At 60.2% G+C, this 882,701-nt stretch carries 955 protein-coding genes, 16 tRNA genes and 13 pseudogenes (1 of these 984 running past the window's edge); 502 read left to right on the top strand and 482 right to left on the bottom strand.

The genetic code is table 11. The features are described 5' to 3' along the window. A protein-coding gene (locus ACR3FE_RS04910; RefSeq protein WP_458205920.1) for a hypothetical protein crosses the window boundary here: on the top strand, nt 1-180 show its 3' portion. The gene continues 93 nt to the left of window position 1, outside the view; only the last 180 of its 273 coding nucleotides appear in the window; its start codon lies beyond the left edge, outside the window; the stop codon is at nt 178-180. 55 nt (nt 181-235) lie between these two features. Here the strand turns inward: ACR3FE_RS04910 and rnhB are convergent, their stop codons facing one another. The 4 genes from rnhB to ACR3FE_RS04890 form a co-directional block, all read right to left on the bottom strand. Further along, nucleotides 236-874 carry a ribonuclease HII gene (gene rnhB, locus ACR3FE_RS04905; RefSeq protein ID WP_458205918.1) on the bottom strand — a complete coding sequence of 213 codons (639 nt, stop codon included), beginning with the start codon at nt 872-874 and terminating at the stop codon, nt 236-238. A 128-nt stretch (nt 875-1,002) separates the two neighbouring features. Next, entirely contained in the window at nt 1,003-1,209 is a 207-nt protein-coding gene (locus ACR3FE_RS04900) for a hypothetical protein (RefSeq protein WP_458205917.1), read from the bottom strand. A 154-nt stretch (nt 1,210-1,363) separates the two neighbouring features. Beyond that, entirely contained in the window at nt 1,364-2,659 is a 1,296-nt protein-coding gene (locus ACR3FE_RS04895; RefSeq protein WP_458205915.1) for a tRNA pseudouridine(54/55) synthase Pus10, read from the bottom strand. Nucleotides 2,660-2,736: 77 nt separating this feature from the next. Beyond that, complete coding sequence (locus ACR3FE_RS04890) at nt 2,737-4,353, bottom strand: outer membrane protein assembly factor BamB family protein (RefSeq protein WP_458205913.1); 1,617 nt, start codon at nt 4,351-4,353, stop codon at nt 2,737-2,739. Between the two features lie 415 nt (nt 4,354-4,768). Here ACR3FE_RS04890 and ACR3FE_RS04885 point away from each other — a divergent pair, with 415 nt between their 5' ends. The 7 genes from ACR3FE_RS04885 (at nt 4,769) to ACR3FE_RS04855 (ending at nt 10,939) form a co-directional block, all read left to right on the top strand. Continuing rightward, entirely contained in the window at nt 4,769-6,016 is a 1,248-nt protein-coding gene (locus ACR3FE_RS04885) for a sugar phosphate nucleotidyltransferase (protein WP_458205911.1), read from the top strand. Nucleotides 6,017-6,306: 290 nt separating this feature from the next. Next, the gene (locus ACR3FE_RS04880) at nt 6,307-7,218 is read left to right on the top strand and encodes a glycosyltransferase family 2 protein (RefSeq protein WP_458205909.1); all 912 of its coding nucleotides are present in this window, start codon (nt 6,307-6,309) and stop codon (nt 7,216-7,218) included. Nucleotides 7,219-7,374: 156 nt separating this feature from the next. Continuing rightward, on the top strand, nt 7,375-7,971 hold the full coding sequence (trmY, locus tag ACR3FE_RS04875; protein WP_458205907.1) for a tRNA (pseudouridine(54)-N(1))-methyltransferase TrmY: 597 nt from the start codon (nt 7,375-7,377) through the stop codon (nt 7,969-7,971). Between the two features lie 51 nt (nt 7,972-8,022). Continuing rightward, a tRNA-Pro gene (locus ACR3FE_RS04870) sits at nt 8,023-8,095 on the top strand. Nucleotides 8,096-8,672: 577 nt separating this feature from the next. Further along, the gene (locus ACR3FE_RS04865) at nt 8,673-9,449 is read left to right on the top strand and encodes a hypothetical protein (RefSeq protein WP_458205906.1); all 777 of its coding nucleotides are present in this window, start codon (nt 8,673-8,675) and stop codon (nt 9,447-9,449) included. Between the two features lie 224 nt (nt 9,450-9,673). Then, nucleotides 9,674-10,087: a cupredoxin domain-containing protein gene (locus ACR3FE_RS04860; protein ID WP_458205905.1), complete on the top strand. Its 414-nt coding sequence runs from the start codon at nt 9,674-9,676 to the stop codon at nt 10,085-10,087. A 129-nt stretch (nt 10,088-10,216) separates the two neighbouring features. After that, the gene (locus tag ACR3FE_RS04855) at nt 10,217-10,939 is read left to right on the top strand and encodes a profilin-fold protein (RefSeq protein ID WP_458205903.1); all 723 of its coding nucleotides are present in this window, start codon (nt 10,217-10,219) and stop codon (nt 10,937-10,939) included. Here the strand turns inward: ACR3FE_RS04855 and ACR3FE_RS04850 are convergent. After that, nucleotides 10,931-11,833, bottom strand: coding sequence for a hypothetical protein (locus ACR3FE_RS04850; RefSeq protein WP_458205902.1), 903 nt, complete (start codon nt 11,831-11,833; stop codon nt 10,931-10,933). The two genes, ACR3FE_RS04855 and ACR3FE_RS04850, sit on opposite strands and share 9 nt — an antisense overlap. Before the next feature lie 279 nt (nt 11,834-12,112). Between ACR3FE_RS04850 and ACR3FE_RS04845 the strand changes: the two genes are divergently transcribed. The 4 genes from ACR3FE_RS04845 to ACR3FE_RS04830 all read left to right on the top strand — a co-directional run bounded on the left by ACR3FE_RS04845 (nt 12,113) and on the right by ACR3FE_RS04830 (nt 17,071). Then, entirely contained in the window at nt 12,113-12,673 is a 561-nt protein-coding gene (locus ACR3FE_RS04845) for an NUDIX hydrolase (RefSeq protein ID WP_458205901.1), read from the top strand. Nucleotides 12,674-12,711: 38 nt separating this feature from the next. Beyond that, a complete protein-coding gene (tgtA, locus tag ACR3FE_RS04840; RefSeq protein WP_458205899.1) occupies nt 12,712-14,187 on the top strand; it encodes a tRNA guanosine(15) transglycosylase TgtA in 1,476 nt (491 codons plus the stop codon). 223 nt (nt 14,188-14,410) lie between these two features. Then, nucleotides 14,411-16,162 carry an archaeosine synthase subunit alpha gene (arcS, locus tag ACR3FE_RS04835; protein WP_458205897.1) on the top strand — a complete coding sequence of 584 codons (1,752 nt, stop codon included), beginning with the start codon at nt 14,411-14,413 and terminating at the stop codon, nt 16,160-16,162. An 81-nt stretch (nt 16,163-16,243) separates the two neighbouring features. Then, entirely contained in the window at nt 16,244-17,071 is an 828-nt protein-coding gene (locus ACR3FE_RS04830; protein WP_458205896.1) for a GNAT family N-acetyltransferase, read from the top strand. 470 nt (nt 17,072-17,541) lie between these two features. Here ACR3FE_RS04830 and ACR3FE_RS04825 read toward each other — a convergent pair whose 3' ends face one another. The 3 genes from ACR3FE_RS04825 to ACR3FE_RS04815 all read right to left on the bottom strand — a co-directional run bounded on the left by ACR3FE_RS04825 (nt 17,542) and on the right by ACR3FE_RS04815 (nt 19,589). Further along, on the bottom strand, nt 17,542-17,694 hold the full coding sequence (locus ACR3FE_RS04825) for a hypothetical protein (protein WP_458205894.1): 153 nt from the start codon (nt 17,692-17,694) through the stop codon (nt 17,542-17,544). 325 nt (nt 17,695-18,019) lie between these two features. Beyond that, nucleotides 18,020-19,090: an archaeosine biosynthesis radical SAM protein RaSEA gene (locus tag ACR3FE_RS04820; RefSeq protein WP_458205892.1), complete on the bottom strand. Its 1,071-nt coding sequence runs from the start codon at nt 19,088-19,090 to the stop codon at nt 18,020-18,022. Nucleotides 19,091-19,106: 16 nt separating this feature from the next. Beyond that, entirely contained in the window at nt 19,107-19,589 is a 483-nt protein-coding gene (locus ACR3FE_RS04815) for a VanZ family protein (RefSeq protein WP_458205890.1), read from the bottom strand. A 361-nt stretch (nt 19,590-19,950) separates the two neighbouring features. On the opposite strand from ACR3FE_RS04815, the pseudogene ACR3FE_RS04810 reads away from it, so the two are divergent. From ACR3FE_RS04810 to ACR3FE_RS04795, 4 genes and pseudogenes are all read left to right on the top strand, one after another. Then, nucleotides 19,951-20,019 (top strand): annotated as a pseudogene (locus ACR3FE_RS04810) (twin-arginine translocation signal domain-containing protein); the annotation flags it as partial. Nucleotides 20,020-20,038: 19 nt separating this feature from the next. Next, a complete protein-coding gene (locus ACR3FE_RS04805) occupies nt 20,039-21,130 on the top strand; it encodes an outer membrane protein assembly factor BamB family protein (RefSeq protein ID WP_458205888.1) in 1,092 nt (363 codons plus the stop codon). Nucleotides 21,131-21,227: 97 nt separating this feature from the next. Continuing rightward, the gene (locus tag ACR3FE_RS04800) at nt 21,228-23,159 is read left to right on the top strand and encodes an aldehyde ferredoxin oxidoreductase family protein (protein ID WP_458205887.1); all 1,932 of its coding nucleotides are present in this window, start codon (nt 21,228-21,230) and stop codon (nt 23,157-23,159) included. 259 nt (nt 23,160-23,418) lie between these two features. Then, the gene (locus tag ACR3FE_RS04795) at nt 23,419-24,633 is read left to right on the top strand and encodes a trans-sulfuration enzyme family protein (RefSeq protein WP_458205885.1); all 1,215 of its coding nucleotides are present in this window, start codon (nt 23,419-23,421) and stop codon (nt 24,631-24,633) included. Here the strand turns inward: ACR3FE_RS04795 and ACR3FE_RS04790 are convergent. The 11 genes from ACR3FE_RS04790 to ACR3FE_RS04740 form a co-directional block, all read right to left on the bottom strand. After that, nucleotides 24,593-25,729, bottom strand: coding sequence for a M48 family metallopeptidase (locus tag ACR3FE_RS04790; protein WP_458205883.1), 1,137 nt, complete (start codon nt 25,727-25,729; stop codon nt 24,593-24,595). The genes ACR3FE_RS04795 and ACR3FE_RS04790 overlap by 41 nt on opposite strands. 155 nt (nt 25,730-25,884) lie before the next feature. Next, entirely contained in the window at nt 25,885-26,256 is a 372-nt protein-coding gene (locus ACR3FE_RS04785) for a DUF8048 family protein (protein WP_458205881.1), read from the bottom strand. A gap of 55 nt (nt 26,257-26,311) precedes the next feature. Next, entirely contained in the window at nt 26,312-26,566 is a 255-nt protein-coding gene (locus ACR3FE_RS04780) for a MoaD-like domain-containing protein (protein WP_458205880.1), read from the bottom strand. Further along, nucleotides 26,567-26,836: a ubiquitin-like small modifier protein 1 gene (locus ACR3FE_RS04775; RefSeq protein ID WP_458205878.1), complete on the bottom strand. Its 270-nt coding sequence runs from the start codon at nt 26,834-26,836 to the stop codon at nt 26,567-26,569. A gap of 130 nt (nt 26,837-26,966) precedes the next feature. After that, nucleotides 26,967-27,434 (bottom strand): hypothetical protein, encoded by a 468-nt coding sequence (locus tag ACR3FE_RS04770; RefSeq protein WP_458205877.1) that lies wholly within the window; start codon nt 27,432-27,434, stop codon nt 26,967-26,969. Further along, entirely contained in the window at nt 27,431-27,814 is a 384-nt protein-coding gene (locus ACR3FE_RS04765; RefSeq protein ID WP_458205876.1) for a DUF7971 family protein, read from the bottom strand. Before ACR3FE_RS04765 ends, ACR3FE_RS04770 begins: the two co-directional genes overlap by 4 nt. A 79-nt stretch (nt 27,815-27,893) precedes the next feature. Then, a complete protein-coding gene (locus ACR3FE_RS04760; RefSeq protein WP_458205875.1) occupies nt 27,894-28,859 on the bottom strand; it encodes an aldo/keto reductase in 966 nt (321 codons plus the stop codon). A gap of 53 nt (nt 28,860-28,912) precedes the next feature. Continuing rightward, nucleotides 28,913-29,191: a DUF8028 family protein gene (locus ACR3FE_RS04755; protein WP_458205873.1), complete on the bottom strand. Its 279-nt coding sequence runs from the start codon at nt 29,189-29,191 to the stop codon at nt 28,913-28,915. A gap of 215 nt (nt 29,192-29,406) precedes the next feature. Next, a complete protein-coding gene (locus tag ACR3FE_RS04750; RefSeq protein WP_458205872.1) occupies nt 29,407-30,213 on the bottom strand; it encodes a ZIP family metal transporter in 807 nt (268 codons plus the stop codon). A 194-nt stretch (nt 30,214-30,407) separates the two neighbouring features. Then, nucleotides 30,408-30,668, bottom strand: a complete 261-nt coding sequence (locus ACR3FE_RS04745) for a DUF8028 family protein (RefSeq protein WP_458205871.1) — start codon at nt 30,666-30,668, stop codon at nt 30,408-30,410. A gap of 363 nt (nt 30,669-31,031) precedes the next feature. Beyond that, nucleotides 31,032-31,180, bottom strand: a tRNA-Met gene (locus ACR3FE_RS04740). A gap of 219 nt (nt 31,181-31,399) precedes the next feature. Between ACR3FE_RS04740 and ACR3FE_RS04735 the strand changes: the two are divergent. Beyond that, nucleotides 31,400-32,462 (top strand): annotated as a pseudogene (locus ACR3FE_RS04735) (DUF7115 domain-containing protein). A 57-nt stretch (nt 32,463-32,519) separates the two neighbouring features. On the opposite strand, the gene ACR3FE_RS04730 reads toward ACR3FE_RS04735, so the two are convergent. Beyond that, complete coding sequence (locus ACR3FE_RS04730) at nt 32,520-32,882, bottom strand: DUF5830 family protein (RefSeq protein ID WP_458205869.1); 363 nt, start codon at nt 32,880-32,882, stop codon at nt 32,520-32,522. A gap of 86 nt (nt 32,883-32,968) precedes the next feature. On the opposite strand from ACR3FE_RS04730, the gene ACR3FE_RS04725 reads away from it, so the two are divergent. Then, entirely contained in the window at nt 32,969-33,613 is a 645-nt protein-coding gene (locus ACR3FE_RS04725) for a TVP38/TMEM64 family protein (RefSeq protein ID WP_458205867.1), read from the top strand. On the opposite strand, the gene ACR3FE_RS04720 is transcribed toward ACR3FE_RS04725, so the two are convergent. From ACR3FE_RS04720 to ACR3FE_RS04710, 3 genes are all read right to left on the bottom strand, one after another. After that, on the bottom strand, nt 33,614-33,736 hold the full coding sequence (locus tag ACR3FE_RS04720; RefSeq protein ID WP_458205866.1) for an HVO_2523 family zinc finger protein: 123 nt from the start codon (nt 33,734-33,736) through the stop codon (nt 33,614-33,616). 26 nt (nt 33,737-33,762) lie between these two features. Further along, nucleotides 33,763-35,010, bottom strand: a complete 1,248-nt coding sequence (locus tag ACR3FE_RS04715) for a hypothetical protein (protein ID WP_458205865.1) — start codon at nt 35,008-35,010, stop codon at nt 33,763-33,765. 102 nt (nt 35,011-35,112) lie between these two features. Next, entirely contained in the window at nt 35,113-38,187 is a 3,075-nt protein-coding gene (locus ACR3FE_RS04710; protein WP_458205864.1) for an adenosylcobalamin-dependent ribonucleoside-diphosphate reductase, read from the bottom strand. A 382-nt stretch (nt 38,188-38,569) separates the two neighbouring features. Here ACR3FE_RS04710 and ACR3FE_RS04705 point away from each other — a divergent pair, with 382 nt between their 5' ends. Next, a complete protein-coding gene (locus tag ACR3FE_RS04705) occupies nt 38,570-38,731 on the top strand; it encodes a hypothetical protein (RefSeq protein WP_458205863.1) in 162 nt (53 codons plus the stop codon). Here ACR3FE_RS04705 and trpG read toward each other — a convergent pair. The 4 genes from trpG to trpD are packed head-to-tail and all read right to left on the bottom strand — an operon-like array spanning nt 38,707 to nt 42,525. Continuing rightward, nucleotides 38,707-39,330: an anthranilate synthase component II gene (gene trpG / locus ACR3FE_RS04700; protein ID WP_458205862.1), complete on the bottom strand. Its 624-nt coding sequence runs from the start codon at nt 39,328-39,330 to the stop codon at nt 38,707-38,709. The two genes, ACR3FE_RS04705 and trpG, sit on opposite strands and share 25 nt — an antisense overlap. Further along, nucleotides 39,327-40,889 (bottom strand): anthranilate synthase component I, encoded by a 1,563-nt coding sequence (gene trpE / locus ACR3FE_RS04695; protein WP_458205860.1) that lies wholly within the window; start codon nt 40,887-40,889, stop codon nt 39,327-39,329. Before trpE ends, trpG begins: the two co-directional genes overlap by 4 nt. Then, nucleotides 40,886-41,524 carry a phosphoribosylanthranilate isomerase gene (locus ACR3FE_RS04690; RefSeq protein ID WP_458205859.1) on the bottom strand — a complete coding sequence of 213 codons (639 nt, stop codon included), beginning with the start codon at nt 41,522-41,524 and terminating at the stop codon, nt 40,886-40,888. The genes trpE and ACR3FE_RS04690 overlap by 4 nt, the downstream gene beginning before the upstream one ends. After that, complete coding sequence (gene trpD / locus ACR3FE_RS04685) at nt 41,521-42,525, bottom strand: anthranilate phosphoribosyltransferase (protein ID WP_458205857.1); 1,005 nt, start codon at nt 42,523-42,525, stop codon at nt 41,521-41,523. Before trpD ends, ACR3FE_RS04690 begins: the two co-directional genes overlap by 4 nt. Before the next feature lie 164 nt (nt 42,526-42,689). Here trpD and ACR3FE_RS04680 point away from each other — a divergent pair. Continuing rightward, nucleotides 42,690-42,763, top strand: a tRNA-Val gene (locus ACR3FE_RS04680). A gap of 578 nt (nt 42,764-43,341) precedes the next feature. Here the strand turns inward: ACR3FE_RS04680 and ACR3FE_RS04675 are convergent. Further along, on the bottom strand, nt 43,342-44,010 hold the full coding sequence (locus ACR3FE_RS04675) for a DUF7344 domain-containing protein (protein WP_458205856.1): 669 nt from the start codon (nt 44,008-44,010) through the stop codon (nt 43,342-43,344). A 142-nt stretch (nt 44,011-44,152) separates the two neighbouring features. Next, nucleotides 44,153-44,488 (bottom strand): lycopene cyclase domain-containing protein, encoded by a 336-nt coding sequence (locus ACR3FE_RS04670; RefSeq protein ID WP_458205855.1) that lies wholly within the window; start codon nt 44,486-44,488, stop codon nt 44,153-44,155. A gap of 95 nt (nt 44,489-44,583) precedes the next feature. On the opposite strand from ACR3FE_RS04670, the gene ACR3FE_RS04665 reads away from it, so the two are divergent. After that, on the top strand, nt 44,584-45,723 hold the full coding sequence (locus ACR3FE_RS04665) for a CBS domain-containing protein (RefSeq protein ID WP_458205853.1): 1,140 nt from the start codon (nt 44,584-44,586) through the stop codon (nt 45,721-45,723). A 216-nt stretch (nt 45,724-45,939) separates the two neighbouring features. Here ACR3FE_RS04665 and radB read toward each other — a convergent pair whose 3' ends face one another. Next, nucleotides 45,940-46,638, bottom strand: a complete 699-nt coding sequence (radB, locus tag ACR3FE_RS04660; protein WP_458205852.1) for a DNA repair and recombination protein RadB — start codon at nt 46,636-46,638, stop codon at nt 45,940-45,942. An 85-nt stretch (nt 46,639-46,723) separates the two neighbouring features. Between radB and ACR3FE_RS04655 the strand changes: the two genes are divergently transcribed. Further along, nucleotides 46,724-47,452, top strand: a complete 729-nt coding sequence (locus ACR3FE_RS04655; protein WP_458205850.1) for a RuvC family protein — start codon at nt 46,724-46,726, stop codon at nt 47,450-47,452. A 5-nt stretch (nt 47,453-47,457) separates the two neighbouring features. Here the strand turns inward: ACR3FE_RS04655 and ACR3FE_RS04650 are convergent, their stop codons facing one another. Further along, nucleotides 47,458-47,682 carry a hypothetical protein gene (locus tag ACR3FE_RS04650; protein ID WP_458205848.1) on the bottom strand — a complete coding sequence of 75 codons (225 nt, stop codon included), beginning with the start codon at nt 47,680-47,682 and terminating at the stop codon, nt 47,458-47,460. A 25-nt stretch (nt 47,683-47,707) separates the two neighbouring features. Continuing rightward, nucleotides 47,708-49,045, bottom strand: a complete 1,338-nt coding sequence (gene larC / locus ACR3FE_RS04645; protein WP_458205846.1) for a nickel pincer cofactor biosynthesis protein LarC — start codon at nt 49,043-49,045, stop codon at nt 47,708-47,710. A 203-nt stretch (nt 49,046-49,248) separates the two neighbouring features. Between larC and ACR3FE_RS04640 the strand changes: the two genes are divergently transcribed. Both ACR3FE_RS04640 and ACR3FE_RS04635 read left to right on the top strand, forming a co-directional pair. Further along, nucleotides 49,249-51,471, top strand: a complete 2,223-nt coding sequence (locus tag ACR3FE_RS04640) for a CDC48 family AAA ATPase (RefSeq protein WP_458205845.1) — start codon at nt 49,249-49,251, stop codon at nt 51,469-51,471. Between the two features lie 349 nt (nt 51,472-51,820). After that, nucleotides 51,821-52,189: a hypothetical protein gene (locus tag ACR3FE_RS04635; protein WP_458205843.1), complete on the top strand. Its 369-nt coding sequence runs from the start codon at nt 51,821-51,823 to the stop codon at nt 52,187-52,189. A 240-nt stretch (nt 52,190-52,429) separates the two neighbouring features. Here ACR3FE_RS04635 and phoU read toward each other — a convergent pair whose 3' ends face one another. From phoU to ACR3FE_RS04610, 5 genes are all read right to left on the bottom strand, one after another. Then, the gene (phoU, locus tag ACR3FE_RS04630; RefSeq protein ID WP_458205841.1) at nt 52,430-53,116 is read right to left on the bottom strand and encodes a phosphate signaling complex protein PhoU; all 687 of its coding nucleotides are present in this window, start codon (nt 53,114-53,116) and stop codon (nt 52,430-52,432) included. Nucleotides 53,117-53,148: 32 nt separating this feature from the next. Further along, nucleotides 53,149-53,949, bottom strand: a complete 801-nt coding sequence (gene pstB / locus ACR3FE_RS04625; protein WP_458206010.1) for a phosphate ABC transporter ATP-binding protein PstB — start codon at nt 53,947-53,949, stop codon at nt 53,149-53,151. An 84-nt stretch (nt 53,950-54,033) separates the two neighbouring features. Continuing rightward, complete coding sequence (pstA, locus tag ACR3FE_RS04620; protein WP_458205840.1) at nt 54,034-55,710, bottom strand: phosphate ABC transporter permease PstA; 1,677 nt, start codon at nt 55,708-55,710, stop codon at nt 54,034-54,036. Nucleotide 55,711: 1 nt separating this feature from the next. Further along, a complete protein-coding gene (pstC, locus tag ACR3FE_RS04615; RefSeq protein ID WP_458205838.1) occupies nt 55,712-56,668 on the bottom strand; it encodes a phosphate ABC transporter permease subunit PstC in 957 nt (318 codons plus the stop codon). A gap of 76 nt (nt 56,669-56,744) precedes the next feature. After that, nucleotides 56,745-57,776: a PstS family phosphate ABC transporter substrate-binding protein gene (locus ACR3FE_RS04610; protein ID WP_458205837.1), complete on the bottom strand. Its 1,032-nt coding sequence runs from the start codon at nt 57,774-57,776 to the stop codon at nt 56,745-56,747. Nucleotides 57,777-58,097: 321 nt separating this feature from the next. On the opposite strand from ACR3FE_RS04610, the gene ACR3FE_RS04605 reads away from it, so the two are divergent. After that, entirely contained in the window at nt 58,098-59,093 is a 996-nt protein-coding gene (locus ACR3FE_RS04605) for a PhoU domain-containing protein (protein WP_458205835.1), read from the top strand. 75 nt (nt 59,094-59,168) lie between these two features. Here the strand turns inward: ACR3FE_RS04605 and ACR3FE_RS04600 are convergent, their stop codons facing one another. Next, the gene (locus tag ACR3FE_RS04600) at nt 59,169-59,546 is read right to left on the bottom strand and encodes a 30S ribosomal protein S8e (protein WP_458205833.1); all 378 of its coding nucleotides are present in this window, start codon (nt 59,544-59,546) and stop codon (nt 59,169-59,171) included. Between the two features lie 91 nt (nt 59,547-59,637). Between ACR3FE_RS04600 and ACR3FE_RS04595 the strand changes: the two genes are divergently transcribed. Continuing rightward, nucleotides 59,638-60,084 carry a DUF2240 family protein gene (locus tag ACR3FE_RS04595; protein WP_458205831.1) on the top strand — a complete coding sequence of 149 codons (447 nt, stop codon included), beginning with the start codon at nt 59,638-59,640 and terminating at the stop codon, nt 60,082-60,084. A 24-nt stretch (nt 60,085-60,108) separates the two neighbouring features. Beyond that, on the top strand, nt 60,109-60,480 hold the full coding sequence (locus ACR3FE_RS04590) for a DUF7993 family protein (protein ID WP_458205830.1): 372 nt from the start codon (nt 60,109-60,111) through the stop codon (nt 60,478-60,480). Here ACR3FE_RS04590 and ACR3FE_RS04585 read toward each other — a convergent pair. Continuing rightward, nucleotides 60,461-61,132, bottom strand: a complete 672-nt coding sequence (locus ACR3FE_RS04585) for an HAD family hydrolase (protein WP_458205828.1) — start codon at nt 61,130-61,132, stop codon at nt 60,461-60,463. The two genes, ACR3FE_RS04590 and ACR3FE_RS04585, sit on opposite strands and share 20 nt — an antisense overlap. A 72-nt stretch (nt 61,133-61,204) precedes the next feature. On the opposite strand from ACR3FE_RS04585, the gene pyrF reads away from it, so the two are divergent. Next, nucleotides 61,205-62,002, top strand: coding sequence for an orotidine-5'-phosphate decarboxylase (pyrF, locus tag ACR3FE_RS04580; protein WP_458205826.1), 798 nt, complete (start codon nt 61,205-61,207; stop codon nt 62,000-62,002). Nucleotides 62,003-62,023: 21 nt separating this feature from the next. Here the strand turns inward: pyrF and ACR3FE_RS04575 are convergent, their stop codons facing one another. Next, nucleotides 62,024-62,251, bottom strand: a complete 228-nt coding sequence (locus ACR3FE_RS04575) for a hypothetical protein (protein ID WP_458205824.1) — start codon at nt 62,249-62,251, stop codon at nt 62,024-62,026. A gap of 173 nt (nt 62,252-62,424) precedes the next feature. Between ACR3FE_RS04575 and ACR3FE_RS04570 the strand changes: the two genes are divergently transcribed. The 5 genes from ACR3FE_RS04570 (at nt 62,425) to ACR3FE_RS04550 (ending at nt 67,721) form a co-directional block, all read left to right on the top strand. Beyond that, nucleotides 62,425-62,937 (top strand): J domain-containing protein, encoded by a 513-nt coding sequence (locus ACR3FE_RS04570; RefSeq protein WP_458205822.1) that lies wholly within the window; start codon nt 62,425-62,427, stop codon nt 62,935-62,937. A gap of 165 nt (nt 62,938-63,102) precedes the next feature. After that, nucleotides 63,103-64,542, top strand: coding sequence for a BGTF surface domain-containing protein (locus ACR3FE_RS04565; RefSeq protein ID WP_458205820.1), 1,440 nt, complete (start codon nt 63,103-63,105; stop codon nt 64,540-64,542). A 67-nt stretch (nt 64,543-64,609) separates the two neighbouring features. After that, on the top strand, nt 64,610-65,611 hold the full coding sequence (locus ACR3FE_RS04560; protein WP_458205818.1) for a restriction endonuclease: 1,002 nt from the start codon (nt 64,610-64,612) through the stop codon (nt 65,609-65,611). A gap of 90 nt (nt 65,612-65,701) precedes the next feature. Beyond that, complete coding sequence (locus ACR3FE_RS04555; RefSeq protein WP_458205816.1) at nt 65,702-67,345, top strand: GTPBP1 family GTP-binding protein; 1,644 nt, start codon at nt 65,702-65,704, stop codon at nt 67,343-67,345. Between the two features lie 31 nt (nt 67,346-67,376). Continuing rightward, on the top strand, nt 67,377-67,721 hold the full coding sequence (locus tag ACR3FE_RS04550; RefSeq protein WP_458205814.1) for a hypothetical protein: 345 nt from the start codon (nt 67,377-67,379) through the stop codon (nt 67,719-67,721). A gap of 63 nt (nt 67,722-67,784) precedes the next feature. Here the strand turns inward: ACR3FE_RS04550 and ACR3FE_RS04545 are convergent, their stop codons facing one another. The 4 genes from ACR3FE_RS04545 to ACR3FE_RS04530 all read right to left on the bottom strand — a co-directional run bounded on the left by ACR3FE_RS04545 (nt 67,785) and on the right by ACR3FE_RS04530 (nt 70,440). Then, the gene (locus ACR3FE_RS04545) at nt 67,785-68,462 is read right to left on the bottom strand and encodes an HAD family hydrolase (protein ID WP_458205813.1); all 678 of its coding nucleotides are present in this window, start codon (nt 68,460-68,462) and stop codon (nt 67,785-67,787) included. Nucleotides 68,463-68,675: 213 nt separating this feature from the next. Continuing rightward, nucleotides 68,676-69,161: a double winged helix-containing putative transcriptional regulator gene (locus ACR3FE_RS04540; protein ID WP_458205812.1), complete on the bottom strand. Its 486-nt coding sequence runs from the start codon at nt 69,159-69,161 to the stop codon at nt 68,676-68,678. Continuing rightward, nucleotides 69,158-70,090, bottom strand: coding sequence for a methenyltetrahydromethanopterin cyclohydrolase (gene mch, locus ACR3FE_RS04535; protein WP_458205810.1), 933 nt, complete (start codon nt 70,088-70,090; stop codon nt 69,158-69,160). The genes ACR3FE_RS04540 and mch overlap by 4 nt, the downstream gene beginning before the upstream one ends. A gap of 38 nt (nt 70,091-70,128) precedes the next feature. Next, nucleotides 70,129-70,440 (bottom strand): MTH1187 family thiamine-binding protein, encoded by a 312-nt coding sequence (locus ACR3FE_RS04530; protein ID WP_458205808.1) that lies wholly within the window; start codon nt 70,438-70,440, stop codon nt 70,129-70,131. A 136-nt stretch (nt 70,441-70,576) separates the two neighbouring features. On the opposite strand from ACR3FE_RS04530, the gene ACR3FE_RS04525 reads away from it, so the two are divergent. Then, a complete protein-coding gene (locus tag ACR3FE_RS04525; protein ID WP_458205807.1) occupies nt 70,577-76,543 on the top strand; it encodes a S8 family serine peptidase in 5,967 nt (1,988 codons plus the stop codon). Nucleotides 76,544-76,655: 112 nt separating this feature from the next. On the opposite strand, the gene dps is transcribed toward ACR3FE_RS04525, so the two are convergent. Together dps and ACR3FE_RS04515 are read right to left on the bottom strand one after the other, a co-directional pair. Next, nucleotides 76,656-77,291 carry a DNA starvation/stationary phase protection protein Dps gene (gene dps / locus ACR3FE_RS04520; RefSeq protein WP_458205806.1) on the bottom strand — a complete coding sequence of 212 codons (636 nt, stop codon included), beginning with the start codon at nt 77,289-77,291 and terminating at the stop codon, nt 76,656-76,658. Nucleotides 77,292-77,449: 158 nt separating this feature from the next. Beyond that, nucleotides 77,450-77,520: transfer RNA gene (locus ACR3FE_RS04515), tRNA-Gly, on the bottom strand. A gap of 212 nt (nt 77,521-77,732) precedes the next feature. Here ACR3FE_RS04515 and ACR3FE_RS04510 point away from each other — a divergent pair. The 26 genes from ACR3FE_RS04510 to ACR3FE_RS04385 all read left to right on the top strand — a co-directional run bounded on the left by ACR3FE_RS04510 (nt 77,733) and on the right by ACR3FE_RS04385 (nt 94,022). Then, nucleotides 77,733-78,575, top strand: coding sequence for a putative RNA uridine N3 methyltransferase (locus ACR3FE_RS04510; RefSeq protein ID WP_458205805.1), 843 nt, complete (start codon nt 77,733-77,735; stop codon nt 78,573-78,575). 4 nt (nt 78,576-78,579) lie between these two features. Then, the gene (locus tag ACR3FE_RS04505; RefSeq protein ID WP_458205803.1) at nt 78,580-79,596 is read left to right on the top strand and encodes a 50S ribosomal protein L3; all 1,017 of its coding nucleotides are present in this window, start codon (nt 78,580-78,582) and stop codon (nt 79,594-79,596) included. A gap of 3 nt (nt 79,597-79,599) precedes the next feature. After that, entirely contained in the window at nt 79,600-80,346 is a 747-nt protein-coding gene (gene rpl4p / locus ACR3FE_RS04500) for a 50S ribosomal protein L4 (RefSeq protein WP_458205802.1), read from the top strand. Beyond that, nucleotides 80,343-80,594, top strand: a complete 252-nt coding sequence (locus ACR3FE_RS04495; protein ID WP_227353717.1) for a 50S ribosomal protein L23 — start codon at nt 80,343-80,345, stop codon at nt 80,592-80,594. Before rpl4p ends, ACR3FE_RS04495 begins: the two co-directional genes overlap by 4 nt. A 2-nt stretch (nt 80,595-80,596) precedes the next feature. Next, nucleotides 80,597-81,319 (top strand): 50S ribosomal protein L2, encoded by a 723-nt coding sequence (locus ACR3FE_RS04490; RefSeq protein WP_458205800.1) that lies wholly within the window; start codon nt 80,597-80,599, stop codon nt 81,317-81,319. After that, entirely contained in the window at nt 81,316-81,741 is a 426-nt protein-coding gene (locus ACR3FE_RS04485; RefSeq protein ID WP_458205799.1) for a 30S ribosomal protein S19, read from the top strand. The genes ACR3FE_RS04490 and ACR3FE_RS04485 overlap by 4 nt, the downstream gene beginning before the upstream one ends. A 3-nt stretch (nt 81,742-81,744) precedes the next feature. Further along, entirely contained in the window at nt 81,745-82,206 is a 462-nt protein-coding gene (locus ACR3FE_RS04480; RefSeq protein ID WP_458205797.1) for a 50S ribosomal protein L22, read from the top strand. Next, nucleotides 82,206-83,111 carry a 30S ribosomal protein S3 gene (locus tag ACR3FE_RS04475; protein ID WP_458205795.1) on the top strand — a complete coding sequence of 302 codons (906 nt, stop codon included), beginning with the start codon at nt 82,206-82,208 and terminating at the stop codon, nt 83,109-83,111. The genes ACR3FE_RS04480 and ACR3FE_RS04475 overlap by 1 nt, the downstream gene beginning before the upstream one ends. After that, nucleotides 83,111-83,317 carry a 50S ribosomal protein L29 gene (rpmC, locus tag ACR3FE_RS04470; RefSeq protein ID WP_435154977.1) on the top strand — a complete coding sequence of 69 codons (207 nt, stop codon included), beginning with the start codon at nt 83,111-83,113 and terminating at the stop codon, nt 83,315-83,317. Before ACR3FE_RS04475 ends, rpmC begins: the two co-directional genes overlap by 1 nt. Before the next feature lies 1 nt (nt 83,318). Beyond that, nucleotides 83,319-83,702, top strand: a complete 384-nt coding sequence (locus ACR3FE_RS04465) for a ribonuclease P protein component 1 (protein ID WP_458205793.1) — start codon at nt 83,319-83,321, stop codon at nt 83,700-83,702. Then, nucleotides 83,693-84,022, top strand: coding sequence for a 30S ribosomal protein S17 (locus tag ACR3FE_RS04460; RefSeq protein ID WP_458205791.1), 330 nt, complete (start codon nt 83,693-83,695; stop codon nt 84,020-84,022). The genes ACR3FE_RS04465 and ACR3FE_RS04460 overlap by 10 nt, the downstream gene beginning before the upstream one ends. Next, nucleotides 84,022-84,420, top strand: a complete 399-nt coding sequence (locus ACR3FE_RS04455) for a 50S ribosomal protein L14 (protein ID WP_458205790.1) — start codon at nt 84,022-84,024, stop codon at nt 84,418-84,420. Before ACR3FE_RS04460 ends, ACR3FE_RS04455 begins: the two co-directional genes overlap by 1 nt. Next, nucleotides 84,417-84,773 (top strand): 50S ribosomal protein L24, encoded by a 357-nt coding sequence (rplX, locus tag ACR3FE_RS04450; RefSeq protein WP_458205789.1) that lies wholly within the window; start codon nt 84,417-84,419, stop codon nt 84,771-84,773. The genes ACR3FE_RS04455 and rplX overlap by 4 nt, the downstream gene beginning before the upstream one ends. After that, nucleotides 84,770-85,471 carry a 30S ribosomal protein S4e gene (locus tag ACR3FE_RS04445; RefSeq protein ID WP_458205787.1) on the top strand — a complete coding sequence of 234 codons (702 nt, stop codon included), beginning with the start codon at nt 84,770-84,772 and terminating at the stop codon, nt 85,469-85,471. The genes rplX and ACR3FE_RS04445 overlap by 4 nt, the downstream gene beginning before the upstream one ends. Further along, nucleotides 85,468-85,992 carry a 50S ribosomal protein L5 gene (locus ACR3FE_RS04440; RefSeq protein ID WP_458205786.1) on the top strand — a complete coding sequence of 175 codons (525 nt, stop codon included), beginning with the start codon at nt 85,468-85,470 and terminating at the stop codon, nt 85,990-85,992. Before ACR3FE_RS04445 ends, ACR3FE_RS04440 begins: the two co-directional genes overlap by 4 nt. After that, nucleotides 85,989-86,165, top strand: coding sequence for a 30S ribosomal protein S14 (locus tag ACR3FE_RS04435; RefSeq protein WP_227353728.1), 177 nt, complete (start codon nt 85,989-85,991; stop codon nt 86,163-86,165). Before ACR3FE_RS04440 ends, ACR3FE_RS04435 begins: the two co-directional genes overlap by 4 nt. Before the next feature lie 2 nt (nt 86,166-86,167). Continuing rightward, nucleotides 86,168-86,560, top strand: coding sequence for a 30S ribosomal protein S8 (locus ACR3FE_RS04430; protein ID WP_458205785.1), 393 nt, complete (start codon nt 86,168-86,170; stop codon nt 86,558-86,560). 4 nt (nt 86,561-86,564) lie between these two features. Further along, entirely contained in the window at nt 86,565-87,101 is a 537-nt protein-coding gene (locus ACR3FE_RS04425) for a 50S ribosomal protein L6 (RefSeq protein ID WP_458205783.1), read from the top strand. A gap of 3 nt (nt 87,102-87,104) precedes the next feature. Next, a complete protein-coding gene (locus ACR3FE_RS04420) occupies nt 87,105-87,806 on the top strand; it encodes a 50S ribosomal protein L32e (RefSeq protein ID WP_458205781.1) in 702 nt (233 codons plus the stop codon). Further along, nucleotides 87,803-88,243 carry a 50S ribosomal protein L19e gene (locus ACR3FE_RS04415; protein ID WP_458205780.1) on the top strand — a complete coding sequence of 147 codons (441 nt, stop codon included), beginning with the start codon at nt 87,803-87,805 and terminating at the stop codon, nt 88,241-88,243. Before ACR3FE_RS04420 ends, ACR3FE_RS04415 begins: the two co-directional genes overlap by 4 nt. 2 nt (nt 88,244-88,245) lie before the next feature. Next, nucleotides 88,246-88,800, top strand: coding sequence for a 50S ribosomal protein L18 (locus ACR3FE_RS04410; protein ID WP_458205779.1), 555 nt, complete (start codon nt 88,246-88,248; stop codon nt 88,798-88,800). 1 nt (nt 88,801) lies between these two features. Continuing rightward, nucleotides 88,802-89,446, top strand: coding sequence for a 30S ribosomal protein S5 (locus tag ACR3FE_RS04405; protein ID WP_458205777.1), 645 nt, complete (start codon nt 88,802-88,804; stop codon nt 89,444-89,446). Beyond that, nucleotides 89,446-89,910, top strand: coding sequence for a 50S ribosomal protein L30 (gene rpmD / locus ACR3FE_RS04400; protein WP_458205776.1), 465 nt, complete (start codon nt 89,446-89,448; stop codon nt 89,908-89,910). The genes ACR3FE_RS04405 and rpmD overlap by 1 nt, the downstream gene beginning before the upstream one ends. A 2-nt stretch (nt 89,911-89,912) precedes the next feature. Further along, nucleotides 89,913-90,398: an uL15m family ribosomal protein gene (locus tag ACR3FE_RS04395; RefSeq protein WP_458205774.1), complete on the top strand. Its 486-nt coding sequence runs from the start codon at nt 89,913-89,915 to the stop codon at nt 90,396-90,398. Nucleotides 90,399-90,620: 222 nt separating this feature from the next. Beyond that, on the top strand, nt 90,621-92,084 hold the full coding sequence (gene secY / locus ACR3FE_RS04390) for a preprotein translocase subunit SecY (RefSeq protein WP_458205771.1): 1,464 nt from the start codon (nt 90,621-90,623) through the stop codon (nt 92,082-92,084). A 300-nt stretch (nt 92,085-92,384) separates the two neighbouring features. After that, on the top strand, nt 92,385-94,022 hold the full coding sequence (locus ACR3FE_RS04385) for a DUF7845 domain-containing protein (protein ID WP_458205770.1): 1,638 nt from the start codon (nt 92,385-92,387) through the stop codon (nt 94,020-94,022). A gap of 292 nt (nt 94,023-94,314) precedes the next feature. On the opposite strand, the gene ACR3FE_RS04380 is transcribed toward ACR3FE_RS04385, so the two are convergent. Then, nucleotides 94,315-94,770: a hypothetical protein gene (locus ACR3FE_RS04380; RefSeq protein ID WP_458205768.1), complete on the bottom strand. Its 456-nt coding sequence runs from the start codon at nt 94,768-94,770 to the stop codon at nt 94,315-94,317. Between the two features lie 341 nt (nt 94,771-95,111). Between ACR3FE_RS04380 and ACR3FE_RS04375 the strand changes: the two genes are divergently transcribed. Next, on the top strand, nt 95,112-96,287 hold the full coding sequence (locus tag ACR3FE_RS04375) for a CobW family GTP-binding protein (protein WP_458205767.1): 1,176 nt from the start codon (nt 95,112-95,114) through the stop codon (nt 96,285-96,287). Here the strand turns inward: ACR3FE_RS04375 and ACR3FE_RS04370 are convergent. After that, nucleotides 96,277-96,432: a hypothetical protein gene (locus ACR3FE_RS04370; RefSeq protein WP_458205765.1), complete on the bottom strand. Its 156-nt coding sequence runs from the start codon at nt 96,430-96,432 to the stop codon at nt 96,277-96,279. The two genes, ACR3FE_RS04375 and ACR3FE_RS04370, sit on opposite strands and share 11 nt — an antisense overlap. Nucleotides 96,433-96,581: 149 nt before the next feature. Here ACR3FE_RS04370 and ACR3FE_RS04365 point away from each other — a divergent pair, with 149 nt between their 5' ends. After that, nucleotides 96,582-96,707 (top strand): YHS domain-containing protein, encoded by a 126-nt coding sequence (locus tag ACR3FE_RS04365; protein ID WP_458205764.1) that lies wholly within the window; start codon nt 96,582-96,584, stop codon nt 96,705-96,707. 73 nt (nt 96,708-96,780) lie between these two features. On the opposite strand, the gene ACR3FE_RS04360 is transcribed toward ACR3FE_RS04365, so the two are convergent. Then, nucleotides 96,781-97,938 (bottom strand): glutathione-independent formaldehyde dehydrogenase, encoded by a 1,158-nt coding sequence (locus ACR3FE_RS04360; protein ID WP_458206009.1) that lies wholly within the window; start codon nt 97,936-97,938, stop codon nt 96,781-96,783. 253 nt (nt 97,939-98,191) lie between these two features. On the opposite strand from ACR3FE_RS04360, the gene ACR3FE_RS04355 reads away from it, so the two are divergent. Continuing rightward, nucleotides 98,192-98,410: a hypothetical protein gene (locus ACR3FE_RS04355; RefSeq protein WP_458205763.1), complete on the top strand. Its 219-nt coding sequence runs from the start codon at nt 98,192-98,194 to the stop codon at nt 98,408-98,410. 12 nt (nt 98,411-98,422) lie between these two features. Here the strand turns inward: ACR3FE_RS04355 and ACR3FE_RS04350 are convergent. Both ACR3FE_RS04350 and ACR3FE_RS04345 read right to left on the bottom strand, forming a co-directional pair. Next, nucleotides 98,423-98,836, bottom strand: a pseudogene (locus ACR3FE_RS04350) (IS1595 family transposase); the annotation flags it as partial. Nucleotides 98,837-98,853: 17 nt separating this feature from the next. Continuing rightward, nucleotides 98,854-99,213: a hypothetical protein gene (locus ACR3FE_RS04345; protein WP_458205762.1), complete on the bottom strand. Its 360-nt coding sequence runs from the start codon at nt 99,211-99,213 to the stop codon at nt 98,854-98,856. Nucleotides 99,214-99,684: 471 nt separating this feature from the next. Here ACR3FE_RS04345 and ACR3FE_RS04340 point away from each other — a divergent pair, with 471 nt between their 5' ends. Continuing rightward, entirely contained in the window at nt 99,685-100,686 is a 1,002-nt protein-coding gene (locus ACR3FE_RS04340) for an AI-2E family transporter (protein WP_458205760.1), read from the top strand. Nucleotides 100,687-100,759: 73 nt separating this feature from the next. On the opposite strand, the gene ACR3FE_RS04335 is transcribed toward ACR3FE_RS04340, so the two are convergent. Together ACR3FE_RS04335 and ACR3FE_RS04330 are read right to left on the bottom strand one after the other, a co-directional pair. Then, complete coding sequence (locus ACR3FE_RS04335) at nt 100,760-101,794, bottom strand: right-handed parallel beta-helix repeat-containing protein (RefSeq protein ID WP_458205758.1); 1,035 nt, start codon at nt 101,792-101,794, stop codon at nt 100,760-100,762. Between the two features lie 84 nt (nt 101,795-101,878). Further along, nucleotides 101,879-102,583: a 5-formyltetrahydrofolate cyclo-ligase gene (locus ACR3FE_RS04330; RefSeq protein WP_458205757.1), complete on the bottom strand. Its 705-nt coding sequence runs from the start codon at nt 102,581-102,583 to the stop codon at nt 101,879-101,881. A gap of 154 nt (nt 102,584-102,737) precedes the next feature. Between ACR3FE_RS04330 and ACR3FE_RS04325 the strand changes: the two genes are divergently transcribed. From ACR3FE_RS04325 to ACR3FE_RS04310, 4 genes are all read left to right on the top strand, one after another. Then, on the top strand, nt 102,738-103,271 hold the full coding sequence (locus ACR3FE_RS04325; protein ID WP_458205755.1) for a hypothetical protein: 534 nt from the start codon (nt 102,738-102,740) through the stop codon (nt 103,269-103,271). A 6-nt stretch (nt 103,272-103,277) separates the two neighbouring features. Then, nucleotides 103,278-103,607, top strand: coding sequence for a hypothetical protein (locus tag ACR3FE_RS04320; RefSeq protein WP_458205753.1), 330 nt, complete (start codon nt 103,278-103,280; stop codon nt 103,605-103,607). A gap of 141 nt (nt 103,608-103,748) precedes the next feature. Next, the gene (locus ACR3FE_RS04315; RefSeq protein WP_458205751.1) at nt 103,749-104,030 is read left to right on the top strand and encodes a GYD domain-containing protein; all 282 of its coding nucleotides are present in this window, start codon (nt 103,749-103,751) and stop codon (nt 104,028-104,030) included. A 153-nt stretch (nt 104,031-104,183) separates the two neighbouring features. Then, nucleotides 104,184-104,384, top strand: coding sequence for a hypothetical protein (locus tag ACR3FE_RS04310; RefSeq protein WP_458205749.1), 201 nt, complete (start codon nt 104,184-104,186; stop codon nt 104,382-104,384). Here ACR3FE_RS04310 and ACR3FE_RS04305 read toward each other — a convergent pair. Further along, nucleotides 104,353-104,943, bottom strand: coding sequence for a hypothetical protein (locus ACR3FE_RS04305; RefSeq protein ID WP_458205748.1), 591 nt, complete (start codon nt 104,941-104,943; stop codon nt 104,353-104,355). The genes ACR3FE_RS04310 and ACR3FE_RS04305 overlap by 32 nt on opposite strands. A 110-nt stretch (nt 104,944-105,053) precedes the next feature. Then, a complete protein-coding gene (locus tag ACR3FE_RS04300) occupies nt 105,054-106,019 on the bottom strand; it encodes a succinylglutamate desuccinylase/aspartoacylase family protein (RefSeq protein WP_458205747.1) in 966 nt (321 codons plus the stop codon). Between the two features lie 87 nt (nt 106,020-106,106). Between ACR3FE_RS04300 and ACR3FE_RS04295 the strand changes: the two genes are divergently transcribed. Then, nucleotides 106,107-106,514: a hypothetical protein gene (locus tag ACR3FE_RS04295; RefSeq protein ID WP_458205746.1), complete on the top strand. Its 408-nt coding sequence runs from the start codon at nt 106,107-106,109 to the stop codon at nt 106,512-106,514. Between the two features lie 482 nt (nt 106,515-106,996). Continuing rightward, nucleotides 106,997-107,203, top strand: a complete 207-nt coding sequence (locus ACR3FE_RS04290; protein ID WP_458205745.1) for a hypothetical protein — start codon at nt 106,997-106,999, stop codon at nt 107,201-107,203. 15 nt (nt 107,204-107,218) lie between these two features. Here the strand turns inward: ACR3FE_RS04290 and ACR3FE_RS04285 are convergent, their stop codons facing one another. Further along, nucleotides 107,219-109,561: an amino acid permease gene (locus ACR3FE_RS04285; RefSeq protein ID WP_458205743.1), complete on the bottom strand. Its 2,343-nt coding sequence runs from the start codon at nt 109,559-109,561 to the stop codon at nt 107,219-107,221. A 106-nt stretch (nt 109,562-109,667) separates the two neighbouring features. Here ACR3FE_RS04285 and ACR3FE_RS04280 point away from each other — a divergent pair, with 106 nt between their 5' ends. From ACR3FE_RS04280 to ACR3FE_RS04265, 4 genes are all read left to right on the top strand, one after another. Beyond that, nucleotides 109,668-112,088 carry an amino acid permease gene (locus ACR3FE_RS04280; RefSeq protein ID WP_458205741.1) on the top strand — a complete coding sequence of 807 codons (2,421 nt, stop codon included), beginning with the start codon at nt 109,668-109,670 and terminating at the stop codon, nt 112,086-112,088. Between the two features lie 77 nt (nt 112,089-112,165). After that, a complete protein-coding gene (gene trkA, locus ACR3FE_RS04275; protein WP_458205739.1) occupies nt 112,166-113,506 on the top strand; it encodes a Trk system potassium transporter TrkA in 1,341 nt (446 codons plus the stop codon). Beyond that, nucleotides 113,503-115,086 carry a TrkH family potassium uptake protein gene (locus ACR3FE_RS04270; RefSeq protein WP_458205737.1) on the top strand — a complete coding sequence of 528 codons (1,584 nt, stop codon included), beginning with the start codon at nt 113,503-113,505 and terminating at the stop codon, nt 115,084-115,086. Before trkA ends, ACR3FE_RS04270 begins: the two co-directional genes overlap by 4 nt. A 40-nt stretch (nt 115,087-115,126) precedes the next feature. Next, the gene (locus ACR3FE_RS04265) at nt 115,127-115,357 is read left to right on the top strand and encodes an Lrp/AsnC family transcriptional regulator (RefSeq protein WP_458205735.1); all 231 of its coding nucleotides are present in this window, start codon (nt 115,127-115,129) and stop codon (nt 115,355-115,357) included. Between the two features lie 72 nt (nt 115,358-115,429). Here ACR3FE_RS04265 and ACR3FE_RS04260 read toward each other — a convergent pair whose 3' ends face one another. The 3 genes from ACR3FE_RS04260 to ACR3FE_RS04250 all read right to left on the bottom strand — a co-directional run bounded on the left by ACR3FE_RS04260 (nt 115,430) and on the right by ACR3FE_RS04250 (nt 118,696). Continuing rightward, entirely contained in the window at nt 115,430-117,646 is a 2,217-nt protein-coding gene (locus ACR3FE_RS04260) for an amino acid permease (RefSeq protein ID WP_458205733.1), read from the bottom strand. Beyond that, a complete protein-coding gene (locus ACR3FE_RS04255) occupies nt 117,646-118,080 on the bottom strand; it encodes a universal stress protein (protein ID WP_458205731.1) in 435 nt (144 codons plus the stop codon). The genes ACR3FE_RS04260 and ACR3FE_RS04255 overlap by 1 nt, the downstream gene beginning before the upstream one ends. A 160-nt stretch (nt 118,081-118,240) precedes the next feature. After that, nucleotides 118,241-118,696, bottom strand: coding sequence for a DUF7975 family protein (locus ACR3FE_RS04250; protein ID WP_458205729.1), 456 nt, complete (start codon nt 118,694-118,696; stop codon nt 118,241-118,243). A 100-nt stretch (nt 118,697-118,796) separates the two neighbouring features. On the opposite strand from ACR3FE_RS04250, the gene ACR3FE_RS04245 reads away from it, so the two are divergent. The 13 genes and pseudogenes from ACR3FE_RS04245 to ACR3FE_RS04185 all read left to right on the top strand — a co-directional run bounded on the left by ACR3FE_RS04245 (nt 118,797) and on the right by ACR3FE_RS04185 (nt 131,023). Continuing rightward, complete coding sequence (locus ACR3FE_RS04245) at nt 118,797-119,426, top strand: adenylate kinase (RefSeq protein ID WP_458205727.1); 630 nt, start codon at nt 118,797-118,799, stop codon at nt 119,424-119,426. A gap of 530 nt (nt 119,427-119,956) precedes the next feature. After that, a complete protein-coding gene (locus ACR3FE_RS04240; protein ID WP_458205725.1) occupies nt 119,957-120,874 on the top strand; it encodes a DUF106 domain-containing protein in 918 nt (305 codons plus the stop codon). Nucleotides 120,875-120,910: 36 nt separating this feature from the next. Further along, on the top strand, nt 120,911-121,489 hold the full coding sequence (cmk, locus tag ACR3FE_RS04235) for a (d)CMP kinase (protein WP_458205723.1): 579 nt from the start codon (nt 120,911-120,913) through the stop codon (nt 121,487-121,489). Beyond that, complete coding sequence (locus ACR3FE_RS04230) at nt 121,489-122,361, top strand: RNA-guided pseudouridylation complex pseudouridine synthase subunit Cbf5 (RefSeq protein ID WP_458205721.1); 873 nt, start codon at nt 121,489-121,491, stop codon at nt 122,359-122,361. The genes cmk and ACR3FE_RS04230 overlap by 1 nt, the downstream gene beginning before the upstream one ends. Nucleotides 122,362-122,441: 80 nt before the next feature. Then, nucleotides 122,442-123,500 carry a succinylglutamate desuccinylase/aspartoacylase family protein gene (locus ACR3FE_RS04225; protein WP_458205719.1) on the top strand — a complete coding sequence of 353 codons (1,059 nt, stop codon included), beginning with the start codon at nt 122,442-122,444 and terminating at the stop codon, nt 123,498-123,500. Nucleotides 123,501-123,544: 44 nt separating this feature from the next. Further along, a tRNA-Pro gene (locus tag ACR3FE_RS04220) sits at nt 123,545-123,615 on the top strand. A gap of 168 nt (nt 123,616-123,783) precedes the next feature. Then, the gene (locus tag ACR3FE_RS04215; protein WP_458205717.1) at nt 123,784-124,740 is read left to right on the top strand and encodes a glycosyltransferase; all 957 of its coding nucleotides are present in this window, start codon (nt 123,784-123,786) and stop codon (nt 124,738-124,740) included. Nucleotides 124,741-124,786: 46 nt separating this feature from the next. After that, complete coding sequence (locus ACR3FE_RS04210; RefSeq protein WP_458205715.1) at nt 124,787-125,788, top strand: beta-ribofuranosylaminobenzene 5'-phosphate synthase family protein; 1,002 nt, start codon at nt 124,787-124,789, stop codon at nt 125,786-125,788. A 79-nt stretch (nt 125,789-125,867) separates the two neighbouring features. Next, a pseudogene (locus tag ACR3FE_RS04205) lies at nt 125,868-126,706 on the top strand (RAD55 family ATPase). Nucleotides 126,707-126,875: 169 nt separating this feature from the next. Further along, nucleotides 126,876-128,954, top strand: coding sequence for a thermonuclease family protein (locus tag ACR3FE_RS04200; RefSeq protein WP_458205713.1), 2,079 nt, complete (start codon nt 126,876-126,878; stop codon nt 128,952-128,954). 307 nt (nt 128,955-129,261) lie between these two features. Then, nucleotides 129,262-130,038 carry a hypothetical protein gene (locus ACR3FE_RS04195; protein ID WP_458205712.1) on the top strand — a complete coding sequence of 259 codons (777 nt, stop codon included), beginning with the start codon at nt 129,262-129,264 and terminating at the stop codon, nt 130,036-130,038. Then, a complete protein-coding gene (locus tag ACR3FE_RS04190; RefSeq protein WP_458205711.1) occupies nt 130,035-130,508 on the top strand; it encodes a DUF8135 domain-containing protein in 474 nt (157 codons plus the stop codon). Before ACR3FE_RS04195 ends, ACR3FE_RS04190 begins: the two co-directional genes overlap by 4 nt. Further along, nucleotides 130,505-131,023: a DedA family protein gene (locus ACR3FE_RS04185; RefSeq protein WP_458205709.1), complete on the top strand. Its 519-nt coding sequence runs from the start codon at nt 130,505-130,507 to the stop codon at nt 131,021-131,023. The genes ACR3FE_RS04190 and ACR3FE_RS04185 overlap by 4 nt, the downstream gene beginning before the upstream one ends. Before the next feature lie 56 nt (nt 131,024-131,079). Here ACR3FE_RS04185 and ACR3FE_RS04180 read toward each other — a convergent pair whose 3' ends face one another. Continuing rightward, a complete protein-coding gene (locus tag ACR3FE_RS04180) occupies nt 131,080-131,505 on the bottom strand; it encodes a hypothetical protein (RefSeq protein WP_458205707.1) in 426 nt (141 codons plus the stop codon). A gap of 85 nt (nt 131,506-131,590) precedes the next feature. On the opposite strand from ACR3FE_RS04180, the gene ACR3FE_RS04175 reads away from it, so the two are divergent. Next, complete coding sequence (locus tag ACR3FE_RS04175) at nt 131,591-131,920, top strand: transcription factor S (protein ID WP_458205705.1); 330 nt, start codon at nt 131,591-131,593, stop codon at nt 131,918-131,920. Between the two features lie 100 nt (nt 131,921-132,020). Here ACR3FE_RS04175 and ACR3FE_RS04170 read toward each other — a convergent pair whose 3' ends face one another. From ACR3FE_RS04170 to ACR3FE_RS04155, 4 genes are all read right to left on the bottom strand, one after another. After that, nucleotides 132,021-132,737: a hypothetical protein gene (locus ACR3FE_RS04170; RefSeq protein WP_458205704.1), complete on the bottom strand. Its 717-nt coding sequence runs from the start codon at nt 132,735-132,737 to the stop codon at nt 132,021-132,023. 90 nt (nt 132,738-132,827) lie between these two features. After that, nucleotides 132,828-133,901 (bottom strand): heme o synthase, encoded by a 1,074-nt coding sequence (cyoE, locus tag ACR3FE_RS04165; protein WP_458205702.1) that lies wholly within the window; start codon nt 133,899-133,901, stop codon nt 132,828-132,830. 7 nt (nt 133,902-133,908) lie between these two features. Beyond that, on the bottom strand, nt 133,909-135,624 hold the full coding sequence (locus ACR3FE_RS04160) for a cytochrome c oxidase subunit I (protein ID WP_458205700.1): 1,716 nt from the start codon (nt 135,622-135,624) through the stop codon (nt 133,909-133,911). 2 nt (nt 135,625-135,626) lie between these two features. Further along, nucleotides 135,627-136,166, bottom strand: a complete 540-nt coding sequence (locus ACR3FE_RS04155) for a cupredoxin domain-containing protein (protein WP_458205698.1) — start codon at nt 136,164-136,166, stop codon at nt 135,627-135,629. Nucleotides 136,167-136,558: 392 nt separating this feature from the next. On the opposite strand from ACR3FE_RS04155, the gene ppc reads away from it, so the two are divergent. The 3 genes from ppc to ACR3FE_RS04140 all read left to right on the top strand — a co-directional run bounded on the left by ppc (nt 136,559) and on the right by ACR3FE_RS04140 (nt 140,473). Further along, a complete protein-coding gene (gene ppc, locus ACR3FE_RS04150) occupies nt 136,559-139,291 on the top strand; it encodes a phosphoenolpyruvate carboxylase (protein ID WP_458205696.1) in 2,733 nt (910 codons plus the stop codon). Nucleotides 139,292-139,336: 45 nt separating this feature from the next. After that, nucleotides 139,337-139,867, top strand: a complete 531-nt coding sequence (locus tag ACR3FE_RS04145) for a hypothetical protein (protein ID WP_458205694.1) — start codon at nt 139,337-139,339, stop codon at nt 139,865-139,867. Between the two features lie 96 nt (nt 139,868-139,963). After that, nucleotides 139,964-140,473: a YkgJ family cysteine cluster protein gene (locus ACR3FE_RS04140; protein ID WP_458205693.1), complete on the top strand. Its 510-nt coding sequence runs from the start codon at nt 139,964-139,966 to the stop codon at nt 140,471-140,473. On the opposite strand, the gene ACR3FE_RS04135 is transcribed toward ACR3FE_RS04140, so the two are convergent. Both ACR3FE_RS04135 and ACR3FE_RS04130 read right to left on the bottom strand, forming a co-directional pair. Next, nucleotides 140,470-140,907 carry an acyl-CoA thioesterase gene (locus tag ACR3FE_RS04135; RefSeq protein WP_458205691.1) on the bottom strand — a complete coding sequence of 146 codons (438 nt, stop codon included), beginning with the start codon at nt 140,905-140,907 and terminating at the stop codon, nt 140,470-140,472. The two genes, ACR3FE_RS04140 and ACR3FE_RS04135, sit on opposite strands and share 4 nt — an antisense overlap. A gap of 88 nt (nt 140,908-140,995) precedes the next feature. Then, a complete protein-coding gene (locus ACR3FE_RS04130; RefSeq protein ID WP_458205689.1) occupies nt 140,996-141,826 on the bottom strand; it encodes a ZIP family metal transporter in 831 nt (276 codons plus the stop codon). Nucleotides 141,827-141,926: 100 nt separating this feature from the next. On the opposite strand from ACR3FE_RS04130, the gene ACR3FE_RS04125 reads away from it, so the two are divergent. Then, entirely contained in the window at nt 141,927-142,616 is a 690-nt protein-coding gene (locus tag ACR3FE_RS04125; RefSeq protein WP_458205687.1) for a YqjF family protein, read from the top strand. Between the two features lie 80 nt (nt 142,617-142,696). Here the strand turns inward: ACR3FE_RS04125 and ACR3FE_RS04120 are convergent, their stop codons facing one another. Beyond that, nucleotides 142,697-143,389 carry an SDR family NAD(P)-dependent oxidoreductase gene (locus tag ACR3FE_RS04120; RefSeq protein ID WP_458206008.1) on the bottom strand — a complete coding sequence of 231 codons (693 nt, stop codon included), beginning with the start codon at nt 143,387-143,389 and terminating at the stop codon, nt 142,697-142,699. A gap of 111 nt (nt 143,390-143,500) precedes the next feature. Here ACR3FE_RS04120 and ACR3FE_RS04115 point away from each other — a divergent pair, with 111 nt between their 5' ends. After that, a complete protein-coding gene (locus tag ACR3FE_RS04115; RefSeq protein WP_458206007.1) occupies nt 143,501-143,968 on the top strand; it encodes a metal-dependent hydrolase in 468 nt (155 codons plus the stop codon). Here ACR3FE_RS04115 and ACR3FE_RS04110 read toward each other — a convergent pair. From ACR3FE_RS04110 to ACR3FE_RS04095, 4 genes and pseudogenes are all read right to left on the bottom strand, one after another. Beyond that, nucleotides 143,965-144,204, bottom strand: a complete 240-nt coding sequence (locus ACR3FE_RS04110) for a hypothetical protein (RefSeq protein ID WP_458206011.1) — start codon at nt 144,202-144,204, stop codon at nt 143,965-143,967. The two genes, ACR3FE_RS04115 and ACR3FE_RS04110, sit on opposite strands and share 4 nt — an antisense overlap. 16 nt (nt 144,205-144,220) lie before the next feature. Then, nucleotides 144,221-144,385, bottom strand: a pseudogene (locus tag ACR3FE_RS04105) (DUF7344 domain-containing protein); the annotation flags it as partial. 78 nt (nt 144,386-144,463) lie between these two features. Continuing rightward, nucleotides 144,464-145,378, bottom strand: coding sequence for an alpha/beta hydrolase (locus ACR3FE_RS04100; RefSeq protein ID WP_458205686.1), 915 nt, complete (start codon nt 145,376-145,378; stop codon nt 144,464-144,466). An 81-nt stretch (nt 145,379-145,459) separates the two neighbouring features. Continuing rightward, nucleotides 145,460-145,603 carry a hypothetical protein gene (locus tag ACR3FE_RS04095; RefSeq protein ID WP_458205684.1) on the bottom strand — a complete coding sequence of 48 codons (144 nt, stop codon included), beginning with the start codon at nt 145,601-145,603 and terminating at the stop codon, nt 145,460-145,462. Between the two features lie 94 nt (nt 145,604-145,697). Between ACR3FE_RS04095 and ACR3FE_RS04090 the strand changes: the two genes are divergently transcribed. The 4 genes from ACR3FE_RS04090 to ACR3FE_RS04075 all read left to right on the top strand — a co-directional run bounded on the left by ACR3FE_RS04090 (nt 145,698) and on the right by ACR3FE_RS04075 (nt 148,545). After that, nucleotides 145,698-146,507, top strand: coding sequence for a ZIP family metal transporter (locus ACR3FE_RS04090; protein ID WP_458205682.1), 810 nt, complete (start codon nt 145,698-145,700; stop codon nt 146,505-146,507). A gap of 254 nt (nt 146,508-146,761) precedes the next feature. Beyond that, nucleotides 146,762-147,355: a hypothetical protein gene (locus tag ACR3FE_RS04085; RefSeq protein ID WP_458205680.1), complete on the top strand. Its 594-nt coding sequence runs from the start codon at nt 146,762-146,764 to the stop codon at nt 147,353-147,355. Beyond that, the gene (locus ACR3FE_RS04080; protein ID WP_458205678.1) at nt 147,352-148,020 is read left to right on the top strand and encodes a DUF2238 domain-containing protein; all 669 of its coding nucleotides are present in this window, start codon (nt 147,352-147,354) and stop codon (nt 148,018-148,020) included. The genes ACR3FE_RS04085 and ACR3FE_RS04080 overlap by 4 nt, the downstream gene beginning before the upstream one ends. A gap of 93 nt (nt 148,021-148,113) precedes the next feature. After that, nucleotides 148,114-148,545, top strand: coding sequence for a pyridoxamine 5'-phosphate oxidase family protein (locus tag ACR3FE_RS04075; RefSeq protein WP_458205676.1), 432 nt, complete (start codon nt 148,114-148,116; stop codon nt 148,543-148,545). A gap of 62 nt (nt 148,546-148,607) precedes the next feature. Here ACR3FE_RS04075 and ACR3FE_RS04070 read toward each other — a convergent pair whose 3' ends face one another. Further along, complete coding sequence (locus ACR3FE_RS04070) at nt 148,608-149,591, bottom strand: hypothetical protein (protein ID WP_458205674.1); 984 nt, start codon at nt 149,589-149,591, stop codon at nt 148,608-148,610. 123 nt (nt 149,592-149,714) lie between these two features. Between ACR3FE_RS04070 and ACR3FE_RS04065 the strand changes: the two genes are divergently transcribed. The 3 genes from ACR3FE_RS04065 (at nt 149,715) to ACR3FE_RS04055 (ending at nt 151,495) form a co-directional block, all read left to right on the top strand. After that, a complete protein-coding gene (locus ACR3FE_RS04065) occupies nt 149,715-150,752 on the top strand; it encodes a PAS domain S-box protein (protein ID WP_458205672.1) in 1,038 nt (345 codons plus the stop codon). A 63-nt stretch (nt 150,753-150,815) separates the two neighbouring features. Beyond that, nucleotides 150,816-151,127, top strand: coding sequence for a nucleoside triphosphate pyrophosphohydrolase (locus ACR3FE_RS04060; protein ID WP_458205670.1), 312 nt, complete (start codon nt 150,816-150,818; stop codon nt 151,125-151,127). Between the two features lie 56 nt (nt 151,128-151,183). Next, nucleotides 151,184-151,495 (top strand): hypothetical protein, encoded by a 312-nt coding sequence (locus ACR3FE_RS04055; protein ID WP_458205668.1) that lies wholly within the window; start codon nt 151,184-151,186, stop codon nt 151,493-151,495. A gap of 2 nt (nt 151,496-151,497) precedes the next feature. On the opposite strand, the gene ACR3FE_RS04050 is transcribed toward ACR3FE_RS04055, so the two are convergent. Beyond that, nucleotides 151,498-152,418: a sulfite exporter TauE/SafE family protein gene (locus ACR3FE_RS04050; RefSeq protein ID WP_458206006.1), complete on the bottom strand. Its 921-nt coding sequence runs from the start codon at nt 152,416-152,418 to the stop codon at nt 151,498-151,500. A gap of 245 nt (nt 152,419-152,663) precedes the next feature. Continuing rightward, a complete protein-coding gene (locus ACR3FE_RS04045) occupies nt 152,664-152,945 on the bottom strand; it encodes a hypothetical protein (RefSeq protein ID WP_458205666.1) in 282 nt (93 codons plus the stop codon). Between the two features lie 45 nt (nt 152,946-152,990). Between ACR3FE_RS04045 and ACR3FE_RS04040 the strand changes: the two genes are divergently transcribed. Beyond that, nucleotides 152,991-153,641 (top strand): HAD family hydrolase, encoded by a 651-nt coding sequence (locus ACR3FE_RS04040; RefSeq protein ID WP_458205664.1) that lies wholly within the window; start codon nt 152,991-152,993, stop codon nt 153,639-153,641. A gap of 3 nt (nt 153,642-153,644) precedes the next feature. Here ACR3FE_RS04040 and ACR3FE_RS04035 read toward each other — a convergent pair whose 3' ends face one another. Both ACR3FE_RS04035 and ACR3FE_RS04030 read right to left on the bottom strand, forming a co-directional pair. After that, nucleotides 153,645-153,857: a DUF7563 family protein gene (locus tag ACR3FE_RS04035; RefSeq protein WP_458205662.1), complete on the bottom strand. Its 213-nt coding sequence runs from the start codon at nt 153,855-153,857 to the stop codon at nt 153,645-153,647. 17 nt (nt 153,858-153,874) lie between these two features. After that, nucleotides 153,875-154,075 (bottom strand): DUF7835 family putative zinc beta-ribbon protein, encoded by a 201-nt coding sequence (locus ACR3FE_RS04030; protein WP_458205660.1) that lies wholly within the window; start codon nt 154,073-154,075, stop codon nt 153,875-153,877. A 265-nt stretch (nt 154,076-154,340) separates the two neighbouring features. Here ACR3FE_RS04030 and ACR3FE_RS04025 point away from each other — a divergent pair, with 265 nt between their 5' ends. Continuing rightward, entirely contained in the window at nt 154,341-155,969 is a 1,629-nt protein-coding gene (locus ACR3FE_RS04025; RefSeq protein ID WP_458205658.1) for a right-handed parallel beta-helix repeat-containing protein, read from the top strand. 47 nt (nt 155,970-156,016) lie between these two features. Here ACR3FE_RS04025 and ACR3FE_RS04020 read toward each other — a convergent pair whose 3' ends face one another. The 3 genes from ACR3FE_RS04020 to ACR3FE_RS04010 are packed head-to-tail and all read right to left on the bottom strand — an operon-like array spanning nt 156,017 to nt 157,502. Next, entirely contained in the window at nt 156,017-156,322 is a 306-nt protein-coding gene (locus ACR3FE_RS04020; protein WP_458205656.1) for a hypothetical protein, read from the bottom strand. Next, the gene (locus tag ACR3FE_RS04015; protein ID WP_458205654.1) at nt 156,319-156,921 is read right to left on the bottom strand and encodes a signal peptidase I; all 603 of its coding nucleotides are present in this window, start codon (nt 156,919-156,921) and stop codon (nt 156,319-156,321) included. Before ACR3FE_RS04015 ends, ACR3FE_RS04020 begins: the two co-directional genes overlap by 4 nt. After that, on the bottom strand, nt 156,918-157,502 hold the full coding sequence (locus ACR3FE_RS04010; protein WP_458205652.1) for a DUF7344 domain-containing protein: 585 nt from the start codon (nt 157,500-157,502) through the stop codon (nt 156,918-156,920). The genes ACR3FE_RS04015 and ACR3FE_RS04010 overlap by 4 nt, the downstream gene beginning before the upstream one ends. A 407-nt stretch (nt 157,503-157,909) precedes the next feature. On the opposite strand from ACR3FE_RS04010, the gene ACR3FE_RS04005 reads away from it, so the two are divergent. Together ACR3FE_RS04005 and ACR3FE_RS04000 are read left to right on the top strand one after the other, a co-directional pair. Further along, nucleotides 157,910-158,710, top strand: a complete 801-nt coding sequence (locus ACR3FE_RS04005) for a hypothetical protein (RefSeq protein ID WP_458205650.1) — start codon at nt 157,910-157,912, stop codon at nt 158,708-158,710. 54 nt (nt 158,711-158,764) lie between these two features. Further along, the gene (locus ACR3FE_RS04000) at nt 158,765-159,001 is read left to right on the top strand and encodes a DUF8015 family protein (RefSeq protein ID WP_458205648.1); all 237 of its coding nucleotides are present in this window, start codon (nt 158,765-158,767) and stop codon (nt 158,999-159,001) included. A gap of 44 nt (nt 159,002-159,045) precedes the next feature. Here ACR3FE_RS04000 and ACR3FE_RS03995 read toward each other — a convergent pair whose 3' ends face one another. Continuing rightward, nucleotides 159,046-159,513, bottom strand: coding sequence for a GyrI-like domain-containing protein (locus ACR3FE_RS03995; protein WP_458205646.1), 468 nt, complete (start codon nt 159,511-159,513; stop codon nt 159,046-159,048). Nucleotides 159,514-159,685: 172 nt separating this feature from the next. Between ACR3FE_RS03995 and ACR3FE_RS03990 the strand changes: the two genes are divergently transcribed. Together ACR3FE_RS03990 and ACR3FE_RS03985 are read left to right on the top strand one after the other, a co-directional pair. Further along, a complete protein-coding gene (locus tag ACR3FE_RS03990) occupies nt 159,686-160,639 on the top strand; it encodes a D-2-hydroxyacid dehydrogenase (RefSeq protein WP_458205644.1) in 954 nt (317 codons plus the stop codon). A 29-nt stretch (nt 160,640-160,668) separates the two neighbouring features. Beyond that, nucleotides 160,669-161,184: an ester cyclase gene (locus ACR3FE_RS03985; protein WP_458205642.1), complete on the top strand. Its 516-nt coding sequence runs from the start codon at nt 160,669-160,671 to the stop codon at nt 161,182-161,184. Here ACR3FE_RS03985 and ACR3FE_RS03980 read toward each other — a convergent pair. The 3 genes from ACR3FE_RS03980 to ACR3FE_RS03970 all read right to left on the bottom strand — a co-directional run bounded on the left by ACR3FE_RS03980 (nt 161,178) and on the right by ACR3FE_RS03970 (nt 164,121). Then, entirely contained in the window at nt 161,178-162,695 is a 1,518-nt protein-coding gene (locus tag ACR3FE_RS03980) for a phosphoenolpyruvate carboxykinase (ATP) (protein WP_458205640.1), read from the bottom strand. The genes ACR3FE_RS03985 and ACR3FE_RS03980 overlap by 7 nt on opposite strands. Before the next feature lie 177 nt (nt 162,696-162,872). Beyond that, complete coding sequence (locus tag ACR3FE_RS03975; protein ID WP_458205638.1) at nt 162,873-163,712, bottom strand: ion transporter; 840 nt, start codon at nt 163,710-163,712, stop codon at nt 162,873-162,875. Nucleotides 163,713-163,926: 214 nt separating this feature from the next. Beyond that, nucleotides 163,927-164,121 (bottom strand): cold-shock protein, encoded by a 195-nt coding sequence (locus tag ACR3FE_RS03970; RefSeq protein WP_458205635.1) that lies wholly within the window; start codon nt 164,119-164,121, stop codon nt 163,927-163,929. A gap of 473 nt (nt 164,122-164,594) precedes the next feature. On the opposite strand from ACR3FE_RS03970, the gene ACR3FE_RS03965 reads away from it, so the two are divergent. The 5 genes from ACR3FE_RS03965 (at nt 164,595) to ACR3FE_RS03945 (ending at nt 167,423) form a co-directional block, all read left to right on the top strand. Then, on the top strand, nt 164,595-165,101 hold the full coding sequence (locus ACR3FE_RS03965) for a hypothetical protein (protein ID WP_458205633.1): 507 nt from the start codon (nt 164,595-164,597) through the stop codon (nt 165,099-165,101). Continuing rightward, entirely contained in the window at nt 165,101-165,859 is a 759-nt protein-coding gene (locus tag ACR3FE_RS03960) for a tyrosine-type recombinase/integrase (RefSeq protein WP_458205631.1), read from the top strand. Before ACR3FE_RS03965 ends, ACR3FE_RS03960 begins: the two co-directional genes overlap by 1 nt. Before the next feature lie 11 nt (nt 165,860-165,870). Then, nucleotides 165,871-166,011, top strand: coding sequence for a hypothetical protein (locus ACR3FE_RS03955; RefSeq protein WP_458205629.1), 141 nt, complete (start codon nt 165,871-165,873; stop codon nt 166,009-166,011). 838 nt (nt 166,012-166,849) lie between these two features. Further along, nucleotides 166,850-167,212, top strand: coding sequence for a DUF6908 domain-containing protein (locus ACR3FE_RS03950; protein WP_458205627.1), 363 nt, complete (start codon nt 166,850-166,852; stop codon nt 167,210-167,212). Beyond that, nucleotides 167,127-167,423: a DUF7344 domain-containing protein gene (locus ACR3FE_RS03945; protein WP_458205625.1), complete on the top strand. Its 297-nt coding sequence runs from the start codon at nt 167,127-167,129 to the stop codon at nt 167,421-167,423. The genes ACR3FE_RS03950 and ACR3FE_RS03945 overlap by 86 nt, the downstream gene beginning before the upstream one ends. A gap of 1,026 nt (nt 167,424-168,449) precedes the next feature. On the opposite strand, the gene ACR3FE_RS03940 is transcribed toward ACR3FE_RS03945, so the two are convergent. After that, entirely contained in the window at nt 168,450-170,165 is a 1,716-nt protein-coding gene (locus ACR3FE_RS03940) for a hypothetical protein (RefSeq protein ID WP_458205623.1), read from the bottom strand. A 384-nt stretch (nt 170,166-170,549) separates the two neighbouring features. Between ACR3FE_RS03940 and ACR3FE_RS03935 the strand changes: the two genes are divergently transcribed. Together ACR3FE_RS03935 and ACR3FE_RS03930 are read left to right on the top strand one after the other, a co-directional pair. Further along, nucleotides 170,550-170,696: a hypothetical protein gene (locus ACR3FE_RS03935; RefSeq protein WP_458205621.1), complete on the top strand. Its 147-nt coding sequence runs from the start codon at nt 170,550-170,552 to the stop codon at nt 170,694-170,696. Between the two features lie 296 nt (nt 170,697-170,992). Continuing rightward, on the top strand, nt 170,993-171,382 hold the full coding sequence (locus ACR3FE_RS03930) for a pyridoxamine 5'-phosphate oxidase family protein (protein WP_458205619.1): 390 nt from the start codon (nt 170,993-170,995) through the stop codon (nt 171,380-171,382). Nucleotides 171,383-171,424: 42 nt separating this feature from the next. Here ACR3FE_RS03930 and ACR3FE_RS03925 read toward each other — a convergent pair whose 3' ends face one another. After that, nucleotides 171,425-172,474 carry a deoxyhypusine synthase gene (locus ACR3FE_RS03925; protein WP_458205617.1) on the bottom strand — a complete coding sequence of 350 codons (1,050 nt, stop codon included), beginning with the start codon at nt 172,472-172,474 and terminating at the stop codon, nt 171,425-171,427. A 344-nt stretch (nt 172,475-172,818) separates the two neighbouring features. Beyond that, on the bottom strand, nt 172,819-173,580 hold the full coding sequence (locus tag ACR3FE_RS03920) for a Nif3-like dinuclear metal center hexameric protein (protein ID WP_458205615.1): 762 nt from the start codon (nt 173,578-173,580) through the stop codon (nt 172,819-172,821). 517 nt (nt 173,581-174,097) lie between these two features. On the opposite strand from ACR3FE_RS03920, the gene ACR3FE_RS03915 reads away from it, so the two are divergent. Together ACR3FE_RS03915 and ACR3FE_RS03910 are read left to right on the top strand one after the other, a co-directional pair. Next, on the top strand, nt 174,098-174,709 hold the full coding sequence (locus ACR3FE_RS03915) for a metal-dependent hydrolase (RefSeq protein ID WP_458205613.1): 612 nt from the start codon (nt 174,098-174,100) through the stop codon (nt 174,707-174,709). A gap of 24 nt (nt 174,710-174,733) precedes the next feature. After that, entirely contained in the window at nt 174,734-175,234 is a 501-nt protein-coding gene (locus ACR3FE_RS03910) for a GNAT family N-acetyltransferase (RefSeq protein WP_458205612.1), read from the top strand. A gap of 21 nt (nt 175,235-175,255) precedes the next feature. Here ACR3FE_RS03910 and ACR3FE_RS03905 read toward each other — a convergent pair whose 3' ends face one another. The 5 genes from ACR3FE_RS03905 to ACR3FE_RS03885 form a co-directional block, all read right to left on the bottom strand. Further along, a complete protein-coding gene (locus ACR3FE_RS03905) occupies nt 175,256-175,591 on the bottom strand; it encodes a HalOD1 output domain-containing protein (protein ID WP_458205610.1) in 336 nt (111 codons plus the stop codon). Between the two features lie 60 nt (nt 175,592-175,651). After that, nucleotides 175,652-176,305: a helix-turn-helix domain-containing protein gene (locus tag ACR3FE_RS03900; protein WP_458205608.1), complete on the bottom strand. Its 654-nt coding sequence runs from the start codon at nt 176,303-176,305 to the stop codon at nt 175,652-175,654. Nucleotides 176,306-176,456: 151 nt separating this feature from the next. Then, nucleotides 176,457-176,687 (bottom strand): DUF7385 family protein, encoded by a 231-nt coding sequence (locus ACR3FE_RS03895; RefSeq protein WP_458205607.1) that lies wholly within the window; start codon nt 176,685-176,687, stop codon nt 176,457-176,459. After that, nucleotides 176,684-177,295: a GNAT family N-acetyltransferase gene (locus ACR3FE_RS03890; protein ID WP_458205606.1), complete on the bottom strand. Its 612-nt coding sequence runs from the start codon at nt 177,293-177,295 to the stop codon at nt 176,684-176,686. The genes ACR3FE_RS03895 and ACR3FE_RS03890 overlap by 4 nt, the downstream gene beginning before the upstream one ends. Beyond that, nucleotides 177,292-177,915 (bottom strand): GNAT family N-acetyltransferase, encoded by a 624-nt coding sequence (locus ACR3FE_RS03885; protein ID WP_458205604.1) that lies wholly within the window; start codon nt 177,913-177,915, stop codon nt 177,292-177,294. Before ACR3FE_RS03885 ends, ACR3FE_RS03890 begins: the two co-directional genes overlap by 4 nt. A 177-nt stretch (nt 177,916-178,092) precedes the next feature. On the opposite strand from ACR3FE_RS03885, the gene ACR3FE_RS03880 reads away from it, so the two are divergent. Both ACR3FE_RS03880 and ACR3FE_RS03875 read left to right on the top strand, forming a co-directional pair. After that, nucleotides 178,093-178,845, top strand: a complete 753-nt coding sequence (locus tag ACR3FE_RS03880) for a bacterio-opsin activator domain-containing protein (protein ID WP_458205602.1) — start codon at nt 178,093-178,095, stop codon at nt 178,843-178,845. A gap of 131 nt (nt 178,846-178,976) precedes the next feature. Next, entirely contained in the window at nt 178,977-179,174 is a 198-nt protein-coding gene (locus ACR3FE_RS03875) for a HalOD1 output domain-containing protein (RefSeq protein WP_458205600.1), read from the top strand. Here ACR3FE_RS03875 and ACR3FE_RS03870 read toward each other — a convergent pair. Beyond that, a complete protein-coding gene (locus ACR3FE_RS03870; protein WP_458205599.1) occupies nt 179,171-179,623 on the bottom strand; it encodes a pyridoxamine 5'-phosphate oxidase family protein in 453 nt (150 codons plus the stop codon). The genes ACR3FE_RS03875 and ACR3FE_RS03870 overlap by 4 nt on opposite strands. Before the next feature lie 210 nt (nt 179,624-179,833). On the opposite strand from ACR3FE_RS03870, the gene ACR3FE_RS03865 reads away from it, so the two are divergent. Both ACR3FE_RS03865 and ACR3FE_RS03860 read left to right on the top strand, forming a co-directional pair. Next, the gene (locus tag ACR3FE_RS03865) at nt 179,834-180,502 is read left to right on the top strand and encodes a DUF998 domain-containing protein (RefSeq protein ID WP_458205597.1); all 669 of its coding nucleotides are present in this window, start codon (nt 179,834-179,836) and stop codon (nt 180,500-180,502) included. A gap of 70 nt (nt 180,503-180,572) precedes the next feature. Beyond that, a complete protein-coding gene (locus ACR3FE_RS03860) occupies nt 180,573-182,042 on the top strand; it encodes a replication factor C large subunit (RefSeq protein ID WP_458205595.1) in 1,470 nt (489 codons plus the stop codon). A 221-nt stretch (nt 182,043-182,263) separates the two neighbouring features. Here the strand turns inward: ACR3FE_RS03860 and ACR3FE_RS03855 are convergent, their stop codons facing one another. From ACR3FE_RS03855 to ACR3FE_RS03835, 5 genes are all read right to left on the bottom strand, one after another. Further along, on the bottom strand, nt 182,264-183,937 hold the full coding sequence (locus tag ACR3FE_RS03855; RefSeq protein WP_458205593.1) for a Na+/H+ antiporter NhaC family protein: 1,674 nt from the start codon (nt 183,935-183,937) through the stop codon (nt 182,264-182,266). Nucleotides 183,938-184,067: 130 nt separating this feature from the next. Beyond that, nucleotides 184,068-184,817 (bottom strand): amino acid ABC transporter ATP-binding protein, encoded by a 750-nt coding sequence (locus ACR3FE_RS03850; protein WP_458205591.1) that lies wholly within the window; start codon nt 184,815-184,817, stop codon nt 184,068-184,070. After that, nucleotides 184,799-185,629 carry an amino acid ABC transporter permease gene (locus ACR3FE_RS03845; protein ID WP_458205590.1) on the bottom strand — a complete coding sequence of 277 codons (831 nt, stop codon included), beginning with the start codon at nt 185,627-185,629 and terminating at the stop codon, nt 184,799-184,801. The genes ACR3FE_RS03850 and ACR3FE_RS03845 overlap by 19 nt, the downstream gene beginning before the upstream one ends. An 18-nt stretch (nt 185,630-185,647) precedes the next feature. Then, entirely contained in the window at nt 185,648-186,496 is an 849-nt protein-coding gene (locus tag ACR3FE_RS03840; RefSeq protein WP_458205588.1) for a transporter substrate-binding domain-containing protein, read from the bottom strand. 94 nt (nt 186,497-186,590) lie between these two features. Continuing rightward, nucleotides 186,591-187,070, bottom strand: coding sequence for a COX15/CtaA family protein (locus tag ACR3FE_RS03835; protein WP_458205587.1), 480 nt, complete (start codon nt 187,068-187,070; stop codon nt 186,591-186,593). A gap of 368 nt (nt 187,071-187,438) precedes the next feature. Here ACR3FE_RS03835 and ACR3FE_RS03830 point away from each other — a divergent pair, with 368 nt between their 5' ends. Both ACR3FE_RS03830 and ACR3FE_RS03825 read left to right on the top strand, forming a co-directional pair. Then, on the top strand, nt 187,439-188,518 hold the full coding sequence (locus tag ACR3FE_RS03830) for a M24 family metallopeptidase (RefSeq protein ID WP_458206005.1): 1,080 nt from the start codon (nt 187,439-187,441) through the stop codon (nt 188,516-188,518). A 72-nt stretch (nt 188,519-188,590) separates the two neighbouring features. After that, entirely contained in the window at nt 188,591-190,849 is a 2,259-nt protein-coding gene (locus ACR3FE_RS03825; protein WP_458205585.1) for an NADP-dependent malic enzyme, read from the top strand. 33 nt (nt 190,850-190,882) lie between these two features. On the opposite strand, the gene speB is transcribed toward ACR3FE_RS03825, so the two are convergent. Further along, nucleotides 190,883-191,692, bottom strand: a complete 810-nt coding sequence (gene speB / locus ACR3FE_RS03820) for an agmatinase (protein ID WP_458205583.1) — start codon at nt 191,690-191,692, stop codon at nt 190,883-190,885. Further along, nucleotides 191,693-192,073, bottom strand: coding sequence for a translation initiation factor IF-5A (locus tag ACR3FE_RS03815; RefSeq protein ID WP_458205581.1), 381 nt, complete (start codon nt 192,071-192,073; stop codon nt 191,693-191,695). A 474-nt stretch (nt 192,074-192,547) separates the two neighbouring features. Between ACR3FE_RS03815 and ACR3FE_RS03810 the strand changes: the two genes are divergently transcribed. Further along, complete coding sequence (locus ACR3FE_RS03810) at nt 192,548-193,177, top strand: RNA ligase partner protein (protein WP_458205579.1); 630 nt, start codon at nt 192,548-192,550, stop codon at nt 193,175-193,177. Nucleotides 193,178-193,183: 6 nt separating this feature from the next. Here ACR3FE_RS03810 and ACR3FE_RS03805 read toward each other — a convergent pair whose 3' ends face one another. The 3 genes from ACR3FE_RS03805 to ACR3FE_RS03795 all read right to left on the bottom strand — a co-directional run bounded on the left by ACR3FE_RS03805 (nt 193,184) and on the right by ACR3FE_RS03795 (nt 196,377). Then, complete coding sequence (locus ACR3FE_RS03805) at nt 193,184-194,254, bottom strand: aminotransferase class I/II-fold pyridoxal phosphate-dependent enzyme (RefSeq protein WP_458205578.1); 1,071 nt, start codon at nt 194,252-194,254, stop codon at nt 193,184-193,186. Nucleotides 194,255-194,340: 86 nt separating this feature from the next. After that, a complete protein-coding gene (locus ACR3FE_RS03800; RefSeq protein WP_458205576.1) occupies nt 194,341-196,014 on the bottom strand; it encodes an ABC1 kinase family protein in 1,674 nt (557 codons plus the stop codon). A gap of 6 nt (nt 196,015-196,020) precedes the next feature. Next, nucleotides 196,021-196,377: an Hsp20/alpha crystallin family protein gene (locus tag ACR3FE_RS03795; protein ID WP_458205574.1), complete on the bottom strand. Its 357-nt coding sequence runs from the start codon at nt 196,375-196,377 to the stop codon at nt 196,021-196,023. A gap of 215 nt (nt 196,378-196,592) precedes the next feature. On the opposite strand from ACR3FE_RS03795, the gene ACR3FE_RS03790 reads away from it, so the two are divergent. Beyond that, on the top strand, nt 196,593-197,204 hold the full coding sequence (locus ACR3FE_RS03790; protein ID WP_458205572.1) for a DUF6663 family protein: 612 nt from the start codon (nt 196,593-196,595) through the stop codon (nt 197,202-197,204). A gap of 71 nt (nt 197,205-197,275) precedes the next feature. Here the strand turns inward: ACR3FE_RS03790 and ACR3FE_RS03785 are convergent, their stop codons facing one another. Further along, nucleotides 197,276-198,058, bottom strand: coding sequence for a GIDE domain-containing protein (locus ACR3FE_RS03785; RefSeq protein WP_458205571.1), 783 nt, complete (start codon nt 198,056-198,058; stop codon nt 197,276-197,278). Nucleotides 198,059-198,130: 72 nt separating this feature from the next. On the opposite strand from ACR3FE_RS03785, the gene ACR3FE_RS03780 reads away from it, so the two are divergent. Continuing rightward, the gene (locus ACR3FE_RS03780) at nt 198,131-199,342 is read left to right on the top strand and encodes a molybdopterin molybdotransferase MoeA (protein ID WP_458205569.1); all 1,212 of its coding nucleotides are present in this window, start codon (nt 198,131-198,133) and stop codon (nt 199,340-199,342) included. Beyond that, entirely contained in the window at nt 199,339-201,288 is a 1,950-nt protein-coding gene (locus tag ACR3FE_RS03775; protein ID WP_458205567.1) for a molybdopterin biosynthesis protein, read from the top strand. Before ACR3FE_RS03780 ends, ACR3FE_RS03775 begins: the two co-directional genes overlap by 4 nt. Here the strand turns inward: ACR3FE_RS03775 and ACR3FE_RS03770 are convergent. From ACR3FE_RS03770 to ACR3FE_RS03745, 6 genes are all read right to left on the bottom strand, one after another. Next, complete coding sequence (locus ACR3FE_RS03770) at nt 201,247-201,909, bottom strand: HAD family hydrolase (protein WP_458205566.1); 663 nt, start codon at nt 201,907-201,909, stop codon at nt 201,247-201,249. The two genes, ACR3FE_RS03775 and ACR3FE_RS03770, sit on opposite strands and share 42 nt — an antisense overlap. 90 nt (nt 201,910-201,999) lie before the next feature. Then, a complete protein-coding gene (locus ACR3FE_RS03765) occupies nt 202,000-203,310 on the bottom strand; it encodes an ABC transporter ATP-binding protein (RefSeq protein WP_458205564.1) in 1,311 nt (436 codons plus the stop codon). After that, nucleotides 203,303-204,538: an ABC transporter ATP-binding protein gene (locus tag ACR3FE_RS03760; RefSeq protein WP_458205562.1), complete on the bottom strand. Its 1,236-nt coding sequence runs from the start codon at nt 204,536-204,538 to the stop codon at nt 203,303-203,305. Before ACR3FE_RS03760 ends, ACR3FE_RS03765 begins: the two co-directional genes overlap by 8 nt. Further along, nucleotides 204,535-205,551, bottom strand: coding sequence for an ABC transporter permease (locus tag ACR3FE_RS03755; RefSeq protein WP_458205560.1), 1,017 nt, complete (start codon nt 205,549-205,551; stop codon nt 204,535-204,537). Before ACR3FE_RS03755 ends, ACR3FE_RS03760 begins: the two co-directional genes overlap by 4 nt. Then, entirely contained in the window at nt 205,548-206,534 is a 987-nt protein-coding gene (locus tag ACR3FE_RS03750) for an ABC transporter permease (protein WP_458205559.1), read from the bottom strand. Before ACR3FE_RS03750 ends, ACR3FE_RS03755 begins: the two co-directional genes overlap by 4 nt. Before the next feature lie 31 nt (nt 206,535-206,565). Continuing rightward, nucleotides 206,566-208,179 carry an ABC transporter substrate-binding protein gene (locus tag ACR3FE_RS03745; protein ID WP_458205558.1) on the bottom strand — a complete coding sequence of 538 codons (1,614 nt, stop codon included), beginning with the start codon at nt 208,177-208,179 and terminating at the stop codon, nt 206,566-206,568. Between the two features lie 144 nt (nt 208,180-208,323). Here ACR3FE_RS03745 and ACR3FE_RS03740 point away from each other — a divergent pair, with 144 nt between their 5' ends. Further along, nucleotides 208,324-208,959, top strand: a complete 636-nt coding sequence (locus ACR3FE_RS03740; protein WP_458205556.1) for a reverse transcriptase-like protein — start codon at nt 208,324-208,326, stop codon at nt 208,957-208,959. An 80-nt stretch (nt 208,960-209,039) separates the two neighbouring features. Here ACR3FE_RS03740 and ACR3FE_RS03735 read toward each other — a convergent pair whose 3' ends face one another. Next, a complete protein-coding gene (locus ACR3FE_RS03735; RefSeq protein WP_458205555.1) occupies nt 209,040-209,198 on the bottom strand; it encodes a C2H2-type zinc finger protein in 159 nt (52 codons plus the stop codon). Between the two features lie 112 nt (nt 209,199-209,310). Here ACR3FE_RS03735 and ACR3FE_RS03730 point away from each other — a divergent pair, with 112 nt between their 5' ends. The 4 genes from ACR3FE_RS03730 (at nt 209,311) to psmA (ACR3FE_RS03715) (ending at nt 212,259) form a co-directional block, all read left to right on the top strand. After that, complete coding sequence (locus ACR3FE_RS03730; protein ID WP_458205554.1) at nt 209,311-209,730, top strand: hypothetical protein; 420 nt, start codon at nt 209,311-209,313, stop codon at nt 209,728-209,730. Between the two features lie 352 nt (nt 209,731-210,082). After that, on the top strand, nt 210,083-210,790 hold the full coding sequence (locus tag ACR3FE_RS03725) for a helix-turn-helix domain-containing protein (protein ID WP_458205553.1): 708 nt from the start codon (nt 210,083-210,085) through the stop codon (nt 210,788-210,790). Between the two features lie 90 nt (nt 210,791-210,880). Further along, complete coding sequence (locus ACR3FE_RS03720) at nt 210,881-211,498, top strand: Ntn hydrolase family protein (RefSeq protein WP_458205551.1); 618 nt, start codon at nt 210,881-210,883, stop codon at nt 211,496-211,498. Then, nucleotides 211,495-212,259 carry an archaeal proteasome endopeptidase complex subunit alpha gene (gene psmA, locus ACR3FE_RS03715; protein WP_458205549.1) on the top strand — a complete coding sequence of 255 codons (765 nt, stop codon included), beginning with the start codon at nt 211,495-211,497 and terminating at the stop codon, nt 212,257-212,259. Before ACR3FE_RS03720 ends, psmA (ACR3FE_RS03715) begins: the two co-directional genes overlap by 4 nt. 41 nt (nt 212,260-212,300) lie before the next feature. Here the strand turns inward: psmA (ACR3FE_RS03715) and ACR3FE_RS03710 are convergent, their stop codons facing one another. The 6 genes from ACR3FE_RS03710 to ACR3FE_RS03685 all read right to left on the bottom strand — a co-directional run bounded on the left by ACR3FE_RS03710 (nt 212,301) and on the right by ACR3FE_RS03685 (nt 218,768). After that, the gene (locus tag ACR3FE_RS03710; RefSeq protein ID WP_458205547.1) at nt 212,301-213,311 is read right to left on the bottom strand and encodes a DUF7351 domain-containing protein; all 1,011 of its coding nucleotides are present in this window, start codon (nt 213,309-213,311) and stop codon (nt 212,301-212,303) included. 296 nt (nt 213,312-213,607) lie between these two features. Continuing rightward, a complete protein-coding gene (gene hmgB, locus ACR3FE_RS03705) occupies nt 213,608-214,945 on the bottom strand; it encodes a hydroxymethylglutaryl-CoA synthase (protein ID WP_458205546.1) in 1,338 nt (445 codons plus the stop codon). Nucleotides 214,946-215,014: 69 nt separating this feature from the next. Beyond that, nucleotides 215,015-216,697: an Ig-like domain-containing protein gene (locus ACR3FE_RS03700; RefSeq protein WP_458205545.1), complete on the bottom strand. Its 1,683-nt coding sequence runs from the start codon at nt 216,695-216,697 to the stop codon at nt 215,015-215,017. A gap of 97 nt (nt 216,698-216,794) precedes the next feature. Further along, nucleotides 216,795-217,376, bottom strand: a complete 582-nt coding sequence (locus ACR3FE_RS03695; protein WP_458205543.1) for a DUF2150 family protein — start codon at nt 217,374-217,376, stop codon at nt 216,795-216,797. A gap of 49 nt (nt 217,377-217,425) precedes the next feature. Next, nucleotides 217,426-218,274: a TatD family hydrolase gene (locus tag ACR3FE_RS03690; RefSeq protein WP_458205542.1), complete on the bottom strand. Its 849-nt coding sequence runs from the start codon at nt 218,272-218,274 to the stop codon at nt 217,426-217,428. A gap of 32 nt (nt 218,275-218,306) precedes the next feature. Further along, a complete protein-coding gene (locus tag ACR3FE_RS03685; protein ID WP_458205540.1) occupies nt 218,307-218,768 on the bottom strand; it encodes an NYN domain-containing protein in 462 nt (153 codons plus the stop codon). Nucleotides 218,769-218,991: 223 nt separating this feature from the next. Between ACR3FE_RS03685 and ACR3FE_RS03680 the strand changes: the two genes are divergently transcribed. The 3 genes from ACR3FE_RS03680 to ACR3FE_RS03670 all read left to right on the top strand — a co-directional run bounded on the left by ACR3FE_RS03680 (nt 218,992) and on the right by ACR3FE_RS03670 (nt 222,647). Beyond that, a complete protein-coding gene (locus tag ACR3FE_RS03680) occupies nt 218,992-220,575 on the top strand; it encodes a S8 family serine peptidase (protein ID WP_458205538.1) in 1,584 nt (527 codons plus the stop codon). 130 nt (nt 220,576-220,705) lie between these two features. Next, a complete protein-coding gene (locus ACR3FE_RS03675) occupies nt 220,706-222,397 on the top strand; it encodes a Na+/H+ antiporter (protein ID WP_458205537.1) in 1,692 nt (563 codons plus the stop codon). 76 nt (nt 222,398-222,473) lie between these two features. After that, a complete protein-coding gene (locus tag ACR3FE_RS03670; protein WP_458205535.1) occupies nt 222,474-222,647 on the top strand; it encodes a hypothetical protein in 174 nt (57 codons plus the stop codon). On the opposite strand, the gene ACR3FE_RS03665 is transcribed toward ACR3FE_RS03670, so the two are convergent. Further along, nucleotides 222,644-223,090, bottom strand: coding sequence for a hypothetical protein (locus ACR3FE_RS03665; protein ID WP_458205534.1), 447 nt, complete (start codon nt 223,088-223,090; stop codon nt 222,644-222,646). The genes ACR3FE_RS03670 and ACR3FE_RS03665 overlap by 4 nt on opposite strands. A gap of 64 nt (nt 223,091-223,154) precedes the next feature. Here ACR3FE_RS03665 and ACR3FE_RS03660 point away from each other — a divergent pair, with 64 nt between their 5' ends. From ACR3FE_RS03660 to ACR3FE_RS03635, 6 genes are all read left to right on the top strand, one after another. Next, nucleotides 223,155-223,322: a hypothetical protein gene (locus ACR3FE_RS03660; protein ID WP_458205533.1), complete on the top strand. Its 168-nt coding sequence runs from the start codon at nt 223,155-223,157 to the stop codon at nt 223,320-223,322. A 58-nt stretch (nt 223,323-223,380) separates the two neighbouring features. Next, on the top strand, nt 223,381-224,475 hold the full coding sequence (gene gcvT / locus ACR3FE_RS03655) for a glycine cleavage system aminomethyltransferase GcvT (RefSeq protein ID WP_458205532.1): 1,095 nt from the start codon (nt 223,381-223,383) through the stop codon (nt 224,473-224,475). After that, nucleotides 224,475-224,858 (top strand): glycine cleavage system protein GcvH, encoded by a 384-nt coding sequence (gene gcvH / locus ACR3FE_RS03650; protein WP_458205531.1) that lies wholly within the window; start codon nt 224,475-224,477, stop codon nt 224,856-224,858. The genes gcvT and gcvH overlap by 1 nt, the downstream gene beginning before the upstream one ends. Further along, on the top strand, nt 224,855-226,195 hold the full coding sequence (gene gcvPA / locus ACR3FE_RS03645) for an aminomethyl-transferring glycine dehydrogenase subunit GcvPA (protein ID WP_458205530.1): 1,341 nt from the start codon (nt 224,855-224,857) through the stop codon (nt 226,193-226,195). The genes gcvH and gcvPA overlap by 4 nt, the downstream gene beginning before the upstream one ends. Beyond that, nucleotides 226,192-227,613: an aminomethyl-transferring glycine dehydrogenase subunit GcvPB gene (gene gcvPB, locus ACR3FE_RS03640; RefSeq protein WP_458205528.1), complete on the top strand. Its 1,422-nt coding sequence runs from the start codon at nt 226,192-226,194 to the stop codon at nt 227,611-227,613. The genes gcvPA and gcvPB overlap by 4 nt, the downstream gene beginning before the upstream one ends. Before the next feature lie 129 nt (nt 227,614-227,742). Beyond that, the gene (locus ACR3FE_RS03635) at nt 227,743-229,146 is read left to right on the top strand and encodes a PQQ-dependent sugar dehydrogenase (RefSeq protein WP_458205526.1); all 1,404 of its coding nucleotides are present in this window, start codon (nt 227,743-227,745) and stop codon (nt 229,144-229,146) included. 101 nt (nt 229,147-229,247) lie between these two features. Here the strand turns inward: ACR3FE_RS03635 and ACR3FE_RS03630 are convergent, their stop codons facing one another. The 3 genes from ACR3FE_RS03630 to ACR3FE_RS03620 form a co-directional block, all read right to left on the bottom strand. Next, nucleotides 229,248-229,412 carry a DUF7838 family putative zinc beta-ribbon protein gene (locus ACR3FE_RS03630; protein ID WP_458205524.1) on the bottom strand — a complete coding sequence of 55 codons (165 nt, stop codon included), beginning with the start codon at nt 229,410-229,412 and terminating at the stop codon, nt 229,248-229,250. A 50-nt stretch (nt 229,413-229,462) separates the two neighbouring features. After that, nucleotides 229,463-230,467, bottom strand: a complete 1,005-nt coding sequence (locus ACR3FE_RS03625; RefSeq protein ID WP_458205522.1) for a DHH family phosphoesterase — start codon at nt 230,465-230,467, stop codon at nt 229,463-229,465. Between the two features lie 105 nt (nt 230,468-230,572). Further along, nucleotides 230,573-231,070: a pyridoxamine 5'-phosphate oxidase family protein gene (locus tag ACR3FE_RS03620; RefSeq protein ID WP_458205520.1), complete on the bottom strand. Its 498-nt coding sequence runs from the start codon at nt 231,068-231,070 to the stop codon at nt 230,573-230,575. A gap of 132 nt (nt 231,071-231,202) precedes the next feature. Here ACR3FE_RS03620 and ACR3FE_RS03615 point away from each other — a divergent pair, with 132 nt between their 5' ends. Together ACR3FE_RS03615 and ACR3FE_RS03610 are read left to right on the top strand one after the other, a co-directional pair. Then, nucleotides 231,203-231,445: a glutaredoxin family protein gene (locus tag ACR3FE_RS03615; RefSeq protein ID WP_458205518.1), complete on the top strand. Its 243-nt coding sequence runs from the start codon at nt 231,203-231,205 to the stop codon at nt 231,443-231,445. Then, nucleotides 231,442-231,975 (top strand): cob(I)yrinic acid a,c-diamide adenosyltransferase, encoded by a 534-nt coding sequence (locus ACR3FE_RS03610; protein WP_458205517.1) that lies wholly within the window; start codon nt 231,442-231,444, stop codon nt 231,973-231,975. Before ACR3FE_RS03615 ends, ACR3FE_RS03610 begins: the two co-directional genes overlap by 4 nt. 13 nt (nt 231,976-231,988) lie before the next feature. Here ACR3FE_RS03610 and ACR3FE_RS03605 read toward each other — a convergent pair whose 3' ends face one another. Then, the gene (locus tag ACR3FE_RS03605; RefSeq protein WP_458205515.1) at nt 231,989-233,131 is read right to left on the bottom strand and encodes an acyl-CoA dehydrogenase family protein; all 1,143 of its coding nucleotides are present in this window, start codon (nt 233,129-233,131) and stop codon (nt 231,989-231,991) included. Nucleotides 233,132-233,222: 91 nt separating this feature from the next. On the opposite strand from ACR3FE_RS03605, the gene ACR3FE_RS03600 reads away from it, so the two are divergent. From ACR3FE_RS03600 to ACR3FE_RS03585, 4 genes are all read left to right on the top strand, one after another. Next, nucleotides 233,223-234,053, top strand: a complete 831-nt coding sequence (locus tag ACR3FE_RS03600; protein WP_458205514.1) for an RIO1 family regulatory kinase/ATPase domain-containing protein — start codon at nt 233,223-233,225, stop codon at nt 234,051-234,053. A 103-nt stretch (nt 234,054-234,156) separates the two neighbouring features. Next, nucleotides 234,157-235,695 carry an aldehyde dehydrogenase family protein gene (locus tag ACR3FE_RS03595; protein ID WP_458205513.1) on the top strand — a complete coding sequence of 513 codons (1,539 nt, stop codon included), beginning with the start codon at nt 234,157-234,159 and terminating at the stop codon, nt 235,693-235,695. Between the two features lie 90 nt (nt 235,696-235,785). Beyond that, nucleotides 235,786-235,956 carry a hypothetical protein gene (locus tag ACR3FE_RS03590; RefSeq protein WP_458205512.1) on the top strand — a complete coding sequence of 57 codons (171 nt, stop codon included), beginning with the start codon at nt 235,786-235,788 and terminating at the stop codon, nt 235,954-235,956. Between the two features lie 305 nt (nt 235,957-236,261). Beyond that, nucleotides 236,262-236,759 (top strand): YciE/YciF ferroxidase family protein, encoded by a 498-nt coding sequence (locus tag ACR3FE_RS03585; protein WP_458205510.1) that lies wholly within the window; start codon nt 236,262-236,264, stop codon nt 236,757-236,759. A gap of 103 nt (nt 236,760-236,862) precedes the next feature. On the opposite strand, the gene ACR3FE_RS03580 is transcribed toward ACR3FE_RS03585, so the two are convergent. From ACR3FE_RS03580 to ACR3FE_RS03550, 7 genes are all read right to left on the bottom strand, one after another. Continuing rightward, nucleotides 236,863-238,524, bottom strand: coding sequence for a tRNA uridine(34) 5-carboxymethylaminomethyl modification radical SAM/GNAT enzyme Elp3 (locus tag ACR3FE_RS03580; RefSeq protein ID WP_458205509.1), 1,662 nt, complete (start codon nt 238,522-238,524; stop codon nt 236,863-236,865). A gap of 596 nt (nt 238,525-239,120) precedes the next feature. Continuing rightward, nucleotides 239,121-241,211 (bottom strand): DHH family phosphoesterase, encoded by a 2,091-nt coding sequence (locus tag ACR3FE_RS03575; RefSeq protein ID WP_458205507.1) that lies wholly within the window; start codon nt 241,209-241,211, stop codon nt 239,121-239,123. 87 nt (nt 241,212-241,298) lie between these two features. Next, entirely contained in the window at nt 241,299-241,466 is a 168-nt protein-coding gene (locus tag ACR3FE_RS03570; RefSeq protein WP_458205505.1) for a hypothetical protein, read from the bottom strand. 106 nt (nt 241,467-241,572) lie between these two features. Further along, on the bottom strand, nt 241,573-241,812 hold the full coding sequence (locus ACR3FE_RS03565) for a DUF8028 family protein (protein ID WP_458205504.1): 240 nt from the start codon (nt 241,810-241,812) through the stop codon (nt 241,573-241,575). A gap of 109 nt (nt 241,813-241,921) precedes the next feature. Beyond that, on the bottom strand, nt 241,922-242,185 hold the full coding sequence (locus ACR3FE_RS03560) for a hypothetical protein (protein WP_458205502.1): 264 nt from the start codon (nt 242,183-242,185) through the stop codon (nt 241,922-241,924). A gap of 27 nt (nt 242,186-242,212) precedes the next feature. Beyond that, nucleotides 242,213-242,824 (bottom strand): YIP1 family protein, encoded by a 612-nt coding sequence (locus tag ACR3FE_RS03555; protein WP_458205501.1) that lies wholly within the window; start codon nt 242,822-242,824, stop codon nt 242,213-242,215. Between the two features lie 7 nt (nt 242,825-242,831). Beyond that, nucleotides 242,832-243,419, bottom strand: a complete 588-nt coding sequence (locus tag ACR3FE_RS03550) for a thymidine kinase (protein ID WP_458205499.1) — start codon at nt 243,417-243,419, stop codon at nt 242,832-242,834. 174 nt (nt 243,420-243,593) lie between these two features. Here ACR3FE_RS03550 and ACR3FE_RS03545 point away from each other — a divergent pair, with 174 nt between their 5' ends. Then, nucleotides 243,594-244,472 (top strand): hypothetical protein, encoded by an 879-nt coding sequence (locus tag ACR3FE_RS03545; protein ID WP_458205497.1) that lies wholly within the window; start codon nt 243,594-243,596, stop codon nt 244,470-244,472. Between the two features lie 27 nt (nt 244,473-244,499). Here ACR3FE_RS03545 and ACR3FE_RS03540 read toward each other — a convergent pair whose 3' ends face one another. Then, the gene (locus ACR3FE_RS03540; protein WP_458205496.1) at nt 244,500-245,081 is read right to left on the bottom strand and encodes an NADPH-dependent FMN reductase; all 582 of its coding nucleotides are present in this window, start codon (nt 245,079-245,081) and stop codon (nt 244,500-244,502) included. 69 nt (nt 245,082-245,150) lie between these two features. Next, nucleotides 245,151-246,074 (bottom strand): HhH-GPD family protein, encoded by a 924-nt coding sequence (locus ACR3FE_RS03535; RefSeq protein WP_458206004.1) that lies wholly within the window; start codon nt 246,072-246,074, stop codon nt 245,151-245,153. An 86-nt stretch (nt 246,075-246,160) separates the two neighbouring features. Here ACR3FE_RS03535 and ACR3FE_RS03530 point away from each other — a divergent pair, with 86 nt between their 5' ends. From ACR3FE_RS03530 to ACR3FE_RS03520, 3 genes are all read left to right on the top strand, one after another. Beyond that, nucleotides 246,161-246,340 (top strand): hypothetical protein, encoded by a 180-nt coding sequence (locus tag ACR3FE_RS03530; RefSeq protein ID WP_458205494.1) that lies wholly within the window; start codon nt 246,161-246,163, stop codon nt 246,338-246,340. A gap of 121 nt (nt 246,341-246,461) precedes the next feature. Continuing rightward, on the top strand, nt 246,462-246,737 hold the full coding sequence (locus ACR3FE_RS03525; RefSeq protein WP_458205492.1) for a hypothetical protein: 276 nt from the start codon (nt 246,462-246,464) through the stop codon (nt 246,735-246,737). A gap of 39 nt (nt 246,738-246,776) precedes the next feature. Then, a complete protein-coding gene (locus ACR3FE_RS03520; RefSeq protein ID WP_458205490.1) occupies nt 246,777-247,100 on the top strand; it encodes a ribbon-helix-helix protein in 324 nt (107 codons plus the stop codon). A gap of 3 nt (nt 247,101-247,103) precedes the next feature. Here the strand turns inward: ACR3FE_RS03520 and ACR3FE_RS03515 are convergent, their stop codons facing one another. The 4 genes from ACR3FE_RS03515 to ACR3FE_RS03500 form a co-directional block, all read right to left on the bottom strand. Beyond that, nucleotides 247,104-247,475, bottom strand: coding sequence for a DUF7344 domain-containing protein (locus tag ACR3FE_RS03515; RefSeq protein ID WP_458205489.1), 372 nt, complete (start codon nt 247,473-247,475; stop codon nt 247,104-247,106). A 71-nt stretch (nt 247,476-247,546) separates the two neighbouring features. Then, nucleotides 247,547-248,191 carry a helix-turn-helix domain-containing protein gene (locus ACR3FE_RS03510; protein ID WP_458205488.1) on the bottom strand — a complete coding sequence of 215 codons (645 nt, stop codon included), beginning with the start codon at nt 248,189-248,191 and terminating at the stop codon, nt 247,547-247,549. 31 nt (nt 248,192-248,222) lie between these two features. Beyond that, nucleotides 248,223-249,554 (bottom strand): class-III pyridoxal-phosphate-dependent aminotransferase, encoded by a 1,332-nt coding sequence (locus tag ACR3FE_RS03505; protein ID WP_458205487.1) that lies wholly within the window; start codon nt 249,552-249,554, stop codon nt 248,223-248,225. A gap of 47 nt (nt 249,555-249,601) precedes the next feature. After that, nucleotides 249,602-250,873, bottom strand: coding sequence for an MgtC/SapB family protein (locus tag ACR3FE_RS03500; RefSeq protein ID WP_458205485.1), 1,272 nt, complete (start codon nt 250,871-250,873; stop codon nt 249,602-249,604). 93 nt (nt 250,874-250,966) lie between these two features. Between ACR3FE_RS03500 and ACR3FE_RS03495 the strand changes: the two genes are divergently transcribed. Together ACR3FE_RS03495 and ACR3FE_RS03490 are read left to right on the top strand one after the other, a co-directional pair. Next, nucleotides 250,967-252,223, top strand: a complete 1,257-nt coding sequence (locus ACR3FE_RS03495; protein ID WP_458205483.1) for an AI-2E family transporter — start codon at nt 250,967-250,969, stop codon at nt 252,221-252,223. An 88-nt stretch (nt 252,224-252,311) separates the two neighbouring features. Further along, nucleotides 252,312-252,809, top strand: a complete 498-nt coding sequence (locus tag ACR3FE_RS03490) for a cupin domain-containing protein (protein WP_458205481.1) — start codon at nt 252,312-252,314, stop codon at nt 252,807-252,809. Nucleotides 252,810-252,951: 142 nt separating this feature from the next. Here ACR3FE_RS03490 and ACR3FE_RS03485 read toward each other — a convergent pair whose 3' ends face one another. Then, entirely contained in the window at nt 252,952-253,227 is a 276-nt protein-coding gene (locus tag ACR3FE_RS03485; RefSeq protein WP_458205480.1) for a PadR family transcriptional regulator, read from the bottom strand. A 138-nt stretch (nt 253,228-253,365) separates the two neighbouring features. On the opposite strand from ACR3FE_RS03485, the gene ACR3FE_RS03480 reads away from it, so the two are divergent. Continuing rightward, complete coding sequence (locus ACR3FE_RS03480; RefSeq protein WP_458205478.1) at nt 253,366-253,644, top strand: amphi-Trp domain-containing protein; 279 nt, start codon at nt 253,366-253,368, stop codon at nt 253,642-253,644. Between the two features lie 431 nt (nt 253,645-254,075). Here ACR3FE_RS03480 and ACR3FE_RS03475 read toward each other — a convergent pair whose 3' ends face one another. From ACR3FE_RS03475 to ACR3FE_RS03465, 3 genes are all read right to left on the bottom strand, one after another. Continuing rightward, complete coding sequence (locus ACR3FE_RS03475) at nt 254,076-254,222, bottom strand: hypothetical protein (RefSeq protein ID WP_458205476.1); 147 nt, start codon at nt 254,220-254,222, stop codon at nt 254,076-254,078. Nucleotides 254,223-254,593: 371 nt separating this feature from the next. After that, entirely contained in the window at nt 254,594-255,517 is a 924-nt protein-coding gene (locus tag ACR3FE_RS03470) for a DUF1028 domain-containing protein (protein WP_458205474.1), read from the bottom strand. Nucleotides 255,518-255,582: 65 nt separating this feature from the next. Then, on the bottom strand, nt 255,583-255,948 hold the full coding sequence (locus tag ACR3FE_RS03465) for a DUF7528 family protein (protein WP_458206003.1): 366 nt from the start codon (nt 255,946-255,948) through the stop codon (nt 255,583-255,585). Nucleotides 255,949-256,207: 259 nt separating this feature from the next. Here ACR3FE_RS03465 and ACR3FE_RS03460 point away from each other — a divergent pair, with 259 nt between their 5' ends. After that, nucleotides 256,208-256,924: a DUF7117 family protein gene (locus ACR3FE_RS03460; RefSeq protein ID WP_458205472.1), complete on the top strand. Its 717-nt coding sequence runs from the start codon at nt 256,208-256,210 to the stop codon at nt 256,922-256,924. 56 nt (nt 256,925-256,980) lie between these two features. On the opposite strand, the gene ACR3FE_RS03455 is transcribed toward ACR3FE_RS03460, so the two are convergent. From ACR3FE_RS03455 to glyA, 3 genes are all read right to left on the bottom strand, one after another. Continuing rightward, a complete protein-coding gene (locus ACR3FE_RS03455) occupies nt 256,981-257,874 on the bottom strand; it encodes a bifunctional methylenetetrahydrofolate dehydrogenase/methenyltetrahydrofolate cyclohydrolase (RefSeq protein WP_458205471.1) in 894 nt (297 codons plus the stop codon). Nucleotides 257,875-257,977: 103 nt separating this feature from the next. Beyond that, nucleotides 257,978-258,157, bottom strand: a complete 180-nt coding sequence (locus ACR3FE_RS03450) for a hypothetical protein (protein ID WP_458205469.1) — start codon at nt 258,155-258,157, stop codon at nt 257,978-257,980. Between the two features lie 65 nt (nt 258,158-258,222). After that, on the bottom strand, nt 258,223-259,470 hold the full coding sequence (gene glyA, locus ACR3FE_RS03445; protein WP_458205467.1) for a serine hydroxymethyltransferase: 1,248 nt from the start codon (nt 259,468-259,470) through the stop codon (nt 258,223-258,225). 108 nt (nt 259,471-259,578) lie between these two features. Here glyA and ACR3FE_RS03440 point away from each other — a divergent pair, with 108 nt between their 5' ends. From ACR3FE_RS03440 to ACR3FE_RS03425, 4 genes are all read left to right on the top strand, one after another. Next, the gene (locus tag ACR3FE_RS03440) at nt 259,579-261,705 is read left to right on the top strand and encodes a hypothetical protein (RefSeq protein ID WP_458205465.1); all 2,127 of its coding nucleotides are present in this window, start codon (nt 259,579-259,581) and stop codon (nt 261,703-261,705) included. A 473-nt stretch (nt 261,706-262,178) separates the two neighbouring features. Next, entirely contained in the window at nt 262,179-263,003 is an 825-nt protein-coding gene (tbsP, locus tag ACR3FE_RS03435; RefSeq protein ID WP_458205463.1) for a transcriptional regulator TbsP, read from the top strand. Nucleotides 263,004-263,094: 91 nt separating this feature from the next. After that, entirely contained in the window at nt 263,095-264,849 is a 1,755-nt protein-coding gene (locus tag ACR3FE_RS03430; RefSeq protein WP_458205461.1) for a YcaO-like family protein, read from the top strand. 218 nt (nt 264,850-265,067) lie between these two features. Then, nucleotides 265,068-265,238, top strand: a complete 171-nt coding sequence (locus ACR3FE_RS03425; protein ID WP_458205459.1) for a DUF7479 domain-containing protein — start codon at nt 265,068-265,070, stop codon at nt 265,236-265,238. Here the strand turns inward: ACR3FE_RS03425 and ACR3FE_RS03420 are convergent. The 3 genes from ACR3FE_RS03420 to ACR3FE_RS03410 form a co-directional block, all read right to left on the bottom strand. Beyond that, nucleotides 265,235-266,368: a DUF63 family protein gene (locus tag ACR3FE_RS03420; RefSeq protein WP_458205457.1), complete on the bottom strand. Its 1,134-nt coding sequence runs from the start codon at nt 266,366-266,368 to the stop codon at nt 265,235-265,237. The two genes, ACR3FE_RS03425 and ACR3FE_RS03420, sit on opposite strands and share 4 nt — an antisense overlap. A 43-nt stretch (nt 266,369-266,411) precedes the next feature. Continuing rightward, nucleotides 266,412-266,879: an Lrp/AsnC family transcriptional regulator gene (locus tag ACR3FE_RS03415; RefSeq protein WP_458205456.1), complete on the bottom strand. Its 468-nt coding sequence runs from the start codon at nt 266,877-266,879 to the stop codon at nt 266,412-266,414. Between the two features lie 196 nt (nt 266,880-267,075). Further along, nucleotides 267,076-267,882, bottom strand: coding sequence for an inositol monophosphatase family protein (locus ACR3FE_RS03410; RefSeq protein ID WP_458205454.1), 807 nt, complete (start codon nt 267,880-267,882; stop codon nt 267,076-267,078). Between the two features lie 89 nt (nt 267,883-267,971). On the opposite strand from ACR3FE_RS03410, the gene ACR3FE_RS03405 reads away from it, so the two are divergent. Beyond that, a tRNA-Leu gene (locus tag ACR3FE_RS03405) sits at nt 267,972-268,056 on the top strand. Between the two features lie 765 nt (nt 268,057-268,821). Further along, nucleotides 268,822-269,190, top strand: a complete 369-nt coding sequence (locus tag ACR3FE_RS03400; protein ID WP_458205452.1) for a HesB/IscA family protein — start codon at nt 268,822-268,824, stop codon at nt 269,188-269,190. Nucleotides 269,191-269,198: 8 nt separating this feature from the next. On the opposite strand, the gene ACR3FE_RS03395 is transcribed toward ACR3FE_RS03400, so the two are convergent. The 5 genes from ACR3FE_RS03395 to ACR3FE_RS03375 form a co-directional block, all read right to left on the bottom strand. Further along, complete coding sequence (locus ACR3FE_RS03395; protein ID WP_458206002.1) at nt 269,199-269,399, bottom strand: dodecin; 201 nt, start codon at nt 269,397-269,399, stop codon at nt 269,199-269,201. A 118-nt stretch (nt 269,400-269,517) separates the two neighbouring features. Beyond that, nucleotides 269,518-270,174, bottom strand: a complete 657-nt coding sequence (locus ACR3FE_RS03390) for a DUF2238 domain-containing protein (RefSeq protein WP_458205450.1) — start codon at nt 270,172-270,174, stop codon at nt 269,518-269,520. Further along, a complete protein-coding gene (locus ACR3FE_RS03385) occupies nt 270,171-270,782 on the bottom strand; it encodes a hypothetical protein (RefSeq protein ID WP_458205449.1) in 612 nt (203 codons plus the stop codon). Before ACR3FE_RS03385 ends, ACR3FE_RS03390 begins: the two co-directional genes overlap by 4 nt. Before the next feature lie 33 nt (nt 270,783-270,815). Continuing rightward, nucleotides 270,816-271,748: a metal-dependent hydrolase gene (locus ACR3FE_RS03380; RefSeq protein WP_458205447.1), complete on the bottom strand. Its 933-nt coding sequence runs from the start codon at nt 271,746-271,748 to the stop codon at nt 270,816-270,818. Between the two features lie 102 nt (nt 271,749-271,850). Continuing rightward, nucleotides 271,851-272,507, bottom strand: a complete 657-nt coding sequence (locus tag ACR3FE_RS03375; RefSeq protein WP_458205445.1) for a four-helix bundle copper-binding protein — start codon at nt 272,505-272,507, stop codon at nt 271,851-271,853. A 258-nt stretch (nt 272,508-272,765) separates the two neighbouring features. Here ACR3FE_RS03375 and ACR3FE_RS03370 point away from each other — a divergent pair, with 258 nt between their 5' ends. After that, nucleotides 272,766-273,953 (top strand): pyridoxal-phosphate-dependent aminotransferase family protein, encoded by a 1,188-nt coding sequence (locus tag ACR3FE_RS03370; protein ID WP_458205443.1) that lies wholly within the window; start codon nt 272,766-272,768, stop codon nt 273,951-273,953. 68 nt (nt 273,954-274,021) lie between these two features. On the opposite strand, the gene hisD is transcribed toward ACR3FE_RS03370, so the two are convergent. Beyond that, on the bottom strand, nt 274,022-275,290 hold the full coding sequence (gene hisD / locus ACR3FE_RS03365; protein WP_458205441.1) for a histidinol dehydrogenase: 1,269 nt from the start codon (nt 275,288-275,290) through the stop codon (nt 274,022-274,024). Nucleotides 275,291-275,391: 101 nt separating this feature from the next. On the opposite strand from hisD, the gene ACR3FE_RS03360 reads away from it, so the two are divergent. Continuing rightward, complete coding sequence (locus tag ACR3FE_RS03360; RefSeq protein ID WP_458205439.1) at nt 275,392-277,122, top strand: lipopolysaccharide biosynthesis protein; 1,731 nt, start codon at nt 275,392-275,394, stop codon at nt 277,120-277,122. On the opposite strand, the gene ACR3FE_RS03355 is transcribed toward ACR3FE_RS03360, so the two are convergent. Together ACR3FE_RS03355 and ACR3FE_RS03350 are read right to left on the bottom strand one after the other, a co-directional pair. Further along, on the bottom strand, nt 277,062-277,622 hold the full coding sequence (locus ACR3FE_RS03355) for a GNAT family N-acetyltransferase (RefSeq protein ID WP_458205437.1): 561 nt from the start codon (nt 277,620-277,622) through the stop codon (nt 277,062-277,064). The genes ACR3FE_RS03360 and ACR3FE_RS03355 overlap by 61 nt on opposite strands. Before the next feature lie 526 nt (nt 277,623-278,148). After that, nucleotides 278,149-279,516: an NAD(P)/FAD-dependent oxidoreductase gene (locus tag ACR3FE_RS03350; protein WP_458205436.1), complete on the bottom strand. Its 1,368-nt coding sequence runs from the start codon at nt 279,514-279,516 to the stop codon at nt 278,149-278,151. 115 nt (nt 279,517-279,631) lie between these two features. Between ACR3FE_RS03350 and ACR3FE_RS03345 the strand changes: the two genes are divergently transcribed. The 3 genes from ACR3FE_RS03345 to ACR3FE_RS03335 all read left to right on the top strand — a co-directional run bounded on the left by ACR3FE_RS03345 (nt 279,632) and on the right by ACR3FE_RS03335 (nt 283,095). Then, nucleotides 279,632-280,411: an enoyl-CoA hydratase/isomerase family protein gene (locus tag ACR3FE_RS03345; RefSeq protein ID WP_458205434.1), complete on the top strand. Its 780-nt coding sequence runs from the start codon at nt 279,632-279,634 to the stop codon at nt 280,409-280,411. Between the two features lie 116 nt (nt 280,412-280,527). Then, the gene (locus ACR3FE_RS03340) at nt 280,528-281,724 is read left to right on the top strand and encodes an amidohydrolase (RefSeq protein ID WP_458205433.1); all 1,197 of its coding nucleotides are present in this window, start codon (nt 280,528-280,530) and stop codon (nt 281,722-281,724) included. Between the two features lie 399 nt (nt 281,725-282,123). After that, nucleotides 282,124-283,095: a D-2-hydroxyacid dehydrogenase gene (locus ACR3FE_RS03335; protein ID WP_458205431.1), complete on the top strand. Its 972-nt coding sequence runs from the start codon at nt 282,124-282,126 to the stop codon at nt 283,093-283,095. Nucleotides 283,096-283,196: 101 nt separating this feature from the next. Here the strand turns inward: ACR3FE_RS03335 and ACR3FE_RS03330 are convergent, their stop codons facing one another. Continuing rightward, nucleotides 283,197-283,349 (bottom strand): HVO_A0556 family zinc finger protein, encoded by a 153-nt coding sequence (locus ACR3FE_RS03330; protein WP_458205429.1) that lies wholly within the window; start codon nt 283,347-283,349, stop codon nt 283,197-283,199. 89 nt (nt 283,350-283,438) lie between these two features. Between ACR3FE_RS03330 and msrB the strand changes: the two genes are divergently transcribed. The 4 genes from msrB to ACR3FE_RS03310 all read left to right on the top strand — a co-directional run bounded on the left by msrB (nt 283,439) and on the right by ACR3FE_RS03310 (nt 287,886). Then, entirely contained in the window at nt 283,439-283,861 is a 423-nt protein-coding gene (msrB, locus tag ACR3FE_RS03325; RefSeq protein ID WP_458205428.1) for a peptide-methionine (R)-S-oxide reductase MsrB, read from the top strand. 98 nt (nt 283,862-283,959) lie between these two features. Further along, nucleotides 283,960-284,823, top strand: a complete 864-nt coding sequence (locus ACR3FE_RS03320; protein WP_458205427.1) for an MBL fold metallo-hydrolase — start codon at nt 283,960-283,962, stop codon at nt 284,821-284,823. A gap of 119 nt (nt 284,824-284,942) precedes the next feature. After that, on the top strand, nt 284,943-287,039 hold the full coding sequence (gene rqcH, locus ACR3FE_RS03315) for a ribosome rescue protein RqcH (RefSeq protein ID WP_458205426.1): 2,097 nt from the start codon (nt 284,943-284,945) through the stop codon (nt 287,037-287,039). 154 nt (nt 287,040-287,193) lie between these two features. Further along, nucleotides 287,194-287,886: a DUF4013 domain-containing protein gene (locus ACR3FE_RS03310; RefSeq protein WP_458205425.1), complete on the top strand. Its 693-nt coding sequence runs from the start codon at nt 287,194-287,196 to the stop codon at nt 287,884-287,886. Nucleotides 287,887-287,968: 82 nt separating this feature from the next. Here ACR3FE_RS03310 and ACR3FE_RS03305 read toward each other — a convergent pair whose 3' ends face one another. Beyond that, nucleotides 287,969-288,667: a DUF4013 domain-containing protein gene (locus tag ACR3FE_RS03305; RefSeq protein WP_458205423.1), complete on the bottom strand. Its 699-nt coding sequence runs from the start codon at nt 288,665-288,667 to the stop codon at nt 287,969-287,971. Nucleotides 288,668-288,796: 129 nt separating this feature from the next. On the opposite strand from ACR3FE_RS03305, the gene ACR3FE_RS03300 reads away from it, so the two are divergent. Next, nucleotides 288,797-289,882, top strand: coding sequence for an mRNA surveillance protein pelota (locus tag ACR3FE_RS03300; protein WP_458205422.1), 1,086 nt, complete (start codon nt 288,797-288,799; stop codon nt 289,880-289,882). Here ACR3FE_RS03300 and ACR3FE_RS03295 read toward each other — a convergent pair. Then, nucleotides 289,867-290,073, bottom strand: a complete 207-nt coding sequence (locus tag ACR3FE_RS03295) for a hypothetical protein (protein WP_458205420.1) — start codon at nt 290,071-290,073, stop codon at nt 289,867-289,869. The two genes, ACR3FE_RS03300 and ACR3FE_RS03295, sit on opposite strands and share 16 nt — an antisense overlap. An 82-nt stretch (nt 290,074-290,155) precedes the next feature. On the opposite strand from ACR3FE_RS03295, the gene ACR3FE_RS03290 reads away from it, so the two are divergent. Further along, entirely contained in the window at nt 290,156-290,701 is a 546-nt protein-coding gene (locus ACR3FE_RS03290) for a hypothetical protein (RefSeq protein ID WP_458205418.1), read from the top strand. Nucleotides 290,702-290,758: 57 nt separating this feature from the next. Here ACR3FE_RS03290 and ACR3FE_RS03285 read toward each other — a convergent pair whose 3' ends face one another. Continuing rightward, nucleotides 290,759-291,490 carry an MBL fold metallo-hydrolase gene (locus ACR3FE_RS03285; protein ID WP_458205416.1) on the bottom strand — a complete coding sequence of 244 codons (732 nt, stop codon included), beginning with the start codon at nt 291,488-291,490 and terminating at the stop codon, nt 290,759-290,761. Between the two features lie 87 nt (nt 291,491-291,577). On the opposite strand from ACR3FE_RS03285, the gene ACR3FE_RS03280 reads away from it, so the two are divergent. From ACR3FE_RS03280 to ACR3FE_RS03260, 5 genes are all read left to right on the top strand, one after another. Continuing rightward, nucleotides 291,578-291,997 carry an SRPBCC family protein gene (locus tag ACR3FE_RS03280; protein WP_458205415.1) on the top strand — a complete coding sequence of 140 codons (420 nt, stop codon included), beginning with the start codon at nt 291,578-291,580 and terminating at the stop codon, nt 291,995-291,997. A gap of 114 nt (nt 291,998-292,111) precedes the next feature. Then, complete coding sequence (locus tag ACR3FE_RS03275; RefSeq protein WP_458205413.1) at nt 292,112-294,898, top strand: ATP-dependent helicase; 2,787 nt, start codon at nt 292,112-292,114, stop codon at nt 294,896-294,898. Nucleotides 294,899-294,956: 58 nt separating this feature from the next. Then, nucleotides 294,957-295,202: a hypothetical protein gene (locus ACR3FE_RS03270; RefSeq protein ID WP_458205412.1), complete on the top strand. Its 246-nt coding sequence runs from the start codon at nt 294,957-294,959 to the stop codon at nt 295,200-295,202. An 80-nt stretch (nt 295,203-295,282) separates the two neighbouring features. Continuing rightward, nucleotides 295,283-296,911 (top strand): SLC13 family permease, encoded by a 1,629-nt coding sequence (locus ACR3FE_RS03265; protein ID WP_458205410.1) that lies wholly within the window; start codon nt 295,283-295,285, stop codon nt 296,909-296,911. A 64-nt stretch (nt 296,912-296,975) separates the two neighbouring features. Beyond that, complete coding sequence (locus ACR3FE_RS03260; protein ID WP_458205408.1) at nt 296,976-297,254, top strand: hypothetical protein; 279 nt, start codon at nt 296,976-296,978, stop codon at nt 297,252-297,254. Between the two features lie 18 nt (nt 297,255-297,272). On the opposite strand, the gene ACR3FE_RS03255 is transcribed toward ACR3FE_RS03260, so the two are convergent. Next, a complete protein-coding gene (locus tag ACR3FE_RS03255) occupies nt 297,273-298,496 on the bottom strand; it encodes a lactate racemase domain-containing protein (protein WP_458205407.1) in 1,224 nt (407 codons plus the stop codon). A 59-nt stretch (nt 298,497-298,555) separates the two neighbouring features. Next, complete coding sequence (locus ACR3FE_RS03250; RefSeq protein ID WP_458205406.1) at nt 298,556-301,249, bottom strand: AAA domain-containing protein; 2,694 nt, start codon at nt 301,247-301,249, stop codon at nt 298,556-298,558. A 116-nt stretch (nt 301,250-301,365) separates the two neighbouring features. On the opposite strand from ACR3FE_RS03250, the gene ACR3FE_RS03245 reads away from it, so the two are divergent. Beyond that, nucleotides 301,366-301,842 (top strand): hypothetical protein, encoded by a 477-nt coding sequence (locus ACR3FE_RS03245; protein WP_458205405.1) that lies wholly within the window; start codon nt 301,366-301,368, stop codon nt 301,840-301,842. Nucleotides 301,843-302,110: 268 nt separating this feature from the next. Here ACR3FE_RS03245 and purF read toward each other — a convergent pair whose 3' ends face one another. The 4 genes from purF to ACR3FE_RS03225 form a co-directional block, all read right to left on the bottom strand. Next, nucleotides 302,111-303,583, bottom strand: coding sequence for an amidophosphoribosyltransferase (purF, locus tag ACR3FE_RS03240; RefSeq protein WP_458205403.1), 1,473 nt, complete (start codon nt 303,581-303,583; stop codon nt 302,111-302,113). Between the two features lie 163 nt (nt 303,584-303,746). After that, nucleotides 303,747-303,923 carry a 50S ribosomal protein L37e gene (locus ACR3FE_RS03235; RefSeq protein ID WP_458205401.1) on the bottom strand — a complete coding sequence of 59 codons (177 nt, stop codon included), beginning with the start codon at nt 303,921-303,923 and terminating at the stop codon, nt 303,747-303,749. Further along, complete coding sequence (locus ACR3FE_RS03230; protein WP_049970133.1) at nt 303,920-304,102, bottom strand: LSM domain-containing protein; 183 nt, start codon at nt 304,100-304,102, stop codon at nt 303,920-303,922. Before ACR3FE_RS03230 ends, ACR3FE_RS03235 begins: the two co-directional genes overlap by 4 nt. An 89-nt stretch (nt 304,103-304,191) precedes the next feature. Then, nucleotides 304,192-305,259: a M20/M25/M40 family metallo-hydrolase gene (locus ACR3FE_RS03225; RefSeq protein ID WP_458205399.1), complete on the bottom strand. Its 1,068-nt coding sequence runs from the start codon at nt 305,257-305,259 to the stop codon at nt 304,192-304,194. Nucleotides 305,260-305,370: 111 nt separating this feature from the next. On the opposite strand from ACR3FE_RS03225, the gene ACR3FE_RS03220 reads away from it, so the two are divergent. Both ACR3FE_RS03220 and ACR3FE_RS03215 read left to right on the top strand, forming a co-directional pair. Continuing rightward, complete coding sequence (locus ACR3FE_RS03220) at nt 305,371-305,577, top strand: hypothetical protein (RefSeq protein WP_458205398.1); 207 nt, start codon at nt 305,371-305,373, stop codon at nt 305,575-305,577. Nucleotides 305,578-305,619: 42 nt separating this feature from the next. After that, entirely contained in the window at nt 305,620-306,573 is a 954-nt protein-coding gene (locus tag ACR3FE_RS03215; protein ID WP_458205396.1) for a zinc-dependent metalloprotease, read from the top strand. A gap of 32 nt (nt 306,574-306,605) precedes the next feature. Here ACR3FE_RS03215 and ACR3FE_RS03210 read toward each other — a convergent pair whose 3' ends face one another. From ACR3FE_RS03210 to ACR3FE_RS03190, 5 genes are all read right to left on the bottom strand, one after another. Then, nucleotides 306,606-306,806, bottom strand: coding sequence for a hypothetical protein (locus ACR3FE_RS03210; protein WP_458205395.1), 201 nt, complete (start codon nt 306,804-306,806; stop codon nt 306,606-306,608). Continuing rightward, complete coding sequence (locus tag ACR3FE_RS03205; protein ID WP_458205393.1) at nt 306,806-307,180, bottom strand: nuclear transport factor 2 family protein; 375 nt, start codon at nt 307,178-307,180, stop codon at nt 306,806-306,808. The genes ACR3FE_RS03210 and ACR3FE_RS03205 overlap by 1 nt, the downstream gene beginning before the upstream one ends. Before the next feature lie 55 nt (nt 307,181-307,235). Next, complete coding sequence (locus tag ACR3FE_RS03200) at nt 307,236-307,799, bottom strand: hypothetical protein (RefSeq protein ID WP_458205391.1); 564 nt, start codon at nt 307,797-307,799, stop codon at nt 307,236-307,238. Between the two features lie 288 nt (nt 307,800-308,087). After that, nucleotides 308,088-308,648, bottom strand: coding sequence for a DUF420 domain-containing protein (locus tag ACR3FE_RS03195; RefSeq protein ID WP_458205390.1), 561 nt, complete (start codon nt 308,646-308,648; stop codon nt 308,088-308,090). Nucleotides 308,649-308,679: 31 nt separating this feature from the next. Next, complete coding sequence (locus ACR3FE_RS03190) at nt 308,680-308,820, bottom strand: hypothetical protein (RefSeq protein ID WP_458205388.1); 141 nt, start codon at nt 308,818-308,820, stop codon at nt 308,680-308,682. A gap of 140 nt (nt 308,821-308,960) precedes the next feature. On the opposite strand from ACR3FE_RS03190, the gene ACR3FE_RS03185 reads away from it, so the two are divergent. Next, nucleotides 308,961-309,045: transfer RNA gene (locus tag ACR3FE_RS03185), tRNA-Leu, on the top strand. Nucleotides 309,046-309,212: 167 nt separating this feature from the next. Here the strand turns inward: ACR3FE_RS03185 and ACR3FE_RS03180 are convergent. The 4 genes from ACR3FE_RS03180 to ACR3FE_RS03165 are packed head-to-tail and all read right to left on the bottom strand — an operon-like array spanning nt 309,213 to nt 310,596. Beyond that, entirely contained in the window at nt 309,213-309,548 is a 336-nt protein-coding gene (locus ACR3FE_RS03180) for a DsrE family protein (protein ID WP_458205387.1), read from the bottom strand. Nucleotides 309,549-309,560: 12 nt separating this feature from the next. After that, a complete protein-coding gene (locus ACR3FE_RS03175; RefSeq protein WP_458205385.1) occupies nt 309,561-309,962 on the bottom strand; it encodes an acyl-CoA thioesterase in 402 nt (133 codons plus the stop codon). Between the two features lie 39 nt (nt 309,963-310,001). Further along, nucleotides 310,002-310,352 carry a VOC family protein gene (locus ACR3FE_RS03170; protein WP_458205384.1) on the bottom strand — a complete coding sequence of 117 codons (351 nt, stop codon included), beginning with the start codon at nt 310,350-310,352 and terminating at the stop codon, nt 310,002-310,004. A gap of 40 nt (nt 310,353-310,392) precedes the next feature. Then, nucleotides 310,393-310,596 (bottom strand): TOBE domain-containing protein, encoded by a 204-nt coding sequence (locus ACR3FE_RS03165; protein ID WP_458205383.1) that lies wholly within the window; start codon nt 310,594-310,596, stop codon nt 310,393-310,395. Between the two features lie 108 nt (nt 310,597-310,704). Here ACR3FE_RS03165 and ACR3FE_RS03160 point away from each other — a divergent pair, with 108 nt between their 5' ends. The 5 genes from ACR3FE_RS03160 to ACR3FE_RS03140 all read left to right on the top strand — a co-directional run bounded on the left by ACR3FE_RS03160 (nt 310,705) and on the right by ACR3FE_RS03140 (nt 314,680). Beyond that, nucleotides 310,705-311,214: a helix-turn-helix domain-containing protein gene (locus ACR3FE_RS03160; protein WP_458205382.1), complete on the top strand. Its 510-nt coding sequence runs from the start codon at nt 310,705-310,707 to the stop codon at nt 311,212-311,214. A 32-nt stretch (nt 311,215-311,246) separates the two neighbouring features. Next, nucleotides 311,247-312,443 carry an alanyl-tRNA editing protein gene (locus tag ACR3FE_RS03155; RefSeq protein ID WP_458205381.1) on the top strand — a complete coding sequence of 399 codons (1,197 nt, stop codon included), beginning with the start codon at nt 311,247-311,249 and terminating at the stop codon, nt 312,441-312,443. A gap of 102 nt (nt 312,444-312,545) precedes the next feature. Continuing rightward, a complete protein-coding gene (locus tag ACR3FE_RS03150) occupies nt 312,546-313,670 on the top strand; it encodes an acyl-CoA dehydrogenase family protein (RefSeq protein ID WP_458205380.1) in 1,125 nt (374 codons plus the stop codon). 41 nt (nt 313,671-313,711) lie between these two features. Beyond that, nucleotides 313,712-314,119: a DUF7522 family protein gene (locus tag ACR3FE_RS03145; protein WP_458205378.1), complete on the top strand. Its 408-nt coding sequence runs from the start codon at nt 313,712-313,714 to the stop codon at nt 314,117-314,119. 42 nt (nt 314,120-314,161) lie between these two features. Next, the gene (locus ACR3FE_RS03140) at nt 314,162-314,680 is read left to right on the top strand and encodes an HAD family hydrolase (protein ID WP_458205376.1); all 519 of its coding nucleotides are present in this window, start codon (nt 314,162-314,164) and stop codon (nt 314,678-314,680) included. A gap of 18 nt (nt 314,681-314,698) precedes the next feature. On the opposite strand, the gene ACR3FE_RS03135 is transcribed toward ACR3FE_RS03140, so the two are convergent. Both ACR3FE_RS03135 and ACR3FE_RS03130 read right to left on the bottom strand, forming a co-directional pair. After that, nucleotides 314,699-316,045, bottom strand: a complete 1,347-nt coding sequence (locus ACR3FE_RS03135) for a hypothetical protein (protein WP_458205374.1) — start codon at nt 316,043-316,045, stop codon at nt 314,699-314,701. 112 nt (nt 316,046-316,157) lie between these two features. Continuing rightward, a complete protein-coding gene (locus ACR3FE_RS03130) occupies nt 316,158-316,394 on the bottom strand; it encodes a DUF5822 domain-containing protein (RefSeq protein ID WP_458205372.1) in 237 nt (78 codons plus the stop codon). A 103-nt stretch (nt 316,395-316,497) separates the two neighbouring features. Here ACR3FE_RS03130 and panB point away from each other — a divergent pair, with 103 nt between their 5' ends. Continuing rightward, nucleotides 316,498-317,307 carry a 3-methyl-2-oxobutanoate hydroxymethyltransferase gene (panB, locus tag ACR3FE_RS03125; protein WP_458205370.1) on the top strand — a complete coding sequence of 270 codons (810 nt, stop codon included), beginning with the start codon at nt 316,498-316,500 and terminating at the stop codon, nt 317,305-317,307. On the opposite strand, the gene ACR3FE_RS03120 is transcribed toward panB, so the two are convergent. Further along, nucleotides 317,308-318,084: an alpha/beta fold hydrolase gene (locus tag ACR3FE_RS03120; protein ID WP_458205368.1), complete on the bottom strand. Its 777-nt coding sequence runs from the start codon at nt 318,082-318,084 to the stop codon at nt 317,308-317,310. It abuts the gene before it with no gap. 150 nt (nt 318,085-318,234) lie between these two features. On the opposite strand from ACR3FE_RS03120, the gene ACR3FE_RS03115 reads away from it, so the two are divergent. From ACR3FE_RS03115 to ACR3FE_RS03105, 3 genes are all read left to right on the top strand, one after another. Beyond that, the gene (locus ACR3FE_RS03115; RefSeq protein ID WP_458205366.1) at nt 318,235-318,477 is read left to right on the top strand and encodes a DUF7127 family protein; all 243 of its coding nucleotides are present in this window, start codon (nt 318,235-318,237) and stop codon (nt 318,475-318,477) included. Continuing rightward, nucleotides 318,474-320,732: a CDC48 family AAA ATPase gene (locus ACR3FE_RS03110; RefSeq protein WP_458205365.1), complete on the top strand. Its 2,259-nt coding sequence runs from the start codon at nt 318,474-318,476 to the stop codon at nt 320,730-320,732. The genes ACR3FE_RS03115 and ACR3FE_RS03110 overlap by 4 nt, the downstream gene beginning before the upstream one ends. 407 nt (nt 320,733-321,139) lie before the next feature. Next, on the top strand, nt 321,140-321,409 hold the full coding sequence (locus ACR3FE_RS03105) for a putative quinol monooxygenase (RefSeq protein WP_458205364.1): 270 nt from the start codon (nt 321,140-321,142) through the stop codon (nt 321,407-321,409). A 117-nt stretch (nt 321,410-321,526) separates the two neighbouring features. Here ACR3FE_RS03105 and ACR3FE_RS03100 read toward each other — a convergent pair whose 3' ends face one another. Further along, nucleotides 321,527-322,543: a sodium:calcium antiporter gene (locus ACR3FE_RS03100; RefSeq protein ID WP_458205362.1), complete on the bottom strand. Its 1,017-nt coding sequence runs from the start codon at nt 322,541-322,543 to the stop codon at nt 321,527-321,529. Between the two features lie 232 nt (nt 322,544-322,775). Between ACR3FE_RS03100 and ACR3FE_RS03095 the strand changes: the two genes are divergently transcribed. Continuing rightward, entirely contained in the window at nt 322,776-323,675 is a 900-nt protein-coding gene (locus ACR3FE_RS03095) for a methyl-accepting chemotaxis protein (RefSeq protein WP_458205360.1), read from the top strand. Here ACR3FE_RS03095 and ACR3FE_RS03090 read toward each other — a convergent pair whose 3' ends face one another. The 3 genes from ACR3FE_RS03090 to ACR3FE_RS03080 all read right to left on the bottom strand — a co-directional run bounded on the left by ACR3FE_RS03090 (nt 323,676) and on the right by ACR3FE_RS03080 (nt 326,244). Then, nucleotides 323,676-324,488 carry a DNA replication complex subunit Gins51 gene (locus ACR3FE_RS03090; RefSeq protein WP_458205358.1) on the bottom strand — a complete coding sequence of 271 codons (813 nt, stop codon included), beginning with the start codon at nt 324,486-324,488 and terminating at the stop codon, nt 323,676-323,678. It abuts the gene before it with no gap. Beyond that, entirely contained in the window at nt 324,485-325,657 is a 1,173-nt protein-coding gene (priS, locus tag ACR3FE_RS03085; protein WP_458205356.1) for a DNA primase small subunit PriS, read from the bottom strand. Before priS ends, ACR3FE_RS03090 begins: the two co-directional genes overlap by 4 nt. A gap of 98 nt (nt 325,658-325,755) precedes the next feature. After that, nucleotides 325,756-326,244, bottom strand: a complete 489-nt coding sequence (locus ACR3FE_RS03080) for a GNAT family N-acetyltransferase (protein ID WP_458205354.1) — start codon at nt 326,242-326,244, stop codon at nt 325,756-325,758. Between the two features lie 103 nt (nt 326,245-326,347). On the opposite strand from ACR3FE_RS03080, the gene ACR3FE_RS03075 reads away from it, so the two are divergent. The 3 genes from ACR3FE_RS03075 to ACR3FE_RS03065 all read left to right on the top strand — a co-directional run bounded on the left by ACR3FE_RS03075 (nt 326,348) and on the right by ACR3FE_RS03065 (nt 328,928). After that, a complete protein-coding gene (locus tag ACR3FE_RS03075; protein WP_458205353.1) occupies nt 326,348-326,773 on the top strand; it encodes an archease in 426 nt (141 codons plus the stop codon). 44 nt (nt 326,774-326,817) lie between these two features. Further along, the gene (locus ACR3FE_RS03070) at nt 326,818-328,275 is read left to right on the top strand and encodes an RtcB family protein (protein ID WP_458206001.1); all 1,458 of its coding nucleotides are present in this window, start codon (nt 326,818-326,820) and stop codon (nt 328,273-328,275) included. Nucleotides 328,276-328,592: 317 nt separating this feature from the next. Then, on the top strand, nt 328,593-328,928 hold the full coding sequence (locus ACR3FE_RS03065; RefSeq protein WP_458205351.1) for a hypothetical protein: 336 nt from the start codon (nt 328,593-328,595) through the stop codon (nt 328,926-328,928). 35 nt (nt 328,929-328,963) lie between these two features. Here ACR3FE_RS03065 and ACR3FE_RS03060 read toward each other — a convergent pair whose 3' ends face one another. The 6 genes and pseudogenes from ACR3FE_RS03060 to ACR3FE_RS03040 form a co-directional block, all read right to left on the bottom strand. Next, the gene (locus ACR3FE_RS03060; RefSeq protein WP_458205349.1) at nt 328,964-329,245 is read right to left on the bottom strand and encodes a DUF7969 family protein; all 282 of its coding nucleotides are present in this window, start codon (nt 329,243-329,245) and stop codon (nt 328,964-328,966) included. Nucleotides 329,246-329,418: 173 nt separating this feature from the next. Then, a pseudogene (locus ACR3FE_RS27775) lies at nt 329,419-329,508 on the bottom strand (DUF7969 family protein); the annotation flags it as partial. Nucleotides 329,509-329,728: 220 nt separating this feature from the next. After that, complete coding sequence (locus ACR3FE_RS03055; protein ID WP_458205347.1) at nt 329,729-330,580, bottom strand: UbiA family prenyltransferase; 852 nt, start codon at nt 330,578-330,580, stop codon at nt 329,729-329,731. 94 nt (nt 330,581-330,674) lie between these two features. Then, nucleotides 330,675-331,796 carry a pyridoxal phosphate-dependent aminotransferase gene (locus ACR3FE_RS03050; protein ID WP_458205345.1) on the bottom strand — a complete coding sequence of 374 codons (1,122 nt, stop codon included), beginning with the start codon at nt 331,794-331,796 and terminating at the stop codon, nt 330,675-330,677. Between the two features lie 63 nt (nt 331,797-331,859). After that, on the bottom strand, nt 331,860-332,033 hold the full coding sequence (locus tag ACR3FE_RS03045) for a hypothetical protein (RefSeq protein WP_458205343.1): 174 nt from the start codon (nt 332,031-332,033) through the stop codon (nt 331,860-331,862). A 451-nt stretch (nt 332,034-332,484) separates the two neighbouring features. Further along, nucleotides 332,485-333,231, bottom strand: coding sequence for a proteasome assembly chaperone family protein (locus tag ACR3FE_RS03040; protein WP_458205341.1), 747 nt, complete (start codon nt 333,229-333,231; stop codon nt 332,485-332,487). 108 nt (nt 333,232-333,339) lie between these two features. On the opposite strand from ACR3FE_RS03040, the gene ACR3FE_RS03035 reads away from it, so the two are divergent. Beyond that, complete coding sequence (locus ACR3FE_RS03035; protein ID WP_458205340.1) at nt 333,340-334,245, top strand: RsmB/NOP family class I SAM-dependent RNA methyltransferase; 906 nt, start codon at nt 333,340-333,342, stop codon at nt 334,243-334,245. After that, entirely contained in the window at nt 334,242-334,814 is a 573-nt protein-coding gene (locus tag ACR3FE_RS03030; protein WP_458205338.1) for a DUF7122 family protein, read from the top strand. Before ACR3FE_RS03035 ends, ACR3FE_RS03030 begins: the two co-directional genes overlap by 4 nt. A gap of 39 nt (nt 334,815-334,853) precedes the next feature. Here the strand turns inward: ACR3FE_RS03030 and ACR3FE_RS03025 are convergent, their stop codons facing one another. Then, nucleotides 334,854-336,362 carry a DUF790 family protein gene (locus ACR3FE_RS03025; protein WP_458205336.1) on the bottom strand — a complete coding sequence of 503 codons (1,509 nt, stop codon included), beginning with the start codon at nt 336,360-336,362 and terminating at the stop codon, nt 334,854-334,856. A 76-nt stretch (nt 336,363-336,438) separates the two neighbouring features. Between ACR3FE_RS03025 and ACR3FE_RS03020 the strand changes: the two genes are divergently transcribed. Next, nucleotides 336,439-336,825 (top strand): hypothetical protein, encoded by a 387-nt coding sequence (locus ACR3FE_RS03020; RefSeq protein WP_458205334.1) that lies wholly within the window; start codon nt 336,439-336,441, stop codon nt 336,823-336,825. Nucleotides 336,826-336,847: 22 nt separating this feature from the next. On the opposite strand, the gene ACR3FE_RS03015 is transcribed toward ACR3FE_RS03020, so the two are convergent. Together ACR3FE_RS03015 and ACR3FE_RS03010 are read right to left on the bottom strand one after the other, a co-directional pair. After that, nucleotides 336,848-338,185 (bottom strand): DEAD/DEAH box helicase, encoded by a 1,338-nt coding sequence (locus ACR3FE_RS03015; RefSeq protein ID WP_458205332.1) that lies wholly within the window; start codon nt 338,183-338,185, stop codon nt 336,848-336,850. Nucleotides 338,186-338,208: 23 nt separating this feature from the next. Further along, entirely contained in the window at nt 338,209-338,967 is a 759-nt protein-coding gene (locus ACR3FE_RS03010) for a DUF2797 domain-containing protein (protein WP_458206000.1), read from the bottom strand. Nucleotides 338,968-339,129: 162 nt separating this feature from the next. Here ACR3FE_RS03010 and ACR3FE_RS03005 point away from each other — a divergent pair, with 162 nt between their 5' ends. The 5 genes from ACR3FE_RS03005 to ACR3FE_RS02985 all read left to right on the top strand — a co-directional run bounded on the left by ACR3FE_RS03005 (nt 339,130) and on the right by ACR3FE_RS02985 (nt 342,859). Continuing rightward, nucleotides 339,130-339,366: a hypothetical protein gene (locus tag ACR3FE_RS03005; RefSeq protein ID WP_458205330.1), complete on the top strand. Its 237-nt coding sequence runs from the start codon at nt 339,130-339,132 to the stop codon at nt 339,364-339,366. Between the two features lie 106 nt (nt 339,367-339,472). Continuing rightward, a complete protein-coding gene (locus tag ACR3FE_RS03000) occupies nt 339,473-340,630 on the top strand; it encodes a S8 family peptidase (protein ID WP_458205328.1) in 1,158 nt (385 codons plus the stop codon). Between the two features lie 144 nt (nt 340,631-340,774). Next, on the top strand, nt 340,775-341,965 hold the full coding sequence (locus tag ACR3FE_RS02995) for a S8 family peptidase (RefSeq protein WP_458205326.1): 1,191 nt from the start codon (nt 340,775-340,777) through the stop codon (nt 341,963-341,965). A 333-nt stretch (nt 341,966-342,298) separates the two neighbouring features. After that, nucleotides 342,299-342,487 (top strand): hypothetical protein, encoded by a 189-nt coding sequence (locus tag ACR3FE_RS02990; protein ID WP_458205324.1) that lies wholly within the window; start codon nt 342,299-342,301, stop codon nt 342,485-342,487. Nucleotides 342,488-342,526: 39 nt separating this feature from the next. Continuing rightward, nucleotides 342,527-342,859 (top strand): BsuPI-related putative proteinase inhibitor, encoded by a 333-nt coding sequence (locus tag ACR3FE_RS02985; RefSeq protein ID WP_458205322.1) that lies wholly within the window; start codon nt 342,527-342,529, stop codon nt 342,857-342,859. Between the two features lie 15 nt (nt 342,860-342,874). Here ACR3FE_RS02985 and ACR3FE_RS02980 read toward each other — a convergent pair whose 3' ends face one another. Next, nucleotides 342,875-343,804: an NAD-dependent epimerase/dehydratase family protein gene (locus ACR3FE_RS02980; protein WP_458205321.1), complete on the bottom strand. Its 930-nt coding sequence runs from the start codon at nt 343,802-343,804 to the stop codon at nt 342,875-342,877. Nucleotides 343,805-343,969: 165 nt separating this feature from the next. Here ACR3FE_RS02980 and ACR3FE_RS02975 point away from each other — a divergent pair, with 165 nt between their 5' ends. The 8 genes from ACR3FE_RS02975 to ACR3FE_RS02940 all read left to right on the top strand — a co-directional run bounded on the left by ACR3FE_RS02975 (nt 343,970) and on the right by ACR3FE_RS02940 (nt 351,596). Further along, nucleotides 343,970-345,538: a Na+/H+ antiporter NhaC family protein gene (locus tag ACR3FE_RS02975; RefSeq protein WP_458205319.1), complete on the top strand. Its 1,569-nt coding sequence runs from the start codon at nt 343,970-343,972 to the stop codon at nt 345,536-345,538. Nucleotides 345,539-345,631: 93 nt separating this feature from the next. After that, complete coding sequence (locus ACR3FE_RS02970; protein WP_458205317.1) at nt 345,632-346,177, top strand: tRNA (cytidine(56)-2'-O)-methyltransferase; 546 nt, start codon at nt 345,632-345,634, stop codon at nt 346,175-346,177. Between the two features lie 281 nt (nt 346,178-346,458). Next, nucleotides 346,459-346,986: a transcription factor E gene (gene tfe / locus ACR3FE_RS02965; RefSeq protein ID WP_458205315.1), complete on the top strand. Its 528-nt coding sequence runs from the start codon at nt 346,459-346,461 to the stop codon at nt 346,984-346,986. After that, on the top strand, nt 346,986-347,669 hold the full coding sequence (locus tag ACR3FE_RS02960) for a DUF2110 family protein (RefSeq protein WP_458205313.1): 684 nt from the start codon (nt 346,986-346,988) through the stop codon (nt 347,667-347,669). The genes tfe and ACR3FE_RS02960 overlap by 1 nt, the downstream gene beginning before the upstream one ends. Further along, nucleotides 347,666-348,436, top strand: a complete 771-nt coding sequence (locus ACR3FE_RS02955; RefSeq protein ID WP_458205311.1) for a DUF5803 family protein — start codon at nt 347,666-347,668, stop codon at nt 348,434-348,436. Before ACR3FE_RS02960 ends, ACR3FE_RS02955 begins: the two co-directional genes overlap by 4 nt. 31 nt (nt 348,437-348,467) lie before the next feature. Next, entirely contained in the window at nt 348,468-349,160 is a 693-nt protein-coding gene (locus ACR3FE_RS02950; protein WP_458205309.1) for a competence/damage-inducible protein A, read from the top strand. Between the two features lie 264 nt (nt 349,161-349,424). Beyond that, on the top strand, nt 349,425-350,489 hold the full coding sequence (locus ACR3FE_RS02945) for an ATP-NAD kinase family protein (RefSeq protein ID WP_458205307.1): 1,065 nt from the start codon (nt 349,425-349,427) through the stop codon (nt 350,487-350,489). Nucleotides 350,490-350,567: 78 nt separating this feature from the next. After that, the gene (locus ACR3FE_RS02940) at nt 350,568-351,596 is read left to right on the top strand and encodes a PhoU domain-containing protein (RefSeq protein WP_458205305.1); all 1,029 of its coding nucleotides are present in this window, start codon (nt 350,568-350,570) and stop codon (nt 351,594-351,596) included. 310 nt (nt 351,597-351,906) lie between these two features. On the opposite strand, the gene ACR3FE_RS02935 is transcribed toward ACR3FE_RS02940, so the two are convergent. Both ACR3FE_RS02935 and ACR3FE_RS02930 read right to left on the bottom strand, forming a co-directional pair. Then, complete coding sequence (locus tag ACR3FE_RS02935; protein WP_458205303.1) at nt 351,907-352,341, bottom strand: DUF7528 family protein; 435 nt, start codon at nt 352,339-352,341, stop codon at nt 351,907-351,909. A gap of 119 nt (nt 352,342-352,460) precedes the next feature. After that, nucleotides 352,461-353,672: an LEA/WHy family protein gene (locus ACR3FE_RS02930; protein WP_458205301.1), complete on the bottom strand. Its 1,212-nt coding sequence runs from the start codon at nt 353,670-353,672 to the stop codon at nt 352,461-352,463. A gap of 110 nt (nt 353,673-353,782) precedes the next feature. Between ACR3FE_RS02930 and ACR3FE_RS02925 the strand changes: the two genes are divergently transcribed. From ACR3FE_RS02925 to ACR3FE_RS02910, 4 genes are all read left to right on the top strand, one after another. Then, nucleotides 353,783-353,971 carry a DUF7525 family protein gene (locus ACR3FE_RS02925; protein WP_458205299.1) on the top strand — a complete coding sequence of 63 codons (189 nt, stop codon included), beginning with the start codon at nt 353,783-353,785 and terminating at the stop codon, nt 353,969-353,971. Between the two features lie 68 nt (nt 353,972-354,039). Then, a complete protein-coding gene (locus ACR3FE_RS02920; protein ID WP_458205297.1) occupies nt 354,040-354,264 on the top strand; it encodes a DUF7123 family protein in 225 nt (74 codons plus the stop codon). Between the two features lie 38 nt (nt 354,265-354,302). Continuing rightward, complete coding sequence (locus ACR3FE_RS02915; protein ID WP_458205295.1) at nt 354,303-354,731, top strand: SRPBCC family protein; 429 nt, start codon at nt 354,303-354,305, stop codon at nt 354,729-354,731. Then, on the top strand, nt 354,728-355,528 hold the full coding sequence (locus ACR3FE_RS02910; RefSeq protein ID WP_458205293.1) for a nitrilase-related carbon-nitrogen hydrolase: 801 nt from the start codon (nt 354,728-354,730) through the stop codon (nt 355,526-355,528). Before ACR3FE_RS02915 ends, ACR3FE_RS02910 begins: the two co-directional genes overlap by 4 nt. 31 nt (nt 355,529-355,559) lie before the next feature. Here ACR3FE_RS02910 and ACR3FE_RS02905 read toward each other — a convergent pair whose 3' ends face one another. Together ACR3FE_RS02905 and ACR3FE_RS02900 are read right to left on the bottom strand one after the other, a co-directional pair. Beyond that, nucleotides 355,560-356,159: an archaellin/type IV pilin N-terminal domain-containing protein gene (locus ACR3FE_RS02905; protein WP_458205292.1), complete on the bottom strand. Its 600-nt coding sequence runs from the start codon at nt 356,157-356,159 to the stop codon at nt 355,560-355,562. Nucleotides 356,160-356,361: 202 nt separating this feature from the next. After that, entirely contained in the window at nt 356,362-356,598 is a 237-nt protein-coding gene (locus tag ACR3FE_RS02900; protein WP_458205289.1) for a UPF0058 family protein, read from the bottom strand. Between the two features lie 137 nt (nt 356,599-356,735). Between ACR3FE_RS02900 and ACR3FE_RS02895 the strand changes: the two genes are divergently transcribed. Continuing rightward, nucleotides 356,736-357,143: a translation initiation factor IF-2 subunit beta gene (locus tag ACR3FE_RS02895; protein ID WP_458205288.1), complete on the top strand. Its 408-nt coding sequence runs from the start codon at nt 356,736-356,738 to the stop codon at nt 357,141-357,143. Here the strand turns inward: ACR3FE_RS02895 and ACR3FE_RS02890 are convergent, their stop codons facing one another. Further along, nucleotides 357,144-357,323: a DUF7836 family putative zinc-binding protein gene (locus ACR3FE_RS02890; RefSeq protein ID WP_458205286.1), complete on the bottom strand. Its 180-nt coding sequence runs from the start codon at nt 357,321-357,323 to the stop codon at nt 357,144-357,146. 95 nt (nt 357,324-357,418) lie between these two features. Next, nucleotides 357,419-357,613, bottom strand: coding sequence for a cold-shock protein (locus tag ACR3FE_RS02885; protein ID WP_458205284.1), 195 nt, complete (start codon nt 357,611-357,613; stop codon nt 357,419-357,421). A 195-nt stretch (nt 357,614-357,808) separates the two neighbouring features. Between ACR3FE_RS02885 and ACR3FE_RS02880 the strand changes: the two genes are divergently transcribed. Then, nucleotides 357,809-359,008: a putative manganese transporter gene (locus tag ACR3FE_RS02880; protein ID WP_458205282.1), complete on the top strand. Its 1,200-nt coding sequence runs from the start codon at nt 357,809-357,811 to the stop codon at nt 359,006-359,008. A gap of 18 nt (nt 359,009-359,026) precedes the next feature. Here ACR3FE_RS02880 and ACR3FE_RS02875 read toward each other — a convergent pair whose 3' ends face one another. From ACR3FE_RS02875 to ACR3FE_RS02860, 4 genes are all read right to left on the bottom strand, one after another. Continuing rightward, nucleotides 359,027-359,767 (bottom strand): ferritin-like domain-containing protein, encoded by a 741-nt coding sequence (locus ACR3FE_RS02875; RefSeq protein ID WP_458205281.1) that lies wholly within the window; start codon nt 359,765-359,767, stop codon nt 359,027-359,029. Between the two features lie 233 nt (nt 359,768-360,000). Continuing rightward, a complete protein-coding gene (locus tag ACR3FE_RS02870) occupies nt 360,001-360,306 on the bottom strand; it encodes a DUF8036 family membrane protein (protein ID WP_458205280.1) in 306 nt (101 codons plus the stop codon). A 58-nt stretch (nt 360,307-360,364) separates the two neighbouring features. Continuing rightward, the gene (locus ACR3FE_RS02865) at nt 360,365-360,640 is read right to left on the bottom strand and encodes an ArsR/SmtB family transcription factor (protein ID WP_458205279.1); all 276 of its coding nucleotides are present in this window, start codon (nt 360,638-360,640) and stop codon (nt 360,365-360,367) included. 44 nt (nt 360,641-360,684) lie between these two features. Further along, complete coding sequence (locus tag ACR3FE_RS02860; protein WP_458205999.1) at nt 360,685-360,969, bottom strand: DUF357 domain-containing protein; 285 nt, start codon at nt 360,967-360,969, stop codon at nt 360,685-360,687. A gap of 113 nt (nt 360,970-361,082) precedes the next feature. On the opposite strand from ACR3FE_RS02860, the gene trxB reads away from it, so the two are divergent. Together trxB and ACR3FE_RS02850 are read left to right on the top strand one after the other, a co-directional pair. Then, nucleotides 361,083-362,411: a thioredoxin-disulfide reductase gene (trxB, locus tag ACR3FE_RS02855; RefSeq protein WP_458205277.1), complete on the top strand. Its 1,329-nt coding sequence runs from the start codon at nt 361,083-361,085 to the stop codon at nt 362,409-362,411. Nucleotides 362,412-362,510: 99 nt separating this feature from the next. Then, nucleotides 362,511-362,807, top strand: coding sequence for a DUF7545 family protein (locus ACR3FE_RS02850; RefSeq protein ID WP_458205276.1), 297 nt, complete (start codon nt 362,511-362,513; stop codon nt 362,805-362,807). On the opposite strand, the gene ACR3FE_RS02845 is transcribed toward ACR3FE_RS02850, so the two are convergent. Both ACR3FE_RS02845 and ACR3FE_RS02840 read right to left on the bottom strand, forming a co-directional pair. After that, nucleotides 362,804-363,640 (bottom strand): MBL fold metallo-hydrolase, encoded by an 837-nt coding sequence (locus ACR3FE_RS02845; protein ID WP_458205274.1) that lies wholly within the window; start codon nt 363,638-363,640, stop codon nt 362,804-362,806. The genes ACR3FE_RS02850 and ACR3FE_RS02845 overlap by 4 nt on opposite strands. Nucleotides 363,641-363,885: 245 nt before the next feature. Further along, the gene (locus tag ACR3FE_RS02840; protein WP_458205273.1) at nt 363,886-364,230 is read right to left on the bottom strand and encodes a DUF7344 domain-containing protein; all 345 of its coding nucleotides are present in this window, start codon (nt 364,228-364,230) and stop codon (nt 363,886-363,888) included. Nucleotides 364,231-364,502: 272 nt separating this feature from the next. Here ACR3FE_RS02840 and ACR3FE_RS02835 point away from each other — a divergent pair, with 272 nt between their 5' ends. Next, complete coding sequence (locus tag ACR3FE_RS02835; protein ID WP_458205271.1) at nt 364,503-365,288, top strand: helix-turn-helix transcriptional regulator; 786 nt, start codon at nt 364,503-364,505, stop codon at nt 365,286-365,288. Nucleotides 365,289-365,329: 41 nt separating this feature from the next. Here the strand turns inward: ACR3FE_RS02835 and ACR3FE_RS02830 are convergent, their stop codons facing one another. The 5 genes from ACR3FE_RS02830 to ACR3FE_RS02810 all read right to left on the bottom strand — a co-directional run bounded on the left by ACR3FE_RS02830 (nt 365,330) and on the right by ACR3FE_RS02810 (nt 370,688). Then, the gene (locus ACR3FE_RS02830) at nt 365,330-366,205 is read right to left on the bottom strand and encodes an enoyl-CoA hydratase/isomerase family protein (RefSeq protein ID WP_458205270.1); all 876 of its coding nucleotides are present in this window, start codon (nt 366,203-366,205) and stop codon (nt 365,330-365,332) included. After that, nucleotides 366,202-367,140 (bottom strand): 3-hydroxyacyl-CoA dehydrogenase family protein, encoded by a 939-nt coding sequence (locus tag ACR3FE_RS02825; RefSeq protein WP_458205269.1) that lies wholly within the window; start codon nt 367,138-367,140, stop codon nt 366,202-366,204. The genes ACR3FE_RS02830 and ACR3FE_RS02825 overlap by 4 nt, the downstream gene beginning before the upstream one ends. A gap of 37 nt (nt 367,141-367,177) precedes the next feature. Beyond that, the gene (locus tag ACR3FE_RS02820) at nt 367,178-367,831 is read right to left on the bottom strand and encodes a hypothetical protein (RefSeq protein ID WP_458205268.1); all 654 of its coding nucleotides are present in this window, start codon (nt 367,829-367,831) and stop codon (nt 367,178-367,180) included. Nucleotides 367,832-368,088: 257 nt separating this feature from the next. Next, nucleotides 368,089-369,507 carry a zinc ribbon domain-containing protein gene (locus ACR3FE_RS02815; protein ID WP_458205267.1) on the bottom strand — a complete coding sequence of 473 codons (1,419 nt, stop codon included), beginning with the start codon at nt 369,505-369,507 and terminating at the stop codon, nt 368,089-368,091. Then, nucleotides 369,504-370,688 (bottom strand): thiolase domain-containing protein, encoded by a 1,185-nt coding sequence (locus ACR3FE_RS02810; RefSeq protein ID WP_458205265.1) that lies wholly within the window; start codon nt 370,686-370,688, stop codon nt 369,504-369,506. The genes ACR3FE_RS02815 and ACR3FE_RS02810 overlap by 4 nt, the downstream gene beginning before the upstream one ends. 157 nt (nt 370,689-370,845) lie before the next feature. Between ACR3FE_RS02810 and ACR3FE_RS02805 the strand changes: the two genes are divergently transcribed. Continuing rightward, complete coding sequence (locus tag ACR3FE_RS02805; protein ID WP_472850183.1) at nt 370,846-371,652, top strand: DUF8054 domain-containing protein; 807 nt, start codon at nt 370,846-370,848, stop codon at nt 371,650-371,652. Between the two features lie 24 nt (nt 371,653-371,676). On the opposite strand, the gene trmB is transcribed toward ACR3FE_RS02805, so the two are convergent. Both trmB and ACR3FE_RS02795 read right to left on the bottom strand, forming a co-directional pair. Beyond that, complete coding sequence (gene trmB, locus ACR3FE_RS02800; RefSeq protein WP_458205263.1) at nt 371,677-372,738, bottom strand: HTH-type sugar sensing transcriptional regulator TrmB; 1,062 nt, start codon at nt 372,736-372,738, stop codon at nt 371,677-371,679. 546 nt (nt 372,739-373,284) lie between these two features. Continuing rightward, entirely contained in the window at nt 373,285-374,031 is a 747-nt protein-coding gene (locus ACR3FE_RS02795; protein ID WP_458205262.1) for a proteasome assembly chaperone family protein, read from the bottom strand. Nucleotides 374,032-374,156: 125 nt separating this feature from the next. Between ACR3FE_RS02795 and ACR3FE_RS02790 the strand changes: the two genes are divergently transcribed. Further along, the gene (locus ACR3FE_RS02790; RefSeq protein WP_458205260.1) at nt 374,157-375,131 is read left to right on the top strand and encodes a mechanosensitive ion channel family protein; all 975 of its coding nucleotides are present in this window, start codon (nt 374,157-374,159) and stop codon (nt 375,129-375,131) included. A 10-nt stretch (nt 375,132-375,141) separates the two neighbouring features. Here the strand turns inward: ACR3FE_RS02790 and ACR3FE_RS02785 are convergent, their stop codons facing one another. Next, on the bottom strand, nt 375,142-375,540 hold the full coding sequence (locus ACR3FE_RS02785) for a universal stress protein (protein WP_458205258.1): 399 nt from the start codon (nt 375,538-375,540) through the stop codon (nt 375,142-375,144). A 35-nt stretch (nt 375,541-375,575) separates the two neighbouring features. Continuing rightward, on the bottom strand, nt 375,576-376,931 hold the full coding sequence (locus ACR3FE_RS02780) for a bifunctional metallophosphatase/5'-nucleotidase (RefSeq protein WP_458205256.1): 1,356 nt from the start codon (nt 376,929-376,931) through the stop codon (nt 375,576-375,578). A 97-nt stretch (nt 376,932-377,028) separates the two neighbouring features. Here ACR3FE_RS02780 and ACR3FE_RS02775 point away from each other — a divergent pair, with 97 nt between their 5' ends. The 4 genes from ACR3FE_RS02775 to ACR3FE_RS02760 all read left to right on the top strand — a co-directional run bounded on the left by ACR3FE_RS02775 (nt 377,029) and on the right by ACR3FE_RS02760 (nt 378,914). Then, a complete protein-coding gene (locus ACR3FE_RS02775; RefSeq protein WP_458205255.1) occupies nt 377,029-377,268 on the top strand; it encodes a DUF5816 domain-containing protein in 240 nt (79 codons plus the stop codon). Nucleotides 377,269-377,310: 42 nt separating this feature from the next. Further along, nucleotides 377,311-377,847 carry a hypothetical protein gene (locus tag ACR3FE_RS02770; protein ID WP_458205254.1) on the top strand — a complete coding sequence of 179 codons (537 nt, stop codon included), beginning with the start codon at nt 377,311-377,313 and terminating at the stop codon, nt 377,845-377,847. Between the two features lie 90 nt (nt 377,848-377,937). Continuing rightward, nucleotides 377,938-378,255, top strand: coding sequence for a DUF7116 family protein (locus ACR3FE_RS02765; RefSeq protein ID WP_458205253.1), 318 nt, complete (start codon nt 377,938-377,940; stop codon nt 378,253-378,255). Between the two features lie 170 nt (nt 378,256-378,425). Further along, entirely contained in the window at nt 378,426-378,914 is a 489-nt protein-coding gene (locus ACR3FE_RS02760) for a DUF309 domain-containing protein (RefSeq protein ID WP_458205252.1), read from the top strand. Between the two features lie 47 nt (nt 378,915-378,961). Here ACR3FE_RS02760 and ACR3FE_RS02755 read toward each other — a convergent pair whose 3' ends face one another. Together ACR3FE_RS02755 and ACR3FE_RS02750 are read right to left on the bottom strand one after the other, a co-directional pair. Next, entirely contained in the window at nt 378,962-379,294 is a 333-nt protein-coding gene (locus ACR3FE_RS02755) for a HalOD1 output domain-containing protein (protein WP_458205251.1), read from the bottom strand. Next, nucleotides 379,278-379,751: a DUF7344 domain-containing protein gene (locus ACR3FE_RS02750; protein WP_458205249.1), complete on the bottom strand. Its 474-nt coding sequence runs from the start codon at nt 379,749-379,751 to the stop codon at nt 379,278-379,280. Before ACR3FE_RS02750 ends, ACR3FE_RS02755 begins: the two co-directional genes overlap by 17 nt. Nucleotides 379,752-379,989: 238 nt before the next feature. On the opposite strand from ACR3FE_RS02750, the gene ACR3FE_RS02745 reads away from it, so the two are divergent. Beyond that, nucleotides 379,990-380,796, top strand: coding sequence for a M14 family metallopeptidase (locus ACR3FE_RS02745; protein ID WP_458205248.1), 807 nt, complete (start codon nt 379,990-379,992; stop codon nt 380,794-380,796). A 20-nt stretch (nt 380,797-380,816) separates the two neighbouring features. Here ACR3FE_RS02745 and ACR3FE_RS02740 read toward each other — a convergent pair whose 3' ends face one another. Further along, nucleotides 380,817-381,266 carry a UPF0179 family protein gene (locus ACR3FE_RS02740; protein WP_458205246.1) on the bottom strand — a complete coding sequence of 150 codons (450 nt, stop codon included), beginning with the start codon at nt 381,264-381,266 and terminating at the stop codon, nt 380,817-380,819. 25 nt (nt 381,267-381,291) lie between these two features. Further along, nucleotides 381,292-381,678 (bottom strand): DUF5820 family protein, encoded by a 387-nt coding sequence (locus tag ACR3FE_RS02735; RefSeq protein WP_458205245.1) that lies wholly within the window; start codon nt 381,676-381,678, stop codon nt 381,292-381,294. A gap of 536 nt (nt 381,679-382,214) precedes the next feature. Between ACR3FE_RS02735 and ACR3FE_RS02730 the strand changes: the two genes are divergently transcribed. Genes ACR3FE_RS02730 through ACR3FE_RS02715 form a run of 4 tightly spaced genes read left to right on the top strand, consistent with a single transcriptional unit; the run spans nt 382,215 to nt 389,853 of the window. Further along, the gene (locus ACR3FE_RS02730) at nt 382,215-384,287 is read left to right on the top strand and encodes a PrkA family serine protein kinase (RefSeq protein ID WP_458205243.1); all 2,073 of its coding nucleotides are present in this window, start codon (nt 382,215-382,217) and stop codon (nt 384,285-384,287) included. A 3-nt stretch (nt 384,288-384,290) separates the two neighbouring features. Further along, nucleotides 384,291-386,576, top strand: a complete 2,286-nt coding sequence (locus ACR3FE_RS02725) for a PrkA family serine protein kinase (RefSeq protein ID WP_458205242.1) — start codon at nt 384,291-384,293, stop codon at nt 386,574-386,576. Further along, entirely contained in the window at nt 386,567-387,874 is a 1,308-nt protein-coding gene (locus tag ACR3FE_RS02720) for a YeaH/YhbH family protein (protein WP_458205240.1), read from the top strand. Before ACR3FE_RS02725 ends, ACR3FE_RS02720 begins: the two co-directional genes overlap by 10 nt. Continuing rightward, entirely contained in the window at nt 387,871-389,853 is a 1,983-nt protein-coding gene (locus ACR3FE_RS02715) for a SpoVR family protein (RefSeq protein WP_458205238.1), read from the top strand. Before ACR3FE_RS02720 ends, ACR3FE_RS02715 begins: the two co-directional genes overlap by 4 nt. Before the next feature lie 17 nt (nt 389,854-389,870). Here the strand turns inward: ACR3FE_RS02715 and ACR3FE_RS02710 are convergent, their stop codons facing one another. The 4 genes from ACR3FE_RS02710 to ACR3FE_RS02695 form a co-directional block, all read right to left on the bottom strand. Further along, on the bottom strand, nt 389,871-391,082 hold the full coding sequence (locus tag ACR3FE_RS02710) for a DUF7504 family protein (protein WP_458205236.1): 1,212 nt from the start codon (nt 391,080-391,082) through the stop codon (nt 389,871-389,873). A 231-nt stretch (nt 391,083-391,313) separates the two neighbouring features. Continuing rightward, nucleotides 391,314-391,487 (bottom strand): hypothetical protein, encoded by a 174-nt coding sequence (locus tag ACR3FE_RS02705; RefSeq protein WP_458205234.1) that lies wholly within the window; start codon nt 391,485-391,487, stop codon nt 391,314-391,316. Nucleotides 391,488-391,723: 236 nt separating this feature from the next. Next, nucleotides 391,724-391,798 (bottom strand) — tRNA-Glu (locus ACR3FE_RS02700). Nucleotides 391,799-391,925: 127 nt separating this feature from the next. After that, complete coding sequence (locus ACR3FE_RS02695) at nt 391,926-393,890, bottom strand: 3-hydroxyacyl-CoA dehydrogenase/enoyl-CoA hydratase family protein (protein WP_458205232.1); 1,965 nt, start codon at nt 393,888-393,890, stop codon at nt 391,926-391,928. A 115-nt stretch (nt 393,891-394,005) separates the two neighbouring features. On the opposite strand from ACR3FE_RS02695, the gene ACR3FE_RS02690 reads away from it, so the two are divergent. Together ACR3FE_RS02690 and ACR3FE_RS02685 are read left to right on the top strand one after the other, a co-directional pair. Beyond that, nucleotides 394,006-395,160, top strand: coding sequence for an acyl-CoA dehydrogenase family protein (locus tag ACR3FE_RS02690; protein ID WP_458205230.1), 1,155 nt, complete (start codon nt 394,006-394,008; stop codon nt 395,158-395,160). Between the two features lie 69 nt (nt 395,161-395,229). Next, entirely contained in the window at nt 395,230-395,589 is a 360-nt protein-coding gene (locus ACR3FE_RS02685; RefSeq protein WP_458205229.1) for a DUF7344 domain-containing protein, read from the top strand. Nucleotides 395,590-395,596: 7 nt separating this feature from the next. Here ACR3FE_RS02685 and ACR3FE_RS02680 read toward each other — a convergent pair whose 3' ends face one another. The 3 genes from ACR3FE_RS02680 to ACR3FE_RS02670 form a co-directional block, all read right to left on the bottom strand. Beyond that, nucleotides 395,597-395,731, bottom strand: a complete 135-nt coding sequence (locus tag ACR3FE_RS02680; protein WP_458205227.1) for a hypothetical protein — start codon at nt 395,729-395,731, stop codon at nt 395,597-395,599. A 94-nt stretch (nt 395,732-395,825) separates the two neighbouring features. Then, a complete protein-coding gene (locus tag ACR3FE_RS02675) occupies nt 395,826-396,413 on the bottom strand; it encodes a DNA-3-methyladenine glycosylase family protein (protein WP_458205225.1) in 588 nt (195 codons plus the stop codon). 61 nt (nt 396,414-396,474) lie between these two features. Continuing rightward, nucleotides 396,475-397,833, bottom strand: coding sequence for an ATP-grasp domain-containing protein (locus ACR3FE_RS02670; RefSeq protein WP_458205223.1), 1,359 nt, complete (start codon nt 397,831-397,833; stop codon nt 396,475-396,477). Between the two features lie 134 nt (nt 397,834-397,967). On the opposite strand from ACR3FE_RS02670, the gene ACR3FE_RS02665 reads away from it, so the two are divergent. From ACR3FE_RS02665 to ACR3FE_RS02645, 5 genes are all read left to right on the top strand, one after another. Next, nucleotides 397,968-399,044 (top strand): succinylglutamate desuccinylase/aspartoacylase family protein, encoded by a 1,077-nt coding sequence (locus tag ACR3FE_RS02665; protein ID WP_458205222.1) that lies wholly within the window; start codon nt 397,968-397,970, stop codon nt 399,042-399,044. 108 nt (nt 399,045-399,152) lie between these two features. After that, a complete protein-coding gene (gene sdhC / locus ACR3FE_RS02660; protein ID WP_458205220.1) occupies nt 399,153-399,545 on the top strand; it encodes a succinate dehydrogenase, cytochrome b556 subunit in 393 nt (130 codons plus the stop codon). Continuing rightward, on the top strand, nt 399,546-399,911 hold the full coding sequence (locus ACR3FE_RS02655) for a succinate dehydrogenase hydrophobic membrane anchor subunit (protein WP_458205218.1): 366 nt from the start codon (nt 399,546-399,548) through the stop codon (nt 399,909-399,911). Further along, complete coding sequence (locus ACR3FE_RS02650; RefSeq protein ID WP_458205216.1) at nt 399,912-400,778, top strand: succinate dehydrogenase/fumarate reductase iron-sulfur subunit; 867 nt, start codon at nt 399,912-399,914, stop codon at nt 400,776-400,778. A gap of 16 nt (nt 400,779-400,794) precedes the next feature. Beyond that, on the top strand, nt 400,795-402,633 hold the full coding sequence (locus tag ACR3FE_RS02645) for an FAD-binding protein (RefSeq protein ID WP_458205214.1): 1,839 nt from the start codon (nt 400,795-400,797) through the stop codon (nt 402,631-402,633). Nucleotides 402,634-403,039: 406 nt separating this feature from the next. Here the strand turns inward: ACR3FE_RS02645 and ACR3FE_RS02640 are convergent, their stop codons facing one another. Together ACR3FE_RS02640 and ACR3FE_RS02635 are read right to left on the bottom strand one after the other, a co-directional pair. After that, nucleotides 403,040-403,240 (bottom strand): XapX domain-containing protein, encoded by a 201-nt coding sequence (locus ACR3FE_RS02640; RefSeq protein WP_458205212.1) that lies wholly within the window; start codon nt 403,238-403,240, stop codon nt 403,040-403,042. A 67-nt stretch (nt 403,241-403,307) separates the two neighbouring features. Next, entirely contained in the window at nt 403,308-403,493 is a 186-nt protein-coding gene (locus ACR3FE_RS02635) for a DUF7556 family protein (RefSeq protein WP_458205211.1), read from the bottom strand. 287 nt (nt 403,494-403,780) lie between these two features. On the opposite strand from ACR3FE_RS02635, the gene ACR3FE_RS02630 reads away from it, so the two are divergent. Both ACR3FE_RS02630 and ACR3FE_RS02625 read left to right on the top strand, forming a co-directional pair. Beyond that, entirely contained in the window at nt 403,781-404,803 is a 1,023-nt protein-coding gene (locus ACR3FE_RS02630; protein ID WP_458205209.1) for a DUF1616 domain-containing protein, read from the top strand. Next, entirely contained in the window at nt 404,803-405,372 is a 570-nt protein-coding gene (locus ACR3FE_RS02625) for a metal-dependent hydrolase (RefSeq protein ID WP_458205208.1), read from the top strand. The genes ACR3FE_RS02630 and ACR3FE_RS02625 overlap by 1 nt, the downstream gene beginning before the upstream one ends. Before the next feature lie 104 nt (nt 405,373-405,476). Here the strand turns inward: ACR3FE_RS02625 and ACR3FE_RS02620 are convergent, their stop codons facing one another. The 3 genes from ACR3FE_RS02620 to ACR3FE_RS02610 are packed head-to-tail and all read right to left on the bottom strand — an operon-like array spanning nt 405,477 to nt 408,334. Further along, nucleotides 405,477-405,662: a hypothetical protein gene (locus ACR3FE_RS02620; RefSeq protein WP_458205207.1), complete on the bottom strand. Its 186-nt coding sequence runs from the start codon at nt 405,660-405,662 to the stop codon at nt 405,477-405,479. Between the two features lie 45 nt (nt 405,663-405,707). Further along, complete coding sequence (locus ACR3FE_RS02615) at nt 405,708-406,724, bottom strand: lipid II:glycine glycyltransferase FemX (RefSeq protein WP_458205206.1); 1,017 nt, start codon at nt 406,722-406,724, stop codon at nt 405,708-405,710. Beyond that, nucleotides 406,721-408,334, bottom strand: a complete 1,614-nt coding sequence (locus tag ACR3FE_RS02610; protein ID WP_458205204.1) for an alkaline phosphatase family protein — start codon at nt 408,332-408,334, stop codon at nt 406,721-406,723. The genes ACR3FE_RS02615 and ACR3FE_RS02610 overlap by 4 nt, the downstream gene beginning before the upstream one ends. A gap of 564 nt (nt 408,335-408,898) precedes the next feature. Here ACR3FE_RS02610 and ACR3FE_RS02605 point away from each other — a divergent pair. Further along, nucleotides 408,899-410,389: a hypothetical protein gene (locus ACR3FE_RS02605; RefSeq protein WP_458205202.1), complete on the top strand. Its 1,491-nt coding sequence runs from the start codon at nt 408,899-408,901 to the stop codon at nt 410,387-410,389. Beyond that, entirely contained in the window at nt 410,386-410,595 is a 210-nt protein-coding gene (locus ACR3FE_RS02600; protein ID WP_458205201.1) for a hypothetical protein, read from the top strand. The genes ACR3FE_RS02605 and ACR3FE_RS02600 overlap by 4 nt, the downstream gene beginning before the upstream one ends. 38 nt (nt 410,596-410,633) lie before the next feature. Here the strand turns inward: ACR3FE_RS02600 and ACR3FE_RS02595 are convergent, their stop codons facing one another. Beyond that, entirely contained in the window at nt 410,634-411,185 is a 552-nt protein-coding gene (locus tag ACR3FE_RS02595) for a DUF7344 domain-containing protein (RefSeq protein WP_458205199.1), read from the bottom strand. A gap of 415 nt (nt 411,186-411,600) precedes the next feature. Here ACR3FE_RS02595 and ACR3FE_RS02590 point away from each other — a divergent pair, with 415 nt between their 5' ends. The 13 genes from ACR3FE_RS02590 to ACR3FE_RS02530 all read left to right on the top strand — a co-directional run bounded on the left by ACR3FE_RS02590 (nt 411,601) and on the right by ACR3FE_RS02530 (nt 426,168). Further along, complete coding sequence (locus ACR3FE_RS02590) at nt 411,601-412,179, top strand: acyltransferase (protein WP_458205197.1); 579 nt, start codon at nt 411,601-411,603, stop codon at nt 412,177-412,179. Then, nucleotides 412,176-413,264, top strand: a complete 1,089-nt coding sequence (locus ACR3FE_RS02585; protein WP_458205195.1) for a DegT/DnrJ/EryC1/StrS family aminotransferase — start codon at nt 412,176-412,178, stop codon at nt 413,262-413,264. Before ACR3FE_RS02590 ends, ACR3FE_RS02585 begins: the two co-directional genes overlap by 4 nt. Then, entirely contained in the window at nt 413,257-414,234 is a 978-nt protein-coding gene (locus ACR3FE_RS02580; RefSeq protein ID WP_458205193.1) for a Gfo/Idh/MocA family oxidoreductase, read from the top strand. Before ACR3FE_RS02585 ends, ACR3FE_RS02580 begins: the two co-directional genes overlap by 8 nt. Beyond that, nucleotides 414,231-415,586 carry a nucleotide sugar dehydrogenase gene (locus tag ACR3FE_RS02575; RefSeq protein WP_458205192.1) on the top strand — a complete coding sequence of 452 codons (1,356 nt, stop codon included), beginning with the start codon at nt 414,231-414,233 and terminating at the stop codon, nt 415,584-415,586. Before ACR3FE_RS02580 ends, ACR3FE_RS02575 begins: the two co-directional genes overlap by 4 nt. Next, on the top strand, nt 415,587-416,552 hold the full coding sequence (locus ACR3FE_RS02570; protein WP_458205190.1) for a glycosyltransferase family 2 protein: 966 nt from the start codon (nt 415,587-415,589) through the stop codon (nt 416,550-416,552). Then, nucleotides 416,549-417,610, top strand: a complete 1,062-nt coding sequence (gene wecB / locus ACR3FE_RS02565) for a non-hydrolyzing UDP-N-acetylglucosamine 2-epimerase (protein ID WP_458205189.1) — start codon at nt 416,549-416,551, stop codon at nt 417,608-417,610. Before ACR3FE_RS02570 ends, wecB begins: the two co-directional genes overlap by 4 nt. Beyond that, a complete protein-coding gene (locus ACR3FE_RS02560; protein ID WP_458205188.1) occupies nt 417,594-418,487 on the top strand; it encodes a polysaccharide deacetylase family protein in 894 nt (297 codons plus the stop codon). Before wecB ends, ACR3FE_RS02560 begins: the two co-directional genes overlap by 17 nt. Nucleotides 418,488-418,579: 92 nt before the next feature. Next, complete coding sequence (locus tag ACR3FE_RS02555) at nt 418,580-419,653, top strand: lipid II:glycine glycyltransferase FemX (RefSeq protein ID WP_458205186.1); 1,074 nt, start codon at nt 418,580-418,582, stop codon at nt 419,651-419,653. After that, nucleotides 419,650-420,723, top strand: a complete 1,074-nt coding sequence (locus ACR3FE_RS02550; RefSeq protein WP_458205184.1) for a hypothetical protein — start codon at nt 419,650-419,652, stop codon at nt 420,721-420,723. The genes ACR3FE_RS02555 and ACR3FE_RS02550 overlap by 4 nt, the downstream gene beginning before the upstream one ends. 167 nt (nt 420,724-420,890) lie before the next feature. After that, nucleotides 420,891-421,817 carry a glycosyltransferase gene (locus tag ACR3FE_RS02545; RefSeq protein WP_458205998.1) on the top strand — a complete coding sequence of 309 codons (927 nt, stop codon included), beginning with the start codon at nt 420,891-420,893 and terminating at the stop codon, nt 421,815-421,817. Then, on the top strand, nt 421,817-422,869 hold the full coding sequence (locus ACR3FE_RS02540) for a DUF354 domain-containing protein (protein WP_458205183.1): 1,053 nt from the start codon (nt 421,817-421,819) through the stop codon (nt 422,867-422,869). Before ACR3FE_RS02545 ends, ACR3FE_RS02540 begins: the two co-directional genes overlap by 1 nt. A 25-nt stretch (nt 422,870-422,894) precedes the next feature. Beyond that, the gene (locus ACR3FE_RS02535) at nt 422,895-424,700 is read left to right on the top strand and encodes a hypothetical protein (protein WP_458205181.1); all 1,806 of its coding nucleotides are present in this window, start codon (nt 422,895-422,897) and stop codon (nt 424,698-424,700) included. 4 nt (nt 424,701-424,704) lie between these two features. Beyond that, the gene (locus tag ACR3FE_RS02530) at nt 424,705-426,168 is read left to right on the top strand and encodes a flippase (RefSeq protein WP_458205179.1); all 1,464 of its coding nucleotides are present in this window, start codon (nt 424,705-424,707) and stop codon (nt 426,166-426,168) included. Nucleotides 426,169-426,740: 572 nt separating this feature from the next. Here the strand turns inward: ACR3FE_RS02530 and ACR3FE_RS02525 are convergent. The 7 genes from ACR3FE_RS02525 to ACR3FE_RS02495 all read right to left on the bottom strand — a co-directional run bounded on the left by ACR3FE_RS02525 (nt 426,741) and on the right by ACR3FE_RS02495 (nt 434,197). Continuing rightward, nucleotides 426,741-426,825, bottom strand: a tRNA-OTHER gene (locus ACR3FE_RS02525). Nucleotides 426,826-426,925: 100 nt separating this feature from the next. Further along, the gene (locus ACR3FE_RS02520) at nt 426,926-427,939 is read right to left on the bottom strand and encodes an NAD-dependent epimerase/dehydratase family protein (RefSeq protein ID WP_458205177.1); all 1,014 of its coding nucleotides are present in this window, start codon (nt 427,937-427,939) and stop codon (nt 426,926-426,928) included. Next, a complete protein-coding gene (locus ACR3FE_RS02515; RefSeq protein WP_458205176.1) occupies nt 427,936-429,522 on the bottom strand; it encodes an alkaline phosphatase family protein in 1,587 nt (528 codons plus the stop codon). The genes ACR3FE_RS02520 and ACR3FE_RS02515 overlap by 4 nt, the downstream gene beginning before the upstream one ends. A gap of 181 nt (nt 429,523-429,703) precedes the next feature. Then, nucleotides 429,704-430,663: a polysaccharide deacetylase family protein gene (locus ACR3FE_RS02510; RefSeq protein ID WP_458205174.1), complete on the bottom strand. Its 960-nt coding sequence runs from the start codon at nt 430,661-430,663 to the stop codon at nt 429,704-429,706. 88 nt (nt 430,664-430,751) lie between these two features. Continuing rightward, complete coding sequence (gene glmS / locus ACR3FE_RS02505; protein WP_458205172.1) at nt 430,752-432,572, bottom strand: glutamine--fructose-6-phosphate transaminase (isomerizing); 1,821 nt, start codon at nt 432,570-432,572, stop codon at nt 430,752-430,754. 533 nt (nt 432,573-433,105) lie between these two features. Next, on the bottom strand, nt 433,106-433,546 hold the full coding sequence (locus tag ACR3FE_RS02500; RefSeq protein ID WP_458205171.1) for a chemotaxis protein CheW: 441 nt from the start codon (nt 433,544-433,546) through the stop codon (nt 433,106-433,108). A 66-nt stretch (nt 433,547-433,612) separates the two neighbouring features. Next, a complete protein-coding gene (locus ACR3FE_RS02495; RefSeq protein WP_458205169.1) occupies nt 433,613-434,197 on the bottom strand; it encodes a DUF7500 family protein in 585 nt (194 codons plus the stop codon). Between the two features lie 150 nt (nt 434,198-434,347). Here ACR3FE_RS02495 and ACR3FE_RS02490 point away from each other — a divergent pair, with 150 nt between their 5' ends. Then, a complete protein-coding gene (locus ACR3FE_RS02490; RefSeq protein ID WP_458205167.1) occupies nt 434,348-434,569 on the top strand; it encodes a helix-turn-helix domain-containing protein in 222 nt (73 codons plus the stop codon). Nucleotides 434,570-434,785: 216 nt separating this feature from the next. Here the strand turns inward: ACR3FE_RS02490 and ACR3FE_RS02485 are convergent, their stop codons facing one another. Further along, a complete protein-coding gene (locus tag ACR3FE_RS02485) occupies nt 434,786-435,268 on the bottom strand; it encodes a hypothetical protein (RefSeq protein ID WP_458205166.1) in 483 nt (160 codons plus the stop codon). Nucleotides 435,269-435,501: 233 nt separating this feature from the next. On the opposite strand from ACR3FE_RS02485, the gene ACR3FE_RS02480 reads away from it, so the two are divergent. The 3 genes from ACR3FE_RS02480 to ACR3FE_RS02470 are packed head-to-tail and all read left to right on the top strand — an operon-like array spanning nt 435,502 to nt 436,457. After that, nucleotides 435,502-435,672, top strand: coding sequence for a hypothetical protein (locus tag ACR3FE_RS02480; RefSeq protein ID WP_458205164.1), 171 nt, complete (start codon nt 435,502-435,504; stop codon nt 435,670-435,672). A gap of 39 nt (nt 435,673-435,711) precedes the next feature. Continuing rightward, a complete protein-coding gene (gene bcp / locus ACR3FE_RS02475) occupies nt 435,712-436,164 on the top strand; it encodes a thioredoxin-dependent thiol peroxidase (RefSeq protein WP_458205162.1) in 453 nt (150 codons plus the stop codon). Then, nucleotides 436,161-436,457, top strand: a complete 297-nt coding sequence (locus ACR3FE_RS02470; RefSeq protein ID WP_458205160.1) for a hypothetical protein — start codon at nt 436,161-436,163, stop codon at nt 436,455-436,457. The genes bcp and ACR3FE_RS02470 overlap by 4 nt, the downstream gene beginning before the upstream one ends. Before the next feature lie 7 nt (nt 436,458-436,464). Here ACR3FE_RS02470 and ACR3FE_RS02465 read toward each other — a convergent pair whose 3' ends face one another. From ACR3FE_RS02465 to ACR3FE_RS02440, 6 genes are all read right to left on the bottom strand, one after another. After that, on the bottom strand, nt 436,465-436,872 hold the full coding sequence (locus ACR3FE_RS02465; RefSeq protein WP_458205158.1) for a YbjQ family protein: 408 nt from the start codon (nt 436,870-436,872) through the stop codon (nt 436,465-436,467). Further along, complete coding sequence (locus tag ACR3FE_RS02460; RefSeq protein ID WP_458205156.1) at nt 436,869-437,378, bottom strand: macro domain-containing protein; 510 nt, start codon at nt 437,376-437,378, stop codon at nt 436,869-436,871. The genes ACR3FE_RS02465 and ACR3FE_RS02460 overlap by 4 nt, the downstream gene beginning before the upstream one ends. A gap of 87 nt (nt 437,379-437,465) precedes the next feature. Continuing rightward, on the bottom strand, nt 437,466-437,858 hold the full coding sequence (locus ACR3FE_RS02455; protein ID WP_458205154.1) for a hypothetical protein: 393 nt from the start codon (nt 437,856-437,858) through the stop codon (nt 437,466-437,468). Nucleotides 437,859-438,154: 296 nt separating this feature from the next. Then, nucleotides 438,155-438,228 (bottom strand) — tRNA-Thr (locus ACR3FE_RS02450). A 17-nt stretch (nt 438,229-438,245) separates the two neighbouring features. Further along, nucleotides 438,246-438,722, bottom strand: a complete 477-nt coding sequence (locus ACR3FE_RS02445; protein WP_458205153.1) for a GNAT family N-acetyltransferase — start codon at nt 438,720-438,722, stop codon at nt 438,246-438,248. Continuing rightward, nucleotides 438,723-439,922 carry a phosphoglycerate kinase gene (locus tag ACR3FE_RS02440; RefSeq protein ID WP_458205151.1) on the bottom strand — a complete coding sequence of 400 codons (1,200 nt, stop codon included), beginning with the start codon at nt 439,920-439,922 and terminating at the stop codon, nt 438,723-438,725. A gap of 210 nt (nt 439,923-440,132) precedes the next feature. Here ACR3FE_RS02440 and ACR3FE_RS02435 point away from each other — a divergent pair, with 210 nt between their 5' ends. The 5 genes from ACR3FE_RS02435 (at nt 440,133) to ACR3FE_RS02415 (ending at nt 445,079) form a co-directional block, all read left to right on the top strand. Next, entirely contained in the window at nt 440,133-441,248 is a 1,116-nt protein-coding gene (locus ACR3FE_RS02435; RefSeq protein WP_458205149.1) for a branched-chain amino acid ABC transporter permease, read from the top strand. Then, complete coding sequence (locus ACR3FE_RS02430) at nt 441,245-442,567, top strand: branched-chain amino acid ABC transporter permease (RefSeq protein WP_458205146.1); 1,323 nt, start codon at nt 441,245-441,247, stop codon at nt 442,565-442,567. Before ACR3FE_RS02435 ends, ACR3FE_RS02430 begins: the two co-directional genes overlap by 4 nt. Continuing rightward, nucleotides 442,564-443,394, top strand: coding sequence for an ABC transporter ATP-binding protein (locus ACR3FE_RS02425; RefSeq protein ID WP_458205144.1), 831 nt, complete (start codon nt 442,564-442,566; stop codon nt 443,392-443,394). The genes ACR3FE_RS02430 and ACR3FE_RS02425 overlap by 4 nt, the downstream gene beginning before the upstream one ends. Then, nucleotides 443,394-444,101 carry an ABC transporter ATP-binding protein gene (locus tag ACR3FE_RS02420; protein WP_458205142.1) on the top strand — a complete coding sequence of 236 codons (708 nt, stop codon included), beginning with the start codon at nt 443,394-443,396 and terminating at the stop codon, nt 444,099-444,101. Before ACR3FE_RS02425 ends, ACR3FE_RS02420 begins: the two co-directional genes overlap by 1 nt. An 81-nt stretch (nt 444,102-444,182) precedes the next feature. Then, nucleotides 444,183-445,079 (top strand): NosD domain-containing protein, encoded by an 897-nt coding sequence (locus ACR3FE_RS02415; RefSeq protein ID WP_458205140.1) that lies wholly within the window; start codon nt 444,183-444,185, stop codon nt 445,077-445,079. Here the strand turns inward: ACR3FE_RS02415 and ACR3FE_RS02410 are convergent. From ACR3FE_RS02410 to ACR3FE_RS02395, 4 genes are all read right to left on the bottom strand, one after another. Then, nucleotides 445,057-446,334: an ABC transporter substrate-binding protein gene (locus ACR3FE_RS02410; protein WP_458205138.1), complete on the bottom strand. Its 1,278-nt coding sequence runs from the start codon at nt 446,332-446,334 to the stop codon at nt 445,057-445,059. The genes ACR3FE_RS02415 and ACR3FE_RS02410 overlap by 23 nt on opposite strands. 312 nt (nt 446,335-446,646) lie before the next feature. Continuing rightward, on the bottom strand, nt 446,647-447,957 hold the full coding sequence (locus ACR3FE_RS02405) for an ABC transporter substrate-binding protein (RefSeq protein ID WP_458205137.1): 1,311 nt from the start codon (nt 447,955-447,957) through the stop codon (nt 446,647-446,649). Between the two features lie 101 nt (nt 447,958-448,058). After that, nucleotides 448,059-448,622 (bottom strand): CBS domain-containing protein, encoded by a 564-nt coding sequence (locus tag ACR3FE_RS02400; protein ID WP_458205136.1) that lies wholly within the window; start codon nt 448,620-448,622, stop codon nt 448,059-448,061. Between the two features lie 79 nt (nt 448,623-448,701). Continuing rightward, a complete protein-coding gene (locus ACR3FE_RS02395; protein WP_458205135.1) occupies nt 448,702-449,460 on the bottom strand; it encodes a GTP cyclohydrolase III in 759 nt (252 codons plus the stop codon). A gap of 159 nt (nt 449,461-449,619) precedes the next feature. On the opposite strand from ACR3FE_RS02395, the gene udk reads away from it, so the two are divergent. Next, nucleotides 449,620-450,354 carry a uridine kinase gene (udk, locus tag ACR3FE_RS02390; protein WP_458205997.1) on the top strand — a complete coding sequence of 245 codons (735 nt, stop codon included), beginning with the start codon at nt 449,620-449,622 and terminating at the stop codon, nt 450,352-450,354. On the opposite strand, the gene ACR3FE_RS02385 is transcribed toward udk, so the two are convergent. Further along, nucleotides 450,355-450,675, bottom strand: coding sequence for a DUF5785 family protein (locus tag ACR3FE_RS02385; RefSeq protein ID WP_458205134.1), 321 nt, complete (start codon nt 450,673-450,675; stop codon nt 450,355-450,357). 267 nt (nt 450,676-450,942) lie between these two features. Here ACR3FE_RS02385 and ACR3FE_RS02380 point away from each other — a divergent pair, with 267 nt between their 5' ends. Then, nucleotides 450,943-452,007, top strand: coding sequence for a malectin domain-containing carbohydrate-binding protein (locus tag ACR3FE_RS02380; protein ID WP_458205132.1), 1,065 nt, complete (start codon nt 450,943-450,945; stop codon nt 452,005-452,007). 153 nt (nt 452,008-452,160) lie between these two features. Then, nucleotides 452,161-452,814: a dihydrofolate reductase family protein gene (locus ACR3FE_RS02375; RefSeq protein ID WP_458205130.1), complete on the top strand. Its 654-nt coding sequence runs from the start codon at nt 452,161-452,163 to the stop codon at nt 452,812-452,814. Between the two features lie 20 nt (nt 452,815-452,834). Here ACR3FE_RS02375 and ACR3FE_RS02370 read toward each other — a convergent pair. Continuing rightward, nucleotides 452,835-452,917: transfer RNA gene (locus ACR3FE_RS02370), tRNA-Ser, on the bottom strand. Between the two features lie 147 nt (nt 452,918-453,064). Between ACR3FE_RS02370 and arcD the strand changes: the two genes are divergently transcribed. Continuing rightward, nucleotides 453,065-454,510 (top strand): arginine/ornithine antiporter ArcD, encoded by a 1,446-nt coding sequence (gene arcD, locus ACR3FE_RS02365; RefSeq protein ID WP_458205128.1) that lies wholly within the window; start codon nt 453,065-453,067, stop codon nt 454,508-454,510. A gap of 9 nt (nt 454,511-454,519) precedes the next feature. Here the strand turns inward: arcD and ACR3FE_RS02360 are convergent, their stop codons facing one another. Then, nucleotides 454,520-455,272: a DUF2064 domain-containing protein gene (locus ACR3FE_RS02360; RefSeq protein ID WP_458205127.1), complete on the bottom strand. Its 753-nt coding sequence runs from the start codon at nt 455,270-455,272 to the stop codon at nt 454,520-454,522. 69 nt (nt 455,273-455,341) lie between these two features. Between ACR3FE_RS02360 and ACR3FE_RS02355 the strand changes: the two genes are divergently transcribed. Then, nucleotides 455,342-455,542 (top strand): hypothetical protein, encoded by a 201-nt coding sequence (locus tag ACR3FE_RS02355; RefSeq protein ID WP_458205125.1) that lies wholly within the window; start codon nt 455,342-455,344, stop codon nt 455,540-455,542. A gap of 30 nt (nt 455,543-455,572) precedes the next feature. Here the strand turns inward: ACR3FE_RS02355 and ACR3FE_RS02350 are convergent, their stop codons facing one another. From ACR3FE_RS02350 to ACR3FE_RS02340, 3 genes are all read right to left on the bottom strand, one after another. Beyond that, nucleotides 455,573-456,202, bottom strand: a complete 630-nt coding sequence (locus ACR3FE_RS02350) for a uracil-DNA glycosylase (protein WP_458205124.1) — start codon at nt 456,200-456,202, stop codon at nt 455,573-455,575. Between the two features lie 32 nt (nt 456,203-456,234). Further along, entirely contained in the window at nt 456,235-457,146 is a 912-nt protein-coding gene (locus ACR3FE_RS02345; RefSeq protein ID WP_458205122.1) for a DUF7504 family protein, read from the bottom strand. Nucleotides 457,147-457,224: 78 nt separating this feature from the next. Continuing rightward, nucleotides 457,225-457,581: a HalOD1 output domain-containing protein gene (locus ACR3FE_RS02340; protein WP_458205121.1), complete on the bottom strand. Its 357-nt coding sequence runs from the start codon at nt 457,579-457,581 to the stop codon at nt 457,225-457,227. 231 nt (nt 457,582-457,812) lie between these two features. Between ACR3FE_RS02340 and ACR3FE_RS02335 the strand changes: the two genes are divergently transcribed. After that, nucleotides 457,813-457,950, top strand: coding sequence for a DUF7503 family protein (locus tag ACR3FE_RS02335; protein WP_458205119.1), 138 nt, complete (start codon nt 457,813-457,815; stop codon nt 457,948-457,950). An 11-nt stretch (nt 457,951-457,961) separates the two neighbouring features. Here the strand turns inward: ACR3FE_RS02335 and ACR3FE_RS02330 are convergent, their stop codons facing one another. Together ACR3FE_RS02330 and aroC are read right to left on the bottom strand one after the other, a co-directional pair. Next, nucleotides 457,962-459,974 (bottom strand): hypothetical protein, encoded by a 2,013-nt coding sequence (locus tag ACR3FE_RS02330; protein WP_458205117.1) that lies wholly within the window; start codon nt 459,972-459,974, stop codon nt 457,962-457,964. A gap of 82 nt (nt 459,975-460,056) precedes the next feature. Further along, the gene (gene aroC, locus ACR3FE_RS02325; RefSeq protein ID WP_458205115.1) at nt 460,057-461,238 is read right to left on the bottom strand and encodes a chorismate synthase; all 1,182 of its coding nucleotides are present in this window, start codon (nt 461,236-461,238) and stop codon (nt 460,057-460,059) included. A gap of 105 nt (nt 461,239-461,343) precedes the next feature. On the opposite strand from aroC, the gene ACR3FE_RS02320 reads away from it, so the two are divergent. Beyond that, entirely contained in the window at nt 461,344-461,748 is a 405-nt protein-coding gene (locus tag ACR3FE_RS02320; RefSeq protein WP_458205113.1) for an Ig-like domain-containing protein, read from the top strand. Nucleotides 461,749-461,840: 92 nt separating this feature from the next. Here the strand turns inward: ACR3FE_RS02320 and aroA are convergent, their stop codons facing one another. Further along, nucleotides 461,841-463,130, bottom strand: a complete 1,290-nt coding sequence (gene aroA / locus ACR3FE_RS02315; protein ID WP_458205112.1) for a 3-phosphoshikimate 1-carboxyvinyltransferase — start codon at nt 463,128-463,130, stop codon at nt 461,841-461,843. 38 nt (nt 463,131-463,168) lie between these two features. Next, nucleotides 463,169-463,621, bottom strand: a complete 453-nt coding sequence (locus tag ACR3FE_RS02310; RefSeq protein WP_458205110.1) for a universal stress protein — start codon at nt 463,619-463,621, stop codon at nt 463,169-463,171. A 589-nt stretch (nt 463,622-464,210) separates the two neighbouring features. Here ACR3FE_RS02310 and ACR3FE_RS02305 point away from each other — a divergent pair. Beyond that, nucleotides 464,211-464,981: a class I SAM-dependent methyltransferase gene (locus ACR3FE_RS02305; RefSeq protein WP_458205108.1), complete on the top strand. Its 771-nt coding sequence runs from the start codon at nt 464,211-464,213 to the stop codon at nt 464,979-464,981. Beyond that, nucleotides 464,981-465,370 carry a methylated-DNA--[protein]-cysteine S-methyltransferase gene (locus ACR3FE_RS02300; protein WP_458205106.1) on the top strand — a complete coding sequence of 130 codons (390 nt, stop codon included), beginning with the start codon at nt 464,981-464,983 and terminating at the stop codon, nt 465,368-465,370. Before ACR3FE_RS02305 ends, ACR3FE_RS02300 begins: the two co-directional genes overlap by 1 nt. On the opposite strand, the gene ACR3FE_RS02295 is transcribed toward ACR3FE_RS02300, so the two are convergent. From ACR3FE_RS02295 to paaA, 6 genes are all read right to left on the bottom strand, one after another. Further along, on the bottom strand, nt 465,371-465,583 hold the full coding sequence (locus ACR3FE_RS02295; RefSeq protein WP_458205104.1) for a DUF2196 domain-containing protein: 213 nt from the start codon (nt 465,581-465,583) through the stop codon (nt 465,371-465,373). Between the two features lie 179 nt (nt 465,584-465,762). Further along, entirely contained in the window at nt 465,763-465,930 is a 168-nt protein-coding gene (gene paaE / locus ACR3FE_RS02290; RefSeq protein ID WP_458205103.1) for a 1,2-phenylacetyl-CoA epoxidase subunit PaaE, read from the bottom strand. After that, on the bottom strand, nt 465,927-466,349 hold the full coding sequence (paaD, locus tag ACR3FE_RS02285; RefSeq protein WP_458205101.1) for a 1,2-phenylacetyl-CoA epoxidase subunit PaaD: 423 nt from the start codon (nt 466,347-466,349) through the stop codon (nt 465,927-465,929). The genes paaE and paaD overlap by 4 nt, the downstream gene beginning before the upstream one ends. Beyond that, the gene (paaC, locus tag ACR3FE_RS02280; protein ID WP_458205099.1) at nt 466,342-467,187 is read right to left on the bottom strand and encodes a 1,2-phenylacetyl-CoA epoxidase subunit PaaC; all 846 of its coding nucleotides are present in this window, start codon (nt 467,185-467,187) and stop codon (nt 466,342-466,344) included. Before paaC ends, paaD begins: the two co-directional genes overlap by 8 nt. After that, nucleotides 467,187-467,507 carry a 1,2-phenylacetyl-CoA epoxidase subunit PaaB gene (gene paaB, locus ACR3FE_RS02275; protein WP_458205097.1) on the bottom strand — a complete coding sequence of 107 codons (321 nt, stop codon included), beginning with the start codon at nt 467,505-467,507 and terminating at the stop codon, nt 467,187-467,189. The genes paaC and paaB overlap by 1 nt, the downstream gene beginning before the upstream one ends. A gap of 1 nt (nt 467,508) precedes the next feature. After that, a complete protein-coding gene (paaA, locus tag ACR3FE_RS02270) occupies nt 467,509-468,450 on the bottom strand; it encodes a 1,2-phenylacetyl-CoA epoxidase subunit PaaA (protein WP_458205095.1) in 942 nt (313 codons plus the stop codon). Nucleotides 468,451-468,534: 84 nt separating this feature from the next. Here paaA and ACR3FE_RS02265 point away from each other — a divergent pair, with 84 nt between their 5' ends. The 3 genes from ACR3FE_RS02265 to yqeC all read left to right on the top strand — a co-directional run bounded on the left by ACR3FE_RS02265 (nt 468,535) and on the right by yqeC (nt 470,186). Next, entirely contained in the window at nt 468,535-469,176 is a 642-nt protein-coding gene (locus tag ACR3FE_RS02265) for a helix-turn-helix domain-containing protein (RefSeq protein WP_458205094.1), read from the top strand. A gap of 68 nt (nt 469,177-469,244) precedes the next feature. After that, the gene (locus tag ACR3FE_RS02260; protein WP_458205093.1) at nt 469,245-469,439 is read left to right on the top strand and encodes a hypothetical protein; all 195 of its coding nucleotides are present in this window, start codon (nt 469,245-469,247) and stop codon (nt 469,437-469,439) included. A gap of 21 nt (nt 469,440-469,460) precedes the next feature. Further along, complete coding sequence (yqeC, locus tag ACR3FE_RS02255) at nt 469,461-470,186, top strand: selenium cofactor biosynthesis protein YqeC (protein ID WP_458205091.1); 726 nt, start codon at nt 469,461-469,463, stop codon at nt 470,184-470,186. Between the two features lie 205 nt (nt 470,187-470,391). Here the strand turns inward: yqeC and mobA are convergent, their stop codons facing one another. Both mobA and ACR3FE_RS02245 read right to left on the bottom strand, forming a co-directional pair. Beyond that, a complete protein-coding gene (mobA, locus tag ACR3FE_RS02250; protein ID WP_458205090.1) occupies nt 470,392-471,009 on the bottom strand; it encodes a molybdenum cofactor guanylyltransferase in 618 nt (205 codons plus the stop codon). A 129-nt stretch (nt 471,010-471,138) separates the two neighbouring features. After that, nucleotides 471,139-471,522 (bottom strand): PaaI family thioesterase, encoded by a 384-nt coding sequence (locus ACR3FE_RS02245; protein ID WP_458205088.1) that lies wholly within the window; start codon nt 471,520-471,522, stop codon nt 471,139-471,141. Between the two features lie 55 nt (nt 471,523-471,577). Here ACR3FE_RS02245 and ACR3FE_RS02240 point away from each other — a divergent pair, with 55 nt between their 5' ends. Next, nucleotides 471,578-472,342 carry an enoyl-CoA hydratase/isomerase family protein gene (locus ACR3FE_RS02240; protein WP_458205086.1) on the top strand — a complete coding sequence of 255 codons (765 nt, stop codon included), beginning with the start codon at nt 471,578-471,580 and terminating at the stop codon, nt 472,340-472,342. 127 nt (nt 472,343-472,469) lie between these two features. Here ACR3FE_RS02240 and ACR3FE_RS02235 read toward each other — a convergent pair whose 3' ends face one another. Next, nucleotides 472,470-472,868: a DUF7347 domain-containing protein gene (locus tag ACR3FE_RS02235; protein WP_458205084.1), complete on the bottom strand. Its 399-nt coding sequence runs from the start codon at nt 472,866-472,868 to the stop codon at nt 472,470-472,472. Between the two features lie 108 nt (nt 472,869-472,976). On the opposite strand from ACR3FE_RS02235, the gene ACR3FE_RS02230 reads away from it, so the two are divergent. Continuing rightward, on the top strand, nt 472,977-473,675 hold the full coding sequence (locus ACR3FE_RS02230; protein ID WP_458205082.1) for a hypothetical protein: 699 nt from the start codon (nt 472,977-472,979) through the stop codon (nt 473,673-473,675). A gap of 124 nt (nt 473,676-473,799) precedes the next feature. Next, a complete protein-coding gene (locus ACR3FE_RS02225; protein WP_458205081.1) occupies nt 473,800-474,477 on the top strand; it encodes a hypothetical protein in 678 nt (225 codons plus the stop codon). Between the two features lie 51 nt (nt 474,478-474,528). Here ACR3FE_RS02225 and ACR3FE_RS02220 read toward each other — a convergent pair whose 3' ends face one another. The 5 genes from ACR3FE_RS02220 to ACR3FE_RS02200 form a co-directional block, all read right to left on the bottom strand. Further along, nucleotides 474,529-475,887, bottom strand: a complete 1,359-nt coding sequence (locus ACR3FE_RS02220) for a dihydrolipoyl dehydrogenase (RefSeq protein ID WP_458205080.1) — start codon at nt 475,885-475,887, stop codon at nt 474,529-474,531. Nucleotides 475,888-475,988: 101 nt separating this feature from the next. Next, complete coding sequence (locus tag ACR3FE_RS02215) at nt 475,989-476,414, bottom strand: twin-arginine translocation signal domain-containing protein (RefSeq protein ID WP_458205078.1); 426 nt, start codon at nt 476,412-476,414, stop codon at nt 475,989-475,991. Then, nucleotides 476,411-477,424 carry a DUF7972 family membrane protein gene (locus tag ACR3FE_RS02210; protein ID WP_458205076.1) on the bottom strand — a complete coding sequence of 338 codons (1,014 nt, stop codon included), beginning with the start codon at nt 477,422-477,424 and terminating at the stop codon, nt 476,411-476,413. The genes ACR3FE_RS02215 and ACR3FE_RS02210 overlap by 4 nt, the downstream gene beginning before the upstream one ends. Then, complete coding sequence (locus ACR3FE_RS02205; RefSeq protein ID WP_458205075.1) at nt 477,421-477,630, bottom strand: DUF4177 domain-containing protein; 210 nt, start codon at nt 477,628-477,630, stop codon at nt 477,421-477,423. Before ACR3FE_RS02205 ends, ACR3FE_RS02210 begins: the two co-directional genes overlap by 4 nt. 76 nt (nt 477,631-477,706) lie before the next feature. Further along, nucleotides 477,707-478,582, bottom strand: a complete 876-nt coding sequence (locus ACR3FE_RS02200) for an amidohydrolase family protein (protein ID WP_458205073.1) — start codon at nt 478,580-478,582, stop codon at nt 477,707-477,709. Nucleotides 478,583-478,722: 140 nt separating this feature from the next. On the opposite strand from ACR3FE_RS02200, the gene ACR3FE_RS02195 reads away from it, so the two are divergent. Beyond that, a complete protein-coding gene (locus ACR3FE_RS02195; protein WP_458205072.1) occupies nt 478,723-480,714 on the top strand; it encodes a hypothetical protein in 1,992 nt (663 codons plus the stop codon). Nucleotides 480,715-480,928: 214 nt separating this feature from the next. Here ACR3FE_RS02195 and ACR3FE_RS02190 read toward each other — a convergent pair whose 3' ends face one another. Further along, nucleotides 480,929-481,390, bottom strand: coding sequence for a MaoC/PaaZ C-terminal domain-containing protein (locus ACR3FE_RS02190; protein WP_458205070.1), 462 nt, complete (start codon nt 481,388-481,390; stop codon nt 480,929-480,931). Between the two features lie 51 nt (nt 481,391-481,441). Here ACR3FE_RS02190 and paaI point away from each other — a divergent pair, with 51 nt between their 5' ends. From paaI to ACR3FE_RS02175, 3 genes are all read left to right on the top strand, one after another. Next, nucleotides 481,442-481,834 carry a hydroxyphenylacetyl-CoA thioesterase PaaI gene (gene paaI / locus ACR3FE_RS02185; protein ID WP_458205069.1) on the top strand — a complete coding sequence of 131 codons (393 nt, stop codon included), beginning with the start codon at nt 481,442-481,444 and terminating at the stop codon, nt 481,832-481,834. A gap of 56 nt (nt 481,835-481,890) precedes the next feature. After that, the gene (locus tag ACR3FE_RS02180) at nt 481,891-482,598 is read left to right on the top strand and encodes a LiaF transmembrane domain-containing protein (protein WP_458205067.1); all 708 of its coding nucleotides are present in this window, start codon (nt 481,891-481,893) and stop codon (nt 482,596-482,598) included. A 147-nt stretch (nt 482,599-482,745) separates the two neighbouring features. Further along, complete coding sequence (locus ACR3FE_RS02175) at nt 482,746-483,648, top strand: universal stress protein (RefSeq protein ID WP_458205066.1); 903 nt, start codon at nt 482,746-482,748, stop codon at nt 483,646-483,648. A gap of 39 nt (nt 483,649-483,687) precedes the next feature. Here ACR3FE_RS02175 and paaK read toward each other — a convergent pair whose 3' ends face one another. Further along, entirely contained in the window at nt 483,688-484,977 is a 1,290-nt protein-coding gene (paaK, locus tag ACR3FE_RS02170; protein ID WP_458205065.1) for a phenylacetate--CoA ligase PaaK, read from the bottom strand. 128 nt (nt 484,978-485,105) lie between these two features. Between paaK and ACR3FE_RS02165 the strand changes: the two genes are divergently transcribed. Next, entirely contained in the window at nt 485,106-485,531 is a 426-nt protein-coding gene (locus ACR3FE_RS02165; protein WP_458205063.1) for a hypothetical protein, read from the top strand. A gap of 21 nt (nt 485,532-485,552) precedes the next feature. Here the strand turns inward: ACR3FE_RS02165 and ACR3FE_RS02160 are convergent, their stop codons facing one another. Continuing rightward, on the bottom strand, nt 485,553-486,056 hold the full coding sequence (locus ACR3FE_RS02160; protein ID WP_458205062.1) for a DUF8162 family protein: 504 nt from the start codon (nt 486,054-486,056) through the stop codon (nt 485,553-485,555). 206 nt (nt 486,057-486,262) lie between these two features. On the opposite strand from ACR3FE_RS02160, the gene ACR3FE_RS02155 reads away from it, so the two are divergent. From ACR3FE_RS02155 to ACR3FE_RS02125, 7 genes are all read left to right on the top strand, one after another. Next, complete coding sequence (locus tag ACR3FE_RS02155; RefSeq protein ID WP_458205996.1) at nt 486,263-487,249, top strand: aldo/keto reductase; 987 nt, start codon at nt 486,263-486,265, stop codon at nt 487,247-487,249. 415 nt (nt 487,250-487,664) lie between these two features. Beyond that, nucleotides 487,665-489,131, top strand: coding sequence for a substrate-binding domain-containing protein (locus tag ACR3FE_RS02150; RefSeq protein WP_458205060.1), 1,467 nt, complete (start codon nt 487,665-487,667; stop codon nt 489,129-489,131). 12 nt (nt 489,132-489,143) lie between these two features. After that, nucleotides 489,144-490,124 carry a carbohydrate ABC transporter permease gene (locus tag ACR3FE_RS02145; RefSeq protein WP_458205059.1) on the top strand — a complete coding sequence of 327 codons (981 nt, stop codon included), beginning with the start codon at nt 489,144-489,146 and terminating at the stop codon, nt 490,122-490,124. Next, nucleotides 490,125-491,054 carry a carbohydrate ABC transporter permease gene (locus tag ACR3FE_RS02140; protein WP_458205057.1) on the top strand — a complete coding sequence of 310 codons (930 nt, stop codon included), beginning with the start codon at nt 490,125-490,127 and terminating at the stop codon, nt 491,052-491,054. Between the two features lie 6 nt (nt 491,055-491,060). Next, nucleotides 491,061-492,248 (top strand): ABC transporter ATP-binding protein, encoded by a 1,188-nt coding sequence (locus tag ACR3FE_RS02135; RefSeq protein ID WP_458205055.1) that lies wholly within the window; start codon nt 491,061-491,063, stop codon nt 492,246-492,248. A 1-nt stretch (nt 492,249) separates the two neighbouring features. Next, nucleotides 492,250-492,453: a DUF8005 family protein gene (locus ACR3FE_RS02130; protein WP_458205053.1), complete on the top strand. Its 204-nt coding sequence runs from the start codon at nt 492,250-492,252 to the stop codon at nt 492,451-492,453. Nucleotides 492,454-492,581: 128 nt separating this feature from the next. Continuing rightward, nucleotides 492,582-493,649 carry a Gfo/Idh/MocA family protein gene (locus ACR3FE_RS02125; protein ID WP_458205052.1) on the top strand — a complete coding sequence of 356 codons (1,068 nt, stop codon included), beginning with the start codon at nt 492,582-492,584 and terminating at the stop codon, nt 493,647-493,649. Here ACR3FE_RS02125 and ACR3FE_RS02120 read toward each other — a convergent pair. Further along, on the bottom strand, nt 493,641-494,651 hold the full coding sequence (locus ACR3FE_RS02120; RefSeq protein WP_458205050.1) for a DUF2332 domain-containing protein: 1,011 nt from the start codon (nt 494,649-494,651) through the stop codon (nt 493,641-493,643). The genes ACR3FE_RS02125 and ACR3FE_RS02120 overlap by 9 nt on opposite strands. A gap of 346 nt (nt 494,652-494,997) precedes the next feature. On the opposite strand from ACR3FE_RS02120, the gene ACR3FE_RS02115 reads away from it, so the two are divergent. Further along, nucleotides 494,998-495,969 carry a sugar phosphate isomerase/epimerase family protein gene (locus ACR3FE_RS02115; RefSeq protein WP_458205049.1) on the top strand — a complete coding sequence of 324 codons (972 nt, stop codon included), beginning with the start codon at nt 494,998-495,000 and terminating at the stop codon, nt 495,967-495,969. A gap of 10 nt (nt 495,970-495,979) precedes the next feature. Here the strand turns inward: ACR3FE_RS02115 and ACR3FE_RS02110 are convergent, their stop codons facing one another. Continuing rightward, a complete protein-coding gene (locus ACR3FE_RS02110) occupies nt 495,980-496,411 on the bottom strand; it encodes an NUDIX hydrolase (RefSeq protein WP_458205047.1) in 432 nt (143 codons plus the stop codon). 162 nt (nt 496,412-496,573) lie between these two features. Here ACR3FE_RS02110 and ACR3FE_RS02105 point away from each other — a divergent pair, with 162 nt between their 5' ends. Further along, entirely contained in the window at nt 496,574-497,674 is a 1,101-nt protein-coding gene (locus ACR3FE_RS02105; protein WP_458205045.1) for a Gfo/Idh/MocA family protein, read from the top strand. Nucleotides 497,675-497,712: 38 nt separating this feature from the next. On the opposite strand, the gene ACR3FE_RS02100 is transcribed toward ACR3FE_RS02105, so the two are convergent. Beyond that, the gene (locus ACR3FE_RS02100) at nt 497,713-498,564 is read right to left on the bottom strand and encodes an eIF2B alpha/beta/delta subunit family protein (protein ID WP_458205044.1); all 852 of its coding nucleotides are present in this window, start codon (nt 498,562-498,564) and stop codon (nt 497,713-497,715) included. A 199-nt stretch (nt 498,565-498,763) separates the two neighbouring features. On the opposite strand from ACR3FE_RS02100, the gene ACR3FE_RS02095 reads away from it, so the two are divergent. After that, on the top strand, nt 498,764-499,192 hold the full coding sequence (locus ACR3FE_RS02095) for an NUDIX hydrolase (protein WP_458205042.1): 429 nt from the start codon (nt 498,764-498,766) through the stop codon (nt 499,190-499,192). Between the two features lie 29 nt (nt 499,193-499,221). Here the strand turns inward: ACR3FE_RS02095 and ACR3FE_RS02090 are convergent, their stop codons facing one another. After that, on the bottom strand, nt 499,222-499,599 hold the full coding sequence (locus ACR3FE_RS02090) for a histone acetyltransferase (protein ID WP_458205041.1): 378 nt from the start codon (nt 499,597-499,599) through the stop codon (nt 499,222-499,224). Between the two features lie 45 nt (nt 499,600-499,644). Here ACR3FE_RS02090 and ACR3FE_RS02085 point away from each other — a divergent pair, with 45 nt between their 5' ends. Together ACR3FE_RS02085 and ACR3FE_RS02080 are read left to right on the top strand one after the other, a co-directional pair. Further along, nucleotides 499,645-500,562 carry an alpha/beta fold hydrolase gene (locus ACR3FE_RS02085; RefSeq protein ID WP_458205039.1) on the top strand — a complete coding sequence of 306 codons (918 nt, stop codon included), beginning with the start codon at nt 499,645-499,647 and terminating at the stop codon, nt 500,560-500,562. Nucleotides 500,563-500,635: 73 nt separating this feature from the next. Then, entirely contained in the window at nt 500,636-501,274 is a 639-nt protein-coding gene (locus tag ACR3FE_RS02080; protein WP_458205038.1) for a type 1 glutamine amidotransferase, read from the top strand. A gap of 27 nt (nt 501,275-501,301) precedes the next feature. On the opposite strand, the gene ACR3FE_RS02075 is transcribed toward ACR3FE_RS02080, so the two are convergent. From ACR3FE_RS02075 to ACR3FE_RS02065, 3 genes are all read right to left on the bottom strand, one after another. Further along, nucleotides 501,302-501,982: an NUDIX hydrolase N-terminal domain-containing protein gene (locus ACR3FE_RS02075; protein WP_458205037.1), complete on the bottom strand. Its 681-nt coding sequence runs from the start codon at nt 501,980-501,982 to the stop codon at nt 501,302-501,304. 16 nt (nt 501,983-501,998) lie between these two features. Further along, nucleotides 501,999-503,180 (bottom strand): redox-regulated ATPase YchF, encoded by a 1,182-nt coding sequence (locus ACR3FE_RS02070; protein ID WP_458205035.1) that lies wholly within the window; start codon nt 503,178-503,180, stop codon nt 501,999-502,001. 113 nt (nt 503,181-503,293) lie between these two features. After that, nucleotides 503,294-503,947 carry a helix-turn-helix domain-containing protein gene (locus ACR3FE_RS02065; RefSeq protein ID WP_458205033.1) on the bottom strand — a complete coding sequence of 218 codons (654 nt, stop codon included), beginning with the start codon at nt 503,945-503,947 and terminating at the stop codon, nt 503,294-503,296. Between the two features lie 313 nt (nt 503,948-504,260). On the opposite strand from ACR3FE_RS02065, the gene ACR3FE_RS02060 reads away from it, so the two are divergent. After that, nucleotides 504,261-504,467, top strand: coding sequence for a dodecin family protein (locus ACR3FE_RS02060; RefSeq protein WP_458205032.1), 207 nt, complete (start codon nt 504,261-504,263; stop codon nt 504,465-504,467). Nucleotides 504,468-504,563: 96 nt separating this feature from the next. Here the strand turns inward: ACR3FE_RS02060 and ACR3FE_RS02055 are convergent, their stop codons facing one another. From ACR3FE_RS02055 to ACR3FE_RS02045, 3 genes are all read right to left on the bottom strand, one after another. Continuing rightward, nucleotides 504,564-505,295 (bottom strand): GNAT family N-acetyltransferase, encoded by a 732-nt coding sequence (locus ACR3FE_RS02055; protein WP_458205031.1) that lies wholly within the window; start codon nt 505,293-505,295, stop codon nt 504,564-504,566. A 223-nt stretch (nt 505,296-505,518) separates the two neighbouring features. Further along, nucleotides 505,519-506,073: a GNAT family N-acetyltransferase gene (locus tag ACR3FE_RS02050; protein WP_458205030.1), complete on the bottom strand. Its 555-nt coding sequence runs from the start codon at nt 506,071-506,073 to the stop codon at nt 505,519-505,521. 115 nt (nt 506,074-506,188) lie between these two features. After that, complete coding sequence (locus ACR3FE_RS02045) at nt 506,189-506,383, bottom strand: hypothetical protein (protein WP_458205029.1); 195 nt, start codon at nt 506,381-506,383, stop codon at nt 506,189-506,191. Between the two features lie 28 nt (nt 506,384-506,411). Between ACR3FE_RS02045 and ACR3FE_RS02040 the strand changes: the two genes are divergently transcribed. Then, a complete protein-coding gene (locus ACR3FE_RS02040) occupies nt 506,412-506,801 on the top strand; it encodes a DUF2267 domain-containing protein (RefSeq protein WP_458205027.1) in 390 nt (129 codons plus the stop codon). 33 nt (nt 506,802-506,834) lie between these two features. On the opposite strand, the gene ACR3FE_RS02035 is transcribed toward ACR3FE_RS02040, so the two are convergent. The 5 genes from ACR3FE_RS02035 to ACR3FE_RS02015 form a co-directional block, all read right to left on the bottom strand. Beyond that, nucleotides 506,835-507,215, bottom strand: a complete 381-nt coding sequence (locus ACR3FE_RS02035; protein WP_458205025.1) for a DUF8055 family protein — start codon at nt 507,213-507,215, stop codon at nt 506,835-506,837. After that, nucleotides 507,212-508,885: an FAD-dependent monooxygenase gene (locus tag ACR3FE_RS02030; RefSeq protein ID WP_458205024.1), complete on the bottom strand. Its 1,674-nt coding sequence runs from the start codon at nt 508,883-508,885 to the stop codon at nt 507,212-507,214. Before ACR3FE_RS02030 ends, ACR3FE_RS02035 begins: the two co-directional genes overlap by 4 nt. Before the next feature lie 6 nt (nt 508,886-508,891). After that, the gene (locus tag ACR3FE_RS02025; protein ID WP_458205022.1) at nt 508,892-510,421 is read right to left on the bottom strand and encodes an electron transfer flavoprotein subunit alpha/FixB family protein; all 1,530 of its coding nucleotides are present in this window, start codon (nt 510,419-510,421) and stop codon (nt 508,892-508,894) included. Between the two features lie 2 nt (nt 510,422-510,423). Further along, nucleotides 510,424-511,272, bottom strand: coding sequence for an electron transfer flavoprotein subunit beta/FixA family protein (locus tag ACR3FE_RS02020; RefSeq protein ID WP_458205020.1), 849 nt, complete (start codon nt 511,270-511,272; stop codon nt 510,424-510,426). 169 nt (nt 511,273-511,441) lie between these two features. Further along, nucleotides 511,442-512,464, bottom strand: coding sequence for a polymer-forming cytoskeletal protein (locus ACR3FE_RS02015; protein WP_458205018.1), 1,023 nt, complete (start codon nt 512,462-512,464; stop codon nt 511,442-511,444). Between the two features lie 116 nt (nt 512,465-512,580). On the opposite strand from ACR3FE_RS02015, the gene ACR3FE_RS02010 reads away from it, so the two are divergent. Beyond that, nucleotides 512,581-512,778, top strand: coding sequence for a DUF5800 family protein (locus ACR3FE_RS02010; protein WP_458205016.1), 198 nt, complete (start codon nt 512,581-512,583; stop codon nt 512,776-512,778). Nucleotides 512,779-512,808: 30 nt separating this feature from the next. After that, nucleotides 512,809-512,943 (top strand): hypothetical protein, encoded by a 135-nt coding sequence (locus tag ACR3FE_RS02005; protein ID WP_458205014.1) that lies wholly within the window; start codon nt 512,809-512,811, stop codon nt 512,941-512,943. Nucleotides 512,944-513,179: 236 nt separating this feature from the next. On the opposite strand, the gene pan1 is transcribed toward ACR3FE_RS02005, so the two are convergent. Further along, nucleotides 513,180-514,394, bottom strand: a complete 1,215-nt coding sequence (pan1, locus tag ACR3FE_RS02000; RefSeq protein WP_458205012.1) for a proteasome-activating nucleotidase Pan1 — start codon at nt 514,392-514,394, stop codon at nt 513,180-513,182. 142 nt (nt 514,395-514,536) lie between these two features. Here pan1 and ACR3FE_RS01995 point away from each other — a divergent pair, with 142 nt between their 5' ends. After that, entirely contained in the window at nt 514,537-514,812 is a 276-nt protein-coding gene (locus tag ACR3FE_RS01995) for a MarR family transcriptional regulator (protein WP_458205010.1), read from the top strand. Between the two features lie 136 nt (nt 514,813-514,948). Here the strand turns inward: ACR3FE_RS01995 and ACR3FE_RS01990 are convergent, their stop codons facing one another. Both ACR3FE_RS01990 and ACR3FE_RS01985 read right to left on the bottom strand, forming a co-directional pair. Continuing rightward, nucleotides 514,949-516,013 carry an SDR family oxidoreductase gene (locus ACR3FE_RS01990; RefSeq protein ID WP_458205008.1) on the bottom strand — a complete coding sequence of 355 codons (1,065 nt, stop codon included), beginning with the start codon at nt 516,011-516,013 and terminating at the stop codon, nt 514,949-514,951. Then, nucleotides 516,014-517,585, bottom strand: a complete 1,572-nt coding sequence (locus ACR3FE_RS01985; RefSeq protein WP_458205006.1) for a succinic semialdehyde dehydrogenase — start codon at nt 517,583-517,585, stop codon at nt 516,014-516,016. A 61-nt stretch (nt 517,586-517,646) separates the two neighbouring features. Here ACR3FE_RS01985 and mre11 point away from each other — a divergent pair, with 61 nt between their 5' ends. Together mre11 and rad50 are read left to right on the top strand one after the other, a co-directional pair. After that, nucleotides 517,647-519,023 carry a DNA double-strand break repair protein Mre11 gene (gene mre11, locus ACR3FE_RS01980; protein ID WP_458205004.1) on the top strand — a complete coding sequence of 459 codons (1,377 nt, stop codon included), beginning with the start codon at nt 517,647-517,649 and terminating at the stop codon, nt 519,021-519,023. Next, nucleotides 519,020-521,686, top strand: coding sequence for a DNA double-strand break repair ATPase Rad50 (gene rad50 / locus ACR3FE_RS01975; protein ID WP_458205002.1), 2,667 nt, complete (start codon nt 519,020-519,022; stop codon nt 521,684-521,686). The genes mre11 and rad50 overlap by 4 nt, the downstream gene beginning before the upstream one ends. Here rad50 and ACR3FE_RS01970 read toward each other — a convergent pair. From ACR3FE_RS01970 to ACR3FE_RS01960, 3 genes are read right to left on the bottom strand one after another with little or no spacing between them, the layout of a single operon-like run. Next, nucleotides 521,663-522,097, bottom strand: coding sequence for a DUF7346 family protein (locus ACR3FE_RS01970; protein WP_458205001.1), 435 nt, complete (start codon nt 522,095-522,097; stop codon nt 521,663-521,665). The genes rad50 and ACR3FE_RS01970 overlap by 24 nt on opposite strands. A 25-nt stretch (nt 522,098-522,122) precedes the next feature. Further along, complete coding sequence (locus tag ACR3FE_RS01965) at nt 522,123-522,458, bottom strand: DUF7322 domain-containing protein (protein WP_458205000.1); 336 nt, start codon at nt 522,456-522,458, stop codon at nt 522,123-522,125. Nucleotides 522,459-522,514: 56 nt separating this feature from the next. Beyond that, on the bottom strand, nt 522,515-522,700 hold the full coding sequence (locus ACR3FE_RS01960; protein WP_458204999.1) for a DUF7331 family protein: 186 nt from the start codon (nt 522,698-522,700) through the stop codon (nt 522,515-522,517). Between the two features lie 108 nt (nt 522,701-522,808). On the opposite strand from ACR3FE_RS01960, the gene ACR3FE_RS01955 reads away from it, so the two are divergent. The 7 genes from ACR3FE_RS01955 to ACR3FE_RS01925 all read left to right on the top strand — a co-directional run bounded on the left by ACR3FE_RS01955 (nt 522,809) and on the right by ACR3FE_RS01925 (nt 530,535). Continuing rightward, nucleotides 522,809-525,496 carry a DNA-directed DNA polymerase gene (locus ACR3FE_RS01955; protein ID WP_458204997.1) on the top strand — a complete coding sequence of 896 codons (2,688 nt, stop codon included), beginning with the start codon at nt 522,809-522,811 and terminating at the stop codon, nt 525,494-525,496. 152 nt (nt 525,497-525,648) lie between these two features. Then, complete coding sequence (locus ACR3FE_RS01950) at nt 525,649-526,551, top strand: ABC transporter ATP-binding protein (protein WP_458204995.1); 903 nt, start codon at nt 525,649-525,651, stop codon at nt 526,549-526,551. A gap of 9 nt (nt 526,552-526,560) precedes the next feature. After that, complete coding sequence (sufB, locus tag ACR3FE_RS01945) at nt 526,561-527,991, top strand: Fe-S cluster assembly protein SufB (RefSeq protein ID WP_458204993.1); 1,431 nt, start codon at nt 526,561-526,563, stop codon at nt 527,989-527,991. Continuing rightward, entirely contained in the window at nt 527,988-529,196 is a 1,209-nt protein-coding gene (gene sufD, locus ACR3FE_RS01940; RefSeq protein WP_458204992.1) for a Fe-S cluster assembly protein SufD, read from the top strand. Before sufB ends, sufD begins: the two co-directional genes overlap by 4 nt. A 141-nt stretch (nt 529,197-529,337) precedes the next feature. Beyond that, nucleotides 529,338-529,838, top strand: coding sequence for a ferritin family protein (locus tag ACR3FE_RS01935; protein WP_458204990.1), 501 nt, complete (start codon nt 529,338-529,340; stop codon nt 529,836-529,838). Continuing rightward, nucleotides 529,835-530,263 carry a metal-dependent transcriptional regulator gene (locus tag ACR3FE_RS01930; RefSeq protein WP_458204988.1) on the top strand — a complete coding sequence of 143 codons (429 nt, stop codon included), beginning with the start codon at nt 529,835-529,837 and terminating at the stop codon, nt 530,261-530,263. Before ACR3FE_RS01935 ends, ACR3FE_RS01930 begins: the two co-directional genes overlap by 4 nt. A 199-nt stretch (nt 530,264-530,462) precedes the next feature. Then, a tRNA-Gln gene (locus tag ACR3FE_RS01925) sits at nt 530,463-530,535 on the top strand. Nucleotides 530,536-530,608: 73 nt separating this feature from the next. Here ACR3FE_RS01925 and ACR3FE_RS01920 read toward each other — a convergent pair. After that, complete coding sequence (locus ACR3FE_RS01920; protein ID WP_458204986.1) at nt 530,609-531,472, bottom strand: winged helix-turn-helix domain-containing protein; 864 nt, start codon at nt 531,470-531,472, stop codon at nt 530,609-530,611. A 174-nt stretch (nt 531,473-531,646) separates the two neighbouring features. Then, nucleotides 531,647-532,273 (bottom strand): hypothetical protein, encoded by a 627-nt coding sequence (locus ACR3FE_RS01915; protein WP_458204984.1) that lies wholly within the window; start codon nt 532,271-532,273, stop codon nt 531,647-531,649. Between the two features lie 325 nt (nt 532,274-532,598). Here ACR3FE_RS01915 and ACR3FE_RS01910 point away from each other — a divergent pair, with 325 nt between their 5' ends. Then, nucleotides 532,599-532,814, top strand: coding sequence for a hypothetical protein (locus tag ACR3FE_RS01910; protein ID WP_458204982.1), 216 nt, complete (start codon nt 532,599-532,601; stop codon nt 532,812-532,814). 66 nt (nt 532,815-532,880) lie between these two features. Here ACR3FE_RS01910 and ACR3FE_RS01905 read toward each other — a convergent pair whose 3' ends face one another. Further along, nucleotides 532,881-533,309, bottom strand: coding sequence for a hypothetical protein (locus tag ACR3FE_RS01905; protein WP_458204980.1), 429 nt, complete (start codon nt 533,307-533,309; stop codon nt 532,881-532,883). 173 nt (nt 533,310-533,482) lie between these two features. Between ACR3FE_RS01905 and ACR3FE_RS01900 the strand changes: the two genes are divergently transcribed. Continuing rightward, on the top strand, nt 533,483-534,502 hold the full coding sequence (locus tag ACR3FE_RS01900; RefSeq protein ID WP_458204979.1) for a metallophosphoesterase family protein: 1,020 nt from the start codon (nt 533,483-533,485) through the stop codon (nt 534,500-534,502). On the opposite strand, the gene alaXM is transcribed toward ACR3FE_RS01900, so the two are convergent. Further along, nucleotides 534,499-535,203, bottom strand: coding sequence for an alanyl-tRNA editing protein AlaXM (alaXM, locus tag ACR3FE_RS01895; protein ID WP_458204978.1), 705 nt, complete (start codon nt 535,201-535,203; stop codon nt 534,499-534,501). The genes ACR3FE_RS01900 and alaXM overlap by 4 nt on opposite strands. Before the next feature lie 110 nt (nt 535,204-535,313). Here alaXM and ACR3FE_RS01890 point away from each other — a divergent pair, with 110 nt between their 5' ends. Further along, nucleotides 535,314-536,018 (top strand): HD domain-containing protein, encoded by a 705-nt coding sequence (locus ACR3FE_RS01890; RefSeq protein ID WP_458204976.1) that lies wholly within the window; start codon nt 535,314-535,316, stop codon nt 536,016-536,018. 82 nt (nt 536,019-536,100) lie between these two features. On the opposite strand, the gene ACR3FE_RS01885 is transcribed toward ACR3FE_RS01890, so the two are convergent. The 5 genes from ACR3FE_RS01885 to ACR3FE_RS01865 form a co-directional block, all read right to left on the bottom strand. After that, nucleotides 536,101-536,757: a LysE family translocator gene (locus tag ACR3FE_RS01885; RefSeq protein ID WP_458204974.1), complete on the bottom strand. Its 657-nt coding sequence runs from the start codon at nt 536,755-536,757 to the stop codon at nt 536,101-536,103. Between the two features lie 95 nt (nt 536,758-536,852). Further along, complete coding sequence (locus ACR3FE_RS01880; protein WP_458204972.1) at nt 536,853-537,563, bottom strand: TMEM165/GDT1 family protein; 711 nt, start codon at nt 537,561-537,563, stop codon at nt 536,853-536,855. Next, nucleotides 537,560-538,237 (bottom strand): metal-dependent transcriptional regulator, encoded by a 678-nt coding sequence (locus ACR3FE_RS01875; protein ID WP_458204970.1) that lies wholly within the window; start codon nt 538,235-538,237, stop codon nt 537,560-537,562. The genes ACR3FE_RS01880 and ACR3FE_RS01875 overlap by 4 nt, the downstream gene beginning before the upstream one ends. Nucleotides 538,238-538,356: 119 nt before the next feature. Continuing rightward, nucleotides 538,357-538,785 (bottom strand): FAD synthase family protein, encoded by a 429-nt coding sequence (locus tag ACR3FE_RS01870; protein WP_458204968.1) that lies wholly within the window; start codon nt 538,783-538,785, stop codon nt 538,357-538,359. Further along, entirely contained in the window at nt 538,782-539,270 is a 489-nt protein-coding gene (locus ACR3FE_RS01865; protein WP_458204967.1) for a Mov34/MPN/PAD-1 family protein, read from the bottom strand. The genes ACR3FE_RS01870 and ACR3FE_RS01865 overlap by 4 nt, the downstream gene beginning before the upstream one ends. 149 nt (nt 539,271-539,419) lie before the next feature. On the opposite strand from ACR3FE_RS01865, the gene ACR3FE_RS01860 reads away from it, so the two are divergent. Further along, nucleotides 539,420-541,330: a DHH family phosphoesterase gene (locus ACR3FE_RS01860; RefSeq protein WP_458204966.1), complete on the top strand. Its 1,911-nt coding sequence runs from the start codon at nt 539,420-539,422 to the stop codon at nt 541,328-541,330. On the opposite strand, the gene ACR3FE_RS01855 is transcribed toward ACR3FE_RS01860, so the two are convergent. After that, on the bottom strand, nt 541,327-542,394 hold the full coding sequence (locus tag ACR3FE_RS01855; RefSeq protein WP_458204964.1) for a phospholipase D-like domain-containing protein: 1,068 nt from the start codon (nt 542,392-542,394) through the stop codon (nt 541,327-541,329). The two genes, ACR3FE_RS01860 and ACR3FE_RS01855, sit on opposite strands and share 4 nt — an antisense overlap. Nucleotides 542,395-542,470: 76 nt before the next feature. Here ACR3FE_RS01855 and ACR3FE_RS01850 point away from each other — a divergent pair, with 76 nt between their 5' ends. Beyond that, nucleotides 542,471-542,725 (top strand): hypothetical protein, encoded by a 255-nt coding sequence (locus ACR3FE_RS01850; RefSeq protein ID WP_227376517.1) that lies wholly within the window; start codon nt 542,471-542,473, stop codon nt 542,723-542,725. Here the strand turns inward: ACR3FE_RS01850 and ACR3FE_RS01845 are convergent. The 8 genes from ACR3FE_RS01845 to ACR3FE_RS01810 form a co-directional block, all read right to left on the bottom strand. Next, nucleotides 542,710-542,862, bottom strand: a complete 153-nt coding sequence (locus ACR3FE_RS01845) for a DUF7837 family putative zinc-binding protein (RefSeq protein ID WP_458204961.1) — start codon at nt 542,860-542,862, stop codon at nt 542,710-542,712. The genes ACR3FE_RS01850 and ACR3FE_RS01845 overlap by 16 nt on opposite strands. An 82-nt stretch (nt 542,863-542,944) precedes the next feature. Continuing rightward, entirely contained in the window at nt 542,945-544,213 is a 1,269-nt protein-coding gene (locus tag ACR3FE_RS01840) for a HEAT repeat domain-containing protein (protein ID WP_458204960.1), read from the bottom strand. 57 nt (nt 544,214-544,270) lie between these two features. Continuing rightward, complete coding sequence (locus tag ACR3FE_RS01835; protein WP_458204959.1) at nt 544,271-545,005, bottom strand: protein sorting system archaetidylserine synthase; 735 nt, start codon at nt 545,003-545,005, stop codon at nt 544,271-544,273. A 364-nt stretch (nt 545,006-545,369) separates the two neighbouring features. Beyond that, a complete protein-coding gene (locus ACR3FE_RS01830; RefSeq protein WP_458204958.1) occupies nt 545,370-545,948 on the bottom strand; it encodes a DUF447 domain-containing protein in 579 nt (192 codons plus the stop codon). Then, nucleotides 545,945-546,802 carry a triphosphoribosyl-dephospho-CoA synthase gene (locus tag ACR3FE_RS01825; protein WP_458204956.1) on the bottom strand — a complete coding sequence of 286 codons (858 nt, stop codon included), beginning with the start codon at nt 546,800-546,802 and terminating at the stop codon, nt 545,945-545,947. The genes ACR3FE_RS01830 and ACR3FE_RS01825 overlap by 4 nt, the downstream gene beginning before the upstream one ends. Next, nucleotides 546,799-547,542, bottom strand: a complete 744-nt coding sequence (locus tag ACR3FE_RS01820; protein ID WP_458204954.1) for a tRNA-dihydrouridine synthase — start codon at nt 547,540-547,542, stop codon at nt 546,799-546,801. The genes ACR3FE_RS01825 and ACR3FE_RS01820 overlap by 4 nt, the downstream gene beginning before the upstream one ends. Further along, the gene (cofD, locus tag ACR3FE_RS01815; RefSeq protein WP_458204952.1) at nt 547,542-548,534 is read right to left on the bottom strand and encodes a 2-phospho-L-lactate transferase; all 993 of its coding nucleotides are present in this window, start codon (nt 548,532-548,534) and stop codon (nt 547,542-547,544) included. The genes ACR3FE_RS01820 and cofD overlap by 1 nt, the downstream gene beginning before the upstream one ends. A 42-nt stretch (nt 548,535-548,576) precedes the next feature. Next, nucleotides 548,577-549,887, bottom strand: a complete 1,311-nt coding sequence (locus tag ACR3FE_RS01810) for a DUF7537 family lipoprotein (RefSeq protein ID WP_458204950.1) — start codon at nt 549,885-549,887, stop codon at nt 548,577-548,579. A gap of 107 nt (nt 549,888-549,994) precedes the next feature. Here ACR3FE_RS01810 and ACR3FE_RS01805 point away from each other — a divergent pair, with 107 nt between their 5' ends. The 3 genes from ACR3FE_RS01805 (at nt 549,995) to ACR3FE_RS01795 (ending at nt 552,944) form a co-directional block, all read left to right on the top strand. After that, on the top strand, nt 549,995-551,218 hold the full coding sequence (locus ACR3FE_RS01805) for an HD domain-containing protein (protein WP_458204949.1): 1,224 nt from the start codon (nt 549,995-549,997) through the stop codon (nt 551,216-551,218). Between the two features lie 138 nt (nt 551,219-551,356). After that, nucleotides 551,357-552,370 (top strand): amidohydrolase family protein, encoded by a 1,014-nt coding sequence (locus ACR3FE_RS01800; RefSeq protein ID WP_458204948.1) that lies wholly within the window; start codon nt 551,357-551,359, stop codon nt 552,368-552,370. 88 nt (nt 552,371-552,458) lie between these two features. Continuing rightward, nucleotides 552,459-552,944, top strand: a complete 486-nt coding sequence (locus ACR3FE_RS01795) for a universal stress protein (protein WP_458204946.1) — start codon at nt 552,459-552,461, stop codon at nt 552,942-552,944. 4 nt (nt 552,945-552,948) lie between these two features. On the opposite strand, the gene ACR3FE_RS01790 is transcribed toward ACR3FE_RS01795, so the two are convergent. After that, nucleotides 552,949-553,962, bottom strand: coding sequence for a biotin--[acetyl-CoA-carboxylase] ligase (locus ACR3FE_RS01790; protein WP_458204944.1), 1,014 nt, complete (start codon nt 553,960-553,962; stop codon nt 552,949-552,951). A 115-nt stretch (nt 553,963-554,077) separates the two neighbouring features. Here ACR3FE_RS01790 and ACR3FE_RS01785 point away from each other — a divergent pair, with 115 nt between their 5' ends. Next, nucleotides 554,078-554,467, top strand: a complete 390-nt coding sequence (locus tag ACR3FE_RS01785) for a hypothetical protein (RefSeq protein ID WP_458204943.1) — start codon at nt 554,078-554,080, stop codon at nt 554,465-554,467. A gap of 32 nt (nt 554,468-554,499) precedes the next feature. Here ACR3FE_RS01785 and ACR3FE_RS01780 read toward each other — a convergent pair whose 3' ends face one another. The 5 genes from ACR3FE_RS01780 to glpK form a co-directional block, all read right to left on the bottom strand. Then, entirely contained in the window at nt 554,500-556,287 is a 1,788-nt protein-coding gene (locus tag ACR3FE_RS01780; protein WP_458204942.1) for an acetyl-CoA carboxylase biotin carboxylase subunit, read from the bottom strand. A 718-nt stretch (nt 556,288-557,005) separates the two neighbouring features. Beyond that, complete coding sequence (locus ACR3FE_RS01775) at nt 557,006-557,686, bottom strand: phosphoglycolate phosphatase (RefSeq protein ID WP_458204940.1); 681 nt, start codon at nt 557,684-557,686, stop codon at nt 557,006-557,008. 24 nt (nt 557,687-557,710) lie between these two features. Continuing rightward, entirely contained in the window at nt 557,711-558,175 is a 465-nt protein-coding gene (locus ACR3FE_RS01770) for an arsenate-mycothiol transferase ArsC (protein ID WP_458204938.1), read from the bottom strand. 77 nt (nt 558,176-558,252) lie between these two features. Next, nucleotides 558,253-559,395, bottom strand: coding sequence for a DUF7973 family transport facilitator (locus ACR3FE_RS01765; RefSeq protein WP_458204936.1), 1,143 nt, complete (start codon nt 559,393-559,395; stop codon nt 558,253-558,255). Between the two features lies 1 nt (nt 559,396). Beyond that, nucleotides 559,397-560,938: a glycerol kinase GlpK gene (gene glpK / locus ACR3FE_RS01760; protein ID WP_458204934.1), complete on the bottom strand. Its 1,542-nt coding sequence runs from the start codon at nt 560,936-560,938 to the stop codon at nt 559,397-559,399. Nucleotides 560,939-561,376: 438 nt separating this feature from the next. On the opposite strand from glpK, the gene ACR3FE_RS01755 reads away from it, so the two are divergent. Next, nucleotides 561,377-562,186: a class I SAM-dependent methyltransferase gene (locus ACR3FE_RS01755; protein ID WP_458204932.1), complete on the top strand. Its 810-nt coding sequence runs from the start codon at nt 561,377-561,379 to the stop codon at nt 562,184-562,186. A gap of 62 nt (nt 562,187-562,248) precedes the next feature. Here the strand turns inward: ACR3FE_RS01755 and ACR3FE_RS01750 are convergent, their stop codons facing one another. The 5 genes from ACR3FE_RS01750 to ACR3FE_RS01730 form a co-directional block, all read right to left on the bottom strand. Continuing rightward, nucleotides 562,249-562,521, bottom strand: a complete 273-nt coding sequence (locus ACR3FE_RS01750; RefSeq protein WP_458204931.1) for a DUF8022 family protein — start codon at nt 562,519-562,521, stop codon at nt 562,249-562,251. Continuing rightward, nucleotides 562,502-564,046: an acyl-CoA carboxylase subunit beta gene (locus tag ACR3FE_RS01745; RefSeq protein WP_458204929.1), complete on the bottom strand. Its 1,545-nt coding sequence runs from the start codon at nt 564,044-564,046 to the stop codon at nt 562,502-562,504. The genes ACR3FE_RS01750 and ACR3FE_RS01745 overlap by 20 nt, the downstream gene beginning before the upstream one ends. 69 nt (nt 564,047-564,115) lie before the next feature. Then, a complete protein-coding gene (locus tag ACR3FE_RS01740; protein WP_458204928.1) occupies nt 564,116-565,438 on the bottom strand; it encodes a sodium-dependent transporter in 1,323 nt (440 codons plus the stop codon). A gap of 217 nt (nt 565,439-565,655) precedes the next feature. Next, nucleotides 565,656-566,960 carry a sodium-dependent transporter gene (locus tag ACR3FE_RS01735; RefSeq protein WP_458204926.1) on the bottom strand — a complete coding sequence of 435 codons (1,305 nt, stop codon included), beginning with the start codon at nt 566,958-566,960 and terminating at the stop codon, nt 565,656-565,658. A 213-nt stretch (nt 566,961-567,173) separates the two neighbouring features. Then, complete coding sequence (locus ACR3FE_RS01730) at nt 567,174-567,881, bottom strand: SDR family oxidoreductase (RefSeq protein WP_458204925.1); 708 nt, start codon at nt 567,879-567,881, stop codon at nt 567,174-567,176. Nucleotides 567,882-568,140: 259 nt separating this feature from the next. Here ACR3FE_RS01730 and ACR3FE_RS01725 point away from each other — a divergent pair, with 259 nt between their 5' ends. Both ACR3FE_RS01725 and ACR3FE_RS01720 read left to right on the top strand, forming a co-directional pair. Continuing rightward, entirely contained in the window at nt 568,141-568,902 is a 762-nt protein-coding gene (locus ACR3FE_RS01725) for a prephenate dehydrogenase/arogenate dehydrogenase family protein (RefSeq protein ID WP_458204923.1), read from the top strand. Then, entirely contained in the window at nt 568,899-570,407 is a 1,509-nt protein-coding gene (locus ACR3FE_RS01720) for a small ribosomal subunit Rsm22 family protein (protein WP_458204921.1), read from the top strand. Before ACR3FE_RS01725 ends, ACR3FE_RS01720 begins: the two co-directional genes overlap by 4 nt. A gap of 17 nt (nt 570,408-570,424) precedes the next feature. Here the strand turns inward: ACR3FE_RS01720 and ACR3FE_RS01715 are convergent, their stop codons facing one another. Then, nucleotides 570,425-570,643 carry a hypothetical protein gene (locus ACR3FE_RS01715; protein WP_458204919.1) on the bottom strand — a complete coding sequence of 73 codons (219 nt, stop codon included), beginning with the start codon at nt 570,641-570,643 and terminating at the stop codon, nt 570,425-570,427. A 242-nt stretch (nt 570,644-570,885) separates the two neighbouring features. Here ACR3FE_RS01715 and surE point away from each other — a divergent pair, with 242 nt between their 5' ends. From surE to ACR3FE_RS01690, 5 genes are all read left to right on the top strand, one after another. After that, on the top strand, nt 570,886-571,662 hold the full coding sequence (gene surE / locus ACR3FE_RS01710) for a 5'/3'-nucleotidase SurE (protein WP_458204917.1): 777 nt from the start codon (nt 570,886-570,888) through the stop codon (nt 571,660-571,662). Nucleotides 571,663-571,724: 62 nt separating this feature from the next. Continuing rightward, the gene (locus tag ACR3FE_RS01705) at nt 571,725-574,067 is read left to right on the top strand and encodes a bacterio-opsin activator domain-containing protein (RefSeq protein ID WP_458204916.1); all 2,343 of its coding nucleotides are present in this window, start codon (nt 571,725-571,727) and stop codon (nt 574,065-574,067) included. Nucleotides 574,068-574,156: 89 nt separating this feature from the next. Next, nucleotides 574,157-574,402 carry a HalOD1 output domain-containing protein gene (locus tag ACR3FE_RS01700; RefSeq protein ID WP_458204914.1) on the top strand — a complete coding sequence of 82 codons (246 nt, stop codon included), beginning with the start codon at nt 574,157-574,159 and terminating at the stop codon, nt 574,400-574,402. Nucleotides 574,403-574,416: 14 nt separating this feature from the next. Next, nucleotides 574,417-574,596, top strand: coding sequence for a DUF7576 family protein (locus tag ACR3FE_RS01695; protein WP_458204913.1), 180 nt, complete (start codon nt 574,417-574,419; stop codon nt 574,594-574,596). A 119-nt stretch (nt 574,597-574,715) separates the two neighbouring features. Continuing rightward, a complete protein-coding gene (locus ACR3FE_RS01690; RefSeq protein ID WP_458204912.1) occupies nt 574,716-575,396 on the top strand; it encodes a carbonic anhydrase in 681 nt (226 codons plus the stop codon). 9 nt (nt 575,397-575,405) lie between these two features. Here the strand turns inward: ACR3FE_RS01690 and ACR3FE_RS01685 are convergent, their stop codons facing one another. Further along, nucleotides 575,406-575,801, bottom strand: coding sequence for a DUF7475 family protein (locus tag ACR3FE_RS01685; protein WP_458204911.1), 396 nt, complete (start codon nt 575,799-575,801; stop codon nt 575,406-575,408). Nucleotides 575,802-575,891: 90 nt separating this feature from the next. After that, nucleotides 575,892-576,731 carry an alpha/beta fold hydrolase gene (locus ACR3FE_RS01680; RefSeq protein ID WP_458204909.1) on the bottom strand — a complete coding sequence of 280 codons (840 nt, stop codon included), beginning with the start codon at nt 576,729-576,731 and terminating at the stop codon, nt 575,892-575,894. Nucleotides 576,732-576,884: 153 nt separating this feature from the next. Here ACR3FE_RS01680 and ACR3FE_RS01675 point away from each other — a divergent pair, with 153 nt between their 5' ends. Next, the gene (locus tag ACR3FE_RS01675; protein ID WP_458204908.1) at nt 576,885-577,355 is read left to right on the top strand and encodes a GNAT family N-acetyltransferase; all 471 of its coding nucleotides are present in this window, start codon (nt 576,885-576,887) and stop codon (nt 577,353-577,355) included. Between the two features lie 53 nt (nt 577,356-577,408). Here the strand turns inward: ACR3FE_RS01675 and ACR3FE_RS01670 are convergent, their stop codons facing one another. From ACR3FE_RS01670 to ACR3FE_RS01650, 5 genes are all read right to left on the bottom strand, one after another. Next, nucleotides 577,409-577,978 carry a GNAT family N-acetyltransferase gene (locus ACR3FE_RS01670; protein ID WP_458204907.1) on the bottom strand — a complete coding sequence of 190 codons (570 nt, stop codon included), beginning with the start codon at nt 577,976-577,978 and terminating at the stop codon, nt 577,409-577,411. Nucleotides 577,979-578,364: 386 nt separating this feature from the next. Beyond that, nucleotides 578,365-578,811, bottom strand: coding sequence for a GNAT family N-acetyltransferase (locus tag ACR3FE_RS01665; RefSeq protein ID WP_458204906.1), 447 nt, complete (start codon nt 578,809-578,811; stop codon nt 578,365-578,367). Between the two features lie 40 nt (nt 578,812-578,851). Next, the gene (locus tag ACR3FE_RS01660) at nt 578,852-579,484 is read right to left on the bottom strand and encodes an FkbM family methyltransferase (protein WP_458204905.1); all 633 of its coding nucleotides are present in this window, start codon (nt 579,482-579,484) and stop codon (nt 578,852-578,854) included. Between the two features lie 290 nt (nt 579,485-579,774). Next, on the bottom strand, nt 579,775-580,857 hold the full coding sequence (locus tag ACR3FE_RS01655; protein ID WP_458204903.1) for a class I SAM-dependent methyltransferase: 1,083 nt from the start codon (nt 580,855-580,857) through the stop codon (nt 579,775-579,777). A gap of 16 nt (nt 580,858-580,873) precedes the next feature. Continuing rightward, nucleotides 580,874-581,047 carry a DUF1059 domain-containing protein gene (locus tag ACR3FE_RS01650; protein ID WP_458204901.1) on the bottom strand — a complete coding sequence of 58 codons (174 nt, stop codon included), beginning with the start codon at nt 581,045-581,047 and terminating at the stop codon, nt 580,874-580,876. A gap of 235 nt (nt 581,048-581,282) precedes the next feature. Here ACR3FE_RS01650 and ACR3FE_RS01645 point away from each other — a divergent pair, with 235 nt between their 5' ends. Next, complete coding sequence (locus ACR3FE_RS01645) at nt 581,283-582,245, top strand: winged helix-turn-helix domain-containing protein (RefSeq protein WP_458204900.1); 963 nt, start codon at nt 581,283-581,285, stop codon at nt 582,243-582,245. A 512-nt stretch (nt 582,246-582,757) separates the two neighbouring features. Then, nucleotides 582,758-583,717: a prolyl aminopeptidase gene (pip, locus tag ACR3FE_RS01640; protein WP_458204899.1), complete on the top strand. Its 960-nt coding sequence runs from the start codon at nt 582,758-582,760 to the stop codon at nt 583,715-583,717. A gap of 374 nt (nt 583,718-584,091) precedes the next feature. Here the strand turns inward: pip and ACR3FE_RS01635 are convergent, their stop codons facing one another. Further along, on the bottom strand, nt 584,092-584,520 hold the full coding sequence (locus ACR3FE_RS01635) for a DUF5367 family protein (protein ID WP_458204897.1): 429 nt from the start codon (nt 584,518-584,520) through the stop codon (nt 584,092-584,094). A gap of 103 nt (nt 584,521-584,623) precedes the next feature. On the opposite strand from ACR3FE_RS01635, the gene ACR3FE_RS01630 reads away from it, so the two are divergent. Beyond that, nucleotides 584,624-585,379, top strand: coding sequence for a helix-turn-helix transcriptional regulator (locus tag ACR3FE_RS01630; protein WP_458204895.1), 756 nt, complete (start codon nt 584,624-584,626; stop codon nt 585,377-585,379). 35 nt (nt 585,380-585,414) lie between these two features. Here the strand turns inward: ACR3FE_RS01630 and ACR3FE_RS01625 are convergent, their stop codons facing one another. The 3 genes from ACR3FE_RS01625 to ACR3FE_RS01615 are packed head-to-tail and all read right to left on the bottom strand — an operon-like array spanning nt 585,415 to nt 587,651. Beyond that, complete coding sequence (locus ACR3FE_RS01625) at nt 585,415-585,681, bottom strand: chorismate mutase (RefSeq protein WP_458205995.1); 267 nt, start codon at nt 585,679-585,681, stop codon at nt 585,415-585,417. Then, complete coding sequence (locus tag ACR3FE_RS01620; RefSeq protein WP_458204894.1) at nt 585,678-586,523, bottom strand: shikimate kinase; 846 nt, start codon at nt 586,521-586,523, stop codon at nt 585,678-585,680. Before ACR3FE_RS01620 ends, ACR3FE_RS01625 begins: the two co-directional genes overlap by 4 nt. Nucleotides 586,524-586,580: 57 nt before the next feature. After that, entirely contained in the window at nt 586,581-587,651 is a 1,071-nt protein-coding gene (locus ACR3FE_RS01615; RefSeq protein WP_458204892.1) for a hemolysin family protein, read from the bottom strand. A 150-nt stretch (nt 587,652-587,801) separates the two neighbouring features. Here ACR3FE_RS01615 and ACR3FE_RS01610 point away from each other — a divergent pair, with 150 nt between their 5' ends. The 3 genes from ACR3FE_RS01610 (at nt 587,802) to ACR3FE_RS01600 (ending at nt 589,104) form a co-directional block, all read left to right on the top strand. Further along, nucleotides 587,802-588,254, top strand: coding sequence for a DUF5796 family protein (locus ACR3FE_RS01610; protein WP_458204891.1), 453 nt, complete (start codon nt 587,802-587,804; stop codon nt 588,252-588,254). Continuing rightward, nucleotides 588,254-588,502 (top strand): DUF7508 domain-containing protein, encoded by a 249-nt coding sequence (locus ACR3FE_RS01605; protein WP_458204889.1) that lies wholly within the window; start codon nt 588,254-588,256, stop codon nt 588,500-588,502. The genes ACR3FE_RS01610 and ACR3FE_RS01605 overlap by 1 nt, the downstream gene beginning before the upstream one ends. 263 nt (nt 588,503-588,765) lie before the next feature. Next, nucleotides 588,766-589,104: a DUF8070 family membrane protein gene (locus tag ACR3FE_RS01600; protein ID WP_458204888.1), complete on the top strand. Its 339-nt coding sequence runs from the start codon at nt 588,766-588,768 to the stop codon at nt 589,102-589,104. Between the two features lie 3 nt (nt 589,105-589,107). Here the strand turns inward: ACR3FE_RS01600 and ACR3FE_RS01595 are convergent, their stop codons facing one another. From ACR3FE_RS01595 to ACR3FE_RS01585, 3 genes are all read right to left on the bottom strand, one after another. Beyond that, nucleotides 589,108-590,022, bottom strand: a complete 915-nt coding sequence (locus tag ACR3FE_RS01595; protein ID WP_458204886.1) for a cation diffusion facilitator family transporter — start codon at nt 590,020-590,022, stop codon at nt 589,108-589,110. Nucleotides 590,023-590,178: 156 nt separating this feature from the next. After that, nucleotides 590,179-590,325 carry a hypothetical protein gene (locus tag ACR3FE_RS01590; RefSeq protein WP_458204885.1) on the bottom strand — a complete coding sequence of 49 codons (147 nt, stop codon included), beginning with the start codon at nt 590,323-590,325 and terminating at the stop codon, nt 590,179-590,181. Nucleotides 590,326-590,394: 69 nt separating this feature from the next. Next, on the bottom strand, nt 590,395-590,529 hold the full coding sequence (locus ACR3FE_RS01585) for a DUF7128 family protein (protein WP_458204883.1): 135 nt from the start codon (nt 590,527-590,529) through the stop codon (nt 590,395-590,397). A gap of 77 nt (nt 590,530-590,606) precedes the next feature. Between ACR3FE_RS01585 and ACR3FE_RS01580 the strand changes: the two genes are divergently transcribed. Beyond that, a complete protein-coding gene (locus ACR3FE_RS01580) occupies nt 590,607-592,754 on the top strand; it encodes a CDC48 family AAA ATPase (RefSeq protein ID WP_458204882.1) in 2,148 nt (715 codons plus the stop codon). A gap of 25 nt (nt 592,755-592,779) precedes the next feature. Here the strand turns inward: ACR3FE_RS01580 and ACR3FE_RS01575 are convergent, their stop codons facing one another. Continuing rightward, nucleotides 592,780-593,802 (bottom strand): hypothetical protein, encoded by a 1,023-nt coding sequence (locus ACR3FE_RS01575; RefSeq protein WP_458204881.1) that lies wholly within the window; start codon nt 593,800-593,802, stop codon nt 592,780-592,782. A gap of 85 nt (nt 593,803-593,887) precedes the next feature. Further along, nucleotides 593,888-595,408: an HTTM domain-containing protein gene (locus ACR3FE_RS01570; protein WP_458204879.1), complete on the bottom strand. Its 1,521-nt coding sequence runs from the start codon at nt 595,406-595,408 to the stop codon at nt 593,888-593,890. Between the two features lie 104 nt (nt 595,409-595,512). On the opposite strand from ACR3FE_RS01570, the gene ACR3FE_RS01565 reads away from it, so the two are divergent. After that, nucleotides 595,513-595,749, top strand: coding sequence for an Lrp/AsnC family transcriptional regulator (locus ACR3FE_RS01565; RefSeq protein ID WP_458204878.1), 237 nt, complete (start codon nt 595,513-595,515; stop codon nt 595,747-595,749). Here the strand turns inward: ACR3FE_RS01565 and ACR3FE_RS01560 are convergent, their stop codons facing one another. From ACR3FE_RS01560 to ACR3FE_RS01535, 6 genes are all read right to left on the bottom strand, one after another. After that, on the bottom strand, nt 595,750-596,394 hold the full coding sequence (locus ACR3FE_RS01560; RefSeq protein WP_458204876.1) for a pyroglutamyl-peptidase I: 645 nt from the start codon (nt 596,392-596,394) through the stop codon (nt 595,750-595,752). It lies immediately after the preceding gene. Nucleotides 596,395-596,450: 56 nt separating this feature from the next. Then, nucleotides 596,451-597,539, bottom strand: coding sequence for a sodium:phosphate symporter (locus ACR3FE_RS01555; RefSeq protein ID WP_458204875.1), 1,089 nt, complete (start codon nt 597,537-597,539; stop codon nt 596,451-596,453). Between the two features lie 134 nt (nt 597,540-597,673). Continuing rightward, nucleotides 597,674-600,511, bottom strand: a complete 2,838-nt coding sequence (locus ACR3FE_RS01550) for a DEAD/DEAH box helicase (RefSeq protein ID WP_458204874.1) — start codon at nt 600,509-600,511, stop codon at nt 597,674-597,676. Nucleotides 600,512-600,919: 408 nt separating this feature from the next. Next, nucleotides 600,920-601,111, bottom strand: a complete 192-nt coding sequence (locus ACR3FE_RS01545) for a hypothetical protein (protein ID WP_458204873.1) — start codon at nt 601,109-601,111, stop codon at nt 600,920-600,922. Further along, nucleotides 601,111-601,413, bottom strand: coding sequence for a divalent-cation tolerance protein CutA (cutA, locus tag ACR3FE_RS01540; protein ID WP_458204872.1), 303 nt, complete (start codon nt 601,411-601,413; stop codon nt 601,111-601,113). Before cutA ends, ACR3FE_RS01545 begins: the two co-directional genes overlap by 1 nt. A 1-nt stretch (nt 601,414) precedes the next feature. Further along, nucleotides 601,415-601,579, bottom strand: a complete 165-nt coding sequence (locus ACR3FE_RS01535; protein ID WP_458204870.1) for an HEWD family protein — start codon at nt 601,577-601,579, stop codon at nt 601,415-601,417. A 78-nt stretch (nt 601,580-601,657) separates the two neighbouring features. On the opposite strand from ACR3FE_RS01535, the gene ACR3FE_RS01530 reads away from it, so the two are divergent. From ACR3FE_RS01530 to ACR3FE_RS01510, 5 genes are all read left to right on the top strand, one after another. Then, the gene (locus tag ACR3FE_RS01530; RefSeq protein WP_458204868.1) at nt 601,658-602,251 is read left to right on the top strand and encodes a YbhB/YbcL family Raf kinase inhibitor-like protein; all 594 of its coding nucleotides are present in this window, start codon (nt 601,658-601,660) and stop codon (nt 602,249-602,251) included. Nucleotides 602,252-602,320: 69 nt separating this feature from the next. Beyond that, nucleotides 602,321-602,644: an EthD family reductase gene (locus ACR3FE_RS01525; protein ID WP_458204867.1), complete on the top strand. Its 324-nt coding sequence runs from the start codon at nt 602,321-602,323 to the stop codon at nt 602,642-602,644. Nucleotides 602,645-602,719: 75 nt separating this feature from the next. Then, complete coding sequence (locus tag ACR3FE_RS01520) at nt 602,720-603,205, top strand: TspO/MBR family protein (RefSeq protein WP_458204865.1); 486 nt, start codon at nt 602,720-602,722, stop codon at nt 603,203-603,205. Nucleotides 603,206-603,382: 177 nt separating this feature from the next. Continuing rightward, complete coding sequence (locus ACR3FE_RS01515; protein WP_458204864.1) at nt 603,383-603,934, top strand: plastocyanin/azurin family copper-binding protein; 552 nt, start codon at nt 603,383-603,385, stop codon at nt 603,932-603,934. A gap of 88 nt (nt 603,935-604,022) precedes the next feature. Further along, nucleotides 604,023-605,492, top strand: coding sequence for a sulfite oxidase (locus ACR3FE_RS01510; protein ID WP_458204862.1), 1,470 nt, complete (start codon nt 604,023-604,025; stop codon nt 605,490-605,492). A gap of 66 nt (nt 605,493-605,558) precedes the next feature. Here ACR3FE_RS01510 and ACR3FE_RS01505 read toward each other — a convergent pair whose 3' ends face one another. Then, nucleotides 605,559-606,068, bottom strand: coding sequence for an FKBP-type peptidyl-prolyl cis-trans isomerase (locus tag ACR3FE_RS01505; RefSeq protein ID WP_458204860.1), 510 nt, complete (start codon nt 606,066-606,068; stop codon nt 605,559-605,561). 120 nt (nt 606,069-606,188) lie between these two features. Beyond that, nucleotides 606,189-606,590, bottom strand: coding sequence for a YlbF/YmcA family competence regulator (locus ACR3FE_RS01500; RefSeq protein WP_458204859.1), 402 nt, complete (start codon nt 606,588-606,590; stop codon nt 606,189-606,191). A 145-nt stretch (nt 606,591-606,735) separates the two neighbouring features. On the opposite strand from ACR3FE_RS01500, the gene dph2 reads away from it, so the two are divergent. Next, nucleotides 606,736-607,773 (top strand): diphthamide biosynthesis enzyme Dph2, encoded by a 1,038-nt coding sequence (dph2, locus tag ACR3FE_RS01495; RefSeq protein ID WP_458204858.1) that lies wholly within the window; start codon nt 606,736-606,738, stop codon nt 607,771-607,773. A 12-nt stretch (nt 607,774-607,785) separates the two neighbouring features. Here the strand turns inward: dph2 and ACR3FE_RS01490 are convergent, their stop codons facing one another. Further along, nucleotides 607,786-608,715, bottom strand: a complete 930-nt coding sequence (locus ACR3FE_RS01490) for a hypothetical protein (RefSeq protein WP_458204856.1) — start codon at nt 608,713-608,715, stop codon at nt 607,786-607,788. A 123-nt stretch (nt 608,716-608,838) separates the two neighbouring features. Here ACR3FE_RS01490 and ACR3FE_RS01485 point away from each other — a divergent pair, with 123 nt between their 5' ends. Next, nucleotides 608,839-609,237, top strand: coding sequence for a DUF7961 family protein (locus ACR3FE_RS01485; protein ID WP_458204854.1), 399 nt, complete (start codon nt 608,839-608,841; stop codon nt 609,235-609,237). A 32-nt stretch (nt 609,238-609,269) separates the two neighbouring features. Next, nucleotides 609,270-609,902 (top strand): METTL5 family protein, encoded by a 633-nt coding sequence (locus ACR3FE_RS01480; protein WP_458204852.1) that lies wholly within the window; start codon nt 609,270-609,272, stop codon nt 609,900-609,902. Here the strand turns inward: ACR3FE_RS01480 and ACR3FE_RS01475 are convergent. Next, a complete protein-coding gene (locus ACR3FE_RS01475; protein ID WP_458204851.1) occupies nt 609,899-611,539 on the bottom strand; it encodes a rhomboid family intramembrane serine protease in 1,641 nt (546 codons plus the stop codon). The two genes, ACR3FE_RS01480 and ACR3FE_RS01475, sit on opposite strands and share 4 nt — an antisense overlap. Nucleotides 611,540-611,656: 117 nt before the next feature. On the opposite strand from ACR3FE_RS01475, the gene ACR3FE_RS01470 reads away from it, so the two are divergent. Together ACR3FE_RS01470 and ACR3FE_RS01465 are read left to right on the top strand one after the other, a co-directional pair. Next, on the top strand, nt 611,657-612,463 hold the full coding sequence (locus ACR3FE_RS01470) for an extracellular solute-binding protein (protein ID WP_458204849.1): 807 nt from the start codon (nt 611,657-611,659) through the stop codon (nt 612,461-612,463). Between the two features lie 24 nt (nt 612,464-612,487). Next, nucleotides 612,488-612,862: a hotdog domain-containing protein gene (locus ACR3FE_RS01465; protein ID WP_458204847.1), complete on the top strand. Its 375-nt coding sequence runs from the start codon at nt 612,488-612,490 to the stop codon at nt 612,860-612,862. 18 nt (nt 612,863-612,880) lie between these two features. Here ACR3FE_RS01465 and ACR3FE_RS01460 read toward each other — a convergent pair whose 3' ends face one another. Beyond that, complete coding sequence (locus ACR3FE_RS01460; protein ID WP_458204845.1) at nt 612,881-613,345, bottom strand: DUF7992 family protein; 465 nt, start codon at nt 613,343-613,345, stop codon at nt 612,881-612,883. Nucleotides 613,346-613,538: 193 nt separating this feature from the next. On the opposite strand from ACR3FE_RS01460, the gene ACR3FE_RS01455 reads away from it, so the two are divergent. Both ACR3FE_RS01455 and ACR3FE_RS01450 read left to right on the top strand, forming a co-directional pair. Next, nucleotides 613,539-614,672, top strand: coding sequence for a DUF4397 domain-containing protein (locus tag ACR3FE_RS01455; protein ID WP_458204843.1), 1,134 nt, complete (start codon nt 613,539-613,541; stop codon nt 614,670-614,672). A 39-nt stretch (nt 614,673-614,711) separates the two neighbouring features. Next, on the top strand, nt 614,712-615,275 hold the full coding sequence (locus tag ACR3FE_RS01450) for an NUDIX hydrolase (RefSeq protein ID WP_458204842.1): 564 nt from the start codon (nt 614,712-614,714) through the stop codon (nt 615,273-615,275). Here the strand turns inward: ACR3FE_RS01450 and ACR3FE_RS01445 are convergent. Further along, nucleotides 615,272-615,751, bottom strand: a complete 480-nt coding sequence (locus ACR3FE_RS01445; protein ID WP_458204840.1) for an acyl-CoA thioesterase — start codon at nt 615,749-615,751, stop codon at nt 615,272-615,274. The genes ACR3FE_RS01450 and ACR3FE_RS01445 overlap by 4 nt on opposite strands. Before the next feature lie 86 nt (nt 615,752-615,837). Between ACR3FE_RS01445 and ACR3FE_RS01440 the strand changes: the two genes are divergently transcribed. The 6 genes from ACR3FE_RS01440 to purM all read left to right on the top strand — a co-directional run bounded on the left by ACR3FE_RS01440 (nt 615,838) and on the right by purM (nt 621,880). Next, entirely contained in the window at nt 615,838-617,442 is a 1,605-nt protein-coding gene (locus ACR3FE_RS01440; RefSeq protein WP_458204838.1) for a bacterio-opsin activator domain-containing protein, read from the top strand. A 46-nt stretch (nt 617,443-617,488) separates the two neighbouring features. After that, nucleotides 617,489-617,833: a DUF7344 domain-containing protein gene (locus ACR3FE_RS01435; RefSeq protein WP_458204836.1), complete on the top strand. Its 345-nt coding sequence runs from the start codon at nt 617,489-617,491 to the stop codon at nt 617,831-617,833. A gap of 78 nt (nt 617,834-617,911) precedes the next feature. Next, complete coding sequence (locus ACR3FE_RS01430) at nt 617,912-618,211, top strand: HalOD1 output domain-containing protein (RefSeq protein ID WP_458204835.1); 300 nt, start codon at nt 617,912-617,914, stop codon at nt 618,209-618,211. A 298-nt stretch (nt 618,212-618,509) separates the two neighbouring features. Next, complete coding sequence (locus tag ACR3FE_RS01425) at nt 618,510-620,225, top strand: TraB/GumN family protein (protein WP_458204833.1); 1,716 nt, start codon at nt 618,510-618,512, stop codon at nt 620,223-620,225. Next, on the top strand, nt 620,222-620,860 hold the full coding sequence (locus tag ACR3FE_RS01420; RefSeq protein ID WP_458204831.1) for a zinc metalloprotease: 639 nt from the start codon (nt 620,222-620,224) through the stop codon (nt 620,858-620,860). Before ACR3FE_RS01425 ends, ACR3FE_RS01420 begins: the two co-directional genes overlap by 4 nt. Before the next feature lie 45 nt (nt 620,861-620,905). Next, a complete protein-coding gene (gene purM, locus ACR3FE_RS01415) occupies nt 620,906-621,880 on the top strand; it encodes a phosphoribosylformylglycinamidine cyclo-ligase (RefSeq protein WP_458204829.1) in 975 nt (324 codons plus the stop codon). 49 nt (nt 621,881-621,929) lie between these two features. Here the strand turns inward: purM and ACR3FE_RS01410 are convergent, their stop codons facing one another. From ACR3FE_RS01410 to ACR3FE_RS01375, 8 genes are all read right to left on the bottom strand, one after another. Beyond that, complete coding sequence (locus ACR3FE_RS01410) at nt 621,930-622,715, bottom strand: DUF2182 domain-containing protein (protein WP_458205994.1); 786 nt, start codon at nt 622,713-622,715, stop codon at nt 621,930-621,932. A gap of 75 nt (nt 622,716-622,790) precedes the next feature. Beyond that, on the bottom strand, nt 622,791-623,402 hold the full coding sequence (locus tag ACR3FE_RS01405) for a DUF1326 domain-containing protein (RefSeq protein WP_458204828.1): 612 nt from the start codon (nt 623,400-623,402) through the stop codon (nt 622,791-622,793). A gap of 324 nt (nt 623,403-623,726) precedes the next feature. Next, complete coding sequence (locus ACR3FE_RS01400; RefSeq protein WP_458204827.1) at nt 623,727-624,266, bottom strand: CBS domain-containing protein; 540 nt, start codon at nt 624,264-624,266, stop codon at nt 623,727-623,729. 42 nt (nt 624,267-624,308) lie between these two features. Then, nucleotides 624,309-624,683: a DUF555 domain-containing protein gene (locus ACR3FE_RS01395; RefSeq protein ID WP_458204825.1), complete on the bottom strand. Its 375-nt coding sequence runs from the start codon at nt 624,681-624,683 to the stop codon at nt 624,309-624,311. Nucleotides 624,684-624,770: 87 nt separating this feature from the next. Continuing rightward, complete coding sequence (locus ACR3FE_RS01390; protein WP_458204823.1) at nt 624,771-625,247, bottom strand: GNAT family N-acetyltransferase; 477 nt, start codon at nt 625,245-625,247, stop codon at nt 624,771-624,773. A gap of 90 nt (nt 625,248-625,337) precedes the next feature. Further along, the gene (locus ACR3FE_RS01385) at nt 625,338-625,619 is read right to left on the bottom strand and encodes a DUF7410 domain-containing protein (RefSeq protein ID WP_458204822.1); all 282 of its coding nucleotides are present in this window, start codon (nt 625,617-625,619) and stop codon (nt 625,338-625,340) included. Continuing rightward, a complete protein-coding gene (locus ACR3FE_RS01380; RefSeq protein WP_458204820.1) occupies nt 625,616-627,007 on the bottom strand; it encodes a hypothetical protein in 1,392 nt (463 codons plus the stop codon). The genes ACR3FE_RS01385 and ACR3FE_RS01380 overlap by 4 nt, the downstream gene beginning before the upstream one ends. 111 nt (nt 627,008-627,118) lie before the next feature. Then, nucleotides 627,119-627,652, bottom strand: a complete 534-nt coding sequence (locus ACR3FE_RS01375; RefSeq protein WP_458204819.1) for an Rrf2 family transcriptional regulator — start codon at nt 627,650-627,652, stop codon at nt 627,119-627,121. Between the two features lie 149 nt (nt 627,653-627,801). Between ACR3FE_RS01375 and rocF the strand changes: the two genes are divergently transcribed. After that, complete coding sequence (gene rocF / locus ACR3FE_RS01370) at nt 627,802-628,722, top strand: arginase (protein WP_458204817.1); 921 nt, start codon at nt 627,802-627,804, stop codon at nt 628,720-628,722. Between the two features lie 114 nt (nt 628,723-628,836). Next, nucleotides 628,837-629,619, top strand: a complete 783-nt coding sequence (locus ACR3FE_RS01365; RefSeq protein ID WP_458204816.1) for an SDR family NAD(P)-dependent oxidoreductase — start codon at nt 628,837-628,839, stop codon at nt 629,617-629,619. A 30-nt stretch (nt 629,620-629,649) separates the two neighbouring features. Here ACR3FE_RS01365 and gyrA read toward each other — a convergent pair whose 3' ends face one another. Both gyrA and gyrB read right to left on the bottom strand, forming a co-directional pair. Next, on the bottom strand, nt 629,650-632,091 hold the full coding sequence (gene gyrA / locus ACR3FE_RS01360; protein WP_458204814.1) for a DNA gyrase subunit A: 2,442 nt from the start codon (nt 632,089-632,091) through the stop codon (nt 629,650-629,652). Then, nucleotides 632,088-634,004 (bottom strand): DNA topoisomerase (ATP-hydrolyzing) subunit B, encoded by a 1,917-nt coding sequence (gene gyrB / locus ACR3FE_RS01355; protein WP_458204813.1) that lies wholly within the window; start codon nt 634,002-634,004, stop codon nt 632,088-632,090. Before gyrB ends, gyrA begins: the two co-directional genes overlap by 4 nt. A 528-nt stretch (nt 634,005-634,532) precedes the next feature. Here gyrB and ACR3FE_RS01350 point away from each other — a divergent pair. From ACR3FE_RS01350 to ACR3FE_RS01340, 3 genes are all read left to right on the top strand, one after another. Then, nucleotides 634,533-636,950 carry a DNA topoisomerase VI subunit B gene (locus ACR3FE_RS01350; protein WP_458204811.1) on the top strand — a complete coding sequence of 806 codons (2,418 nt, stop codon included), beginning with the start codon at nt 634,533-634,535 and terminating at the stop codon, nt 636,948-636,950. Beyond that, nucleotides 636,947-638,038 carry a DNA topoisomerase IV subunit A gene (locus tag ACR3FE_RS01345; protein ID WP_458204810.1) on the top strand — a complete coding sequence of 364 codons (1,092 nt, stop codon included), beginning with the start codon at nt 636,947-636,949 and terminating at the stop codon, nt 638,036-638,038. The genes ACR3FE_RS01350 and ACR3FE_RS01345 overlap by 4 nt, the downstream gene beginning before the upstream one ends. Nucleotides 638,039-638,159: 121 nt before the next feature. Next, nucleotides 638,160-638,351, top strand: coding sequence for a hypothetical protein (locus ACR3FE_RS01340; RefSeq protein WP_458204808.1), 192 nt, complete (start codon nt 638,160-638,162; stop codon nt 638,349-638,351). Between the two features lie 38 nt (nt 638,352-638,389). On the opposite strand, the gene ACR3FE_RS01335 is transcribed toward ACR3FE_RS01340, so the two are convergent. The 3 genes from ACR3FE_RS01335 to ligA all read right to left on the bottom strand — a co-directional run bounded on the left by ACR3FE_RS01335 (nt 638,390) and on the right by ligA (nt 641,671). Continuing rightward, nucleotides 638,390-639,139 (bottom strand): MBL fold metallo-hydrolase, encoded by a 750-nt coding sequence (locus ACR3FE_RS01335; RefSeq protein WP_458204807.1) that lies wholly within the window; start codon nt 639,137-639,139, stop codon nt 638,390-638,392. A gap of 73 nt (nt 639,140-639,212) precedes the next feature. Further along, nucleotides 639,213-639,623, bottom strand: coding sequence for an HAD family hydrolase (locus ACR3FE_RS01330; protein ID WP_458204806.1), 411 nt, complete (start codon nt 639,621-639,623; stop codon nt 639,213-639,215). Nucleotides 639,624-640,027: 404 nt separating this feature from the next. Beyond that, complete coding sequence (ligA, locus tag ACR3FE_RS01325; protein WP_458204804.1) at nt 640,028-641,671, bottom strand: ATP-dependent DNA ligase LigA; 1,644 nt, start codon at nt 641,669-641,671, stop codon at nt 640,028-640,030. Nucleotides 641,672-641,791: 120 nt separating this feature from the next. Between ligA and ACR3FE_RS01320 the strand changes: the two genes are divergently transcribed. Beyond that, nucleotides 641,792-642,271 (top strand): hypothetical protein, encoded by a 480-nt coding sequence (locus ACR3FE_RS01320; RefSeq protein WP_458204802.1) that lies wholly within the window; start codon nt 641,792-641,794, stop codon nt 642,269-642,271. A gap of 27 nt (nt 642,272-642,298) precedes the next feature. Next, nucleotides 642,299-643,801, top strand: a complete 1,503-nt coding sequence (locus ACR3FE_RS01315; protein WP_458204800.1) for a glutamate-cysteine ligase family protein — start codon at nt 642,299-642,301, stop codon at nt 643,799-643,801. On the opposite strand, the gene psmB is transcribed toward ACR3FE_RS01315, so the two are convergent. Both psmB and ACR3FE_RS01305 read right to left on the bottom strand, forming a co-directional pair. Further along, nucleotides 643,798-644,532 carry an archaeal proteasome endopeptidase complex subunit beta gene (gene psmB / locus ACR3FE_RS01310; protein ID WP_458204799.1) on the bottom strand — a complete coding sequence of 245 codons (735 nt, stop codon included), beginning with the start codon at nt 644,530-644,532 and terminating at the stop codon, nt 643,798-643,800. The genes ACR3FE_RS01315 and psmB overlap by 4 nt on opposite strands. A gap of 74 nt (nt 644,533-644,606) precedes the next feature. Further along, on the bottom strand, nt 644,607-644,786 hold the full coding sequence (locus tag ACR3FE_RS01305; RefSeq protein WP_458204798.1) for a hypothetical protein: 180 nt from the start codon (nt 644,784-644,786) through the stop codon (nt 644,607-644,609). A gap of 271 nt (nt 644,787-645,057) precedes the next feature. Here ACR3FE_RS01305 and ACR3FE_RS01300 point away from each other — a divergent pair, with 271 nt between their 5' ends. The 3 genes from ACR3FE_RS01300 to ACR3FE_RS01290 all read left to right on the top strand — a co-directional run bounded on the left by ACR3FE_RS01300 (nt 645,058) and on the right by ACR3FE_RS01290 (nt 646,359). Next, on the top strand, nt 645,058-645,705 hold the full coding sequence (locus tag ACR3FE_RS01300) for a helix-turn-helix domain-containing protein (RefSeq protein WP_458204797.1): 648 nt from the start codon (nt 645,058-645,060) through the stop codon (nt 645,703-645,705). A gap of 108 nt (nt 645,706-645,813) precedes the next feature. Further along, nucleotides 645,814-646,116, top strand: coding sequence for a HalOD1 output domain-containing protein (locus ACR3FE_RS01295; protein ID WP_458204795.1), 303 nt, complete (start codon nt 645,814-645,816; stop codon nt 646,114-646,116). Nucleotides 646,117-646,158: 42 nt separating this feature from the next. Further along, nucleotides 646,159-646,359 (top strand): hypothetical protein, encoded by a 201-nt coding sequence (locus tag ACR3FE_RS01290; protein WP_458204794.1) that lies wholly within the window; start codon nt 646,159-646,161, stop codon nt 646,357-646,359. Here ACR3FE_RS01290 and ACR3FE_RS01285 read toward each other — a convergent pair. Further along, complete coding sequence (locus ACR3FE_RS01285) at nt 646,356-648,065, bottom strand: adenine deaminase C-terminal domain-containing protein (protein ID WP_458204793.1); 1,710 nt, start codon at nt 648,063-648,065, stop codon at nt 646,356-646,358. The two genes, ACR3FE_RS01290 and ACR3FE_RS01285, sit on opposite strands and share 4 nt — an antisense overlap. Beyond that, nucleotides 648,062-649,015, bottom strand: a complete 954-nt coding sequence (locus ACR3FE_RS01280; protein WP_458204792.1) for an MBL fold metallo-hydrolase — start codon at nt 649,013-649,015, stop codon at nt 648,062-648,064. The genes ACR3FE_RS01285 and ACR3FE_RS01280 overlap by 4 nt, the downstream gene beginning before the upstream one ends. Nucleotides 649,016-649,129: 114 nt before the next feature. On the opposite strand from ACR3FE_RS01280, the gene ACR3FE_RS01275 reads away from it, so the two are divergent. Further along, nucleotides 649,130-649,375, top strand: coding sequence for a DUF7553 family protein (locus tag ACR3FE_RS01275; protein WP_458204790.1), 246 nt, complete (start codon nt 649,130-649,132; stop codon nt 649,373-649,375). Here the strand turns inward: ACR3FE_RS01275 and ACR3FE_RS01270 are convergent. After that, nucleotides 649,372-650,700: a hypothetical protein gene (locus ACR3FE_RS01270; RefSeq protein WP_458204788.1), complete on the bottom strand. Its 1,329-nt coding sequence runs from the start codon at nt 650,698-650,700 to the stop codon at nt 649,372-649,374. The two genes, ACR3FE_RS01275 and ACR3FE_RS01270, sit on opposite strands and share 4 nt — an antisense overlap. A gap of 94 nt (nt 650,701-650,794) precedes the next feature. Here ACR3FE_RS01270 and ACR3FE_RS01265 point away from each other — a divergent pair. The 3 genes from ACR3FE_RS01265 (at nt 650,795) to ACR3FE_RS01255 (ending at nt 652,334) form a co-directional block, all read left to right on the top strand. Next, a tRNA-Val gene (locus ACR3FE_RS01265) sits at nt 650,795-650,869 on the top strand. A 430-nt stretch (nt 650,870-651,299) separates the two neighbouring features. Then, a complete protein-coding gene (locus ACR3FE_RS01260) occupies nt 651,300-651,950 on the top strand; it encodes a helix-turn-helix domain-containing protein (RefSeq protein ID WP_458204787.1) in 651 nt (216 codons plus the stop codon). Nucleotides 651,951-652,004: 54 nt separating this feature from the next. After that, nucleotides 652,005-652,334 (top strand): DUF7344 domain-containing protein, encoded by a 330-nt coding sequence (locus tag ACR3FE_RS01255; protein ID WP_458204786.1) that lies wholly within the window; start codon nt 652,005-652,007, stop codon nt 652,332-652,334. Between the two features lie 180 nt (nt 652,335-652,514). Here ACR3FE_RS01255 and sucD read toward each other — a convergent pair whose 3' ends face one another. From sucD to ACR3FE_RS01240, 3 genes are all read right to left on the bottom strand, one after another. Beyond that, nucleotides 652,515-653,384, bottom strand: a complete 870-nt coding sequence (gene sucD, locus ACR3FE_RS01250; RefSeq protein ID WP_458204784.1) for a succinate--CoA ligase subunit alpha — start codon at nt 653,382-653,384, stop codon at nt 652,515-652,517. Further along, nucleotides 653,381-654,526, bottom strand: a complete 1,146-nt coding sequence (gene sucC, locus ACR3FE_RS01245) for an ADP-forming succinate--CoA ligase subunit beta (RefSeq protein WP_458204782.1) — start codon at nt 654,524-654,526, stop codon at nt 653,381-653,383. Before sucC ends, sucD begins: the two co-directional genes overlap by 4 nt. A gap of 132 nt (nt 654,527-654,658) precedes the next feature. Continuing rightward, nucleotides 654,659-655,378, bottom strand: a complete 720-nt coding sequence (locus ACR3FE_RS01240; RefSeq protein WP_458204780.1) for a TVP38/TMEM64 family protein — start codon at nt 655,376-655,378, stop codon at nt 654,659-654,661. Nucleotides 655,379-655,717: 339 nt separating this feature from the next. Between ACR3FE_RS01240 and ACR3FE_RS01235 the strand changes: the two genes are divergently transcribed. From ACR3FE_RS01235 to ACR3FE_RS01220, 4 genes are all read left to right on the top strand, one after another. Next, complete coding sequence (locus tag ACR3FE_RS01235; protein WP_458204778.1) at nt 655,718-656,971, top strand: CDP-glycerol glycerophosphotransferase family protein; 1,254 nt, start codon at nt 655,718-655,720, stop codon at nt 656,969-656,971. A gap of 147 nt (nt 656,972-657,118) precedes the next feature. Further along, a complete protein-coding gene (locus ACR3FE_RS01230) occupies nt 657,119-658,051 on the top strand; it encodes a glycerophosphodiester phosphodiesterase (RefSeq protein ID WP_458204776.1) in 933 nt (310 codons plus the stop codon). A 95-nt stretch (nt 658,052-658,146) separates the two neighbouring features. Further along, a complete protein-coding gene (locus ACR3FE_RS01225) occupies nt 658,147-659,706 on the top strand; it encodes an HAD-IIA family hydrolase (RefSeq protein WP_458204774.1) in 1,560 nt (519 codons plus the stop codon). Beyond that, nucleotides 659,703-660,488: a sugar phosphate isomerase/epimerase family protein gene (locus tag ACR3FE_RS01220; RefSeq protein WP_458204772.1), complete on the top strand. Its 786-nt coding sequence runs from the start codon at nt 659,703-659,705 to the stop codon at nt 660,486-660,488. The genes ACR3FE_RS01225 and ACR3FE_RS01220 overlap by 4 nt, the downstream gene beginning before the upstream one ends. A 22-nt stretch (nt 660,489-660,510) precedes the next feature. Here ACR3FE_RS01220 and ACR3FE_RS01215 read toward each other — a convergent pair whose 3' ends face one another. Beyond that, complete coding sequence (locus ACR3FE_RS01215) at nt 660,511-660,690, bottom strand: hypothetical protein (RefSeq protein WP_458204771.1); 180 nt, start codon at nt 660,688-660,690, stop codon at nt 660,511-660,513. Nucleotides 660,691-660,743: 53 nt separating this feature from the next. Here ACR3FE_RS01215 and ACR3FE_RS01210 point away from each other — a divergent pair, with 53 nt between their 5' ends. Beyond that, nucleotides 660,744-661,700, top strand: a complete 957-nt coding sequence (locus ACR3FE_RS01210) for an NADPH:quinone reductase (protein WP_458204769.1) — start codon at nt 660,744-660,746, stop codon at nt 661,698-661,700. A 400-nt stretch (nt 661,701-662,100) separates the two neighbouring features. On the opposite strand, the gene ACR3FE_RS01205 is transcribed toward ACR3FE_RS01210, so the two are convergent. Genes ACR3FE_RS01205 through ACR3FE_RS01190 form a run of 4 tightly spaced genes read right to left on the bottom strand, consistent with a single transcriptional unit; the run spans nt 662,101 to nt 667,210 of the window. Next, nucleotides 662,101-662,841: a metallophosphoesterase gene (locus ACR3FE_RS01205; RefSeq protein WP_458204767.1), complete on the bottom strand. Its 741-nt coding sequence runs from the start codon at nt 662,839-662,841 to the stop codon at nt 662,101-662,103. After that, a complete protein-coding gene (locus ACR3FE_RS01200) occupies nt 662,841-664,547 on the bottom strand; it encodes an RPA family protein (protein ID WP_458204765.1) in 1,707 nt (568 codons plus the stop codon). Before ACR3FE_RS01200 ends, ACR3FE_RS01205 begins: the two co-directional genes overlap by 1 nt. Further along, nucleotides 664,544-665,815: a Single-stranded DNA binding protein gene (locus ACR3FE_RS01195; protein WP_458204763.1), complete on the bottom strand. Its 1,272-nt coding sequence runs from the start codon at nt 665,813-665,815 to the stop codon at nt 664,544-664,546. The genes ACR3FE_RS01200 and ACR3FE_RS01195 overlap by 4 nt, the downstream gene beginning before the upstream one ends. 24 nt (nt 665,816-665,839) lie before the next feature. Further along, nucleotides 665,840-667,210: an aryl-sulfate sulfotransferase gene (locus tag ACR3FE_RS01190; RefSeq protein WP_458204761.1), complete on the bottom strand. Its 1,371-nt coding sequence runs from the start codon at nt 667,208-667,210 to the stop codon at nt 665,840-665,842. 82 nt (nt 667,211-667,292) lie between these two features. On the opposite strand from ACR3FE_RS01190, the gene ACR3FE_RS01185 reads away from it, so the two are divergent. Continuing rightward, a complete protein-coding gene (locus tag ACR3FE_RS01185) occupies nt 667,293-667,925 on the top strand; it encodes a 2,5-diamino-6-(ribosylamino)-4(3H)-pyrimidinone 5'-phosphate reductase (protein ID WP_458204759.1) in 633 nt (210 codons plus the stop codon). A gap of 23 nt (nt 667,926-667,948) precedes the next feature. Here the strand turns inward: ACR3FE_RS01185 and asd are convergent, their stop codons facing one another. Next, complete coding sequence (gene asd, locus ACR3FE_RS01180; RefSeq protein WP_458204757.1) at nt 667,949-668,983, bottom strand: aspartate-semialdehyde dehydrogenase; 1,035 nt, start codon at nt 668,981-668,983, stop codon at nt 667,949-667,951. Between the two features lie 157 nt (nt 668,984-669,140). On the opposite strand from asd, the gene ACR3FE_RS01175 reads away from it, so the two are divergent. Then, nucleotides 669,141-669,302, top strand: a complete 162-nt coding sequence (locus tag ACR3FE_RS01175) for a hypothetical protein (protein WP_458204755.1) — start codon at nt 669,141-669,143, stop codon at nt 669,300-669,302. Between the two features lie 111 nt (nt 669,303-669,413). Here the strand turns inward: ACR3FE_RS01175 and ACR3FE_RS01170 are convergent, their stop codons facing one another. The 4 genes from ACR3FE_RS01170 to ACR3FE_RS01155 form a co-directional block, all read right to left on the bottom strand. Further along, nucleotides 669,414-669,590 carry a 30S ribosomal protein S17e gene (locus tag ACR3FE_RS01170; protein WP_458204754.1) on the bottom strand — a complete coding sequence of 59 codons (177 nt, stop codon included), beginning with the start codon at nt 669,588-669,590 and terminating at the stop codon, nt 669,414-669,416. Nucleotides 669,591-669,714: 124 nt separating this feature from the next. Next, the gene (locus ACR3FE_RS01165) at nt 669,715-669,993 is read right to left on the bottom strand and encodes an acylphosphatase (protein WP_458204753.1); all 279 of its coding nucleotides are present in this window, start codon (nt 669,991-669,993) and stop codon (nt 669,715-669,717) included. A gap of 78 nt (nt 669,994-670,071) precedes the next feature. Continuing rightward, complete coding sequence (locus tag ACR3FE_RS01160; RefSeq protein ID WP_458204751.1) at nt 670,072-670,266, bottom strand: hypothetical protein; 195 nt, start codon at nt 670,264-670,266, stop codon at nt 670,072-670,074. Nucleotides 670,267-670,311: 45 nt separating this feature from the next. Continuing rightward, a complete protein-coding gene (locus ACR3FE_RS01155) occupies nt 670,312-671,193 on the bottom strand; it encodes a DNA-3-methyladenine glycosylase family protein (protein ID WP_458204750.1) in 882 nt (293 codons plus the stop codon). A 188-nt stretch (nt 671,194-671,381) separates the two neighbouring features. On the opposite strand from ACR3FE_RS01155, the gene ACR3FE_RS01150 reads away from it, so the two are divergent. Further along, complete coding sequence (locus ACR3FE_RS01150) at nt 671,382-671,885, top strand: DUF555 domain-containing protein (RefSeq protein ID WP_458204748.1); 504 nt, start codon at nt 671,382-671,384, stop codon at nt 671,883-671,885. A gap of 457 nt (nt 671,886-672,342) precedes the next feature. Beyond that, nucleotides 672,343-672,552 (top strand): ribbon-helix-helix domain-containing protein, encoded by a 210-nt coding sequence (locus ACR3FE_RS01145; protein ID WP_458204746.1) that lies wholly within the window; start codon nt 672,343-672,345, stop codon nt 672,550-672,552. Nucleotides 672,553-672,648: 96 nt separating this feature from the next. Here ACR3FE_RS01145 and ACR3FE_RS01140 read toward each other — a convergent pair whose 3' ends face one another. Next, nucleotides 672,649-673,059: a JAB/MPN domain protein-containing protein gene (locus ACR3FE_RS01140; RefSeq protein ID WP_458204744.1), complete on the bottom strand. Its 411-nt coding sequence runs from the start codon at nt 673,057-673,059 to the stop codon at nt 672,649-672,651. Between the two features lie 112 nt (nt 673,060-673,171). Continuing rightward, on the bottom strand, nt 673,172-673,846 hold the full coding sequence (locus tag ACR3FE_RS01135; protein WP_458204742.1) for a hypothetical protein: 675 nt from the start codon (nt 673,844-673,846) through the stop codon (nt 673,172-673,174). Between the two features lie 75 nt (nt 673,847-673,921). On the opposite strand from ACR3FE_RS01135, the gene ACR3FE_RS01130 reads away from it, so the two are divergent. Next, the gene (locus ACR3FE_RS01130) at nt 673,922-674,608 is read left to right on the top strand and encodes a VOC family protein (RefSeq protein WP_458204740.1); all 687 of its coding nucleotides are present in this window, start codon (nt 673,922-673,924) and stop codon (nt 674,606-674,608) included. On the opposite strand, the gene ACR3FE_RS01125 is transcribed toward ACR3FE_RS01130, so the two are convergent. From ACR3FE_RS01125 to ACR3FE_RS01115, 3 genes are all read right to left on the bottom strand, one after another. Continuing rightward, a complete protein-coding gene (locus ACR3FE_RS01125; protein ID WP_458204738.1) occupies nt 674,605-675,348 on the bottom strand; it encodes a helix-turn-helix transcriptional regulator in 744 nt (247 codons plus the stop codon). The two genes, ACR3FE_RS01130 and ACR3FE_RS01125, sit on opposite strands and share 4 nt — an antisense overlap. Nucleotides 675,349-675,619: 271 nt before the next feature. Beyond that, a complete protein-coding gene (locus tag ACR3FE_RS01120) occupies nt 675,620-675,910 on the bottom strand; it encodes a DUF5779 family protein (protein WP_458204736.1) in 291 nt (96 codons plus the stop codon). A 38-nt stretch (nt 675,911-675,948) separates the two neighbouring features. Beyond that, nucleotides 675,949-676,401, bottom strand: a complete 453-nt coding sequence (locus tag ACR3FE_RS01115; RefSeq protein WP_458204735.1) for a ferritin-like domain-containing protein — start codon at nt 676,399-676,401, stop codon at nt 675,949-675,951. Between the two features lie 276 nt (nt 676,402-676,677). On the opposite strand from ACR3FE_RS01115, the gene ACR3FE_RS01110 reads away from it, so the two are divergent. Next, nucleotides 676,678-676,881: a DUF7989 family protein gene (locus ACR3FE_RS01110; protein WP_458204733.1), complete on the top strand. Its 204-nt coding sequence runs from the start codon at nt 676,678-676,680 to the stop codon at nt 676,879-676,881. A gap of 59 nt (nt 676,882-676,940) precedes the next feature. On the opposite strand, the gene ACR3FE_RS01105 is transcribed toward ACR3FE_RS01110, so the two are convergent. Next, the gene (locus tag ACR3FE_RS01105) at nt 676,941-677,174 is read right to left on the bottom strand and encodes a DUF7563 family protein (RefSeq protein ID WP_458204731.1); all 234 of its coding nucleotides are present in this window, start codon (nt 677,172-677,174) and stop codon (nt 676,941-676,943) included. 225 nt (nt 677,175-677,399) lie between these two features. On the opposite strand from ACR3FE_RS01105, the gene ACR3FE_RS01100 reads away from it, so the two are divergent. Further along, complete coding sequence (locus ACR3FE_RS01100; RefSeq protein ID WP_458204730.1) at nt 677,400-677,555, top strand: DUF7557 family protein; 156 nt, start codon at nt 677,400-677,402, stop codon at nt 677,553-677,555. Here the strand turns inward: ACR3FE_RS01100 and ACR3FE_RS01095 are convergent. From ACR3FE_RS01095 to ACR3FE_RS01085, 3 genes are all read right to left on the bottom strand, one after another. Next, nucleotides 677,540-678,142, bottom strand: coding sequence for a protein sorting system archaetidylserine decarboxylase (locus ACR3FE_RS01095; RefSeq protein WP_458204728.1), 603 nt, complete (start codon nt 678,140-678,142; stop codon nt 677,540-677,542). The two genes, ACR3FE_RS01100 and ACR3FE_RS01095, sit on opposite strands and share 16 nt — an antisense overlap. Further along, the gene (locus ACR3FE_RS01090) at nt 678,142-678,588 is read right to left on the bottom strand and encodes a DUF5799 family protein (RefSeq protein ID WP_458204726.1); all 447 of its coding nucleotides are present in this window, start codon (nt 678,586-678,588) and stop codon (nt 678,142-678,144) included. The genes ACR3FE_RS01095 and ACR3FE_RS01090 overlap by 1 nt, the downstream gene beginning before the upstream one ends. A gap of 342 nt (nt 678,589-678,930) precedes the next feature. Next, a complete protein-coding gene (locus tag ACR3FE_RS01085) occupies nt 678,931-679,206 on the bottom strand; it encodes a ribonuclease P protein component 4 (RefSeq protein ID WP_458204724.1) in 276 nt (91 codons plus the stop codon). A 163-nt stretch (nt 679,207-679,369) separates the two neighbouring features. On the opposite strand from ACR3FE_RS01085, the gene ACR3FE_RS01080 reads away from it, so the two are divergent. After that, nucleotides 679,370-680,416 carry a glycosyltransferase family 4 protein gene (locus ACR3FE_RS01080; protein ID WP_458204722.1) on the top strand — a complete coding sequence of 349 codons (1,047 nt, stop codon included), beginning with the start codon at nt 679,370-679,372 and terminating at the stop codon, nt 680,414-680,416. 41 nt (nt 680,417-680,457) lie between these two features. Then, nucleotides 680,458-681,564 carry a glycosyltransferase gene (locus tag ACR3FE_RS01075; protein ID WP_458204721.1) on the top strand — a complete coding sequence of 369 codons (1,107 nt, stop codon included), beginning with the start codon at nt 680,458-680,460 and terminating at the stop codon, nt 681,562-681,564. On the opposite strand, the gene ACR3FE_RS01070 is transcribed toward ACR3FE_RS01075, so the two are convergent. After that, the gene (locus ACR3FE_RS01070; RefSeq protein WP_458204719.1) at nt 681,561-682,385 is read right to left on the bottom strand and encodes an HD domain-containing protein; all 825 of its coding nucleotides are present in this window, start codon (nt 682,383-682,385) and stop codon (nt 681,561-681,563) included. The genes ACR3FE_RS01075 and ACR3FE_RS01070 overlap by 4 nt on opposite strands. Before the next feature lie 150 nt (nt 682,386-682,535). Here ACR3FE_RS01070 and ACR3FE_RS01065 point away from each other — a divergent pair, with 150 nt between their 5' ends. The 8 genes and pseudogenes from ACR3FE_RS01065 (at nt 682,536) to ACR3FE_RS01030 (ending at nt 689,445) form a co-directional block, all read left to right on the top strand. After that, nucleotides 682,536-682,814 (top strand): Sec-independent protein translocase subunit TatA/TatB, encoded by a 279-nt coding sequence (locus ACR3FE_RS01065; protein WP_458204717.1) that lies wholly within the window; start codon nt 682,536-682,538, stop codon nt 682,812-682,814. Nucleotides 682,815-682,849: 35 nt separating this feature from the next. After that, nucleotides 682,850-682,922 (top strand) — tRNA-Arg (locus ACR3FE_RS01060). 328 nt (nt 682,923-683,250) lie between these two features. Then, entirely contained in the window at nt 683,251-684,306 is a 1,056-nt protein-coding gene (locus ACR3FE_RS01055; protein WP_458204715.1) for a hypothetical protein, read from the top strand. Between the two features lie 387 nt (nt 684,307-684,693). Continuing rightward, nucleotides 684,694-686,310, top strand: a pseudogene (locus ACR3FE_RS01050) (type II/IV secretion system ATPase subunit); the annotation flags it as partial. Continuing rightward, a pseudogene (locus tag ACR3FE_RS01045) lies at nt 686,307-688,325 on the top strand (type II secretion system F family protein). The pseudogenes ACR3FE_RS01050 and ACR3FE_RS01045, both read left to right, overlap by 4 nt. A gap of 2 nt (nt 688,326-688,327) precedes the next feature. Continuing rightward, nucleotides 688,328-688,765 carry a DUF7287 family protein gene (locus ACR3FE_RS01040; RefSeq protein ID WP_458204714.1) on the top strand — a complete coding sequence of 146 codons (438 nt, stop codon included), beginning with the start codon at nt 688,328-688,330 and terminating at the stop codon, nt 688,763-688,765. A gap of 1 nt (nt 688,766) precedes the next feature. Continuing rightward, nucleotides 688,767-689,273, top strand: a pseudogene (locus ACR3FE_RS01035) (DUF7288 family protein); the annotation flags it as partial. Next, the gene (locus tag ACR3FE_RS01030; protein WP_458205993.1) at nt 689,170-689,445 is read left to right on the top strand and encodes a DUF7289 family protein; all 276 of its coding nucleotides are present in this window, start codon (nt 689,170-689,172) and stop codon (nt 689,443-689,445) included. The pseudogene ACR3FE_RS01035 and the gene ACR3FE_RS01030, both read left to right, overlap by 104 nt. On the opposite strand, the pseudogene ACR3FE_RS01025 reads toward ACR3FE_RS01030, so the two are convergent. Together ACR3FE_RS01025 and ACR3FE_RS01020 are read right to left on the bottom strand one after the other, a co-directional pair. Beyond that, nucleotides 689,442-689,981: pseudogene (locus tag ACR3FE_RS01025) on the bottom strand (DUF7305 domain-containing protein); the annotation flags it as partial. The gene ACR3FE_RS01030 and the pseudogene ACR3FE_RS01025 overlap by 4 nt on opposite strands. 21 nt (nt 689,982-690,002) lie before the next feature. Next, entirely contained in the window at nt 690,003-691,187 is a 1,185-nt protein-coding gene (locus ACR3FE_RS01020; protein WP_458204713.1) for a DUF7289 family protein, read from the bottom strand. A gap of 179 nt (nt 691,188-691,366) precedes the next feature. Here ACR3FE_RS01020 and ACR3FE_RS01015 point away from each other — a divergent pair, with 179 nt between their 5' ends. The 5 genes from ACR3FE_RS01015 (at nt 691,367) to eif1A (ending at nt 694,467) form a co-directional block, all read left to right on the top strand. After that, entirely contained in the window at nt 691,367-691,492 is a 126-nt protein-coding gene (locus ACR3FE_RS01015) for a transporter (protein WP_458204712.1), read from the top strand. Between the two features lie 43 nt (nt 691,493-691,535). Beyond that, nucleotides 691,536-691,727: a TFIIB-type zinc ribbon-containing protein gene (locus tag ACR3FE_RS01010; protein ID WP_458204710.1), complete on the top strand. Its 192-nt coding sequence runs from the start codon at nt 691,536-691,538 to the stop codon at nt 691,725-691,727. 115 nt (nt 691,728-691,842) lie between these two features. After that, a complete protein-coding gene (locus tag ACR3FE_RS01005) occupies nt 691,843-693,285 on the top strand; it encodes a right-handed parallel beta-helix repeat-containing protein (RefSeq protein ID WP_458204709.1) in 1,443 nt (480 codons plus the stop codon). A 69-nt stretch (nt 693,286-693,354) separates the two neighbouring features. Further along, nucleotides 693,355-693,726, top strand: a complete 372-nt coding sequence (locus tag ACR3FE_RS01000) for a DUF7522 family protein (RefSeq protein WP_458204708.1) — start codon at nt 693,355-693,357, stop codon at nt 693,724-693,726. A 456-nt stretch (nt 693,727-694,182) separates the two neighbouring features. Further along, nucleotides 694,183-694,467: a translation initiation factor eIF-1A gene (gene eif1A, locus ACR3FE_RS00995; protein WP_458204706.1), complete on the top strand. Its 285-nt coding sequence runs from the start codon at nt 694,183-694,185 to the stop codon at nt 694,465-694,467. Between the two features lie 141 nt (nt 694,468-694,608). On the opposite strand, the gene ACR3FE_RS00990 is transcribed toward eif1A, so the two are convergent. Next, the gene (locus ACR3FE_RS00990) at nt 694,609-695,100 is read right to left on the bottom strand and encodes a hypothetical protein (protein WP_458204704.1); all 492 of its coding nucleotides are present in this window, start codon (nt 695,098-695,100) and stop codon (nt 694,609-694,611) included. Between the two features lie 138 nt (nt 695,101-695,238). On the opposite strand from ACR3FE_RS00990, the gene ACR3FE_RS00985 reads away from it, so the two are divergent. Further along, nucleotides 695,239-696,051 carry an ion transporter gene (locus ACR3FE_RS00985; RefSeq protein ID WP_458204703.1) on the top strand — a complete coding sequence of 271 codons (813 nt, stop codon included), beginning with the start codon at nt 695,239-695,241 and terminating at the stop codon, nt 696,049-696,051. A gap of 209 nt (nt 696,052-696,260) precedes the next feature. Here ACR3FE_RS00985 and ACR3FE_RS00980 read toward each other — a convergent pair. Continuing rightward, a tRNA-Ala gene (locus ACR3FE_RS00980) sits at nt 696,261-696,332 on the bottom strand. A gap of 281 nt (nt 696,333-696,613) precedes the next feature. Between ACR3FE_RS00980 and ACR3FE_RS00975 the strand changes: the two genes are divergently transcribed. From ACR3FE_RS00975 to ACR3FE_RS00960, 4 genes are read left to right on the top strand one after another with little or no spacing between them, the layout of a single operon-like run. Beyond that, nucleotides 696,614-697,075 carry a 30S ribosomal protein S15 gene (locus tag ACR3FE_RS00975; protein ID WP_458204701.1) on the top strand — a complete coding sequence of 154 codons (462 nt, stop codon included), beginning with the start codon at nt 696,614-696,616 and terminating at the stop codon, nt 697,073-697,075. Further along, the gene (locus ACR3FE_RS00970; protein WP_458204699.1) at nt 697,076-698,236 is read left to right on the top strand and encodes an exonuclease RecJ; all 1,161 of its coding nucleotides are present in this window, start codon (nt 697,076-697,078) and stop codon (nt 698,234-698,236) included. Continuing rightward, nucleotides 698,233-698,472: a KEOPS complex subunit Pcc1 gene (locus tag ACR3FE_RS00965; RefSeq protein WP_458204698.1), complete on the top strand. Its 240-nt coding sequence runs from the start codon at nt 698,233-698,235 to the stop codon at nt 698,470-698,472. The genes ACR3FE_RS00970 and ACR3FE_RS00965 overlap by 4 nt, the downstream gene beginning before the upstream one ends. Next, a complete protein-coding gene (locus ACR3FE_RS00960; RefSeq protein ID WP_458204696.1) occupies nt 698,465-699,100 on the top strand; it encodes a 30S ribosomal protein S3ae in 636 nt (211 codons plus the stop codon). Before ACR3FE_RS00965 ends, ACR3FE_RS00960 begins: the two co-directional genes overlap by 8 nt. Nucleotides 699,101-699,164: 64 nt before the next feature. Here ACR3FE_RS00960 and ACR3FE_RS00955 read toward each other — a convergent pair whose 3' ends face one another. The 3 genes from ACR3FE_RS00955 to ACR3FE_RS00945 form a co-directional block, all read right to left on the bottom strand. Continuing rightward, nucleotides 699,165-699,587 carry a plastocyanin/azurin family copper-binding protein gene (locus ACR3FE_RS00955; protein ID WP_458204695.1) on the bottom strand — a complete coding sequence of 141 codons (423 nt, stop codon included), beginning with the start codon at nt 699,585-699,587 and terminating at the stop codon, nt 699,165-699,167. 681 nt (nt 699,588-700,268) lie between these two features. Continuing rightward, complete coding sequence (locus tag ACR3FE_RS00950) at nt 700,269-701,525, bottom strand: Glu/Leu/Phe/Val family dehydrogenase (RefSeq protein ID WP_458204693.1); 1,257 nt, start codon at nt 701,523-701,525, stop codon at nt 700,269-700,271. A 71-nt stretch (nt 701,526-701,596) separates the two neighbouring features. After that, nucleotides 701,597-702,454: an HpcH/HpaI aldolase/citrate lyase family protein gene (locus ACR3FE_RS00945; RefSeq protein WP_458204691.1), complete on the bottom strand. Its 858-nt coding sequence runs from the start codon at nt 702,452-702,454 to the stop codon at nt 701,597-701,599. A 72-nt stretch (nt 702,455-702,526) separates the two neighbouring features. Between ACR3FE_RS00945 and ACR3FE_RS00940 the strand changes: the two genes are divergently transcribed. After that, a complete protein-coding gene (locus tag ACR3FE_RS00940) occupies nt 702,527-702,685 on the top strand; it encodes a glycine zipper domain-containing protein (RefSeq protein ID WP_458204689.1) in 159 nt (52 codons plus the stop codon). 36 nt (nt 702,686-702,721) lie between these two features. Here ACR3FE_RS00940 and gdhB read toward each other — a convergent pair whose 3' ends face one another. Together gdhB and ACR3FE_RS00930 are read right to left on the bottom strand one after the other, a co-directional pair. Beyond that, complete coding sequence (gdhB, locus tag ACR3FE_RS00935; protein WP_458204688.1) at nt 702,722-703,996, bottom strand: glutamate dehydrogenase GdhB; 1,275 nt, start codon at nt 703,994-703,996, stop codon at nt 702,722-702,724. A gap of 144 nt (nt 703,997-704,140) precedes the next feature. After that, nucleotides 704,141-705,361: an outer membrane protein assembly factor BamB family protein gene (locus tag ACR3FE_RS00930; protein ID WP_458204686.1), complete on the bottom strand. Its 1,221-nt coding sequence runs from the start codon at nt 705,359-705,361 to the stop codon at nt 704,141-704,143. Nucleotides 705,362-705,698: 337 nt separating this feature from the next. Between ACR3FE_RS00930 and ACR3FE_RS00925 the strand changes: the two genes are divergently transcribed. After that, complete coding sequence (locus tag ACR3FE_RS00925; protein ID WP_458204685.1) at nt 705,699-706,157, top strand: MaoC family dehydratase; 459 nt, start codon at nt 705,699-705,701, stop codon at nt 706,155-706,157. Nucleotides 706,158-706,170: 13 nt separating this feature from the next. Here ACR3FE_RS00925 and ACR3FE_RS00920 read toward each other — a convergent pair whose 3' ends face one another. The 3 genes from ACR3FE_RS00920 to ACR3FE_RS00910 all read right to left on the bottom strand — a co-directional run bounded on the left by ACR3FE_RS00920 (nt 706,171) and on the right by ACR3FE_RS00910 (nt 709,044). Then, nucleotides 706,171-706,545 carry a DUF5658 family protein gene (locus tag ACR3FE_RS00920; RefSeq protein ID WP_458204683.1) on the bottom strand — a complete coding sequence of 125 codons (375 nt, stop codon included), beginning with the start codon at nt 706,543-706,545 and terminating at the stop codon, nt 706,171-706,173. Nucleotides 706,546-706,759: 214 nt separating this feature from the next. Further along, nucleotides 706,760-708,466 (bottom strand): acyl-CoA carboxylase subunit beta, encoded by a 1,707-nt coding sequence (locus ACR3FE_RS00915; RefSeq protein WP_458204682.1) that lies wholly within the window; start codon nt 708,464-708,466, stop codon nt 706,760-706,762. A 155-nt stretch (nt 708,467-708,621) separates the two neighbouring features. Then, nucleotides 708,622-709,044 carry a DUF7344 domain-containing protein gene (locus ACR3FE_RS00910; protein WP_458204681.1) on the bottom strand — a complete coding sequence of 141 codons (423 nt, stop codon included), beginning with the start codon at nt 709,042-709,044 and terminating at the stop codon, nt 708,622-708,624. A gap of 336 nt (nt 709,045-709,380) precedes the next feature. Here ACR3FE_RS00910 and ACR3FE_RS00905 point away from each other — a divergent pair, with 336 nt between their 5' ends. Beyond that, complete coding sequence (locus tag ACR3FE_RS00905) at nt 709,381-711,894, top strand: hypothetical protein (protein WP_458204680.1); 2,514 nt, start codon at nt 709,381-709,383, stop codon at nt 711,892-711,894. Nucleotides 711,895-711,945: 51 nt separating this feature from the next. On the opposite strand, the gene ACR3FE_RS00900 is transcribed toward ACR3FE_RS00905, so the two are convergent. From ACR3FE_RS00900 to ACR3FE_RS00890, 3 genes are all read right to left on the bottom strand, one after another. Beyond that, complete coding sequence (locus tag ACR3FE_RS00900) at nt 711,946-712,782, bottom strand: class 1 fructose-bisphosphatase (protein ID WP_458205992.1); 837 nt, start codon at nt 712,780-712,782, stop codon at nt 711,946-711,948. After that, nucleotides 712,782-713,573 carry a class I fructose-bisphosphate aldolase gene (locus ACR3FE_RS00895; RefSeq protein ID WP_458205991.1) on the bottom strand — a complete coding sequence of 264 codons (792 nt, stop codon included), beginning with the start codon at nt 713,571-713,573 and terminating at the stop codon, nt 712,782-712,784. Before ACR3FE_RS00895 ends, ACR3FE_RS00900 begins: the two co-directional genes overlap by 1 nt. Before the next feature lie 119 nt (nt 713,574-713,692). Further along, nucleotides 713,693-714,262 (bottom strand): DUF7409 domain-containing protein, encoded by a 570-nt coding sequence (locus tag ACR3FE_RS00890; protein WP_458204678.1) that lies wholly within the window; start codon nt 714,260-714,262, stop codon nt 713,693-713,695. A gap of 158 nt (nt 714,263-714,420) precedes the next feature. Here ACR3FE_RS00890 and ACR3FE_RS00885 point away from each other — a divergent pair, with 158 nt between their 5' ends. Continuing rightward, nucleotides 714,421-715,278 (top strand): 3-hydroxyacyl-CoA dehydrogenase family protein, encoded by an 858-nt coding sequence (locus ACR3FE_RS00885; protein WP_458204677.1) that lies wholly within the window; start codon nt 714,421-714,423, stop codon nt 715,276-715,278. A gap of 117 nt (nt 715,279-715,395) precedes the next feature. On the opposite strand, the gene ACR3FE_RS00880 is transcribed toward ACR3FE_RS00885, so the two are convergent. After that, nucleotides 715,396-716,460, bottom strand: a complete 1,065-nt coding sequence (locus ACR3FE_RS00880; RefSeq protein WP_458204676.1) for a phytoene/squalene synthase family protein — start codon at nt 716,458-716,460, stop codon at nt 715,396-715,398. Nucleotides 716,461-716,630: 170 nt separating this feature from the next. Between ACR3FE_RS00880 and ACR3FE_RS00875 the strand changes: the two genes are divergently transcribed. The 5 genes from ACR3FE_RS00875 (at nt 716,631) to ACR3FE_RS00855 (ending at nt 720,145) form a co-directional block, all read left to right on the top strand. Continuing rightward, a complete protein-coding gene (locus ACR3FE_RS00875) occupies nt 716,631-717,335 on the top strand; it encodes an RNase P subunit p30 family protein (RefSeq protein ID WP_458204674.1) in 705 nt (234 codons plus the stop codon). Further along, nucleotides 717,319-717,939, top strand: coding sequence for a class I SAM-dependent methyltransferase (locus tag ACR3FE_RS00870; protein WP_458204673.1), 621 nt, complete (start codon nt 717,319-717,321; stop codon nt 717,937-717,939). The genes ACR3FE_RS00875 and ACR3FE_RS00870 overlap by 17 nt, the downstream gene beginning before the upstream one ends. Nucleotides 717,940-718,122: 183 nt before the next feature. Then, nucleotides 718,123-718,602 (top strand): Rpp14/Pop5 family protein, encoded by a 480-nt coding sequence (locus ACR3FE_RS00865; protein WP_458205990.1) that lies wholly within the window; start codon nt 718,123-718,125, stop codon nt 718,600-718,602. A gap of 4 nt (nt 718,603-718,606) precedes the next feature. Next, nucleotides 718,607-719,365 (top strand): archaeal proteasome endopeptidase complex subunit alpha, encoded by a 759-nt coding sequence (psmA, locus tag ACR3FE_RS00860; protein ID WP_458204671.1) that lies wholly within the window; start codon nt 718,607-718,609, stop codon nt 719,363-719,365. A 54-nt stretch (nt 719,366-719,419) separates the two neighbouring features. Next, on the top strand, nt 719,420-720,145 hold the full coding sequence (locus ACR3FE_RS00855) for a ribosome assembly factor SBDS (protein WP_458204670.1): 726 nt from the start codon (nt 719,420-719,422) through the stop codon (nt 720,143-720,145). Here the strand turns inward: ACR3FE_RS00855 and ACR3FE_RS00850 are convergent, their stop codons facing one another. Then, a complete protein-coding gene (locus ACR3FE_RS00850; protein WP_458204668.1) occupies nt 720,146-721,105 on the bottom strand; it encodes a DUF7972 family membrane protein in 960 nt (319 codons plus the stop codon). A gap of 83 nt (nt 721,106-721,188) precedes the next feature. Between ACR3FE_RS00850 and ACR3FE_RS00845 the strand changes: the two genes are divergently transcribed. Then, nucleotides 721,189-722,286: an AI-2E family transporter gene (locus ACR3FE_RS00845; protein WP_458204666.1), complete on the top strand. Its 1,098-nt coding sequence runs from the start codon at nt 721,189-721,191 to the stop codon at nt 722,284-722,286. A 48-nt stretch (nt 722,287-722,334) separates the two neighbouring features. Here the strand turns inward: ACR3FE_RS00845 and ACR3FE_RS00840 are convergent, their stop codons facing one another. The 11 genes from ACR3FE_RS00840 to gvpO (ACR3FE_RS00790) form a co-directional block, all read right to left on the bottom strand. Beyond that, a complete protein-coding gene (locus ACR3FE_RS00840) occupies nt 722,335-722,574 on the bottom strand; it encodes a PRC-barrel domain containing protein (protein WP_458204665.1) in 240 nt (79 codons plus the stop codon). Between the two features lie 108 nt (nt 722,575-722,682). Then, on the bottom strand, nt 722,683-722,931 hold the full coding sequence (gvpM, locus tag ACR3FE_RS00835; RefSeq protein WP_458204663.1) for a gas vesicle protein GvpM: 249 nt from the start codon (nt 722,929-722,931) through the stop codon (nt 722,683-722,685). Continuing rightward, complete coding sequence (gene gvpL / locus ACR3FE_RS00830; protein ID WP_458204661.1) at nt 722,928-723,755, bottom strand: gas vesicle protein GvpL; 828 nt, start codon at nt 723,753-723,755, stop codon at nt 722,928-722,930. The genes gvpM and gvpL overlap by 4 nt, the downstream gene beginning before the upstream one ends. Next, nucleotides 723,748-724,065, bottom strand: a complete 318-nt coding sequence (gene gvpK, locus ACR3FE_RS00825) for a gas vesicle protein GvpK (RefSeq protein WP_458204660.1) — start codon at nt 724,063-724,065, stop codon at nt 723,748-723,750. Before gvpK ends, gvpL begins: the two co-directional genes overlap by 8 nt. Continuing rightward, nucleotides 724,052-724,486 carry a gas vesicle protein GvpJ gene (gene gvpJ, locus ACR3FE_RS00820; protein ID WP_458204659.1) on the bottom strand — a complete coding sequence of 145 codons (435 nt, stop codon included), beginning with the start codon at nt 724,484-724,486 and terminating at the stop codon, nt 724,052-724,054. Before gvpJ ends, gvpK begins: the two co-directional genes overlap by 14 nt. Continuing rightward, entirely contained in the window at nt 724,479-725,258 is a 780-nt protein-coding gene (locus ACR3FE_RS00815; RefSeq protein ID WP_458204657.1) for a hypothetical protein, read from the bottom strand. Before ACR3FE_RS00815 ends, gvpJ begins: the two co-directional genes overlap by 8 nt. Next, a complete protein-coding gene (gvpH, locus tag ACR3FE_RS00810; RefSeq protein ID WP_458204655.1) occupies nt 725,251-725,709 on the bottom strand; it encodes a gas vesicle protein GvpH in 459 nt (152 codons plus the stop codon). Before gvpH ends, ACR3FE_RS00815 begins: the two co-directional genes overlap by 8 nt. Next, entirely contained in the window at nt 725,709-725,963 is a 255-nt protein-coding gene (gene gvpG / locus ACR3FE_RS00805; RefSeq protein ID WP_458205989.1) for a gas vesicle protein GvpG, read from the bottom strand. The genes gvpH and gvpG overlap by 1 nt, the downstream gene beginning before the upstream one ends. 5 nt (nt 725,964-725,968) lie before the next feature. Further along, a complete protein-coding gene (locus ACR3FE_RS00800; protein ID WP_458204654.1) occupies nt 725,969-726,595 on the bottom strand; it encodes a GvpL/GvpF family gas vesicle protein in 627 nt (208 codons plus the stop codon). 136 nt (nt 726,596-726,731) lie between these two features. Further along, nucleotides 726,732-727,415: a hypothetical protein gene (locus ACR3FE_RS00795; RefSeq protein ID WP_458204652.1), complete on the bottom strand. Its 684-nt coding sequence runs from the start codon at nt 727,413-727,415 to the stop codon at nt 726,732-726,734. Nucleotides 727,416-727,427: 12 nt separating this feature from the next. Next, nucleotides 727,428-727,841, bottom strand: coding sequence for a gas vesicle protein GvpO (gvpO, locus tag ACR3FE_RS00790; protein ID WP_458204651.1), 414 nt, complete (start codon nt 727,839-727,841; stop codon nt 727,428-727,430). A gap of 253 nt (nt 727,842-728,094) precedes the next feature. Between gvpO (ACR3FE_RS00790) and gvpA the strand changes: the two genes are divergently transcribed. Further along, nucleotides 728,095-728,349 carry a gas vesicle protein GvpA gene (gene gvpA, locus ACR3FE_RS00785; protein ID WP_458204650.1) on the top strand — a complete coding sequence of 85 codons (255 nt, stop codon included), beginning with the start codon at nt 728,095-728,097 and terminating at the stop codon, nt 728,347-728,349. 14 nt (nt 728,350-728,363) lie between these two features. Next, a complete protein-coding gene (gene gvpO, locus ACR3FE_RS00780) occupies nt 728,364-728,855 on the top strand; it encodes a gas vesicle protein GvpO, halophile-type (protein ID WP_458204648.1) in 492 nt (163 codons plus the stop codon). Nucleotide 728,856: 1 nt separating this feature from the next. On the opposite strand, the gene ACR3FE_RS00775 is transcribed toward gvpO (ACR3FE_RS00780), so the two are convergent. Further along, a complete protein-coding gene (locus ACR3FE_RS00775; RefSeq protein WP_458204647.1) occupies nt 728,857-729,177 on the bottom strand; it encodes an FUN14 domain-containing protein in 321 nt (106 codons plus the stop codon). A 243-nt stretch (nt 729,178-729,420) separates the two neighbouring features. Here ACR3FE_RS00775 and ACR3FE_RS00770 point away from each other — a divergent pair, with 243 nt between their 5' ends. Continuing rightward, nucleotides 729,421-729,777 (top strand): DUF2209 family protein, encoded by a 357-nt coding sequence (locus ACR3FE_RS00770; RefSeq protein WP_458205988.1) that lies wholly within the window; start codon nt 729,421-729,423, stop codon nt 729,775-729,777. Further along, nucleotides 729,774-731,069 carry a GTPase HflX gene (gene hflX / locus ACR3FE_RS00765; RefSeq protein ID WP_458204646.1) on the top strand — a complete coding sequence of 432 codons (1,296 nt, stop codon included), beginning with the start codon at nt 729,774-729,776 and terminating at the stop codon, nt 731,067-731,069. Before ACR3FE_RS00770 ends, hflX begins: the two co-directional genes overlap by 4 nt. Here the strand turns inward: hflX and ACR3FE_RS00760 are convergent. Further along, nucleotides 731,066-731,230, bottom strand: coding sequence for a DUF7331 family protein (locus tag ACR3FE_RS00760; RefSeq protein ID WP_458204644.1), 165 nt, complete (start codon nt 731,228-731,230; stop codon nt 731,066-731,068). The genes hflX and ACR3FE_RS00760 overlap by 4 nt on opposite strands. Before the next feature lie 328 nt (nt 731,231-731,558). Between ACR3FE_RS00760 and ACR3FE_RS00755 the strand changes: the two genes are divergently transcribed. Then, a complete protein-coding gene (locus ACR3FE_RS00755) occupies nt 731,559-731,933 on the top strand; it encodes a winged helix-turn-helix transcriptional regulator (protein WP_458204642.1) in 375 nt (124 codons plus the stop codon). Nucleotides 731,934-731,939: 6 nt separating this feature from the next. Here the strand turns inward: ACR3FE_RS00755 and ACR3FE_RS00750 are convergent, their stop codons facing one another. From ACR3FE_RS00750 to ACR3FE_RS00730, 5 genes are all read right to left on the bottom strand, one after another. Further along, the gene (locus ACR3FE_RS00750) at nt 731,940-732,767 is read right to left on the bottom strand and encodes an ABC transporter permease (RefSeq protein ID WP_458204640.1); all 828 of its coding nucleotides are present in this window, start codon (nt 732,765-732,767) and stop codon (nt 731,940-731,942) included. Then, on the bottom strand, nt 732,764-733,726 hold the full coding sequence (locus ACR3FE_RS00745) for an ABC transporter ATP-binding protein (RefSeq protein WP_458204639.1): 963 nt from the start codon (nt 733,724-733,726) through the stop codon (nt 732,764-732,766). Before ACR3FE_RS00745 ends, ACR3FE_RS00750 begins: the two co-directional genes overlap by 4 nt. Before the next feature lie 174 nt (nt 733,727-733,900). Continuing rightward, entirely contained in the window at nt 733,901-734,839 is a 939-nt protein-coding gene (locus tag ACR3FE_RS00740) for a DUF7351 domain-containing protein (protein WP_458204637.1), read from the bottom strand. A gap of 42 nt (nt 734,840-734,881) precedes the next feature. After that, nucleotides 734,882-735,364, bottom strand: coding sequence for a cyclic pyranopterin monophosphate synthase MoaC (gene moaC / locus ACR3FE_RS00735; protein ID WP_458204636.1), 483 nt, complete (start codon nt 735,362-735,364; stop codon nt 734,882-734,884). Next, nucleotides 735,357-736,778 carry an NAD(P)H-hydrate dehydratase gene (locus ACR3FE_RS00730; protein ID WP_458204634.1) on the bottom strand — a complete coding sequence of 474 codons (1,422 nt, stop codon included), beginning with the start codon at nt 736,776-736,778 and terminating at the stop codon, nt 735,357-735,359. Before ACR3FE_RS00730 ends, moaC begins: the two co-directional genes overlap by 8 nt. 164 nt (nt 736,779-736,942) lie before the next feature. Here ACR3FE_RS00730 and ACR3FE_RS00725 point away from each other — a divergent pair, with 164 nt between their 5' ends. From ACR3FE_RS00725 to ACR3FE_RS00710, 4 genes are all read left to right on the top strand, one after another. Next, nucleotides 736,943-737,872 carry a complex I NDUFA9 subunit family protein gene (locus ACR3FE_RS00725; protein WP_458204632.1) on the top strand — a complete coding sequence of 310 codons (930 nt, stop codon included), beginning with the start codon at nt 736,943-736,945 and terminating at the stop codon, nt 737,870-737,872. Between the two features lie 122 nt (nt 737,873-737,994). Further along, nucleotides 737,995-738,540 (top strand): class IV adenylate cyclase, encoded by a 546-nt coding sequence (cyaB, locus tag ACR3FE_RS00720; protein ID WP_458204630.1) that lies wholly within the window; start codon nt 737,995-737,997, stop codon nt 738,538-738,540. A gap of 59 nt (nt 738,541-738,599) precedes the next feature. Further along, nucleotides 738,600-739,799 (top strand): methionine adenosyltransferase, encoded by a 1,200-nt coding sequence (locus ACR3FE_RS00715; RefSeq protein WP_458204629.1) that lies wholly within the window; start codon nt 738,600-738,602, stop codon nt 739,797-739,799. A 54-nt stretch (nt 739,800-739,853) separates the two neighbouring features. After that, nucleotides 739,854-741,023 carry a tRNA sulfurtransferase gene (locus ACR3FE_RS00710; RefSeq protein WP_458204628.1) on the top strand — a complete coding sequence of 390 codons (1,170 nt, stop codon included), beginning with the start codon at nt 739,854-739,856 and terminating at the stop codon, nt 741,021-741,023. Between the two features lie 353 nt (nt 741,024-741,376). On the opposite strand, the gene ACR3FE_RS00705 is transcribed toward ACR3FE_RS00710, so the two are convergent. Further along, nucleotides 741,377-742,000: a class I SAM-dependent methyltransferase gene (locus tag ACR3FE_RS00705; protein ID WP_458204626.1), complete on the bottom strand. Its 624-nt coding sequence runs from the start codon at nt 741,998-742,000 to the stop codon at nt 741,377-741,379. Nucleotides 742,001-742,133: 133 nt separating this feature from the next. On the opposite strand from ACR3FE_RS00705, the gene ACR3FE_RS00700 reads away from it, so the two are divergent. Together ACR3FE_RS00700 and ACR3FE_RS00695 are read left to right on the top strand one after the other, a co-directional pair. Then, on the top strand, nt 742,134-742,598 hold the full coding sequence (locus tag ACR3FE_RS00700) for a DUF5804 family protein (protein ID WP_458204625.1): 465 nt from the start codon (nt 742,134-742,136) through the stop codon (nt 742,596-742,598). Between the two features lie 166 nt (nt 742,599-742,764). Continuing rightward, the gene (locus ACR3FE_RS00695) at nt 742,765-743,235 is read left to right on the top strand and encodes a hypothetical protein (RefSeq protein ID WP_458204623.1); all 471 of its coding nucleotides are present in this window, start codon (nt 742,765-742,767) and stop codon (nt 743,233-743,235) included. A gap of 18 nt (nt 743,236-743,253) precedes the next feature. On the opposite strand, the gene ACR3FE_RS00690 is transcribed toward ACR3FE_RS00695, so the two are convergent. Next, nucleotides 743,254-744,261 carry a PLP-dependent cysteine synthase family protein gene (locus ACR3FE_RS00690; RefSeq protein WP_458204621.1) on the bottom strand — a complete coding sequence of 336 codons (1,008 nt, stop codon included), beginning with the start codon at nt 744,259-744,261 and terminating at the stop codon, nt 743,254-743,256. 100 nt (nt 744,262-744,361) lie between these two features. Between ACR3FE_RS00690 and ACR3FE_RS00685 the strand changes: the two genes are divergently transcribed. Beyond that, nucleotides 744,362-744,778: a thioredoxin family protein gene (locus tag ACR3FE_RS00685; protein WP_458204619.1), complete on the top strand. Its 417-nt coding sequence runs from the start codon at nt 744,362-744,364 to the stop codon at nt 744,776-744,778. A 14-nt stretch (nt 744,779-744,792) separates the two neighbouring features. Here the strand turns inward: ACR3FE_RS00685 and ACR3FE_RS00680 are convergent, their stop codons facing one another. Beyond that, nucleotides 744,793-746,913: a thioredoxin domain-containing protein gene (locus ACR3FE_RS00680; RefSeq protein WP_458204617.1), complete on the bottom strand. Its 2,121-nt coding sequence runs from the start codon at nt 746,911-746,913 to the stop codon at nt 744,793-744,795. An 82-nt stretch (nt 746,914-746,995) separates the two neighbouring features. Here ACR3FE_RS00680 and ACR3FE_RS00675 point away from each other — a divergent pair, with 82 nt between their 5' ends. From ACR3FE_RS00675 to ACR3FE_RS00660, 4 genes are all read left to right on the top strand, one after another. Continuing rightward, nucleotides 746,996-747,424 (top strand): DUF7522 family protein, encoded by a 429-nt coding sequence (locus tag ACR3FE_RS00675; protein ID WP_458204615.1) that lies wholly within the window; start codon nt 746,996-746,998, stop codon nt 747,422-747,424. A gap of 134 nt (nt 747,425-747,558) precedes the next feature. Continuing rightward, nucleotides 747,559-748,848: a phosphoribosylamine--glycine ligase gene (gene purD, locus ACR3FE_RS00670; protein ID WP_458204614.1), complete on the top strand. Its 1,290-nt coding sequence runs from the start codon at nt 747,559-747,561 to the stop codon at nt 748,846-748,848. A 69-nt stretch (nt 748,849-748,917) separates the two neighbouring features. Next, complete coding sequence (locus ACR3FE_RS00665; RefSeq protein ID WP_458204612.1) at nt 748,918-749,214, top strand: DUF7344 domain-containing protein; 297 nt, start codon at nt 748,918-748,920, stop codon at nt 749,212-749,214. Nucleotides 749,215-749,329: 115 nt separating this feature from the next. Further along, nucleotides 749,330-749,845, top strand: a complete 516-nt coding sequence (locus ACR3FE_RS00660) for an acyltransferase (RefSeq protein ID WP_458204610.1) — start codon at nt 749,330-749,332, stop codon at nt 749,843-749,845. On the opposite strand, the gene ACR3FE_RS00655 is transcribed toward ACR3FE_RS00660, so the two are convergent. The 3 genes from ACR3FE_RS00655 to ACR3FE_RS00645 all read right to left on the bottom strand — a co-directional run bounded on the left by ACR3FE_RS00655 (nt 749,842) and on the right by ACR3FE_RS00645 (nt 751,837). Further along, nucleotides 749,842-750,618 (bottom strand): mechanosensitive ion channel family protein, encoded by a 777-nt coding sequence (locus ACR3FE_RS00655; RefSeq protein ID WP_458204609.1) that lies wholly within the window; start codon nt 750,616-750,618, stop codon nt 749,842-749,844. The two genes, ACR3FE_RS00660 and ACR3FE_RS00655, sit on opposite strands and share 4 nt — an antisense overlap. Next, nucleotides 750,619-751,431 carry a diadenylate cyclase DacZ gene (gene dacZ / locus ACR3FE_RS00650; protein WP_458204607.1) on the bottom strand — a complete coding sequence of 271 codons (813 nt, stop codon included), beginning with the start codon at nt 751,429-751,431 and terminating at the stop codon, nt 750,619-750,621. A gap of 136 nt (nt 751,432-751,567) precedes the next feature. Continuing rightward, nucleotides 751,568-751,837 (bottom strand): DUF7111 family protein, encoded by a 270-nt coding sequence (locus ACR3FE_RS00645; protein WP_458204605.1) that lies wholly within the window; start codon nt 751,835-751,837, stop codon nt 751,568-751,570. 89 nt (nt 751,838-751,926) lie between these two features. Here ACR3FE_RS00645 and ACR3FE_RS00640 point away from each other — a divergent pair, with 89 nt between their 5' ends. Beyond that, nucleotides 751,927-752,202 (top strand): PadR family transcriptional regulator, encoded by a 276-nt coding sequence (locus ACR3FE_RS00640; protein WP_458204604.1) that lies wholly within the window; start codon nt 751,927-751,929, stop codon nt 752,200-752,202. Between the two features lie 49 nt (nt 752,203-752,251). On the opposite strand, the gene ACR3FE_RS00635 is transcribed toward ACR3FE_RS00640, so the two are convergent. Further along, on the bottom strand, nt 752,252-753,394 hold the full coding sequence (locus ACR3FE_RS00635; protein ID WP_458204603.1) for an acyl-CoA dehydrogenase: 1,143 nt from the start codon (nt 753,392-753,394) through the stop codon (nt 752,252-752,254). Nucleotides 753,395-753,456: 62 nt separating this feature from the next. After that, nucleotides 753,457-753,744 carry a hypothetical protein gene (locus tag ACR3FE_RS00630; RefSeq protein ID WP_458204601.1) on the bottom strand — a complete coding sequence of 96 codons (288 nt, stop codon included), beginning with the start codon at nt 753,742-753,744 and terminating at the stop codon, nt 753,457-753,459. A 134-nt stretch (nt 753,745-753,878) separates the two neighbouring features. Here ACR3FE_RS00630 and ACR3FE_RS00625 point away from each other — a divergent pair, with 134 nt between their 5' ends. Next, entirely contained in the window at nt 753,879-754,703 is an 825-nt protein-coding gene (locus ACR3FE_RS00625) for a hypothetical protein (protein ID WP_458204599.1), read from the top strand. A gap of 11 nt (nt 754,704-754,714) precedes the next feature. On the opposite strand, the gene ACR3FE_RS00620 is transcribed toward ACR3FE_RS00625, so the two are convergent. Further along, nucleotides 754,715-755,281, bottom strand: a complete 567-nt coding sequence (locus ACR3FE_RS00620; RefSeq protein ID WP_458204598.1) for an NUDIX hydrolase — start codon at nt 755,279-755,281, stop codon at nt 754,715-754,717. A gap of 159 nt (nt 755,282-755,440) precedes the next feature. Here ACR3FE_RS00620 and ACR3FE_RS00615 point away from each other — a divergent pair, with 159 nt between their 5' ends. The 4 genes from ACR3FE_RS00615 (at nt 755,441) to ACR3FE_RS00600 (ending at nt 759,648) form a co-directional block, all read left to right on the top strand. Further along, nucleotides 755,441-755,629, top strand: a complete 189-nt coding sequence (locus tag ACR3FE_RS00615) for a DUF1918 domain-containing protein (RefSeq protein WP_458204597.1) — start codon at nt 755,441-755,443, stop codon at nt 755,627-755,629. Between the two features lie 30 nt (nt 755,630-755,659). Beyond that, nucleotides 755,660-756,079, top strand: a complete 420-nt coding sequence (locus ACR3FE_RS00610; protein WP_458204595.1) for an RNA-binding protein — start codon at nt 755,660-755,662, stop codon at nt 756,077-756,079. Between the two features lie 867 nt (nt 756,080-756,946). Further along, nucleotides 756,947-758,251: a hypothetical protein gene (locus tag ACR3FE_RS00605; RefSeq protein ID WP_458204593.1), complete on the top strand. Its 1,305-nt coding sequence runs from the start codon at nt 756,947-756,949 to the stop codon at nt 758,249-758,251. A gap of 143 nt (nt 758,252-758,394) precedes the next feature. Continuing rightward, nucleotides 758,395-759,648, top strand: coding sequence for a DUF8073 domain-containing protein (locus ACR3FE_RS00600; protein ID WP_458204592.1), 1,254 nt, complete (start codon nt 758,395-758,397; stop codon nt 759,646-759,648). Between the two features lie 42 nt (nt 759,649-759,690). Here ACR3FE_RS00600 and ACR3FE_RS00595 read toward each other — a convergent pair whose 3' ends face one another. Further along, nucleotides 759,691-760,746, bottom strand: a complete 1,056-nt coding sequence (locus ACR3FE_RS00595) for a two-component system sensor histidine kinase NtrB (protein ID WP_458204590.1) — start codon at nt 760,744-760,746, stop codon at nt 759,691-759,693. A 199-nt stretch (nt 760,747-760,945) separates the two neighbouring features. Between ACR3FE_RS00595 and ACR3FE_RS00590 the strand changes: the two genes are divergently transcribed. The 3 genes and pseudogenes from ACR3FE_RS00590 to ACR3FE_RS00580 all read left to right on the top strand — a co-directional run bounded on the left by ACR3FE_RS00590 (nt 760,946) and on the right by ACR3FE_RS00580 (nt 763,375). Further along, on the top strand, nt 760,946-762,514 hold the full coding sequence (locus tag ACR3FE_RS00590) for an ArnT family glycosyltransferase (RefSeq protein ID WP_458204588.1): 1,569 nt from the start codon (nt 760,946-760,948) through the stop codon (nt 762,512-762,514). A gap of 106 nt (nt 762,515-762,620) precedes the next feature. Beyond that, nucleotides 762,621-762,867 (top strand): annotated as a pseudogene (locus tag ACR3FE_RS00585) (zinc ribbon domain-containing protein); the annotation flags it as partial. Nucleotides 762,868-763,084: 217 nt separating this feature from the next. Then, on the top strand, nt 763,085-763,375 hold the full coding sequence (locus ACR3FE_RS00580) for a GYD domain-containing protein (protein ID WP_458204586.1): 291 nt from the start codon (nt 763,085-763,087) through the stop codon (nt 763,373-763,375). Nucleotides 763,376-763,743: 368 nt separating this feature from the next. Here ACR3FE_RS00580 and ACR3FE_RS00575 read toward each other — a convergent pair whose 3' ends face one another. Further along, a complete protein-coding gene (locus ACR3FE_RS00575; RefSeq protein ID WP_458204585.1) occupies nt 763,744-764,169 on the bottom strand; it encodes a dCTP deaminase/dUTPase family protein in 426 nt (141 codons plus the stop codon). Between the two features lie 248 nt (nt 764,170-764,417). After that, nucleotides 764,418-764,846, bottom strand: coding sequence for a TRAM domain-containing protein (locus ACR3FE_RS00570; protein WP_458204584.1), 429 nt, complete (start codon nt 764,844-764,846; stop codon nt 764,418-764,420). Between the two features lie 307 nt (nt 764,847-765,153). Between ACR3FE_RS00570 and ACR3FE_RS00565 the strand changes: the two genes are divergently transcribed. Further along, nucleotides 765,154-765,384, top strand: a complete 231-nt coding sequence (locus tag ACR3FE_RS00565) for a DUF7576 family protein (RefSeq protein ID WP_458204582.1) — start codon at nt 765,154-765,156, stop codon at nt 765,382-765,384. 67 nt (nt 765,385-765,451) lie between these two features. Here ACR3FE_RS00565 and ACR3FE_RS00560 read toward each other — a convergent pair whose 3' ends face one another. From ACR3FE_RS00560 to ACR3FE_RS00550, 3 genes are all read right to left on the bottom strand, one after another. After that, on the bottom strand, nt 765,452-765,859 hold the full coding sequence (locus ACR3FE_RS00560; protein ID WP_458204581.1) for a PPC domain-containing DNA-binding protein: 408 nt from the start codon (nt 765,857-765,859) through the stop codon (nt 765,452-765,454). A 113-nt stretch (nt 765,860-765,972) separates the two neighbouring features. After that, nucleotides 765,973-766,431 (bottom strand): VOC family protein, encoded by a 459-nt coding sequence (locus ACR3FE_RS00555; protein ID WP_458205987.1) that lies wholly within the window; start codon nt 766,429-766,431, stop codon nt 765,973-765,975. 32 nt (nt 766,432-766,463) lie between these two features. Next, on the bottom strand, nt 766,464-766,601 hold the full coding sequence (locus ACR3FE_RS00550) for a hypothetical protein (RefSeq protein WP_458204580.1): 138 nt from the start codon (nt 766,599-766,601) through the stop codon (nt 766,464-766,466). Between the two features lie 52 nt (nt 766,602-766,653). Between ACR3FE_RS00550 and ACR3FE_RS00545 the strand changes: the two genes are divergently transcribed. Continuing rightward, nucleotides 766,654-767,931, top strand: a complete 1,278-nt coding sequence (locus ACR3FE_RS00545) for an RNA-guided endonuclease InsQ/TnpB family protein (protein WP_458204579.1) — start codon at nt 766,654-766,656, stop codon at nt 767,929-767,931. 181 nt (nt 767,932-768,112) lie between these two features. Here the strand turns inward: ACR3FE_RS00545 and ACR3FE_RS00540 are convergent, their stop codons facing one another. Together ACR3FE_RS00540 and ACR3FE_RS00535 are read right to left on the bottom strand one after the other, a co-directional pair. After that, complete coding sequence (locus ACR3FE_RS00540; protein WP_458204578.1) at nt 768,113-768,469, bottom strand: hypothetical protein; 357 nt, start codon at nt 768,467-768,469, stop codon at nt 768,113-768,115. Between the two features lie 431 nt (nt 768,470-768,900). Further along, nucleotides 768,901-769,023: pseudogene (locus tag ACR3FE_RS00535) on the bottom strand (GNAT family N-acetyltransferase); the annotation flags it as partial. 51 nt (nt 769,024-769,074) lie between these two features. Here ACR3FE_RS00535 and ACR3FE_RS00530 point away from each other — a divergent pair. Beyond that, nucleotides 769,075-769,581: an RDD family protein gene (locus tag ACR3FE_RS00530; protein WP_458204576.1), complete on the top strand. Its 507-nt coding sequence runs from the start codon at nt 769,075-769,077 to the stop codon at nt 769,579-769,581. A 110-nt stretch (nt 769,582-769,691) separates the two neighbouring features. On the opposite strand, the gene ACR3FE_RS00525 is transcribed toward ACR3FE_RS00530, so the two are convergent. Further along, nucleotides 769,692-770,252: a hypothetical protein gene (locus ACR3FE_RS00525; RefSeq protein WP_458204575.1), complete on the bottom strand. Its 561-nt coding sequence runs from the start codon at nt 770,250-770,252 to the stop codon at nt 769,692-769,694. A gap of 249 nt (nt 770,253-770,501) precedes the next feature. On the opposite strand from ACR3FE_RS00525, the gene ACR3FE_RS00520 reads away from it, so the two are divergent. Then, complete coding sequence (locus ACR3FE_RS00520) at nt 770,502-770,822, top strand: cupin domain-containing protein (protein ID WP_458204573.1); 321 nt, start codon at nt 770,502-770,504, stop codon at nt 770,820-770,822. 1,520 nt (nt 770,823-772,342) lie between these two features. Here ACR3FE_RS00520 and ACR3FE_RS00515 read toward each other — a convergent pair. Together ACR3FE_RS00515 and ACR3FE_RS00510 are read right to left on the bottom strand one after the other, a co-directional pair. Beyond that, on the bottom strand, nt 772,343-773,356 hold the full coding sequence (locus ACR3FE_RS00515; protein ID WP_458204571.1) for an agmatinase family protein: 1,014 nt from the start codon (nt 773,354-773,356) through the stop codon (nt 772,343-772,345). Beyond that, nucleotides 773,356-774,669 carry an aspartate aminotransferase family protein gene (locus ACR3FE_RS00510; protein ID WP_458204570.1) on the bottom strand — a complete coding sequence of 438 codons (1,314 nt, stop codon included), beginning with the start codon at nt 774,667-774,669 and terminating at the stop codon, nt 773,356-773,358. The genes ACR3FE_RS00515 and ACR3FE_RS00510 overlap by 1 nt, the downstream gene beginning before the upstream one ends. A 218-nt stretch (nt 774,670-774,887) precedes the next feature. Here ACR3FE_RS00510 and ACR3FE_RS00505 point away from each other — a divergent pair, with 218 nt between their 5' ends. The 9 genes from ACR3FE_RS00505 (at nt 774,888) to ACR3FE_RS00465 (ending at nt 785,962) form a co-directional block, all read left to right on the top strand. Continuing rightward, nucleotides 774,888-776,045 carry an extracellular solute-binding protein gene (locus ACR3FE_RS00505; RefSeq protein WP_458204568.1) on the top strand — a complete coding sequence of 386 codons (1,158 nt, stop codon included), beginning with the start codon at nt 774,888-774,890 and terminating at the stop codon, nt 776,043-776,045. Nucleotides 776,046-776,057: 12 nt separating this feature from the next. Next, nucleotides 776,058-777,221 (top strand): ABC transporter ATP-binding protein, encoded by a 1,164-nt coding sequence (locus tag ACR3FE_RS00500; RefSeq protein WP_458204566.1) that lies wholly within the window; start codon nt 776,058-776,060, stop codon nt 777,219-777,221. A 5-nt stretch (nt 777,222-777,226) separates the two neighbouring features. Beyond that, nucleotides 777,227-778,171, top strand: a complete 945-nt coding sequence (locus tag ACR3FE_RS00495) for an ABC transporter permease (RefSeq protein WP_458204564.1) — start codon at nt 777,227-777,229, stop codon at nt 778,169-778,171. After that, entirely contained in the window at nt 778,164-779,048 is an 885-nt protein-coding gene (locus ACR3FE_RS00490) for an ABC transporter permease (RefSeq protein ID WP_458204563.1), read from the top strand. The genes ACR3FE_RS00495 and ACR3FE_RS00490 overlap by 8 nt, the downstream gene beginning before the upstream one ends. Before the next feature lie 140 nt (nt 779,049-779,188). Next, nucleotides 779,189-780,613 (top strand): aspartate aminotransferase family protein, encoded by a 1,425-nt coding sequence (locus ACR3FE_RS00485; protein WP_458204561.1) that lies wholly within the window; start codon nt 779,189-779,191, stop codon nt 780,611-780,613. Next, nucleotides 780,610-782,046 carry an amidase gene (locus ACR3FE_RS00480; protein ID WP_458204559.1) on the top strand — a complete coding sequence of 479 codons (1,437 nt, stop codon included), beginning with the start codon at nt 780,610-780,612 and terminating at the stop codon, nt 782,044-782,046. Before ACR3FE_RS00485 ends, ACR3FE_RS00480 begins: the two co-directional genes overlap by 4 nt. A 268-nt stretch (nt 782,047-782,314) precedes the next feature. Beyond that, nucleotides 782,315-782,452 (top strand): hypothetical protein, encoded by a 138-nt coding sequence (locus ACR3FE_RS00475; RefSeq protein WP_458204558.1) that lies wholly within the window; start codon nt 782,315-782,317, stop codon nt 782,450-782,452. A 41-nt stretch (nt 782,453-782,493) separates the two neighbouring features. Next, a complete protein-coding gene (locus ACR3FE_RS00470) occupies nt 782,494-783,552 on the top strand; it encodes an NrpR regulatory domain-containing protein (protein ID WP_458204557.1) in 1,059 nt (352 codons plus the stop codon). A gap of 1,510 nt (nt 783,553-785,062) precedes the next feature. Next, nucleotides 785,063-785,962: a TIGR01777 family oxidoreductase gene (locus ACR3FE_RS00465; protein WP_458204556.1), complete on the top strand. Its 900-nt coding sequence runs from the start codon at nt 785,063-785,065 to the stop codon at nt 785,960-785,962. 417 nt (nt 785,963-786,379) lie between these two features. Here the strand turns inward: ACR3FE_RS00465 and ACR3FE_RS00460 are convergent, their stop codons facing one another. From ACR3FE_RS00460 to ACR3FE_RS00440, 5 genes and pseudogenes are all read right to left on the bottom strand, one after another. Next, on the bottom strand, nt 786,380-786,802 hold the full coding sequence (locus tag ACR3FE_RS00460) for a GYD domain-containing protein (protein WP_458204555.1): 423 nt from the start codon (nt 786,800-786,802) through the stop codon (nt 786,380-786,382). A gap of 162 nt (nt 786,803-786,964) precedes the next feature. Next, nucleotides 786,965-787,184: pseudogene (locus ACR3FE_RS00455) on the bottom strand (sugar ABC transporter permease); the annotation flags it as partial. 7 nt (nt 787,185-787,191) lie between these two features. Beyond that, nucleotides 787,192-787,458 (bottom strand): hypothetical protein, encoded by a 267-nt coding sequence (locus ACR3FE_RS00450; RefSeq protein WP_458204553.1) that lies wholly within the window; start codon nt 787,456-787,458, stop codon nt 787,192-787,194. Nucleotides 787,459-787,658: 200 nt separating this feature from the next. Next, complete coding sequence (locus ACR3FE_RS00445) at nt 787,659-788,150, bottom strand: metal-dependent hydrolase (RefSeq protein ID WP_458204552.1); 492 nt, start codon at nt 788,148-788,150, stop codon at nt 787,659-787,661. Further along, the gene (locus ACR3FE_RS00440) at nt 788,150-788,686 is read right to left on the bottom strand and encodes an OB-like fold-containing membrane protein (RefSeq protein ID WP_458204551.1); all 537 of its coding nucleotides are present in this window, start codon (nt 788,684-788,686) and stop codon (nt 788,150-788,152) included. The genes ACR3FE_RS00445 and ACR3FE_RS00440 overlap by 1 nt, the downstream gene beginning before the upstream one ends. 198 nt (nt 788,687-788,884) lie before the next feature. On the opposite strand from ACR3FE_RS00440, the gene ACR3FE_RS00435 reads away from it, so the two are divergent. Beyond that, on the top strand, nt 788,885-789,700 hold the full coding sequence (locus ACR3FE_RS00435; protein WP_458204550.1) for a hypothetical protein: 816 nt from the start codon (nt 788,885-788,887) through the stop codon (nt 789,698-789,700). A gap of 152 nt (nt 789,701-789,852) precedes the next feature. On the opposite strand, the gene ACR3FE_RS00430 is transcribed toward ACR3FE_RS00435, so the two are convergent. Next, complete coding sequence (locus ACR3FE_RS00430) at nt 789,853-790,002, bottom strand: hypothetical protein (RefSeq protein ID WP_458204548.1); 150 nt, start codon at nt 790,000-790,002, stop codon at nt 789,853-789,855. A gap of 172 nt (nt 790,003-790,174) precedes the next feature. On the opposite strand from ACR3FE_RS00430, the gene ACR3FE_RS00425 reads away from it, so the two are divergent. From ACR3FE_RS00425 to ACR3FE_RS00415, 3 genes are all read left to right on the top strand, one after another. Then, nucleotides 790,175-791,641 carry an APC family permease gene (locus ACR3FE_RS00425; RefSeq protein ID WP_458204546.1) on the top strand — a complete coding sequence of 489 codons (1,467 nt, stop codon included), beginning with the start codon at nt 790,175-790,177 and terminating at the stop codon, nt 791,639-791,641. Between the two features lie 126 nt (nt 791,642-791,767). Then, nucleotides 791,768-792,481 (top strand): universal stress protein UspA, encoded by a 714-nt coding sequence (locus tag ACR3FE_RS00420; protein WP_458204544.1) that lies wholly within the window; start codon nt 791,768-791,770, stop codon nt 792,479-792,481. A 4-nt stretch (nt 792,482-792,485) separates the two neighbouring features. Further along, nucleotides 792,486-793,202 (top strand): universal stress protein, encoded by a 717-nt coding sequence (locus tag ACR3FE_RS00415; protein WP_458204543.1) that lies wholly within the window; start codon nt 792,486-792,488, stop codon nt 793,200-793,202. Nucleotides 793,203-793,253: 51 nt separating this feature from the next. Here the strand turns inward: ACR3FE_RS00415 and ACR3FE_RS00410 are convergent, their stop codons facing one another. Then, the gene (locus ACR3FE_RS00410) at nt 793,254-793,409 is read right to left on the bottom strand and encodes a hypothetical protein (RefSeq protein WP_458204541.1); all 156 of its coding nucleotides are present in this window, start codon (nt 793,407-793,409) and stop codon (nt 793,254-793,256) included. A 515-nt stretch (nt 793,410-793,924) separates the two neighbouring features. Between ACR3FE_RS00410 and ACR3FE_RS00405 the strand changes: the two genes are divergently transcribed. From ACR3FE_RS00405 to ACR3FE_RS00390, 4 genes are all read left to right on the top strand, one after another. After that, nucleotides 793,925-795,187 carry an LVIVD repeat-containing protein gene (locus ACR3FE_RS00405; RefSeq protein WP_458204539.1) on the top strand — a complete coding sequence of 421 codons (1,263 nt, stop codon included), beginning with the start codon at nt 793,925-793,927 and terminating at the stop codon, nt 795,185-795,187. 2 nt (nt 795,188-795,189) lie between these two features. After that, nucleotides 795,190-796,422, top strand: a complete 1,233-nt coding sequence (locus ACR3FE_RS00400; RefSeq protein WP_458204537.1) for an LVIVD repeat-containing protein — start codon at nt 795,190-795,192, stop codon at nt 796,420-796,422. A 51-nt stretch (nt 796,423-796,473) separates the two neighbouring features. Further along, complete coding sequence (locus ACR3FE_RS00395) at nt 796,474-797,751, top strand: LVIVD repeat-containing protein (RefSeq protein ID WP_458204535.1); 1,278 nt, start codon at nt 796,474-796,476, stop codon at nt 797,749-797,751. 85 nt (nt 797,752-797,836) lie between these two features. Then, complete coding sequence (locus tag ACR3FE_RS00390; RefSeq protein ID WP_458204533.1) at nt 797,837-799,549, top strand: multicopper oxidase family protein; 1,713 nt, start codon at nt 797,837-797,839, stop codon at nt 799,547-799,549. Between the two features lie 374 nt (nt 799,550-799,923). Here the strand turns inward: ACR3FE_RS00390 and ACR3FE_RS00385 are convergent, their stop codons facing one another. Further along, nucleotides 799,924-800,556 (bottom strand): helix-turn-helix domain-containing protein, encoded by a 633-nt coding sequence (locus ACR3FE_RS00385; protein WP_458204531.1) that lies wholly within the window; start codon nt 800,554-800,556, stop codon nt 799,924-799,926. A gap of 211 nt (nt 800,557-800,767) precedes the next feature. Here ACR3FE_RS00385 and ACR3FE_RS00380 point away from each other — a divergent pair, with 211 nt between their 5' ends. From ACR3FE_RS00380 to ACR3FE_RS00315, 15 genes are all read left to right on the top strand, one after another. After that, complete coding sequence (locus ACR3FE_RS00380) at nt 800,768-801,343, top strand: hypothetical protein (RefSeq protein ID WP_458204529.1); 576 nt, start codon at nt 800,768-800,770, stop codon at nt 801,341-801,343. Nucleotides 801,344-801,438: 95 nt separating this feature from the next. Continuing rightward, a complete protein-coding gene (locus ACR3FE_RS00375; protein ID WP_458205986.1) occupies nt 801,439-802,011 on the top strand; it encodes a QcrA and Rieske domain-containing protein in 573 nt (190 codons plus the stop codon). Between the two features lie 3 nt (nt 802,012-802,014). Continuing rightward, complete coding sequence (locus ACR3FE_RS00370) at nt 802,015-803,394, top strand: cytochrome b (RefSeq protein ID WP_458204527.1); 1,380 nt, start codon at nt 802,015-802,017, stop codon at nt 803,392-803,394. Continuing rightward, nucleotides 803,391-803,585, top strand: coding sequence for a DUF8120 family protein (locus tag ACR3FE_RS27770; RefSeq protein ID WP_472850182.1), 195 nt, complete (start codon nt 803,391-803,393; stop codon nt 803,583-803,585). Before ACR3FE_RS00370 ends, ACR3FE_RS27770 begins: the two co-directional genes overlap by 4 nt. Next, the gene (narG, locus tag ACR3FE_RS00365; RefSeq protein ID WP_458204525.1) at nt 803,578-806,571 is read left to right on the top strand and encodes a nitrate reductase subunit alpha; all 2,994 of its coding nucleotides are present in this window, start codon (nt 803,578-803,580) and stop codon (nt 806,569-806,571) included. Before ACR3FE_RS27770 ends, narG begins: the two co-directional genes overlap by 8 nt. Next, nucleotides 806,568-807,638, top strand: a complete 1,071-nt coding sequence (gene narH, locus ACR3FE_RS00360; RefSeq protein ID WP_458204523.1) for a nitrate reductase subunit beta — start codon at nt 806,568-806,570, stop codon at nt 807,636-807,638. The genes narG and narH overlap by 4 nt, the downstream gene beginning before the upstream one ends. 32 nt (nt 807,639-807,670) lie before the next feature. Further along, on the top strand, nt 807,671-808,486 hold the full coding sequence (locus ACR3FE_RS00355) for an ethylbenzene dehydrogenase-related protein (protein ID WP_458204521.1): 816 nt from the start codon (nt 807,671-807,673) through the stop codon (nt 808,484-808,486). Between the two features lie 2 nt (nt 808,487-808,488). After that, entirely contained in the window at nt 808,489-809,205 is a 717-nt protein-coding gene (locus tag ACR3FE_RS00350; protein WP_458204519.1) for a molecular chaperone TorD family protein, read from the top strand. Beyond that, the gene (locus ACR3FE_RS00345; protein ID WP_458204517.1) at nt 809,202-810,095 is read left to right on the top strand and encodes a DUF8068 family protein; all 894 of its coding nucleotides are present in this window, start codon (nt 809,202-809,204) and stop codon (nt 810,093-810,095) included. Before ACR3FE_RS00350 ends, ACR3FE_RS00345 begins: the two co-directional genes overlap by 4 nt. Continuing rightward, nucleotides 810,092-810,928, top strand: coding sequence for a HEAT repeat domain-containing protein (locus ACR3FE_RS00340; RefSeq protein WP_458204515.1), 837 nt, complete (start codon nt 810,092-810,094; stop codon nt 810,926-810,928). The genes ACR3FE_RS00345 and ACR3FE_RS00340 overlap by 4 nt, the downstream gene beginning before the upstream one ends. A 16-nt stretch (nt 810,929-810,944) precedes the next feature. Beyond that, nucleotides 810,945-812,195, top strand: a complete 1,251-nt coding sequence (locus ACR3FE_RS00335; protein ID WP_458204514.1) for a P-loop NTPase — start codon at nt 810,945-810,947, stop codon at nt 812,193-812,195. 682 nt (nt 812,196-812,877) lie between these two features. Then, the gene (locus tag ACR3FE_RS00330; RefSeq protein WP_458204512.1) at nt 812,878-815,739 is read left to right on the top strand and encodes a hypothetical protein; all 2,862 of its coding nucleotides are present in this window, start codon (nt 812,878-812,880) and stop codon (nt 815,737-815,739) included. A 246-nt stretch (nt 815,740-815,985) separates the two neighbouring features. After that, entirely contained in the window at nt 815,986-816,462 is a 477-nt protein-coding gene (locus ACR3FE_RS00325) for a hypothetical protein (RefSeq protein WP_458204510.1), read from the top strand. Between the two features lie 73 nt (nt 816,463-816,535). Further along, nucleotides 816,536-818,215 carry an ATP-dependent DNA ligase gene (locus ACR3FE_RS00320; protein ID WP_458204509.1) on the top strand — a complete coding sequence of 560 codons (1,680 nt, stop codon included), beginning with the start codon at nt 816,536-816,538 and terminating at the stop codon, nt 818,213-818,215. Nucleotides 818,216-818,270: 55 nt separating this feature from the next. Continuing rightward, entirely contained in the window at nt 818,271-819,284 is a 1,014-nt protein-coding gene (locus ACR3FE_RS00315) for an MBL fold metallo-hydrolase (RefSeq protein WP_458204507.1), read from the top strand. A gap of 1,061 nt (nt 819,285-820,345) precedes the next feature. Here the strand turns inward: ACR3FE_RS00315 and ACR3FE_RS00310 are convergent. From ACR3FE_RS00310 to ACR3FE_RS00275, 8 genes are all read right to left on the bottom strand, one after another. Further along, a complete protein-coding gene (locus ACR3FE_RS00310; RefSeq protein WP_458204505.1) occupies nt 820,346-820,702 on the bottom strand; it encodes a hypothetical protein in 357 nt (118 codons plus the stop codon). A gap of 248 nt (nt 820,703-820,950) precedes the next feature. After that, nucleotides 820,951-821,214: a hypothetical protein gene (locus ACR3FE_RS00305; RefSeq protein WP_458204503.1), complete on the bottom strand. Its 264-nt coding sequence runs from the start codon at nt 821,212-821,214 to the stop codon at nt 820,951-820,953. 935 nt (nt 821,215-822,149) lie between these two features. Next, nucleotides 822,150-823,649: an HAL/PAL/TAL family ammonia-lyase gene (locus ACR3FE_RS00300; protein ID WP_458204501.1), complete on the bottom strand. Its 1,500-nt coding sequence runs from the start codon at nt 823,647-823,649 to the stop codon at nt 822,150-822,152. 40 nt (nt 823,650-823,689) lie between these two features. Then, a complete protein-coding gene (locus ACR3FE_RS00295) occupies nt 823,690-824,382 on the bottom strand; it encodes an ABC transporter permease (RefSeq protein WP_458204499.1) in 693 nt (230 codons plus the stop codon). Further along, entirely contained in the window at nt 824,375-825,352 is a 978-nt protein-coding gene (locus tag ACR3FE_RS00290) for an ABC transporter ATP-binding protein (protein ID WP_458204497.1), read from the bottom strand. The genes ACR3FE_RS00295 and ACR3FE_RS00290 overlap by 8 nt, the downstream gene beginning before the upstream one ends. A 5-nt stretch (nt 825,353-825,357) precedes the next feature. Further along, the gene (locus tag ACR3FE_RS00285) at nt 825,358-825,969 is read right to left on the bottom strand and encodes an ABC transporter permease (RefSeq protein WP_458204495.1); all 612 of its coding nucleotides are present in this window, start codon (nt 825,967-825,969) and stop codon (nt 825,358-825,360) included. 33 nt (nt 825,970-826,002) lie between these two features. Further along, nucleotides 826,003-826,938, bottom strand: a complete 936-nt coding sequence (locus ACR3FE_RS00280; RefSeq protein WP_458204493.1) for an ABC transporter substrate-binding protein — start codon at nt 826,936-826,938, stop codon at nt 826,003-826,005. A gap of 59 nt (nt 826,939-826,997) precedes the next feature. After that, complete coding sequence (locus ACR3FE_RS00275) at nt 826,998-827,705, bottom strand: helix-turn-helix domain-containing protein (protein WP_458204491.1); 708 nt, start codon at nt 827,703-827,705, stop codon at nt 826,998-827,000. A gap of 87 nt (nt 827,706-827,792) precedes the next feature. Here ACR3FE_RS00275 and ACR3FE_RS00270 point away from each other — a divergent pair, with 87 nt between their 5' ends. Further along, nucleotides 827,793-828,008: a hypothetical protein gene (locus ACR3FE_RS00270; protein WP_458204489.1), complete on the top strand. Its 216-nt coding sequence runs from the start codon at nt 827,793-827,795 to the stop codon at nt 828,006-828,008. Nucleotides 828,009-828,229: 221 nt separating this feature from the next. Next, nucleotides 828,230-828,730 carry a hypothetical protein gene (locus tag ACR3FE_RS00265; protein WP_458204487.1) on the top strand — a complete coding sequence of 167 codons (501 nt, stop codon included), beginning with the start codon at nt 828,230-828,232 and terminating at the stop codon, nt 828,728-828,730. Nucleotides 828,731-828,964: 234 nt separating this feature from the next. On the opposite strand, the gene ACR3FE_RS00260 is transcribed toward ACR3FE_RS00265, so the two are convergent. The 3 genes from ACR3FE_RS00260 to ACR3FE_RS00250 all read right to left on the bottom strand — a co-directional run bounded on the left by ACR3FE_RS00260 (nt 828,965) and on the right by ACR3FE_RS00250 (nt 830,763). Further along, a complete protein-coding gene (locus ACR3FE_RS00260) occupies nt 828,965-829,438 on the bottom strand; it encodes a PIN domain-containing protein (protein WP_458204485.1) in 474 nt (157 codons plus the stop codon). Then, nucleotides 829,435-829,728 carry an AbrB/MazE/SpoVT family DNA-binding domain-containing protein gene (locus tag ACR3FE_RS00255; protein ID WP_458204483.1) on the bottom strand — a complete coding sequence of 98 codons (294 nt, stop codon included), beginning with the start codon at nt 829,726-829,728 and terminating at the stop codon, nt 829,435-829,437. The genes ACR3FE_RS00260 and ACR3FE_RS00255 overlap by 4 nt, the downstream gene beginning before the upstream one ends. Before the next feature lie 102 nt (nt 829,729-829,830). Continuing rightward, nucleotides 829,831-830,763 carry a S8 family peptidase gene (locus ACR3FE_RS00250; protein ID WP_458204481.1) on the bottom strand — a complete coding sequence of 311 codons (933 nt, stop codon included), beginning with the start codon at nt 830,761-830,763 and terminating at the stop codon, nt 829,831-829,833. A gap of 592 nt (nt 830,764-831,355) precedes the next feature. On the opposite strand from ACR3FE_RS00250, the gene ACR3FE_RS00245 reads away from it, so the two are divergent. From ACR3FE_RS00245 to ACR3FE_RS00210, 8 genes are all read left to right on the top strand, one after another. Then, the gene (locus ACR3FE_RS00245; RefSeq protein WP_458204480.1) at nt 831,356-831,901 is read left to right on the top strand and encodes a cupin domain-containing protein; all 546 of its coding nucleotides are present in this window, start codon (nt 831,356-831,358) and stop codon (nt 831,899-831,901) included. A 171-nt stretch (nt 831,902-832,072) separates the two neighbouring features. After that, the gene (locus ACR3FE_RS00240) at nt 832,073-834,157 is read left to right on the top strand and encodes a hydantoinase/oxoprolinase family protein (RefSeq protein ID WP_458204478.1); all 2,085 of its coding nucleotides are present in this window, start codon (nt 832,073-832,075) and stop codon (nt 834,155-834,157) included. Nucleotides 834,158-834,159: 2 nt separating this feature from the next. Further along, on the top strand, nt 834,160-836,112 hold the full coding sequence (locus tag ACR3FE_RS00235) for a hydantoinase B/oxoprolinase family protein (protein WP_458204476.1): 1,953 nt from the start codon (nt 834,160-834,162) through the stop codon (nt 836,110-836,112). Then, entirely contained in the window at nt 836,109-836,405 is a 297-nt protein-coding gene (locus ACR3FE_RS00230) for an acetone carboxylase subunit gamma (RefSeq protein WP_458204474.1), read from the top strand. The genes ACR3FE_RS00235 and ACR3FE_RS00230 overlap by 4 nt, the downstream gene beginning before the upstream one ends. Before the next feature lie 137 nt (nt 836,406-836,542). Beyond that, on the top strand, nt 836,543-837,718 hold the full coding sequence (locus ACR3FE_RS00225; RefSeq protein ID WP_458204473.1) for a thiamine pyrophosphate-dependent enzyme: 1,176 nt from the start codon (nt 836,543-836,545) through the stop codon (nt 837,716-837,718). 4 nt (nt 837,719-837,722) lie between these two features. Next, complete coding sequence (locus ACR3FE_RS00220; RefSeq protein ID WP_458204471.1) at nt 837,723-838,721, top strand: alpha-ketoacid dehydrogenase subunit beta; 999 nt, start codon at nt 837,723-837,725, stop codon at nt 838,719-838,721. 286 nt (nt 838,722-839,007) lie between these two features. Next, nucleotides 839,008-840,498 carry an APC family permease gene (locus ACR3FE_RS00215; protein WP_458204469.1) on the top strand — a complete coding sequence of 497 codons (1,491 nt, stop codon included), beginning with the start codon at nt 839,008-839,010 and terminating at the stop codon, nt 840,496-840,498. A gap of 312 nt (nt 840,499-840,810) precedes the next feature. Continuing rightward, entirely contained in the window at nt 840,811-841,965 is a 1,155-nt protein-coding gene (locus tag ACR3FE_RS00210; RefSeq protein ID WP_458204468.1) for an aminotransferase class V-fold PLP-dependent enzyme, read from the top strand. Between the two features lie 67 nt (nt 841,966-842,032). Here the strand turns inward: ACR3FE_RS00210 and ACR3FE_RS00205 are convergent, their stop codons facing one another. Continuing rightward, a complete protein-coding gene (locus ACR3FE_RS00205; protein ID WP_458204466.1) occupies nt 842,033-842,188 on the bottom strand; it encodes a hypothetical protein in 156 nt (51 codons plus the stop codon). Between the two features lie 530 nt (nt 842,189-842,718). Here ACR3FE_RS00205 and ACR3FE_RS00200 point away from each other — a divergent pair. Beyond that, nucleotides 842,719-843,171, top strand: a complete 453-nt coding sequence (locus ACR3FE_RS00200; protein ID WP_458204464.1) for a hypothetical protein — start codon at nt 842,719-842,721, stop codon at nt 843,169-843,171. After that, on the top strand, nt 843,162-843,440 hold the full coding sequence (locus tag ACR3FE_RS00195; protein WP_458204462.1) for a hypothetical protein: 279 nt from the start codon (nt 843,162-843,164) through the stop codon (nt 843,438-843,440). The genes ACR3FE_RS00200 and ACR3FE_RS00195 overlap by 10 nt, the downstream gene beginning before the upstream one ends. An 875-nt stretch (nt 843,441-844,315) precedes the next feature. Here ACR3FE_RS00195 and ACR3FE_RS00190 read toward each other — a convergent pair. Then, entirely contained in the window at nt 844,316-845,203 is an 888-nt protein-coding gene (locus ACR3FE_RS00190; protein ID WP_458204461.1) for a CPBP family intramembrane glutamic endopeptidase, read from the bottom strand. Nucleotides 845,204-845,541: 338 nt separating this feature from the next. Between ACR3FE_RS00190 and ACR3FE_RS00185 the strand changes: the two genes are divergently transcribed. Next, nucleotides 845,542-845,796: a hypothetical protein gene (locus tag ACR3FE_RS00185; protein WP_458204460.1), complete on the top strand. Its 255-nt coding sequence runs from the start codon at nt 845,542-845,544 to the stop codon at nt 845,794-845,796. 123 nt (nt 845,797-845,919) lie between these two features. Here the strand turns inward: ACR3FE_RS00185 and ACR3FE_RS00180 are convergent, their stop codons facing one another. The 3 genes from ACR3FE_RS00180 to ACR3FE_RS00170 all read right to left on the bottom strand — a co-directional run bounded on the left by ACR3FE_RS00180 (nt 845,920) and on the right by ACR3FE_RS00170 (nt 848,734). After that, nucleotides 845,920-846,207: a hypothetical protein gene (locus tag ACR3FE_RS00180; protein WP_458204458.1), complete on the bottom strand. Its 288-nt coding sequence runs from the start codon at nt 846,205-846,207 to the stop codon at nt 845,920-845,922. Nucleotides 846,208-846,702: 495 nt separating this feature from the next. Continuing rightward, nucleotides 846,703-847,011, bottom strand: coding sequence for a HalOD1 output domain-containing protein (locus tag ACR3FE_RS00175; RefSeq protein WP_458204456.1), 309 nt, complete (start codon nt 847,009-847,011; stop codon nt 846,703-846,705). Nucleotides 847,012-847,246: 235 nt separating this feature from the next. After that, on the bottom strand, nt 847,247-848,734 hold the full coding sequence (locus ACR3FE_RS00170) for a glycosyltransferase (RefSeq protein WP_458204455.1): 1,488 nt from the start codon (nt 848,732-848,734) through the stop codon (nt 847,247-847,249). A gap of 178 nt (nt 848,735-848,912) precedes the next feature. Between ACR3FE_RS00170 and ACR3FE_RS00165 the strand changes: the two genes are divergently transcribed. Next, complete coding sequence (locus ACR3FE_RS00165; RefSeq protein ID WP_458204453.1) at nt 848,913-850,229, top strand: glycoside hydrolase family 68 protein; 1,317 nt, start codon at nt 848,913-848,915, stop codon at nt 850,227-850,229. Nucleotides 850,230-850,305: 76 nt separating this feature from the next. Here ACR3FE_RS00165 and ACR3FE_RS00160 read toward each other — a convergent pair whose 3' ends face one another. Continuing rightward, a complete protein-coding gene (locus tag ACR3FE_RS00160; protein ID WP_458204452.1) occupies nt 850,306-852,459 on the bottom strand; it encodes a GH32 C-terminal domain-containing protein in 2,154 nt (717 codons plus the stop codon). A 279-nt stretch (nt 852,460-852,738) separates the two neighbouring features. Here ACR3FE_RS00160 and ACR3FE_RS00155 point away from each other — a divergent pair, with 279 nt between their 5' ends. The 4 genes from ACR3FE_RS00155 to ACR3FE_RS00140 all read left to right on the top strand — a co-directional run bounded on the left by ACR3FE_RS00155 (nt 852,739) and on the right by ACR3FE_RS00140 (nt 855,535). Next, nucleotides 852,739-853,347: a DUF7504 family protein gene (locus ACR3FE_RS00155; protein WP_458204451.1), complete on the top strand. Its 609-nt coding sequence runs from the start codon at nt 852,739-852,741 to the stop codon at nt 853,345-853,347. 227 nt (nt 853,348-853,574) lie between these two features. Then, on the top strand, nt 853,575-853,706 hold the full coding sequence (locus tag ACR3FE_RS00150; RefSeq protein WP_458204449.1) for a hypothetical protein: 132 nt from the start codon (nt 853,575-853,577) through the stop codon (nt 853,704-853,706). Beyond that, nucleotides 853,703-854,824: an aminotransferase class V-fold PLP-dependent enzyme gene (locus ACR3FE_RS00145; protein WP_458204448.1), complete on the top strand. Its 1,122-nt coding sequence runs from the start codon at nt 853,703-853,705 to the stop codon at nt 854,822-854,824. Before ACR3FE_RS00150 ends, ACR3FE_RS00145 begins: the two co-directional genes overlap by 4 nt. Nucleotides 854,825-855,064: 240 nt before the next feature. Then, a complete protein-coding gene (locus ACR3FE_RS00140; RefSeq protein WP_458204446.1) occupies nt 855,065-855,535 on the top strand; it encodes a pyridoxamine 5'-phosphate oxidase family protein in 471 nt (156 codons plus the stop codon). Between the two features lie 89 nt (nt 855,536-855,624). On the opposite strand, the gene ACR3FE_RS00135 is transcribed toward ACR3FE_RS00140, so the two are convergent. Beyond that, nucleotides 855,625-856,155, bottom strand: coding sequence for an outer membrane protein assembly factor BamB family protein (locus ACR3FE_RS00135; RefSeq protein WP_458204445.1), 531 nt, complete (start codon nt 856,153-856,155; stop codon nt 855,625-855,627). A 142-nt stretch (nt 856,156-856,297) separates the two neighbouring features. Between ACR3FE_RS00135 and ACR3FE_RS00130 the strand changes: the two genes are divergently transcribed. The 6 genes from ACR3FE_RS00130 (at nt 856,298) to ACR3FE_RS00105 (ending at nt 863,712) form a co-directional block, all read left to right on the top strand. Beyond that, on the top strand, nt 856,298-856,726 hold the full coding sequence (locus tag ACR3FE_RS00130) for an OsmC family peroxiredoxin (RefSeq protein ID WP_458204444.1): 429 nt from the start codon (nt 856,298-856,300) through the stop codon (nt 856,724-856,726). 272 nt (nt 856,727-856,998) lie between these two features. Continuing rightward, on the top strand, nt 856,999-857,817 hold the full coding sequence (locus tag ACR3FE_RS00125; RefSeq protein WP_458204443.1) for a sensor histidine kinase: 819 nt from the start codon (nt 856,999-857,001) through the stop codon (nt 857,815-857,817). Nucleotides 857,818-857,976: 159 nt separating this feature from the next. Next, complete coding sequence (locus tag ACR3FE_RS00120; RefSeq protein ID WP_458204441.1) at nt 857,977-860,547, top strand: GAF domain-containing protein; 2,571 nt, start codon at nt 857,977-857,979, stop codon at nt 860,545-860,547. 496 nt (nt 860,548-861,043) lie between these two features. Beyond that, a complete protein-coding gene (locus ACR3FE_RS00115) occupies nt 861,044-862,186 on the top strand; it encodes an acyl-CoA dehydrogenase family protein (RefSeq protein ID WP_458204439.1) in 1,143 nt (380 codons plus the stop codon). Between the two features lie 223 nt (nt 862,187-862,409). Then, nucleotides 862,410-862,799, top strand: coding sequence for a hypothetical protein (locus ACR3FE_RS00110; protein WP_458204437.1), 390 nt, complete (start codon nt 862,410-862,412; stop codon nt 862,797-862,799). Between the two features lie 118 nt (nt 862,800-862,917). Then, nucleotides 862,918-863,712, top strand: coding sequence for a hypothetical protein (locus tag ACR3FE_RS00105; RefSeq protein ID WP_458204435.1), 795 nt, complete (start codon nt 862,918-862,920; stop codon nt 863,710-863,712). Between the two features lie 126 nt (nt 863,713-863,838). On the opposite strand, the gene ACR3FE_RS00100 is transcribed toward ACR3FE_RS00105, so the two are convergent. Continuing rightward, nucleotides 863,839-864,993 carry a polysaccharide deacetylase family protein gene (locus tag ACR3FE_RS00100; RefSeq protein ID WP_458204433.1) on the bottom strand — a complete coding sequence of 385 codons (1,155 nt, stop codon included), beginning with the start codon at nt 864,991-864,993 and terminating at the stop codon, nt 863,839-863,841. 389 nt (nt 864,994-865,382) lie between these two features. On the opposite strand from ACR3FE_RS00100, the gene ACR3FE_RS00095 reads away from it, so the two are divergent. Continuing rightward, the gene (locus ACR3FE_RS00095; protein ID WP_458204431.1) at nt 865,383-866,387 is read left to right on the top strand and encodes a sensor histidine kinase; all 1,005 of its coding nucleotides are present in this window, start codon (nt 865,383-865,385) and stop codon (nt 866,385-866,387) included. Between the two features lie 345 nt (nt 866,388-866,732). Here ACR3FE_RS00095 and ACR3FE_RS00090 read toward each other — a convergent pair whose 3' ends face one another. Then, nucleotides 866,733-867,647 (bottom strand): helix-turn-helix transcriptional regulator, encoded by a 915-nt coding sequence (locus ACR3FE_RS00090; RefSeq protein ID WP_458205985.1) that lies wholly within the window; start codon nt 867,645-867,647, stop codon nt 866,733-866,735. A 237-nt stretch (nt 867,648-867,884) separates the two neighbouring features. Here ACR3FE_RS00090 and ACR3FE_RS00085 point away from each other — a divergent pair, with 237 nt between their 5' ends. Further along, entirely contained in the window at nt 867,885-869,123 is a 1,239-nt protein-coding gene (locus ACR3FE_RS00085; RefSeq protein WP_458204429.1) for an MFS transporter, read from the top strand. Nucleotides 869,124-869,593: 470 nt separating this feature from the next. Beyond that, on the top strand, nt 869,594-870,793 hold the full coding sequence (locus tag ACR3FE_RS00080; RefSeq protein WP_458204427.1) for a hypothetical protein: 1,200 nt from the start codon (nt 869,594-869,596) through the stop codon (nt 870,791-870,793). A gap of 30 nt (nt 870,794-870,823) precedes the next feature. Here ACR3FE_RS00080 and ACR3FE_RS00075 read toward each other — a convergent pair. Next, nucleotides 870,824-870,908 (bottom strand) — tRNA-Leu (locus ACR3FE_RS00075). A gap of 87 nt (nt 870,909-870,995) precedes the next feature. Between ACR3FE_RS00075 and ACR3FE_RS00070 the strand changes: the two genes are divergently transcribed. Next, complete coding sequence (locus tag ACR3FE_RS00070) at nt 870,996-871,316, top strand: transcription initiation factor IIB family protein (RefSeq protein WP_458204425.1); 321 nt, start codon at nt 870,996-870,998, stop codon at nt 871,314-871,316. Between the two features lie 104 nt (nt 871,317-871,420). On the opposite strand, the gene ACR3FE_RS00065 is transcribed toward ACR3FE_RS00070, so the two are convergent. After that, complete coding sequence (locus ACR3FE_RS00065; protein ID WP_458204423.1) at nt 871,421-871,918, bottom strand: phosphopantetheine adenylyltransferase; 498 nt, start codon at nt 871,916-871,918, stop codon at nt 871,421-871,423. Nucleotides 871,919-872,346: 428 nt separating this feature from the next. Then, nucleotides 872,347-873,108, bottom strand: a complete 762-nt coding sequence (locus ACR3FE_RS00060; protein ID WP_458204421.1) for a helix-turn-helix transcriptional regulator — start codon at nt 873,106-873,108, stop codon at nt 872,347-872,349. A 105-nt stretch (nt 873,109-873,213) separates the two neighbouring features. On the opposite strand from ACR3FE_RS00060, the gene ACR3FE_RS00055 reads away from it, so the two are divergent. After that, nucleotides 873,214-874,146 (top strand): FKBP-type peptidyl-prolyl cis-trans isomerase, encoded by a 933-nt coding sequence (locus ACR3FE_RS00055; RefSeq protein WP_458204420.1) that lies wholly within the window; start codon nt 873,214-873,216, stop codon nt 874,144-874,146. A 216-nt stretch (nt 874,147-874,362) separates the two neighbouring features. On the opposite strand, the gene ACR3FE_RS00050 is transcribed toward ACR3FE_RS00055, so the two are convergent. From ACR3FE_RS00050 to pyrB, 3 genes are all read right to left on the bottom strand, one after another. Then, nucleotides 874,363-875,040, bottom strand: a complete 678-nt coding sequence (locus tag ACR3FE_RS00050) for a hypothetical protein (protein ID WP_458204418.1) — start codon at nt 875,038-875,040, stop codon at nt 874,363-874,365. Nucleotides 875,041-875,117: 77 nt separating this feature from the next. Next, nucleotides 875,118-875,579 carry an aspartate carbamoyltransferase regulatory subunit gene (gene pyrI / locus ACR3FE_RS00045; RefSeq protein ID WP_458204416.1) on the bottom strand — a complete coding sequence of 154 codons (462 nt, stop codon included), beginning with the start codon at nt 875,577-875,579 and terminating at the stop codon, nt 875,118-875,120. Beyond that, nucleotides 875,572-876,486: an aspartate carbamoyltransferase gene (gene pyrB / locus ACR3FE_RS00040; protein WP_458204414.1), complete on the bottom strand. Its 915-nt coding sequence runs from the start codon at nt 876,484-876,486 to the stop codon at nt 875,572-875,574. The genes pyrI and pyrB overlap by 8 nt, the downstream gene beginning before the upstream one ends. Nucleotides 876,487-876,695: 209 nt before the next feature. Here pyrB and ACR3FE_RS00035 point away from each other — a divergent pair, with 209 nt between their 5' ends. After that, complete coding sequence (locus tag ACR3FE_RS00035) at nt 876,696-877,319, top strand: RAD55 family ATPase (RefSeq protein ID WP_458204412.1); 624 nt, start codon at nt 876,696-876,698, stop codon at nt 877,317-877,319. Between the two features lie 16 nt (nt 877,320-877,335). Here ACR3FE_RS00035 and aglJ read toward each other — a convergent pair whose 3' ends face one another. Further along, nucleotides 877,336-878,247: an S-layer glycoprotein N-glycosyltransferase AglJ gene (aglJ, locus tag ACR3FE_RS00030; protein WP_458204410.1), complete on the bottom strand. Its 912-nt coding sequence runs from the start codon at nt 878,245-878,247 to the stop codon at nt 877,336-877,338. A gap of 113 nt (nt 878,248-878,360) precedes the next feature. Here aglJ and ACR3FE_RS00025 point away from each other — a divergent pair, with 113 nt between their 5' ends. The 4 genes from ACR3FE_RS00025 (at nt 878,361) to ACR3FE_RS00010 (ending at nt 882,518) form a co-directional block, all read left to right on the top strand. Beyond that, nucleotides 878,361-879,503: a glycosyltransferase gene (locus ACR3FE_RS00025; protein ID WP_458204409.1), complete on the top strand. Its 1,143-nt coding sequence runs from the start codon at nt 878,361-878,363 to the stop codon at nt 879,501-879,503. Between the two features lie 97 nt (nt 879,504-879,600). Next, the gene (locus ACR3FE_RS00020; RefSeq protein WP_458204407.1) at nt 879,601-880,719 is read left to right on the top strand and encodes a glycosyltransferase; all 1,119 of its coding nucleotides are present in this window, start codon (nt 879,601-879,603) and stop codon (nt 880,717-880,719) included. A gap of 7 nt (nt 880,720-880,726) precedes the next feature. Continuing rightward, nucleotides 880,727-881,812 (top strand): glycosyltransferase family protein, encoded by a 1,086-nt coding sequence (locus ACR3FE_RS00015; RefSeq protein ID WP_458204405.1) that lies wholly within the window; start codon nt 880,727-880,729, stop codon nt 881,810-881,812. Nucleotides 881,813-882,116: 304 nt separating this feature from the next. Further along, entirely contained in the window at nt 882,117-882,518 is a 402-nt protein-coding gene (locus ACR3FE_RS00010; RefSeq protein ID WP_458204403.1) for a hypothetical protein, read from the top strand. Here ACR3FE_RS00010 and ACR3FE_RS00005 read toward each other — a convergent pair. Further along, a partial coding sequence (locus ACR3FE_RS00005) for an integrase core domain-containing protein (protein WP_458204401.1) occupies nt 882,510-882,701 on the bottom strand: 192 nt, incomplete at its 5' end. The genes ACR3FE_RS00010 and ACR3FE_RS00005 overlap by 9 nt on opposite strands.

Genomic DNA, 882,701 nt, shown 5'->3' with positions numbered 1-882,701 from the left:
ACGGTGTTGGCGGGAATCGCTCTGTTCTGGGGATTCATGTTCGCCATCAACGGACTCGCCGGTACGGCAACGCTCCAGCCAGGACTCGCGGTTGCAGGAATCGCCCTCGTCGTCCTTTCTGTGTGGCGGATACTACAAGCGTGGAACCTTCCACCGTTCCGAACTGTCGAGGTAAACTGACAAATACGAAGAACAGAACGACGAATCTCACGCTCGGAACTGACGATTCGAGCGCTCAGAACTGGTCGAGTGCGGACTGTTCGCGGGCCGCCAGCACGTCCTTGCTCGTCTGCCACGAGGCGCGAGCGCAGTCCGGGAGACCGCCGTGGTCGTCGACGTACTCCCGGAGGAACTGCCGGGTTTTCGGGTCGCTCGGGTAGCCACTCCCCACCGACCCGTGTTTCTCCGCGAGGCGGGCGACGTGTGCGTCTCGTTCGACCTTGGCGACGATACTCGCCGCGCCGACGATAGCGTGGGTTTCGTCCGCGCCGTGTTCTGCCGATATCTCGACCATCGCTTCGACTCCCTCCGTGACCCGGCGGGCAAACCGGGATTCGCTGGTGTCGCCAGCGTCAATGATACCTGTTTCTCCGTCAGTTGCGACCTGCGAGATGGCTTCGGCGTGGGCCGCGACGGTCAGGCTGTTCATGTCCGTCTCGGGGTGGTCGATGCGCTCGGTCGTAATCTCCGCGACACCGACCCGAACCGTGTCGTCACCGCGGATCATTTCCGCGAGTTCTTCGCGGCGCTCCGGGGTGAGATTCTTCGAATCGTCGATGCCCTTCGGGAGGGCCTCGGGGTCGTCCACCACGACTGCGGCGGCGAACATCGACCCCAGCACCGGCCCCTTGCCCGCTTCGTCTGCGCCGAACACGCTCGTTACGATGTGCTTTCGGCATATGGTCGTTTCTCATTTACCTGTAGAAGTCGTCGCTCGAAGGGTCACGAAACGTGAACGTCCCTCGACGCAGTGACGGTGAGACGAGAAATCGGACGTGTGGTTCAATCATCCGCGTAGAAGATGGTTCGCCGACACTCGGGGCAGACGTAGGGTACCGGCGTGAGTATCTCGTCCGCTCGGATGCTACTGAGAAATCCCTCTTTCGGCCCCTCGGAGACGATTTTGATGTCTCCCATCGCGTTGGTTCCGCTGAGTTTCATCTGCTCTAGCGTCCCGTCACAGTCGGGGCACGTTCGTTCAGAAGACATACATGTATTCCAGCCGTCGGCCGTCATAGCTCTGTTGACTCGGATTCTCGGGAGTGTCCTCCGCTACGCCACTCCATCCGAGCCTCCGCCCCTCGAACTCCACCCCACCAGCCGTCCGTTCCAGCGATCGACGATGAACCGCGGGATCGAAAACTCACCCCCGCAGGTACTCTGGCAGGTCGAAGGGCTCGTCTTCGCCTTCCACCGCGACGACATCCAGTGCTGTCACTTCGGCGTCGACACCGAGCAAGCCAGCCAAACTCGGTTCGGTTCGGCCCTCGTCGCCGCTGATGAGTTCCTTGATGTAGAGGCCGCCCGCGCCGTGAACCTCGACTTCGGTGTGGTGCTCGTCTTCGAGGTGGGCGTCGATGTCGTACACCTCGCGGACGCGGGTGCGCCTCGCCCGGCGGTGGTCGACGCGGTTCGGCGTGAACTGCTCGATGGTCGCGCCGTCGAGTTCCTCTGTGGCGGCGGCGAGGTCGGTCTCCGTGACGGTGTCGCCGAACTCGACCTGCGCTCGGTAGGTCTTGCTGGCGTCGAGTTCCTTCACGCGCTCGACCATCTCGTGAGTTGCGAGGCGGAGGTCGTCGACTTCGGCCTTTCCGTCCGCGAAGTCGTTGATCTCCGCTTCGAGGGCGTCGATGTCGGGAGTACGCATCCGGGGCTTCTTCACCTCGATGACGAAGGGTCGCCCGGTCCCGAGCATCAGGGCGTCCACGTCCTCGCGGCCTGCGCCGTGGAAGATGGCCTCTTCGCCGTCCATCGCGTCGAGGACGGGTGGGGTCGTCAGTTGTTCCACGCTCTCGTCGTAGAGGTAGCCGCTACCGCCGCAGTAATCACAGTCTTCTTCGCCGCCACCCTCGGCGAGTTGCTTGCCCGACCCGCCGCACTCCCGGCAGGGCCACTTCGTCTGCGGGATGTCCCGCTCCAGTTTCCGGTAGTGGCCGAAGACGAACGCGGGGTTGATCTGCACGTCCACGTCACCGCGTTCGAGGTTCAACAGTGCGAGCACGTCCGGGCGCTCGAAATCGACCTCGGTGTCGGTGAGTCGCCCGACGCGCTTGCCGACTTCGCGGTTGTACTCCGATTTGAATAGTTCGCCCGCGTCCTCGGGGAGGTCGGCCAACTCGCGCAGGAGCGATTCGTTCTCCTCGATGAGCGGTGGGGTGCGCGTTCCGACCTGGTAGGTCTCGAACTGGATGCCCGAGAGGGCGTCGGCGACCTGCTCGGCGTACGTCTCGAAGTCGTCGGTGAGACCTTCGCAGACCCAGCACTCCTCGTCGGGTTCCTCGAAATCTTCGTCGTCTTCGAGCGCGACCGCGATTCGGAGCGCGTGGCCCCGCTCGTCGTTCGTCAACCCGAAACTCCGGTCGGCGAACTGGCGACCGAGACAGGCATCGCACACCGGGTCTTCGTCGATGACCCGCCGCGCCGCGGAAAGTACGTCCATATCCCATCGGTGGGAGTCGCGCGGTAAACCGGTTTCCGATTCGGCCGAAAAAGGTGGGGATGTGATCGGCTGTGGTCTCAGCTCCGGGTCAGCGTCACCGAATCCTCTCCGGTGAGTCCGTCGTCGTCCACGACGCGCACGCTAACGGTACGGTCACCGCAGAAGTCGGTGGTGACCGTTATCTCCTCGCCCGTCTTCTCGAACTCACCATCGCCATCGATGTCCCACTCGTATCGAACGACCTCGTCGTTCTCGGCCGTCGACGCGTTCGCTCGCAGGACGACGGTCTGGTTCTCCTCGAAGGTGCGATCTTCGGCATCCTCCGGGGTCGTTTCGATGGTCACTCGTGGCGCCGCCGGCCTGTCTTCGGCGACCTGATGGTTTCGTGGCGGCTTCTCGTCACTCGATTCCAGTGCGTACAACTGGCTCTCGTCGGAGTAGATTCCGTTCCACTCGCGGACTGTCACGTAGGCCTTTCCATCGGCCACGACCGGGGAGTACGGGACGCGAGACCCGGCTTCTCGAACTGAGTAGTTCCAGCGTTCCTCGCCGTCGTTCGCATCGAGCGCGTAGATGGCAGGTACGGCCGGTCGAACGGTGTCATCGGAGTCCTCCAGTTTGCTGAAGTACCGACCACCGACGTAGACCGTGTCGTTACTCACCGTGGGCTCTGACAGGTGGTCTGCTGACGTCTGGTACGTCCACTGCTCGTCACCGGTTTCGGTGTCGAGCGCGTAGACCGTCCCCACTTCTTGGTTGTACTCTGATTCGTCGTCACTTCGCGTGCTGATGTACACCGACCCGTCTTTCACTGCCGGTGCCGAGATCAGGTTCTCGTGTTCTTTACCCTCCCGCGGCACGGAACGCTTCCACTCGACGCTCCCGTCGTCCGTCGAGAGTGCGTAGATCGGCTGCGTGTCACCGTCGGTGTCGATGGTGAGGAAGATGTGCTCGCTCGTGACCGCTCCTTCGACTTTGTGAGCTTCTGTCGAGGTCGGCATTGGTGCGCTCCACTCGACCGAGCCATCGTCCGCGTCCATCGCCGCCACGGTAGAGCCGTTCTGTGCGTAGGCCGTGTCGCCGACGACGCCGATTATCCGCTTGGAACTGTACCAGAGTCTCTCGCCGGTTTCGGCGTCATAGGCCGTGGAGCCGACGTAGACGATGCCATCGTGGACGATCGGATCGCCTCTCGGCGCACTTTCGGCACGCCATCTGACCTCACCGGTTTCGGCATCGAGCGCGTACAGACCGCCGTTATCCTCGTACCCGTCGGCCTCCGTGCCACGCGTCGCGACGTACACCGTCCCGTTAGCGACGGCGGGCGACCCGGTCGCAGCACCGACTTTCTCGCTCGTCCACTGTTTCTCGCCGCTTTCCGTGTCGTAGGCGACGACGCGACCGGTCGCGGGGAGGTCGGCGTCGGTCGTCACCGACACGTACGCCGTTCCGTCTACGATCGCTGGAACCGATTCAGCGCGGGCGTCGAAGCTCGTATTCCAGTCTTCGGTCGCGTACGGGGCCGAGGCGGTGTCGTTCGTCGCACTGGTTCGACCGGAATCAGCGCGGTCGGACGACCAGTCGGTACTCGCCACCGCGGGGGACCGCTGCGCCGTCACCGCGATGAACGACGCGGACGAGACGACGACGAGCAAGGCCAAGAACACCCCGACGTGTGCTCGCTTGCGATTCATCCTGTTCTTCTCCGAGCGTTCGGTGTCGTAGTCATAATCGTGTGACAGCGCCGATTTCGAGATCGATCGGTCGGCGCAAGTCACAGTAGTTGAATCCACAACCTTACTATCGGACAATTAATCGATGGCTGAACTGTTGCGCTCGTCTCGACCCCGAGTTAAGTGTTAGATAACGATGGTGTATCCGAAATTTGAACGTCTATCGGTAGTGGTTCGGACGAGCTTTTATATCCTTTAACGTGACCGGAACCGGTAGACGACTCGAAAGTGAGCGAACCGGACGAACCGATAGATCGGAGAAAACCAGCGAATCGGACGAAAATAGCAACCGAATGTGACCGATACCCGAGTAGGTGCTCCCTGTCCCATCGTACCATCCCGAACGCTGAAATCGAAGGTCGTTGACAGAGACTCCATGACCGTCAGTTCCGCTGTCGTGTTGGCCGCCGGGGAGGGGACGCGACTCCGACCGCTCACCCGCAATCGCCCGAAACCCATGCTCCCGGCGACGACGCGTCCGGTACTCGAATACGTCCTCGATGCACTCGTCGATGCAGGGGTCGACCGGCTCCATCTCGTCGTCGGCTACAGAGGCGACCGCGTACGCGACCACTTCGGGTCGAACTATCGCGGGGCGTCCGTCTCCTACGTCGAACAGGACAAACAGCTCGGAAGTGGCCACGCTCTGCTCACCGCTCGCGACGACGTAGACGGCGACTTCCTCGTGGTCAACGGCGACCAGATCATCGAATCCGCCATGGTCGCCGACGTGCGCGAGGCGTTCGAACGCAACTACGGAGAGCACGACCCTTCGGCAAACGGCGATTCCCCGGCAAACCACGACCACCCTGCTGCGACGTTAGCCGCCATCGAACGTGCCGACGTGGCGGAGTACGGGGCGGTCGTGATGGACGGCGACCGCGTCCAGACCATCGTGGAGAAGCCCACTACCGACGGGTATCGACTCCTCAACGCTGGCGTCTATGCCTTCGACCAGCGCATCTTCGACGCCATCGAAGCGACGCCGAGCACGGCAGGCGAGTTGGCCCTGACCGACACGCTCGCCCGACTCCTCGACACCGACGCCGTGGTTCGAGGGGTCGTCACCGACGGCCTCTGGGTGGACGCGACCTATCCGTGGGATCTGCTCGACGTAGCCCGCGAACTCCTCGTCCGTGGTCACGTTGCAGAACCCCAACGCGATGACCGACTCTGGGTCGCAAACACCGCCAACGTCCACGATTCGGCGGTGCTCCAGCCACCCGTGGTCGTCGGCTCGGATTGTACGGTTCACCCCGGCGCGGTCGTCGGCCCGTACGCCGTCCTCGGGCAGAACATGACCGTCGGCTCGAACGCGGTCGTCCAGCAGTCGGTGCTCGACAGAGATACCCACGTCGGTGCGAACGCCACGCTCGTCGATTGTGTCACCGGCCAGAGCGTCTCGCTTGGCCCCGGAACCACGATTCCGGGTGGGGCAGCGGACGTGCGCGTGAACGGAACCATCCACGAACATCAGCAACTCGGTGCCCTCCTCGCCGACCGCGTGGACGTCGCAGGCAACGTGAGTTTCGCCCCCGGAACGCTCGTCGGGTCGGAGACGCGCATCGGCGCCTGTGTGTCAGTCGATGGAACTGTCGAAGAGCGTTCGACAGTCGTTCGCTGACGACCCCTCCTGCCACAATTTTTATGCTTGGTTCCGGAGTACGATACGCTACAATCGTCTCGAAATCGGGCAGCAACGAGTGACTGCGTAGCGGTAGCGTTCCAAATGACACGAAGATACGACGAACGAACCGACAGGCAGTGTATAGGTTACGAGAGACACGAACGTGACAGTTCTGAAGGTAACGTCCGCCGGGTCGAACCGCCATTGCGACGACACGCGCTGGATGTCTCCGAAGCCGTGTCTACGGAATCGAAGGGGCTATATGCGTGCTAGAACAGTGTGACGATATGGCCTCCGAGCGGTCGTTTGTCTCTGTCATCATCCCGGTCTACAACGATCCTAGAGGCATCCGGATGACTCTCGATGCTGTCACGGACCAGACATATCCGCACGAAGCATACGAGGTGTTGGTCGTCGACAACGGTTCGACGGACAACACCCGAGACGTCATCCGGAAGTACTGCGAGCGGTTCCCCGACCTCGTGACCCTCCTGGTCGAAGACGAGGTACAGGGGCCTGCGGCCGCACGGAACGAAGCGATCAGCAGAGCGAAAGGTTCCCTGTTGGCGTTCATCGACGCCGACATGACCGTCGAGGACTCGTGGCTCGAAGATGCCGTCGCGTCGATGGAGTCCAACGAATGGGACTACATGGGCTGTGACGTCGAGATCTACATCGAAGACGACAAAGACACCCTCACCGCGAAGTACAACCAGATATTCGGGTTTCCCATCCGGAAGTATATCGAAGAACAGCAGTTCTCCGGAACCGGTTGTCTCGTCGTCCGGCGAGGGGTGTTCAACGAGGTCGGTGACTTCGACGAACGGCTCTTCTCGGGAGAAGACCAGGAGTTCGGCAATCGGGTGTACGACGCTGGCTTCAACCAACATTACCAACCCGCCATCACGATGTACCACCCCGCGCGGTCGTCGCTCACCTCGCTCCTGAAGAAACACTTCAGACTGGGTCGGGGTCGCGCTCAGATGCAACGCTATCATCCTGAACGCGTCGAGAAACCGAGCGTCCTGAACCCGCGTAACTACCTGCCACCTCATCCGACCCGATTCTACAAGCGCGTGACCGAGCGGGCGTCACTGGCGTGGCACGAGATCGTGATGCTGTATTTCATCGCGTACATGAAGCGCCTGACCGCGACGGCTGGATGGGCCTACGAGCATTTCGGCGAAGACGAAGGGTAGGCTTCTTTCGAAACGTGCAGAACGGTCCCGCGCCACCGATTCCAGCGATGGCGGTGAGCACGCTGCCGACTCCCATGAGAAACCGCCGTGAGTTGGACTGAAATCGTGGCGGCCTGGAAGACAAACGACTTACGCTCCCACCCCGACCCGCCACGTATGCGACAGTTCATCGTCCTCGGTCACGACGCTCCGACGACGCCCGACTTCTCCCTGGACGACCTCGCGGGCGGGGCGGGCCGACTCGACACCCTCTGCCGATGTGTCAACAGCGCCTTCTTCCTCTCGCACGACTTCCGCAGCGACGTTCGGCTCTTTCTCGTCTTGCAGGACGAACTGACGATCCGATTCGAAGGGAGCGAACTCCGCCGTCTTAACCCCGACGAGCGAAGCACGGCAGCACTGATTCGCAAGGCTCTCGAAGCCAAGTCGGAAGCGATCGGTTACATGGAAGCCGAGAGCACGCCCGGCGTGTTCGTCTCCAAGCGCGACTTCGAAACGGTTCTGACCGAGGCGAGCAGGGACGCGACCGTCATCGAACTCCACGAAGACGGCACTCCGGTGGTCGATGTGGAGCCGCCCGAAAATCCACTCTTCGTTCTCTCCGACCACGGCGATTTCACCGACAGCGAGGCCGACTTGCTGGCCGACGTGTCGGCCGAGCGAGTGCGGTTGGGGCCGAGCCTTCTCCACGGAAATCACGCGATGACAGTGGTGCACAACTACTTCGATACGCGGGGGTACACCGACTACTGACACCACAATTCCGGAACCGTTAAAGGCAGGTGTCGCCATTGTTCGATTTGCGGGCCGGTGGGGTAGCCTGGTATCCTTCGGCCTTCGGGTGGCCGTAACCGCAGTTCGAATCTGCGCCGGCCCATCTCTACCTCACGTCACTCACCGACGAGCGAAGCGAGGCGTTTCTCCCGCAAACTGTTCAGGCGTGTGAATAACAGGTTTGGCGGTTCTCCAATCGCACTATCCAGAACCCACTCGGTCACCATCAGGAAACTCTCTAACCAGTGTTGACCCCGTTATAGTTCAGTTATTTAGGCACTGTCTAGATATGGAAAACCAAGTGACAGTGGTACGATTGAAAAGATTTTCGCACTGATCGTAAGTAATTGATTTTTGATAATAAGATCGGCTGCATCGTGAGACGACGGGAATCGACTGCTTCACCGAAACTCTAGTCGTGATGAGATGAAGTAATTCGTTAGCTCCACACGGTAGAGACGTTGAAACGCCACTCTACCCCAGAATCACTTAACTAGACAATGCCGTTATTTATAACTTATTGCTGTTGCGGCCAATGCTAGCATATGGCAATAAATCGACACCGGTTCCTCGGCGCAAGCGCAGTTGCGATCACCTCTCTCGCTGGCTGCAACCAACTTCAGGAGAGGGTATCACCGGGGTCTTCGACCGAGACTTCGACACCGCAGGTCGGGTAGGACGTGACTGTCAGACAGGGTGCAGATAAGACGGTGTACTGGGTGCTCTCCGGCGAACGCCGACTTAGTCCGTCGGTGTTCGGGACGCCCAAGAACCCGCGACGCGGTGCTGATTATCTCCAGTCGACCATCGAACGGGCGCAGGACGCTCCGCCACCGACCGTCCCGAAACTGTTGAAAGACCTGCCCTTCCTCGTCAGCGCACCCGAGAAGATGCGTGCCTCGGTCGACGACCCCATCGCCAACCAGAAGCTGACGGTACCGACGCTCTACAGCGACGATGCAAAGATCACCAGCGGCGAGTTCGAGGTCACGTACAAGGATCGACAGCCCTGGGACACTCCCGGAAAACCGGATGAAACGTCCGGCGACGCCGAGTTGATGGCAACCTTCACCGACCCGGCGGACAACGACTACGAGATCGAGTACGATCACGTCGTCAAACCACCGATTCCGGGATACGAGACCGGCGGCGGTGTCATCACCGACGCTTGGCACCACGGGTCGGGGATGCCCGGATCGCCGCTGATGCCCCGAGTGTACACCTACGGCGCGTTCTGGGCGCTCGGTAACGTGAAGGTCAACGGTGAGGTTGCGGATACGAACAAGGTGGTTCACTTCATGACCACCCAGACCGTCCGTGACAAGGATTATCGACTCGCAATCGACGAAGAGCTACCGCTCAAGCCGGAGAACACCATCGCTGGAAAGGTTCACCACACCCACGGGGTGGTGTTGCCGATCAAGGGGGCACCCGAGGGCCGAAGTTCGATCCGGTGAAGACGGCGTTCGAGCTACCGAACGGTGAGAAGCAACCGTTCATCCACGCGATGTTCGAGCGGGAAGAGATCGTCGACGGATCGTTCAAGAACTGGCCGTCGTAGCTCGTGGCCGATGCAGGTCGGATCTCGACCTGGTCTTCACAGGGCACGCATGACGATGTCGTACGGGTCTGAAGAGGACAACACGGCCGACCAGAAACGACCGCGAAGGAGACCATATCCATGAAATTCGCGCCAACTGACGAGCATCGACGACCGAACAGACGCCAGTTACTGACTGGGGGTGCACTTTCGACCGTAGGCTGGCTCACTGGCTGCCTCGACGGCGGGTCGACCGGGTCGGAGCCGACGACAGATTCGTCGAAATCGGTGACGGTCGAGGGCTCCGAGTGGAAACTCGAACCCGCCGAGATACAGGCGAAGAAAGGCGAGGAACTCACGATAACCTTCGAGAACGTCGGGACGGTCGCACACAATCTCACGGTCGGCACCTTCGACGTCAAGACGGAGACGATCCAGCCCGACCAGACCGACGGCGTCTCGTTCACGCCCGACCAGACCGGAGAGTTCCCTTACTGGTGTGACGTCGCCGGTCATCGAGAGGCTGGAATGAAGGGGACACTCGTCGTCGAGTGACCGGGCGTTTCGCCGGACTCGAATCTCCTCTCCCTATCCTCTCTTCCGACGCTATCGGCCAGCGACGGCGAGCGATCGACGAACATCAAGTCACCATCGTTATCCCACCACGCCCCTACCGACCACCCAATGACCGACGGAATCGAACTCGACATTTCTGAAACCACCGACGCCGCCACGGAGCGCGACGAGGTCGTCGCGGCGGTCACACGACATGCCGGGCAGATCGCCCGCGAACTCGCGCTCTTGCAGGGTGGCGATTACGGGCAGGTGACCTTCGACACGCCAGCCGGGGAGTGGACGTTGAAGTACGAGGCTGGTGACCTCCAGTACCTCCGATTCAAGGGGAAATCGGGTGGCGAGACGTACGTCGTTTCGTCCAAACAGCCGCCAGACCCGGACGCACTCGCCGATGCGATGCAGGACTACGATGCGTTCGTCGAGGCGTACAACCAACACGTCGCGTCCAAAGAAGGGGTGTTAGACGACGTCTCCACGGAGTTTCCCGCAGTCGCCTCGACCGATACCGTCGTCGCCGAGCGTGACCGGGTGGTCGGGCGCATCCGCGAGGTCGCCGACACTATCGCCGGAGAGCTACACCGCTATGACGGCGTCGATTACGGGTCGTTTACGACACGAGTGGGCGGCAAGCGATGGGAGTTGAAGTGGGAAGAGGGACGGGCGTCCTATCTCCGCGTCGGCGGACAGGGTGGGACGTATCTCGTCTCGCAGTACGAACCGCCGTCGGCACCCGACATCCGTGAACTCGCGCCGGAGTTCGAGGGGTTCGTGGAGGCGTTCAACGAGCACGTAGACGATCTGGAAGCCAATCTCTCGAAGATTTCACTCTGAGAGGGCCCTCGGATCTCTCTTCTGCCCGTTCAGGTAGACGGTCGCGTCACCGTCTATCCGAAACTGCGAAAGTTCTCCGGAGAACCGGTAGGCGTCACCGCCCCCCGCGATGGCACCACGGACACGCTTGCCGGAGATACTATCCTCGTCGTCGATGGTGACGTGTCGACTGGCGATGGGGGCACCCCCGTTCTCGCCGCTCTTGCGTACCTTCCTGCTCACGGCGAACTGGTAGTGAACGACGTTCTGAGGGCTCCCGCCGAAGATGACGATGTGGTTCGATAATCCCTGTTCTTCACACCACGGCCCGGCGTAGGGATTGTCCGCCGTGAACTTCGCGGGCTGCCCCGGCGTCTGGAGTTCTCGGCTATCGACGCTCACCGTGTCGATGGAGAAGGGGAACGAGTCGTGGGCTGCGACCGGATTGAGGGTGGTCGTTCCGCTGACGGGGCCATCGAACAGGATATTGGTTCCGAGTCCGGACTCGTCCCAGAAACTCGTGTGCATACGGACGCTCTGGAAATCGCCAGTCACCCGCGCAGTGCTGCAGTCCACGAACTCGATGGGCGTGTCTGCCGCCGGGTTGTCACCGAGTTCGTTCGACTGGACTCGCTGGCCGTTTCGGTACAGCGCGGCCGTACCGGTCCGACCGTTGGGGGAGATTCGAAATCGGACGATCCGCCCGGTGAATCGATAGGCATCGCCACCCCCGGCGATCGCTCCGCTTGCGTGAGTACCATCACCCGAAATGCCGTCTTCTCCGTCCTGCGTGACGTGCCGGTCTGCGATGGGTGCGCCGCCGCTCCGCCCACTCTTTCGCAGGCGTCCACTCACCGTGAGTTCGTACTCGATGACGGTGTCCGGACTGCCGCCGAAGATGACGAAGTGATTCATCTCTCGTTTCCCTTCGGTGTCAATTCTCCTCTCGGTACGAGTTCTCCCTACGGTGACCAGACCTGCCGTCGCTCCGAGCAGGCTTCGTCGACTGACGCGATCCGGTTGCATAGCTGGATTGCGGGAAATTCAACGGTCGTTACGATAAATCACGAGAACCGTTTTTCACCGAGGCTACAGGAAATGGCGGCTTTCTCGACGCTGTCGTCGGTGTAGACATCGCTTATCCCGTCGACGGAAGACCGATGCGTCTTTTTTCGTTCCCGAAAAGAATCGGGTATGAGCGACGAAGACGACCCGCTCGCGTGGGAGACCCTCGATTCGGGCGTGGCGTACACCTGCCCTGGCTTCGACGTGCGGAACGAGGACGTTCGTCTCCCCGATGGAACTGAAACCGATTTCGATTACCTCTCGGAACCCGAGAGCGTGGTCGTCCTCCCCTTCACCGAGGATGGCGACGTGGTCATCATCGAGGAGTGGCGACAGGCGGTATCGCGCGTCTCGCGGGGGCTTCCCGTTGGCGGCGTCGAACCCGAGGACGACGATCTCGTGGCGACGGCACACCGCGAACTCACCGAGGAGACGGGGTACGAGGCGGATACAGTGCGGCATCTCACCAGCGTCGAACCAGCGAACGGGATCGCTGACTCCGTCCTCCACTTCTTCGTGGCTCACGACTGCACGCCGACGGGTGAACAGGAACTCGACCACAACGAGAGTATCCGCCCGGAGACGACAGCGTTGGACACCCTCCGCGAAGAGATCGCGGCAGATGGCGTGTTCGACGGGCGAACCGCGCTCGGCGTGCTCTACTACGAGGCGTTCGGGTCGGACGAGTAGCGCAATTCTTACACCATCACCGTGGTTATGCCGGACTAATGGAACGAGACATCTTCGAGATTCGCTCACAGGACGGTGGGGGTCGCATCGGGGAACTCACCGTCCCGCGGGCTGGCGTGACGGTCGAGACGCCAGCACTCTTGCCGGTCGTCAACCCGCACGTGGTGACGGTCGAACCCTCTCGGCTCGAATCCGAATTCGGTGCTGAGATCCTCATCACGAACTCCTACATCCTCTACAAGAGCGAAGACTTCCGCGAGGAAGTGCTCGACGTCGGCTTGCACGACCTCCTCGATTTCGACGGCGCAATCATGACCGACTCCGGGTCGTTCCAACTCGCCGAATACGGCGAGATCAGCGTGACGACCGAGGAGATACTGCAGTTCCAGCACGATATCGGCTCGGACATCGGAACACCGGTGGACATCCCGACGCCACCGGACACCGACCGCGAGCAGGCCGAGGTGGAACTCGAAACGACCCAGGAACGCCTCGAACTCGCAGAAACCGTCGACGTCGGCGATATGCTCGTCAACGCGCCGGTACAGGGTTCGACGTATACCGACCTCCGCGAGCAGGCCGGTCGGCACGCCTACGACACGACGCTCGACGTGTTCCCGGTCGGAGCGGTCGTCCCGCTGATGAACGAGTACCGGTACGGCGAGATGGTGGACATCGTCGCCGCTGCGAAACGCGGACTCGGTGCAGACGCGCCGGTCCACCTGTTCGGCGCGGGCCACCCGATGATGTTCGCGCTGGCGGTCGCCATGGGCTGTGACCTGTTCGACTCGGCGGCCTACGCGCTCTACGCCCGCGACGACCGCTATCTGACGGTGCGCGGGACACAGCAGTTGGACGACCTCGACTACTTCCCCTGTTCGTGCCCCATCTGCGCGAACTACACGCCGGACGAACTGCGAGGGTTCGACGACAGGGAGCGCGAGGAACTGCTGGCCGAGCACAACCTCCACGTCACGTTCGAGGAGATTCGAACCGTCAAGCAGGCGATTCGCTCGGGCGACCTCTTCGAACTGGTGGAGAACCGCGCTCGCGCCCACCCCGCCATGCTCGACGGCTATCGCGCACTCGGGTCGCACGCCGACCAGCTCGAACGCGCCGACCCCGCCTCGAAGGGAGCTTTCTTCTACCTCTCCAGCGAGAGCGCCGACAGACCCGAAGTGCTGCGCCACCACGAGCGACTGTCGCGGTTGAATCCCGAAGGTCGCGTGCTCCTGACGGAAGGCAACCCGAGCACGAACTACGACGAGTCGTGGAACGTCGTCCCGCCGTTCGGCCCGTTCCCCCGCGCCCTCTCGGAGACCTACCCCTTGACGGCCGAGATTCCCGAGCGCATGGACGGCGCCGGGTACGAGTCGGCGGCCCGAGGGGTTGCGCGACTGGTCGAACTGAACCCGGAGACGGAGTTCACGCTGGCGCACCACGACTGGCCTGAGTCGGCGCTGGCGCTGGTTCCCGAATCGATCCACGTCGTGGACTTGAGCGATCAAGGGTAATCCGTAATCGACGTCGTTCGAGTACTGTTCGGTTTTCCGCGGGAAATCTGAGAGAGGTTGGTGAAGATGGAGTGTCTGCTCGTGCTAGAGCCTATCGATAGTCATCGTCACGTCGATTTTGCCGCCGAATTCGATAGCTCATCGGTGGCGTGACGAAGCCCAACCCGAGCACAACCAACGCAGTTACGCAAGATAGTTCAGGCCGCTCCCCCGAAAGTCGGGTATGACCGACTATTTCGAGGTTCACGACAGGGATGGGGCGGCCCGCATCGGGGAACTCCGCCTCGCGGAGTCCGTGCCCACGCCCGGACTGGTCGACGACGTGCTGGACGACGCGGGGAGCCTCTGGTTCAAGGAGCACGAACTGCCGGAGGGTGACGAGTCGAAGCTGACCGTCCTGCCCCACCGCGCGTTTCCGAGTGGCACCGACGAGGAAGTGATGGAGTCGTTCGGGGTGGACTACCCGGCCGTGGAGTTTCCGAGTGCCGCGGTGATCGCGCCGGAGACGGCAGAGGATTTCGGCACCGACGCCTACGTTCTCTCGGGGGCGCGCGGATTCGTCGGCCACGGCGCGGGTTTCAGGGAAGCAATCATCGACACACGAGAGGCGATTCCGTCGGACAGCGCGCTCCTGCTCTCGGGGGTCGCCACGCCGCGGAACGTCGCCACGCTGGTCTACGCCGGGGTCGATCTCGTGGACGCGGACCGGGCCGTGGTGAAGGGAACGCAGGGCAAGTACCTGACGACGGAGGGTGAGTACCATCTGGACGAGTTGCGCGAGCTCCCCTGTTCCTGTCCGGCCTGCCAGCGCACCGTGGCGGAGTTCACCCGCGAGCACTGCGTCGAGCACAACGTCGCCGCGCTCCGGGCCGAACTGGGTGTGGTTCGCCAGCGGATCCGGAACGGGCGACTCCGGGATTACGTCGAAGGGCAGGCTCGTCACGACCAGTGGCTCACCGCCGCGTTCCGGGAGTTCGATCAAGAGTGGAACTACCTCGAACGGCGGACGCCAGTCATCCGGAACGCCGAACTCAGCGCGGCGACGGAAGACTCGTTGCGCCGAGTCGAGATCCAGCGGTTCGCCGACCGCGTGACGACGCGCTATCGGAACCGATTCCAGAATCCCCTCGTGCTCGTGCCGTGCTCGGCGAAGAAACCCTACAGCGAGTCTCAGAGCCACGGCCAGTACCACGACGCCATCCAGTTCAAGGCCCACAAGGTGTCGATGACGAGTCCCATCGGCGTCGTGCCGCAGGAACTCGAACTCACCTACCCGGCCCAGCACTACGACTCGGTGGTGACCGGGCGCTGGAGCGAGGACGAAACGCAGTTCGTCGCCGAGGTACTGCGCCGCTATCTGGAGCGAAACGAGTACCCGAAGATCATCGCCCACGTCCCCGACGAGGGCTACCGCGACGTGTGCGAACGAGTCGAAGACGCGCTCGGCCTGGAGTTCACGTACACCGTCGAGGGCCACCCGACGAGCACCGAATCGCTCGGCAACCTCGCCAGCGAACTCTCGGGTGAGTTGAAATACGGAAAGCGCGAACGCCAGCACAACACCGTTCGAGCCATCGCGGATTACCAGTTCGGCGAGAGTGCGGGCGAGGACCTCTTCTCGGACATCACCATCCAGAGTCGCCACCCCAAACTCCGCGTTCACGATGCCGAGGGCGAACAACTCGCGGCGATGGTGCCCCAGTACGGTGTCCTCTCGTTCACGCTCGCGGGAGCGAAAGCGTGGGTCGAAAGCGACGTGCCCGAAAAGCGGGTCGAGATCGACGCCTTCGCACCGCACGGAAGCGTCCTCGCGCCGGGCGTCGTGGACGCGGACGCCGACATCCGCGTCGGCGACGAAGTGGTCGTCGAAGGGCCGAAAGCGTTCGCCATCGGCCGCGCGGAGATGGCAGGAGCCGAGATGGCCGAATCGACGCGCGGCATCGCGGTAGAGGTTCGCCACGTCGAAGAGAAGTAAGGAATCGATAGACGACGAAATCTACCAACGGTCGGAAAGAAGCGAAAAACGATAACCGTCTCCGCGTCGGTACCCCCGTATATGGGAGCGCCGACCGAAATCGAATTCGAGGACACCGTTCACCGACGTATCTACCAGCAGGTCGAACAACGAGGTGCCGCCACCATCGAGGAGGTTCGTGACGCGGTTCGCATTGAGGCACCCACGGGGTCGAAGCCAGCACGTTCGGGGACGACGGAACCGAAGGCTCGCATCCCGCCGGGCGAGTTCCACGACCATGTCACGGTGCTGGTCGACGACGGGCACCTCGTACAACGCGGGCGAACCCTTCACCTCGCACTGGACGAAGGCGTCGAATCGTACGAGGAACGCGACCTCTCCTATCGAATCCGGCCCGCTCGCCAGTCCGATTGGACGGACATCGAGACCGTGATTCGAGAGGTGGCGGACGAAGGTGCGTCGATCTCCGCGGAGCGAGTCGCGGCCGACATCGACGACGAGGGTGCGCTGTTGCGCCACAACGACCGCCGGTCGCGGATGTTCTACGTGGCGACCCTGGACGACGTCGAAGACGACGGAAACGGCGAAGATGATGGAAAGGACGAGGTCGTCGGATGGGTTCACCTGGACGCGCCGGAACTCGACAAACTGCGGCACATCGCCGAACTGACGGTCGGTGTACGAGAACCCTACCGCGAGCACGGGATCGGTGGCCGACTGCTGGAGCGTGCGATGGACTGGGCGGACGACGCAGGCTACCAGAAGGTCTACCAGAGCGTTCCGGCGACCAACGAGACGGCCATCGAACTGCTGGAGGAACACGGCTGGGAGACCGAAGCGGTTCGGGAAGACCACTACCTCGTCGACGACGAGTTCGTCGACGAAGTGATGATGGCCCGCCGTCTCTGACGGAGCGCGGTGGAACGTCGGCTCTGTCGTCTTTCTCGACTGTACTGATATCTACTGAAATGTACTGAAATGTACTGGCATACTCGTGTTTGCCTGCCATACTGTGTGACTACGATTGGCGACCGATCCCACATTGTCACATCCTCTACAGGTAAAACTGACGCTAGTAGAGATGTAGCTATTGCAGACGTTAGCACCTGGTCACGTCCTCGTTCAGTCGGTCACTCGTGGCTGCGCCACTCGTTCCCGCCTTCATTCGCCCGTTGCCGCGGAAAATCGAAGGTTTCCTCGGCCACGGAAGCGTTTCGCTCTTCCGTAGGCGTTGCTCGAGCGTCGGTCTGCGTCACCACTTCGTCACCGGCAACCACCTACTTCCGAAGAAAGCTAGCTGTAGCGCCAGAATACAGCTCTCCACCGACACCCACAGTCCCGAACTCGAATCCTGCTAGAAACGTCCTGTTGGCGGTGTGTTACTCCCGATTTCGTCGCCCGTGTGCGACGAGGAGCGACCACACTGCGCCCACGAGAAGCCCCCAGACGAACACTACCAACAGCGGCCAGAGGATGATCGGCCCGGCGACCGTCATCGCTGCACCTCGGTCGGTGAATCGGTTGCTATCCACTGTTCTACGCACTCCGGGTTCCGGATCTCGACCCAGCCGTTCGAACAGAAGATCGTTTCGTAGTCACCCTCCGTGTTGGCCATCGTGTGTGACGCCTGTTGACGTCTGTCACCCTGGTTAGGTCGTCGCGTGGCGACTACTTTGTTATCCGCGTCGTAGCGGGAGTAGGACGACCCTACCCCCAGCATCAACGCCGACTACCGTCGAAGAACGGAGTATCGAATCGGGGCCGACCCCCGGTCAGAATAGAGGATCGAAGCCGATCATCGGACAGAATAGCGAATCGAATCGAGGCTGACCACCGAAAGCCAAGAATCGATACCGACTACCGCGTCAGTGGGAGATTGAAGCTCTTTTCGCGCTCCATCACCGCTTCCCACGTCCGCTCACACTCGCAGGACACCTCATCGAAGACCGATGGGTCTTGGCGCAGGTCGAAATCCTTGATCGCCTTCTGCGCGAGGTCGTCGCACTCGCCGCAGTTGTGCGGCCCGCGGTCGCTCCCGTGTCCGACGGGGTCGGAGACGACGATAGCGGGTGCATCGGCGGTGTCCTGCAGCACCTCACAGACGCTCCAGAGCCACGGCGGGCGGTAGCCGTTCCGGAAGTACAACTCGTCCACCATCGTGTACCGCTGGACGTTGGTGGGATTCATCGAGACGGTGTGGGCGTACTCGGCACATTTCCGGATGGACTCTTTCATGTCCTGAACCGCCTCTGACTCCGAGAGGAAGGGCGGTTTCATCAGCAGATAGGCTTTGATACCCGCGCCGACCGATTCGGCGTGCTCGCTTGCCTCGATGAACTGGTCGAAGTCGAAGTACTTGTTCACGCAGTCCTTGCGCACGCGGTCGTTCGCCGTCTCCAGCCCGATGGCCACGTCGGTCTCCAGTCCGACGCTCGTGAAGTCTTCCAACTTTTCTCGCTCCACGAAGTCCGGCAGGCTCTCGACGACGATCCGGTCGCGGTCTGCGAACGTCTCCGCGATGGCCTGTCGGGTCTCCGCGCCGACCTCGCGCTCGTCCAGGAACGACCCGGAGGTGTATATCTTGATGAGACCGCTCTTCTCGTCGGCCTGCTCGCGTTCGTGCTCGAGACAGACCTCAATTTGATCCATCAGGGCTTCGTGGGGCACGCTTCCACCCTCCACTGACTCGGCGACGTAGCCACACATCGTACAGCCGCCAGCACGCGCCCAGCGACAGCCCCCGGTGTTGAGGATGATGGTGAGACTCTGGTAGACACCGTCCGGCGTGTTGTCTTCGTCCAGCCACACTCGCGTCGGCTCGTGTGGGTCGTACTGTTTCTCCTTTCGAGCGCGAATATCGCGCATCACGGCGTTGTGGGCGTCCATACCCTTGCCCTGTTCGTACCCCTCGGGACTCGGCTTGCTCATTATCGAGGGAAAGCGGCTACGCGCGTAAATCGGCTTCGTCTCGCCGAGCGCGACCGCCCGCCCGAGAGAGCGCCCACCAGACCGCGACCGCTACCGTCGCCCCCAGCGCGTCGGCGACGACATCTCCGACCGAAGCGTGGCGAAGGGGTATCGGCCACTGCACGAGTTCCATCGCTACCCCGTAACCGGTCGCGCCCGCGATTGCGAGCACGCCTGCTCTGCGCTCGCCGGTCACGCGAACGCAAGTGCGAGCACGAGTGCCCTGTGCCTGCCCGCCACGCGACTGCGAGTGTGCGTGCCTGCCCGCCAGCGCGAACGCGAGCACGGCACCAAGGCCACCGTAGCCGACCGCGTGATACCATTTGTCCGCCCCGACGAGTCCGAGCGGTCCCATCGGTGTCACACCAGGGTCGGGCGTCGTGAACACCGAGAAGTAACAGATGGCACCTGCGACGACGAGGACGGCGACCCAACGAGTGCGTGGCGGAATCCGATACACGTCCCGTTCGATCGGTGAGTATCATAAAAAAGTCGTCGTCCGCGAGTGAACGGTCGTTCGGCTACCCAGTCTAGACGTTCTCCGTTATCGAACAACTAATCGTTTCATGGACGTGCAGCCGGATGTCAACACCAGATCACTCTTCGATTCGAGTACGCACGAGCAGGTGTATTCGCCGGGACGAACCGGTTACTACCCGGTTCCAGTCGCGGCGGTTAGTGATCTCTACATCGCATTATTCGAAAGTGCGGGTTCGATATGTAACATCTTCTGGCTGACTGGTGAAACGGAGTGAAAATACACGAAATCGGTTTAACGTCCTGATAGCAAACATCGTTGTCTCACGACATTTTCCCGTAGTATGCCCGAGAATACTCGACGGACGTTTCTGAAGACTGTCGGCGTCGTAGCCGGTACCGCGAGCGTCGGCACGGCAGCGACCAAGTCTGGTGTTCGAACCACGGACGAGAGGAGCGAGACCCCCCCGGACCGACATCCAACCCGCGAGTGTCGAGGGGAGTACACCCACGGATCTGGCACCGGGAACGAACTGGCGATATAGCACAGAGGAACCGATATACGACGCTGCGGCCGTCTCGACGACGTCCGTCTTCGTCGGGACGAGTGATGGGTACGTGTACGCCATCGACCGGATCAGCGGAGAGAAACGCTGGCGCGCTCGCCCCGACGACTTTCGAGTCTTCAGCCCCGTCTACGCCGACGGTATCGTCTACGCCAGAGGAAACCGGAGTTTCACCGCACTGAACGCCAAGTCTGGCGCCGTCGAGTGGAGTACCGCTATCGAAAGTGGCGTCTCCGCCGATCCGGTCGTTCACGAGGGAACCGTCTACGTTCCATCCCCTCGGTTCGACCCGAGTCCGAAACTGTACGCCTTCGACGCGAAGACCGGCGAGACGAGATGGACGTTCGACGGTGCTGGCTGCGAATACGCACGGATGACGCCCGGCGTGGCAGTCGTGAACGGATCGGTGTTCCCCCTGGACGAGCGAACGCTCTGGAAACTCGACCCAGACGACGGGTGCGTTCGCGCGGCGTACGCAGACGACAAGTACGACAACTTCTACGAGTTCGCTGCCGGTGGCGACACCGTCTACGGAGGTAGGGACGGCGAGACGCTCGCATTCGATTCGTCGGACGGGTCGGAACACTGGACGAACGCCTTCGGAAACGACACTCCGGTCCGTCTCGCCACAGGTGACGAGACGCTCTACGTCACCAACTCCGAGGGGGGACTCGGTCGGCTCATCGCCCTGGACGCGACCAGTGGAGCCGAACGCTGGCGGTTCGAGGAACCGCGAGGCGACAATTATCTGAGTCGGGCGATCGTCAGCGGCGACGCCGTCTTCGTCGGTGCGAATCGTCGGACGTACGAACTCGATGGTGCCGACGGAACCGAACGAACACGGTGGGAATCGTCGGAGTCGATCATGACCACCCCTGCTGTCACCGACGACGCAGTCTACTCCACCGCCAAAGACGATCAGACCGGCTACGTCTACTCGTTCGCCCGCGACGAGTGATACTCTCGCCGCCATCAGTCCATGTAACCATTTTCGGTTACGCAAACGTGGGAACGCCTAACACGATAGCAGTCCAATATAAACACTGGATATTACCATGACCGAGTTAGGCGGTTTTCAAGATCACGTGGCCCGCATCGATCTCTCCGATGGGGCGGTAAACTACGAGGGTATCGACGACGACGACGCGAAGAAGTACATCGGCGCACGTGGGCTGGGTGTAAAGTACGTGTTCGACCAGGGGCCGGACGTCGACCCACTCGGGCCGGACAACCTGCTGGCGTTCATGAACGGCCCACTCACGGGAACACAGACCGTGATGAGTGGCCGAATCGCGGTCTGTACCAAGTCGCCGCTGACGAACACGGTGACCGACTCGCACCACGGTGGCTGGAGCGGTGCACGCCTGAAGTGGGCCGGGTTCGACGGTCTCCTCTTCGAAGGTGAATCCGACGACCCCGTCTACGCGGTCGTCGAGGATGGCGAAGTCGAACTCCGCGATGCATCACATCTATGGGGGAAGGGCGTCCACGAGACGCGCGACACCCTGGAGGAAGAAGTCGAGGGTTCGTACGGTAAGAACCTCTCGATGATGGCTATCGGGCCAGCAGGTGAGAATAAGGTGCGATTCGCCTGCATCATCAACGAGGACGACCGAGCTAGCGGTCGCGGTGGCACGGGTGCCGTGATGGGGGCGAAGGGTCTCAAGGCCATCGTCGTCAAATCCACGACGAAGATGCCACAGCCTGCCGACTCGGAGACGTTCCAGAAGGGTCACCAGCAGGCCATGCAGGCCATCCAGGAATCCGACGTGACCGCCCCCAACGAGGGAGGTCTGTCGATGTTCGGGACGAACGTCCTGATGAACGTCACCGAGGAGATGGACGGTCTGCCGACCCGGAACGCGAAGTACACCAGCACACACAGCGAAGCCGAGTCCGACACCAGCGAACCGAACATCGACGCCGAACGCGTCTCGGGCGAGAACGTCCGCGAGAACATCCTCGTGGACGAGCCGACCTGTCACTCCTGTCCGGTCGCCTGTAAGAAGGAGGTCGAGGTGCAGGTCCACCACAAAGGCGAGGACATGAACGTCCGGATGGAATCCTACGAGTACGAGTCGGCGTGGGCACTCGGACCGAACTCCATGAACGACGACCGCGACAAGGTCGCCCTGATGATCGACCGCTGTAACGACATGGCGCTCGACACCATCGAGATGGGCAACACGATGGCGATGGCGATGGAAGCCACCGAGGAAGGTCGTCTCGACGAAGGTCTCGAATGGGGCGACGTGGATACGATGGTCGATATGATCGACCGCGTATCCCACCGCGAAGACGAACTCGCAGAGCTGCTCGCCAAGGGTGCGGCGGGTGCCGCGACCGAACTCGGCGACCCCGAGATGGCGTTGGACGTGAAAGGCCAGACGATGGCCGCCTACGACCCACGAAGCATGAAGGGGATGGCGATCGGCTACGCGACCAGCAACCGTGGTGCCTGCCACCTGCGCGGCTACACGCCTGCCGCCGAGATCCTCGGCATCCCGGAGAAGGCCGACCCGACCGAGTGGGAAGGCAAGGGCGAACTGTGCGCGACCTTCCAGGACATGCACGCCATCAGCGACTCGTTCGACATCTGCAAGTTCAACGCCTTCGCGGAAGGTATCGAAGAGTACGTCTTGCAGTACAACGGCATGACCGGCCTCGACGTGACCGAGGACGACCTGATGGAGGCTGGCGAGCGCATCTACAACCTCGAACGCTACTACAACAACCTCGTCGGCTTCGACGGCGACGACGACGACCTGCCAGCACGGTTCGTGGACGGTCACCCGGACGCCATCCCCGGCAAGGGTGGCTCCGAGGGTGAACTCGCCGAACTCGACAAGCTGAAAGAAGAGTACTACGACGTGCGTGGGTGGGAAGACGGAGTCGTTCCGGATGAGAAACTCGACGACCTCGGTATCGATGTCGGGCCGGGAACCGGCGTCAGCCGTGGCGGTGCGGCAGCCTCCGGCGACGACTGAGACGGTCGATCTCGACGATCTTCTTCGGATGCTTCGACTGCGCAAGTCTTCTGCTTCGAACCCCGTACGAACACGATTGTCGCGCGAGTTCAAAACTGCACAATACCCTCTCCCACAGAATAATTTTAGCATTATTTAGTTTGGAAACTTATCGGTGAATGTCCTGCGATAATTTGCTGACGAGTGCAATACTCTCGGTGCATGGCAACACCTGCCGCATCGAAAGTTTCTAAGTGTAGTCGACGAACGGGACTGTGGAATGACCGACCCGTCTGGCGACTCCTCGAAATTCGAAACGATGGCGGTGACCCACGCGGAACAACCATCGCACGACGAACGAGCAGGTGACGTGACGATGCCGATCCATCTCTCCTCGACCTACGAGGTCGGTGGTATCGACCCCGATATCGCTCTCGAAGATCTCGACCCCGACGAGAACCAGTATCTCTACTCACGTCTCTCCAACCCGACCCGGCACGCACTGGAGAAGCGACTGGCGGCGCTCGAAGGTGGCGACCACGGGATGGCCTTCGCGTCCGGCACCTCGGCCATCGTCGCCATGATCACGGCGTCCGTCTCGCCCGGCGACCACGTCGTGGCGTTCGACGACCTCTACGGCGGGACGAAGACGATGCTCAAAGAACTCTTCCGCGACCGACTCGACGTGGCCGTCGATTTCGTGGACGCCCGCGACACCGACGCCGTCTCGGACGCGGTGCGCGACGACACCGCTCTCATCTGGATGGAGACGCCGACGAACCCGCTCCTCCGGCTCTGTGACATCGAAGCCATCGCCTCCATCGCGGAGTCGGTCGGCGCGACGCTCGGCGTGGACAACACCTTCTTGTCTCCCTACTTCCAGCGCCCGCTTGAACTCGGTGCGGACGTGGTCGTCCACAGTACGACGAAGTACCTGAACGGCCACAGCGACTCCATCGGTGGCGTCACGGTCACGAGCGACGACGAACTGGCCGAGGAGATCGGCTTCCTCCAGCAGGTCGGCATGGGCAACATGCTCGCGCCGTTCGACGCCTTCCTCACCCTTCGTGGGCTGAAGACGCTGCCACTGCGGATGCGCCAGCACGAGACGAACGCCGCCGAGATCGCGGCGTATCTGGACGAACACGAGGCGGTTTCGACGGTCTACTATCCCGGCCTCGAATCCCACCCGCAGTACGAACTCGCGCAGCGACAGATGGACGGCGGCGGCGGCGTCCTCTCGTTCGAGATCGACGGCGACCTCGATGCAGTCGAGCGATTCGTCGCCGAACTGGACGAGTTCGCGCTGGCGGTCAGTCTCGGTGGCGTCGAATCACTCATCGAACACCCCGCGAGCATGACCCACTCGCCGCTGACGCCCGACGAGCGCGCGGAGATCGGCATCTCCGATGCGCTCCTCCGGGTTTCGGTCGGTGTGGAACATCCGCGTGACCTCATCGCCGACCTCGACTCGGCGTTCGAGTCGCTGGACTGAGCCGCTCGATCCGCTTTTCTATCGATGGATGTGCGGCGAAGAGCGTGACGTATCGACCGACGCCTGTTACGACGAACCGGAGAGTGACGAGTCGTTCCAGCGCCCGCACCAGTTCGTCGCCCGCGGCGTGGTCGGCGACCCACTCGTCGGCGTCGTACTCCGTCCAGCGGATCGCTCGGAAGAGGAGGAGTGAGCACGGGAGCGCGAAGAGTGTCCCGCCCGCGAGCGCGTGTGGCACGCCGAACTCGATGGCGGCGATCCACGGAAGGAGGAGACAGATCGGGAGCACGACGCGGAGCAGGACGTGTTTGCGACGATGATGGGCGAGTTCATGTGCGACGACCGCTTCCAGTTCGTCCCGTTCCAGCACGTCGAACAGCGACTCGGCGAGGAAGATACGGCGTGCACCGGGGAGTATTCCGGCGGCGAACGCCACGCCGATTCGCGTCTCGTCCGGAACCACCCTGACGGACACGTCCGGCGGAATCGGTTCGAGCAGTTCCCGTTCGCGTTGTGACGGACTTCGGGAACGAAGGACGTAGCCGAGGAGGAACGGCAGCACGGCACTTCCGGCGAGTACGACGACGAGCGTGGCGAGCACTCGGCCCCACCCGGCAGGGGCGGCCCAGACGAGCATCGTCCCGCCAGCGACCACGAGCGGAACGACTGGTAGGTGGGCGAGGAACCATCTGATCGCTCCTCCGTGTGTCACGTCCCACGGTCGCACCTGCCGCCAGTACGGCACCGTGGCCAGTCGAACCGCGAGTCCCACCACGAGCACGGGGCCGACGCCGACGAGACTCGCCACGACCACCGTCTGGTACCCCGTTCCGGCGATTCCCGGTACGACAGCCGTGAGAGTACCTGCGACCCCTTCCGTGACACCCATCTCGTGCGAGACCAGAACGGCGGCGAGTCCCCCGAACAGATACCCGAGATGACGGAGCGTTCGGAGTTGCGTAGCGGTTCGCTCTGGTGGTTCGTCGCGCCGGGAAAGACGCGCCGCCACCGTCCGGACGATGGCGTAGCTGGCCAACGCGAGTCCGGCGTGGGCGGTAACCGCGAGCGGGATGGCGGACACGACGGTGCGTCTCACTCACGCCGATTCAATCTACCGGGCGAACGCTGTCTGTCACTCTGGTAGTACATTTCAGTACAAAGCAGTACAATCGAAGAACCTACTGTCTCGTTATGACGAGTGAGGTCCCGCAGTTATGATGCCACTGAATATCGCTCATCTCGAGTCCAGCATCATTCAGGTCGAGCGATGAGCACGGCCGTCCGAATCTCCAGTGCCGTCTCGAACTCCTCTTCTCGACCCTCCCGTCGTCCGATCCGCTGGAGTTGTTCGACGTGCGCCCGCCGGACGCCATCCCATTCGCGTCGTCCGAGTCCGAGTCGATCACCGACCGCCTCCCAGTGGCCCTCGTCCACGAGGAAGACGCTTCGCTCGGGCGTCTCGTGGACGCATTCATACTGTTGTCGGTAGTCGTCCAGTCGCGGCCCGAGGTCTGCTTGCGTCGCTTCGAGGAGTTCAGAGAGCCGTTCGAGCGGAATGCTGGCTTTCGCGCCCGCCAAGAGCACTATCTGGCCGTCGATGGGGTGGGTTCGTTCGTCGGTCATCGGTTCATCGAATTCTGTTCTCCAGCCACTTTCGGCTGTCTTCCCGCGCTACGCTCTATCCTCCCGCCCGCATCGCTTTCTGTGAGAAATCCTCGACCAGTGGTTCGAGGGTCTCCTCCTCCCCTTCGAACACGACCGTCACTTCCGTCAGTTCGACGGTCGGGCCGATACTCACCTTCTCGGAGGAGAGAGAGGCCGTCCAGCCGTCGCCACTCACGTCGCCGTCGTCTCGTATCTCACCACCGAGATTTTCGAGGTACGTCCGCGCGAGGCGTTCGTTGATACCGCGGAACGATTTTTCGCGTCGCATCTATCCTCCTGCGACGGGCGGGAAGATGCTCAGTCTGTCGCCGTCCGAAAGCGAGGTCTCCCGGCCGTCGATGTGGACGACGTCTTTCCCGTTTCGCATGATAGATAGCTGTGGTCGCATCTCACCGTCCTCGAACAGGTCGAGACCGTACTCCTCGGTCAGCGATTCGAGCACTTCTCCGACCGTCGTGTCGTCCGGATACTCCCGTTCGAGCGTCTTCTGCCCGACTGCTTCCCGGAAGTTGGCGAAAAACCGGAGGGTAAGTTCCATGCACGAAGATGGCACGCGACGAGTAATAAACGCACAGCCTCCGGCGAAGGCTGTCGGGGATACATCCGTGCGGAACCGCTGTCGTGACGACGACGGTGTGAGTCACCTATCGCTGTCGTCTGTGACTCTCCTACCTTCGCTCACGCCGCTTCGCCCCGAGTGCTCCAGCGACGATTCCGGCGAAGAGGAGACCGACGACCACGCCCGCGAGCACGGGTATCCCTGCGCCGACACCGAGCATGCGACCGAATTCGTCCACTGCTCGCTCTGCTCCGACGAATGCGACGGCGGCACCGCCGAGGATGGCGAGCGACCCAGTCGCCGTACTCAGGCCGTGTACCCCTCCACGTTCCCAATCACCACCTGCGTAGCGTCCCGTGACGTGGCTTCCGACCGGGAGCGCCATCGTGCTGGCGAGTGCAGATATCTGGAGGAGGGCACTCGACGTTTCGACGAGCGAGAGGCCTGCCGGGATGAGATGGACGCCGAGCGCGACGACCATCCCGACCGCGATCGCACCACCATCGACGAGAGAGGTGGGCGACTGGTGACTCTTCGCTCTCCGAACGCGGGTGAGGGGTGGGTCGTCGTCGTTCATCTGCCGAAGCGGATGCCGTCGTTGACGATGCGTGCATTCCGCTCGCGGTCGATGTGTGCCGAGAGGTCGTCGTGGTCGTACAGCTGCTGGATGAGTGCCGCGTGGAGGTCTCGCCACGCCATGGCGTAGATGGGTGATTGCCCCCACGCGCGCAGTTCCGCGACGAAATCGTCGTACTGCTCCCAGCGCGCCTCGAAGCGTTCGACCACGTCGACCACGGTGCTGGCCACGTCACCGTCGGAGTCGGCCTCCTCGACGAGTCGGTTGAGTCGTGTTTCCCACCCCGCGACGGCCTCGTGCATGTCGCGGGCAGCGTTGTCGCCATCTTCGGGGAGCGACTCGACGATCGGTTCCGGAATGGTGAGCGAGATCTCGTCCATGGCATGAGGTTGTTCGCTATCCGTCAAAAACGCTTGGCTCGGGAGATTCGACGTCGGTGTCTTCGGGGTCTTCGGGTTTTCAGGCGGACTTCGCACTCGCGAGTCGTTCGAACTGCTCGTCGCTGAGCGACACCTCGGTCGCAGCGAGGTTCTCTTCCAGCTGTTCGACCGTCCGCGCACCGACGATGGGGGCGGTGACGGCATCGTGCTTCAACAGCCACGCGAGGCTGACCGTGGCGGGAGTCGTTCCGATCTCCTCTGCAACCGCTTCGACCGTCTCAAGCGCGTCGAAGTTCTCCTCGGTGAGATAGGAGTCGCGGAACTGCTGGTCGGTCGCACCACGGGTGCCTTCCGCCGGTTCTTCGTCGCGCGAGTATTTGCCCGTCAGGAACCCGCCAGCGAGTGGCGACCACGGGATGATACCGATGTCGTACTCCTCGCACATGGGGAGATAGTTCGGCTCGATCTCGCGGTTGACGAGGTTGTAGCGAGGCTGGGCGAGTCGGAACGATTCGTACTCCATCTCGTTCGCCTTCACGACTTTCCAGGCGTTCGGTTCGAGCGTCGAAGTGCCGAGGTAGTTCACCTTCCCATCGCGGACGAACGTATCGAGCGTCCGCATGAACTCCTCGGCGGGTGTGTCGTCGTCCCAGCGGTGGATGTAGAGCAGATCGAGATACTCCGTGCCGAGGCGGTCGAGGATACGGTCTATCTGCCGACGCAGATGTTTGCGCGAGAGGCCACGACCGTTCGGGTCGTCTTTCCGGGTCGGCCAGTATATCTTCGACGCGATGACGAAGTCCTCCCGGTCGTGGTCTGCGAACCAGTTGCCGATGTATCGCTCGCTCTCACCGTCACCGTACATATCGGCGGTGTCGATGAAGTTCCCGCCCGCGTCGGCGTAGGCGTCGAGCAGTTCGTGCGCTCGCTCCTCGCCGATCTCGACCTCGCCGTCGTCGTTCTCCCGACCGAAGCGCCACGTTCCGAATGCGATCTCGCTCACCTTGGTGCCGGTACGTCCCAACGACACGGTTTCGAGTCCCATGTCTCCCTCTTTTCGAAGCGTCTGGTTAAATCGACCGAAGGCAGAATGCTGGATTACTCTTGGCCATAGGAGTGGCCTGCGAACAGGGCGACGACGTTACAGACCAACAGGACGAGGAAGGCCGTCAACTCTGCGCCAGCGAGACCATTCAGGAAGAGCGGGACGTAGAGGAACGGCATTGCGACTGCCGACCAGAAACTGACGAACTGGATCGGCGTCGTGAGCGAATGCTCGCTGTATCTTGCGTGCAGTGCTGTGAGTTTCTGGCGACCGACGGCGATTCGGTTGGCGATGGAATCGCTGCCGTTCTCGTAGGTTGGCGTTCCCGACATAGTAGCACACCGTGCCCGGTCGAACGATAGACAGGAACGACCTTATAATGGAACGAGCGTTGGGTCGAGTTCACATCGTTTACCCCGACACGTCGATTTCGTTCTGACCGGTAGAGAACTCACGATACGATTCAAAAACGTTTTTCAGCCGATTTCGGAACGAGAGGTTCGATGTCCCGAATATTAATTGAGAGGGATATAGGAGCGAATAGTACTCAGATAAACGCGAGTGGAAGCATCAGAAGGACGCCCGCAGTGAGTCCCGAAAGCAGTTCACGGTGACCCCTACCGGGTAAGTTCTCCCCTACTTCGAGTGCTTCCGGGATGAACTCGGAGGCGACGAGATAGATCATCGCCCCTGCGGCGAAGCCAAAGCCCATCGGCAAGAATTCTCGCGCAGCGCGCACGAAGTAGTACGCGATGACTGCACCGATCGGTTGCGGAAGGCTGGAGAACACCGACCACCAGACCATTCGCCACTTGCTCACGCCCATCGCGTTGAGGGGGATCGAGATGGCGACCCCCTCGGGGATGTTGTGGATCGAGATGGCGACGGTCATGAAGATCGCCAGGAGCGGTATCGCAAACCCTGCAAACTGGGTGCCGCCCTCGAAGCCGAGGTCGGCGAACGAGACGCCGATAGCGACCCCCTCCGGAAAGCTGTGGACGGTGAGGATTCCGAGGATGAGCACGAGCTTTTTGAAATCGGCTTCCTCGTACTTCTTGGGGTTCACTTCCGTTCCCGAGATGATGTGGTGGCTCACGACGACCAGACCGACACCGGTCAACAGTCCGATGACGACCCCGGTGAGATTCCCGCCGTTCGCGCTCGATAGCCCCTCGAATATCAGGCCGAACACGGACGCAGAGACCATGATCCCCGAGGCGAGTCCCCAGAGTGCGACGTTCCAGCGGTCGCTCACGTCCCCGACGAGGAAGAAAGGGAGCGCCCCGATGCCGGTCGCTAGCGCCGTGATAAGCCCCGCGACGAACACCAGTGTGAAATCGCCCAGTAGGTCCATACTCACAGTTGGCACCGAACGCGGATAATTCTTATCACTAACCTTACGTTTTTGGCCAGCCTAAAAACTGATGTCCGGAAATGGTGCTACATTTTGTGAAATATCAAAAATATTTTCGAAAGAGTATACTCGCAATTCAGGTCTCGCGATTCGAACCCAGACGTGACACGACAACGGCTGTCGGTAAGAGCCACTCAGTCGCGGTTGTAGCCGTGACCGGCGATCACCGCGACGAGATTGAGCAGAAGCAGTGCAGAGAATATCCCGGCGTTCGTCGAGAGGTCTCCCCGATAGAGCACGGGGAGATAGACGAACGGAAGCGCGATAGCCATCCAGAAACCGATGAACTGGACTGGTGAGACGAGCTTTCGCACTGCGGCCTGGGCGATGGTTCGTGGAACTGGTAGCTCGAAGTCCGATGCGTGTTCGTTCTGTATCGTCGTAGGGCTCGACATGATTACTCTCGAATGTATCTCTTTCTACGACTGGAGGGGTCATATAACGGATTGAGTGTACACCGAAATTTACGCTGTTTTACCGCTGCTATCCCATTTATCGACATTTTATAAACGCCTCAGAAACCGCTAGACGTTTTAAATCCAATTCTAAGGTGGTCTTCCCTATCCGAGGGTGGTGAGTCTGTCGATCAGCGTATTCGACCGCGATATCGGAACAGACAATTTCAATCCAGTGAGTGGTACTCTGTCGAGACAACCCGCTGGAAGTTCTTGTCGAACGTCTCGCTCTGCCAGAACAGGCGGAGTCGTCTCTCGACGAAGATGGTCATCACTCCACGAGAATGGTTTTTCGTCGAAAAATGCCCGGGGAGGGCTCCGAACCCTCGATCTCCGCATGTCCCAGGTTCGAGGCGTGGCGGGCCTCTCGGGCATGCGAGGTTTCCAAGGCCTGAGCGCCAAATCTCAGAACCCTATGAGTGCGGCGCTATGTCCAGCTAAGCCACCCGGGCTCGATTACGGGTAGGGAAGTGGCACTCTTTAAAGTTCCCATCTCGGTCAGGAGTGACAGTGTGAACCACGTCCGTTACCCGCCGCTGTCGTACGGCTCTGTGGCTCACGTCAGCCATCAGTGGCGCGATTCGAACATCGGAAAGTAAAGTGATCGTACCAGTCATGATTGTGTCATGTCCACCCGGCGATTTTAAGAGAGGTGGATGACCATTCCCTGCATGAGCGTTCCCGGAATCGTACAGTCCAGTCTTGGAGACGAACACGCTGCCGCAACCGTGTCACTCGGCGGTGAAGACGCCCTCTACGTGACGCCGACACGAACACTCATCTATCGTGCCGACGGCCTGCTGAGCGACGAGTCGGTCGAGGAGTATCCACACGAGGCAGAACAAATCGACGTCTCCGAAGGGAGGAGAAAGTCCACCGTCTCGCTCGACTACGGTATCGACGGCACCGACCAGTTCAAAGTCCCGACGAAGCGCCTCCACGACGCGCTCCATCCCGTCATCGCGGGTGTCTTGAACGCGGCGGGAGTCACTGACGCGAACGAGCAGGTCATCCAGACCTACCAGTTCAGCGAACTCACGCTCGTGCTCACCAGCGCGCGTCGTGAAACACGTCGGTGAAGCGATCTGGGACGAGGATTTCGAACAGTTCCACTACGCCGACGTCACCCGCCTCGACGTGGAGGAAGGCAACGTCTCTTCGCAGATCATCATCGAAGTCGATGGGCGTCCACAACGGATCAAGACCCCGAGCGACCGCACGCGGGAGGTTCGTGAGCGCATCGAACACGCATTGCTCTCGTACCACGATGTCGACTCTTACGCGGAGTTCGAGGCAACCGCCGCCCCCGACGAGGAATCAGAGCCCGAAGCCGACCGGAGTGTCTCACTCGCCGAGGACGACGTGTTCGGCGGCGGTGTCGATCCGCTCGACGCCAACCCACCCGAACTCGACGAGGAAGGACAGGTGGTCGAGGAGCCACCAGCCGACCAGATCGACGAAAGCGATATCGTCGACCCCGAACCGGAACCGGTCGAAGCAACTGCCGAAACACAGGAATCGGAGACGAGCGAATCCGAGACGGCCACCGATGAGAAAACAGAACCTACCGGATTTGCAGATTCGGGATTCGAATCCGCAAGCGAGAACCTAGACGACCCCACGGAAGCCCAACTCGCGGCACTCACCGAAGCCGTCGAGCGCCAGAACGAACTGCTCGAACGACAGCAGCACACAATCGAGCGGCTCATCGAAGAACTCACTCGCGCTCGGTGATCTCTTTCTCTCGATAACCTCACTCCCACCCGACGACGTCACTCCTACCTGATAACTTCACTCCCGCCCGGTGACTTTCCGGATACACGACGAGCCGAACGGCCCGTGTTCACCGGCTTCGAGTTTCATGAAGTACCCCGTCGAGATCCCCGTCCCACAGCGGCGACAGGTGAAGTCGCCTTCTTTCGTCACCACTTCGCTCTCGAAACGGACGAACCCACCACCAGTCGGTCGGATGATACCGTTCTCCCGTTCGATGACGCCCCGCTTTTCCGCCTCGTCCAGGATCGTTCGCGTCACCGTCGGGTCGGTCGTGATGGTCTCGATGCGGTCGACCGCCTCCGCGACCGACAGTTCGGCGTGTTCGAGTTTGCTCAGTAGTTCGACCCCCAGCGCGACGGGGTCGTCGTCCACGTCCATCGGATTCGAATCCCACCCGAAGCGGATTAAACGTTGCGCGCTCGGGTGGAAAGAACTTAACCACCACCGGGGCTATCCCCGGTGGAATGGCGCGCACACAGATTCGCCGACAGGTCGCTGGCCTCTCTCTGGTCGCACTCGTCGTCGTCGCTGGTGTTCTCATCTCTCCGCAGTTCGTCTTTCGGCAGGTCGAGGCCGTGACCACGAACCCGTTCCTCGCCGCCGGACTGTTCACCCTCGTCTATCTCGTTCGCCCGCTGTTCGCGTGGCCGACCACGGTGGTCGCGGTCGCTGTCGGCTACGTCTACGGTCCCGTCGTCGGATTCCCGCTCGCGCTCGCGGGGACGGTCGCGAGCGCCTGTCTTCCATTCGCTGCGGCCCGATACTTCCGCGTCGATGCGGGTCTGTTCGGTCGTTTCGGCGACTCAGGCGAGCGATTCTTCGATGCGACGGGGGACCTGCGCGGGATGGTCGCCTCCCGGCTCGTCCCGGCTCCATCCGACCCCGTCTCGGCGGCGGCAGGTCTTTCGGGTGTCCCGTGGCGTGCGTTCGTCCTCGGCACGGCCATCGGTGAGATCCCGTGGATGGCGGCTGCCGTCCTGGCCGGAAGTTCGCTCGACGTGCTCTCGGTCGGCGAACTGAGCAAGAACTGGTGGCTCGTCGTTGTCGCCGCGGTCGTGGCACTGCTGTTGCTCGTGAAACCGGCCAGAGAAGCACTCGGACGCGCGTAGTCACCAGAAGTTATCCGAGCAGTCGTAGACAACGCCGTGCCGAGGACAGACGTACTTGCAGTGGCGGCGATACATGGACTCACCACAGAGCGGACAGGGTCGTCCCTTCGGTTCCTCGGACATACCTCTCGAACTGTTCGCGAGTCGGTTTACTGTTTTCTCTTGCCTCTCAGTATCAGGAGTCCACCCCACCCACAGAGCACGATCGCGAGGAACGAGACGAGGATGTGCAGTTCGGACACCCAGTATGGGATCGCCACGACGTGTCGAACACCGATGAGAAGTGAGGACAGCACTGGAATTCTCAACCGCTGGTCACCGAGTATCTCGTATCCCCCTCGGGGTTCGTAGGCTCGTCCGAGCGACTCACCGACAGGGATACGGTCGGCTTCGTACGGGAGGGACTGAACCCGGTAACTTGCGACCAGACTCCCGTTCTGGGTTATCTCGACCACCCGATTGTTTCGGCTGTCCGTGATGAGCGTGTTCCCGTTCGGCAGGCGGTCTGCGTCACGGGGCCAGTCGAAGTGGATTCCCTGTACCTCGTAGACGCTCCACGTGACTTCCCATTTCCCCTTCGATTCGTCTCGGTGGAGTTCGACGACGCGGTGGTTCTCCGAGTCGGCGACGAGGACGGTTCCATCGCCGAGCCACTGGGGATTGTGCTGTTTGTTGAGCACCGTCGGGTCACGGTTCTCGTTTATCACTTCGACCACGCCCTTGCCGCGTTCGATCACGAGCAGTTGGTTCGTGTTCCTGACCGAGACGAGAAATCTCCCTGGTGCGATTCGATCGACGTCGTTTATGTGCAGCCAGTCGGTCTTCGTGGGGTCTGGCGGTGCATCGTAGTACTGACTCGCGTTCCACACCCACGTCTGCTCCCCAGAGCTCAGGTTCAGAGTGTAGATGCTCTCGTACTCCATGTCCGCGACGAGTAGCTCGCCGTTGGGAAGCATCTCCGCGTCGTGAACTTCGCTGTCCTTCCGGGTTCGAACCGGATAGCTCCACTGCCCGATGATCTTCGGGGTTGGCTCTGGGTCGATGAACCTGACTCCCGTCCGCTTACATGGTGGTTCGAACTGGCCGCAGTTCTCGAAGTTGCCGTCAGCGTAGGTCGCCAGCACGCTTCCGTTGTTGAGCAGCGTCACGTCCTGATAGCTGATGGCGTTCCCGACGGTCCACAACGTGCTCCCATTGCTGTCGAGCGCGGTCACGTTTCCACCCCAGCCTGGCCCTTGGACGCCGACCAGCGTGGTCGTGTTCGTGTCCGCCTGCGACGTTATCTTGTTCGTATCTGGGGCGAATGCCCAACTCGCACCGAACGTGAGTCCGACGAGTAGAAACCCCGCCGCGACAAGGATGGCCCCTCGTCGCTTTCGATCACTCCACCATTTCACTCTCACTACCCCCGGATATCGAGTACCTTCTCTCTGAGATGATATCAGAATACTTGTCAGTTCTGGCCGTTTCGACCGAAAAATCAGAAACCTACGATGACCTTACGAGCACTCGCTCCAGCCACAGGACTCGCAGGTCTTACAGCCTTCCGAGAAGTACAGCGAGAGTGATCCACACTCGGGACATTCGGGACTCTCTCCTGCGTCGATGAGCGACTGGGAGGCGTCTTTCGCTTCGATCGCCCCGCCGTCGGTCTCCGTGTCGTCTGTCGTCTCTTCGAGCGTCGCCTGTTGTGGGTAGGCTTTCTCGATCTCGCCATCGAGGTAGCGTCGCATCGCCACGCCGATGGCGTCCGGGATGGAGTTGATCTGCTCGCCTTTGTCCCACGCGACCTTCGGACTGCGGATGCCCTGCAGGTCGGAGGCGATCTCGTTCGGATCGACACCCGACCGGAGCGCGTAGCTGATGACCTTCGCTAGCGCCTCGGTGAAGGAGTTGGTGAAGCCACCGGAGTTTCCGATGGTGGCGAACAGTTCGAACGGTTCGCCGTTCTCGTCCTCGTTGATGTTGACGTACATCTTGCCGTAGCCGGTGTCGATGCGCTGGGTCACGCCGTGAAGCACGTCCGGACGTGGTCGCTCCTGCGCGTACGCGCCGCCCGTCACGCCGCTGTCGAGCAGGTCTTCCAGTTCGTCGCCGAGTGCTTCTTGAACCTCCTCGTTCTGGACGAAGTTGTCGAAGCCGCCGAACACCTCCTCGATCTGCTCGACGAGCGTCTCTGCTGCTTCGCTCTCGTCGGCGAACTCGGCGTTGTCGGCGCGCGTGGTGAGCACCTGCTTCGAGCGCGTACCATCGCGGTAGACGGTGACGCCCTTACCGCCGTGGTCGTAGATGTAGCGGTATACCTCGTCCATGTCCTCCTTGCTCGCGGAGTTGGGGAAGTTGCAGGTCTTCGAGATGGCCGAATCGACACCCTGCTGGCAGGCACACTGTACTGCAGCGTGCTCTTTCCCGGCGAGGTCGCCCGTCACGACGAACAGTTCGCCGATGGCGTCCGGAACGCTTTCGAGTCCTTCGACGCCGGAGAACTCGTTCGTCGCCATCTGCTCTTGGGCTTCCTCTTTGACAGCCTCGACGTCGATGTCGTTGGCCTCCAGCGTGCGGAGGAAGTAGTCGTCGAACTCCACGAGCATCTCGTCACCCTGCACGTCGTCGGAGACGTTCTTGTAGTAGGCGACGTTGTAGATGGGTTCACAGCCACCCGTGGTGTTACCGACCATCGACGTGGTTCCAGTCGGTGCGATGGTCGTCGTGTTGTGGTTGCGGATGGAGAACCCTTCCTTCCACTTCTCGGGGTCGAGACCGGTCTGGTGCTCGAACCACTCGGCGTAGTCGGTGGGGTTCGCGTACTTCGAGTCGTCCCAGTCGTTGAACGATCCGCGCTCTTCGGCGAGTCCGTGGGACGCCCACTTCGACTCGTGGTTGATGTGGGTCATCAACTGCTGGGCGATCTCGTTGCCCTCGTCGCTGCCGTAGCGGACACCGAGTTGGATGTACAACTGGGCCAGTCCCATGATGCCGAGGCCGATCTTCCGCATGTCTCGAACCTTCTGTTCAATCTTCTCGACCGGGAAGTCGGACATCGTGACGACGTTCTCCAGGAATCGCGTCCCCCACTCGATGCGGTGGTCGAACTCGTCCCAGTCGATGGCGTCCCGGAGGAACGCATCGACGGCTTCCGAGAGCGAACCGTAGTTGTCGCCGTTCTCGTCGTACCAGACGCGCCAGTCCGGCGTGTCCAGGTCGGCGACCGTCGAGAGGTTGATGTGGCCGAGGTTGCAGGCCTCGTATTCTTCGAGCGGCTGCTCGCCGCAGGGGTTGGTCGCCAGAATCCGGTGGTCCGGGTGTTTCTCCACGTCGAAGGAGTGTTCTTTGTTCACTCGTTCGAGGTAGATGACGCCGGGTTCGCCGTTCTCCCACGCGCCTTCCACGACGCGGTTCCAGATGACCGCCGCCGGAATCGAGAGCACTTCGCCCGCCTCGACGTACTCGCCGAGACCGAACATGTCGTATAGCTCTTCGGTGTGTTCGGTTGCGACGTGTGGCTCTTCCGTGCGCGGGTTGGTGAAGACGAACTCCTCGTCGTTGTACAGCGCGTCCATGAAGTCGTCCGTGACGCCGACGGAGATGTTGAAGTTCGAGAGGTGTCCCTCGGCGGCGTTCCGGAGGTGTTTCGGGACGCGGCCTTCGTCGTCGATGAGTTCCCTGGCCTCTTCGAGCGCCTCCTTGAACGACGTGTGCGTGTAGTCGTCGGGGTCGTTCAGCCGGAGGGTGTTCGCGAGGCTCACGTCCTTGTTCTTGGCGTGGATGAACTGGATGACGTCGGGGTGCGAGACGCGCATGACACCCATCTGTGCGCCGCGCCGCGCCCCACCCTGCGCGATGGTCTCGCACATCTGGTCGTACGTACGCATGAACGTGATGGGACCGGACGCGATACCGCCCGTCGAACCCACGGCGTCGCCGTACGGTCGGAGTCGCCAGAAGGCATAGCCCATGCCGCCGCCGGACTGGAACACCTCGGCGGCTTCCTTGGCGGTCTGATGGATATCCGTGATGTCGTCGTCGGGGGAATCGACGAAACACGCCGACAACTGCTGGAGTTCGTCGCCCGCGTTCATGAGTGTCGGCGAGTTCGGGACGAACGACAGTTGTTCCATCAGGTCGCGGAACTCATCCCGAACCGACGTGACGTGCTCGCGGATCTCGTCGGGAAGTTCGGGGACGACTGTGTCGTACGCGAACTTGTTGACGTTATAGACGGTGAGTTCGGTTTTCGCGCCATCTTCTACCGTAGTACCCTTTCCGAACACTTCCGCGGCGAGTTCGTCCCGCCGAGGGTGGTCGGGTTTCAACTGGTCGGGCGTAACGCTGATCTCGACGTCCTGCTTTTCTGCTTCGTAGACTGCCTCTGCGAGTGCGATGTTGTTCGCAACGCGCGGGAAGAGGTCCTCCTGCGTCTCGACGAGGTTCCCATCCGCATCCTTCCGAAGATACCGTGCTGGGAGGATGTTGTGGTACGCGTTGCCCGTCATCCGGTCTTCGAGAGTGTCTCCCTCGGTTCGCTTGACCGGAAGGGTGACCTCGTCGGCGTCCGTCTCGTGCGCGCCGCTCATAGGAGCGTCACCACCGCGGTATCAGTTCTCTTCGTGGCGATTCGCCCTTCGATTTGTGTGTATACCCGTTTCATTCGTGACGAAGAATCCATCTAACCCATCCCAAATTAAGTTTGCTTTCTTTAGCGCAAGTGTAGTTGCACAGTGACGCCTCTGATTTATTCTATTCGGTTGACAGTCTCCTGACTGGCGACTGTTGGCTACCTACCTCTGAGTAATACGGCGGGGAATATAAGAGTGTTCAGACCGGGGCGAAAGTGACTCGTATGTAGATATTTCTCACGGTAACGAAGCGTTTCGCCGCCAACGTCTCCCGATCCTGAGTCGATAGCGAATCGACACCACCGATACGTTTACCATTCGGTATGCGTTCATTTCTCTTATGTTCCCGTTGGCCATCGAACCCGTCGGCGTGGTCGCCGCTATCGTCGCACTCATCCTACTCGTCCTCGCCATCCGCTTCGCCATCAAGGTTATCTGGCGCGTCGCCATCGTCGCCATCCTCATCGTCGCCGCGCTCTACGCTGCTGGTGTGCTGGTGTAGTGCGAGAGGAAATTTCCGATCACGTCTCGCCCGTGTGCGGTGAGCACGCTTTCTGGATGGAACTGGACACATTCGATGGGATGTTCGCGGTGACGGACGCCCATCACGAGCGTCTCGCCCAGATGTGTCGTCGTCGCAGTCACGTCGAAACAGTCGGGCACCGTCGTCGAGACGAGCGAGTGGTATCGACCAGCCTGAAATCCCTGTTCCAGTCCGTCGAACACGCCGTCTCCGTCGTGTTCGACCGGAAACGCCTTCCCGTGAACCGGTTCCGGCGCGCGACCCACCGTGCCACCGTAGACGTGGACTGCCGCCTCCAATCCGAGGCAGACGCCGAGTGTCGGAATCTCGGGCGACAGTTTCCGGAATACTTCGGCGGTGACGCCCACGTCCCGCTCGTTTTCGGGGTGGCCCGGCCCAGGACTAATGACGATGGCGTCCGGCTCTGTGTCGCGGATTTCGGTGAGTGAAGCGGTGTTCTTCACGACTTCCGTTTCGACTACTGCATTCGGCTGGTCGGCTCGAAGCGCCTCCTCGGTGTACTCCACGAGGTTGTACGTGAACGAGTCGAAGTTGTCCACGAACAACACGCGAGTCATCGAGGCACCTCCGCGAGTTCGCGTTCCATCGTCTCCAGTGCCGCCAGCACGCTGCCCATCTTCTGCTCGGTCTCCTCGTACTCGGCTGTCGGGTCGCTGTCCGCGACGATTCCCGCACCGGCCTGTACCGTGATCTCGTCCGGACTCCCCGATTCCACCGTCGCCGTCCTGATGACGATAGCGAAATCCGCGTCGCCCGTCCAGGAGACGTAGCCGACACCGCCGCCGTAGACGCCGCGTGAACCGGATTCGAGTTCGTGGATGATCTCCATCGCGCGAATCTTCGGTGCGCCCGTCAGCGTTCCGGCGGGGAAGGTGGCACGCACCGCATCGAAGGCATCGCTGTTCTCTGCCAGCGTCCCCGTTACGGTACTCTCGATGTGCTGGACGTGACTGTACTTGATGACGTTCATGAACTCCTCGACGCGGACGCTTCCCGACTCCGCGACCCGGCGCACGTCGTTCCGGGCGAGATCGACGAGCATGGCGTGTTCAGACCGCTCCTTTTCGTCCGCGAGCAGTTCGCCCGCGAGGCGGCGGTCTTCCATCGGACTTCCACCGCGCGGGCAGGTTCCGGCGATGGGATTCGAGACGATCCGGTCGTCGTGAACCGACACTAGCGTCTCCGGACTCGCACCGACGATGGTCAGGTCGTCGTACCCGAGGAGGTACATGTACGGCGAGGGATTCACCTCCCGCAGGGCGGAATACAGGGAGAGTGAGTCGATCTCGGCCCCGATCTCGCGTTTGCGTGAGATGACGCCCTGATAGATATCGCCCGCTTCGACGTGTTCTTTCGCCCGCTCGACCGCATTTTCGTACTCCATCTGCGAGCCCGTCGTCTCGTCTTTCGGACGATACGACCCCAACTCCGGTCTCGCTGCCGATTCGAGTGCTGCGGCGACCCTGTCGGCTTCCGTAACCAGTTCGTCGTACAGTTCGTCAGGGTCGTCCTCAGGCCTGACGAGGGGCGTGAACACGAGCGAGAGGGTCTCCGCGACGTGGTCGAAGACGAGCGTCGTCGTATTGAGCACGAACTGCGCGTCCGGAAGCTGCGTCTCGGGGTGCTCGATTCCCTGTTCTTCCAGCCAGAGGTCGTACACCGCGTCGTAAGCGAGAAAGCCGACCAACCCACCGGTAAACGCACCATCGTCAGGAAATCCGCGACGAGCCACGTCGGGGAGCGTCTCCCGAAGTCTGTCGAGTACATCTCCGTCTTCGGATCGAGTGTCGGATTCGGAGGCTACGCACTCGTCACTCCATCTGTCGTCCAGTACCTGGACCTCGGTTTCGTCCGGTTCGACCGCTACGACTGCTTTGGGGTCGTAGCCGACGAACGAGTAGCGTGCCCGGCGGTCGTCGGTCTCCACCGAACCGAAGGCTCCATCCGGGTCGCTGGAGGCGACCTTCTCGGCGCTTTCGAGCAGGAAGTCGTACTCGCTCCCGCCGAGCTCCGAGTACGCGGTGAGTGGGTCGACCGAGACGTCGAGATCGGTCGCTACGTGGACGACGGCTGGCCCGTCGCCCTCGGTGAGTGCGTCGAACTCGTCGCTGTTCATCGTTGAACGATCGGTGCGCGTGCTGACTTCGCGTTCCTGACGAACGACTCGACGGCAACGGAATCTTTCTCGCCGCCTCTCGACTCGACGCCGGTTGCAACGTCGACGGCGAACGGCTCGACCGTATCGACTGCTTTGGAGACGTTCTCGGGCGTCAACCCTCCCGCGAGGACGACCGGCGATTCGAGTTCGCGTACGACCTCCCGTGCGTGCTCCCAGTCGTGGGTTTCCCCCGTTCCACCCGTCGCTCCGGCATCGAGCAAGAGAGCGTCGGCCACGGCATCGTATCGCTGTGGCCGTTCTTTCGTCGCGTCGACCGCCCGGACGACGTTCGCGTCGACGTTCGAGGCGAGGTAAGCGAGGTCGCCGACGCTCATCCCGTGAACCTGCACCGCGTCCGGCTCGATTCGGCGGACGTATTCGACCGCACGCTCGGGTCTGTCGGGCATCGTCACCAGCACCGTGGTCACGAAGGGGGGAATCTCTCTGGCGAGTTCGGCGGCATGGGCCGGGGTGATCTCGCGCGGTGAATCTACTGGTACGTCTACTAGCAGGCCGACGGCGTCGGCTCCAGCAGAGATCGTGGCTCGAAGGTCGTCTTCGTGAGTCAGCCCGCAGATCTTCACCCGGATCATGCCGATACTACTCCGGCCATCGCTGCGAGTTGCTCGTCTGCTCGCCCCGACTCGATCGCGTTCCGCGCCTGTTCGACGCCGTCTTGCAGCGAGGTTGCCCGTCCGGAGACGTACACTGCGGCCCCGGCGTTCGCCAGCACGATATCTCGCTTCGCACCGTTTACCTTCCCCTCAACGATACCCCGAAGGTCGCGGGCGTTCTCGGCTGGTGACCCGCCAGCGACGGCGGACACGTCGTGTCGTCCGACACCGACGTCTTCCGGGGTGAGCGTGTACTCCTCGATTCGCTCGCCGCGAACCTCTGCGACGGTCGTCTCGTCGTGAACCGCTATCTCGTCCATCCCCGACCCGTGGACGACAAGCGCGTGCGTCACGTCCATGTGCGCGAGCGCGCGAGCGAGCACGGGGACGAGGTCTGGGTCGTAGACGCCGACGACCTGCGCGTCGGCACCTGCAGGGTTGGTCAGCGGCCCGAGTACGTTGAAGATAGTTCGCATCCCGAGTTCGCGCCGTGGGCCGATGACGGCCTTCATCGCGGGATGGAAGACGGGCGCAAGCATGAACCCGATTCCCTGTCGTTCGATGGCGCGCTCGACGGCAGGCGGTTCCGAATCCACGACGACGCCGACCTCTTCGAGCACGTCGGCGCTTCCGGAGGACGACGAGACGGAGTAGTTGCCGTGTTTCGCCACCGGGACGCCCGCACCGCTGGCGACGATTGCCGACGTCGTGGAGACGTTGATAGTGTCGTAGTCGTCACCGCCAGTTCCGCAGGTGTCGACGAGTGGCGTCCGGTCGGGTGAGATGGTTCGCGCCGCGTCGCGCATCCCCTGTGCGAATCCTGCGATCTCGGTCTCCGTCTCTCCTTTCGCGCGCAGTCCAGAGAGGAGCCCACCGATCTGCGCTTCGGTCGCGTCCTCGAAGACGGCGCTTGCCGCCCGTCGTGCCTGGTCGAGCGTGAGGTCGTGTCCGTCGCTGACGTGTTCGATGTAGTCCTGCATTTTGGAACACCAATGTACTGTTTCGTGTTGTAATGAACAAATTCGTACATCAACTTAAAACTGTCGTCCATCGGAGTCCGGATAGAAACCCAGTTACGGCGTGGGATTTCGAAACCTTCAATTACCCTTGCGGCTAACGAACGAATGCGTACGAGAGGCCGACTGGGTTTGTGGTCTAGTTGGTTATGACACCTCCTTGACATGGAGGAGGCCGGCAGTTCAAATCTGCCCAAACCCATACTTTTCGCGGAACGACCCGACGACCGAAGCAGGGAGCTACGTTGCCAGAAAAGAGTGTTTGGCAGTTCGAATGAGACGAGACGCAACCCCGCGAATGGAGCGAACGGGGAAGGAGCAGGAACGTCTCGATGTGGTCAACGAACCCGTTCTGTGAGCCGAATGGATGTCAAATCTAACCCGATATTCGCTTCAGGAAGGGTCTACTGGTACCCTAACTGATGTATAATAATATAGACACCCGGTATACATGTAGCCGGGTTGACTGGAATGGCGCTGCTGTTCGGTCTGAGTTCGCGGACGGAGACGGCCACGTCAGACCAGCATCAGCACAACTACCTTCACGCCCATCGATGTCGAGACGCAGGTGTCGCCACGGCAGTCGTTGCTGGGTGGGAGCGACACCGAAACTACCACCAACGAGTTCGTAACCCAGTTCTCCAGCGTGGATTCGATGGTAGTTCGCAGTTATTGGATTTTCAACCTATCACTGGCGTACCGTATCACGAAACAGCACTCGCCTGTTTTGCCTCGCTGGTCGCGTATCGATCCGGTTTCGAAAAAACGGAGGTTGGGGTACTACTCGTCCAGAATATCGGGCAGTTGCTCGCCCGTCGTGGTTGCGCTTCGTGCCTCGAACGTGTGTGCGATGGCGACGGCTGTGAACGCGAAAACCACGAGGAGGGCGAGACCGATGTCGGAGAGTCCGGCGAGTGGCGGGACTTGCAACCACGCTGCGGTAAGCAACGCGAATCCGGCGGCGGCGAGTCCGAGGTACCGTTTACACCAAGGGAGATCGTCTCGGGTGTTGGTTTCGAGGTAGGGGTCGAGTTGCTCGACAGCGGTGGCAAGTTCGACGATACCCCGATTTTGGTTGTAATCTATGATTCCTGCATCATCGAGTTTCGGGAGGTGGGACTGGTAGAGCGCGGTGTAGACTCGTTTTCGCTCGGCGGCCGAGATGGCATCCACCGTGGTATCGTTTTCCCACGCAGCGACCTGCTCTGCAAGATCACTCAACTGGACGGTTTCTTCGGCCTGCTTCAGGTAGTGAAGGGCGTACCGGCGGCGCTGATTCTTCAGTACGTCGAAAACCATGTCACGGGAGAGGGGCGTTGCCCGTGGCTCCTGTGACCTGTTCGATTCGAGGATGTCTGAAACGTGTTCGGCGACGGTCGAGTCTGACCCGCTCGATTGGCTCTCGGTGTCGTCGTTCCCCGTGCCAGAGGAGTCACCGATTGTGCTCATTACTACGCCACCCCTTGCTCGTAACCCAGCATGGATTCGAACATTACCGGGTTTAGCCTTTGTTATTCACCATTTACCAGAGGTAAACGAGTGGTTACGCTGGTTGACAGCCCGTTCATACCGTTCCGCTATCCGGTGGTAATCACCGATTACTGGCTGCTTCGTCTACCTTCCCTCGAAGTTTCGACAGGTTCTCGTGGACGCCAATGACGAGTGCTGGCACGACGACGATGAAGATGTGTTCTTCGAGTGGAATCCCTGCCAGTTCGACGCCGGTTCGGAGTTGTATCTCGAACACACCGATAGCGAGGGTGTACCAGTCCCAGACGTAGCCCAGCGGGTACAGGACGAGGATGGTCTTTCCGGCGCGAGCGAGCGCGTCCGCTCGAACGAGCAACCAGAGCGCGAGTGAGCCGAAGACGAACTCACTGGCGAGATACGTGTACGGGCCGAACACCGCGCCAATATCGGGCAACACGCCAGACAGGTACGGATTGCGAGGGCAAAAATCCTGCAGAAATGCAGTCCATGCGACAAAGTTCAAGACCACGGAGTGCGACATTCAAAATGACGATGGATATCTCTGACATTGCGACCACGGACTACTACGAGATCGAAGCGGAGGAGCGCCTCGGCAAGGCACGCTCGATCTTCGAGGAAGAGAACCCGAAGGGTATCGTTGTGACCAAAGCGGGCGAGTACGACGGGGTCATCACCCAGAAGCAACTCCTCCAGTCACACATCGAAGACCAGACGAAGGTGGCGACACTCACCAAACCCGCGCCGAAGGTAAACTGGAACGACGGCGTCCGTGAAGTCGCCCGCGCACTCGTCGAAGGTGGAACCAAGGTCGCACCCATCTTCGAAGGGGAGAACGTCTGGGGAATCATCGACGAAGACATGATCCTCGAGGGCGTCATCGAAAATCTCGATGCACTCACCGTCGAGCAGATCTACACGGAGAACCCCATCACGATTCCGGAAGACGCCACCCTCGGTCGAGTCATCAACAACATGCGCGAACACAGCATCTCGCGCCTTCCCGTCGTCAACGACGAGGGGTTCCTCACCGGCATGGTGACCACCCACGATATCGTGGACTTCGTCACCCGGAACATGGACAAGCCGACCACGGGCGAGCGCACTGGCGACAGCAACCGGATGCTCGACCTCCCCGTCTACGACGTGATGAACAGTCCCGTCGAGACCATCTCGCTCGATGCGACGGTCCGTGATGCGGTCGAACAGATGTTCGAGAAGAACTACGCCGGTCTCGTCGTCACGCCCGACGACGACCGCGTCGTCGGTGGCATCCTCACCAAGACGGACGTGCTCCGCGCGCTGACGTTCACTGAAGAGGACCACATGGACGTGCAGATCACGAACATCAACCTCCTCGACACCATCTCCCGGCAGGACATCCGCGAGAGCATCGGGGAGATCACGAACAAGTACCAGGACATGCAGGTTCAGCACGCCCACGTTCGATTCCACGAACACAAGGAGAAGCTCCGCGGGACGCCGCTCATCCAGAGCAAGATCCGTCTCCGCACCAACCGTGGGCAGGTCGCCGGAACCGGCGAGGGCTACGGCGCAGAGCAGGCGTTCAACGTCGCCCGCGACACGCTGGAACGCAACGTTCTCGAACTCAAAGGGCTCCAGAGCGACCGCGAGTACGAAGGCCAACTGCTCCGGAAACTCAACGAACTGTAAGCACGCGACTCGTACTGCGAGTTCGAGTTTGCCCGAATTTTCCGTTTTTCGTGTCGTCGAGCGTCGAGTGGGTGTTCGACTGAAACGAGCCGAGACAAGCCCTCACCCGTCCGCTCTCTCGCAGACGCGAAGCGTCTGCTCCGTCGCTCTCTCATTCGCCAGTTGCCATGTCAGAACGAGTCGTAGCCTTCGACTGAAAACGAATCTCCCGACCCCTCAAACCGTCTCTTCCGCACCTTCGATTCCGGAATCGGTGATGCGGAACTGGGCGCGTCCTCCGGCGGGCATCGATCGATGCTTTTCGAGGGTGGCCCGCCGGTTGCCACCACGGAAGCGGTCGACCCGGAGGACGACGCCGGTCCAGTGTTCGAGGGTGTGCCCGCCGAGGGGTCGGGTTCCGTCGGAATCCGGGTCAGTGTACACCTGATTCGTCAGGAGGACGGCGATCTCGTGTTTTCGCGCCAACGAGAGAAGGTGGGTGACCTGACGGGCGACCCGCCGGAGGGCTTCGCCGCCTTTCTGGTCTTCGCCGCGTTCGAGCCGATAGAATCCCGTTGCACTATCGAGCACGACGAGGTCTGCTCGGTCGGCGAACTCCGCTACGTCTTTGACCGCCTCTTCCTGTTCCTGGAAGTCGAGGACTTCCTTGATGATGATTCGAGAAGCGACCTCGTCCACGTCGTCGGTACGCGCCTCGGCTATCTGCTCGAAGCGTTCGATGGACAGTCCCTCGCTGTCGATGTAGACGACGGTGCCGCCGTTTCGTGCGGTTTCGATGGCGGTCCCGAGCGCCACGTTCGTCTTCCCTGCGGCGGGCGGGCCGTACACCTGTGTCACGGTTCCGCGCTCCAATCCGCCCCCGAGCAGTTCGTCCACGGACGGGCACCCAGTCGTCAGTTTCTCGGCGTCGGTCACAGTCGGTCTTGGTACTTCTAACGCAAAAGGTTCCGGTTTCGCCCCGACCGTGGCGACTTTGTTCCGTCCCTGCGAACACTGAGCAGTGACAGTCGTCGTTGCGACAGCGGACTTCGAAGTGTACCACGACCTGGTGAACGAACTGCGTGACAGGGGCGTCAGATTCACGACGGTCGAACCGGGTGACGACCTCCCGGAGGGAGCGCGGATCTGCATCCGAGCCGAAGCTGACGACATCGACACCGACCTCCCTGTCATCGTCGCCGACCCGGAACACCCCCGCAAAGCGGTCGAGGAAGCGTTGGCACTCCTCCGAGGCGAGGGTGGGCGAACCATCGTCGGAATCGATCCCGGAACGCGCCCCGGCATCGCGGTTCTCTCGGGCGATGTCGTGACTTCGGCGTTCCACGTCCCGCTCGCGGAGGCAGCCGAAGTCGTCCGAAACGAGGTCGCAGACGCCATCGACCCCGTCGTTCGAATCGGAGATGGCGCCCGTCTGCAAGGTGCCCAGCTCATCCGTGAACTCGAAAACGTCCAGGTCGAACTGGTAGACGAAACCGGAACGACACCCTACCTCGGCACCGGAGCGCGGGGCATGGGCGACGTGCTCGCCGCGGTCAACATCGCACGATTGGAAGGCGAGATCGTCGAACAGCGCGAGATAGAACCCACCGAAGGCGAACTTGGCGTGATCAAACGGCGGTCGCGCGAACACTCGGCGGACAATCGCGAGATCGACGAGAAACTGGCCCGCCGGGTCGCGGCAGGCGAGTTGACCATCGAAGAAGCCCTCGACGAGCACCGCGAGGAGTGAAGAATCTAAAGTTCCACGAGCACCGTGAACCGGTGTGTCTCCTCGCTCGGGCACTGCAGATGTTCTTCCTTGACGATCGTGCCCGTCAGCAGTTGCTTTCCGACCTTCTGGAACTTGTCGAGTGTGACGTGTCCTTTCTCGCGGGCGACGACCTCGCTTCCGGGGTCGGTTTCGAACTCACCCATGCCGTCACACCCATCGAAGGGACACTGGACGCGAACGAGGACCATGTGGCGACTACGACCTGTCGGGTTGTTATGAGTTTTCGTGAATCGCGGCTTCCGCCCGCCGCATCACTTCGCGCACCGTGAGTCCTGTCTCCCGTGCCACCGCCAGCGCGTCGTCGAACTCGGCACTCACGTCGTACACCGACCCTGAGTCGTCGCTGGCGACCTTCACGGTTACTTCGAACTCCCTTCCCTCGGTTTCCAGCGTCACCGTCTCGAACTCCCGGCGGGCGATCCAGCGATGGCTCGCACCCGCTTCACGAACGCCGAGTGTTCCCGTCTCTTCCGCGAGCCTCCGGGCGACTCGTTCTGCGTCCTCGGGTTTGACGACGACCTTCACGAGATGACCCGGACGCGATTTCTTCATCGTCGCGGGAAGGATAGAGACGTCTCGCGCGCCCGCGTCCACGAGCGTCTCCTGAAGTCCACCGAGCACTTCTGATGGTGCGTCGTCGAGATTCGTTTCGAGGACGGTGATGTCGTCCCGGACGAGTCCGCCTGCCGACTCGCCAGCGATCACCCGCAGGACGTTCGGATGCTCCGGGAAGTCGTACCCACCAGCACCGTATCCCGACCGTTCGACGTTCAGCGTCGGTAGCGTCTCGACGCCATCGGCGAAGTGGGCGAGGATGGCTGCCCCCGTCGGTGTGAGCAGTTCCGCCTCGACGGGGCCGCCCGAGAGCGACCAGTCTGCTTCCGCCGCGATCTCCACGACTGCCGGGGCAGGGATGGGATAGGTTCCGTGACTCATCACGACTTCGCCGCCACCAGTGGCGAGGGGCGTCGTCATCACGCGCTCCGGGTCGAGGTCGGCGAACAGAAGCGATGCTCCGACCACGTCGGCGATGGCGTCGTCCGCCCCGACCTCGTGGAAGTGCGTCGAATCGAGGTCGGTGTCGTGAACGCTTGCCTCGGCTTCACCCAGGATTTGGAAGACAGCTTTGGCGTCTGCTTCGATATCGTCGTCGAGGTTCATCGATTCGAGCAGGTCGATGACCTCCCGGTAGGTGCGCGCCGGGCCTGCACCCTCCGCGTGGTGGTCGTGCTGGTGGTCATGACTGTGTTCGTGCGAATGGTGGTCGTGGCCGTGGTCATCGCCGTGGCTATGCTCGTGTTCGTGATGTTCGTCGTGGTCGTGCGTGCGCTGGTGGTCGTGACCGTCTTCTTCCCCTTCCTCATCGGCCAGAAGCACTCGAACATTCGTCGCCGAGATTCCGTTTTTCACCGTCTTCTCGACCGCATATTCCACATCGAGAGCGTCAGCGACTGGTGCGAGGGCGTCGCGGTCTGCTCCCGCGTCGAGGAGCGCCCCGAGAATCATATCACCGCTGGCCCCCATCCGCCCGTCGAACGCAAGCGTCCTCATACGTCCCAGGGCGTTCCGGAGTGCGAAAATGCCATCGGTCGCACCCGCACCACTATCCCTTTGTACTGTCATCCCGTAGTTGTCACCAATCGCACGCGGGCAAGTCTGCGCTATCGGGCCACCAGCGTGGCCGAAAGACCCGGTAACAAAGGACTTATGCCGCGCGAACCATCACCCACAACCATCCCCGTAACTGAAAAATCATGAACGAAGTGCAACTAGAGGTGGCGAAAGCGTACCCGAACGATTCGGGTCGTGGTATCGCCCGTCTCGACCCGGACACGCTCTTGCATCTGAAGTTGAGTCCCGGAGATATCATCGAGATCGAAGGAGGCGACACGACGGCAGCGAAAGTCTGGCGTGCCGACCGACAGGACTGGAACACCGATACCGTGCGTATCGACGGTTTCACCCGCCAGAACGCCGACGTCGGTATCGGCGAACGCGTCGAGATCCGCAAGGCCGAAGCCGAGAAGGCCGACAAACTGGTGCTCGCACCGCCAGAGGAAGCGAGCGTCCAGTTCGGGAGCGACGCCGCCGGAATGGTCAAGCGTCAGATCCTGAAGCGTCCGGTCGTCGAGCGCGACATCGTACCCGTCATGTCGAGCACGAACCACCCGTTCATGCGCTCGCCCGGACAGGCCATCCCGCTCATCGCCGTCGAGACCGACCCACAGGGCGTCTGTCTCATCACGGAAGATACCGAAGTCGAACTGCGTGAAGAGCCGATCTCGGGCTTCGAGAAGACGGGCGGTGGCATCACCTACGAAGACATCGGTGGGCTCCAGAACGAGATCCAGCGCGTGCGGGAGATGGTCGAACTCCCGATGAAACACCCGCAGATCTTCCAGAAGCTCGGCATCGAGCCACCCCAGGGTGTGCTTCTCCACGGCCCGCCGGGTACCGGGAAGACCCTGTTGGCGAAAGCCGTCGCCAACGAAACCAGCGCAAGTTTCTTCTCTATCGCAGGGCCGGAGATCATCTCGAAGTACTACGGCGAGTCCGAACAACAGCTCCGTGAGATATTCGAGGACGCCGCCGAGGAAGCTCCCTCCATCATCTTCATCGACGAACTCGACTCCATCGCACCCAAGCGCGAAGACGTGACCGGCGAGGTCGAACGCCGCGTCGTCGCCCAACTGCTGACGATGATGGACGGGCTCGAAGCGCGCGGCCAGGTCATCGTCATCGCGGCGACCAACCGCGTCGATTCGGTCGACCCCGCACTCCGACGCCCCGGTCGCTTCGACCGTGAGATCGAGATCGGCGTGCCGGACGAGGAAGGCCGCACGGAGATTCTCCAGATTCACACGCGCGGGATGCCGCTCTCCGACGACGTGAACCTCCCCGGCCTGTCGAACGACACCCACGGCTTCGTCGGTGCTGATATCGAGAGCCTGACGAAAGAGGCCGCGATGAAGGCGCTCCGGCGCTACCTGCCGGAGATCGACCTGGACGAAGAGTCCATCCCACCGTCGCTCATCGACCGGATGATCGTCAAGCGCGAGGACTTCCGTGGCGCACTCAACGAGGTCGAACCCTCCGCGATGCGCGAGGTGCTGGTCGAACTGCCCAAGGTGTCGTGGGACGACGTGGGCGGTCTCGAAGACGCCAAGAGCCAGGTCAAAGAGAGCATCGAGTGGCCGCTCTCTTCACCCGAGAAGTTCGAACGAATGGGTATCGACCCACCGTCGGGTGTCCTGCTCTACGGGCCACCCGGCACCGGGAAGACGCTGATGGCGAAGGCCGTCGCCAACGAGACGAACGCCAACTTCATCAGCGTGCGCGGGCCGCAACTGCTGTCGAAGTGGGTCGGCGAGTCCGAGAAGGCCATCCGGCAGACGTTCCGCAAGGCGCGGCAGGTCAGCCCGACAGTCATCTTCTTCGACGAACTCGACAGCCTCGCCCCCGGACGCAGTCAGGAGGTCGGCAGCAACGTCTCCGAGCGCGTGGTGAACCAGCTGCTCACAGAACTCGACGGGCTCGAAGACAAGGGTGACGTGATGGTCATCGGCGCAACCAACCGCCCCGACATGATCGACCCGGCACTCATCCGATCTGGACGCTTCGACCGCCTCGTGATGATCGGCCAGCCGGACGACGAGGGCCGCGAGCAGATCCTCAAGATCCACACCGATGACACGCCGCTCGCACCCGACGTCAGCCTGCGCGAACTCGCGGAGATGTCCGACGGCTACGTCGGCAGCGACCTCGAATCCATCGCGCGGGAGGCCGCTATCGAGGCCCTGCGTGAGGACGACGAGGCCGATGAGGTCGAGATGCGCCACTTCCGCAAGGCGATGGAGAGCGTCCGTGCCACCATCACCGAAGACCTGCTCGACTACTACGAGCAGATGGAACAGGAGTTCAAGGGCGGTTCGTCCGCACCTCAGCGCCAGACCGGCGGGCGCATCGGCTTCCAATAAGAACGACCTTTTACAACGGTCGCGAGCGGAAAGGGCGACGACCGCCGTCGCCCTTTCCGCTGGCTCCCTGTAAAAGCTCGACCAAAAGCACTCCTCCTTCACTTCGTTTCGCCAGACTCGCAGAGCGAGTCTGGCGAACTCCGTTCAGTCGTCGGCCCGCTCGCTCGTCGCTGACGCTCCTCGTTCGCGGAGAGTGGGCTAGCCCCCGGCGGTCGTGTCGGTTGCTAATTCGAGTAGTATGAACCACTTCGCGCAGAAATGTTTTGTAGAATGACAAAGACTATCTATCCATGTTTTCCCCAACTACGCAATCTCTCCTCATTGGCAGAAACGAGCAGATGACGAAACGGTGGGGAATCGTCTCAGTGGGGCTGTTTCTATTCTCGTTGCTTTTTTTGCGGCTTACAAAGAGGTCACTCCTCCAACGATTTTCCAACACCTCTGGTGGGAAGGCTACGCCGTTTTGCTCGTCGCACTCATCACCGTCCAAGCGTACTCCAACGGTGGATTAGCACTCAGTTGGGCGCTCGTTTTCACCCCGGTAGTCGGTGTGTTCCTGAACTACGGTGGTATCGGCTTGACTGGCTCCGGCCCGGAATTCCCCGAATTAGTCATCATCGCATTCACTGGTGGATTTATCGCCGCCGCAATCCTCGGCACGCTAGGGTTTGCAATCGGTACAGCGATACGAAAGTTTACCTCGCCTTCGCACAACTGACCAACCACCAAGATCAGCAGACTACACAACCGCAAGGGCTAGTTCACTCTCCGGAAAATCTACGATTTTCAGGGCCGAGGAACCCTTGAAGGAGTGTCGAAAGTAGACGCGAAGCGTCTGCTGGAGACTCGACTGAGGGGGTAACGAAGTGCTTTTGGTGCAGATTTTTCCAGGGAGGCAGGGCGAGACGATTGCCGTGCGGCGTTCGTCTCGACACCCGACCGCAGAAAAAGGTGCGTTCTAGTAGATGAGTTCGTCGTCGTTTTCGACCATGTAGAAGGTGCGGGCGGCGATGTTGACGGCGTGGTCGCCGATGCGCTCCAGATCACGGATGGTGAGTAGGAGGCGCGAAACGTCCTGGAGGAGACGTTCGATCTCCTCGTCCGTGCTCTCGTCGGTCTCTTCCAGTTCCGTCTCGATGAGGTCGCGGACGACGAGTTGACTCGCGCGCTCACAGAGGCTGTCCAGTTCGTCGTCACGGTCGGCGACGGCGTAACAGGCCTCGGTGTCGTCTTCGGCGTAGGCGTCCATCGTCGCCTCCAGCATTTCGAGGGTGACGTCCCCGAGTTCCTGGATATCGACTTCCGGGAACATATCGCGGTCTGCGGTGAGCGTGTACTCACCGAGGTTCACCGCGAGGTCGCCGATGCGTTCGAGGTCGGTGATGATCTTGAACGACGCGGCGATCATCCGGAGGTCGCTCGCGACCGGCTGCTGGAGTGCGAACAGGTCGATACAGTCCTGTTCGAGGGAGAGATAGAGTTCGTTCACCTCGTAATCGCCTTCGATGACTTCGCGGGCGAGTTCCTGGTCTTTCTGTTCCAGTGCGTTGAGTCCGAGGCGGAGCCGCTCCATCACCACCTCGCTCATGTAGAGGACGTTCTCTTGAAGGTCGACCAACTGCTGCTGATAACTTTTTCGTGCCATAAATTGTGATTCGGCTATCGTAGGTATGAATCTTATCCGAACTTCCCGGTGATGTAGTCTTCGACGCGGTCGTTTTCTGGGTTCTCGAAGATCTTCTGCGTGTCGTCGAACTCGACGAGTTCACCGCCGGTCAGGAAGACGGCGGTCTTGTCGCTGATGCGGGCCGCCTGCTGCATGTTGTGGGTGACGATGACGACCGTGTAATCCTCGGCGAGTTCGGCGATGAGGTCTTCGATCTGCGAGGTTGCGACGGGGTCGAGCGCGCTGGCCGGTTCGTCCATCAGAAGGACTTCCGGGTCGGGTGCGATGGCCCGAGCGATACAGAGACGCTGCTGTTGCCCGCCGGAGAGTTCGAGACCGGACTCGTCCAGTCTGTCTTTCACCTCGTCCCACAGCGCGGCGCGCTTGAGGGATTCTTCGACGATCTGGTCGTAGTCGCCGTCTTTGTCCTGGATGTTCAGCCCGTAGGCGACGTTGTCGTAGATGCTCTTCGGGAACGGGTTCGGCTTCTGGAACACCATCCCGACGCGCCGACGAAGCGCCACTGGGTCGACGTCGTCGTCGTAGACGTTCTTCCCGCGAAGGGTGAGTTCGCCTTCGACGCTCGCGGAGTCGATGAGGTCGTTCATCCGGTTGATACACCGGAGGAACGTGGATTTCCCGCAGCCGGACGGGCCGATCATCGCGGTGACCCGCTTTTCCGGAATCTCCATGTCGATACCCTGCAATGCCTGATCGTCGTCGTACCACACGCTGATGTCTTTCGACTCGATGATGGCGGGCGTATCCGCACGCCGAGCGCCTTCGGAATCCACTTCGGTTTCGATGAGCATCTCGTCGTTCATCGAGCCTGACGATTCGGCCTGTCGTCTCTCACTCGCTTCCTCGTTCGTGGGCATGTTCTCTTGACTCATTGTTTAACCCTCCCTCTGATACTTGTTGCGCAGTGCGATAGCGACGGAGTTCATCGTCAGCATCGCGATGAGGAGGACGATGACGCCTGCGGGTGCGACTCTGTTGAAGAACTCCGACGTAGCCATGATCGACGTCCACGCGTAGATCTGCATCGGCATCGCGGCGACGACCGAATCGAACGTCCGGGGGAGGCCAGAGATGGCCGCTGCACCGATCATGACGAGTGGTGCGGTCTCACCGATCGCCCGACCGAGTCCGAGGATGGTTCCGGTGAGGATACCGGGGAACGCGCGCGGGAGAACGATTTTCTTGACCGTCTGCCAGCGCGTCGCACCCATCCCATACGACGCCTGTCGCATGTCGTCGGGGACGGCTCGAATCGCTTCCTGTGCGGAGATGATGATTATCGGAAGGATGAGCAATGCAAGCGCCAGTCCACCAACGACGATCGTCCCGGAACCGAACAGGCTCCCGGCCAGGTAGATCGGCGTTAGCCCGAGCGGATTTGCGATCGCTGGCGGGAGGACAGGGATCCCTGGCCCGAGATAGTTGACGAAGAATCCTGCTCCGAGCAGACCGTAGACGACGCTCGGAACGCCTGCCAGATTCGAGATGTTGATCTTGATGATCCTCGTCAGTCGATTGGCGGGTGCGTACTCTTCGAGATAGACGGCTGCACCGATACCGACCGGGAACGAGACGAGTGCGACGACGAACATCAGCAGCACCGACCCGACGATGGCGGCGTAGAATCCGGTCGAATCGGCACTACTCGTGCTCGGGCCGGTGATGAAAGCCCAGTCGAGCCACGACTTCGGCCCCGCGAATCCGAGCATATCGACGAGGAACGCGCCGAGGAGGGCCCCGCCGATAACGGCGACGGCGAGGGCGAGTCCGATACGTTCCTCTGGCTGGTTCGTGACGATGTCTGCGACGTACAGCCCGACCGGAACGCCCGCCATGGCCATCAGTATCGGTGTCGGAACCGCACCGATGCCGACGAACTGACCGACCGGTGCCGCGATGACGGTTGCGAGGAAGGCGGCTACGGCCGCGATGTCGGCAGTGCGGTCGCCGTCCCATCGACCATCAGCGTACGACCGCGCCGCCAACGCCACCAATGCGCCTGCCGTGATCCCCATGGCGATTCCATTCGTAGGGATGTACGGGAACGAGAGGATGAAACCGGGAACGAAGACGAACGACGCCACGAACGCCAGAATCGTCGTTGCGAGCCACGCAGTGAAGGGCACCTCGACCTCGATATGGCTCAGGCCGAGCGAGATGGCGATCGGAATCGCGAACGCGACGGCGTACGCGAGCAGTACGAGTGGCGAGATGACCTCGATGAACACCGACGAGAGTCCGCCACCGAACACCACGCCCACGAGAGGGATACCGATCGCGGTCACACCGATCGACAGGCTATCATCACTACGTCGGTTCAGGTACCAGGCCACGACGACCGTCGGCGTGACGAGCGTGAGGAAGAAGACGAGATACCAACCCGGTGCCGCGGTCAACGGCTGGATCGCGTCGTTGGCAACGTAGAGGAGCAAGACCCCGAGTGCGACGAGCGCGATGAGCGTCCCGGAGAGAAGTGCGTACTTGAATATCCGACCGGTAGTACGGCTGACTTGTTCGAATGCGGTCGTTTCGCGCTGTATATCGGTTGCCATCTCAGTATTCCTCCCTGTAGTGCTCTGCGACGAGGTCGCTGACGATGTTCATCACGAGCGTGACGACGAACAGTGTGAATCCGACCGCGAACGCGCTCCGGTACGCGATTCCGCCACCAGCGAAGTCACCGGTGAGCGAGTTGACGATAGCTGCTGTCATCGGCATGTTCGGCCCGGTGTAGGCGAGCGGGTTGAGTGGATTTTTGAAGTGTGCGACACTCCCTGCCGCGATGACGACTGCCATCGTCTCTCCGATGGCACGCGAGAGGGCGAGGATGAAAGAGGAGAAGATACCCGATATCGCGGCGGGGATGACGACACCGACCGAGACGTCGAACTTCGTCGCACCCATTCCGTATCCAGCCTGTCTGAGTTCGTCGGGGACTGCGCTCATGGCGTCCTCGCTGATTGACGCGACCATCGGGATGATCATGAACCCGACGACGATGCTCGCAGACATCATGTTGAAAAACTGGACGTGGAAGATCGGTTCGAGAACCGGAGTGATGTAGATAAGCGCGAAGAATCCGTAGACGACCGTCGGCACGCCAGCGAGTATCTCGAGCGCCGGTTTCAGAACCGACCGCGCCCGCTGGCTCGCGTATTCGCTCAGATAGAGTGCGGTCGCAACCCCGAGTGGGAGTGCGATGGCTGCCGAACCGATGGTGACCATCAGCGTCCCCGTCAGCGGTGCCAATACACCGAACTTTTCGTTACTCGGTCGCCATACTGTCGACGTGTAGAAGTCGACCAACGATGCTGTTTCACCCGTGACACCCAGGAGTCCTGCGGTTTCACTGAAAAATCGCAGTGTCTCGTTCAACAGGAGCAACACGATGCCGATGGTCGTGAGTATCGACAGGAGTGCACACGCGAAAAAGAACAGCCACGCCAGATACTCCCGTGACGAGTTCCCCGTCCGTGTTGTCAGGGTTTGCGTTATTCGATCAGTACTCATTGTTTATGATCTCTAATCGTGCCCGAAAAAGACCTTCGTTTGCCGATTCGACCGCTTACTACGCCCACACGCACACTTACTCAATGTGCTTCTTGAGTTTGTCCATCTGCTCTTTCTGCTCGTCGTCACCGAGCGGCACGTAGCCGACCTGGTTGGCGACGATCTCTTTGCTCGTGGAGTTCTCGATCCAGAACTCCGCGAACGCGGCGACCTGATCTTTGTTCTTGAGTGACGAAACCTTGGGGTAGGTGAACAGCGGACGGGATAGCGGCTTGTACTTACCCGCTTTCGCGGTTTCGAGCGATGGCTTGACACAGCCGTTTCCGTTGTCGATGCCGAGTGCCTTTACCGAATCCTTGTTCTCGCTGTAGTACGCGAATCCGAGGTACCCGAGCGCGTACTTGTCACCTTTGACGCCGTTGATGATGTTCCGGTCCTGTTCGGTCGCCTGGTGATCCATTCGGTGTTTGTTGTCCTCGCCGACGACTGCTTCGTGCATGTAGTCGAGGGTACCGGACGCCTCGGTCGGACCGTAGAGGTTGATCTTCTTGTCCGGCCAGTCGGAGTTCACGTCGCTCCACTTCGAGACCTTGTTGTTACCGCCCTGCCAGATCTGCTTGAGTTCGTCGACGGTCATGCAGTCGACGAAGTCGTTCTTCGGGCTGACGATGACCGTCACCGCGTCAGTCGCCACCTTCAGTTCGACTGGTTCGACATTGTTCTTCTGGCACGCCGACTTCTCCTCTTTCTTGATAGGCCGAGAGGCGTTGTTGAAGTCGGTCTCACCGGGACAGAAGTGGTTCGCGAAACCGCCGCCGCTCCCGGTCGATTTGATGCTGATGTTCACGCCGGAGTGTTTCTGGATGAACTTGTCACGCATCGCCTGAGACAACGGGAACACCGTCGAACTGCCAGCGATCTTGACCTGCCCGCTCAGTTCCTGGTTGTCGCCACCACTGTTGTCGGAGTTGCCGGAACCATCGGTAGTGCCGCCACCACTGCCGCTGGTCTGGTTCTTCGTACACCCCGCGAGTGCGATTGCACCGGATGCGCCTGCGCCCACGATAAATTTCCGCCGCGAAACGCTGCTTGACGACTTACCTGACATCACCTGAAACCATGAACAGCCCGTAATAATACGTTGCTATGATTTCTATATATTTCTACGTATGCTATGGTTCTACCATTGATCATGTCTCACATCCCCACTCGTTTTCCAGCCGAAACACGGTATTTTACCATCTATCGCGGTTTTGCTCCGAATCGACAGTGTATTTATTATATAATTTCTACCTCTAACTCGATGAAATCCGGCTCGTTCGAACGGTTGGTGGGTGTCGGAATATACTATCGTGGTAGATACCACATTTCTCGTTCCCATATATAGAAATGGTTGGATTTATAGTGTAGCCGACCCGAACAGGCGTGTATGGAGACGCGCAAAGTACAGGTCACCGGCGGCTCGACGTTCACCGTTTCACTTCCGAAGACGTGGGCGAACGAAAACGGTGTGGAGGCCGGAAGCATCGTGGAATTCTATCCCGAATCGGATTCACTGTTGTTGACGCCGAAGGACGAGCGAGACCAGCTCGAAGGCTCGCTCGACATCAGGGATCTGCGGGACGAAGAACTGCGACGTGCGGTGTTCACGATGTACGTGAGCGGCTTCGACATCATCCGACTCGAAGCCGGGCGAATCACGACCGAACAGCGACGCACCATCAGCGAGGCGACTCAGAGTCTCGTCGGTCTTGAAGTACTGGAGGAGACGGGCAACAAGGTCGTCATCCAGGACCTCCTCGACTCCTCCGAGCTGTCGATCCACAACGCCGTCACGCGCATGCGACTCATCGCACTTTCGATGTTGGACGACGCCATCACCGCCCTTGCGGAGAACGACGACGACATCGCCCGCGACGTCATCGCCCGCGACGAGGACGTCGACCGCCTGTGGTTCGTCGTCTCGCGAATCTTCCGGGCGACGCTCCGCACGGCGAAAGCGACCGAGGAACTCGGGATGTCGCGCGAACTGTGTTTCGACTACCACTCCAGCGCCCGTCAACTGGAACGCATCGCCGATCACGCCGCCAAGATCGGACAACTCACGCTCCAGTTGTCGGAGGTGCCCGAAGACGTCATAGCGAGTTTCGAGGAACTCCACGACGACGCGACAGATGTCATCGACAAGGCGATGGACGCTCTCCTCTTGGACGATAGCGACCAGGCCACCGAACTTGCGAACGACGCGCGCCAGTCGATCCTGTCTATCGACGAGCACGCTCGTTCCATCGACAAACTCCTCCGTGAGCAAGATCCACAGCAGGCACAACTGCTCGGTCTCGTCGTGGACTCGCTGTCACGATGTGCCGACTACGGCGGCAACATCGCGGAGACGGCACTCCAGAAGGCTGCACCCCGTCCCTGAACGCTCCTCCGTGGTTCCGTTTCGAGCAACGCAGTCGCTCTCTGAAACTGTGAATCGAAGAAGACGGAGATTCGATTACTCGTCGTCGACCAACACTGCGTTGACCTGACCGGTCTGGCCGGGGCGGGAGGTCACGCGCGCTTTTCCTTCGTTCGTGGTGATGATCGCGCCCTTCGTGATGATGTTTCGGCGTGCGTAGTTCGGGTTCGCGTCGTTTTCGAGCACGTCCTGGATCGTCGCGCTGACCGTCTCGCCGCCGGTGGTCACGTTGGCGACGTTGGTCGTGAGCGCGCGGATCTTTTCGTTGCGGCCACGGGCGTCGATGGTGCGATATCGGGGTTCACCGACCTGTGTTTCGGTCGGTTCACGGCCGAGTTCGTGCTTTTTCTTCTTGTGGAACGGCTTCAGTCGGCCACCGGTTCGCTTTCGCGTAGAGCGTCCTTGGTCTTTCATATCGTGAGGGTCGGTCACGGAATACTTCAATGACTCGATTCGCAGTCCGACATCGGCAGATTTAGGCCGTCACGTTTTGTTCCGCCGGACGATGAGTTTGCGGATCACCGTCGCCGCCCCGTTCCAGCAAGCTGGACGCGAACGAATGCGGGAAAGCGAGTTCGTCGTCGCACTGTCGCTCGACCGTGACTGGTTCTCGCCCGACCAGGCGAAGCGACTCGTGGACGTCGCGAGCGGACAGGGACTGCTCACGCACGAGGACGACGAACTGATCGCGGAGTTCGACCCCGCCGAAGTCGAGATTCCGGAGGAGTTCGTCCCAGACGAACAGCTCTTGCAGGAACAATCGACGTTCGAGAAGGTACTCGACAAGCTCGTCTCCGATGGAACGTCGAAACAGACCGCCGTCGCTGAGATCAACGAACTCCAACAGCGCGGTGGCGTCACCGTCGAAGCGGCTGCCGTCGTCTATGCACGCCGAAAGGGGATCGACGTGAGTGCCGAAGCAGAAGAGGCACTCACAGACCTCAAAGCGTAAATCCACACTTCGTCAACGACGTGTATGGTCGAGGATAGAATCACCGACGGGGTTCGGATCGCACAGATCCTCTCGTCGGAAATCGATGGCCGCGAAGACCCACCACTCGATTCGCTCGCCATCGTGAACGCGAACCGAGACGTGGAACCGACTGACGACGGTGCACTGGCATACGAGATCGACCAGGACGGGGAGGTCGTCGCGAGCGTGTTCGTCCAGCCCGACCGCGTCCGGATCGACATCTCCGACGGAATCGATGCCGCAACCGAGGCGGCCAGCGAGGCGGGATTGCGCGTGCGCCCGAAGGCGGCTCAACCCCCACAGGTGCTCGTCTTCGTCGAAAGTGGTGCAGCGGTCAAACGCGCCGTCGACGTGCTCATCGCGGCGGTTCGTTGAGATTCGAAAGAACGCCCGGTAATCCAGAAACGAGTTCGTCGCGGTCGATGTAGGCGTCTGCCGTCGGTTCCGGTTCAGGGCCGTCGGGAAACAGCACTTGTACCGCGGTCATCCCCGCCTGTTTCGCGCCTCGAACGTCCATCTTCGGGTCGTCGCCGACGTACACCGTCTCGGCGAGGGTGACGTCGAGTTCGTCACAGAGAACTTCGAAGGCCCGCACGTCTGGTTTACCGGCTTCGAGTTCTCCCGTGACGACGGTCGCGTCGAAGTGGCATTCCCAGCCGAGTTCGTCGAGTTTGCCGCGCTGGGCGACGATCGGGCCGTTGGTGAGCAGGCCGACGCGGTACTCTCGGCGGAGTGTCGTGAGCAGTTCGGGGATGTCCTGGAGTGGCGAGAGAGCATCCAAGATCGCCGTTCGATAGGCGTCCGTAAGCTCGTCGGGGGTGATATCGCTTTCCTCGGGGAGCAAGTCGGCGAAGATGGGGCGTCGCGTCTCGCTGTCGAGATTCCGACTGTGGGCGTCGAGATAGTCGTCACGAGAGAGGGGTGGGGCATCCACCGCGTCCGTCGCGTCCGCGAGGAGTTCGGCTCGTGGTCGGTCGGTCACGGCGAGGGTGGCGTCGAGGTCGAACCCGACAGCGGTCACGCGCATTTGGAGTCTCTTGGAACTGCGTACTCTTTACCAGTTCGATACACCCATGACCTACCACGAAAATCGGAGAGTATGAACTTCTTCGACCGCCTCGCAGACCGCATCGCGGCGACCGATAGCATCGTCTCCGTCGGCCTCGACGCCGACATCGACCGAATCCCGGAACACCTCCACGAGTACGATATGCCGCGCTGGGCGTTCAATCGCCGGATAATCGACGCGACACACGAACACGCGGCGGCCTTCAAACCGAACCTCGCTTTCTACGAGGATGCCGACGGATGGGCTGCCCTCGAAGAGACCATCGCGTACGCGCACGGAAAAAACGTGCCAGTCCTGCTGGACGCGAAACGCGCAGACATCGGCAACACGGCCCGAAAATACGCCGAACTGCTCGACATGGCCGACGCCATCACCGTCAACCCCTACATGGGTCGTGACTCGCTCGACCCGTTCCTTTCGCGGGAAGACGAGGGGATCTTCATCCTCTGTCGAACCTCCAACCCCGGTGGTACCGATATCCAGGATCTCGAACTGGCCTCCGGCGAGTCGGTGTACGAATGGGTGGCGTCGCTCGCCGACCTCTGGAACGCGAACGGGAACGTCGGACTCGTCGTCGGTGCGACCACTCCCGACGAACTCGAAGAGATTCGCGAGCGAGTCCCGGATCTCCCGTTCCTGGTTCCCGGTGTCGGCGCACAGGGCGGTGACGCAGAAGCAGCAGCGACCTACGCCCTCGCGGACGGGGCGGGACTGGTCAACTCCTCGCGGGGAATCATCTTCGCAGGCGAGGACGCGGGCGAGAACTTCGACAAGGTAGCAGGACAGGCGGCGAAGCGACTCAAACGACAGCTGAACCAGCACCGGTAGTCGAAGCGACCCGCCTGCAATCTACATCTGGTGCGTGCTGTCGTCGGTGTCCGGCGGGGTGATGTCTTCTTTTCCCGGCCCGCTCGGTTTCTGCTCCTGATCACCCGCACCGCCGATCTCTGCCAGACACTCGACACAGAGGTCGTTCTCTCGGTTCCAGTGTTCGACACAGACGAGCGCACCACACCGATTGCAGTCGTGTGTCGCCTCGGCCGATTCACAGATCTGGCACAGGCCACTGACACTCATAGTCGGTCGTAGGTTGCGAAACGGTATCAGTCTGGGGGCGATGTGCGGTTCCTGGGATAGGTGGAGGGTTCCGGGACGGCGAGCGATTCCTGGAGTGGGGGGAGGATTCCGGGACGGCGAGGCGTGTCTGAGTATGGCGAGAGGCTTAACATCCATCCACCCGTAGCGAAACCGTGCACAGGTCGCGCCTCTTGCTCGGTATCGCAGCCATCTTCGCCGGGATTACGGTTTCCTTGAGTATCCTCGGCATCGTGTACAATCTGTTTCTCGTCGTCTTTGCGATACCGTTCGGGATCACGACGGCCATCCTCTGGTACCACGCGACCGGGCGACTCGCCAAGAAGGTAGAACGCGATGCAGCGTACCGTGACGCGGGTCGGTTCGAATCAGGCGCGGCGCGCGGGCAGGCGCGCCAGCAGACGCGAAGGGGAGCGCAAACACGCCAGCGTACGACGCGCCAGCACACGAACGACCGTACGCGCACGCGGGCGACGGTCGGTCGCCCGTCCGGCCCGAGCGTGGCGGAGGCGTACCGAATCCTCGGACTCTCCCCCGGTGCAGACGACGATGCGGTTCGACAGGCCTACCGAAAGAAGGTAAAGAGCGTCCATCCCGACCGCGAAGACGGGAACGAGGAAGCGTTCAAGAAAGTCACCCGAGCCTACGAGCGATTGCAGAACCGTTAATTATCACGGACAGTATTTGACGGGCGAATTTATTACAGTCGGTTCACAACACCACACTTACTCAACTATGCCGACAGTATCGCCCCCGGCCATCGAGAGACAGATGTGTCGGAATGTTCGGTTTCAGGAATCTTGCCCTCGAAACTATCTGAGAGGTGTCTATCGATGAAACCTGTCAAGAAACCCTCGGCGTGGGTGGTCGCCGTTCTCGTCTGCTCGCTCGTCGTCGGGCCACTGGCTGTGTCTAGCGTCGATGGAAAACAAGCGAGTTTCGCAGATGCCACCGTCAGCGACCACCGGGGGGATATCATCGAGGTCACCGTCCATGCTAGTCAAAAGGCAACGGTGAATCTTGGCTCTCCGGAAGATGGATTTTGGGCACCAATAACTGTCCCGAAGGGAACGACGACGCTCGCTATCAATACCTACAAGGCAGATAGTCGCACCGAGGCCGTGACACGGGTTGAAGGTGGTCTCGTTGGAGATACTAACGCTACTATTCCGTCACAATCTGGGCCGCTTCAACCCGGAACGTACGACATGAACATCACCGTCGAAATCGACGATAAGAACGTTACGCAGGATATGGGCTCGTTCACGGTGAAAGAGCGGGAAACAGGTGACGCTAAGACGCTCGTGTTGCCAGCGAGTGCGAGCCCTTCAACGTTCGAGTCGTCAGCCGATCTCCTAAAGGCGGCTTCAGAAACAGACAATGGAACGATAGCAAAGGGTGACCAATTTGTGCTCGCACTCAACGCCTCTGGTCTCGGGGGATTCATTGAGCAAGCAAATCTTAGCGGCGGTGACGAGCACGTCTCTGTCCACTTCCACGAATCGAATTACGAACGAAACACCCAACCGAACGAGATTGACGGTGAGGACGTAAGAGAAGATGAACCTAATCGGCTCTTACTAGACGAGGAGAACAACAAGTTCTATCTCGTGCTCGACACCGGGGAACACGGTATCGAGGCCGGAGACGAGTACGAAGTCACCTTCGAGATCGGCGAAGAAAACCCCATGGTCGCTAAATCGGAGACCGCGACGACGATGTTCACGGTCGTCGAACGACAGGTGACGCTCGACTACTCTGGCGACGTTATCGTCGTGGAGAACGAGACGGCTATCGGCGGAACGACGACGCTCGCACCGGGATCGACGATAAACGTCACCGCGTTCGACGAAGGAAAGAATCCGTTCTTCTGGCCGAAGAAAGCGGCGGTCACAAAGAACCGAACGTTCAGCACGTCGTTCGATTTCAGTAGCGTCGAGTCGGGCACCGAGTTCACGGTCGAACTCCGTGACCAGGATATCTCGGTCAAAGGTATCGTCGCCTCTGCGCCGCCGAAGACACCGACTCCGACGATAACGACCACCACCACGACGACAACGACGACGACAATCAGTACGACTACCACTACTACCACGACGAACGCGACGGCGACAGCGACCACGGCGCAGACACCGACCGCCACACCGGTTCCCACAGAGCAGCCGATCACCGCCCAGACGGTATCTGAGGGTGGTCTTCCCGGGTTCGACGTATCCGTCGCACTCGTGGCACTCGTGGCGGCGGTACTACTCGTCGTCCGGCGTTCCGAATGAAGGTGTCCGATAGTTTTTATACGATGACTGAGGATACCAGCACAAACCCAAGGTTCCCACGCAGATCATGATACGTCAAATGGATCAGTCCGGATTCGCCAAGTTCGTCGCAGCCCTCTGGGAGAAACAGGGTTGGCGGACCCAGACTACGACGAAATCCGGAAAATCGTTCGTCGTCCTTCAGCGCGAGGGCGCGGAAGGACTCATCTGGGCGAGACCGGCGACCGGTGAGGGCGTCAGCGGCAAGGCGCTCCAGCAGTTCGTCATGCTCTGCCAGCAGTACAGTGTCGACGAGGGGGCCGTCGTCACGGCGGGAACGTTCACCGAGGACGCAGAGAAGATCGCCACACAGGCCGGTGTACAACTTGTCGATGGCGAGAAACTCCGTACCATCGTCGAAGCACGTGAACTCCACGACCTCGTCAGCCGGTACGCGGACGTCGATGACGAAGCCGATTCCGAAGCGTTAGCCGACGACGCCGACGATAGTGACGATTCTGAGGACGGCTTTTCGCTCCCGATTTCGACGTCGGTCCCACCGAAGGCGATCGCAGGCGTCGTCGTCGCCATCGCCGCAATCGTGCTGGCGGTGGTCGTCGCTCCGATGCTCCTGGGAACCGGGGGGAAGGTCGCCGAGACGGGCTGGAACGTGACGGCAGCGTCCACGACCCCCGATAACGTCACCAGTGCGCTCTACGTGCAGTGGAACGCGAAACGGGTGAGCAAACTCGATCCCGAATCGGGTGATGACGGTGTGTACCGACCGAGAGATGGCAATCAGTTCCTCCTCGTCACGATGAACGTCACGAACGATGGTGCCGATTCGGTCGGTCTTCGGCCACGGGATTTCGTTCTTCGCTCCAACGGAACCCTCCACGGCCACCAACCGCTCGTCAACGCAAGTGGATTCGATCCGAACGTCCTCGAAGCAGGCGAGTCGGTAACCGTCTGGATGGTGTTCTCTATCGATGCCGACGCGACGGAAGCGACCATCGTGGTGAGCGAACCCGCGAGACACGTCGTCCGTGTCCAATTCGTCCGCAACGAGGAACTGTCACCCGACCTGTAACGGTCGTCCTCGGTTGCTCTTCTTCGATTCGGGACGAACAGGTCTACGACGCGGGCAAATCTTTTGGCCTGTCGGCTCTAAACCGTCCTCATGAGCGCTGACCGCGCCGCCTTGCAGCGCGCTCTCGACCGGGGAGAGCGGGAGGGTGGCAGCGTGGAGTTCAAGGAACGACTCACGAGGGAGATCCACCTTGCCGAAGGGCGAATGGAGAGTCTTGCCGCACAACTACGCCATCGGGTTCTTTCGGGTGACGGCGAGGCGACGTACGTCGTCGGTGTCACCGACGATGGTGGACTTGCAGGCGTCACACCTGACGTTTTCTCTGAGACGATGGACGTGCTCTCACTGCTCGCAGAGGAGGCCGGAGCACACATCGAAGACGTCCAGACGTGGGGTATCGACGACACCGAGACGCAGACACGAGCGACGACACGAAACGGCAACGGCGGACTCGTCGGTGTCGCCACGATCCGCGAGGGTGCCGTTCTCGATACCGACAGCGAACACATCGTCGTCGGGACGGCAGGCCACGTCGACCACGGGAAGAGCACACTCGTCGGCAGTCTCGTCACCGGCCAACCGGATGACGGCGAAGGAGGTACGAGAGGCTACCTCGACGTGCAACCGCACGAGATACAGCGCGGTCTCAGTGCCGACCTCTCGTACGCTGTCTACGGGTTCGACGATGATGGTCCGGTTCACATGGACAATCCGCATCGTAAGTCCGACCGTGCACGCGTGGTCGAGGAGAGCGAGCGTCTCGTCTCGTTCGTCGACACCGTTGGTCACGAACCGTGGCTACGCACCACGATTCGCGGTCTCGTCGGCCAGAAACTCGACTACGGGTTGCTCACCGTCGCCGCGGACGACGGCCCGACGAAGACGACGCGCGAACACCTCGGCATCCTGCTGGCGACCGAACTCCCGACCATCGTTGCAATCACGAAGACCGATATCGTGGACGAGGAACGAGCGAAGGAGGTCGAACGTGAGGTCGAACGATTGCTCCGCGAGGTCGGCAAGACACCCCTCCGGGTCGAACGCCACGGCGTCGATGTCGCCATCGAGGAGGTGAGCGAAGACGTGGTTCCCGTGCTGATGACCAGCGCGGTCACGATGGATGGACTCGACGCTCTCGATGCCATGTTCGAGCAGTTGCCGAAGACGACCGCCGACAGCGGGGAGTTCCGGATGTACATCGACCGAACCTACAGCGTCACCGGGGTCGGCGCGGTGGCGAGCGGGACGATCAATTCCGGATCGGTCGAAGCGGGTGACGAACTCCTCATCGGGCCGATGCCCGACGGCGAGTTCCGGCAGGTGGAGGTTCGTTCCATAGAGATGCACTACCATCGCGTCGACGAGGCGAAGGCGGGTCGCATCGTCGGTATCGCGCTCAAGGGAATTCGAGAGGCGGATATCGAGCGTGGGATGGTCTTGCTTCCACCGGACGCAGACCCCACACCAGTTTGTGAGTTCGAAGCCGAGGTGATGGTGTTGAACCATCCGACGCGCATCGGCACCGGCTACGAACCGGTCGTCCACCTCGAAACGGTCAGTGAGACCGCCGTCTTCGAACCCGACGGTGGTCACCTCCTCCCCGGAGACAGGGGAACGACCACGGTTCGATTCAAGTTCCGACCCTACCTCGTGGAGAAAGGCCAGCGGTTCGTCTTCCGCGAAGGCCAGAGCAAGGGCGTCGGAACCGTGGTGGACGTGACGCCGGTCGAGTAGGTTTATCTACACACTCCTCCGAGAGTCGTACATGTCGAGAGTCCAGTTCGACGTGACGACCGTCGTGAAACTGTTCGCGTCGCTTCTCCTGGTAGTTGCGCTCGTCTCTGTCGTCGGTCTGGTCTCCGAATCCGGTGTGACTGGCTTGCTACAAGGTATCACCCTCCTGTATATCGCGGTCGTTCTCTTCGTGGGGGTGTTCCGTGACGTGACACGAACGCGGCGGTGGCGGGTCGCGTTTTTCGGCGGCGTGGTGGTCTGGTCGATAGCCGACTATCTCTTCGGAGGCCGTGACGAGTTTTCGTTGCTTCTGGGTCTGGCGGGGTTGGTCATGCTCGTTGGCATCGGCTACGACTATCTGCAAACCCGCGAGTAGGGAGGCGACCGGACCGACGATACCACGCATCGAGCCAGTTTGGTTCCGTCGTAGTATATAAACCTACGCCCGCTTCCACGGACGATCGCCGAGTGGGTGGAGCGTCTCGAAGGCGAAATCTGGTGTCGGGTCCGGTGTTACGTCGGGGTCGGCAGGAACCCACACCGCTCCGAGTCCGGCGGCTTTCGCCCCGGAAACGTCCGACCTGAGTGAGTTGCCGACGTGAACTGATTTCTCTGGCTCGGAATCGAGTTCAGCGAGTGCGTGTTCGAACGGTTCCGGGTTCGGCTTGGCAGGTGCGTCATGGCCCGCGAACACGACCGAATCGACGTGGTCTTCGACTCCTAACGCGGCCATCTTCGTCCGCTGCATCTTCGGTGAGCCGTTCGTAACGATTCCGAGCGCGTGGTCGCGCGCGAGGGTTTCGAGCGTTTCAGGTGCGCCGGGAAGGTAGCGCACCAGCGAATGGTCACGAATCTCGGCGAATTCGTCCGCGATCGCCCGTCCGGTCTCCGTGTCGTATCCCTTTTCGCTCGCGATCGCCGCGAAGCAGTTGGCTCGCTGTTCGTCCACGCTTAGCCCTCGTTCGAGAAACTCGTCGTAGCGGACGTGGTAATCCGGGATGTCGAAGAACTGCTCGACGCCGACGGTTTCGAACGACGACGAGAGCACGTCGTGGGAACTCTGTTCGTACTCCAGTAACGTATCGTCCAGATCGAAGAGAACCGTGTCGATACTCATCGATCGGCTGTAGGTACCGTGGCGACAAAAACGAAATGCCGTGCGTTGCGGGAAGCTGTGCGTAGATTTATATAAGAAAACGGAACCAGTCCGGATCGATGGCCGCCGATTCCGGGTTCCGATCCGACTCCGATGGACGATCGGGCTCCACCGACCGACGCAGATTCGCTGATCGACTCACACTCGTTCACCGGCACAGACTCGCCGACCGACTCACGCCCGTCGATACGCTCCGTCTGTCCGCTCTGCGAGCCCAAACAACACCGCCCAGTCCAGCAGATTTCCGACGCGCTCTCGCCACACGTCCTCCACCCTGCTCGGATCTTTGTGGCGTTCCCACGTCGGAATCTCGTCGCGGAAGTGGTCGAACACGTCTTCTTCGGAGAGCGATTCGTGTTCGGAAAGCAGGTCGAGTACGGTCGTCGCGCCGTACACCCGCGTCTCGAACGCCTCGGCAAGCTCGTCTCGTTCCGGATCTCTGCGGATTCGAACGAATCCCGATCGGGTCTCCTCGGCAAGTTCGAGCGCCCGAAGGAACGTGAGCCACGTCCGGGCAACGTCACGACTCGGCAAGTCGAGTCGCCGCATCAGTCGGGTACAGCAATCGTCTTCCGTGCCGGGCACCAGCGGGACGGCACGCTGTGCGTCGGCAAGGAACGCGATGGCGTCGGGCGCTTCGGGGACGAGTTTGAACTTCACAGGTCGAAACTATCCGCGAGGAGGTCTTCGTTCGTCTCTCCGAGGACGTGTGTCGGGCCATCCACCACGTCCACGGTCACCTGTGCCGGAGCAAACACGCTCTCGGGGATTTCCTCGAAATCCCAGTCAGCGTCGTCGAAGAACGTTTGGAAGGGTGTGCCGTACTCGTCGCTCGCAATCGATGGGAGTTCGTCGAATCGGTCGAACTCCTCGGTGACGGTCAGGTGGACCTGTCCGCCGTAGGCGAGCGCGTCGTTCGTTCGCCCGATCGCGGTCGCTTCGTCGTAGCTGACCGGCGCAACCGGTGCTGAACCCATCGCAGAGCGGATGTCGAGCGGGTCGTAGTCGAGTTCGGTCAGTCGGAAGACCGCCAATTCGGCGGCACGAGAGGCGACGCTGACGCTTCCGACGAGACTTCCCGTAGCGAAGGTCGGCAGGTAGACAGCGTTCGGTTCGACGTCCGTGAGATCGGCGACGTGCTCGGCGACAGCTTCGTTCGGGAACGTGTCGGATTCGATGGCGAGCACGGCGAAATCGAAGGCGTCCGTGTAGCCGACGCGCTGGAACTCGCTTTCCTCGGCGACCAGCGCCCGTGCAGGGCCACTTCCGAGTCCTTCGAATCCATCGACGGTCAGCTCCCACCCCGCCTTCTGTGAACAGAGCAGCGCCAGTGCGGGGTGGTCGGTCGAGAGTTCGACAGCAGGAACTGGTGCGCCAGCAACGTCGTCCATACGGGTCTGCACCGTCGCCAATCCGGCGGTCTGGAGTTCCGCGAGGAGGAGCCCGGCCTCCATCCCACCGCCAGCTTCGATTCCGAAGTCGAGGACGGTCGCCTCGTTGTCCAGTTCGTACGCGGCGACGTTCAGTTCGTCCGCGAAGTCGATGGCCTCGTCGACGAGTTCGAGGGCCATCCGGTTGAGACTCTCCATGCTTTCAGGTTGGTCGTCATCCTGTAAACAGTTCCGGGTTAACGGTCGCGTTTCGCTTCCCGCCCGAGTGCTTCTTCGACCGCTTTCACCTTGTCGCTGGCTCGCTGGTCGCGCGTTCGCTTGTCGTCGATCTTGAGGAACGTGCTCACGCGGTCGCCATCCACGGCTTCGTGAGCGGCCTGTGCAGCGGCGAACAGTTCGTCTGCGGAGTCGGCTTCGATGACGGTTCCCATCGGATTCGTCTCGTAGGACACGTCGAACTCGTCCAACGCCTGGACGGCCTTTGCTACTTCGCTCGCCATACTGTCTTCGACGACCGGTGCGACGGAGAGCAGTGCGATAACGGTCATACGTGATTCGAGGGGTTCGTCCCTCGTGATAGTATGAGTTTTGCCCGCACGGTTGAATCGACTCCTTCTGTTGGTTTCATCTCTGATAATCCCAACTAAAGATATAAGTTCGAACAATATCGAGACACAGACAGATATGGAAAAATACATATATGTCGGGGATCGATCTTCTGACCACTCGGCCGGAGCGCGCATCGGCAGCGCATTTCGGACGATGCTGGTGCTTCTCTGTACCGTGCTCGTCGTCTTCAGTACGGTTACACCTGCGCTGGCGATGTCGGTAGCTGCGCCGCATTCCGTCGATAGGGTGGACTCTACTCCCACCTCTCTTGCTACCGACTCCAGTGTCGAAGATATCTCCGCCGAGGAGACCGAATCGACCGACCGAACGACGACGCAGAAACCGAACGCGACCGACGAGCGGGCGGTCGCAAACGTCACGCTCATCACGGGACAGACGGTTCAGGTCGTCGAACGCGACGACCGAACCACCTATCGTGTCGATGCCGACGTGCCGATGCACCGGATCTCCGGCCCGGACGGAACCTACATCTACCCCGACGGTGTGGACTTCCAGCGGTTCGACCCGGCGCTGTTCAACGTCGAACTGCTCGTCGCGCAGAATCTCACAGATGGTGAGACGGATTCGATTCCGGTTATCGCCAGCGTTCAGGAGGATCAGCAGCGGTACACGACCGATACGGTCTCGACGCTCGATTCGACCAGTAGCCTTTCCGTGACGCACTCGCTTCACAGTATCGACGCTTCTGCCGCGTCCATCTCGAAAGCGAACTCGGCGCAGGCGTACGAACAACTCGCTCGGAACGACGATATCGAGTCGGTTTCGCTCGACGTGAAGGTTCGACCTGCGCTCGAAGATACGGGTGACATCGTGAATGCGACTGGTGCGCGACAGCAGTATGGGGTGAGTGGTGAGGGCGTGACCGTTGCAGTGCTTGACACCGGCATCGACAACTCTCATCCGGACATCGACGACGCAGTCGTGATGGAGCAGGATTTCACCCCCGAGGGAACCACCGACGACACGTACGGACACGGGACGCACGTCGCGGGTATCATCGCAGGTGACGGAACCGCAAGCAGCGGTACGTACGTCGGGATGGCACCTGATACTGAACTGATGGATCTCCGAGTCTGTATGAATGACGGCTGTTACTCATCTGATGTGATCAACGCGATGGAGTATGCAGTCGACAACAACGCCGACCTCATCAGCATGAGTCTCGGTGGAACGCCGTATGAAACTCGCGCCAACGATAGATACGCTGACGCGGTCGCCTACGCCGAATCTCACGACGTGCCTATCGTCGCCTCTGCTGGAAACGACGGGCCAAATTATAGAACCATCGGGACGCCCGCTTTCCACGAACACGTCATCGCCGTCGGTGCGAGCGACGGTAATGGCGGTATCACGTCGTTCTCCTCACGCGGACCGACGCCTTACGGTTCCTTCGTGAAACCGGATATCGTCGCACCGGGATACAAGGTTGCAAGTGCTCGTGCAGACGGCACGTCGATGGGGAGTCCTATCAACGACTTCTATACGAGAACGAGCGGGACGAGCATGTCGGCTCCCGTCGTCTCCGGCGTGGTCGCTCTGATGCTCGATAACGATTCTACACTGTCGTCGGATCGAATCAAGGATACGCTCGTTTCGTCGGCTGACCCACTCGAGCCACAGGACGTGTACACGCAGGGGGGCGGTCGAGTCAACGCCAGTGAAGCGGTTTCGGGTGATGTCGTCATCTCACCTGGTGTCATCGACTTCGGTTCGATCGATGGAGATGCAAACGTCTCACGTATCGCGACGGTGACGAACTACGGCACCGAAAAGCGGACGTTCAACGTGAGTGTAAGTGCAGAGGATATCGAATCTGGTGGGGCTGGAAATGTCTCTGTTAACCAGTCAATGATCACGCTCGAACCGGGACAAAGCACTGACCTCAATCTCACGGTCAAGCCGACAGCAGGCACCTATTCCGGTCGTCTCTCGCTCGACGGGGAGTACACTGCAATCTTCGGCTACGAGAGGGCGATAGAACTGACCGTGAACAAGAACGCGATTAGTGGAGGGGATGTCGATAACGATTACGTGTGGCTCCTCTCGAACGAGAGTAACTCCGAAGTGTACGATGGCTTCGCCGGTTTAGTCTTCCTGGGTACTGATGGAACAGTCACGTACAAGCTCCCTAAAACCGGATCGTATCACCTCTTCAGTGACGGTGTTAACGAACAAACCAACGAACCGATCTTCATCTCGAAGAGCATCGACGTGACTGGTGACAAGACTGTCACGCTCGACGAATCGAACACCGTTCGATACTCGTTCGACAAGAGTGCCGCAGAAGCGAAATATGGCTCACTCGAAGAACGCGAGACGAAGTTCGTGTATATGCGGAATATCACGTCTGCTTCGTACGGGATGTCGTGGCTCGGTGCAGATAACACGACGACGAGAGTTAGCACCGACAGCAGACTGAACGTAAGTACATCGACGGCATTCGTGCCAGCTAGCACGACCGAGGACGAACTGTTCAGTGCACCTGTCCTCTTCCACGTCATCCAGAACACGACCGGTGTGTCGGGGAGTAAGGTCTACGACGTCGACCCTGCCCAACTCGGTCGAAGAAACGTGACCTACCACTGGCCCGATCAGTATCCCGAACATACCGTCTCATCTCACGCACCGGTCGAGATGAACGGGCACGAGATGTGGTTGAATGTCGTTGGGACGGGTATGACACCCGACGAGCAGACGCTATACGTCTCACCGGGAATCGAATACGGACTCTCAGCGACCGATCCCGAACTGTTCGGATGGTATCTCGATCAGTGGGAAGAGACCTCGCTCACATCCGGCGAATCGATCGAGGACGAGATGGGTCGTCATCCGTACACAGGGACGTTCTACGAGTGGCAGTACGAGTCCGGTACGAGCTCCGACACGCTCAGCTTCAGTCCGGTCATTCAAGCTGATCAAAGCGGCGTCACGCGTGAGTACAACGACGACTATCTGGACACCGTCGAAACCTGTGTAAACGGCGTCTGCGAGGAGACTTCCACACTCAGTTGGTTGAACCTGACGCACACGCTGGACGTCGTGGATGGTGACGACGTTACGATCACCACCGATGGCGTGAACGAACAAACGCCGCTCTCGACGCGCACGAAGACGACGTACCGGACGACATACGTATCCGGTACCGATAGCGTTCCACCACGCATCTCGCTGGTGAACGTCACCGGACTTTCCACGAATAGTGTCACACACAATGGGACGGTTACAGTTCGGTTTACCGTGGCTGACGAAAGCACCATCCCGAAGACGAGTGCGTTCTTCGCTATCGGAACCCCCGAATCGACACCGTTCAACGGGTCGAACGCGTGGTCGGGCGTCGATACCACCCACATCGGTGGAAACACGTACGAAGCGACGTACGACGTGTCGGGCTACTTCGGCCCGGTCAGTCTCGCACTTCGGGCTGAAGACGAACACGGAAGCAGTACCGAAACGACGGCGTTCGCCGGGTTCGCCGTCGCGGACACTCGAAAACCGGTGGTCACCGTTACGGCGGTCGGTGATAACGAGACATCGACGGCTGCACCGAACGAGCAGACCATCTACACGAACGGTACGTTCTTCGCCAATGCGACTGCCGATGGGACTCCGGGCAATGCGAAGAACGTCTGGTACGTCCTTTCGGCCGACTTCACCAATTACCGTGGATGGGAACCGGCCAGTACGACCGACGGTGCGAACTGGTCGGAAACGGTGAACTTGTCCGCACTTCCCGACGACGGGAACTACTCGCTCGGTGCACGGGCGGAAGACACGAACGGGAATACGAACTCGACGACGACGAACGTCACCATCGTTCTCGACCGTTCGTCGCCCGAACTCGGCGCGACGCTCAAACGGTTGAATTCGACACTCGGGCGCGTGACGGTGACGACAGACGAACAGCTTCGAGCCCCGCCGAACGTGACCATCGACAGTCCGTCTGGAGTAGTGACTCCCCCTGTCGAGAAGAACGGAAGCGTCTGGGAAGCGAACTTCAGCGTCTCGCAAGACGGCCAGTACGACGTGACCGTGACCGGCGCTGACCACGTCGGAAACCTAGGCGAGGCGAACGCCTCCGCCAACTTCTCGACGGTCAGTACCGAGAACAAGACGGTTACCGTGAAACTGGAGAAATCGAAAATCTTCGTCCGATTCAACACGAGCCAGGAGGTGAACGACAGCTTCGTGACGCTCACGGAGAGTCGTTCCGAACTCGCTCCGCTCTCCCGTAACCTTGCGGGACTGTCGTTCCTGAACGGCGAGATCGGCAAGACGCTCTCGGACAACCTCACGAACGCGACCATCGGCATTCCAGTTGAGAAGCTCAAGCTGCCGAAGGGTGCGGACAAAAATGAGGTGAACATCAGCTACTACAACGAATCGGTCGGGCAGTGGGAAGTGCAGGAGACCGAGATCAAGAACGTGACACTCGAAGACGGTACGTCGGGCGAGTATCTGGTCACCAACGTCACGCACTTCTCGACGTATGGTGCGGTCGTTCAAGACGACGATGCACCGAGCGTCACGAAGACCAGTCCGGGCCAGACGCTCACCTACGGAGAGAGTGCGAAGGTTCGATTCGACTACTCCGACACCATCAGTGGTGTCAACGTGAGCAGTGTCGATTTGACGTTCGAAGGCCAGTCAGTGACGAACAGTGCGAAGACGAACATCACGAGTCAATACGCGACCTACCAGACGGCGAGTCTCGAACCGGGAACGTACAATGCAACCATGAACGTCAGCGACAAAGCGGGGAACAACGTGACGACGATGACGACGTTCGAGGTGCAAACCGACGCAACGCCCCCTCAAGTTGTCGGTACGAACATCGAAGACGGAGCCGAATTACCCGCTGGAACGACGAGTAAGACCATTCGTGTGACGTTCGCCGACAGCGGAAGCGGTCTCAACGTGAGTTCGGCCCACATCAACATCGATGGGAAGATCGATATCACCGGCTCGTTGCTCGTCACTGGTGGGGACACCATCGAATATGGTGTCGGCGGCTTGACGGACGGAAGTACGCACACGTACACCGCCGAGATCGAAGATATGGAGGGTAATCTGCAGACGAAGACGATCACCTTCACCGTTGCTTCTGGCGGCGGTGGTGGCGGTGGCGGCGGTGCTGGCCCCACATCCGCGAGCGTCGACGTCACACCTGGCCCGAACGGCGTTGCCATCGACATCCTCGGTGGTTCGGCTGGCCAGACCGCGTGGGCCGAACTGTCCACTCTCGAAACGAACGGTGTGACCTTCGACGGGTACGGAATCGAGTTCGAACGTGGTTCGAGCGCGTCCGTCACAGTGGACGCGATGGCGACCCCACCGGAGGGAACGTCGGAACTCGCTGGCGCACTCACCTACCTGCGCGTGGACGAACGCTACGTGATGAGTTCAACGATCGATAAATCGCGGCTCCGTGCGACGGTGTCGAAAGACGCCCTCCCGGACGGTGCGAGCATGAACGACGTGACGGTGTACCACTATCACGAGGGTAAATGGCGTCCCGTCTGGACGTTCCAAGACGGCCAGTCCATCACAGGAATCGCACCGCGCATCGCACCGCTGGCCATCGGGGTCGAATCTCCGGCGGCTATCTCTGTGGCGGACGTGACCCTGAGCGCCGAGGAAGTCCCCCCCGGTGAGAAAGTCACCGTGCGCGCGACGGTCGAGAACACGGGTGGGTCGAAAGGCACATTCGAAGTCGCGCTCACGCTCGACGGCGAGACGGTAGAGAAGAAGACCGTCCGTGTCGCCCCCGGCAAGTCTAAGACCGTGACGTTCTCCCGCACGTTCTCCGAGGCGGGTACCTACGACGTGACCGTCAACGACGTGTCGGCAGGGAGTATCGATGTCGTGCAGGCGGACCAGACCACGACGAGCGGTAGCAGTAGTGATGACTCCGGGGATGGCGGCGACGATGGAGCGACCGAAAACGAGGGCGGTCAGCCTGGATTCGGTGTCTTCGTCTCACTCGTCGCACTCGCCGGATTCGCACTCGTTCGGCGGCGCTAACTGCACCAATTCGGGTTAGAATCGATTTTTCGGTCGTCCACCGCAGCACGATTACTGCGATGGAGTTGATGGGATGAGGTCGGTCAGCCCAGCATCGTCTCCTCGGAATCGATCACCGCGTCGCTCCCTGTCCGTAGCGTCGTGGCTGCTCTTCTTGTGATTCCTCCATCTGTGGAGCCCTCGACTGCGGCTGGGGGCCAGCTTCTCGTTCTTCTGCTGGTGGATACACCGGCTCCTGCTGGAGATGCGCTTCGAGGAACCAGAGGTATTTGTCCACGTCGCGTGAGAGGCCGGTGAGTAGGTCGGCAGTGTCTTCGTCTCCGTGTGCGAGCGCGGCGTCGATGTCGTTTCGCAGGTTCGCGGCGTGAACCGCCACGTTGTTCGCCAGCGCCTCGACGTACTCCGCCCCGGTCACCACGTCGGTCTGGAATTCGGGAATCCGGGTGTTCGACGACGCCATCCGGATCGTCCCCATCGCTTCCCCACCGAGGGCGGTCGCCCGCTCTGCGGCCATATCGGTGTGCTCGTTCAGCACGTCCGAGAAGTCGTCGAACAGCAGGTGAAGTTGGTAGAACTGCATCCCCTTGACGTTCCAGTGGGCGTACTTCGTCTGGGTCAGCAGATCGGTCGTATCCGCGAGCGTCTGGTTGAGCTGTTCGATGAGCGCTCTGCGGTCGCGGTCCGAGATATCGTTCTGCGTGAAGAACAGCCGTGCCGTCTGTCGTTCGTGTCGTTCTGGTTGGCTCATTTTCCCCACCTCGATGTCGTGGACGACGGAATCGGGCAAGAGGGTTGTGGGCGGAAATGTTCTTTATTCGAACTCGATAGAGATGGCTCGTACTTCCGTTTCGCACGACATCGAGCGAGACGAACACGTCCCGCTCGACGTTTTGTGCTCGGTAGAAGTGCGCTGGCTGGGATTTGAACCCAGGTTGTGACCATGGCAAGGTCACGTGATACCACTACACTACCAGCGCAGTGCTGTTTGCACTTATTCGTATTCCGGACTGGAGTATAAGGCTTCCGAAACGGGGCAACTTCGTGTGTAAATCACTCACGAACATCTCTTGATTCGGAGGGATTCGGGCGCGTGACGTATTCACACGCCCAATTGGGAAGCGGCACTCTTTTAAGCCTAAGCGAGAAAATTTCGCTACAGTCTAGTGATGAGGCGCCGAAGCGTCACGGTATGACCGTCAGCATACTCGTGCCGTCGTCCCTCGTCCGGGAAGCCGAAGACAAACGCGAGGCAACTCGCAAGATCGGCTACGTCGCCCGCGCGGCGACCGTATTCCGGGCGGATCGATTGGTCGTCTTCCCCGACACGGAAGGCGAGCGTAAGTGGGGCGGCGGGTTCGTCGAAACCGTACTGAAGTACGCCGCGACACCGCCCTACCTTCGAAAGGAGGTATTCGGTAAGCGGGACGAACTGGAGTTTGCGGGCGTGCTACCGCCGCTCCGCGCACCATCACAGACCGGCTCCGAATCCGAGGGTTCGGGGTCGTTAAGACAGGGAATCGTGACCGAGGTCGGACCTGAAGGGCGCGTTCGGGTCAATTGCGGATTGCAACACCCGATCTCCCTCGTCGTCCCGTCGGATATGACGGTCGGCGACGGAGAGCGCGTTACCGTCAGGATCTCTTCGAGAAGACCGGTCCGTGCGAAGCTGGTGGACGCCCCCATTCCGGGGTTCACAGTGAGGCGCATGGACCTTTCGGCGGCGCTCGACCGCGACGACGCTGGTGTCCGAATCGCCACGTCACGCTTCGGTGAGGAACTCACCGTGGCGCGGCTCGACGAACTCGTCGCGCGAACCGACCGCGATGGTATGACCGTCGCGTTCGGATCGCCCGGTCGAGGCCTGCCGGAGATGTTCGGGATAGACCCCGAGCGTCTACCTGCGGTCGAATCCGGCGCACCCAGCCGGTTCGACCTCTGGCTCAATACGGTTCCGAACCAAGGCAGCGAGGTCGTGCGAACTGAAGAAGCGATGTTCGCCTCCCTCGCGTGCCTTACCCTCAACAGCGAGTGATACGATGCCAGAAACAAGCAGACCACGCAGAGGTTCGCTGGGCTTCGGCCCCCGGAAGCGCGCGACCAGTGAGGTGCCGCGCTTCAATTCGTGGCCCGAGAGTGACGGACAGCCGTCGCTGCAGGGCTTCGCGGGTTACAAGGCTGGAATGACCCACGTGGTGATGGTCAACGACGAGGCAAACTCCCCCCGCGAAGGGATGGAGGAGACCGTGCCGGTCACCATCGTCGAGACGCCCCCGATGCGCGCCGTGGCTCTTCGTGCGTACGAAGACACGCCGTACGGGAAGAAACCACTGACAGAAGTGTGGGGTTCGGAGTTCCACGAGGAACTCGACCGCACGCTCGACGTACCGGAAAACCACGACGCCGACGCCGCGGAGGACGAACTCCGCACTGCTCTCGAAGCAGGCGACGTGGCAGACCTCCGGGTCATCACCCACACCGTCCCCAGCGACCTGAAGAACGTACCGAAGAAACGACCAGACGTCATGGAAACGCGAATCGGCGGCGGCTCCCTCTCGGACCGTGCCGACTTCGCTATCGAGCTACTCGAAGACGGCGGCGCACACGACATCACCGACGTGTTCCGCGCTGGCGAGTACCTCGACATCGGTGGCGTCACGAAAGGAAAAGGAACGCAGGGTCCCGTCAAGCGATGGGGCGTCCAGAAGCGGAAGGGCAAACACGCCCGCCAAGGCTGGCGACGCCGCATCGGTAACCTCGGCCCGTGGAATCCGTCACGCGTGCGCTCGACGGTTCCGCAGTTGGGCCAGACGGGCTACCACCAGCGTACCGAACTCAACAAGCGTCTCATCGCCCTCGGCGACGACGACGAAGCCTCCGTCGACGGCGGGTTCGTCAACTACGGCGAGGTCGATGGCTCCTACGCGCTCATCAAGGGTTCGGTTCCGGGACCGAACAAGCGTCTCGTACGCTTCCGCCCTGCGATTCGACCGACTGACCAACCGCGCCTCGACCCCGAGGTGCGCTACGTAAGCACGGAGTCTAACCAGGGATAACCTATGCAGGCAACAGTACGTGACCTGAGCGGTGACGACGCTGGCACGCTCGATCTGCCGGCGGTCTTCGATACGACCGTCCGGACGGATCTCATCAAGCGTGCCGTGCTCGCCGCACAGGCCAACCGGAAACAAGATTACGGTACCGACCCGCACGCCGGGATGCGTACCTCCGCAGAATCGCCGGGCAGTGGCCGCGGTATGGCCCACGTCCCGCTAACGAATGGACGAGCTGCTCGTGTTCCATTCACCGTCGGCGGACGTGTCGCACACCCGCCGAAAGCGGAGAAAGACCGCTCGCTCTCGATCAACAAGAAAGAGCGGAAGAAGGCGATTCGAAGCGCTATCGCGGCCACGGCAGACGCCGAACTCGTCGCAGAGCGTGGACACCGCTTCGACGAGGACACCGAACTGCCCCTCGTCGTCAGCGACGATTTCGAAGACCTCGTGAAGACGAAAGAGGTCGTCTCCTTCCTCGAAGCGGTCGGCATCGACGCCGACATCGATCGTGCGGAGGAGAACAAGACGATCCGCGCCGGTCGCGGGACGACCCGAGGCCGCAAGTACAAGACGCCGAAGTCGATCCTGTTCGTTACGAGCGAGGAGCCATCGCGTGCGGCACGCAACCTCGCTGGTGCGGACGTTGCGACGGCGCGTGAGGTCAACGCAGAAGACCTCGCACCCGGCACGCAACCAGGTCGACTGACCGTCTGGACCGAGAGTGCGCTGGAGGAGGTGGCCGACCGATGAGCGTCATCGAATACCCGTGGGTCACTGAGAAGGCGATGAACGACATGGACTTCGACAACAAGCTCCAGTTCATCGTCTCGCTCGACGCCACGAAGCCCGAGATCCGCGACGAGATCGAGGAGCGCTACGAGGTCACCATCGACAGCATCAACACCCAGGTAACGATGAACGGGAACAAGAAGGCCATCGTCGCGCTGTCCGACGAGGACGACGCGCAGGATGTCGCCTCCCGAATCGGGGTGTTCTAACAATGGGACGCAGGATTCAAGGCCAGCGACGTGGTCGCGGGACGCCGACGTTCCGTGCTCCGTCGCACCGATACAAAGCTGAACTGGACCACAAGAACACCGAAGACAGCGACATCGTCTCCGGAACGGTCGTGGGTATCGAACACGACCCCGCCCGGAGTGCTCCTGTCGCGGCCATCGAGTTCGAAGACGGCGACCAGCGCCTCGTCCTCGCCCCCGAGGGCGTTGGCGTCGGCGAAGAGATTCAGGTCGGCGTCTCCGCCGAGATCAAGCCGGGTAACACGCTCCCGCTCGCCGAGATTCCGGAAGGGATTCCGGTGTGCAACGTCGAGCGCCAACCCGGCGACGGTGGGAAGTTCGCCCGCGCCTCCGGTGTGAGTGCCGACCTCATCACGCACGACCGCGAGGCAGCGGTCGTCGAACTCCCGAGCGGCGAGATGAAGCGACTCTCGCCCCAGTGTCGAGCGACCATCGGCGTCGTCGCCGGTGGCGGTCGCACGGAGAAACCGATGGTCAAGGCCGGTAACAAGTACCACAAGATGAAAGCGCGCGGTACCAAGTGGCCGAACGTCCGTGGTGTGGCGATGAACGCCGTCGACCACCCGTTCGGCGGCGGTGGCCGCCAGCACCCTGGCCGACCGAAGAGCGTTTCGCGGGATGCCCCGCCGGGACGCAAGGTCGGGGACATCTCGTCACGACGAACGGGACGAGGAGGTAACAAATGAGCGGAAACGAATACCGAACCGGACGCGAAGGTGAGTTCACCTATCGCGGCTACGACTTAGACGAACTGCAGGACATGAGCCTGGAGGAAGTCGCAGAACTGCTCCCCGCACGAAAGCGGCGAAGCATCCTTCGCGGGTTGACCGTCGAGCAGGAGAAGTTGCTCGAGAAAGCCCGGAACACGACCGAGGAAGAGTCGGCGAACAGCCCGATCCGGACGCACCTGCGCGACATGCCGGTGCTCCCATCGTTCATCGGGAAAACCTTCGCCGTCTACAACGGCAACGACTTCGAGCGCGTACGAATCGAGCCGGAGATGCTGGGCCATTACCTCGGCGAGTTCCAGTTGACCCGCACGTCCGTCGAACACGGACAGGCGGGTATCGGCGCGACCCGTTCCTCGAAGTTCGTGCCACTCAAATAAACCATGGGAATCAGCTACAGCGTCGATGCCGACCCGGACACCACGGCGAAAGCCATGCTTCGGGAGCGGCACATGAGCCACAAGCACAGTAAGGCGATTGCCCGAGCGATCAAGGGCAAGACCGCCGGGGACGCGAAAGCGTACCTCCAGCAGGTCGTAAACGAGGAGCGGTCGGTGCCGTTCAAGCAGCACAACAGCGGCGTCGGTCACCGTTCCGACATCGACGGTTGGGATGCAGGTCGCTACCCAGAGAAGGCGAGCAAGGCGTTCATCGAACTGATCGACAACGTCGTCGCCAACGCAGACGCGCAAGGTTTCGATGGCGAGTCGATGAAGATTATGCACGTCGCCGCCCACAAGGTCGGTGAAGTGCAGGGTCGAAAGCCACGAGCGTTCGGTCGTGCATCCGCCTGGAACACGCCTGAAGTGGACGTCGAACTCATCCTGGAGGAGGTCGAAGAATAATGGCAGACGAACACCAGTTCATCCAAGACGGCCTACAGAAGTCGCAGATCGACGAGTTCTTCGCGTCCGAGCTGGGTCGTGCAGGCTACGGCGGCATGGACGTCGCCAAGACGCCGATGGGGACACAGATCGTCCTCAAGGCCGAAAAGCCCGGCATGGTCATCGGAAAAGGCGGGAAGAACATCCGGAAGATCACCCGTGAACTCGGGGAGCGGTTCGACTTAGACGACCCGCAGATCGACGTCCAGGAAGTGGACGAACCGGATCTGAACGCCCGAATCGTCGCCGACCGACTTGCCAACGCGCTCGAACGCGGTTGGTACTTCCGGAAGGCAGGTCACACGACCATCGACCGCATCATGGACTCCGGCGCACTCGGTGCCGAGATCGTCCTGTCCGGAAAGGTCACGGGCGCGCGTTCGCGCGTGGAGAAGTTCAACCGTGGCTACATCAAGCACAACGGCGAACCCGCACAGGAGATCGTCGACCGCGGTCAGGGTGTCGCAGTGATGAAACTCGGCACCATCGGCGTGGACGTGAAGATCATCCCGCCGGGAGCCGACCTGCCCGACGACTTCCGCATCGAGGAGGGCGCAGATCCCGAAGAACTCGTTCCGGATGCAGTCGAGGCCAACGAGGCAGCCGACCTCATCGAAGAACCGAGCGAGGAGGAACTCGAAGAACTCCGCGCTGACGAAGACGAAGAATCGCCGGAACCCGGCGAGGAAGAGGTCGATGACGAAGTCGTCGAGGAAGTTCTCGAAGACGAATCGGCTGAGGCCGAAACGACCGAAACCGAGTCCGTCGAGGAGGAACTCGACGAACTCGAAGAAGAGGTCGAAGCTGAAGCCGAGGAACTGCTCGACGAGATGGAAAGCGAAGAATCCGAGGAGAGTGAAGAATAATGGCGATCCTTCACACCGAGGAGATCCGCGACATGACGCCCGCAGAGCGTGAGGCCGAACTCGAAGATCTCGAGACGGAACTGCTCAACTCGAAGGCGGTCAAGGCCGCAGGTGGTGCGCCCGAAAACCCCGGTCGCATCAAGGAACTTCGTCGCACCATCGCTCGAATCAAGACGATTCAGCAGGAAGAAGGCGACCTCGAATAAGATGCCACTGACACCAGAGACGCTCACGAAACACGAACTCGTCGGCCTGTGCGTACGGGTCGTTTCGGCGACGAATCCCGACCTCGAAGGTATCGAGGGCCGGGTCGTCTCCGAGACGATGCGCACGCTTACCGTCGAGTCCGCGTCTCAGGTGTGGCAGGTGCCAAAGCAGGGCTCGACGCTCGAGTTCGCGCTCACAGATGAAGCCGCCGCACCCCGAAAGGGGTCGGGGACTGCGTCCAAACTTGGGTTGGAAACTGCCGGAGTTCGCTCCGGTCAGTCTGGCTCTTGCGAGGGCGGAGCCTACGTTACGGTGGATGGAGCGACACTGCTCTCACGACCCGCATTGCGCACCGAAACTGGAGGTAACTCGAAATGGCGTTAGGATTGAACGTACCAGAACCGGAGGAGACCTGCTCCGACGAGAACTGCCCGTTCCACGGCTCGCTAGCCGTTCGCGGACAGGTTCTCGAAGGAGAGGTCGCCTCTACTGACATGGAGAAAACCGTCGTCGTCGAGCGAGAGTACGACGTTACAGTGCCGAAATACGATCGGCAGATGAAACGTCGCTCGCGCGTTCCGGCCCACGCGCCGGAGTGCCTGGCTCTCGAAGTCGGCGATACGGTTCGTATAGCAGAGACCCGACCGCTCTCGAAGACGAAATCACACGTCGTCGTCGAGACCAAGACCGGAGGTGACGACTGATGGAAGCGCTGAAAGCTGACGTCACGCAGGGAGTCGAGAAAGGCTCCCTCCTGACGTGTGCTGACAACACCGGCGCACGCGAACTGAAAGTCATCAGCGTCTCCGGCTACCACGGCACGAAGAACCGGCACCCGAAGGCGGGAATCGGTGACAAGATCACCGTTTCCGTCACGAAGGGGACGCCGGAGATGCGCCGCCAGGTGCTGGAGGCTGTCATCATCCGACAGCGCAAGTCCATCCGTCGTCCGGACGGCACGCGCGTCAAGTTCGAAGACAACGCGGCCGTCGTCATCGACGACGTCGAAGAGCCGCGAGGGACGGAGATCAAAGGTCCCATCGCGCAGGAAGTCGCGGAGCGGTTCGGAAGTATCGCAAGCACAGCTACGATGATAGTATGACTCGACAACCACGCAAACAGCGAAACCAGACCGAGCGCGCCCCGCTTCACGAGCGGCACCAGCAGGTCAAAGCACCGCTGTCCGACGACCTCCGCGAGGAGTACGGACAGCGGAGTGTCCGCGTCAACGCGGGCGACACTGTCGAGGTCATGCGCGGCGACTTCGCTGGCGAAGAAGGCGAAGTTCTCGAAGTGGATATGAAGAAAGCAGTCATCCACGTCGAGGACGTCACCCTCGAAAAAGCCGACGGCGAGGAAGTGCCGCGAGCACTCGACGCGAGCAACGTTCGCGTGACCGACCTCGACCTCGAAGACGACCGCCGCGAGGCGCGTCTGGAAGGTGATACTGAATGAGCAACCATCAGAAACGACTCTCCGTTCCGAACTCCTGGCCGGTCGAGCGCAAGACCGCCACATTCACCGTGAAGGCCGGTGCTGGCCCGCACGGTCGTGACGGTGTTCCGCTGCTCATCTTGCTGCGGGACGTGCTGGGCTACGCCGACTCGAAGAAGGAAGCCCGCTACGCGCTCAACCAGGATTCCGTCCTCGTGAACGGGGATGCAGTGAGCGACGAACAGCGACCCATCGGGATGTTCGACATCCTCGCGTTCACCGAACGCGAAGAGTACTACCGCGTCTTCCCCGACGAAGGCGGTCGCCTCGCGCTGACGCCCATCGACGCCGATGCGGCGGACGGCCGACTGGCGAAGATCGAAGACAAGACGCAGGTCCCCGGTGGCGAAACACAGCTCAATCTCCACGACGGCAGCAACCTCCGCGTGGGAGACGGTGGCGACTACAACACGAAAGACTCCATCGTCGTCAGCAACGACGAAAAGGAGATCGTCGCTCACTTCCCCTACGAGGAAGGCTGTCTCGTCACCGCAGTTCGCGGCCAGCACGCTGGCGAGATCGGCGAGATCAGCGAGATCAAGGTGACGCCCGGCAGCGGCTCGAACAGCGTCGTGGTCGAGAGCGAAGACGACTCCTTCGAAACGGTCGAGGAGTACGTCGTCGTTATCGACGAGAGCTTCACGGGTGATGACGAATGAGCGAGGCCGAGGCCGACTTCCACGAGATGCGAGAGCCGAAGGTCGAGAAGGTCGTCGTCCACATGGGCGTCGGCGAAGGTGGCCGCGAACTCGCCAACGCGGAGGACATCCTCGAAGACGTGACCGAACAGCAGAGCGTTCGCACGCTGGCGAAGTCCACGATGCCGGATTTCGGCATCCGTCAGGGCGACCCCATCGGTGCGAAGGTCACGCTCCGCGGTGAGGAAGCACACGAATTCCTCGAAACGGCACTCCCACTGGCGAGTCTCTCGACGGCGCAGTTCGACGAGACGGGGAACTTCAGCTTCGGTGTCGAAGAACACACCGAGTTCCCGAGCCAGGAGTACGACCCGAACGTCGGAATCTACGGGCTTGACGTAACCGTCAACCTCGTTCGACCGGGCTACCGCGTCACCAAGCGTGACAAGGTGACTCGCCAGATTCCGTCGAACCACCGACTGACGGCCGAGGACGCGGTCGCGTTCCTCGAAGCCAACTTCGACGTTGAGGTGGACGAATGAGTGAAAGTGAAAACGATGCGACCGGCGAGCAGACGGCCAAGCGCACTGGACAACTCGAATCGTGCCAGCGCTGTGGTCGAAAGCAGGGACTGGTCGGCAAGTACGACATCAACCTGTGTCGGCAGTGCTTCCGCGAGATTGCACGCGACATGGGATTCAAAAAGTACCGATAACTATGGCAGGAAACGACCCCCTCAGTAACGCACTCTCCGGTGTGGACAACGCCGAGAGTGTCGGTCATCTGTCCCACACGGTACAGCCCGCCTCGAACGAGATCGGCAGCGTACTCGAGGTCTTCTACGACCACGGGTACATCGACGGCTTCGAGTTCGTCGAAGACGGCAAAGCTGGTCGGTTCGAGATCGAACTGAAAGGCGCGATCAACGAATGTGGCGCCGTCAAACCCCGCTACTCCGCGGGCAAAGACGACTTCGAGAAATGGGAGAAGCGGTTCCTCCCGGCCCAGGACTACGGGGCACTCGTCGTCACGACGAGCCACGGCGTCATGAGCCACTACGAGGCCCGCGATCAGGGAATCGGTGGCCAGGTCATCGCGTACGTGTACTAGAACAATGCCACGAATAGAAATCGAAATTCCGGACGAGGTGACTGCCGACGTAGACCATCTCGATCTGACTGTCGATGGGCCGGAAGGAACCGTCACGCGACGGCTCTGGTACCCGGACATCAGTGTCAGTGTCGAGGGTGACACAGTGGTCATCGAAAGTGACTCCACCAAAGCCAAGAAGAACGCGACGATGGGGACTTTCGAGAGCCACGTGCGAAACATGGTTCACGGCGTGACCGAGGAGTGGGAGTACAAGATGGAAGTCTTCTACTCTCACTTCCCGATGCAGGTGCGCTCCGAGGGCGACGAAGTCGTCATCGAGAACTTCCTCGGTGAGAAAGCGCCCCGACGGACGCGAATCCACGGGGACACCTCCGTTCAGGTGGACGACGAGGAACTGTACCTGCGCGGCCCGAGCATCGAAGACGTGGGCCAGACCGCCGCAGACATCGAACAACTCACCCGCGTGAGCGGCAAAGACACGCGAGTGTTCCAGGACGGCGTCTACATCACGGAAAAGCCGTCTACGGGAGGTGCCTGATAGATGGCAGACGAACCAGAACAGATAGAAGACATCAGCGGCGTCGGCGAGAGCAAAGCGGAATCGCTCCGCGAGGCAGGCTACGAGTCCGTCGAGGACATCAAGGCTGCCGAACAGAGCGACCTCGCCGAAGTCGAAGGTATCGGCAACGCGCTTGCCGCTCGTATCAAGGCTGACGTCGGTAGCCTCGAAGTCGAAGAGGAGACCGAAGCCGAGATCGAAGAGGAAGCGCCTGCCGAAGAAGAGCCAGAAGAAGATGTCGAGACCGAACTGCGCCCACGCGGCCTGACCGAGAAGACGCCCGACCTCGACGACGAGGAAGGCCGACTGCTCAAACAGCGCAAACGCGAAGGCAAACCGCAGTTCAATCGACAGGACTACCACAAGAAAAAGCGGACGCCCGAATCGTGGCGCAAGCCCCGCGGTAACCTCTCGAAGCAGCGACGAGGTATCAAGGGCAAAGGCGACATGGTCGAGTCCGGCTACCGCACGCCGAAAGCCGTCCGGGGCAAGCACCCGAGCGGTTTCGACGAGGTTCACGTCCACAACGTGGACGACCTCGACGGCGTCGACGGCGACACCGAAGCGGTTCGTATCGCTTCGAAGGTCGGTGCTCGCAAACGCGAGCGTATCGAGGAATCCGCTGAAGAAGCGGGTATCCGCGTTCTCAACCCGACCTACGTCGAAGTGGAGGTAGAAGAATGACTGACCTGAGTGCACAGAAGCGACTCGCCGCCGACGTGCTCGACGTCGGGAAGAACCGCGTCTGGTTCGACCCCGACGCCCAGGGTGCCATCGCGGACGCGATCACCCGCGAAGACATCCGCGAACTCGTCGACGACGGGTCGATCCAGTCCAAAGACGCAAAGAGCAACTCCCGCGGTCGCGCCCGAGAGCGCAACGCGAAGCGCGCCTACGGTCACCGAACCGGTGCCGGTACCCGCAAGGGGAAGAAGGGCGGCCGCAAGAACTCGAAAGAGGAGTGGAAGAACCAGATTCGTGCGCAGCGACGCAAGCTCCGCGAACTCCGTGCCGACGGCGAGATCACGCGATCGCAGTACCGTGACCTCTACGACAAGGCGAAAGGTGGGGAGTTCCGTAGCGTGCAGTACCTGCTCAACTACATAGAGAACAACTACTAAACATGGCAACTGGACCACGATACAAGGTGCCGATGCGCCGCCGCCGAGAGGTCCGGACTGACTACCATCAGAGGTTGCGCCTGCTGAAATCGGGCAAGCCCCGCCTGGTTGCTCGCCAGAGCAACCAGCACGTCAGGGCGCAGCTGGTCACGATGGGTCCCGACGGCGACAACACGGTTGCAAGTGCGTACTCCGGCGATCTGGAGGAGTACGGCTGGGAAGCCCCAACGGGCAACCTCCCCAGCGCGTACCTCACTGGATATCTGCTCGGCAAACGTGCACTTGATTCCGACCACACTGAGGCGGTGCTCGACATCGGCCTCAACACGGCGACGCCCGGCAGTAAGGCGTTCGCAGTACAGGAAGGAGCGATCGACGCTGGCCTCGAAATCCCGCACAACGAAAGCGTGATGGCGGACTGGTCGCGTAACCGCGGCGAGCATATCGCCGAGTACGCAGAACAGCTCGACGAACCGCTGTACAGTGGGGATTTCGACGCCACCGAACTACCGGAGCACTTCGACGAAGTGCTCTCGAACCTCCAGGAGGACGAATAATATGAGTAATTCCAACGGCTGGCAACCCCAGACCCGTCTCGGCCGGAAAGTCGTCGAAGGCGACATCGAGACGATGGAGGAGGCGCTGAACTCCGGACTTCCGCTCAAGGAACCGGAACTCGTCGACCAGCTCCTCCCCGGACTCGAAGACGAAGTGCTGGACATCAACATGGTGCAGCGCATGACCGACTCCGGTCGGCGGGTGAAGTTCCGCTGTGTCTGTGCCATCGGCAACCGCGACGGTTTCGTCGGATACGCCGAAGGCCGAGACGATCAGGTCGGCGGTGCCATCCAGAAGGCTATCGAGATCGCAAAGCTGAACATCATCGACGTACCCCGCGGTGCAGGATCGTGGGAAGACCGCAGTGACCGACCGCACTCGCTCACCCACCGGACGACCGGGAAGGCAGGCAGTGTCGAGGTCGAACTCATCCCGGCTCCCGCCGGACTGGGTCTCGCTGCGACCGACACCGTCCGCAAGATCCTCGAACTCGCGGGTATCGAGAACGCGTGGACGAAGAGCCACGGCAACACCCGAACGACGCTCAATCTCGCCAAGGCGACGTACAACGCCCTGGAGAACGCGTCACAGGCACGTGGCCCGCGCGCCCGTCCCGACGAGGAACCGCCGGAGGTGGCTGACTGATGAAGGCAGTCGTCCAGCTTCGCGGTGAGGTCAACATGCACCAGGGGGTTCGTGACACCCTCGGGATGCTCAACATCCACAAGGTCAACCACTGCGCGTTGGTTCCGGAGACGGAGACCTACCGCGGGATGATCACGAAGGTCAACGACTTCGTCGCTTTCGGCGAACCCGACCAGCAGGTTCTCGAGACAGTTCTCGAGAAGCGAGCCGACCCCCTCGAAGGGTCGGACACCGTCGACGACGAGTGGGTGGCGGAGAACACCGACTACGACGACGTCGCCGACCTCGCAGGCGCACTGCTCGACGAGGAGACGACACTCCGAGAACAGGGCTTGGCCCCTGTCCTCCGACTCCACCCGCCGCGCGGTGGTCACGAGGGTATCAAACACCCCACGAAAGAGGGTGGCCAACTCGGTAAACACACGACAGAGGAGATAAACAAGCTCCTCAAGTCGATGCGATAACCATGACGAACAAGAAACGACGCCAGCGTGGCTCGCGAACGCACGGAGGCGGAACGCACAAGAACCGCCGTGGTGCCGGTAACCGCGGTGGTCGCGGACGCGCAGGCCGCGCGAAACACAACTTCCACAACTACGAACCGCTCGGAAAGTACGGGTTCTCCCGACCCGACGACGTACAGGAGACGGTACTCACCGTGTCCGTGCAGAAACTCGACGAAGACGCCGCACTCTTCGCGGCGGACGGAGTCGCCGAGGAGACCGACGACGGCTACCAGATCGACGCACGCGATGTCGTCGACGATGGCTGGGACGCCGACGCAGTCAAAGTACTCGGCGGTGGGCAGGTTCGCAACACCCTCGACGTCACCGCAGACGCCTTCTCGGCGAGCGCGGTCGAACTCCTCGAGGAAGCGGGCGGCGACGCCGTCCTGAGCGAACGAGCAGAGTCGGACGACGAAGACGACGAAACCGACGAAGACGACGAGTAACGCGGTATTCTACGTTTTCCTCCGTGACAGTGACTTCGGTCACGACCGTCGCGGAGACGATTCGAATGGGTCGATGTGGCTTTCGAAAGTGCTGATTCGATGGCTACCGACCACGATATATCACTCTGTATACAATAGTTATATTCTGTCAAGAGTGACCTCTTACCATCAATCGCAGTCGAAGGAGATACATGGGTGGAAGTTCGAGTTGCCGTGTAGAACATGGGTTGGAAAGAAACTGCAGAACCGGTTTTAACACGAATGCCCTCCGTCCAGCGTCCAGAGGGGCACGTCCCCTTCAAGCGCAAGCTGACGTGGACAGCCGGCGTCCTCGTGTTGTATTTCTTCTTGACGAACGTCACTCTCTATGGGGTGAACACGCAGACTGACATCTTCGGACAGTTCCGTTCGCTCCTCGCTGGACAACAGGGGTCGGTCTTACACCTCGGTATCGGTCCCATCGTCACCGCGAGCATCGTCCTCCAGTTGCTCGGCGGTGCCGACCTCCTGGGTCTGGACACGAACGACCCACGCGATCAGGTGCTCTATCAGGGCCTCCAGAAGCTGCTGGTCGTCGTGATGATCTGCCTGACGGGACTCCCGATGGTGTTCGTCGGTGGGTTCTTCACGCCGGATCAAGCACTCGTTCAGAGCCTCGGCTCCGGGATGGCGGTCAAATGGCTGATCTTCGCCCAGATTTTCGTCGGTGCGATCCTCATCCTGTTCATGGATGAGATCGTGAGCAAGTGGGGTGTCGGCAGCGGTATCGGGCTGTTCATCATCGCCGGTGTCAGCCAGAGCCTCGTCGGTGGCCTCATCTCTCCGGGATTCGAGGGACAAAAGGGTCTCATCCCGGAGTGGATCGCCATCATCACCGGTAGCGCACAGAACGTTCCGTCGCTGCTGACTGCGGAAGGTATCCAGTATCTCCTGCTCGGCGGTGGCGGTCTGCTCGCGCTCGTGACGACGGTACTCATCTTCGCCATCGTCGTGTACGCGGAAAGCGTCCGCGTCGAGATACCGCTCAGTCACGCTCGAGTGAAGGGTGCTCGCGGTCGCTTCCCCGTGAAGCTCATCTACGCGAGTGTCTTGCCGATGATCCTCGTTCGCGCCCTGCAAGCGAACATCCAGTTCCTCGGGCGCATCCTGAACAGCCAACTCGGTGGTCTCCCGGCCTGGCTGGGTACCTATACGCAAGGGCAGCCCACTGGTGGGTTGTTCTATTACTTCGCACCCATCCAAGGACGGGCGGATTGGATGTGGTGGGCAGGCGGTGCTGCCTCCGCACAAGAGCCGTGGCAGGTACTGCTCCGCGTCGCCATCGACCTGACGTTCATGGTCATCGGCGGTGCGATCTTCGCTATCTTCTGGGTCGAGACGACGGACATGGGGCCAGAAGCGACGGCGAAGCAGATCCAGAACTCCGGGATGCAGATCCCCGGCTTCCGCCAGAACACCGGCGTCATCGAGAAGGTGATGGAGCGGTACATCCCGCAAGTCACCGTCCTCGGTGGTGCGCTCGTCGGCCTGTTGGCCGTGCTGGCGAACATGCTCGGCACCATCGGTGGCGTCTCCGGTACGGGACTGCTGCTGACGGTCTCCATCACCTACAAGCTCTACGAGGAGATCGCCGAAGAGCAGTTGATGGAGATGCATCCGATGATGCGCGAGATGTTCGGCGGCTAAGGCCCATAATCTGCGTGTTTCACCTGGTTTACCGCCCCTTTCACACCTCTATTCTTCGACTCAGCATCCACACGGTGAGCGGCGTCTCTTCCCCCGTATTCCGGATACTCTCCGTCCGTCAGACAAACGAAACCACAGAGCTGACATCGTTACGGCAAAGACGCGGACGGGCTCTCGTTTGGGTAACACTGGGCAAGTAACTGCTCAAAACGTCTCCAGTGCGTCGTACACTGAAGGCGTGAAAACTCGCATCCGCCTCACAGCCGTTGGAGTGCGCTCCGCTAGTAAGAGGTGGTGGACGTGAGTCACGTTGCGAGCGCCCCTCACGAACTCGAGGGGAATCTGGTTTTCGTCGACAACGGGCTCACCCCGTACTGGGCCCTGTCAACGCTCGTTCTCGACACGCTCGATGGTGGCACGAAGTTCGAGAAGCTCACGATCGACGGCGAAGAGTGGGATATCTTGATCGGGTACCAGAAGGGTGGGGTTGCCCCTCGCGAGGAGGATCACGCCAATGAGCGTCTCTATGAATGGCGACTCGCTGCCTACGGCGAGGGCCAACGCAAGGCGACGTACCTGATTCAACCGCGGTTTTCGAATATGCGCCATCACGAAACAGGACATCACATTTCGACCCCGTTCGATCACATCGAGGCAGCCGAAGGCGTCAACGTCCGGCTGGATGGGGGAAGCAACCTCGAACCAGACGAGTATCGCCAACTGTTGCCGAAGGTGTGCCAACGCGTCGCCGCCGAAGTTGGCGACCGGTTTAATCCTCGGTATTTTAGCGGATCTCCTCACGAGTTCAGTAACATTACTGCTTACGAACGGTATCTGCGTCTACGCCGCGAGATGGCCCGGAAACTGATTCACGACGATGGGATTTTTATGCGCTTGCTCCACCTATATGCGTTCGAGAAAGGGACGGAAATGGCGTATCAGGTCGACAATACCGAAATCATCGGGTACAACCACCGTGTGCTGTTACCTCGCGTGGCGGCGAAAAAACTCGCACCGGGACACCGATTCGGGAAGCAACTCAAGCACTACCACCCCAAGTATGTTCGAGGCACCGAAAACGACGATGACCCTCTCTTTCACCCGAAACTCGGTGCGCTCTTCAAGAGGAACCTCCACGACGGCAACGCCGTCCCTTGGAGCGAACGTCACCATCTCACCCGCGAACTTGAGGAAACACTCGTGAACATACTAGCGTGGGACTCCATCCCAACGCAAGCTGGCTCACCTACGTTTGTCCCTGACGACCACTTTCAGAACGTCGAAAGCGATATCCACATCGGGCGCTTCGACGATCCTACGCCCCAGATGGAAGCCTCACAGGAGGCCGTCTTGGTGCGCACGATGACCGACCTTACCGATACTGACCTGGAGTTGCTGACGGTGCTGGCCACCAACGGCGGCCAGCATCATGTGACCGAGTTGCTCGGCAATACCGACATCGGTAGTATGTCGACCATCTACCGTGCCCTCAAGCGTCTCGATGGCCTGCTCGAGAATGAAAACGGGAACGTCCGGTTCATTAGCGAGAAACTCAAACAGGACGTACACGAGATTGTAACCGTTGCCAGCGAAGCCGTCGAAACGGCTGCCCACGCCGCTGGGCGCGTCCTCGGTATGGATCCTGACCAAATAATAGCGAAAGGAAATGCCTTCAATCGCTGGCTGAAACGCTATGCCGTCGACTACCATGAGGCCGAAAATGGCGATATCACGCTCAAGATTCAATCGATGCTCAGCCGCTTCAAAGCCGGCCAGTATCCCTACGTCCGTGAGGTGCTCGCGTGTGGGAATACCGCCTGGATGCAAGTCGGTCGCTCCGGTCACCGCTTCGAAAACGCCACCGTCGAATTCGCCGATGACATCATGGGGCACCGGACTTGGTATGTCCGTGGTATTCTGAACCGCTTTCCCGACTAACGCTGGCCTTGTGAGTGGCAACACTCTCGCTTCCCCCGTGCTCTACAAATAGACCATATTCTATTGCCCACAGAATACAATTATACTTGTTTTCGGGAGGTCACTGCCACCGATCGCTGTGGTGTGGCGAGTGGTTGAGTGGGTAAATTTTCTCGCCGAGTGGGAATATCCCCTTAGGAAGTGTACCTAAGCGCACCCAATGAAAAGACCACCGGTTGCAATCCCGTGCTGGGTTTTCTGGCTTCTGCGACGCCTCGATATCGACCGGACCAGGGTTACGGCCATTGACGTTTCAATCCCGTGCTGGGTTTTCTGGCTTCTGCGACCTAGCCGGGAAGTGTCGTACAGGAATCTCATTCCTGGTTTCAATCTCTAGCGGAAGTGTTCCACCGTCTGTTTTCACTCGATCGGTTTGTAGGTCAACTTTTTTGTGTTTTACGTCCAACGCGTCAAGCTTTTCTAAGATAGGCAACTGTCTTCGAAGCGCGCTGTAAAAGTACCGCAGAAAAGAGAGTTCGTCATTGTTTTGGAGAGCAATTTCTGCATTTCCAAGCAGTGATTCTGCAATCCTGAACTGGGTTTTCATCTCTTCATCGCCTTCGTAGTCATACCGCACTTTGAGTGACTCTTTATATCCTTCTAGTTCATATTTGTAAATAGTCGATACAGTACCGAATTCCTCCTCTCTGTCCTGCTCTTTCTTTGTTTGGAGGCCCCATTTTGTTTCTAGTATCAATTCTATTTGCATCTCTATCAACATATAGCATTGTTCATTATGTTTATTCCTCAACTAGATATCGGAGTACAAGACTGTGAAATACTAGAACAGTCCCGTTCTAGGAAAGATGCCGTTTATCAGAGACGTTTCTAATTGCGCTGTGCACGGATTGTATTGACCTTCTCGTCGTTGCTACGAGGCGAGATAGTTCATGATTCCGTCGTTCCGTTGGAACTGTTTCCAAGTCTACAAGCGGAGCAGGCCGAGTGCCTCGGGGTCACGCCTGAGGCGGTTCACTACGGGAGAGAGTGTAGTGCTTCACTTCAGCTGGGCGAGGAACTATACCTCGTCGTGCCATACGGTCACAGACGATGGTATCCTCGTCCTACCGTATCCCCGTCACCGTCGTTAGCGGCTACCTCGGGGCGGGCAAGACCACCTTGCTCAATCACCTTTTAGCAAACCCAGGAGGACACGAACTCGCAGTCGTCGTGAACGACATGGGTGAAATCAATGTAGATGCGGAACTGCTCGCCGACGAGGGGGACGACGGTATCGTCGACCTCTCAAACGGCTGTATCTGCTGTCGACTCCGTGATGACCTACTGACGGAGACACAACGGTTAGCGACGGAGCGCTCGTTCGACCACCTCGTGATTGAGGCCTCCGGCATCAGCGAACCAATTCCGGTCGCACAGACGTTCACCGAGGGGACGGATGACTCGGCGGTGGATCCGACTGAACGATTTCGCCTGGATACGATGGTTACGGTTGTCGACGCCTACGGATTCTGGAAGGAATTCGATTCTGATGCCTCACTGCCGGAGCAAGTTGATTCAGCTCGTGATCGACCAATGGCCGAAGTGATCATTGATCAGGTCGAGTTCTGTGATGTCCTCCTCCTGAACAAATGCGATATGGTGCCCGACGACGCCCTCGACGAGGTTGAGGCTGTCTTGGCGGAACTCCAACCACGGGCGACCTTTCTGCGGACAACTCACTCTCGAACCGACCCGTCAGAGGTACTTGACACCAATCGGTTCAATTTCAAGCAAGCACAACAGACTGTCGGATGGAAGCGTCATCTCAGGGCTTTCAGCGACCACTCCGATGACGGTGACAGTACAGACAGAAGAGGGACATCCCACGACCACGAGGAGGGCCACGACCATGCTGTGCCCCTTGCAGATCGACACGGCGTCAGCTCGTTCGTTTACGCCCGCCAGCAACCGTTTCACCCGGATCGGTTCGCGACGTGGCTAACGGAGTGGAATACGAATGTGGTCAGGGCCAAGGGCTTTTGTTGGATTGCCGGACGCACCGATGTCGTCGGTCTCAGTACGGCAGGGCCAGCGGTGCAGGCTGGTTCCATCGGGACGTGGGACGACACGCAGGATACGCGGCAGACCCGACTGGTGTTCATCGGGTGTGACCTCGAAGAGAGCCGAATACAGGCCGAACTCGACGACTGCCTCGCTACCGACGACGAACGAGACGCCGCTGACACACTTGATGACCCATTTCCGATAGACATCGTCACTGCGTGACCTGGTCGCGGAGGTCATCCCATGACTCATAGAAGCCGTGCGTCGACTGTGACTGTTCACCGGAAGCGACGGCCTCCTGATAAATGTCGTCGTACTGAAGGAGGGCAGCCCAGCCGTCCTCTCGGTATGTGCAGTAGATACACATGCTCATCCCCGGTTACAGGGTGAGCCCACATAACGGTATGTTCGGTTTCCCCGGATCTGTCGGGGGCCCACAAAATCCCCGGACCTGTCATAGCAATTAATGCAGTGGATGGGAGTATCTAGCATTGTTACTATGGTGGAACCTGTCCAGTGTGCGACTCCCGGACCAACACCATCGTTCCGACAGCCGGCACTGAGTACAATGGCGAGGAGTATCACTTCGAGTCGGCGAAATGCAAGGATCTCTTCGAAGAGAGCCCGGCTGAATACGTGTGACATTCGCCTCGACCGTCTGGAAACCCAGTCGACGCTGAGGCGATGATACGCTCAAAAATGGATGTGGAGTATACTACGGTTCCAAGAGAACTTTCGTCACACCCTCTTCACGTTGGTCAAACCGCTCGTACATCTCCGGCGCGTCGGCCAACTCAGTTCGGTGAGAGACGACCCAACTTGGATCTGCGCGGCCTTGGATGATGAGGTCGCGGAGTTCACGATTATATTCTTTGACGTTACATTGACCGGTGCCGAATTTCTGGCCCTTCTCGAACAGTTTACCGAAGTCGATACCCAGACGACCCTGCGCAGCCATCTCGTCGGGTGCGCCGGGATCTGATGGGACGTACAGTCCGACAACGCCGATTTGACCCGTCGGCCGGACGGTTTGGATGAGTTGGTTGAGGACGATAGCGGGGTTCTCTCGAGCGGGATCATACGCATCGTCGGCTTCCTTATCATTGTCGATTGCTTGATACCCGACCGCGTCGACCCCTTTGTCGACACCACCGCCGTGCGCATCCTTGATCTGCTCAACCGGGTTGGAGTCTTCAAAGTTGATTGGAATCGCGTCGCAGTGTTCCTCTGCAAGCTCTAATCGACTGGGAACGCGGTCGACCACGTAGATTTCTGCGGCCCCTTTGATTTTCGCGCTGTAGGCAGCCATCAGTCCGACCGGCCCCGCCCCGAAGATTGCAACGGAGTCGCCAGGTTGGAGGTTTGCAAGTTCGGTTCCGTGCCATCCCGTCGGGAAGATGTCTGCCAGCAGTGCGAACGCGTCCTCGTGTTCGTCACCTGGTGGCAGTTTCAACGCGTTGAAATCCGCATATGGGACGCGAAGCTTCTCTGCCTGCCCGCCCTGATATGGTCCCATTGCGACGTAGCCGTACGCTCCCCCAGCAAATCCTGGATTGACGTTCGTACAGAACCCAGTATAGCCTTCTTCGCAATTTTCACAGAAGCCACATGCAACGTTAAACGGCATGACAACACGATCGCCCTCGTTGAGTGTGCTGACGCCGTCGCCGACCTCCTCGATGATACCCATGTTCTCGTGGCCGAACACGATACCTGGCTCGGCATCGGTTCGCCCCTCGTACATGTGGAGATCTGACCCACAGATCGCGGTCGTCGTGATATCGACGACGATGTCGTTCGGATGTTCGATTTCCGGTTCGTCTACTGCTTCGACAGCAACGTCGTGATCGCCCTTGAAGACGACGGCGTCCATTGTCATAGGATAACTAGCCCCATTGAGATATTTTTGGGTTGCCTCATAAATCTCGTGGCCGGATCAATGATGATAACTTGAAATCAACCCAGGAACCCCTGAGTTTTCAGTATTTCCTGCTGAAAAAGTGCCATCGCAGTATCGGGTAGTTCGGTCACAAGTGATGAGTCACTCGTTCGACCCAGCCAGAAAATGCGTATCTTGCTGGCGTTCGACTGAATCGTTAGCGTCGTGCTTGGGCTAGGCCTTTGCGATGATCCGAACGTCCTCTTCCTCGGACGCGTCGTCGACGTTGGCCAGTGACGCCGCGCACTATGACGAACTCAAACAGGAGATTGCAGAGGCGTACTACGATGATGACATCACATTAGCGGTGTTGAAAGTACTCGTCGGCCACGAGGAGGCTGCCAACTTCCGGATTCTCAAAGAGCAACTCGCAGACGAATTTATCGACGACGCTCTTGTGGCGTAGATTGTTGGTCAGTTAGAGTGCAGTTTCGAGGATGGTTTTGAGCGCTTCTTTTCCGGGTTTTCGGAAGACTTCACGGCGGAGTTGGAACGCTCGTAGATACGGCGTGAGTCTGTCTTTGGAGACGCCACGATGGGGCGAGAGCCATTGTCGCGTCAGCGACGCGTGGCTCTCGCAGGTATTCACGTGAATATCTCCATCAACGTACTCGCCGTCGCCATGGATGACGTATTCACGCGTGAATGCGTCGTCCTCCTCGAGCGGTTCGTACGCCCGAAAGCCGTCGGTATAGACGGTCAGCGACTCCTGCTGGCGGTCGCCCAGCAGGAGTCGAATCGTCTCTTCGTCTGCAGCTTTCGCCGGGATTACGTACCGCTCACCGCTGCCACGATCTGCGAGAATAAACACGGGGAGCTTGTCCTCAGCGTAAATTCGGGGGCCTTCGCTCAAAAACGCAATGATGGCACGATCTCGCTGCGGATTCCGTCCTTGGCTGGCCGCTTCAGCTCTTTTACTTCATCGGGGTGAAGACGTTCGTCTTCGTCTTGCCGCTCAACCGTCTGTTTCGGCGTTTTGATGTCGTCCCAAAATGGGAACGTTCCATACTCGTCGCGCTCGTTCATCCACTGAAAGAGGAGGCGCAGAACGCGTGTGTAATTGAACATTCCACCGCCGTCACGATCAAGTCCGTACCCACCATCTACCTTCGGGAACACCAACAGCGCCAAGAGGTCATCGACGTCCTCCGCCTGCATTTCTGTGAGCGGAACGGTCGCCCGTTCACTCGCGTTTCGCAGGGTGCTCAAATCTGTCGTGAGTGTATTTCTGCTCTTCCCGATCCCTTTTCGGTACTTGTGAAACGCCAAGATCGCTTTGCGGTCGGATTCTGGGATAGCCGCTTCGTGTACCTGTTGCAGTCGCCGGGCGTGTTTTTCCGCCGTTCTATTCGTATCGTTAACATCAACTATGCTACTTCTTCGCGACATCAGATTATAGGCTTATGGATTAGAAAATGCGCGAGATGTTCGGCGGTTGACGGACGAACGATCGACTCGTCTTTTCTCTTCGGTCGTCAGGTCTCGGTATCGACTCTGCTGACCACCTGACCGCTATCCGACCGACTGTTGCTCCATCATCGATCGCTGACCTGAGTGACTATCGTCATCCCGGATCGCGCCGTCCACAGTGGTTTCTATCGAACTGGCGACCACCGAGTCCGCCGGTCGAATTGAGGAATCGACGTGTCTTTTTATACGCACTCGGGCCGACGTCCCTGCATGAACCGGGAACGGGGATTCTTGTTGTTCCTGATAGCTGTTTTCGGTCTATTGACAGCACTGCTCGTCAGACCGTTTCTCCAGTACGTGCTGGCCGCGATACTATTGGGGTACGTCCTCTATCCGCTTCATAAGCGCCTCGCGCCGCGGGCTGGCCCGCGCATCTCCGCACTCTCGCTCGTCTCCCTGACCACGCTCGTCGTGGTCATCCCCATCGCCAGCCTGCTCGCCATCGCGGTTCGGCAGGCGATCTCCCTCTTCAGAGCGATCTTCGGTGGCGACTCGCCACTTCTGGAGGTTCTCGATCTCGTCGAACGTTACACGGGAATCGCCATCGAGGGGCAGACCTTGCGCGAGCTCATCCCCGCCGACAGCACGTCGCAGTTGGTGGAGAACGCGCTGAGCATCGTCGGCGGCATATCCGACGTACTGATCGGTATCACGATACTGGCGTTTCTCCTCTACTATCTCCTCGTGGACGGTGCTGCGTTCATCGGCTGGATTCGACGGATCACGCCGCTTCCGGCGGACGTGCAGGACGAACTGTACGCCGAGATGGATCAGGTGATGTGGGGCGTGCTGGTGGGTAACGGCCTCGTGGCACTCGTACAGGGGATGTTGACCGGTATCGGCCTCACAATCGCGGGTGTGCCGGGTGTGGTGTTCTGGACGGTCGTGACGACGCTCCTCTCGTTGCTCCCGCTCATCGGGGCCTCGGTCGTCTGGCTCCCCGCCTCAGTCTACCTGTTCGTCGTCGGTCGGCCACTCGCGGCGGCGTTTCTCTTTCTCTACGGAACCCTGGTCATCAGTCTCTCGGACAACTACCTCCGCCCGGTCGTCAGCGGTCACGAGGCACGGCTGAACCCCGGATTGCTCGTCGTCGGCATCTTCGGGGGGGTCTACGTGTTCGGATTCATGGGATTGTTCTTCGGCCCGGTCGTACTCGGCGCGTTCCGAGCACTGCTGACGGTGTTCGCCCGCGAGTATTCGACTGAGCTGTAGGCCGCAGGCCTCCAGTTACAGTTCTCGATCCTCCGCTGGTAAGTTTCGGTTCTCAGTCCTCAGATCGCAGATCTCAGTTCGACCGCTCGCCGACGGAGTTGTTTTCGAGGGTGTTTCCGGCCGATGTTCGTGAGACGACGATATCGCGTCGGTTCTCGCGTCCGCGGTTCCCGGCGACCCGGTTCTCGTCGCTCGATATGAGGAGTATTCCGGTGTCGCTGCTGTCGAGGATTCGGTTACGGAGGATGGCGTTTCCGTCGCTCGACCGCAGGCGAACGCCGACGGGATTCTCGCGGGCGACGTTCTCCACGATGGTGTTGTTCCGTGCACCGTCTGCGAGATAGACGCCGTAGAACCGATTCGAAACTCGATTCTCTCGTATCCGGTTGTCGCTGGCACCCGAGAGCCAGATGCCTGCGATCCGATTCTCGACCGCCACGCTGTCGCGCACCGTGTTCCCGTTCGCGCCGAACAGTGCGATACCGAACTCGTTGCGTCGAGCGTCGGTACCGACGACGGTGTTTTCGGTGGCTTCGACGAGTTGGATGCCGACCAGCGCGTTATCGGTCGCCGTGGTGTTCCGAAGTGCGTTGTTCCTGCTCGCACCGACGAGGAAGACGCCCGCTACCGCGTTCGACCGGGCGATGTTGTCCGCGACCGTCCCGTCTCGAAACGACACGAGCGAGAGACCGACGCGGTTTCGCATCGTCGTCGTGTTCCGAACGGTCGCGTTTCGGATGCCTGTGAGCCGAATCCCGTCGTCCCAGTCGCTCGCTGTGACGTTCTGGACGGTGACGTTCGACCCGCTCGTGACGAGGACGCCAGCAGAGCCGAACGCTCCGACACCGTCGACTCGGTGCCCCTCTCCGTCGAGCACCACATCGTTCGCCGTGATACGGAGACAGCGGCTCTCCGTCGTGTTCGTCAGGTCGTCCGTAAGCACGTAACGACCGGGATCCGAAATCTCTCGGCAGGAATCTACCGCCGTCTGGCTCGCTGAGATGCCGGAATCGGTTCCGGATGCGACTCCGATGACAGGATCGGGCGCACTCGACGCGCCCACGAGCGTGACGATGACCACGAACAGTACTGCGAGTCCATCGCGCATGGTTCGATTTCAGGCTCCCCGCAGTTCGTTATTCGCTGACCAGTCGGCGGGCAATCGACCATTTCCATCGAGTTGCGGAGGATGTCACGGTTGCAATCGCTGTAAAAGTGGTATCTCTTCTAGCTTCTCGTCCGGCAGGTCTCCCCAGCGAACGCCCGATGGCCGGTCGAACTCGGTTCCAGTGCGGACGACGCGCTCCGGTGTGACGACGACATCCATCGGCACGTCGTGTGCTTCGACGGCGATGTCGCGGTCCACGACCTGCCTCTCGTGTACCGTCGTCGCTATCGTCGTGTCCCCGTCCACCGCACCGAGTTCTCTGAGGACGGCATATTCGAGGTCGCTGTAACCCTCTCCCTTTCCGACTCGTGCCCCGGTTTCGGTGACCGCGACGCTCCCCGAGACGACGAAATCGACGTGTGGCATCTCGTCTGGGCCGACAGGTTCGGCGTACTGATCCATCTTCGAGACCGTGGCTGCGGCGTCGGTGTCGTCGATCGCCTCGGGGTCGAGTTTCATGAACGGCTTCTCGTCCCGGAGGCGCGGCTGGGCCATGTAGACTACCTTCCCTTCGCGGAGTGCGCGTCGCCGGACAGGAAGTTGGGGGGCGTCGGGATTGGCTTTCAGCACGTCGGCGTCCTGCCACTCCGGAAGGTCGGCGAGTCGTTCTGCGGCGTCTTTCGCACCTGCGAAGTTCGGGATGCGACCGTGTGGCGGGAACGGAAACCGGGCGATTCCATCCTGCTCCAGTTCGTCCCACACTCGCGGGCGGAGGTCTGATTTGTTCACGTCTGCTGGAGGGTGGCCGCGGACTAATTTCTCTTGACGAGACGACGACTCTCGTACAGGATATTTAGGGAATGACGATCCTCCCGACAGCGGGGCGACTGCGAACACTGGCCAGACCATGATTAAGTGCCGACGGTGAGATGTCACAGACAAGATGGAAACCAGATCCGGCGATGGCGTTCGATGGTCGGTCGACACTGGCTGGCGCGTGCTCGTCGTCGGTCTGGCGTTCGTGGGGGCGCAACTTCTCGTCGGCGACGTGCTCGAATCGCTACAGCTCCTCTCACCACCGGCGGTCGAGTCGTCGGGAACCAAACTCCCGCTCGTCGCCGGAGGTCTCGCCGTCGGTGTGACGGTCGCGGCGCTATCGAGGAAACTCGTCGGCTCGCGACGCTGGCAGGTCGTCGTCTGGAGCGCACTCCTGTTCCTCAACATGGCTGGCGTCCTGCTCGAAGGGACGTTCTTCGCACCCGAGCTGGCACCGATGGAGAACCTGCCTGCCGGTCTGGTGACCCAACTGCTGACGGCGGTCGTGACGGCTGGACTGGCGGCGTGGCTGTTCGTGCCCGCCACCGCGACCGGACGACCGAGCCTCCGGAATCGTTCGTGGCCGTCGTGGGTTGTGCGCCTGCTGGCTGGTGCACTAACCTACGCCGTGCTGTTCTGGGTCGTCGGCGCGGTGAACTAGCTGCTCGTGACGAAACCGTACTACGACGCACAGATGGGTGGCATCACCACGCCCGACACCAGCGTCATCCTGGTGCTGGAACTGGTTCGGGGACTCCTCATCGCGCTCTCCGTGGTTCCGTTCGTCCGGTCGGTTCGCGCCACGCGACGCGAGCGCGCGGTCGTGGCGGGGCTGGTCTTGTTCGTGTTCTCCGGACTCGTCCCACTCCTCTTCCAACTGGAGACGCTCCCCGCGTTCCTGCTGTTCGCAAGCGGGTACGAGATACTCCTGCAGGTCGGCCCGACCGGTGTCGTCGTCGCCTTGCTCCTCGGTTCCGAGGAACGTGACGGTCGGTGACGACTGGCGATCGTGACTGTCACCGACGACCGGAGGGCACGACGGTCGCCAACGATCACACGGTGAACTCGAACGACAGGCAACCGACGCGTCACCGATTCCACCAAAATGGCTTTGCTCGGCAACTGCATCGTCTCTGTGATGGCGAAATACGTCTCGATGGTGAAGGTTGGCGGGCAAGTGCAGAACGTGCAGAAATTGGCGTCGATCTGGGGTGACCTTCGAACCGAACTCCGCGATTACGGCGTCGAACTCGAACGGAGTTATGCGGTACTCGGCGAGTACGACTTCCTGGTCATCATGGACGCTCCCGACCGGAACGCCGTCTTCAAATCCTCCATCGCCCTCGAAAATCAGGGGCTCGACACGCAGACCATGGAGATCATTCCCGTCGAGGAGTTCGCGTCGCTCGTCGAAGAGTGATCGGTCGAATACACGGATGGGCTGTTCTCTACCTTTTTCGACTTCCTAGCGGGGTCGCATCGCCTGATGTCGCTTCGTCACTCGCCGGATTGTACTGAAATGTACTGAAACATACTGAAATGTACTGTACCAATCGTCGAGCGCATCAGCGGGGTGAAAGTCGGCTTCTCGAGGTGGGCGGTCACGGACTCGTATCGCTATCGCGGTGGGTACGACGTGACGTTCCCGCTCTCCGACCACTGCGATTTCGACGACCTCGACGCGGTGCCCTTGAAACAAGACCAGACCTCGCTCTCCGAGTTCGTCTGGGTAGGGATGGTCGTCACCCGGAACGAACAGACTGATTCGTATTAATCTGGAGTATCGAGACTATAGCGACCGGGAAAGCGTGGCTTGACGCGAGACAGGTAGTCGATAACAAAGCCCATATTCGGCGTTTTTCCGGGTCGTGTTCGGTTCCGGATTCGGTCTTCGCCGACTGCTGGCCCGTGCCGTCGTCGTCGCGCTCGTCGCCAGCTTGTGTTTCGTGGTGATGGTGGGGGTCTGGCCGCCAGCCTACACCGTCATCAGCGGAAGCATGGCGCCGAACGTCGAACGCACCGACGTGGTCGTGGTGATGGACGAACGTCGCGTCAATCCGCCGGGAAGCCGTGCAGGCGTCGTCTCCGCTCGCGCCGGAGAAGAAAACGGGTACCAGTCGCTCGGTGACTCCGGCGACGTCCTCGTCTTCCATCCGAACGGAGACGAATCCGCGATACCTATCCTGCATCGGAGTCGATTCTGGGTCGACGCTGGCGAGAACTGGTACGACGAGGCCAACCCCGCGTATCTCGCTGGGGCAACGAACTGTGCCGAACTCAGGAACTGCCCCGCACCCCACGCCGGATTCATCACGAAGGGTGACGCGAACCACTACTACGACCAGGCAGTCGGCATCTCGCGACCGGTGCGCCCGGCCTGGATAATCGGCGTCGCCATCGCTCGTGTCCCCGACATCGGCCAGATGTCACCCACGCTCGACGCTCACTCGCGGAGCAGGGCCACGCTGAGCAGTTTTCCTCCGCCGCAAACCGTCGATTCCCGCGTGAGTGCGTACAGCACACCGGCACGGTCGGTTTCGACCTCCTGTAGTACCTCGTACGTCGCCGGGTCGTACAGGGTGCCGACGCGCTCGCCTGCCGCCACGTGGTCACCGGTCTCGTGGTTCGATTCGACGACGAACAGTCCCGAGTCGATGGCGTCTACGCGTCCGAGGTGGTTGCGCGCGAGAACCGGGTCACCGTTTTCGACCGGCGATTCCACGAGCATGTCGAGCTGACGGCAGACGTTCAACAGGCCGTCCAGTCCGACCGTCACCGCGTCCTCGACGATCTGCTTGTTGTGTGCCAACTCCGGCGTTATCGAAGGGATTCCTTCGCGCGTGGCCGCGACGCGGAACTTTCCGCCGAAGTTTCGCTCCTCCCATTCCACGTCTGCGTCGTCGCCTGCCTCCTCCGAGAGCAGGAGATCGGTGCCGAACGCTTCCGCGAGAGCACGCGATTCGTCGTCGCCCTCCATGAACACGACGTGGGTGAGCATGTCCGGACTGCCGGTGTGGAGGTCGACGATGGCGTCTGCCTCGCTCGCGTACTCCCAGAGTGTTGCCGCCATGCGCTCGTGGAGCGTCCCCTCGCTATCGCCGGGCCAGACCCGATTCATGTTCGGATTTCGGCTGTCGAGTTGCTCGGGCGTGGTGTAGGACACGCGGTCGAACGTGAGGGGGTCTGCGACCGGGACTGCGACGATGCGCCCCGACAGTTCGGCAGGGTCTATCGCCTCGTGAAATCGTCGGAGCACCTCGGTTCCGTTTATCTCGCGCCCGTGTTGTGCGGCCTGCACGTACAGCGTCGGACCGTCCTCGTCACCTTCGTAGACGTGAACGGTCGTTTCGAGTTCGACGCCGGAGGGAAGTCGAGCGAGTGTGACCCGCTCTGCGGTGTGTCCTGCCATGGATTGGAGACGGTGCGGAGGGAAGTTGAACGTACCGCACCGAACACAACGAACCTTTTTACGTGATGGCGAGACCATCATCGACCGATGTACTCGCGGGAACACTTCGTCATCGGCGTGGGCGTGTCGGGACTCCTCCTCGTCCCCCTCTCGGGGCGATTTTCCACGCCACTGCTCGCAGTCCTGTTCGTCTACGGCGTTCTTCTGAGCGTCTTCATCGACCTGGATCACTTCGTCCTCACACGCTTCCGAACCGGCGATTGGCGACATCTCCGGGCCTGCCTCGCAAGCCCCGCCGATGCCTTCAGCGATCAGGATCAGGTGTTCGAGGACATAGACGACATGGAACCCGAGCGAATCCTCTCGCACATGATTCTGGGCGGCCTGCTGGTCGGCGGCCTGGCCGTCGTCTCGCAACCCGTCGCCGTGTTCACCGCCGTCGTCCTCTACGCCCACATACTGGCCGATCTACTACGGGATAACGGGTTCGCGTGAACTGACGGATGGGGGGTGAGAATCGACTGAACACGCGAATCGAATGCCAGAAACAAGCGGTGAATCGAACGCCGAGAAACCACCCGGCGCGCGCTGGCGTGGGGTCGAGGACGACGAGGTTTCGGAGGAACCTCGAAGGTGAGCGGTGCAACCGCGAGCAGGCGTCAAAGACCCCATCGCCAGCCTCCCGTGCGAGGTCTTCGTGGGCGAAGCGAGCGAGAGCCTCGAAGATCGAACCGCTCCTTCGTCGCTCACGAAGGCCTCGCACGACTTCACCCCGAGCCCCGGGCGGTCTCCCCTCCGACTCGGGCCAGCGTGCGCCGGGACTGTTTGTCCATCCGAGCCATTCCCACTACGCCAGCGCCTTCCAGCGATGACCGAGAGCGGCGATAACTGTGTATCCGTTCAGAGACTACACGATACGCGTCTCTGTCCCGGTGTCGGCAACAAATCTTTTCGGCGTTCCGGCGGAGGAAATCCTGATGACTGGTACCTATCAGCGACTGAAAACCGGGTTGGAGGAGAAAGGCGAGATAATGATCAAAACCGGCGGCGGGGAAGAACTCGAACTCCACACCCACAACGTCGAGTTCGAGGAAGAGCCGTTCATCCGGATCGAAGCAGACGACGAAGTCCACTGGGTCGACGTGAATCACGTCGCCCACTACTGGATTCACGAAGAGATCTGAGTCGCTGTGTCGAGATTACGACGATGACGAATCCGATCTCGGTTTTTTCGTTCTCGTTCGTCTGATCCTGCTGACCGTCCGGTACAGCGGGAACAGCAGGTCTTCCAGTCGCCCCGAGACGCCGGTTGGACTGGCGCAGACGATGACCGGGACGCCCGCCTTCTCGGCCAGCTCGACGACGCGATCCGGCGTGCTCCCGAACACCCATCGCTTCAGGAGGCGGGTTCGTGACGCACCGATGACGAGGACGCCGCCGTGGTCGTCCGCTGCGGTGACCAACCCTTCGGCGACCGTATCGGTGGCCATCTCGTGACTCTGTACCGAGACGGCGTCCGGCAGTTCCGACAGCGTCTCTTCGATGTTCTCGGCGGTTCCGCCTTCGCCGCCCGGCGTGACGTTGACGACGTGGACGTCCGTGCCACTCGCCCCGAGTCCGTTCGCCAGCGAGAGCGCCGACCGGTGGTGAGGGCCGCCACCAGCACCGACGGTGACGGTATCGAGGGTCGATTCGGTGGTGAACCCATCGGTGAAGAGCACGTCACACGGGGCTTCGTACTCCACCTCCTCGGCGATGTCTTCGTGGTCTTTCGGATAGCCCATCAGGACGAGGTCTGCATCGTCCTCGCGGGCGGTGTGGAGGATGTCGAAAGCCACGTCCCGGCAGATGTGTCCCTCGACGGTGTAGTCCACGTCGAGGTCGGCGTCTGCCATGATGTCGAGGAGGCGGTCGGCCCGCTGGCTGGCGGTGTCGGCCATGCTCTCGCTCGGCGTCTGTTCGGGAATCTGCGTGACGTTGACGATCTGGACGAGCGGGTTTTCGTCCTGGAGTTTTCCGAGTTTCTCCGCGAGGTGAACGTGGTCGGGCGCGCGGTGCATCCGCCCGACCGGTACGAGGATGCGATATCGCCCTTCGTCGGTTCCCTCTCCGTTCGTCGAGACCGTCGTCGCAGTCGTCGTTCCTCCCTCCGTCGCTGGAGCGCGCGGAGAGACGGCACGGTCGATCATCTCGTTTACGTCCGGCGCACCGCCCCACACCAGATACGCACCGACGAGCACTACTTCGAGGACGACACCAGCGACGATACCACGGGTGGGAAGGTTCGTGATGAGCGCAAGATTCGCCAGTATGCCGACGATCGGCACCCACGGAACGAAGGGTACTTCCAGCGGTCGCTCCATCTCGGGAAACCGCCGCCGAGAGAGGATAAGCGCCACGTTGACGACCGCGAGCGGCGCGAGCAGATTCAGGTTGGCGAAGCCGGTCAGGGCTTCGAGTCCGAGGTGGATGACCCCGATACCACCCTCAGCAGGAAAGAGACTGATGAAGGTCAACACGAGCGCGACGATGGTTCCCGTACAGGCCATGACACTCCAGAACGGCGTCCCGTGGTCGGGGTGGATACGCGAGAACCGCCGAGGTGCCTGTCCCTGTCGGCCCATCAGCGAGCCGATTCCGCTGGCGGCCAGTATCGACGCGTTCGAGGCGCTCACCATGCTGAAGATGGCTCCGGCGACGATGAGCCACTTCCCGAAGCTCCCGAGGAAGTCGGAAGCGACCTTCCCCATCGCCGTCTCGCCCTGGTTGGCGATGATCTGCGGGTCGGTCGGCGAGTTCATCATCGCCACGATGACGAGGATGTAGAGCACCGTGACGGTCAGGATACTCGCACCGATGGCTTTCGGCACCGTCTTACGCGGTTCGATGATCTCACCCGCGCTCGCCGCGATGGCCGAGAATCCGAAGAAGGTGATGAACGCGACCGCCGCGATGGAGATGATTCCGCCCGGACTCCCTTTTGAGAACCCGCCGACGAACGTGTCTACCGTCGCACTCGGTGCTTTGAACGCGAGTGCACCACCGATGAACGCGAGCAGGACGGCTACCTTCGCGCCCGTGACGAACACCTGGAACGTTCCGCTCTCCTCGGTGCCGCGAGCGTTCAACGTCCCGAGCAACAGTGCGGTCGCCACCGCGACCGTGCCGTGTGGAATCGGAATCCCGTGTGGAATGAGGAACTGGTGGAACCACTCTCCCATCGTCGCGAGATAGAACGCGGTCGTTGCCGAGTAGCCGATGAACAGCGAGACGCCGACCGCGAAGAGGAGGCGGTCGTCCTCGAACGTCTGCGACGAGAAGAGATAGCCGCCACCGTTCTCCGCGTAGATCGAGGCGAACTCCGAATAGGACGCTGCCGTCACCCCTGCGATCGCTGCCGCGATGATGAACGAGATTATCGCGTTACTTCCGATAGCTGCGACTGCAGTGCCCGAGAGAGAGAAGATACCCGCAGCGATCATCGTCCCCAGTCCCAACGCGAACGCCACACGGAATCCCAACGTGCGGGTATGCTCTACCATATACTCTAATCGTACCACACCGAGCCAATGAAAGGTGGGGCTGAATTTGCAAGCCCGATGGTGCAACCATCAAACCTTTTCGTTCGCTCTCCCTTTGCCTCGAACGATGGCTAGTGGTTCTGCCGAAACTGAGTCGGAGAGCGCCGGAATCCAGACCGAACTCGACCGTGATATCGGTCTCGTCGGTGCAGTCGCGCTCGGCGTCGGGACGATGATCGCCGCAGGTATCTTCGTCCTCTCCGGCTTAGCGGTCAGCAACGTCGGTGCAGCGGCGATCGTCGCGTTCCTGCTGGCCGCGCTCGTCGCCAGTTTCACGGCGTTCGCCTACGCCGAGTTCGCCTCGATCTACCCCGAGAGTGGGGGCGGCTACATGTACGTCGCCAACGTCTTCGACACCGACCTCACCTACATCGTCGGCTGGTCGATGATCCTGGGGTATCCAGCGAGTGCTGCGTTCTATCTCGCATCCTTCTCGGACTGGTTCTACCGGTTCATCTACCCCGCACTCTCGATTCCACAGGCGATCCCCTACTGGATCGTAGGTGTCGCCGTCCTTGCTCTCCTCGTCGGGGTGAACCTCAAAGGAACCGAGGAGACGGGGATGTTCCAGATCGTCATCACCGGGCTGAAAGTGGCGCTCATCATCCTCTTTCTCTACGGCGGTCTCCAGGGCTTCGACGCGTCGAAGGTGACGACGTCGTTCGGCGCAAACATCGGCAATTTCAGCCAGATCGCCGTCACCTCCGCGCTCGTGTTCATCACCTTCTTCGGCTTCGAGGCGATTGCGACCAACGCCGAGGAGATAGAGGAACCGGGAACGAACATCCCCCGTGCCATCTTCATCAGCATGGGGTTCGTCACGTTCGTCTACGCGCTCGTGGTCATCGTCATCGTGTTGGCGGTCAACACGCCCGACTTCCTCACGTTCCTCGCGAACCAGGCTGGTCTCTCCGGTGAGGAGGCTGCCAGACAGTTCGTCGGCGAGAACGGCGAGATATCGATGGGACGGGCCGCGCAGTTCTATCTCGGCGACTTCGGCTTCTACGTAATCATCGTCGGCGCGCTGTTCTCGATGCTGTCGGCGGCGAACGCGACGGTGCTCGCCGGATCGCGTGTTAAACTCGCCATGTCTCGCCGCAACCACCTGCCGAGTCGGTTCGAAGACCTCCACCCGGAGCTCAACACACCGTACAAGGCGGTTATACTCACCGGCGGTCTCATCCTCTTCTACATGTTGTTTTTCACGGTGCTGTTCGGCACGCCGCCGGGTGCAGGCGAGGGCGGGACGATGGGTGTCAACAGTCTGCTTTCGACTCTGGGTGTCGGCTTCGAGGTGCCACACGCCTTCCATCTCGGTCTGCACTCGGTGACCCACTTCGCGGACTTCATGCTCCTCGGTGGGCTCATCTTCGTCAATCTCGCGCTCGTCCAGTCGCGCCGAAAGCACCCCGACATCGACCGCGGATTCGAAGTGCCGTTCGTCCCGTGGGTGCCGATCATCGCCGTCATCGCCAACTTCGGTCTGCTCATCAACGTCGAGCCAACCGCGCTGGTCATCGGTCTCGCAGCAGAGGTGGTCGGAATCGGCTTCTGGTTCGCGTGGAAGTCGCAAGCTCCGGAGGAAGAGAAGTTCGAGCGCGAGACGCCGACGGTCGTGACCGAGACCGAACCGGTCAGCGACCGCGAATATCAGCTCGCGGTGCCGATCGCCAACCCCAACCACGTCGAGCAGATGATGCGGACGGCGGTCGACATCGCCGAGGACAAAGACGGCGAAATACTGGTGCTTTCCGCCGCGCTGGTGCCGGAACAGACGCCGATCTCCGAGGCGTATCGCTCCGTCGAGGACGAACGCGAGGTGCTCCAGCGGGCGATGGAGTTCGCCGAGGCCTCCGACGTGCCGGTCAACGGTATCGTCCGCATCGGCCACCGTGCCTCCGACACCATCCTCCACACGGTCGAACAACACGACAGCGACGCAGTACTCATCGGCTGGCGTGGTCGGGGGTCACATCGCCGCGAGGTCGTGCTGGGAAGCACCGTCGATAGGGTCGTTAAGGAGGCTCCCTGTGACGTGTTCGTCGAGAAGATCGGCGAGCGCGCGGACGGGGTGGAGTCCATCATGGTGCCCACTGCCGGCGGTCCGCACGCAGAACTGGCGACCGAGGTTGCCCGTGCCATCGCCCGCGCCGAGGATGCGACGGTCGAGATCAACCACGTCGTCTCCTCAGACGCATCCGAGGCCGACCGTGATGCGGCTCGTGGGATTCTGTCGGAGACGGCGGCCGGTCTGGAAGACCTCCCCGTAGAGCAGTCGCTTCTCGACGGCGAGGACGTGGCGGACACCATCGTCGCTCGAACCAGCGATCACGACATCACCATCATCGGCGCGACCCGCGAGAGCGGAATCCAACAACTGGTGTTCGGTGCGCTCCCCGAAACCGTGGGCCAGCGTGCCGATTCGACCGTCATCATGACCAAACGGAACCTCGGAATCACCTCTCGACTGTCACGTTGGCTTCCGTGACCGCTCTCCGTACTCCCAAAGAGAAATAATCTTACCCCAGGGATGGCAAAAGGAGACAGAGATGAGGAGGGGAACACATGCGAGTCATCATCATCGGCGCAGGTGAGGTCGGGTCGTCTATCGCCGGGAGTCTCGCCGACACGCACGAAGTCGTCGTGGTCGACCGGGATAGCGACCGCGTCGACTCGCTAACCTACTCCCACGACGTGTTGGCGATCCAGGGCGATGGCACCTCGCTTGCGACGCTACAGGAGGCCGGTATCGAGGAGGCAGACATGATCATCGCCAGCACCGACGACGACGAGACGAACCTCGTCATCTGTGGGACGGCAAAGACCGTCGACGACCCGTTCACCATCGCCCGCGTGAAGAAGGTCGATTACCTCGACACGTGGGAGCACGCCAAACAGAGCGCGTTCGGCGTCGATTTCATGGTCTGTACGAACTTGCTGACCGCGATGGACATCGTGCGCGTCATCGGCCTTCCCGCCGCCCGCGACGTCGACCCGTTCGCCGGTGGCGAAGTGCAGATGGCCGAGTTCGAGGTGCGCGATGACAGTCCCGTGGCGAGTCAGACGGTTCGGCAGGCAGACCGGTTCGACTCGCTCACGTTCGCGGCTATCATCCGAAACGGCGACGTTGCGATTCCGCGCGGGGAGACGGTGATCGAGGCGGACGACAAGGTCGTCGTCATCGGTAGTCCGGAGAGCGTCCAGCAGTTCGCCCTCGAAGTCGCACCGGACGAGACGCCGAGTGCGGACAAGGAACTCGTCGTCATCGGCGGGAGCGAGATCGGATTCCACACCTGTCGCCTGCTCGAAAACCGCGACCTGCGCCCGCGACTCATCGAGCAAGACCGGGAGCGTGCCCGGACGCTCGCAGAAGAGCTTCCGAACACGGTCGTCATGGCGAGCGACGCGACGGACGCCGAGTTCCTCGCCCGCGAGCACGTAGACGAAGCAGATGTCGTCGTCGCGGCACTGGAAAACGACGAGAAGAACCTGCTCGTCTCGGTGCTCGCAAAACAACTCGGTGCGGAACGTGCCATCGCGGTCGTCGAGGACGCCGAATACGTCTCGTTGTTCGAAGCGGTCGGGATCGACGTGGCCGTCAACCCACGCGAGGTGACCGCCGAGGAGATCACTCGGTTCACCCGCGAGGAACGCGCCGAGAACATCGCACTCATCGAGAACGATCGCGCGGAGGTGCTCGAGATCGAGATCGACGCCGATAGCGTCCTCACCGACCGCCCCATCCACGAAGGCGTCGCCGACCTCCCCGATGGCGTCGTCATCGGCGCGATAACTAGAGACGGTGAGTTCATCGTCCCACGAGGTGACACGGTAGTCAAACGACGAGACCACGTCGTCGTCTTCGTCGATACTGATGTCCTGTCGGAAGTGAGCGCCGCACTATGAATCTACGCGTCGATTGGCGGGCCAGTGTGAGTCTCGTCGGTTCGGTCGTCAAGTGGCTCTCGGTGCCACTGTTGTTTCCACTCCTCGTGGCACTCTACTACCGTGAGGGTATCCTGACGTTCGTCGTCACCATCGCCATCGCGCTCGTTCTCGGCTGGTGGCTCGAACGTCTCGACCCAGACCCCGACCTCGGTGCGCGCGAAGGGTTCTTGATGGTGGCCCTGACGTGGTTCGCGGTGTCCATCGTCGGCGGGATTCCGTACGTTATCGCCGGTAACGACATCTCGCTCGTCGGTCAGTACCCCTTCCTCGTCCTCCAGTCCGGCCCCTCGACGCTCGCCGACCCGGTGAACGCGCTGTTCGAGAGCATGAGCGGGTTCACGACGACGGGGGCGACCGTGATGGGCGACATCTCGTTCGACACCCACACCCACGCGCTCCTGATGTGGCGACAGTTGACCCAGTGGCTCGGCGGGATGGGTATCGTCGTCCTCGCGGTGGCGATCCTCCCCGAACTGTCGGTCGGTGGTGCCCAGTTGATGGACGCCGAAGCGCCGGGGCCGGGCATCCAGAAGCTCACGCCACGGATCGCGGAGACGGCGCGCGCACTCTGGCGGGCGTATCTCGGCATCACGGCGCTGGAGATCGTCCTGCTCTTCGGACTCCACCTCGGTGGACTCGCCCCCCAGATGACGTTCTACAACGCGGTCGCCCACGGGTTCACGACGATGGCGACCGGTGGGTTCTCGCCGGAAGCCCGGAGTATCGAAGCGTTCTCGGCGGCGGTACAGTGGCTCATAATCCCTTTCATGGTCGCAGCGGGGACGAACTTCGCGTTGTTCTGGCACGTCCTCAACGGTGAGCCGAAACATCTCGTCCGTGACGCGGAGTTTCGGTTCTACGTCGGCGTACTGGCCGTTCTCTCCGCGATCTTAACCGTGTTGCTCTTCACGCACCAGGGACTGGTCTTCGTCCCCGGCGGGGCACAGATCGCTGGCAACATCGAATCGTCGCTTCGCCACGCGGCCTTCCAGCTCGTCTCCATCGTCACGACGACGGGATACGCGAGCATGGACTTCAACACGTGGAACAGCCCTGCACAGTATCTCTTGCTCGTGGCGATGCTCATCGGTGGGAGCGCGGGGTCGACCGGCGGGGCGATCAAGATCGTCCGCTGGTACGTTATCCTGAAATCGTTCCGTCGAGAGCTGTTCACGACGGTTCACCCCGAGGCGGTTCGCCCGCTTCGGCTCGGTGGTCGCGCACTGGACGAACGAGCGGTTCGCGGTATCTACTCGTTCACCCTGCTCTACATCGTCATCTTCCTCGTCAGCGCGCTTCTCGTCTTCCTCGACGCGGAACGCGCAGGCGGGCCGAATTTGAACTCGGTGGAGGCGCTGAGTGCAGTGGCCGCCACCCTCGGCAACGTCGGTCCAGGCTTCCAGATTGTCGGGCCGATGAACAACTATCTCCCCTTCTCGGACACGTCGAAACTGCTCATGGTCGTGTTGATGTGGATCGGTCGGCTCGAAATCTTGCCCGTGTTGGTGCTGTTGACCCCTGCCTACTGGCGGTCGTAGTTGCACCATCGCTTTTACACTTGCCACCGTAGAGGAATCGATGATTCGCGCCTACACGACAGTCATCACGCACGCCGGAGCGTCCGAGGAAGTAGTCGAGGCGATCCGCGAACTGCCGAACGTGACGGACGCACACATCGTCGCTGGCGAGTTCGACGTGATCGCCGAGATCGAAGCCGACGACGTGTACGGTGTTCAGGAGACGGTCTCATCCGAGATCGGTTCGATGGAAGGGGTCGGGAGAACGCGGACGTACGTCCAGTTGGACTGAAAAAGGATACTCGACCGAACGAGGTCCGCCGAATTCGGCCGAATGGGATCAGCCGCATTCGACCGACCGAGATCAGCCGAACAGCCGTTCTTTGAGCGACCGCTTTCGTGCTTTTTCGGCGAGCAGGACGGAACAACTCACGTCATCCACGACTTGCAGTGCGAGCGCACCGCGAACGAGGCGTGAGAGGAGGCCCTCCTCTGTCGCCCCGATGATGAGCATCGAGCAATCCTCGGCCGAACGCTCGATGGCCGCCTCCACGTCGTCGTCCTCGGTGACGATCAGGTTCGCGTCTTCCAGACCGTGTCCGGCGGCCCAGTCGGTGAGGAAGCGTTCACCCTCCTCGCGCGAATCGTCGGTAACGTAGAGCAGGGAGACTTCCGAGTCGTACTCCACCCGGAGCATCCGCGCGATGGCGGCGCTGAGGTCGGAGTCCGGCCCGCCCGCGGTCGGAACGAGCACCCTGCTGGGGTCGAATCCGCGATTGCGGAAGACGACCACGTCGCACGGGAGGTCGTTCGTGAGTTCGTCGATGGCGCTCTCGGCGCGTCCCGGAGAGCCGTGACTGTCCTGGCCCCATCCCATGACGACGAGGTCGGCGGCGTGGGTTCGGGCCGCGTCGAAGATCTCCTCGAACGAGCGGTGTGAGAGGATGGTGTGGGTCTCGACGGGGACGCCGAACGTCTCGGCGTCCTCGCGGGCGCTGGCGAGGAGTTGCGCCGATTCGGCGTCGAGTTCCTCGACGTGTTGTGCTCCGCTGGCGAGTGGCGTCTGGTCCGGAACCTGGACGATGTGGGTAGCGACGACGGTTCCGCCTCGCTGGCTCGCTACCGCGCTGGCAAGCGAGATGAGGTCTTTCTCGTGTTTCGGGTTCGCCAGTGGCACCATCACGCGGTACTCTCCGCCATCGGGTTTCACGGAGGTCGCGGCGGAGACGGCTGGCTCGGGCATCCGCTCGGGTTGGCTGAGGACGTAGTCGGTGAGCACGCCCTGTTTCTCCGTCTTCCCGCGTGCGTAGAGGAAGTACCACGCGGCTGCAGCCACGACGAAGACGACGCTCAACGCGATCTCGATCGTCGCCATGAAGGCGATGAGACCGAACGAAGTGATGGCTCCGAGGATGGGCGTGATGGGATACAGCGGAACGCGATAGGCTGGCTCGTAGTCGGCAGGGTTCGACTCGCGCATCACGATGAGTGCGATGTTGAGCAGCCCGTAGATGACGAGGTGAAGGACGCTTCCGGCTTTCGCCAACGTCGCCACGTCACCGATGACGACGAACAGGAGGATGAGTCCGCCCGTGACCGCGATAGACCGGTAGGGTGTGGCGAATCGGTCGTGGATGTCGTTGAGCCAGTTGCTCACGAGTTTGTCCCGGCCCATGGCGAAGTTGATCCGTGAGGAGGCCAGGATGGAGGCGTTCGCGCTGGAGGCGGTCGCCAGTAGCCCACCGAACGTGAGTGCCGCCGCCCCGGCAGACCCCATCAGGAGGTTCGCCACGTCCACGACTGCGGTTTCGTTGTTCGCCACTACCTCGAGTTCGACCACCGAGAGAAGCACCAGCAACACCAGCGCGTAGATGGTCGTCACGATAAGGACGCTCCCGATGACGGCTCGTGGGAGGTTCCTTCCGGGGTTCTGGATCTCCTCACCGACCGAGGTGATCTGGACGAAGCCGAGGTAGGAGACGAAGATGAGTCCCGTCGTCGGGAGCATCGTTCCGACACCGTTGGGGGCGAAGGGGCGAAGCGTCGAGAGGTCGGCGTTGAACGCGCCGACGACCGAGAAGACGGTCAGGATGCCGACCAGCGTGACGACGATGATGTTCTGGAGTCGCCCCGTCTCCTTCGCACCGATGTAGTTGACGAGGACGAACACCGCCCCGGCGACCAGCCCACCGATCTGCGCAGGGGAGAGGAATCCGATCGACGGGATGGACAGAAACTCGTTGACGTACTGGCCGAATCCGAGCATGTAGAACGCCGAGGCGAACGCCAGTCCCATCCAGTTGCCCCACCCTGCGATGGAGCCAAACAGTGGGCCGAGCGCGTGGTTGATGTAGTAGTACGCGCCGCCCGCTTTCGGCATCGCGGTGCCGAGTTCGCTCGCGGAGAGCGCGGTCAACACCGCGACCATCCCGCCGACGACGAACGAGAGGATGACGAGTGGGCCAGCTTCGGCGGCAGCAGCACCGGGCAAGACGAAGATACCCGCACCGATCATCGTCCCGACACCGATGGTGAGCGCCGCGAGTGGGCCGAGGTCTTTGGCAAGTTCCTCGTCCGCCATCAGGCCTCCTCCGTGTCGGGAAGGACGACGACCGGTCGGTTCGTCTCGGTGACGAGCGAGAGCGTCACGTCGCCGGTGAGCAGTCGAAGCCACCGACTGCCACCGCGTGGCGTGAATGCGATGGCCGTCGCGTCCATCTCGTCGGCCACGTCGAAGATAGCCTCTGCTACGTCGGTTTCGAAGACAAGTTTCGTCTCGACGGGGACGCCAGCGTCGTCACAGTGCTCTCGGACGACGGCAAAGATCTCGTCGGCCCACTCCTCCCGCTGTTCGACCGAGGCCTTGTCGGGCGACCCCCCGCCTTTCTCGATCACGTGGATGGCGATGACCCGACCGCCAGCAGACTCCACGTACTCCATCATGGCGTCACAGGATGCTTCGGCGTCTTCCTCGCTTGCGACTGGGAGGATGACTCGTTCGAACAGTTCCGTCATGTAACGTACCACCCTGTGTCGATCACCTGCTGCGTGTATCGTCGCGTGGGATCGGTCCAGTGTTCGATGTCAGTCGAGTCTCTGATGGCGTGTCTGTGCGTCATGTGCCGGAGTAGTTGCTGTGGAGGATGATAATTGCTACGAAAATCGTGCCCCGTCCTTATACTTCGATGGCCCAGATGGTGGTCGCTTCTGGACATTCGTACACCTCCCTGAGCGTTCGTTCGACGAATTGTGCAATTCGGTTCGTATCGGCTTTCGCACTGATGCGAACGTTCGTCCCCTCGGCTTCCTCGGGGCTGTGGAGTTGTTCGATCTTGAACGCCGGGAACTCGCGCAGGAGCGCCTTGAGACGCTCGAGTTCCTCGTCCGTGCAGTCCAGATTGAGCGTCTGGTCGCCGAACTGGATCCACGGCGGGGCGTCTTCTAGCTTCCCTTCGCTCGCGTCGTCTTCCGATTCGCCTCGACCGTCACCGTCTATCGCTTCTTCTCCCCTTTCGGAGCCGAATTCGGCCTGGAGCGTACAGAAGGCGCTTCCGCGCTCGCGGTGGGCGGTGATGGTATCGGCGACGAGTTTCTGGCGCTCTTTCGGCGTATCTGCACTGAAACGGCTCATAGCTGCGTGTTCGTGGTCATGCGACAAAAAATGGCCGTCTCGCTGAAAGACTCGGAGCTGTTTCTTTAAGTCTTTATGCGAGGCCGATGCAGATGTGGATATGACCCCGAACATTCTGATTCTGGGTGCGCCGGGTGCCGGAAAAGGAACGCAGAGCGCTCGAATCGCCGAGGAGTTCGATGTCGAACACGTCACGACGGGCGACGCGCTCCGCGCAAACAAGCACATGGAGACGGAACACGGCACCCCGGCGAGTTTCATGGACGCGGGTGAACTCGTTCCCGACCCGGTAGTGAACGAGATCGTGCAGGCCGCTCTCTCCGAGGCCGACGGCTACGTCCTCGACGGTTATCCCCGCAACCTCTCGCAGGCGGAGTACCTGGACGACATCACCGACCTCGATGTCGTGCTCTACCTCGACGTGGCGAAAGACGAACTCGTCGAACGACTCACGGGCCGCCGGATCTGTTCGGAGTGCGGTGCGAACTACCACGTCGACTTCAGCCCGCCAGAGGAAGCGGGCGTCTGTGACGAATGTGGCGGTGAACTCATCCAGCGCGAGGACGACACGGAAGAGACCGTCCGCGAGCGAATCCGCGTCTACGAGGAGAACACCGAACCCGTCATCGAACACTACGAGGAACAGGGCGACCTCGTCCGCATCGACGGCGAGCAAACCCCCGACGAAGTGTGGGACGACATCCAGACGACCGTCGAAAACGAAGCGTAACTCCGACTCACTCCACCGACGATTCTTCTTCGCGCGGTTCGACCGATTCGGTTTCGAGAAGCGCGTCGAGTCGCCGCTCGAATTCGGCTTCGTCTATCTGACCGCCGCCGAGCACCCACACCAGTCAATCACGGGAGCGCCCCGCCCCGTCCGGACGATTCCTTGGCGGACTGAAAGGGCGAAGGGTGCGAGGCGAGACGCGCCTCGAGTACGAACGGTGAAACCGTGAGTGAGGTACGCGAAGCACGACTCCGCAAGCACCACAGGCGCGACTGCAAGGAGCGCCGAGGCGCACAGCGTGGCGCGCGCGAGGGTAGCACACGAGGGCTTTCTGGGACTCTGACTCTCTAACGGCTGAGTCGAAAAGTAAGAAGACTTTCTCGGATAACGAACCGACAGCAACTAGCTTACGAACCCGAGGGCGCCCACGTCGATGTACTGAAATCCCCTGAAATGTACTGAAATGTACTGCTTATATGGCTCGTGTCGATGGCGAAGGTTGATTAACGGCGGATTCCAAACCCGTGGTAATGGCACGGACAGCGCAGAAGGTAGAATCGCTCATCGCCGAGGATGCGGCGATGGCCGACGCTCTGTCGGTCGTGTACGAGCGTACCGACGAGGGGTCGGAGGAAGTCGAGTGGGGCGACGTGAGCGACGAACTCACCAGCGGTCAGTGGGGTCGATTGATCGAGAAGGGTATCCTCGTCGACGGCGACCGTGGGTTCGAACTCGCCGACGCCGACGCCGTAGAGAAGGGACTGAACGGGACGGGCGAGAGCACCACGTCCACTTCCACGACGACGAAAGCCGACGTGGACGACGTCGAAGGAACGACGTGGTCGAAGTGGGACAAACTCGCTGCGGTGGCGAGCATCGGCCTGTTCGCAGGCTACTCGATATCGTCGGTTCGAAACGTCGTCGGCGGTGCGGTCGACGTGTTCATCGGTCCGATCGAGTCGGCGCTCCCGTTCTACGTCGTCATCATGATCCTCGCCATGCTGACGGGTCTCTATTCGACGCTCTTACAGGACAACCTGATGGACATGGAGAAGATGAGCGTCTATCAGGAACGGATGAAGGACATCCAGAAGCGCCAGAAGGAGGCCAAAGAGAAGGGTGACGAGCAGGAGATGGAGCGCATCCGCGAAGAGCAGATGGAAGCCATGGGCGACCAGGCGGGGATGTTCAAAGAGCAGTTCCGCCCGATGGTGTGGACGATGTTCCTCACGATCCCCGTCTTCCTCTGGATGTACTGGCGGATCGGCGCTCAGACGGGGCCGGTCGTTCCACAGGAGATCATCCTCCCGCTTGCGGGTGGTCCATTCGGGTGGCAGAAGGGCGTCCTCGGCCCGATGCAGGCGTGGATCGTCTGGTACTTCCTCTGCTCGATGGCGTTCACCCAGCTCATCCGCAAGGCGCTGAACATCCAGACGACGCCGACGTAACAAAACCTCTTTCTTCGTCCTCGTTCGAGGACAGATATGCTACTGACAGTCTCCGGCCCGCCAGGGAGTGGGAAGAGTACGACCGCCGAGGGACTCGCCGAGATATTCGGATTGGAACACGTGAGCGGCGGCGATATCTTCCGCGAACTCGCCGCGGAGCGCGACCTGACGCCCCTCGAATTCAACAAACTCGCCGAGGAAGACGAGCAGATCGACCGCGATCTGGACAGGCGACTCCGCGAGATCGCCGTCGAACGCGACGACCTCGTGCTCGAATCCCGTCTCGCAGGCTGGCTGGCTGGCGAACACGCCGACTTCCGCATCTGGCTCGACGCGCCGCTCGACGTTCGCGCCGCCAGGATCTCCGACCGTGAAGACAAATCCGTCGACCAGGCCGCGACCGAAACCCGCGCTCGGGCGGGGAGTGAGGCCCAACGCTACGAGGAGTACTACGGTATCGAGATCGGCGACCTCACCATCTACGACCTCAGCATCAACACGGCGCGGTGGGATCCCGACGACGTGCTCGACATGCTGCGAACCGCCATCGAGGACTACGACCCCGAGGCGGACGAGGGCAAGTATCCGATCACCGGCGTCTCCTACGACTTCTGATGACTCTTCGCGGCCCACCAGACGAACGTCCGCCCGCAGATCTCCTCGAATTCGGCGTCGTCAATCTCGACAAGCCCCCCGGCCCGTCGGCCCATCAGGTCGCAGCATGGGTTCGTGACCTCTGCGAGGTCGAACAGGCGGCCCATTCCGGCACCCTCGACCCCAAGGTCACGGGCTGTCTTCCCATCCTGACCGGCACCGCGACTCGCCTCTCGCAGGTCTTCCTCGAAGGAGCGAAAGAGTACGTCTCCGTGCTCGAACTGCACGACGAACCGCCCATCGACATCGAGGCCATCGCACGCGAGTTCGAAGCACCGTTGTATCAGAAACCTCCCAGAAAGAGTGCCGTCTCGCGCCGGCTCCGCGTTCGAGAGATCTACGACCTCGATGTTCTGGAAGTGCGCGACAGGCAGGCTCTCCTTCGGATTCGCTGCGAGAGTGGCACCTACGTTAGAAAACTCTGTCACGACCTCGGGCTCGCGCTCGGGACGGGCGCACACATGGGGCACCTGCGTCGAACGGCGACCGACCCCTTCGATGACACCGACCTCGTGACGCTTCACGACCTCTCGGACGCGCTGGCCCATCTGGACGAAGAAGGCGAAGACGACTGGTTGCGCGAGGTCGTCCACCCGGCGGAACGTGCACTGACACACCTTCCGAACGTGACCATCGCCCCGAGTGCCGCAGAAGAAGTCGCACACGGCGCGCAGGTGTACGCACCTGGCGTCATCGAAGCGGACGAAGCAGACGACGGCCAACTCGTCGCCTGCTTCACGCCGAACGGTGCGGCAGTCTGTCTCGGCAGGATGGTCGGCGACGCCGAGGCGGAGCGGGGAGAAGTGGTGGAGTTGGAGCGCGTGTTGGTCTAACCCACGTCGAACCTCTCGGGGGCAATCGCCACCACTGCCGCTACACACGATTTTTTACCACCTGCCGAACACCTCCCGGTATGCAAGTCGGAACCGCAGAATCGACGCCCGGCGAACTGGTCACCGGGTGGCTGGACGTCACCGACCTCCCTACCGGAACCCCCGAACGACTCCCCGTACTCATCGCCGAGGGCGAGGAAGACGGCCCGACGCTCTGGATCACCGCGTCGATCCACGGCAACGAGGTGACCGCTATGGCCACCGCGCAGGACGTGATGAAAGGGAACCTCGAATCCGAGATTCGGGGTACCGTGGTCTGTCTACCGAATCTCAACCCGGCGGGGCTTCGCCGGACGAATCGCGCGTCCTACTACCACGGCGACGACCCGAACCGCTACTTTCCCGACCCGGATGCGGATCGCTCGCGCCCGCCGCGCGTGCAGGAACTCATCGACAGGCGGATCTACGACGCCTTCGAGGAGTCGGCGGACGTACTGGTCGATCTGCACACCGCACATGTCGGCTCGATCCCGTTCGTCATCCGCGATAGGGTGCTCTTCGGTGAGCAACGCGACGAAGACGAGGCCAACCAGCTCGCAAACGAACTCGAGCGTCTCGTGGACGCCTACGATTTCCCGGTCATCAACGAGTACGCCGCCGAGGAGTACGTCGAGCAGAACCTCCAGCGGTCGACCGCAGGTGCGGCGTTGAACAACGCCGGGATACCTGCCTTCACGGTTGAACTCGGCGGGTTCGAAGTCGTCGAGGAGGACACCCGCGCGAAGGGCGTGACGGGCCTGCTGAACGTCATGCGTGAACTCGACATGCTTCCCGACGACCCGGAACCGACAGGGCTCGAATCCCCCGTGGATTTCCCAGTCAAGCGTGCCGTCCACCCCCACACCGACACGCCGGGGATCGTTCGCCATCGCGCCGAGGCAGGGGACACCTTCGAGGAAGGTGACGTAATCGCGGACATCGTGACGCCTCACGGCGAGCAGAAGGCGACGGTCGAGAGCGAGCACGACGGCTACGTCGTGGGCAGATATCACGGCATCGCGGCGTACGAAAACGACCCCCTTGCCAGCCTGGCAGTGCGTGACGACGGCGACCTCGTCGTCCCCCGAGAACAGGAGTGAAACGAAGGGCTTAACTCAGGGACTCGCCTTTCTGGAAACGCCGCGGGACCGTGGGGTAGTGGTATCCTCTGCGGATGGGGTCCGTAGGACCCGAGTTCGACTCTCGGCGGTCCCATTATTTTGCGACGAACGGTGGTGAGGAGGATGATCATCCGACCACCGAGCGTCGCATCGGGGTGTAGACGAGAGACGTGTCACCGACTGCGCTCCATCTCGTTTCTCAGTTTGTAGCCGAACTCACAAAATCCAAATATACTTGCCACACGACGGTAGACACTTCTCCATGAGCCAGACCGTCGCCATCGCACATTATCCGGAGGGCGCAGGCCACGCAACCCGGATGCTTGCGGTGGCACAGGCACTGGAAGGCACGGAAACCGACGTCGTTCTCGCTGGTGGTGGTCCGGGGTCGCGGTTCATCGAGCGCAACGGATACGATGTGTATCGCCCTGCGACGGTCGACTACATCGGCGATTATCAGGATGGGTCGCTGTTCGACGTGCTCACCCGAAGTGTCCCCAATAGCGGCCGACGGGTCTTTGACCTCGCGCGCTGGTTACGTCGTGAAGACCCCGATGCGCTCGTCACCGACGATATGTTCGCGGCGATGGCTGCTCAGTGCACCGGTACACCGCTGTACGTGCTCACGCACAACGCCGCCTCCTACTATGACGCCGCCATCGAACAGGGGTTCACGTGGCTTCTCAACCACTATCAGCTCTCCGTCGCCCGTGCGTTCCTCTACCCCGCCGTCTGGCCGCCAGACCGGGGTGACCCGCCGGGCGTCGTCCACATCCCGCCCGTCGCACTCGAACCGAACGGTGAGACAGCACCGGACGACGTCGGCGTCCTCGTCGTCCCGAGCACCTACTCGACGAATTTCGACGAACTCGCGCGAACGCTCCGGCAGGACGGACACGCCGTCACGCTCGTCGGTGACGACGACTGGAAGTGTGCCGCCTCGCTCCTCCCGTGGATTCGAGCCGCAGACGTCGTGGTCTGCTCCGGCTACTCGACCGTGATGGAGGCTGCTGTGGCCGGAACGCCGTGTATCATCTATCCTTTCACCGACGAACAACACGGCGTCTCGCGGGTCATCGAGCGCCGAGGGTTACGGGGCTTTCAGGTCGAACACTCCATCCCGCACGTCGCGCGAGCAGTGCGCCACCCGCCCGCTTCGCCGAGCCACGAGAACGGCGCAGATCGAGCGGCGCAGTTCGTACTCGACAACCTGAGCTAATTGCCACTGCCGAAACCACCTTTCTTACTCCCCTCGAATCACCGGTATGGCACAGGTGTCGGTCGGTGCGCGACTCCACTTCGGCTTCCAGAATCTCTCGCTCGCACACGAGCGACTGTACGGAGGACTCGGAGTCGCACTCGAATCACCGACCGTCACGGTCGATGCGACACCCACCGACGAAGTTCGATGCGACGATTCCCGCGCTGCCGAGTACGTACGCAGAGCGACCGATCTGCTCGACGTCGGTGGCGCGTCGGTTCGAGTCCACGAGACGCTCCCCGGCCACGTCGGACTCGGGAGCGGAACGCAACTTGCACTGGCGGTGTTCACGGCGGTCGCCCGCGCATACGACCGCCCTGCGAACGTCCGCGAGTGTGCGCCCGCCCTCGACAGGGGTGGACGAAGCGGTATCGGCGTCTCGACGTTCGAACGAGGTGGATTCGTCGTCGATGCAGGACACCCCACCGAGCGGTTCACGACCGACCGCCCCGCCCGCGGCGAGTGGTCTGTCCCGCCGGTCGTTGCCCGCCACGACGTTCCCGAGGATTGGCGATTCGTCGTCGTCCTGCCGGACGTGGAGCCGGGCCGAAGCGGCGACGACGAGGACGAGAGTATGCGCGCCGTGGTCGAACGCGCAGACCCCGCTATCGCCGACGAGATCTCTGCGGTACTCCTTCGGCACATGCTTCCGGCCATCGCGGGCGACGACCCCGAGACGTTCGGTAGTGCAGTCGCCGAGGTCGGTCGGCTCAACGGCGCGTGGTACGCCGACGAGCAGGGGGGTGTCTACCGCCCGCCGGTCGGTGAACTCGTCACGTCGATGGAGGCGTCTCCAGCCATCTTCGGTGCTGGCCAATCCTCGTGGGGACCTGCGGTATACGGCGTGACGAAGCAAAACCGGGCCGATACCGCGGTCGAGGAGGCCGAGTTGGCGCTCGATTCGGCAGGCGTCGAGGGCGAGATTCAGCTCGTTCGACCCCGGAATCGAGGTGCGAGCGTTCGAGGTGCGAACGTCCGGGATTCGAGTGCTGACGGTTCGAGATGAACGGTGATCGTCCGGGACGAGCGATGGCCGTTCCGTGTACGAGCGTAAACTGTAAGACGTGTGACTGAGAGGGAATCCCATGAACTGGATCCCGTTCGGCGTCTCACAGTTCGACTCGGTCATCGGTGGGGGGGGTCTCCGCCGGGGAGCGTCGTCTTGCTGGCGGGCGACGCCGGGGCGGGTGCGCGCGAGTTCGCCTACACGAGCGCCACGATAAACGCCCTCGGACACGCCGATTCCGACCTGTTCGAACTCCACTACGGGTCGGTCGATTCGGGTGCTGCGCTCCCGGACGAGATCCACTACATCTCGTTTACCGCCAGCGAACCGGAGATATACGAGGAGATCACGCACACGATCGACGACGAGTTGGTCGCCCCCGTAGCGAGAACCATCCACTTCGAAGATTTTTCGAGCGAGTACTTCGGGTTGAGTCCCATCCCACGCGACTGGTACATCGAGAAACGCCGCACCATCGCCGACCTCGGGGAGAGCCACAGCCGTCAGGGAGTGCTCGAAGCACTCGGCGCGTACCTCACCGAGCACGCGCCTGGCAACCTCGTCGTCATCGATTCGCTCACCGATCTTGGCTCCCTGCCCGACGAGCAGGTGGATTGGAACGAAGTGACCATGCTCCTCAGGGGGATGAAGAAGGCGTCACAGGCCTGGGGTGGACTCATCCTCGTATTGGTCGACCAGGAGAGTCTTTTGGACACCCAGATGGGCGCGCTGATGGGTGCAACTGACGGTACCATCAGTTTCGAGTGGGAACGGGGTGGCAACGAGCGAGCACGCACCATGTTCGTCCGTGAGTTCCGTGGCGTTCTCGCGCGTATCGAAGAGGAGGATATCATTCGGTTCGAGACCGAGATCCAGGGCGATGGACTGGATATCAGTAACGTCCGAAAGATCCGGTAGCGAATTCGAGTCGGCAACCGACTCGGTGTGCTCTCTTCGCTGGGGTTAGTTGCTCGACGAGAAACTACTTCTGACCATCATATTTCTCAATCGTGTACTGTGGAATCAATAGACTTCTGAGTGATATTAGTAATCTATTTCAATTAAAATTTCGAATCACCGATTGGCAATGCAACGGCGTAACTTCCTCAAGACGCTCGCGGTTTCCTCGGTCGGTAGCCTCGCTATCGGCGGCGCATCGAACGTAGCGGCAGCATCGTGTGGGACGAACACGATTCCGTCGCTCGAATTCTACTCCTCGTCGAGCCTCCTCGACGCGAACTTCGGCGCGCTAACGGACGATTCGCTCGTCTCCGTCTGGGCCGAGGAGACGGCGACGAACAACGACGCGGACGGCAACGGTGACGCGTACCTCTACGGTGACGCGACACCGATCCCGCTCGTCGCGACCGATACTGGCGTCGTCGGATTCGGTTCCGTCCTCGTCAGTGACGCCGACGTCAGCTACGAGTACGGCAACGAAGAGTTCGTGCTGAACGTCTGGGACGACGAACTCGGTGGCTCCGGCACCGTCCTCTGGGACGAAGGCCACGGCCAGTACTACACCCTCGCCAAGAGCGCTGAGTTCGAGAGCTACGCGGAGAACAACGGCTACACCGTGACGGCGACCACGACGCTGGCGTCCGACCTCGGTTCGGCAGACGCCGCGGTCATCACGTCGCCAGCGGAAGCGTTCACGACCAGCGAACTGAACGACCTCGCCACCTTCGTCTCGAACGGCGGCACGCTGTTCCTGCACGACCAGTCCGACTACAACGATTACGACGGCACGTCGTACCTGAACGACGTCGTCGACGCGGTCGGTGGGGCGTTCCGCTTCAACGACGACGAAGTGCTCGACACGTCGAACAACGCGGGCGACGACTACAAGCCCATCACGGACGAGTTCAACACCTCGTTCCCTTACTTCACAGAACGAAGCGGTCTCGGTCTCGAAGCCGGAGAGGTGTACGACGTGACGATCACCTCGGTCACCGATGGTGACACGTTCGACGTGGAGTTCTCGGACGGAAGCACCGGCGAGGTGCGCGTTCTCGGTATCGACACGCCCGAGACGAAGCGCAACAGCAAGTACGAGCGAGTCTACGAGTGGGAAGGTATCGAGGACGACAGATACCTCTCCGACTGGGGCGGCAACGCCAAAGATTACGCGAAGGCGGAACTCGACGGGAAGAACGTCGACCTCTTCTTCGACGAGAACGAGCCTGTCCGCGACGCTTTCGGTCGGTTGCTCGCCTACGTCCGCTACGACGCGACCGGCGACGGCAACCGCGACACGCTCTACAACGAGGACATCGTTGCGAAAGGCTACGCTCGGGTGTACGACTCCGGCCTCTCGAAACACGCCCAGATCCTGCAGGCCGAACAGGACGCTCGTGCGAACGGTCGCCGCGTCTGGCAGCAGAGCGACCCGGCGAACTCCAGCGAGATCCGCGACCGCGCCGTGGACGACATCTTCTTCCCCGTCGTCTCCAGCATCCGTACCGACTCGGGTGCCGTCGCCGACTCGCGGGTGCCCGTCTACGCCGAATCGACGGCGACCCAGCAACTCGACGGCGGTGTCAGCTACTCCGACATCCCGCTCGTCGCCGTGGACGAGGGTGTCAACACCGCGATGGTCGGCGGTCTTGTCATCGACGAAGCGTACGAATCGGACGAAGGCTTCGGTGCCGACACCTCCGGCTTCGAGAACTTCGTCTTCCTGACGAACCTCATCGACTATCTGGCCGACCGCTCGGGCGACGTGCTCATCGACGGTGGCCACGGCCAGTTCGGCCACGAGTACTCGCTGTCCGCCGAGGACGCCGCCTACTATCTCCGCTACCTCGAAGGCCAGGGTGGCATCCCGTTCGAAGGCGTCAACACCATCTCCTCGTCGTCGCTCTCGAACGCGCGGGCGCTCATCGTCACGAGTCCGGTCGACTGCTACACGTCCACCGAACTCGACGCGCTCTCGTCGTTCAACAGCGACGGCGGTGCCGTCATCCTCATGGGCAGTGCCGAAACCGAGGATCTGGAAGACGCACCGCGAGCCCACTTCAACGACGTGGCCGCCGGAATCGGCTCCGACCTCCGTCTCAACGACGACCAGATCGTAGACGACTCGAACAACGTGAACAGCGATTCGGAGATTCCTTACACGACGACCTTTGACGGGTCGTTCCCGCTGTTCAACCGCTACAGCTGAACGGTCACTTGGCGATTCGACTGAACGGTCGCGGTTCGGCCTGCCGATCGATTCTATTTCGCTGGCACATCGGGGAGCACCGGCGATACTGAATTGTACTGGAATGTACTGAAATGTACTGGCAAGTATCGCTGTTATACCCGAAACTCGGCCGAGCACGACCTCTCCTGCCGAGACGAACACCGATATTCGTAACGAGAACCGGGTTCGGTTTCCAGTATCGGATCACCGTCATTTAGAACAAAAACCGAGTCCATCTGGAGGCGAAACGTTAAATCAGCCCTGTGAGAAATGGACATGCATCCGAATGGCGAGCGAAGATACGGGACGACAACAATCGCCGGATCTTCCCCCGGAGGTGAACCGATGGCTGGACGAGAAAGCCGACGAACGGGGTCTCTCGCGCCAGCAACTGCTCTCCGAACTGCTCGCCGCACACCGCGCCATCGACGAAGACGATGCGCTCGACGCGGAACTCGACGCACTGCGAGACAACTTCATGGAGAAGATAACCGACGTGCGCGAGCGCGTCGTCCAGGTCAAACTCGAAGCCGACGAGAAAGCACCCACCGACCACGGCCACCCCGAACTCGGGGAGCAACTGGACGCGATCGAACGTGCCGTGAAGGAACTCGACGCGCTCGACGAGCGCGTCGCAGCGAACCGCGAGCGCATGGACGCCGGTTTCGAGAACTTCGAATCGGTGCTCGACTACCTCACCGAATCGACCGACGAACTGGAAGACAGACTCGACGTGCTCGCACGCGCGCTCGTGTCCGTCCGCGACCAGACGCGTACGCTCGCTGCCCAGAACGCGCGTCGGGCCGCGACCGCCGAACTTGCCCGGACCGCGAACCGACACGGGATCAAGAGCGGCAAATGCGAGGAGTGTGAGACGAGCGTCACCATCGCGCTCCTCACCGAACCGGCCTGTCCCCACTGCGGCGCGTCGTTCACCGACATCGAGCCGAAACGAGGGTTCTTCGGCTCGAACACACTCGTCGTCGGCACCCCGCCTGCATTAGAAGGCGAAACCCTCGACCCCGAGGTGGACGACCTGCTAGACGAGGTGGCCGACGAATGACGGACGACCCGGACGAAACTGAAGACCGAACCGTGGCCGACGAACGGGATACGGCGACCGACCGAGCCGTCTCCGATAGCGACGCGACGACCGGACGGGCGGAACCGCTCGCCGACCTCGCCGCCGAAGTCGAGACACGTCGGAGCTACGAGAAGGAGTCGATCGACGATTCGTTCGTCGAGGTCGAGGTCGATGTTGACGATATCGACGCCGACGACCTGTGGGACGACCTTCTGGCCGAAGACAGCGGCGAACTGGTCGTCACCGCGCCCCGCGAGGAGAGCGAAGACGACCGTGACGTTCGTACCATCCCGAAGAGCACCTGTCACGGCTGTCCGCACTTCGGCGAGCCGCCGACACTCCATTGCACGCACGACGGCACCGACATCCTGGCACTGGACGATATGGAACACTTCCGTGTCGCCGACTTCCCGATGGTCGTCGACGAGGTCGATCCACTGGACGAATGAGCGGGCTCACCGAGACCGCTCTCTCGCTGATCGGCCAGTACGGCTTTCTCGCCGTGTTCGTCTTCGCGTTTCTGGAGTCTTCGATGCTGTTTCCGTTCCTGCCGAGCGAACTCGTCATCCCCTCGGCGGCGGGCCTGCTCATCGACAACCTGTTCGGATTCACCCTGTTCGTGCTGGCGACGACACTCGGAACGACGGTCGGTGCGCTCGTCCCCTACTTCGTCGGGCACGAAGGCCACAATGCGCTCGACCGCTACGGACGCTACCTTCGCGTCTCCGAGGACGACGCCGACCGGGCGAGTCGCTGGTTCAATCGGTGGGGCGAACACTCGGTGCTCTGGGGTCGATTTCTCCCCGTCCTCCGCTCGGTCATCTCGATCCCCGCCGGATTCGCGGCGATGCGACTGCGAAGGTTCGTCGTCTTCACGACGGTCGGGGCGTTCCTGTTCAACGCGACGGTCGCCGGACTGGTGTACGTCGGACGCGACGACCTGCTGCACGTCCTCTCGTTCTGAATCACGTTCTCCCGCTATGAGCCGCGTGCCTTCGACGATTCACGAACGAGCCTTCGCTACGAATCGTCCTCGACCCAACAGTTGAAGTCCACGACCATCTCGTCCGTTTCCTCACCGTCATCGTAGGAGACGACCCGGAACTGGCCGTGCGTTGGGCGTGCCCCGAGATGTTGGACATACGACCGACGGTCGTCGGTCGGAATCTCGTATTCGAGTTCGCCGGACGAGTCGAATACTCGAAGCCGACTCACCGATTTCTGCGCCCCGTCGAGAAAAACGATCCTGAGGAACGCGTCGTCACCGTCGGGCATGACCATCACCTCCTGAAGGACTTCAGGGTCACCGTGGCTGACCGCGCTGGTCTGGCAGTCGGCCTTCGAGGATTCGGCCTGCCCGGAACAGCCAGCGATCGCGGTGGTAGCGAGGGTCGCACCGGCGGCCAGCAACGCTCGTCTCGACACTTTGGAATGGCGAAGAGACATACGCCGGGTGACACGACCGCGCCGCATAAGTCTTCTCGGATAGCTGGTACGTGGTGCTTTTGAGGCTCCGCACACAACGAGTGGTATGCAATTTTGCGACGACTGCGGCTCCATGATGAAGTCCATGGGTTCGCAGATGATCTGCACGAACGACGACTGTCAGGCGACGACCGCGAAGGACGAAGAGCGTGCAAAGCAGTTCGTCTCCACCGAAGAACAGGGCGACTCCGAGGTCATCGAGACCGAGGAGGGCGCGGACTTCGAAGGTAAACCGACCGCGAAGGACATAGTCTGCGACAAATGCGGTCACGACGTGGCGTGGTACACCATCAAACAGACCGCCTCCGCCGACGAACCGCCGACGCGATTCTTCAAATGTAAAGAGTGTGGCTATCGCTGGCGGGAATATAATTGAACATCCACTGGCGTCGAAACCCGAGTCACGACGATCGATTTCCACCACAGATTCGAAACCCGACCACTCCCCCTCCGCACCGCCGATTCTCGCCGACTCCTCAGCCTTCGGCGACCATTCCGACCGTCCGGGTGTATCGCCGGATCATCTCCCCGTTCTCGTCACGGAGGACGACCTGAAACTGCTTCTGTCCGGTGACCTCGGTCAGTTCGTTCTCACGGATCGTGAAGTCGAACGGCGGCGACTCGTCGGTTCGAATCGTCTTGCCGCCGCTCTCGACGCTCACCGTGTCGATGCCTTCGGATTCGGTCAGGTGGCAGTGGATCGTCATCTGGCCGCTGTCCCCCGACTTCGTGCACAGCAGGTCGGGGTTGATGTCAGCCCCGCTGTCTTCGAGCGCACTGCCGAAGTCGAACAGCATCGGACTCGTCGGGAACGTCCCGACGATGATCACGGCGACGAGAAAGACCACGAGGCCGGTGTTCGGCAGTTTCCGACCGACCTTCGTCTTGGTTCCGCCCTGCTTTCGAAACCGGATGGCGAGTGGAATCACGACGAGGTGATGGAACGGACCGTAGAACAGGAGGATGAAGCCGTAGGCCATCACGTAGTGGAGGACGGTCCACGTCGGCTGATACGACAGCAACAGATTCGATGCTGACCACAGGAAGAAGCCGAAGAACACGAGCGCGCCGGTCTTCAACGCCCGCCAAGAGATGCTGTTGGCGTAGTAGATGGTCAACAACGTGTGCCAACCATCGACGGTCGCATGCTTCGTCCACTGGACTGGTGACTTGGAGGTAGTTCGGTCGCTCATATTGATACCTTCGTCGAAATGTTCGTCTACGTAACTGTTTCCGAGGCAGTAGGGGTGGGGTTTTCCCCGAACGTGTTCACCGGTAGTCGCTTACCGGTCGGTTCGCACCGAATCGCCGGTCGATTCGGCACGAGCCGCGCCGCCGAATACCTCGCGCGGGATGCGAAGCCACGTTCCGAGCCACGTCGAAGCTGTCCGCCACTCGCCGCCGACAGCACCGGAGACGCCCCGTAACTGGAGACGGCCGATCCACATCTTTACGAAGAGCCAGAACACGGCTGGTGCGAGAAGCACCACACCGGGATGGACTGCTTCCACGACTCCGTCGATACCCCACCCTACGAAGAGCACCGTCAGGAACAGGTTCGAGGTGAAGAACGCCCGAACCGCCGTCTCGTCCGACCCGACCCGCAGGTACTGGCGGTAGGCCAGCAGGAACGCCGGAACCCCACCGACGAACACCGTCGCGTAGGCGAGTCCGGACAGCGGGAGTATCACCGCCGCGACGACCACCGTCAGGAGCGCGAACGTGACCGATCGACGCTGGACGGTGACTCCGTCGGCGACGACCGAGAGCTTCGGGACGTCCGCCGAAGCGAAGTCGTCCCGGAAGACCTGCGCGAGCGCCCATGCGTGGGCGGGCGTCCACACGAACACCAGTGCTGCCATGACGAACGCCGCCGGTTCGAGCGGTCGAACCGCCGACCATCCGGCGAGCACGGGGAAGGCCCCTGCGGAACCGCCGAAGACCGTCGCACTCCAGTGGCGACGCTTGAGGACGACGGTGTAGAGACCGACGTACGAGGCGACACCGAGCCACATGTAGAGCACCGACTCCAGCGAGACGGCCGCCAGACCGACCACCGTAGCCGCGGCGAGCAAGCCAGCCGCGAACGCGAGCGCGACGTGCGGCGAGAGGTCGCCACGCGGCAGTGGTCGATTCGCCGTCCGCTCCATATATCGATCCAAGTCACGGTCGTACCAGCAGTTCAGCGCGGCGGCCCCGCCTGCCATCCCCACGCCCGCGAGGACGAATCCGACGAACGCAAGCGGTTCGAGGCCACCAGCGGCGAGTGCGCCGCTCACGCCAGTCAGGCAGAGGAGCGCGGCTATGCGCGGCTTCAGCAGGGAGAGCAGTTGTGAAGCGAGGCTGTCGTGTCTCACTTGGGAATCAGCTCCCGATCGTCCACAGCTGGCTGAGTAGATACCAGTTGAGCGCCCACATCACGACGAACGTGACGAAGAAGATGAGCGTCATCAGGAAGGTTCCCCGCATGCTCAGGAGGTGGGCAGCGGTGCTCTTGCTGCCACCGTCTGCCGCTGTAGTTTGGTCGGTTCCTTTCAGTGAACCGCCGTACTCCTTTCCGAACAGGAGCGAACCGACGGCGAGCACCAGGAACAGCGCGCCACCGATGATGGCCAGCAGCGCGCCGACCCCGAAGATGGCGAACAGCGGTTTGGCCGTCGCGAAGTTGAAGTTCGTCCCCGGAATGTCCATTACCGACGGGTGTCGGCGTGGGATACCGTAGAGGACGCCCAGATACATCATCATCAGTGAGGCGACACCCATCATACCGCCGTAGAAGTACGGCTGGATCGCGACGAGGGGTTCTGCGATCCACTCGCGGCGGAAGATCAGCTTGATGACGTAGAACGTGAGACCCATGAACGCGAGCGTCGTGCCGGTCACGACGGTTCCGTGGAAGTGGCCCGGCACCGCGAGCGTGTTGTGCCAGGTCATGTTGAGCTGCATCTGACCCATCATGACGCCCGTGATGCCCCCGAGGAATCCGAAGAGGATGATGCTCAGGATGGTCGCGGAGAAGCCGGGGTCTCGCCACGGCGCAGACCAGAGCCAGCCGAACGTACCGCCACCCTTGTTCTTCGCACGCCGACCGATCTCCAGCCCTGCCGGGATGGCGAATGCGTGGATCATCGACGCGATGACCGCACCGTAGGCCGCATAGGACGTGTTCCACATCCGCCACGCGGGCGAAACGACCGGGTCCGCCATCAGGTGGTGGGCCGCACCCATGTTGATGAAGAACAGGTACATGATGAACGCAGCGCGAGAGACCTTCTCGCTCGCGACGACTGCGCCACCGATCACGTGGGTCATGAAGTACCACACCGTGATCATCGCGAGGAGGTTGATCTGCTGGCTCCCGTGCCCGAGGATCCAGTACATCTGCCGGTACCATCCGGGGTCGAGGTACTCGATGATGCCGACGCGCCACAGGAACGTCGGGACGAACGTGATGAGACCGCCGATGATCGCCTCCGCCGCGACGATGGAGGTGATGAACGCACCGAACGCGATGAGTGGGAGCGTCCGGTTCGGGTTCTCACGCTTCTCTTTCCAGATCGTTGCGAGGAACGGAAGCGCCGCGACGAGCGCACCGAACAGGAAGAGCACGACGCCGAGGTAGAACTCGGCTGGCGACGGAAGCGGCACGTACGACGTCAGGAGTGGCGCCTGGTTCGGCTGTTCCGTCGTCCAGATGGCGTAGTTGATGAGCACTGCGGCACCCAACATGAGGGCGTACGCCGCCTTCGCTACCCGTTGTAACTCCAGCTTCCGTCCCAGAACGAACGGCCCACCCACGTACAGGATGGCGATCTCCATGAACACCATCCAGAAGATGAGCAGGTTCCACGCGTGCATGCTCAGGTATCGGTAGAAGTCGTTGGGCGAGACCAACCCGATGAGTTCCCACCGGGTCATCGCCACGAAGAACGCGAATATCCCACCGACGAGGAGTGCTATCACGCCCGTGAGACCGTGAAGCTTCACCATGTTCTCGGCCGACCGGTGGATCTGCAGTCCGGTCACCGAGCACGTCCGGAAGCCCTCTGCGTCGTAGTCGTTGTCGAAGAGCCCCAACATGTTCACTCCTCCACCGTGAACTTGCCGTGCATCGTTCGGTGACCGACGCCACAGAACTCGTTACAGACGACGTGGTAGGTGCCCGGTTCGTCGAACTCCATCTCGACGATCCACTCGTATCCGGGAAGCACCTGGAGCGACATCTGCTTGCTCAGCGTATCTTCCTTCCGGATGGAGAAGCCGTGTTGCACGTCGTACGAGCCCATGTGGAACTTGTACGTTTTGCCAGCTTCCAGAACTGCCGGAAGACCATCCCAACTGTATCGCATCGCACCGATGTACACGTCGTCTCCCGGCGGAATGAAGCCTCCGTCGGTCTCCGTGGCCGCCTCTTTGTAGGCAGCGATCTTCTCCTGGTACTGTTCCGTGGTGACGCGTTTCGTCGGTCCGACGGGGTTCTGGTCGCCGACCTGTCGCCATCCGACCATCCAACCGAACAGCACTGCCGCCCAGACGCCACTGATCCCGAGCCAGATCGACTCTCGACGGTTCACCTTTTCGTTCCACCAGTTGCCTTCTGGTGAGTCGAGTGGGGAATTCATGTGGTCACCCCATCTTGACCGCCATCAGGTCGATTAAGCCCCATACGATGTACGAAAGCGTAAAGTACACTAGTGCAGCCCCAGCCAGAAGCCAGATTCTGTCGAACATCCTCTGCCCCCATGGAATTGGCTCACCGTCCGAGTCTTCATTTGACATTGCTGTCATATCGGAACGGATATCGGGAGCATAGTGGGGTGAGTGTTCTCCCGAACATGTTTCGACACATTCTCATTCACTGAAGTTCGCCGACTGTTATTATCTCTCTAGCTATCTGTAGTGGTCAGTGGTAGCGGTACTGGTATCTGTATCCATCCACGACAGCGAATCCCGACCCATCGCAGATATTGACCTCGGGCAGACGTTTTAGGTACCGGGACGACGACTAGCTGGTATGCGATTGCATGCCAGAGACGTACGACAGGACGTCCGTGAACTCGCCGCCCTGTTGGGTGACGTACTCTCCCGGCAAGCATCGGCGGAGGCGTTCGAGACGGTCGAAACACTCCGGACGGGTGCTATCGAGTATCGGCGTGGTGATGCAGACTCGCGCGACCCGCTCCGAGCCGAGATAACCGACCTCTCGCCAGAACGCGCAGGCCACGTGGCGCGGGCGTTCGCCACCTACTTCGAACTCATCAATCTCGCGGAAGAGCGCCAGCGCGTGCGGGCCATCCGCGAGGGGACGCAGGCGGGAACGCTCGAAGATAGCCTCCGAACCACTGCCGAGACGCTCGCGGAGAACGACGCCGACCCGGAAACCGTTCAGCAAGTGCTAGACGACGTGAACGTCGTCCCGACGTTCACCGCACATCCGACCGAAGCCCGCCGGAAGACAGTGAAGGCGAAGCTCCGGTCGGTCGCAAGCCTGCTCGAAGAACTGGACGAACATCGACTCACCGACCGCGAACGCGAACGGATCGAACGTCGGTTGGATAGCGAGATAATGGGTCTCTGGGAGACGCGACAGGTCAGGAAACGTCGGCCCGAAGTGGCCGACGAGGCACGAAACGTCCTCTGGTACCTGGAGAACGTCCTCTTCGATATCGTCGGCGAGGTGTACGACGAACTCGACCAGACGGTCGGCGACGAATTCGACGCCGACGTGCCCGAACTGTTCGGCTTCCGGTCGTGGGCTGGAAGCGACCGTGACGGCAACCCACACGTCACCCCCGAAGTGACCGCAGAGACGCTCGCGCGACAGCGCGAGAGCGTGCTGGCGCGCTACCGCGACGAACTGAAACGTCTCTCGGGCGTCCTGAGTCAGGATGGCGGCCGTATCGAGACGAGCAGGCGATTCGACGAGAGCCTCGCCAGCGACCGAGAACGGTTTCCCACCATCGCCGAACGGGCGACCGAACGCTATCCGGACGAACCCTACCGCCAGAAACTCGCCCTGATGCGCGAGCGCATCGACCGGGTCGGAGACGTGCGACCCGGCGGCTACGAAGATGCGGACGAACTGCTGACGGACGTGAACGCCATCGTCGACAGTCTCCGAGCCGACGGTGCAGAGAGCGTCGCCGAGGCGGAGGTCGAACCGCTTCGACGGCGAGTCGAGACGTTCGGTTTCACCCTCGCATCGCTCGACCTGCGTGACCATCAGAAGAACCATACCCTCGCTATCACCGAGGCACTGGAGCGCGAGGGCATCGACTACGAGTCGATGGACGAAGACGAGCGCGTCGAACTGCTCACCGAGGCCATCTTGCAGGACGAGCGACTCATCGACCTCGATACGACCGGTCTCTCCGACACCGCTGACCGAGTGTTGACGCTGTTCTCGGAGACCGCAGACTGGCAGCGAGAGTACGGGGAGGCAGCCATCGACACTTACTGCATCAGCATGACCGAAGAGCCGAGCCACGTCCTCGAAGTGCTCTTTCTGGCCGACCAGGCTGGCATCGTCGACCTGCCGGGCTACTCCGGACTGGACGTGGTTCCCCTTCTCGAAACCGAGTACGCCCTCTCGGGTGCCCGGCGCATCGTCGGGACGCTGTTCGAAAACGACGCCTACGCCGCCGCACTCGACGCCCGCGGTGGGATCCGCGCGAGCGAGGCGAGTGCGAGCTCGGAGGACGAATCCTCCGGCGCGCAGGAGATCATGCTCGGCTACTCCGATTCCAACAAGGAGAACGGCTTTCTCGCCGCGAACTGGAGCCTCTATCGCAACCAGAAACGGCTCGCCGACATCGCGGACGAGTACGACGTGACGCTTCGACTGTTCCACGGTCGCGGCGGATCGATCTCTCGCGGGGGCGGCCCGATGAACGAGGCACTGCTGGCACTGCCTCGGGAGACCATCTCCGGGCAGGTGAAGTTCACCGAACAGGGCGAGGCTATCGCCGAGAAGTACGCCAATCCCGCGATCGCCGAGCGAAACGTCGAGCAGATGCTGGACGCCCAGATCCGTGCCCGCTACGACGCACTCCAGAAAGACAGCGAGACCATCCCCGACGAGTGGGTAGAGGTGATGGACACCGCCGCGGATGCCGCCCGTGAGGAGTACCGTGACCTGCTCGAAACCGATGGGTTCGTCGCCTACTTCGAGGAGGCAACGCCGATTCGAGTCATCGAAGACCTCAATCTCGGGTCGCGTCCCGCCTCCCGTTCCGGCGAGCGAACCGTCGAAGACCTCCGGGCGATCCCGTGGGTGTTCTCGTGGACCCAATCACGCTGTATCCTGCCGGGGTGGTACGCTCTCGCCGCGGGACTCGACGCCTACCTGGAAGCAGGCGACATGGATACGCTTCGGAAGATGTACGACGAGTGGCCCTTCTTCCGGTCGATGCTCGACAACGCGGCGATGGCACTCGCCCGAACCGATCTCGAGATCGCGGAGGAGTACGCGACCCTCGCGTCGGACGACCTGCGCGAGACGTTCTTCCCGCGACTGCGATCGGAGCACGACCGGTGTGTCGAACTCGTCACGGAGATAACGGGTCGCAGTGGTCTTCTCAGCCGCGAGTGGCTGCAAGAGAGCCTCTCACGCCGCAATCCATACGTCGATCCGCTCAATCTGCTCCAGGTGCAACTGCTTCGCCGGTCGCATCTCACGGAGACTGAACGTCGGGCGCTCCGGCTGACGGTGACCGGCGTCGCCGCCGGGATGAAGAACACCGGATAGCGGGCCGGGGAGGTTCACGACAAAGACTACGGACGTTCACGTCGTGTGACTGTCCGGGAAACGATGACAGAACTCGACAGGCGCAGATTTCTCAGACGGGCGGGGAGTTCGTTCGGACTCGTTGGCGCTGTCGGAGTGGGGAGCGCGGACCAACTCAACCGGCTGAACCGGCGGATGGTGTTCGAAGACCCGCCCGAGCTATCCGAGGAGTATCTGAACCGCATCGTCATCGTCACGGACAAGTCAGAACCCGACACGAACGTTCCGTCCGTCGGGGAATGCGGATTCGGCGACCCGTGGCCACCGGAAGGGGTGGACGTGTTTCAGGGTCTCGTCGTGGAGTGGCGAAATCGGGACACGGCACGCTTTCTCGGCACGGACAGGCGGGTTCAGGCGCAGAAGCTCGTCCGTCGCGACCTCTACGTCGAACGCCGCGACCCGCCGGTCGAGATAGGGACGCCATTCATCATCGGAAACGTCGTCCAGTGTCCGAACGGACTCGTCGGTGTGGAGGCGAGTCACGTTCCGGGGATTCGAATCGAGACCGGGTCGGGGAACGAAGGTGGCGTGGGATGACCCGATTACGACGCCAGATAGAGCAGTCGCAGTCGAACACAGAAACCGGGCCTCGAAACCGGGTGACCTTTCCGCACGCACGACCGACCATCGTCTGTGAGTGCTGACACCCCGGTTCGCGTCGAAGTGCATCCGGGTCGGGAGGCGGTCGTGGAGTTCGACCCCGACCTCACGTTCGAGTGTGTCGATAGCTGTACGTGGTGCTGTCATCACGGCGTCCTGCTGTACGACCGCGAGTTCTTCGAACTCGGCGAACGAGCGAACATCGACGCGGCGACGACGCAGTTCCGTGGCGAGGATTTCGTCCAGCGCGAGGAGAAAGACCACGAGCACACCGCCGAGGACGGGATGGCCTGTCACTTCCTGCGCGAAGACGGCCTCTGTGAACTCCACGCCGAACACGATTGGAAGCCAGCACGCTGTTCGGTCTACCCGCTCTCCGTTCGCCGCGAAGGGGGCGAGATCCACGTCGATATCCGCGACTCGGCGGGCGAACACTGCGAGGGGATGAACGTGAGCGACCGCAAGATCATCGACAATCTCGACGCCTTTTTACCCGAATATCTCTGGGAGTTGGAGAATCCGGATTCGGAGCGCGAACTTTAATCGTCGTCGGAGAGGGCTTCCTCGTAGAGTTCTCGCCCGCGTTCCGTCTCGATAGCGAGTTCTGGTACCGGCGTCGGGTTTCCGTCGTCGTCCACCGCGACGTAGACGAAATACGATTCGGTGGTCTGTTCGCGCTCGCCCGTCCGAGGTTCCTCGCGGTACGCGCACAGTTTCACCTTCACGCTCGTCCTCCCGGCGTCGTAGACGTAGGATTCGATGATCGTGGTGTCGCCGACCGGGATAGGCCGATGGAAATCCATCCGGTCGACACTGGCGGTGACGCAGGTCTCGCCCGCGAAGCGCATCGCCGACATCGCGCCGATCTCGTCCATCCACTTCATCACGATGCCACCGTGGGCGGTCTCGTAATTGTTCGCGTGGTTCGGTTGGACGCGCTCTCGATTCTCGATGTAGGTGTCCATCAACGTCGGCATGCGAAGAGCTACCGCTAGCGAGTGGATAGACCTTGTGCAGATGGCGTGTGCAGAATGATAGGGACGGACTCGGAGTGAATTCGGTGAACTATGGACGGACGATGGTCAGCCACGCAACGAAGACGACCATCCCGCCGAGGGCGGTGCTGGCGACCGCGTGGGTTCTGAGTTCGTCGAGGAGATGGTGGGCGTCGTCGCTCAGTTGCGCGACCTCGTACACCTCGCCGCCGAGTTCACAGCGCGGGAGGAAGTCCATCGCCACGTGGAGGAAGACACCTGCGGCGAAACCGAAGACGAGGCCGTTCACCGCGCCACTGGACGGTAACTGGAAGAGTGCCGATAGCGTCGCGGTGATTCCCACACCTGCCGCAGGCAAGAGGAGCATGGAAGCCGGCTTCCCCGCCCGTGTGAGTCGGTGGGCCGCGGCGTAGCCCGCAGGTCCTTTGTGCGAGACGATGGCGAGGCCGAGCAACAGTCCGAGGTCGGGCATGTTGCCGTAGACGAGTCCGATGATGGCCCCCGCTGCGAACGAGTGGGCGGTCAGTTCGATAGCGGCGTGGTCGAACGGGACGTCCATGTGCATCACTCGGTGGCCGATGGTGTGTGCGCTGAATCCGGTCAGGATACCGAACGCGATACCGAAGCCGCCGAACTTGGGATGGTGGCCGACGGCGTCAGGAACGAGGAAGATGGCGGCGCTGGTGATCATCGCACCGCTGGCGAGACCGAACGCCCAGACGAGTTTCCTCGCGTGCGTGGTCTCGCCCGCGCGTGCGCCGAGCGCGGCAGCGCCTGCCATCGCACCGAACGCGACCCACCCGATGGTGAGCACCTTATCGAGGCCCGCAGACACACCGATCCCTGAGAGAACGACCAGCGTGACGAATCCGGCGAGTCCGAGCCGGGATAGTCGTGGCATGGTTATTAATCGTGGCGCTAATGTTATTAAACCCGTCGCTTCTCGGCCACAAAATTATTTTACACTGACAGACTCGCCACGAGTGACGTGGTCGTCGTCCATGCGCGCACTCCAGTTTACGTGGCGGGATTGTCTGTTCGTCCACTGGCCGCTCGACCCCGACGCCCTCCGAATCGCCGTTCCGGATTCGCTGGCGATCGACACCCGCGACGGGCAGGCGTGGGTCAGCGTCCTCGCTTCGACCGTCGAGAACGCTCGCCCGCCGGGACTTCCGGCACAGCTCGGGATGACCTTCCCGCAGGTCAACTTTCGAACCTACGTTCGACTCGGTCAGACACGGGGCGTCTACTTCTTGAGCCTCGACACGACCAGTCGGTTGGCCACTCGCATCGCCCGGACGCTCTATCGCCTTCCCTATCACCACGCGAACATCGTCACGGAGTCTAACGACACGCGCCACGTTCGCAGTCAGCGTCTCCAGACCGACGCACCCCCTGCTGAGTTCGAGGTGACCTACCGCCCGGAGGGGTCGGCGACCACCCCTGAACCGGGATCACTCACCCACTTCCTCGCCGAACGATATCGCCTGTTCGTCCCGCGAACAGAGATGCTCACCACCCGCGTCGAACACGACCCGTGGTATCTCCACGACGTGGAAGGAGATGTGTCGGCGGATTCGCTGTTCGAGGCGGTCGGGTTCCCCGCGCCGGAGGCGAACCAGGAACCACGAATCCGGTACTGTCCTCGCATGGACTTCCGCGTTCACGCACCGAAGCGACTCGATCGGTGATGGCGATGTAAAACGCGAGTAGCGACTGGCTTGTACTGAAATGTACTAATATGTACTGATAACGGGTCGATGACACCTCTCTACCTTGTCGTCTGTCGCCACTGTTTCAGGCCGACGATCTCGCCGTCGATCTCGTCGGCCTCAGTCGCAGCCCAGGCGAACAGTCCGGTCACGTCCGTCGGTTCGCGCCCGTCTCCGGCCATCATCTCCGTAGCGACCACGCCGGGGTCGATGCCCGCGACGGTCTGGTCGAGTTCCGCCGAGAACCCGCGCACCAGCGCCTCTGCTCCGGCCTTCGACACCGCGTAGGAACCGTACCCGGCCTTCGCCATGTGACCGATTCCGCCGGTCGAAACCAGCACCCGACCGTTCGTCGCGAGGTGGGGGAGGGACTCTCGGATCGTGGCGTACACCCCCCGGCAGTTGGTTCGAACGGTGTCGTCGAAGGCGGTGTAGGATTCGCTCGTGAGCGGCGTTTCGCCGGGCGTTCCGTGGTAGACGCCCGCGTTCGCCACCACCACGTCGATACCGTCGCCGGGTCCGAATCTGGCCGCCGTCTCCATCAACCGCTCCACGTCGAACTCGTCTCGCACGTCGGCCCGGAGTCCGGTCGCGTTGCCCCCCGCGTCCTCGATGTCCGCGACGGTCGCTTCGACAGCGTCTCCGTCGCGCCCGCAGAGGGCTACGCTCGCACCCTCGTCCGCGAACGCGCGTGCGACCGCTTTCCCGATGCCTCGCGTGCCGCCCGTGACGACCACCGTCTTTTCGTCCATGCCAAGAGCAAGGAGGGGGTGCCTAAAACCGGTTTCCGTCCCGGGTTCTGTCGTGGTGTTTCGGTGGTGGATCTCCGTCGGCGTTATGCGCGTTCGGCCCTTCTCGAAACCATGTACCGTCCGGGCCACTACGGTGTCGCGCTCGCACTCTACGCCCCAGTTGGATTCGTGCTCGTCGTCGCAGGACTGGCCGACCGGGCCCTCGTCGGTGGGGTCGCACTCCTCGCACTGGCGATGTTGCCGGATCTCGATTCGAAGACGGAGCGACTCCGCCACCGAGGCGGAACGCATTCGCTCCTGTTCGCAGCAGTCGTCGGCATCCTCTCGGGCATCGTCGGCGGAGTCCTTGCCGGGCCGTGGTACGCTGTATTTGGGGTGCTCGTCGGGGTTCTCGCCGTCATCTCCCATCTCCTCGCGGACGTAATCACGCCGATGGGAATCCGCCCGTTTTGGCCGTTTTCCGATCGACATTACACACTCGACGTGACCCCCGCGAGCGACCGGACGGCGAACTATCTCCTCTTCGTCGCCGGCTCCACACTCACTGGCGGTGCGTGGCTTCTCGCGGGATTGTATTAGACACTCACGTCGTTCCTGTTGTTCGTATCGTGTCCGTCGTTCGTGTGGTCTCCGTCGACCCGCCGTGCCAGTTCCTCGTTTTCGGCCGCGTACTCGAGGTAGCGCTCGAACTGCGGACTGACGGAATCGAGTTCGACCGTTCCCGTCGTTCGGTCGTAGTGGACGAGACCCACCTCCTCGAGCTTCGGCAGGTGTGTGTTCGAGTGCGACGGCGATTCGATGTGGCTGGTCGACACCCGCCGTGTCGGCTGTTGCCGTCTCCACCGTTGCTACCGCCGCACTGAGGTCGTCTACTTCCATCTGTCCCGACCGTTCGTGAAGGAGGTACAGTACGGTTCGCCGACGCGGGGAGACGAGCACGTCGAAGATCTCGTCGAGCGAGAGCACCCCGTCTCGCCCGTCAGACGTTCTACTCATGTTCTAATGGATCAATAAAAACCACTACTGAATAAATCTAGGCGCATTTATTCATAAATGTCAATTTAGTAAAATACCTCAACGTAGATGTTCGTCGAGGAACGCCGTTTCGTACCCTAGTGCCACTTCTAACGCAGTGTCGTACACGTCGAAGTGACCTATCGGTAGTTCGATATACGTCCCATCGACACGCTCTGCGGCATCCGCTACGGTCGACGCAGGGACGATATTGTCGTCCCGTCCCGCTAGCAGAAGTATCGGGCACGGAACATCCTCGATGGCCGATATCGGCCGGTAGAACGGGATGTCGAGGAATCCCCGCGCTGGAATCTCGTTCTCCCACACCGGCGGGTCGGGGACGATGTTCATCATCCCGGCTTTCGCGCCCGGCGTGTTCATCACGGCGAACTCGTCCGGGTCGCCGACGACCGGCACAGTGTGTGGACTGCGGAACGTGTACTTTCGAACGAGATCGCGTAGGCCCGCAACCGTCCCTTGCAGCGTCTTCTTCAGCCCTGCGTTTCGGGCGACGGCACGGCCATCCAGGAACGGTACCTGTGCGACGACGGCGGAGACCCGATGGTCGCCTGCGGCCGCCTCGATGACGTGCCCGCCGCTGTAGGACGTCCCCCAGAGTGCGACCCTCCGGCGGTCGATGGCGTCGAGACCCCGGACGTGGTCGATGGCCGCCTCCCAGTCTTCGACGTGCCGGGCCGGTTTCACGAGATTTCGGGGTTCACCGTCGCTATCGCCGAAGTTCCGGTAGTCGAAGAGGAAGACGGCGAACTCGCGGGCGACGAACTGCTCGGCGATGGCTGGCAGCCCGAAGGTTCGCTCTCCGGCGAACCCGTGTGCCATCACGACGACGGGCGGATTCGAGACTCCCTCCGGCGTGTACAGCCATCCGGCACATCGCGTCCCCTCGCTCTCGAAATCGGCGTCGTTTTTCGCGTAGCGCAGACGTGACAGTCCGCGTGCCCGTATGTTCGTCATCGGGTTTCACAACGGCGACGAACGACATAAAACTCGGCGACCCTGCTACCGACTCGGCAGAGCGGATCGGCGGGTCGCAACTCACCAGTCCATGAACGACAGTTCCTCTTTCTTGCCGGTCACGGCTCGCATCATACACCCCCGGCACACCCACAACTCGTCGGTTCGCCCGATCAGTTTCGTTCCCTTCGACTTCCGTGTTTCGCAGATGTCACAGACCCCCATAACCGTCCTCTCAACCCCCGTGAATTTCAATCTCCTGCCCGGCTGACGTCGGGCTTTTGTCCCCGTGGTTCGTTTGCCAGCGTGACCCTGGACAATGGTGGAAGACCTTTTCGTCAGACTGGTGGGGGAAAACCGCGTCGTGTGGGGGCTTGCTGGCGGTATCATCATCGCAGCGCTCAACACCCTCGGTGCGCTCCTCATCCTCGTCTGGACCGACCCATCCGAGCGCGCTCTCGACACGGCACTGGGCTTTGCTGCCGGGGTGATGCTCTCTGCGAGTTTCACCAGTCTCATCCTCCCCGGAATCGACGCTGGTGGTGTCGTCCCCGTCGTCGTCGGATTCGCCCTCGGCGTCCTCGTCCTGGACCAGGCTGACCAGTGGGTACCCCACGTTCACGTCCTCATCACCGGCAACGTCCGAGAGGATGGTGAAGTCGGAGTCGACAGCGCGAGAGCCGCGTCCGTCCTCCTCTTCATCGTCGCCATCACGCTCCACAACATGCCCGAGGGCCTCGCGGTCGGAGTCAGTTTCGGGGCGGGGCGGGACAGTCTCGGTGACGCACTCGCGTTGACGCTCGCCATCGGTATCCAGAACATTCCGGAAGGACTCGCCGTCTCCATCGCGGCACGAAATGCCGGACTCGGATCGCTCTTCTACGCTTCGATCGCTGGTATCAGGGCCGGATTGGTCGAGATTCCACTCGCCGTCTTCGGCGCGCTCGCAGTGCAGGTGGCGACGCCGCTGCTCCCCTATGCGATGGGCTTTGCGGCGGGCGGCATGCTGTTCGTCATCAGCGACGAGATCGTCCCCGAGACCCACGCCCGCGGAAACGAACGCGAGGCGACCCTCGGGATGATGCTCGGCGTCGTCGTCATGCTGTATCTCGACGTGACGCTCGGATAGCGAATGTGGGTGATCGGTTTTTTCGTCGATGAATCTCGACGTCGAGATGTCGTTTGCTGACGCTGGGGCACAGTCACGTCCTTACGCTTCCATTTCACCGTTTCCACCCTGTTCCACCGTAACGATCCGTGTATCACAGGCTCGAAGCTGACGAAACGAACGAACGTGGTTTTATTCACTCGACCGTCGTAGATGCCGCCGGATATGTCAGGGGGGCACAGAGCACAGCGGACGTTCTCCGAGGAGGGATTTCCATGACACAGTTAGACGAATGGTTCGTGCGCGATACGGGGATGAACGCTGCATTGTCGTGGTTTCTGGTCGGTGTCGTTCTCTCGGTCGCACTGGCGGGAATCGTATCGGAACAGTTCGTGACGGCGGGGTTCGCCTTCGCCATCGCCGCAGTGGGAATCGCACCCGCGGTCGCCAGCGGGTCGTGGCGCGAGACGCTTCCGTTTCCGTTCTTGCTGGTCGCGGCGCTCCCACTGGTACTCGGAGTCTACCGACCGGACTTCGCCAGCGACTTCGTGGACGCGCTCTCCATCGCCACGCTGGCACTACTCGTCGTGGTCGATCTCCACCTGCTGACAGCGGTTCGGATGACTCCTTCGTTCGCGGTCTTCTTCGTCGTCATCACCACGATGGCGGTCGCCGGATTCTGGGCGGTGGGTGCCGGATTCGCCCACACCACGTGGGGCACGTCGTTCGTGCAGACGAACCACCAGCTGATGTACGTCTTCATCGCGGCGACCGCTGGGGGTCTCGTCGCTGGCGGCGTCTTCCGGTGGTACTTTCGGCGGCGCGAGCGAGCCGATACCCGCTCCGTCGAGGAGGCCGAGTACGCATGAAACTCCGTGAACGTCTTCACATCTCGAAGGAACGACAGGCGCAACTCGTTCGCGTGATGCAGGTCGGACTGGTCGGCATCCTCGTTGCTGGTCTCTGGCAGTGGAACACCGGCATCATCGTCAACGCCTTCGTCGGTCTCGTCGTCACGCAACTCCCCGCGCTCCTCGAACGAGACTACGATATCACGATGGATGTCGGTCTCGTCCTCTGGATCACGACGGCGATGTTCCTGCACGCATTTGGCACGCTCCAGATTCCGGGCGTCATCGACCTCAGCGCGTACAAATCGGTGTGGTGGTGGGACCACATGACCCACGCACTGTCGTCGTCGCTCGTCGCCGCGACCGCCTACGCGACCGCGCGGGCCATCGACGAACACACCGAGGGGCTGAATCTCACGCCGCGGTTCATGTTCGTCTACCTGTTGTTGTTCGTCATGGCGTTCGGCGTCGTCTGGGAACTCGTCGAGTTCTTCACCAGCGAAACCGCACGGCTTCTGGGCGTCGGTGGTATCCTCACCCAGTACGGACTTGACGATACCGTACTCGACCTCTTCTACAACACGATGGGGGCACTCATCGTCGCCATTTGGGGGACGGCGTATCTCTCGGGCGTGACCGAACAGCTCGTCGCTCAGCTATCGACGGAGACGACCGACCGGTGATATCACCCACCGACGAAGGTGTCGGATTTCACATCCCAATATCTGGTTCATTATGGCACCCGACTTATACTCTCCCCCGTCGTACTCCGAGGTATGGAACACGTCGAGTACGTCTACACGTTCGGCATGGACGAGACCGAACTCGAACGAAAGCTGCGTGAGACCGAGACGGGTATCCTCTCGCTCGCGCAGGACGACGATGCATACGCCATCCCGGTCGGATTTCATTACGATGGGAAACGACTGTTGCTCCGGTTCGGCGTCAAAGACGACGGTGAGAAGATGGCGTTCGTGAAGACGACCGACACGGCCAGTTTCGTCATCTACGACACGAAGAGCAACGAATCGTGGAGCATTCTCATGACGGGGACGCTCCACCCGTTCGAGGGGTCGTTCGACGAGACCGAGATAAACGAACTGTTCGCGCCACTCCGCGTGTTCGACGAGGATGTCGACGACGTGGAACCGGTCATCTACGCATTCGAGATCGAGCACGTGACGGGGCGAAAGACCGGGATCGAGTGATGGACGAGGCGACCGACCCACGAAATATGTGACGGACGGGACTAAACGAGTGGGAACCGAGACTACTTCTGCCCGCGTGCAGCGAGTTGATACGCGAGTACCGTTCGCATCCCGTCGACGAGCGAATCGATATCGACGCTCTTCGCTCGGGTGTTTCGGCTCGTGACAGCGTCGTACCGTCGCTGCCATTCGGCGATGAACCGCTCTTCGATACCGTGCTCTTTTATCGTAGCCGCCACCCGAGCGATGGCATCCTCGTCGTTCGGGTCGAGGTCGTCCGTCGAGATGATGCCGTTCTCCAGTCCGTAGATGATCGGTCCGGCGGTGTAATCGCCTTCTAGGAGTTCGCGCTCCCACGTGGTCGTCCAGTTGCCGATTCTCGCCATCGGCTGGAGTTCCCAGATGACCGAGCGCACCGTCGCGAGGTCGTCGGTGTCGAAGGAGGGTGAGAAGAGCAGATCCACGTCTGCGTAGGGGAACATGAGCATGTTGTGCGGGTCGTAATGCTCGATCCCGGTCATATTGGCGATCTCGACGTGTTCGTTGACGACGTACGAGTAATCGATGGCAGTGAGCGTTTGTCGGAGGTCACAGTCGAAGATGTCACGGTACTCGTCGTGGTTCGGTGCGGTTTCGATTTCGCGTTCGAAAACGTCCCACACTCGCTGGATGAACTGGAGTTGTTCGACGTTCACGCCCTCGCGGTCGAGGTTCACCGAGTCGGAGCGATACGGTACCTGACACGCCTCGTCGAACGTCTCCCGGTCGTGTCCCATCTCCACGAGATCGTCCAGGAGCGTCACGAACATCGTAAGGATCGTCTTCTGCGTTCGAGCGGTTTCTGCGTGCTCCATCGGCACGCACGACAACGTAAACGACGGAAACAGCGTGTATATCCACTCCCAGAGGAAACGATCACGTTCTCCGACGACTTCTTCGTACTCGTCCGCCAGTTCTGCAACTGGATTGGGCAGTGTCGTCACCTCGATGTGAGCGAGATGATCTGGAGGGATCGGGAGGTTCTCGATTGATTGCTGGCGAGCCATTCCCTTGTTTTACACTATGATATAGATAATAAAAGCATTCTGCTACCTTTACTCACGGACAACTAAAAAGATATTTACTAATGGTGTACATACCGACCTAGAATAGAGGTTACGTTCGAGAATATGGGAAGTATCGATCCGGCGGTTTACAAGACGGCGTTCCGCGAGACGAGAACTCCGGCTATCATCACCGATCAGAACTTCGTTATCGAGGACGTAAACAAGGCGTGCGTCGATTTTACCGGCTATCGACGGGACGAACTCATCGGTGATACACCTCTCGAACTGTTCAACCAACCAGAAATTTATGAAGAGATGATCTCGGTGCTCGCACGCGGTGAACCCTGGGTCGGTGGGTTCGAGACGACGACGAAAGACGGTCGGATGGTTCACGGTCGCGGGTCGTGCACGCCGATGTACGTCGACGATACCTTACGCGGTTACGCTGGCTTCTTCACCGACCTCACCGAGCGTCGGCAGTACGAACAGAGTCTTCGTATCTTGAACCGCGTTCTTCGTCACAACTTGCGAAACGATGCGAACGTCGTGCTCGGTCACGTCGACATCGTCGCCGACGAACTGGAAGACGGGGAATTGAACCGATCTCTCTCGACCGCCCGCCAGCGCGTCCATTCTATCATCAAATACGCCGAGACAGCCCGCAATCTGGACGAACTCCTCTCAGAGCGAACGACGCCGTCACTGTTCCCCGTCCGTATCGACGACGTGCTCTTCCGAGAACTCCGTGCCATCCGTGAACGCTTTCCCGATGCCGCGTTCGTCGCCGAGTTCCAGTCTGATTCCATCTTCGTCGCAGCCGACGATGCCGTCGGCGTCGCGTTCGAAGCCGTGTTTGCGAATGCGGTCGAACACAACGATTCGTCGGTACCCCGCGTCCACGTCCGTCTCGAATCCGACGATACCCACACCACGGTGATGGTCGAAGACAACGGCCCAGGTATCCCCGAAGACGAACACGATCTCATCTTCGGTCGAGAGGAGGTCAGCCCTCTCCATCACGGGCAGGGGCTCGATCTCTTCTTCGTCGACCGCTTGATGGAGAAGTACGGCGGGAGTGTCTGGGTCGAGAACAGCGAGGATGGCGCGGTGTTCAAACTACGGTTCCGGTCGGTCGAACCAGCAGACGACCGAAAACAGTAACGGAGCTCGAAACCGATAGCTGCGTTCGACACACTTTTTCCCGTTACTCATCATTTCGTTCACGTGTCCGAAGAACACGACAAACTCGTCCGCGACCGAATTCCCGAGATCATCGTGGAGAACGGCGATCGCCCGACGACTCACGTTGTCGCGTCGACGGAGTTCGACCGACGACTCACCGAGAAACTGGACGAGGAGGTCGCCGAGTTCCACGAATCCGGCGATCCGGAGGAACTGGCCGACGTACTGGAAGTCGTCTACGCGCTCGCCGCCCGTGCGGGCGTCTCACGCGACGAACTGGAGCGATTGCGAGCCGAGAAAGCCGACGAACGCGGTGGGTTCGAAGACGGAATCGTGTTGGAACGCGTCGAATAAAAACGGCCTGCGCGCGCAACCCCGGCGTGAATACACCTTCGTGATGAATCGCCTGTATGTCACTCACAACGTACACGCTCGTCGTTCGTGAAAACGAGAGTGAAGAAGGGATCGTCGCAGAGCTTCGTGGCGATGGAACCATCGAGAACTCCACCAGAATCTCGTACGGCGACTACGGCCTGATGGCTGTGCGCGACGACTGGACACCGGACGAACAGCGTACCGAGATCACTGCCGACGTGCGGACGACTCGACTGCAGACGCAACGAAACGGCGGCGAATTCCAGTTCCGAGTGCTCGGTGACGGCGAGACCCTCACCGAACAGCGCATCACGGACGACGAGTGGCGAGTCGCGACGGCCGAGTAAGGTCAGAGAAAGAGAGCCGGAACCGTCTTCGAGAATATTTTCAGCGAGATAACGAGCAGGATTGCGACGACGAGCCAGTTGAATCGCTGCTCGTCGATCTCCATCCGTCGGAGATACGTCCCGGCGAACAGTCCGACGAGGGTGATGACGGCGATGGTCGAACCCAACCAGAGGTGATAGGGCGTCATCACTCCGGTCGCAAGCATCTGGACGATTCGTGCCGTGAACACGAGTCCGAGCACCATCGAGAGACCACCGACGTATCGTTCCGTATCTCGCTCGAACGTGTGGAGATAGGCGGGGAGGAGCGGGCCGAGGTTGGCTGCACCGAGGAGAAACCCTTCCAGTAGCCCCACGACTCCGAGCGCGAGTGGATGGTGAGTTCGCTCGACGGCCACGAAACTCCGGGCGACCTGGAAGAGGACGTAGCCGAACAACACGACGCCGATGAGGAAGACGATCAGCGCACTGGTCTTGAACGCCGAGAAGAAGAGGACGCCAGCGACACTACCGACCAGTGCAAGTCCGACCAACGACCACTCGCGGCGAACGTACTCGAATCCTGTGTCCGTCTCACCCACCTGAAAGACGTTCAGCATCCACGGTGGGACGGCGAGGACGATGACGGCGAGTTCGACGCTCATGACTGATGCGGCGAGTGGGGTGGCGATAAGCGCGAACCCGAATCCGACCATCCCTTTCACCATCGCGGCGAGGACGACCATGGCGAGAAAGAGCACCATATCTGTCGTCGTCGCGTTCGTTTTCAGCCCTTGCGTGATGCTCTCCGTGCCCGGAAAGAGTCCGATGGCGACCGTGACGACGGCGACCGTCGCAACCGCCATCAACAGCTCTCGATATCGAAGCCGGTACAGATTCTGGAGGAACTGGTCGGGGTGGAGCGTCGATTCGCTCGACATCAACGACCCCTCCGTGAAAGTGGTGGCTCGGCTCTCATCGTCGGTCGTACTCGTTCCGGACAAATAGGAGAACGCCCTCGGGAAACGGTCGCCGGGAGTGTGGACAGCCCATCTCCTGCAAACCCTGACGCTCGGTTTCGAAGCGCTCGAAAGACCCGAAATCGTCGTCGTAGGTCCGTCGCAGGAAGACGTAATACTTGCCAGTAGAGATGGCGAGTAAGCACGAGTTGTCGTCGTGAGATTCGATTTCAGACCGAGAGACGAACGACTTCGTCGGTGATATCTGCGATGTACCGACCAGGAAGTCGGTGAACCGACTGATGAACGATCCCCGTCCACCCGAGTTCGTCCAGTGTCTTCGGGTTTGCGTCCGGGCCGACCTCGACGTGTAGCGTCCCTCGCCGAACCGCTTTCACGACGCCGATGTCGGTTCCGTTGGCCCCGACGACGCGTTTTCCGATCTGTTCATCCGTGAATTCGGAGTCCATCGCTGTTCGTTTGATATCGACGAAGGAATCGTCGTCGGCCACCGCGAACCGGAAGTCATACTGTCACCTGCTGAGAACGTGCCGGAAATGTACGATGCAGTGCTGTTCGACAACGACGGCGTGCTCGTCGAACCCCCGGCGAGTTCCATCCTGCGCGAGGCCGCGCAGACCGCGTTCGCCGACTTCGACACCGATCCCACCGACGACCACCTCGATGCCGTCACTCGGAGCGTGACCCCCGACGATCTCCACCGCGTGTGTGACGCCTACGATTTCGACCCTCTCGAGTTCTGGAAGGCACGCGATAGCGCCGCGTCGGCGGCGCAACTATGCGAACTCCGGGCAGGTCGCACGACGACCTACGACGACGTGGGGACGCTCGAATCGTTCGACCGCCCGCTCGGAATCGTCAGCTCCAACCAACACGCGACCATCGAGTTCATGCTCGACCACTTCGACCTCGGCCACCACTTCGAGACGTTCTACGGTCGTCCCCCGACCCTCGAAGCGTTCCATCGAAAGAAACCCGAACCGTACTACGTCGAACAGGCACTCGCGGATCTGGGCGTCGAAGACGCCCTGTTCGTCGGAGACAGCGAGAGCGACGTACTGGCCGCCGACAACGCGGGCCTCGACTCTGCGTTCATCCGCCGCCCCCACCGAACTGACTACGCGCTCTCCGTCGAACCGACGTACGAGATCGAGAGACTGCGCGACATCCTCCCGCTTCACCGGTAGTCTCTATCCTCCGGCAAGCGTCGAGGCGTCGGCGTCTTCGGCGCACGCCCGACCGTTTTTCACTTTCGTGGCCGACATGCAGTCCAGACAGTCGACCACCTCGTCGTCGTTGTTGCCGAAGACGCGGGCGAACTCCTGCGTTACGAACGATTCGCAATTTTGACAGCGATACTCATTGGGCTGGAACTCCCCTCGTGGTTGCATCGATTCGCTCATACGGTGGAAAACCCGTTTCAGATGTCGTTCATCCGCTGTTGGGATGACCGACCACACTGCGTACATTCCGTGACGCGATACGGTTCACGCGAGAACTCCGCGTTCTCCTCTTCGTCGCTCTCCGTGATGATCTCGACCGAGACGCGATGCTGCGTCTTTGTGGTACAGTTTTCGCACTGTTCGACCGTTTCTTCGAGGCCAGGTTGGGCTGTTGACATGGTGACAATATGGTGTCGAATCGTCCGGCTTGATTCTACGAACGTAAACGAGAATCGTTTCTCGCTACTGGGGAGTCGTCTCTCTACCGCAATCGTCGTTGCATTTGCATTGGCAAGCCCATCTTCTGTGACCGCTTTTCACCGACAAAATCCCGCACGATGGTCTACGTACTCCCCACGTTTCTCGCTCTCATCTGGCTGATGAGTCGGCGTGAGTTTCGAAGTTGCCGGGAGCAATTTACCGATTCGAACGGAGTGAGTACCCATGAGTGACCCACCGACCGACCCACCCACTGATCAGACGAGCGGCGAACCGAGTGACTCGACAAGGGACTCGAAGACGGACGAGCCAATGACCGAGAACGCTTTTTTCGCGGGAAAACCGTGGCACGACGTGGTTGCATACGATGCGATGGGTGACGGGACGACGGATAACGCGGCGGCGATCCAGGACGCCGTGGACGCGGCCTCGAACGACGGTGGCACCGTCTACCTTCCTCCTGGAACCTACCGCGTCGGGTCGCCGGTGACGCTTCGTTCTGGCGTCCGATTTAGCGGCGAAGGGATGGGTGCGACGACGGTGGTGGCGGACGGCGACGACTATGCAGCGATCGAAGGGTTTGGAACTCGAGACGATCCCTTGACCGATTTCTCTGTCGAGGCGCTGACCGTCGACTGCTCGTCTCTCGGCGACGGGAAAACGTACTCGACGGGCGAGAAATGCATCTACTTTCAGAACGTCCGACGGTGTCGAATTCTCGGGGTTTACGCCTACGGTGCCCCTGCAACCGGCATCGGGACGGACTTCATGGTGGATAGCCTCGTCCACGGCTGTATCGCCGAGCGAAGCGGGCGGCTCTGGTCGCCCGGCGACATCGGTTCGAACGGAATCGGAATCGGCGCAGGTCGCTTCTCGGCAGAGACGGTCGTCGTTTCCGACTGCCACACCATCGACAACGGGAACAACGGCGTGATGTTCGAAGCGCAAGGCCCCGACGACGAAAACGTTCACTCCGGTTTCATGACCGCTGTCGGCTGTACTGCACGAGGAAATCGCATCGGCTTCCGCGACTCGGCGGATCGAGCCGTGAAGTTCATCGGCTGTTCCGCAACCGAGAACGAGGAACACGGATTCGTCGTCAGTGACAAAGACGACACGTCACCGCCCGCGACCGAACACCGCATCGCCGACTGCCACGCGGTCGATAACGGAGAACACGGTATCGCGGTGCTCGATGGCGCAGGGCCCGTCCTCGATGTGACAGACTGCCAACTTTCGGGGAACGAGGCATGCGGTGTCCAGGTCGCGGCATCCGTCGATGGAACGGTGTCCCTCTCGGATTCGACGGTGTTCGAAAACGGGTGGTCTGGCGTTCGATTCGAGAACGGTGGCGACCATTTGCGAGTCGCCGACTGCTCTGTGTTCCGTAACGGCGAAAGCGATGGCGCGGCCGCAGGAATTCGATTCGTTATAGGAGAAGATCCGTACAGATATTCGACAATTTCGGATACCGACTGCTACGATGACCGAGACGTACCTACCCAGCGGGTCGGCATCGATATCGAAGGCGAACATGAGGGAATGAAGGTGGTCGGCAACACCTTCTCCGGTCACGACGAGGCGGCGCTTCAGTTCACCACAACGCCGACCCTCGTCCGTGATAACGTGGGGTACGTAACCGAAAACGGCGGTCGAACGAGCCTTACGGACGGCGAGGAGGTTCGCCATGGACTAGCCGAACCGCCGACGAGTGTCATTCTCCAGACCGAATCAGAAAATCGAGCTTACCCGACCGAGGTCGGTGACGATACGTTCACTGCTGCCGTGGTCGGAATCGACGGCGAACGCGTCGATTCGACGGAGACAGTACACTGGGAGGCGCGAGTTCGCTAACTAAGCAACTCGATCCTTCGTTTCGGTTGCTATCCGGTAGCCGAATCTTATCCGTCGGTCGTTGTTATGGTGGTCGTCGTCGTGGTTTCCGTGGTCTGGGCCGTCGTTGGTTCGTCGCTCGTCGTGACCGCCGTACTGGTATCACTGGTCGTCACTGTCCCGTTCGCCGACGCGGCCTGCTGGCTCCCTCCGGCAACCGTCGAGGTAGCTGTCATGCTTCCGGCTTCGATCTCACCCGCTCCGAGTGATTCGGAATCGGAGAACAGGCCCAGTGACATGTTGACCGTGGCCGCTCCGAATGCTAGTAACATCACTACCGCGAGGACGACTAATTTGTTTCTTGCTGATCTCATCCTTGACTTCCCTCCGTGGATTCCGCTTCGAGTTCCTTGACTGTACTTTCCGTCCCGACCCCATCGTCGTCGTTCGGGTCATCCATCGCCGCCTTCGCAAGCGAGTAGACCTCCGTGACGACGAGCAGTACCAAGGGAACGACGACGAGCGTGAGGATGCCCATCTTCGACTGTGCGAAGGTCAGGAGATAGCCGAGATACGGGATGTGGAACCAGACCTGCCCGATGAGCCGGTTCGCCGGAACCAGCTTAGGGTCTGGTTCCTCGTTCGCGTCGCCTTTCGTCCGGAACTGCAACTCACCGTCGGTTCGAACCACTTCGACCACGCGGTGGGTGATTCGACTTGGACGGCTGTCGGTCGTCTCAAAGGTGATGACGTCCCCTTCTTCGATGGCGTTCGCCGGGGTATCACGAACCACGACGACGTCGCCCGCCTTAATCGTCGGGCTCATGCTCCCCGAGATGACCACGTAGCTCTGCTCCGCACCGATGAGTTGCGGAAACACGACGACGCCCATCAATACCACCGCTGTTAGCAGGATCGTCACCCCGGCGAGTCGTCCGATCCGCCCCAGTGACGGGTTCGATAGAAGACTCATACCGGCGGTTTCCCCTCCTGTCCGAGCTGGTTTCGCTGATCGTGATGTCTGTGCGCGAGTGCGGACGCGAGGAACATCGTCGTGACGACGAGTCCCCACGCAATGTCCGGGAGCAGGTTGAAGGGAAACAGCCCGACCCACGCGATCGTTACGAGCGCGGCAGATAGTCCGCCGAGACCGATATAGTAACTACTCCACGGAATCCCGTCGTGCGGGACGATGTCCAGATACACTTCGAGTTTCGTAGCCTCGTCGGTGAGTCGCACTTCGCCCGCGTTCGAGTCGAACTCGACGATGCCACCATCGTCCATCTTCGGCAGGTGTGACTGCCGAATCGCCGTGTAGACGCGCATCCGCTGTTTGTACGTGACCTCGTCGAACGGAACGTCGTTCTCCCACGCTGCGAGCTGTTTCGACAGCTCGTGGAGCGTGACAGGACCATCCTGCTGGAGGAGATAATGCATGACGTGTCGTCGTCGCCGACAGCTCAGCATCTTGAACGCGACGTCCTGCGTGAGCTCGTTCGACCCGCCCCCATCGAGCGGCGAAGACCGAGATTGTTGAACAGCGGCCGCGCTCATGATTCGATGCGACAGTACAGTCGTGTTTCCTGGTTGAATTTCTCTCTCATGCAGTCCATCGAGAATCACTATGCAATCTATCCGGTTAATTATAGAATTTATAACACGTTTTCTTGCAGTACCCGACCACCTTTCTGTGTCTCCCCGAAGCGAATCTTCGAACGCTTGGACGACAGTAATGGCCGTATATCGGCTTTATGGAGTGTGTTATTAACGGTGAGAACCAGGCTTTCGGGGCATGAGAGAGCGCTATCCGGTGTATATCGCTTCCTGATACGCTGTCTATGAATCCATCATCGAGCGTATATATACGGAGGTATCTGTGGAACGTCAGTTTGCCGTTCCCGGCCACCTCGGTCTGCCACGGAAGAGACGGCGACACTCAGGCCGAGAACAGACTACCAACTATGTCAGACAAACGATTCAACTTGACGCGACGGAAGGCATTGCTCGGTCTCGGTGGTATCGGTGCTGGTGCCGCGCTCGGCGGCGCGGGGACGATGGCGTTCCTGAACGACCCTGAATCGATAACCGGCAATGCAGTCACCGACGGGAATCTCGATCTGAAACTCGACTGGTGGACCTTCTACAAGGGCCGTCAGGTCGAGACGGACGAACAGGAACCGGCGGACAATCCGGGACCGATGATCGACCTCGACGACGTCAAGCCCGGCGACTACGGCAGCGGCTGCATCAGTCTCCACCTCTACGACAACCCCGCGTGGGTGTGGGCGGGCGGGGAGATCCACTCCAACGCCGAGAACGGGCAGAACGAACCCGAGCGAGAGACCGAGGGCAAAGACGAAGACGGGATGGGCGAACTCGCGGACGCTCTCCGGTTCATCATCCTCCCGCTCGGGTACTGTGACCGGTGTGATGGGAACACGGAACGAGAGGCGCGGGAGTACGTTCGCAGTTTGAACCCGACTGCCAACCCGTTCAACCCTGAATTCGAGCCGTTCGCCCAGGGAACGTTCCGGGAAGCGTTCGGTGCGATGCAGTCCGGCTACCTGCTCGACGGCTGGCCACAGAACACCACTGACACGCACTGTCTCCAGCCGCTGTCCACGTACTACCTCGGATTCCTCTGGTGGCTCCCGAAAGATGTCGGCAACGAGGTGCAGGGTGACTCCCTGACCTTCGATTTCGACTTCTATGCCGAGCAGTGCCGCCACAACGCCGAGCCGAAGAACCCCTACGAGGACTGAGGGACGGTCGACTCGGCCCCTAGTTTTTCGGAGCTGGAGGAAAAACAACCCAACATGGGTTATACGTGGCAGTACTACGATCTCGTCCTGTTCGGCATCGCCGCCAGCATGTCCCTCGGCGCTGGCGTCGGCCTGCTAACCACGGTCTCGTTACCGATAGCGATCATCTCGGCCGGTGTCGTCGCGAGTGCCATCATCGGACACGGCCTGTTCGTCAACGGTCCCGTGGACGAACCTACCGACCTGACGAACGAAGTCGATACGCTGAACGAAGTCGACGTGTTGAGCTGAGTCGGTTGGCTGTTTTCGATTCCTGATCTTCGTTTCGTTTCCCGTTACGCCTCGGATTCGGCGACCGGGACGAAGTAGTCGAACTTGGAGGCTGGGTCGTCCGGGTCGAACTCGCTTCCGTACCGTTCGAACTCCGGCCCATCTGTACGGCGGTACTCCGACGCCGGGAGCCACTGTTCGTAGATCTCGTCTATCGTCGCTTCAAGCGTGTCGAGTGTCGTCGTGAAAATCGCGTACGTCTGCTCAGGTACCGTGATAGCGGTCATCCCCTCCGGAATCGTCGCGTCCGAGTCGGTCACGACGCCAGCGACGTATCCCAACTCTCCGGTTTCGTCGTCGTGGTCGTAACACACACCCAACGTCTCGTTCGAGAGCGCGAGGTCGAGAAACTCGTGGATTCGCTTTCCGTACGCCTCCCACAACTGCGGAATCTCGTCGTTCTCGTTCGGTCCACGATAGTTCAGACCGACGACGGTAAACGGCTCTCGTGACTCGAACTCAGGTGTGTTCATGATTCGTAGACGCACCGACTGACCATAATTATTGCTTTATTCTCATATACTATCTGTAACTTCCGCCGGGATTCTTCCAGACCGTCACTCTCAGAATTCGACGACGAAGACGGAATGGGATGCACAGCCCCACGAGGTAAACTCTACCAACCCGGTCTTCGTGGGTGACAGTATGACCTCGCCGACCCTCCTGGTCACGCATCGAATCGCGTCCGAAACCGCCTCCGATCTCACGGCTTGCCTCGCGGCTGACCTTCCGGAAGGGAGTCTCGTCCACGCACGAACGCCCGACGAGACGTTCGAATCACTCCCCGACGCTGACGGAATCGTCACGGCAGGACTCACGGAAGAGATGCTCGAAACCGCCGAGAACCTTCGTTGGGTGCAGGTACTCAGTGCTGGCGTCGACCGGTACGACCTCGACGCCCTGCGAACACGCGATATCGCCCTCACGAACGCCTCCGGAGTTCACGCAGAACCCATCGCCGAACAGGTGTTGTGGTATCTCTTGACCTTCGAACGGCGGCTCCATGTCGGCGTCCGCCAGCAGGCACGTGGTGTCTGGGAACGGTTCGAGGGTGGCGAACTTCGCGGCAAGACGCTCGGTGTCATCGGTGTCGGTGCTATCGGGACGCGCGTCGCCGAGTTGGGAGCCGGACTCGGGATGCGAGTCGTCGGCACCAAACGAGACATCGAGGACGCGCCAGCGGTTCTCGACGACATCTATCCCGCCGACGAGTACGCCGAGGTGCTCCAGCAGGCGGAGTACGTCGTCCTCGCCTGTCCGTTGACAGACGAGACGCAGGGACTGATCGGCGCGGAGGAGTTCCGGCTCATGTCGAGCGACACAGTCCTCGTCAACATCGCTCGCGGGGACGTGATAGACGAGGAGGCACTGATCCGTGCCCTCCAGTATCACCAGATCCGCGGTGCCGGACTCGACGTGTTCTCGACCGAACCACTTCCGGCGGACTCACCCCTCTGGGAGTTATCGAACGCGGTGCTCACGCCCCACATGGCTGGCTCGACACCACACAAGACCGACCGCTGGCGCGAGATCGTCGTCGAAAATTACGACGCCCTCGCGGCGGACGACCGCGACGAGATGGTCAATCGAATCGTGTAGACGGAGTACGTCGGCGGTGAAATGCCAGAATGACGGCCCAGTTCTTGATGGCGCTGGGCGTCGACTCGGTCGTGGGGAAAACGATGACACCAGAAGAAAACAAGCGACTCGTCCGACGTGACATCAACGAGATATGGACGGAGGGAAACGTGGCTGTGATCGACGAGATCTACGACGAGAACTTCGTCCTCCACGACCCGTCGGCACCCGGCGAGACACGGGGCCGGGACGACTACCGGGAGTACGTCGACACGTATCGTACCGCCTTCCCTGACTCCGAGTACACCGCCGAGGAGATTGTCGCCGAAGCCGACATCGTAGTTCTCCGATACACTGCACACGGCACCCACGAAGGCGAACTCATGGGTATCGAACCGACTGGCGAGGAGGCGACGGTGTCCGGAATGGAGATGTATCGTGTCGAGGGTGAGAAGATCGTCGAGATGTGGACGAACTACGACGCGCTGGGCGTGTTCCAGCAACTCGACATCGTGCCACCGTTCGACGAACTGGGTCGCAAAAAGTCAAACCGGTCGCGTCAGTAGACGGCGTCTCTGATGTCCGAATCGAGGTCGTCGAACGTATCGAGGTGTACCTGCCGCTCGGTACGCAACTCAGCTAGTTTCTGCTCGTAATCGGAGACGTGGTCGGCCACGGCAAACTCCTCGATGTTCAAGCCGGGCACCGTGCTGGGTACCGTGAGTCCGGTCGCCTCGTCGTCCGTCCACTCGACGGTGTCGCGGGCGATCTCGCGGAGGATGGTCACCGACTCCGTGACGCCGATGTCCTTCGATTTCGCGCCGAGGTGGCCGGTATTGAGGACGAAACAGTCCACCCCGAGGTCGTCGATGAGTTCACGGAATCGATTGCCTTCATCGCCTTTCGACCCGACGATGAAGGGGTTCGTACCGACGACGCGGATGGACTCGCCAGCCTTCGAGGGGTCGCCTGCACTGGTCTGGATGGACTCGCCGAGCATGAACGCGACTGCGGCCTCTTTGGGGGAGAGCTTCGCAACCGGGGGCATCGCCGGGTTGCGCGTGATGAAGAACACCTGATCGACACTTTCGAGGTCGATGTCCTCGCCCGCCGACGAGAGTTGATCACGGGCGATGACCGCCCGGCCATTGGAGGTGTGTTCGTCACTATCGAAGTCGACCAACCCGTCCTCGTCGACGTCGACGTTCTCGATGACAGCAGACTCGTGAGTCACGGCCTCGTACATCGCGGGTTGTTCGTCGGCGTCGAGTCCGATGGTCTTGACGTACAGCCCCTTGCCTTCGCTTCCGGCGATGGTACCGTCGGGGAGCAGAGCGCAGACGTCGTCTTGAAGCATCGTCGCTTCCTCGCCCTCGTCCTCCAGCCAGAGGCCGTGGGCCGTCAGCGTCGATTTTCCGGTCGCGGAGAGACCGAGGAATGCCTGTCCGACGTCCTGGAGGTCGCCGTCCTCGTCCCGAAGTGTGACACGCTTGCTTCCGGCGTGGAGGCCGAGCCCACCCTTGCGCTTTGCGTGGAACATGAACAGCCGGAGGAACGACTTCTTCGCTTCGCCGGTGTAGTCGCTGCCGAGAACCGCGGTCACACCCTCCTCAGGGAGGATACGGATGGCGGTCTCGTCCCACTCGGGCACCTGGATCGTGACGAAATCAGGCTCGCCCTCGCCCTCTGCTGGCTCGAACAGGCTCGCCCATCCCAGGGCGATGCGTCCGTAGCGCTTGGGGACGTACAACCGGCATCGGTAGGAGTGGTCGGGGTGTCGGCCCATCTGCCGGTCGAGACAGACCATCTCGTGCTTCTGTGCGTATTCGGTGGCGTCTTCTATGTGTCCGTAGTCGCGCGCGCCGAAATCGTCGTCGATCGCGTTCTTCGTCTTGTCGGCATTGCGCGAGCGCTGGTCGCTGACGTACGACGGAGAGCCGAACTCCGTCGTCGTCTCGAACTCCTTCGAGAACTCGCGGAGTTGGTCCAAGGACGGATTGTAGATGATGTTGTCCGCCTCGACGGGATTAGGGAGTACCGTCTTCGGCGTTCTGACTGACTGCCCAGAGTCTGACATCGTAGTGGAGACAGGAACGTCCCGACGTATAATTATGCACGGTTTATCGCCGTCTTAGTGGTGTCATAACACGATTCCCGATCGAATGGGGATTCGAAAATGAGTAAAAAATTTATCTAGCAATTTTGAGAGATATTGCTTCCGAGATCGGCGACTTCACCCATTTCCGTCGAACTCCTATCGGCGCGAGTCGAACTCCTGATAGATGACGTGTCCACAGGCTTTGCAGTGTGAGGCGTCCCGGTCGTGATAGGACAGTCCGCAGTTCGGACAGGTGACGTTGACCTTCTCTTTCGACCCCCATTCTCTGACGATCTTGCTCGCTTGCCACGGGATGATGATGATCCCCGCCAGGATCGTTGCCACCGTCACCCACCGCCCCGCAGCGGTGACCGGCAGGATGTCGCCGAATCCGACGGTCGAGAGCGTTACCACGGTGTAGTAGAAGGCGTCGCCGAACGTGTTGACAGCGGGGTTCGCCGCGAACTCGACACTGTAGAACAGTCCAGCGGAGATGAAAAAGAGGACCAGCACCGTCAACACCAGTTTCAGCGCGCGCAGGGCGTTGTCCGACACGGTTCCGAAGAAGAAATCGGCGTCTCGCGTGAATCGGTAGAATCGAAGCACGCGGATGACCCGAACCACGCGCAAGAAGCCGATGTTCAGCGCGACGGCTGACAGCGGCAGCACGGCCACCGCGAAGGTCGGGAGCAATGCGACCAGATCTATCATCGTGTAGACGTTGAAAAACTCTGCCACTCGATTCCGGGCGCCGTACAACCGCAGGAGGTACTCCACCAGAAATATCATGGCGATGCCGAACTCCAGATTCCAGAGCGTGTCCTGGACACTGGGACGAACCGGGTAGGTCTCGACGACGAAGACACCGACGAATACGAGGTTCAACACCAGTAGTGCGATATCTATCGCCTTCCCCAGCGGTGTCTTGTGGTCTAACAGGTAGAAGCGCACGACCTCCTGCGTACCACGGTCGTAGGGGGGTGAAGCGGTCGTCATTCCATACAGTCTCTCCGTCGTGGACGAAGGTAGGTTCTCGGATTTCGTGATCGATAACGGATCGTTCGCTCGGCGATCTGCTCACGGTGACGACCGCATCTCAGCGCTCTGTTCTTCGTGATTTCTCGTCCCGGAGCTAACGCTCTCGGAGACAGTCTACTGAAAGAAATGAAGTCACGCTGTGTCGCCGTGTGGCGACCGTGCGAAAACCTGGTTATGCGCGAACGACGTTCGTTGCGCGCGGGCCCTTGGGGGCCTGTTCGATGTCGAATTCGATCTCGGTACCTTCCGTCAGATCCTCACCGCCAACGTCCTCCATGTGGAAGAAAACGTCGTCGTCAGCATCGTCCGTCGAAATGAAACCGTAGCCGCCTGTGTCGTTGAAGAAATCAACTTTACCGTTTGCCATTACGACTAAACAAATACCGGGTATATGGTTAAGTGTTCCGTATTCGTCTTCAAAATCTCGGATTTTCTCGACAAATATATTCTTTAGAAGAGGTACCGTGGTCATTTGACCACGAACATGGGGTTCTGTGTCGATACGGTACCTGATTCGTCACAACGAGCAGGGACTTTCGTGGTATCCGCACTTCTTAAATAGTGTGTCGTGTTCTCGTTTCCCATTATTCGCCCGTGTTAACTGGCATTACCCGATCTGCTACATCATCCAGTGCAAGATGCTTCCACAACGTGAACCTCGTAGCGACGAAATCTACAAGGAGGCTGCTGTTCGAATAGAACTGATCTCAGAAAATGCGATTCGGGTTCTCGGTAAGAGGTCGGCCTCGGCACTCATAGGGGGCAAATATGACACCAAATTGATGTTAAAGAGTTTGCTTCTAGCTAGGCTAGCGCCGACTTTCCTACCGGTGACCTGCCATGAACGAGGAGACACAAGCCGACTGGGCCGCGAACACCGGCCTGCGCGAACAGACCACGAAAATCCAAGTGTACTGCAACGCTGACGATCCTGCGGACTGGGACGCGGAAGCCGCCCAGCAGGGATTCACCAGCCGGAGCAAACACCTGTACCACCTCATTCAAGAAGCCCGCGCGTACCGCGCTGACGGGTTGCACGGCCCCCAGCACATCGAGAACCGGATTGAAGAGCTGCACGCGGAATGCGACCGGTTGAGCGCGCAACTGACGAATGAGCGACAGGCCGGGGCCGCCACCGCCAGTGTCGATGACCCACAGTTCGTGAAACGGTTTGTCACCAATACGCACAGCGACAGTTCCGAGATTGTCGAGCGGATGGTCGCGTCCGGTGAGGTGAACGAGGTGCTGTGGAAGCCCGTCGAAGAGCAACTGTACTTCCTGGTCGCACAGGGCGAGTTAGTGTACGACCGGCGGTTCGGATTCAAAGTGGCCGAGGGTGAGCAGTGATGGCTTCCAAATACGAGGTGTTGATTGACGGGCCGACCTGGGAGCAACGCGTGTTCAAGAACAAGCATACGTGCATTAGTGATTGGTTGAAACGCAAGCACTCGCATGGCCGGTGTGGATTGCGGACGCTGAACGAGTATAGTCGGACGACTCACCGGTTTTTCCATGAGTGGTTCCCTGAGACTGCACTGGCGGCGGTCTCGGTGGATGATATTGAGGAGTACGTGATGAACCAGCACGACCGGGCGGTGGCGCAGAATACGAAGCGCAAGTACGTGGAGAATCTCTCCAGTTTCTACACGTGGGCGTTGTTCCGGCCGTCGTACCCGGAGATTACCGGGAACCCGGCGAAAGTGGTGTTAGAGAAGATTCCGAAGGAAAAGCGGCCGCGACCGGAGACGGCGACATGGGAGAACGGCAAGCAAATTGTGTGGCACTTGCCGGATTTGCGGAACAAGACGGTGGCTGTGTTGTTGGCGAAGACCGGGGCGCGGGTGCAGGAAGTGTTGAATGTGCGCGTGGAGGATCTGGATTTGGAAGCCGGGTTTATCCGGTTCCGTGATCGGAAGGGTGGGACGGAAACGGTGAATCCAGTGGATCAAGAGACCGGGAGTTTGCTTCAGCGGTTGCTGGCGGTTGAGCGGATTGAGACGGGGTATGTGTTCCGGAAAACAGGGAACAAGCCGATGCAACGCGAGCAGGTGCGGCGGAAGGTGCGTGAGGCGTATTTAGCGCGGATGAAACCGTTGAATGTGTGAGTGTGGAGGTGATGAGAATAGCACAGGAGAAAGTGACGCCATTTCGTGGCCGTGATGGTCAGGTAGCGGGTGCGTTGTACGTGCTGGATGCCGACCAAGTGGCGGAATTACGGGAGTCTGGAAGCGTCACGATTGAAGCGCGTGTCGAGTAAGCCGTACTGTTTGAATCGGAGACAGGCAGGCCGATGAGTGAGCCAGTATGTGGGTAGCACTCATCGGTATGTCCTCAGTGGTTCAGTCGCTATCGGTATGCGAGTTCCACGCGGTCGTAGATCGGTTCCAGTTTCCAGCCAGCGGATAAGATTGACATACTGATAAAAAGATGCGTTGATACTGTGTGTAGACGGTGATACGTTAGGATTTCATGACTCAGTAGCACAGACGTTCGACGAAGAGAGTATTCAAAACGCGACGTTCGACCATCTGATACAGGTTGACTCTGTTGGTGTTGAATGGGGAACGTGCGGGATTGATACGGATGCATGGGATCGGTGGACGAAACACGGCAAGGACAGACTGTATATTAATGACCGGCGGCTTGACGGGTTTTTCTCCTTACGCCGGGGGCAGTGTTCAGACAAGTCACAGGACGAACTCCGTGCGCATGACCAGTACCGGCTTGTGCGGTCGAAAGGCGGCACGCTGATAACGCGGAAATGGTACGGCACGTGGCGCGTCGTGCTGGTCTATATCCCGTAAATTGTGCGTTGGTGCGAACGTGGCCCGTGTGCTATGCGTGCTGGTGGTATACAGGTAGTATAGTAGTCGGTAGCGTGCGAACGCTGTATTGACCGGTGGGACGAGGGCTATGCGTTCGTGACGGGTGCGGGAACGAGTGCTGAGTGAGTTGATCTGTGTTTCACTGCGGGTGCTGTGGCGAACGCTGGGCGGTGGTACACAGGGGCGGGTTCTGAATCGAGTCTTGTATCCGAGGTATGCTAGTATTATATAAATATTGATTTCCTAATAGGCATTAGATGTTTGATTGACATGAAAACGATTTGCAGAATTTTAGACGCGAGGGGAACGACCCCCGACGAGATGGACGTAGAAGAAACCTATACGATTGAAAACGACGGCTACATGGACTTGGTGATTGAGAAAATCGGTGAGTCCCGGCTCAGTGTCGCCCATTATTACACGCAGTATGATGACCTGATGAGTGACCCTGAAATCGTGTTCGAGGTCGAAGACGATGAGCTGGTGCCAGTGCGGTACACCCAGCATCCGCATGTCCACCAGTACGATGAAACCGGGTTAGGCCGGAGTGTGCAGGACTTTTGTATGCAGTGGCGTCAGAACCTTGAGAAACAGGGTTTTGTCGAAGCCGCACGAGGAGGTGCGGCCCGATGAGCTTGTCAGCCATCTCATTCAGGAGGACACCTCGGTGACCCCTGACGATACGACGTGGGTCAAACTCGAATTGCACCACAAACACCTTCCGAAGCTGGCTGCGGCCGGCGTCATTGACTATGACCGGCGGGATGAAACCGTTCGGTATCACGGTGGAAAGACGCTTGAAGACGCTGTGGCGTTCGCAGCAAACATAGAACACTCACAATAGTGATAACAACGTGGTCAGGGGAAGCATGCCACGAGAACCCCACCGCAAAAGAACACGGATGGACGGTTCAAACCCGTTCGTATTCGATACGTATCCGGGCGTCACCGACGAGTGTTGCCGTGGATTGCCTCGCGATGGGTCGTCTTCAGTCACTGGTTCTCGTGGGTCGATATCGAACTCGTAGAGACCGTGCGTGTAGCGACGAATCTGCCATCTCATTCGCGGCTTGCTGTCTTCAACCACGTTCGCGGCCACAGCGATTCCAGTCGGCGTCTCTCTGCGTGCGGTTCGTGTTGTTTTCTTTTCCAGTTATTTTTCGAGTAGGTACCGCATAACAATACTCAATGCGGTCTTTGGAACAACTGCGAGCGTGGCAGGAAACCCGCTGGCCTATCCCTGCACCGTTCGAGCACAGTGAGCGAACCAACGCCTGTCAAACCGCCATGTCGTCCGTCTGGTCGTGTTGCATCGTCCCTGGCACGACCAGACAACTCGCCTCACGGGGATTTCCGGGATGAGAACGGGTTGCTTGTTGGTAGAAGCACCATCGATGTCCTACCTTGGGTCGTCGATGGCGGCCACCTCGTGGCCTCGGTGGTTCGATTCCACCCCCGTTCGTGCTTTTCGCACCCTTGCTGTTCTTCATAGTGGGTACTGTCGCTGCCGACACCCCCCGTGCTCCAGCGTGAACGCCAGGCGTTCGAGTGCGAGGTCACGCAAGTGGGGGAACGTCCGTTACAGCGCCCCGACTGGCCAGTTGTCTTCTGGTCTTCAGACAGCAACCAACAGGGGAACCCTCTACTCCTCACCCAGTGACGCTCGCGTCGGGATCTTCCTGCTTGTCCTCAGACAAAACCTGCAATCGTAAGATGCCTCTCCTATTCTGGTTTCATCGACCCTTAGCTAGCCGCTAAAGCAACAAATTTAAAGAATTCATCTCTCAACGTCTAGCTCCCGAATCAGTACTTGAATATCTCACTACTGTAGGAAACTCTCGCCAAAAACGATGGAACGAAGGGGATGCCGTCAGGCTACCCACAGGAAGTCCAGGAACGTGCTCAGCGACAGGTCGCTGTGCTTAGTCCCACTTTTTCCACACTTCTTTTTCTTTTTCTTGCACTTCTTTCCTTTCTTGCCGTGGTGGTGGCCCTTCTTTTTCTTCTTGCCGTGGTGGTGGCCCTTCTTTTTCTTCTTGCCGTGGTGGTGGCCCTTCTTTTTCTTCTTGCCGTGGTGGTGGCCCTTCTTTTTCTTCTTGCCGTGGTGGTGGCCCTTCTTACCTTCGTGGTCTTTCTCTCCGTTCTCACTACCACTTTCGTTGACTGCGGTTACTTCGGCCGCCTGGATGTTCTCGTTCACCTGGTAATTAAGCTGTTCTGCCGTTGCATTGCCGTGGTTCACAGCGAATGCAACTGCACTGAACTGCTCGTTGACGTTCAACTGCTGAATAACCTGCGTCTGCGTAATATCGACACTGGCCGTCTGCTGGGTCCCCTCATCGTAAGCAACCGCCCAGGATCCGTCGCCCTTCGCGTCCGTGCCGCTCATCACCTTGCACGCCTCGTGATGGCTATTATCGACGTTCACTGCGGTTGCTTCGGCGACCTGCGCGTTGAAGTTCGCCTGGTAGCTGGCCTGCGTAGCCGTCGCCTCACTGTCCTGGAGCGCAACGGCGACGGCCGCATTCTGCATGTTGATGTTTTCTTGACCAACCCTCTGCACCTGCGTGATGTCCGCTGATGCAACCTGGTTGGACTGGCCGTCCCCGTCCTTCGAATGCGTTATCTCGACATCCGAGACATCAGCCTCGATCTTAGCGCTCGCTGTGACCTCTTCAATCGACTTCGGGTCGACGTTTATCGCGGTGGCATCGGCAATCTGCTGGTTCACGTTGTACTGGCAGCTGATCTGCCAAGCTTTTGCGACACTGCCGCTGCCGACGGCGATCGCAACGGCGACACCCTGTTCGTTGACGTTGACCTGTGTAACGTCCTGGGACTGGATAACCGACGACGAGGCGGTCTGGGAATCACCGTCACCACTGTTTGCCGCCAACGCTTCAGCAGACTGGTAGTTGTTGTTTTCCTGGTAGCTCCGCTGGTACGCTCGCGAATAGCTACTGTCCTCCGCGATCGCGACAGCAGTACTCTGACTATTGTAGTTGAATTGCTCGACCTCTTGGTCTTGCTCAATCGTCGCCTCAGCAGACTGTTCGCTCTCGTATGTATCGTCGCTGACGACCCACCCAGCGAACTCCCGGCATTCTGTCTCTTCAGCGAAGACGATGTAGACGTTCTTGACGCCCTCGAACTTCTGCTTCTCCGTCTCCGTGCCTGCGTTTATTGACTGGGCACTACCAGCCTGCGTGTTTTCGTTGTTCTGGTACGTGCGCTGGATGGCTTCTGCCTGACCGCCGTTGATGGAGATTGAGACAGCGTTACTCTGCTGGTTGACGTTCAGCTGGGAGACGTTCTGGTACTGGATGACTTCTGACGACGCCTGCTGTGACTTCGCGTTGAGGTTGCCTTTGTTGTCCTCAACCCACGACTCAAGGTCGGTCGACGATGTGTCCAGGCCAAATAGCAGGTAGACACTGTCCCCGTCCACATCCATTACGTCGTTCGACTGCGCGCTCGCACGGCCGGCAAAGTTGGTAAGAACACCAGCACCCATTCCGGCTGCGGCGACTCCTTTGAGATAGCCTCTTCGTTTAAGCTTACTGCTACGGTTATTGGTTTCTTCCATGGTGCGGTATAGTAGAAGGCGCATTCATATTTTGTTATAAGCCGTCTGCTCTCAATACTACTGTAGTAGGCGTTAGCTATACTATCATATGTAGCAAAAAAATAGTGATCTGACTGTAATTCTATCTCCTCAGGTAGTTTCCTGTGGATGGAAACCGCTGTTAAAAATGCGTCACCGGCGACGCCTTTCGATGCCGACCGACCGGGGAGAGAAACATTGATCCAAGCCCACGTACTCCATCCATGATGAAATCCCGGGCATCCGCGCTATTTCCGCTGTAACCAGTGATTACTGGCCAGTAACCACCTTAGTGTCTGCTTCGATGAAGGATAAGCAGGTGCGTATAAAAACCACTTCTCCCCATACTGGGTAGCGGACGAGGCGATGCGGGCGGCGCGGCGGTCGTTCCGCCGGGAGCGCAACGAAGTGCGTCAGGAGTTGATTACGGTTCAGCAGGAGTTGCAGGCGATTCGGGATGAGTCGCAGAGTTTAGCGCAGGTCGTCGAGGCGGTGTTGGAGGGTGAGCGGTAGTTGTGGCTCTGTGGACAGAGGGATCGGCACGCCGCGGGTCGCTGAAACAGGGGAGTGTGCTAACTGGTGGGTGGAGAGTGTCCAGTTTTTGGGCGGTGAATCGGTTGTTTTTTTGTTTTTTGGGAAATAGCTGACGTCAGAAAGTCGGCCTCGGCACTCATAGGGTTCCTCACAACCAGCCGCCACGCCGGTTCAGAACACGTGTCTCGTCATCGGCCACCTCGAACTACACATCGGAGCACAAAAAGACCCACAGTACACGAAGACACTTCCTTCCGGCCATCGTTCCTCCTCACATGACGAACCCACTCCCCGATGAAGCCGAAACCCTCCTCTCCGAGGAGTCGGTCATGGCCCATCTGGCATCGAGTTCCGACGACCGCCCGCACGTCGCGCCGGTCTGGTACCATTACGACGACGGAACGATCTCGGTTCTCACAGGCGGGCGGAAATTGGCGAACATCCGGAAGAACCCCCGCGTCGCCGTCTCTATCCAGCAGGACACCGACGGGAAAGCGGAGTGGATGGTCACGGTGCAGGGGATGGCCACGGCCGTCGAGGACGACGAAGAGACGCTGGCGGCCGCCGCCCAAATCAATCCCCGATATGGTGCGAGCGAAACCGAGTACCCAGAGAACACGCTGGTTCGAATCGAGGTCGGGTCGGGGACGTTCACCAGATACTGAGCCGCTCGCCAGCGGCGAACCGCTGGCGAGCGGCCCATCGACTCACTCGATCCGCTCTCGCGCCGCCGCGACGACCAGCGGAAGCGTGATCGTCGCGTCGGCATACACACTCACGTTCCGCGCCGCCTTCTCCAGTTTGCCCCACGAGCGCGCTTCGTCCAGCGTGGCTCCCGAGAGGCCACCCGTTTCGGGCGGATCCATCGTCAACTGGACGCCGTAATCGTAGGCAGAGGGTGAGACGAGCATCGTCTGGAGGACGTAGTTCTTGGGGACGCCACCGCCGACGACCATCGCGCCGGATTTCTCGGCCTCGAACGCGAGGTCGGTAAGGTGGGTCATGTCCTTCAGGGCGTCCAGGGTGAAATCGGAGGTCTGGGAGTACATCCACGCCTGTAGGCCCAGCACCGAATCCTGCACTGCAGGACAGTAGATGGGGACGTCGTTCTCGTAGGCTGCCGCCGCGATTCCAGCACCCTCTTCGATGCCCTCGCGGTCGTTGACCTCGCTGTTGGCCCGCCCGAGTTCTTCGGTCATGCGCTGGATGCTCACGGTCTCCTCGATGTTCGGGAAGACCTCCGAGCGAAGGTGGGATTCGAACAGCGCGAAATGTTCCTGTGGCAGGTAGACGTTGTAGATACGGTCTACCTCCTCGTCTCGCAACTGTTCGTCGTGCTCGCGCATCGACTTATCGTGCTGCTCGTCCCTCCCATGATGGTGCTTGCCGCCGATGGCTTCGATGGCGTCGTGGGTGAGGTTCGCGCCTGTGGTCACCAGCGCGTCGATGTAGCCGTCTCGGATGAGGTCGGCGACGATTCGTCGCATCCCGGTCGGAACCATCGCGCCCGCGAGCCCGAAGAAATTGGTCACGTCGTCGCCAAGCATCTCGGCATAGATGTCCACGGCTTCGTGGAGATTCGCCGCGCCCACGCCCGCCGAACCGTACTCATCAGCCAGTTCGCCGACGGTCATTCCTGCCCGCACTTCCGCGTGGGCGATGGGGTCGTGATGGAACTCCTCCCGGTGGACGTGATGCTCGTCTGCGTTATTCCCACCATGCTCGTCGTGGCCTGCCTCGTCGTGATCGTCGTTCATACGCCACTCTGTCGTGTGCAGGTGGTTCAATGCCCCGATTAGAAACTGTGTTGCCGACTGCCACGAGGGCGCGCGTGACGCGGGGTCAGACGCCAGAGACGCTTCGATCAGCCGCAACCCGAGGGTTCGGCTATCGGGGGCCGGTCGGCGACGGCCCGTGTCCTGCGAGACTGGGACGTGACCCAGATGGTCCCGGCGGCCCTCTCGGGCCGTTGATACCCGCAGGACACGTCCGAACTCTCGTCGCCGCCCCTTTTAATACCTCCTCTTTCGACGAAATCGTATGACGAAATCGGAAAATTCAGTGACAGTAGTGCGGTATTTCAGGACTGACAAAAGGGTACTTACAGTCCGGTTGGCGCGTCGATGAACGTCGTTTCCAGTCCCCACTCCTCGGCGAGCGACTGAAGCGAACGCACACCGAATGTCTCCGTGGCGTAGTGACCCGCCAAGAAGACGTTGATACCCGCCTCACGCGCTTCGTGGTAGACCTTCTGTTTGCCTTCTCCGGTGACCAGTGCGTCCGCACCGACGTCGATGGCTTCGTCCAGCCAGTCGACGCCGCTTCCGGTGACGATGGTTACGTCTTCGACCGTCGTGGGGCCGAAATCGAGTGATCGAACTCTCTGTCCGCCCGTATCGAGGTGGTCTGCGAGAACGTCGTGCAGTTCTTCGACCGTGAACTCGCCGCGCCCTCGTTGGCCGATGTGTTCCGGCCCCATCTGACCGAAGGGTTCCCGGGCGTCGAGGTCGAGCAGTTCTGCGACTCCCGCCGCATTGCCGAGTTCGGGATGTGCATCCAACGGGAGATGTGAAACGTACAGTGCAACGTCGTTCTCGACGAGCGGTGCGATTCTGCGGTACTGTCGACCGGTCACGCGTTCGATGCCACCCCACGAGAGTCCGTGGTGGACGACCAACACGTCCGCTTCCCACGCTATCGCTTCCTCGATGGTCTGTTCTGCGGCGTCTACTGCTACCGCGATACGCTCCACGTCTCGGTCGTCGGAACCGACCTGAAGACCGTTCACGCTGGCGTCTACGTCCGCGAAGTCGCTCGTCCGGAGGCGGTCGTCGTACCGTTCCGTGAGTTCGGCGAGGTTCATACCTCGTAGTGGGCACGCTGGCCGCTTGTATCCCCGCCTTTCTTTCCGCTACTGTCGTGGTTCCATGTCCGTTCTGCCACTACTGTTAAACGGCGCGATTCTCTATCTTCATTCCCCGTTATGGGGGACGAGCGGTACTGAGGTGTCTTACCATGGGCAAATTCCGAAAGGCTATGTTCGCGTGGCGACGCCTGCCACGTCGATTCAGGCGACGTATCGTGAGCAAACTTCGGCGCGTGTTCTGATGGTGACCCCGCGCCGCTCGGATTTCAGACGGCTGAAAATGCCGCGAAACGCCAAGCTTTCCACTACGGATTTTTTCGTCTTACTCCAACGTCTTCACTTCTAGTGTCGGGTATCCAAAGCATTGATCACCCCGAGCAACGATCGAATAATCCCCGTAAGCGCGACACACCGAACCCCGTCGCCGAATCAACGTGACCCTTCGAAAGTACGGCCCCCTTACGTCGTTCGTCAGGGGAAAAACCATATCTTCAAAGCTCTCGTCCAATCTTTGATGCCATCGACGGTCGTTCACGTCGCGGTGGCAGGCTTACTCGCCACGTCGCTGCTCGCCGACCACTTCGATGGGCGTGCGGCACTGGTGGTGTTGGCCGCCGCCGCGTTCCCAGACCTCGACACGCTGGTGGGGTTGTGGGTTCCGGGGGGACACAGGGCGGTGTTACACACCTTGCTTCTTCCAGCAGGGGTCGGCGCATTCCTGCTCGCGGACAGAGCAGGGCGAAACTGGATTCGCAGGCGGTGGGGGGAGTACGGTGTAAGGGTCGCGTGGGTCAGTCTCGTCTCGCTCCTCGTCGCGGGTATCGGTCTTGACCTGTTCACGAACGGTGTGAACGCGTTCTATCCGGTTCACGATCAGTTCTACAGCGTCTCCGGTGAGGTCAGCGTCTCGAACGAACGCGGACTCGTCCAGACGTTCGTAGAATCGAAGGCACGCGGATCGACGGAGACGACACACTACCGAACCGGGTTCGATCTCGCACGCGGCCCCGACCCGAAGGCGAAAGAGCGCGTCTTCCCGATCGTCCAGAGCGGGCGACAGCTTCTGTTCGGCGTGATGAGCTTCGGCATCCTCGGCTTTCGGGTCTGGGAATCGCGCAAGAAGTAAGCCCCCGTCGCACAGAGTGCAGGCATGGAGACTGGAGGCACGGAGATTCGACCCTACGACTCGACAGATGCAGAACAGTTGTGGGAGCTCAAACGCGGTTTCGAACTCGGACTCGGTGAGGGAACCGGTGGTGACGACAAGGCGGAACTGTATTCGGGAAAGATGACAGAGACGTACCGCGAGCAGTATCTCGCCTGGGTCGAACGATGTGTGGGCGACGACGAACGCTGTGTCACGGTCGCGGACACCGGCGACGGATTGGTTGGTTACGTCTTCGTCCTTCCAGACCGCCTCTCGTTCATCTGGGACGCCGCCGTTTTGAACGAACTCTTCGTTCACCCCGACCACCGTGGAACCGGCGTCGCAGACGACCTGATGGACGCTGCCGTCTCGTTTGCACGTGACCAGACTCTCCCGCTCGACCGGCTAGTGCTCGACGTCGACCGCGAAAACGACCGTGCACAGGCGTTTTACGACCGCCACGGCTTCGAACACTGGGGTGAGATGGTCGCCCGAAAGCTGTGATGTGGCCCGACCGATGGCCGCCTATCCGGTCGTTTTTTCCCGAACCGTGACCGTCACGATTTCTTTTCTTTCGACAGTCACCTCGTAACCACAGTATGGAAACGTTAGGGATCCAGTCGCCGGTGCTCGATCCCCTGTCGTCCGAAAGAGGGTATCGAGTGCATCCGGATTTATCCAGTCGGAGAGAGGTTCGAGCGCCTCGCTCCGGTCGTCGGTTATGCTGTTCGGAATCGCATCTCGTCCTGAGAGCGTCGCTACTGCGGCTAGTACCGCTTCACTCGGCGTTTCGTCCGGTTTCGATCGATAGCAGAACTGGTTCCCATCGTCGACATCTCGTGATGAACTCCCGGCGGACATATTGCTGATTCAACGTTCCGGTTCGACTGGGGAAGTCAGCACCGTTGGTCACTCAACACCTTAAGTACTCGAGCGAGAGGCGAGCGTGTGGCGGAGCAGGTTGGCCTGTCCACGCCGGAAGAGCGTCGAGAGGGCCTGGTCTGAGATGTCGAACTCGGCGGCCAACTCCTCCAGCGACGTTCGTCGCGGGACGTCGAAATACCCTGCGTCGAGGGCGAACAGCAAGACCTCACGCTGACGGTCGGTGAGTCCGTACGGTCGGTCGCTGACCGTATCTGCCCGATAGATGCGCTTGAGTCGAAACGAGAAGTCCCGTTCTTTGAGTTCCGTATGGAAGGAGAACAACGCTTCGCGGTCGGGAATCCGGGCGCTGATCTGAGTTCCCCGATCCGAACCTCTCACTTCGAGAAACGTGATATCGTGCTCGACTGCCACTGGATACATGAGTTCGTCTCTTCCAGCTTCGGAGAGCGTCACGCGGTACAGACGCCGGTCGGAACTCGTGGCGAGGACTTCGATGCTTTCGACGGTCGAGTCAGTCGGTAACACATCTTCGAAGGTATCGAAGTCATCGCTACTCACCCAGCAGATGAGTTTCGGCAGTTGTCCGGCAGGGAGTTGGACGTCTTCGATCTCGGTCTCTAACCCATCGATCGCTTGCCGGGTCTCCTCGAATATCGGCGTTCGAACGTCGAATTCTGCGATGAGGTTCATTATCGTCGTTGTCTTTCAGCTTTGGAAACAGACCGTTCGAGGTAGTTCGTCGCTGTCGGTGTAGACGTGGGAGTGTATTCAGTACTCCGATTCATATAATAGATTTTATATATCTGCGGAGGTAGGACCGATGTGCTTGACCCGTTGGATGTCAGTTATGCGTGAGGAGTAGCGTTCGATCATCTTCTCGAACCACACAAAACCGCATCGACCCGGTGGGGCTGAAGCTGTGTTCGCGCTTCTCGGTCACGAAAAGATCTCCGAATGGCTCACCACAGGCTGGGCAGGCCACCGAATCCCGATTCTCGAACAGCGTGGAGTGCCCGGCGTCCTTCTTCAGCTTCAGCCGGTGACGGATCGCGTGGATATCCATCCCGGTCATATCCCCGTATCACGATTGGTCTTCCACTGCTCGCGCGAGATTGTGTAGCGATGCGAATCGAACGTCGTCCCATCTGGTCGAGTACCTGCGTTTCGGAACAGGACGTCGTGCTGGCCGCCAAATCGTTCGACGTACTTCTCGATGGCCCGGCGCGATTTCTCGTTTCCACCTTCGTGGGTCACGGCTACGAGTTCGAGGTCGAGGCGTTCGAAGGCGAGTTCCAGGAGCGCGGCGGCGCGCTCACCCGAGTAACCCCGACCCCAGAATCGCTTGCGAAGCCAGATTCCGAGACTCCCCGTTTGTCGTTCCCAATTGACTTTCAGGCCAGTGTTCCCCGCGAACTCACCAGCACCGTCTTCACCTTTCCGTGGGCGGAGGACGTAGCCTGTAGTCTCGCCCGCATCCCACGCTTCCTCGCTGTCAGTAATGAAATCGAACGTTTCTTTCGGCGTGGCGTGGGGTTTCCACGAGAGATACTCCGTCTCCTCGTCGATGGCTTCGCGGTGCGAGCAGAGCCGATAGTATTCGAAAATATCGACGTTCTCGTGGCATAGTCGTTCGAGCACCAGTCGCTCGGTTTCGATTTGCTCGGGAAAGAGGTCGGTCACGGTTGGTCACCCTTACAGCTCGATTCATCCTCACGGCTCGTCTTCCACTGCTCGCGCGTGACGGTGAACCGGTGTGAGTCGAGCACCTCGTCACCGTCCGGGCGCCAGTTGCGGAGGATACCGTCGTACTGCCCGCCGTGGTATTCGACGTACTTCTCGATGGCACGGTGGGATTTCTCGTTTCCATCGAGATGCTCGACCGCGACCAGTTCGAGGTCGAGTCGGTCGAAGGCCAGTTCCATCAACGCAGTCGCGCGCTCGCCCGAGTAGCCGCGGCCCCAGAACGGTTTGCGGAGCCACAGGCCGAGGGTACCCGTCCGGCGCTCCCAGTCGATGCCGAGACCCGTCGTGCCAGCGATCTCACCCGCCTCCGGTTCGCTCTCTCGCAGGCGAATCACGAACTCTGCACCCTTCGCTTCCTCCCACCGCTTCTCCGCCCAGTCGATGAACTCTTTCGTCTGCTTCGGCGTCGTATGCGGCTCCCACGAGAGGTATTCCGTGATCTCGTCGATGTTCGGCGCATCGTGTGCCGTGTGTCGGTAGAGCTCGAACACATCGACGTTCTCGTGGGTTATCGCTTCCAGTACGAGACGTTCCGTCTCGATGCGCTCGGGGAACATACTCCGGACGACACATCACGAGGCTAAAAATTTACTGACAGTTTGTGACCGATCCGCAAGCAGATCGCATCCTGGGGTTGGACAGAATTCCAGCGCGGAATCTCTCAGAAATCGGGATGGTTCACGTTCACAGCCCTCACAGAGTGCCTAATCGTCTCCGAACCCTACTCGGATAAGATGGCCCCCCACCGAACACACCGGGACGAGACCGTCGAACTCGAATTTTCTCTCCACGACCAGCGGTGTTTCTTCGTCGCCGCGTCCGACCGGGCGGAGTGCGAACTCGTGGGTGAGGAGGCGCTTCATCGGACGGACGGCAACGTCCTCGAATATTTCAGTGTTCGGGGAGCCTCCCCTGAAACCGTTCTCGATATCGCCGAGGAGTTGCCGACCGCGAATCACGGGAGAACCGTCACCCGGAGACAGGACGAGGATCTGATGGAGTTCGTCGTCACCGGGCCGTGCGTTGCGGCGACGCTGGCTGACACCGAAGCCGTGATAAAGCGAGCACGAGCCGTCGACGGCCGCGCCACGGTCGTCGCCGACGTACCACCACACGGAACGGTTCGAGAAGTCGTCGAAACGTTCGAGACGAAACATCCCGATTCCTCGCTCGTCGCTAAACGAACGCTCGGTGAGAGTGTCCCGGCCCTTTCAGATGGGGAGCAGACTGCCCATCTGCTGGAGGATCTGACCGAGAAACAGCGTGCTGCGGTCGAGACTGCAGTACAGTGTGGCTACCTCGCGTGGCCGCGCGAGAGTACCGCAACCGAGTGTGCTGAGGTGCTCGGTGTGTCGCAACCTACGTTCAGCCAGCACCTCTGGACGGGGGTCGAGAAGCTATCCACCGCGATGTTCGACGAAACTGGCGTCGAAAACGACGGTGTGTCGAATGACGAATCGTCCGGTGCGGACGATGGAACCGAGTGACGAACCGTTCGACATAGGCAGTACTGTCAGGGTCGTCAGGTCGTAACCTCGAACGTCGAACCAGAGAGTCACGCATGACGGATAACGATCGAGCGACAGAAACGAGGTATCGAATCCCTGTTGGTGAATCCATGACCCACCGAGTTGTCGCCGCAGTCGCCGACGAAGCGGATACTCGAACCACCGAACTGCCGCCGCTGTACCATAGCATCGATCCGGATGCACTCAACGAGATGGTCGAACGTGGCGGAAACGACTTCACCATCTCGTTTTCCTTCGCTGGATACGAGGTGCTCGTCGATGGTGACGGGTCGATCGAGATCGGTTAGGAGTCGTCCGAAGGGGTCTCTTTTCGACTTGTCATCTCGTCGGGGTCGAGATGGAAGAACTGGAAGGAGACTTCCCTCGAACTACGGTCGAACACGTCCACGAGCGGAATCTCGATACGGCGCATCCCTTGCGTCACGTCCGAGTCGATGTCTTGTTCGGCCACGTCTGCCAGTTTCCCAGTGACGACGACACTACGCCACCCGCTTTCCGTCTGGTCGTAGGTGACGAACGTAACCGGGCGGTCGATGATGTCCGCTTTCGCGCTGTCTGGGCCGAGTGCGAGTCGGAAGTAGAAGTGCTCGCCGGTCGCGTCGTACCCATACGATACCGGCAGCGAGTACGGTGACTCGTCGGTTCCCGCTGAAAACGAGACGACTCCCGTCCCTCCTCGCCCCAGAAACTCGCTTCGTTCCTCGTCGGACATTTGAACCGTGCTGACATTACCCATGAGATAGTATACCACTCGACGGGGGAAAAAGATATGGTGGGGTTTCCCCGACGAGGGATGCGATTTTCTCGAACCGAACACTCTCTTTTCCGAGATATAACTCCCTGCGAATCAGTTTAGAACGATTCGTTCGGTACTGGTTCTTCGGAAGTGGTAGTCATCGTCTGGACTCACGTTCACGGGAGGCGAATCTCTACTCGGTGAACAGCGATGACTGAACTAACGGCCTACGAAGGGGCCACCGGGACGATACGTGAAACGGTAGCCGACAGCCGACAGCTTGCAGGGATATTCTTCTTCGCGCTCGCGGCGCAGTTCATGACCGTCATCATGCTCGCGGCAGCGACGATTCCCGGATACGACTTCAATGCGGCTGCCATCAGCGACCTCGGCGTGTTCAGTGCAACCGCGCTGTTGTTCAACACCTCGCTGGTCGTCGTCGGTATCTTCAACATCCTGGGCGGCTACTTCTTCTACCGCTCACACGGCAACCGCTGGCTGATGGCCATCTTCGCGCTCGCCGGTATCGGAGCCATCGGTGCGGGTGTCTTCACGCTCGACAATCCGACCGGGGTTCACGGCCTCTTCGCGCTCCTGGCGTTCCTGTTCTTCAACGTCCAGGCGATCGGCAGCGGCACCCGACTGACCGGGCCGATGAAGGCGATTTCGATACTCGCAGGGCTGCTCGGAATCGTCTTCGTGGTGCTCATGGCGCTCGGTGATGGCGGCAACACGGCACTCTTCGGTCCCATCGGCCACGGCGGCACCGAACGGATGATCGTCTACCCGCCGATGATGTGGCTGCTGGCCTTCGGTGGCTACCTCCTCGGCAGCCGCGAAGCTGAACCGGGACGAGCGCACGGTGAATCTGCTGACTAGTGCGGAGACGACCCCAGTGCCCAACCGCTCTCCGCAATCACTAAACGCACCACATTCTTACATCGAGTCAATGGTAGACTGGACGGAGAAGTATCGTCCGAGCACGCTCTCGGAGGTGCGCGGGAACAACAAGGCCCGAGACAAACTGCACGAGTGGGCCAAGACGTGGGACGAACACGGTGACGCCGTCATCCTCCACGGCAGTCCCGGCGTCGGGAAGACGTCGGCAGCCCACGCGCTGGCGAACGATATGGGCTGGGCGACCATCGAGTTGAACGCCAGCGACCAGCGTACCGGTGACGTCATCAAGCGCGTCGCGGGTGAAGCCGCGAAAAGCGGCACCCTGACCGGTGGCACGGCAGGCAGGCGACTCGTGATAATGGACGAAGCGGACAACCTGACACACAACGCCGACAGAGGTGGCTCCCGAGCCATCACGGAGGTCGTAAAATCCGCGAGTCAACCCCTCATCCTCATCGCGAACGAGTTCTACGACATGTCGAACTCCCTGCGGAACGCGTGCGAGACTATCGAGTTTCGTGACGTATCGGCCCGCAGTATCACGCCCGTTCTCCGCGATATCTGCCGCCAGGAGAACATCGAGTTCGAACCCGCCGCGCTGGAGGCCATCGCAGAGAACGACAGCGGCGACCTGCGCTCGGCGGTGAACGATCTCCAGGCGGCCGCCGAAACGGACGGCCACCTCACCGAAGACGACGTGGTGACGGGCCAGCGCGACACGACGAGTGGTATCTTCGACTTCCTGGACGACCTCATCAAGAAACAGGACGCGGAGGGTGCGCTGAAAGCCTCCTACGACGTGGACGAGACGCCGGATAACCTCCTCAACTGGATCGAGGACAACGTTCCGAAGGACTACGATGGTGGCGAACTCGCCGACGCCTACGGCTACATGGCGAACGCAGACCGCTGGCTCGGGCGGGTGCGCGCCACGCAGAACTACCGGTTCTGGCGCTACGCAAGCGACAACGCGACCGCCGGAGTCGCCGCGTCACGCCGCGGGAAGAAGAGCGGGTGGACGCGCTACGGCCCGCCGAGTTACTGGCAAAAGCTCGGGAGTTCGCGGGGCAAACGAAACACCCGCGACTACATCGCCCGGAAGATCGCCGAGCAGGGCGGCGTCAGCATGAGCACAGCACGCCGAGAGGTCATCCCCTACCTCGCGGAGATGACCCACCACTGCAAGAATCGGGAGTTGACGGTGGCGATGGCGGCGCGCTACGATATGGAGGAAAAGCACGTCGCGTTCGTCACCGGCAGCGGAAAGGACACGAAGAAAGTCCAGCAGATCGTCGAAGACGCCGAGGAACTGAAGGAGAAAGCCGCTGTCGAGCACTCTGGTGGAGCCTTCGAAGGCGGGTTCACGTCCGACGAGTCGGGCGATGGAGAATCAGGTGACGATGAATCGGACGACGAACCGGAGATCGAAGAAACGGAACCCGACGAACCGGAAACCGCGAAAGCTGAAGACGAAGCTCAGTCGGACGACGGCCAGTCCGGTCTCGGCGACTTCATGTGAGGCGAGCGGCGTTTTGTACTGAAACGTACTGATTTGTACTATCTTGTACTGGGGACGTGGTCGGAGTTGATGGATGACTTTCGACGGTGACCGAGTGAGGGCCGGGCGAAATCGAAGATCTCCTCGGCCACGGAAGAGCACCGCTCTTCCGCAGGTATGACTTTGCTCAAGCAGCAGTAGTCACAGCGAATCCACCCCCAGATCGAAAACGAACCTCGAATTCAGTACGGGAAGACGCGGAAGCCTTCCGGAAGCACGAATCCGAGCAGGAGGAACAGCGTTCCCGCGATGGTCGCACAGATGATCGCGTAGGGAATCTGGGTTCTGACGTGAACGAGGTGGTCGCTGCCACTCGTCGAGGAGGCCAGCACGGTCGTGTCGCTGATGGGTGAACTGTGGTCGCCGAAGATACCGCCGCTAAACACCGCCCCGAGGACGAGCGGGAGGTTCGCACCGGTCGAGAAGGCCACCGGGATGGCGATGGGGAACATGATGCCGTAGGTCGCCCACGAACTGCCGTCGGAGAAGCTCACGCCGCTGGTGACGAGGAACAGCGCGACGGGGACGAGGGCGGGGGGAACGCCAGCGAACCAGTCGGTGACGAAGTTGGCGATGCCGAGCACCGTCACCGCGTTCTGGATGGAACTGGCGAACATCAGGATGACTGCCGCGAGCAGGATGCCCTTGAATCCGCGAACCATCGCGTCCGTCGCATCCTTGTTGCTCGGGATGTCGCCCTTCAGGCGATAGAGGACGAACGCGACGATGAGCGCCGCGAAGGAGGCGAGACCGAGTTTGACGCCGCCGATGTTGAACGACCACTTGCCGCCCGCCGGGAGGATGAGTTCGTAGCCACCGAGCGAGAATAGTGTGCTCATCTGCGGCGCGGAGATGACGGGACTGCCGCGCCAGAACATCGCGCCGAGACCGACGAGGATCATCGTCCCGATGGGGATCGCGAAGTTGCGCCAGTCGGCGGTCGCCGTCTCCGACATCTCGTACTCGTCCATCTCGCGGGAGATCATCGGGTCGTCGTCCTCGCCGACCACGCCGCCGCCGCTGCGTGCTCGCGTCTCTTCTTCTCCCATGTCGAAGATGTTGGGGAAGACCTGCCACGCGACCAGTCCCGCGATGATGAGCGCCGTCCAGGAGTAGAAGCCGAAGACGAGGCTGTTGAAGAACAGCGGCCAGATCTGGTCGGTCGCGGCCGTCACTTCCTGCCCGCCCGTGTTGACGAAGCCGCTCATATGGGCGGGGAGGATCTGCTGTTTCGCGGCCTGTTCGAGACCGCCGCCGATGAAGCCGATGAGTGCGACACCCCACGTCGAGTAGAACGCGAGGCGGGCCGCCGGGCTGCCGGCGCTGTCCACGTAGTAGGCGAGTTTCGCCCGCGAAACGTTGTACCGGTCGGTCAACGGGCGCATCATCGAGCCGACCACGAGACAGTTGAAGTAGTCGTCGATGTGGATGGCGATTCCGGCGAGGAAAGCCGCCTTCTCCGCGTCTTCAGGGGAGTCGGCGCGCGCCGCGAGTGCTTCGAGCACGCCCTGGATCGCGCCGGAACGGATCATCAGCCCGATCATGCCACCGATAGCGAAGATGGCGAGAAGGACGTTTTCGACGTACCAGGAATCGGAAAAGAGGGGAGCGGTTGCGATGAGCGTCGGGACGTGTTTCAGCCCGAATATCGCCCCGAGTACGGTTCCACTTACACTCCCTATCAGATCCTTCGGCACACCCGCGGACGCGGGCTTCAACGCACCATAGACGACGCCGGCGCTGGCGACGCCGACGAATAGACCGATTATCGCATCGCGCGTATGCCACGCGAGACTGATCGCCAGTAGGGCCGGGATAATAGACCATACGCCAGCATTGATGCCTTCGAGTGCCATACCATGTTTCCAAAGTAGACCTATATATTGGTTATGTAAGTTTCGAAACTAACTGGTTGACATGAAAAACTCATAATATGGCATTAGTTAGCTAACGACACAGGTACTCGATGTTCCATCGAACACCGAGTTAGTGTACCCGTGCGAGAAACTGCCTCGCACGATTCGTCTCAGGATGCGCGAAGAAGTCTGCTGGCGGTCCCGACTCGACGATCTTTCCCTCCGACATCAGCACGACGCGGTCGCCCACCTCGCGGGCGAAGCCCATCTCGTGGGTGACGACGAGCATGGTCATCCCTTCGTCCGCCAGGTCGCGCATCACTTCGAGCACCTCGCCGACCAGTTCCGGGTCCAACGCGCTCGTCACCTCGTCGAACAGCATGACGCTCGGATCCATCGCCAGCGCCCGCGCGATGGCGACCCGCTGTTGCTGGCCGCCGGACAACTGATTCGGGTACTGGTCGGCCTGGTCGGAAAGCCCCACGCGGTCTAACATTGCTTTCGCCCACTTCTGGGCCTTCTCCTTCGGAATCCCCTTGACGACCTGCGGACCGAGCGCGACGTTCTCCAGCGCCGTCTTGTGCGGGAAGAGGTTGAAGCTCTGGAACACCATCCCGATGCGCTGGCGAAGTTGGTTCACGTCTACCTCCGGGTCGGCGATGGACTCACCCTCGATCCGGATGTCGCCGTCTTGAATCTCTTCGAGTCGGTTCGCACATCGGAGGAGCGTCGATTTCCCGCTTCCGCTCGGGCCGATGACGACGACCACTTCGCCGTCTTCGACCGCCAGCGACACGTCTTTCAGGACGTGTGTCTCGCCGAAGTACTTGTCCACACCGTCGAATTCGACCTCCGGGACGCTCACTGGTTCGACCCCCACATGGTTCGCTCTTCCATCGTCCGGACGAGCTTGCCGAGCGGCAGCGTGATGACGAGATACGCGACCGAGACGACGACGATGGGCGTCCACGGGTCGAAGGTCGTGCTGTTGACGTTGCGGAAGACGCTGATGAGTTCGGGGATCGCCAGCACGGTCAACAGCGAGGTGTCCTTGACGAGGATGACGAGGTCGTTCCCGATGGCCGCCAGCGCATTCCGCGACGCCTGCGGCAGGATGACGAACCGCATCGAGTCGATGTACGACATCCCGAGCGACCGCGCCGCCTCCGACTGACCTTCCGGCACCGCGTTGATACCGCCTTTGACCGCTTCACCGATGTAGGCGGTGTGATTGAGCGTCAGTCCGATGATGGCTGCCGCGAAACTCCAGTTCGTCAGCGGAAACTCTCCCGGCGGCCAGAACGCCGGAATCCCGAGATAGATGACGAACAGCTGGAAGAGCAGTGGCGTTCCGCGGAAGAACTCCACGTACATCGTCGCGATAGCGTTGGTAAAGCCCGTCTGCGAGACGCGTCCCAATCCGACGAGAACGCCGAAGAACAGTGAGAGCGCCCCTGCGATGAGGATTATCTGGAGAACGAGAAAGAGCGCCTCGACGAATCGCGGCAGTATCTCGACGAGTAGCTCGTAATCGACGAACTGCGTCAGGATGAGAAAGAGGAAGGTTGCGACTGCTGCCGTGAAGACGCCCGTGACGAGGATTCCGATCCACCTGACGCGCCGATCCGTCAACACTCCCTCATCGCCCTCCGCAGGTCGTTCGATACCTCTCTCGGTGTACGTCTCAGCCATCACGTTCTCCTGTGGCGCTTAGCCACTGGTGGTCGTTCCCCCTGCCGTGGTCGTTCCCTCCGATTGCTCGAAGTACTTCGCGTAGATCTCGTCGTAGGTTCCGTTCTCACGGATCGCCGCCAGCGCTTCGTTGACCTGCTGTCTGAACTGGTCGTCGTTCTTCCGGAAGGCGATACCGTACTCCTCGACCGTGAGTGTGAGATACGGCGGTGCGTCCTGGTCTCCTTGCTCCGCCGCTACCCCTTCGCCTTCGAGGAAGACGACGTTCTCGTTCTGGCGGGCGAACTCGGCGTTGACCGTGTTGTCGTTGATGACTGCGGCTGCCTGGTTGTTGCCGAGCGCCGAGAACGCACCGGTGATCTGGTCGTAGCTGTCGATGGTGAGGTCGCCGTTGAACTGCTGCTTCAGTTCTTCTGCTGCCGCTTCACCCGTCGTCCCCTTCTGGACTGCGACCGTCTTCCCCTTCAAGTCTTGCAGGTTCGAGATACCGCTGTTCTCCAGGACGATGACCGTCTGGTAGGCCGTGAAGTACGGGTCGGAGAAGTCGACCTTCTGCGCCCGCTCTTCGTTGATGGTCATCGCGCTCATGATGATGCGGAAGTTCCCGTTGTTGAGACTCGGGATGATGGTGTCGAAGCTTGTCTGGACGAACTCGTACTCCCGATTCAACTGTCCGCTGAAGATCGCGTCGGCGATCTCCACGTCGAACCCGACGAGTTCCCCACCCGTGGTTCTGTACTCGAACGGCCGATACGGGATGTCAGAGCCGATCCTGATGACGCCGCCATCTTGTGCATTTACGGTTCCGGCGACCGTCAGGCCAGCGATAGCTCCGGCACTCCCCCTGAGAAAGCTCCGTCTGTGCATTGTGATTCTCCCCCGGTACTACATGGTCAATCATCGTATAGAAAGCTACTATCGGTTGCTCGTGGCGTTTCGCTAAAAATTTCACCGGATCGTGTCAGTCGTCAGATGGATAGGCGCTCGTCGAATCAGTCGCACCCGTCGTCGTCTCGTGTGGTTCTTCGTAGGCCCACAGGGTCGTCGCCATCAGGGCGGCGAATATCGTCATCGCGGCGGCGTGATGGGCCACCTGCACGACGGGGCCGTAGACCAGCACGGTCGCGCCACCGAGCAAGATCTGAACCGGGAGGACGACCAGTGCAATGGTCGCCGCCCATCGGATACGCTTGCTGTCGTAGTATTTCCACGCGCCGTAGGTCGTTCCGAGGATGAAGAAGCCGGTCACCATCGCCACGAGGCGGTGGAACCACTCGATGAAGCTCGGGATCGTCTTGGGAAACAGCCCCCCGTCACAGAACGGCCACTGTGCGCTACAGGAGAGTCCTGCACCTGCTGCTGCGGTGTAGACGCCGAGCAGGATGAGAGCGAACGTCAGGCTCGTCGTGAAGGCCGCGAATCGGCGGAATCGACCGCTCATCAGGCGGCCACCTCGATTTCGGAGTGTCGTGTCATACTAATCCCTTTTCCGGGGATTGGGAGGCGCCGTATTTAGGTCTGTCCGACTTTCTCAGGAACCGAGACAGGGCGGGTTGCAGTCGGTGCCGCATCCTGTGGGGCGCCCATACAGCGGGATACAGGGTGGGAACCGCGCGCAGGGCGGGGAGCCGAATTCTGCGGGGACCGTGCAGTACTGCGATACCACCAGTGGGCGAAACTGGGTGGGTAGCCATCGATACTTGTTGACGAATTATAAATTTTGCGGAACGTGAATGAATCCCGGAATCCACGGTGGCAGATATCGATCGAAACACGCCCTTCAAGGGCGACGAGACCGACGCTCGAAGCATGACGAAACTGGAACGCCTCGACGCCCTCCTCGACGCCCGTGACCTCCAGTCCGTCTGGTTCGCACGCCCGAATTCGTTCGCGTGGCTCACAGGTGGGGACAACGTCGTCGACCGAGAGGGAGATATTGGCGTCGCGGCAGTGGGGTACGACGGGAACGCACTTCGCGTCGTCACCGACACCATCGAGGCTCCACGCCTCCGAGACGAACAACTCCCCGAAGGGGTGGCTGTAACCGAGTACGACTGGTACGAGAGGTCGCTCGGCGACGCGGTCGCAGAGTACGCTGACACACCTGCTGGTGCGGATTTCGACGTGCCGGGATTCGAGTCGATAGCCGCATCGCCACTGCGCTACCCCCTCACCGACGAGGACATCGCGACCTACAGAGAACTCGGCACCGAAACGGCGGCGGCGGTCGAAGCCGTCTGCCGCGAGTTGACGCCGACCGATACGGAGCGCGAGGTCGCGGCAGCAGTTCGCGGCGCACTCGACTCGAAGGGGATCGAGACGCCGGTGGCGCTCGTCGGCGGAAGCGACCGCGCGCCGCAGTATCGTCACTACACGCCGACGGACGCCGAACTGGGTGATTACGCGCTTGTGTCGGTCACCGCGGAGCGCGCCGGACTCCACGCCAGTCTCACCCGAACCGTCGCGTTCGACTTGCCGGAGTGGCTCGAAGCTCACCACCACGCGGCGACCACAGTCGAGACGACGGCACTCGCAGCGACGCAGCAGGTTGGAAGCGAGGGTGGGACGGGCGGCGCGGTGTTCGTGGAGATCCAGTCCGCCTACGAGCAAGTGGGGTTTTCCGGCGAGTGGAAACGTCACCATCAGGGAGGTGCGGCGGGCTACGCCGGGCGCGAGTGGATCGCCACGCCGACGACGGACGACGAAATCCGACTCCCGATGGCGTTCGCGTGGAATCCGACGGTTCAGGGTGCGAAAAGCGAGGACACGGTTCTCGTCAGCGAGGGTGGGATGGAAGTGCTCACCTCGACTGGGCGATGGCCGACGAACGCAGTGAACGCGATAGGTTACGAGACGGCGACATCGCGCCCCGCCATCCTCGAACCCTGATTTCGACATTCGTCGAACGCAAATTCGACGTGTTCGGATACCTTTTTACAGGAGGGCGGGAACGTTCTGAACATGGGACTCGAAGAGGATTCACTCGACTACCACCGGAGCGACCCGCCGGGGAAGATCGAGATCTCCACGACGAAACCGACGAATACACAGCGAGACCTGAGTCTCGCGTACTCGCCCGGCGTGGCAGCGCCGTGCGAGGAGATCGCAGACGACGATGGGAAGGCGTACTCCTACACCGCGAAAGGCAATCTCGTCGGTGTGGTGTCGAACGGTAGCGCCGTCCTCGGCCTCGGTGACATCGGCGCGCAGGCGTCGAAACCCGTCATGGAAGGCAAAGGCGTGTTGTTCAAGCGATTCGCCGACATCGACGTGTTCGACATCGAACTCGACCAGGACGACCCCGACGACCTGATTCGAACCGTCAGCGCGATGGAACCCACCTTCGGCGGCATCAATCTGGAAGACATCAAAGCGCCGGAGTGTTTCGAGATCGAAGATCGACTGGGCGATGAGATGGACATCCCTGTCTTCCACGACGACCAGCACGGAACTGCCATCATCAGCGGTGCGGCCCTCCTCAACGCCACGGAGATCAACGACAAATCGCTGGAAGACCTGAAGATTGTCTTCTCCGGCGCGGGTGCGAGCGCCATCGCAACCGCCCGGTTCTACGTCTCGCTCGGCGCGCGCAAGGAGAACATCATCATGTGCGACTCCTCGGGCATCATCACCGAGAACCGCGCCCAGCACGGCGAACTGAACGAGTTCAAAAAGGAGTTCGCCCGCGACGTTCCCGAGGGTGACCTCGCAACCGCGATGGAGGGCGCAGACGTGTTCGTCGGCCTATCTATCGGAGGCATCGTCAACCAAGAGATGGTTCGCTCGATGGCGGCCGATCCGATCATCTTCGCCATGGCGAACCCCGACCCGGAGATCGGCTACGAGGACGCCAAAGCCGCCCGTGACGATACGGTCATCATGGCGACTGGACGCTCCGACTATCCCAACATGGTCAACAACGTCCTCGGCTTCCCGTTCATCTTTCGGGGGGCACTCGACGTGCGAGCAAGCGACATCAACGAGGAGATGAAGATCGCCTCCGCGCGGGCGCTCGCCGACCTCGCCAAGAAGGACGTGCCAGACGCCGTAGTCAAAGCCTACGGCGACCAGCCGCTCCAGTTCGGTCCGGAGTACATCATCCCGAAACCACTCGACCCCCGCGTCCTGTTCGAGGTCGCACCCGCGGTCGCGGAGGCGGCCATGGAGACCGGGGTGGCCCGAAGCGAACTCGACACGGACGAGTACGTCGAGACGCTCGAAGCCCGACTCGGCAAATCCCGCGAGATGATGCGCGTCGTCCTGAACAAGGCGAAAAACGACCCCAAGCGCGTGGCACTCGCGGAAGGCGCGGACAAGAAGATGATCCGCGCGGCCTACCAGCTGCGCGAACAGGGTATCGCAGAGCCGGTGCTCATCGGCGAGCGCGACGAGGTCGATGCGACGGCGGCAGATCTCGGACTCGACTTCGACCCCGAGGTCGTCGATCCGAAGAACGGGGACTACGAGGACTACGCCGAACGCCTGTACGAACTCCGCAAACGGAAGGGTCTCACCCGGAGCGAGGCGGTCGACCGCATCGAGAAGGATACGAACTACTTCGGGAGCGTGATGGTCGAACAGGGTGACGCGGATGCGATGCTCACCGGCCTCACCCATCACTACCCCTCTGCACTCCGCCCACCCCTGCAGGTCATCGGCACCGCGCCGGACGTGGACTACGCCGCCGGCGTCTACCTGCTCACGTTCAAGAATCGCGTCGTCTTCATCGCCGACGCGACCGTGAATCAGGCCCCCGACGAAGACGTGCTGGCGGAAGTGACTCAGCAGACCGCCAAACTCGCCCGGCGATTCAACGTCGAACCGCGTGCCGCGCTCCTCTCGTACTCGAACTTCGGAAGCGTGGACAACGAAGGGACGCGGAAGCCGCGTGATGCGGCCAAGATGCTCCGCAACGACCCCGAGACCGACTTCCCGGTGGACGGCGAGATGCAGGCAGACACCGCCGTCGTCGAGGAAATCCTGCACGGAACCTACGAGTTTTCCGATCTCAACGAACCCGCGAACGTCCTGGTCTTCCCGAATCTGGAAGCGGGCAACATCGGCTACAAACTCCTCCAGCGCCTCGGCGGCGCGGAGGCCATCGGCCCGATGCTCGTCGGCATGGACAAACCCGTCCACGTCCTCCAGCGCGGTGACGAGGTCAAAGATATCGTGAATCTGGCGGGCGTCGCGGTCGTGGACGCCCAACAGAACGAGTAGTCTTGCGACCGCCCGGCGGGAGCGAGCTATCTCTCAATCTCTGTTTTTTGCGTGCGCGAAGACGAACTCACGGAGTAGTTTCCCACCCAGTGAGGCAGCCTGACCATCGTCGCGGTCGTTCACCTCGACGACGTCGTAGCCGACGACATCCGTGGTTTCGGCCACGTCGCGCACCACGTCACGCATCTCCCGTGGCGTGAGTCCGAAGGGTTCCATCGTCCCGGTTCCGGGTACGAAACCGGGGTCAGCGCCGTCGATGTCCACGCTGAGGTACGTGGTGCCGTCGAAGTCGGGTTCCCAGTCGGCCACGTCCTCGGGTGGGACGACGGTCACGTCAGATTCGGCGGCGCGCTCCCACTCGTCTTCGCTTCCGGTTCGAGCGCCGAGGATGACGGCGCGATCGGCGACGTCGAGGACGTGCCGGGTGACGGTCGCGTGGCTCAGGGGGTTGCCGTCGTACTCCTCCCGGAGGTCGAGGTGGGCGTCGAGACAGACGAAGGTGTCCGGCTCGGTCGCCCGCACGCCCGCCAGCGTGACGGTGTGTTCGCCGCCGAGCAGGAGCGGGACGGCACCGTCCCAGACGATGTCGGTCAGCACTCCCGTGAGGTACTCGAGATATTCGTCAGCGTCGTCCCACGCGTGCACGTCGCCGTGGTCGTGTATTGCAAGGTTGGAAAAGAACTGCCCGGTGCGGTGGTCGTAGTCGTCGAACGTCCGGGCGAAACGCCGGATTCGTTCGGGACCGAATCGCGTGCCGGGCTGAAACGTGGTGGACACGTCGAGCGGCGCGCCCACCACCACAAAGTCCGCTCGCTCGCGGTCGGAGGACGCACCGGGGAACATCTAACGAACGATCTTTCGCTGGTCGTCCATCTCGAGGTACTCGATCTCGTCGTCGGGCGAGAGACCCATTCCCTCGGGCGTCTTGATGGTGATGGTCTCGTACGTGTCGAGGTCCATGACCTGCGCCACGGTGTCGCTCTCGACGCTGACGACCTGTCCCTGTTTGCGGTTGATGATCGGCACCCAGATCTTCGCGTCGACAGGCTGGCTGAGACTTCGCTTCTTGTCGTCGAACACGCCCTTCCCCTCGATTCGAGCCTTGGCACTGCCGTGTTTGCCCGGCTTTGCCGTACTGTAGGATTTGATGACACACGCGGCGTCGTCCATCATCACGTAGTTGCCTTCCTTCAGTTCACGGACTTCCTTTTGCTCTTTCGCCATACCGCGGATTTGCGTTCGCTGTAGTATAAACCGTTTGGAAACGCCGCGCTGCGGCTCACGAAATTTGAAACCGAGAATGGTGCAAGAGCCGCGATTAGAACCCGGACGAGAGACGTTTTCCACGACTCGTACGACCGTGGCTGGCGTTTCGCCAGTTTCACGAACGCCGTTTTCACGTCGTCCGTTACTTGGTCTTCACGACCGTCCGTATCGACGGTTTGTGAGTCGCTTCGGTTCTCTGTCGGAGCGTTGACCTCGATACCGTGTTATCGGCAGCTTGGTTTTTGCTCCGCGTCTACGCCTATATATCGACGTAGGCCGTCCGGTTGGTTCTCACGGCTCCCGCGACAACGGAACCTACGTCATGGTTAATGATGAATGTTTCGCAGGGGTTCCGACAGGTGGTGTGTGAACAAATGTCGTGGGTGGTTTTCACATACGAGAACTTTTGTCATCTCGCACGAATCGGAAACCATGCCGGAACATCCGCTCAAACAGCGGTTCGTCCTCGATACGTCTGTCTTTCTCACGGAGGAGATACGCGACGAGGACGAAGAGCTGGAATCGGCCATCGATCGCCTCCTCGATTCTATCGCCACGGCGAAGCTCTCGCTCAACATCTCCTGTTACATCCCGCCCTCGGTTCATGACGAACTGACCACCATCCTTCGGGAGCGCGACGTCGCAGAATCCGTCCTCACGAAACTCGAAACGTGGGTAATCAAGAAGAATCCCGCTCGCTTCGAGGTGATGATTCCCGCCGAACTCGTCTATCGCTTCATCGACGAGATGAGCAGTCGCGTCGACCGCGGCCTGCGCGTCTCCGAGAATGCGGTTCGGGAAGCATTCGACGATGGGGAGGCCGAGGTCGGGTCGGTCATCTCCGACCTGCGAAGTGAGTACCGATCCACGCTCCGCCGGGGCGTCCTCGATTCCCGCGAAGATTTCGACCTGCTCATCCTCGCTCGTGAGCTCGATGCGGGCGTCGTCACCGAGGACACGGGCATCATCAACTGGGCCGAGGACTTCGGTCTGCGCTACCTTCGTGGACGCGACTTGCCATCTCTCCTCGAAGAGTACATCGAAGCCAGTAAAGAGACGTGAGTCCTCTCACCCTTGTCGGTCGAGGAACGCGGAGACCCGCGAGAGGCCGTCTTCCAACTCGTCGGCCGGAAGTCCGAAACCGATCCGGAAATACTGGTCGTAGTCGAACAGGTTCCCCGGTGCGAGGACGACGCTCTCCTCCTCGACCACGCCGCGACAGAACGCCTCGCCGTCCTCGAACGAGTCCGGAATCCGGACGAAGCCGTTCACGCCGACCGGGTCGTACCAGTCGAGACCGTACGATTCGACGAACTCGCGTACCCTGTCTCGATTCCGTTTCGCCAGTTCACGATTCTCGGTGAGGATCGCGTCTTCGTGCTCGCCGAGTGCTTGCCGGGCGACGTGCTGGCCGACGATACCTGGCGAGATGGTCGTGTAGTCTTTCCACTGCCACGCGCTCTCGACGATCTCCTCCGCACCGACCAGCCAGCCGAATCGCAGCCCTGCGAGTCCGTAAGCTTTCGTCAGACTCGTCGTGCTGATGCCGTGTTCGCCCATGCTGGCCACCGTGGGCAGGGGGTCGTCCGCGAGCAGGCGGTACACCTCGTCACAGAGCAGGTAGGCGCCGGCGTCCTCCGCGAGGTCGTAGAGGGCTTGGACCTTCTCCTGTGGGTGATAGCGCCCTGTCGGATTGTTTGGGTTGTTCAGTACGATGACGCGGGTGTCGTCCCGCATCGCGTCGGCCACGGCGTCCACGTTGAGTTCCCACTCCGGCGGTTCGAGCCCCACCCGACTCACTTCACCCATCGACTCCGGTACTGCGTGGAGCGCCTGATAGGTGGGCGTAACTACCACTGTGTGGCCGCCATCGCCGAGCAGACTCAGAAACGCCAGAAAGTTCGCCTCCTGCGTGCCGCAGGTGAAGAGCACTTCGTCGGCAGTTCTGTCGTAGCGGTCGCCCACCTCGGCGCGGAACTCGGGGTCGCCGTTCGTCGGGATAACGTATCCCAGTTTCCCGGGATCGAGATCGAAGCGGTCGGCGTCGAGACTCCGAATGCCACTCTCGGCGAGCATGATGTCCGCCTCGTGTTCGTACTCGGCGAACCAGCGTTCGAGACCGAAGGGTTCGATGTGCATACCGAGCGTTGGTCGCGGTCGGTGGAAAAACTACGGAACGTGGCAATCAGGGCGCGCCGACGCGCCTGTATCTGTACGTGTCTACTTCACTCCCGCTCACGTCGCTCCCGCAGATTCTGTCGCGTGAACTGCGGTGTCGCCCGAATCCCGCGTCGCTTGCGGAACGACCGATAGAGAAGACCCGTGATGACGAGCGAAATGAAGCCCGAAATCGCGGCTGCGGGAAACGCTTCGGCGGCGTACAGCACCGCCGTCGTTAGGCCGCCGAAGGCGAGCAGGATGCCGTAGATAAGTCGTTTCGCCAGCAGGTCGAACACGTCGTTGTCGTCCTGGATGCTGACGCGGGCGTAGAGGTCGTCCCTGTCGATACGATCCAACGCTCGCTCCAGTTTCGGGGGCGTCCGGACGATGGACTGGGCCGACGCTTGCAGTTGGTCGCTAGTCTCGGAGACGTACTTCTTGATGGACTCCTCACGATACCCCTGCTCGGTCAGATATTCCGTCGCCACCGCGATGAAGTCGAACTCGGGATCCAGGGTGACACAGACGCCCTCCACGACTGTCGCCACCCGCAAGACGAGTGCGAGATTCGAGGGAAGCCGAAGTGGGAACTCGTAGATGGTGTCCTCGACCTGGCCGACGATCTGTTGGACGCGATAGGTTTCGATGTCCTCACCGCGAGCGTCCTCGATGGCGAGTTCCATCACTTTCCCCATCGTTGCACGGTCGGCGTCCGGGCTGAGGGTGCCCATCTCGATAAGTGCGTCCAGGATGCCATCGATGTCCTGGTTCGCAACCGCGACGTAGAAGTCTACGATCTTACGTTGAATGAACTCGTCTACCCGGCCACTCATCCCGAAATCGTAGAAGATGATCGTGCCGTCGTCCTCCACCGCGAGGTTGCCGGGATGCGGGTCGGCGTGGAACACGCCGTCGTCGATTATCATCTTGAGGTACGCGCGCTGGAGCGTCTTGGCCAGCTCGTGGCGGTCGAGTCCTTTTTGATCCAGGTCGGCCACCCGGTTGATCTTCGTCCCGCCGATGTACTCCATCGTGAGCACGCGCGGGCCGGAGTGACTGTCGATGACCTGCGGAATCTCGATGTCCTCGTCGTCGGCGAAGTTCGACCGAATCTCGGCGAGCATCGACGCTTCTCGGTTGTAGTCCATCTCCTGTCGAATCGTGCGGGCGAACTCGTCGGCGAGATTTTCCAGCGAGAACGCTCGCGCCTGGCCGATGAACCGCATGAGGATGGGAAGCGACCAGCGAATGACTCGCAGGTCGGCTTCGACCAACTCCTCGATTCCGGGCCGGCGAACCTTCACGGCCACTCGCTTGCCATCGATGGTGGCGGCATACACCTGCCCGAGGCTCGCACCGCTTATCGCCTCGGTATCGAATTCGTCGAAATGCTCCGTCACCGGCCCGAGTTCGGCTTCGACGACCCGTTCGGCGTCACTCCACGGAGCAGGTGGCACCTCGTCCTGGAGTTTCGACAGCTCGTCTACGTACTCCGGTGGGAGGATGTCCGGGCGCGTCGAGAGCAGTTGTCCGAGTTTGATGAACGTCGGCCCGAGCGTCAACAGCGATTCGAGGAGCGTGTCGGCTCGCTCGATCCGCGTCTCTCGGGTCACCTGTCGGGACGGCCCGAAGAGGAAGAATCGATGTCGGTCACGCGCGTAGCTCAGCAGGAGCGGCAGGAAGTGCCACGCGACGATGAAGAACCGACGATACGCGCGAAGAGATGCCAGTGTGACCACCCGCGTCTATCGACCTTCGATCGGAATCGATTGCTCCGGTGGCGACGACTGCTTCGGGAGCACGATCTCCAGCACACCACGGGCGATGGTGGCCTCCGCGCCCGACCCAGTCGCGTCCGGCGGGAGGGGGAGTTCGGCGTCGAGGAACAGAGAACGCTCCTCGCTCAGGTAATCGAACTCCCGTGGAACGTCCTTCTCACGCCGCGCTTCGATCTGGAGGCGGCCATTCGTCACGTCGATGTCGATAGTTTCCTCGGTGACGCCGGGCATGTCGAGGACGAGGAGATACTCGTCGTCGCTTTCCAGCAGGTCTGCGAACACGGCGTCCGGAAGCTCTCGCAACGCATCACGCAGCGCTGACATGGATGGGATTTGGGGGGGAGGCCCGAAAAAGGGTGCGGTCTGGGAGATGCACTCTCTTTCGCATCTCCGTATGAGCGGTGAAACCGCGAACTGCGTGGTTCGGGAGGAACCACGATGTGGACGGGGTGCGATGGTCTCTGCGGAGCGATGTTCTCGTGAGCGACCGACGGGAGCGATACGTGCATTTTTCCCACAGCCATCCCCTACGTGGGCCTATGGAGAACGACCAGTGCTATCGCGTCCTCGCGGCCCCTGAGTCGGACGAGGCTAGCGAGGCGGGCTCACTTCGACTGCTCGACCGAGAGACCTACGAACCAGTCGCCACCGCTCCCGGGGGGCACAGTGCACCAGTCGCCGACCTCCGACCCGGATACCTCGTCGATGCCGACCTCGACTGGTCGGCAGCCGAGCCGACGGTTCGGGAGTTCTCGGTGCGCCGCCCGACGCTGTACGCTTTCGCCGATGGAATCGAACCGGTCTTCGACGTCGCACAGGAGACGTGGGCAGACGCGCGAGCAGCGGGCGATTCTATGAACAGCCGTGTGACTCGTAATACCGACAACGAGGTCAACGGTGTCCTCTACGTCTTCGGCGAGAACGAGACGAATGGCATGTTTGATGCGTTCCGCGACGGTGCCCGCCCCCTCGAACCGCTGGTCGACAGGGTCAACGACCGCGAGGGCGACGCTCCTCGGGAGGTGTTCGTTCTCCGACCCGCCGCCAGGCAGTTCGTCATCGTCACGATAGCACTCCGGAAGGGCGGACGGTTCGCCGACACGCTCCGGGACACCTACGACTGTCCGCAGCCGTCGGAGCCACTGGCGTAGTCCAACACCCGTGGCGGGGTGCCGAAATCCGCCGAATCAGTCGAAAAGCCTGCCGAACCAAAGATACCACGTTACAATGATCCAACGAACAGAAGACCGGCGATGGTGAGGAGAAGAAGACCGGCCAACACGTACGGCAGGCCACTCCACGCGACCCGCCACGCCGCTCCTCGTTCGTCCGTATCGGAGATGAGGAATCGCGGGACGCTCTCACCGCGTTCGATGACGACGTTCACCTCCCCGCCTCTCCGCCCGGCGCTGGTATCGTAGCGTGCTTCGCCGAGGACGTGTATCGGTTCGCCCGGATCGAGTCGTCGTTCGATATACTTGCGGTCGCTACCGGTCTTCAGTTCGAACAGTTTGAGGTCGAGCGTGCGGTCTTCCGAGTCAACGTCCTCGTTCGATTCGATGAAGCTCACGATCCGCTCGGGTGGTCGGTCACCGCCATGGACGTTGATGGAGCGTTCGGCGCTGAACCGGAATTCCGCACCTTGGGGATCGACGAGCACGCTGGCGGTGTCGTCTTCGACGCGAAAGGGAACGTGGTACCGCCCCGAGTCGATGGTTCGCCAATGCTGGCCGTGTTGGGTGTGTTCTTCCTCTTTCACCTCGTACTCGAAGGCGAGACACTCGGTTCCGGTGAACGGCGCGGTGGTCGTTCCGTCCTGGGGACGGGCGACGCCCTCCACCTCGACGGGGGCTCCGTCGGCAAGTGACGCGGCGTCCGTCGGGTCGGTCGTCAGGATTCGATAGGCGAGGAGGAGGTCACGACCGCCGTACCAGAGCATGGCGAGGCCGACGAGCGACGAACCACCGAAAAAAAGCAACAACAACGGGGCGTCGAGAAGGGCCATATCCGAACTGCTGTCTGGCTGACGATAAGTGTTCCCCGCTTCCTTTTTGCCCGCCGTCACGAACGACTGTGTATGAGCGACCAGCAACCGGACAGAAAACAGTCCGGATTCAAGGAGACGACGCGCGTGGCGGCGGCCCGCGACCGACTTCAGGTGGCGATCTCCGGACACGAGCGAACCGAATCCGTCTCACTCGATGCGGCGGATGGTCGGGTGCTCGCAGAGGAGGTCGTCGCTCCGCGAAACGTCCCTCACTTCCCACGGGCGGCGATGGATGGCTACGCGGTACGAGCGCAGGACACCTTCGGGGCGAGCGACCGGTCGCCCGAGATTCTTCGTCGGGGCGAGGAGATGGCCCCAGGTGCGGCAGTTCGGGTTCACACCGGAAGCGACGTTCCTGCGGCCGCGGACGCAGTCGTGATGATAGAGCACACCGACGAGTTCGGCGAGGAGGTCGAGGTGTTCGACGCGGTCGCGGAAGGGGAGAACGTCGCCCCGGTCGGCGAAGACGTGGAGGCCGGGCAGTCGCTCTACGACCCCGGCCACCGACTTCGTCCGTCCGACCTCGGGATGTTGAAATCGGTCGGCGTCAGCGAGGTCACCGTGTACGACCGCCCCCGAGTTGCCGTGATTCCAACCGGGGAGGAGCTGGTTCAATTCGACCCCGAACCCGGCGAGGCGATCGAGACGAACGGACTGACCGTCTCGCGCTACGTGGAACGATGGGGTGGCGACGCCACCTATCACGATGTCGTGACCGACGACGAAGACGCTCTACGCGAAGCAATCGAGTCACACCTCGACCACGACGTCGTCGTCACGACCGGCGGTTCCTCGGTCGGCGAGCGCGATCTGCTCCCCGAAGTCGTCTCCGAGATAGGCGAGGTCCTCGTCCACGGCGTGGCACTGAAACCGGGCCACCCGGTCGCACTCGGGATGGTAGACGAGACGCCCGTGGTGATGCTTCCCGGCTATCCGGTCGCGTGCATCGTCAACGCGATGCAGTTCCTTCGCCCCGCGATGAAGTGGGTCGGCCACCTGCCACTCGATTCGATGCCGACGACGACTGCACGACTCGGGCGCAAGATTCGGAGCGAACCCGGCATTCGGTCGTTCGTTCGCGTCACGCTGGACGACGATGAGGCGACCCCCACCCGTGCCAGTGGCTCGGGCGTCCTCTCCAGCGTCGCGCTCGCCGACGGGTGGGTCGAGGTACCGGAAGAACGCGAGGGGATACCCGAAGGCGAGACGGTCGACGTGGCGAACTGGGAGTGGTCTGCATGACCGAGCGCAAGGAGTTCCGCGACCTCGCCGAACCGGAAGCGGCGCACGAAGCTATCGAGTCGCTTGACCTCGCGCCCGACACGGAGCACGTCTCGCTGGCCAACGCTCGCGGGCGGGTGCTGGCCGAACGACTGGACGCCGACCGCGACGTTCCCGGTTTCGACCGGGCGAGTATGGACGGTTACGCGGTGCAGGCGCGGGACACCTTCGGCGCGGACGAAGCCGCCCCCGAGATCCTCGACCTCGTCGGGACGGTTCACGCGGGCGAAAAACCTGCCGTCGAAGTCGGCGCTGGCGAAGCGGTCGAGATATCGACGGGAGCCGTGATGCCCCCTGGTTCGGACGCGGTGGTGATGGTAGAGAGGACGACGGAAGTCGAAGGCGAGTCGCCACCTGACTCGGAACGAGCGAGCGGAGAAACCGTGAGCAGCGTCGAAATCCGAACCGGCGTTGCACCCGGCGATCACGTCATGCTCGCGGGAGCGGACGTAGCGGCTGGTCAGCGCACGCTCGGCCCCGGAACGCGACTCACTTCGCGCGAGATCGGCCTGCTCTCCGCGCTCGGCGTCGAGGAGGTTCCCGTCCGTAGGAAACCTCGCATCGGCATCATCTCGACGGGTGACGAACTCGTGCGTCCCGGCAATCCGCTGGACGACGCTGCCGGCCAGATATACGACGTGAACAGCTACACCATCGCCACGGCGGTCGAAGAGGCGGGCGGTGAACCGGTGCTCTACCCCCACGCGGGCGACGATTACGACGAGATGGAGCGCCTGCTACTGGAGGCCGCAGACAAGTGTGACCTCGTGCTCTCCTCCGGTTCCACGAGTGCGAGCGCAGTGGACGTCATCTATCGCGTCATCGAATCGAAGGGCGAACTCCTGCTTCACGGCGTGTCCGTCAAACCCGGCAAACCGATGCTCGTCGGTCGTTTCCCGGCATCGGCGTACGTCGGCCTGCCCGGCTATCCCGTCTCCGCGCTCACCATCTTCCGAACGTTCGTCGCCCCAGCCATTCGAGACGCGGCGGGGGTTCCGGAACCCACGACGGCCACCGTCGAGGCTCGGATGGCGGTCGAAGAACGCTACGGTGAGGGTCGGATGCGACTCATGCCGACCGGACTGGTCGAGGATGCGCAGGGCCGGACGCTCGCGTATCCCGTCGACAAGGGAAGCGGAGCCACGACCAGCCTCGTGGAGGCAGACGGCGTGGTGACGGTACAGCCGGATACCGCCTACCTCGCGGCGGGCGAGTCCGTCGAAGTGCGCCTGTTCTCGCCCGACGTGCGCCCGCCGTCCGTCTTCGGCGTCGGCGAGGACGACCCCGCCTTCTCGCGCCTACTCGACCGCCTCGACTCGCCGCGCTATCTAGCGATCGGCGGTCGAGAAGGCCTGCGGCGACTCCGAAACGGCGTGCCGGATTTCGCGGTCGCAACTGGCGAAGCCGCGAGCACGGACACGACCGCGGACGCGAGTGAGGGAACCGAACTCGCGTCCTACTCCCGCGAATGGGGGCTGGTCGTCCCCGCCGGAAACCCCGACGACATCGAGGCCCTATCCGACCTGGTTGACCGCGACCTGCGCTTCGTCAACCGAGGTACGGACTCCGGCCTGCGGACGACGCTAGGGAACGCCCTCGCAGCCCTCGCCGACGAGCGCGGGACGACCCGCCACGAACTCGTCGAATCCATCTCGGGCTTCGAACTCGCGGCGAAAGCCCACGAGAGTCCGGCCCGGAAGGTCGCTGGCGGAGAAGCGGACGCCGGACTCGGTCTGCGTTCGACGGCGGAGAAGCTCGGACTCGGATTCGTCTCGCTCGGCGACGAACGGGTTCGCGTGCTGGCGAATCCGGAGCGCAAAGACAAAGCGGGTGTCGAAGAACTCGCTGCCGTGCTCGATTCAGAGCTAGTCGGTGTACTCGAAAACCTGGCCGGCGTTCGACCATAGTTCGTCGAACGTGTTCACGCGGTAATCACCGAGCACGCACTGGTTCCGGTGATGGGGGTCATGACGTTCGACGTGAACCGCATCGAGTCCGGCGTTCCACGCTGCACCGATATCGTTCGCGCCGTCTCCTGCGAGGATGCCACGTTCGTCGCGTGTGACACCCAAATCGGCCATCGCGTGCTCTACCGGTGCCGGGTCGGGTTTCCATCCTAACTGCTCGTCACAGCAGACGACGGTGTCGAACCAGTCGCGGATGCCGAGCGCGTCGATGACTGGTTCGGCGAGGAACTCCTGACAGTGAGTGACGAGTCCGACCGGGCAGTCGAGGTCGGCGACGAACGCGGCGTCGTCGTAGAGGAACGTGTGCTCTGCGCGGCGCTGTGGGTCTTCGATGGAGTGGAAGACGTCCCAGAACTCCGGCGGATCGATACCCCACTCGCGCAGTTGGGCGTCGCGTGCTCCACCCAGTCCATGCCAGATGACCTCGGATTCGTAATCGGTGAACTCCCGACCGAGACGGTCGCTCACCCGGTCGAACACCGATCGAATGTACGTCTGTTCGATGTCGATGAGTGTGCCGTCTAAGTCGAGCAACCAGAAGTCGTACTCACGGGCGACCATCGGGATTCATCTAGTAATGCTTCTTCGCTTATAAATGTTCGTTTGGAAAGGTGTTCGGAGTCGAAAGGGAGTTCGGACTCGGAACGGCGGTCAGTCTGCCGAGGACTCCATTTCCCGCTCCGCCTCCGGAGGGTTCTCCGGTTGGTCGTAGAGGTGACACGCCGCCGGATGCTCTCGATCCTGCAGCACCGGGCGCTGGCGCTCGCAGATGCTCTCGAACCGCTCGCGCATGACCGCGATAGCGCCCTCGCGGTCGCCGGAGACGAACCGGTCGAACGACTCCGCGACGGTCGCGCGGTTCTCGCCATCGAGTGGGTGGTCGAACAGCTCCTCCCACAACTCGGCTTTCAGCGTCTCGTCGTCGAGTCCACGGGGGTCGTCGTCCGGCCCGGCAGCCAACTCGCGGATGCCGTCCAGGTGGAGCTCGTTCGACTCGAGGCGTTCGCGGTAATCCATCACCTCGCGGTACGCGGATTGTGCGATGTCCACGTCCGCGGGTGGGATGACCTTTGGACACCGCGTCCGGAAATGACAACCCGAGGGCGGATTTCGGGGTGAGGGAACGTCACCTGCGAGCGTCCGTACGTCGCGCTCTTGCTCGTCCGTGTCCGCGCGCGGGACGCTCTCCAACAGAGCTTGTGTGTAGGGATGCTGCGGATCGGTGAATATCTCGTCCACCGGCCCAACCTCGACGATTTCGCCGAGGTACATCACCGCCACCCGATCGGAGCTGTGGCGCACGACGGAGAGGTCGTGTGCGATGAACAGGTAGGTCAGGTCGAACTCGTCCTGGAGGTCTTGCAACAGGTTCAACACCTGTGCCTGCACCGACACGTCCAGTGCCGACACCGGCTCGTCCAGCACGATAAAATCCGGCTCCAGTGCGAGTGCCCGTGCGATGCCGATACGCTGGCGCTGGCCCCCCGAGAACTCGTGTGGATAGCGGTCGATCTGTTCTGCCGAGAGGCCGACGCGCTCCATGAGTTCCTGTGCGCGCTCCCGGCGGACTTCGCGTGAATCGATGCTGTGGACGTCCAGCGGTTCGCGGATTATCTCTCCCGCCGTCATCCGCGGGTCGAGACTGGAGAAGGGATCCTGAAAGACCACCTGCGCTCGCTTGCGGAACTCGGTCAGGTCGTCCATCTCGTAGATATTTCGCCCGTCGAACTCGACGCGCCCGTCGGTCGGGTCGCGCAAGCCGAGCAGGGTCTCTCCGGTCGTCGATTTGCCACAGCCGGATTCGCCGACCAGCCCAAGTGTCTCGCCCTCTTCGATGTCGAAGCTCACACCGTCGACGGCTTTCACGCTCTGGGGTTCACGCCTGAGCAGGCGGTCGGTGAGCGTGTCTTGTTCGAAGTAGTACTTCTGGAGCTCTTCGACGCGGACGAGTGGTTCAGTCATGTTGCACCTCCTGTTCGCGGCTCGCCGTCCCCGTTCGCGTATCGTCCGGAGCACTTCGAGTCTCGTCCTCGAAGAAGCCCTCCGGAAGCGCACGCGTTTCGTCGTACTCCATCTCGGTCAGCACACAGCGTGCCACGTGCTCGTCGCTGCCCTGGGCGTCCTGCATCGAGGGATGGGACAGACACTCTTCCATCGCTTTCGGACAGCGGTCGGCGAAGTAACACCGGTCTTCCATCTCCGAATCCAGCAAGTCTGGGACGTTCCCCTCGATCGGTTGGAGTCGCGGTGCCGGATCTTCCAGATCGGGAATCGACCCGAGTAAGCCCTGCGTGTAGGGATGAACCGGCGCGTCGAACACGTCTTCGAGCGTGCCGCGTTCGACCAACTCTCCGGCGTACATCACGCCGACACGGTCGCACATCCGGGCGATGACGCCGAGGTTGTGCGTGATGAGCATGATGCTCATCCCCGTCTCCGATTGCAGGTCGCGCAGGAGGTCGAGAATCTGCGCCTGGATCGTCACGTCGAGTGCCGTCGTCGGCTCGTCCGCGATGAGCAGGTCGGGTTCGCCGGCGAGTGCCTGTGCTATCATCGCCCGCTGGAGCATCCCGCCCGAGAACTGGTGTGGATACTCCTCGGCGCGCTCCGCCGGGTCGGGGATGCCGACCTGTTCCAGCAGTTCGATCGCCTTCGCGTGACTCGCCTCGCTGACGTACTCCTGCGACGGTAGAACCGTGCTGGAGATGAACTGCGCCAACCCGTAGCCCTGCGTCCGCGAGCGCGTCGAACGCGGGTTCGAACTCGCCCGTCGCTGGACTTCGACTGCCTCCGCGATCTGCTCGCCCACCGTTATCGACGGGTTCAGGCTGCTCATCGGATCCTGGAATATCATGCTGAATGACGGGCCGCGCAGGGCACGACGTTCGCGCGTCGTCAACTGCCGGATATCGACGAACTCGCCATCGACTGCGTCTGGGCGGTCGTCTCTCGTCTCCTCGGCGAGTGTGGGTTTCCGATACCACACTTCGCCGGACGTGATCTTGCCGGGCGACTCAACGAGGTCGATGATGGAGAGCGCGGCGACGCTCTTGCCGGATCCCGACTCGCCGACGACGCCGAACACCTCCTCCTCTCGCACGTCGAAGTTGATGGATTCGCAGGCGTTGACCTGCCCTTTCTCGGTGTAGAAACGGGTCGAGAGGTCGCGCACGCGAAGCAGGTCGCTCATACGCCACCTCCTTCGCCCTCGATACCGGGGTCTAACGCGTCGCGCAACCAGTCACCGACGAGGTTGATGCCGATGACGGTCAACACGATGGCGATTCCGGGCACCGTCGAGATCCACCACGAGGTGGCGAGATAGTTGCGCCCTTGCGCGATGTCGAAACCCCACGAGAGGTTCACTCCCGAGAAGCCGAGATACGACAGCGCGCTTTCGAGCAGGATGATGGCAGCGATCTGGATGGTCGCCAGCACGATGATGGGCGTCACGCTGTTCGGCAAGATGTGTTTCCAGAGGATGAACGGGTCGCTCGCGCCGACAGAGCGAGACGCCTTGACGTACTCTTCGCCCGTCACGGTGAGTGCTTCACCGCGAGAGACGCGAGCGAACCACACCCAGTTGACGAGTGCGACGACGAGGATGACCGTCCCCGGAAGCGCGATCTGCTCGGGCATTCCGGAGACGACACCCACCGCCACGAGTGGGTCGGGGAATTTGATCACCGCCCGTTTGAACAGCCCTACCAGCGCGATCGCTAACACGAGCGACGGGAACGCCAGCATGATGTCGGCACCCCGCATCAGCGCGTCGTCGACGATTCTCCCGTAGTAGCCTGCGACCAGGCCGACCGTCACGCCGATGAGCGCGGCCAACACCGTCCCGAAGAGACCGACGAGGAGCGACGTTCGCGCGCCGTAGATGACCCGCGAGAGCATGTCGCGCCCGAGATTGTCAGTTCCGAACGGATGAGACGGCTGTGCGCTGACGTAGCTCGTGTTGTTGACGATCTTCACGCTTCCGTTGACCAACTCCGACGACGTGCTGGTCGTCTTCTTACTGAATCCCAGCGGTGGGAGGTTCGAATCATCCAGATTCTGTCGGTAGGGATTGTGCGGTGCTAACAGCGGTGCGAACATCGCGACGAGGACGATAGCGATGACGATGACGATTCCGACCTTCGCCAGCGCGCTCTGTCGCAGTTCGCGTTTGAGGTTCCGAAGCGTGCGCGGCGATATCATTCGTACACCACCTGCGGGTTGATGTAGGCGTACAGCGCGTCCACGAAGATGTTCAACACGACGAACCCGGTACCCACGACGATGAGCGAGCCCTGGATGAGCGGCCAGTCACGGGCGTTGATGGCGTTGATTATCAGCGTTCCGAGGCCCGGCCACGCGAACACCTGTTCCGTGATGACCGCGCCACCGATGAGCGTCCCCAACTGCAAGCCGAGGACGGTGATCACTGGGATGAGCGTGTTTCGCAACGCGTGTTTGTACCGCACCAGCGTCTCCGGCAGGCCCTTCGCCCGCGAAGCGCGGATGTAGGTTTTGCCGAGTTCGTCCAACATCCCGCTTCTCGTCAGCCGTGTGATGAGCGCGGTGAAGTACGTCCCGAGCGTGATGGCCGGGAGGATGATGTGTTTCGTCCAGGTGATCAGACCGCCGATGCTTCCCTGGGTGAACAGCATCTCCAGCGCGGGTACGAGACCGATGCCACGATTGCTCGTCGGAAGCGGCCCCGCGACGGCCAGCAGCAACACCAGCATGATGCCGAGCCAGAAGTTCGGCGTGCTGATGCCGACCAGCGAGAACGTCGTCGCCGCGTAGTCCGCCGGTTCGTGTCGCCGGGTCGCGCTGATGACGCCCAGCGGGATCGAGATGACGACGGCGACGAAACTCGCCGCGACGGCGAGTTCGAGCGTCGCTGGCAAGCGATTGAAGATGCGTGTGCTCGCCTGCGTCCCCGAGATGTACGAGTAGCCCATGTCGCCTTGCAACAGACCCCAGAGGTAGTCGAGATACTGGATGTACATCGGTTTGTTCAACCCGAGTTCTGCCGCGATCCGTTGTTTCAACTGCGGACTGGCATCCAACGGTGCGATGAACGTGATCGGACTGCCGGGCGTGATGAACCGAAGGAGGAACACTACCGTCACGACGCCCCAGATCACGAAGATACCCTGGACGCTCCGTCGGAGCAGGAATCGACCCATCGACATCTAAAAACACCTCCTCGATACCACAGACATTCTATTTCGGCGAGATGGCGTAGGCTACGATGCGTTCGTCGCGGCGAGCCTCCCACTTGAGGCGCTGACTGACGCCATAGACACTGTACTGCTGGTTGAGGTAGATCCACGGCGCCTGGTCGTGGAGTAGCTTGTTCACCTCCTTCAGTTTCTGGTTGCGCTTGTTGCCGTCCGGCATGTTCTGTGCCTCCTTCATTAGTGTGTCCACCTGTTCGTTGCTGTAGGACGTGAGTGCACCGTCCGTCGTCAGCAGCGGAATGATAGTCTGGCTGGCGTCGAACGTCGCGTTCCCCCAGCCGATGAGGTAGAACTTCGGACTCGATTTGAGGTTTCCGTCGGTCAACTGTTTCGCGAGAGCGTTGAAATCGCGCTGTTGCACCGAGCAGTTGACGTTCTTCAGTTGGTCTATCTGCTGGGCGACGGCCTGTGCGATCTCCACGTCCTTCAGGTAGCGACCGACCGGCGTGTGAAGCTTGATGGTCGCTCCGGCGTTGCCGCTCTCTTCGACCAGTCTTTCTGCTTTCTGCTTGTTCTTTCCGTAGGGCTTGACGTTCGAGTTGTACCCTGTGAAGCCCTCCAACGTGGGCTGGCCGGTCTGATCGGCGAAGCCGGACAGGACGTTCTTGATGATGCTCGGCAGGTCGATAGCGAGGTTCATCGCCTGCCTGAACTTGGGGCTGGAGAACGGTTTCACGTCGTAGCGCATCGCGTTGTAGATGATGCGTGTGCTCGGCACCGCGGCGAGACGAGAGTTCTTCGAGCTTTTCACGCGCCCTGCATCCTGTGGCGGGACGTTGACGATGATGTCGGTCTCACCGTTGATGAGCTGATTCACCCGCGTGCTCGACGATTTCGCCGCCTTGAACGTGAGCTTCGACACCGCCGCCGGGTCGCGCCAGTAGTTCTCGTTGCGACTCAAGACGACCTGCACGTCTTCCTGGTAGTTCTGAAGCTTGAACGGGCCAGTTCCGTTCATCTTCTTTGCGATCTTGTTGTCGTTGCTCTCGACCCACGACTTCTGGACGATGTCACAGTAGGACGCGAACAGCGAGAACACGATAGGGTTGACGCCGTCCGAGTTGACCTGTACGGCACCATCGACCACTTCCGCACCCGTCACACCCGAAAGCTGATCGCTCTGGGAACTTTCGATGCCGACTTTCGGTTTGACGATCCGGTTGATGCTGTACGCCACGTCTTCGGGCTTCAGCGTCCCACCCGCGTGGAACTTCACACCTTCGCGGATGGTGAACTTCACCGTCCCTTTCTCGACGCGCTCGTAATTTGTCGCCAACTTATTGATGACCTTCCCCTTCGCGTCACGGGCGAGCAGTCCCTCGTACACCTGCAAGACGACGTTGTCGGTGGTCGTCTCTCGATGGTCGTGGGGATCGAGCGTCGTGGGCATCTGCCCCTGCGTGATGGTGACCGGGAAGTTCTCCGGCGTCTTGCCGCCACCGCCATCACTACTGGTAGTCGTGCTGGTCGTTCCAGTCTGGTTTTGGTTCTGGTTTCCGTCACCATCACCACCAGTGCAACCTGCAATCGTGGCTGTTGCTGCTGCGCTTCCTGCAAATTTCAGATACGTCCGCCGATCGAGTGCCTCACCTGGCATACCCTCATATGGCGGGGAGGGGCATATATATCTGTGGTGGTAGATAACATTCAACACATTTATTTGTATCATGATACATTATGAGTGAGATATATTGCCGGGTATGACCGCAGATTTAAGTAATCAGAAACCGAGAACGTAAGTATGGCCGTTAACGGCCGCCATCCCGCATTGCGAGACCTGTTCGACGAGTCGCCCACGCCGCATATCGCCCACCCACCCCACACACATCATCGTGATTTCTACGTCGCCACCGACGGTTCGTTCAGTCACGACTGTGGTGCGGGTGGCCTCGGCGTTATCATCGAAACGCGAGACGGCAAGCGCGTCGCCCGCCTCTCCGTGCCCGACGACGATATCCCCGACAACAACGTCGCGGAGTATCGGGCACTCCATCTCGGCCTCGACGTGCTGGCCGTCCGCGCGCCCGCAGACTCGCGGGTCGGTGTGCTGGTAGACCACGACCAGCTCGCAGCCAACGTCAACAACGCGGTGCTCGCCGCCAATCGGACGGACTGGCGTCCGCCGAAACCTTTCTGTGTGCCACCCGCAGGGAAGTATCACTGGCGCGGCATCCGCGCTCGGATCGCCGGATTCGGTGAACTCCGCTCCGCACGCATCCGGAGCGACCAGAATCCAGCCCATCCACTGGCGAACGCCCCGGACGAGTACGCCCACGTGAACCGCGAACCTGCGCGGTGTCTGCTCCCCGACGCACCCCAGTCGAGCGAGACGCAGATTCCGCCGCCGTCGCGCGCCGACAGGCACGCGAGCGGGTAGACGCGAGTGTAACCCTCACCAGCTACGACCGCGGTTCGCCGCACGGCCACAGTTCAGCCCTTGCCAGCGGTTCGGCCCACTCAGTCCACAAGCCCTTGCTCGCGCATGTGTTTCACGAGGTCGTCTCTGGAGTCGAACACCTTCTTGCAGGCCGGGCAGTTATATTCATCGGAGTGGTCGCCGTGCTCGTGGTCCTCGTTCGTGGCTCGGTCTGCACCTTCCGCAGGTCTGTCGGTCACGGTGACCGAGAAACGACGTCCAGTTTCGTAAACACTTGGTCTCCTGTTAGCTGATGATGCAAAACACCTACTACCCCGCTCTGTGAGGAGAGCACCTACGGGTGGCACGCGAATGGGCACACGGATACTCGACACGCTTTCTCGGTACTGGAAGCGCCGCATCGACCGACCGGATTACAGACAGGCGTACGTCAAACTCCCGCTCGACACCGACCTTCCCGCACTGGCACACGAGTTCGAACTCGTCTGCGAGGGGCAACTCGACAGGGTCCCACGCCGGAACGCGCTCCTCGTGAAAACCGACTACGTTCCCGCGGATCGATTCGACTCGAAGCGATTCGAGGTGCTGGTCAGCGATCTTCGACGGCAGTGTCCCGACCGGTACGTCCTCCACGAATCGACGAAGTGGCGACCGCACGACGACGGGGTGGCGAAGACGCACACCATCGTTCCCGTGAGGCCGCTGTACTCGGTGGCGGAGCGGGCAGGTGAGTCGGAACGAGCGGTCTCGGTACGAAGGCGACCGCGATAGGGACGGTTTTGGTATGGACGAGTTTTCGACCGTCTTGCAGGGGAACAACCACCCCCGGCGCGATCGGGCGGAGGCTTTCGAGGACTGATTCCCGGTAGTTGCAAACACGCGGAAACGAACTGGTCTCGTACGACCGATCAGGACTATCGAGAACTCCGTCACGTCACTCTCGGGTCTTCGAATCTGTGTACTGAAAACAACTATTTTGTACTGAAATGTACTGACCGGATCATCGATTCTGTCATAGTTCGCCTTCTCACACGGGATTCGGCGCTGATCTCCACGCGAACTTCGACGGGTGTCGAAACTCGGTTTCGATATGCTTTTCCGTGACAGCGCCACACGCGAATGCATGACAGACGCGCGCCGGACGCTCGCCGAACAGATCGCGGGCGAGATCACCCTGAGCGACGACCCCGGAGCGACCTTGCGGAAGTGGCGCACCGACTTCGACGTATCTCAGACCGCACTCGCGGAGTATCTCGACGTCTCCTCGTCGGTCATCTCCGACTACGAGAGTGGGCGGCGCGAGAATCCAGGCATCGGCGTGGTTCGCCGGACTGTCGAGGCCCTGCTCGACATCGACGAACAGCGTGGTGGCGGGCGGATCCGCCAGTACGCCCGCGTGCTCTCGGCGGGGTTCGACAGCGACATCGTCAGCGACCTGCGCGAGTATCCGACCGGCGTGCCCCTCTCGCGGTTCTACGACGCCATCGACGCTACCGAACTCGCGTCGGGGAAGCAGACGCGCATCACCGGCCACACCGTCATCGACAGCATCGAAGCCATCACGCGCCTCTCCAGCGAGGAGTTCTACCGCCTCTACGGCCAGAGCACGAGTCGCGCACTCGTCTTCACCAACGTCACGCGCGGGGAATCTCCACTGGTCGCCATGCGCGTCGTCAACCCCACGCCGAACGCCGTCGTCCTTCACGGGATCGAACCGGAGGATCTCTGGGAGCACGCACCCAAGCTCGCCCAACTCGATGGCTTCTCGCTCGCCGTCACCGGCTGCGAGCAAGAGGCGATGCTGGACGCGATGCGCGACCTCGCGCCGTGACGCTCCGCTGCCGCCACTATCTCGATACCTGACATTTGCTAAAATATATTTTAGCTAACACCTTTCCGAACGGAACCCCTCTCGTCTTCCATGTCCGATTCGATAACGAAGACCGGGACGACCACGGTTGCCCTGACGACGGACGACGGCGTTCTGCTCGCTGCAGACCGTCGCGCCAGTATCGGTGGTCGGTTCGTCACGAACAAGAACGTCCAGAAAGTGCAGGAAGTCCACCCGACTGCTGCGATGACCATCGCTGGCGGTGTCGGTGATCTCCAGTCGTTCGTCCGAACCCTCCGGGCCGAAGCCAGCCTCTACGAGACGCGCCGGGGTGACCCCATCGAGATGTCCGCCCTCTCGACGCTCGCCGGAAACCTCCTTCGCAACGGGCCGTACCGCGCCGCCCAACCGACGCTCGGCGGCGTCGATTCGACCGGCCCGCACGTCTACGATCTCGACATCGGCGGTGGCGTCATGGAAGCAAATTACGTCGCCAGCGGAAGCGGGATGCAACTCGCCTACGGCGTCCTCGAACGCGAGTACGAACCCGGTCTGCCGACCGACTCTGCCCGTCGCATCGCGGCCCAGTCCATCGAGAGTGCCACCGAACGCGATACTGCGAGCGGCAACGGATTCACGATCGCGACCATTTCGGGCGACGGCGTCGAGATCCGCGGCTACGACGAGCGCGAGGAGGTGGCGGCATGAACGGACAGCGCCAGCAGGCATACGACCGCGGGACGAACATCTTCTCGCCCGATGGTCGCCTCTATCAGGTCGAATACGCCCGCGAAGCAGTCCGGCGCGGAAGCGTCAGCGTGGGTGTCCGCGCACGCGACGGCGTCGTGTTGGCCGCGAGCAAGCGCCTGCGTTCTCCCCTGCTCGAAGCCGATGGCGTCGAGAAACTCCACAAGATCGACGACCATCTCGGCGTCAGCAGTGCAGGCCACGTCGCCGACGCCCGCCAACTCGTCGACTTCGGACGCCGCCGCGCCCAGACCGACCGCCTGCGCTACGACGAACCGATGGCCGTCGAACCGTTCACCAAGGCCGTGACCGACCACGTCCAGGAGTTCACGCAGCAGGGCGGCGCACGGCCGTTCGGTGCGGCCCTCCTCGTGGGCGGTGTCGATTCCAGACCGGGTAACGACTCCACGATTCACTCCTCTTCTCGCCCGCGCCTCTTCGAAACCGACCCCTCCGGGACACCTTACGAGTGGCAGGCGACGGCCATCGGCGCGAACGACGACACCGTGCGCGAGTATCTCGAAGGGAACTACGACCCCGACTGCTCGGTCGATTCGGGCATCGAACTCGCTCTCTCCGCACTCGCCGAGTCGCGGGGTGGCCCCCTCGAACCCGAGGAAGTCGAGGTGGCGACCATCGACCCGACGTACCGAGAACTCGACACCGACAGTCGTCGCTCGACGCTCGATTCCCTCGACCTGCTCGCAGAAGGCGCGTCGTAGCCCGACGGTTCTGTCGAGTCTGTCGAGCTACGGTTCTCGCCTCACGACGCCGACGGCGAAGCGGTCGTCTGCTGTACCGTCACGACGTCGAGGCTCTTGGCGACGAACAGCGCCAACAGTTCGCCGTCGAGCTCCGCCGACACCCGGACACACCACGGGTCCTCCGATACGACCTGTTCTCGCCACTCCCCGCCGACGTTCCACAGCGGGCGCTCCCGCACGTCGATGTCGTGCTGGTGATAGAACGAGATGACTGCGGGGTGTTCGAGCACCGCGAGCGTCACGGGCGAGCGAAGACGACAGCCACAGCGGTCGCAGTCGAACCGCACCTGCGGACGGCGCTGCTCGTTCGACACGTCGTCCGGCAGGTGGTCGGCGTCGGGGTAGCCGACGTGAGCTTCTGCTGGCGCACTGCACTCCGGACAGACGCCGTCGGCCATGAGCGAGAGTCGATGGCGGTGATGGCGGTCGAACGCCGTCAGCAGTCCCTCCGGGTCGTGTGCGCGCTGGCCCCCGGGTGGAAACGGAAGCGTGAGCGTCGGTCTGCCGCACGCCCCACACTCGATTGCCACGTAGTTGTCCTCACCGTGGGCTTCGAGGGCTTCTTCCCGGCAGAACGGACAGGGGTCGTCCACCGCGATGGGGTCGAAATCCACGCTATCGGTGTAGGTTCCGGCGCGAATCGCTCGGGCGATCTCGCGCCCGGCGTAGGTGAGTGCGTACCCACGGTCGGTCTTTCGGACGAAGTGGTCGGTCAACTGTCGGAGATGGTAGGAGAATCCGGCGGTGTTGTCGGCCGTCGTCGCCTCGAACAGCTCCGAAAACGCGAGGGTATCGTCGCCCTCGGTTTCCGCATCCACGAGCTTCCGGAGCACGGCCATTCGAACTTCGTTGCCGAGGACGCCGAAGGCGTCGGTCGGGTCGGTTCGCTCCGTTTCTGGCTCGATCGTCGCTGATCGCTCGGGTTCGGTTGCTTCCAGCTCTTCACTCTCGGTCGGTTCCGGGAGTTCCGTTTCGTCCACCGACTGCGTCTCTGGCTCAGTTTCGGTCATCTCTGATCTGGCTGTGATCGCGTGATCGGTCGTGTATTGTTTGCATGAACGGGTGACGTACGGATAAAACGTTTGACGAAATTCGGATCGAAGATGTCGAAGTGGACTGGAGTAGAAATCGGCTACTGGCGGTGGATCTCGTCTGTTCGACGGTAGTTATCGCTATCGTCAGCAAAGCGCCCCTTCTGTAAGACAAAAATCGCCATCCACCAACATCTCCGGATAGAATTCGGAAGTTCACGAGCGGCAAACCCTCGAAAGACCGAAATCAACCGCGCGGAATCTGTGCGAATCCCTTATTCTACGTACTCGTAGGTTCGCTCGTTCATCTCCCCGCGACCGACGAAGACGAACTCGTCTTCGGCCTGCGTGAAGTCGTCCAGTTCGACGCGCTTGTCGTGGTTGTGGCGGTCGTGAACGTCTTCGTACTCCTCGAAGGTGAGGTCGTGGCGGGCGCGGATCTGGTCGTCGATGGAGAGTTCACCGATCTCGTCTTCCCATCCTGGTTGGACCGTCTCGGCGTGGATCTCCGCCTGTGCACCGCTGCCGTAGGAACCGACGAGCAGTTTCTTCCCCGTCATGTCGAGGTCGTTCTCGGCGGCGTGCTGAAGCGCCGAGGCGCGGGCGATGTGAACCGACCCGGTGTACCAGTTGCCGACCTCGCGGGAGATGCTGAGCGTCGGATCGATGGTGTTTCCGTACCACTCGCGGTACTGGTCGGTCGATTTGAGATCGTCCATGTACGCTCGGATAGCCTCCTCGTAGGCTTCACGGTCGTCGTACTCCGACTCGCGGGGTTGGCGACCGATCTCCTCGACCAACTCTTCTTCGACTTCGGTATCGCGGATCATGTGCCGGAATCCGAGGAGGCCCGCCTTTCGAACCATGCCGGGGAACGGGGTGTGGAACGGGATGTACTCGTAATCGTCGGGGTGGGTGTCGCCCGCGACGCTCTCGAAGTCCTCCAGTGCCTCGCGCATCCGGGCGAGGTAGACCTGCATCGACCGCTTGCCGTCCACGCTGGGGAACTGCTGGTTGGGTTTCAGGAAGTCAGTCTCGTCGGCGCTGCCGTACCCCTGGTCGGTCGAGAGTTCCACGAGACCTGGGTCTTCGCTGATGAGCATTGCGACAGCACCTGCTCCCTGCGTCGCCTCACCGGGGTCGCCACGCGCGTAGAGCGCGGTGTCGGTGGCGATGACGAGCGCGCTCCGACCGCGATTCCGGCCCGCCTTGATCCAGTTGTAGGCGTCGTCGAGACTCTGTGTTCCCGCGATGCAGGCGAACTTTCGCTCACCCTTGTTCGCGTGGTGGAAGTCGCTGTCGTACACCTGTTCGAGACAGCCCGCGATGTACGTCGAGACGGGCTTGGAGTTGTCGAACGCGGACTCCGTCGCCACGTCGATGCGACCGATGTCGTCCGGTGTCAGTCCCTTCCGCTCCATCAGTCGGTAGGCCGCGTTCGCGCCCATCGTCACGATGTCTTCGTGAGCATCGGGGAACGAACTGGCGAATAGTCCCAGGCCTTTCGTGTAGTAGTCCGGATCTTTGTCCTTTACTGGTGCGACCGTCTCCGGCAGGTCGAGTTTTAGCTTCCCTGTCCAGATCTCGATGGCGTCGATACCCACGGCTGTCATTCTTGCTTCCACTTTGCATAACGTGGTATAAGGATTTGTCGATGGAAGTATCGACGGTTGTCGAAAAAGTCAGTTGTTCGGGGTTTCAGCGACGAACTCGAACGTTTTCGACGATCCATCGGCGAAGTGGATGGTCACGAGTATCGTCTTTTCAGACATCTCTACGACCTTCTTTTTCTTCTTGAACTCGTAGATATACACAGTCGTCTCCGAACCACCAGCGATCGTCGCGTTATCCGTGGGCGATTCGGTCGTATCCATCACGTACTGGCTTTCCGTGTCATCGCCCATCTCCAGCCAGCCGTCTTCGGTCGCATCGACGAAGACCTCGTGTTGACCATCGGCTCCCTTCCCGCCGTTCGTTTCGTTGACGTACTTCGCCGAGTTATCTTTCTCTACGTTAACGGTGATATCGGTCATCGTCACGTTCTCAGTCCCCGTGTTGTTCAACGAGAACTGGACGCCCGTCGTTTCACTCCCGTTCGCCTTCGCCAGTCCACTGCCAGTCACGTACTCGACGTTCGCGGCCGAGCCATTGCCGCCATCTCCGCCGTCACCTCCACCGTCACCGCCGCCATTGCCGCCGTTCTGACCGACCAGATTAAGGAAGAACGCGAGGGTCTCCTTTCGATCTGCGTCGAACGTCGCGCCTCCCGGTGGAACGTCGTCGATACTGACCTGAACTTCGGCCTCACCACCGTTCGCCGGGGGGGTTTCGGGGGAGTAGGTGACCGAGGCCCGACCGTCCGCCCCGGTCGTCACCCGCACTTTCTTACCGGTTGTCGTTCCGTTGTCGAGAGACCCTTGATCTCCATCGACGAGCGTGAAGTTCACGGTCGCACCCGAGACTGGGTTGTTGTATTCGTCTCTGACCTCGACGTCCAGCTTTTGCCGACCACCCTCGGCCACGCTCGTCCCGTTGCCGGAGACTTCCGTGACGTAGTGCGGTTCCACGCTCGACGCTCCAGACCCGACTTCGACCTTGGCTAGTCGAAGGTTGTAGGTCACCAGTTCGTCGTTTTCCTTTGCCTGCAGTTCCACCATGAGGATTCCGTCGGTCGGCATGCCGACCGATTCGACGTACTTCTGATCTTCGAGCAGTTCTTTCCACTTCTCCTCGCTGAGACCGGTCGACACGCGAATCGTGAGGTTCCCGCCCTCGTTCGACCGGACGGGAATCGTTCGAATCTCCGTGGTCGAGGGGCTGACCGCGTGCGGGTCGATGCTCATCGTTCCAGACCGAGACTGCGATACCGCTCCGTCGAGCGTGACGAGCGTGATGCTCTTCCCCCGAACGAGTTGCTGGTCGGTCAGTGTCGCGTTGCCCGTATCGGCGTGGTTGTAGACGATCGTGTTCTCGTACACCGTCTCGGGCGCGTTCCCGTACTGGTCGTAGTGTGGCGCGTACACCAGTGCGTTCGTGCCGAACGAAAGAGTATCACTTACGTAGTCCGCCGTGTGCTGGTCGCGCGCCGTGACGTTATCGACGTCGATGTCCCCCAGTTTGACGGTTCGTACCGTTCCCGTGGGTGGTGGTGGATTGATGAAGAATACGCGCTCCGGATACTGCGTTCCGAGCGTTACCGACGTTGGCTGGCCCGCGCCGGTCGCCCCCGTTCGGATGATGGTGTTCCGAACGTCGTGCATCTGGCCCTGCACTTTCTCGCTGTGGTGAAACTCCACCTCCGCGTTCTGGTTCGGAACGGCGGTCGCCTGATACAGTGACATTGCGATGACGAGCGTGGCCAACATGAGGATCGCCCCACTTGCACCGTCACCCCGCGGTCGTCCGCCCAGAACGTCATGGATGGGACAGAAACAGCAGGGCAATAAAAACCCTTGTACTCGCTTACTCGTCGTCTTCCTCGACGACTTCGGGGTCGCTCATCGCGCTCTGGAGGCTGTCGAGGCCATTCACCCACTCCGTCACCAGTCCGTACTCCAGTTCCTCGGTCACCGACATGTCGAGTTCGTCACCCGCGATGATGCGCGTTCCACCCGCCGCGACGAGACCGAGCGCCGAGTCCAGATCCTCCGCTTCCTCGGCTTTCGACGCTTCGGTGATGTACTCCCGGACGCTCGCCTCTTCCGCAGGCCCGCGAGCCACGTACTCTTCGGAGGCGTAGAAGACACAGAGGAGGCTCGTCTGCACACCGTCGATGAGCATCGCTTTCTCTTCGTCTTCGAACTCGACCTCCGCGAGAACCGTCTCACGGATGTCTGCGAGTTCGGAGAGCGCCGTCTCCTCGTCGATGTCCTCGTCGTCGTACGCCGTGACGATCTTGGCGACGGCGATAGCGACGTCGTCCTGCAGATTGAGGAGCAGGCGCGCCGAATCCTCGTTCTCCGGGTCGATCTCTTCGTCCTTGATTCTGTCCAACCAGTTTTGCCAGCGTTCTTCGGAGTAGAACTCCTCTGGAGGTGCGCTCATATCTCTCTCGTGCGTAGCACGATAAATAGGCCTTTCCTTCGGTCCCTGATTATCTACATAACGTTTTCCGCGTATCGAGACCGTACACGTTCTCAGGCGTCGATACGTGGGCGATTCGAATCGCCTCGTCGTATCCCTGTTCTTGCATCCATTTGACCCGGCGTGGAACCGTCTTCGGTCCCAACACAGCGCCGGGCCGGTCGGGGTCGTCGACGAAATCGGTCTCCATCAAGAACGGTTCGCCACGTTCGGCGGCGACTTCGAGGCGGTCTTTCTCGCTCATCACGCTCGGTGTCACGCCAGCCAACTCGCCGCCCGCGTAATGCTTGACGACACGTTCGGGTGAGAGTCCGGCATCCTCCGCCCACGCCGCGACCTCCGTGAGATCCTCGGTCGCTTCGGTGTGTAGTTGGACGGCACAGTCCGCTTCCGCGCCGAGTTCGAGTGCTCGCCGGAGGACGGCGTTCGAAGCGTCCCACACGTCTTCGGGCACGTCGTAATGTGGCCGCCCCGATTTCAGGGCGACTGCAGAACCGTCCGCGACGTACTCTGTGGCGACTTCCAGTCCGGATTGCATCAGTTCTCTCGCGTCCGCGGGCGCGTACCCGCGATCATCCACGAGTTTCGAGACGAGTCCGGGGTGGACACCGAGAACGGGCCACGCTTTCCCTGGTAATATTTCGTTTGCGCGCGCAACGACTTCGACGGTCGTGTCGAACACCGCGCGGAAATCGTCGCCGGTCTCGACTTCGACGCCGAGCAACCAGGAGGGTTTGTTGACGACGAGCAGATGTGTGCCGCCGCTCCGAGCGAAGTCCTTGACGGCTTCGATTCCGCGTCCGTGTTCCGGGTCGAGATGAAGATGATCGTCGAGTACCGGCGTGCCGAGGTCGTCCATATGCGACTCGTGGTGCCCCGAGGAAAAAACGCCTACTCTTCGATGACGAACGCTTCGTGGGCCGCATTCTGAAGCGCGTCCGAACGTCCGTACTCGCCGGGTGCGATGGCGACCGTCCGGACACCGTTGCGCGCCGCCTTTTCGAGGACGGGTTTGAAATCCGTATCTCTGGAGGCGATTGCTAACACGTCTACCTGTTCGTCCAATGCCAGTTCTGTCGCGTCGATAGCGAGTTTCACGTCGACGTCACCACTCGTCATGAGAACCTCGAACCCACGCGCTTCCGCGGCCTGGATCAGGCCGGGTGTGGCGTGTTCGTCGAGATAGAGGCGTGAGACGACGAGCTGGCCGAGGTGGGCGCCTGCCGCGCGGATATCGTCCAGATCGACGTCGAACTCGTCGCGGAGCACGTTCGGACCATCGACGAACAGCGCGATGGTTCGGTCGTCATCGTCGGGTTCACTACCGAGTAGTGACCGCAAACCGCCGGTCATGCACCGAGCTAAACGGCACCGAGACAAAGCCGTGGCGATTTACCCGTCATCTCACAAAATTCCTTCAACATCTTCAACAGGTGGTTCTTTAGTCTACTATCATCCTGTATCGATCGATTGATACCTTATAATTTCGCATTCATTTATCGGTCTATAGTTACAGATTTCAGGATTCTAAATGAATAAAATTTATATACGTACATCCTGTTCGTTAACCCGCTGCATGGCAGACGACAACACATCGCGGTTTGACAGGCGGACATTCCTGAAAGCAACCGGAGCGGCTGGTGCGGCAGCGGCAATGGGTGGCATTACTGCGGCTACCCCCGGGCGTGAGCCAGGTGCAAAAGAGGACGAAGTGCTAGTCGGTGTTTCGGCTGGCAAAGGCGACATCCAGCAGACTGTCGCTCAGTATGTCCCAGGCGATGCTGAGATCGTTCACAAGAACGAAACGCTGCGCTACGTCGCAGTCAAGTTCCCGAGCGCGGCAGGCGACCGTGCACGCGAGAACTTCATCAGCGCCGTCACGAAGAAAGACGGTATCAAATACGCTGAGAAGAACGCGACGTACACGACGCAACTGACGCCGAACGATCCGAAGTTCGATCAGCAGTACGCGCCCCAGCAGGTCGGTTCCGACCAGGCGTGGGACACGACGCTCGGTGACTCTTCGGTGACCATCGCGGTCGTCGACACCGGTGCTCAGTACGACCACCCCGACCTCGCAGGGAACTACAAATCCGATCCTGGATACGACTTCGTTGACAGCGATTCCGACCCGTACCCGGACGTTCCGCAGGACGAGTACCACGGCACGCACGTTTCGGGCTGTGCCGCAGCAGTCGTCGATAACGGCACGGGCGTTGCAGGCCAGGGTAACTCCTCACTCATCAACGGTCGCGCACTCGACGAGAACGGCAGTGGCTCCACGTCCGACATCGCCGACGCTGTCGAATGGGCAACTGACCAGGGTGCGGACATCATCAACATGTCCCTCGGTGGCGGTGGATACACGAGCACGATGAAGAACGGCGTCTCGTACGCACAGAACAACGGCGTCCTCACCATCTGTGCTGCTGGTAACGACGGAACCAGCAGCGTCTCCTACCCGGCAGCTTACAGCGAGTGTATGGCTATCTCTGCCGTGGACGACAACGAGAACCTTGCTTCGTTCTCGAACTACGGCAGCGAGATCGAACTCGCAGCGCCCGGTGTCAACGTGCTCTCGACGACCACCGAGACCCGCGGTTCCTACGAGGAGCTCTCCGGTACGTCGATGGCGACGCCGGTCACGTCCGGTGTCGCCGGGTTGACTCTCGCCCAGTGGAGTAGCCTCACCAACTCCGAACTCCGAAACCATCTCAAGAACACGGCGGAGGACATCGGCCTCTCCTCGGACCAGCAAGGTAGCGGCCAGGTCAACGCCTACACGGCAGTCACTACCGACCCGTCCGGCGACGGTGGCGGTGGTGGCGGTGGCGACGGCGATTCCACGTCCGAGACCGTCAGTGACTCCCTCTCCGGCTACTGGGACTACGACGACTGGTCGTGGAACTGGGAGTACAGCAGTCCGAGCCAGGTCGTCGTCGAGCTCGACGGACCGAGCGACGCCGACTTCGACCTCTACATCAACACGGGCACGACGACCAACGCGAGCCCGAGCAACTACGACTACGCGTCCTACACCGCGGACAGTCAGGAATCCATCACCATCGACAACCCTGACACCTCGACGGCGATGCAGATCGACGTCGACTCGTACAGTGGATCGGGTAGCTACGACCTGACCATCACCGAGTACCAGTAATTCCTGAGCCGATTGGTCCCCATCCTCTCTCGTTCGACGCCGACCAGTGGCAACGTTCTTTCTGCGAGCTGTTCTCGAATACTAACCCGAACAACGCGGCTTTATCCGTCGTCACGACAAACCGTCGCCTATGGCCGAGACGGGAATCACAACTGGACTCATCAATCTGCTCGCCGTCTTCATCATCGCCGGGGGAGTTGGTATCTTCGTCGCCAAGGTCGGACGGTTTCCGTACACTATCGCTCTCTTGCTCGCAGGTATCGCCGTCTCGGTTCTCGGAATCGACATCGACATCACACTCACACACGACCTCATCCTGCTCGTGCTCCTGCCGCCACTCCTGTTCGAAGGCGCGGCGACGACCGACCTCGAACGTTTTCGGGAGAACATCGTCCCGATTCTCGTCCTCGCCGTCCCCGGACTCATCGTCTCTATCCTCGTTCTCGGGTGGCTCGGAAGCTACGCATTCGGCTATCCCATCCTCCTCGCCACGCTCTTTGCCGCCATGGTTCTGCCGACCGACCCCGTCTCGGTGCTGGCACTGTTCGAAGAACTCGGCGCACCGGATCGACTGTCGGTTCTCGTCGAGGGCGAGAGCCTGATAAACGACGGCGTCGGCGTCGTCGTCTTCTCGACGCTGTTCGGACTGGTCGTCACGTCACAGGAAAAGAACACCGAACTCTCGGAACTCATCACACCGCAAGTCGTCGGCGATGCGGGGGTCGAAATCGTCACCGCCAGTCTCGGAGGACTCATCGTCGGTCTCGCCGCGGGATACGCCATCTATCGCGTGATGGCCAACCTGGACGAGCACATGACGGAGATCGTGCTTACGCTCATCCTCGCGTACGGCAGTTTCCTGCTCGCCGAACACTACCTCCACGTCAGCGGTGTCATCGCCACCGTCACCGCTGGACTGTTCATCGGTAACCGGGGTGCGGAGTACGCGATGAGTCCCCAGACGAAGATTTCCATCTTCAACACGTGGGAGACCGGCGCGTTCCTCGTCAACACGCTCATCTTCGTCCTCATCGGCGCGAAGACACCCCTCGCACAGATACTCGACAACTGGCAACTCATCGCTATCGCGATCGTCCTCACCCTGCTCGTCCGTTCGCTCGTCGTCTATCCCTTCACGGGCATCGTCAACCGGTTCAGCAACCGAAACGTGCCGCTCACCTACCAGCACGTGATGATCTGGGGTGGGCTGCACGCCTCGATTCCCATCGCACTGGTGCTCGGTCTCCCGGACGACTTCCCGCGCGTGGTGGAACTGCGTGCGATGGTGTTCGGCGTCGCCGCCTTCAGTCTCGTCGTTCAGGGATTGACGATGGGCAACCTGCTCGACCGCCTCGGTGTCGTCACGCGTACCGAGACGGAAGAGCTGTACGAACTTCTCCTCGGGCGTGCGCGTGCGGTCGACTCCGCACTCGATGCTGCAGAGCGACTCTACGACAGGGGCGACCTCCCCAACGACGTGTACAGCGATTTCCACGGCGAGTACGAACAGGAGAAAGAAGACCTGAGTCAGGCGATCTCTCGAATCCTCAGTGAAAACCCCGACCTGCGCCGGGAGGAACTGCTCGTCGGCGAGCGCCGCGTCCTGAAACAGGAAAAGAGCGCCATCATGAGCGCGATGCGTTCGGGGGTCATCTCCGACGATATCGGGGAGAAACTGCTAGAGGAAGTCGACCTCAAACTCGACCGAGTGGACGCAGGTGACAGCACCGTTCGCAAAGACCCCGAGAAAGAGGGCTACGAAGAGTTCTGGCGCTCGCGTATCGACGAGTATGGGATCGACATCTCCGCTGGAGACGACTGACCGAAACTTCATATACCGGGGCGGAACCAATCCGGGGTGACCGACATCGTGAATTCACCGGTCGGTCTGACCAAGGATGACCTGCCAGAACTGCGGACACACGGACTCGTTCGTCTTGCTCGTCGATCTCGCTACCCACGTTACGGAGACGGATACCACACCACTCGACTGGTCGCTCGCCGTCCAGTGCCCTTCGTGTGAGAGTACCGGCGTGGCTATCGACCCGCCCGACCTGCTCGCTCGCATCTAGGGGCCGACCACGCGATCGTAAACCGACTCGTTCGCTGGAGTCGTCTCACCAGTCCACGTCACGAACGTCGTCCCCATCTTGCCAGCGACCTGCGACACCCGTGTTTCGAGTGTTCCGACCGACAGCGGAGAGAGAAAATCGACGAGTCGTTCGTGGTCTCGAAGCCACACGCCGTCGGGTGTGTGTTCACGGAGCATCTGCTCCGTGTGGCTGATCGCGTCCGCGAAAGACTGCGCTTCGAACTGTCGTCTGGTTCGCTCCGTCGCCTGTACCGTGACGTACAGTGGCAACTGCCAGTGGTCTCCACGGCATGCGGCGACGATGCCCGCGTCGAAGGTCACGACGTTCTCGTCAGTGGCAGGTGCCGACTGCCCGCGGACGAGGATGCTTCGTGCCTCGTGGTCGTGTAATCGCTGTGTGAGTTCCGGTGTCGAAATAGTCATTTATGACTATAGAGTCGAAATAGCTAAGAATCCATAATGGTACCGATTCCAATGGTGGGGATAGATGTCTTCCGAGCAGATCCTCGGCACGACGACCGTAACCCAGCGCTGGCGAATCAGTCTCATCAAAGCCGTCCGCGAAGAGTTCGCCGAAGCAGGCGAGGAAGTCGAAGAGGGAGACCGACTCGTCTACAAGAAACGCGATGGGCAGATCGTCATCGAACCGGCCTGAATGGATAGCCCCGAGAGAGAAAACAAAGCATTACTTACCTCGCTTCGACTGGACAGGTATGCCCCTTCGGAAACCGCCGTTGCGCGACCGACACGACGAGCGGGGTGCGACGTTCACCGAGTTCGGTGGGTGGGACATGCCCGTCGAGTTCGATTCGATAAAAGAAGAGCACCAGAGCGTTCGGGAGTCTGCCGGTATCTTCGACGTCTCTCACATGGGGGAGATCGAAGTCAGCGGGCCGGACGCCGAGCAGCTCATGCAACGCCTGACGACGAACGACGTGACGAACTTGTCTCCGGGTGATTCCCAGTATGCGATGATAACCGACGAAGACGGTTCGATCATCGACGACACCGTCGTCTACCGACTTCCGGAAGACGACGATGCCGCGTACCTGTTCATCCCGAACGCCGGTCACGACGAGCAGATGCACGACCGCTGGAAGCGGTTCCGCAACGAGTTCGACCTCGACGCGGAGATCCGGAACGCCACCGACGATTACGCGATGTACGCGGTACAGGGGCCGGACGCCCCGGACATCGTGGCCGACGCAACCGAGGAGTCACTCTCCGACCTCTCGAAGTTTGAGGCGAAGTACGCGACCATCGATGGCGTTCGATGCTGGGTCGCGCGCACGGGCTACACGGGCGAAGATGGGTTCGAACTCATCTGTCCGTGGAACGAGGCCGAAACCGTCTGGGACGCTATCGAATGTCAGCCCTGTGGTCTCGGCGCGCGCGACACGCTCAGAACCGAGATGGGATTCCTGCTGTCGGGGCAGGACTTCGACCACGAGAACGACCCACGGAACCCGTACGAGGCGCGCGTCAGTTTCACCGTGAAACTCGACACGGAGTTCGTCGGTCGTGATGCACTCGAACGAGTGAAGGAGGAGGGTGTCGAAGAGACGTTCGTCGGCTTCCGACTCATCGACCGGGGTGTCCCTCGACACGGATACGACATCACCAACACGAAAGACACCATCATCGGAACCGTCACGAGCGGGACGATGAGTCCGACCCTCGGCGAGCCCATCGGTCTCGGTTACGTCCCGACCGACTACGCAGACCCCGGCACCGTCGTCCGCGTGATGGTGCGAGGACAGTCGAAAAAAGCAAAGATTGAGAGCACACCGTTTCTGAAAGACAAATAATGAGCTTCGAAGTACCTGAAGACCGGAACTACCTTGAATCGCACGAGTGGGTCGAAGTGACCGACGGAACTGGCCGAATCGGCATCTCCGACTTCGCACAGGACGAACTGGGCGACGTCGTCTTCGTCGAACTCCCGGAAGTGGGTGACGAGCTAGAACAGGGCGACGAGTTCGGTGTCGTCGAGAGCATCAAAGCGGTTTCAGACCTCTACACGCCCGTTTCGGGCACGGTAACGGCAGTCAACGATGAACTGGAGAGCACGCCCGAACTCGTCAACGACGACCCGTTCGGCGACGGATGGATGCTCGAAGTCGAACTGACCGACGAGAGCGACCTCGATGAACTCCTTTCCGCAGAGGAGTACCGAGACCAGATCGAATGAGTGGGGGAGACGCGAGTGCGGGCAGTCCGTACGCACCGCACACAGCAGACGAGACGCAGGCGATGCTCGACGCCATCGGTGTCGAGAACGTCGAAGACCTCTTCGACATCCCCGAGCCGGTGCGGTTCGACGGCGAGTTCGGCATCGAAAAGCAGTCCGAGCAAGCGACTCGCCAGGAGCTAGAGCGAATGCTCGGCAAGAATCAGACGCTGACGGAGTTCCTGGGGCGAGGCCACTACAGCCACTACGTTCCATCCCTCGTTGACCACATCGCAGACCGGTCGGAGTTCTTGACCTCGTACACGCAGTACCAGCCGGAGGTCACGCAGGGATTCCTCCAGGCTCTGTTCGAGTACCAGTCGATGCTGGTCGAGCTGACCGGTCTCGAAATCGCCAACGCCTCGATGTACGACCACGCGACGGCACTGGCAGAGGCAGCACTACTGGCTAGCCGCGTCCGGAAGACGAGCGGAAACCGAGTGCTCGTCCCCGACATCCTGTTGCCCGAACGAAAGAGCGTCCTCGAAAACTATGCCGACGGGCCGGGACTCGTCGTGGAGGAGTACGCGACCGACGACGCGAACGCGGACGTGGCTGCACTCGAAGATGCGATGGGCGAAGACGTGGTGATGGTGTACGCCGAGAATCCGACGACGCGAGGCACCATCGAGGAGAACCTCGAAGCTATCGGCGACCTCGCGCACGACTACGACGCACTGTTCTGCCTCGGCTCCGACCCCGTCGCCCTCTCGCTATTACAGGAACCCGCCTCGGTGGGTGCGGACGTGGTCGTGGGTGACGCCGCGGCCCTCGGCCTGCCGACGAGTTACGGGATGGGTCTCGGACTGTTCGCCACGCGCGATGAGTTCGTCCGGCAGGTTCCCGGGAGATTGGTGGGCGTCAGTGAGGACGACGACGAGAATCGCGCCTTCACGCTCACGCTCCAGACGCGCGAACAACACATCCGGCGGGAGCGTGCGACGAGCAACATCTGCACGAATCAGGCGTGGGTCGCGCTCCGAACCGCGATGCATATCGCGTACCTCGGCTCGTCCGGACTGGTCGAGTTGGCAGAAGATTGTGTCACGCAGGCCCGCGACCTGGCTGAGCGATTGGACGACATCAGTGGTGTCCAGGCTCCGGTTCACGACCGACACCACTTCCGGGAGTTCGTCGCGCACACTGATCAGCCTGCACCGCCCATCGTCGCCGATCTGGAAGAACGCGGTTTCGCCGTCCACGAGGTCGGCGAACACCACGTGCAGGTCTGCGTGACCGACGTGAACGAGCATATGGCAGACGAATTGGTCACCATGTTCGAGGAGGTGGCACGATGATCTACACGCAAGCCAAGTGGGAACGCACAGACGACGACCTGTACGAACCGCTCCTCTCGGAGAAAGACGGCAAGGAAGTCGAGATCGATTCGTCGCTCCCCGACGAGTTGACCCGCGACTCCCTCGAACTCCCCGAACTCTCCGAACCCGAACTGGCACGCCACTACACGCGACTCAGCCAGATGAACTACGGCATCGAGAGCGGGCCGTACCCCCTCGGCTCCTGTACGATGAAGTACAATCCCAAGTTCACCGAGGACGTGGCCGCACTCCCCGGCGCGAGCGTTCACCCCGACCGCCCCGCAGAGTCCGTGCAGGGGACGCTCGAACTCATGTACGGCCTGCAAGAGTATCTCGCTCGAATCGGCGGGATGGACGCCGTGAGTCTCCAACCTCCCGCAGGTGCGGCGGGCGAGTTCACGGGTATCCTCGTCGCCGAGGCGTTCCACGAAGCGAACGGCGAGGGCGACCAGCGCGACGAGATCATCGTCCCGGACAGTGCTCACGGCACCAACCCCGCCAGTGCAGCACTCGGCGGGTACGACGTGGTCGAACTGCCGAGCGCGGACGACGGACGAGTCGACCTCGAAGCACTCGAAGCCGCCGTCAGCGGGAACACCGCGCTGTTCATGCTCACGAATCCGAACACGCTCGGGTTGTTCGAGCGCGACATCGAGCAGATCGCGAGCATCGTCCACGAGGCTGGCGGTCTGCTCTACTACGACGGGGCCAACCTGAACGCCCTGCTCGGACGCGCCCGCCCCGGCGACATGGGCTTCGACATCATGCACTACAACGTCCACAAGACGTTCGCCACGCCTCACGGCGGCGGCGGTCCCGGTGCTGGCCCGGTCGGCGTGGTCGATTCACTGACCGAGTTCTTGCCCGCGCCGCGCGTGCGAAAGCTCGACGGTCGCTACGAGCGATTCGACCCCGAACAGACCATCGGCAAGGTTCACGGGTTCGAAGGCAATTGGCTCGTGCTCGTCAAGACGTACGCCTACATCGCCCGTCTCGGTGACGAAGGACTGTCGGATGCCAGCGCGAAGGCCGTGCTCAACGCGAACTACCTCGCATCGCAGATCGAGTACGAAGTTCCGTTCCGCCCCTTCCACCACGAGTTCGTCGCCAGCGCGGGCGACCAGGACGCTGCGGACGTAGCAAAGCGGATGCTCGATTACGGCGTCCACCCGCCGACGACGAAGTGGCCCGAGATCGTCTCGGAGGCACTGATGACCGAGCCGACCGAGATCGAGAACCGCGAGACGCTAGATCAGCTCGCAGGGGCGTTCAACGCGGTCGTCGGCGAAGACGACGAGACGCTCGAAGCCGCACCCCGCCGCACGACTGCGCGACGCATCGACCAGGCGAGTGCCGCCCGGAACCTGCGGCTTTCGTGGCAGTCGCTGGACGAGTAATCCAGTCTTCCTTTTCCGACCGATTCTCGCGCCGAACGCTTATCCGATGGTCTGTGGAAACGGGTGTGGGGAAACATGAGACGAACACGAATGGGGGGTTCTAGACGCCGGTTTCTACGTACTGTAACGATGGGTGGCACTGCTGTTTTCGGTGCGGTCGTCTCGAATCGGAGCGAGGCGACCCGCCCACCACTGATTCCGACCGGTGCCGACATCGGATTACGAGAAGTGGCAGCGAAGCCGCTCACGCAACCGGTCGCGTTCGAAACTGTGGATGGGGTCGAATACCGATACGTCGTCGACCAGATCGGTCGAATCTACGTTCTCGACGAGGATGGAATCAGAGACGAACCGTTTCTCGACCTGCGCGATCGGCTAACGATGCAACCGGGTTCCACGGACGAGCGCGGGCTGCTGGGACTCGCCTTCCATCCCACGTTTCGCACGAACCGCCGATTCTACGTCCGGTACAGCGCGCCACCGAAACCGTCGATGCCCGCCAAATTCGACCACGCTGCCGTACTCTCCGAGTTTCGCGCGAACGATGACCGACGTACTGCCGACCCGAACTCCGAGCGTCGGATTTTGGAAGTTCCCGAGCCGCAGGCGAACCACAACGCTGGAGATGTCGCGTTCGGCCCGGATGGGTACCTCTACGTCCCACTCGGCGACGGTGGTGGCGCGAGAGACACCGGGCGCGGTCACGTGAGCGACTGGTATTCGCGTAATCGGGGCGGCAACGGACAGGACGTGACCCGAAATCTCCTCGGGAGTATCCTCCGGATCGACGTGGACGACTGGGGAGGTGGCAAATCGTACGCCATCCCCGACGACAACCCACTCGTCGGCAGGAATGGACGAGACGAGCTATGGGCGTGGGGCTTTCGTAATCCGTGGCGAATCTCGTTCGACAGTGACGACCTCTTCGTGGCGGACGTCGGCCAACTGCGGTTCGAGGAGGTGAATCTGGTTTGGAAGGGGGGCAACTACGGGTGGAACGTCAGAGAGGGAACGCACTGCTTCGACGCTCGAAATCCGAAACGGTCACCGAAACGGTGTCCCGATACCGCATCTGGGCGAGCGCCACACGATGGAACCACACTGCGGGAGCCCATCATCGAGTATCCACACCGGAGTCGTGGCCGGTCGGTCGGACTCGCTGTCATCGGTGGACACGTGTATCGAGGGTCCGCGGTTCCCGAACTTTACGGGGCGTACGTCTTCGGCGACTGGAGCCGATCGTTTCGTTCTCCGCGCGGGCGATTGTTCTTCGCCACCAGGCCGAACTCCGAAGCCGACCAGTGGCAGCTTCGTGAACTGGCTATCGAAGGGAGCGAGAACGGAGACCTCGCACGGTTCGTTCTGGCATTCGGTCGTGACCGAGAGGGGGAGTTGTACGTCTCGACGAGCGAGACGGCCAGCGTCCGCGGTCAGGGTGCTGTCTACAAACTCGTTCCACCCGAGGAGGGCGACCGCGTTGCAACGCCGACTACGACGACTGAGACGACCAGTGGGACGAGGTGGCAGATTTAATATATCGGGATGTGGTTTATATATTCGATACAAAGCGTCGCTGGACGTCGTCACTGGGGGCTGAGATGCCTGCAGAATACGGATTCGCAAAAAAGTCGTGCTTACGCCGCGGAGTCGATGTCGCCGTCGATGCGAACCAGTCCGTAGTCACATTCGGCACAGCGCCACTTCGTCTTCTCGCCGAGATGCAGGGTCGTACTCGCACTGCGCCAGAATGTCTCTTTGTCGCCACACTCTGGACAGTCGTGTTCCATTTCGAGACTCATACGTCCCACTCTGAATCACGTGGATTTCAAGATACTGGTTTCGAACGGGGTTACCCTGCTTCGCGTTCGAGATGAAGCGCGTCGAAAAATCGGTGCAAGACTCGCCGAGATGCGAACTCGACGAGTTCGCTGTCGTCCGCGTTCGTATCGGCAAACAGTCCCAGAGGAATCTGTGCACCAGCCATGTCGGCGTGCCCACCCGCACTTCCGACGTCGTCGAACGCCTCTTTGAGAACGTTGCCTGCGTGAACCCGAGGGTCGATGGAGCGCGCACTCATCTCCACCGCACTATCGACGATCCCGAACACGAGTACCGTGTTCACGCCTTCGACGTTCAGAAGATAATCGGCGGCTTGCGCGAGCGCGTCGCGCTCGCTCGTCCGACCCGCTGACGTGGCGAGGGTCGCACCTCGCTGAACCCGATTTTGAATCGCTTCGCCGATGGCATCGACCGTTGCCGGGGAGAACGCGGCTCCGTACAGTTCTTCGAGTAGTTCGAGGTCTGCCTGGCGACAGATGTGCAGTGCCGCTGCGTACTCGTTGGGTGTCGGCTCGCGGATGAAGTCGATCCGCTCGCGGTGGAGGGCGAACAGCAGTGCAGACCCAAGTTGGACGTTCACTTCGATGTCGAGTTCCTGGAGATACTCCACGAGGATAGTCGCCGTCGCCCCGTAATCTTTGCGGAGGTCGACGAACTCCCCTTTCGGTTTCTCGGTCGAGTGGTGGTCGATGACGATGTCGGGGGTGACGGCGTCGAGTTCTGTGTGGCCGGACGGTGTTGCGTGGTCGACGAATGCGACGCTGTCGAAATCGTCCCGGTCGAACGCGTCGGCGTGCTTCATGTTCACGTGCAAGAGATTGATGAACGCCCGATTCTGCTGGTGTGAGACCGTCCCGCCGTAGAACAGCTCCACGTCTTCGACGTCGTACTCCTCGGCGATGATCGACAGCGCGAGCGCGCTAGCGATACAGTCCGGATCGGGGTTGTCGTGGCAAACGATCGCGATCGAATCGACCCCCGCGAGGTACTCGACCAACTCCTGTGCGCGGGTCATGTTATCAGTTCGTCCTGCGGGAGTATCAACCCGTGGCTGGAAATCGCCACCCTGCGCCGGGAAATAAACCGTATCCGACTATATCGAATTCGCCATCCAACGCTATCACGTCCGGTCGAACTGCCATCGAGTTGCATCGTTCGGGTAGTCGCTCCACGCGAACACGACGTGTGGTCGAACCGCGAAAAAGGGCGTTCCGTGCTGGATACCGTACTTTCCTTCGTAGGCTGCATCGACCCGCGCCACGAGCGCGGGGTCGGCTGTCTCCGTGACGCGCTCTGCGACTCCTTCGATGATGACGACCGTTTCGCCGCTCTCTCGATGGACGGTGAGTTCCGGGTCGGTCGCCAGATTTCGAACCCAGCGCGTCTTCTCGCCACCGCCACAGTAGAACGTGTCGTCGACCCAGACACCCCAGACCGGACGAGCGTGCGGTCGGCCATCAGGTCGCGTCGTCGAAACCCAGTAGTTCTGGTCGTCCGCCATCTTCTCTCTGACGAACTCCCAGGAGAGCATCCCGTCGGAGCTTTCGGGGATTCCATAGCTTCGTTCGGTTTCCGGGCGGCTTCGCCGCACATCGCTGTGGCTATCGTCCCCTTCCATACCTGTTGATACGACGCGAGAGGCCAAAAGATGTGCTCTACCCGCCAGACAGCCAATTCTATCTAAGTACAAGAGTCCGACTCGAAAGCCGGGACGATAGCTTACTTTACTATCGCGTCCCATCGTCCAGATATGAGTTCGTTAACACTGTACTCGCTCGACGGCTGTCCGTACTGCGAGAAAGTCCACGATGCCCTGGACGATGCTGGCATCGAGTACGATACTGAGTGGGTCGAAGCACTGCACTCGAAGCGCGACGAAGTGCGACGCGTCAGCGGTCAGCGCGGCGTCCCCGTACTCGTGGACGAGGACAGTGGCGTCACGATGGCAGAGAGCGAGAACATCGTCGAGTACGTGGAGCAGTCGCTCGCATGAAGATCTACACCGGACGCGGTGACGCGGGCCAGACCGACCTGCAGGACATGTCGCGCGTCTCGAAGGCGAGTCCGCGCATCGAAGCCTACGGCACGGTGGACGAGGTGAACGCCCTCATCGGTCGATGCCGACCCACGGGTCACGACGACGTGGACGACCACCTCCGCGAGATCCAGAACCATCTCCACGTCGTGCAGGCCGACTTCGCCAACCCCGACCCCGACGAGGACGACCCGCAGATCGACGAATCGCACGCCGAACTGCTCGAATCGTGGATGGACAGTTACGACGAGGAACTCGACCCCCTCACCTCCTTCATCCTCCCCGGCGGGAGCGAAGCGGGCGCGAATCTCCACCACGCCCGAACCGTCTGTCGTCGGGCCGAGCGCCGTGCGGTCGCGCTCGCGAGCGAGGAAGACATCAACGACGACGCCGTGACCTACCTGAATCGGCTGTCGGATGCGCTGTTCGTCTTCGGGCGCGTGGTGAACAAGCGCGACGAGGAGCGAGAAGAGAGTCCGACGTACTGACAGCGTTCGATTTTTACAGTCCCAGTTCCCGCCCGATAACCAAGTGCTGAATCTCGCTCGTCCCCTCGCCGATCTCCATCAGCTTCGCGTCACGGAGGAATCGCTGCGGGGCGAAATCCTCGGTGTAGCCGTAGCCGCCGAGCACCTGCACGGCGTCTTCCGAGACCTTTCGGGCGGACTCGCTGGCGTCGAGTTTCGCTAGCGCGCTCTCGTGGGAGACGGAGTGGCCTTCGTCGTACTTGCAGGCCGCCTTGTGGGTGAGCAGGCGCGAGCGTTCGATCTTCCGGTCCATGTCCACGATCTTGTTGCGGATGGCGTCGAACTGCGAGATGGGCTGGCCGAACTGCTCGCGCTCTTTGCTGTACTTCTTGGCGGCCTCGAACGCGCCCTGCGCGATGCCGGTCGAGAGCGCGGCGATGGAGATGCGACCGCCGTCGAGGGTCTTCTTCGTCTGCTCCCAGCCGTCGCCTTTCTCGCCGAGCAAGCGGTCTTCGGGAATGCGCACGTCGTCCAGTTGAATCTCGCATGTCGGCGAGGCGTTGAGGCCGAGTTTGTCCCAGACCGTCGTGACCTCGTAACCGTCGTCCTCCTCGGGGTCGACGATGAACGTCGAGATGCCGTCGTAGCCCGCGCCGGGGTCGGTGACGGCCTTGACGAGCACGCTTCCGGCGACGTTGGCGTTGGTGATGAACTGCTTCGTTCCGTTCAGCACCCACTCGTCGCCTTCCTTCTCCGCGGTGGTGTCCATGTCGCTGGCGTCCGACCCTGAACCGGGTTCGGTGAGCGCCCACGAGCCGAGATACTCGCCCTCCGCGAGTGGGATAAGCCAGCGTTCTTTCTGTTCGTCCGTGCCGAACAGCTCGATGGGTTTCGAGGCGAGCGAGATGTGTGCGGCGTAGGAGAGGCCGATAGAGCCGGAGACGCGCCCCAGTTCCTCCGTGACGAGGGCGTACATCAACTGGTCGCCGCCGAGACCGCCGTACTCCTCGCTGACGGGGACGCCCATCATGTCGAGGTCAGCGAGTTGGTCGAAGATCTCCTCGGGGAATCGGTGTTCGGTCTCGATCTCCTGTGCGATCGGTTCGATCTCCTCGTCGCAGAACTGCCGGACGGTGTCCCGTACCATCCTGTGCTCGTCAGGAAGGTTGAAATCCATGGTGGATTTTTACGCGGGTTGGGCTATAAAGACAGCGAAGCCCGCTATGGGCCGGGAACGATTTATGTGCCCTCGGCGTTTTAAATCGGTGATGGGAATCCGGCAACTGGTGCGTGGCACTATCGAGTGGCCACGACTCGAAACGGTACTCCGCGAACTCGCAGAGCGGTACGACCGTGAAGAGATCCGCGTCGAGTTCATCGATGCGGACAACTGGCTCTCGACGCCCTGTGTCGTGGACGACCAGTGGTTCGTCAAGATCACGTCGGGCCAAAACTCGCTCGTCCACGCACTTTTCACCAGCGTGCGAAACCTGGGTGCGTTCTCCAGCGGGACGGAGGGTTTTTTCGAACATTTTGCCGGGCCACAGGAGATGGCGGAACACGAACTCGAAGCGACGAGAAAGATGCGCGAGGTCGGGGTGAACGTCCCCGCACCGATCGAAGCGTTCGAAGCCGACGGACTCGGTGTGCTGGTGATGGAGTACCTTCCCGAGTTCGAGACGTTCGAGGAGATGCCCGAAGACGAGGTGGGCGAGTACGCGCCGGCGCTGTTCGAATCACTGTCGCGGATGCACCAGAACCACCTCGCTCACGGCGACCTGCGCGGAGAGAACGTCCTGGTCGCGAACGGCGAGATCTACTTCATCGACGCGACAAGCGTCAACGAAGAGCGGATCGACGAAGCCCGGTCGTACGACCTCGCGTGTGCGCTGGCGTCGCTCGCACCCCTCATCGGCGCTCGTGACTCGGTGGTGGCCGCCCGCGAACATTACACCGCAGAAGAACTGCTCGCCGCCCGCGAGTTCCTCGATTTCGTGAACATGCGCCCCGATCACGACTTCGATGCGGCGAGCGTGAAAGGCGAGATCGAGAAGCTGGCGGAGACGGAAGAACAGGAAGGAAAGAAGAATTCGAGCTGAGAATCTAGCGTCGAACAGTCAGTTCGCGATTCCGAACGACCACTCCGGCGAGCGATAATTGGGAGACTTTTTTAGCGTACCCGTCCCAGTTCTTGTCGAAGATATGAGCCAGCAATCCAGCCAGCAGGTATACGGCCACTACATCGGCGGCGAGTGGCACGAGGGCGAGGGCGACGAGACGTTCGAGAGCGTCAACCCGGCGACGAAGGAGACGCTGGGGGAGTTCCACCGCGGCACCCCCGCGGACGTCGACGCAGCTCTCGCGGCGGCCGAGGAGGCCGAAGACGAGTGGGCGAGCCTCTCGTACATCGACCGTGCCGAGCACCTGTGGGACATCTACCACGAACTGAAAGAGCGAACCGACGAACTCGGTGAGATCATCACGAAAGAGTGCGGCAAAGAGATCTCCGAGGGGAAAGCCGACGTGGTCGAGGCCGCGCACATGGTCGAGTGGGCTGCGGGCAACGCCCGCCATCCGCACGGCGACGTCGTCCCGAGCGAGATCGGGGCGAAGGACGCTTACATGCGCCGGAAGCCGCGAGGCATCGTCGGCTGCATCACCCCGTGGAACTTCCCGGTCGCCATCCCGTTCTGGCACATGGCGCTCGCGCTCGTCGAGGGCAACACAGTCGTCTGGAAGCCCGCCGAGCAGACGCCGTGGTGTGGCCAGATCATCGCCGAGATGTTCGAGGATGCGGGCGTTCCCGAGGGCGTATTCAACATGGTGCAGGGCTTCGGTGACGCCGGTAACGCCATCGTCGAAGACGAGCGCGTGGACACCGTCCTGTTCACGGGTTCCTCGGAAGTCGGTCACAAGATCGCGGGCAAGGTCGGCGGCGAACCCGGCAAACTCGCGGCCTGTGAGATGGGTGGGAAGAACGGTATCGTCATCACCGAGAACGCCGACCTCGACATCGCTGTTCACAGCGCCATCATGTCCTCGTTCAAGACGACGGGCCAGCGCTGTGTCTCCAGTGAGCGACTCATCGTCCACGAGGACGTGTACGACGAGTTCAAAGAGCGGTACGTCGAACTCGCCCAGAACGTCTCCGTCGGTGACCCGCTCTCCGAAGACACGTTCATGGGGCCGATGGTCAACGAAGAACAGGTCGAGAAGTTCGGCAAGTACAATGAACTCGCCCGCAAGGAGGGCGCGAACGTGCTCGTCGACCGCGAAGAACTCGACGACGACGAGATTCCCGAGGGTCACGAGGACGGTTACTGGGTCGGTCCGTTCGTCTACGAGATCGACTACGACACCGACCTTCGCTGTATCAAAGAAGAGGTATTCGGTCCGCACGTCGCCCTGCTCAAGTACTCGGGTGACATCGAGGAAGCGGTCGAGATCCACAACGACACGCCTTACGGACTGGCCGGAGCCATCGTCAGTGAGGACTACCGCCAGATCAACTACTTCCGCGACAACGCCGATATCGGTCTCGCGTACGCCAACCTGCCGTGTATCGGTGCGGAAGTCCAGCTCCCGTTCGGCGGCGTGAAGAAGTCCGGCAACGGTTACCCGAGTGCCCGCGAAGCCATCGAAGCCGTCACCGAACGCACGGCGTGGACGATGAACAACTCGAAGGAAATCCAGATGGCACAGGGGCTGTCCGCAGATATCAAGATCGAGGACGACGACTAAGAGACGCCGAGCACTGCAGGCAACTCTCCATCGTGTTCGACCGCCTTCAGGTGAGCATATTTTTATTAGCGGGAGGGAGCGACTACGTACATGAATCGAGACGATGCGGTTACCTTCAGTCTCGCCATCGTAGCCGCCCTGCTCACGTTCCTCGTCGTCAGCCGATCGCATCTGGAAGGCCCCTCGTCGATCGCCCTCGCCTTCGTCGTCTTTGGAGCCTTTCTCTTCGTCAAGTCGTTCACCGACACACTTCGCGAGTGAGAGGAATCTAGAGAACTCGAAGTAGTCGATTCGGAGACGAAGGGTGGAAGACGAGGCGAGACGACGAGGTTGGATGTGGCCTCCGGAAGCCGGTGGGTCCCGACCAAACCCACGTGATGGCGCACAGTCCTGATGCCGACACACGACGAGAAAAGCGTCGTACCTCGGCATATTCCCATTCTGCCTTCTCCTTGATAAACCTGTGCAACGCGGCCAGCCGGGTATGTTCTGGCGAAGCTCAGTTTAAATAGGTTGCGTGTGCAGCACCGTCGCTTACTGAAATCGCGGTCATCGGTTTAGTTGCCATGAGTGGAGACACGCTCGACGATCTGTTCGAAGAAGGGCTGAAAGAGATGTACTACGTCGAAAACGAACTCCTCGACGTGCTCGACGAACTCAGCAACGATGTCGATCACGACGACATCGAGCACGCCTTCCGCCAGCATCGAGAGGAGACGGAAGAGCACGTCGACCGCCTCGAAGAGGTGTTCGACCACATCGGCGAGTCGCCCGAGAAGAAGACGGTACACGGACTCGACGGTCTCGTCCAGGATCATCGGGAGTTCACCGACAACGACCCCGAACAGAACGTCCACAACCTGTTCGACGTGGCTGCCGCCGAGAAGACCGAGCATCTGGAGATCGCCGCCTACGGCAACCTCACGTTCATCGCCGACAAACTCGGCCACGACGAGGCCGCCGACCTCCTCGAAGCCAATCTGCGCGAGGAAGAAGAGGCCCTCGACGAACTCAAGTCGCTCACGGAAGACTACGACGTCGAAGCCGTCCCTGCCCAGGGTTGAGGTGAGTCGATCTTTGCGGGTTCAGTACGATCTTTCGGAAACGTGGTTCGGGGTGTCGAGGATTCGAATAGGATTCCGGACACCCATCGGTGGACGACTCTTCCTACACGCGCTTGCTGACGTAGGGGCCGTCCTGATGGTAGTCGAGTTTGTTTCGGTAGTACTCCCGCGCGCCGATACCGGAGATGACGCTTAGCTTCTCGAATCCAGCATCTGCGGCGAGTTCCTCGGCTTTCTCCATCAGGCGGCGACCGTAGCCGCGGTGTTGGTGCTGGGTGTCCTCGCTGGCCGCGCCGACCGACACCTCGCTCCCGTAGACGTGGAGTTCCCGGATGAGGGCCGCGTTGTCGAGTTCGCGGCGTACCGGGTCGCCGGGGAAGCGTAGCCGGGCGAAGCCGACGAGCAGGTCGTTGTCGAAATCCTCGAAGCTGATGAAGTGCTCGGTGCCCCCGGCGGCGTCGTAGGTCATCACGTCCAGTTCGACCGATTCGGGATCTTGGTCGTTCATGCCGACTTCACGACAACGGATGCAGTCACAGGTCCAGCCGTGCTCGTCCATCTTCTGGCGCGCGAGCTGGCGAAGGTTGGACTTCCACACCCCGGCGTCGATGAAATCGGCGGGAATGTCGCGCTGGACGCGCTGGAGGCGGACGTACCTCGGTATCATCGATTTGATCTCCGCGACGAGTTCGGCAGCCTCCTCGTTGCGGAGGGGTTCGTACTCGTCTTTGTACCACCAGTCGTAGGTCGCGGTGCCGCGAACCACGAGCGTCGGGTAGATCTTGAGGTAGTCGGGTTTCCACTTCTCGTCCGCGAAGATGCGCCGGAAGTCCTCCAGACACATCTCCTTCGACATACCGGGCTGGCCGGGCATCATGTGGAAGCCGACCTTGAACGCCGAGTCCCGAAGACGCTGGTTGGCTTCGATGGAGGCTTGCGCGCCGTGCCCGCGGTGCATCTCGCGGTTGATGCGCTCGAAGGTGGTCTGCACCCCGACTTCGACCTTCGTTCCGCCCAGGTCGAGCATCCGGTTTATCTGTTCGGGATCACACCAGTCGGGTTTCGTCTCGAACGTCGTGCCGATGTTGCGCACGCTGCCCGTCTCGTTCTCGGCGATGACGTCCTCCAGATAGCGGAACTCGTACTCTTCCGAACTTTGAGCGAAGCTCACGCCCTCCGCCGGTTCCGGTTCCTTGTTCACGTCGTAGTCGTTCATCGCTTCGAGCGCGCGCTTGACGAACCACTCCTGGTAGTCGTGGCTCCGGGCGGTCATCGTCCCGCCCATCAGGATGAGTTCGACCTTGTCGACGGGGTGGCCGATCTCGCGGAGTTGTTCGAGTCGCAGCGTGACCTGTCCGTAGGGGTCGTAATCGTTCTGCACGCCCCGCGCTGCCGCCGGTTCGTGGCCTGTGTAGCTCTGGGACGAGGAGAACTCCGACGATGGCCCACCGGGGCAGTAGAGACACTTCCCGTGCGGGCACTGGTGCGGGCTGGTCATGATGGCGACCGGCGAGACGCCCGACGCGGTGCGAACCGGTTTCCGCTGGAGCACCGCTTCCAATTCCTCGCGGCGCTCGTTCGGTGCGAAATCGAGTATCTCGGAGTTCTTCGGCACTTTCGGTGCCGAGAACTCCGAGCAGGCGTCGAGTTTCGCACGCTCCACGTCATCTCGTTCGATCTCGCCCGCGAGGATGCGCTCGACGAGCGCCTCGCAGACTTGCTCGAACGCCTCCGTCTCCGTGGCGTCCGGCGTCTCGGTACTCATTACGTCGTATTTGGTTGGTTCTGCCGGATAAGCGTGTCGTCTACGAACGATTTGGAGTCGAACTCGTCATCTGGAACAGTTTCCTGATAAGCGAGTGGTGACGAAGGTGAGGCCGCCGTGACGCTCGAGCAAAGCCACACTTTCGCCCAGTCAGTCACTCGTGGCTTCGTCACTCGTTTCTTCCTTCACTCGCCCGTTGCCACCAGGCACCGCAGGCCGGGCCTGCCAGCGGCAGGCCCGGCCAATCCTGAGCCGACCACCCGCTTTCGGCGGTTGACCGTCTTCCGGTTCTGCGGAAGGCCAAACAGCCGCTTGCTGTCCTGGTGTCCTGAAAACGCGTCGCGTTTTCAGTAGTAGGGAAGAGCTTTGTTCTTCCGTAGGCGTGGCTTTGCTCGAGCGTCAGCTAGCGCTACAGTCACCAAACTTCCAGTTTCGTTCAACGATCGTGATTCCGTTTGCTCGTCGTAACTCCATTCATTCCTCATCGGTCGTAATCACGCTCGGACGGTAGCGACCGTGACAACGCAGCTATGCACAGCTACCAGTACAGATCAGTACGTTTCAGTACATAAGAAGAGAACGAGCGACTTCGTTTCCTAGTTCACGTGTTCGCTGACCGACTCGATGACCGCATCCAGAGCCGCCTCGCGCTCGCCGCGGAGGAATTCGAATTTCCCGTCGCGGGTGCCGACGGGAACGATTCCGGCGTTGGGTGCACGTTCTCGAACCGCGTCGGCGATGTCGCGGACGTTGACTCCTGCGTCGCTTCGGATGTGGATCTCGTCCTCTGCGAGGCCGAGCGTGACGTTCGGGCCACCCGGTTGGCCCGTGATGTCGTGCCGGTGGAGCGCATCGAGGAGGACGGGTGTCGATGGGAAGTCGAAACGGTGCGTGTAGGCGTCCGTGTCGAGGACGGTGAAGGTGACGCCGTTCGCGCCGCGCACCGAGAGGTTCGGCTCCGCGGTGTCGAGTTCGTCGTCGAGTTTCTTCCGGAACTGCTCGCTGACGTGCTCCGCGAGGTCACGCTTCGCGTGCTCGAAGAGCAGGTCGGTGATGAGTTCGCGCTTGTCCTCGTAGGATTGGTAGTACGCCTCCAGCGCGACTGCTTCGCGCAGGGCGGTGACGTGTGCCTCGTCGTAGCCCGCTGTTTCCGCCAGTTCGACGTACTCCGAGGGCGTGTCCTCCCAGTAGCTGACCGCGGGGAGGTGGGCCACGTCCTCACGAACGTCGGTGTTGATGTGGGCGGCGACGTTCGCGCCGAGGACGCCTGCCGTCACGTCCGTACCCGACTCGCCGAGGAAGGGGTTGACGACCACGTCTGCGTTCTCGGCGACGTCTTCGTCCGGATACTGCGTATCGATGACGACGTGGGGTGCGTCGTAGATGTCGAGCAGGTCGAGACCATCGCTCGATTCGACTGTGCTTCCGGCGTCCACGAGCACGAAGAGGGGGAGTTTCTCGTCGTGGCGCGCGCGGTTATCGAGCATGGTCGTCGCGTCTTTCGTCGCGTCTTCCATATCGTAGAAGCCGTCTTCGAGCGGTCGGCGGTCGAAGAAATGGTACTGTGCGTCACTTCGAGCGTGCTCGTCGCGTACCAGCGGGAGGACGGCGCGTTCCACTGCCGCCCCGGCCACGTAGCCCTCTGCGGTCGCGTTGTGCCGAACGATGACGGGGCGAGATTCGATGACTGCTCGGCGGATGGCTCCTGCGGCGTCCTTGATGTCGTCGTGGATCGACTCGACCTTCGAATCGTCGGCGAGCAGGTCGACGTCGGCCGGACGTGCTTCGCTCTCAAGCGCCTCGGTCAGTCGCGTGTGGACGGTGGCCTCTTCCTCTTCTGCGAGGGCATCCAGATGCTCCGTCTCGACCTGCAGTTCGTTGTTCCGCAGTTCGACCTCTCCGGTCAGTCGAACCACGTCGCCAGTGTCGACTTCCGGGTAGGCCCGGACGCCAGCCTCTTTGAAGGCCGCACAGTCGACGACGGCGGTCTCGTCGCGCACTTCGAACACCGTCGGGCCGCTCGTCTGGCTCGCACCGACGATCTCGCCCTCGATCAGGACGCGGTCGCCGACGCGCTCACCGAGTGTCTCGATGGTGACGCGCTCTGGTGGCTCCTCGTGTTCTGGAATCGTCGCGCTACCGACTGCATTTCCCGAGCCGTCGGTCGTGGGAGCCGACCGTTCCTCGGCATTTGATTGCCCGGCGTTCGACCGGCTGGAACTCGACTGCTTGGCGTTGGACTGCTCGGCGCCGGACTGGTTGGAACTCGATCGGCTTCTGTTCGACTGCACTTCGGTTTCCGACTTCTCGTCGGCCAGGTACGTGTTTTCGCTGTCCTGGATGAGTTTGCCACGGAACTCCCGTTCCGACTGGCGGATCGACCAACCGAGGTCGACGTTTCCATTGTCACGGACGCCGAGCACTTCGACGTACACCGTGTCGCCTTGGTTCCAGTCGAGACTTTCGAGTCGCTTGTCTAGCTCGCTCTTGTGGAGAAGGCCGGTGACGCTGTCACCGATGTCGATGAAGACGCCGAAGTCGGCGAAGCCGTCTACGGTACCTCTGTAGTATCGCCCCGCGGTGAGTTGTTCAGGTCGGTTACCTTCGAATTCGAAGAGGACGTCCTGCTCGTGACTGGCGCAAATTTCGTCGTCGGCAGACGTCCCGCAAATGACGCAGTTACCCATTTATACTGGCATAGAATAGTCCCGGCCTAAAACGGTTGTCGAAATCCCGACGCGGATTTTCCCGCGTCGAATCGAACGAATGGGGAGTTAGTAGTAATAAAAGGAGAAGTCGTCACCGCAGTGGTGACAGTTCACCCGTCTCCCTTTCAGCCGGTCCTCGTCCGGGAGGCTTACGTCCCCATCGTTGCTCGCAATATCGACCGTCGAGGCCGTCCCGCAGTGGGGACAACCGACGGTCATCGCTGCTTGGGACATACCTTTTCCTCATCCGTGAAAAGCTATAGTTATAGCGTCACTAAAGGAAGATATGTGGTGCATGTTAACTCGCAACTAATAGATTAGTGGCGGGTTAAACACCCGCTCAGTGCCGTCTGCCAACCAGTAGGGCGACCAGATTCAACACCAACAGTACGAGGAAGATCTGGCGCTGGCCGGTCGTTTCCAGCCCGGTCGCCAACAGCGGCAGATAGAGAAATGGTAGCGCGATCGCGGCCCAGAAGCCGACGAGCCGGATCGGGGCCGAAAGCGAAGCTGCGGGTAGTTCGTTTTCCTCCTCTTCGGAAGGAGGTTCCGGTGCATCAGGGTCGGTTATCGTGGACATGCTCTCCGAATCATGCTACAACGTACCATGGTATTATTATTGTGTCCCTAACGAATCGAACAAAGAGTGACCGACGAACTGCAACCGAATGATGACAACTGTCTTTCAGCTACTCGAAGACCGGGCTGTCGTCTTCTAATGATTCGATATCTGATGCGATCTTCCGGACGTATTCCGGGAACAATGCCACCTGCACCTCGTTCCCCTCATCGTCCTCGAACACCAGTTTCACGCGCTTGTCGCCGAACTCTCGTGCTTCCGCTGACTCCACGTTGAACAGCTTCGCCGATCCACTCTTGTTCGATGGGCCAACATTCTTGATCGCGCCATCTTTCAGCTCGATCATGAAATCGTCGATGCGCAAGTTGAGCATACCTTCGATACGGTGTCCCTGCCTTAATTACCACGGGACGACGTCGGCGAGTGCCGGGAACACTGCGACGAGTGCGCCGAACCCGCGGAAGCCGTAGCCGAACACCACTGCCGAAGGCAACGCGGTCACGACCGCGGCCCGGAACAGCGACGTGCCGTGAATCTCACTCACGCCGACCGCGAGCAACACCGCGCCGTACAACGTACAGACGACGCGAAGCTCGGGGATGGGCAGTCCCGTGAACAGACACGGCGCGACCGAGTAGCCGATGACCTGTACCGTCTCGCTGATGCCCGCCCGATTCGGAACAAAGATCATCAGGAGAACCGTCTGAAGCGCCGCAGTGAGGTGGAGGACGGCGGGCGCGATGAACAACCCGACCAGCCCCAGCGCGAGAAGTTTCGTGAGAAGCGGCCCGCCTGCGATGTCTCCGACAGCCACCCCACCGAACGCCATCCGAGAGGCGACCTCGACGAGCGTCACCAGCACGCCGAACACCATCCCCGGTGCCTGGTCGCCGGGCGCGACCCCAGTATTGAAGAATCGCCGAGGGCGCACGATCACTTCGATCCACGCGCGAGCGATCGCCTGCGGCCCGCGGTCGCGCCCGCCCGTCGGATTTTCGACCCACTGTGTCACGGTTCTATTAGTCGGTGCGGAGGGTATGACAGTTCCGACAGCGCGCTTCGTAGGACTCCTGTGCGCCGACGAGGATCGTCGGATCGTCGACGTGTGCTGGCTCCCCGTCGATGAGCCGCTGGTTGCGCGTCGCCGGTTCGCCACAGGTCGCACAGATCGCCTGTAGCTTCTCGACGTACTCCGACAGCGAGATGAGTTGCGGTAGGGGGTCGAACGGTTCGCCACGGAACGTCTGGTCGGTACCGCTGACGATGACGCGCCTGCCGTCTTCCGCGAGCTGTTCGCAGACCGCGACTAGTTTCGCGGAGAAGAAGTTCGCCTCGTCGATGGCGACGACCTTCTCGCCGTTCAGTTGCTCGAGGATCTCCCAGACGCCCTCGTCGTCAGGTTCTACGACGGTCGCTTCCCACGACGCGCCGTTGTGTGAGCCGACAGTGTCCTCGCCGTAGCGGTCGTCCAGCGCAGGTTTGAACACGGCTACCTCCTGACCAGCGATCTCCGCGCGTCGGAGGCGACGCAGCAGTTCTTCGGTCTTCCCGGAGAACATACAGCCGGTGATGACCTCGACCCACCCACTGTTCGTGATTTTGTGCATACCTGAACTGCGCTCAATCCGGCATCAAAAGAATTGCTTATTCGAGTTACCCACTGCGAACGAGGAGTCGGGATGATATTCGGACGAACGATCACTCGAACGTAACCTCCTTTCCGATAGCTCCGGAATCATCACGAACGAAAGGTATATCGCCGAACGTCAGGGTTCTGATGTATGGTGCTGGTAGAGCGAGATCGTCCGCCTGTCGAACGAACCACTGTGTCGCAAGCGTGGAACCGATACGGGAGGAAAACCCTCGTTTTCGATGTCGCGTTGCTCTCGCTCGTCCCAACCATCCTGGTTCTGATACACTATCTCACCTCGCAACCTTTGCAGAACTCGCTCGCGTTGAACCACCGAAACGTCGAATGGTACACGCTCTGGACACACGTGTACGTTCACCAACCACTGCCGAACGACGGCCATCTCGTCGGGAACGTGCGAAGTTACCTGTTGGTCGCCTCGCTCGGATGGCTGCTCTCGGTTGTTCGGTCTCGCCGTCGCCAGTTCTGGGGTGCGACCTGTTTCTTTCTCCTCGTCGCCCCACCGCTGATAGCCGGATTCAGCTATCTCGTTCTGGATATCGTCATCGGTGTCGCTCCACGGTTCGACCGTGGATTCTCCGGTATCGTCGGCGCGTTCGGTGGCTATCTACTGCTCACCGTCCTCGGATACGTCGAAGCGAACTTCGAAACGCGCGATACGTACTATCTCGCCGGGCTGTTCCTCATCCTGGTTGCAGGTGGCTTCGGAGCCACTCGAACCGGCACCCTCGGCGTCGTTTTCATCCTTTCGGCTGTTCTCCTGACGCTCGGGTTCTTGCTCGGCGTGTACAACGGAGCGATTTCGGATGGAACGGAGATATTCGATTGGGGACGAAACGAACCGGCGACCGGTCTGCTCGTCTGTGCGGGACTGTTCGCTTCCGCCCTCACGATCGTCGGCTCGTTCCCTGCGGAGACGGTTCGAAACGGTGGTTTCGTGAACATCTTCGCACACGCGGCAGGGATATTCGTCGGATTCGTCGGTGCGTCCCTCCCCGTCGAACGGTAGGGTCGAGCAGTCGAACGGCACCCGACCCTAGTCCACCGCGCCGACGTTCTCCTCGCTCTCGAAGCTCGCCGGACACGGTTCGATCTTGGCGTATCGAACCGTCTGCCGTCCGAGTGCCACGACCCGGTTTTCCAGTTCCTCGTCAGTGAACTCGCCGTTCATCACCGCGCTGTGTGACCGCGGCACGGCGGCCTCGTAGGGGAGCACCCACGCGTCTAGCGACCGGCAGACAGACCGCAGGTGGTCCATCGCGGTGATCGGAAAGCGCCCACCTGCGACCGCGAGCAGGCCGACCGTCTTGTGCTCGAACTCGTCGAAACCACAGTAGTCGAGGGCAGTCTTCAGCACCGAAGAGTACGACCCGTGGTACATCGGCGTCCCGAGGATGACAGCGTCCGCCTCGCGCACGCGACGTTTCAGTTCAGGGGCGTCCCCTGTCTCTCGAACGTCCGGGTCGAACAGCGGAAGGTCGAACTCGCGCAGATCGAGGAGTTCGCCGGTTCCGCCCGCTTCCTCGACACCTGCGAGGGCGTGTTCGAGCGAAAATCGAGTGGTGCTCTCGTCCCCGAGACTGCCGCAGATTGCGACGACGTGTGGCTGGCCGGTCATGGAGAACGATAGGGCTGAGAAGACGAAATAGATTGTAGTCGTTCTTCACTGCGAGGTTTTTCGAGCTATCTACCGCTTTAGCCCCACGATCCATTCCCCACCTTCGTCGTCCTCCTCGTTCCCCATCTCCACTAACCCATCGTCTGCCAGATCAGAGCACAGTTCACGAAGCCACTCCTCACCATGTTCTCCGCCGTAGTCCACCCTGATTCTGGGCCCGAGTTTCGAGAGGGGGAGTTCGTCGTACTCTCTGAGCACCGAGACGACGCGCCCGCGGAACTGCCTGCGCGAGCCGTCGAATTTCGGTTGCGTGGGTACGTCGGGCGCGGTGAAGTCACCCACTTCGTAGGCGTGACACCACTCGCGCCAGGGACACCCCGCCGCGTCACAGGCGGGCGTCTTCTCGCAGGCGACGCCGCCAAGTTCCATGATGGCGTTGTTCCAGACACGCGATTCGCCCTCGGGCATGAGCTCGCTCGCGGCCTCCTCGAAGGCTGTGTCGTCGTCCGGCACGTCGAACGCCCGGTAGAGGACGCGTTTGACGTTCGTGTCCACCACAGCGTTGCCAGTATTGAACGCGAAGGAAGCGACCGCGTTCGCGGTGTACGGGCCGACACCCTGCAAGTTCTTGAGTTCCTCGGGTGCCTCGGGGAACTGGCCGTCGTACTCGGTGGTGACTTGCTTTGCGGCTTCGTGGAGATATTTCGCGCGATTGTTGTAGCCGAGGCTGTGACTCGTCCAGAAGCCGACCACGTCGGAGCGGTCGGCTTCCGCGAGGGCGGTGGCGGTCGGCCAGTGGTCGAGGAACGCTTCCCACGCCTGGACGACGCGCCCGAGTTGCGTCTGCTGGCTCATCACCTCGGAGACGAGGATGGTGTAGGGGTCGTCCGTCTCGCGCCACGGGAACGACCGGTGGTCGTCCTCGTACCACGAGACCAGAGCATCACGTACTGCGTCGGAATCGTCCGGCAGCGACCACGCCGTATCGGTCATCATCGGCGTTTTGGTCGGGGTCGGTTTACCGATAGCGGTTCGCAGACGACGAGAAAACTTATTCCCGTCTGCCGAGTGCCCAGTCTATGCGCCCACGAACGTTCGTCCTCCTCGGTGCCGCCTTCGCTCTCGGGCCGTACGCCATCCCGTTCTACCTGCGTGCTGGCCCGTGGCTCTGGTTCACATCGGGGCTAGCCTGTCTTGGCTACGCGCTGGTGTTGACGGTCACCGACCGCAACGCTCCTTCGCTTGCCTCTGCCGAATGACCTGCCGTGAAGCAGGCCAGGGTCACGGCCACTGGCTGCACTGTTCGCCTAGTGATACCGAATGACGTACCGAATTCGATAACCTGAAGGCTTATTGTACGGTCGTCGCAATCCTTCGAGGATGCACGTACAGCCCTCCACGCTGATTCTCATCGGCGTCGTGATCATCGTTGCCCCGATTGCGCCGCTCGTCTTCGCGCGCAATCCCGCAGCGTGGTTCACGTTGGGTGGAGCGTTCGTCCTTGCCGGGCTGGGGATGGCGCTCCACCGACGCCGGGGTGGTCGGTCGGCGCGCGAGTCGAGTCCGGAATCTCAGCATTTCATCGTCTGCCCGCACTGTGACGTTCGCAACTACGCCAGCAGGGACGAATGCAGATACTGCGGCGAGGAGTTCTAGAGCGAAAGCGGTATGCCGACGCCGTCCGACTTCCCGGCCATGAGTTTAGACGACCTGACGGACGACGTCGAAGCCGCCTACTCCACCCTCGACGAGGAACTCGCCGTGTCCCTCGACCGCCAGACGCGCAACGAACTCGCCATGCTCAGTGCCGCGCTCGACCCCGACGACCCCGACGAACTCGTTCGGCGCGCTATCCACACGCTGTTCCAATCGACGGTTGAGCGCGGAAACCTCGATTTCCACCTTCGAGGAACCTACGACGTGACATACGACGAGTATCTCTCCGGGATGACGTTCGAGGAGATGACGGGAGCAGATCAGTTCCCCCAGCGCGACGACGAGCGACGATATCAGTTCTGACCACTACTCGACCGTCAACGAAACCATCCCGTTCCGACGCCACTCGATGAGGTCGGTGTCGTCGAGCTTGGGAAGGTGGGTGTGGTGTAGGGCGATCCGAGCGCTCCGTCGGTCGGGTTCGACATCGGTCGTGACGAGATGCTCGGTCAGTTCGGGGACGCTTACTCGTCCACCGGTACTATCGAGATAAGCGAGTACGGCCTGTCGCGACTCGTTCGCCAGAGCCGCGTGGAGTTCCGGCGGCACGTCGAGAAGGGTTTCCAGTCCGTTCGTCTGTACCGCATCGTGAAACGACGATTTATCTGGATTCGACGCGGCGGCTTCGTTGGTGTTCGACGCGGTTGTCTCGTTGTTGGATGGCAATCGATTCCCCATTGGTTGTCGTCTGTCACAAGCAGTGTGTTCCGGATAGTGGTAGTGCCTGTTATTACAGACATTCTTATATTCTACTCGTCAACGTCGAAGAGCACGGTTCGAAGGACGTTCCCAGCAGCGCGACGGACACGCTCCGAGAGTGCCTGCTGTGAGATATCGAACTCGTCGGCGAGGTCACCCAGCGTCACGCCCCGAGGAACGTCGAAGTAGCCGCGTTCGACGGCGAGCACCAGCGCCTCTCGCTGTTCGTCCGTCAACCCGAACTCCTGATGGTCTACGTCCGTATCCGTCAACACTCGGTCGAGGCGATACTGGATATCGTGGTCGTCGCAGTAGTCATTGAAATCGGAGAGATCTTCGTGGTCGTCGAATCGAAGGCGGAAGCGCCACTCGTCGTTGCTGTGCGCTTCGAGGATGGTTGCACCGACCGCCACGATACCGTGGATGAAACTCTCCACCTCCGACCCCCACTCTGCTCGGTAGAGTATCCGGTCGCCGACCTGGTCGAGCAGGACGAGATTTTCGACGTGTGGACTCGTCTCTACTTCTCGCTCGAACGACTCGAACTCGGTGCCGGTGGCCCAGAAGAACGGAAGTACCTGTTGTGACGCGGGGACGACGCGTTCCAGTTCGACGTGAACGTCCGTGTCGGTGAGCAACGCTGTGCCGAGAGCGAACTGTTCTCCGGAGATAGTCAGGTCAGCCGTGACGCTCATGCAATCTAAACGCCACGAACGGGTATAGCGTCTACGCCGCGTCCTCGATGGCGTCGAGAAGGAGGTTGATACCGAGGTCGATCTCGCGTTCGGTCACGTCGAGTGGCGGGAGGATACGGAGGGTCTTGTAGCCACAGCCGAGCGTGAGCAGGCCACGCGAGAGGGCGGTGTCCACGACCGCCTCGCGGCGATCTTTCGTGTCGAACTCGACGGCGAGCATCAGACCGCGACCGCGCACGTCTACGACGGGTTCGGGGTCTGCATCTTCGATGATCTCTCGGGCCTGCCGACCGCGTTCGGCGACGTTCGAGAGCAGGTCGTGCTCCTGGATGGCGTCGATGGTGAGCACACCTTGAAGCGAGGAGAGGATGTCGCCAGCGCCCCACGTCGAGGAGAGTCGGCCCTTCTCCTCGGGGAACGTCTCCGAACAGGAGATGGTCGCGCCGACACGGAGCGCCTTCGCGCTGGTGATGACGTCGGGTTCGAGGTCGAGGTGGTCGATTGCCCACATCTCACCCGTGCGACCCAGGCCGGACTGGATCTCGTCGGCAATGACCTTGATGTCGAATCGCTCCCGTATCTCGGCGACGTCGGCGACGAAATCGTCGTTCGGGACGCGGTAGCCCCCTTCGCCCTGAACGGGTTCGAGGATGAGGTAGGAGACCTCTTCGGGAGCGACGATGCCTTGCTCGGGGTCGAGTTTGTCGGCGATGACGTTGCCACCCGGTCCGTTCGTCTTCCAGCCACACTCACATTCGCCCTCACAGGAGCAGTAGGGGACGCTCACGATTCCCGGAATCTCGGGGTAGCTCTTTCGGTGGGCGACTTTCGAGCGATTGAGCGAAAGTGCACCGAGCGTACGACCGTGGAACGCGCCGTCGAAGTTGAACGCACGGTGACCGCCGTGGGCGTAACAGATCTTGATGGCGTTCTCGACGGCTTCAGCACCGGAGTTCGACAGGAAGATCGTGTCCATGTCGTAGTGGCTGGTGATGTCGATGAGTCGATCCATCAACTGCGACGGGCCGGGGAACTCGGGGTCTTCCGGCGGCCAGCCTCCAGATGCGTAGAAGTCCTGTCCCGCGATCTTCGTCGGATCGACGAGATCTAACTCGCCGAGTTTGTCCATCACTTTGGGGTTGTTGTAGCCGAGCGGGGCGGCAGCGACGTGGCTCGTGAAATCGAGGAGAACGTTTCCGTCGACGTCAGTACAGAACGGTCCTTCCGCATCTTCGGTGATATCCCAGACGAAATCGTAGACGTAGGTGGTCGGTGCAGCGAACTGGTGGTGGTAGTCAGCCCATTGTCGAGCTTTCTTGCCGGGCATCTCCTGAACCCGTGGTTCCGCCGTGTCGCGGTTCATGCACCCGCGTACGGAAAGCCCCATTTTAAAAAGTTCGTTGTGCAGATTTAGACAACTGCGACGATGGCAGCGATCGCCGACCCCGCGAGCAACACCGTACTCCAGACGGCCACCCGATAGGCGAACTTCCGGTTCGGGGCCGAGATGGTCAACGCGGCCTTCACCATGATGCTCGACGCAGTGGCGAGCAGGATGCCGAACACGGCGGTCTGCTGGCTCAGGTTCCCACCGACGTAAAGTGTGACTGCCGAGGCGGTCACGCCAGCACTGGAAACCAACCCCGACAGCAGGGCCGTGATGTAGAACCCAGTCTGGCCGAACTGACTCTTCGCCACCGCACCACCGACCACGACGAGCAGGAAGATGACGCCGAATCCGAGCACGTTTTGGAGCGAGAACGGACTGTCCAGGTCGATGTCCATCTTCTGTGACCAGTCGGCGGAGTAGGCCGCGATGGCGACGCTTCCGACGATGATGGTTCCGAGCGGGAGGATAGCGCCGTACAGCGTCTTGTCCGGATCCCCGATGGTAAACGCCAGTGCGATGACGAGGTTGCGGAGCGCCATCGCCGCATCTGCGAGCAAGATGGCCGCCACGCCGTAGGAAGCCGCTTCCGGGCGCTGGCGGACGTGGTCGAGCATGGTTCCGACGACGGCCGTCGAGGAGGCCAGTCCGCCGAAGAAGCCCGTCACGGCGATACCACGACCGCCGTATATCTCGACGACGGCGTAGTTTGCGATGCCGATGCCCGCGACGGTGACGACCATCAGCCAGATGAGACGGGGACTGACGGTGATTCCCCCGAGTGCGACTTCGCCCGGTGGCAAGAGCGGATAGATGACGAACGCGAGTATGGCGAACTCCGCCGCAGAACGCAGTTCTTCTCGTGAGAGTCCCCACGCGAAGCTATGGAGTTCTCGTTTCAGCACGAGCAGGAGCGACGAGACGACGGCGACGGTGACGCCGACGAGGATGAGTCCCTCCGCGACCAACACGCCGACGCCGAACGTCACGAGCATCGAGACGGACGTGGTGAGCGAGAGTCCGGTATCTTCGTCGTCGTCCATCAACCCCTGCACGGCGAGAAGGATTCCCTGGACGATGACGAGAAGGCCCCCCAGGGCGAGTAGCACGTCTTTGTCGATGATGGTGAACGCCGCACCCAGGAGACTGATGAGCGTGAACGTTCGGATTCCGGCTGATTTCTGCGACCACTCACGCTCCAGTCCGAGGAAGAGACCGAGTGCTCCTGCGATGGCGATCCTGACGACTTCGCTGTCCAACGTCGCCGTCGCGAACACGTCTTCGAATCCAGGCACTCCCCGAACTACGACCCCACCTGCCTAAAAGGGTTGTTGCTACAGCGGTGGCGTGCGCGAAATCTTTATGCGCTCCGGGCAAACTTCCCTCGTATGGGCAGCCGATGGAATATTGACAAATCCCGTGCCGCATGGTGGGCCGCAGGTGGGGTGCTGGGTCTCGCGACGCTCTTCGTCATCTACTCGTTCATCGGAACGTTCGTCTTCGGTCTCTTCCTCTACTACGCGACCAGACCGGTGTACCGTCGGCTCAGGCGGGTCGTTCGGCCACCGAGTCTCGCTGCAGCCGTCGCGCTGCTGGCGCTCGCACTCCCCGCCATCCTGCTCGTCGTCTACACCTTGGCCATCGGGCTGCAAGAGCTCTCGACGGTGGTACAGAACACGCCCGTCGAGTCGCTTCCGGAGTCGGTTCGTCAGTACGCGAACGTCTCCACGGTCGCACAGCATCCCGAGCAGTTCCTGATGAACGGAAACAACACGAAGATCATCGAGGAGGCGTTCGGCTCGACGCTCAAGTACGTCGGCTTCGTCGGGACTGCTGCGCTCCATCTGTTCGTGATGATCGCCATCGCGTTCTACCTCCTCCGCGACGACCACAAACTCTCGCGGTGGTTCCGCCGGACGTTCGGGGACACCGAGGGCGTCCTCGAAGCGTACGTCCAGCGCGTCGATACCGACTTCAACAGCATCTTCTTCGGGAACATCCTGAACGCATTTTTGACGGGCACGATCGGTGCGATCTCCTATAACGTCATCAACATGGTCGCCCCACCCGGACTGGCCATCCCGTATCCGACGGTCGTGGGGCTATTGACAGGTGTCGCCAGCCTCATTCCCGTCGTCGGGATGAAACTCGTCTACTTCCCGGTTACTGCGGTCATCGGCGTCGACGCGCTGATGATGCGCGATCCCGGTGTACTGTGGTTCCCGGCGGTGTTCGCCCTCGTCTCGTTCGTCATCGTCGATTCGATTCCCGACCTCGTCTTACGCCCCTACGTCTCCGGGCGGAACCTCCACGTCGGGATGGTGATGTTCGCGTACATCTTCGGCCCGTTGCTGTTCGGCTGGTACGGTATCTTCCTCGGGCCGATGTTGCTCGTCCTCGTCGTCCACTTCGTGGAAGTCGTCCTGCCGGAACTCATCGCGGGCAAACCGATCCAGCCGTGGGCAGTCGATCCGACCTACCTGCAGGGTGGGCAGTCCATCCCACAGCCACCGCGTGATCCGGTGGAATCGGCGGATATCGGTACTACGGGGATGGAAACCACCGAGACAGGGACCGACGAATCCGACGTGGCGGACGAACCGCCGGAGATGACGCCGACAGACGGCGACGAATCGGACGACTGATGGCGCCTCGGCCCATCGCGGGTCTGCGATTCGGCGCACTCTGATCACTCAGCGTACCATTATCTCGGTCGAGAACTTCCTGTCCGGTATGGGGAAAGTCAGCGAAGGTTCACTCGACTGGACGACGCTCGAACGTGGCGAGACGGTCTTCAAACGAAAGGAATTGGGTGAGGCAGCAGACGGCCACCGACTCGGCTGTAGTCTGTACGAGATTCCACCGGGCCGACGGTCGTGGCCCTATCACTATCACACGCGGAACGAGGAGGCGATCTTCGTCCTCTCGGGGTCGGGACGCCTCCGACTCGACGGCGAGATGCTGTCGCTGACCGAGGGTGACTACGTCGCTCTGCCCGCCGACGAGAGTGGTGCCCATCGGGTCATCAACGACTCTGACGAGCCACTGACGTATCTCGCTGTTTCGACGATGGACGACCCGGAGGTGACGGTGTATCCCGACTCGGAGAAATTCGGAGTGTTCGTCGGGTCGCCACCGGGCGGGCGTGACGATCGAAGCCTCCACGGCTACTACCACCGCGACGATTCCGTGGACTACTGGGCCGGGGAAGAAGAGACCGGCAGCGAATAGAACAGCTATTCAGAACGTGAAAGACGGGTGGCGTGGCGATATCGGTGGAGAGAAACGAAAAGCACGAAGCTGGTGACCCGACGAGAGCGTTCACTGCGTGACACTGACGGCAACGGCTTTCGAGCGCCGACGGCGCTTCGTTTCAGTGCTCGACGAACTGTTGTTCCCACTTCCTGCGCGCTTCGATCTCTGATTCTCCGTCGTCGGTGAGCGCGTAGTAGTTCGTCCGCTGGTCGCGTTCACCCTTCTCGACCATCCCTGCATCGACCAGCGTGTCGAGGTTGGGATACAACCGCCCATGGTGGACGTCCACGTCGTAATACTTCTCCAGGTCTTCTTTGATAGCCAGTCCATGCGGCTCGCCGTGGCCAGCGATAACATACAGAATATCTCGCTGGAATCCCGTCAACTCGTGCATCGTCGATATCGCCGATATGTATATGAATAAAATAAATATATCTGTTCACTCAATTCGGGATTGGATTTCAATCGTTGTCACGTCACCGTTGGGCACGGTGGGATTGCACTTATGACCATGGGCGACCTCTGTAGATGTATGCCAGAAGAAGTGCTCTTCGAGACCGAAACGACCCAGAGCCGAAGCGATATCGCCGCCTACCTCCGGACCGTCGCGGACAAACTCGATAGCGGCGAGCCGATCACCCTGAATGCGGGGAGCCAGTCGGTCACGCTCGACCCGCCGACCCGTCCGGTGTTCGAAGTGAAAGCCGAGCGCGAAACGTCGGCGACCGGTCGAGCCGAGACGAGCGTCGAGTTCGAACTCGAATGGAAAGAGGGCGAAGACGGCAGTAGCGGGTCGCTGGAGATCGAATAACGATCTGAAACGCTGCGACGTAGTGATTTTTCGCTGATCGTGGTTCAGACCTGTGAGTCGATACTGTCGAGAGATGTGTCGGTAGTATCGAGTAAAGAGGCGTGAGTGGAGAGGTGTCGAGCGGTGGGTTGTAGGTAAGGCTGTCGAGAGGCGTATCAGCAGTATCGAATGGCGAATCTGTGGTTCGAAATGCAGAGTCGGTACTCTCCCGTCGTTAGTTATCTGCAGTAGAGAGTGCTGTCGCTCGGTGATTAGCTTCGAAAGGAAAGCGGAACACGCGGGGGTGAAAAGACCCCGCGAACCGCTTGCCGCCCTGAATTGGTCCCCGCTGACGCTTCGGCCCTCCAAAGCGAAGCGTCACTTGCAACAATACGGTGTAATAACTTAAAGGTAACGATTTCCATGAGGGTGGGAAACATATCTGAAGAAAGTCATATGTGCTCCTCTTCAAGCACCCACCCCAACGCCCGCTTGTAATATGTGAACATCTGGCGGACGCTTTCGTGGTTCATCTCGTCGCTGTCTAGGTGTTCTTTGAGGAACTCGTACTGTTCGCGGATCTCCTCTTCGTCTCTCATATGGAATCAATTTAAGTTCGTGTGGGTTATCAGTGTCGGCGTCTACGAGACGGCGTTTTTGTACGTTTATATACTGCTCGTCGTGCTTTTGATCAGTATATTTAGTACAAAATAGTATGTTTCAGTGCATTTCAGTACATGACCATGTGAACGTCGTGGGCTAGAACGGTTGTGGTCGCTCACTTCGAAAGTACGAAAAGCGCGCTAACTCGTCCGAGCGATTCCCTGGTGTCCTCGTGAGCAACGCGAGCGAGGTGAGGTGCGAAGCGCGGGACGCGAGGATAGCCCACGAGGGCTTTCTGGGACAACGTGATTGCGGTCTTCACTCGATGAAGGTGTGAGAAGACGTCGAAGAGATCTGCTTCTAGCCGTCACTTCCGTTCGAGCCGCGACAACCCGTGCCAGATGGCATCGACCATACGCGCTTCACCGTCGCCGTCGGCGTCGTCCCACCCACGGGCCAGCGCGTCCTCCAGCACGGCCAACGAGTGGTTCTCGAAGTTGTTCACCCCGCGGAAATCTTCGAGGGCGTCGCGTTCTTCGTCGCCGAAGCTCTCAGTGGGCGTTCCGTCGAAGAAATTGAGGTCGGCGAGCGTCTCGGCGACCGCTTCGGCGGTTGCCCCCGATAACTCGCTGGTCTCCTCCGGTTCCGCACGTTCGAGGAGCGTCACGTCGTAGATCTTGAACACCCGCTCTAACTCGTCGATGGGGGTTTCGTGGTCGTCTACGCGTACGTCCACCCAGCGGTCGTTGCGGCCGTCGTACCCGCCCTCTGGTTTGACGACGTACAGTGCCGCGCTCTGTTCGCCGCGTTTGTCGCCGCCCGCTTCGTTGCCCGCGTGGAGTGCGGCGATGAGTCGCTCCGGAAGCCCACCCTCGGTCTCCTCGAACGTCTCGGCCATCGCCTCTATCGTCTCGCGGTTCTCCAGGATGTTCCCCTGGACGGTATAGTGGTCGCCCTGGATGTCGCCCGCGTAGTCGAAACATTCGTCGCCGGTGAACGCGGCGACCGAGTCGTCCTGCCCGACGACGCCGAGCTGGCGCGATTCGAACTCGGGGTCGGCTCCGGTTAGTTCCATCACGACTTTGTCGGCGGGGCGTCCCGACCGAAGTAGGTCGAGACCGTCCGGCCCGTAGGCGACGTTGGCGAAGCTCTGCGTGGCGATGGCACCCGCGTCTGCGCTGGCGAACGGGACGACGGAGCCGACGCTGACGAATTTCGACTGGACGGCGATGCCGACAGCGTTCTGCTCGGGGTCTCGCGCGACGATGGAGAACGTCGAGGGACGTGGCATACGCGGGACGAGGCAGTCCACCCCGAAAAGCGTTCACCTCGACGGTTCTCGTTCCCGCTTCGATGTCACCCCTTCCGCGCCGTGAGCGGTTGGCGCGAGACCAGTTCACAGTCGAATCCGGGGTGTTCCGCGAAGTGGTGGACGAGCATGTGTCGTCGCCCACCGGTCAATCCGCGTTCGCCCACCTCGTCGGCGGTGAACTCCGCCGGAAGCCGGTCGTACAGTCGGGCCAGCATCTCGAATCGCTCGAACACCTTCCGGTGGCCAGCCGAGTCCGCACCTCTGCGCGAGACGACGTAGCTCCCGTCCTCGCGGTGTTCGCCGACCGTGTTGAAAAACTCCCGGCGCTCCGTCAGTGCCCGACCGAGAGCGTCTCGCAACTGGTTGGCCTCACGTCTGGTGAGTTCGTGCGTCTCGCCGAAGATGTCCACCGAGACGCCGTTATCCGTGCTCGAATCCGAGACTGGCGTCTGGTCGGGAATGGGCGCGCTCTCAGAATGGGTTGCACTACACGTGGTCGAGAATTTCTCGACCAGTCGCATCGAAGCGACTTACTCTATCCTCCGCCGTCGATGTCGAATCAGGTGACGACATACCTGTTTTTTGTTGGACATCCCTCATAAACCTGTCCGTCGTTCTTCCCGGCCCCCGTTCACGAGAGTTTTCACTTCGGCACTCCAAGTGAGGAACATGAAAGTTCGTGGAACCCGCGAGTGTCAGGACTGTGGGGCGCAGTGGTCGTACTACGAGACGGGGAGCGTCGCCTGCCCGGAGTGTGGCAGCATGCGAAGCGTCGGCGTCGAAGAAGATCGCGTCCAGCACACGGATAGTGCCGCGACGCTCGAACTGGCCGAAGCACGCGAGGCGATGGATGCCCGACCGCTCCGAGAGGTCGCCGACCTCGCAGAAGATGCAGCACGCGAGTACGTCAGAAAACGTGGGTTCATCAAGGGTGGCGAACTTCGCCTACTGGACGACACCTACCTCGCAGCACAGGAACTCCGCCACGTCGCCGACGTGGTGGGTCGCGCGTTCGACGTGACCGACGACGAGGAGATCTACTTCGTCTCCCTCCTTCGGGGGGCCGACGAGGGAGAACGTCCCGCCTCCACAGACGTCCCCAAGTCCATGTACGACGTTCGGGGCCTCGCCTACTCGGAGGCGCTCTCCGACTACCACCGTGACATGAACGAGTGGGTCAGAGAACACGACGTGGACAGGGAAGGACGAAAAACGCTCGAAACGCTGGGCGAACACATCCGTCGTGCCCGCGCACTCGAACGTGGTCTCGACATCGACACGGCAGATGGCCTCGTCTCGTCAGCCCGTAATCTCGCCCGGTACCTCCGGGACGGCGACGAAGAGGCACTCATCAGCACGCGGGAGACGCTCTCCCGACTGGGGTAGGGTTCCAACTCTGGTTGATTCGGACTGAAGGAGGTTTCAGTTACGATGGGTTCCTGTTACGGCAGTTCGACCTCGACTTCCTCTTGCTGACCGGCGGCTTTCACGGTGTTGTAAAGTAACATCGCGCGAGTCATCGGCCCGACGCCGCCGGGGACCGGTGTGATCGCTCCTGCTTTCTCTTTCGCGCTCTCGAATTCCACGTCGCCGACGAGTTCGTACCCCTTTTCTGTGTCCGCATCGACGCGATTGACGCCGACGTCGATGACGGTCACACCCTCGGAGAGCATCGACCCGTCGATGAGTTCGGGAACGCCACAGGCTGCGATGACGATGTCCGCTGCGCGTGTCTTCGCGGCGAGATCGGCGGTGCGGGAGTGACAGACCGTCACGGTCGCGTTGCCACCGTCCGCCTTCTGGATGAGCAGGTTGGCGAGGGGTTTACCGACGATGTTCGACCGGCCGACGATGACCACGTCCTTCCCTTCCGGGTCGACGTCCACCCAAGCCAGCAGTTTCTGAACGCCGTGGGGCGTACAGGGTTTGAAACGCGCGTCTCCGGCGACGAGCATCCCGACGTTTTCGGGGTGGAAGCCATCCACGTCTTTCATTGGGTCGATGGCTCGGATGACGCGGCGAGAATCGACGTGGTCGGGGACGGGCATCTGGACGAGCATCCCGTGAACGTCGGGGTCGTCGTTCAGATCGTCGATGGTGTCGTACAGCTCTTCGGCAGGCGCGTCGGGGTCGATCTCGACGTGGATACCTTCGATACCGACCTCCTCACAGTCGCGCTGTTTCATCGAGACGTAGGTCTCACTCGCAGGGTCGTCGCTCATGAGCACCGTCGCCAGTCCGGGTGTTACGCCCGCATCTTCCAACGTCTCGATGCTCGCTCCGAGGTCGGCTCGAATCTGCTCGGCGACTGCCTTCCCGTCGATGATGTCTACCATTGGTGAGTCGTGGGTTTCGAAGCCCCTTCAACATTCGGGTTCGTGCTCATTTCGAGAATTCACAAGACGATTCTATACATATGGGTGTATATCTCGGCAGAACCTACTCGGTATCCCGACTCGATTGTATTCGGTCTATCTGCTCGCGCGGGTGGAACTGATTCGCGGTTTCGGTCTGGATTCGTATCCACCCCGGATAGATGGCGACACGGACGTCGGTGAGCGTTCGGCCATCGGTGAAGACGATATCGGCGTTCGTGAAACCGGCTAACTGTTCTAGCATAGTTCGAACTCCAATCGTGAGCAGTTACGTCTACCGTGTTCCGCGAGAAAAAAGGGTCGTGGACGTTACTCGTACAGCGGGTTCGCGTCACAGAGGTTCTGGACTCGCTCTGCAACCTCCGCCTTCACGTCTTCGTCATCTAGATGGTTCACTGTGCGCGCGATGAGGTCGCCGACGACCGTGATATCCTCGGTGTCGAAGCCCCGCGTCGTGAGTGCAGGTGTCCCTGCGCGGATTCCGCTGGTGACGAACGGCGAGCGCGTCTCACCTGGGACGGTGTTCGCGTTGAGGACGATCCCGACCTCTTCGAGTGCTTCCTCCGCATCCTTGCCGGTCACGTCTTCGTGCGATTCGCGCAGATCCACGAGCACGAGATGGGTGTCCGTGCCGCCGGAGACGAGACTGAAGCCGTGATCCTGGAGCGTTTCACCGAGAACTTTCGCGTTCTCGACGGTCTGGGCGACGTACTCGTCGAACTCCGGTTCGAGTGCTTCCTTGAAGCCAACAGCTTTGCCAGCGACGTTGTGCATGAGGGGACCACCCTGCATTCCGGGGATGACGGCAGAATCGACGGCGTCTGCGTGCTCTTCGTCGCACATGATGATGCCACCACGACCCGAACGGATCGTCTTGTGGGTGGAACCCGTGACGAAGTCGGTGATGCCGACCGGCGAGGGGTGTTCGCCCGCTGCGACGAGGCCAGTGATGTGTGCGATGTCCGCGAGGTGGTACGCGCCAACTTCGTCGGCAGCCTCCTGGATCCGCTCCCATTCGACCTGCCGGGGGTAGGCGGAGTAGCCGGAGACGATGATGTCTGGTTCGAACTCGACAGCGTGGTCGTACAGCGTGTCGTAGTCGAGATAGCCCGTCTCGGCGTCCACCTTGTACTGCTCGACTTCGTACAGCTTTCCGGCGAAGTTGACGTGGTGACCGTGACTCAGGTGGCCACCGTGGGTCAGGTCGAGCGAGAGGATCTTATCGCCCGGTTCGAGCGCCGCGAGGTAGACACCCATGTTCGCCTGCGAACCGCTGTGTGGTTGGACGTTGACGTGCTCTGCGCCCCAGAGTTCCTTCGCGCGCTCGATGGCGAGTTCTTCGACAGTGTCGATATGCTCACAACCGCCGTAGTATCGCTCGCCGGGATACCCCTCTGCGTACTTGTTCGTCAGTGTGCTTCCCTGTGCTTCGAGTATTGCTTCACTGACGAAGTTCTCGCTTGCGATCATCTCCAGCGTGTCGCGTTCGCGTTCGACTTCGGCTTCGAGTGCGTCGGCGACTTCCGGATCGACCGCCCGAACGTGGTCGTACTCCATGTGCAAATCCCGGTCACCACGGCCTATAAGTTTACCTTTCGGACAGCACGCTTCACTCCCCCCGATAGAAATATAAACTAACAGTGAGTTAACGATTTTATTACCGGCATGATCGAGTGGGAGGAGACGGAAACCGGAATTCGGGCGTTCGACCGCGCGAAGACCGAGATTTCGATCGGTGCGCTCGACTGGAAAACTCGTGGTGAGCCACGAGACATCGAGAGACCCATCGACGAAACCGTCGCCGGTCACGCCTCGAAACTCCGATTCCCACCGAACTTGGTGAGCATCACCGAGATGGAAACTGAAGAACGGTTTCATCACGGAAGTGACACCGAGGTACTCACCCTTCCAGACGGTGAGTATCTGGCCAACATCCACGGCAACATCAAGACGTACATCAGATTTTCGGGCTCCGCGACGATTCGGAAGACCTCGGATTACGACGAGTTAATCATCTCTTTCCACGACTGCATTCCGATAACGCTCGGCTTTCGTAGCCACCACAAGATGCCAGTCGACACGATAACGATTCCACCGACGACCGAGGGGTTGGCGACGGCACTCACCTACGCATCCTCGTCGCATAAGACGACCGGGCCCGATCGGTCGTATCCCTCGCTCCGTGGCCATCCACCGCGATTCGAACTGGGCGGAGAGATAGACATTCCACAGCAGGTGCGAGACGAGAAGAAAGAGACTGGAATCGAACTGCGTGTCCCCGACGATTTCGACAGTCTGTTCGTTACGGCTCCACTGGCGTACTACTTACAGGCCGATGTGACGGTCGAACGGCGCTCTGCGCCGGTTCTTCGTGCTCCGTCGGTCAACTTCACGTATCGTTTCAGTCCGCTTCCGGACTACCAGCACGAAGTAGCTTCGCTACTTCGACAGGTGTTCTTCCTCGACTGCCTCGTTCGAAACGCAGGGCCACACTACTGGAACCTCGCGGAGATGCCGCTTCTCGACGAGGCCGACATCGACGCAGAGACTGTCTACGACTCGACACCTGCCGAACAGCTCGTCACCTACGACCTCTGCGATTTCGACAGTATCGACAACGAGTTGCCGGACTGGCATCTGTCGATGTACGTCGAGCCGAGCGTCGAAAACATCTCGACGCTACCGTATCTCCTGTCGAACCTCGGTCTCATCTATCTCCCGGAGTCGTCCGATCTCAATCGGAACGAACTGTTGGATGCCTCGCTTGGTGACTTCTATCGCAGCGTACCGAGCGCGTCGTACTTCGGGCAACAGGCAATCGCGGCCGGGGATTCGTACCGAGTCAGGCGCGCCGAGAACGTCAATTCCGTCGATAGAGTAAAGCCCGAATTGCATCGTGGGCGTGTCCACGGCTGGCTCGCCGAGGGCGTTCCCATCGACGTGTTCAAAGTCGAGCCGAAGACGTACAAGAACCGGTTCAAGTACTTCAACCGTGAGGAAGGAGATATCGAGGTCGTTCTCATTTTGAACGACGGAGAGATGGGCGACGAAAGAGAAAGCGCGGCGGACATCTACCTGGATCGTGCCAAAGACCTTCCGATCAACATTACGATTCGCGAGCACTTGACCCGTGGTGAACTCGCCGAGGTGTTCGAGTCACAGTACGACTTCGTTCACTACATCGGGCACTGTGAAGAGAGTGGCTTACGGTGTATCGATGGTAATCTCGCTATCAATGATATCGAAGAAAGTCAGGTTCAGACGTTCTTCCTGAACGCCTGTGGTTCGTACTACGAAGGGCTGGAACTCGTACGAAAAGGAAGTGTGGCTGGCGCAGTGACGTTCAACAAAGTGCTGAACAAGCAGGCCGCGAAAGTCGGGGTCTCGTTTGCGCGGCTACTGATAAACGGGTTCAGCATCCAACACGCTCTCCAACTTGCGCGTCGGCGCATCATGATGAACAAGGATTACTCGGTCGTCGGTGATGGGACGCACACATTAACGCAATCGAAGAACTACCTGCCTGTCTGGGGTCAGATCGAACCCAGTGGGAACGACTTCGTTCTCACCTACAAATCGCTCTCCGTTTCGGTGTCGATGGTCGGCGGTTGTTATCAACCGTATATCGATGATAACGATAAGCTGTATCTACACGGAAATAACGCGGCCTTCTCGTTGAACACAGACGAACTCTGTTCGTTCCTCATGAGAGCCGAAATGCCGATACTCTACGATGGTGAACTGTACTGGTCAGAAGAAAATGATTTGTTCGCCCAAATTAAGGCTGATTAAGGTCCTGCGGTTCCACCGGATGCCGCTAGAGGATCGACAGTACTTCCTTGTATGTACGAGTAACCGATCATCAGACTGAATGCTGCATTCAACGCCACTGGGTGTTCTGCAAGCCACTGCTGAATTTTACCTTGCATGTCATATGTTGGTTGTTCACATCTATACTTCATTCTTTCGGACTGTTCACGCAAAATGCAATTGGTAATTAACGATTACCATCCGGATTTATATCGAGAGACCCGTTCAACAACGGCTGAACTGCCCGAAATATGCACATTGCTGTATATCACTTCAGCGCCCAACGGCGGTCTTCGAAATTCAAATTTCTTGAATGCTCATGCCGATTCAGGGTGGTATTATACTAATTGGGAGATTATAATTACGACATTGACTAATTGTTCACGGTACATAACCCATGATTTCCGTCGTAGGCGAACGTTAAAATTAAATAGCTGAATATCGTCCCTACCTGTATGGAAACAAAATCGAACCTCTTGAACCAAAGCGTCCACGAAATCCTCCGGGCGGTCATCGACGAAGCCCCCGAAGCCATGCTCGTCGTCGACCCGTCGGCGAACGCCATCGAAGAACTCATCGATGCAGCCACCGAGTACGAGGGTGACCTCCCCGAGATGCGTATGCTCGCGGACGAGACGACCCTCAAAGACGTGATGGAAGACTTCATCATCGCCAGCAACACCGCAGACCTCATCGACGAGGGTGCACTCTCACTGCGTACCACGAACGATTCGTCCGGCAACTCCCTGCTCGTCACCGACGACCTCGTCATCGCGCTCGTCACCGCAGGCGACCGTGTGGGTGGGCTGACCTCCGACGACGAGGAGTTCGTCGATGCGGCCTACAGCACGTACATGACCGAGTGGGACGATGCCGCAGACTTCACCCTGCGCACACCCCCGATCTCGCGCGTCCGCGAGACGCTTCGCGACGAGATCAGTGCCGACGCCGAGAGCGACTTCAACAGCGTCCTCTCGTCGCTCGAAACCGCACGTGGTGACGGCGATGGTCTGGACGAAGTGACCATCAGTCTCCTCGTCGCAGCGAAGAACGAAGCCCTGCTCTACGACATCAGCAAGTGGGGCGAGGACGTCGGCATCGCCAGCAAGGCGACGTTCTCCCGCACGAAGACCAAGCTCGAAGACATGGGTCTCATCGGCACGGAGAAGGTTCCCATCGACGTTGGTCGCCCGCGCCTGCGCCTGAAGCTCGCCAACGACGACCTCCAGAGCGCCGACACCGACCAGCTCGCCAGTGTCGCACAGGGCATCCTTCACTAAGCTCGAACTTTTCCATTTTCTTGCAGCCTCCAGCGATAGCTTCTGAATTCTATCCGCCGCGTTTTTGCCACCTGCCCGTCTCGTTTCGTACATGAGCAACGCGCTGGGCGTCGTCGGAGTTGGCCCCGCAGCCGAGGCTGTCGTGGCGGCACTCGGGGATGTCGATGGCACCGTCACCGAAATCGAACCGGACGACGTCGCCGACGTCGATCTCGCTGTCGTCGTTGACGACGTCGGGTCGACCACCTTCGCACAGGTAAACCGATCTGGAACTCCCTGGCTGGCCGTCGAACTCGGTGGTGTCGGCGGTCACGCGATTCCCGGTGTCGACGCGGCCATCTCCGGATTCGCCCCTGCGACGGCGTGTTTCGAGTGTCTGTCCACCCGAGTCGCGTCGAACGCGGAAGGGATGGATGGCGAAGAGAGGGATGGTAAAGGGAAGGTCGCAGAAGGGAGGGGTGGCGACGAGGGTACCGTCGCCACCACGACGGCGCGCTTTGCTGGAGCACTCGCCGGGCGCGAGGCGGTGACGCTTCTGTCCGGTGGCGAGTCGGCAGTGCTCGGCGGTGTGATGGAACTCCCCCACGCAGAGCGACGACTCCTACCGGTTCCCGGATGTCCAGTCTGTGGCGACCCCCGAGACCGAACGCTCGGAATCGGCCACAGGGAGCGCTCGCTGGAGGATGCGGTCGCACACGCCGAGGGAGCGCTCGACGACCGCGTCGGTATCGTCCGGTCGCTCGGGGAGGTCGCTTCGTTTCCTGTACCCTACTATCTCGCGGAGACCTGCGACACCACGGGGTTCAGCGACGCACGTGCCGCGGAGAAGGCGGCCGGTGTCTCTGCAGAGTGGAACGAAGCGTTGATGAAGGCGCTCGGCGAGGCGATAGAGCGATACTGTGCGGGCATCTACCGCGAATCGTCGTTCGGAGTGGCACGACCATCCGACCTGACGGATGCCGTCTCGCCAGCTGAGTTCGTGCGACCGACGGGGTGGCCAGACCCTGGAAACGAAGAACTCGCCTGGGTTCCCGGTCGTGATCTCGCGACGGGCGACCCGGTGCATCTCCCTGCGGAGTTCGTCCACTTCCCGCCGCCAGCCGCGCAGTTCAAGCCCCCGATAACGACGGGATTGGGGTTGGGTAACTCGACGGCAGAAGCCCTGTTGTCGGGGTTGTACGAGGTGATCGAACGCGACGCGACGATGCTCGCGTGGTACGCCACATTCGAACCGCTCGGGCTGGCTATCGACGACTCTGGCTTCGAGACGCTGGTGAAGCGGGCACGGGCGGAATCGCTCGACGTGACCGCCCTGCTGGTGACCCAGGACGTAGACGTCCCGGTGGTCGCTGTGGCAGTGCATCGAGAGGACGAGTGGCCGAAGTTCGCGCTCGGTTCCGGTGCCGACCTCGACCCGGATGCTGCCGCCCGGTCTGCGCTCGCCGAGGCGCTCCAGAACTGGACGGAACTGAAGCTGATGGGCCAGGAAGAAGCGGCGGATGCAGAGGGTGCTATCGCACACTACGCCGATTTTCCGGAGCCAGTCCGTGAGTTCGTTACGCCGAAGACGACGGTTCCCAGTGCGAACGTCGGTGACTCGGTTCCGGCGGGGAAAGAAGAGTTAGAGACCGTCGTCACTCGGGCGAGTGACGCCTTCGACGTGTACGGTGCACGCCTCACGACCCGTGATGTGGAGTCTCTCGGCTTCGAGGCGATTCGTGTGCTCGCTCCAGCGGCACAGCCGTTGTTCACTGGTGAGCCGTTCTTCGGCGAGCGCGCACGGTCGGTCCCGGACGAACTCGGATTTGAGCCACGGCTCGACCGAGAGCCGCACGCGTATCCGTAGTGTCGTCGATCGGTGTATTCGCAGAGTCGCCAATCGTGATCGTCGCAGTGGGTTGAAGTAGTGTATTCGTACTGCGTCTGGGCGTATTTCCGTCGTGTGCTGGAGTGGTAATGTGCTAGTGATGTACATAGGATTTATACTAATGAGTGTCCTATCTCACAGAGTGGTGAATAATTAATCATGCATAAACAGGATTACACATCGGCTGTGGTGATAGTATGACGACCGAATATGATCTATCCTGTGCGACCTGTGGCTCACCGCTATCCAAAGAAAGCGTCTCCGCCGACCATCTGGGTCTGGCTGTCACCGAGCCGGTCGAGGTTGCGACGTGTCAAAATTGCGGTAAGCAATACTTCCCCGAATCGACGTTGGAGCGGCTGTCCTAGATTCCGAACGTCGCTCGAAGCATATCACGCGTTCCTGGCCCGAGACCGACCGCGAGGATAGCGATTAGCAACAGGATGGCGTACCGTGGACTCTCTTCGAAGATCTGTTCGTCGAACACCCAGACGACCGCGAGCGCGGCGGCGATCTTGACGAGCAAGAACGGCCACGCAGTCCCGATAACTCCCGTGATGGATTCGGGAAGAACGCCCGACGTGATGTCGATGATCGCCCGGTTCACCGGGTGTTTCGCGCCGTACTCTCCGGCGAGTCCGAGCGCACCGGCCCAGTCGAGCACCGCGACGTTCGCGACACCATCGACCGCGTGGCCCCAGATGACGACTGCACCGATGAACCCCGTCCCGGCGTTGATCTCCGGAGCGAACGTCTCGATTCCTTTCCACGTGACCGCCGTGACCAATGTGGCACCGACGAGGACGACGATGAGCACCTGTGGGTAGAGACCGACACGCTGGGTGGTGGCCGCCAGCACGAACAGATATCCGATCGTGACTGCGAGGACAAGCGTGCCGACGCTTGCGAGGGGATACTCGTAATCCTCGAAGACCCCTCGTCGTGCGAGTGAGACGCTCACGACGAGTGTTGCGAGCGTGATGGCGAAGACGGTGAAGTAGATGATGGGGCTGATGATGAGCGTGTTCAAGGGGAACGGAATCGCCTCGGCCCCTGCCTGTCGGAGCGCGTCGTTCGCGTCTTCCACCACCCGGAGTGCCCCCCCGAAGAACATGAACGGGAACAGGGCGTAGAAGAGGCTCCTGTCCTGTCCGACGTCGAGTCGGCGAAGGAGGAAGACGACGCCGAGCAGTGCGACGATGAGCGTGACGGCGTAGCCGACCTCGGAGACGAGCGTGTATCCCGGAACGGCGACGGGTTCCGGCGCGGTCGCACAGGTTCCGGCGTCGTAGATGTACTTCGTCGTTCCGCCGTCGCGGACGGCACACGACGCACCTTTCGCGTCAGCAGCCACCGGTCCCCAGAAGTAGTGCCAGATAAAGCCGTCGTACACCTGTTTCGGGAAGACCAGTGCGCCACCGACCAGCGCGACGATGGCGGCGACGACACCGCCGATCCACGTGCGTTCGTTGTCGAGACCCTCGCTTGCGGTATCCATATCCCACGAACCGGAGCGAGCGGGTTTTACGTTTCCGGTCTCTCTATTCTTCGATAGCTCCGCCGAGCGGAAGCTCTTCGCTCTCGTATGGCGAGCCGAGGACGACCATGGTCTGCGACCGGGAGAAGCCATCCATCTGGGCGATCGTGTCGAACATCAACTCGCGGAGGCTGTCAGCGTCCTCCGCATAGACGCGGGCCATCACGTCCCAGGAACCGGTCGTGAGGTGGACTTCCTGGATGCCGTTTATCGATTCGAGTTTCTTGAGCGTATCCTTCTCGCGACCCTGCTCGACGCGGAGACCGACGAATGCGGAGATACCGAGAGAGACCTTCTTCGGGTCGAGTTTCGCGTGATACCCGGTGATGACGCCCGCTTCTTCCATTCGGTTGACTCGGTCGTGTACCGTCGCACTGGACATGTCGATGCGACGGGCGATCTCGCTGAACGGGGTTCGGGCGTCTGCTTGGAGTGCTTCTAAAATAGCGCGATCCGTTTCATCCAACTTCATATCGCTACCGAAATGCCCCAGTGCTAAATATCCTTACACACTCGTCGGAGTCCTGTTGCAGTATTCCGAATCAGAAATGACGGTCACCCTAATTTCCACAATACGCGTTTCGCGCCTGTTCACGGTATGTACGCTACTCTCCACGACACATCTGCCACTCTTCTCGATACGTCCGCAACTCCCCACGACACATCTTTTATTCTCGCCAGTGTGCTTCCGCGGCGCGTGCGGCGGCGAGCACTTCGTCGTGTGCTCGCCCGTTAGAGGCGACCAGACCCCTGCTCTCGGTCGTCCACGGTTCGCCGTGGATGTCGGTGACCGTCCCACCCGCCTGTCGAACCAGGAAGACCCCTGCCACCGTGTCCCACGGGTTCGGAACGACGTTCGTCACCGTACCGTCCAGCGCACCACTGGCGACCATCCCGAGGACGATCTGTGCGCAGCCGAACCGTCGCATGTCGCCGAATCGGTCGAGGATGGCCTGTGCCGTCGCACCGTACTCGTCTCGGCGGTCGAAATCCCACCAGATGGTCGGGCAGACGGTGAACGTCTCGGGGTCGGTGCGGTCGCTGACCGCGATCTGCTCACCGTTCAGGAATGCGCCGTTCGGCCCGGCGGTGTAGGTGTCGCCGAGTGCGGGGCAGACGTTCGCGGCGGCGACCGCTTCGCCGTCGCGGACTGCGGCGACACTCGTCGTCCAGATCGGAATCCCGCGGACGAAGTTGTTCGTGCCGTCGATGGGGTCGATGACCCACACGTCGCCCTCCGGCGGTACCGCTTTGAGTTCGTCTTCCTCCTCGCCGACGATGGCGTCCTCGGGGTACTCCTCGCGGATGACGTCGATGACGCGGCGCTGGCTCTGGCGGTCAGCCTCGGTCACCACGTCAGTCTTGTTCGATTTCGTCTCCACGTCGAGACCCCCACGGAATCCTTCGGCGGCGATCTCGCTTCCCGCTCTCGCGGCGCGCTCCGCGAGTTCGACTCGGTTGGCTTCGTCGGTCATGATTCGACAGGTGCAGTGGGATAGAAAAGGAGTGTCGGTTTTCCGATTCGGAACGTTTTAACTTACCCGGCGTGGAGTAGGAGTTGCGTGCGAGGGTAGCCAAGCTCGGCCAACGGCGGCGGACTCAAGATCCGCTCCTGTAGAGGTCCAAGGGTTCAAATCCCTTCCCTCGCACTCACTACGAGTGCAGGAAGACCGCATCGGAGCGCTCTTCCCTCGCAAAAACCTCATAAAGGGCCACAAACAGGCTCTCGCAAAACCTTCTGACGAAACCCGAACTGTTGGTAAGTCTCACGGATTCTATCTGGTAGTACATTTCAGTACAAATCAGTGGATATCAGTACAGTGGTCTGTTCAGGATGTCGTTTGCTTCGAGGTGAGACGACTGACGAAGTTGTCGTGATCTCGAAAGCCTCTGTATGCTCTTTTCGAGACGAACGAGACGCCGCAGTAACGGCGTCCCAGAAAGTCCTACCACGAACCGCGACCGCCACCACGCCTCGCCCTCCCCAGCCTCCTCCCTTCACTCGCTCCGCTCGTTCCGGTCGTCCCTCGCGCGCGTTCTTCGCACGCGCCACCGCACGCAGAGCCGACCAGCCGCCGAGCGCACACACCCGTCATCCACGAAAACTCGCCAGCACGTTCGAGGAATCCTGGCGGACTGAAAGGGCGAGGGCGGTACGCGAAGCACGACCCCGTAAGCACCGCAGGGAAGGCGCGAAGCGCCTTCCTGAGGAGCTCAGCGGGGGGCGCGCGAGCGTAGCGTCCGAGGGCTTTCTGGGACCAACGTGATCGCGGTCACTACTCGATGAAGGCGTGAGAGGGCTTTCTAGGTCGACGTAATCGGGGTTCCTGAGGAAGTGTCTACATCAGATAACCCATCCCGTATTCGCTCTCGCAGGCGAACGTTATATGAGGCCAGACCGACAATCGATACCCATGAGCACCGACACCGCACCGAACGGGGAGGAGACCCCGACCATCGAGGTGACAGAGGACGCCGCCGAGCAGGCACTCGACCTCCTGGATAGCGAAGGTCTCGACTCCGAGATCGCGGGACTCCGGCTGTTCGTCCAGCAGGGCGGCTGCGCCGGACTCTCCTACGGCATGCGATTCGACGAAGAAGCCGAGGCGGACGACACCGTCTTCGAACACCACGAGCTGCGCGTATTCGTCGATCCGGCGAGCATGAACTACATCGAGGGAAGCGTCGTGGACTTCGAAAAAGGACTACAGGGTGCGGGCTTCCACGTCGAAAATCCGAACGTCGTCTCCGAATGTGGATGCGGCGAGAGTTTCCGCACCTGATTCTGTTGCTACTCCTGCAGTTCGAACGCGACCGTTACCTCGGCCTGATACTCCCTGTCGTCGACGGACGCGACCTCGACGCCGAGATCGTCAACTTCGACCCACTTGACGTTCGAGAGGGTCTCCTCTGCACGGTCGATGGCATCGTCTGCGGCCGCGTCGAAGCTCTCATTGCTCGTTCCGATGAGCGTGATCTTCTTGAACACCATTGCGCGTAGTGGATTCTCTGCCACTGGTAAAAGACGCATCGGCCATCGACCGACCTACGACCGGCGATCGATCGGCACTCGACCAACCGATCTGCATTCGATCTCTACTTGCCCGATTTCAGTCCGCTTTCTGCTCTCGTCCGTCGAGGTGTTCCGTGACGGCACCGACCACGTCCGAGAGATACGCCGTCCCCCAGATGGCCGTGATGAAGCCGCCGACGGTGTCGAACAGGAGATCCGGCATCGTGTCTTCGAGTCCGTACTGCGTGAGCACTGCCCGCCCGCCGAGGATGCCCGCGAGTCCGCTCAGTGCGAACTCGATGACCTCCCAGACCACGCCGAACGCGACGACGAACATGAGGATGAACACGAACATAAAACGCGGCGGCAGATACACGTCGTCGTAGTGAGCGTCGATGGCCCGGACGGTGGCGTATCCCACGGCAGCGACGAGTGAGGCCGACAGTGCGTGGGTGACGTGGTCCCACCACCAGAACCACGCGTCATTCTGGTACGGCCCGAGGGTACCGACTGCGTGCAGGAAGACGGCGGTCGTTATCCACAGCGTCAGCCCGGCGTCCATCGGAATCTGGTAATCTCGTTCGAGCACCGCCGGGACGTGGGTGATGGCGAACGCGATAGCGCTGTTGACCATGATCCCGAGGTTGCCTCTGTCCAGTCCGACGAAGAAGATGCCGACGAGACTCAACTCCATCGCGCGAGTCAACTGTCGCTGTCTTCGGTTCGAGATGCCGAGGTGCTCGCGGATTTTCATTGGACTCGTTCCCGGATGTCGGTCGGAAGGCGTGATTCTGTCGGGACGACTCGTCTGAAGTACACTTCGAAGATGATCCCAGCCAACAGGCCACCCATCGTCGCGTAGACGAAGTCCCACATGAGTACCTGCTCACTCTGGATGAACTGCGTGCCGAGATAGATGTCCGACAGCCATTCGATGACTGCCCAGACGCCAGCGGTCGCGATCGTCGTGATGACGACGAAGAGCACCGCGAACCAGTGGGTCATCCGAACCGGGGTGAAGACGTGGAGTTCGACGGCGACGATGAGCGCCAGCGCCGCCACCGAGAGGTACGTCGCCAGCCGACTCGTGAGCGCGAGGGTGGCGAGCGTGCGCCCGAGGATGGGAAGCGCACCGATCACCAGCACTTCCCACGGAAGCATCGCTTCCGCGTTCCGGTAGGCAACCGGGGGAATCACTGCCAGCAGGGCGACGAATCCGGCGAACATCGCCCACAACAGGTCGGCGTTCAGCAGGCTCGCTGCGACGACGGCGAGCAGAAAGCCGACGAGTAGCCACGCTAGTCCAGCATTAACTCGCTCGTTCTCCACGAGCGAGTCCAACCTGCCGATTCGCTGAGCCATACCCGGCGGTAAGAGTGCAACCCGTATGAAACATTAGGCTACGAGATACGCACCTGCGTAACCCAGTACTGCGAGCGTAACGGCCGCCATTCCGGTACAGGCCCACGTCCGAGGGTCACGAACCGGATGGAACAGCCGCCGTGGATGCAGTCGCGGGGCGACACCGACGGCCCCCACGGCGAGCACGGAGAACACGAAGTGGTACGACACCGAAAGCGTCGGTGCAGGGAGGACGAGCGCGGCGATCGCGTAGCCCGCACCGAGCGCGGCACGCCCGTGAACGTGCTGGCGCAGGCTCTCATCGCGCAACTGGAAGTAGGCCATCACCGCGAGCCATCCCGTAGCCAGTTCCAGTGCGAAGATGGTGAGGAGGTTCAACGTCGGCTCTCCGAGCAGGGCGACCCGCGAGTCGAGAAGCACCACGTCGAGCGGATAGAGGAACTGCGGTGGTTCCCCCGTGAACAGGTCGCCGAAGGGATGGGAGAGGAGACCGAACGCGATCGCGGCGAACAGCGCACGCGGCCCGAAATCGGTGTACGAGGCGGCAGCGATCGTGACGACGACACCCGTCATGACGAACACGAGCATGACGCCTGCGCCGAGGACGCCGCTCTTCACGAGCGATATCCAGACGAGTGCTGAGAGGGCGACTGCGGCGATGGCCCGGTATCGGGGGCCGCGAGTCGCCCAGACGAACGCCGGGGCGGCGACCGCGGCGACGACGAGCGAATGAGTCACGACGCGGTGGACGAGTTGCGAACTGCCCCAGAACGTGGCGGTCATCTGCCAGACCCCGCCGAATCCCATCTGTGCGAGTCCGACGACTGCGTAGGTCATGTCCACGTCGGGGATCGTCGCGAACGCGCCTGCGACCACGCCGAACGTCAGCGCACGCTCTGCGGGCCAGAACCTGGATGCTACCAGCGCGGCCAACGCGAAAGCTATCAGGGCGTGGCCGACCATCATGGATTTCGTACTTCGCGTCCGGAGGCTATAAGCTTCTCTCTCGAAACGAGGTGCGGATTTATCGAAATGGTAAGACGTCCCGTCAGAAAAGAGACCGAGTAGTTAGACCTGCGGTTGCTGGACGGTGGTTTGCTGTGTCGGTGTCTCCGTCTGACCCATCTGGATCTGGTCGAGCAACCGGTAGGTCGAATCGACGGCTCGGGAAAGCACGGACGCACACTCTTGACAGTGTGCGTGTGGGTGTCGCATACACTCGTCGGCACATTCCTCGGCTGCGCGTGTGAACACCTCCGCGAGTTCCGGTCCGAAGACCGAATCGCGGGCGATGAGCTTCGCGTTCAGTGTGCCGAGGTCTGCAACGTCACGGCAGAGCCGGATACACTCGGCCATCTGTGGCCCTTCGTCGATACACTGGTCGGCACACCAGTCACATACCTGGGCGGCCTTCTCGAAATCCTCGAGAGCGATTCTCATCTCGCTCGGCAACTGGTCTTCGAACTGGCCGCGCTGCTGTGGTATCTGCTGGCCGACGCCCTGCTGTGGCATCTGTTGAGTGCCCTGCTGTGGCAACTGCTGACCAGTTCCCGACTGTGGCATCTGCTGGCCAACCCCTTGCTGGCCGACACCCTGTTGACCATACTGCTGGCCGGTGGGCATCTGGCCATACTGCTGTTGTGGTTGGCCATACTGCTGCGATTGGCCGTACTGCTGATATCCGGTCTGCCCCTGTGAATGTTGCATCGGTCTCTGACGTGCCATTGTGATCCTCCACCCAGCAACCTGCTGGGCTATCTCCGCCTACATCGATTGCTCGGATAAACCGGGACGACCGTTTGCATCGTTTCCTCGAAGTTCGTCCGAAGAAACGGGCCGTTGTCCCATTCAACGGCCCGTTGGTCGGGTGGCTCCAGGAAGGTGAACGTACCGCTCCACGAAGCTAAGCACACTGCTCCGCGAAACCGTACACACGGTTCCGGGAAGGCGAGATTTTTGTGACCCCGAGTGATACGGGGAGACATGGAGAACCCGAAGGTTGGCGAGTTGACACCGCCAGACAGGACGCTGATGGGTCCCGGCCCGAGTGAGGTACATCCCCGCGTGCTCAGAGCGATGAGCACGCCGCTGGTCGGCCACCTGGATCCATCGTTCGTCGAGATGATGGACGAGGTGCAAGACCTCCTTCGATACACCTTCCGAACGAACAACGAGTGGACGATTCCCGTCTCAGGTACGGGGTCGGCGTCGATGGAGGCTGCCATCGGCAACCTCATCGAACCTGGTGATACCGTGCTCGTCCCGACCAACGGCTACTTCGGCGGGCGGATGGAGGAGATGGCGACCCGTGCAGGTGGCGAAATCGTCCACGTGGACGCGCCGTGGGGCGAACCGCTCGACCCCGCCGACGTGCAAGCCGCGTTCGAGGAACATCAACCGGACGTGTTCGGGTTCGTCCACGCCGAGACGAGTACCGGCGTGGTACAGCCGAACGTCTCGGAACTGACCGCCATCGCACACGACCACGACGCGTACGTCATCGCGGACTGCGTGACCTCCCTCGGCGGCGTCGAACTCCGGGTTGACGAATGGGACATCGACGTGGCGTACTCCGGGCCACAGAAGTGTCTCTCCTGCCCGCCAGGTGCGAGTCCACTGACGCTCAACGACCGCGCCATGGAGAAAGTGCTCTCGCGCGAGGAACCGGCCCGGTCGTGGTATCTCGACCTGAGCTTGCTCGAAGGCTACTGGGGTGACGAGCGTGCCTACCACCACACCGCACCGATCACGAACGTCTACGCACTCCGCGAGGCGCTCCGCCTCGTCAGCGAGGAGGGTATCGAAGCGCGCTGGGAACGCCACCGCGAGATCGCTGGCGCGCTCAAGGCGGGCGTCGAGGCGATGGGACTGGAAATGAACGCCCCCGAGGAGTACTGGCTGCCGAGTCTCAACGCGGTTCGCGTCCCCGAGGGCGTGACCGACACCGACGTGACGGACTACCTGCTGGAGCAGTACGACCTCGAAATCGCCACCGGTCTGGGCGACCTTGACGGCGAGATCTTCCGCATCGGTTGTATGGGCTACTCCGCACGCCCCCAGACGGTGTCCTACCTCGTGAGCGCGCTGGGGGATGCTCTGCAGAAACAGGGTGCTGACGTAGATGTGGAGGCTGGTCTGTCGGCGACCAGCGAAGCTCTCGGAAAACAGTAGCGACCTCGATTCGACCGTTTTCCACTCGTATCGCTTTTCGGCGGTTCTCTACCGGATCGCTTTCGCATCTACTCGAATCGCTTCCGAACGCTCTCCGCGTGAGCTTCCAGACCCTCGGCCTCGGCGAGCGTCGTGATCGTCTCGGAGAGCGAATCGAGCGCCTCTTCGTCCAATCGCTGTACCGTGGTCGAGCGGAGGAACGAATCGACCGACAGCCCGCCGGTGATCTTCGCCAGTCCGGTCGTCGGCAGGACGTGATTCGTCCCGGAAGCGTAGTCGCCTGCCGCGACGGGGGTGTACGAACCCAAAAAGACGCTTCCCGCGCTGTCGATGCGGTCTAAGAGTTCCTCTTCGTCCTCGGCCTGGATGGCGAGGTGTTCTGCGGCGTACTCCTCGGCGAATAGCAGTGCTTCGCTCATCGACCGGGCGACGAACACGCCGCTGGCGTCGTTATCGAGCGCGGCCCGGATGACGTCCTCGCGCTCGCGTTCGCCTACCTGTCGGTCGATTTCTTCGACGACTTCCTCGGCGAACTCGGCGTCGTCGGTCACCGTGACGACCGAGGCGTTCTCGTCGTGTTCTGCCTGTGCGACCATATCGCTGGCGACGTGTTTCGGGTTCGCCGAGTCGTCGGCGACGACGAGCAGTTCGCTCGGTCCGGCGAGGAAGTCGATAGCCACGTCGCCCTGCACCTCGGCCTTGGCCGCCGTGACCCAGCGGTTTCCCGGCCCGACGACCTTCTGCACGCGGTCGATCTGCTCGGTTCCGTAGGCCATCGCGGCGATGGCTTGCGCCCCGCCGACGCGGTACACCCTGTCCGCGCCTGAAGCGTGGATCGCGGCCAGCGTGATGGAGTTCTGCGGTTCGCCGGGTGGGGTTGCGACAGCCACCTGCTCTACGCCAGCCACCTTCGCGGGGATGACCCCCATCAGCGCGCTGGAGGGGTACGCGGCGGTACCGCCGGGGGCGTACACGCCGACGCGCTCGATGGGTCGGAATCGGCGTCCGAGTTCCCGCCCGCCGAAGTCATCACGCCAGTCCTCCGGCATCTGGGCCTCGTGGAACTCGCGGATGTTCTCTGCGGCGTCCTCGATAGCCTCGCGCACGTCGCCGTCGATCTCGTCGTACGCCCGCTTCGCTTCGTCGGTGATGTCGATGTTCCCGACCTCCACGTCGTCGAACTCGCGGCTGAACTCCCGGACTGCCACGTCTCCTTCCTCGCGCACACGGTCAATGATATCGTGGACATCGCCGCGGATGCTCTCGATTCCGGCGTCACGGTCGAACAGCGCGCGTCGCTCGCCGGGACCGAGATCGGCGATCGGATTCGGATTCATGTATCGGTGTTGGGGGTGGTGTGAAAAACGGTTTGCGCTCTCCGTCGACGAGATCAGCCGGACATCAGCGGTTTTATTCGCACGTTCTGGCAAGGGTCATCGTGGTCTCGGATTCGTCCCCACCTTCGAATGCGAAGCCTGCGGAGAGCGACAGTGCGACGCAAACTCCGTCCGGCGCCGAAACGGTCGAAGTCCACGATCGAGACCCCGTCAAGGCTCGGCTCGAAGACGCACTGGAGCGTGTCGCCCACGGGGCGACCGTCTCGGTTCCGAGTATCCTCCTCCAGCGAGGGCTGACACTCGTGTTCACGGCGATCCTCACCAACGGGTTCGCCGCCAGTTCCTACGGTCTGTTCGCACTGGCGCGCCGACTGCAACAGTTCCTCGTCCGCCTCGCGTTAGGGTTCCGGAGCGGGTTGAGCCGGTTTCTTCCCAATGCAGACTCGTCAGCCGAACGTGACGCACTCGCCACCTTTGCGAGCCTTCTCCTGCTCGGGGTTGCGACCGTGTTCGGAGTCGCCCTGTTCGTTGGCGCACCATTCGTCACCCAGTTGGCCGACGAAGAACCCCAGTTCACCCTGTTCTTGCGCATCTTCGCCATCGGTCTTCCGACGGGTGTGTGGCTGTTCACCGTCACGGAGATACTCCGCGGTCTCGAAGAAGTCGGGCCACTCAACCTCACACTCCGGGTCGGTTTTCCGGCCGCACAACTGCTCGTCGGCGTGGTCGGCACGCTCGTCTTCGACGACCTCGCACTGGTCGCTGGCGGCGTCTTGCTCTCGATGGGAGGGGTCAGCCTCGTTGCGACGGTCTGGCTAGTGCGGAACCGAGGGCTTCGACCGAGACTCCGCGGTGCGGACGCCGCCCGACTCCGCCGACGATATCTGCGGTTCACGATTCCGCTTTTTATCGGTGGATTCGCAACGACGACGCAGCGGTTGGGATTCTACCCCCTCATCGCGGTCTTCCTGTCGAGCGTCGCCGGTGGCGTGTTCGCCGTCGGTGTCCTCCTTGGGATGCTGGTTCGGCTACCCCTGATGGGTATCAACCAGTTCATCCCACCGGTTGCCGCCGCCCTCCACGAGGAATACGAGCGCGAAGCACTGCGACGGCTGTATCACGTCACGAGTCGTCTGGTGTTGGTCGGTGTCACGGCGTTCTCGATTCCTGTCATCGTCTACCGACAGGCCGTGATGAGCCTGTTCGGGGCGACGTTCGTCAGCTACGCGCCGCTCCTTCCGGGGTTCATCGTCGCGCAGTACGCCGCATGCGCCGCCGGTAGTGTCGGTATCCTGTTGACGATGACGGACAATCAACGCGCACTGCTGGTGGTCAACGTCGCTATCACCGCCTTCCTGACGATGACTGCCGTCCCACTGACCGTGACGTACGGACTGCCGGGACTGGTCGCCAACTATCTCCTGATGCTCACCGTGAACAACGGTCTCGAAGTGGCGGTTCTGTACTACCTCGAAGGACTCCAGCCGTTCACGCGAAACCACTCCTCGCGGCGGTTCCACTGGCTGGAGTCGCACTGGGAGTCAGGGCGGTGTTGTCGAACCCGGTCGCACCTGTGGTGGGGACTGCGCTGGGGCTGGTGGCATATGGGGTCTCGCTCCGATTTTGGGATTCACCCGCGTCGAACGCCGTCTGGCAACGTCGCTCGTCAGTCGCTATCGCCAACGCCTTTCCGGTGGATGACGTCGTCACTCGTCGGATCGCTCGTTCGTCTTCCAGAGTGGCGGCTATTCTCCCAGGCCCGTCGTGCCGGTCACTCCCGGTCGTCCCACTCGGAGCGGAGGAGCCCATATACGACTCTGTCCCGGTACTGACCGTCCCAGTACTCTTCTTTTCGGAGACGCCCCTCCAGGGTAAACCCCAGCGACTCCAGCAGTCCACGTGAAGCCTCGTTGTGGGCAAAGGCGTCGGCACCGACGGCGGGATGAGAATACACCTGAAAGACGTAATCGATGACGAGTGAGACGGCCTCTTTGCCGTACCCTTCCCCGTGTACCTCCGGGACGAGCCAGTAGCCAATCACGGGGCGACTGCGTCGCTGGCCACTGGCTACGCAGAGGCCGATCCGGCGCACATCGCCTTCATCAGGATAGCCGGAACCAACATCGTTCCCGTCGAGACAGACGAGAAATACATCGTCGTGTCCCCATTGCCTCTCGAACTCTTCCTCGACCTGTCGAAGATTCTTCACAGTCTCCCCGAGCGGTTCACGAAGTTCGGGGTCGGTGTCTGCTCGCTGGAGGAACTGGAGGTCGTCTCGCTCCACCGTCCGAAGCGTGACTCGTTCGCCGCTGACAACGCGTGCACCTGGCATACGTCAATCGAAGCACAGTACGCGATATACTTTTGCTAAATACTCGACACGGTGGAGCATATCAACGGAGATTTCTCCCGATATCTCGTAGTCGCAGGAGTCAATATCTCCGTTCGCGTGGGGGATTCTGTTCGGCGTGACGTTACAGTTTTGCCGTCCGTCTCTACGATACGGCTCAAGCAAAGTCCGGTGAGCGCGAAGTACTCGAGATGGTCGGCGCCGAGTCTCGTCGGTCGAAAGGTGTCGCCCGGAACACTAACATCCAGCCTCATCCCTTGGCGGCGTGCCGTGTCGGCTGGCAAACCCTCGTGCCGGGCGGGCCACGCGAGGCGTGGCCGAATACTTTTGCCGGTGAACCGGCGAAGCGGGTCGTTTCAGTTGGGACGACCGACTTCGTAACTGTCGCGCACTCGGGTTCTCCGCGCGGTCATCGCTCCCGAAGTGGGAATACTCCGGCGGGGACTGAAGTGCGCACGAAGCGGTAGGTCGGGGGCGCGGTAAGACCTTTCGGGTCGTCCGGTTCGATTCAGACCGTGTAATCGGACTCGTTCAACTGGACGTAGCCGCCGTTCCGGTAGCCGAACTTGACCTTCTTGTACTGCGCGGCGAGTTTCGCACCGCGAACGCCGGAGCCGATCTTCGATTTGATGAGGTCCTTTCTATCGTCGAGGATGTTGTGAACCACCGAGAAGGCGTGATCCCAGTCGTCCGGGCCGTAATCGGCCACGATATCCGCGAACGAGACGTTCCGGAGAATCTCGTCGCCGATGGCTGCTTTCCACTCGTCGTTGTACGATTCGATGGAATCTGTGGCGGCGAGTTTGCCGGCGATCTTTCCGGTCCGTGTGGCGACGTGGTAGCCGCCTTCGTGGAACGCGCTGGTGGTCCCCATCGCGCCGCCTGCGACGGCGATGCCAGCTTTCGTCGGCGAGTCGATGGGTCGCGTCGAGGAGATCGGGTAGGTCTCGGTACCACCGGATTTGCCCCGGTCTTCCACGAGCGGGAAGTCGGTCTCGATGTCGTACTCGTCGCCGTACTCGTATTCGAGCAGTCGGCGGATGTACTCCCCACCGCGCGGGATTCTCTCGTCGTCCGGACGCAGTAGGGCGTAGGAGTCGGGGTCGTCTACGTCGGCGAGATCCATCCCGATCGGCATCGTCAGCCCGACGCGGGCCACCGTGCCGTCGTTGGGGAACACCCACGGGTACGCCGTCTCGCCGGGCATGACGCCCCACCAGAACTTGAGTGACGAGGGTTCGAACAGTTCCTCTGGGAACTCACGATACTCCTGATAGGCGATGTGGTTCGCTTTCGGTGGACTCAGATGGTCGCTGACCGAGTGCCCCTCGGGCATGAACTGATCCAGGACGCCCAGGGTCACGCGGCGCTGTGGCCCGTCAGCCAGGATGAGGTACTCCGCTTCGATGTTCTCGCCGTCCGCGAGTCGAAGGGTGTGGCGGTACTCTGCATCGAGATCCGTCTCGGCGCGTTTCACACCGACGCCGACGCGATACTCCGCACCAGCGTCCTCGGCGCGTTCTCTGAGCCAGTCGTCCATCCGGGCGCGCTGGAAGGTAAAGCCCATCTTCGGGTACGAGGAATCGATACCGGTCTTTCGGAGGGTTGCCCTCTCGTTCGGGCCGATAAATTCCACTCGGTCGAGTTCCTGGAGGATGACTCCGTCGGGGATCTCCCGATAGTCCTCGCCCATGATGTCCACCCAGTAGTCGAGCATCCCGGCGGCGTCGGTCGAGTCCGGGCCAAGGTACTCTCGGTCGGCGCGTGGAACACCCTGTTCCAGTACGACAGCACTTGCACCCTGGCGTGCGGCTTGTTCTCCAGCCGACATACCGGCGGGCCCCCCTCCCACGATAGCAACGTCGAATCGCTCCATACGCCTACGCTACACAACAGAGGGTACTAAATTGTTGACCTTCCGGTCGGCGTATCGTTCTTACTGAAGAAAGAAGCACGATACGGTTTTGACGCCGCCGCTCGCACGACGACGTATGGCAACGTTCGAACACCTCTCCGTCGAGCGCGCGGGTGACGTCGCCCGCGTGACGATGGACCGTCCCGAAACGCACAACGCGATGGATCGTGCGATGGCAGCCGAACTGCGAACCGTCACCGCGAACCTGCACGAAGACGATTCGCGGTGCATCGTCCTCACGGGAACCGATGGCGTGTTCAACACGGGAGCAGACCTCTCGGTGCTCTCGGGCGGCTCGGACGACGCCCGCACACTCCGGAAGATCGCGTCCGGTCTCCACCGCACCATCGAGAACCTCGTGCGCGCGCCCAAGCCGGTCGTGACCGGGGTGAACGGTGTCGCGGCAGGTGGCGGATTCGGTCTCGCGCTGGCGGGAGACATCGTCTTGCTCTCGAAGGATGCCCGACTGGAGTTCGCCTACCCCCGAATTGGACTTTCGGCTGACGGCGGTTCGACGTACCTCCTCCCGAGACTCGTCGGCTTGCGGCGGGCGAAAGAGATCGCCCTGCTCGACGAACTCATCGCGCCCGACGAAGCGGTCGAGATGGGTCTTGCGACCGAAGTTACGACCGACTTCGACCAGCGACTCGCCGACCTCGCCGCCGACCTCGCGAACGGGCCGACCCGCGCCCACGGGGCGACGAAACGCCTGTTCGCCCGGAGTACGGGTCGAGACCTCTCGGCACAGATGGCCGCCGAAACAGACACCATCGCGCGGATGACGAAGACGGGGGACTACGAGCGTGGACTGGCCGAGTTCTTCGGCGACGGGGAACCCGAGTTCGAGGGCGAGTAGTCGTAGACGACGAGAGGGTCGTCGTAGAGAGATAGTCGGACGTCTGACAGTACTGTCACCGTGTCGATTACTTTCGAATCGAAATACTAATCACGTCGCTGGCGAAGCACTGTGCCATGTACGCGATTATCAATGGTGAGATTCACACGGTCTCTACCGTGGGCACCATCGAGAACGGAACCGTCCTGTTCGAGGACGGCGAGATCGTGGCGGTCGGGGACGACGTGGACGTCCCCGACGACGCGACCGTCATCGACGCCCGCGGGAAGCCGGTGACACCGGGGCTAGTGGAGGCGCACAGCCACGCCGGGATGGGCGAGTGGGGCGAACCGGAGGACGGCGACGTGAACGAACTGACCGACCCCGTCACGCCGCACGTCAACGCGCTCGATGGCTTTCACCCCCGCGACGAGGAACTGCGCCACGCCTACCAGGGTGGTGTGACGACCGTTAGCGCCCGGATGGGGAGCGCGAACGTCATCGGCGGCATCATCTGCTCGATGAAGACCTACGGTCGTATCGCGGACGAGATGCTGATCCAGGAAGACGGGATGAAGGCCGCGATGGGTGAGAACCCGAAGCGGGTTCACGGCGACCAGAACGGACGCGAACCCACGACGCGCCCCGGAATCGCGGCCCAACTCCGGCAGGCGCTCATGGAAGCCGAGGATTACGTCGCCCGGCGTGCGAAGGCCCGCGAAGAGGGCGACCCCTTCGACCGCGACCTCGGGATGGAGAACCTCGCCCGCGTCGTGGAAGGTGACCTTCCCCTCCGCGTCCATGCCCACCGCGCCGACGACATCGCCACCGTGTTCCGGATCGCCGACGAGTTCGGCATCGAAGACCTCTCCATCGAGCACGCGACGGAGGGGCACGCCATCGCAGAGGAGTTCGTGAAACGCGACGTGCCCGCCATCGTCGGGCCGTCGTTCACCAGCGGAATGAAGTACGAACTCTCGAACATCACCTTCGAAACGGCCGGTATCCTCCACGAGGCGGGTGTGAAAGTCGCCATCCAGACCGATGCGCCCGTTCTCCCGCAGGAGCATCTCGACGTCTGCGTCGGCCTTGCGATTCGAGAGGGATTACCCGAAGAGGCCGCCCTCCAGACCGTGACGCGCAACCCCGCCGAGATTCTGGGTATCGAAGATCGCGTCGGGACGCTAGAGGAGGGAACCGACGCCGATGTCGTCATCTGGGACGGCGAGCCGTTCGCTATCACCTCCGACGCCCAGCACGTCTTCGTGGACGGCCAGCACGCCTACGATTCGGAGCGCGACGACCGTGATCCACGCGACGAGTACGCGTGGTAACGACTAAGAGGAGACGTTTTTTGTGAGGTCTGGTGTCGCGTCTTCGATTGGTTACTTCGAGATGGACAGGTGACTGCTATCGTAGTGTCTTCGAAAGCCCTCTCACGCACCAATCGAGACGATCTAGCAACCACAGTAGAGTCGTCCTCGAAGTGCCCAAGGACTCTCGAACCCACCGTCACTCCGCTCTCGAAGTGATGTACTGAAATACACTGTTTTCCACTAAATTGTACTGAAATGTACTGTTTAAAAGACTTATTTGAAGCCTGGCCGAGTACTGAAACTGAGCAACCGTGATGAACAACGCGACGAACACACGAATATTCGGTCCAACGACGAACACTCCGCGACCGACGAACCTGCCGGAAGGATAAGTAACGAGGACGAACACCAGAACACATGACCAGCGACCGATCGAACACGCCGACGATTCTCGTACTCCGGCGTGGAACCCACGGAATGCCCATCTCAGAGTACGTCGCGGAGCTCCGAGACCGCCTGCCGGAACACGAGATTCGTCTCGCGCGCACGCCCGAGGAAGAGCGCGAGTCGATCGCGGACGCCGACGTCGTGACGGGGATGACCATCGGGGAAGACCTGCTCGGCTACGCCGACGACCTTCGCCTGTTTGCCTGCGCCTACGCCGGGACGGGCCACCTGCCGCTCGACGCGCTCGAATCGCGGGGCGTGGCGGTGACGAACGCCTCCGGGGTTCACGGCCCGAACATCGGTGAGTACGCGCTCGGAGCCATCCTGACGTTCACCCGTGGGTTCCTCCGTGCGCGCCGCCAGCAGTCGCGTCGGGAGTGGCGGCACTTCCAGGCAGGAGAGTTGCAGGGAAGTACGGTGACCGTGGTCGGGATGGGTGCCATCGGGCAGGCGGTCGTCGAGCGCCTGCAAGGGTTCGACGTCGAGACCATCGGCGTGCGCTACTCCCCCGGGAAGGGCGGCCCGACAGACGAAGTACTGGGTTTCGACGACCTGCACGATGCGCTCGCCCGGACTGACTACCTCGTGCTGGCCTGTCCACTGACCGACGAGACGCGCGGGCTTCTCGATGCTGCGGCGTTCGATACCCTCCCGCCGGACGTCGTGCTGGTGAACGTCGCACGCGGGCAGGTGGTCGAGACGGACGCACTCGTGTCGGCGCTTCGCGGCAATGCGATTCGCGGGGCGGTGCTGGACGTGACCGACCCGGAACCCTTGCCGGAAGATCACCCGCTCTGGAACTTCGAGAACGTGCTCGTCACGCCCCATAACGCCGGGCACACGCCCGAGTACTACGCTCGGCTCGCGGATATCGTCGCCGAGAACGTTCGACGGATCTCGGCGTCAGGGCGAGAAGGTGACCTCGAAAATCAGGTCGTGTAGGCGACTCCACGCTGCTCGCTACCGATCACCTCTCCTCGACCACTCACTACCGACTATCCACTTCCGTCGTCAAAAAATAGTAGAACCGTCCGATATTCGGATTACCAGAGCTGTGCGGCAGGTGTCTCGCAGTCGCTGCAGACGACCGCATCGTTGCCTTTGTACGTTCCGCGTTCCAGTCGACCGTCGTGACACCAGTGGCATTCTCGTCCTTCGAGGCGTCCGATGACGCTCGACTCAGTCGTCGAACTCATATCTCGATTCGAGATTCTGTCGCGCGCGCCATGAACTTGCTGGCCCACCTTGCAGGCAGTTTATCCTTCACGAGACGCTACGAATCAGTATGAGCGAACGAACAGACCGTCCCGAAAGCGAAGCGAACGACCTTCCCGAGACAGAGGAGGAGTGGCGCGAGCGATTGAGTGACGAGGAGTACCGCATCCTCCGCGAGCAGGGAACCGAACGACCGCACACCGGCGAACATCTCGACCGAAAGGACGACGGCACCTACGTCTGTGCTGGTTGTGGCGCGGAGCTGTTCGACTCGGACACGAAGTACGACTCGCACTGTGGCTGGCCGAGTTTCTACGACGTGCCCGAAGGAAACGTCGAGACGCGCACCGACACCAGCAACGGGATGGTACGAACCGAAGTCGTCTGCGCGAACTGCGGCGGCCATCTGGGCCACGTCTTCGAAGACGGGCCGGAACCGACCGGGAAACGCTACTGCATCAACAGCGTGGCGCTGGATTTCGACGAAGAGTAGGTCGAAACGGGTTCGAGAAGCGTCGTTCGACCGCGTGGTTCGACAGATTCGACTGCCCGACCGCGGTTATTTTCATCCCAGTTATACAACATTCTGACATGGACGTAACACTGCTCGGGTCGGGTGGTAACTTCCCGATTCCGATGCCGACCTGCGACTGTCGAGTTTGTGTCCAAGCGCGCGAAAACGGACTCCCGTATTCTCGGGTGGGTAACGCGACGTTCGTCCACGACGCGAAGGCGCTCGTAGACGCCCCCGAGATGATCTGGCGGATGGTGAATCGCGAGCGAATCTCGGACGTGGTGTACATCTTTGTCTCGCACCATCACAGCGACCACGTCCGCGGTCTCCGGGTCGTGCAGGCGCTTGGCCGCGAGGGGTTTCCGATGTCCGCGTGGGACAAGGAAGACCCGCCGACCATCGTCGTTAGCGAGAACACTTACCAACTGCTCGGACGGGCACACGGTATCATGGCCGACTACGAAGACTGGGGTTTCGCCGAGTTCGAATTCCTGAACGACGGGGAGACGATGGACTGCAACGGTGTGGACGTGACCAGCCTCGGCTGGGAGATGGAACCCGACGGCGAGAACCTCATCTTCGGATTCCAGTTCGACGACGGGGACTCCAGAACCCTCGTCACGCCCGACGAGACGAAGTTCCTCGATACCGACCGACTGGACGACGACATCGACCTGTGGATTCGAGAGTGCGGACTGTTCCGGAACGACCCAGATGGTAATCCTATATTCCACGACGACCTGTGGCAGCAGGAGACGGAACTGGAGATAACCTTCGAGGAGACCGTCGAGCAGGTGCGTGACGTTCGCCCGAACAGAGCCGTCCTCACCGAGATCGACGAACTGTTCCAGCGAAGCTATGACGACTTCTGCGAACTGGAAGCGGAGTACACAGGGTTGAACCTCCAGTTCGGCTACGACGGGATGGGGATGTCCGTTTGACCTACCTGCTTCCAGAAGCTGAACATCCCTGTCTGACCTGAGTTCGTCCGTACCTGACCGCCTCCCAACCGTACAGTCCGAACGACACGCCTTTCCCACCGCCCGAGAAAATCCCAGTCATGGACAGAAAGCGAGAGCTTTCGAGCATCGACCTCGCCGCCGTCGTCCGCGAACTCGGTTCCTACGAGGGCGCGAAGGTCGACAAAGCGTATCTCTACGGCGACGATCTCTTGCGTCTCAAGATGCGGGATTTCGACAGCGGTCGCCTCGAACTGCTCGTGGAAGTCGGCGATATAAAGCGTGCACATCTCTCCGCGCCGGAGCACGTTCCAGCCGCGCCGGGGAGACCGCCGAACTTCGCCATGATGCTCCGCAACCGCCTGAACGGGGCGGATTTCGCGGGCGTCGAACAGTACGAGTTCGACCGCATCCTCCAGTTCCACTTCAAACGGGGGGATGGCGATACGACCATCGTCGCGGAGCTGTTCGGACAGGGAAACATCGCCGTACTGGACGAGAACAACGAAGTCGTCGACTCCCTCGACACGGTGCGACTCAAATCCAGAACCGTCGCGCCCGGTTCGCAGTACGAATTCCCCGACTCGCGAGTGAACCCCCTCGAGATCAGCTACGAGGAGTTCGTCGCCCGGATGGACGACTCGGACACCGACCTCGTCAGAACGCTGGCGACGCAACTCAACTTCGGCGGTCTGTACGCAGAGGAGGTCTGCACCCGCGCTGGTGTCGAAAAGGCGAAAGACATCGCCGACTCCGGCGAGGAAGAGTACGAACGACTGTACGACGCTATCGAGCGTCTCAAGGAACCGCTGGAGACAGGGCAGTTCGACCCCCGAGTGTACTACGAAGACGACACCCGCGTCGACGTGACGCCGTTTCCCCTGGAAGAGTACGACGGTCGGGATTCGGAGGCGTTCGAGTCGTTCAACGCCGCAGCGGACGATTACTTCACCAACCTCGATCTGACTGAGGACGAAGGGACACAGAGCGCACAGGAGCCACAGAAACCCGACTTCCAGGGTCAGATCGAGAAACAAAAGCGCATCATCGAACAGCAGGAGGGCGCGATAGAGGGCTTCGAACGGCAGGCGCAGGCCGAGCGCGAGAAGGCCGAACTGCTATACGGCAACTACGGATTCGTGGACGAGATCCTCTCGACGGTTCGGAACGCCCGTGGCGAGGACACTCCGTGGGAAGAGATCGAAGCGAGGTTCGAAGAAGGTGCAGAACGCGGCATCCCCGAGGCCGAAGCAGTGCAGGAAATCGACGAACGCGAAGGCACCGTCACCATCGAGATAGACGACACCGAGATCACCCTCGAACCCGAGGACGGTGTCGAGAAGAACGCAGACCGCATCTACACGGAGGCGAAGCGAATCGAGGAGAAGAAGGCGGGCGCACAGGCCGCCATCGAGGACACCCGCGAAGAACTCGAAGCAGTCCGCAAGCGACGGGAGGAGTGGGAAGCGGAACCCACGCCGGTAGACGAAGAGGAAGAATCGAAGGACATCGACTGGTTGGCACGACAATCTATCCCGGTCAGAAAGCAAGAGCAGTGGTACGAACGGTTCCGCTGGTTCCGAACCTCCGACGGCTTTCTCGTCCTCGGCGGGCGCAATGCCGACCAGAACGAGGAACTCGTCAAGAAGTACATGGACAGAAACGACCTGTTCTTCCACTCGCAGGCACACGGCGGTGCGGTGACCATCCTGAAGACGTCCGACCCGAGTGAACCCTCGAAGGACGTCGACGTGCCCGACGAGAGCAAACAGGAGGCAGCCCAGTTCGCCGTCTCCTACTCGTCGGTGTGGAAAAACGGTCGATTCTCGGGTGACGCCTACATGGTCTCGCCCGAACAGGTATCGAAGACGCCGGAGAGTGGCGAACACCTCGAAAAAGGTGGGTTCGCCATCCGCGGCGACCGAACCTACTTCCGGGACGTGCCGGTCGGTGTGGCGGTCGGCATCACCGTCGAACCGAACACCCGCGTCATCGGTGGCCCGCCCTCGGCTATCGAAGATCAGGCGGTCACGAACATCGAAGTCGAACCGGGCCAGTACGCCCAGAACGACGCCGCCAAACGCCTCTACCGCCAGTTCCGCGATCGGTTCGAAGACACGTCGTTCGTCCGGAAGGTCGCCAGTCCGGACTTGATCCAGGAGTTCCTCCCTGCCGGTGGTAGTCGGATGGTGGACTGAACCTTCCTGCCGGAGAGAGTCGAACGCTTGACTGACTGCCGAAAATTCGACTGACACGTCATCGTTTCGCTGAGAACGGTTAAGCCGACGGACAGCGTCTATACACTTGAGTCAGGCGTGCTGTTCAGATGCATGCACTGACAGGGGGAACATCATGTTCAACGACAGCATCAACTACCTGAAAGACAGTGACGACGCCGCGAAAACAGTACTCATCGGCGGGCTACTCGCGATCTTAGGCTTCCTCATCATCCCGGCGCTCATCGTGGAGGGGTACGTCATTCGCGTCCTTCGTCGCGTCTCGGCAGGCGACACCGAAGCACCGACGTTCGACGACTGGACGAAGCTGGCCGTAGACGGCCTGAAAGCGGTCGTCATCGGGTTCGTCTACCTCATCATCCCGGCACTCATCGCGGCAGTGTTCGTCGGCGGTGGGGTCGCACTCGCAAACGACACCCCGGCTCTCGGTGGACTGATCGCCGTCCTCGGCGGCGTACTGACGCTCATCACCGGACTCGCGGTCTGGTACGTAGCGCCTGCCGCGTTCGTCCGATTCGCGGAGAAGAACTCGATAGGTGCGGCGTTCGATTTCGAATCGCTCACGCCCGTCCTCCGTGACCGGGAGTACGCGACCGGATGGCTCCTCGCACTGGGTATCCTCGTCGTCGCTGGCGTCATCGCCAGCGCCCTCTCGGTCGTTCCGCTCATCGGCTGGCTGGCTGCCATCCTGGTGGGCTTCTACGCGCAAGTGACCGCGGCGTACATCTACGCTCGATCGTACGCAGAGGCGAGCGAACACCAACTCCGGAGCGGGCCGGAGATGGAAGACGGGCAACCCGCGGTATGAACCTCATTTTTCGAAGATTGATGTGTAGCTGTTGCTCTGTGGAGATTTACTGCTGATCGAATGAAGATGGATCGAGTTCGTTTCAGTCCATCGGTGTCGCGGCGGCACCCGGTGACTGGCCCTGCTGGCGGGTCACCTCGCCGTACGCTGTCCCGAACTTGTAGCTTCCGGCGAGGTAGAGCCAGAAGTAGAAGAACGGGAACAGGAGATATCCGAGGCCGAGCGTGACGAGTGCGAGGATGTTCGCCACTATCCCACCGGCGACCGCGACGAGGAACACCGTCAAGACGGCGATGATGTACTCCTTGCTCGTCAGTACCGGGGTGAGCGTGTCGAAATCGAATGCGGCACCGATCTTTCCGGTTCGACCGAAGTTCGTGAGTGCTGCTGGGAGGATGTACTGGATGACGAACGCGAGGATCACCGCGAGGAAGATGCCGAGGAGACCGAATCCAGCGAAGAGTCCACCTGCGTCACCGCCTGCACTACCGCCGATTCCGATGAAAGCGATCATCATCCCCATGATGAACGTCGGGACGATAGCGTACGCGATGTTGATGAGTATCGCCTTCAGTCCGTCAACCAACAGGCTGCCCCAGTCCTCGAACGCAGGTGGCTCCGTTTCACCGCGTGAGGCTGCGGCCATCGCCTGAACCATGTATCCCATCACGATGAAGGCCGGGATGATCAGAAACGAGAACAGAAACAGGACGCCGCCGATGAGGTTTCGTGCGATTCCGTCGTCCCCTTTCGTCGGATACGATAGTGCGTCTTCTAGCATAACGAGCAAAACATCTAATACATTATATTTAATCATACCCGATAATTGTGGCCGTTAGAATCGTGGACAGTTCGTGGATGGGGACGAAGAATAGCAGGGCACTTACCACCGGAACACACAGTTTCTGCCATGCAGATTCACGACCGAACGTCCCTCGACGGGAACCGCGAGCGCATCACGCTCGTTCCCGAGAGTCTGGACGACCTCTGGCATCTCACCTATCTCCTCGAACCGGGTGACGAAGTCGCGGGCGACACGACCCGCCGTATCCAGCGAGCGGACGACCAGATGCGCGATACGGGCGGTCAACGAGAGCACATGCACATCACACTCGACGTGGAGGACGTGGAGTTCCATCGGTTCGCCAATCGAGTTCGGGTCGGTGGCGTCATCGCCGACTGTTCGCGTGAAGACCAGTTGGGCCTCCACCACACGATAAACGTCGAAGAGCGGGACAAGATCTCCATCGTGAAGGTGTGGAAACGCGACCAGTTAGACCGACTCGACGACGCCGTCGAAGCGACCGAAAGCCCCGATGTCGCCATCGCCACGGTCGAAGAGGGCCAAGCGCACATCCACACCGTCGCACAGTACGGGGCGGACGAGTACGCATCATTCACGGGGACGACTGGAAAGGGGGAGTACGCAGGAGGGCGCACCGAACTGTTCGACCGGTTAGGGTCCGCCCTCTCACATCTCGACGTGGACGCTATCATCCTCGCCGGGCCGGGGTTCACGAAACAGGATGCCTACGACCACATCGCCGAGAAGTATCCCGACCTGATCGAGAAGATGACGCAGGTGGACGTGAGTGCGGTCGGCGACAGGGGTGTTCACGAGGTGCTGAAACGCGGTGCCGTGGCAGACGTACAGGAGGAGACGCGCATCGCGGAGGAAGCGGAACTCATCGACGAACTCACGAAGCGCATCGCCGAGGGGGCGAAAGCCGCATACGGAATCGAGGAAGTGGCTCGTGCCGCCGACTTCGGCGCTGTCGAACGGTTGCTCGTGCTGGACGAGCGACTCCGAAAGGAACGCGGTGCGACCGGCGAGGACGAGTCCGGCGGTGAGTGGGCCATCGACGTGAACGAGGTCATCACCGATGTCGAACGAAAAGGCGGCGACGTGACCGTCTTCTCCCACGAGTTCGCGCCGGGCGAGCAGTTGTCGAATCTCGGCGGTATCGCCGCCTTGCTTCGCTATCGACTGGAGTAGTCGCGCCGGAAGAGATACACCGCGAGTCCTGCGATACCGAATGCTCCGATGGCGAGACCCCGCGCGAGTGGCTGTGATTTTCCGCGCCGGGTCGAATCGCGGTAGACGTAGTACCCGACCGTCGGCCAGAAGAGGAGGAGATAGAGCGCGAACCGAAGTACCGCACCGTTTCCGGCAGCGAAGATATCCATACTGGCTCACTGCTGGCGTGTGATGTAATTTTTTGTACTGGCAAGAACGCTTAACCGACGCGCGACCGGTATTATCGGTACGATGTTCCTCTATCTGGTGGGAAAACTGGCTATCGTCGCGGTTTATTATCTCGCCAGGCTCGTTCCAGTCGTCGGGCTGAAACTTTCCGATCGCTACGAACATCGGATGTTCGGCCCACTGATCGACGACGTATCAGTGAGCGAGCTACGCGCCAAGCAGTCGGGAGGGTCGGGGCGGTCGGTCACCATCGAATTCGAGTTCGACAACGACAGCAGCCTCGACGCTCACATCGTTGGTGGCAACGTTCGACTCGGCCACGAGCAGGACGGCGCAACGGTCTGCAATCTCGTCTGGACTGACGACTTCGAATCGCCACCGAAGAACGTCGAACCGTCGAAGATCGAAGGTGACGGGGCCGGACACCTCGAACTCGAACGTCGTCTTGGCGGCGACGAACTCTGGGTAGACGGCCAACTCCGATTGCGTCGAATCGTCACAGTCCGTGGGAGAGGGCTACCTCTCGGCATGGCCAACTTCTACTTACCCGAGAAATCGGTCGAAATCGAGTCCAGCGAGACGGATCGGCGAACTGCGGTGGACGGGTAGAGTGAGAGGGGTAAACGGGTAGAGTGGGAGGATAGACGGATAGAGTGAGAAAGGCGATCAGAGTTCTACCGACAGCAGGTCTTCTGCGAAGCGAACGTCACCGTCGTACTGCTGGCCGATCGAGTCCAGCATCGCCTCGTGCTTTCCATCCGTGTGGGGGTAGAGGTGGGTGAGATAGACGCGACCGATGTCGACGTCGGAGAGGACGTCGCCGAGTTGGGCCGGTGTTGGATGGTTCGATACGTCGACTTCGTCCGGGAACGAGCAGTCGTGAGCGAGAACGGCACAGCCATCTGCGAAGTTTGCCAGTCCGGTGAACGCCTCGCTGTCGCCGCTGAAGGTGAACTCGTCACCGAATCGGTAGGCGAGACAGGACATCGAGTGGCGCGTCTCGAACCCCTCGACGTCGAATCCTGCCACGGAGAACTCCTGTTCGCCTACTTCACGAACCTGGAGGTCGACTCGGCCATCGAGGTAATCGTGGACGGACAGCAGGTCGTCGAGGAGGGCTTTCGTTCCGGACGGTCCGACGACTTCGAGGTGTTCTTCTCCGGCAAGCCATCGGGCTTTGAGGAGCGGGAGCAGGTCGGAAACGTGGTCGAGATGGTGGTGGGTCAACAGGACGGTCGAGACGTTCTCGTAGCCCACCCCGGACTGCTGGAGGCGATGGAGGACGCCGCTGCCACAGTCCACGAGGAGTTGGCGGCCGTCGTCTTCGACGACGATTCCGGTCTGGAACCGCTCTCCGGTCGGCATCGCACTTCCCGTACCGAGGAACGTGATTCGCATACTCGAATGCGCGTCGGGAAGGGTGAAAAAGCTTGATTCGTGCGGAGAGTTAACCTCCCGGAGACTGTTCACTGTTGTAGTTCGAATATGCAACGCGACATTCGGGTCGAACGTGGCCCTGACGGGCGTCACCTCGCGGTGTCGCGCCAGATCGATGCCCCAACGGAACACGTCTGGAACCTGTTGACCGACACGACGTACTGGCCGGACTGGGGGCCGTCAGTGCAGGCCGTCGAATGTGCCGACAGAGTGATCGAACTCGGCTCGACGGGCAGAGTGAAAACTCTTCTCGGCGTCTGGCTCCCATTCGAGATCACCGCGTGCGAAGACTATCGTTGGAGATGGACAGTGGCCAGGATTCCCGCGACGGGCCACCGGGTCGAAGGACTCGCCGACGAGCGTGGCTGTCGCGTGGTGTTCGAACTCCCACTTTTCGCGGCGGGTTACGTCCCGGTGTGCCAGCACGCGCTCGAAAAGATCGGTCGTCTCGCCGACGAAGAATTTTAAAGGATAACGGGAGCAGTTCGGCCCATCTGATGGTTCCCACGCTCAGACCACGCCTATTTCACTTTCGCTCCACTGGCATAACCCTCTTTGCCGACCGATTCCAACTCGAAACAAATGGATGGTAGAACGCTGCTGGCCCGCGAGGGATGCGGATTCGACCCCGGGGCGGTCGAACTCGCCGACGAGGAGACGTTCGACCTTCTGGAACCGGCAGTCAGGGAGTGGTGGGCCGAACAGTTCGGGGAGTACGTCCCGCAGAACGGGGGATTTTTCACCCCGCCACAGCGCGAAGCCATCCCGCTGATCCACGAACACGAGAATGCCCTCATCGCCGCACCGACAGGAAGCGGGAAGACGCTGGCTTCGTTCACCGCGATCTTGAACGAACTGTTCCGGCGGGAACGGGAGTCCGGTCTCGAAAACTCGGTCTACTGCCTCTACGTCTCGCCGCTGAAGTCGCTGGCCAACGACATCCACCGGAATCTCGAAGTCCCGCTGTCGGGCATCCGCGAGCGAATGGAGAACGACACGTCGGAGACGGAATCCGACGACTCCGAGGAATCGAAAACCGAGGTGCGCCACGCCATCCGACACGGGGACACGGACAGTGCGGCTCGACAGCGGATGTTGAAGGAGACGCCTCACATCCTCAACACGACGCCCGAAACGCTCGCCATCCTGCTCAACTCGCCCAAGTTCCGCGAGAAACTGCGAACCGTCGAGTACGTCGTCGTCGACGAGATACACAGTCTCGCGGATGGAAAACGCGGGACGCACCTGTCGGTCAGCCTCGAACGCCTCGAAGACCTCGCGGAAACGTCACCGACTAGGATCGGCTGTTCCGCGACGGTCGAACCGCTTTCGGACATCGCCGAGTTTCTGGTCGGACGAGAATCGCCCGGCGGAGAGAGTCGAGAGCACGAGATAGTCGACACTCGATTCGTCAGGGAGTTCGACCTCGAACTTCTCTGTCCGGCGGACGACCTCATCCACACGCCACGCGACCTCGTACAAGACCGGTTCTACCACCAACTGCACGACCTCGTACAAGAACACACGAACACGCTCGTCTTCACGAACACGCGCTCCGGCGCAGAGCGTGTCCTCCAGAATCTCCGCGAGCGATTCGAGGCGTACGACGAGGAGAACTCGGGATGTCACCACGGCAGTCTCTCGAAGGACGCTCGGCAGGCGATAGAAGGGCAGTTGAAAGCGGGGGACGTCGACGTGGTGACCACCTCGACGAGCCTCGAACTCGGCATCGACATGCCCCACGTCGATCTCGTGGTGCAGGTCGGGTCGCCGAAGAGCGTCGCCTCCCTGCTCCAGCGCGTCGGTCGTGCAGGTCACCAGCTCGGCCAGACCGTTACCGGTCGGGTCATCGCGCTCGACCGGGACGAACTCGTCGAGTGTGCGGTGATGCTCAAGAAGGCAGAAGAGGGGTTCGTCGACCGTGTGTTCGTCCCCGAGAACGCACAGGACGTTGCGGCTCAACACGTCTACGGGATGGCGATAAACGAGGTGCGAAGGGAAGCGGACGTGAAGGCAACACTTCGACGAGCCTACCCGTACCGGAACTTCTCGGAGGCAGAGTGGGAATCGCTCCTACGCTACCTCACTGCGGACTACGACGGATTGGAGGACAGGAACGTCTACGCGAAGGTCTGGCGCGACGAGAACGACCCACAGGACGGGGAGTATCACTACCCCGACTTCCCGGTCGGCGAGCCACTGATCGGCAAGCGCGGGCGACTCGCTCGGGTCATCTACATGACGAACATCGGGACGATTCCGGATTCGTTCTCCTGTGACGTGTTCACCCGCGCGGACAACGAGTGGGTCGGTGACCTGGACGAGAACTACCTCGATACGCTCGAAAAGGGTGACGTGTTCGTCCTCGGCGGCCAGCACTTCGAGTACAGCTACCGGCGTGGGTCGAAGGTGTACGTCGACCCCACCAGCGCGCGTCCGACGGTTCCCTCGTGGTTCTCGGAGCGCCTTCCGCTTTCCTACGACCTCGGGCGGGAGATCGCCGCCTTCCAGGGGGAACTGCTCTCGCGGCTCGCAGACCGGGGGAAACCCGCAGTTCGGGTCTGGCTTCGAGAGTTCCCGCTGGACGAGAACAGCGTCCGAGCGATCACCCGGATGTTCGACGAGCAGTTTCGCTACGCTGGCCCCGAGAGCGTCAGCACGAACGACCGCCTCTCTGTCGAGATCGAGATGGACAGAGACGAGTACAAGCGCCACTACTACGTACACTCGAACTACGGTCGGAAGTTCAACGACGGGCTTTCGCGAGTGGTCGCCTATCGCTGTGCACAGGCAGCCAACACGAACGTCTCGGTCGCCGTCGCGGACAACGGCTTCACCGTCTCGATGCCCCTGAACCGCAAGGTAGACGTTGCGAGCATCCTTCGCGATATCGAACCCGACGAGATACGCGACGACCTGCGTGCGGCACTCTCGGGCACCGATCTTCTCCAGCGCTACTTCCGCATCAACGCGACGCGCTCGTTGATGATACTCAAACGCTACAAGGGGTACGAGAAATCCGCCAGCGAACAGCAGGTATCGAGCGAGATGCTGCTCGGATTCGCCGACGAACTGGAGGATTTCGCCGTCATCGAGGAGACCTACCGCGAGATAATCGAAGACAAACTCGCCGTCGATGCGATAGCGGAGGTACTCGGTGCGATGCAGGCCGGGGAGATCGAAGTGGTTCAGCACCGAGTGCAGTCCCCCACGCCGCGAGCGTTCGGTCTCGCGACGCTCATGGCGAGTGACGTGGTACTGGCCGAAGACGAGAGTGCGGTCTTACAGGAGTTCCACGACCGTGTGCTGGCGGAACTGGCAGACGACTCCGACGCATCTCCAGGTTCGGGAATCTCTGCGTCGAAGTGAACAGGGTACCATTATCTTCCCTGACGTTTATGGGCAGAACCCCACATAGCTACGCTCGATGACTGACGTGGACGGGATCGACATCGCAGAGCTTTCGCCGATGGCGTGGCGACTGCTGCGAGTCGCCGCCGGGTTCGAACAACGCGCCATCGAACGGGAACTCCCCGAACTGATGCAGGCCCACGTCTCGATGCTCGAAAGCGGTACCCGCGCTCTCTCGTTGTCACGGCGTAGCCAACTGTTCGACCTGTACTCTGCCGAACTCACTGCGGAACAGATTCGCGCGATAGCAGAGAATTTTTGAACATATTCCCGTAGTGATGTTTTCTTGCACCGGTATCGAAAGTTATTAATCGCCACATTAAGCTATGTTGGCGTGTATCAATGATACATGGGTTGTCCTCACCACGCGGGCGCATCGTCGTGTTCGTTTTAGCACTGCTGGGAACAGCGATTATCGCAGGTGCACCGAGTCCATCGGGCCTTTCCATCCGCGGGCAGTTCGCGCTCGCGACGATGTTTTTCGCGGGATTTCTCTGGGTGACGGGTGCGTTTCCCTTGCCCGTGACGGCACTGTCGATTCCCGTTGTGCTCACCGTCTTCGGCGTGTACGCCGACCTGGACGAAGCACTCGTCGGTTTCGCCGACCACCTCATCTTCCTGTTCATCGCCGGATTCATGCTGGCGAACGCGCTCCAGAAGTACGACATCGACCGGCGAATCGCGCTCTGGATGATGTCCGTGATGGGGTCGTCGCCGCGCAGACTCGTCCTCGCCGTCATGGTCGCCACGGCGTTCCTCTCGATGTGGGTATCGAACACGGCGACGGCGGCGATGATGACGCCGATTGCACTCGGCGTCCTGTCGCAGGTCGTGGGACGTGAAGACGTGAAAGCCGCCGCAGCGACCGCCAGCAACCTGGACTCCGACATGGCCGCCGACGGCAGCGGGGCGGTGACCGAGGGTATCGCCGATGCCGATGAGTTCACGAACATCCAGGTGTCGATGCTTCTGGGCACCGCCTACGCCGCGAGCGTCGGCGGCGTCGGGACGCTCATCGGTACCCCACCGAACGCGGTGCTCGCCGCCCAACTGAACGAGACGTTGGGCTACGAGATCGGATTCGCCCAGTGGTTGCTGATCGGCCTCCCTATCGTCATCGTCACCCTCCCCATCGTCTGGTACGTGCTCACGTACGTCCTCTATCCGCCGCAGGTCGGCGACGTAAGCGACGCGCGTGCGGAAGCGAGACGGTATCTAGACGAAGCGGGCGCGTTGAGTCCGCGCGGCAAGCGCGTCGCACTCATCTTCACGGCGACCGCGCTGTTGTGGGTCGTCGGTGGTCTCGGCGATTTCATCGGTCCGATGCTGCCATCGGCGTGGGAGGTCACGCTGTTCGGCGGCGAGGGAACGAGCGTCTTCGGAATCCAGGGCCACCAGGGGCTGTTGTACTACGTCGTCGTCGGACTGCTGTCCATTCCGGCGCTCGTCCTGGCGGACACCGTGGAGTGGGACGACCTCGTGGACATCGACTGGGGAACCATCCTCCTGTTCGGCGGCGGTATCGCGCTCGCGGACGCCCTCGCCACGACGGGGGCGACGAAGTGGATCGCTGATACCGTCTTCGGTTCGCTCACTGGCGCGCCCATCGTCCTCGTCGTCGGTGTGGTCGTTCTCCTCGTCATCTTCCTGACGGAGATGACCTCGAACACCGCGACCGCCACCATCATCGTCCCGATTCTCATCGGTATCGGGAGCGCCTTCGCGGCCACGCTCGGTCTGACCGACGTTGCCGCGGCCGTCTTCCTCTCGGTTTCGGGAGCCATCGCCGCGAGTTTCGCGTTCGCGCTTCCCGTCGCGACGCCACCGAACGCCATCGTCTTCGGGAGCGGCTACCTCAAACAGAGCCAGATGATGCGCGCCGGCGTGGTTCTGAACGTGCTGATGACGGTCGTCCTCACGGGGTTCATCTGGGTGCTCTTCCAGTTCGTCTGGCCGCGAGTCCTCTGGTGAGTCCGCTTTCACGGTTTCCCTGAGAGAGGGGAATATTTTTGTTTTCAGAATTGAACGACGAATTATGGTTCCTCGTACGACCCGCGACCTCCTCGAAGCCGTCCGACCCGTCGTCGGAGTGATGGCCGGTTGGGCTGCCGTCGTTCTGGTCGCCGAATTCGGCATCAAGAACGTCGGTTACCACGAGCCGCTCAGCTTGCTCTGGTGGCTCGGGACGCTGACGAGCGTCACCGCAACCGTCGTCGCGTTGGCTGCGGTCTTCCTCTACGTGCTCTCGCAGGCGATCGCACTCGGAACCGCCGAGAGCGACGGAAGCCGTTCGTCCGTCTCCACCTCTGACTGAGGATAGTGCTGCGAGCGGTCAGTACCGTGATGGCGACACGAGAAGCGTCTCCAGCGCGTCCGGAACGACGAGTACGTCGCTTCCGGGTTCGATGGCCGCTGCGACCGACTCGCGGGCGTGCATGAGACAGTCTTCGACTACTTCGGGATGCTCGCTTCCGGTCACGAACACGTCGTGGTTGCGGAGGCTGCGCGCAACGACGAACGCTCGCTGTGCACCCGGTTCGTATCCGGCGCGCAGCTCGTCGTAGAGGCTCGCCGGGTCGGTCGCTCCGGCGAGTCGGTCGTAGAATCGTCGTTCTCCTTTCCCCTCACCAGCACCCTCTGGAAGTGCTGCGGGGACGACGACACGGCCATCGGGACGCAGTGGATTTCGGTCGCCGAGGACGACGTACGTCGCGGCGCGCGTGGCCTGATAGAGGTTCGCCGCCTTCGCCTCGGGGACGCCAGCGACCACGGCGTCGAACTCGGTCTCGACTGGGACGGATAGCGCGTCCTTCGCCGTGGCCGCGAGATCGGCGACCACGTCTCGGTGGTGTCCTGCACTGGCACCGAGAATCCCCTGTGGCCCGTGCGTGACGTTCAGGCAGAAGTCGAGACCGATAACGTCGCCTGCTTTGTCGAGCGTCTCACGGAAGGGGTTGTCCCCGATTCGACCCAATCTGACACCCTCACGCGAGAGCATCTCGGGGCCGTGGGTGTATCGGATGAGCGACTCCCCACCTGCGCCGATGGCGACCGTCTTCGCACCCCCGGAAAAGCCAGCGTACTGGTGTGGTTCGACCATCCCCGTCGAGAGCACGCGGTCGGCGTCGGCGACGGTCGGATTCAGTCCGATTCGAATCTCCTCATCCTCTCCCGGAGGCGTGACGTGTCCGACTTCGACAACACTCTCCGCGTCGTGGTTCTCCGCGAGGTCGGCGTGCTCACCGAGTGCGTCTTCGATCTCCTCGTCCGTCATCGGGCGGTGGAGGCCCAGTCCGAGAACGACGCTGATCTGCTCGCGGTCGACATCTGCCTCCCTGAGTTCTTCGAGAAGCACGTCCAACAGCACGTCGTCCGGCGTCGCGCGGGTCACGTCGGTCACGACGATGGCGACCGTCTCGCCCGGCGAGACGAGTTCGGGGAGAGATGGACCGTATGGCTCTCGAACCGCGTTCTTGGCTGCATCCTCCGGGGATACGGGTGTTCCGCCAAGAGGTTCGAGAACGGTCACGTCGCAGTCCGGGAGCGAGTAGTCCATAGGTCGTCTTCGATGGCGGGAACGAAAGGATTCAGGTTCGATTGCGGAATCGACGGGGTTCAGGTCGCCCAGTCGAGCATCCGGTCGTAGAGCGGTGCCGAGCGCAGCGCGGTCTCGTCGCCGACGAGGACGAGCGACTTCTTCGCTCGGGTTAACGCGACGTTCACTCTGCGGTAATCCTCGAAGATGGGGCTGTCCAGATCGCCGGTTGCGACGAACGAGACGACGATGATCTCCTTGCTCGACCCCTGGAATCGGTCGACAGTATCGACCGTGATCGTGTCGGGGACGCGGCGCGAGATCTCCGCGACCTGCGCTCGGAAGGGAGCGATGACGCCGATTCCTTCGTGTGGGACGCCCGCGTCGGCGAACTGGGTGACGATGTCTCGAACGCGGTCTGCTTCGCTCGGATTCGTGTTACCGACCGCTCTCCCATCGGGGTCCACGAACGTCACGCTCTCGCGGAGTTCCTCGGGGAGCGCGCCGTTCGTGATGCTCGGCAGGTCGGTGATCCGCTGGGCGGCCACCTCGCCGCTCGCGGGGCGGAGCGCTCCGTCGTAGAACTCGCGCGACGAGAACGCCTGGATCCGCTGTCCCATCCGATACTGGCGTTCGAGCATGACCGAGGCGTCGGGATACAGTTCGACGAGGCGTTCGAACAGCGACTCGGAGAGATCGTTCGCCGCTCGAACGACGGGTGGTAGTTGGTGGTGGTCACCGACGAGGACGAATCGGTCGGCGAGGTTGATGGCGGCGAGGGTGGCGGGTTCGGTCAACTGCGAGGCTTCGTCGACGAGCGCCACGTCGAACTCCTGTTCGCGCACGACTCGCGAGCCACAAGTCGCGGTCGTCGCCGCGACGACGTCGGCGTTCTGGAGTTCCGCCGCGCGTTCGTTGGGGTCGCCGCCGCGCTTCAGTCTGAGGTCTTGCATGTCCTCGCGGATACCGCTCTCGGTGCCGACGCGGACGATATGATCGGACGCCGTCCGATTGCCAGCGGAGCTTTGCTCCGCGCTGTATTCGAAGCCTTGGTCTCTGAGTGCTTCGAGTGCGTTGTCTACGGCACGGTTCGTGAACGCGGAGAGCAGGACGCGATTCCCTCGTTCGACCAGTGCCCGGATGGTTCGTGCGATGGTGTAGGTCTTTCCGGTACCGGGCGGGCCGTGGATGAGCGCACAGTCCTCCGCGTTGACGGCGAGGTTCACCGCCGCGTTCTGGGAGTCGTTGTTCTCGATGAACGGTTCGCGGTTGTCGGCGAATTCCGGTTCCTGTTTCCCGAACAGCACGTCCTTCCGGCGCTCGTCGCCTTTCAGCAGACAGTCGTGGAGGGCGGTGAGCATCCGGTCTGCCGACAGTTCGGAGGGGTAGACGTCGAGTCGGCGGAGTTCGACCGGTTCGTCGGTCGTCACGACGACCTCGTCGGTCAGTTTCTCGACACGGGCGAGTTCCGCGTGCCCGCTGACGGGGTGACCGTTGCTGGCGAGTACCACGTCACCCTCGCGGATCTTCGAGACGGCTTCGTCCGTCTTTTTGGCGGTGAGTTCCCAGCGGCCCCCCTCTCGCTGGCGCTGTCCCATCGGTTCGAGATCGATGAGCGCCCGGTCGTCGTTCGCGCGTTCTTCCGCACTCTGTTTCCAGAGTTTCGCATACTCGTCGTGGGTCGCCCGGCGTTCGGCTTCTATCTCGCGGTACTTCCGGTCGAAGTACTCGCGTTCGTGCTCCGGAATCGGTTTGCCGATCTGTCCGGCTTTCGACTCCTGGTCGAGTCGCCCGGAGACCACCATGCAGGTGTCGCGTTCGAAGCAGTACTGGCACTTGGCGTTCGCCTCGTATCCCGTCGGAACGTCCATCTCGAACTCCATCGCGGCGATCTCGTTGCGCGTGCGGACGACGAATTCGAGCAGTCCCTTACCGATGGCGAACTCCTTCGCGGGCGAGAGGTCGCCGGACTCCTCGGTGCGGTCTAAGGCGGAGTTCTTCGTGTAGAGTAGCGTGCCGGTGTCCGCCGGTACGTCGCGCTCCTGGAGGATCAAGGCGTAGCAGGCCGCCTGGATCTTGTCCTGAAATCGGGGGTCGCGGTTCGTGTTCTTGCCCGTCTTCAGTTCGACCGGCATCCCCCGACGGAGGGCGTCACACCGGCCTTTGATGCCGAACTGTTCGCTGATGAGGGTGTACTCACTCCGCCATTCGTCCGTGTCGTTCAGGACGCCCTGTGCCAGCCACCCCTCGATGGCGCGGGCGTTCTGTCGAACCTCGCCCGCGACCTCCTCAGCCTCGCGTCCGAGCAGGCCAAGCTCCAATCCGGCTTCCTCGACGCGCTCTTCGATAGAGTCGTCCAGATCACGACCGCGGAGCAGGTCGCCGAACACCTCGTGGACGACCGTCCCTTTCACGACGGGGTAGTTCAGCGGAACCCCCGACAGTTTGTTCAGATAGTACATCCGGGGGCACTGCACCCACGAGCGAACGTCGGTCACGTTGACGAGGAACGAGGGTTCGACCACGACGTAGGATTCCTTGCTCGTCGCGTACTGCGTCTCGCCCTGGTACTCCGACTCCTCGACGTCGGTCACCAGCAGTTCCATCCCTTCCTTTAGCAGTTCGGCGGACTCGGTCCACTTCCCCCACAGTGTCACCGTCTCCGGCACGTCGTCGTCCGGTTGGACGACCACCTCGGCGAGTTCGCGTTCGCCGTACTGCGTGGTGACGGTTCGCACTTCGCCCGGTTCGACGACAGTCCCCCGTAGATTCACGAGACGTTCGTACTGCTTCGGCGCGAAAAATTCTATCGGTTGACGGGAGATGGGGTGGTCGTCGAGAACTAAAGTATTCTTCTCTGGTTAGTAGTGCCGGTAGAGGGCGAGCTTGAATGAGATTCCTGAAACGAGTGAGTTACCGCAGTGACGGTGTCCTCGAAAACTCCCGCCGTATCGACTCGGGCGTTGCGCGAGCGCGAGGCGCTCGCTTGTCGCCGCTCCCGCTGGTCGCAGCGACCTCGCTGCGCTCCTCACTCCGTTGCGGTGCTTACTTCGTCGTCCTTCGTCCAGACGGCGGCCCATTTCAGTCCACCCAGACAGCACCGCCACAGCCACCGCACCTCGTCCTCCCCAGCCTCCTTCCTCCACTCGCTTCGCTCGTTCCGGTCGTCCCTCGCGCGGGCGCACCGCAACGACAGGCCGACCAATCGCTGAGCGTCCACACCTGTCCGACACGAAAAGTGCCCGCCCCGTCCAAGCAATTCCCTGGTGTCCTCGTGAGCAACGCGAGCGAGGGCTCGTCAGAGCGTGCTCTGACGGGGACTGAAAGGGCGAGCGCGCTGGGCGAAGGATGGGGACGCAAGCACTGAGGGCGCGACCGGAGTTCTCGTGAGTGACCAGAGGGAGCGAACGAGAGCACGGAAGAGCACGTCTCTTCCGGAGGGGGCGCCCGAAGCGCGCAGCGACCCACCCGAGTCCAGCGTGTGAGGGCTTTCTGGGACGACGAAACTGCGACAACTCGTTCGTCACGGCAAAAGAGTGCAAGAGGATTTCCAGTACAAAATAGTACATTCCAGTACAAGATTCGCTTCGGACGTCAGAAAATTCGTTCCGCTTTCAGCAGAAGTCCCCGCCTTCTCAATCGTCGGACGAGATCACACCGTCGATGACGGGGCGGGTCACGTCGCGGTCGGTCTCTTCGTCGTCGATGTCGTAGGGGTATTCGCCGGTCACACAGCCCATACAGAGTTCGCTCCGTTCGACGGCGAGCGCGTCGGCGATGGCTGCTTTGGAGAGGTATGCGAGGCTGTCGGCGGAGATGGCGTCTCGGATGTCCTCGACGGACTTGTCGGAGGCGATGAGTTCCTCGCGGGTCGCCATGTTGATACCCATGTAACACGGCGCGACGATGGGGGGCGCACCGATCCGCATGTGCACCTCCTCGGCACCGCAGTCTTTGAGCAGTTGGACGAGTTGCGTCGAGGTCGTCCCCCGGACGATGCTGTCGTCGATTATCATCACCGTCTTCCCCTCGACGGTGGATTTGATGGGATTGAGTTTGAGCCGAACCGCGCGCTCGCGCTCGTCCTGCGTCGGCATGATGAACGTTCGCCCGACGTACCGGTTCTTCATCATTCCCTCTGCGAACTCCACGTCGGACCCGCCCTCCTGTGCGGCCTCCGCGTACCCGGACGCGAACGCGCGTCCGGAGTCGGGCACGGGCATCACCACGTCGGTTTCGATGCCGCTTTCCTCCCAGAGCTTTCGCCCGAGTTCGCGCCGCACCTCGTAGACGAGATTGCCGTCGATGACGCTGTCCGGGCGCGCGAAGTAGACGTGTTCGAAGAAGCAGTGGGCGGTCTGCTCGCGCTCGACGAGCTGGTAGGTGTCGAACCCTTTCCCGTCAGGCTGGAGGACGACCAGTTCGCCGGGGCGTACGTCGCGGACGAGTTCGCCGTCGATGGTGTCGATGGCCGCCGACTCGCTGGCGATGACGTAGCCGTCTTCGACCTCGCCGATGACGAGGGGTCGGTTTCCTTCGGGGTCGCGCACGCCGAGGACGGTGTCGTCGTGCATGATGGCGAGCGAGTACGAGCCGTGGATGCGGTTCATCGTCCGCTTGACCGCGCGGATGAGATCTTCTTCGAGCAGGTTGCGCGCGAGGTCGTGGGCGATAACTTCGGTGTCGCCGTCGGACGTGAAGGCGTGGCCGAGCGCGGCGAGTTCGTCCCGAATCTCATCCGAGTTGACGAGGTTGCCGTTGTGCGAGAGCGCGAGCGACCCGCTCTTGAACGAGACGGTGAAGGGCTGGGCACAGCTCTTGTCGACACTTCCGGCGGTCGGATAGCGGACGTGGCCGATTCCGGCGCTTCCGTTCAGTCCTTCGATGTCGTCTGCGTCGAAGGCGTCTCCGACGAGACCCATCTCGACGTGGCTGTGCTGTTGGAATCCGTCGTGCGTTACGATACCTGCCGACTCCTGCCCGCGATGCTGGAGGGCGTACAACGAGTAGTAGAGGGGGCGTGCCGCGTCTCGATCCGTCAGTGACGCGCCGACGACGCCACACTTCTCGGTTGGTTTCCCGAAGTTCCCGTCCCGGCCACCTGACATAGACGACCATAGCGCGGGCCGGTAGTAAAAACTCTCGTTATCGTGCTGTATTCGAGCCACTCGATTCCAAGAAATATGCACGTTCGTGGATATAACTGCGGTGTGCGACACCTGTGGCTCGGCGGTCGGTGTCTGTGAGAGTGAGAATATCCGCAGCAGGCGGTTAGTTGTCGCCCGCTCTGCTTTGCCACTCGTAGTCGCGTCGCTTGCTCGACTTGCCGAAGCCGCACGACGAGCAAACCTTCTTTCGAACGTGGTACGATTTCTCGCCGCAGCGACGGCACTTCACGTGTGTCGTCTTGTTCTTCTTGCCCTGGCTTGGGGTTCCTGCACCAGTCATGGATTGATCGAAACGACGTTATCGCCGCGTATAATGGTTGTGTCTTCGTCTTCGATGACGAGATTCATATGCTGGTCGTAGCCCGTCAGTGTGCCCGTATACTCTTCGCCACCCTTCAACTGGACTGTCACGACGGAGTTTAGCGACGCTTCGAGAACGTCGAGTGGTCGTCCGCTCATATCATCAAACCCAGTGTTTGCGTTCTTAAACGTACCGAAACGCTATTCGGTAGCCCCTTTCTGTCCCCGGATACCCCTATCACCCCGGCTCAAAGATCGACTGCGAATCCGTCTCGACCGCTCGAACGCACCGCAAATTCGGCCAGGAGGTCCGCTGTCGCATCCAGGTCGTCCGTATCGATGACTTCGACCGGCGTGTGCATGTATCGATTCGGCAGTCCGACGTTGAGCGACGGGATACCGCCACGAGCAGTGAAGAATGCGTCCGCGTCGGTTCCGGTTCGGATTCCCGCCGCCTGCAGTTGAACCGGGATGTCCGCCTCGCGCGCAGCGTCACGAACTGCGGCGACGACTTCGGGATGGTTGGCGCTTCCGCGCGCGACGACCGGCCCTCCGCCGAGGTCGATATCGATGTCCTTGAACCGTTCTTCTTTCGACACGTCGGGGCTGTCCATCGCATGGGTCACGTCGATAGCGACGATAGCGTCGGGGGCGAGGTCGAAGCCGACCATCTTGGCACCCTGTAGCCCAACCTCTTCTTGAACCGTACTCACGGCGTACACAGTCGTGTCCACGTCACGCTCTGTCGCACGGCGAAGTCCCTCGGCAGCGACCCACGTCCCGACGCGGTTGTCGATGCCCGGCCCGGCCAATCGCGTCCCGTGGAGGTTTTCGATGGTCGGCGAGAACGTGATCGGGTCGCCTACGTCTACGAGTTCCTGGGCTTCGCTCTCGTCTTTCGCACCGATGTCGACGTGCTGTTCGACGATATCTTCGAACTCGTCGTCGTCGGTGTCGCGCAGGTGGATCGCTCGTTGGCCGATGACGCCACGGACGATGTCGTCGTCGGTGTGTATCTCGACGTGCTGGCCCTTCGACACGGTACGGTCTGAGCCACCGATCCTATCGACGCGGACGAACCCGTCGTCGTCGATTCCAGCGACGATGAAGCCGATCTGGTCGGCGTGGCCCGCGAATGCCAGTTCTGGCCCGTCCCCTTCGACGACTGCGACAGCGTTGCCGTACTCGTCGGTTCGTACCTCGTCGGCGAACTGGGAGACGTACTCGACCCAGGCCCGTTGCCCCGCGACCTCGAATCCCGAGGGACTCGGTGTCGTGAGCAGTGTCTCTAAAAACTCACGTTGGGTTTCGTTCATACCGGTGAACGAGGGACGACGTACCTTCAACCCCTCGAATATCGTCATTTATTGTCACAAATATTGTATTTGTCCCGAATCGATAAGGACGAGAGCACCGATAGGGAGGATATGGGGGTTTTCGAACTACACCTTCACGAACCGAATCTTACGCTCAACGTGGGCGAATCACCGTCCGAATCGTCGGAGGCACCACTCGACTGGGGGCGAACCGACGGTGGCGACGAGACACCGTCGGTCTCCGGGAAACTCGGTCCGGTGCTCGTCCTCCTCGCGGTCATCGTCCTCGCGGTGCTCAGAAACAGACGCCGGGAGTAGGTGGACAGAAGCATTTTGTCGCCTCGAACCCAACGGGGAATCGTGAATCTCTATCGTAGCGTCCGGGCCGTCACCGGAGCCTCAGGAACCGGCCCTATCGACTGGGGCGCGGTCGCAGAAGCGGCGAAATCGGCGACAGATCCTGGGTCTATCGACCTTTCACCTGCTGAGCAGTCGGCCTACGCGACCGACGTGCGCGACGCCCGTACCCGCGTGCGAGAGGTATCGGGGGTCTCATTCGACGTGCCGGACACCATCGAGATCCAGAATCGCCACCACTGGATCGACGCGAACATCACGACCTTTCGTCGCGTGATGGAACCGATCGAAGAACACGGGCCGACGGTGTTGCCCGGCGTCGCTCGCGTTCTCAACACGGGGTCGATGTCGGTGATGCTCGCACTTCTCGGCAACAACGTGCTCGGCCAGTACGACCCCCTCTTGCTCGCGGAAGGGGACGAACACGCCCTCTACTTCGTCCACCCGAACATCGAGCGCATCTCGGGGAAGCTGGACGTGGATTCCGACCGATTCCGCAGATGGATCGCCTTCCACGAGGTGACCCATGCCGCGGAGTTCGGCGCGGCTCCGTGGCTCTCCGGCCACCTCGAATCGCAGATGGAAGCGGGCGTCGAAGCACTGGCGCACGGCGAAGTCGACCGCGAGGCATTCCGCGAGTTAGATGCCGCGATGACCGCCGTCGAAGGCTACGCCGAACTGCTCATGGACGAGGCGTTCGACGACGAGTACGAAGACCTCCGGCGGAAGATCGAAGAGCGACGGAAGGGAATGAACCCCCTCTCGAAACTCGTCCGGCGACTGCTCGGACTCGGCCTGAAACGCAGGCAGTACGAGCGCGGAAAGGAGTTCTTCGAGTACGTGGTCGAAGCCAGGGACATCGAAACCGCGACGCGAGTGTGGGAGTCATCGGAGCATCTCCCGAGCGACGACGAACTCGACCACCCTGAGCGCTGGCTGGCACGATTGAGTGTGTGAGCTGAAGTGCAGAGAGGTGAGTCGCCGACTACTCAGCGCGTTATCCAGCTGAGATACCACACCAACAGACCGCCGACGACGAGTCCACCCAGTACTGCGACCAGCATCCCGACCACACTTGCACCGCCATGGAGGGCGATGAGTCCGCCGGAGGCACCGACGATAAGGACGAGGACGGCTTTCAGACGGGTCATCGCGTCGGCGCGTTCTTCACTGGAGATCGGCCCAACCATCAGAGTTCTCGTATGACGCTGACGTGCATGCCGGTGAAAACCCATTCGTCTTCGTTCCGTTCGAGGACGCCACTCCACCGTGTGTCGAAAATATGTCGTTGGTCCGTCTGGATGTCCGTCCACGCGAGTCGAACGTCGTCAGAGAACCGGGCGAACCCGTCCGCTTCGACCACTTGCAAGCGTTTGCTCTCGACGCTCCAGTCGGCGGTCGTTTCGGTCTGCTCTCGCAACCCGTCGGCGATCTCGTCGTATCCAGAAAGGCGCTCGCTGATGCCGAACTTCACGATGTCGTTTCGGCTAGCGAAAAACGGCGGCAGGGGGTCTCCCTGTCGGAGCGCATCGTAGTAGTCCAGCACCGTGTCCTCGGCATTCATGCCAAAGGGGTGTGCGCGGGACGCGCTTAAACCCCGGCGAGACGAGGCCGAAACATTACTGGAAGGCCCGTCCGACCTCGTCCTCGTCGATGAGGTCGTCCAGTTCCGAACTCAGCAGTTTCTCCGCCTCTTCGAAGGTGTCCGAGAGGTCGTCCACCGACTCCGGTCGGTCGTAGTTGTCGAAGTCCATCGGCCCGAACGCCGGGCTCTCTATCGCCCCCATCACGTCGTCGAAGAGGTCGGCAGGCGTGGTCGGGACGTCCGCGTGTGCCTTGATCGTCTCTTCGAGACGCTTCGCACGCGCCTCGGCTTCTTTCTCGTCCGGTGGTGCCTGCTCGGGATGACGAACGGCGAACCGCCCATCACCGAAGTCCTTTTCGGGAAGGAAGCTGCCGATCTCGTCGTCCAGTTTTCGAGCGACACGTGCGCCGACGCCGCGAACCTCGTAGGGATTCTTCGCGTAGGTCTTCACGTGGTAGAGACCCGCTTTCGGATGTCCGAGGTAGAGATCCTCGCCGACACCGCCCGCTCGCTTCCCCCCGGCGGCTCGCCACCCCTCGGGGTCGACATCTCGGTCGATAACGTCTTGAAGGATGTCTTGCCAGTCTCGAACCCGCATAGATACTCTCTATCACGCGACCGAGATTAACGTGTCGGTCTCCCCGATTGGGGTACGGACAGTGATCGAGAGAGGGCCTTCCAACGATTCTCTGTCGTGGTCTCGAACCGACCGACGTTCGTCCGGTACATTTCAGTACAAAACAGTACATACCCGTGCGAAGAAGCCCTCACTCGCTTCGCTCGTTCGCCCTTCACCCGCCAGGCGGGGGTGATCGACGCCTGCGGTCACGTTCGGAGGACGACAGCATGAGAGGTACTGAGAGAGAAGAGCGAGCAGTGGCTCGACTCAGTAGACGACGTACAACAGCGCGTAGACGACGACACCGAGGGTGAACGAGACGAGCCATAGTGAGGCAGCGATCCGCCCGACGCGCGGGTGGTTCGTGCTCGGAAGCTCGCTGATAGGGTGGCTCACCGCCAGCAGCAGGACGTAGTAGAGGAGGGGGATGCAGGCGATGGCGAGGAGCATGTGTATCGCCAGTATCGGCAGGTAGACGAACTGCTCGACGACGCTGGGGCCGGGGAAACCGGTCGGCCCTTCGAGCGCCACGCGGTAGAGGTACAATCCGAGGAAGGTGACGAACAACACCAGTCCGGCCACCATCCCCCTGCGGTGGCGGGCGACGTCTCCCCGCCGAATCGCGCGCCACGCGCTCCCGATGACGGTGATGGCGACTACGCTGATGACCGCGTTGACGTGCGGAATCGCGTGGATCACCGCGTCGGGTGCGCGTGGAATCGACCGCGCGGGGACGACACCTAGCACTGCGCCGAACACCAGCGCGAGCGAGACCACTGTCAGGAGGGCGGTCAGCGCCGGAACGTTGTTTCGAACCGGAGACTCCATATCTGGAATTTGAACTCGGGCCACATACCAGTTACTTCACGATACGATGCAACTCGTCACCGTCGCAGACCGGACAGGTCTGGAACGGAAGGTCGAACGCCCGCGCACACTCGGGACAGACGTAGTCGATGCGCGTGTTGCGGATCCGCTGGACGACGCGGCGGAGGGGCATGGTATCTTCATCGTACGCATCGAAGATTACGCTACCGGCAAACTCCTGACAAGTTCGTGCGAATTCATACCGTCCGCGAATCAAATGAAAGCCCTTTTATCGGGGCACCATCTACGACCGAGTGCAGAAAGACGCAGCGAGCGTGGGTAGCCAAGCTAGGCCAACGGCGCAGCGTTGAGGGCGCTGTCCCGTAGGGGTCCGCCGGTTCAAATCCGGTCCCACGCATCGCATGCGCGGCTTTGCCGCGGAACGTGAGGCGGTTTCACCGCCGAACACGATGCAGGTGGTGCCCTTCGAGGACATCACCCACGCACAATTCCTACCGAAACAACGTTCGCCAGCCTCGGCTGGCGAGTGTTTTCGTACCCAGAAGTCGATGCGATAGACCGACTTCAGAGACGGATGTAGGCGTAGTCCTGCGTTTGAAGGCGGGTCAGTTCGCCGACACCCGACGAGACCACTTCGACACCGCTCACGAGGTTCGACTCGTCCACTGCGGGATGGCGAATCGCGTTGCTACACACCTTGTACTCGACGGGGCGGTCGAGCAGCGTTCGAACGTCGTCTGCGATGTCGGAGTCGCGTTCCAGTTTTGCGATCGCTTCCCCGAAATCGAAGAGGACGGCGACCGACTCCAGTTCGATCGTCTCGTCGGCGAGCAGGTTCTCGACCTTCGGGATGGCGAGCTCGGCGGCCTCGGGCGTCGAGACGTGGAATACCGTGTTCATGCGATTCGGGGGTCAGAACCCCTCGTACGTTGCGATTCGGTCGCGCCACTCCGGCGGAATCGGACACGGTACCCCCGCCTCTCGGTCGAACGCGACCTGCACGACGTCGGCGGTGGCGGCCACGTCACCTCCCGCGCGAATCTCGTGTTCCATCGGGAGGCTGGACTCGCCGAGTTCCGGGACGCGAGTGGCGGCGGTCACCGCATCTGTCGAGGTGATCGGCAGTCGATAATCGATCTCCAGGTGGGCGACGACGCCCTCGATCTCGTCCTCGATGACGCCGCCGACATCCCGGAAGTAGTCGAGCCGCGCCTCTTCGAGAAACGTCGCGTAGACGGCGTTGTTGACGTGACCCATCGCGTCGAGGTCACGATAGCGCACGTCGATCTCGGTCGTGTGTCCGAATTCGTCCATGGAAACCGTAGCCCGAAGGGGGTAAATCCGTCTGTCGATTCAGACCGACTCGGTCGAGTGGTCGAAGGTCTGCACTTTGACGGCGCGACCTTCGGGGTCGTCCGCGAAGAAGTGATAGATATCGTAGCGCGGATTTCCCGCCGGTTTTTCGCGTGCACAGTCGGCCAACTCGTCGTACAGCCTATCGACGCCCTCCCGGTCGTCCGTGACGAACGTAAGGATGCCCTCGGTGTCTGCCGAGTCCCGTTGACAGAAGCCAAAGAGCAGGTTGTCGTACTTCAGAATGGTGCAATCGGGCTGTTTCAGCCACACCTCCGCACCGAGTCGGTCGGTGTAGAACGAGACGGTTTCCGCACGGGACTCGCTGGCGAAGAAGACGATGCTGCTCATGACCGAACTGAGACAGGGCGGGACGAAAAGGATTCTCGTGCTAGTCGGATCTGACCATCACGTCTGTCGCTTTGACGACGGCGGTCAACTCCATCCCCTCTTCTAGCTCCAGATTCTCGACTGATTCGCGGGTGATGACCGAGGTTATCGTTTCGCCGTTCACGTCGATGGACACTTCCGCCGTCACGTCGCCGGTTTCGACCGCGACGACCTCGCCACTGAGTCGGTTTCGTGCGCTTAACATCTTATCTCCCCCGGCGCGGAGACGACAACCTGGGCGATAAGCGTTCGGGCGCACTTTGCTCCGGAGCATAAACGCGATATTGAAATGTGGCCCCTTCCTAACAGGTGTATGGCCAAATACTCGACTGGGAACTCGTCCGGCAGCGGCGGTGGCGGTTCCTGTGAACTCTGTGGGAAGACTACCGATTCGCTGACCGAGGCGAGCGTTGCAGGTGCACAGCTACAGGTGTGCCAGAACTGTGCGAGTCACAACGACGCGGCCAAGACCAAGAAAGCGGAGCGAAGCGAACCGAGCGAACAGGATCGAAAACGCCGGGCCGCCCAACGCACGGCGAAGATGGACGACGCGCGCAAGGGCGACGCGAGCCATTGGGAAAAAGAGGGAACCAACTACGCCGCCGACCCGCTTCCGTATCTCGTCTCAGACTACGGTGACCGTGTGATCGAGGCGCGACAGGAGGCCGGATTACAGCGCGGGGAACTCGCCGACGAACTCGACATCCAGGAGAAACAGCTCCTCGCTGTCGAGCAGAATCGGGCGAATCGAGCAGGTGTCGGTGGGTCGGTCATCGAGGCGCTGGAAGACCACCTCGACCTGACGCTGTCTGAGTCGGCGTAGCGTTTTTGTCCACCCGTTTCGGAAACGTGGGTATGACTCGCGCGCCAGCAGAACCCTATCGGACGAGTTTCGACGCGACCGTCGAGCACCGCGATGGGCGCGAGGTCGTCCTTTCGGAGACGTACTTCTACGCCGAGAGCGGCGGCCAGCCCGCAGACCGAGGAATGCTCGGAAACGTCCCCGTCGTGGACGTGCAAGAACGCGATGGTGAGGTGGTTCACACCCTCGAATCCGAGCCGAACCCGGACTTCGAAGCAGGTGACACCGTCGTCGGGCAGATAGACGAGACGTTCCGCACGTACTGCATGCGCGCACACACCGCGAGCCACGTGCTCTACGGTGCAGGCCGGAAAATCCTGGACGACCTCGGCTACGGTGGCTTCGACATCGGGGCAGAGAAGGTTCGCGTCGATTTTCAGACCTCGACCGACATCGACGACGCGATTCTCGTGGAACTCGAACGCCTGACGAATCGCGCGGTCTGGGATTCGCTTTCCGTCTCGTGGGAGGAGGTACCGAAATCGGAGGCCATGGCGCGGGAGAAGATCGCGTTCAACACGAAGACCGAAGAGGGCGTGTTGAGCGATTCGGACACGATACGCGTTGTGGAGGTCGAAGGGTGGGACACCGCGGCCTGCGGCGGTACTCACGTCGAGAACACCCGCGAGATCGGCCCCGTAACGCTTCTCGACCGGTCGAATCCCGGAGAGGGACTGACGCGCGTAGAGTTCGCGGTCGGCCCGCCTGCCATCCAACTGCGAACCGACGAGAAACGTGCGTCACTCGACGCGGCACGAATCGCGGGGACGAGCGTCGCAGACCTCCCGGACGAGGTCGCACGGCTTACCGACGAACTCGCTTCCCTCGAAACCGAACTACAGGACGCGAAATCGCAACTTATCGGCGCGAAGATCGCGGATCTCGCAGACGAGACGTTCTCCCGCGACGGCCACGAATGGTTGGTCGGCACTATCGACGGCGTTGGCCCGAACGAACTCGCAGACCGCGTCCGCGAACTCGCGGGCGAGGCGGCAGACGTGGTCGTCCTCACCGGCAAAGACGGTGCGACCTTCCTCGTGGTCGGAACTGTCGCCGACGTCAAAGCGGGCGATGTGGTGGACGACGTGACTGCCGAGTTCGGCGGCGGCGGTGGCGGGAGTCCGGCGTTCGCACAGGGCGGTGGACTGTCGGCGGATCCGGAGGACGTGGTCACCTTCTTGCGCGATTAAATCCCAAACTGCTCGAAGAGGAACTCCACTCGTCCAGACTCTCATGGACGACGTGCAGACGCAGAACGAGTATCTTTTTCCTCCGGCACTCGAAGACCGCACATGAACCTCTCTGCGGAACAGCAGGCCATTCGTGACGTGGTTCGGGAGTTTGCAGTCGAGGAGATTCGCCCGACTGCGGCGGAGTCCGACGAGAAACAGGAGTTCCCCGAAGACGTGTGGGACGGTCTCGCGGAACTGGATATGATGGGCATGACGGTGCCCGAGGAGTACGGCGGCCTCGACGTGGGCAGTCTGACCTACAGCGTCGTCAACGAGCAGGTCGCCTACGGCGCACTCTCGGTGGCGACCGCGCTGTCGGTTCACTGTCTCGCAACGTCGTGTCTCGCGGAGTTCGGCGACGACGAGCAGAAAGAACGATGGCTTCCGGAGATGGCTGAGGGTCGCCCCGTCGGTGCGTTCGCGCTCTCGGAACCGGAGGCCGGTTCGAACCCCGCCGAGATGTCGACCGAAGCGCGCAAAGAGGGTGACGAGTACGTCATCAACGGCAAGAAGCAGTGGATAACGAACGGCAAGCGCGCCGACGTCATCATCCTCTTCGCCAAGACCGACCGCGACGACCCTCGGAGCATCACGCAGTTCGTCGTCCCCAAGGATTCGGGTGTCGAAGTCGGGAAGAAAGAGGACAAACTCGGACTGCGGGCGAGCGACACGACCAGCCTCATCTTCGACGACGTTCGGATTCCCGCCGAGAATCGGCTCACCGAGGAAGGACGGGGGCTCTCCGCAGCCTTCCACATCTTGACTGGCGGACGGATCGGCATCGCCAGCCAGGCGGTCGGTCTCTCGCAGGCGGCACTCGACCAGGCCATCGACTACGCAGGGGAGCGCGAACAGTTCGGCAAACCGATCGCCGACATCCAGACCATCCGGCACAAGCTGGCCGACATGCAGACGAAACTGCAAGCGTCACGCCTGCTAACTCGTGACGCGGCTCGTCTCGCGGATGCCGGAGAAGACTATCAGATGGCGGCGAGCATGGCGAAGTACTTCGCCAGCGAGTCTGCCGTCGATATCACGAACGAGGCGGTACAGATCCACGGCGGCTACGGTTATACCACGGATTTCGACGTCGAACGGTTCTACCGCGACTCGAAGATCACGACCATCTACGAGGGCACCTCGGAGATCCAGAAGAAAGTCATCGCACGGAATCTCCTCGGCTAAGCCCAGTAGCTTTATGTGAATTCTAGAAAAAAGATAACTCGATGACCATTTCGGACTCCTCGTCGCTCGTCGCATTCGACGCCGACGCAGCAGTGGCAGCCCTTCGAGAGGTGACTGATGACGCCGTTCATCTCTGCGTCGAATACGATACCGAGGAGTTCAACACCCTCTACGCCGACGAGACGACGCTCTCGCTGTACGGAAGCGAACGAGACATGATCGACCATTTCGAAGAGGTGCTCTCGTACGTTCACGTCGATTTCATGGAGAAAGACCTCTTCGAGGACGTGTTTCGCGGCGCAGGTGGCGTTCGCTCGTTCGTCACGTACATGGATCACGTCACGATCATCCGCGTTCTCGTCGGGCAGGAGGGAATATTCTTCACGGTCAGCCCGGACAGGGACGTGACGGAACTCGTCGAGACGGTCGAAGCCGTGGTCGAGTCGTAATCGACCGAAGTCCCTTTGCGACCTGCCTCCTAACAGCAAGCCGTGACCGAGGACGTTTCGGCGGTAGTGTACGATCTGGACGGGACGCTCGTCGACCTCGTGGTGGACTGGGAGGAAGTCGCACGAGACGTTGCGAGCGTCCTCGACGACCACGGCGTTGACGCGAGCGATGCCGACCTCTGGCGGATGCTCGACCTGGCCGACGAGGCGAACGCCCGTGACCCGGTGGAGGAAGTCATCGGGGAGCACGAGTGCGAGGGAGCGCGACGTTCGACCCGCCTTCCACATGCCGATCGACTCGCAGAGCACGACGTGCCGGTCGGCGTCTGCTCACTGAACTCCGAGGCGGCCTGCCACGTCAGTCTCGAAACGCACGACCTCACGGGATACGTCGATGCTGTCGTCGGACGAGATTCGGTGGCGACGAGAAAGCCACATCCCGAACCCTTGCGTGCGACCCTGCGCGCATTGCGCGTGGACGGCCATGCCATCTTCATCGGAGACTCGCGTCGAGACGAACTGGCGGCGAAACGTGCTGGGCTTTCCTTCGAGTACGTCTGAGCGGTCGCCAGAGATCGATTATCTCGTCTCGCCCGACCGCTGTGGACTGGCGAACGACTGACCGACCAAGAGCACGACCGTCCCGACCAACGGGAGGAGGACGGCGATGACGAACACGAACACGGTGAGCAGTCCGCCGCCCAGTCCCGTCGGTGGGTCGCTGAAGTCCACGAAAGCGGGCGGGAACGCGGCGAACGCGACGACCGCGAGCGCACCCCACCGGAGGAGACGCCTCCGATTCGCATCGAGGGTCGCACCGAGTGGCAGCAACGCCGCCAGCGGCAATGCGATGGCAGTCGCTCGAATCGCAGTCTCGATGGGGTTGGGAGCACTCGTCACGCCCGCCACCACAGTGGTACCCGCGAACGCGAAGACCAGGCCACCGATAGCGATACGTGCACCGCTGTACCGCCGTTGTCTCGTTTCTCGTGTTCGCGTCTCCCACGCGACGAGCCCGACGGTGACCCCGAACAGCGGTGGACCGAGCGCCGGATAGAACTGAGTGGACCGGAGGACGACGGTTCCGAAAGCGACCGTTCCGACCGCCCCGAGCGCGACGGTGATCGCGGCTAATCGGCTCCCATCGACGCTGGGCGTGTAGGTTCGAAGGAGACCGACGACACCTCCGAGCACGACGGTAAACAGCACGGTTTGCCAGAGGAGAAACGACCGCACGCTCCGGACGACGATGGGAAGCGTCGCCAGCGCAAGTGCGCCCGTGGTTCGCATCTGAGTCGTCAGCGAATCGTCCGCGCCGAAGGCGACGTAGGGAGAGCCTTCGAGGCTTGGCGCACTGTACGATTCGGGTTCGGTTTCCCCGTACCAGGTCACACTTCGACCGTCGACGCTCCCGCTTTCGGGTTCGTTCGACACGACGGTTCCATCCGGGCCACGGATCGTAAACCGATCGACGTTGAGGACGTACCACGTTTCGTACCCGCCATCGTGGAGGTAATCGACGACGAGGACGCCTGCGTGGTGCGTCGCGGCATCGTCGTCACGGATGGTGATAACTGCTACTTCGCTGTCCATGCGCGTGGAGACGAGGGTCGCATCGTCCACGAGTCCGTACCGTTCGTCGAGGAGTGTCTGTGCGAGCCGGTTCAGCCGAACGGGATTCTCACGGAACCGGTCGGCACCGTCGGAGAGACGATTTCGAACGACCCACGTCGCACTGCCGTTTTCGTGGGTCCGGACGACGACGGTGCTGTTCGTGACGGTTGCGTTGATCCCTCCGTCTTCCGCGGCGTCGGCGAAGACCGATCCGCAAAGTTGACAGACCGGTGTCGGTTGTGGACTCGCCATCGATGGGCCGACGACGGGGACGAGGAGGAGGAGGACTGTGAGAGCGAGAACTCGTCGCATGCCGCCGACTTGTTAGGGATGCGGTAAATACTTTGTCGAAAACAGCCATTCGAACGTCTTCTCTATTTCACCGCCGTTGCTGTCGTCGCCGCCGTTGCTGTCGTCGCTTTCATCACTGCCGCGTTCTGGCGTAGAGATACACGCTGACTGCGGTGACGAACCAGACGATCGCACCGACACGAATGGCGAACGAGACGCGGGACTCCCACGTCGGCAGGGTGACGCCGGAGACGACCGAGAGGAGCGCGACGATGGGTGCACCGACGAGGATGGTCGTGACGAAGGTGACCTGCATCACCCACCCGTAATCGACTCCCTCCGGTTCGTACGTCTCGACTGGTTCGGGCACAGGTGAACGCGGGTACCGGGTGGGCTTAAGAGTTGTCAGGTCGGATTCCGGAGAAACCATCATCGACCGGGTAGATTAAGCCCTCGGACGAGAAGTTCGAGGTATGCCAACGGTGAGGGACATCCGCGCCAAGACGGGCGAAGAGCCGATCACGATGCTCACGGCGTACGACGCGCCGACTGCGAGTATCGTAGACGAGGCTGGCATCGACATCATACTGGTCGGTGACAGTATGGGGAACGCAGTGCTGGGCTACGATTCGACGCTCCCCGTCACGGTGGACGACGTAGCGAGTCGAACCGGTGCAGTCGTCCGCGGCGTCAAGGAGACGCTCGTCGTCGCCGACCTGCCGTTCCTCGGGTTCGGATACGACGAGAAAACTGCGGTCGAGAACGCGGGCCGGATGCTGAAAGAAGAAGGTGCGAACGCCGTCAAGATAGAAAGTGGAAGCCACACGGTCGAGTTGACCGAAACGCTCTCGCAGGTCGGTATCCCGGTGATGGCCCACCTCGGACTGACGCCACAGCACGTCAACAAACTGGGGTACGCCCGGCAGGGAACGACGCAGGACGCTGCGGACGAGATGCTCGAACTCGCCCGCGAACACGAGAAGGCGGGCGCGTTCTCGCTCGTCCTCGAACACGTCCCCGCGAACCTCGCAGCGGTGATAACCGAGGAACTCGACATCCCGACTATCGGCATCGGCGCTGGCCCGCACACAGACGGACAAGTGCTCGTCATCAACGACGTGGTCGGACTGGGCGAATGGAGTCCTAGCTTCTCGAAGCAGTTCGGTGACGTGAAAGGTGAGATGGAACGAGCAGTCTCGGCGTTCCGCGACGAAGTGGAGACGGGCGAGTTCCCGGCGGACGAACACTCACACGTGGAAGATAATCTGGACGACGTGTACTGATTACTGAACTTCTTCCAGGAATCGCGTCAGCGTTCCGTTGAACGCCTCGGGCGTTTCGAGCATCGTGAGATGGGCGGCCCCCTCGATCTCTGCGTACTGTCCATCGCGCACGTTCTCGGCCAAAAATTCGTGGTACCACGGCGGGGTGAGCATATCGTGTTCGCCGACGACGGCGAGCGTCGGGGCGGTGATCTCGTTCACGCGGTCGCGTACGTCGAAGGTGTGACAGGAATGGTAGTCCCGACTCGTGACGCGCTGGCCGACTCCGTACATCGCTTCCTTGGAGAGTTCGACGTACCGGTCGTCGGGGTCGTGAAAGAGACGGTCGCCATCGTGGAGGAACTCGATAGCGCGGTCGAAATCCTCGTCGAGCCACGTGAGCAGGTCGTCCAGCACGGAGAGCTTCGCCCCGGTTCCGACGAGAACGAGGGCGTCGGGGTCGAAATCACGTTCGAGAACGAGGTGCATCACGACTGCCCCACCGAGCGAGTTACCGACGAGCGTGCGGGCACCGGTCTCCTCGGCGACCGCCAGTACGTCGTCCGCGTACGCCGAGAGCGTCCCCCAGCCGGGGTCGGAGTCTACGTCCTCGGATTCGCCGTGGCCGCTTAGATCGAGGGCGACGACGGGAAACGAGGAGGCGAGTCGTGCGATCTGTGCCTTCCAGAGTTCGTGTGTGCCACCACTTCCGTGAACGAACAGCACGGGGTCACCCGCCCCGTCGCGGTCTGCATGGCGATAGGCTGTCGTCCGACCGTGGTGTGTGACCGTCTCCATACTCTCCATTCTCGTGCCCGGAGCATAAACTTCAGGACGAACACGAGTAGGAACTGCATTTCTACCGCGTTTTCAGAAATCAACACACGGTGGTGCCTCGACTAGAGAAAGATATAAATATGAGTAACACTAACCCTTGGTTAGCTACAGATGTCACTCGAACGAATATCACGGCAGGAGGGGAGTATCGCTCGCCGCTACAGCTACGATGAAGACGAAGTCATCGTTGCTGACTTCGGCGCAGCAAATATCTCCGTGGACGTGTTGGACGACGTGGCCATCCTCGTCGTCGAGCGCGACGACGAAGAGTTCCAAACGGAGCTCGAACTGCCAGACGGAAAGGCGCAAGCGTTTATCAACAACGGCGTCGTCACCATCGAGGTGAGACGATGAAACTCACTGTCAAGCCGCTCAAGCAGAAGGACGCGGGTCGTGGACTCGCTGCGGTCGACCGACACTCGATGAAAGAGCTCGAGGTCGAGAACGGCGACTACATCGTCATCGAGGGCCGTGGACAGGGGCGTGCGGTCGCGCGTGTCTGGCCCGGTTACCCCGAGGACGAAGGCCGCGGTATCATCCGAATCGACGGCAAACTCCGACAGGAGGCTGGCGTCGGTATCGACGACAAGGTCTCCATCGAGAAGGCCGACGTGAAACCCGCGAACAGGGTCACCATCGCCCTCCCACAGAACCTCCAGATCCGAGGCAACATCGCACCACACATCCGGGACAAGCTGAGTGGCCAAGCCATCACACAGGGACAGGCAATTCCCTTCGGCTTCGGCCTGATGGGGATGGGATCCGGGCAGTCCATCCCACTCAAGGTCGCCAGCACCGACCCCGATGGAACGGTCGTGGTTACCGACTCCACGGAGATCCAGATCAGCGAACGCCCCGCCGAGGAGATCGCGGCAGGTACTGCGGGTGGGGAAGCCCGTCCTGACGTGACCTACGAGGATATCGGTGGGCTGGAAAGCGAACTCGAACAGGTTCGTGAGATGATCGAACTGCCGATGCGTCACCCCGAGCTGTTCAGCCGGCTCGGTATCGACCCGCCGAAAGGGGTGCTCCTCCACGGCCCACCGGGCACCGGGAAGACGCTGATGGCGAAGGCCGTCGCCAACGAGATCGACGCCTACTTCCAGACCATTTCCGGCCCGGAGATCATGTCGAAGTACTACGGCGAGTCGGAAGAGCAACTCCGAGAGGTGTTCGAGGAGGCAGAACAGAACTCCCCGGCCATCATCTTCATCGACGAACTCGACTCCATCGCGCCCAAACGCGAGGAGGCAGGCGGGGACGTGGAACGTCGCGTCGTCGCCCAGTTGCTCTCCCTGATGGACGGCCTCGAAGAGCGCGGCGAAGTGACGGTCATCGCAGCGACGAACCGCGTCGACGCCGTCGACCCCGCACTCCGTCGTGGCGGTCGGTTCGACCGCGAGATCGAGATCGGCGTCCCAGACCGCGACGGTCGGCTCGAGATTATGCAGGTTCACACCCGCGGAATGCCGCTCGCAGACACCATCGATCTGGAGGAGTACGCCGACAACACCCACGGTTTCGTCGGTGCCGACCTCGAATCGCTGGCTCGTGAGTCGGCGATGAACGCGCTTCGGCGCGTCCGCCCGGAGCTCGACCTCGAATCGGACGAGATTCCGGCGGACGTACTGGAGTCGTTGAAGGTCACCGAGCAGGACTTCAAGGAGGCGCTGAAGGGAATCGAGCCCTCCGCGCTCCGCGAGGTGTTCGTCGAGATTCCCGACGTGACGTGGGACGACGTGGGTGGCCTCGAAGACACCAAAGAGCGCCTCCGCGAGACCATCCAGTGGCCACTCGACTACCCCGAGGTGTTCAAGGCACTGGACATGGAGGCCGCGAAGGGCGTACTGATGTTCGGCCCGCCGGGCACCGGGAAGACGCTGATGGCGAAGGCCGTCGCCAACGAGAGCGACAGCAACTTCATCTCGATCAAAGGCCCCGAACTGCTGTCGAAGTGGGTCGGTGAGTCCGAGAAGGGTGTCCGTGAAGTGTTCAGCAAGGCCCGCGAGAACGCTCCGACCGTGGTGTTCTTCGACGAGATCGACTCCATCGCCACCGAGCGCGGTCGCGGCGAAGGCGGTGGCTCGCAGGTCAGCGAGCGCGTCGTCTCGCAACTGCTGACCGAACTCGACGGTCTCGAAGAACTCGAAGACGTGGTCGTCATCGCCACCTCGAACCGCCCCGACCTCATCGACTCGGCGCTCCTGCGTCCGGGACGACTCGACCGGCACGTCCACGTCCCCGTCCCCGATGAAGACGCGCGGAAGGCCATCTTCGAGGTCCACACCCGCCACAAACCGCTGGCGGACGACATCGACCTCGACGAACTGGCCAGCAAGACCGAGGGCTACGTCGGTGCCGATATCGAGGCCGTCTGTCGCGAGGCTGCGATGGCCGCGAGTCGTGAGTTCGTCCAAAGTGTCTCCCCCGAGGACATCGGCGACAGCGTCGGTAACGTCCGCATCACGGCGGAGCACTTCGAAGATGCCCTTGACGAAGTGACGCCGAGCGTCACCGAGGAGACGCGCGAACGCTACGAAGAGATCGAAGAACGCTTCGACACCGCCGAACCCGAGACGGAGGGACAGGTCGGTCGAACGTTCCAATAGCACCTTTCACGACGGTCGCGGGGGCGCGGTGGCGTGCCGTCGCACGCGCCCGCACCCAGTCTCCCTGTAACAGGGTCATCGAAAGCACTCCTCGCCCCCTCAGTCGCGTCTTCGCCGGTCTTTCGAGGGGGTCGTCGCCCTGCTCGCGCAGTCGCGGTGCTCCTTCGCTCGCGGTGAACTGCTAGCCCTCTAGCGGTCGTGTCGCTGGCAGATCTCCGGTGATCGCGTCACTTGTCGTTTTCCGGCGGGTGTGTAGATCGTTCGTTCCGAGCGGTTGTGTCACCGGCCTATCGCTTCACTATCGGTCGCAGTTCGGGAGGTCACAAAATCTTTCGGATTTGTCTGCACGTTGCGTGAAATTTAGTTCTACTAACTATTTTGTCGAACCCCTACGATGAGTAGTCGTGATGCTCATCGTCCACACCAGTATTCCCATCAAATCCGAACGTCGTGCAGAAGCGGTTTCGGCAGCCGAGACACTTGCCGAACAGTCACGAAACGAGGATGGGATGGTTCGCTACCGAGCGATGACCGATATCGAGAATCCGAACGTACTCCGATTCTTCGAGCAGTACGAGGATGTCGCCGCGCTGGAAGAACACACCGAGACGGACTACTATCGACGATTCGAGAACGAACTCCCGGAACTGGTCGATGGAGATCTCGAAACGATTTAGGTTCAGGTCGCTGATTCCGAGACGATCCGTTTCGACGTGGACGAACTACAGCCCGATTCGGAAGCGAAGTAGATACGGGAGCGTTCGCTATGCGTTCTGCCGATCGGTTCCGCGAACTCACGCTCCTGGGACGAAGCTCGTTACGCCGACAGTCTCCAAAACCATCCACGCGATGAACAGCAGATAGACGAGGAGCAGTACCCACGCTTCGGCCTTCGTGAGTTCCAGTTCGGTTCGGAGGATGCCGAAGACGATGACGGTGGCGAGGGTGAGAAAGCCCATCATCGGGACCGCGACGGCGAAATCGATGGGTGCAGAGCCAGCGACGAGCACACCCGCCGGAACCGCGATGAGCAAGTCGAACGTGTTGCTTCCGAGTACGTTGGCGAGGCTAGTGACGCCCTCTTGCCGGCGTGCGGCCCGGACGCTCACGATCGTATCTGGCAGGCTGGTTCCGGCGGCGACGACGGTCAGTCCCCAGAGGAAACTCGGCGTTCCGAAGATGTCGCCAAACCCGAGCGCCGACTCGATGAGTCCCTCGACCGCCACCGCGATGAGAACGAGACTGGCGAGCAGTGTGGCCCACTCGCGGAGCGGCTTCACGTCGTTGGGTATCTCACCAGCGTCGTAGTCCTGTGTGTCCTGGTATTGCGTGAAGATGTACACGCCGTAGAATGCGACCGGGATGAGTGCGAGTCGTCGTGTGACGGTTCCACCGAGGCGCACGTCGGGGACAGGATGGTAGATAACTGCCAGCGCGAAGGTGATGATGAGCACCGAGACGGAGATCATGTAGAACTGCGCTTCCTTGTAAACGACCGCCCGGTCTGCCTCCACGCCGCCTGCGAAGATTCCGGAAAGCGCCGGAATGACGAGTAGATTGAAGATAGCCGACCCGACGATGACGCTGACGCCCAGATCGTACGCCCCGGTACGGGCGGTCGCGATGACCGTACTCGACAGTTCCGGAAAACTCGACCCGACGGCGACGACGATAGCTCCACGAACGATGGCAGGTAAGCCATAGTACAACGAGAGACGCTTGCTCGCCCGTTCTAACATATCGCTTCCCTTCCAGATGACCGCGGTGCTCCCGAGTGCGAGCACGATGAACCACGCGAGACCAGTCGGCATCGTCTTCCCGTTTCTGTCGGTTCGGCTTAAAAACGAACGGTCGAAGACGGGTTATTACCACAGGCTGAGAACCGTCTCTACCTTATAATCACGACGGAACGAACTGCCTGATATGAGAGATATGTTTTTCGACCGATACGAGGGAGCTCTCCGCTGGTCGATGGCGTCGTTGAACGTCGATGGCTCCATCGAGCGCGAGGTCGCGACGTCGACCGAGTAAGTGACCACGGGCATGAACGAAGTGCAGAAGGCGAGTGGCTCGGTCGCGACGTCTATCGGAGAGATTTCGGACGGAGTCGTACGCCAGACCGACGCCCTCTCTGCGGTCTCGGGCGAAATGAACGCCCTCTCTGCGACGGTCGAGGGGATCGCAGCGTCGGCAGACGAAGTCGCCACGACGGCCTCACAGGCCGCCGAACGTGGACGCTCCGGGTATGAAGAGGCAGGCAACGCCGTCGACGAACTGCATGTCGTCGAGACGACCATCGACGAAACTGTCGCCGAGGTCGAATCGCTCGTTGGGAAACTCGACCGCATCGACGAGGTCGTCTCCTTCATCGACCGGATCGCCGAAGCGACGAACCTCCTCGCACTGAACGCCTCGATCGAAGCGGCACGGGCGGGGGAGGCCGGTGACGGGTTCGCCGTCGTCGCCGACGAGGTGAAATCGCTCGCAGAGCAGACGGGAGACTCCGCCGACGAGGTATCGGTGCTCATCAGTGAGATTCAGGGTCAATCCGAGGACACCGTCGAAGACGTGCGCGAGATGCGCACGCTGGTTCACGAGGGGGTGACGACGGTCGAATCCGCGCTCAGCGACATCGAAGATATCGAAACTATCGTCGCCGACCTGAATGTGAGCGTTCAGGAGATAAATACCGCGACCGACCAGCAGGCACGGTCGACCAGCGACGTCGTGACGATGGTAGACGACGTGGCGACGATCGACGACGAGATGGCCGCCGAGTCCGAGACCGTCGCAGCCGCCGCGGAAGAGCAGACGGCCTCGCTCGGTGAGGTGTCGGAGACGATGGACGCCCTCGCCGAGAAGACGACCGAACTCGATACGATGATCTCGCGGTTTACGGTGAGCGAAGATTCGGCTGTAAAACACCCCGTCCTCGCGGACTGATTATTCCAGTTTCTCCGCCGCGTCTCGCTCGATGAGCGGCGCAGCGTTCTCGGTCGGGAGCGTCACCACGTCCTCGCTTGCGAGGTCGTACTCCCGCTCGTCGACACCGAAAATCTCTCCCACGTCGCGGGTGATGCGAACCATCGTTCGCTCGTCTGAAATCACCGGTTCGGGCGTCTCCGAACTGTCGTCGGGTTCCAGATCTGGTGACGATTCTGGCGGCTCTTGGCTCTCAGCGGAATTCGATTCCGGTGCTGCCGGGGGTTCTTGTGACCCTGTCTCGTCTACTTCTGTGTCACCCGCGACCGCCGCGGCCTCGGCGGCGAGATGGTCGTCTTCGGTCGTCCTCGACTCCTCGGTCGACGGTTTCTCGGTCGCCGACTCGTCCGTGGTCGGTTCGTCTGGCGACGATTGCGCGTCGGACTCCGCACCCGCCAGCACGTCGAGGACGGTGGATTTGTTCGCCTCGATGCGCTCAACGAGGTCGGCGAACAGCGTCTGCTCTTCGTTGGTCAGTCCCTCTTCGTCCGCTGGAATCCCGGCAGCAGCGAGGCTCGCGCGCTTGACGACTTTCCCCACCCGTCGTTCGTATATGGCTTCGACGACCTCTTCGGCCGTCTGTATCTCGTCGGTCAAGCGATTGACCTCTGCGGAGTCGAACGGATCGGATGCCCGTTCGGCGGCCCGCTCGCGCTCCTCACGGAGCTCTCGGACGTACTCGCCAACGTCTGCGTAGAAGGACTCCCGCAGATGCTGCAGGCTATCCTTCGAGCGCTCTTTGCTTTGGACGCTGCGGAGTTCGTCGAGATTCATTCTTTCCCTTTTTCTGCCCGGTCACGCGCCATAAGGAAGATGGCAACGTATTCGGGAATCGATACATCACCTGCTGGGAGCGTAAAGCTTTCGCCACCGAGTTCGATTTCAGCCGCTTCTTTCATCTCGACTGTCACGTCGTGTCTCGTGAACGTCTCCGGGATAGCGTCGACGAGCGGGTCGAAATCGGCGAGTTCGTCGGGTGAGATCCGGCACACTTCCAGTCCACTCCCGCCGTGAAGACTCCCCGGCAAGCGGATGAGTCGATGCGTGTCGGTCGTCACCGGTTCGTCCACCGCCGCGCTCTCCGACGTGAACACGTCTTCGGCGAGGATGCGCGCAAGCTGGTAGAACGCGGGATGAACGTCTACGTTTCCACGGTCTATCTCCCCGCGATTGTTCTTCGCCGCGTTGTACGCACCTTTCGCTTTCCCGGTGCCGATGCCGTCGAATTCCTGTAAGCATTCGAGTGCGTCGTCTTCGTCCATCTTCATGAGGTCGTCCACGAACGCACAGACGTGCGACTGCACGCGCCCGCCCCAGCCACCGTCGGTCGGGAGGGTTCGTTTGTGCGTCGGGTTCTTGAGTCCCAATCCGGCGACCGCTTCGGCTTCGACGAGCGAGTCGAAGTCCACGTCTGCGGCCCGAACGTAATCGACGACCTCCCGGCGAGCTTCTCGATCCAGGTGCTGGATACCGTCGTCCCGGACGTGAACGTGGTAGCCGCGACCACCCGAGAAGACGACGGTCATGTCCTCGAAGCCGAAATCGCGGTCGAGCAGGTCGAGCAGGTCGAGCAGTTCATCCTTACAGCGCGCCAGCATCTCGGCGTAGGTCGTTTCGGCGGTGACGCCGGGAAGGTGGTCGGCGTCGAGGTCGAAGACGAGATCCGCGCTCTGCCACTCTTTCGCCTCCATCGTACTCGCGCCGGGGTCGCGGTAGTGCCCGGCGGAGAAGTAGACGTGTCGCGGACGCTCGCGTTCGAGGAATCCACCGAGGTCGCCGAAGTCGAGCAGGGAGTTGTGACGAACCATCGTCGTCCCCGACCCGGACGTCCACGGAATGTAGCCCCACTCGCGTTCGTCCGCTTTCGGCGGAAGCGTCGGTTTCACCGTGCGGTAGTGGTCGCGGAATCGGCCTCGGAGATACGCTCGCGTCCGCTCTTCCATCGTCAGTAGGTGAGACGGCGAGCGATTAAAGCGTTGTTTCTTCGATTCAAGGACGCATTTCGTCGGGAAAAATCGCACTGCGGGGCACCGAAAGACGCTCAGTTACGCATGAAATCCGAGAGTCGCTTTGCGATGCTCTCTTCTTCGCCTAACCGGAGGTAGTAGGCGTCTCCTGCATCTTCGTAGTAGTTGTCTATCCGGCGGACGACCTCGAATCCGAGGTGGCGGTAGAACCGGAGGGCGTTCTCGTTCGTCGTTCTCGCGTGACACGTCACGGATGCGTGGTTGTCCGCGACTTTCGCGACCAATCGCTGACCGAATCCTTCACCGCGGAAGTCCTGATCGACCGCGAGAAAGAGGATGTAGCCGTCACGTCGGACCGCCGCGAAGCCGATGAGTCGCTCTCCGTCGTCTCCTTCCGTGAGGTAGCAGTAGACGGTCGAGCGTCGGTAGGCGTCCGTGAAGAAGCCACGTCGTTGTTTCAGCACGTCCTCTCGCTGCCGGATGTCCTCCTTCAACCGCCACGCCTCCTCGACGTAGCGATTGTCGCCCGGCGCGACGACGCGCGTGTCGATATTTACGCTCACTGAGAGGGAATAGCAGACAGGTCAATATAATTCCACCGGCATACGGGCCGATTGACAAAACCGATTGGTAAGCCTGATACCCGTCGCGGGCGACCTCCGAACGATGGACTTCGCGCTACGCGAGCACACCGCCGATGTCGCGGTCGAGGCCACGGGGGACTCGCTCTCGGCCGTCTTCGCCGCCGTCGCCGACGGGATGGCCGCCGCCATGTGTGACGAGATACCGGACGAGGGAGAGCGGTTCGACGTCGAAGTACGTGCCGAGGGGCGAGAGGCGCTCCTGTTCGACTACCTCGACGAACTCATCTACCAGCGGGACGTGCGAGGGGTGCTCCCGGTGGACAACGAAGTCACCATCGACGAGCCAAACGTCCACGATGCCGACGGCGAGTGGACGATCACGGGAACCGCTCGGGGGGTGCCTCTCACCGGACTCGGAGCACGGGAGATCAAAGCCGTCACCTACTCCGAGATGACGGTCGAGGAGACCCCGGAAGGATGGCGGGCCTACGTGGTCTTGGACGTGTAACCGAACTCCGAAACGTCTTCGGCGTCCGCGCCGTACGTTCGGGTATGAACACGTACACCGCCGGAGATATCACGCTCGAACAGGTCCGGGAGTACGTCTGGGAGATTCCGAAGGAAGACGGGATGGGGACGCCTGCGCGGGTGCTCGCCAGCGAGAAACTGCTCGACCAGATCGCAGACGACAAGACGCTCCAGCAGTTGCAGAACGCGACCCACCTGCCCGGGGTACAAAAGCACGCGCTCTGTATGCCCGACGGCCATCAGGGGTACGGATTCCCGGTCGGTGGGGTGGCTGGAATCGACGCCGAGGAGGGCTGTATCTCGCCGGGAGCGGTCGGGTACGACATCAACTGCGGCGTCAGGATGATGCGGACGAACCTCACCTACGACGACCTGCGAGGGCAGGAAGAGGAACTCGTTGATGCCCTCTTCGCCAACATCCCATCGGGACTCGGCGGCGGCGGGGTCGTCGAGGGGGACATCGACGACGTGAACGACATCCTCGACAGGGGGATGGCGTGGGCGCTGGACGAGGGGTACGCCGTCGAAGCCGACCTCGCCCACTGCGAGGACGAGGGTGTTCGAGCGGAGAGCGACCCGTCGAAGATATCCCAGAAGGCGAAAGACCGCGGGAAAAATCAGATAGGGAGCCTGGGGAGTGGCAACCACTTCCTCGAAGTCCAGCGCGTGACCGACGTGTTCCGCGAGGACGTGGCTGATGCGTACGGGCTCGCAGAAGAGCAGATCGTCGTGCTCATCCACTGTGGGAGCCGCGGACTGGGCCATCAGGTCTGTACCGACTACCTGCGGAAGATAGAGAAGACCCACTCCGGACTACTGTCGAAGCTTCCCGACAAGGAACTCGCCGCCGCGCCCGCCGGGAGCCAACTCGCGGACGACTACTACCAGGCGATGGGGGCGGCCATCAACTTCGCGTGGGTGAACCGCCAACTCATCATGCACCGAACGCGGCAGGTGTTCGAGCGCGTGTTCGGGCGGTCGTGGCGCGAGATGGAGATGGAACTGCTGTACGACGTGGCACACAACATCGCCAAGAAGGAGACACACGAGGTCGACGGCGAAAAGAGAGAGCTGTACGTCCACCGGAAGGGCGCGACGCGGGCGTTTCCCGCCGGGCACCCCGAGGTGCCCGGCGCGTACCTCGACGTCGGCCAGCCCATCATCATCCCCGGAAGCATGGGTGCAGGGAGCTACGTGCTCCGCGGTGGCGAGGAGTCCATGAACCTCAGTTTCGGGTCGACTGCCCACGGCGCAGGCCGCGTCATGAGTCGGACTCAGGCGAAAAAGGACTACTGGGGCGGTGACGTGCAGAGCGACCTCGAACAGGAACACATCTACGTCAAAGCCCAGAGCGGCGCGACCGTCGCGGAGGAAGCGCCCGGCGTCTACAAGGACGTGGACGAAGTGGTGGAAGTCTCCGACGCGCTGGGCATCGGTGACAAGGTAGCCCGAACCTACCCCGTCTGCAACATCAAAGGATAGCGCAGGTCGGAACGAGCATCGGGAACTGTTCGGGAGTGCATCAGGGGAGCGGCGTGGTGGCTCAAATATTCCTTTAACTAATCAAAAGCTTTTGATGCTATAGCGTCGAACGTGGCGTATGCAACGATGAGCGGTTCTCACTACACTCGCTACGACCGCTACCGGGGGTGTCTCGGTAGCGTCCTCGATATCTCTCCACGGGGGTCGTTCTCCATCGAAAACGACCCGGTTCCCGATGGATTGCCTGCGAGTCTCTCTGCCGAACTCGTTTCGACGGGGACGCCAGAACATCCGCCTCGACTGCAGGTTCAATTCGAGTGTACTGCCGACGAACCCCGGACCTTTCGGTTCGACTATCCCGCCCCTTTGCGGACGTGCGGAGCGAGGCGAACAAGGGTGCGAGACTCGTACTGGAGTACGAGACGGAACCGGACGACAGACACGACGGCTGCTGGCAGACTCACGGTTCCGGCGGTCAGGGTGCCATCGAACACCGCACGCTCGAATCAGGTGACCGGACACATATCGAATGGTCGGTCCTGAATCACGAGCAGAACGACTCGTGTTTCCCGGCAGGTCGATATCGGTTCGAAGACAGATACGGTGTGGACGGCGAGACCTACGAGTGGGGATTCTGGTTCGAAGTGCGATGAACGCTGACGATAGGTGGGTTCTCTCCTGACGTCGGCTACGTTCTGAAATCGAAGTTCGGCGCATCCTCGGACCGGAGGGGTACCTGTGGATCGAGTTCTTCGCCACCCTCGAACTTCACGAAGTTGAGGTAGTACAACTCGCCACAACCTTCGCCATCGGTTTCACTCGCCCCACAGACAATTTCAACGCCATCCGCGTCCTCGAACTCCTCGTAGGCGTTGGCGTACTTCCACCCATCCAGGGGATCGGCAGTTACGGCACTGTCTAGATAGGGAAAACCAAGCGATAGCGGTAAGATGGAGGGGATTTTATGCACTGTTCGTAGTAACTGATTCTTGAGAGTGAGATCGGCTGCATCGTGAGAAGACTGAATTCAATTGTTTCACCGAAAACCTCGTCATAATGAGACGAGAGGGATTCGTTAGCCACTCACGGGAGAGACGTTGAACCGCCACTCTACACCAGAATCGCTTAACTAGACAGTACTGCAGTTACTGACTTGTCCGCGAGACGAGCGTCGCGTTCCAGCGTGGCGATGGCTCCACAGTGGGGACAGTAGTAGCGAACGGGCACCGTCATAGATGGGTATTAGCGTTCGACGGACGTAAACCGTGCGTCGGCTTTCAGCGGTGAGTGAGTTCGCGTCGTGGCTCTCCTCGCGCGGGAAACTCGACTGACTCATCGTGCGCGTAAGGTTTGGAACGAGGGCGACACCTACGATGGTGACCACTCGTTTGTACTGAAATCTACTGAAATGTACTACCCTGCTGACAGTCGGTCACCGTGGAGTCACGCCGCGCTACGAGAGCGGTCGGAACCAGACCGCTGCCAGCAACAGTGCGAGGAAGACGTACGAGCCGCGGATGAGCAACATCGTGGCGAGTTCAGGCCCGGCACGATGCGCGATTCCCGCCACGACTCCGAACGCCAGCACCGCGATGAGGGTACTCGGCGGAAATACCCGCGCCACGGCGAAGCCGAGCACGCCGAACAGTGCAAGTAGCATGAGCGCGAAAGCGGTGGTTCGTGCGCGCTCGCGTCCGAGCACGACCGCGACGGTTCGTTTCGAGATAGAGCGGTCGTACTCGTAATCCTGTGCGTCGTCAATGACTTTCACGCCCGAGAGGAGGACGAGGAAGACGAGGGCGAAGGCGAACGCGACCGGTGAAAGCACGCCCATCTGAGTGTAATAGCCGCCGAGGATGGCCAGCGCGATGCCGAGGGGATACCCCCCGGTCGCGGTGACCGGATGCATGTCGAGTTGGGGCGCGTGAAAGTAGCCGATGAACCAGCCCGGAAGCGTGATGAGCGCCGCACCCAGGCCGACGATGACCCAGAGTCCGACCAGACAGGCGAAGAAGACCACCGTCGCTCCGGCGATGAGGATTCTACAGCCGCCCGCCGTGAGTGGATGGTCGTCGTCCTCGCCCCGGACGTAGAAATCGACGTAGCCGTCCTTGACGTGGGCAGTGTAGACCGCCGCGAAGATGGCGGTCATGTGGAGAGCGCCCGTCAGGAGCGAGAAGCGTCCGGCGAGCATACTCCCGAACCACGAGGCGGCGATAGGTGGGAGCATGAACACCGGATGCACCTGCGAAGTGACGGCGCGGACGGCAGAGACGACGCCGGAGCCGCGGCGCGAGATGGACATATCCCTCAATTACGACTGCCACGAAGATAAAATCTCAGGCCAGTGTGGGTAGCAGGTACCACCAGCGGCCATCCACGGAGTTGATCGGAGTCGATTACCGCACCGCGCGCGCGGCCTCGTCCATCACTTCGAGAGCCTCTTTGATCTCCTCGATACCCGTCGCGTAGGAGATGCGAGCGTAGCCAGCGCCGTTCTCACCGAACGCCTCGCCGGGGACGACGATGACGCCTCGTGAGAGCACTTCGTCCACCCATCCCTCGGGGACTTTCGGCATGGCGTAGAACGCACCAGACGGGGTGGGCGTTTCGAGTCCGATATCCGAGAGCCCATCGAGAAGCACGTCACGACGCTCCTCGAAGGCGGCGACCATCTCGTCGACCGAGTCCTGGGGGCCGGAGAGGGCGGCTTCCGCGGCGAACTGCGACGGGGCGCTCGCACAGGCCTGGACGTACTGGTGGACGCGGAGCATGCGCTCGATTCTGCGCTCGCTCGCCGCGACCCAGCCCAGTCGCCAGCCGGTCATCGAGTAGCTCTTCGAACAGGCGTTGACGATGACGACGTTGTCCGTCTCGGCGAACTCCATCGGCGAGTAGTGGTCGCCGTCGAAGACGATGTGTTCGTACACCTCGTCGGTGATACAGAGCACGTCGTGCTCGTCCGCGATGCGGACGAACTCGCGGATGTCTTCCTCGCTGGAGACTGCACCGGTCGGGTTGCCAGGGCTGTTGACGACGAACGCGGCGGTGTCCTCCGTGATCGCCTCTTCGACGGTTTCGGGGTCGAGCGTCAGATCCTCGCGGACTGGTACCGGTTTCGGTGTCCCGCCAGCGATGTGCGTCAGGGCGTCGTAGGCGACGAATCCGGGGTCGGGGAAGATGACCTCCTCGCCCGCATCCACGTGGGCCTCCATGACGAGATGGAGGGCTTCACTCCCGCCCGCCGTGGCGATGATGTTTTCCGGTGGGATGTCGAGGTCGTTGTCTCGCTCGTGTTTCGCGCTGATGGCGTCCCGAAGTTCGGGGAAGCCCTTGTTCGGTGTGTAAGCGTCGGTCGCACCCGATTCGATGGCGTCGAGTGCGGCCTGCCGAGCGTGGTCTGGTGTCGGGAAGTCGGGCTGGCCGATTCCGAGGTTGATCGCGTCCTCGCCTGCGGCCTCGAACACTTTCCGAATTCCACTAATCGATACCTGTTCGACCCTGTCCGAAAAGCCGGTCATATGCCCGAAACGACGGAACGCGGGGCGATAATTCTTCTCCTATCGCTCTGCTGGCTCGCTTCGTCACTCGACCTGCGCTCGAAGCGATTCGAGGTGGTCTTCGAGCACCGAGAGGGCCGCGTCGGCGTCCATGTAGCCTTTGTCGTACTCGGAGTACACTTTGTCTACGTCGCGGAAGAACTGCTGGAGATCGACGGTTTCGGCGTCGGTCGTGTCGGTCGCGTCGGAGTCTGTCATATCTTCGGGGAGGTGATTCGCGCTGAAAAAGACGACGGCTTCGAGCCGTCGATCGACCTGCTGTCGTGCTGTAGCAGGTGACACGACCGCCGGGAGTCAGCAATCGACACCACCGCCAGAAATCTGCTGCGACACAACCGCCAAGAATCGGCCGCCGACACAACCGCTAGAAACCGGCTTTTCTGTGCGGTCGAGAACACTACAGCACAGCAGGAGGCGCTAGGGCAAAACACCGCAACATGCGGACGGACGGCCCGAACCGCCGGGGCCGCCCGTCCTCGGCGTCCCCATGCCTCCCCGGTGTGCGTGCGCCTACGCCGACCGGAAAGCGACTGGACAGCTTGCCGCCGTGCTGTAGCAGACGACACGACCGCTAGAGGGCTAGCAATTCACCGCGAGCGAAGGAGCACCGCGCCCCCGCGACCGTCGTGAAAGGTTCGTCGTAAACGGTTCAGTGGAACATCCGAAGCGGCTGTGCCTGCGAACTCTCCTCTTCGTCGGCCTGTTGCATCCGCTGGGCGAGTTGTTCTTTCTGCTGGCGGATGTCCTCGGCACGATCCACGAGGTCGTCTGTGTTCACCTCGACGTCGGCGATCGGGCCGATCCCCTTCTGGATGAGGATGCGTGCCGCCTCCGGGTCGGGGAACTGCGGGTCGGATTGAACGATGAGCCCGATGGCATCGATCTCGTCGCTCGTCGCTCGGTGGAGGAGTGCTCCGGTCGGCCCGCTGACGGCACCCGTCTCTTGCGGCGAGCCGATATCGTGGTCGTCCAACAGGGTGCCCGCCGTGCCGGTGGCGACGCCGTAGAGGGTGGGTACCTGGTCGGCCTGCTTCTTGTGGGGGAGACCGCTCAGATACAGCGGGGTGGCGTCGTGTGATCGAACCCACGAGGTGACGCAGTTGGCGAACTCTGGTGCTGCGTTCGGCGAGACGGGTACGTCGCTTCGCAGTGCGACCAGATCTCGCTCCTCGTCGACGTACAGCCGAACCGGTGGCAGCAGTTTTCGGCTCCCGCCTTCGTACACCGCGATCCGAGGAATCCCCTCGCAACCGATGCTCGCGTAGTAGGTCATGTCGAACGTCTCGACGAGGTGATCCGTCGCTATCTTCCCGACGAGACCCAGTCCCGGCAGTCCCTCGACCAACGTCGGTGTGTCCAGTTTCACGTCATCGGCGACCACGGTAATGTCGCTCATACATCGTTGTTCGGGTGGATTCGCCTTAAAAAGGAGGGACGTTCCAGCTGAGGAATCCGTGGCGACGCTCCGAAACCCACAAACGCCTCTCGCTCGCACTCACGAGTAATGGACGCACTGGAGCGCTACGAACCCATCCTCGACGACTTCGAGGCGTTTCTCGCCGCCTGCGAACGCCAGCTTCCGTCGGTCGTCAGGGTGAACACAATCAAATCCGACCGAGAGCGAATCACACGAGCGTTAGACGCGGCGAACGTCGAGTGGACGCCGCGCGAGTGGAACGAGAACGTGCTGGAGATCGATGGGAGTCCGGGCAACACGTGGCCCTCGTTTCACGGGTGGACGCACGGACAGGAGGAGGTGTCTTCGATTCCCGCGTTCGTTCTCGACCCCGAACCGGGTGATCGCGTGCTCGATTCCTGCGCCGCCCCGGGAAGCAAGACGACGCAACTCGCCGCGTTGATGGACGACGAAGGTCTCGTCGTGGCGAACGACAGCAACCTCGGTCGCCTCTCGGCGCTCAGATTCAACACCGAACGACTCGGCGTCACCTGCGCCGCGGTGACGAACCAGGACGCTCGGAACTTCTCGCTCAAACCGTTCGATTTCCCGACGTTCGACGCCGCACTCGTGGACGTTCCCTGCTCGTGTGAAGGGACGATCCGGAAGAACCCGACCGCGTTGGACGACTGGAGTCTCGACCACATCGAAGGTGTCGCTGGCGTCCAGAAGGGTATCCTTCGGCGGGCAGTACAGGCCACCCGAGACGGGGGAACGGTCGTCTACTCGACCTGTACGTTCGCTCCCGAAGAGAACGAAGCAGTTCTCGATCACGCTCTCGCGCGCGAGGACTGCCGACTCGTCCCGTACGACATCGACCTCGAATACGACCCCGGCCTCACCGAGTGGCAGGGCGAGGAGTACGACGAGAGCATCCGGCAGGCGAAGCGATTCTATCCGCACCACAACGATACGGGCGGGTTCTTCTGCGCAAAACTGGAGGTGGGAACATGAGCGAGGAATCGAACGACAGCGAACCGACGAGTGAGGAAGCGACGAGCAACGAAGCGATCAGCGAGGAAGTGACGAACGACGGCCAGCGATTCGACCGCCTTCCAGCCACCGCGGACGACCGCGAGGTGTCCGGTCGCGCGAGCAGACAGGAGGTGCTCGACTGGTGGGACGAACGATTCGGAATCCCGCCGGAGACCTTCGACGACTACAGCCTCTGGGAGAAAGGGAAGGGGAAGATCTGGGTGCTCTACGGCGACCTCGATTCGCCGGTTCGCATCGAAGCACTCGGGATGACGTTCCTTCGAACGCGCCAGCGACACTGGAAACCCACGACGAACGCGGCGCAGCGATTCGGTCGGCACGCGACGAAGAACGTCATCGAACTCGGCCACGAACAGGCACGGCGCTTCGCTCGCGGTGACGATCAGGAACTCGACTGGGACGGCGATTGGGGCTATCTCATCGTGGCTCACGAACTCGCTGGCGACAGGGAACCACTCGGCGTCGGCCTGTATCTCCACGGCGAACTTCAGTCGCTCGTCCCGCAGGGTCGCCAGCGCGACCTGTAGAGCAAATCGCCACCCGCTGTCTCGCCGTTTGCGATCTCGTCACTCGCTACCTTGCCGAACCGTCCCGCCGCTCAGCCCCTCCCATTCGACCGAATAGCCGAGATTCGAGAGAACTGCACTGCTATCTTCGATTCCCGACTTCGCGAGTATCGACTCCACCGCCGAGTAGCTCATCCCGGCTTCGATCTCGTCGGCCAGCGAGGCGAGAACTGCGGGACGAACCAGCGTCCGACCGACTCGCTCGTGTTCCGGAAACGCCTTGTCTTCGATAGCATCTTCGCTCACTCCGTGGCTGGCGGCGAGGTCGGCTAACGAGATGGCGTCGGCCTCTGGCACGAGTTCGTCCGGGAGCGAGTCAGCACTTTCCGCGACGAGTTCGTCTTCGTAGCGCCGGAGCGCGTCGCGTATGTCTTTGACGCGAATCCGGCCAGAATAGGGGATGGCTCGGTGGTCGCGTGCGGCGATCTCTTCACCGACGCCGAGGGTTTCGTCTACCGCGACGAGCAGTTCCACATCCTCGACGGCGTCGAGTTGCGAGAGTTTCTTCTCGACGTACTCGGGCGTCCAGAAACCCATTATCTCGAAGAAGATGCGGAAGTCGGCGTGTTTGTAGTCGAACGCGAAGTCCGGAATCATCACCTTTGCACCTGCTTCGAGCGGTTCCGGTTCACGCAGGAGATGCCAGTCCAGGTCGAGAGCTTCGAACCGGGTGGCGAACTCGCGTTCGACGCCGCTGTCGAAGGTCACGTCACCGACTGGCGTCGTTCCGGGCGGGCGCACGGGGTCGTCGTCGGTGAGGACGAGTTCCCGCTCGGTTCCGTAGTCGTCGATGGTCGCGGTGAGGTGCCACTCGTCGGCTTTCACGACGGTTCGGAGGAGACGGGCGAATCTGGTTCCGTATCGGCGGGTCGCGCGAAAGAGTGCGTCGGGGCCGGTAACGACCACCTCGCGCCCGGCGTCGGTCTTCCGGATCTCGTACATCAGTCGCAGTCTCTTGACGGCGGAGACGAGCGCCTTGGGGTCTGCACTTCGTACTCGAAGCTCGGTCGCATCGAACAACGCGGTCTGGGCGAGCGAGAGGTTGTACTGGGCGATCAGTTCGTCGGGGCTCCAGCGAGAGTCGAAAGCGGTGAGGATCTGTCGTTCTTCGAGGTCGGCGTACAGCGAGTCGGCGACCTCGTCCGGGGTCGCACCGAGCCGCTCTCCTGCCTGCTGAAGCGCGGTTTCACGGTCGGCGTCGTGACCGACGCCGACCGACTCGGCTTCCTCGAACGCAACCTTTCGGGCGCGCTCCGGCAGTACGGCGGCGCGTGGTTCGAAGACTGTTTCACGTTCGAGCAGTTTGGCGAACCCTCGGACGAGTTTGAAATCAGGAGCTTCGGTTTCGAGTTCTGAGAGGGCAGATTGGAGTCGAGAACGCTGTTCGCCGACGTGACCCTGATAGGTACCGAGTACGCGCGCCGCGAGGGGACGATGTTCGCGCCCCGCGAACTGCGGATGATAGCCTCCCCCGGCGCGAGATATCCGGAGCAGGTCTTTCGTGAGCACGATGCGGGATACGTGCGGAATATACAAAAGGAAATTGAATGAGAAGATTCATTCCGGTCGGCCAAGTGGTTCTGGTATGCGAAGGCGAGAAGCCCTCCAGCAGTTCGGTCTCGTCGCCACTCTCGCTTCTACCAGCGGGTGTGCTGCCATCCTCGGTGGCGGCAGTCAAACCCACGACGACGGGGATCGGCGGCGATCTGGAAATCTAAAAAACGAAGGTATCGAGGTAAAAGAAGGCGAGAAAGGAAAACTCGTCGTCATCGTGACGGTGGAGAACACGGGCGAGAGGAAGGATTCTGCCACGCTCAAAACCTCCGTCACCATCGGCGAGTCGGTTCACGAGAAGCGACGGAAAGTGACCGTTCCAGGTGGGGAGTCGAAAGCCGTCACCGTCGTCATGCCGGTCGATTACGCGAAGTACGAGAATGCGTCCCGAACCAGCATCGACCTCGACCTGCAGTAGGTATCGTCGTGGATTCTCTGCCTCATCGCCGTCGGTTCGCAACCCGGACTTCGGCGGTCGATTCGCTGACGACTTCGTAGAGGATCGCACGCCCGCCGTCTTCTTTCGAGCGTAAGATGCGCCCGAGTCGCTGCGTGAACTCGCGTTCGCTTCCACTCCCGGAGAGGACGACTGCCACGTTCGCGTCAGGGACGTCCACACCTTCGTCCAACACGTTCGAGGTGACCACGCGTGAGTAGTCCCCGCGTCTGAATCGGTCGAGCACGTCTCGACGCTCCGCGGTGGGTGTCTGGTGAGTGATGGCCGGGATGAGAAATCGTTCGGAGAGTCGGTAGACGAGGTCGTTGTGGGCGGTGAAGACGATGATCCGGTCGCCGCGATGTTGGTCGAGGATGTCGGCGAGCGCCATCACCTTTCCCTCGCTGTTCATCATGATGTTTCGCGCGCGTTGCTTGGCGAGAAGTGCTTTTCGTGCTCGCGGGTCGTTGCCCGACCGCTTGACGAGTTCCTGGTAGTCGCTGCCACTTCGCATCTGGATGTTCGACCGTGCGAGGTAGTCGGTGAACACGTCCTGGGCCTGCTCGTATCGCTCGCGCTCGTCCGGCGTAAGTTCGACCGTCAGGCGCTTCACGTCGTAGGGTGCGAGATACTCGCCAGCCAGTTCGTCCACGTCGATCTCGAACACCTTCGAACCGACGAGTTCGCCGACGACTTCGTGTGCACCGTCGGGTCGTTCGAACGTCGCCGTCAATCCCATCCTGGCTGGGGCGGCGAGGAGGCGTGCGATTTCGCGGTAGCCCTCACCGCCGAGATGGTGAACCTCGTCGAAGATGACGAGTCCGAAGCGGTCTCCGATGTCGTCTGCCCGTAGATAGGCCGAGTCGTAGGTCGAGACAGTGAGGCCTTCGAGACGCTGTTCGCCGCCGCCGAGCTGGCCGATCGGGACGTGGAACTCGGTTTCGAGCACCCGCCGCCACTGTTCGAGCAGGTCGATGGTCGGAACGACGACAAGCGTCGGTGTCTGGCATCGTTCGATGGCTTTCACGCCGATGACGGTCTTTCCACTCCCTGTCGGTAGTTCGAGCACACCTCGTCGCTCGGCGTCGTCCCAGGAATCGAGCGCCTCTTGCTGATACGTTCGGAGTTCGTAGGCAGAGAGCAGTTCCGGCAGTTCCGGCAGGTCGAGGACGGAATCGCCCGTCGTGATGTCGTGCTCGTCGAGATATTCGCGGATGGCACCGTAGCGAAACGCCGGGGCACGTCGAGTCTTCGAACGTGGATCCGGTTCAGTGTACGGCAGGTCGCGTTCGGTTTCGATTCGGAGGGTACCGTCCTCGAACGAGATGGTCGCGTCGGCCACACCGGAACTGGGGTCGCTGCGGCCTAAAAACTGCCGAGGCTCGCCTGAAGATCTCGTTTGGTCGTCCCACGTTCGAGCTCGTAGCCGACGAGGTTTCGCATATCGGTCGCGTAGGCTGTGCCCGCGCGTTCGAGCACAAGCACGCGACCCTGTGTTCCGACGACCGTGCCACTGACGAGCGTCTCGTCGACAGGCGCGGAGTCCAACTCGAACCCGTAATCGAAGTCGAACGCCTCGATGGGGTCGAACGACGAAAGGGCGTCCTGCCACGCCTGCTCGTCGACGGATCGATGGAGGTCTCGGATCTTCGTGGGAACACGAACGCGGTCGGTGAACGTCTCCGCTATCTCGGCCTCCAGATTGCGGGCGATTCGACCGTCCTTCACCGTCTGGAGATGTGCGGCGCGGTCTGCACCCTGCTCGCGCAGGCGCGTGTGAAGACGCCACTCGCGGGTGACTCCGACCTTGAACGTCCGGGGGGCAAACGCGGCGAGGTAGATCGCGTGTGGTTCGTGACAGTCCATCTCGTCTTTGAGACACGTCCCGGTACATCGAGCACAGATCCACGTGCTGGTGTGGACGTCGCAGTAGGGTGTCCCAGGGCGAGCACAGGGAATATGGGTCGAACCATCAAGTGTCCCGGCACAGTGCCGATCTCCGAGCGAGTATTCGAGTTCGGCACCAGCGACCAGTTCTTCACGGACGAGTGAATCGTCGTCACTCACCAGTAGGGTGGGCGGGGTCTCTCCAGCTGCACCAGTTTCGTACCCGACGATTTGCACGACAGCAGCTACTGCTCGCTCGTGTAAAATCGTACCGTTCATCAAGGCAAGACGTTTGTTACGTAATTAATTTGTTAGAAACAAATCTTGGAATTGCAGAAGTTAGCAAAATTTGAATAGAAACAAAATGTTTTAATAACCCCTGCTTCGTAATGACTTACCGTGCCGGACAGTACCACAGGGGATTCCGAGTGGGAAGTGGTTGAGGTGAACGTCGGTTTCCAAGGCAAGGAGGGTCGTGAAGCTGCAGTGGACTGTTCTGTAGCAGTTGTCCGAGAGTTCGAATCACTCGACATAGTGACGATTCAAATTCCGCGCGAGAAGTGGTCTGAATTAGCCGACCACCCCGGGATACGCTACGTAGAAGCGAACGGACAGACAGGTGCACCCGACACCTGAACCTGCAACCTCCCCAAGTAATGGGGCTTTAGATAATTATATATCAAAATAAATACTAAACAAAACAGAAAATTATTTATATCTATGGTAAGTTGTACTAAATTGCATGGTAAGGAAAGCCAATGGCGTTTCGCGGCGTAACGTACTCAAACTGACTGGCGGATCGCTCGCAGTGACAGGCGTAGCAGGTCTCGCAGCAGCAGCCCCCGACGACACGGTCGAAGTGAACGTCGGGTTCAAGAGCGACCGTGGTCGCTCGGCGGCACTCAGTGCGGCAAGCGATGTCGTTCGTGATTTCAACTCCATCGACGTCGTGACGATTCGGACGACGAAGAAGGCCATCTTCGGGCTTGAGAACAACCCGAACGTTCGCTACGTCGAGGAGAACGGCATGATGCACGCCCTCGCGGAGACCGAGCCGTGGGGAATCGAGCGCGTCGACGCCGACGTCGCTCACCGCAACGGTGAGACGGGCGCGGGGGCACACATCGCCATCATCGACACCGGTATCGATTCCGACCACCCCGACCTACAGGCGAACCTCGGCTCGGGTAAGGCGTTCGTATCGTGCAAGGGTGGCCCGAAGAAGTGCCGCTACGCATGGGACGACGACAACGACCACGGTACCCACTGTGGCGGTATCGCCGACGCCGTGGACAACAATCAGGGCGTCATCGGCGTTTCGACGGAGGCGACGCTCCACGCGGTCAAAGTGCTCGACAAGCGTGGAAGTGGGACGTACTCCGACATCGCGGCGGGTGTCGAGTACGTCGCCGATCAGGGCTGGGATGTCGGTAGCATGAGCCTCGGCGGCTCGTCCGGCTCGCAGACGCTCAAAGATGCGTGCCAGTACGCGGTGAACAACGGCGTCTTCCTCGTTGCAGCAGCGGGGAACGACGGTCCATGTTCGGACTGTGTCGGCTACCCAGCCGCCTACTCCGAAGTCATGGCCGTCTCCTCGACCAACAGCAGCGACAACCTCTCGGGCTTCTCCAGCACCGGCCCGGAAGTCGAGATTGCCGCGCCGGGTACCGACATCTACTCGTCGATTCCCGGCGGGTACGACACCTTCTCGGGCACGTCGATGGCCTGTCCGCACGTCGCCGGTGCCGCTGGTCAGCTGATGGCCAACGGCTCGTCGAACACGCAAGCGCGTGACACGATCAAGCAGACGGCGGAGAACATCGGTCTGGCGGACAACGAGAGCGGTGCTGGCCTCCTCGACGTGGCGGCCGCACTCGGCCTCGACTCGTCCGACAACTAAGCGTTCGGCGACCCCCATCACCCATTTTCTTTTGCCGATAATTCTCCGCCAGAACTATCGCTGTCTTTACGCAGAATAATAATTTTACTAACTATAATGTTCGTTAGATAAATTTATGTGGTGACAAACTATACTATAACTTACATGGAAAGGAAATCCAATGGTGTATCGCGGCGTAACGTACTCAAACTGACCGGCGGTTCTATTGCTGCAACAAGTGCGAGTGGCCTTGCGGCAGCGGCTCCCGACGACACGGTCGAAGTGAACGTCGGGTTCAGCAGCAAACGAGGTCTGTCGGCCGCACGTGACGCGGCGAGCGACGTGGTTCGTGAGTTCAACTCGATCGACGCGATCACGATTCGGACGACAAAGCAGGCGGCAACGGGTCTCGATAACAACCCGAACGTTCGGTACGTCGAAGAGAACGGCACGATGCACGCCCTCGCGGAGACACTCCCGTGGGGAATCGACCGCGTGGACGCTGAGGTCGCCCACGCGAACAGTGAAACCGGGAAGGGTGCCCACATCGCCATCATCGACACCGGCATCGACGACGACCACCCAGACCTACAGGATTACCTCGGCGCTGGCAAGGCGTTCGTCTCCTGTGGGACCGGCGGCTGGACGGGAAGCTGTATGTTCTCAGGCAACAGCAACTCGTGCAACTACTCGTGGTCCGACGACAACAATCACGGCACCCACTGCGCCGGCATCGCGGCTGGCGACGACAACACGGAAGGTGTCGTCGGTGTCGCACCCGATGCGACGCTCCACGCGGTCAAAGTGCTCGACTGTGGTGGCAGCGGTTCGTACTCCGACATCGCGGCGGGTGTCGAGTACGTCGCCGATCAGGGCTGGGACGTCGGTAGCATGAGCCTCGGCGGCTCGTCCGGCTCGCAGACACTCCACGACGCGATCAAGTACGCCTACAACAACGGCGTTTCCCTCATCGCTGCTGCGGGGAACGACGGCCAGTGTACGGGCTGTGTCGGCTACCCGGCAGCCTACTCCGAGACCATCGCAGTTGCGTCCTCGAACAGCAGCGACGAGCAGTCGTCGTTCTCCAGCCAGGGTCCCGAAGTGGACATCATCGCACCTGGTACGGACATCTACTCGACCGTCCCCGGTGGGTACGAAACCTACTCCGGTACGTCGATGGCGACGCCGCACGTCGCTGGTGCCGTCGGCCAGCTCATGGCGGAGGGCGAATCGGCTCGTGACGCAGAGAGCCAGATCCTGAGCACGGCGAAAGACCTCGGCCTACCGAGCAACGAGCAGGGCCACGGTCTGCTCGACGTGGCCGCCGCCCTCGGTTACGGCTCCTCCGACAACTAAACGGTCGGAACCGTCTCCAACCCTTCGTTAACTTCCGTTTCGAAACCCCATTTTTTGCAACTGCTGACCATACTTCGAGAGAGGTCCCCATTCTGTTACCGAGGGTGACTTAGTAAATTACTCCATGCTTACGATAGTCAAAACTATATTGCATCGTATTATACTTGTAATAGATGCAGAAACGAACTTCGGAGACGTCACGACGAACCGTACTGAAAATGACCGGTGCATCGATTGTCGGACTCGGTGCCAGCGGTGTCTCAGCAGGCCGACCCGACACGATCGAAGTGAACGTCGGGTTCGAGGATGTGACCGGGCGAAAACGAGCCCTCGATGGCGGCCCCGTACGTTGCAGGTGCCGCGGTCATCCTGATGCAGAAGTTCGGCTTCCCGAACGATAAGGCTCGAACTCAGCTCACGAACACCGCGATAGACCTCGATCTCCCACCGGAAGAACTGGGTGCAGGTCTCCTCAACGTGGTAGTCGCAGTCGGTTGTGAACTGGTGATGAACTGGCCGTAGGGGGAACCTTTTCGAATCACCCTGTCGAACGGTGAATCAATGGCACTCGAAAGCGAGGTGACCGCGACGGCGACGGACGGAGCCGTCGAGTTCGAACTGACGATACGAAATCCCGACACCGACCCGGTCGACGTGACCTTCCGCAGCGGCCTCAAGGCGGATTTCGCGGTACTCGAAGACGAAGACGAGATCTGGCGGGCGAGCGAAGGCCGGATGTACACGCAGGCGCTCCAGTCGAAGACGTTCGACCCCGGCACGTCGGAGTCTTACACGGAGGGATGGGCCGACCCCAGTCCGGGATACTACACGGTCGTCGCAACGCTCGAAATCATGGAAGAAGACGTGGAAGCCCGAACGGACTTCTCGGTGTAGTTCGCCGAGAAACACTCACCGAAGTTCGTCGTACAGCTGTTCAGCCGCTCTCCGAACGGCTTCGTCACTGCTCTGGGAGGGGTTCCAGCCGAGTGCGGAGAGCTTCTCGATGGAGAGGCGCATCTTCGGAACGTCGCCAGTCCAGCCACGGTCGCCGCCCGTGTACTCGTACTCGGGGTCGAGCTCCATCACGTTGGCCACGATGTCGGCGATGGTATTGACCGAGGTGGTCGTTCTGGTGCCGAGGTTGTAGATGTTGAGGTCGTCGTCTGCGTGCTCGACGACGTGGCACATCGCGTCGATGCACTCCTCGACGTGGAGGTAGGATTTCTCTTGAAGGCCGTTTCCGAGGATGGTCAGCGATTCGGGATCGTCGAGGAGTTTCTCGATGAAGTCCGGGATAACGTTGCCGCGCTGGTGTGGACCGACGATGTTGGCGAACCGATACACCCACGCCGTGATGTCGTGCGAGTGGGCGTACGTCGAGACGATTCCCTCGTCGGCGAGTTTGCTCGCGCCGTAGATGCTGATCGGTTCGAGGGGGGCGTAATCCTCCGGCGTCGGCATCGGTGCTTCGCCGTACACCGTCGAGGAGGAGGTGAACGCGAGGTTGGAGACGCCGACCTCGTGCATCCGTTCGAGGACGTTGTACGTCATCTCGCCGTTCTCTTCGAACAACTGGCGCGGGTCGGAGTAGTTCGTATCGGTGTACGCCGCGAAGTGAAAGACGATGTCGAGATCCTCGGTGACGACCTCGGCCACGTCGTCTTCGTCGGTCATATCTGCCTGCACGAACTCGACGCCTTCGGGAACACGGTCGCGGGTTCCCTTCGAGAGGTCGTCCGCGACGGTCACGTCGTTTGCTTCGGCCAGTCGCTTTGCGAGGTGAGAGCCGACCAGTCCCGCACCGCCGGTTACGAGCACTCGTTTACCGGTAAGTTGCATATCCTCATCTGTGTAGGTTGCGCGCAAGTGTTTTCCGGTCTTCAGCAGAACGCGAGAAAGCTAGAAATTTTGAACAAATATATAAAGTCCGTAATACAAATCTTAATCTATCTTTTCAGCTGCCGCCAATAACGCTTATTTCTGTGACTGATAGTGTCTATCACGATGCCATCCGAAACCTTCGGTCTGATTAGTCTGTTCCCGGCACTGCTCGCCATCATACTGACGCTGGTGACAAGGCAGGCGTTGCTGTCGCTGTTCGCCGGAATCTGGATCGGTGCGACGATTCTCGTCGGATGGAATCCAGTCGCTGGGGCTGCTCGTGGTCTCCAGTTCGTCGTGACGAACCTCACCGACAGCTTCAACATCAAATTGTTGTTGTTCACGTTCCTCATCGGCGCGATGCTGGGGATGATATTCCTCTCCGGCGGGATGCGCTCGGTGGCGGACGCCATTGTCAAACGGGTGAAGACGAGTCGGCAGGCCCAACTCGGCACCTCGATTCTGGGCATGCTCATTTTCTTCGACTCTTACGCGAGTACGATGATCTCGGGGTCGGTGATGCGCCCCGTGACCGACCGCTTCAACGTGAGCCGGGAGAAACTGGCCTACATCCTCGATTCGACGACCGCTCCGACAGCAAGTATCGCGGTCGTCTCGACGTGGCTCGGCTTCGAAGTGGGTCTCATCACCCAGCAGTTCAACAACCTGGGTATTCAGAAGAACGCCTTCGTGGTGTTCATCCAGTCCATCCCGTTCCGCTTCTACAGCCTGTTCGCGCTGGCGCTAGTGTTCATCGTCGTCCTCACCGATTGGGATTTCGGCCCGATGCGGGCCGCCGAACGTCGCGCCCGTCAGGAAGGGAAGGTGCTCCGTGACGACGCCAACCCGCTGATGGAGACGCAAGCGAGCGACATCGAGACCCCTGACCACGTTGACCCGCACTGGTGGTACTTCGTCTCACCCATCCTCGTCCTCGTCGCTGTTACCATCTTCAGCCTCTGGTACACTGGCGGTGGAATGGCTGGAAAGTCGTTCAGCAACGCGCTGAAGGAAGCAAGCACGGCCGACGCCATCCTCTGGGCGGCGATGGCGGGCTGTGCGACGGTACTCGCCATCCTCGTCGGTCACGCACGAATCGGTTTGAACAAGGTCAGCGATTCCATCTTCGAAGGGTTCAAGATGGTGATGTTCCCGGTTGCTATCCTTTCTCTCGCGTGGAGCATCGGTTCGGTCAGCCAGGCTTTGGGCGTCGGCCCCTACGTCGTCAGCGTTTCGAAGGGCATCATCACGCCCGAACTGCTTCCGGCGGTCGTGTTCCTGAGCGCAGCCATCATCAGCTTCTGTATCGGCACCTCGTGGGGAACGATGGGAATCCTATTCCCGGTCGCCGTTCCGCTAGCGCACACGCTCGGGACGCCGATGCAGATGGCTATCGGAGCGATCTTGACGGGGGCACTGTTCGGCGACCACTGCTCGCCCATCAGTGATACGACCGTCATGTCGAGTATGTTCGCCGCCAGCGACCACGTCGATCACGTCAACACCCAGATACCGTACGCCCTGATGGCTGCTGGATTAGCGACGGTCGCGTTTCTCGTCAGCGGCTACAGCGGTCTCCCGGTCGGCGTCACGCTCACCCTCGGTCTCGGCGCGCTCATCGGCGCGACCTACCTCCTCTCCGAGTACGTCGGCGTGACCAGCAAGATGGGTGTCGCACAGGTGTTCGACTGAACAGCGCGTCAGCTACCACTTCTCCGAGATTCGAACCCCATCTCCCGACTGAGATTCGAAACCCCCTAACTCCTCGCCTGCATCCACCCGACCATGCAGAACGAACCATCGGTCACCGTCGTCCGCCTCGGTCATCGCCCTGGGCGTGACGAGCGGATGACCACTCACGTCGGTCTCACGGCCCGCGCACTGGGGGCAGACCGCGTAGTCCTCCCCGACAACGCTGGGAAGTCGCGTGACACCATCGCGGACATCACCGACCGCTTCGGTGGCCCGTTCGAGGTCGAATGCTCAGAGAGCCAGAAGGCACTGATCCGGAACTGGGAGGGGCGGGTCGTCCACCTGACGATGTACGGCGAGCGGGTTCAGGACGTGGAGGACGACGTTCGGAACGCCCACGCCGACGCCCCACTGCTCGTCGTCGTCGGCGCTGAAAAGGTCTCGTTCGACGTGTACGAGGCCGCCGACTGGAACGTCGGCGTGACGAACCAACCCCACTCCGAAGTGGCCGGACTGGCCGTGTTTCTCGACCGACTGTTCGAAGGCCGGGAACTGGAGCGCGAGTGGGAAGACGCCGAGCAACGCGTGATTCCCATGGAGACGGGAAAGCGGGTGGAACCGGTCGAAGACGGGGAGTAGATGGGTTCGGTTAGATGGGTGAGTTTGGGTTGGATGGCGATTTTATAACGAGAGGCACGTTCTGAATCTCCCATCGTATTGTACTGAGATGTACTATTTTGTACTGATTGGTCGATTCGGGATTTCCGAATGAGTTCGTCGTTATGTCCCAGAGATGCCCCTCGAACGTTCCGTATCGCATTTCCACCGACTACGCGAACCCATGCGAGCGCATCGGAACGACTCACTTCGACCGCCTCCCGATGGTTTTAAACAGATGAACCACCCGGTATAACATATCAATGGCTTTCGAGGACCTACTGAGTGACCCGGTGATCCAGAAGTATCTCCACGAACTGGTCGGACCGAAGGGAATGCCGGTCGCCGCCGCGCCGCCGGATGGCGAGGTCACCGACGAGGAGCTCGCGGAGGAGCTCGACCTCGAACTCAACGACGTTCGACGGGCGCTGTTCATCCTCTACGAGAACGATCTCGCGACCTACCGGCGACTCCGAGACGAGGATTCGGGGTGGCTCACCTACCTCTGGACGTTCGAGTACGACAAGATCCCGGAGAATCTCGAAGAAGAGATGTACCGCCTGCTCGACGCGCTGAGACAGCGCGAGGAGTACGAACGAAATCACGAGTTCTACCTCTGTGAGATCTGCTCGCTTCGCTTCGAGTTCGGCGAGGCGATGGACTTCGGCTTCGAGTGTCCCGAATGTGGTTCCCCACTCGAATCGATGGACAACGTAATGCTGGTCGATTCGATGGACGAACGGATCGACGAACTCGAACGCGAACTCAACGTCGAGGAACTCGGTGTATAATGGTCGTCCTCGCTACGAAAGTGTACGTTAGCGGAGAGGCGAAACGACGCACGCTCGATGGGCTCGAATCCCTCGTCGAGAACGCAGTCGGCGACCTCGACGTGGCGTACGAGATCGGCGTCCGGCGCGACGAGTTCGTCTCGGTGACGGTCGAAGGCGAGGACGAGGTCATCGCTCGGAACGTCCTCCGCGAGGAGTGGGGCGAGGTCACCCCGAACCTTCGCGCAGGTGAAACCTACGTCGGGACGCTCGAATCGTGGGACGACGATGGGTTCGTTCTCGATGCCGGACAGGACGTTCGGATCCCAGCATCGGAACTCGGTCTCGGCCCCGGCAAACCAGCCCAGATCGTCGAACGATTCGGTCTCGTTCAACACCTCCCGATGCGATTCGTGTACGGCGAGGGAGGATCGGATGGCGACCCCTCCCACCTCGCGGACGAAGAGCGCGACCGCCTCTACGAGTGGTCGCGCGGCAGCGGGCGCGTAAACGTCAACAGCGCGACGCGCGGCGAAGTTCGTGCGACTGTCAATCGCGCCGGACACGCGCGCGACATCGTGACGGTCGAGCGACTGGGCCTGCTCGAACAGAGTATCGTCTGCACGGAAGACACCGACCCGCCGGGACTGCTCGCCAGTATCGGTGAGTACATCCCGGCCGAGATCCGTTGCGTCATTCCATGAATCGACGGCTCCTCTTCGCGTTCGGCTTGCTCGCCCTGCTCGCGGCCAGCGCGGGGTGTTCCTCGGTGTTCGGTCCAGACCAGATAGACCAGGAGAAACTCGAAAAGAACGCGAGCTACGACTGGGATACCGAACAGGACGTGACCTACAACGTCTCCAGCAACCAGTATCAGGCCATCTACGACCTCGGCGGGAAGAAGACGCTCGAGATTCACCAGGAGGAGTCCTTCGGAGAGAAAGCTCCCGTCGAGATCTCAGCGGTCAAGTTCCGCTATCCGAACGGAACGGTCGTCGGTGCCAATCAGATTCGCGTGAAGAAGACGAAATCGAAGACCATCATCACGCCGCCACAGGCGAACGGCAAACTCGCGTACACCGCCCCGCGACGAGGAAAGACGTTCTCGGTGCCGACCTACCTCAAGGACAAGACCTACGAAGTCGCCATCCCACCTGGAATGCGCGTCGATATCTTCTTGCTGAGCGACGTCCGTCCCGGTGGGTACAGTACCGAGACTCACGACGGTCGGGTTCACGTCATCTGGGACGAGTCGATAAATCCCGACTCCATCTCGGTTCGCTACTATCTGGCGCGAGATAAGTTCATCTTCGCCGGCGTCGTCGGTGTCGCCCTGCTGGTCGGACTCGTCGGACTCGCGTACTATCGACTCCAGATTCGAGAGTTGGAACGGAAACGCGAGGAGATGGGGCTGAACGTGGATATCTCGGACGACGATTTCGGCGACGACCCACCACCGGGGATGCGATAGCCCTTTTCCGTCTGGCGTCCCACCATTCGGTATGCGAGTTGCGCTGGTTACTGTCGGAGACGAGATCCTCTCCGGTGACACTGTCAACACGAACGCCGCATGGATCGGCGAGCGACTGACCGAGCGTGGCGTCTCGGTCGAACGCGTGTTCGTCGTACCAGACCGCGTGGCCGATATCGCTCGCGTCGTCAACGAGTCGCTCGCCGAGTACGACGCCGTCATCGTCACGGGAGGCCTCGGGCCGACCCACGACGACCTGACGATGGAGGGCGTCGCGGCTGCGGTCGGCGTCCCGGTAGAGGAACACGCAGAAGCGGTTCAGTGGATCGAAGAACACACCGACTACGAACACGCCGACCTCGTCGCAGGGACGACCCACCTCCCGAAGGGATCGCGGATGCTCCCGAACGAAACTGGCGTCGCTCCGGGCGCAGCGATACAGGGAATCTACGTCCTCCCGGGCGTCCCCACCGAGATGCGAGCGATGTTCGAACTCGTGGCCGACGAGTTCGACGGCGGGCCACACTTCAGAACGGTCGTTCCGGCAGCCGAGCCGGAGAGTGCTCTCCTCGACCGGTTTGAGAAGCTACAAGAACGATTCGACGTGAAGGTCGGAAGCTATCCCGGCGACCACGTCCGGGTCAAGATCGAGGGGTCGGACGAGGATGCCGTGCGAAATGCCGCCGACTGGTTACGCGAGCGAGTCGAGCGGCCCGAACCGTAAGCCGTCTTAACGGTATAGATACGCCAGCCACGCTGCGACCGAGGCGAATCCGACGACGAGAACGACGATACCTGCTGCGTTCGTGGGGAACGTCTCTGCGAGTGGGAACATACTCGGCGGTAGCCAGCCTGCACTCTTAACTCTTGACAACCGAGTGCGGGAACCGTTGTTGTAGAGTCCACAAACTGACGATCGGCAACATTCAGCCGACGTCCATACTCTTCGCCCACACGTCTTTTAATCCGTGCTGACCAACCCTCCGCCATGCGAATCGGCGTGGTCGTCAACCCAATCGCTGGCATGGGTGGGCGAGTCGGTCTGAAGGGAACAGATGGGAAAGTCGCAGAAGCACGGGAGCGCGGGGCAAAACAGCGTGCGCCGGAGCGAGCGGTCGCTGCCCTGGCTGCACTCGAAGAGCGTGCTCCCGACACCGAGATCCTGACCTACGGTAGCGAGATGGGGGTCGAAGAAGCCCGTGCTGCGGGGTTCGACCCCGAGGTAGTCGGCGAACCCAGCGGAGACGAGACGACTGCCGAGGACACCCGCGAAGCAGTCCGGGCGCTCGTGGTGGAGGACGTCGATCTGTTACTCTTCGTCGGCGGTGACGGAACTGCCGTTGACGTCGCCGAAACACTGGCTGACTGCGACACGGAGATTCCGATGCTCGGCGTGCCCGCTGGCGTGAAGATCTACTCGTCGGTGTTCGCGGTGACGCCGAAGGCGGCGGGGAGAGTCGCGGCGTCGTTCGACCGCGTCGAAGAGCGCGAAGTGAACGATATCGACGAAGACGCCTACCGGGAGGGTGAGGTGCGAGCCGAACTGAAAGCCGTCGCGCGCGTGCCCGTGGCCGAATCACTCCAGTCGAGCAAGCAACTCGGTGGCGGAACCGTCGAGAGCCTCGCGGCGGGGGTCGCTGCCGACGTTGAAGACGGCGTCACCTACGTTCTCGGGCCGGGGAGTACGGTGGGGGCGATAAAATCCGAACTGGGATTCGACGGATCGCCACTCGGCGTGGACGTGTGGCGGGATGGCGAGGTCGTTGCACGTGATGCGAACGAGGAGGAGATCCTGACACACCTCGGGGAACGAAACGTCATCGTCGTCTCACCCATCGGCGGGCAGGGGTTCGTCTTCGGACGTGGAAACGACCAGATATCCCCTGCTGTGATCCGCCGATCCGACGTGGAGGTCGTCGCCTCGAAGACGAAACTCGACGGAATCGGCGTCCTCCGCGTCGATACCAGCGACGAATCGGTAGACGACTCCCTCCGAGGCTGGCACAAGGTTCGGATCGGCCGGTACGAGCAACGGATGATGAAGGTAGTGTAGGATATCTATATCGAATGTAGTGTAAGGCATCTAGTGACATTGGGTGGGGTTTAAGGGTTCGTGCGAAAATGGAAGGGTATGGAAACACGGAAGGTGCAGCGACTGGGACCATCGACGTTGGCGATGACCCTCCCCGCCGAGTGGGCACAGGAACACGCGGTCGAAAAGGGCGACGAAGTGTCGCTTCGAATCAGCGGCAAAGGCTCTCTCACCGTCCTTCCGGAGTCGGCGCACGACGACGAAGCCGAGGCGACGATCCACACCGAGAAACTCGACGCTGACGCAGTCGAACGCGCCATCGTCGCCCAGTACGTGCTCGGGCGGCGAGTCATCCACGTCGTGAGCGACGAGACTCTGGAGAGTAGCCACATCAACGCGGTGTACAACGCGGAGACGCAGTTGATGGGACTTGGAGTAATCGAGGAGACCCCCGACAGCATCGCCATTCGATGTTCCGTCGACCCTGAGGACTTCGACCTGGACAACCTGCTTGAGCGACTGGAAAATACGGGCAGCACGATGCGCGGCGAGGCGGTGAAGGCACTCGCCCACGGGAACCCCGACCTCGCACAGCGGGCGCTGAACCGGGAGCGACAGGCGAACAAGATCTTCGTCCTGCTCTTGCGGCTCATCTTCACGGCTCACGAGAACCCGAACCTCGCCCGTGCGGTGGGGTTGGACAGCGGGTTCCCCCTCATCGGCTATCGTTCGATCGCGAAGAATCTCGAACTGACGGCGGACAACGCGGAGGACATCGCGGATATCGTTCTGGATGCCGACGACCACACCCTCGAAGTCGACCAGAGCACCATGCGACGGATTCGGGAATTCACCGACCAGGTGGACGAGGTGACCGCACTCGCGGTGAAAGCGGCGGTCGAGCGCGACTACGGCATGACGCTCGAAGTGCGCCGGAAGTTCCACGAACTCGGTGACCGCGAGTCGGACATCCTCTCTGACTTGCCGGAGATGTCGAACGACGACCTCCTCCAGGTTCGGGACGTGCTCGTCAGCCTCCAGCAGACGGCCCAGTACGCCATGCGAAACGCCGAGATCGCCGCAAATCTGGCGCTCAACGAGGAGAGCGAACACACGACCATCAACTGAGACGCGACAACTTCGTTTTTCGAGCGTTCTCGAGACCGTTTGTACTGAATCGTACTGAAATGTACTGCCCTCTCGCATTGAAACGGCAGTTAGCGGAGCCAGGAACGCTGCTAACGCTGAGGCCTGGTCACGCCCTCACTCGGTCGCTCTCTCGGAGGCGCTTCGCGCCTCCTCCACTCATTCTCTCGCGAGCGATGGAAGGAGAGTGGCGAAGCTACGAGTGACTGACTGAGTGAGGACAAAGCTTCGAGTCAGCGGCGGTGGTCACTTCGACACCCACACCACGATCTCCATTTGCCGAGTTAACTTCCTAGTCCGCTCCGACCTCCGCCGTCGCGTCGTCGCCGACGACTTCGATCTCTTTCTTCGCGGTCAGGGGATTTCGCGAACCGATCTGGCAGGCGAAATCCGGATGCTCCGCGAAGTGTCGAACCAGCAGGTGTCGCCGCGACCCCGTGATACCGGTTCGACCGATATCCTCTGCGCTGAACTCGTCCGGCAGGCGGTCGAACAGACGCACCATCGCGTCGAAACTCGGGAACACCTTCGCGTTCCCCGCCGAGTCGGCACTGCGGCGGGATACCTCGTAGCTTCCATCTTCGCGGAACGTGCCCGCAGTGCGGAAGAACTCGCGGCGTTCAGTCAGTGCGTCCCCGACAGCATCTTGCAGTTCGGTCGCCGCCTCGCGTGACAGCTCGTACGACTGCCCGTCGATGTCCAGAACTATCGATTCACCGTCTCGCATCGCCGTTACGGCACTCTCATCGCCCGAGAAGAACTCGACCAGGAGAGTGACTACTCCGTGGCATACCTGGAATTGGAAGCCCCAAATTGAAAACTCTATCGGCGGAGGAAAATACCGCGCTACCGGAAGACCGCGCCGGGAGCCAGCACGCTTCCGAGTAATCCGCCATCATCCGTCGTGGTCGTCCCATCACCATCGGTCGTCCCGCCGGTATCCGAATCGGTCGTCGTTTCGTCGGTATTCCTCGTCTGCTCGTCAGCCGTCTCACTGGTCGTTCCCGTTGGCGTCGTTTCCGTCTCACCGGTCGTTCCCGAATCGCCGTCCGTCGTCTCGTCGGGTGCGGTCGTTCCATTCCCCTGTTCGACCGCGCCTTCGACCGAATCGTTCTCGAAGATGTGCGTCTCGATCTGCTTTTCGTAGGTGAGTTCTCGGAGTGGTACGCGAACCGTGTCGCCGGTCGGCAGTTCGATCTTCGCGTAGAAGTCGATCTTCAGGTCGGTCTGCTGGTCGTTTTCGAGGTGGCTCACCCACCAATCGTCGAGTTTCTGGTTGCGGATGACGGTCTGCATCTGAACCGTCTGTTCGGAGTTCGCCGGAATCGTGTACGGTTTTCCGGTCGTGCCGTTACCGACCGCGATGCCGTTCATCGTCATCTCGTATCCAATCTCCGAGATAGTGTACGGCACCTGCTTGGGGTTGTATACCACCATCTGCATCCGGATGGGCGTTCGCTCGCACGTGACCGACCCCCAGTTTGCGCTCGTCTCGTTCACGTAGAGCACCGGGTCGGAGACCAGCGGAACGTTCGCGTTCACGGGGCGCGTCTCCGTCGAGTTGAACTCGCTGATGATGTCCGTCTCGATCTGCTGGCTGTACGGCACGCGCACAGAACGACCGACGACGGACGAGTGAACCTTCGACTGGACTCGGAGCGTCGTCTGCTCGTCGTTCTGGATGTGGCTCACCCACCACTCGGGGATCTTCCCGTTCTGCATCTGCGTCGAGAACTGGAGCGTCGTGTTTCCTCGGTCGAGTCCGAGGTTCGACCGCTCGCCCGACGCCATCGCCACGTCGTTCATCTCGACGGTGTAGTTCACCGACGTGTTCCCCACCTTCACGCCGAAGGGATTGGGGTTGTCCACGACGAGTGCGGTGCGAATCTCCGTCGTCTCGTTCGTCACGTCGCCGAACTCGTTGTCGATGCCGACCACGCGGGGTGCCCCGAACACACCCGAAAGCACACCGGCGCCGACCAGCGCAGCAACGAGGGCGACGACGAGAAATCCTCGCTTTCCGATGGGTAACAGTGTCTTGAGTAGTCCCACGACCATACTCGGGTTCCCGTGGTGTGACACTAAAAATCCTCGACTTGCGTATCTGTCAACGGTGGTATCGAATTCGAGTAGAATGAACTAAGTCATCCCTGCGGTAAGGGTGAGGCATGGCAGGAACTCAGGCAGTTTCGACGGACATGGGGGTCGGTCTCTCAGTCCTTTTCACGCTCGTTGCCGTCGCTGGCGCGGCACTGACGTTCGTCACACCTGGTACCGAAACCGCCGCATGGGGCTTTGCAACCGCCGTCACAGCAGGCGTGTTGGCAGTCGCGGCGAATCACGTCTACTCGAACTGACGAGAAATCAGCACTTGTTCTATGGGGGGAAAATCGTTAAGACCGTCAGGCACGTAGTGGTAGCGAAGATGACAGAGTTCACCGACGAGGAACGGCGGATCCTCGAATTCCTGCGCGACAGCGTAGCTGGTGGTGAGCGCTACTTCCGCGCGAAGAACATCGCCAAGCATCTCGGGCTCTCCTCGAAACAGGTCGGGTCTCGGCTTCCGACACTCGCCGAGAAGTCCGACGACGTAGATATCGAGAAGTGGGGGCGCGCTCGTTCGACGACGTGGAAGGTTAGCCCGAGCTAAGTGGTTGGGTTTTTACCACCACACGCCAATCTAGACCTATGACCGTCCGGGTAGAGCGAACCTTCGACCTTCCAGTCCCTCCCGAAGAGGTCTGGGAGTTCATCGCCGACCCAAAACGGCGAGCCAGTGCTATCAGCGTCGTCGCCGACTACGATGCTGGAAGTGGCAATCGTGCGACGTGGCATATCGAGCTCCCGATTCCGTTCGTGAATCGAACGATTCCCGTCGAAACAGAGGACATCACCCGCAAAGAGCCGGAGTACGTGAAGTTCGTCGGTCGCTCCTCCGCCATGCGCGTGACCGGTGAACACGAGATCGAACCCACGGACGAGGGGTGCCGACTCGCCAACCGCTTCGTCGTCGAGGGTCGTGTTCCCGGTATCGAACGCTATTTCAAGAAGCATCTGGACGACGAACTGACGAACCTCGAAGACGCCCTCCGCGACGAGATCGGTGTGCCGTCATGAGACTCGCACTCGCACAACTCGCCATCGACGGCGGAAACGTCGAAGCGAACCGCGAACGGGCGGCAGCAGCCATCGAATCGGCCGCCCACCAGGATGCCGACCTCGTCGCGCTCCCCGAGATATTCAACGTCGGCTACTTCGCGTTCGAGACGTACCAGCGAAACGCGGAGCCACTCGACGGGCCGACGCTTGCACAGATGAGCGACCTCGCCGCCGAACACGATATCGCGGTTCTCGCGGGGAGCATCGTCGAAGACCTCTCTCTGACCGACGGCGAGACTCCCGCCGACGAGGGTCTCGCAAACACCTCCGTCTTCTTCGACCGCGATGGGAACCGGCAGGCGGTGTACCGGAAACATCACCTCTTCGGCTACGAATCCGCCGAAGCCGAGATGCTCGTCCCCGGTGAGTCGCTCGGCATCGCCGAGTTCGAAGACGCGACCATCGGGATGACGACCTGTTACGACCTGCGATTTCCCGAACTCTACCGCGACATCGCGGCGGCGGGCGCGAACCTCGTCCTCGTCCCGAGTGCGTGGCCTTACCCCCGAGTCGAACATTGGCAGGTGCTCTCTCGCGCGCGAGCCATCGAGAATCAGTGTTTCGTCGCCACCATCAACGGCTCCGGTTCCTACGAAGACGCGACCCTGATCGGTCGTTCGACGGTGTACGACCCGTGGGGACACCTTCTCGCAAGTACTGGTGACGAACCGGCGCTCGTCGTCCGGGATATCGACCTCGCGCGGGTCGAGCACGTGCGCGAGGAATTCCCGGCGTGGCACGACAGACGGCGCTGATCGACGCGAGAAAACGGACAAGGAGAGACGTTTACAGCGCGATCGCGTGACCGTCCGAGAGCGTCTCCGGGATGCTGTGGTGGTAGGTCACCGCGCCCGACGACGTGACGACTTTGATCGTGAACTCCTGACGCTCTTCGAGGCCGCCAGTGATGGCATCGGTATCGAGAACGATTCGGAAGCGGTCTTTCTTGCTGACGAGTACGGGGAGCGACCCGTCTTCGTCCCGGATCTCTTCGACGGCGAACTCGTCGTCGTCGGCACTGGTACCCATCGTCAGGATACGGCCGTCGTCCGGGCCGAGCCATTCGATGGTCGCGGTGGAGAGATTGATATCTCCCGACCCGGAGCCTTTCATCACCGTGAGATTGACGTAATTGACTTCGTACGTTCCATCGCTGTCGGTGTCGGTGACGTTCCCCATCGTGCTGACGACGTGGATGTGATCGGTCACCTGTGCACTACTCTCGGCACCGGTCTGTTCGGATTTCGATTGCAGGAAGCCCGCCGTGTTGATGAGCACGCCCGCCGCGATCGCGGCGACCTGCACCATCGCGATGAACACGATGAGCGTCCCGATGCCGACCTGACCGCGATTCGACCGTCGTCCGTCTGTGTCGATTTCCATCATGTTTGATTAGTGCCTCTCATGTCTGATATCTTTCCAGTCCGGTAGCATCCACTTCGTCGACCGGTGTATTAAACCCCACATACCGTTATCATATATGGTGGCTGATATAGTGCGAATATTGACAGTTCGTGTCGGGATATTCAGCAGAGAAGAGCGTTGCCACCTGGCGATTTTCTAACTACGGGGACCTTCGCGTCGCCGCTCAGTCTGCGTGGGGTGCGACCGCTTCGCGCTCGGTCACACTCATCTCCATCGTTATCGCGTTAGCAAGCGCAAAAACAGCCGCCTTGTGGTCCGTTTTCGATTTATGGATGGATGTCGGTCGTACACCGAGAGAATCGTACTCTCCAAACCCAATCGAATCTCCAGTTCGTTCCTCGTAATGATTCCCGACCTCCGCAAGCAGGCCGTGAAGGTGGATAAGCTCCTGCTTCTTCATAAGCAGACTGGTGTAATAGTTGCAGGGTTATATTATTATCTTGAGCACCGTTAGCATGGCGTACGGTCAGTATTTCGGGTATTCCTGGGACGTTATGCTTTGAAACGTTTTTATCGAGCGAGACACTGCACACTCGTATGGTCGAATACGACGAACACCTCGATAGAGCACTGGAAGAGACGCCAGATATCGAAGAGAGCAGGGATAGGTTCGACGTACCCGACCCGAACGTCCGGCAAGAGGGAAACGTTACCGTGTATGAAAACTTCCAAACGACGACCGACCAGCTGGGCCGCGACGACACCCACGTCCTCAAATTCCTTCAGGACGAACTCGGAACGAGCGCCCACATCGACGAGAGTGGTCGTGCTCGCCTAACCGGATCGTTCTCCAGTGAGCGGATCGCTGCTGCTATCGACGAGTACGCGGAGCAGTTCGTCCTCTGCCCGGAGTGTGGACTACCGGATACACGTCTCGAACGAGAACATCGTGCGTTGTTGCTTCGGTGTGAAGCGTGTGGCGCACGGTCTGCGACCAGTGGTTGATTACTGAAGCTGTTTCAACGTCTCCAGATCACGCTCGGTTCGCGTGAACTCCGACGTCCGTCTGGTCGCGTGGCAGTTCGGGCAGTGGAACTGTCTGTCGGGAGATGGGAGATCGTCGGGACTCGATTCCCAGTGCTTGCCGCATTCTGGACATAACAATCGGACGTACGTCTCCACCATACCGTAGTCGTTGACCGGTGGGGGGAAAAATCTTGTTGGTAGCTGGACGAAATAGAGCTGTCGCTCGCCGTCGTCTACCACCATCCAGAACCGTGTTACAGTCGCTGGAGGTTCGTCGCTCGTGGGCCTTTGTCGGCCTCTTCGATGTCGAACTCGACTTCTTGGCCCTCCTCCAAGTCGGGTCCGCCGATGTCTTCCATGTGGAAGAACACGTCGTCGTCTGCGTCTTCAGTGTCGATGAAACCGTAGCCACCAGTATCGTTGAAGAAGGTGACCGTACCTTTCGCCATTGCAACCGTACAGAGTAGGGAAGAGAAAATAAGAATTGCGGCTGTTTCTGCCGCATCTGTCCGCCGTTTGTTGAATCGAGCCCGGAAATGGTTTCGATGTGAATTCTACTGCCGAAACATATAAGTTCTACACTGCAAAAGACAGCTTTAGATGGATCTAAAAATGTCGGGTTCTCCCGAGCGGAGGCATAGGAGATGAACGAGCTGATAGAAGTCTTTCTCGCGTCGGTTCGAGATGGCTACGTCCAGGTCAGCGCTTTCGTCGCGGTAACCGTGCTCTTGTTCGGACTCGTCCAGTACCGGACGAATGGTGCACTAGTCGAGCGACTGTCGGAGAACGAGCGAATGCAACCACTGTTCGGCGCACTCATGGGTCTCACTCCCGGTTGTGGCGGTGCGATCGTGATGATGCCACTCTACGTCCGTGGGACGGTCAGTTTCGGCACGGTCGTCGCAACGCTGATCGCCACCGCAGGCGACTCGGCGTTCGTCATCCTCGCGCTCGCGCCCGAGGCCGCACTGTACGCGTACGGTATCGCTTTCGCTACTGCGATCGTCTCTGGGTACGCCATCGACCGCTTCGGCATGGGTGTCGGTCGAATCGACGACGCAGTCGCCACCTTCGGCCGGACGGCCACCGACGGTGGGATGGTCAACACCGGGCCGGGTGGCAACCCGGCCCACGAGTACGATGCGTGCTGTGAGACGGACGCGGCGCGAGAGTCGTCCGTTCTGACCCCACTCAGCCACGCGATTCACGCCATCTGGTGGGTGTCGGCAGGTGTCGCGCTCGTCCTCGGAGTCATGTACCTCCTCGCTGGTGCTCCCGACGTTCCGCTGACGCTCGGTTCCTCCTACGCAGGCGCGTTCACCGTCGTCGGGTTGACGGGAACGACAGCCTCGTTCTACCTCTACTTCGTCGGGCGACACTACCTTGGCGAAGGAACGGTGGGTCGCGCGCGCGCCTCGTTCGTCGATCTCTACGACACGCTCACGCACGCCGCACTGGAGACGAGTTTCGTCACTGTCTGGGTGCTCACGGCGTACCTGCTCTACGAGTACACCGTCCTCCTGTTCGGCATCGACATCGGGGCGGTCGCCGCCGCCGCCGGTATGCTCGCACCTGTCGCTGGTGCAATCGTCGGCCTGATTCCCGGTTGCGGCCCGCAGATCGTGTTGGCGAGCGTGTACGCCGAAGGTGCGATTCCGTTCTCGGCACTCACCGCGAACGCCATCAGCCAGGACGGAGACGCCCTCTTCCCACTCATCGCCATCGACAAGAAGGCTGCAATCGTCGCCTCGATCTACACGACGATTCCCGCACTCATCGTCGGTGTCGCCCTGCACGTCATGTTCGACTTCGGCTCTGCAACTGGGTTCGGAGTCCTGGGATAGTAGAAAAGGGAAATCGAGTTATTCGACGATGAACTGACCGGCGATCTTCTTCACTTCTTTCATCGATTTCGATTCGTCGAATGCGTTCGGATACGGCGAGACACCGTTGAGAGCGTTGAAGGAAGCCGCGTGTCGTGCTTCGACGCTGTGGATCGAGAGCGCCGCCGAGAGCAGTTTATCGTTCTTGATAGACGGTGCTGCACCGGCATACGCCGCAACACCGGTGTTTTCGAGTGCCTTGGCGACTTTGAGGAACTGGCCCGGTGACTCGTAACCGAAGTCGTACTCGGCGGGTTCAACCGGGGTTCCACCGAGCTTCTCGATGACCTTCGTGAGCTGTTCGACGTGGGCCGCCTCGTGTTCGCCGACGACTTTCACCTGTTCCGGTATCTTCGCCCGTTGTTCGTCACAGATGTCCGCACCGAGTTCGGCGTTGCGGAGTTCTTTGTCACAGAAATCTTCCAACCCCTTCGCGTAGAAGGTTGCTTCGAGATGTTCGAGCGTCAGCGCGTAGTTCAGGATGTCGACGTCGCTCATCCCGTTGCTCTCCTCGCTCTTTCCGCCACCGGTACCACCACTTCCGCCACTTCCGTTCCCCTCGCCTCCGTGGTCGTCCGCTCCGGCGAGACCGATCCCGCCACTCGCCAACCCGGCTGCTCCGACGGCAGCCGACCCGGCGAGGAAGCCGCGTCGAGAGGTGAGCTGTTTCCGTGTCGATTCGCCGATCGATTCGACCGCATCACTGGTATCGTCTGGCATGGTCAGGCAGTGCGCTGTTGCGCACAGAACGTTCGACGGGCAAAATACGGAAGAAAATTTCCCGGACTGTCACCCAAATTCATTCGGAGTTCGGCCAGACTCCAGACCAGAACTGCGGCGAAGAGGCGATACGCCGAATCACAACGTCGGTTCGACTACCCGATAGTTGGAACCGACTACACAGATTGAACGACTTCGACAGGAAGAACGAATCGAACTGCTTCGTCGGGCGGTCAGTCCCACGTCACCCACGCGAGGAACAAAAGTGCGACGAATTCGAGCACGTGGAGCACGAGCATCGCTTGCCACGCGATGTCGGGCACCGACGTCGAGAACCACTCCGAGAGGATTCGGTGCCACGAGTAGGCGTAGAAGGCGACGGCGTTCTCCGCGAGCAAGAGCAGCGCGAAGATGGAGAGACCGAGCGTGTGCTTCGAGCGGAATTTGCGGTAGTTCCGGAGCCAGATGTAGCTCAACCCGAGAAGCAACAGCACGTTCAGTGCCGTGGAAACGCGCGCTACATCTATCCAGAGGCCCATTCGTCGTCTCTCCTTTGTAATCGGTGTCGGTTATACTCTTTCCCAGATTCGACCATACTTACTCCACCTTGTCGATGATATCCTCGACCGTGTCCCAATGTTGTCGTGTCCGGTCGGTGATGAGATACACTGCTCCGTAGTCGTCGCCGCTGTTCTCGACGATGTCGTTGTCCATGAGTACGTCGAGATGGTGACGAACGGTCTTGTAATCGAGGTCTAAGTCCTCGGCAAGTTGGTTGGCGTTCCGTGGACGCTCGTCGAGCATCCGGAGCAGACGAACGCGGTTCGTTCCACCCCGAGTTCCGGTGAGCACGTACCACAGAGCACCTTCCATCACACCCAACCGACACACCCCGGACACGTAAGCGCATCGCCCTACTATGTCGTGAAAAGATGTCCCTCACGGGGTGCATCGAACAGCCCGATCCGAGCCCCTGCGTCCAGCCACGCGTGGCCGTAGGAGAACGACGCGAGAGCGTTGACGAGGTCGTCGTCCTCGCGGAAGTGTCGCCCGTCTTCTAGATACGACTGGGCCATCTCTCGGCAGTCTTTCGCTGCGTCGCCCATCGGCGTGTCGGTCGGCGGCGCGATCTCGGCGGCGTCGAGTGCCTCCGCCAACAGTCGCTCGTAGCGGTCGGTCTTCTCTTCGATATCTGCGGCCATGGACGAGATGACGGACAGGGCGACCGTAAGCCCTTCGAGCGGTAGCGACTTCGAAACCGGAAACGTCGGATGACAGCGCAAGGTAAATACGCGATGGCGCATGATATTGCACCATGACCGAACAACCCCACGTCGAGATATACATCAAAGAACACTGCCCCTATTGCGACAAAGCTGAAGACCTCTTCGACGAGAAAGGAATCGAGTACGAGACGTACAACGTAACCGGCGACGAGGAGCTTTTCGAGGAGATGGTCGAACGGGCAGACGGTCGGAAGACCGCCCCCGAAGTGTTCATCGACGACGAACTCGTCGGCGGGTGGGACGACACCCACGCACTCGACGAGGCGGGGAAACTGGACGAGAAACTCGGTCTGGCGCGAGCAGATGGCGGAACCGACGAACCCGAGCATCGCAAACTCATCGTCTCCGGAAGCGGTATCGCGGGACTGACTGCGGCCATCTATGCTGCGCGGTCGAACAACGACCCGCTCATCCTCCAGGGTGACGAACCGGGTGGACAACTGACACTCACGACCGAAGTCGAGAACTATCCTGGTTTCCCAGAGGGCATCAGCGGTCCCGACCTCATCAACAACATGCAAGAGCAGGCCGAGCGGTTCGGTGCCGAGGTGAAGATGGGTATCATCGAGGACGTAGACGACTCCAGCCGTCCCTTCCGCGTCGAACTCTCGAACGGCGAGGTGTACACGACCGACGCGTTCATCGCGGCCAGCGGCGCGAGCGCCCGAACCCTCTCGATCCCGGGCGAGGACGAACTGATGGGCTACGGCGTCTCGACCTGTGCAACCTGTGACGGTGCGTTCTTCCGCGACGAGGAGATGGTCGTCATCGGTGGTGGTGACGCCGCATTCGAGGAAGCAAACTTCCTGACGAAGTTCGCGGAAAAGGTGTATCTCGTCCACCGACGTGAGGAGTTTCGTGCCGAGGACTACTGGCAAGATCGCGTCCAGAAGAAGGTCGACGAGGGCGAGATCGAGATCATGAAGAACACCGAGGTCACCGAGATCCATGGCTCGCCCGAAGACGGCGTCAGCCACGTTACGATGGTTCAGAATCCGACGGGCAAACCGTCCCAAAAGCTGGACGACCCCGAAACCGAGGAGTTCGACTTCGAGACTGGCGCGGTGTTCCTCGCCATCGGCCACACGCCGAACACGGGCTACCTCGAAGGAACAGGCGTCCAGTTGGACGAAGAGGGCTACATCCGCACCGAGGGCGGAAAAGGCGGCGGCCAGACGAAGACGGACGTGCCCGGCATCTTCGGCGCAGGCGACGTGGTGGACTTCCACTACCAGCAGGCCGTGACCGCCGCAGGGATGGGTTGTAAAGCCGCACTCGACGCGGACGACTACCTGGAAACCGCGGAGATCGGCGAGGCGAGTGCTGCACAGGAAGGTGCGGCAGCCTCCGACGACTGAACGTAACGACCAAACGCAACGCGATTTCCTTCTCGCAAGCAGCCGAAGCGCGGGAGCAGATACCCACAGACCCTTTACCCTTCACGGTGAAGTGACGGTATGGTCGACGCAGACGATATCGAAACCGCGACGTACACCATCGAAGGGCCGGACGGCAGCGCAGATCTCGAACTTCCGCCGGGACTCATCGACCTGCTCCGTGAGGAGGACGAATCTCGCGAGATGGTCGTCGGCGACATGGCGCTCATCTCGTTCGTGCAACAGGCGCACGCCGCCGTTCACCACGCACAGGGCGAGCCTGGCGAAGAAGTCATCGCTATCGAAGAGAAGGCTCGTGAGCTATTCGAAGAACGACTCGGAATCTCGTACGAACAGGCGACCGGTCACTCGCACTAAAGGTCGGTTCGGTCTCCGATTTCTCGAATCTCCAGCGACACTGGGTAGTCGTAACTCCGGATGTGTTCGGAGAGCGCGGTCGGGTTTGCGGTGAGACCCTTCCACATGTCCCAGTGGCTCGGAAGCAGGCGGTCGAGCTGGAGGGCGTTCGCTGCGGCGACGATCTCGTTTTCGTCGCTGTACCACTTCGTTCGCTTCGGCTCTCGGGTCTGCTTGTCCGGAATCTGCCCGACAGAGCCGAACGCCAACACCCCGAGGTCGATGTCGTACTGCTCACCGATGGGTTTCAGTTCGTCACCTGGCTTCGTATCGCCACCGTGGAAGAACGTCCCGGCATCGTGTTCGATGACGTAGGAGACGGGATGGGTCGAGTCGGGGTCGTGTGCCGCTTCGACGTGGACGGTGAACTCACCGACTTCGAACGTGTCGCCCTCTGTGACTTCTTCGAACTGGTCGTCGGCGACGTTCCATTCGTCGATCCACCGTTCGTCCTCGCGCGCGACGGTGAGGCTGTCGTCCGGTGCGTAGAACGTCGCCCCGGTGGATTCGAGGATCGGTGCCTGACTCGCCCCGTGAACGTGGTCTGTGTGTTCGTGGGTCGCCAGAACGGCGTCTGCCTCCGCCACGTCGGTCGGATCGAACGGGATTGGAACCATGCGGACGGTTCGTGGTGGGTCACCGGTACCGAGGTACGGGTCGATGAACATCGTCGTCCCGCCACTCCCTTTCAGGATGAATCCATTACAACCGAGATACCAGATCGAGACGCCGTCCGGCGTTGCATCCTCGACTGCGCGGGGAAGCCAGCCTCCCCAGTCGCTGTGAATCGCCATACGAACACTGTCGGAAGAACGCGCCTAAATGTTGCGTTCGCTTTGTCGGTGAACGTGATGAAATCTACTATCATACAGACAATGAATCGACTACGCTGAATCATGAACCAAAGACATATATTTCGCCGGTCACATTCGGCTAACGCTTGCCAGTGGTGTGATTCACCAGTCGCAGGCAAACGGTACTGAAATGTGTCTCTGACAGGTGCGGCCCCTAACGCCGCACCCCACATTCAGAAGAGACTTTAGCGATCGAGTGAGAGGTCGACTATCGTTTTCATTGCGGATTCGTCTACTGTTCGTTCAACTGTGTTAGACCGCGGGTCGTAGTGGATGAACCCACAGTCTTCGAGTTGCGGAAGGTGGGTGTGATGTAACGAGATGGCGATCAGTTCCAGATCCCGTTCCGATACCGAGTCGTCGTCGGCACTGAACGCTGCGAGCTCGCTCAACGAGATGGTATACTCGTGTTCTGCGAGACACCGGAGTGCAGACCGGCGGAGGGAATTTTCGAGAACGTCGAGCGTAGCGGTGAGCGAACACGGCAGTACGTCGGAGTTTTGGTTCGGGAGCTGATTACGAGTCGTCATCGATTGTTTGTTTCGTTGACACCACATCGTTCGAGCGGAGAGCGTTGGGCCAATGGCGTAACGGAGACCAATAGGACTGAGTCCGAATCTCAGGTTCGGACATACTAAGCAACGGGCGGAAGGATTATTACTTTAGTTAATCAAACAGGATTCAGATTCGGAAAATAGTGCGGCCATCGAAAACGCCGTTCAGATGTTCGAACGATAGTAATAACTGTTGCGGTTCTTTAAGAAATATTTATACTCGACGTACCACAACAGGGAGATAGTGTATGACCGATAAGGTCGATGGTCCAGACGATCTGATCATGACCGTGACGAAGCGAGCGGAGGTTCTCTCCGCACTCTCGTCTGGGCCGATACCGAAACGAAATCTGCAAGACGAACTCGGAGTCTCTCGTTCGACGGTGTACAAAGCGGTGCGAGAACTGCAGGAACACGACCTCGTCGAGCGAACGGACGACGGCCTCGAACTGACGCTCGCTGGTCGCTTGCTCGAATCGGAGTACGTTTCGTTCAGGGGAAGCGTAGACGACGTCCGTCGCACTCGACAACTGCTCTCTATCCTTCCTTTGGACTCCGAGCTACCGATGGCACTCATCGAAGACGCGAGGGTCGTCCTCGCGGAACGCTACGCGCCGAACCATCCGATACAGTACGTCGAAGAGATGGTCGCAGAAGCCGACGTATCGCGTGGGTTCTCGCCGGTCGCGCTCCCGCAATACGTGGAACTGTTCCACGATCAGGCCGTCCTGGGTGATCTGGACGCCGAATTGGTACTCGAACAACCGGTCGTCCAGTATCTCGTCGCCGACTACGGCGACCAACTCCAGGAAGCACTGAAAAAAGGCAGCCTCTCCGTGTGGGAGACAGAAGAGACACTCCCGTTCGGTCTCATTCTGGTCGAAGGGGACGAAGACGGCGTCTGTGTCGTCGTGTACGACGACCGAGGGGAGCTTCGCGGTCTCATCGCCAACGATACCGCGAAGGCAGTCGCCTGGGGTCGAGAAACCTTCGACTCGTTCCAAGAGGATGCGGATTTCATCGGTGGCGACTGACTCACTATCGAATCTGATCGTATTTCGGAAGACAGTACGGTTTATCGGTCTTCCCAGTCAGGGTCGCGGTCTTCGAGGAAGGCGTCGATACCTTCGTTCTTGTCCTCGGACGCGAACAGCAGTGCGAACAGTTCAGCCTCGTACTCGATGCCCGAGTCGAGATCCATTCGACTACTCGCTTTGACGGCCTGCTTCGCCAGTTCGAGTGCTTTCGGACTCTTCTCGGCCATCCGCCCGGCGAGTTCGTACACCCGGTCGTCGAACGTCTCGTCCGAGCAGACTTCGTCGACGAGGCCGATGTCGTGGGCCTCCTCGGCGTCGATGATCTCGCCGGAGAGGACGAGTCGCATGGCCTGACCCTCGCCAACCAGTCGGGGAAGGCGTTGGGTACCACCGCCGCCGGGCATGATGCCGAGGTTGATCTCTGGCTGACCGAGTTTCGCGCGTTCGTGCGCGATGCGGACGTCACACGCCTGCGCGAGTTCGCACCCACCACCGAGCGCGTGCCCGTTGAGCGCGCCGATGACCGGCTTTTCGAGGTCGTCTACGTATTCGTACACTCGCGGGCGTTTGCTGGCCTCGCGCTGTTCGAGTGCGTTGCGCTTCCTGAGTTCTTTCACGTCGGCTCCGGCGACGAACGCCTTCGCCTCGTCTGCACCCGTGAGGACGACCACGCGCACGTCCGGCGACGCTTCGACCGCATCGAGCACGTCTTTCAGTTCGGCGCGTAGCTGGGCGTTCAGCGCGTTTCGGGCGTCGGGGCGGTTCAGTGTAACCGTGGCGACGTACTCCTCGACGGACACGTCGACCGTCTCGCACTCGCCCGCAACCTGTTCGGGACTGCCGGGAGTTTCGTCGCCTGCTTGCGGTTCGTTGGCCTCTGTCGTCTCCTCGGCTTCGTTCGTTTCGTCGCTCATTCGTCGCCACCTCCATCGTATTTACCCGAAACGCCGTCAGACTTCGACTGACGAGCCATCTGGCTTCCGCCAGAGACGCCCACGACTTCGCCATCTTCCCAGACGTAGAACCCTTCCCCGGTCTTTTTGCCGAGTTTCCCGGCGCGCACCTTCTGACGGAGGATCTGTGGCGGGCGGAATCGCTCGCCCAATTCCTCGCGGAGATGTTCGAGGATGTCGAGGCGAACGTCCAGTCCGACAACGTCTCCGAGTTCGATCGGCCCCATCGGATGGTTGTAGCCGAGTTCCATCGCAGCGTCTATGTCGCGGGGATTCGCCACGCCTTCCTGTAGCATCCGGATCGCTTCGACGCCGAGTGCGACCCCGAGGCGCGAGGACGCGAATCCGGGCGAGTCGCGCACTTCGACCGCCACTTTGTCGATGTCTTCGACGAATTCGGTGGCGAATTCGACCGTCTCCCGGTCTGCCTGCTCGGGAACGACGACCTCGACGAGTTTCATGATGTGAACCGGGTTGAAAAAGTGGAGTCCGATGGCTCGCGTCGGGTCGTCCAGTGCGCTGGCGATCTCGGTCAGCGAGAGTGAAGAGGTGTTCGAGGCGATGATCGTTTCGGGTGCGACGAGTGCCTCCACGTCTTCGAACGTCTGTCGTTTGATGTCCATCTCCTCCGGCACGGCCTCGACTACGAGGTCTGCGTCACCGACCGCAGCTTCGAGGTCGGTCGTGCCCACGATTCGGTCGAGGGTCGAAGCCTTCTCTGCCTCGGTCACTTTCTCGCGTTCCACGCCTCCTTGCAGGTTCGCATCGATGCTCTCGATACCGTTCTCGACGAACTCCGCTTCGATGTCGCGGAGCGTCACGTCGTGGCCCGCCATGGCCGTGACCTGTGCGATTCCGTGTCCCATGGTTCCGGCTCCGAGTACGCCTACCTTCATGACTGAGAGCGCGTGGGGCCGAAGGAAAAGCGTTTTTCTACGCGACGCGCCACCGACTGCCGGGGAGGATGAGCGCGAGTCCGGTGAGGAACGCCGCACCGCTGACGATGGTCTCGCCAGTTCGGTTCGTCTCCGGTGGGGTGTAGCCGACTCTGTTGACGACGTAGAAGTCGCCGTCTTTTCGAACGACCTCGTCCGCCTCCGGAAGCGGAGCTCCGTGAACGGTCACCCTCTCACCTTGCATTGCTTTCCGGGCAGGCTTCGACAGTTCGCTCTCGTTCAGTGCGATCTGCGAAAGGAGCGTGTTCGGTGGAATCTTTTCCAGTCGAACCGTCACCTGCTCGTCCGATCGATTCACGACCCGGCGATAGAACGGTGCGGGGCCGTCGTTGGCGTCGTTCAACGCGACGTACTCCGCGCCGGTCTGGTACCGCCGGAATCCCGACGTATTGATGGTGACGGGGCCGTGTTGGGCGATCTTGACCGCCAACAGACATCCCGGTTCGTGTCCGTTGTAGCAATTGACCTGTGCGAACTGACTGTGTGCACGAATGTACGTCCGCGAGTAGTCGATCTTCTCGGCCTCGTATCGATAGGCCGCATCGCCCGCGTGCGGAAAGAGGTAGAACGGGTTCGCCAGCAGGAGGATGGCGAGGGAGATTCGAAGAAGATAGCGCCAGTCGTAGCTCATCACTGCTATCGTACGAAATCGAATGCAAGTGCTTTGTGGTCGGATTATAACTCCTTTCGAACAGTTTCCCTCGGTGATTTCCAAACTGTGAAGTTTTCGACTTATTGCAGAAAGCATTTAACCCATCCCGGAAATCGTTCAATTGTCTCGGGTAGGGGTACACGAGACAGAATTTTTATAGCGCAACTCACGAAACCACAGGTCTACCGAAATTGGGCAGAACCAGGCAAAGAGTGTCGCTGCTCTCGATTCGAGATTCAGCTGCTCGGGAGTGGGTGAATCTTGAACCCGTACCTCGTCACGCCTTCCTGCGTGTAGATTTGGCGCATCGTCGTCGCCACCCGATCTCCGATCTGAAGGGTTCCGGTGTCGGTGCCGGTCACCTGCGCGGGGGCACTCGCGGAGTCGCCGTCCGGTCCGTCCAGCGCGACGATCGCCACGTCGAAGTCGCCCGACTGGGCTTGCTGCTCTGCGAACTCCGGGGGCGCACCGCCCTGCGAGATGGTCGTCACGGCTTCGATGGTTCCCTCACCGGTCAGTTGCACGTCGTCGTACTCGACCAGCGATTTGCAGCCACTGCACGCGCCTTCCGGCGGGAAGTTCAATGCGCCGCAGTCCGAACACCGACCGGCGAGCAGTCGGTGGCGCTGGTCGAGTGTCCGCCGCCACGAGGGGACGCTGACGTAAGCGCCGCCACCGCTCGGCGGGCCGGACGTGAGTTTGCCGCGCTTGCGAAGATACTCGGCGTAGGTGATAGATTCGTCGCTCTCGAGCGCCAGCGAGGTTGGAATCTCGTCGACTTCGACGAACAGGGCGTCCGCGCCTGCCCCGCTTCCGAACGATGCAGCGAGGATTCGGTCGTGCCCTTCGTGCAGGGCGTTCGCCAATCCCAGTGGAACGCTCGCCGCGCCAGTGTCGCCGAGTTCGTGGACGAGCGTCCCGGCCTGTATCTCTTCCGTACCGACGCCGAGTGCGCCCGCCGCTCTGTAGGGGAGTTTCCCATCCGGGGACTGGACGACTGTGGCATCCACGTCTCCCTCGAACGCCAGTCGTTCGACCGCTCCGGCGAGCGTCTCGGAGAACGCGCGCCGGTCGTATCCAGTGACGCCGAGGCCCTCGACGTTATCGTCACCGGTTCGGCGGAAGCGCGTGCCGGGGAACTCGCTGGCATACTCGGCCTGCTGGACGACGCTGGCTGGGCCGTCTTCTGCGAGGACGAACGCCGCCGCACCTGCACCTGCGGCGTGGTCTTCGGCGGAATCGGGTTTGCCGTACGGGCAGTCTGCAGCGACGACCAGCCCGACGCCGTCGTCCCACGGGCCAGCGGTCAGTCCGGTAAAGAGCGCGCGGGTTCCGGCGCGCGTGCTCCCAGTGAAGACGTGCCGGGTTGCATCGCTCGGAACGTCGAGCATTCCCCCGAGTCGGGCGGTCAGATCTTCTTCGGCCAGTGGTGGAGTCGTCGAAGCGAACGCGAGAAATGCAACGTCTGGGTTCCCGGCGGCGTCGAGTGCTCGCGTCGCTGCTTCGTAGGCCATCGTCACGGCATCTTCGTCGGCCTCTGGAACTGCCTTCTCCTGGATTCCCGCGGCCTGGAACTGCCCCCACGCCTCCCGGAACTCGTCCGCGGAGATGCGGAATCGCGGGGCGTAGGCGCCGACTGCGGCGATGCTCGTCATGCGTCCACCTCCTGTGTTCGCTCGCGTTCCAGCACGTGAACCACCGCCGCGCCACCGCTTCCCCCGACGTTGTGGGTCAGACCGCGAGTCGCGCCCTCGACCTGTCGGTCACCTGCCCCGTCGGAGAGTTGTTTGAAGGCTTCGACCAGCTGTCCGGCCCCCGTCGCGCCGATCGGGTGGCCCTTCGATTTCAGACCGCCGGAGGTGTTGACGGGGAGGTCGCCCCCGAGTTCGGTTGCGCCGGATTCGATCAGGTTTCCGGCTTCGCCGGGTTCGCAGAAGCCGAGGTCTTCGTAGGCCAGCAGTTCTGCGATGGCGAAGCAGTCGTGGACTTCGGCGAAGTCGATGTCGTCTGGCGTGACGTCCGCCATCTCGTAGGCCCGTGTCGCAGCCTCGCGGGAGGCCGGAACCGAGGTGTACGAATCTCGCTGGAACAGGCCGACTCGGTCGCTGGCCGCACCGACACCCGCGATTCGGATAGGGTCGTCGGTGTACTCGTCAACGACGTCCTCGCTGACGACGAGCGCGCAGGCCGCCCCGTCGGTCGTCGGGCAGCAGTGGTAGAGCGTGAGTGGATCGGCGACGACGGGTGCGTTCTGGGCATCCTCCAGCGAGCACTCGAAGCCGAGGTGGGCGTGCGGGTTCTTCGCGCCGTTGGCGTGGTTCTTCACCGCCACGCGCGAGAGGTGTTCGCCGGTCGTGCTGTACTCGGCCATGTGCGCGTCGGCCATCTGCGCGTACACTCCCGCGAAGGTGGTGCCGGAGAGTCGCTCCCACTCGGTTTCACCGGAGACCCCGAGCCAGTACTTGGTCGCGTCGCTCGACGTGTCGGTCATGATCTCCACCCCGCCAGCCAGTGCGACGTCCGCCATCCCGCTCTTGACTGCCTGTACCGCGTGCCGACTGGCGAAGCCGCTCGCTGCACAGGCGTTCTCGACCCGAGTGCAGGGGATCCCGTCGAGACCGACGTGTTCCGTCACGGCGGGCCCCGAGAGGCCGAGTTGTCGCCCGCCGACACCGAGAGTGCCGACGAAGGCCTCATCTACGTCGCTCGGGTCGATGCCCGCCGGAACGCTGTCACAGGCCGCCTCGAAGGCGGTGCGGAACAGCGACCGATAGCTTTCGTCGGGAAACGACCCGAAATCCGTCTGGGCCGCCCCGACCAGATAGGCGTCTTGCATATGACGAACTGGCGGTTCTGCAGCCAAATAACTGCCGTCACTCTTTCGGGACGCCATCGGAAATTCATTCATCGCAAATCTCGTCCACGTTCCCGAAAAGACGAAACAACGCTCATCGCCCGAACACTCAAACTGCTCGCCGTCCAATCCCTCGCCAATGCTCGACGTCTTACGAAAGCCCGAGTACACGGGCGAGAACAGGTGTTGGCCCTGTACTGCCCTGAACACCGTTTTTCTCTTCCTCGCGTGCGCGGGAGTAGCTACACTATTGCCAACGAACCGCACACGACGGCTCGGAATTGCCTCGGCCCTCGGACTCGTCGGTGGCGGTGTGATTGCCCTCCGGGGCTATCTCGTTCCCGGCACGCCGCAGTTCGCTCCGCGGATCACCGACGTACTCGAAGCAGAACGTTATCGACAGGGAACGACCGACCGCCCAGCAGAGGTCGGCTCGTTGGTGGGAGAACTGGACGACGATGCAAGCGAACAGGTGGTCGAGACGCTTCTCGACGCAGGTGTCGTCCACGCCGTGGGCGACTCACTTCACTTGGACGAGGGATTCCGAACCGACTGGCGTGCGGCGATGACCTCCGTTCGAGATGCAGATCTCGGTCGGGCAGTGCGCGAAGCGACACCCCAACCAGTCGACGTCGAACTCGCAGAAGGTGGCGATTGGGTCATCATCTCGACAGGCGGTCTCGAAAGCGAACAGTGGCTCACGCGACCCGTCGCGATCGCCGAGGTGGCCGCGGTGCGGGCACTCGCGGGGTACGGAATCGACCCGGACGTCGGCGTGCAGTCGGCCTCGGCACTGCGGGCGTTTCTGCACGACTGCCCGAACTGTGACGTCGAACTCGAAGCGACGACAGCCAGCGGCTGTTGTGGCAGTGAGAGGAGTTCCCTTTCACCCCCCGACGACGTGCTGGCCTGTCCGTCGTGTGACCAGCGCGTCTTCACGTTCTAACGCTCATTGCGTCCGGGACCGGCGTTATCGTTCGTATGCCGGAGGTTCGTCAGTCCCGATCCGGATCTCGTGTGCTTCGATATCCTCGAGCGCGGCAACCTGCCCGCCGACCGTGATCGGCCCGTTCTCGGTTTCGACCGACATCCCGGCGACGCGCTCGCCGCCTTCGAAGGAGAAGCCGACGACCTTGCCCCGGACGACTCGTTCCTCCCCGCTTTCGATGTCGCGGCCCTTGATGGTCGCGTAGAACTCACCGTCGAGTCCCTGGATCTCCTTGACGCAGCGTCGGATGGAAGCGTATCGCCGGGGGAACTCCCTGTCGGTTCCGTCGGCGAAGAGGGTGCGCTCGGCGGTGGTCCAGAGGACGGTGCCGAAGAAGCCGGAGACGAGAAAGCCCAGTGCAGAGCGATTGAAGATGACGCCGTAGCGGTCGCGATCGTCGCGCAGGGCGTCCTGTGTGGCGTACATCGAGTACTCGCCGTCCGCGACTGCGATGACGGGCGTGGTGATCCCTCGGCGAGCACGAACGGTCGTCGCAACGGTCTCGTATGCGAACTCCTCGGGTTCGGGTGCTTCTGAGGCGGGTGTGACGAGCAGTTCCGTGCTTACGCCGGATTCGATCGCTGCCGCGAGGTCGTCTTCGAATCGGTCGAGCAGGTCGGGTGTCAGCGAAAGCGCAAGTTCGTACTCCGCGGCCTCGATGACGTCTTCGAGGTAGCGCAGGATGGTGGAGCGTGATTTCACCAACGAGACGGCTTCGGTATCCCGTGTCGGGGCCGTGTAGCGCGCTTCGAGGTTGCTGATCATGTCGTCGAGCGACGACTGCACGTCGGAGAAGGCTTCCTCGGGATCGATGGCGATGACCTTCATCGGGCGGGATTCGCGGAGTTCGACCAGCCCTCGATCGCTCAGACTTCGGACGGTATCGTACACCCGCGGTTGCGGGATGTCCGTGCGTTCCGCGATCTGGCTCGCAGTCAGCCGCCCGTGTTCGAGCACCGTGAGATAGGCGTCGATCTCGTATTCCCCGAGATTGAACCGTTCTCCGACTCGTTCGAGTGTCAGATAGAGGTCGTCGGAGCTCATTATAAACTGCAAATCGACGGGGGACTATAGAACCCACCTTTTCGCACCCACCTTTCGTTGCGGTCGGGTGTCAAAGCCGGCGCCATGTGGCGCCGGCTTTGACCTCCCTCCCTCGCAAAAGCTGGACCAAAAGCAGCGGAAGACGTTCCTGGTCGCTGACGCGCGACAGCGAGCAACGCGAGCGGTAGGCCGGTGACACAACCGTCAGAAACCAGCAATCCACACGACCGCCGGAAATCAGCAGACCTCCCAACTGCCAGAAATCAGCAGGCCACCCAACCGCCAGAAATCAGCAGGCCACCCAACCGCCAGAGGCTAGCCCACTCACCGGAAAATCTTCGGTTTTCCGGGCCAAGGAACCCCCGAAGGAGCGTAGCGACCGAGGGGGTGACGCCGTGCTTTTGGTCGAGCTTTTACAGGGAATGCGAGACGGCTGTACCGTCTCGTTCTGTCACGGGCGTCGCCCATGAAGAAGCCGTCAGAAGCGACGACTGCCGTCGCTTCTGACTGCGACCGTCATAAAAGGTCGTAGTTAAAAGGTCGTGCTCACATGTACATCCGGTCGTCCGGGCGGTCTGTTTCGCGGGCCGATTCGAGTCGGGACGCGAGTTCCGCGTAGTACTCGCCGACCTCCTCGGCGAACGCCTCCAGTGGTCCAGTATCGACGGTGAGGTCGTACACGTCGCGGATGGCATCGATGAGTCGCAAGGCAGCCTCCACGTCGGGAGTCTGGGCGTGGACGGGCGTGGTAAATACCCCGGTTGCGAGTGGCGAATCGATGCCCCGACCGATGAGTGTGGCATTCACGCCGTCGAGGAACCCCCGACCCATCCCCGGAATACCCGTCCCGTCGAGTCGTGTCTCTCGGTAGTCGTCGGTGGCGATGTAGAACACCCGGTGTTCTTCGGGTCCGTGTGGAACCGGGACGCCGGAGAGGACGGCGATCTCCTCGACGCCGTTCGTCTGCGTCCAGTCGAGGATGGAAGTGGCGAACGAGTCGGCGGCCCAGACCGGGACGAACAGTTCGCCGACGAGCATCGTCACGTCGAGGTCTGGCCGCGAGAACAGCCGGGTGTGGTGTCGTGGCCGTCCGTTCTCGAAGGGCGTGATAGAGGGCAGTTGCTCGGCGGTGACGTGGCCCGTCTGTTCCAGGTCGAGCTGTTGGACGAGATAATCGACCGCGGTCAGTCCGGCCAGTCCGAACTCCGAGAGGCCAACCAGGAGGGTTTCGTTCGGTTCTTCGTCGTGACTGAACTCGAACGATGCGTGTGTCGAGTGTGGCTCGGAAGCCATGGTTCGAGTTCGGCGTGCCGGGGCTTATTTCGTTCTCACATCACACCGACAACTCGAACACAGACACCGACACCCCGAATTCAGAAATAGCGAGGTTTTACTTGGCCCGGTGAGAGGGGAGAGTTATGCCGACGCTCGGAGACCAACTTGGCGCCCTCCACCAGTGGCTTGGAGAGGTCGGTGCCACCAAAATTGCAGGTGGCATCATCGTCACGGATGTCGTTCTCGCTACCCTGTACGTCGTACTCGGGTGGTACGTCTCGAAGTTGGCCGTCAGTACCGTCGGACGACAGGTCGCCCGACGATTCCGCAGACCGAGCATCACGAAGACGATCCTCCGGGGGATTCGCGCGACGATCCTGTTCGTCGCAGCCGGGTTCGCAGCGACGCGGTTGGGCCTGGGGCAGTCAGACATCCTGGTGTCGGTGACGGTGTTCTCCGCCGTGGTCGGTCTCGTCCTCGCGCCTATCGTCGGGAGCGTCATCAACGGCCTGTTCGTACTGGCTGACCAACCCTACGAGATCGGCGACCTCATCGAACTCGTCGGGAGCGGTCAACCCGAAACCGGAACACAGGGGTACGTCGAGGACATCACCCTCCGATACACGAAGATATTCACGCTGGAGAATACTTTCCTCGTCATCCCCAACGCGACGATGCGCGAGCGCGACGTGATCAACTACTCCGCAGAAGATACGCGCTCGCGTCTCTCGCTTCCACTGCTCGTCACCTACGAGGGCGACCTCCAGGAAGCGCGAGCGATCATGGAACGGGCAGCACGTGAGACGCCGGAGGTAGTTTCGGGCGGGCCGGACATCCGAATCGGAAGTGCGCGCTATCCGAGCGAGCCGGTGGCCCACATCGGCGATTACGCCGACCACGGCGTCCTGCTCCAACTTCGCTACTGGGTGAAAGACCCCTACTACATTCGCCGTGTCCAATCACGGATACTGGAGCGCATCTGGGACGAGCTAGAGGACGCGGACGTGGAGATCGCCTATCCCCACTCGCATCTCGTCTTCGACGACAACAGTGGAATCGCGCAGGTATCCGTCCAAGGCGAGCGACCGTCGCAGCCAGTCGAGTTCGACGACCGCTAGAAAACCGTCGTTAGCCGACCGTTATGAGCTCACAATCGACCTTCTCACGGAGGAAGTTCTCGATGTTCGGGTCGTCTACCAGTCGCCGGATCGCTCGACGCCAGCGCCCCATCTGTTTGCGTCCGATGACCACGACATCGGCCCGTGTCGCCGCGATCTCTTCGAGGATGGTCTCTTCGACCAGAAATCCATCGCGGACGACGTATCGAGCGTTGGGGAGGCGACCGAACGCCGACTCGACGGTGTGCTTCAGGTCGGTTCGTGTCGTGCCGTTCCCGCGATGATAGAGGTTGACGTGTAAGACTGTGAGATCTGCGTCACGCTCTTCGGCCACGTCGAGGGCTTCGGCGAGCGTCCGGCGGGAGTGGTTCGACAGAGGGTAGCGAACCGGAACGAGGACGCGAGTCATGTGCGGGTGGAGGAATCCCACTCGTGAGAACCTTACTATCGACGCACGATGCGACCATCGATCTTCGGCTCGACGCCGAATTCGCGGGCGTAATCTGCTAATACTTCGTACTGCACGTCACCGGTCGCCACTCGATGGCCTTCGTGGAGTGCCGGAAACTCCCTGTCGGTGTGAAGGAGATACTCGGTCGTGGCGAGGGTGTACGTCGCGTTTTCGTTGATCGGTTCGCCACCGACGGTCGCCGATTCGAGGTCGCGATCGGTCCGATTCCAGATCAGCTCTGCGCCACTCAGGTGCGCGTGCCACCAGTCCGGTTCGCCGAATGCGACGGTCGCACCGTGGGATTGTCGGAGCACGTCGAGCAAATCCGAACCGGAGAGTTCCGCGACGGCGACGTGCTCCTGAAACGGGACGACGCTCACGAGGTCGGCCACCGTCACGTCTCCTGCCAGCGACCCGCCTTCGCGGATGCCACCGCTGTTCTGTAATCCGATGTCTGCGTCGGTCGCCCAGCGATAGGCGTCGGCGACGAAGTTGCCGATCCGACTCTCGCAACGGAACGTCGTCGCTTCGGTTCGCTCGATGGGGTCGTCGACGGTTGCGACCACCGTGTCGAGTCCCGCCGTCGCCATTCGTTCACGCATGGTCGCTGCCACCGCGTCATCTCGTGGTGCGTCGACGACAGGATGACGGGTGACGGTCGGGTCGGAACTGAACTCGATTTCGAGGAGGACGCGACCGTTCACACCTGGGCGGGTCAGGAGCGTTCCGTCCATCCGCTCGATTTGCTCGGAGTGGACGTGCCCTCCGAGGATCACGTCCACGTCCACGGTGGCTGCGAGTTCTTCGTCACCACGACCGAGATGAGAGAGGGCGACGACGTACTCCGCGCCTTGGTCGTGGAGCTGGGAGACGGCGTCTCTGGCGGCTGGGATGGGGTCTGCGAAGTGGAGGTCGATCGCTTTCGGGTTCAGAGCGGGGGTCTGGGGGTCGGTTACTCCGAAGAAGCCGACGCGCGTTCCGTCTACGTCGCGGATCGCATGGGGGAGCGTCCCGGCATCCGCGGCGAATCGGTCGCCGTCTTCTCGAACGTTGGCAGTGAGCCACGTCTGAGGGGAGTGGCGAACGAACTCGCGGGCGCGGTTTGCGCCGTAGTCGAAATCGTGGTTGCCGAACGTCTCGAAATCGGGCGAGACCGCGTCGAAGAAATCGAGTGCCTGCCGACCTTCGGTGACGAGCGAGAGGACGCCCGGCGCAGTGTTGTCGCCGGTTCCGACCACGAACGTTCGGTCATCTCGGAGACGGTCGATACACCCGGCGAGGCGACCGATGTGGTCTGGGTCGTCATATGCGTTCTCGACGTCCGAATAGTGGAGGAGACGGAGAGCCATCGCCGAGGTGTCTCAGTCGGAGGACATGATTCCTTCGATGTGGATTCCTTCGATGTGTTCAGTATCCCTAAATTGTTGGAGTGACAAGCGAATCGTAATGGACGAAACGACGACATCGGAGGGAGACACCGTCTACATCAACACATCGGAGGGAACACGCGGATCGAACGGACCGTTTTACGTCGTCTATCGGTCACCCGAGGGGGAGCGTCGGTACGGCTACTACTGTGCCAACTGCGAGACGCTCGACAACGCGATGGATTCGATGGGTCGTATCGAATGCAACCAGTGTGGAAACCTCCGGAAGGCGACGGAGTGGGACGCAGCACACGAATAGGTTGGGCAGTCCGCTTACCCCTGAGGCACCCCGAGCGCAGGTATGGCTTCGACCGATCAGCAACTCGTAGACGAACTGGAGAGCAGGATCCGGACGCTCACGCTCGCCGACGCAGTACGACTGGTCGAGACTCACCACACCGATCAACCGACGGGGGTGGAGCGCGGCGTGATGTCGTCCTACCTCGACGCTATCGCGTACGGCACGGACGCCTTCCCGACCTCGTTCGAGGATGCGCTGACCGACGCGCGATCGTGGCAGGGTGATGGCCACATCTACGAACTCGGTGACGGGCGAGTGAGTGCATATCCACCTCGGTGGCACGACCACCTCGACGATACGACCGACCTCCGCGAGTATCTCCGCGTGCTCGGGGCTGCTGTCGGGACGACGAAAGGAGATGAAAACGAGACGATCGTGCACGATGGCGTACAGGAAAAGATGCTGTTGAACGTGGCAGCGGCTATCGGCGGCGTGGAGACCGAACACGCCCGCAACCGACTCAAAGAACTCCGGGACGAAGGCGAGTTGAAGGCCTATCCTTCCCAGCACCCAAATCCGTGGTTGCAACTCTCCTAAGGAGATTTATTTCTATAATCTGAATCTCTAACTACGTCTCCCAATATTTGCAAGAACACTTATTATCCGGTGTGTGCTACCCCTAAGCGGATGGCCCCTGTTAGCACACCACCGGCCAAGGAGGCCAGATCGATTTTCGACAGTCTCGGCTACGAAGTGCTGGACGAAGGCGACGAGTTCCGGGCTCGACGGAAATGGCGGGAAGTACGAGTTACAGCGCTCACCGACTCTGCAGACACACCGAAACGAGGCGAACTCCGCTGTTTCGTCACGTGGGCAGAGAATGCATCACAGCTCAGACGGGAGTTGCGCGAATCCAATCCCGAGTACGAGTGGGCGATCATCGCCGTTCGAGAAGGCGGAGACTACGAGGTCGCGCGAGCGCCTCCGTGCACAGTTGCGGTGTAGGTACGGCCGGAACGGTTCGGCCCTCTGAAGCGTCCCGGTTTTTTATCGACTGTGCTGAACTAGTTCTCGTTTCGCGTTCTCTCGGTAGTCCCGGTTGCACTTTCATCTGGAAGCCATCGAATCGAGTACGAAGACACAAACCACGAGAGAACCAACGGCCGGTCGAGACGATGGACGACCACACGCGCGACCCGACTGCCGACCCGCCACCCGCCGACCAGACCCCGGCGGGGTGGCTTCCCGAGAAAGAACTCTGGGAACACGGCACCTTGCGCCGGGCGACGAGCCACGGTGTGCGTCTCTACAACTCCGGGGCGTTCCACGAGAGCCACGACTGCTTCGAAGATGAGTGGTACAATTACGGGAGTGGGACCACCGAAAGCGCCTTCCTCCACGGGATGGTGCAGGTCGCGGCGGGGGCGTACAAGCACTTCGATTTCGAGGACGACGGCGGGATGCGGTCGCTGTTCCAGACCGCGCTCCAGTATCTCCACGGCGTTCCGCGAGATTTCTACGGCGTGGACGTGACGGACGTACGGACGAAACTGACGAACGCACAGGACGACCCGACGGTTCTGCACGGCTGGCAGATTCCGCTTGATGGAGCGTATCCCGAGGCACGAGAGGAAGATTACGTCTATGCCGAGACGCTGGAGTAGCTTCGCTGGTTCATCTCCTTACTCGGCGGCGACCAAGAGGGTGGGGACTACGAACGCTCGTACACCGAGATCCAGCCGTCGCTCTTGATCACGACACGGTAGTCACCGTACTCGAACTCCGCAGTACTGACGCTATCGCGGCTGTGCCCCTCGACATACGGCCCGAAGAATGCGTCTTCGAGTGCAGTTACGTCGACACACTCGTACAAGATTGGCTTATCTACCTCGGTCAGAGAGACGCCTTCGGCGTCGGCGATAGCGGAGATGATCGTCGTCGTGAGGTCGTGTCGTCCGTCTTGATCGTACTGTGCTTGCTGAACAAGGTTCCATTCGCTCTCCTCACTGACGCCGGTATCGTCGCCGTCAGTTGCCTTCGTCATCGAACTCACTCCGGGCGTGGGTTTCCTGATCGGCGTCGAGACTCGCCCCGACGCCTGCCAGTGCGGAAACCACCTGCTCGGTGTGCTCGCCGGGATGGATCGTCTCGTTCGCTTCGTCGAATTCGATGACCTTCTCGTCGACCAGTTTCGGGACGTGTACGTGATAGAGCGATGCGTACGTTTTTTCGATCTCGTCCTGTGGAACCTCTCCTTTGGGGATGTCCATCTCCCACGCGGCAACCTTGGTTGCGACCTCGGTGAGCGACCATTCGTTCTCCGAGCCAAGAGAGTAGAGTAGATAGCGCCGTCGTGAATCTGCGAGCGACGTGAATACGTGCTCTAACTCCAATACCCCTTGTCGAATCTCCGGCACTCCCGTTCGAACCGCCGGTGTAGAGTCGCTATCGGAGACAACCTCCGATAGCGACTCATCTCTGTTTGATTCTCGCTCGGTCATAGCGTCTCTTTGGGCCGGTCTTCCATCAATGTTCGCACTATGATTTTCACCAAACAAATAATTTCGTATATTATATTGGCATCGAAGCCGACCCTCATCAGATTACAACTCTGCGAACATGATGGTGGTCGCTCCCCGAACTGATTGCGACCATCCAGCAGAGAAAATCTTCGACGTAGTTGCCTTAGGTGAAGACGAGTGTAAAGTGCTTTCAGGCTCCGCCACTTCCTTCCATTAAATGCGCATCGAGCAGTTAGGCAAGGGGACACCGGAAGTCGCCGTCGTCGGAGGAATCCATGGCGACGAACCGTGTGGCCCACGTGCCATGGAACGACTGCTAGCCGAAGACCCGGACGTGGAGCGCCCGGTGAAGTTCGTGATCGTGAACGAACGTGCGCTGGAGCTCGGGGTTCGATACGTGAACGAAGACTTGAATCGCGTGTTCCCCGGTGACCTGGATGCCGAAACCTACGAGCGCCGACTGGCCCACGAACTACTCGCCGAACTCCGTGACTGTACCGTGCTCTCTCTGCACTCCACGCAGTCGTACCCCGAGCCGTTCGCACTCGTGGACAAGGTGAACGCCGTCGCACGGTCCATCTGTCCGTACCTTCCGGTCTCGGAACTGGTCGAGACGGACCGGTTCACGAAAGGGAAACTCATCTCGCATCCCCACACGCTCGAAGTCGAGTGTGGACTCCAGGGGTCGGAGGAAGCGGTGGAGAACGGCTACCACCTCATCCGTGGGTTCCTCGCCGGGACTGGCGTGCTTCCGCTTCCGGAGGGGAAAAATCCGGTCGAAGCGGGTCACCGCGACGAGGTGACGGTCTACCGGATGGATCAGCCAGTACGGAAGAACGGTGGTGCAGAGTTCGAGGTGTTAGTCGAGAACTTCCGACACGTCGAGGCGGGCGAGGTGTTCGCAACCTCCGACGGCGAGGAACTGATCGCAGAGGAGGCGTTCGTCCCGGTGTTGATGTCGGCCTACGGTTACGAGGATATCTTTGGCTATACCGCAGAAGAGCTCGGTGTGCTCGGCAACTGAACACCGTGCTCGATACCTGATCACTCTTTTTCGGGTGCGAACTCCACGAGGGTCAGATCCCGGTCGAGCATACAGTAATCGTGTGGCGGCTCACCGACGATCTTTCCGATTCGATACTCCTCACCGAATTCGGCTCCGGCGGGTTCGCAGAATTCGTGGCTCGGACAATCGGTGTGCGGACACGGCCCTTCGAGTTTCGCCTTGCTTCCGGCGTAGGCGTTCTTCGCGGGGACGTTGGCGCGGACGCTCGTCGGCTCGACTTCGACCGCGGTGACGCCATCGTCGTGGACGCCACATGGAAGTGTCTGTGCACCTTCTCGAACGTCGATGACGCGATATTTGACCCCCTCTGAGAGGTTGAGACACTGGTTCCGGTAGGGACAGCCCTCGCAAGCAGTGGCCTCGCCGCGATAGACGAACTCCTGACCGGCTTCGGCGAGACGGGTTCCGATAAGCGTGATAGTAGACATGGTCGGGCGTAGGGTGGGGGGTCGGTTAAGCCTCTCGCCCCGTCAATTCGTCCAATCGGTCGAGATACTCCTCCCGAGGAATCTGGTAGGACTCACGATACGCGACCTCCCCCTGCGCGAACTCGGTGGCGAGTTCGATGGCGGCGTCGAGCGCTTCATCGCGCGTGGTGAATCGTGGCGTCTTCGAGAGGGTCACGTCCGGTTCGAGGTAGAACTTGAGATACCACGAGTCGGTCGCCCGACGCTCTTGTGGCGGGCGGTTCGGTGTCCCCTGTGTCAGATAGATGGTGGGCAGACACTCGGGCGGATACTGCTTCGTGTCGAACACGTCCGGGCGATACGCGAGGATGCACCGACCGTCGGGTTCGTCGTTCCAGACGACCCAGGACTCTGGCAGTTCTTCGAAGGACATACGCGAAGGTTGCGGATGCACGAGGGTAAGGTTTGTTTGTCGGGTCGAAACCGGGCGCTAGTATATAAAAGGTGGACTATTGAAGTTTTCACCACTTAACGTATTCTGGGCTTTCAGGCGTCGCAGGTCGTATGTTCTCAAATTTACTGTTCTTAATCTAAATCAAAAGAGTCTTGTGGTTGGGCAACAGTTATATATCTCCTCATCCCATCTATTAAACAGTATCGGGTGGTAGTTGCCCACACGGTACATGGTCTCGAACCACACTCTGGCCACGAGGAAGATTCGTTGGAACGCGCCGACTGGCCTTCGGGTAGAGTGGTGGATGGCACGCACATGATTCCCCGACAGATACAGCAGTCCACTCGGGCGCGACAGTCGTCGCCCGGACAACCCCTCGTGAGAGCCATCCCATCGTTCCGACCGATACAACTTAGTGGGTGTACCCCTACTACGTATTCCCGCCGGAATTTGACCGCCCGGTTGGTCTCTCTCCCCCTCGGTCTATCCGGTAATCCCAACCAACAAGTGATACAATGAAAGGTGACATTGAAACGCTGGAAGACCTCAGCCGAAGCTACCAGGAATCGATGCCTGAAGACCTCCGCGAAACGAAGTCGTTCGAGTGGTATCTTCAGGAGGTATACGACGATCCGAAGATCGCCCGGAATGCACACCAGCGCGTCGCCGATATGTTCGACTACTACGGCACCGAGTACGACGAGGACTCGGGTGTCGTCGAGTACCGACTCGCGTCCGAAGATCCCCTCCACGACGGGGAGAACACGTTCTACGGACGTGAGATTCACCGCGCGATGCACGAGTTCGTGAACAAGGTGAAAAGCGGTGCGCGTGGGCTCGGCCCCGAAAAACGCATCAAACTATTACTCGGCCCCGTCGGGTCGGGGAAATCCGACTTCGACCGACAGGTTCGAAAGTACTTCGAAGACTACACCCTTCGCGACGAGGGTCGGATGTACACCTTCCGGTGGACGAACCTCTGTGACGTGATCAAAGACCAGGATCCGGCAGACGACGTGGTTCGGTCACCGATGAACCAGGACCCGCTGGTCTTGCTCCCGGTCGAACAGCGCCAGACGGTCATCGACGACATCAACGAGCGACTCGACGCTCCGTACACCATCAAGAACGAGCAGGCCCTCGACCCGGCCAGCGAGTTCTACATGGACTCGTTGTTGGCGTACTACGACGACGACATCCAGGAAGTGCTCGAAAACCACATCGAGATCGTCCGTCTCGTCGCAAACGAGAACAAGCGACAGTCCATCGAGACGTTCGAGCCGAAGGACAAGAAGAACCAGGACGAAACCGAGCTCACGGGCGACGTCAACTACTCGAAGATCGCCATCTACGGCGAGTCCGACCCGCGAGCGTTCGATTACTCCGGTGCGTTCTGTAACGCCAACCGGGGTATATTCAGTGGGGAGGAACTGCTCAAACTCCAGCGGGAGTTCCTCTACGACTTCCTGCACGCCACGCAGGAACAGACCATCAAGCCGAAGAACAACCCGCGTATCGACATCGACCAGGTCATCGTCGGTCGGACGAACATGCCCGAATATCGGGACAAGAAGGGCGACGAGAAGATGGAGGCGTTCAACGACCGTACCAAGCGCATCGACTTCCCGTACGTCTTGGAGTACGAGTCGGAAGCCGACATCTACCGGAAGATGCTCCGGAACGCCGACGTGCCAGACGTCCACATCGAACCGCACACCCTGGAGATGGCCGGGTTGTTCGGCGTGCTGACGCGCATCGAGGAACCGGACACCGAGATGGTCGATCTCCTCCAGAAGGCGAAAGCATACAACGGCGAGACCGAGGACAGCGACGACGTCGACGTGAAGAAACTCCGCGAAGAGGCCGAAGGTAAAGCCGACATCGGTGAAGGGATGGAAGGCGTCTCGGCTCGGTTCATCGGCGACGAGATCGCCGAGGCGATCATGAACTCCACCCACCGAAGTCGCGGCTTCCTCAGTCCGCTCTCGGTGTTCAACCACTTCGAAGAGAACCTCGAAAATCACGGCTCCATCCCGGAGGAGAACTTCGAGACGTACTACCGCTACCTCGAAGCCGTCCGCGGTGAGTACCGCGAGCGAGCCATCGAGGACGTGCGCCACGCACTGGCCTACGACATCGACGAGATCCAGCGACAGGGCGAGAAGTACATGGATCACGTGATGGCCTACATCGATGACGCCACCGTCGAAGACGAGTTGACGGGGCGCGAGCAGGAACCCGACGAGAGTTTCCTCCGCGCTGTCGAGGAGAAGCTCGAAGTCCCCCGCGACCGGAAAGACGACTTCCGGCAGGAGGTGTCGAACTGGGTGTCACGGCGTGCCCGCGAAGGGTCGCCGTTCAACCCCCAGGACAACGACCGTCTGCGCCGTGCGCTTGAGCGCAAGCTGTGGGAGGACAAGAAGCACAACATCAACTTCTCGGCGTTGGTGTCGGCCAACGAGATGGACAACGACGAGCAGAACGCCTGGATAGACGCACTGATGGAACAGGGTTACTCGCGCGACGGTGCGAAGGAGGTGCTCGAGTTCGCCGGAGCCGAGGTCGCCCGCGCCGAAATGGAGGAGTAACCAGTGTCCGAAGGCATCGACTACATCGCCGACGCCGACCACGAACTCCGAGAGACCTACGAAGAGCCGATGAGCCTCGCGGAGTACGTAGACGCCGCGTTCGAGAACCCGACCATCGCCTCGCACGCGAGCAAGTATCTCCTCGAAGCCATCGAATCGATGGGCACCCGAACGGTCGTCGAGGAGGGTGACGAAAAGGAACGCTACCGCTTCTTCGACGACCCGCACAACGATGGCGAACACGCCATCCTCGGGAACACCGAGGTGTTGAACGCATTCGTGGACGATTTGCGTTCCATCGCGGCCCGTCGCGGCAAAGAGGAGAAGATAATCTGGTTCGCCGGGCCGACGGCGACCGGGAAGTCCGAACTCAAGCGATGTCTCGTCAACGGACTCCGCGAATACTCGAAGACGCCCCAGGGACGACGCTACACCATCGAGTGGAACATCGCCACCGCGTCCGAACCCTCCGGTCTCACCTACGGTGACGAAGCAGTCGCGTCGAACGAGGAGAACTGGTACGCGAGTCCGGTGCAGTCACATCCGTTACTCGTGTTTCCGCCGACGGTGCGCGAGGAACTGCTCGAAGAACTGAATGCCAGACTCGACGACCACATCGACATCCAGGTCGATGGCAAACTCGACCCGTTCAGTCGAGAGGCGTACAACTATCTGGAAGAACAGTACCGACGCAACGGCGAAGAGGAACTGTTCACGGCCATCACCGACGCTGCACACCTCCGGGTGAAAAACTACGTCGTGGATATCGGCGACGGTATCGGCGTCCTCCACTCGGAAGACAGCGGTCGACCGAAACAACGGCTCGTCGGCAGTTGGATGCAAGGGATGTTGCAGGAACTGGACTCCCGTGGCCGCAAGAATCCGCAGGCGTTCAGCTACGATGGCGTGCTCTCGCAGGGAAACGGACTGCTCACCATCGTGGAGGACGCTGCCCAGCACGCAGACCTCCTCCAGAAACTGCTCAACGTTCCCGACGAGAAGTCGGTAAAACTGGACAAGGGTATCCAGATGGATATCGACACACAGTTGCTCATCATCTCGAATCCCGACCTCGAAGCCCAGTTGAACCAGCACGCCGAAGCGGAGGGTGCTGACCCCCTTCGCGCGCTCAAACGCCGACTCGACCGCCGTGAGTTCGGTTACCTGACGAACATCAGTCTGGAGGCTGAACTCATCCGGCGTGAACTCACCAACGAGACGGAGGTCTGGCAAGCGGACGTGTATGACGAACTTGAAGCCCGCATCAGAGAACCGATTCCCGTTACGGTGAGAGACGAAGATTCCGTGCAGGAACGCGAAATCGCGCCACACGCCATCGAGGCGGCGGCACTCTACAGTGTCGTCTCGCGCCTGGACGGAAGTGATCTCCCCTCCGGACTCGACCTCGTGGACAAAGCCATCCTGTTCGACCGGGGCTACCTGCTGGACGGCGACGAACGGATCGACAAGGACGATTTCGACTTCAACGACGATGCAGCAGACGGGTCGGGCGGCATTCCGGTCACCTACACCCGCGACATCATCGCTGGATTGCTGAACGACGTGCGTGACCGCCACCATCCCGAGTACGCCGTCGAGCAGGTCATCATGCCACGCGATGTCCTCAACGCGATGGCGGAAAGCATCGGTGACGCGCCGGTGTTCTCGGCGGCGGAGCGCACCGAGTACGAGAACCGTCTCGTGCCGGTGAAAAATCACGTCTTCCAGCAACAGGAAAGCGACGTCCTCGACGCGATCATGCGTGACCGACGGGTGGACGAAGAGACGGTCGGGGAGTACATCGAGCACGTCTACGCGTGGGCGACCGGAGAAGTGGTCGAGAACGACCGTGGCGAGCGCGTCGAACCGGACGCACTGAAGATGAAGGTGTTCGAGACGGAACAGCTCGGTCGATTCGGCCCGGAGGCCTACGAGGTGAACCACGAACCCAGTCCTGCGGTTGCGGAGTTCCGCCGGAACAAGGTCATCACCGCGCTAAATCGCCACGCCTGGGAGAGCCGGAACGACGACTTCGAGGTTGGCGACATCGAACCGAAGGAGGTGCCGGTCATCAAGACCGTGCTGGCGAACAACGACTGGGACGACGTACGCCGGGTATACGAGGACTTCGAGCCTGGACATTGGGAGAATCCGCCGACGAACACCGAGACGGCCGAGGTCAAGGAGAAGACGATACAGAATCTCCAGGAGCTGTTCGGTTACTCGCCCGCCTCGGCCGAACTGACCAGCCAACACGTCATGAACCAGGTGAGCTACAAATGGGACTGAGAGACGACCTCGAACGGTACCGTGAAGTCGGCGAAGAGCGCAGGGAAGACCTCTCTGAGTTCATCCAATACGGCGACCTCGGACAGAGTCTCCCCGACGAGATCCACATCCCCATCAAGATCGTCGATCTCCCGGAGTTCCAGTACGACCGCCGCGATAGAGGTGGCGTCGGACAGGGGAACCCGGACGTCGGCGACCCGGTCGGTCAGCCCCAACCACAACCCGGCGACGATGGCGAGGAAGGCGAACCCGGCGACGAGTCGGGCGAGCACGATTACTACGAGATGGATCCCGAGGAGTTCGCAGAGGAGTTGGACGACGAACTCGGACTCGAACTCGAACCGAAAGGGAAGGAGGTCATCGAGGAGATCGAGGGCGATTTCACCGACGTAACGAAGACCGGTCCCGACAGCACCCTTGACTTCGAGCGGATGTTCAAAGAGGGGCTGAAACGCAAGCTAGCGATGGACTTCGACCCCGACTACGTCCGCGAGGCGATGGGGGTCGAAGACTGGGGACCGGACGAGGTGTTCCAGTGGGCGCGAGAGAACAGCCTCACGGTCTCGAAACACTGGGTCGAAGAGAACTACGATGCGCTGTCGCAGGACGAGCGCACGAAGTGGGAGAGCATCGAGGAGATGGAGCGCGAGGTGACGCCGACGAGCACGGCCCAGAAGATCCGGGAGGAAGGGATTCGGCACATCCCCTTCCGCAGGGAGGACGAACGCTACCGCTACCCCGAGATCATCGAGGAGCGTGAGAAGAACGTGGTCGTCGTCAACATCCGCGACGTGTCCGGGTCGATGCGCGAGAAGAAACGCGAACTGGTCGAGCGCACCTTCACGCCTCTCGACTGGTATCTCACGGGGAAGTACGACAACGCCGAGTTCGTCTACATCGCCCACGACGCGGAGGCGTGGCGGGTCGAACGCGACGAGTTCTTCGGCATCCGGTCGGGTGGCGGAACGAAGATATCGTCGGCCTACGAACTCGCCCAGCACATTCTGGAAGAGGAGTACCCGTGGACGGATTGGAACCGGTACGTGTTCGCGGCAGGTGACAGCGAGAACAGTCGGAACGATACCGAGGAGAACGTCATCCCGCTGATGGACTCGATACCGGCGAACCTTCACGCCTACGTGGAGACTCAGCCCGAAGGGAAGGCCATCAACGCGACCCACGCCGAAGAGGTGGAACGACATTTTGCCGACGCGAACAACATCGCGGTCAGTTACGTCAACGGCCCGGAAGACGTGACGAACGCGATCTACGAGATATTGAGCACGGAGGAGTCATGAACGAACGTATCGAAACCCAGCGCGAGGCAGAACGGGTGCAAGAGCCGGTGGTGGAAGCGCGAAAACTCGCACAGAAACTCGGTCTCGACCCGTATTCCGTCAAGTACTGGATCGTCGACTACGACGAGATGAACGAACTCATCGCCTACGACGGGTTCCAGGAGCGATACCCACACTGGCGATGGGGGATGAAGTACGACCGGCAGCAAAAACAAGGCCAGTACACCGGCGGCAAGGCGTTCGAGATCGTCATCAACGACGACCCTGCGCACGCCTTCTTACAGGAGACGAACAGCCTCGCCGACCAGAAGGCGGTCATCACGCACGTCGAAGCTCACTCCGATTTCTTCGCCAACAACCGCTGGTATCGGATGTTCGCGGACGAACTCGACGCAGCAGCCCTCCTGGAGCGCCACTCGGATCGAGTCCGGTCGATCATGGCCGATTCGGAGATCGACCGCGAAGCTGTCGAAAAGTGGATCGACAACGTGCTTTGTCTCCAGGACAACATCGACCAGCACCAGGCGTTCAAACTCCAGCACAAGAAGGACGACGAAGAGACGGAGACGGACGAACTCGGCGACCAACTCGCCGAGATGAACCTCAGCGACGAAGTGCGCGACGAAGTGTTCGACGAGGAGTGGCTGGAAGAACAGCGCGAAAAACGTGCTGGAAAGCTCGAAGAACCCGAGAAAGACCTGCTCGCGTACTTCCTCGAACACGGGCGGGCCTACGATCCGGAGGAGGGCAAAGCCGTCGAGATGGAAGACTGGCAGAAAGAGGTGCTGGAGATGCTCCGGACTGAGTCGTACTACTTCGCCGCCCAGAAGACGACGAAGGTGATGAACGAAGGATGGGCGGCCTACTGGGAGTCGATGATGATGGGCGAAGAGTCCTTCGCGGGCGCAGACGAGTTCATCGAGTACGCAGATCACCAGGCCCGCGTGCTCGGCTCACCTGGGCTGAATCCGTACAAACTCGGCAAGCAGTTGTGGGAGTACATCGAGAACACCGAGAACCGCCGGGAAGTCGTTCGAAAGCTCCTGCGCGTGAAAGGAATCACGTGGCGGAACTTCCACGACGTGGTGGATTTCGATCAGGTGCAAGAACTGCTCGAACCCAACCCGGTACTCGACGCCGTGGACTTGGAGATGCTCGCCGACCTCGAATCGCTCGACCCGGCGAAGATCGACGAAGAGGGGATAGAGCGCGCGAAAGCTGGCGAGATCGACGTGGATGCACATCCGTGGAAGGTGCTCTCGTACGAGGGGCTGGCAGAGCGACACTTCTCGCTGTGTAAACTTCAGAACCGGGAGTTCCTCGAAGCCATTCCACAGTCCGACTTAGAGCAGTACGCTCGGTATATGATGGACGATGAACGCTACGAGAGCGTCGAAGAAGCCATCGCCGAGGTCGACTACGCCTCCGGGTGGAACCGGATGTACGAAGTTCGGGAGAGCCACAACGACGTGACGTTCCTGGATGGGTTCCTGACGAAGGAGTTCGTCACCGACAACAACTACTTCACTTACGAGTTCAGCCAGACGACTGGTGATTACCGGGTGACGAGCACGCAGTACGAGGACGTGAAAAAGAAGTTGATGCTCCAGTTCACCAACTTCGGTAAGCCGACGATCGCGGTATACGACGGCAACTACAAGAACCGGAACGAACTGCTGCTCGGCCACCACTACAACGGTGTCATGCTCGACATCCCGCAGGCGACACGGACGCTGGAGCGCATCTACGAACTCTGGGGTCGCCCGGTGAACTTGAAGACCATCGTCAAAGATGTCGACGAGCGTGACGCCGAGATCGCTCGGCGACGCGACCGCGAACCAGAGCCCGAAGAGAAAGGAAAACTCCTGCGCTACGACGGCGACGAGTTCGAGATGGAAGACCTCCCGTGGAGTGAGGTCGAAGACATCGCGGCGACGGAAGTCGATTACAACACGAAGCCTGACGAATGGCTGGCCTGACGAAGTCTGACGAGTGGCTAGCTCGACACGTACACTTTTATCTCGCCACCATCGACGAGGACATCGTATCCGTTGTACTCGAAGCTCGCATAGACGGAGACTGCTTCGCGTACCGTGAGCCGCTGGAGTGCGTCGACGTTGATGACCTCGGAGAGTACGGGCCGTAATTCCGTCGGTGGAACGTCGAGGACAGCTCCGAGCGCCCGCGCCAGCGTCACGACGACCGAATCGCGGGCCGTGCCGTACACCGTCCAGTACGCTTCGTCTTCCGTATCTACCGACGTATGTGTCATGAGATTCTGCGCATCCGAGATGAGCGGTTTCGCCGCAGGTGGTGTGTCGTCATCTCCGGCGAGTCGGACGTACCGCTCCAGTTCGTCTTCGCTCACGGTCGCAGAGATGGTGTCACCATCGAGTTCGATGACGCCGACGTCGACCAGTTTCGGCAGATGGACGTGGTGAAGGGTGATGTGCACTCGTTCTCGTGAATCTTCGCTCGCCGAACCAGTCGTCTCCCACTCGGCGATCTGGTCGGCAACCGACGACACGTCCGCGGTGTCGGCCACTTCGGCGAGGTACCGGCAGACGAACCGCCGCCGCCGGGACTCGATGAGGCTCGAAAGCACGTCCGGTGAGATGGGTGGGTCGGGCTGCGTCGAGGCGCCCACGGTCGTATCGAACACCGACCGTAGCATGGCGATCGTCGCTTCGCCGTACGCCTCTTCGTCGAGGTGGAAGTGGGCGATTACGCCGATCGACCGAAAATAGTCGGTGAGCGAACGAAGAAATCGAAAGGTGACGGTTCGGTCGACGTAGTGGAGTAACGTGGTAACGGAGTTGAAACAGAATATCGTCTTCCGGTCGTCCGTTGCCCACTCGTCCAGGAAGAGGTAGATCGCGGTCTCGAGCCGACCGAGTGCGTCGGGTCGGGAGAGCGCCACGACGTTCTGGTTGTCGGTCGGTTGCAATCCGTGGGTTCCCTGCCGTAATCCTGAGTCGGTTTCGACCGTGATGATTCCGAACTCGGCAGGCTCCTCACCGATCAGGGAGTTCCAATGCTGGAGCAACTCTTCGGGAGACTGCTCGTAGGTGACTACCAGGACGTTCTCGTCTTCGGGACTGCCGGTCGTCAATCGGTCGACGCAATCGGCTGCGTCGTTTGTACCGATAGCTCCGGTGAAAAGAAGATCGATCGTAGAGGGCTGGGGCGAATCGGCTACATCCTTCATGCCTTTTTATAATCTGTTAATAATTTCCCACCGTCTCCCAGGGAAGCTATCGTCAGACGTATCAAGAAAAAGCGTTCCATAATAATAAAGATACCCACTCGGATAGTTGAACTGTTCTGGGCGCAACACTCGATTGAAGCGTTCCTTGTACAGTTTTCAACCTTTATAGGGGTTGTTTGTTCTTGCTAGAAGATGATATTTTCGATGTAACTCTGTGGAGTCCAATGGGTGTTACCCTCCGGACTCGATGACGATCTCCCCATCACGCTCTTTGAACACGACGATGTCACCTTCTTCGAACTCGACGCCCTTATCTGCGAATGCTTCGCGCACGTCTTTGATGAGGCTGATGCGCCACCGCTGAGCGATCGTCGTGGTCCCCAATATCTCTTCGTCCGTGCTCATGTGAATCCTGTTGGAAATAGCCGGGGTTATGGATTTGTAGCTACATCGGCTATTGTGACGACAGTGACTAAATAGCGTTTCTTACCGGCGATTCGAACATCATAGATGGTTCTTCGTTTTGTACTGAATCTAATGCCGGTTCGTTTGTACGATGGCCAGAAACCCCTGGGTCGTTCACGGCATCGTCGTTCGCGGAGTATGTTACGCCATGCTCGCCAAATTTTCCATCGCCAAAATGCTCGGTAGGGGATTTGAACCCCTGTCCTCGGCTCGAAAGGCCAAGATGATTGGCCGGACTACACCAACCGAGCGTACCGCGCTTGGTGCGCATCAATTCGTTTCTTCGGGACTAGTTTAAACCTTCCGTTATCGGGCGACAGCGCCCGGATTCCGCGTCAATTGGTGGCACCCCGTACGGGGATGCCACAGCCCCGGTGGTTACTTCCCTTCGAATTCGGGGTCGCGCTTGCCCATGAAGGCCGTGATGCCCTCCATCAGGTCGTCCGTACTCATCAGGTGGCCGAACGCCTGCGCTTCGATCTCGAGACCGGCGTCCGTGTCCTCCCAGCCTTTCAGCATCGCGCGCTTCGTCAGTTTCTGGGCGATCGGCGGCCCGGCAGCGAGGTCGGCGGCGAGTTCGAACGCGCGGTCTTCGAACTCCTCGTTCGAGACGACCTCGTTGATGAAGCCGTAGTCGGCCATCGTCTCGGGGTCGAATCGGTCTGCGGTGAAGATGATCTCCTTCGCACGCCCCTCGCCGACGATGTGCTGGAGGCGCTGTGTGCCACCCCATCCCGGCAGGAGTCCGAGGTCGTGTTCGGGTTGACCGAGTTCGGAACGTTCGCTGGCGATCCGGAAGTCGGCGCAGGTTGCCAGTTCCATCCCACCGCCGAGGCAGTAGCCGTCGATTCCGGCGACGACCGGCATCGGACAGGATTCGAGTTTGCCGAACGTCTCCTGGCCCTTGCGCGAGAGATCGACCGCGTTGAGCGGGTCGGCACCGCCTGCGGCCATACTCTGTACGTCGGCACCGGCGGAGAACGCTTTTTCACCCTCGCCAGTGATGAGGATGGCGCGAACGTCGTCGTCTTCGACCATCTCGTCGATGGCGACGGAGAGTTCGTCCAGCAGTTGACTGCTGATGGTGTTCATGCGGTGTGGGCGGTCGATGACGATGTTCCCGATCATGTCGCCCGGTTTCTCGATCCGGATGGTCTCGAACTCGACCGCTTCCTCGTCGTCCTGCTCGTAGAATCCGACACCGGCACGCTCTTCGAGATAGTCGGCTGGCTCGTAGCGTTCTGCACCAGTCTCCTCGTGCAGTTCTTCGAGCGTTTCGAGCAGCGTGTCGAGTCCTGCGTCGTCGGCCATCCGGGCCGGGCCTTCGGGGAAGCCAGCCCCGAGCATGACCGCTTCGTCGATCTCGCTCGCGGGCGCGACGTCGTTGCCGACGAGTTTCGCCACTTCGTTCGCCATCAACGCCTGGAGGCGATGGACGATAGCTTCGTTTCCAGCGCCGGTCGGGATGTCGGCACCGCCGTCTTCGTAGTCGTAGAAGCCCTTGCCGGTCTTCTTGCCGAGATCGCCTTCCTCGACCTTCTGCTCCAGCAGTGGGCAGGGTTCGTAGGCGTCACCAAGCACCTCGTGCATGTATTCGAGGACGTGATAGCCCACATCGATACCCACCTGGTCGGCGAGTTCGAAACTCCCCATCGGGAGACCGATTTCGAACTTCGTGGCGCTGTCGACCTCTTCGATAGTCGCGTCACCGGATTCGACCATCCAGGCTGCCTCGTTCATCAGGGGAACGAGCACGCGGTTGACGATGAAACCGGGGCTATCTTTGCGAACGCGGACAGGCGTCTTCCCCATCTCCTCGGCCAACTGCTCGGTCAGGTCGAGTACGGTCTCGTTCGTGTACGCGCCCGTGATGACTTCGACGAGTTGCATCCGAACGGGCGGGTTGAAAAAGTGCATCCCACAGAATCGATCGGGGCGGTTCGTGACCTCCGAGAGTTCCGTGATCGAGAGACTGGACGTGTTGGTGGCGAAGACCGCGCGGGCGGGTGCGTACTCCTCCAGTTCGCCGTACACGTCCTTCTTGATGTCCATCTTCTCCGGGACGGCCTCGATGACGAAGTCGGCGTCCGAGACTGCCTCCTCGAAATCGACGAGTGGCGTGACACGATCCAGCGCCGCATCCGCCTCCGCTTCGGTAAGCTGGTCTTTCTCCGCGAGCTTGTCGAGGCTCCACTCGATCTGGTCGTAGCCATTCTGGACGAACTCGTCTTTGATGTCACGGAGATTCACGTCGTAGCCTGCGAGCGCCGCGACTTCCGCGATTCCGTGGCCCATGTTTCCTGCGCCGAGAACTGCAATGGTGTTGATGTCTTCTATCTCCATGCTCGAATGGTCAACACGAGGGCGTTTCAAGGTTTCTCTATTTGAGATAATAAACTAGCTACGAGTTTATAGCCGGTTACAAAACGATTTATTGATGGCCCCGTAATGCCTTGTCATGGACTTCGAACTGACAGACGAGCAGAAAGCCGTTCGTGACGAAGTGCGCCGGTTCGCAGAAAACGAGATCCAGCCCATCGCCAAAGAGTACGACCAGGAGGAGAAGTATCCCTGGGAGATCATCGACAAAGCCGCAGAGATGGGGCTGACCGGCGCGAACATCCCTATCGAGTACGGCGGTGCTGGCTACTCCCCGCTCGAAGTCGCCATCATCATCGAAGAGTTATTCGCCGTGGACGCCGGTATCGGCCTCTGTGTCACGAGCACCGCCTTCGGTGCTGACGCCATCCGTGAGTTCGGGACGGAAGAACAGAAAGAGAAGTACCTCACCCCGGTCGCGGAGGGCGAGGCCATCATGGGAACCGCCATCAGCGAACCCGACACCGGCTCCGACGTCTCGTCGGTCTCCACCTCCGCCGAGAAGGATGGCGACGAGTGGGTCATCAACGGAAACAAGATGTGGATCACGAACGGGTCGGTCGGTGACTTCTTCGTCGTGATGTGCAAGACCGACCCCGAAGCCGAAGACCGCTACTCCGGGTTCTCCCAGATCATCGTCGAATCCGACCGCGACGGCTTCGAGGCGGACAAGATCACCGGCAAGCTCGGTATCCGTGCCTCGGACACCGCCGAACTCATCTTCGACGACGTGCGCGTCCCCGAAGAGAACCTCGTCGGCACGCGCGGCATGGGCTTCCTCCAGCTCATGCAGTTCTTCGACGAGACCCGAACCGCGGTCGCCGCACAGGGTGTCGGTATCGCCAAGGGTGCCTGCGAGCAAGCTCTGGAGTACGCACAGGAGCGCGAACAGTTCGGTCGCTCCATCAGCGACTTCCAGGCCATCCAGCACAAGCTGGCCGACATGCACACGAAGACGGAAGCCGCACGTAACCTCACCTACAAGTCGGCGTGGAGCGTGACGAACACGGACGACCAGTTGACCCAACTCGCGTCGATGGCGAAGGAGTTCTCCTCTCGCGTGGCTGTCGAAGTGGCCGACGAAGCCGTCCAGATCCACGGCGGATCGGGCTACGTCAACGACTTCGACGTCGAACGCTTCTACCGCGACGCGAAGATCACGCAGATCTACGAAGGGACCACAGAGATACAGAAGAACATCATCGCCCGCGAACTGCTCGGGAAGGGATTCTAACCGCTTCCCACCAGTTGCCTAATTGCTTAGGCGCCGCTCTTTTCTTTGTATCTGACTTTTGTGAAGTCGATGTGCGCTGACTCGTCAGACACGCCGAAAGTGGGGTTGCGAGCGAACGGCAACGGGTCAGACCGACTCGACGCGACGATGGAGTTGCTGGCAGACCGGCGGCGGCGTCAAATGCTGTACCATCTCCGGGCACGAGGGGGATCTGTGGAATTCGACGAGCTGGTCGACCGGATCGCGATCGAGGAAGGACGGACGACCGAGAACGATTACAAGCGAATCCGAACCGAGTTTCGTCACAAACACCTGCCGAAGATGAAAGCACTCGGTGTCATCGAGCGCGACGACGACGAGATACGCCTCTCCCAGTCTGTCTCTTCGATAGAACCGTACCTCGACCTCGCCGCCGATTTCGAACGATAACCGTCGCTCAGTCCCCGAGGAGCCACTCGAATCCATCGATCACTGCGGTCTTCCCGCCGGTTTCGACGATACCACCGTGTCCTGGAATCACTCGGTCGAAATCCCACGCCAGTACGTCTCGTATCGAGCGCGGAGAGCGCACCGTTCACCCGCCGTGAGGAGAGATAGTTTCTGTTCCAGTCGGTCGCCAGTTCGTGCGCTTTTCGTCGGTTTCGTTCCTCAGTCCGACTCGTTCCTCAATCGGACTCGTACTCCGCCCAGATGTATCGCGTGGCGACCGAGCGGTAGGGTCGCCACGCTTCTGCGATCTCGCGCATCTCGTCGCGCGTCAGCTCATCACCGTTTCCGTACAACTGCTCGATACCGCGACGAACCGCGAGATCACCGAGTGGCAGGATATCCTCCTGCTCGAGGACGAACAGGAGGTACATCCGAGCAGTCCAGTCGCCGATTCCTTTGATCTCGGTCAGCAGTTCGACGATCTCGTCGTTCGAGTGGTCGGCCAGGCCCTCTTTCGTGAAATCGTTGCGTTGGAAGGCGCGTGCCGCGTTTCTGACGTACTCGACTTTCGTGCGTGAGAGCCCGGCGTCTCGAAGCGCGTCTTCGTCGGCGGCCAGCACGGTTTCGGGTGTCACGTCTCCGAGGAGGTCGAACACTCGTTCCTTGACGGCGAGCGCACTCGCCGTCGAGAGCTGTTGGTTGATGATGGAGATACAGAGTCGTTCGTACTCCGACCAGTTCGATTCGGAGTACGGCTCGTGCTTGTCGATGAGCCTCGCCATCACGGGATCGTCTCGGAGTGTAGATAGTGCGTCGTCGTTCATTGGTACTGGTGGCGAAAGGTCGCCGTTCGACCACGAGTAGGAAGCCGAACGAGAAAAGGCGTTATCCTTCGAGCTCTTCTTCCTCTTCCTCTCGCTCGTCGTCGTCCCTGTCCACCCGGCGACGAACGTCTACCTGGTAATTTTCGAGGATGTCACGTCCGAGCAGGACGGGGTAGTCCATGTGACCCCTATCCTCGATGCTCGCAGTGACGGTGTGGCGGTTGCCGCCGACGCCGATGACCACGTCCACCACGGGGCGGGATTTGCTGGATTTCCGGCTCCCGGATTTCACGCGCGTCATGCTCTTGATCGGGCCAGCACCGATCTGTGCCGCGAGTTTCGTGTCGATGCTCGACCGGGTCGCTCCCGTATCGGATTTGGCGAGAACCGTTTCGGAGCCGCTCGTCCCACTCACCAGCACTTGCTCCGTGTAGCCGATGACGACCGGGTCGGTCGGATCGGGACTGGTGCTGGTCGGCTTGCAGTCCGGAACCGAATCGTCCAGCGTCGCGGAGAGTTCCTCGACGCGGTCGCGGTCGACCTCGCCACCTGCCTTCTCGATAGCGACTTGTGCGATATACGGGGCCGCGCTTCGCCCTGTCGCTTTGTATAGCCCCTTGAACCCTGCTGTCGGGTTCACTTCGAGCACGTACCAGCCGTCGTGGCCCTGGATGAGGTCGACACCGGAGTAGTCGAGACCGACGACATCGGTCGCCCGACGAGCGATCTCGGCCGCTTCGTCGGGCAGCGTTTCGGACATATCCTCGACATCGCCGCCGAGTGCGACGTTCGTCCGCCAGTCGTTCTCGGGCGCGTACCGGTTCATCGCACCAACGATCCGGTCGCCGACGACGTAGACGCGGAGGTCGCGGTGGCGCTCGTCGTCGCGCTCGATGAGTTCCTGCAGGAACGCCTGTCGCTCACCGACACGCGGGTTGACCATCTCGTCTGCTCCGACTTTCCACGTCCCGCCACCGTGGGTTCCGATGGCGGTCTTGTAGACTGCCTCGTCACCGAACTGTGCGCGACCGTCGTTCAGACGGTTATTGTCGAGCGCGAGAAGTGCATCCGGAATCGGGATTCCGGCGTCGGCGAGCGCGCTCGCCGTCGAGAACTTGTGTATCGCAGTCATCACGGAGCACGGTCGATTGAGAACAGGGACGAGAGAATCGTAGATATTAGCGAGACCGAGCGCTTCTGAGGGTTGTTCCGTATTCGAAAGGAGAAGTCGATTTGCGACGACGTCGATATCGGGTTCGAGTACGACGTTGCCATCTCGGATATCGACCGCCGTGTTCTCGTCACGAAGCCATTCCGGTTCGTGGCCCAGATCTTGAACCGCGTTACAGATCGCCTTCGTCTCTTTACTGTTGTGGAGACTGAGTACACCGACACGAACAGGTGAGCCATCTACAGCCATGTATTCTACGTTTCGTCTGTTCTGTCTTAAAACGTTTCCAGTGGACTAACGCGGGAATGAAACCCCTCTGATCAATTTTGCTGGTGGACATGTGTAGTAGCATGTTTTTATAGGGTGACCTCCGAGTGGTTCACATGACCGGCCCTGAGTCGGACGCGTTCACGTACAACGGCGGTATCGTCGAGCCGGGTGAAACGCAGAACATCCGATACGGTATCAGCGAGACGTATCTGGGTGACCCGGTACGCATCCCCGTGACGATCATCAACGGCGAGCATCCTGGCCCGATGATCTTTCTCTCCGCTGCGGCCCACGGTGACGAACTCAACGGCATCGAAGTCGTCCGCGAGGTGGCCCACGACTGGAACCACGACGACCTTCGCGGAACGATCGTCTGTCTCCCCGTCCTGAACGTCCCTGGGTTTCTCGCCCAGCAACGATATCTTCCGATCTACGACCGCGACCTGAACCGCTCGTTCCCCGGACGGGAGGATTCGACGAGCGCGAAACGGATGGCGGTCCAGATCTACCGCAACTTCATCGAACCCTGTGACATGGGCATCGACTTCCACACGTCCACGCGCGGGCGAACGAACATGCTCCACGTCCGTGCGGACATGGACGACCCCGATGTCGCGCGTCTCGCCCGCGCGTTCGGGTCGAACGTCATCATCTCCTCGACCGGACCATCCGGAACCCTTCGCCGTGAAGCGAGCGAAGCCGAGACGCCGACCATCACCATCGAGATGGGCGAAGCCCACCGATTCCAGCGCCACTTCATCGACCAGGCGCTCGAAGGCGTGATGAGCGTCTTCGCGGAGTACAACCTCCATCCCGACGACCCGGTGAAGTGGCCCGGTTGGCGGACGGTCATCGACGACGAGAAAGAGAAGACGTGGCTCCGCGCGGACGCGGGCGGACTGGTGGAGATGCACTACGACCGTGGGTCGCTCGTCTACGAGGGAACCCCTATCTGCACCATCACGAACCCGTTCAAGACGGAGAGCGAGTGTGTGGAAGCACCTTTCACCGGGTTGCTCGTCGGCGTCCTCGAAAATCCGGTGGTGTATCCCGGCAATCCCATCTGTCATATCGTCGGGCTGAACGCCGACACGCGACGGGCACTGAAGCGCGATCGGTCGCGGGCGGAAGCCGAAGGAGATGTGCAACCGCCGGGCTACGTCGGGACGCCGGAGTCGATAGAACAGTAACGACGTTCGATGCGTCCGACGCCATTTCTCGGGTATATATCACGTTCGCGCCAGACCAGCGGCAGGTAGTAACTTCTATTTGTCCCCGGTACCGACCATCCGACTGGTATGAGTCAATCGTACAACCGAGGCCTCATCGAGGACTTCGGCCGGTGGCGCGAGTTCACGGCCGGGATGTGGGCCTGGATCTTCCACAAATTCACCGGGTGGGTACTCATCGGCTATCTGTTCACACATATTGCCGTCCTGAGTACTGCCACAGCCGGTGCCGGGACATACACTGCCACGATTCAGGGCCTCGAAGAACTCCTCATCGTTCGCGTCGGTGAGGTCGGTCTGCTCGCCGTGGCTGTCTTTCACATCTTGAACGGCGTCAGACTCCTCTTCGTCGACCTGGGCATGGGACTCGAATCGCAGGACAAGAGTTTCTACGCTTCGCTCGTGGTGACTGCTATCATCGTTCTGGCGAGCGTTCCGACGTTCATGGAGGGGGCGTTCTAGATGGCGGAACGATACTCCTCGTTCCAGAGCGGGAGCCTCACGTGGTTTCTCCAGCGCGTCACGGCGGCGTTCCTCGTCGTGGTGCTGGCGTTCCACTTCTTCTTGCTTCACTTCGTCAACCACCCCGCCGAGATCGAGTTCGCGGGGACGCAGGCACGCATGCAACAGTGGGGCTACTTCCTCACGATGGTGCTGTTCCTCGTGACGGCGACGTTCCACGGCGTGAACGGCGTCTATGCCGCCCTCGTCAATCAGGGGCTCTCCGGCGGGCAGAAGACTGCCGTGAAGTGGGTGCTCGTCGTCGCTGGCGTGTTGCTCGCGGGACAGGGAACCTACGTCGCACTCGTCATGAACGGAATGATCTAAATGAGTACGCAAGTATCCGAAGAGACCGAAGCCGAAACCGAATCGGAGCGAACCGAGACCCCCGGCGACCGCAGACGAGCCGAGAAGCGAGCTCGACAGCAACAGTCCGCCGGGGCGCAGGAGTCCACCGAAACGGACGAGAGGACGATCCACCTCAAGGTGTTCCGCTACGACCCCGAGGTCGAGGGGAAGATGGAACCTCGGTTCGACGATTTCCACGTCCCCTTCACGAAGGGGATGACCGTCCTCGACGCACTGATGCTCGCGCGCGACCGCTTCGACACGACGCTCACCTTCCGCCACTCGTGTCGCCAGGCGATCTGTGGCAGTGACGCGCTGTTCATCAACGGACGACAGCGACTCGGTTGTAAGACCCAACTCTCCGAGATGGACGAGCCGGTTCGCGTCGAACCGCTCCCGCACGCCGAAGTCGTCAAAGACCTCGTCGTGGACATGGAGCACTTCTACGACCAGATGCACTCGGTGGAGCCGTACTTCCAGACCGAGGACACGCCGAACGACGAACTGGAAGAACAGCGCCAGTCCCGCGAGAACCGAGAGAAGGTCAAGATGTCCACGCGCTGCATCTGGTGTGGCGCGTGCATGTCTTCGTGCAACATCGCGGCGGGCGACAACGAGTATCTCGGCCCGGCGGCGCTGAACAAGGCGTACAGGTTCGCCATGGACGAACGCGAAGGCGAGGAGATGACCGAACACCGGTTCAGTATCCTCGACCAGGAACACGGCGTCTGGCGCTGCCAGACCCAGTTCTCCTGTACGAACGTCTGTCCGAAAGACATCCCGCTGACCGAGCACATCCAGGAGCTCAAGCGTGAAGCGGTGAAGAACAACCTCAAGTTCTGGTAAGCCAAACTCACAGACAATGCACGAACACGACGTAATCGTCGTCGGTGCTGGCGGTGCGGGACTTCGTGCGGCCATCGCGGCCCACGAGGAGGGTGCGGACGTCGCCCTCGTCACGAAGCTTCATCCCGTCCGAAGCCACACCGGCGCGGCAGAAGGTGGCATCAACGCGGCGCTCCGCGAGGGCGACTCGTGGGAGTCTCACGCCTACGACACGATGAAGGGGTCGGACTACCTCGGTGACGCTCCCGCGATCGAGACGCTCTGTCAGGATAGCCCGAAAGAGACGATCCAACTCGAACACTGGGGGATGGCGTTCTCGCGCGAGGACGATGGCCGAGTGTCCCAGCGACCGTTCGGTGGGCTGTCGTTCCCGCGAACGACCTACGCCGGAGCGGAGACTGGTCACCACTTGCTCCACACGATGTACGAGCAGGTGGTCAAACGAGGTATCCAGGTGTACGACGAGTGGTATGTCAGCCGACTCGCCGTCACGAACGAAGACGACCCCGAAGAACGCAAGTGCCACGGCGTCATCGCCTACGACATCCGCTCCGGCAACGTCGAGGGCTTCGTCGCCCGCGACGGCGTCATCCTGACGACCGGCGGCCTCGGACAGGTGTACGACCACACGACGAACGCGGTAGCGAACACGGGCGATGGTGCGGCGATGGCCTACCGCGCCGGTGTTCCGCTGGAGGACATGGAGTTCATCCAGTTCCACCCGACGACGCTCCCCTCGACCGGCGTGCTGATTTCGGAGGGTGTGCGCGGTGAAGGTGGTATCCTCTACAACGACGAAGGCGAGCGGTTCATGTTCGAGCACGGGTACGCCAACAACGTCGGTGAACTCGCGTCCCGTGACGTGGTCGCCCGTGCCGAACTGACCGAGGTGAACGAGGGACGCGGCGTCAACGACGAGTACGTCCACCTCGACATGCGCCACCTCGGAGAGGAGCGTATCATCGACCGCCTCGAGAATATCCTCCACCTCGCGGAGGACTTCGAGGGCGTCAACGCGCTCGAAGAACCCATGCCGGTCAAGCCCGGCCAGCACTACGCGATGGGTGGCGTCGAGACGGACGAGAACGGCGAAACCTGCATCTCGGGACTGTACGCCGCAGGCGAGTGTGCTTGCGTCTCGGTTCACGGCGCGAACCGCCTCGGTGGGAACGCCCTGCCAGAACTCATCGTCTTCGGTGCGCGCGCGGGCCGCCACGCCGCAGGCAAAGACCTCGGTACTGCCGAGATCACGACCGGCAAGACCGAGGATACCGAGGTCGGCGAGGTCGAAACCCCCGTCGAACCCGGTGCCGTCGAAGCGACGGACGAGGACGCCGTGGCGGATGGATCGGGAGCCACGCTCGCCGACCCGACACAGACCGTCGAATCGGCGCTGGAAGCCGAACGCAGTCGCGTCGAATACCTCATCGAGAAGGACGAGGGGATCCAGCAGGCCGAACTGCGCGAAAAGCTCCAGAAGTCGATGACGCAGAACGTCAACGTCTTCCGGAACGAAGAGGGCCTCAAGCTGGCGCTCCAAGACATCCGCGACGTGCGAGAGGAGTATCAGGACGTGTACGTCAACGACCCCTCGCGGACGTACAACACCGACCTCATCCAGACCATCGAGATGCGCCACCTCATCGACCTCGCCGAGGCCATCACGCTCGGCGCATTGGCGCGTGACGAGTTCCGTGGTGCCCACTGGCGCGAGGCCCATCAGGAACGGAAAGACGAGAAGTGGCTCAAGCACACGCTCCTCTCGTGGAACGACGGGACGCCAGAACTCTGGTACAAGCCCGTCATCCTCGAAGGTGAGGAGAAAGAGTACGAGCCGAAGATCCGAAGCTACTGACGACAGCCTTTTCTTCTGCCTTTCACTCCTCTGTCGGTCGGAGTGGCGAGCCAACGAAGATGGATACCGAGCCGGAAGCACTGTTTTGTACTGAAATGTACTGAAATGTACTATATATAAAAGGTCTACGCACGCTCGGTCGCGGTGCGATGGATGCTGGTAGCGTCGAATTCGCTGTTGTTACATGATTCTCCGTCTTCTACGCAACGAGGTTCGATTTTGGTAGTGATGAGTTCGTTGCCACTGCTTGGTCAAAGCCACGCCCTCATTCGATCAGTCGTTCGTGGCTTTGCTCAAGCAGCAGCAATCGTAGCGTTAGAACCAGGTTTCATCACGTCGTGGGAACTAGCTTCTTTGCGAAAATGGTGTGCCGACCCGATTCCCTCACCAGGATTCCGTCCCGTTCCTAGCCTGCGAGTCCGAGCATCGTGAGCAAGTCGATTCCCACGTCGAGCGCCTCCACGAGTCGGTAGCCGAGATAGATGCCGACGATGCCCATCAGACCGGGGAGTTTCGGCGGGGCGGGGATCGGGATGCCGAGGAAGTGAAACAGGCCACCGGTGATCAGTCCAGTCAGGAGTGCCAGTGCTGTCAGAGTGAAGTCCATCGAAGATGGTTACGAAAGGGACCTGAAAAGTCGTTCGGATTCGGCAGTGTTGGAAAATCGTTCGGGTTCAGCGGTGTTGTGAGAGCGTTCGCGCTGCCGAGAGTGGCATCGAGATCCACGCCTCGTCTCGCGTCACATCCGCGATGACGGCGAGCTTGCCACCGTCGTCGTCCTCGTCGACGGCGAACATGACGTCGTCTGTAGCCTGTGCCTCCAAATCGTCGATTGCGCGTGTCCAGTTCAGAGTAATCACCGTCGTTCGACTCGGTCCTCGTCGGGGGACTCGGCCATGTCTGGGTTGCAAACCCCCTTTGTTATGTAGCGCCTTCCGGAGTGGTAGTCGCCCGTTGATATCGGTTCGTGGGGCTTTCAGCGATTCCACGCGTCGGTATCCGGGCGTCTATCGACTTCTCGTGCGGTACGCGCTGGATAACAAAGTACCATTCCGGAATACGTCGTGTACGGACTGATTTCGATGGTGTTCGGAGAACATTCGATGGGCCAGCACCGCACGACGACCGACGACGCACCGGAGTTCGTATGAGCCACGGAGCGAACGACTCGTGGTGGAGTCGAATCACCCATCCCGTGCTCTCCCTCCCCGTGGATCTCGTCGGGGTCGTCCTAACCGTCGCAGTGGTGACGTTCGTGCTCGCCCAACCGGTCGTTCGCGGGACGCCCGTCGCCGTTGCGCTGGGACTGCCATTCGTCCTCTTCACTCCTGGTTACGCGCTCGTCTCCCTCCTCTTTCCGGGTGCAGGCCCACCCTCACCGTCGGGGTGGTCGAGTCCGGTGCAGTTGCGACGTGATGGCATCACACCGGGGGAGCGTGCGGCGCTCTCTTTCGGCGTCAGTCTCGCACTCCTTCCACTCCTCGCTCTCTCGCTCGCTGTCGTTAGCGTCTCGTTCGAACCGCTTCCCGTCCTCGTCGCCGTCTTCGGGCTGACGTTCGTTCTCTCCGTCATGGCGGCGATTCGACGTGGGAGGGTGCCGCCCAACGACCGATTCAGCGTCTCCATCAGGGGGAGTGGGTCTCGACTTCGCGCGCTGCTTTACGACGGCGAAACGAGGGCTGACATCGTGTTGAACGTCGTGCTGGCGCTCTCGGTCGTCGTCGCGCTATCCACCGTCGGATACGCCGTCGTGGCTCCGCAGAACGGCGAGCAGTTCTCGCAACTCTCTTTACTCACGCGAACCGACGACGGGAAGTTCGTCACCGAAGGCTACCCAGAGTCGTTCGAGCCGGGTGAACAGAAACCGGTGTACGTCTCGATCGCGAATCACGAAGGAGAGTCAGTCGAGTACACCGTCGTCGTCGAACTCCAGCGCGTCGAACAGCGGTCGGGAGGGAGTGTGCGAATCGTCGAGGAAGTGGAACGGGCCAGGTTCAGCCATCGCGTGGCGGCAGGAAAGTCGTGGCGAACGCGCTACGACATCGGGCCGACGATGGCCGGGGAAGACCTGCGAGTGGTGTTCCTGCTCTACGAGGGCGAGCCACCCGCCGACCCGACGACGAGTAACGCTGACGAACACGCCTACATCTGGATCGACGTGGTAGAATAATGTGGCCCTGGGAACACCTCGCGTTCGGGTATCTTCTCTACTCACTGTACTGCCACCTCGGGACGGGTCAGTCACCGCGGAGTGACGCCGTCGTCGTCCTCGGGATCGCCACCCAGCTTCCCGACCTGGTGGACAAACCGCTCGCGTGGTCGCTCGCGGTTCTGCCGAGTGGACACTCGCTGGCCCATTCACTGCTCTCTGCGTTTCCGCTCTCGGTGCTTGCGCTCGCGCTCGCACATCGCGCACGCCGGAGTGACATCGGCGTCGCGTTCGCTATCGGGTATCTCTCGCACCTATCTGGCGACGTGATCTACCCTCTCGTCGTCGGGAAAGAGCCGTTCCTCGGATTCCTCCTGTGGCCACTCGTTCGCGTCCCGGCCGACCAGTCGAGTATGGGATTTCTGGCGCGGTTTCAGGAGTACTTCGGCGACTACCTGGTGTTTCTCAGTGACCCCGCTGTGACGAGCTATCTCGCACTCGAACTCGGCCTGCTGTTCACCGTGTTCGTCCTCTGGTTGTTCGACGGGATGCCGGGAATTCCCAGAAAGATCGCCGTTACTCGCCAGTAATCTGTCGATACTGTCACTCTGTGGAGAGCCCGCTGCCGCAGTAGTGACAGGAGGTTCTGTCACGGTCGTTTCTCGCACCACAGTCGGGACAACTCGTCTTCTGCTCACCGTCGGGCGATTCGATTTCCGGAGTCGTGTCTCCCCTCTGGCTCGTGAGGGTCGTCGGACGACACGAGTCCGGCACAGATGAGAACGAATCCGACCACGAAGACGCCGACAGCACCGCCGAAGAACAGGCCGATGGCTGCAGCCGTCAGCACGGTTCCTGCTTCGACCAGCGATTCGTCCATCCGTTCAGCACGGTTCCGGTCTGTAAAAAATCGTGCGGAAAAACGCTACCTGAATCGCTTGTACACGTCGGTCAGCAGGTTCATCATCCGCGTTCCACGCTCCAGACTGTAGTAGCGAACGAGTTCGGGGTCGAACTTCGCCTTGTAGCTACAGAGTCGGCGTTCGTTCGCGCCAACGAGGTCGTAGCGCGGGATTCCCTCGTCCATCGCGTCGCGCATGATGGCCCAGTCCACGAGGTCGTTGATGGGCACGTCGAGGTCGTGTTTCGCGCCACCCTGCCACCGGTAGATTCGTTCGTCGTCCGCCAGTGCGATCATCCCGCCCGCGAACTCGCCGTCAACGTCGCAGACGTAGGGGCGAACCGCACCCTCAGGTAGTTCCCGATAGAGGTCGACGACGAACTCGGGGGAGAGGCGGTAGGGTTCGCCCTGTTCGTCGTGGCGCGCCTTGACCTGCCGGATGATCCGGCGGATGGCCTGTGGCCCGCCGAGGTGGATGTCGTAGCGACGCTCGTCGGTGCGGGTGTTGCTCCGAGCGTCGCTGCTGAAACTCGACAGAACGTCCTCTTCACCGGGCGTGAGATCGACTTCGTAGGTGTGACGCGGCAGCACCTCGAAGTCGTTCCATTCGAAGGGTCGGATGTCCTCGTATCGCCCACCGGTTCGGACGTGGACGTATTTCGGGGCGGATTCGCGGTCTAGCCAGTCCAGACAGCCGTCGATGAAACGACGATGTCTACGCTCTGCTTTCCGCCGTTTCAGCTTCGCCATGTTCAGCAATACCGGCCCGAGGTGCGGCAGCCACAGGTTCGGCGGCGGCGAGAACGCAGTCGTGACACCGCCTTTCGAGATGGTGAAAGCAGGAAACAGACCGACCGGTTCCTGTCCCTTGTAACCGACGAGGGGATGGAAGGTCGCGCCGGTGTGTTCGGCCTGGACTTCGAGTGCCTCCAGTCGATGGAAGACGTCGCCCTGTGGCGACCGGTCCACGTGGTCGTTCCAGCGTTCGAGATCGTCCGCGCGTTCTACCCTGATGCCGTCGTTCTCTATCGTGATGCTCATTCGAGATATCCGAGGTCTGCGAGTCGCGTTTCCACGCGCTCGTCGTCAGTTTCGACCGTCTCGCCCGCGTCGAACGCGGGGTAACTCTGCTCGCCTGCCGCCGCCACGACCGGGAGTACGTTCCCGTCCATGCGGTCGCTCGCGGGGACGCCGAACGTCGCCAAAATCGTGGGTGCCACGTCGAAGAGGTGCGCGTCCTCGCAGTTCGCGGAAGCGTCGATTCCAGTCCCTGCCGCCGCGAAGATGCCGCTCAGTTTGTGGTTCCAGGGTTCTCGCGGTGCGCCGAACTGCTGGCCGCGAAGTTGCGCCGAGAGGAACTGGTCGAAGTCGGCGGGGACCGTGACGATATCGACCGCACTCTCGCTGTGAGGGCCTTCGAAGTACGCTTCCCGGGGAGCGACCGTCTCGAAGACGGGGTGACCGTCCGGCGTGCGAACCCCTTGGAGTTTCTCGATTAGCTCGGCGCGAACCTCTTCGTATCTCTCGGGTGGGACGACACCGTGAGGGTCGCGTCCGTCGAGGTTGATGCGAACCCCACACTCGATCCGGTCGCGCATGTAGGCGACGGAGTTCGGGAAATCGACCTGTTCCGTGGCGGCGCGGATGAAGTCTTCTGGGACGCGCTTCGCCACGAACTCGTCCAGTCCGACGCGTTCGAGTACGGCACCGATTCGCTGGCTGGTGATACCGACCCGCGCCGCGACCGCTAGTCCGCGCTCGGCCACCCCCTGCTTCCGGGGGGAACTCTCCTCACCTTTCTGTAACTGGTTGCCTGCGATGGTCGACCACGAGGGCATCCCCTCACCACCGCGGACGGTTTCGACGTACCCCTCATCACGCAGGAAGTCGTTGACGCGGAACTCGTAGCCGGTGTACTCGCCGATACCGTGGTCGCTGACGACGATGACCGTCTCCGGTTCACAGCTGTCGAGAATCTCGCCGACCTGTTGGTCGACCGCCTCGTAGACTGCTCGCACCACGTCGTCTTCGCCGGGATGTTCGTGGAAGACCGTGTCCGTGCTCTGGAACTGGACGAAGCCGAAGTCGGGGTCGAACCGGTCTGCGAGGTATCGAAACGCTTCCCCGCGCATGCGTACGAGGCGGCGATACCATTCGACCGACTTCTCTTCGGGGAGGTTACGCGGTGCATACACCCGATACCCGCCGATCTCGTTACGAACTTCGTCCAGCAATCCGTCGGGATGGCAGGTCGGGTTCTCCGGCGCGGTGTAGCCCGGCAGCACCGCACCGTCGATCGATCGTGGTGGATGTGTCACCGGCGCGTTGACGACGACGCTCGAATAGCCGTGCTGGTCTAACAGTTCCCAGACCGTATGCTCCTGAACGCGGCTTGCGTTCACCACGTCCCAGTCGTATCCATCGAAGTGGAGGAACCCGAAGACACCGTGTTTGCCGGGATTGACGCCGGTGTACAGCGAGGGCCACGCACTGGGAGTCCACGGCGGAATCTGCGATTCCAGTGACCCGGACGACCCCTCGTCGAAGATCGACTGGAGGGTGGGGAGTGCCCCGTCCTCGACCAGCGGGTCGAGAATCGACCGACACCCGGCGTCGATCCCGACGAGAAGTGTCGTTATCTGACAGTCCATGCTGTCCCTGAAATGTCTACCCGCGTGCTTTGTTATGCGTTCATTTCGCTCCTCGTAGACCGGTCGTACTGCCGGATTTCGCTCGAGAATCTGTTCCCCCGATGTGATATTCAATGCCACATTTCCTATCGTCCATCGCGCGTGACCGACTGTGAGTATATATCTGGGGGTCGTCGTCACCATCCACGAGTTCTCATCTCCGACGTTCTACTGCTCTCGCTGACATCGGCCACCACGTTTAAATTCGGTTCTCTCTTCGGGGACAGAATCGGTACCTATATAAATAATCAAGACAGCATTGAATCTGCAATGGCACGCGACGAGACGGTACGCGAGTAAGGGCACACTCTGGTGTTAGAGTCGTTCGCACCCATCTGTTCCTCCAACAGCTCTGGCGAGGTCTCTCTGTGATGCGGCGGGAACCATCGAGCGGTAAGGTTTCGTTTCCGACGGACTCATCATCGCTCTTCTGCAGTTGCCGCGCCACTAAATACATTTAAATTGTCTGTATTGCATTGAGTCCGAATCGTAACCTACTTAAATTGGTAATGTGGCATTGAACTCATGGCACGCGACGAAGCGGCACGCGATTCCCCAGACGACGGTCTATTGAACCGGCGTTCGTACCTAAAGTTCGCTGGCGCGACGGCAGCATCGATCGCAGCGACAGGCGTTGCGACCGCGGAGAACTACAGGACGATCACTGTCCCAGCAGGTGAGACGAAGATCATCGACATCGGCGACGGCGAAACCTTCGAGAACGTTCTCATCGACATGACTGCTGACGGCGCCTCGGCGCTTATGCGTACGAGCGGCTCCGGATGGACGATCCGGAACGTCGGATTCGAAGGTATCCACCCAGGCGACCACTACCTGCTTAATCCCGGTGTCTCCGACCCGAACGGTTCCGGACTCGTGGAGAACGTCTACATGGGTGACGGGCAGGTCGCTGGCTCCGACAGTGGCGGTGTCTGGGTCAACGCGAACCTCCCCCACCGTGGCACGATCACCTTCCGCAACGTCCACGTCGCGGGAATGATCGACAACGGCCTGTACGGTTCCGGACCGGGCGCGCAGGGATACGGCGGCAACCTCCACGTCGAATCGTCGTATTTCAAAGGTAACACCATCTCGAACGTCCGTCTCAACGCGAAAGAACGACCGTGCACGGTCACGAACACGGTCGTCGACTCTCGCGGCAACAAACCGTGTCGAATCGGCTGTTCCGCACCCGGTTCGACAACCACCCGCGCCGTCTGGTCGTGGTACGGCGAGACCCACCTCCGGAACTGTGACATCCTCGGCTCCATCGCCACCACCAAAGGCGGGTCGGTCACGACGACGAATACGCGAACCGGAAGCGATGCCGACCTGACGCCACCGAAAGGCGCTCCGATGACCGCAAAACAGGCCGCAAGCGGTTCGAGTGGCGGATCAGGCGGTGGTTCGAAGAGCAGCTCGGGCGGTTCGGGTGGCCGTTCGAACGGCGATTCTGGTAACCGCACCCAGCGCCTCCAGGAGAAGAAAGCGAAAGCGAAGGGCTTCCCGAACGTGCTGAGCATCTCCAGTTCGAACGTCTCGAAGCAGGCGAACTACGAGTTCCACGTCTCCGGAAAGATCTCGAAATCCACCGACCGTGGGGTGTCGAACGACGACGAGGACGCGCTCGACGAAGGCACTGCGACTGGCACGGTCGCAGGCGGCACCGACAGTTACCGGTTCGCGGGCACGCTCACGAAGTTCAGCCTCGACGGAAACGCGACCGTCTTCCTCAACGGCGAGCGCGTCACGCCGGGGAAACTCGGCCTCCAGAAGACCATCGTCATCGACGGAACTGACGCCGATGGGACCAGCACTTACTCGTTCGACGTGAGTGGGTCGGTCGCGAAGGACGGCGACCTCGGCTCGGTGAACTCGTTCGACACGATCTCCGGGACGCGAGTCGAGGGGCGAGTCGTCGACGGCAAGGACGCCTATCGGTTCTCCGGCGACCTCGAACGGCTGGAAATAGACGGCACGGCTCGAATCTGGGTCTCGGTGGGTGGGGCTCCATGAACCGGTTCCGCTGGGAACGTGTTCCATCGGACCCCGACCTCGAAGGCGACCTCGGCTACGAGATCGACGAGTGGGAAGTGATTCGCGCGAAGAAAAACGGGACCGGCCATCTGATGTTCCTCCCGAAGGACGAAGAGATGCTTCGTGACGACGCCTTCATCCTCGCGGAATCAGACGCGGTCTGCAACGTCGAACACCGGCAGTAACCCCGGTCACCGGCAGTAAAGCCGACTATCGACGGTGGTCACTGCCCTTCGACACGCCTGATCTCCGGCGGCGTCCCTCGGACGGTCCGCCGCCGGTAGTAGAGATACTGGCCGATCGCCGAGACCCCGTACGCGGTCAAGATTATCGTCGCGGCGATGAGACCAGAGAGGAGTGAAAGCGGGTAGATCTCGAACCACACGCCGACGATGAGCAGGATGCTCCCGAGCGAGAGCGCGAGATAGTAGCGATCCCACGGAATCTCCGGTCGGGATACGTCGCCGAGGTAGGTGTCGAGCTCACGAGCACGCCGTGAGAGATGTACCTTCCCGGCTTCGCGTTCGTAATCGATGATTCCGGCGTCGTCGAGTTTCGGCAGATGGGTCTGGTAGAGCGAGATGTAGACGCGCTTTCGCTGTTCACTCGTCAGACCCGCCGGTGTCGTATCGTTTTCCCACGCCGCCACCTGATCGGTCAGGTCCGATAGTTCGACGGTACCCCCCTCTCGACGGAGATAGTAGAGCGCATATCGTCGGCGCGGGCTCTTCAGAACCTCGAATACCTGATCTTGTGAGAGTCCGGAACTAGCCATCGTGGAGAGAGAGAGCTTGCTGTCCGCTCATCGGAACCAATACACCCCCATTCGAGTTTGTGACCACCCTGTAGTCACAGATGCCACCACCGCATATACCGGGTATCGCCGGTTCTCCACTTTGTTACCCCGGTACTGTTTCCGGGTAGTGTCGCCATACAGCCCTCGTATCGGAGTTTACGCCGATATTTCGACTCCGTAACACTGATTACCCCGATTCAAGCGACGGTGGAACGACTAGTCTCGAACTACCACCCGCCAAGGAGCGTATAACAAAGAGGACTGGTAGGCATGGAGGGTATAACGCCTGTTCGCCGTGTTCGCGGCGGAATCGGGCTATCACGACCCAACCTATGAACTCACTACCATCCACTGACACGCCCTGCGACCCGTGTCCCCACAGGGGTGGTCGTCGATGACCGAACCGCAAAGTCGAGACCGGAACGTCCACCCGGGCGCAACGGTCGGTTACGCCTACGCGGATGACTCGACGCCGCCGGTCATCGGTGACGACGCGACCATCCGGTCAGGGACGGTCATCTACGACGACGTTACCATCGGCGACGGCTTCACGACCGGTCACGGTGCGCTCGTTCGAGAAGCGACGACCATCGGCGACGACGTGGTCGTCGGGACGAACACGGTCATCGACGGGCAGACGACTATCGGCTCGAACGTGAGCATGCAGACGAACGTCTACGTGCCGACGAACACGACCATCGGCGACCGAGTGTTCATCGGGCCTGCTGCGACGTTCACCAACGACCCCTACCCGATCCGGCGGTCTGCGGAACTCGAAGGCCCGACGCTCGAAGACGACGTCTCGGTCGGTGCGAACGCCACACTCCTGCCCGGTGTCACCATCGGAGCTGGAGCGTTCGTCGCCGCCGGTGCTGTCGTGACCGACGACGTTCCACCGGGGATGCTCGCGGTGGGCGCACCTGCGGAGCATCGTCCACTACCGGAGACGCTCGAAGGGGGGAACGACATTTGATACCTATCGCAGACCCCGAGTTGGGCGAAGCGGAGATCGAAGCAACCGTCGAGTGTCTCGAAGACGGCCAGCTTGCAGACGGCCCGGAGGTCCGGACGTTCGAAGACGAGTTCGCCGCCTTCTGCGGGACGGAGTTCGGCGTCGCTACGAGCAACGGGACGACAGCCCTCCACGCCGCCTTCGCGGCGCTCGGAATCGGCCCCGGTGACCGCGTCGTCACCTCGCCGTTCTCCTTCGTCGCCAGCGCGAACGCGATTCGACTGACCGGGGCGGAACCCGTGTTCGCCGACATCGACCCGGAGACGTACACTCTCGACCCCCACGCCGTGGAGGTGGCCGTCCGTGAACACGATGCAGACGCCATCCTCGCGGTACATCTCTACGGGCTTCCGGCGGAGATGGGCCACCTCCAGGACATCGCCGAGACACACGACCTCGCGCTGGTCGAAGACGCCGCGCAGGCACACGGCGCGGAGTTCGAGGGCCGAACGGTGGGGTCGTTCGGTGACGCGGCCTGCTTCTCTTTCTACCCGACGAAGAACATGACCACGGGGGAAGGAGGAATGGTGACGACCGACCGCCGGGACGTCGCCGAGCGCACCGCGAGTTTCGTCAACCACGGGCGACCGACTGCTGAAGGGGGGTGCAGTTCCTACGACCACGTCCGACTGGGCCACAACTTCCGGATGACGAGTATGGCGGCAGCCATCGGTCGCGTGCAGTTGTCGCGCCTGCCGAAATACAACGAGGCCAGGCGCGCCAACGCGGCTTATCTCACCGACAGCCTTCGGGATGCGTCGGTGCAGCCGCCGTACGAACCGGGCAACTGTCGGCACGTCTATCACCAGTACACCGTGCGAACGGACGACCGCGAAGGTCTGCGTACCCATCTCGAAGAGAGGGGGGTGGGGACTGGGGTGTACTATCCGACACCCATCCACGAACAGCCAGCGTACGACCACGTCGACCACAATGCTCCAGTCGCGGAACGCGTTTCGGGGGAAGTGCTCTCACTCCCGGTACATCCCGGACTGTCGAGCGCGGACGTGGAAACAATCGCTTCAGCTATCACCAGTTATGAGTGAACCGATCAACGCGGCAGTCATCGGCGTCGGAAGTATGGGTCGTCATCACGCTCGTGTCTACAGCGAACTGCCGGACGTGAAACTCGTCGGTCTCCACGACGTAGACGAAACGCAAGCGGCAGAGGTCGCCCGTGACCACGGAACGCGGGCGGTAAGCATGACGACCCTCATCGACGAAGCGGACATCGTCTCGATCGCCGTCCCGACGCCCTACCACTACGAGACGGCGCGAAAGTGCATCGAGGGAGGACTCCACATCCTCGTCGAGAAACCGTTCGTGGCCGAGGTCGACGAAGGACGCGACCTGCTCGCACGCGCAGCGGAGGCAGGCGTGACGGTACAGGTCGGCCACATCGAGCGATTCAACCCCGCGATCCGGACGCTCTCCGAGATCGTCTCCGAACTCGACATCATCGCCATCGACGCCCAGCGACTCGGCCCACCGCCAGCGGGTCGGGCGGTGGACGTGAGCGCGGTGATGGACTTGATGATTCACGACCTTGACGTCCTCCTCTCCATCGTCGACGACGATATCTCATCGGTCGCCGCGGTCGGAACGCGGGACAACCGCTACGCCAGCGCGAGCATCCAGTTCGACGGCGGTATCGTCGCAGACCTCACGGCGAGTCGGGTGACACAGGAGAAGGTGCGAAAGCTTTCCATCACGGCGGAAGACTGCCGAGTGAACGTCGATTACACCGACCAGTCGGTCGAGATCCACCGCCATTCGATGCCCGAGTACATCGAGGACAACGGTGACCTACGCTACCGCCACGAGAGCATCGTCGAACGACCGACCGTCGAGAACGGCGAACCGCTGAAGAACGAACTTCGGTCGTTCGTCCAGTGCGTGACCACGGATGGGACGCCAGTCGTCACGGGAGAAGACGGACTTCGTGTACTCGAGATCGCACAACAGATCGACGGGCTGGCGTCCGACCTGCGCGAGTCGGAGGTGCGTCTCGGGTGAGCTTGCGAGAACTCCAGACGCTCTACGCCAGCGACGCAGCCGCCGAAGACCAGCGCGAGGCGTTTCGAACCGGGGAGGTCCCGGTCGCGGTGTACGGACTCGGAAAGATGGGGCTGCCACTCGCCGCAGTGTACGCCGAGACGTGTGGCAACGTCGTCGGTGCCGATGTCGATCCGGCGGTCGTGGAGACCATCAACCGGGGCGACTGTCACGTCAAGCGCGAACCCGGTCTCGCAGACCTCGTCGCCGAGACTGTCGAATCCGGGTCGCTCCGGGCGGTCGATTCCCCGATCGAGGCGGCACAGTCGGCGTCGGTTCACGTCATCATCGTCCCGACGCCCATCACCGAGGACCACGACCCCGACCTCGGAATCCTTCGGTCAGTGGCGAGCGACATCGCCGATGGACTCGAACCGGGCGACCTCGTCGTGGTCGAATGCACGGTGCCGCCGGGGACGACCCGCGACGAACTCCTCCCCCTCCTGGAAGCAGAAAGCGGCCTCTCGCGGGACGAGTTCGGTGTCGCGGTCTGCCCCGAACGAACCTCCAGCGGGCGCGCGTTGCGGGACATCCGAGGTGCCTACCCGAAGGTCGTCGGTGGCGTGGACGACGAGAGTACTCGAGTCGCGGAACTCGTCTACGACGAACTCACCGACAACGAGGTCATCTCCGTGCCGAACGCGACCACCGCAGAGGCGGTGAAGGTGTTCGAAGGTGTCTACCGCGACGTCAACATCGCGCTGGCGAACGAACTCGCCACCATCGCCGACGACGCGGGAATCAGCGTCAATGGAGCCATCGAGACGGCGAACACCCAGCCATACTGCAACATCCACAAACCGGGGCCGGGCGTCGGGGGGCACTGCATCCCCTACTATCCGTACTTCCTCATCGAGCAGTTCGACGCCGATTTCCCGCTCCTTCGGACTGCTCGGGAGGTGAACGACTCGATGCCAGCCTTCACAGTGAGAAAAGTCGAAGATCTGCTGGCCGAGGAAGGGAAATCGGTCGCCGACTCGCGCATCCTTGTTCTCGGGCTGACCTACCGCCCAGGCGTCGAGGAGACGCGAGCGACTCCGGCCCGGCCCATCTGCGCCGACCTGACCGAGCGCGGTGCGGCAGTGTTCGCGGCCGACCCCATGCTGGACGACGCGGACGGATTCGACGCCACGAAAATTCCGATTGAAACGCTCGCAGACTACGACTTCGACGCGGCAGTGCTCGTAACCGACCACGAGGAGTTCGACGGTATCGACTGGGCTGGCTTCGACCCGATGGTGGTCGTCGACGGACGAGACGCGCTTGACCTCTCGTGGTCTGCACACCGCGTCTACACCATCGGGGGTGGCTGAATGTACGAGGGAAAGACCGTCGCGGTAGTCGTCCCGGCGTACAACGAGGAGGGATTCGTCGGTCGCGTCATCGACACCGTTCCGGAGTTCGTCGACCGCGTGTACGCCATCGACGACTGCTCGACCGACGGGACGTGGGCGGAGATCCGCGCCCACGCCGAGCGTGCAACACCGGTCGCCGATGGTGGCGCGACGAGTCGGGCGTTCGAGCAGCGAGTCGTCCCGATTCGCCACGAGGAGAATCGAGGCGTCGGCGCGGCCATCAAGACCGGGTACTGTCGCGCCCGCGAAGACGATATCGACGTGACGGCGGTGATGGCAGGTGACGGGCAGATGGATCCCGAAAAGCTGTCCCGCATCATCCAACCGGTCGTGGACGGGCGTGCCGACTACGCCAAGGGCAACCGCCTCTCGGCCCCCGAATTCCGGAGAGGGATGTCGGCGTGGCGAAGTTTCGGCAACTGGCTGCTGACCTTCCTCACGAAGGTGGCCAGCGGCTACTGGGGGATGGTCGATCCGCAGAACGGTTACACCGCTATCTCCGGACGAGCCTTGTCGGCGATCGACATCGAAGCCGTGTACGACGATTACGGCTTCGCCAACGCCCTGCTGGTCAGACTGAACGTCCACGACATGCGGGTCGCCGACGTGGCGATGCCAGCCGTGTACGGCGACGAGCAGAGCACCATCCGGTACTCGACGTTCGTCCCGAAGCTCTCGGCCCTGCTCCTGTGGGGATTCCTCTGGCGACTGAAGGCGAAGTACATCGTTCGGGATTTCCACCCACTCACCTTCCTGTACGGACTCGGAGCGGTGGGAACTGGCGCGGGCCTCCTTTCCGTGCTTCGCAGCCGGCGTGAGAACTGCGATGGCCTGACCGCGATGCTGCTCGGCGGAACGTGTCTCGCGCTTGCGATGGTGTTCGACCGGGTAGAAACCGAGGGGCTGGAGGTGCGTGACGAATGAAGGTTCTCACCGTGGTCGGCGCACGCCCGCAGTTCGTGAAAGCCGCCTCCGTCTCGCGGGAACTTCGGCGCGAGCACGAGGAGGTGCTCGTCCACACCGGTCAGCACTACGACGACGAACTCTCGGCAGTGTTCTTCGAAGAGCTCGACATCCCGCGACCGGACTACAATCTGGGCGTCGGTTCGGACTCGCACGGGAGACAGACCGCCGCGATGCTCGCCGGTCTCGAAGCGCGGATCGAAGACGAATCACCGGACGCGGTGCTCGTCTACGGCGACACCAACTCTACGCTCGCGGCGGCCATCGCAGCGTCGAAGATGGAACCGCCGCTCGCGCACGTAGAGGCCGGAATGCGGAGCGGAAGCGACATTCCGGAAGAGACGAACCGGGTGCTCACCGACCACGCCGCAGATCTCCTGCTCGCACCGTCGCCGGACGCGCTAGATAATCTCGCCGACGAAGGAATCTCGGAGGGTGTCCACTTCACGGGCGACGTGGGCTACGACGCCTTGCTCTGGGCGCGAGAGCGCGCCGACCGAAGCGTCCTCTCGGATTTCGGCGTCGCTGACGCGGAGTTCGTCCTCGCCACGGTTCATCGGGACACGAACACGGACAACCCGGAGCGCCTCGAAGCCATCGTGGATGCGTTGGCGGACGAACCGCGCCCAATCGTCCTTCCGGCACATCCCCGAACCGTCGAGTGCCTCAAAGAGTTCGGGTTGCACGAGCGAGCGACGGCTGACCTGACGCTGACCGAACCGGTCGGCTACCGCCAGTTCGTCGCCTTGCTCGACGCAGCGACAGTCGTTGCGACAGATTCGGGGGGCGTTCAGAAGGAGGCCTTCTTCCTCGATACGCCCTGTGTCACCCTCCGCGAGGAGACTGAGTGGGTCGAGACGGTCGAAAGCGACTGGAACACGTTGGTCGGTGCCGACGGGAACGCGATTCGGACGGCGCTCGCCGGTGCAACGACACCCGACGAGAAGCCCACGCCCTACGGCGACGGGAACGCGGCCAAACGGATCGTGGAGGTGCTCGCCAATGCTTCCAGGCTATGAGTTCGAACTCTGTCTCACGCACGACGTCGACCGACCGTACAAGGGACTGCAAGCGCCCTACTACGCAGTTGCGGACAGGAATCCGCGACATCTCAAATCGCTGCTGCCGGGGGTCAACCCGTGGTGGCAGTTCGAGGAGATCATGGAACTCGAAGATTCGCTCGGTGTGCGGTCAGCGTTCTACTTCCTGCAAGAGGAGTCCATCTTCCAGAAACCGCCGAGACAGTGGCTCACATCGCGGTACTGGATCGAACATTTCGGTCGGTACGACCTGTTCGATACCGACATCCTCGACGTGCTCCACGAACTGGACGACGGCGGCTGGGAGGTCGGTCTTCACGGGTCGTACGACTCCTACGACGATCCGGACGCACTCCGCGAACAGAAGGCAGCACTGGAGGCCGCGCTGGGCCACCGGATTCGCGGTGGTCGCCAGCACCACCTCAACCGTGCTAAGTCGACGTGGGAACACCACGCGGCCATCGGTCTCGACTACGATGCGTCGCTCGGGTCGAGTGTGGACTGTGGGTTCCAGCACGGCTACGAGGTGAAACGACCCTTCGACGACGACTTCCTCGTCTTCCCGCTCACGATAATGGACATCGCGGTTCCGGATCCTGGAACCGACTTCGACCGCGCGTGGGAGACGTGCGAACGACTGCTCGACGAGGCGGCGGACAACGACGCTGTGATGACCGTCCTCTGGCATCCGCGGATGTTCGCCGACGAGTTCCCCGGTCATCGCCGTCTGTACCGTCGACTGATCGAATCTGCACTCGACAAGGGGGCGTGGGTCGGCCCGCCAAGCGATCTCTACGATCTGCTCCCCGATTCTCATCGACCCGCAACGAACACGCCCGGCCTACGACGGTCGTAGCCCGTCCCTGCCCTGCCTCGGAACGACCCTTCTCACGGACAGGCAGGGGATAACAAAGTGAAAACCGACGTTATCGACTGGCGAGACGACGAATGAGAGTCGAACGATTAGACCTCACAGAATGGGACGACGCACTCCCCTCGCACGGGTTCGAGGTGTTTCATCAGCCAGCGGCACTGGCAGCCATCGAGCGCCACACGGCGGGTGAACTCCGTCTGTACGGGGGATTCAAAGGACAGCAAGCGATCGCTCTCCTTCCGGTCGTCGTCCGGGATGGGCCGCTCGGGACTGCCGCCCTGTCGCCACCGCCGGGGATGGCGATACCGCGACTCGGGCCGATACTGATGCCGACGAGTCCGAAACGGCGAAAACAGGAGAAAGTCAACCGCGAGTTCACCCAGGAAGTACTCGACAGGATTCGAACCGATTATACGGCACAGCTCGCACGAGTCGGGTTCGACTCCCCGGTCGCCCAGCGCGTGGGCGAGCAGATGGAGTCCGGACTCACCCTGTTCCGGATGCTCTGTGGTACGGAGTACGGTGACCCTCGTCCCTACGTCTGGGGTGACCTGAACGTCGAGCCGTTCTTCACGTACCACCTGCAGCTCGAATCGACCACGACGGACGCCGTCATGAAATCGTTCAGCAAGAGCCTTCGGCGTGAGATTCGGGACGCGAAGGAGCTCGACGTGACCGTTACGCGCGAAGGAATCGACGGGGCACGAGCAGTGTACGAAGACACCGTGGCCCGATACGAAGAACAGGGCGAGACGCTCGGCCTCTCGTGGGAGTACGTCCGTGACCTCTGGGAGGGTCTCGACGACCACGCCCAGACCTACGTCGCCCGCGATTCGTCCGGTAACTATCTGAGCGGCATCACCACCCTCTACTCGAACGATGCGGCGTACTTCTGGCAGGGTGGTGCCCGCGCCGTCTACGAAGGGACGAGCGTGAACAGCCTCGTCCACTGGCGGATCATCGAAGATATCGTCGATGGGTCGCCGGTCGAATCGGTATCGACCTACGACCTGATGGGGGCGAACACGGAACGACTCTGTCGGTACAAGGCGAAGTTCGGTGCCGACCTCGTCCCCTACTATCTCGTCGAATCGAGTGGGAAAACGATGGACGCAGCCAAACGAGCCTACGAGTTCGTCAGGGGATGAAGTACCTCTTTTTCACCAACACGCCGGCACACGTCCATCTCTATCGATACGCGATAGAGCGACTCCGGGAGCGAGGCCACGACGTGCTCGTTCTCGGGCGTGATTACGGCTGTACCCGTGCCCTGCTGGAGTACTACGACCTCCCGCACGAGATTTACGGCGCGTGTGATACGACGAAGTTCTCGCTGTTCCGCGAACTGCCGGAGCATTACTACGAGATCTTCCGGCGTACTCGACGGTACCAGCCGGATCTCATCTTCGGTGTCGGCTCTTACGCGGCCCACGCCGGGGCCGTCTCGCGTACGCCAGTCGTCGTCGTCGCGGATTCGGAGCCGACGACCATCGATCACCTCGCGGCCCGTCCATTCGTCGATACGTTCCTCACGCCCCACACGTTCGGCAAAGATCTCGGGGAGAACCATTACGAGTTTGACGGGTTCAAGGAACTCGCCTACCTCCACCCCGACGTGTACGAAGCCGATCCGACGATCAGAGAGCGACTCGGCGTCGGCCCGCGTGAGGAGTTCGCTATCGTTCGGTTCAACGCCTTCGGGTCGCATCACGACCTGGGACACTCCGGATTCTCGCCAGCGAAACGGCGACAGCTCGTCTCCGCGCTCGCTGACCACGTCACGGTTTTCGTCTCGGACGAAGGCGGCGGTCCTGCACCCGGTGATGCTCGGGAGTTCGACCTCCATCCCGCCCTGCTTCACGATGCGTTGGCAGAGGCGTCGTTGCTGGTCGCGGACACGCAGACGATGGTAACGGAGGCGGCACTGCTCGGTACACCAGCGATCCGGTCGAACTCCTTCGTCGGCGAGTCGGACATGGGAAACTTCCTCGAACTCGAACGCGAGGGTCTCATCGACAACCTGCGTGCGTTCGAGGACGTACTTGCACGGTCGCTCGCCCTCCTCGCCGACGACGGGGCGAAAGACCGCCTCCGGGAACGCCGCGATGCGTACCTCGCGGACAAGGTGAACCTCACCGAGATCATCGTCGACGTCGCTACGAACGCCGAACCCGCTGGCGAACCGATGGCGCGAGTCGAGGCGGTGACGAGACGATGAACGGTGATCATCTGGGCGGTCGGCGTGGTCGTTTGGGAGGTCGCCGGTATGACCTCCCTATCGCGTGCAGCGGCCCGATAAAGCGGCGGATAACAAAGGCTATCTCGGGAGAGTCTTCCGCTACTGTGTCGAGAGGATCCATCAAATCGAGCGCCAGCACCAGTTCGATTCGAGTGCTGAACCTCGTGACGAACACCGACGCCCGCTTCTTTCGGGAACAAGTGCGGGTGCTCCGTGAGCAGGGCGTCTCGGGAGAGACTCTCGCGCCACCGGGAACACACAGAGCACGCAAATCCGTCACGCGGCGGTCGGCGACCGACTACCTGCGTTTCTTCCCGACCGTCTTCCGAAACGCTCTCGGCGATTACGACCTCATCCACGCGAACTACGGGCTTACCGCGCCGATGGCGCTGGCTCAACTTCGCTTGCCGGTCGTGCTCTCGCTGTGGGGGTCCGACCTCCTCGGCGAGTACGGCTGGCTGAGCAAGGAATGCGCACGCCACTGTGACGCCGTCATCGTGATGTCCGAGGAGATGGCGAGCGAACTCGACGGGCCATGTCACGTCGTTCCACACGGGGTCAACCTGTCGCGGTTCGAACCCCAGTCGAAGCGCGAAGCCCGTGACGAGGTCGGCTGGAGCCGAGACGGAAAGCACGTCCTCTTTCCGTATCCACCATCCCGCGAGGTGAAGGATTTCCCTCGGGCGGAGCGAGTGGTGGCCGCCGCTGCAGGGGAGGTGTCGGGGGCGGTCGAACTCCAGAGCGTCTACGGCGTCCCACACGACGAGATGGCGACCTACTACAACGCTGCCGACGTGCTCTTGCTCCCGTCGAAGAGCGAGGGGTCGCCGAACTCCGTCAAGGAGGCGATGGCCTGTAATCTGCCGGTCGTGACGACGAACGTCGGCGACGTGGCGGACCGCCTGTCGGGGGTATCACCCGCACACGTCTGTCGCTCGGACGACGAACTCGTGGCAGGGTTGGTCGATGTCCTCGCCGATCCTCGTCGGTCGAATGGACGCGAGAACGTCCGCGATCTGAGTCTCGAACGCATGGGAGAACGAATCCACGAAGTCTATCAAACCGTCCTCTGATGCACGTCATCGTCACAATCCAGCATCCGGCACACGTCCACTTCTACCGGCACATCATCGCCGCGTTAGAAGAGCGAGGACACGACGTTCACGTCTTCGCCCGAGACAAGGACATCGCGCTCGACCTGCTCGACCGATACGGTATCGAGCACACCGTTCTCGCCGGAAAGGCGGATTCACTCGCCGGACTGGCGCGGGTGCAGGCCACCTACGAAGCGCGGTTACTCCGCGAAGCCTTGCGTATCCGACCGGACGTGATGACCGCCATCGGTGGTGTCGCCGTCTCGCACGTCGCCCCGTTGGTCGGCGCACAGAGCGTGGTCTGGATCGACAACGAAGGTGCCCAATCACATCGAATCACGACGCCGCTCGCACACGTCGTCTGCACCCCCCGTCGGTTCCGCGACGACTACGGTGAGAACCACGTTCGCTACGACGGCTATCACGAACTCGCCTACCTCCATCCCGAACGTTTCACGCCGAACCCCGATGGACTCCGGAAGCATGGCGTCCAGCCGAACGAGCGCTACTTCCTGGTTCGCTTTCGACAGTGGTCGGCACTGCACGACGTCGGAGAGAACGGCTTCTCGCGCGAGGCCAAACGCGATCTCGTCTCGTTTCTCGACGACCACGGCGAGGTGTACGTCACCAGCGAGTCGCCGCTTCCCGCCGAGTTCGCGGAGTATCAGCTCCCGGTGCCACCTCATCTCGTCCACGACCTGCTCGCGTTCGCCGACCTCTACGTCGGCGACTCGGCGACGATGGCGACCGAGGCCGCCGTCCTCGGGACGCCCGCAGTGCGTGCTCAATCGTTCGCAGGGTCGGACGACATGACCAACTTCCTCGAACTGGCCGAATACGGCCTGCTCTACTCGACGGCTGACGACCGCGAGGCGGTCAGGAAAGCGAAATCGCTCGTCCACTCTGCCGACCGCGAGACGTTCCAACGCCGGAGAGAACGGCTTCTCACGGACAAGATCGACGTCGCTGGCTACGCGACCGAACTGCTGGTTCGTGCCGGGCGAAATCAGGAAGTCCATAACAAAGGGTGAAACGAGCGACGCCCGAGACGAGCAAATGGCACGGACGTATGCACACCGTCTGGAGAAGACTGCGCTCGTCGTCGGCTTCTGTTCGCTTGCATTGGCCGTCCTCGCCGCCCACGGAGCGCCAGCACAGGGGTACGAACTGTCGGTCTACCGGGCGACGCCGACGCTCTTCTGGGCCGGTGTCGCTGTCGCGTTCATCACCGGAATCGTCGTGGCGGTGTCCTCACCCGACTGGTATCGCTCGCTCGGCCTCGTCCTCGGTGGGACGACGACGCTCGCTATCGCGTCGCTTCCCCTCCTCCGAAGCTATCACTTCTACGGGCCGGGAGATTCACTGACACATCTCGGCTGGACGAAGGACATCGCCTCCGGCGACATGGCGGTCTACGAACTGCTCTACCCCGGCACGCACACCATCGGTGTCGTCATCAGCGAGGTCACGGGGCTGTCGTTGCGGCGGTCGCTGATGGTGATGGTCGCCGCCTTCGTCCTCGTCTACCTGCTGTTCGTCCCGCTCGCCGTGAGCCTCGTGGTAGACGACGACCGAGCGGTGACTTTCGCGGCGATCGCGGCCTACCTGTTGCTTCCGATCAACGCGATCAGCGTCTTCGTCATGCCACATCCCACGTCGCAGGCGATCCTCTTTCTCCCGCTCCTCGTCTATCTCGTCGCCAAGTACGTCACGGGAACCGACGGACGGCGAGTTCCACTGTTCGGAACTGCGTCGGGTTCCCTGCTCGCACTGGCGTCGATGGCCATGGTGCTCGTCCATCCACAGCAGGCCGCCAATGCCATTCTGTTGTTCGGCGGGTTCGTCCTCGTCCAGATCGTCTACCGGTTGTTCCGTGAGGGGCACGCCATCGCCCGCCATCGAGCGATGTACGCACATACGATGTTCCTCATGGCGATGTTCCTGCTGTGGACGCCCCTCCACGAGCGGTCGGGCGGTGCGGCGCGCGCGTTGGTGACGAGCTTGATCGACAACCCTGCCGCCGCAGCCGATACCGCCAACGCTGCCGCGAGTCTCTCGCAACTCGGAGGGAGCATCCGGATACTCTTCTTGAAACTCTTCTTCGTCAGCCTCATCTTCTCCGTCTTCGCCGGACTGTTCATGCTCGGCGGGCTGTTCGACCGCATTCGTGCCACCGAAACCAGCGCGTTCGCAAAGTATCTCACCGTCGGGATGGTTCCACTCTTCGGCCTCTTCTGTGCGTTTCTCGTCGCAAGTCTCGGACAGTTTCACTTCCGCGTACTGGGTTTCATGATGGTTCCCGTGACGATGCTCGGCGGCATCGCCATCGCACGTGCGATGGGCGCCGTCGAGCAGCGACTGCCGAACGCCGACCCCGTGCCGGGATTCGCGGCGGGGCTGTTTCTCTTCCTGCTCGTGCTCTCGATACCGACGATATTCCACTCGCCGTACATGTACCAGCCCTCGGGCCAGGTCTCCGAGAGCCAGATGGCGGGCTACGAACTGGCGTTCGACGAGCGCGGCGAGGCACGTTTCACCGGGCTTCGCGCGTCGGGGGAGCGGTACACCGACGCGATACTCGGCTTCGAAGCGAGCAAACGAGCCGACTTCCGGGGGGAACCGATCTACGGCAGTGACATCAACGCGACGGAGGAGAATTTCACCGCGAGACGACTCGTCTCGGCCTTCGACGGTCCCCGGTATCTCCCGATCACTGATTCCGCCAAGAAGCGGGAACTGACGGTGTACAACGGGTTTCGGTTCCCGAAGCGAGGGTTCAGAACGCTCGAAAGTAACCCGGAGGTCGCGCGCGTACAGTCGGGCGGGGACTTCCAGCTCTACTACCTGAACGCCACAGGGTAGCACGATGGACTCGAAGACGTTCGCACGAGGGTTCAAGGCGACGCTGAGTGCGAGAGTGCTCCACGTCGCTTCGAGTGGGCTGTTGATCGTCCTGCTCACCAGATACCTGCTCACGCCGAAGGAGTTCGGCATACTCGGCAGTGCGCTCGCGGTGCTCGGGGTCGCGGGACTGTTCACCGACCTCGGCACGGCGAAATCTGCCGCCCGTTACATCACCGAGTTTCGGGAGCGCGACCCCGCACAGGTACCGCACGTCTTGCGGGTCGCGCTCGGCGCTCGACTCGTCGCTATCGTCGTCGTCGCTGTTGCGTTCGCACTCTTCGCTGATCCCATCGCGCGGTTCATCAATCAACCCGAACTCGCGCCGCTGTTGGTGTTCGGCGGGGCCTATCTCGCCGTCCACTCGCTCTCGACGTTCGCCGTGGTCGCCTTCCAAGGGTTCAACCGCGTGACGTGGAGTGCGGTGACGAAAGCGACGGGGAGTGTGAGTCTCCTCGTCTTCGTCGTCGCAGGCGTGCTGTTCGTGGGCGGCGCGGTCGGCGCGCTCGTCGGCTACGTCGTGAGCTACGCGCTGGCGACCGTGGTCGGGGTTGGCGTGCTCTACGCGAAGTTCTACTCGACCCACGAATCGGGCGACCGCGAGCCTGGCCTCTCTCGGCGCGTGCTCCGCTACAGCGTTCCGCTGACGGCGACGAAGGGGGCGAACGTCCTCGACAAGAAGATCGACACCATCCTCGTCGGCGCGCTCGTCGGGCCAGTCGCGGTCGGCTACTACTACCTCGCCAAGAACATCTCGACGTTTCTGCAGGCTCCGGCGGCCTCGCTCGGCTTCACCATCTCGCCCACCTACGGCGAGCAGAAGGCTGGTGACGAACGAGCGGCAGCGGCCAGCCTCTACGAGACGACGTTCCGACACACCCTCCTGCTCTACGTCCCTGCGGGGGCCGGATTGGTGCTCGTCGCCGACCCCGCCGTGACGCAGGTCTTCGGCGCGGCCTACGCCGGGGCGATCCCCGTCGTGCAGGTGTACGCGGGCTACATCGTCTTGCAGGCGGTGATGTTCATCACCAGCGACGCACTGGATTACCTCGGGCGAGCACGGGAGCGGGCGTGGGCCAAAGGCGCGTCCTCGGTGGCGAACCTCCTCCTCAACCTCCTGCTCATCCCGACCTTCGGCGCGGTCGGCGCGGCGTGGGCCACCGTCGCCACGTATTCGATGTACTCGCTGGTCAACTTCGCCGTCGTCCACCAGGAACTGGAACTGTCACTGTCGCGCATGCTCCGCCACGTCGTCTTCGTCTGTGCCATCACGCTGATCATGTCTGCCGTCGTGATCGTCGCGCTCTCGTTCGTCTCTGGCCTGCTCTCGTTGGTCGGCGTGGTGGTCCTCGGCGCTGGCGTCTGGGTCGGACTGGCGACCGCGAGTGGACTGCTCGACCTGCGGCGTGTGATGCGGGTACTGGTCTGACGGTCGTGACGGTGAGGATGATCTCATCGTTGGAAGGGTACCGAGAGTGATGGTGGATGCTGGGTGGCTCTCGAAAGTGGCTGTGAGTACGAGGTAGTCACCGAAAGTGGAGGGTGAGTTTCTGTGACTGCTACCGCTAGCGCCTGGTCACTCCTCCACTCAGGAACTCCCCTCTCAGACGCGAAGCAGGAAGCGAGTGGCGCAGCCACGAGCGACTGATCGAGTGAGGGCCAGGGGAAATCGAAGATCTCCTCGGCCACGGAAGAGCGGGGCTCTTCCGTAGGCGTGGCGTCCCTCAAGCAGTAGTGGACGCCACTTCTTCACAGGAATCAGTTTCACACATCGCGTCCACCCGATTTCGGCACACGAACGTAGTACATTTCAGTACAAATAGCCACGACAACACTGCGACTCTGATTTACCGACGTCCATTCGTCGCAAAAACGGAAGGGGCGGGATTCGAATCACGCCAAGACGTTCCTGCTCGCTCGTAAACTCGCTCGCGGGCTGCGTCTGGTCTACTTCGAATCCTTCGTTTCGTTTTCACTCCTCACGTCCGTTCGTCGTCGAAACGGAAGGGGCGGGATTCGAACCACGCGAAGCCTGTCAGGCTCCCACCGACGAATCGGTGGTGCTCTACCACTGAGCCACCCTTCCTCGTTTCCCCAGATGGCTGGGAGTATCTTTGTTATGGGCCGCCTGAAGCGACGACATCGGCCATTCCGTGCGAGACCGTCCCATCCGTTCGAGACCGACTTCAGGCAGTGATTTCTCGGACGAGCGAGGCGAGCCCTTCTGATAAGGAGACGGTCGGTTCGTAGCCGAGTTCCTCACGCGCACGAGAGATATCCGCCCTGCTGTGGTCGATGTCACCGGGGCGGGGGTCGATGTGGACGATGTCGGAGTCCGAATCGGTCACGTCCCGAACCGTCTCCGCGAGTTCGCGGATCGTGACGCTCTCGCCGGTTCCGACGTTGTATGCCCTTCCCGTGCGGTCGGTCGTCGCCGCGCGGAGGTTCGCCTGCACCACGTCCGAGATGTGGACGAAGTCCCGCGTCTGCGTGCCGTCGCCCTCGATGGTGATGGGGTCGCCGCGGCGGGCCTGGTCGAGGAACACCCGGACGACGGCGCTGTATTCGGGGTTCTGGCGCGGGCCGTAGATATTGAAATAGCGGAGAGCGACCGTCTCCACGCCGTAGAGGTCGCTGAATCGGCGAGCGTAGTGGTCTGCGGTCAGTTTGTCGACACCGTAGGGAGAGGTCGGCGTCTTGCGTTCCGACTCCGAGATGGGGAGGGTGTCGGGGTGGCCGTACACGGCGGCGCTGGACGCGAGGACGACTCGCGCGTCTTCTTGGCGGGCCTGTTCGAGCACGACGAGCGACCCGTCGCACGTGACGGCGTGGCTCCGAAGCGGGTGCTCGACCGACCGCTCGACGCTGACCATCGCGGCCTCGTGGAAGACGATATCGACCCCCTGCATGGCCTCGCGCACCGCGCTCGGGTCGCGCACGTCTCCGTCCACGAGCGTCGCATCCGCGGGGACGTTCCCTCGCTTCCCCGACGAGAGGTCGTCTATGATTCGAACGTCGTTCTCCGCGACCAGCGCTGCTGCGAGGTGGCTTCCGACGAACCCTGCCCCACCAGTGACGAGGACGGTCTGGCCGGTCGGAACGGGCGTCGATGAAGGGATGGAAGTCTGCGTGGTGGTCGAATGGGGGGCGGACGGGTCAGTCGAATCGGTCGAGCCGCTCGGGTCGCTTGCCTCGGTCATTCCATGTACCCCAGTCCTCGGAGGCGGTCTTCCACGTCGTCGAAATTGGCCTCGACGGATGCCGGACTTCCTGCCTCACTGTATTCTCGCTGGGAGACCGCCCGCCGACCCGGTTTCGACCCGGCGTGGAAGATCTCTTTCAGCACTCGTCCGTCAGCGTCCGATGGAATCGCTTCGCCGAGCGCGTGGAGAATCGTCGGCGTCACGTCGGCGACGCTCGCGTCTGTCGGCGTCGTCCCCGGCTCGATACTCGGCCCCCACGCGAGGAAGATGCCTTCGGGGCGATGGCTGGCGACCTTGCTCCCGCTGTCGGCGAAGACGTTCCGCGTGAGCGACGTCGCCGTCTCGTACTCACCTCGTCCCTTGATGACGAGGTCTGGCGACCGGGGGTCGGTCGGAAACAGTTCGTCGCCATCGTACACGTGGAGGACGTTCTCGTCGGTTTCGGGGTCGGTCAATCCCGCGAACAACGAACGGAGGTCTTCTTTGAGTGCAGGCACGTCCTCCGGCGCGACGATACCGGGGTCGAACCGAACCGTATCGTTCACGTAGACGCTCCCCTCGCCGTGAACGAAGGCCACGGTCTCCTCAAAGTCTACGTCGTAGAGGCTGTGGTCACCCGGAACCTGGCTGGCGACGGAATCGACGACGGAACGGGGCAGATGATCGACGAGTGCCTGTTCACTCACACCGAGCCGGGAGAGGAGGGTCTGGACGCGATCTTTCGTCAGCCCCAGCCGGGCGAGTGCCCCTCTTGTTCCGTCTCCTCCCTTCCGGTGCAGGAGGTCTTCGCGTTCGAGCAGTGAGTTGACGAAAACGAACGTCGAGATGGGACCGAAGCCGTGGTCGGAGACGACGAAGAGGGTAGCGTCGCGGGATTCGATATACTCTATCACTTCCCCGAGTATCTCGTCCAGTTCGCGGTAGTGGTCGAGAAGCGTGTCGTCTTCCCAGATGAGATGCTGGAGTCGGTCGGGTGCGGTGTAGACGAAGAAGAAGAGCCGCCACTCTTCGTCCATCAAACGACGCATCAATGTTCGACGGTTATCGAGGAGCGCCGACAACTCCTCGCAGAATTCGTCCGGTCGGTCGCGGTACTCACTCCACGACAGGCCGATTCGATAGTCGGGTATCTCCTCTCGAATCTCTCCAGCGAACTCGGGTGGATGGGTGAAATGCTCGTCCATCTCCGGCGTCATCATCCCGGTGACGAGCGTCCCGTCGATCTCGTCCGCCGGGTAGGTCATCGGGACGTTGCCGACCACGGCAGGTGAGACGATATCCCAGAGTTCGGGTCGGCGAACGTCGGAACTGGTGTTCATCCGGTGTGTGTACCCCGGTTCGAGGTGCTGAAAACCGTACAATCCGTGCTTGTCGGGCCAGACTCCCGTGGCGATCGTCGGCCACGCGAGTGGCGTCGCGTCCGGGGTCGTGCTCGAAAGCGGCCCGGTCGCCCCCTCTTCGATCAACCGAGCGAAATTCGGTAACTGTCCCTCCTCTGTCCATCGCCGAATCAAATCCCACGGGATGCCGTCCAAACCGAGGACGAACGCCCTATCTGGACTCGAAGTTTCCATCGACATAGTTAACGTCGCCTGGGCATGCTGCCTGCCCCTGGCTCTGTCGCGTTCCACCACCGGGATTCGCTTTGTTATGGGCTGATTGCGGAACGTTTGGGTCGGGTTACTCCGCTCTGTCTGGCAAAGTTACGTTCCTGCGACGATTGCACGTGCGTCGACAGAAATACGAGTTCGTCGAAGAAAATCAGCGTGGTCCGATAGGGGTTCGTTTCGTCGCTGGGTCGGTTCCCTTGATCTCGGCGGCTACCTCTCCCATGGTTCGAACCTGCAATCTGGCCTCGTCTCGTCGTTCGGCGAGATGTTCGAGCACGACTCGCAAGCGCTCGAAATCGCGCTCTTCGGTGAAGTTGTTGGGGTGCATCCAGAGATGGAAGATACCCTCACTGGCGTTGGCGGCGCGGTCGATACCGCGCTTCGACGCCCGGATGAGGGGGTCGTCCCAGATCCCTTCAGTGATGGTTCGTACCCGTCCCTCGTAGCCGAACAGGAACATCGACGCCGGGATGTTCACCAGTCCGTACTCGTCCGTCTCGGGAGTGACCAGTGGCGGACTCGTCTTGCTCACGGTCAGATCGACGACCTTCGCCAGCGACGGTAACCGATTGCCATCGAACCAGAGTTCCGGACGGGTCCCGCGATAGCAGGTGAAGCCGTAGGCCGCGAGCACGTCTCGATGACCAACGTTGTTTCGTGGGAAGACGAACGATTCGAGGTCGTAGCCCGCGTCGTCTGCGACTTCGAGACTCGCTCGCGTCTCGGCCACTGCCACCTCGCGGGTCGTTCGCTCGTCCCCGAACTCGACGTGTGAATAGGTGTGGCATCCGATCTCGTGATTCGCCTTCGCGTCGGCGATGGTATCGACCAGGCCGTCGCCGAACCAGAGTGGCGAGCGTTCCGCGACGCCGCCGGGGTCGCGTCGGAACCAGTCGCCGGTCGGTGTCGCATGATCTGCGTGTTCGCCATCGCATGAATCGAGGAGCAGGTGGCCGACGACGGCCCACGTGGCTGGAACGTTGTACTCGTCGAAGAGCGCAAGCAGCCGTGACCAGGAGGTACGGGAACTCTCGATCTGTTCGGGAACCGTCGAGAGATCGTGATACCCCCAGGCGAGCTCGGCATCGATAGAGAGTACGACGGCGTTCATCCGTATCGAAACTGGTGTCGGATAGCGATTAAACCGCGCCGACCGTTCAGGCCGGTTCGGGTGGGTAATCGTCCCTTACCCACGCGATTCATTCGACCGTCACACTTTTCGCCAGATTACGCGGCTTGTCGATGGGTCGGTCGAGCTGTGCCGCAGCGTGGTACGAGAGCAACTGGAGTTGGACGTTCGCGAGGACTCCCGCCACGTCGGGGTGGGTGTCGGGAATCTTCAATACGTCGTCAGCGTACTGACCGACATCTTCGTTCGCGTCGCTCGCCACCGCGACGACGGGCGCACCGCGTGCTTCGACTTCCTTGACGTTGCTTAGCGTCTTTTCGTCGTGTCGACCGTTGAACGCGGCGAACACCGGGGTTTCGGGAGTCACCAGTGCCAGCGGACCGTGTTTCAACTCCCCTGCCGCGAATCCCTCGGCGTGCTCGTAGGATATCTCTTTGAATTTGAGTGCGCCTTCCAGAGCGACCGGGAACACCGCACCCCGACCGATGAAGAAGTAGGCGTCGCTGTCGCGGTATCGCTTCGCGACCCGGTGGGCTTTCGTATAATCGAGGATCTGCTGGACGTGATCCGGCAGGTCGGAGAGGGCGCTCAGCACCGACTCCACGTCGTCGCTCCGATGACCAGCCGTATCCCGAACGATTCGCTCGCCGAGCAGGGAGAGCGAGACGACCTGCGAGGAGAACGTCTTGGTCGCGGCGACACCGATCTCCGGGCCAGCCCGGATGAACAGCGCGTCGTCGCACTCTCGAGCCGCCGTCGAACCGACGACGTTCGTCACCGCCAGTGTCCGTGCTCCGGCGGCGTTCGCCCGTCTGAGCGCGGCGAGGGTGTCCGCCGTCTCCCCGCTCTGGGTGACGCCGATGACGAGCGTGTTGTCGTCGACCGGTGGCGTCGAGACTGCGTACTCGCTAGCGAGGAACGTCTGTGCAGGAACTCCTCGCTCTCCGAGGAAGTGGCTTCCGACGAGACCCGCGTGGTACGACGTTCCGCAGGCGACGAGCTGGACGCGCCGGACACCTTCGAACGTCCCCGGTGGGAAATCTTCGAGGGTGATGTCGCCCGTCATCGGGTCGGCCCGACCACGGAGCGTCTGCCGAAGTGAGGTCGGTTGCTCGTGGATCTCTTTGAGCATGTAGTGGTCGTAGCCACCTTTCCCGGCATCCTCCGGGTTCCAATCGACAGTCTGAATCTGGCGCTCGACCTGCTGACCGTCGATATCCGTGATCTCGTGCCCCTCCGGTCTGATGACGACGAGGTCGCCGTCGTCGAGGAAGATGACCTCGTCGGTGAAGTCCAGAAACGCAGGGACGTCGCTGGCGAGGAAGTACTTCCCCTCTCGAACGCCGAGAACGAGCGGTGACCCGGAGCGAGTCGCGTAGATCGCGTCGCTCTCGTCGACCAACATGGCGACGGCGTAGCTTCCCGAGAGACGACGCACCGTCTGCCGGAAGGCCTGTTCGGGCGTCGACCCATCGTCGAGGAACTCCTCGACCATGTGCGGGATGACCTCGGTATCGGTGTCGCTCTCGAACTCGTGACCACGCTCGCGGAGTTCGGTTTTGAGCGACTCGTAGTTCTCGATGATGCCGTTGTGGACGACTGCGACACGCTCCGAACATCCCGTGTGGGGGTGGGCGTTCTCGTCCGTCGGCGGGCCGTGAGTGCTCCACCGAGTGTGACCGATACCGAGTTCACCGGCGGGAACTTCGTCCGCGAGCAGATCCTTGAGCCTGGAGATCTGTCCTTCGCGCTTGAACACCGCAGGGTCACTCCCGTTCTTCACCGCCAGCCCTGCCGAGTCGTATCCCCGGTATTCGAGGTTTTCGAGGCCGACAAGTAGCTCGTCTACGGCATCGTCCGTCTCCCCGACCCGAGCGATGATGCCACACATCAGTGTCCCCTCCCCCTGTTTACGTTGGCACTCATTGATACGAAAGTGAAAGATGACGTTCGTTCTGGCGTGCGCTGCAACTCCGGCCTAATATTCGCTTCACGTTCGGGAATCTCATAGGTAACTCGCCTCCACCGTTGTCCTGTGCGCCTCGACAGGACCGCTGTCGAGGGCTGAACTGTATCTACGAATGCCCGGATTCCCTCTTTGTTATACACTCGCTGAACACTTCGAAGGATACTCCTAGCCGAGCCTATGATTCACATACCCGATGTTCCACCCGAAAATCCGCGTACTGGTCTGTCTGTAACCAGATTTCGTAACGCGTCGATATTTGGTCGGTACTAGCCGGTTACTTTCACACCGACAGGGAAAAAATAGATTGGATAGCCGTCTCGGTACCGTAACGCCGGTTACGCCTTCGCTACGCCTCACGATTGCAAGCGATTCACGGAACGCTGACGACGATCATCTGTTGCGAACGAATCAGAGTACTGTCCTTTGCTCGTCGGTTTCGAGATGCCCGCGCGCCGTCAGACGTTGATGGCCGACGGCTTGACCCAGATGACGAACTCGTCGTCCTGTCGAATGACGCCACGAACCGATTCGCTCTCGACTGATTCGTCCATGTCGGTCTCGTTCACGCCGATGACCTGATTCACTTCGTCGATGAGCCAACCGATACTCCGTTTGTCGTCCGTCTCGAACACGATGACACGGCTGCCGGATTCCGAATCGTCCAGGCCGAGCGCTGTCTTCGGATTGACGATGGTCGTCGTCGTGCCGCGGAGATCCATCACACCTTCGATGGAGTCGGGGGTACGCGGAATCCGCGTAACCTTCTTCACTTCCACGATGCTGTCGACCTGATCGATATCGATCGCACAGATATCACCGCCGAGACGGAACTCGACCACCTGTGTCTCCTCACCCTGTTCCCCATCGTCAGGCGACTCTTGTTTCTGAACGCTCATAGTCAGCTACCAGATACATCGAATCCCAGTATATAAAACCTACTCTCGGCTATTAGGATGGATAGTCTACCGATTGCTATCCGGGGGGAAGACGAACCCGTTCTCGTCTCGAATCGCGCCGACGAAGTCGGCGATGCTGTCGTCGGGCGAGAGGTCGTACGTTTCGAGAACGTCGCGGAAACAGCGCGGTGAGTAGCGTACCCTGACGTTCGACTCCATGAGGAGGATACCGAGCACGTCTTCGACAGGTGTGTTTCGGTCGACTTGTTGAGCGTACCACATCAGCAGGCTATCGAAGACGGTTCCCACGTCGTCGGAGAGCATCTGCTGGTGGCTGATCGAACTTTCCGACTTCGCGGTGATGTGAAATCCGTAGCGAGAGTCCACGTCCTCGAGGTCGTCTTCGAGCCACCGACGAACCTCTTTGGAGTCGATCTGTCCCTGCGCGGTGGTTTTTTCCCCACCCCCCGGTGTATCGTCAGCCGTCGATGTTTGCACCGATTGCTCCGGCACGGACGGTTTTCCGGCGGAACCGATGACGTACCGCCCCTCGTCCAGTGGGACGACGCTCTCGCTCTCCTCGATGTCGAGCTCGTCGGGTGAGAGGACCGTCCCTGTTTCCGAATCGGATTCGTCCCAAGCTGGACCCATAAACGACGCCTACCACGGGTCATCACATAAAATCTCCGGCGATTCTCTTCTGTGAGAATACGTCTCGATGCCGTGACACGCGCGCCGATATTTCGACAAACGTCGTAGCAAGCATTTATTATCGTCGAATGTTTGGCCCGTTACACAGACATGACTGCAAGTGCTACCGCCGTCGGAACGGTGCCGGACGAACTAGTTTCACCGCGTGCAAAACTGGTCTACCTCTACCTCACTACGTCACAGGGTGCGACTGTCGACGAACTCCAGAGCGGTCTCGACCTCCCGAAGATGGCCCTGTACACCATCATTCGTACGCTCAGTGAGCGCGGACTCGTAGAAAAAGAGGGCGATTCGATCAGCGTAATCGTCTAATCCGATTCCTCGTCGTCGCCGGGGCAGAGGAGGTCAGGAGTCCGTTTATGGCGAGGTGTTTTGGCAAATTTTCTAATTCGCTCTCGGTCGGCGTTGGATAATTTTCCACCCATACGAAGTCGCTACGACCTCCTCAATAAAAAAACAGTGGTCACGTATCATTTTACATATGTTACAGACGGTCGGCAATTTTCAGAAATAGGATTTTGATTTTCATCAGTTCTGTGATGATGATTGAAATTTTTTGTGTTGTTCTTTTTCGCTCAGACCCGTCTCAGTGATGTCATCCGACTTCTCGTTCGCAGACGTTTCTACCTCTCCGGCAGTCACGTACACGTCCTCAGTGGCCAGCGAATCACGCGCTTCCACGAGTCGAACGGACCACGCCGCGGCTTCGACCGCCGATACCGTGGGAACGATACTCCAGTCGATGTTCGTCATCACACGAACTGCCGATTCGAGTTCCAGTCGGACTGTGAGGGTAGTCGTCTCATCACCGATCACGTTTTCGCGATTCGACCGGGCGATTTCGCCATCGAATCGTACCATCTTGTCGTTCGACCGTATCGTCTCGACACACGACTCGTCGGAGAGTTCATCGTAGGCGTCGTCTCGGTTTCTTCGAGAACCGTTTCCACGTCGGTCATCGTATACCCACCTGTCGGTTGCTACTCGGTTCGGTACGGTCGGTACGATCATTCGATACGGACGGTGATTCTGTCATGCGTAAGCCGCGATATCTGGACCGTTCGGCGATAGAACGCCGAATCCGCTCGTGTACGAAGTCGTCTGCGCTCATTATTCAACTATTTCGCACGATTACATAAGAAGAATCCAACCTCGGTGGAAGTGATCGTCGACCGTTCGACCGAATACTTTCACTTTCACCCTGCTAGACTTGGTTTCATTATCTGACCAGACAACGTCAGAACATGAACAGTAAGATGGCTCCATTACACGCCGAAACCCGGCCGTGGAACGCCGCAGACGTGTCCGGGCTGTCGGCCACCGAAGTGGCAGATTACGTCCGAACCTCGGCCGAAGACGGCGAGGTTCACCTCGAACGGAAGGGTGGACGGACGTTCGTCGTCACTGGCGATTGACTCCGTAACGCAGTTCGTCACCCACTCCGAAGACCGAGTATGCTCGAACCAGGTCAACAGGCACCATCGTTCGAACTCCCGAATCACGCAGGTGAGACCATCTCACTCTCCGATTTCGATGGACGCGTCGTCGTCTACTTCTATCCCCGCGCCGACACACCCGGCTGTACGACTGAAGCGTGTGGGTTCCGCGACTCGTGGGAGGAGTTCAGCGACCGCAACGTCCCCGTCCTCGGAATCAGCGACGACCCCGTTTCAGACCTCGAAGCGTTCCGCGAGAAGTACGACTTACCCTTCGAACTGCTGAGCGACGAGTCCGGTACGGTCGCCAGTGCCTACGACTCCTACGGCGAGAAGAAGATGTTCGGCAACACCTTCGACGGCGTCTTCCGGAACACGTTCGTCGTTGGCTCGAACGGCACCATCGAACACGTCTTCGAGGACGTTTCGCCGGACGGTCACGCCGAGGAGATCCTCTCGACACTCGAATGACGTACATATCGCGCCCGGTACGTGGTATTCGAGACCACCCCGAACCCGACGAATCGGTCGCACTCCTGCTTCGACTCGCCGACGCCGACACCGAGCAGGTTCGCGCGCGAGTCGAATCACTCGACGGCGAAGTGGATGCAGAACTGGAGTTCGAAACACTCCGCGTCGTCGTTCCTGAGAAGTCCGTCGCCGAACTCTGCGAACTTGATGGTCTCGATGCCATCGAAACCGCTGCTACGCTCGACGTAGGTGCGGGTGATGCCGGAGAAGACGTGGAGTTGAACGACTCCTGATATCGATTCAATCCAGCGAGACGGCAGTACCGGACACGTTGATGTTCATCCTCCCGCCCTGTGCACCCAGTGCCTCGTCTGCCAGATCGACGGCGATGACTGCGTCAGCACCGAGTGATTTCGCTTCTTCGAGGAGTTCGTCGAAGGCGGCCTCCTGACTCTCCTGAAGGGTTCTCTCCCACGATTCGGAGCGTCCGCCGACGATATCACGGAGACCGCCAGCGATGTCCTTGCCGATGTGGCGACCCGGCGTTACGTCTGCCATGACGATGCCGAGGTATTCGGTGATCTTCCGTCGGGAATCGTGTGACTCGTCGTAACGAGCACGTCTTCGTCGTTGTACGTGAAGGCGACCATGGGTGATCGTTCTCTGGCGACGATAGTAACTGCTCGGGTCACTCTCTCCGCGGGTCACTTTCCTCGCACGTCTGCTGCGACGTCACGAATCGCCTCGTACTCGTCGTCGCTGTAGGCGATGACCCGAACGTCAGCAAGCGTTTCGGGGTCGTACTGTGCGATCTCGTCGCAGATGATTCCCGCCCCTTCGCGGAGGTCGAACCCCGCGACACCGCAGCCGAGTGCGGGAATCACCATCGACTCCGCATCCAACTGGTCGGCCTGTCGCAGTGTGTTTCGCGTGGCATCACGGATGCTTTTGGGGGTCGCCTGTCCATAACCGAAGTGGGGCATGGCCGCGGCGTGGACGACGAACTCCGCGTCCAGTTCGTAGGCGTCGGTCACTGCGACGTCGCCCAATTCCACCGGCCCCTTCGAGATGGCCGCCTCGTCTATCGGCCCGTTCGCTCCGCGTCGAAGTGCGCCAGCTACGCCACTGCCCATCCGGAGGCTCGTTCCGGCGGCGTTGACGAGGACGTCTGCATCCTGTGCAGCGATGTCGCCCTGGACGACGCTGAACTCCATGGTCGATACCACGCCGTCGGCGAACAAAATACTCGGGTCTGCGGAGTTCCGAGTGGAGCGAGCGAGTGATCGCTGTCGGCTATCGGGTCAGTTCTCTTTCTCTTCGACGTGCGTCACCTCGACCATCAGGTCGGGATGGTCGGACTCCGGATATCGGAACGTCCACGAGCGGTCGAACTCGATCCCTAGGCGGTGGCCCTTCAGGAGAAGGTCCCCCAGTACGTCGCGGAAATCCTTGACCACGGCCTGTTCGGGAGGCTTGGTCGGTCGCGGGGAGTTCACCAGCTTTTCGGTGCCACCTTTTTCGAGATGGGTAATCTCGACCATCAGGTCGGGAATGTCCTCGTCTGGATAGCGAAACGTCCACGAGCGGTCGAACCGGCGGTCGTTTTTGTACGCCGTACTGAGCACCATCTTCATCGTGCTCCGAAACTCCTCGGGCGCAGCCATCCAGAGGGGGACACTCTGGGCGCGACTCATAGGAGATGTACACCCTCGGTATCAGCATAAAACCGAACGATAGTTGTCCTCGCTCGGACGCCGAGCAACTGTTCACAACACGGAAGTCAGTGTTAGGGGCCGATTAATCCTATCTCTGACCGGTTGTGTCGTCGAGCGAGATTTTCGCGACGCCGAGAAACTCTTGCTCGCTTACCTCGTTCGCTCGCGGGCTACGACTCTACCGTTTCAAATCCGACGAGGAGTACTGCTTACGAGAACTCGAACTGTGAAAAGACGTTGTGCACGTGGCTAGGCGACTCGAACTGCGAAAGAAGAGCCAAGGGTGGGATTCGAACCCACGAATTCTCGATTACAAATCGAGCACTTGAACCGCCCAAGCTCCCTTGGCGCATTCCCCAGTTGTCGCTACTCCTTTGAGTGGTTATCGTTTTCGACCGATTTTTCCAGTTCGACACGATACGGTTCGTACCCCCGCTTTCGGTACAGGCGACGGGCATCTTCGTTCGCTGCCAGTACCTCCAGTACGATCACCTCTGCCCCGCGTTCGGCGAGAGTCTTCTCGGCGACATCGAGGAGTTTCGAGCCGATACCCTCGCCGCGGCGGCTAGGATCGACGTAGATGTTCTGGATCGTCCCTTGTGTCGTCGACTGCTCGTAGACGCCCGACCGAAGTTCGAACATGACGAAGCCGACGATACCGTCGTCACGGGCGACGAATAGATCATCCTCGATGACGTGCCGGGCGATCGCATCGCGGATATGTCGACGGTTCTCGTCTGCCATGAGGTGTGAGCCGTAGGCTCGCTGGTCGTGTGCGAGTTCGACCCAGCAGTCGGCGACGTGGTCGATATCCTCACTCGTCGCCGCCTCGATGGAAACCATCTACCGGGAGAGCGCCTCCACCGCTGGGAGTGGGTCGCCCGTGAGCATCCGGAGGCAGGCACCCCCACCTGTGCTCACGTGGTCGAACCCACCGAGACCGAACTTTCGAATCGCGGCGGCTGTGTCGCCACCACCGACGATGCTGTACTCTGCGTTCGCCGCTTCGGTGTAGAGTTCACGGGTTCCGTCGGCGAAGGTGTCGTCTTCGAACACGCCTGTTGGTCCATTGAGGATGACCGTTCCAGCCTCGCGAAGTATCTCCGAGTACGCTTCGATCGTGGCGGTGCCGATGTCCATCGCCCCCTCGTCTTCACGGGGCGGGAACTCCTCACGAACGAGTTCGACGCGGTCACCATCGCGTTCGACAGCAGCGTCTTTCGGGAGGTGGATTCGGTCGCGGTAGTTTTCGAGCAGATTCACGGCGTCGTCGATGTAGTCCCAGTATCCCTGGTCGTGGATGAAATCCGCGCTTGCGTCACCGAGGTCTGCGCCATCGGCGAACAGGAAGACGTTACCGACCACACCCGCCGTCAGTACGTAATCTGCGAGATCACGTTCCAGCACGTTCTCGGCGACGGCGATAGAATCGGAGACCTTCGCGCCCCCGACCACGTACACGCGCGGTCGCGGAGTACTTTCGATGTCGCCGAGCACGTCGAGTTCACGCTCCATGACGCGCCCTGCGTAGCCGGGCAATCGAGTGGGAAATCCGACGAGCGAAGGCTGTGAGCGGTGGGCCGCCGCGAACGCGTCGTTGACGTAGGCGTCGAGTTCGGGGGCGAGACGGGAGACGAGGTGGGTCTGAGCGGCTTTCTCCGCCGGGAACTCCATGTACTCTTCGCTGTAGAACCGCGTGTTCTCCAGTACGACTGCCTCACCATCTTCGAGCGACCGAACCGCCCGTCGCGCGTCTGCGGAGAACGTCCCATCACAGTACGAGACGGGGAACGACAGCAGTTCGTCCAACCGTTCTGCGTGGGGAGAAAGCCCCGAAAAATCGTCGCCTCCGGGGCGACCCTGGTGTGCGAGGATAGCGACTTTCCCACCACGTTCCAACAGATCCGAGAGCGTTTCGACGTGCGCCCGGAGTCGCGCGTCGTCAGCGAGGTCACCGGACTCCGTCAACGGACTGTTGATGTCGATGCGCACGCCGAGTGTCGTCCCTTGGACGGCGAGGTCGTCCAGGGTCTGTATGGGCATACCTGTGGCGTCGACATCCCCCGCCATATGTGTGTCGGTAATCGACACTGGAAACAAACACGTTTGCGAGTAAATGGTCTCAATGGATGGTTCCTCGACAATGCTGACAGTCCATAACGATTATGATGCCATTACCGGAATTCGCACGAACGCCCTGTCGGAAAGGTTTAATACTGTGACGGAAACCGATTATCGTGTGGAGAGTTATCAATGGACGGCGTAACTGAAACCTACACACGAGGGCGTCGCCTCGTCGTCGAACGACCACTGCTCGTGGTCGTCGGCCTCCTCGCGGCGCTCCTTGTCGTGGATTTCATCAACCGCCTGCTCTTCGGCAATCTCCGTGTATCCGACGTCGGATCGCTCGTCTGGAGCGGTCTCATGCGTGGACTCATCATCGGTCTTGCCGGGATCGGGCTCTCGATGACGTACAGTATCTTGAACTTCGCTAACTTCTCGCACGGGGACTACATCACGAGTGGCGCGTTCACGGGATGGGCGGTCACCTATCTCATCGCCGGACTCGGAAAAGGAAGCCTCGCCGGGTTGTTACTGGTCGGTGCTGGCGGAACGGTGTACGCGAGTTCCCTCGGCATCACGATAGCGACGACACCGATCGCAGTCATCGCCGGGCTGATACTCGCCGGTCTGGGAACGATCGCACTCGCATTGTTCATCGACCGGGTCGTCTATCAACCGATGCGTGATGCGGGTGGCATCTCACTGCTCATCACGAGCGTCGGTGTCGCGTTCACGCTCCGCTACCTCATCGTGTTCGTCTTCTCGACGGCGAACCGTGGGACGACGGCGTCACAGGACATCCCCACTTGGAGTCTCCTGCTCTGGGATGGGAACGTCCCCGTGACCGCACACGACCTCACACTCCTCATCTCGACGGTGGGGCTGATGCTCGGCGTTCACGTCCTGTTGCAACGGACGAAACTCGGCAAAGCGATGCGCGCGATGGCCGACAACGAAGACCTCGCACGTATCACGGGGATTCCGACCGAGAGCGTCATCCGCTGGACGTGGATAATCGGCGGTGGACTGACTGGCATCGCAGGCTACCTGATGGTGCTCTGGACGGGAACCATCGACTTCCAGTTCGGATGGCTCCTCTTGCTCCCCATCTTCGCAGCGGTCATCCTCGGCGGTATCGGGTCGATATACGGTGCGATCCTTGGTGGGCTGGTCATCGGACTGACGTGGGACCTCGCCATCATCTGGATTCCGGGTGAGTTCGGTCGAGCTGCCGCGTTCGCCATGATGATCCTCATCCTGCTGTTCAAGCCGCAGGGACTGTTCGCAGGGAGGACGACCGCATGAGTACGAAAGTCAGAGATTTCGAGCTCAACGACACGCTACTCATCCTCGGCGCACTGCTCGCCATCTACGCGCTGTACCTCCTCGCGGGGTCGGCGCTGGGCTACTCGTTCCGTGGGCAGATCAACTCGCTCGCACGCCTCACGTTCCTGATCGGCGTGTACGGGATGTTGGCGCTCGCGCTCAACCTCCACTGGGGGTACACGGGACTGTTCAACATCGGTATCGCGGGGTTCATGGCGGTCGGCCTGTACACGATGGCCATCGTCTCGAAGCCCCCTGCGAGTGCTACCGCGGGTGCCGCGACAGTCTCCGGTCTCGGCTTGCCTCTCTGGGTCGGCATCATCGCCGGAATGCTCGCGGCGGCGCTTCTCGGCCTTCTCGTAGCGCTTCCCGCGCTTCGATTACGGGCCGACTATCTCGCAATCGTGACCATCGCGATGTCCGAGATCGTTCGGTTCACCGTGATGTCGAACAAGTTCCAGAACGTCGACGTGCTCGGCATGAACCTCGGCACTGGCGGTGGTCGCGGACTACTCTTGAACTACGAAGACCCGATGCAACCGGTGTTCAACAGTGGTCCCTACGGCGCGATCGAAGATCTGCTCGATCCACTCGTCGGTGGTTCCGTCGGGCCGGTACTCGATTCGCTCACCTACTCTGTCGTCTTGCTCGGCTTCGTCGCTGGGTTCTACTGGCTGCTGAAACGAACCGGCGAATCCCCTTTCGGTCGTGTGCTCAAAGCCATCCGTGAGGACGAAGAGGTGGCGAACGCACTCGGAAAGGATACCGACCAGTTCAAGATCAAGTCGTTCATGCTCGGCTGTGCCCTGATGGGGTTGGCCGGTATCCTCTGGCAGCTCCGCCAGGGTGCGATCACGCCGTCGTCGTTCAAGCCGCAGGTGACGTTCTTCGTGTGGCTGGCGCTCATCATCGGTGGTGCAGGGTCGAACACGGGGAGTGTCCTCGGCGCGGCAGTGTTCGCTGGCTTGCTCTTTCAGGGGCCGCTCTACCTGAAGAACATCATCCGACAGGTGTACAACGTCTCCGGCTCGCCGAACACGTTCGCGGACGCGGTCGGGCCGATATTCAGCGGACAGATCCAGCCATTCATCGCTTACACCATCGGCAACATCAACGCCTTGCAGTTGGTCATCATGGGGGTCGTGCTCATCTGGATCATGCAGCACCGACCCGAGGGTGTGCTCGGTCACCGGAAAGAAGAGGCGGCCAGCATCCCCCTCGCACGCCCCGGTGGCGGCGCTGGCGAGACGACACCGAAGGCTGCTGCTGACGGTGGCGCTGGAGGTGACCAGGAATGACCACGAGCGAGACGCAGGCCGAAACGCTCAGTTTCGGTCGTGAAGAGACCGATCTCAGCGACACCCCACTTCGGGTCGAAGACCTCCGGAAGACCTTCGGTGGTATCACCGCAGTGGACGGTGCGACTTTCTCCGTCGAGCAGGGGTCGCTCACCGGTCTCATCGGGCCGAACGGCGCGGGGAAATCGACCACGTTCAACCTCATCACTGGCGTCTACCAACCGAACAGTGGTTCGGTTTACTTCGACGACGAGGAGATCACGGGGTTACGGCCGTATCAGGTCGCCAACCGTGGACTGGTGCGGACGTTCCAGATCGCTCGCGAGCTGTCGGAGATGACCGTGCTGGAGAACATGATGCTCGCACCGAAAGGGCAGAACGGCGAGAAACTCTGGCGGTCGGTGACGCCTGGACTCCGAAGCGATGTGCAGCACGAAGAGGAGGAAGTCCTCGAACGAGCGTGGGAGATGCTCGAATTCTTCGAGATCGACCACCTCGCCGGGGAGTACTCGGGGAATCTCTCCGGTGGCCAGCGAAAACTGCTGGAGATGGCTCGGGCTCTCATGACCGAGCCACAGATGGTGTTGCTGGACGAACCGCTGGCGGGCGTCAATCCGTCACTGGAGAAGAAGCTGCTCACGCACGTTCACGAACTCCGCGAGCGGGGGTACACCTTCCTGCTCGTGGAACACGACATGGACGTCATCATGAACAACTGTGAACACGTCATCGTCATGCACCAGGGGAAGGTGCTGGCAGAAGGAGAACCGGCGGCGATTCGTTCGAACGACCAGGTCATCGACGCCTATCTGGGGGAGGAGATCTGATGGCGCTTCTCGAAATCGATTCCCTCGATGCGGGATACGGCGAGGATCTTCAGATCCTGGAAGACGTGGATATGCACGTCGAAGACGGCGAGTACGTCACCATCGTCGGCCCGAACGGAGCGGGAAAATCCACCGTGATGAAATCCGTCTTCGGGCTGACCACCTACATGGGTGGGACGGTCACCTACGACGGAGCCGAGATTCACGGGAAGAAGCCGGAGGACATCATCTACCTGGGCCTCGGCTACGTCCCCCAGAACGACAACATATTCGGGATGCTCACGGTCGAGGAGAATCTGGAGATGGGCGCGTACATCCTGGACGAAGTTCCGGAAGACGCACTAGCCGAAGTATACGAACGCTTCCCCATCTTGGAAGAGCGCCGAGACCAGAAGGCAGGAACGATGTCCGGCGGGCAACAACAGATGCTCGCCATGGGACGAGCACTCATGCTCGACCCGGACCTGCTGATGCTGGACGAGCCCAGCGCGGGTCTGGCGCCCGACCTCGTCGACGAGATGTTCGACAAGGTGGACGAGATCAACGACAGCGGCACTGCCGTTCTGATGGTCGAACAGAACGCGAAAGAGGCACTGCGCCGCTGTGACCGCGGCTACGTCCTCGTCCAGGGACAGAACCGCTTCGTGGACTCCGGCGACGCACTGCTGGCCGACGAGGAAGTCAGACAGGAGTTCCTCGGCGGCTAATCGTCGTTCGTTTTCGACGCAGTCCACGACCGGTTCTCTTTCGGCAGTAATCGACAAGCGAGTGGAGCCCGTGGCTCGTCCATGGCCGCTCCTCACTGGGCTGTGTTCATTCTCACACTCGTAGTCGTCGTCTCAGCTGCGGCTTTTCTCGACACCGCGCCGCCTCTATCTCGCGCCGACAGCGAGTTACCAGCATCTACAGAGACCGACCCGACCCAACTCGAATCCTGTACGTCGATCTCGGAGCCGGGTCACTACGTTCTCGCAAGCGACATCGAATCTCCTGCTGAAACGTGTATTCGAATCACAGCAGACGACGTGACGTTCGATGGAAAGGGCCACACCATCGACGGCGGGACGTTCAGGGAGAACACGACTGGAATCGGGGTGACGGGAACGAACGTCACGATTCAGAACGTCGCGCTCGTCAGGTGGACGTTCGGCGTCCGATACGACGACGCGCCCGACGGCGTCGTTCGAAACGTGATGACACGGCGAACCGTGGATGGTGTGACGCTCACGTCGTCGCCGCGTGCGAGGATCGAACGAGTGACGACCGTGAACGGGTTCACGGGCATCTCGTTCATCGGGTCGGACGCCGGAACCGTGACCGACGGCGAGGCTCGCGACCTGCTCTCGTCGGGGATACTGGTCGCCGATGCTCGGGGCGTGGTAATCACCGATGCCACGATCACACGAGCCGAAACCGGCATCGCGCTCCTCGGCAGTCGGCAGGGGCGGGTCGAGGACGTGGTCGTCCGCTCGACGCGGACGGCGGCGGTCTTGCTCACCGATTCCCGTCGCAACGCCATCGTGAACGCGACGCTCTCGAATCCGAACTCGCCAGCGGAACTACGGCTCTCGAACGCCACCGGGAACCGAATCGTCGGAACGAATGGACGGTGGACGCTTCGCTCGCTGGGCGGTTCACGAAAGAACAGTGTGGCGAACGCGACTAGCCGCTCAACGCCTGGTTGATGACGGACGTGTACGACGACTCGCCGATGTTGAACGCGACCTGGTTGAGAACCTCGCCGTCGTGGTTCTCCCGGAAATCCTGCGAGAACTGCTCCGACAGTTGTTGACCGTAGTCGTTGTTCACGAACAGCGTCGAGACGGACTGCGCGCCAATTCGTTCGGCGGCGACCTGCGCCATCACGCCACCTTGGAGGATGTCGCTCGGGGCCGTCCGGAAGACGAAGTCGTTGTCTTGCAAGTTCGTGACGGTGATCGCCGTACTGGACGGCGAACAGCCGACGACCTCGTTCGGGATGTACGCCTCGGTCGAGACGGGGATGTTGTTCCCCGAGGACGCCGGGCCCGAGATGGCAGGGAAACCTGCGTTGATGAGCGCGTTCGCGCCGCTGAGCGCCGGTTGCCGCTCGGTCTGGGTATCTTCGACCTGCGATTCGACCTGGAGGTCGATATCCGCATCGTTCACCTGCTGAATCGGCAGTCTAGATGCCTGGATCATCGGTCCCCCGACGGAGCCGAGGTCACCGGTCTCCGGGAGTAGGATACCGACTCTGATGGTTCGACCCATGCCACCGGGTGCGTTGTTCGCACTCGGGCCGCCCGCCTGTCCGGTCTCGAATTGTCGCGTGTTCACTGTTCTGACACCCTCGTCCGTCTGCGGTGCGAACTTCCACACGTCGTAGGCCGCCGACGCTGGGTCGCCGTTTTCGTCGAAGTCGGTCGTACTCGACGCTCCTTGATAGTTGATGTCGTCACCGTTCGCGGCGGCCTCGACCGCCTCAACGAAGTTCTGTGGGCCGAACTCCTCTCCTCCTGGATTCGCGATACGGCGCATCTGCTCTTTGATGGCTGGCCCACTGTTCTCGCCAGCGGCGGCGTTCGCTAAGATCAGGATGGCGACGGCGTCGTACGACTGCGAGGTGAAGACGCCCGGTGGCTGATTGTACTGGTCTCTGAACAGTTGATTGAACGCCTCCTGGTTCGGCCCGGCCGCGGTCGGGGCCGTCCCGGTGACGTTCTGCATGTTGTTGCCGACCTGTTGTGGAAGGGCGGGGTCGAGTAATCCGTCCGGAACGAGGATGTCGAGATCCCGATTCATCGCGTAGAAGTCACGGAACAACTGGATACCACTCTGTGGGTATCCGATGACCGTGAGCATGTCCGGCCCTCCATTCTGCTGGAGATTCCCCATCAGCCCGACAGTTGTCGCTGCTCCCATTCCCCGAAGGTAGTCACGGCGGTCGATTTTTGGACTCATATCCGTGGGAACCGTCGCCGTTCTGGGGTAAAAGTCTATTTTAAACTATCATTATGGATGTAAGTCGATTCATCGCCGTACTATCGATACAACAGGTGACCGAACAGTTGTGGTTTCTGAAGTGTCGGTTTTTACAGAGTCACATCAACCATTGTAAGCATTACGGCTTGCGCAACACGGAATTCTGTACCGGTATCGTCGGCATTCCATCAGCGATCCTATCATCAGCACAAACCCGTTCTACCTCGGATGTGACGGTGGCCTACTCGTTCCTCTCGTCGGGCAGAAATAACAAAACGTGGGGTGTCGCTCTTACTTCGAACCAGTCGCTTTCTTGATGACCGAAGTGTACGACGATTCGCCCTTGTTGAACGAGACCTTCTGCATGACTTCACCGCTATGCTCGTCCTTGAAGGTGCTAGCGAACTTATCAGACAGCTGCTGTCCGTAGCTGTTGTTCACGAAGAGGGTGGATGCCGTCTTCCCTTCGAGTCGCTTGGCTGCGACCTGGGCCATCACTTGCCCCTGGAGCAGGTCGCTGGGTGCCGTCCGGAAGACGAAGTCGTTGTCTTTCAGGTTCGTGACCGTGAGCGCCGTACTGGACGGCGAACAGCCGACGACACTCTGTTTGGTGTACACCTGCTTGCTCACGGGGATGTTGTTCCCGGACGAAGCTGGCCCACTGACGGCGGGGTAGCCCGCGTTGACGAGTGCGTTTGCACCGGACAGCGACGCCTGCTTCGAGGTCTTCGTGTCCTCCACCTGCGCCTTGACGCTCACGGAGATACCCGCGTCGTTCACCTGTTTGACGGGGAGCCTGGATGCCTGGATCATCGGTTTCCCGACGGAACCGAGGTCACCGGTCTCCGGGAGCAGGATACCGACCTTGATGGTACGGTCTTTCCCACCGGGCGAACTGTCGGCCATGTCGCCACCCGCACTTCCATCGAAGTCGATGGTGTCGACGGTCTTGTACCCTGCATCTTTACTCGTGTCGAACTTCCACACGTCGTAGGCTGCGGACGCGGGGTCACCCTTCTCGTTGAAGTCCACGACGCTCGATGCGCCCTGGTAGTTGATGTCCTCACCGCGAGCGGCGGCTTTGACTGCATCGACGAAGTTCTCCGGGCCGTACTTCTGTCCGCCGGGGTTGGCGACACGGCGCATCTGGTCGCGAATCTTCGTTCCGTCGTTCGCACCTGCAGCCGCGTTGGCGAGGATGAGGATCGCGACGGAATCGTATGAGTGAGACGTGAACACACCGGGTGCTTTGCCGTACTCGTCTTTGAACATCTGCGTGAACGCCTTCTTGTTCGGGCCGGACGCAGCGGGGGCCGTCCCGGTGACGTTCTTCATGTCGTTACCGACTTCCTTCGGCAGGTCGCCGTCGAGCAAACCGTCGGGTACGATGATCTCGTGGCTCGCGTCGCTGTTCTTGTAGTAGTCACGGAAGAGCTGGATACCGCTCTCGGGGTAGCCGATGACGTTGATAACGTCCGGGCCGCCACTTCCGTCGCCGTTTCCATTTCCGCCGCCGCCACCGCCGATACAGCCAGCGAGACCGGCGATTCCGGTCGCACCGAGTCCTTTCAGCATGTCGCGTCGGTCGATATCATATCCCATGGACAGGGATGGGTATCGACCGAGTGACTATAAATCTACCCTTCGAGGGGCTTGGTATTCGGGTGTTTTAACCCTATTTCCAGAACGTGTAAGTTATCTAACTAATATTCCCGACAGTCGACACAAACGAGTTGACCGTTGACGTTCTCCAGACTTCGAGTGAGCGTTCCGCAGACTTCACAGATACTCTGTCCCGAATATTCGGCGTCACCGCCGTTCGTTTCCAGGGTTCCCTCCAGTTCCGTCTCATCGAGTTCGCGTTCTCGGCTGGGGACGATGCTCGATGGTGATGCGGAGGCAGAGATGACGTCACGCTCGGTCAGCATCCCTGCCAGTTCGCCGTCGCGAGTGATGACGATTCGCCGGATGTCTTGACGAGCCATCGTCCCCGCCGCATCGGCGAGACTGCGGTCGGCGTTCATCGAGACGACAGGGCTGGTCATCACCTCTGAAACGGGGGTGTCCGACGGATCTCCCTCGGCTGCAACGAGGTCTAACACGTCGGATTCGGTCATGATACCGACGGGGTCGCTCCCACGAAGGACGACCACGCTTCCAACCCCCTCAGATCGCATGAGTTGCACGGCTCCGAGCACAGTGTCAGATTCGCTGACCCCCACGTACTCCCTGGTCATCATATCTCGGACCGTAACTTCTGCATCCATATGTGACCGTTTGACACAACCCGCCTAAAAAGTATCCCCGGCAGGTTTATTCTTGTCTCCCGCTAATGTAGCTAGTCGGCTACTGGAACTCTATCCTGCTCCCAGTCGCCCGACAGGTCTCCAGTGCGTGTTTCGCGGCCATCCCTGCTTCCTGCGGAACGATGTCACGGCCAACGCCGACTTTCAACTCGACTTCCACCGTCTCCTCGACGTGCAGGATGGCATCTTCGTAGGCCGCCTCGTCCAACTCAGGACATACGGCGATGACGTTGTCACCACCGACGAAGAACGAGAGCGACTCGTGGGCCTCGCGCATGTACTTCATCAGTTCGGCGTACCCCTGTTCGATGTGGATGAACGAGTCGAAGGCGTTCACCTCGTCGGTGTAGTTGCCGGTCATATCGTTCACGTCGAAGTGAGCTATCTGTACGTCGTCTTCCGTCCGGAACTCCTCGTCGATGGCTCGCCCACGGAGGATCGCTCGGCGTGAGTGGTCCTGGGCGCTCCCCGCTTCCTGCAACTGCTCGGTCGCGTCCGCGAGCGCCTGCACGGGACTCTTTCCGGTGGCGACACTCAAACTGACCGTCACCGGATAGCGGTTTCCGATCGATTCCTGGACGAGTGCGTGGTCGTCGATCGAGAGGCCGTTCGTGACCGCGACCATGTTGTCGAACCGAGTGAAGAAGACGTAGCCTTCGCGGTTGCCGATGAGCTGCGAGAGGTCGGCATAGAGCCGCGATTGGAGCGTCTGGAGGTCTACTTCTCGGCGCGGTTCCGGCGTCACGGTCCACGGACCGTAATTGTCGATCTGGATCAACGTGATCTGGGCGTTCGTCACTGTTGGCCGAGCGTTCGACGTGCTCTCGTATAAGTCACCCTAATCGTGAATCGCATCTCAGATATGAGAACCCTCAGTTTTCGGGGATGTGCCGATTCGACGACCGGACGATGGAGTGCTTTCGAGCAATTGAAGCGACTCCCCGAGAGTGACCCGACAATGACCATCCCGTCGTTCGTCATCGGAATCGCCGGAGGAACCGGTGCAGGGAAGACGACGGTCGCCCGCGAAGTGACCGAACCCGTAAGCGACTCCGTCACCCGCATCCCGATGGACAACTACTACGAAGACCTCTCGCACCTCGATTTCGAGGAGCGCACTGAGGTCAACTACGACCACCCATCGGCGTTCGAGTGGGAACTCCTCCGCGACCATCTGGATTCGCTTCTCACGGGGCAGCCGATCGAGATGCCCCAGTACGACTTCTCCATCCACAACCGAAAAGAGGACTCCGTCTCTATCGAGCCGACTGACGTCGTCGTCCTCGAAGGAATCTTCGCTCTCTACGACTCCGAGGTCAACGAGATGCTCGACTTGCAGGTGTACGTCGAGACGGACGCCGACGTTCGAATCCTGCGGCGTATCGAACGCGACGTCGTCAATCGCGGTCGAGACCTCGAAGGCGTCATCGATCAGTATCTCTCGACGGTGAAACCGATGCACGAGCAGTTCGTCGAACCGACGAAGAAACACGCCGACCTCATCATTCCCGAAGGAGCAAATCGGGTCGCGGTCGATCTCTTGGAGGAGAAGGTTCGTGCCGAGATTCGAGCCCACTCGACGCGGGATGTAGACGAGGAACTACGACTCACGTCCGACGAGCAACGTGATCCACCCACCCCGACACCGGGCGGTGGCACGGATCGATGGCGCTCGACCGAAAATCCGGAGTGATCAGGCGCGTTTCTTTTCGGGATTATCGCCGACAGGGTGGTAGTCCCAGAAGTCACCCGAGCGCATCGCCGCACCGACTGCCCGGTGGAATTCGAGTATCGACTCGAACTCCGTGGGTTCGACGTATTCGAAGATATCGTCCACACTGACGACTTTCTGGTGGTTGATCCGAACCGGTTCGTCGCCGTGTTCGGCCACGAATTCGTCGCGCGAGAGCGGGAAGTCTTCCTCTTCGTCCAGTTTCTTGGCGAGGACGGCGAGACCGTACTTCCGTCCACCTTCGCTTCCTTCTTCGCCATCGGGATCGTGAGGCCAGTCCATGCCCGCACGTCGGTTCGGGGGGACGAAAAGGATTACCTTCCACGGACGTGACTCGTCGGTAGTCGAGCCGTCAGCCGAGACTGATGTCACATCCCATTCGTGTTTCTTCGACAGAGACACCCAGTTGAGTGTTAATTTTGAACAGATTGAATTTCGAACGGGCGTACTACGGTAATTCTTCGGTGGTCTTGCAGTTTAATCAGCGTATAATTAACTCCATGGGCCAGCGACCCCGGACATGATGCTGCACGTGCGGGGGCAGTAGAGATGTCGGGAACTTCCTCTACAGCGTCTGGTGGTTTCGTTCAAGGGATACTCATCGGTGGCGGTGTCGTCTTCTTCGTCGCGGGCATGATCGTCCTCGGTGGGATACCGAGCGACATCATCAGCCCATCCTCGGGCGGTGCCGACAACGGGACGAACACGGTCGGGACGACGACGGGATCGATACAGACCAGCACCTCGGCGACACAGATCTCGAAACAGAAGCAGACCTCGAAGAAAGCGACGACGAAGTCGACTCGAACCCAGACGACACAGCCATCACAGACGACTCAACCAGCACAGACGACGAAAACCACTACGAGCACGAGGACGACCACGACCACCGCGCGCTCGCAGGAGACGGTGCTATATCGCGTCAACGTCGGTGGGCCGCGCCTGTCATCGTCAGATGGCGGTCCCGCCTGGACGCGGGACACCGAAAACAGCCCATCGCGGTTCGGAAACGCACGGATGAGCGGGAGTCGCACGAACAACACCGACGAGCCCATAACCCTGACGCCGGCGGTGCCTCCGGAGACGCCCCGTAAGGTGTTCCGGTCGTGGCGCTGGGACGCCGACTACGAAACGCCGAGCGACGATCCAGAGATGCACTGGCAGTTCCCGGTCGAGTCCGGAACGTACGAGGTTCGCCTCTACTTCGCCGAAACGTACCTCACCGAGTCGGGTCCGAACAGCAACCGAGAGAAAGGACCGCGGATCTTCGACGCGCAAGTCGAAGGGGAGACGGTGCTGAACGACTACAATATATACGACGAACTCGGCCACGACAGGGGAACCATGAAGTCGTACACCGTCACCGTCCGTGACGGCGAACTCGACGTGACATTCCTTCACGAACAGGAGGACCCGCAATTGCAGGGCATCGAGATCGTTCTCGTCGAAGGCGGTGAACAGAACGACCGCAGCAACGAGGCGGTGCCGGGCAAGGACAAGGGCAAGAAGAAAGGAGAAGACAAGCGCGACGATAAGTGGGAAGACGACCGAGACGATTCGCGTCAGGGTGACGACATCCTGCTCGCGTCGAGAAGCGGCAAAGTTGGGATTTGAGCATCCAGAGGACGCACTCGCTTACTCGCTAGCGCTCGTTCTGCGAGATGTGGCTTGACGTTCTCTCTTTCGGCCTCGTCGAACTCCAGCAGACAGATATCGACTTCTGGGCCGGAACGGTCTTTAGCGGTTTCAGCGATTCAGATACTGCCGATGAGCGAGACGAACACAGATAGTGAAACTGGAAAACTCGTCGTGGGAACGTTCCTGACACTCGATGGCGTGATGCAGGCACCTGGTGGTCCGGAGGAGGATCGTGACGGTGGCTTCGAACATGGAGGGTGGTCGGTCAACTACTGGGACGAGCAGATGGGCGAGATCATGGAGGACCAGTTCGCCGAGACCGATGCACTGTTGCTCGGGCGGGAGACGTACGAGATTTTCGCTGCACACTGGCCCAACGTCGACAGCGACGACCCCATGGCGGCGAAACTGAACAGCATGCCGAAGTACGTCGCCTCCCGAACGCTCGACGGTCTCGAGTGGAACAACTCGTCGCTCCTCACGGGAGATATCACGGCGGCCGTGGAGAATCTCAAGACGGATCGAGGTGATACGGTCTTGGTGCAGGGAAGTCAGAATCTGACCCAGTCACTGCTCGCCCACGACCTCGTGGACGAGTTCTGGCTCTGGATATTCCCATTGGTGGTGGGGGACGGGAAACAACTGTTCGGGGAGGGGAAGGTTCCTGCGGCCCTCGACCTCATCACGGTGGAGACATCGAGTACGGGAGTGCAGATGCTTCGATACGAGCGGTCGGGAGAGATCGATCTCGGCTCGTTCGCACTGGACGACGTGACGGAGTGATCCTCCGTTCGCGTCGAGAACGGTGGGAATGGGATTTGAACCCATGAGGCTTGACGCCACCTGCTTTCAAGGCAGGCGCAATAGGCCGCTCTGCCATCCCACCTCGCGCCTGTCTACTCGATACCGGGTCTAAGAACTGTCGGTCTGGGTCCGCCGACATGTCCGTCGGAATAGATTGGCTCTCCGAAATATTATTGTAGAGCATTGAATCATAACTATTTAATGCGCCCAGTGCATTCTCCGTCGTACGATGCCTTCGCTGGATTTCGAGCCACTCACGTACGCAGAGTTACCACCGAACCGGAGACCATCGCTCGGACTGGCCTTACTGCCAGTTATCGCAACGATCGTCTTCCTCGGAATCGGTTCGGCCTGGCTGAAGATGGATCCCCACATCCCGCTTCTGTGGGCGATCGCGTTCACGGGGCTGGTCGGCTACTACGGACTCGGCCTCTCATGGGACGACCTGTACGACGGGATGGCCAACAGCTTACTGATGGGGTTGCAGGCAGTTCTCATCCTGTTCACCATCTACGCTCTCATCGCAACGTGGATCAGCTCCGGTACGATTCCGGGACTGATGTACTACGGCCTGAAACTGCTCTCCCCGACCGTCTTCCTCCCCGTGACCGCGACGTTGGCGGGACTCGTCGCGTTTTCTATCGGGTCGTCGTGGACGACCGTCGGTACGCTCGGCGTCGCGTTTATCGGAATCGGCTCCGGTCTCGGCGTCCCCGCACCGATGACCGCCGGTGCGGTTCTCTCGGGTGCCTACGCCGGAGATAAGCAGTCACCGCTCTCCGACACGACGAACCTCGCCGCAGCGGTGACGAACACCGACCTCTACGACCACATCCGCGGGATGCGTGCGGGAACGCTTCTCGCGTTCGGCCTCGCCGTCGTCGGTTACGCAGTTCTCGGTCTCCAGGCGACCGGGTCGATTCCAGCGGGGCGTATCGGTAACATCCAGACCGCACTGGTGAGCACGTACAACCTCTCTCTGCTGGTGTTCCTCCCGCTGGTCGTCACGTTCGGACTCGCGCTCTGGGGGTATCCCGCTCTCCCATCGCTGATCGCTGGCATCTTCTCCGGCGTCGGGACGACCCTCCTCGTCCAGGGGCAGTCGTTCACCGCTGCCTGGCAGGTGTTTCTGAGCGGGACGAGTCCGAAGACGGGGATGAAGTTGGTCACGGATCTTCTCCAGAGCAGCGGCGTCGAAGGCTCCGCGTGGACGGTCAGCATCGTCGTCGCGGCGCTCGCTCTCGGCGGACTGCTGGAGACGACCGGCGTCCTCGCAGTGCTCGCACACCATCTCTCGAAGAAGGTCACCAACGCTGGCGGACTGGTCGCCGGAACCGGTGCATCTGCCATGCTCACGAACGTGCTCACCGCTCAGCAGTACATGAGTATCGTCGTCCCCGGCATGACACTCCGGAATCTCTACGAAGAACACGGCCTCAAGAACAGAGATCTCTCACGCGCTGTCGAAGCCGCCGGGACGCCGACGGGCGCGCTCATCCCGTGGCACGCAGGAGCCGTCTACATGGCTGCCGCTCTCGGCGTTCCGACCCTTCAGTACGCGCCGTACTACTTCTTCGGTATGCTCTCGCCGCTCGTTCTCTTCGCTATCGCGGCGACGGGGTGGCAACTCGATACGGAATCGACGACGAAACAGTCTGTCTCGCCTGCAGACTAACGAACTACCTTAGCGAACCAGTTCGCGTTCACCATCCCGTTCTTCGACGTGCAGACCGAGCTCGTGGAGATACGTCGTCGTGTTGACCGGCACGATACGCCCCGCAGTGGTTCGTGCGTGCAGGAGCGTGACCAGCGAACGAAGGTCGTCGCCAGTTTCGACGCTCGTCATCGCAGGCAGGAAATCGACGTCGTAGCCTGCGTCGGTCGCTCGCTGTGTCACCGTTTCGATCTCCGGTGGGGTGTAGATGGACTCGAAGTCAAGTGTGTCGGTCAAGCCGACGAAGTACACCCGACCGTCACCAGCAGGCCCGACGACGACCTCGCTCCGACGGAGTTTCATCGCCGCGCTGTCGAGTTCCGTCCGTGTCAACATCGGAGCCGTCCCATCGACGATGGCGACGGAAGCGACCCCTTCCTGTTCGAGAAGATGCGTCGCCGTGTTTCCGGCGCGGGCGGCGAACGTCGACCCGACCTGTACCTCGAAGCGGACTTCGTCGAGGTCGTCAAGCGCCTCGTCTGCCAGCGTCCGGAGTTCGGCTTCCGAACTCTCGTCATCCCCGAACTCATCCGGAATGTCGTCGTCAGAGCGGTAGTTGACGAGCAACTCTCCGCCGCTGTTCGCGGCAGCGACGAACGTGTCTTTCAACATCTCGGCGTACAGCTTCGTCACTTCGGCTTCGGAGAGCGGTGACGTTGCCGCGAGTTCCGGGAGAACGAACCCCTCGCGTGGCGGGTCAGCCAGCACGGCGATGGTGGTCATACCTGTCGGTCAGGGTGGAAGCGCCTTGAAAGCCACCATTTTATGCCACCGCTCTCCCTCGATTCGGACATGCACTGGACGAAACCGCTCGCACTGCTCGGTGTCGCCGTCCTCGTGGGACTGGCGCTCGGTGGACTCGCACTCCTCGTGACGACGACGCTCTCGGAGATGGCGGCCATCGTCACGATGGCACTCGTCGCAGTCTTCGTCGCAGGACTCGCGCTCGTCGGCGCAAAATCGAAACAGTGGCGTGCGAATCCCTACTGGTGAACCGGGCTTCGAACGATAATCACTCTCTTCTTATCGACCCTGTCGCCCCTTCGTCTGTCGGTAATCGTTCCCCATCAGGTCGAGGAAATGCTGGACGAACGCCTCGGTTTGTTCACCCGTCTGGTTCGCCGGGTGTACCATCGGAACGAGTTCGAACCCTCGCCCTCGAATCGTCGTCGCGTGGTCGGTCTCGATGTCGAACTCGCCTGCCGGTGTCGTCGTGTACTCTTCGGCGACCTCCGCGAGCGCGCGTTGCCCCACAGGCACGAGGATCTCGGGATTTATCATCCGGATCTCGGCGTTCAGATACGGCTCGCAGGTCGTTATCTCCTCGTCGCGCGGCGGGCGTTCGGGGTGGCGACACCGGGTCAGATAGGTGAGAAAGACGTTGTCGAGGTCGGGTTCGGCGGCGTCGGAAGCGGAATCGCTCAATCCGAGTTGCCCGAGGACGTCCTGTAGTCGCGCTCCTGCTGCGTCGTTCGTGAACGGGACGCCGGTCTGCTCCGCTCCTTCGCTCGGCATCTCGCCGACGAAGAGGAAATCCGCACCGACGTCGCCGTAGCCGTGAACGACCTGTTCTCGCGGCTCACACAGGCGACAGTTCGTACACGTCTCGTCCATACTGAACGGATTCGAGAGCTCGTCCTGATTCGCATCCATACCGTTCGGTTGTCACGCGATACTAAAAGGAGCTACTCATCGGTGAGGGCGAGAAACGGCTCCACCCATCGTGCTGGCTCGCGGAGCGAAACCTGCTGTGTCGTCTTATCGTGCTCGACCAGTCCGGCGTCGGCCAGTTTCGGCAGGTGCAACTGATACAGTGCCGTGGAGTAGCGGCGTTGGAGGTTCGGTTTCGGTTCGCTGTCTCCCCGTCGGGCGACGACGGTTGCCAATTCGTCCACGTCTACCGGTTGTGGCGTTCGAAGCAGATGCCGAAGTGCATCTCGCCGTAACCGCACCCGAAGTGAGTCGAACAGGACGTCGAGCGAGGGGCAATCGCAGGTTCGCTCCTGGAGCGAACGGAGGTACCATTCGACCCCGTCGTCGATGAGTTCGAGAGCTTCGTCCGCGAGCACTCGAAGTGTCGCAACCGTCGGGGCGTCGTGGGAATGCGTTTCGAGGTAGAAGTATCCGACCGCGTCGGCGTCTTCGAGTTGGGTCGAGACGGCGTCGTAGAACTGCACCAACTGGGTGAGTGAGATATGCTCGGACAGCTTCGTGACCGAGTCGAAGAGCAATATCGTCTCGCCTGTCGAATCCTCTAACGCCGACGTGATAGCGTCTTGAATGGCCGGGATGTCGACCGGATTCTGGACGGTTCGAACGACGTTTCGAACGCTGTCCGTCTGTCCCGATGCGCTCGCTACCGAGCGCATCGTCTGGCAGACATCGACGATTCGAACGAACTCCGGAACAGATCCGATCTGCGAGCGCCACGTTCGGAGAAACGAGTCTGCCGATTGGTCGTACGTGACTACGACGACGGAATCCGCTTCCGTGAGGGGAAGGTGAGCGAGGGCAGCCGCACGTACTTCGGCGTGGAGGGATTGGACGGTGAGGAGGAAGCTACTCCCCGGTTCGGTGGAGAGGGTTCGACTGCTCATGGTCGTCGACCGACCTCCTCACTACTGCCGATCGAAGTTGTGTGAGTCGTGGTGATGCAATTCAGGGATTTCATACTCTCATCTTTGGCGTTTTTCGTCGTTAGTGTCGGGTCGTTCGCGGAGGAAGATGTGGCCGTTGGCGTGAGCGAACACTTCGAGACCAGCGACGGTGAACTGGATGTAGCCGCCGATACGTCGTTTACCACCGTGTGTGTCGGTAAATAGTAGGTCGAGCGAGTCCGGGTCGACCACATCTGTCAACGGAATCGGCGTCACCGTCGGATCGACGTTTTGGATGACGGCGATCGCAGAGATGAGTGTTTCACTCAGTGGGCGAGTGCTCGTCGCGTCGTGATAGACGTGATAGCCGGTCTGGTTTGCGACGGGAGTCGGCGTTGGTTCGCCCCCGTCACATTCTGTGTTCACTCCACTCATCTACGAATTGTAACTACTACATAGCTGTGAAACGTAATAAAAGTGCGTCCAGAATACGTTTTATATTCCAGATGTATTACTATTTATCGAGGGTCGATAATCGACCGTTACCGGTATCAAACGGACTCCTTTCCCGATGTAGGCCAAACGGACGCTACGAGTAGGCTCCGTTGAAGCGTTTTCAGTCGGCTCATAGCGAAGTAGTTCACCCACGTTGCGGTTTTCGTACCGATGACTGACGACACCTTCCAATCGTACCTCGCAGAGAACCCACGAATGATCGGCGTCCTCTTCACGGCGATACTGTTGCTCGCGCAAGCAGGCACCGCTGCGGCAGGCGTCGGAACGCTAGCTGTGTACGGGCCGTAGAACGGGACGAGTCAGAGCGGACTTTCGTCCCACACCAGTTCACCGTCTTTTCGCACGGGAGATTGATGCCAGAAGAGATATTGTCGAAGTTCCTCCTCAGACAGTCGGAATCGCCGGAGCGCCCCCGGTACGAGGAAATGTTGGTCGTTGGATTCGACGAGTGGGTAGGCCATCGTCCCGATCTTCCCTTCGCGGGACGGATAGGTGAGTGGAATCGCGTCGAACGAATCGTCACGGGTGTGGATATCACAGAGCGTCGGGACGCCGTCTTTGACCTGTACGACGTCCGCGCTTCCGTCACCGATGACGAGATAGTGTCCTCCGACGATGCTCTCCGTGCGTGCGAGGTCGAGTGCAGCCCCGAGTGGGAAGCCGAGATTCAACAGGCGAGCCATCGTGTACCCGATGCGCGCCGCGCCGTCGTTCACCACGTCGCTGAACGTGACGACTCCGCCGATGGCTCCTGCGTCGATGAGCGCCAGTCCTTGCTCGTAGGACTGGCACGCATTGAGCAGGAAGGTCGGGGTTCCCACGTTCGTCACCGTCGTCGCGTCGAGCGAGCCGTCGTGACACCGGAATCCGGCTTCGTCGATGTGGCCGACGTAGTGGAGGAAATCCTGTTCGGATTCGAGGACTGAGTGTAGCTCTGCCATCGAGAGGTCATAGCGAATCGTCACGTCGAACGAAAGTTCCGCACGACCGTACACGTCACTGACGCCCTCGTCTGCCGCCATCTCCGATTCGTTGCAGACGACGGTGATGTCGATAGAGCCAGTCTTCGGTTCGCGTTCGAGTTTGCTCCGGAACGCTTGCGGGATGGCCTTGGTCGCACGAAGCGGCAGGTCGTCCGCAAACCACGCCTGCTCTATCGAATCGCCGGGTTCCAGACGGACGAACGTCGGGTCGTCTCCCGACGTTCCGCGAACGGAACGGAAGAACGAATCCAGTACCGACGAGTGAACGTCGTTCGCCGAGACGGTGGTTCCACGTGGCGTCCGCACGATACCGAGGTCGTTTACGACGAACGGAAGGACGGCGACGTGTTCCGCCGTCGGGTCGACGTGGGCGGTGAGCGGCCACTGGGGGAGATGTGGTGCGATTCGGTCGAACGGAATCGAGAGATACGCCGGAAGCTGTTCAGCGATGGGTCGGTCGTACAGGGCCGCGAAATCCAGGTTCAGGTCGGCCTGCTCGCGTTCGTAGAGGTCGACCTGATAGTAGCCTTCCGTTCGAGTGAGACAGTCGAGGAAGAACGTCTGTTTGAGAACTCGTTCGACCTCCCGTTCGAAGTTCTCGCTCGAAAGGGGATGTTCGAACCCGTCGGCGACGAGGCTCGCCTCGTCGCCGGGAACCATCTCTGCTCCGAGATAGAATGCAAGTGGTGCCGCGACGTATGCCGCCCGAAGGGTCGGCGGCAGTTCGAGACGAACACTGGTCTTCGGGGGCTCCAGTTCGGCAGGGACGTGGAGCCGCTCACCCAACTCCACAGTCGGCGGATGCCCGCGGAGCGTCGGATACGACCGTTCACACGTCGTGGTCTTCAGAGCCGACGAGAGCGCCGACAGCGCGGTCAGCACGTCCGCTGGGTCGTCGGTGGTCGTCACCGTCTCCGCCGGATGATGGTGATAGGAACGCGCACCGACGAGAAGCTCCGGGGGGTCGAACTGGAAGCTGACCTGTTCTGCGTTCGCCTGTACCGACAGCGCGCCATCCACTCGGAGGTACACCTTGACCGGCGCGTTCAGTTCGATGTCGTACACGCCCGGTGGGAGTTCCTCGTCCGTGTTGGGACTCACCTCGAACAGCAACTCCCCCTTCGCTCCACGGACGAAGGTATCGACCCGGTGGTCGAGGGTCAGTTCGTCCGTCGAAACGCGAACCGCGCGGTCGACCGGGAAGTAGAACTGCGCTTCGTCCGCCGGTCGAAGGGCGACCGGTTCGGGCGTATCGAGCGTGTATCGGCGTCGCTCGATCGGATCGACGATCTCGACGCCGGACGTGGGGTGGGATTCGAACGAGAGCACGGGAACCACGACGCTCAGGCGAAGCCTTGTCGTTTGTTACCACGTTTTATTCGATGCCGAATGATAAAAATCTATCGCGGAATCACTCGTCCGGCGCAGTCGGATGGTAATCGGTGTCGTACGCACCGGGTCGGTCGTCCAGGCGGTCGGGGTTGATGCGCCCACCGAGAAGCATGAAGTCGACGAGCGTCAGCGCGAGCATGGCTTCGACGACGGGGACGCCGCGTGGCGGAAGCACGGGGTCGTGTCGCCCGATGACCTGCACTTCCTTTTCCTCGCCCGTCTCCCAGTCCACCGTCGTCTGGGTTTTGGGAATCGAGGTCGGGGCGTGGAGCGTGACCTCGCCGTAGATCGGTTCGCCCGTAGTGATACCACCCTGGAGGCCGCCGTGGCGGTTCGAAATCGGCGTCGGGTCGCCGCGTTCTCTCGGTTCGTCACCGCTCGTTTCCGACTCGTTGTCGAACTCCCACTCGTCGTTTCGATCCGACCCCGACCACTGGCGCGCTTCCTTCCCGAGTCCGAACTCGAACGCGGTGGTCGCCGGAACCGCCATCATGGCCTGCCCGAGACGGGCCTCGACGGAGTCGAACCGGGGCGCTCCCAGTCCCCGCGGGATGCCGTGGACTTCGAAGTAGATCGAGCCACCGATGGAATCACCCTCTCGCTGGTACTCGTCGATCAGCTCAAGCATCTTCTCTGCTGCGTCGGGGTCGGCACAGCGAACGTCGTTTTCCTCGCTGTTTTCGACCATCTCCTCGAAACTCACGTCGTCTGCTCGGACGTCGCCGATCTGGTTCACGTGGGCTTTCAGCTCGATTCCCTCCGCCGCGAGGATCTTCTTGGCGATGGCTCCGGCGGCGACCCAGTTCACCGTCTCGCGCGCGGACGAGCGCCCGCCGCCACCCCAGTTTCGCGTGCCGAACTTCGCCGAGTACGTGAAATCGCCGTGGCTCGGTCGCGGTGCCGTGATGAAGGGTTCGTACTTGCCCGAGCGAGCGTCCTTGTTCTGGATGACCATCCCGATCGGCGTCCCGGTCGTGTAGCCGTCCTGTATCCCGCTGTTGATGGCGACCGAATCGGGTTCGTCCCGACTCGTGGTGATCATCGACTGGCCGGGTTTCCGTCGGTCTAGGTCGCGCTGTACGTCCTCTTCCGTGAGTTCCATGCCTGCCGGGCAGCCACTGACGGTGACGCCCATCGCTTCACCGTGGCTCTCGCCGTAGGTCGTCACCTGAAAGAGGCGTCCGAACCGGTTTCCGTTCATTACTCGTCTTTGTGTGTGCAGACCATTTAGGTGTTGTAGGAGGCGGAACCATTCGCCGGCCATCGCCGGACACAAATTTATACCCCGGCCTTGAATGTCGACGTAATGAATCGGCGTCGCTTCGCCGTCCTACTCGGTTCCATGGGGGTTTCAGGGTGTCTCGACCGTCTCCCACTCGATCACGGGAAGACGCCCGCGAAACCGGTGAGCGTACGGGTTCGCAACTACTTCGAAGAAGAACGCACCGTCTCCATCGTGGTCGAGGGGACGAACGCGGACGCTCGCTTCGAAGACGAGTTTTTCCTCTGGCCAGGACGTGTCGTCACCGAAAAGAACGTCCTCGAAGCAGGAACGTATCACGTCGACGTCGAGGTGGACAACGATATGTGGCGGTCTGCGGAGTGGCGGATGATGGGCTGTTCGACGAACACGATACTGGTCGATATCGGGCAGGATGGTATCGGCATCACCGCTACCTGTCGGGAGACGTCCGAGAGTTCGACACCGTAACGTCCTCCCCACGAACGACCGTCGCTTTCTCTACTGCGAACGGGACGAGTATCGCCACGTCTCCGAATTCTACCGACCGACGATACCGAACCCTATCGCTGAATCTCCGCCCCGAGGTCGTAGAGCACCTCGAAGAAGTCCGGGAACGAGACGTCGACGTGCTCGGCGTCGGCGATCATCGTCGTCCCGTCGGCGGCGAGTCCGGCGACGGCGAGCGCCATCACGATTCGATGGTCACCGTGACCGTTCACGACCGAACCCTGGAGGTCGGAGTCGTCACCGCGAATGGTGAGCGAGTCCTCTCCCTCCTCGACTTCCGCACCGAGATTCGAGAGTTCCTTCGCCATCACCGCCACGCGGTCGGTCTCCTTGTACCGGACGTGCTCGCAGTTGACGATGCGTGTCTCGTCACCCGCGACCGCGCCGAGCGTGGCGATGGTCGGAAGGAGGTCGGGCGTGTCGCCGACGTCCACTTCTACACCGGAGAGCGACGAGTTCCGAACCGTGAGGACGCCGTCGTTCCGATTCCATTCGACGTCCGCGCCCATCCTGTCGAGCACCTCGACGATGAACGAGTCGCCCTGCGCGCTGGGGTACGCACCCTCGATCAGGACGCTCTCGCCGTCTTTCGCGGCGATAGCCCCGGCAGCGAGGAGATAGGAGATGGACGAGAAATCGCCGGGGACGTGGTACTCACCGTCGGCCGGTTCGTAAAACTGCCCGCCTTCGACGTGACAGCTTCGACCATCGCGCTCGGCCTCGACGCCGAACTCGTCCAGCAGTTCGATGGTGATATCGACGTAGGGTGCCGATTTGAGTTCCGTTTCGAGTTCGATATCGACGCCATCGTCGGTGAGTGCGCCCGCCATCAACAACGAGGAGATGTATTGCGAGGAGACGTCACCCGGAATCGACACCGTGCCGCCAGCGACGGGGCCTTTCAAGACGAGTGGCGCTTTGCCGTTTCCGCGGGTGCTCTCGGCCCGTCCGCCGAGTTGTTCGATGGCGTCGAGCATCGGCCCCTGCGGGCGCGAGCGAAGCGAACTATCGCCGGTCAGGACGGTGATACCGTCCACGAGTGCCGCCGTCCCCGAGACGAGTCGCATGGTCGTCCCGCTGTTCGCACAGTCGATGATGTCTGCCGGAGTCCTGGGTTCGCCGTCGAAACCGTCTATCTCGATGGCTTCGCCGTCTTCGATAACGTCGCCGTCGAAGGCGTCGACGGCCTGCATCGTGGCCTTGGTGTCGCCGCTGATGAGTGGGTCGTACACGAGCGCGCCGCCGGAGTACCCGGCGGCGAGGATCGCCCGGTGGGTATAGCTCTTCGACGGCGGTGCCCGCGCCGTCCCCGAGAGCGTCGAATGAGTGATCTCTACGTCCATGTGCGGAGGGTCGTCACGGAGAAGTAATAGAATACCGCCTACCGGACGATAGTGACGGGAACACTCGCCCGTCCGGCGATCTCCTTCGCCGTACTTCCGAACAATCCTTCGTATCGTTCCGAGGTTCCGCGATGCCCGACGAAGATGGCCTCGAGGTCGTTGTCCTCGGCGTACTCCGTGATCTGCTCGACCGGTTCGCCGTACAGCAACCCGGTTTCGATGGTCATCCCGTCCTGCTTGGCGAGTGCGCTCGCTTCGTCCAGTAGCTCCTGCCCACGTGTTTCAGCGTCCTCGATGTTCGATAGCAGGAGTTCGCGCTCTGCCTCCGCGATGCTCGCGGGGGGCGTATTACCCCCGGTGAAGAACTGCTCCGGAACGACGACGTGGATTGCCGTCACCTCCGCGCCCGTGTCGTCCGCCAGGCTGAGGGCATACTGGAGAGCCTCCGTGCTCGCGGGAGAGCCGTCGATGGCGACTAAGTATCGTTTCATAGCGCATTTAGATACGTCGTGTAGCAGGATGTGGATTTCGGGTGTTCTCGGTCACTGGGAGTCATACGCCGACGGGATATCGTTTGCGTGCGTATCGAAGCTAGACTCCCGTAGAGGCGGTCCGTCTAGGATTCGTGCAGACCAGTACATTTCAGTACATAACAGTAGGTTTCAGTACAACCGTTGGAGGAATTGGGGCTCGATACGTTGCTGGTAATCGTTCGAGAGGCGGATTCAGGCAGGCCCCCAGATGTACGCCACAGCTCCCCTCCCTCGTGGCTACCCACCACTCGCTACGAAAGTGACCAGCTCTTCCGGAGCGACCGAGGTGAGGAGCGCAACGAGGCGTGCGAGTCTGGACCACGAGGGCTTTCTGGGAATCTAACCCTTTGTCGATAGAGCGAAAGTGTGAGAGGGCTTTCTGAGACTCTCCTGTGATGGTATCTGAGCGAAAGCTCGAAGGGCGACATGCTAGAATAATCGTCTCCCCATCTCGTCCCACCGTCCAAAATCGAATAGTTTAACCAACTCAACCAACCGTTCCCGGAGTGATGAAAGTCGTTAAGACCCACCCCGCGAGTTGACCGCTATGGCCGGTCTCTACGCGCATCCTGACTACTACGAAATCGCCTTCGATTTCCGCGACGTGGCGGCCGAAGTGGATTTCTTCGAGAGCTGTATCGACCGATTCGGCGGACGTGTGGACGACCCCGACTCGGTGCTCGAAGTCGCCTGCGGCCCCTCGCCCTACCTCCTCGAATTCGACGCTCGCGGGTACGAGTTCACAGGTCTCGACAACTCCTCGGAGATGATCGCCCACTCCATCGAGAAGGCGCGCGAGCACGACATCGAGGCGACGTTCCTCCAGCGGGACATGGCCGACTTCTATCTTCCACAATCTGTCGATTTCGCCTTCTGTGCGCTCGGGTCGCTGTATCTGGAATCGAACGACGACCTTCGGTCGCACCTCGAATCGGTCGCCGACGGCCTGTCTTCGGGGTCGCTCTACTGCATCGACGGTTCGATCGACTTTCCCGGTGGTAGCGCCTCCAAGACCGAGTGGGAGACGACGCGCGGCGAGACGACGGTTCGGTTCAGCAGCGAACAGGAGCCGATACATACGACCGAGCAACTGGTTCGCCAGACGATCACGACGCGGGTCGAGACGCCGGACGGAACCCGCCGCTTCCGCGAAGCGTACACCATCAAGTCGTTCGCGCCCCAAGAGTTTCGCATGCTCGTCGATGACTCCGAGTTCGAGCACGTCGGCTGGTTCGATAGCTTCGACCTCTCGAAGCCGGTCGAAGACTGCGAACCGGGCACGCTCCACCGCCCCGTCACGGTACTCAGGAGGCGATGATGTTCGTCTCGCTCTGGGACTGGCAGTCCGAACTGGACGAGTCGCTCGTCGCCGCCTCGCCAGACGAGATTCGCCAGCAGGTGCGCGAGTACGCGGACGGCGACCGACAGGAGTTTGACCTCGAGATCACGTTTCCCGACAGCTTCACCGGCCGGGTCATGGCCGCGATGCTAGAGATTCCACGCGGCGAGACGCGAACCTACGGCGAGCTCGCCGACGCGCTCGATACCGCCCCGATCGCCGTCGGCCAAGCGTGCGGGCGCAATCCCGTCCCCATCGTCGTCCCCTGTCACCGCGTCGTTGCAGCGGACGGCCTCGGCGGCTATTCAGGTGGTGGAGACGACCGACTAGCACTCAAAAGGCGACTGCTCGACCTCGAATCGCGGTAGTTACTCGTCCGGAGCGATGCGCGTCACGCGCCCGGTCACGCCCGACTCCAACTCGACTTTCACGCCACCGGGTTCGGTCTCCTCCTCCGAGAGCACCTTGGCGATGTCGCCCCGGAGCGGTGGCGCGTCGCCAGCGTTCTCCGCGTTGGTCTGCTCTATCTCGACGGTCATCCCTCGACGCAACTCTTCTTTCGACGGTCGATCGGCGGACATACGACGAGCTATGGGGTTCGAACCAAAGAGGATGATGGCCTCGTTGTTACCGCATCCCTAGTGTGGTACGTTATGACTTGCCAATAAGTTTAATTCTATTGCAAAAAGAGTTATAACAAACACGTGCATAGGAACTTATGCGGCGCCATCATCTCTTCCGGATAAAGACCGACTAACCCCTACTCGAACTTCTCGAACGGCTGTTCACAGCCGTTGCAGAAGTGCATCGACCGACAGAGCGACGGCCCTTTCGGGTGTTCACGCTCGGTATCCGTCGAACCGCAGTAGGGGCACTCCGCGCCCGAATCTTCGCCGCTCGTCGTCACGCTGGGGTCGAATCGTCTCATATACTCAGTCCGAACTCCCGCAGGTCGTCTTTGCCCTGTTCAGTCACCATCTCGATCGTCCATGGCGGGCTCCAGACGAGTTCGAGGTCGGCGCTCTCGACGCCGTCGACTGCAGCGACATCCTTCTCGATCTCCTCGGTGAGCATCTTCCGCGCTGGACAGCCGGTGTACGTCAGAGTCATGATGACCGTCACGTCGCTCTCGTCGATTTCGACCCCGTAGATCAACCCCAGGTCGACGATGCTGATAGGCATCTCGGGGTCTTCGATCTCGTAGAGGGCGTCCCAGACGCGCCCTTCGAGTCCGGTCGCACCCTCGCCCGTGGCGGGCACGTCGTCGGGAGAGCGCCCGCTTTTCGAGTAGTCCGTGTACGCGCACGGCGTCGCATCCGGTTCTACGTCTTGTGGTTGATTACTCATCGTCGGGGTCCGGCATGATTCGGTGGGCTTCGCTTCGTCCGAGTTCACGGTACGAGTGGGTCATCTCGTCGTGGAGGTCGAACCAGTCGTCGGTGTGGTTTCCATCTCGTCCGTGGTGTTCAGGGAGCAGTTCGTTCGGGTCGCCGCTCTGGAGTTCTTCAGGCACCTCGACATCCAGCGAGACGAGGAACGGAACGACGATATCGAGCCACTGCTCGCGCATCGCTTCGAGTGACCGGGTGCGGATCCCGAATTCGTCGATCTGCTCGTCTGCTTCGCCGCCGACGAACAGGGTCAGTGCGTGCGGAAACAGTGCATCGACTGCCGACTGCACACGCTCTCTGCCTTCGTCATCGCTGGCGAGTCGTTCGAGCCAGTTCTGGGCGTGTTCGCGGTGGTATCGCTCCTCGCTCAGGATCTTGGCTACGCGGTCTGCGATGCGTGGGTACGAGGTGTCTTCGAGGGATTCGAGGCGCAGCTGTTCCGCCACGTCGTAGAAGTATCCACGGACGATGGCGTCGGCCCAGTCACCCGACTCGAATGGCAGCTCCACGAGCGTCGAGTGGCGGAAGTCGCTCGGGTCGCGCTCGAAGATGAGGTCGGATTCGGAGTAGCCGAAGTCCTGCAGCAGGTCGTACCAGAGGCGAGCGTGTCCGAGTTCGTCCTGTGCGATGTTCGAGATGGCGAGGTCGGATTCCAGCGTGGGCGCACGAACCTGCCACTCGGTGTACCGTTCTGCGATGACGAGTTCGTCGTCCGCGAGGCGGTAAAGTAGCTCTTCGACGGCGTCCTGCTCTTCGTCGCTGAGTTCGTCCGGCCCGGCGAGTTGCACAGACATCAGGCCTCACTCCGTTGGCGGTCGGCTTCTTCCTGTTCGGCTTCGGCCTCTTCGACTTCCTGTGCGAAACTGGAGTCGATGCGATTGTACGCCATCACCCAGCGGTAGGATTTGTCCGTCGTCCCACCGAAGGAGGTTTCCTCGGCATCGACTTCGCCGATCTCGTCTTTCGGGACGACCCAGATGCTGTTCGTCGGTTTACGTCGCCCGTGCTGTATCTGGGCGAACATGAGCGCCATATCTCGGTCTGGCGCGTGGACGTTTCCACAGTGGGTGTGATACTTGCCTTTCTCGTCTTGTCGGAATACTTCCCAGATCATGTTAATCAGCCGCCACCGGCGTGTTCGAACCCTTCGTTTCCCAGTCGTCCAGCACGTCACGAACCCAACTGACCGCTTCCTGTGCGTTCTTCCGACCGTTTATCTGGTCGACGCCGGGTTCGTAGCTGTTCTTGGCGATCTTGAAGAACTCGTCCCAGTCGAGATCGTCTTCACGAACCTTGTACGTGCCCGTCTCCTCGTCGTGCTCGATCCGCGGTTCGTCCGGAATCTCGAGCCCGTACTTCTTCGCCTTCGGGATGTAGGCGTTGAGGAAGGCGGTACGCAACTCGTCGTTCGTCATCGTCTTCAGCCCCACGTCGGCGGAGAAATCGTGGTGCGTACTCTTGTCGTCGGTCGGCCCGAAGAACTGGATGATGCGCGGCCACCACTTCTCGAATGCCTCCTGGAGTAGCTCTTGCTCCTTCTTCGACCCCATGGAGAGTTCACGCATGATGTCCTCGCCGTGTTTGACGTGGAAGCCTTCCTCGAAACAGACCTTGTCCATCGCGTGTGCGTAGGGTTCCCAGCTCGTTCGTTTCAGGGTCGCCTGTCGGCGCATCGCCGCGCCGTCGACGAAGAAGGCGATCATCGGTGTCTCCCACCAGTGATCCATCTCGTAGTGGAAGCAGTTCAGAAATTTGCCCTGGCCGTTCTCCAGCTCGTCCATCATCTGGTCACGAGTCTTGATGCCGAGTGATTCGGCAGCACGGTAGAGCAACTGCCCGTGGCCGATCTCGTCCTGCACCTTCGCGCTGAACGCCAATTTTCGGTCGAGGCTTGGAGATTGGCGGATGAACGGTCGCTCCAGATATGCACCCATTATCTCCGAGTTCGCGTGGAACTGAATCATTCGAGTCGCGGCCTTCCGGTACTCCTCAGGCATGTCGTCCTTCGGATTGAATTCCCGAGGGCCGGCCCGCTCTTTGACGGTCTCGATGTCCATACCCGATAATTATTCGTCCCGACCCATACGAGTTGACCCGTCCATAGACTGGGTTTAAATACTCTCGAATCCTACCACCACCGAATGATAGACGAGTGTCTCGTCGTAGAGTTCACTGTCACCGGGGACGATTGTCCTCTCTCCGATGCGTCACGCTCGACGGGGGTTCGAATCGATTGTCAACCCCCTCAGCATCGGAACGATGGCTACGCCCTCCTTCGATTCAGTGCGCCGGAAGGCAGTGACGGTCTCGCCGACTATCTCGATGCAGACGACCGAATCCGATATCTCCACGTCTCGACGACGGACGGGAGGCAGAATTTCAGATGTCTCTCGAAACATCCCTGCGTCGTCCACGAACTGACGAACGTCGGGTTCATGGCCGAATCACTTCGCTATCACGACGGTAGGGCGAAGTTCACGGGGGCGGTGGTGGGTCACGATGTCCTGCAAGGCGTTCTCGAAGCAGCAGGCGAGACGGTCGGAATGCGACTAGAGCGCGTCCACCAACTCGGTTCGGAAGACGAGAACGTCGTCGCACAACAGTGGGACGTGACGCCAGCACAGGAACGCGCTCTCCGAATCGCGCAGGAGATGGGCTACTTCGGAGTTCCCCGCGCTACCACCGCGACCGAGGTAGCTGACGAGCTCGGCATCAGCAAGTCGGCGTTTTTGGAGCGGATCCATCGAGCAGAGCGATCGCTTTTCTCACAGATATTCGTTTGATGTGATACTTTGGTTGCATCGTCGTCGTCGGAACTTATTTATCGAGTACCGTAGCCTCTTTCGCTGTCGTGTCTGCACTCCTCGCTCCCTCCAGAATCGACGTGACACTCCTGTTGCTGGCGTATCTAGTCGTCGCGCAGGCACAGCACCTTCCTGATGGGGCAGCACTGGTGGGGTACGTGACTGGATTCCTCCTCATCGTTCTGATCCCACTTCTGGCGCTTGACGAGACCAGAACGTCGACGACCAGCAAAACGAAATAGCCGACGAACGACGTTCGACACATGAATCTCGTGGAGGCCCTCTCCGCCGAATCGGGCTTGCTCTGTGTCGTCGGTGCGGGTGGGAAGAAATCGACCCTGTACGCACTGGCAAACCGCATCGACCGAGCCGCCGTCACTGCGACGGTTCGTATCCCGATATTCGACGACCAGGTGGCGGAGGTGTTCGTCACCGATTCTCCTACGGATGCACTCGAAACGGCCACGGACTGGCCTGTCGGACTCGTCCCAGAACAGGAGCGCCCCGACCGTTATCGAGGGTACGACCCGAAGACGGTCGTGTCGCTCACGGACGCTGACGTCGATGCAATCCTCGTGAAAGCAGATGGCGCACGAACCCGCCTACTGAAGGCTCCGAACGAGCGCGAACCGCAGATTCCGCCGACTGTCGATGTCGTAGTCCCCATTGCGAGTGCGCGTGTGGTGGGCAAACCACTAACGGAGGAGTACGTCCACCGACCTGACAGGGTGGCTGCGATTACCGACAGACAGGAGGGGGAGAAGCTCCGCCCGTCCGACGTCGCCACAGTGCTCGCAAGCGAGCACGCGGGGCTGAAGGACGTTCCTGAGGGTGCGACCGTGATTCCACTCGTGAACATGGTGGACGACGAACGACTGGAGAAGACGGGGCGGGAAATCGCAGAGGCAGTGCTAGCAGAGGCGGACGTTCCCCGTGTCGTGCTCACTCGAATGACTGCAGAGGATCCCGTCGTTGCAATCATCGACTGATGAGGTGCCGTCTCCTGATAGGGAACGAACAGTGCACGTTGGAATCGATGTACCGTGTGACGACCTGACTGATGAACAGACGGCACGAGTGACGAAAAGACGGAAGAGAGGTAGAAGGCGTGAAGCGGTGTGCCGTGCTCCCGCGAGCCGCTTCACGGTATCGTTCAGGTCATGGCGGTCGTGGCCGCGTTCTCCGTGATAAAGTTCAGGGTGCGTCGAGACGCTCGGCTGCTGCCTCGAACTCCTCGCGGGTGTTGACGTTCTCGAACGACGTCAGCACCCCGTGTTCTTGCAGATCGGTCTCTTCGACGACGACGTAGTCGAGTTCGAACAGCGGCTCGACGATCTTCCGCTCGTTTCGGGCGAGCGCAGCGTCACAGGCTTCGACCATCGGTTTCGTCTTATAGGTGGCGTGGGTGGTCTGGTACCAACCATCATCGAGCCGGGGAACTGCGGCTTCGTGTCCGGCTGCGCTGTTCAGGAGGAATTCGACGAGCGATGGTTCGACGAACGGCATATCGCAGGCGACGACGAAGGCGTATTCCGCATTGCAGGCTGCGAGCCCTGCTCGGATTCCCGCCATCGGTCCCTGGTCGGGATCGGTGTCGATGGCGAACCGTATCGGATGTGAGTATCCCTGCATCGCCACTTCGATGGCGTCACGCTGGTCATCTCGACAGTTGACGACGAGTTCGTTCACGACGCTTTCGATTCGGTCGGCGACTCGTCGGAGCATCGGGACGCCAGCGAGGTTTGCGACCGCCTTGTCGGCCTCTCCGAATCGAGTCGAACGACCACCTGCGAGGATGACACCTGCGGGCATGGTTCGACTGTAGGTATCGGGTTGATAAGTGGCTGTGGTTGAACGCTCTGGGCGCGTATCAGTTGTCCCCCGCCATCTTCTCGTCGGTGGTGTCTTCGATTCGTCTGTTGGGGTGGAGGGTCGGTGTCCTTACCCCGTTTTGTAGACGCCACGGGCTTCCGCGATGTGTTCGTCGTCTTCGTCGTAGACGCTCACGTCCACGGTTCCGACATCGCTTCCGTTTCGTACCACGTCGGCCTCGGCGTACAGGTCGCCCGTCCCCGCACTGAGATAATCGATACGCATGTCGATGGTCGGGACGGGTTGGTCGTTAAGCGAGACGAGCGCCGCACCGCCGACGGTGTCCGCGAGGGTGAACGCGACGCCACCGTGCGCCATGAGTCGGTCTTGGTTCCACGACAGTTCTTCTCGCATCTCGATCTTTCCTTCGGCGTGGCCGTCTGCTGCTTCGGTTACTTCGACGCCGAGCAGGTCTGCGAAAGGCATCCCCTCGAAGAACGCTTCGATGTCCATACCCCGACTGCACGTGGGGAGTAATTAAATGTGCGTACAGTGACCCTGTTCTCGTATGCAGGTTTCAGACGACGACGGAATCCGAACGGTGACGTTCGACCGCCCCGAGGTTCGTAACGCTTTCACGCCGGATGCGGCGGGTGAACTCGCCGAGATTCTCGCAGATTGCAACCCGAAATCCATCGACGCCGTCGTGCTGACCGGCGACGGCAAAGCGTTCAGTGCGGGTGGTGACATCCAGTCGATGGCCGAGCGCGAGGAGAACGTTCGAGAGGCCTACGAACGAGTTCGCGATACGCTCTCTCGCGTGGTTCACGAAGTGTTGTCCGCGCCGGTTCCGGTCGTAGCGAAGGTCAACGGCGATGCGGTCGGTGCGGGAATGGCGCTCGTGACTGCGTCTGACTTCGCCTACGCAGGCGAATCGGCTCGCTTCGCGGCGTCGTTCATCAACGTCGGCCTCATCCCAGATATGGGCGGAACCTTCCTCCTGCCGCGACTCGTCGGGCTTCGAAAAGCCAAGGAACTCGCCTTTACGGGTGAACTGATCTCGGCGGACGAAGCTGCCGAACTGGACGTCGTGAACGAGGTCGTGCCGGACGAACAGCTCGATATCAGGGTGACGGAACTGACCGACCAGTTGGCCGAACAGCCGACCCACACGATCGCACTCGGAAAGCAGGCCCTCCACGAGAACCTGGGAAAAGACTGGCGAGAGGCCCTGGATTACGAGACGATGATCCAATCGCAAGCGTACGACATGCCCGCCCACGCGGAAGGTGTCTCGGCGTTCCTGGAGGGACGGGACCCCGAGTTCGAGTGATTCGGGGCAGTCGAGTCGTGATGTCGTAACGCCTTAATTCCATATTTTGATACTGGCTCGTCGTCATCCGTAGGGGGCTCGAATCCAAACACCGTATATCGCTCTGTGAAATGACGAACGAATCATTTCACACCCTCGACAGATGAACGTCAATCACGCGATTGCAGTCCTCTTCGCCACAAACTGCACATTCGTCACTTTGCTCTGTGCCTGCTTCGGCGAGCGCGACGGCCCCATTTGCATCCAAGTCGGCGGTTGCGAATACTACGCGCTCGCCAGCGTGACCGAGTTCGTACTTCCCGTCGGTTTCCCGGACGAATCGCTCGCGGAGTTCCGAGAGATGGTAGTTGAACCGACTCGTGTCCCGGATTCCTACTCGCTGGCGCAGTTCGGAGAACGCGATGGGTTCGTCCGCCGTCGCCAGTTCACGGAGAATTGCGATGCGGTGTTCGCTTGCGATGGTTCCGAGTGCGTTTACCGCGGATTCCGCGATCTCCTCGTCCGTCGCAGGTGATTCGGGATGCATGCGTAGCCGTCACGCGGTCTCCGTGACATACGTTCCGGAACTGGTTAGTTCGGCTACAGAAACAATGTTCGCGGAAACGATATATTTCTCTCGCCCGGCACACCGAACATGGCAGGTGCAGATGTCGAATTTCGGCTCGAATCACCCGCTGACGAAGAACGGTTCGTTCGGGAGTATCTCCCGGATGCGTGGCATCGCTTCGAAACCAGTGATTTCTGGGAGACGGGCTGGTTTTGGGCATATCGCCAGTTCGCGGAGTACGATTCGGGCCCTGATTGCGGACTGGTTCGAATTATCTTCGAAGGCGACCCGGACGCGCTGGTCGAAAACGAAAAAGACCACTGGAACCGATTCGACGGACTCGAATCGTGGACTCTCCGCCGGTACGAGGACACCGAGGAAGGGTACGAAAGCCTCCTCGAACAGCAGATGGACGCGAAAGGTGATGTCGGCGGCGAGTGGGAGTATCGACTGAAGCCACTCACGGCGCGGTTCGCACTCTTGTATCTCCGCGAGTTTGAGGAGGAACTACCTGCCGTCGCTGAGCGAACCGACGAAAATCTGCCGGGGATCGGCTTCTGGACGGTGTATCACGATGCTATGGTTCAGTGTGGCTACAACTGGTACGACGAAACCGATGCCTGTCTGAAAGGGATGAAAAATCGGCTGAAATCGCTCGCCAGTTACGAAGGGGCTGACTCAGCCCGTGAGGAGTACGACCGACTGCTCGCGGAGTGGGAGGCCTACCGGGAGGAGCTAGAGATGTGGCTTGACGAGAATCCGACGGGCGAAGCGTCGGAGCCCTGATTCTCGCTCGTCCGTCGAAACCAGAATCGGAATCCCGCTCTCGATTCGATGAACTGTGACAGTTCGCGTGAAATTCTACCGAGCCACTTAACGGAATAGAAGACGAGTGTACGTGATACAATCGATGGTAGTAGATTCTCTCACGACCGTCGTCGTGATACTGGCGATGGGGCTCGGCGTCGCGTTTACCTACTTCGGCTACTCCGTCGTCACGCGACTCACGTCGTTGGTCGGCGGACTCGGCGGTGCCCTGTTGGGAAGTTTCGCTGGACGGACGCTCGTCGCACCAACGGTCGGTTTCGCCTCGCCCAACGTACTTCTCGCGTCGCTGGTCGGTGCCCTCGTCGGCAGTCTCGTCGGGAGTCGTATCGCTCACTCCACGCAGCGATTCGCCATCGTCGCGCTCAGTTTCGCCGTCTCGTCGGCCGTCGCGTACTCGGTGGTTGGCCACACCGACCTCCTCCACTTGATGCCCTCGCTATCACCCGGTTCCGGAGCCCTCACTCCCGTCGTCGGGTCGGTCGTCGTCGGCGGAATCGTTGGAATCCTGGTCTGGCAGTTCTATCTCCCGTTCTTGGCCGTCGGGACGAGTTTATTGGGCGCGAGCATACTGCAACGACTCGTGCGCCACTGGAGCGGTTCGTTCCCGGTCTTCCAGTCGGACGTGTGGGCGTCTCTCGGGACGAACCCCGTCGTCTGGCTCCTCCTCGTCGGGACGGGTATCGTCTACCAGTATCGCCGATACCGTCGGACGAAATCGGTGAGCCGTCGATTGCAGTTTCACCACCGAGGTTCGAGCTAACGGCCACCGACTTCCCGTAGTCCGCGAACCTGTTCGAAGGAATCGAATCCGTCACACGTTCTCGAACGCTTTCAGCACGACCTTGCTGAGCGCCGGGTGGATGTGGATAGTGTCGGTCACGTCGCGTACGGTTCCCGACCCACTCGCCAGTGCGAGGAGGACTTCGTGGACGAGCGTCGATGCATCCGGGCCGATCACGTGACAACCGAGAATCTCGCTATCGCCCGGGTCGGCCAGCACCTTCACGAATCCATCTCGTTCTTTTATCGCCTTTCCCATCACGGTGTCCTGATACTCACACCGACCGACTGCGTACGCTTTTCCGGCTGATTCGAGTTCCTGTTCCGTCTTTCCGGTTCCGGCGACCTGGGGAGAGGTGAAGACGGCGTGACCCATGCTCGAATAATCGACCGCTTCGCGCTCTCCGTCGAGTGCGTTTTTCACGACGTACTTCGTCTCCCAGTCAGCAGCGTGTTTGAACTGGTAGTTACCCGCGATGTCGCCCTGGGCCCAGACGTTCTCGGCGCTCGTTTCCAGATATTCGTTGGTCTCGACGTACCCCCGGTCGTCGGTGTCGATGCCTGCTGCATCCAGGTCGAGGTGGTCGCTATTGGGTCGTCGTCCCGCCGCGAGGAGCAACGAATCACCCGTGACGGAGATGGTCTCGTCGCCTCGCTCTGCTGTCACCGTCACTTCGTCTCCGTCCTGTGAAACCTCGGTCGCTTCGTAGCCGACGTTTACCGTGTGGCGTCGACTTGCGATTTCGGTGAACGTCTTTGCTACCTCGTGGTCTTCGTTGGAGAGGAGGACGTCGCTCCGTCCGACGATGGTGACGTGCGTCCCGAGCGATTCGTAGAAGTGGCCGAGCTCCGCAGCGATGTATCCGCCACCGATGACGACGAGGTGTTCAGGCTGTGTGTCGAGGCGCAAAGCCTCCCTACTCGTGAGGTAGTCCACATCTTCCAGGCCGTCGATGGGTGGGACGACCGGTCGTGCCCCTGCCGCGACGACGACCTTCTCGCCGCGAACTCGCTCCCCGCCGACGGCCAGCGTTCGGTCATCGACGAATCGAGCGTCGTCCCGAAAGAGGGTGATGTCGTCACGTTCCCGGTCGGTTCGTTCCATCCGTTCGGACTTCCCGTCGACCGTATTCGTAACTTCGTGCACGATGTGCGAGAAGTCGATTTCGTTCACCTCAGCGTCGATACCGAACTCACCTGCCCGCACGACCGTATCGACGATATCCGCGCGGTGGATAAGCGTTTTCGAGGGGTTACAACCCCGATTCACGCACGTTCCGCCGATCGGCCCTCGCTCGACAAGCGCCACGTCCATCCCGCGGTCTGCGGCGGCAAGTGCCACCTTGTTTCCCGTCCCGCCACCGATGACGACGATATCGAAGTCCCCCATGCGATTTCACCATCCTGTTCTATGTTATCGATTGCCATAGCCGTACTCCCTCTCCCGACTGTTGCTCGTGGAACGTCGTTCGCGGAAAAGGAGTAGACGACTCAGATTACTTTCTTGCCACGGACGGTGACCTCGACACTCCCGACCGTCTTTTCGTCGAAATCGATCGCGGTGAGCGTCGACTTCCCGACGGGGAGAAACAACGTCTTTTTCGTTTGACCACTCAGGATCGACGCCGTATCGAATTTGGAGCCGTCCGAATGAACGACTGTCAGTCCTCGAACGCCAAGTTTCGTCGTCGCTTCCGGGGTGAGACTGACGCTCGCTGCGACCCGATCACTCGCCCACGGTTCGCTGACCGAGACGCGCTCGAAAACCTCCGAACCGGCAAGTCCCGATACGCTCACGGTCGGACTGAGCGTGACACAACCACTGAGTCCCGCGACACCTGTTCCGATAGTCGCTCCGAGGAGCGTTCGCCGTGAGAGCGTCGTATCGTCGATTTCGTCTGGTTCGTTCCCTGTCATCGTTGTGAATCCCGAAGGATGAGTGGCCCGATGGCGAGCGTTCGTTTTGCGACCGTTGCGATACGCAGGATGTAGGCGACGAGCAGCAAGAACGGAACGAGCGTGATGGTAAACGCCCCGCTGACCACCAGGAGGATATTGGTGAACCCCAACGTCGTGCCGTCGAACGTTCCACTGCCGACGAACGCGAGCATCCCCCCAGCCACGAACAGCGCGGGAATCGCCGCATAGAGGATCATTTGCGAGAGGTCGATGAGCGCCCACTGGAAGTAGAGCGTCTTGATATGCTCGCGGGCCGGGCCGAACATCGACAGCGACGTCTTCAGTTGTTCGAACAATCGATACTGTTCGTCAGTGAGATCGTCCGAGTAGTCATCTCGCATCCGTTCGACGTGGAATATCTTCCACGAGTAGTTGAAATCGAGCGCCGCGAACAGCACGTCGAACGTGCCGAACTTCGCGCCGTCGAGTTCGTCTTTGACCGTCTCCGCGTTGCCGGTGAGACTGTCGATAAACTCGTCTAACTCATCGCACAACTCGTCGTTTCTGTCCTCATTGACCGAGTTTCGCAGTTCGTTCGCCCGGCTCTCGGTCGTGTCGATTATCTCCCGGAGGAACATCGACGGGTCGGAGGGCGTCGTATGTCCGAGCATCTCTCCGACGAAGTTACGAAAGTCCATCGCGTCGCTCATCCGCTGGCGCTGGTCACCGAGTGGGCCGTTCTCCTGTGAGATGACCAACTGGCTGATGGTGACGACCAGCGTCGTCCCGGTGATGATCCCGCCGATCATCGTCGAGAACAGCGTCTCGATGGTGTCCGTCCTTGCGATCTCGGATTTCAGCGGCGGGTAGAGAAACGTCCCGACGAGCACGAACGAGACGAAGAAGATGACTGCTATCGCTCCCGTCACCACGAGACGTCGCGCACCGAGGACGAGCCAGAGCTTTACGCGACTCTCTCCCGCCCGTTCGCGCATCGTATTCGCGGTGCTGATCTCGCTGTCACTCATTCGGCGTCGTCACCCGATCGTGCGGGTCGCTTGAACACGAGGTACTTCGTCCCACCCCCGACGTATTCGATGGTCTCGACCAGTTCCCACCCGTCTTCACCGAGGTCGTTCAGATCGTTGATCGGATCGATAGACTCCTTCTTCGTTGCCCCACGGGGCGGTCTGATGGTGTGATACTCCCATTGCTCGATCGCGCGTTGCATCATGAGTGTCTCTTGTTCGGTGGCGTCGAAGAAAGAGGGTTGTGGCTCCGTGAACTATCGTTCGTGAACTGCGATGGCCTTACAGGCCGAGGAACTCTTCGGCGTTCTCCCAGAGGATCTTGCGCTGTACGTCCTCGGGGAAGTCGAGTTCTTCGAACTGGTTCAGCCACTTCTTCGGTCGGATCATCGGATAGTCGGTACCGAACATCACCTTGTCTTGCAGGAGGGTTCGCGCGTAGTGGAGCACTTGATCGTCGATGTACTTGGGCAACCAACCGGAGAGATCCATGTAGACGTTGCCCTTCTGCTGGCAGATGGCGAGTTGTTCCTGTTCCCACGGGAACGCCGGGTGTGCGATGAGTATCTGGAGGTCGGGATGCTCGGCGGCAACGTCGTCGATGAGCATCGGATTGCCGTACTTGATCTTCAGGCCCCTCCCGCCGGGCGCACCCGCGCCGAGCGTGGAGTTGCCGCCGTGGAAGACGACCGGAACGCCGAGGTCTTCGATGGTCGAGAACAGTTCCTCGTGTTCGGGGGCGCTCGGATCGAATCCCTGTGCGATCTGCTGGAACTTGAAGCCGGAGAGATCGAGGTCGTTGACGACGCGCTCTGCCTCTTCGACGCAGTCGTCTTTCAGTGGGTCGACGCTCCCGAATCCGACGAAGAAGTCGTCGTACTCATCGCGAATTTCGGCGACGTAGTCGTTTGGAACCGGCGGATTTCCGGTGTTCGTCTCGGCGTCCCAGCCCAGCAGTACCGTCTTGCCGATTCCGGCTTCGTGGTACTCGGAGACGAGCGAGTCGTAGGTGTCCGTTTCCATCTTCGCGCCGAACTTGTTCGCGGCGTCCTCCATCATCTGCCCGCCGGCGTCCTCCAGGAACTCCTTCGTCGGCTGGTGGGCGTGGGTGTCGATGATTCGCGGTTCGTCCTCGTCGGCGAGGATGTCGATTGGCATATGTGACCGTTCTCGCATCGTCATTAAAAAGATGGGCAACACGACCTCACGTCCTTCAGCTGCTCTACACTTATGAAATTTAGTTTTAATAAATAATCTATGAATTAATTTTATAAATAAAATCGTCGATGGTGGTTATTATGCAGAATTCCACAAATAAATCAATTCCCGGGGCCCCTACGGTTGGTCGGCGGTCGTATCTGAAACTAGCGAGCGGGACGCTGATAGCTGGTGCAACACTTGGCGGTGCCGCATCGACGGCGACCGGCGCGCAAGCCGGTGACGATGTAACTGCCCGAACCGTGACGACTGACGATTTCCAGTTCGATACCGTATACAACGTCGTTGACGACCTCGGAATGGACCCGACGGGTGGAGAACCGATCGACGATATCCTCGACGACAACATCCAGAGCAATACGAAACTGGAGTTCCCACAGGGCGAGTTCCTCGTCACCGACTTCACGTTCGACTTCGGTAACGGACTTCACGATTTCGGCATGGTCGGCATCGACCCGGGTGCGACCATCGTTCTCGATACGGCAGACGATGTTACGCCGAGTTCCGGTGCGACGTGGCTATCACTCGGCGGAAAAGATTCGTACAACCTCCTCTACGAGGGCCTGAGACACGATGTCGGCGACGCTTCCGAAGCGCCGAGAATGCAACTCATCGTCGACGACGGACTGGTCGTCCGGGACGTTCTCCATCGCGGGAGTCACGACGGTTCGCGAGGGCCGTTTTTGTTCGGTGTCCGAACGCCGTCCGGACGCGGGCTCGTGAAGAACCTCCGCGCGCCCGACGGTGCGCCCGACGGGAGCGGGGCCGTCGGGACCTTCGTCGAGATGAACACGACGGGCGAATTGGAGTTTCGGAACTGTCACCTGAAGGGATTTCCGAACAACGGTCTCTATCAGTCGAGCAAAAGTACCGGACTCGTCCGTGTTATCGGCGGATGCTACCAGAACAACAACATCTCGAACGTCCGCCTCGCCGGCGCGGGAAGCGAGGTTCGGGACTGTTGTGTAACCGTGGACACGCCCCACTCCGACGACTCGTTTCCCACGAACATGCGGGGAATCTGGCTGTTCGCACGCGATACCACGGTTGCGAACTGCGAGGTGAACCTCACCGCGGATACGGTTAGCGACGGCGGCATCGTCATCGTCGGAGAGGGAACACACCAAATATGCGACACTCGGATTCGAGTCGACACCGACGACACGGCGGCGATGTATGCTGTGCAACCGGACACGACTCCGGCACCAGTTCGGTGTGTAAACGTACAAGTGACCGGAAGCGCCTCGCACACGTCAGGCGGGTATCCCGGAAGCGCCGCACTCCGTGCCTTCGGTCGTCCGGACTCGGTGTTCAAATCCTGCTGTATCGAGCAGACCGGCTCCGGTCGGGACGGAATCTTGCTGCAGTACTGCGATGGAAGTCGCGTCGTGGACAGTTCGTTCGACGTAACCGGCGACCGCATCGTACTCGATAACTCCAGCAACGTCGTTCGTCGGCGGAACGAAACCGGCGCGTCATGTTCGCCGCCATCGTGTTCGTACTCTCCGACGACGATGGTCGATGGATTCGAGGACGGCACTCTCACGGAGTACACGTTCGACCGCGGCGAATCGGGAGCGAGCATCGTTTCGTCGCCGACGAAAGGGGGAACGAACGCCCTCGAAATCGCCGGGACGAACACGGAACTGGTAAGCACATCGGGTCTACCGACGTATCCGAAAGCAGGGAACTCGTTTAGCTACTGGATTCGCGGCGACGGCGGAGCGGCGGACAGCAACCTTTCGTACGGTGTGCAGGGGCCGGACAACCGATATTTCGTCCGCGTCGATATCGCCAACAACGACCTCATTCTGTTCCGGTACGAGGACGAAACGGCCTACCGACTCGACTCGGATTCGACGGGATACACCCTCTCGCAGGGTTCGTGGTACGAACTCGTCGTAGATTGGAGTGCGAACGGCGACCACATGGTGACGCTCCGGGACGGGGGCGGAAATCGTATCGCTCGCGTCTCGGCGACCGATTTGACGTGGGTGGACGGTGGGGTTGGTTACGATGCGTATCTCCGATGTGGGGAGCGCTTCTACGTGGACAGCGTAGAGATACGATAAAAACCGTCACGATTCGACGTTTTATCTTCGGCCGTGAGGTCCGGTGTCGTTCGTTCGTCGTGTCCCACCCAGCCGTACAGTCCGCTCGATGAGAGCGATTCGACGTGAGCGAGCGTTCCAAGCAGCAAAGAAGTGTGCTTACGTCGATAGAAAGCTCGAAGCGGTCAAAAACGCGTCTATCGATTCCTGACCCGAAATGTCCGGGTTCGACCGTTCACTCGCGGCGCTTGATGAGGAACTTCATGTCGCCCTCGAAGACGACGGTGTCCTCCTGGTTCGTCATCGTGGTGTCGATGACGACGAGGCCGGAGTCCTCGCGACTGCTGAGGTCTTTCGTCTCGATGACTTCCATGTCGAGCGAGATGGTGTCGTCCATGTGGACGGGCGCGGGGATGTCCATGTAGTTCATGCCGAGGAACGCGAGGACGGTACGCTCTAAGAATCCACACCGGTAGACGAAGCCGGTGGCGAGCGAGAACGTCATCGGGCCGTGGGCGACTCGCTCGCCGAAGTACTCGTCCTCGGCGTAGTGTTTGTTCGTGTGGAGTTCCGTCCAGTCGCCCGTGAACGCCGAGTGCATCACGAAGTCGTACTCGGTGACGGTTCGACCGACGCTCTCGAACGTCTGTCCTTCCTCGAAGTCCTCGAAGTAGTGGGGTTCGTAGCTGTAAGGCATACGAAAACCCACTCGGGTAGAATATAAGTAACTACTGCACCGAACCGGTTTATGGCCGACATTCCAGACGACCGACGCGACGAGATCGCCGCCGACCCCTTCTGTGCCACGCTCGGAATCGAACTCACAGAACTCGGGCCGGGTACGGCGCGAACCGAACTTACCGTTTCGGACGACCTGCTGAACTTCCACGGGACGCCCCACGGCGGAGCCGTCTACTCGCTCGCGGATGCGGCATTTGCGGCGGCGTCGAACTCCGAGGGTGAGACGGCGCTCGCGCTGGAGACGAATATGTCGTATCTCGCGGCGGCGGACGTCGGTGAGACGCTCGTCGCGGTGGCCGAACGAGAACACGAGAGTCGGAGCACGGCGTCGTATCGAGTGGACGTTCGGGCTGGCGGGGTGACGGTTGCTATCTTCCGCGGTCGAGTGTACAAACCCTGAGAAGTGCTGTCTCAGCTCCGTATACAGCTATCATCGCCCGAAACGTACTATCTATCATGGAGACTCGATTCAACCAGAAGACAGCTAGATCGTCCCGCAGACCGGCGAGCCAGACCATCCTCGGTGGGATCATCATCCTGCTCGGTGGTCTGCTCTTGCTCGAAACGACGGGGATAGCCGACACCACGTTCCTGCTCGACTACGTCCCGACGCTGTTCGTCCTCGTGGGCGTCTACGCGCTGGTCAGCAGCAACTTCCACAACGTCGGCGGGCCACTCATCGTCATCACCGTCAGCGGGGCGTGGCAACTCGTCGCGCTCGACGTGGTCGTCGTCAACGACGTCGTACAGTTCTGGCCCATCCTGCTCATCGTCTTCGGCTTGTCGGTCGTCCTTGGACGGATGCGCAGTCGAGTCGAGACGGTCGAAGGTGAGTACGTCAGCACGCTCGCCATCTTCGGTGGGCGCAACCAGCGCGTCACCGCCAGACCGTTCGTCGGCGGTGACCTGACCGTGCTGTTCGGCGGTGCCGAACTTGACCTTCGAGACGCGACACTCGACGAGCCTCCCGTCCACGTGACCGCGAACGCGCTGTTCGGTGGCGTCGAAGTGATCGTCCCCCGCGATTGGAACGTCGAGGTGGACGTGCTCCCCGTGTTCGGCGGTGCCAGCGACGACCGCCCCCGCCGCGAGGGACAACACGGCGAGATCGACCTCGTGGTGACCGGCTTCGCGGCGTTCGGCGCTGTGGAGGTCTCCGATTAAATGTTCGAGAAAATCGTTCGGAGTCAGCGACGAGTCGATGCTGGTAATTCGGCATTGAGTTATTATTTTCGCAACCTTTGCCCACTCCATTCAGGAATGTGAGAATTGACCCTGCGATTTATACGGTTCGAATAAGAGTCGTGAGGTATGAACGCGAGTCCCGCACTGTGGACTCCTTCGCTCCTGTACACCGGAGGCGGCAGTCGAACTGACCGGCGGAACGTCGTCGTCCCGCTGTCCGAGAGAGAGGCTGACGACCGGGTGTTCGAGCTCGCGGCCTCCATCGCCGACTACAGAGATGGGGACGTGATACTCGTCACGCCCGTGATCCGACCGACCGGAGCGTCCACCGACCACGCCGCCGACCTGCTGGCAGAACACGAAGCGGCAGCCGAACACGTTCTTCGAACGTCGCTCGATCCGTCGACGAACGTTCGAACCATCGGTACGACGCGAGGCGGTCGGACGTTCTCCAGTATCGTCAGAGGAACCTGTGAGGAGTATTCTGCGGACGTGATCGTTCTCGACGAAGGGAAACAACTCCCATCGCTCAGACGGAACGTCTCTACGCGCATCGCAAAACAGGCCGACTGTGACATCGCCACCATCGGTGGAAACCACGCTTCGTCGACTATCTCGTCGATCCTCGTCCCGATCGCTGGTGGTCCACACTCGGGATTGGCGGTGGACGCAGCCCGACGTATCGCCGAGGTACGAGATGCGTGGATAGAACTCCTCCACGTGGTCGAAGAGGGTGCAGGAGACCACGAACGCGCCGCAGCCGAAAAGTACGCCGCAGCGGCCCGTGACCGACTCGATAAGTTCGACGATGTCGACGAATGGGTGCTCGAAGCCGACGACCCTGCCGCAGCTATCGTCGAACAGTCTCGGTACTACGACGTGACGGTGATGGGTGCGCCACAGAAGAACAGACTACGGGAGTTCGTGTTCGGATCCACGACGGGAGAGGTTCGCTCCGAGGCGTACAACACGGTCGTCACGGTCGAGCGCCCGCACGAGCGAGATTCGTTGCTCGGTCGGTGGCTCTAATCTCTGAAATCGTTGTACCGTCTGAACGAGGTGGTGTCGCTACTCGCGGTGGTCGAACACGCGCTTTACCTTCCCGACCTCGGTTCGGTCGACGACGCCGGGACCGACCACCTCGATCTCGTCGGGCTTGACGTCGAGCGTCTCTTCGATCTCTCGTCTGATTCGTCCTTCCAGTTCGTCGTGGGTGCCCTCGTAATCCTCGTGGTACTCGACGGTGAGTTCCATCCGATCCAGGTTGCCGCGCCGGTAGAGGTCGATGCGGTAATGGGGTGCGACGTCGTCCAGGTCGACCATCACCTCCTCTATCTGGCTCGGATAGACGTTCACGCCGCGGACGATGAGCAGGTCGTCCGTTCGGCCGGTGACGTTGCCCATTCGAACTGCGGTGCGCCCACAGCCACACGTCTCGGAGTTCAGGGAGGTCATGTCACCGGTTCGGTAGCGCAAGACCGGGAGGGCCTCTTTCGTCAAACTCGTGATGACGAGCTCACCCTCTTCACCCTCCGGAAGCACCTCGCCCGTGTTGGGGTCGATGATCTCGGGATAGAAGTGGTCTTCCCAGATGTGGAGACCGTCTTGTACCTCGGCACATTCGATGGAGACGCCCGGCCCGATTATCTCCGAGAGGCCGTACACGTCCACGGCGGTCACGTCGAGTGCTTCTTCGATCTCCTCGCGCATCGGGTCGGTGAACGGTTCCGCGCCGATGACGACCGTCGAGAGCGGGAGGTCGCGCGGGTCGATGCCGCGTTCCTCGGCGGCTTCGGCGAGATAGAGACAGTACGAGGGGGTACAGGCGAGCACGTCGCTCTCCAGATCCTGGAGCATGTCGATCTGGCGTGCCGTGTTGCCACCACCGACCGGGATGACACAGGCACCGAGTTCCTCAACTCCGTCGTGGAAGCCGAGTCCACCAGTGAAAAGCCCGTAGCCGTAGGCGTTCTGGACGACGTGACCGGGTTCGACACCCGCGGCGACGAGCGAGCGAGCCATCACTTCGCGCCAGACGCCCAGGTCGTCTTCGGTGTACGAGACGATCTTCGGTTTTCCGGTGGTCCCCGACGAGGCGTGGATTCGCCGCACGTCTTCGTGGGAAACCGCGAACATCCCGTCGGGATACTGGTCGCGGAAGTCCTCTTTCTTCGTGAACGGAAGCTTCGAGATGTCCTCGACGCCCTCGATGTCGTCGGGAGAGATACCTGCTTCGTCAAGCGCGTCCCGATAGAACGGAACGTTCTCGTACACGTGTTCGACCGTTTCCGAGAGTCGTTCGTTCTGGAGTTCGCGCAGTTCGTCCCGTGACGCCACTTCGGTGTCACTGTATACCATGCTTGTAGACGATTCGAAGGGCGGTGTCAAAACTGTTACCCGCCGCGCGATGGAACGCTATCCGACGCGACCTATCGTCTTCCCACTCGGCTGAACATTTATGCCCTCCGCCGTTGCAGGTCGTACAGATGATAACTCCCTCGGAACGACTCCTGTGGGGTCGCCCGGAGCGCAGGGTTCGTCACTGGTCTGTCTTCGTCGGGGGCTTCGCTGGAATCGTGTTCGTCCTCTTACTGGTGGTGGTGTTCGGGGATGGCTGGGGCGCACGTCTCGCATACGACCTGTTGCTTCCCGTGACGTTCTTCTACGCTCCACCGGTCGTCGCAGCACTCAGTGGGGTTCGAGGCGGCGGGTTGCTCGTGAGTCTCGTCATCGGTATCGTTCCGATGCTCCTGTTCGGGGCGATGGCACTGATCCAACCGGTCGTTACTGGCCGAAGCCCCGGAGACGGGTCACTCTGGGGATTGGCACTCGCATTCGGGATCATCGGCGTCGTCGGGGCGGTCGTGGGGTTCGCGGTCGGGCGGGGTGTCCAGTGGTTGCTCGGCCGGTGACCATCGACGAAGTCTGACCAGCTAGGTTCCGGAAAAGGTGTCCCCGAACCCGGCAAAGAGGACGATGACGTAGGTCGGAACGACGAGCCACAGTAGATACCAGACGATGGCCCCGGCGACGAGGACGACCGTCGTTGGTGTGGATTCCTCGGCGTACCAGTCGAACCCCTTGGCTGGCAGTGCGTACAGCAACAGAGTCGGCCACAGAAGGATCGAGACCCCCGTCGCCACGACGATTCCATCCAGGCCGGAGACGTAGAGTGGCGACGCCTTGGTAGGTGGTCGGACGTCACGGCTCAGCGAGAGGGCACTTCCGCAGAGGAACCCCCAGAGCACTGCAGGTAGTGGCATCCAGAGAAAGTGGTTCAGACCCCAACCGGAGGGTGGAAGCGAGTCGAAGAGTCGCCGCAAACGTCCCACGACGAGGAACGGCGACCACACGACGGCGATGAGTCCCCCGTACAATCCGCCGACGACGGCGAGAAAGATCCCTGTAGGCAGGATCGAGATCGGCTCGACGGTCATTCTTATAGAATTTATGACCATTATCATGAGTTTTGTATTGCAGTCGATGCTGTCGCGTGACGGTGTACTGAAATCCACTGATATCAACTGGAATGTACTAAAATGTACTGGCGGAACACACACGAAGCCATCGGCCACCGTCACGACTCTCCATCCCGTCTGCCCACAACCCTATACCCGATGTCGAACAATCAATGGAACGAACCATGACGGAGATGGAGTACACCAAACTCGGGAGCACAGGTCTCGAAGTTTCGCGGCTCTGTCTGGGCTGTATGAACTTCGGCAGTAGTCAGCCGTGGATGATGAACGACGAGGCGGCGAGCCTCGAACTCATCGACCGGGCACTGGAGATGGGTATCAACTTCCTCGATACGGCGAACGTCTACTCGCGTGGCGAGAGCGAGGAGATCGTCGGCAGAGCCATCGAAGGGCGCAACCGGGACGAACTCGTCATCGCGACGAAGGTCTACGGCCAGATGGGCGATTATCCGAACGGTCAGGGCCTCTCCAGAAAGCACATCTTGGATCAGGCGGAAGCGAGTCTCGACCGCCTCGGTACCGACTACATCGACCTCTACCAGATCCACCGCTGGGACGAGACGACCCCCATCGAGGAGACGCTGTCCGCGCTCGACCACCTCGTCGAGACGGGGAAGGTTCGCTACATCGGTGCGAGCACGATGGCAGCCTGGCAGTTCACCAGGGCGCTCTACGAGAGCGACCTGCAGGACTACGAGCGGTTCACCTGCATGCAACCGGAGTACAACCTCGTCGACCGCCACGAAGAACAGAACATCCTCCCCGTCTGCGAGGGAGAAGGGGTCGGCGTCATCCCGTGGTCGCCACTCGCTGGCGGCTTCCTGACGGGCAAATACGACCGCGACGAGGAGGTCACCGAGGGTCGAGCGACGGAGGACGAGCACACCAAAGCTCGATTCACGGACGAGAACTGGGCGGTGTTGGGCGAAGTACGTGCCATCGCCGAGACGAAAGGCGTCACGCCCGCGCAGGTCAGTCTGGCGTGGCTCCTTCACAAACCCGTCGTCGATTCGCCCATCATCGGTCCGCGAACCATCGACCATCTCGAAGAGAACGTCGCGTCCATCGACGTATCGCTCACCGACGAGGAGCTAGAGCGGCTCGAATCACCGAAATCGCCAGTGTGGTCGCGCGAGATCGCGGACGTCTGATTCAGGAGTACCGAGTAGACGACCGACGATGAGCGAAAAACCAGCGAGACGCCGAGACGAGTCGTCTCGGACAGTTCGACACGTCCGGCAGGCACGACGAGGAATGAGACGGATGAATCGACACCCACTCCCGCGATGAGACCGTCGCCATCCACGAATTCCATCGATGTGTTCGAATGTGCCGCCACCCCGCCAGATTAGTGTCACGAATGTATTTGTTTGAACGCAATAGAGTCTGGTGTCGGACGATTTTACGTCTTGGAATCATTCAAAGTGATTCCAAACGGCCATAAATCGTTTTACACGGGCTGTAGTCAAACTACGCGAGTGTGGTACTCTGTGACTAGAAAATGCTACAACTGTCGTAGTCAATCGCACCAAAGTTATAAATGGATTAGCTACGTGTTCTCTTCGCATGGTGGGTGCTAGCGAACGCGACGGACGGCGTCGGTTAGACGGCGTTTCACGAAGGACGTTCGTGAAAGCCGTCGGCGCATCGGGGACGGCAGCGAGTCTGGCTGGATGCACCACACGGGGACAGTCCAGTAACCCGAACGTCATCCAATGGGCGGCCGACGACGACGTTCAGACGAACAAAGATGAGATCGAGAAGGCACTCTACGATGCCGGACTCGACGAGAGTATCAAGCTCGAAGTTCTCGCGGGCAACGAGAACACGGGTGCGAGGCAATCACAGTATCAGCGATGGTTGTCTGCCAACCTGTCGGAACCGGATATGTTGCTCGTGGACAGTGGCTGGGCGATACCATTCATCGCCCGTCGCCAACTACTGAACTTGAGCGAGCACATGTCGAAGGAGTCGCTGAACAAGGTCAATAACGATTACTTCCAGGGGAGCGTCATCACCGGCAAATCGAACGACGGCGACCTCTACGCCATCCCGCTGTTCTCCGACTTCGGGACGATGCAGTACCGCAAGGATCTGGTGAAAAAGTCCGGATTCAAGCCCGACAAGGAGAACTGGGCGACGGAGGGAATCTCGTGGAAGAAGTTCGCGAAGGTGACGAAGAAGGTGAAAAAGGACAACAACATGCGGTACGGATTCACCTTCCAGTCGAGCATCTACGAAGGGCTGTCCTGTTGTGACTTCAACGAGTTCATCACCAGCTGGGGCGGCACGTACTTCGGGAGTGTCGACAACCTGCTCGGGCCAGTCGGAAATCGTCCCGTCACCCTCGATTCCAAGAACGTCATCGACTCGGTGCGGATGATTCGGACGTTCATCCACGGGAACAGCGCCTCGAACACGTTGGACGATTACGCGGGCAATATCTCACCGCGGGCGGTGTTGAGCTGGACAGAAGAGACCTCCCGTGCGCCGTTCACCAACGGAAGCGCGGTCATGCATCGTAACTGGCCGTACTCCATCCTCATCAACGGGGCCCCCAAGAAGGACGGTGGGTTCGGTAAGGACTTTGGCGTGATGCCGATACCGTACGGCGTCAAGGAGAGCGAAGCCAAAGGGAAACAGCTCGGCGGCGTCTCCTCGGCGCTCGGTGGCTGGAACGTCGCCATCAATCCGAACAGCAACAAACGGGACAAGGCGGTGCAGGTGATGGAGGCGATGACGAAAAAGAGCTTCAAGCTCAAACTGTTCGAGTTGATCGGCTGGATCCCGCCAGAACCGGGAGTGCTCGAAACGAAACGCGCACAGAACGTTCCTATCATGGGTCGGTACGTCGATACCCTGAAAATTGCAGGCCAGAACGCTCTGCCGCGTCCCGTTTCGGTCGTCTGGCCCCAACAGTCCGGAAAGATATCGCAGAGCGTTCACGCCGCCTACGCGGGCGACTCCACCCCGAAGCAGGCGATGTCGACGCTGAACAGCCAGATCAAGGAGATCGAGGACTACAACAAGTAGGGTGTGATACGAATGTCAACAGAACAAGCACATCGAGAAGAACCGAAATCCGGGGTGTATGCTGGCACTGTCCGGTGGGTCGAGAATCTGAGCGAGACGCAGTTCGCATACCTGCTGTTGTTGCCAGCACTGTTACTGCTGGGTATGATCGCCTTCTGGCCACTCCTCAGCACGTTCCAGATGTCCCTTCGGGCCGACAGCCTCCGTGGTGCGACACAGGTCGGCGAGTTCGTCGGACTCCAGAACTACGTCGCCCTCCTGACGGGGAAGCTGGACACCGTGGCACTCCCACAGCCGTTCATGGACTTCAGTCAGCCGTTCAAGAGCGCGCTCGTGGTGACGTTTATCTTCACCATCGTCAGCGTCGCCATCGAGACGGTCATCGGCTTCGGACAGGCGCTCGTGTTGGACCAGGACTTCCGCGGTCGGCGCTGGGTTCGCGTGGCCATCATCATCCCGTGGGCAGTCCCCATCGTCATCCAGGGGATGATCTTCTTCCTGATGTTCCAACCGGGCATCGGATTCGGTGCTGAACTCATGGGGATGATCGGGCTGACGACCACCCCGTTAGTCAAGAGTAGTTCCGCGCTCGGCATCATCGTCATCGCCGACGTGTGGAAGACGACGGCGTTCATGGCCTTGCTCATCCTCGCAGGGCTCCAGAGCGTCGACCGGAGCCTCTACGACGTAGCGAAGGTCGCGGGCGCGTCCAAGTGGCAGCAGTTCAAGATGATAACCCTGCCACTCGTCTTCCCGACGGTGATGGTCGCCATGCTGTTCCGCACCATCGCTGCGATGCGTATCTTCGGTCTCATCGAGACGGTATCGAGTTGTACGACGGTGCCGTCGCTGTCCTGTCTGGTCGTCACGACCTTCAGTACACGACGGTTCGGCACTGCGGCGGCCATCGCGTTCGTCACAGCGGCTATCATCGGGATCGTGGTCTCGGTGTACATCTTCAAGTTCCGCGACAGCGCACAGGGGGGATTCTAGATGGCGCAAGCAGACGAAACGCAGTCCGAAACCCAGGGCGGGCCGTTCCAGCGCTGGGTACAGGGGTCGATACAGAATCCCGAACGAACCTACCAGGCGATGTTCTACGTGGTGACCATCTTCTTCCTGTTCACCACGCTGTTCCCCTTCTACTGGCTGTTGGTGCTCGCACTGACGCCACGGGAGGCCATCTCGAACATCTGGTTCCTGCCGAAAGGGTTCAACCCTGAAGCGTTCGTGACCATCTTCGAGCAGTTACCGTTCCACATCTTCATGTTCAACAGCTTCGTGCTGGCGCTCATCACGACAGCCATCGTGTTGGTGCTCGCCAGTCTCGCGGGCTACGTCTTCGGTCGGTTGAGCTTCCCCGGTCGAGGGGCGTTGATGTTGCTCATCCTCGCCATCTCGTACTTCCCGCCAGCAGCGTTCCTCCTGCCGCTGTTCCGGCTGTTCACAGGAAACGTCGAGATACTCGGCATCAGCAGTCCGATGCTGTACAACACACCGGGCGCGATGGTGTTACCGTTCAGCGCGCTGTTCATGCCCCTGTCGATATTCATCCTCACGACGTTCTACGGCCAGATTCCGGACGGGCTGGAGGATGCTGCGCGGATCGAAGGAACCACGCGACTCGGTGCACTGTTCCGGGTCATCATCCCCCTCTCGGCACCCGGCGTCGCGACGGCGGGCGTGCTAACCTTTATCTCCGTGTACAACGAGTTCTTCTTCTCGTTCCTGATGACGAACGGGAAGCCGGAGAACTGGGCTCCACTGCTGTGGGGCATTCTGGGGTATCAGGGTCAGTACGCGCAGTTCTACAACCTGATGGCGGCAGCGAGCATCGTGGGCGTCCTGCCCATCGCCATCCTCGTCGTCGTTGCACAGGAGAAGATCGTCAGCGGACTCACCGCTGGAGCACTGAAGGAGTGATACAAAATGGGTGAAGTCAACTTAGAACACGTCACGAAACGATATCAGGACGTAACGGCAGTCGAAGACATGAACCTCACCATCGAGGATGGTGAGTTCGTCACGCTGGTCGGGCCATCGGGGTGCGGGAAATCTACCACACTGGAGACCATCGCCGGACTGACCATGCCAACGGAGGGGACGATCTCCATCGCCGGGCGGGAGGTGACGAACCTCCCGCCGAAAGACCGCGGGATAGCGATGGTGTTCCAGAACATCGCGCTGTTCCCGCACATGGACGTGTACGACAACATCAGCTTCGGGCTGCGACTCCGCGATTACGACAAAGAGGAGATCGACCGACGGGTCGACCGCGCGGCCGAGGTCGTCCAACTCGAAGGGATGATGGATCGGATGCCGGACGAGATGTCCGGCGGCCAGCGCCAGCGCGTCGCCATCGCCCGCGCGATCGTGCGCGAACCCGAGGTGTTCCTGATGGACGAACCGCTGGCGAACCTGGACGCCAAACTGCGCGTCCACATGCGAACCGAACTCCAGCGACTCCACAAGGAACTCGACGCGACCATCGTCTACGTCACACACGACCAGGCAGAAGCGATGACGATGTCGAGTCGAATCGCGGTCATCAACAAGGGTGAACTCCAGCAGTTCGCCGCACCGCTCGAATGCTACAACGAGCCGACGAACCTGTTCGTCGCCGGATTCATCGGGTCGCCGAGCATGAACTTCGTGGAGGGAACCGTCGATTCGAACGGGCTGGAGTTGCCGGACTACCGCGTGGAGTTCGACCCCGGACAACTCGACGGCGTTGCAGTCGGTGACGAAGTGACGCTCGGTGTCCGCCCCGAGGACGTGTATCTCGTCGAGGACGCCGACAAAGTGTCGAGTTCGACGCAGCGCATCGACGCGCAGACGGACGTGCTCGAACCGATGGGTGACGAGATATTCGTCTACATCCTCACCGGCGAAGGCCAGACGGCAGGGATGGAGGCGGAAGCAGACGATGCTCACCAGCTGCTGATGAGCGTCAACCCCGACAAGGACATCGACATTGACCAGGACGTCGAAGTCGTTCTTGATAGAGAACGTATCCATCTCTTCGACTCGCAGACCGGTGACGCCATCGCCCACGGACTGGAGTTCGCACCGGTCGAGGCGGGAACGAGGGGTACCGAAGCGGAGGGGGACGACTGAGATGGCGACGGAACTCGGGTGGTTCTATCTCGGCGCGGGGACGCTTTTGTTCTTCTTCTGGGCGTACGGCATCGTCTCGTTCGCCCTCGACCTGAAGAACAAGATCATTCCCGGTATCCGGACACTGCTCGCCAACCGGCGGGCACAGAAGGAAGACGAAGATCGGGAGCGTGAACGCGAAGAGAAGAAACAACAGTTGTACTGACGTGATCTCCCGTGTTCGCCCGAGTTCTGTTCGCCCCCCGTCAGGTATCCGAAACGGAAATTCCAGTCGCGGTGAGCTAAGACACCGAAGGGAAAAGAATAACACCGTCTCGCAGGAGAGCGGTAACTATGAGTGCCAGTGAGCCGGTTCGAGTTGGGTTCGTCGGTCTCGGAAATATTGGACACTATCACGCCGATAGGATTGCGGATCTCCGCCACGAGATCGTCGGCGGGGTCGATATCAACCCCGACGCACGCGCGCGCTTCGCCGAAAAGTACGACACCCGTTCGTTCGAGAGCTACGAAGAGCTGTACGAATCCGATATCGATTGTGTCATCGTCACGACTCCGAACAAGTTCCACGAGGAGTACGCCATCGCCGCGCTCGATTCTGGACTCGACGTACTGCTGGAAAAGCCGCTCGCCCACACGTTAGAAAGCGCGGAGCGCATCGCGGAGGCGTCCCGCAACTCCGAGGGCTTCTGTATGGTCGGCTTCCACAACCGATTTCGAAACCCCGTCGAGGTCATCAAAGGCTATCAGGCCGAGGGGCGATTCGGCGAGACCCGACACGTCGAGGCGAACTACATCCGCCGCAGAGGGATTCCGGGGAGGGGTTCGTGGTTCACGAACCGCGACGTGGCCGGTGGGGGTGCGCTTATCGACATCGGTGTCCACGCCATCGACCTCGCACTGCATTTCCACGACTTCCCGGACGTAGTGGAAGTGAGCGGCGAAGTTCGATCTCAGTTCGGCGGGCGAGAGGATTACACCTACTTAGAGATGTGGGGCGAAGACGCCGAGTCCGGACCGTTCACGGTCGATGACTCCGTGAGCGCGTTCATCCGATGTGCTGGTGGCAAGACCATCGCACTCGAAGTCGCGTGGGCGGCAAACCGGGATTCGAGCGAGGAATATTACGTTCGCGGAACCGACGCTGGCGCGCGGTTCGACAAACACGACGACTCGCTTACTCTCTACGAGACCGACATGGTCGGCGCAGATCACTTCTCCGACAACAACGTTCGAACGCGCCAGGAAGACGCCCACAAAGCCGAACAGCGCGTGTTCTTCGAAGCGGTACGGGAAGGTGTCGCCCCGAACATGAACACCGTCGATCAGGCACTGTCCGTCCAGCGCGTCATCGACGCGATCTACCGGTCGGCAGAAAAGGATGCGGCAGTGCAGTTACAGTAACCACCGAACCCATTTTCCGTGTTGTTCGTAGGCCGCAAGTCGCCGAGACTCGTCCCCGTCGAACCAGTCGAGCGTGAGCGCATTGTCCCATTCCGGCGCGGCCATGTGGCCCGAGAGCCAGTGAAGCGTCCGGTCTTCTGCAGCGTCTTCGATCCGTTCTTGGAGACGTTCCTGTACCGACTCGGGGAGTTGATAGCGCATCTGCGTGTCGAAGACGCAGACCGGGACCTCGGTCGGAATCTCCTGTAGTACGTCTGGCAGTCGCTCGACCGCGTCTCCCTGGCGGAGTTCCGGTGGGTGCTGTCGGGCGACGGAGGTGGCCGCCCGGAGGATACGGTGGCGGTCGGTGTGTTCGGGCCAGACGAGTGCACGGAGCCACCGGACGTCGCTCTCGTCGCGCACGTCGAGTGGATTCAGGTCGATGCCGACGCGGGACGCGACGGGAGGAAATTCGACCTGAAGGGGTGGCGACTGCTCGCTCCTGCTCTCCGAGTCGAGTACGCACTCGCTGGTTCCGTACCGGCCAGCGTCACCGTAATCGTAGGCGTAGTAGTCCCAGCAGAGGTTGAGACCTGCGCTCGGCCCGAGTTCGACGAGAGCGAGAGGTTTACCACCGACTTCGCGAGAGACGTGCGTGAACGCAGGAAAGAGTGCGGTACAGCGCCGGACTGCGTTCGTCTGCGTTCTGCGACTGTGCAGGATGGGCAAGAGGTCATCTTCGTACTCCGTGCAGAAGTCACGAAACGCAGGAAGCGGGTCGCCGTCTTCGGGGTCGTCGGAGACGGTCGGATAGTAGTCGGCCAGTGCGTGGTCAGTTCCTGCGAGAAGATGCGAGTGGACGGCGGCGAGCAGAATGTGTGGACGAGACCGCTTCGATGGGACTTCTTCGGCGAGTGCGAGAAGCGTAGGGTCGGATGCGACGCCGTGTGAGATGCGCTCGTACAGTGGCGACGTTCCAACACACCACTCGGCGAAGTCCTCGAATCGTTCCGAGAGAGTCATGTTCTCGGATGAGTTTTCAGGAAGCGTAAACGGGCACTGTCTAGTTAAGCGATTCTGTTGTAGAGTGGCGTTTCAACGTCTGTAGCGGGTGTAGCGAATGAGCCACTTCGTCTCATCATGACTCGGTTTTCGGTGAAGCAGCCGAATTCCGTCTTCTCACAGTGCAGCCGATCTCGATATCATGAATCAGCCACGGACGATCGGTGGATGAAACTTCGCCAATCGTACCGCCGTCGCTTGGTTTTCCTTATCTAGACAGTGCCCGTAAACGTTATCGGATGGATTTCTGGATAGCGTAATCGTTGGTGCCGAAATTTTATTCCCGAATGGAGTAATCGTTCCCAGTATGGAGATCGGTGTACTCACAGTTCCACTCGGTGATGAGTCGCTCGAAGATGCTCTCGACTATCTCGACGGTATCGGCGTCGACGCGGTCGAGATCGGCTGTGGTGGCTATCCCGGCGAAGACCATCTATCACGAGAGGAGTATCTCGATGACGAGGACGCACAGAACGACCTCCGCGCCCTGATCGACGAGTACGACATGCGTATCAGCGCGCTGGCGACCCACAACAACCCACTCCACCCGGACGAGGAAGAGGCCAAGGAGGCCGATACCGAACTCCGTGAAGCGATCCGACTGGCCGACCAGCTCGACGTCGACGCGGTCACGTGTTTCTCGGGACTACCTGCTGGCGGCCCGAACGACGAGGTGCCGAACTGGATCACAGCCCCGTGGCCGTCGGAGCACGCCGACGCGCTTGAGTATCAGTGGGAGGAGGTCGCCATCCCGTACTGGCGTGATATCGCAGAACATGCCGCCGACCACGGTGTCGACGTCGCCATCGAGATGCACCCGAACATGCTCGTCCACGAACCGGCAGGGATGCTGGAACTGCGGAACGCGACGAACGAGCGAATCGGCGCGAACTACGACCCGAGCCATCTCTACTGGCAGGGCATCGACGTACCCGAGTCGATCCGATTCCTCGGTGAACACGACGCCATCCACCACTTCCACGCGAAGGATACGAAGGTCTACGAGTCGCAGTCGCGGTACAAGGGCGTGCTCGACACGACGCCGTACACTGAGGAGGCCAATCGCTCGTGGCTCTTCCGGTCGGTCGGCTACGGTCACGGGGAGGAGCACTGGAAAGATGTCGTCAGCGCACTCCGGATGATCGACTACGATGGTGCTCTCTCCATCGAACACGAGGATTCGTTGACCAGTTCGCGCGAGGGGCTGGAGAAAGCGGTCGAACTGCTACAGCGCGCAGTGTTCAGAACGTCGCCCGGAGAAGCCTACTGGGCCGAGTAGCGAGCGCGACTTACAGATCGACCAGAAGCCGTTCGGGATACAGGATTTCGTCTCCTTCGGTGAACACGGACGGCGATTTCCAGACACACTCGAATTCTTCGTCGAACTCCGGTTCGTAGCCCAGAAACGAATCCTCCTCGTAGGGCCACGATTCGACGATGTCTGCCTCGTAGACGCGCCAGACTTCGTGTTCTCGCTGGCCGTCGAATGTGAACACTGCTTCGTAGGTTTCGAGGTGTGCCACGTTCGTCAGGGAGACGTTGAGTTCCTCCTCGAACTCCCGGTAGAGGGCGGCTTCGCTGTGCTCGCCAAACTCGACGCCCCCTCCGAGAAGGTAGTAGAAGGGGCTGTCCTCGGCGAGATCACGGTCTCGTGCGACGAGGATCTCGTCATCGCGGCGGATTAAACCCCGAGCGGAGACCCGGATGTGATCTTCGGACATGGATTCTGTGAATAATCGAATTCATTTGATAAATATACCGGAGTGGTGACGAAAGCCATAGAAGATATCTCAACCCCCTCAGCGAAACATATTCTCGAAAGAACTGGTCACGTAGCGGGCCATGAAACACTAAGCCCCTTCCCGAAGAAGCCAAAACCAATTATGACGCTGAAAGTCGGCGTTCTCGGCTATCGATTCATGGGCAACGCCCACGCGAACGCACTGGCGCGCCTCCCGATGTTCTTCCCCGACGCACCGGACGTCGAGCGCCACGTTCTCATCGGGCGAGACGAGGACGCACTCGAGGAGGCGGCAGACCGCCTCGGGTTCACCGAGACGAGCACGGACTGGGAGGAAGTCGTCGACGAGGTGGACGTGTTCTACAACCTCGGGCCGAACTTCGTCCACGCGGAGCCCTCCATCGCCGCCCTGAATGCGGGCGTCCCGGTGCTCTGCGAGAAGCCACTCGCGGCCACGCTGGATGACGCGGAGCGCATGGCCGACGCTGCGGAGTCGGCGGGCGTCCACACCGCGACCGCGTTCAACTACCGGTTCATCCCGGCCATCCAGTACGCGAAGGGGCTCATCGACGACGGCGTACTCGGTGACATTCATCACTTCCGCGGGCGCTACCTGCAGGACTGGCTGGTCGACCCCGACGTGCCGTGGTCGTGGCGCAACGACGAGGAACTGGCGGGCAGTGGCGCGCTCGGCGATCTCGGCGCGCACACCATCGACCTCGCGCGATTCCTCGTGGGTGACGTGGAGCGCGTCTCGGGCCACTGCCAGACCTTCGTGGACGAGCGCCCAGTCCCCGACGAAGACGAGACTCGACCGGTCACGGTGGACGACGCCTACTCCGCACAGGCCGAATTGGAAGGGGGCGTCATGGGAACCTTCGAAGCCTCGCGGTTTGCCACGGGGCACAAGAACGACCACTCCATCGAGATTCACGGCTCGGAGGGAAGCCTGAAATTCTCGCTCGAACGCCTCAACGAACTCGAAGTCCTGCGGGGCGACGACCGCGGCTACGAGACGGTGCTCGTGACCGACGAATCAGATCCCTACATCGACCACTGGTGGCCGCCGGGCCACGTCATCGGCTGGGAGCACACCTTCGTCCACGAGAACTACGAGTTCCTCTCGGCGATCGATTCGGGCGAGGAGTATCATCCGAACTTCGCTGATGGGTTGGCGGTTCAACGCACGTTGGACGCCATCGAGAAGAGCGACGAACGCGGTGAGTGGGTGAACGTAGAGTAGGTTAGGTTCTGCGGCGTCAAATCGGGCAGTGCCGGAGTTCAGTACTCCCACGTCCCCTCGTCCGTCACGACGGAATCGAGGAGGTGGGTCGGCGTCGCGTCGTAGGCTGGATTCGCCACCGAAAAGCCCTCGGCTGGTTCTCGAATCACTTCGCTCCCGGAGCGGAAATCGTTCTCGAAGCGGAACGCTTCGCCGACGATCTTCGCGCTGGACCCGATGGTCGTCACGGGAACGCCGACTTCGTTCGCGGTGGTGACGAGGGGGAACGTTCCGACGCGGTTGTAGAGCGTCTCGTCTACGATGCAGTCCATGCCGGTGAACACGCGGTCACACTCCGGCAGGTAGTGGCCCGAGGCGCTATCCACGATGAGCGTCACATCCACGTGGTCGATCTCGCCGAGGACGCGGGCGGTCTTACGCCCGAGATAGCGCGGGCGAGCCTCCATCACGTACACGTCGAGGTACGCCCCTTCCGCGACGGCGTGTTCGACTGCCTCCAGCACCGTCGAGGAGTAATCGTGCGTCATGAACGTCAGGCCGTCCTCGAACAGTGGTGCGGCGTTCTCGGCGGCGCGGCGCTTGGCGGTCACGACCTGTTCGACGACGCTGTCGATGGCTTCCTTCGTCTTCTCTTTCGCCTCCTCGACCGTCTCGCTTTCTGCCTCAGTTACCATCGTCACGATAGCGCGCTGTGTCGTGACGAGCGAGGCGTGGGAGGGATTCGCCCGGCGGAGGGCGTTGCTGTTGTGGTCGAGTGCGCGCTCGTACTCCTCGACCGTCTCGAAATCGCGCTCCAGAAGGTCTTCCAGTGCCCGCGCGGCCTTGACCGCGACGGTCGAGGAGCTGTGTGTCTGCATCTCCTGTATCTCCTCGACTGTCTCGTCTATCATGCGCTAACGGAGTTCGTCAGGATACAAGTTTGTTCTGGGTTTCCGATTCACGAGAGAAGGCCGAGCTTACAGATACGACGCTCGAAGTCGAGGTTGAAGCCGAAATTCCGACCGCGAAGAAAGATACGAAACTCTCGACGAACGACCATCTGACTGAGATAATATTTACAACCCTCCTCGTTATTTTGCAGGTATACTCGTGACCGAACCGCCAGTCACCGCCGAAAAAGCCTACGCATACGTCACCCGCGACGGCGCACAGACCGAACTGCTCGTGTTCGAACACGCCAACCAGGATGTCGGCGTGCAGGTTCCGAAGGGAACCATCGAAGACGGGGAAGACCCCCGCGAGGCAGTCGTCCGGGAAGTCCAAGAGGAGAGTGGATTGACAGAGTTCGAGTCGATCCGCCCGCTGACGACCGACGTGTGGCACCACCACGAGAAGCCGAAAGCCTACCGACGTCACTTCTTCCATCTCGAAGCCGACGTGGGTCGTGACGAGTGGCGACACAGCGTCACCGGCGATGGCGAAGATTACGGCGTCGTCTACAGCTATTACTGGATCTACCCCGGAGCAATCCCCCTCGCACGAGATATGGACGACTATCTCGGTCGACTATCTGACTGATACGGTCAGTCGGTCGAGTACTCGACTGATCAGATTTCGAGGGACTGGCATCGCTCGACCCACTGTTCTTCGAACGTCGAGTTCGTGACCACGCGCCCTGCGAGGTCAGAGATATCGGTCACGCCTTCGTCTTTGCACCACGAGACGCATCGTTCGTACACCGGCATCGAGATGTCGTCTGAATCCCGAACGACGCGAAGTTCTTCGGCACCAGCGAGGTAGGTGACGAACGCGCGGGTGTGGCCATCAGTCAGCATCCAGTCGCCGTCGAGTTTCCGAACTGGAAGCGGGTCGTAGTTGGGCGACTCGAAATCGAACCACTGCGTGACAAGGGACAGCTTCAGCCCGTTCACGTACAACTGGCTGGGTTGTACGTCGGCCAGCGAAACGACGAACGGTTCGGGCACGAGAACACGTCAACGCTTATCCACGAAAACATCATCGGTACACCAATGACCGAATTCACCGAGTTGACACACGACGAGGCGGTCGTCAACGGGGTTCGGCTCCACTACGTCGAATCAGGTTCCGGCCCGCTCGTCGTGCTCCTCCACGGCTTTCCGGAGTTCTGGTACTCGTGGCGCGAACAGATTCCGACGCTCGCCGAGGCGGGTTTCCACGTCGTCGCGCCGGATCTTCGGGGGTACAACGCCTCCGAGAAACCGAGCGAGGTCGAACAGTACCGACTCGACGAACTGGTCGGTGACGTGCTCGGACTCATCGACCGCTTCGACAGGGAGACGGCCTACGTCGTCGGCCACGACTGGGGCGGCGGCATCGCGTGGGAGACAGCAATTCGGCATCCCGAGCGCGTCGACAGACTCGCCATCCTGAACGCACCCCATCTCGGTGCGTTTCGGCGCGAACTCCGCAATCCCGCGCAACTACGACGCTCGTGGTATATGTTCTACTTCCAGCTTCCGTGGCTTCCAGAACGGTTCCTCGCTGCCTGTGACTATCGTCTAGTCGAGGAACTGTTTCGGGAGGGGGCGGAGAATCCCGATGCGTTCAACGAGCGCGACATTCGACGGTACGTCGAAGCCGCCTCCCAACCCGGTGCGCTGACAGCGGCTATCAACTACTATCGGGCGCTGTTCCGCGAACAGGCGCACACCGAACTCCGGACCCTGTTCTACGATCTCTTTCGTGACGACTCGTCTTACCGTTCCGCACGTTCGTTCGAGGTTCGGGTCCCCACGTTGCTGATATGGGGCGAAAACGACACCGCGCTCGAGATCGAATTGACTGAGGGATTGGAGCGGTGGGTGCCGGACATCAGGGTGGAGCGACTGCCGGACGCCAGCCACTGGGTACAAAATGACCGGCCAGAGCGCGTGAACGAACTACTGGTCGAGTTCCTTCGGGAGTAATCCGAGAGCAAGATTCGTCGGTCGAGGTCGACCGGGAGTAGGTTTTTGACCGGTTCCGACCGATGTTCACCTGATGCTGCTCGTGCTGGAAAACGAGGTGAACCCGACGTTCCGCTATTTCGTCCGCGAGATGCGGTCGTACCTCGCGGAGCATACGGTCTACGATTACGTGAACGAAGGGGAACGGCCAACGCTGTCGGGTGTCGATGGCGTCGTCGTCGCCGGGAGCACGGCAGGCGTGTACGAGCGAGACACCTACCCGTGGATGGACGAGGAGGCCGCGCTGGTGCGCCAGTTGGTCGAACGTCGTATTCCCACGCTCGGCGTCTGTTTCGGCCATCAGTTGGTCAATTACGCGCTCGGCGGGACGGTCGAACATCGCGGGCTGACGGCGGAATTGGTCCGTGCAGAACTCGAAGACGATCCGCTGTTCGAAGGAGTGAACCCTGTCGTTCCGGCAGTCCACGGCGACCACGTGACCGAACTCGGCGACGGGATGGAGACTATCGCCTCAACGGAGCACTGCGACCACTTCGCTACTCGGCATCGGGATGCTCCGGTCTGGACGACCCAGTTCCACCCGGAGTTCACGGCGGCGCTTCACCCGCGGATCACGGAGGATTTCGGCTGGCACGAAAACGATCTGTCCTTTGGTGACGTGACTTCGGAACGAGTCTTCGAGAACTTCGTTCGATTGGTGGACGAGGCCTGACCGTTCGTCATGAGCGTCCGTCGAGGGCTATCGTGAGCGTTGCCAGTGGTCGTAGGCGGCGCGAGCTGTCTCCTCGTGGTCTTTGTGCCACACGGGCACGTCCTCGATGTGCCAGTAGCGAACGTCGGTACCTTCGTGAGAGACCTCGATTTCGCCCCCTGTGACCGTACAGAGATAGACGTGAACTACGAGACAATGCGGGCCGTACTCGCCGGGTTTTCGGGTGTTGATCTGAACGAGTTCGTCCGATTCGACCACGAGTCCCGTCTCTTCTCTCGTCTCTCGGATTGCGGTTTCGCGGGGCGACTCGTTCGGGTCGGAGTACCCACACGGAAGACACCACGTGTCGTCGTCTGCACGCAGTTGAAGGAGAATCCGCCCCTCGTCGTCGAAGATTGCCGCGTCTGCACTCACCTTCGGCGTGACGTAGCCGACTTCCTCGGCGAATCGTGCTCGAACGTCTTCGGGCGGCAGATCGACGGAGCGACCGTACCACTCGCTGACCAGCGTCAGGATTCGCTCGTAGCGTTTCTCGTCGTACGGGTCGTCGGCGTACTTCAATCCGACCTGCGCCACGATTCGGAGTTCGTCGAGGAGGGCTTGGAAATCGTCGTCCATGTCGTCGTCCATGTTGTCGGTGAGGGTGCCGTCGATGTCGTCGGAGTCGTCTTCGTCCTCGGTGTCTTCCGTATCGTCGATGTTCGTCATCGTTGAACCGAGAGGACTACTTCGCCGTGCTGACGATCTTGATCACGTCGCCCTCTTCGAGTTCGTAGGAGTCGCTGATGTCGCGGTTCGTCTTCGCGTTCACGGCGTGGAGATAGCCGTCGCCGATGTCGCTGTGGACTGCGTAGGCGAGGTCTGGCGGGGTCGAACCGCGCGGGAGCAAGAACGCGTCCGGGAGGACGTTGCCCTGCCCATCCGTCCACTTCGATTCGTTCTGCACCGGGAAGGCCGTGATCCGGTCGAGCAGGTCGTACACAGCCGAATCGAGGGCGTCCTGTACCCCCGTTCCTCCCCACTCCTGCATGACGCTTCGAATCTGTTCGAGTCCGGCCTGTTGTTGGTCGCTCAGGTCGCCGACCACCTCGAAGTCGTCGTCGCCGGGGTCGTAGTCCACGACGCCCGCCTCGACGCCCTGCCGGAGTGCGAGTTCGCCTTCTGCGGTCGCGGGGATGACGAGTTTGCCCGTCTCGCGGAGCCGTTCGATATTTTCCGGGGGTGCAACGTCGGCCTTGTTGGCGACGAGGATGATGGGCTTGGTTCGAGCGCGGATGTCGCGGGCCAGTGCTTCTCGGTGCTCGTCCGTCCACTGCTGGGGGTCGTCGGGGTAGTCCAGTTCGCGGAGGCTGGCGGCCACTTCGTGTTCGGTCGCGCCGAACCCTGTCAGCATCTCCGCGAGAGCTTCGTCGATGTCGAATCCGGGCGAGCGAGATTGGCGTACGACGCTTTCCCAGTTGCGTTCGATGATTCCCGCGAGCCACTGATCCATCTCCTCCTCGATGAAATCGACCTCTTCGACGGGGTCGTAGCTCCCGACTTCGACGGGTTCGCCCTCCTCGTTCGTGCCGCCGGAGGCGTCCACGACGTTGACGATGGCGTCGGCGTTCGTCAACTCGTCCAGGAACTGGTTGCCGAGTCCCCTGCCTTCGTGTGCGCCCGGCACCAGCCCGGCCACGTCGAGGAGTTCGATGGGGACGTAGCGTTTCCCGTCGTGGCAGTTCTCGTCACCACAGCGTTCGTCGCGTTCGAGACAGGGGCAGTCGGTGCGGACGTAGCTCACCCCGCGATTCGCGTCGATGGTCGTGAAGGGGTAGTTCGCCACGTCCACCTCGGCCAGCGTCGCCGCATTGTAGAAGGTGGACTTCCCGGCGTTGGGTTTGCCCGCCAGTGCGATGGAAATCATGCGTATTCCTATCAGGGTATCGTGGAACTACCTTTCGGTTCTGCAAGACGGCGATGAATCAACAACGAGTAGAATGCCGACCTCGGCTGATGGCAGAACCGCCCGTTTCTGCGTCAGGTGTTTTTACTTGCGAGGGCCTGCCCCACGACCGTGTCGAGTGCACGGCGCATCCGCTCCGAAGCGGCGTTCGAACTGACCCCGATCAAATCGGCCAGTTCCCCGAGTTGAATCTCACGGGGGACATGCCAGTAGCCGTTTTCATGCGCGGTCGCGAGGATGTCGAACTGCTGGCTACTGAGTTCGCCTTCTTCGAGATCCCTACCCGGAATGGTCGGATTGTACAGCGCCTCCAGGTGGAACTGGATATCGTTGTCCTGACAGCGTTGCCGGAACGCGGCCAGCATCGACCGATTCGGGAACTGGAGTCTGAAATGCCACTGGTCGATATCCCCGTCCGCCCGCAGGACTTCAGCGTGACTCTCGATCATCGGGTGGATCAGTTGGTCGATCTCGGTGCTCCACCGGATTTCGAAGAGGTACCGGTCGTCCGCCTCGGTCAGCAGGTCGACCTCCTCGGCCAATGGGTCGTCTCGAATCGTGGATTCGATGTCGGCAGGATTCCCTCCCGCTACCCAGAACAGGGGGATGATTCCCTCGCGCAAGGGAATGACGCGGACGAGTTCGATGTCGATGTCGGGATACTCATCGAGGAGCTTCCCAAGGGCGAATTGGTCGGCCGGAATCGAGATGTCTGTAATCACGGCCATATCACCAGGTATACGCCCCGAGAACAGTTACGTCTGCTGATAGCTATCGCAGCACTGAGACTAAACACCGTTGGTACCGAGGCCATCCTTTTTATGCGGTGTCGTGCGTCGGGGAGCATCGTGCGACGGGTTCCCACGAACGCATCAGCCAGTGGGTGTGGGATGGGAGATGTGCGCCATGTTTTCAGCACGGCTACTGAGACCTATCTCCGCGAGAGGGTTTCAACAACGCCGAATCATCTTTCCAGCCCAAACTCTCCACTGGCTCGGCGGCCACAAAACGCAACCTCGGTGCTGGCGTAGAGGGTGTGCCATGACGGCAGTGAAGATCATCAAAGTGCTCGGCACCTCCGAGGAATCGTGGGAAGACGCCGCACGCGAGGCGGTCGAACAGGCGAGCAAGACCATCGAGGATATCCACGGCATCGAGGTCGAAGACTGGACGGCGAACGTCGAAAACGGCCAGATCGTAGACTACAAGGCGACCGTCGAAGTCGCGTTCCCAGTTCACGAACAGTAGCTCGGGGGAGTGGGATCGGCAGACGAATCGCGCTTCAAAAATTCCATTTTCAAAAATCGCTGTGAACCGTCGCACGCTACGACCAGACGGTTATCGCTACAATTTCACCGCCATCATCACTTCGTCTACGTAGTCGCCGTTGATCTTGTAGTGGTCTGCGCGCACCGCCTCGGTCTCCCAGCCGTGGGCTTCGAGGAAGTCGATGGCGTTCTGGTTGGTCGAAGGCGCGCTCTGGTACACCTTCTCGTAGCCGTTCGAGCCAGCCCACTCCAGGCCGCGTTCGAGGAGGTGACTGCCGATGCCGTGGTTGCGGTACTCGTCCAGTACGCCGACCGTCAACTCGGCGGTGTGACTGAGTTTGTCGAGTTCCGGCGCGTTCAGGTGCACCCAGCCGACGACTTCGTCCTCGACGGTCGCGACGAAGAACATCCGCGATTGGAGTTCGTTGTGCCGGAGGAGCGCCTCCTGGTGGTCGATCTCGTCGGCGACGCTCTCGGCGACGATGTAGGTGCCCTCCTCCGCGACCTGGCGGATGGCACCGACGATGCCGGAGAGGTCTTCCTGCCGAGCAGGGCGGATGATGAAGGCCACGTCCTCGGTGTCGTACTCCTCTTCCGCGCCGGTTTCGAGCGCGACCGTCAGAACACCGTCGTCCTCCGAGATGTAGCCGTCGCGCCGGAGGATGGCGACGTGGTGGCGGAACCCACCCGGATCGATGTGGAGGGTCTTCTGTACCTCGTCGGCGTCGGCGGTACCGTGGCGCTCTACGTATTCGTAGATTCGCTTGCGGTCTTCGTGGCCGAACTCTAGTTTCTCGGAGAACTCCATGATGACTGTTACCACTCGTCGCTACTTATTTTTACCGACGATTCTCGAATGCGGGGAGACGTCGTCTTCCAGTGCGGGTGGTGACGAATACTGCCGAGCTACAGCTCTCTGATCGAGATCGGGGTTGGAAATTCATGCACTCGAATCGGGACGGACGATGGAGGCTATCAGCCTGAAACGAGCGTAGACGGTACCGATGATGAACTGGCAACAGACGCGACTCTCATCCCTGTTCACGCCACTCCTGGCGGAGCAATCCGTACTGAACCATGTCGCGGTGCTCGCCGTCGATGAACATGAACCTGCGACAGCGGCCTTCTTCAATGAACCCGAGCGATTCCAGGAGGCCACGGGAAGCCTCGTTGAAATCGAAAGCTTTCGCACCTACGGCGGGGGTGTCGTACGCCCGGAAGACGTACTCGACGACCAGAGAGACGGCCTCCTTGCCATAGCCCTGGCCGTGAACTTCCGGGACGAGCCAGTAGTCGAGTTCCGGACGTTTGTAGTGCGCATCGACCACACTTACCTGACCGAGCCGCGTCACGTCGTCCTCGTCGGGTTGACCGGGGCTGACGTCGTCTGCTTCGAGACAGACGAGGAACTGGTCGGGGCCATTTTTGTCGTCCGATATCTCGTACTGTTCTCGATTCATGACGGAGTTGCCGAGCAGTGTCCGAATCTCGGGGTTCGCGCCTGCGCGCTGGATGAACGAAATATCCTCCTGTTCGACCGTTCGGAGCGTCACTGGCTCACCGCCCTGCACTCGTGCTCCAGGCATGCGTACAGTGTCAGAGAGCCTCTTCATATTTTTTGGGTGACAGATCGTGCGGACAGAGTATTCCCCCGAAGTCGCAACCGTCGGAACGGTTTTGGATAGTACATTTCAGTACAAATTAGTTGCTTTCAGTACAAACGTTCTGCAGTCCCTGTGCTCGGTGGTTGAATCGTGGTGGCTCGACACGTCTCTGGAACCGTCCGTCGAACCGACTGCTTCCAATCGGATGATATCGTTCCCAGTGGACGACACCGTTCTCCAGCGTACCATCCGCCAGGGTGTCGACGAATCCGCCGGACGATTCTTGTATCATCCCGTCGTTCCAGATGTGGGGGGAAAGTATGGATTACAGTGAGTTCATCGGACAGGCACAGCATCGGATGGAACTGGGAAAACAGGGAAAGGCAGTGCGGGCGATCCGCGCCACACTGACGACGCTCGGTGAGCGATTGCAGGAAGGAGAGGCGACCGACCTCGCTGGCCCGCTCCCGATGGAGATCGACTGGTATCTCGAAAACGCAGACTCGGGTCAGCGGTTCCACTTCGACGAGTTCGTCTCTCGCGTGGCCGAGCGCGAGCACAGCGACCGTCAGAAAGCGATGTTCCACGCGAAGGTCGTCGTCGCGCTCGTGGACGAGGTCGTTCCCGAAGGAGAGATGCGTCAGGTGCGCGCGCAACTGCCGGACGAGTACGACCCACTCTTCGAACTCGTCGGGGCGGAGTTCGACTGACCTCGTCGTCGGCACCGAGTCCAGCCTGAGGGCCTAACCCTGTGCTCGGCGCGTCTCCGGACTCGGTACGTGGGTCAACAACTGCACCGTATCGTGGATGTCGTGGGTCTTCACGACCATCTCCGCAACCTCGCGCACGGTGACGTCCGTCTCGATCTCGTAGCCGTAACACCGCGCATACAGCGCCAGCCAATCGTTGAGCGCCCGTTCGAGTCCGGCCATCTCCGACTCGTCGAACCGGGCGAACTCGCCGGTTCGACCATCGACGTACACCGCGACGACGTCGCCGACACCGTCCCGCAGATACGAGAGCGCCCGTTCTTCGTCCGGCGGGTCGCCGGGGGGTTCGAACGACTCCCGATCCGCCCGAGCGCGGTCTGCGAGGTCGGCGATCCGGTCGCGGTACTCGGTCATCCTTCTCTGAACTCGACGCCTTTGCTCCCGCGTGGATGCTCCCACTCGGTCTCCGCGACGACGGCACAGGTGCCACATTCGACGCAGGGTTGCGTGTCGAGGCTGACGATCCGCTCTTCGTTTCCGTTCGTCTGCACCGTCTCCTCACGGTAACAGCCGCCGCCGAAGTCCTTCGCACTGACCGGGCACGCCGATACGGCGGCGCCGCTGGCTTCGTAGGATTCGTCACGCAGGCGGATATGTGGGTTCCCGACGTCGGTGTCGTAGGTCAGGTCGCCGATGCGGTCGGCGAGGCTCTTCGGTTCGACCTCGTTCTCGTCCGTGACGGGCGTCCCGAGTTCCTCCGCGATGACCGTCGGAAGCGTGACGTAGGGCGTCTTCGTGTCCGGAATCATCGAGGAGAGGAGCGGCGAACTGTACAGACGTTGAAGCTGCCCCTCCACGACGCCCGACCGGAGCACTGCCCGTCCGATCGACGAGGAAAGCAGGCTATCGGCGAGGTTCGCCGCTCGTTCGTTCTCGCCGACCGACCCGACTGCTCGGTACTGTTTCGGGCGGAGTTTGTCCATCACACCCTCGTCTTTCAGCTTCTTCGTGTAGAGTTGGCCCGCTTGCTCGGATTCGCCGCGCATACGCGCTTCCGCGAACGCCTCCGCGGCGAGCGCGCCCGCGGTCACGGCGTGGTTCATCCCCTTGATGATCGGCCCCTGTGCCTGCATCTGCCCGCCCGCGTCGCCGACGAGCACGAGCCGACCGCGATGCGGCGCCGGGTGGGCGACCTTCTTCGAGTCGGGAACGAGTTTCGCGGAGTACTCCACCTCGTTGTAGTGGCCGTTCAACCACTGGCCCAGCAGGGGATGCGTGAGCAGGTTGTCGAGCAGTTCGTGGGGTTCCGCTTCCTCCGCGACGAGACTGTCGAGGTGGAAGACGGTGCCGATAGAGAGCGAATCCTGATTCGTGTAGAGGAAGCCACCGCCCCGGACGCCGTCGAAGAGGTTGCCCGAGAAGAGGTGTGCTTTACCCGTGTCGTCGTCCACGTCGAACCGCTCTTCGATGACGTCTTCGGGCATATCGATGACTGCTTTGACGCCCTGGAACCACTCGTCCGGTTCGTCCCAGTTCATCAGCCCCGCGTCGCGTGCGAGTTCGCTGTTCACACCGTCTGCCGCGACGATGAAGTCCGCCGTGATGGGGTCGAGTTCGTCACTGGTGACGCCGACGATCTGTCCGTTCTCCCGGAGAAGCCCGTTCACTCGGACGCCCGTCAACAGGCCACCACCCGTCTCGCTGGTCATCTCGTGAACTCTGTCGGCGAGCCACGAGTCCATCTCTCGACGGAGGACGGCGTCGCACCATTCCGTGTCGTGGTCGTGGAGTCGGGTGATGTCGAACGATTTCACCTTCTCGTTGGCCACGTTGTGGATGTAGTAGTCCGTGATGGGGCGTTCTGCCGCCTCCTCGCGGAAGTCGGGGAACAACGAGTCGATGGTGTAGGGGGCCGACTCCTCCGCGTAGATGAGCCCACCGGAGACGTTCTTCGACCCGGCTTCGGTACCGCGTTCGAGGACGAGCGTTTCGATTCCGTTTCGTGCGAGCGTCGCGGCCGCTGCGGCCCCGCCGGGGCCTGCGCCGACCACGATGGCTTCGTAGTGTTCGTATTCCTCAGTCATCGTCTATCAGTCATCGTCTTCTGCTACGACCGCGCTCAGTTCGCCCGCCTCGACCGCTTCGGTCAGTCGGGGAAGTACTTCGAAGAGGTCGCCTTCGATGAAGTAATCGCTGAAGTCCTTGATGTCGGCCTCAGGGTCGGTGTTGATGGAGATAATGGTCTCGGATTCGTCCACCCCGACCTTGTGCTGGATCGCGCCGCTGATACCCGCCGCGATGTAGAGCGGTGGTTGCACGACCTGTCCCGTCTCACCGAGCTGGCGCTCTTCCGTGACGTACTGTTCGACGTGCCCCTCGACGCTGTACGAGGCAGTGACGACACCACGTGACAGCCCGAAGTCGGCGTCGTCGAAGGCATCCACGAGGTCGAGTGCGAGTTCGATTCCCTTCGTCGGATCGTCGCCGATTCCGCGTCCGACGGCGACGATGACCTCTCGGCCAGTCAGATCGACGCCCGTATCGAGTACGTCCCAGTCGGAGACCTCGACGCGGAACCAGTCGTCTGGGAGGTCGATGTCGTGAGAGACGACCTCGCCCTCGCGGCTCGGGTCGGCCTCCATCTGGTCGAAACTGCCAGGAATCACGGAACACCCTTGCGGGTGGAACTCCCGGTCGGGGTTGTCGATACAGAGGATGGTCGAATACTCGAACCCGGAGAAGTCCGGGCGCTTCATGTGCAAGATTCGCTCGAACTCGACCTTCTCACCGGGGGTGCCAGTCTTTACTGGGTTGCTGATGAGTTCGTCGGTGATGGTGAGTCCCGAACAGTCGCTTGCGAGTCCGGAGTCGAGTTCTCCCTGTACCTGTGCGGAGAGGTCGCGCCCGTTGTTCGTCGCCGGGAACAGGAAGTATCGAGGCTTGTCGTAGTCCTTCCAGTCGGTCTCGGTACGAGCCATGTCCGCGACGATCTCCGTGTACGGCTTGTGGCGGAACCGCTTCAGTCGGTCGTCGTCGTGGTACACCGCTACGTCGGCACCGAGCGTGATACATTCCTCTGCGAGTTCGCGCATGTCGTCGCCGACGAGGACGGCCACGACGCGCTCGTCGCCACCGTATGTCTCGTCGTATCCATCCATCAGTTCCCGGGCCTTGCCGAGCATCTCCTTCGACACGTCGAGGAGTTCGCCGCCCTGTGTCTCACAGTAGACCCACATATCACGGTAGACGCCGTCTTCCAGCGCCCTGACGTGCTTTTTGTCCGCAGTGGGGTGGGTGAGTCCGTCGTCTTCTTCCTCTTCTGCTTCTTCGTCTTCAGTTTCCGCTGCTTCCTCGGCGGTCTCCTCGGCCTCATCGGGGTCTTCGACGTCGTCTTCGGTCGATTCGTACTCCCCTTCGGTCTCCGTGTCCGCTGTGGCTTCGCCCTCCGTTTCCTCCTGGAGTTCGTCGATTCGAGCCTGGATGACCTCTTTCGCCGTCGATCGGTCTTTGCCTTCCTCCTCGCTGGCGAGGAGGTCGTCCAGTGCACCGGGGTCTTCGACGGTCTGCACGTCGTCTTCTATCTCTTCGACGGTTCGCTCACCGGGGTCGATATCCGTCATGGTCAGTCACCCTCCGCATACGGCCGCATCGTTTCGAGCACTTCGGACATCGCTCCCTCGTCGTCGGGCGTGACCATCGTTGCTTCCCGTTCCGCCGGTGCTTTCGGGATCGGATCGACAGATGAAACGATGGTCGGCGATCCGTCCAGACCGATGTACTCCGGGTCGAGATTGAGTGCCGCGTGATCCCACGTCGTCAAGTGGTCTTCGTACTCCTCGGCGCGCTCTTCCGTCTCGGCTTTCAGTTGTTTGCGCCGGAGTCGGTGAGCCGCCTTCCGATACGACGACTCGTATTCGGGGTCGGTCACGATGAACGCCGGAAGTGGCGCTTCGACGGTCTCTATCTCGTCTACGTCGGCTTCGACGAGGCGTTTCGCACGGACACGACCTGCCTCTTCGTCCACTTCCAGTGCGATGACGTGCGTGATGATGGGGTAGTCGAGACACCACGCCGTCTGGGGGCCGGTCTGGCCCGTCTCCCCGTCTGCGGTCTTGAATCCCGCGAACACGAGGTCTGGTTCACCGATCTTCTCGATACCTGCCGAGAGGGTGATCGCGGTCGCCCACGTGTCCGCGGCAGCCATCTCGCGGTCGGAGAGGAGATAGAGGTCGTCGGCGTAGACGGTCATCGCCTCCCGAAGTACGTCGCTGTAGCCCGGTGGTCCCATGCTCATCGCACTTACCTGCCCTCCGTGTTTCACCTTCGTCTGGAGGGCGGCCTGAAGCGCAAACCGGTCGTTCGGGTTCATCACCGTCGGCGTCTTCCCGCGCTCCAGATGCCCATCCTCGTCGAACGACACCTGTCCCTCACGGAAGTCCGGGACGCCCTTCGTCAACACGACGGAGTGCATCGGTACCCCCTGCCATGAATGTATTTGGTTTGCATACGTCACTTCGTACCATTCCCTCAGACGTTATTATACTGTCGGGGAACCAACAGAGAACCGACATACGAACGTGTCGAGTTCTGTAGCAGACAGCTTTCGCACGAACTGAGACGCCGAGGAAACCTATCAATAATTATGCCTGTGGTGCAGGCCCGTCTGACGTATTCCGCTCGCGTTGGTGGGTCGTATCGACCGATTCGTCCGAACCGTTCGCCTCGTTTTCACTTTCAGTCTCGGCTTCCTGTCGGGTTTCGCCCCCCCGTTCAGCTTCAACCCCACCTTCAGCCTCGTCTCCCTGTTCCGTCTCGCCCGTCGGTTTCCGGTTCTCCGTCCGGATCATCGTCATCTCGCCGCGAGCGCGCATCGTCCCGTCGGCGGTGGCGTTCTCGTGGAATTCGAGGTCGGTACAGGAGACGTCACCGAGCACTTCCGCACCGTCTTCGAGGACGACGGTCCCGTTCCTGGTGGTCACGTCGCCGTGGATGCGCGTGTCGGAGCCGACGACGATGTCGCCTCGCGCGCGAAGACTCCCGAACAGTTCGGTGTCGGCACCCATCGCGATCTCCTCGGCGCGGATGTTTCCGTGCAGGCGACAGTCGTCGCCGATGGTCGCTGGCGTCGAAACCCGCCACGCGTCGTCGCTGACGTGAGCGTTTCGCGGGATGACCGCTGGGTCGGCTTCGGTCTCCTCTAACACCTCGTCGATGACGTTCTGGGCGGCATCCTCCTCACCGAGTCGGAGCAGCTGCGAGAGGTAGACGAACAGGAAGACGACGGTCGGCATTGGATTGCGGATGACGATCCAGCCGTTCGTCTCGAACCCCTCGTCTATCTGCACGTCGTCGCCGATGTCGAGATCGCCACTGACCATCAGTCGTCCGGAGACGTGGACGCGCTCACCGAGGTAGGCGTCCTGCCCGACGAGCACGTCGCCGTCCACGTCGCTCCAGAGGTCGAGACGACAGTCCGCCTCGGCTTCGATGTGTCCGCCGAAGGTCGCCCGCTCACCCGCGATGACGTTGTTCCCGCGAACGCCGAACTCCACGGTGCTCTGTGCGCCGACGATGATGTCACCGTCGGTCACGAGGTCGTGTTCTTCGACGGTCGTTCCGTCGGGAATCGAAAGTTCATCGAGAGGGTCGGAGCGGAGCGGCACACATCTTACCAGCGAGTCACTGGTAATAAATCCTCCCGAGAGTGTCTGACGAGCGTCTGCCGTTTGCCGCGTCGCGTTCTATAGCTTTTTTATTCGGTCGTGGCGAACGATGGAGCATGACTACGCTTTCCTTCGACGACGAGGGTGTCGATGTCGTGTACGAGGGTACCGAATTTCGGCTCTCGAAAGACCTCATCGAGGACGCCACGCAGAAATCCTACTTCGACGTGACCGACCACGAGGTGCTCAAACTCGTCGAGAAGAACCCCTCGCTCAGCGGGCAGGCCCGTCGGATCGGCGACATCATCCGGTAGCGTTTTGGGGTACGAATCGAAACGTCGGGTATGAACCTCCCAGCCGACTTCGACCATCCGTCGTGGATGACCGCGGCGAGTACGGCGGCGTCCTACCTGCTCGTGCTCGCGGTCATGACCGTCCTGCTGTTCGGCGTTCCGTATCTCATCTTCACCGCGTTGTAGCAGGATTCGGGTTCGAAGACGAGATCTGTCGAATCTGCTTTCAGTCGAGAGTTACGAGAGAGGCTTGTACTATTTCCTACTGATTTGTACTGAAATGTACTGCGAAAACGGAGAGCAATCCCGTTCGAAAATCGCTGTCGCTGGTCATCGGAGAGAGTGACGTATCGAGTACGCCGATTCTAAATCTGCGAATGCAAAAACGCGAACGCAGAGATCGGAATGTGGAAGACGAACGCTCAGGCGAACGTCTTGGAGACTTCGTCGTCTTCTTCTTCAGCCTCGATCTTCTCGCGCGCGTCGAGGAAGTCCTGCATCCGAATCTCTGTCCGGTCGTCGCGGATCGCGAACATCCCGGCTTCCGTACAGATCGCCTTGATGTCTGCCCCGCTGGAGGCATTCGTATCGGTGGCGAGTTTCGCGTAATCCACGTCGTCGGCGATGTTCATGTCGCGGGTGTGGATGCGGAAGATCTGTTCGCGGCCCTCCTCGTCGGGGTTCGGCACCTCGATGAGGCGGTCGAAGCGACCTGGGCGCAAGATTGCGCGGTCGAGCATGTCGAAGCGGTTGGTCGCGGCGATGATGCGGATCTCGCCGCGGTCTTCGAAGCCGTCCATCTCGGACAGGAGTTGCATCATCGTGCGCTGCACCTCGGCGTCACCCGACGTCTTCGAGTCGGTGCGCTTCGACGCGATGGCGTCGATCTCGTCGATGAAGAGAACGGCGGGTTCGTGGTCGCGAGCGACCTGGAAGAGGTCACGAACCAGCTTCGCACCTTCGCCGATGAACTTGTGGACGAGTTCCGACCCGGCCATCTTGATGAACGTGGCGTCGGTCTGGTTGGCGACCGCCTTCGCCAGCATCGTCTTCCCGGTGCCAGGCGGGCCGTAGAGGAGGACACCGCTCGGCGGTTCGATACCGACTTCTTCGAACATGCCGGGGTTCTCCAGCGGCATCTCGACCGTCTCGCGGACTTCGTTCATCTGCTCTTCGAGTCCACCGATGTCCGTGTAGGTCACATCGGGACTCTTCGTGACCTGCATCACACGGGCGCGCACGTCGGTCTCATCGTCGAGCGTCTTTACGATAGAGAGAGAGTTGTTCACGGCGACACGCGAATCGGGTTCGATCTCGGCCCGCATCTCGTCGGTCACTTCGGTAACGGCCTCTTGATTGTTACCGTGCTGTTTGATGATGACGCCCTCGTTCGTGAGTTCCTGAACGGTAGCGACGAACAGCGGCGACTGTTTCAGTTTCTTGTTCTCGTGGGTGAGTCGCTCTAATTTCTGCTGATACTTGTTGTTCTCTGCGTTCGCGTCGAGTAGCTTGTCCCGCATCTCTTCGTTCTGAGATTCGAGGACTTCGAGGCGTTCTTGGAGTGCCTCTATTTTTTCCTGTTGGGACGTGCTCTCCTCGTCGTAGGGGAGATCAACGTCTTCCACAGTGTCGGTCATCAGTACCGGATAAGTGCCTGTCTCTTAAGAGGCTTCGGGTGACCGACCTTTTCGCCCACATCTGTCCACCTACATCTCAATTCCCAAGAGTAATATTTTGGAATGGGAAATATTATTAGTCTGTATTCGAAATGGGTGATTGATGAGTGCCCCAGAGCTATCACAGTCGAACGAGACCCGGTTGCGGGACGCGGATTCGTCGGAAACCATCCGCGACCTTCCGCCTAGCGCGAAGCTAGTCGCAAAAGTGCTCGAATACAACCAGACCATGACCCAGAGCGAACTCGCGGAAGAGACGCTCCTCCCCCCGCGGACGGTTCGCTACGCGTTGAACCGCCTCGAAGACGAAGATCTCGTCGACTCGCGGTTTTCGTTCTCCGACGCTCGGAAGCGTCTCTACACGCTCGACCTCGAATAGATCGACGATGACTCTCCGTTACCTGTCCGAACATTTATAAACTGGAACGCGACCAATCGCGGTCGTGTTCCCCAAGGCCGCTCGAATCGTTCGCTTCTTTTCGCTCCTTCGTTTGCCGTTCGCCCTCCTTCCCTCGCTACTTCATCGCGTCCGACGTAATTTCGGGGTGATCGCGCACGAACGACACCAGATTCGGTGCGTACGTTCCGAACGCCGGACAGCTGATTTCGTCGTCGAGATCGGCCAGCGTGTTCTTACAGGTGTAGTGGGTTGGATGGACGAAGTAATCTATCGTTGCCGGTTCGATATCGAGTCCTGGTATTCGCTCCAGAGATCGCTTCAGCAGTCCTTTCGGTATCGGAACCTGGATCGCTCGTCGCTTCGTCGCCCGCGCCATCACCCGCAGCATCTCGTCTACCGTCGGCGGATCCGGGTCACAGAGTTGGTAAACCGTATCGACCGACTCATCGATATCACTCAAGTAGGCTATCGCGTCCACGACGAAATCCCGTGGAACGACGTTGATCTCGTACTGTGTCGGGTCACCGACCCTGGGTGCCATCGCTATCGATGGCTGTTGCAAGATCCACCGAAGGATGTAGTACGGCCCGTCGTACTTCTGTGTCTCTCCGGTCGTGCTATCGCCGACGGTGATCGCCGGACGATAGATGGTCGCTGGCAACCCTTCGGCCATCCGGTCTTGAACCGCGACCTCGGCGAGATACTTCGTCGTCTCGTAGTAGTTGTTGAACTGTTGGCCCTCCACGAGGTGGTCTTCGGTGAAAGTACCGTCGTAGCGCCCACTCACGTAGCAGGTGCTCACGTACTGGAAGCGTTCGAGGTTCGAACAGCCCTCGGCGAAGTTGAGCACGTTTCGCGTCCCCTCGACGTTGACCGCCATCGCGACCTCTCGACTCACGGCGAGGTCGTACACCGCCGCGAGGTGGTACACCTCCACGATGTCCGACTGCAACGACTCCACGCGGGCACCCAGTCCCAGATCGGACTGCGTGATGTCGCCTTCGACGAGTTCTATCTGCCCCGTCACAGAGTGATTTGCTTCTATCTCTGCGGCCCGCTGTTCGGCCAGGTCTCGGTATTTCGGCTGGACGAGACAGGTGACCGACGCCCCTCGACCGACGAGTCGCTCGGTCAGCGCGGAGCCGAGGAACCCTGGAAATCCGGTGAGAAAGACGTTCATCTACCACACCTCCTCGACTCGTTTGTAGCCACGCATCACCGCCGTCATCGCCTTCGCGTACCACTTCGTCGGAACGCTTCGTGGCGGGGCGATAGACGCGACACGCTGTTCGGCGATCGTCTGTGGTTCGGTGTATTTCAGGATTCCCTCCGCCCCGTGGCGACGACCGATACCGGAGTCTTTCATCCCACCCATCGGCGCGTCGACCGACGCCCAGATCGCTGGATAGGGGTCGTTGACGCCGACGGTTCCGCACTCGATTCGTTGGGCAAGTTCACGGCCACGGTCGGTGTCGGTCGTCCAGACACTCGCGTTCAATCCGCGCTCGGAGTCGTTTGCCAACTCGATCGCTTCGTCGGCATCCTCGAACCGATAGACTGCGACGACCGGGCCGAACGTCTCCTCCCGTGCGAGTGTCATCTCTTCCGTGACGTCCGTGAGGATCGTCGATTCGAAGAAGAACGGCCCGATGTCCGGTCGTGCGTTGCCGCCCGCAACGACCGTCGCACCCTTCTCGACCGCATCGTCGACGTGCGATCGTACTTTTTTGAGTTGCGACTCGGACACGAGCGAACCGACCTCGTTCTCGTAGTCCAACGACGGGGCCATCGAAAGCTGCTGTGTTCGCTCCGAAAACCGGCGGCAGAACTCGTCGTACACCCCGTCCTGAACGTACAGCCGCTCGAAGGAGAGGCACAGCTGTCCAGCGTTGGTGAAACACCCCTGTATCGCCCCTTCGACCGCACGATCCAGGTCTGCGTCGTCAAATACGACCATCGGATTCTTGCCGCCGAGTTCGAGCGAGCATTTCACCAGGTTCGCTCCTGCCCGTTCGGCGACTGCGCGTCCGGTTTCTGTGCTCCCGGTGAAACAGATGTAATCCACGCGGTCGATGAGCACAGGGCCGAGTTCGTCGCCTCGACCGGTGACTACCTGGAATACGTCGTCGGGAAGGCCCGCTTCCCTGAGCAATTTGGTTGCGAGCAGCGCGGTGAACGGTGTCTCTTCGGCGGGTTTCAATACCACGGCGTTCCCCGCGAGGAGCGCCGGTATCGAGTCGGAGACGGCGAGCGTCAGCGGATAGTTCCACGGTGCGATGACGCCCACGACGCCGACGGGGTGGTGGTGTTCTTCAGTCTTCGTGAGCAACGGGATGGCTCCCTCTCGACGAGTCGGGTCGAGGTAGTCTTCCGCACGGTTCGCGTAGTAGCGAGCATTGGTCGCCACGTCGAGGACTTCCTCGAACGCATCACGGCGGGCTTTTCCGCTCTCGATTCCCATCACGTCGAGCAGTTCTGCCTGCCGATCCAGCACGAGGTCGTGGAACCGAGAGAGCACTGCCGCCCGGCGGTCGAGCGACCACGAGAACCACTCATCTTGTGCGTCACGGGCGCGCTCGACCGCCGTCACAACGTCGGATTCCGTGCAGTTCGGAACGGCCCCGATTCGCTCGTCACTGAAGGGTGCACGAACCGTGTGCGAATCGCTCCCATCGCCCTCCTCGTTGGTGGTGATGATCGATGAGAGGTCATCGAGTGTATGCGCGTTTACACGTTCTGTCCAGAGGGCCATACAGATGCCAACGCAGTGCTCACGGAAATCATTTAAGCACTGTATACGAAGTAACTGACCAATGACACGGGTGATCCACACGGGCGATACCCACATCGGGTATCGGCAGTATCATTCGCCCGAGCGACGGGACGATTTCCTCTCGGCTTTCGACCGCGTCGTAGACGATGCCATCGAGGACGAGGTCGATGCAGTCGTTCACGCTGGCGATCTGTTTCACGACCGCAGACCGGGACTCGCCGACCTCCACGGAACCATCTCAGTCCTCCGAAAACTCCGACGGGCGGAGATTCCATTTCTCGCTATCGTCGGCAACCACGAGAGCACGCGCGGTGACCAGTGGCTCGACCTCTTCGAAACGCTCGGACTTGCGACGCGACTCGGCTCCGATCCGGTCGTTGTCGGTGACACCGCATTCTACGGCCTCGACCACGTTCCGCTGTCGAAACGGGACGACCTCGAATACGAGTTCGCTTCGCACGAACAGGAACACGCCGCCCTCGTCGCCCACGGACTCTTCCAACCCTTCGAGTTCGGCAACTGGGACGCCGAAGTCGTCCTGACCGAGGCGTCGGTCGATTTCGACGCGATGTTGCTCGGCGACAACCACCAGTACGGCAAAGAACGAGTGGAAGAGACATGGGTCACGTACTGTGGCTCGACCGAGCGCGCGAGCGCCAGCGAGCGCGACGACCGCGGCTATAACATCGTCCAGTTCGAAGGCGAGACAACCATCACCAGGCGAGGCATTCCGACCCGTGACTTTGCATTCATCCCGGTCGAACTCGTAGACGACGAGGGGATCGACCGCGTCCGCGAAGCCATTCGGGAGTACGACCTCGACGACGCGGTGGCACTCATCACGCTCGCTGGCGACGGCGAAGATGTCACCCCTGCCCGCGTCGAGGAGTTCGCGCTGGAGGAAGGCGCACTCGTCGCCCGCGTGAACGACCGCCGGGAGATCGAATCCGAGACAGGTGACCTCTCGGTTTCGTTCGCAGACCCGGACGATGCGGTCAGAGAGCGCGTCCGTGAGATGGGACTCAGCGAGACTGCACACGATCTGGACGAGATCGTCCGCGCGAGCAAAGTCGCGGACTCGAACGTTCGGGCCGCCGTGGAAGAACACGTCGCCGAACGCATCGAAGACGGTGTCACCGCGTTCGAACCGGCCACTGACGAGACGACCTCAGAAGAGAATGATACAGACGACGAATCTATCGTCGAAACGAGGGATGTGAGCGAATCGGAGGCTGAAACCGAACCGGAGTCCGAAATGGAATCGGAGACCGAAGGCACAGATGCTTCCCCGGATTCAGATGGGGTCGATGACCCCGACGAGCAGCATGACCCCGTCGAACAGCAACATTCCGAAAACGACGATGATGGAGAGCCCGCCAGTACCGACGGCCAGATCTCGATGGAGGATTACCTGTGAAATTCGACCGAATCCGTCTTTCGAACTTCAAATGCTACGAGGACGCCGACCTGGAACTCGATGCAGGTGTCACCGTCATCCACGGTCTCAACGGGAGTGGCAAGTCGTCCCTGCTCGAAGCGTGCTTTTTCGCACTGTACGGTGCGCGGGCACTCGACCGGACGCTGGACGATATCGTCACCATCGGAGCGGACGACGCGGAGGTCAACCTCTGGTTCACGCACGCGGGCGGCAACTACCATCTTCATCGTCGGGTTCGTGCGACGGGCGACACTGCCCAGACCGCGAAATGTGTGCTGGAAACGCCTGACGGAAGTATCGACGGTTCTCGTGACGTTCGCGACCACATCGAGAATCTGTTTCGTATGGACGCCGAGGCGTTCGTCAACTGCGCCTACGTCCGTCAGGGAGAAGTGAACAAACTCATCAACGCGACGCCCAGCCAGCGCCAGGACATGATCGACGACCTGTTGCAACTGGGCAAACTCGAGGAGTATCGGGAGCGCGCGAGCGACGCCCGCCTCGGAGTCAAGAGCGTTCTCGACGACCGTCATGGGAGTCTTTCCGAACTCGAATCGCAGATCGAAGTGAAGGAGGAAAAGAACCTTCACAGGCTGCTGAACGACCTCGAATCGAAGCGCAACGAGCTGGAATCGGAGATAGAGCGTTTCGAGGAGAACCGCGACAAAGCACGACAGACGCTCGAAGACGCACGGGAGATCCTCGAAACGTACGAAGAGAAGCGTGAGGAATTAGCGTCGATCGGGGAAGACATCGAGGAACTCCAGACCGAGATCACCGAGACGGAGCAGGAACACGAGCAACTTCGAAATCGAGCGACGGAGATCAGAGAACGTCTCTCGGAACTGGAATCGAACGTCGAGACTGTGCTGGCCGAAACCGAACTCGACGCAGCCACCGAAGAGGCACTCGGTGCTCGACTCGACGAACTCGAAACCGAGGACGAGCGGATCTCCGAGGGGTTAGAAGACGCTCGCATGAAAGCGCAGATGTTCGACAATCAGGCGTCGAATCTCTCCGAGCGAGCAGACGAACTCGAATCGCGTGCGAATGAGAAACGAGAGCGAGCCGACCAAATCGACAGTGAAGTCGAAAACGCGACCGACGATCTCGAAGACCGCCGCGAGAAATTGACCGAACTCAACGCCGAGATCGAGTCCCATCGCGAGGTGTTCACCGACGCGCCGGTCGAGTTCGGTGACGCGAACGACCATCTCGAATCGCTTCGATCCGATCTGGCGGAGTGCCGTGAGAACGAGACGGAATCCCGAGCGAAACTCCGAACTGCGAAAGAACAGGTCGAGGAAGCCGAGGAACTACTCGATGCGGGTAGATGTCCGGAGTGTGGCCAACCTGTCGAGGAGTCACCCCACGTCGATACGATAGACGAAGACCGCGAGCGAGTGGCCGAGTTGGAATCGAAGGTCGAAGCGTTCCGCGAAGAGCGGAAACAGCTGGAAACGCGGATCGAGAACGCCGAATCGCTCGTGACGGCAGAGAATCGCGTGAGTGAACTCCGGAACAACCGAAAGAACGTCGAGCAGTTGGTCGCAGACCGTGAGAAAGCGGTCGAAGAGAAGCGCGAACAGGCAAAATCGCTCCGCGAGGAAGCCGACGAACTCGAATCCGATGCGACGGAACGACGAGGGGATGCAGAGGAACTGCGCTCGAAGGCCGAGACGCACCGAGAAACCGTCGAGAATCTCCAAGCCGAGCAGCAATCGATAGCAGAGAGTCGAGAGAAGATCGAGCGAATCCAATCGCTTCGGGACGACGTCGCGGAGGCTGAAGACGAACTCGACCGGCTCGCCGATAAGCGAGACCACCTCGAAGCACTGAACGACCAGCGGCGCGACCGTCTCGTGGAGAAACGGTCGCGGCGCAACGACCTTCGTGAAGCATACGACGAATCGCGTGTCGAAGCGGCACGTGAAGACGAAGAGCGGGCGACCGACTACCTCGAACGAGTCGAAGAAGAACTGTCCAAACTCCGGGAACGACGAGACGACCTCATCAACCGAATCGGTGGCGTCCGGGGAGAGATAGAGGAACTGGAGGAACTGCGCGATCGCCGCGACGAGATCCAATCACGCGTCGAAGCCCTCGATTCGTTATACGACGAAGCCGCCGACTTGCAGGCGATGTACGGTGACCTCAGAGCAGAGCTTCGTCAGCGGAACGTCGAGAGTCTGGAGCGGATGTTGAACGAAGTATTCGAACTCGTCTACCAGAACGACTCGTACTCGCGCATCTCACTGGATGGTGAGTACCGACTGACCGTCTTCCAGAAAGACGGCGAACCACTCGATCCCGAACAGCTATCCGGCGGCGAGCGGGCGCTGTTCAACCTCAGTCTTCGCTGTGCTATCTACCGCCTCCTCTCTGAAGGTATCGAAGGAAGTGCACCCATGCCGCCACTGATACTCGACGAACCGACCGTGTTCCTCGATTCGGGACACGTCTCGCAGTTGGTCGAGCTGGTACAGTCGATGCGCGAGTTGGGTGTCGAACAGATCGTCGTCGTCAGTCACGACGACGAACTCGTCGGGGCCGCAGACGACCTCGTGCGGGTCGAAAAGGACTCGACGACGAACCGGTCGCACGTCGACCACAGAGATTCACTGCTCGAAGTCGCGGAGTAAGGATTCTAGCCCCTCTTCAGCAGTGTCCGTCAGGTCGTACCCTCGTTCACCCACGACGCGACACTCCTCGATGAGTCCGGCAGCACGGAACTCTGCGAGCAGTCCGTGGAGGTCGCTTTCACAGAGGTCGTAGGCTGAAAGGAGTTCTCGGACGGAGAGAGGCCCTCGGTCGAAGAGTTCGACCAGCAATCCCAGTGCGCGTTCGTTCGGGACTGCGGTGAGGATTCGACGGGTGGCTGGCGGAATGCGACGAGCGGCGGTTTCCAGTGGCGATTCGCCCTCGACCGACTGAAGTCGCTCGTTGTCGAGGTACGTCTCTTCTCCTGTTTCGGGATGGCGGACGAGACTCGACTCACCGGATTGCTTGACGAGCAGATAGAGTCGTCCCGACTCGTCGCGCACGGTTCGCATAGGTCGGGGTAGCGTCGGAGTGCGGTTAGTCCTTCTGGATGGCACGGTATCGCCGATAGCCACGAACGAACGCCGCCAGTCCCACGACGACGAGTCCACCGCCAAAATACCACCGTTGTTCGAATCCGACGAGCATGAGTCCGAGACTGAGTGCGAACAGGGCGATATTGAAGAGCAAGACCTGCACCCAGAACTCCTTCTGTAGCTCCGGGTCTGCGTCAACCTGGCTGTAATCGCGTACCTTCGGCGTGTCGAACTTGAGATTCTCGGACGGGTCGTTTACCTTCGGTACGAGATCAGCTTCTGGGGCATCACCCGGGTCTTCTGACCCTTCGTCGTCGTGGCCGAATCTGTCGAACACCGAGTTAAAAAACCGTACGGGAAGTGAAAAGCGTTCGGAGTTATTTCTGCATCGATTCAGACATGTTTCTCTAGCGTGACCGTGCTGGATGCTTTGACCCACCCGAGCGGATTCTCAGCGTCGTAGAATACCACCCCGTCGTCCGTCTCGTAGGCCTCTATCGAACCCATCGGCTCGTCGGGAGCCGGAAGTCCGGTTTCTGCGCGGTCCAGCTTACTGTCTTCGGTGGCACGGTCAGACATTGACTTGACCTCGGTCTGTGCTATGCGTTAACACATTAAATCTCTTTCCATTCCGGCGACTGGCACAAACGGGAGGGTTTTTACCGGGAAGCACCAAAAACAACCGACATGACTCAATCTGGGCTTGGTGACTTCGCGGGCGGGGACGAGCGTCCCGCGGCAGAAGCCCACGCCGTTGCAGGAAACGACGACACGGCAGCGCACGTCGTGGATGCCGACACCGACTGGCTCCCGGATTCACGAGGGGAGATCGAACTGGCGGTGACACAGGTCGATTACACCGTCGACGGATACGGCGACGACGAAGAACCGATGATCCACGTCTTCGGACGGACGCCGGACGACGACCTCGAACACGTTCGCGTCGTCGGATTTCGGCCGTACTTCTACGCACCAACCGACACGCTGGACGACGAGAAACTGAACGACGACCGCATCACCGGTACGGAAGACGGTTACGAGAGTATCCGCGGTGAAAAGCTGACGAAGATATACGGCAAGACACCGCGCGACGTGGGGAACATCCGCGACCAGTTCGACCATTACGAGGCGGACATCCTCTTTCCCAATCGCTTCCTCATCGACAAGGACATCAAAAGCGGTATCCGCATCCCGGAACGCCGTGGTGAGGATGACGGCATCGTCGTTCACGAACAGGAGGTCGAAGCGGCGGACGTGCAAGCGAGCCTTCGCGTCCATACCTTCGACATCGAGGTCGACGACCGCTCCGGATTCCCCGAGGATGGCGAAGAACCCATCATCTGTCTCACGAGCCACGACTCCTACGACGACGAGTACATCGCGTGGCTGTTCGACGCTCCGGAGGGCGACACGGGTGTCGAATCACCGGACGACCTGCCGAACTACGAACCACTCCGCGACGATTCCGATATCGAGGTTCGAACCTTCGCGGAAGAGGAAGGGATGTTGGCGGCGTTTCTCGACTACATCGAAGAAACCGACCCCGACGTCCTCACGGGGTGGAACTTCGACGACTTCGACGCACCGTACTTTTTGGACCGCCTCGAACGACTGGACGGGCAACACCACGACTACGACCTCGATTATGAACGACTCTCGCGCGTGAACGAAGTCTGGCGGAGCGACTGGGGTGGCCCGACGGTGAAAGGACGAGTCGTCTTCGACCTGCTGTACGCATACAAGCGAACGCAGTTCACCGAACTCGACTCCTATCGGCTGGACGCTGTCGGTGAGACGGAACTCGGCGTCGGCAAGGAACGCTACGCTGGCGACATCGGTGACCTCTGGGAGCAAGACCCCACGCGCCTGCTGGAGTACAACGTTCGGGACGTGGAACTCTGTGTCGAACTCGACCGAAAACAGAACATCGTCGCCTTCTGGCAGGAGGTCGCGTCGTTCGTCGGCTGTAAACTCGAGGACGCGACGACGCCCGGCGACGCGGTAGACGTGTACGTCCTGCACAAAGCGCACGGCCAGTTCGCGCTCCCCTCGAAGGGGCAGTTCGAAGCCGAGGATTACGAAGGTGGCGCGGTGTTCGACCCCATCACGGGTGTCAAAGAGAACGTCACCGTGCTCGACCTGAAATCGTTGTATCCGATGTGTATGGTGACGCTCAATCTGTCGCCGGAGACCTCGGTAGACCCCGAGAAGTACGATGGCGACACCTACGTCGCCCCCAACGGGAGCCACTTCCGGAAGGAACCCGACGGTATCGTCCGGGAGATTATCAACGAGACGCTTTCCGAGCGCGAGGAGAAGAAATCGCTTCGAAACGACCACGATCCCGACAGTGCGGAGTACGAGATCTTCGACCGCCAGCAACAGGCGGTGAAGGTCATCATGAACTCCCTGTACGGCGTGCTGGGATGGGAGCGATTCCGCCTCTACGACAAGGAGATGGGGGCGGCAATCACCGCGACCGGTCGGGAGGTCATCGAGTTCACCGAAACCGCTGCGAACGAGATCGATTACAGCGTGGCGTACGGCGACACCGACTCAGTCATGCTCGAACTCGGCGGAGATATCGAAAGATCGGAGGCCATCGAACAATCCTTCGAGATCGAGGAGCACATCAACGCTCGGTACGAGGAGTTCGCACGCGAAGAACTCAATGCGGAGGAACACCGCTTCCAGATCGAGTTCGAGAAACTCTACCGCCGGTTCTTCCAGGCGGGCAAGAAGAAACGATACGCTGGCTACATCGTCTGGAAGGAAGGTAAGGACGTAGACGACATCGACATCACCGGCTTCGAGTACAAACGGTCGGACATCGCACCCATTACGAAGGAGGTTCAGCGGCAGGTCATCGAGATGATCGTGACGGGAGAGGATCTCGACGACGTGGAAACCTACGTCCACGACGTCATCGAGGACTTCCGAGAGGGGAACGTCGATCTGAACGAAGTCGCCATCCCCGGCGGCATCGGAAAGCGACTCGACGACTACGACACGGACACGGCACAGGTTCGGGGTGCGAAGTACGCGAATCTGCTCCTGGGAACGAACTTCCAGCGTGGGAGCAAACCGAAACGACTCTATCTGAAGAAGGTCCATCCATCGTTCTTCGAGCGAATGGAGGACGAAGAAGGGTTGGACGCTCGAGCTGATACCCTGTACGGGGAGTTCAAGCGCGAGCAAGACGTGATCTGTTTCGAGTACGCAGACCAGGTTCCCGACGAATTCGAGGTGGACTGGGACAAGATGCTCGACAAGACGCTCAAAGGTCCCATCGCGCGCGTACTCGAAGCACTCGACATCTCCTGGGAAGAGGTGAAGACGGGACAACAGCAGACCGGTTTGAGTAGCTTCATGTAAGAGCACCTCGAATTGTCGGGAGATCATAAGTAATCCACTGTTTTTCCATTCTGTGAAAAGAAATTTTTCTTTCCGAAAACCGATTCCATACGAATGCGAAACGGTTATGGGACAACCTGCCCTTGCTCCAAACGACTTAGGTGAACCTAACAATGGCAACGCTCGAACTAAAAAATGTCCACGCAGAGGTCGTGGAAGAAGGTGAAAAGATCCTCAAGGGCGTCGATCTCGAGGTCAGCTCCGGCGAGATCCACGCGCTGATGGGACCGAACGGCAGCGGAAAATCGACGACATCGAAGATCGTCGCGGGCCACCCCGCGTACGAAGTCATCGAGGGTGAGGTACTCCTTCACCTCGAAGAGGGTGAGTTCGGTGACGTAGAGATTCCGGAAGATATGCGAACGTGGAATCTCCTCGAACTGGAGCCGAACGAGCGCGCGGCGCTCGGTGTCTTCCTCGGCTTCCAGTATCCTGCCGAGATCGAAGGCGTCACGATGTCTAACTTCCTGCGTACCGCACTCAACGCAAAACTCGAAGAACGCGAGGATCTCTTTGAGGGTGACGACGGAGACGACGAAGAGGAAGAGGCTGGCTACGACACCAGTCCGATGGAAGGACCTGCCGACGACGGCGAGGTCAGTGTCGCGGAGTTCCAGCAGCTCCTCAAAGAGAAGATGGATCTGCTCGACATGGACGAGAAGTTCGCCTACCGCTATCTGAACGCGGGCTTCTCGGGCGGAGAGAAAAAGCAAAACGAGGTGCTGCAAGCCGCCATCCTCGAACCGTCCATCGCCGTGCTCGACGAGATCGACTCCGGACTGGACATCGACCGCCTACAGGACGTATCGAACGGAATCAACGCACTACGCGACGAGCAGGGTACTGGCATCCTCCAGATCACCCACTACCAGCGTATCCTCGACTACGTGGAACCCGACACGGTTCACATCATGCTCGATGGCGAAATCGCCATGGAAGGCGGGGCGGAACTCGCCGAGAAACTCGAAGACAAGGGGTACGACTGGGTTCGCGACGAAGTCTACCAGACCGCATAAGGTGATACTATGAGTTCAGAACAGGACCACTTGAAAGAGACAGATACCGAAGAACGGTTCGAGTTCAAGAAAGAACAGCGGGCCGCCGTCAAGTCCGACAAGGGGCTGACCGAAGAGGTCGTTCGCCTCATCAGCGAGGACAAGGACGAACCTGAGTGGATGCTCCAGCGCCGCCTCCGCGCACTGGAACACTACCAGAACATGCCCCTGCCGACGGACTGGCCCGGCCAGCCCGACCTCACGGAACTCGACGTCGAAGAGATCGTCCCGTACATCCGCCCCGACGTGGAAACGCGCGGCGGCGCAGACAGCTGGGACGACCTGCCTGACGACATCAAGGACACGTTCGACAAACTCGGCATCCCCGAAGCAGAGCGCAACGCGCTCTCGGGCGTCGGTGCCCAGTACGAGTCCGAGGTCGTCTACCAAAACATGCAGGAGCAGTGGGAGGAGAAAGGCGTCGTCTTCATGAACATGGACCAGGCGGTCCAGGAGCACGAAGACCTCGTCAAGGAGTACTTCATGACGAAGTGCGTTCCGCCGAGCGACAACAAGTTCGCGGCGCTCCACGGAGCAGTCTGGTCGGGCGGGTCGTTCGTCTACGTCCCGGAAGGCGTCACCGTCGAGATGCCCGTACAGGCGTACTTCCGCATGAACTCCGAGGGGATGGGTCAGTTCGAACACACGCTCATCATCGCGGAAGAGGGAAGCGAAGTCCACTACATCGAGGGCTGTTCCGCACCCAAATACTCCGCGTTCAACCTCCACTCCGGCGGTGTCGAGGTGTTCGTCGGTGAGGACGCTCACGTCCAGTACTCGACCGTGCAGAACTGGTCGAAGAACACCTACAACCTGAACACCAAGCGCGCCATCGTCGAAGCCGGCGGGCGCATGGAGTGGGTGTCGGGGAGTATGGGCTCGAAGGCCACGATGCTCTACCCGTGTTCCATCCTGAAGGGTCGCGGAGCCTCCGCGAACCAGATCTCCATCGCATTCGCTGGCAAGGGTCAGAACATCGACACCGGCGCGAAGGTGTACCACAACGCCCCGAAGACCAACTCCACCATCGAATCGAAGTCCATCAGCAAGGACGGTGGCCGCACGAACTACCGCGGTCTCGTCCACATCAGCGATGGCGCGGTCGATTCGTCCACGTCGGTCGAGTGTGACGCGCTGATGTTCGACAACGAATCCACGTCGGACACCATGCCGTACATGGAGATCAACGAAGACCGCGTGGACGTCGCCCACGAAGCGACCGTCGGAAAGATCGGCGACGAGGACGTGTTCTACCTCCAGAGTCGCGGTCTGGACGACGACGACGCGAAGCAGATGATCGTGAGCGGGTTCATCGAACCCATCACGGAAGAGTTGCCCATCGAGTACGCAGTCGAACTCAACCGTCTCATCGAACTCGAGATGGAGGGGAGCCTCGGATGAGCACGCAGGTACACAGCACACTTTCGGAGAAAACCGTTCGCGAGATTTCGAGCGACCTCGGCGAACCCGAATGGCTGCTCGAAACGCGCCTCGAAGCACTGGCCGCGTTGGACGACCTCGACATGCCGCAGGTCATCCGGACGCCGGGACGCGACTGGACGAACCTCGACGCACTCGACTACGAGAGCTTCATCGACCCGCTCGAAGCCGACGAGGAGAAAGAGCGCGTCGAACCCGAAGGCGTTCACGTCCTGCCGCTGGCGGACGCGCTGGACGAACACGGCGACATCGTCGAAGAGCACTTCGGCTCGGTCATCGATCCGCAGGAGAACTACCTCACCGCGCTCTCGACGGCGCTCTTCACGTCCGGGACGCTTATCTACGTCCCGGAAGGCGTCGCTGCCGAGGACGTGACCATCCGGACGACGATGAAGAGCCAGTCACTGTTCAACTACACGCTCGTCGTCACCGAGGAGTCGAGTTCAGTGACGATTCAAGAGCGACAGGACAGTGAGCCGCTATCGGGCGAACGCTACTACAGCGGACTGGTCGAGATCGCAACCGGCGAGAATAGCCACGTCCAGTACGGTTCCCTGCAGGACCTGGACGAGGAGACGTACAACTACACGCTGAAGCGCGGAAGCGCCAACGACCACGCCACAGTCAACTGGGTCGAGGGCAACCTCGGTTCGCGCCTCACGAAATCTTCCGTCGAGACCACCCTCGACGGTGAAGGCTCGGAGACGAAGACTGTCGGCGCGTTCTTCGGCCACAACGACCAGCACTTCGACGTGGCGGCCCGCGTCTGGCACAATGCCGAGCACACGACGGCAGACCTCGTGACGCGTGGCGTGCTGGACAACGAAGCACGCTCCGTCTACGAAGGCGTTCAGGACGTTGGCAGGGACGCGTGGGATACCAACTCCTACCAGCGTGAGAACACGCTGATGCTCTCGGATGGCAGCGAAGCGGACGCCTCCCCGAAGCTCATCATCAACAACCACGACACGGAAGCGAGTCACTCCGCGACGGTCGGACAGATCGACAAAGAAGATCTGTTCTACATGACTTCGCGTGGTGTCGGCGACCAGCAGGCCAAGAACATGCTCGTGGAAGGGTTCTTCGTCCCCGTCCTGGAAGAGGTCGAAGTCGAAGAACTCCGTGACGACCTCGATTCGAAGATCGTCGAACGTCTCCACCACTGAGCACGCGTCACCGATCGCGGTTCGATTTTCTCTCTCGTATTCTGACCTTTCTTTTCACATCTCGGTCGTCTCGTTTGCGTTCTTTCTTCATACGAAACTGCAGTAGGGACTGTTAAGTTTCCCCGTCTCTACTCCCCACGCATGAGTGTGGGTCAGCGCGTCTCGTCAGACCGCCAGCTAGCGCGCCTGCTTCAGATCGGCGTCGTGCTGGAAGAGGTCGTCGAGGCACGGGCTGCGCGCCACTTCGAGTCGCTTCCGACCGAAGAGCGGAACGAACTTCACGAAGACGTGCGCGAGATGCTTACAGAAGCACGTGTAGAGTCAGCAGAACACCGAGAACGTCTCGAATCGCTCATCGACGAACTCGATGCCGAGACGATACCGTTCGAAGAGATCGAGACGCTGGTCGCAGAGCAGTACGCCCAGACCGGTCCCGAGGATTTCGATGGAATCCTCTACGACCAACTCCACGGTGAGGAGACGGCGTACAAGTTCTACGACGACCTCATCGAGGCAATCGAGGGGAGTGACGCGACGTTCGATCTCGACCGAGATCGACTGGTCGAAACACTGACCTCGATCCGGGAAGACGAGGCGAAGGGTGTCGAAGAAGTTGCAAAACTGATGGAGGCTGGAGAATGAACACCGCAGACCAATATCTGAAGACGATCTTCCTCGTTCAGCATATCGAAGACGGGCCAGCAGCGACCGGCGCGCTTGCAGATCGACTCGGTATCAGTCCTGCCAGCGTCAACGAGATGGTCGGTAAACTCCAGGAGCGCGGGTTGGTCGACCACGAGAAATATCGTGGTGCCACCCTGACCGACGAGGGGGAGACACGCGCCCGCGATGCCCTGCAGACCTACTGCATCCTCGAACGCTTCCTCGCTAACGTTCTCGAAGTCGAGGAGTTCCGCGCCGAGGCGAAGGCGCTCGAAAGCGTCATCGACGAGACGGTCGCCGAGCGACTGGACACCATCATCGACCGCAAACCCCAGTGTCCCGACTGTTTCGACGCCGAGACGGACATGTGTGCGTATCTTGCCGAGCAGGGCGAAGCGGACTGATTCACTTTCCTCATCGACCTCTCTTCCGGGATGACAACACGAAAAGCAACACACTTGTACGAGGAAGGGCTACCCGGAGATGCAATCGTAGTCCCGTGATGTCTCGTCGAACGAGTACACGGAGCGAGTGCAGTCCCGTGGTGGTGAGCAGTTCTGAAAGAACTGCGAGGTACACGGGGCGAGCGAATTAAAAGAGCGAAGTCCCGTGGTGTAGCGGCCAATCATAATGGCCTTTGGAGCCATTGACGGCGGTTCGAATCCGCCCGGGACTACTGTAATTTACTGAAGAAATATCGATCCTAAACGAGCGACACGTACTCGCTCGCACGGTGTCGTCGAAACGAATTACGTCCTGGCCGTCTCGACAACCGAAAGCATTTCATCGACCACCAGTTCGAGCACGTCTCCATCGAGTTCGACGGAGAGCCGAACACGAAGCGGCTGCTCCGATTCCACGACGACGTGATCACTCGCGAGCCACTCCAACGACCACGTCGGCACGTCTCGGAGGTCGATACCGTGCTCCCAATGGAACGCGACGACTGCAGGATGGTCGAGCAGTGCCGAACCGAACGACGCGGTGACGACCTCGGGACATCGTTGGCAGCGGTAGGCGACGGTGGGGATGTCGTCCGCTCCGAGATCGAGTTCCGGCGTCGGCTCGATCAGTAGGTCGGGGCTCATTCGTCCGTTGCAACTGACGCAGATGCCCAGTCGAGCGTAGTTCACGATCCCTTGCATGTACCGGTCGAATCGGCGCGGGAGTTCGGAAGGTTCGGAGCCTTCGAGCGCGCCCGGTGGGATGCTCGCAGCTTCGAACATCTCGTCGCAGTCCTCGCAGGCGACACGCATGCGTTCGTCTTCGTAGGTTGCGAGGACGGTGCCGCCGCATTCGGGACAGGGCTGGTCGAACGCGGCGGGGTCGGTGTTGCCTGACTCGGTGTAGGTGCCTGAGAGGATCGCGCCGATGACCTGCCAGCCAGCGAGCCGGAGCTGGTAGCCGTCGTCGGTCTTCCGGACGAACTGGCCGACGAGTTTGCCGAGGTGATAGTTGAACTGCCCGGAGTCGCGTATCCCGACCTGGTCCCGGAGCTGAGAGAACGTCATCGGTTCGTAGGCGTTCTCGAAAAGCGCCCTGAGAATGGCGATTCGAGTTTCGTCACCCAACAACGCGAACGCCTCGTCGGGTGAGAGCGAATCGTGAGTCATGCGACCTGTACGTCGATGCTCGATTTAACTGTGTAGTGTCCGGCCTTGATTCGAGTGACGACATCACTGAGACCGATGCGGGAACGACGGGTTACTGGGACGATACCGGAACACCGGGTCACTGATAGCGATACCGGAGCAGTGAGTCACTGAGAGCGATACCGGAACAGTGGGTCACTGAGAGCTATACTGGATAGTTCCGTTCCACTTTCCGTACAGATCGTCGGTCTGCTTGTCCTTATCGAGGAGGAGTACCTCGACTTGCAGCGTTCCGGAGTCGAACTGATCGAGGGCGGCTTTGCTGATCTCGATGCTGTGTGTCCCTTTGTCGTGCTGGAATCGGACGCCTGCGCGCGCGACTCGTTCTCCGTTGATTCGCACGAGGAAGTATGGGTCACCGTCAACCAGTGGTTCGGGGTCGACACCCGGCATACTGGTGTTTGCGACGACTTCGACGTTGAAGTTGGAGTAGCCGGATCCGTTCTTCGAGTCGACCTTGTCGACGAACGTCACGCTCTTGATCCGGCCCGGTTCACGCTTGTCGTCGATCGGCTTGTTCGGGGCCTTCGGTGGTGACCACGATTCTGCCGTCGTGGTACCTGTCGTCGTGGTCGTGCTGGTCGTCGCACTGGTCGACGAAGTGGTCGTAGTCGTGGTTGTCGTCGAGGAGCTTGTCGATGTGACTTCGCTGGTCGTCGATTCCATCGTCGTCGTCGATTCGTTCGACCCGCCGATTCCGCTACAACCAGCGAGGACGACGGCGAGAACGACTACGAGCACTGTTGACCGATGGAAGTTCATGCGTAGTAGAGTAATACAGATGACCCATAAATATCCTTTTGCCGGATTTCAATCATTCATTTCCTAATATCGACATCGTGAGTGTCGAGAGTAACGAGCGCCAACCCGCCGACAGACCGTTATAACGCGACTGAACGAAGAAAAGCTAGTACGCTTCGCCTAGCGTCGTCAAGGTGGGATGCTGGTCGGCTGTAGGCTCCGAATTACTGCGTGTGCCAAAATACGATTCAAGACGATTAATTTTGTCTTTTTCGGATTGGAAAATGGAAACAAGACATATATCCTTCGAACGTATCTCTAGAATCCACATTCCTACAGTAATATCATGAAGTATAAACAAAACTATCAGTACGAGATGAGCGTGACAAAAGCAGAGTACGACGACGATGGCTCGCTGTGTGTCTCTTTGAAGCTCTGTCCGAACGAAACCCCCGCGTTGGACGAACTACTCACCAGTGGCTACGTCAAACTGAGTGTGTACGACAGGGACGAATTCGCGGAGGATGGGACGCTGGCACTGTACGACCGTCTTCACTGCTGAGGGCAAACGGTTGGCATCTCGGACGACTGTTTGCAACGTTGGTCGATGAAACATAAAATGGAGAGTTTAGAGTCGGTCGCGCCCTTTTCGACGTGAACTGGAACCACCGAGTTCGATCTGATCGAACTTTTGGACGACTGCTTGCAGATACCGACGAACGTCGAATCCGTTCTCGCTCTTCGTGGCCCGCTTCCGAGAGCGTGAGTTGCTGGTCGTTCGTCGTCCTGGTTCGGCCATCAGTTGGCGAATCGTTGCTTGCGTCTGTTGGGATATGAGGGGGTTGTCCGGCGAAATCAACTGCGAAAGCGCCCCGAAGATCGCCGCGACGACGACGAAGTAGTATCCAAGCGTCGTGAGGATGTTCGCCGAGAAGAACGCCACGTAGATGCCGTTCACGAAGAAGAACAACCCTGCGACCTGTAACCCCCTATTGAAGTATCGAAACGACGAGTCAGTCGTTGGTCGCCCGATCCCGTTTCGGTTTGTCGTACTCATCTTCCCACCTCACCTTTCGACGTGCGACGTAAAGAAAGTCAGTCAGACACGTGTATAGAACGTGACCTGAACCGAAACCGAGCACTCTGGCACGAAATATATATTCTATAACCCTATCTATATACTTCTTGAGTCAAGTTTATAGCCCAGTCGCTGTTCTCCCTACGTAAGCAATGACCGAATACGGAGCAGGGACGAGACGCTCGAACAGTTCGCATCGGCCAACTGATGCAGTTACCGAATCTTTCGATGAACACGCCGACGCTGGCCCCGTTTTCGCTCGCTTCGCATCGCCCCGAACCACCGTCCCGACCACTGTCGCTGTCGTCTCGGATCCGCACGTCTCGACCGAAAAGCGCGGGACGTGGAAGGTGTTTCATCGGACGCAAGACCGATTCCGAACCGTCTTCGCGGACGCGAACGCGCGCGACGTGGATGCGGTCGTGTTCGCGGGCGACCTTACCGAAGACGGTGCGACAGCCGACTTCGAGACGGTCGATTCGCTCCTTACAGAACTCGACGTCCCCCACTTCGCGGTTCCTGGGAACCACGACGTCCCGAAGTCGTTCGACGAACACGAGACGCCCCCGCTTTCGTCGTTCGAAGCCGACTTCACACCCGATGGACTCCCCTTTCACGAACGAGTCGGCGGGGTGGATATCCTCGGCTTGAACAGCGCCTCGACGCCCGACGACTCACTCGCCGACTGTCACGACGGAGAGATATCTTCGGATCAACTCGCGTGGCTGGACGAGACGCTCCCCCGGACCGATTCCCCGCTCGTCCTCATGCACCACAATCTTCCGGGGCTTTCTGACGAAAGCGACGCTCGTTCGTGGCGGTCGTCGTTCCCGACGCGAAACGCGGACGAACTGGCCCGGGTGCTCTCCCGGCACGACGTTCCACTTCACATCTCCGGACATCTGCACGTTCCCGCCGTCACAGAGACGATGGGTGTCCGTGAGATCGTCGCTCCCTCACTGTGTTCGTTTCCACAGGCGTACCTACTGTTGGAAGTCGGCCCTGCCGGAACCACGGTTCGGTTCGTCCCGACTGCTGGGCCGGACGGAACCAGAGAGGCATATACCCACGCGAAGAAAGATTCCGCACGAAGTGACGCCGCCGCCGAGATGACCCTCGACCGGCTATCGTCGTTCCCGCTCGTGGACGAGCTATCGCCCGTGCCGAACTAGTCTAGGACGAACTTCAGTCGCTCTTCGTCGCTCCCTTTCGTCTCTCGTCCCGTGAGCCGGAACTGGCCGATCTCGTCGGTGTTCTCGACGTGTGTCCCCGCGCACGCAGTTCGGTCGTAGTCGTCTACCTCCACGATTCGAATCTCGCGGATACTCTCGGGAAGGAGGTGGATGCGCGTCCGCTCCGGGTCGAGCGTCGCCTCTGCCTCCTCACGATCCATCTCGTACCAACTTACGGGAAGGCCTTCCTCGATTCGCTCGTTCATGATCGACTCGATGTAGTCGAACTTCTCGTCGGTGAATCGCTCGTAGGCGCAGTCGATTCGCGCGCGGTCGGTGTACAACTGGTTGCCTGTCGTCTGTGCGTCGAACTCCTCCAGCAAGACCGCCGAAAGAAGGTGTTGGGCAGTGTGATACCGCATATGTGCGTACCGGCGGTTCCAGTCGATTCGCCCGGTGACGACGGTTCCTGCTTCTGGCGGTGTTCCATCGACGGTGTGATAGATAGTGTCCTTCTTCTGCACGTCGGTGACCCCCCACGTCTGGTCGCCAGCAGCGATTTCACCCGTATCGGCGGGCTGTCCACCGCCTTCAGGATAGAACAGCGTCCGGTCGAGGACGACCCGGTCGCCTGCGACGCGCTCGACCGTCGCTTCGAACTCCTGGTCGTACGTCGCGTCGAGATACAGCGGTTCGGTCATATGGAGGGAGACGAACAGGCGTCACTTAATGAACTCGTCGTAACGCTAAAGAGCGAATCGTGCGTTTGTATCAACAATGAGTACGTACTGCGGTCAACGGAGGAGATTTTATGGGTGTCGAAATTAAGGGGTCACCCGTCTCTGAGGAGGAATTCGAGGAGATGAAGAGTTTCGTCTACGAGTACCTCTCCGCGAGCGTGAAAAACGAAGAGGGGGGTGGACGGATGCGATGGTATCCGTGGCACTCCGCGGATTACCGGTTCAACCACATCATCAACGTCGTGAATCTGGCCGAAACCATCGCGGAACGAGAGGGTGCCGACGTAGACGTGGCCCGCGTCGCCGCGCTGTTTCACGACATCGCCAAACTCGACGCAGACCAGGAGGTCCACGCTGAAGAGGGTGCGAGAGTGGCTCGTGAGTACCTCGAATCCCACGGAGACTTCCCGGAATCGTTCATCGATCAGGTGTGCAAGGCGGTTACGAACCACTCGTATCAGGGCGATCTTTCGAGCCTCTCGAAGGAGACACAGTCGCTCATAGAAGCGGATATGCTCGACAAGGTCGGTGCGAACGGAACCGCCCTGATGCTCCTGCGGATGGGCTACGAGGCTCGCACGCATATGGCCGCCGCGGAGATGGTCGACCGGGTGCTCGAACGCGGAAAAGACGCATCGGCCCGCGTGCAGAGCGAGACGGCACGAGACCTCGCGCACCGACGACTCAAGCGGGTGAAGTGGTTCCGCGAATGGCTGGAAGACGAGGTGCCGGAAATGGACGCGGAGCCATCCGGATCGCCCCGAAACGAACTCTGAAACGCGAGAGTCGTCGAGACTCCGAACGAGCCACGCGCGCCTTTAGCTTGCATTCCAACGGCGTCGCCGAGTTGGAGACGTTTCACGCCAGTGTCGTCGCCGCGTCGTAGATGAACGACACGCCTGCGAGCGCGAGCACGGCCGCACTCAGGTACGCGACCGCGGGCGCGAACGAATCGACGCGTCGTCCCGCCGCGACCAGTGCTGCCGGAAAGCCGGTGATCCAGAGCGCGATCCCCACGAAGAAGCTGACGACGATGACCGGCCCGCCGGTCGTCACTGCGAGGTTACCGGGAAGGTCGGAGAGCACGTCGAATCGTCCAGGGTTGAGCAGACCGACACCTGCTGTGAGCCACCAGATGATCTGGTACGGGTTCGTGATGGCGAGTGCGAACGCTTTTCTGAACCCTCTCGCGTCGTCGTCGACCGCGTCCGTGGTGAACGTCGCGGTCGCATCCCTGGCCGCACCGTAGGCGAAATACAGCATGAGCAATCCGCCAACGCCGACCATGATAGCGCGGACAAGCGGTGCATCGCGGACGACGGCGACCACGCCAGCCAGTGCGAGGACGAAGAAGCAGGCGTCGGCGGTCATCGCACCCAGTCCCGCGAAGAATCCCGACCGCCAGCCACGGAGGACGCTCTCTTCCGCGATGACCGCGTTCATCGGTCCCGGTGGGGCCGCGAGCGAAAGTCCGAGGACGACTCCCGCAACAGCAGAAACGAGCACCTCTAACATCGACTCCGGCTTCGGTCTCGGTCAGTAAAAGGTCGCGGATAGCGGTAACCTATCGATGTGCTATCGTATCCAGATGGTCGAAGGGTTCGAGCAGGTCAGACGAGACTCCCACCGAGTTGCGCCACGACGCTCACGGCAGTCTCCCAGACGGAGAAATCGAAGAGGAGTTGCAGGAAGAAGTCCCCGGCGAAGAACAGGAATAACATCGCCGATGCGAGGTGGGCCTTTCGCATATCCAGCTTGTGGGAGAACTTGTGGAAGAAGTAGGCGTTGGCGATGCTCACGGGGATGATGGCGAGCATCTCTCCCACCCAGATGGCACTGTGAGCGTCGTACTGAGCAGCGAGCCCGATCGTGACGATCTGTGTCTTGTCACCGAACTCGCCGAACACCATCATCGCGAAGATCGGGAGGAACGCGCCGTACTTGCCCACCTTTTCGATGTCGTCGTGCTGGAAACGCCGGGGGACGACACCTGAAAGGTCGATAGCGCCGCCATCCGTCTTTGTAACACCATCAGGCGTCTCTCCATCGGGCATCGACCGGATCAACAGCACGGCGAAGAGCAGGAACAGACCTGCAGTGAGCGCATCGAGGTAGATGCCGGGGAGGAGACGTGTGAGCGCGCTTCCGACATATATCTCGACAGCAGTCCACAGCGCGAACGCAGCACCCGCCGCACTCACGATCAGCCACGGCTTGTACCGGGTCGAAAGTCCGGCGATGATGAACTGCACCTTCTCTCCCGGTAGCACGGCGAGCTGTGTCGTGAACGCGAAGACGACGACTTCCCACCAGCCCGTCACGTATTCGCCACCTCCCCTGCGACGACTCGAACGCGAATCGACCGGGCAACGCTTTCGGGGAGGCTCTGTTCGTCGTCTCCGACGGCGACGGTCACCATTCCGAACGGAGCGACGTCGACGATTTCGAGTTCCGTGCCGGGGGAGATTCCTGCATCGGAGAGGTAGCGAAGTTCCTCTTCCTCGCGGTCACTGACGCGGGCGACGACCACGGTCTCTCCGGTGTCGTGGTCGCTTAGGGGAGTCGTATCGTCCTCCTCGATTGGAGTCAAGTCTGCATCCGGAATCGGGTCACCATGCGGATCGACGGTCGGATTCCCGAGTACCTCTGCTACCCGGCGCTCGAACTCTTCGCTGATGTGGTGTTCGAGTCGGTCGGCTTCGTCGTGAACCTCGCTCCACGAGTAGTCCAGGTGTTCGGTCAGGTACGCCTCCAGCAGTCGGTGGTGGCGAAGCACCTCGAGCGCGACCGTCTCTCCCTCGTCGGTGAGTTCGACGCCCTTGTACTTCTCGCGGTCGAGAAGCCCACGGTCTGCTAGTTTCTCGACCATACTGGTAACCGTCGGCGGCGTCACACCGAGGTACTCCGCGATCGCGGAGGTCGCCACCGGCTCCTCGCTTTCATTCTGGAGCGTGTAGATGGCTTTCAGGTAATCCTCCATCACGTCGCTCAACATCACTATTCGACATTAGATGGTTCTAATCCTTTAATTTGTCGTGTGCTCAGAGCCTGTTTCGGCGTGTGTTTTTTGTGGATGAGAGGCAACTGATGTGAATCTTCGTCGTCGCTTCCCCGTCAATCGCACCGCTCTTCGCAGATTCGGTCGATGATCTTCCCGGTCGAGAGCAGTTCGTCGTCTTCGGGATCGAGCGGCGAGGCCCGCCGGACTTCACAGCCGATCCCGCGCCGGTCGAGTTCCGCCTGAATCGCTGCGTCGTCGTGGTGCTGGTCGTACCCCAGCGCGATGATATCCGGGTCGAGGTCTTCGATCGGTACGAAGATGTCTTCGGGATGGCCCACGCGCGCATGGTCGACCATCTCCAGTGCGCCGACCATATCCCGGCGCTGTTTGTTCGACAGGATCGGTGGTTGTTTGTGCGTTACGTTCTCCCGGCGGGCGATGATGACGGAAAGTCGGTCGCCCATCGCTGCGGCGTCCCGGAGGTAGTGGGCGTGGCCGGGGTGGAGGATGTCGAAGGTTCCCTGTGCAAGTACGTGTATCACTGCTCTCTCAGCTCCTCGTCGATATCTGCCTGCGTGAAGTCGAAGAACGATTCTGCGTCGGGAAGCTCGACATCCAACACGTCGAGCGTCCGCGGGTCGCCGTTCCGGTCGAACGCCTTCCAGTTATCATGATCGTAGGGCGCACCGATGATGATGTGTACGTCGCCTTGCCCGAACGTCGCCAGGTCGGCATCACTCGGTCTGAGCACGCCGTTCGGGTGTGAGTGAACCGACCCGACTGCTCGCAGGTCGTTCGGGACGGTGCTCGTCCGCACCGTCGCACTCACACTGTTCGACTCGGTGCCGGGCATGACGAGTACGTCGGTGATGACGGTTCCCTCACGGTCGAGTCCGAGTCGGCTCGCGGATTCGCCACGGAGAAAGCCCATGTACTCGTTCGGGTGGGAATCGCGCGAGGCTTCGAGCGCGAACACCAGTGCGTCCTCCGCGATGCCCAGGATCTCGTTCGAGCGGAACAGCCGCATGTCACACACTCCGGTTTCCCGCGTTCTAAACGTTGCGAACGCGCCGGATGCCGAATACTGTCGGATTCGACGATAATTTTACTCGATCACACATGAGCGGCCCCAAGTTGCAAAGCGTTAAAAATAGCGCCCCCGAATGAGGGGACAAGATGACTTCCCCCGATTCCGGTTCCGACGATGGAACCGACGAATCCGTCGTATACGAACTCGCGGCGGACTGTACGCTCTCCGATATCTCCGAGGGAGAACGGTATCACGCTGTCGTCAACGGTGTCGTCGACTACGGTGTATTCGTCGATCTTTCCGACTCGGTCTCAGGACTCGTTCACGAATCGAATCTCTCCCAGAAATACGAGGTCGGTGACGACCTCGTCGTGAAACTACTCGAAGTGCGGGAGAACGGCGACCTGAGCTTCACGACAGTCGATTCAGACGACTACGAAACCGTCGCTATCGCCCACGAGTACGAGGTCGCCGAGACTGGCACGCTGGCCGAACAGGTCGGCAAAACAGTCCACCTCGAAGGCGAAGTGGTGCAGATCAAACAGACGGGCGGTCCGACCATCTTCCACGTCAGCGACGACACGGGCGTCGTTCCCTGTGCCGCATTCGAGGAAGCAGGTGTCCGTGCCCACCCCGAAATCGACATCGGCGACGTCGTCCATCTCGTCGGCGTGGTCGAAGAGCGCGACGGCTCGCTCCAGGTCGAAGTGACCTCCCTCGATGCGCTATCGGGCGACGAGGAGACGGTCGTTCGTGACCGAATCGAAGCCGCGCTCGACGAGCGGGCCGAACCACACGACACCGAGCCGCTCGTGGAGTGGCCCGCCCTCGAACAGCTGTTCCCCGACCTGCGCGATATCGCCAAGCAACTTCGGAAGACGGTGCTCGAAAGCCGCCCGATACGCGTTCGCCACCACGCCGACGGCGACGGCATGTGCGCCAGCGTTCCGGTGGAAATGGCCCTGAAGCGATTCATCGAGGAGACGCACCAGGATCCCGACGCGAAGCGACACCTGTTCAAGCGCCTTCCGAGCAAGGCACCCTTCTACGAGATGGAGGACGTGACACGCGACCTGAACTTCGCGCTCGAAGACCAGGCGCGCCACGGGCAGAAACTCCCGCTCTTGCTCATGCTCGACAACGGGAGTACTGAAGAGGACGTTCCCGCCTACGAGAATCTGGCACACTACGACATCCCGATCATCGTCGTCGACCACCACCACCCTGACCCCGAAGCGGTCGAACCGTACACCGATGGGCACGTCAATCCGTACCTCTACGACGAAGATTACCGCATCACGACGGGGATGATGTGTGTCGAACTCGCCCGGATGATCTCGCCCGACGTGACCGACGAACTTCGACACGTCCCCGCAGTCGCAGGTATCTCCGATCGCTCGAAGGCCAACGCGATGACGGATTACGTCGAACTGGCCGAATCCGAAGGGTACGACGAGGAGTTCCTCACGGACATCGGAGAGGCGATGGACTACGAGGCGTTCTGGTTGAAATACGACCCTGGCCGGAACCTCATCAACGACGTACTCAACGTCGGCTGTGACGACGAAGAGCGACATCGCGAACTCGTCTCGTTCCTCGCCGAGCGCGCGCGTGCTGACACCGACCAGCAACTCGATGCTGCGATGCCCCACGTCAAACACGAGCGACTGGCGAGCGAAGCCCACCTCTACCGAGTGGACGTAGAGAACCACGCCTATCGATTCACCTACCCGCCACCGGGGAAGACGACCGGCGAGATTCACGACCGGAAGGTACAGGAGACGGGTGAACCGGTCATCACGATCGGCTACGGTCCCGACTTCGCCGTCCTCCGAAGCGACGGTGTCCGCCTCGACATCCCGGAGATGGTCTCCGAACTCAACGACGAGATTGTCGGCGGTGGCGTCAGCGGCGGCGGCCACCTCGTCGTCGGGAGTATCAAGTTCGTTCAGGGGATGCGCGAGCAAGTGTTGGACGCGCTCGTCGAGAAGATGGCGGACGCGGAACTCGACGAAGACCTCCAGAGCACGACGGTCGGCCATCAGCAAGACGATTAACTGAACGACACCTCCTTTCTTGCGAGCCACACTGCACCACCGACGCTCAGTGCGACGAATCCGCCGAGACCGACCGGTAAACGGTTGCCGCCCGCCTTCCAATCTGCTTCGAACACCTCTGTCAGTTCGGTCGCCGTCTCGTTCCCGGTGACGACGACACCCCAACCGCGACTCGCGTGACCACCCGTTCCCGCCGGTTTCCAGTTCTCGGTCAGCACCATCGCCCTGTCGTCCACGACGGCGTACTTCGCGTGGTGGAATGCGTAGCGTGCTCGCTCGCCGCCGATCACTTCGACCCTGACGCCACGCTTTGCGAGCATATCGAAGACGGTTGCTTCGCGCCGGGAGAGTCCGCCGACCGGGGCGTCGTCGACGAGGACGCGTACCGAAACGCCGCGGTCGGCGGCGGCGATGAGCGTTCGGGCCACACGCACAGACGTGAACGAGTAGCCTGCGAGGAGGATTCGGTCGTTCGCGGATTCGAGCGTCGCTATCGGGACGGTCGGGCTATCTGGGAGAACGAACAATCGAGCGTTCGTAGCACTTGTGGAGACAATAGGCCGGTCGGTTGCCCCCAGTGGCCGCCACGTCTCGGTGTTCGGTTGCCATCGGTCACCCTCCGGTGCGTCGGCGTAGGTGACCGAATCCACTACCTCGGCTCGATGACCGGTCTCGTTTCGCCGGAGCGTGACCGTCTCACCACCGTTTGCGAGCGAGAGGTTTCGAAGCGGAAGGATGCGACTACCTTGGCGAGTGCGACTGGATGTGAGGGTCCGGGTCAGGTTTGGCTCTGTAGAGAACGTGACTCGTCCGGAAACGGTCTCGTTGGTCTCGTCGCCGAGGTCGGCGACAGCTTCACCGTCCGCGAGCGTCCACCCAGAGAGGTTCGTCCGTCGTGGGAAGGATACGACGACGAACTCACCGCTGTCTTCGTCAGCCACCGGATTCGGGTACACGGCGACGATCTCCGGAGACGAAGCGGTCGCTTTCGAAGGGCCGGGGAGTATGGTGGTGAGGGAGATGGCCACGAGGAGTATGGTGGTGAGCGTGACTCTGGCGAACACGGCGTGGAGTGGTCGCGCTCTCTCATATAAACGTTCGGAACGGTGGATTTTTGTCAGAGACGTTCGCTTTCTCGGTATGGTCTCGATTCCGATCGCGCTCGAACTAGCCGGGTATGCGCTGGGGGCACTCGGTGCCGTACTCGTCTTCTTCGAGTTCTTTCAGGTGCCGGATTACATCGAATACGACCCCGACTACAACGATTACACTATCGACATCTCACCGATGGAGGTCACAGAACACACGTGGATCGGTCGCGTCGGCGCGTTCCTCGTCGCACTCGCGTTTGCGCTGGAGTTTCTGGCGGTTCTCCTCGCTCAAAGTCTCGGGTGAACGATCTCGCGGCAGTCGGGACATTCGGCGAACCGTTCTCGGCCATCCTTCGTCTCGTATTCGATAAGAAGATACCCTTTTGGGATGTCACTCCCGCAGTTCGGACACACGCCGAGGTTAGCCGGTTTGGTCGCCATTTCCCTCTCTCGAACGAAATGATGGCCTTGTACTCTTTGTTATTGACCGATTGTACAGCAGTAAGAAGTCGTTACTGGCCGATTAGAGCGCCTTTTCGGCCTCGCTCTGCACGAGGAACGCACGGTCGTCGGCGTAGTCGCGCACCGAATCGAGGGCGCGTTCCGTTCCGATTTGGTTCAGTGCCCACGCGGCACTCGCACGGACGGAATCAGAATCGTCGTTTTCGAGCGTGTCCGAGAGCGGGTCGATAGCGCGCGTGTCGCCGATGCGACCGAGTGCGCGCGCGGCGTGACTGCGAACGTCCGCGTCGTCCGCGACGAGTTGATCTGCGATCTCCTGTGTCACTTCATCGCTTCCGATCTCGCCGAGTGCCTTGATGACGGTCTTCGCCATGCCGGGGTCGGCGTCGACGTAGTCGACGAGAGCATCGATAGCGTCCTTGCTTCCGGTCTTACCGAGGATGCGGATCGCATCCTTGTCGCGGCGGTTCGCGCGCTGTAGCATCGGTTCGACCGCTTCCTCGCTTCCCATCCGTTCGAGGGCTTCGAGGCAGTGACGCTCCATGAAGTTCGACTGGAGCGAATCGAGTGCGAGCAGGATCATGTCTGCGCGTCCTTTCTTCTCCCAGACCTTGAGCGCGTGCCACTCCGGCGGGTAGTCCTTGCGGTGGTCGAGCACGTCGTAGAAGCCTTCCGCTTCGAGCTGTTCGCGCGTTTCGAGGTCGCTCCACTCCTCTGCGTCCTCGATACCCGCTTTCAGCTCCTCCGTCGCTTCCACGAGCGTCTCGATGGTGTCTGCGTCCTCGTCCGGGTCGAGGTCTGCGTCACCGACCGCGATCGCCGAGTTTTCGAGTACTTCGGCGAGGTCGTCCGAGTTCCGTGACAGTGTGACGCTGAAATCCGTATCAAGCGTGTCCTGAACCGTCTCGGCGAACGATTCGACGACTTCGACGAGTTCACCACTCCCCTTGTCCGTCCACCGGGTTTCAGTGATGGTCGATTCGGCGTCCTCGATGTCGCTTATCACGTCCTCGGCGTACGGTCCTCGTTTGTCTTCGAGTTCCGTGCGGAGGTCGGAGAGGCGCGTCTCCAGTTCCTCACGCGGGTCTTCTTCGTCCTCGTCTTCCGGTTCGGGAAGGTCGGCGCTCTCCAATAGCCCCTCGATCTTGTCGAGCTGCGCTTCGACGACGTCGAGGTCGGCTTCCGTCTCGGCGGCTTCCAAATCTGTCTCCGCTTCGTCGAGTTGTTCCTCGATGGTTTCCGCACCGACGGGTTCTGCCTCGTCTTCCGCCTGCTCTTCTTCGACCTGCTCTTCTTCGGTCTCTGGTTCCTCGCCATTTTCGTCGCTCATGCGTCCACCCCCGAGTAAGCCGTTGCTCTCATATGCGGGAAAATCGGGGCGTACCCATCAAGAGCGTTTCCCTTCTGTCGTCTTCTCGTCCGGACGAGTCTCTGTCGTTGTCCGCCAGTAGAACTGCGGCGAGAGCACGAGATACGCCAATGCAAGCGTCAACAGCGCGTACGGAAACGCTCGACCCTGAAGATCCGGCACGAGCACCGCGAGCGAGTGAACGACCCCCATGATGAGTGCGTCGCGGGCCAGCAGATCGGGGTATTCGATACCGGACACCATCAGATAGCAGAAGACACCGGTCGCGGCGAGCAGCGCCACCACGCTTCCGACTTCCGCGAGAACAGCCGCCGCGAGAACCGTCGCAGCCAGCGTCGTCGGCGTTCCGAGCGTCGAACTGTCGTCGGTGTCGTAGGCGGTGTAGAGTCCGAGGCGCGCGACCGCCATGGCGACGAACAGCGCGGGAAATCCGAGCACTGCCACCGTTTTCATGGAGAGCAACTGGAAGACGGTCGGCCACGACGCCTGTGCGACACCGACGACCAGCATCGCGGGCGCGACGGCGAACGACGCCACGTCCGCCAGTGAATCGAGATACGGCCCCGCCGCCGAACTGCCGATGTGGCGGGCGAGCACGCCGTCGAGTCCGTCCGCCACCGCCGCGAGCAGGATGAAGCGCGCGGCCAATCTCGGGTTCGTGGTCGCCACTGCAACCGCCAGAAAGCCGAGCGCGGCGTTCGAGACGGTCACCGCGTCGGCCAGCGACAGCCGACCCACGAACCGGGGTTTCATATCCGGCGAGTAGTGCGAGCGCACTTGATACGTCTTTTGAAAGCACGCTCAGCAACGGAAGGAATGGAACGCCAGTGAGGTCGAGACAGTTTCATAGGGAGAGAGGATTCAGTGGCGATGTGTCGTCTGCCGATACCAAGGCAACGCCACGGGCGAACGAGGAAGCGAGCGCAGACGCTTCGCGTCTGCGGTGGACGACCGACCGAGAGCCGACAGATATTGAAGTTTTCCTCAGCCGCGGAAGAGCAGGTCTCGTTCGCAGGCGTGACGAGGCCCATCAAATACAAATTAGTATAAAACAGTACAGATCAGTAGATCCGGTTTCGAGTATCTCTTCCTTTAGATTTCACCATCTACGCGAAACCTACCACTCGACGATGTCTCGAATCCGGTTGAACGCCTCACGCTCGCGCTCGCCACCGCACGTGCGAGCCACGTCCTCGAAGTACTGCAGTCGTGCCCGGAGTTCGTCGGTATCGTACGCATCCACGTCGAGACGGGAGGCAGCCACGGTCGCTTCCACGACCGCCGCAAAGCCGCGGTTGGTGGTCGGAATCGTCTCTCGCATGACTTCGGAATCGACGGGTGTCAGTTCCCACTCCTCCCAGCGTGTTCCGCCGGAATCGCCCGAATCGACCTGCGTGGCTTCGACCTCGACCCACGCATCCGCGGAGTCGAGTACCGGTTCCGTCTCCTCTCGGATCGAAAGCGTCGCGTCCACGAAGTCGATGGGGTCGCGGGTGAACTGAACGACCCCTCCGCCCTGCCGGTGGAGATTTCGACGGGTCCGGGTGTTCCCCCACGTCTTGGCGGTCACCGGATCGTCTGTCACGCGGTCGCCCGCGTGAAGCCCAAGTGCAGCGACGTTCCAGAGTTCGTTCGGGCCGAACGTCGTGATCACCGATTCGGTCACGCCCCGCAGTTCGACCGGCCACTCGTTCACGGTGTCTCTCCTCGCTCCAGTGCGACGAACAGTCCACCCGCGACGATGTCGGCGGTCGTTCCGGGGTTGATGCCGTCCTCGACCAGCGAGTCGGCGAACGCTCGAACGAGTTCCACGTCGCCGTTACGCGCTCCCTGAAGGGCCTCCTGTGCTCGCACCCGGACGCTCTCGGCGACCTTCTTCCCGTGCTGTTTCGCCACGAGCGTGTCCGGTTCGCGGGCCAGCAGTTCGAGATACACCCGTGCGCCACGACCCGAAAGCGGCCCCTCGAATTTCGCGATTCGTTCGCCAGCCCAGAACGTTCGCTCGAACTCGTTCGTCCACTCGTGTGCGATGCCGTCCTCGTCCGCTCCAAGTTCCATCACGTCGTACAGCGTCAGGTCGGCGTCCTCGATGGCTGGAATCGCGTCTTCTCCCCGCCGCACGTCGAACTCGTCGGCTCCTTCGGGTGGGTCGTCCACGTACACGTCGACGTGCTCGAACGCCCTGTAGAACCCTGCAGAATCGTCGACTGTCGTGGATTCGACGACCTCGGCGACCGCCTCGGGTGAGGGGTCGTCTGCCTTCACGAGTGGAATCAGCAGGCAAAGCGCCCCGAACTGCGTGTTGCCCCCCGATTGCTGGCTCATCCCGGCGACGGCTTCTTCGAACGCTTCGCCGACCGACGCGCCGTTTTCGGCCGAGCGAAGCCCTCGCCCGGCACCGACTCCCCCGGCGAGGAAGTGTTCGAACCGCAGATCGGGAAAGTCCCGTTCGCGGTCGACGTTGCCCGGTTTCGGTGTTCCTGCAACCTCCAACAACAGCGCCAATTGTGCGTGTTCTGCGGGTGTCATACGATGTTCTTCAGCTGTCATGCGACTACCTCCGTAAACCATTCGTCGGTTGCACAGCGCACCCTGGAAAGGATTTCGGGACGGTCACTGGGTCGCCCCACGCTCACCGCGTCCGCACCGTAGTCCAGATATTCCGCGACCGTCTCCCTGTCCCGGACACCGTTGTTTGCGACGACGAAGCAGTCCGTCGCCGCCACGATGTCAGCGACCACGTGCTCTGAATCCATCGCATCCACGTGGACGATCTCAGCGCCTGCGCCTACAGCACGACGGGCGACTTCCGGGAGACCGACGCCGGACACCTCGGTTCGAACCTTGACGCTGACCGTCGCGCCCGACTCGGTGCCGACACGAACCTGCTCACATAATCGGTCGGAATCTCGAAGGAGTGACTGTCCGGCCCCCACCGCACACATCTCGTCTTGTCGGCAGTGGGCGTTCACCTCAAGGATCGCGTCGTGTTTCCGACACACCTCTGCGACGGCGCGGATCGGCGGCAGTGTTGCAGAGCGCACGTTGAACCCTGGACGAAGCGGTGCGTCAGCGAGCGCGGTCAGTTGGTCGTCCACGAACGCGATGGGGTCGTCCGGCAAGAATTCTTCTCTGTCGCGGTCGACCATCGTGCGGGCCGCCGCTCGTGTCTCCTCGTCCAAGGCGATACCGCCCAGAAACGCCGCGCCGACGTGTTCGGCTCCGGCCAGCGCCCACTCGGCGTCCGACTCACCACTGAGACTCGCCAGTGCGACCCGTGGCTCGAACATCAGACCACCTCCAGCGCGCGTGCTACCGCGCGGGCGACGCGCTCCGAATCCCCGTCGTCGTTCATCTCCGTGTCTGTTCTGACCGCAGGACGGTCGAGGTCGGTTTCGTCTTCGTCGTCCAGCACGAAGGCATCGACGAAGGGATACGCCTCCGCCACGCCCGCCGTGCTCGGGGCGTAGCCCACCGCCTCCATCAATTTCGCCGCGGGGCCGGAGAAGACGCGGTCTTCCACGAACGGAGACACCGCGACCACGGTGGTCGATTCCAATGCGTCGCGGAGTTCGTCGATGACGAGCATCGGGCCGATACTCGTCACCGGATTCGACGGGCCGATGACGACCGGTTCGTTCGCGATCGCGTCGAGTGCGGCAGGCGACGGTTCGGCTTCGCTCGCGCCTCGGAACTCCACTTCCACGACCTCGGGGTCGCCACCGCGAGCGACCCAGAACTCCTGAAAGTGCATCTCGCCTCCTGGCGTGTGGACGATGCTCGCCACCGGATCGTCGCTCATCGGGATGACATCGACCGGCGAATCGAATGCATCGGCGAGGATGCGAGTGGCTTCGGTGAGGGTGTGGCCTTCGTCCAGCAACCCCGTTCGCGTGACGTGAACCGCCCGGTCGCGGTCACCGAGAAGCATGAACTCCGCCACGCCCGAAAACCGTCGCCAGCGAGCGATGTCCCGCCCCTCGGTCTGGTACTCGTCGGGAAGATAACGCGGGCCACCCGAGAGGCCCGCCGACTCGGCGAGTCGATGGAGTTCGTCGTGCGTCTCGGTCGTATCGTCCGCGATTCCCCACCACGTCTCCCGGTTCAACACGTCTCCCTGCTGGAAGAGCACGGTGTCGATATCTGGACAGACGAGCGATCCACCGAGTTCCACGTCGTCACCGGTGTTCCCGACGACGGTCGTCTCGGCGGGCGAGAAGGCCGAGAAGGCGCCGTCCAGAAGCTTGGGGGTGCCCGTTCCCCCTGAGAGAAATGTTACCATACTCGGAGGTGGTGGCGCGGTCGTGTAAATCCTTACGTTCGGCTACTCGAACGAGGAACGCCACGTCTCTACGTGCATCACCAGATAGACCCCATCCCTGTCGATGTCGGCGTAAGCGACGTTGGCTCGCGCATCGACGTCGGTCTCTACCTGAACGAAGGTCTGTAGTTCCTCATCGTATCTGAAGATCGCTACCCCGGACTCCTCGCCGGAGAACGCAGAATCGTCGTACGAAAGAGCTAGCTCATCGATACTGGCTTCGTCCGGGGTTCGAATCATGACGAGCGAAGACACCTTCGCGTTCTGGTATCCATCGCCTCCGGTGTCCCAGATACCACCACTCTGTCGCTCCAGATTGACGTACTCCAGCGCATATCGTGGTGCCGTTACGGTAACCGTTACGCCGAGTGACGAATCTCGAATCTCCTCGGTCACTGTCTCCGCCGGGTCGGGTTCCGTCATCGCCGTAACTTCCTCTTTCGCTTCCGCGAGCCACGTTGGCTCCTCGACAGTCGTCTCGCCGAGGTGGTAGTACGTCGATCGCAACTGTGCTCTCATCGGCCCGCTCTCGGTGGTTACGGAGACGTTCATCTCGAATCGTTTCATGAGTCCGTCGTCGGTGATGAACAGACGGAGCGAAGCAGTATTCAGATTCTCACTGTCGAATCCGAGGTTACGGCCCTCAGAATCCGCCTCGAACCCAGCTACCTCTGGTACGGCGTAGACGTGCGTTCTCGTCCCAGAGATCGTCCGCACACCTTCGTATTCGACGTTCCCCTGTTCGAGATACGAGGTGATATCGGGACGAAGATGCTTGGACACGTTCACGCTCGATGGCGCTCGACTGTACGAAACGGCGAATTCCGAGCCGTAGGATTGGCGATAGTATCCTTCCCCGGATGGGTCGATATACGTTTGAGACAGGCGGGAATCCCCGGTGCCTCCCCGATTCTCGTACCCAGTTTTCGACCAGTTCTGGTATCTGTGTAACTCGCCCGTCCCGACTTCTGCTCGCGTCGTGGTGTTTATCCACCGTTCCGCGCCGGACTCCGGATGCGAGAAGTGGGTGTATTCGACGGACGTGAAACTCCCCGCCGAACGAAGGACGGACGAATGTTCGTCCAGGAGTTCGTCGGTCGAAAGCGGAAGGTCGTAGACCGAATCGGTCGGCGTTGCGGGAGCGTCTGTCGGCTTTTCGGTCGTTTCGGTTCCGTCTGTAACATCGCCCGTTCCGGACACATCCGTTACACTGGTCGTTCCAGTTCCGTCCGTGACATCGGTCGTACACCCCGAAAGAACGACGAGAAGTACGAGAGACACGGTGATTCCCATCTCCATCTTCGATCTCGTCATCTGAGATAGATAACTCGAATTATATGTTATCTGTCAATAGTATCAGAATCGATAATCGTGGCTCTCGTCCTTCGGTTTTTATACGATGACGATCGAAACACCTCACAATGAAGACCATCAAGGATAGCGTCCACGACCACATCGACGTCGTCGGCGTCGCCCGCGACTTGCTCGACACCCCCGCAGTCCAGCGACTTCGGCATATCACGCAGCTCGGAACCGCCCGTCTCGTCTACCCCTCCGCGAACCACACCCGATTCGAACACAGTCTCGGCGTCTACCACCTCGCGTGCGAAGCCCTCGACAACCTCGGTATCGAAGGTGTGCAGGCCGAGCGCGTCCGCGCCGCTGCGCTCCTGCACGACGTTGGCCACTCTCCCTACAGCCACACCATCGAAGACCTCATCTACCGCCGCACGGGCAAGTACCACGACGATGTCCACGACCTGCTCACGGCGTCGGAGGTCACCGACGTTCTTCACGCACACGACCTGGACCCCGACACTATCGCCGACCTCATCGCGGGAGACGGTGAACTCGGGCAGGTCGTCTCCGGCGAGTTGGACGTAGACAGGATGGACTACCTCGTCCGCGATGCCCACCACACTGGTGTTCCCTACGGCACCATCGACCACGAACGACTCGTCCGCGAGTTGACTTTCCTCGATGGTGAACTCGTCCTCGCGGAAGGGAACGTCCAGACCGCAGAGAGCCTGCTCGTCGCCCGCGCGTTGATGAACCCGACCGTCTACAACCACCACGTCACGCGCATCAGCAAATCGATGCTCCAGCGTGCCAGCGAGCGACTGCTCGACGCACCGGACATCGACGCCGAGCAGTTGCGCCGGATGGACGACCACGACCTGCTCGTGGCGCTCCGGACGAACCCAGACACCGCCGAGTTCGCACGCTGTCTCTCCGACCGAGATCTCTACAAACGTGCGGTCTGGGCTGAGATGGGGGACGTTCCGGACGAGGTCATCGACGCCGACCACGAGACCATCCGTGAACACGAGGTGGAGATCGCCGAGAGCGCAGGCGTCGATTCGAAGTCGGTCATCCTCGACGTGCCGGGTCGCCCACAGATGACCGAATCCTCGACTCGCGTCATCGTCAACGGTGAAGTGCGACCACTCTCCCGACAATCGACGCTCGTTCGCGCACTCCAGCGAGTCCAGCGTGACCAGTGGCGGTTCGGCGTCTACGCGCCAGCGGACGAGACCGAGCAGGTCGGGGTTGCGACAGAGCGCATCCTCGGACTCGACACGGACGGGACGCTCGTCAGCGACGTCCGAACCGGCGTCAGGACGACGCTGGACGATTTCGAGTGACGTGGTGAGGTGGTTTCACACGAAAGGACTGCAAGCGGAGCGGTTATCCACGATACTGCGAACTGCGCGGACGCGCTCGTTTCCGACGAAGGAGAGATAGTGCTAAGAAGCTGGATTGACGACTGGCCAACAAGAGATATGTTAGTCGAAGGAACGATACTGCGTGGCCCGAACTTCGATCCGATCCAGGGTCGCGTGGTCGTCGAGGACGGTACGATCGCGGCTGTCGAAGAGGAGTCCGTTTCGTCGTCGGACATCGTCCTTCCCGCGTTCGTCAACGCCCACACCCATCTCGGTGATTCCATCGCAAAGGAGGCCGGTGCTGGACTCTCGCTCGAAGAACTCGTCGCGCCGCCGGACGGACTGAAACACCGACTGCTCCGTGATGCGGCCCGAGCGGAGAAGGTCGAAGCCATGCGGCGGTCGGTTCGGTTCATGCAGGCGACGGGCACTGCTTCGTTTCTCGAATTCCGGGAGGGAGGTGTCGAAGGCGTCTACGCACTCCGGGAAGCGACCGACGGTCTCGATATCGAGCCGGTCATCCTCGGACGAGAGACGGTCGAAGCGATGGAAGCAGGGGACGGATTCGGCGCGAGTGGTGCGAACGACGCGGATTTCACCCACGAACGAAACGCGACCGGGCGGGCAGGGAAACTGTTCGGCATCCACGCGGGAGAGGCCGATTCGAGCGACATCAAACCGGCACTCGATCTCTCGCCGAACTTCCTCGTCCACGTCGTCCATCCGGAACCGGCCCATCTCGACCGGATCGAAGACAGCGAGATACCGGTCGCTGTCTGTCCGCGGTCGAACCTCGTCACCGATGTCGGTATGCCACCGATTCGAGAACTGCTCGATAGGACGACGGTCGCGCTCGGGACGGACAACGTGATGTTGAACAGTCCGTCGATGTTCCGGGAGATGGAATTCGTGGCGAAGCTGACTGATACATCCTCACGAGAGGTGCTTCGGATGGCGACGCGAAACGGCGCACAGATCGCAGGGCTGAACTGCGGCGTGGTCGAACCCGGTCGGGACGCGAAACTGCTCGTCCTCGACGGCGAATCGGACAACCTCGCCGAAACCCAGAACGTGATCCGGTCAGTCGTCCGTCGAGCAGGTGCGACGGACGTGAAAGAGGTCGTTCTGTAGGTTCGTCCCCTCGGCTCTTTTCGATTCGAAGGTCGTTGCCACCAAACAAGTTAAGACAGCACGTATCGTGCCATTCGGTAACGTATCCATGTACGACCGAATTCTCGTGCCGACCGACGGCTCGTCGGAGAACGAGCGCGTGGTAGAACACGCCGCCGAACTGGCCGAGTCGCACGGGGCGGAACTGCACGCTATCTACGTCGTCAATACGGCGACGTTCGCAAGCCTTCCGATGGAGACGTCGTGGGAGGGCATCAACGATATGCTTCAAGACGAGGGGGAAGCGGCGCTCGAAGACGTGCGCCGTGTCGCAAACAGCTACGACGTATCGCTCACGACCCATCTCGTGGAAGGGCCGCCGAACAGGGAGATCGTCCGATTTGCAGAACAGCGGGGGTTCGATCTCATCGTGATGGGAACTCACGGACGCGGGGGCATCGACCGACTCTTGCTCGGCAGTGTCGCGGAGCGTGTCGTCCGTGCATCGACCGTGCCGGTGCTCACCGTGCGAGTCGGCGAGGACGAGAATCCCCCGGAGGCCGACGCGAGCGAAGAAGCGAAAGGAAGTTCCTGAGCACTCAGACGGGACGCAGGTGGTCGCAGTCGCCTGCGTGAACCCGAACGTCTCCGTCCTCGGTTTCCACGACGAGTGCGCCCGGTGTGACGATATCGACTGCTTTTCCGACCACGTCTCCGTCCGGCGTCTCGACCCTGACTCGCTGGCCGAGCGTCGCCGAGTGTTCGCGCCACGCAGGGAGCACTTCGTCCGGATCTGCGCGCAGGGCGTCGAACTCCTCCAGCAGGCGCTGGACGAAGAGCCGACGGTTCACGCTTCCTCCTGACTCCTGGACGCTCGTCGCACCGTCGGGGAGGTCTGCTCCCGAAATGTTGACGTTCACACCGATTCCGACGACGACCCACGAGACGCGGTCTGCCTCACCCTCCATCTCGGTGAGGATGCCCGCGAGTTTCTCGTTCGTTCCGTCGTCAGAGTGACGTTCTGACTGGCTCTCGCTCGCTCCGTCGTCACTCGCGAGAACACCGTCGCGCTCCGCGCGACGAGCACTCGTCTGGGGGACGAGTACGTCGTTCGGCCACTTGATCTCCGCCGGAACTCCTGCCTCGCGTGCGGCTCGCGTCACGGCGACGGCGGCGGCAAGCGTCAGAAGTGGGGCATGCGCTGCTGGCACGTCGGGTCGGAGGACGAGACTCAGCCAGACACCGCCCGACGGCCCGACCCACTCGCGGTTCAGTCGGCCTCGTCCACCGATCTGCTCGTCGGCCAGTACGACGACGTTCTCTCTCCCTTCTCCCGCCAGTTCCCGCGCGCGGTCGTTCGTGCTCCCGATGGATTCGTGATACTCGATCTCGAAGGGGGCGTCCAATCCGTACTCGACTGCCGGGCCGAACTCCGGAATCTCGTCGAGAAGGTAGCCCGCGTTGGTGCTCTCGATGTCGAATCCCGCCTCGCGGAGCGCCTCGACGTGCTTCCACACCGCGTTTCGGGAGACGTCGAGGTTGTCTGCGAGTTCCGGGCCGGAAACCGGGCCATCGGCGATGGCGTCTAGGACGGCCCGGCGCATTTCGTTCATGGTTCGGGATTGGGCGAGTTACGACAAGAATCGTGTGTTTGCAGTCGGTGAAAATGTACGAGTGAATGCCACGAGCGACCACAGTGTTATCTCCATCGCCACCCTTGTCCATAGTATGGCGGACACGAAAAAAGGCCGAAACAAGCGAGCCCGTAACGAAGAGAAGCGCCAGCGAGAGCGGGAACTCGCCGAAGCGCGTGAACGTGCCGACGAAACCGAGCCGCCACAGGACGACCTGGACGAAGGCGACGAGATTCGTACCGAGGGCGGCGAAGATTCTGACTCGCCCCGCGAATGTCACCGTCGCGGGTGCGACGAACCCGCGGCGTTCGCCGTCCTCGAACGATATCAGGAGGAAACTGGCCACGGTGCTGTCGAGGCGAAGGCCCTCCTCTGCCAGGAACACACCGAAGAGGAGCATCCTACGAATCTCGAAGGTGTCTATGCTGACTACGTGTTCCGCGTCGAACCGCTCCCGGAGATGATGAGCACCGACAGAGCGTAATCGAACCGAAATTTCGAAGAGCGACTGCCCGCTCAGTCAACGACCACGATCACGTCGCCCATATCGACGCTCTCACCTTCGCTGACTGCGACCTGCGTGACGGTGCCGCCGCGCGAGGCGATCACGTCGTTTTCCATCTTCATCGCTTCGAGGACACAGACCACGTCGCCGGACTGGATCTCGTCGCCTTCTTCGACCTTCACGTCGAGGATGGTTCCCTGCATCTCGGCGCTGACCGTCTCACCTTCGGCGTCTACGACGGTTTCGCTTCCGCCGCTGCTACCGCCCGCCGGTTTGGGCTTCTGGCCGCCAGAGTTGCTGTTCGCGGGGACTGCCGCGGCCCCACCGCGCTCTTCGAGATTGACGTCGAAGCGCTTGCCGTTGACCTCGACCGTGAACTCGCGTTCTACGATCTCTTCGTCCTCGCTCGCTGCTTCGGTCGAACCCCACTTCTCCTGTGCCTCGGCGACTCGTTCTTCGTCTAAGTGCTCGTCCAGGTACTTCGTCGTGTGCTCGCCGGAGACGAACGCCTCGTCTTCGAGCATCACGCGGTGGAAGGGGATGATGGTGACGACGCCTTCGATGTCGTACTCCGCCAGCGCGCGACGACCACGAGTCAAACACTCTTCGCGGTCTGCCCCGTGCACGATGAGTTTCGCTATCATCGAGTCGTAGTCCGTTACGAGGTCGTCGCCTTGCCGAAGTGCGTCGTCGAGGCGAACACCGATGCCGCCCGGTGGGTCGTACACGTCGAGCGTGCCACCGCGGGCAGGTGCGAAGTCCTCCGCTGCGTTCTCGGCGTTGATGCGGAACTCCATCGCGTGGCCTTCCAGTTCCACGTCGTCCTGCGCGAAGTCGAGTTCCTCGCCCGACGCGACTCGAATCTGCCACTTCACGATGTCGATGCCCGTCAACTCCTCGGTGACGCAGTGTTCGACCTGGATGCGGGTGTTCACTTCGAGGAAGAAGAACTCGCCGTCTTCGACGAGGAACTCCACGGTTCCGGCGTTGACGTAGTCGGACGCCTTCACACCCTGTCGGGCCGCCTCACCGATCTCCTCCCGGAGTGCATCCGAGAGCGCGGGCGATGGACCTTCCTCGATGACCTTCTGGTGGCGGCGCTGGAGCGAACAGTCGCGCTCGCCGAGGTGGCGGACGTTGCCGTGCTGGTCGGCGATGATCTGAACCTCGATGTGGCGTGGCTGTTCGAGGTAGCGTTCGAGATAGACCGAGTCGTTGTCGAAGTAGGCTTCACCCTCGCGCTGGGCGGATTCGAGCTGGTCTTCGACCTCGTCCTCGGTGCGGACGACCTTCATCCCGCGCCCGCCGCCGCCACCTTCTGCCTTGATGGCGATGGGGTAACCGTGCTCTTCGCCGAACGCTCGCACCTCCTCTGGATCTGTGACCGGGTCGGTCGTCCCCGGAACGATGGGGACGTCGGCCTGCTGCATCACCTTGCGGGCCTTCGTCTTCTCACCGAGTTGTTCCATCGAGTGGCTGGTCGGTCCGATCCACTTCACGCCGTCCGTGGCTTCGACCTTCGCGGCGAAGTCAGCGTTCTCCGCGAGGAAGCCGTAGCCGGGGTGGATGGCGTCCGCGCCAGCCTTCTCCGCGGTGTCGATGATGGCATCGTGGTCGAGATAGGACTCTGCTGCACGCGCCGGGCCGACGTTGTACGCTTCGTCGGCGTAGCGGACGTGTCCGGAATTTCGGTCTGCGTCGCTGTAAACCGCGACGGTGTCGATTCCGAGCTCTTCGCATGCTCGCATCACGCGAACTGCGATCTCCCCGCGATTGGCGACAAGAACCTTGTCGAACATCCTTGCGGAAGAGTATTCGGGTGGGTTACCTCATTCTGTCGGTTCTTATTTCGTGGTTGCGGGCGTCAACAGGACCTTGAATCGGAGTTGACGAACGAAGGATGTGTGTCGTAGGATGTCGGTTGTGGAGCGTGGAACTCGAATAGGACAGGTCGGCATTCGATGGCCGCGTTCTCGGAAGCCTCGGTCGCTCTTGTCCGCGCAGACGAACTACCGCAGCAACGTTGTCCCCGGACGGTCTTGAGACGATGATTCTCGGTGCAGCGGCTTGGTGACGGCTTCAAAAGCCCCCGGTCGTTCGCTACGAGCAGTACCGGCTGGATCTAGTTCGAGACCAACTGCTCTGCTGTAGACCTCGAACGCCCGACCCCTTTGGTCCACCCAAACGACCGCCACTGCACCTCGTCCTCCCCGGCCTTCTCGCTTCGCTCGTCCCTCGCGCGCGTTCCTCCCACGCGCCACCGCAACCGCCGAACTGTCCAGCATGGAGACAATCATCCCCGGCGCACGCGGTCGTTCGTGAGCGACGCGAGCGAATGACTCGTCAGACCTTGCTCTGTCGGAGGATGAGGCATTCGAGACGTTGCGGGTCTATCCGACGAAATCGCCCGTAACGCCACGCCGATGTCGAAGTGCTAGTGTACTGAAATGTACTGATATCTACTGAAATGTACTACCGTTCGAGAGTCAGCATCGAATCGATCGTCTCGAATTCGAATCAGTCGCCATCCCGACTTCGAAGCTCTTCCAGGACTGCTATCGCGCCGTCGGAGTACGACTCATCGACCATCGTCTCGGCGGCCTGTTTCGCTTTCTCGTCGGCGTTCGCGACTGCGTAGCTCTCGCCGACGACGCCGAAGGTGGACACGTCGTTCTCCGAATCACCGATGGCGATAAACTCCTCGGGGGCGCGCCCCAGCAGTTCTGCGACTGACCGCACACCCTGGCCCTTGCTCATGCCCGCCGATTTGATGTGGTAGGCGTAGCCCGTGTCCACGATCTCTTGGCCGTGCTCGCTGGCGAACTCCTCCAGTGGGCCGAGCGGCTGGTCGCGCTGGACGGCGATCTCCGTCTCGCGCCAGCGGTTGGTCAGGTCGGTCTTGCCCCACCCGAGGTCGTAACCCGCCGACTCGTACTCCTCGGCCACGCGCCGGGCAGCCTCTCCGTCTCCGTTTCGCGTCACTTCGTCGTCCACGAGGACGATGCCGCCGTTCTCGGCGATGACGCACTGTGGAATCCGGATGAAGTGACAGAGGGCGACGGGGTACGGGAACGCCTTTCCGGTGGCGACGACGACCGGGGCATCCCAGTCGGGAAGTAGATCGAAGAATCGCGGATCGATAGAGTCGTCGGGCCGAGTCATCGTACCGTCGATGTCGAGGACGAGCGGCGGAACCATGTCCGAACTTCGCGTCACCTTCACTTAGTTTCGGTGTTCCGTCCCGTGTTCGTTCCGCCATTCCGCCTCGATCTCGTCGAACAGTTCCCGAATGCGCACTTCGATTTCGTCTCGAATCTCGCGCACGGCATCCGGGGTTTTTCCGTCGGGATCGTCCAACCCCCAGTCACGGTTCTCGCCCGACCACGTCGCTGGACACACGTCCTTCGCGGAACAACCCATCGTGACGACGTACTGGCAATCCTGTAACTCCTCGAACGTGATCTCTCTGGGCGTGCGCTCCGTGAGATCGACGTCCAGTTCTGCCATCACGTCCGCCACTTCCTCGTGAACGTGGTCTGCCGGGTCGGTTCCACCGGTGACGACCTCCACGTCGAAGTCCCGCGCGTCTCGTTCTCGCTCGGCGAATGCGGTCGCCATCTGGCTCCGCCCGGCGTTCTGAACGCAGACGAAGGCGATACGGGAGACGAGACTGGCGGTGTCGCTCATCGACAGACGATTCTCACGACGGCAGATGTAGATTCCGAAACCTCGAATCGATGCAGAACGGAGATGCGGGATTGTCGTTAGATTCCGAGCGTCGGCACCCAAACGGCCTGCGGGAGGACGTCGACGATGGCCAACACCGCGATGAGGAAGGTGCCGACGACGATGGCCGCCGCAGGTGGGTCGAGGTGCGTGTCGGCGTGCGCGTAGAACACTCGTTGGACGACCTCCCCCGCGAGCGCGCACACGACGCCGAAGATACCACCGACGACCAACGCAGGTAGCAGCGGAACCGCCGCTGCGACTTCGGAAGGTGGCACTTGCATCACCGACGTTCCCGCCGGAGCGAGCGCGAGTGCCGCCGTGCTCGCGGGGAGGCTGATGTGATGGGTGACCGGAATCTGCTCGACGCCGCAGTTCAGGAACACCAGACTCGCGGCGCTGATACCGAATGCGAGGAACGGACTTCCCGTCTTGTAGGCGATGAACGCTGCGAGGATACCGACCGTGAGACCGATGGTCGCCACGTTCGCCCACTCGTACTGGTGGGGGAGCCACGGTTCGACGACGAATCGACCTTCTGCGGCCGGTCCACCGTCGGTGACCGGTTCGTCGGGCATCATCCCGCCGCCCTCCGTGGCTGCTTCGCCGATGACGCGGCGTTCGCCGTCTTCGAATGGCTTCATGTTGAGGATGCCACCGCTGGTGTCGCCGATGAGGTCGTAGCCGAAGACGAGCCTGTGCACGACGGCGGAGAGCACGACGCCCATGGCGATGGGGTCGTAGGGCATCGAGAACGACGACGAGAGGACCGTTAGCCAGTAGCCGAGGATACCGAACACACCACCGACGGCAAGTACGTCCGGCTTCGTCCCCTGCGCGAATGCGATGTCTTTCGCGTTGTGGTAGTCGAATCCGGACTCCATGTATCCCCGCTTCGCGGCGTAGGCGGCTGCGGCCGCACCCCCCGCGAAACTGATCGCTGGTGAGAACGGCGCGCCGAACGCGATAGAGCCGGTGATGCCAACCGCTGCAAGCTCGCCCGCCGCGCCCGACCCGGTTGCACCTGCCACGGTTTTGCCGATGATGTTCGCGGACTCGCCAGCGATGACCATGAAGCCGGTGAAGATGAACGCTGGGAGTGCCCCGAGCGCCGCACCGAACGCACCGCCAGCGAAGGCGGCGATGATCATCTCCAGCGCCCAAAGATCTGAAACGGCCATCTCAGTCACTTCCCTCCCGTGCCCAATCCAGCGAGCGTTCGACCGCCTCCTGCCACCGATAGTACTTCTCGTCGAGGTCGGCTCCGGGGTCGGTCTCGAACTCGCGGTCGACCTGCCAGTTGTTTCGGAGTTCGCCTACCGATTCCCAGTAGCCGACCGCCAGACCTGCCGCGTACGCGGAGCCGAGTGCGGTCGTCTCGTCCACGACCGGACGGACGATATCCGCACCGAGGATGTCGGCCTGTAGCTGGCAGAGGAAGTTGTTCTTCACCGCGCCACCGTCAACGCGCAGGGTTTCGACTTCGATACCGCTGTCGGCTTCCATCGCTTCGGCAACGTCGCGGGTCTGGTAGGCGATGCTTTCGAGCGTGGCGCGAACGACGTGTTCCTTTCGCGTGCCGCGAGTCATCCCGACGATGGTGCCGCGAGCGCGCTGGTTCCAGTGGGGTGCGCCGAGGCCCGTGAACGCGGGGACGACGTAGACGCCGTCGGTCGAATCGACGCTCCGCGCGAGGGTTTCGGTCTCCGCAGCGTCGGCGATGAGGTCCATGTCCGAGAGCCACTCGATGGCGGCACCCGTGACGAAGATGGAGCCTTCGAGGGCGTACTGGACGGGTTCGCCCGACCGCTGGAAGCCGACCGTCGTGAGTAGACCGTGCTCGCTCTCGACAGCCTCGTTCCCAGTATTCAGGAGGAAGAAACTCCCCGTCCCGTAGGTGTTCTTCGCGTCACCCGCGTCGAAGCAGGTCTGGCCGAACAGGGCGGCCTGCTGGTCACCGAACGCGCCAGCGACCGGAACCTCCGCACCGAGGAAGCCCTCGGTGTCGGTCGAACCGTACGTTGCGTCGTCGCTCGACGGCCTGACCTCGGGAAGCATCGTGCGCGGAACGTCGAACTCCGCACATAGGTCGTCGTCCCAGTCCATCTCGTGGATGTCGAACAGCATCGTCCGCGAAGCGTTCGTCACGTCCGTTACGTGCTCGCCCGTCAGGTTGTAGATGAGCCACGAGTCGATAGTGCCGAACAGCACCTCGCCGTCGTCGGCTCGGTCGCGCAGGTCGGCCGGGCGTGCGCGTTGGGTTTTGATCGGGTCGGCGTTGTCGAGGAGCCACTCGGCTTTCGTCGCCGAGAAGTAGGCGTCCGGTTCGAGCCCCGTCTTCGACCGAACGTCCTCGGTCTTGCCGTCGGCTTCTAGCTGTTCGATGCGGTCGGTCGTCCGGCGGTCTTGCCAGACGATGGCGTTGTGAACCGGTTTGCCGGTGTCCGCATCCCACAGCAGGGTCGTCTCCCGCTGGTTGGTGACTCCGAGTGCCGCTAGCTGGTCGGCTTCGATACCGGCCTCAGCGAGGGCGGACTGGATGACCGATTTCGTGTTCTCCCAGATTTCGAGCGGGTCGTGCTCGACCCATCCCGGTTCCGGATAGATCTGTTCGTGCTTCTCGTAGTCATTCGCCACCACGGTTCCGGCGTGGTCGAATACCATGAATCGCGTCCCGGTCGTTCCCTGGTCGATGGAGCCGACGTAGGCGTCGTCAGAAGCCATGCCCGTAATGCGTAGCGGAAACAGATAAACTATGGTTACAACAGTCTAACTTCAAACTTTTTCAGAATTTTTTCATTTTCTCCTTATTATCTTTCGATCAGAAACGTTTCGATGGCCATTCCATTTCAGTACAGGTGCTGTTTCGCGGTGAAATAAACCGCCCGAATCACCGTCTCCGACGTCCGAACCTTCCCGAAACCTACCGAACCCGAACATTTATCAACCAACGAACTGACATCTCACTCGTGACGTGTCCGGTTCCACCTCACGCTGGCGGAAATCCAGGGCCAGCGATTGCTTTTCGTCGGGTGGAGCCTCGAAGCTAAGCCGGTTGGACGGCGACGGTCGGGGTGAACCCCGGCGGGTCGTCCTCACCGTGTCGAATTTCGCATCTGACCGAACCCAAGAAATCCGAAGAACACAGCCCAACACACAGCTATGACCAGCATGGATCCACAGGAGTACTACGACGAACTCGGCGACGGTGAGTGGCAGCGTCTCGAAGCCACCCCTGTCACCCGAATCGAGTTCGCACAGACGATCGACTACCTCGACGAACACCTTCCCGATTCGGGTCGTATCCTCGACGCGGGCGGTGGGCCCGGCCGGTACGCCATCTGGCTCGCGGAAGCGGGGTACGAGGTCGAACACGTCGACCTCAGCGACGAACTCGTTCGCATCGCCCGCGAGCAAGTCGAAGAACGCGACCTCGAATCCAGTGTCACCTGCCAGCAAGGCGACATCTGCGACCTCCCATTCGAGGACGATAGCTTCGACGCGGTTTGCTGTCTCGGTGGCCCGCTCTCGCACGTCGTGGACGCGGACGACCGGGCGCAAGCGATGGCCGAACTCCGACGAGTTGCGACCCCCGACGCACCAGTCTTCGCATCGGTCATCGGTCGGCTCACCACACTCCGGGACATCGTCAAGCACGTTCTCGACGATTCCCACTCGATCCTCTCCGATATCGCTGAGACGGGCGACTACACCGCCGACCTCGTAAACGACGAGGGCTGGGCGGAGTGTCACTTCTTCCGCGCCGCCGAGCTAGAGACCGAACTGGAGTCGGCAGGCTTCACCATCGAGAAGATCGTCGGTCTGGAGGGCATCGCGTCGAACATGGCTCCCGAACTCGCGGAGGCCGACGACGAAGCGGTAGAAGACGTTCGGGAGGTCGTCAGGACGCTCCGGGAAGACCGCGCAGTCGCGGACTTCTCCGAGCACATCCTGGCGGTCTGTCGCGCGTAGCGAAGCGAAAACGAATTCCGACTCAGTGTCGCGTGCGCCAACTCGATATTGCGATATTCGAATCAGTATCGCGTCGTTCGTCCCGCCGCAGCCCACGGGTCGGTCGGCGCGTCGGTCGGTACGCGAACGTCTCGGTTCTGCAACTGTGCGGCGCGACCAGCGAACTGCCAGCGTTTGCCGTGCCACGTCTCGGCTTCGTCTTCTGCGGCGGCCAGCTCCTGGGCTCTGAGGTGGGCGTTGATAGCGGCGGCTATCGCGGCGGCCTCTTCCTCCGAGGCGTTCGGCGGAATCGAGAGGTTCACGTCTGCGAACCCTTCAGAGTGGGATGTTGCCATGTTTCTTCTCGGGTTGGGATTTGCGCTTGCTCATCAGCATCTCCAGGTCGTCGATGAGTCGCGGTCGGGTGTCCTTCGGTTCGATTACGTCGTCAACGAAGCCTCTGTCGGCGGCGGTGTAGGGGTTGGCGAACTGCTCGCGGTACTCGTCGATGAGTTCGTCCCGGCGCGTTTCCGGGTCGTCCGCCTCCGCGAGTTCTGAACTGTAGAGGACGTTCACCGCCCCCTGTGGTCCCATCACCGCGATCTCGGAGGTGGGCCACGCGTAGTTCACGTCCGCGCCGATGTGCTTCGAGGCCATCACGTCGTAGGCCCCGCCGTAGGCTTTCCGGGTGATGACGGTCAGGAGCGGCACCGTCGCTTCCGAGAAGGCGTAGAGCAGTTTCGCACCGTGACGGATGATGCCGCCGTGTTCTTGGTCGGTGCCGGGCATGAAACCGGGCACGTCGACGAAGGTGAGGATGGGGATGTTGAACGAGTCACAGAAGCGAACGAACCGCGAACCTTTCTCCGACGATTCGATGTCGAGCGTTCCGGCGTTGACTCGCGGTTGGTTAGCGACGATACCGATAGAGCGCCCGTCGAGGCGAGCGAAGCCGACGACGAGGTTCTTGGCGTAGCCCTCCTGCACCTCGAAGAACGAATCTTCGTCCACGACGCCCCCGATGACCTGTGTGATATCGTACGGTTTGCGTGGCTGGTCGGGAACGACCGATTCGAGTTCCTCGTCTCGACGCTCCGGGTCGTCCCACGGTTCGACGCGCGGCGGGTCTTCGACGTTGTTCTGCGGGAGATACGAGAGCAGTCGGCGGATATCGTCTAGTGCGTCCTCTTCGCTGTCTGCTGCGAAGTGTGCGACCCCGCTCTCCGAGGTGTGGGCTTTCGCGCCACCGAGTTCCTCGAACGTGACTTCTTCGCCCGTAACCGTCTCGATCACGTCCGGGCCGGTGATGAACATGTGGCTCGTGTCTTTCACCATGAAGATGAAGTCCGTGATGGCGGGCGAGTAGACCGCACCTCCCGCACACGGCCCCATGATCGCCGATATCTGGGGAACGACACCGGATGCCTGCTGGTTGCGATGGAAGATGTCGGCGTAGCCTGCGAGAGAGGCTACACCCTCCTGAATCCGCGCCCCTGCCGAGTCGTTCAGCCCGATGATGGGCGCACCGACCTCCATCGCGCGATCCATCACTTTCGTCACTTTCTCGGCGAACACCTCGCCGAGCGAGCCACCGAAGACGGTGAAGTCGTGCGCGAAGACGAACACTTTGCGCCCGTTCACATCTCCGTATCCTGTCACGACACCGTCGCCGTAGACCTGTTTCTCTTCCATCCCGAAGTTGTGGCTTCGGTGGGTGCGTAGCTGGTCGAACTCGTTGAACGTGTCGTCGTCGAGGAAGTATTCGACGCGCTCGCGCGCTGTCATCTTCCCCTTCTCGTGTTGTTTCTCGATACGCTCTTCGCCGCCGCCTTTCTGGGCTTCGCGGCGTTTCTCTCGCAGTTCGTCGATCCGTTCGTCCATCGTCACGGTCGAACCCTCCGGATACTCATTGCGCGTTTGCAGGACGACTGACCGGAAAAGAGTTCCGTACTACAACAGCGAGTAGATGTTGAGCGCGAGGGTTGCAACCAGAAACAGTGGGAGTACCGTCCGCACGCTCCAGAGCCACGGCATCCCGAGCAAGTGCGCGACTCGGCCTGCGCCAGAGCCGTACTCGGCGAGCGCATCACCTCCCAGTATCCATCCGGTGAAGACGAGGAAGCCAGCGAGTCCGGCGGTGAGCATCAGATCGACCAGCGTCCCGGCGACGAAATCGAACAGTTCGGGATTGAACGCACAGAAGGTTCCGGTGACCAAAACCAGTCCAGCGAGTCCCAGCGTCGCGTTCCGTCGGGAAATGTCCTGTTCGTCCACGAGATACGCGACGGGGATCTCGAGCATGCTGATGGAACTCGACAGTGCGGCGAAGAGGATCGCGCCGAAGAAGCCGACTGCAACCACCTCACCGTAGGGTACCTGCTGGAATGCCCCGGCGACGCTCACGAACAGCGCGCCCGGCCCGCCAGCAGATGCGGTTTCGTCGAGGCCACCCAACTGGGCGAACAGGAGCGGAAAGACGACGAGTCCTGCGAGGACGCCGACACCGGTGTTAAGGACGGCGATGATGCTTCCGTCGAACGCGAGGCTGTTGTCCTCCCCGAGGTACGAGGCGTAGGTTATCATCGTCCCGACGCCGAGCGAGAGGGTGAAGAGTGCCTGTCCGGCGGCGGCGCGGAGCATCCCGACAGGATCCTGCCGGAGCGGTTCGGGGTCGAAATCGAGGAAGAACGACAACCCTGCATCTGCGCCGGACTGCGAGACGGCCCAGCCAGCGAGCACCGCGAGCAGGACGATGATGAGGGGCATCATCACCTTCGTCGCCTTCTCGATACCGCCCCGGACGCCACCGAGGACGACGATCGCAGTCAGGGTGAGGAAGGCGACGTGAAAGGCGGCGGCTTGCGACCCGAAACTGATAGCATCGAAGTACGCGCCGGGCTGACCGAAGTACGACCCGGTGAAACTCGCAGCGAAGTACCGGACGATCCAGCCGCCGACGACGCTGTAGAACGACAGCAAGACGAGTGCGGTCAGGACGCCGAACAGACCGACGAAGCCCCACGATTTGGTGCCCGGCGCGAGGCGCGCGAGTGCACCTGCGGGATTTCGGTTCGAACGTCGCCCGATGACGAACTCCGCGAGGAGTCCGGGGACGCCGACGAGCAAGACGAGAATCAGATAGACGACGAGAAAGGCGCTGCCGCCGTATTCGGCGGTCATCCACGGGAAGCGCCAGACGTTGCCGAGTCCGACCGCGCTTCCGACCGCTGCGAGGATGAAGCCCAGTCGACTCGTCCAGGATTCGCGTGCCATTGCTATGCACTCGTCCGGCGGAGAGTTATGAGAGTTTCGAGTCGTAAACCATCAAACTGCTAAAATTACGATTGGTCGGCTTTGCCGTTGCAGTTTTAAGTAATATACTGGGACTGAATAAACCCGGTCGGTTACGATTTTACAGCTAGATAGGACTAGCGAGGAAATCTATCGGTACGGCAAAAAATGAACCACCGTGGTTCTGTTCGATGTGGTTTCAGAAGAACGTCATCAGGCTCAGCGCGAGCGTGCCGATGACGGCGACGAAGACGACCACACGGACGTGCCAGAGCCAGATCGGGCCGAGGTTGGTTGCGGTTCCGAGACCGCGTCGGAGTTCGCTGACCGCACCCTTCCCGTACACCCAGCCGACGAAGGTGACGGTGAGGACGACGCCCAGGGGAAGTAGGACGTTCGACGCGATGGTGTCGAACTGACCGAGCGTGGCGGAGTCGAGTGCGGACGGGATCCCGAGGAGGAACACCAGCGTCCCGATACCGACGGTGAGGATTGGTCGGCTCACGTCGTAGTTGTCCACGAAGTACGAGACGACGACTTCGAGGAGACTGATGGCGGACGAGAGTGCTGCGATGAGGAGGATCACGAAGAATATGGTTCCGATGATCCTTCCACCAGGTAGCTTCGAGAATGCCTGTGCGAGTGTGATGAAGATCGCACCTGCACCGGCCTCACCTGGTTCGATGTTCTGCGCGAACAGGAGCGGGAAGACGACGAATCCCGCGAGCACACCAATGAAGGTGTTCAGGACGACGATACTGAGACCGTCGCCGACGAGGTTGTCGTCGCCGTCCAGATAGGAGGCGTAGGTTATCATCGCCCCCATCCCGAGCGAGAGCGAGAATAGCGCCTGTCCGACGGCGTCCGGGATGACCGTCTGGTAGTTGTTGGCGATGACGCTGAAGTCCGGATTGAGGAAGTACTCGTATCCGGCGGCAGCACCGTCGAGGGTGAACGCCCACACAGCCAGTCCGACCATGAGGATGGCGATGGATGGAACCATGACTTTAGTGCCGACTTCGATACCTTTCTCGACGCCGAGGGCGACGATACCGATGACCAGCAGCATGAAGAGGCCGTGGAACAGTATCGCGCCGGTTCCGGACGCGATCTGGCCGAAGTAGGCCTCCGAACCGCCGAAGTACGCCCCGTTCAGGCTCCCGATGACGTACTGGATGACCCAGCCACCGACGACGCTGTAGTACGACAGGATCCAGAAGCCAGTGAACAGTCCGAGGACGCCGATGATTCCTGCGACAGGCCCGCCGAGGTTCCGGAACGCATCGACGATGTTCTTCTTCGTTTTCCGTCCGACGACGAACTCCGCGAGCATGGCCGGAAGCCCGATCACGACTGCCGCGATCAGGTAGACGAAGAGGAACGCTGCACCACCGTTCTCTCCCGCCATGTACGGAAATCGCCAGATGTTGCCCAGTCCGACTGCACTCCCGACTGCAGCAAGGATAAACCCTACTCTTGATGTCCAGGTCTCTCGTTGTGACATGCTTGTGCGTGCCATTCTTAACTATGAGTTATAAACGGTGCGATGTATATTAATCGGCCATATTTTTTTATATTGATTGGCAAAAATTAGTCGAAAAATGCAATATTGGGGCCACCGTCTGCAATCTTCAAAATAGTGTCAACAATTATCGAACTGCTCGACGACAGTTTTCGGAGAGTTTACTCCCTGGTATCAGTCATCTTTTGCCGGTAATCAAACCTCGCCGTACACCGGTACCGCCGCCCCACTCGTCACACTTGCGGCGTCACTGCAGAGGAACAGGACGACTTCGGCGATGGCCGCTGGCTCGACCCACGAGTCGTGATCTGCGTCGGGCATCATCTCCCGGTTCGCTGGCGTGTCGATGACGCTGGGCATGATCGCGTTCGCCCGGACGTCGCCCCTGTTCTCCTCGGCGATGGTCTCGGTGAGCAGACGAACGCCCGCCTTCGACGCGCGGTAGGGGCCATCCCCCGACCCACCTTCGAGTGACGACCGGGCACTGACGCTGACGATCGCCCCGTCGCGGTCGCGGAGGTGCGGGATGGCGTATTTCGACGCGAGGAACATCGTCTTCAGGTTCACGTCGAAGAGGAGGTCGAAGGTCTCTACGTCCGTCTCCTCGATGGGAGAGCCACCTTTCCACGTCCCCGCGATGTTTGCGAGGGAGTCGATCCTGCCGTGGTCGGCGACGGCCTCGGAGACGACCGACTCGACATCGGACTCGTCCGTAAAATCTCCCCGATAGAAGTCCACTCGGTCACCGTCGAGGAGGGCGTCGTCGTCACTCGGTTCGACCACGTCCGTCGCACAAACCGTCGCTCCTGCGTCGTCGAAGGCGGCACAGACCGCGCTTCCGAGTGCGCCGCTCGCACCCGTGACGAGTGCAACATCGTCGCTGAAATCGAACGTCGCGTTCATGCTTCTGGTGTCGGTCTCGGGACGGATAAAAACGAGGTGGCTACTTTCTCTATTTTGCTGGCGGATGAGTTACCGCAGTGACGGATTATCGAAAGACCACGAGGGCTCTCTGGGACGACGTAATTGCGGGCACTACTCGATGAAGGCATGAGAGTGGTCTCACACAGATAAGATAGAGCCGGTGCCGGAAGACGAGACACGCACCCGTCGACCCAGCCAAACGAACTCCTTTTCAGCCAACCCCACCAATCGGAATCCAATGAACGTACTCGTCGTGGGAGCGGGCGCGATGGGTCGCTGGTTCGGCGAGTCGATCGACTGCGACCTCGCGTTCGCCGACGCGGACCCGGCGGTCGCCGCGGATGCCGCCGAGACGGTGGGCGGGCGAGCGGTCGCGCTGGACACGGAGGAATCCTTCGACGCGGTCTGTCTCGCCGTGCCGATTCCAGCGATCGAGGAGGCCATCGCGGAACACGCACCGAACGCAGAGCACGCACTGCTGGACGTGAGCGGCGTGATGGCCGACGCAGTGGGAGCGATGGCCGAGCACGCACCCGACCGCGAGCGAATGAGCCTTCATCCGCTGTTCGGCCCCGACAACGCACCGGGCAACGTGGCCGTCGTCGCCGACGAATCCGGGCCAATCACCGACGACCTGCTCGCCGACCTCGAATCCCGAAGCAACACGCTGGTCGAGACGACGCCCGACGAACACGACGACGCGATGGCGACCGTGCAAGCGGGGACGCACGCTGCCGTCCTCGCGTTCGCACTCACGGCGGCCCCGGTCCCGGAGGGGCTCCAGACGCCCGTGTACGACGACCTCGTCGCGCTCGCGGAGCAGGTCACCGACGGTGACCCTCGCGTCTATGCCGACATTCAGGCCACCTTCGACGGTGCTGAAGGTGTGGCAACTGCAGCCCGGCGACTCGCGGATGCCGACCCGACCGAATTCGAGCGACTGTATCGAGAGGCGAGCGAATATCGTAGGACGAACGAAAAGCGAGGTGAAAACGAATGAACGCAGACCAGCGCGAACAGGTACGATCGAACGCGAAGTACCTCCGCGACGTGCGCCCGATCGACCCGGACGAGATCGCCGACTACGTCGAAGGCCAACCGCATCCGGCGGTCGTCCGGCAGGTGCTCCGCGAGGAAGCGCTCGATCTCGACCTGGTCGAACGCGACGACGGCACCTTCGAACCCATCTCCGAAGAGCCGGTATCGCCGGATTTCCGCGGCGTCGAATCTTTCCCAGATGTCTACAGTCGCAAACTCGAAAACCTGCTCGTCGAGGAGTTCGGCGTGGGGTGGCCCGATGGCGAGTCAGGTGACGAACTGCGTGAGACCATCCGCCGACTCAAGGAGGACTACTTCGCGCAGAATCCCGTCGAGTACGATTACCGGGTCGCGCTCGGCTACGCGCTTTACCACCTGCCGGACTACTACGCAGTCGTCCAGTACGTGCTCTCGGAACTGGCAGCACAAGGTCTCCTCCCCCGAAAACTCCGCGTGCTGGACGTGGGTGCCGGAGTCGGCGGCCCCGCCCTCGGTCTCCACGATTTCCTGCCCGAAGACGCCCTCGTCGAGTATCACGCTGTCGAACCCGGTGACGCCGCGGACGTACTCTCCGCGATGCTCGAAGAAACGCGGGGGAACTTCCACTCGACGGTTCACCGCGAGACGGCGGAGGCGTTCGAGCCGAACGCCTCGGAGCTTGGTTCCGAGGAGGCACGGGACTCGTCGAGGGAACCCCACACCGAGTACGACCTCGTATTGTTCGCCAACGTCCTGAGCGAGTTGGAAGACCCCGAAGCAGTCGTCCGGAAGTATCTGGACTACCTCGCACCGGACGGGTCGATGATCGCTATCGCTCCAGCGGACAAGAACGCCAGCATCGGCCTACGGGAGGTCGAACGCAGCGTTGCCGACCGAACTACCGTCTACTCGCCCACCCTGCGGCTCTGGCCCGGCGAGCAACCGAGCGATAGAGGCTGGTCGTTCGACGTGAAACCGGATCTCGACGTTCCGGCGTTCCAGCGTCGGTTGGACGCTGGGAAGAGGGTGGACGAAACGGATGGCGGGAGTGGGGACGAAGCAAATGGCAAGAGTGGAAACGATGACAAAGACGTAGCTGACGGCGAGTTCGTCAACGTAGACGTGCAGTTTTCACACGTCATCCTTCGCCCCGATGGCCAACTGAAACGCGAGTTCACCGCCGACCCGAGTCGGTCGGCGAAGATGGCGGAGATGGAACGCCACGTCACGGAGCGGGTAGATATCGTCGCGGTGAAGCTCAGTCACTCGCTGGCGGAGGGCGGAAACGACGTGTTCAAGATCGGAGACGGAAGCGAACAGGTCGGACACTTCGCGGTGATGACGAAGGAGACGATGCTGAACCGCACACTCCGTGAAACGGAGTACGGTGCCCTCCTCGCATTCGAAGACGTACTCGTGCTCTGGAACGAGGACGAGGAGGCGTATAATCTCGTTGTGGACGAAAAGACGGTGATCGACCGCCTTTAGCTGCTTTTGATCTGCCGTTAGTTCGCCTCAGCGCACTCGCGGACGAACTTGTAGTACCTCCCGAACTTCCCGGCGTCGTTCGGTGATAACGGAATCTCGTTTTCTGCCAACAGTTCGACTGTTCTTCGTGGCTCACACTCGAACCAGATGGACAGTATGTCTACGTTACGCTGGGCGTATTCGTAGTTGAGTTCGAGTGTCCGAGCGTCGATGACGTTTCCCTCCGCCATGTCCATCTAGACAAAGTGGGCGTCGAAGCATAAATCCATGTGATACGTTAATTAACAATCCTGATTTACAACACAGGTAAGTTGTCCTGGTAAAAATGTCAGACGGATGCAAGACGGATGCAAGACGGATCGACGCATCGGAGCAAGAGGGTTCCTGGACAGGCAGACGAGGATATCGGGGAAGATGACGCTCGGGTACTCATACGAGGAACGGAGCACTTTTGCGCCCCCGTTCCGACCCCATCTGCATGAGTGACCCGCTAGAGATTCTCCTGACGAACGACGACGGTATCGACAGTCCCGGTATCCGCGCGCTGTACGATGCGCTACAGGGGGTCGGAAACGTCACGACCGTCGCACCCGCGACCGACCAGAGTGCAGTCGGGCGAGCGATGTCCTACGAGGCAGAGGTAACGGAGCACGAACTCGGCTACGCCGTCGCAGGAACGCCGACCGACTGCGTCGTCGCCGGACTCGCCGAACTCGGGCCGTATCCCGACATCGTCGTCTCGGGCTGTAACAACGGTGCGAACCTCGGCGCGTACGTCCTCGGACGTTCCGGAACCGTCAGCGCCGCCGTCGAAGCCGCGTTCTTCGACGTGCCCGCCATCGCCGTCTCGCTCCACGTCCCGAACCACCTCTGGCCCCACGACACGACGATAGAGGAGTACGACGAGGCTGCGAGAGCGACGACCTATCTCGTGGAGAACGCCTCCGATGCTGACGTCTTCGAGCAGGCCGATTATCTGAACGTCAACGCTCCGATGCCGGACGACGAACCCGCGCCGATGGAGGTGACCCGACCGTCTCACGTGTACGATATGGACGCGACGAACGAAGGCGGCGTCGTCACGCTCCACGACCGAACGTGGGAGCAGATGGGTGATGGGACGCTCCCAGACCCCAAAGGAACCGACCGCCGCGCTGTGTACGAGGGGAAAGTCAGCGTCTCTCCGCTCACCGCACCACACACCACTGAACACTACGAATCGCTGGACGAACTGGCGGAAACGTATCACGACTAGCGCTACCGTTTTATCCACTCGATTCCAACCCGCGCTGATGAGTCGGGGATGGGGGGACAGCAGTGCGTCACACTGACATCGAACAGTACGGACTCGATGCAGTGCCGATGAACGTCGCAGTTCTCGACGAACGAGGAGTCATCGTAGCGACGAACCATGCCTGGGAAGAGTTCGGTCAAGAGAACGGGCTTTCAACGACAATCGGCGTCAACTATCTCGACGTGTGCGACGACGCGGAAGACCCAGATGCACGCGCCGTGGCGGCTGGTCTCCGTGACGTGTTCGAAGAAAAGCGGTCGGAGTTCACGTGGGAATATCCGTGTCACTCACCCGACGAACGGCGCTGGTTCGTGATGCGTGCCGTTCGGGCGACCGATTCCGAACCGTACGTGGTCGTCACGCATCTGAACGTGACCGAGCGCAAGGAACACGAGTTCCAGATCGAACGCTATCTGACCACCATCAAGAACGTCCCGCTCGTCCTCTTCGTCTTCGACGGCGATGGCGTGTTCACCCTCTCGGAAGGTCGCGGTCTGGAAGCACTCGACCTCGACGACGGTGAGGTGGTCGGCGAATCGGTGTTCGACCGTTACGCAGACTTTCCGGAAATCGTCGCCGACTGCACGCGCGCGCTCTCCGGTGAGCGCGTCCGCGCGACCACCGAAGTCGCCGACACGGTCTTCGAAGTCGTCTATCAGCCAGTATTCGACGATTCGGAAGCTGTCGACCACGTCGTCGGTGTAGCTAGAGACGTGACGAAGCGAGAGCAACACGAGCAGATCTTCGCCGCGTTATCGGATCTCACGCGAGTGTTGCTGGAAGCGCAGACCACAGACGAGGTGTGCGACCTCGCGGTCGAAGGGGCCGAGGAGGTACTCGACCTTCCGACGACGCTCATCGCGCTCTACGACGAATCATCGGGAGAACTCCTCGTTCGTGCCCAGACACCATCGACCGAAGGATTTGCTGACAGATTGGGTGTCGACGAGTCCATCGTGTGGGAGTCGTTCACGGAGAACACCCCTCGGTTCGCCGACGACATGGCCGTCCTTCCACTCGGAACGCACGGCGTGTTCGTCACGACGGTCGCAGACGACACCACGCTCGACGTCGCGGAACTCTGTGCCGCCGCGGTAGAATCCGCACTCGGACGTGCAGAACGCGAACGAATATTGCGAGAACAGGAGACGACGCTCCGCAAACAGAACGACGCGCTCGAACGACTCAACGAACTGAACGAGGGTATCCGACGCATTGACCGGGCACTCGTCGAGGCCAGAACCCGCGACGAGATCGAACGGGCTGTCTGTCGGCGTTTGACGAGTGGCGGGCCGTATCGGTTCGCGTGGGTCGGCACCGACGACCCCGCGACGCGGGTCGTCGTTCCGTGCGAGTGGGCAGGCGTCGAACGGGGGTTTCTCGACGCTATCTCTCCCGAGATGGAGGACGATACCAGCGATCCGACGAGTGTGTCACTTCAGACGGGACAAGTGCAGGTCGTCCAGGACATCCTTCGTGATTCACCATCCGAAACGTGGCGACGTGAAGCGTTGAAACGCGGCTATCGGTCGGCCTGTGCACTCCCATTGCGCTACGAAGATGCGGTCTACGGCGTGCTTACCATCTACTCGGGACAGGTGGGGACGTTCGACACGTTGGAACGCTCCGTTCTCGAAGACGTGAGTCAGACGGTCGGGTACGCCATCAACGCCGTCGAGAGCAAGAAAGCACTCGCGGGTGGCGAGGTGGTCGAACTGGAGTTCGACGTTGCAGACACGGCAGTCGTGTTCGTGGATGTCGCTCGTGAAGCGGAGGGTTCTGTCGAGTTCGTTGGAGTGGTGTCGAAACCGGACGGTGTGCTCAAATCGATCTTCCTCGTTCGAGACGTCCCACCCGAGACGGTGCAGGAAATCGCGGCTCGGTCGCTCGAAGTCGTCGATATCGAACACGTGAGCAACCGAGACGAGGTCTCGTTGTTCTCGGCGTCGTTGACGAAGTCGAGTTTCGTTGCCACGCTTCTCGACCACGGTGCCGTTCCAGAGTCGTTCGTGGTCGACGACCCCCCCGGTCGCGTCGTCGTTCGGCTCTCTGCAGATGCGGACGTTCGAACGCTCGTCGAGGTGCTCAAGACTCGGTTTCCCGAGGTGGAACTGCGGAGCAGTCGCAAACGAGAACGACAGTGGGCGACCAACGATTTCGAATCGCTGCTCGCCGAGACCCTGACCGACCGCCAGAGAGAGGTGTTGGAGACGGCTTACTACAGCGGATTCTTCGACTCACCACGAAAGAGCACTGGCGAGGAGATCGGACAGTCGCTCGACATCTCCCAGCCGACGTTTCAGCATCATTTACGGGTCGCTGAGCGAAAATTATTGCGAGGACTCCTCGACGAACGCGATATCTAGATAGATAGCCCCACCCGTTTTCCAGTACGTTCATCCTAGCTAGAAGCGACTTACCCTGTCATTCCCTTCCGAGGGATATGGAGATCGGGATGCAAAAACGAACAAACGACCGGGGAGACGGCCACTTGACGGTGGATGTTCTCGATGCCGTGATGGAGGCCGCTGGCTACGAGGACCTGGGGGCGTTCGAGTCGTGTCTGTACGACGTTATCGATCCAGACGCACTCGATTCACTCTTCCACCAACGATCAGTAGATGGATACGTCGAATTCACGTGGGATGGATTCGAGGTACGTGTCCACAGCGACGGTCAGGTGGAAGTTTCCGACACGTAGCGATGGTCGATCGGATGCCAGGCTCCGATACCCCATCCTGTGACGAACACGTCTGTACGACCTGTGGTGGTGCCATCGAACCCTCGGCGTGGCATCCGGTGATCGCTGAAACCGATGCCAGTGGGACACTTCGGCTGTATCCCTTCTGTCGCCCCGACTGTCAAGACGAGTGGACTCGCACGTATCGGGACTGAAATCCAGGATACGTCCTAGGGAATCCACCTTCCCCGGTCGCTGGCCGAAGGAATTCACGTTCTTCCGCGAATCACGACAGACCGAAGGAATATATTCGGACGAGCGTTTTTGCACGACCATGAACCCGACATTCGTCGAGTTGCTGCAGAACAATTCGAACCACGCAAGCGAGTTCCAGTCACGATTCGACGACGTACAGAACTCCCAACACCCCTCGGTAGTCACCGTCTGTTGCTCGGACTCTCGCGTCTTGCAAGACCAGATGTGGGAAAACGACGAGCCAGGGCAGATCTTTACGTGTGGCAACATCGGTAACCGAGTCGTTCAGCGAACCGAATCCGGCGAGGTGGTCTCGGGAGACGTCCTCTACCCGGTCGAACACACGGGAACTGAAACCATCGTCGTCGTCGGACACACCGGTTGTGGCGCCGTCACGGCGACGTACAACGACCTGACGAGCGGAATCTCCGAACCACCAGGAATCGAGCACTGCGTCGGACTGCTGAAACCGCACCTCGAAGCGGGCGTCGATGCGCTCCCCTCGGACGTGAGCCGAACTGAGGCCATCAATCGGCTCGTCGAGTACAACGTCGACCGGCAGGTCGAGTTCCTCGTCGAGAGCGACGACATCCCGTCCGACGTCGATATCGTCGGCGTCGTCTACGACTTTCAGGACGAGTACACCGGGCGTCGAGGGGAAGTCCACGTCATCAACGTCGATGGTGAAACGGATGTCGAGGTTCTGCGACGCGACCACCCGGAGATCGATTCGCGGATCGAACGACTCTGGGAGTACTGAGCATCCTCCTCACATGGGCTCAGTGCGCGACACGTCGGTTTTGGCGTCATCCGTGGCACGGGCGTTCCAGTAGAGGTAGATGAGAAGGACGACGAGGACGACCTGAACTGCCTTGTCGACGTAGCCGAGCGTCGTGAACTCGCCAGCGTTTGCCACGTACCAGAGAGGTATCTGGACTGCCGTGTAGAAGATACCCACGAGGTACAGCAAGCGACGGCGGTAGTCCGCTAAATAAAGGACGATCGCTCCGAGGAAGCCCGCCCCCGCGAGCGTAAGGGGGATGCGTCCCTCCACGATGCCAGCGTAGATGTGTAGAATCCCTGTAACGAAGATGAGAGCGACGGTGAGCCATCCGATAGAGGGGATCGATTCTGTCCTGACGAATCCAGTATTGTCTTGTGCCATATGGACAATACCATTCTCCAGATTATAAATACCACTCACATTCTCATACTATGAGAAGGAGTGGCAAGCATCTGTATAGTAATTTCGTCTTCACGATGGAGTCGGTTCATCCGGTCGCGTCGATCGTGCGAGGAACGTTCGGACAGCGGTAGTGAAGTAGTCGGGGTTATCGAGATTCGAAGCGTGGCCAGCATCCGGTACCTCGTCGACCTCGACATCGGAGATATGGGCCGCCAACTCTGCTGCGTGGCACTTGATGAACGGAAGTTCGTTCTCGCCGTACAGGACGAGCGTCGGAACCGTGACTGCGGAGGGTTCGAGGGGCATCTCGTGAGACCGCATCATCGAACGGATCACCTTGACGAACTCGTCGGTGGTCATCTTCGGCCCGGTTTCTCGGAGTCGTTCGACGTTCTCGTAGTCGCCGCTTGATCCGCTGAAGAACCGTTCCGTCAGCCACATGTTGACTTTCTCGATGCGTTCGTATCCGACGAGTCGAACCGATGGGACGATGGCTCGATACACTATCTGAAAGAGGAACCATTCGCCACGAGTGAGAATTTCCGGTGTGAACGTCTCGGCGAGTATCAGGCCAGCTATTCGGTCGGGAAATCTCGCAGCGTATGTCAATGCGACCGTCCCGCCCATGGAGAGTCCACAGAGGATCGGTCGGTCGAGTTCTAGCGCGGTGATGAGCGCGTGGAGATCCTCGGCGTAGAGATTCATCGAATACTCGGACTCGGTCGAGCCACCGGTTCGACCATGACCACGGAGGTCGTAGACGATCGTCGTGTAGTGTTCGCTAAGCGCATCGACTTGCTGGTTCCACATCGAATGGTCGAGGATGGAAGCGTGGACGAACACCAGCGGCGGGCCGTCACCACGCTGTTCGTAATAGGTATCGATGTCGTTCGTTCGAACGGTCGGCATATGAACTCCAGACGCGTTCTACCGCCATGAACTCACGGACGCTGCTATCTCCCGACCGGCAGATTAACGTCGATCAGTACTCGCTGGATGATGATACTGACCCGAGTTGACGTGCAAAATCTCTTATATTACCTTCTGTAACCTGTAGATCGGATGGACGAACTGCAGATCCGGCGAGCTAACGCTGCCGACGCTGACGCCCTCGCAGAAGTGTACCGAAGTGCGTATCGGGAAAACCGTGAGCTTGGGTTTCCCACTAAAGCGGAATCCGTCTCGGAAAACGAGGTCTCGGCCTGGATTCGGCAGAATCGGGTCTACGTCGCTACAATCGATGATGAGGTCATCGGCGCGGTTCGACTCGAAGTGACGGATTCAGACCGCGCAAAGCTCAGCCGTCTCGGTGTCCACGAACGATGGAAAGGGAAGGGAGTCGGTGGTCGTTTGATGGATGAGGTAGAGGAAACAGTTCGAGACGGCGATTACGATACCATCTGGCTGACAACACCGGAAGAACACCCGTACCTCCCCGAACTGTATCGGCGTCGTGGATACGAGCAGACGGGAACGTACCCCTTGGAGTATCGCGATTACGACGAGATCATCATGGAAAAGCAACTTCGATAGGGCACCGGTTGCGTATCGGACTCGATAGTGACTACTGCTCCGCTACATCGCTGTCATCTGTCGAGTACCGCTTCGGGGCCTCGCCACTCGTCGACCAGTAGCCCGTATCGTTCGACATCGACGTACTCCCCGTCGGCGAACTGCGTCTCACGGGCGGTTCCCTCGTGGACGAATCCGAGTCGTTCGCAGAGCGTTTTCGAGGCCTCGTTAGGAGCCATCGTGGTCGCCGAGATGCGGTGCAATCGAAGCTGTTGGAACCCGTATTCGAGGAGGTTTGCGCTGGCCTCGAGGGCGTAGCCGTTGCCCCACGCCTTCGGATGGAACCAGACACCGAAGTTCGCGTACCCGTCTGCATCGTTGACCGGGAACAGTTGAACCGACCCGACTGGTTCACCCGCGAACTCGCCGTCGTTCGGAATCGCGAGCAGCGAGACGCCATCTCCGTCGTTCTCTATCGACCATAGCTCGTCCCGGTAGCGATCTTCGGTGTACGGCGTTCTGAACGAACTGATGTACTGGCGGACTTTCGGGTGATTCACTCCTTTTTGGAGGAACTCGATATCGTCTTCTTCGGCTGGTTTGAGGTCGATGCGGTCGCAGTGGATGAACGTCGGTCTTGTCATGCTGTCTTGTCGTGATTTCTCTGAACGGCATTCGTCGAACGATACAACGATGGCTGGAGCTGTGCACTCGTCGGGGACGAGTTGGCGGTTAGCACAGAATCAGAACGAAACGGTCATCGGTCAGCTCTATCCTTCAATACTGTCACGGATGGGATAAGTATTCTGGTCGGTTCTCAGTAGTGATCAGAACAAGTCACATCCGGTCAGGTCGAGCCACGCGCCGAACGTTCGTTCTCTATCGGTCACGCGACCCCCGACCACCGTCAGGTTTCCGTCTGCTGTAACGTACTCCGTCTGAAATGTGCTTTCGAATCGAAGAGAGCAGCCGACGAGTGGCTGATATCCGGTGCGTCGCTGGCACGAGACAGACCCCGACCACTCATCGACTATTTCATGTCGAACACGAATCTCGTTTTTTCTCCCTTGTCGAACCCACATTCCTCGTAAAACTCGTGTTTCCACTGCGTATCCGAACCTGTCAACAGCATGACTTTGTAACAGTCCCGTTTCTCGGCCATCTCGGTCGCCTTCTCTAGACAGCGTTTTCCGAACCCGTGCCCCCTACGGTCTTCGTGCGTTATCACGTTTTCAATCAATCCGAACGGTCGAGCGTTTCTGGTTAGGTTCTCGGTGATCGAGAGCACGCACGAAGAGACGAGTCTGCCATCGTCTTCGACGACGACGATTTCGAGTGAATCATCACGTATCATGCGCTGCCACTGGTCGTGAAGTTCTTCACTTCGTACCAGTGGTGGGTCGTCGGGATTGAGCATCTGATACAGCGTCAAGAGTTCATCGAGCTCGTCTGCTCGAATCGTTCTCGCGGTTGCCATGGTGTTCCTTAGTAACTGATACGTTTATCAACACTAAGATTCAGGACGAGTCTCGTATCGCGACGTAGTTGACGATCTCACTTCCGGATTCTATCGGTTCTTTCTCCTCGATGTCGTACCCGAGGGTGGTGAGTTGGGATTCGACCTCGTCGTGTGAACAGCCGAGATGGGGATGCGCTTCCACAGTGAGGAGACGGGGTCTGAACTCGATCCCACGGAGAATCTCCAGCTCGGCCCCCTCACAGTCCAGATCGAGAACGTTACATTCGGGGATATCCTCGGGGGCAAGCTGGTCGCCGTCCGCCAGCCCGAAGATCCGTTCGCTGGAGTCGGATACTGACCCGACCGCAGCGTGTTCGACGGTAACTACTTCGGCGACGCGATTGACCCTGACTGTCCGCCGGATCGTTTCGAGCATCTTCGAACTCGGTTCGAACGTCGTCACGTCACCTTCGAAGTGAGTCATCCGAGCGGCGACGACCGTCGTCGTGCCCCAGCCACCACCGACCACGACGACACTGTCCCCACGACGGACATGACGACGGAGCGCCCAGACTGGGGTGTTCTCGTGTTCTGGATAGTAGTCGTGCTCTTCCTCGAATCCGGTGCCGGGAACAGCGACACCGTTCAAGATCCGGGTGTGAACTGCTGGCTCCTCCGTTGCATCCAACATGAATCCACCCACTCGAATCCGCCGCTTAACGCTTTTCGATGCTTGGTAACGTTTGAAGCCAGAATAGCAGCCTCAGTGGTCGTCTCTTCCAACCGTAAGAGTGTCTGAAACACTCGTCTTGGACTACCGTTTCTCCCGCTGTTCGACCTTTTCAGGTAGCTGAAATCCGAAACACACTCCATCCAAATAAAGCGTCTTTTGAGAACTCAAACGCCCTAAATCGAGATGTATGGGTACTCAGTCGTGTTCGTATATAAATAGCTGATCGAGGGTGGCTTACTTGGGTACTCCTATGGCTTCGCTTCGAAGACCAGACTGGTCGGCGTCTCTGCCGCGCGGCGAAAGCGCGTAAAGCCACCCTCGGTGACGACTTTACGAGTCTGCTCCTCACCCGCTTGTGCGCCGAGACCGTAGCCGATATCCTGACTGAGCGAATTCGGTGTACAGGCCACTGTCGAAATCGAGTACGCGAGGCGGCCATACGGAGTGAGGTTGTCTTCGACCCGATCCTCGGCATAGGGTTCGACGATCATCCACGCCCCGTCGTCGGTGAGCGTCTCCCGGACGTGGGCCGCAACACCGACAGGATCGCCCATGTCGTGGAAGCAGTTGAACATCGTTACCAGGTCGTAGTCGGTTCCCTTGTACTCCCTCGCGGTTGCCACCTCGAACTCGACGCGGTCGGCGACGCGCGCCTTTTCCGCCCGCTCGTGTGCTACCGCGATCGAGGCCTCGTGGTAGTCGATACCGACGACCGTCGAGTTGGGGTACGCTTCGGCCATGCGGATCGTCGGTGCGCCGTGTCCACAGCCTACGTCGACAATCCGCCCGCCCGCTTTCAGCTTCTCATCAACCCCGTCAAACGCCTCGATCCAGTCGATTAGGAACGCCCCATAAGATGGCCCGAAGAAGCGTTCCGTGCCGTGAAACACGTCTTCGTCGTGTTCGTGCCAGCCGATGCCCTCGCCCGTTCGAAATGCATCCCGGAGTTCGGGTTCGATCTTCGATATTGCCGCGACCAGCTGGAACGCGCCCGGCATGAACACTGGGCTTTCCCTGTTGGCTAACACGTATGCCTGCTCGGGGGAGAGACCATAGCGATCGGTCTCGGGGTCGTAGGACACGTACCCGCCGGCTGCCTGCGCGCGTAGCCATTCGCGGACGTAGCGTTCTGCGGTATCCGTTTTCTCGGCCACCTCGGCGGACGTGAGCGGCCCAGCGTCGTCCAGTACCGCATAGAGACCGAGTTCATCCCCGATGACGGCCAGCGCAGCGTGGATCGTCGCGCCGAGATCGACGAGCGACGTTTCCACGAGTTCGTTCAGTTTCTCTTCGTTGATCGGATCTCCTTCCGCGTGGGTTTCTGTTGCCATCGTTTTGTTTCCGTTGTTACACGATTTTTAGGACTTCATTTCGGAGTTCCTTGTCCGTGTAGTCTTTCCCGTGAACGTCTCGCATGTGGGTTTTCGCCAATTCGACCGCTTCTTCCTCGTTTTCCGATTGAATAATGAACCGGCAATCGGCTGCTGCCGCTTCACAATCCAGCCTGTGGGCTTGTGCCATCTCTGAACACTCCAGATACACCATCGACGGCAATCGGAATAACAGTAATTAGAACTACATTTCTATTGGAGTGCTGACCGAATCTTATTTCTATAAACAAATCAATACATTGTTTCTAGCTCGACGGATCTCGGGTCAAGTTCCCCGGCATCCGCCGACACCCATTGAGGTTTCTCGTTTCCGTGTTGTATGGTAACACGGAAAGAGCCTTTACCCACGTTCACATCTATACTGTATGGCTTCCCCGGGCACGAGCGAAACAGAACGGTCGGCACCACCCACCGGGAATGAGGCATTTCAGATCCTCTCGGATGAAACCAGACTCGTCATACTGCAAGCCCTTTGGGAAGCCAACGATCCAGCGGACGAGACGCCGATGCGGTTCGCCGAACTCCGTGAACGCGTCGGCGTCGACGATCCTGGCCGCCTCAACTACCACTTGAACAAGCTCACGACCCACTTCGTCCGTCGGAACGAGGACGGATACGAGCTCAGGGATTCGGGAAAGCGGATCGTCAGAATGCTCCTCTCCGGGGCCGCGATCGACGACCCAGAGATCGAATCCGTGGAGGTGAATATCGCGTGTTGGTACTGCGGAGGACAACCTGAGTTGAGCTACCGGGACGGTTGGCGCTACTTGGAGTGCACCAGCTGCGACGCTCGGTGCGTCGAAACGTTTCCGCCTGGCGTTATCAGCAAGAACGAATTTCCACCATCAGGGTTGCGGGGCCGGACGCCGAACGAAATTAACGGAGCTGACCGGATTTGGGGCGCTCATCGACGAGCGTCAGTGATGGACGGCGTTTGTCCGGAGTGCGCGGGCGATATGCCGGTCACCTCGGTCGAGATCTGCGACGATCACCAACCGAATTGGGACGAGTACCAGTTCTGCGAGGGCTGTGGATCGATCTTCTGGATGCTCGTCTCGCACGTCTGCGAGGGGTGTAAGTATCGGTGGCGGATGCCGACACTGTTCTACCCGACGAGACAACCGGCGGTGATCGCATTCTATTACGAGCACGGCATCGAGTTCGACCTCGCCGCGTACGAACAGCGCGACCTCCTCCTCGACTTCCAAGAGGAACTCCTCTCGGAGGATCCGTTTCGTATCCGCATCTCGATTCTGTTGGAGGACGAAGCGCTACGACTCACATACGATGAACGGATGGAAGTGGTAGACGTGAACCGGCGAGAATAAGAGAACGAGATTCTCTGTCTTATCTGCGCAACCGAACTGCCCCCTCACTGACCTACCGTCAAAGGAAAGAGCACCTGCCGAAAGAAGAATCGACTGCTCGACCGACGATGAAATCCCTGAAATGCCTGATTTCGGCTACCTGCTCTCTCTTTGTTCCACTTTGTTCAGATAGACGAAATCCGTAACATAACTCGGCGGAATAAACTCATTATAGAGAATTCAGACTATCGAAAGCAAGCGATACAGACGCTTTCACGGGCTCGCATATAAATGACTCTGCGCCACAGATGGTGAAGCCATGTTGACAACCGCAGTCAGTAAGACATCACCGCGTTTGTGCTGAATGCAGGGCGCGTATATCCCGTCCGAATCCGGCAGAAGCTAAACGGGCGCATCTATCATTTGTCACCGTGGGATTCCATTCGTTAAGACGTCACCTCTCGCTCCATCACTCAACGTCAAAATCCACGAATGAGACAGGTATATTTTGACCCACCCAAATGACTCCACGAATGGCTGATCTCTACCCACAGCAAGAAGCATACAATCAAGGACTATTAGATGTGGGCGACGAAAATCTAGTGCATTGGGAGGAATATGGCAATCCGGATGGGAAGCCTGCCCTCGTCGTCCATGGTGGCCCCGGATCAGGATGTAGACCTCGATCTTGTCAGTACTTCGATCCGGATCGGTACAGGGTAGTTCTCTTTGACCAGCGGGGATGTGGGGAAAGTACACCACCTGCAAGTGATCCGGCTACGAATATGAGCTATAATACAACCGGTCATTTGCTTGCCGACATGGAACACCTTCGTCAGCATCTATATATCGATCGCTGGTTACTCTTCGGTGGATCTTGGGGTTCTACGTTACTCTTGGCGTACGCTGAACAGTATCCGGATCGTGTTTCCGAGATTGTTATCTCACCAGTCACTACCACCCGACAATCTGAGATCGATTGGCTTTATCAGGGACTGTCCCGCTTCCTGCCGGAAGCATGGGAGCAGTTCCGAGCAGGTGTCCCCGATGCTGACACCGACGACGACATCGTCGCCGCCTACGCACGTCGTATGGGCGACCCCGACTCTCAGGTGCGGATACAAGCCGCGAATGCATGGTGTGCGTGGGAAGACACGGTCATTTCTCATGAGTCGGAAAAAGAGGTACGGGCCTATAGCAGCGGCTCGCTGGCTTGGAGATTGTCGTTCGTTCGCATCGCATCACACTATTTTTCACATGCAGCATGGCTCGATGAGGAACAGCTGTTACGCAACGCCGATCATTTGACCGGCATCCCAGGTGTTCTGGTCCATGGTCGACTTGATCTTGCTGCGCCACTCGAAACTGCGTGGGAACTCAATCGTGCGTGGCCAGATGCAGAATTGAGTATCGTTGATAACTCAGGACACACTGGCGGTGAGACGATGCGGGTGCATGTGCGCAACGCGCTCGATTTATTCGCCGAGCGATAGCTCGTCCGTCGACAATGTCCTGATGAAGATGTCCTCTGTATGCAGCACGCTACTCCTGTTATCTGCCGGACTACAGTACGTTGATTCATCGACCAGTAGCAATTTCCGCCAATTGACAGCCTTGTGATCGGATGTCCCTCGGATATTCCGTCAGTCGCCGCACGGTCACGCTTCGATTCAGTACCCGGGCGGCTATGGAACTGTGGTATCGTTCACCAATCTGGGAACGAAAGAACAACTTCCGGAAGAATAATTAGCCACCTGATCCGGGAGAGAAGCCCTGAAGCACCAAAATTCGGCTACCGACTCTCCCGCTGCTCCACCTTGTTCAGGTCTCAGACTGATGTTACAGATTTCGCCTAAATTGCCGCGTTCTATCTTCGACTCGGGATGAAGCCCGACAGCAGGATGGATGCGTAGGCCAGCAACAGCATTCCGCCGAAGTACTTCGCGGCACCCGGAACCATGTTCGGGAACACAGTCCCGAACCACGCGACCGCGAGAGAGTCGAGCAACATGCCGGGGAGTACCAGCGCGATTGCGGCTTGCAGTCGTGTCGCTCCTGTCACGCCACGCCACCGATAGAGTACTAATGCGAGTCCAATCATCGCTGGCACGACGGCGACGAACAGTCCTCCCACCACGACGGGCGCAGACGGGTTGAGCAAGTACTGTCCAGCGAGACGAAACGCTACCGTCGCCGCAAGCCAGACGGCGAATCCAAGGAGGAGAAAGACGCGAGTCGTCGGCGCGGTGAGCGATGGGAGCGATTCTGCCCGTTGGGTCATCGTTTCAGTCGACATACAGTATATATCGACGTATGAAATCATCAGCCGTCTGGTCGGGAATTTCCACGCTCCTCGGAATCCTTTACACGTCCACAGTCGTCTGTGAAGGCAGATAGCTGTGACAGACCCCACCGAACTCGTCGAAATCATCTCTCGGCGTCACGGAATACTCCGCGTGTTGAGCAGGTCGCCGCGTGAGCGCCACGAACTCGTCGACGACCTCGAAGACGCGAAGTCGACGGTCTACAAGGGTGTCACGCAACTACTGGAAATGGAACTCATAGAGCAGACCGGCGATGGATTGCGTCCGACGCTGTTCGGGTCGGTCGCACTCCGTCGGTACGAGGAGTTGGCTCAGACAGCAGTCCTGAGATCAGTCCTCGCGGGACTCCCAGCGGAGGCTATCGACCCGGTGGTGTTCGTCGGTTCAGAGTTCGTCACGCCTGACGCTGGTTCCGTAGGACGCCATCTCGAATACGCCCATCGTCTGCTGGCAACGGCGGACGACGTACGCGGAGTCGTTCCTGCGGCATCGACCGAGAACGTCGACGTGGTGAGCGACCGAGTGAATTGTGGTGAACTGACCGCCGAGTTCGTCCTCTCCAAAGAGTTGGGAGACAGCCTTCGAGGAAGTCAGGACGACGCCGTGGCGTCACTACTCGACAGTGGGGCGGTTCTCTGGCAGACTGAGAGTCACGTCCCGTTCGGTGTCTTCGTCGTCCGTGGAGAGGAGAGCCGGATGGGTATCGAATTTCGAGACGGGAACCTCGTGACCGGATTACTGCTAAACGATACAGTGGAGAGCGTCGACTGGGCCGAAACACAGATTTCGAGGTACAAATCCGACGCTGAACGCGTGACCGTCGAGCGGTGACGCGTTAGAACACGGCCCGATATCTGTACTAAACGTTACCTCTTATCACGCTGTTCTACTTTGTTCAGTTCGATTAACAGCCGAAAGATCGCCTTCACCAGATTCGAATCGACGTCGAACCGTTTCGCGTTTTCACCTGCTCTGTCCATCACCCGCTGCTCTTGAGACTCGTCCGTCGTCGGGATGTCCTCGGCCTCCTTCACTCGCGCCACCGTCTCGGCGACGTAGGTTCTGCGGGCGATGAGTTCTACTATCTCGCGGTCGATGGACTCTATCTCTTCGCGGAGCTCTGCGAGCGTCATATCGTTCGGGTTCCGTCTGTCTGGGTCGTCGTTAGCCACGTCGTGCCCTCCCGTGCCTTCCATCTCTCTCGCACGTCCTTTAAAACTGCTTGCTCTCCCACCGCGACGAAACTCGGGCCGGTCCCAGACAGTGTCACACCCCGGACATCCGGTAGAGCGTCGAGCAGTGGATCGGCCGTGAAATCGAGCGCGCCACAGAACGCGAATCCGTTGACGGTCATCGCTCGACCGTAATCTCCATCGAGTGCGAGTTCGGCGACGAGTTCGGCCATGGGTGCGATCCGGCGACAGCGTGAGACGTCAGCGTCTGCCGAGAATGCCTGCTCCGGCGGCGTCCAGACGAGCACGTCCCACTCGACCTCCTCGCGGGCGAGCAGTTCGTCTCGGTCGTTGTCGGTGACGGTTACACCGCCGAGCATACTCGCGCTAGCGTCGTCGAAGGCTCCGGTGACGGTGACGCCGACATCGCGGGCTGCCTGCACGCCAAGTCGGCAGGCGTCTTCTCGGGGCATCTCGATATCGAGCGCAGAGAGGGTCGCCAGCACCGTCGCGTTCGCGGCGGCGCTCGAACTCTTCAGTCCGGAGGCCATCGGTACCTCGCTCTCGGTGCGAACCGTCGCGCCGTAGTCGGCATCCTGGGTTTCGAGGACGAGTTCGACGCATCGCTCGATGAGGCGGGTGTCGGCTTCTTGCGAATCCGCGATCTCACCGCGAATCTCGGTGGAATCGTCCAATTCCACCTCCGCGATGGTGTCGGCGTCGATGGCGAACGCCGACCCAGTACCCGTGGCGAGTGCGTTGAGCACCGTCCCGGCGGCAGGTGCGCTCGCGCGTCCGTACATGTTCTCGCGTTCGCAAGGGGCCGTCTTCAGGATGGCGGTGGTGGCAGTTCGTGCCCGTCAGGTAGGCGCAGGCGATTCAGAGCGCTCGTCGGTTGGGTCGCGGAGGTCGCCGATGACCGCTTCGAGCGCGTCCGTCGCGGTGACGAGGCCGACGACCTCCCCGTCCTCCATCACCAACGCGAGTTCCTGATTTTCGATCTGCAACAGATCGAGCGCGTCGCTGATGGTGGTGTTCGCGGCGATCGTCATCGGAGGGTGAGCGACCGCTTCGAGCGTCATCTCCCCCGATTCGAGTGCGTCGTGTTCGCGGTAGAGTGCTGGCATGTACACGTTACCTCGGTAGTCGTCGAACGACCCTCCGATGAGCGGGAAGCGAGTGTGAGGATGGTTTCGAACGCGCTTTAGGTTCTCTTCGAGCGTGTCTTCCGTCGAAACGGCCATGATGTCCTCGCGCGGAATCATGATATCCCGAATCGGCGTTTCCCCGATCTTCAGCGCGTTCATCACTTCTTCGTATCGCTCTTCTGGGAGGTCACCGCGTTCGAGCACCGAACCCAATTCGTTCCGTAAGTCGGCGCGCGATTCGATAGCGTCTTTTTCGGCGTCCTTCCACGCGCCAGTGATCTCGACGCCGAACAGTTTCAGCGTCCACTTTGCTACCCCGTCGCCGAGCGTGATTATCGGAGCGATAGCGCGATAGAACCAGTACAATGGTGTCGCTCCGTACCGACACACGAACTTCGTTCGTTCGACGCCGAGATACGTCGGCGTCTGCTCACCGTGTGTCAAGTGAACGAGGTTGATGATGAGGAAACCGAGCAGCGCCCCCGCTCCGACGGAGGCGAGTCCGGTGTTGGCGAATATCGGCTCGAAGATGGCAGCTAACGCTGGTTCCGCGACGATACCTACCGCGATACTGGAGGCGGTGATACCAACCTGACAACTCGTGAGATATAGTTCGAGGTTATCCGTCATCTCCCACGCTCGTCGCAGGCCAGGCGTGTCGAACTCCGATTCTGAGTACTGACGAACCCGCGTAAGGGCGAATTCGATGGCGACGAAATATCCGTTCGTCAGTATCAATAGAAGTCCCACGCCGAGCCGAGCAGCGACTATCGGAGTTTCCATCGGCTTTGTCTAATAGTAGCGGAAGGGTAAGTTCTTTGCCCAGATAACGAGATACGCCCAGATTTCGAAGAAACTAGCCGATATTCGATCGACTCGGTACCACCACCCCGGAACGCGGCTCTTTTGCCCTTCCCCGGTCAATCGTCGGATATGACCGTCCGCAACGACGTATCCCCGGACACAGTCGGCGTCGAACTCACCAAAGACGGCATCGTCGTCGAGTACACAGACGGGCGAGAGGTGTTCTACCACGGGATTCCGGCGAAAGTGCAGGATACCCTCCGAACCCAACCCGGCAAGCTCGTACAGGTGCTCGTCACCGACCCCACTGAGACGGAAGGTGTGATGACCTACGTCAACGACCGCAAGACCGACGACGAGATCCTCGAAGAGAGTGGCGTCGGTCGGATCATCGTCGAACCCGGCGAGGAAGAAGAACTGTTCCCCGGTGTGACGGTGCGCTCGGAGGGATACGCCATCGAGGTAGATGCCGACCCCGACATCGCTCGTGGCCGGGTGTTCGTCTTCGAGGAGGACGAACTTGGAGAACGCTCGTTCGAGTTCGTGAACGAGGACGGAGACGGCGACGACCCCGAGGAATAATGCCGCTCTCGAAACGCTGGCAGACCCTCGACAGGGGGACGGTCGGGCGCGCGCCCGAACGCTGGGGGATGTACGAACTCGGTTCCGACGGCGAAGTCCAGGAGATCAGCTCTGGTGTCCTGCGCGACGAACTGAAGACCCATCTCACCTACAGCGATGCCGAGCAGGTTCGCTGGGAGGCGTGCCAGTCGCGGGAGCACGCCGAGGAGATGGCGCGAGAGCACCGGGAACGGGCGGGGTTAGGGTGAGCGTTGGTTCACGTCGTATCTGACGATAACAGCGAGCAGGGAGTCGATGACTAAGTGGTGGACGATGATCGCCGTGGAGTACGTTTCCGCTCGTTTTCGAATTCAACTCTGGAATCGTCTCTATCGGCCTCGGAGTGATGCTACGGGGTCGTACCACCTATCGTTCGCTCGCCTGACGGACTCCTTCGTCATTTCATTCAAATTATTAATAATCTACTTGAGTCAGGGAAAAAACATTTACTGCTGGTAGTCACACGTTTCGTATGGATTGGAGATACCTCGCTCGATCCTGCGGCCTTTACACGATTCTGTTCGGGGGCGGCACCGTGACGATCGCGTACGTCCTTCCGTCGTCTGTCCGCGGATACGCGCTCCTGGGAGCCATCGCAGTCGGGTTGCTCCTGCTCGGTCGTGCAGTAAGTTCGGGGGAGAACGGCCCGATTAGTGGCGGTACCCCCGCAGGGGCGTCGACGGCCCTCAGTTCGTCGGGGTCGAACGACGTGTTCGACCCACCCGACCGCGCCAGCGCCAGAGCGTGGTCGGTGTTCTACGGTATCGGATTGCTGGTGTTCGGAATCGTCGCGATCAGTACGCTTCTCTGACACTCAGTTACCGGTCGGTGACGCTCGCTCTTCGTCGGCGTCCTTCCACTCGCCGAGTCCCGCCGGGTCAAGATGGATGTGAACGTCTCCGATATCAGGACGCGAGATGAGCGTGTCCCGAAGTTCTGTCTCGATGTCGTGGGCCTCGATGAATGTATGCTCTGCATCGACTTCGGCGTGGAACTCGACTTCCAGGACTGTTCCGGCGTGGTAGGCGGTGAAGTCGTGAACACCGTGTACGTCGTCGTGGCCGAGGATCTCGTCTCGAATCTCGTCCCGGACGTGCTCGGGCGCGGCGGTGTCCACGAGATAATCGACGTTCTCGCGCGAGACCTCGATTCCCTGGTGGATGACAAGGAGGCTGACCAGCGCGGCCGCGAGCGGGTCGAGCACGGGAACGCCGCCGGCCATCCCGGCCACACCGACGACCGCCGCCACAGTGGTGTAGAGGTCGTTCTTGCTGTCGGCGACGAGGGCGGTCAAACCAGGGGACTGAACGACGCGGTTGACGCGCTTCGTGTACCAGTAACAGAAGTAGCGGTCGAGGAACGCGAACGCGAGTCCAACGACGAGGAAGATACTGTAGTGGGATTCGGGTGCTGCCCGGATGGACTGCCACGCGTCGAAAAGCAGTTTCAGGCCGAGCAAGACGAGCGTTCCGCCGACGAACAGCGCAGTGAGGGGTTCGAATCGCTGATGGCCGTGGGGGTGGTCGGTGTCCGGCCCCTCGAACGAGAGGCGACCCCAGACCAGTACCACCGCACTGGCCAGTAGGTCGGCGACGGAGTGGGCGGCGTCGGCGACGAGTGCGAGACTCCCGAAGACAAGTCCGAGGCCGCCTTCCACCACGATCTTGAGGACGTTCGTGGCGACGTTGACCCACGACGCCTTGAGGAATGCAGTGCGGTGGTCGGCCATTCGTCCTGTTGTGTACCGGCTACTGTTAAGAATATGTTGATTAGATTGAACAAATATCGGTTTTAGAGTGAATCTAAAGCTTGCAGAAATGGGTGTTCTGAGGAGTACGTCACTGATTCATCGATTTTTGAACATCGAGTGGAAGACGAGTGACGACTACACTATTCGCCGCGACATCACGATCAGACCGATCACGAGCAGACCGATGCCCCAGTAGAGCGAATCGTAAGGGAGCCACTTGAGCAACAGCGTGACGATGCCGGACGTGAAAAGCGACCACCCGATAGTTGTGCGAGTTCCCATATTTGTTGCACGACAGCCATTCCTTTCAACACTGTGCTTGCACGGGTCGAAAGTGTTGTTCGTGGAACCCTACTGGATGTACGAAGGGTCCTCTGCGTCACAGTTTTCCTCGTGTTGTCGCGCGTCGTCACGGTCGTTGAACATCAGCCCACACTGTTCGCACTGGAACCACGTCATGTCGTCGCGCTCGGTTTGGGCCACCATAATTGAAGCTAGGTCTGCATCGGACAAAGGCATTTCTCCGGGAAACCCTGAAGACAATCGGGCGACGAGTAAGCGATATGACGAATGAACCGACGGTCACGCTCACCGTCCGGGGCGCGGAAAAGCGCGACGGCGGGCGCGGTATCGCTCGTATCGCCGACGCGGCCCGCCAGCGACTCGGCGTGCTGAGCGGTGACACCGTCGCCGTCGAGGGCGACGAGACGACGGTCGTGAAGGTGTGGCCCGCCGCGAGCACCCTCCCCGAGAACACCATCCAGATCGACGCCGAAACGCGAGCGAACGCCGGCGTTCGAATCGGGGACGAGGTTTCGGTACGACCGATCTCCGTTTCAGACGCGAAATCGATCACCGTCGTTCCGAAGGCGAACTTCTCGCTGGACGACGTCGATACGCTCGAATCAGCCGCGAAGCGCGAACTCCTGGATCGCCCCGTGAGTGCCGGAGAACGCGCCAGAATCGAGCGATTGGGTGACGCAGGTCTGTTCGTCGTCTCGAAGACCGACCCGGATGGAACCGTTCGAATCACGAGCGACACCGACGTCCAGGTGTCGCTGTCGAATCTCACGGATTCGGTGACGCCCACGAAATCAGCTGGCGGAAACACGACGCTGACCGAGGTGACCGGCGCGACGTACGAGGATATCGGCGGGATGGACGAGGAACTCCGCCGCGTCCGGGAGATGGTCGAACTGCCGCTCTCGAATCCGGAGTTGTTCCGTCGACTGGGAATCGACCCGCCGAAGGGCGTCCTGCTCTACGGACCGCCCGGCACGGGTAAGACTCTCATCGCCAAGGCTGTGGCGAACGAGGTGAACGCCCACTTCATCTCAGTTTCGGGACCAGAGGTGATGAGCAAATACAAGGGTGAGAGCGAAGAGCGCCTTCGAGAGATATTCACCGAGGCAGACGAGAACGCGCCTGCCATCATCTTCTTCGACGAAGTGGACAGCCTCGGCGGCAAGCGGGACGACGAGAGCGACATGGAGAATCGGCTGGTCGCTCAGATGCTCTCGTTGATGGACGGCCTCGAATCTCGGGGCGAAGTCGTCGTCATCGGTGCGACGAACCGGGTGGACGCCATCGACCCGGCGCTCCGCCGGGGTGGTCGATTCGACCGCGAGATCGAGATCGGTGCACCGGACGAAGGTGGCAGACGCGAGATCCTCGAAGTCCACACTCGCGGGATGCCACTCGCAGACGACGTCGCCATCGACCGTCTCGCCGCGACGACACACGGGTTCGTCGGCGCGGACCTCCACGCGCTCGTCACCGAAGCGGCGATGGCTGCCCTCCGTCGAGCGCGAGATTCGGGGGGTGACGACGAAGCGCTCCTCTCGGTCGAGGTCAACCGCGAGGACTTCAACACCGCTATGTCGAGCGTCGAACCCTCCGCGATGCGCGAGTTCGTCGCGGAGGCCCCCGAAATCTCTTTCGAGAACGTCGGCGGCTTGGAAGAGGCGAAACAGACGCTCATCGAGGCGGTCGAGTGGCCGCTCTCCTACAGCAACCTCTTCGAAACGACGAACACTGAGCCACCGACAGGAGTGCTGCTCTACGGGCCACCCGGCACCGGAAAGACGCTCCTCGCGCGTGCGTTGGCGGGCGAGAGCGACGTGAACTTCATCCACGTTGCCGGGCCGGAACTGCTCGACCGATACGTCGGCGAGAGCGAGAAGGCGGTTCGAGACGTGTTCGACCGCGCCAGACAGGCCTCCCCCGCCATCGTGTTCTTCGACGAGATCGACGCCCTCGCCTCTCAACGCGGTGAGTCACACGAGGTGACAGAACGCGTCGTCTCGCAACTGCTGACCGAACTCGACGGTCTCACCGAAAATCCGAATCTCGTCGTCCTCGCGGCGACCAATCGCCGCGACGCCCTTGACCCTGCACTCCTTCGCCCCGGTCGGATCGAATCCCACGTCGAGATCCCTGCCCCGAACGAAGCCGGACGACGCAAGATCCTCTCGGTCCACGCCAGCGACAAGCCGCTGGCCGACGACGTGGATCTGGACGCACTTGCCGCAGAACTGGAGGGTTACACGGGCGCAGACCTGGAAGCACTCGTTCGAAACGCCTCGATGCGAGCCATCCGCGAGGCCGCCGAGGAGTGGGGAGCGGACGAGGCGAACGACCGGGCAGACGAGATCGTCATCGAAACGCGCCACTTCGACGTGGCGCGGGAGTTCGTCCAGCCGACGATGTAGGAAGCCTGTATGTCAGTCGGAACCGTCACCAGTAGATGTCGCTCGCACGGTAGCAGCGGTCGTAGGCCGCCAGTCCCTCACCCGGAAGAATCTCTCGTAGATGGAAGTCGTCGTAGAGGGTCGAGTTTCTGTAATCGACGAACGTCATCGGGACGACGAGGTCACCTTCCTCACGGACGACGCTCGCCACGCCGACGTAAGTGTGTCCGTGGCGGTCGTCGTAGACCGTCGCACCGAGAACCGGTGGCTGTTGCCGACCGGCGGAAACCGAGTGTAACGCCTCGATAGCACGCCACGTGAACTCGAAACAGAACATCCCGTCCGTCTTCCCTGATTCGAGTGCCTCGAACGTCGTCGGCGATTCGAAGTGTCGCCGAAGATCCATCGCTCCGAAGATGACGTTGTCCTCGATAGACCCCACAATGTACCGTGGAAGGTCGTATTCGGTGTACTCACGGAATCCGTCGACGAGACCTTCGAGGGTTGCCTTCGGGTTCGCCGGTGGTGCTCCTGCAAACGATTCGACGGCCGCAGGCTCGACGTTCCGAACGCGGTTGCTACGAAACGCCTCGACGGTGAACGGACGAGCATCCGCTGACTGCAGGCGGTCGAAGAACTGCTCGTACTGGGAGAATTCGAATCGAAACGCGCCAGCATCGATGGCCGAGAAATCACGGATGAGTTGTTCAAGCGGGCCGCCGCCGAGTCCGAATTCGGCGTCGAGGACGGCAGCCTCTTCGGGAGATGCCGGCAGTGAGAGGGTTCGCCGTGTCTCACTGTCGTGAACGTGAATCTCGTTGTCGCGGAATCGAAGTCGATACCCTGAGACCGTCGTCGTGAACGCTGATGGTTCAAATCGTTTGCGTGCGATTGCGGTGAGGTTCTGCTCACGAAGATTCGTTCCAGTGACGACACCGAATCCGAGGAGGGCGTTGTCTATCGCCTTCCCTGCCGCAATCGTCGTTGCACCGCTACCCAGTCCGACGAGTAACTGGCGACGGGTCAGGTCGGGCTCAGCGACCTCCGAGAACACCTCCGGCCGGTTCACATCCGAGCGTCGATACGTGACGGTATAAGTCTTCTATCTATCACGTTTTCGAGCGTGATTTCGATGACTGAGATAGCTGCGTGAGTCAGGCGGACGGACAGGAGTGTTCGACGAGTTCGACCCTACGAGTCGGTTCGGGGCCATCGAGTCGTGTGGGTTGCTCGACGTAGTAGACCGTGACGGTGACCAGATCGTCTTCGTGCGCCGTGTTCCAGCGATGGCACAGATAGTCGGCGAAGTGAGGGCGAAGGTCGGCGTTTCCGCCCCGTTGAAGATCGAGCAGATACACCAGCCACCGATGACTGGGGAACGTCTCGGAAACGTCCGAGGGTTTCCTCCATCGAACCGGTGACCGATGGAGGGCGTCTATCTGGTCGCCCGATTCGAGTCGTGCAGGAACCACGTACCACCCATCGGTTCCCCGTGGTTCCGGGGCGAACATGTCCCAGCGACGTTCCCCAGGGTCGACGGTCGAATCGATGCTTTCGGGAAGGTCGGCGTAACCGAGCGCGGCAGCGTTCCAGACGAGGATGAAAGTCAGAAAGATGGCAACGACGACGGATGCGGGCCGACGTTTCCACTGGTGAACCGATGGCGGGATTTCGAAGCGGGAGTCCGACGAGAGACTGGCGAATCGCTTGCGCCAGCCGATCACATCGATTCTCGGTTCGAGAGACGAGAGTCGTCGCTCTACCCTCTCCCAGACCACACCGGGGAAGAACGGTAGCAGCGAAGCCATCGAGATGAGCGGAAACAGCCCGAGGCGCATAGTCAGGAGCATCCCGAGATGCATCCCGACGAACAGTGAGGCGAACACGGCCCGTGACCATCCAGTCAGGAGAACCAACAGCACCGAGGAGATGACCAACGCGAGCCAGATTCTGTCGAAGAGTCTGAGCAGTGTTGGATACTGAGCCAACACGTCCCCCAGCAACACGGTGAGCTGGTCGAGACTGAACACGTACAGGATCGCGTCGCTACGAACCCAGAGGTCGCCCCGGAGTTTCAACACGGCATTCGTGGTGTAGATGAGTACCACCTGGAGCAACAGCGCGGCGGACGCCACGCTCGCAACCCGACTCCGTGGCCGCTCGGCACGGAGTGAATCCACCGACCAGCGGTCACCGAGAGGCAAGAAGAGACTCCAGAACAGGAGCCGTCGAAGGATGGAGTCCCCGGCGTTCAGGAGGACGGGGTTGCGAGCTTGCAGCGATACCAGCAATGCGAACGAGACGAACGTCACGAGCCTCGTCCGGTACCCCAGAAGGAGCGCCAGCGCAAAGCCACCTGCCACGAGAAACAGGATGGTCTGTACCCATGCAGTTCCAGAGACGGTATGGAACGAAAGCTGCGCGATTCCAGGAAATCCTTCGTAAAGGGCTGCTCGCGGCAGAACTCCTGAGTCGGTGTAGTGTGCGACGAGGTCACGCGACCGAACGAAGAGGTCGGTGAGCAACAGCAGTCCGAGCGTGATACGGAGCGCAGCCAGTGCTCGCGTGTCGATACCGAATCGGCGGGCGAGTGCGTTCCGGCTACGGACGCGGAGGTTCGAAGCGAGCGCGCGCAGGTCAACCGGGCGTTGGGGGAGCGCACTCGACCAGTTCATGACCGGGAGTTGTAACGAAACGGAATAAGTCTTCTATCTTCGACTATCCATCTCGAAGGATTTCGCCCGTAAAAGCTACTAGCCTCACGGTGGTATGCCGTACCATGACGGACGCATTCGTTCACATCCGCGCCGAACCGTCGTCCGTGATGCACGCAGCGCGTGAAGTCGCCGAAATCGAAGAAGTAACGTCAGCACACATCGTTACAGGGGAGTACGACGTTATCGCGCAACTCGACCTGGACGACCCCGACGACCTCCCGCACGTCGTCGCCGAGAAGATCCAGAACGCGCCACCCGTCGAGCGGACGATGACGAGCGTGGCCTTCGAAGCCGAGTAGTCACTGTTCGGCCACCGTAACCTCGAACGTTCGCCGAATCGCCTTGGTCTGCATCGATAGTGGCAAACTCGGGTTCACAGACGCACCATTCGTACCGTCTCCCTCGCGCGCCTGCCGGGCCGCCTGTGCGGGCGTGCAGGGGAGGTGGACGAACCCCATCGGAATACCTCGTTCTTCGAACTCCAGATACGCCCGCGTCGAGTAAAGGACGTTGTTGCAGAGATGCGTCCCGGCGGTGTTCGAGACGTGCGCCGGAATCCCGTCTTCGAGCAGATTCTCGACGACCGAGACGACGGGAAGCGTGGCGAAGTAGCCCGCGTCGGCGTCCGAGATGATACGTTCGTTACGAGGTTCGGCGTCGGCGTTGTCCGGGGTGCTTCCGCAGTCGTCGACGTTGATACCGACGCGCTCGACGCTGATACCTGGTCGTCCCGCCGCGAGGCCAGTGGCGACGATAACGGTCGGATCGTGGGCTTCGACGAGTGATCGCATCTCGTCTGCTGTTCGTTCGAACTCCACGGGGAGGACGTGGCCCGAGACTTCGTGGCTCGCTATCTGCTCATCGTCGAGTTCGCGCGCCACCTGTTCGCTGGGATTTTCGTCGTAGTCGCCGAACGGTTCGTAGCCGGTCAGGAGGAGCGTCATGGCAAATTTTCTCGTTCGGTGTGGCTTAACGATTGTCAGTCTGTCGGGACGCAGCGTCAACCGAAGAAGATGAGCAGCAAGGGCACCACGAGGAGCGAGAGGAGGAACCCGGCGAAATAGGCAACGGTACTGACGAGTTCGTTCTGCATCGCATCGATGAATCGAGTGTACGCCGGATACAGTAGCAACGTCAGCATCGTCACGAGCATTCCGAAGGCCAGCAACACGACGACGGTCATCACACCGATCGGCGTATCGAGCGCGATTGCGACGACGAGCGTATCGACCAGCGTCCCGATGTTTGCGCCCAGAACGTAGGGGATGATCTCGTTTCGTTTGATGTGCCCCCGGTTGTAAAGTGGAACGACCACGCCGAGCGAGAATGCGACGCTGGTCGTGAGTCCGGTGACGATGAGTCCGAGACCGAACGAGACCCACTTGTCGTCCAGACGGGTGAGGTACCGTCCCCGGAGGTGTTGTACGTCGATGCGTTTGAGGATGCCGTCGAACAGTCGCATGCTCAGGAAGATCGCACCGATCGCGATCACGAACGCCACCTCAGCACCGACCGATTCGATCACTCCCTCGGTGAGTATCGGGAATACGTCTGGAACGTCCGTCTTCGGTTGAACACCGGTTCGTTCCGGTACCGAAGGGAGAACCCACGGTATCGAGACGTATCCTAGCACCAACACCGGGAGGTATATCGAATGTGTGAGAAGGAACGTGAGCAGTCCCAGACTCACCGACTCACGGAGTGTGTCGATCTCCTCGTGCACGTAATCGAACGCCCCGATGAGGACGACGATGGCGGCGGCCCCGAGCCGAGAGCCGATTATCATCATGAACAACTGCGAGGGGAGGATGAGGTTCGATTCGAACAGGGAGAGCGCGAGGGCAGCGACGATGGTACCGTTCGCCAGTACGTACGAGGCGAGCCAACTGATGCCGAGCGCCGACCAGTCGCCGACGACCACCTGTTGCAGAACCCGTGAGAGAAAGGGGGCGAGCGCGTCTGTCGAAGATCGTAACAGTCGAATCGCAAAAAGGAACAGAAATACGGTTGCGAGCACCCGGAGCGAGAGCGATAACTGTCGCTGTGAAGGAAATCGTTCGTAAACCGTCTCCCAACTAATCCTTCCCACCTGCCCAGAGATACTCCCCTTGAAGGCTAAAGGATTGTCCCGACTCGAAATGGAGTGTCGAACTCATGTATCCGGAACGCTCTTCAGGGAGAACACGGGCGATTTCGCGGTCGTGAATGTGACGACGAGAGCGACTAGTCCCAGAACGCCTGCGTCCGGGCGTACTCTCGCTCTCGTGCGAGGATATCGCGGTAGAAATCGTCTTCGTCCTCTCGCAGTTTAGCGATGATCCGGGCAGCATTTTGCGGGCCGACGCCACGCGCTGCCAACGCGATGACCGCCTGCTTGCCGTGGCTCTGAACGAGGTTCGCGGCTCGGAACGCGCGTTCTGTCATCTTCTCCTGTTCGTCGTCTCGCTCGTTGGCCCTGACCGCTTTCACGACCTCGTCGGCCCACGGGTTGAGGGCGGCGATTCGCGTCGAACCGCACTCCGGGCATCTCGGCTGGTCGGCGACGCGCTTTACCTTCGTCTTCCGTTTCCAGTCTTGGCAGTGCAGACAGAACAGGATGGTCTGGTCGTTCTCGATCCGTTCTCTGACCGTCTGGATGACGCTCGCGTCGGCATTCTCGGGCGCGAGCAGTTCTCGGCCCGAAGAGCGACCACCGCTTCCGACCGGGGTTCGCCTGCCGGTCGAGACGACTTCGATCTCGTCCGTCTGAATCCGACGGAGCACGGCTTCTGCTTGCTCGACCGCGAGATCGTCGTGAAACACTTCGCGTACCGCTTCGTCGTACATCGGGGTGTCCTCCAGCGCACCAAGCAATCGCCCCATCGACACCTGCCCTCGCCCCTCCCAGCGATTGAGCGCGCCGAACTTGGCGGCCACCTGCGCCAGCGTGAACTTGAGGGTGTCGGAGTGTTTCAGCGAGAGTTCGATGAGCGGACCGACGTGCTCGGGATCGGTAGTCTCCAGCACTTCGATGACCGTTCGACCATCGACTTTCGGCGGCACGTCCAGTTCGATCCGGTAGGGGTCGATCTCCATGCCGACCGACGACCCTGTGCGCTGGCCGACGAGCGACGAGAGCATCCGACCGAGCGTCTCGTTCACCTTGTGGCCGAAACTGGCGTTGACGACGATCTTCTGAGGGGCGTACTCCACGACGATCCGGTCGCTCGTCGGAATCGGGGCCTCGGCTTCGGCCTGTCGGTCGATCTGTTCGAGTGCCGACTCGGCGGTGTGCTGGTCGGTCGGATAGCGGTTCGTGAACTCCGTTGCTACTCCTTCTCGGGGTGCCCCGCGCTCGAACTGCGGCCCGGCGACGGCACGCATCTCGCCGACCTCCTGGGCGACCTCGAACGGAACCGGAATCTCCTCGCCGACCCACGAGGGAACTTCGCCACCGGGGTCTTCGATGGGGGAGACGTTGACGCGACTCTCTTCGTCGTCTATCTCCGCGATGCGCCACATCTCGCCACGTTGGATGAACACCTCGCCGGGTTCAGCGAAGTTGACGACGAATCGCTCGTCCAGCGACCCGACCGGTGACCCACTCGCCATGTCGTAGACGGTGTAGGTTTCCTCGTCGGGAATCATCGAGAGGTTGGCGTAGAAGTACTGCCACGTCTTGCTCGATTTCTCGATCTGGTCTTTCTCCTCGTCCAGCCAGACCAACCGATTCCCTTTCAGTTCCCGGACGACCGCCTTGAACTCGTCTTCTTCGAGGTCGCGGAAGGGATAGGCACGAGTGACGATCTCGTAGGCTCGCCGGGCGTCGATCTCACCGAAATCCATGACGAGACCGACGATCTGATTCGCCACCGTGTCGAGGCTCGCGTGATGGATGTGCGCAGGCTCCACGTCGCCCTCGGTCGCGCGCCGGGCGATCGCCATCGCCTCCAGCGCGTCGTCGGGGTGCGAGGTGACGATGGTTCCCTCCGACACCTCGTCCATCCGGTGGCCCGCGCGGCCCACGCGCTGGAGCAGGCGCGCGACCTCGCGCGGACTCTGATACTGCACGACGTGGTCGATTCGCCCCACGTCGATACCGAGTTCCATCGAGGAGGTACAGAGCAGGGCGTCTAACTCGCCCGCCTTGAAACGGTCTTCCACGTCGATCCGGGCTTCTTTCGAGAGACTGCCGTGGTGGACGCCGATGTTCGTGCCGAGTTCGAGAAAGCGCGACCCCAGTGCTTCGGCGGTCTGGCGCGTATTGACGAAGATGAGCGTCGAATCGTGGTCGTCCACGATATCTCGAATCGCCCGGACGTGGCTGGCGATGTCCGGATTCGTCATCAGCTTTCTCGCCAGTCGCTCGTCTTCGTCTCCGATCTCGGGTTCGTACACCCGGAAATCGACCTTGCTCCCCACGTTCACCTCGATGATCTCACAGCCCCGATCTCCGGTGAGGAATTTCCCGACCTCCTCGGGGTCGCCGACCGTGGCCGAGAGGCCGATCCGCTGGAACTCCCCCGCGAGTTCGTACAGTCGTTCCAGTCCGATGGTCAACTGCGCCCCGCGTTTCGCGCTGGCGAGTTCGTGAACCTCGTCCACGACGACGTGACGTACGTCCTCCAACGCTTTCCGCAACTTCGACCCGGTGAGCATCGCTTGTAGTGTCTCGGGGGTCGTCACCAGCACGTCCGGCGGGTCGTTCGCCTGTTTCTGGCGCTGGTAGTCGGTGGTGTCGCCGTGGCGAACGTCGATTCGAACGTCGAGCGTCTGGCCCCACCACTCCAGTCGCTGTCGCATGTCGCGGTTCAGGGCTCGGAGCGGGGTGATGTAGAGTACAGAGATGCCGAACTGCGGTTCGGCCTCGGCGATCGAATCGAACACGGGGAGCATCGCCGTCTCGGTCTTTCCAGTCCCGGTCGGCGCGATGACGAGTCCGTGACTTCCGTCTGCGAGGGGTGGAATCGCGCGCTTCTGAGGTTCGGTTGGCGTCTTGAACCCGCGTTCCGAGAGCGCCGACCGTACCTCGGAGCCGAATCGCGCGAAGGCCGCAGAATCCGCGGCCTGCTGGTCGCTCATTCGTGATTTCCGGGTAGGGGTTCAGGCGAATTAAGTCCATTGCCCTCGCGAGTGGTCTGGGGGTTTTGTTTTCGAGAGTATCGTTTTCTATTCGAGAGAACCGTGCTATCGCGGTAGCGTCGTCCTCGAAAGCCCCCACATGCTGAACTCGCGCGCACCACGCTGCGCTCCTCAACTCGGTCGCACGCGAAGGAACGAGTTCTTCGCTGTTCTCGTTCGCTCCCGGTGGTTACTCTCGAGAACGTTGCTCCCTCGCTTTGCAGTGCTGACGGGGTCGTGCTTCGTCCAGCACGCCCGGAGAGCGTGCCTTCGCGTGCCACCGCGACGAAATTGGTTCCAAAGAGAAATCATCCAACCAGACACAAAATCTTCTCGCCGAGTACGACCAGAACCTTTCAAGCGACCGAATCAGGCATCGTCTTCGTCGCTCACTCCGCGAACTTCCTCGGCTCGGTTCTGCCGGGGTTTTTCACCTCGATTCCGACGAACTTCACGAACCACTGCTCCAACCCCGACTGCCAGAACGCCGAGCGCGAGTACCCACGGGCCGGTCTGCCGATCTGTTTGTCGTTCCTCTCCGTCTCCCTCGTCCCGGTCCATCACTCCACCTCCTCGTGGATCCACGCGCCGAACGATTCCAGCATCCCATCTTCGTCGAATCGTTCGATACAGGGTACGTCGTAGGGATGTTCGGCTTCGACTCGGGCGACCAACTCGTCCCACGCCTCGTCGGTCGTCTTCGCCAGAAGGACGACCTCCTCGTCGTGAACCACGTCGCCGTCCCAATGATATACCGAGGTACACGGGAATCGGTTCACGCAGGCCGCGAGCCGCTCCTCGACCAGTAATTCCGCGAGTTCGCCAGCGGTCTCCTCCGGTGCGGTGATGTACGCGGTCGGCATGTCACTCGGTGATGGGGTTGTACGTGCCGTTGATGTCCCACTCGTGGATGCAGAAGGGTCTGCCCTCCTGTCCGGATATCGCCCAGTTGTGGTTCGACTCGTCCCACTCGTCTTCACGGCCACACCGCGTGCACTGCCGTCGATCGGGCCGGTTGAGTTCCACCATCGGGAAGAGAGAAGGATGTGAGGCTACTTAAGTGAACGGCAACAGGGCATTTTACCACGCATCTCGTATCTCAATGGGATGCTCGGGAGACGAACACTTCTCCGGGCCATGGGTGGGGTCGGCGTCGGGGTGTCGGGTTGTGCGGGGTTCCGGGGACGCGCACGGGTACAGACTGTAACGGAGACCACCACACGAGAGCTATCGACCGGATTCAGCACGCCTGCGTTCGAAGACGGCAAACGGATTCCGAGGGAGTTCACCTGTGAAGGTCAAAACGTGTCGCCGCGACTCGAAATCGAGTCGGTGCCCGACGAAGCAGCATCGCTCGCAATCATCGTGGACGACCCGGACGCGCCGGGGGGAACCTTCACCCACTGGCTCCTGTGGGATCTTCCTGCGGACACGACCGAGATTCCGAAGGATGTCCCACAGATGGAGGTGGTCGAAGACCTCGGCGGCGCACGACAAGGAGAGAACGACGCGGGGAATATCGGCTACGACGGCCCCTGCCCGCCGAGAGCCGATGGCCCGCACACCTACCGGTTCACGCTGTACGTCCTCGAACGCAGACCGAGTCTCGGGGCAGGTGCCACGAAAGATGCCCTGCTCGACGTGATCGCGGGGGTTCGCATCGGGAGAACTCGTTTCACTGGCGAGTTCGGGCGCAACTGACGCTCAGCGCAAATTTTCCGATCACCAGTCGATACAGCAAAGTTCACGGCGAACACGGATTCAGGTGCCATGATGAAGATGGTCGATCTGCTGGTACGCAAAGAGGGAACGACCCACGAGGAGTTCGAAGACTACTGGCTGAACGAACATTCGGAGATCGCAAAAGACCTCCCGGGCCTGCGAAAGTACGTCACCTCGGTCTCGAAAGACCCCGAGAAGGCGGGCTACGACGGCGTCCTCGAACTGTACTTCGACTCGACCGCCGACATGAAAGCTGCCTTCGACTCGGAGCAGGGCGAGCGCGTGATGGCGGACGCTGCGGAGTTCCTCGACATGGGAGCAGGGCCGACGCTCATCGTCGAAGAGACGGTGCAGGTAGACGACACGGAATAATAAACCGTCGAGTAATCGAAACCCGAACAGCTCACTCACCGAAAAGACGACCTTTTTTCGCACCGTACATTGCCTATGGAGACTGTCCAGCGACCGTCCTTCTCACGCGACGACCTCCCCTCATTACTCGCCAGTATCGTCGTTTGCGAACTGGCTGGCATCGTCCCGTCCATCCTCACCGCGAGCGACGTGGCGACGTGGTATCCCACGCTCTCGAAACCGGCGTTCACGCCTCCGAGTTGGGTTTTCGGCCCGGTCTGGACGACGCTCTATCTGTTGATGGGTGTCGCCCTCTTTCTCGTCTGGCGACGAGGGAGCCGAGTCGCGCTCGCCATCTTCGCCGTCCAACTCGCACTCAACGCGGCGTGGACGCTAGTCTTCTTCGGGATGCGCTGGCCCGCAGGCGGTCTCGTCGTCATCCTCGCCCTGCTGGTCGCTATCGTCGCCACGATGGTCGCGTTCGCCCGTGTCGACCGCAGGGCCACCCTCCTGCTCGTTCCGTACCTGCTCTGGGTGAGTTTCGCCACCCTGCTGAACTACGAACTCTGGCGACTGAACTGACTGTGTGGTGACCGAACTGATATCGTGGCGGTCGGAGTCGACGATATGGAGGCCAGAGTTGACAACCATACATATTTGACGACGTATCGATCGAACTGATTTCTTCGCGGGTCAGCGACGTGAACCGCGTCGGAGTTCTTATTCTTCCGTACGCTGAACAGGTTTCCGGGTGGGGAAATGCACAGACGAAAGTTTCTGACCTACGCGAGTGTCGCAGGAGTCACGTCGTTAGCCGGGTGTCCGGGACAGCCCGAGGCACCGATAGACGAAGAGACGACCGAACAGCCGTTCACCGAGACGACAGAGGAGACGACTGAAGAAACGACAACCGAAGAGACCACGACTCCGGAAACGACGACTGAAGAAACGACCACATCGGAGCAGACGACGACTGGCGGAGCGTCCGGCGAGATAGTCGACGTAGCTGCCGGGCCGGAAGGGAGATTACGATTCGTGCCGGAGGAAGTCGAGATTTCGGTCGGTGGGACGGTACGCTGGACGTTCGAGAGCGCGGGGCACAACGTGACCACGAAACCGGGGGCGTCCGAGAAGATCAGCATCCCCGAGAATGCGGAACCCTTCGGTTCCTACGAGGGTGACGCCCACTACAGCATCAACGAAGTAGGGACGACCTACGAACACACGTTCACAGTGCCGGGCGAGTACGTGTACGTGTGTGCACCGCACGCAGGACAGGGGATGGTGGGTACAGTGACTGTCACCGAATAGTTCTCTCGCCGTCACCATTCTATTAAGAACGATGAGATTTCGACGCGAGACGGAGTTTTATGCCAGTTCGTGTAGACTTACTCCGAGTATGTCGGGGGATGGGGAACGACAAGACGCTGTGAGGAACCGATATTTGAGCCGACGCCGATACCTGATGGCCGCCGGAACACTGGCGGGCGTGAGCGTGCTCTCAGGTGACGCCGGAGCGCAAGAGACGACGACTACGACCACCACGACTCAGCAAGGAGGACAGGGGGAACAACCACTCGAAGAACAGTACCCGGGTCTGCGGATCCTCTCGCCGGAACCGGAGAACGCGGAGGCCGCGAGTCTCAGCACCTACGAGAGTTTCATCACGCCGCGCGAAGAGCACTACATCCGCAACCACTATCCGACGCCGACCATCGACGAGAGCGAGTGGACGATCTCGTTGACGGGGATGGTAGACGAGGAAGTCGAGTTGTCGATGGACGAGATACGCAACGACTACTCGACGCGAACGGTAACGCACACGATGCAGTGTTCGGGTAACGGACGGTCGTACTTCGACCCGCAGGTCGGGGGCAACCAGTGGACGTTCGGCGCAGTCGGCAACACCGTCTGGACGGGGACGCCCATCAGTGAGATTCTGGAGCGATACGGTGCGAACACGAACGATGGGATGTGGCTGTCGGTCATGGGCGGTGAGGCCCCCGAGGGTGAGGACATCTTCACGCGGTCGATCCCGATGCAGAAGGTGATGGAAGACTGCCTGTTGGCCTACGAGATGAACGGGAGACCGATGAACGACGACCACGGGTTCCCGGTCAGACTGCTCGTTCCGGGCTGGTTCGGCAACAACAACGTGAAGTGGGTCGATCGGATGCACGTCATGGAGATGATGGTGTTCGGTGACGAGTGGGAGGAAGGCGACCAACGGTTATTCACCCACTGGCAACAGTACTCCTACCGCATCATCCCGGAAGACGAGGAGCTCCAACAGAACAGAACCATCGACACCTTCGACACCCAAGACCAGATGGACGTCGAGGAGATCGGGCAACCGTACATGTACGACCAGATCGTAAAATCCCTCATCGGCTATCCGGGGCAAGGAGCGACCGTCTCACCGGGTGCAGGGAATCAGATCGAAGTCGTCGGCGTCGCGTGGGCGGGCGACGACCGCGTGGAGTCCGTCGAGGTCTCGACCGATGGCGGGGAGTCGTGGAACGATGCCGAGTTCTTCGGACCGGCGATGGGGCCGTACTCGTGGCGACAGTTCCGTTACGTCTGGCAAAACCCGAGTCCGGGCGAGCACACCATCTACTCACGAGCGACGGACGAACAAGATCGCACCCAACCGGCGACCATCTCGAGCCCGGAGGAGGGATTGCAGACCATCACTGACGACAAGTATCCGTGGAACGTCGATGGCTACGGTGCGACGGCTTACGAACCCCTCGGGGTGAACGTGACCGTCCAGCAGGGCGACGGCGGTGGGCAAGATGGGACGACGACCGGTGAAACCACGACTACGACGACCGGGGGGCCGACTACCACGACCGACGGTGGCAACTAGCGGTTTCTAATCGTCGCCGCCGGTCTTTCATCAACGTCGTTGGCTTCTGATCGTCGCCGCCAGGCTCTAACCCTCGTCGTTGGTCCCCTTTCCGTCTTCTGCACCGTCGCCATCTCCGCCGTGAGCTTCCAACACGCGAACCTCCAGTTCTATCGGTTCGCCAGCGAGTTCGTGGTTGAAATCGACCGTCACCGTCTCGTCCGCGACGTCGATTATCCACCCTGTATCGCCCGTCTCGCTCTGCACGAGTTCGCCCTTCTCGGCTGTCAGTTCGCTTCGTGCTTCCAGTTCGTCGCGGGGAAACTCGACCATGTTTTCGTTTCGATGCTCGCCGAACGCTCGTTCCGGTTCGATCTCGACGGTTCGAGTCTCACCGACGTCCATCTCCTGTACCGTCTCGTCGAGCCCCGGAATGACCTTCTCCTCCCCGACCCTGAACTCCAGTGGCTTGTAATCGCGGTGGTCGTGATAGATTCCGGAGTCGAGTGCTACGTCGACGTCCGTCGTGTCGAACACCGACCCATCTTCGAGTCGTCCGACGAAGTGAACCACCGCGACACGGCCTGAATCGACCATAGACCAGACACGACTGCGAGACCCTTCACTGCTTGGGTAGTTCGTGCGACGTGACTGGTCGAACGCTCACGGCGGTCGAGACGCTTCGAGAGAGAAGAGCAGAACGGGAGCCGGGTCGGATTACTCGTCGTTACAGCAACCACCGGCCTGCCCGCCGAAGTCGACCGCCAGCGGTTCGGAGACGGCACGGTTGAGTTCTTCGAGTCGTTCCGTGAGAACGTCTTGCGCTTCGAGATACTCTTCCATCACCGGCAGCGAGTGGAGGTCCTCCTGGGCTTGCTGTACCTTCGTCACGTCCTCTTGGGTCGCCTCGCCGGTCTGACGCGCGAGCATGAACTCCTGTCTGAGTTGCTCGAACTCCCGAACCTTCTCCTGTGCCGTCTCGTCGCTCTCGACCGCCGCTTTCGCCGCTTCGAACTGCTGGTATTCCGGCGTTTCTGCGATCGCTTCGCCGAGTTCGGTCGCCATCTCATCGAGGGTCGCTTTCTCGTCGCTCGTCTCCGGTTTCGTGTCGACGCTCATGCGCCACGATTCGGACTGGAAGCGTTTAGGTGTGCCGAATGGCACGACAGTTGGCGAAACCATCGTTTCGTGGCCTCGGTAGAACACTCGTGCGCGGAATCCCGGAACGCCGGGGTTAAAAGTTCTCGGTCGCAATAGGAGTACAATGAGCCAAGAGAGCGAGTACAGCGAGGGGGACTTGCGGAAGACGGGGATGTCCCTCAAACACGACCGGGAGTGGGATTACGAACTCGACCGCATCATCGACGCGGTCGAGGAACGCGACGCGGAGAAGGTAGGCTTGCAGTTCCCCGAGGGACTCAAGCGCCGAGGGCCGAAGGTGGCCGACGACCTGCGCGAACTGCTCCCCGACGACGTGACGATACTCCTCTCGGGCCAACCCTGTTACGGTGCCTGTGACCTCGATACCTTCCTCATGAAACGAACCGACGTGTTCGTCCACTTCGGCCACTCGCCGATGAAGAACACGGACAAGGTCATCTACGTCCCTCTGTTCTCGAACGTGGACGTGTTCCCCATCATGGAAGAGGCCGTGGAGGAACTCGAAGTCGGAGACATCGGGCTCGTTACGACCGCCCAGCACATGAACCGCTTCGAGGAGATGCGCGAGTGGTTAGAAGACCGCGGCTTCGACGTCCACACCCGGAAGGGTGACGACCGACTCACTCACGAGGGGCAGGTTCTCGGCTGTAACTACGCCTCCGCAGACATCGATGCCGACCAGGTGCTCTACGTCGGCGGCGGAAAGTTCCACCCGCTCGGACTGGCGATGGAACACCCCGACAAGAACGTCGTCATCGCCGACCCCGTGAACAACGTCGTCACGGTCGCCGACACGGAGAAGTTCATGAAGCAGCGATACGGCGCAGTCCACCGAGCGATGGACGCCGAGAAGTGGGGCGTCATCTTCTGCACGAAGATCGGGCAAGGCCGCTGGGAGATCGCCCAGGACATCCTCGACGACAACGACGACGCTTATCTCATCACGATGGACGAGGTGACGCCCGACCGCCTGCGGAACTTCAACATGGACGCCTTCGTCAACACGGGCTGTCCGCGCATCACCACTGACGACGGCCCGCAGTTCCACAAACCGATGCTCACGCCCGGCGAGTACGAGATCGCGGTCGGCAACAAACCCCTCGACGCGCTCGAATTCGACACCTTCCACGGCACGTGGTAGCGTGGCGAATAGTCATTCTCGTTCTTCGATTCGGTAGGTCGCTCCATCGTATTCGTACACACGCGTTTCGGTGAGGTAGGAATCTCGACCGTCGAGTCGCACACTGTTCCCCCCGTCTTCGAACGACGCGAGTAGATTGCGGAGTGGCGTCATCCGAACTATCTGCTCCGGAATCTTCCGAACTGTGTCATGTTTTGAGTCCTCGATTCGCGTGGCGACGTAGGTCGTGCTCGAATGCTCAGAGCGTACGTGTTTTTCGCCATCGTCCGTCCCGACCACTTCGAGGTCGTCCGTGGGCGCGAGTTCGAGTGGGTCGCCATCGAGTTCGAATCTGGCTGCGACGCCGATACCTTCCGTGCCGTTCTCCCCTTCGAACCACCCCGAGATTCCAAATGCGTAGGTGCCGCCGCCGAGTCCGGCGAGGGTGAGGCTCTCGGTTCCCTCCGCCCGCGGCAGTGCTCGTCCGAGGTCGGAGTTGTCGACGGTCAGACTCCACGTGTGTGAACCCCCGGATCCGAGCATCATAGCCGGTTCGGGCCACATCCTCGGTGCGACGCGGAACCACTCGCCGTCCACCTGTTTCCACACGTTCCAGTGGTAGTAGTTCGTCGTGAACGTCGCACCCGTCTCGTTCGTCAGGGTGAACGAGAGGGTCGCTTTCGGGAGACTTGCGTTCCCCTTCGAGGGTTCCATGGGGAGAGTCGTCTCCGGATCGGCGTTCTCGTAACAGACGACTCGTCGGTCGCCGAATGGGGGACAGTGATTCTCGTCCGGGAACTGGAGGGTCGGGTCCTTCGCCGTCGTGGACGTTTTTCGGGTCGTCGACGTTTGGGTCGTGGTCGTTGACGATGGTTCCGTACCGACGCCGCCCGGTGTCGATTCGGAGAGACGACCGGCGAAGAGGACGGAACCGACGGAGGTGAGGACTGCTCGACGGGTCATAGCTCCGTTTTCCGCCGTCTGCGGTAAATACTTTCAGATGGGTGGAATAGTCTCTTTACTTATGAGATTACTACTGGACATACACAAAGCTTTTTGTATGCTTAGCAGATATGGTGTAGTACGATGAGCGCGACTCACCCCACCACCGTCGAAACCGCTATCGAATGCTGCCGACCCACGGACAAGACGCCTGTGACGCTCGAAGCGTCGGCCCTGCCCTCCGCGCGTCACGAACTGCACGAACTGCAGCGTGAACTCGACGCGAACGATTTCGTCCCCGCAGGCGTGACCGTGGACGCCTGCTTCGATACGACCTGCTCGTTCGCCACACAGGACGAAGCTGACCGCATCCGCGAATACGTCAGAACCGCGGCGTTCCTCGGCGCGGGAACCGTCACCGTCGAGTTCGACGAAGTGGCAGACGAATCGAAGGTTCGCCCCTCTCTCGCCGCCCTGCAGGAGCGTGCCCGCCGTGAGGGCATCACGCTCGAACTGGACGGCCCCCTCACACTCGAATCCTGATTCTTACGTCTACCTAACTCGTCTGCCCCCACATGGGGAAACGCGCGCTGGAACGTCGTCTCTCGGAGGTTGCCGGTTTCGCCGACCCACAGGTCGAATTGGAGCAGTATCCGACGCCCGCCGACCTCGCGGCACATCTCGTTCATCTCGCCGACGTTCATCACGATATCGCCGGAAAGACGGTCATCGACCTCGGAACAGGAACCGGGATGCTCGCGCTCGGGGCCGCGACGCGCGACCCCGAGCGCGTCGTCGGTCTCGACTGCGATTCCGAAGCACTCCAACGAGCCGGGGAGAACGAACGACGAGTCGCGCCGACGGAGGCAATCGATTGGGTGCTCGGAGACGCAACGCGGCCACCCTTCGCTCCCGGCGAACAAACGACCGACGAGATAACCGTCCTGATGAATCCGCCGTTCGGCGCACAGAAAGGCAGCAGACACGCAGACCGGGCGTTTCTCGAATCGACTGCCGACATCGCAGACGTCTCCTACTCGATTCACAACGAGGGGAGCATGGAGTTCGTGGAGTCGTTCGTCGCGGACGCTGGCGGCACGGTGACCCACGCATTTCGGGCTGAACTACCGCTCTCGCGACAATTCTCGTTTCAGCAGCGCGAGCGAAAAGTGCTCGACGCCGAAGTATTCCGGATCGTGTGGCGTTAGTTCCCGTATCTCTCCTTCCTCGCCACGACGACGCGAGTTTCGTTTATCGCCGCGACCAACTTGCCGTTCTGACGGCTGAACTCGATGCCGCCAAGTGTGACGGACGAGTTCCGGTCGGGCAGTGGCACAGTAGCGACCGTGGCGTTGTTCTTCTGCATGAGTCGGATTACGAACTGGCGATTCTGCGGCACGATAGAGACGTTCTTGCCCGCGAGCACGGGATTTGCGGTCGCAGGACCGGATGCGAATGCATGTTTCCACGACCCCGACTCGGGTCGCAACCAGACGTGATACGCAGTTCCGCCGCCACTCGCGCTCCAGCCGACACGATTTACTTTGACTGCTTCGGCCCAGCCGACACCGCCGACTCTGACGGTGGCCCGTCCGTTGTGGGCGAGTCGGCCTTTCGAGACTTCTCGTGACCAGATCTCCCGATCCTCGTTGACGACGATGACGCCGCTCGTGTTGACCTGTGTCGACTCGCTACCGAGCGAAACGTCGATGACAGACACCTTCTGGTTCGGGACGTTCTCGGCGTACATCACGGTGTAGCCCCGAACCTCCGCGCCGGAATCGACACCCGCCGTCCCGTCGCCATCGACCGTCGTGAGATTGACGACCGGCGCGACTCCGGCCATGACGACCAGTGGAATCAGGAACAACACCGTTCCGATCTGTCGAGCACCTGGCCCGAACGATCTGCTGTCCGTCGTCCGAACTGCGACTGTCGTGAGAATCGCCAGCGCGAGGACGAAGACGACACCGAGGCCACGAAAGAGGACGTACTTGTCGAGTCCACGATACCACCACAGCGCCCACAGCGAGAGCGACATCAAGAGGACGAAGCTTCCCGCCCACATCCGAAGGGCACTCACCCGAACACGACGCTTCCGGAGAAGGAATAGACCGGCAGCGCCACCGAGGAACAGACCCAATGTATGCCCCTGGACGGCGATGCCGAACCACCACGGTGTCGAAAAGCTGGACGAGGCCTGTCCGATCACCTGTGGATCGCGGAACGACAGATACACGGTCTGAATCACGCCCTGCGCGGAGAGAGCGACGATGGTACCGAGTGGATACCGAACCAGTGCGAATCCGACGAACGCGAAGAGGACGCCGGAGAAGCCGATGACCGGTCCCCACGCGAAGACGCTCGTCCCGAGACCGATGACGAAGACGCCGAGTGGAAACAGCACGAACGCCCGAATCCACGGATTCGAGCGCCACGACGAGAACGACGAATCGCCGCGCTGTGTGGGAAAGTGACTGAAATAATACTCCGCCAGCGGTGCGACCGCGAGCGTACTCGTCATGTTTCCGATGAGGTGACCTGGGCCAGCGTGGGAAAACGACCCGAATATCACACCGACTGGGTAGAGGTACGACCACGAGGCGAACGCGACCGTGACGGGGTTTCGCCAGTGGCTCCAGCCACCTTGCACGAACAGGTAGACGGCGAAGACAGCCACAGTGGAGACGAGCGTTCCCCACGGAATACCGAAGAGGAACCGCTTTCTCAGCAGGGTTCCCCAGCGCCCCCGTGGCCGGTCTAACCGCCAGACGATGAGAATCGATACCAACAGACCGAGCAGGATACCAACCTGTACCGGCCACCCGTCGAACGGCGACACCATATCCGGTGTGTGTAACCACGATATTATAAATGAACCCGTCCTCTGTCATCTCGGCCGAGTAGGTAACCATATTTGGTTACGCAACTATTTTCACGCACCCACTCGTGGTTACGGTCGATGAATCGTCGGCGATTTCTTCGCTACGCTGGCGGGATGCTTGCTATCGGTGGTGGTGCAGCGACCGTCTCGTTTGCGGGGGACGAGGGAACCTCTGTACTCGTCGCGGGAAGTCTCCAGCGACTCGCGTCGGATGTCGGTGACGCTACGGTCGAAGCACATGGAAGTGTCGCCGTCCGCCGACTCGTCGTCTCAGGTGCGCGCGACCCGGACGCACTCGCGCTCGCGGACCCGACGCTCGTCTCCGGGCTCGCGACGCGAGCGACCCTCTTCGCCACGAACGCACTAGTCGTCGCCTACGATCCCGATTCGCGACACGCTTCTGCACTCGAACGCGACTGGCGACGTGCGCTCCACCAGGATGATATCGTCGTCGGACGAACCGATCCCGACCGCGACCCGCTGGGCTATCGAACCGTGATGGCGCTCGAACTGGCCGGAGAACGGGAACTGCTCGACCGAACGAAGATCGTCCCCGAGACTGGCCTGCTCCGGAGTCTGGAAGGCGGTGCGTTCGACGCTGCGTTCGCCTATCGAAACATGGCCGTCGAACACGACATCCCTCACATCACGCTTCCCGACGAACTCGATTTCTCGAACCCGACGCTCGCCGACCACTACGCCACCGCGAGCGTCGAACTGCCGGAGCGAACCGTTCGCGGTGCGCCTATCAAGTACGCTGCGACCGCCCTGACAGACGACGGCGAATCGTGGGTCGAAGCACTGTTTTCCGGCCGCGAACGTCTTCGAGAAGCAGGATTCGGTGTTCCGCAAAGCTTTCCGGCGCACGTCCAGATAAAGGGTTAATTCCGTGGGCATGGAACTCTGTGTATGGCTGACGTTCCAACAGAAGGCGATACGAGAACCTACTCACGGACGTTCACGGACGAGGACGTGGCGCAGTTCGCCGACCTCTCGGGTGACCAGGGGAGCCACCACGTCCGAGGAGATTCGCGCATGGTTCACGGCCTGTTGACGGCGACGCTTCCGACGAAGGTCGGCGGTGACATCGATTTCGTCGCCCGAAAGATGACGTTCGAATTTTACGAACCGGTGTACGTCGGCGAGGAGATCACCTGCGAGACGGTGGTGGAGAACGTCGAAACCCGAGAAACACGGCACGAACTGACGGTGTCGTTCGTCTGTCGAAACGAGGAGGGGTCGGTCGTCCTCGATGGGGATACAGTGGGCGTCATCTTCCGGTAACGGCGTAGTGGCGGCGACTCATTGGTCGAAGTTCGGCAGATCGTCCGGCGCTTCGAACTCCGCCTCCCAGTCAACGTAATCGCGTTCGAGCACGTCACAGACCACCTGCCCGAGTTCGGTCAATCCGGCGTTGATGGACGAGACGGCGTTCCACGAATCGACGTTCGGGTGGATATCTCGTTCTTTCCAGTCCTCCGGAAGACCGGGGGCGTGATAGCCGACTCTATCTGCAAAATCGTCCCAGAAGAAATCGTATTCGTCGAACAGTTGGAGGTCGAGGGCGGTCTCGAACTCGCGTTCGTCGAGGTCGGCGTGCTCTGCCCACTGATTGAATGCTTCTTCCCACGCGCCCTCCTGGAGGAACGTCTCCAGTTCGTCTCGCCGGTAGTTCGTTTCTCCCTGCACCGACACGTCGTCGTACTCCTGCACGTCTGCTTCCGGACGCAGGGTTGGGGCATCCGGGGCTGGCACGTCGAGTCCCATGGCAAAGGGTACGGCAACGGGTCGGATAAGGGTTCTTCCCTGTCCCGCCGAACCCGGGTTAGGCCATGATTTCGTCGTTCAAGTCAGAAGGTGTGTCCCTCCAGAAACGAGCGTTACCGGTAATCACAGCGGTCGTTACAGGAATGGACGGTCTAAGCGTTTTATGCCGCCGAAACCCCGAGTGTACCCCGGAATGAGGGGAACAAGAACAACACGGACAGTAGCAATTGGACTCGTAACACTGGTTCTCGCCAGTTCGCTCGCTATCGGTGCGCTGGCTGGCGGGATCGGAGCGATGACGGGTACCGACGAGAGCCAGGACGATGGCGATGCACAGGTTCGCGTCGCACACATGTCGCCGGACGCGCCGCCGGTAGACGTGCTCATCGATGGAGAAACGGCGGTATCGAATCTCTCGTTCGGCAACGTAACCGACTACGCCACCCTTTCGGCAGGTGAGCACAACGTCACGATAACCGCCGCAGGCGACCCGAGTGCGGTCGTCTTCTCGGACAACATCTCGTTCGAGGCGGACACGAACTTCACCATCGCGGCGACAGGCGAGATATCAGAAGACGCAGAAACCACCTTCGAACCGGTCGTCTTCGAAGACAACTTCACCAGACCCGGAGAGGGGAACGCATCGGTGCGTCTTCTGCACGTTTCACCCGACGCGCCGCCGGTCGACGTGACGGTGGAGGGAACCGACACGACGCTCTTCGACAACGTCTCGTTCCGCAACGCCACGGAGTACGTCGAAGTTCCGGCGGGCGATTACACGCTCGAAGTCAGGCCCGCGACCGAGGACGATGACGGCGAGGTCGTGGCGACGTTCGACGTGACGCTCAACGAGAGCACCGCCTACTCGGCGTTCGCGGCAGGCTACATCGACCCCGAGGCCGCGCCGGAGGACGCCCCGGACAGACCGTTCGAGCTCATCCTCGTCGCTGACTTCGTCTTCGAGGAGAAGCGAGTGACGACTCCCGCGGAGACGACACCGGAAGAGACGACGCCGGAGGAGACACCGACACCGGAAGAGACGACGCCGGAGGAGACACCGACGCCGGAAGAGACGACGCCGGAGGAGACACCGACACCGGAAGAGACGACGCCGGAGAAGACGACGCCGGAGAAGACGACGCCGGAGAAGACGACGCCGGAGGAGACACCGACGCCGGAAGAGACGACGCCACGAGAGACGCCGACGCCAGAGAAGACGACGCCGGAGAAGACGACGCCGGAGGAGACACCGACACCGGAGAAGACGACACCGATGGAAACGACGACGAAGACGGATGAGAGGAAGACCACGACGAAACACCCATAGATAATCAAATATTTTAGCGTGCCAACACGACGCTCGGCTATGGACGAGCTATCGGACATCCGAAGTCGTGACGACGCTCGGCACGGAACACGGACGTTTTCGCTCGATACCGAGAAATTCGACACCGTCCAGCGCGCGATCTCATCGGGATACGACCGATGGGTTGGCGTGGTCGTGACCGACGAGGACGAGCGGGTTCTGTTCGTGCAAAATGGGTGGAGCGATGGGTGGATCGTTCCCGGTGGGAGCCGCGAAATTAGACGAATATCTGGGTCGACGAGTGACGATGATCCGGAGCAGGTCGAACCGGTGGAAACGCTCGCGGAGGCAGGTATCAGAGAAGTGGCCGAGGAGACGGGCATATCCGTCGAACTCGACCGACCGCTCGCGGTCGAGCACCAGACGTTCACGCACGACGACGACAGCGTCTCCGGGTGGTTCGTCCTTTTCGGAGGGTACGCCGCGGAAACGGCTATCGACGACGACCTCGGTATCGATGGGGAGACGATCCACGATGCACGGTGGTTCGCAGAACTACCTGACACGTTGTACGAAGAAGATATCGAGTCGTTTCGCGATCGGTCGGTCAGCGCACGCGATTAATCGATTCGCCCGGCCACGGCGCGGAGTTGTTCGATGCGTTCTTTTCGCGCGGAATCACGGAGCGATTCCTGGTTCTCGTCGGGGCACTCCAGTTCCGGTACGGGCGTCGGTGTTCCCGACTCGTCCAGTGCGACGAAGGTGAAAAACGAGGTGGTCGTCTCTCGTTTTTCGCCCTCTTTCGGGTCTTCCGCGCGAACGTTCACCTTCACGTCGATGCTCGTTCGACCGGTATCGAAGACGAACGCCTCAACGATCGCTACCTCACCGAGGTCGATGGGCGAGATAAAATCGACGTGATCCATCGATGCAGTGACACACTGATGGTTCGAAAACCGCATCGCCGCGATCGCACCGCAGATGTCCATCCAGTGGAGCACCGCACCCCCGAGTGCCCGCCCGAGATTGTTCGTATCGTTCGGCAGGAGGAGTTCGGTCATCTCGGTGTACGAATCCATCAGCGTCGCGGTATCTGCCATGGTCGGTGGTAATCGGTCGTCGTACTTAGTTCGTCCCAGTTCTCCGCCACGGCAGAGTTATCGTCGTTGACCGACTGTAGTCTTCAATGAGTCAGGAGTGGGGAAACAGACTGCTTTCTGATGAAATGGCGGTTTCGTCCGTCGGAGACGGTGTGTATCAACTCGACGTGGAGGGGCGGTTCGTCGCCGTCAACGACGCCGTCGTCGAGGCGACTGGGTACGACCGCTCGGAACTGCTTGGGGCGCACGTCTCGCTCGTCGTCAACGAAGACGACGTAACTCGTCTCGAAACGGAGATCAGGAACCAGGTAGCCAACGACCTGGACGAGGTTCGAACGACGGAACTACCGATTCGAACGGCCAACGGTGAGACACTTCCGTATGAACTCCGATTCTCGGTCGTTCGAGAGCAGGGAGAGTTCGTCGGGACGGTCGGTGTCGCCCGTGACGTATCGTCCAGAGAACAGCGAGACACGGAGTTGAAAGCACAACGAGACGAACTGGAACGATTGCGCCGCATCAACGCTGTCATCCGGAGTATCGACCGTGCCGTCGTCCGGGCGGAATCTACCGACGAGATCGAGCAGGCGGTCTGTGACCGTCTCGCGGACGCCGAACCGTATCGGTTCGCTCTCATCGGCAAATACGACCCACAGTTTCAGGAGTTATCCCTAGAAACGTGGGCAGGAATCGACGAAGAGTACGTCGAACTCCTCCGACAGGCAAATTTCGACATCTCCACTGGACCCGGAGCGAAGGCGGGCCGAAGCAAAGCGATACAGGTCTTCCAGGATATCGAACGAGGGGACTACGAGTGGAGTGGTCCAGCATCCGAATGTGGGTTCCAATCGATGGCAACCGTCCCGCTGATTCACAACGAGACAGTGTATGGGGTGCTCGCGGTCTACTCCGACCGGCCGTACGCATTCGACGAATCCGAACGAGCGGTATTGTCTGAACTCGGGGAGATGGTCGGATACGCCGTCTCAGCGGTCAAAACGCGGCAGGCACTCGTCGCAGAACGAGTCGTCGAGCTCGAATTCCGACTAGAAGACGACGAGCAATTTTTCACCGCACTCTCCGAACGAGAAGACTGTGTTATTCGTTTCGAGGACGCCGTCTTCCGTTCCGACGGGTTGCTCCTGTTGTACCTCTCGGTTCACGGTGCCGACCCGGAACGCATCATCGAAGTCACGGCTGAGTACCCGAACGTATCACATCTCCGCCTCGTTCGCGAGGGTGAAGTCGAGTGTCTGCTAGAACTCCACTACGAAGACTCGACCGTGTTTACGACGCTGATGGATTACGGTGGCGTCGTCAAGTCGGCGGTGTCTGACGAAGGAGAGAGCTACGTTCAAATCGACCTTCCTGAAACGGAGTCCATCCGAGCAGTCGTCGATGCGATGGGAGACGTCTTCGAGACGACCGAACTCGTCTCACGAAGAACTGTCGAACGTCCCGTCGAGACTCGTGGCCAGTTCCGGGACACGCTCGATCAACGATTGACCGATCGACAACGCGTCGTCCTCACGGCGGCCTATCGCGCTGGCTACTTCGACTGGCCGCGCGAGAGTACGGGTGAAGAGCTCGCCGAATCGCTCGACATCTCCCCGCCAACCCTTCACAAACATCTTCGACTCGCGGAGGCCACGGTTCTCTCGGAGCTGTTCGACGAGCACGAGCGAGGCTAATACTTTAGCCCTGATATTCAATGCCGTACGGTGGGTGATTACGAATGTGCCACCTGAGACCTTGCCCGAGAACGAAACTGACAGGAGTCGATGGAAAGAAGCTGCCGCCGCAGACCTCGACACGCTCTTCAAGGTGCTTTCGAACAGCTACCGACGTGAAACGCTGATGGCGTTGCAGGCAGCAGACGAGCCTGTTCCCCTCCCCGAACTCGCCGACCGCGTCGGACACGAGACCGACGACCGGATTCGAACTTCACTCGTTCACGTCCACCTCCCGATTTTGGAGGCAGAAGATCTCATCACGTGGAATAGAATGGACGAATCGGTCGAACTCGACACGCTTCCCGAGAACTACCGTCCCTTCCTCGAACCCTCCAACGTTTCGACGTAGCTGTATCTGCCCCCACTTAAAAACTCAACAGTTGAACGCACAGTTCGATGGCTGTCCGTGTCTACACTTTCGTTGAGAATGAACGACTCCGTATTTCGAGACTACCCAGAACCTGTCGCGTCGGCACAGTACTCGTGGGGTGGCGAGATGACACTCGTCCATACCATCGTCGAGACGCTCGCGTCGGCGACTGGCCAGTCTCCAGAAGACATCCCACCCCTCCACGACGTCATCGATGTCGATGCGCTCGAAACGATCTTTGGCCCCCGCGAAAACGGCGAGATGCGCCCCCTCACCGGGACGATCTCGTTCGTCGTCTGCGACCACGAAGTCGAAGTCCAGAGCCACGGTCGGGTTCTCGTTCGCCGCCAGACGTAGACCGGTTTTTCGGAACTAGTTAGTTACTCGTGACTTTGCCCTTGCGTCAGCAGACGCTACTACTCTATCGGCGGTCAGTGTCTCGCTCTCAGCTGCCACCGCACGTCTCGTCTCGATGATTTCACTGTCGCTGTGGCGATGAAACCCGGAAACCAGTTCGGTCGTGCCACGGTCAACTCCTGTCTCGGTTTCGTCAGCATCTCCTGACAACACGTTGTCGTCAGATTCGAGTCGGACAGGGTGGAAAAATTGTCCTGTCACCGATAACGGTAAAAACGGAGGGTGAGTAACGTGAGTGATGACCGACCAGGACCCGCCGTCGTCCGGAGGCGGCGAGGGAAGCGTACGAGTCGTCGGGACAGCCCACGTCTCAGCGAAGAGTGTCGAACGTGTCGAAGAGGCCGTCGAAGAAGACCGACCGGACGTCGTCGCCGTCGAACTCGACGAAGGCCGATACAAGCAGATGCAAGGTGAGATGGCGGACGATCTCGAACCCTCGGACTTGCTGCACGGAAATACCGTCTTTCAGTTTCTGGCTTACTGGATGCTCTCGTACGTGCAAGCGCGCATGGGCGAGGAGTTCGATATCAAACCCGGCGCGGATATGAAAGCCGCCATCGAGGTGGCAGAGGAGACGGGCAGTGACGTAGCGCTGGTCGACCGCGACATCCAGATGACGATTCAACGCTTCTGGGCGCGGATGACGCTCCGAGAGAAGTTCCGGATGGTCGGCAGTCTCGCCCTCGGCGTGACGGACCCACTCACTCTCGGACTCGCTGGCGGTGCCATGATGGGTGTCTTCTTCGCGATGCTCTTCGGTCTCTTCATCGCGCCGATCTTCGGGCTGAACGAGGCGCTCACGCTCGGTGCGGGGGCAGGGACGTTCCAACTCGTCGGGGGACTGGCCGGGGGCGCACTCGCGGGACTCGCACTTGGCGCGTTCTCCCTCTCGCTCGGTGCGACGAGACGATACGATATCGCGCTCGGCGGTGGACTCCTCCTCGGGATCGTCGCTGGCCTGGCGATCGGCGTGGGGTCGGTTGCCGTCGTCGACGTGGCGACGCTCGAATCCATCGGTGCGGTTTCACTACGAGTGCTCACCGCGCTCGCCGTCGGCATCGGCGGCGGGGTCGTCCTCGGTCTTATCGGTGGTGCGTTTCTCGGAACCGGCGTGGAAGAAGAGGAGTTGGACGAGGAGTTCGACATCGAAGACCTGACAGATGGCGACGTCATCACGGCGATGATGGAGGAGTTCAGGCGATTCTCACCCGGTGGGGCGGAAGCCCTCATCGACGAACGAGACGCTTTCATCGCCCACCGGCTCGTCGCGCTCCGCGAAACGGGACACCGAGTCGTCGCAGTCGTCGGTGCCGGACACCAGGCGGGGATCGAACGCTATCTCGACGATCCGAGCACCCTCCCACCGATGGAGTCGCTGGTCGGAACCGAGAAGGGGCGGCGATTCTCGCTGTTCAAGGCGTTCGGCTACTTCGTCACCGTCGCGTTTCTCGCTTTCTTCATCCTGTTAGCGATGGCCGGGGTACGCAAGACCTTCCTCATCGAGGTGTTCGCGGCGTGGTTCCTGTTCAACGGAATCTTCGCCTTCTCGATGGCGAAACTCGCCGGGGCACACTGGCTTTCCGCCATCGTCGGCGGTGCCATCGCGTGGCTGACGAGCATCAACCCACTGCTCGCGCCGGGATGGTTCGCGGGCTACGTCGAACTGAAGTACACGCAGGTCAACATCGGCGACATCGCTAAACTGAACGAGATAATGAAAGACGAGGAAAGCCCGCTGTCGGACATCATGTCCCGCATGCTCGACGTACCACTCTTCCGACTCATCGCCGTCGTCGCCATGACGAACCTGGGGAGCATGATAGCGACCTTCCTCTTCCCGTTCGTCGTGCTTCCGGTCCTCGGACCCGAAGTGGGCGGCGTCGAGGGAATCACCCGGTTGATGATAGAGGGCGCACAGAACAGCGCGAACATCATCTGGGAGGCACTGACGTGAACGTCCGTTTCAGTTCGCGCGAGATTCGAGATCTACTCATCGCGTGGGTCGCACTCGGTGTGGCGTTCACGCTCTTCTTGCAACCCGGCCTCGTCCAGTCGTCGATCCAGCCCGGTGGCGACGTCTCGACAGGTCGATTCGTCAGAGCACTCGGTATCTCGCTGCTCACGGCGGGGGTCGGTTTCCTCCTGCACGAACTCGCGCACAAGGTGACGGCGATTCGATTCGGCCAGATCGCCGAGTTCCGCGCGGATTACGGGATGCTGTTTCTGGCCATCGTCAGCGCACTCGCTGGCTTCCTGTTCGCCGCGCCCGGTGCAGTGTACCATCAGGGAATGGCGACGGAGCGAGAGAACGGACTCATCGCGCTGGCCGGCCCGGTGACGAACGTCGCGCTCGGTGCGCTCTTCTTCCCTATCTGGCTGTTCACACCGACGGGTTCGTTCGTCGGTCTCGTCGGTCACCTCGGCGTGCAGATCAACTTCCTCCTCGCGGGCTTCAACATGCTTCCGTGGGGACCACTCGACGGGAATACGGTTCGAAAGTGGAGCACGGTGGTCTTCGTCGCCACGTTCATCCCGTTCCTCTTGCTCGCGGTATTCGCGCTGCTGTTCATGCCGTTCCCGCGCTTCTAACGGGAGAACGGCAAACCTTTACTCGCCCGGTGCGCGCGTTCGACCATGAGCGAGGAGGAGGAACTCACCTACGCTGACGCAGGGGTGGACATCGACGCGAGTGAGGCGGCGACGGCGGCCCTCGTCGGCGCTGTCTCGGACATCGACAACACGACCGACTACGCGGGGCTGCTCGATATCGGCGACCAGTATCTCGCACTGGCGACCGACGGTGTCGGGACGAAACTGCTCGTCGCGGAGGCGCTGGGCGACTACTCGACGGTCGGCATCGACTGTATCGCCATGAACGCGAACGACCTCGTGGCGAGCGGGGTCGAACCGGTCGCCTTCGTGGACTACCTCGCCGTGGACGAACCGAGCGAGGAGTTCTCCGAACAGGTCGGTGAAGGGCTGGCCGCTGGTGCAGAGGAGGCAGGTGTCGCCCTCGTCGGTGGCGAGACGGCCGTCATGCCCGAGGTCATCTCCGGGCTCGACCTCGCAGGGGCCTGCGCCGGACTGGCGCCGAAAGACGCCATCTTCCCCGGCAACGCCGAGGTCGGCGACGTGTTGGTCGGCTTCGAATCGAACGGTATCCACTCGAACGGCCTGACCCTTGCCCGGAAAGCCGTGACGAAGAACCACGAGTACACCGACGACTTCCCGCACGGCGATGGCTCGGTCGGCGAACAGTTGCTCGAACCGACGCGCCTCTACACCTATCTCCTTCCGGAACTTCGAACGCGCGACGTTCACGCCGCCGCCCACGTAACCGGCGGTGGCTGGACGAACCTCCTGCGGATGGGCGACCACCGCTACGAAGTCACCAACCCCTTCCCCCCACAACCCGTCTTCGACTTCGTCCAGGAGGAGGGAAACGTCTCCGACGAAGAGATGCACCGAACCTTCAACATGGGAACCGGGTTCGTCGTGGCACTGCGGGAAGACGATGCCGAGAGCCTGGCCGAGGAGACGGACGGGCGACTCATCGGCACCGTGGAAGACGGCGAGAGCGTGGAGATTCGCGGACTGAGTCTGAAGTAGGCGAACCATTTCGGTCCCGGTTCTCTCTGAACCTCCTCGGTCGACGTCGTCAGACGGCGCTCCAGACGAGGAGTGCGATACCACTCACACCCGACAGTATGCCGACACCTTTTGCGAGTATTTCACCCCACGAAACCGTCCGTTCGAGAGAGAGGACGGCGGTGATGAGCGCCATCCAGACGAGATTCATCGTCCCGACGACGACCATGAACGCGAACAGCGCCCAGCAACAACCGAGACAGAACAGGCCGTGGTCGAACCCCATCCGCGCCGCCCCGCGAGCACCCGACCGTTGATGGCGCATCAGAAACCCCAGTGGTGAGCGACAGTGGTCGAGACAGCGATATTTGTACGGCGATAGCTGGTACACCGCCAAGAGGAGGAGCGAACCGGCGAGCAGGACGCCACTGCCACCGATTTGGGTGATCGGGGTGAGGTGGTTCACGGCCAGTGGGACGAGACCGGTCGCCGTCCAGACGAGCGTGTACGCCCCGAGAAAGGCACCGAGTCGGGATAGTTTCGTTCGAATCGGGTTTCCATCGAGCGTGCGGTAGTACAATCGGACGAGCGGCACCGACGAGGGGTACATCATCGCTACCATCATCACCGTCCACATCGTCACGTAGAGGACCCACCCCGTGGCACCGTTCGTCGTCGCCATCGCCTCCGGAACGCCGGGGTCGGCCATGTCCATCGCGCCCGACCGCCCCGGCATCGGAAGCCACCGACCGATCATGGCGAGCCACGCGACGACCGCGAGCAGATACACTCCCGCGGCGACGATGGTCGTCTCACGCGTCGTGAGGGTTCGACGGAGCGGTTCTGGTCGATACATGGTCGAGGGGAGGACGACGCGCCCGATTCGGGCCGTCGGAGGGGTCACCTTTTCCGGTGATGGTCACGCTGTGACTCAGCCGTTCGCCAGTTCGAAGTCACAGAAGTACGAATTGTTGCCACCGACGTCCCACGTGTACTCGTCGTCGTAGGCGACGGTCGCCGTCGTCGATTTGCCGGTCTTGGCTTCGAGACTCTTCGTCAGTGGGTACGGCGAGATCGTTCCGATCTCTTCGTTGAAACCGACCTTCCCGACCGTCTCCATCGCAACGGCATCGCCGATCGAAACCGAGAACTCCGATTCGTCCCGCTCGAAGCTGAAGGGAGCGGTGGTGACCTCGGTCGTCTCGAAATGGGTGTCGGCGACCGGTCCCCAGATACCCCCTGCCCGTCCGAAGTAGATCTCTTCGAGCGCCGCCTGCTGTTCGTCGTCTGCCTCGTCGTCGACGATGAGCACGACGTGCCACCCGGTATCCGGGTCGAACATGACCCCCTCTTCGGTGTAGATCAGCATCCCCACCGACAGTCCACTCAGATCGGTATCGCCGTACTGTCCGTTCTCGATGTCCCAGACCAACGACGCCCGGCAGACCTCGTCGTCCGGCGGTTCGAGCCAGATACACTGGCACGCCACGTCACAGTTGCAGGCTTCGACGTAATCACCTTCTAAATTCCACTGTTCTGTCATCTTTTGACCTCGTGAAGAGTGTCAACACATGGCATATTAGCTCTGCGTGTAAACTATCGGTGATATTCGATTCGGGATTCAATCCGTCAGGGGGTACGTTTCAGCTCCCATCGGGAGGAAACACGCTCCGGCGTCCAATAGTGAGTAGTACATCTCAGTACGTCTCAGTACATTGCAGTGGATTTCAGTACAAATCTCGATCATCGCTCGGTCCGAACTTGAATCGCACCGTGAAAACCGGCTCTCCGTAATCGATGACCGACGAAAAAACCGACACCTCGATCGATGTCCGCGATACAGCCGACCCCCGCGTAAACAGTGACCTTACGAAAGCCGCGCGGCGATATCGGCTTCGGTCACGATGCCCGTCGTCTCCCCTTCTTCGGTGACCATCACGGCCTTGTAGTGGTCGAGGAGATTGCTGATCTCGTTCAGCGTGGCGGATTTCGAGACCGTCGGGAAACTTTCGCCCATGTGATCTCGAACCGGTTCGTCACGGGCTTCCGAATCGACGTGAACGAGGTCGCTCTCGCTGATAGAGCCGACCGGGACGCCCTGTTTGATGACCGGCAGTTGGGAGTAACCAGCCTCCTGCATCTTCTGTACCGCCGCGCTCACCGAATCGGTGGGTGCGACGTTGACCACATCCCTGTGCATCAGGTCGCCTGCACGGACGATGTCGGCCTCGGATTCTTCGAGCGCATTGACGATTCGACGGAGCGTCGAGAGTCGTGGATCCACGTCGCCCCCCTCGATTCGGGCGATGAGCGGCTGTGAGACGCCCGCCCGATTGGCGAGTTCGCTCTGCGTGAGTCCCAAGTCCGTCCTGCGTTCCCTGAGGTCTTGGGGTGTCGGAAGTTCCATATTCGGGATAACCAGCGGTTATGTCATAAAACGTTCGACTCTTCAGGCGTCGCCGAAGTCTATCTCCTCGTCCTCTTCGTACTGAATCGTCTCGACGACCGAGAGCGGCACGTCGCGGAGCGCCCCACCGATTTCACTCTTGGCGATACGCTGGGCGTGCTCTTCGCTGTCGGCGTTGAACACCTTCATCTCCAGAACGAGGCCGACGAGTGCGGTGTGGGCCGCGATGAACGCCGAGTCGAACGGTTCGCCACAGGCCGGGCACCCCGTTGCGCCGACTTCCACCTCGACGTAGTCCATGTTCTTCTGGTTCAGCCGTTTTCCGGCTTCGCTGACCGCGACGCCGATAGCGTCGTCGATATCGCCGACGTCACGTACCAACCAAGCCGCCTCCATCGCAACGAGATAGTTGCTCATAGGAGAGTGGAGCATCCGGAGGGTTTCGTGTCTTTTGGTTTCCGCCCCGGAAAGCCGTCCTGACACTGAAACGTGGGTTCGACGAAGTTACAGCTCCCGCGTCATCTCGACGCACGCCAGTTCGACGCCGCCGGTCGTCTCGTGCTCGACGGTCGCAACTCGCTCGTATCCTGCCTGCTCGTAGAACTCGACCGCGTTCAGCGACGCCTCCAGAGAGAGCGATTCGAGTCCGGCTTCCTTCGCCCGATCTTCGAGACGGGAGAGGAGCGCCGAACCGACGCCTTCCCGTGCGTGGTCGGGGTGGACGTACACCGCGTTCACCGTCTCGGTATCGAGATCGACGTGGCCGAACCCCGCGAGTTCGTCGTCGACTTCGGCGACCACGCCGTGTGCCGACTCGTCCCGTACCGATTCGAGGAACGGTTCACTTCCACCCGACTTCGACGCCCACGCTTCTACCTGCTCGTCGTGGTAGGACTCAGTACCGAACGCCCTGACAGATGCGGTGTGCAGGTCGAGAACGGCATCAGCGTCGGCTTCGGTGGCGGGGCGAATCGAGGGCATACGATTCGAGACGCTCGCGACGAACCTAATCCTATCGAACGTGCAGATCGTCTGTCGAAAGTATCGGTCGGTCGGTGACGGACACGACGGTCACGTGACGATAGAGTACGTAAAGAGGAACCCGAAGTACAGCAAGATGAGTAGCGCGAGCGCCTTGAGGCGGAACAGTCGTAGCTCCTCGTTCTCCGACTCGTAGGCGTCACGGAACGTCGCCACCTCGTCGTCATCCAACTCTTCGCCGTGTTCCAGGCCGCGGTGGAGTACGAGGTACTCTTCGTGGCGGAACGGCCTGCCACAGTACGAACACTCGTGTGCCGATTCGTCGGTCGGAACGTGGGTTTCGGGTGCGTGCATTTCGGGTGCCGTGTTCATAGCTCGGGAAGACTGGCGAGGGTCGGTTGCGAGACGATCCACAGGCTCGTCATCGTGTAGAGTATCATCACGACGATGAGGGGATACTGGCTTCGAACGGCCTGCAATCTGCCGGGGAACAGGTCGTACGCGGTCGCGTGGGCCACCCACACCGCGAGCAGGTGGCCGAGCAGGACGAACGTCATGTTCAGCCCACCGAACCACGATGGGAGGATGATCACGACCGGTTGTGGTGGATTCAGTGGACTCGTCAGTGCGCTGAACAGGGTCGGCGACAGCGAGAGGAAGTAGCTCAGGTAATGCGCGAGATGGTAACCCGCCGCGATAGGGAGGAGAGACGGTGCGAACCGGCGGGCGATCTCGGCGGGAGTGAGATACGTGTCGGCTGTCTCGCGGGCGAGCCGCGCCGCCAGCCAGTAGACACCGAGGAAGAGGGCGTAGCCACCGAGCAGACCGAGAAGGTAGACGGATCGCGGTGGGAGTCCGGCATCGACGCCGACTCCGGCGATGCCAGCCCAGAGATCGGTCACGACCAATCCGTCGTAGGTCGTCACCCAGAGGATGGCGACGACGAACGCCACTTCGTCACGGCCCGTCACCAGTTTCGTCTTGGTCAGTCGGGCACCCGGCAACTGGAATTCGAATCCCGATTCGGTCCGCCGGATGGGAGCGACCCGCCCGTAGTATCGGAACACGCGGGCGACCGGATCGACGGTCGAAAACCAGCGGTCGGAGCCGAACACCAGCGCACCCGCGAGCGTCACCACCGAGTACGCCACGATCACGCCGACCAGTAGCCCGGCATCGTCGGCGAGCGGGCTGACGACTTCCAACCACACCAGCGCCAGCAGACCGACGACGCTTGGCCACACACCCAGTCGCTTCGGGTACTCGACGTCGAACGAGGGAAGAAACGACCCGAAGAAATCCGCCAGCGTCCGCCATGGATTCACCACCGGCCACGTGTTTCCGACGAGGTACACCGTCGCCGTGTATCCGGCCCACCAGCCGACCCAGACGACGAGGATGGCGACGTTTCGCCGCGCAACTGGTGGCCCGAGCAGCCCTCCGACGACCAATCCGACGAGTGCGAGGACGCCTCCCACTCGAACTGCGGTGACGAGGGTATCCGAGGATAGTGAGGCGAAGCGCCGCCAGTCATGAATCGTCCGGATGAATTCCCGGTCGGTGACGAAACTGGCGAGCAGGAACGACGCGCTCACAGCACCGCCGCCGGTGAGCAAGAACAGCCAGACTGGAACCGAGAGCGACTCCGACGATCCCCGCAAACTCCCGCCGTGTGCCAGTGCGTGGCCCGAAATAGTGCTAACGAGCCACAGCACGGCGACCAGGCGAGTCGCGTGGCCGATTGCAGTTCGGCGGTTCATCAGTGACGCTTGGGGCGTCCGTCGATAATACCTTCCGAAACGGAGTCGGGATCGGAGAAAAGTGGGTGTTCAGGACGGAACGATCTGACGGTTCGGAGTTAGTGGACGGGGTCAGTGAGCGGACTCCTCGGTGGGTGCTTCCATTCCCGTGATCTTCAGGATGACGATGTTTCGGGTGTCGTCTTTCCCGTCTACGACGCCTTCGACCACGAGTTTCGAGAGCGGCGTCGGGCCGACGGTGATATCGTCACCCTCGTGGATGTCTCGAACCGAGCCACGAAGATGGATCTCGGCGCGGCAGAGTTCGGGATGATGGACGCTCGTCAGGTCGATCTCCTCGACGTTGCATTCCTCTATCTCCTCGCCGTTGTGGAACAGCGGCACCTGCGCGGCGCTGTCCAGTTGATGGATATCGAGCGCTTCGAATGCGGTCGCGGTCGGTTTGTACCCTCCCTTCGGGCCGGGAACTCCTTCGACGAGTTGGAGGGCTTTGAGACTCTGCATCTGGTTACGGATCGTACCGGGATTGCGATCGACTTCTTCAGCGATATCTTCACCTTTTACCGCGTCTTCCGTCTCCCGGTGGAGGTTTACGAGTGCCGTCAGAATCGTTTTCTGACTCGGCGTCAACTCAATACTCGACATTGGTGGAATCTTGGTAATAGATTTCCTTAAATGCGACGAATATAGTAGGAGAATCGCGGTGCGGTATCTGGCGAACAGAGGACGTTTAAAAGGACCGTCACCCGGACGAATGGGGTGTTTTGAAACCCCTGCGACTCCTCTTTGCTCGTATGGTCAAGACCATTCAGATAATCGGCGCACCGGTCGATTACGGTGCGAACCGACGTGGGGTCGATATGGGACCGTCAGCGATTCGCTACGCCGGACTCGCCGACGAACTCGCCGCAGCAGGGGTAACCGCCATCGACACCGGGGACTTGCTCGTCCCGCGCGCGGAAGAGCGCGACCCCGAGACCGACGAACCTGCCGAGGGGAAAGCGAAGTTCCTCCGCGAGACGGCAGACGCCTGCACCCGCCTCGCTGAGGAGGTGGCAGGCGCGCACGACGACGACGCCTTCCCGCTCGTCCTCGGCGGCGACCACTCCATCGCCATGGGAACCCTTCGCGGGTCGGCCCGTGACGCCGACATCGGGGCCATCTGGTTCGACGCGCACGGCGACTTCAACACCCCGCAGACCTCTCCGAGTGGAAACGTCCACGGGATGCCACTCGCCGGGGCGCTCGGCATCGACGACTTCCGCGACACCGAGTGGGCGAACGCCCCCCGGCTCAGCGAAGAGAACGTCGTCCTCGTCGGGTTACGGAGCATCGACGAGACGGAGCGCGAGGCAATCCGCGAAAGCGATGTGACGGCCTACACGATGTCGGATATCGACGAGTACGGCATCAACGAAGTCGTCGAAGAGGCTCTCGACATCGCCACTGAAGGCGTGGACGGCATCCACGTCAGCCTCGACCTGGATTGGCTCGACCCCAACGAAGCTCCCGGCGTCGGGACGCCGGTTCGCGGCGGCGTCACCTACCGCGAGGCCCACTCCGCCCTCGAAACCGTGGCCAAGCGCGACGAACGTGACGATATCCTGCGCTCGCTCGAACTCGTCGAAGTGAATCCGATTCTGGACGAACACAACGAAACCGCGGAACTGGCGACCGAACTGGCCGCGAGTACGCTGGGGAAATCGATTCTATAACCACGACCTTTTACGACGGTCGCGGGGGCGCGACCGCGTTCCGTCGCTCGCGCCCCGTCTCCCGAAACCGACGAAAACAGAACGCTCTTGCGCTGTGCAGGAGTCCCCGACGTAATGACCAGCAACACCGCGCTCGTCACCGGTGCATCGAGTGGAATCGGTCGGCAACTCGCCCGACTCCTCGCGAGCGATGGCCACGACCTCGTACTCGTCGCACGAAGCGAAGACGCTCTCGTCGAACTCGCTGAGAACCTGACCGACGACTACGGAATCGCGGCGACCGTCGTCGTCAAAGACCTCGCCGATCCGGAATCTCCCGAGGAGATACGAGATGCCCTCGCGGAGCGTGACATCACGGTGAACGTGCTCGTCAATAACGCCGGATTCGGGTTGTACGGCCCCTTCACCGAAACCGACGCCCAGCGCGAACTCGACATGATCCAGGTGAACGTCACTGCACTGACCCATCTCACGAAACTCTTCCTGCCGAAGATGGTAGAACGCGGAGCGGGGCGAGTGCTGAACGTCGCATCGACGGCCGCGTTCCAGCCCGGCCCACTGATGGCGGTGTACTACGCCAGCAAAGCCTACGTCCTCTCGTTCTCGGAGGCGGTCGCAGAGGAGTGCGACGGGTCTGGCGTCACCGTCACCGCACTCTGTCCCGGCCCGACCGAAACGGGGTTCGGCGACCGCGCCGATATGACCGATTCGAAGCTGTTTCAGGGTGGTGTGATGGACGCCGCAGCAGTCGCAAAGGCGGGATACGGGGGTATGCAGTCGGGCGAGCGAGTCGTCGTCCCCGGCGTCCAGAACAGACTGCTTGCACAGGCGACGCGGTTCGTCCCCCGAAAGACCGCTGCACGCTTCGCTCGTCGGGCACAGGAACGAGCCGAGTAGCACGAAAGACGAAACGAAAGAGACGGGGCGTTATTCGTCGTCCGAGTTGGGCAACACGTCCACGCTCGCCACGCGGTCGTCCATCGCGACGTCCATCACCGTCACACCCATCGTGTTGCGACCAACTTCCGAGATATCCGCCGCCCGGATTCGCATGATCTGCCCCCGCTCGCTCATGATGACGAGGTGGTCGTCGCCGTCGACGTTCTTGACCGACGTGACCGACCCGTTTCGGTCGCCGGTCTTGATGTCGATGAGACCCTTCCCGTTGCGCGATTGGGAGCGATACTTCGAGAGTGGCGTCCGCTTCCCGTAGCCCCGGCGGGTGACGGTGAGCAGGTCACGCGACTCACCATCTGCGGCAATCATCCCGACGACTTCGTCGTCGCCTTCGAGTCGGATGCCGTGCACACCGCGTGCACTGCGACCCATCTCGCGGGCTTCCGTCTCGTCGAACCGGATCGTCATGCCGTCTTTCGTGGCGATGACGAGGTCTTTCGTTCCGTCGGTGACCTGCACGTCCACGAGTTCGTCGCCGTCTTCGAGTCGCGCCGCGATGATACCCGTCGAGAGGATGTTCTCGAAGTCTTTCGCGGCGGTTCGTTTGACGTAGCCCTGTCGAGTGACCATGCTCAGACACTCGTCTTCGGCGAACTCGTCCGTCGTGATGACGGCGGTGAGGTCTTCGCCCTCGTCCAGATCGAGGATGTTGATGGCGGATTTGCCCCGCGCCGTGCGCGACATCTCCGGTATCTCGTAGGTCTTCAGGCGATAGACCTGCCCGTGATTCGTGAAACAGAGCAGGTAATCGTGGGTGCTCGCGCGGAACACCTTCGAGACCCGATCACCCTCTTTCACGTCAGCGCCGATGATACCCTTGCCGCCGCGACCCTGCGCGTCGAACCGGTCGACGGGCATCCGCTTGACGTAGTCCTGCTCGGTGACGACGACGAACACGTCCTCCTCGGCGATGAGGTCTTCGCGGGTGACCTCCGAGGTGTCCTCGACGATCTTCGTCCGGCGGTCGTCGGCGTACTCGTCTTTCATCTCCAGCAGTTCGTCTTTGATGACGGCGAAGAGTTCCGACTCGTCGCCGAGGATGGTTTCGAGGCGCTCGATGCGCGCCGTCACGTCCTCGTATTCCGATTCGATCTCCGTGGATTCGAGCGAGGTGAGGCTACCGAGTTGCATCCGAACGATGTGTTCAGCCTGCTTCTCGGAGAAGTCGAACGTCTCCTGCAGACCCGTCCGTGCGCCATCGCGGTCGTCCGAACCCCGGATGAGTTCGACCACGTCGTCGATGTTGTCGAGCGCGCGCAGTCGGCCTTCGAGGATGTGTGCTCGTTCTTCAGCCTCGCCGAGTTCGAACTCGCTCCGGCGTCTGACGACCTCTCGGCGGTGGTCGAGGTAGTGCTGGAGCAGTTCCTTCAGCGTCAGCACTTTCGGCTGGCCATCGACCAACGCGAGCGAGATGATGCCGAAGGTTCGTTCGAGATGGTGGTCGAGCAACTGATTCTCGACCACCTCCGGGATGGCGTTCTGCTTGAGTTCGACGACGACGCGAATCCCGTCACGGTCGGACTCGTCGCGCAGGTCGCGGATACCGTCGATGGTTCCGTCGTTGACGAGATTGGCGATCCGCTCGATGAGTCGCGCCTTGTTCGTCTGGAACGGGAGTTCGGTGATGACGATGCGATCGTCTTCCACCTCGTACTCTGCTCGAACCCGGAGTCGCCCCCGACCGGTCTTGTACGCCTGATGGATGTCGTTTCGGCCGACGATGTTCGCTCCGGTCGGGAAGTCGGGGCCTTTGACGTGCTCCATCAGGTCTTCGACCGTCGCATCCGGATTGTCGATGAGTTCGACGGTGGCGTCGATGACCTCGCCGAGGTTGTGTGGCGGGATGTTCGTCGACATCCCGACCGCGATTCCCGACGAGCCGTTGACGAGGAGGTTCGGCACTGCGGCAGGGAGGACTTCCGGCTCCTGCAATCGGTCGTCGTAGTTGGAGTGGAAATCCACCGTATCCATCTCGATGTCGGCCAGCAGTTCCTCCGCGATGGGTGCCATCCGGGCCTCCGTGTATCGCATCGCGGCCGGTGGATCACCGTCCACGCTGCCGAAGTTCCCCTGCCCGTCGATGAGCGGATAGCGCATCGAGAACTCCTGGGCCATCCGGGCGAGGGCGTCGTAGATCGACTGGTCGCCGTGAGGGTGGAAGTCACCCATCGTGTCCCCGACGATGTTCGAGGACTTGCGGTGGGTTGCACCGCTCGTCACGCCGGAACGGTGCATCGCGTAGAGGATGCGTCGATGGACGGGTTTCAGCCCGTCGCGCACGTCCGGCAGTGCGCGACCCGCGATGACGGACATCGCGTAGTCGATGTAGCTCTGTTCCATCTCGTCCTCGACCCTGACAGTCTGTACGCGCTCTGCGACTTCGTCGGGTACGTCTGGTGTCTCAGAACTCATATGTCGACCCACTCGGCTTCCGTCGCGTGATCCTGGATGAACTGTTTCCGCGGTTCGACGGCGTCACCCATCAGCACCGAGAACATCTTGTCCGCGGCGGCGGCGTCCTCGATGGTGATCTGTTTCAGGATACGATTCTTCGGGTTCATCGTGGTGTCCCACAACTGTTCGGGATTCATCTCGCCGAGACCCTTGAATCGCTGCACCTGCGAGGGGTTGCCGTTGCATTTCTCCTCGATGATGCGGTCGCGCTCTTCCTCGGTCATCGCGTCGTACGTCTTGCCGCGATAGCGGACGCGGTACAGCGGTGGTTGGGCCGCGTAGACGTAGCCTGCTTCCAGCAGCGGTTTCATGTACCGGTAGAGCAGCGTGAGATAGAGCGTTCGGATGTGCGCGCCGTCCACGTCCGCGTCGGTCATGATGATGATCTTGTGGTAGCGTGCCTCTTCGATGTCGAACTCCTCGCCGACGCCCGTTCCGATAGCGGTGATGAAATCGCGTATCTTCTCGTTTTCGAGCACGCGGTCGAGACGGTGTTTCTCGACGTTCAACACCTTCCCGAACAGTGGGAGGATGGCCTGGAACTTGCGGTCGCGGGCCTGCTTCGCCGACCCACCTGCGGAGTCACCCTCCACGACGAACAGCTCGGACTCGGTCGGGTCGCGCGTCTGGCAGTCCGCCAGTTTGCCGGGGAGCGCACTCGTTTCGAGGGCGTTCTTCCGGCGGGTGAGTTCCTCTGCCTTCTTCGCGGCTTTGCGGGCTTTCGCCGCCTCGACAGCCTTCCGGATTATGGCCTGTGCCGTGCTCGGATGCTCTTCGAAGTAGACGGAAAGCCCCTCGTGAACCGCGCTCTCGACGATACCGCGGACTTCGCTGTTACCGAGTTTCGTCTTGGTCTGTCCTTCGAACTGCGGGTCGGGGTGTTTGATCGAGATGACTGCGGTCAACCCTTCACGGATGTCCTCTCCCCGAAGGTTCTCGTCGATGTCGCTGAGCAAGTCGTTTGCGTTGGCGTAATCGTTGACGACACGCGTGAGGGCGGTCTTGAATCCGGTCAGGTGTGTCCCGCCCTCGCGTGTGTTGATGTTGTTGGCGAAGGCGTGGATCGATCCCTGCAGTTCGTCGGTGGCCTGCATCGCCACTTCGACCTGGATATTCTCGGCCTCATCCTCGAAGTAGATGATGTCGTCGTGAAGGGACGTCTTCGTCTCGTTCAGATACTCGACGAACTCGCGGATGCCACCTTCGTAGTAGAACGAATCGCCCTTCTCCTCGTCGCGTTCGTCGTCCAGCGTGATCTCGACGCCGGAGTTGAGGAAGGCGAGTTCTCGGAGGCGGTTCTCCAAGGTCGAGTAGGTGAAATCGCTCGTCTCGAAGATGTCGTCGTCGGGCCAGAATCGGATCTCCGTCCCGTTCTCCTCGTCGGCATCCAGGTCGCGGACGCGCTCCATCTCGCCGACCGGTTCACCGCGCTCGAAGGTCTGTCGCCAGACAGCACCGTCGCGTTTCACTTGGACTTCGAGGCGCTTGGAAAGTGCGTTCACCACGGAGATACCGACGCCGTGGAGGCCCCCAGAGACTTGATACGATTTGTTGTCGAACTTCCCACCCGCGTGCAGGACAGTGAGGATGACCTCCAGTGCGGGTTTGTCGTACTCGTCGTGGGTGTCCACGGGGATACCGCGCCCATCGTCCACGATGCTGACCGAATCGTCCTCGTGGATCGTCACGTTGATGGTGTCACAGTAACCAGCGAGTGCCTCGTCGATGGAGTTGTCCACGACTTCGAACACGAGATGGTGTAACCCGCGAGTGTCAGTAGAACCGATGTACATTGCCGGGCGTTTTCGAACGGCCTGAAGCCCTTCGAGCACCTGAATCTGCCCGGCGCTATACTCATTTCCGTCGCTCATAAATTCTGATTTATCGTAGACGCCCACCACTGATAAAGGTCACGCACGCGCGCGTGAGGAGACTCAAATATTACTCGACAGCAGGCTGTACGAATCGTCGATATGACAGAACAGTCGAATTACAACCGAGGTAGAAAGATGGCGATGGGCGACGGTCGTTTCGACCACCAGATTCGGTTACACCCGGCGCAGTCGATTCACGCGATAGTGAAACTCGCACGTTCGGATATGACACGCAGAAATTCTGTCTGCCAGTAGATATTTCGAACGGCGACAGGAAAGATACCCCTCCAATGTTGTGTGGCAACACGAACCGTGTGACATGAGTGTCAGTAATCCCGGGCTGAGAAGAGGGGATTCGATATGGATCGAGATGGAGATGAACGGAGGCGATAACAATAATCAAAAAACAATAAAAATGACCAAATCTAACGGATAAGGTCCTCTCTGACCCTGATTCGGCGTATTTCACTTTCACTCTCCCACCGGGGCAGTTTTAACCTGCCCGGCGATAAATACGGGCGAAGAATGCCTTCGATGCAGTCTACACTCGGTGACGAGGGGATCGCCGAAGAACTGGCGGAAAGCCAGCGACAGATCTCCATCGCCGAGTTTTTCGAGAAGAACAAGCATATGCTCGGGTTCGACAGCGGTGCCCGTGGGTTGGTCACCGCCGTCAAGGAGGCCGTCGACAACGCCCTGGACGCCTCCGAGGAAGCCCGGTTGAAGCCGTTCGTTCGCGTCAAGATCGAGGAGAACGGCGATTACTACCGACTCATCGTCGAGGACGAGGGGCCGGGCATCACCCGCGAACAGATACCGAAAGTGTTCGGGAAACTACTCTACGGGTCGCGATTCCACAAGCGCGAGCAGTCCCGTGGTCAGCAGGGTATCGGTATCTCAGCTGCCGTGCTCTACTCGCAGTTGACCAGCGGGAAACCCGCGAAGATCACGAGCCGACCGAAAGGCTCCTCCGACCAACAGTACTTCGAACTCATCATCAACACCGACGAGAACGAACCGGAGATCCAGACGGAATCCGACACCCCGCCAGTCGGTCGAGAACTCGTCGGCACGCACGGCACGCGCATCGAACTGGAGATGGAGGCGAACATGCGCGCACGCCAGCAGCTCCTCCGATACATCAAACACACCGCAGTCGTCAACCCCCACGCGAAGCTCGTCTTCGAAGAGCCGGGGATGGAAGACGGCGAGGAACTCGTCTTCGAGCGCGCGGAGGGTGCCGAACTCCCCGCCGAAACCGATGAGATCCGCCCGCATCCACACGGGGTGGAACTGGGAACGCTACTGAAGATGCTCTCGGGAACCGACTCGCACAGTATCTCGGGTTTCCTTCAGACCGAGTTCACCCGCGTCGGGAAGAAGACGGCGGAGAACGTCATCGAGAACTTCCGCGACCGCCACTTCGGGCGCGAAGCCGCGTGGCGACCGCCCCGCTCCCACGAAGAAGCCGATATCGGGGCAGCCGTCGAGGAAGCAGTCGCGAACAAGGGTGCGGACGCGACCGCCGCGTTCGCCGAGCGCGTCACCGCAAAGATCGGCGAAAGCGAGCGAATCTCGCATCATCAAGTGCGTGCGGTCATCGCGGTCACCGCCGACGAGATCGAAGACGAGTTCGGCACCTCATTCGGTGACACCGTTCAGGAGAACGCACTCGATGCCGCGTGGGACGCCATCACCGACGACCGGGCAGCCGACCTCTACGAACTCGTGGACGAGGCGACGAGCACTCGAAAGGACGACGAGACGGTTCGTGCGATCGCCGAGCGGATCGCCGCGAAGTTCGACGGCGAAGACGGCCCAGACCGCGCGACGGAGAAACGGCTGAAAGCGTACGTCGAGCGCGCTTCGGACATGACCGAGGAGCGCGAGGATGCGACCGTCGGCGAGACGGCCCGCGAGAACATCGCCGAAACTGTCTGGAGATCGATGGTGACCGTTCCAGACGACGTTCCGAAGGTTCGGGAGATCGCGAACGACCGTGATACCGCAAGCGAACTGCTCGACGCGATGACGGTGACGGACATCATCGCACCCCCGACGAACTGTCTCTCGCCCATCACCGCCGACCTCGTCGAAGCCGGTCTTCGCAAGGAGTACGACGCCGACTTCTACGCGGCGGCGACCCGCGACGCAGACGTTCACGGCGGCGACCCCTTCATCGTCGAAGCCGGAATCGCCTACGGTGGCGATCTGGGAGCAGAAGGGTCTGCGGAAGTGCTACGTTTCGCCAACAGGGTTCCCCTCGTCTACCAGCGCGGAGCCTGTGCGACGACCGACGTGATCAAATCCATCGGCTGGAGAAACTACAATCTCGACCAGCCCGGCGGGCGCGGAATTCCGAACGGACCGGTCGTCCTCATGGTACACGTCGCGTCCACGAACGTCCCATTCACGAGCGAGTCGAAGGACGCTATCGCCAACGTTCCTGCCATCGAAGACGAGATCGAGTTGGCCATCCGCGAGGCGGCACGCGAACTCAAATCCTATCTGAACAAGCGCCAATCGCTCAAGAAACGTCAGAAGAAACAGAGCGTCATCGCCACCATCCTCCCCGAGATGGCCGAGAAACTCTCGGAGGTGACCGGTCGGGGCGAACTCGATATCGGCGACTCGCTGGCTCGTATCATGAACAACGTACTCGTCGAGCGCGAAGTCGAGGACGGCACCGTCAGCCTCGTCGTCGAGAATCACGGCTCGACGAACGAGTCACCGAAACTGACCGACATCGTGGCGACCAGACCCGAGAATCTCTCGGACGGTGCGACTGCGGTCGAGATGGACGACGAGTGGTTCGTGACGTGGGAACCGACCGTCGAGAGCGGTGACGAAGCGGTGCTCGAATACAATATCGCCGAGGAGGTATCGCTCGGTCGAGTGAAAGTCGAAGGAATCGAAGACGAACGACTGACCAACAACACATGAGTGCAGATAACGACGCCGAAGCCCAGCAGAAACTCATCGACCTTGCAGCAGAGTTCTACGACCAGTTCGCAGGGGGCCAGATCCCCCGGATGTCGATCCCGACCCGGACGAAGAGCAATATCGAGTACGACGAAGACGAGCGCGTCTGGGTGTACGGCGACCGGATGAGCACGCGCAGTGCGAACAGCGTTCGAGGGGCGAGAAAACTCCTGAAGGCGGTCTACACCATCGAATTCCTCTCGAACCAACTCGAACAAGACCGCTCGTCGACTCTTCGTGAGTTGTACTACCTCTCGGAGTCGTGGGACTCGAACGAAGCGCAGTTCTCCGACCAGGACGAGTCGAACCAGCTCATCGAAGACCTGGAGATCGTCTCTGACGTGACCCGTGAGGACTTCCACATGCGCCCAGAGGAGTCCGGTGCGACCATCATGGGGCCGCTTCACCTCCGGGAACAGACCCGACGAGGAGAACGGGACATCCACTGTCAGGAGGACGTGGGAGAGGGTGGCTACCAGATTCCGAACAACCCGGACACCATCGAATTCCTCGACCACGATGCGGATTTCATCCTGTGCGTGGAGACCGGTGGTATGCGCGACCGGCTCGTCGAGAACGGCTTCGATGACGACTACAACGCCATCATCGTCCACCTGAAGGGCCAGCCGGCGCGTGCGACCAGGCGCATCACCCGACGGCTCCACGAGGAACTCGACCTGCCAGTCACCGTGTTCACTGACGGTGACCCGTGGAGCTATCGCATCTACGGGTCGGTCGCCTATGGTTCCATCAAGAGCGCGCACCTGAGCGACTATCTCGCCACCCCCGACGCGCAGTTCATCGGCATCCAGCCGGAGGATATCGTCGAGTACGACCTGCCGACAGACCCCCTCTCCGACTCGGACAGGAACGCGCTCGAAAGCGAACTCGAAGACCCACGCTACCAGACCGACTACTGGCGAGAGCAGATCGAACTCCAACTCGACATCGAGAAGAAGTCCGAACAGCAGGCGCTCGCCTCGCACGGTCTCGACTTCGTGACGGACACCTACCTCCCCGACCGCCTCAGCGAGATGGGCATCCTGTAGCGCGCAGCCAGAACTCCGAATTTTGGGTAGAAACTCGTCTGGCGTCGAAATGCTCGTCAGTACAGTCTATCCAGCTATCAGTTCCTCCAACGATTAGTATGTCGCAGCCGTTCTCTCGTCTATGGGTGTAGGAAATTGGGTCGACCTGCAACTGGCTGGAATCGGCGCAGTGATTTTCGCGGTGATCTGGGCACTCACGAACTACTCGGTTCAGATAGCGGATCCTGAACTGACCTTCTTCGCTGGTGCTACGGCGGTCGTCCTCGGTATCGCCACGGTAGCAGACGCGCTTCACGGCGGTCTCTCCGATTGAGAGCCTTGCCGTGGACGATGAACAAACGATGGGCGGCTTTACTGCTCGTCTAACACCACCGGCACACCACGCTTCGCCACGTCCACCGCGAATGCGCCCGAATCGGTTTCCAGCGCGGCGAACGTATCGTAGTGAATCGGCATAACGAGTTCCGGCTGGAGCGCCGCTGCGAGTTCCGCCGCCTCGCGCCTGTCCATCGTGAAACTCCCGCCGATGGGTGGGAGAAAGAGCGACACGTCGAGCTCCGAATGACCCTCTAGTACGTCGGAGTCGCCGGGCCAGAAGACTCGCTCCCCCCCGAGTGAGAGCAGATAGCCGACGCCGAAGCCTTTCGGATGGAACGGCTCGCCGTTTGCTCGGGTGTGTGGCCCGTCTGATTCGTTATAGGCCGGGAGGGACCAGACCTCACAGTCGCCGACCGTGCGGTGGTCCTCCTCCCCGATTCGCTGGACATCGAAGGGCAAGTTCTCCACTGCGATCACGTTCCGGTCGATTTCGCCGGCGTTCACGCTTTCGTAGACGACCACGGTGGCGTCGTCCGACGCGACACGCTCGATCGCGTCGGAATCGTAGTGGTGGTCGTGCGTGACGAAGACGGCGTCACCGTCCTTCGCGTGGTGATCGACCGGTTTCGGGTGAGCCGCGTCCGGGCTGTCGGGTTGCCACTCGCCAGTGAGAACGCCGTAGCGTCCGGGGTCGATGTACGCGACGAACCCGGCTTCGGTTTCGAGTCGGACAGTCGCGTAGCCGAACCACTCTACCGTCAGGCCGCCGTGTCGAACCGTCATACACGTCGGTAGTCTCGTTTTCGCCTATAAGGGTTGGGGTGAACGTGTCGGGTGGCGGCTGCGTCGAAACGATCTACGTTTCGGACGTGACGAGCCGATAGTACGTGTTCGACTCCCCATCGGATTCGATCTCCTTGGTTTCGACGGTACCCTCGGCGACCAACTCGTCCAGTGCGTCGTTGATATCGTCTACGACCATGCCACTCGCGACGACGTCCCCCGCCGCATCGGTAAGTTCCTCTGCGGCCTCTCTGAGTGGATTCGGGCGCTTCGATATATCACGAATCTGGGAGGGATCGTCGCTACTGTCGAAATCGACGCCACGAACGATCTCCCACTTCGTATATGCGTTTTCGGCGTTTTCGTCGAGAAACGCGACGACGAGATCCTTCTCGGTGTCGTACTCGCCTACTGGCGTCGTTCCCGGACTCTCGTGGCTCTCGCTGATCTGGCCGTCTTCCCACTCGGCATCGCTGATCGGCATGGCTGAATCTTCGCGATGCTTCGTAATATAATTCAGGGCCGTTCGTACAGGGATGTATTCATTTTCGCGTCTCGCTTGCTGGGAGAGTGGTGACGAATACCTACCATATTCTGTCTCGGGAGTTTCTCAAATGCTGCTCGCTACTCCCGACTCTGATCGTACTGCCACCGCACCGCCACAGCCACGAACCTCCCCAGCCGATTCCCGTAACTCCTTTCGGTCGTTTCGGTCATCCACCGTCAGAGCACGCTCTGACGAGCCATTCGCTCACTTCGTTCACGAAGACCTCGCGCGAACCCAGCAGGCCCCCCGGGAGACCGCCGGCCTCGGGCCTGCTGGCACACGTGCCGGGGTGGGTAATGAGGATTCGCGTCGTTCAAACCGTACGCAAAGAAAAACCGTCTCTACTGTAAATCTGCGAGTCGTTCCACTCGTTCTAGCGAATCCGCGTCCTCCGGGGTCTTGTCGTCCCTGACTCCGAGAAAGCGCGGGAAGCGCAGGGCGTAGCCGGACGAATAGGTCGGCGACCGTTGAATCTCCTCGTAGCCAACTTCGAAGACGACATTCGGCGTGATATCGACGACTTGGCCGTCCTGCGTGGCGATGTGTGGTTCGAGCAGTTCGGTCAGTTCCGCCAGTTCATCGTCCGTGATGCCGGTAGCGACCTTCCCGATGGTCTCGAACCCCTCCCCGGTCCTGGCCGACAGCAGGAAGGTACCGAGGAAACTCGCACGCCGTCCTTCGCCCCACTCCGCGCCGGTCACCACGAGATCGACGGTCTCCACGTCGGGTTTTCGTTTGAGCCAGTTCTTCCCTCGACGGCCCGGTGAGTAGGTCGAGTCGGGATTCTTCAGCATGATTCCCTCGTGACCCGCCTCCAGCGCGTTCGCTTCGATGGCGGTGATCTCCTCTGTGTCGTCGGTGACGGTGAGTGCGGAGACACCCCCGGAAAGCACGTCCTGTAATCTGTCGTGACGCTCGGTAAGTGGGGCAGAAAGCAAGTCCTCGCCATCTGCGTGCAGGCAGTCGAACGCCCGGAGTTCGACGCTGACTTCTTCGCGGGCGCGAGCCACGTCGTGCTTCCTGCGGAAGCGCCGGAGAACCTCCTGAAACGGGAGTGGCTCGCCACCTTCCATCGCCACGACTTCGCCGTCGACGATCGACGGAACCGAGAGGTTCTCGTGGACGTACTCGACGATCTCGGGGAGTGCGTCCGTTACCTCCTCCATGTTCCGCGAGAAGATTCGGACTGCTTCACCATCGTAGTGGATCTGCGTTCGAGCACCGTCGTATTTCCACTCGACACCCGCGTGCTCCCAGTCGTCCAGCGCGTCCGTGACCGTGCCCGCCTGCGCGAGCATCGCCTGCACGGGCCTGCCGACCTCGAGTTCCATCGCGTCGAGTGTGGTTTCGCCCTCGTCGCGGGCGACTCGGGCGACCCTGCCGTAATCGTTCGACACCTGCAATGCGCGCTCGACGGACTCGATAGACACGTCGAAAGCCCCTACGATCGCGTCTCGAACCGTCCCTTCGCCGACCCCGATCCGCATCTCCGAGAGGACGAGTCGGGCGAGATAGCGCGCTTCCTGCGAACTCGTCCGGTTGAACAGCCCGAAGAGGATGTCTATCTTCGTGTCCTGACTCCCCGACCCCTCGGTGTGTGCCAGCGTTTCGAGTTCGTCTGCAACCGTTTCGACGGTCAGGTCGTCTTGCCCCGACCCGAACGCGGCGAGTCCCTGCTGACCGCCGAAATCGTAGCTCGCTGCGACTGCGCCGATATCCCCCAATTTCGCAAGGTCGTCTTCCACGTCGTCCGCCGAGACGTTCTGCCCGGCAGCACGAGCGATAGCAGTGTAACAGAGGTTCGGCCCGATATCGAGCGTCGTCGAGTCCCACGCCGGAAACACCCGCCCCTGCACGAACCGGGCGAGCACTTCGAGGTCGTCGTTCGCAGCAGAAAGGAGGTCGGTGACGGCCTCGATGATGTCGGTGTCTGCACTCAGCTCTTCGATCTCACCAGCACGCTCGGCGAACTCCGCGAACTCCATTACCGGCGGTTTTCGACGGGCGGGGATAAATCGAACGGTCGATAATTACCGGACTGGATGGCTGAAACACTCGTTTTACTTTACCGACAATTTTTGTGAACGAAGGACGAAAGAGAAGGTGTGCGCCGCCGCGAACTACTCACTGCTGCCGGATTTCTCGTGAGCAGCGGTTGTCTCGGCCAGTCGGTTAGCGGAAAGTGGACAGACGAGTACGTCAGCGACATTGAATTTACCGTCGGTGTTACCGACGGTTCGGCGGACGTAGAAGCACCCCCGAACGTTCGATTTCGGCCAGATTCGAATCAGATCGTCGTCTCGGGCGCGCTCTGGGTCGGTTCCGGGTCGTGTAATAAGGCGAAGCTCGCCACGGTTTCGTACGACCGGTCGAACGAAACGCTCGGCGTTGTTGTTAAGGCGGGAGAGAATGACGGTCTTTTGCGCGATATTCCGTTTCTTCCGGTCGGCTGTACGGCCGACATGAGCGCAGATGCGTACGAACTCGTCGTCACGTTCCGCGAATCGGTGGCAAAGACAGTCATCGCGACGGAGCGACGACACGGAGAAGCGACGAAAACGACGGCCACGAAGCCCGTGGATTGAAGCGTCTGGCCCGCCCATCCCCTGCCAATGACCGACGACCTCGTGTCGCAGGTACAGGACGTACTCACCGTCGATAGCGGTGAGTTTCAAACTCGTGTCGAGGAGGATGCAGCGGTCATCAAGCGCGAGATCGCCGATGGAACGTTCGACAATCCGCAAGCCATCATCGGCTTCGAGTACGAGTTCTACGCCGTCGATGCCGAGACGAAAGCCCTCGCTCGCGTTCCTCGCCGACTGCTCGAACTCATCGGATTCGAGAAGGAACTGGGCCTGCACAACGCCGAGATGTCTACCAGCCCGCAACCGCTGAACGAGTACGGACTGGCCGCACAGGAGGCCGAGGTGAAAGCTCGTCTGTCTGCGGCGGAGAATCGAACCTCCACAGAGGGGATGCTCCTCGTCAGCGATGGTCTTTGGACGATCCCGCCGGAAGGCGAGACAGCCAACGGCTATCTCACCGACAGCGTCGACGATGGCGGCGTTCGAATCGCGTCGAACATGAGCGACTCCGTGCGCTACCACGCCATGGCGAACGCGGACGATACGGCGGGGATGACACTCGATGCACCACACGTCTCGCTCTCGGCGGAGACGGTGATGCCGGAGAGTCTCATCACGTCCATCCAGCCCCACTATCAGGTGCCACACGCCCGCGACCTTCCGACCTACTTCAGATACGCAAACAGGATCGCGGCACCACTGCTGGCGCTGGGTGTGAACTCGCCGTTCTTCCCGGCAGACCTGTACGACGACGCGCCACCCGAAGAGATCGTCGACGAGGCGTGGATGGAGAACCGAATCGACGTCTTCGAGTCCGTCCTGAACGCGAACAATCCCGGCAAGGTGCGATTCCCCGAAGACGTCGAATCGGTCGAAGAGACCATCGACAACATCGCGGCAGACCGCACAATGGTTCCGATGCCGGTATCACGGTCGGCGCGCTTCGACGACGAGTTCGCCCACTTCCGACTGAAGCACGGAACCTACTGGCGGTGGGTTCGTCCGGTCTTCGGCGGGCCGACGCGCTCTGCCGCCAACGCACGACTCGAGTTTCGACCTATCGCGGCCCAACCGACGGTGCGGGACTCCATCGCGTTCCAGGCGGCCTTCGCGGGCTTACTGGAGAGTACGTTCCGCAGAGAGCATCCGGTTCGCCATCTCGACTGGGTCGTCGCGCGCGACAACTTCTACGCCGCCATGCGCGACGGTCTCGACGCCGACCTGTACTGGATCACGAACAGCGGCGAGGAGACGACCGACTCTAGCGACATCTTTGCCGACCTCTTCGCCCACGCGAAAGATGGTCTTCAGGCCCGAGGGCTGTCCGACCAGGAGGCCGCGAAGTATCTCTGGCCGCTTCGTCAGCGCGCCCGTCACGGCGTGACGCCCGCCGGGTGGAAGAAACGCGAGGTACGCGACCGGTTGGCCGACGGCGCGTCGTTCGAGGACGCTATCGCTGGCATGCAGCGCACGTACATCGACCGCCAGAAAGAGACGTTACTGGAAGGGAGTTTCGCGGACTGGACCTAGAGGACTTCGTCGAAGTCCTTGTGTCCGGTGATCTCCACACCTTCGTCGGTGATCTCGGCGAGGAAGACACCGTTTCCGCTGCCCGTGTCGCGCTCGACGGCGCTTTTGATACCGCGGGCCGCGATGGTCTTCGCCTCCTCGTTCGAGAGCCCTTCTTCGTAGTCCTGTTCGAGGACACCGTAGGCGAGTTGCATCCCGCTTCCCGTGACGGTGTAATCGTCGGACATGACGCCACCGGCAGGGTCGAGGCTGTAGATGTGGGAACCTTCCTCGTCGATACCGCCGAGGATGGGCGAAACCATGAAGAACGGGCCGCCACGGAGCATGTTGCCCGCGAGCGTCGAGAGCGCCTGCATGCTCATCTGCTCGCCGCGGCGAGATTCGTAGAGATTGGATTCGATGCGCATCGTTCGGATGAACGACTGGGCACCGCCGACCGATCCGGCCATCGTCAGGGCCGCCTTCGGGTGAATCTGTTCGACCTTCTGGACGTTCTTGTTGGAGACGAAGCGCCCACCGAGGCTGGCGCGCATGTCCGTCGCCATGACGACGCCCTCGCCGGTCGTGAGACCGATGGTGGTCGTCCCCGTCTTGTTGACGTTCTGGAGGTCGTCTTTTGAGAACTCGCTCTCCGGAAGCGAGCCGATCTCCGGCTCGTATGGACTGGTCTCGGTGCCACTGAGGCGCTCCATATTCCGCGAGAATTCGGAACCGTGCATTGGCGTACGCATTACCCGGACGTAGTTCGCCAGCACTGATAAAACCAACCCTTCCGGGGTGTCGTACCGCAAAACGAGAGGTCGTGTTACGCGCTCGGTTCCGTAGCCTCGTCGTACGCTTGCTCTAGTGATTGGACTATGCGATGCATCGGGATCGGCACTCCTACGCGTCGGGCCACTAGGGCAACCGGGAGCAGGAGGATGCCGGTCAGGACACTCATCTGATACAGGGCGAACAGGGTCGCGCGTCGTAACGGTGCGAACATCTCGTACCTCGCGCGAGGCTGAGCTATCGCCCTATAAAAACATTTTTGCTATGAATGATACATAATTATTTATATTCTGAAACTACCACGTCGCCGTCTATCGATTCAACCGTGTTTGTCCAAGAGACAACTGAAGGTGGATTCGGACGTTCGAGAGCGTAGGAATGGGGTTTCTAACGCTGGCAGTATGCGTAAGTTATGGGCATTATCAGCGTCTCATGCGCACCGACTAACCGAAACAGTTGACACGTACCACCACCAATCGTCTCCCGTGAGTGTCGTCGTCGAGCTTCGGCTTCCACCAGATGGGTTCGCCCTCGGTGAGCTGTTCTCCTATCGCTCCGACGTACGGATCGAACTCGAATGCATCGTTCCGACCGGCGAAGCGACGATGCCGTTCTTCTGGGTCGTCGGTGACGACCCGACGTTCGTCACCGAGGTGGCCGACGAATCGGTCGGCGCATCCATCGAGATCGTAGACGAAACGGGCAACAGGGCCCTCTGTCGAGTGGTCTGGCCGACCCGACACGGAGTACACAAGATACTGACCGAGCAGGGTGCGACGCTCCTCGACGCCGAGGGGAGTGCCGCCGGTTGGTCGTTTCAGGTCAGATTTCCCGATCACGAAACCACGACCCAATTCAGGGAGGCCTGTGACGACAGGGAGATCTCCTACGAAGTCCGTCGGATCTACTCACTCTCCGAACTCCCGTCGAAACAACATGGATTGACCGATGAGCAGCGCGAAGCACTCGTCACGGCGTTCGAACTGGGATACTTCCAGGTTCCTCGTCAAACGTCGCTCTCGGAGCTGGCAGAACTCCTCGAGATCTCTCCACAGGCCACGTCAGGCCGCCTCCGACGAGGGTTAGAACAGGTGCTCGAAGAGATCCTATTCTCCGAGAAACGCGGGGGATAATAAAGGGACGAACTGATAAACCCGAAGGAATCCATTCGTCGTCGTCGATTGCTCAATATATGTCGGTGACCAACCGCAATCAGGTTGGAAGTCGGTGAGGTGTAAACGATGAATCAGGATACGAGTGACTTCCATACGATGCATTACCCCGCTGGTGGCGCGGCCCTTCAGGAGACGACTACCAGCTACGAACCGGTTGCAGAGACGGTGATCGAAACCATCAGCGAGGTGTCCGGCACCGACCCGACCGAGATACCGCCACTCTACGAGAGCATCGACCCCGACGCGCTGGACGACCTGTTCGACCGTAGCTCTCCCGAGAGCGTTCCCATCCGTGTCCGATTCCAGCACGATGGGTACGAAGTAGTGGTCGAACGCGAAGGGACGGTCACGGTACGGAATCCGGACTGAGGCCAGCACACTTTTACTCGAACTCGGTGTATTCAGGTCGCCATGCCTGAGAACGTGTACGACGTGTACCTCGTCCCGAGTGGGAAACGGGCTGGTGAACAGAACATCGTCTCGCCGGTCGAAGGGCACGAACTGGAGTTCTACGATACGGGAGTCTGGCTGTCACGGACGGGCGGTCGAAACTTCTTCCCCTACGAGCAGATTCGAACGATCCGAGAGCACGGCGGGGACGACCGAAGCTAGTTCGCTTCCAGCCCGACGATCTCGCGTGCGAAGATGTCGGCATAGCCCGAGAAGGATAGCTTGAGCGATGGCACACCGGGGAACGTGAGCGTCTGGAGTGCCAGCATCGGTCGGTCGGATTCGGCACCGAGACTGCGGAGCGCGTTCTCGATGGCATCGTAGAGTTTCGCCGTCTCTTCGACTTCGAGATCCGAACAGACGCCAGCGACTCGTGTCGGGAGTTCGGCGACCACGTCACCGTCCCTGACGACGGCCCAGCCACCGCCCATCTCGTTGACGTGTGCGACGGCGCGACGGATGTCGTCGCCGCTCCCTGCTGCCAACACACCGGGGGTCTCCCAGACGAGGCTGGTCGCCACTGCACCTTCGAGCGCGCCGTAGCCGGTCAGGAATCCAGTGAAGCCGGTGCCGTCTCCGTCCGGGTGTCGGTCGAGCAGCGTGACCTTCAACAGCCCTTCCTCCGGCGCGGCGACGAACTCGCCGTCTTCGACCGGCGGTTCCACCAGCGTCTCCCCGGACAGCAGTCCGCCACGGTGTTCGAGTGCCCGAACTGGCCCGTCGGTCGCGAGCACACTGAACTCCGCCGGGTCGGTGCTGACGTTCACACTGTTGTAGAAGTGCTCGGGGTACTCGTACGAACGCGGCGCGACTTTGGTTTCGTGGTTGTTGTAGACGATCTCGCCACCGCTGATGACCGTCGTGACGTTGACCGTCTCCAGGTCGTCGATGAGCAACACGTCGGCGATGTTACCGGGCGCGAGCGAGCCGAGGTTCGGCAGGTCGAAGTGTCGTGCGGGGTTGAGCGTCACCATCCGGATCGCGTCGGCAGGGGCGACACCTTCCTCGATCGCTCGGCGGACGACCACGTCCATGTAGCCCTCTCGGATGAGTTGGCGTGGCCACATGCCGTCGGTCGAGAGCGATATCTCCGACGCACCGATCTCGTCGTATGCGTCGCCGACTGCGGCCATGTCGTCTCGGATCGAACCGTATCGACCGATGGCGTGGATACCGTTCTCGACGCGCTCGATGATGTCTTCGCCCGTGATCGATTCGTGGTCGTCGTCGACGATGGACGCGAACGCCTGGAGTTTCTCACCGGAACAGCCCGCACCGTGACCGGAGACGGTCTTCCTCTCGTGTTTCGCACGGTCGTACAGTACCTCCGCGTTCGTGTCGCGTCCGACCGCGTGGATCCAGTCGGTTTCACCGACGCCGACGATCCGCGGGTCGCCGAGGAACTCGGTGAGCGAGTCGGCGTCACCGCGTGCTGGTTCGAAGGTATCGACGAGTGGCTGTGGCGGGACGGTAGCGTACACTCGAATCGGGAGGTACGACGTTGCCGCGAGCAACTCTTCGACACCCTCCGCACCGAAGGCCGGGCCGAATCCGGTCACTTCGGTGACGACGGTCGTCGTTCCGCCTTCGAGGGCGTAGTGATACGCGTTCTCGAACGTCTGGTGGAGGTCGATGTGGGTGTGGGCGTCGATGAATCCCGGAACGACGACCCTGTCGCTCGCGTTGATGACTTCGGTGTCATCACCGATGGCGTCCGTCGCATCTTCCGGGAGCGCCGCGACGCGGTTGTTCTTTATCACCACGTCGCGCGCCTGAAACTCACAGGGTTCGGGGAGGAGAACACGACCGTTTCGAATCACGAGGTCTGCCGGTTCGTCGCCGAGGATGACTGGCTGAAGATCGTTCACGCTGTCACCTCCTCGTACACGAGGACGCCGCCTCGTTCGTGTCGTTCGACCTCGCCTCGTTCTTCGAGGACGTCGAGGTGACCGACCGCTTCACTCATCGCTGGGAAGTACTCGGTCGCGGGCAGGTCGTCGAACAGTTCGGTCATCACGTCGAACGGTGTCGTCGGGCCGTCCACGATGCGACGAACGTTCTCGGTGCGCTCTTCGTGGGCTGCGAGTATCTCGTCGATCCGTGTGGATGGAGACGTGATCTCGTCGCGGTGGCCGGGAAGGAAGTGGTCGAACTCCCGGTCACGGAGGCGTTCGAGCGACCGATTGTACGCTGGGAGAATGCGCGGACGTCTGTCACCAGCTTCGACCGGTGGCTGGAGGAGTGGATTCGGCGTGATATCGGGGAGAACGTGGTCGCCGACGATAGCCTGCGATTCGCCCTCGGCTTCGAAGGTGAAGATGGTCTCGCCGGGAGCGTGACCCTGCACTGATTCTCCAGTCACGTCGGTATCTTCGACTTCGACAGATTCGGCATCTTCGAGTTCGAGGTCGGTTTCGACGCCGGGAGAGACAGAGAGATAGGCTTCCGGCAGGTCGGTTACCGTCTCGGCGGTGGTCTGTGCCATCCCACACCGATCGAAGAAATCGGCGAAGAAGTCCTGTTCGTACGCCAATCGCTGTGCAAAATCACGGATGATCGTCGCCGTTTCGGGGCTGGCGACGATGCGCGCACCGTCCTCCTGAAGTCGTGCCGCCAACCCGAAGTGATCCGGGTGGGGATGAGTGACGAGCACCTGTTCGATATCGTTCGGCGTGAGTTCGCGTCGTTCTAATTCCTCTAGCAACACGGTCCATGCCTCTTCGCTTCCCGGTCCTGGGTCGACCAGCGTCCGCCCCGCGAGGTAGGCGTTCACTGGACCGATTTGGAACGGCGTCGGAATCGAAAGCCGCGTGAACATACTCGTGCTTTCTTTGCCCTCGGTAAAACCGTTTTTGAACCGATAACCTGTCGTGTATTCTGACGCAACGATTATATTTGTCCCTAACGTAAGGACACAATTGGGTGAGAAATAATGAACAAACACTTCAAAGATGGGTGGTACTATCTCCGGCGTGCTGGCGGGCATTTCGGTCGTGGTATCCGAACCGAACTGGAACCGGTCGAGCGACGAGTCCGCGAGTGGAGGGGCGACGAGGAAGAACCCGAACCGTCTCGACGTGAGAAGATGCGAACGAACCTCCGCGAGGCGGAGCGGAAGGCCAAGCGACGTTCCCGTGATGCGATGCGAGACGCGCGAAAGCGCATCCGGATGAGCTAACACTCGAAGCCGACGCAGTCGCACTCCGTGAACTCGCAGTTCTCGAACCTCGGCGACGCCGCATTTTTCCGATCCACATCGACACGGCCACGGAACGTCGAATTCCGGAACTCGGCGTAGTCGGCCTTGACCAGCACCGTCGTTCGGTCGTCGGCTTCGTGAGTCGCGGTCACACCGTCGAAGACGACGTTCGGCCCGACTACGTTGATGCCGCTTCGGTCGTTCGCACCCGATTCGAAGGTCAGCGTGCAATCTCGAAGCGTCGTCCCCTCGCGCCAGAGTTCCCCACAGTAGCCGTGTTTCGACCCGTCGCCACGGTCTCTGAGGTCGACTTGCTCCAGCAGCACCGCGCCCGACCCGTCCCCTTCGCCCCCATTCGAACCTTCGTTGACTTTGATGGCTCGTGCCGACGAGGCACAGTCGATCCGCAGGTCACGGATGTCTGCCGACCGACTCGACACGCGTAGGCCATCGTTGTCACAGTTCGACAGCGAGATCTCGCCGCCGGAGACGCGCACGTCGCCCGCCTGCAACCAGAGGCCACACCCAGTGTACGTCGTCTCGTCCACCCCGATCTCCACGTCGTGAGCTACGTCGCCATCTCCGAGTCGGAGGTTCGCATTCCCGTTGTCCTTCCAGCGACCGCCGTCCACGATGCACGGCCCCTCACCACCTGCGAGATAGCCGCCGTTGTTGACCCACCCTTCGACGTGGCAGTCGCGGAATCGCAACTCACCTCGGTGGTCGTCGGTGACGCTGATGCCGATAGGGTGACTGGTTTGCGATTCGACGGGCGACCGGTCGGGATACGTGTCGGGACGAAACGCACAGCCGTCCGGTAGCGAGACGTTCACGAGACCCGACCCATCGGGGTGGGTGACTGCCGCGTAGATGGCTCCGAGGGCCTTCTTGTCCGCCGCAGCGCACTCCCCTTCGACCGTCACGTTTTCGATTCGGAGAGCGTGGGCGGCTCGCGCGGAGACCGCTTGCGCGCCCACGGCCTCGGCAGTCATGTCGAAGGTGAGGTCGCGGACCTCGACCGAATCGGCGGATGACTCCGGTTTCGCGCCCCATCCACCGCCGACGTCGAGGCAGTACTGCTGGTCGGGGTCGGTCACGACCAGCGTGGCGTGTGGGTCGCCCACGATGGCGATGGCATCGCAGTCGTTGTGTTCGAATCGCCCGTCGAGATGGTAGCGCCCCGGCGGAAGTATGAACTTCGTCCGCGCACCCGCGTGTGAGTCGAGCACCCGATTCAGCGGTTTCTCGCCATCCACGACGGCGGGATCGGTTTCGGACACATCGACGACGTTCCAGTCTGTCACGGTCGGGGGTCTGCAGTGGAGGGGCTTGGTCGTAGTGGCCGCCCGCTGTCGAAAGCAAGTCTTAAGTCTCGGGCAGGGAAACGGAAGATTGTAAGGGTCGGTAGTCTAGTCCGGTTATGACAGCTCCTTCACACGGAGCAGATCGGCAGTTCGAATCTGCCCCGACCCATGATTTTTCCGCGAACCACTCAGCGAGCGACGCATTCGTGTCGCTCGCTCCTCGGTGAGCGAAAAATCGTCCGGAGGGGCAGTTCGAATGAGACAAGACGCAGTCCGCGGAACGGAGCGAAGCGGAGTTCTCGTGAGTGACGAAGGAGCGAACGAGAGCAGGGGAGAGCTTGTCTCTCTCCAAGTGAGCAGAACCGTCTTGGCGTGGTTCGAATCTGCCCCGCCCCATTCATTCTGTGGCGAATGACTCGACGAGTGACAACCACTGTCGTATGTTCAACGTAACACCAGAACTTGTCTAGAACACAAACACATACCGGATGAACATTTGTCCCATTATAGCAATAAAGGGGAGAAGTGTAAGGATATTTTAAAAACTCGATTTTCCGAACGGCGTGAACGTTTTACCAATCGGATACGAACACCCTCCCGTGATAATCGCGGAACTCACCCTCCAAACCCCGCTTCTCGAAACGACGCTTGCCGCGGTTCCTGACATGAAAGTCGAAGTCGAGCGCGAGCGAACTGCAGGAAACGGTGATACCATCCAGTTGGTCTTCTGGGCGAGTGGCGACGACCACGACCGATTCGAGTCGAGGATGGAAGACGACCCGTCGATCTCAACGTTCGAACGCCTCGCGGAGGACGAAGACCGGTTCCTCTATCGAGTCACCTACGCCGACGATATTTCGAAAATGTCGGCGCACCCGGTGTGGGTCGAACTCGATGCGGTACTGTTGAAATCCGTCGGCTCACACAGTGGCTGGGAGGTTCGATTCCGGTTTCCCGATCGTGATTCGTTCGCGAAGTTCGTCGATTGGTGGCGGAATCGAGGGGGCGACATCACCGTCGATGCGCTGTACAGCCCCACCGACGACTTCGGTGGGGGGACGGAGCTGACGTCACTCCAGCGTAACACCCTGCGCCGTGCATTAGATGCGGGATACTTCGAGGTACCGCGCCAGTCGACACTGGACGACTTAGCAGACGAGTTCAACATCAGCTCGCAAGCGTTGTCGGTTCGCTTGCGCCGAGGGACTGCAGCACTGATCCGAAGCTCGCTTGAAGACGAGAGTATATAAAGATTTGATTGGTAAAACACCGCGCATACGCTTCGAGAACGACTATGTATACGTGTGACCGAGAACGAAAAATCGCTTGACGAAATGTTCGCAGTGCTTGCGAACCGCCGCCGTCGGCTCGCTCTCTATCATCTCATCGAAACGTTCGACGGACGTGCGAATCTCGATGCACTGGTCGAGGTCGTGACCAACGAATCGGACGAGGTAGACGTGACCGAAGCGTCACACGGGATGGTCACGACGGCACTCGCACACGTTCACCTCCCGCGATTAGCCGATTCTGGGGTGGTCAAAATGAACGACGAGGTCGTCCATCTGCGCGAGACTCCAGCCAGGTTGGAGGGTATGCTCACGCTGGCGAGACAGTACGATTCGGGGAGATAATCGAGTCCGGGGTTCTCGGCGTGTCTCTTGGGTGCTACTCGGTTGAGTGACAGTAGAGACGGGCGGGAAACGAACGAGCAGACGAACCCTGGTGGGGTGGATTCCAGATTCTCTCGAGCCGGCTCTCCACGGTCGGAAACGACAACAGAAACGAAAACTGAAACGAGAGATCGGTTCGACTTACAGGAAGTCTTCAATGCTGTCCGCGACTTCCTCGGGCGTGTCGCCGACCGGAACGCCCGCGTCGTTCAGCGCGTCGATCTTGCTCTCCGCCGTTCCGGTTCCGCTACCGGAAACGATGGCTCCTGCGTGACCCATGCGTTTTCCTGGTGGGGCGGTTCGGCCCGCGATGAAGCCAGCGACGGGGGTGTCCATGTTCTCTGCGATGAACTTCGCCGCCTGTTCTTCGTCTTCGCCACCGATCTCGCCGCACATGACGACCGCGTCGGTGTCCGGGTCGTCCTCGAACAGCGAGAGCGCGTCGATGAAGTCCGTGCCGATGATGGGGTCGCCACCGATACCGATGGCGGTCGTCTGGCCGATACCGCGCTGGGTCAGGTTGTCCACGACCTGATAGGTGAGCGTTCCGGAGCGCGAGACGAGACCGACGTTGCCAGCCTCGAAGATGTTGCCGGGGAGGATACCGAGTTTCGCTTCACCGGGCGTGATGATGCCGGGACAGTTCGGGCCGATGAGCCGGGTGTCGACCTCGGTCAGTCGCTTGTAGACCTTCGACATGTCCTGGGTCGGAACGCCTTCGGTGATGGCGACCACGAGGTCGAGATCGGTGTCGAGCGCCTCGAAGAGTGCGTCGCCAGCGAACGCGGGTGGAACGAAGACGACGGACGCGTCGGCGTCCTCTGCTTCGACGGCCTCGTTCACGGTGTCGTAGACGGGGACGCCCTTCACTTCTTGTCCGCCTTTACCGGGGACTGCCCCGGCCACGACGTTCGTACCGTACTCCATCATCTGCTCGGTGTGGAAACTCCCTTCACCGCCCGTGATACCTTGGACGACTACACGGGTGTCGTCGTCGACGAGAATGCTCATGCTTCGACCTCCTCAGCGTTTTTGACAGCACGTTGAACCGCGTCTTCCAGTGTCGCTTCGACCTGTACGAGGTCGGTGTTCAGGATCTCCATACCCTCTGCTGCGTTGGTGCCCGCGAGTCGGACGACGACCGGTTTCGGAATCTCGTCCAACGATTCGAGTGCCTCGTTGATACCCTTGGCAACTTCGTCACCACGGGTGATACCGCCGAAGATGTTGAAGACGACGGCGTCCACGTTCTCGTCCGAGAAGACCATGTCCAGCGCGTTGGTCACGCGCTCTGCTTTCGCACCGCCACCGATGTCGAGGAAATTAGCGGGTTCGCCGCCGTAGTAATCCACGAGGTCGAGCGTCGTCATGACCAGTCCGGCACCGTTACCGATGATGCCGACGTTGCCGTCGAGACGGACGTAGTCGAACCCGTACTCGCCCGCTTTGCGTTCGAGGTCGTCCTCGTAGGACTCCTCTTCCATCTCTGCGAGGTCGGGGTGACGGAACAGCGCGTCACCGTCGATGTTGAGGACGGCGTCCGCGGCGACCACTTCGTCGTCAGCCGTGACCATCAACGGGTTGATCTCGGCGTCGCTGGCGTCTTTGTTCTCCCAGAGGTCGTAGAGCGTGGTCAGAACCTTCGCCACGTCCAGGGCGACCGTCGGGTCGACACCTGCGTCGTAGACCGCTTTCCGGGCCTGATATGGGTGCATCCCGAACGCCGGGTCGATGTGCTCGCGTGCGATAGAATCGGGGTCTTCTTCGGCGACTTCCTCGATGTTGACGCCACCTTTCGAGGAGACCATGGCGACGGGCTTGCCCTCGCCGCGATCCATCGTCACGCCGACGTAGAGTTCGTCGATGAAATCGACGGCCCCTTCGACCAACAGCTTCTCGACCGTGTAGCCTTTGAGATCCATCCCGAGGATGGACTCTGCGGCGTCTTCGGCTTCCTCGCGGTTCTCGGCGAGCTTGATACCGCCGGCCTTCCCGCGGCCGCCGACGTGTACCTGCGCTTTCACCGCGACCGGATAGCCGATGTTCTCCGCCGCTTCGACAGCCTCGTCGACACTCTCTGCGAGTGCCGCGTCGGGCGTCGGAATCCCCGCGTCGGAGAACACCTCCTTCGCCTGGTACTCGTGTAGCCTCATGCACTCGAAAAGGGGTTTCCGCGCCGCTTAAATCCCGCCGGTTCGGGATTCTCGGCAGGAAGACGATACTCGCGTGACAGAACGGTAGCGAGCATAACGGTTCCAGCGAAAGTGGCGTTGCTGTCTACAGCACTAGCGAGCGAATCGCCGCAACAGTGCGTCGCGCTTCAGATACCCCCACGCGGAGAGCACGAGCAGGAAGCCCACGATGAGACCCGTCTGGACGAACCGATCCGCAGCGAGTTGGGCACCGGCCAGATTGATGAGGAAGTAGGCTGGCAATCGTCCAAGAAACGACACCGCGACCATCTTCCGGATGTCCATCTCGGTGAGTCCGCCGACGAAACAGATGACGTCGTCCGGTAATCCGGGAATCATGAAGACGAAAAAGAGTGCGATCAGCCCTCGTCGCCCGACCAGTGCATCGAACCGTCCGAGAGTCTCGACGCGAACCACCTTCTCGACGTAGGGGCGACCGAACCGCCGGGCGAGCGAGAACGCGACGTAACTCCCGAGTGTCGCGCCGATGACGCTGTAGAGGGTTCCGTAGACCGGTCCGAAGAGGTAGCCACTGCCGAACGCCAGAAGCTGTCCGGGGATGGGTGCGAGGACGACTTGCCCTGCCTGCAACAGGACGAAGACCACCGGTGCGAACAGTCCGTATCCTTGGACGTACTCCCGAAGTGCGTTCGCGTCCGTGAGCACGGGGAACTGTTTCGGCAGGAGGACCGACACGCCAACGAAGAGGATGGAGATGATGGCGAGATACGCGAGCGTCGTTCGTCTGCTCCGGGCAGAGGTGAAGATGCGAATCTCACGAGCCATCTCTAACGGTCGCTGCGAGGCCGACATGGGAAGCTAGCGACTCCCGACCGTGGCCACGCTTCGACAGCGTTCGTCATCGTAGCACGTCGCTACTCCCCCGAGGTCAGATTCGGATGGGTAGAGATAGCTATCACGAGTGCGAGTCCTCATCGTCCCGGTAGAATCCATGGTAGCGACGTTCTCACGCCCCCAGTTTAATCTATGGAACGTGTTCTCTGATGAATATCGTTTGAATTTCATCTTCGTTGTCGGCGACATCTCTACCCCTGTTTGACAGTACTGGTGCAGGTTTCCGTTCATCACGTGGCGGCGTATCCATCGATATAGACACGTGATTTTTGCCGCTAGCGGCTGATTATCGGAAGTGTGGGATTCGACCGAGCCGTTGCCGTCTCACGAATGCAGTCGATACTTCGCACGCTCAGCATGTGGGTCGGGAGGTTGTCACTCCTCTGTCAGTGGCTACTGTACGTCGTCGTGAAACGACTGTCGAGGAACTGGACGCGAGACGAGTCCCTGTGGGTATTCGGCGCGCGTGGTGGCGACGCGTTCGTGGACAACGCCAAGTACCTGTATCTCCACGCCGCCGCCGAACGACCGGGAGTACGTTCCGTCTGGCTTTCGAAGAACCGACGTGTCGTCCGCGAACTACAGCAATCAGGGTACGAAGCCTACTACTGTTACTCGTTCCGCGGATTGCTGGCGAACCTCCGAGCAGGTGTCGTCGTCCTGACGCAGGGACACCGCGACGTCGTCATGCCGTGCTGTGCTGGTGCGAAGACGGTGCTCCTCTGGCATGGGGTTCCTCTGAAGACGATCTCCTGGGACGCGGGGTTTTCGGACGAACCGGCACCGGTCAGAGCTGTCCACGAGTACATGACAGGGGAGTTCGACCGACTCGTCGTCCCAGGAGAGAACCTCACCGAGGTGTTCGAATCGGGGCTTCACATCGATCGTGACCGGATGATAATAACCGGCTATCCTCGCCTCGACCCGCTCTTCGCTGCTGTGCAGGGGAGCGACCTCGGAACGGACGAGGCGTCGTTGCGCCGAGTTCGGTGTCTTTCGCGGGACCAGACCCTCATCTTCTACTTACCGACGTTTCGAGACGATGTAGCTAGCGATATCGCGGTCCACCTCGATTTTCAGAGACTCGAGGATCTTCTGGAGCGAGAGGACGCGTATCTCGTCTTCAAAACCCACCCAGAGGAGCCTTTGAATCCCCCGTCGAACCTTTCGCGGATCATCCCACTGCCGGAACAGTGTGACGTGTATCCGTTGCTCCGATACGCCGACGTGCTCGTCACTGACTATTCCTCTCTCTACTTCGACTACCTGTATCTCGACCGTCCTGTCGTATTCTACCCGTTCGACCGCGACCGGTACGAGAAGACGCGAGGGTTCTACTTCGACTACGATGAAATCACGGTTGGCCCGATAGCCTCGGATTTCGACGACTTGCTCACGGCCTTGTCGTCGACGCTCGAAGACGACTCCGCTGTCACAGCGCGACAGGCAATCAAACAACATCTACTGACCGACGTACGACGCGATGGCCACCAGTCAGCGGCGGTTTGGGATGCGATCGTGGGGTCGTTCACCTCTGCCGAAACTATATAGATTGCTGTGAAAATGGTTGCCACTCTAGAGTTCAAAGACGAACCATATACTAAAAAGAAACATTGAAGTTCGACTGGCCGTACTCGCAGGTAAGGGTGGCAGAACCGCCATAGCAGCCCGAATTCGCGGCTCTGCCCACGGTACCACATGGCACGTACGAGCGTAACGACGGAACGACAGTCGGCGAACGTCGAACAGCATTCCTCCGACCCCGAACGAACCACGGATGTCGACCGGCAGTCGGAATCCAACGGTGACCTCTCTGTCATCGCCCATCGCGGCTTCGCGGGAGTCTATCCCGAAAACACTGTCGCTGCAGTTCGTCAGTCGACGAGCGCACCGGGGAGCACACCAGAGATGGTCGAGATCGACGTCCATCCGACTGCAGACGGGAAGGTCATCGTCTTCCACGACACTCGACTCGACCGATTGACTGAGGCCCCGGAGTCGATCGCGAGCCAGCGTGTCTGGAATCTCCCCTTCGAGACGCTGAACGACGTGTCGATTCTCGGCACCGACGAGACGATACCACGGTTGGAGACCGTTCTCGACGCGATTCCACCCGAGGTCGGGGTGAACGTCGAGTTCAAAAACCCCGGTACGCTCGACGTTCGAACTCGGGAGAACCTGCCGACCGAAGCGCGAGTCAGACAGAAAGAGCTGTGGCTTCCGTTCGCAGACCGCGTACTCTCGACGCTCGCAGAGTACGAGCACGACGTTCTCGTCTCCTCGTTCGCTGAAGGGGCACTCGCGGCAGTCCGCGAGATGGATTCGACGATCCCCATCGCCGCGGTGTTTGCGGAATCCATCGTCGACGGCTTCGAAATCGCCCGCCGATACGAGTGTGACGCCATCCATCCACCGTGGAACATGATCGCCGGAACAGATCTATTCAACGGGGAGTACGGTACTCTCGGCCCGTACGAAGACATCGACCTCGTGGATATCGCACACGATGAAGGCTACGACGTGAACGTCTGGACCGTCGAAAGCTGGTATCAGGCGACCCAGCTCCGTGACGCTGGCGTGGACGGCATCATCGCGGACTATCCAAACATTCTCCGATTTTCTGATGGATGAGACCCTCGACGACTCGCGAGTGAGCTTCACCTAACTGCCACGTAGCCAGCAACGTTATCACGAACTACGTCGCGGTATCGGGTCGGTGTGATTTCATGAAGGGGGTAATTCTTGCAGCGGGGGTTGGGTCTCGACTTCGACCGATCACGCTACACAAGCCGAAGTGTTGTGTGACGGTCGACGGAACTCCGATCCTCGCGCAGCAACTCGGTGCCTACGATGACGCGGGGATAACGAACGTAACAGTCGTCGCCGGTTATCTGGCCGACCACGTCGAGTCCGTCTGTGAGAGTGTCGAAAGTAAGCGCCAGGGTCTCGATGTGACAGTCAGAACGAGCGATGTGTACGCCAACACGGACAACATGTACTCGCTGTCCCTCGCCAGGGAAGAGGTCGCCGGGGAGGAGTTCGTCCTCAGTAACGGGGACGTGGCCTTCGACCCCGATCTCCTCACAGCACTCGTGGAAGCCGACACCGACTGCGCGGTTGCCTGTGACAGTGAACAGTTCGACGAGGAGGCGATGAAAGTCTCCGTCGACGAAGACGAACGTGTCACACACATCGACAAGGCGATTCCCGAACAAGCGGCACACGGCTCGTCCACCGACGTATACAGGTTCTCCGACGAGTTCTCTGCTCTGTTGTTCGACGAGATCACGAGAACCATCGACCGAGGTGACGAGTACGACGCGTGGACCGAGGTCGCCATCGACAGGGTCGTCCGAAACCATCGACACGACCTCTCGGTCGTAGACGTCAGTGAACACGACTGGGTCGAGATCGACGACTTCGACGACCTCCAGGTAGCAGACCGTACCTTCAGTTCGCTCTCGTGGCTCGATTCGAAAGAGGCGATCTTCTTCGATCTCGACGGAACCGTCTATCTGGACGATACCCTCGTCGACGACGCGAGAGCACGCATCGAAACGCTACGGGAATCCGGTGTCGACATCTACTTCCTTTCGAACAACTCCTCACGCTGGAAGGACGAGTACGTGGCGAAGCTGAACTCGCTAGACGTGAAAGCCAGCACCGACGACGTACTCCTCTCGACCGATGGCGTCATCCAGTACCTGCAAGACGTGGGCGACGAGGTGTACGTTCTCGGGACGACAGCGATGCGGGACGCGATGGTCGAACACGGCGTCGAAGTCGGTGTCGAAGACCCCGAACACGTTGTCGTCGGTTTCGACACCGAACTCACCTACGAGAAGGCTCGGAGGGCGACCCTCGCCATCCGCGACGGGGCGACGTTCTTGCTCGCACATCCCGATGCCGTCTGCCCGACAGCAGCGGGGATGGTTCCCGATTGTGGTTCGATCGGTGCGCTCGTCGAACGAGCGACTGACCGAGAACCGGATCGAATCTTCGGCAAGCCGAACACGGAGATGATCCAACACGTCCTCGACAGGGACGGACATGTTCCCGACGACGTCGTCATCGTCGGGGACCGACTGGAGACCGACGTGCAACTGGCCGACAACGTCGGCTGTGAGTCGGTGTGCGTATTGACCGGTGACGCCACTCGCTTCGACGTCGAACGGAGCGACATCTGCCCGACGCTCGTGGCACCGAGCGTCTCCGCGCTCGACGAGTTCGTGACGGGGTCGTCCGAAGCGAGCACACAGCGAGTCGCCGACGAGGAGGCGTCGTGAACGACGTTCGAACCGGGTTCGTGACCCAGACACACACCGGCGACGTATCGTGGCAGGAAGCCATCGAAGAAGGCGCACGTCTCGGGTTCGATTTCGCCGAACTGTACCTGGACGGTGCGACCGAGCGGACGACGCTCGACCCGGAAGCGGTCGCGTCGCTGGCAAGGGACGCCGGTCTCGACTTGCTCGTCCACCTTCCGTTCGTGGACGTCGAGATCGGTTCACCCAGGGCGGGAATTCGAAAGGCATCACGCGATGAGCAGAAGGCGTGCATCGAGATTGCCGCGGAGATGGGTGCCGAAAAGGCAGTTCTGCACGCGAGTTCTCACGCGAGACCGCCGGAGTGGAACGTCGAAGACGTGGAACCACACCTGCTGGAAGCGATACGCGAACTCGACGCGTTCGCTCGCGAACGCGACGTGGAGATCTGTGTCGAGAACCTCCCCGGCGTCCTGTTCACGGTTCACGACTTCGACCGAATCTTCGCAGAAACGGATGCGTCGATGACGTTCGACACGGGGCACGCACGCGTGGACGGGATGGACGCTGAGGACATCGCCTCCTTTCTGACCGGCCACGGCGAGCGAATCTCGCACGTCCACGTCAACGACGCCCGCCGCGCGGCGGACGAACACGTCCCGACCGGTTCTGGCATGCTGGACTTCGAGACGGCGCTCTCCCCGCTTCGGGAGGGGTGGTCGGGTACCGTCTCCGTCGAGGTGTACACCTTCGACTTCGACTACCTCGAACTGAGCAGGCGAAAGCTGGACAGCTATCTCTGAGCGGGTAGACGTGAGAGGCGGATCAGTCGGCGTACAATCGTACCAGTCGGCAATCGGGGCAGAGATAGGCGTTTAGATACTCCGCTTTGAGACCGAGCGTGCCCAAAACACCGCCCGATGTCTTGATCTGAATCCGCTCTTCGCCGAACGTCTGATGTTCCACTGCATCCATCGAAACGTCGCAATCAGGACACGTTGGCATACGTCTGCTGCGCTTCCTGCGGACTTATTTTCTTGCCCATCGTTGGCTCGGGTATGCGCGCAGTCCGATATCACGAACACGGCGGGCCAGAGGTACTCCAAGTGGACGACATCGACCGACCGGAACCGGACGACGACGAACTGCTCGTGGCGGTTCGCGCCGCCGCGGTCAACCCCGTCGATACCTACTTCCGCGAAGGGTCGTACCCGCCCGGCGACCTGCCGTGGATTCCTGGCTCCGACTTCGCTGGCGTGGTCGAGGCGGTCGGCGCGGACGTCGATGGATTCGCCGAAGGCGACCGGGTTTTCGGCACCGGCCTCGGTAACGACCGACCGGGAACGTGCGCGGAGTACGTCACGACACCTACAGACAGGGTCGCACACCTCCCCAAAGGCATCGGATTCGAGGAAGGCGCGGCGGTCGCGCTCGTCGGGGTCACGGCGTGGCGAGCGCTCGTCGATCACGCGGGACTCGAACCTGCAGAGACGTGTCTCATCCACGGCGGAAGCGGCGGCGTCGGTCACGTCGCAGTCCAGTTGGCGGCGGCGACCGGCGCGCGCGTGACGACGACCGCGAGCGAACAGAATCACGACTCGCTCGAAGTCCTCGGTGCAAGAACCATCCTGGACTACGCGCGCGACGACCTCGCGGACGCGGTACGCGCGGCAGGCGAACCGGACGTCGTCCTCGACCATCGACTGGACGACTACCTCCAGTTCGACGCGGACGTAGCCGCGCAGGGCGCGCGCGTGGTCGGTATCGGCAACGTGGACGTGGCGGCAGGCTTCGAGAACGTTCCCGCCGCACGCTCGAAGGAACTCACGTTCACCCTGATGAGCATGTTCAACACCCCGGATATCGCCGCCGTGTTGCAACGGTTGGCCCGCCTGGTGGCAGACGGTGAGATCGTCCCGGAGATCGCGCAGGTCTACTCGCTGGACGAAGTTGACGAAGCCCACTCTGTCGTGATGGAACGAAGTTTCCTCGGCAAACTCGTCGTCGAACCGTAACGACGCGAGATTCTTCGAGATACGCCAGCGCTTTCGATGGTGATAGCGGGAACGGGACGGGTTTTCTGAATGCTGTACTGAACCGGAACGGCACGGATTTCGGATAGATGTACTGAAACGTATCGTCTGAAGGACTCTCGAAACGATGACTCGCAGAACGACGATGTGACCATGACTACGAAAGCCCCGGTCGTTCACGTCGCGAAGCGCCGTGAGCTCGGGAGACGCCGTCTCCCGGTGCGCGCCCCGCTGGGCCGGACTCCCTGTGCTCGTCCGGTCGCCGCTCCCGGTGGTGGCGGCGGTGTTTCCGATGTCAAAAAGTCAGATAGTATTTGAAGAAGTTGGCTACTGCGCTCCTCGAAGTCGATCCCGCCATCGAGATCCGCGGATGCACGTCGTCTCAGATCGTATCGTACCGTCCCAGTCGAGTACCGTCCAGCAGGTACGCCTCGCCGTCCGGTAGTCCCTCGGGAAGAAACGGTGCGAGAAAGCCCTGTCCGTCGACGTTGACCCACGTCCCCCCAGTGAGGTCGTTGAACGCGGGAAAGACGACCAACTCGCCATCGATGGGCAACTCCGCACCTGCTCGCTCCTCGAACGGGTCTGGATCCAGTCCGCCGCGCAACCAGACGCGCTCGATTCGACTGCCGCCGACCGTATCCTCCAGGCGCACGCAGGGATGTTCGTGACCGACGCAGACCACGTCCGCCGAGAGCACGACGGGGGCGGGCCAGGTGTGCCCGTGGACGAATCCAACGTTGCCTAACCGGACGCCGTCGCCCGGCGTCACGTCGCACTCGACCCACGATTCGATGTCGCCGTCGTGGTTGCCCTTCACGAGCGTCACCGGAACGTCGATGGCTTCGAGTAGAACCTCGATCTCGCCGCGCTCCGCACCGCCCGGCCCGGCGATGGAGTGCATCAGGTCGCCCAGGAAGACCACCCGATCCGGATCGGCGTGGTCGAGCAAGGAGTGCATTTGCTCGCGGCGCTCGCTCGCACGGCTGTCGAGGCTGATACCTTGCTCGTAGCGGAGGGCGTCTTCGATTCCGGCGTGGTAGTCCGCAACGACCAGTGCTCGCTCGTCGCCGAGGTCGGCGGTCGCGGCGGGTTCGCCGGGAATCGGTTCGACCAGTGCCATCAGATGGGTTTCAGGGTGTCCTCGCCGGACTCGTAACAACGTCCGGCCATCAGCGCATCCTGCAGAGCATCTTCGACGTCCGCAGGCGTCACGTCGTAGGTTCCCATCACCGCGGCCATCAGGCGTTCGCGCTCCACGCCATCGCCTTCGTTCAGGTCGCGCATGGATTCCATCACCACATTTTCGAGGTTCTCCGGCACTGGCTTTTCGGAATCCTCGGTTTCGGGTTGGGATTCAGGTCCAGTGTCGGTCGCTGGTTCAGCATCCGGTTCGGATTCGGTTGCTGGTTCCGGTTCGGTCTCTATTTCGGGTTCCGGCTCAGACTCGGACTCCGACTCGACTTCGGGCTCCGGTTCGGGCGTTTCGATGTCTGCTTCGCCCGCCGAATCGACTTCCGACCCGGTCGAGAACTCGGTGCCGAACTCCTCTTCGATCCGTTCGCGTTCCCCATCTTCGAACTCGTACATCTCGCCGCTCACGCCCTCGCCCGCCGGTTCGGTGTCGACATCGCCGGACTCGTCAGCGGCCGTCGACGAGTCGGAGTCGAAGTCGCCGAGGTCGTCGGTCGAGTCGGCGTCCGACTCGCTCGCACCGAAATCGCCGAGTTGGTCCCCGGACTCATCGGTGTCGAAGTCACCCAGTTCGTCGCCTGCATCGGACGATTCGATTTCCGTTTCAGTCTCGGACTCGATTGCGTCGGACTCACCTCCCTGCGTGGGTTCGCCACCTCGCTCGGGTTCGCGGGCCGCTGCCGGTGGTGTCGTCGCCTCCGGCCCGGAGTCGGGCGAGGCTTCCGTTTCGGTTGCTGCCGGGGCTTCTTCGGTTTCGGCCTGTGTCTCGGATTCCCCTTCCGGCTCCGTCTCGAACGCCGGTTCAGACTCCGATTCTGTGTCTGTCTCCGCTTCGATCTCGGATGTGACCTCCGACTCGACAGGAGATGCGGGCTCGGATTCGACAGCGGACGGTTCCACTCCGGCGGTTTCGAGCGACCCATCGTAATCGATGGTCGCCTCGCCTGGTTCGTCCGGGTTCGCGGCGAGCGTTCCGACTTCGTCCTGTCCGCCAGCGACAACGCGCGCAGCGTCGAGAGCCACGTCACGAACCGCCGCGAGGTACGGCGTCGTCGTGTGATAGTAGTCGAGTGCGAGCGGGATGCCTGATGCGAGTCCAGTGTCCACGTCGTTCGCTTCGAGCACCTGTTCGAGTGCCGCTCCGCGCTCGCCGGAGTCGAGTGCCTGCGCGAACGTCTGGACTCGGTCTACGGTCTGCTCTGCAGTCTGTACCGTCCAGCGGTCGCGCGTCTCGGCATCGACCGTGTTGATGCTCTCGGGGCGGATGGACGTGTACACCAGATCCGAATCTTCCGGCTGGAAGGTTCGCGCTTTGCCCGTCACGGCGACGAACATCGGCGGGTCGGCGCGTTCGAGGAACGCCAGCGCGTCCGGCTGGTACTGCCCGGCGTAGACGACGAAGCCGCCCGTCGGATCGACGATTCGAGCGCGGAGCACTTCGTCGCCGACCTGTTCGATCTCGGTCAGCACGCCGACGACGAACAGCCGATTGACCCGCGCACCGGTCGGCGTGACGACGTAGTTCGGCGCTCGCTCTTCGTCGCTGTCCGAATGTTCGAGGCTTGCATCGTCGTATTCCGCAGCGAAGATGCGCCACGCGACCTCGCGGCGACCCGCACCACCCTGGGAACTCATGCGTCCACCTCCGAGAGAAGGGCTTTCGCACGTTCTATCGGGTCGTCGTCGGTTTCGGCGAACTCGCTCGCTTCGAGGTTCGCGCCGTAGTCGTCCACCGAGAGGTTGCCCCGGACGCGGAACTCACGTCCGACGATGGTGTCGCGGATCGTGTCGGCGACGACCTCCTGGTCCATCGCGTCCCGTGCCTGCTGGCGAGCCTTGTCGAGACCGCCACCGTACACCTCGGCGGTGAGTTCGTCGTCGAGAATCGCGGTGACGGTGCCGGTTCCGTCGTCGACGATGGCTTTCACCCGGAGGTCGTCTTCGCCATCGACCTGTCCGTGGCTTCGACACTGGCCCTTCTGGATGACCCGCCCGCACTCGGGGCATCGTTGGATGAGACCAGATCCATCCCGAACCGAGACGACGTTGCCGATGACTTCCACGTCGAAGGCACCGCCCGTCTCGACGGCCTCTCGAACCGACATCCGGGTCGCCGTGTCGCGCACGTCTACGTCTCGGGTGAGCGGTTCGATGGTCGTGAACTCCGAGAAGTTGATAGAGGGAACGCCACGGAACTCGCGGACGTAGACGTTCTCGGCACGGATCGTCGCTCCCTCGGACAGTTCGGCGCGAGCTTCCCAGTCAGTGAACGGAAGCCGGGCCGACTCGTCGGCGACGATACCGCTTTTGATGTTCGTTTCGCCATCTCGGCCGTCGATGACGCGATCTTCCACTTCGAGAACGGTCAGTTCGAGTGCGACACCTCTGTCGCCGGGTTCCACGTCTGCAAGCGTCGAATCGCCACCGACCTCGAAAGGAACCTCGATGTCGGTCTCCTCGCGGGTGACGTTGGTGCTCTCGCCGAGGTTGAGTTCTGGGTTGCCTTCCCACTCGCGGACGCTCGCGTTGCCTGCGGTGATAACCTGTCCCGCCGCGAGGCTGAAGTCGTTCCACGCGGTGTAGGATATCTTCCCGGTCTCGTCGGCGAGTTCGCCTTCGAAGATGACCTGTTCGTTCCCTTGATACCGGATCGAGCGTTTGCCGACCGTGAGCACCTTCGCGGTGACGGTGACGTTACCCTCGTCGGTCGTCACGTCGGCGATATCGACGGTCGATGGTTCGGCGCTCTGTCCGCTGCCGCCGCCGTACTTCCGTCGAAGACTCTGTTTGGCTTCGTCTATCGGAACGCTGTACTCGATGAGGTTCTGCAGGTCGGCTTTGACCTCCTCTTTGTCGACGCCGAGGTCGGAGGCAAGCGCCTCGGCATGGTCGTCTACGTTCATCACTCGGAGTTGGGACGGGATGGATTAAAAGTGTTCGTCGTCGCTCGTTTCACGAGAGACTCGAATCGGGACGTGCGTCTCTATCGTGAAATTCGCCCCGCGCAGTTCGAAACCGATCCAGACGAGCAGCGTCAGCAGAGCGATAACTGCCGCGAGTAGTTCGCCGAGCCCGGCCCACATCGGGAGAACGAACCAGAGACTATTCACGGTCTTTCGAGAGAACAGCCCGTGCGCCAATCGTTCGTACACGCCTCGCTCGTCGATATCGGCCGTCGCCGATTCGACGTCAACCTGCTTCGCACTCGGTCCCCTCGCGCTCTCGTCACCGGTTCCCAGTCGTTCCACCTCGTATGGAGAGTAGACGGGGACTTCCCAGATGACCTCGCCGAATCGATTCACTTCCACCACGCGGTTCGCGTTGGTGTCTGCGACGAGCGTGTGACCGTTCGGCAGTCGGTCGGCATCGCGCGGCCACACCATCTCCGAGTCGTTCCACACCCACGACCGGCGCCACTCACCATCGACGCGCTGGTACTCCACGATGCGGTCGTTCAACGAATCGGCGACGACGACCGCCGGACCACCGCGTTCACGGGGGATGTAGTCCGGATTGTGCTGTTCGAACATGACGCTGTAGTTGTCTTCCGCACCGAGCGTCCACGATTCCATCAGGCCGCTCTCGTTCAGGAAGACGACCTGATCCTGGTTTCGAAGACTGGCCATGTACCGACCATCCGGCAGTCGTTCCACGTCGTTGAGGTGCGCCCAATCGACCGGATACGGGCCACCTTCGGTGATGGGGAAATCGTCCTGCGCGTCCCACCGCCACGTCGTGATGTTGGTGGTGGTGTTGACGACGTACACCTGATCCTGGTGGATGTCGCCGACGAGAAGCCGGTCATCTCCAAGCCTGTCCACGTCGTGCCAGTTTGCACCCCTGTCCTGTGGGATGACACGTGAGAAGACGCGGGTCTTCTCATCCGTCGTGAGGTTCACTCGTTCGACGAACGAGACGGTGCATTTCGCGTCGCACGATTTCGCTCGCGCGCCGGTCAGTGGTTTCTCAGCTACGTACTCGACGGTCATCGACTCCGATGGAACCGGATCGACGTCGAAGTAGCCGGTGTAGTTCGCATCGTGATACACCACTCGTCCCTTTGGCCCGAACGCGACGAGTGCAGATTGCTCGCCTTTCATCCCGTGTCCTGCGACGACGGTGATATCTCCGCTCGCCGGAGCGACCGACGTGCGTTCCTCGAAGGGGAGGTTCGACTGGTCGTGGTACTCGCCGACCGCGTCTCGAACCGGGGAGGTCGTGTATGCGTAGCCGATCGTCGCCGAACAGAGGAGAAGCAGGGCGGCGAAGAGTGAGCGATAGATGTTCCGGGAAACCATCGTCCGTCTCGTCTGGGGGAAGGCGCATAAAGTTCCTGATAGCACCGAAAGCGGTTTTCACCGGGGACGCATACGACCGCGCATGCACGTGGTCGTCAACGCCGCGACGAGCGCCGACGGAAAACTCTCCTCGCGGCGGCGAGAGCAGGTCGCCATCAGTGGACCGGACGACTTCGACCGGGTGGACGACCTGCGAGTCGAAAGCGACGCCATCGTCGTCGGCGTCGGGACGGTGCTGGCAGACGACCCCTCGCTGACTGCGGATGGCGGAGCGAACCCGGTTCGCGTGGTCGCCGATTCCCGCGCACGGACGCCCGTAGACGCTCGGGTGCTCGACGACCGGGCGGACACCCTCCTCTTCGTCGCCGAGGTCGCCCCAGACCAGAACGTGAGAGCACTCCAGGCGGCAGGGGCGCAAGTCGTCGCCGCGGGCACAGACCGGGTTTCACTCGACGAAGCGTTCACCGAACTCGAAACACGGGGAGTCGAGCAGGTGATGGTCGAAGGCGGTGGCGAACTCATCTTTTCGCTGTTCGCAGACGGACTCGTGGACGAACTCCGCCTCTACGTCGGGTCGCTCGTCATCGGCGGGCGGGATGCTCCCACTCTGGCCGATGGAGAAGGATTCGCCGACCGCGAGTCGTTCCCGAACCTTGAACTCGAAGACACCGAACGGGTCGACGACGGGGTGCTGTTGCGCTACTCTGTCACCTGAACACGAAGAGAAGTCCCGTCCACCTACACCCAGCCTTCCTGCACGAGCAGTTCGCCGTTCAGGAGACTGGCTCCAGCCGCGCCGCGGATCGTGTTGTGGGCGAGACAGTTGTACTGGATTCCTGCGGGCGACTCCTGTACCCCACCGACTGCGATCTGCATCCCACCGCCGAGGGTGCGGTCGAGTCTCGGTTGCGGGCGGTCGTCGTTCTCGAACACTTCGATGAGCGGGTCGGGCGCGCTCGGCAGATCGAGGGTCGGTGCGTCGCGGAACGCGTTGCGGGCGTCGTCTGCGGTGAGTTCCTCGACCGTTTCCGCCCAGACGTTTTCGAGGTGGCCGTCGAGCGTCGGTACCCGGTTACAGGAGGCCGACACGTCCACGTCGTGGTGGTCGATCTCGCTGCCGTCGAAGGTTCCGAGGAGCTTCCGCGATTCGGTCTCCATCTTCGACTCTTCGCCGCCGATGTGTGGGATGACGTTGTCGATTATCTCCATCGAGGTGACGCCGGAGTATCCCGCGCCAGAGACGGCCTGCAAGGTTGCGACGTGGACGCGATTCAGTCCGAATCGGTCGAGCGCGGCGAGCGTGGGAACCATCGTGATGGTCGAGCAGTTCGGATTCTTCACGAGTGCGCCGTCCCATCCACGTTCGTCGCGCTGGACTTCGATGATGTCCAGATGGTCTGCGTTGACCTCCGGGATGACGAGCGGAACGTCGTCGGCCATCCGGCCGTTCGAGGAGTTCGACGAGACGACGTAGCCTGCCTCGGTGAACTCCGGTTCGACCTCTGCAGCGATACCGGAGGGAAGCGACGAGAAGAGGAGATCGACGTCGTCCGGTACGTCTCCGGGGTCGGTCGCACGAACCGTGATATCGCCGACTGCGTCCGGTATCGGGGAATCGACGCGCCACTTCGCCGCTTCACGGTAGGATTTGCCCGCACTCTCGTCGCTCGCCGTGATCACTTGCAGTTCGAATTCGGGGTGACCGTCGAGCAGTTGGATGAATCGCTGTCCGACCGCACCCGTCCCGCCGAGGATTCCAACGTTGGTACTCATGTGCGATTGGGTAACAACAGGTCGCGCAAGTAGCTTTCGACAAGGTCGGTGTTTGCCGAGAGTGCGATATTTTGGTGACCACCGTCTGCCAGTTATCAGTTTGGTGAACGATCGTTCATCGATATCCAGATATACCGACTGTAGCTTTCGGTGAACTATGGAGCGGGCAACAGTCACCTGTGAACAATGTGGACAGCCGTACACAGCGCGTATCCGGGGAGATGGATCGGTCGTGCTCCCGACAGAGTCTGGTGATTGTGAACGATGTGGCGGGACGGAGTTCTCGCCCCTCGTCGACGAAGCAGCGACCGACGATTGAACCAGTGATCAGATCTCTCTCACGAATCTCTTCACCGTCTCCGAGGAAATCCAGCCAGCAGTCGCTCTCTAGATGTTGTGACAGGTATCGACGAAGCCGTCTCTCCGAGAATTACTCTTTCTTTCGGGTGACGTAGCCTGCGATGCGGTTTCGGACACCCTTCGACCCGATGTTGGTCAGTTTTTCGACGCTCTCTTTGTTCTGATCGAAGTCTTTCGTGAAGGCGTTCGGATATCGCTCCAGCAGGATGGTCCCCGTCTTTTTGACGTAGTCGGGTTTGATTGCCATATCGAACTGTTTCCGACAGCGGGCCTTAAAAGCATTCGTTCGCGTCCGATGCGAGTGAATTGCTATCTCGGTTCTCACCAGTTACCGACTCCCGGTTCACGGAGTGTCCCGTACGCTGACCGCTCTACCGCCGTATCCTGAAGCCGTCTTCACCTTCCGAGTCTCCGTATTCGACCTCTACGTCATCGACGTTTGCGGCGGGACTACCCGTGTGACACCACTCCACCATCTCCTCGACAGCCGCCTCGGGGCCTTCGAAGACGGCTTCGACGCGCCCGTCCGAGAGGTTCTGCACCCAGCCATCGACGCTCTTCTCCTGTGCCGTATCGCGGGTGTTCGCCCGGTAGTAGACGCCCTGTACTCTCCCGGTGACGAAGACGTGTGCGCGAGTTCGGTCTGTCATGGTCGGTCGTTCGAATCCGAGACACAAAATCGTCGGGGCTGTGGTCCAGGGTCATCCGGAAGTATCATCGGATCGTCGTCATTCCTCGGGCGGGGTGTTACCGTCCGTCGCCATTGGTTCGTACGAGAGATGTTTGACCGCGGTTCGTAGTTCGTTCTTCGTGAGACCGAGTTCGCTACAGGCGAACGTCCGGAGGGCAAACAGCGCGCCGATTCCCGACGCGACGGCGATGCCGATGAAACCGGCAGCGAGGGGCAGGATTTCGCTTGCCATATCTCTCGTACCAATGGTCAGTGATGGTATATCTCTATCTAAGTATCAGTTTCGCAAGTAGTGGAACACGTAGGTCTGAGCGTACCCTGCGTACTCGTCGCCGAACTGCTCTCGGATGGCTCGCGAGGTTGCAGTGTACGACCCCTGCTCGCAATGTGGATAGTAATCCTCGATGGCGCTTCGAATCCACGTGTCGAGCGGAACTGCCTGGAGGTAGCCGAGCGAGAACAGCAGGACGCAGTCGGCCACCTTGTCGCCGACGCCGACGAACACGGTCATCGCATCGCGGGCGACCTCGTAGGATTTTCCTCGCACGTCGTCAGGAGACGCTTCGCCAGACGCGACGAGCTCCGCGGTCTGCTGGACGTAGGGCGCGCGATAGCCGAGGTTCAGGTTGCGCAGGTCGGCTTCCGTCGCCGTGGCCAACTGGTCGGGCGTCGGGAAGTCGTAGTACGTCTTTCCGTCGAACTCGATTCGATCTCCGAACTCTCTCGCCAACGCGGTCTGCATCCCGTAGATTCGACTGACGCGCATCTGCGCCGAGCAGATGAAGGAGATGAGACAGGGAAAGAAAGGGTCACGGACGATCCGCATCCCACGATACTTCTCGTATGCAGCTTCGACCAGTGGGTCGTCCGGGGTCGCGTCGATGATCGCGTCCAGATCGTCGTCGAGGCGGAGGAGGGAGACGAGCAGGGGTTCGGCGTCGGTCGTGGCTTCCCACTCTAGCAGGCCGTCCTGCTGGCGAGCACGAACGACTTCGCCATCGACGACGGTGTAGTACCACGCTGAACCGCCGTAGGCGTGCGTCGTCTCGTACATCTGGCCATCTTCGCGTCGCCAGAGGTAGCTCTGGCCGCTCTCGACGGTCGATTGGAGGTCGAACCCACCCGGCAGGTCGGCAACGGGAATCGAACCTGTTTCCATCGCTCCGGGAGAGGGAGCGCGGAAGAGCAAATCTTTCGGTTCGCCACGTCGGTCGCCGCCGGACGCACCCCTCCGTCAGCAACCGACGAACGTGTACCAGATTCGGATATACGTGCTCGTGTGACCTGTCACGAACCGCGTGACGGGCGAAAATTCATACCGCTGGCTGTGTAATTGCCTGTGGGATCATGAACTGCAGAGTTGTCGTCGAAGCCGCGATTCCGGTGTACGATGTAGGGACGCCGGACGAGGCAGTGCGGATCGCCATCTCCAAGACTGGCGAGTTGCTGAACCCGGATCTGAACTACGTCGAGATCAACATGGGCGAGCGTACGTCCCCCTCCGGCGAGGAACTCCCGCCAGCCTTCATCGCCGCCGACGAAGCACTCGTCGCGCTGGAGCTGGAGATGACGGTGTTCAACGTCGAACGGGAGGAACACGCCTCGCGCATCGCACGCAAGGAGATCGGCCAACGACTGGAGAACATTCCACTCACGGTCCTCGAAGTCAAAGTGTTAGAAGACGACGAGGACGACGAGGACGACGAGGACGAGGATGAATCCGAGGCCGACTCCGATGAAAGCACGAACGAGAGTGCAGACGACGAAGACACGAGCACTGAGAGTGCAGACGAAAGTGAAAACGACGAGGACGACGACGTGCTGCCGGAGTTCGAAGACCTCATCGAATAACGTGGCAGTGCGACGTTAGATCCCGATTCGGGTTGCCCCTCCCGTGAGACGAGTGTAGGTCGGTTGAGATGTGATTCTGCGGTGGATGCGATGTTCTGGTGATCGATTTCGATTTGAAGGACACTGACGATGATCGATCCTCGTATCGAGACTACCACTACTGCTCGTACAACCCAGTGGCGAGACTGCAATGGCTGCTCGCGTAATCTAGAGCCGAGAGTGTCGTCACCGCTAACGTTAAGCGGTCTAGTCGTCCCATCGCTCACTCGGTCACTCGTGGCAAGCCACTCGTTCCCTCATTCGCTCGCCCTTCGGATAACAGGTAGTACATTTCAGTACACATTAGTACATCTCACCAGTGTCAGTTTTTCAACCGCATCCGTCACATCGTCACGCGCCCCGCGACAGTTATGAAGGTGACGTAAACGATAACCGACCGGGCGACCAAACCCCTGCCATGACGGAATACACGACGGTTTCAATCCCGAAAGACCTCGCCAACCGCGTGGAGGACACCATCGAAGGAACGAGCTTTTCGAGTACCAGCGACCTCGTCCGGTTTCTCCTGCGGAGTATCGTCATCCAGCACCAGAAAGAGGGCGAACTGACGGAAGCGGAGTTCGGCGAGATCACCGACCAGTTGCGTGAACTGGGGTACCTGAAGTAGCGTCCGAGCGACGACCGGCGACGGAGCTGACTCGCGGTTCCGTACCGGTCGGAGAGACGTCTCCTCGGAGCCACCGACCCAACGATTCGGAACCGCCTACAGCAGTTCCGCAGGCGGCTCCGCATCGAGGACGACGAATCGCTGTTTGCGGCCAGACCTGTCGAAGGCGGCGATGGAATCGGAGCGCCACGGGGGCACCGCGACCAGCATCGCCTCGCGCAAGTCGTCGGTACGGGATACTTCGAGGTGTCCCTGTGGGTGCGAGACGAACCGGCCCTGCGATTGCCCGGCGGGGATGGAGAGATCCATCCCGAAAACGGCGGTGACAGAGCCACCCGTATCTGGTGGGTAGAAGTGGGTGAACACGGGCGTTTCCGGGGGGAGGTCGTCCGCTCCGCGCAAGTCGCCTGCGGGGGTGACCGCCAGTGCGACCGTCACCTTCTCCGGTTCGGCGTCCGCAGCCAGTTCCAGAAGTGCGTCCCTCAATCCGCGAGTTACGAAGACCACGCAAGTCTTTTCGTGTCGATGTGGGATAACGTCATCGCTCAGATGAGTGACTCGTCGGCGAGAAGTGATCGGAAACTGATACCGGGATGCGTTAGAGTTCTAATGACTCCCGTCAGATGGGTGCGAACCGACGCACCGTCGCCGCCAGCAACGATGGATACCGTCTGCGAGACCCGTCGAGCGCGTCTGCGAGTGCCCCAGGAGCGTCGTCGAACACGCCTGCACCGTGTCCGACGAGGATTCGCCGAGGGGTCAGGCCACGGAGTTCCGTCGGTGGCAGGAGTCGAATCATCGGATGCACACCCAACCGCTCGCGGCGGGTTCGGAAGTAATCGGCAGTCCCGACCGATTCGGGGACGACGAGGGTCCCTCCCGTCTCGTCGTACAGTGCGGCCTCTTGCCAGGCAGGATTGTCGAACAGTTTCAGCACCCGAATCCCGGTATCGGCGAGTGTGGTCTCGAACCGGCGGACTGCGACCCCTTCCGCACTCCGTCCGATCCACGTCGGCAGATACAGTGGCACGTCGTACCGTCGCGCGAACACCTCCGCGTCGCGCATGTGCCGGTCGAGAAGGACGACGACCCCTTTGACGTCCCCCAACCCGGCGAACAACTCGTCGAGTCCGGGTGCATCCACGGGGTCGATGAGCCAGACGCCGTCGTCGACCGCTATCGCGTGACTGGCTCGTTGCATCGCTTCGTCCGGATGCGCTATCCATCCGACACCGCCATCCCACCGGTCTATCTCTCGAAATTCGGTCGGTTGAGAAGTCTCTTTCAGCGGCATACAGGCAATAGTACCGAACGAAGCATAAATCGACGGGGCGACGTTTTAAGCGCCATCGCTGTGTACTGCCGGAGTATGCTCTCGGGACTTCGTTGGCTGGCGCTGGAAGTGAAGTATCTCGACCGAGCACGGGAGTTCTACGAAACGACTCTCGATCTCCCGGTTCGAGCGACGAGCGACGACGAGGTACGCTTCGAGGCCGGAGATCACACGCTCATCCTTCGACGACCCAATAGCGTTCCGCGCGGTGGGATACACACGCACTACGCCTTTTCGACGCCCAAAGATCGGTACGACGACTGGCACGACCGCCTCTCTGCTGACTTCGACCTCGTGGAACACCAGTTCGGGTCGCCCCGCTCGTTGTACTTTTACGACCCGGACGGCAACTGCGTCGAGATCGGTGGCACCGACGCAACCGGTGACGATATCACGGGCATCTTCGAGATAGTGCTCGAAGTCGAAGCTATCGACCAAGCGGAACGATTCTACACAGACCTCGGGTTCGAGACGTACAACCGTGGCGCGGAGCGGAAACGAATCCGGATGCGTGGGCCGTTCGACCTCGAACTCTGGGAACCACATCTCGGCATCGCAGATGCCAGAGGCGGCGTTCACGTCGACATCGGCTTCCAGACCGACGACCCGACAGCAGTTCGCCAGACGGCCGAAGACCGTGCGTGCCGCGTCGAAAATACCGATGAAGGCGTTCGATTCCGCGATCCCGATGGTCACTACTTGACGTTCGAAACTGCCGATTAACTGTACTCTTCGAGGGGGATCGCGGCATTCCAGACGTGATCGAACAGCTCTCTCCCCCAGCGAACTGCGCGCTCTGTCTCCGCGACGAACTCGGTTTGCCCATCGTACGAACCATCGAGCGTCGGCAGTGAGAGTAAGAGACCGCCTTCCATCACGCCCAGAGCAAACGAGACGTCGGAAAGTCGAATACCAAGGTGCTCCTCGTCCTTCGCCTCGAACGTTTCGTCGGCGAGGAGATCTTCGTGGACGTTAGCATCGAGAACGAGACGGGAGTCACCGACCCCCTCGTAGAGCGCTTCAGAGTACCGTTCGTTGTAGATGGGTGAGATCACCGACAAGCAATCTGCCTCTCGGAGTCGACGTTCGACTTCACGCTCGGCCCGTGACGGTTGTGTGGCGGTCGCACGGACGACGGTCCCACCGAGGAGGTCGGAGAGGCGGAACCGAAATGGGTCTGGGAGCGCAGTTACGTCGTGCTGTTGCCAGTACTCGGTGTCGATCCGGAGTACTTCCTCCGTCTCTTGCTGTCGTCGGATGAGCGCGGCGACGACCGAACCAGTTCCTGTCACGGCCCAGCGTTTCGTCTGTGGCGCGTAGACCAGATCACAGTCGTCGAGTTCGGTGAGTGCATTGTACACCGCAGATTCGCTCGCGAGGTCACGACTCAGGAGTTCTTGTGTCGAATTACGGCCGTCAGCGATAGATAACAACACGGCTGTGCGTGCCCCTGATCGAAGCACATACTCGACGAGAGACCGTCTTCTTTCCATGGGATACCGAACCGTTGTACCGTATGGTTCTTTTTCCTATCGCTCTCAAAAGGAGATTATCAATTTCCAAACTTCTGGGAGGATTCCAGTGACAATAAAAATCTCTTCGTTTAAAAATAAAATTTTTATGTATGTTCAGAATTGTATTGAAGATTGGCCACCCGATGGTCCCCGCTGACGCATAGTGGCATAGCACTCTCGCCGTGGCACTGTGCTCCCCTCCATCTAGCGCAGCCGTTTCTCAGAGTTCGCTCGTGTCGATCTCGAGATCGGGCGGTGAGATGATGAGAAACTTCCTGAAATGCACTAGATTGCCACCCCGTTTTTTGATGGCCGGTGCGAGGTCGGCTGCGAGTTCGTTCAGATCTCCGTCGATGGCGAGAACGAGCACGTTCCCCCTGTCGATCTCCTCTATCCGCTTTGCGATCGGAGTCGTTCCATCGAAAACACCCAAGACGATTCGCTCGTCTTCGGAGAAATCCATCTCCTGTTCGGCAGACTGCAAGTCGAGGTCGAAATCCGGGTTACTCATGGGAGGTTCCTCTCACCCCCCCGAGAAAAATCCTTGCCTTACTCTTCGTACTCGCGTTTGAAGCCACGGAACTCCGTCCGATGGGCTTCCTCGTCGGCGAGAATGGTCACCCCGAGGTCTTCGGTCACGGGGTCGTCGGCCTCTCGCGCTGCTGATATGAGAGACCGATACGTATCGATGGCGTCCTCTTCGGCATCGAGAACACCATCGATGACCGACAGTACGTCCGTGCTATCTTCGGGTGGTTGAAGCGATTCCTGTCGGGCCTCGAAATCGTAGGAGGCCGGTGGCCGTTCGTCCAACTGCTTGAGTCGCTGGCCGATCATCTCTGCGTGGTTCAGTTCCTCTTGGATGTCTGTTTCGAGACTCTCTCGTACCTCTTCGGCGCTCACGCCTTCGAGGACGACGGAATTCGTCAGGTAGTTCATCACGGTCTCGATCTCGTCACCGTAGGCTTTCCGGAGGAGTTGGGTCACTTCGTTGTTCGTCATGCATCATCAGGTACGACACGAATCCTCCTTAGGATTGTGGCGAACGTGTGAGGCAAGTGTTGCGGCCCACAAAAGGTTTATATCTGATCCGAATCTGAGTCCATAGTACGATGAGGCAGCTAGACACTCACTCACACACTCCCGCCAAGAGTGGTGCTGCCGTCGGTGTGATTCTCATTGTAGGGGTCTAACGCCCCTACTTACCACATCTCGAAACTGACGAATCAACATCCGACCGATAGCTGACCGACCATCATACCGAGAAGAATACGAATCATGACAAAAGACCGAGCGACAATGCGAGAGCTGAACCACACACCACCACACGCCGACTCTCCCGGATATTTCGACCGCGGGCCGCGACTGGCGACTGACGGTGGACGACCGAAACAGACGATGGCAGACGTCGACCACACACCACGGTACGAAGCACCCGGCGCGAATCGAGTCTTCGAACGTGGATACGAAAGCCAACGCTAGAAGATCGATTCAGAAAAGAGAGCCGCGCTGCATTTTTCCCCGTCCCCACCCCTCCGCATTCAGCGGAGCGGTTCTCTTCCACCGATGAGTTTCGTTGTATCCACGTGTTCGGCTCGTGCGCCCCCCTTTTTCACTTCTGTGGCGGTCATGCATTCGAGGCACCCGAAGACCTCGTTTTCGTTGTTTCCGAACACGCGCGCGAAGTCACGAGTCACGAATGACCCGCAGCTTCGGCACCGATTTTCAGCGACGGTGTCGTTTCGACCAGTGATCCGGCTGTCTGTCGTTGTCATAGTGAGCCTCGGCGATACGTGTAACAAGAGCGTGGGTACTTTGTTATCCGGTCGCTGTACATGAGAAAGCAACCCCTGTCGTTTCGAAAGATGGGGCTACGAAGCCGGTAACCGGTGGTTACCCGACAAACGCGAAGACTGTATCCGATCCACAGTGAGGAATAGCGGGCGTGAAATCAACAGTGGCCTATGCTTTAATGACGGTCGCGGACGTTACTTCTACTGATGCCGAAGATAACACTCGACGAGGAGACCGTATCGCGTCTCGACAGCCTTCGGGTCGAAGACGAATCGTACGACGAGATCGTCACCGAACTCATCAACATCTACGAAGCCGAGGAGTTGACGCTGTTCCACGGCGGGGACTATTCGAGCGACTGAGGCGACCGGGCGATGACCGTCTCACCCGCGCGAACGCGTTCTCCTTTTCCGACTGCCACGTCCGTCACGTCGAACGACTCCGGGAGGAGCACGTCTGCGCGACTGCCGAACGCGATGTGGCCGAGTCGGTCACCGCGCGCGAGCGCGTCGCCCGCCTCCACGTAGGGGTGGATGCGGCGTGCGAACGCGCCAGCGATGAGCGTCAAGTCGTACTCTGAGAATCTGACGTGGACTTTCTCGTTTCTATCCGACTCCTTGCTGAACGCCGGTCGGTGTTTGCCGGGTTCGTGCTCCACCGACTCAACCATCCCTGCCAGCGGTGCGCGATTGACGTGAACGTCGGTGACGTTCATGAACACGCCCACTCGGACGCGGTCCCCCTCCTCTCTGATGACCGATACTCGGCCATCGGCGGGTGAGAGAACCCCCTCCGAGGGTGGCGTTCGGTCGGGATCACGGAAGAACAGCAGTATCGCGATACCGAGTGCGAGAAGGGCCAGCGTTCCTGGTGGCGAGAGGAACCCGACGGGTCCGGCGAGCAGAAACGGCGGGGCGGCGTACCGCCACGCATCGGGTGCGAGCTGCATTACTCCTGGACTGCCTTCCGAACTCGCTCCCACTTGTCGTGCGATTCGAGTCTGATCTGGAGTTCGTCGGCGTACTCCTGGGCCAGTCGCTCGGCTGCGGCGAGGCGGTCTTCGTCGATCCCGCTGTCGCCACCGCCCAATCCGAGCGCGTCTTTGACCGAACTGAAGACGCCCTTGCTCTCCTTCTTCGGCGACTTGCCCGCCATCGCGTTCATCTGCGACTGGATGTTCTCCATCTCTGGCATCACCTGTCGCACCTTGCTCGTATCGGCGATGAGGGTCGCCTGCTCGTCGTCACCCGGTTGCTGGATGTCGAACTCGACGGCGGTCATGATGAGTCCCCACTCCTGGCGGGAGAACTGCGAGTCGGCCACGCGCTGGGCGAACTCCCGGTCGACCGCCATCCTGTCCCCCACGATCATGTCTGTCCACTGCTGGCTGGTCATACCAGAAGATGACGTGGCGCGAGACTTGGTGCTTTCGTCTGCGACAGCAAGTGAATGGAGGTGGCGGAGAGACTGGCGTGATCACTCGTACAGATCCAGTCTCTCTCTTTTCATCTTCAGCACATCTTCAGTCGCTCGAAACGGAGGAACCGAAGACCGACAGTACGTTTCAGTACATTTCAGTACGTCCGGTAGCAGCCGTTCTGCGTTCCAGACAGATATCACGAAGCGCCGGTATGAACTCGATACGACCGAGAAACAGAAAGTAACAACGTAATTCTACAGGAAACCACTGCCGCAACCAAAACCGCATTCTCATCCGATATCTACTACACGCGCTCGCTACTCGTATGGGTAGCGTTTCTGCTGGCCGCAGTCGCAGGTAACGACGACGTGGTCGTCCTGTAATCGGACGCGGGCGTTCTTTCCAGGGCGGAGGTACGCATCGCACGAGTCGCACGTGAATCGCTTGAACTGGTGGGGGAGCGAGAGGCGGTGTCGCTCGGCGATTCGTCTAGCAAGCCGGACGTACTCCCGTGCTCGGCCGTCGTTACAGTCGGCGGCGGCGTCCCTCGCAAGTATCGCGAGATGCTCTATTCGCTCTTCAGCTACAGTCATTCGGAATGGGGGGGTGGGGGGTTTCCGGGGCGAGACAGGATAAGGATAGAAGTTTCCTGAATTGCCCCATGGGGGTCATTCTCTTGCTCGAACAAATACTTTTTGGTCGTTCAACGGGAGCTTTCCGAAACCAGTAATGGGCGGCTAGTTCATCCTACTGGCAGTGCGCGCACTCAACTATCTCGAACTGGAATCCCGGTTGCACCGGAGCGGCATCGGAACCGCCACGAAGCACCAGCGCAAGGCGCTTGCAGGGACTGACGTGGATGTCGTCACTTCGCCGTGGCGGGGTGGAACCCCGGTTCACGGGCTGGCTTCCCGAGCGGTAGGGAGTCGTTTCTTCGCCGAGTTCGACGTCGCTCACTGCAACGTCATCGGGCCGGGGTCGGTCACGGTCGCCCGCCACGCGAACCGCGCCGGGATTCCGCTCGTCCTCCACGCACACGTCACGCGCGAGGACTTCGCGGAGAGTTTTCGCGGCTCCACGCTCGTCGGACGGCCACTCGGGCGCTATCTGAAGTGGTTCTACTCGCAAGCCGACCTCGTTCTCTGTCCGAGCGAGTACACGAAGTCGGTGCTCGATTCGTATCCGGTAGACGCACCGATCCACCCGATGACCAACGGCGTGGACGCCGAATCGCTGGACGGCTTCGAATCCTTGCGCGACGAATACCGCGACCGGTACGATCTGGATGGGATGGTCGTCTTCGCCATCGGCAACGTCTTCGAGCGCAAGGGTCTCACGACCTTCTGCCGACTCGCACAAGCCACGGACTACGAGTTCGCGTGGTTCGGCACGTACGACACCGGCCCGCACGCCAGTTCGACGGTCAGAAAGTGGACGAACGACCCACCCGAGAACGTCACCTTCACCGGATGGGTCGAAGACAAACGCGGAGCGTTCGCGGCGGGCGACGTGTTCTGTTTCCCGGCGAAGGTCGAGAACCAGGGGATCGTCGTCCTCGAAGCGATGGCCTGCGGAAAGGCCGTCGTCCTCCGGGACATCCCCGTCTTCGACGAGTTCTACACCCACGGCGAGGATTGTCTCAAATGCGAGACGGAAGCCGAGTTCCGCCGCGCGCTGGAGCTACTCGCCCAGAATCCCGACCTGCGCGATCGACTCGGTGAGAACGCGAAGGAGACGGCCAGCGAACACAGTCTGGAGCGCGTCGGAGAGCAACTCGCGGCAACCTATCGCGAACTCGTCTAAAGTCACAAGCACTTAACACCCCCTACTCGAATCACGGGATAATGAGCCGATGGGTCGCCGCGTTCACGGATACGTACTTGCCGACGATAAACGGCGTAACCTACACGATACGGTCGTGGCGCGATTGCTGGGAGCGAAATGGGGGTCGGATGGACGTGGTCTACCCCCGTGCAGACGGCTACACACCGGAGAAAGGCGAACATCCTATCGGCAGTCTTCCCTTCCCCTTCTATGACGGCTACCGACTCGGCGCACCGCGCGTCCCGAAAGCAGTCCGTGACGCCGATATCGTCCACTCCCACACCCCGTTCGCCATCGGTCTCGGTGGTCTTCGACTCGCCCGCAAGGACGAGCGACCATTCGTGACCTCCTATCACACACCGACCGGCGAGTACGCAGACTATCTCGTCTCGAACGATTCCGCGGCAGAGTACATCGAACGCGCGTCGGTCGCCTACGAAAAGTGGTTCTTCGACCATTCGGACGCCGTCCTGACGCCGAGCGAATCCACGAAACGCCACATCGTCGAGACGGTTGGCATCGACGCCCCAGTCCACGTCGTCTCGAATGGGGTGGACGTCGAGCGATTCCACCCCGTCGAGATCGCGAATTTCGTCCGGAAGTACGACCTCGACGTCGACGAACCGCTCGTCGGCTACACCGGTCGCCACGGCTTCGAAAAGCGTCTCTCGGAACTCCTCGCCGCGGCGGACGGCATGGACGTCACCGTCGTCTTCGGTGGCGATGGCCCTGCCCGCAAGTCACTGGAGAAACAGGCGAGCGAGTGCGACGTCGACGTGCGATTCCTGGGCTTCCTGGACCGCGAGGAGATGCCCGCGTTCTACTCTGCACTGGACGTGTTCGCGTTTCCGAGTCCGGTCGAAACACAGGGACTCGTCGCACTGGAAGCCAACGCCTGTGGCACCCCCGTCGTCGGCGCGAACGCTGGCGCACTGGCGAACACCATCCTCGATGGAACGACTGGCTACCATTTCGAGAGCGGTGACGTCGATGGATTCCAGAGTGCGATCCGACGAGCACTGTCGGAACCGGAACGACTTCGAGAAGCGTGCCTCGCGCGGCGCGAAGAGATCAGTGTCGAACGCGCGGTCGAAGAGTTGGCTCGCGTGTACGATAACGTCGCTTAGAGTTCCATCCGTTCGACGATGTTGTCGGTTCCCTCGCGGACGTTCAGGGCGACGATCCGGATGTCGTCTTCTAGTCCTGATTTGTGGAGTTTCGCCTTGAGCAGGTTGTCCACCTGATAGACGCCCGCCGCGTTCAACATCTCGATCTCGACGAGGACTGGAACCGTGTTACCCTGTCGGAGCGTCACCCGTTGGATAGCCTGGCTGGAGACGGTGTTGATACCGCGCCCACCCTTCTCGTAAGGGATGCGCGACCGACCGTGCTCCATGTCGAGTGCGTCAGCGACGCGGATCACGCCCGCCTCGGTCGTAAGTGGGTCTTCTTCGGTGTGATGACAGAGGATGGCGTGGAGGATCTCGCCTTTCATCCGAACTACCTCTGCGGTGTCGTAGAAGTTCGGGAGTACGCGGTCTAACACGTCCGCCGCGAGCGGAATCGAGTAGTAGGAGTGTGAATCCCGGTGGACGATGTGGCCGATGTCGTGGAGTGCCGCCGCGAACGCGACGATGACGCTCTCGTCTTCTTCGGCCAGCCCCTGGTCTGCCGCGCCGTTGAAATCGACGCCGCCGCGTTTCAGCAGGTCGTAGAGCAGCAAGGCGCGATTGCGGACGATCTCGATGTGTTTCATGCCGTGGTCGTTGTACCCTTTGCGCGCGACTGCGTTGACGTTCTGGGCGTCGAGGTAGGTCTGAATCTCGACGTCGTTGTCGATGAACTCCAACACCTCGTTCAGCTTTTCGTCGGGGAAAGCGTGATCGGCCGTCGGGTCGTAGGCCCGTCGGCCGTTCTCCGTCTCTCCTTCCATTTCCGTCTCGTCCATAGTGGAACCACTCGTTCTGACGCAAAAAGCTCTCGGGCAGGCGGGGTCTCGTCCCTGTTTTTCCGTACAATCGAACGACCGGGACACACCGCACAGTAGCAAAAAGCCTATAATTGCGAATGGGTAAGCAACAAGTAGAGGATGTACGAAATGATACCACTATTCGGGCCGGTTCCTGGCGGGATGGAACTCGCGGTGATCTTGCTCATCGCGGTGCTCCTGTTCGGTGCTAACAAGATCCCGAAGCTCGCCCGTTCGACGGGTGAGGCGATGGGTGAGTTCAAGAAAGGACGGCAAGAAGTCGAGGACGAACTCCGCGAGATGCAGGAATCTGGAACGTCTTCCAGCGGTAGCAGCGAGATCAACGACAACGAGTCGGCGACGCGCGTGGACAGCGAACCAGAGACCGAGACGGAATCCGAAGAGTAATCGTTTTTTCTGCTCCGGGTCGTGTTTTTTAAGCAGGGCGTGTGGCCTAGCGGATAGGGCGAGAGGTTCCTAACCTCTCGACCGCGGGTTCGAATCCCGCCACGCCCGTACAGCGAACCGACAGGAGCAGGCATTCCGGTGAAAGATTTATTATCTGTCACTGTTCAGTAAGAATTGCGGTAACGTCTGGTAACGTGTACCGCACAAACCACGTCAGGCATCGCTGGCTCCGTCACGTCGATGGGTTCATCGAGACATCGCCGGGATCGGGCCAGTTCTCTCCCTATCGCGCGGTAGTATCACGATCAGTAACGTTTCTAAACCGCAGGAGATAGAAACCGCTAGACTCGAAACTGATACGTACAAAAGCGACATTCCATACATGTATATTAATTTTAACAAGGCTTTTTAATGGATTAGTGAATGACGATACTCAATGGCAAGCGACGAGTCCGAAGCGCTCGGGAGTGGGGGGCCCGACGACGCTGGCCCTGACGGGGTCCGCCTCGCCGACGGGTTGCCCACCCGTGTCACCCTCGGAACGTACACGTGGGAGGACTTCAAGGAGGAGTACTTCTACGAGAACGGGGGTCCCCCTACCAACTGGCGCGGAAAACCCCGACCGTTTCCCGCCGAGGAGTTCCTCGGCTTCGACCCTGAAGAGACCGAATCCCGTATCGAAGACGCGGCGGGACGAGCGGACGCACTTGGAACGTATTTCGAAGCCTTCCTCGATCCCGAGGAGACGCCGGTCTCACTCGGTGAGTACCTCTGGGAGCATTTCCGCTACGAGTACTACTACGACCCCGACCGCGAGAAACCACACGAGAAACCCCGTGACGAGGACGGGAACGTCGTCGAGTTCGAGAAAGCCGACTGGCTCGGTTTCGAGGAAGACGACCTCCCGAATCTGCTCACAGAGGGTGCGGCGAAGGCGGGGAAACTCCTCGAAGTCGAGGACGAGCGAACGCTTGACGTGCCCGAGGAGTTAGACGAAGACGGCTTCTTCTCGACCGTCGAGGGCTATACGACGGTCGCCAACCGGTACGACCTGGAAAAGGCGGTCGCACTTCCGAAGAAATCCCATTTCCGCGAGATTGACCGCTACTGGGTGAACAAACCGTACTCGTTCGTGGTCGTCTTCCACTCCGAGAAAGAAAACGAGCAGAAGTACTACCTCGTCGAGCCGTATCAAACTCGGATCGAAGACGATCTGCGGGAGTTCCTGACCGGGAAGCTCCGAACCTCCATCAAATACTCCAGCGACGAAGTGGTCGTCGAGGCCGACGAGGAAGACCGCGAAGCGGTCATCGAGCGCGAAACCCTCCGTCTGCTCTCGCGTTACGACCTCTACCAACCCGGAGACGACGAGATCGCGGAACTGCTGACGGAGACACTGACTCGATACGACCACGCACGCGAGACGTGGAATCAGTACACTGCCGAAACGCGGGCACAGACGGGGGAGACGATTCGAACCCTCCGCGAGTAAACGGCCCCGTACCTCGAACGATTCCGCAGAGACGAAGCGAAATCTGAGGCGAGCGACATCGACGAGGAGACTGACAAGGACGCGAGCGAATCGGCTGAAGATCCGTATCTGGACGACGCAGAACTGTCGGGCGACGACGAGACAGAGGAGTTGACCCCGGACGTCGACGAAACGGAGGAGCAAAACACAGATGCCGACGATGCGGAAGTTACCCCGAAAGCCGACGACGCGCTGACCGCTTCGAATACCGAATCACAGAGTTCGCGCGGACTCAGCAGGCGGTGGAACGAACTCCTCGCGGAGCGCGTCGGTGACGAGAGCCTTCGGCGGGCGGTTCGCACCCACATCGAAGATATCATCGAGGAACACGAGGAAGACGACGAAGACGGCGAACTCGACGGCATCATGGCTCGCCCAGAGCCAGTCCTGCTGGCAGAAGACGCCGACACGCTCACCGAGTATCAGGTCGAAAAGTTGCTCTACCTGCTGAAACGAGACTTCATCGGCTACGAGCGGATCGACGGCATCAAACACGACATCAACGTGGAGGACATCTCCTGTGACGGTTACAACTCGCCCGTCTTCGTCTACCACACCGACTACGAGCAGATCATCACGAACGTCCACCACGGCGAGTCGGAACTGGACGATTTCGTCGTCAAACTCGCCCAGCGCTCCGGGAAAGGTATCAGCAAGCGTCAACCACAGGTGGATGCGACCCTTCCCGATGGCTCTCGTGCGCAGTTGACGCTCGGACGTGAGGTGTCAGACCACGGGACGAACTACACCATCCGTCAGTTCAAGGACGTACCGTTCACGCCCATCGACCTCATCAACTGGCACACGTTCTCGCTCGAAGAGATGGCGTTCCTCTGGCTGGCCATCGAGAATCACCGGTCGCTCATCTTCGCGGGCGGGACGGCGTCCGGGAAGACGACCAGCCTCAACGCGGTCTCCCTATTCATCCCGAGCAATACGAAGATCGTCTCCATCGAGGACACGCGCGAGGTCGAACTGCCACAGCGAAACTGGATCGCCAGCGTCACCCGACCATCGTTCTCCGACGACGACAAGGGCGACGTGGACGAGTTCGACCTGTTGGAGGCCGCGCTCCGCCAACGTCCGGATTACATCGTGATGGGTGAGATCCGCGGCGAGGAGGGTCGCACCCTCTTCCAGGTCATGTCCACCGGCCACACGACCTACACCACCTTCCACGCCGACACCGTCGGAGAGGTGCTGAAGCGGTTCACGACCGAACCCATCAACGTCTCGAAGACCCTCCTTACCGCACTCGATCTGGTGTCCATCCAGACACAGACTCGCGTCAAGGGGAGCAAGGTGCGTCGAACCAAATCGCTCACGGAGGTCAACCACTACGACACGGAGAACGACGAGATCAACGTCAAGGACGTGTTCCAGTGGCGCGCCGAGACCGACGAACACGAACATCTCTCCGGATCGAACACCTTAGAGGAGATCAAGTTCGACCGCGGATGGGATCAGGACCGTCTCGAAGACGAACTCCTGAAACGGCGAACCATCCTCGCCTACCTCATCCACAACGGGCTGAACGAGTACACGCAGGTCGCGGCGACGATCCAGGCGTTCATCAACGACCCGGACACCATCCTCGCGTTGGTGGCAGCCGGAAAACTCGAAGATAGTCTTGCCGACCTCCGCGAGATGGAGAGCGTTCTCATCGACATCGACCCAGAGAAAGAGGAGATGGTGCCTCGACCCGACCCGGACGCGGAGATCGCCGAACTTGCGGAGGACATCCTCGATACGGCAGAAGAGCAGTTGTTCGACCAGTATCGGGGCGTAGACGTATCCGAAGACGGCCTGGCCGTCGCACTCGCCGACACTGCGAAACCCACGGACGATTCCGCCCACGCGTTCGACCAGGAACCGGTACTCGGCGATGACCCGTTCGGTGAGTTCGAAGAGGCGACGTTCGCAGATGACGAGGACGAAGTGATGTTTGAGGAGGACGACAAATGAGCCTCGGTTCTGCCACGCAGGGTGACACCAGTGCTGACTCCCTCGCGGACGCCTTCTACCCGCTCTACGACCGCCTCTTCGACGAGAACAGCGACTTCGTCGCGGATCTCGAACACAAACTCGCCGAAGCGAGGATGCCCGAAACGGCGGAACTATACCTCTCGCGTGGGCTCGCAGTCGGAACGCTCGTCGGCCTCGTGTTGTAGTTGATCGGTCTCCTGCTCGGCTACCTGCTCATCTCGGTCGGTGCGGTAGGGCAGGGTGTCTGGCTCGGTGTTCCGGTGTCCGGCGCGATGGCCGACCTGCTGAACGCGCTCAAAGTGCCAGCGCTCGTGTTGGGAACCGGCGTGGTTCTGGGCGCTATCGGGTTCGCCGGAGGGTTCGGAACTATCGTCGCTATCCCGTACAATCGAGCGTCGGCGCGAAAGCGAGAGATCAACATGCTCCTCCCGGACGCGATCTCGTTCATGTACGCGCTCTCCATCGGCGGGCTGAATCAACTGGAGATTCTGGAGGCGATGGCGAAAGCCGACGACACTTACGGTGAAGTGTCACACGAGTTCAAAAGCATCGTCCAGGAGACGGACTACTTCGATACGGATTACCGAACTGCCATCCGGAAGCGGGCGCTCGAAACGCCGAGCGACGACTTATCGCAGTTTTTCACCGACATGCTCTCGATCGTCAACAGCGGTGGGAACATGACCCAGTTTCTCGACGACAAGAAGGACAAGTACATGCGGACGGCGAAACAGGAACAGGAGTTGACCCTCGAAACGCTCGAACTGTTCGGCGAGATGTACATGACGCTCTCGCTGTTTCCCCTCCTCCTCATCATCATCCTCGTCATCATGAGCATGCTCGGCGAAGCCCAGCAGTTCCTGTTGTATGCGACCGTGTACGGGTTGATCCCGCTCACCGGCGTCGGCTTCCTCGTTCTCGTCTCGACTGTGAAACAGGACGAGACGGGCGACGGCTACCTCGACCCCGGCGACGGTGGCGACCGGCTGGAGACCATCTCGGGTGCAGGACTGCTCCACCTCGGGCTCGTCGAGGAGTTCGTCGGCGAATTCTCGGTGTTCGACCGCATCAAGAGCCGAGAAGGAACGCACACCACCATCGAACTCCTGAAACGCCCACACCACTTCTTCCGGGACAATCCGCTGTACGTCCTCGGCATCACGGTACCAACGTCGATGGTGCTCGTCGCCAGCGCGGCGTGGACCGGAACCGTCCCCTCCTCTATCGACGGTTTCGTCGCGAACCCCATCTGGACGACGTTCATGTACGTGTACGTCCCGGTGTACGTGAACGGCGTGCCACTCGCCGTCTTCCGGGAGTGGAACGTTCGGTCGCGCCAGAAGGTGACGCGAAAACTCTCCGACAACCTCCGGAAGCTATCGAGTGCGAACGACACCGGACTTACACTCCTCGAATCCATCAAGACCGTGGCGGAGACCTCGTCGGGGAAACTCGCCGAGGAGTTCGACCAGATCCACGCCAAGGTGGAGTACGGGATGAGCATGAAGACAGCGTTCATCGAGTTCAACAACCGGTATCACCTCCCGCGTCTCGCACGGACGGTCAAACTCATCAGCAAAGCACAGGAAGCGTCGAGTCAGATCAGCGCCGTCCTGACGACGGCGGCACAGGCGAGCGAGAATCAAGACGACATCGCGCGCGAACGGCGCTCTCGTGCGCGGATGCAGGTCGTCTTCATCCTCATGACCTATCTCACCCTGCTCGCGGTGATGGCCATCTTGAAGGTGAAGTTCCTCGACGTGATGGCTGGACTGGCTGGCCAGGCGTCGGGGGCGAACTCACCAGGTTCGATGAGCTTCGGCGGAAACGTAGACACGACCACGCTGTCGATGCTCTTTTTCCACGCCGTGACGATTCAAGCCATCCTTTCGGGATTCATCGCGGGCTACATCCGCGATGCTGACTTGCTCTCCGGCGTGAAGTTCGTCGTCGTCCTGCCAACCGTCGCCCTCCTCACGTTCGCGTTCATCTAACCATGAGAGGCCAGACGAGCATTGACTTCATGGTCGGGATGAGCGTCTTCTTGCTCACGGTCGCGTTCGTGTTCGCGACGCTTCCGAACACCTTCGCACCCTTCACGAGTGACAACAGCGCAGACCTCCTCACTGCCGATCGTGTCGGCGCACACCTCGCCGAAGGGAAACTCGCCCGACAGAACCACTCGAGCATGCTGAACAAAACCCGTACTGAGCAGTTCTTCAAGACACCGGAAGACGAGCTTCCCGCCGAACTTGGTATCGATTCGAACCGGCATGCGAACGTCACTATCGAATCAGAAGGGTCGATTGAGAAACTAAACGGAACTGAACTCAGCGCAGGGCCGCCAGTTCCAACTCGTGGCTCCGTCGTCGTCGCATCACGCCTTGTCTCACTTAACGGCGAGGAGTACACGCTCTCCGTGAGGATCTGGTAACATGGACAGAGCACAAGCACATACACTGGAGGCCTTCACCGCCGCACTGCTCGTCGTCAGCGCGGTCGTCTTCGCGCTCCAAGCGACGGCGGTGACGCCACTCACTGCGAGTACGTCGAACCAGCACATCGAGAATCAGGAGAAAGCGATTGCAGATGATTTGCTTTCGGTGACCGCTGCAGACGGCCGACTCCGGGAAGCCGTGCTCTACTGGGACACAACGAGTGAGCAATTCGTTGGGTCGAACGACGAGGGCGTCTACGCGAACGGTGGGCCGCCGAACGCGTTTGGCGACGTGCTGAACACGACGTTCGGAAACGTGTCGATGAACGATCCGTCCGGAGACGTGGTGAGCACCCGTGGTCGAATCGCCTACAACGTATTTGTCGTCTATCGACTGCCAAATGGTGAATCTCGCCAGCAAACCATGGTATACATGGGGTCGCCGAGCGATAACGCCGTGGTCGCAACCCGGACGGTCACGCTCTTCGACGGCGAATCTTCGAGTGAACGTGACGATAGCGTCGCCGCGTGCCGCAGCATGGAAGCGATACTTCGACCAGGAGGGGTTGAAGAAGATCGACGGGGACGCCAGCGACGGAAGAGTGACATATCAGTTCAAATCCACTGCCCGTGTCGTCGTGCCAGAAACTGTCGCTGCGTTTGAACTGAGGCGCTAGGCTGCAGTGACGTTCACCTGATTAACGGAGATGTGGAGATAGGTCAACCGCGGAATATCTCTCATACCGGCGACTGGTTCGGTACTTCGTAGTTGTTCGTCGAAATGGATCGACCCGCCTGATTGAAGCGTCGTCGGGCCGCTCCCAACAATCGCGCCGAAAACCCTGCCGTGTGACGTGATCTCCACTGACCCAGTCTGCGACGGCGTCCCGGGTGCGTATATCAACCCGACGAACTTCGTATCCTCACCCTCAACCAGGACTTCGAGACCGGGTTTCGAGTAAACGCGGAGCGCCGGTGATTTGTGGCCGACGAGATCACCGACAGTTGCGCCGTTCGTGACGGAGAAGTCCTGCCCACTCATGTAAATCGTGACTGATCCTGCATCTGGATCGGTCACGTCCACATTAACGTTACTCCACTCGACGCTGCCGTCGATTGTGAGTACGATGTTTCCGCTGGACGTGTTGAACTTGAGCGTTTGTCCGGCCCCTAAGTCTCCCTCATCGAGATAGTAGTGTCCGGATTCGAGCTCAAGCGTTGACTGCGAATCGTTCTAGGTATTGTCCGACTCAATAGCAGTTGTGTTTTCGTTGTTGCTGTTCGACGGATCGCGGAATGTTTCGATTTTCTTGTGCACGAAACTTCCGATTGGTGCAATGTCGGGGACGCTTCCGTACCCGGCAATCCACCCATGAACTTGCGGACAGGTGTTCTGACCACCGCCCTTGCACGTCGGTGCGACGCCACCGTATGAAAGGTTGCCGTGGAGGTCGGTTGACCCGCTGCCGGATATCTCGACAGTCCCTCCGCCCGTAATGAGGTCACCGTAGACCTGCGCACCACCACTCATTTCGACGCTCCCCTGAGTCATGATTGACCCGTTGGAGGAATTACTGACGGAGTACTTACCGATCGATGAGTTATAACTATCTGTAAATGACGACCCGCCAGAGCCTAGGATTTGCATCTGATCTGGCGTCGTAGACGCGATCGAACTCTCTACATCGGGAATTTCTTCTCCGACGAGAAGGGTAATCGTGACTGTCTTCAACGCATGATCGTACGTGACTGATCCCCCGGTTCGCGTCTCGAAAAACTGCCCCCACGCCCGATAGTACGCGCTCTGAACAGTGACGCTCACCTCACCTTCCTCCATCGGATTCGCTAGCGTCCCGTTTATTGGATACATCGTCTGCGACCCATTTGACGTGAGTTCGAGGTTCGAATCGAGTGCACCTTCCCCACCGACGACGACCAGCGGAAGTGTAAGCGTCCTCTCTCGGTAGTGGAACTCTGGTGGCGAGACCATGGTCGCGCCGCCGCCGGTCTTTCGCCAGACGCCACCACCTTGGTAGGCAATCGTCGTGTCGCCGTTCCGGTAGACGACCGCGCCGAGCGACTGATTCATCACCTCGACTATCTCACCAGACCCGTCCTCAGCAGTCCGATTGATTTCGATTTGCATCCAGCCGGCGTTCGTCCGGGTGAGTGTCCGACCATCGTTCTCGACGCCAAGGTTCACCCGTTGGGTGTCGGTTCCACCGATGCCGACCAAACTAGCTTTGGAATCGAGTTGTGTCATCGCGTGTTCCGCGCTGTTGAGTTCGGTTACACGCTTCGAATCGTCTAACATCGACGATCCAAACGCGACGATGAGTCCCATCCCTGCGATGGTAATTCCGAGGAGGAGGACGACACCCAGTGTCTCGGTCTGGGCACGGGTGGACGGAGTGGTCATGCCACGACATCTTTCGTCACGTGTAATAAATATCCGCACTTATATAGAAAAATTATCACGTTTTTCGTCGGTGATGGGAGGGATTTTCGGTTCGGTATCTTCTACAATTGACTTGTCATTCGAAGTGGCTTGCTCACGAAGGCAGAACTGGTTCCCTCGGTCGTCTATACGTATCGAATATGGCTCGAACTTCGACGCTCGTCATGCTCGTTGGTGTCGTGATGTTCTTCATCCCGGAACCGATAACGTCCGGCCTCGCCATCCTCGTCATCCTGGCAGGTGTGGCGATGCGCCTCCTCGGTTGATCGAAACGCAGTTTTAAGCCTCGGAACGTAGAACTGTTTCTCGATGGGACTGTTCGACGCGGTACGACGAATCTTCACGGTCGAGGGAGACGAGTATCGCTGTCGTCGCTGTGGCCGAGAGTTCGCGTACTCAGTCGAGTTGTCGAATCTACGCTGTCCGTACTGCGATTCGGCGGATATCGAGCGGATGGCACCATCTGAAGGGGAAGCCGAAAACGGGAGTGCGCGGGGGTAAATCCTTTGTGGTGAAATCGCACGGTCGTCGGCTCTTAGAAATATAATAATTCGTCCTTATCGAACGTATAGCAAAGCTATCAAGTCGGCGTGTGTCTGCTGGAGGAACAGATGAGATGAGACAGTCCGCCGCAGTGGTCGTATCGCTACTGATCGTTAGTTCGCTGTTCGCCGTCGGAACACTTGCAACAGGGAGTGGCTCGTCCGACGGAGTGACGGAGATCGATTCCTGTACCGACATCGAATCTCCGGGAACGTACGTCCTGACCGAGGACATCGAGAACAGCAGTACGAACGCCTGTATCGACATCCGGTCGAGTGACGTGGTGCTGGACGGGCAGGGCCACACTGTCGATGGCGAGTTCGACCTCATCGACGGTATCGTCACGCGCGACAGCGCACGGACGAACGTCACCGTCGAGAACGTCGTCGTCACCGACTGGCAGAACGGAATCACGCTCACGAGTGACGAGAGCCGACTGGAGAACGTGACAGTCACCAACAATGCCGTCGGTGTGGTGTTCCGGGGCACAGACGATGCCGTCCTCGCGGACAGCACGGTCTCGAACAACCGCCGATACTCGGCGGACGGTTCCGGGTTCGGTATCCGAATCGTCGGCGACTACTCGTTCACCAAAGGGGACGACCACTCCTCGAACGTCACGATAACCGGGACCGTCGTCTCGGAGAATTACGTCGGAATCACAGCTTCGGGAAGTAGCCACACTATCGAGAACAGCAGTATCACCGCGAACGGTGGTGGCCCGTACTGGGCCGAAACCGGTGGCATTCGGCTGACCAACACGACCGATATGCACGTCGTCGGAAACGAAGTCGAAGACAACGACCTGTACGTCGGGCCATCGTCCGTGCTCCCGGTTCGAAACATCGTTCTACGAAACAATACGTTATCGAACGCGACGCTTTACGCTGAGTACGCACCGAACACGACTATCGTCGGAAATCACATCCGCTCTAGCCCCGAGTCCGGCATCGTTGTCGGTGAGGACGCGAGCGATAGCCGTGTCGTCGGTAACGTCGTCCAGAACACGACCGACGGAGTTCGCATCGCCACGGCGGGACGGGCCGGTAGCGTGCTCGTCGGTGAAAACGTCCTGCACCAAAACGAAGATGGAGTCGAGGTGTACGTCTCGAACGGTTCCGTTCGAATTCTCGGGAATCAGCTTGTGAACAACACGAACGGAGTCCGTATCGGCGGAAGTTACGACAACGCAGACAACACCGAGATCCACCGCAACGTCATCGCCGGGAACGAGAAGTTCGGCGTCCTGAACAAGGATAACGACGTGGTGGACGCGACCCGGAACGACTGGGGCGCGAGCAACGGGCCATCGAGCGTGGATAGTTCGGGTGACGAATGCGAGGATACCGAGAGCGACGGTTCGCTCGAAGACCCGATTACGGGCCGTCTCGCCGACGATGACGGTGATGCGGTCTCGGCGGGGCTGACCGCTGGCGTCTCGAACGTTCACTTCGACCCGTGGCTCTCGACGGATGAGACGGATGCCGGTGACGACGGAGGCGTGGGAGACGCCTGACCACTCCCCGTTCTCGACCCCTCGAAACGGCCACCAAAATTCATAGTTCTTCTCGACTAACCTCTCGTCGTGTTCGAATCTGACGAGTCGTTCGTCGCCGCCCTACACTCCCAACTCGGCCCTGCACTCCAGGTAGTCGCGGATTCGCGTGAAGGGAGATACGATCTGTTGTACACCCGGGAAGACGTCTCTGGCAGGTTTCGGTCGGAGGATTTCGACCGCATCCACGACGACTCACTGCTCGCCAGGACGGAACGCGAGAACGTGGAAAACATCTTCCGGATGGGGAACCTCAACTTCGCGATCTACACCTTCGACGTGGGAGTCGTATTGCAGTTCGCCGAGGGCGACCGGGAGTTGTTCATCGTGTTCGACGACGCTGAGGTAGAGCTGCTTCAGGTGGTCGAACTGTGTTCACAGTGGCTTCGGTCGAACGTCTGACCGGATGAAAATCGGTAGGCAGTTCCGGGTACCGTTGCGTCTGCGGCGCGTCTACGTCGCGAGTATCGCCGCCATCGCGGCGAGTCGAATCGTTCCGCGGTCGCACTCGTACTTGTCAGTCACCGTCTCAGCTCGTTCGCAGTCGAATTTCATCGTTCACCCTCGCCAGCCGTCGTGTGGCAGACGACACGTACCGATAGGTGAACGTCAGCGTGTGTCTCGGCGCACGCCAGAGCGCCAACAGATCTGAACCCGCGTTTCGTGTCCGGGGAGGTGAATCGCATCCTCCGATTCGATCGGTTCCGAATCGGTGCTGTCGTCTGCCATCCGGTGGGACATCGACTTGGTTCGCGGTGTGGTAATAGATGACGGGGCAGCTGTCCTGGGTGACGAAGTTGTCAGAACTATCGTTAGTAGTATGCGACCACTTAACTATCCTTGCTGCGAATCTCATTCGTGAGTGAAGAACCCGGGCGACGGAACCTCCGCATGCCCAACGACGACGAACTGTTTGCTGTGGTGACCGACATGCTTGGGAAAAACCGGGTCCGTCTTCGTTGTGACGACGGCAAAGAACGGATGGGCCGTATCCCCGGTCGGATGCGAAAACGAATCTGGATCCGGCAGGACGACATCGTGCTGGCCGAACCGTGGGACTGGCAGGACGAGAAGGCCGAAGTGACGTGGCGATACACCGGGCAGGACGCCGACCAACTTCGGCGAGAAGGCCACATCGAATAATCGACCATCGATCATGCGCCACGATAGACGTGGCGACCACTGATTCTCCAGACCGAAACGTGATTCGCTGGTCGAACCGACCTCGCCTGTGAGCCGACCTTGACCGTGACCCGACCTCGACTGTCAGGTTCGATGGGCGAGTCAGGTCTCGCGAATCACTATCCCGTAGAACGGTTTGATCGCACAGTAGCCACTCGGCGCTTCGTCACAGACGAAGATGTTCGCGATGCGGTACTCGCTTCGCGGGAGCTGTTGTCGCGTGCTCCAGACGATTCCCTGTCGTCCACTCGGTTCGCCCTGTTCGATCTTGGTGAACAGGTAGCGGAAGATCAACTTCTCCTCCCGGAAGCAACCGGATTCGGTCGGGCCGAAGGTTCCCTCCACTCGCTCGACCAGCAGTCGGTCGTTCACGTCCGGCGTGGGGTCGTCTTCAGCAGTGATGTCACAGGTGTAGAGGAGCCGTGCCGGGCCGTCGGTCTCGTCTGGGACGGTCTGCTCGACCGCTCGGTCGTCGATCTCCTCGGACGTTCGGTCGTCTGTCTGGGAGTTGGCCGTGGCCGTCACGACGGTCGTGGCGGTGGCTCCGGTGGCGATCTGGCGAAGCAGAGTGCGTCTCGTTGTTCGATTGTTCATCGTTATCACTCACCACCCTTCGGTTCGTGGGATACCACAGGGGTGTGATTAGGTGTTTTGGTGAATGTGGTTCGCCGGACGCTGACCTCTCCTCTAATTTCATATATCTTTATTATAATTCTGTTCGAATTACTCGTAATGTACCGGCGAACTCGACATCGGATGTACGATATGTTCGAGGTCGGCGCTGGTGGACGAACCGGGCGATACATCGATTCGTTCATCATGGCGCTCATCGTGGCGAACGTCACTGCTGTCGTCGTCGAAACCATCGACCCGCTCTATTCGGCGTACCAGTACGAGTTCTACCTGTTCGAACTGCTGAGCGTCGTCGTCTTCTGTCTCGAATATCTCGGTCGGTTATGGGTTGCGACCGAAAACGCCGCCTATCGCCACCCCATCGCGGGGCGAATCCGGTATGCGCTGACCCCGTTCATGCTCATCGACTTCCTGGCTATCGTGCCGTTCTTCCTCGGCTTCGTCGTCGTCGATCTGCGATTCCTCCGGATGCTTCGCCTGCTTCGCTTCCTTAGGCTGTTCAAGCTCGCTCGCTACTCCAGTTCGATGCAGATGTTCGTCACCGTCATCCTGGAGAAGAAAGAAGACCTCGTCATCTCATTCTCGGTCGGTGGCCTCCTCCTGCTCTTTGCCTCGTCGCTGATGTACTTCGTGGAGCACGAGGCCCAACCCGAGGTCTTCAGTTCAATCCCTGCCGCGATGTGGTGGGGCGTCGTGACGCTGACGACCGTGGGGTACGGCGACGTGTATCCCGTGACGCTAACCGGGAAGTTACTGGGTGCATTGGTTGCGGTCGTGGGGATCGGTCTGTTCGCGCTTCCGGCGTCTATCTTGGCTTCTGGGTTCGTGGAGGCTTCGACGAAGGGGAAGACGTACACCTGTCCGCACTGTGGAGAAGGTGTTCACGAGCACGAACTGCAGGAAGTTGAGTGAGCGATGATTTTTCGTCTCGACAGATAGCGGGTTGAACAACTTTCGGCGGTAGAAATTTCACCGTGAACAAAGGCTTGGAAGTCGCAGCCCGCGCAACGCAGTGAGCAGGAACGTCTTCCGGTGCTTTTGGTCCAGCTTTTCAGGGAGCAAACAGGAGTGACGACCACCTGGTCGTCACTCCTGTCCGTGACCGTCGTAAAAGGTTGTAGTGGACTCGCCGGGATTTGAACCCGGGGCCTCTCCCATGCCAAGGGAGTGATCTACCACTGATCTACGAGCCCGCGTCTGCATTCAGTTCTTCCCTGCGACCATTGATAAACCTCTCGAAATCCTCGCACCCGCGCTGAACCATATCACACTCACTGACCCACCGAACGACCGAATGGAAACCCTTTAACCGCTGAGAAAGGAATCCATCGATAGGGAACGGCACAGCCGCAAATCCGACTCGTCGTGAGATTTCACGGCTCTGGGATTGCGGACGTGCAACGTGGCTCTGACCACGACTGGCGGAACCCACCGCCAGCACTCTAGCGGCTCGTGCAGTTCCTATCCTCGAACAATGGCACGAATGCACACACGACGCCGCGGGTCATCCGGCTCAGACCGCCCCGTGGCAGACGAACCACCGGAGTGGAGCGACGTAGATGCAGACGACGTGGAAGACCGCGTCGTCGAGCTCGCGGAACAGGGACACAGCCCCAGCGAGATCGGGCTGAAACTCCGCGACGAGGGCGTGACCGGCACGCCTGTCCCGAACGTGAAGCTCGTCACCGGCAAGAAAGTGACCGAGATTCTGGAGGAGAACGACGCAGATTCCGACCTGCCCGAAGACCTCCGAAACCTGATGGAACGCGCCGTGCGACTGCGTGAGCACGTCGATGCGAACCCACAGGACAAGCATAACAAGCGCGCGCTTCAGAACACCGAGTCGAAAGTTCGCCGCCTCGTGAACTACTACCGTGGCGACAAACTCGACGCGGACTTCAAGTACTCGTACGACAACGCGAAAGAACTCCTATAGATGTCAACTTCCGGTCGAACCGCTTCCGAGGACGCCACTTCCGCGAGTGAGATCGCTGCGGCACTCCGCGACGCCGACTTCGTTCGGTTCGTCGCCCAGGCCGATGGCGACGCCCTCGCGGCGAGCGGCGTCCTCGCCCGCGCGTGTGCGACCGCCGGAATCCCGTTTCAGGTGAGCACCTCACGGTTCCCCGCCCAGCGCGCCGAGCGTCACGACGACCAATCGGTTCTCGTGACGGTCGGTGCGTCGGGTGGCGACGTGACACTGCTCGAACGTCCAGCGAGCGTCGTGGCCTACGAGGCCGCAGACGAGCTCGGTGGACGGCCAGACCCAGTGCTCGCACTGGCTGGCGTCGTCGCGGCTGGTGACCTACCGGGCGCGGACGAGACCGCACACCTGTTGGACGGTGCGGGCGACCGACTCGCACGCAGACCCGGCGTTTCGACGCCGACGGACGACCTGGCGGATGGATTGGCCAATTCGACGCTGATCCACGCCGGATTCTCCGGCGATCCGGGTGCAGTGCAGGCCGAACTCGCAGAACTCGGTCTGCCGGTCGAACTCGACCACGACGCCCACCGACGGGTCGCCTCGCTCGTCGCACTCTCGGTCGCAGGGCCGGAGAGTGCGACGCCGCAGGCAGGCCACGCGGTCGAGCGCGCACTTCGACCCTACGAACTCGTCGACGGCCCGTTTGCGACACTCGGCGGCTACGCCGACGTGCTCGACGCGGTCGCACGTGATCAACCCGGAACGGGCATCGCGCTAGCGCTCGGGCACGACGCTCGGGCACCCGCACTCGATGCGTGGCGCGAGCACGCAAGCGCATCCCACGCGGTTCTCCACGAGGGAACGACGGGCCGATACGATGGCCTGTTCGTCGCCCGAACGGACGACGCCCCGGTCGAGACTGCGGCACGGCTCCTCGGCGACTTCCGGTCACCAGAGCCGATCGCGCTGGTCGTGACGGATCACGAAGCCGCCGCAGTCGCCGTGACCGGTCGGGAGATCGATTCCGACCCGAGCACCAGTATCGGCGATGCGATGTCGACGGCCGCGACCCAACTCGGCGGCGACGGAACGGGAAGCGCACGACGGGGTTACGCGCGGTTCGACGCGGACGCAAAGGAGTTCCTTTCGGCATTTCGGGAGGCAGTATGAGACGAGCGACGATTCGCACGGAGTTGGCAGCCGCCGACCGTATCGCGGCGTCACTCGTGCCGGACAACACGCCCGAGATCGAAACGAGCGTGGAAGACGGGACAGTCGTGACGCATATCGAACGCGAGACGACCGGCGGACTCCAGTCCACTATCGACGATTACGTCGTGAACCTCTCGGTGGCAGCACAGACAGTAGCAATAGCGAACGACGACAGCAACACGAATCATGAGTGAACGATCAGTCTCAAAGAAGTCACAGCAAAAGCGGTGGTACACCGTCTTCGCTCCCGAGCAGTTCGACAGAGAGGAGCTTGGAACGACCCCCGCCGACGAACCGGACAAGGTGCTCGACCGCACCATCGAAACGACGCTCGGCGAACTGACGAACAACGCCAGCGAAAACAACACGAAACTGACCTTCAAGATCAACGACGTCGGTAGTGACGCGGCATACACAGAGTTCGTCAAGCACGAACTCACCCGCGACTACCTTCGCAGTCTCGTGCGACGCGGCGCCTCGAAGATCGAAGCGTACATCACGGTGCTGACCGCGGACGACTACCGCCTCCAGATCCAGCCCGTCGCGTTCACGACGAAGAAGGCAGACCACAGCCAAGAGAAGGCCATCCGCCGGACGATGATCGACCTCGTCAGGGATGCCGCACAAGACCGCACGTTCGACGACCTCATCGATAGCGTCGTCGAGGGGCGACTCTCCAGCGCCATCTACGGCGAGTCGAAGACCATCTACCCGCTTCGCCGGGTAGAGATCCAGAAGGCGACGTTGGAAGCCCACCCCGATGAGGTCGCAGAAGAAGAAGAGACCTCCGTGGACGTGGAAGAAGAAGACGTAGAAGTCTAATCGAAGGCGTTTCTTTTTCGAGCACACCGGATCACAGAGTGATCACTCGACGACTCCTCGATGGCTACTCGGTGACGACGATAGTGCCGGACATGCCCGCTACCTCGTGTGGGATGCAGAAATACGCGTACGTCCCTGGTACTTCGAACGTGTGCTCGTACGTCGCCTTTGGTTCGACCGTCCCTTTCCCTTTCTGCCAGGCTTTGCGGGCCGCCTGTTCGGAGTCGAAGCCACCGGAGGCGAAGTAGTCAGCATCCTCTGGAATGCCGTCCTCGTACGCGGTCACGCTGTGTCTCCGCATATCGGTGTTCGCCCACACGACGGTTTCCCCGGCTTTCACTTCGAATTCTCTCGGGTTGAAGGAACTCGATCCCATCCCGATGTCGCCCTTCGACGAGCCGGAGTTAGTGTTCAGCACACCCGCACACCCCGCCAGAGTAGTGGCTGCCGTCCCGGCGACCCCAGCGAGAAACGTTCGGCGATTCATAATTTTGGCTCTGGTCGCAGAGGGTATATGTCTCTCGGAATGTGGTTCGAGTGACAACCGTCGTTTCTTTGCTCGCCCGAGCTGGTGATGGGGATACTTCGATCTGGTACACTGAGTGTCGCTAATTCGGTCGGGTCGATGAAACGGAGACCCAATTTCAGCCGATTCGATGTCGACGGCTCGTCGTTTGTTGATAGTAGGGCAAAATACCGCACCGCCCTCGCCGCAGGCTTCCACCACTCCTCCCCGCCAGCGGTGGGGTGTGCTTGGTGCGCGCTTCACGCGCCCCTCGCACGATGTCCGCTGGCGCATCCCTGAGAACAGAATTCGGCCAGCCACCGCAATCGGAAGGCAGACCAGCCGACCTGGAGCAACCGGCCAGTCTTCGCACCAAGGCTGCGCCAGCGGACGCCACACGAGCACCGAGCGACGTGAGGGGCGAGTGTACTCCCGCGCTGGGGGGAGGGTTGGGGACACCTGCGGCGCGGTTGCGGTGCTGACCATCGCAGTTGCCGAAGACGAACCATCTGGAAGTCGCACTCATGGATGCCAACGACTGTATGTGCAATAACTAGACCGCACCAACGAAATCACAGAGAGACCCGATTCGGCAGCGATCCGACGTCCAGAACGTCACCGAAGATATCGCAAAAAGATCAAAACCGTCCTACTCGACCGCGCTCAGGGCCAGTTGCCGCCTTCGTTGTACGCGTCGACGACGCGCTGGATGGCGACGACGTAGGCTGCAGTGCGGAAGTTCGGCAGGTCGTGGTCCTCGTAGGCGCTCGTCAGGCCGTCGAAGGCATCGACGATGATGTCTTCGAGTTCGTCGTTGACGCGCTCTTCCGACCAGTAGAAGCGCTGGCGGTTCTGCACCCATTCGAAGTAAGACACCGTGACACCGCCTGCGTTGGCGAGGATGTCGGGGAAGACGTGGATGTCGCGCTCCGTGAGCACGTCGTCGGCCTCGGGCGTGAGCGGTCCGTTCGCGGCTTCGACGATGACGTCTGCCTGCACGTCCTCTGCGAGGTCGCCGTCGATCGCGTTCTCCAGTGCCGCGGGCACGAGGAGGTCGACGTCGAGCGTGAGGAGTTCTTCGTTGGTGAGTTCCTCGTCCGCGCCAGCGTAGCCGACGACGCTGCCCGTCTCGTTCTTGTGGTCTTTCACGTCGCGGGCGTGGAGACCCTCTTCGTTGTAGACGCCACCGCTGGAGTCCGAGACGGCGACGATCTTCGCGCCGAGATTCTCGATGAGTTTCGCGGCGATCCAACCGGCGTTCCCGTATCCCTGCACAGCAACGCTCGCGCCTTCCATCTCTTTGCCGAGGTAGTCGAACGCTTCGCGGGCGGTGAGCATGGTCGAGCGACCCGTCGCTTCGACGCGACCCTCACTGCCGCCGCTTTCGAGCGCTTTACCGGTGATGACACCCGGCGCCGTCGTGTTCTCCAGCGTCTCGTAGGTGTCTTTGATCCAGTTCATCTCCTGCTGGCCGGTGTTCACGTCCGGTGCAGGGATGTCGCGGTCTTCGCCGATTATCGGCCGAAGTTCCTTGGCGAACGAGCGCGTGACACGCTCCAGTTCCGCCTCGCTGTACTCGGAGGGGTCGATGATGATTCCGCCTTTGCCGCCGCCGTAGGGGATGTCGACGGTCGCCGTCTTGTAGACCATCCATCCGGAGAGGGCTTTCACTTCATCACGGGTGACGCCTGGGTGGTACCGAATGCCGCCCTTGTACGGGCCGCGGTCGCCGTTGAACTGCGAACGGAACGCTCGGAAGACCTTGATAGAACCGTCGTCCATCTCGACAGAGAGGTTCGTTTCGAGCACTCGCTCGGGGTTTTTGAGACGTTCGAGAACGTCCTCAGACACATCGATGTACTCGGCAGCGTCATCGATCTGCTCCTGCAGACTTTCGAACGGATTGGCTTGTTCGGACATCCTCTGAAAATCTCCGCCACCGACTGTTAAGCATGGCGAAATGCGTATGCGCTAAAACCCTTAAAGTGGATTTAAGGAGTATTAATATCATCTGCATCCGCGTATTCGATGATACGCTCTGCCTGCGCGATGAGTGGTGCGTCGATCATCTCACCATCGACACGGAACACTCCACGTCCCTCTTCGTCGGCGGTTGCCTTCGCCGCCAGCACCTTCTCGGCCCACTCCACGCGCTCCGGGGCTGGCGTGAACGCTTCGTTTATCGGGTCGACCTGTGCCGGATGGATCGCCATCTTTCCGTCGTAGCCCAGTTCGATGGCAAACTCGGTCTCCTCACGCAATCCGGCGGTGTCTCCGAAGTCGGTGTAGACGGTATCGATGGCGTCCACACCACCGGCGCTCGCGGCCAGAACGACGTGCTCTCGGGCGTAGAGCACTTCTGTTCCTTCGTCGGTTCGAGTTGCACCGATGTCCGCCGAGAGGTCTTCGGCCCCGAAGACGAGGGCATCGGTCGCCGCAACCTCCGCGATCGCCTTCGCGTCGAGCACACCAGCGGCGGTTTCGACCAGGGCGAGAACGGGCACCTCGCAGTCGTGTTCGGCGAGGAGGCGGGCTAGCGTCTCGACATCGTCTGCAGACCCCGTCTTCGGGAGCATGACGGAGTCGAGCGAGTCCACACCCGCCGCGACTCCGCGCAGGTCGTCGTCTGCCGCGATTCCAGTCGGGTTGACGCGTACACACACCTCGCAGTCGGGGTCGAATTCGGGGTCGGAGAGAACCTCGCGGACTGCGTCGCGTGCCTCTTCTTTTCGCTCGGGCGAGACTGCATCTTCGAGGTCGAACACGATGACATCCGCTCCTGCTCCGGGGGCTTTGCGTAGCATCTCCGGGCTGTCGCCCGGCGTGAACATGACGCTTCGTCGTGGCATACGCGAGGCGACGCAGGGACGAGATTTCAACCCACCGGGAACGGTTATGTCGTCGCTCACCAGTGAGCTATCATGGCTGACGAAATCGAAAGCGAAGGGATGGGGACTAGAATCGCCATCGGCATCGCTCTCGGTGCGGGCATCGGTGTCGCACTCGACGATATCGCGCTCGGAATCGGTATCGGTCTCGCGCTGGGCGTCGGTATCGGTGCCAGTCTGTCGGGGCGATAAACTCGTCGGAAAATCGTGACCGCCCTGAATCCCGTCTCAGGGCCAGAGACCGCGTGCCTGATGTGCCTCCGCGATGCGCGAGAGACCGACGATGTACGTCGCGTCGCGCCACGTCACATCGCGGGCTTCGACCTCCGCACGGACATCGTTCCAGGCGTTCAGCATCTCGGTTTCGAGTTCCTCGTTCACGCGGTCTAACGACCACTGGCGGCGGTTGATGTCCTGCAACCACTCGAAGTACGACACCGTGACACCGCCCGCGTTGGCGAGGATGTCCGGAATGACGTGGATACCGCGTTTCTCCAGGATCTCGTCTGCGGTGGTCGTCGTCGGGCCGTTCGCACCTTCGACCACGATGTCGGCCTTCACGTCGCTGGCGTTCGCTTCGGTGATGACGTTGCCGATCGCAGCCGGGATGAACACGTCGACGTCCAGTTCGAGCAGTTCGTCGTTCGGAAGGTGTTCGGGCGCATCGTAGGTCGTGACCGCCTCGGGTTCTTCTTCGTGTGTCGGGATGTCGTCGATGTCCAACCCGTCCGGGTCGTAGATCGCGCCGTTCACGTCGGAGACGGCGACGACGTTCGCGCCCCATTCGTGAAGTGCGAGTGCCGCATTCGCGCCGACACTGCCGAATCCCTGGATGGCGACCGTCGTGTCTTCGAGTGGGTAGTCGTAGTACTCACAGGCCTCTCGGGCGATGATGGCGACCGAGCGTCCCGGTGATTCTTCGCGACCGTACGACCCACCGATGACCGGCGGTTTGCCGGTGACGACGCCGGGTTGGGTTTCACCCTCCTGCATCGAGTAGGCATCCATGAACCACGCCATCGTCTGTGCGTCGGTTCCCATGTCGGGAGCAGGGATGTCGCGCATCGGGCCGATGAAATCACGCAGCTCCTCGGCGAATCGCCGGGTGAGTCGTTCTTTCTCTCCGGTGCTCAGTTCCTTCGGGTTCACGACGATGCCGCCTTTCGCACCCCCGAACGGGATGTCCATCACGGCACATTTCCACGTCATCCACATCGAGAGACCGGTACACTCCTCTTCGGTCACGCCGGGATGATAGCGCATTCCTCCTTTGAACGGTCCGCGCACGCTGTCGTGCTGCGCACGGTAGCCGGTGAAGATGTCAGTGTCGCCGTCGTCTCGTTCGAGCGGAACCGACACGCGGTGGACCTGGTCGGGATGTTTCAACCGCTCGATGATACCGCGATCGATATCGAGATGCGTCGCAGCACGTTCGAGCTGGCGTCGGGCTGTTTCGACCGCCGTTTCCGGTTCCTCCGTCGTCTGCTTTCCAGTGGATGACATGATGGTGTGCCTCTGACAGGGCTGGCCGGTTGGTGGGTGGTTACCCGAGAAAGAGCTTGCTATCCAGGTCGGAAGCGATATGCGATACCACCTCACGGGGTCGGGAACAACGTGCGACTGAGGACGTCACACGTGGCCGGGAACCTACTGTGGGAAGGCGTAGACCGTCCCCGAAACGTCACCGGCGTAGACGGCGTCGCTGCCGACCGCTGGCGAGGCAACCAGTGCGTCCTGAGCGCGGAAGCGCCATCTGATCCGGCCATCGGCGCGGTCGAGCGCGAATACTTGACCTGCGTCGTTGCTGACGATCAGCAGCTCGTCGGTGAGGACTGGCGAACTCCACACGCGTGACCCCGTCTGGACGCGCCAGCGAACCGTCCCTTCGCGGGCGTCCAGCGCGTAGACGTGGCCGTCCGCACAGCCGACGTAGACGATGCCGCTCATGACGACGGGCGACGACCAGATGCCTGCTTCCTTTCGGTATCGCCACTTCGTCTCACCGGTTTCGGCGTCGAGCGCGTACACTCGGTCGCCGTCGACGGTTCCGACGTACGCCGTGTCGTCGACGACTTCTGGAGCCCCTGCGATGGCGAGGGAGGGTGCGAACCGGAAACGCTCGCTGCCGTCCGTCACGTCGTGGGCAAACAGTCCACCGTCGAGTCCGGTCACGTACAGGGTGTCGCCAGCGATGTGCAGGGAGGTGAGTGCCCGCGCTGGACTCCGATACGAGTCCTGTACGTCGCCGGTTTCGGCATCGAGGGCGAACACTTGTCCATCACGAGCTGCGACGTAGAGGGTATCACCGAGTAGTACCGGCGACACTTCTACTCCAGCATCGGTCTCGTGTTGCCACTCCAATGCGCCGTTGGTGGCGTCGAGCGCGAACAAGTTCCCACTGCGGTCACCGACGTAGAGCAGTCCGTTCCCGACCGTCGGTGTCCCGACCGCGTTCGGAGCCTGGAACAGCCAGTTGCTCACGCCAGTCCGGCGGTCGATACCGCAGGCGAATCCGTTGCTGGTTCCGACGTACACCGATCCATCACGGATGATGGGTTCCGTCTCGACCGGCCCGCCCGCTTGCGCGTACCAGCGCGCACGGACGCGGTCGCCTGCTGGTGGCGTCTGATCGAGGTAGAGTGCATCCCTGTCGTCGAACACCTCGTTCGAGCCTGGATGCCAATCGACACCTCCATCAGTCGAAGCCTGAGGAGATGCAGACTGTCGCTCTGTTTCCTCGTCAGCTATCGGCTGCCCAGGGTCGGACTGGGAGTTGCCACATTCGAACGACCACTCGACGCTTCGTGAGACGCGCGTGTCTCCGTGGGTCACCACCTGGTCGAACTGGAACTCACTTGTCGCAGTCATATCGAAGCTGGTAGGTTCTTCCTCGTATTCGGAACGAGAACCCGGTTCTGTCGCCTCGAATTTATGTCGATCTCCCGCCGAATGCCGTGTATTTCGGTCTTTCATGTTTTTCTCCCTACCAGAATTCGGTCTGACCACAAATCCCGTTCGAATAGAGTCTACTTTGTTATGCACCGGTTACATCCACCTGTCCACGGTGAAACAGTCGAAACGGTTGCAACAATCGGAGACAGACGAACCGGATAGTCGAGGCAGATATGACACGTTAACTGACGGTTAAACGGGATGGCAACCCCAGACCGACAGGATTTTTCCGGAACGTCCCACAGATTCCGCTATGACGGGGCTCTACTACGAGGAGTTCGAGGTCGGCCACACGATAGAACACGAGAAACGACGCACGGTGAGCGAGAGCGACAACCAGCAGTTCTGTGATATGACGATGAACCAGCAACCGCTCCATCTGGACGCCGATTTCGCTGCCGACACGCAGTTCGGCGAACGACTGGTCAACGGTCTCTACACGATGAGTCTCGCGGTCGGTCTCACCATTCCCGACACGACCGACGGGACCATCGTCGCCAATCTCTCGTACGACGAGGTCTCGCACCCGAACCCAGTCTTTCACGGTGATACCCTTCGCGCCCAGTCGACGGTGACGGACAAGCGCGAGACGAGCGACGGCGAGCGCGGGGTCGTCACGATGCACGTCGAGGTGTTCAAAGTCGATGGGGACGACGAGACGCTGGTCTGTGAGTTCGACCGAACCGTTCTGTCGCTGAAACGTCCAGAATAGCGGGTGCAGAAGTCTACGCTGCCATCAGCGAGACGTTGACGAACACCGCGAGTGTCCACGGGAGCGCGAGTCCCGCCGGGACGAGGGCGTTGTACTCTCGGGGAATGAGTGTTCGACCGCCGAATCCGACTGCGAGTGCGAACAGTTTCAACCCGACGAGCGAGACGAATCCGAACTGGGAGAGCGCACTCCGTGCGACCGGATTCGATTCGGTCAGGCCCGCACGCAGACCGATGTAGGTCGTGACCAGATCGCCGACGAGTGCGAGCAGGACGATGACCCACAGGATGCGCTCGGTGTCGCCGAAATCGAACCAGTTCGTGTGTCGAAGCCGGGCTGAAAACCGCTGGTGGTTCATGGGTAGTGTCGCGGGGAGTTCCCGCGTCATCCAGACCGACAGTGGATAGTAGCTTTATTATACAGCGATTTATCGACCGAATTCCGAACGTAGGCACTGCCTAAAGTGGCAGTTTCCTTTGAAGATGGCAACAAGACATATATTCGATGAAAATGCCGAATAAATGGGACATCACGAACGCTGTGACGATCGCGGGTTCTGTAAAATCACAAATGCGATGGCGAACAGTGGCCGAACGGCCGATCTACAGGATGGTTCCGTGCTTCTTGTCCGGGAGGTCTTTCTCCATGTCGGCGTAAAAGTCGTACCGCTGGACGAGTTCTTCGCGGAGGGTGCTCGGCGGCACGATGTCGTCGATGACCATCTCGCTCGCCATGCGGTGGACGTCGATGTCTTCTCGGTACTCCTCGCGGAGTTCCTGTTCGCGTTGGGCGCGTTCCTCGTCGTCCTCGATGGCGTTCAGTTTGTTCGCGTAGACGGCGTTGATGGCGGCTTCCGGTCCCATGATTCCGATCTCACCCGACGGGAGCGCGATGGTGCTCTGGGGGTCGTAGGCGGGGCCGGACATGGCGTAGATGCCCGCGCCGTAGGCTTTCCGGACGACGACCGACACCTTGGGGACGGTGGCGGAGGAGGTGGCGTAGATCATCTTCTTCCCCTTTTCGAGGATGGCGTCCTTCTCGACCTGCGACCCGGCCATGAAGCCCGGCGTGTCACAGAGATAGAGCAGGGGTACCTCGAAGGCGTCGCACTTCCAGATGAATTCGGCTGCCTTCTCGGCGGCGTCCGGGAAGATCGCGCCCGAACGCTGTGCTGGCTGATTGGCGATGATGCCGACCGGTCGGCCATCGATCCGGGCGAAGGCGGTGATGATCTCCCCACCGTAGTCGGGTCTGAGTTCGAAGTAGGAGTCGGCATCGACCACGCGCTCTATCACGTCGGTCATGTCGTAGGCCCGGTTCGGACTCTGTGGGATGACGGCGTCGATGCCCTCGGGCGATTTTTGCGGTGCCTGTGGCTCGCTCCGGGGTGGTTTCTCGTGGGCTTTGTCGGGGAGATAGCTGACGAGGTCGGCGACGAGTTCGCGGGCGTGTTCTTCGTCGCGGGCGACGAGGTCTGCACTGCCCGAATGTTCTGCGTGCATGTTCGCCCCGCCGAGGTCTTGCATGCTGATGTCTTCGCCCGTAACCATCTGCACCATCCGGGGAGAGGCGATGGCCATCGCGGACATCCCTTCGACCATGATGGTGAAGTCGGCGAAGACCGGGGTGTACGCCGCACCCGCGATACACGGCCCGTAGAGGACACAGATCTGCGGGACGCGCCCGGAGAGCATCGAGTGGTTGTAGTAGTATTTCCCGATCCCTTCCCGGTTGGCGAAGAAGCCGGACTGCTGGTCGATGCGCCCGCCCGACGAGTCCATCAGGTAGAGAACGGGGTTACCGCTCTGGAGTGCCCGCTGCTGCATGCGAAGGAACTTCTCGACACCCTTCGCTGCCATACTTCCGGCCTTGACCGTGAAGTCGTTCGCCATGAAGTGAACGTCGCGGCCCTCGAACTCGGCTGCTCCCGTGAGCAGGCCATCCGCCGGAAGCTGGTCGTCGGCGTCGAACTCGGCGAACTTGCCGTCTTCGAACTTCAAACCGTCCTCGCCGAACCAGAGGTCGAGTCGGTCGCGGACGAACAGTTTGCCCTTCTCGGAGAGGCGTTCTTTGTACTTCTCCGGGCCACCCAGTTCGATGTTCTCGATCTCCTCCCACAGCTTCATTTCGCGTTCCGTGGGTTCGAGGTCGTCCTCTTCCGGTGGTTCGCCGGGGTCGCTCCACGTGACGGTCGGTTCGTCTGCGTCGCCGACGTACACTTCTACCTCGCTCCGGACGTGCTTGGCGAGCGCGCTGGCGATGGCCGAGGCTTCCTCGTCGGTCGCCCCCTCGCCGATACGGACTTTCATGTCTGCGTGTCCGTGGGGTGATTTCAAACCGTTTTCCCTTTCCCGCGCAGCTAAACGAGTGCGTGCGGGTCGAGTAGTAGTCGATGAAAAGTGAGAGAGGGAGGGGTGTTGAGAAGCGTATGCGGGGTGACACGGAGAGGAAGCTAGACGAGCGGTTACTGTTCTGGCAGTTCCATCGCAGCGACGTGTTCGGCGTACTCTTCGAGGACAGGTTGCCCCCAGTAGCGGATCGACTCACTCCGCGTGTCGTAATCGATGATGTTCGCATCGGCCAATTTCGGAAGGTGCGTGTGGTGTAGGGACGCCTCCACGCGCCTCCGGTAATCGTCTGGAACGTCGTTTGGTGACGTTTCGGTTTCCCACGCGACGACCTGTTCGACGAGGTCAGAAAGCGTCGCCACTCCATCAGGAATCTCCGAGAGATGATGGATGGCAAATCGTCTTCGGCGCTCCGACAGGAGTTCGAAGATGTCATCGAATGAAGGCCTACTCACTCCTGGTTCAGCGCGAAGGACGTGGGGTGGATGTGCCGACGGTCGTTTCCCCGAGTCGTCACGATATGGTGACTCGTTGCTCATGCGACGCTCATCATCAGTTGACCACCGTCCGTAAAGAATGGTGAATCTAGACACCTAGAAAGCTGCCAATCGAAATGAAAACGGAAGCATCTCCGGTTCTATTTCCAACATGACTGTGTATCACACTATTCAGAGCTGCAACTACTCACAGTTACAACTGAGAGATACCCGGGTGAGTGGGACGATATGAAGATTACCAAGATGGTTCGTTTCGATTATGGATGATGTCCGAACACCCCCGATGAAACCGGAGATTCACCCCCACCGAGACGGAGCGAAAAACGGAATTAACGGTGTCGAGGGTTGACAGTCGAACCCATCGAGAGGAGTATAGTCATGCGACGATTCGCACCCATGGTGCTCGTGTTCGTACTCGTCGTGAGTCTCGCGAGCACGGGAACAGTCTCGGTGGTGCGACCGACAGACCGTCCATCGACGGATACCCCGGCAGTGTTGCCACCGAGCGACCGAACCGACCGACCGTTCTCCTCATCGCTCTTGCAGGACGAGAATCTCTCCGAGCGCGAGCGTGCAGCCGCGCAAGGGGCCGCGCAGGGGGCCCAACTGGCACAGCAACAGGGCGTTACTATCAGCCAACGACAACGACAGGCCGCCATCCGCGGTGCGGTACAGGCTGTCGAACAAGAACAGCGAGCGAACGTCACGCAGATTCAGGCCGCCGCGCGCGGCGGGGCCCACGGGACGTTACTCCAGAGTCAAGACGTTGAAGTGACGCAAATCCAGAGCGCGACGCAGGGCGCGACGAAAGGGGCGACGACGCAGGCGCAACGAGCGAGCGTCACGCAGGTACAGGCAGCCGCGTTCGGTGCCGGACACGGGGCGGTCGCTCAAAGCCAGCGCGCGACCGTCAAACAGGTGCAAGTGGCTGCGCGGGGCGCAGCTCGCGGTGCAACCCGAGGGGCGGTCCAGCGCGCCAGGCAGCAACAAAAGCAGAAGGCTAGCGTCTCGCAGATCCAGGAAGCAGCACAAGGTGCCGCCTTCGGGGCGCTCGACCAGAGCCAGCGGGTCGAAATCAGACAGGTGCAGTTCGCTGCACAGGGGGCGGCGACCGGCGCGCTTCAGAGCCAGCGTGCGAACGCCAAGCAAGTTCAGGTCGCGGCGCTCGGTGCGGCGCGAGGTGGCGTGACGCAGGTACAGCAGGTCGATGTCCGGCAGGTGCAGGCCGCGACGCGCGGTGCGGCCGCTGGTGCGATATCACAGATTCAACGGGCGACCATCATCCAGATCCAGATCGCTGCACAGGGTGCTGCCGCCGGGGGCATCAAGCAGTTCCAGCAGGCGACTGTCGAGCAGGTGCAGGCAGCCTGTCGAGGTGCAGCGGTCGGTGCATTGAGCGTCGTCCAGATCCAGATCGTGAACATCGTTCAGATCCAGATCGTCGCACAAGGTGCGGCACAGGGTGCGGTGCAGGGCGCAGTCCAGAAGCAGGTCGTCGAAGTGCGACAGGTACAGGCCGCTGCACGGGGTGCAGCCCGAGGTGGCATCACGCAGGTACAGACCGTGCGAATCCGGCAGGTGCAGGTGGCCTGTATCGGAGCCGCATCGGGAGCGGTCACACAAAGCCAACAGGCGAGCGTCACACAGGTGCAGGCCGCAGCGGAAGGTGCTGCGACGGGCGGCGTGAAGGCAAGCCAAAAGCAACGTGTCGATATCAGGCAGGTGCAGGCTGCGACACAGGGGGCAGCGACCGGAGCAGTCTCGCAGAGCCAACAGGCGAGCATCGTCCAGATCCAATCCGCTGCACAGGGAGCCGCCGCAGGGGGTGTCACGCAGATCCAGCAGGCTGACGTCGTGCAAGTACAGGCCGCTTCTGTCGGCGCTGCGGTGGGTGCAGCACAGGCGGCGGCACAACAGGACGTGAGCGATGCGAGCCAGATTCAGCAAGCCGCCCGCGAAGGGACGGCGCAAGCAGGCGAGACACTGACGACGGAGGAGGATGTCGAGCCGGAGGTGCTCCGGTCGGTCGCGGAGAACGAGGCCCAGCAGATCGAGGAGGTGACACCGACCACCACGACACAACCAGCGGCGACGACGCTGCCAGCACCTACCACGACACCGACCGAGACCACCCCTGTACCGACCCCGACGACCACGCCACAGATTCCGACGACGACACTACCAACCCCTACTACGACCGAGCCGACGCCTACGGCGGAACCGACGCCCACGACGACACCGAACGTCACGACAACGGCAAATGTAACCACGACGGCGAACGTCACGACACAGCCACCAGCGACGACTCCGCCAGCGACGACCCCGACACCACCACCAGAGACGACTACGCCGAATGTGACCACCACGCCAAACGTCACCACCACTGCACCGCCGACGACCACGCCGACCCCGGCACAGGTTTCGGTCGAGTTGAACTGCACCGAGGTCACCGTGAACGCTACGGAACCGGCGGAGTATCAGCTGACGGCCCTGCTCGTCAACGTCTCGGACACGCAGTCCGGCGTGCTGGTCGAGCGAACGATTCCCGCCGAGGACTTCGAGCAGGCACCGGATGGGAACGTCACGTGGACGAACAACACGACCGAACTCGACGTGGACGGATTCGTCTTCGTCAACGCGACGATATTCGACGCGAACGGGCAGGTCGTGGCGACGGCCGAGCAGGACGACGTGCAGGCGTGCATCGAACAAGAAGCGGCTGGACAGACGACGGCACAGGCTACGGAAGAGCGAGCGACGACTGTTCGACCGGCGACGACGCAGGTGGCACCAACGACGACCCAAACTCCGACGGCTCAGCCTGCAACGACGCAGGTGGTCGGCACTCCGACTGTGACATCGCCAGTCGCCGGGACGACGCAGTCAGGATAGCGACGAACACGACTTTCGATCCACGGAAAATAAAAACGACGAGATCGCGGGTTACAGCGTGGCTTCCAGTCTGTCGATGAGTTCTTGATTACCGATGTGGAGCGGAACGCGCTGGTGAAGTCCCTCTGGTTCCACGTCGAGAAGCGAGTGCTTACCATCCGACGACCGGCCACCCGCGGATTCGACGATGTACGCCATCGGGTTGCCTTCGAACTGGAGCCGGAGTTTCCCTTCGGGGCGCGACTGGAGTCCCGGATACGCGAACACACCACCGTAGGTCATCACCTGGTTCACGTCACCGATCATCGCGCCGCCGTATCGGAGTTTGAGCTCGTCTTCGATGGTACGAGCGTACTCGGTGAACTCGTCCGTCCAGTCGGGGACGCGACCACCGAAACCGTAGACGACGGGGTCGTCGGGGAGCGTCACGTCTTCTTTGACGGCTCGCATGTCGCCGTCCTCGACCGCGTACTCGGTCACCGTCCCCTCACGAGCGACCATCATCGTCGTGATCGGTCCGAACAGGACGTATGCCGCCGCGACGATGTTTCGTCCCGAAGCAGGGAGGGGCTCGTCGTAGGCGGCGACGATGGTTCCCATCGAGTTGTTCGATTTGAGGTTCGACGAGCCATCGAGTGGGTCGATGGCGACCGAGAGACCCTCTCCACAGTCGATCACCGCTTCGCGCTCTTCGCTCGCGAACTCGCCGACGCCGTCGATGGCCGTCAGTTTCGCTTCGAGGTACTCGTCGGCCCACACGTCCGCCGCCATCTGGGTTTCGCCACTGGGATTCTCCTCGTCGGCTTTTCGTCGCCGTCCCGTGAGTCCGCCCCGGATGTCGGGTGTGGCTGCCGCGACCGTCCCGATGATCTGGTCAACCGTATCCATCATTCGAGCGCTTCGTCTGCGGTTGCGCCCTCGAAGATGACCTTTTCGAGCGCGTCGAGGATACGCTCGGGGTTCTCACGCTGCCAGACGTTCCGACCGACTGCGAGTCCAGCACCGCCAGCGTCCATCACTGCTTCGACGCTGGAGAGGAACTCGTAATCGCTGGTCTTCGACCCACCGCTCATGACGACCGGCATGTCGGCGGCGGATTTGACGGCCCATTCCATCGACTCGCGGGAGCCGGGGTACTTGACCTTCGCCATGTCCGCGCCGATCTCCAGCGCGATGCGGGTCGCGTAGGCGATGGTGCTCTCTTTCGTGTCGTTCTTGAGACCCTGGCCACGTGGATACGACCACATCACGACGGGCATGTCGTAGTCGCGGTGGGCCTTCTCCTGAACGTCGCGGAAGTCCTCGTACATCTTCGTCTCGTGGTTCGACCCGGAGTAGACGGTGTAGCCGACCGCATCCGCACCGAGTTCGGCGGCGTAATCGACCGTCCAGTTCTTCGGCGAGTAGGGCTCGCCCATCCAGAGATTGCTCGTTCCGTTCAGCTTGGCGAGCAGATTCACGGAGTCGTCGTAGGAGGGGTAGTACGTCTCGGCGACACCTTTCTGAACGGCGAGACAGGTCACTGCGTCGTGGGTGGCGATATCGAATATCTTCTCGGGGTTCAGCGTGTCCGGTACGGAGCTGAAGTCGGCGGATGGTCCGTGCTCCAGACCGTGGTCCATTGCGAGAATGAGCGCCTTGTCGTCCCGAGTTACTGGTGAGTCACTCAGCGGAATCATCATTCCGAACTGCACCGACGAAATATATGAGTCTACTGGTCCTGTGTGAGTCGAAAACCCCCGTTTTCGTCACCCTCCGCAGTGCTAACGGGCGTCTAGGAACTACGAAGATAGTAAATTTACAGCAGTTCGCGTGCGGCGTCACGCCACTCGGTGACCTGCGCTTCGTCGAGGCGGAGCGAATCAGCGACTCGTTCCGGGGTGGCGATGGCCATGCTCCGAACCGAGATGATGCCTGCCTCGGCGAGTTCCGTCGCCAACTCGGCGTCGATTCCCGGTACGTCGGTCACCGGGTCGGGACTGCTTCGTTCGCGCCACGCTGCTTCCTCGGCTTGCGCGTCGCCGCTCCCATCGGTCGAGGCAGACGTTTCCTCCCAGTCGCCCGAACTCGCCGCGATCCACGCTCGCTCTTCGTCTTGTAGGCCGCGGATCTGGTTCGACCGGTCTGTCAAGTCCTCTCCCGACCCGCCGAACGACCACGACAGAGAGTGCTCTCTGCGTAACCGTCCTGCGACTCCCGGATTCACGCCCGCCTCGCGCAACATCTCGTAGGAGACGTTTCGTCGTAGAATGTCTTCAGCGTCGAACGTCGCGTCTTTGATGACCGTCGCCGTCGCTGGCCCGACGAACTGCACGTTAGTCGGGCGCGTCTCACCCAGTTCCTCCCCATCTGTGTCGTTTTCCGTCACGGTCTCACCGGCTCGTTTCCTTCTCACACCCCTGATTCTTGAATTTTTCGCAGGCAGTACCTATCCGTTACATCTGCTCAGCATGACAGAACGTGACGAGTCGGCGGTTCGGTCCGGGTTTCGCTACTCTTACAACTCTACCCAGTGCAGTCACCGACATGCGCACACTGGACGACATCGACACCATCGGCGTAGTCGGCGCAGGCACCATGGGCAGTGGCATCGCACAGGTCGCTGCCACGAACGGATTCGACGTGGTCATGCGCGACATCAAGCAGTCGTTCGTCGAGAACGGGTTCGACACCATCGAGAACAGCCTCGACCGCTTCGTCGCCAAAGAGAAGATGAGCGACGGCGAGGCCGAGGACGTCGTCTCCCGCATCACCGGCACGACCGACCTCGCAGACCTCACCGACTGCGACCTCGTCGTCGAGGCCGCCGTCGAGGACATGGACATCAAACAGGACATCTTCGCGGATCTGGACGAACTCCTACCTGAGGACGTGGTGCTCGCGACGAACACCAGCACGCTCTCCATCACGACCATCGCCAGCGTGACCGACCGCGAGGAACTCGTCGTCGGTCTCCACTTCATGAACCCCGTCCCCGTGATGAAGGGCGTCGAACTGGTCGTCGGCGAGAAGACCGACCGCGACGTGGTCGACCTCGCGCACGACCTCTCCGAGGAACTCGGCAAGGAGACGTGGGAGTCCGACGACAAACCCGGCTTCGTCACCAACCGAATCCTCATGCCGTGGATCAACGAAGGCATCCGCGCCTACGACGAGGGCGTCGCCAACAAGGAGGACATCGACAAGGGGATGACACTCGGGACGAACGTCCCGATGGGTCCGCTCACGCTCGCCGACCACATCGGCCTCGATATCTGCCTCGACGCCAGCGAGACGCTGTTCAAGGAGTTGGGCGACCGCTACAAGCCCGCCTACCTGCTCAAGCGCAAGGTCGATGCGGGCGATCTGGGCAAGAAAACTGGAAAAGGCTTCTACGAGTACTGAACTCTCGGTCTTCGATTTCGTACGTTTTCACAGACTTGCAAGACGTACCGTTACCATCATTATTGGGGTGTCTCAGTGACGTACCGGACATCGACATCAACACAGAGAAAAGACGACTCAGGCCTGGTGGAAGGGACGCTTTGCGATCGTTCGTCGGAGGTCGCCCAGCGTTTCGCGCTCCACGCCACCCGAAAGCGTCGTGAGGAGGGCGTGGACTTCTTCGCGGGGAACCTTGATTCCGGCGCGTCGAAGGGCGTCTTCGGGGCGTTTACGAACCTCGCGGAGCGTGCCGACCGCGAGGAGGTAGGGGATGGTCCACGCTACCAGGCGGTTTCCTTCCGCGCGTGGCATCGTCTCCAGATATGTCTGTGCGTCGTCCACGAAGCCGTGGGCGTGGTCGGCTGTGCGGGCGACGACGGCGGCGACGTCGTCGTGGTGTTGGGGGGCACAGAGGTCGTCCTGTGGCACGTCCTCGTCTTCGAGCCACGTCTCGGGGAGGTAGACGTTGTTCTCGTCGTGGTAATCGACGTACACGTCCTTCGAGACGTTGACGAGCTGGAGGAGGAGGGCGAACGATTCGGAGGTTTCCCGCATTCGCTTGGCTCGCTTCGAATCGGCGTCGCGGCAGACGAGATTCGTGATGAGTTCGCCGACCGTCCCGGCGACGTAGTAGCAGTACTCTTCGAGTTCCGGGAGGGTTCGAATTCGAAGCCCGCCGGTATCGGCGTAGCGTTCGACGAACATGGCCATCCCATCGACGAGTTCTCGGACGGGTGGGAGGACTGCCTGCTGGACGGACTCGGGAAATGCGGTGAACGTCCCGATGACGCGCGGTGCGTTCGCAACGACCGCCCAGTCGTCGCCACCGTCCTCGGGAAGCCATTCGTCGACGGCGGCGCGGAACTCGACCGCGGTCGTCGGGTCGTTCGGGTCGAGCGCGCCGTCGTAGAGTCGAAGGAGGGCGGCCTGTTCGTCGGGTGGGATGTGACCTGCATCCTCTATCGTGTCGGCAACACGGCAGAGCAGGTATCCGACGCAGATGGCGTCAGCCATCGGTTGGTCGAGCAAGTCGATGGTGATGGCGAACGTACGGGAGACCCCTTGAACCGCTTGGTGACACCAGTCGATGTCGGCCTGAGACGGCTCATCGGAGATCACAGAAGTTGGCTGGGAGCTATCCATTCTAATACTGAACCTTCCGGCCCTTCGGGCTGAGTCGGGAAAACCCCTTGGGCTTACCAGTTGTATTCGCGTCAAGAGGCTAATCTGTTGCGAATCTCCCTCGGCACGTCTTCGGGCGCGGAGCGAGTCGCAAACGCCAAGTCTCGCGGTCTCCGACCGAAAGACGAGCAATGTACGAGAGCGTCCACGCCGTCCCGGACGGGGACAGCACCGTCGCACGCTTCGCGGCCACGGCGAACGACTACGGATTCGATGGAATCGTCGTCCGAAACCACGGCGGTTCGCTGGCCGAGTTCGACGCCGAGCGGGTGCACGAGGCGTACGACGTGGACGTGGTCGATGGGCTCGAAATCCGCGCCGACAACCCATCGCAGGCCAGTGGGCACGTCGGCAACTACCGACCCAAGACGACGATCCTCCTGCTCCACGGTGGGTCGTCGAAACTCAACCGGTTCGCGGTCGAAGAAGAGCGAATCGACGTGCTCGCTCACCCCATGCGCGGGCGCGGCGATTTCAATCACGTACTGGCGAAGGCCGCCGCCGAGAACGGTGTTCGAGTGGAGTTCAACTTCTCCCGCGTCCTCCGCGCCGACGGCGGCCCTCGGGTGCAGGCTCTGCAAGACCTCCGGAAACTGCGCGAGATCGTCACGAAGTACGACGCGCCGTTCGTCGTCAGCGCCGACCCGGACTCGCATCTCCAGCTGCGTGGGCCACGCGAACTGCTGGCCGTGGGCGAACTGGTGGGCTTCTCGCGCGAGCAGATCGAGTCGGGGCTCCGCGAGTGGGGTCGCCTCGCCGAGCGAAACCGGGAGCGTCGCTCCGACGATTTCATTGCGCCCGGCGTGAAACGTGGCAAGTATGAAGAAGACGCTTGAAGAGCACGCCGACCGCTTCTCGGATATCGCAAGCGACTACGACGATTCACAGGACAGCGACGAGTACCGTGCCTGTGCGAGTCTGGTCATCGAGTACGCCGACCCGACCGACGACGACGTGGTACTCGACCTGGGAACCGGCACGGGCGCGATCGCACTCGCGCTCGCGCCACACGCGAAGCGCGTCGTCGGGCGTGACATCAGCGAGGGGATGCTGGACGAAGGTCGCACGAAAGCCGAAATGCAGGGTCTCACCAACGTGGAGTTCGGAGACGGAAGCTTTCGGGAACCGAACGTAGCGGGGCTGGAAGGAAAAATCGACGTCGTGGTGTCCAACTTCGCCATGCACCACCTCTCGGACGAGGAGAAGCGCGAGGCCATCGAGGTCATCGCAGGACTCGGCCCGGAAAAGTTCGTCCTCGGCGACGTGATGTTCTTCGGAACGCCAGACCCCGACGAGCCGTTCTACAGCCCCGAAGTCGACGACCCCTCGACGGTGGGCCATCTCGCCGACGTGCTGACCGACAACGGATTCTCGCTGACGGCTGTCGAGCGCGTTCACGATCAGGTCGGTGTGCTGGTCGCAGAACGAAGCGGCGAGTAAAATCCGCGTGCTGTACTAAAACGTACTATTTTGTACTGGATAGGGACGGATTCCTCGCACACGGGGCGATACACGAGACGGCGTCCGTTCGAGGAGACGTCGTCTCCTCCGAGAATGTACCGTCCACTCCGAGAACGCACGATTCAAACCGCTCCCGCCCGAACCTCCGCACCAGACCTCTCGATGAAACACCTGCCGAAACATCTCAGGCCGCGCTGGCGCTACCTCGCGGTCGCGCTCGAATCGTGGCCCGACGCCGACATCGACCGCCGGTCGTTCCAGCGGAGCATCTGGTTCGCCGGGCAGAATCTGCTGGGCGACGTCAGGAGCGCGGATGCCGACCTCAAGGTGCTCAGCTTCGAGTTCGAAGACGGGGAAGGCGAAGCCATCGTCCGCGCTCGACGCGGGCACACGGACGACGCGCGAGCAGCGTTAGCCTGCATCGAGACGGTGCAAAACGACCCCATCGGCGTCTTCGTGCGCGGTATGAGCGGGACGGTGCGGGGTTGTGAAGAAAAGTATTTAGGTCGCCGCAGGGAAGTTTCGGGCGAGAGAAGCGTCGTGTTCGCGGACGCAGAACGACCTGCCGTCGTACGGGACGACTTATTCGACGTGCGGGCCGATGGCGCGTTCGTTGGCGCGGCGGAACTCGATTTCGAGTGATACTATGCAGGGACAAGCCCAACAGCAAGCGTACGACCGCGGGATTACCATCTTCTCCCCGGACGGACGCCTCTACCAGGTCGAATATGCACGGGAAGCCGTCAAGCGAGGGAGTGCCAGTATCGGCGTGAGGACGCAAGGCGGTGTCGTCCTCGCCGTCGATAAGCGCACCCGGTCGCCGCTGATGGAGCAGACCAGCGTCGAGAAGCTCCACAAGTCGGACGACCACATCGGCATCGCCAGCGCGGGCCACGTCGCCGACGCCCGTCAGCTCATCGACTTCGCGCGACGACAGTCGCAGATCAACCGGCTGCGCTACGACGAGCCGATCGGCGTCGAGACGCTGACGAAGGAAGTCACCGACCACATCCAGCAGTACACGCAGGTCGGTGGCGCGCGCCCGTTCGGTGTCGCGCTCATCATCGGCGGCATCGAGAACGGGGAACCGCGCCTCTACGAGACCGACCCCTCCGGCACGCCGTACGAGTGGAAGGCACTCGCAGTCGGTGCAGACCGCGGCGAGATCCAGGACTACCTCGAAGCGAACTACAGCAAGGAGATGGATCTCGACGGCGGCATCGACCTCGCGCTCAGTGCTCTCGGCACGGTCAACGACGACGAACTCTCGGCAGACGGCGTCGGCATCGCCACCGTGGATGTCGAGAGCGAACGGTTCCGCATGCTGGACGACGACGAAGTCGAGGAGTACCTCGGCGAACTCGACCTGCTCGAAGGCGACGAAAGCGACGAGCCAGAAGAGTAATCGAGACGTTTTCTTCGGGAAACATCTTTTAGGTGGGCGCGTTTACCTCCGGGTATGATATCACTGGAAGAGGCGGTGACGGCGCGTCTCGAATCACACGGCGCACGATTCGAGGTGCTCGTAGACCCGGACGCAGCACTCGCTATCAAACGTGGCGAGTTCGAAGGCGACATCGAGGACGTCATCGCAGCCGAGGACGTGTTCGAGAACGCGAGCCGAGGCGACCGACCTGCCGAGGAGGATCTGGAGAAGGTCTTCGAGACGACAGATCCGCTGGAGATCATCCCCGAGGTCATCGAACGCGGTGAGATACAGATCACGGCAGAACAGCGCCGCGAGATGCAAGAGCAGAAACACAAGCAGCTCGTCGACCGCATCACGCGCAACGCGGTCAACCCGCAGATGGACAACGCGCCCCATCCGCCAGACCGCATCGAGAGCGCGCTGGAAGAAGCGGGATTCTCTGTCGATCCGATGGAACCCACCAGTCAACAGGTGGACGACGCGCTCGAAGCACTTCGTCCGGTCATCCCCATCCGGTTCGACGAGGTGACCATCGCGGTACAGGTGCCGGCAAATTACGCTGGCAGCGCACAGGCGAGGATTCGACAGTTCGGCGATCTCGAGCGCGAAGAGTGGCAGAACGACGGCTCGTGGATCGGCGTCATGACGTTCCCGGCAGGGATGCAAAACGAGTTCTACGACCTCGTCAACGAGATAACGAGCGGCGAGGCCGAGACGCAGATCATCAAAGACGAAGACGACCTGAAGACGCGGTAACTACCGCGACGATTCTTTCGGCGGGACGAACGGACCGACGGACACCGTATTGAAAGCGATAGTCGCGATCCGGAGGATGTAGGCGATGAGCACTGCGAGCGGGCTGACGATGACGCCGAATCCGAGAACGACGACGGGCGTGAGCGTTCCCGGGTCGAGATACGCACCCGAACTCGACTTGTAGAGCAGCGTGATCGAGATAGTAGTCACGAATGCTGTCAGACCGGTGTACGCGATGTACCGCGAGAGTCGAGCGAGGTCTTGCTGGATGGCAAGCGTCTTGAAGAACTGGCGGGCGATGGCGATCGCTTCGAGCAGTTCGAACACGGCTTCTAACTCCGAACGAACCGGCTCCGAGAGTTCGTACTGGAACTCGTTTTGCACGTAGCGCGTGGCTTCCATGAACTCGGCGTACTCCGAACCCATTATCTCCGAGAGGACGCCGACGGTGTCGTCGTGGTCACGAACTGCGTCGGTAAGGAATTCAGAGTAGGTCGCGAGCGCCGACTGGTACTCGCCGACCTCGTCGTCGACCGACGAGAGGTCGAGATCGGAGATTCGGTCGTGAATCGTTTCGGTGATAAGTGCCAGAAACTCTCGGGGGTCTGTTGGACTGGTCGAACGTCCCGCTATCTGCTCGACGTTTCGGCGAAAATCGAGCGTCCCGTTGAGTCGGTTCGAGAGTTCGTTCGGCGACCCGAACACGCGCGAGAGGATGAGCTGGTTGATAGAGAGCGTCACCGTGATGAGCGTCAGCAGGCCGGAGGTGACTCCACTCGCAAGCAAGGTACGGGCAGAACTCGACGGGCCAACCGAGATGACACCGAGCACGACCAGTGTGGCGAGTACCGCGACGAAGCCGACGATGATCCCGGCGGTGATGATGAAACGATTCCCCGAGAGGAGGAACCATTTCGTCACCGACGTATCATCCTCTTCCAACACAGATTCGTCTATCATACTACCACAACTACCGTCTCAAATCGGAAAAACCGGATGGCCGGACGCGAAGAGATTTTTATCACCGGGTCGTCCCTCACACGATGAAACTCCCGGAGGAGAGGTCACAGGTCGGCTGGTGGGTGTTCGCCCTTGCGCTATTGGTGGCCCTGGCCTTCGTCGCGTACTCCTTCGTCGGCACGCTCGTCCTCGGTCTGTTCGTCTACTACGGAACCCGGCCCCTCTTTCGGCGCGTCACGAATCGTGTCGAATCGAGAGGGCTGGCTGCGACGGGAACGCTCTTGCTCGTCGCCCTGCCCGCACTAGTGCTCATCGCATACACCATCGTCGTCGGCGTGCAGGAACTCAGCCAGTTCACCGGGACGGGTGTCGAGACCTACTATGCTAGACTCTTCCCCGGGTCGAGCAGCCTGCCGTCGTTTCTCTCACAGCCCAGACGACTACTCACCGCCGATCTCGCTCGGTTTCAGGACGAACTGACGACCGCCGCGAAGTCGCTCGGTGCGGTCGCAAACGGCATCCTTCATCTCTTTCTGGCCATCACGTTCGCCTTCTTCGCGCTCCGCGATGGTAACCGGCTCAGGGAGTGGTTTCGCGACGAAGTGGGGGACGAAAGCCCCCTCGTGGCGTATCTCTCGGCGGTCGATAGCGACCTCGCCACGGTGTATTTCGGAAACGTCCTCACCGTCCTCCTCGTCGGCGTGGCCGCGACCATCGTGTACAACGCCTTTGCAACGTTTTCACCGTCTGGCGTGTCGTTTCCCATCCCGACCATCCTCGCGCTCGTGACGGGACTGGCGACGTTCGTGCCTATCGTCGTCGGAAAACTGGTCTACGTCCCCATCACGATGTTTCTCGCGTTTCAGGCGTTTCGAACCGCCCCTCGACATCTCTGGTTCCCTGCGGTGTTCTTTTTCGTCTCGCTCGTCTTTCTCGACCTGCTTCCACAGATGGTCGTTCGACCGTACGTCGCAGGTCGAACGACTCACACCGGATTGGTGATGTTCTCCTACGTGCTCGGTGGACTTCTGTTCGGCTGGTACGGCATCTTCCTCGGCCCACTGGTGCTCGTCCTGGTCGTGCAGTTCGCCGGAATGGCGTTCGGCGACCTCCTTCGTGGAGAATCGGTAACGGCATCCTCGTCGCTCTCGCTCGGGTCTGAACCGCCGGACGAACGTTGATACTGGTGGGTCGGTGGAGCGACGGTGTCGAAAAATCAGGCGGAAAATTCAGTACTGGAGGCGAATCTCGTCGTCCGTGACGGAGTCGACCGCTTCTTCCTGCAGTGGGTACGTGTCCTCGTCTCTGTCGCCCCACCCGAGTTTCGATTTCACCTTGTCGGTGAGTCCCGGATCGGGTTCGATGTGGGCCGTACCGTGTTCGACGTCGGCGACGATGCCGACCTGGTCGCCGTTCTGGTCTACGACTTTCTTCCCCTCTTCGTCGTCGGTGATCTCTGATACTGCCATTGCAACTGTTTTTCGATCGCGTTTTGGGTAGGTATCGTGGTTGCCAGTGCAGGTTGCTTATCCGATTCCAGAAGAACTGGTTCACTCGTCTGCGGGATGCGACGAATCTCACTCGTCAGCAGGAAGTAGCGGATGGTCGTCGGGGGCGCGGGCGATTTTCCGCTGCACCGCGTCCCACTCTTCGAAGTAGCCGTAGTCTGTCATCGTGGACATCCCGGCGAGGGCCGCGCGCAAGCTGAGTCCCACGAGTGGCACGTCGGCTACCGTGATGACCACGTCTGCCTGTATCACGGCACCGTCTCGGAGAAGCACGTCGAGCAAGTCTACGACGGCGTGGTCTTCTTTCGTCGGTTTCATGCGTCGAGTTCTGGCGCGAAGGAGTAGGGTGGCCAGGGCCCCGTAAAGCGCACCTCGACGCCCGGTTCGTCTGCGATGTCGTCGAGTGCGCTTCCGATGTCCGTTTCGCGTTCCTCGTGCGCGAGGAACGCGACCTGTACCACGTCTTCCGAGGTGGAGGAGCCGAGGACGTTTCGCTGCGAGTCGACCTCCTCGAACTCCCGAACGAGCGGTTGGAGTTCGTCGTGGAGTCGGTTCGCCAGCGTCTCCTTTCTGGCCTGTCGAAGGTCGCGGAGACGGTTATCGTACTGCTTTTCGAGCATGAAGGCAGTCCCCTCACTCGCTTCGTCGATTCGCTCGCGCAGGTCGGCCAGCTCGTCGTCCTCCGATTCGAGTTCGTCGCGGACGCGCTCTTCGTCCCACGTCACACCGACGCGGTACTCCCAGTGGCCCGCGAATTCGGCGAGATGTGATTCAAGTTCGTCGTGCTGGTCGGCCAACCACGCTCGCACGCGGTCGTCGTCGCCCTTCAGGATGGTGTCGAAACGAAACGGGAGTGGCGTTCCGAAGGTCTCTCCGGCAGCATCGACGATCTCCTGATGCGTGAGGAGCCACTCGCGTACCGTTTCGAGATCGTCAGAGTCGTATGGGGAATCACAGGACTGGACGACCGCACCGACGCCGTCGTCGGTGACGACCGAGATGGGTTCGTCGTCGATACCGGTCGCCGAGAACTCGGCGTCGCCAGTCGAATCGACCACGCAGTAGAGATAGCGTCCGTCTTCGAACTCCGTGTCGGTCTTCGCCTTTGCTTCTTCGCTCGTCGTCTCTCCTGATTCAGCCATCGTTCGCCTCCAGGCCGGGTTCGCGTTCCGAGAGATCGACCAACGCTTCGGTGAGCAAGCTATCGAGGTCGTCACGGAGGTCGTCAACCTCGTGCTCGATCCCTTCGGACTCTTTCAGGCGGTCTATCTCCTCTTCGAGCGCCGCCAACTGAGAGCCGAGTCGTTCGATCTCCTCGGGCGTGAGGTCGTCGTGCTCCATCCGGCGAACCGCCTCGCGCTCCAGGGCGTCGACCAGCAGTTCGACCAGCGTGACGACGAGCGCGACAAGGCCACTCTGGGCGTCTTCGCCGTCGATCTCAATCGTGCTCATTCTCGGACGACACCTCCTGTTTCGCCTGTTCTGCTTCTTTTGCTTCTTCTGTTTCCTCTTCCTGTTCTTCTGCGTCTTCGTCGGTCTTGTCAGTGTCCGCCGGTTCGTCGTCGGTCTCCGTGTTCGATTCTGTCTCTTCCTCGCCGGATGCTTCGACCGTCATCACCGTCTCGGACTCTTCTAAGGGTTCCCTGCCCGACGCCTCCTCGACTCGTTTCATGTCGGTGCCCTCCGGGAATTCGAGTCCGTACTCTGCGGCCGTATCGAACGAGGCGATTGCTGCCCGAAGTTGCACACCGAGGAGTTCCGTCTCGCCGACCGTCACCACGATATCGGCGTTGATGACGACTCCTTTGTCGAGCAGAATCTCGAGCATCTCCGCGAGGTCGGACTGATTGCGCGTCGGCCTTGGTTCAGTCATCGGTCTTCTCCTCGAATCGATCACCGTAGATTCGTTCCATGTTCGGTGCAGACGAGTGTCGCGTCTCCGTCGGAACCGTGGAGAACTTCGTGACCGTCACCGCCTCCCGATCCGAGAGCGAGAGGGTGGAGACGGCGGTCGGATTGCGCGAAGAGGGTTGGCCGGGGCCACCCTTCTTCTCATTTTCTGCTTTCGCTTCGGCCAGTCGATTCCGGGTTTCCAGCAACTTCTCACGGAACGTCTCCGCGCTGTCGTGGAGTTCAGACTGGATCTTCGACTCGTACACCTCCGACTGCACCTCGCTTTCGACTTCGGCATCGTCCATCGCACCGCCACCCATGTCCGGATCCGACAGCATCCCATCGTCTTCGCCGTCGTCCGAATCGTCGTCCAGGTCATCGACTGCGTCTTCGAACTCACGCGCCTCGCGCCAGACCTCGCGCATATCCGCCGAATCCCACAGTTCTTTGAGTTTGAGGGCCTGGTACACTCCCCACATGTCGATGACCTCCTTCGGGTCTCCTTCGGAGATCGCCTCCGGGACGTCCTCCACGTCGATGGCTTCGGAGGCGTCGTCGGCGTCGACGACATCCGGAACGTCGCTGTAATCTATCTCGTCGAGGACGTCCTCGCCCTCGTCCAGCACCGACCAGAGCTTTTCGGCTTCCTGTACGACCTCCTCGAACGTATCGGACGATTCGAATGCCGATTTGAGGCCCTTAACACCTGATTTCACGTCCTCCGCGAACGTCTCCATGCGGTCGTTATCCATCTGGTATCTCCCCAAATCGAAGTTCAAGTACGTGGTTGTTGAATCTCGCCGCCGCCATCTCCGCATCGTCCCAATCGAGATTGAGACGTTTGATGCGACGCTCTTCATCTTTGACTTCGACAATACCGGTCTCGTCGTCGAACTTGACCGACAGGTCGTCTTCCAACACGTCCGGGAGGTCGACAGTGACGACGAGTTCGTCCTCCTCTTTTCGAACGTCCGTCAGATACCGCTGGCGGTGACGGGTTCGACCCTGTCGATTTCGGTTCTCGCCTCGACTCTCGTTCCGATCCTCGCGTCGGCTCCGACTCCACCCGGAGTCGATAGAGTCGAACGAAACCGTGTAGTTGATTCGCCCTCCAGTGCTGCCGAGCCGTCCGGAGCGCGTTCTGGGCGTGTCCTCTTCTGCGAGCGTGTTCGCCAGTCTGACTAGCTGTCCGATCAGTCCCATTATCGTTTCACCTCAACTTTCCCGTTCCGCAATCGCTCGTGGACTTCTTCTGCGACTTCGAGTTGTTCTTCGAGGTCGTCCTTTCGCGTCTCGTACTCCTCTTCCGACAGTTCACCGAGTTCGTACAGCATGTGTGTCTCTTTGAGTTCGTCCTGGATTCCCTCGATGTCGTACATCTCGTCCACTGCCATCGAGTGGAGGATATCGAGGAGCGAGACGAACGGTTTCAGGAGCAGATCGTCCACGAGGATCACGAGGCTCATCTCTGTGCTCCGATCTGGATGTCCACGAAGTTGTACGGTGCCCACGGCCCGGTGTACTGGACGGTGAGGTCGTCGTACTCCTCGCTCACGTCGTCGACGACCTCGTCGAACGCCTCGCGGTCGTCGTCGGCGACGAGATACGACCGATTCAGTACGAGTCGGTCGCTGAACAGGTCGTCGTCAGTCTCGCCCCCCGCGAGTTCCGACAATCGACCGCCCACGTCGTCGCGGATCTCGTCACGTGGCAGGTCGGCATCTTCGTCGGCGACGAGTTTGACGCCGAGTTCCACGTGCCCGTCCACCTCGCGGAGTGATTTTCTGAACGCCCGTTGTGCACCCCGGAGAACGGTTTTCAGGGCGCGGTTGTCCTTGAACGCCATTCCGAACTGCATGGGGACGACGGCGTCTACGTCGTCGCGTTCGAGCACCTGACGAAGGATCTCGTCGTGTGCTTTGCTATCCTCGTCGGTTCGTTCGGGTTCAGTCGTATCGATATCCGAGACGACGGCGGAGAGGGTGCGATAATCGACGGTGTAAACGTGGTCTGCATCACCCACCGCGTCGGCGTCGAACTCGAAATCGTTCTGTTCGACAACCCCGTAGACGTATCGGTTCGAACTCATCGTTATTGGGTACGGCGGCAGTGTCTCCTCAACAACGGAGGGACGGGATGGGCGCTAATAAGTCGTGTGGCGGAAACAGCAAGCATGCGCCTCAAACAGCACAAATCGAGCGAACTGACGACTGCCGACGCCGCCATCACTGTGCAGCTTTTCTCTGTTCGAGTTCCTCCAGCAGGTCGTTCGCCAGCGTCTGGAGGTCGTCGTCGGAGAGGTCGTCGAGGTCGAGGCGTTCCTCGGCTTCTGCATCCGATTCGTCTTCCGCTGCTTCCTCCTCGGCTTCTGCATCCGATTCGTCTTCCGCTGCTTCCTCCTCGTCTTCTGCATCCGATTCGTCTTCCGCTGCTTCCTCCTCGTCTTCTGCATCCGATTCGTCTTCCGCTGCTTCCTCCTCGTCTTCCGACTCCATGCGTTCTTCCTCCTGCTCACCGTCGGAATCGCTTTCAGCTTCTTCACTCGCTTCGTTCTCGTTGCTCCCGACCGCGGGTGCGTTGGCGATGATCTTCTCCGCTTCCTCCTTGCTAACCTCGAACGCGTCTTGGACGCGCTGGCGGACGAGCTGTGAGTGCGAAGAGTCTGACGATCCCTCGCGTCCGCCTTCGCCGAACCGATTTTCGAGCCGCGTACCGAGCGACTTTCCGAGTTTGCGCCCGGCGTACATCCCCAGTCCACAGCCGACCAGTCTGCCGACGTTGCGTCCGATATTTCCCCCGTTCTCTCCCTTCCCGTCGATGATTTCGTTGAACAGCTGTTCGACGTTCTCTTCCTCTTGCAAACTCTCCTCTATCAGTTCCCGCATCGTCTGTGTATCGTTGTCGCTCATGTTGGCCCCCATTCAGTGTTCCTCGTCGAAAATTTCGCGCTGTTCCCTGAGGTTTCCGCGACGATACCGACCGGCGCGACTGTATCCTCGAACGCCACTTGTCGGGCCGAGGCTGATGACGTACCGGTCGAGGATGTCCTGCGTGTCGGGAATCGACTCTCGCTTTACCACCTCGACGACCACTCGCCACCCCTCCTCGTGCCCTTCGACCGCGACGATTCCGTCGAGCGGTTCACCAGTGAGGTCTTCTGCGACCGCTCGCCCCACGTCTCTCGCGTCGACGATGTCTATCTCGTCCTCCGTATCGCGTATCTCACTTGTGTCGTGTTCGGTTGTGTCGTTTTCAGAGTCCTCGACAGCATCGGTGAGTCGGTCGATCACGTCGTCGAACTCACCGATACTGGCATCGTCAGTCTGATCGCTCATCGTTTCCCCCAAGTGCGTGTCGAGACGGACGACAATAACTCGTGTGCCCCTCAGCGAGCCTTCCCGGCGGTTCCGTTTGAAGAGTTAGCAGTGGCACGATGGCTGATTTCGAATTCGATTCGTCCCGCCCCCACGGATGAACTTTCGTTACATACACCGGACACCTTATAAACGGCTTGCAACCACGGCCCGAATCGTCAAATGTCGTCCTATCCGATTAGGGTGTAGAGGGATTGACTCCCGCTGATTACCTATGCCACGAGCAGAACCACACGCGTCGAGTCTCGCGGAAGTGTTGGATCGCATCCTCGACAAAGGCGTCGTTATCGACATCTGGGCCCGTGTCTCAGTCGTCGGTATCGAAGTGTTGACCGTCGAAGCACGCGTCGTCGTCGCATCGGTGGACACGTTCCTCCACTATGCCAAGGAGGTCTCGAGGTTAGAGCAAGCCACAGCAGGTGAAGAAGTTGACTTCGAGGAAGTAGACGTAAAGGCAACGACGTCGTAAGGGTCTACTGAACCATGTCGGAAGCCGACCAGTGTCGAGCTCTCACCGAGTCCGGCAACCGCTGTTCTCGACCGGCCCAAGACGACGGCTTTTGCTACCAGCACGATTCGGACGACGAGACGATAGACGAGACCGGCGAAACGGAGGAAGACGACGTGAGCCAAGAAACTCAAACCGAGAGTGAAGAGACCGAGAGCGAGGAGACTGAAAGCAAAGAGACCGAGAGTGAAACCGAAGCGACAGCGGACGGCTTCGACGTGATGGACGTTCGGGAGACGATAGAAGACGTCGCGTCCGACCTCGTCGGCCATCCACTCGATGGCATCATCGAGATAACCGAAGACGACGACGGCTGGGAGGTCGTCGTCGAGATGGTCGAACGGAGCGCGATTCCCGATACACAGGATATCCTCGGACAGTACGCAGTTGCACTGAATGGGTCGGGAGACGTAACCGGATATCGGCTTCGAGAACGGTATCGGCGGGGTGACGAACAGGAACGATAGGTTATCCCTTTCTGAAGCCGATCATGAAGCCGCCGACGAAGCCAGCACTCACTGAAACCGTCGAGAGAACGGTGGTGACCCACGATGGTGGGGTTCCGCTCTGAACGACTTCACCTGTTTTGAGCATACCCGCTGTGAGCTGATCCCAATCGACAGACAGTATACCACGCGATTCGAGGAATTTGAACAATGCGAGTTCGAGACCGACGATGACAGCGATCAGTTTCGCTACCTTCTTCGCTGCGAAACCGATGATACCGCCGATAACGGCACCGCTCCCGAATTCGAGTCCGAGTTGTTGTGGATCTATACCGAATTGCATCGTCCAATTCAGCACATCGACAGGTTAAGAATTTTGTGGTGTTTCTGAGATGATAGTGTGCTATTCGATGACAGTGGTGCAGAAGTTGGCATCGTCGGTCAGCGACAGGTGCGTTCGGCGACCATTTCGACCGGACAGCCACGCTCGGCGGGGGATTGAAGAACCTCGGTAGCTTACTGAAGATTGTGCACGGAAACGCGGCGCAAACCGGAGTGAAGGGCCGGCACGGCTGACGTGGTCGGCATCGATATCAGTGGCCGCCACGAAGAGGCGGGCGAATACCTGATGGTAGCTGCCGCCGTCCACGCGACGGTCGGAACGACACGGATCCAGTGCATCGAGGGGTTGGGGTTCGCCATCAACCGCAACGAACCGACACTGTCTGCGATCACGAGCATCGTCGGAGACGCACTCGACGAACTTCCACAACCGCAGATGGGGCCGGTCGTCGCCGAACGCGGTGAATTCTACGAAGAACCCGAGTGGATGGTCGAACAGTATCTCGAACCTGAATTTAAGTACGTAGAAACCATAGCTGAACGTGAAACCGTGCAGACTGCACACCACGCCGCGTACGCCGCCCGCAAACTACTCCTATGAAAGCGATAGTAGCAAAACGAGTAGACTCAGGAACCGCCGACACCACGGAACTGCGAGAGCTGACGCGCGCTGCAGGCTACGAGATCGTCGCCGAGTTCATCCAGTCACGCGAGGAAGACGCAGCGTTCCAGTTCGGCGAGGGTAAAGTTACAGAACTCAGCGAAGCCGTCGCCGAGACAGGTGCCGAGTTGGTCGTCTTCGACAACCAGCTCGGACCGTACCAGACGTACAACCTGGGACAACGTCTTCCCGACGGAACGCGCGTCATCGACCGATTCAGACTCATCCTCGAGATCTTCGGCCAGCGCGCGCAGGCGCGCAAGGCACAGTTGCAGGTCGAGTTGGCTGAGCTCCGATACGAACTTCCGCGCGTCGAGGCGAAGACGAGTCTCGCGAAACGCGACGAGCGTCCCGGCTTCATGGGTCTCGGTGAGTACGACGAGAGCCACGAACAGGACATCAAAGACCAGATCAGCCGCATCAAGAACGAACTCGACGCCATCGCCGACAAGGAAGCAGACCGCAGACAGAAGCGTCGAGAGTCGGGATTCGATCTCGTCGCGCTCGCGGGGTACACCAACGCCGGGAAATCCACCCTGCTCCAGCAACTCGCCGAAGACCTGGAGATCGGCGAGAACGACGACTTGCATCCCGACCTCGACACGACTGCGGAGGCCGAAGACCGGCTGTTCACGACGCTCGGAACCACGACTCGAAAGGCGGCCATCGACCGACGAGACGTGCTCGTCACGGACACGGTCGGGTTCATCAGCGACCTCCCGCACTGGCTCGTCGAATCGTTCAAATCCACGCTCGACGCGGTGTACTACGCCGACCTCGTCCTGTTGGTCGTGGACGTGAGCGAGCCCATCGAGGACATCCACGAAAAGCTCGTCACCTGTCACGACACGCTGTACGAGCGTAATCAGGCACCCATCGTCACGGTGCTCAACAAGATCGACGCCGTGAGCGACGAAGAACTGGCAGAGAAACGAAACGCGCTGTCCGCACTCGCGCCGAATCCCGTCGCCATCAGTGGGCAGGAGGGCCTGAACGTCGAAGCGTTGAAACACCGGATCGATCTCGAACTCCCCGACTGGGAGTTCGAACGGCTCGTCATGCCGATGACGGAAGATACGATGAGTGTCGTCTCGTGGGTTCACGACCACGCGCACGTGGAGGACGTAACGTACGTCGACGACAAAGTGGTCGTCGAGTTCGAGGCTCGACCGTCTATCGTTCAACAGTCACGATCGAAAGCGAGCGACCTGACGGCCGCGCCGTCGGTCTAAAGCATCGAAGATAACGATACCTGTCCGTTCGAGCGAATCCACGCGCGGTGGTTCTTCTGGTCGTAGATGAGGACGGCATCGTCCTGCACAGCCAGTTCGGCGTATCGGTCGTCGTCCCGGTTCCGTCGGGAGTCGTCTGCTTCGTGCGTACTCGTGGTCATGCCAGCTTGGTAGTGTGTCGTAATCGACTTACTCTACAGTAGTAGGTAGCAACTCAATACTGATAAATGTTACCTATTATCAAGGTCCTGTAGTTACCTCTGGGTGAGCAGGGGTTGAAAACGTTTCGGTGATATCTCACACCGAGAGTCAGATTTCAACCAATATCCGGGGATGGGGCGAAGATAAGTCGAATCGCTCGAACGTCGTTTCTCTCCATCGGTCTGGACTTTGAGATGTAGTCGGTCACAGTCCACGAGAGATAAGTTACGAAAGGTAATTCGATAGTCACAGGTGACTTTTTTGTACAGGCGGCGAATAGCCTCTACCATGAGTGAACCGGTACGACCCCTCGAACTGTGGTGTGCGGGCGAAGACTGGTGTCCCATCACCGCGACTGCGAGATTGGTCGGGAAGAAGTGGCATCCAGTGATCATCCATCGGCTTCTCGAAAACGGACCACTCGGGTTCAACGCACTGAAAGAGGAGGTCGACGGTATCTCCAGCAAGGTGCTCTCGGACAGTCTGGAAGACCTGGAGGAAAAACAGCTCGTGAATCGTGAGATCGTGAACGAGAAACCCGTACGCGTCGAATACTCACTGACGCCCAACGGTCGCTCGCTCGAACCGGTCATCTACGCGATGCGCGACTGGGGGATGGAGTACCTCGTTCCAGCGAAGGACGAAGATTCGGCTATCGCGTGAACCGAATCAACTGAGATCGACCCGTTCGAATCGCAGATAGCCGAGCATCACGGGGACGGCGAACCACGCGAGCAGGACGACCAGCCCGAACCAGTCTTCGAGATAGAACGGAATCTCGCCGACGATCCTGCCTGCAAAGGAGCCAGCAGGGGTTTCAGGAAGAAAGAGCCCTGACGCCATCGTGTACGCATTCTTCGGATTCAGGGTCAAGACGAGATAGTACCACGCTGGAAGCGGGCCGCCACTCGGAATCGCACCTTCGGCGAGATAGTAGACACCCATCGGAACGTAATCCCAGAGGATCTGGAACGCGACGAATACGGCCACAGCAGCAGCCATCGCCCTTCCTCGTGTCGCGGTCGCCGCAGAGATTCCGACCGCGATTGCGACGAACGTCGCGCCGAACAACGCGGTCAGGAGAAGCAAGAGCAGATAGTCGCCCAGCGAGACGAACCCGTACAGGAGCGCGAGCACACCAGCGGTGACGACGAACGCGGCACCGATCGCGACGGTGACGACGGCAGTTCGCCCGAGGAGTTTGCCGAGCACCACGTCCAATCGGGTGTGTGGCAATCCGAGCAGCAGTTTGATGCTTCCCGACTCGCGCTCGCCAGCGATGGCGAGATAGGCGGCCACGAGCGCCGTGATGGGAATTATCAATCCCGCCGGGAGGGTGAGCATCTGGAGTGCCGACGTCTTGTTCAATTCCATGATGCCATCGAGCGCGAACACCGTCCCCCCGGTAAAGAGGACGAACAGGGCGGTGATGGCCCAGAGCATCTTCGAGCGGACAGCATCCTCGAAGTCCTTGCGGGCGACGACCGCCCAGCTCATGCTTGCACCTCCTGTTCCGACTCGGTATCGTCCGTCGTCTCGTCGAGCCGCTGGTCGCCAGCGTCGGTCGTGTAGGCGGTGAAGAGGTCTTCGAGCGAGGACTCTCTGGTCGTGATGTCGGTGACGGTCACACCGGCCTCCTCGACGTGATTGATGATTTTGGCCTTGGCTCTCGAATCGGTGTACGCCACCGTGATCCGATGCCCATCGACCGTCGCACCCGTCACGTTATCGATATCGTCGAACGAGAGATCTGGCACCGCATCCACGGTCAGTTCCATCGTTGCACCAGACCCGGTGGCCTCGCGGAGGCCGTCGATGGTGTCGACGGTGACGAGTTCGCCCCGGTTCATGATGGCGACGCGGTCACACACGGCTTCGACCTGACTGAGGATGTGACTGGAGAAGAAGACGGCCGTCCCACGCTCGGCCTCGGCGCGGATGATCTCGCGCATCTCGCGCACGCCGTTCGGGTCGAGACCCGAGGAGGGCTCGTCTAAGATGAGCAGGTCGGGGTCACCGACCAGTGCCATCCCGAGCGCGAGGCGCTGGCGCATCCCCTTCGAGTAATCGCCCGCCGGGCGGGCGGCATCCTCTGGGGAGAGGCCGACGCGCTCCAAGATGTCACTGACGTCGTCGGCGGTCTGTTTGGAGTCGATGGCGAACTGGATGTGTTTCTGGCCGGAGAGCCGACCGTAGAGGTCGAACGCGTCGGGAAGGATGCCGATGCGCTGGTGGATCGCCTGTGTCTCCGCCTGGGCGTCGTAGCCGAGCACCGTCGCGGTGCCGGTGGTCGGGCGGACGTAATCGAGGAGCATGTTGATGGTCGTCGATTTGCCCGAGCCGTTCGGCCCGAGAAAGCCGAAGATCTCGCCCGCTTCGACCGTCAGGTCGAGATCCGAGACGGCGACCACGTCGCCGAATCGCTTCGTTAGAGAATTTACTTGAATAGCAGTCATCGAATCACCGTCGAAACGGTGTCCAGTCGCGGGGATACCTGTTTCGATTTGTCGACTGACTAACAATATTCCAACTAAAAATTCCTTGTGCTGATTTTATCCGTAGTACGGTATTCACTTGCTCGTCAGTGAAAGTTAGACGACGCGCTCAACGATATTTTTGTAGGTCATCTGTCACGGCCGTTCGCCATCCGAAACGTGCGTCTCGGTAGCACGCACCGACGTGACCGACAGTGTCTCGTCCAGTTCGACCGCCAATTCGTCGTCATCGATGGTCATCGTGACCCGGAACTCGTAGGGGTCGGTGGAGAGACACTCGGTCTGCCACCGATCCGAGTGGATGTACTCCAACAGTTTCCAGAACGATTCGTTTCTGATGTCGATCCCGTGATTCCAGTAGAACGTGACGACAGCCGGGTGATAAACGAGGCTCAGTTCGATCGGCGACGTGAGACGATAGCCACACTGCTCGCACGAGTGCACGCTGAGAAACGTTTCGCTAACCGGTTCCCGTCCCGGTTGGATTTCGTGTGTCATCAGACCGAGACATTCTGAACAAACGCCATCGAGGGCCATCGAATACTCGTCGCGCACGTACCGGTCTGCGCTCCGCATTATCTCTCTCGGCGTTCGATCTTTGACCTGCGACGGGGACAGGAGAAACGACAATAACCGAACGTCACACTCAGTACACCGTACCACGAGCATCTCTTCTTCGTACGTCGCCCGCAACGTCGTCGCCTGACAGCCGGGACACAACCCATCGAGTTCGACCGGTTCGAACTCGGGTCGTTCGTGGTAGGTGCCTGCACGGATCGTCCGTGCGATCTTATCACCGGCGTAGGTGAGTTTGTATCCAGTTTCCGTCTCCCGGATGAACGTCCCGGAGAGTTTCTGGAGATGATAGGAAAACTGTGAGGAGTTCGTCGCGTCGACGCGGTCGTAGAGCGCTGAAAAGGACAGGCCCTCTGCGGGCTCGTTACCGGAATTGGACTGAACGTGATCGACGAGCACTCGGAGGATTTCGACCCGTAGCTCGTTTCCGAGTATCGAAAACGCTTCCTCAGGAGACGACCGTTCCCGGTTCTGCGAAGCGTCAGGGCGGTGGGTCATCGGTTCGCAGGTAGTAGACGAACCACCAAGACCTTTGCCGATTCACACCGACCGCTTTCGTTTTTCGACCACTCTGACGTTTCGAATCGCGGTGTCGGGATACTGGCCGTCGTCGTCCTTCTCGGCGGCTTTCACCATATCCCAGATGACGTTCAATCCCGTCGTCACACCTTCCAGTGCTTCCATCTCGCATCCCGTCTTCCCGGTCGTCTCCACCGCCACCGAGAGGACGACGTGGTCGTCACGAACGTCGAAGTCCGTCTCGACGTTCGTGATGGGTATCTGATGACACATCGGGATGGTCTCCCAGGTGTGTTTGACGGCCTGTACCGCACCGATCCGCGCCGTCGCCAGCACGTCGCCTTTCTGCAGGTCGTTCGCGCGGATCGCCTCGATGGTCGAGGGTTGGATGTGGATCTCGCCCTCGGCGACTGCTCGGCGGGCCGTATCGGGCTTGTCGCCGACGTTCACCATCTGCACCTCTCCTTCCTCGTCGGTGTGCGTCAGTTCGTCGGAATCAGACATCGGTATCACCCCAGATGGCCGCCGGAACGGTATCCAGCAGGTCGGACGCGAGGAGACCCTCCCCGTGCTCGTCGTACAGCAGGTCGCCTGCCCGTCCGTTGGCGTACGACCCGACACAGGCAGCGTCGAAGCCATCCGCGGTACCGAACAACCCTGCGACGATTCCGGCGAGTACGTCGCCCGTGCCGCCGACTTTCATCCCGGTGTTGCCCGTTCGAACCAGTCGCGTGCGCTCACCGTCAGAGATCACATCGGTCGCGCCTTTCGCCAGCACGACGTGACCGAGGTCGGCGGCGAGGGTTTCGATACCGTCGGTCACCTCGCGCAGGTCGTCAGCCTCCGGGCCACCCATCTTGGCGAGTTCTTTGCGGTTCGGCGTACAGACCAGTTCCGCATCGGTGTCGAGGTCCGGAATCACGGGCAGGGCGTCGGCATCCACTACGGCCCGCCCCGTGAACGATTCGAGGAATTGCGTGGCCGCTTCGAGGGTCTCGTCTGCGTTGCCCAGTCCCGGCCCGAGGACGACCGTATCGTCGTAGCCCTCCGCTGTCTCGACGAGGCTATCGACCTGTTCGGGCGTGAGTCGGTCGCCCTCGTAGGGCTGGACGATGAGGTCTTCCGCGTAGCCCTGGATCTCGCCAGCGACGGTGTCCGGTGCAGCGACGAACGAGAGGTCTGCCCCCGCGCGCAGGGCCGACTGCGCCGCGAGCGCGGGTGCGCCCGTGAACGGCCCCCCGCCGATGACGAACACGCGACCGCCAACGTCGCCGCGAACGCCCCGGAGGTCGCCCGGCCCGACGAATCGCTCTGCGGCGGCGGGGATACCGATGTCAGCGATCGTTACCCCGTCGAGGTCGGCGAGTCCGGGTTTCGTATCGTGGAAGGTGACGATGCGATCTGCGTCGACAGCGGTGCCGTCTACGTCTCCCGTGTCCGCATTCACGCCCGAAGGAACGTCCACTGCGAGGATCGTCGCGTCTGTCTCGTTGATCTTCCGGGCGGCGGTCGCCTCGGGTTCGCGGAGTGCGCCAGTCACGCCGGTTCCGAGCATGGCGTCCACGACGAGATCGCAGTCGGGCAGGTCGAGGGTGCGAGAGTCGGTCACTTCCGTCGTGTCGTACTCGGCCTGCTGGAGTGCATCCCAGTTCTCGCGGGCGATGTCGGTGCCGATGGATTCGGCTCGGCCGAGCAGGAATACGGACACGTCGTAGTCGTCCAGAAACCGGGCGGCGACGAAGGCATCGCCGCCGTTGTTCCCCCGACCAGCGACGACGACAACTCGCGCACCTGGCGCGACGAGGTCGCGTACCTCGCGGGCGATGGCGTTGCCACTCGACTCCATCAACTGCTTGCGCGGCACGCCGAGTGCCTCGGCGTTCACGTCTACCGCCGCCATCCGGTCTGCGGTTATCATACCCGGTGGTTCGGGTGCATTCGGGGTTAACGTTGTGGAAGAAGAGATGGGGTGACGGGGACGGAAGAGTGGTGTAGGGAACGACGAAGGCAGCGCGGGGACGACAGGGGCTGTCGTCCCCGCCACGAGATGACGTAAAGCCCGCTCCGGCCCAACCGACTGGTATGCGAGTACTGATCATCGGCGGCAGTGGTTTCGTGGGAACCGGCCTCACCGGAGAACTCCCCGCACGCGGGCACGACGTGACCGTGCTCGCGCGCACGCCCGACGATGCCGCCCTCCCCGCTGGCGTCGAAACGGTTGGGGGCGACGTGACCGACTACGATTCGATCGCGGGCGCGTTCTCCGGACAGGACGCGGTCGTCAATCTCGTCGCACTCTCGCCGTTGTTCCAGCCCTCGGGTGCGAGCCACGAGGAAGTTCACCTCGGCGGAACCGAGAACGTCGTTGAGGCCGCCGAAACCCACGACGTTACGAAAATCGTCCAGATGAGTGCCCTCGGTGCGGACCCCGACGGTGCGACGGCCTACATCCGAGCGAAAGGAAAAGCAGAGGAAGTCGTCCGCGATTCGAACCTCGGTCACGTCGTCGTCCGACCGTCGGTCATCTTCGGCGATGGAGCCGAGTTCATCTCGTTCACGAAGACGCTGACAACTCCTTACGTGACCGGCCTTCCGGGTGGTGGGAAGACCAGATTCCAGCCCATCTGGATCGGCGACCTCGCCCCGATGATGGCGGACTGCGTGGAGGATGATACGCATCTGGGGAAGACGGTCGAACTCGGTGGGCCAGAAGTGCTCACGTTAGCCGACGTGACGAAACTCGTCTACCGCGCGGAAGGAAAGTCGGTCGTCGTCCTCCCGATTCCCATGCCACTCGCAGGAATCGGTCTGAGACTGGCTGGGCCGATTCCGTTCGTTCCAATGGGTGCCGACCAGTATCGGTCGCTGAAGTTCGACAACACCGTCGCCGAGAACGACGTTCGGGTGTTCGACCGCGACGGAGGCGACTTCCGAACCCTCGCGGAGTATCTCGGTGTCGAGGAGCGCACGAGCGCGGGTGCAACCGAGGAAACGATGCCGAGAACCGCGTGAATCGTTCCGGTCGCTCGTGTTGAATTCGGCGTTGGGTCGGAGTAGTCTCTTCTTCGACATTCCAGCAGCCTGATATTCGACGTTCCACACACCTTTTGACGCTCCCTCCCGTCTTCTTGGACATGTACGAGGTCGAAGTGAAGGTTCGCGCCGACCACGATGCGGTCCGGGAGCGACTTCGAGAACTCGGCGCGCGTCACCTCGGGATGGTGACACAGGAGGATTTCTACTACGACGCGCCCCACCGCGACTTCGCCGAGACCGACGAAGCTCTCCGAGTTCGACGGGAATCGGACGAGGAAGGGTCGGTAGAACGGGTGACCTACAAAGGGCCACTCGTCGAAACGGAATCGAAGACGCGCAAGGAACACGAAACGGTCGTCGGGGACGGCGACACGGTCGATTCGCTGTTGGCGGCGCTCGGTTTCGAGGCGGCGGCGACCGTCCACAAAGAGCGCGACCGGTACGAACTGGACGACTACCTCGTCGTCCTCGACTCGGTACGGGGACTCGGCGAATTCGTGGAGGTCGAGGTCGAGGCCGAGGAAGAAGCAGTGGAATCGGCGCGCGAAGGAGCGTACGACGTGCTCCGCGACCTCGGTCTCGACCCGGACGAGCAGACCCGAACCTCGTATCTCGGTCTCCTGGTCAGGAATGAGCAAGGGTAATACTGAGACGGCAGACCGTTTCCGCAAGTTATAGAATCTGTGACTGTGAATCCGAGATAATGACCGAGCGGAACATTCAGGTTGAACCGATAGACCGACGAGCAGTCGAAGACCAGGACATCGAGATCGTCGAGCGAAAAGGCATCGGCCACCCTGACTCTATCTGTGACGGAATCGCGGAAAGCGTCTCTAGCGCCCTCTCGCAGGCCTATCTGGATCGCGTTGGGAAAGTTCTCCACTACAACACGGACGAGACACAGCTCGTCGCCGGAAGCGCGAGTCCGTGCTTCGGCGGTGGCGAACTGGTCGAACCGATCTACATCCTCCTCGTCGGGCGCGCGACCAAGGAGTACGAAGGAACCACGATTCCGACCGACACCATCGCACTGAACGCGGCCCGTGAGTATCTGAACGAGAACATCCCGGAACTCGACGTGGGCACCGACGTCATCCTCGACGTCCGACTCGGCGAGGGCAGCGGCGACCTGCAGGACGTGTTCGCCGAAGACGGTGCGACGGTGCCGATGGCGAACGACACGAGTTTCGGCGTCGGTCACGCACCACTCTCGGAGACCGAACAGATCGTCCTGAACGCGGAGACCCGACTCAACGGAGAGTTCGCCGCAGACAATCCCGCACTCGGCCCGGACGTGAAGATCATGGGCAAGCGCGAACGCGACACCATCGACGTGACCGTCGCCGCGGCGATGGTAGACCAGTACATCGCCGACCGCGAGGAGTACGACGCCATGGTCGAGAACGTCCGTGGCTACGTCCACGCCGTCGCAGAGGAGTACACCGACCGCGAGGTGAACGTCCACGTCAACACTGCAGACGACGAAGACAGCATCTACCTCACGACGACAGGCACGAGCGCCGAGATGGGTGACGACGGCTCCGTCGGACGTGGAAACCGCGCGAACGGACTCATCACGCCGAACCGCTCGATGAGCATGGAAGCGACGAGTGGGAAGAACCCCGTCAACCACATCGGGAAGATCTACAACCTGCTCAGCACCGAGATCGCCGAAACCGTCGTCGCCGAGGTAGATGGCATCCGCGATATGCGGGTTCGACTGCTCTCGCAGATCGGTCGCCCCATCGACGAACCGCACGTGGCAGACGCACAGGTCGTTCCGGAAGATGGCGTCCTGCTCGAAGACATCGAGGACGAGATCGTCGCCATCGTCGACGAAGAGTTGGCGAACGTTACTGAGATCACGAAACGCGCCATCGAAGGTGACGTGAGAACGTTCTAACTGGGTCGCCGTTCAGTCCGACACTCGTTTATTATAGCCACTGTTATGCCCGATATGCACCCGTCGGGAGCCGATACCGTCCTCGTCCGCCACGGCGATGTCGGCGTGAAAAGTGGGAAAGTGCAGACCGAGATGGAGCGACGGCTTCGGGATAACCTCGCGGCGATCTTAGCCGACCGCGATATCGACGCCGAGGTCGAACGCCAGTGGTCGCGCCTGTTCGTTCACACGACCGAGGCGGCAGTCGAAGCGGCAACCGACGCGGCGGCGGACACGTTCGGCGTCCAGTCCGCCAGCCCTGCGGCGGTCATCTCGCCCGAAAAAGAGATCATCGAAGAGACGTTGGCCGAGGCCGCCCGCGAACACTACCACGACGGGACGTTCGCCGTGCGTGCCCGACGTGCCTCGAAGGATCACCCGTTCACCAGCGCGGAACTCGAACGCGAAGGTGGCACGGCGGTCTGGGAGGCGGTCGAGAATCCCGAAGTCGATCTGGACGACCCCGACATCACGTTCTACGTCGAGGTGCGCGAGACGGACGCCTTCGTCTTCCTCGCAAAGCGCACCGGGCCGGGCGGACTCCCACTCGGCACGCAGACGAAACTCGTCTCGCTGGTCAGCGGTGGTATCGACTCGCCCGTGGCGACGTGGGAAGTGATGAAACGCGGCAGTCCGGTCATCCCGGTCTATCTCGACCTCGGCGATTACGGTGGTCTAGACCACGAAGCGCGAGCGGTCGAGACGGTGCGAAAGCTCGCGAAGTATGCACCCGACCAGGACATGCGTGTCAGGAAGGTTCCTGCGGGCGACGTGATGGCGCTCCTCGCGGAGGAGGTCGGCCCGGCCCGGATGCTCGTCTTCCGCCGGTTCATGTACCGCGTCGCGGAACACATCGCCCACGACGAACAGGCCCATGGCATCGTCACTGGCGAGGCAATCGGCCAGAAATCCAGCCAGACCGCGCGTAACCTCGGCGTGACGAGCGCGGCGACGACGATGCCTATCCACCGCCCGCTCCTCACGATGGACAAGAGCGACATCGTCGCCCGCGCCCGGCGGATCGACACCTTCACTGACTCGACGATTCCGGCGGGCTGTAACCGTATCGCGCCGGATTTCCCCGAGACGAACGCGACCCACGAGATCGCCCGGAACGCCGAACCGGACGACCTGTTCAAACTGGCCGAAGAGGCCGCCGAGAACGTCGAACTGGTCGAACTCTGAGCGTTCGAATCGACAGGCGTGGTTTCCTCTCGCTCATTTTGAACAGATTTCACCACCGAATAGATTATCTCGTCTTCGAAAGCCCCGCTCATATCGAGAGATTCCGAGGTAGAAACACATCGAGTGTGAGATCGTCGATATCGCGTATGTCCACCGAGCGACGAGGCGCCACGAGAACGGCGAGGGCGAGTCGTTCGAGGAGATCGCAGTCGCATTCATCGCCAAATAGTCTGTGGAACCCCGCGACCGCAGGACGGTGAGATACGCGAGGCCAAGTGGTGGGACAGCTTACCTGAGCAGACGCATCCGCCTGCAACTCTAATCTGACCAAATCGGTCCGAATAAGCTTTCTCTTACGCTTCCAGCCGGGCGACGAAGTACGCAAATTCCGCGTCCTCCTCGGCGAGGCCATTATCTATCGTCCCCTCGTGCTGGACAGCGAAACCCACCGATTCGAGGAGACTTCGCGTCTCCGCTGCGCTCGCTATATCCCAGCGCATCTCGACACCGCTTCCGAGCCAATCGGGATTCGACCCGCTCCATCTGGTCGTCCCCGTGGTGAGAAGCATCCGACCACCGAGTGAGAGCACTCGCGCGAATTCGGCGACGACCGTCGACCAGTCATCGGCAGGGACGTGGATCATCGAGTGAAAGGCAGTCACAGCGGAGAACGCCGCGTCTCGAAATGGGAGCGATGTCATATCGCCCTGCGTGAGTACCGCATCTGGAACGTTCTCGGTCGCTACGCGAAGCTGACCGCGAGAGAAGTCCACCCCGATGGCGCTGGTCGGACCGCCAGCGCGGTCGAGAACCGGCAACCCCTGTCCACATCCCACGTCCAGGATTCGTACCGACTCGGGCAGAGAATCGAGGAAGTCGTCGAGTACGTCCACTTCGGCCGAGTCCGTCGCCCGTTCGGCAGCGTAGGTATCCGCGATTTCGGCGTATCCCCTGCGAATGACGTCTTTGTCGGACATCAGATGCATCTTCTGGCTTGTCATATAAGTGCCTGTTCGAGAGCCGGGAACGATTCACAGGGAGCGGACGAAATTCCATACCAGCATCTCGGAGTCGAAATCACTTTAGTTCGCCACTGCCACCCAAAAAACAGTGACCCGTGTCTTGCTCATCGGTTCGGAGGACGTCGAACTGCGCGCCGAGCTACTGTCACGGGAGACGGCACGTAACGCCCTCGCCACGTATCAGCTCCGAGAACCGTATCAGAACTGCCTCGAACTGGAGACAATCAGCGTCGGTGCGGCCACCTCGCTGTTGAACGACCTGAACTGGTATCTGGTACGCTTCGTGGACGAAGCCCTCGTCCTCGAACCGAGCGTGAGCGACGATGAGTGGCTCTCGCGGACGCTCGCGGCCCGCGTGCGCGATGGCGGCGTCGAACCCGTCGAAACCGACCCGCTGCTCAAGGTGTACGGCGTGGTAGAGGACGAGTTCGGCAAGGAACTCGTGGAACCGATGTACGTCGCCCGCACCGTCGATGGCATCCCCGAGTACGACCTGCGCGACGTGGACGAGACATTGGTGGTTCGCGTGACCGAAGACGAGTTCCGGTCGTGAGGACTCGTTTTCCCGACATTCGGGGGATTGTACTGGAATGTACTGTTTTGTACTGCCGGTCAGTTCGTATCACGGCCGAATCGACGGTTCAGACGCAGCCGAATCGACGATTTCGATAGTTCGCTCGGCGAAAACCCTTTTCCGCGTTCTTCGCAACGTCCTCGGTATGGGGGAGCACATCAGTTCAGAACAGGTAGAGGCGTGGCTCGACGAGAACGTCGTCCAAGACGTACAGCACGTCTCCGACGATGAGACGGAGTTCAACATCCAACTCCAGCTCGCTCGGCTGCCGCTTCACATCATCAAAGAGGAGACGTGGGGGCCGCTTCGACTGGTCAGCAAGAACGCATTCGATACGAATCGAACCAGGATGCTCGTTGAAGACGACCAGGACAGAAAGGAGTTGTTGTCCCGTATCGGGCCGGTTCTGGCGGCAACTCCGGGATTCTACACGTTCCTCGACGAGGAGAGCACGGCGTGTGATTTTGCGGAGGCGCAGTCGATCCAACTCGAACACCGCATCTACCCCGACGGCGCGAGTCAACAGGCGGTGATGGAAGGCCTCATGAACCTCGCAACTGCCATGCGATACCTCCAGAACATCATCGCCTCGATGCTTCAGAATCGACAGCAGTAGGTGGCCTCTCGAAGACCGCTAGTCGAACATCCCGGTCGAGAGGTAGCGTTCCCCGCTGTCGGGGAAGATCGTGACGACGAGCGGGCAGTCGTCGTAGCCCTGTTCGACGCCGCCATCCGACGTCGCTTGCTGTACGTCGAGCTCTCCGTCTTCCATCATCTCGCTCCACTCTTCGGCCAGTTCGGGGCAGTTCAGTTCCGGTCGGGCGAGTCGCTCCGCCACGCGGTAGGCCGCGACGCTCGCCGCACCGCTCGACTGGCCGACCAGGATTCCTTCCTTGCGCGCGAGTCGTCGGGCCTCGGTTTCGGCGTCCTCCAGCGCGACCGTCTCGACTTCATCGATGACGTCGGTGTCGAGGAGTTCGCTGACGAACCCCGGTCCCATGCCCTGATACTCGTCCTCGCCTGACTCGCCGGTCGAGAGGACGGCGTTTCGCTCGGGTTCGACGGCGACGACTTCCATATCGGGGTACTCCTCCAGCAGGCGCGAGGCGGTTCCCGTGATGGTTCCCCCCGTGCCGACACCCGCGACGAAGGCGTCGATCTCGCGCCCCTCGACCCCCTCGATTATCTCTTCTGCGGTGGTTCGATAGTGGGCATCCGCGTTCGCCGGGTTCTCAAACTGGCCGAGTTGGATCGTGTCCCCCGACTCGGTGAGTTCGTCGGCGCGTCCGCGGGCGAATTCCATGTTGCCATCCACGAGTTCGATCTCCGCTCCGTAGGCTCGCAGCAACTGTCTGCGCTCGGGGGATTTCGACGCGGGCATGACGATGGTGAGGTCGTATCCTCTGGCCGCACAGACCACCGCCAGCCCGATGCCCGTGTTTCCACTCGTCGGTTCGACGATGGTGTCGCCGGGTTCGAGTTCGCCCGCCTGCTCTGCGGCTTCGACCATCGCCAGCGCCGGGCGGTCTTTGGCAGATCCGCCGGGGTTGAACGATTCGAGTTTCGCTGCGACGGTCGCACCCTCGGGTGAGCGGACGTGGACGAGCGGTGACCCCACGGTGTCGAGGATGGACGATTTCATGGTAAGGAGATAGGTCGCCCACACCTAAACCCCTGATGGACTCCGGCAGGTGGTGCCGGAAGAGAGGGGTGTTTATCCGCGTCCAGTTCTAGGTTGACCCATGGATACGACCGAACCGAATCCGACGTGGGACGCGAGCGCACACAGCGAGTCGGTGAGCGCGTTCGAAGCGAGCGTCGGCGAAGTCACCTACCGAGTCTGGGGTGCGGACTGGTGTGGGGACTGCCGGGCGGCTCTCCCCGATTTCTTCGCCGCGCTGGACGCCGCAGGCGTCCCCGAAGAAGAGATACACGTCTACGAAGTCGACGACGAGAAGAAAGGTGAACTAACAGACGAGTACGACGTGACGCTCATCCCGACCATCGTCGTCGAGCGAAGTGCGACGGACAACCGGACTGCCTCGGACGACATCACCGAGCACGGCGACGAAGAGATCGTTCGGTTCGAAGAGAGCGAGGAACTGCCCGCTGCGGAGTACGTCGCTAAGGAATTGCTCGAAAGCGATACACTCGCGTGAGGACTTCTTCTCACCTATCGCTCGGGTTGTAGGTCGTCGGCCCACTCCAACCCAGCGTCGATGTCCGTCACTGGTGGCGAGCAGGTGAACGACCGACAGACGTACAGCGTCGGTTCGTCCTCTGCTGCTCGGTTGGCCCAGATGGGTGGTGCCTCGTCCAGTCGAAGGCTCGCACACCAGTCGGCCAACTCGTCCTCGGACGGCGGTCGGCGGGACAGAATCCGAGTGGGAAGGAACGTCCCGGCGAGGCGGTTGCGCCACGATTCAGGCAGTTCGTCGGCGGCGACCGTCAGTTCGAGCGAGCCAGTGGCGTGGCGGTCCGCGGCGAGCGCCAGCGTCGCGTACTGCACCGGATTCGACTCGATAGTACGGGAGTGGGTTTCGAGCACCGATTCTGCGATGTCACCGAATCGGTCGTGGGGCGCGAACTCCGAGAGGACGAGCAGCACGTCGGTTGCGACCCCGAGGCTCGACGGCGTGGACTGGTCGGCCAGTTCCTGCGGGCGAGCGACCAGTCGCTCGCCGCTCTCGGGCGTGAAATACAGCGTCTCGCGGTCGTCGTCCCAGAACTCGCGCTCGATGGCCCGCGCGAGCTCGAGCGCGAAGCCGAGGTGGTCGAGATCGCCCGTCGTCTGATACAGGTCGAACGCGCCACGCGCGAGGAAAGCGTAGTCTTCGAGATAGCCGTCGATAGCGACATTCCCGTCCTTGAACCGGCGCGCAAGGTGCCCGTGCTCGGCGTCCCAGAGCTGTTTGCGGACGAAATCGAGCGCGGACTCGGCGAGGTCGGTGTAGTGGTCGGCGAGGACGAGTCCACCCTCTGCGAGTGCAGAGATGAGCAGACCGTTCCACCCCGCCAGCACCTTCTCGTCGCGGAGCGGGCGTTCGCGCTCCTCTCTCGCATCGAACATCTGTTTCCGGGCGTCGTCGAGCAGTTCCGCCACCTCGTCTTCCGAATGGTCGTATTGCTCGGCCAGTTCGGCGATCGACGTCTTCCGGGTCAGCACCGTCTTCCCTTCGAAATTGCCCGACTCGGTGACGCCGAAGCGGTCACAGAAGCAGTCTGCGGCGACCTCGTCGTCTACTGCGTCGTGGATCTGGTCGGGCGTCCAGACGTAGAACGCACCTTCTTCGTCGTCACCGCCCTCACCCTTGCTCCGGGCATCGAGCGTGCTGTAGAATCCACCTTCTGGATGGCGCATCTCGCGTTCGAGGAAATCGAATGTCTCGCGCACGACCTCGGCGTAGCGGTCGTTCCCGGTTGCCTGATACCCTGCGAGATACACGCGCGGGAGTTCGGCGTTATCGTAGAGCATCTTCTCAAAGTGCGGCACTGTCCAGCCTCGGTCGGTCGCGTAGCGATGGAACCCCCCGCCGACGTGGTCGTAGAGGCCGCCGTTCGCCATCGCGTTCAGAGTTTCGACCGCCACGTCACGGAACTGCGCCACCCCGGTTCGGTCGTAGGCCCGAAGAAGCAAATCGATCCGCGCGGGTTGGGGGAACTTCGGCCCACCGCGTCCGAACCCGCCCTGCTCGCGGTCTGCGCTCCGAACCGTCTGCGAGGCCGCGGCGTGGAGCAGTTTCGCGTCGGGGGCGTCACCCGCCTCGGGCGTCGATTCCAACTCGCCTTCGATGGCGTTCGTCCACTGCTCGGCGCGATTTTCCATCTCCTCGCGGTCGCTCTGCCACGAGTTGGCGATGTTTTCGAGCAGGGCGATGAAACCGGGGCGTCCTTGCTGGGAGCGTTTCGGGAAGTACGTGCCGACGTAGAACGGTTTTCCCTCGGGCGTCAACCACGCTGAGAGGGGCCACCCACCGCCTCCCGTCACCTGCTGGCAGATGCTCATGTAGATGGAATCGATGTCCGGTCGCTCCTCGCGGTCGACCTTGATGGGGACGAAATGCTCGTTCAGTATCTCTGCCACCGTCTCGTCCTCGAAGCTCTCCTCTTCCATCACGTGACACCAGTGGCAGGCCGAGTAGCCGATGGAGAGGAAGATGGGAACGTCGCGCTCACGTGCCGCTTCCAGCGCGGTCTCGTCCCACGGCTGCCAGTGAACCGGGTTGTCGGCGTGCTGGCGGAGATACGGACTCTCCTCCTCGTCGAGTCGGTTTCGCCGCGTCGGGTCGCTCATAGCAGACGGTTGGCCGCCGAGTTACCTAAAGACCCGCGCTACCACACGACTCATGTGGGATGGAACCGTATCTCATGTGCCAATGAGTGAGACAGGTATCTCCGACCGGTTCGCTGACGAGATCGTCACGACCTGTCGGACGGGGATCGGGGACACGCTTCGGAGCGTCATCTACTTCACGCCGAAGGAGTTCGACCTCCTTTACCTTCGAAGTGACCTCTACGGGGGCGACGAAGAACGAGCACGGGAGCTGAAGTCCGTGTTCGTCGAGAACGAACGGCTCGGTTTCGACACGAGCGAAACGTACCGACGACTCGCAGAGCAGGGCGATGAACCGGCGATCGGCGACTACGAACTCACCCTCCGAGCGTTCTCGGATGGGTTCGTCAGTCGCGTCATCGTCGATGGCCACGGTGTCCTCCTGACGAGCGATAGCTACAACATCGCCGACTTCGAGGAGGTCGCAGTGTCTATCAGGAAGATGCTGGAAGAACACGACGTAGCGGAGTAAGGATGAGAGAGCAAAGTAGGGATGACTCGGCACAGGTAGTACGAGACGACCGGATAGAGTGCACCACACGAACGTGCATATATGCGTGAAGAGCAACGGAAACCTTTACACACCCATGCCCACATTCTGACACCATGAGCGAAACCGTACTGCTGGTCGGCGGCGGCGGTCGTGAACACGCCATCGCACGAGCGCTGGCCGACAGTGATGCCAGCCTCTACGCCTGTGCAGGGTATCGGAATCCCGGAATCGCCCGGCTTGCCGATGGGTTCGAATCCCTCGATACGACGAACAAGACGGCTGTCACGTCCTATGCGAAAGACATCGATGCGACTCTCGCCGTCGTCGGCCCCGAAGGGCCGCTGGCGGCAGGTGTCGCCGATGCGCTGGACGACGCCGGAATCTATGCGTTCGGGCCACACAAGGCAGAAGCCCGCATCGAGACGGACAAGGCGTTCCAGCGGCGGTTCATGCAACGACACGATATCCCTGGCTGTCCGGACTTCGAGACGTTCGAAGACATGGAGGCGGCCTGCGAGTACATCGACGAGTACGCCGGTGACCTCGCGGTGAAACCCGCCGGGTTGACAGGCGGTAAGGGTGTGAAAGTCATCGGCGACCAGGTGACCCCGGACGAAGCGAAGCAGTACCTCCGCGACAGCGACTACGACCGCGTCGTCCTCGAAGAGCGACTCGTCGGCGAGGAGTTCACCGTCCAGGCGCTCGTGGCCAACGACCAGCTACGTGTCGCACCTGCCGTCCAGGATCACAAGCGCGCCTACGAGGGCGACGAGGGGCCGAATACGGGCGGGATGGGAAGCTACAGCGACGCGAAACTCGAACTTCCCTTCATGACCGAAGAGGACTACCACGAAGCAGTTGACGTCCTGAAAGCGACCGTCGATGCGCTGGACGACTACCGAGGTGTCCTCTACGGGCAGTTCATGCTCACCGCGGACGGCGTGAAAGTCATCGAGTTCAACGCCCGGTTCGGCGACCCCGAGGCGATGAACACCCTGCCCATGCTCACGACCGACTTCCTCGACGTGCTCGTCGCCGCACGCGAGGGCGACGACCTGCCGAAACTCTCGTTCGCACCCAAAGCAACCGTCTGCAAGTACGCCGTGCCTACGGGCTATCCGACCGACCCTGAATCGGGGGCGAAGGTGAAGATCGACGAGGAGAGTGCGGGTGACGCGCTCCTCTTCTACGCCAGTGTGGACGAGCGCGAGGACGGCATCTACACGACGACCTCTCGCTCGTTCGCCGTCGTCGGCCTCGGAGACTCCATCACGGAGGCCGAGGAGATAGCCGAGGAGGCACTCTCCGTCGCAGGTGAGGAGGGACTTCACATGCGCCACGACATCGGCACGGACGACCTCATCCAGCGCCGTATCGACCACGTGAACGAACTGCGTGAATAAGCGTAACGAACAGCCTACGCGGCAGTCAACCGCCCCATAACCAAACCACAGCGTCCGGATTGTTCCCCCATGACCGACCCACTCTCCGCCGACGAAATCTTCGACGTACTCGGGCACCGCCATCGACGACACACGGTTGCGGAGTTGCTGAACTGTGACGACGAGACGACGATAACGGAGTTGGCCGAAGCCGTCGGTCGTCGAACAGATAGCGACCCGGAGCGGATCGAAGTCGGGCTATATCACTCACATCTACCACATCTCGAATATATACAGCTCGTCGAATACGACACCGACGCGGGCGTCGTGCACCCGACCGGAGCCATCTCGGAGTTCGAACCCTTCTTCGAACTCATCGGAGAGTAAGCTATCACAGCGGAACCATCTTCCGACGAGGAGGGAATCCCGCCGTTCACGGTGGGGAGGATATCACCTCAGAACTTTGGGTAGCTTCAAGCCATCAGGGTACAAACCCCGGCGCGTGAGCGATGATACTCCCCACCGCCACGAGCGCATCACGCACCACCCGACACCCGGCGGCCTGAACTCATTACAGTACTGGACGACGGCCCGGAGTCCGCTTCGAGTCGCGCTCAACTACGTCGTCATCTGGCTCGTGCGGATCAATCCGAGCCTTCGTCTGAAAAATTGGCTTCTGCGCCGGATCGGCGTCACGGTGGGGCGAGGCGTCTCGTGGGGGCTGGAATCGACCCCCGACGTGTTCTGGCCCGACCTCATCACCGTCGAAGACCACGCTATCATCGGCTACGACTCGACCATCCTCTGTCACGAATTCTTGCAGGACGAGTATCGAACCGGTGAGGTCGTCATCGGCGAACGAGCGATGATCGGCGCAGGTGCGGTCATCCTACCGGGCGTCGAGATCGGTGACGGGGCGCAAGTTGCCGCGAACTCGCTGGTGACCCGAGACGTAGAGCCGGGCGCGACGGTGGCGGGGATTCCGGCGACGGAGATGTCGAGCGAGAATCTCGATTAGTTTCGGAGTCGAACCGCACCCTCGCGGAAGACGACGTGGTTCGGGATGATGAACTCCTCGCCGTCGTTCTCGATGTGCGTGACGAACATATCTACTTCCTGGACGATCCCCTGATTGCCGTTCACTCGAATCTCGTCGCCGATACCGTACGGTTGGTTGAGCAGGAGATAGATACCTGCGGCGGACGAACGAAGCAAGTCCCAGAACGCGACCGCGCCGAAGACGATGACGGCGACGATGTACGCGCCGAAGAGGACGAGCAACGTGAGCACCGCGATTCCGATCTGGCTCAGCGCGATGAGCGAGGCGATGTAGACGATGCTGTACTTGACCAATCTGGGGAGGACACTGACTTCGGGGAGTTTGACGCTCCGAAGTCGTTCGCTGACCAGCAACTCGGCCTTGTCGGCGATGACGAACCCGACGATGAACACGAGCGTCGCGACGAACAGGTCGGGGATGAAGAGGATAATCTGCCAGAACAACTGGGTGCTGAGCGGGAGTTCCGCGGTGTTGAGCGCGAGCAGGATGGCGACGCCGTAGATGAACCACGACGTGATCCGGGCGATGAGCGACACCGTCGTCGTTCCCAGACTCCGTGCAGTGCGCTCGAACGGCGTCCCCTCGACGACTTCGTGGACCCCTGCGGCGCGAAGGATGCGCATGTTCAGCCGTCCGAGGAGGTATCCGGCGATGCCCCCACCGATGAGGATGAGGAGGGCAAGGACGATTCGGTACTCCTCACGCAGGAGTACTTCCAGCTCTGGTTGCATCTAGTACTCCTCCGGATCGAGTTCGAGGATGATTTCACCGCCTTTGAACGCTCGAACGAGGCCGTCGCTCTCGGAGAGAACGATGGCCGTCGCGTTCGTATCGCGGGTGATCGCACCACCGGCCATGTGGCGCGCGCCGAGACCTTTCGGGATGTCCACGCCCTCTGCGGAGGGTTCGAGATACCGATAGGCGGAGACGATCTTCCCGGAGTCGGAGATGACGAACGCGCCGTCCAGTCGCGAGAACTCCTTCAGCATGACGTTCACGATGGGGTCGCCGACGTGAACGTGGGACTTCTCGAAGGGGTTGTACGAGAGGGGGCGAGATTTGTTCATCACCTTTCCGGCGTCGCCGACGACGAACAGTGCGCCGACGGGTTTGCCTTTCTGTCCCTTCTTGCCGAGTTCGATGGCGACCTCGAACACGTCGCGGATGACGCCGGGGTCGGCCCGCGAGTTGGCGAACAGGTCGTAGATACCCGAGTGGGACTCCTCGTTCGCTCGAACGCGGGTGGCGGTGTCGATTCCATCGTCGAACATGCTGGTGATACACGCGAGTTCGTCGCCGTCCTCCGCGATACCGGATTCGATGGCACCCTCGATGCCGAATCGGATTCGGTCTTTGACGTTGTCGAACTCCAGTGGCAGTTCCACGAATTCGTTCGCCCCGACGTGGTTGTCGGGTGCGACGACGACGACTTCAGGTTCATCAATGTCGGCAAACCGGTCGTAGTACGACCCGCTCGGAGAGAAGAGGAACACCGCGTCGACACCAGTGACGAGGTCGTCCAGAAGGTCGCTGAGGGAAGTCATTACAAAGGGCCACTCAATCACCGGAGAAAAGGTTTGCGGGGGTATATGTCATAGCTCGTTTCATAATGCGGAGATTTCTACCATCGAGAACTGGAGAGCTTCCGCGCTACCGGTTTCAGTAATTGACCGATACGTGTCACATCCCCATATCCGCGGCAGGATCGGGAACCGGCAGGTCGTTCGGTCGAACCCCTAGCAGTTCCGCCGCGTGGTCGAGCGCCATATCGAATCCGTAGTAACGTTCCACTTCGGGACTGTCGGCGGTTTCGCGTACTTTCAACATGCCGTATCCTTCGAGATTCTGTGCGACGGCGGCAGTTCGCCCCTCGCGGGAGAATTCGAGGACGCGCTCGTCGTCGGTTTCGAAATAGCGCGCCGTGATATCGTCTTCCGAAAGCGTGGTCATACGAGTCGGTTCGAAGGCGGGGCAGTCGAAGGTATCGGTTCCGCCTCGAAAGGGAAAGCATCGTGACGGGCGACCGCACACACTCTACCATGACGCGATGGCACCAGAGCGGCACCCGCCGTGACATCTGTATCATCCTCGCCGACGCCGGAGAGCTTCGCGGCCAGCGATTGAAGACGCGGCTCGAAACGCACTACGACACGTCGCTCGAACCGAAACGATTCTACGGGACGCTGGATCGACTGGTCGAGAGCGGCCACGTCGAGAAACGCGTCGAGGGGCTGTACGACGTGTTCTCGCTGACCGAGGTGGGGGAGAAACGGCTTCGGGAACAGCTGGAGTGGATGAAAGAGAAGGTAGAGTAGTCAGTTCCGGCGTCGAACGGTCTAGCAGTGGATCGATGTCTCGCGTCGCTCAATCCAGCATCTGGGCCGCGATGGTGTTTCGCAGCACTTCGCTCGTCCCCTCGTAGATCTCGTTCAGCTTGGCGTCGCGGTAGTAACGTTCCACGTCGAAATCGGTTGTGTAGCCGTAGCCGCCGTGGATCTGGATGCCCTCGTTCGCCACTTCGCGGGAGATCTCGCTGGCGAAGAGTTTCGCCTGTGCGGCCTGCTTGATGTAATCTTCGCCGCGGATCTTGCGGTCGGCGGCGCGGTGCATGAGCATCTTCGCGGCGCTGACCTTCGTATCCATGTCCGCGAGTTTGTGCTGGATGGTCTGGAAATCGCTGATGGGCTGGTCGAACTGCTCGCGCTGCTGGGCGTATTCGAGGGCGTCGTCCAGCGCCGCACGAGCGAGACCGATCGAACGCGCCGCGATGGTGATGCGCCCGCCGTTCAGCGTCTTCAGGGCGTGGACGAAGCCGCGACCCTCCTCACCGAGCAGGCGGTCGTCCGGGATGCGAAGGTCGTCGAATCGGAGTTCGGCGGTCGGACAGCCCTTGTCGCCGAGTTTGTGTTCCGTCCCCTCGACGTGGAAGCCGTCGTCTTCCTCGGGGCGGACGACGAACGACGAGATACCCTTGTTTCCGGCTTCTTCGTCGGTTTTTGCGAAGACAGTCACCGTCTCGGCGACCGAACCGTTCGAGATCCAGAGCTTGCCGCCATTCAGGACGTACTCGTCGCCGTCCTTTTCGGCGGTGGTGTCCATCGCCGGAACGTCGCTTCCCGCACCGGCTTCCGAGAGCGCGAACGCGCCGATGTCGGTGCCTTCGTTGAGCGGCGTGAGGTACTCCTGTTTCTGTTCTTCGTTACCGAACTCGTAGAGCATGTTGCCCGCGAGGCTGGTGTGGGCTGCGACGATGGTGCCGAGACCGCCGGAGCCGCGCGAGATCTCTTCCAGACCGATGGCGTAGGAGTGATAGTCCAGTCCGGCCCCGCCGTACTCTTCGGGGAACGGCATCCCCATCAGACCGAGGTCGGCCATCTGGTCGACCAGGTCGCGGGGGAACTCGTCCGTCTCGTCTATCTCTGCGGCGCGAGGTTTGATCTCCTCGTCCACGAACTCCGCGACCATGTCCCGGATTTGCTTCTGCTCTGCGGAGAGGCTGAAGTCCATACCGGAAAATGCGACTAGTCAATCCTTTACTTTTCCCATCCGGACTCGATTCACGGCCCAGTTCAGCGAAGTCGCTTGCGGAGCGAATCGACCGTGAGTGCGCCCTGTACGAGGTACGACAGTTTTCGGTTCTTCGGCGCGATCGTCGCTGCACCGAGCAGGATCGCCCCGCGTTTCGCGTTCCCCTTACGGAAGGCGTAGCCCGCCTGTGCGAGCAGCGAGAGGACGTTCAGTTTGTCGAGCGAGTTGCTCCGCGAAGGTGACGCGGGCGATGGCGATGATGCAGACGACGACAACGCGGAGAGCAACCCCACACCTGCCTTCACGACGCCAAGTAGCGTTCGAAGCATAAATTCGTATAAGCATCCGTGACAGGGTAAGGGTTCTGGCGGCAGGCGAAAGGAGTTGAAGATAGACGAAGCGAACGCTCACCTTCGCACGCCGTCCGAAACCGATTACCGACGCGAACCCGAACCGACGAGATATGTACGGCGTGGTGACGCGAAATCCCGAAGAACTTGACTGGCCGGAGTTCGAACGCGGATTCTACGAGATGAAAGACGTGACGGGACGGGCGACGGAACCCGTCGAATCGGGCGTGAACATGATCTCCTGTTTCGGTGATAGTGCGGCCGCCGAAAGCGACCCGTCGCTCGTTCCGGTGAGCGACGAGGGCGAACTGGCGACCCGCGACCGACCGTACTTCGACTGGGGGTACATCTGTCCGACCCACGAATCGTACCGCGAGGGATTACTGGAGATGGTCGAGGACGCCGCCAAGGCGAATCCCGACGTGCGACTGGACGACGTCGGTTTCCCACGAGCCGAATACTGCCACTGCGAGCAGTGCGAACAGGCGTTCGACGCGAGTGAGTACGACGACTGGTGGGAGTGGCGTGCCAGCGTCATCACCGACTTCGTTGCGGACGCGACCGACCGAATCCCCGGAAAAAGCTATCTCACGCTCTATCCCGACCCCTATCCGGGGCACCTCTACGAGCGTGCAGGAATCGACATCGAAGCCCTCTCGGCACACGTCGACGAGTTCGTCGTCCCGATCTACGACATGGCCTATTCGACGACCTACTGGCTCGAGATCATCGCCAGTGGGTTCGAAGATATGCTCTCCACCCCGTTCAGTATCGAACTCTACGCAGTGGATATCGACATCGATAACCTGATCCACGCGACCGAAGTCGCCGTGGCGTACGGCAACGACGTGTTCTTCGGCTACGAATCGGGCAACGCGCGCGGCGCGATCCGACGGATGGACGCCGACTCCCGCGAAGGCGTCTCACACGGAAACTGAGTCGGAGAGGATCACGTTCGGGAACTGAAACGGTCGTCCTGCCACGCCAGCAGTTGTTCTCGATCGCGGGTGTTGTCCGGCAGCTCGGTGACCCACTTCGCGTCAGTTATCTCGCCGTCCGGGTCGTCCACCGTCGGTGTCGTCGTCTCGGCCCGCGCTTCGAACACCGGTAGAACACCCCACGTGGAATAATTACCACTCTTGATCGACGTACGTGTGGCGATGGCAAGGCCGTCGTACTCGGCTTCGATGCCGGCTTCTTCACGGAGTTCTCGCTCGGCAGCCTCTCGGAACGTTTCCCCGCCGTGGATGCCGCCACCGGGAAGCACCCACATATCGACGCCGTCGTGCCAGACGAGGAGTATCTCACCGGAGGGTCGGTAGACGAGAGTGTGTGCGCCGTACGGTGCGCCCGTTTCGGAGACTCGTTCTGCGAGCGTTCGGAACCGATATCGGGAGACCTCGTACGTGCGCGTGAACTCCAGGAATTGTGAGTAGGCGTCCGTCAGCCGATGATAGGCCTGCTCGGCGTGTTGTTCTGCCTGGGTGGCGAGAAACCAGAGATCATCGAGCGTCATCGTGGAGATGGCGGGGAGATGGCTGTGAAGACGACCGAGAACCGGCGCGTGCGTAAAGTACAGATCATGTGTCAGGCTACTTCGGCAGTCGAAATAAGCCTTCGGTCGCCGACATCTGGAATCGGACGGTTTTTACGAGCGGACGGGCTATCCGCCGATATGAGCTTCGACGAAGACGACACGGTCATACTGCACGACCAGCACAGCGAGTACGATGGCGAAGAGGGAACCGTCACGCAGGTGATGGAGAACATGTTCGGCGACGCCACCTACACCGTCAGTTTCGAAGACGGACAGGAAACCGGCCTCCCCGAGGATTCGCTCGAAGCCGTCGAAGACGAAGAATAACGTTTCGTTCTCCCCACACCAATTCCAGCTATGGCCAGCGTTCCGTTCCATTACATCGACCTGCGGACGTTCTGCTACGACACCGAAGACGACCAGCGCGTCGAGGAGGCGCTTCGAACCTACCTCCCCGACGAGTTCGAAGTCGAGCGCATGCAGAGCGAGGGCCACCACGGCGACCGCATCCTCGTCCTCTCGGCGCGAGTGGAGACCGCAGACGAGATGCGGTACGTCCTCGGTAAGCTCCGTGAACTCCCCGACATCGAACAGGTACGTGACGAGTTAGACGAGCGCGTTGACGACAACTGCTCGTTTTTCGTCTCACTCGACAAACAGGCCGCATATCGTGGCGTGGTCGAACTCGGACAGGGAATCACCCTCCGGGCGAAAGTCGAGGCGTACCCCGCGAAGAAGGACGCTGCGGTCGAAAACGCCCGCGACGCGCTGGCCTGACGACCCATCCCGCAATCTCTGCTTACTGTCCGACACGAACGGTTAGGGTGGCACAAAGTTTATCACATCCACCAGAGTGGTGACAGACGTTACCACGCATCGCGTGGGTGAGTACCATGCAAGAGTGCCCTTACTGTAATTCTGACCTCCGTCGTGGTGGTCAGTCGCAGACGACTCGCAATGGCGACCAAATTGGACACAAGAGCACCGGCACCGAACTCGTTTCGTGCCCGGACTGCGGTAACGTAATCGACGGTTTCACTGCACACTGAGAAGCAGCCAGCGGGCGTCTCACTCGTTTTTTGCTCTTGGATGCAAGCGTGATAGCCTGCGGTTCGAGTGAACCGAATCGATATCTTCGTATCAGATGCGTTTGTTATGAGAGCGGTACGATCGCATTTCCCCAGTTTCGAGAGTAGGATCACTGTTTCTCCACGGTTCGTTCCCTGGACGTGAACCACAGTCGGTGACGTGTGGACAGCCCCGGTTTCCCTCGATGATCCAGACGCCGACAGCGATTCCAAGGGGAACTAACTCCGCAGTCACGAATGGTGTCAGTTCGAGCCCCGCGAAATGAGCGAGAAAGCTCTGTGGCGTCTCGTAGACGGGAGGTGGGAAGAGTGGCCAGAACAAGAAGTCGACCAAATAGTGACCTAAACGGGGACAGAGACGGTATATAATGAGTCATACCAGTGTGTACACAGCTATTACTTTCTAGTAGTAAGATATATAATAAAAACCAATACAGTACTTGTCACGCAACTGCAAACGGTGAAGAAAAGATGGACGAGAATAACGGAATCGACTCGCCTACCGCCCACAGACACGGATGACCGCCATCTACCTCAGAGACATTGATAGTGAATCATGGTTCCAACCGATACAACGCAGATCAAGCAGTTCGAATCGTACACGACCGGCGTCACGGTCGAGAAGTCACTCAGCATCAGCGATGATGGTATCGGGGTTGTCGCCATCGTCACCGACTCCACACATGAAGAGCCGATAACAGTCCAGGTGACCGACCGCCTGCCAACAGGGTTCGAAACTGAGCGTATCGGGTTTCATCCCGACGATCGTGACCACTGGCATTCCGACGACGGAACCGTGGTCTTCGAGACATCCGTTTCGGCGACGGACAGCGTCGAAACACTGTACGCCATCAACGAGACTGATAAGACCGAACTTCGACGGTTCGTCGGCAACCCCGAAGTCGACGTTGCGTTCGACGAAGACGTCGCCGACGATGTCACCGAAGACACAATCTTGAGTGACGAGCCGGTGGAGGCTCCTTCGGCGTCGACAGCCGAGCCAGCGAGCGAGATGAACACAGCAGGTGATTCGATTTTGACTGATTCGCCGGTGGACACCGTTTTGGGAGATGGGCCAGTGGAGACATCGTCAGATGATTCTACGGCACAGGTATCGACCGATAAACAGTCCCCAGACCGTTCGTTCTTGATGGAAGACGCAGAACAGGTGGCAACGACAGAGTCGACGACCGATTCCGAGCGGACAGAGGGTGAGACGGTGGCGTCAACCGACACATCGGCCGAACAGGAGGCTACTTCGGTGGAATCCGACTTCGACAGTGAATCACGCGACCTGGTGGCTGCCCTCGTAGCCGAACTCGAAGCGGGGAATCTGACAGCACATGAACGTAGCGTTCTGGCCGACCACTTCCGCAATAATGGCGATGATGACCCATCGATGAACGGGAGCGTCGTCGCCCGGCTTCGACACGTGGAGACGACCGTCAACGATCTCGAAGCCTACACGACTGCCCTCGAATCGTTTCTCGATGAGACTGGTGATGCACAGGAAATGGTAGCCGAACTCGAGGAAACACGAGCGACCCTCAACACGCTACAGACGGATCTCTCGTCAGTCACGACCCGTCTGCAGTCGGTAACGGAACGGGTCGATGAGTTCGAAGCAGTACCGGAAACGGTCGACCGCCTCGACGAACAGATAAACGACGTCGAACCGACCGTGGCGACGCTCCGAGATCATCACGAGTCGATGGGTGACAGGATCGCTGCGCTCGAATCAGAGCTAGAGTCACTCCAGACAGTCGTCGGAGCGAATCGGTCATTTCGGGAATCGGTATGGACTGCGCTTGCCGAAAATGACGATGGTGACACGCACACAGACACGGATTCGTCCGACTGAGAATCTTTAACCAATCAGAACTTCCTGTACAGAAAATCTATTAAGGCACAGAATATATTGTCTGTATTTTACCATTTCACATCCAGAAAGCTTATTTCTTCGAATTGACTAGATTTCATCGTTCGAGAACGAGATGGGGAACAATGACACTCTCTACAGCCCTCCAAGAGCTCGCGTCAGCCGTCGATATCCTCGAATCGGCAGGTGTCACGGTACACGAGGTTACGACTGATGAAGACCAGCGGAGCTTGCTGAACGACGACCAACTCCGAGTGCGTCTTACCGTGAACATCCCGTTAGAAAGTACGACGCAGGCCGAGGAAGGTAGCACGAGACAGGAAGATGTCGGTGAAGATGGGGAGACGCTGGCCACTGACGGCACCGAGGCTGGTGAGCCATTTGCGATGGATGTCGATCCACCGGATGCGACCACTGTCGTCGCGTGTGCGACGGAACCGATGTCGGTGCCCCCTATGCCTGACACACCTGCTCAGAACCGGACCGGAGACGGTGTTAGTGACCAACCCGAAATACCCGACAGTAGTGATGCGACCGAGGAGGAAGCCGATGCTGCGATGGAGGTAGACGATGCCGATACAACTTCCGCCGAAGTTTCGGACGTCGACGAAGAGTCGACGACAGATTCAGCCAGTGTGCCTGCCCACCGCGATCCAGAGCGTCTTCAAGCGGTGTACGACCAATATTCGACGTTTGCGGAGATGACAGATGCGCTCGATACGGATGTCACATCGCAGACGGTTCGATATCACATGATCAAGCAAGGTATCCACGACCCGGAGAGTCAACAGACGACAGATTCGGACAGCGACGAAGAGGTGACCACGCCACAGGAAGATACGGACTCTCCAAGAAAACAAAGCGATGTGCCACACGATGCTGACGGCCACGACGAGGACAACGTGGAGAAGGCGAAGGAGGGCAGCGAGAAGAGTGACGAATCAACTGGTGAGACGGCGGAACAGACAGACGAGACGTCCGAGGAGTCGTCCGATGGGACAGATAACGATGGACAGTCAGTGCGCGAGGGTGAGACCGGAACCGAAGCAGGTGACCATACTGACAGTCCAGATCAAAAAAGCGCAGATACAGTTGATACTGATGTGCCGACAATGGCTAATATGGACGATTTGCCGATACCAGCAGGTGTCGAACTACCCAGTCATCTCTCGATCGAAGACGTGCGCGACGCAATCTTAGAGGCACAAACGCTATTCGAAGTCCAACAGCAGCTTCGGATCGGTCGTGACAAGGCCCGCAAGCTTCTCTCGGATTTAAATCTACTCGACCTCGACGTTGGTCGTGCCACGACCATAGAAAATCGTGATGCGAGTCAACAAGAGATTTACAGACGGCTCAGTCAAGCGGTGGATTCGTAATGGATGAACCTCGGCCGATGGTCGATGCTACCGGACACCGCTTCAGTTCCTGTCCGTCCCTTTAGTGACGGTCTCAACATCCGTGAACTCGAATCGTGCACCGCCTTCGTCGCTGTCCGTAATATCGTAATCCCATCCGTAAGCGTCTACGAGTTCGCTCACGAACGTTAGACCCAACCCAATCCCATTGTCGTCTGTGGTGTACCCCGCTTCCACCACCTTTTTGCGCTCGGGTTTGGGAATTCCTTGGCCCGTATCTTCGACGTAGAAGCCACTCTCGAGCGCTCCAACCCGCACCGTGACTGTCCCATCGCTATGCTCGACCGCATTTCGAAACAGATTCTCAACTACCTGCTGGAGATGCGATGGATTCGCAGACAACTGCTGTGAACTCGTCACCTCGAGGTTTGCGTCGTCAGTTTCTATCGCAGCCCAGGCGGTTGTGACAACGCTCCGCAGTTCAATAGTCTCCCGGTGGCCCACTTCATCCTCGCCTCGAGCTAATACTAACAATACCTCGATAATCTCGTCTATTCGTTCGAGAGCATCGTCTATCTGGTCGATGGCTGCTATCTCATCTTTGTCCTCGCTATCGATGAAATCGAGATAGAGTTGGGCCACATACAATGGATTTCGGAGTTCGTGGGCGAGCATACTCGCAAACCGTTCAAGGCGCTCGTTCTGCTGTTCGCGTTCCTGTTCGGCTTGCTTGCGGGTCGAGATGTCTCGAAGCGTCCCCACGAAATAGTGGTCTCCATCGTGCGTGAACTCGCTAAATGAGATCGCCAGCGGTACTTCATCGCCCTCTTTGTGGTGCCCTGGCAATTCGACATACGTCCAATCGAGGTGTTTCTCGCCCGTTTCGAGGTAGCGGTGGAAGGCATCGGCATGTGCCTGTCGCAACCGCTCGGGGATGATCTTCATTGTCGGTGAATCGACGAGTTCCTCGGGCGAGTATCCAAGGATGCGCTCGACGGCGGGATTGGCGTACCGAATGACGCTTTCATCGTCAAGCATGACGATGCCGTCTGCGGACGCCTCTGCGAGCGCATCGAACGCTTGCCGCCGCTGGGGCGGGGCGTCTAACGCTTCTCTCATAGAAATTTGTTGCTAATGAGAAGTGATAAACTCGTGGGGCACCATAATAAACCGCTCATGGGGGAATGTCATATACACTTAGCAAGGCCAGACATCCCCGGTTGCAGGTTCTTCGATTGTGGCAAAATCCCACGACTGATATCGTGGGAGGATGTTGGTGCACTCAACACTGATGACCTCTCTCAAGGCATACGTCCGTGTGTTCTTCAGTAGCGATGGGTCACTTGCTGACAGTGACCGAGCGTGGCTCACGGTTGCCCTGGGCGTTGCCGGGGGAGTGTATCTGTCGTATCTCACCATCTATTCCTACCCAGTACATGGCGCAGGGCTATATCTCGCGATCGCCGAGCAAATCAGCGAACAGGGGTATCAGCTGCCGAGGACGATTCCACATTACACCGCCGATGGGATTCCGTTCGCGTATCCCCCACTGATATTCTATCTGATCGCTGCACTCACCGATGGCTTCGGTGTCGATCCGATCTCGCTCACACGATATCTGCCGGGACTTTTCACTATCGTGTATCTGGTTCCCTACTACTACATCGCAAATGAGTTCCTCGAATCACCATCGCATGCCGGTGTTGCCACGATTCTCCTTGCACTAACACCAGTGGTGCTCAAGTGGCATCTCGCTGCAGGCGGCATCGTTCGGGCAGCGGCGTTTCTGTTCGTCTTGACTGGATTCTATACCGGTATTCGTCTGTTCAAAACCGGTGACCGACGGTGGTTGCTTCCGTCGGTTGCTCTATTCACCCTTACAGTCCTCACCCATCCAGTGTATGCAACGTTTTTCGGGCTCACCTATCTCCTCATGTTCGGTTTCTTCGACCGATCACGCCGAGGGTTCGGATACGGTGCAGTGGTTGCGATCGGCGGACTCGTGTTAGCTGCACCTTGGTGGTGGCAGATCGTCTCGATGCATGGGCCGACGATCTTCACGGCGGCAGCGGGAACACATGACGGTCTCGGCGGTGGCCTCTCACGCCTTTACGAATCGTTCGTCTCTCCGTTCTTCTCACAGTCTCAATGGCCATTCTATCTTCTCTCTCTCGCCGGTGTTCTGTCTCTTGGCGTTCGACGGCGGTTCTTCCTGCCCGTCTGGTTGCTATCGACGGGGTACTTTTTCGTCCAAGATCGGCTTCTCTACGTAGCCGGTGCGATGGCAGCGGCGGTATTCCTCTTGGACGTCGGTCTTCCGCCGATACGAGCTCGGCTTGAAGACGATACCCAACAACAGATTGTATCTCTGTTCGTGGTCTTCTTGCTCGTTGGGTCGGTCGTCGGACTCGGCGTGCTGACGACGACCGATTTCGAATCTGGTGTGCAGACGGAACGTATGCTTCCGGCGCCGTACATGGATAACCAAGATCGGCACGCGATGGAGTGGGTCAAACAGCAAACCGCTCCCTCTGCGCGATTCGTGGTGGTTGGTGACGCCGCAGAACTATTCCCATTCGTTACGGATCGAACGAATCTCATCAGCCCGTGGGGCGTCGAGTGGAAAGGCAACGCGCAGTTCGAATACCACAAAGAGTTGTACGACTCGACATCAGCGTGCACGACCGCCGAGTGTCTCACACGATCACTCGGGGAAGCGAGACTGCATCCGGAGTATGTGTACGTCCCGAAAGAACACTATACGATACGGCGAGACGACCATACCCAGTCACCGCAAATGCGTCGGTCGCTTATTGCGTCGAAACAGTACACGCTCGTCTTCGAAAATCGGGGCGTGATGATTTTCCGGGTGGCAGAGGGGCAGTGAATGAACTGGCACCCAATGGCGACAAAAAACATACGACGTATTGGCAGAGAATAATCTCCGAGAGACGCTGCGATAATGTTGCCAGCATCGCTGGCGGTTTACGTCCTCAACGGTCAAACAGCTATGGGTTCGTGAACATTCGTGCCCGTCGTGTGGATTTGATGCGGATAGGGATGCGAACGCGGCGTGAAACATCCTTTCTCGCGGTCTCGAAGATGTAGGCGTGGGACACTTCTAAATCAACGCCTGTGGAGACTGCGCTCTTTGTGAATACACCTGTATCTGCAAAGCGCGTCGTGGAAGCAGGAAGCCCTACCCTCAAGGAGCGAACGGCGTCAGCCGTGAGCGAGTAGGGTGGGGTAGTTCACAGATCTCGTCTACAGATGGAACAGGGCGAGTGCCTCGGGGTCACGTCCCGAGGTGGTTTACAGTGGAGACAGGGCATCCAAAAATTTCGGGATTTTCATTCCTGTCTTTGCTCGTTCTATCGAGTGCGATGATTTCAACTCACGCAGATGTATCCCCTAACTATACGAAATTCCTATACCAACTAACGGCGAATTCCACTGGATGACGACATATACAATTTTAGCAGACGTGAACGAACAACGATTCCAGAACCCCCAAGAGTTAGGCGTTATCTGGGGAGAGATTACCGACGATATCGAATCGTTCGGTGGTGAACTGCTTGATAGTTATCTCCTCATCGGCAACTACGACTTCCAAATCACGTTCGAGGCTGACGACGAGGACGCCGTCGCGCAGATAGCGATGGCCATTCAACGCCACGGATTAGATACACGAACGATGCGTGCAATCCCGGTTGGACGGTTGGGAGAACTTGTTAACGACTTTGAATAGGACCCCCTCACCACTTGTCGTAGCGTCAGTAAGCTACTACGGCTTAAAGGCCGTGGCATTCACCATGGACTCCCGCTCTAACCACATCTGGTGCGGTTATGACACCGCTCGCGCTCACTATCCCGGTGTTCAAGCGCACGCCTACAGGTGCGCCTCCTTCGCCAGATGTTTGCTTATCAAGGAGTCTAAATCCGATGACTTTCGACGCATTGTAGTCCGCATGGTTCTGATACCCACACTTCAGATACTCAAAGGTGTCCTAAGACTGGAGCCAAGCGTACGTGCTTCCTCTCGCGCCTAAAGTCGCGGGTACCCACTCTTCAGTATCTGTGAGGGTCGTGAAATCTTCGGTGCCTGTCACCACCCTACTAACGAGGAAGAAGTGTCGAAAGCCTGGCGTTCTCTTTCACCCGAAATCCACTGTCGGGAACAGAGAGGGCAACTCGCGGTAGCTCGCTGACGACCAACGTGGGGTGGGATGCCCCTCGCTCAATTATTGCATCCCGAGGTTGGAGAATCGCTCCCCCGTTTCCCATCAGCGATTCGTTGTACTCGATGAGGTACTGACCAGCGTCGAGTTCCCACCATTGGTAGTCGTCGTCTTCGTTGCGCCAGACCCGTTCGTGGGGTGACGTGTTCGCCGCTTCGAGTTCCCCGTCACCAAAGTCGACGCGACCTGGCCCAGTCACATCGTATACCTCGGTCACTGTGAGATCGACGCCTCGATCGCCGATCTGGGTTGTTTCGTGGACGATGCCTTCCACACGTTCTGCGAGCGTTTCGACTGTTGACATCGGTATCGGATGTATGGCCGACCGCGGGAAAAGCGTTCAGGGCCGCTTCATTAAGTCGTTCTTGAAGCTCCCATCCTCACTCTTGAAGCTCCCATCCTCACTCTTGAAGCTCCCATCCTCACTCTTGAAGCTCCCATCCTCACTCGAGTTCCAATGACTGTCGTTGAATAGCGAGCGAATATCGTCGTTCGAAGGGGTGAGGATGTCTCTGAGAAAAACTGCGACTGAGAGCGCACGCTCCCTGACGCCTACTCGTAATATGGCTTTCGCTCGATGACCTTCGCAAAGGCAACGTTCGCTGCGACGTCGGTGATTTCGATGGTCACCCGGTCGTGTTTCTCCGTATCGGGGACGATGATCACGTAGCCGCGTTCGACACGGGCGATTCCATCGCCTTGCTCGCCGATATCTTCGATTTCAACTGTGCGCTGGTCTCCTTCTTCGACAGGCGGCGCAGGTCGATGCTGGGTTCGTTCAGGTTCCGGTTCAGAGTTAGCTTCAGGTTTCGCTCCGTCCGTCGACCGCGATTCAGACCCGACCAGCGCGATGCGGTAGACACCACCACGTTCGACATCGCCATCCGCAATCTCCCGTTCAGGCACCGTGATATGATAGGAGCCGTCCTGTTCTTCCACCGTGGCATTAAAAACGCAGAGTAACTCGTCAGGGATTTCCATTCGTCTGGTTCCTCTCTTTATGACAATATTGCCACGTGCTTGTGTCTACCGATTATCCGATACAGAACGGTCGGCGATATTGGTCTCCAGTATGGTGAACGAGAATTATAGCCATCGGCAGTGGGTCCACACAGGAGACATCGTTGGAGAGTAACTGATGATGACGGTCTGGAGCGTCTTCTCAAATGCGTCGATGAGACCGCCGTTCCCCGTCAAGAGATGTGTGATTTCGATGTGAGAGCGCTACCCGTGGCAAAATGTGCCGTAGTCACACGCTTCATACAGGATACACACACTCGTTCAGATAATGAAGGCCGTATCACCACAAGAAAAGCCGGGAGAAGAACGACGAATCGAACAGATTTCTACCCGAATAGTACTCGAGCAAAAGACGGAGACGTGCGCTCATTGTGGTTCAGAGGTGAGATTGAATCGACGTCACAAATACGTCTCTGTGAGGCGAATGGCAGCGGATGCAGATCCTCTCGTTGAAGAATTTGCGTTGTGCGATGCCGAGTGTTTGTCTGGGTTCAAATAGCGACGTATTGGATGGGAGTGGGTTGTCCGTTCGAGAATTTCGTTCTCGAGGTCTGGTCACCAGCGGTTCAGAGGTCGAACACGTCGAGTCCAGTCCGGTCGTCGAGTCGATGAGACAGCGGCGTCTCACCCTGAAGCACGATGACCTCGAAAGTGCCCGAGACGCGGGCACCACTACAGTGGCCGCCGAGTGATTCGAAATTACGCTTGCCGACTTGGATGTGCGCATGAATCTTGTCCGGGCCGATATTCCCGGTAAAATTGGTCACCTCGAACTCCCCTTCGAACGTCTCTTCTTTGTACTGTTGTTGCTCGACATCGTAATGTCCGAGCGTAACCTCGTCGACGGCTCCGATACCCATGAAAAAGCCGTTCTCGATAGATGCGGTGTCTCGGAGTTCGTCCAGGGAATCGAGCACTCGTTCTCCCGGGTCGAGCCTGACGATGCACTTGTCGCCTTCATCTACGTAATCCATAGTTCTCCAGCCTTCTCTTCGTTCGCTTCGTCCATAGTATTCCCGCTGGCGTGACGTGCTCGCAAGCGGCCGAAAAAGCGATTCCACCACTGGTGGCAGTCGATGAACGACGGTTACGGTTGGATGATCTCGATGAGGTTGCCCTCAGGATCACGAACGAATACGATGCGAGACCCGCTCTCGGTTGTCTGTGGATCGCTCAGCGTCTCGACGTCTGCAGGCAATGACTCGTAGAACGCATCGATGTCATCGACTTCTAACCCGAGGTGTTTCGCCCCAGGCTGGTTGACTGTAGCCGATGGCTGGTCTGTTCCTTCGGGGTCGTATTCGACGAGTTCGACCCGTGCACTCCCGGCGTCCAGGTGTGCAAATCTGCCGGTTGCCCCTTCGACACCGACGCCCTTCGCGAACGATTCTCCTTTGACAGTGAATCGATCGATGACTGCAAGACCGAGGACATCTCGATAGAACTCGACGGCCCGGTCAAGTTCTGTCACAGTCACGCCAAAGTGGTGTGCGCGGAGGCTACCTGAATCAAGGAGAGAGTCCCGCCCTTTAGGGCGGGCGTGAATCCGACACTCTACTTCACAACCACGTTCGACGCTTACTCTGGGGTATCCTCCCTGACCTTCTTCTCGCCTTCGAGGAGCAACCCTTTCCATGTCAACCCACGGTGCTTCTTCAACGCCTTCAACCGCCCGTACTGTTCCTCGTCATCAAACTCGATTCGGACTTCGACCATATTATAACACACTAACCCCACAATTATGTGTGTTCGGTACAACCAGTAGCCGATGAAGCGAGTCAACACATTCGAGGTGGTTCCCCAGTCCGACAAGGACGAGGAGTTACTTCGCCGCCTGTTGGACGCTTCTGCTGCTCTCTGGAACGAAATCAACTACGAGCGCCGTAAGAACTACGCCGACCCCGACGGGGACGTATGGGAAGTCAGCGAGTATCGCGGTCGATATAGTGGTGTTCTCGGTGCTTCCACAGTTCAGCAAATCGAGCGAAAGAACCGCGAGGCGTGGAAGTCGTTTTTCAGCCTCAAGAAGAAGGGCGAAGCCAACGGCAAACCCGGTTTCTGGGGCAATTCAGAAAACGGTCGAGAACTCCGCACGTACATTCGCAACACCTCGTACTCCGTCGAGTGGGGCGAATACTCCCGACTCGAAATCCTCGTCGGCAAAGACCTGAAAGACGAGTACGGGTTGGGATACCGCGAACGCCTCCGGCTCGAAGTTCGCGGAGACCCTCACTGGAAGGAATACGAGAAGCAGGGTCGGTTGGAGTTGTTTTACGACGAGCAAGCACAATCTTTCAGGGCCTTTCAGCCAGTCACCGTCGATGATTCTCGACTGGCACAACCATTGGCTTCGGAAGAAGCCGCTCTGGATATTGGTGCGAACAATCTCGTCGTCTGCACAACCACGACCGGTCAGCAATACTTGTACGAAGGACGCGATCTGTTCAAGAGATTCCGCGAAACCACACGTGAAATCGCCCGACTCCAATCACTGTTGGAGGAAGGTCGATACAGTAGTCACCGCATTCGACGCCTGTACAACCGGCGCACCAAGCGACGTGACCACGCGCAAGACACGCTCGTCCGCAACCTCATCGAACGCCTGTACGACGAAGGTGTTGCCACGGTGTACGTGGGCGATTTAACTGACGTGTTGGAGACACACTGGTCAGTTCGGACGAACGAAAAGACGCACAACTTCTGGGCGTTCAGAGCGTTTGTGAAACGACTGGCGTGTACCGCCGAGGAATACGGTATGTCGGTTGAAGCCCGGTCTGAGGCGTGGACGAGTCAGACATGTCCGAACTGTGGGTCAATCACAGATACAGTTCGGTATCAGGACACGCTGACGTGTTCGTGTGGGTTTGAAGGCCACGCTGACCTCGTGGCAAGTGAATCGTTCTTGAGACGGCAGACGACGGTAACACGGTCGATGGCACGACCTGTATGCCTCAAGTGGGACAACCACGAATGGTTGGAGTCATCACGCTCTCTCCATCTCAACGAGGAGCATACGAACCCGCAAGTTGCCTCCGTGGGTCGGTAAGCGATACCCCCAGCGCGAGGAAACCCCGGCGTGAACGCCGGGGAGGATGTCATCCATACGGTGACGTCACGGAAGCACGCAGAAAATCGCTTCGAGTCGATACTGACCCGAGAAGAGATGCGATTCGGCGTCGAAGGCTGCGCCGATTCGACGGAGAAGCGGTACTTAGGGCCTCTGTGCATCAGCGCCGAAGTGCCTGCCGAAGGCGGTCGAACCAACTATTGGTCGTCGGTAGTTCACGGGCGATTGCGTCGAGTTCTTCGTCGGCGATCTGTGGATTCTGGCGTGCTTCCCGCAGCCACTGCTTCCACTCGGTGTTCGTCAGGGTACCTCGTGAGTCGGCTTCCCACTGGTCGACGAGTGCATCTCGATCTTCGAATGGAATGTCCATCCCGCTGTTTCCCCAGTAGAGCGGCGAGAGTTCGAACTCGAACCGCTCGTCGTCGACGAATCTGAGACGGTACGGGTAGCCGTTGTAGAGGATAAGGTCGCCCTCGGTCACGTCGTCTCCATTCGGGAGCGTGAGCGTCCGTGTCATCTCGTTTCAACTGCTACGTGCGGCGTGTTTGTTAACGTTCGCTTGGCAGTTCCACACAATGATCCGATGAAACCCGCTCTCGAAAGCAGACCATGACCTTGCTATCGTCAGATTTTGTATTTAATATAGACAGCCATAAAATATATATTTGCATGGGAATTATTAACATGCGGTGAGGGTTCACAACTGACACACATACACGCGTCTGGCGCCATCACCACGACGTGTGGCCAACCCTCGCCGCCCTGTCGTTCCTCGATACTAACAATAATCAGCCTTCTGTGTACCAACCGAAACCAAACTTACTGTGATACCGCGTGTTACGACCGTCATTGGTCCGCACGTCACGAACAAAGCGCCTTCGAAGCTCGATTAAGCGATATCCGTTCAGTGTCAAAAAACTGTACCTGCCAACTGTCATGAGATAGCCGTCAATCAAGCCGGTAGGCCATCATCACTTCATCAACGAGTTGATCGTCGACCGTATAGTGATCCTTCCGAATGGTCTCGGTATCCCATCCATGGCTGTGGAGGAACGACATCGCGTCTTCGTTGTAAGCCTCCGTACACGAACTATCAAGTGGCAGACGTGAGAACATCGACGTATGGATATCGACGAGCCAGACGCCGGTTCGAGAGGTTCGACAGGGAAGAAGCAGATACATCTCGCATCCTGGGACAACCGTTTCTTTGCGTGGTTGATCGACGTCCTCATCGTTGGCGCGGTCCTCTCGGCATTCGGCCAAGTCGCGGGACTCTTTTCACTGCTCACCGGCGGGCTCACCATGACGACGCCGTTCCTAGGGGTCAATGGGTTGGGCCTCTGGTTCTACTGGACCGCGCTCGAAGGCTATCACGGCCAATCGGCTGGCAAGATGGTCATGAACATCGCCGTTACCGACGAACACGGTGACGAGATCGACTACGTCACGGCGGCCATCGAGAGTTTCGGAAAGGCGTTCTTTCTGCCGCTCGACGTGCTGATCGGCTGGATCGCCATGGAAGACGAGTACGTACGCCTGTTCAACAAGCTGTCTTCGACCATCGTCGTCCAGGTTCCCGACCAAGAGCGCGTCCCGGAAGATGTCGAGTACGTCCCTCCGAAAGGGTGATTTAAAAAGGGTGGCGGCTCTCGGGAATCAAAAATCGGAGGTTCCAGGGTTCAAAAGCGTGCCAACGATGGCTGTCGATATGAAAAGCTACGCCGATAATGGCGTCACAGTCAATCGGCCAGCATCGCCCTGATACCTCCGATCAGCAATCTGTCGAGGGCGCGGGTCGTCACCCCGAAGGAGACGAAGAAGATGGCCATCACGACGAAGTCCGCGGGAACGAACGCCACTACGTCGATGGTCGCGACGATACGGATCATCGACACTGTCGTCTCCATCGCGGGGTCGAACGTCCACACAGCGACGATACTGCCGACGAGCGCCAGTGCGAGGTACAAGAGTGCTTGCGCCTCGGTGAGCGTGGTACGAGTCTCTGTTAGGCTGACGGCACTGTGCGTGCCCACGCCGAGCGCTGCGAGTTGGCGACGGATCTGGTCGATGACGGTCACCACGAGGATGAACCAGAGTACGCTCGCCAGTCCCAGTCCGACGAGCGACGGCGAGACATTCGGGAGCACCTCTGTCATCACGTCCACGATGGTTGGCGTCGCTCGGTCGACGACGATGTAGAACAGGACGAACCCGAGGACAGCATCGAGAGGGCCGTGTGCCGGGATGGCGCGCCCGCTCCGAGAGTCGGTGCGTGATCCGGCGTCCACGTAGGTGCTCATACGTGTTACAACACATCCTGTAATCATCAAGGAGTGCGTCGACTCTCAGGGAATGAGAGTCGTGCTACGCCGAGTACGATCCGATTTTTCGTCGAATGGATTCGATGCACGACACTTCGACTGATGCTCGAACTCTGGATCGCAGTTCGGTCTGCTTGGTGACTTCGCTAGGAGGTCTGTAGATGTGGTTTGCCACGTCCTCGCTGAGGCCACGGTGATTTTACCGTCTGCGATGCTACATCCCTGCGTATGTCCCAGACGAAAGTCAACTATCAGGACGTCGAGGCAGTCGGCGACGGATTGCACTTCCTCCGAGAGCCGCTCGGCTGCGAGCAACTCGGAATCTCGGTGCTCGAATGTGAACCAGGCTGGACGGGGAAAGAACACGCACACGTCGATCGCGAACACGAGGAGGTATACTTCCTGGTCGACGGGCAAGCGACGGTGACGGTCGATGGCGAGGACGTGGCGATGGAAAGTGGTGACGCGCTCCGGGTACCACCGGAAGCGACCCGTCAAATCCAAAACGGTGACACCGAGTCGTTGTTCGTCCTTGCTGGTGCGCCGTAGGAGTAACTACCTTCGACACGTGGAGATGGGATCTGGCCTCGGGCCACCCCCGAAGCTACTCGCTTTATATCTTTGTAGATGAACGACGCATGTCTGTGCAGCTTGTCGATTACTAAAATCAGATTTTGTGCCTCCGGAACGCGTTTTATGGTCCAGACTCATGGTTGGAATGGGCTCTCACAATCTCGATCCAGCGTACGAACACCTCTGACATCCTCACACCGGCTTTGGTGTCGTCACAACCGGGTTGTGAGAGTACCTCTATGGGGTTTTCCCCTCCCCTCTCCCTTTCGCACTTCTATCGTCACTTAGTCGAACGTGAGCATCGATGACGTTCCCGACGGTGCCTTCGAGCCAGACATTCCCGAGGGCGCTGATGTCGAAGTGATAACGCAGCATGAGGGGCAGTGGAGAAAGAGAGTTCTGAACGGACATCGGAATAAATGGCGCTTTTCTGGGGAGAAATGCAGTCAAACCTTCTTTGCCGAGTCCACGGCTCATGTCATCGCATCGTGCCAGTGTTTCTCCGATTTTGATGCGCCGGTCTGCCGATTCGGACCGGCACGGGGGGACGTTCCGGCTGACAGCCCCGGGCGACGCGAGAAACCCACCGTTCACCCAGTCACCCGCTGAATACCGTAAGACGGGCTTTTAGCCTGGTTCCATTTCGATGCAGTGGTTGTCGGCTTCCTCTCCGCACACATCAGGGCACGGAATCGCGTTGCCTCCCCTGTGAATATGATTATCAGGATGGAATCGTTCCACATGATTATTAGCAATAGTTAACAGGATTCGGGACGTGGGGGGACACTAGTGCTCGCTACGCAACCAGGTTGGGGGAGGAGAGCCTGTTGTGTGAGACGCACCGAAGAGGGAACAGACAATGGCCTCAGCAACCCAGAACAACGAACGTCTTCTGACCTGGCAACGAGCAGTCGTGATCGTCAGTCTCCTCATCGCTCTTGGTATTCTGATCACTCCTGTCCAGTGGTACATCGCGTACGTTGGTTTCCAGAGGGAGAAACAGCAGCGAAAGAGACAGACCCGCGGTGTCGAGTCCCACCAGATAGCAAGCAGCGACCGGTCTACGGGTCGGGCAACCAGTGGGTGAATCGAACTCGCCTCCTTCCCGTTCAGTCGCTCCGGTGTTCTCGAACCATCTCCACTGATACCACTTCTGCTGTCTTTCTGTAGTACCCATCTCATGGCGGGGAGGATGTCACCCGTCCACAACCTACGTTCCCGGAGATCCGGATGCTGGATTTCGGGATGCTGTTTCAGAAATGTACGACCAGGGGACTCGATGATCAGCAAGCAGGTGGTCAGGAAGGCGCGTCGCATGATACCAGTCGGACGAGGATGGCGGGCAGAAACGTTGGTAAAGCGCACAGAAATTTCGAGAAACCAACCAAAGACTCAATCATCCAGGTCACGTTCTACCGGACTATACTATGCAGATCCTCGTCAGTGGTTCCACAGGGCTGATCGGTCGCAGACTCGTGTCTCATCTACTTATATACTTATTCTGCGAATTGGCGTTCGAGAAGTGTGATGAGTAAATATGCACCGAGTCGACCCGTCCCCTCGGAGATATCATATCGTGGGGCGACTTCCATCAAGTCGACCGCACCGACTGCATCGTGTCCACCGAGCACCTCCATCGTGGCTAGTGCCTGATCCGAAGTTAGGCCACCGGGAATCGGTGTTCCGGTTCCAGGAGCGGCGCTTGGGTCAACGGCGTCTATATCGAAGGTTACGTATACTGCGTCGGTCTCTGCCGCCGCGGCTTCAATCGCATTGGAAACCACATCATGGATTCCTTGTTCCCGGATGTCGTGTGCTGTAAAGAGGTTAAGTCCGGTCTCATCTGCGAATTCGAAGAATTCAGGTGATTCATATCCCCGAATGCCAACTTGACTAACGTGCTCAAAATCTGTATGGTTTGATTTGGCGATGAGATTCGTGCTTGAACCATGGAAGTGTTCACCGAAGACGGCACTTTCTTTCACAGTATCTGTGTGTGCGTCTATTTGAACGAGACCAACCGTATCGTGGGAATTCCCTTCGGCGAAGCCGCGGAAGGCGGGAAACGTACAGTAGTGATCACCGCCCAGCATCACTGGGAACACCTGTTCGGCCATCGTGGCGATGTGGGCTGTGATACTCTCTGCTGTCTTCTTTCGATCCATGGGGAAGATGGGCGTGTCGCCACAGTCGGCAACTGAGAGCTGGCCAAAATCGACCTGCTTCCCAGTTTGCATGTTCGTGAGGCCTCCTTTATATCCGGAGAGGTACGCCCACCATGCACTGGCTCGTCGAATCGCCTCAGGTCCATAGCGGGCGCCCGGGCGGTTGCTCACAGCGCCATCATACGGAACACCAAGAACGCCAACGTCAACGTCCTCTAAATCCTCGACGTCTCGTTGTTCAGATTTGAGGAATGTGTTGATGCCCGCGTATGCGAGTTCGACACTGGAACCGGGGTACTGTTTGCGAAACGCTTCTGCTGATCTTGGACGGTTATACTGCGACATTATGATTTCACCTCAACTGCGGTTTCGAGCGCATTCACGGCCTGTTCTAGCTTCTCTCGAGTAATCGTAAGGGGTGGTTGGAATCGCATGACGTTCTTGTAGTATCCACCAACGCCCATGACGATTCCCTGCTCGCGAAGATGCTTACCTACCGACTTCGCGAGGTCTGAGTCGGGTGCAGGGGCAACTCGTATTGGGCCAATTTCGCCGGGGTTGACGAGTTCGACACCTTGCATCAGTCCGAGACCGCGAACGTCACCAACAGCGTCGAATCGTGACTCCAGTTCCGCAAGCCTTTTTGCCAACCAAATTCCCTGTTCCCGTGCATTCGCGATAATCCCGTTCTGAAGTTGGTCAATGGTTGCAATGGCTGCCGCACACGCGACCGGATTTCCTCCGAACGTTGAGAGGTGATCCCCGGGATCGAACGCATTCGCGACTTCAGCGGAGGCAGTGAAGGCCCCGAGAGGAAGGCCACTTGCGATACCTTTCGCCTGTGTGATGATATCTGGAACGACATCGAAGTAATCGGATGCCCACATCTCACCTGTTCGGCCGTAACCGGCCTGTACCTCATCTACAATAAAAAGTGCATCATGGTCGTGAGCAATTTCTTTGACGCGTTTCAGCCATCCCTCCGGTGGGACGATGATGCCGCCTTCTCCCATCACAGGTTCGACAACGATGGCAGCAATATCGTCGGCGGTGTGTGCCTTAATTACCTGTTCGATGTTCTCCGCGCAATCGGCGGTACACTTACCATCGCATCGCGGGCATCGATAGGAGTCTGGAGCCTGGGCATGAGCAACGTCGTTAACAGTCGGTGCCATGCCGTTTTTGTATGCTGAATTTCCAGTTAATGCGAGACTCCCCAGGGTTCGTCCGTGAAACGACTTCTCGAGAGCAATGATTTCCTTTGAGCCAGTGTACTTTCGGGCGAGTTTAATAGCACCCTCAATCGCCTCGGTTCCGGAATTGCAGAAAAATGTTTTCTGGAGGTCGCCGGGTGTGACTTCAGCGAGTCGTTCCGCGAGTTCCGCGACGGGCTTGTTCGGATGAACGTACGAACAGCTATGAACGAGTTCATCGAGTTGTTCTTTCGCGGCCTCGACCACCGCTTCGTTCCGGTGGCCCGTGTTTGTCACGGCAATCCCCGAGAACACATCGAGGTACTCGTCTCCATTGAAATCCTCAATAATGCAATCAGAAGCATGTCGGATTGGAACGTCTAACTGCTTCCAGATCGGCATGACATACTGGCTATACTGTGATTGGAGTTGTTGGTTCGTGAGGGGAGTTGCTTCGTTTGACATTGTTCTGCCCATGCTGGCAAGTGTTTGCCACCGGATAAAGAATCCAAAACCAAATATAAAAAAGTATCGGCGGCAATACGACCCTCATATGTGTTTCCTGTGCCGTATTCCATTAGTAATCGGAAATAGAATTAATACAAAGTGAATTAGTGCTGGAATCATTCGCAAACTTTTTAAGTGGATACTACATTGTTGACAACCAGCACGGTGGAAACAGTATGCCATATCAAAAGGGTGAAAATGACTCAAAATCCAGTGAGCCAACTTCCAATCGGCGACGATTTCTCCAAGCGACTGCTGCAACGGGGACACTCGCGACGGCTAGCTTAGCGGGGTGTACCGAACGATTCGTCGGCGGAGGAGGGAGCTCACCGTCTAAGAACGATCCGCTCAAAGTCGGTGTGTACGGTGGTGTGTTCAAGGATGTGCTAGACAAGGCATTGATCAACCCGTTTCAGAAGGACACGGACACACCTGTGAAGAGTCAACCACAGTCCGTCGGTGATGCGATGGTTAAACTCAAGCAGTCTGTTGAGGCCGGTAAGGCTCCGGTCGACGTTGTTGTTGTTGCCCCGGACGCGCGCATCCGAGGACAAGATATGGGTACATGGCTCAATTACAGTCCGGACAGCATCTCTCGACTTGATGGTGTTGTCGATGACTTAGTGTCCAAAAACGACAAGGGTGATATCGTCGGTATTGGAGCGTTTGGCTGGTTTCTTAATCTCACAACCAATACTAATGTCCTCGACGAGCCACTTACGAGCTGGAAAGATCTCTGGGATGACCAGTACAAAGACCAACTGGCTGCCAACCGTCTTCCTGGTGACGGCTTTTTGATGGATATCGCGGCGAATGTCTTCGATGAATTCGATGGCCAAGAGTCCCTCAAATCGAAAGAGGATATCAAGAAAGTGATGAACAAGGTCAAGGAAGTCAACCCGCAGATATCCCTTTGGTGGGCGCAAGAAGCAGAAGCCCAACAACCGCTTAAGGAAGGGAACATTGGTGCGACCCAGATGTACAATGACGTATCGCTAGTGATGAAAGAGAAGGGAGCACCAGTCGAAACACAGTTCCCAAAGGAGGGCGGTGTCATGAATTTCGGATCGTGGACGGTTATTAAGACAACGGACTATCCGGACGCTGCGAAGAAGTTCGTTGATTACGCTGTTCGACCGGAAGTTCAGACCGAGATCACGAAGAAACTGTACACCACGCCAACCATCGAGCAAAGCAAGCTCAACATTTCCGACAAACTCTACAAGAAGGTATATGGTCCCGGTCCGGACGCCGCCATCCGTCCATATAACCGCCTCTACTTGGAAAAAGAGGCGTGGATCACTGAACAGTGGAAACAGACGGTTCTCTCCTAACTCTTATCTCAAATGTCACGCATAGAACTAAACGGTCTTACGAAGGTCTACGGAAGTGATGTAGTCGCGGTCGACGACGTTGACCTGACTATCGCCGATGGGGAATTCGTCACGCTTGTTGGCCCCTCGGGGTGCGGTAAAACTACGACACTTCGATGCATCGCCGGGTTCGAAACACCGTCCAAAGGGCAGGTCATGATGGGTGACCGCGAAATCACGGATGAGCCGCCATATCGGCGCGACGTAGGGATGGTCTTCCAGTCATTCGCACTGTTCCCGCACATGACGGTTAAGGATAACATTGCGTATGGAATGCGTGTCGCCGATCAGGAATACTCGACACAGGAAATCGACGACCGTGTTGACGAAATGCTTGAGATGATCGAACTGCCGGGGATTCAAGACCGGAAACCTGACCAACTCTCCGGAGGACAACAACAGCGCGTCGCGCTTGCTCGCGCGCTCGCGCTCAATCCCGAAGCACTGCTTCTCGATGAACCACTTGCCAGTTTGGATGAGAAGTTGCGAAAGCAGATGCAAGCCGAACTCTCACGAATTCAGAAAGAACTCGGGGTGACAACGGTGTTCGTCACCCACAATCAGGAGGAGGCGATGACAATGTCTGATCGAATCGTCGTCATGAATGAGGGAGGATTCGAGCAAATCGGCTCACCGGATATGGTCTATCATGAGCCGTCCTCGCTTTTTGTCGCAGACTTTATCGGCAAAGCAAATATTTTCTATGGACGCGTAGCCGACGACAGGGACGAGACGACTACTGTTGATACGGGTGAAACCATTATCCAAGCGACCGCAAACGACCGTCTCGAAGTTGGGACTAACGTCGGTGTCGTTGTACGACCCGAAGGAGTCTCGCTCTCACGTCTTGAAGCCGATGAAACAGTTGGTGATGGTGGGAATCGCATGAACGTTGCTACCGGTGAAGTGAATCTCGTTCAGATGCTCGGCGGGACAGTAGAATACCGGGTATACACTGAGGGTGGCAGCGAGCTTATCGTAACGACGCAAGCGGGCGAACATCGGACAGACCCGTTTGAGCGCGGCGACCGTGTTCGGATCGAATTTGCTGCAGACCAGACGAAGGTTCTATCGACGGAGTCTATCGTCGAAGACCTTGCTGTCAAGAACGCACCTGAATCAGAAGCGGAGATTTGAGTATTATGCCTGAAGAAACTAATGTCAGGTTCTCCAGGGAAGAGGAGAAATCACCCGGACAGATGAGACAGTGGCTGAACAGTCACTCCAAATCCATCGTTCTGGGATATCCGCTCGTTATACTCATCTTGTTTTTCGTGATCCCACTTGTATTATTGATCGCGACAAGTTTTTACCCGAAACCGTCCGGGGAATACTATCGCGTCGGGTTCACGCTCGAACATTACCACCGCTTGTTTACGGTTCCGTTGTATCTCGAACGATTATGGTTCACGCTCGTTCTCTCGATGGGAACTGCGTTCGCATGTCTGGCAATTGGCTATCCAATTGCCTATACGCTCTCACGAATGGACTCCCGTCTGAAACGCCAAGTGTACATCACGGCGATAGTGTCAACGATGTGGTTGACTTACATCATTCGGTCATACGCATGGACGGTCATTCTCTCAAAAAATGGAGTGCTCAACAACTTCCTGCTCACTATTGGGATCGTAGACGAAGCAATTGCACTCACGCCAGGTATCTGGGCACTCTCGATCGGGATGACGTACGTATTCCTGCCTTTCGCCATCCTCACGCTCTACTCGAGTATCAACAATATCAACCCCGAACTTGAAGAGGCATCGAAGAATCTTGGCGCGAACCGTTTCCAGACCTTTCGCCGGGTCACTCTCCCACTTTCGCGAAACGGAATCTACTCTGCTTGGATGCTCGTGTTCATCCTCGCTCTCGGAGCGTATATCGTTCCGCGTATCCTCGGCAAGCCAGCCCACTGGACCTTGCCCGTCATTATCGGAAACCAAGCGCTTAGCCAACTCAACGTCCCGTTCGGCGCGGCGCTGTCCCTTGTGATGATGGTCGTCGTAATAGTGATACTTGCTGCGGGGTACAAGTTCCTCGGGTTGACCTCTGGTGATATGACTGGTGCAGGAGGTGGGTCAAATGAGTAATCCGGATCCCAGAGTTGATGGCGGAACGCTTTCAGACTCTGATTTCCATCGACCCGATAGTTCGGACGGTCTGCTTCGGGCACTTACTGGCGGTGTTATTGACCTTCCAGGGTACATTGCGCGATTCTACCTCGCAGCGTGTCTCACGTTTATCATCGCACCTATCTTGATCATCATCGCGATTAGTTTCACCCCAGAGCAGTTCCTCACCTTCCCACCCAATGGATTCTCACTCAAGTGGTTCAATGTGGTACTAACGAGTCCCGAGTGGCAGTTGGCGTTGCTCAACTCACTCGTAATTGCAACGGGGGCAAGCATTATCGCAACCAGTATTGGCCTGTCACTGGCCTTTGCGCTGGATCGGTACGACATCCGGTTTACGGCGCTCCTCCGTGGTGTTGGCGTTCTGCCGATTCTCATCCCGCCAGTCATCATCGGTGTGGCGTTCATGAGTTACTTCTTCCTCATCGGCATCTCTGGGACGCTCTTCAATCTGGTCATCGCCCACGGTGTATTCTATGCACCGTTCTCACTCGTGCTCATTAGCACTGGACTGGATGAAATGGATCGCGAGGTTGAAGAAGCCGCGATGAACTTGGGTGCGACACGGTGGCAGACGCTTCGGACGGTGACGTTTCCGATTATTCGATCGAACGTTTTCAGCGGTGTGCTGTTCGCGTTCATCCTCTCGCTTAACGAGTACATCATCGCGTTCCTCGTGAGTGGATTCACGGTCACTACGGTTCCAATCAAGATTTTCTCGAGTCTACGATATTCCTACTCTCCGACTATCGCAGCTATCAGCGTGCTGTATGTCGTTCTCACGACCGTCGTCGTCGCGGTTGTCGAATACTACACAGGGGGAATCTGGGACTGATGACGTGTGTTCGATATCGGGAACTCCGACGAGTGGCCCAAACAACCTGCACACCACCCGTTCGGCGCCGACGAGAAGTTACTTGGCAACCTCGTCGCGCTGAACAGTTGACCAATTAGCACCCACATGTTTGAACACAAATGACGTCACGTCAATCAGAATCCGCGGAACCGAGTACCGACCCCGAGAATCCAACCGAGCTGCTCGTACAAGAGCAGAATTGTTTCGAGGAACGAACGCCGGGGTCAGCAGAGCTGGCTACCGAGTTGAGACAACACGTTCCAGCAGGCGTCTGCAGTACATATCGAGCATACGATCCGTATCCGATGCACGCCGATTACGTTGACAATGTGCACGTATACGACGTAGACAGTAACGAGTACCTCGATTTTGCGATGAACAACGGAACTCAACTCGTCGGGCACTCACATCCCACCCTCGTAGACCGTATTGAGGATCAACTCGAACGAGGAACCCTGTACACGCGTCCAAACAAGGTCATCGAAGAGGCGGCGCAGGCAGTTAAACGTCGCTGGCAATGTATTGAGAAAATCAGATTCACGAACAGCGGCACCGAGTCCGTAATGCACATGACACGCCTCGCTCGGGCGTACACCGGTCGTGAGAAAATCATCCGAATGGAAGGCGCATACCACGGCGCCCACGATCAATCACTGGTAAGCAAGATGCCACCTATTGAGCAGACCGGGCATCCAGATAACCCGAATCGAGTTATCGAATCACAGGGTGTTCCTGGACACGTGGCTGAGGAGATACTGCTTGCACAGTACAATGATGCCACGAGCGTCGAGCAGCTACTGAAAGCACACAGCGACGAGGTTGCAGCAATTCTCGTCGAACCAGCCTGTTTCAATCTCGGAGTGGTCGAGCCCGAGTCTGGATTCCTCGAACGTCTGCGGGAACTGGCAGACATGTACAACGTCCTACTGGTCTTCGACGAGGTCAAGACCGGCGTGAAAATCGCACCGGGCGGGGGAGCAGAGCGCTACGGCGTTCAACCCGATCTCGTAGCGCTCGCCAAGGCCATCGGCGGGGGCTATCCTGTCGGCGCATTTGGTGGGCGAGCGGAGATTATGGACTTCATCGAACGTGATCTTCAACCCGGCGTTGCAACTGGTGCAGCTCATTACGGCACCTACAATGGGAATCCGCTTTCGCTTAAGGCCGTAGCTGTCACTCTCGACCAAATTCTAACGGAAGACGCATATGAACACGTGTCGACGCTCGCTGACCGGCTCCGGTCTGGATACGAGGACGTAATCGATGATACTGGACTCGATGCACACGTCATATCAGTGGGCTCACAGGGCATTGTGTACTTCACTGAGGAGCAAATTAGGACGTTCCGCGATTGGACACATATCGACGAAGAATTCCATGAGGCCTACTGGTTTGGAATGGTCAATCGTGGCGTGATCCCACACCCCCATGACGCATCACAACAATGGACCGTGACCGTGCAACACACAGAATCCCACATCGATGAGCACATCGATGCCTTCGCAGACATCGCGCCTGATCTCGAGGCCGTCCAAGACGTATGACCCGTACTTCCGATATCGATTTCGGAACCTTACCGGACGGCCTCACTGACGACGAGATCGAATCGTACGCGGCAGAGCTACTTGAGCTCGCAAGATACGAGTCCACGTCTCGGTTCGCTTGCGCAACGCCTACCAATCGAGATGACCCTTACAACGCCTACGTCACTCCATTTACAGCCGATAGTGCCGATGGGGGTTCTCTTTCCCATTTGGAGATCGCTGTCAAAGATAATCTCGCAGTCCAAGGCGTCCCGATGACCGTGGGGACAGACGGCATCGCGTTCCAACCAGACGACGATGCGACAGTCGTCGAACGGTTACGGCGCTCCGGTGTAATCCTCACTGGAACGACGAACATGGATGCTCTTGCGTTCGGAACGACAGGCGAATTCAGCTCCCATGGACGAACGGAAAACCCAAACGCTCCAGGATACGTTCCCGGCGGATCATCAAGTGGGAGTGCCGCCGCTGTCGCAGGGGGACTTGTCGATGCCGCGCTCGGAAGTGACACTGGTGGGAGTGTTCGAATCCCAGCATCATTTTGCGGCATTGTCGGTTTCAAGCCAACCTACGGACTCGTCCCACGACACGGCCTCGCTCCGCTCGCTCCGTCGCTAGACCATGTTGGTGTGCTCGCTTCCGACGTGATGAACGCGACGACGGTCGCCGAGGCGATCGCAGGTTTCGACAGTGCAGACTACACTACCATTCAAGCGCCCACCTCCGACGCTGTCGACCTTACTTCGAATCTGGAGATTGCACCGGAGGAACTTCGCATCGGAATCGTTACGGAGTTCATGAACGCTGCAACGGATAATGTGCGAGCGGCTGTCCGGCGAACTGTTTCTGAGGTCAAGACGGTCTGTAACTGCACGGTCGAGTCGGTTTCGCTTCCCGATTACGAGACTGCAACCTTGGTGAACGATGCTCAGACGGTAATGGAGTTCGCCGACCTGCTTTCGTTCGATGGGCATCTTCTCGGAGCTGGTTCCTGGTATGATAAATCATGGTGCCGCGCGGTTCGGGAGTTCCGCGACAGAGGCGTTCTAATCGACGACCGAATTCGGCGATTGATCTATCTTGGGCTTCGCTTGCTCCAGGAGCACGGATCGTCGCTTTACGTCCATACGTGGGAAGCCCGCAGACGGTTCTCGGAACAGGTTGCAGACGTATTTGAACAGGTTGACGTCCTCGTTACACCGACGACTCCGATGGTCGCACCAGCGTTCGGTGAGGTTCCTGAGAACGTTGATGTACTTTCCACGCTTCAGAACACGGCTCCGTTCAACAACACGGGTCACCCTTGTTTCAGCATTCCCTGTGGTCATGCGAACGGTCGACCTATTGGACTCCAAATCACGACACCAATAGGGGCGGATGCGTTTGCTGCCCGCGTAGCCCAAATGTTCGAAAAGGTAACAGATGTCGAGTGATACTCCAGCGTTCCTGATCCGATCGCCATCTACGGATCGTTTCCTGAGTCTGATCCGTAAAGGCTCTATTTTGCTTAAGTATGGACTCAGACGCCAGCAAGTAGTGGAACGCCTACGAGGACGAGAACAATTCCGAACCGCTGTGGGCTGGTCAGTGACTCGTTCGAGAATTATCCATGCTAACAGAACGGTAACATCAGCAAACAAACTTGAGAGCGGTGAGACGACCGCAACCTGCTCTGTGCGCAGATCCTGGACGAGAAACATAATGGCCATCGCGTCGATGATGCCGATAGCAATTAATTGGAGAAGTAGATTCAGGGAAATCGTCGAGTTCGAATTTGCCACAATTGGAATGGAGGAGAAGTCCACCAACGGTACGAATCGTGAGGATGAGGGTGAGTAAGATCACGAAAGAACTGACGATGTGCGATAGAATTGCAAACGATGGGGGCTAAGTGGTATGAGAAAAAACCGAACATGAGCATGGCTGTCGACCTGAATCGTCGCACGTACGACCTTCTCAGACTTATTGACAATGAGGAGCCGATAGGGAGCATTCGGCTCGTTAAACTGATGAAACGCCGCGGGTACTCCATTAAAGGACGAACTATACGAGTAACCCTCTCTGAACTCGACGAAGCGGGTCTTACTGAGAAGGTACCAGGAAAGGGTCGACGTCTCACATCCACTGGGCGGGCCGAACTCGCCCGAGGTAACGTAAGCGGCCGCCGCGAACAGATTCGAGCGCGAATCGCCTCACTCACGAGTCAGGTGACGTACGATCCCCTCGAAAATGCAGGAGAGGTAGTCTCCGCAAGCGCAACAGTTACCGAAGATAATTTCGAGAAGGCACTCGATGTACTTGAACAATTGGATGATTCCCTTCTCGGGCCTGTACTTGTTTCAGCAAACTATAACCAGGATTCAACATATCGACTAGATTTTCCATCAAGTATCACGCTTGACGGTGTTCTGTTGACGCATGGTATCGACGCGAATCTCAAGACTGCGGGATTAGTTGAGTACACTGCTGAGCTGGATGGCGTATCAGAGAGCGAAGAGAGGGCGGGGAAGGGTGGAGAGATTATCCGCTACGTCGATGCAATCAGTGGGGAAAATTCAACCATGGACGTCGTGAATCTTCTCATTGAAGCCGGGCGGACGAACGTATCCGATGTTGTGACTTCCGGAACTGGCCTCCTGATTGTAGACAATCGGGAGTTCCCACTGACTCGGTATCAGGAGGCGTACGATCTCTCTTTAGCGACTCGCAATCAATTAGGAGGAGTGGTTGACCTCCGTCGACCGAGAGAGTCTGGCCCATTTCCAGCTGGTGATCCTGGATGGGACTTCGCGTCGTTGACCTATAGTGGAATGGGAGAAGTGACCATCGCTCTACTCGCAGAAATTAGGGTCGCTAAGGAGTGGACTACACTTCAGGAACTCACGCCCCGTTCCGAATTTGCACCTATTCATGGAGTGAGGGCCGAACTACGGAATTGAATGTTGGAACCGAGAATTCTGAATCCTCGCAACTTCAGTGCAGAGGGGACGAGCTACTGGAATTGTATCTCGGTATCGCTTGCTCCAGCGTTCACTCTTTCCGGTTTGAGCACTCCCTGTCAATTAGCTGAATTGAGGTGCTAAGCCACCTTCTTCAAGGAGCGACCGAAGGGAGTGAGTAGGGAGAGGATACACTCGCCGTCTTTGGTCACGTTCACTGGACGGCATAGCCTTACTACTTTGACGGTTGAACGTTGTCGTACGACACTCACTCCATTGCGTCCGGTGTTCAAACGCGACAAAAAGCGTGCATCGGCACTGTCTAGTTAAGTGAGTCTGTAACATAGTTGGGTTTCAGCGCTTCTACCGCCGTCTGTGGAGAACTGTGATTCCGATAATCATTCCGACATTTCCGGCAGATCAGGCGAATTTGAGTGACTCATACCTCGATTGATCATTTTTCACTAATCAGACGCAGATTTCATGCCGGTTGAGAGCTGATCAGCTGCTCGTCGGCGCTCGGTTTTCCTTATCTAGACAGTGCCCGTGCATCGGTCGTGGCAGTCGAGTGTCCATTCGGTAGGAGTGGGACACTCCGAACTACCTGTCAAGGGAAGTCGCCTGCGGAGTCTGGAACCGTTCTCAGAACCATCGGTTCTGATGGGCCGCACAAGAGCGATGCTCTTGTGGACGCTATGGAAACGGTTTCGACACGTTTCGACACAGAAACAGGAAGCTCCCACCGCACCAAGTGAGGGCCGGGGAGGCCCCAACGTGGGAGGGCGGAGTAGTTCACCCAGAGAATATGGGACACATATCTGCTGCGCTTGTCGATCACTAAAATCAGATTTTGTGTCTCCGGTACGCGGTTTAGGTTCCAAACTAGAGGTTGAAACGGGTTCTCACAATCACGATCTAGCTTGTAACAATTCTGATACTATCAACCGGGCTTCGGCGTCGGAGCCAGATTGTGAAAGTACTCCACGGGGTTTTCTCGCCCCTCTCCTTCGCACCTTTTTCGTCACAATTCTCAATTCGAATGTGAACCTCAACGACATTCCCGACAGTACCTTCGAGCCTACCATTCCAAAGGACGCGGATGTCGAAGTTAAAATTCGGGGCGGGGAGCGGAGAAAGAAGGTCCTGAACCGACGTGTAGATAAATGACGCTTTCGTACTCTCTTATGGAAGAAATGCTGTCACACACCTCGTTTATCGAATCCAGGGCACATGTCATCGCATCGTGCCAGTGTTTCTCCGATTTTGATGCGCCGGTCTGCCGATTCGGACCGGCACGTGGGTACGTTCCGGCTGACGGGCCCGGACAAAGCGAGAAACCCACCGCTCACCCAGTCGCCCGCCGAACCCCGTAAGACGGGCTTTCAGCCGGGTTCCATTTTGAAACCAGTCGGACGAGGATGGCGGGCAGAAACGTTGGTAAAGCGCACAGAAATTTCGAGAAACCAACCAAAGACTCAATCATCCAGGTCACGTTCTACCGGACTATACTATGCAGATCCTCGTCAGTGGTTCCACAGGGCTGATCGGTCGCAGACTCGTGTCTCATCTAGAGCAGGCAGGCCACGAGGTCACGAGCCTCGTCCGTCCTGAGACCACGATGTCTGCCGATGGGGTTCAGTGGGAACCCTCGAGAGGCGAGATCGACCAGACACGACTGGAGGGCTTCGATGCTGTCGTCCACCTGGCTGGCGAGTCCATTAACCAGCGGTGGAACGACCGAACCAAGCAGCGGATTCTGGACAGCCGTGTCAAGGGAACCAGTCTGTTGGCGGGCGCCTTGGCCGAACTGGACGACCCACCGGAAGTTTTGATCTCGGCCTCGGCCGTCGGGTACTATGGAGATCGAGGGGACACCTGGCTGGAAGAGGATGCGGGCCCTGGCGATCTGTTCATTTCGGAGGTCTGTCGACGATGGGAGGAAGCCTCCCAGGTGGCAGCCGAGAACGGCATTCGGGTAGTCAACATACGGACAGGAATCGTGCTCAGTACCGAAGGTGGCGCTCTGGAGCAGATGCTCCCACCCTTCAAGCTCGGCGTCGGAGGGCATCTTGGCTCCGGTGACCAGTACCTATCATGGGTAACCCGAGACGATGTCGCACGCATCATCGAGCACCTCATCGAGACCAACGCGATCGAAGGCCCGGTGAACGTGTCTACCCCAGAACCCGTCACCAACAAGACTTTCACCAACACGCTGGGCTCCGTGCTGGGGCGGCCGACGGTCTTCTGGGTTCCGGGGGTTGGTGTCCGCCTGATGTTCGGGCAGATGGGTGAGGAGTTGCTCTTGGCCAGCGACAGGATGCGACCGACCAAACTAGAGCAAAGCGGGTACAAGTGGCGCTATCCCGAGCTTGAACCGGCCCTCGAGCACGTCCTGAGCAACCGGTGAATCGCCTCGGGGTCACGCCCTGTGGCACCCTGCTATGGGGTCTTGACCGATAGTCTTCGAAGTTGTAACCTCTATTCTCATCGGAACCGACGACATCTCTGGAGACACCGTCTTCCGGCGAGTCCGCGAGTGAGGAGCTCGCGCGAGACTCCAGTAGACTCTCGTCAACAATGCAGACATCGACCAGCGTGGCTACACGGAGAACCGCTTACCGGTGGCCTTTGACCTGGTAATAGACGGTAACGTCCCTGGCACGTTCGACGTGACGTCTTATCTCTGCGTCGTCCAGATACTCGGATGACATCCTCTTCGCCCGCAAGGACGAGCATTCTCGAGCATTGGAATATTTTGATTTGCAATTCAGTTATTCGCTCGATGCGAACCCGAAACGCCCCGAGGTTCGTACTCTGGAGGGCGCTATTCAGCCTCGAGTAACGTTTGGACGTAATCTTCGTATCCGTCCGGGTTTTCGGCGACGATCATTTCGCTCTGGATCCGTCCCCTTCCGGTGCGGGCATACATATCAGATACCATCGCAGCTGCCTCATCACTCGGGAATTCTACGATCGCCGCCCAGTCGTACTCCCCATTCAAAACGAAGAAGTCGTCTTCGTCGAAGTTCCCACCCATCGCATTGATTTGATCGATGAACTGTCGCACCGTCTCCGCCCCCTGTTCGAGGTTTTCGTACCCGTCCTGGGTGAGCGTACCCAGGGAAAGGTAGGTTGGCATGGTTTGAACACCCCATACTGGTACACCTTCAGTCGGCAAATAACCGCCAGATGATTCCTGCGCTGTGGAATTGATTTTCTCCACGCTGTATACGGTTCCAAGATGCATGCGCTCACACTTCGACCACATCCCCGCAAAGGCGATTTTCCGATGGGCACTGGAGTCTGTGTCACTGTGGTGTGTCTTGTGGCACGCCCAAACAGAAGCCGTCGTCTCTGCGACACAATGGTTTGGTATCGAGATGTGAATCGTACGAAGAAAGTAGATTGATCAACCGTCCATCCCGCTGAACGAGAGCCCGCCCTCGGTATACCGCTGAGCAAATGGATACACGAGCAAAAGCGGCGTGGCGAACGTCAGCGCGAATGCTGAGAATCGTTCTCGGGGAACTGAGTACTCGCTGACGAGCGAGAACGGGCCGGGTGGGAGTGTGTAGTTCTCAGTCGACAGCAGGGTCTATGCGACGTCGGACTTCAGTCCACCCGGTCAAGAGGACGTCATGGGAGTTGGGCAACCGCGTTCGAGAGGTCAGTGGGGTCTTCCCACGGGATGACGCGATCGGCAGCGGCTTCTTCGAGTGCGGCGAGATGGGATGCTGCCATGCCGTTGTCGTAGTGGCTGCGCATCTGTTCGTCGGTGGCGTAGATGCGTTTGAGGAGCCAGAGGATGTTGCGAACGCGAGTCTGGTAGTGATAGAGGAAGCTGAGTTCCCAGACATGCCAGCCGTCGTAGTCCTCGAGGATACCAACGATGGACGATGCCATCTCAGAGAGGATGTCGAATGCGGGCGCCCAGAGGTCGAGTTCGTCGCCGGTGAACCCGAAGTCTTCTACTCGGAAGGCTGTCGCGTTCGGGCGGTCTGACAGGAGGTTGCAGACCCGTTTCCGGCGTTTGCCTGACCCATCGTCGTCCCCACGGCGGCGAGGTTCCTCGCTTCAGCAGGGATGAGTGACGCCGTCGCGAGTCATCCCTGCGAGCGATAGCGCGTGATCACGTGGATCACAAGCGCCACAGTGGCAGCGACGAGCATCGGTTCAGCTTGTGTACTCAAGTACAGTCCCGGCGTCGGCGGATGATACTGGGTGAGCGGCCAGACTATCGCATACGAGTGCCCGGACGGTTTCTGGAGGAGGCCATCGGCGAACAGGTGCGAGAGCGCACCCACACTCAAGAGGGCAAATACACGTCTTCGCTCGGGCGGTGCGACGATTTTCACACCGATGAAAACTGCGACCAAGGCACCGCCAGCAGTGTGGAGTGCACCCCAGTCAAATGGGATTCCCAGTAGCTGTTCGACAGTCCCACTGTTGATGACGAGCTTGATCTTCGTCAGGTCGGGAATGAACGCGCCAGCCATCGCAACCGTTGCATAGGCGGGCGAAAGCCAGTCGTAGCGCCAGGACAGAACGAGTGCAAGCGAGTACGCGATGAAGGCGTGTGCAAGGAGATCTGGCATCAGTCATCCCCCCGCTGATCGATGCGTGTCTGGACGCGGTCGAATACATTCAGTTGTAAGGGTGTTGTACGGCGTTTGAGCGTCCAGTCGGTCGGGTCGAGACGCCAGAACCGGATGATACGCCCAAGCACCCACAGGCCTGCCAAGAACGATATCGAATACGTATACACGTGTCCTGATGGAGGGACTGCAACGGCATTGTGAGACTGAATCGTGTGATCTGGCCCAACGGTTCCATAGACACGCAAATTGTCTCCCTCGTTCGCGTCGATGGCGAGGTTGGTGATGGTAAACTGAACGTGTTCGTCGGCACCGTATTCAGCATCGATCGTCATCGGATCGGTCTCGACGACCGTCCCACTGACGGTGACTTTCTGTCCACGATAGTGATCATAGTCGGTAGCAAGGTGTTCTTCACTTGGATAGACACCCAGTTCAGGGGCTGGGGTGAGTGTTCCGAACCAGACGGTGAGGCCGAAGAGAAGCACAACGAGAAGAAGGAGGATTCCGGCACGGCGTCGAAGAAACCTGGACATTCCTTGTCCTCAGAATCTTACGCGAAGTACCTTTCCAGTTTCTGTTCGCTGGCCTCTGTTGCAACCCGTGCGATTCCGAAATCCTGTTCAACGCGTAGCGTGACCATCGTTTCAGCTTAACGTGAAATCATTTGTTAAAATTTTTCTTATATTACGGCCAACAAATTAACATCTTTCCATCCCTGAGAGAATTGGTACATGCGAGAGCAGGGGCTTCGATTTCACGGGGACGCAGGGATCTTGCATCAGCAAGCGGTCAGGACACCGCTTCCGGATAAAGACGCCGAGCGGCTCTTCCACAAGAACATGATGACCGTGGCGGACGCACGAGAGCGGAAGGCAGAGCTGCTCGCTGACCCTAACGTCTCGGTACTCGATGCTTACGAGATGAAACTCGATGGTGTCAATGAGAGTTTCAAGCGTCGACTTCGCAACATCGCAGGTGACGACTACACGGCGGTTGCGATGGCATATAACCGTGGTGAGCGAGACGACCGGATCGGAGCACTGACATCGTACTATCTTGAGGGTCTGTGGCGGATTCAACAGCGTGCCACCATTACCGATATGCTGTTTTTCCCGATCATCATCCGATATCCGGATAGCTTCACGATAAATATCCGATTCGCCAGTGGGCACACCGCGACGGAATCGGTTATCTTTGAATCACCAGAGCACTCGACCGAAGAACTCACCGACAAGCACGCTACGACATACTACGAGGAAAGTCAATACTCACAGAAACAGGCTGCAGACTACATCAGAGAGACAGCGCAGATCATCCGCGAGGAGTTTCCAGACCCTGATGAGACATCGTTTGAAGAACGTAAATACGGTGGCGTCGTCGTAGCTGGCGGCCGGCGAGGGTCAGTCTTCTCGGACATGGTCACGCGTATCGAACCAGATCCGAGTCGGTTTACGGAACCGGTCGGTGAACCGACGCTCGTCAAAGAGGGTACCGAAGCGAGACGGACAGAACGAGAATTACTGCCCGATGGTGACGTGGTCATCTGACTCATTTTGTGTTGCTCCAGCACGTCGACATCCATAATATCGTGATAAGGTTCTGAGATAACCGTGAGTTACCGCGATTCCAGACAACAGTGAGTGAGAGTGAGACGTGGCGAACGACGCACGACATTATCGGAAGAACAACGATGGAGGGATTAGGAGACGTCGAACTCCGCGATTTCCGTCGAGCCACAGGACGGACACGGCCGCTCGATGGCCTCGAGAGTCGTCCCACATCGCCGGCATTCGTAAATCGTGCCCGCATCGTCAGCTAACCACCGCCGCACCGGAGCGGGGAGTGACATGGTATCTGTCCTTTCACGTCCAACGCAAAAAGCCTTCGCTCTCGTATTTCCCCCTGAATAAAGTAGATCACGTCGCTTCGAGCCGAATTCTTAACGTAGCTCCACCGACGTCACGCAGCCAGAGTGTCTATAACGTGCGAGATTCTAATTTATGAAATAACTATGAGGGGCAATGACTAGCGAGACTGAGACGCAATTAGAACGAACCCTCGGATTAAAGGAGGCACTGATGATCGGGGTGGGGACGATGGTCGGTGCCGGAATCTTCGTGCTCCCGGGGGCGGCGGCCGCACTGGCGGGGCCGGCATCCTCAACAGCGTTCGTTCTCAGTGGAGTCATCGCGATGTTCACGGCACTGTCCGCGAGCGAACTTGCAACGGCGATGCCAGCATCGGGCGGACCGTATCACTTCATCAACCGAGGGCTCGGGCCATTGTTCGGTTCGATCGCTGGACTGGGCAACTGGCTCGGGTTGGCCTTCGCGACGGCGTTCTACGCAGTTGGCTTCGGGAACTACGTCGCCCCGCTGGCAGGCAGTCTCGGATTGAACCTCGGCGTCGTCTCCACGATTCCACTGGATGGTGCACAGATCGGGGCACTCTGTGTCGCGATCGCGTTTATCGCCATCAACTACCTCAGTACGGACGGAACCGGTGACCTGCAGAACGTCATCGTCGTCATCCTGCTGGGTATCCTCGGGGTATTCATGGCGCTGGGTGCGACCCAGGTCGAACTTGGGACGTTACAGCCCTTCTTCCCGAAAGGCGTCGGGACGGTACTGCCTGCGACCGCCCTCGTGTTCGTCTCGTACCTGGGGTTCGCTCAGGTCGCGACGGTTGCAGGAGAGATCAAGGACCCTGGCAAAAACCTTCCACGGGCGATGGTCGGTGGCGTGCTACTTGTGACGATCATCTATGCAGTCTCGATGCTTATCCTGCTCGGGGTCGTGCCGGTCGAGAAGGTAGCTGGGAAGGAGACCGCGATCACCATCGGCGCACGAGCCATCTTCGGTGCTTTTAGTGTCGGTGTTGTCGGCGTCGGTATGCTGACCTTTGGCGGGCTTCTGGCGACGGCGTCGTCGGCGAACGCATCGATGCTCTCGTCCTCGCGTATCAACTATGCGATGGGGCGGGATGGACTGGTGGACGCACGCCTGGCAGAGGTTCACGATCGGTTCAATACGCCCTACCGGTCGATCGTGCTCACCGGTGCACTGGTTCTGGTGTTCATCGTTGTCGGAAACGTCGAGGTTCTCGCGAAGGCGGGGAGCGTGCTCCACCTGCTGGTGTACGGGCTGCTAAACGTCTCGCTGCTCGTTTTCCGGCAGACTCGGACGACGAGCTACGCTCCGAGTTTCGAGGTGCCGCTGTATCCCGTCGTTCCCGGCCTCGGTGCGGTGCTGTCGTTCGCACTCATCGGGTTCATGGAGCTCCAGCAGATACTCCTCGCCGGCTCGCTGGTCGTCGCCGGTGTCATCTGGTACCTCCTTTTCGTCCGGAAGCGCGTCGACGACACGAGTGCGTTGCACCGGTACCGCTCGCCACCCGCTGTCGAGGTGGAAGTCGAGGTTGACTTCGACTTCGAAGCGGGTGACGGAACCACAGCTTCGTCTACGGAGATGACCGAACCCAATGACTGAACGAACGCATCCAGGACTGAACGAAAGTTTGTATCCAGAAACGGCGGGCAGTTCAACTCGACTCTCGACGCATAGCATGGCGTGTCCGAACGGAAACTCGCACAGTATACGGTCTGGTGAGTACGCATGAGCGAGAGTCCCCAGGTACTCATTCCGATCGACACGTCCGATCCGGAGGAACTACCACTGGAGCTCGTCGAGGCGCTGTGTCCGATGGGCATTATCGTCCTTGGGTACTATCCGGTGCCCGACCAGACTGCACCCGAGCAGCTCCGCGATAACTACCAGGAGGAGGCGAAATCGGCGATGAAACCAGTCGTTCGCTCGTTCATTGAAGCGGGGGCCGATGTCGAGTCGGTGCTGGTCTTCACCCGCGACCGTGTCGAGACGAGCGACCGCGTCGTCAACGAGTACGGGTGTGACGCCGTGCTCGTCCCGGGGAATATCAAGGACCTCGACAACATCCTCGTCTCACTCAAGGGCGAAGAGAACATGTTCCGCGTCCTAGAGGTGGTGGGACTGCTTATGGAGGCCGGAGAGACCGAAGTGACACTGTTCCACGCCGAAAGCCGAGAGAAAGGGAGCAAACGATCGGAACTCTACCTGCGCGGGGCAACGGACTGGCTGACCGAACGCGGTCTCGACCGCGAACGCATCACCTGGGAGGACACGGCCAAGGGGACACAGGAGAGCCACCTGCTCGATCTGGCCGAGGAGCATGACTTCGTGGTCATGGGAGAGGACGAACCGAGCATCCGCGAGCAGGTGCTCGGGGACATGCCGAACCGTCTCCGGGATCGAACCGGCCGCCCCGTGCTCGTCATCCGCAAGGAGCGCTGATATCATGCAGGAGAACGAACCTACTGTTCTGGTCCCGGTCGACGTCTCGACGGAGGAGCGCCCCGATCCCAACCTACTGGAGCTGTTCCATCCGGTAAAGGTCGTCCTCGTCGGGTGGTATCCGGTGCCTGACCAGACAACGCCCGCCCAACTTCAGGACGAAAAGGAAGCGGAGGCTGTCGAGCGCATCGAGGAGCTCGCTGCGGAGTTCCCTGGCGACGGCGCCGACGTCGAGACGGTCGTAGTGTTCACCCACGACCGGGCGGTGACGGTCGATCGGGTGGCCGAGGATTACGAGTGTGATGTCGTCGTCGTCCCCGATGACGTCAAGGACGTAAAGCGCGTGCTCGTCCCGATCAGGAGCGACGTAAACATCGACCGCATCATCACGGTCGTCGGAACAGCCCTTGACGAGAGCAACGTATCGGTCACGTTGTTTCACGCGGCACCACCAGAGGAGGATTCGAGCGTTGGGGATATCTTACTCGAGCATGCGGTGGAGGAACTCGTCGAGGCCAGCGTCGACAGGGATCGTATCGAGACCGTGAATGTGAACACGGAGTCACCGGTCGACGAGATCGTCGGCGCCACGACCGATCACGACGTCATCGTTATCGGCGAAACGGAACCAACACTCGTCGAAGAAATCCTCGGCGACGTGCCGACGCGGATAATCGATCGATCCGGGCAGCCGGTGCTCATCGTACGGAATCCGGAATGAGTTACCCATACCAAGTCAAAATTGAGACGGAGACTGTGAACAGTTCGATTATCAGGGTGCTTGCTCGGGGAAGCAGTCTGGACACAGTCGGAGATCCGTCTCGCTTGGGGCGACGTCTTTCTCTTCTGCGGCCCGAATTGTGCCCTCGCTCAGGTCGCAGTCGGGGTCGGGCGCGTGCGCTGTCTCTGCGAGTGCGAGAATCGTCATGAGAAAGGGATGGTACTGCGATGAGAAAGGTGTTCGGGGCGTCAGCCATCGCCACGACTTACGGTCCAATAGATCATCATCGATGCGCTGTGTGTGGCTTGTTTTTAGAGTTTGACTGACCGTTGGTGACCAGTCGTTGGTGAAGTACCATGGGGCTTGCCACCGTGGTACTTCACCCACCAACTGTCTCATTCGACAATGGCGTCAACCAGGTACAAATTCGACAGAGCCTAACGCACTCGGTTTGTGGTTGACTCCGCTCCACCGGATTCCGATCTTGAGCACCGGAATACGGTTATAAACCCTCGATCCAGTCACAAAAAATAGTCTCTCCAAGGGATCTCAGATGACTCTCCTGCACAGAGTTTCAATCTTCTCAAATAATTTTCAATTAGTTACTATTATAAATGATTATTTTGGAATGGCCAAATGCTTTTCGAACCTCCAGATAGTTCATGTATAGCTCAAGGGCAAATTAACTAAGCTATGCTAAGAGAATAATATCGTGATTGCCCATGAAAACAACACGGAGAAAACTGCTCACGCTGCTGGGCAGCACGGCTGCAATCGGAAGTTCAGGACTAACAACGGCACGCGGAAAGCCGGCAAAAGGACGCATCAGGAAACTCGGTCACTCCCTGCTCAGTGATCCACCAGGCGGCTACGCCGAGGGAGACGTTCGCAATGACGGCCAGTATGCTCTCGTGGGGAGCTTCTTCGGGACGGGCGGTAGCTTCCTCGTGGACATCAGCAACCCGACCGACCCGACAGAGGTTCACCGGCTCCCATCGTCCGCCGAGGTACGGAACGCGGATGTGAAGTTCGGCCGACGCGATGGCCTCTACTACCGTTCGCAGGAACCGAACACGAGCGACGCGGAGTTCGACGGCGTCGAGATCATCGACTACGGCTACGCGGACGGAACGCCTGAGAATCCAACCATCCTGGGAACCCTCGAGTCGGGGTCGACTCACAATCTGTTCCCCCACCCTACCGAACCCTACGTCTACACCACCGAGCACCACGGAATGGGAGTCTTCGACGTAAGCGACCCCGCTGACACCTCCTTCATCGGCACCTTCGGCCCGGAAGCCGACCTGCACGATATCGTCGTCGACCCCAAGAACGACCTCGCACACCTCGCGTTCATCGGCGGCGGCTTCGACGGTTACGTCATCATGGACGTCAGCGACCCCGCGAATCCCGTGACTGCAGGGAGCTTCAGTTACGAGGGCCTGCCGACCTACGAGGACGTTCCGCTCGGCGAGGAAGGATTCCAGAACTGCCACTACGCCAACTACGACCCTGGGCGCGGTATCGCCGTCGTCGGCGACGAGATCGGCCACGGGAAACCCGGCGGTAAGCACATCTTCGACATCGGCTGGGGCGACGGCTCCGTCGCGGATCCACAGCCTATCGGATACACGGCGTCCCCTAACGCCGAGTATCAGGGCGATGATCCATTCGAGACCTACGACTGGACGACGCACAATCACGACATCATCTCGAAAGGGAACAACTCCCTACTCGTCGACGGCGCGTACCACGAAGGGATGGTCGTTTGGGACATCAGCGACCCGACCAACCCCACGTTCGTCGACCGGTACGAGACAGACGACGCGGCCGACCAGGCGCAGGGTCCGGTCTGGCTCGGCGACGCTCCGATGGCGTGGGGTGCGAACTACAACGCCAAGCGTGATCTCACCGTCGTGTCCGACATGGTCACCGGCGTCTACGTATTCAAGGTCACGCCTGCTGCCTCGAACGGAGGAAAGTGACCATGCACGATTTCCGAAGACGCGACGTCCTGAAGGCGACCGGTGCGCTCGGTTTCGCCGGGTTCACCGGCGTCGCGAGCGCAATGTCGCGGGATGAAACCGACGACACGCTCCGCCTCTTCAGCGAGGTGGCGGTCGACGGGTCACTCGAGGTCTCAACGCAAGGGAATTATGCCTACGTCGCGACGGGCAACGGTCTCGCCATCGTTGACTGGCGGAATCCGATTCGACCGAAAGTCGTCGGGTCGATGATTGCCTCCGACCCTGCAGGTGGCGTCCTTGACGCCAAGGTCGAGGGCGACCTCGTGAGCCTCGCGAGCAACGGTGGACCTGGCATCACGCTCGTGGACGTGAGTGACCCGACCGACCCGACTGAAATCGGATTCGTGAACGTTGGTCACCACATCCACAACAATTTCCTGGCGGACGGTTACGCCTACCTCACCGTCAACGAATCCGGCGACGCCCCATTCAGCGAGGCCCGCACCACCATCGTCGACGTGCGCGATCCGTCGAATGCCGAGATCGTCGGCGAGTATCGGCTCAAGGACGACTTCCCCGAGTTCGCCATGGGCGGCGTGAGTCCGTGTCACGACATCTACGTCCAGGACGACGTCCTCTACCAGGCGTTCTGGGATACAGGCGTGGTCGTCGCCGACGTGAGCGATCCTACTGATCCGAACCTGCTCGCTCAGTTTGGGAACGCCCCGATGGCAGACACACCGGTGGGCGACTCGTTCCCCGTAGAGCGATACCTGACTCGCCCCGGTAACGCTCACTACGTCCAGCCGTCGCCCGACGGCGACCTCGTGTACGTCGGGGCAGAGACCTTCCCTGACGACTTCGTCGAGACCCCCGACAACGACGACTATGGAGGCATCACGATCTTCGACGTCTCGGACTACGACGACCCGCGAAAACTCGTGCGCATTGCCCCGCCACCCGTCGATGCGTTCCGGACGTCACACAACTTCGACGTCACGGCAAACCGCCTCCACGCCTCGTGGTACAACGGCGGTGTGACGGTCCACGATGTCAGTGACCCCACGAGCCCCGAGACGATAGCGGGCTACCACACTGACAGCACGTCGTTCTGGGGCGCGGAAGCGGCTCGCGGTTTCACCGTCGCGAGTGACATCGGTGGTGGTCTCGTGTTCCTCCACGAAGATCGCGGCCGGATGGATTCGCCCGGCTTCGACGGTACCGGTCGTCCCGACTCCCCCGGGATGCGTTAAACGGGTCGTTCGAACGGTATCGCTCGCTAAATTCCCTCTTCCCATTCCATCATGGACGACACACACTCCTTCACTCGACGAACAGCACTGAAGATCGCGGGATTGCTTGGGGCGGCCGGATTCACCGGCGTCGCAAGCTCCCGTAACTCCAATACCCGCAACGAAAACGATGACAGACTCCGCCTCTTCAGCGAAGTGGCGGTCGACGGCGCTACCGAAGTCGTCACTCAAAACGGTTGGGCGTACGTCGCTACCGGCGATGGCTTCGCGGTCGTGGACTGGCGGAATCCGAACCGACCGGAACTGGTTGGGATGTGGGACGCGCCAGGAACCGGTATCGCCGATGTCAAGGTCGATGGCGACCTGCTCGCAGTCAGCACACAAGGCGGCGAACACGACCACGGTTCGGGCGAGGACACCACCGTCGACCCGGACGCCCAGATTGGCACTCACCTCTACGATGTAAACGACCCGACCGACCCGCGGTACCGCAGTACGTTTCAGGTGCTCCCCGAGGGAGTCCACAATGCCCACCTGGCCGACGATCTGCTTTACATCGCGAAGGAAGCTCCGTTCGACGAGAGTGCACTCATCATCGTGGATGTGAGCGACCCTGCAAATCCCGCAGAACTTTCGCGGTGGGTTCTCGAAGAAGTTCACCCCGAACTCGACTCGGTGACGAACTTCGTCCACGACGTCTATGCTCAGGACGACTACGCATACCTCGCGTACTGGGACGCTGGTTGTCGCATCCTCGACGTAAGCGACCCGACAGACCCAGTCGAGGTCAGCTGGTTCGGTCAGACCAAGAACGCCGATATGGGCATGGACGGTGACCCCTGGTCACGGGTCTTCAGTTCCCCCGGGAACGCCCACTACGTCCAGCCGTCACCCGACGGCAACCACGTCTATATCGGCGCGGAGACGTACGCTGGCGAATCCGGCGGCATCACAGTCTTCGATGTCAGTGACTTCGACGACCCACGGCAGGTCGCCGAAATCGAGGCCGAAGACCGAAATCCGGGCATCTTTCCGGATACATCCCACAACTTCGACGTCACGGCAAACCGCCTCTACACGTCGTGGTACAACGCCGGTGCTCGTGTATACGACATCACGGATCCATCGAATCCCAGGCAAACCTACGAGTACGACCCTGATGGGTCGTCTTTCTGGACCGCTGTCCGTGCACGTGGATTCACCGTGGTGAGCGATATCGGTGGCGGCCTCGTGTTCCTCCACGAAGATCGGGGCCAGCTGGATTCACCCAGCTTTGGCGGTGTGGACTCCGTTCCTCACCACGACCGTAAGCGCCGACGGAAGCGATGAGTAGACAAGAATGACCCAGACCAGACTGTCGAGGCGGCAGCTACTACAGGCTTCTGTGGCTTTCGGTGTCACTGGAGCAGTTCCCTTGGAGAGCGCAGAGGCCGTGGACTCGACGCCGAACCTGGATATGTTCGTTCAACCGCTTCCGATTCCGACGGTTCGCGAACCAGATGGCAAGCGCGATGGCGCAGACTACTACGAGATACCGATCCGGGAATTCGAGCAGAAGGTACACCCGGATCTCCCGCCGACCACGTTCTGGGGCTTCGACGGGACCGTCCCAGGGCCCATCATCAAGGCAATGCGCAATGAGCGGATCAAACTCCGCTTCGACAACACCGCCCTCCCCTCGGAACATCTCTTCGAGATCGACGAGCGGGTTATCGGCACTTCCCCCGAGGACTACCACGACTACGATGGCCCCGTCCCAGACGTTCGAACGGTAGTCCACCAGCACGGGCTCAACGTCGAGTGGCAGAGTGACGGGCAGGCAGCTGCCTGGAAATCGCCAGACGGTGTCACTGGCCCGCGGTTCGTCAAGCACGTTCACGAACTCCCGAACCGCCAGCCCCGGATGACCGCGTCGTACCACGACCACGCGCTCGGCATCAGCCGGCTGAACACCTATGCTGGGATGAGTGGGTTCTACATCATCGAGAGCCAGCGGGAGGCGCAACTGAACCTTCCGAGTGGTGAGTACGACGTCCCGCTGATGCTCCAAGACAGGAGATTCGAAGCGGATGGATCCCTCCAGTACCCTCATTCGTTCGTGCCGAACTTCGCAGGCGACACAGCCGTCGTCAACGGCGCAGTGTGGCCATACATGGAGGTCGAACCGCGCCAATACCGCTTCCGGCTCGTCAACCAGTCGAACGGTCGGACGTTCGACCTCGCGCTTACGAACGACCACGGTGAACGGCGCGATAACCGCGGGGAGGATGTCCCCATCATGTACCAGTTTGCTCCCGACCAGGGGTTCCTCGAGGATGTCGTCGCCGTCGGGCCAGGTGGCGACCTCGAGTCGCTGATCCTCGCCCCGTTCGAACGGGCCGAGGTCGTCGTCGATTTTTCCGGCCACGCTGGTGAGACGTTCACCGTCACCAACGATGCTGCATTCCCGTTTGCGGGCGGTCACCACATGGACGGAGGGAACGGCGGGCACGACGATGACGAGGAGGGATTCGACACCCACATTGGCGAGATCATGCAGTTCCGCGTCACCGAACCGGCTCGCGAGGTCACTGACGACAGCACGCACCCGCGGGATCTGAACTTGCCGAATAAACCGGGATACAACACACAGGCGGCAAAGGAAACCCGACACATGTCGATGGGGATGCGGATGGAGAACGGGCTCCCTACTCACGTACTGAAGGGGAAAACCTTCCACGACGAGGGCGTCGACGCGAAGCCACAACTGGGGACGACCGAGATCTGGGAACTGGAAAACGACACCATGCACACCCATCCCATCCACCTCCATCTCGTCACGTTCCAGGTCATCGGCCGCGGGTCCGACGGAACCGACGACCCCGACCCCAACGAGCGCGGCCTGAAGGACGTCGTGCGCGTCAATCCCGGTGAGACCGTCAGAATCATCACCCAGTTCGGGGACTTCACCGGCACGTACCCCTGGCACTGTCACATCCTCGAACACGAGGACCAGTCGATGATGCGACCGTTCGAGGTCGTCGCTGGCAACGCCGATGGCCGAGTGCGGAACGAAGGGGACGACGATGATGAGAAGATCGCCGAACAAACAGCGCAACGTAGCGGACATCGGCAGCATCGTCAATGACACCGCGATGTGTGCTACCGAACGCGGTGCCAATCCAACACCGGGAGTAGACCCTCTCGATTGTCGTTGAACGAACTTCGGAAGAGTTCCACAGACAGCACCCTCAACGATGACCGCCACCGACGCATTGTCATCACTGCGGTAGCGAGGAAACGCCGCTGTTTACGACGGGGAGGATGTCAATGCATTGCGGTGCTTGGCTGGCGAGAGCTCCGCTCGCCGCTTACCGCTCGAGGCTATCAGGCCGATGGTCGCGTAAGAGTGTCCGATTAACCCACGGGAAGCCTCGGGGCGTGACCCCGAGACGGTTCACCCCGAAAAGCGTTCCAGAATCGCCCAATCCTGCTCGAACGGGTTCACAGGTGCAGGGGATTTTACTCGAGTAGATTTGAGAGAAGTTTTGATTGTGCGAGCGAGAGGTGTTCGATAAACGTAGTAGAGGAGATACCGAGTTCCGTAGCTATCTCACCAGCGTTTGCCCGTCTCGGATGGTCGAAGTATCCGCGCGTGTATGCCGTTTCGAGAACAGTGCGCTGGCGATTCGTCAAAACCCCTTTGTCGACGGCGATGAGGTCACTCGGTTTCTCAGCACCCATCTGACTCAGACTTCGTAATTCAACGCCGCCAAACGCGTTTCGAAGGTCAGCGATTATCTCCTTTACTGTCCCGATATCGGGTGAACAAAACGAGACGTGTAAGTTTCCATCGTCTGCACGAGCACCACGAACCGGACAGCCCTTTTTCTCGATACGCTCACAGACACACCCCTGTTCTTGCTCGCGCTCGATCCGTATGAATCCGTCCGATTCGAACGAGACTGACAGCTCGGTCTCCTTCGACAATTCGCCACTCTCTATGGAGATATCCTCGCTGATGCTTCCATCACTAGTCGACGACGCAGTACGCGTTATGTACGCAGCTGCCTCCTTGGTTTCATCTGCGAGCGCCGCAACTTGACATGGTTGCGGGTCGGCGATTCTCAATTCGACGAAGATACTTCCCCCCATGAGGGGGAAAAGAGGCCGCATCAGGGAATAGTTATCGGGCAATACGAATGAACAGCCAGAGATGAATATAATGCACCTCGATATCAAGCCTACACGAATAATCGAATTCCAACGGATTATCAAGGTGATTGGGATCCGGTGTTACTGGATGTAACACCGAGAATACTCACATTAGGCTCTATACGAGAATCGGAAATGGTGGGGGAACCTAATGAGACGAGAGACACTCATAATCGGAACGATTGTAGCACTGATTCTGTTGCCGATGTGGTACATCGGCTTACACGGTGAGCCACCATCGGAAGAGATAGCGATCGATAGTAGTGTGAGCGAGATTCGACCGCTTGCGGGCTTTATCGACACACCGAACAAGCTCTCTCCGAGTCAAGTCGGTGTTATCGTCTGGGTCGCACTGTTCGCTCTTTTCGGTGTTCTTGTGGCGGCTCATCGATTTATGAACGTCGCAGTCAGACCAGAACGACGTATCGAGGTCGCATCGGATGGGGGGCAGATGGATTCTCTGCGGTGGTTCCAGACCGAAGATCGCTGGATCGTCGAGTACCGGGCTGCGAGCAGTACCACCGAAGGAATCGTCGTGATGGGTGCATTAACTGTGCTCGCGATCGTGTTCTCGGCGCTGTTCACGGGCGAGTATCTCACGTTAGCCCGAACGCAATACTTCGGGTTGTACGCGACCGGCCTGTTCCTCTCGCTCACGGCGCTCACGGTGGCCTACTACGCCTGGTTCATACCACACGTGGAAGTTATCGAACGGAGGGGGCACTGATCATGCCGGGCACGAACAAGAACCGAGATGCCATTCAGGAGTATCTGGAACGAACGACGGTAGAGAACACCTGTCCCTGTTTCGAATCTCGCGATATGTCGCTGGACTTCCGGACGGACGAGATGAAGCGACGCGACATCGCAAAGAAACTGGCGACGATCGGGGGATTGGCCGCGCTAGGGAGTCTGGTCGCACCATTGGCGGGGCTCACTCGAGTGTTCGAACGGGAGTACACGGGACCGATCTACTCCGATAGCGTCCACCTGGTTGATGCCGAAGGCGAACGCATCGAGGAAAACCAACTGAACAACGGAGAGATACTGACAGTGTTTCCGGAAACGAATCCTGGTCTCGAGGACGCACCAACGCTCCTTATACGACTTCCAGAGAATCAGTACGGTGGCGAAACGGAAATGGCGTTCACTGTGAGTGGGTACGCTGCCTACTCGAAGGTATGCACTCACGCTGGATGTATGGTATCTGATGTTCAGGATACTACTTTCGTTTGCCCCTGTCACTTCGGGAAGTTCGACCCACAGCAAGGAGCAACAGTCGTCGGTGGGCCGCCGCCTCGTTCGCTTCCACAACTGCCGATCACGCTCTCGAGTGAGGGATTTCTCATCGCAACGGGGGACTTCGAAGGCCCGATCGGGCCGGGGGAGGGATAGTCCGTGAGAAAATCGATTTACGAATGGATCGATGACAGGGTGAATCTCTCGGGTGCAAGCACGTTCCTCGGGAAGGCATTTCCAGCAGAGGATTCGTTCCTCCTCGGTGAAGTTGCGTTGTTTACCTTCCTGATTCTTGTACTCACAGGGGTGTTTCTCGGCTTCTTTTACGAGCCGAGCACGAGCGAAGTCACGTACGAAGGGAGCGTCGCACGCTATCAGGCCGAAGATCTTCCCGCGGCGTTCGTGAGCGTCCTCCACATCACGTACGACATTCCCTATGGAATGTTCCTCCGGCGGATGCACCACTGGGCTGCACATCTGTTCGTGGCGTCTATCGGACTACATATGTTGCGCGTGTTTTTCACGGGAGCATATCGAAATCCACGCGAATTGAACTGGTTAGTCGGCGGTGTTCTCGCATTATTGGCTATCTTTGCAGCATACACCGGATACTCGCTCCCGTTCGACGAGTTCGCAAGCACTGCCACGGGGATCGGTTATAGTATCGCCAAATCTGTCCCCATATTCGGGGGCGTACTGTCGAAGATCGTGTTCGGTGGAGAATACCCATCGAGCGCGACGGTTCCGCGATTTTATTTCTTGCATGTCTTCATCATCCCGGCAGCCATCGCGATCATGATTGCAATCCATATGGCACTGCTCGTCAGACAGAAACACACTGAAGCGACCAGGGATGAGGACGTTGTCGGGGAATCGGTCGTCGAGAAGGACGACGACAGTTATATCGTCGGCCTCCCGCTGTATCCAAATCAGACAGCAGTCAGCGCTGTGGTGTTCTTCCTCACACTCGCCACACTTTCGCTGCTTGCTGGGTTCTTGCCCGTACACAACGTCGCGGAGTACGGGCCGAACGACCCGAGTTCGACACCCACGTTGATAATGCCAGACTGGTTTCTGATGTGGGTGTTCGGCTTTCTGAAACTGATGCCAGCCTGGCTGAGTTTCACGATACCGATACTCGACATCACCGTGTCTACGGAGTTCTTGAGTGGTATCGTCTTGCCGGGAATCGTGTTCCTTCTCGTGTTCGCGTGGCCCTTCATCGACTATCGAAAGACGCCGACGCATTTCACCGTCGACCCGATCTCACGACCCTGGCAGACAGCTGTTGGTGTTGCTGCCGTCGTGTTTATAATGATCGCGTCGATCGGGGGGATGAACAACATCCTCGCAGACATCATCAACGTCCAGTCTAGCGTTATCAATCCCGTTCTGCAGGTCTTGCTGGTGTTCGCCCCGATTGCTGCTGGTCTTGTCACCTATTGGGTTCTTGGAGGCTTTGACACCACGAAGGAACCGACGCCGTTGACGGATGGCGATGGGCGTGATTCGGAAGCATCGGGAGGAAAAGAGAAATGAGAGACCACCATTCGCTCACGCTATCACCACGAAGGTATCGCTGGGTCGATCGAACGTCGAAATTGGCCGGAGTCGCTCTCGTTTCCATCGGTCTCGAAATGGGGGGAGCAACGCCAGAAGGGCTTCTGTTCGGAGTCAGTGGTGCAGGAATCGCATTGACGACCGTATTTATCGAGGAGAACAATGACTGAATCAGATAAAAATCAGACGAGAAAGGATGGCCGACGCACGGTAAATCGGCGGGATTTCCTCAAAGGAATCGGTGTCGCTACAGTGGCGGGCGCTGCGAGCCACGGCGCGAACGGAAAGTTCCTCCAAATGAATGCATTACAAATCGTCGGCGATGACGAATACATCGGAAACTACCCCTATCGGGAATGGGAAGACTTCTACCGCGAGAAGTGGGACTGGGATTCCATCTCTCGGAGTACCCACGGCGTCAACTGCACCGGGAGTTGTTCGTGGGACGTCTACGTAAAGAACGGTCAGGTGTGGCGTGAAGAACAGGCTGGCGATTATCCACGGTTCGATAAATCACTTCCAGATCCGAATCCACGCGGGTGCCAGAAAGGGGCATGTTACACCGACTACGTCAATGCTGACCAACGCATCAAATATCCACTGCGCCGCGTCGGAAATCGCGGTGAAGGAAAATGGAAGCGTATCTCGTGGGACGACGCGCTGACTGAAATCGCCGAGAAGGTCATTCAAGAGGTGCAGGCTGGAAACTACGACGCTATCAGTGGGTACACACCGATTCCGGCGATGAGTCCTGTGTCGTTCGCCGCTGGCTCACGATTCGTAAACTTGCTGGGTGGCGTCAGTCACTCCTTTTATGATTGGTACTCCGATCTCCCGCCTGGGCAACCCATCACGTGGGGTGTACAGACTGACAACGCCGAAAGTGCTGACTGGTACAACGCCGACTACATCATCGCGTGGGGGTCGAACGTCAACGTCACCCGCATTCCGGATGCCAAATATTTCCTCGAAGCGGCATACAAAGGAACGAAACGCGTCGGTATCTTCAGTGATTACTCACAGACGGCCATTCACTGTGACGAGTGGCTCAGTCCAAATCCCGGAACTGACCCGGCACTGGCGCTCGGGATGGCCCAGACAATCGTCACCGACGAACTCTACGACGAAGCACATCTGAAAGAGCAGACCGATATGCCGCTTCTCGTCCGGGAGGACACAGGGAAGTTCCTCCGGGCAGCTGACATCGGCAGTGGAAACAAGAAGGTGTTCGTCATGCAGGACGCCAACGGAAACCTTCGGAATGCACCTGGCTCGCTCGGCAATCGTGAGGGAGAGTACGACCCGAACGCCAGTATCGAACTCGATTTCGACCCACAACTCGACGTCGATACCAATGTCGAAACACAGGATGGCAGCGTAAAAGTACGGACGGTGTGGCTCAAACTCCGTGAGGAACTCTCGAAGTACACGCCGGATCGAGTTTACGAAATCACTGGTGTTGGAAGAGAAACATATCAGCGTGTTGCTCGGGAGTTCGCCGAAGTCGACCGCGCGAAGATCATCCACGGCAAGGGTGTAAACGACTGGTATCACAACGACCTCGGCAACCGCGCCATCCAGCTACTGGTGACGCTGACGGGGAACCTTGGCAGACAGGGCACCGGTCTCGACCACTACGTCGGCCAGGAGAAAATCTGGACATTCAAGGGGTGGCAGAAACTGTCGTTCCCGACCGGAAACGTTCGGGCAGTGCCGACCACCCTTTGGACGTACTTCCATGGAGACATATTAGGGAATATCTCTCCTCAGGATCGTCGACTCATTCAACAGTCGATAGACAGGGGGTGGATGCCGGTCTATCCGGAGAAGCGCGAGAACGGAAATCGCCCCGATCCAGCGATCATGTTCATCTGGCGAGGAAACTACTTCAATCAGGCAAAAGGAGGAATGGCAGTCGAAAATGTACTCTGGCCGAAACTCGACCTTATCGTCGATATCAACTTCCGAATGGATTCTTCGGCCCTGTACAGCGATATCGTTCTCCCAGCTGCAAGCCACTATGAAAAACACGACCTTTCGATGACGGACATGCACACCTACATCCATCCATTTACACCGGCGGTCAAACCGCTCGGAGAGTCGAAGTCCGATTGGGAAATCTTCCGACTGATCGCAAAGAAGGTTCAAGAGCTCGCCCGGAAACGAAACATCAAGCCGAAGCAAGATCGGTCATTCGACCGGCAGATAACCCTCCAGAAGATCCACGATCAGTACGTTCGTGATTGGGAGTCCGACCAACAGGGCGCGCTTCGGGAGGATAAGGCTGCAGCCGAATTCATCCTTGAATACTCGGAAGAGACCAATCCTTCGGACTCGGATGGACAGATCTCTTTCAACGATACGGTCAAACAGCCTCGGCGATTCCTGGCGGCCAGCGACCACTGGACTTCTCCTATCGAAGATGGGAAGGCGTACACACCATGGAAGCGGTTCGTGCAGGACAAAGAGCCATGGCCGACGTTCACCGGTCGCCAACAGTACTACATCGACCACGACTGGTTCCTCGAGCTCGGGGACGAACTGCCGACACACAAAGATCCAGTCGAACTCCAATCCAAACAGCAGTATCCGTTGCGGTATAACACACCGCACGGCCGCTGGTCGATCCACTCGACGTGGCGAGATAACGAGAAGATGCTTCGGCTGCAACGCGGCGAACCACTGGTGTACCTTCACCCGGATGACGCTGCCGACCGCAACATCAAGGATGGAGACATGGTTCGTCTGTACAACGATCTAGACGAACTCCAACTCCAGGCGAAGGTCTACCCGAGTAGTGAACCCGGAACTGCCCGCATGTACTTCGCCTGGGAACACTTCCAGTTCCCGACACGCGGGAACTTCAACACCCTCGTCGGGATGTACATGAAACCGACGCAACTCGTCCAGTATCCCGAAGATTCGGGCGAACATCTGCGATTCGTTCCGAACTACTGGGGCCCCACCGGCGTGAACAGCGACGTCCGGGTCGAGGTCGAACCACTCGGCCAGTCCAGCTCTAACCAGGAGGCGGCAGACCTGATGGGCGACGGTGGCAAAGACGCGAGCGCAGAGAAGCCGATGAGCGATGCGAAAGCAGCTAGAGACGAGTCTGCTGGTTCAACGGCTGATGAGTCCGAAGGTGACGTACCATGACTGCACAAGACGGCGGTGTCAATCTGGCAGAGGGAATCGACCATCAGGTAGCGATGGTCATGGATCTCAACAAGTGCATCGGCTGTCAGACCTGCACCATCGCTTGCAAGACTCTCTGGACAGAGAGTGGCGGACGTGAGTACATGTACTGGAACAACGTGGAGACACAACCTGGCAAGGGATATCCACGGAATTGGGAGAATCTCGGCGGTGGGTACAAATCCCCCAAACAATCCCAAGACACAGCACACGGCAAGCGAAACCCCGGAAAACTCCCATCGGAAGAGGACTATGGACGTGCGTGGGAGTTCAATCACTCGGAAATCTTCTACGACGGTAGCGACGCCCCACTTCGGCCAAAAGGAGAATCACCGAATTGGGGACCCAATTGGGACGAAGACCAGGGTGCTGGGAAATATCCCAACTCGTACTACTTTTACCTCCCTCGTATCTGTAACCACTGCACGCATCCATCGTGTGCCGAGGCCTGTCCTCGAAAAGCGATCTACAAGCGACAGGAAGACGGCATCGTTTTGGTCGACCAGGAGCGATGTCGTGGTTACCGCTATTGCGTCGAGGGATGTCCGTACAACAAAGTCTACTACAACGTTCTTCGCAAGCGCTCGGAAAAATGTATCTTCTGTTATCCCCGTATCGAAGGGTCGGGGCCAGATGGAGAGGTTCATCCACCAACGTGTGCCACTGAATGTCCGCCACAGCTACGGCTGGTCGGGTATCTCGATGACCAAGACGGTCCGATTTACAAACTCGTCGAAGAGTATGGCGTGGCGCTTCAACTTCATCCCGAATTCAACACACAACCGAACGTCTACTACATCCCGCCATTCGCACCACCGCAACACTCCGAAGACGGTGAAACTATCGACGTCGATCGTATTCCACGAACGTATCTCGAAGAGCTATTCGGAGATCAGGTGAACCAGGCACTGGATACGATTCAACGTGAGCGCGAGAAAGTAGAACGGGGTAACGAAAGCGAACTCATGAATCTGCTCACCACGACCAACCCCGCAAAGCAGTATCGACTGGAGGTGTTCAACCAGTGAGAATCGACGGTCATATGGTGGTCTCACGGTTGATGTTCGCGATACTCATCGTCTCGGTTGCGGCGTTCGTCCCGACGTTTACGATGGGGAGGGAAGCGAACGAGATACCCATCTCCTCGGTCGAGAGAGCGAGCGAATCCTCACTCACCCAGCCAACTGGCGCCGCCTGGAACGAAACGGTTCCTGTAGAGATTCCGCTCGCGAGTGCACCGAGTACCGTCCCAAACGCGAACGACACGTCCATCGAGAACATGACAGTGCAGGCCGCACACACCGACCAACAATTGTTCATCCGGATGTCGTGGAACGATGCCACCAGAGACGACAACAATTCGACGACATCTCGGTACCCAGCCCCACAGTTAGACTCGTTCGGTGATGCTGCCGCAGTGCAGTTGCCTGCCAACACCAGTACCCAGCCTGGAATCGCCATGGGAAGTCCCCAGGCACTCGTCAACGTCTGGTGGTGGAATGGGCAGATGGGTACGCAGGAATTGATAGCAGGCGGAGCAGGAACGACGACGACGGTCAATGATACGAATCTCACGAGCAGCGCCAGCTACACCGATGGGCGGTGGAGCGTCGTCTTCACTCGTAATCTCACCGTCGACGGGGAGAACCAAACCGAGATCGAGTCGAACCGTGACCTCGATGTCGCATTTGCGGTCTGGAATGGTTCGAACGGAGAACGGTCCGGTCACAAAGCAGTCAGCGAGTGGAAATATCTGGCCCTCGGTCCTGGCCCTCAAGGGCCGCCCTACACGACCATCCTTTGGGCCATCGCTGGGCTTGCAATTATGGTCGTTATCGTCGTCACCGCAACGGCAGTGAGGCAAGGAGGTTCCTAACGATGGATACGAATACAGAACGACAGGGAGCAAAAGCGGGCGACGAACCGGTCGGTTCCGAACCAATCGATGTCGGCGCCGCGGCCAGAGGAGCGATCTATGCCTTACTCGCACGTGGGTTTGAACACCCCGACGAGTCGTTCCACGAAGCACTCGAAGATGGCTCCATCGAATCACAGCTCGTCTCATTGCTCGATCAGACAGGCCTCTCGGTTACCATCGACGAATTCCACGTAGAGCACGACTATGACACGCTCTGTGCTCGTTACAACGACCTCTTTATCATTGGATTCTCAGAGTACGAAAATCCAGCAGATGGAACGCTCAGATCGACTGACCCACCCATTCCACTTTACGAATCAGCATACCGGTCGGACGTTTCCTGGTCTGACGTGAATCTCGACCTCGCCCGCGCGTACGACTACTACGATGTGACCATCAACGAGAAACGGCGCGAACATCACGACCATCTGCAGTTGCAACTCGAGTTCGCCGGCTACCTCGCTCGTCGCGAGGCAGTTGTAGACGGTGCATCTGCTGCTGCCGCTCGGCTCGATTTCCTCGACAGGCATCTTCGAATCCTGATCGAGGGGATTGTCGACCGAACTCATGGAGAGCCTGGCACCGGAATCTACGCAAAGCTGGTCGATCTGCTCGACGCGTTTACCGCGTCCGACCGTGACGAACTCGCGAACCGATTGGAGGGAGATGAGACGTGATTCGACGGACACTTTCTGGACAGATCTCGACCGTATCGGAGACACTCGCTGACCGCGTTCCTACTGCGGGACTGCCAATAGAGATACGCACTACTTCCGGTCTCATAGCAGTTATCGGCACATTGTTCGCCGCCCTGGTTCGAGTCGCACTCAACATCCCAGTTCGCATGGCACTCGACCTTCAGGCGATGTACGACGTGGCGATACCCATGGCGCTCGTGGGGCCAGCATTCGCAGCACTCGTACTTGGCGTGACGGCTGACACCGTCGTCAAACGCGTTGGATTCGTCGCTATCGGCGTATTCGGCCTACTCACGGCAATCACCCCACAGCTCGCAGTAGCGACGGCCGGCGTCGTAGTAGCTGGTGGAATACTGATTCTCGCCCCACAGATTAGAGACGAATCAAGATGGGACTCTGCAATCCCAACCATCGTCGCTATCGCAATTATGCTTGGGGTCACATTCTCGGTCGGTGCTACTACCGGCCTCCTTCCCGTTCGATTTCGAGCAATCGGCTCCATCTGCGCATTTATCGGTGTCGCCGGCATACCGGTACTCGTCCGCCCCACTACCATCGCCTGGGTCGGTGGCGGTGTGACCGCCGTTGCTATCGTTGCTGCCGCGATAACAGCTCCGTTCGTAACCGGCGCAGTCGCACTGGTCGTCTCCGGCTCAATCGGAGCACCGCTCTTATTGCTTGCGCTCGGGATAGCAGGCGCGGTTACGACGGTACTGACAGGTCTCACACGAACCGCCGCTGCACCGACCATCGGCGGATTACTCATACTCACTGGAGGCAGTCCGGCGACTGTCCCTCGGGCGATCACGATTCTTGTCGGACTAACGTTCGTTCTCAACGCTGGCATCTTAGGCGGTGATACTACATGACCTACGACGACGATCAGGATCCAGCCGATGGTCCCCCAGACCCACAGCTTGATCCAACGAAGAGCCCTGGATTTGGCGCAGATGCTCCCGGCATCGAAGATATCGAAATCGGTCGAGACATCACACTCGGTGAGGCCGACCTCGACGAACTGATGGTCAGCGATACGTCACCGGTCGACGAGATGTCCATCGGGGCGCTGCTCGAGCAATTGACTGAGACAAACCCTGTCAAACGACGACGCGCAGCACTGGGTCTGGCTAAACGTGACCGGACGGAAGCCGGTGTGCTCGCACTTGCGGTGGCTGCGAGGAAAGATCCCGACGATGATGTTCGCCAGTTTGCGGTCGAAGCACTCGGGCAACTCGGCGGTGAGCCAGCAGCTGACACCGCGGTGGCGGCGGCAAACGACGACGACCCGTGGGTTCGCGCAGAGGCGATCGTCGCACTCGACCGCCTCGATCGGCATATGCACGCCGACAGGATCGAAATCGCACTTGATGACAGCCATCACGCAGTCCGTCGAAACGCTCTCATCTCCATCTTCAAACGGCAAGGGACAGATGCACGTGAGGCGTTACTGACTGCGACTGAAGATCCAAGCGAGCGCGTTCGCGAATGGGCCGCTCACATGCTCGGCGGTATCGACGACGAACAGGTGCGGACGACTCTCGAACGACTTGTACGTTCGGACGAGAGTCGTCTCGTTCGTTCGACAGCACAGCATGCCTTGACCACCGATGCTGCTCGATTCCGTCGTGGATTCACCGGTGCAGCGGATACACGAATGCCCAATCCCGAAGAGAACGTCCTCAATCGTTCTCCAGACCTTTAGACTAATACATCAAGTTATGACAAAAATTGACGATTCAGTACGGGAGCAGGTAGAAACCACACTTCGGCAGGTCGAAGACCCTCAAATCGGTATGAACGTTTTTCAGGCCGGACTGATCGATGACCTCCGGGTCACCGATGGTGAGGTAATCATCGATGTCGATCTGACTCGATTCAACCCCGGTGCTATCGAAGACATCGTCGAAACACTCCTATCGGCAGTTACGTCCATTCCTGATGTCGAACGCGCTCACATCGAACCCGGTGAACCATCACAAAATGACCGGGTATCGATTACCGAAATCGGCTCGGTGATCGCTGTCGCCAGCACGAAGGGTGGCGTCGGAAAAACCACAGTAGCGGTCGGATTAGCAGCTGCACTCGCAGAATCACACGACGTAGGGCTGCTTGACGCCGATCTATTCGGCCCGAACGTCCCCAGACTGTTAGATGTCCAAGGGTCGATTCGAGCTGATGAGCACGATCGACCGCTTCCCGTCTCGATCGGGAACCTCGAGGTGATGAGTGTTGGATTCATGGCAGACGATGGACCGTTAGCTTGGCGGGGTGCGATGGCCCACGACGCGTTGTCGGAACTCCTCGCTGAAACTGCATGGACAGATCCCGAAACACTGGTTATCGACCTTCCACCGGGGACGAGTGACGTGGTACTGACGACGCTTCAAGAAGTACCGGTCGATGCTGTCGTCTTCGTTACGACGCCGTTCCACACGAGCGTGGCCGACACTCGGCGGAGCCTACGACTGTTCGAGGAGAACGGTGTTCCGACACTCGGTATGGTGGTGAACATGAACCAGTTCATCTGCGAGGACTGCAACCACTCTCACGAGCTGTTCCCCTCGAAAATCCCCATTGACGAACTCGATGTGCCGGTTCTCGCTCAACTACCGTTTTCGACGGAATTTCAGGAAGCACCTCGACCAGGTTCGATATCTGAGACGTTTACCTCACTCGCCAGGAGCGTAACAGCGCGTCTGGACGAACTCGAATCTATCGACATCCCGTCCAACCCAGTCGACCTTCGAGGACTTCATCCTGATCGACGCTATGACCGCGTTCGAGAAGCATTCACATCGCTCGATGCTGGTGACCCACTATACATCGTCAGCGACCGTGATCCGACTCCTGCCGGAAAGTTTCTGGTGGGACTTGCCGGTGAAACGGGCGACCCAGAAGACGTTCTCCCCGAGTTCGTCGTTGAAAGGAAGGGATTGGATGAGTGGGCATTGCTAGCACGCCATCCATGACGACAGGCTATCGTCTGGCTCATAGTCTCGGCCCATGATTAAACACCCTTCCGTGGAGACTCAGACATTCTCCGCACCTCTACTCCCACGTTCTTGGCTCTCTGATATTTTGTATAATTTTTGATCATCAAGACAGACCCGCTTTGCTGCTGAGACTTGCTACGTATTTGCCATCACGCACGCCACCAGCGACGGACAACCGAAATCAACAGTACTAGAAGTATCATCGTGGTCAGTGAGTCTCCTTTCTTCGTCCTGCCACAACTGAAAGTTTGAAAATCTATCTCTGTATTCAGTTCATCGTTCTGATGGGAGTAAGCGATCACATCCAACTACGAACAATGATTAGATTCTCAATAATAATGTTTTGACATCTCTATTATTTTTGTCTATGGTGAAAAATGATGTTCATATAATGATAAATCGAAGAGATCACCAAAGAGGGATAGCACTAAGCGGCACAAGCCCCTTCGGACTTGGCGGGCTGACCGCGAACGCCGCTGGACAGACGGACGAAACAGACGAGATAAAAACCGTGCACACAACAGACCAAACCGCCAGTAGAGCAAACGTTAGCGTCGATCCGTCGATCGCGACCGATTGGACGATCGAGAAACAAATCTTTGGAAAATTCATCGAGCACAATGGGAGAGATGCATATCCCGGCATCTATTCCGATCACGTGGCCAACGGTTCCTTCGAGGTCTGGAATCTCCCAACTGCGGGTGATCGTACCGCAGTGCTGTATCCTGAGACACCGACCTATGAGGAGATCGCGTATCCATGGGAACCAGTCGAGGAGGCTGGCAGCATCGATTTCGAGCAGACTCCTGGCGGTGACCACGGACGCGAGGCCGAACCAGACTTGGAAGTAGGCGATGGCGTGCCAGCAGACAAACGCCCAACGCCGTCAGGCATAACCGAACCTCGCTACCAGCGGATTTCACTCACGCCAACCGATGAGACCCCCCGGGGTGGCGTCGAACAACGGACCGCGCTGCCAGATGACCGCACGCTCGAGTATGTCGTCGAATTCTCGATCCGAGGCTGGTGGGACAATTCCTGTGAGGTTCGCCTCGAGGCGCCTGATGGGAGCGTCCAGGCTTCTGAAACGGTTTCCGTGATGTTGGATTGGACGCGTCGAACGGTCACGTTACAACTCGATACCCAGAGTGCCCAACGATATCAGGAATCGCCGTTCGGTGAATACGAACTCTCGTTCGTTGTTGAGGGGCAAGGATGGGTAGATCTCGATTGGGTAATGCTACGCGCCGGTGACGCCATCAACGGGAAGTTCAATCCGACGACGGTGGAACTTCTCGATGAATACAACGTGACGAGTCTGCGGTGGCCGGGGGGCAATTTTGCAAGCCAGTATCACTGGCGAGATGGTGTTGGACCGCTCGAGGATCGACCAGTCGTTCCGAACGTGAACTGGGGTGGTCTCGAACGGAACTATCTCGGCACGAACGAGTTCCTCGAGTTCTGTGACATCACCGGCATCGAACCCATCATCAACGTTGGATTCTGGTCGGAAATCCCGCCCGAAGAGGTGGTCAACTGGGTCGAGTACGTCAACGGGGATCAGTCGACAGAGATGGGCCGACTACGTGCGGAACATGGCTATCCCGACCCGTGGAATGTGACCTCGTGGCAACTTGGTAACGAAGTCTATGGTCAGTATCAGATCGGCAATGCTGACGTGTACGACTATGCCGACGATTTTCAGGTGTACAGGGATGCGATGAAGGCAGCCGATTCAAGCATCGACGTCCACGCCGTCGGTATCGACCCAATGTATACAGACTTCCACGATGGCTCGTCTGAAACTCGGATAGGAGAGCCACCCATCTGGAATCAAGAGCTGTTCAAAATTGCCGGACAATCGGTTACGAGTATCGATATCCACCGCTATGTCCGGGGTATCGTCAATCAAGCCAAGCGCGAAGACTGGCTGCAAGCAAACAACACAGACCCGGTCGGGTATAACGAGGTCCTTGTGAACTTTCCCACGGAATTCGACCAACTCGTGCAGGAAGTCGTCGCGGAAGCTGCCCAGCACGGCATCGACGGACTCCAAATCGACGTCGGAGAGTGGAACCTCCAACCCCGGGTGAGCTCGGGGTGGCCACGAGCGGACTATCCGACGATGGCCCATGCAGCCTTCACGGCTAGTATGCTCACCACCTTCATGCGTCGCGGCAATGCCAGCTCGATGAGCCACATGCGTGATAACTCGTTGTTTTGGCGACCGTACCCGATCGATTTCCGGCCGGTCCCACCCGGTGACTATGCGGCACAGACCTTTGCAGAACCCTTCGGAGACGGTATCACGGAGTGGAACCGTCTCTCAGTAACCGTCGATAGTCCAACACTGACCATCCCTGAAACAGGTGTCAGAATCCGTCGGATGGAAAACGTCTCCTACGTGGACGCAACCGCCATCATAGATGCAGAACGGCAGTCCAAAGCGATCGTCTACGTCACAAACCGGAATTTACGGGACACGTATACGACCGACGTGAGTGTCGATGGCTGGTCACCTGTTGGGGACTCAGCTGCTGCCCACGTCCCGGTCGTCCTTCAAACACCGACGAGCGATGACCCATTTGCAGAACAGTCGAGCTGGACGACGACAGATGGGTTCACCCGAGAAACCCTCCAATTGGAGCCAAACGCAGACGGAAATATCGAGGTGACGATGCCGCCAGCCTCCATCGCAAGGCTCGAATTCACGCTCTCCGAGCTGTTTTCCACCGAGACCATCACCCAAAACCAGCCGGATAGAGACGTCTGGCACCAAGTCGATTCAGATGACCAACGGACTCGCATCGTTATCGCACAGCCACTCTCGTTCAATGGTGGGCAACCGGCGCATGTCCGTCTTCGAAACGTCGTCAATGGCGACTTCGAGTTCAAACTCGAAGAATGGGACTATCTCGACGGCTCGCACGTCAGCGAAACGTTCCACAGTCTCGCTGTAGAACCGACTGAACAGACGGTGCAGTTGGAAGATGGCACGACTTATCGGGTGAAAGCAGGAACAGCGGCTGTCGACCATACCTTCGAATCTGTTTCGCTCGGGAATTTCTTCGGGACGGAGACACCGGTCGTGCTCTCGCAGGCACAGACATTCAATGGGCCCGACCCGATCGTCACCCGGCTACGAAACGTTTCAAGCAGTTCGTTCGAGGTGCGAGTCCAAGAAGAGGAGGCCAAAGGCTGGCACACGACTCAAACGGTTGGCTACATCGCGCTCCAGCAGGGAACAGGAGAGCTCGATGGAAGACCGTTCGAAGTCCAGCGAACTGATACTGTAATCGATGATAACTGGACGAGCCTCACGTTCGACCAACAGTACGAGCAACCGCAGTTCGTCGCCGACATGCAAACGTTCAACGGCCCGGATACGGCAACTCTCCGTTATCGGGATCTCACAAGCACCGGCGTCGAGGTCAAGGTCGAGGAGGAGCAAAGCGCCGACACCGAGACGAGCCACACGAACGAACGCATCGGGTACGCTGTCTTCGAGGGGTCTGTGTGATTGATCTCAGGCGTGCGTTCCTTTCAGAGGTGGTAACTCATCTCTACAGTAGTCACACAAACCCACAAAACCTGTGACACAGCAAGTGTGACATGGATTTGGAATTCGAGGATGCAATATTCCACGGTCGGATAACTGATTGGCAATTTGATGATACGGTGCCGCAATAGCAAAGGCAACGATAATCGTGGTTCAAGGAGAGTAATGTCGAAATCACGTCCCGAGTTCCGATCGATACGAAGAACAGTGCTTGGCACAGCAGCCGCGAGCGTCGTTGGACTGAGTACACTCGGCGGACTCGTCGCTGGAGCAGGGTCAGGTGGAGAGCAAACAGGCCAGGTTGTGACGATGGGTGCCGAGGCAGGAAAGAAACGAGTCACCCTGTATGGAACCATGGCTGACTTTGCCGGTCACGAGTCTGTCTGGGCGGGATTTACCTACAAAAAGAAAGGAACGATGTCCGGGAGTATCGGCGAGGAGATCAAACTCTGGAATCCGACGGCGGCACCAGCACGGTTACCACCTGACGACCAAGAAGGCCCTGCGTTTTCACTGACGTTCGTATACGGAGAAGAGGGAGTGAGCGAAGAGAGCGAGGAATGGCGGCTCAAGCCGGGCAACACCTATACGTACCAAGCACAGGCACGTCTTCCGGACACCATCGGTTCCGTTCCGATTCAGGGTGAGCCCCGAGAATTCACGATTCCAAGCATTGACGAGTGAGAAGTCGCTGGACGATACCGGGACTTAGATCGCAAGCCGTGCCCTTTTGCGGGTTCTGTCCGTACTCTTCGTAATGGAATACGGCCGTCTCGTTGCGGTGTACGACCGTCTCGATGCGACATCCTCGACGCTCGAGAAGACCGAAATCTTAGCCGATACCTTCGAGGATGCGGGGGAGTTGCTGCCGGAGCTCACCCAACTCGCTCGTGGCCGTCTGTTTGCCTCGTGGGAGACCGATGACCTCGGCGTCTCTTCGTCGCTCACGATGCAGGCGATCGCGGGCGCTACCGGAATAGACGACGAGCAGATCGAGTCGTGGTGGCGTGAAACAGGGGATCTGGGAGATGCTGCCGCAAACGCCGTCGAAAACAGTCTCCAGACCACGCTCGTCTCGAACACGCTTGACGTTCGCACCGTCTACGATACCCTCCGTGGACTCGCCGAATACGAAGGGGCCGGAAGCCAAGAACGACGCACTACCGGTATCGCTGGCTTGCTTGCAGACGCCGATCCGAACGAGGCACGCTACGTCGTTCGGACTATCGTCGGCGCACTGCGACTGGGAGTGGGCGAAGGAACGATCCGTGACGCACTGGCTATGGCGTTTCTGGATGACTCCGAGGAAGCAGTCAGAGCAGTCGAACGAGCCTACGAGGTCACGAACGATTTCCGAATCGTCGGCGAAACTGCACGTGACCGGGGGCGTGACGGACTCGATGATCTCGAAATCGAACTGTTCCGTCCGGTGAAAGTGATGCTCGCACAGAAAGCCGCGACCGTCACGGATGCACTCGAGGCGATCGAACAGCCACTCGTCGAGTACAAGTACGACGGGATGCGAGCGCAGATTCACGTTCGAAGCGACGACGTCAGAGTGTTCACCCGGCGACTCGAAGACGTCACGATCCAATTCCCGGACGTCGTCGGTGCTGTTCACGAAGAAATCACGGCCGAGAACGCCATCATCGAGGCTGAGGTAGTGGCTTACGACCCCAAGACGGGGAGTCCGATCCCCTTCCAAGACTTCTCTACGCGTATCAAGCGAAAGAACGACATCGAGGAGATGACGACGGAGTACCCCGTGACAGTCCGTGTCTTCGACCTGCTCTATCACGACGGCCAGTCACTCGTTGAAACGCCCCTCACTGAGCGAATCGACCGTCTCGAGCGGCTTATCGACCACGATGGAGAGACGGTCAAGCGGGCTGAAAATCTCCGACCAGCATCAGTGGACGATGCAGAATCGTTTTATCATGACGCACTTGGGGCCGGTCAGGAAGGTCTCGTTGTAAAGGACGCGAACGCGGCCTATCAGCCCGGCTCACGCGTTGGCTACATGCTGAAAGTGAAACCGACGATGGAACCACTCGATCTCGTGGTCGTGGGTGCGAAATGGAGCGAGGGTCGAAAGAGCGACTGGCTCGGTCGGCTGCGACTCGCCTGCTGGGATCACGAGCGTGAGAAACTGCGCGAGGTCGGACGAATGTTTTCGGGACTGACCGACGCAGAACTCCGCGAAATCACGGAAAAACTCGAACCGCTGATCCAGTCAGTCGATGGTCGAACAGCGAGACTTCGCCCGGAGGTCGTCATCCAGGTCGAGTACGAAGAGATTCAACGATCGACCACGTACGATTCAGGGTACGCCCTCCGGTTCCCACGATTCGGCGGCTTCCGTGAAGATCTCGAGCCCGAAGACGCCGACCGGTTCGAACGCGTCGAACGCCTCTATCAGGAGCAAAAGACACAATGAGATACATCACAGGCGAGACGTTCCTCTCGAACAGAAGCCGCGACGGTGGTATTCGATGACAGCAGAGGCGTCGGTCAGTCTCCGCGACGGAGTGCGAATCGACCTCACGACTGGTGAGACGGTCGTCGCAGACGCTACTGAACCAACCGGCGACGCCATCGTCCTCAGCCACGCCCATGGCGATCACCTCTATACGCAGGCGCCCGCTGGCGTGATCTGCTCGGATCTCACCGCCCGTCTCGCTACCGCTCGACGAAAGGACGAAGGATTGCTTCCCCGCACAACACACCCAGCGGTCGAACAGGTCTCTGCAGGCCACGTGCCCGGATCACGCGCCACAATCGTCGAAGACAGTGATGGAACGACGTACCTCTACACCGGCGATTTTTCGACGCGAGATCGATTTGCGCTCGACGGGTTCGACGCCGAAATGGTCGCCGCCAAGTACGACGTCGACGTGCTCATCACCGAGACGACGTACGGAAAACCAGAATACGTCTTCGAGGATCAGAAGACACTAGAGCGCCGAATCGTCGACTGGCTCAACGACACGTACGACACGCCCGTCATCCTCTTTGGATACACACTTGGACGCGCACAGGAACTCGAATTGCTCGTCAACCGGTCCGAGCGTGAGCGATTGTTCGTGACGGAGGCCATCGACCGACTGAACGAAATCATCGCGGATGCCCGTGATGTGACGTACGACGCTGAGCCCTACGGGCGGGACGTGACGATCGGGCCAGGTGACGCATTGGTCCTTCCCGCCCAGACGAACAAACTCTCGTTCGTCGATCACATCGTCGAAACCACGGGTGCGATGAAAGCCGGATTCTCTGGATGGGCCATCGAGGATTCGTTCAAGTATCGCGGCGACTTCGACGAGACGTTCGTTCTATCCGACCACAGTGATTTCTCGGAACTCACTACGACCGTCGAAATCGTGAATCCGAGTCGGGTGTACACACAGCACGGGTTCGCCGATGAGTTCGCTGCGTACATCGACGCTGAATTCGACGTCGATGCACGTTCGCTTAAGAAAAATCAGACGTCACTCGATGAGTTTTGACTACTGTACCGCGACTAAAGGAAGTCGTCATGGGGATTTGGAGTGCACCCGGGCCAGAAATTGTGCAGCTAGCCAGCGACGGGGTTGGATCGAACCTTCTCAGTATTCTCGTCGCCTGTGTCTTTATTATCTGTGGACTATTGGGGTGACCTCCGTCGACGACGAATGGACTCGTCATCGACAGTTGTCTGTGTTTGCCTCGGTTACTGTCCATCTGTCGGATGAAATTTGTGACACCTCTCCAGAATCGGAGTCAAAAGAATGTACCTCATGTACCTCACGTACCCCTACCTGAGGTAGTTAATTATAGGGCAGACAAGGGTATATGCTTTCTGCAACCGGTTCAAAAAACAGTAGATGCCATTTTGGATGCCTCGCTGAGAGCGATATCTGCTTCGTCACCGAACCGTTCCCGGTTTGGGCACTTCTCTTCACTCGATCAAATAGTATCGTCCGACCGTCAGCACCGCCCAGTCGGTGAGAAGACACGACGACGACCGACCGTGCAGCCGACCAGCGGGACGACCAAGCGGTCTATCATCTACTGTTTCGGGGTAACGAGGAACAAAATGCACGACGCCCCAGTCGTGGCGAAACTCCATGGTGAGTCGATGGTGGCAAATCGTTTCGACTGGGGCGTTTCCACGACAGACACACGCTTGGTGTCTAATGACGTTTCACTCTTGTTTTGCCTGTGCTGTGTGCTTCCGTTCCGCTGATAGGGCCGGTGGGGTATGGAGCGGATGATAACCGACCCAGATAGACCAAGACTAGAATACGAGAAAATAATTATGACTAATCTCTCAAAACCCGCCTATGGCTGGCTGATTAGCGGGCACGTACCGACTGCTTCATTTTCCAGATGGTAGCCGAAAAATACCTCATGTACCCTACCTGAGGTGGTGAAACATTGGGCGGGAGTATATGCGTTCTGCAATCGGTTCATAAGACAGCAGATGACGTTTTGGATGCCCTGCCAAGAACGGTAGCACCGCCCGGTAGATGAGAACCCCCACCGACGAGCAACAGGCAACCCGTCCAGTAAAAGTGCGTTCCGAAGGTTATGCCTCGTCAGGGTTTGCATCCTGCACTTCGACGATCTCCGCCTGTGGGATGAATTGTTCCTCCCCACCCGTCCGAATCTGGATCGTCTGGCCGGGAAGGTCGGGATCATCGTCGTCTGCCGGTTCCTCCGGAACGGAGAGCGCGACGACCTCATCGATAGTGATCGAACGACGTTGAATCGGGTCGTCCTCGTGCTCGACTGTCTCCCAGATTTCGACGTCGAAATCGCTCATGGAGGTGCCGAAGTATTCCTCTGTATCCTTGTTGACGGAGTCTTCGGTCTGTGACTCTCCTGCCGTTCGGTTCCCGTCTTCGACCTGTTCGTGTTGGTACTGATGGACGTGTACGAGCATCGTCGCAGGTACGACAGTCACCGAAGAAAGAATTCTGCATGAATTATCGTGCAGGGTTACTCGGGGTCGTCTTGTGCGCCACCTCACCCGTCTACAATGCCCGGTCTCGAAGACGGATTTCGGAATACTACGTCGAGACCTGCACCGTGTTCGCTTGGCAATTGCAATTCCGATGGGTGGAACAACTGCGAACACCGCCAAGAATAGCGTTTGATCAGAACAGAAGACGACAATCCACTACGTGAAGATCACATCTCCACACAGACATCTGTGGCCGGGATGCAGACTCGCTGGGTGCTGTGTTCCCGACGACGACGCATCACACGACTGCCGAATGCGACTGCGAGAGCCAGTGCGATCACACTGCCAATCATAACGGGATACGAGACGGCAAACAGTATGGCGAGAAACGCCAGATACGCTGCTGCCCACCCCATGATCGTCGTTCGAAAACCGTGCGTCGAGGCTGGAGTCTGTTGCCTGTCCGGCAACTGCGTTGGTATCGATCTCATCACAGCTAGATGATGGACGGCTATCTCCATAAGTATAAGCTGAATTACATTTATGTAGAGCAAGTTACTGAAATCTATTTCACCGGACTCAGTATAACGACGGTGACGATGAATGGCAATCAGTGTGATTCAACGTGATGGTTGAGCGGTCACAAACACCAGTAGTTGTGTCGGCCGGGAATCAGCACAACCAAGAAATCCATCGGCTGCAATTTTGGACTTTGCGTGGAAATATGGAATGTATGAAGTTCGCGACACCCCAGTCGTGGCAAAACCCCATGCACAGTTGGTGGCGAATCGTGATGACTGGGGCGTTCTGGATGACAGGTACTCGTTGGTGGCTAGTGGCTTTTCGCTCTTGATTTGCTGGCGCTTCGTGCTGCCCATTCCGTTGATAGGGGGCAGGTAGATATGGAGTCGGTTGTCACCAACTCAGGTAGACCAGGACGAGAGAGAATAAATCATTGTAACCAGTCTCTCACACACTGCTCGGAATGGCTGAACTACGAATGCACGTGCTCCAATCTGGTACATTTCAATTTGGACTTCCTCCATACCTTTTCAGGCCTAGCAACAATTATGCGTATCCACATTCGCAACATTTTTAATTTATTAAAGTAGCACATTACTTATGTATGTATTGGCCGAGGTTGTAAACAACCTTATTTCAGTGTCTATCGTTGGTCTCGTTGGTCGATCGGTCTGGAAGCTCCTCAAATACCCGGAGAAAAATCATCGAGAGCTCGTGCCGAACTGGGAGCGGCGAGTAACGACCGTCATTGGTGTTCCACTCCTGTTAGTCGGTCTTTCGACGATGGTAGATGGCCCACTCGCAGTTTCGTACAATGCACTGTCGATTACCCTTTTCGGAGCTGTTCTGTCTGCGTACCCCGATTTCACGCCATCATCGGCGGGATGATCGAGAATTGGAGCACTTACTCTAAGTGAACATCTGCCTCTTTCACGGTCTCATGAATCGTCCCCATTGCGATGAAATCGGCAGTCGAATCGATGATGTCACCAAGGGGTGTGTCATCGTGAGGGATGCCGATAGATTGGTCGAGATGGTCGATGACGAGCGTTAGCGCATCGCTCAACGTGGTATCTGATGCCAATCTAAATCGACGTGCCGCACAGAGTATCTCGATTGCAAGAATGTGCTGTGCCTTCCGGATGGTTTGGCGAAGCGTCCGCGTCGCCATGGTTCCCATACTGTGGATGTCCTCTTGTCCAGCGGAGACGGTGATCGAATGTTCGCTCATCGTGCCGTTCATCACCGACTCGGCAACCAAGCCAGCGGCAGTGTACTGTGCAATCATCATTCCGGACTCTGCGCCCGGACGCGCCGTGAGAAATGCCGCGACGTCGTTACTTCCTTCTTCTTCCAGTAGCTGTCGAGTTCGACTTTCGCTGATCGAACCCAACTTCGTAACGACACTCGTGAGCGTATCGGCTGCGCTCGCGATACTCTGGCCGTTGAACGCGCCACACGAATACGTTTCACCATCGGGGAAGACGAGTGGGTTATCACTGGCGCTTTCGAGTTCATCCTCGACGATATTCCGAGCAAAGTCGACGTGCGTGCGGACTGTGCCGTGAACTTGTGGGATGACGCGAAGTGAAAGCGGGTCTTGTCGCATCTGGAGTGACTGATCGTCGTCGTCACCGAGTATCGACCGAACGTTGCTTGCCGAGACAGCGTGCCCGTCGTGGGCGCGAACGTGAGAAATCCGCTCATCGAACGTTTCAGCGGCGTCTCCCAGCAACGCGAAGGTCAGCGCACCGATCACGTCAGCTGCCCGAACGAGGACATCGGCGTCGTGGACGGCAAGGGACAGCATGGCGGTCATGATCGGTGTGCCACTGATGCTAGCCAACCCTTCTTTGGGTTCGAACTGCAGTGGCTGCACTCCGACAGACTCCAAGGCAGCCGACCCGTCGAGCGTCTCTCCATCGATTTCCGCTTTGCCTTTTCCCATCAGTACAAGTGCGATGTGAGCACCTGCAGCGAGGTCATCACTGCTCCCCGCGAGTGGCATCTGTGGATGCACGCCCTCGTTGAGCAACGTACAATACTGTTCGACCAATGCCGGTCGAACACCTGACACGCCGATCGCAAGTGCGTTTGCTCGAACGAGCATCGCTGCTCGGACGACCTCAGTTGGTGCTGGGTCGCCGACCGCAGCCGCGTGGCTTTCGATGATGTTCTCTTGCATCTGTCGCAATCGCTGTCGTGAAACGGAGACGTCCTGAAGATCGCCGAGACCAGTGTTGACACCGTAAACGTGTTGTTCCTTGGAATCGACGATCGATTCGACGGCATCGCGAGATGCCTGCATCGTTTCGGCTGCGTTCTGTGTCAGTTGGACGGGTTCGTGATCGCGCGCGACTGCGATGACGTCTGCTATCGTAAGTGTTCCATCGAGTTCTATCATTATCGGTTTTGTAGACGGGTAACGTGGTAGGTGAGCGATACTAGGCGGCTTGGGCAGCAGTTCCTTCATCTGTGACACCGCCAGAGGGAGTCACATGGCCTTCCAATCGTGCGAACGCTTGGTCGAGGAAAATGACGAGAAGGGCCCCCGGAATCGCTCCGGCGAGAAGGATCTCGGGTTGGAAGCGTTGCTGGCCGAGGATCACCCACTTTCCAAAGCCGCCAGCGCCGATAAACGCCCCCAGATACGCGACGCCGATGCTCATGACCGTCGAGGTTCGAATCCCACCGAAGATCACCGGGCTGGCGAGGGGAAGTTCGATCCGCCAGAGACGCTGGCGTTCCGTCATCCCCATGCCTTGCCCCGCTTCGATTTGGGCGCCGTCGACCTGCCGGATTCCTGCAGCAGTGTTTTTCAGTATCGGGAGCAATGCGTAGAAGAACAACGCGAGGATCGCTGGGCGTTGGCCGAGCCCGAGAAACGTAAACGAGAGGGCGATGACGGCGAGTGGGGGAATCGTTTGTGCGACGGCACCCATGTTCATCACGATTCTGCCAAGTATCTTGTAGCGAGTAGCCACGATTCCTGCGGGAACGGCGACGAGGATCGCTGCAAACTCCCCGATCAACACCATCCGAAGATGGGACGAGAGCAACGATGCAAACTCGTTCTGATTGCGGAGGATGTACTCGATCCAGCCGGTTGCAAGGCCCGCGAGGATGGTATCAAACATGTGATGCCCCCTTCGTGAGATCGGTCGAGTCGATATCCAACGCTGTCTTGATGTCTCGTTCGCTCAGTTCGCCGACGACCGCTCCCTCGTCGACGACGGGGACTGCGTCCTGCGTCTGTGTGAGGAGGACCTGAAGTGCGGCCTTGAGTGACGTATCCGAGCGGAGTGTTGGGCCAGCGTCGGCGTGGTCAGCCGCCGATGTCGTTTGCATCACTTCGCCAACGGTTACCGTCTGCAATCGCCTGAGAAGCCGATCCTCGCCGATGAACTCCTCGACAAACTCGTTTTCGGGATTGGACAGCAGGTCCTGTGGCGTATCGAACTGCACGAGTTCGCCGTTGTACATGACCGCAACGTGATCGCCCATCTTGAGCGCCTCGTCGATGTCGTGTGTAACGAACGCGATCGTGACGTCGAGTTCGCGCTGGATTTCGAGGAACTCGTCTTGAAGTTGCTCGCGTGTGATCGGGTCTAAGGCACCGAACGGTTCGTCCATCAGGAGGATATCCGGATGCGCTGCAAGCGCCCGCGCAACGCCAACACGTTGTTGTTGTCCTCCGGAGAGTTCACTCGGATAGTTATCCGTCACCGACGGCGGGAGTCGGACGAGGTCGACCAGTTCGTCGACGCGATCGTCGATCCGTTCGTCGTCCCATCCGGAGATGTCCGGAACGATTCCGATGTTCTCCCTGATCGTCATGTGCGTGAACAAGCCGATGTCTTGAATGACGTAGCCGATATTTCGTCGATGCTCGATCGGGTCTCGCTCTGCGAGCGGCGTCCCATCGATGAGAATCGACCCCTCGGTGGGTTCGATGAGCCCGTTTATCATCTTCATCGTTGTCGTCTTTCCACACCCCGATGGACCGACGATCGTCACGGTCTCACCGGCAGGGATATCGAAACTGACGTCTTCGACGGCGACGGTTTGGTCGTCGTATACTTTCGAAACGTTTTCGAACGTGATCATGCGAGCTACACCCCCGTTCCCGGAAGGACTTTCTGAAGTCCGTACAATCCCGAGTCGATTGCGATGGCAAGACTCGAGATGACGAGTGCTGCGCCGACGATCTGATCTGGGTTATCGAGCCGGATACCAGCGAAGATGCTGTTCCCGAGCCCGCCAGCACCGAAGAACGCTGCGACCGTCGTGATAGCGACGAGCAACACCGCAGCTTGGCGAATGCCCGTCATGATGACCGACAGCGCGAGTGGGGTACGGACTCGCAACAAGAGTTGTCGATCCGTCATCCCGAGTCCTCGCCCGGCTTCGACCATCGACGGATCGACGTTCGTCAAACCAACGTACGTGTTCCGCGCGATCGGTAACGCCGAGTAAAGGGTCAACGCAACGATCGCCGCCGGGACACCGATTCCAACGACCGGGATGAGAAGCGAGAGGAGCGCGAGACTGGGAATCGTGAGGATGATTCCTGCCGTCCCGAGCAATATTTCGGCGGCGCGGTCGTTCCGTCTGACGAGCACGCCAGCAGGTATCCACAGCAATATCCCGAAAAAGAGGGCTGTCAAAGCGATGTTGAGATGCTGGATCGCTTGTTCGAGTAACAACCCGCTGTTCTCCGTCATCCAGCTGCTGACACTGGCTACCGAAACCATGGTTCAGATGAGACCCTTTTGCTTGAGGAAGTTCTCCGCGACGACGGCAGGGTCTTTTCCGTCGATGTCGACTTTCGCGTTCAGCGATTGCATCGTCTTCGTGTCGAGTTTTGGTGCGACCTTGTTGACCGTCGATTTCATCGATTTATCGAATGTCTTATCACGGGCGTTCGGCGCGGGGTTGTAGATGATGAAGAAGTTTTTGTCGTCCTCGATGATCGGGAGGTTGTACTTCTGAATCTTCGGATCGGTCGCAAAGCCGAATCCCAACTGCGCTTGGTTGTTCGCAACAGCCTTGTACGCGAGGCCGATCTTCATCGTCACAGGCTTCATCTTTTGGTTCGCTGCATCGGCAAAGCCGTATGCCTCAGGTAGGCCACCCCACGAATCCTCTCGTTGTTCCATCTCTGGGTTCATCGCGACCTTGATGGTCGTGTCGTTGTTTTTCACGTACTCCGCCAATCCCGAGAGGCTCTCGACGCCCGTCTTCTTCGCCCACTTCGGATTGGCCATGATGACGTATGTATTGTTGAATGGGGCCTTTTGTAGCCAATCTATCTGCCACTTATTATTGTACGCCTGATCGACCTTCTTATAGAGCTTCTGGGGGTCGCTCACCTGCGATTCTTTGTTGAGAACGTTCGACCACGCCGTGCCAGTGTACTCCCAGTACATATCCGACTCGCCGTTTTTCACCGCCTTGAAGTTCGCAGGTGATCCTCCAAGGCCAGTTTTATCTTTCACCTCGTGGCCTTCGTTCTCGAGCAGTTTGATGCTAAGCTGGCTGAGGATGAACTGTTCGGTGAAGTTCTTCGAGGAGACGACGATGGATTTGCCACTCCCGCCCTGGATGAGACTGAGACAGCCTCCGCTTGACATTCCAGCGACAGCCGCACCGCCTACTTTGAGTGCGGAACGCCGAGTGATATGGTCTGACATACCTAGTCACTCATTTCGAGAGTTTTGCGGTAACGATTGTGTCGTACACATAGGGTGTTTTAAAAGTGTTTATCATCATTTTGAACCGGCCACGAACGACTGTGTTCGACGGTAAACTGCGCTAGACGCCCGAGGGCACGCCGAAGATGCTCTCCGACCGTACTTTTTTGTAATTCGAGTGCTGTCGCAAGGTCGTCCAACGTTGCCTGACGTGGAATCGAAAAATATCCCTGCTCGACGGCAAGTGTGAGTACCTCGAGTTGTCGGTCGGTCAGGTCGGATCGGAGGTTGCTCCATGCGACTGGATTGGGTTGGATGGGAAGTTCTACTTGTGAGACCGCTCGCTCGATGGTGACAGTGCCGATCGCATCGAGGCGGTCAATCAATTCGAGGAGGCGCTCCCGATTCCGAATGATAAGATCAAAATATTCGCGCCCGTTCCGAAGCACCGTTGGGTCGAGGGGCATGTATCCGTTCTCTAAGAGCACCGTGAACGGCGTTTCGCGCGCCAGTTCGGCCGTTACGAGAATCGATGCTTGACTCATCTCTCGGTACTCGACCTGTTCGATAACCTCGAAGCTCGTATGATACTCTGCCGACTTGATAAGCTCGAGTGCGTCATCGATCCGCTCGCCGTGGATACGAATCAGCCCCATGTAGTGACGCTTGTGAAGCGTCGCAGTGTAGATATCACCCTGAACACCGAGTTCCCCGATTGCAGATGTCCAGTCGTGGGGATATTCAATACTGATGCGAGCCGTGAGCATGTCACTTCCCTTGTTCCAAGAGAACCATAAATCCGCAGCAATAGTCGCGGCGAAGTCTATTTGTGGTGTGATAGCACGCCATATAGCATGGCTGGAGAATCCCTCACCCTCGCAGCAGCACAGGTCGAACCGGTGTATCACGACAAGGAAGCAACGCTCGACAAGGCCTGTGAGACGGTCGACTCTCTCCCGCGAAGGCCGAGGAGATCGCAACAGAACACGATGTCCCGATCGAAGCCATTGAAGCGGTTGCAGACGCGCTCGAAGAGTGACGTCCGCCTCCGCGTTTATTATCTATTTTGATCATTCATTATACGTAGTATAGTATTTAATGAATACTTCTTCCGATTGAAGCCGCACACGCCTTAGAAGTTGATTACCGTTATCAACCGTACACCATCTAAAAAATGATAGACACACTACTATAAATTATTAGATAATTTACCCCATTTAGGTGTTTCGGACATTCAAATGTGGATTTTACTGACCCTGTCTTATTTACCTTTCAGGTTCTATTTTAGTTTATGAAACGTCGAACATTTCTAGCCGGTCTTTCAGTGCCAATCATTGGCTCAAGTGCATTGTTTACTATCAACAGCCCTGATCCTTCGAGGCAACATTTTTCACTGACTCCTGGCCCCCACATCGAAGAGTATCAGTTTGAACTCGCCAACAGTGATCAACTTGGAAAGTACGACCCAGAAGAACAACCAAATGATATTGCATATGTCGAATTTAATCCGGAACAACAATGTGTTCGCGTCATTGGTGGAGTTCGCGGTGGAGGATGTAGTGAAATCAAACTTAAGGCCCTTAATTATGACAAACAATCAGAGACGCTCTATGTTGTGGTTCTTGATGATCATATCGAGGAAGGTGGTTGCTCACTGCAAGCGGGTACTATTGCATATACAGTCAATGTAACCTTCAAAGCAACCATTCCTTCACATGTTGTAGTTAAGACTGTCCATGAGGGCACTGATGACGCTTATAAAAAGATGTTTACAAGAGACGACAATAAGTGAGAGGATAGAAAGGAAGATATTTCTCAAGAAACCACTTGATTCGTATATTGGGTGGTCAGTTCTTTACTTACGGTATGGAATCTCGTCAGAAATGACAAGTTTCTCTCGTATTCACCGGCCTTTCTCTACATCGCTCACAAGCCGGAATAGACTGCTGTCTTTACGCTCTCTATTCACGTATGGGAAAATCTGCTACCTGAACGGAACCAGTCAGAGAGCTTTATGCTGAGGAGATCACTGGTACACAGTTAGGGCAGGGAAATACGTCTCGTAAAACCCGTTGTCGAAACTGACCAGTGCTTCAGCGTCGGCGACCGCATGGCCACCGATTACGAAGTCAGCAGCAATATGCTGCCGCGGGGCAAGAGCTTCGCCACATTGCTCACAGGAGACAGTCTGCTTTCCACCGCACGAGGGGCACTGAAGGCCATCTGGCCGTCGTTCGGTGTACTGCTGAAACTGCTGGCCTGCCCGGAAGAGCGCCTCGTCGGACGGTTCCACGAGTTGGATACTGAAATCCTCGAGAAACTGATTCAATTCCGAGGCGGTATCAAAATGACCATCAGCAGCAAGCTCGGCAAAGACGATCGACGTGATGACTACTTTCCCGTTTTGGTACGCACGCCTGAGTGCTGTTTCGCTGGCGTCCGTATAGTCATCTTCATACAAAATCGCAAGGAGGGCGTTCGTATCGACCGCCGTGATCACGCTTCTGCCTCCGGGTCGGTGTCAGCGTCATCATCCGACTCATCACTGACGTCACGTGGGTATTCACCGCGGAGCCGACGCATCCGCTCGGGCATCGTCTCGTTACTCTCGGCGCTACCACGGTATTTCTCGAACGGATCGTCACCCTCTGCCGTAGTCGGTTCTTCTTTCTGTATCTCGTAGCCGGAGTCGGTCTTCTCGAAGGTGAGTTCGTCGCCCGGTTCGATTCCAAGGGCGTCGCGAATCTCCTTTGGAATGGTAACTTGTCCTTTCGTAGTGACGCGTGGCATAGCTTCATCAGACACTACGAAGTAATACTCAATGAGTATTACGGTGATCGTTCCCCCCAGCGGAAACGCATAGAAGGCATAAAATACGGATTTGTGTCGCTACTATCGGAACTTCTCGGCTTCGCGAAGGGCGCCCGTCGCGTTCACTCGACCAGCGCCTAGTTCGGAGTCATTCTTGCCCTGGAGGAGGTCAGCACCCTGTTCAAGTGCCTGTTCGACCTGCTTTGTGGGCAATTCAGGGAATTTCGACCGGACGAGTGCGGCCGTCCCCGTGACCTGCGGTGCACCCATCGAAGTACCAGCGAAATAGGCGTAATACGCATCGTACAGCTCAGGTGGTACCGATGAGAGGACGAGATTCGTCGGGAACGGCCACTCCGTCTCATCGGAGAGCGTCTTTTCGAGCGTCTCGTACCCACCACCAGGAGCACCGATATCGACTTCGCTCGTGCCGTAGTTCGAGTAGAAGACCAACGCATAGTTGGGGCCAGTTGCACTGACACTCATCGCACTTGGGACACTGTTTGGCGTGGTGAACAGCCCGTGTTTGCCGAGATCGGTACCAGCATTACCAGCACTCACGACGACGACACTCCCGCGACGGACTGCATCCTCGATGACCAGCCGATATGCCTGCCGGAATCCATACTGATTGTAGTGGGGTGGAAGCGGAGGTGTCCCGATGCTCATGTTCATCGCATCGGCACCGAGACTGGCAGCGTAGTCGATCGCTAGCAGGATGTCGCTGGTTATCGTGGTCAGTTCGGCAGTCCCGTCGCCGTCCACGTCATCGTAATAGAACACGCGGAGTGAGACGAGTTCAGCATCTGGTACAGTTCCGACCACTCCGGTCGTTCCGTCATTGCTCGCAGCGGCGATGCCGGCGACGTGTGTCCCATGACCGTACACGTCCGTGGTATCTGGCGTGATCTCACCGTATTTGAACAACCGACATTCGTCCGCATTCACGTTACCCTCGAGATCGGGATGTGACACATCGATTCCTGTGTCGATGATGGCGATGCGTGTCTGCACCGGTTACTGTCTCGTGGGCCGTCGCGACGTCTGTGACTTGCTTATCCCATTGCAAGCCATACAAGTCCTCATCGGTCGTCGTCTCAGCACTCTCTTGTTTCACGGGGCGTTCGAGTTCGAACTGGAGATCCTGGACGACCTGGTTCACACTGGAAATATCCTCCAGTTTCGAACGTGTCTCTGCTGAACCGACGACGATATGGACGGTATCATTGGCAAGCGAATGCTGGACAGTATATCCGGCCTGTTCGACGTGCCGTGTGACGGATTTGCCATCCCTGTTACGATATATCGTTCAGTGTCTCCCGCAGTGACAGGGCGGGCTGCGACGAATGTTAGTACTCCTGCACCGAGTCCGCGAAGTATCGTCCGGCGACTCACGTTGGTAGTCATGGTTTCGTTATTCTCCCATCTCCTATGGTAGAGATGTACTCACATAGTATACATGATTAATAATAAAAATACAGGTGAGATACATTATACTCGCTATTTCCTTGACTATCAATCAACGACACTGTATTCCCCACCCCACCGGCAGTAATGGTTTCAAACCTCCGATACAATAATAGGGGGCCATTCCGAGTGTATAATCATGGAGATTCCGAATTTCGACTCGTTTCTCCCACAGGAAGGTTTCAAGATCAGGGTCGACGATGTCGCGGGCATCGACCTGTATTCCGAGATGGACGACCAAGACAGTCTCGGCGAGGACGACGAGCGTCCGCCGGATTTCACGTCGCATCTCTTTCGATCGAACGATCTCAACATCTCGTACATGGAGAGTGAGCCAGGCGGCGTCCTCGACTGGCATACCCACACGCCGCATATGTACCAGATCAACATGCCGGTGACCGGCCAGGTCGAGATCTCCTACAAGGACGAAGATGGAGAGATGCATACGACAGAGGCTGGCCCGGGCGAGATGATCTATCTGCCACCGGGCGCGCACAACAAGGTGAAAGCCGTCGGCGAAGAGACGCTGCGATTGTACGTCATCTATCGACAGATCATCGTCCCACAGGTCGAACAGATGGTTGGAGAATCCGACCAACACTCCGAGACGAATCCAGGGCTCGAGATCGATACGCTCCGTGGAGTCGTCCACGAGAAACAGCAACAGGCTGTCGATCGATTCTAGCGGGAACCGACCGTCTCCATCCGAATCGAGGACGTACCGTACGCAAATCTGGGAGAGAAAGTCCATCCACAGCGGTGACAGAATTCTCCATCGAATGGCATCGAGCGCCACGAATTTCGGTATTTGAATCTTTCGCACAAGATATTTTGCAAGAGTGGTGGATGTTGACCTATGGCATACGTGATCGGCGTGGATACAGGCGGGACGTTCACCGATACGGTGATCGTCGACGATGATGGGTCGCGTGTAACGGGCAAAGCGGGGACGACGCCCGACAACCCGGCTGAAGGGGTCGTCGACTCCCTTCGAAATGGTGCCCAGAATCTGGGCCGAGACCTAGGAGATGTCCTCTCAGAGACTGAAATCCTCTTTCACGGGACGACCCTGACGACGAACACCGTCCTCGAACGGAGCGGGAGTACCGTCGGCCTCCTCACGACGAAAGGGCATGGCGATGCGCTGCACATCGGCCGAACCACGACCCGGACAGCGGGGTTGTCACAGGAGGAGATGCAACATTACGCCGGGCAGTCGAAACCGAAGCCCCTCGTCCCGAAAAAGCACATCCGCGAACTCACCGAACGAACCGACTACAAGGGTGAACAGATCGTCTCCCTCGACGAAAGCGAGGTGCGCGAAGCCATAGCAGATCTCACCGACGATGTCGACTGCCTGGCAGTGAATCTCCTGTGGAGCTTCGAGAACGACGAGCACGAACGACGCGTGAACGAACTGGCCGAAGAGATCGCACCAGACCTGCCGGTTTATCTCTCACACGAGGTCGTCCCGAAACTCGGTGAGTACGAACGCGGTGCGACCACCGTCGTCAATGCGTACACAGCGCCGGTTCTCGAACAGTACACGACCGAACTCGCCGACCGCCTCGCCACACATGGCCTCGACTCGCCGATCTACGTGATGAAGAGCACGGGTGGGGCGATGCCCATCGACACGGCCGCCGACGAAGCGGTGGCGACCATCATGTCGGGGCCGACAGGGGGTGTCATCGGCTCCCAGACACTCGGTGCTGCCCTCGACGAGCCGAACTTGATCTGTACCGACGTCGGCGGAACCAGTTTCGACGTCGGACTCGTCAACGATGGCGAACTCGAAACGACACCCACCTCAAGCGTCCAGCGATACAGCCTCTACCAACTCTCTGTCGACATCGAATCGATCGGAAGTGGTGGCGGCTCCATCGCCTGGATCGACGAGGGGGGCGCACTCCGGGTCGGGCCGGAATCCGCAGGTGCTGACCCCGGTCCGGCCAGTTATGGTCAGGGTGGAACGCGACCGACGGTGACCGATGCCGACCTCCTGCTCGGCTACATGGACCCCGATTACTTCCTCGGTGGCCGCCGCTCGCTCGACGTCGATGCGGCTCGCGAGGCGATGCGTGAACACGTTGCCGACCCGCTTGGGATGGACGTCGAGGAGGCGGCCGCAGGCGTCTTCGAGATAGTCAATGGCGCGATGGCCGACCTCCTCCGGCAGATAACGATCGAGCGTGGCCACGACCCGCGACAGTACTCGATTCTCGCGTATGGTGGTGCGGGGCCGTTACATGCGCCATTCTACGGTGACGACCTCGGTGCCCAGTCGATCGTCGTTCCGTTGGGCGATACGGCGTCCGTCTTCTCCGCATTCGGTATCGCAACCTCCGACCTCTCGTGGGTCGAGGAGGTGTCGAACCCGTCGCTGTCCCCGTTCGACCCGGACGACCTCACCGCGACGTACGAAGAGCTCGAAGCGCGGATTCGGACTGATTTCGCGGCACAGGAGTTCGATGCCGAGGACGTGGTCTTCACCCGTGAGATCGATCTCCGATACAACGGCCAGGTGCATCAGGTGTCCGTCAGCGTCCCCTCCGGAGTGTTGACCGACGAGGATGTCTCGGACATCGTCGATCGGTGGGAGAAGCGGTACGAGTCGTTGTACGGGAGTGGCTCGACGTATGCTCAGGCACAGGTCGAACTGGTCAATCAACGCGTTCTGGCCAGCGGGAAGACGGTCGACCCGACGCTCGGAACTGGCGTCACGGAAACCGGTGACGCACAGACCGGAACGCGGGATGCGTACTGGCCCGGCGAGTCCGCGTTCGTGGAGACCGACATCTACGACGGCGAGCGACTTGGCGCAGGTGTGGACATCTCGGGGCCAGCAGTTATCCAACTACCGGATACGACGGTAACGGTTCGGCCCACGCAGCACGCAGCGGTCAACGAACACGGCAACATCATCATCACGGAGGCGTAACGATGACGCTCATTCCAGGTCACGAACGGTACAGTGCAGTAACCGAACTCGACGAGTCGGCGGTCGCAGACGATGTCACGTTCCACACCCTGCCCGATGGGTTCGAGGTGGACAAGGTCACGTTCGAGGTACTTCGACACCGACTCGGGCAGATCAACGACGAACAGGGCACGACGCTGAAACAGGTGAGTGGCTCACCCATCGTCACCGATGCGTACGATTTCAACGTCACGATCGCCGACGAGGTAGGCGAGACCATCAGTTTCGGCCCGTACGTGATGTTCCACGCGAGCGTGACCGATCTCATCATCAAGTGGATCCTCGAGGAACGCTCGGAAAACCCCGGTATCGAACCCGGCGATATGTTCCTCTGTAACGACCCGTGGATCGGTGCCGTTCACCAGAACGACGCCGTCGTTCTCGCGCCGATATTCCACGAGGAGGAACTGTTCGGCTGGGTATCCTCGACGCTCCATCAGGTGGACGTTGGTGGAAACGAGATCGGGTCGTTCGCCATCGAGGACGACGACGCTTTCGCGGAGGCCGAACCGGTGCCGCCGATAAAGATCGTCGAAGATGGCGACCTTCGCACCGATGTCGAAGATCTCATGCTCCGCAAATCTCGCGCGCCGGCACTGGTGGGGATGGATCTCCGCGCACAGATCGCGGGCAACAACGTCGCGATCGACCGACTGCACGACCTCATTGACGAGTATGGCGCACACACCGTGAAGGCGGTGATGAAACAGACGATGGACTACGCAGAAGACTCGCTGCGAGCGCGCTTGCGCGACCTTCCCGACGGTGTCTGGCGCCACGTCGGCTATCAGGACGTGGCGAAAGCGGGCGACCGGAGCGTCTACCGAACGCACCTCGAGATGGAAAAGCGAGACGATGAACTCGTATTTCGCGTCTCGGGTGATCAACAGGCCGGGATGATCAACACGACGTATGCCGGCATGCGCGGTGGGCTGACGACGTCGGTGTTGCCGCTGCTGTGCCACGATATCCCGTGGGCACTCGGCGGCATCTACCGCGTCCTCGACTTCGAGGCCGACGACGGTATCACCGTGAATGCGGAGTTCCCCGGTGGGACGGGGATGGCCGCCATCGCCGGGACGTGGCATACGGTGAACCTCTCGACGCAGACGATCGCGAAGATGTTAGACGCCAGTGACGACCAGCGCGAGAATCTCGTCGCTGGTTCGTCCGGGTCGTGGGTGACGATGAATGCGATGGGTCTTGACCAGCGCGGCGACCAGTTCGTCACCCAGTTCATGGATCCGATGGCCGGCGGGTGGGGTGCCCGAGCCCACGCTGACGGCATCAACACGGCGGGTATCTTCGCCGCACCGGGTGGTGCCGCGCCCAATGTCGAATCGAACGAACTCGCGTTCCCGATGCTCTACATGTATCGCAAAGAGGAAACCGACTCTGGAGGCCCCGGTGAATACCGCGGCGGCGTCACCGCAAGCATGTGCTGGCGCCCCCACGACACTGACGCGCCCATCTCCCACGTCAACTCGGCGTTCGGTGCGGCCGTCCCCACGAGCCAGGGCATCGCAGGCGGCTATCCCGCGAACACGGTTCGCTACGAGTTGATTCGCGAGTCGAACGTCGATGATCTACTCGGCGCAGATACCATCCCCGCGGATCGAGCCGAGATCGACGGTGACCGCGACATCCTCTCGCCGAAGGCCAATCCAGTCCAGAACGCCGATGACGTCTACTACAGCATCTGGCAAGGTGGCGGAGGGTACGGCGATCCGATCGACCGAGACCCACAGCGAGTGGCTGACGACGTTCGTCGTGGTTACGTCTCCGAAGCCGAGGCGCACCGAACCTACGGCGTCGTGATCGACGACGGCGACGTGGACGAGGCGGCAACCGAGCAACGGCGCGACGAGATACGAGACGATCGATTGTCCGCGGACAAGTGGGGTGAGCACGAATGAGCCGCCAGCCGCTCGATGCAAACCTCGCCGTCGACATCGATTCCAGGACGATCGTCTGTCGGAACTGCGACGGGGAACTGTGTGATGCCGACGAGAATTACAAACTCCACGCGCTCTGTGAGCGAAAACCGGTAGCGGAGGCTGGCCCGTTGGTCAACGACCCGACAGAGTACGTCGACGACGAACTGGAGTTCCGCCAGTACTACTGCCCGAGTTGTGCGACGTTGCTCACCAACGAAGTGATCCAGGCTGAACTCGAGCCGATTCATGATAAACAACTGTATATCGACTGATAGTTCGCGACCTGCACGGCCATCCACTGCGATTGTCGGCGGTGGTCGTCTGAGTTCCGGCGTCAGAGACCAGTCTGCGGTGCCGAATCGGGCAATCGGTAACAGCGGCGGAAACCACTGTGTGAAAGAGTGACAATATGAGTCAAGAACCACTACACGAACTCGGCGAAACCGCATTCGGTGAGGGTACCTCTTCGTTCGAGGAGTGTGTCCACAGCCAGGGTGAGCACGTCCCACCCAGGTACCGAATTCTGAATCCGGATGGGTCGTACAACAGCGACCGCGTTCCTGACCTGACCACAGATGAGTATCGCGATCTCTTCGAGTGGATGGTCGTCCAACAAGTGGTCGACCGACGCATGGTTAAACTCCAGCGCCGTGGTGAGATGGGTACCTACGCCTCTGGGCGTGGACAGGAAGCGAGCATCGTCGGAGCTGCCTCCGCCCTTCACGAAGACGACTGGCTGTTCCCCTATGGCCGGGAACCAGCGGCGATGCTCATCAACGGGATGTCGCTTCGGGACCTGTTGTTGTACTGGCGTGGTGTGGAGGACGCAAACCGCTTTCCCGACTCGAACACGTTCCCCATCGCCATCGCCATCGGGACGCACGTTCCGATCGGCGTCGGGTACGCGTGGGGGATGCTGCGCGACGATGCCGACGAGGTTGCGATGATGATGATGGGAGAGGGCCATCCGAGTACCGGCGAAGTCCAGGCGGGGATGAACTTCGCTGGCGTCATCGGCGCTCCGGCGGTCTTCTACGTCCAGAACAATCAGTACTCCATCTCGTTGCCGTTCGACAAGCAGACCAACGCCAACTCCGTCGCCCAGAAAGCCATCGCATACGGCTTCGACGGCATCCGCGTCGACGGCAACGACGTGCTCGCAGTCTATGACGCAGTCACACGCGCCCGTAACCGAGCGGCCGACGATGGTCCGGTGCTCGTCGAATCCGTGAGTTACCGACTCGACGCCCACACCACGAACGACGACCCCACGCGATACCGTGACGAGTCCGAAGTCGAATGGTGGGAAACGCGAGAACCAGTCAGCCGGTTCCGCGAATTCCTCAAGGCAGAAGGGTACTGGGATGCGATCGACGAAGAGGCCATTCGTAAGACTGCCAACGAGCAGTTCGAGCAAGCGAAAGCAGAGGCCGACGCATTCGACCCCGGTGGCATCGATGAGATGTTCAAATACGTCTACGAGGAGTTGCCACCCGAACTCCAGGAGCAGTTAGCGGAGTTCGAGGCGTTCCTCGAACGGCGGCCCGACGCGTACGACTACATCGACGAGCGACCGAAGGGGTGATTCGATGAGCGAACAACGAACCCAGACGCAGAATCTCACGCTGGTAGAGGCGGTCAACGACGCACTGTTGACCGAGATGGAACGCGACGAGCGGGTGATGGTCTACGGTGAAGACGTCGCCGAGCAGGGCGGTGTCTTCCGCGCCACCGAGGGCCTCCAGGAACGGTTCGGAGGCGAGCGCGTCCTCGACACCCCACTCTCGGAGATCGCCATCGCGGGGACTGCGATCGGACTGGCACTCCGGGGCTATCGGCCGGTTGCAGAGATCCAGTTCTCCGGGTTCATCCCACCGGCGTTCAATCAACTCGTGCAGAACGCCAGCCGGATTCGGTGGCGGACTCGCGGCGAACAAACGGCCCCGATGGTGATACGAACACCGTATGGCGGCGGCGTCCGTGCGCTCGAACATCACTCCGAGAGTCTGGAGTCGGCGTACGCCCACATTCCCGGATTGAAGGTCGTCATGCCGAGCACCCCGTACGATACGAAGGGCCTTCTCATCTCGGCGATCCGGGATCCAGACCCGGTACTGTTCCTCGAACCGAAGTTGCAGTACCGAACCTTCCGCGAGTCGGTTCCCGACGATGACTACGAGATTCCACTCCGTGAGGCGGCGGTTCGGCGCGACGGTGAGGACATCACCCTCATCTCGTGGGGCGCGATGATGCAACGGACGCTGGAGGCAGCCGACCACCTAGAGGACGACGGTATCGACCCGGAAGTCGTGGACGTCCGAACGATATCGCCACTCGACACGGAGACCATCATCGACTCGGTTCAGAAGACTGGGCGCGTCGTCATCGTCCACGAAGCACCCAAGAGCGGCGGATTCGCGGGTGAACTCATCGCCCGCATCAACGAGGAAGCACTCTACTATCTGGAAGCGCCCATCGAGCGCGTCACCGGATTCGACACGCCCATCCCGATGCTCGGACGTGAAGACTTCTACCTCCCACAACCGCCTCGAATCGAGGAGGCGGCCAAACGTGTCCTGAACGTGTGAGACGCCACCGGTCACATATTCTCGGTGCTGAAACGTCACGATGAGAGCGCGAAAAGCACTGATACTAGCCGTTGTTTCGTCGGTAAGTTGGCCACCAACGTGACCAGCGAGTACGCGGGTGTGGACGACAGACCCAGCTGGGGTTCGCCAACTGAAATCTCCCTGTCGGTCCGTTGCAGGAAGACCAGTCGAAACGCATTATTTTCCCTCCGAATTTCCCGACCATAGAACCCCTATATCACGTTTATCAATAATAGATAAGTGATGTCACGAATTACCATGATGTATGCCAGCAGATAACGAGGGTAACGGATTACTTCGTGAATTGAACTGGGTACACAGTGCAGCAGTTATCGTTGGAACGATGCTTGGAGCGGGCATCTTCGTCGTAACCGGGCAGGCCGCCGGTGTGATGGGCCCTGCCGTTCCCATCGGCTTCATCCTCGGCATCCCCATCATCGTCACGACGGCACTCGTGTATTCGGTGTACATGTCGAGTCCACTCGGAGAGCATCCGGGTGGCGCGTACGTCCACATCTCACGGACGTGGAACTCACTGTACGGTGGGTATCTCTTCATGTGGCTCAAGTGGGTCTCGTTCATCGGTGCACTGGCCGTCCTCTCGATCGGTTTCGGCGAGGCGATGCGGTTTTTCGATGCATTCACGTTTCTCTCACCCAACGGGTGGGCTATCTTCTGGCTCACCGTGTTCTTCGCGTTGAATCTCGCCGGCGTCGATCTGTTTGGGAACGTGCAGGCACTCCTGACCGCGGTCTTAGTTGGAATCCTCATCGTGCTCGCAGTGCCCGGCCTGCTGTTCGTCGATACGAGTAACTTCAGTCCGCTCTTCCCACAGCAATTGTATGGTGATGGATTCGCTGGCCCCCTCCTACAGGGAACGGCGGCACTGATGTTCTCGTACATCGGATTCGAAGCCCTCGCGCAGACCGCCGGTGAGACCGAGAACCCCCGAGAAACGCTCCCCAAGGTATTCGGGTACAGTACCGTGTTCGTCGGCGTTCTGTACACGCTCGTCGCGATCGTCGTGTTGGGAACCATGCCGTGGCAGGAGGTCGCTAACGCGGAGCGTCCGCTGACGGCCGCTGCCCAGACGTACTTCCCGGTCGGAACCGCAGGTATCGTCGCGTTCGGGAGCATGCTCGCATACGCGACGAGTATGAACTCGACGTTCATGGTGCCGAGCCGCATCCTCTATAGTTTTGGTGAAGATCGCATCGTCCCGGAGATTCTCACCCACGTCAACGAGCGATTCCACACCCCGGATATCGGCCTCGGCATTACGTATGGCCTGGCAGTTGTTCTGATCCTCACGTCGACGTTCAACTTCGCACTTCTCATCGCGCTCGCTGCGCTCTTTCTCATGTATACGGCGCACTCGGTGTCAGCGCTCGCATTGCCACACGTCAATCCCGAGTTGTACAACCGCTGTGACCTTCGATTCAAGCCAGCAGTGCTCAGCTTCATCGCGATCGTGAGTGCCATCTCGATGGGCGTGTTCGCCTGGCAGACGCTCTCGCTGAGTTCGATCGGCCCCGCGCTGTCGAAGGTTATGAGTGGGAACGTCGTCGACGGCCTGACCTCGAGTGCGGCGCTCCTCATCGTCGTGTGGGCCATCGTTGGCTCGCTCATCTTCTTTGGCTACCGTGCGTACCTCCGCTCTGAAGGCATCGAAATCGATGACTGGCAGGAACTCCATGAACTGTATGAAGACACTGAGGATGGAACGACTCCTCCGACTGTTCGGCCCGATGACTGAACGTCTCGAATACTGACGAGAACCGATTTCGTACGATGGCCTTTCGCTACACGATCGCGACCACGAGGACGATTTGGCGATCCAATCCGAAATGATGCGTGGAAGGGAGCATGGACGACGCTCCTTCCGAAGAGATTCTATCTGAAGCCGGCAGCGTGGAGTCGATCGGGAGTGCAGTCCTGACCGATTCACACGATTTTTCGGCTGTCGTGAATCGTGAGCTACCATCGCTTTTCCTATCGACTCGATTCGGATGGTAATCTCCATCCCTGGGTACCAAAATTAATACAATCGAACGTGGTTAGCTACCATATGACACGTTCTATCGAGGAATGGCGCGAGACGTTCCCTGCCATCGCAGACGAAGGGAGAATCCACCTCAACAACTGTTCGGCATCACCGCTCCCCGAACGAGGGCTTGACGCCCGACGAGAGTGTGAAACCGTCTGGATCGAAGAGGGAAATCCATGGCAGACGTGGCTGGCAAAGGTCGACGAGGCCAAAGACCGATTCGCCGACCTGATCAATGCCGATTCCGACGAGATAGCCGTGATGTCGTGTGCGACGCAGGCACTCGCGCAGGTTGCAAGCGCACTCGACTACGATGACCGCGACGAGGTCGTGACGACGAACCTCGAGTTCCCGACCGTTCCACAGTTCTGGCGCGCACAGGAGCGACGACGCGGCGCGACCCTCCGCGTAGTCGAATCGCCCGACGGGTTACGTGTTCCCGCGGAAACCTACGCAGACGAGTTATCTGACGAAACGCAGATGGTGTGTACGGCGCATGCCTTCTCGTTCACTGGTGGATTGATGGATCCGAAGGCAGTGGCCGACGCCGTCCACGACCGGGGCGGGTATCTCTTCCTCGATGCCTACCAGTCGATCGGTGTCGTGCCCATCGACGTCGAGAAACAGGATATCGATATGCTCACAGCGGGAACGCTCAAGTTCTTGCTCGGTGGCCCTGGTATCGCATTCCTCTACGTGGACAGTGACGTGGCTGCCGAACTCGAACCCTCGAATCTCGGATGGTTCGGTGTCGAGGACATCTTCGGATTCGAGACGGAACACCCGGAGTACGCGTCGGGCGCTCGCCGGTTCGAGCTTGGAACTCCGCCAGCACCGAACGCGTATCAGGCGAGCGCCGGGATGAGTGTCATCCAGGACGTCGGTGTCGAACGGATCCGTGATCGAGTTGTAGAACACACGGCACGCTTGATCGATGGTGCCGAAGCACGTGGATTCGAGGTGCGGACGCCGCACATGGCTGAACATCGCGGTGGCGTCGTGAACGTGCAGGTCGACGATCCCGATGAAACGGCTAAGACACTGATGGAGCAGGGATTCAATGTGAGCACCCGTGCGGGTGGCATCCGGCTCTCGCCGCACTTCTACAACACTGTCGACGAAATCGACCAAGTGCTCGAAGCTATCGAGACGTACGCGAATCCGATTGGCACTTGATTTGGGCGGACTATTTTCTCTCGTGAATAGGTTTGGACACCCCGACTCTCGGTCGTGTGATCACCAGTTAGAACTGCCCACGCCAGGCGAAAAACAGACCCCAGACGATCAATCCGACACCGACGACTTTCGCGAAAAATCGTTCTTCTGGACTCACATCGTCCGCGTCGATACCGTTACCGATGATGCCAACGAGTCGGAGTCCGCCGAGTCGCGGGTTCACGAATTGGTGGAGCCCGGCGAAAAAAAGATAAGGCCGGTTACAAGTGATTGTAACGACATATATAAGAAATATAAGTAATAGTAAATATAGTTTCAGGCTGACGAGATCGTATTACGTGGAGCCCAGGGTTGCAGTTAGTGTACCTTTCGCTGTCGATGGTCGCGGAACCTTGTAGACTCTCACTCTGTAGCAGAACAAGGACTTCCAACAACGTTTACTGCCGGTTGCCAATTTGGCATTCACACTTCGTAGCTAAGACTAAAATGGTAGCGTATAACGTCTCTGCTGGGAGCGCGGTGCCTTACAGAAAGGCCGGTGCTGGAGACACCGACCGCGCTTCTTGAGGTGCAAGAAGCAATGCTGACTAGCCAGTCCACGGTTAAAAGTAGTATCGACCCGACCGCGAGTCGTACCCAAGATGGGGCCACGCACACTGGTGCGTATACAATCGAACTCAATGACGCAGACAGCATGCGGTTGCCCAGTGAGAGACTCACAGTCCGTTGGTTCGGCGGCGGGAGACGAGGTGAATGACGAATCGCTCTCGGCGGTCGCTTCTCAAGGCTGTTGGTGCACTAACCGGCGGCCTTCTTGGAACGACAGCGATTACGACGACCACGGATCGTGTACGTGCACGCCGCTGGCTCAGTCGGCGTCGTCATCCACACGTGCCGTTTTTCCGTTATCTCGGCAGTCTGCAGATGGACGCTGTCTGCTACTGGGCGAAAAGTGGGTGTACCTATTGGAGTCTGGCATCGCTGGCCGATCCCATCCCCGGCGATTTCATCCCGGTCGCAGGTGGGTGTGCTGGCGTCCATGCGGGGTGTACACTCCAAGATAATCTCCAGCGTATCGCTGGGTGTGACAGCGGTTGGGTACACGTCTACAAGCTGCGGTGGTGGGCACGCAGCTTATTTTGGATGTTTTCCGCTACTATCGACACCTTACTCCTTCCACAGGGGGTGTACGGATCGTGCCAGTGACTGATCTCATCACCGATGCGATGTATACGGACGTGGTGCTACCGGGGCTGCTCGCTGGTGCATTCGCCTATGTGCGACTCACCCGCGCTGAGCAGTATAACTACTGGCAAAAACGGAGTGTGGAACTCGGTGCCGTGGCGATGACACTGTTCGTCATCGCGGCGGTGCTATCGAGTTCACTCATCGCGATGGTCGCCATCGGTGTGACAGTTCTGTTGGTCGGTGCAGTGGTGCTAGGATACGTCCATCGAGATCGGCAACCTCCGTAACGAGCTTGAATCACGGTCGCTACACCCCTGACAGCGGCATCATCGTCATCACACCACTGGTGCGAAACGCGAAACAGCGGTGTACAAGACGGCCATACTCCGGGAATTCACCGGATATTGGGGGGTGTAGACTGCTGTTTTCGATATCCAGACGGGGCCGCTTTTGCGGAAGGGACTGGCCAGTATCTCCGAATGCGAAACGGCCGTATTCAACCACAAAAGAGACTGTTGAACCGGTTTCTCTTCGTGGGATAGCCATGACGCAACAGCCCGATGCTGGCTTTCTCGTCTTCCAATACAGAATTCGACGGTACATCCCCGGTTTCTTCGGTCAAAACAGCCGTTTCAGGATTTTCACGACTAGTCGAATAGAGCATCCAGAAAATCGCACTCTGCTCCTGTTTCAGACGCTCTCGCTCATGAATACGTTGGATCAGCCGAATCACCATACTGGGTCGTTTTAGCGAAAACCGTCGATTGTGATGGAAGTTAATAACGGTACAAATCGGTTCAGTCTAGTGGTTATGGGGGATGAAGAAAGACCAAAGCTCCCATCCGTTTTTAATACAAATTCTGGCGTTCCAACCCTTCTGTCTCCAATCTACGAGTCTACCATCGATACCATCATTCGTCGCACTCGTAGCGATAGCTTGCTCAAACCTACACCCTCACAGTATAGGCCTTCTCCCGGTGTATTTGCGGGGTGTACGCCAAACGAGCGCTCCCTAGCGTCGCGCTCGCAACTGCACAGGCGCTAAATCAGGATCTGAACGGGATGTAGCGAAATGTATAGCTCGAACAGTTCAGTCTGGTCGATCGCATTTGGCTGGCGATTGGCAATCGAGCGCTTGACGCAGTGACTGAATAAAAGAACATCAGTCGTCTCCGACCGTCGCTGGTTGGGAGGACGAGACTGGCGATTCACCACCGAGATGTGTCCTGGCCAGGGTTGGAGTGCCCGTCAGTGCGATCACAACTGCGGCAAACCCGAAGGCGACGACGCCAGCCACACCAACAGGGCTGGCGACCAGTTCTGCGAGGACAGCGTCGTTCGTCGCGGCGTAGGCAATGATGAGCCCTGCAGAGCCATTGAACACACCGTGGAGGAGTGCAGCAGCAAGGACAGATTCGGCACGAACGACCGCGTAGGTGTAGAGCGGCGAGAACGAGATACACGCGATGGTCATAGCACCAATACCGACGAACGGGAACGAGGGATAATTGTAGCCGGCGACGATGATCGGTGCGTGCCAGATACCCCAGACGGTCCCGACCGCGAGCGATGCTTTCCAGAAGCCCCAGGGAGCGAGTTCCCAGAGTAGGTAGCCCCGCCAGCCGAATTCCTCGCCGAACGCGAAAAGAGCATTCACCGTCGAACCCAGTCCAAGCACCAATCCGAAGGTGGCAAGCATGCCAAGGACACCCGACGGAAGTTCCAATCCTGGAACCGGATCGACACTCGGATCAAAGCCGACGCCAGGAACCGCGACTGCGAAAGCGAGCGCCACACCGATGAGCGGCAGGGCAATGACGGCGGCGAATGCGAGCCACCGCACTCGTCCGATTCGAAGTCCGACAGTCGAAAGGGAGATATCTCGTCGAAGACAGACCGCGAGCCCAGCAGCGAGTGGCGTGAACATATACGCTGGTCCGAGTGCGAGAATGCTCACGCTACCAACCCAAGAGATGAGAACGAATATCGTTGCGAGAGTCGATAAGGCACCGAAAAAGAGCGTGAGTCGACTCCGGTCGGGATCACTCATCGGCATCCTCCAGGTGGTGAATTACCATCGGGACGGTGTTCCGTGAGATTGCGTCGAACAGAAAGTTTGGTAGATGAATCATGCCTGTCTGTTACACATGTTTCGATAATAATATGTTCATATTTGTGGTTTTCCCTCGATGTATCATCCCAGCATCCAATCGCCTACTGGCTAGTGACGAGTTCGGCGATCCCGTTCATATGAAACGTTCGCGTGGCAAGCGGTGGCGGCGGTGGTGCCCTTCAAATCGTAATGCGAAACATGGAACGCTCAACGGAGTTCGCCGACGAGATCCGCGAACTCATCTGATAGCGATACCTTTGCAGTAGGATCTCTTCTTGCTGGATGCTGTCGATGCACCATTCCGCCGATACTGGGCCCGAATCGTCGCCCTCTCGTTCGCATTCATCTTCCTGAATGCAACGCTTCCCGTCGTAATGGGTGATGATTCGCTCCCACGGGCACCCACTGAATTCCTCGAAACCCTGCGGACCGCAAACGGGGGACACCGGGGTGAATTTTCGGTTCTCCTTGCTGTGACGCTGCTGTTCGTGGTCAGCGTCGATCATGCGATTCGACGACTATTTGCATGATACCTGGAGAGAACTGTGTCCGCAAACAGCAAGCGGACGGAAACAGCCTCGGAGATCAAGTCCCGTGGCATCCGCCTCGATAATCTGTGAAGCAAAGACCTCAAGAGGCCGAGAAAATCCTACTTAACTGTCGGCGGAATCGCACCACTCGACCATCTCGTTCACGTCGCCCATGATGGGTTCTTCGACGAGTGTCCGAAATGCGCCCCGCCCGGCAAGGGTACGGAGATGGGAGACGAACTCCCGCCACTCGGCGGCACAGTCGGTATGCAGATGCCACGTGTCGGAGGGCGGACGAGGGTCAGGTGAGCCGATGATGACATCATTTATTTGTTGTTCGATTATTTTTGCACACCACGGGCACGTTTGCGGACTCGCGTTGTTTCCCTCGTCGACTTTCTCGGCATTCATTACTCTATTTAGACATATATGTGAAAGTTCAATTCTGGCCTTCAGTATACCACCTTTTATATGACATATGGCCGTATCTACATCACCTTGGAGACTGATTGGTAAACAAAATAGAAGGATATGGCCTGTCAGTGGAAACACGAGACTTATGCCGACTCGTTCAACTCTGGTGTACTCATGGGTGAATTCAATGAGCTCTCGATGGTCGAAAGATGGAGAAGAGTATCCGCGAAATGAGAACGGGAAACCGATCTGCGGGCGGCCCTGTCGGAGTGAGCCGGGGCGATGTCAGTGTGTAGTTCCGGTTCCAGGGATGGCATGCAAGCATCACTGTACGGACTCGTAATGCGTGAGAATCGAATAGCATCAACTTCGGAAAGAACTGCAGGTCTCCATCAGGTTCCTGGTTGCACGAACAGCAAACTGAACGGTATCGAGTACTGGAGATCAGCCATCAGTACGGATTCGCAGGTTGGCGGGCTCGATCTAGCAATTCTACAGCACAGCAGGTGTGAGCCTTTTGTCTTTGACGACGATTTCACCGTCGTTGTGAATCGTGATGCGATATCGGTCGATAGTGACGGTAAATCTCCACTCATCGTTCGGTGTGGCGTTGGCAGTCAGCGTCTCGAGTGCGTCAACGTCGAGATGGTCCTGTAGAGTGATATCGAGGTTTTCGATATCGACGTTTTCGATCGCTGAAATCGTTTTACAGATCGTGACACATATCGATTCTTGCCTTGACGTGTCGTGGTAGGCACGATATGTCTGGGTCGCTTTCGGTATCGAACAGTTCTCGGACATCTACACCCCGAATTGTAGCCTATGATATATTAGTTTCAGTCAGACATTTTAGACAGCTGATACAGTTCGGAAATATGAGTCAGCAATGCGAAAAGATCGTCTGACTCGGTGGACGTCAACGTCGGCGTTGGTACCCAGACTAGCATCAGTGCGTGCGATCTTTTGAGTGGTGTTCGTCGAATCGAGAGCGAACGATGTCCGCAAGATGACGTTCGCACCTTCTCACTGCACCACTTCATCGAACGACCGTGCCGAGCGCGTCGAGCCACCGCGTCACCTGTTCGAAGACGAGGTAGTTGTCGGCGACGCGTCGCTGGGCACTGTGAGACCACTCGTCCCATCGGTCAGTGGCGCTGAACACTGCGTCGAGCGTCGCCGCGACTGACGCGGGACCGGCGGCGTCCGGCACCAGCCGACCATCCTCGCCATCGCGAATCTGTGCCCCGATTCCGCCGGTATCCGAACCCATCAACACCGCGCGTTTCCACATCGCTTCGGTGACCGTGAGACCGAACCCTTCGCGGAGCGAGTTCTGGGCGACGACCGTGGCACAACGTTGGAGCGCGTTGATAACGAGCGCGCTGTCGTGCTGATCTGGCGGCATGACGACGACAGCGACGTCTCGCTGGATCGAGGAATCGAGTGAATGCCACGTCTCTTTTATCTCGTCGAGTGCCGCCTGTCCCTCCGGGTCGTCGGCGACCGACGATGGGTCGGGCCCGGCGAGGACGAGTCTGGCATCCTCGATTCGTCGTCGGTGGGCGTCGGTGCGAGCTGTCTCCCTTTCATCGTCCACAGCGGCATCCGCTGTCGACCGAACGTCGCGTTTCAGCCGGGCAAAACCCTCCAGTAACGGGACGAATCCCTTGAGGTTGTCCCAGCGGGAGATCTGGCAGACGACGGGACGAAAGAGCAGGCCGAGGTCCGCCGGATTGATCGCTGGTTCGAACGTCCCATCGGCCTGCAGTCGTCGCGCTACCTCGTCGAACGGTTCGGTCGGATGATCGGTTGCGATCAGATCGGCCTGTGCGAGGATACTGGCGACTTCTTGTGGCTTGAGACGCTTGTTCTTCGCACTGAACGGGTCGATCGCTGGCGGAATGATGGTCGCCTCGCCGCGCTGGAACTCGGGGACGTACGTTGGCAGCGTGAAGATGGCTCGGTCGTAGTCTTCTACCCACGGTCGCAAGAACTCCCACGCGGTCTGTGATTTCTCGGACTGCTGTTCGGAGCCGATGTGACAGCGCCAGACGGCAGGAATCTCGAGTGCGTCGGCGGCCATCGCACCCGCAGCGAGCGGTTGTGGGTCGTGAACGACGAGTACGTCGTCGGGAGAGAGTCGCTCACCGAGCGCGTCCGCTACCGAACGGCTCGCTCGCTTGTAGAGTGTGCGTTCCTGGTCGACGATTTCGGGGTCGCCTGCGCCGTGGAGGAGGTTGTGGATGTCCTTCGTGAACTCGAAGAATGCCGGCTCGTCCACGTCGATGACTGCCCACTCCGCGTCGACACCGAGTGTGCGAAAGAGGCCGACGAGTTTCGGCATCATCTCGGCGACGCCGCCGCCGCTCGCCGTCGAGTTCACCATCCAGACGGTGCGGCCGTCGAGCGCCGTCACGTCGTCGGTGACGGCGTCCCGCATCTTTCGAACCGCCCCACGGAGGACGATATCAGTCTCGTACTCGGCAAGCGTATGCTCCATCTCGACGTCGATAACACGTACCATGGAAATCCCAGAGACATCATGTGAATGGCCCGCATAGATTAAACCGATTTTGCCAGGCAGGTGAAACCAGCTCCCCCGTGTTCAGTATCGCGACACCCATCTCCTGGTCTCCCCGCGAGAACGTGCAGATATCGTCGGTACGTCAGGGATTATATTAGAGAATGGGTCTCTAACTGTTATGGCGAAGGGAAAGCCACACGAGACGACTCGAACGTGGGGTGAGACAGCCACGTGGACGCGCGACCACGCCGCGCGTATCGAGCGAACACCGGCGGTGACGGCACAGATCATCTATCCACCGGACGAGGTGATCGATCCTGCGCTTCATCTCTGGGATACGTGGGTACTGCGTGAGCGCGATGGGTCGTTCGCGGAGATCGATGGCTGGCGAGTCATCTTCGCGTTGACCGCGCCCGCCGAGATGCTTCCAGGCAAGCGCCACGACGCAGCGACTATCCGGTACTTCTACTCACGTGATGGGAGAGAGTGGATGACCGGTGGCCCGGTGTTCGACCCCGAGCACAGTCTCGGTTCTCGACAGTGGGCCGGCTCTGCGATGTACGACCGGGAGGCTGACGAACTCTACCTCTACTACACTGCTGCTGGCCGTGACGCCTCGACTGAACTCACTTATGAACAGCGCATCGCCGTCGCGACCGGCGGCAACCTCACGACCGACGACGATGATGTGACTCTCTCCGGGCCATGGAACCACGAAGTGCTTCTGGCTGCCGACGGCGACTGGTACGAGACCCAGCAACAGGCCGAACAAGAGAGCGACCTCATCTACACGTTCCGCGACCCGTGGTTCTTCGAGGATCCACAGACGGACGAAACCTGCTTACTGTTCGAGGCGAACACGCCAGTCCCCGACGACCAGTGTGGCGGTGACGACGAACGACGAGTCTTCAACGGCTGTATCGGCGTCGCCGTCTCTGAATCCGGCGATCCAACTGAATGGGAGTTACAACGACCTCTCCTCGACGGCGCCTGCGTCAATCAGGAACTCGAACGCCCACATATCGTCGTCCATGATGGGCGCTATTATGTGTTTACGCCAAGCCACGAACACACGTTCGCACCGGGGCTTCGTGGATTCGACGGCCTCTACGGATTCGTCGCCGACTCCCTCCGGGGTGAGTACGAACCACTCAATGACTCCGGCCTTGTCGTCGCGAACCCACACAATGCTCCGTTCCAGGCGTATTCGTGGCTAGCCTACGGCCACCGTGACGACCTCCTGGTGACGAGTTTCTTCAACTACTACGATCTCGGTGGTCTCCATCTCGACGAAGTAGGTCACCTCGAACCCGACTCGCAACGTGAGAAGTTCGGCGGGACGCTCGCACCCACCCTCTCTCTCGAACTTCGGGACGACCGGACGCAGATCCGTGGCGAACTCGACTTCGGTCACCTCCCACTCGAATCCGAGGAATTGCCATCGGTCGACCCGTTGGCGGGCAAGCGACCGCTCGATACCGAATCCGAGTACTGAGCGATAACTGGACGACCCGGTGGGACGACACTGATCGACATCGTAACCGAGTCCGACCGTTCGTGGGCGGAGGATGTCAATCAGACGGTGCAGAAAACTCGTCTGCGTCTGATTCGGGTGTCGTCGACCACGCATCACCGAGTTCCCAGATATCGAGTCGCTCGACCACCGCTTCACCACCCTCGGCGTCGAACGAGATGCCAGTACTCTCAGGAAGCGTCGGGTAGACTCGACTGGTCAAACACTGGCGTTCGTTGGCGAACACCTCTATCACGGAGCCATCGACGAACACCCGCAGCGAGAGGGTTCCGTCGGGCGTCTCGACTGGCATCCGCTGTTCGTCGCTCGCGACCTCGGGATCGAGACTTGCCGACGAGCGGTCGACGACGAGTTCGCCATCAGCGTAGCGGATGGGCGTCCGTTCCGCTCCATCGTCGGATTCTCGGACGACGAGGGCGAACATCTCAGCGTCTTCGACGCGAACCGTCAACTCGAGTTCGAGCGCCGTTCCGGAAACTGCAAGCGGTGTCTCGCCGTCGACGGCACGCTCTGTCTCCACGGTGTGATCGCGGCGCAGGTCACGAATCTCGGATGCAGGGCGCTGGCGGAGAGTGCCGTCTGCGGCGAGCGACAGTTCGCGGGGGAGTGAAAGCGCACCCGACCAGCCAGCGTCCCACTGCGCCCGTTCCAATCGGGCCTCGGGAAGCCACCCGAAGGTGAGTGTCCGCCCGGTCTCGTCGGAGAGTGACTGGGGTGCGTAGTAGTCGCCGTAATCGAGTTTCCCTCGCGATGTCGTATGGAAGCGTCCATCATCGAGTTCGCCCAGGAAGTACCAGACGTCCTCGGCGTTCGAGACGTGGAGCAGTTCCTGTTCACCGAGGTCGAGCAGTTCCGGACACTCCCACATCGCACCGGCACCCTCCCACGTCCCGGTCAAGATCGGACCGAGATACGTCCAGGTACGGAGATCCGCCGACCTATAGAGGAGGACGGTTCCACCCACGTCGGTGATACCCGAACCGATGAGCTGGTACCAGAACTCCCCCTCTTTCCAGACGCAGTGGTCCCGAAACTCGGCTTGCCAGTGGTCGGAGGCCAACACATCGACTTCGATCGGCACTTCTTCGATGACCGGGTTATCGGGGCTCTTTCGCCACCGTCGAAGGTCGGAATCCTCGGCAGTCGCCAGACACGGGAGTTGGCGCCCCCCACGCCCGCCCGTGTAGACGAACATCGGTGTCCCTTCGTCCACGACCATACACCCCGACCAGCAGCCATCGCGATCGGGGCCATCCGGGTCTGGAGAGAGCGCGACCGGTTCGTCCTCCCAGCGAACGAGGTCGTCGCTGACCGCATGCCCCCAGTGGATGGTGCCGTGGAACGGCCCCGCTGGATTGTACTGATAGAACACGTGGTACCGGCCATTCCACTGGACGAGGCCGTTCGGGTCGTTCAGCCAGTTTGCGGGCGGCGTGATGTGGTATCGCGGTCGGTTGTGCTCCGTGACCGTCGCCCGGAGTGCGCCGAGTTCTCCACTCGTCTGTGGGCGGTCAGTGATGGTCTCAGGCTGTTCCACGAGCGTCGAGAAGACGTTCTCGACGAACTGGTAACGGTTGTGTTCGCTCGTCTCGTCGGTCGGTTCGTGGAACGCGAGTGCGTCACCTACGCCGACGACTGCGCTCGCCCGCCAGTTCCACCCGATGACGGTCTTCCGCAGGTAGTGGTCGTCGTCCGCTTGGAGGCCGCACGCGAAAATCTCACCGCGTTCGGGGAGGACTGCTTCGTAGCGGGCGAACGGTTGGGTGACGCCCGCTCCGCGCGTGTGGATTCGGAGGGATTCGAATCCCTCGAATAACGGGTTGTCAGCGTGAACGGTCTTCCAGAGGATTCCCGTCGGATTGGGAATCCCATCGGTTCCGGTTGCGTCGGGCGCGATGGCGTCGATACCAAGCACGTCGACGGCCGAGAGGGCGTGTAGCGAGAAGAAGAGTCCAGTTCCTTCGTCGGCAGCGTTTCGAAAGGCATCCACGCTATCGATGAGCCAGTCGGTGTCATCGAGCGGCCGGTCTCGGTGCCACCAGAGCACGTCGAATCCATCGAGGGCAACGTCGTCCATAGCGACCTCGTCGAACGACACTGTCTGCACGTCTGGAAACGCCTCCCGACACCAATCGTAGGCGACTCGCTGCTCACTGATGGGTTCACCCCGGCAAAGACAACCAACACGCATGACGTTATCATTCCAAACGAGGGGCTGACGGTGGCAAGTCAGTTTTGGCTTCCGTGTCGGCGAGGTGCATCGGACGCCATACTGTTACCTACGCCGCGGAACGTATCGTGGAGAAATTAACAGTAAGAGAGTTCCGACCAGTACTACTCAACCAGTTGAACAGCAGACCCACTGTCGATCGATCCAACGTCGTCGTTCTTCGGCACCGAATCGTGTCGGTCTCGGAATCGTTTCAAACATCTTAGACAGTTTTAAGTAATTGTAATGATAAATAGTACTATGCAACAGGTGGCTCACGAGACGACAAACACGCTGTTGCAAGCGCCCGCATTCGATACTGATGCGGAGGCAGAGATATTCGACGTTCTCAGCCAGTCGTCTCCTTCCAAGAGGAACGTCCTCATCGTCTCGTATCGCCAAGGGCCAGATGCCTGGCTTGCAGACTGGCGAACCCACGTCGGACAATTTCCCGCTGACTTGGGGTTCGTCCACGTCGGCGAGACAACGCGGTCTGCTGCTGCGCAGACCACCGGTGCGACACGGACTCCCGGTGCGATACAGTCACCAGGCAAGGTCGTCAGTGCGATCGGTGACCCTGCAGACCTGACCGGACTCGGGATACAGATCAGTGAGTATCTCGAGCGATGGGCCCATACCGACAATCAAATCGTGGTCTACCTAGATTCACTTACCGCCCTCCTGCAGTTCGTCGATATCAACCGAGTGTATCGGTTTCTTCACGTCCTCGGTGGACGGATCACGAGCGTCGATGGGCATGCGTACTATCGGCTCGACCCGGACGCACACAAACGACAGACGATAGCAATTCTAGAAAGCCTCATGGATGCCGCCATCGATATCGATCACTTGCATGAGAAACCGGACTGAATGAGAAACAAGCAGCCACCAGACCGCTCTGTGACGCGCCAGCAGGTTTCGTCCTGGAATCTCTTCGTCTCTGATCGAGATTCGCCACTCGTCTTCCGGCGGACATCATTCGCCCTTTACGTCTTAGTCGAGACTCAGTTTACGGTTCGGTAGACTCATACGCTAGCGAACCAGTATTGTATTACAGTCACAAACCTATAAACAGCTATCTCCCTTACTCTCTTCATATGGGAACGAACACAGGAGCTGCGAGGGGACTGGTTCGAGTTGATGAGAGAGATGGCGCTTCAGGACACGAACGGACAGTCGAAGTGACTACTGAAGAGAGCACCACGGTGGGCGGTCGGGAGGCAGAATGACGCCGACCGAACTCCGGGCGGATGTCCCCGCACTCGAGGAGACGACGTACATGAACTTCGGTGCCCACGGCCCGAGTCCCCAGCACGTGGTCGAGGCAGCAAAGGAGTTCCTCGAGACCCACGAGTACGTCTCACCGGCCAGCACCGGGCCGTACGAAACTGCCTTCGACACCTACGACCGGTCACGTGAGGTCGTCGCCGAGTTCGTCGGTGCACAAGCCGACGAGATCGCACTCACCGAGAGTACGACCGCCGGTATCAATGCCATCGCTGGCGCGATCGACTGGGAACCGGGTGACGTGGTCGTTCGAACCGATCTCGAACACCCCGCAGGTGTCCTCCCGTGGCGGCGCCTCGAGCAGGAAGGTGTCGAAGTGCGCGTCGTCGGAACTGAAGACGGTCGGATCGACCTCGATGCGTTCGCCGACGCAGTGGCCGGTGCAGATCTTGTTTCCGTCAGTGCCATCACGTGGACGCATGGGACGAAACTGCCGGTGCGCGACCTGGTCGAGATCACTCACGATGCCGGTGCGCGAGCACTCGTCGATGCAGTTCAGGTGCCTGGACAGACGGCCATGGACGTCTCGGAGTGGGGTGCCGATGCCGTCGCAGCAGCCGGTCACAAGTGGCTCCTCGGCCTGTGGGGCGGCGGGTTCCTGTACGTCGACCAGGACTTCGCCGACCAGCTCGAGCCGCGAACTGTCGGCTACCGCAGTGTCGATGAACCCGGCAGTCCCGACATCGGATTCAAGCGTGGCGCACCCCGGTTCGAGGTGGGGTCTGCGTCGCCAGTCCCGCACGTCGCGCTGGCAGAGGCGATTCGGGGAATTCAGCGAGTCGGCATCGACCGTATCGAGGCTCGCATCGAGCGACTCACGAACAGACTGAAACGGGGAATCCCGGACGAGCACCTCCTGAGTCCACGCACTTTCGAGTCCGGACTCGTAGCTATCGACGTGGACGACCCAAAAGCGGTCGTCGAGCAACTCGCTGACGAGGGAATCATCGTCCGCGCGATTCCACTCATCGGTGCCCTCCGCGTCTCGGTTCACGCGGTGAACACCAAAGACGAGATCGACGCACTGCTGGATGCGCTGCCCGTCACTAAGCCAGCGTGACGAAACCGGGAGTCGACGGCGATTTCGTGGACTCTCGTTCCGATGACGGGTGAAAACAGTCCGACTACATCGAACCAGGAGATGGTATCAGAGGAACGTCGCCGACATCACGCGATTGACGAGACCCCCTCGCTGATCGATTTCGGTCGAGCGCGCGTCGCTCTGTGCACAGGGAGTGTTTGCGGGAGCCGTATTCGAGAGCAGTAGCTATCGGGTTGGAGCTCGTAGTCTGTCTCTCACATGGTGACATTCACTGGTGCCTGGTCACAGGAAGAAGCCGAAGAGTTCCTCGAACGAGCGACGATACCACTTCGACTGGCATGCACGACGCCGTCCGGACACCTCTGGATGGTATCGCTCTGGTTTACGTACCGCGATGAGCGTCTTTTCTGTGCGACATCGAAGCAGGCAGATATCGTCCGATATCTCCAGCACGATTCCGACGTTGCGTTCGAAGCGTCCACGAACGACCCACCTTACCGCGGCATTCGTGGAAATGGCACGGTGAGTATCGAACCAGACACCGAGAAGGAACTTCTTCGAGACCTTATCGAACGGTATCTTGGTGGAACCGACTCCGGTCTCGCTCGTCGCCTCCTCTCGACCGACCGAGAGGAGGTAGTGCTCTGTCTCACGCCGAGGCGGGTGTACAGTTGGGACTTCACCGAACGCATGCGCGATACATCTGATGGCTCACGCGATAGCCGCTGATGGACGAAAGTGTGGATTCGTGCGTACTCGTTCGAGCTAGTTGTAAGCGTGTGGGTTCCCCGACTGGACGGATTCAAGCGATGAACCGGTCACCGCGCTTCGAGAGCGTACAGCCATCGGTTTGCGCCCACGTAGACGGTGCCGTCGGCCACGGCAGGCGTGCAGTCTGCGGTGATGTCACCCTCCGGGCGGAACGCCCACCGTTTCTCGCCCGAGTCTGCGTCGAGCGTGTAGACGTTCCCATCAGCGGCACTCACATACACGACCCCATCCACGATCACTGGTGACGACGAGACGAAGGTCCCGGCGTCGAATCGCCAGCGGGCTACAGCGGGTGCTGTCGGCCCCTCGGAACCAGGAACACTGCTCGTTTTCGCTGGCGTACCCCGATATGTGGACCAGTCGTCTGGAGACGGTGGCGCCCCGGGTGTCTTCGTCGAGGACTCTGTCGAATTCTCTGTTACGGTGTCGGTCGGTGTTTCGGTCGGAATGTCGGTCGTCGTGTCGTTCGACGAGCCGTTCCCTGTACATCCTGCCACACCCGCTGTGAGCGAACCGACCCCCACCTGGAGGAAGCGCCGTCTGATCGGGCATCGGCGAGGTTCATGAGCCTCGTGCATACTTTGCTGGAATTCGCCACCGGAGGAAATACGTGTTGGGCAAAAAATCAACAACCGGTGTCGGGATAGCTATGCGACTGGAGAACTCCGATTTCGCGTGGCCGGTATTTCCATACGGACGGCGCTCGTATCTCAGTCCGCAATGACCAGTAGACAAGCCGAAACGACGTGGCAAGGTGGAAAGGACGGAAGCGGTGACTTCGAGACCGAGAGCGGCGAGATAGAGGGAACGTTCCGGTTCCCGACCCGCTTCGAAGACGAGCCGGGGACGAACCCCGAAGAGATCATCGGCGCTGCCCACTCCGGTTGCTTCTCGATGCAGTTGACGGCCTTCCTCGAAGAGGAGGGGTACACACCCGACCAACTCCACACGTCGGCGGATGTCCACCTCGACCGAGCCGACGGCGGCGGGTTCGAGATTCCGCGCATCGACCTGACACTGGAGGCTTCGATTCCCGACATCGACGACGACACCTTCGATGACCTCGCCCAGCAAGCCAAGGAGAACTGTCCGGTTTCGAAGGCGCTTGCCGGGCCTGACATCACACTCGACGCAACGCTAGAGAGCTAACCGACTACTCGATTTTTCGGCGTGCTGGCGGCCTCTCGGTCGTTGTAGACGAGCTACTCGCGACTATGAATGTCACTGCGTGCTGTGCTCTCCCGAGAGACCACCGCATCGTACCAGAGGATCTCTTTCGGAATTGATAGATATGTTGAACTATTCAGCTATCATCAATGAGCGTGTGGAAGTCGGTCGTGCGGAGACACGAATTCGGGAGCTTTCTGGTGCTGAGCTTTGCATTCTCGTAGCTCTATGCGTTGGTTTTCGATCAGCTACTATTGCCTCGCATCTCGACGATACCACTCACTGACTTCCGAGGGGAAACCGTTGGCCACTACATTCTCCTCCGTGACATCACGTCACTCCAGATTCTCCGTGATCACGAGCAGCGTCTCTCGGTCGTCAATCGGGTTCTCCGACACAACATTCGGAACGAACTCAACGTGGTGACCGGGTATAGTGAGATGTTACGGTCGGATCTCTCCGGTGAACAGCGCGAACAGGCAGAAACAATCACCCGAGCTGCGACACGAATTCTCGAGATCAGTGAGAAAGCAACCCACGTACAGGCAACGATCGGGTCGGGTCGGACGCGCCAGACGACGGTGAACGTCGCCGAAATCACAAGAGCTGCAGGTGACCGATTGGACGAGTCGCATCCAAAAGCAGCGGTTCACGTCGAAGGACCACCAGCCGCCTGGGCGACGACCACCGGCCGTGACCAATTGGCGGTAGCGGTCGAGAACATCGCTCAGAATGCTGTCGAACACAATCCCGCAGACGGAGCATCGGTGTGGATAACCGTCGAGCTACGACGACAAACGGTTCGTATCATCGTAACCGACGATGGTCCGGGAATACCGGAAAGCGAGGTGACGACACTCGGGAATAATCGGGAGACGGCCTTAGAGCACGGGAGCGGCCTCGGTCTCTGGCTCACGTATTGGATCGTCGATGCATCGAATGGTGACCTGTCGGTCGAAACGAATAGCTCGACCGGCAGTGTCATTACTATCGACCTCCCCCGGACAGAACCACCCAACGGAGCTTCTGACTCGTCACCGGCTCAAAGCTCGGAGGTCGGGGCGGCTCTCTGATTTCTTTTCACGAGCGATACATTCCCTGCATCCGGCAGTGACCAGTAGCGTAGTAGAATCAAACCCCGATAATACAGATCGATTCACAAACCTACATATCCAAATATCACCCAATGTACGAATATTTATCTACTATCCTACTAATCACTCGACATGAATATGCCGGGCACCACATCGATCGAGGTTCTGTATATCGATGATGACCGGGACGAAAGCACTCTCGTCAGTACTGCGCTCGAGCGTGCGAACGACGTACTGACCGTTCGCACAGCCAGCGGAGCTGCGGACGGTCTTTCTCACCTTGCGAATCATGATATCGACTGTATCGTTAGCGAGTATGACCTCCCAGAGACGGACGGGCTGGCGTTGTTTGCCGACGTCGCCAACGACGACCCAGCACTTCCGTTTCTCATCTTCACACGGAACGAGGACAGGAACGTTGCCCGAGAGGTGCTTGCTGCGGGCGTCACTGACTATCTCCGAAAGCAGACGATCGAGAAGGACTACGCCGTGTTAGCGGATCGTATCATCACTGCGGTCGAACAACCACGATCTCAGGTCGGAGGGCAGGAGAGGAAACTACAGAAAACACCGGTCGTCGAAGAATGCGATGATGCTACGTCGCATGCACACGATGGCGATCGAGTCGCTGCTATTCACGGCGTGGCACGACACGTGAAAGATGCAACCGATATGGCCGCTGTCGGCACAATCGTCGTCGATGCGGCCGAGACTGTGTTAGGTCTGAACCGCAGCGGTGTGTATCTCTTCAACGAATCGAGAGATGTTCTCGAACCGCTCGCCTTGAGTCAGGACGTCAAGACGCTCTTCGATGGAACGCCGGTGCTGACGGACGATGACGGTCTGTTTCGCGAGGTGTACGAACGGCAAGCCCCACACATCGCTGCCATCGATTCCACCGAGACACCGACCGATCCGGTTCAGTGGGCTCGAACTGCGTATCTCTATCCACTCGGCAGACATGGTGTTCTCATCACTTCAGCAGATGAGTACACAGAGGATGAACGAACGCTGCTCGAATCGGTTGGGCTGCTCGCCGCGACGGCAGAATCCGCTCTTGAGCGGATCGAACGTGAACAAGTACTCGAGGGACTCCAACGGACTGGAAGACGTCTGATGGAGGTATCGACGAAGCGTGAGGTCTGTGTGATCGCTGCTGAAACCGCCCGAACAGTGTTGAATCTGCCATTGATGGGCCTCTGGCTGTACGATGAAGAGAAAGACGCGCTCGCCCCGGTCGCACAGACGAAAGAGAGCGACGAACTGGTCGACGAGTTACCGACCTACAGTGAAGGGACGAGCCTTTCTTGGAAAGTTTTCGCGACAGGTGAACCGCAGGTGTATGATGATCTCAGGGACGAATCGAACGTCTACAATGCGGCGACCAAGATACGAAGTGAGATCATTCTCCCGCTCGGGGAGAAGGGGGTTTTGAATATCGGTTCGACGACACCACGGACGTTCGACGACATCGACGTGTACTTTGCAGAGATGCTCGCTGCGAACACGACAGCCGCACTCGAGCGTGTCGAGCGCGTCAAAGCACGATCCCGTGCGCAAAAAGCACTCCGAGAGAGTAATCAGAAGATCGAGCGACTCCACGAAGTTGCAACGCGAATGGTGACGTGTGAGACCAAGCAAGCGGTTTGTGAATTGACCGTCGATGCGGCCGAGCGCATTCTCGATTTCGACATCTGTGTCGTTGACCTCGAATCGAACGGCATCCTAGAGACACGCGCTATCTCGAGCAATATCCCGCTCGAAAACACGGCGAATATGTCGATTGATGAAGGAATCGCGGGGAAGACGTACCGAACTGGTATGTCACAACTCACCGACGATATTCGCGAGGTCGAAGAAGCGAACACGAGCGGTGAGTACCGTTCAGGTATCAGCGTTCCGATCGGTAATTACGGTGTCTTTCAGGCAGTGGCAGAGGAGGTCGGGTTCTTCTCGAGCGACGATGTCGAGCTCGCCGAACTCCTCGTCTTGCACTCGAGCGAGGCCCTCGCCCGCATCGAGCGTGAACAGACACTTCACGAACGAACGGAAGAGCTCACTCGTCAGCGCGACCAACTGGAGAACTTCACGGGTATCGTCTCACACGACCTGCGGAATCCCCTCAACGTTGCGACCGGCTACCTCGATATCCTCAAAGAGACAGGTGATGATTCCTATTTCGAGAAGGTCGAACACGCCCATTCTCGACTTGAGAACATCCTCGAGGACGTGCTGACGCTCGCTCAACAGGGCAGAGTCGTCGACGACCCGAAGCCGGTGCGTTGTGACACCGTCGCCCAACAGGCGTGGGAGAACGTCGAAACAGCTGAGGCAACCTTGGACGTAAACTGTGACTGTACCATCCTCGCCGACGAGAGCCGCTTCCAGCAACTGCTCGAAAATCTGTTTTCAAATGCGGTTCGACACGGTGGTCACGACGTCACTGTTCGGGTCGGAACCATCAGCACAGGTTTGTTCATCGAGGATACGGGTCCGGGAATTCCACTGGCAGACCGTGACTGCGTTTTCGATTCAGACTATACGACCGCCGACGATGGCACTGGATTCGGACTCGCTATCGTCGATCAGATTGTGGATGCACACGACTGGGAAGTTACCATCACATCCGGGGGAGACGATGGTGCACGCTTTGAGATAACAAACGTTGAAGAAGTAAGCCTTCCTGAAAAATGCGAAGACGCTAGCTAACGGTGTCTTCGGGTGCAATATCCTGGATACGGGTAGTAAACCGAAGTCGAAACGAGCGTCTTCCCTTGTCCGAGTACGAGCGATGACGGAATCGAGTGTGCAGCCTGCGATCCCATCTTGTAACGTTGAGAGATCAACAACATCGATTTGACGATGAACCTCCTGAACGACGAGGCACAGAAGTGGGTGCCTTGTCTGCGAGGGATCAAGCAGACAAGTCTTCGTGGCGATGGTCCAGATCACCACATGTGACAAATACCGATTCGTTCCCTCAATCTGATATTGCAACCGTTTTGTATGAATGTTACTCATTTTTGAAGAGTTTGCTTTATTTCACTAATGGTATCATGCTGTGACTTTATCTGTCAATCGCTATCACTCGCCTTACTCTCTAAACCCACGATAGTCAACACTTCTCATATCCCAGACACAATATCATAAATTTGAGGCGAAGATATTAGTTCGTCATCGTTGGGGATGGTTTGAGGGACGACAGATGAGACTTCAACTCACCAGGGCCCAGCAAACTCTCCGTGACGACGTCCGTGAATATGCACAGACGACGATCAAGCCACGTGCTATCGAACTTGACCAGAACGAGGAGTATCCTGGCACGATTCTCGACGAGTTGGCCGAGCGAGGATACACCGGCATCACGCTTCCTGAAGCATACGGTGGGATGGGAGAGGGGCTGGTCGAGCTCGTGCTCCTGATCGAGGAGTTGGCTGCTGCGCTCATGCCCGTGGCGAGCGCGCTCGCACTCCACCTCGGCGTAGCAACAGTCATAGAGCGATTTGGAACCGACCAACAAAGGGAAACGTATCTCCCGGCGATGGCATCATTTGATACCGTCGGTGCCCTGGGACTCAGTGAAGAGAACGCTGGGAGCAACAAATTGGAGATGGAAACGACCGCCGAGCGAGAGGGAGATGTATGGGTCTTGAATGGTCACAAGCGATGGATCACTAACTTTCTCCATGCCAATTATGTCCTCACGTACGCAAAAACCGGCCCTGATGCTGATGCCCCACACAACATCAGCGCGTTTCTCGTCCCCACAGACGAATTCGAGGTGGAGAAAGTGTGGGACACACTTGGCGCGAACACGGTGAAATCACCGAAAGCGACGCTCTCTGACGTACGGATTCCAACCGATCGAATGGTTGGACAGGAGGGTGAAGCGTATCTCCAACGCAGTGAGATCACGACCGGCGTGAACGTCCCCGCTCGTGGTGTAGGCATCGCCCGCGCTGCACTTGATGATACAGTAGAATACACGAACCAGCGCGAACAGTATGACCAGCCCATCGCCGATTTCCAAGGCGTCAGGTGGGTAGTCGGCACGATGGCGACACGGGTCGATACGGCCCGTCTGCTCACGCTCCGTGCAGCCGAGCTCGCCGACCGGGGTCGGGAGACATCCCGGGAGTTCAGCATGGCGAAGATCTATGCAACACAGGCCGCCGTCGACAACGCAAACGATGCGATGCAACTCCACGGTGGAATCGGTTATACTGCGGAACGACATGTCGAACGCTATCTTCGCGATGCTAGATTACTCACACTCGCCGGAGGGCCAAACGAGGGTCACAAGGACACTCTCGGTGAGGCCGTTTTCGAGGCCCATCCTGATACGTGATGTCTCGGGGTGACCACCGATGCATCCTGATCGTGGGATTTTCAGTTTGCAATGCTACTCGCTAATCGAGCGAAAATCATCGATCGACAGTTTGGGCCACCTGCTGTCGATCCGGTGTGGATGAAACATACGAGGGTTTCCGGGATTTCATAGTTTCATCAGCTATAATATCGCTGTGTATCCCGGAGGTAACGCTATATCCTCAAACACCCTCCCTAGCCGTATGAACGTGAACTCAGTGACTGCCAAGGTCGAAGAGTCACGAGCCGACAGCAATTATTCCGTTCACCACGGAGTGTTCGGTGTCCTCATACTCCTCGGTGGGACACTCCTGCTCAGCAGTTGGCTCAGAAGATGGCGACGGCAGCAACTTCCTGATAAAATCGAAGAGCAACATTTCGAGCCAGACGAGTTAGATGAAGATTCATTCGATATCTACGGCGTCAAGCACAACGAGCTCTATCCACCATCAGCGGAAATTTCGACACCGAGGCCGGAGAACGTCTTTGCGCTCTTGGAGCGACTCGGCAAGTTCGTCCAACGTCTCATGCGGTTCGTCTTCGGCAGCGAACGGGAGACACCGACACTACCACTTCCCCCACCACGGAACTGAAATTTCTAGGTGAAAACTCACCTGAGACGAAAACGGTATCGAGAGGAGGGCTAGCGACGATAGAGGCGATCAAGAAAGTTGGCGACTATTTTATCTCCTCTCGAGTTTAAGTATCTCTATGGCCGGGGGAACGATGCGGTTGGAGCAAACTACCTTCTGGGGCAAAGAGGAACCGCGCGAGGCCTGGGGATCCGGAAAAATAACGAAACTCGCAACGGGTGGAACCGCGGCGGGCCGCCTGAAGATAACACCGGTAGGAGCGGATTTATTTTCGTTCTGGGGTGGCTGGAGTCACAGTTGGAATCATAAGAAAGGACGGCCGCTTTCGCAGGATAGCGCCGGGTTGATCGGGCAGTACTGGCTCCGGCGACATCGGATGCCCCACTGGTCGTCTGCCATCTCTAGCCCGATTGCGATCATCGACGGCCTCGTGACCGGAAGTACCGGTGGGAAGTATAAAAATCGGCGATGGCGGCCAAGTCCGACTGCCATGGCGAGTGTGTGGGGGCGTCAACGTGTCTTTGCTGGTTCGTTTGGCAAACCAGAGCGATTAGTCGCATCTGCTGAACTAACCGGTCAATACTCGAAGCGACTCGTCGGAAATCGGCTCTTCGCTCGTTCCAACGCAGAGGAGGTATTCGACCGTTCGGATGAATACCAGTTCGAACCGGTCACGTTCGACCTCGACCGGAGTACAGATTTACTGGTCGAACTCGACATCCGGATTCGAATCTTCCTTCGAGGCAGTTCTGGTGTCCACCTTGGAAGTGATATTCAGGAAGGAGAATCCTGGTCAGAAGCCAGTGAACGCGCAACACGGAGCCTTCGTATCCGGTTGCCTGAGTGGAATCTAGAACAGGCCTTTGAAGCAGCAGATACTGTCACAGGGGACGTCCCGACGATCGAATTGTAATGGTGGTGTCCCCATCGTATGACAGTGTCGCGAGGTGGTATGAGTTCTACGTCCCTCATCTGGGAGGAGTGAACAGAATCGTCCACACGAACGATATCTCTCCATCGACGATCGAAGCGGTGGCCTCTATCGACGACGAGTGTAGTTGAGAACACCGAGACCGAGTGCGCCAAGCAGAGTTGCGACACCAAGATGGTTCACCGAAGGCGATGCGTTCGCGGCGACTGACCCTGTAGTGGACGGAGTGTTCGATGTAACCGTGGATGATCCTGTGAGAGAAGTGGTCGTAGACGTTGTCGTTGGAGCCGTCTTAGTTGCTGTTGTCGGGAGAACGCCGAATTCGGAAAGCGCCTCTCGCAGCGTTACAATTTCTATATTTCGCTCTTTTGCCAGTCGGATTGTCGCCCGAACACGAGACGGTGTGAGCTGTTTGGCTCGACTATGGCCGACGAATATTCCGAGGGCACTTTCTTCCCGAACTCGGTCGAGAAAGTGTCCGATCTCCGCGGCGGTCAACGACCCTTCACGAAAAACAGTCCGTCCGAGGTGGTAGGGATCGAGTGTCGAACGGACATTGAATCCACCGTGATGTTCGTTCGCAAGCACGTCGTAGTAGTCGGGAACGAGTTCTTGGACACGGCCGCGCGTTTGCCCGAATGGAAGCACGAGACTCGATATCTCGACACCGAAGTCTTCGAGCGTTTGCTTCGATTCGGCCAGAGAATTTCGTAGTAAGTCATCGGTATAGCGTTCGGTGACACCATCCTGTGCCCTGAAGGCTGTCCGAAGTGGTTTCTCGGCCAGTAGATATTTCCCTCGCGAATCTTCGCCCCCATCTGCAACGGTAAATGTTTCCGTCCGTTGCCCGTCACTGAGCAGAATCTCGTCACCGGAGACACGTTTATGGAAGTTCGACTCCACGTATACCTTCCTCTCTCCCGGTTCGATATCACGTGTGACCGTGATCTCGCCCAGTGCCCGGTGGCGAACCGAATGTGACATGATTTCCCAGCCTTCCCCTTCCATCTCTCGTAACTGACTCGGCGAGAGCCAGGAAGAGTGACCGATACGGCCAGAAACCGCAGCGATACAGCCAGGAACCCCTTCGCGTCGATGAACCGGATAAATCTGTGTGTAATCCTCTTCTGGAGAGTCATCATAGATGAAGACAACTCGTCCATTCGTCGACCGAGCAGCGGCTCTCGACCCGAGCATCGAGAGGCCAACCGCACCCGCTGACTCGCAGAATCGGCGTCGAGTCAGGATCGACGATTCGCTCACGCTATCGACCTCCTGCGACTGCTGATCGATATCGTGTGTCTTTGATCGGCTATCGGATGCGTTTGCTTCGTCATTGAGTTCTCGGTAAGCATCGTCTCACCGAGCAGTATGTCGAAGTGAGAATTTGTTATACGCCACCTGAAACAGGGTATACAGAGCCTACACGTCGGTTTGAGACGATTCGAATCACGAGTCGAAAGTTCCGGTGTGCTTCGAGAACCGTTCGAGAAAGAGATGCGATCATGATGGCCTCGTTCCCGATCACGCACGAGGTCTCCGCACCAGCAATCCAGAAAACGCTCGATGAGGAGTCCCACACAGTGCTGGTGTATGTGCTGGACGACACACCGGAGGGAAGCTATAAGCAATCAGACTGTATCTGGAAAGTTATGACTGATCAAAAGAAACCTCCCGATCCGATATCTCACACCGGTCATCGGACGCTTATCGATCGCTTTCCGAACGGAGTATTGGTACTGTTCGATGCAGATTTACGGTATCGGATCATCGGCCCTGAAATCCTTCCCTTCTCCAAGCGCGCCACTGCCGACATGGTCGGAAAATCGGTAGCGGAACTATTTCCAGCGGAGACAGTTCGTGTCCTCGAACCGGAACTTCGTGCGACGCTTGACGGCGAATCTCGTTCATTCGACATCGACTACGCTGAGGAGGTTCATCACATCGAGACACGCCCGACGACCATCGACGGTGACCCATTTGGAGTGTTGGTCACCCAAGCAGTTACCGAAGAACGTGAGATGGCGCGGGAACTCGAACACAAAAACGAGCGCCTCGATCAGTTTGCCAGCATGGTGTCGCACGACCTTCGGAACCCTCTGAACGTCGCGCAAGGGCGACTCGAACTGTATCGGGAAACAGGGGACGAATCACAGTTCGATGCCGTCATGGAGGCACTGGTACGGATCAACGAACTCACGACGAGTCTGACGGCTCTCGCCCGGCACGGTGACCCTATCGACGACCCTGAACCCGTCTCGCTGACCGAGGTCGCTCACGAAGCGTGGGAGATGATCGATAGACGGTCGGCGACGCTTTCGACCGAGGACGGAACGATAATCGGAGACAAGAACCACCTTCAGGGGCTCTTCGAGAACCTGTTCCGGAACGCGGTCGGCCACGGCGGGTCTGACGTAACTGTCCGAGTCGGCCCCTCCGATAAGGGATTCTACGTCGAAGATACGGGAACTGGTATCCCGCCAGAGATTCGAGAGCAAGTGTTCGACCACGGGTTTTCGACGGGCTATGGTGGGAGCGGCGTCGGGCTTGCAATCGTGAGCCGAATCGCAGATGCTCACGGCCTGGCTGTTTCACTCTCAGAAAGCGCAGAAGGTGGTGCTCGGTTCGAATTCCGCGAATCATCGGAACCACGGTGAGGGACACGCAACCCAACTCGCCAATCCGCTATGTGCGCCTCATCAGCGGTCAACGTCGCGGTTGCAACCACGACCCCACCACCGATCAAGACGGGGTAGGAGTCGACCAGTAGCACAGTGAGAAGTGCCAGATACAGCATGGCCCATCCCACCATCGTTTTGCGAAAGCTCTGCGTCGAGTCGGGGGTCTGTTGCCGTCCTGGCAACTGTGTTGGTATCGATCTCATCACAGATGAACGGTGGACAGCTATCACCATAAACATAATCTGAATTACATTTCTGTAGGAGAAGTTACCGAAATAGATTTCACCTGATTGCAGGTTCGGCGCTCGCCGTTCACCGCCTTCAGTCGTGGGACACTGGTTCGACCATCGATTCAGACCGGTCTCGATAGACTGCATAGACGCGTTCGGCCCACTTGCGGGCGATCGCCGTATCGGAGTCGACGAACACCTTGAGGACACCGGTCTTCTCGTCGTAGCCACCGATTCCGACGCGATCGTCGAAGATGGCGAGCCCGTACGGAAATGCTTCACGCGCCCGGAGTTTGAGATGGCCACGGTCGAGCGCACTGGTCGCCCGATCTGGATACGTCTCGACGAGACGCTCCACTGTATCTGGCAGTGAGATGAGTTCCGTCTCAGTGTTTTCGAACAGCCGTTCGTGGAACGTATCGAGGGAGAGTGGCACCATGTGCGTCGTGTTGAAGCCACGGAATGTCGATGATTCCTCGACGAGCGAAAGGAATCGTTGTACCGGTTGATACGGATTATCTGGGGTCGCGACCGTCACGGTCGCGTCGGCGAATGGTTCGACGACGAACTCTTGATGGCTCTCGCAGATCGAGTCGAGGAGCGGCGCGAGTCGATGCGCAGTAACGAGGTTTCGCTCGAAGCGTACCACCTCTTCAGCGACTACTTGGCCATATCCCGTCAACTCGAATCGACTATCTACTTTTCGAGCGAGGTCGTGGTCAGTAAGCCACCGGGTGAAGCGATGGCTGGTCGCGCGGGAGACGTCCAGTCTCGCCTCGATTTCACGTCGGTCGAGTGGTGCGTGAAAGAGTGCTTCGAGCACCGAGGCGTGCCGAATGACGTCGATCATGTCATCAGCACTGCTCTGTCGTTTCGAGTCAGTCAGTTCGTCACCGACCGTCCGGAGCTCGAGGTGTGTCTGAAACAGTTCATCGAGAATAGACGCGCTTTCGTCTTCGGTCACACCCGTGCGCATCCGGCCTTTGGTTTCCTCGTCGCTCCCCACCATGCATGAGATTAGTCACCAACCAACATAGTGATGTCGCGTCTCACGCCGTGAGACGGGTTTCAAGCGACGACTGCACTGTTGACAGATGAGGCTAACGACCGTGCTGTCGTTCAGTCTAGTACAGGACACGCCCGTTGATGGTCGACGTGCCATATCGCGTCACTCGACGTGCGGACGTGCGTCTGGCGGGTCGATATCGAGCGAATCGACCAACTGCAATCCAGGAGAATCCCGATGCCGACACCGACTCATTCACCGACCGACACCGAATCACAGACGAATTCCCCATGGAAATCACCGACCGTGCAGATCGTCCTCGCGGCGACTCTGTTAGCGCCACTTGGCGTTCCCCTGATCAGCCCGACGCTACCCGCTTTCCGCGATGCGTTCGCGATCTCCGACGCGCAGGCGAGTCTGCTCATCAGCACCTACTTCATCACGGGTATCGTGTTGTCGCCGTTCATCGGCATGCTTGCCGACCGAATCGGTCGCCGTACCGTTCTCATCGGGTGCCTCGTCGTATTCAGCCTCGCCGGCGGCGCGATCGCGTTCGCGCCGAGCTACGAGGCTGTGCTCGCACTCCGTATCATCGGCGGTACTGCCGCAGCTGGAATCTTCATCACGACGGTGACACTCATCGGCGACACGTTCGAGGGCACGCAGCGAAACACCGTCCTCGGGCTGAACAATGCAGTCCTTTCAGCGGGCGCTGCAACCTTCCCGATCGTCGGTGGTGTGCTCGCGACGATGGCGTGGAACGTGCCGTATCTCGTCTACCTGGCTGGCCTCCCACTCGGACTGTACGCAGTCAAACATCTCGAAGAACCTTCCCACGAGCGAGATTCACAGGGCATCGCCTATCTTCGCCGCGCCGTTAGCGTGCTGAGCGGTGTGGATGCGCTCGTCCTCTACGGTGCGGCCTGCATGACCGAACTACTGTTGTTCGGCGCTGTCATCACGATACTACCGTTCCTCTTGGAAGGGAACTACGGCATGTCGACCATGCTCATCGGGCTCGTTCTCGCAGTCGCAGAAGCGGCGTCCGTGATCGTCTCCGCGAAGAACGGATGGTTCGCGCGCTACCTCTCCAACTACAGTCTCATCGCAACTGGATTCGCGTGCTATGCGGTTGGCCTGTTTGGCGCGTGGGCCGCTCCATCGCCGGTCGGTATCACGCTTTCGATGGTGGTGTTCGGCACTGGCCTGGGTCTTTCGATGCCAGCGGTCGACGCAGCGATCAGCGACCTCGTCTCGTCCGGCCTTCGTGGCGGCGCCCTCAGCCTGCGCAACAGCACGACGTTCCTGGGACGAGCGGCTGGACCAGTGCTGTTCGCTAGCCTTGCTGCGACGACTGGGTACTATCCCTTGTTCGTCGCCAGTGGCGTCGTCGCACTTGCAATCGCTCTCTCCGTGTTCGCGATGAGCGCATATCAGACGCGTCGCCTCATGCTCATCGAAGAGCAACCGATGTGACGGAACTCACGTCATGTAGTTGTTTGCTACGTAGCCACTAATTTGATTGGTCGGTTACAATTCAGTAACGGATTACGACTTTATTTTTCAGATGAAGGCCACGCCAACCCTTTCTACTGACGCCGCCCTCGTCAGGCGTGCCGTGACTTCCACGTCACAGTGACCGATGGAACGACGGTTACAGTACGTCGAAGCAAGACGAAGATTTACACAGACTCTCATGACGACTGACGGCTCGACAACGAGCTTGTGAATCCAAAGTTAGATGTAATATTAGATATAATAACATATATCAATACTATGTCGTCCTTTGGTGGAACCGTCAGGCCCTGTTACCACAGCAGATTCAGCGGTTCGCGAGTTGTCGAAGATCATATAGAAGTGTCCACACAAAACTCCGAGACTCACGCTGATGGGCTGTTCGAACAGGTTCTTCCCCGGCTATCGGTTCGGTATCGTGGGTGGGTTGCGTGATCCAGCACATCGTAGCACGGTTCACCGGGATGAAATCACGGCAGACAGTCATCGTCGCCGTTATCGTCATCATCGTCCTCTCGATGACGGGCTTTGGACTGCTTCGCGTGCTCCCGAACGATGCCTTCGCCGACTCGGCAAGCGGGGACCCATCGATTCCTCGTCCGCCGGAACCGGCGGTGACGGCGGTTCCATCCACCACATCTACTGAAGGTACGCAGGCCGCCCCCGAACGTGCGGCGACCAGTCGTCCGACCATCACACTCTCGCTCGCGGTGACCGATCCCGTGACCGTTCACAACCCGACCGGCGAGGTTAGCCTCGTTACTGGAGACCTTACGGGCTCGGTTCGGTGGACAGAAGCGACGACCGTTGCTGCAGTCACGCTGGTGGTCCAGACGTGGACGCCCTCGTCGGGGTGGACAGAGACACACCGCGTCACCGTGTCGCCCGCTGGAACGGCCATCTCCCTCGGCGATGCGCTCGGCGCACGGCAAGTCTACGCGACGGGGCCACGGGCAAACGAGTTCAGTGTCGGAACTGACGATGAAACCCGTACCCGCCACGGCGCGGTGGCAGTGACAGCAGTGTTGCACGACGCGGACGGAACCGAAGTTACCCGGAAAACGGCGGTTGCTAGCTATCGTTTCAATGTGACGAACACGGCTTCGAAGCGTTCCGACGAACACGACGAATGGCCCGTGCTCTCGCTCGGTGGCAACGAAACGGATTCGAGGGTGGTTGACGTGGAAAACGTCGTCCCAGGGAGTACCGGAAGCGGTCGAATCTCGGTTTCCAACGCAGGTTCCGACACGGGTGTCCTCCACGTTGCCGTCGAAAATCCCCTTGAGAACGGACGCACCGAACCGGAACGCAGTGTGGATGGGACACCCACGAAGGGGGAACTCACGTCCAATCTCGACGTTCGTATCACGCTCGTCGACTCAGAGGGCACGATTCTTGCCTATCTCGCAGGGAACGAATCGACCTACGTCCCGCTCTCCGAACACTCACCCAGTGAACTCTCGGCAGTAACGACGCTCGACCCTGGTCAGACGGTCTCCCTCGTCGTGGACTGGCGCGTGGACACGAGTGTCGGAAACGAGATCCAAAGCGATGCCGTGACGCTCGATTTCGCGTTCACACTCAGCGAAAACGGGAGCGTACAACAGCGTGATTCGTCACTTCAGAAGTAGTCCTTACTCACGAATTTCGCTCGCCGAGAATGTGCGGGACCGGATTCGAACCGGCGGACCTCTACAGGACAGCGTCCTAAGCGCTGCGCCGTTGGCCTAGCTTGGCTACCCGCACGCAATATCAAATTTCTAAGTCGGCGATATGAACCTGTCGCTCTCGTCGGACGAGCGTTTATGATGGATGGCGCGGTAAATTCGCGTCGTGTATCGGGCACGTGACCAAGTCGAAAACGAATCGTGGCTCACAGAACTCCAACAGGCCGCCGACCGTCTCGAACTCACGACTGACGCTCGCTCGCGCGCGGCCGATCTCTTTCTTACCACCATCTCCGACGTAGACGACCCCGAAGAGCGGTCGAAACGCGCGGTCGCGGCGGCCAGCCTCTACGCCGGGTCGCTCATCGAGGGCGACCAGCGCTCACAGCAGGCGGTCGCGGACGCGGTGGGTGTCGCTCGGCTGACGATCCAACAACGATGGAAGTCGATCCTCGAAGAAGCAGGACTGCAACCGCCCTCGTGGTGAACGCGACTCCGTTCACCTGTGCGTGGTCAGTTGTAAGCGTGTTGCGTCAGTGGTCGTAATAGGGTCGGTGTGCGTGTTCGTCCGTCGCGCAGGCCGCGCTTGCGCTAGTCGCGTTCATCCCGTCCAGCACGCCCGTCGCGCTCGGACGTGAGATTCCCGTGTTCGTCGATCTCGCCCTCGACGATTCGAGTGCTGGAGATGATGTCGCCGTCCTCTGCTTGTACGTGCGGGACGACCACGATGTCGAGCGTATCGTATCCTCGCTCTTCGCGGATGTCGTTGATCCGCTCACCACCGTTTTTCGTCTCCGGTGAGACGATGAGCACGTCGAACTTCGATTCGGTTGCGATGCCGGTCGGCTCGGAGAGTTCGCGCACTTCGAACTCGCGGTCGTACTCGTCCGCGAACGTTCGGAGTTCGGCTTCGAGGTCGCGTTTTCGCTCCTCGAACGGGCGGATGTACCGGTCTACGTTCCGGGTCTTCGGTGCGAGGTCGTCGCTCGTCAACCCAACAGTCACGTCGCCGAGTTCGAACGCTCGCTCGAACAACGCCCGGTGACCGTCGTGAACCGGGTCAAAGGTCCCGCCCAACGCAACGTCCATACCCCGGCGAATGATTCGGCGTGGTTTATCACCTTCGATGCAGGGCGCTAAAACCCCGTTTTTCATGGTGAGGATACCGTGCGCGTCTTCGCTTACTTTCACCGTGCATGGGTAAGACTCACACACTTTTGGTTCGTTCAGATGGATGTGCGCGGAAACTTGGCAGTTGACTCGGTGTTTGCCAGGACGATCTGCCGAAACCAAAACGTAAGCCGACCGCGCCAGCCGACGCAAAATACATAGGTAACTCGCTATCCCACACGGAGAACGAGTAACGGTAGCGTGGCACTGCCAGTGGGTCGTCGGCCCACGAACCGTAAATTCCCAACCATCCGAATCGACGGGAGTAACATCAGAACCTCGGGAAGCCCTGCCTTTTAGGGCGGGGAGGATGTTACCACCTTCGGAACTCGCCGACTTCGCCGGCGTCACACCGGGCGTGCGTCGTTACGGTATCGACGGTACAGCTCTTCGGCCCAGTTCAGGAAGTCAGGGGCGTCACACTCGACGAGTGCTCTGAGTTGCCCCTCGTCGTCGTACGCACCTGCGAGTGCCCAGTCGTCTCCGAGTGTGAGACCGAGTTCGACCGGTCCGTCGTACTGATAGATATCGATCGCGCGACTGACCACTCGAAATTCGAGTGGGTTGAGCGAGCGCGCGTCCTCGACCCGTTCCGTCGGCATCACGAGTTCCGTCTCGACACCGGAGATGACGAGTTCGGCGTGCGCGTCGTGATAGAGGCGACTCAGCACGGGTGCGAGCATCCTGATCGACCGGGTCTGTCGTGCGCGCAGCCGTTTCACGTAGTGGTTCACCGGTGCCTGTGGTTGCTCAGGCGAGGCGGTGACGAGTGTCGCGTCGGTTAGCCACGCAGGGTCCGGCGCGTGGTCTGCGTCGGGGAGGTGTCGGAAGAAGGCGTCGTACGCCGAGATCGTCTGCATCGTCTCGACGTACCCTTCGTGGGTTCGCGTGACGAGTTCCCCCGAAGTGGTCAGTGTGTATCTCCCATCCTCCTTTCGTACCCAGCCACGGTCGGCGAACTCAGAGAGATTTCGCTGGACGCTCCGATGGGAGACGTCGATAGCGTTCGCGATGTCGCGCGGCGAACCGGGCTGCTCGCGAAGATGACAGAGCAGGTGTAGTCGCTCCGGTGACCCGGCGAGGAACGCGACCGATTCGGGTGCAGCCATCGGGTAGAACTACTCAATGCGACGATGTAAAACTCACCCATCACCAGATTCCAGCCTCGCGGTCGAAACGTGATTCTTAAGGGGCGAACGGGTGTCGTTTCGGGTATGAGTGACGAACAAGAGGCAGAAGTAGCTGAAGAAGAAGAGACGGAAACGCAAGACGGACTGCAGGAAGGCGACTTCATCAGCCTCGACTACACGGCACGAACTGTCGAAGACGGCGACCTCGTGGACACGACCAGCGCCGACGTCGCTGAAGAAGAAGACGTCGAAGCCGAAGGCCGCGAGTTCGGCCCACGAACCATCGTCCTGGGCGCAGGCCACATCTTCGAAGACGTCGAAGAAGACATCTACGGCAAAGAAGCCGGTGACGAAGGCTCCGTAACCGTCGAACTCGCGTTCGGCGAATACGACAACGAGCAGGTTCGCACCGTCAGCGCCGACAAGATCGACGAAGACGAACGCTACCCCGGTGCGCGAGTCAACGTCGACGGCCAGCAGGGCTACGTCGAGACCATCATTGGCGGCCGCGCGCGCGTGGACTTCAACCACCCGCTCGCTGGCGAAGACTTAGAATACGAGTACGAGATCGTCGACGAGGTCGAAGATGCCGAAGAGAAGGCCAAAGGCCTGTTCTCGATGTACATCGACGCCGACCTCGACATGTGGATCGAGACGGACGAGGTCGAAGAAGAAGTCGAAGACGAAGACGGTGAAGTCGAGACCGAGACGGTCGAAAAGGAGACGCTCTACATCGAGGCGACGCCGCAGCTCTCGATGAACCAGCAGTGGATGTTCCAGAAACAGCAGATCGCACAGGACGTCATCGACCGCCTCGAACTCGATCGTGTCATCGTTCAGGAGACCATCGACGGCAGCGGCATGGGTGGCATGATGGGCGGCATGGGCGGTATGGGCATGGGCGGCGGCGACATCGAAGAAGCCCTCGAAGACGTCGACGTCGACGAAGACGAGATCGTCGAGGAACTCGAAGCAGAAGGCGAGGAACTCGAAGGCGGAGACGACGAAGCGGAATAGATCGAAGAGTGATCGACCCACTCGATCCGTCGCGGACGAGCGTCGGGAACTGACCAACCGAGTGGCTTTTTCACTCCTCACTCACACGCAACTCGAGCAGAGCCTTCGCTGACGCGATACAATGCCAGATAGAGCCGAACCAGTGAGCCAGTGGCCATCTCGTCGGGATTCGGTTATATTGCGCGCCAGGGAGCGACCAGAGACGATATCTGCCGTCTACCCTGCCGGTTGGCCACGGTCAACCTCGCCAGCCGACCAGTTTCCGGCGGTCGCGTTCCGAACGGTCCCTGACTCGACGGTTCCGTTCCTGATGACGACCGCTGGCCGGGGCTCCGAACCGGGGTCGGTCACGGCTGGCGGGACGACCGACTCCTCAGATCGCTCCGGAACGTCCGCATTCTGCACGGACAGATTCGCTATCGTCAATTGATCCAACGAGGCACCTTCGACCGTCACGTCGGCGAGCACGGTGCGATTGATGACGCGGTTTTTCACGTCGGGGTCGAAGAGGTCACCACCCGGCAGGTCGAGAATCGAGCGGTTTCGAACGACGATTCGGTTCGCGGTGACGTTGTTCAACGTTCCGTTTTCGATCTCGAGTTCGGCGATGGAGACGTTTCGCAAGGTGACGTTCCGCCGAACCTCACCATCGACGCGGAGCCGACGGACGCGCACAGAATCGACCGTCGCGTTCGTCACCGTCACGTTTCGTAACACCCAGGTTCGGATGGTCGCATTGTCGATGGACACTTTGTACTGGCCGAGTTGCGAGACCCGTCCGAGTTGGGACGATTGGTTCGTCGTCGCCGAGACGCCGAGGAGTGGTGTGACACCGGAGAGGACGAGGAGTAAAGAGAGAACGACCGCAGTCCGCTGGCCGATTGGGATTCCCATACCCCTACACGAATCCGACCGGCGGCATAAACCAGCCCGACCGTTTCCATCCGTTCGGCGGGTTAGGCCGCCATTTCTCACTTGACGCTGATGTGTGCGGCGAGGTCGTCGCGGATTATCGTCTCGCAATACTCACAACGGACGCCCTCGGAGAGCACCTCGAACTTCGATTCGACGGGTTCGTTCTCGGTCGAGATGCAGTTGCTGTTCGGGCACGAGAGGACGCCGATGACACGTTCCGGGCGTTCTAATCGATGCTTTTCTGCCACTTCGTACTCGCGGATGATGTTGATGCTCGCATCCGGTGCGATGAGCGAAAGGACATCCACTTCGTCCTGACTCAACTCGCGCCCTTCGACTTTCACGATGTCCTTTCTCCCCATTCGGTCGCTCGGGACGTTCATCCCGACGCTGATCGCTTCACCCTCGCTTCCGTCGATGCCGAGGATAGCGAGTACGTTGAGCGCCTGTCCAGCGCGGATGTGGTCGATGACGGTACCATTTCGAATCTTACTGACGCGGAGTTCGTGTTCACTCATCGTTTTCTAGCATGGAATCGAGCAGTGCCATGCGCACTGGGACGCCGTTGTGTGCCTGTTCGAAGTACGTCGCGTACTCCGTGTCGTCCACCTCTGGGGCGATCTCGTCCACGCGCGGCAGGGGATGCATGATCGTCAGGTCGTCTGCTGCACCTTCGAGCGTGTCGAGGTCGATCTGGTACTCGCCAGCGATCGCACGATACTCGTTCTCGTCGGGGAAACGTTCGCGCTGGATCCGGGTGACGTAGAGCACGTCGAGGGTCGGCAGAACGTCCTCGATATCCGTGTGTTCGCGGACGTTCGCACCCGACTCGTGGAGGTCGTAGCGAACGCTTCGCGGGAGTTTGAGGCTCTCGGGACTGATGAAGTGCTGTCGCGTATCGAAGTTCGTCAACGCGTGCGCGAGCGAGTGAACCGTCCGTCCGTACTTCAGGTCACCCATGATTCCGATGGTGAGGTCGTCGAGTCCGGCGTTCTCCCGGATTGTATAGAGGTCGAGCAGGGTCTGAGTCGGGTGGTGCCCTGCACCATCACCCGCGTTGAGCAGGGGGACGTCCACGAACTCGCCGACCATCTTCGCTGAACCCTGACTCGGATGGCGCAACACGAGTGCGTCGGCGTACCCTTCGATGACCCGCGCCGAATCCGCGAGTGATTCTCCCTTCTTCACGCTCGACGATTCGACTGAACCCATATCTACGATATCACCACCAAGGCGCTTGATGGCGGTTTCGAAGCTCATCTTCGTGCGCGTGCTCGGTTCGTAGAACATCAGCCCGAGGAGCTTTCCTGCGTGCCGGTCGGCGAACGCACCCGGATCGGCGTCGATTTCGGCGGCGCGGTCGAGGACGTTCTCGATGTCCCCGCGCGAGAGTTGTTTCGTGTCGATGAGGTGGTCGTGCCGCATCGTTCGACAAGGGGAGTGCGTTCATCTTGAAAGGCACGGGTCGGCCCCGAACTATAACTATCAGAACAAAACCAGCACGGCTATGCCCGGTATCACTGGTGGCGTGGAAGGCCACAAATGGACGACGCTCGGATACGTAGGCGCACTCAGACAGCTGCGTCAGTCGTCGTGACCAAACACTTATGAATACTCTCAGAGTTGTCTGCGGTATGGTAGGGCGGCTCTCGACCGGTATCCCGATCCTCGACCGAGAACTCGATGGAGGGATACCACCGGGGAGCACTGTTGCACTCTGTGCTCCGCCTGCTAGTCAAGCAGAGCTCCTGCTAACGGAGTTCACCGCTAGCCGCCCGACACTGTATCTGACCACGGATCGAGACGAGGAGATGGTCAGTGCAGGATTCCGGCGCAGACCAGGTCGCAGAACGCCTGAAGTGCGTTACGTACCGGGTGATGCGCCGCTCGAACACGCACGACGACTGTTCCGACGACTGCCGAGCGATTCCACGCTCGTCATCGATCCAGTGAATCTTCTCGAACGACAAGACGCGACTCGGTATCGAAACTTCCTATCCGACCTCCAACAGCACATCCGTGGGACAGATAGCCTCGCCATCCTTCATTGTCTCGACGGGCGGAGTGTCCCCGACCAGCGAGACGTCACCGAACACATCGTCGACGTCGTGTTCCAACTTCATACCGAGATCTCGGGTGACCGCATCGAGAATCGGCTTGCAGTGCCGAAGTTCCGTGGTGGGCGGGCGCTTTCGGAAACCATCAAACTCGAACTCACGGAGAACGTCTCTATCGACACGAGTCGGGATATCGCCTGAAAACGGAGGGTAGCTCTCAACGACGTCTGTCCATCCGTCGCATCTGTTCGCGATGCAACGTGACGATCATATCGGAGAGGACGCCGAACATGAGCAACTGCACGCCGAAGAGGATGGCGACGCCAGCGACGACTGCAAGCACTTCGTGCGAGACGCGCGGCGGGATGAACCACTCGATACCGACGTAGATGCCAAGAAAGACGCCGAGCAGGCCACTGAGCATCCCCATGCTTCCGAAGTAGAACAGGGGATTGTTCGTCTTGGCCAGCTGGTAGAGCGTCATGATGATGTCGCCACCGTCCCAGAGGGGATGGAGGTTCGTCTCGGAATCCTCGGGACGTTCATCGTAGCGAACCGGGACGACGGTCGTCGGAATGCTGTGTTTCACGCATTCGACTGCCAGTTCGGTTTCGACGCCGAAGCCGTCCGAGGTGAGATACGCTCGTTCGACGGAGTCACGGGTGAACGCACGGTAGCCACTCAAGATATCCTTGAAATCCTGTCCGTGGATTACCAGGAACGCGCGATTGATGAGGCGATTGCCGAAGTGGTTCAGACGGGTCATCGAATCGTCGCCCAGCTCGGCGAATCGATTGCCGATGACGTGTTCGTAGCCGTCGTCTAAGGGTTCGAGCATCGTCTCCGCGTCTTCGGGGGAGTAGGTCCCATCCCCATCCAGCATCAGGACGTACTCGGCTTCGATGTGGTCTAAACCTTCGCGGACGGCCTGACCTTTCCCGACACCACTCTGTTCGATGACGCGCGCACCGCAGTCCGTGGCTATTTCTTGCGTCTCGTCGTCGGAATCTCCATCCACGACGAGGACGTTCGAGAAGCCTTGCTCTCGGAACCCGTCGATGACTTCGCCGATAGTCTCGGCTTCGTTCAGTGTCGGGATGAGCACGCACACGTCCTCGCAGTCGGGCATTGTCAGGAAATTGTAGACCGGGGGCTAAAAGCCCAACCTTTTTCCCGAAGGCGACAACTACATTCCCCGACACAATCCATAGATGTTTAAAACAAAACGCCCAAGGGCCGGATATGAACCGGCTTGCGAAGGCTGCCGCGGTCGTCATCGCGGTGGCCGCCCTTCCTTATCTCGCCTTTCTCGCCCTGTACGGGATCGTACGCCCGGACGGCTCGCCCGCCCGAAAGCAGGCGGCAGAGCCGACCGTGAGTATCGTGCTGCCGACGTACAACGAGGCGGATATCATCGAGAAGAAACTGGACGATCTGCTCGAACTGGACTATCCCATGGAGAAGGTCGAACTGGTCGTCGTGGATTCGAGCGACGACGAGACGCCCGCCCTGATTCGAGAGTATCTCGCAGATCGTGAGTATCCCACGCTGAACCTCATCCAGGAAGAGGAACGTCGCGGCCTCGCACCCGCACTCAACGATGCCTACGCTGCCGCGACAAACGAGATGGTGGTCAAGACGGACTGCGATTCGTTCGTGGCGAACGACGTGCTCCGTGTCGCTGCTGCGAACCTCGCCGACCCCGACGTTGCGGCGGTCACCGGCCAGAACGCGGAAGTTCTCGGGGGGAGCGAGGTCGAAGCGGGTTACCGTGGCGTGCAAGTGCACATCCAGACGCTCGAATCGCATCTCGACTCGACGCTTATCTTCCACGGGCCGTTTTCGGCGTTCGAGAACGACGCTATCGTCCCCATCGACCCGAACTCGTTGGCCGACGACACGGAACTCGCGTTGAAGATCCGGCGGAACGGGAAGCGCGTCGTCTTCGACCCGGATATTCGCTACAGTGAAGCATCTCACTCTGATTTCCGGAAACGACGGTTGCAGAAAGATCGGCGGGGAATGGGATTGATTCGGTTGTTGGTGCAACATCGTGACGCGCTAGGTCAGTACGGAAAGTACGGCGGCGTCGTGTTGCCGTTCAACTGGTGGTTCATGGTGGTGTCGCCGTGGTTAGTGGCGCTGGCGGTCGGGTTATTGACGGGTGCAGCGCTTGTTGGGGTAGGGCCGTTTGGTTTGGTCGTTCCTGCGGGACTCTGGTTGTTCGTTCGGCTGGGTGGCAGTGATCGGTTGGGTTCGCTCCAGCCAGTGTATGCCATCTTCGACACGCAGGTGTCGTTGTTTCGGGCGAGCGTGGAGTTGTTGCGCGGTGAGGGTGATGGGACGTGGGAGATAGACGAGGAGTTGCGGGAAGCGTTTGAATGAAACGAACAGGAGTGCGATAGGACCCACTCTCCTAATTATTTGAGTGAAGTGAGTGAGAAAGCTTATGTATTCTAAAGGGTCAGGAAGGTCATAAGGAATGTCGGACGATCCAACCTCGGTCGCTATTCTCCACGACCGGTTTCCACAAATTGGGGGTGGCGAAAAATTCGCCATTGAGGCAGCCCGCACACTTGATGCCCCGATTTACACGATGTACGTCTATCCCGGTACTGAGATTCCGGATGACATACGGGTAACTCCTATCAAACAGGAGAAGTACGCACGAGGGATTTCGAAACACGTCCTTGCATGGAAGAACGAGGGATCGAACCCCCTCGAAACACTATCGGTGGCGATGGACATGACCGATGCACATCCAGACCTCACTGAGTACGATGTGATTCTGGAGAGTGCTCCGCTGTCGAAACATTACGTCCCGACTATCGATCAGACCATCATTCACTATCCGCATAGTCCCCCGCGTTGGCTCTACGACCTCTTCCGTGACCGGATGGAATCGTTCGACTACCCCGGTGTTCGGTTCGCGCTGAAGACGTACGCGAAGTGGTGGCGCGCGCTAGACAAAGAGGCCACCGACTACGTCGATACTTTCGTCGCCAATAGTGAACTCATCCGTGACCGGATTCGGCGATACTATCGCCGAGATGCGGAAGTCGTCTATCCGCCCGTGACTGGTGATTGGCGCAATGAGGCTGACGACGGCTATTTCGTCACTTGGTCGCGGCTCGCGCCAGAAAAGCGAATGTCACTGCTCGCCGAGGCGTTCACCGAACTGGACGAACGCCTCGTCATCGCGGGTGACGGAGCTGACCGTCATAAACTCGAACGAATTGCGCGCGGCCACGACAACATCGAAGTACGAGGGTTCGTCAACGACATCGAATCGCTCGTTGCACGTTCGACGGCGGTCATCTACGCTCCCGTACAAGAGGACTTCGGACTCGTCGGTGCGGAGGCGTTGATGGCTGGAAAACCATTGCTTGGCGTTAATGAGGGTTTCACAAAGTATCAGGTCGAGGAAGGCGTGACTGGTGAGTTGTTCGAACCGAGTGTGAATTCGATACGAAAGACGATTGAGGCGTTCGATTCGGCTAAGTACGATAGCGTCATGATAAAGGAATGTGCGCAAAAGTACTGCTACGAAACGTTTCGGGAAGGTCTTCGAAAATCCGTCTTTAATGAAAACGAAAGGTGAAATTTAAATGGTAGATTTGTTACTAGTATCTCCACGGGAAACTGCTGGCGGAATTGGGAAGTACTCTGCCACTCTTCGAGAAGCAATATCGAAAGAGTCGGTTGCTGTCGATACACTTGACCTCAGCGAAGATGCTGATTTATTCCAGCAATTAAGGAATACAATTTGTTCTGGTATGACATCGGCAAAAATCGTTCACGTTCAGTTTGAGTACGCATACTTTCGTCCATATCTCCTATTTGCATGGATATTCTTCCCTATTGTTGGGATTTTCTTACGCATCCGCGGCCGAAATCTCGTTATCACCATGCATGAAGTCTGGAATGAGAAAACGTTCGGAGGTTCATTAGGACGAGTGAAAATCGCGTACGTTCAACTAGTTCACTGGATGTTTTCAATAGTCGCCCATGAACTTGTGTTTCTGTCTACAAATGCGAATAAAGCATTTGATGTCCCTCAGAAATCAGCAACGGAACGAATCCTTTCGCACGGTGTTGATTTGGAAGGGCGAAAAGATATCAAACAACAAGAATCACGAAAACAATTTGATCTTAGCCCCGACGCAACGGTAGTGTCCCAAATTGGTTACGTAGCACCCCGGAAGAACACCGAAACTATTCTCTCGCTGGCGAAGGAATTTCCTGAACATGAATTTCTTATCGCCGGGGGCCCACTACGACCCGAAGATGAACCCTACTTTCGACATATCGTTGAGAAGGGTACGGAAAATGTGACTATTACAGGCATCCTTTCAGATGACGATTTCCATGCAGCGTTCGTCGCGTCCGACGTTGCTGTGTTGGCATACACTGACATCCGTCAGAGCGGCATCCTAAATTGGTGCTTCGCTTATGGAACCCCAATGCTCTGCCGAAAAATCCCATATTTTGAACGTTTAGCAAATCAATGGGGCGGTATTGAATTGTTTAATTCCAATCAAGAGGCGGCGAATAGCCTAGGGTCGTTGCTAGCGGATCGTGGACAGTATATATCAGAAATGGAAACTTATAGAAATGAAAATTCGCTTGAGAAACTTGCGAAACGACACGTCAATCTTTATTCATCACTTTTAACCAATCAGCGACTATATTAACAAACACCATCACCATAACAATATGACATTCTTGGACTGGGCGGATGATACGCTCCACAGCATCCGAAATGACGGTGTTCAAGCTGGTTCGAAAAGAGCCTTGGAGGGATTGTGGTTCGGCGCTCTCCGTCGTCTATCCTACGCAGGGTATCGGGCCGGTTCATCCGTATATACTCGCAATTGGAACGTACTCATAGTCCTTGACGCTTGCCGTCGAGACTTACTACTCTCAGTCGCTTCGGAGTACGAATTCCTTGACGATATCGGAAAGCATCATTCACCGGCAAGTATGTCACGGACTTGGATGTCCCGAACTTTCACAAAAAAATTTAGAGACGATATAAAAGAGACAGCACATATTACAGGCAACCCGTATTCTGACGAAATGATGTCGGAGAGTGAATTTTACCTTCTTGATGAAGTCTGGCGGTATGCGTGGGATGAAAATGTAGGAACAATCCACCCAAGACCAATCACCGACCGTGCAATAACCACATGGAGAAATAAACATCCAAATCGTATGCTTGTTCACTATATGCAACCACACTATCCTTTCGTGCCGTCTCAAATTGGAGATGGTATCAGTATTAAATCATTTGGAAAGGAAGGAGCGGCAAATTCAGTTTGGGAGCTACTCGCTCATGGTAAGTATTCACGTGATGAAATCTGGTCAGCGTATCAGGAGAACTGGCACTGTCTAGTTTAGCTCCTCCTCGACAGGCGTTCGGTTGTTGAGCGATTGATGCGGTCGTTGATGGTTATAGTAATGCACAAATTGTTCAAGCCACCGCTGGACGCTCGGCCGACTGCCCACCCATGATGTATGGAAGCGGTCGATGCGCATTTTGAGCGTGTGAAACCATTTTTCGATCAGGTTTCGCTCTGTATA

Source organism: Haladaptatus rarus, from assembly GCF_054177585.1.
This window is presented reverse-complemented; position numbering and strand designations above follow the sequence as displayed.

Bases quoted from the DNA above. Each gene is read 5' to 3' on its own strand.
- rplX (WP_458205789.1), top strand. From the start codon at position 84,417: ATGACTCGACAACCACGCAAACAGCGAAACCAGACCGAGCGCGCCCCG.
- tfe (WP_458205315.1), top strand. From the start codon at position 346,459: ATGGCTTTCGAGGACCTACTGAGTGACCCGGTGATCCAGAAGTATCTC.
- ACR3FE_RS03590 (WP_458205512.1), top strand. From the start codon at position 235,786: ATGAATCGAGACGATGCGGTTACCTTCAGTCTCGCCATCGTAGCCGCC.
- ACR3FE_RS02375 (WP_458205130.1), top strand. From the start codon at position 452,161: ATGAGCGAGACGAACACAGATAGTGAAACTGGAAAACTCGTCGTGGGA.
- surE (WP_458204917.1), top strand. From the start codon at position 570,886: ATGAGTGACCCGCTAGAGATTCTCCTGACGAACGACGACGGTATCGAC.
- ACR3FE_RS00520 (WP_458204573.1), top strand. From the start codon at position 770,502: ATGTCCCAGACGAAAGTCAACTATCAGGACGTCGAGGCAGTCGGCGAC.
- ACR3FE_RS03810 (WP_458205579.1), top strand. From the start codon at position 192,548: ATGCCGGAACATCCGCTCAAACAGCGGTTCGTCCTCGATACGTCTGTC.
- ACR3FE_RS02925 (WP_458205299.1), top strand. From the start codon at position 353,783: ATGGCAGGAACTCAGGCAGTTTCGACGGACATGGGGGTCGGTCTCTCA.
- ACR3FE_RS02510 (WP_458205174.1), bottom strand. From the start codon at position 430,663: ATGAACGCCGTCGTACTCTCTATCGATGCCGAGCTCGCCTGGGGGTAT.
- ACR3FE_RS03720 (WP_458205551.1), top strand. From the start codon at position 210,881: ATGTCCGATTCGATAACGAAGACCGGGACGACCACGGTTGCCCTGACG.
- ACR3FE_RS01545 (WP_458204873.1), bottom strand. From the start codon at position 601,111: ATGGACCGGGACGAGGGAGACGGAGAGGAACGACAAACAGATCGGCAG.
- ACR3FE_RS04195 (WP_458205712.1), top strand. From the start codon at position 129,262: ATGGCGAGCGAAGATACGGGACGACAACAATCGCCGGATCTTCCCCCG.
- ACR3FE_RS02745 (WP_458205248.1), top strand. From the start codon at position 379,990: ATGCGCATCGAGCAGTTAGGCAAGGGGACACCGGAAGTCGCCGTCGTC.
- ACR3FE_RS01275 (WP_458204790.1), top strand. From the start codon at position 649,130: ATGAACAAACACTTCAAAGATGGGTGGTACTATCTCCGGCGTGCTGGC.
- ACR3FE_RS00115 (WP_458204439.1), top strand. From the start codon at position 861,044: ATGAGACTTCAACTCACCAGGGCCCAGCAAACTCTCCGTGACGACGTC.
- ACR3FE_RS03460 (WP_458205472.1), top strand. From the start codon at position 256,208: ATGAAAGTTCGTGGAACCCGCGAGTGTCAGGACTGTGGGGCGCAGTGG.
- gcvPA (WP_458205530.1), top strand. From the start codon at position 224,855: ATGAGTGGGGGAGACGCGAGTGCGGGCAGTCCGTACGCACCGCACACA.
- ACR3FE_RS00570 (WP_458204584.1), bottom strand. From the start codon at position 764,846: ATGGAAATCCCTGACGAGTTACTCTGCGTTTTTAATGCCACGGTGGAA.
- ACR3FE_RS00235 (WP_458204476.1), top strand. From the start codon at position 834,160: ATGACGCTCATTCCAGGTCACGAACGGTACAGTGCAGTAACCGAACTC.
- ACR3FE_RS01215 (WP_458204771.1), bottom strand. From the start codon at position 660,690: ATGCCAACGTGTCCTGATTGCGACGTTTCGATGGATGCAGTGGAACAT.
- ACR3FE_RS02760 (WP_458205252.1), top strand. From the start codon at position 378,426: ATGGACGACCACACGCGCGACCCGACTGCCGACCCGCCACCCGCCGAC.
- sucC (WP_458204782.1), bottom strand. From the start codon at position 654,526: ATGAGGCTACACGAGTACCAGGCGAAGGAGGTGTTCTCCGACGCGGGG.
- ACR3FE_RS00530 (WP_458204576.1), top strand. From the start codon at position 769,075: ATGGATATCGACGAGCCAGACGCCGGTTCGAGAGGTTCGACAGGGAAG.
- ACR3FE_RS04725 (WP_458205867.1), top strand. From the start codon at position 32,969: ATGGCGCGCACACAGATTCGCCGACAGGTCGCTGGCCTCTCTCTGGTC.
- ACR3FE_RS04135 (WP_458205691.1), bottom strand. From the start codon at position 140,907: ATGCCGACGTTGATGGACACCTACATCGAGAATCGAGAGCGCGTCCAA.
- ACR3FE_RS01240 (WP_458204780.1), bottom strand. From the start codon at position 655,378: ATGTCGGCCTCGCAGCGACCGTTAGAGATGGCTCGTGAGATTCGCATC.
- purD (WP_458204614.1), top strand. From the start codon at position 747,559: ATGAGCGAAACCGTACTGCTGGTCGGCGGCGGCGGTCGTGAACACGCC.
- ACR3FE_RS02105 (WP_458205045.1), top strand. From the start codon at position 496,574: ATGACGCTGAAAGTCGGCGTTCTCGGCTATCGATTCATGGGCAACGCC.
- ACR3FE_RS02755 (WP_458205251.1), bottom strand. From the start codon at position 379,294: ATGACGAAGGCAACTGACGGCGACGATACCGGCGTCAGTGAGGAGAGC.
- ACR3FE_RS03870 (WP_458205599.1), bottom strand. From the start codon at position 179,623: ATGGGTAATGTCAGCACGGTTCAAATGTCCGACGAGGAACGAAGCGAG.
- ACR3FE_RS02580 (WP_458205193.1), top strand. From the start codon at position 413,257: ATGAGTGAACCGATCAACGCGGCAGTCATCGGCGTCGGAAGTATGGGT.
- ACR3FE_RS01510 (WP_458204862.1), top strand. From the start codon at position 604,023: ATGTCGGGGGATGGGGAACGACAAGACGCTGTGAGGAACCGATATTTG.
- ACR3FE_RS02230 (WP_458205082.1), top strand. From the start codon at position 472,977: ATGGCAGGTGCAGATGTCGAATTTCGGCTCGAATCACCCGCTGACGAA.
- ACR3FE_RS04545 (WP_458205813.1), bottom strand. From the start codon at position 68,462: ATGAGTATCGACACGGTTCTCTTCGATCTGGACGATACGTTACTGGAG.
- ACR3FE_RS02135 (WP_458205055.1), top strand. From the start codon at position 491,061: ATGGGTGAAGTCAACTTAGAACACGTCACGAAACGATATCAGGACGTA.
- ACR3FE_RS02810 (WP_458205265.1), bottom strand. From the start codon at position 370,688: ATGCAAGACGCCTATCTGGTCGGGGCGGCCCAGACGGATTTCGGGTCG.
- ACR3FE_RS02420 (WP_458205142.1), top strand. From the start codon at position 443,394: ATGGCGCTTCTCGAAATCGATTCCCTCGATGCGGGATACGGCGAGGAT.
- hflX (WP_458204646.1), top strand. From the start codon at position 729,774: ATGAAAGCGATAGTAGCAAAACGAGTAGACTCAGGAACCGCCGACACC.
- ACR3FE_RS03740 (WP_458205556.1), top strand. From the start codon at position 208,324: ATGGCCGTTAACGGCCGCCATCCCGCATTGCGAGACCTGTTCGACGAG.
- ACR3FE_RS03355 (WP_458205437.1), bottom strand. From the start codon at position 277,622: ATGCCAGGTGCACGCGTTGTCAGCGGCGAACGAGTCACGCTTCGGACG.
- ACR3FE_RS03770 (WP_458205566.1), bottom strand. From the start codon at position 201,909: ATGGTCGCCCGTGAGTACGACTTCTGGTTGCTCGACTTAGACGGCACA.
- ACR3FE_RS00395 (WP_458204535.1), top strand. From the start codon at position 796,474: ATGGACGACACACACTCCTTCACTCGACGAACAGCACTGAAGATCGCG.
- ACR3FE_RS00155 (WP_458204451.1), top strand. From the start codon at position 852,739: ATGCAACAGGTGGCTCACGAGACGACAAACACGCTGTTGCAAGCGCCC.
- ACR3FE_RS01380 (WP_458204820.1), bottom strand. From the start codon at position 627,007: ATGAACCGCCGAACTGCAATCGGCCACGCGACTCGCCTGGTCGCCGTG.
- arcS (WP_458205897.1), top strand. From the start codon at position 14,411: ATGACCGACTATTTCGAGGTTCACGACAGGGATGGGGCGGCCCGCATC.
- ACR3FE_RS03660 (WP_458205533.1), top strand. From the start codon at position 223,155: ATGTCTTCCGAGCAGATCCTCGGCACGACGACCGTAACCCAGCGCTGG.
- ACR3FE_RS01610 (WP_458204891.1), top strand. From the start codon at position 587,802: ATGACCGTCCGCAACGACGTATCCCCGGACACAGTCGGCGTCGAACTC.
- ACR3FE_RS02730 (WP_458205243.1), top strand. From the start codon at position 382,215: ATGAAAGGTGACATTGAAACGCTGGAAGACCTCAGCCGAAGCTACCAG.
- ACR3FE_RS02785 (WP_458205258.1), bottom strand. From the start codon at position 375,540: ATGACTCGCGTCCTCGTTCCGGTTCGCTACCCTCTGTCGAACCACTCC.
- ACR3FE_RS02200 (WP_458205073.1), bottom strand. From the start codon at position 478,582: ATGCCAATCGACATCCTCGCCGACGAGGACGAACCGCGAATCATCGAC.
- ACR3FE_RS01920 (WP_458204986.1), bottom strand. From the start codon at position 531,472: ATGACTCACGATTCGCTCTCACCCGACGAGGCGTTCGCGTTGTTGGGT.
- ACR3FE_RS02195 (WP_458205072.1), top strand. From the start codon at position 478,723: ATGCAGAATTCCACAAATAAATCAATTCCCGGGGCCCCTACGGTTGGT.
- ACR3FE_RS00220 (WP_458204471.1), top strand. From the start codon at position 837,723: ATGAGCGAACAACGAACCCAGACGCAGAATCTCACGCTGGTAGAGGCG.
- ACR3FE_RS00685 (WP_458204619.1), top strand. From the start codon at position 744,362: ATGGATACGACCGAACCGAATCCGACGTGGGACGCGAGCGCACACAGC.
- ACR3FE_RS04765 (WP_458205876.1), bottom strand. From the start codon at position 27,814: ATGGACGAGATCTCGCTCACCATTCCGGAACCGATCGTCGAGTCGCTC.
- rpmD (WP_458205776.1), top strand. From the start codon at position 89,446: ATGAAGGCAGTCGTCCAGCTTCGCGGTGAGGTCAACATGCACCAGGGG.
- ACR3FE_RS04415 (WP_458205780.1), top strand. From the start codon at position 87,803: ATGACTGACCTGAGTGCACAGAAGCGACTCGCCGCCGACGTGCTCGAC.
- ACR3FE_RS02995 (WP_458205326.1), top strand. From the start codon at position 340,775: ATGGAAAGGAAATCCAATGGTGTATCGCGGCGTAACGTACTCAAACTG.
- ACR3FE_RS03790 (WP_458205572.1), top strand. From the start codon at position 196,593: ATGGAGAACGACCAGTGCTATCGCGTCCTCGCGGCCCCTGAGTCGGAC.
- ACR3FE_RS00430 (WP_458204548.1), bottom strand. From the start codon at position 790,002: ATGTCACTCCCCGCTCCGGTGCGGCGGTGGTTAGCTGACGATGCGGGC.
- ACR3FE_RS01405 (WP_458204828.1), bottom strand. From the start codon at position 623,402: ATGACAGAACAGTGGAATTTAGAAGGTGATTACGTCGAAGCCTGCAAC.
- ACR3FE_RS03105 (WP_458205364.1), top strand. From the start codon at position 321,140: ATGCTCATCGTCCACACCAGTATTCCCATCAAATCCGAACGTCGTGCA.
- ACR3FE_RS00640 (WP_458204604.1), top strand. From the start codon at position 751,927: ATGACGCGATGGCACCAGAGCGGCACCCGCCGTGACATCTGTATCATC.
- ACR3FE_RS04180 (WP_458205707.1), bottom strand. From the start codon at position 131,505: ATGTCTCTTCGCCATTCCAAAGTGTCGAGACGAGCGTTGCTGGCCGCC.
- ACR3FE_RS00085 (WP_458204429.1), top strand. From the start codon at position 867,885: ATGCCGACACCGACTCATTCACCGACCGACACCGAATCACAGACGAAT.
- rpmC (WP_435154977.1), top strand. From the start codon at position 83,111: ATGGCGATCCTTCACACCGAGGAGATCCGCGACATGACGCCCGCAGAG.
- ACR3FE_RS04850 (WP_458205902.1), bottom strand. From the start codon at position 11,833: ATGAATCACTTCGTCATCTTCGGCGGCAGTCCGGACACCGTCATCGAG.
- ACR3FE_RS02875 (WP_458205281.1), bottom strand. From the start codon at position 359,767: ATGCCAGACGATACCAGTGATGCGGTCGAATCGATCGGCGAATCGACA.
- ACR3FE_RS03600 (WP_458205514.1), top strand. From the start codon at position 233,223: ATGGGAATCCGGCAACTGGTGCGTGGCACTATCGAGTGGCCACGACTC.
- ACR3FE_RS02830 (WP_458205270.1), bottom strand. From the start codon at position 366,205: ATGAGCGACGAAACGAACGAAGCCGAGGAGACGACAGAGGCCAACGAA.
- ACR3FE_RS01675 (WP_458204908.1), top strand. From the start codon at position 576,885: ATGGACGAACTGCAGATCCGGCGAGCTAACGCTGCCGACGCTGACGCC.
- ACR3FE_RS01305 (WP_458204798.1), bottom strand. From the start codon at position 644,786: ATGTTCGCACCGTTACGACGCGCGACCCTGTTCGCCCTGTATCAGATG.
- ACR3FE_RS01695 (WP_458204913.1), top strand. From the start codon at position 574,417: ATGCCAGGCTCCGATACCCCATCCTGTGACGAACACGTCTGTACGACC.
- ACR3FE_RS01885 (WP_458204974.1), bottom strand. From the start codon at position 536,757: ATGTTAGAGGTGCTCGTTTCTGCTGTTGCGGGAGTCGTCCTCGGACTT.
- ACR3FE_RS02110 (WP_458205047.1), bottom strand. From the start codon at position 496,411: ATGTCCGAAGATCACATCCGGGTCTCCGCTCGGGGTTTAATCCGCCGC.
- ACR3FE_RS02010 (WP_458205016.1), top strand. From the start codon at position 512,581: ATGACTACGCTTTCCTTCGACGACGAGGGTGTCGATGTCGTGTACGAG.
- ACR3FE_RS01595 (WP_458204886.1), bottom strand. From the start codon at position 590,022: ATGGCCGACCACCGCACTGCATTCCTCAAGGCGTCGTGGGTCAACGTC.
- ACR3FE_RS03200 (WP_458205391.1), bottom strand. From the start codon at position 307,799: ATGCGGGTTCGAGACTGGCAAGACATCCTTCAAGACGTTATCGACCGA.
- ACR3FE_RS00900 (WP_458205992.1), bottom strand. From the start codon at position 712,782: ATGGATACGGTTGACCAGATCATCGGGACGGTCGCGGCAGCCACACCC.
- ACR3FE_RS00745 (WP_458204639.1), bottom strand. From the start codon at position 733,726: ATGACTGCTATTCAAGTAAATTCTCTAACGAAGCGATTCGGCGACGTG.
- ACR3FE_RS03225 (WP_458205399.1), bottom strand. From the start codon at position 305,259: ATGAACGAAACCCAACGTGAGTTTTTAGAGACACTGCTCACGACACCG.
- ACR3FE_RS00540 (WP_458204578.1), bottom strand. From the start codon at position 768,469: ATGACACGGACGCTCACGCTCCCGAATGGAGACGACGTGACCGAGGGC.
- paaE (WP_458205103.1), bottom strand. From the start codon at position 465,930: ATGAGACGATTCGACCCCAGCGTGACGACGAGCGGCGAAGATTCGGGC.
- ACR3FE_RS03585 (WP_458205510.1), top strand. From the start codon at position 236,262: ATGAGTGGAGACACGCTCGACGATCTGTTCGAAGAAGGGCTGAAAGAG.
- ACR3FE_RS01440 (WP_458204838.1), top strand. From the start codon at position 615,838: ATGAGTCAGGAGTGGGGAAACAGACTGCTTTCTGATGAAATGGCGGTT.
- ACR3FE_RS00450 (WP_458204553.1), bottom strand. From the start codon at position 787,458: ATGGCATCGTCCATCGTTGGTATCCTCGAGGACTACGACGGCTGGCAT.
- ACR3FE_RS04845 (WP_458205901.1), top strand. From the start codon at position 12,113: ATGAGCGACGAAGACGACCCGCTCGCGTGGGAGACCCTCGATTCGGGC.
- ACR3FE_RS02820 (WP_458205268.1), bottom strand. From the start codon at position 367,831: ATGAGCTACGACTGGCGCTATCTTCTTCGAATCTCCCTCGCCATCCTC.
- ACR3FE_RS00930 (WP_458204686.1), bottom strand. From the start codon at position 705,361: ATGACTGCGACAAGTGAGTTCCAGTTCGACCAGGTGGTGACCCACGGA.
- ACR3FE_RS04900 (WP_458205917.1), bottom strand. From the start codon at position 1,209: ATGTCTTCTGAACGAACGTGCCCCGACTGTGACGGGACGCTAGAGCAG.
- ACR3FE_RS00855 (WP_458204670.1), top strand. From the start codon at position 719,420: ATGATATCACTGGAAGAGGCGGTGACGGCGCGTCTCGAATCACACGGC.
- ACR3FE_RS02990 (WP_458205324.1), top strand. From the start codon at position 342,299: ATGGCGGCCCCGTACGTTGCAGGTGCCGCGGTCATCCTGATGCAGAAG.
- ACR3FE_RS04430 (WP_458205785.1), top strand. From the start codon at position 86,168: ATGGCAGGAAACGACCCCCTCAGTAACGCACTCTCCGGTGTGGACAAC.
- ACR3FE_RS00775 (WP_458204647.1), bottom strand. From the start codon at position 729,177: ATGCAATTCGGTATAGATCCACAACAACTCGGACTCGAATTCGGGAGC.
- ACR3FE_RS01905 (WP_458204980.1), bottom strand. From the start codon at position 533,309: ATGAGTACGACAAACCGAAACGGGATCGGGCGACCAACGACTGACTCG.
- ACR3FE_RS04030 (WP_458205660.1), bottom strand. From the start codon at position 154,075: ATGTCAACAGCCCAACCTGGCCTCGAAGAAACGGTCGAACAGTGCGAA.
- ACR3FE_RS00950 (WP_458204693.1), bottom strand. From the start codon at position 701,525: ATGTCCGAACAAGCCAATCCGTTCGAAAGTCTGCAGGAGCAGATCGAT.
- ACR3FE_RS03330 (WP_458205429.1), bottom strand. From the start codon at position 283,349: ATGAGTTCGACGACTGAGTCGAGCGTCATCGGACGCCTCGAAGGACGA.
- ACR3FE_RS04830 (WP_458205896.1), top strand. From the start codon at position 16,244: ATGGGAGCGCCGACCGAAATCGAATTCGAGGACACCGTTCACCGACGT.
- ACR3FE_RS04155 (WP_458205698.1), bottom strand. From the start codon at position 136,166: ATGAATTCCCCACTCGACTCACCAGAAGGCAACTGGTGGAACGAAAAG.
- ACR3FE_RS00445 (WP_458204552.1), bottom strand. From the start codon at position 788,150: ATGCCAGATCTCCTTGCACACGCCTTCATCGCGTACTCGCTTGCACTC.
- ACR3FE_RS02665 (WP_458205222.1), top strand. From the start codon at position 397,968: ATGACCGGCCCTGAGTCGGACGCGTTCACGTACAACGGCGGTATCGTC.
- ACR3FE_RS01635 (WP_458204897.1), bottom strand. From the start codon at position 584,520: ATGTCGACTGAAACGATGACCCAACGGGCAGAATCGCTCCCATCGCTC.
- ACR3FE_RS04240 (WP_458205725.1), top strand. From the start codon at position 119,957: ATGGCACGGACAGCGCAGAAGGTAGAATCGCTCATCGCCGAGGATGCG.
- ACR3FE_RS02175 (WP_458205066.1), top strand. From the start codon at position 482,746: ATGAACGCGAGTCCCGCACTGTGGACTCCTTCGCTCCTGTACACCGGA.
- ACR3FE_RS02480 (WP_458205164.1), top strand. From the start codon at position 435,502: ATGAACAGTAAGATGGCTCCATTACACGCCGAAACCCGGCCGTGGAAC.
- ACR3FE_RS00095 (WP_458204431.1), top strand. From the start codon at position 865,383: ATGACTGATCAAAAGAAACCTCCCGATCCGATATCTCACACCGGTCAT.
- cofD (WP_458204952.1), bottom strand. From the start codon at position 548,534: ATGGTAACATTTCTCTCAGGGGGAACGGGCACCCCCAAGCTTCTGGAC.
- ACR3FE_RS02345 (WP_458205122.1), bottom strand. From the start codon at position 457,146: ATGAGCAGTCGAACCCTCTCCACCGAACCGGGGAGTAGCTTCCTCCTC.
- ACR3FE_RS02245 (WP_458205088.1), bottom strand. From the start codon at position 471,522: ATGGACATCGAAGCGTTCTTCGAGGGGATGCCTTTCGCAGACCTGCTC.
- ACR3FE_RS02055 (WP_458205031.1), bottom strand. From the start codon at position 505,295: ATGGAGTTCTCCGAGAAACTAGAGTTCGGCCACGAAGACCGCAAGCGA.
- ACR3FE_RS02595 (WP_458205199.1), bottom strand. From the start codon at position 411,185: ATGGCTAGTTCCGGACTCTCACAAGATCAGGTATTCGAGGTTCTGAAG.
- ACR3FE_RS02120 (WP_458205050.1), bottom strand. From the start codon at position 494,651: ATGACTCTCTCGGAACGATTCGAGGACTTCGCCGAGTGGTGTGTTGGA.
- ACR3FE_RS02145 (WP_458205059.1), top strand. From the start codon at position 489,144: ATGTCAACAGAACAAGCACATCGAGAAGAACCGAAATCCGGGGTGTAT.
- ACR3FE_RS04575 (WP_458205824.1), bottom strand. From the start codon at position 62,251: ATGAGTGTCAGTGGCCTGTGCCAGATCTGTGAATCGGCCGAGGCGACA.
- ACR3FE_RS03385 (WP_458205449.1), bottom strand. From the start codon at position 270,782: ATGGCTCAGCGAATCGGCAGGTTGGACTCGCTCGTGGAGAACGAGCGA.
- ACR3FE_RS01970 (WP_458205001.1), bottom strand. From the start codon at position 522,097: ATGCGAACCGTGCGCGACGAGTCGGGACGACTCTATCTGCTCGTCAAG.
- ACR3FE_RS00315 (WP_458204507.1), top strand. From the start codon at position 818,271: ATGACAGCAGAGGCGTCGGTCAGTCTCCGCGACGGAGTGCGAATCGAC.
- ACR3FE_RS03530 (WP_458205494.1), top strand. From the start codon at position 246,161: ATGCGCCCACGAACGTTCGTCCTCCTCGGTGCCGCCTTCGCTCTCGGG.
- gvpO (WP_458204651.1), bottom strand. From the start codon at position 727,841: ATGAGCGATCAGACTGACGATGCCAGTATCGGTGAGTTCGACGACGTG.
- ACR3FE_RS03450 (WP_458205469.1), bottom strand. From the start codon at position 258,157: ATGCTAGAACAGTTAGCCGGTTTCACGAACGCCGATATCGTCTTCACC.
- ACR3FE_RS02690 (WP_458205230.1), top strand. From the start codon at position 394,006: ATGGACTTCGAACTGACAGACGAGCAGAAAGCCGTTCGTGACGAAGTG.
- ACR3FE_RS00130 (WP_458204444.1), top strand. From the start codon at position 856,298: ATGACCAGTAGACAAGCCGAAACGACGTGGCAAGGTGGAAAGGACGGA.
- ACR3FE_RS00610 (WP_458204595.1), top strand. From the start codon at position 755,660: ATGGCCAGCGTTCCGTTCCATTACATCGACCTGCGGACGTTCTGCTAC.
- ACR3FE_RS00015 (WP_458204405.1), top strand. From the start codon at position 880,727: ATGGTAGATTTGTTACTAGTATCTCCACGGGAAACTGCTGGCGGAATT.
- ACR3FE_RS00615 (WP_458204597.1), top strand. From the start codon at position 755,441: ATGAGCTTCGACGAAGACGACACGGTCATACTGCACGACCAGCACAGC.
- ACR3FE_RS04610 (WP_458205837.1), bottom strand. From the start codon at position 57,776: ATGTCAGGTAAGTCGTCAAGCAGCGTTTCGCGGCGGAAATTTATCGTG.
- ACR3FE_RS03635 (WP_458205526.1), top strand. From the start codon at position 227,743: ATGGGTGGCACTGCTGTTTTCGGTGCGGTCGTCTCGAATCGGAGCGAG.
- ACR3FE_RS01455 (WP_458204843.1), top strand. From the start codon at position 613,539: ATGAGGGGAACAAGAACAACACGGACAGTAGCAATTGGACTCGTAACA.
- ACR3FE_RS02030 (WP_458205024.1), bottom strand. From the start codon at position 508,885: ATGACTGAGGAATACGAACACTACGAAGCCATCGTGGTCGGCGCAGGC.
- ACR3FE_RS00550 (WP_458204580.1), bottom strand. From the start codon at position 766,601: ATGGTCGAAGTCCGAATCGAGTTTGATGACGAGGAACAGTACGGGCGG.
- ACR3FE_RS04300 (WP_458205747.1), bottom strand. From the start codon at position 106,019: ATGGCAGGACACACCGCAGAGCGGGTCACACTCGCTCGACTTCCCTCC.
- ACR3FE_RS02495 (WP_458205169.1), bottom strand. From the start codon at position 434,197: ATGGGTCCAGCTTGGGACGAATCCGATTCGGAAACAGGGACGGTCCTC.
- ACR3FE_RS04005 (WP_458205650.1), top strand. From the start codon at position 157,910: ATGTCAGACAAACGATTCAACTTGACGCGACGGAAGGCATTGCTCGGT.
- ACR3FE_RS04780 (WP_458205880.1), bottom strand. From the start codon at position 26,566: ATGCGACGCGAAAAATCGTTCCGCGGTATCAACGAACGCCTCGCGCGG.
- ACR3FE_RS01145 (WP_458204746.1), top strand. From the start codon at position 672,343: ATGACGGAATACACGACGGTTTCAATCCCGAAAGACCTCGCCAACCGC.
- ACR3FE_RS03685 (WP_458205540.1), bottom strand. From the start codon at position 218,768: ATGACCGGCGGTTTGCGGTCACTACTCGGTAGTGAACCCGACGATGAC.
- ACR3FE_RS02910 (WP_458205293.1), top strand. From the start codon at position 354,728: ATGAGACTCGCACTCGCACAACTCGCCATCGACGGCGGAAACGTCGAA.
- ACR3FE_RS01995 (WP_458205010.1), top strand. From the start codon at position 514,537: ATGAGTGCCCCAGAGCTATCACAGTCGAACGAGACCCGGTTGCGGGAC.
- ACR3FE_RS01755 (WP_458204932.1), top strand. From the start codon at position 561,377: ATGACCAGCATGGATCCACAGGAGTACTACGACGAACTCGGCGACGGT.
- ACR3FE_RS02795 (WP_458205262.1), bottom strand. From the start codon at position 374,031: ATGGCTTCCGAGCCACACTCGACACACGCATCGTTCGAGTTCAGTCAC.
- rqcH (WP_458205426.1), top strand. From the start codon at position 284,943: ATGGACAGAAAGCGAGAGCTTTCGAGCATCGACCTCGCCGCCGTCGTC.
- gyrB (WP_458204813.1), bottom strand. From the start codon at position 634,004: ATGAGCGACGGAAATGAGTATAGCGCCGGGCAGATTCAGGTGCTCGAA.
- ACR3FE_RS03260 (WP_458205408.1), top strand. From the start codon at position 296,976: ATGGTTCCTCGTACGACCCGCGACCTCCTCGAAGCCGTCCGACCCGTC.
- ACR3FE_RS03610 (WP_458205517.1), top strand. From the start codon at position 231,442: ATGAAGATCTACACCGGACGCGGTGACGCGGGCCAGACCGACCTGCAG.
- tbsP (WP_458205463.1), top strand. From the start codon at position 262,179: ATGGAAACAAAATCGAACCTCTTGAACCAAAGCGTCCACGAAATCCTC.
- ACR3FE_RS03115 (WP_458205366.1), top strand. From the start codon at position 318,235: ATGTCACTCGAACGAATATCACGGCAGGAGGGGAGTATCGCTCGCCGC.
- ACR3FE_RS03750 (WP_458205559.1), bottom strand. From the start codon at position 206,534: ATGTCGATGGGTCGATTCCTGCTCCGACGGAGCGTCCAGGGTATCTTC.
- ACR3FE_RS01840 (WP_458204960.1), bottom strand. From the start codon at position 544,213: ATGAGCGACGAAAATGGCGAGGAACCAGAGACCGAAGAAGAGCAGGTC.
- ACR3FE_RS02560 (WP_458205188.1), top strand. From the start codon at position 417,594: ATGCTTCCAGGCTATGAGTTCGAACTCTGTCTCACGCACGACGTCGAC.
- ACR3FE_RS04530 (WP_458205808.1), bottom strand. From the start codon at position 70,440: ATGACCGTTATCGCACTGCTCTCCGTCGCACCGGTCGTCGAAGACAGT.
- pyrB (WP_458204414.1), bottom strand. From the start codon at position 876,486: ATGCGGCACGACCACCTCATCGACACGAAACAACTCTCGCGCGGGGAC.
- ACR3FE_RS00850 (WP_458204668.1), bottom strand. From the start codon at position 721,105: ATGATAGACGAATCTGTGTTGGAAGAGGATGATACGTCGGTGACGAAA.
- gcvH (WP_458205531.1), top strand. From the start codon at position 224,475: ATGAGCTTCGAAGTACCTGAAGACCGGAACTACCTTGAATCGCACGAG.
- dps (WP_458205806.1), bottom strand. From the start codon at position 77,291: ATGAGCCAACCAGAACGACACGAACGACAGACGGCACGGCTGTTCTTC.
- ACR3FE_RS02905 (WP_458205292.1), bottom strand. From the start codon at position 356,159: ATGATGGAAATCGACACAGACGGACGACGGTCGAATCGCGGTCAGGTC.
- ACR3FE_RS04175 (WP_458205705.1), top strand. From the start codon at position 131,591: ATGCAATTTTGCGACGACTGCGGCTCCATGATGAAGTCCATGGGTTCG.
- ACR3FE_RS00740 (WP_458204637.1), bottom strand. From the start codon at position 734,839: ATGACCCACCGCCCTGACGCTTCGCAGAACCGGGAACGGTCGTCTCCT.
- ACR3FE_RS00970 (WP_458204699.1), top strand. From the start codon at position 697,076: ATGTCAACTTCCGGTCGAACCGCTTCCGAGGACGCCACTTCCGCGAGT.
- ACR3FE_RS01515 (WP_458204864.1), top strand. From the start codon at position 603,383: ATGCACAGACGAAAGTTTCTGACCTACGCGAGTGTCGCAGGAGTCACG.
- narG (WP_458204525.1), top strand. From the start codon at position 803,578: ATGACTGAATCAGATAAAAATCAGACGAGAAAGGATGGCCGACGCACG.
- ACR3FE_RS01155 (WP_458204750.1), bottom strand. From the start codon at position 671,193: ATGGAAACAGGTTCGATTCCCGTTGCCGACCTGCCGGGTGGGTTCGAC.
- ACR3FE_RS02305 (WP_458205108.1), top strand. From the start codon at position 464,211: ATGGCCGGTCTCTACGCGCATCCTGACTACTACGAAATCGCCTTCGAT.
- ACR3FE_RS01100 (WP_458204730.1), top strand. From the start codon at position 677,400: ATGCCGAAGATAACACTCGACGAGGAGACCGTATCGCGTCTCGACAGC.
- pyrI (WP_458204416.1), bottom strand. From the start codon at position 875,579: ATGAGTGAACACGAACTCCGCGTCAGTAAGATTCGAAATGGTACCGTC.
- ACR3FE_RS01335 (WP_458204807.1), bottom strand. From the start codon at position 639,139: ATGACGGTTCGACACGGCGGCCTGACGGTAGAGTGGTTCGGCTACGCG.
- ACR3FE_RS00635 (WP_458204603.1), bottom strand. From the start codon at position 753,394: ATGGACTTCAGCCTCTCCGCAGAGCAGAAGCAAATCCGGGACATGGTC.
- ACR3FE_RS03900 (WP_458205608.1), bottom strand. From the start codon at position 176,305: ATGAACCTCATCGCAGAATTCGACGTTCGAACGCCGATATTCGAGGAG.
- ACR3FE_RS04095 (WP_458205684.1), bottom strand. From the start codon at position 145,603: ATGGGGGTCTGTGACATCTGCGAAACACGGAAGTCGAAGGGAACGAAA.
- ACR3FE_RS00695 (WP_458204623.1), top strand. From the start codon at position 742,765: ATGGGGGAGCACATCAGTTCAGAACAGGTAGAGGCGTGGCTCGACGAG.
- ACR3FE_RS03425 (WP_458205459.1), top strand. From the start codon at position 265,068: ATGACGACCGAATATGATCTATCCTGTGCGACCTGTGGCTCACCGCTA.
- ACR3FE_RS00715 (WP_458204629.1), top strand. From the start codon at position 738,600: ATGACCGAGCGGAACATTCAGGTTGAACCGATAGACCGACGAGCAGTC.
- ACR3FE_RS03340 (WP_458205433.1), top strand. From the start codon at position 280,528: ATGTACGCGATTATCAATGGTGAGATTCACACGGTCTCTACCGTGGGC.
- ACR3FE_RS03145 (WP_458205378.1), top strand. From the start codon at position 313,712: ATGACCATTTCGGACTCCTCGTCGCTCGTCGCATTCGACGCCGACGCA.
- ACR3FE_RS03195 (WP_458205390.1), bottom strand. From the start codon at position 308,648: ATGGAGTCTCCGGTTCGAAACAACGTTCCGGCGCTGACCGCCCTCCTG.
- ACR3FE_RS03345 (WP_458205434.1), top strand. From the start codon at position 279,632: ATGGCAACGTTCGAACACCTCTCCGTCGAGCGCGCGGGTGACGTCGCC.
- trxB (WP_458205277.1), top strand. From the start codon at position 361,083: ATGACCGAACAACCCCACGTCGAGATATACATCAAAGAACACTGCCCC.
- ACR3FE_RS03335 (WP_458205431.1), top strand. From the start codon at position 282,124: ATGACCAGCGACCGATCGAACACGCCGACGATTCTCGTACTCCGGCGT.
- ACR3FE_RS02790 (WP_458205260.1), top strand. From the start codon at position 374,157: ATGCCGACGCTCGGAGACCAACTTGGCGCCCTCCACCAGTGGCTTGGA.
- ACR3FE_RS02570 (WP_458205190.1), top strand. From the start codon at position 415,587: ATGTACGAGGGAAAGACCGTCGCGGTAGTCGTCCCGGCGTACAACGAG.
- ACR3FE_RS00580 (WP_458204586.1), top strand. From the start codon at position 763,085: ATGACGACATATACAATTTTAGCAGACGTGAACGAACAACGATTCCAG.
- ACR3FE_RS04210 (WP_458205715.1), top strand. From the start codon at position 124,787: ATGGCACAGGTGTCGGTCGGTGCGCGACTCCACTTCGGCTTCCAGAAT.
- ACR3FE_RS02065 (WP_458205033.1), bottom strand. From the start codon at position 503,947: ATGGCCGTGATTACAGACATCTCGATTCCGGCCGACCAATTCGCCCTT.
- ACR3FE_RS00955 (WP_458204695.1), bottom strand. From the start codon at position 699,587: ATGAATCGCCGAACGTTTCTCGCTGGGGTCGCCGGGACGGCAGCCACT.
- ACR3FE_RS03400 (WP_458205452.1), top strand. From the start codon at position 268,822: ATGAGCACCGACACCGCACCGAACGGGGAGGAGACCCCGACCATCGAG.
- ACR3FE_RS04290 (WP_458205745.1), top strand. From the start codon at position 106,997: ATGACTGGTACCTATCAGCGACTGAAAACCGGGTTGGAGGAGAAAGGC.
- ACR3FE_RS00375 (WP_458205986.1), top strand. From the start codon at position 801,439: ATGTCGCTGGACTTCCGGACGGACGAGATGAAGCGACGCGACATCGCA.
- ACR3FE_RS01845 (WP_458204961.1), bottom strand. From the start codon at position 542,862: ATGGCGACCAAACCGGCTAACCTCGGCGTGTGTCCGAACTGCGGGAGT.
- ACR3FE_RS04595 (WP_458205831.1), top strand. From the start codon at position 59,638: ATGAGTTTGCGGATCACCGTCGCCGCCCCGTTCCAGCAAGCTGGACGC.
- ACR3FE_RS04335 (WP_458205758.1), bottom strand. From the start codon at position 101,794: ATGCGCGATGGACTCGCAGTACTGTTCGTGGTCATCGTCACGCTCGTG.
- ACR3FE_RS00225 (WP_458204473.1), top strand. From the start codon at position 836,543: ATGAGTCAAGAACCACTACACGAACTCGGCGAAACCGCATTCGGTGAG.
- ACR3FE_RS00310 (WP_458204505.1), bottom strand. From the start codon at position 820,702: ATGCTCGTACACGTCCATCAGTACCAACACGAACAGGTCGAAGACGGG.
- ACR3FE_RS00180 (WP_458204458.1), bottom strand. From the start codon at position 846,207: ATGAATGCCGAGAAAGTCGACGAGGGAAACAACGCGAGTCCGCAAACG.
- ACR3FE_RS01365 (WP_458204816.1), top strand. From the start codon at position 628,837: ATGACCAGCAACACCGCGCTCGTCACCGGTGCATCGAGTGGAATCGGT.
- ACR3FE_RS00425 (WP_458204546.1), top strand. From the start codon at position 790,175: ATGACTAGCGAGACTGAGACGCAATTAGAACGAACCCTCGGATTAAAG.
- ACR3FE_RS04125 (WP_458205687.1), top strand. From the start codon at position 141,927: ATGCGCGCACTCCAGTTTACGTGGCGGGATTGTCTGTTCGTCCACTGG.
- ACR3FE_RS02900 (WP_458205289.1), bottom strand. From the start codon at position 356,598: ATGAAGAAGCAGGAGCTTATCCACCTTCACGGCCTGCTTGCGGAGGTC.
- ACR3FE_RS04590 (WP_458205830.1), top strand. From the start codon at position 60,109: ATGGTCGAGGATAGAATCACCGACGGGGTTCGGATCGCACAGATCCTC.
- ACR3FE_RS01600 (WP_458204888.1), top strand. From the start codon at position 588,766: ATGGATTGGAGATACCTCGCTCGATCCTGCGGCCTTTACACGATTCTG.
- paaB (WP_458205097.1), bottom strand. From the start codon at position 467,507: ATGATCTGGGAAGTATTCCGACAAGACGAGAAAGGCAAGTATCACACC.
- ACR3FE_RS03370 (WP_458205443.1), top strand. From the start codon at position 272,766: ATGGAGAACCCGAAGGTTGGCGAGTTGACACCGCCAGACAGGACGCTG.
- ACR3FE_RS03310 (WP_458205425.1), top strand. From the start codon at position 287,194: ATGTTCAACGACAGCATCAACTACCTGAAAGACAGTGACGACGCCGCG.
- ACR3FE_RS02085 (WP_458205039.1), top strand. From the start codon at position 499,645: ATGACCGAATTCACCGAGTTGACACACGACGAGGCGGTCGTCAACGGG.
- ACR3FE_RS04600 (WP_458205833.1), bottom strand. From the start codon at position 59,546: ATGAAAGACCAAGGACGCTCTACGCGAAAGCGAACCGGTGGCCGACTG.
- ACR3FE_RS03255 (WP_458205407.1), bottom strand. From the start codon at position 298,496: ATGGACTACTCGCTCCCGGACTGCGACGTGACCGTTCTCGAACCTCTT.
- ACR3FE_RS04770 (WP_458205877.1), bottom strand. From the start codon at position 27,434: ATGAACGACGACGACCCACCCCTCACCCGCGTTCGGAGAGCGAAGAGT.
- ACR3FE_RS00435 (WP_458204550.1), top strand. From the start codon at position 788,885: ATGCGAGAGCAGGGGCTTCGATTTCACGGGGACGCAGGGATCTTGCAT.
- ACR3FE_RS03270 (WP_458205412.1), top strand. From the start codon at position 294,957: ATGACTGACGTGGACGGGATCGACATCGCAGAGCTTTCGCCGATGGCG.
- moaC (WP_458204636.1), bottom strand. From the start codon at position 735,364: ATGTCTGATTCCGACGAACTGACGCACACCGACGAGGAAGGAGAGGTG.
- ACR3FE_RS01170 (WP_458204754.1), bottom strand. From the start codon at position 669,590: ATGGCAATCAAACCCGACTACGTCAAAAAGACGGGGACCATCCTGCTG.
- ACR3FE_RS01950 (WP_458204995.1), top strand. From the start codon at position 525,649: ATGGCAACGCTCGAACTAAAAAATGTCCACGCAGAGGTCGTGGAAGAA.
- ACR3FE_RS01135 (WP_458204742.1), bottom strand. From the start codon at position 673,846: ATGCCGCTGAAAGAGACTTCTCAACCGACCGAATTTCGAGAGATAGAC.
- ACR3FE_RS02360 (WP_458205127.1), bottom strand. From the start codon at position 455,272: ATGACCACCATCGCCGTGCTGGCTGACCCGCCACGCGAGGGGTTCGTT.
- ACR3FE_RS01960 (WP_458204999.1), bottom strand. From the start codon at position 522,700: ATGTCTGACCGTGCCACCGAAGACAGTAAGCTGGACCGCGCAGAAACC.
- paaC (WP_458205099.1), bottom strand. From the start codon at position 467,187: ATGTCTGTGCAACTCGCCGGGCCGGACGAACTCAGCGACGAAGAGCAG.
- ACR3FE_RS03935 (WP_458205621.1), top strand. From the start codon at position 170,550: ATGCGGGCGGCGCGGCGGTCGTTCCGCCGGGAGCGCAACGAAGTGCGT.
- ACR3FE_RS00910 (WP_458204681.1), bottom strand. From the start codon at position 709,044: ATGAGCAACGAGTCACCATATCGTGACGACTCGGGGAAACGACCGTCG.
- ACR3FE_RS01095 (WP_458204728.1), bottom strand. From the start codon at position 678,142: ATGCAGCTCGCACCCGATGCGTGGCGGTACGCCGCCCCGCCGTTTCTG.
- tgtA (WP_458205899.1), top strand. From the start codon at position 12,712: ATGGAACGAGACATCTTCGAGATTCGCTCACAGGACGGTGGGGGTCGC.
- ACR3FE_RS02980 (WP_458205321.1), bottom strand. From the start codon at position 343,804: ATGCAACTTACCGGTAAACGAGTGCTCGTAACCGGCGGTGCGGGACTG.
- ACR3FE_RS04475 (WP_458205795.1), top strand. From the start codon at position 82,206: ATGGCAGACGAACACCAGTTCATCCAAGACGGCCTACAGAAGTCGCAG.
- gcvPB (WP_458205528.1), top strand. From the start codon at position 226,192: ATGATCTACACGCAAGCCAAGTGGGAACGCACAGACGACGACCTGTAC.
- sufB (WP_458204993.1), top strand. From the start codon at position 526,561: ATGAGTTCAGAACAGGACCACTTGAAAGAGACAGATACCGAAGAACGG.
- ACR3FE_RS01605 (WP_458204889.1), top strand. From the start codon at position 588,254: ATGCCGCTCTCGAAACGCTGGCAGACCCTCGACAGGGGGACGGTCGGG.
- ACR3FE_RS04340 (WP_458205760.1), top strand. From the start codon at position 99,685: ATGAACCGGGAACGGGGATTCTTGTTGTTCCTGATAGCTGTTTTCGGT.
- ACR3FE_RS01090 (WP_458204726.1), bottom strand. From the start codon at position 678,588: ATGACCAGCCAGCAGTGGACAGACATGATCGTGGGGGACAGGATGGCG.
- ACR3FE_RS00600 (WP_458204592.1), top strand. From the start codon at position 758,395: ATGACACTCTCTACAGCCCTCCAAGAGCTCGCGTCAGCCGTCGATATC.
- ACR3FE_RS04090 (WP_458205682.1), top strand. From the start codon at position 145,698: ATGGTGGAAGACCTTTTCGTCAGACTGGTGGGGGAAAACCGCGTCGTG.
- ACR3FE_RS03625 (WP_458205522.1), bottom strand. From the start codon at position 230,467: ATGACCCGCGCACAGGAGTTGGTCGAGTACCTCGCGGGGGTCGATTCG.
- ACR3FE_RS03070 (WP_458206001.1), top strand. From the start codon at position 326,818: ATGAACACGTACACCGCCGGAGATATCACGCTCGAACAGGTCCGGGAG.
- ACR3FE_RS01205 (WP_458204767.1), bottom strand. From the start codon at position 662,841: ATGGCACTGGTCGAACCGATTCCCGGCGAACCCGCCGCGACCGCCGAC.
- ACR3FE_RS01085 (WP_458204724.1), bottom strand. From the start codon at position 679,206: ATGACTGTAGCTGAAGAGCGAATAGAGCATCTCGCGATACTTGCGAGG.
- ACR3FE_RS03245 (WP_458205405.1), top strand. From the start codon at position 301,366: ATGAGATTCCTGAAACGAGTGAGTTACCGCAGTGACGGTGTCCTCGAA.
- ACR3FE_RS03210 (WP_458205395.1), bottom strand. From the start codon at position 306,806: ATGGTTGGGCCGATCTCCAGTGAAGAACGCGCCGACGCGATGACCCGT.
- trmY (WP_458205907.1), top strand. From the start codon at position 7,375: ATGCGACAGTTCATCGTCCTCGGTCACGACGCTCCGACGACGCCCGAC.
- ACR3FE_RS04480 (WP_458205797.1), top strand. From the start codon at position 81,745: ATGGGAATCAGCTACAGCGTCGATGCCGACCCGGACACCACGGCGAAA.
- gdhB (WP_458204688.1), bottom strand. From the start codon at position 703,996: ATGTCATCCACTGGAAAGCAGACGACGGAGGAACCGGAAACGGCGGTC.
- ACR3FE_RS00480 (WP_458204559.1), top strand. From the start codon at position 780,610: ATGACCCGTACTTCCGATATCGATTTCGGAACCTTACCGGACGGCCTC.
- ACR3FE_RS04745 (WP_458205871.1), bottom strand. From the start codon at position 30,668: ATGTCGAGCCCTACGACGATACAGAACGAACACGCATCGGACTTCGAG.
- ACR3FE_RS04035 (WP_458205662.1), bottom strand. From the start codon at position 153,857: ATGAGCGAATCGATGCAACCACGAGGGGAGTTCCAGCCCAATGAGTAT.
- ACR3FE_RS04550 (WP_458205814.1), top strand. From the start codon at position 67,377: ATGTCGAGAGTCCAGTTCGACGTGACGACCGTCGTGAAACTGTTCGCG.
- ACR3FE_RS04560 (WP_458205818.1), top strand. From the start codon at position 64,610: ATGATACGTCAAATGGATCAGTCCGGATTCGCCAAGTTCGTCGCAGCC.
- ACR3FE_RS02675 (WP_458205225.1), bottom strand. From the start codon at position 396,413: ATGAACGACGACGCACTATCTACACTCCGAGACGATCCCGTGATGGCG.
- ACR3FE_RS00965 (WP_458204698.1), top strand. From the start codon at position 698,233: ATGAGACGAGCGACGATTCGCACGGAGTTGGCAGCCGCCGACCGTATC.
- ACR3FE_RS00415 (WP_458204543.1), top strand. From the start codon at position 792,486: ATGCAGGAGAACGAACCTACTGTTCTGGTCCCGGTCGACGTCTCGACG.
- ACR3FE_RS00420 (WP_458204544.1), top strand. From the start codon at position 791,768: ATGAGCGAGAGTCCCCAGGTACTCATTCCGATCGACACGTCCGATCCG.
- priS (WP_458205356.1), bottom strand. From the start codon at position 325,657: ATGGAAGAGCGGACGCGAGCGTATCTCCGAGGCCGATTCCGCGACCAC.
- ACR3FE_RS03375 (WP_458205445.1), bottom strand. From the start codon at position 272,507: ATGGCACGTCAGAGACCGATGCAACATTCACAGGGGCAGACCGGATAT.
- ACR3FE_RS03930 (WP_458205619.1), top strand. From the start codon at position 170,993: ATGACGAACCCACTCCCCGATGAAGCCGAAACCCTCCTCTCCGAGGAG.
- ACR3FE_RS02865 (WP_458205279.1), bottom strand. From the start codon at position 360,640: ATGGAAGGTGCTCTGTGGTACGTGCTCACCGGAACTCGGGGTGGAACG.
- ACR3FE_RS01580 (WP_458204882.1), top strand. From the start codon at position 590,607: ATGACGAATGAACCGACGGTCACGCTCACCGTCCGGGGCGCGGAAAAG.
- paaK (WP_458205065.1), bottom strand. From the start codon at position 484,977: ATGGTATACAGTGACACCGAAGTGGCGTCACGGGACGAACTGCGCGAA.
- ACR3FE_RS03895 (WP_458205607.1), bottom strand. From the start codon at position 176,687: ATGACCGGGATGGATATCCACGCGATCCGTCACCGGCTGAAGCTGAAG.
- gvpL (WP_458204661.1), bottom strand. From the start codon at position 723,755: ATGGCTGAATCAGGAGAGACGACGAGCGAAGAAGCAAAGGCGAAGACC.
- ACR3FE_RS03475 (WP_458205476.1), bottom strand. From the start codon at position 254,222: ATGAGAGACGAAGAGGAGATCCGCGAACAGTACGAGTTCCTCAAAGAA.
- ACR3FE_RS02825 (WP_458205269.1), bottom strand. From the start codon at position 367,140: ATGAAGGTAGGCGTACTCGGAGCCGGAACCATGGGACACGGAATCGCA.
- ACR3FE_RS04250 (WP_458205729.1), bottom strand. From the start codon at position 118,696: ATGAGCCGTTTCAGTGCAGATACGCCGAAAGAGCGCCAGAAACTCGTC.
- ACR3FE_RS02115 (WP_458205049.1), top strand. From the start codon at position 494,998: ATGGAGATCGGTGTACTCACAGTTCCACTCGGTGATGAGTCGCTCGAA.
- larC (WP_458205846.1), bottom strand. From the start codon at position 49,045: ATGAGGACGCTTGCGTTCGACGGGCGGATGGGGGCCAGCGGTGATATG.
- ACR3FE_RS01340 (WP_458204808.1), top strand. From the start codon at position 638,160: ATGGGTGTAGGAAATTGGGTCGACCTGCAACTGGCTGGAATCGGCGCA.
- ACR3FE_RS04260 (WP_458205733.1), bottom strand. From the start codon at position 117,646: ATGGCGGACGAGGAACTTGCCAAAGACCTCGGCCCACTCGCGGCGCTC.
- ACR3FE_RS04075 (WP_458205676.1), top strand. From the start codon at position 148,114: ATGGAACACGTCGAGTACGTCTACACGTTCGGCATGGACGAGACCGAA.
- ACR3FE_RS01315 (WP_458204800.1), top strand. From the start codon at position 642,299: ATGACCGACGACCTCGTGTCGCAGGTACAGGACGTACTCACCGTCGAT.
- ACR3FE_RS00335 (WP_458204514.1), top strand. From the start codon at position 810,945: ATGACAAAAATTGACGATTCAGTACGGGAGCAGGTAGAAACCACACTT.
- ACR3FE_RS00515 (WP_458204571.1), bottom strand. From the start codon at position 773,356: ATGTCGCAGTATAACCGTCCAAGATCAGCAGAAGCGTTTCGCAAACAG.
- ACR3FE_RS02860 (WP_458205999.1), bottom strand. From the start codon at position 360,969: ATGGCCGCAGATATCGAAGAGAAGACCGACCGCTACGAGCGACTGTTG.
- ACR3FE_RS00200 (WP_458204464.1), top strand. From the start codon at position 842,719: ATGACGAATCGCTCTCGGCGGTCGCTTCTCAAGGCTGTTGGTGCACTA.
- ACR3FE_RS00800 (WP_458204654.1), bottom strand. From the start codon at position 726,595: ATGAGTTCGAACCGATACGTCTACGGGGTTGTCGAACAGAACGATTTC.
- ACR3FE_RS01590 (WP_458204885.1), bottom strand. From the start codon at position 590,325: ATGGGAACTCGCACAACTATCGGGTGGTCGCTTTTCACGTCCGGCATC.
- ACR3FE_RS03795 (WP_458205574.1), bottom strand. From the start codon at position 196,377: ATGTCAGCGCTGCGTGATGCGTTGCGAGAGCTTCCGGACGCCGTGTTC.
- ACR3FE_RS01700 (WP_458204914.1), top strand. From the start codon at position 574,157: ATGCAAAAACGAACAAACGACCGGGGAGACGGCCACTTGACGGTGGAT.
- hmgB (WP_458205546.1), bottom strand. From the start codon at position 214,945: ATGACAGCCGTGGGTATCGACGCCATCGAGATCTGGACAGGGAAGCTA.
- ACR3FE_RS02515 (WP_458205176.1), bottom strand. From the start codon at position 429,522: ATGTCGATGGAAACTTCGAGTCCAGATAGGGCGTTCGTCCTCGGTTTG.
- ACR3FE_RS02720 (WP_458205240.1), top strand. From the start codon at position 386,567: ATGGGACTGAGAGACGACCTCGAACGGTACCGTGAAGTCGGCGAAGAG.
- ACR3FE_RS02550 (WP_458205184.1), top strand. From the start codon at position 419,650: ATGAAGTACCTCTTTTTCACCAACACGCCGGCACACGTCCATCTCTAT.
- ACR3FE_RS03150 (WP_458205380.1), top strand. From the start codon at position 312,546: ATGAACCTCTCTGCGGAACAGCAGGCCATTCGTGACGTGGTTCGGGAG.
- ACR3FE_RS04855 (WP_458205903.1), top strand. From the start codon at position 10,217: ATGACCGACGGAATCGAACTCGACATTTCTGAAACCACCGACGCCGCC.
- ACR3FE_RS04120 (WP_458206008.1), bottom strand. From the start codon at position 143,389: ATGGACGAAAAGACGGTGGTCGTCACGGGCGGCACGCGAGGCATCGGG.
- ACR3FE_RS00595 (WP_458204590.1), bottom strand. From the start codon at position 760,746: ATGAGAGAAGCGTTAGACGCCCCGCCCCAGCGGCGGCAAGCGTTCGAT.
- udk (WP_458205997.1), top strand. From the start codon at position 449,620: ATGACCATCCCGTCGTTCGTCATCGGAATCGCCGGAGGAACCGGTGCA.
- ACR3FE_RS04760 (WP_458205875.1), bottom strand. From the start codon at position 28,859: ATGGGACTCGAAACCGTGTCGTTGGGACGTACCGGCACCAAGGTGAGC.
- ACR3FE_RS02655 (WP_458205218.1), top strand. From the start codon at position 399,546: ATGGCGGAACGATACTCCTCGTTCCAGAGCGGGAGCCTCACGTGGTTT.
- ACR3FE_RS02625 (WP_458205208.1), top strand. From the start codon at position 404,803: ATGTGGCCCTGGGAACACCTCGCGTTCGGGTATCTTCTCTACTCACTG.
- purF (WP_458205403.1), bottom strand. From the start codon at position 303,583: ATGTCAGGTGGCCGGGACGGGAACTTCGGGAAACCAACCGAGAAGTGT.
- ACR3FE_RS03710 (WP_458205547.1), bottom strand. From the start codon at position 213,311: ATGACCGAAACTGAGCCAGAGACGCAGTCGGTGGACGAAACGGAACTC.
- trpD (WP_458205857.1), bottom strand. From the start codon at position 42,525: ATGCAGGACTACATCGAACACGTCAGCGACGGACACGACCTCACGCTC.
- rocF (WP_458204817.1), top strand. From the start codon at position 627,802: ATGGTCAAGACCATTCAGATAATCGGCGCACCGGTCGATTACGGTGCG.
- ACR3FE_RS01150 (WP_458204748.1), top strand. From the start codon at position 671,382: ATGAACTGCAGAGTTGTCGTCGAAGCCGCGATTCCGGTGTACGATGTA.
- ACR3FE_RS03160 (WP_458205382.1), top strand. From the start codon at position 310,705: ATGGCCAAATACTCGACTGGGAACTCGTCCGGCAGCGGCGGTGGCGGT.
- ACR3FE_RS04425 (WP_458205783.1), top strand. From the start codon at position 86,565: ATGCCACGAATAGAAATCGAAATTCCGGACGAGGTGACTGCCGACGTA.
- aroA (WP_458205112.1), bottom strand. From the start codon at position 463,130: ATGGACGTAGAGATCACTCATTCGACGCTCTCGGGGACGGCGCGGGCA.
- ACR3FE_RS02490 (WP_458205167.1), top strand. From the start codon at position 434,348: ATGACTGCAAGTGCTACCGCCGTCGGAACGGTGCCGGACGAACTAGTT.
- ACR3FE_RS00290 (WP_458204497.1), bottom strand. From the start codon at position 825,352: ATGATCACGTTCGAAAACGTTTCGAAAGTATACGACGACCAAACCGTC.
- ACR3FE_RS02045 (WP_458205029.1), bottom strand. From the start codon at position 506,383: ATGATACAAGAATCGTCCGGCGGATTCGTCGACACCCTGGCGGATGGT.
- ACR3FE_RS01780 (WP_458204942.1), bottom strand. From the start codon at position 556,287: ATGTTCGACAAGGTTCTTGTCGCCAATCGCGGGGAGATCGCAGTTCGC.
- ACR3FE_RS00655 (WP_458204609.1), bottom strand. From the start codon at position 750,618: ATGCAACCAGAGCTGGAAGTACTCCTGCGTGAGGAGTACCGAATCGTC.
- secY (WP_458205771.1), top strand. From the start codon at position 90,621: ATGGGTTGGAAAGAAACTGCAGAACCGGTTTTAACACGAATGCCCTCC.
- sufD (WP_458204992.1), top strand. From the start codon at position 527,988: ATGAGCACGCAGGTACACAGCACACTTTCGGAGAAAACCGTTCGCGAG.
- ACR3FE_RS04895 (WP_458205915.1), bottom strand. From the start codon at position 2,659: ATGGACGTACTTTCCGCGGCGCGGCGGGTCATCGACGAAGACCCGGTG.
- ACR3FE_RS00645 (WP_458204605.1), bottom strand. From the start codon at position 751,837: ATGACCACGCTTTCGGAAGACGATATCACGGCGCGCTATTTCGAAACC.
- ACR3FE_RS03180 (WP_458205387.1), bottom strand. From the start codon at position 309,548: ATGAACACGGTATTCCACGTCTCGACGCCCGAGGCCGCCGAGCTCGCC.
- ACR3FE_RS01915 (WP_458204984.1), bottom strand. From the start codon at position 532,273: ATGAACTTCCATCGGTCAACAGTGCTCGTAGTCGTTCTCGCCGTCGTC.
- ACR3FE_RS04070 (WP_458205674.1), bottom strand. From the start codon at position 149,591: ATGGCTCGCCAGCAATCAATCGAGAACCTCCCGATCCCTCCAGATCAT.
- mobA (WP_458205090.1), bottom strand. From the start codon at position 471,009: ATGCCCGCAGGTGTCATCCTCGCAGGTGGTCGTTCGACTCGATTCGGA.
- ACR3FE_RS02410 (WP_458205138.1), bottom strand. From the start codon at position 446,334: ATGAGTCCAAAAATCGACCGCCGTGACTACCTTCGGGGAATGGGAGCA.
- ACR3FE_RS01860 (WP_458204966.1), top strand. From the start codon at position 539,420: ATGACTTCCCCCGATTCCGGTTCCGACGATGGAACCGACGAATCCGTC.
- ACR3FE_RS01015 (WP_458204712.1), top strand. From the start codon at position 691,367: ATGGCTCGAACTTCGACGCTCGTCATGCTCGTTGGTGTCGTGATGTTC.
- ACR3FE_RS03690 (WP_458205542.1), bottom strand. From the start codon at position 218,274: ATGGACGACCTCGGCACGCCGGTACTCGACGATCATCTTCATCTCGAC.
- ACR3FE_RS04495 (WP_227353717.1), top strand. From the start codon at position 80,343: ATGAGCGTCATCGAATACCCGTGGGTCACTGAGAAGGCGATGAACGAC.
- ACR3FE_RS01645 (WP_458204900.1), top strand. From the start codon at position 581,283: ATGGCTTCCCCGGGCACGAGCGAAACAGAACGGTCGGCACCACCCACC.
- ACR3FE_RS02060 (WP_458205032.1), top strand. From the start codon at position 504,261: ATGACGGCAGTGAAGATCATCAAAGTGCTCGGCACCTCCGAGGAATCG.
- ACR3FE_RS01890 (WP_458204976.1), top strand. From the start codon at position 535,314: ATGGGTGTCGAAATTAAGGGGTCACCCGTCTCTGAGGAGGAATTCGAG.
- ACR3FE_RS03865 (WP_458205597.1), top strand. From the start codon at position 179,834: ATGACTGAACTAACGGCCTACGAAGGGGCCACCGGGACGATACGTGAA.
- ACR3FE_RS00265 (WP_458204487.1), top strand. From the start codon at position 828,230: ATGAAACGTCGAACATTTCTAGCCGGTCTTTCAGTGCCAATCATTGGC.
- aroC (WP_458205115.1), bottom strand. From the start codon at position 461,238: ATGAACGGAAACCGGTTCGGACGCCTCTTTCAGGTGACGACCTACGGC.
- ACR3FE_RS03885 (WP_458205604.1), bottom strand. From the start codon at position 177,915: ATGTTCCCCGAGCGCATCGAGACGGAACGTCTCGTACTGGAAGCGATA.
- ACR3FE_RS01740 (WP_458204928.1), bottom strand. From the start codon at position 565,438: ATGGCACGCGAATCCTGGACGAGTCGACTGGGCTTCATCCTCGCAGCG.
- ACR3FE_RS03220 (WP_458205398.1), top strand. From the start codon at position 305,371: ATGGGGGTTTTCGAACTACACCTTCACGAACCGAATCTTACGCTCAAC.
- ACR3FE_RS00925 (WP_458204685.1), top strand. From the start codon at position 705,699: ATGACGGGGCTCTACTACGAGGAGTTCGAGGTCGGCCACACGATAGAA.
- gyrA (WP_458204814.1), bottom strand. From the start codon at position 632,091: ATGAGTTCTGAGACACCAGACGTACCCGACGAAGTCGCAGAGCGCGTA.
- ACR3FE_RS01185 (WP_458204759.1), top strand. From the start codon at position 667,293: ATGCACGTGGTCGTCAACGCCGCGACGAGCGCCGACGGAAAACTCTCC.
- ACR3FE_RS00320 (WP_458204509.1), top strand. From the start codon at position 816,536: ATGGAATACGGCCGTCTCGTTGCGGTGTACGACCGTCTCGATGCGACA.
- ACR3FE_RS01535 (WP_458204870.1), bottom strand. From the start codon at position 601,579: ATGGTGGAACTCAACCGGCCCGATCGACGGCAGTGCACGCGGTGTGGC.
- ACR3FE_RS03095 (WP_458205360.1), top strand. From the start codon at position 322,776: ATGAACGAAGTGCAGAAGGCGAGTGGCTCGGTCGCGACGTCTATCGGA.
- ACR3FE_RS02775 (WP_458205255.1), top strand. From the start codon at position 377,029: ATGGACGAAACGACGACATCGGAGGGAGACACCGTCTACATCAACACA.
- ACR3FE_RS00020 (WP_458204407.1), top strand. From the start codon at position 879,601: ATGTCGGACGATCCAACCTCGGTCGCTATTCTCCACGACCGGTTTCCA.
- ACR3FE_RS01345 (WP_458204810.1), top strand. From the start codon at position 636,947: ATGAGTGCAGATAACGACGCCGAAGCCCAGCAGAAACTCATCGACCTT.
- ACR3FE_RS03630 (WP_458205524.1), bottom strand. From the start codon at position 229,412: ATGAGTCTCGAAATGGAACACGACTGTCCAGAGTGTGGCGACAAAGAG.
- ACR3FE_RS01560 (WP_458204876.1), bottom strand. From the start codon at position 596,394: ATGACGCTCCTCCTGACCGGCTACGAACCGTTCGGCGACTACGACGAA.
- ACR3FE_RS01055 (WP_458204715.1), top strand. From the start codon at position 683,251: ATGGCAAGCGACGAGTCCGAAGCGCTCGGGAGTGGGGGGCCCGACGAC.
- ACR3FE_RS01485 (WP_458204854.1), top strand. From the start codon at position 608,839: ATGAGCGCGACTCACCCCACCACCGTCGAAACCGCTATCGAATGCTGC.
- ACR3FE_RS03980 (WP_458205640.1), bottom strand. From the start codon at position 162,695: ATGTCAGACTCTGGGCAGTCAGTCAGAACGCCGAAGACGGTACTCCCT.
- ACR3FE_RS03545 (WP_458205497.1), top strand. From the start codon at position 243,594: ATGGTGCTGGTAGAGCGAGATCGTCCGCCTGTCGAACGAACCACTGTG.
- ACR3FE_RS04255 (WP_458205731.1), bottom strand. From the start codon at position 118,080: ATGACGGAACTGTTCGAACGAGTCATCCTCCCAGTCGCAAGCGAGGAA.
- ACR3FE_RS02460 (WP_458205156.1), bottom strand. From the start codon at position 437,378: ATGGAGTTCAGCGTCGTCCAGGGCGACATCGCTGCACAGGATGCAGAC.
- ACR3FE_RS00875 (WP_458204674.1), top strand. From the start codon at position 716,631: ATGTACGAGAGCGTCCACGCCGTCCCGGACGGGGACAGCACCGTCGCA.
- ACR3FE_RS00880 (WP_458204676.1), bottom strand. From the start codon at position 716,460: ATGGATAGCTCCCAGCCAACTTCTGTGATCTCCGATGAGCCGTCTCAG.
- paaI (WP_458205069.1), top strand. From the start codon at position 481,442: ATGGCCGACATTCCAGACGACCGACGCGACGAGATCGCCGCCGACCCC.
- ACR3FE_RS03050 (WP_458205345.1), bottom strand. From the start codon at position 331,796: ATGACCGGCTTTTCGGACAGGGTCGAACAGGTATCGATTAGTGGAATT.
- ACR3FE_RS02955 (WP_458205311.1), top strand. From the start codon at position 347,666: ATGAATCGACGGCTCCTCTTCGCGTTCGGCTTGCTCGCCCTGCTCGCG.
- ACR3FE_RS01790 (WP_458204944.1), bottom strand. From the start codon at position 553,962: ATGAACGAAATGCGCCGGGCCGTCCTAGACGCCATCGCCGATGGCCCG.
- ACR3FE_RS01505 (WP_458204860.1), bottom strand. From the start codon at position 606,068: ATGGTCGATTCAGGCCGTGTCGCGGTGGTTCACTTCGTCGGACGACTC.
- ACR3FE_RS02850 (WP_458205276.1), top strand. From the start codon at position 362,511: ATGGTCGACGCAGACGATATCGAAACCGCGACGTACACCATCGAAGGG.
- ACR3FE_RS03135 (WP_458205374.1), bottom strand. From the start codon at position 316,045: ATGCGACGAGTTCTCGCTCTCACAGTCCTCCTCCTCCTCGTCCCCGTC.
- ACR3FE_RS03470 (WP_458205474.1), bottom strand. From the start codon at position 255,517: ATGCCACGTCCCTCGACGTTCTCCATCGTCGCGCGAGACCCCGAGCAG.
- ACR3FE_RS02445 (WP_458205153.1), bottom strand. From the start codon at position 438,722: ATGGTTTCCATCGAGGCGGCGACGAGTGAGGATATCGACCACGTCGCC.
- ACR3FE_RS04640 (WP_458205845.1), top strand. From the start codon at position 49,249: ATGAACGAAGTGCAACTAGAGGTGGCGAAAGCGTACCCGAACGATTCG.
- ACR3FE_RS04455 (WP_458205790.1), top strand. From the start codon at position 84,022: ATGGAAGCGCTGAAAGCTGACGTCACGCAGGGAGTCGAGAAAGGCTCC.
- glpK (WP_458204934.1), bottom strand. From the start codon at position 560,938: ATGGCTTCTGACGACGCCTACGTCGGCTCCATCGACCAGGGAACGACC.
- ACR3FE_RS02645 (WP_458205214.1), top strand. From the start codon at position 400,795: ATGCACGAACACGACGTAATCGTCGTCGGTGCTGGCGGTGCGGGACTT.
- ACR3FE_RS01075 (WP_458204721.1), top strand. From the start codon at position 680,458: ATGAGCCGATGGGTCGCCGCGTTCACGGATACGTACTTGCCGACGATA.
- ACR3FE_RS02605 (WP_458205202.1), top strand. From the start codon at position 408,899: ATGGCACGCGACGAAGCGGCACGCGATTCCCCAGACGACGGTCTATTG.
- ACR3FE_RS04225 (WP_458205719.1), top strand. From the start codon at position 122,442: ATGCAAGTCGGAACCGCAGAATCGACGCCCGGCGAACTGGTCACCGGG.
- ACR3FE_RS00525 (WP_458204575.1), bottom strand. From the start codon at position 770,252: ATGAGCACCTACGTGGACGCCGGATCACGCACCGACTCTCGGAGCGGG.
- ACR3FE_RS04295 (WP_458205746.1), top strand. From the start codon at position 106,107: ATGTACTCGCGGGAACACTTCGTCATCGGCGTGGGCGTGTCGGGACTC.
- ACR3FE_RS03995 (WP_458205646.1), bottom strand. From the start codon at position 159,513: ATGAACACACCTGAGTTCGAGTCACGAGAGCCGTTTACCGTCGTCGGT.
- ACR3FE_RS03520 (WP_458205490.1), top strand. From the start codon at position 246,777: ATGAGTTTAGACGACCTGACGGACGACGTCGAAGCCGCCTACTCCACC.
- ACR3FE_RS01745 (WP_458204929.1), bottom strand. From the start codon at position 564,046: ATGGACGAACGGATCGACGAACTGCGAGAGAAACGCCGCGAAGCCCAG.
- ACR3FE_RS02670 (WP_458205223.1), bottom strand. From the start codon at position 397,833: ATGGCTGTAGATGGCTCACCTGTTCGTGTCGGTGTACTCAGTCTCCAC.
- ACR3FE_RS02870 (WP_458205280.1), bottom strand. From the start codon at position 360,306: ATGGGCCTCTGGATAGATGTAGCGCGCGTTTCCACGGCACTGAACGTG.
- ACR3FE_RS01225 (WP_458204774.1), top strand. From the start codon at position 658,147: ATGAAGGGGGTAATTCTTGCAGCGGGGGTTGGGTCTCGACTTCGACCG.
- ACR3FE_RS01680 (WP_458204909.1), bottom strand. From the start codon at position 576,731: ATGCCGACCGTTCGAACGAACGACATCGATACCTATTACGAACAGCGT.
- ACR3FE_RS02415 (WP_458205140.1), top strand. From the start codon at position 444,183: ATGGCCGCTCCTCACTGGGCTGTGTTCATTCTCACACTCGTAGTCGTC.
- ACR3FE_RS03745 (WP_458205558.1), bottom strand. From the start codon at position 208,179: ATGCCAGGTGAGGCACTCGATCGGCGGACGTATCTGAAATTTGCAGGA.
- ACR3FE_RS02710 (WP_458205236.1), bottom strand. From the start codon at position 391,082: ATGAAGGATGTAGCCGATTCGCCCCAGCCCTCTACGATCGATCTTCTT.
- ACR3FE_RS02780 (WP_458205256.1), bottom strand. From the start codon at position 376,931: ATGGCTCTCCGTCTCCTCCACTATTCGGACGTCGAGAACGCATATGAC.
- ACR3FE_RS03440 (WP_458205465.1), top strand. From the start codon at position 259,579: ATGATCGAGTGGGAGGAGACGGAAACCGGAATTCGGGCGTTCGACCGC.
- ACR3FE_RS03455 (WP_458205471.1), bottom strand. From the start codon at position 257,874: ATGGTAGACATCATCGACGGGAAGGCAGTCGCCGAGCAGATTCGAGCC.
- ACR3FE_RS02205 (WP_458205075.1), bottom strand. From the start codon at position 477,630: ATGATGCAACGCGCGATCGAGCAATGGGAGTATCACACCATCAGACCG.
- ACR3FE_RS00630 (WP_458204601.1), bottom strand. From the start codon at position 753,744: ATGCTTCGAACGCTACTTGGCGTCGTGAAGGCAGGTGTGGGGTTGCTC.
- mre11 (WP_458205004.1), top strand. From the start codon at position 517,647: ATGACACGGGTGATCCACACGGGCGATACCCACATCGGGTATCGGCAG.
- ACR3FE_RS01850 (WP_227376517.1), top strand. From the start codon at position 542,471: ATGGTCTCGATTCCGATCGCGCTCGAACTAGCCGGGTATGCGCTGGGG.
- ACR3FE_RS03030 (WP_458205338.1), top strand. From the start codon at position 334,242: ATGAGCGAGGAATCGAACGACAGCGAACCGACGAGTGAGGAAGCGACG.
- trmB (WP_458205263.1), bottom strand. From the start codon at position 372,738: ATGAGCTCCGACGACCTCTATCTGACACTCGAACGAGTCGGAGAACGG.
- ACR3FE_RS01570 (WP_458204879.1), bottom strand. From the start codon at position 595,408: ATGAACTGGTCGAGTGCGCTCCCCCAACGCCCGGTTGACCTGCGCGCG.
- ACR3FE_RS03675 (WP_458205537.1), top strand. From the start codon at position 220,706: ATGGCCGAGACGGGAATCACAACTGGACTCATCAATCTGCTCGCCGTC.
- ACR3FE_RS02435 (WP_458205149.1), top strand. From the start codon at position 440,133: ATGGACGGCGTAACTGAAACCTACACACGAGGGCGTCGCCTCGTCGTC.
- sdhC (WP_458205220.1), top strand. From the start codon at position 399,153: ATGAGTCAATCGTACAACCGAGGCCTCATCGAGGACTTCGGCCGGTGG.
- ACR3FE_RS04705 (WP_458205863.1), top strand. From the start codon at position 38,570: ATGTTCCCGTTGGCCATCGAACCCGTCGGCGTGGTCGCCGCTATCGTC.
- ACR3FE_RS01735 (WP_458204926.1), bottom strand. From the start codon at position 566,960: ATGTCACAACGAGAGACCTGGACATCAAGAGTAGGGTTTATCCTTGCT.
- ACR3FE_RS01835 (WP_458204959.1), bottom strand. From the start codon at position 545,005: ATGAAACCCCGGTTCGTGGGTCGGCTGTCGCTGGCCGACGCGGTGACC.
- ACR3FE_RS00710 (WP_458204628.1), top strand. From the start codon at position 739,854: ATGCACCCGTCGGGAGCCGATACCGTCCTCGTCCGCCACGGCGATGTC.
- ACR3FE_RS00060 (WP_458204421.1), bottom strand. From the start codon at position 873,108: ATGGCTGCACCCGAATCGGTCGCGTTCCTCGCCGGGTCACCGGAGCGA.
- ACR3FE_RS00560 (WP_458204581.1), bottom strand. From the start codon at position 765,859: ATGGATTACGTAGATGAAGGCGACAAGTGCATCGTCAGGCTCGACCCG.
- ACR3FE_RS01565 (WP_458204878.1), top strand. From the start codon at position 595,513: ATGACGGACGCATTCGTTCACATCCGCGCCGAACCGTCGTCCGTGATG.
- ACR3FE_RS03020 (WP_458205334.1), top strand. From the start codon at position 336,439: ATGCGAAGGCGAGAAGCCCTCCAGCAGTTCGGTCTCGTCGCCACTCTC.
- ACR3FE_RS02130 (WP_458205053.1), top strand. From the start codon at position 492,250: ATGGCGACGGAACTCGGGTGGTTCTATCTCGGCGCGGGGACGCTTTTG.
- ACR3FE_RS02070 (WP_458205035.1), bottom strand. From the start codon at position 503,180: ATGATTTCCATCGCACTGGCGGGCAAACCCAACGCCGGGAAGTCCACC.
- ACR3FE_RS01450 (WP_458204842.1), top strand. From the start codon at position 614,712: ATGGACGAGCTATCGGACATCCGAAGTCGTGACGACGCTCGGCACGGA.
- ACR3FE_RS02610 (WP_458205204.1), bottom strand. From the start codon at position 408,334: ATGGACTGTCAGATAACGACACTTCTCGTCGGGATCGACGCCGGGTGT.
- ACR3FE_RS00730 (WP_458204634.1), bottom strand. From the start codon at position 736,778: ATGATAACCGCAGACCGGATGGCGGCGGTAGACGTGAACGCCGAGGCA.
- ACR3FE_RS00160 (WP_458204452.1), bottom strand. From the start codon at position 852,459: ATGCGTGTTGGTTGTCTTTGCCGGGGTGAACCCATCAGTGAGCAGCGA.
- ACR3FE_RS00795 (WP_458204652.1), bottom strand. From the start codon at position 727,415: ATGAGCGACAACGATACACAGACGATGCGGGAACTGATAGAGGAGAGT.
- ACR3FE_RS03205 (WP_458205393.1), bottom strand. From the start codon at position 307,180: ATGAATGCCGAGGACACGGTGCTGGACTACTACGATGCGCTCCGACAG.
- ACR3FE_RS01375 (WP_458204819.1), bottom strand. From the start codon at position 627,652: ATGTCGAGTATTGAGTTGACGCCGAGTCAGAAAACGATTCTGACGGCA.
- ACR3FE_RS04775 (WP_458205878.1), bottom strand. From the start codon at position 26,836: ATGGAACTTACCCTCCGGTTTTTCGCCAACTTCCGGGAAGCAGTCGGG.
- pstC (WP_458205838.1), bottom strand. From the start codon at position 56,668: ATGAGTACTGATCGAATAACGCAAACCCTGACAACACGGACGGGGAAC.
- ACR3FE_RS02335 (WP_458205119.1), top strand. From the start codon at position 457,813: ATGACTGACGACACCTTCCAATCGTACCTCGCAGAGAACCCACGAATG.
- ACR3FE_RS00510 (WP_458204570.1), bottom strand. From the start codon at position 774,669: ATGTCAAACGAAGCAACTCCCCTCACGAACCAACAACTCCAATCACAG.
- ACR3FE_RS03985 (WP_458205642.1), top strand. From the start codon at position 160,669: ATGACGGCCCAGTTCTTGATGGCGCTGGGCGTCGACTCGGTCGTGGGG.
- ACR3FE_RS00120 (WP_458204441.1), top strand. From the start codon at position 857,977: ATGCCGGGCACCACATCGATCGAGGTTCTGTATATCGATGATGACCGG.
- ACR3FE_RS03000 (WP_458205328.1), top strand. From the start codon at position 339,473: ATGGTAAGGAAAGCCAATGGCGTTTCGCGGCGTAACGTACTCAAACTG.
- ACR3FE_RS02405 (WP_458205137.1), bottom strand. From the start codon at position 447,957: ATGGGATATGATATCGACCGACGCGACATGCTGAAAGGACTCGGTGCG.
- gvpH (WP_458204655.1), bottom strand. From the start codon at position 725,709: ATGGGACTGATCGGACAGCTAGTCAGACTGGCGAACACGCTCGCAGAA.
- ACR3FE_RS04465 (WP_458205793.1), top strand. From the start codon at position 83,319: ATGCCACTGACACCAGAGACGCTCACGAAACACGAACTCGTCGGCCTG.
- ACR3FE_RS01115 (WP_458204735.1), bottom strand. From the start codon at position 676,401: ATGACGAACAACGAAGTGACCCAACTCCTCCGGAAAGCCTACGGTGAC.
- ACR3FE_RS03055 (WP_458205347.1), bottom strand. From the start codon at position 330,580: ATGTCCATCTCGCGCCGCGGCTCCGGCGTCGTCTCTGCCGTCCGCGCC.
- ACR3FE_RS00675 (WP_458204615.1), top strand. From the start codon at position 746,996: ATGAGTGAGACAGGTATCTCCGACCGGTTCGCTGACGAGATCGTCACG.
- ACR3FE_RS04000 (WP_458205648.1), top strand. From the start codon at position 158,765: ATGGGTTATACGTGGCAGTACTACGATCTCGTCCTGTTCGGCATCGCC.
- ACR3FE_RS04435 (WP_227353728.1), top strand. From the start codon at position 85,989: ATGAGTGAAAGTGAAAACGATGCGACCGGCGAGCAGACGGCCAAGCGC.
- ACR3FE_RS01715 (WP_458204919.1), bottom strand. From the start codon at position 570,643: ATGGACATGGCGGAGGGAAACGTCATCGACGCTCGGACACTCGAACTC.
- ACR3FE_RS03915 (WP_458205613.1), top strand. From the start codon at position 174,098: ATGCCATCGACGGTCGTTCACGTCGCGGTGGCAGGCTTACTCGCCACG.
- ACR3FE_RS02960 (WP_458205313.1), top strand. From the start codon at position 346,986: ATGGTCGTCCTCGCTACGAAAGTGTACGTTAGCGGAGAGGCGAAACGA.
- ACR3FE_RS04710 (WP_458205864.1), bottom strand. From the start codon at position 38,187: ATGAGCGGCGCGCACGAGACGGACGCCGACGAGGTCACCCTTCCGGTC.
- ACR3FE_RS02970 (WP_458205317.1), top strand. From the start codon at position 345,632: ATGCAGAACGAACCATCGGTCACCGTCGTCCGCCTCGGTCATCGCCCT.
- ACR3FE_RS01690 (WP_458204912.1), top strand. From the start codon at position 574,716: ATGAACCCGACATTCGTCGAGTTGCTGCAGAACAATTCGAACCACGCA.
- cutA (WP_458204872.1), bottom strand. From the start codon at position 601,413: ATGCCGACCGCGTACATCACCGCACCGGAGGAGACCGCTGGCGAACTC.
- ACR3FE_RS01475 (WP_458204851.1), bottom strand. From the start codon at position 611,539: ATGGTGTCGCCGTTCGACGGGTGGCCGGTACAGGTTGGTATCCTGCTC.
- ACR3FE_RS02225 (WP_458205081.1), top strand. From the start codon at position 473,800: ATGGTAGTAGATTCTCTCACGACCGTCGTCGTGATACTGGCGATGGGG.
- ACR3FE_RS04230 (WP_458205721.1), top strand. From the start codon at position 121,489: ATGACTCTTCGCGGCCCACCAGACGAACGTCCGCCCGCAGATCTCCTC.
- ACR3FE_RS01430 (WP_458204835.1), top strand. From the start codon at position 617,912: ATGAACGACTCCGTATTTCGAGACTACCCAGAACCTGTCGCGTCGGCA.
- ACR3FE_RS00490 (WP_458204563.1), top strand. From the start codon at position 778,164: ATGAGTAATCCGGATCCCAGAGTTGATGGCGGAACGCTTTCAGACTCT.
- ACR3FE_RS00940 (WP_458204689.1), top strand. From the start codon at position 702,527: ATGGCTGACGAAATCGAAAGCGAAGGGATGGGGACTAGAATCGCCATC.
- ACR3FE_RS04100 (WP_458205686.1), bottom strand. From the start codon at position 145,378: ATGACGAACATACGGGCACGCGGACTGTCACGTCTGCGCTACGCGAAA.
- rpl4p (WP_458205802.1), top strand. From the start codon at position 79,600: ATGCAGGCAACAGTACGTGACCTGAGCGGTGACGACGCTGGCACGCTC.
- ACR3FE_RS02140 (WP_458205057.1), top strand. From the start codon at position 490,125: ATGGCGCAAGCAGACGAAACGCAGTCCGAAACCCAGGGCGGGCCGTTC.
- ACR3FE_RS02890 (WP_458205286.1), bottom strand. From the start codon at position 357,323: ATGGTGGAGACGTACGTCCGATTGTTATGTCCAGAATGCGGCAAGCAC.
- gvpJ (WP_458204659.1), bottom strand. From the start codon at position 724,486: ATGACTGAACCAAGGCCGACGCGCAATCAGTCCGACCTCGCGGAGATG.
- ACR3FE_RS03725 (WP_458205553.1), top strand. From the start codon at position 210,083: ATGACAGACGCGCGCCGGACGCTCGCCGAACAGATCGCGGGCGAGATC.
- ACR3FE_RS03350 (WP_458205436.1), bottom strand. From the start codon at position 279,516: ATGGAGCGATTCGACGTTGCTATCGTGGGAGGGGGGCCCGCCGGTATG.
- narH (WP_458204523.1), top strand. From the start codon at position 806,568: ATGACTGCACAAGACGGCGGTGTCAATCTGGCAGAGGGAATCGACCAT.
- ACR3FE_RS04285 (WP_458205743.1), bottom strand. From the start codon at position 109,561: ATGGTAGAGCATACCCGCACGTTGGGATTCCGTGTGGCGTTCGCGTTG.
- ACR3FE_RS00305 (WP_458204503.1), bottom strand. From the start codon at position 821,214: ATGAGATCGATACCAACGCAGTTGCCGGACAGGCAACAGACTCCAGCC.
- ACR3FE_RS03190 (WP_458205388.1), bottom strand. From the start codon at position 308,820: ATGCCCCTCCGCCGCGTCGTCCAGCGGATCCGCAACACGCGCATCGAC.
- ACR3FE_RS02215 (WP_458205078.1), bottom strand. From the start codon at position 476,414: ATGACAGGGAACGAACCAGACGAAATCGACGATACGACGCTCTCACGG.
- ACR3FE_RS02160 (WP_458205062.1), bottom strand. From the start codon at position 486,056: ATGACCGTCGAGCCGATCTCGATCCTGCCTACAGGGATCTTTCTCGCC.
- ACR3FE_RS03100 (WP_458205362.1), bottom strand. From the start codon at position 322,543: ATGCCGACTGGTCTCGCGTGGTTCATCGTGCTCGCACTCGGGAGCACC.
- ACR3FE_RS01725 (WP_458204923.1), top strand. From the start codon at position 568,141: ATGAACGTACTCGTCGTGGGAGCGGGCGCGATGGGTCGCTGGTTCGGC.
- ACR3FE_RS00270 (WP_458204489.1), top strand. From the start codon at position 827,793: ATGGCTGGAGAATCCCTCACCCTCGCAGCAGCACAGGTCGAACCGGTG.
- ACR3FE_RS02125 (WP_458205052.1), top strand. From the start codon at position 492,582: ATGAGTGCCAGTGAGCCGGTTCGAGTTGGGTTCGTCGGTCTCGGAAAT.
- gvpM (WP_458204663.1), bottom strand. From the start codon at position 722,931: ATGAAACCGACGAAAGAAGACCACGCCGTCGTAGACTTGCTCGACGTG.
- ACR3FE_RS00190 (WP_458204461.1), bottom strand. From the start codon at position 845,203: ATGAGTGATCCCGACCGGAGTCGACTCACGCTCTTTTTCGGTGCCTTA.
- ACR3FE_RS01665 (WP_458204906.1), bottom strand. From the start codon at position 578,811: ATGGCAACCGCGAGAACGATTCGAGCAGACGAGCTCGATGAACTCTTG.
- ACR3FE_RS01910 (WP_458204982.1), top strand. From the start codon at position 532,599: ATGAAGTATAAACAAAACTATCAGTACGAGATGAGCGTGACAAAAGCA.
- ACR3FE_RS00280 (WP_458204493.1), bottom strand. From the start codon at position 826,938: ATGTCAGACCATATCACTCGGCGTTCCGCACTCAAAGTAGGCGGTGCG.
- ACR3FE_RS02380 (WP_458205132.1), top strand. From the start codon at position 450,943: ATGTCGGGAACTTCCTCTACAGCGTCTGGTGGTTTCGTTCAAGGGATA.
- ACR3FE_RS04890 (WP_458205913.1), bottom strand. From the start codon at position 4,353: ATGAATCGCAAGCGAGCACACGTCGGGGTGTTCTTGGCCTTGCTCGTC.
- ACR3FE_RS02385 (WP_458205134.1), bottom strand. From the start codon at position 450,675: ATGGACTGGCCTCACGATCCCGATGGCGAAGAAGGAAGCGAAGGTGGA.
- ACR3FE_RS03430 (WP_458205461.1), top strand. From the start codon at position 263,095: ATGAGCAACGCGCTGGGCGTCGTCGGAGTTGGCCCCGCAGCCGAGGCT.
- ACR3FE_RS00680 (WP_458204617.1), bottom strand. From the start codon at position 746,913: ATGAGCGACCCGACGCGGCGAAACCGACTCGACGAGGAGGAGAGTCCG.
- ACR3FE_RS03305 (WP_458205423.1), bottom strand. From the start codon at position 288,667: ATGCTAGAAGACGCACTATCGTATCCGACGAAAGGGGACGACGGAATC.
- ACR3FE_RS04010 (WP_458205652.1), bottom strand. From the start codon at position 157,502: ATGAGCGCGGCCGCTGTTCAACAATCTCGGTCTTCGCCGCTCGATGGG.
- ACR3FE_RS03540 (WP_458205496.1), bottom strand. From the start codon at position 245,081: ATGACCGGCCAGCCACACGTCGTCGCAATCTGCGGCAGTCTCGGGGAC.
- ACR3FE_RS02620 (WP_458205207.1), bottom strand. From the start codon at position 405,662: ATGGACGAATCGCTGGTCGAAGCAGGAACCGTGCTGACGGCTGCAGCC.
- glmS (WP_458205172.1), bottom strand. From the start codon at position 432,572: ATGTGTGGCATCATCGCTCGGGTCGGGGAGACGGACGATGCCGTAGAC.
- ACR3FE_RS03680 (WP_458205538.1), top strand. From the start codon at position 218,992: ATGGCAGACGACAACACATCGCGGTTTGACAGGCGGACATTCCTGAAA.
- ACR3FE_RS02940 (WP_458205305.1), top strand. From the start codon at position 350,568: ATGGAAACACGGAAGGTGCAGCGACTGGGACCATCGACGTTGGCGATG.
- ACR3FE_RS02155 (WP_458205996.1), top strand. From the start codon at position 486,263: ATGACGGAGATGGAGTACACCAAACTCGGGAGCACAGGTCTCGAAGTT.
- ACR3FE_RS02915 (WP_458205295.1), top strand. From the start codon at position 354,303: ATGACCGTCCGGGTAGAGCGAACCTTCGACCTTCCAGTCCCTCCCGAA.
- ACR3FE_RS03780 (WP_458205569.1), top strand. From the start codon at position 198,131: ATGAGCGACCAGCAACCGGACAGAAAACAGTCCGGATTCAAGGAGACG.
- ACR3FE_RS00985 (WP_458204703.1), top strand. From the start codon at position 695,239: ATGTACCGGCGAACTCGACATCGGATGTACGATATGTTCGAGGTCGGC.
- purM (WP_458204829.1), top strand. From the start codon at position 620,906: ATGAGCGAGGAGGAGGAACTCACCTACGCTGACGCAGGGGTGGACATC.
- ACR3FE_RS04665 (WP_458205853.1), top strand. From the start codon at position 44,584: ATGGATATCTCTGACATTGCGACCACGGACTACTACGAGATCGAAGCG.
- ACR3FE_RS04880 (WP_458205909.1), top strand. From the start codon at position 6,307: ATGGCCTCCGAGCGGTCGTTTGTCTCTGTCATCATCCCGGTCTACAAC.
- ACR3FE_RS02150 (WP_458205060.1), top strand. From the start codon at position 487,665: ATGGTGGGTGCTAGCGAACGCGACGGACGGCGTCGGTTAGACGGCGTT.
- ACR3FE_RS02520 (WP_458205177.1), bottom strand. From the start codon at position 427,939: ATGACCGAGGCAAGCGACCCGAGCGGCTCGACCGATTCGACTGACCCG.
- ACR3FE_RS02005 (WP_458205014.1), top strand. From the start codon at position 512,809: ATGAACCTCCCAGCCGACTTCGACCATCCGTCGTGGATGACCGCGGCG.
- ACR3FE_RS01650 (WP_458204901.1), bottom strand. From the start codon at position 581,047: ATGGCACAAGCCCACAGGCTGGATTGTGAAGCGGCAGCAGCCGATTGC.
- ACR3FE_RS00135 (WP_458204445.1), bottom strand. From the start codon at position 856,155: ATGCACGAGGCTCATGAACCTCGCCGATGCCCGATCAGACGGCGCTTC.
- ACR3FE_RS03695 (WP_458205543.1), bottom strand. From the start codon at position 217,376: ATGAGCGCACCTCCAGAGGAGTTCTACTCCGAAGAACGCTGGCAAAAC.
- ACR3FE_RS00140 (WP_458204446.1), top strand. From the start codon at position 855,065: ATGGTGACATTCACTGGTGCCTGGTCACAGGAAGAAGCCGAAGAGTTC.
- ACR3FE_RS04795 (WP_458205885.1), top strand. From the start codon at position 23,419: ATGACCGACCCGTCTGGCGACTCCTCGAAATTCGAAACGATGGCGGTG.
- ACR3FE_RS01190 (WP_458204761.1), bottom strand. From the start codon at position 667,210: ATGGTTTCCCGGAACATCTATCGCTCACTCTTCGCCGCCCTGCTTCTC.
- ACR3FE_RS02765 (WP_458205253.1), top strand. From the start codon at position 377,938: ATGGCCCCTGTTAGCACACCACCGGCCAAGGAGGCCAGATCGATTTTC.
- bcp (WP_458205162.1), top strand. From the start codon at position 435,712: ATGCTCGAACCAGGTCAACAGGCACCATCGTTCGAACTCCCGAATCAC.
- ACR3FE_RS00815 (WP_458204657.1), bottom strand. From the start codon at position 725,258: ATGGATAACGACCGCATGGAGACGTTCGCGGAGGACGTGAAATCAGGT.
- ACR3FE_RS00210 (WP_458204468.1), top strand. From the start codon at position 840,811: ATGACACGTTCTATCGAGGAATGGCGCGAGACGTTCCCTGCCATCGCA.
- ACR3FE_RS00340 (WP_458204515.1), top strand. From the start codon at position 810,092: ATGACCTACGACGACGATCAGGATCCAGCCGATGGTCCCCCAGACCCA.
- ACR3FE_RS01385 (WP_458204822.1), bottom strand. From the start codon at position 625,619: ATGAACACGGCACCCGAAATGCACGCACCCGAAACCCACGTTCCGACC.
- ACR3FE_RS03285 (WP_458205416.1), bottom strand. From the start codon at position 291,490: ATGCGAATCACGTTCCTCGGTACGGGAAGTGCGATGCCGACCGGAGAG.
- ACR3FE_RS01390 (WP_458204823.1), bottom strand. From the start codon at position 625,247: ATGCCCTCGATTCGCCCCGCCACCGAAGCCGACGCTGATGCCGTTCTC.
- ACR3FE_RS04325 (WP_458205755.1), top strand. From the start codon at position 102,738: ATGGAAACCAGATCCGGCGATGGCGTTCGATGGTCGGTCGACACTGGC.
- ACR3FE_RS00885 (WP_458204677.1), top strand. From the start codon at position 714,421: ATGCGCACACTGGACGACATCGACACCATCGGCGTAGTCGGCGCAGGC.
- ACR3FE_RS03495 (WP_458205483.1), top strand. From the start codon at position 250,967: ATGGGCAGCCGATGGAATATTGACAAATCCCGTGCCGCATGGTGGGCC.
- ACR3FE_RS00895 (WP_458205991.1), bottom strand. From the start codon at position 713,573: ATGATTCCGCTGAGTGACTCACCAGTAACTCGGGACGACAAGGCGCTC.
- ACR3FE_RS03775 (WP_458205567.1), top strand. From the start codon at position 199,339: ATGACCGAGCGCAAGGAGTTCCGCGACCTCGCCGAACCGGAAGCGGCG.
- ACR3FE_RS04280 (WP_458205741.1), top strand. From the start codon at position 109,668: ATGGCTAGTGGTTCTGCCGAAACTGAGTCGGAGAGCGCCGGAATCCAG.
- ACR3FE_RS01990 (WP_458205008.1), bottom strand. From the start codon at position 516,013: ATGAACGTCTTTCTCACCGGATTTCCAGGGTTCCTCGGCTCCGCGCTG.
- ACR3FE_RS03595 (WP_458205513.1), top strand. From the start codon at position 234,157: ATGAGCCAGCAATCCAGCCAGCAGGTATACGGCCACTACATCGGCGGC.
- ACR3FE_RS03615 (WP_458205518.1), top strand. From the start codon at position 231,203: ATGAGTTCGTTAACACTGTACTCGCTCGACGGCTGTCCGTACTGCGAG.
- ACR3FE_RS00945 (WP_458204691.1), bottom strand. From the start codon at position 702,454: ATGCCACGACGAAGCGTCATGTTCACGCCGGGCGACAGCCCGGAGATG.
- ACR3FE_RS04160 (WP_458205700.1), bottom strand. From the start codon at position 135,624: ATGTTGGGGCTCTTCGACAACGACTACGACGCAGAGGGCTTCCGGACG.
- ACR3FE_RS03525 (WP_458205492.1), top strand. From the start codon at position 246,462: ATGCACGTACAGCCCTCCACGCTGATTCTCATCGGCGTCGTGATCATC.
- ACR3FE_RS04245 (WP_458205727.1), top strand. From the start codon at position 118,797: ATGACCCCGAACATTCTGATTCTGGGTGCGCCGGGTGCCGGAAAAGGA.
- ACR3FE_RS03785 (WP_458205571.1), bottom strand. From the start codon at position 198,058: ATGGCCCTTCTCGACGCCCCGTTGTTGTTGCTTTTTTTCGGTGGTTCG.
- psmA (WP_458204671.1), top strand. From the start codon at position 718,607: ATGCAGGGACAAGCCCAACAGCAAGCGTACGACCGCGGGATTACCATC.
- ACR3FE_RS03045 (WP_458205343.1), bottom strand. From the start codon at position 332,033: ATGACAGACTCCGACGCGACCGACACGACCGACGCCGAAACCGTCGAT.
- ACR3FE_RS01655 (WP_458204903.1), bottom strand. From the start codon at position 580,857: ATGGCAACAGAAACCCACGCGGAAGGAGATCCGATCAACGAAGAGAAA.
- ACR3FE_RS01615 (WP_458204892.1), bottom strand. From the start codon at position 587,651: ATGGAAACTCCGATAGTCGCTGCTCGGCTCGGCGTGGGACTTCTATTG.
- ACR3FE_RS00145 (WP_458204448.1), top strand. From the start codon at position 853,703: ATGACGCCGACCGAACTCCGGGCGGATGTCCCCGCACTCGAGGAGACG.
- ACR3FE_RS04505 (WP_458205803.1), top strand. From the start codon at position 78,580: ATGCCAGAAACAAGCAGACCACGCAGAGGTTCGCTGGGCTTCGGCCCC.
- ACR3FE_RS03300 (WP_458205422.1), top strand. From the start codon at position 288,797: ATGCAGATTCACGACCGAACGTCCCTCGACGGGAACCGCGAGCGCATC.
- alaXM (WP_458204978.1), bottom strand. From the start codon at position 535,203: ATGACCGAACCGCTGTATCTCGACGCGACGTACGACCAGGAGTTCGAA.
- ACR3FE_RS00385 (WP_458204531.1), bottom strand. From the start codon at position 800,556: ATGGGGGGAAGTATCTTCGTCGAATTGAGAATCGCCGACCCGCAACCA.
- ACR3FE_RS03480 (WP_458205478.1), top strand. From the start codon at position 253,366: ATGCCAGAAGAAGTGCTCTTCGAGACCGAAACGACCCAGAGCCGAAGC.
- ACR3FE_RS03965 (WP_458205633.1), top strand. From the start codon at position 164,595: ATGAACGAGGAGACACAAGCCGACTGGGCCGCGAACACCGGCCTGCGC.
- ACR3FE_RS02715 (WP_458205238.1), top strand. From the start codon at position 387,871: ATGAACGAACGTATCGAAACCCAGCGCGAGGCAGAACGGGTGCAAGAG.
- ACR3FE_RS04115 (WP_458206007.1), top strand. From the start codon at position 143,501: ATGTACCGTCCGGGCCACTACGGTGTCGCGCTCGCACTCTACGCCCCA.
- ACR3FE_RS02240 (WP_458205086.1), top strand. From the start codon at position 471,578: ATGCAGGTTTCAGACGACGACGGAATCCGAACGGTGACGTTCGACCGC.
- ACR3FE_RS04185 (WP_458205709.1), top strand. From the start codon at position 130,505: ATGAGCGGGCTCACCGAGACCGCTCTCTCGCTGATCGGCCAGTACGGC.
- ACR3FE_RS03840 (WP_458205588.1), bottom strand. From the start codon at position 186,496: ATGCACAGACGGAGCTTTCTCAGGGGGAGTGCCGGAGCTATCGCTGGC.
- ACR3FE_RS03925 (WP_458205617.1), bottom strand. From the start codon at position 172,474: ATGAACGACGATCACGACGAGGCAGGCCACGACGAGCATGGTGGGAAT.
- ACR3FE_RS03505 (WP_458205487.1), bottom strand. From the start codon at position 249,554: ATGAACCGCGACACGGCGGAACCACGGGTTCAGGAGATGCCCGGCAAG.
- ACR3FE_RS01010 (WP_458204710.1), top strand. From the start codon at position 691,536: ATGGGACTGTTCGACGCGGTACGACGAATCTTCACGGTCGAGGGAGAC.
- ACR3FE_RS02350 (WP_458205124.1), bottom strand. From the start codon at position 456,202: ATGGATGCGAATCAGGACGAGCTCTCGAATCCGTTCAGTATGGACGAG.
- ACR3FE_RS04370 (WP_458205765.1), bottom strand. From the start codon at position 96,432: ATGTGTATCTACTGCACATACCGAGAGGACGGCTGGGCTGCCCTCCTT.
- ACR3FE_RS02885 (WP_458205284.1), bottom strand. From the start codon at position 357,613: ATGGCGAAAGGTACGGTCACCTTCTTCAACGATACTGGTGGCTACGGT.
- ACR3FE_RS00230 (WP_458204474.1), top strand. From the start codon at position 836,109: ATGAGCCGCCAGCCGCTCGATGCAAACCTCGCCGTCGACATCGATTCC.
- ACR3FE_RS04730 (WP_458205869.1), bottom strand. From the start codon at position 32,882: ATGGACGTGGACGACGACCCCGTCGCGCTGGGGGTCGAACTACTGAGC.
- ACR3FE_RS01200 (WP_458204765.1), bottom strand. From the start codon at position 664,547: ATGAGTTCCCAGGGTGGTGCGGGTCGCCGCGAGGTCGCGTGGCGCATC.
- ACR3FE_RS04490 (WP_458205800.1), top strand. From the start codon at position 80,597: ATGGGACGCAGGATTCAAGGCCAGCGACGTGGTCGCGGGACGCCGACG.
- pyrF (WP_458205826.1), top strand. From the start codon at position 61,205: ATGAACTTCTTCGACCGCCTCGCAGACCGCATCGCGGCGACCGATAGC.
- ACR3FE_RS04395 (WP_458205774.1), top strand. From the start codon at position 89,913: ATGACGAACAAGAAACGACGCCAGCGTGGCTCGCGAACGCACGGAGGC.
- ACR3FE_RS00380 (WP_458204529.1), top strand. From the start codon at position 800,768: ATGAGACGAGAGACACTCATAATCGGAACGATTGTAGCACTGATTCTG.
- ACR3FE_RS01040 (WP_458204714.1), top strand. From the start codon at position 688,328: ATGAGAGGCCAGACGAGCATTGACTTCATGGTCGGGATGAGCGTCTTC.
- ACR3FE_RS02740 (WP_458205246.1), bottom strand. From the start codon at position 381,266: ATGTCTACTATCACGCTTATCGGAACCCGTCTCGCCGAAGCCGGTCAG.
- cmk (WP_458205723.1), top strand. From the start codon at position 120,911: ATGCTACTGACAGTCTCCGGCCCGCCAGGGAGTGGGAAGAGTACGACC.
- ACR3FE_RS01765 (WP_458204936.1), bottom strand. From the start codon at position 559,395: ATGGCCGTTTCAGATCTTTGGGCGCTGGAGATGATCATCGCCGCCTTC.
- ACR3FE_RS03855 (WP_458205593.1), bottom strand. From the start codon at position 183,937: ATGGCACTCGAAGGCATCAATGCTGGCGTATGGTCTATTATCCCGGCC.
- ACR3FE_RS02075 (WP_458205037.1), bottom strand. From the start codon at position 501,982: ATGACGAACATCGACGATACGGAAGACACCGAGGACGAAGACGACTCC.
- ACR3FE_RS00865 (WP_458205990.1), top strand. From the start codon at position 718,123: ATGAAACACCTGCCGAAACATCTCAGGCCGCGCTGGCGCTACCTCGCG.
- ACR3FE_RS00625 (WP_458204599.1), top strand. From the start codon at position 753,879: ATGTACGGCGTGGTGACGCGAAATCCCGAAGAACTTGACTGGCCGGAG.
- ACR3FE_RS03730 (WP_458205554.1), top strand. From the start codon at position 209,311: ATGGGCACACGGATACTCGACACGCTTTCTCGGTACTGGAAGCGCCGC.
- ACR3FE_RS01195 (WP_458204763.1), bottom strand. From the start codon at position 665,815: ATGAACGTAGACGACCATGCCGAGGCGCTTGCCTCCGACCTCGGCGTC.
- ACR3FE_RS02750 (WP_458205249.1), bottom strand. From the start codon at position 379,751: ATGACCGAGCGAGAATCAAACAGAGATGAGTCGCTATCGGAGGTTGTC.
- ACR3FE_RS04820 (WP_458205892.1), bottom strand. From the start codon at position 19,090: ATGAGCAAGCCGAGTCCCGAGGGGTACGAACAGGGCAAGGGTATGGAC.
- ACR3FE_RS03265 (WP_458205410.1), top strand. From the start codon at position 295,283: ATGATACATGGGTTGTCCTCACCACGCGGGCGCATCGTCGTGTTCGTT.
- ACR3FE_RS01875 (WP_458204970.1), bottom strand. From the start codon at position 538,237: ATGTTGAGCGACGTGATGGAGGATTACCTGAAAGCCATCTACACGCTC.
- ACR3FE_RS02400 (WP_458205136.1), bottom strand. From the start codon at position 448,622: ATGGATGCAGAAGTTACGGTCCGAGATATGATGACCAGGGAGTACGTG.
- ACR3FE_RS00840 (WP_458204665.1), bottom strand. From the start codon at position 722,574: ATGGCAGTATCAGAGATCACCGACGACGAAGAGGGGAAGAAAGTCGTA.
- ACR3FE_RS01210 (WP_458204769.1), top strand. From the start codon at position 660,744: ATGCGCGCAGTCCGATATCACGAACACGGCGGGCCAGAGGTACTCCAA.
- ACR3FE_RS03490 (WP_458205481.1), top strand. From the start codon at position 252,312: ATGGGGAAAGTCAGCGAAGGTTCACTCGACTGGACGACGCTCGAACGT.
- ACR3FE_RS27770 (WP_472850182.1), top strand. From the start codon at position 803,391: ATGAGAGACCACCATTCGCTCACGCTATCACCACGAAGGTATCGCTGG.
- ACR3FE_RS04190 (WP_458205711.1), top strand. From the start codon at position 130,035: ATGACGGACGACCCGGACGAAACTGAAGACCGAACCGTGGCCGACGAA.
- pan1 (WP_458205012.1), bottom strand. From the start codon at position 514,394: ATGACCGACACTGTGGAAGACGTTGATCTCCCCTACGACGAGGAGAGC.
- ACR3FE_RS00960 (WP_458204696.1), top strand. From the start codon at position 698,465: ATGAGTGAACGATCAGTCTCAAAGAAGTCACAGCAAAAGCGGTGGTAC.
- ACR3FE_RS03905 (WP_458205610.1), bottom strand. From the start codon at position 175,591: ATGTCCGCCGGGAGTTCATCACGAGATGTCGACGATGGGAACCAGTTC.
- ACR3FE_RS04460 (WP_458205791.1), top strand. From the start codon at position 83,693: ATGGCGTTAGGATTGAACGTACCAGAACCGGAGGAGACCTGCTCCGAC.
- ACR3FE_RS02425 (WP_458205144.1), top strand. From the start codon at position 442,564: ATGACCACGAGCGAGACGCAGGCCGAAACGCTCAGTTTCGGTCGTGAA.
- ACR3FE_RS01670 (WP_458204907.1), bottom strand. From the start codon at position 577,978: ATGACAAGACCGACGTTCATCCACTGCGACCGCATCGACCTCAAACCA.
- ACR3FE_RS03035 (WP_458205340.1), top strand. From the start codon at position 333,340: ATGGACGCACTGGAGCGCTACGAACCCATCCTCGACGACTTCGAGGCG.
- ACR3FE_RS03605 (WP_458205515.1), bottom strand. From the start codon at position 233,131: ATGGATTTCAACCTTCCTGACGAGCACAGGATGGTACGGGACACCGTC.
- ACR3FE_RS03575 (WP_458205507.1), bottom strand. From the start codon at position 241,211: ATGGGTAACTGCGTCATTTGCGGGACGTCTGCCGACGACGAAATTTGC.
- ACR3FE_RS00870 (WP_458204673.1), top strand. From the start codon at position 717,319: ATGAAGAAGACGCTTGAAGAGCACGCCGACCGCTTCTCGGATATCGCA.
- ACR3FE_RS03110 (WP_458205365.1), top strand. From the start codon at position 318,474: ATGAAACTCACTGTCAAGCCGCTCAAGCAGAAGGACGCGGGTCGTGGA.
- ppc (WP_458205696.1), top strand. From the start codon at position 136,559: ATGCGATTGCATGCCAGAGACGTACGACAGGACGTCCGTGAACTCGCC.
- trpE (WP_458205860.1), bottom strand. From the start codon at position 40,889: ATGAACAGCGACGAGTTCGACGCACTCACCGAGGGCGACGGGCCAGCC.
- ACR3FE_RS02025 (WP_458205022.1), bottom strand. From the start codon at position 510,421: ATGACGGATATCGACCCCGGTGAGCGAACCGTCGAAGAGATAGAAGAC.
- phoU (WP_458205841.1), bottom strand. From the start codon at position 53,116: ATGGCACGAAAAAGTTATCAGCAGCAGTTGGTCGACCTTCAAGAGAAC.
- ACR3FE_RS04860 (WP_458205905.1), top strand. From the start codon at position 9,674: ATGAAATTCGCGCCAACTGACGAGCATCGACGACCGAACAGACGCCAG.
- ACR3FE_RS02530 (WP_458205179.1), top strand. From the start codon at position 424,705: ATGGACTCGAAGACGTTCGCACGAGGGTTCAAGGCGACGCTGAGTGCG.
- gcvT (WP_458205532.1), top strand. From the start codon at position 223,381: ATGCCCCTTCGGAAACCGCCGTTGCGCGACCGACACGACGAGCGGGGT.
- ACR3FE_RS02235 (WP_458205084.1), bottom strand. From the start codon at position 472,868: ATGCATCCCGAATCACCTGCGACGGACGAGGAGATCGCGGAATCCGCG.
- ACR3FE_RS03975 (WP_458205638.1), bottom strand. From the start codon at position 163,712: ATGACGACCGCTTCACCCCCCTACGACCGTGGTACGCAGGAGGTCGTG.
- ACR3FE_RS02590 (WP_458205197.1), top strand. From the start codon at position 411,601: ATGACCGAACCGCAAAGTCGAGACCGGAACGTCCACCCGGGCGCAACG.
- ACR3FE_RS01110 (WP_458204733.1), top strand. From the start codon at position 676,678: ATGACAAAAGACCGAGCGACAATGCGAGAGCTGAACCACACACCACCA.
- ACR3FE_RS00705 (WP_458204626.1), bottom strand. From the start codon at position 742,000: ATGTCCGACAAAGACGTCATTCGCAGGGGATACGCCGAAATCGCGGAT.
- ACR3FE_RS02500 (WP_458205171.1), bottom strand. From the start codon at position 433,546: ATGAGCGTTCAGAAACAAGAGTCGCCTGACGATGGGGAACAGGGTGAG.
- ACR3FE_RS02470 (WP_458205160.1), top strand. From the start codon at position 436,161: ATGACGTACATATCGCGCCCGGTACGTGGTATTCGAGACCACCCCGAA.
- ACR3FE_RS01800 (WP_458204948.1), top strand. From the start codon at position 551,357: ATGTTAGTCGAAGGAACGATACTGCGTGGCCCGAACTTCGATCCGATC.
- ACR3FE_RS02735 (WP_458205245.1), bottom strand. From the start codon at position 381,678: ATGTCCTTCGAAGAACTGCCAGAGTCCTGGGTCGTCTGGAACGACGAA.
- ACR3FE_RS04720 (WP_458205866.1), bottom strand. From the start codon at position 33,736: ATGTCCGAGGAACCGAAGGGACGACCCTGTCCGCTCTGTGGTGAGTCC.
- ACR3FE_RS01400 (WP_458204827.1), bottom strand. From the start codon at position 624,266: ATGGAACTTCCGACACCCCAAGACCTCAGGGAACGCAGGACGGACTTG.
- ACR3FE_RS00920 (WP_458204683.1), bottom strand. From the start codon at position 706,545: ATGACGCGGGAACTCCCCGCGACACTACCCATGAACCACCAGCGGTTT.
- panB (WP_458205370.1), top strand. From the start codon at position 316,498: ATGCCAACGGTGAGGGACATCCGCGCCAAGACGGGCGAAGAGCCGATC.
- asd (WP_458204757.1), bottom strand. From the start codon at position 668,983: ATGAGTACCAACGTTGGAATCCTCGGCGGGACGGGTGCGGTCGGACAG.
- ACR3FE_RS03960 (WP_458205631.1), top strand. From the start codon at position 165,101: ATGGCTTCCAAATACGAGGTGTTGATTGACGGGCCGACCTGGGAGCAA.
- ACR3FE_RS00465 (WP_458204556.1), top strand. From the start codon at position 785,063: ATGCAGATCCTCGTCAGTGGTTCCACAGGGCTGATCGGTCGCAGACTC.
- ACR3FE_RS03510 (WP_458205488.1), bottom strand. From the start codon at position 248,191: ATGAGCGTCACGGCTGACCTGACTATCTCCGGAGAACAGTTCGCTCTC.
- ACR3FE_RS04270 (WP_458205737.1), top strand. From the start codon at position 113,503: ATGAATCTACGCGTCGATTGGCGGGCCAGTGTGAGTCTCGTCGGTTCG.
- ACR3FE_RS03940 (WP_458205623.1), bottom strand. From the start codon at position 170,165: ATGGAAGAAACCAATAACCGTAGCAGTAAGCTTAAACGAAGAGGCTAT.
- ACR3FE_RS00470 (WP_458204557.1), top strand. From the start codon at position 782,494: ATGGGGGCTAAGTGGTATGAGAAAAAACCGAACATGAGCATGGCTGTC.
- ACR3FE_RS03875 (WP_458205600.1), top strand. From the start codon at position 178,977: ATGACCCACCGAGTTGTCGCCGCAGTCGCCGACGAAGCGGATACTCGA.
- ACR3FE_RS03845 (WP_458205590.1), bottom strand. From the start codon at position 185,629: ATGGCTGAGACGTACACCGAGAGAGGTATCGAACGACCTGCGGAGGGC.
- ACR3FE_RS00150 (WP_458204449.1), top strand. From the start codon at position 853,575: ATGGGAACGAACACAGGAGCTGCGAGGGGACTGGTTCGAGTTGATGAG.
- ACR3FE_RS03830 (WP_458206005.1), top strand. From the start codon at position 187,439: ATGACGAAACTGGAACGCCTCGACGCCCTCCTCGACGCCCGTGACCTC.
- ACR3FE_RS04315 (WP_458205751.1), top strand. From the start codon at position 103,749: ATGGCGAAATACGTCTCGATGGTGAAGGTTGGCGGGCAAGTGCAGAAC.
- ACR3FE_RS03165 (WP_458205383.1), bottom strand. From the start codon at position 310,596: ATGTTAAGCGCACGAAACCGACTCAGTGGCGAGGTCGTCGCGGTCGAA.
- ACR3FE_RS02485 (WP_458205166.1), bottom strand. From the start codon at position 435,268: ATGATCGTACCGACCGTACCGAACCGAGTAGCAACCGACAGGTGGGTA.
- ACR3FE_RS03560 (WP_458205502.1), bottom strand. From the start codon at position 242,185: ATGCTCAACTTGCGCATCGACGATTTCATGATCGAGCTGAAAGATGGC.
- trpG (WP_458205862.1), bottom strand. From the start codon at position 39,330: ATGACTCGCGTGTTGTTCGTGGACAACTTCGACTCGTTCACGTACAAC.
- ACR3FE_RS01785 (WP_458204943.1), top strand. From the start codon at position 554,078: ATGGCGGACACGAAAAAAGGCCGAAACAAGCGAGCCCGTAACGAAGAG.
- ACR3FE_RS03670 (WP_458205535.1), top strand. From the start codon at position 222,474: ATGACCTGCCAGAACTGCGGACACACGGACTCGTTCGTCTTGCTCGTC.
- ACR3FE_RS03515 (WP_458205489.1), bottom strand. From the start codon at position 247,475: ATGGGGAATCGATTGCCATCCAACAACGAGACAACCGCGTCGAACACC.
- ACR3FE_RS02615 (WP_458205206.1), bottom strand. From the start codon at position 406,724: ATGAGCATCACGATAGAGAACGACGGCATCAGGGTAGAACGCGCGGAC.
- ACR3FE_RS00690 (WP_458204621.1), bottom strand. From the start codon at position 744,261: ATGAAATCGTCCATCCTCGACACCGTGGGGTCACCGCTCGTCCACGTC.
- ACR3FE_RS04020 (WP_458205656.1), bottom strand. From the start codon at position 156,322: ATGAGATCAGCAAGAAACAAATTAGTCGTCCTCGCGGTAGTGATGTTA.
- ACR3FE_RS01350 (WP_458204811.1), top strand. From the start codon at position 634,533: ATGCCTTCGATGCAGTCTACACTCGGTGACGAGGGGATCGCCGAAGAA.
- ACR3FE_RS01730 (WP_458204925.1), bottom strand. From the start codon at position 567,881: ATGAACGCGACGTTCGATTTCAGCGACGATGTTGCACTCGTCACGGGT.
- ACR3FE_RS00050 (WP_458204418.1), bottom strand. From the start codon at position 875,040: ATGGGAATCCCAATCGGCCAGCGGACTGCGGTCGTTCTCTCTTTACTC.
- ACR3FE_RS00505 (WP_458204568.1), top strand. From the start codon at position 774,888: ATGCCATATCAAAAGGGTGAAAATGACTCAAAATCCAGTGAGCCAACT.
- ACR3FE_RS00240 (WP_458204478.1), top strand. From the start codon at position 832,073: ATGGCATACGTGATCGGCGTGGATACAGGCGGGACGTTCACCGATACG.
- ACR3FE_RS04410 (WP_458205779.1), top strand. From the start codon at position 88,246: ATGGCAACTGGACCACGATACAAGGTGCCGATGCGCCGCCGCCGAGAG.
- ACR3FE_RS01865 (WP_458204967.1), bottom strand. From the start codon at position 539,270: ATGCGGCTGTTCCGCTCGAACGAGATCCTGGGCATCGCGGAGGACGCA.
- ligA (WP_458204804.1), bottom strand. From the start codon at position 641,671: ATGGAGTTCGCGGAGTTCGCCGAGCGTGCTGGTGAGATCGAAGAGCTG.
- ACR3FE_RS00750 (WP_458204640.1), bottom strand. From the start codon at position 732,767: ATGAGCTGGGCGGTCGTCGCCCGCAAGGACTTCGAGGATGCTGTCCGC.
- ACR3FE_RS02320 (WP_458205113.1), top strand. From the start codon at position 461,344: ATGAATCGGCGTCGCTTCGCCGTCCTACTCGGTTCCATGGGGGTTTCA.
- ACR3FE_RS00285 (WP_458204495.1), bottom strand. From the start codon at position 825,969: ATGACGGAGAACAGCGGGTTGTTACTCGAACAAGCGATCCAGCATCTC.
- ACR3FE_RS01685 (WP_458204911.1), bottom strand. From the start codon at position 575,801: ATGGCACAAGACAATACTGGATTCGTCAGGACAGAATCGATCCCCTCT.
- ACR3FE_RS00245 (WP_458204480.1), top strand. From the start codon at position 831,356: ATGGAGATTCCGAATTTCGACTCGTTTCTCCCACAGGAAGGTTTCAAG.
- ACR3FE_RS01020 (WP_458204713.1), bottom strand. From the start codon at position 691,187: ATGACCACTCCGTCCACCCGTGCCCAGACCGAGACACTGGGTGTCGTC.
- mch (WP_458205810.1), bottom strand. From the start codon at position 70,090: ATGGAGAGTCTCAACCGGATGGCCCTCGAACTCGTCGACGAGGCCATC.
- ACR3FE_RS03760 (WP_458205562.1), bottom strand. From the start codon at position 204,538: ATGAGCGACCTGCTTCGCGTGCGCGACCTCTCGACCCGTTTCTACACC.
- ACR3FE_RS03665 (WP_458205534.1), bottom strand. From the start codon at position 223,090: ATGACTATTTCGACACCGGAACTCACACAGCGATTACACGACCACGAG.
- ACR3FE_RS01290 (WP_458204794.1), top strand. From the start codon at position 646,159: ATGCCTGAGAACGTGTACGACGTGTACCTCGTCCCGAGTGGGAAACGG.
- ACR3FE_RS00405 (WP_458204539.1), top strand. From the start codon at position 793,925: ATGAAAACAACACGGAGAAAACTGCTCACGCTGCTGGGCAGCACGGCT.
- gvpA (WP_458204650.1), top strand. From the start codon at position 728,095: ATGCCACGAGCAGAACCACACGCGTCGAGTCTCGCGGAAGTGTTGGAT.
- ACR3FE_RS01775 (WP_458204940.1), bottom strand. From the start codon at position 557,686: ATGGTTCCGCCGCTCGTCCTCGACATCGACGGTACGATGACTCGGCCC.
- ACR3FE_RS02650 (WP_458205216.1), top strand. From the start codon at position 399,912: ATGAGTACGCAAGTATCCGAAGAGACCGAAGCCGAAACCGAATCGGAG.
- ACR3FE_RS00175 (WP_458204456.1), bottom strand. From the start codon at position 847,011: ATGTCCGAGAACTGTTCGATACCGAAAGCGACCCAGACATATCGTGCC.
- ACR3FE_RS00725 (WP_458204632.1), top strand. From the start codon at position 736,943: ATGCGAGTACTGATCATCGGCGGCAGTGGTTTCGTGGGAACCGGCCTC.
- ACR3FE_RS02050 (WP_458205030.1), bottom strand. From the start codon at position 506,073: ATGCCTGGAGCACGAGTGCAGGGCGGTGAGCCAGTGACGCTCCGAACG.
- ACR3FE_RS03700 (WP_458205545.1), bottom strand. From the start codon at position 216,697: ATGTTGGCCACGCTCGTCATCGCAATGTCACTGTATCAGGCGACCGCC.
- ACR3FE_RS01955 (WP_458204997.1), top strand. From the start codon at position 522,809: ATGACTCAATCTGGGCTTGGTGACTTCGCGGGCGGGGACGAGCGTCCC.
- ACR3FE_RS01460 (WP_458204845.1), bottom strand. From the start codon at position 613,345: ATGGGACTCGACGTGCCAGCCCCGGATGCCCCAACCCTGCGTCCGGAA.
- ACR3FE_RS01820 (WP_458204954.1), bottom strand. From the start codon at position 547,542: ATGTTCGAGCCACGGGTCGCACTGGCGAGTCTCAGTGGTGAGTCGGAC.
- paaA (WP_458205095.1), bottom strand. From the start codon at position 468,450: ATGGACATCGAGACCGTCAAAGAGCGGGCCGGCCCTCGGGAATTCAAT.
- trkA (WP_458205739.1), top strand. From the start codon at position 112,166: ATGCGAGTCATCATCATCGGCGCAGGTGAGGTCGGGTCGTCTATCGCC.
- ACR3FE_RS04200 (WP_458205713.1), top strand. From the start codon at position 126,876: ATGCAACGGCGTAACTTCCTCAAGACGCTCGCGGTTTCCTCGGTCGGT.
- ACR3FE_RS01070 (WP_458204719.1), bottom strand. From the start codon at position 682,385: ATGGACGAGACGGAAATGGAAGGAGAGACGGAGAACGGCCGACGGGCC.
- ACR3FE_RS04510 (WP_458205805.1), top strand. From the start codon at position 77,733: ATGACCGTCAGCATACTCGTGCCGTCGTCCCTCGTCCGGGAAGCCGAA.
- ACR3FE_RS03835 (WP_458205587.1), bottom strand. From the start codon at position 187,070: ATGAGCGGTCGATTCCGCCGATTCGCGGCCTTCACGACGAGCCTGACG.
- ACR3FE_RS04055 (WP_458205668.1), top strand. From the start codon at position 151,184: ATGTCACTCACAACGTACACGCTCGTCGTTCGTGAAAACGAGAGTGAA.
- ACR3FE_RS03990 (WP_458205644.1), top strand. From the start codon at position 159,686: ATGACCTCGCCGACCCTCCTGGTCACGCATCGAATCGCGTCCGAAACC.
- ACR3FE_RS03380 (WP_458205447.1), bottom strand. From the start codon at position 271,748: ATGATGGTCGGCCACGCCCTGATAGCTTTCGCGTTGGCCGCGCTGGTA.
- ACR3FE_RS03230 (WP_049970133.1), bottom strand. From the start codon at position 304,102: ATGAGCGGACGACCACTCGACGTTCTCGAAGCGTCGCTAAACTCCGTC.
- dacZ (WP_458204607.1), bottom strand. From the start codon at position 751,431: ATGACTTCCCTCAGCGACCTTCTGGACGACCTCGTCACTGGTGTCGAC.
- ACR3FE_RS04605 (WP_458205835.1), top strand. From the start codon at position 58,098: ATGGAGACGCGCAAAGTACAGGTCACCGGCGGCTCGACGTTCACCGTT.
- ACR3FE_RS02685 (WP_458205229.1), top strand. From the start codon at position 395,230: ATGTGCGCTGACTCGTCAGACACGCCGAAAGTGGGGTTGCGAGCGAAC.
- ACR3FE_RS01825 (WP_458204956.1), bottom strand. From the start codon at position 546,802: ATGACAGCTGAAGAACATCGTATGACACCCGCAGAACACGCACAATTG.
- ACR3FE_RS03415 (WP_458205456.1), bottom strand. From the start codon at position 266,879: ATGAAGTTGGATGAAACGGATCGCGCTATTTTAGAAGCACTCCAAGCA.
- ACR3FE_RS01005 (WP_458204709.1), top strand. From the start codon at position 691,843: ATGAGACAGTCCGCCGCAGTGGTCGTATCGCTACTGATCGTTAGTTCG.
- ACR3FE_RS02935 (WP_458205303.1), bottom strand. From the start codon at position 352,341: ATGCGAGACGGTGAATCGATAGTTCTGGACATCGACGGGCAGTCGTAC.
- ACR3FE_RS00400 (WP_458204537.1), top strand. From the start codon at position 795,190: ATGCACGATTTCCGAAGACGCGACGTCCTGAAGGCGACCGGTGCGCTC.
- ACR3FE_RS00055 (WP_458204420.1), top strand. From the start codon at position 873,214: ATGAGTGACGAACAAGAGGCAGAAGTAGCTGAAGAAGAAGAGACGGAA.
- ACR3FE_RS03040 (WP_458205341.1), bottom strand. From the start codon at position 333,231: ATGAGCGACATTACCGTGGTCGCCGATGACGTGAAACTGGACACACCG.
- ACR3FE_RS02630 (WP_458205209.1), top strand. From the start codon at position 403,781: ATGAGCCACGGAGCGAACGACTCGTGGTGGAGTCGAATCACCCATCCC.
- ACR3FE_RS00350 (WP_458204519.1), top strand. From the start codon at position 808,489: ATGGATACGAATACAGAACGACAGGGAGCAAAAGCGGGCGACGAACCG.
- ACR3FE_RS00475 (WP_458204558.1), top strand. From the start codon at position 782,315: ATGGCCATCGCGTCGATGATGCCGATAGCAATTAATTGGAGAAGTAGA.
- ACR3FE_RS02440 (WP_458205151.1), bottom strand. From the start codon at position 439,922: ATGCCCATACAGACCCTGGACGACCTCGCCGTCCAAGGGACGACACTC.
- pip (WP_458204899.1), top strand. From the start codon at position 582,758: ATGGCTGATCTCTACCCACAGCAAGAAGCATACAATCAAGGACTATTA.
- ACR3FE_RS02265 (WP_458205094.1), top strand. From the start codon at position 468,535: ATGATAGACGAGTGTCTCGTCGTAGAGTTCACTGTCACCGGGGACGAT.
- ACR3FE_RS02555 (WP_458205186.1), top strand. From the start codon at position 418,580: ATGAGAGTCGAACGATTAGACCTCACAGAATGGGACGACGCACTCCCC.
- ACR3FE_RS02020 (WP_458205020.1), bottom strand. From the start codon at position 511,272: ATGCACTCCGTCGTGTTGACGAAGGGCGTCCCGGACTTCCGTGAGGGA.
- speB (WP_458205583.1), bottom strand. From the start codon at position 191,692: ATGTTCCCCGGTGCGTCCTCCGACCGCGAGCGAGCGGACTTTGTGGTG.
- ACR3FE_RS00010 (WP_458204403.1), top strand. From the start codon at position 882,117: ATGTCCCGAACTTTCACAAAAAAATTTAGAGACGATATAAAAGAGACA.
- ACR3FE_RS01165 (WP_458204753.1), bottom strand. From the start codon at position 669,993: ATGACAGACCGAACTCGCGCACACGTCTTCGTCACCGGGAGAGTACAG.
- ACR3FE_RS01770 (WP_458204938.1), bottom strand. From the start codon at position 558,175: ATGAGCGACACCGCCAGTCTCGTCTCCCGTATCGCCTTCGTCTGCGTT.
- ACR3FE_RS00990 (WP_458204704.1), bottom strand. From the start codon at position 695,100: ATGAACAATCGAACAACGAGACGCACTCTGCTTCGCCAGATCGCCACC.
- ACR3FE_RS00275 (WP_458204491.1), bottom strand. From the start codon at position 827,705: ATGCTCACGGCTCGCATCAGTATTGAATATCCCCACGACTGGACATCT.
- ACR3FE_RS01520 (WP_458204865.1), top strand. From the start codon at position 602,720: ATGGAGACTGTCCAGCGACCGTCCTTCTCACGCGACGACCTCCCCTCA.
- ACR3FE_RS00755 (WP_458204642.1), top strand. From the start codon at position 731,559: ATGAGTGAACCGGTACGACCCCTCGAACTGTGGTGTGCGGGCGAAGAC.
- ACR3FE_RS03420 (WP_458205457.1), bottom strand. From the start codon at position 266,368: ATGGATACCGCAAGCGAGGGTCTCGACAACGAACGCACGTGGATCGGC.
- ACR3FE_RS01660 (WP_458204905.1), bottom strand. From the start codon at position 579,484: ATGTTGGATGCAACGGAGGAGCCAGCAGTTCACACCCGGATCTTGAAC.
- ACR3FE_RS02165 (WP_458205063.1), top strand. From the start codon at position 485,106: ATGATAACTCCCTCGGAACGACTCCTGTGGGGTCGCCCGGAGCGCAGG.
- ACR3FE_RS03805 (WP_458205578.1), bottom strand. From the start codon at position 194,254: ATGCACATCGAACCCTTCGGTCTCGAACGCTGGTTCGCCGAGTACGAA.
- ACR3FE_RS01175 (WP_458204755.1), top strand. From the start codon at position 669,141: ATGGAGCGGGCAACAGTCACCTGTGAACAATGTGGACAGCCGTACACA.
- ACR3FE_RS01500 (WP_458204859.1), bottom strand. From the start codon at position 606,590: ATGAGCGTCGACACGAAACCGGAGACGAGCGACGAGAAAGCGACCCTC.
- ACR3FE_RS03235 (WP_458205401.1), bottom strand. From the start codon at position 303,923: ATGACTGGTGCAGGAACCCCAAGCCAGGGCAAGAAGAACAAGACGACA.
- ACR3FE_RS03570 (WP_458205505.1), bottom strand. From the start codon at position 241,466: ATGTCCCAAGCAGCGATGACCGTCGGTTGTCCCCACTGCGGGACGGCC.
- ACR3FE_RS02540 (WP_458205183.1), top strand. From the start codon at position 421,817: ATGCACGTCATCGTCACAATCCAGCATCCGGCACACGTCCACTTCTAC.
- ACR3FE_RS00215 (WP_458204469.1), top strand. From the start codon at position 839,008: ATGCCAGCAGATAACGAGGGTAACGGATTACTTCGTGAATTGAACTGG.
- ACR3FE_RS02180 (WP_458205067.1), top strand. From the start codon at position 481,891: ATGGAGACTCGATTCAACCAGAAGACAGCTAGATCGTCCCGCAGACCG.
- ACR3FE_RS04750 (WP_458205872.1), bottom strand. From the start codon at position 30,213: ATGGACCTACTGGGCGATTTCACACTGGTGTTCGTCGCGGGGCTTATC.
- ACR3FE_RS02985 (WP_458205322.1), top strand. From the start codon at position 342,527: ATGGCACTCGAAAGCGAGGTGACCGCGACGGCGACGGACGGAGCCGTC.
- yqeC (WP_458205091.1), top strand. From the start codon at position 469,461: ATGAATCTCGTGGAGGCCCTCTCCGCCGAATCGGGCTTGCTCTGTGTC.
- pstB (WP_458206010.1), bottom strand. From the start codon at position 53,949: ATGCTCATCGAAACCGAAGTGGATTCCGAAGGCGCTCGGCGTGCGGAT.
- glyA (WP_458205467.1), bottom strand. From the start codon at position 259,470: ATGGAGTACGACCACGTTCGGGCGGTCGATCCGGAAGTCGCCGACGCA.
- paaD (WP_458205101.1), bottom strand. From the start codon at position 466,349: ATGAGTAATCAACCACAAGACGTAGAACCGGATGCGACGCCGTGCGCG.
- ACR3FE_RS03275 (WP_458205413.1), top strand. From the start codon at position 292,112: ATGGATGGTAGAACGCTGCTGGCCCGCGAGGGATGCGGATTCGACCCC.
- ACR3FE_RS01750 (WP_458204931.1), bottom strand. From the start codon at position 562,521: ATGGCAACATCCCACTCTGAAGGGTTCGCAGACGTGAACCTCTCGATT.
- ACR3FE_RS04420 (WP_458205781.1), top strand. From the start codon at position 87,105: ATGGCAGACGAACCAGAACAGATAGAAGACATCAGCGGCGTCGGCGAG.
- ACR3FE_RS04080 (WP_458205678.1), top strand. From the start codon at position 147,352: ATGAAACTCCGTGAACGTCTTCACATCTCGAAGGAACGACAGGCGCAA.
- ACR3FE_RS02640 (WP_458205212.1), bottom strand. From the start codon at position 403,240: ATGGACTTCACTCTGACAGCACTGGCACTCCTGACTGGACTGATCACC.
- ACR3FE_RS01465 (WP_458204847.1), top strand. From the start codon at position 612,488: ATGGCTGACGTTCCAACAGAAGGCGATACGAGAACCTACTCACGGACG.
- ACR3FE_RS00065 (WP_458204423.1), bottom strand. From the start codon at position 871,918: ATGGACGTTGCGTTGGGCGGGACCTTTGACCCGGTTCACGACGGTCAC.
- ACR3FE_RS02845 (WP_458205274.1), bottom strand. From the start codon at position 363,640: ATGGCGATTCACAGCGACTGGGGAGGCTGGCTTCCCCGCGCAGTCGAG.
- ACR3FE_RS02920 (WP_458205297.1), top strand. From the start codon at position 354,040: ATGACAGAGTTCACCGACGAGGAACGGCGGATCCTCGAATTCCTGCGC.
- ACR3FE_RS04675 (WP_458205856.1), bottom strand. From the start codon at position 44,010: ATGAGCACAATCGGTGACTCCTCTGGCACGGGGAACGACGACACCGAG.
- ACR3FE_RS01470 (WP_458204849.1), top strand. From the start codon at position 611,657: ATGAATCGTCGGCGATTTCTTCGCTACGCTGGCGGGATGCTTGCTATC.
- ACR3FE_RS00575 (WP_458204585.1), bottom strand. From the start codon at position 764,169: ATGTCAACAGTCGAAACGCTCGCAGAACGTGTGGAAGGCATCGTCCAC.
- ACR3FE_RS02805 (WP_472850183.1), top strand. From the start codon at position 370,846: ATGCTCGACGTCTTACGAAAGCCCGAGTACACGGGCGAGAACAGGTGT.
- ACR3FE_RS04380 (WP_458205768.1), bottom strand. From the start codon at position 94,770: ATGCAAATAGAATTGATACTAGAAACAAAATGGGGCCTCCAAACAAAG.
- pstA (WP_458205840.1), bottom strand. From the start codon at position 55,710: ATGGCAACCGATATACAGCGCGAAACGACCGCATTCGAACAAGTCAGC.
- hisD (WP_458205441.1), bottom strand. From the start codon at position 275,290: ATGAATCCGAATCCGATCGCCGATCTCGGTCCCGGCGAGCGACGCGCG.
- ACR3FE_RS01490 (WP_458204856.1), bottom strand. From the start codon at position 608,715: ATGACCCGTCGAGCAGTCCTCACCTCCGTCGGTTCCGTCCTCTTCGCC.
- ACR3FE_RS01810 (WP_458204950.1), bottom strand. From the start codon at position 549,887: ATGACGAGATCGAAGATGGAGATGGGAATCACCGTGTCTCTCGTACTT.
- ACR3FE_RS00905 (WP_458204680.1), top strand. From the start codon at position 709,381: ATGCGACGATTCGCACCCATGGTGCTCGTGTTCGTACTCGTCGTGAGT.
- ACR3FE_RS02815 (WP_458205267.1), bottom strand. From the start codon at position 369,507: ATGACGAGCATCGCCGCAGTCGGCGCCTACGCCCCGCGATTCCGCATC.
- ACR3FE_RS03155 (WP_458205381.1), top strand. From the start codon at position 311,247: ATGACTCGCGCGCCAGCAGAACCCTATCGGACGAGTTTCGACGCGACC.
- ACR3FE_RS04085 (WP_458205680.1), top strand. From the start codon at position 146,762: ATGACACAGTTAGACGAATGGTTCGTGCGCGATACGGGGATGAACGCT.
- gvpK (WP_458204660.1), bottom strand. From the start codon at position 724,065: ATGAGCACGATTGAGATCGACGGCGAAGACGCCCAGAGTGGCCTTGTC.
- ACR3FE_RS02930 (WP_458205301.1), bottom strand. From the start codon at position 353,672: ATGGTCGTGGGACTACTCAAGACACTGTTACCCATCGGAAAGCGAGGA.
- ACR3FE_RS03580 (WP_458205509.1), bottom strand. From the start codon at position 238,524: ATGAGTACCGAGACGCCGGACGCCACGGAGACGGAGGCGTTCGAGCAA.
- msrB (WP_458205428.1), top strand. From the start codon at position 283,439: ATGAGCGAACGAACAGACCGTCCCGAAAGCGAAGCGAACGACCTTCCC.
- ACR3FE_RS01480 (WP_458204852.1), top strand. From the start codon at position 609,270: ATGGGGAAACGCGCGCTGGAACGTCGTCTCTCGGAGGTTGCCGGTTTC.
- ACR3FE_RS00105 (WP_458204435.1), top strand. From the start codon at position 862,918: ATGGCCGGGGGAACGATGCGGTTGGAGCAAACTACCTTCTGGGGCAAA.
- ACR3FE_RS04170 (WP_458205704.1), bottom strand. From the start codon at position 132,737: ATGAGCGACCGAACTACCTCCAAGTCACCAGTCCAGTGGACGAAGCAT.
- ACR3FE_RS04355 (WP_458205763.1), top strand. From the start codon at position 98,192: ATGATCCGAACGTCCTCTTCCTCGGACGCGTCGTCGACGTTGGCCAGT.
- ACR3FE_RS01065 (WP_458204717.1), top strand. From the start codon at position 682,536: ATGATACCACTATTCGGGCCGGTTCCTGGCGGGATGGAACTCGCGGTG.
- ACR3FE_RS01330 (WP_458204806.1), bottom strand. From the start codon at position 639,623: ATGCCGATCAGCGATGCCGAGTGGGAAGACGGCCAGATCAGCGAGAGC.
- ACR3FE_RS01900 (WP_458204979.1), top strand. From the start codon at position 533,483: ATGACCGAATACGGAGCAGGGACGAGACGCTCGAACAGTTCGCATCGG.
- ACR3FE_RS04360 (WP_458206009.1), bottom strand. From the start codon at position 97,938: ATGGACGCCGTCGTCTTCAAGGGCGATCACGACGTTGCTGTCGAAGCA.
- ACR3FE_RS01395 (WP_458204825.1), bottom strand. From the start codon at position 624,683: ATGAGCAACTATCTCGTTGCGATGGAGGCGGCTTGGTTGGTACGTGAC.
- aglJ (WP_458204410.1), bottom strand. From the start codon at position 878,247: ATGCCCGACTGCGAGGACGTGTGCGTGCTCATCCCGACACTGAACGAA.
- ACR3FE_RS00915 (WP_458204682.1), bottom strand. From the start codon at position 708,466: ATGAAAGTCCGTATCGGCGAGGGGGCGACCGACGAGGAAGCCTCGGCC.
- ACR3FE_RS03075 (WP_458205353.1), top strand. From the start codon at position 326,348: ATGGACTTCGCGCTACGCGAGCACACCGCCGATGTCGCGGTCGAGGCC.
- psmA (WP_458205549.1), top strand. From the start codon at position 211,495: ATGAACGGACAGCGCCAGCAGGCATACGACCGCGGGACGAACATCTTC.
- ACR3FE_RS02705 (WP_458205234.1), bottom strand. From the start codon at position 391,487: ATGAGCACGGACGAAGAGATATTGGGGACCACGACGATCGCTCAGCGG.
- ACR3FE_RS01585 (WP_458204883.1), bottom strand. From the start codon at position 590,529: ATGGTGGCCCAAACCGAGCGCGACGACATGACGTGGTTCCAGTGCGAA.
- ACR3FE_RS00500 (WP_458204566.1), top strand. From the start codon at position 776,058: ATGTCACGCATAGAACTAAACGGTCTTACGAAGGTCTACGGAAGTGAT.
- ACR3FE_RS01445 (WP_458204840.1), bottom strand. From the start codon at position 615,751: ATGGCAGATACCGCGACGCTGATGGATTCGTACACCGAGATGACCGAA.
- ACR3FE_RS01030 (WP_458205993.1), top strand. From the start codon at position 689,170: ATGGTGAATCTCGCCAGCAAACCATGGTATACATGGGGTCGCCGAGCG.
- ACR3FE_RS00035 (WP_458204412.1), top strand. From the start codon at position 876,696: ATGGTAGGGCGGCTCTCGACCGGTATCCCGATCCTCGACCGAGAACTC.
- ACR3FE_RS01130 (WP_458204740.1), top strand. From the start codon at position 673,922: ATGCTCTCGGGACTTCGTTGGCTGGCGCTGGAAGTGAAGTATCTCGAC.
- ACR3FE_RS00025 (WP_458204409.1), top strand. From the start codon at position 878,361: ATGAACCGGCTTGCGAAGGCTGCCGCGGTCGTCATCGCGGTGGCCGCC.
- ACR3FE_RS04650 (WP_458205848.1), bottom strand. From the start codon at position 47,682: ATGGTCCTCGTTCGCGTCCAGTGTCCCTTCGATGGGTGTGACGGCATG.
- ACR3FE_RS00495 (WP_458204564.1), top strand. From the start codon at position 777,227: ATGCCTGAAGAAACTAATGTCAGGTTCTCCAGGGAAGAGGAGAAATCA.
- ACR3FE_RS02220 (WP_458205080.1), bottom strand. From the start codon at position 475,887: ATGGGGGACTTCGATATCGTCGTCATCGGTGGCGGGACGGGAAACAAG.
- ACR3FE_RS04800 (WP_458205887.1), top strand. From the start codon at position 21,228: ATGACCGAGTTAGGCGGTTTTCAAGATCACGTGGCCCGCATCGATCTC.
- ACR3FE_RS00975 (WP_458204701.1), top strand. From the start codon at position 696,614: ATGGCACGAATGCACACACGACGCCGCGGGTCATCCGGCTCAGACCGC.
- ACR3FE_RS00565 (WP_458204582.1), top strand. From the start codon at position 765,154: ATGAAGGCCGTATCACCACAAGAAAAGCCGGGAGAAGAACGACGAATC.
- ACR3FE_RS01935 (WP_458204990.1), top strand. From the start codon at position 529,338: ATGAGTGTGGGTCAGCGCGTCTCGTCAGACCGCCAGCTAGCGCGCCTG.
- ACR3FE_RS02080 (WP_458205038.1), top strand. From the start codon at position 500,636: ATGCTGCTCGTGCTGGAAAACGAGGTGAACCCGACGTTCCGCTATTTC.
- ACR3FE_RS03290 (WP_458205418.1), top strand. From the start codon at position 290,156: ATGTTCCTCTATCTGGTGGGAAAACTGGCTATCGTCGCGGTTTATTAT.
- ACR3FE_RS03175 (WP_458205385.1), bottom strand. From the start codon at position 309,962: ATGGACGAATTCGGACACACGACCGAGATCGACGTGCGCTATCGTGAC.
- ACR3FE_RS03295 (WP_458205420.1), bottom strand. From the start codon at position 290,073: ATGGATATCTTCGCTGCCGGAAACGGTGCGGTACTTCGGTTCGCGCTC.
- ACR3FE_RS04405 (WP_458205777.1), top strand. From the start codon at position 88,802: ATGAGTAATTCCAACGGCTGGCAACCCCAGACCCGTCTCGGCCGGAAA.
- ACR3FE_RS00165 (WP_458204453.1), top strand. From the start codon at position 848,913: ATGGCGAAGGGAAAGCCACACGAGACGACTCGAACGTGGGGTGAGACA.
- ACR3FE_RS03170 (WP_458205384.1), bottom strand. From the start codon at position 310,352: ATGAGCAGCATCGTCTTCTTCGCCAGCGAGTCCCGTGCGGAAACCGTC.
- ACR3FE_RS02430 (WP_458205146.1), top strand. From the start codon at position 441,245: ATGAGTACGAAAGTCAGAGATTTCGAGCTCAACGACACGCTACTCATC.
- ACR3FE_RS03535 (WP_458206004.1), bottom strand. From the start codon at position 246,074: ATGACCGATACGGCGTGGTCGCTGCCGGACGATTCCGACGCAGTACGT.
- ACR3FE_RS04565 (WP_458205820.1), top strand. From the start codon at position 63,103: ATGAAACCTGTCAAGAAACCCTCGGCGTGGGTGGTCGCCGTTCTCGTC.
- ACR3FE_RS02945 (WP_458205307.1), top strand. From the start codon at position 349,425: ATGCGAATCGGCGTGGTCGTCAACCCAATCGCTGGCATGGGTGGGCGA.
- sucD (WP_458204784.1), bottom strand. From the start codon at position 653,384: ATGAGCATTCTCGTCGACGACGACACCCGTGTAGTCGTCCAAGGTATC.
- ACR3FE_RS01160 (WP_458204751.1), bottom strand. From the start codon at position 670,266: ATGGCAAGCGAAATCCTGCCCCTCGCTGCCGGTTTCATCGGCATCGCC.
- ACR3FE_RS00355 (WP_458204521.1), top strand. From the start codon at position 807,671: ATGTTCGCGATACTCATCGTCTCGGTTGCGGCGTTCGTCCCGACGTTT.
- ACR3FE_RS01985 (WP_458205006.1), bottom strand. From the start codon at position 517,585: ATGGCCCTCTGGACAGAACGTGTAAACGCGCATACACTCGATGACCTC.
- ACR3FE_RS00845 (WP_458204666.1), top strand. From the start codon at position 721,189: ATGAAACTCCCGGAGGAGAGGTCACAGGTCGGCTGGTGGGTGTTCGCC.
- ACR3FE_RS04375 (WP_458205767.1), top strand. From the start codon at position 95,112: ATGGTATCCTCGTCCTACCGTATCCCCGTCACCGTCGTTAGCGGCTAC.
- ACR3FE_RS04585 (WP_458205828.1), bottom strand. From the start codon at position 61,132: ATGCGCGTGACCGCTGTCGGGTTCGACCTCGACGCCACCCTCGCCGTG.
- ACR3FE_RS02695 (WP_458205232.1), bottom strand. From the start codon at position 393,890: ATGGAGATAGAAGACATCAACACCATTGCAGTTCTCGGCGCAGGAAAC.
- ACR3FE_RS02210 (WP_458205076.1), bottom strand. From the start codon at position 477,424: ATGAGTGACAGCGAGATCAGCACCGCGAATACGATGCGCGAACGGGCG.
- ACR3FE_RS00605 (WP_458204593.1), top strand. From the start codon at position 756,947: ATGGTTCCAACCGATACAACGCAGATCAAGCAGTTCGAATCGTACACG.
- ACR3FE_RS03880 (WP_458205602.1), top strand. From the start codon at position 178,093: ATGGCCCCCCACCGAACACACCGGGACGAGACCGTCGAACTCGAATTT.
- ACR3FE_RS01720 (WP_458204921.1), top strand. From the start codon at position 568,899: ATGAACGCAGACCAGCGCGAACAGGTACGATCGAACGCGAAGTACCTC.
- ACR3FE_RS01525 (WP_458204867.1), top strand. From the start codon at position 602,321: ATGATGAAGATGGTCGATCTGCTGGTACGCAAAGAGGGAACGACCCAC.
- ACR3FE_RS04555 (WP_458205816.1), top strand. From the start codon at position 65,702: ATGAGCGCTGACCGCGCCGCCTTGCAGCGCGCTCTCGACCGGGGAGAG.
- dph2 (WP_458204858.1), top strand. From the start codon at position 606,736: ATGAGCCAAGAGAGCGAGTACAGCGAGGGGGACTTGCGGAAGACGGGG.
- ACR3FE_RS04885 (WP_458205911.1), top strand. From the start codon at position 4,769: ATGACCGTCAGTTCCGCTGTCGTGTTGGCCGCCGGGGAGGGGACGCGA.
- ACR3FE_RS01930 (WP_458204988.1), top strand. From the start codon at position 529,835: ATGAACACCGCAGACCAATATCTGAAGACGATCTTCCTCGTTCAGCAT.
- wecB (WP_458205189.1), top strand. From the start codon at position 416,549: ATGAAGGTTCTCACCGTGGTCGGCGCACGCCCGCAGTTCGTGAAAGCC.
- ACR3FE_RS00620 (WP_458204598.1), bottom strand. From the start codon at position 755,281: ATGACGCTCGATGATCTCTGGTTTCTCGCCACCCAGGCAGAACAACAC.
- ACR3FE_RS03970 (WP_458205635.1), bottom strand. From the start codon at position 164,121: ATGGCAAACGGTAAAGTTGATTTCTTCAACGACACAGGCGGCTACGGT.
- ACR3FE_RS01105 (WP_458204731.1), bottom strand. From the start codon at position 677,174: ATGACAACGACAGACAGCCGGATCACTGGTCGAAACGACACCGTCGCT.
- ACR3FE_RS03280 (WP_458205415.1), top strand. From the start codon at position 291,578: ATGCAACGCGACATTCGGGTCGAACGTGGCCCTGACGGGCGTCACCTC.
- ACR3FE_RS04755 (WP_458205873.1), bottom strand. From the start codon at position 29,191: ATGTCGGGAACGCCAACCTACGAGAACGGCAGCGATTCCATCGCCAAC.
- ACR3FE_RS01550 (WP_458204874.1), bottom strand. From the start codon at position 600,511: ATGAGCGACCAGCAGGCCGCGGATTCTGCGGCCTTCGCGCGATTCGGC.
- ACR3FE_RS02835 (WP_458205271.1), top strand. From the start codon at position 364,503: ATGACCGATAAGGTCGATGGTCCAGACGATCTGATCATGACCGTGACG.
- ACR3FE_RS04130 (WP_458205689.1), bottom strand. From the start codon at position 141,826: ATGCCACGACTATCCCGGCTCGGACTCGCCGGATTCGTCACGCTGGTC.
- ACR3FE_RS02100 (WP_458205044.1), bottom strand. From the start codon at position 498,564: ATGATAGACGAGACAGTCGAGGAGATACAGGAGATGCAGACACACAGC.
- ACR3FE_RS00300 (WP_458204501.1), bottom strand. From the start codon at position 823,649: ATGATAGAACTCGATGGAACACTTACGATAGCAGACGTCATCGCAGTC.
- ACR3FE_RS01805 (WP_458204949.1), top strand. From the start codon at position 549,995: ATGAAGACCATCAAGGATAGCGTCCACGACCACATCGACGTCGTCGGC.
- ACR3FE_RS03910 (WP_458205612.1), top strand. From the start codon at position 174,734: ATGGAGACTGGAGGCACGGAGATTCGACCCTACGACTCGACAGATGCA.
- ACR3FE_RS01425 (WP_458204833.1), top strand. From the start codon at position 618,510: ATGACCGACCAGGACCCGCCGTCGTCCGGAGGCGGCGAGGGAAGCGTA.
- ACR3FE_RS02035 (WP_458205025.1), bottom strand. From the start codon at position 507,215: ATGACCGAGTACCGCGACCGGATCGCCGACCTCGCAGACCGCGCTCGG.
- ACR3FE_RS04215 (WP_458205717.1), top strand. From the start codon at position 123,784: ATGAGCCAGACCGTCGCCATCGCACATTATCCGGAGGGCGCAGGCCAC.
- ACR3FE_RS01120 (WP_458204736.1), bottom strand. From the start codon at position 675,910: ATGAGTAACCCGGATTTCGACCTCGACTTGCAGTCTGCCGAACAGGAG.
- ACR3FE_RS02895 (WP_458205288.1), top strand. From the start codon at position 356,736: ATGGTCGAATACGACGAACACCTCGATAGAGCACTGGAAGAGACGCCA.
- ACR3FE_RS00255 (WP_458204483.1), bottom strand. From the start codon at position 829,728: ATGCCACGCGTCACTACGAAAGGACAAGTTACCATTCCAAAGGAGATT.
- ACR3FE_RS03395 (WP_458206002.1), bottom strand. From the start codon at position 269,399: ATGGTGTTCAAGAAGATCACGCTCATCGGAACGAGCAATGAGAGCTTC.
- ACR3FE_RS03390 (WP_458205450.1), bottom strand. From the start codon at position 270,174: ATGAAAATCCGCGAGCACCTCGGCATCTCGAACCGAAGACAGCGACAG.
- ACR3FE_RS03860 (WP_458205595.1), top strand. From the start codon at position 180,573: ATGGTAGACTGGACGGAGAAGTATCGTCCGAGCACGCTCTCGGAGGTG.
- ACR3FE_RS02535 (WP_458205181.1), top strand. From the start codon at position 422,895: ATGGCACGGACGTATGCACACCGTCTGGAGAAGACTGCGCTCGTCGTC.
- ACR3FE_RS01295 (WP_458204795.1), top strand. From the start codon at position 645,814: ATGAATCAGGATACGAGTGACTTCCATACGATGCATTACCCCGCTGGT.
- ACR3FE_RS02455 (WP_458205154.1), bottom strand. From the start codon at position 437,858: ATGAGTCGCGCCCAGAGTGTCCCCCTCTGGATGGCTGCGCCCGAGGAG.
- ACR3FE_RS04265 (WP_458205735.1), top strand. From the start codon at position 115,127: ATGATTCGCGCCTACACGACAGTCATCACGCACGCCGGAGCGTCCGAG.
- ACR3FE_RS00485 (WP_458204561.1), top strand. From the start codon at position 779,189: ATGACGTCACGTCAATCAGAATCCGCGGAACCGAGTACCGACCCCGAG.
- ACR3FE_RS02355 (WP_458205125.1), top strand. From the start codon at position 455,342: ATGCACTGGACGAAACCGCTCGCACTGCTCGGTGTCGCCGTCCTCGTG.
- ACR3FE_RS03765 (WP_458205564.1), bottom strand. From the start codon at position 203,310: ATGACTGAACCACTCGTCCGCGTCGAAGAGCTCCAGAAGTACTACTTC.
- ACR3FE_RS03755 (WP_458205560.1), bottom strand. From the start codon at position 205,551: ATGATATCGCCGCGCACGCTTCGGAACCTCAAACGCGAACTGCGACAG.
- arcD (WP_458205128.1), top strand. From the start codon at position 453,065: ATGCCTTCGCTGGATTTCGAGCCACTCACGTACGCAGAGTTACCACCG.
- ACR3FE_RS00110 (WP_458204437.1), top strand. From the start codon at position 862,410: ATGAACGTGAACTCAGTGACTGCCAAGGTCGAAGAGTCACGAGCCGAC.
- ACR3FE_RS03815 (WP_458205581.1), bottom strand. From the start codon at position 192,073: ATGGCGAAAGAGCAAAAGGAAGTCCGTGAACTGAAGGAAGGCAACTAC.
- ACR3FE_RS03950 (WP_458205627.1), top strand. From the start codon at position 166,850: ATGAAAACGATTTGCAGAATTTTAGACGCGAGGGGAACGACCCCCGAC.
- ACR3FE_RS03090 (WP_458205358.1), bottom strand. From the start codon at position 324,488: ATGAATCTCGACGAACTCCGCAGCGTCCAAAGCAAAGAGCGCTCGAAG.
- ACR3FE_RS03120 (WP_458205368.1), bottom strand. From the start codon at position 318,084: ATGGAGACGGTCACACACCACGGTCGGACGACAGCCTATCGCCATGCA.
- ACR3FE_RS03825 (WP_458205585.1), top strand. From the start codon at position 188,591: ATGGGACTCGAAGAGGATTCACTCGACTACCACCGGAGCGACCCGCCG.
- ACR3FE_RS04065 (WP_458205672.1), top strand. From the start codon at position 149,715: ATGGGAAGTATCGATCCGGCGGTTTACAAGACGGCGTTCCGCGAGACG.
- psmB (WP_458204799.1), bottom strand. From the start codon at position 644,532: ATGCGTACGCCAATGCACGGTTCCGAATTCTCGCGGAATATGGAGCGC.
- ACR3FE_RS02300 (WP_458205106.1), top strand. From the start codon at position 464,981: ATGTTCGTCTCGCTCTGGGACTGGCAGTCCGAACTGGACGAGTCGCTC.
- ACR3FE_RS02310 (WP_458205110.1), bottom strand. From the start codon at position 463,621: ATGAAACGATACTTAGTCGCCATCGACGGCTCTCCCGCGAGCACGGAG.
- ACR3FE_RS02340 (WP_458205121.1), bottom strand. From the start codon at position 457,581: ATGAGTGGAGTGAACACAGAATGTGACGGGGGCGAACCAACGCCGACT.
- ACR3FE_RS01410 (WP_458205994.1), bottom strand. From the start codon at position 622,715: ATGTATCGACCAGAACCGCTCCGTCGAACCCTCACGACGCGTGAGACG.
- ACR3FE_RS03565 (WP_458205504.1), bottom strand. From the start codon at position 241,812: ATGTCCACGATAACCGACCCTGATGCACCGGAACCTCCTTCCGAAGAG.
- ACR3FE_RS00545 (WP_458204579.1), top strand. From the start codon at position 766,654: ATGAAGCGAGTCAACACATTCGAGGTGGTTCCCCAGTCCGACAAGGAC.
- ACR3FE_RS01795 (WP_458204946.1), top strand. From the start codon at position 552,459: ATGTACGACCGAATTCTCGTGCCGACCGACGGCTCGTCGGAGAACGAG.
- ACR3FE_RS00760 (WP_458204644.1), bottom strand. From the start codon at position 731,230: ATGACCACGAGTACGCACGAAGCAGACGACTCCCGACGGAACCGGGAC.
- ACR3FE_RS03620 (WP_458205520.1), bottom strand. From the start codon at position 231,070: ATGGAAGGGGACGATAGCCACAGCGATGTGCGGCGAAGCCGCCCGGAA.
- ACR3FE_RS00440 (WP_458204551.1), bottom strand. From the start codon at position 788,686: ATGTCCAGGTTTCTTCGACGCCGTGCCGGAATCCTCCTTCTTCTCGTT.
- ACR3FE_RS01230 (WP_458204776.1), top strand. From the start codon at position 657,119: ATGGCACGTACGAGCGTAACGACGGAACGACAGTCGGCGAACGTCGAA.
- ACR3FE_RS04040 (WP_458205664.1), top strand. From the start codon at position 152,991: ATGTACGATGCAGTGCTGTTCGACAACGACGGCGTGCTCGTCGAACCC.
- ACR3FE_RS02950 (WP_458205309.1), top strand. From the start codon at position 348,468: ATGCGAGTTGCGCTGGTTACTGTCGGAGACGAGATCCTCTCCGGTGAC.
- ACR3FE_RS00170 (WP_458204455.1), bottom strand. From the start codon at position 848,734: ATGGTACGTGTTATCGACGTCGAGATGGAGCATACGCTTGCCGAGTAC.
- ACR3FE_RS00460 (WP_458204555.1), bottom strand. From the start codon at position 786,802: ATGCATCTTGGAACCGTATACAGCGTGGAGAAAATCAATTCCACAGCG.
- ACR3FE_RS02295 (WP_458205104.1), bottom strand. From the start codon at position 465,583: ATGTCCGCCGATCGACCGTCGAAAGAAGAGTTGCGTCGAGGGATGACC.
- ACR3FE_RS02840 (WP_458205273.1), bottom strand. From the start codon at position 364,230: ATGACGACTCGTAATCAGCTCCCGAACCAAAACTCCGACGTACTGCCG.
- ACR3FE_RS04025 (WP_458205658.1), top strand. From the start codon at position 154,341: ATGAGTGACCCACCGACCGACCCACCCACTGATCAGACGAGCGGCGAA.
- ACR3FE_RS03485 (WP_458205480.1), bottom strand. From the start codon at position 253,227: ATGCACGAGTTGACGGGATTCCAGCGAGATATTCTGTATGTTATCGCT.
- ACR3FE_RS04485 (WP_458205799.1), top strand. From the start codon at position 81,316: ATGAGCGGAAACGAATACCGAACCGGACGCGAAGGTGAGTTCACCTAT.
- ACR3FE_RS02190 (WP_458205070.1), bottom strand. From the start codon at position 481,390: ATGCCTTACAGCTACGAACCCCACTACTTCGAGGACTTCGAGGAAGGA.
- ACR3FE_RS04525 (WP_458205807.1), top strand. From the start codon at position 70,577: ATGGAAAAATACATATATGTCGGGGATCGATCTTCTGACCACTCGGCC.
- ACR3FE_RS04440 (WP_458205786.1), top strand. From the start codon at position 85,468: ATGAGCGAGGCCGAGGCCGACTTCCACGAGATGCGAGAGCCGAAGGTC.
- ACR3FE_RS02880 (WP_458205282.1), top strand. From the start codon at position 357,809: ATGAACGAGCTGATAGAAGTCTTTCTCGCGTCGGTTCGAGATGGCTAC.
- ACR3FE_RS01280 (WP_458204792.1), bottom strand. From the start codon at position 649,015: ATGTTCACGCGGCTTTCGATTCCGACGCCGTTCCAAATCGGTCCAGTG.
- ACR3FE_RS04785 (WP_458205881.1), bottom strand. From the start codon at position 26,256: ATGACCGACGAACGAACCCACCCCATCGACGGCCAGATAGTGCTCTTG.
- ACR3FE_RS01530 (WP_458204868.1), top strand. From the start codon at position 601,658: ATGCTCGGGAGACGAACACTTCTCCGGGCCATGGGTGGGGTCGGCGTC.
- ACR3FE_RS00665 (WP_458204612.1), top strand. From the start codon at position 748,918: ATGACCGACCCACTCTCCGCCGACGAAATCTTCGACGTACTCGGGCAC.
- ACR3FE_RS04690 (WP_458205859.1), bottom strand. From the start codon at position 41,524: ATGATCCGGGTGAAGATCTGCGGGCTGACTCACGAAGACGACCTTCGA.
- gvpO (WP_458204648.1), top strand. From the start codon at position 728,364: ATGTCGGAAGCCGACCAGTGTCGAGCTCTCACCGAGTCCGGCAACCGC.
- ACR3FE_RS04445 (WP_458205787.1), top strand. From the start codon at position 84,770: ATGAGCAACCATCAGAAACGACTCTCCGTTCCGAACTCCTGGCCGGTC.
- ACR3FE_RS04015 (WP_458205654.1), bottom strand. From the start codon at position 156,921: ATGAGTCTTCTATCGAACCCGTCACTGGGGCGGATCGGACGACTCGCC.
- ACR3FE_RS02770 (WP_458205254.1), top strand. From the start codon at position 377,311: ATGGCTTCGACCGATCAGCAACTCGTAGACGAACTGGAGAGCAGGATC.
- ACR3FE_RS01625 (WP_458205995.1), bottom strand. From the start codon at position 585,681: ATGACGCTCGCAGAGCTCCGCGAAGAGATAGAGTCCATCGACCGCGAG.
- ACR3FE_RS00295 (WP_458204499.1), bottom strand. From the start codon at position 824,382: ATGTTTGATACCATCCTCGCGGGCCTTGCAACCGGCTGGATCGAGTAC.
- ACR3FE_RS03320 (WP_458205427.1), top strand. From the start codon at position 283,960: ATGGACGTAACACTGCTCGGGTCGGGTGGTAACTTCCCGATTCCGATG.
- ACR3FE_RS03920 (WP_458205615.1), bottom strand. From the start codon at position 173,580: ATGAACCTCGCCGAACTCACGGAACGGTACGACGACCGCCTCCGGACG.
- cyaB (WP_458204630.1), top strand. From the start codon at position 737,995: ATGTACGAGGTCGAAGTGAAGGTTCGCGCCGACCACGATGCGGTCCGG.
- ACR3FE_RS02040 (WP_458205027.1), top strand. From the start codon at position 506,412: ATGGATTACAGTGAGTTCATCGGACAGGCACAGCATCGGATGGAACTG.
- ACR3FE_RS03550 (WP_458205499.1), bottom strand. From the start codon at position 243,419: ATGCACAAAATCACGAACAGTGGGTGGGTCGAGGTCATCACCGGCTGT.
- ACR3FE_RS03955 (WP_458205629.1), top strand. From the start codon at position 165,871: ATGAGAATAGCACAGGAGAAAGTGACGCCATTTCGTGGCCGTGATGGT.
- ACR3FE_RS01620 (WP_458204894.1), bottom strand. From the start codon at position 586,523: ATGTACGGACGCGCGAGCGCACCTGCCGCCGGGACGGTGCTCAACGCA.
- ACR3FE_RS03410 (WP_458205454.1), bottom strand. From the start codon at position 267,882: ATGACCGACGAAGCCAACCGAGTCGAACTCGCGGAGCGCGCCGCGAGA.
- ACR3FE_RS02600 (WP_458205201.1), top strand. From the start codon at position 410,386: ATGAACCGGTTCCGCTGGGAACGTGTTCCATCGGACCCCGACCTCGAA.
- ACR3FE_RS02975 (WP_458205319.1), top strand. From the start codon at position 343,970: ATGCCATCCGAAACCTTCGGTCTGATTAGTCTGTTCCCGGCACTGCTC.
- ACR3FE_RS00410 (WP_458204541.1), bottom strand. From the start codon at position 793,409: ATGACGATTCTCGCACTCGCAGAGACAGCGCACGCGCCCGACCCCGAC.